763 protein-coding genes, 8 tRNA genes and 2 pseudogenes (1 of these 773 running past the window's edge) are annotated in these 922,746 nt (G+C 41.5%); 370 read left to right on the forward strand and 403 right to left on the reverse strand.

Features of this window, described 5'->3' with window-relative positions; genetic code table 11:
* The first annotated feature begins 18 nt into the window (after positions 1-18).
* The 3 genes from N7E81_RS03870 to N7E81_RS03880 all read left to right on the forward strand — a co-directional run bounded on the left by N7E81_RS03870 (position 19) and on the right by N7E81_RS03880 (position 2,774).
* The gene (locus N7E81_RS03870; protein WP_263051966.1) at positions 19-1,011 is read left to right on the forward strand and encodes an OmpA family protein; all 993 of its coding nucleotides are present in this window, start codon (positions 19-21) and stop codon (positions 1,009-1,011) included.
* A gap of 45 nt (positions 1,012-1,056) precedes the next feature.
* Positions 1,057-1,860, forward strand: a complete 804-nt coding sequence (locus N7E81_RS03875) for a transporter substrate-binding domain-containing protein (RefSeq protein ID WP_263051967.1) — start codon at positions 1,057-1,059, stop codon at positions 1,858-1,860.
* A 95-nt stretch (positions 1,861-1,955) separates the two neighbouring features.
* The gene (locus N7E81_RS03880; protein ID WP_263051968.1) at positions 1,956-2,774 is read left to right on the forward strand and encodes an ion transporter; all 819 of its coding nucleotides are present in this window, start codon (positions 1,956-1,958) and stop codon (positions 2,772-2,774) included.
* Here the strand turns inward: N7E81_RS03880 and N7E81_RS03885 are convergent.
* From N7E81_RS03885 to N7E81_RS03900, 4 genes are read right to left on the reverse strand one after another with little or no spacing between them, the layout of a single operon-like run.
* Positions 2,765-3,859 carry a hypothetical protein gene (locus N7E81_RS03885; protein WP_263051969.1) on the reverse strand — a complete coding sequence of 365 codons (1,095 nt, stop codon included), beginning with the start codon at positions 3,857-3,859 and terminating at the stop codon, positions 2,765-2,767. The genes N7E81_RS03880 and N7E81_RS03885 overlap by 10 nt on opposite strands.
* Before the next feature lie 2 nt (positions 3,860-3,861).
* Positions 3,862-5,967, reverse strand: coding sequence for a PDC sensor domain-containing protein (locus N7E81_RS03890; protein ID WP_263051970.1), 2,106 nt, complete (start codon positions 5,965-5,967; stop codon positions 3,862-3,864).
* A gap of 15 nt (positions 5,968-5,982) precedes the next feature.
* Positions 5,983-8,121: a PDC sensor domain-containing protein gene (locus N7E81_RS03895; RefSeq protein ID WP_263051971.1), complete on the reverse strand. Its 2,139-nt coding sequence runs from the start codon at positions 8,119-8,121 to the stop codon at positions 5,983-5,985.
* Positions 8,122-8,144: 23 nt separating this feature from the next.
* Positions 8,145-8,837, reverse strand: a complete 693-nt coding sequence (locus tag N7E81_RS03900; RefSeq protein ID WP_263051972.1) for a hypothetical protein — start codon at positions 8,835-8,837, stop codon at positions 8,145-8,147.
* Between the two features lie 306 nt (positions 8,838-9,143).
* Between N7E81_RS03900 and N7E81_RS03905 the strand changes: the two genes are divergently transcribed.
* From N7E81_RS03905 to N7E81_RS03915, 3 genes are all read left to right on the forward strand, one after another.
* Positions 9,144-10,697 carry a S41 family peptidase gene (locus N7E81_RS03905; protein ID WP_263051973.1) on the forward strand — a complete coding sequence of 518 codons (1,554 nt, stop codon included), beginning with the start codon at positions 9,144-9,146 and terminating at the stop codon, positions 10,695-10,697.
* A 46-nt stretch (positions 10,698-10,743) separates the two neighbouring features.
* Positions 10,744-11,658: a bile acid:sodium symporter family protein gene (locus tag N7E81_RS03910; RefSeq protein WP_263051974.1), complete on the forward strand. Its 915-nt coding sequence runs from the start codon at positions 10,744-10,746 to the stop codon at positions 11,656-11,658.
* A gap of 90 nt (positions 11,659-11,748) precedes the next feature.
* Positions 11,749-11,967, forward strand: coding sequence for a hypothetical protein (locus tag N7E81_RS03915; protein WP_263051975.1), 219 nt, complete (start codon positions 11,749-11,751; stop codon positions 11,965-11,967).
* A 323-nt stretch (positions 11,968-12,290) separates the two neighbouring features.
* Here N7E81_RS03915 and hemB read toward each other — a convergent pair whose 3' ends face one another.
* Positions 12,291-13,262, reverse strand: coding sequence for a porphobilinogen synthase (gene hemB / locus N7E81_RS03920; protein ID WP_263051976.1), 972 nt, complete (start codon positions 13,260-13,262; stop codon positions 12,291-12,293).
* Positions 13,263-13,477: 215 nt separating this feature from the next.
* Between hemB and N7E81_RS03925 the strand changes: the two genes are divergently transcribed.
* Together N7E81_RS03925 and N7E81_RS03930 are read left to right on the forward strand one after the other, a co-directional pair.
* The gene (locus tag N7E81_RS03925) at positions 13,478-14,710 is read left to right on the forward strand and encodes an aspartyl protease family protein (RefSeq protein ID WP_263051977.1); all 1,233 of its coding nucleotides are present in this window, start codon (positions 13,478-13,480) and stop codon (positions 14,708-14,710) included.
* A gap of 178 nt (positions 14,711-14,888) precedes the next feature.
* Positions 14,889-18,257, forward strand: coding sequence for a methylmalonyl-CoA mutase family protein (locus N7E81_RS03930; RefSeq protein ID WP_263051978.1), 3,369 nt, complete (start codon positions 14,889-14,891; stop codon positions 18,255-18,257).
* Between the two features lie 49 nt (positions 18,258-18,306).
* Here N7E81_RS03930 and N7E81_RS03935 read toward each other — a convergent pair whose 3' ends face one another.
* Both N7E81_RS03935 and N7E81_RS03940 read right to left on the reverse strand, forming a co-directional pair.
* Positions 18,307-19,218, reverse strand: a complete 912-nt coding sequence (locus N7E81_RS03935; protein ID WP_263051979.1) for a DMT family transporter — start codon at positions 19,216-19,218, stop codon at positions 18,307-18,309.
* 88 nt (positions 19,219-19,306) lie between these two features.
* Positions 19,307-19,483 (reverse strand): hypothetical protein, encoded by a 177-nt coding sequence (locus tag N7E81_RS03940; RefSeq protein WP_263051980.1) that lies wholly within the window; start codon positions 19,481-19,483, stop codon positions 19,307-19,309.
* 148 nt (positions 19,484-19,631) lie between these two features.
* On the opposite strand from N7E81_RS03940, the gene N7E81_RS03945 reads away from it, so the two are divergent.
* The 3 genes from N7E81_RS03945 (at position 19,632) to N7E81_RS03955 (ending at position 23,229) form a co-directional block, all read left to right on the forward strand.
* The gene (locus N7E81_RS03945; RefSeq protein ID WP_263051981.1) at positions 19,632-20,546 is read left to right on the forward strand and encodes a LysR family transcriptional regulator; all 915 of its coding nucleotides are present in this window, start codon (positions 19,632-19,634) and stop codon (positions 20,544-20,546) included.
* A gap of 100 nt (positions 20,547-20,646) precedes the next feature.
* Positions 20,647-22,809, forward strand: coding sequence for a S9 family peptidase (locus N7E81_RS03950; RefSeq protein WP_263051982.1), 2,163 nt, complete (start codon positions 20,647-20,649; stop codon positions 22,807-22,809).
* The gene (locus N7E81_RS03955; RefSeq protein WP_263051983.1) at positions 22,810-23,229 is read left to right on the forward strand and encodes a secondary thiamine-phosphate synthase enzyme YjbQ; all 420 of its coding nucleotides are present in this window, start codon (positions 22,810-22,812) and stop codon (positions 23,227-23,229) included. It begins immediately after the preceding gene.
* Between the two features lie 5 nt (positions 23,230-23,234).
* Here N7E81_RS03955 and N7E81_RS03960 read toward each other — a convergent pair whose 3' ends face one another.
* The 4 genes from N7E81_RS03960 to N7E81_RS03975 all read right to left on the reverse strand — a co-directional run bounded on the left by N7E81_RS03960 (position 23,235) and on the right by N7E81_RS03975 (position 28,815).
* Positions 23,235-23,438, reverse strand: coding sequence for a hypothetical protein (locus N7E81_RS03960; protein ID WP_263051984.1), 204 nt, complete (start codon positions 23,436-23,438; stop codon positions 23,235-23,237).
* 90 nt (positions 23,439-23,528) lie between these two features.
* Positions 23,529-25,151 (reverse strand): T9SS type A sorting domain-containing protein, encoded by a 1,623-nt coding sequence (locus N7E81_RS03965; RefSeq protein WP_263051985.1) that lies wholly within the window; start codon positions 25,149-25,151, stop codon positions 23,529-23,531.
* A gap of 258 nt (positions 25,152-25,409) precedes the next feature.
* Complete coding sequence (gene polA, locus N7E81_RS03970; RefSeq protein WP_263051986.1) at positions 25,410-28,226, reverse strand: DNA polymerase I; 2,817 nt, start codon at positions 28,224-28,226, stop codon at positions 25,410-25,412.
* Positions 28,227-28,353: 127 nt separating this feature from the next.
* Positions 28,354-28,815 carry a hypothetical protein gene (locus N7E81_RS03975; protein ID WP_263051987.1) on the reverse strand — a complete coding sequence of 154 codons (462 nt, stop codon included), beginning with the start codon at positions 28,813-28,815 and terminating at the stop codon, positions 28,354-28,356.
* A 103-nt stretch (positions 28,816-28,918) separates the two neighbouring features.
* Here N7E81_RS03975 and N7E81_RS03980 point away from each other — a divergent pair, with 103 nt between their 5' ends.
* The 9 genes from N7E81_RS03980 to N7E81_RS04020 all read left to right on the forward strand — a co-directional run bounded on the left by N7E81_RS03980 (position 28,919) and on the right by N7E81_RS04020 (position 37,540).
* On the forward strand, positions 28,919-29,842 hold the full coding sequence (locus N7E81_RS03980; protein ID WP_263051988.1) for a M20/M25/M40 family metallo-hydrolase: 924 nt from the start codon (positions 28,919-28,921) through the stop codon (positions 29,840-29,842).
* Positions 29,839-30,375: a hypoxanthine phosphoribosyltransferase gene (gene hpt, locus N7E81_RS03985; RefSeq protein WP_263051989.1), complete on the forward strand. Its 537-nt coding sequence runs from the start codon at positions 29,839-29,841 to the stop codon at positions 30,373-30,375. Before N7E81_RS03980 ends, hpt begins: the two co-directional genes overlap by 4 nt.
* A 111-nt stretch (positions 30,376-30,486) precedes the next feature.
* Positions 30,487-31,059 carry an adenylate kinase gene (locus tag N7E81_RS03990; protein WP_263051990.1) on the forward strand — a complete coding sequence of 191 codons (573 nt, stop codon included), beginning with the start codon at positions 30,487-30,489 and terminating at the stop codon, positions 31,057-31,059.
* Between the two features lie 296 nt (positions 31,060-31,355).
* Positions 31,356-32,348, forward strand: a complete 993-nt coding sequence (obgE, locus tag N7E81_RS03995) for a GTPase ObgE (RefSeq protein WP_263051991.1) — start codon at positions 31,356-31,358, stop codon at positions 32,346-32,348.
* Between the two features lie 105 nt (positions 32,349-32,453).
* Positions 32,454-33,032 (forward strand): nucleotide exchange factor GrpE, encoded by a 579-nt coding sequence (locus N7E81_RS04000; RefSeq protein ID WP_263051992.1) that lies wholly within the window; start codon positions 32,454-32,456, stop codon positions 33,030-33,032.
* 2 nt (positions 33,033-33,034) lie between these two features.
* Entirely contained in the window at positions 33,035-34,171 is a 1,137-nt protein-coding gene (dnaJ, locus tag N7E81_RS04005) for a molecular chaperone DnaJ (protein WP_263051993.1), read from the forward strand.
* A gap of 235 nt (positions 34,172-34,406) precedes the next feature.
* Positions 34,407-35,261, forward strand: coding sequence for a hypothetical protein (locus N7E81_RS04010; RefSeq protein WP_263051994.1), 855 nt, complete (start codon positions 34,407-34,409; stop codon positions 35,259-35,261).
* Positions 35,262-35,325: 64 nt separating this feature from the next.
* Entirely contained in the window at positions 35,326-36,240 is a 915-nt protein-coding gene (locus tag N7E81_RS04015) for an ABC transporter ATP-binding protein (RefSeq protein WP_263051995.1), read from the forward strand.
* Positions 36,233-37,540 (forward strand): ABC transporter permease, encoded by a 1,308-nt coding sequence (locus N7E81_RS04020; protein WP_263051996.1) that lies wholly within the window; start codon positions 36,233-36,235, stop codon positions 37,538-37,540. Before N7E81_RS04015 ends, N7E81_RS04020 begins: the two co-directional genes overlap by 8 nt.
* 86 nt (positions 37,541-37,626) lie before the next feature.
* On the opposite strand, the gene N7E81_RS04025 is transcribed toward N7E81_RS04020, so the two are convergent.
* Positions 37,627-39,360, reverse strand: a complete 1,734-nt coding sequence (locus N7E81_RS04025; protein WP_263051997.1) for an OmpL47-type beta-barrel domain-containing protein — start codon at positions 39,358-39,360, stop codon at positions 37,627-37,629.
* A 123-nt stretch (positions 39,361-39,483) separates the two neighbouring features.
* On the opposite strand from N7E81_RS04025, the gene N7E81_RS04030 reads away from it, so the two are divergent.
* A complete protein-coding gene (locus N7E81_RS04030) occupies positions 39,484-42,639 on the forward strand; it encodes a CHAT domain-containing protein (protein WP_263051998.1) in 3,156 nt (1,051 codons plus the stop codon).
* A gap of 3 nt (positions 42,640-42,642) precedes the next feature.
* Here N7E81_RS04030 and N7E81_RS04035 read toward each other — a convergent pair whose 3' ends face one another.
* On the reverse strand, positions 42,643-43,137 hold the full coding sequence (locus tag N7E81_RS04035; RefSeq protein ID WP_263051999.1) for an NUMOD4 motif-containing HNH endonuclease: 495 nt from the start codon (positions 43,135-43,137) through the stop codon (positions 42,643-42,645).
* 176 nt (positions 43,138-43,313) lie between these two features.
* Here N7E81_RS04035 and N7E81_RS04040 point away from each other — a divergent pair, with 176 nt between their 5' ends.
* Positions 43,314-43,619, forward strand: coding sequence for a DUF4286 family protein (locus N7E81_RS04040; protein WP_263052000.1), 306 nt, complete (start codon positions 43,314-43,316; stop codon positions 43,617-43,619).
* Between the two features lie 26 nt (positions 43,620-43,645).
* On the opposite strand, the gene N7E81_RS04045 is transcribed toward N7E81_RS04040, so the two are convergent.
* Positions 43,646-44,092, reverse strand: coding sequence for a GNAT family N-acetyltransferase (locus N7E81_RS04045; protein ID WP_263052001.1), 447 nt, complete (start codon positions 44,090-44,092; stop codon positions 43,646-43,648).
* An 11-nt stretch (positions 44,093-44,103) separates the two neighbouring features.
* Positions 44,104-45,378, reverse strand: coding sequence for a serine--tRNA ligase (gene serS / locus N7E81_RS04050; protein WP_263052002.1), 1,275 nt, complete (start codon positions 45,376-45,378; stop codon positions 44,104-44,106).
* Positions 45,379-45,677: 299 nt separating this feature from the next.
* On the opposite strand from serS, the gene rho reads away from it, so the two are divergent.
* Together rho and N7E81_RS04060 are read left to right on the forward strand one after the other, a co-directional pair.
* On the forward strand, positions 45,678-47,336 hold the full coding sequence (rho, locus tag N7E81_RS04055; protein WP_263052003.1) for a transcription termination factor Rho: 1,659 nt from the start codon (positions 45,678-45,680) through the stop codon (positions 47,334-47,336).
* Positions 47,337-47,625: 289 nt separating this feature from the next.
* Positions 47,626-48,363 carry a hypothetical protein gene (locus tag N7E81_RS04060; RefSeq protein ID WP_263052004.1) on the forward strand — a complete coding sequence of 246 codons (738 nt, stop codon included), beginning with the start codon at positions 47,626-47,628 and terminating at the stop codon, positions 48,361-48,363.
* A 56-nt stretch (positions 48,364-48,419) separates the two neighbouring features.
* Here the strand turns inward: N7E81_RS04060 and recG are convergent, their stop codons facing one another.
* The 5 genes from recG to mutY are packed head-to-tail and all read right to left on the reverse strand — an operon-like array spanning position 48,420 to position 54,012.
* Positions 48,420-50,516, reverse strand: a complete 2,097-nt coding sequence (gene recG, locus N7E81_RS04065; protein ID WP_263052005.1) for an ATP-dependent DNA helicase RecG — start codon at positions 50,514-50,516, stop codon at positions 48,420-48,422.
* Positions 50,517-50,525: 9 nt separating this feature from the next.
* Entirely contained in the window at positions 50,526-51,095 is a 570-nt protein-coding gene (gene gldD / locus N7E81_RS04070) for a gliding motility lipoprotein GldD (RefSeq protein WP_263053060.1), read from the reverse strand.
* Entirely contained in the window at positions 51,095-52,417 is a 1,323-nt protein-coding gene (gldE, locus tag N7E81_RS04075) for a gliding motility-associated protein GldE (RefSeq protein WP_263052006.1), read from the reverse strand. The genes gldD and gldE overlap by 1 nt, the downstream gene beginning before the upstream one ends.
* Before the next feature lie 23 nt (positions 52,418-52,440).
* Entirely contained in the window at positions 52,441-52,890 is a 450-nt protein-coding gene (locus N7E81_RS04080) for a single-stranded DNA-binding protein (RefSeq protein ID WP_263052007.1), read from the reverse strand.
* A 39-nt stretch (positions 52,891-52,929) separates the two neighbouring features.
* A complete protein-coding gene (gene mutY / locus N7E81_RS04085) occupies positions 52,930-54,012 on the reverse strand; it encodes an A/G-specific adenine glycosylase (RefSeq protein WP_263052008.1) in 1,083 nt (360 codons plus the stop codon).
* A gap of 105 nt (positions 54,013-54,117) precedes the next feature.
* Between mutY and N7E81_RS04090 the strand changes: the two genes are divergently transcribed.
* Together N7E81_RS04090 and N7E81_RS04095 are read left to right on the forward strand one after the other, a co-directional pair.
* Positions 54,118-54,408, forward strand: coding sequence for an HU family DNA-binding protein (locus tag N7E81_RS04090; protein ID WP_263052009.1), 291 nt, complete (start codon positions 54,118-54,120; stop codon positions 54,406-54,408).
* Between the two features lie 470 nt (positions 54,409-54,878).
* Positions 54,879-56,429 (forward strand): Rne/Rng family ribonuclease, encoded by a 1,551-nt coding sequence (locus tag N7E81_RS04095; protein WP_263052010.1) that lies wholly within the window; start codon positions 54,879-54,881, stop codon positions 56,427-56,429.
* An 18-nt stretch (positions 56,430-56,447) separates the two neighbouring features.
* Here the strand turns inward: N7E81_RS04095 and N7E81_RS04100 are convergent, their stop codons facing one another.
* Complete coding sequence (locus N7E81_RS04100) at positions 56,448-57,080, reverse strand: porin family protein (protein ID WP_263052011.1); 633 nt, start codon at positions 57,078-57,080, stop codon at positions 56,448-56,450.
* Between the two features lie 25 nt (positions 57,081-57,105).
* Here N7E81_RS04100 and gldB point away from each other — a divergent pair, with 25 nt between their 5' ends.
* Positions 57,106-58,200, forward strand: coding sequence for a gliding motility lipoprotein GldB (gldB, locus tag N7E81_RS04105; RefSeq protein ID WP_263052012.1), 1,095 nt, complete (start codon positions 57,106-57,108; stop codon positions 58,198-58,200).
* Here gldB and N7E81_RS04110 read toward each other — a convergent pair whose 3' ends face one another.
* The gene (locus N7E81_RS04110) at positions 58,201-59,355 is read right to left on the reverse strand and encodes a glycosyltransferase family 4 protein (RefSeq protein ID WP_263052013.1); all 1,155 of its coding nucleotides are present in this window, start codon (positions 59,353-59,355) and stop codon (positions 58,201-58,203) included.
* Positions 59,356-59,428: 73 nt separating this feature from the next.
* Here N7E81_RS04110 and N7E81_RS04115 point away from each other — a divergent pair, with 73 nt between their 5' ends.
* Genes N7E81_RS04115 through N7E81_RS04130 form a run of 4 tightly spaced genes read left to right on the forward strand, consistent with a single transcriptional unit; the run spans position 59,429 to position 68,163 of the window.
* Positions 59,429-59,785, forward strand: coding sequence for a C2 domain-containing protein (locus N7E81_RS04115; RefSeq protein WP_263052014.1), 357 nt, complete (start codon positions 59,429-59,431; stop codon positions 59,783-59,785).
* 45 nt (positions 59,786-59,830) lie between these two features.
* Positions 59,831-63,835, forward strand: a complete 4,005-nt coding sequence (locus N7E81_RS04120; RefSeq protein ID WP_263052015.1) for a CHAT domain-containing protein — start codon at positions 59,831-59,833, stop codon at positions 63,833-63,835.
* 8 nt (positions 63,836-63,843) lie between these two features.
* Entirely contained in the window at positions 63,844-65,931 is a 2,088-nt protein-coding gene (locus N7E81_RS04125; RefSeq protein ID WP_263052016.1) for an OmpA family protein, read from the forward strand.
* A gap of 3 nt (positions 65,932-65,934) precedes the next feature.
* Positions 65,935-68,163 (forward strand): hypothetical protein, encoded by a 2,229-nt coding sequence (locus N7E81_RS04130; protein ID WP_263052017.1) that lies wholly within the window; start codon positions 65,935-65,937, stop codon positions 68,161-68,163.
* 115 nt (positions 68,164-68,278) lie between these two features.
* Here N7E81_RS04130 and N7E81_RS04135 read toward each other — a convergent pair whose 3' ends face one another.
* The 4 genes from N7E81_RS04135 to N7E81_RS04150 form a co-directional block, all read right to left on the reverse strand.
* Positions 68,279-69,187 carry a hypothetical protein gene (locus N7E81_RS04135; RefSeq protein WP_263052018.1) on the reverse strand — a complete coding sequence of 303 codons (909 nt, stop codon included), beginning with the start codon at positions 69,185-69,187 and terminating at the stop codon, positions 68,279-68,281.
* A 9-nt stretch (positions 69,188-69,196) separates the two neighbouring features.
* Positions 69,197-69,673 (reverse strand): hypothetical protein, encoded by a 477-nt coding sequence (locus tag N7E81_RS04140; RefSeq protein ID WP_263052019.1) that lies wholly within the window; start codon positions 69,671-69,673, stop codon positions 69,197-69,199.
* A gap of 375 nt (positions 69,674-70,048) precedes the next feature.
* Complete coding sequence (locus N7E81_RS04145) at positions 70,049-70,462, reverse strand: OsmC family protein (protein ID WP_263052020.1); 414 nt, start codon at positions 70,460-70,462, stop codon at positions 70,049-70,051.
* Between the two features lie 10 nt (positions 70,463-70,472).
* On the reverse strand, positions 70,473-71,474 hold the full coding sequence (locus N7E81_RS04150; protein ID WP_263052021.1) for an adenosine kinase: 1,002 nt from the start codon (positions 71,472-71,474) through the stop codon (positions 70,473-70,475).
* A 273-nt stretch (positions 71,475-71,747) separates the two neighbouring features.
* Between N7E81_RS04150 and asnS the strand changes: the two genes are divergently transcribed.
* Positions 71,748-73,199, forward strand: a complete 1,452-nt coding sequence (gene asnS / locus N7E81_RS04155) for an asparagine--tRNA ligase (RefSeq protein ID WP_263052022.1) — start codon at positions 71,748-71,750, stop codon at positions 73,197-73,199.
* An 85-nt stretch (positions 73,200-73,284) separates the two neighbouring features.
* Entirely contained in the window at positions 73,285-74,181 is an 897-nt protein-coding gene (sdaAA, locus tag N7E81_RS04160) for an L-serine ammonia-lyase, iron-sulfur-dependent, subunit alpha (protein ID WP_263052023.1), read from the forward strand.
* A gap of 39 nt (positions 74,182-74,220) precedes the next feature.
* Here the strand turns inward: sdaAA and N7E81_RS04165 are convergent, their stop codons facing one another.
* The 5 genes from N7E81_RS04165 to N7E81_RS04185 all read right to left on the reverse strand — a co-directional run bounded on the left by N7E81_RS04165 (position 74,221) and on the right by N7E81_RS04185 (position 78,612).
* Entirely contained in the window at positions 74,221-75,054 is an 834-nt protein-coding gene (locus N7E81_RS04165; RefSeq protein ID WP_263052024.1) for a peptidylprolyl isomerase, read from the reverse strand.
* 12 nt (positions 75,055-75,066) lie between these two features.
* Positions 75,067-75,990, reverse strand: a complete 924-nt coding sequence (gene hemC / locus N7E81_RS04170; RefSeq protein WP_263052025.1) for a hydroxymethylbilane synthase — start codon at positions 75,988-75,990, stop codon at positions 75,067-75,069.
* Positions 75,987-77,114, reverse strand: a complete 1,128-nt coding sequence (locus N7E81_RS04175; protein WP_263052026.1) for a DNA polymerase III subunit — start codon at positions 77,112-77,114, stop codon at positions 75,987-75,989. The genes hemC and N7E81_RS04175 overlap by 4 nt, the downstream gene beginning before the upstream one ends.
* Positions 77,111-78,295, reverse strand: a complete 1,185-nt coding sequence (locus N7E81_RS04180) for a GlmU family protein (RefSeq protein ID WP_263052027.1) — start codon at positions 78,293-78,295, stop codon at positions 77,111-77,113. The genes N7E81_RS04175 and N7E81_RS04180 overlap by 4 nt, the downstream gene beginning before the upstream one ends.
* Before the next feature lie 71 nt (positions 78,296-78,366).
* A complete protein-coding gene (locus tag N7E81_RS04185) occupies positions 78,367-78,612 on the reverse strand; it encodes a type B 50S ribosomal protein L31 (protein WP_263052028.1) in 246 nt (81 codons plus the stop codon).
* 222 nt (positions 78,613-78,834) lie between these two features.
* Here N7E81_RS04185 and N7E81_RS04190 point away from each other — a divergent pair, with 222 nt between their 5' ends.
* Both N7E81_RS04190 and N7E81_RS04195 read left to right on the forward strand, forming a co-directional pair.
* Entirely contained in the window at positions 78,835-80,508 is a 1,674-nt protein-coding gene (locus tag N7E81_RS04190) for a capsule assembly Wzi family protein (protein ID WP_263052029.1), read from the forward strand.
* 174 nt (positions 80,509-80,682) lie between these two features.
* A complete protein-coding gene (locus N7E81_RS04195) occupies positions 80,683-81,765 on the forward strand; it encodes a DUF748 domain-containing protein (protein WP_263052030.1) in 1,083 nt (360 codons plus the stop codon).
* Between the two features lie 34 nt (positions 81,766-81,799).
* On the opposite strand, the gene N7E81_RS04200 is transcribed toward N7E81_RS04195, so the two are convergent.
* Complete coding sequence (locus tag N7E81_RS04200; protein ID WP_263052031.1) at positions 81,800-83,344, reverse strand: hypothetical protein; 1,545 nt, start codon at positions 83,342-83,344, stop codon at positions 81,800-81,802.
* Positions 83,345-83,552: 208 nt separating this feature from the next.
* Between N7E81_RS04200 and gltB the strand changes: the two genes are divergently transcribed.
* From gltB to N7E81_RS04220, 5 genes are all read left to right on the forward strand, one after another.
* Positions 83,553-88,040 carry a glutamate synthase large subunit gene (gltB, locus tag N7E81_RS04205; protein ID WP_263052032.1) on the forward strand — a complete coding sequence of 1,496 codons (4,488 nt, stop codon included), beginning with the start codon at positions 83,553-83,555 and terminating at the stop codon, positions 88,038-88,040.
* 1 nt (position 88,041) lies between these two features.
* A complete protein-coding gene (locus N7E81_RS04210) occupies positions 88,042-89,457 on the forward strand; it encodes a glutamate synthase subunit beta (protein WP_263052033.1) in 1,416 nt (471 codons plus the stop codon).
* 182 nt (positions 89,458-89,639) lie between these two features.
* Complete coding sequence (locus tag N7E81_RS19470; RefSeq protein ID WP_407692708.1) at positions 89,640-89,849, forward strand: YqaE/Pmp3 family membrane protein; 210 nt, start codon at positions 89,640-89,642, stop codon at positions 89,847-89,849.
* Positions 89,850-89,861: 12 nt separating this feature from the next.
* The gene (locus N7E81_RS04215) at positions 89,862-90,353 is read left to right on the forward strand and encodes a MepB family protein (RefSeq protein ID WP_263052034.1); all 492 of its coding nucleotides are present in this window, start codon (positions 89,862-89,864) and stop codon (positions 90,351-90,353) included.
* A gap of 250 nt (positions 90,354-90,603) precedes the next feature.
* The gene (locus N7E81_RS04220; RefSeq protein WP_263052035.1) at positions 90,604-91,488 is read left to right on the forward strand and encodes a cation diffusion facilitator family transporter; all 885 of its coding nucleotides are present in this window, start codon (positions 90,604-90,606) and stop codon (positions 91,486-91,488) included.
* Positions 91,489-91,552: 64 nt separating this feature from the next.
* On the opposite strand, the gene N7E81_RS04225 is transcribed toward N7E81_RS04220, so the two are convergent.
* On the reverse strand, positions 91,553-92,695 hold the full coding sequence (locus tag N7E81_RS04225; protein WP_263053061.1) for a cystathionine gamma-synthase: 1,143 nt from the start codon (positions 92,693-92,695) through the stop codon (positions 91,553-91,555).
* A 154-nt stretch (positions 92,696-92,849) separates the two neighbouring features.
* Here N7E81_RS04225 and N7E81_RS04230 point away from each other — a divergent pair, with 154 nt between their 5' ends.
* Positions 92,850-93,539, forward strand: a complete 690-nt coding sequence (locus N7E81_RS04230) for a TVP38/TMEM64 family protein (RefSeq protein ID WP_263052036.1) — start codon at positions 92,850-92,852, stop codon at positions 93,537-93,539.
* Here N7E81_RS04230 and N7E81_RS04235 read toward each other — a convergent pair.
* On the reverse strand, positions 93,511-95,115 hold the full coding sequence (locus tag N7E81_RS04235; protein WP_263052037.1) for a mechanosensitive ion channel family protein: 1,605 nt from the start codon (positions 95,113-95,115) through the stop codon (positions 93,511-93,513). The genes N7E81_RS04230 and N7E81_RS04235 overlap by 29 nt on opposite strands.
* Positions 95,116-95,630: 515 nt before the next feature.
* On the opposite strand from N7E81_RS04235, the gene N7E81_RS04245 reads away from it, so the two are divergent.
* From N7E81_RS04245 to N7E81_RS04265, 5 genes are all read left to right on the forward strand, one after another.
* A complete protein-coding gene (locus tag N7E81_RS04245) occupies positions 95,631-97,034 on the forward strand; it encodes a BatD family protein (RefSeq protein ID WP_263052039.1) in 1,404 nt (467 codons plus the stop codon).
* Between the two features lie 158 nt (positions 97,035-97,192).
* Entirely contained in the window at positions 97,193-98,269 is a 1,077-nt protein-coding gene (gene aroC / locus N7E81_RS04250) for a chorismate synthase (RefSeq protein WP_263052040.1), read from the forward strand.
* A 100-nt stretch (positions 98,270-98,369) separates the two neighbouring features.
* Entirely contained in the window at positions 98,370-98,768 is a 399-nt protein-coding gene (locus N7E81_RS04255) for a hypothetical protein (RefSeq protein WP_263052041.1), read from the forward strand.
* A gap of 117 nt (positions 98,769-98,885) precedes the next feature.
* Positions 98,886-100,295 (forward strand): dicarboxylate/amino acid:cation symporter, encoded by a 1,410-nt coding sequence (locus tag N7E81_RS04260; protein WP_263052042.1) that lies wholly within the window; start codon positions 98,886-98,888, stop codon positions 100,293-100,295.
* Between the two features lie 115 nt (positions 100,296-100,410).
* The gene (locus tag N7E81_RS04265; RefSeq protein WP_263052043.1) at positions 100,411-101,013 is read left to right on the forward strand and encodes a NifU family protein; all 603 of its coding nucleotides are present in this window, start codon (positions 100,411-100,413) and stop codon (positions 101,011-101,013) included.
* A gap of 450 nt (positions 101,014-101,463) precedes the next feature.
* Here N7E81_RS04265 and amaB read toward each other — a convergent pair whose 3' ends face one another.
* From amaB to N7E81_RS04280, 3 genes are all read right to left on the reverse strand, one after another.
* Positions 101,464-103,008: an L-piperidine-6-carboxylate dehydrogenase gene (amaB, locus tag N7E81_RS04270; RefSeq protein ID WP_263052044.1), complete on the reverse strand. Its 1,545-nt coding sequence runs from the start codon at positions 103,006-103,008 to the stop codon at positions 101,464-101,466.
* 118 nt (positions 103,009-103,126) lie between these two features.
* On the reverse strand, positions 103,127-104,611 hold the full coding sequence (locus tag N7E81_RS04275) for a Do family serine endopeptidase (protein WP_263052045.1): 1,485 nt from the start codon (positions 104,609-104,611) through the stop codon (positions 103,127-103,129).
* Between the two features lie 143 nt (positions 104,612-104,754).
* On the reverse strand, positions 104,755-105,192 hold the full coding sequence (locus tag N7E81_RS04280) for an Hsp20/alpha crystallin family protein (protein WP_263052046.1): 438 nt from the start codon (positions 105,190-105,192) through the stop codon (positions 104,755-104,757).
* Between the two features lie 310 nt (positions 105,193-105,502).
* Here N7E81_RS04280 and N7E81_RS04285 point away from each other — a divergent pair.
* Positions 105,503-105,576 (forward strand) — tRNA-Asn (locus tag N7E81_RS04285).
* A 494-nt stretch (positions 105,577-106,070) separates the two neighbouring features.
* Entirely contained in the window at positions 106,071-107,078 is a 1,008-nt protein-coding gene (gene hemH / locus N7E81_RS04290) for a ferrochelatase (RefSeq protein ID WP_263052047.1), read from the forward strand.
* Here the strand turns inward: hemH and N7E81_RS04295 are convergent.
* Positions 107,075-108,202, reverse strand: coding sequence for a cysteine desulfurase family protein (locus tag N7E81_RS04295; RefSeq protein ID WP_263052048.1), 1,128 nt, complete (start codon positions 108,200-108,202; stop codon positions 107,075-107,077). The two genes, hemH and N7E81_RS04295, sit on opposite strands and share 4 nt — an antisense overlap.
* A 140-nt stretch (positions 108,203-108,342) precedes the next feature.
* Between N7E81_RS04295 and N7E81_RS04300 the strand changes: the two genes are divergently transcribed.
* Positions 108,343-108,705 carry a LytR/AlgR family response regulator transcription factor gene (locus N7E81_RS04300; protein ID WP_263052049.1) on the forward strand — a complete coding sequence of 121 codons (363 nt, stop codon included), beginning with the start codon at positions 108,343-108,345 and terminating at the stop codon, positions 108,703-108,705.
* Between the two features lie 25 nt (positions 108,706-108,730).
* On the opposite strand, the gene msrB is transcribed toward N7E81_RS04300, so the two are convergent.
* A complete protein-coding gene (gene msrB / locus N7E81_RS04305) occupies positions 108,731-109,216 on the reverse strand; it encodes a peptide-methionine (R)-S-oxide reductase MsrB (protein WP_263052050.1) in 486 nt (161 codons plus the stop codon).
* A 118-nt stretch (positions 109,217-109,334) separates the two neighbouring features.
* Between msrB and N7E81_RS04310 the strand changes: the two genes are divergently transcribed.
* The 3 genes from N7E81_RS04310 to N7E81_RS04320 all read left to right on the forward strand — a co-directional run bounded on the left by N7E81_RS04310 (position 109,335) and on the right by N7E81_RS04320 (position 110,991).
* Entirely contained in the window at positions 109,335-109,997 is a 663-nt protein-coding gene (locus N7E81_RS04310; protein WP_263052051.1) for a hypothetical protein, read from the forward strand.
* Positions 109,998-110,030: 33 nt separating this feature from the next.
* Positions 110,031-110,522 carry a DUF1648 domain-containing protein gene (locus N7E81_RS04315; RefSeq protein ID WP_263052052.1) on the forward strand — a complete coding sequence of 164 codons (492 nt, stop codon included), beginning with the start codon at positions 110,031-110,033 and terminating at the stop codon, positions 110,520-110,522.
* Positions 110,523-110,658: 136 nt separating this feature from the next.
* On the forward strand, positions 110,659-110,991 hold the full coding sequence (locus N7E81_RS04320) for a hypothetical protein (protein WP_263052053.1): 333 nt from the start codon (positions 110,659-110,661) through the stop codon (positions 110,989-110,991).
* 55 nt (positions 110,992-111,046) lie between these two features.
* Here N7E81_RS04320 and N7E81_RS04325 read toward each other — a convergent pair whose 3' ends face one another.
* The 3 genes from N7E81_RS04325 to N7E81_RS04335 all read right to left on the reverse strand — a co-directional run bounded on the left by N7E81_RS04325 (position 111,047) and on the right by N7E81_RS04335 (position 113,766).
* Entirely contained in the window at positions 111,047-111,655 is a 609-nt protein-coding gene (locus N7E81_RS04325; protein ID WP_263052054.1) for a hypothetical protein, read from the reverse strand.
* Positions 111,656-111,719: 64 nt separating this feature from the next.
* Positions 111,720-112,424: an SH3 domain-containing protein gene (locus N7E81_RS04330; protein WP_263052055.1), complete on the reverse strand. Its 705-nt coding sequence runs from the start codon at positions 112,422-112,424 to the stop codon at positions 111,720-111,722.
* A 10-nt stretch (positions 112,425-112,434) separates the two neighbouring features.
* Complete coding sequence (locus N7E81_RS04335) at positions 112,435-113,766, reverse strand: beta propeller repeat protein (RefSeq protein ID WP_263052056.1); 1,332 nt, start codon at positions 113,764-113,766, stop codon at positions 112,435-112,437.
* Between the two features lie 210 nt (positions 113,767-113,976).
* On the opposite strand from N7E81_RS04335, the gene N7E81_RS04340 reads away from it, so the two are divergent.
* From N7E81_RS04340 to N7E81_RS04385, 10 genes are all read left to right on the forward strand, one after another.
* Positions 113,977-114,942: a GTP pyrophosphokinase gene (locus tag N7E81_RS04340; protein ID WP_263052057.1), complete on the forward strand. Its 966-nt coding sequence runs from the start codon at positions 113,977-113,979 to the stop codon at positions 114,940-114,942.
* A gap of 165 nt (positions 114,943-115,107) precedes the next feature.
* Positions 115,108-117,498: an ABC transporter permease gene (locus N7E81_RS04345; protein WP_263052058.1), complete on the forward strand. Its 2,391-nt coding sequence runs from the start codon at positions 115,108-115,110 to the stop codon at positions 117,496-117,498.
* Positions 117,499-117,654: 156 nt separating this feature from the next.
* Complete coding sequence (gene glpK, locus N7E81_RS04350) at positions 117,655-119,139, forward strand: glycerol kinase GlpK (protein ID WP_263052059.1); 1,485 nt, start codon at positions 117,655-117,657, stop codon at positions 119,137-119,139.
* Positions 119,140-119,212: 73 nt separating this feature from the next.
* Positions 119,213-120,862, forward strand: coding sequence for a glycerol-3-phosphate dehydrogenase/oxidase (locus N7E81_RS04355; protein ID WP_263052060.1), 1,650 nt, complete (start codon positions 119,213-119,215; stop codon positions 120,860-120,862).
* A 7-nt stretch (positions 120,863-120,869) separates the two neighbouring features.
* Entirely contained in the window at positions 120,870-121,766 is an 897-nt protein-coding gene (locus N7E81_RS04360) for an ROK family protein (protein ID WP_263052061.1), read from the forward strand.
* Between the two features lie 52 nt (positions 121,767-121,818).
* Entirely contained in the window at positions 121,819-122,577 is a 759-nt protein-coding gene (locus tag N7E81_RS04365; RefSeq protein ID WP_263052062.1) for an exodeoxyribonuclease III, read from the forward strand.
* A 2-nt stretch (positions 122,578-122,579) separates the two neighbouring features.
* The gene (locus N7E81_RS04370; protein WP_263052063.1) at positions 122,580-123,089 is read left to right on the forward strand and encodes a hypothetical protein; all 510 of its coding nucleotides are present in this window, start codon (positions 122,580-122,582) and stop codon (positions 123,087-123,089) included.
* An 11-nt stretch (positions 123,090-123,100) separates the two neighbouring features.
* Complete coding sequence (locus N7E81_RS04375) at positions 123,101-123,892, forward strand: MIP/aquaporin family protein (RefSeq protein ID WP_263052064.1); 792 nt, start codon at positions 123,101-123,103, stop codon at positions 123,890-123,892.
* A gap of 71 nt (positions 123,893-123,963) precedes the next feature.
* Positions 123,964-124,797 (forward strand): glycerophosphodiester phosphodiesterase family protein, encoded by an 834-nt coding sequence (locus N7E81_RS04380; protein WP_263052065.1) that lies wholly within the window; start codon positions 123,964-123,966, stop codon positions 124,795-124,797.
* A 43-nt stretch (positions 124,798-124,840) separates the two neighbouring features.
* On the forward strand, positions 124,841-125,785 hold the full coding sequence (locus N7E81_RS04385) for a pyridoxal-phosphate dependent enzyme (RefSeq protein ID WP_263052066.1): 945 nt from the start codon (positions 124,841-124,843) through the stop codon (positions 125,783-125,785).
* 48 nt (positions 125,786-125,833) lie between these two features.
* Here the strand turns inward: N7E81_RS04385 and N7E81_RS04390 are convergent, their stop codons facing one another.
* The 5 genes and pseudogenes from N7E81_RS04390 to carB form a co-directional block, all read right to left on the reverse strand.
* Complete coding sequence (locus N7E81_RS04390) at positions 125,834-126,601, reverse strand: S1/P1 nuclease (RefSeq protein WP_263052067.1); 768 nt, start codon at positions 126,599-126,601, stop codon at positions 125,834-125,836.
* 55 nt (positions 126,602-126,656) lie between these two features.
* Positions 126,657-126,878 (reverse strand): hypothetical protein, encoded by a 222-nt coding sequence (locus N7E81_RS04395; RefSeq protein WP_263052068.1) that lies wholly within the window; start codon positions 126,876-126,878, stop codon positions 126,657-126,659.
* A gap of 205 nt (positions 126,879-127,083) precedes the next feature.
* Entirely contained in the window at positions 127,084-127,896 is an 813-nt protein-coding gene (locus N7E81_RS04400; protein ID WP_263052069.1) for a mechanosensitive ion channel family protein, read from the reverse strand.
* Positions 127,897-128,057: 161 nt separating this feature from the next.
* A complete protein-coding gene (locus tag N7E81_RS04405; RefSeq protein ID WP_263052070.1) occupies positions 128,058-128,315 on the reverse strand; it encodes a DUF4834 family protein in 258 nt (85 codons plus the stop codon).
* 12 nt (positions 128,316-128,327) lie between these two features.
* A pseudogene (gene carB / locus N7E81_RS04410) lies at positions 128,328-131,143 on the reverse strand (carbamoyl-phosphate synthase large subunit).
* Between the two features lie 177 nt (positions 131,144-131,320).
* Here carB and N7E81_RS04415 point away from each other — a divergent pair.
* Complete coding sequence (locus tag N7E81_RS04415; protein WP_263052071.1) at positions 131,321-131,734, forward strand: lipocalin family protein; 414 nt, start codon at positions 131,321-131,323, stop codon at positions 131,732-131,734.
* A gap of 5 nt (positions 131,735-131,739) precedes the next feature.
* Here N7E81_RS04415 and N7E81_RS04420 read toward each other — a convergent pair whose 3' ends face one another.
* A complete protein-coding gene (locus N7E81_RS04420) occupies positions 131,740-134,454 on the reverse strand; it encodes a DEAD/DEAH box helicase family protein (RefSeq protein WP_263052072.1) in 2,715 nt (904 codons plus the stop codon).
* Positions 134,455-134,591: 137 nt separating this feature from the next.
* Between N7E81_RS04420 and N7E81_RS04425 the strand changes: the two genes are divergently transcribed.
* Positions 134,592-135,266, forward strand: coding sequence for a hypothetical protein (locus tag N7E81_RS04425; RefSeq protein ID WP_263052073.1), 675 nt, complete (start codon positions 134,592-134,594; stop codon positions 135,264-135,266).
* Positions 135,267-135,300: 34 nt separating this feature from the next.
* Here the strand turns inward: N7E81_RS04425 and N7E81_RS04430 are convergent, their stop codons facing one another.
* Both N7E81_RS04430 and cmk read right to left on the reverse strand, forming a co-directional pair.
* Entirely contained in the window at positions 135,301-136,194 is an 894-nt protein-coding gene (locus N7E81_RS04430; protein ID WP_263052074.1) for a 4-hydroxy-3-methylbut-2-enyl diphosphate reductase, read from the reverse strand.
* A gap of 185 nt (positions 136,195-136,379) precedes the next feature.
* Positions 136,380-137,063, reverse strand: a complete 684-nt coding sequence (gene cmk / locus N7E81_RS04435; protein ID WP_263052075.1) for a (d)CMP kinase — start codon at positions 137,061-137,063, stop codon at positions 136,380-136,382.
* A gap of 421 nt (positions 137,064-137,484) precedes the next feature.
* Here cmk and N7E81_RS04440 point away from each other — a divergent pair, with 421 nt between their 5' ends.
* Positions 137,485-138,588: a hypothetical protein gene (locus tag N7E81_RS04440; protein ID WP_263052076.1), complete on the forward strand. Its 1,104-nt coding sequence runs from the start codon at positions 137,485-137,487 to the stop codon at positions 138,586-138,588.
* Positions 138,589-138,642: 54 nt separating this feature from the next.
* Here N7E81_RS04440 and N7E81_RS04445 read toward each other — a convergent pair whose 3' ends face one another.
* The 6 genes from N7E81_RS04445 to mazG form a co-directional block, all read right to left on the reverse strand.
* A complete protein-coding gene (locus N7E81_RS04445) occupies positions 138,643-139,740 on the reverse strand; it encodes a prolipoprotein diacylglyceryl transferase (RefSeq protein WP_263052077.1) in 1,098 nt (365 codons plus the stop codon).
* A gap of 6 nt (positions 139,741-139,746) precedes the next feature.
* Positions 139,747-141,204: a TrkH family potassium uptake protein gene (locus tag N7E81_RS04450; protein ID WP_263052078.1), complete on the reverse strand. Its 1,458-nt coding sequence runs from the start codon at positions 141,202-141,204 to the stop codon at positions 139,747-139,749.
* Complete coding sequence (trkA, locus tag N7E81_RS04455; RefSeq protein ID WP_263052079.1) at positions 141,201-142,541, reverse strand: Trk system potassium transporter TrkA; 1,341 nt, start codon at positions 142,539-142,541, stop codon at positions 141,201-141,203. Before trkA ends, N7E81_RS04450 begins: the two co-directional genes overlap by 4 nt.
* A 106-nt stretch (positions 142,542-142,647) precedes the next feature.
* Positions 142,648-143,334: a tRNA (5-methylaminomethyl-2-thiouridine)(34)-methyltransferase MnmD gene (gene mnmD / locus N7E81_RS04460; protein ID WP_263052080.1), complete on the reverse strand. Its 687-nt coding sequence runs from the start codon at positions 143,332-143,334 to the stop codon at positions 142,648-142,650.
* A complete protein-coding gene (ispF, locus tag N7E81_RS04465) occupies positions 143,327-143,815 on the reverse strand; it encodes a 2-C-methyl-D-erythritol 2,4-cyclodiphosphate synthase (RefSeq protein WP_263052081.1) in 489 nt (162 codons plus the stop codon). Before ispF ends, mnmD begins: the two co-directional genes overlap by 8 nt.
* A gap of 52 nt (positions 143,816-143,867) precedes the next feature.
* Entirely contained in the window at positions 143,868-144,668 is an 801-nt protein-coding gene (gene mazG, locus N7E81_RS04470; RefSeq protein WP_263052082.1) for a nucleoside triphosphate pyrophosphohydrolase, read from the reverse strand.
* An 84-nt stretch (positions 144,669-144,752) separates the two neighbouring features.
* On the opposite strand from mazG, the gene N7E81_RS04475 reads away from it, so the two are divergent.
* The gene (locus tag N7E81_RS04475) at positions 144,753-144,980 is read left to right on the forward strand and encodes a hypothetical protein (RefSeq protein WP_263052083.1); all 228 of its coding nucleotides are present in this window, start codon (positions 144,753-144,755) and stop codon (positions 144,978-144,980) included.
* A 146-nt stretch (positions 144,981-145,126) separates the two neighbouring features.
* Positions 145,127-146,524: a phosphoglucosamine mutase gene (gene glmM / locus N7E81_RS04480; protein ID WP_263052084.1), complete on the forward strand. Its 1,398-nt coding sequence runs from the start codon at positions 145,127-145,129 to the stop codon at positions 146,522-146,524.
* A gap of 51 nt (positions 146,525-146,575) precedes the next feature.
* Here glmM and N7E81_RS04485 read toward each other — a convergent pair whose 3' ends face one another.
* The 3 genes from N7E81_RS04485 to N7E81_RS04495 all read right to left on the reverse strand — a co-directional run bounded on the left by N7E81_RS04485 (position 146,576) and on the right by N7E81_RS04495 (position 150,762).
* Positions 146,576-147,304, reverse strand: coding sequence for a dienelactone hydrolase family protein (locus N7E81_RS04485; protein WP_263052085.1), 729 nt, complete (start codon positions 147,302-147,304; stop codon positions 146,576-146,578).
* A gap of 36 nt (positions 147,305-147,340) precedes the next feature.
* Complete coding sequence (locus N7E81_RS04490) at positions 147,341-148,240, reverse strand: hypothetical protein (RefSeq protein WP_263052086.1); 900 nt, start codon at positions 148,238-148,240, stop codon at positions 147,341-147,343.
* Positions 148,241-148,353: 113 nt separating this feature from the next.
* Positions 148,354-150,762, reverse strand: coding sequence for a TonB-dependent receptor (locus tag N7E81_RS04495; RefSeq protein ID WP_263052087.1), 2,409 nt, complete (start codon positions 150,760-150,762; stop codon positions 148,354-148,356).
* Between the two features lie 234 nt (positions 150,763-150,996).
* Between N7E81_RS04495 and N7E81_RS04500 the strand changes: the two genes are divergently transcribed.
* The 7 genes from N7E81_RS04500 (at position 150,997) to N7E81_RS04530 (ending at position 160,075) form a co-directional block, all read left to right on the forward strand.
* Complete coding sequence (locus N7E81_RS04500) at positions 150,997-152,061, forward strand: sensor histidine kinase (protein WP_263052088.1); 1,065 nt, start codon at positions 150,997-150,999, stop codon at positions 152,059-152,061.
* Positions 152,042-152,803, forward strand: coding sequence for a LytR/AlgR family response regulator transcription factor (locus tag N7E81_RS04505; RefSeq protein WP_263052089.1), 762 nt, complete (start codon positions 152,042-152,044; stop codon positions 152,801-152,803). The genes N7E81_RS04500 and N7E81_RS04505 overlap by 20 nt, the downstream gene beginning before the upstream one ends.
* Positions 152,804-153,175: 372 nt before the next feature.
* On the forward strand, positions 153,176-155,299 hold the full coding sequence (locus N7E81_RS04510; RefSeq protein ID WP_263052090.1) for a nitrite/sulfite reductase: 2,124 nt from the start codon (positions 153,176-153,178) through the stop codon (positions 155,297-155,299).
* 82 nt (positions 155,300-155,381) lie between these two features.
* The gene (gene cobA, locus N7E81_RS04515) at positions 155,382-156,152 is read left to right on the forward strand and encodes a uroporphyrinogen-III C-methyltransferase (protein ID WP_263052091.1); all 771 of its coding nucleotides are present in this window, start codon (positions 155,382-155,384) and stop codon (positions 156,150-156,152) included.
* A 13-nt stretch (positions 156,153-156,165) separates the two neighbouring features.
* The gene (locus N7E81_RS04520) at positions 156,166-156,756 is read left to right on the forward strand and encodes a precorrin-2 dehydrogenase/sirohydrochlorin ferrochelatase family protein (protein ID WP_263052092.1); all 591 of its coding nucleotides are present in this window, start codon (positions 156,166-156,168) and stop codon (positions 156,754-156,756) included.
* A 104-nt stretch (positions 156,757-156,860) separates the two neighbouring features.
* A complete protein-coding gene (locus N7E81_RS04525) occupies positions 156,861-158,504 on the forward strand; it encodes an ABC-F family ATP-binding cassette domain-containing protein (protein ID WP_263052093.1) in 1,644 nt (547 codons plus the stop codon).
* 86 nt (positions 158,505-158,590) lie between these two features.
* On the forward strand, positions 158,591-160,075 hold the full coding sequence (locus N7E81_RS04530) for a sensor histidine kinase (protein WP_263052094.1): 1,485 nt from the start codon (positions 158,591-158,593) through the stop codon (positions 160,073-160,075).
* Between the two features lie 11 nt (positions 160,076-160,086).
* On the opposite strand, the gene N7E81_RS04535 is transcribed toward N7E81_RS04530, so the two are convergent.
* The 4 genes from N7E81_RS04535 to N7E81_RS04550 all read right to left on the reverse strand — a co-directional run bounded on the left by N7E81_RS04535 (position 160,087) and on the right by N7E81_RS04550 (position 164,005).
* Positions 160,087-160,986 (reverse strand): NAD(P)/FAD-dependent oxidoreductase, encoded by a 900-nt coding sequence (locus N7E81_RS04535; protein ID WP_263052095.1) that lies wholly within the window; start codon positions 160,984-160,986, stop codon positions 160,087-160,089.
* A gap of 315 nt (positions 160,987-161,301) precedes the next feature.
* Positions 161,302-162,171 carry an alpha/beta hydrolase gene (locus tag N7E81_RS04540; RefSeq protein WP_263052096.1) on the reverse strand — a complete coding sequence of 290 codons (870 nt, stop codon included), beginning with the start codon at positions 162,169-162,171 and terminating at the stop codon, positions 161,302-161,304.
* 211 nt (positions 162,172-162,382) lie between these two features.
* Complete coding sequence (locus N7E81_RS04545; RefSeq protein ID WP_263052097.1) at positions 162,383-162,823, reverse strand: DinB family protein; 441 nt, start codon at positions 162,821-162,823, stop codon at positions 162,383-162,385.
* Between the two features lie 12 nt (positions 162,824-162,835).
* The gene (locus N7E81_RS04550) at positions 162,836-164,005 is read right to left on the reverse strand and encodes an MFS transporter (protein WP_263052098.1); all 1,170 of its coding nucleotides are present in this window, start codon (positions 164,003-164,005) and stop codon (positions 162,836-162,838) included.
* 182 nt (positions 164,006-164,187) lie between these two features.
* Between N7E81_RS04550 and N7E81_RS04555 the strand changes: the two genes are divergently transcribed.
* Together N7E81_RS04555 and N7E81_RS04560 are read left to right on the forward strand one after the other, a co-directional pair.
* Complete coding sequence (locus tag N7E81_RS04555) at positions 164,188-164,562, forward strand: BlaI/MecI/CopY family transcriptional regulator (protein WP_263052099.1); 375 nt, start codon at positions 164,188-164,190, stop codon at positions 164,560-164,562.
* Positions 164,555-166,237, forward strand: a complete 1,683-nt coding sequence (locus N7E81_RS04560; protein ID WP_263052100.1) for a M56 family metallopeptidase — start codon at positions 164,555-164,557, stop codon at positions 166,235-166,237. The genes N7E81_RS04555 and N7E81_RS04560 overlap by 8 nt, the downstream gene beginning before the upstream one ends.
* A gap of 53 nt (positions 166,238-166,290) precedes the next feature.
* Here N7E81_RS04560 and N7E81_RS04565 read toward each other — a convergent pair whose 3' ends face one another.
* The 6 genes from N7E81_RS04565 to N7E81_RS04590 all read right to left on the reverse strand — a co-directional run bounded on the left by N7E81_RS04565 (position 166,291) and on the right by N7E81_RS04590 (position 175,938).
* Positions 166,291-167,361 carry a DUF4056 domain-containing protein gene (locus N7E81_RS04565; RefSeq protein WP_263052101.1) on the reverse strand — a complete coding sequence of 357 codons (1,071 nt, stop codon included), beginning with the start codon at positions 167,359-167,361 and terminating at the stop codon, positions 166,291-166,293.
* A gap of 1 nt (position 167,362) precedes the next feature.
* Complete coding sequence (locus N7E81_RS04570) at positions 167,363-168,613, reverse strand: flavohemoglobin expression-modulating QEGLA motif protein (protein ID WP_263052102.1); 1,251 nt, start codon at positions 168,611-168,613, stop codon at positions 167,363-167,365.
* Positions 168,614-168,756: 143 nt separating this feature from the next.
* The gene (locus tag N7E81_RS04575) at positions 168,757-170,130 is read right to left on the reverse strand and encodes a M20/M25/M40 family metallo-hydrolase (protein ID WP_263052103.1); all 1,374 of its coding nucleotides are present in this window, start codon (positions 170,128-170,130) and stop codon (positions 168,757-168,759) included.
* A 137-nt stretch (positions 170,131-170,267) separates the two neighbouring features.
* Entirely contained in the window at positions 170,268-172,652 is a 2,385-nt protein-coding gene (locus tag N7E81_RS04580; RefSeq protein ID WP_263052104.1) for a penicillin acylase family protein, read from the reverse strand.
* A 251-nt stretch (positions 172,653-172,903) separates the two neighbouring features.
* A complete protein-coding gene (locus N7E81_RS04585) occupies positions 172,904-173,299 on the reverse strand; it encodes a tellurite resistance TerB family protein (protein ID WP_263052105.1) in 396 nt (131 codons plus the stop codon).
* Between the two features lie 32 nt (positions 173,300-173,331).
* Positions 173,332-175,938, reverse strand: a complete 2,607-nt coding sequence (locus tag N7E81_RS04590) for an AsmA family protein (RefSeq protein ID WP_263052106.1) — start codon at positions 175,936-175,938, stop codon at positions 173,332-173,334.
* A gap of 277 nt (positions 175,939-176,215) precedes the next feature.
* Between N7E81_RS04590 and N7E81_RS04595 the strand changes: the two genes are divergently transcribed.
* Entirely contained in the window at positions 176,216-179,275 is a 3,060-nt protein-coding gene (locus N7E81_RS04595) for an AsmA-like C-terminal region-containing protein (RefSeq protein WP_263052107.1), read from the forward strand.
* 54 nt (positions 179,276-179,329) lie between these two features.
* On the opposite strand, the gene N7E81_RS04600 is transcribed toward N7E81_RS04595, so the two are convergent.
* Positions 179,330-180,100, reverse strand: coding sequence for an acyl-CoA desaturase (locus N7E81_RS04600; RefSeq protein WP_263052108.1), 771 nt, complete (start codon positions 180,098-180,100; stop codon positions 179,330-179,332).
* Positions 180,101-180,241: 141 nt separating this feature from the next.
* On the opposite strand from N7E81_RS04600, the gene uvrA reads away from it, so the two are divergent.
* From uvrA to N7E81_RS04615, 3 genes are all read left to right on the forward strand, one after another.
* Entirely contained in the window at positions 180,242-183,055 is a 2,814-nt protein-coding gene (gene uvrA / locus N7E81_RS04605; RefSeq protein WP_263052109.1) for an excinuclease ABC subunit UvrA, read from the forward strand.
* The gene (locus N7E81_RS04610) at positions 183,055-184,221 is read left to right on the forward strand and encodes an exo-beta-N-acetylmuramidase NamZ family protein (protein WP_263052110.1); all 1,167 of its coding nucleotides are present in this window, start codon (positions 183,055-183,057) and stop codon (positions 184,219-184,221) included. The genes uvrA and N7E81_RS04610 overlap by 1 nt, the downstream gene beginning before the upstream one ends.
* 155 nt (positions 184,222-184,376) lie before the next feature.
* Positions 184,377-186,569, forward strand: coding sequence for a bifunctional alpha,alpha-trehalose-phosphate synthase (UDP-forming)/trehalose-phosphatase (locus tag N7E81_RS04615; RefSeq protein ID WP_263052111.1), 2,193 nt, complete (start codon positions 184,377-184,379; stop codon positions 186,567-186,569).
* A gap of 16 nt (positions 186,570-186,585) precedes the next feature.
* On the opposite strand, the gene N7E81_RS04620 is transcribed toward N7E81_RS04615, so the two are convergent.
* A complete protein-coding gene (locus tag N7E81_RS04620; RefSeq protein ID WP_263052112.1) occupies positions 186,586-186,981 on the reverse strand; it encodes a DUF3703 domain-containing protein in 396 nt (131 codons plus the stop codon).
* A 51-nt stretch (positions 186,982-187,032) separates the two neighbouring features.
* Entirely contained in the window at positions 187,033-187,260 is a 228-nt protein-coding gene (locus N7E81_RS04625) for a Kazal-type serine protease inhibitor family protein (protein ID WP_263052113.1), read from the reverse strand.
* Between the two features lie 164 nt (positions 187,261-187,424).
* On the opposite strand from N7E81_RS04625, the gene N7E81_RS04630 reads away from it, so the two are divergent.
* Positions 187,425-189,629 carry a DUF748 domain-containing protein gene (locus N7E81_RS04630; protein WP_456101329.1) on the forward strand — a complete coding sequence of 735 codons (2,205 nt, stop codon included), beginning with the start codon at positions 187,425-187,427 and terminating at the stop codon, positions 189,627-189,629.
* A 136-nt stretch (positions 189,630-189,765) separates the two neighbouring features.
* Here N7E81_RS04630 and N7E81_RS04635 read toward each other — a convergent pair whose 3' ends face one another.
* Positions 189,766-190,893 carry a DUF2911 domain-containing protein gene (locus N7E81_RS04635; protein WP_263052115.1) on the reverse strand — a complete coding sequence of 376 codons (1,128 nt, stop codon included), beginning with the start codon at positions 190,891-190,893 and terminating at the stop codon, positions 189,766-189,768.
* A 259-nt stretch (positions 190,894-191,152) separates the two neighbouring features.
* Here N7E81_RS04635 and N7E81_RS04640 point away from each other — a divergent pair, with 259 nt between their 5' ends.
* From N7E81_RS04640 to N7E81_RS04650, 3 genes are all read left to right on the forward strand, one after another.
* Positions 191,153-191,596, forward strand: coding sequence for an iron chaperone (locus N7E81_RS04640; protein WP_263052116.1), 444 nt, complete (start codon positions 191,153-191,155; stop codon positions 191,594-191,596).
* A gap of 206 nt (positions 191,597-191,802) precedes the next feature.
* Entirely contained in the window at positions 191,803-194,178 is a 2,376-nt protein-coding gene (locus N7E81_RS04645; protein WP_263052117.1) for a TonB-dependent receptor, read from the forward strand.
* A 5-nt stretch (positions 194,179-194,183) separates the two neighbouring features.
* Positions 194,184-195,110 (forward strand): DUF4249 domain-containing protein, encoded by a 927-nt coding sequence (locus N7E81_RS04650; RefSeq protein ID WP_263052118.1) that lies wholly within the window; start codon positions 194,184-194,186, stop codon positions 195,108-195,110.
* Between the two features lie 128 nt (positions 195,111-195,238).
* Here the strand turns inward: N7E81_RS04650 and N7E81_RS04655 are convergent, their stop codons facing one another.
* The 3 genes from N7E81_RS04655 to N7E81_RS04665 all read right to left on the reverse strand — a co-directional run bounded on the left by N7E81_RS04655 (position 195,239) and on the right by N7E81_RS04665 (position 200,511).
* Positions 195,239-196,102 carry a YicC/YloC family endoribonuclease gene (locus N7E81_RS04655; protein ID WP_263052119.1) on the reverse strand — a complete coding sequence of 288 codons (864 nt, stop codon included), beginning with the start codon at positions 196,100-196,102 and terminating at the stop codon, positions 195,239-195,241.
* 67 nt (positions 196,103-196,169) lie between these two features.
* Complete coding sequence (locus N7E81_RS04660; RefSeq protein ID WP_263052120.1) at positions 196,170-199,439, reverse strand: translocation protein TolB; 3,270 nt, start codon at positions 199,437-199,439, stop codon at positions 196,170-196,172.
* Between the two features lie 4 nt (positions 199,440-199,443).
* Complete coding sequence (locus N7E81_RS04665) at positions 199,444-200,511, reverse strand: NAD(P)/FAD-dependent oxidoreductase (protein WP_263052121.1); 1,068 nt, start codon at positions 200,509-200,511, stop codon at positions 199,444-199,446.
* Positions 200,512-200,568: 57 nt separating this feature from the next.
* Here N7E81_RS04665 and N7E81_RS04670 point away from each other — a divergent pair, with 57 nt between their 5' ends.
* Genes N7E81_RS04670 through N7E81_RS04690 form a run of 5 tightly spaced genes read left to right on the forward strand, consistent with a single transcriptional unit; the run spans position 200,569 to position 207,827 of the window.
* On the forward strand, positions 200,569-201,216 hold the full coding sequence (locus N7E81_RS04670) for an MBL fold metallo-hydrolase (RefSeq protein ID WP_263052122.1): 648 nt from the start codon (positions 200,569-200,571) through the stop codon (positions 201,214-201,216).
* Complete coding sequence (gene pssA, locus N7E81_RS04675) at positions 201,213-201,902, forward strand: CDP-diacylglycerol--serine O-phosphatidyltransferase (protein WP_263052123.1); 690 nt, start codon at positions 201,213-201,215, stop codon at positions 201,900-201,902. The genes N7E81_RS04670 and pssA overlap by 4 nt, the downstream gene beginning before the upstream one ends.
* 29 nt (positions 201,903-201,931) lie before the next feature.
* Entirely contained in the window at positions 201,932-205,309 is a 3,378-nt protein-coding gene (gene porU, locus N7E81_RS04680; protein WP_263052124.1) for a type IX secretion system sortase PorU, read from the forward strand.
* A gap of 29 nt (positions 205,310-205,338) precedes the next feature.
* Positions 205,339-206,559: a type IX secretion system outer membrane channel protein PorV gene (gene porV / locus N7E81_RS04685; RefSeq protein WP_263052125.1), complete on the forward strand. Its 1,221-nt coding sequence runs from the start codon at positions 205,339-205,341 to the stop codon at positions 206,557-206,559.
* Complete coding sequence (locus N7E81_RS04690; protein WP_263052126.1) at positions 206,559-207,827, forward strand: M16 family metallopeptidase; 1,269 nt, start codon at positions 206,559-206,561, stop codon at positions 207,825-207,827. The genes porV and N7E81_RS04690 overlap by 1 nt, the downstream gene beginning before the upstream one ends.
* Before the next feature lie 24 nt (positions 207,828-207,851).
* Here N7E81_RS04690 and N7E81_RS04695 read toward each other — a convergent pair whose 3' ends face one another.
* Both N7E81_RS04695 and hemA read right to left on the reverse strand, forming a co-directional pair.
* On the reverse strand, positions 207,852-209,987 hold the full coding sequence (locus tag N7E81_RS04695; RefSeq protein WP_263052127.1) for a WG repeat-containing protein: 2,136 nt from the start codon (positions 209,985-209,987) through the stop codon (positions 207,852-207,854).
* A gap of 71 nt (positions 209,988-210,058) precedes the next feature.
* On the reverse strand, positions 210,059-211,339 hold the full coding sequence (gene hemA, locus N7E81_RS04700) for a glutamyl-tRNA reductase (protein WP_263052128.1): 1,281 nt from the start codon (positions 211,337-211,339) through the stop codon (positions 210,059-210,061).
* Between the two features lie 186 nt (positions 211,340-211,525).
* On the opposite strand from hemA, the gene guaB reads away from it, so the two are divergent.
* Positions 211,526-212,995, forward strand: coding sequence for an IMP dehydrogenase (guaB, locus tag N7E81_RS04705; protein WP_263052129.1), 1,470 nt, complete (start codon positions 211,526-211,528; stop codon positions 212,993-212,995).
* A 498-nt stretch (positions 212,996-213,493) separates the two neighbouring features.
* Entirely contained in the window at positions 213,494-213,910 is a 417-nt protein-coding gene (locus N7E81_RS04710) for a globin domain-containing protein (protein ID WP_263052130.1), read from the forward strand.
* A 91-nt stretch (positions 213,911-214,001) separates the two neighbouring features.
* On the opposite strand, the gene N7E81_RS04715 is transcribed toward N7E81_RS04710, so the two are convergent.
* Both N7E81_RS04715 and N7E81_RS04720 read right to left on the reverse strand, forming a co-directional pair.
* Entirely contained in the window at positions 214,002-216,839 is a 2,838-nt protein-coding gene (locus tag N7E81_RS04715; RefSeq protein WP_263052131.1) for a BamA/TamA family outer membrane protein, read from the reverse strand.
* A gap of 2 nt (positions 216,840-216,841) precedes the next feature.
* Positions 216,842-217,990, reverse strand: a complete 1,149-nt coding sequence (locus N7E81_RS04720; protein ID WP_263052132.1) for an aminotransferase class V-fold PLP-dependent enzyme — start codon at positions 217,988-217,990, stop codon at positions 216,842-216,844.
* Between the two features lie 50 nt (positions 217,991-218,040).
* On the opposite strand from N7E81_RS04720, the gene N7E81_RS04725 reads away from it, so the two are divergent.
* Positions 218,041-218,367: a Rieske (2Fe-2S) protein gene (locus tag N7E81_RS04725; RefSeq protein ID WP_263052133.1), complete on the forward strand. Its 327-nt coding sequence runs from the start codon at positions 218,041-218,043 to the stop codon at positions 218,365-218,367.
* Positions 218,368-218,582: 215 nt separating this feature from the next.
* Here the strand turns inward: N7E81_RS04725 and N7E81_RS04730 are convergent.
* From N7E81_RS04730 to N7E81_RS04740, 3 genes are all read right to left on the reverse strand, one after another.
* A tRNA-Leu gene (locus N7E81_RS04730) sits at positions 218,583-218,664 on the reverse strand.
* Between the two features lie 54 nt (positions 218,665-218,718).
* On the reverse strand, positions 218,719-219,438 hold the full coding sequence (locus N7E81_RS04735) for a 3'-5' exonuclease (RefSeq protein ID WP_263052134.1): 720 nt from the start codon (positions 219,436-219,438) through the stop codon (positions 218,719-218,721).
* A 19-nt stretch (positions 219,439-219,457) separates the two neighbouring features.
* On the reverse strand, positions 219,458-220,348 hold the full coding sequence (locus N7E81_RS04740) for an MBL fold metallo-hydrolase (protein WP_263052135.1): 891 nt from the start codon (positions 220,346-220,348) through the stop codon (positions 219,458-219,460).
* Between the two features lie 338 nt (positions 220,349-220,686).
* Between N7E81_RS04740 and N7E81_RS04745 the strand changes: the two genes are divergently transcribed.
* Complete coding sequence (locus N7E81_RS04745; RefSeq protein WP_263052136.1) at positions 220,687-221,277, forward strand: dTDP-4-dehydrorhamnose 3,5-epimerase family protein; 591 nt, start codon at positions 220,687-220,689, stop codon at positions 221,275-221,277.
* On the opposite strand, the gene N7E81_RS04750 is transcribed toward N7E81_RS04745, so the two are convergent.
* The gene (locus tag N7E81_RS04750; RefSeq protein WP_263052137.1) at positions 221,261-222,166 is read right to left on the reverse strand and encodes a Gfo/Idh/MocA family protein; all 906 of its coding nucleotides are present in this window, start codon (positions 222,164-222,166) and stop codon (positions 221,261-221,263) included. The genes N7E81_RS04745 and N7E81_RS04750 overlap by 17 nt on opposite strands.
* 357 nt (positions 222,167-222,523) lie before the next feature.
* Between N7E81_RS04750 and N7E81_RS04755 the strand changes: the two genes are divergently transcribed.
* Positions 222,524-223,546: a hypothetical protein gene (locus N7E81_RS04755; protein WP_263052138.1), complete on the forward strand. Its 1,023-nt coding sequence runs from the start codon at positions 222,524-222,526 to the stop codon at positions 223,544-223,546.
* Position 223,547: 1 nt separating this feature from the next.
* Entirely contained in the window at positions 223,548-224,855 is a 1,308-nt protein-coding gene (locus N7E81_RS04760; protein ID WP_263052139.1) for a flippase, read from the forward strand.
* Here the strand turns inward: N7E81_RS04760 and N7E81_RS04765 are convergent.
* The 5 genes from N7E81_RS04765 to N7E81_RS04785 form a co-directional block, all read right to left on the reverse strand.
* Positions 224,845-225,705: a glycosyltransferase family 2 protein gene (locus N7E81_RS04765; RefSeq protein WP_263052140.1), complete on the reverse strand. Its 861-nt coding sequence runs from the start codon at positions 225,703-225,705 to the stop codon at positions 224,845-224,847. The two genes, N7E81_RS04760 and N7E81_RS04765, sit on opposite strands and share 11 nt — an antisense overlap.
* A gap of 123 nt (positions 225,706-225,828) precedes the next feature.
* Entirely contained in the window at positions 225,829-228,447 is a 2,619-nt protein-coding gene (gene clpB, locus N7E81_RS04770) for an ATP-dependent chaperone ClpB (protein ID WP_263052141.1), read from the reverse strand.
* Between the two features lie 18 nt (positions 228,448-228,465).
* Complete coding sequence (locus tag N7E81_RS04775; RefSeq protein ID WP_263052142.1) at positions 228,466-228,780, reverse strand: hypothetical protein; 315 nt, start codon at positions 228,778-228,780, stop codon at positions 228,466-228,468.
* Between the two features lie 732 nt (positions 228,781-229,512).
* Positions 229,513-230,388: a TolB-like translocation protein gene (locus tag N7E81_RS04780; protein WP_263052143.1), complete on the reverse strand. Its 876-nt coding sequence runs from the start codon at positions 230,386-230,388 to the stop codon at positions 229,513-229,515.
* Between the two features lie 3 nt (positions 230,389-230,391).
* Positions 230,392-231,180 carry a hypothetical protein gene (locus tag N7E81_RS04785; protein WP_263052144.1) on the reverse strand — a complete coding sequence of 263 codons (789 nt, stop codon included), beginning with the start codon at positions 231,178-231,180 and terminating at the stop codon, positions 230,392-230,394.
* A 511-nt stretch (positions 231,181-231,691) separates the two neighbouring features.
* Here N7E81_RS04785 and N7E81_RS04790 point away from each other — a divergent pair.
* A complete protein-coding gene (locus N7E81_RS04790) occupies positions 231,692-232,804 on the forward strand; it encodes a TRAP transporter substrate-binding protein (protein ID WP_263052145.1) in 1,113 nt (370 codons plus the stop codon).
* Between the two features lie 49 nt (positions 232,805-232,853).
* On the opposite strand, the gene N7E81_RS04795 is transcribed toward N7E81_RS04790, so the two are convergent.
* The 18 genes from N7E81_RS04795 to N7E81_RS04880 all read right to left on the reverse strand — a co-directional run bounded on the left by N7E81_RS04795 (position 232,854) and on the right by N7E81_RS04880 (position 253,729).
* On the reverse strand, positions 232,854-233,180 hold the full coding sequence (locus N7E81_RS04795; RefSeq protein ID WP_263052146.1) for a TfoX/Sxy family protein: 327 nt from the start codon (positions 233,178-233,180) through the stop codon (positions 232,854-232,856).
* An 11-nt stretch (positions 233,181-233,191) separates the two neighbouring features.
* Positions 233,192-233,635: a GNAT family N-acetyltransferase gene (locus tag N7E81_RS04800; protein WP_263052147.1), complete on the reverse strand. Its 444-nt coding sequence runs from the start codon at positions 233,633-233,635 to the stop codon at positions 233,192-233,194.
* The gene (locus N7E81_RS04805; RefSeq protein WP_263052148.1) at positions 233,610-234,851 is read right to left on the reverse strand and encodes an MFS transporter; all 1,242 of its coding nucleotides are present in this window, start codon (positions 234,849-234,851) and stop codon (positions 233,610-233,612) included. The genes N7E81_RS04800 and N7E81_RS04805 overlap by 26 nt, the downstream gene beginning before the upstream one ends.
* Positions 234,852-235,068: 217 nt before the next feature.
* Positions 235,069-235,494, reverse strand: a complete 426-nt coding sequence (locus tag N7E81_RS04810) for a MaoC family dehydratase (protein ID WP_263052149.1) — start codon at positions 235,492-235,494, stop codon at positions 235,069-235,071.
* Complete coding sequence (locus N7E81_RS04815; protein WP_263052150.1) at positions 235,487-235,942, reverse strand: hypothetical protein; 456 nt, start codon at positions 235,940-235,942, stop codon at positions 235,487-235,489. The genes N7E81_RS04810 and N7E81_RS04815 overlap by 8 nt, the downstream gene beginning before the upstream one ends.
* Before the next feature lie 277 nt (positions 235,943-236,219).
* Positions 236,220-236,741, reverse strand: a complete 522-nt coding sequence (locus tag N7E81_RS04820) for a HEAT repeat domain-containing protein (protein ID WP_263052151.1) — start codon at positions 236,739-236,741, stop codon at positions 236,220-236,222.
* A gap of 117 nt (positions 236,742-236,858) precedes the next feature.
* Entirely contained in the window at positions 236,859-238,034 is a 1,176-nt protein-coding gene (locus tag N7E81_RS04825; RefSeq protein ID WP_263052152.1) for an acetyl-CoA C-acyltransferase, read from the reverse strand.
* A 40-nt stretch (positions 238,035-238,074) separates the two neighbouring features.
* Positions 238,075-240,477, reverse strand: coding sequence for a 3-hydroxyacyl-CoA dehydrogenase/enoyl-CoA hydratase family protein (locus tag N7E81_RS04830; protein ID WP_263052153.1), 2,403 nt, complete (start codon positions 240,475-240,477; stop codon positions 238,075-238,077).
* On the reverse strand, positions 240,470-240,934 hold the full coding sequence (locus N7E81_RS04835) for a MarR family winged helix-turn-helix transcriptional regulator (RefSeq protein WP_263052154.1): 465 nt from the start codon (positions 240,932-240,934) through the stop codon (positions 240,470-240,472). The genes N7E81_RS04830 and N7E81_RS04835 overlap by 8 nt, the downstream gene beginning before the upstream one ends.
* A gap of 144 nt (positions 240,935-241,078) precedes the next feature.
* Positions 241,079-242,887: a tetratricopeptide repeat protein gene (locus N7E81_RS04840; RefSeq protein ID WP_263052155.1), complete on the reverse strand. Its 1,809-nt coding sequence runs from the start codon at positions 242,885-242,887 to the stop codon at positions 241,079-241,081.
* Positions 242,888-243,269: 382 nt separating this feature from the next.
* Positions 243,270-244,991, reverse strand: coding sequence for an Ig-like domain-containing protein (locus tag N7E81_RS04845; RefSeq protein WP_263052156.1), 1,722 nt, complete (start codon positions 244,989-244,991; stop codon positions 243,270-243,272).
* Positions 244,988-245,770, reverse strand: coding sequence for a class I SAM-dependent methyltransferase (locus N7E81_RS04850; protein WP_263052157.1), 783 nt, complete (start codon positions 245,768-245,770; stop codon positions 244,988-244,990). Before N7E81_RS04850 ends, N7E81_RS04845 begins: the two co-directional genes overlap by 4 nt.
* Positions 245,771-245,876: 106 nt before the next feature.
* Positions 245,877-247,739 carry a tRNA uridine-5-carboxymethylaminomethyl(34) synthesis enzyme MnmG gene (mnmG, locus tag N7E81_RS04855; protein WP_263052158.1) on the reverse strand — a complete coding sequence of 621 codons (1,863 nt, stop codon included), beginning with the start codon at positions 247,737-247,739 and terminating at the stop codon, positions 245,877-245,879.
* 80 nt (positions 247,740-247,819) lie between these two features.
* The gene (gene ybeY / locus N7E81_RS04860) at positions 247,820-248,251 is read right to left on the reverse strand and encodes an rRNA maturation RNase YbeY (RefSeq protein WP_263052159.1); all 432 of its coding nucleotides are present in this window, start codon (positions 248,249-248,251) and stop codon (positions 247,820-247,822) included.
* Positions 248,251-248,652 (reverse strand): ATP-binding protein, encoded by a 402-nt coding sequence (locus N7E81_RS04865; RefSeq protein WP_263052160.1) that lies wholly within the window; start codon positions 248,650-248,652, stop codon positions 248,251-248,253. The genes ybeY and N7E81_RS04865 overlap by 1 nt, the downstream gene beginning before the upstream one ends.
* A 33-nt stretch (positions 248,653-248,685) precedes the next feature.
* Entirely contained in the window at positions 248,686-251,973 is a 3,288-nt protein-coding gene (locus N7E81_RS04870; RefSeq protein WP_263052161.1) for a DUF4175 family protein, read from the reverse strand.
* A gap of 8 nt (positions 251,974-251,981) precedes the next feature.
* Positions 251,982-253,370, reverse strand: coding sequence for an ABC transporter substrate-binding protein (locus tag N7E81_RS04875; RefSeq protein WP_263052162.1), 1,389 nt, complete (start codon positions 253,368-253,370; stop codon positions 251,982-251,984).
* Entirely contained in the window at positions 253,367-253,729 is a 363-nt protein-coding gene (locus tag N7E81_RS04880; protein WP_263052163.1) for a hypothetical protein, read from the reverse strand. Before N7E81_RS04880 ends, N7E81_RS04875 begins: the two co-directional genes overlap by 4 nt.
* A 97-nt stretch (positions 253,730-253,826) precedes the next feature.
* Here N7E81_RS04880 and N7E81_RS04885 point away from each other — a divergent pair, with 97 nt between their 5' ends.
* On the forward strand, positions 253,827-254,519 hold the full coding sequence (locus tag N7E81_RS04885; protein ID WP_263052164.1) for a ComF family protein: 693 nt from the start codon (positions 253,827-253,829) through the stop codon (positions 254,517-254,519).
* Between the two features lie 51 nt (positions 254,520-254,570).
* Here the strand turns inward: N7E81_RS04885 and gldJ are convergent, their stop codons facing one another.
* Complete coding sequence (gene gldJ / locus N7E81_RS04890; RefSeq protein ID WP_263052165.1) at positions 254,571-255,800, reverse strand: gliding motility lipoprotein GldJ; 1,230 nt, start codon at positions 255,798-255,800, stop codon at positions 254,571-254,573.
* Positions 255,801-256,086: 286 nt separating this feature from the next.
* Here gldJ and N7E81_RS04895 point away from each other — a divergent pair, with 286 nt between their 5' ends.
* Complete coding sequence (locus tag N7E81_RS04895; RefSeq protein WP_263052166.1) at positions 256,087-256,698, forward strand: sigma-70 family RNA polymerase sigma factor; 612 nt, start codon at positions 256,087-256,089, stop codon at positions 256,696-256,698.
* Positions 256,699-256,789: 91 nt separating this feature from the next.
* Complete coding sequence (locus N7E81_RS04900; RefSeq protein ID WP_263052167.1) at positions 256,790-257,956, forward strand: retropepsin-like aspartic protease; 1,167 nt, start codon at positions 256,790-256,792, stop codon at positions 257,954-257,956.
* A gap of 3 nt (positions 257,957-257,959) precedes the next feature.
* Here the strand turns inward: N7E81_RS04900 and N7E81_RS04905 are convergent, their stop codons facing one another.
* Together N7E81_RS04905 and N7E81_RS04910 are read right to left on the reverse strand one after the other, a co-directional pair.
* Positions 257,960-260,722, reverse strand: a complete 2,763-nt coding sequence (locus N7E81_RS04905) for a FlgD immunoglobulin-like domain containing protein (protein WP_263052168.1) — start codon at positions 260,720-260,722, stop codon at positions 257,960-257,962.
* On the reverse strand, positions 260,722-261,768 hold the full coding sequence (locus N7E81_RS04910; RefSeq protein WP_263052169.1) for a saccharopine dehydrogenase family protein: 1,047 nt from the start codon (positions 261,766-261,768) through the stop codon (positions 260,722-260,724). The genes N7E81_RS04905 and N7E81_RS04910 overlap by 1 nt, the downstream gene beginning before the upstream one ends.
* A 151-nt stretch (positions 261,769-261,919) precedes the next feature.
* Between N7E81_RS04910 and N7E81_RS04915 the strand changes: the two genes are divergently transcribed.
* Both N7E81_RS04915 and N7E81_RS04920 read left to right on the forward strand, forming a co-directional pair.
* On the forward strand, positions 261,920-262,855 hold the full coding sequence (locus N7E81_RS04915) for a glycerophosphodiester phosphodiesterase (RefSeq protein WP_263052170.1): 936 nt from the start codon (positions 261,920-261,922) through the stop codon (positions 262,853-262,855).
* An 8-nt stretch (positions 262,856-262,863) separates the two neighbouring features.
* The gene (locus N7E81_RS04920) at positions 262,864-263,355 is read left to right on the forward strand and encodes a hypothetical protein (protein WP_263052171.1); all 492 of its coding nucleotides are present in this window, start codon (positions 262,864-262,866) and stop codon (positions 263,353-263,355) included.
* Here the strand turns inward: N7E81_RS04920 and N7E81_RS04925 are convergent.
* Positions 263,352-264,932: a SulP family inorganic anion transporter gene (locus N7E81_RS04925; protein WP_263052172.1), complete on the reverse strand. Its 1,581-nt coding sequence runs from the start codon at positions 264,930-264,932 to the stop codon at positions 263,352-263,354. The genes N7E81_RS04920 and N7E81_RS04925 overlap by 4 nt on opposite strands.
* A 281-nt stretch (positions 264,933-265,213) precedes the next feature.
* Between N7E81_RS04925 and fabF the strand changes: the two genes are divergently transcribed.
* The 4 genes from fabF (at position 265,214) to N7E81_RS04945 (ending at position 270,712) form a co-directional block, all read left to right on the forward strand.
* Positions 265,214-266,461 carry a beta-ketoacyl-ACP synthase II gene (gene fabF / locus N7E81_RS04930; protein WP_263052173.1) on the forward strand — a complete coding sequence of 416 codons (1,248 nt, stop codon included), beginning with the start codon at positions 265,214-265,216 and terminating at the stop codon, positions 266,459-266,461.
* 452 nt (positions 266,462-266,913) lie between these two features.
* Positions 266,914-269,082 (forward strand): ribonuclease R, encoded by a 2,169-nt coding sequence (rnr, locus tag N7E81_RS04935; protein ID WP_263052174.1) that lies wholly within the window; start codon positions 266,914-266,916, stop codon positions 269,080-269,082.
* Positions 269,075-270,052, forward strand: coding sequence for a polyprenyl synthetase family protein (locus N7E81_RS04940; protein ID WP_263052175.1), 978 nt, complete (start codon positions 269,075-269,077; stop codon positions 270,050-270,052). Before rnr ends, N7E81_RS04940 begins: the two co-directional genes overlap by 8 nt.
* Before the next feature lie 39 nt (positions 270,053-270,091).
* On the forward strand, positions 270,092-270,712 hold the full coding sequence (locus N7E81_RS04945) for a rhomboid family intramembrane serine protease (RefSeq protein ID WP_263052176.1): 621 nt from the start codon (positions 270,092-270,094) through the stop codon (positions 270,710-270,712).
* A 4-nt stretch (positions 270,713-270,716) separates the two neighbouring features.
* Here the strand turns inward: N7E81_RS04945 and N7E81_RS04950 are convergent, their stop codons facing one another.
* Positions 270,717-271,523, reverse strand: a complete 807-nt coding sequence (locus N7E81_RS04950; protein WP_263052177.1) for a DUF1571 domain-containing protein — start codon at positions 271,521-271,523, stop codon at positions 270,717-270,719.
* Between the two features lie 167 nt (positions 271,524-271,690).
* On the opposite strand from N7E81_RS04950, the gene N7E81_RS04955 reads away from it, so the two are divergent.
* The 3 genes from N7E81_RS04955 to N7E81_RS04965 all read left to right on the forward strand — a co-directional run bounded on the left by N7E81_RS04955 (position 271,691) and on the right by N7E81_RS04965 (position 274,505).
* Positions 271,691-273,592 carry a S9 family peptidase gene (locus tag N7E81_RS04955; protein ID WP_263052178.1) on the forward strand — a complete coding sequence of 634 codons (1,902 nt, stop codon included), beginning with the start codon at positions 271,691-271,693 and terminating at the stop codon, positions 273,590-273,592.
* Positions 273,593-273,594: 2 nt separating this feature from the next.
* Positions 273,595-273,837, forward strand: a complete 243-nt coding sequence (locus tag N7E81_RS04960; RefSeq protein WP_263052179.1) for a hypothetical protein — start codon at positions 273,595-273,597, stop codon at positions 273,835-273,837.
* A 467-nt stretch (positions 273,838-274,304) separates the two neighbouring features.
* Positions 274,305-274,505: a type II toxin-antitoxin system RelE/ParE family toxin gene (locus N7E81_RS04965; protein WP_263052180.1), complete on the forward strand. Its 201-nt coding sequence runs from the start codon at positions 274,305-274,307 to the stop codon at positions 274,503-274,505.
* Between the two features lie 46 nt (positions 274,506-274,551).
* On the opposite strand, the gene N7E81_RS04970 is transcribed toward N7E81_RS04965, so the two are convergent.
* Both N7E81_RS04970 and N7E81_RS04975 read right to left on the reverse strand, forming a co-directional pair.
* Positions 274,552-277,830 (reverse strand): amidohydrolase family protein, encoded by a 3,279-nt coding sequence (locus N7E81_RS04970; RefSeq protein ID WP_263052181.1) that lies wholly within the window; start codon positions 277,828-277,830, stop codon positions 274,552-274,554.
* A 43-nt stretch (positions 277,831-277,873) separates the two neighbouring features.
* Positions 277,874-279,421 carry a M61 family metallopeptidase gene (locus N7E81_RS04975; protein WP_263052182.1) on the reverse strand — a complete coding sequence of 516 codons (1,548 nt, stop codon included), beginning with the start codon at positions 279,419-279,421 and terminating at the stop codon, positions 277,874-277,876.
* 131 nt (positions 279,422-279,552) lie between these two features.
* Here N7E81_RS04975 and N7E81_RS04980 point away from each other — a divergent pair, with 131 nt between their 5' ends.
* The gene (locus N7E81_RS04980) at positions 279,553-280,356 is read left to right on the forward strand and encodes an SDR family oxidoreductase (RefSeq protein ID WP_263052183.1); all 804 of its coding nucleotides are present in this window, start codon (positions 279,553-279,555) and stop codon (positions 280,354-280,356) included.
* Positions 280,357-280,672: 316 nt separating this feature from the next.
* On the opposite strand, the gene N7E81_RS04985 is transcribed toward N7E81_RS04980, so the two are convergent.
* The 3 genes from N7E81_RS04985 to N7E81_RS04995 form a co-directional block, all read right to left on the reverse strand.
* Positions 280,673-280,750 (reverse strand) — tRNA-Val (locus N7E81_RS04985).
* Positions 280,751-280,822: 72 nt separating this feature from the next.
* Positions 280,823-281,479, reverse strand: coding sequence for a DUF2461 domain-containing protein (locus N7E81_RS04990; RefSeq protein WP_263052184.1), 657 nt, complete (start codon positions 281,477-281,479; stop codon positions 280,823-280,825).
* Positions 281,470-282,750, reverse strand: coding sequence for a UDP-N-acetylmuramoyl-tripeptide--D-alanyl-D-alanine ligase (locus N7E81_RS04995; protein ID WP_263052185.1), 1,281 nt, complete (start codon positions 282,748-282,750; stop codon positions 281,470-281,472). The genes N7E81_RS04990 and N7E81_RS04995 overlap by 10 nt, the downstream gene beginning before the upstream one ends.
* 105 nt (positions 282,751-282,855) lie before the next feature.
* Here N7E81_RS04995 and N7E81_RS05000 point away from each other — a divergent pair, with 105 nt between their 5' ends.
* The gene (locus N7E81_RS05000) at positions 282,856-284,991 is read left to right on the forward strand and encodes a T9SS type A sorting domain-containing protein (protein ID WP_263052186.1); all 2,136 of its coding nucleotides are present in this window, start codon (positions 282,856-282,858) and stop codon (positions 284,989-284,991) included.
* Between the two features lie 49 nt (positions 284,992-285,040).
* Here N7E81_RS05000 and N7E81_RS05005 read toward each other — a convergent pair whose 3' ends face one another.
* From N7E81_RS05005 to N7E81_RS05065, 13 genes are all read right to left on the reverse strand, one after another.
* On the reverse strand, positions 285,041-285,553 hold the full coding sequence (locus N7E81_RS05005; protein ID WP_263052187.1) for a hypothetical protein: 513 nt from the start codon (positions 285,551-285,553) through the stop codon (positions 285,041-285,043).
* A gap of 10 nt (positions 285,554-285,563) precedes the next feature.
* On the reverse strand, positions 285,564-286,361 hold the full coding sequence (locus tag N7E81_RS05010; protein ID WP_263052188.1) for an amidohydrolase: 798 nt from the start codon (positions 286,359-286,361) through the stop codon (positions 285,564-285,566).
* Positions 286,349-287,482, reverse strand: a complete 1,134-nt coding sequence (locus N7E81_RS05015) for a methionine aminotransferase (protein ID WP_263052189.1) — start codon at positions 287,480-287,482, stop codon at positions 286,349-286,351. The genes N7E81_RS05010 and N7E81_RS05015 overlap by 13 nt, the downstream gene beginning before the upstream one ends.
* A 1-nt stretch (position 287,483) precedes the next feature.
* Complete coding sequence (gene def / locus N7E81_RS05020; RefSeq protein ID WP_263052190.1) at positions 287,484-288,038, reverse strand: peptide deformylase; 555 nt, start codon at positions 288,036-288,038, stop codon at positions 287,484-287,486.
* Positions 288,035-288,448 (reverse strand): Holliday junction resolvase RuvX, encoded by a 414-nt coding sequence (gene ruvX, locus N7E81_RS05025; protein WP_263052191.1) that lies wholly within the window; start codon positions 288,446-288,448, stop codon positions 288,035-288,037. Before ruvX ends, def begins: the two co-directional genes overlap by 4 nt.
* Positions 288,449-289,189, reverse strand: a complete 741-nt coding sequence (locus tag N7E81_RS05030; RefSeq protein ID WP_263052192.1) for an iron-sulfur cluster repair di-iron protein — start codon at positions 289,187-289,189, stop codon at positions 288,449-288,451.
* 75 nt (positions 289,190-289,264) lie between these two features.
* Complete coding sequence (locus N7E81_RS05035) at positions 289,265-290,230, reverse strand: AAA family ATPase (RefSeq protein WP_263052193.1); 966 nt, start codon at positions 290,228-290,230, stop codon at positions 289,265-289,267.
* Between the two features lie 5 nt (positions 290,231-290,235).
* Complete coding sequence (locus N7E81_RS05040) at positions 290,236-291,585, reverse strand: peptidylprolyl isomerase (RefSeq protein ID WP_263052194.1); 1,350 nt, start codon at positions 291,583-291,585, stop codon at positions 290,236-290,238.
* Entirely contained in the window at positions 291,566-292,432 is an 867-nt protein-coding gene (locus N7E81_RS05045; protein WP_263052195.1) for a peptidyl-prolyl cis-trans isomerase, read from the reverse strand. Before N7E81_RS05045 ends, N7E81_RS05040 begins: the two co-directional genes overlap by 20 nt.
* Complete coding sequence (locus N7E81_RS05050) at positions 292,422-294,383, reverse strand: peptidylprolyl isomerase (RefSeq protein ID WP_263052196.1); 1,962 nt, start codon at positions 294,381-294,383, stop codon at positions 292,422-292,424. The genes N7E81_RS05045 and N7E81_RS05050 overlap by 11 nt, the downstream gene beginning before the upstream one ends.
* Positions 294,380-294,799: an ATP-binding protein gene (locus N7E81_RS05055; RefSeq protein WP_263052197.1), complete on the reverse strand. Its 420-nt coding sequence runs from the start codon at positions 294,797-294,799 to the stop codon at positions 294,380-294,382. The genes N7E81_RS05050 and N7E81_RS05055 overlap by 4 nt, the downstream gene beginning before the upstream one ends.
* Before the next feature lies 1 nt (position 294,800).
* Complete coding sequence (locus N7E81_RS05060; protein ID WP_263052198.1) at positions 294,801-295,142, reverse strand: STAS domain-containing protein; 342 nt, start codon at positions 295,140-295,142, stop codon at positions 294,801-294,803.
* 1 nt (position 295,143) lies between these two features.
* Positions 295,144-297,198 (reverse strand): GAF domain-containing SpoIIE family protein phosphatase, encoded by a 2,055-nt coding sequence (locus N7E81_RS05065; RefSeq protein WP_263052199.1) that lies wholly within the window; start codon positions 297,196-297,198, stop codon positions 295,144-295,146.
* A 395-nt stretch (positions 297,199-297,593) separates the two neighbouring features.
* Between N7E81_RS05065 and mfd the strand changes: the two genes are divergently transcribed.
* The 4 genes from mfd to N7E81_RS05085 all read left to right on the forward strand — a co-directional run bounded on the left by mfd (position 297,594) and on the right by N7E81_RS05085 (position 303,495).
* Positions 297,594-300,947: a transcription-repair coupling factor gene (mfd, locus tag N7E81_RS05070; protein WP_263052200.1), complete on the forward strand. Its 3,354-nt coding sequence runs from the start codon at positions 297,594-297,596 to the stop codon at positions 300,945-300,947.
* A 27-nt stretch (positions 300,948-300,974) separates the two neighbouring features.
* Positions 300,975-302,144: a hypothetical protein gene (locus tag N7E81_RS05075; RefSeq protein ID WP_263052201.1), complete on the forward strand. Its 1,170-nt coding sequence runs from the start codon at positions 300,975-300,977 to the stop codon at positions 302,142-302,144.
* A gap of 78 nt (positions 302,145-302,222) precedes the next feature.
* The gene (locus N7E81_RS05080) at positions 302,223-302,849 is read left to right on the forward strand and encodes a 2OG-Fe(II) oxygenase (protein ID WP_263052202.1); all 627 of its coding nucleotides are present in this window, start codon (positions 302,223-302,225) and stop codon (positions 302,847-302,849) included.
* A gap of 52 nt (positions 302,850-302,901) precedes the next feature.
* Entirely contained in the window at positions 302,902-303,495 is a 594-nt protein-coding gene (locus N7E81_RS05085; protein WP_263052203.1) for a DUF2867 domain-containing protein, read from the forward strand.
* A gap of 2 nt (positions 303,496-303,497) precedes the next feature.
* Here N7E81_RS05085 and N7E81_RS05090 read toward each other — a convergent pair whose 3' ends face one another.
* The 11 genes from N7E81_RS05090 to tatA all read right to left on the reverse strand — a co-directional run bounded on the left by N7E81_RS05090 (position 303,498) and on the right by tatA (position 321,070).
* Complete coding sequence (locus tag N7E81_RS05090; protein ID WP_263052204.1) at positions 303,498-304,970, reverse strand: aminopeptidase P family protein; 1,473 nt, start codon at positions 304,968-304,970, stop codon at positions 303,498-303,500.
* A 174-nt stretch (positions 304,971-305,144) separates the two neighbouring features.
* The gene (locus N7E81_RS05095; RefSeq protein WP_263052205.1) at positions 305,145-305,819 is read right to left on the reverse strand and encodes an energy transducer TonB; all 675 of its coding nucleotides are present in this window, start codon (positions 305,817-305,819) and stop codon (positions 305,145-305,147) included.
* 110 nt (positions 305,820-305,929) lie between these two features.
* Positions 305,930-306,349 (reverse strand): VanZ family protein, encoded by a 420-nt coding sequence (locus tag N7E81_RS19475; protein WP_407692710.1) that lies wholly within the window; start codon positions 306,347-306,349, stop codon positions 305,930-305,932.
* Positions 306,313-306,693, reverse strand: coding sequence for a glycine cleavage system protein GcvH (gene gcvH / locus N7E81_RS05100; protein WP_263052206.1), 381 nt, complete (start codon positions 306,691-306,693; stop codon positions 306,313-306,315). The genes N7E81_RS19475 and gcvH overlap by 37 nt, the downstream gene beginning before the upstream one ends.
* A gap of 101 nt (positions 306,694-306,794) precedes the next feature.
* On the reverse strand, positions 306,795-313,841 hold the full coding sequence (gene sov / locus N7E81_RS05105) for a T9SS outer membrane translocon Sov/SprA (RefSeq protein WP_263052207.1): 7,047 nt from the start codon (positions 313,839-313,841) through the stop codon (positions 306,795-306,797).
* A gap of 74 nt (positions 313,842-313,915) precedes the next feature.
* Complete coding sequence (ruvA, locus tag N7E81_RS05110) at positions 313,916-314,509, reverse strand: Holliday junction branch migration protein RuvA (RefSeq protein ID WP_263052208.1); 594 nt, start codon at positions 314,507-314,509, stop codon at positions 313,916-313,918.
* Positions 314,506-316,782 (reverse strand): NADP-dependent malic enzyme, encoded by a 2,277-nt coding sequence (locus N7E81_RS05115; RefSeq protein ID WP_263052209.1) that lies wholly within the window; start codon positions 316,780-316,782, stop codon positions 314,506-314,508. The genes ruvA and N7E81_RS05115 overlap by 4 nt, the downstream gene beginning before the upstream one ends.
* A 171-nt stretch (positions 316,783-316,953) precedes the next feature.
* Positions 316,954-318,042, reverse strand: coding sequence for a DUF4837 family protein (locus tag N7E81_RS05120; RefSeq protein WP_263052210.1), 1,089 nt, complete (start codon positions 318,040-318,042; stop codon positions 316,954-316,956).
* A gap of 35 nt (positions 318,043-318,077) precedes the next feature.
* Positions 318,078-319,430, reverse strand: a complete 1,353-nt coding sequence (locus N7E81_RS05130) for a lytic transglycosylase domain-containing protein (protein ID WP_317624065.1) — start codon at positions 319,428-319,430, stop codon at positions 318,078-318,080.
* A gap of 3 nt (positions 319,431-319,433) precedes the next feature.
* Positions 319,434-320,867, reverse strand: a complete 1,434-nt coding sequence (gatA, locus tag N7E81_RS05135) for an Asp-tRNA(Asn)/Glu-tRNA(Gln) amidotransferase subunit GatA (RefSeq protein ID WP_263052211.1) — start codon at positions 320,865-320,867, stop codon at positions 319,434-319,436.
* A gap of 2 nt (positions 320,868-320,869) precedes the next feature.
* On the reverse strand, positions 320,870-321,070 hold the full coding sequence (tatA, locus tag N7E81_RS05140) for a twin-arginine translocase TatA/TatE family subunit (RefSeq protein ID WP_263052212.1): 201 nt from the start codon (positions 321,068-321,070) through the stop codon (positions 320,870-320,872).
* A gap of 243 nt (positions 321,071-321,313) precedes the next feature.
* Between tatA and N7E81_RS05145 the strand changes: the two genes are divergently transcribed.
* Both N7E81_RS05145 and N7E81_RS05150 read left to right on the forward strand, forming a co-directional pair.
* Positions 321,314-321,892, forward strand: coding sequence for a YceI family protein (locus N7E81_RS05145; protein ID WP_263052213.1), 579 nt, complete (start codon positions 321,314-321,316; stop codon positions 321,890-321,892).
* Between the two features lie 230 nt (positions 321,893-322,122).
* Positions 322,123-322,431: a hypothetical protein gene (locus N7E81_RS05150; protein WP_263052214.1), complete on the forward strand. Its 309-nt coding sequence runs from the start codon at positions 322,123-322,125 to the stop codon at positions 322,429-322,431.
* Positions 322,432-322,502: 71 nt separating this feature from the next.
* Here N7E81_RS05150 and N7E81_RS05155 read toward each other — a convergent pair whose 3' ends face one another.
* Positions 322,503-323,033 carry a hypothetical protein gene (locus N7E81_RS05155; RefSeq protein WP_263052215.1) on the reverse strand — a complete coding sequence of 177 codons (531 nt, stop codon included), beginning with the start codon at positions 323,031-323,033 and terminating at the stop codon, positions 322,503-322,505.
* Between the two features lie 119 nt (positions 323,034-323,152).
* Between N7E81_RS05155 and N7E81_RS05160 the strand changes: the two genes are divergently transcribed.
* From N7E81_RS05160 to N7E81_RS05175, 4 genes are all read left to right on the forward strand, one after another.
* Positions 323,153-323,407, forward strand: coding sequence for a hypothetical protein (locus N7E81_RS05160; protein WP_263052216.1), 255 nt, complete (start codon positions 323,153-323,155; stop codon positions 323,405-323,407).
* Positions 323,408-323,618: 211 nt separating this feature from the next.
* Positions 323,619-324,824: a hypothetical protein gene (locus tag N7E81_RS05165; RefSeq protein ID WP_263052217.1), complete on the forward strand. Its 1,206-nt coding sequence runs from the start codon at positions 323,619-323,621 to the stop codon at positions 324,822-324,824.
* Positions 324,825-325,108: 284 nt separating this feature from the next.
* Positions 325,109-325,423, forward strand: a complete 315-nt coding sequence (locus N7E81_RS05170) for a hypothetical protein (RefSeq protein ID WP_263052218.1) — start codon at positions 325,109-325,111, stop codon at positions 325,421-325,423.
* 87 nt (positions 325,424-325,510) lie between these two features.
* Complete coding sequence (locus N7E81_RS05175) at positions 325,511-326,599, forward strand: NAD-dependent epimerase/dehydratase family protein (RefSeq protein ID WP_263052219.1); 1,089 nt, start codon at positions 325,511-325,513, stop codon at positions 326,597-326,599.
* A 10-nt stretch (positions 326,600-326,609) separates the two neighbouring features.
* Here N7E81_RS05175 and N7E81_RS05180 read toward each other — a convergent pair whose 3' ends face one another.
* The 4 genes from N7E81_RS05180 to N7E81_RS05195 are packed head-to-tail and all read right to left on the reverse strand — an operon-like array spanning position 326,610 to position 329,218.
* Complete coding sequence (locus N7E81_RS05180; protein ID WP_263052220.1) at positions 326,610-327,692, reverse strand: alanine racemase; 1,083 nt, start codon at positions 327,690-327,692, stop codon at positions 326,610-326,612.
* 14 nt (positions 327,693-327,706) lie between these two features.
* Positions 327,707-328,159 carry a DinB family protein gene (locus tag N7E81_RS05185; RefSeq protein ID WP_263052221.1) on the reverse strand — a complete coding sequence of 151 codons (453 nt, stop codon included), beginning with the start codon at positions 328,157-328,159 and terminating at the stop codon, positions 327,707-327,709.
* Between the two features lie 5 nt (positions 328,160-328,164).
* Entirely contained in the window at positions 328,165-328,848 is a 684-nt protein-coding gene (gene folE, locus N7E81_RS05190) for a GTP cyclohydrolase I FolE (protein ID WP_263052222.1), read from the reverse strand.
* Positions 328,808-329,218 carry a 6-pyruvoyl trahydropterin synthase family protein gene (locus tag N7E81_RS05195; protein ID WP_263052223.1) on the reverse strand — a complete coding sequence of 137 codons (411 nt, stop codon included), beginning with the start codon at positions 329,216-329,218 and terminating at the stop codon, positions 328,808-328,810. The genes folE and N7E81_RS05195 overlap by 41 nt, the downstream gene beginning before the upstream one ends.
* A gap of 175 nt (positions 329,219-329,393) precedes the next feature.
* On the opposite strand from N7E81_RS05195, the gene N7E81_RS05200 reads away from it, so the two are divergent.
* Together N7E81_RS05200 and N7E81_RS05205 are read left to right on the forward strand one after the other, a co-directional pair.
* The gene (locus N7E81_RS05200) at positions 329,394-330,050 is read left to right on the forward strand and encodes a phosphoadenylyl-sulfate reductase (RefSeq protein WP_263052224.1); all 657 of its coding nucleotides are present in this window, start codon (positions 329,394-329,396) and stop codon (positions 330,048-330,050) included.
* A 78-nt stretch (positions 330,051-330,128) separates the two neighbouring features.
* Positions 330,129-331,052, forward strand: coding sequence for an NAD-dependent epimerase/dehydratase family protein (locus tag N7E81_RS05205; protein WP_263052225.1), 924 nt, complete (start codon positions 330,129-330,131; stop codon positions 331,050-331,052).
* Here the strand turns inward: N7E81_RS05205 and N7E81_RS05210 are convergent.
* Positions 331,049-331,531 (reverse strand): GAF domain-containing protein, encoded by a 483-nt coding sequence (locus N7E81_RS05210; protein WP_263052226.1) that lies wholly within the window; start codon positions 331,529-331,531, stop codon positions 331,049-331,051. The genes N7E81_RS05205 and N7E81_RS05210 overlap by 4 nt on opposite strands.
* A gap of 75 nt (positions 331,532-331,606) precedes the next feature.
* Here N7E81_RS05210 and N7E81_RS05215 point away from each other — a divergent pair, with 75 nt between their 5' ends.
* A complete protein-coding gene (locus N7E81_RS05215; protein WP_263052227.1) occupies positions 331,607-332,710 on the forward strand; it encodes an NAD(P)/FAD-dependent oxidoreductase in 1,104 nt (367 codons plus the stop codon).
* Between the two features lie 11 nt (positions 332,711-332,721).
* On the opposite strand, the gene N7E81_RS05220 is transcribed toward N7E81_RS05215, so the two are convergent.
* Complete coding sequence (locus tag N7E81_RS05220; RefSeq protein ID WP_263052228.1) at positions 332,722-333,633, reverse strand: phytochrome family protein; 912 nt, start codon at positions 333,631-333,633, stop codon at positions 332,722-332,724.
* A gap of 302 nt (positions 333,634-333,935) precedes the next feature.
* Here N7E81_RS05220 and N7E81_RS05225 point away from each other — a divergent pair, with 302 nt between their 5' ends.
* Positions 333,936-334,997, forward strand: a complete 1,062-nt coding sequence (locus N7E81_RS05225) for a bifunctional transcriptional activator/DNA repair enzyme AdaA (RefSeq protein ID WP_263052229.1) — start codon at positions 333,936-333,938, stop codon at positions 334,995-334,997.
* Between the two features lie 45 nt (positions 334,998-335,042).
* The gene (locus N7E81_RS05230) at positions 335,043-336,359 is read left to right on the forward strand and encodes a cytochrome P450 (RefSeq protein WP_263052230.1); all 1,317 of its coding nucleotides are present in this window, start codon (positions 335,043-335,045) and stop codon (positions 336,357-336,359) included.
* 2 nt (positions 336,360-336,361) lie between these two features.
* On the opposite strand, the gene recF is transcribed toward N7E81_RS05230, so the two are convergent.
* Positions 336,362-337,468, reverse strand: coding sequence for a DNA replication/repair protein RecF (gene recF, locus N7E81_RS05235; protein WP_263052231.1), 1,107 nt, complete (start codon positions 337,466-337,468; stop codon positions 336,362-336,364).
* Between the two features lie 109 nt (positions 337,469-337,577).
* Between recF and pdhA the strand changes: the two genes are divergently transcribed.
* The 3 genes from pdhA (at position 337,578) to ribH (ending at position 339,970) form a co-directional block, all read left to right on the forward strand.
* Positions 337,578-338,609: a pyruvate dehydrogenase (acetyl-transferring) E1 component subunit alpha gene (gene pdhA, locus N7E81_RS05240; RefSeq protein ID WP_263052232.1), complete on the forward strand. Its 1,032-nt coding sequence runs from the start codon at positions 337,578-337,580 to the stop codon at positions 338,607-338,609.
* A gap of 76 nt (positions 338,610-338,685) precedes the next feature.
* A complete protein-coding gene (locus N7E81_RS05245) occupies positions 338,686-339,390 on the forward strand; it encodes a YfgM family protein (protein ID WP_263052233.1) in 705 nt (234 codons plus the stop codon).
* Between the two features lie 103 nt (positions 339,391-339,493).
* Positions 339,494-339,970: a 6,7-dimethyl-8-ribityllumazine synthase gene (gene ribH / locus N7E81_RS05250; protein ID WP_263052234.1), complete on the forward strand. Its 477-nt coding sequence runs from the start codon at positions 339,494-339,496 to the stop codon at positions 339,968-339,970.
* Between the two features lie 21 nt (positions 339,971-339,991).
* Here ribH and N7E81_RS05255 read toward each other — a convergent pair whose 3' ends face one another.
* Positions 339,992-341,473: a sodium:proton antiporter gene (locus tag N7E81_RS05255; protein ID WP_263052235.1), complete on the reverse strand. Its 1,482-nt coding sequence runs from the start codon at positions 341,471-341,473 to the stop codon at positions 339,992-339,994.
* 230 nt (positions 341,474-341,703) lie between these two features.
* On the opposite strand from N7E81_RS05255, the gene N7E81_RS05260 reads away from it, so the two are divergent.
* The 9 genes from N7E81_RS05260 to N7E81_RS05300 all read left to right on the forward strand — a co-directional run bounded on the left by N7E81_RS05260 (position 341,704) and on the right by N7E81_RS05300 (position 352,294).
* A complete protein-coding gene (locus tag N7E81_RS05260) occupies positions 341,704-342,435 on the forward strand; it encodes a type III pantothenate kinase (RefSeq protein ID WP_263052236.1) in 732 nt (243 codons plus the stop codon).
* Positions 342,422-343,687, forward strand: a complete 1,266-nt coding sequence (locus tag N7E81_RS05265; protein ID WP_263052237.1) for a hypothetical protein — start codon at positions 342,422-342,424, stop codon at positions 343,685-343,687. Before N7E81_RS05260 ends, N7E81_RS05265 begins: the two co-directional genes overlap by 14 nt.
* Before the next feature lie 86 nt (positions 343,688-343,773).
* Entirely contained in the window at positions 343,774-345,066 is a 1,293-nt protein-coding gene (locus N7E81_RS05270; protein WP_263052238.1) for a tetratricopeptide repeat protein, read from the forward strand.
* A gap of 88 nt (positions 345,067-345,154) precedes the next feature.
* On the forward strand, positions 345,155-345,703 hold the full coding sequence (lptC, locus tag N7E81_RS05275) for an LPS export ABC transporter periplasmic protein LptC (protein WP_263052239.1): 549 nt from the start codon (positions 345,155-345,157) through the stop codon (positions 345,701-345,703).
* A 168-nt stretch (positions 345,704-345,871) separates the two neighbouring features.
* On the forward strand, positions 345,872-347,155 hold the full coding sequence (locus N7E81_RS05280; protein WP_263052240.1) for a hemolysin family protein: 1,284 nt from the start codon (positions 345,872-345,874) through the stop codon (positions 347,153-347,155).
* An 84-nt stretch (positions 347,156-347,239) separates the two neighbouring features.
* On the forward strand, positions 347,240-349,348 hold the full coding sequence (locus tag N7E81_RS05285) for a peptidylprolyl isomerase (RefSeq protein WP_263052241.1): 2,109 nt from the start codon (positions 347,240-347,242) through the stop codon (positions 349,346-349,348).
* A 55-nt stretch (positions 349,349-349,403) separates the two neighbouring features.
* Positions 349,404-349,664, forward strand: a complete 261-nt coding sequence (locus N7E81_RS05290; protein ID WP_263052242.1) for a DUF493 domain-containing protein — start codon at positions 349,404-349,406, stop codon at positions 349,662-349,664.
* A 54-nt stretch (positions 349,665-349,718) separates the two neighbouring features.
* Entirely contained in the window at positions 349,719-350,132 is a 414-nt protein-coding gene (locus N7E81_RS05295) for a hypothetical protein (RefSeq protein WP_263052243.1), read from the forward strand.
* Between the two features lie 464 nt (positions 350,133-350,596).
* Positions 350,597-352,294, forward strand: coding sequence for an alpha-L-fucosidase (locus N7E81_RS05300; protein ID WP_263052244.1), 1,698 nt, complete (start codon positions 350,597-350,599; stop codon positions 352,292-352,294).
* Positions 352,295-352,704: 410 nt separating this feature from the next.
* On the opposite strand, the gene purB is transcribed toward N7E81_RS05300, so the two are convergent.
* Positions 352,705-354,060 carry an adenylosuccinate lyase gene (gene purB, locus N7E81_RS05305; protein ID WP_263052245.1) on the reverse strand — a complete coding sequence of 452 codons (1,356 nt, stop codon included), beginning with the start codon at positions 354,058-354,060 and terminating at the stop codon, positions 352,705-352,707.
* A 274-nt stretch (positions 354,061-354,334) separates the two neighbouring features.
* Here purB and N7E81_RS05310 point away from each other — a divergent pair, with 274 nt between their 5' ends.
* The 7 genes from N7E81_RS05310 to nqrE all read left to right on the forward strand — a co-directional run bounded on the left by N7E81_RS05310 (position 354,335) and on the right by nqrE (position 367,223).
* Positions 354,335-359,851, forward strand: a complete 5,517-nt coding sequence (locus tag N7E81_RS05310) for an alpha-2-macroglobulin family protein (protein WP_263052246.1) — start codon at positions 354,335-354,337, stop codon at positions 359,849-359,851.
* On the forward strand, positions 359,852-362,227 hold the full coding sequence (gene pbpC, locus N7E81_RS05315; RefSeq protein ID WP_263052247.1) for a penicillin-binding protein 1C: 2,376 nt from the start codon (positions 359,852-359,854) through the stop codon (positions 362,225-362,227).
* A gap of 280 nt (positions 362,228-362,507) precedes the next feature.
* The gene (locus N7E81_RS05320) at positions 362,508-363,863 is read left to right on the forward strand and encodes a Na(+)-translocating NADH-quinone reductase subunit A (protein ID WP_263052248.1); all 1,356 of its coding nucleotides are present in this window, start codon (positions 362,508-362,510) and stop codon (positions 363,861-363,863) included.
* Positions 363,864-363,869: 6 nt separating this feature from the next.
* Positions 363,870-365,060, forward strand: a complete 1,191-nt coding sequence (locus tag N7E81_RS05325; RefSeq protein ID WP_263052249.1) for an NADH:ubiquinone reductase (Na(+)-transporting) subunit B — start codon at positions 363,870-363,872, stop codon at positions 365,058-365,060.
* A 52-nt stretch (positions 365,061-365,112) separates the two neighbouring features.
* On the forward strand, positions 365,113-365,856 hold the full coding sequence (gene nqrC, locus N7E81_RS05330) for an NADH:ubiquinone reductase (Na(+)-transporting) subunit C (protein ID WP_263052250.1): 744 nt from the start codon (positions 365,113-365,115) through the stop codon (positions 365,854-365,856).
* Positions 365,857-365,901: 45 nt separating this feature from the next.
* Positions 365,902-366,585 carry an NADH:ubiquinone reductase (Na(+)-transporting) subunit D gene (locus tag N7E81_RS05335; RefSeq protein ID WP_263052251.1) on the forward strand — a complete coding sequence of 228 codons (684 nt, stop codon included), beginning with the start codon at positions 365,902-365,904 and terminating at the stop codon, positions 366,583-366,585.
* A gap of 26 nt (positions 366,586-366,611) precedes the next feature.
* A complete protein-coding gene (gene nqrE, locus N7E81_RS05340) occupies positions 366,612-367,223 on the forward strand; it encodes an NADH:ubiquinone reductase (Na(+)-transporting) subunit E (protein WP_263052252.1) in 612 nt (203 codons plus the stop codon).
* A 107-nt stretch (positions 367,224-367,330) separates the two neighbouring features.
* Here nqrE and N7E81_RS05345 read toward each other — a convergent pair whose 3' ends face one another.
* The 4 genes from N7E81_RS05345 to N7E81_RS05360 form a co-directional block, all read right to left on the reverse strand.
* On the reverse strand, positions 367,331-369,277 hold the full coding sequence (locus N7E81_RS05345) for a BamA/TamA family outer membrane protein (RefSeq protein ID WP_263052253.1): 1,947 nt from the start codon (positions 369,275-369,277) through the stop codon (positions 367,331-367,333).
* Positions 369,278-369,379: 102 nt separating this feature from the next.
* The gene (locus tag N7E81_RS05350) at positions 369,380-372,016 is read right to left on the reverse strand and encodes an ABC transporter permease (protein WP_263052254.1); all 2,637 of its coding nucleotides are present in this window, start codon (positions 372,014-372,016) and stop codon (positions 369,380-369,382) included.
* Positions 372,013-372,339 (reverse strand): PadR family transcriptional regulator, encoded by a 327-nt coding sequence (locus N7E81_RS05355; protein WP_263052255.1) that lies wholly within the window; start codon positions 372,337-372,339, stop codon positions 372,013-372,015. Before N7E81_RS05355 ends, N7E81_RS05350 begins: the two co-directional genes overlap by 4 nt.
* 123 nt (positions 372,340-372,462) lie before the next feature.
* A complete protein-coding gene (locus N7E81_RS05360; RefSeq protein WP_263052256.1) occupies positions 372,463-373,104 on the reverse strand; it encodes a porin family protein in 642 nt (213 codons plus the stop codon).
* Between the two features lie 114 nt (positions 373,105-373,218).
* Between N7E81_RS05360 and N7E81_RS05365 the strand changes: the two genes are divergently transcribed.
* Positions 373,219-374,085: a hypothetical protein gene (locus N7E81_RS05365; RefSeq protein ID WP_263052257.1), complete on the forward strand. Its 867-nt coding sequence runs from the start codon at positions 373,219-373,221 to the stop codon at positions 374,083-374,085.
* Between the two features lie 5 nt (positions 374,086-374,090).
* Here the strand turns inward: N7E81_RS05365 and N7E81_RS05370 are convergent, their stop codons facing one another.
* The gene (locus N7E81_RS05370) at positions 374,091-374,579 is read right to left on the reverse strand and encodes a hypothetical protein (RefSeq protein WP_263052258.1); all 489 of its coding nucleotides are present in this window, start codon (positions 374,577-374,579) and stop codon (positions 374,091-374,093) included.
* 140 nt (positions 374,580-374,719) lie between these two features.
* Here N7E81_RS05370 and N7E81_RS05375 point away from each other — a divergent pair, with 140 nt between their 5' ends.
* The 4 genes from N7E81_RS05375 (at position 374,720) to N7E81_RS05390 (ending at position 378,392) form a co-directional block, all read left to right on the forward strand.
* Entirely contained in the window at positions 374,720-375,412 is a 693-nt protein-coding gene (locus N7E81_RS05375) for a DUF2490 domain-containing protein (RefSeq protein ID WP_263052259.1), read from the forward strand.
* Between the two features lie 114 nt (positions 375,413-375,526).
* A complete protein-coding gene (locus N7E81_RS05380) occupies positions 375,527-376,927 on the forward strand; it encodes an aminopeptidase P family protein (protein WP_263052260.1) in 1,401 nt (466 codons plus the stop codon).
* A complete protein-coding gene (locus N7E81_RS05385; RefSeq protein ID WP_263052261.1) occupies positions 376,924-377,946 on the forward strand; it encodes a WD40/YVTN/BNR-like repeat-containing protein in 1,023 nt (340 codons plus the stop codon). Before N7E81_RS05380 ends, N7E81_RS05385 begins: the two co-directional genes overlap by 4 nt.
* Positions 377,946-378,392: a 3-oxoacyl-ACP synthase gene (locus N7E81_RS05390; RefSeq protein WP_263052262.1), complete on the forward strand. Its 447-nt coding sequence runs from the start codon at positions 377,946-377,948 to the stop codon at positions 378,390-378,392. Before N7E81_RS05385 ends, N7E81_RS05390 begins: the two co-directional genes overlap by 1 nt.
* Before the next feature lie 251 nt (positions 378,393-378,643).
* Here N7E81_RS05390 and N7E81_RS05395 read toward each other — a convergent pair whose 3' ends face one another.
* The 11 genes from N7E81_RS05395 to N7E81_RS05445 all read right to left on the reverse strand — a co-directional run bounded on the left by N7E81_RS05395 (position 378,644) and on the right by N7E81_RS05445 (position 388,601).
* Positions 378,644-379,660, reverse strand: a complete 1,017-nt coding sequence (locus N7E81_RS05395; protein ID WP_263052263.1) for a vWA domain-containing protein — start codon at positions 379,658-379,660, stop codon at positions 378,644-378,646.
* 84 nt (positions 379,661-379,744) lie between these two features.
* Positions 379,745-380,335: a bifunctional phosphoribosyl-AMP cyclohydrolase/phosphoribosyl-ATP diphosphatase HisIE gene (gene hisIE / locus N7E81_RS05400; protein ID WP_263052264.1), complete on the reverse strand. Its 591-nt coding sequence runs from the start codon at positions 380,333-380,335 to the stop codon at positions 379,745-379,747.
* Between the two features lie 3 nt (positions 380,336-380,338).
* The gene (gene hisF / locus N7E81_RS05405) at positions 380,339-381,094 is read right to left on the reverse strand and encodes an imidazole glycerol phosphate synthase subunit HisF (RefSeq protein ID WP_263052265.1); all 756 of its coding nucleotides are present in this window, start codon (positions 381,092-381,094) and stop codon (positions 380,339-380,341) included.
* Positions 381,084-381,803: a 1-(5-phosphoribosyl)-5-[(5-phosphoribosylamino)methylideneamino]imidazole-4-carboxamide isomerase gene (gene hisA, locus N7E81_RS05410; protein ID WP_263052266.1), complete on the reverse strand. Its 720-nt coding sequence runs from the start codon at positions 381,801-381,803 to the stop codon at positions 381,084-381,086. The genes hisF and hisA overlap by 11 nt, the downstream gene beginning before the upstream one ends.
* Before the next feature lie 13 nt (positions 381,804-381,816).
* Positions 381,817-382,404 (reverse strand): imidazole glycerol phosphate synthase subunit HisH, encoded by a 588-nt coding sequence (hisH, locus tag N7E81_RS05415; protein ID WP_263052267.1) that lies wholly within the window; start codon positions 382,402-382,404, stop codon positions 381,817-381,819.
* Positions 382,401-383,534, reverse strand: a complete 1,134-nt coding sequence (hisB, locus tag N7E81_RS05420) for a bifunctional histidinol-phosphatase/imidazoleglycerol-phosphate dehydratase HisB (RefSeq protein WP_263052268.1) — start codon at positions 383,532-383,534, stop codon at positions 382,401-382,403. The genes hisH and hisB overlap by 4 nt, the downstream gene beginning before the upstream one ends.
* Before the next feature lie 93 nt (positions 383,535-383,627).
* Entirely contained in the window at positions 383,628-384,665 is a 1,038-nt protein-coding gene (hisC, locus tag N7E81_RS05425; protein WP_263052269.1) for a histidinol-phosphate transaminase, read from the reverse strand.
* Between the two features lie 3 nt (positions 384,666-384,668).
* A complete protein-coding gene (gene hisD / locus N7E81_RS05430) occupies positions 384,669-385,949 on the reverse strand; it encodes a histidinol dehydrogenase (protein ID WP_263052270.1) in 1,281 nt (426 codons plus the stop codon).
* Positions 385,946-386,803 carry an ATP phosphoribosyltransferase gene (hisG, locus tag N7E81_RS05435; RefSeq protein ID WP_263052271.1) on the reverse strand — a complete coding sequence of 286 codons (858 nt, stop codon included), beginning with the start codon at positions 386,801-386,803 and terminating at the stop codon, positions 385,946-385,948. Before hisG ends, hisD begins: the two co-directional genes overlap by 4 nt.
* Positions 386,804-387,109: 306 nt before the next feature.
* On the reverse strand, positions 387,110-387,853 hold the full coding sequence (locus tag N7E81_RS05440; RefSeq protein ID WP_263052272.1) for a ZIP family metal transporter: 744 nt from the start codon (positions 387,851-387,853) through the stop codon (positions 387,110-387,112).
* Between the two features lies 1 nt (position 387,854).
* Positions 387,855-388,601 carry a class I SAM-dependent methyltransferase gene (locus N7E81_RS05445; RefSeq protein ID WP_263052273.1) on the reverse strand — a complete coding sequence of 249 codons (747 nt, stop codon included), beginning with the start codon at positions 388,599-388,601 and terminating at the stop codon, positions 387,855-387,857.
* Between the two features lie 165 nt (positions 388,602-388,766).
* Between N7E81_RS05445 and N7E81_RS05450 the strand changes: the two genes are divergently transcribed.
* Positions 388,767-389,174, forward strand: a complete 408-nt coding sequence (locus tag N7E81_RS05450) for a globin (protein ID WP_263052274.1) — start codon at positions 388,767-388,769, stop codon at positions 389,172-389,174.
* 21 nt (positions 389,175-389,195) lie between these two features.
* Here N7E81_RS05450 and N7E81_RS05455 read toward each other — a convergent pair whose 3' ends face one another.
* Complete coding sequence (locus tag N7E81_RS05455) at positions 389,196-390,215, reverse strand: FAD:protein FMN transferase (protein WP_263052275.1); 1,020 nt, start codon at positions 390,213-390,215, stop codon at positions 389,196-389,198.
* Between the two features lie 177 nt (positions 390,216-390,392).
* Between N7E81_RS05455 and ruvB the strand changes: the two genes are divergently transcribed.
* Positions 390,393-391,421 (forward strand): Holliday junction branch migration DNA helicase RuvB, encoded by a 1,029-nt coding sequence (gene ruvB / locus N7E81_RS05460; protein WP_263052276.1) that lies wholly within the window; start codon positions 390,393-390,395, stop codon positions 391,419-391,421.
* 1 nt (position 391,422) lies between these two features.
* A complete protein-coding gene (queG, locus tag N7E81_RS05465) occupies positions 391,423-392,352 on the forward strand; it encodes a tRNA epoxyqueuosine(34) reductase QueG (protein ID WP_407692711.1) in 930 nt (309 codons plus the stop codon).
* Positions 392,353-392,403: 51 nt separating this feature from the next.
* Here queG and N7E81_RS05470 read toward each other — a convergent pair whose 3' ends face one another.
* Entirely contained in the window at positions 392,404-392,925 is a 522-nt protein-coding gene (locus tag N7E81_RS05470) for a hypothetical protein (RefSeq protein WP_263052278.1), read from the reverse strand.
* 150 nt (positions 392,926-393,075) lie between these two features.
* On the opposite strand from N7E81_RS05470, the gene N7E81_RS05475 reads away from it, so the two are divergent.
* Complete coding sequence (locus N7E81_RS05475) at positions 393,076-395,121, forward strand: M3 family metallopeptidase (RefSeq protein WP_263052279.1); 2,046 nt, start codon at positions 393,076-393,078, stop codon at positions 395,119-395,121.
* A gap of 33 nt (positions 395,122-395,154) precedes the next feature.
* Here N7E81_RS05475 and N7E81_RS05480 read toward each other — a convergent pair whose 3' ends face one another.
* Positions 395,155-395,568 (reverse strand): hypothetical protein, encoded by a 414-nt coding sequence (locus tag N7E81_RS05480; protein WP_263052280.1) that lies wholly within the window; start codon positions 395,566-395,568, stop codon positions 395,155-395,157.
* A gap of 208 nt (positions 395,569-395,776) precedes the next feature.
* Between N7E81_RS05480 and N7E81_RS05485 the strand changes: the two genes are divergently transcribed.
* The gene (locus N7E81_RS05485) at positions 395,777-397,183 is read left to right on the forward strand and encodes an MATE family efflux transporter (protein ID WP_263052281.1); all 1,407 of its coding nucleotides are present in this window, start codon (positions 395,777-395,779) and stop codon (positions 397,181-397,183) included.
* Positions 397,184-397,245: 62 nt separating this feature from the next.
* On the opposite strand, the gene acs is transcribed toward N7E81_RS05485, so the two are convergent.
* Entirely contained in the window at positions 397,246-399,141 is a 1,896-nt protein-coding gene (gene acs / locus N7E81_RS05490) for an acetate--CoA ligase (protein WP_263052282.1), read from the reverse strand.
* A 232-nt stretch (positions 399,142-399,373) separates the two neighbouring features.
* On the opposite strand from acs, the gene N7E81_RS05495 reads away from it, so the two are divergent.
* The 4 genes from N7E81_RS05495 (at position 399,374) to N7E81_RS05510 (ending at position 404,332) form a co-directional block, all read left to right on the forward strand.
* Complete coding sequence (locus N7E81_RS05495) at positions 399,374-400,543, forward strand: AIR synthase related protein (protein WP_263053062.1); 1,170 nt, start codon at positions 399,374-399,376, stop codon at positions 400,541-400,543.
* 190 nt (positions 400,544-400,733) lie between these two features.
* Positions 400,734-401,858, forward strand: coding sequence for a Fic family protein (locus N7E81_RS05500; RefSeq protein WP_263052283.1), 1,125 nt, complete (start codon positions 400,734-400,736; stop codon positions 401,856-401,858).
* A 166-nt stretch (positions 401,859-402,024) separates the two neighbouring features.
* Positions 402,025-402,396: a hypothetical protein gene (locus N7E81_RS05505; RefSeq protein ID WP_263052284.1), complete on the forward strand. Its 372-nt coding sequence runs from the start codon at positions 402,025-402,027 to the stop codon at positions 402,394-402,396.
* A 1-nt stretch (position 402,397) separates the two neighbouring features.
* Entirely contained in the window at positions 402,398-404,332 is a 1,935-nt protein-coding gene (locus tag N7E81_RS05510) for a sensor histidine kinase (RefSeq protein ID WP_263052285.1), read from the forward strand.
* A 3-nt stretch (positions 404,333-404,335) separates the two neighbouring features.
* Here N7E81_RS05510 and N7E81_RS05515 read toward each other — a convergent pair whose 3' ends face one another.
* The gene (locus tag N7E81_RS05515; RefSeq protein ID WP_263052286.1) at positions 404,336-404,686 is read right to left on the reverse strand and encodes an endonuclease domain-containing protein; all 351 of its coding nucleotides are present in this window, start codon (positions 404,684-404,686) and stop codon (positions 404,336-404,338) included.
* Between the two features lie 112 nt (positions 404,687-404,798).
* Positions 404,799-406,583, reverse strand: a complete 1,785-nt coding sequence (locus N7E81_RS05520; RefSeq protein WP_263052287.1) for a glycoside hydrolase family 15 protein — start codon at positions 406,581-406,583, stop codon at positions 404,799-404,801.
* 171 nt (positions 406,584-406,754) lie between these two features.
* Between N7E81_RS05520 and tpiA the strand changes: the two genes are divergently transcribed.
* The 4 genes from tpiA to N7E81_RS05540 all read left to right on the forward strand — a co-directional run bounded on the left by tpiA (position 406,755) and on the right by N7E81_RS05540 (position 413,885).
* Positions 406,755-407,510, forward strand: coding sequence for a triose-phosphate isomerase (tpiA, locus tag N7E81_RS05525; RefSeq protein ID WP_263052288.1), 756 nt, complete (start codon positions 406,755-406,757; stop codon positions 407,508-407,510).
* A 192-nt stretch (positions 407,511-407,702) separates the two neighbouring features.
* A complete protein-coding gene (locus N7E81_RS05530; RefSeq protein ID WP_263052289.1) occupies positions 407,703-408,035 on the forward strand; it encodes a DUF6150 family protein in 333 nt (110 codons plus the stop codon).
* Positions 408,036-408,869 carry a 50S ribosomal protein L11 methyltransferase gene (gene prmA / locus N7E81_RS05535; RefSeq protein WP_263052290.1) on the forward strand — a complete coding sequence of 278 codons (834 nt, stop codon included), beginning with the start codon at positions 408,036-408,038 and terminating at the stop codon, positions 408,867-408,869.
* Between the two features lie 63 nt (positions 408,870-408,932).
* Entirely contained in the window at positions 408,933-413,885 is a 4,953-nt protein-coding gene (locus N7E81_RS05540; protein ID WP_263052291.1) for a hypothetical protein, read from the forward strand.
* 12 nt (positions 413,886-413,897) lie between these two features.
* On the opposite strand, the gene N7E81_RS05545 is transcribed toward N7E81_RS05540, so the two are convergent.
* The 3 genes from N7E81_RS05545 to N7E81_RS05555 all read right to left on the reverse strand — a co-directional run bounded on the left by N7E81_RS05545 (position 413,898) and on the right by N7E81_RS05555 (position 416,295).
* A complete protein-coding gene (locus N7E81_RS05545; protein WP_263052292.1) occupies positions 413,898-414,455 on the reverse strand; it encodes an EF-hand domain-containing protein in 558 nt (185 codons plus the stop codon).
* Between the two features lie 12 nt (positions 414,456-414,467).
* Positions 414,468-415,070, reverse strand: coding sequence for a peroxiredoxin-like family protein (locus N7E81_RS05550; protein ID WP_263052293.1), 603 nt, complete (start codon positions 415,068-415,070; stop codon positions 414,468-414,470).
* A 97-nt stretch (positions 415,071-415,167) separates the two neighbouring features.
* On the reverse strand, positions 415,168-416,295 hold the full coding sequence (locus N7E81_RS05555) for a hypothetical protein (RefSeq protein ID WP_263052294.1): 1,128 nt from the start codon (positions 416,293-416,295) through the stop codon (positions 415,168-415,170).
* A gap of 99 nt (positions 416,296-416,394) precedes the next feature.
* Between N7E81_RS05555 and N7E81_RS05560 the strand changes: the two genes are divergently transcribed.
* Positions 416,395-416,967: a DNA-3-methyladenine glycosylase I gene (locus N7E81_RS05560; protein WP_263052295.1), complete on the forward strand. Its 573-nt coding sequence runs from the start codon at positions 416,395-416,397 to the stop codon at positions 416,965-416,967.
* A gap of 48 nt (positions 416,968-417,015) precedes the next feature.
* On the forward strand, positions 417,016-417,147 hold the full coding sequence (locus tag N7E81_RS05565; protein ID WP_263052296.1) for a hypothetical protein: 132 nt from the start codon (positions 417,016-417,018) through the stop codon (positions 417,145-417,147).
* A gap of 56 nt (positions 417,148-417,203) precedes the next feature.
* On the opposite strand, the gene N7E81_RS05570 is transcribed toward N7E81_RS05565, so the two are convergent.
* Positions 417,204-419,579, reverse strand: coding sequence for a GAF domain-containing protein (locus tag N7E81_RS05570; RefSeq protein ID WP_263052297.1), 2,376 nt, complete (start codon positions 419,577-419,579; stop codon positions 417,204-417,206).
* Between the two features lie 162 nt (positions 419,580-419,741).
* On the opposite strand from N7E81_RS05570, the gene ppk1 reads away from it, so the two are divergent.
* Positions 419,742-421,856 (forward strand): polyphosphate kinase 1, encoded by a 2,115-nt coding sequence (ppk1, locus tag N7E81_RS05575; RefSeq protein ID WP_263052298.1) that lies wholly within the window; start codon positions 419,742-419,744, stop codon positions 421,854-421,856.
* Here the strand turns inward: ppk1 and N7E81_RS05580 are convergent.
* Positions 421,831-422,832, reverse strand: coding sequence for a phosphate/phosphite/phosphonate ABC transporter substrate-binding protein (locus N7E81_RS05580; RefSeq protein WP_263052299.1), 1,002 nt, complete (start codon positions 422,830-422,832; stop codon positions 421,831-421,833). The two genes, ppk1 and N7E81_RS05580, sit on opposite strands and share 26 nt — an antisense overlap.
* A 20-nt stretch (positions 422,833-422,852) precedes the next feature.
* Complete coding sequence (locus tag N7E81_RS05585) at positions 422,853-424,076, reverse strand: Pycsar system effector family protein (protein WP_263052300.1); 1,224 nt, start codon at positions 424,074-424,076, stop codon at positions 422,853-422,855.
* Positions 424,077-424,207: 131 nt separating this feature from the next.
* Between N7E81_RS05585 and N7E81_RS05590 the strand changes: the two genes are divergently transcribed.
* From N7E81_RS05590 to N7E81_RS05605, 4 genes are read left to right on the forward strand one after another with little or no spacing between them, the layout of a single operon-like run.
* The gene (locus tag N7E81_RS05590; protein WP_263052301.1) at positions 424,208-425,104 is read left to right on the forward strand and encodes an SdiA-regulated domain-containing protein; all 897 of its coding nucleotides are present in this window, start codon (positions 424,208-424,210) and stop codon (positions 425,102-425,104) included.
* Positions 425,104-428,766, forward strand: coding sequence for a BamA/TamA family outer membrane protein (locus N7E81_RS05595; RefSeq protein WP_263052302.1), 3,663 nt, complete (start codon positions 425,104-425,106; stop codon positions 428,764-428,766). Before N7E81_RS05590 ends, N7E81_RS05595 begins: the two co-directional genes overlap by 1 nt.
* Positions 428,767-428,826: 60 nt before the next feature.
* Entirely contained in the window at positions 428,827-430,965 is a 2,139-nt protein-coding gene (locus tag N7E81_RS05600) for a hypothetical protein (RefSeq protein WP_263052303.1), read from the forward strand.
* A gap of 9 nt (positions 430,966-430,974) precedes the next feature.
* On the forward strand, positions 430,975-432,396 hold the full coding sequence (locus N7E81_RS05605) for a hypothetical protein (RefSeq protein WP_263052304.1): 1,422 nt from the start codon (positions 430,975-430,977) through the stop codon (positions 432,394-432,396).
* Between the two features lie 105 nt (positions 432,397-432,501).
* Here the strand turns inward: N7E81_RS05605 and N7E81_RS05610 are convergent.
* Both N7E81_RS05610 and N7E81_RS05615 read right to left on the reverse strand, forming a co-directional pair.
* Positions 432,502-432,576 (reverse strand) — tRNA-Val (locus N7E81_RS05610).
* Positions 432,577-432,770: 194 nt separating this feature from the next.
* Positions 432,771-433,544: a class I SAM-dependent methyltransferase gene (locus N7E81_RS05615; RefSeq protein WP_263052305.1), complete on the reverse strand. Its 774-nt coding sequence runs from the start codon at positions 433,542-433,544 to the stop codon at positions 432,771-432,773.
* 59 nt (positions 433,545-433,603) lie between these two features.
* Between N7E81_RS05615 and N7E81_RS05620 the strand changes: the two genes are divergently transcribed.
* Together N7E81_RS05620 and rlmB are read left to right on the forward strand one after the other, a co-directional pair.
* Positions 433,604-434,806, forward strand: a complete 1,203-nt coding sequence (locus N7E81_RS05620; protein ID WP_263052306.1) for a GWxTD domain-containing protein — start codon at positions 433,604-433,606, stop codon at positions 434,804-434,806.
* Between the two features lie 32 nt (positions 434,807-434,838).
* On the forward strand, positions 434,839-435,558 hold the full coding sequence (gene rlmB, locus N7E81_RS05625; RefSeq protein ID WP_263052307.1) for a 23S rRNA (guanosine(2251)-2'-O)-methyltransferase RlmB: 720 nt from the start codon (positions 434,839-434,841) through the stop codon (positions 435,556-435,558).
* Positions 435,559-435,561: 3 nt separating this feature from the next.
* On the opposite strand, the gene N7E81_RS05630 is transcribed toward rlmB, so the two are convergent.
* Positions 435,562-436,635 carry a mannose-1-phosphate guanylyltransferase gene (locus N7E81_RS05630; protein WP_263052308.1) on the reverse strand — a complete coding sequence of 358 codons (1,074 nt, stop codon included), beginning with the start codon at positions 436,633-436,635 and terminating at the stop codon, positions 435,562-435,564.
* 241 nt (positions 436,636-436,876) lie between these two features.
* On the opposite strand from N7E81_RS05630, the gene recQ reads away from it, so the two are divergent.
* The 4 genes from recQ (at position 436,877) to N7E81_RS05650 (ending at position 442,274) form a co-directional block, all read left to right on the forward strand.
* Positions 436,877-439,066, forward strand: a complete 2,190-nt coding sequence (gene recQ / locus N7E81_RS05635; RefSeq protein WP_263052309.1) for a DNA helicase RecQ — start codon at positions 436,877-436,879, stop codon at positions 439,064-439,066.
* A gap of 176 nt (positions 439,067-439,242) precedes the next feature.
* A complete protein-coding gene (gene purD / locus N7E81_RS05640; RefSeq protein WP_263052310.1) occupies positions 439,243-440,520 on the forward strand; it encodes a phosphoribosylamine--glycine ligase in 1,278 nt (425 codons plus the stop codon).
* A 92-nt stretch (positions 440,521-440,612) separates the two neighbouring features.
* The gene (locus N7E81_RS05645) at positions 440,613-441,785 is read left to right on the forward strand and encodes a PSP1 domain-containing protein (RefSeq protein ID WP_263052311.1); all 1,173 of its coding nucleotides are present in this window, start codon (positions 440,613-440,615) and stop codon (positions 441,783-441,785) included.
* Between the two features lie 3 nt (positions 441,786-441,788).
* The gene (locus N7E81_RS05650) at positions 441,789-442,274 is read left to right on the forward strand and encodes a gliding motility lipoprotein GldH (RefSeq protein WP_263052312.1); all 486 of its coding nucleotides are present in this window, start codon (positions 441,789-441,791) and stop codon (positions 442,272-442,274) included.
* 1 nt (position 442,275) lies between these two features.
* Here N7E81_RS05650 and N7E81_RS05655 read toward each other — a convergent pair whose 3' ends face one another.
* The 4 genes from N7E81_RS05655 to prfA are packed head-to-tail and all read right to left on the reverse strand — an operon-like array spanning position 442,276 to position 449,797.
* A complete protein-coding gene (locus N7E81_RS05655) occupies positions 442,276-446,301 on the reverse strand; it encodes an AAA domain-containing protein (RefSeq protein WP_263052313.1) in 4,026 nt (1,341 codons plus the stop codon).
* 52 nt (positions 446,302-446,353) lie between these two features.
* Positions 446,354-447,268 carry a ComEA family DNA-binding protein gene (locus N7E81_RS05660; RefSeq protein ID WP_263052314.1) on the reverse strand — a complete coding sequence of 305 codons (915 nt, stop codon included), beginning with the start codon at positions 447,266-447,268 and terminating at the stop codon, positions 446,354-446,356.
* A gap of 51 nt (positions 447,269-447,319) precedes the next feature.
* The gene (locus tag N7E81_RS05665; protein ID WP_263052315.1) at positions 447,320-448,723 is read right to left on the reverse strand and encodes a hypothetical protein; all 1,404 of its coding nucleotides are present in this window, start codon (positions 448,721-448,723) and stop codon (positions 447,320-447,322) included.
* Between the two features lie 3 nt (positions 448,724-448,726).
* The gene (gene prfA / locus N7E81_RS05670) at positions 448,727-449,797 is read right to left on the reverse strand and encodes a peptide chain release factor 1 (RefSeq protein WP_263052316.1); all 1,071 of its coding nucleotides are present in this window, start codon (positions 449,795-449,797) and stop codon (positions 448,727-448,729) included.
* Between the two features lie 156 nt (positions 449,798-449,953).
* Here prfA and N7E81_RS05675 point away from each other — a divergent pair, with 156 nt between their 5' ends.
* Positions 449,954-450,499 carry a hypothetical protein gene (locus N7E81_RS05675; protein ID WP_263052317.1) on the forward strand — a complete coding sequence of 182 codons (546 nt, stop codon included), beginning with the start codon at positions 449,954-449,956 and terminating at the stop codon, positions 450,497-450,499.
* Between the two features lie 2 nt (positions 450,500-450,501).
* On the opposite strand, the gene N7E81_RS05680 is transcribed toward N7E81_RS05675, so the two are convergent.
* The 37 genes from N7E81_RS05680 to N7E81_RS05860 form a co-directional block, all read right to left on the reverse strand.
* Entirely contained in the window at positions 450,502-451,365 is an 864-nt protein-coding gene (locus N7E81_RS05680; RefSeq protein ID WP_263052318.1) for a universal stress protein, read from the reverse strand.
* Between the two features lie 112 nt (positions 451,366-451,477).
* The gene (asnB, locus tag N7E81_RS05685; protein WP_263052319.1) at positions 451,478-453,349 is read right to left on the reverse strand and encodes an asparagine synthase (glutamine-hydrolyzing); all 1,872 of its coding nucleotides are present in this window, start codon (positions 453,347-453,349) and stop codon (positions 451,478-451,480) included.
* A 47-nt stretch (positions 453,350-453,396) separates the two neighbouring features.
* Complete coding sequence (gene pheS, locus N7E81_RS05690) at positions 453,397-454,422, reverse strand: phenylalanine--tRNA ligase subunit alpha (RefSeq protein ID WP_323131657.1); 1,026 nt, start codon at positions 454,420-454,422, stop codon at positions 453,397-453,399.
* 96 nt (positions 454,423-454,518) lie between these two features.
* Positions 454,519-455,898: an undecaprenyl-phosphate glucose phosphotransferase gene (locus N7E81_RS05695; protein WP_263052320.1), complete on the reverse strand. Its 1,380-nt coding sequence runs from the start codon at positions 455,896-455,898 to the stop codon at positions 454,519-454,521.
* A gap of 72 nt (positions 455,899-455,970) precedes the next feature.
* Positions 455,971-456,930, reverse strand: a complete 960-nt coding sequence (locus N7E81_RS05700) for an NAD-dependent epimerase/dehydratase family protein (protein ID WP_263052321.1) — start codon at positions 456,928-456,930, stop codon at positions 455,971-455,973.
* Entirely contained in the window at positions 456,927-457,712 is a 786-nt protein-coding gene (locus N7E81_RS05705) for a glycosyltransferase family 2 protein (RefSeq protein WP_263052322.1), read from the reverse strand. The genes N7E81_RS05700 and N7E81_RS05705 overlap by 4 nt, the downstream gene beginning before the upstream one ends.
* A complete protein-coding gene (locus N7E81_RS05710; RefSeq protein WP_263052323.1) occupies positions 457,709-458,842 on the reverse strand; it encodes a glycosyltransferase family 4 protein in 1,134 nt (377 codons plus the stop codon). Before N7E81_RS05710 ends, N7E81_RS05705 begins: the two co-directional genes overlap by 4 nt.
* A 33-nt stretch (positions 458,843-458,875) precedes the next feature.
* Positions 458,876-459,406 carry a class I SAM-dependent methyltransferase gene (locus N7E81_RS05715; RefSeq protein ID WP_263052324.1) on the reverse strand — a complete coding sequence of 177 codons (531 nt, stop codon included), beginning with the start codon at positions 459,404-459,406 and terminating at the stop codon, positions 458,876-458,878.
* On the reverse strand, positions 459,378-460,007 hold the full coding sequence (locus N7E81_RS05720) for an O-antigen ligase family protein (protein ID WP_263052325.1): 630 nt from the start codon (positions 460,005-460,007) through the stop codon (positions 459,378-459,380). The genes N7E81_RS05715 and N7E81_RS05720 overlap by 29 nt, the downstream gene beginning before the upstream one ends.
* Positions 460,008-460,738: 731 nt before the next feature.
* Positions 460,739-461,698: a D-glucuronyl C5-epimerase family protein gene (locus N7E81_RS05725; RefSeq protein WP_263052326.1), complete on the reverse strand. Its 960-nt coding sequence runs from the start codon at positions 461,696-461,698 to the stop codon at positions 460,739-460,741.
* Position 461,699: 1 nt separating this feature from the next.
* Positions 461,700-462,833, reverse strand: a complete 1,134-nt coding sequence (locus N7E81_RS05730; RefSeq protein WP_263052327.1) for a glycosyltransferase family 4 protein — start codon at positions 462,831-462,833, stop codon at positions 461,700-461,702.
* Positions 462,830-463,891: a glycosyltransferase family 4 protein gene (locus tag N7E81_RS05735; protein WP_263052328.1), complete on the reverse strand. Its 1,062-nt coding sequence runs from the start codon at positions 463,889-463,891 to the stop codon at positions 462,830-462,832. The genes N7E81_RS05730 and N7E81_RS05735 overlap by 4 nt, the downstream gene beginning before the upstream one ends.
* Complete coding sequence (locus N7E81_RS05740) at positions 463,869-464,747, reverse strand: hypothetical protein (RefSeq protein WP_263052329.1); 879 nt, start codon at positions 464,745-464,747, stop codon at positions 463,869-463,871. Before N7E81_RS05740 ends, N7E81_RS05735 begins: the two co-directional genes overlap by 23 nt.
* A gap of 16 nt (positions 464,748-464,763) precedes the next feature.
* On the reverse strand, positions 464,764-466,182 hold the full coding sequence (locus N7E81_RS05745; RefSeq protein WP_263052330.1) for an oligosaccharide flippase family protein: 1,419 nt from the start codon (positions 466,180-466,182) through the stop codon (positions 464,764-464,766).
* A gap of 9 nt (positions 466,183-466,191) precedes the next feature.
* A complete protein-coding gene (locus N7E81_RS05750) occupies positions 466,192-467,310 on the reverse strand; it encodes a sialidase family protein (RefSeq protein WP_263052331.1) in 1,119 nt (372 codons plus the stop codon).
* A gap of 71 nt (positions 467,311-467,381) precedes the next feature.
* On the reverse strand, positions 467,382-468,074 hold the full coding sequence (locus tag N7E81_RS05755) for an acylneuraminate cytidylyltransferase family protein (protein WP_263053064.1): 693 nt from the start codon (positions 468,072-468,074) through the stop codon (positions 467,382-467,384).
* Positions 468,074-469,108 carry a nucleotidyltransferase family protein gene (locus N7E81_RS05760; protein WP_263052332.1) on the reverse strand — a complete coding sequence of 345 codons (1,035 nt, stop codon included), beginning with the start codon at positions 469,106-469,108 and terminating at the stop codon, positions 468,074-468,076. The genes N7E81_RS05755 and N7E81_RS05760 overlap by 1 nt, the downstream gene beginning before the upstream one ends.
* 8 nt (positions 469,109-469,116) lie before the next feature.
* Positions 469,117-470,823: an MBL fold metallo-hydrolase gene (locus tag N7E81_RS05765; RefSeq protein WP_263052333.1), complete on the reverse strand. Its 1,707-nt coding sequence runs from the start codon at positions 470,821-470,823 to the stop codon at positions 469,117-469,119.
* Between the two features lie 18 nt (positions 470,824-470,841).
* Positions 470,842-471,954: a UDP-N-acetylglucosamine 2-epimerase gene (gene neuC / locus N7E81_RS05770; RefSeq protein ID WP_263052334.1), complete on the reverse strand. Its 1,113-nt coding sequence runs from the start codon at positions 471,952-471,954 to the stop codon at positions 470,842-470,844.
* 1 nt (position 471,955) lies between these two features.
* On the reverse strand, positions 471,956-472,978 hold the full coding sequence (gene neuB, locus N7E81_RS05775; protein ID WP_263052335.1) for an N-acetylneuraminate synthase: 1,023 nt from the start codon (positions 472,976-472,978) through the stop codon (positions 471,956-471,958).
* Positions 472,975-473,610 (reverse strand): acetyltransferase, encoded by a 636-nt coding sequence (locus N7E81_RS05780; RefSeq protein WP_263052336.1) that lies wholly within the window; start codon positions 473,608-473,610, stop codon positions 472,975-472,977. The genes neuB and N7E81_RS05780 overlap by 4 nt, the downstream gene beginning before the upstream one ends.
* Positions 473,607-474,755 carry a LegC family aminotransferase gene (locus N7E81_RS05785; RefSeq protein ID WP_263052337.1) on the reverse strand — a complete coding sequence of 383 codons (1,149 nt, stop codon included), beginning with the start codon at positions 474,753-474,755 and terminating at the stop codon, positions 473,607-473,609. Before N7E81_RS05785 ends, N7E81_RS05780 begins: the two co-directional genes overlap by 4 nt.
* Before the next feature lie 3 nt (positions 474,756-474,758).
* On the reverse strand, positions 474,759-475,940 hold the full coding sequence (locus N7E81_RS05790; RefSeq protein ID WP_263052338.1) for a UDP-N-acetylglucosamine 4,6-dehydratase: 1,182 nt from the start codon (positions 475,938-475,940) through the stop codon (positions 474,759-474,761).
* Positions 475,941-475,954: 14 nt separating this feature from the next.
* Positions 475,955-477,034, reverse strand: coding sequence for a Wzz/FepE/Etk N-terminal domain-containing protein (locus N7E81_RS05795; protein WP_263052339.1), 1,080 nt, complete (start codon positions 477,032-477,034; stop codon positions 475,955-475,957).
* 1 nt (position 477,035) lies between these two features.
* Complete coding sequence (locus N7E81_RS05800; protein ID WP_263052340.1) at positions 477,036-479,576, reverse strand: SLBB domain-containing protein; 2,541 nt, start codon at positions 479,574-479,576, stop codon at positions 477,036-477,038.
* A gap of 34 nt (positions 479,577-479,610) precedes the next feature.
* Positions 479,611-480,384 carry a 3'(2'),5'-bisphosphate nucleotidase CysQ gene (gene cysQ / locus N7E81_RS05805; protein ID WP_263052341.1) on the reverse strand — a complete coding sequence of 258 codons (774 nt, stop codon included), beginning with the start codon at positions 480,382-480,384 and terminating at the stop codon, positions 479,611-479,613.
* Between the two features lie 83 nt (positions 480,385-480,467).
* The gene (locus N7E81_RS05810) at positions 480,468-481,760 is read right to left on the reverse strand and encodes a sulfate adenylyltransferase subunit 1 (RefSeq protein ID WP_263052342.1); all 1,293 of its coding nucleotides are present in this window, start codon (positions 481,758-481,760) and stop codon (positions 480,468-480,470) included.
* Positions 481,761-481,901: 141 nt separating this feature from the next.
* Positions 481,902-482,807 (reverse strand): sulfate adenylyltransferase subunit CysD, encoded by a 906-nt coding sequence (cysD, locus tag N7E81_RS05815; RefSeq protein ID WP_263052343.1) that lies wholly within the window; start codon positions 482,805-482,807, stop codon positions 481,902-481,904.
* A 234-nt stretch (positions 482,808-483,041) separates the two neighbouring features.
* Positions 483,042-483,665: an adenylyl-sulfate kinase gene (gene cysC, locus N7E81_RS05820; protein WP_263052344.1), complete on the reverse strand. Its 624-nt coding sequence runs from the start codon at positions 483,663-483,665 to the stop codon at positions 483,042-483,044.
* Positions 483,662-484,096: a DUF2061 domain-containing protein gene (locus N7E81_RS05825; RefSeq protein WP_263052345.1), complete on the reverse strand. Its 435-nt coding sequence runs from the start codon at positions 484,094-484,096 to the stop codon at positions 483,662-483,664. The genes cysC and N7E81_RS05825 overlap by 4 nt, the downstream gene beginning before the upstream one ends.
* Positions 484,097-484,292: 196 nt before the next feature.
* Positions 484,293-485,543, reverse strand: a complete 1,251-nt coding sequence (locus N7E81_RS05830) for a nucleotide sugar dehydrogenase (protein ID WP_263052346.1) — start codon at positions 485,541-485,543, stop codon at positions 484,293-484,295.
* A gap of 9 nt (positions 485,544-485,552) precedes the next feature.
* The gene (locus N7E81_RS05835) at positions 485,553-486,497 is read right to left on the reverse strand and encodes a UDP-glucuronic acid decarboxylase family protein (RefSeq protein ID WP_263052347.1); all 945 of its coding nucleotides are present in this window, start codon (positions 486,495-486,497) and stop codon (positions 485,553-485,555) included.
* A gap of 5 nt (positions 486,498-486,502) precedes the next feature.
* A complete protein-coding gene (rfbC, locus tag N7E81_RS05840; protein ID WP_263052348.1) occupies positions 486,503-487,054 on the reverse strand; it encodes a dTDP-4-dehydrorhamnose 3,5-epimerase in 552 nt (183 codons plus the stop codon).
* Positions 487,051-487,911, reverse strand: a complete 861-nt coding sequence (gene rfbA, locus N7E81_RS05845) for a glucose-1-phosphate thymidylyltransferase RfbA (RefSeq protein WP_263052349.1) — start codon at positions 487,909-487,911, stop codon at positions 487,051-487,053. Before rfbA ends, rfbC begins: the two co-directional genes overlap by 4 nt.
* 32 nt (positions 487,912-487,943) lie before the next feature.
* A complete protein-coding gene (locus N7E81_RS05850; protein WP_263052350.1) occupies positions 487,944-488,378 on the reverse strand; it encodes a copper resistance protein NlpE in 435 nt (144 codons plus the stop codon).
* 56 nt (positions 488,379-488,434) lie between these two features.
* Positions 488,435-488,911, reverse strand: coding sequence for a DUF4920 domain-containing protein (locus N7E81_RS05855; protein WP_263052351.1), 477 nt, complete (start codon positions 488,909-488,911; stop codon positions 488,435-488,437).
* On the reverse strand, positions 488,908-490,014 hold the full coding sequence (locus tag N7E81_RS05860; protein ID WP_263052352.1) for a glycoside hydrolase family 3 protein: 1,107 nt from the start codon (positions 490,012-490,014) through the stop codon (positions 488,908-488,910). The genes N7E81_RS05855 and N7E81_RS05860 overlap by 4 nt, the downstream gene beginning before the upstream one ends.
* A 128-nt stretch (positions 490,015-490,142) precedes the next feature.
* Here N7E81_RS05860 and dxs point away from each other — a divergent pair, with 128 nt between their 5' ends.
* From dxs to N7E81_RS05875, 3 genes are all read left to right on the forward strand, one after another.
* The gene (gene dxs, locus N7E81_RS05865) at positions 490,143-492,056 is read left to right on the forward strand and encodes a 1-deoxy-D-xylulose-5-phosphate synthase (RefSeq protein ID WP_263052353.1); all 1,914 of its coding nucleotides are present in this window, start codon (positions 490,143-490,145) and stop codon (positions 492,054-492,056) included.
* Positions 492,057-492,162: 106 nt separating this feature from the next.
* Positions 492,163-493,668 carry an MltF family protein gene (locus N7E81_RS05870; RefSeq protein ID WP_263052354.1) on the forward strand — a complete coding sequence of 502 codons (1,506 nt, stop codon included), beginning with the start codon at positions 492,163-492,165 and terminating at the stop codon, positions 493,666-493,668.
* A 68-nt stretch (positions 493,669-493,736) separates the two neighbouring features.
* Positions 493,737-494,183, forward strand: a complete 447-nt coding sequence (locus N7E81_RS05875) for a tellurite resistance TerB family protein (protein WP_263052355.1) — start codon at positions 493,737-493,739, stop codon at positions 494,181-494,183.
* Here the strand turns inward: N7E81_RS05875 and N7E81_RS05880 are convergent.
* The 6 genes from N7E81_RS05880 to N7E81_RS05905 form a co-directional block, all read right to left on the reverse strand.
* A complete protein-coding gene (locus N7E81_RS05880; RefSeq protein WP_263052356.1) occupies positions 494,174-494,425 on the reverse strand; it encodes a hypothetical protein in 252 nt (83 codons plus the stop codon). The genes N7E81_RS05875 and N7E81_RS05880 overlap by 10 nt on opposite strands.
* 30 nt (positions 494,426-494,455) lie before the next feature.
* Entirely contained in the window at positions 494,456-495,292 is an 837-nt protein-coding gene (locus N7E81_RS05885) for an alpha/beta hydrolase (protein ID WP_263052357.1), read from the reverse strand.
* A 61-nt stretch (positions 495,293-495,353) separates the two neighbouring features.
* Entirely contained in the window at positions 495,354-496,289 is a 936-nt protein-coding gene (locus N7E81_RS05890; RefSeq protein ID WP_263052358.1) for a hydrogen peroxide-inducible genes activator, read from the reverse strand.
* 52 nt (positions 496,290-496,341) lie between these two features.
* Positions 496,342-498,378: an OmpA family protein gene (locus tag N7E81_RS05895; RefSeq protein WP_263052359.1), complete on the reverse strand. Its 2,037-nt coding sequence runs from the start codon at positions 498,376-498,378 to the stop codon at positions 496,342-496,344.
* Positions 498,379-498,425: 47 nt separating this feature from the next.
* Positions 498,426-499,145 carry an OmpA family protein gene (locus tag N7E81_RS05900; protein WP_263052360.1) on the reverse strand — a complete coding sequence of 240 codons (720 nt, stop codon included), beginning with the start codon at positions 499,143-499,145 and terminating at the stop codon, positions 498,426-498,428.
* 60 nt (positions 499,146-499,205) lie between these two features.
* On the reverse strand, positions 499,206-501,488 hold the full coding sequence (locus tag N7E81_RS05905; RefSeq protein ID WP_263052361.1) for a patatin-like phospholipase family protein: 2,283 nt from the start codon (positions 501,486-501,488) through the stop codon (positions 499,206-499,208).
* Between the two features lie 139 nt (positions 501,489-501,627).
* Between N7E81_RS05905 and N7E81_RS05910 the strand changes: the two genes are divergently transcribed.
* From N7E81_RS05910 to N7E81_RS05935, 6 genes are all read left to right on the forward strand, one after another.
* Positions 501,628-502,845: a sensor histidine kinase gene (locus tag N7E81_RS05910; protein WP_263052362.1), complete on the forward strand. Its 1,218-nt coding sequence runs from the start codon at positions 501,628-501,630 to the stop codon at positions 502,843-502,845.
* A 105-nt stretch (positions 502,846-502,950) separates the two neighbouring features.
* The gene (gene atpD / locus N7E81_RS05915) at positions 502,951-504,456 is read left to right on the forward strand and encodes a F0F1 ATP synthase subunit beta (RefSeq protein ID WP_263052363.1); all 1,506 of its coding nucleotides are present in this window, start codon (positions 502,951-502,953) and stop codon (positions 504,454-504,456) included.
* Between the two features lie 8 nt (positions 504,457-504,464).
* Entirely contained in the window at positions 504,465-504,722 is a 258-nt protein-coding gene (gene atpC, locus N7E81_RS05920; RefSeq protein ID WP_263052364.1) for an ATP synthase F1 subunit epsilon, read from the forward strand.
* Between the two features lie 159 nt (positions 504,723-504,881).
* The gene (locus N7E81_RS05925) at positions 504,882-505,589 is read left to right on the forward strand and encodes an NAD-dependent epimerase/dehydratase family protein (protein ID WP_263052365.1); all 708 of its coding nucleotides are present in this window, start codon (positions 504,882-504,884) and stop codon (positions 505,587-505,589) included.
* Entirely contained in the window at positions 505,561-506,013 is a 453-nt protein-coding gene (gene dtd / locus N7E81_RS05930; protein ID WP_263052366.1) for a D-aminoacyl-tRNA deacylase, read from the forward strand. Before N7E81_RS05925 ends, dtd begins: the two co-directional genes overlap by 29 nt.
* Complete coding sequence (locus N7E81_RS05935; protein ID WP_263052367.1) at positions 506,013-506,357, forward strand: nucleotide pyrophosphohydrolase; 345 nt, start codon at positions 506,013-506,015, stop codon at positions 506,355-506,357. Before dtd ends, N7E81_RS05935 begins: the two co-directional genes overlap by 1 nt.
* Positions 506,358-506,484: 127 nt before the next feature.
* Here N7E81_RS05935 and N7E81_RS05940 read toward each other — a convergent pair whose 3' ends face one another.
* Both N7E81_RS05940 and dusB read right to left on the reverse strand, forming a co-directional pair.
* A complete protein-coding gene (locus N7E81_RS05940; RefSeq protein WP_263052368.1) occupies positions 506,485-507,318 on the reverse strand; it encodes an alpha/beta hydrolase in 834 nt (277 codons plus the stop codon).
* 81 nt (positions 507,319-507,399) lie between these two features.
* Positions 507,400-508,398, reverse strand: coding sequence for a tRNA dihydrouridine synthase DusB (gene dusB / locus N7E81_RS05945; protein ID WP_263052369.1), 999 nt, complete (start codon positions 508,396-508,398; stop codon positions 507,400-507,402).
* A gap of 141 nt (positions 508,399-508,539) precedes the next feature.
* Between dusB and N7E81_RS05950 the strand changes: the two genes are divergently transcribed.
* The 5 genes from N7E81_RS05950 to N7E81_RS05970 all read left to right on the forward strand — a co-directional run bounded on the left by N7E81_RS05950 (position 508,540) and on the right by N7E81_RS05970 (position 512,462).
* The gene (locus N7E81_RS05950) at positions 508,540-509,403 is read left to right on the forward strand and encodes a CPBP family intramembrane glutamic endopeptidase (RefSeq protein ID WP_263052370.1); all 864 of its coding nucleotides are present in this window, start codon (positions 508,540-508,542) and stop codon (positions 509,401-509,403) included.
* The gene (locus tag N7E81_RS05955; RefSeq protein ID WP_084372601.1) at positions 509,396-509,602 is read left to right on the forward strand and encodes a DUF2007 domain-containing protein; all 207 of its coding nucleotides are present in this window, start codon (positions 509,396-509,398) and stop codon (positions 509,600-509,602) included. Before N7E81_RS05950 ends, N7E81_RS05955 begins: the two co-directional genes overlap by 8 nt.
* A complete protein-coding gene (locus N7E81_RS05960; RefSeq protein ID WP_263052371.1) occupies positions 509,583-510,422 on the forward strand; it encodes a phosphatidate cytidylyltransferase in 840 nt (279 codons plus the stop codon). The genes N7E81_RS05955 and N7E81_RS05960 overlap by 20 nt, the downstream gene beginning before the upstream one ends.
* 83 nt (positions 510,423-510,505) lie before the next feature.
* Positions 510,506-511,780, forward strand: a complete 1,275-nt coding sequence (locus tag N7E81_RS05965; RefSeq protein WP_263052372.1) for a Glu/Leu/Phe/Val family dehydrogenase — start codon at positions 510,506-510,508, stop codon at positions 511,778-511,780.
* A gap of 22 nt (positions 511,781-511,802) precedes the next feature.
* On the forward strand, positions 511,803-512,462 hold the full coding sequence (locus tag N7E81_RS05970) for a phosphatidylserine decarboxylase family protein (protein WP_263052373.1): 660 nt from the start codon (positions 511,803-511,805) through the stop codon (positions 512,460-512,462).
* A gap of 57 nt (positions 512,463-512,519) precedes the next feature.
* On the opposite strand, the gene N7E81_RS05975 is transcribed toward N7E81_RS05970, so the two are convergent.
* The 5 genes from N7E81_RS05975 to N7E81_RS05995 all read right to left on the reverse strand — a co-directional run bounded on the left by N7E81_RS05975 (position 512,520) and on the right by N7E81_RS05995 (position 516,507).
* The gene (locus tag N7E81_RS05975) at positions 512,520-513,290 is read right to left on the reverse strand and encodes a pseudouridine synthase (protein WP_263052374.1); all 771 of its coding nucleotides are present in this window, start codon (positions 513,288-513,290) and stop codon (positions 512,520-512,522) included.
* Between the two features lie 119 nt (positions 513,291-513,409).
* Positions 513,410-513,970: an SMC-Scp complex subunit ScpB gene (gene scpB / locus N7E81_RS05980; protein WP_263052375.1), complete on the reverse strand. Its 561-nt coding sequence runs from the start codon at positions 513,968-513,970 to the stop codon at positions 513,410-513,412.
* Positions 513,971-514,357: a TraR/DksA family transcriptional regulator gene (locus tag N7E81_RS05985; RefSeq protein ID WP_263052376.1), complete on the reverse strand. Its 387-nt coding sequence runs from the start codon at positions 514,355-514,357 to the stop codon at positions 513,971-513,973. It abuts the gene before it with no gap.
* A gap of 186 nt (positions 514,358-514,543) precedes the next feature.
* Entirely contained in the window at positions 514,544-516,082 is a 1,539-nt protein-coding gene (locus N7E81_RS05990) for a YifB family Mg chelatase-like AAA ATPase (RefSeq protein WP_263052377.1), read from the reverse strand.
* 41 nt (positions 516,083-516,123) lie between these two features.
* Positions 516,124-516,507 carry a hypothetical protein gene (locus N7E81_RS05995; protein ID WP_263052378.1) on the reverse strand — a complete coding sequence of 128 codons (384 nt, stop codon included), beginning with the start codon at positions 516,505-516,507 and terminating at the stop codon, positions 516,124-516,126.
* A gap of 165 nt (positions 516,508-516,672) precedes the next feature.
* Here N7E81_RS05995 and N7E81_RS06000 point away from each other — a divergent pair, with 165 nt between their 5' ends.
* Positions 516,673-516,849 carry a hypothetical protein gene (locus N7E81_RS06000; protein ID WP_263052379.1) on the forward strand — a complete coding sequence of 59 codons (177 nt, stop codon included), beginning with the start codon at positions 516,673-516,675 and terminating at the stop codon, positions 516,847-516,849.
* Entirely contained in the window at positions 516,846-518,351 is a 1,506-nt protein-coding gene (locus tag N7E81_RS06005) for a hypothetical protein (protein WP_263052380.1), read from the forward strand. The genes N7E81_RS06000 and N7E81_RS06005 overlap by 4 nt, the downstream gene beginning before the upstream one ends.
* Here N7E81_RS06005 and nth read toward each other — a convergent pair.
* The 3 genes from nth to N7E81_RS06020 are packed head-to-tail and all read right to left on the reverse strand — an operon-like array spanning position 518,326 to position 519,845.
* The gene (gene nth, locus N7E81_RS06010; RefSeq protein ID WP_263052381.1) at positions 518,326-518,994 is read right to left on the reverse strand and encodes an endonuclease III; all 669 of its coding nucleotides are present in this window, start codon (positions 518,992-518,994) and stop codon (positions 518,326-518,328) included. The genes N7E81_RS06005 and nth overlap by 26 nt on opposite strands.
* Before the next feature lie 46 nt (positions 518,995-519,040).
* Positions 519,041-519,271: a hypothetical protein gene (locus tag N7E81_RS06015; RefSeq protein WP_263052382.1), complete on the reverse strand. Its 231-nt coding sequence runs from the start codon at positions 519,269-519,271 to the stop codon at positions 519,041-519,043.
* Positions 519,246-519,845: an RNA polymerase sigma factor gene (locus N7E81_RS06020; RefSeq protein WP_263052383.1), complete on the reverse strand. Its 600-nt coding sequence runs from the start codon at positions 519,843-519,845 to the stop codon at positions 519,246-519,248. Before N7E81_RS06020 ends, N7E81_RS06015 begins: the two co-directional genes overlap by 26 nt.
* Before the next feature lie 268 nt (positions 519,846-520,113).
* On the opposite strand from N7E81_RS06020, the gene N7E81_RS06025 reads away from it, so the two are divergent.
* The 3 genes from N7E81_RS06025 (at position 520,114) to N7E81_RS06035 (ending at position 522,072) form a co-directional block, all read left to right on the forward strand.
* The gene (locus tag N7E81_RS06025; protein WP_263052384.1) at positions 520,114-520,395 is read left to right on the forward strand and encodes a DUF427 domain-containing protein; all 282 of its coding nucleotides are present in this window, start codon (positions 520,114-520,116) and stop codon (positions 520,393-520,395) included.
* Positions 520,396-520,465: 70 nt separating this feature from the next.
* The gene (locus N7E81_RS06030) at positions 520,466-521,578 is read left to right on the forward strand and encodes a DEAD/DEAH box helicase (RefSeq protein ID WP_263052385.1); all 1,113 of its coding nucleotides are present in this window, start codon (positions 520,466-520,468) and stop codon (positions 521,576-521,578) included.
* Positions 521,578-522,072: a cupin domain-containing protein gene (locus N7E81_RS06035; RefSeq protein ID WP_263052386.1), complete on the forward strand. Its 495-nt coding sequence runs from the start codon at positions 521,578-521,580 to the stop codon at positions 522,070-522,072. The genes N7E81_RS06030 and N7E81_RS06035 overlap by 1 nt, the downstream gene beginning before the upstream one ends.
* Before the next feature lie 228 nt (positions 522,073-522,300).
* On the opposite strand, the gene N7E81_RS06040 is transcribed toward N7E81_RS06035, so the two are convergent.
* A complete protein-coding gene (locus N7E81_RS06040) occupies positions 522,301-522,990 on the reverse strand; it encodes a DUF2461 domain-containing protein (RefSeq protein ID WP_263052387.1) in 690 nt (229 codons plus the stop codon).
* A gap of 285 nt (positions 522,991-523,275) precedes the next feature.
* On the opposite strand from N7E81_RS06040, the gene N7E81_RS06045 reads away from it, so the two are divergent.
* Entirely contained in the window at positions 523,276-523,632 is a 357-nt protein-coding gene (locus N7E81_RS06045; RefSeq protein ID WP_263052388.1) for a hypothetical protein, read from the forward strand.
* A complete protein-coding gene (locus tag N7E81_RS06050; protein ID WP_263052389.1) occupies positions 523,623-525,560 on the forward strand; it encodes a tetratricopeptide repeat-containing sensor histidine kinase in 1,938 nt (645 codons plus the stop codon). Before N7E81_RS06045 ends, N7E81_RS06050 begins: the two co-directional genes overlap by 10 nt.
* Before the next feature lie 21 nt (positions 525,561-525,581).
* Here N7E81_RS06050 and N7E81_RS06055 read toward each other — a convergent pair whose 3' ends face one another.
* From N7E81_RS06055 to N7E81_RS06090, 8 genes are all read right to left on the reverse strand, one after another.
* Positions 525,582-526,706 (reverse strand): T9SS type A sorting domain-containing protein, encoded by a 1,125-nt coding sequence (locus tag N7E81_RS06055; RefSeq protein ID WP_263052390.1) that lies wholly within the window; start codon positions 526,704-526,706, stop codon positions 525,582-525,584.
* A 544-nt stretch (positions 526,707-527,250) separates the two neighbouring features.
* Positions 527,251-527,324, reverse strand: a tRNA-Ala gene (locus N7E81_RS06060).
* A 77-nt stretch (positions 527,325-527,401) separates the two neighbouring features.
* Positions 527,402-528,922 (reverse strand): 2,3-bisphosphoglycerate-independent phosphoglycerate mutase, encoded by a 1,521-nt coding sequence (gpmI, locus tag N7E81_RS06065; RefSeq protein ID WP_263052391.1) that lies wholly within the window; start codon positions 528,920-528,922, stop codon positions 527,402-527,404.
* 144 nt (positions 528,923-529,066) lie between these two features.
* On the reverse strand, positions 529,067-530,248 hold the full coding sequence (locus N7E81_RS06070) for a murein hydrolase activator EnvC family protein (protein WP_263052392.1): 1,182 nt from the start codon (positions 530,246-530,248) through the stop codon (positions 529,067-529,069).
* A gap of 13 nt (positions 530,249-530,261) precedes the next feature.
* Entirely contained in the window at positions 530,262-531,011 is a 750-nt protein-coding gene (locus N7E81_RS06075) for a DUF4292 domain-containing protein (protein ID WP_263052393.1), read from the reverse strand.
* The gene (locus N7E81_RS06080) at positions 531,004-532,749 is read right to left on the reverse strand and encodes a CDC27 family protein (RefSeq protein ID WP_263052394.1); all 1,746 of its coding nucleotides are present in this window, start codon (positions 532,747-532,749) and stop codon (positions 531,004-531,006) included. Before N7E81_RS06080 ends, N7E81_RS06075 begins: the two co-directional genes overlap by 8 nt.
* 178 nt (positions 532,750-532,927) lie before the next feature.
* Positions 532,928-534,448: a lipopolysaccharide biosynthesis protein gene (locus N7E81_RS06085; RefSeq protein WP_263052395.1), complete on the reverse strand. Its 1,521-nt coding sequence runs from the start codon at positions 534,446-534,448 to the stop codon at positions 532,928-532,930.
* 38 nt (positions 534,449-534,486) lie between these two features.
* Entirely contained in the window at positions 534,487-535,272 is a 786-nt protein-coding gene (locus tag N7E81_RS06090) for an enoyl-CoA hydratase/isomerase family protein (RefSeq protein ID WP_263052396.1), read from the reverse strand.
* 205 nt (positions 535,273-535,477) lie between these two features.
* On the opposite strand from N7E81_RS06090, the gene N7E81_RS06095 reads away from it, so the two are divergent.
* From N7E81_RS06095 to N7E81_RS06120, 6 genes are all read left to right on the forward strand, one after another.
* On the forward strand, positions 535,478-536,602 hold the full coding sequence (locus N7E81_RS06095) for a T9SS type A sorting domain-containing protein (protein WP_263052397.1): 1,125 nt from the start codon (positions 535,478-535,480) through the stop codon (positions 536,600-536,602).
* Between the two features lie 133 nt (positions 536,603-536,735).
* On the forward strand, positions 536,736-536,981 hold the full coding sequence (locus N7E81_RS06100) for a hypothetical protein (protein ID WP_263052398.1): 246 nt from the start codon (positions 536,736-536,738) through the stop codon (positions 536,979-536,981).
* 6 nt (positions 536,982-536,987) lie between these two features.
* Positions 536,988-538,175 carry a glycine C-acetyltransferase gene (gene kbl, locus N7E81_RS06105; RefSeq protein ID WP_263052399.1) on the forward strand — a complete coding sequence of 396 codons (1,188 nt, stop codon included), beginning with the start codon at positions 536,988-536,990 and terminating at the stop codon, positions 538,173-538,175.
* A gap of 7 nt (positions 538,176-538,182) precedes the next feature.
* Positions 538,183-538,926 carry a tRNA pseudouridine(38-40) synthase TruA gene (truA, locus tag N7E81_RS06110; RefSeq protein WP_263052400.1) on the forward strand — a complete coding sequence of 248 codons (744 nt, stop codon included), beginning with the start codon at positions 538,183-538,185 and terminating at the stop codon, positions 538,924-538,926.
* A 17-nt stretch (positions 538,927-538,943) separates the two neighbouring features.
* Entirely contained in the window at positions 538,944-540,722 is a 1,779-nt protein-coding gene (locus N7E81_RS06115; protein WP_263053065.1) for an ABC transporter ATP-binding protein, read from the forward strand.
* Positions 540,719-541,228, forward strand: a complete 510-nt coding sequence (locus N7E81_RS06120) for a shikimate kinase (protein WP_263052401.1) — start codon at positions 540,719-540,721, stop codon at positions 541,226-541,228. The genes N7E81_RS06115 and N7E81_RS06120 overlap by 4 nt, the downstream gene beginning before the upstream one ends.
* Here N7E81_RS06120 and N7E81_RS06125 read toward each other — a convergent pair.
* Together N7E81_RS06125 and N7E81_RS06130 are read right to left on the reverse strand one after the other, a co-directional pair.
* On the reverse strand, positions 541,225-542,799 hold the full coding sequence (locus N7E81_RS06125) for a hypothetical protein (protein ID WP_263052402.1): 1,575 nt from the start codon (positions 542,797-542,799) through the stop codon (positions 541,225-541,227). The two genes, N7E81_RS06120 and N7E81_RS06125, sit on opposite strands and share 4 nt — an antisense overlap.
* 30 nt (positions 542,800-542,829) lie before the next feature.
* On the reverse strand, positions 542,830-544,206 hold the full coding sequence (locus tag N7E81_RS06130; RefSeq protein WP_263052403.1) for a hypothetical protein: 1,377 nt from the start codon (positions 544,204-544,206) through the stop codon (positions 542,830-542,832).
* Between the two features lie 128 nt (positions 544,207-544,334).
* Between N7E81_RS06130 and proS the strand changes: the two genes are divergently transcribed.
* The 4 genes from proS (at position 544,335) to N7E81_RS06150 (ending at position 548,215) form a co-directional block, all read left to right on the forward strand.
* Positions 544,335-545,819 (forward strand): proline--tRNA ligase, encoded by a 1,485-nt coding sequence (proS, locus tag N7E81_RS06135; RefSeq protein WP_263052404.1) that lies wholly within the window; start codon positions 544,335-544,337, stop codon positions 545,817-545,819.
* 69 nt (positions 545,820-545,888) lie between these two features.
* Positions 545,889-546,359, forward strand: a complete 471-nt coding sequence (locus N7E81_RS06140; protein ID WP_263052405.1) for an NfeD family protein — start codon at positions 545,889-545,891, stop codon at positions 546,357-546,359.
* Positions 546,360-546,366: 7 nt separating this feature from the next.
* Entirely contained in the window at positions 546,367-547,359 is a 993-nt protein-coding gene (floA, locus tag N7E81_RS06145) for a flotillin-like protein FloA (RefSeq protein ID WP_317624066.1), read from the forward strand.
* Positions 547,360-547,444: 85 nt separating this feature from the next.
* Positions 547,445-548,215 (forward strand): carboxypeptidase-like regulatory domain-containing protein, encoded by a 771-nt coding sequence (locus N7E81_RS06150; protein ID WP_263052407.1) that lies wholly within the window; start codon positions 547,445-547,447, stop codon positions 548,213-548,215.
* A 359-nt stretch (positions 548,216-548,574) separates the two neighbouring features.
* Here the strand turns inward: N7E81_RS06150 and N7E81_RS06155 are convergent, their stop codons facing one another.
* A complete protein-coding gene (locus tag N7E81_RS06155) occupies positions 548,575-553,896 on the reverse strand; it encodes a lamin tail domain-containing protein (RefSeq protein WP_263052408.1) in 5,322 nt (1,773 codons plus the stop codon).
* 322 nt (positions 553,897-554,218) lie between these two features.
* Here N7E81_RS06155 and N7E81_RS06160 point away from each other — a divergent pair, with 322 nt between their 5' ends.
* The 4 genes from N7E81_RS06160 to N7E81_RS06175 all read left to right on the forward strand — a co-directional run bounded on the left by N7E81_RS06160 (position 554,219) and on the right by N7E81_RS06175 (position 560,250).
* Complete coding sequence (locus N7E81_RS06160; protein WP_263052409.1) at positions 554,219-555,211, forward strand: aspartate-semialdehyde dehydrogenase; 993 nt, start codon at positions 554,219-554,221, stop codon at positions 555,209-555,211.
* Between the two features lie 91 nt (positions 555,212-555,302).
* Complete coding sequence (locus N7E81_RS06165) at positions 555,303-556,496, forward strand: class I SAM-dependent methyltransferase (RefSeq protein WP_263052410.1); 1,194 nt, start codon at positions 555,303-555,305, stop codon at positions 556,494-556,496.
* 353 nt (positions 556,497-556,849) lie between these two features.
* The gene (locus tag N7E81_RS06170) at positions 556,850-558,637 is read left to right on the forward strand and encodes a BspA family leucine-rich repeat surface protein (RefSeq protein ID WP_263052411.1); all 1,788 of its coding nucleotides are present in this window, start codon (positions 556,850-556,852) and stop codon (positions 558,635-558,637) included.
* Between the two features lie 239 nt (positions 558,638-558,876).
* Positions 558,877-560,250: an exonuclease domain-containing protein gene (locus tag N7E81_RS06175; protein WP_263052412.1), complete on the forward strand. Its 1,374-nt coding sequence runs from the start codon at positions 558,877-558,879 to the stop codon at positions 560,248-560,250.
* 77 nt (positions 560,251-560,327) lie between these two features.
* On the opposite strand, the gene N7E81_RS06180 is transcribed toward N7E81_RS06175, so the two are convergent.
* On the reverse strand, positions 560,328-561,092 hold the full coding sequence (locus N7E81_RS06180) for a hypothetical protein (RefSeq protein ID WP_263052413.1): 765 nt from the start codon (positions 561,090-561,092) through the stop codon (positions 560,328-560,330).
* A gap of 191 nt (positions 561,093-561,283) precedes the next feature.
* Here N7E81_RS06180 and N7E81_RS06185 point away from each other — a divergent pair, with 191 nt between their 5' ends.
* Positions 561,284-562,345: a sensor histidine kinase gene (locus N7E81_RS06185; RefSeq protein WP_263052414.1), complete on the forward strand. Its 1,062-nt coding sequence runs from the start codon at positions 561,284-561,286 to the stop codon at positions 562,343-562,345.
* Positions 562,342-563,055: a LytR/AlgR family response regulator transcription factor gene (locus tag N7E81_RS06190; RefSeq protein WP_263052415.1), complete on the forward strand. Its 714-nt coding sequence runs from the start codon at positions 562,342-562,344 to the stop codon at positions 563,053-563,055. The genes N7E81_RS06185 and N7E81_RS06190 overlap by 4 nt, the downstream gene beginning before the upstream one ends.
* On the opposite strand, the gene lipB is transcribed toward N7E81_RS06190, so the two are convergent.
* Positions 563,052-563,774 carry a lipoyl(octanoyl) transferase LipB gene (gene lipB / locus N7E81_RS06195; protein WP_263052416.1) on the reverse strand — a complete coding sequence of 241 codons (723 nt, stop codon included), beginning with the start codon at positions 563,772-563,774 and terminating at the stop codon, positions 563,052-563,054. The two genes, N7E81_RS06190 and lipB, sit on opposite strands and share 4 nt — an antisense overlap.
* Positions 563,775-563,794: 20 nt before the next feature.
* The gene (locus N7E81_RS06200; RefSeq protein ID WP_263052417.1) at positions 563,795-564,427 is read right to left on the reverse strand and encodes a carboxypeptidase-like regulatory domain-containing protein; all 633 of its coding nucleotides are present in this window, start codon (positions 564,425-564,427) and stop codon (positions 563,795-563,797) included.
* Positions 564,428-564,550: 123 nt separating this feature from the next.
* Between N7E81_RS06200 and N7E81_RS06205 the strand changes: the two genes are divergently transcribed.
* The 5 genes from N7E81_RS06205 (at position 564,551) to N7E81_RS06225 (ending at position 568,884) form a co-directional block, all read left to right on the forward strand.
* Positions 564,551-564,925, forward strand: a complete 375-nt coding sequence (locus N7E81_RS06205) for an ArsR/SmtB family transcription factor (RefSeq protein ID WP_263052418.1) — start codon at positions 564,551-564,553, stop codon at positions 564,923-564,925.
* The gene (locus N7E81_RS06210) at positions 564,922-565,635 is read left to right on the forward strand and encodes a YjjG family noncanonical pyrimidine nucleotidase (protein WP_263052419.1); all 714 of its coding nucleotides are present in this window, start codon (positions 564,922-564,924) and stop codon (positions 565,633-565,635) included. Before N7E81_RS06205 ends, N7E81_RS06210 begins: the two co-directional genes overlap by 4 nt.
* Positions 565,636-565,695: 60 nt before the next feature.
* Positions 565,696-567,306, forward strand: a complete 1,611-nt coding sequence (locus N7E81_RS06215) for a sensor histidine kinase (RefSeq protein WP_263052420.1) — start codon at positions 565,696-565,698, stop codon at positions 567,304-567,306.
* Position 567,307: 1 nt separating this feature from the next.
* Positions 567,308-568,003, forward strand: coding sequence for a response regulator transcription factor (locus tag N7E81_RS06220; protein WP_263052421.1), 696 nt, complete (start codon positions 567,308-567,310; stop codon positions 568,001-568,003).
* A gap of 152 nt (positions 568,004-568,155) precedes the next feature.
* Complete coding sequence (locus N7E81_RS06225) at positions 568,156-568,884, forward strand: 1-(5-phosphoribosyl)-5-[(5-phosphoribosylamino)methylideneamino]imidazole-4-carboxamide isomerase (protein WP_263052422.1); 729 nt, start codon at positions 568,156-568,158, stop codon at positions 568,882-568,884.
* A 3-nt stretch (positions 568,885-568,887) separates the two neighbouring features.
* Here N7E81_RS06225 and N7E81_RS06230 read toward each other — a convergent pair whose 3' ends face one another.
* The 7 genes from N7E81_RS06230 to N7E81_RS06260 all read right to left on the reverse strand — a co-directional run bounded on the left by N7E81_RS06230 (position 568,888) and on the right by N7E81_RS06260 (position 577,967).
* Positions 568,888-570,366, reverse strand: a complete 1,479-nt coding sequence (locus tag N7E81_RS06230; protein ID WP_263052423.1) for a DUF5723 family protein — start codon at positions 570,364-570,366, stop codon at positions 568,888-568,890.
* Positions 570,356-571,912 carry a hypothetical protein gene (locus N7E81_RS06235; protein ID WP_263052424.1) on the reverse strand — a complete coding sequence of 519 codons (1,557 nt, stop codon included), beginning with the start codon at positions 571,910-571,912 and terminating at the stop codon, positions 570,356-570,358. The genes N7E81_RS06230 and N7E81_RS06235 overlap by 11 nt, the downstream gene beginning before the upstream one ends.
* A 223-nt stretch (positions 571,913-572,135) precedes the next feature.
* Positions 572,136-572,618: a 5-(carboxyamino)imidazole ribonucleotide mutase gene (gene purE, locus N7E81_RS06240; protein WP_263052425.1), complete on the reverse strand. Its 483-nt coding sequence runs from the start codon at positions 572,616-572,618 to the stop codon at positions 572,136-572,138.
* Complete coding sequence (locus tag N7E81_RS06245; protein WP_263052426.1) at positions 572,618-573,754, reverse strand: 5-(carboxyamino)imidazole ribonucleotide synthase; 1,137 nt, start codon at positions 573,752-573,754, stop codon at positions 572,618-572,620. Before N7E81_RS06245 ends, purE begins: the two co-directional genes overlap by 1 nt.
* A gap of 62 nt (positions 573,755-573,816) precedes the next feature.
* Positions 573,817-575,625 (reverse strand): MutS-related protein, encoded by a 1,809-nt coding sequence (locus tag N7E81_RS06250; RefSeq protein ID WP_263052427.1) that lies wholly within the window; start codon positions 575,623-575,625, stop codon positions 573,817-573,819.
* 4 nt (positions 575,626-575,629) lie between these two features.
* Positions 575,630-577,741, reverse strand: coding sequence for a ferrous iron transport protein B (gene feoB, locus N7E81_RS06255; RefSeq protein WP_263052428.1), 2,112 nt, complete (start codon positions 577,739-577,741; stop codon positions 575,630-575,632).
* Between the two features lie 7 nt (positions 577,742-577,748).
* Positions 577,749-577,967, reverse strand: coding sequence for a FeoA family protein (locus N7E81_RS06260; protein ID WP_263052429.1), 219 nt, complete (start codon positions 577,965-577,967; stop codon positions 577,749-577,751).
* A gap of 155 nt (positions 577,968-578,122) precedes the next feature.
* Between N7E81_RS06260 and radA the strand changes: the two genes are divergently transcribed.
* Positions 578,123-579,499, forward strand: a complete 1,377-nt coding sequence (gene radA / locus N7E81_RS06265) for a DNA repair protein RadA (protein ID WP_263052430.1) — start codon at positions 578,123-578,125, stop codon at positions 579,497-579,499.
* 511 nt (positions 579,500-580,010) lie between these two features.
* On the opposite strand, the gene N7E81_RS06270 is transcribed toward radA, so the two are convergent.
* The 5 genes from N7E81_RS06270 to N7E81_RS06290 all read right to left on the reverse strand — a co-directional run bounded on the left by N7E81_RS06270 (position 580,011) and on the right by N7E81_RS06290 (position 586,302).
* Entirely contained in the window at positions 580,011-580,433 is a 423-nt protein-coding gene (locus tag N7E81_RS06270) for a DUF1987 domain-containing protein (RefSeq protein WP_263052431.1), read from the reverse strand.
* A 356-nt stretch (positions 580,434-580,789) separates the two neighbouring features.
* Entirely contained in the window at positions 580,790-582,778 is a 1,989-nt protein-coding gene (locus N7E81_RS06275; protein WP_263052432.1) for an OmpA family protein, read from the reverse strand.
* A 53-nt stretch (positions 582,779-582,831) separates the two neighbouring features.
* Positions 582,832-583,317 carry a hypothetical protein gene (locus N7E81_RS06280; RefSeq protein WP_263052433.1) on the reverse strand — a complete coding sequence of 162 codons (486 nt, stop codon included), beginning with the start codon at positions 583,315-583,317 and terminating at the stop codon, positions 582,832-582,834.
* A 59-nt stretch (positions 583,318-583,376) separates the two neighbouring features.
* Positions 583,377-584,399 carry a TerC family protein gene (locus tag N7E81_RS06285; RefSeq protein WP_263052434.1) on the reverse strand — a complete coding sequence of 341 codons (1,023 nt, stop codon included), beginning with the start codon at positions 584,397-584,399 and terminating at the stop codon, positions 583,377-583,379.
* A gap of 115 nt (positions 584,400-584,514) precedes the next feature.
* The gene (locus N7E81_RS06290; RefSeq protein ID WP_263052435.1) at positions 584,515-586,302 is read right to left on the reverse strand and encodes an ABC transporter ATP-binding protein; all 1,788 of its coding nucleotides are present in this window, start codon (positions 586,300-586,302) and stop codon (positions 584,515-584,517) included.
* Between the two features lie 133 nt (positions 586,303-586,435).
* Between N7E81_RS06290 and N7E81_RS06295 the strand changes: the two genes are divergently transcribed.
* The 9 genes from N7E81_RS06295 to N7E81_RS06335 all read left to right on the forward strand — a co-directional run bounded on the left by N7E81_RS06295 (position 586,436) and on the right by N7E81_RS06335 (position 595,046).
* Positions 586,436-587,017, forward strand: a complete 582-nt coding sequence (locus tag N7E81_RS06295; protein WP_263052436.1) for an LOG family protein — start codon at positions 586,436-586,438, stop codon at positions 587,015-587,017.
* Between the two features lie 74 nt (positions 587,018-587,091).
* A complete protein-coding gene (locus N7E81_RS06300) occupies positions 587,092-588,366 on the forward strand; it encodes a DUF2851 family protein (protein WP_263052437.1) in 1,275 nt (424 codons plus the stop codon).
* A gap of 3 nt (positions 588,367-588,369) precedes the next feature.
* On the forward strand, positions 588,370-589,605 hold the full coding sequence (locus tag N7E81_RS06305; RefSeq protein ID WP_263052438.1) for a hypothetical protein: 1,236 nt from the start codon (positions 588,370-588,372) through the stop codon (positions 589,603-589,605).
* 25 nt (positions 589,606-589,630) lie between these two features.
* Positions 589,631-590,269 (forward strand): acetyltransferase, encoded by a 639-nt coding sequence (locus tag N7E81_RS06310; RefSeq protein WP_263052439.1) that lies wholly within the window; start codon positions 589,631-589,633, stop codon positions 590,267-590,269.
* A gap of 143 nt (positions 590,270-590,412) precedes the next feature.
* Positions 590,413-591,270: a nucleoside phosphorylase gene (locus N7E81_RS06315; RefSeq protein WP_263052440.1), complete on the forward strand. Its 858-nt coding sequence runs from the start codon at positions 590,413-590,415 to the stop codon at positions 591,268-591,270.
* Entirely contained in the window at positions 591,267-591,611 is a 345-nt protein-coding gene (locus N7E81_RS06320; protein ID WP_263052441.1) for a tRNA-binding protein, read from the forward strand. The genes N7E81_RS06315 and N7E81_RS06320 overlap by 4 nt, the downstream gene beginning before the upstream one ends.
* Positions 591,611-592,483 (forward strand): GNAT family N-acetyltransferase, encoded by an 873-nt coding sequence (locus N7E81_RS06325; RefSeq protein WP_263052442.1) that lies wholly within the window; start codon positions 591,611-591,613, stop codon positions 592,481-592,483. Before N7E81_RS06320 ends, N7E81_RS06325 begins: the two co-directional genes overlap by 1 nt.
* Positions 592,476-593,198, forward strand: a complete 723-nt coding sequence (locus N7E81_RS06330) for an EcsC family protein (protein ID WP_263052443.1) — start codon at positions 592,476-592,478, stop codon at positions 593,196-593,198. The genes N7E81_RS06325 and N7E81_RS06330 overlap by 8 nt, the downstream gene beginning before the upstream one ends.
* A 78-nt stretch (positions 593,199-593,276) precedes the next feature.
* Entirely contained in the window at positions 593,277-595,046 is a 1,770-nt protein-coding gene (locus N7E81_RS06335) for an AMP-dependent synthetase/ligase (RefSeq protein ID WP_263052444.1), read from the forward strand.
* 11 nt (positions 595,047-595,057) lie between these two features.
* On the opposite strand, the gene N7E81_RS06340 is transcribed toward N7E81_RS06335, so the two are convergent.
* From N7E81_RS06340 to N7E81_RS06350, 3 genes are read right to left on the reverse strand one after another with little or no spacing between them, the layout of a single operon-like run.
* Complete coding sequence (locus tag N7E81_RS06340; RefSeq protein WP_263052445.1) at positions 595,058-595,528, reverse strand: doxx family protein; 471 nt, start codon at positions 595,526-595,528, stop codon at positions 595,058-595,060.
* A gap of 4 nt (positions 595,529-595,532) precedes the next feature.
* Positions 595,533-597,008, reverse strand: coding sequence for a vanadium-dependent haloperoxidase (locus N7E81_RS06345; RefSeq protein ID WP_263052446.1), 1,476 nt, complete (start codon positions 597,006-597,008; stop codon positions 595,533-595,535).
* A gap of 43 nt (positions 597,009-597,051) precedes the next feature.
* Positions 597,052-598,191 carry a transporter gene (locus N7E81_RS06350; RefSeq protein ID WP_263052447.1) on the reverse strand — a complete coding sequence of 380 codons (1,140 nt, stop codon included), beginning with the start codon at positions 598,189-598,191 and terminating at the stop codon, positions 597,052-597,054.
* A gap of 128 nt (positions 598,192-598,319) precedes the next feature.
* Between N7E81_RS06350 and N7E81_RS06355 the strand changes: the two genes are divergently transcribed.
* Positions 598,320-599,012 carry a LytR/AlgR family response regulator transcription factor gene (locus N7E81_RS06355; protein ID WP_263052448.1) on the forward strand — a complete coding sequence of 231 codons (693 nt, stop codon included), beginning with the start codon at positions 598,320-598,322 and terminating at the stop codon, positions 599,010-599,012.
* Here the strand turns inward: N7E81_RS06355 and N7E81_RS06360 are convergent.
* The 3 genes from N7E81_RS06360 to N7E81_RS06370 all read right to left on the reverse strand — a co-directional run bounded on the left by N7E81_RS06360 (position 598,983) and on the right by N7E81_RS06370 (position 602,697).
* On the reverse strand, positions 598,983-601,565 hold the full coding sequence (locus N7E81_RS06360; protein ID WP_263052449.1) for a hybrid sensor histidine kinase/response regulator: 2,583 nt from the start codon (positions 601,563-601,565) through the stop codon (positions 598,983-598,985). The genes N7E81_RS06355 and N7E81_RS06360 overlap by 30 nt on opposite strands.
* A gap of 128 nt (positions 601,566-601,693) precedes the next feature.
* A complete protein-coding gene (locus tag N7E81_RS06365; protein ID WP_263052450.1) occupies positions 601,694-602,215 on the reverse strand; it encodes an NADPH-dependent FMN reductase in 522 nt (173 codons plus the stop codon).
* 98 nt (positions 602,216-602,313) lie between these two features.
* The gene (locus N7E81_RS06370; protein WP_263052451.1) at positions 602,314-602,697 is read right to left on the reverse strand and encodes a YraN family protein; all 384 of its coding nucleotides are present in this window, start codon (positions 602,695-602,697) and stop codon (positions 602,314-602,316) included.
* Between the two features lie 461 nt (positions 602,698-603,158).
* Here N7E81_RS06370 and N7E81_RS06375 point away from each other — a divergent pair, with 461 nt between their 5' ends.
* From N7E81_RS06375 to N7E81_RS06385, 3 genes are all read left to right on the forward strand, one after another.
* Positions 603,159-604,502 (forward strand): ammonium transporter, encoded by a 1,344-nt coding sequence (locus N7E81_RS06375; RefSeq protein ID WP_263052452.1) that lies wholly within the window; start codon positions 603,159-603,161, stop codon positions 604,500-604,502.
* A gap of 101 nt (positions 604,503-604,603) precedes the next feature.
* On the forward strand, positions 604,604-605,677 hold the full coding sequence (locus N7E81_RS06380) for a porin (RefSeq protein ID WP_263052453.1): 1,074 nt from the start codon (positions 604,604-604,606) through the stop codon (positions 605,675-605,677).
* Positions 605,678-605,818: 141 nt separating this feature from the next.
* Positions 605,819-606,844, forward strand: a complete 1,026-nt coding sequence (locus tag N7E81_RS06385; RefSeq protein WP_263052454.1) for a glutamine synthetase beta-grasp domain-containing protein — start codon at positions 605,819-605,821, stop codon at positions 606,842-606,844.
* A gap of 348 nt (positions 606,845-607,192) precedes the next feature.
* On the opposite strand, the gene N7E81_RS06390 is transcribed toward N7E81_RS06385, so the two are convergent.
* The 3 genes from N7E81_RS06390 to panD all read right to left on the reverse strand — a co-directional run bounded on the left by N7E81_RS06390 (position 607,193) and on the right by panD (position 610,919).
* Positions 607,193-609,754 (reverse strand): ABC transporter permease, encoded by a 2,562-nt coding sequence (locus tag N7E81_RS06390; RefSeq protein ID WP_263052455.1) that lies wholly within the window; start codon positions 609,752-609,754, stop codon positions 607,193-607,195.
* A gap of 1 nt (position 609,755) precedes the next feature.
* On the reverse strand, positions 609,756-610,454 hold the full coding sequence (locus N7E81_RS06395; RefSeq protein ID WP_263052456.1) for an ABC transporter ATP-binding protein: 699 nt from the start codon (positions 610,452-610,454) through the stop codon (positions 609,756-609,758).
* Between the two features lie 96 nt (positions 610,455-610,550).
* Entirely contained in the window at positions 610,551-610,919 is a 369-nt protein-coding gene (gene panD / locus N7E81_RS06400) for an aspartate 1-decarboxylase (RefSeq protein WP_317624067.1), read from the reverse strand.
* A gap of 250 nt (positions 610,920-611,169) precedes the next feature.
* Here panD and N7E81_RS06405 point away from each other — a divergent pair, with 250 nt between their 5' ends.
* From N7E81_RS06405 to N7E81_RS06415, 3 genes are read left to right on the forward strand one after another with little or no spacing between them, the layout of a single operon-like run.
* Positions 611,170-611,577 carry a YciI family protein gene (locus tag N7E81_RS06405; RefSeq protein WP_263052458.1) on the forward strand — a complete coding sequence of 136 codons (408 nt, stop codon included), beginning with the start codon at positions 611,170-611,172 and terminating at the stop codon, positions 611,575-611,577.
* Positions 611,578-611,615: 38 nt separating this feature from the next.
* Positions 611,616-612,287: an arylesterase gene (locus tag N7E81_RS06410; RefSeq protein ID WP_263052459.1), complete on the forward strand. Its 672-nt coding sequence runs from the start codon at positions 611,616-611,618 to the stop codon at positions 612,285-612,287.
* 12 nt (positions 612,288-612,299) lie between these two features.
* On the forward strand, positions 612,300-613,676 hold the full coding sequence (locus tag N7E81_RS06415) for an alanine/glycine:cation symporter family protein (protein WP_263052460.1): 1,377 nt from the start codon (positions 612,300-612,302) through the stop codon (positions 613,674-613,676).
* Here the strand turns inward: N7E81_RS06415 and N7E81_RS06420 are convergent.
* From N7E81_RS06420 to N7E81_RS06435, 4 genes are all read right to left on the reverse strand, one after another.
* Entirely contained in the window at positions 613,652-613,975 is a 324-nt protein-coding gene (locus N7E81_RS06420) for a hypothetical protein (RefSeq protein ID WP_263052461.1), read from the reverse strand. The genes N7E81_RS06415 and N7E81_RS06420 overlap by 25 nt on opposite strands.
* Positions 613,968-614,936, reverse strand: a complete 969-nt coding sequence (locus tag N7E81_RS06425) for a YpdA family putative bacillithiol disulfide reductase (protein ID WP_263052462.1) — start codon at positions 614,934-614,936, stop codon at positions 613,968-613,970. The genes N7E81_RS06420 and N7E81_RS06425 overlap by 8 nt, the downstream gene beginning before the upstream one ends.
* 9 nt (positions 614,937-614,945) lie before the next feature.
* Positions 614,946-615,539, reverse strand: a complete 594-nt coding sequence (locus N7E81_RS06430; RefSeq protein WP_263052463.1) for a 5-formyltetrahydrofolate cyclo-ligase — start codon at positions 615,537-615,539, stop codon at positions 614,946-614,948.
* 115 nt (positions 615,540-615,654) lie between these two features.
* Entirely contained in the window at positions 615,655-616,857 is a 1,203-nt protein-coding gene (locus N7E81_RS06435) for a sodium:calcium antiporter (RefSeq protein WP_263052464.1), read from the reverse strand.
* Between the two features lie 406 nt (positions 616,858-617,263).
* On the opposite strand from N7E81_RS06435, the gene N7E81_RS06440 reads away from it, so the two are divergent.
* The 6 genes from N7E81_RS06440 (at position 617,264) to N7E81_RS06465 (ending at position 628,288) form a co-directional block, all read left to right on the forward strand.
* Positions 617,264-617,677 (forward strand): TerB family tellurite resistance protein, encoded by a 414-nt coding sequence (locus tag N7E81_RS06440; protein WP_263052465.1) that lies wholly within the window; start codon positions 617,264-617,266, stop codon positions 617,675-617,677.
* 44 nt (positions 617,678-617,721) lie between these two features.
* The gene (locus N7E81_RS06445; RefSeq protein ID WP_263052466.1) at positions 617,722-618,117 is read left to right on the forward strand and encodes a TerB family tellurite resistance protein; all 396 of its coding nucleotides are present in this window, start codon (positions 617,722-617,724) and stop codon (positions 618,115-618,117) included.
* Positions 618,118-618,369: 252 nt separating this feature from the next.
* Positions 618,370-620,694 (forward strand): efflux RND transporter permease subunit, encoded by a 2,325-nt coding sequence (locus N7E81_RS06450; protein ID WP_263052467.1) that lies wholly within the window; start codon positions 618,370-618,372, stop codon positions 620,692-620,694.
* Positions 620,695-620,746: 52 nt separating this feature from the next.
* The gene (gene ileS / locus N7E81_RS06455; RefSeq protein ID WP_263052468.1) at positions 620,747-624,124 is read left to right on the forward strand and encodes an isoleucine--tRNA ligase; all 3,378 of its coding nucleotides are present in this window, start codon (positions 620,747-620,749) and stop codon (positions 624,122-624,124) included.
* Positions 624,125-624,132: 8 nt separating this feature from the next.
* Positions 624,133-624,753, forward strand: a complete 621-nt coding sequence (locus N7E81_RS06460; protein WP_263052469.1) for a lipoprotein signal peptidase — start codon at positions 624,133-624,135, stop codon at positions 624,751-624,753.
* 286 nt (positions 624,754-625,039) lie between these two features.
* The gene (locus tag N7E81_RS06465) at positions 625,040-628,288 is read left to right on the forward strand and encodes a T9SS type A sorting domain-containing protein (RefSeq protein WP_263052470.1); all 3,249 of its coding nucleotides are present in this window, start codon (positions 625,040-625,042) and stop codon (positions 628,286-628,288) included.
* A 59-nt stretch (positions 628,289-628,347) separates the two neighbouring features.
* Here the strand turns inward: N7E81_RS06465 and accD are convergent, their stop codons facing one another.
* The 9 genes from accD to N7E81_RS06510 form a co-directional block, all read right to left on the reverse strand.
* Complete coding sequence (gene accD / locus N7E81_RS06470; protein ID WP_263052471.1) at positions 628,348-629,190, reverse strand: acetyl-CoA carboxylase, carboxyltransferase subunit beta; 843 nt, start codon at positions 629,188-629,190, stop codon at positions 628,348-628,350.
* 80 nt (positions 629,191-629,270) lie between these two features.
* Positions 629,271-630,482 carry an NAD(P)-dependent oxidoreductase gene (locus N7E81_RS06475; protein ID WP_263052472.1) on the reverse strand — a complete coding sequence of 404 codons (1,212 nt, stop codon included), beginning with the start codon at positions 630,480-630,482 and terminating at the stop codon, positions 629,271-629,273.
* A gap of 108 nt (positions 630,483-630,590) precedes the next feature.
* Complete coding sequence (locus tag N7E81_RS06480; RefSeq protein WP_263052473.1) at positions 630,591-631,358, reverse strand: TIGR00266 family protein; 768 nt, start codon at positions 631,356-631,358, stop codon at positions 630,591-630,593.
* A 12-nt stretch (positions 631,359-631,370) separates the two neighbouring features.
* Positions 631,371-631,556: a hypothetical protein gene (locus tag N7E81_RS06485; RefSeq protein WP_263052474.1), complete on the reverse strand. Its 186-nt coding sequence runs from the start codon at positions 631,554-631,556 to the stop codon at positions 631,371-631,373.
* On the reverse strand, positions 631,549-633,090 hold the full coding sequence (gltX, locus tag N7E81_RS06490; RefSeq protein ID WP_263052475.1) for a glutamate--tRNA ligase: 1,542 nt from the start codon (positions 633,088-633,090) through the stop codon (positions 631,549-631,551). Before gltX ends, N7E81_RS06485 begins: the two co-directional genes overlap by 8 nt.
* A gap of 160 nt (positions 633,091-633,250) precedes the next feature.
* Complete coding sequence (locus tag N7E81_RS06495) at positions 633,251-633,628, reverse strand: RidA family protein (RefSeq protein ID WP_263052476.1); 378 nt, start codon at positions 633,626-633,628, stop codon at positions 633,251-633,253.
* 55 nt (positions 633,629-633,683) lie between these two features.
* Entirely contained in the window at positions 633,684-635,519 is a 1,836-nt protein-coding gene (gene glmS, locus N7E81_RS06500; RefSeq protein WP_263052477.1) for a glutamine--fructose-6-phosphate transaminase (isomerizing), read from the reverse strand.
* Positions 635,520-635,528: 9 nt separating this feature from the next.
* Positions 635,529-636,908 carry a DUF4270 domain-containing protein gene (locus N7E81_RS06505; RefSeq protein WP_263052478.1) on the reverse strand — a complete coding sequence of 460 codons (1,380 nt, stop codon included), beginning with the start codon at positions 636,906-636,908 and terminating at the stop codon, positions 635,529-635,531.
* Positions 636,892-637,704, reverse strand: a complete 813-nt coding sequence (locus tag N7E81_RS06510; RefSeq protein WP_263052479.1) for a glycogen/starch synthase — start codon at positions 637,702-637,704, stop codon at positions 636,892-636,894. The genes N7E81_RS06505 and N7E81_RS06510 overlap by 17 nt, the downstream gene beginning before the upstream one ends.
* Before the next feature lie 118 nt (positions 637,705-637,822).
* Between N7E81_RS06510 and panC the strand changes: the two genes are divergently transcribed.
* From panC to N7E81_RS06535, 5 genes are all read left to right on the forward strand, one after another.
* Complete coding sequence (gene panC, locus N7E81_RS06515) at positions 637,823-638,680, forward strand: pantoate--beta-alanine ligase (protein ID WP_263052480.1); 858 nt, start codon at positions 637,823-637,825, stop codon at positions 638,678-638,680.
* Complete coding sequence (locus N7E81_RS06520) at positions 638,677-639,690, forward strand: lysylphosphatidylglycerol synthase transmembrane domain-containing protein (protein WP_263052481.1); 1,014 nt, start codon at positions 638,677-638,679, stop codon at positions 639,688-639,690. The genes panC and N7E81_RS06520 overlap by 4 nt, the downstream gene beginning before the upstream one ends.
* 40 nt (positions 639,691-639,730) lie before the next feature.
* Positions 639,731-640,417 (forward strand): zinc metallopeptidase, encoded by a 687-nt coding sequence (locus N7E81_RS06525; protein ID WP_263052482.1) that lies wholly within the window; start codon positions 639,731-639,733, stop codon positions 640,415-640,417.
* Between the two features lie 196 nt (positions 640,418-640,613).
* The gene (locus N7E81_RS06530) at positions 640,614-641,753 is read left to right on the forward strand and encodes an acyl-CoA dehydrogenase (RefSeq protein ID WP_263052483.1); all 1,140 of its coding nucleotides are present in this window, start codon (positions 640,614-640,616) and stop codon (positions 641,751-641,753) included.
* A 122-nt stretch (positions 641,754-641,875) separates the two neighbouring features.
* The gene (locus tag N7E81_RS06535) at positions 641,876-642,796 is read left to right on the forward strand and encodes a helix-turn-helix domain-containing protein (RefSeq protein WP_263052484.1); all 921 of its coding nucleotides are present in this window, start codon (positions 641,876-641,878) and stop codon (positions 642,794-642,796) included.
* On the opposite strand, the gene N7E81_RS06540 is transcribed toward N7E81_RS06535, so the two are convergent.
* The 7 genes from N7E81_RS06540 to dapF form a co-directional block, all read right to left on the reverse strand.
* Positions 642,782-643,546 (reverse strand): phosphoglycerol geranylgeranyltransferase, encoded by a 765-nt coding sequence (locus N7E81_RS06540; protein WP_263052485.1) that lies wholly within the window; start codon positions 643,544-643,546, stop codon positions 642,782-642,784. The genes N7E81_RS06535 and N7E81_RS06540 overlap by 15 nt on opposite strands.
* Positions 643,515-643,889, reverse strand: coding sequence for a hypothetical protein (locus N7E81_RS06545; RefSeq protein ID WP_263052486.1), 375 nt, complete (start codon positions 643,887-643,889; stop codon positions 643,515-643,517). Before N7E81_RS06545 ends, N7E81_RS06540 begins: the two co-directional genes overlap by 32 nt.
* Positions 643,879-644,232: a phage holin family protein gene (locus tag N7E81_RS06550; RefSeq protein ID WP_263052487.1), complete on the reverse strand. Its 354-nt coding sequence runs from the start codon at positions 644,230-644,232 to the stop codon at positions 643,879-643,881. The genes N7E81_RS06545 and N7E81_RS06550 overlap by 11 nt, the downstream gene beginning before the upstream one ends.
* A gap of 168 nt (positions 644,233-644,400) precedes the next feature.
* Positions 644,401-645,594 carry a M20 metallopeptidase family protein gene (locus tag N7E81_RS06555; protein ID WP_263052488.1) on the reverse strand — a complete coding sequence of 398 codons (1,194 nt, stop codon included), beginning with the start codon at positions 645,592-645,594 and terminating at the stop codon, positions 644,401-644,403.
* A 164-nt stretch (positions 645,595-645,758) separates the two neighbouring features.
* Positions 645,759-646,268, reverse strand: coding sequence for an SPOR domain-containing protein (locus N7E81_RS06560; protein WP_263052489.1), 510 nt, complete (start codon positions 646,266-646,268; stop codon positions 645,759-645,761).
* 81 nt (positions 646,269-646,349) lie between these two features.
* The gene (gene secA / locus N7E81_RS06565; RefSeq protein WP_263052490.1) at positions 646,350-649,700 is read right to left on the reverse strand and encodes a preprotein translocase subunit SecA; all 3,351 of its coding nucleotides are present in this window, start codon (positions 649,698-649,700) and stop codon (positions 646,350-646,352) included.
* Positions 649,701-649,797: 97 nt separating this feature from the next.
* Positions 649,798-650,568, reverse strand: a complete 771-nt coding sequence (gene dapF / locus N7E81_RS06570; protein WP_263052491.1) for a diaminopimelate epimerase — start codon at positions 650,566-650,568, stop codon at positions 649,798-649,800.
* A gap of 222 nt (positions 650,569-650,790) precedes the next feature.
* Between dapF and N7E81_RS06575 the strand changes: the two genes are divergently transcribed.
* Positions 650,791-651,600, forward strand: a complete 810-nt coding sequence (locus N7E81_RS06575; protein WP_263052492.1) for a hypothetical protein — start codon at positions 650,791-650,793, stop codon at positions 651,598-651,600.
* A 76-nt stretch (positions 651,601-651,676) separates the two neighbouring features.
* Here N7E81_RS06575 and rplS read toward each other — a convergent pair whose 3' ends face one another.
* From rplS to N7E81_RS06595, 4 genes are all read right to left on the reverse strand, one after another.
* Positions 651,677-652,030 carry a 50S ribosomal protein L19 gene (gene rplS / locus N7E81_RS06580; RefSeq protein WP_263052493.1) on the reverse strand — a complete coding sequence of 118 codons (354 nt, stop codon included), beginning with the start codon at positions 652,028-652,030 and terminating at the stop codon, positions 651,677-651,679.
* A gap of 103 nt (positions 652,031-652,133) precedes the next feature.
* Positions 652,134-652,826, reverse strand: a complete 693-nt coding sequence (trmD, locus tag N7E81_RS06585) for a tRNA (guanosine(37)-N1)-methyltransferase TrmD (RefSeq protein WP_263052494.1) — start codon at positions 652,824-652,826, stop codon at positions 652,134-652,136.
* On the reverse strand, positions 652,816-653,349 hold the full coding sequence (rimM, locus tag N7E81_RS06590; RefSeq protein ID WP_263052495.1) for a ribosome maturation factor RimM: 534 nt from the start codon (positions 653,347-653,349) through the stop codon (positions 652,816-652,818). The genes trmD and rimM overlap by 11 nt, the downstream gene beginning before the upstream one ends.
* A 6-nt stretch (positions 653,350-653,355) precedes the next feature.
* On the reverse strand, positions 653,356-654,009 hold the full coding sequence (locus N7E81_RS06595) for a 30S ribosomal protein S16 (RefSeq protein WP_263052496.1): 654 nt from the start codon (positions 654,007-654,009) through the stop codon (positions 653,356-653,358).
* Positions 654,010-654,237: 228 nt separating this feature from the next.
* Here N7E81_RS06595 and N7E81_RS06600 point away from each other — a divergent pair, with 228 nt between their 5' ends.
* From N7E81_RS06600 to lpdA, 4 genes are all read left to right on the forward strand, one after another.
* On the forward strand, positions 654,238-656,955 hold the full coding sequence (locus N7E81_RS06600) for a 2-oxoglutarate dehydrogenase E1 component (protein ID WP_263052497.1): 2,718 nt from the start codon (positions 654,238-654,240) through the stop codon (positions 656,953-656,955).
* Positions 656,956-656,994: 39 nt separating this feature from the next.
* On the forward strand, positions 656,995-658,503 hold the full coding sequence (odhB, locus tag N7E81_RS06605) for a 2-oxoglutarate dehydrogenase complex dihydrolipoyllysine-residue succinyltransferase (RefSeq protein ID WP_263052498.1): 1,509 nt from the start codon (positions 656,995-656,997) through the stop codon (positions 658,501-658,503).
* A gap of 121 nt (positions 658,504-658,624) precedes the next feature.
* The gene (locus N7E81_RS19480) at positions 658,625-658,801 is read left to right on the forward strand and encodes a four helix bundle protein (protein ID WP_407692709.1); all 177 of its coding nucleotides are present in this window, start codon (positions 658,625-658,627) and stop codon (positions 658,799-658,801) included.
* 39 nt (positions 658,802-658,840) lie between these two features.
* Positions 658,841-660,235: a dihydrolipoyl dehydrogenase gene (gene lpdA / locus N7E81_RS06610; protein WP_263052499.1), complete on the forward strand. Its 1,395-nt coding sequence runs from the start codon at positions 658,841-658,843 to the stop codon at positions 660,233-660,235.
* A 58-nt stretch (positions 660,236-660,293) separates the two neighbouring features.
* Here the strand turns inward: lpdA and N7E81_RS06615 are convergent, their stop codons facing one another.
* Complete coding sequence (locus N7E81_RS06615) at positions 660,294-661,397, reverse strand: adenylate/guanylate cyclase domain-containing protein (RefSeq protein ID WP_263052500.1); 1,104 nt, start codon at positions 661,395-661,397, stop codon at positions 660,294-660,296.
* On the reverse strand, positions 661,394-662,299 hold the full coding sequence (locus tag N7E81_RS06620) for a 1-aminocyclopropane-1-carboxylate deaminase/D-cysteine desulfhydrase (RefSeq protein ID WP_263052501.1): 906 nt from the start codon (positions 662,297-662,299) through the stop codon (positions 661,394-661,396). The genes N7E81_RS06615 and N7E81_RS06620 overlap by 4 nt, the downstream gene beginning before the upstream one ends.
* A gap of 156 nt (positions 662,300-662,455) precedes the next feature.
* Here N7E81_RS06620 and N7E81_RS06625 point away from each other — a divergent pair, with 156 nt between their 5' ends.
* A complete protein-coding gene (locus tag N7E81_RS06625) occupies positions 662,456-663,382 on the forward strand; it encodes a hypothetical protein (RefSeq protein ID WP_263052502.1) in 927 nt (308 codons plus the stop codon).
* Between the two features lie 10 nt (positions 663,383-663,392).
* On the opposite strand, the gene N7E81_RS06630 is transcribed toward N7E81_RS06625, so the two are convergent.
* Positions 663,393-663,833: a response regulator gene (locus tag N7E81_RS06630; protein ID WP_263053066.1), complete on the reverse strand. Its 441-nt coding sequence runs from the start codon at positions 663,831-663,833 to the stop codon at positions 663,393-663,395.
* A gap of 63 nt (positions 663,834-663,896) precedes the next feature.
* Positions 663,897-664,436, reverse strand: a complete 540-nt coding sequence (locus N7E81_RS06635) for a tellurite resistance TerB family protein (RefSeq protein WP_263052503.1) — start codon at positions 664,434-664,436, stop codon at positions 663,897-663,899.
* Between the two features lie 81 nt (positions 664,437-664,517).
* Here N7E81_RS06635 and N7E81_RS06640 point away from each other — a divergent pair, with 81 nt between their 5' ends.
* Both N7E81_RS06640 and N7E81_RS06645 read left to right on the forward strand, forming a co-directional pair.
* Positions 664,518-665,537 carry an RluA family pseudouridine synthase gene (locus N7E81_RS06640; RefSeq protein ID WP_263052504.1) on the forward strand — a complete coding sequence of 340 codons (1,020 nt, stop codon included), beginning with the start codon at positions 664,518-664,520 and terminating at the stop codon, positions 665,535-665,537.
* Positions 665,538-666,770 carry a 1-acyl-sn-glycerol-3-phosphate acyltransferase gene (locus tag N7E81_RS06645; RefSeq protein ID WP_263052505.1) on the forward strand — a complete coding sequence of 411 codons (1,233 nt, stop codon included), beginning with the start codon at positions 665,538-665,540 and terminating at the stop codon, positions 666,768-666,770.
* Here N7E81_RS06645 and prmC read toward each other — a convergent pair.
* Positions 666,762-667,616, reverse strand: a complete 855-nt coding sequence (gene prmC / locus N7E81_RS06650; protein WP_263052506.1) for a peptide chain release factor N(5)-glutamine methyltransferase — start codon at positions 667,614-667,616, stop codon at positions 666,762-666,764. The genes N7E81_RS06645 and prmC overlap by 9 nt on opposite strands.
* Positions 667,617-667,704: 88 nt before the next feature.
* On the opposite strand from prmC, the gene ribD reads away from it, so the two are divergent.
* Positions 667,705-668,757: a bifunctional diaminohydroxyphosphoribosylaminopyrimidine deaminase/5-amino-6-(5-phosphoribosylamino)uracil reductase RibD gene (gene ribD, locus N7E81_RS06655; protein ID WP_263052507.1), complete on the forward strand. Its 1,053-nt coding sequence runs from the start codon at positions 667,705-667,707 to the stop codon at positions 668,755-668,757.
* Positions 668,758-668,791: 34 nt separating this feature from the next.
* Here the strand turns inward: ribD and N7E81_RS06660 are convergent, their stop codons facing one another.
* The 3 genes from N7E81_RS06660 to N7E81_RS06670 form a co-directional block, all read right to left on the reverse strand.
* The gene (locus tag N7E81_RS06660) at positions 668,792-669,898 is read right to left on the reverse strand and encodes an endo-1,4-beta-xylanase (protein WP_263052508.1); all 1,107 of its coding nucleotides are present in this window, start codon (positions 669,896-669,898) and stop codon (positions 668,792-668,794) included.
* Positions 669,899-670,068: 170 nt separating this feature from the next.
* Entirely contained in the window at positions 670,069-672,414 is a 2,346-nt protein-coding gene (locus tag N7E81_RS06665; RefSeq protein WP_263052509.1) for a ribonucleoside-diphosphate reductase subunit alpha, read from the reverse strand.
* Between the two features lie 48 nt (positions 672,415-672,462).
* Positions 672,463-673,467 (reverse strand): ribonucleoside-diphosphate reductase small subunit, encoded by a 1,005-nt coding sequence (locus N7E81_RS06670; RefSeq protein ID WP_263052510.1) that lies wholly within the window; start codon positions 673,465-673,467, stop codon positions 672,463-672,465.
* Positions 673,468-673,907: 440 nt separating this feature from the next.
* Here N7E81_RS06670 and rplU point away from each other — a divergent pair, with 440 nt between their 5' ends.
* Both rplU and rpmA read left to right on the forward strand, forming a co-directional pair.
* Entirely contained in the window at positions 673,908-674,216 is a 309-nt protein-coding gene (rplU, locus tag N7E81_RS06675) for a 50S ribosomal protein L21 (RefSeq protein ID WP_263052511.1), read from the forward strand.
* Positions 674,217-674,225: 9 nt separating this feature from the next.
* The gene (gene rpmA / locus N7E81_RS06680) at positions 674,226-674,492 is read left to right on the forward strand and encodes a 50S ribosomal protein L27 (RefSeq protein ID WP_263052512.1); all 267 of its coding nucleotides are present in this window, start codon (positions 674,226-674,228) and stop codon (positions 674,490-674,492) included.
* A gap of 75 nt (positions 674,493-674,567) precedes the next feature.
* Here rpmA and N7E81_RS06685 read toward each other — a convergent pair whose 3' ends face one another.
* Positions 674,568-675,494, reverse strand: a complete 927-nt coding sequence (locus N7E81_RS06685) for a hypothetical protein (RefSeq protein WP_263052513.1) — start codon at positions 675,492-675,494, stop codon at positions 674,568-674,570.
* A gap of 439 nt (positions 675,495-675,933) precedes the next feature.
* Here N7E81_RS06685 and N7E81_RS06690 point away from each other — a divergent pair, with 439 nt between their 5' ends.
* Positions 675,934-676,944: a tetratricopeptide repeat protein gene (locus N7E81_RS06690; RefSeq protein ID WP_263052514.1), complete on the forward strand. Its 1,011-nt coding sequence runs from the start codon at positions 675,934-675,936 to the stop codon at positions 676,942-676,944.
* On the opposite strand, the gene N7E81_RS06695 is transcribed toward N7E81_RS06690, so the two are convergent.
* The 4 genes from N7E81_RS06695 to N7E81_RS06710 form a co-directional block, all read right to left on the reverse strand.
* Complete coding sequence (locus N7E81_RS06695) at positions 676,941-678,038, reverse strand: ferredoxin--NADP reductase (RefSeq protein ID WP_263052515.1); 1,098 nt, start codon at positions 678,036-678,038, stop codon at positions 676,941-676,943. The genes N7E81_RS06690 and N7E81_RS06695 overlap by 4 nt on opposite strands.
* Before the next feature lie 277 nt (positions 678,039-678,315).
* Positions 678,316-679,101: an inositol monophosphatase family protein gene (locus tag N7E81_RS06700; RefSeq protein WP_263052516.1), complete on the reverse strand. Its 786-nt coding sequence runs from the start codon at positions 679,099-679,101 to the stop codon at positions 678,316-678,318.
* Positions 679,098-679,775 carry a 16S rRNA (cytidine(1402)-2'-O)-methyltransferase gene (gene rsmI, locus N7E81_RS06705; protein ID WP_263052517.1) on the reverse strand — a complete coding sequence of 226 codons (678 nt, stop codon included), beginning with the start codon at positions 679,773-679,775 and terminating at the stop codon, positions 679,098-679,100. The genes N7E81_RS06700 and rsmI overlap by 4 nt, the downstream gene beginning before the upstream one ends.
* The gene (locus N7E81_RS06710) at positions 679,775-680,008 is read right to left on the reverse strand and encodes a 4a-hydroxytetrahydrobiopterin dehydratase (RefSeq protein ID WP_263052518.1); all 234 of its coding nucleotides are present in this window, start codon (positions 680,006-680,008) and stop codon (positions 679,775-679,777) included. Before N7E81_RS06710 ends, rsmI begins: the two co-directional genes overlap by 1 nt.
* A 106-nt stretch (positions 680,009-680,114) precedes the next feature.
* On the opposite strand from N7E81_RS06710, the gene N7E81_RS06715 reads away from it, so the two are divergent.
* The gene (locus tag N7E81_RS06715) at positions 680,115-680,774 is read left to right on the forward strand and encodes a DUF6962 family protein (protein ID WP_263052519.1); all 660 of its coding nucleotides are present in this window, start codon (positions 680,115-680,117) and stop codon (positions 680,772-680,774) included.
* 11 nt (positions 680,775-680,785) lie between these two features.
* Here N7E81_RS06715 and N7E81_RS06720 read toward each other — a convergent pair whose 3' ends face one another.
* From N7E81_RS06720 to N7E81_RS06735, 4 genes are all read right to left on the reverse strand, one after another.
* Positions 680,786-682,096, reverse strand: coding sequence for a TRAP transporter large permease (locus N7E81_RS06720; protein WP_263052520.1), 1,311 nt, complete (start codon positions 682,094-682,096; stop codon positions 680,786-680,788).
* The gene (locus N7E81_RS06725; RefSeq protein ID WP_263052521.1) at positions 682,093-682,599 is read right to left on the reverse strand and encodes a TRAP transporter small permease subunit; all 507 of its coding nucleotides are present in this window, start codon (positions 682,597-682,599) and stop codon (positions 682,093-682,095) included. Before N7E81_RS06725 ends, N7E81_RS06720 begins: the two co-directional genes overlap by 4 nt.
* Positions 682,600-682,698: 99 nt before the next feature.
* On the reverse strand, positions 682,699-683,919 hold the full coding sequence (locus tag N7E81_RS06730) for an ABC transporter permease (RefSeq protein ID WP_263052522.1): 1,221 nt from the start codon (positions 683,917-683,919) through the stop codon (positions 682,699-682,701).
* A 3-nt stretch (positions 683,920-683,922) separates the two neighbouring features.
* Positions 683,923-684,303 carry a ribosome-binding factor A gene (locus tag N7E81_RS06735; protein ID WP_263052523.1) on the reverse strand — a complete coding sequence of 127 codons (381 nt, stop codon included), beginning with the start codon at positions 684,301-684,303 and terminating at the stop codon, positions 683,923-683,925.
* Positions 684,304-684,477: 174 nt separating this feature from the next.
* Between N7E81_RS06735 and N7E81_RS06740 the strand changes: the two genes are divergently transcribed.
* Positions 684,478-685,893 carry a hypothetical protein gene (locus N7E81_RS06740; protein ID WP_263052524.1) on the forward strand — a complete coding sequence of 472 codons (1,416 nt, stop codon included), beginning with the start codon at positions 684,478-684,480 and terminating at the stop codon, positions 685,891-685,893.
* A gap of 42 nt (positions 685,894-685,935) precedes the next feature.
* On the opposite strand, the gene rpiB is transcribed toward N7E81_RS06740, so the two are convergent.
* From rpiB to N7E81_RS06755, 3 genes are read right to left on the reverse strand one after another with little or no spacing between them, the layout of a single operon-like run.
* Positions 685,936-686,364 (reverse strand): ribose 5-phosphate isomerase B, encoded by a 429-nt coding sequence (gene rpiB, locus N7E81_RS06745; protein WP_263052525.1) that lies wholly within the window; start codon positions 686,362-686,364, stop codon positions 685,936-685,938.
* Between the two features lie 30 nt (positions 686,365-686,394).
* Positions 686,395-687,222 (reverse strand): twin-arginine translocase subunit TatC, encoded by an 828-nt coding sequence (gene tatC, locus N7E81_RS06750; protein WP_407692712.1) that lies wholly within the window; start codon positions 687,220-687,222, stop codon positions 686,395-686,397.
* A 13-nt stretch (positions 687,223-687,235) separates the two neighbouring features.
* Positions 687,236-688,525 (reverse strand): serine hydroxymethyltransferase, encoded by a 1,290-nt coding sequence (locus tag N7E81_RS06755; RefSeq protein WP_263052527.1) that lies wholly within the window; start codon positions 688,523-688,525, stop codon positions 687,236-687,238.
* Positions 688,526-688,784: 259 nt separating this feature from the next.
* On the opposite strand from N7E81_RS06755, the gene N7E81_RS06760 reads away from it, so the two are divergent.
* Together N7E81_RS06760 and N7E81_RS06765 are read left to right on the forward strand one after the other, a co-directional pair.
* Complete coding sequence (locus N7E81_RS06760; protein WP_263052528.1) at positions 688,785-691,118, forward strand: PAS domain S-box protein; 2,334 nt, start codon at positions 688,785-688,787, stop codon at positions 691,116-691,118.
* A 59-nt stretch (positions 691,119-691,177) separates the two neighbouring features.
* Positions 691,178-691,579 (forward strand): response regulator, encoded by a 402-nt coding sequence (locus tag N7E81_RS06765; protein ID WP_263052529.1) that lies wholly within the window; start codon positions 691,178-691,180, stop codon positions 691,577-691,579.
* Between the two features lie 4 nt (positions 691,580-691,583).
* Here N7E81_RS06765 and N7E81_RS06770 read toward each other — a convergent pair whose 3' ends face one another.
* The 4 genes from N7E81_RS06770 to N7E81_RS06785 all read right to left on the reverse strand — a co-directional run bounded on the left by N7E81_RS06770 (position 691,584) and on the right by N7E81_RS06785 (position 696,055).
* A complete protein-coding gene (locus N7E81_RS06770) occupies positions 691,584-692,612 on the reverse strand; it encodes a nucleoid-associated protein (protein ID WP_263052530.1) in 1,029 nt (342 codons plus the stop codon).
* Positions 692,613-692,689: 77 nt separating this feature from the next.
* On the reverse strand, positions 692,690-693,721 hold the full coding sequence (gene rfbB, locus N7E81_RS06775) for a dTDP-glucose 4,6-dehydratase (protein WP_263052531.1): 1,032 nt from the start codon (positions 693,719-693,721) through the stop codon (positions 692,690-692,692).
* Positions 693,722-693,726: 5 nt separating this feature from the next.
* Entirely contained in the window at positions 693,727-694,740 is a 1,014-nt protein-coding gene (gene galE, locus N7E81_RS06780; RefSeq protein WP_263052532.1) for a UDP-glucose 4-epimerase GalE, read from the reverse strand.
* Between the two features lies 1 nt (position 694,741).
* Complete coding sequence (locus N7E81_RS06785) at positions 694,742-696,055, reverse strand: UDP-glucose dehydrogenase family protein (protein WP_263052533.1); 1,314 nt, start codon at positions 696,053-696,055, stop codon at positions 694,742-694,744.
* Between the two features lie 227 nt (positions 696,056-696,282).
* On the opposite strand from N7E81_RS06785, the gene N7E81_RS06790 reads away from it, so the two are divergent.
* From N7E81_RS06790 to N7E81_RS19530, 5 genes are all read left to right on the forward strand, one after another.
* On the forward strand, positions 696,283-697,446 hold the full coding sequence (locus N7E81_RS06790; RefSeq protein WP_263052534.1) for an acyl-CoA dehydrogenase: 1,164 nt from the start codon (positions 696,283-696,285) through the stop codon (positions 697,444-697,446).
* 87 nt (positions 697,447-697,533) lie between these two features.
* Positions 697,534-697,728 carry a 30S ribosomal protein S21 gene (gene rpsU / locus N7E81_RS06795; protein ID WP_263052535.1) on the forward strand — a complete coding sequence of 65 codons (195 nt, stop codon included), beginning with the start codon at positions 697,534-697,536 and terminating at the stop codon, positions 697,726-697,728.
* A 64-nt stretch (positions 697,729-697,792) separates the two neighbouring features.
* Entirely contained in the window at positions 697,793-698,668 is an 876-nt protein-coding gene (locus N7E81_RS06800) for a tyrosine-type recombinase/integrase (RefSeq protein WP_263052536.1), read from the forward strand.
* A gap of 29 nt (positions 698,669-698,697) precedes the next feature.
* Positions 698,698-698,997, forward strand: coding sequence for a ribosome hibernation-promoting factor, HPF/YfiA family (gene hpf / locus N7E81_RS06805; protein WP_263052537.1), 300 nt, complete (start codon positions 698,698-698,700; stop codon positions 698,995-698,997).
* A gap of 94 nt (positions 698,998-699,091) precedes the next feature.
* The gene (locus N7E81_RS19530; protein WP_317624068.1) at positions 699,092-699,889 is read left to right on the forward strand and encodes a DnaJ domain-containing protein; all 798 of its coding nucleotides are present in this window, start codon (positions 699,092-699,094) and stop codon (positions 699,887-699,889) included.
* 32 nt (positions 699,890-699,921) lie between these two features.
* On the opposite strand, the gene N7E81_RS06815 is transcribed toward N7E81_RS19530, so the two are convergent.
* The gene (locus tag N7E81_RS06815) at positions 699,922-700,677 is read right to left on the reverse strand and encodes an MBL fold metallo-hydrolase (RefSeq protein ID WP_263052538.1); all 756 of its coding nucleotides are present in this window, start codon (positions 700,675-700,677) and stop codon (positions 699,922-699,924) included.
* Positions 700,678-700,764: 87 nt separating this feature from the next.
* The gene (locus N7E81_RS06820) at positions 700,765-701,832 is read right to left on the reverse strand and encodes a PA0069 family radical SAM protein (RefSeq protein WP_263052539.1); all 1,068 of its coding nucleotides are present in this window, start codon (positions 701,830-701,832) and stop codon (positions 700,765-700,767) included.
* A gap of 158 nt (positions 701,833-701,990) precedes the next feature.
* Between N7E81_RS06820 and N7E81_RS06825 the strand changes: the two genes are divergently transcribed.
* Positions 701,991-702,344: a hypothetical protein gene (locus tag N7E81_RS06825; RefSeq protein ID WP_263052540.1), complete on the forward strand. Its 354-nt coding sequence runs from the start codon at positions 701,991-701,993 to the stop codon at positions 702,342-702,344.
* A 9-nt stretch (positions 702,345-702,353) separates the two neighbouring features.
* On the opposite strand, the gene N7E81_RS06830 is transcribed toward N7E81_RS06825, so the two are convergent.
* Positions 702,354-703,691, reverse strand: coding sequence for a DNA recombination protein RmuC (locus N7E81_RS06830; protein WP_263052541.1), 1,338 nt, complete (start codon positions 703,689-703,691; stop codon positions 702,354-702,356).
* A 60-nt stretch (positions 703,692-703,751) separates the two neighbouring features.
* Between N7E81_RS06830 and N7E81_RS06835 the strand changes: the two genes are divergently transcribed.
* Positions 703,752-704,600 carry a capsular polysaccharide synthesis protein gene (locus tag N7E81_RS06835; RefSeq protein WP_263052542.1) on the forward strand — a complete coding sequence of 283 codons (849 nt, stop codon included), beginning with the start codon at positions 703,752-703,754 and terminating at the stop codon, positions 704,598-704,600.
* Between the two features lie 5 nt (positions 704,601-704,605).
* Here N7E81_RS06835 and N7E81_RS06840 read toward each other — a convergent pair whose 3' ends face one another.
* Positions 704,606-705,337, reverse strand: a complete 732-nt coding sequence (locus N7E81_RS06840) for a glycosyltransferase family 2 protein (protein WP_263052543.1) — start codon at positions 705,335-705,337, stop codon at positions 704,606-704,608.
* A gap of 100 nt (positions 705,338-705,437) precedes the next feature.
* On the opposite strand from N7E81_RS06840, the gene N7E81_RS06845 reads away from it, so the two are divergent.
* A complete protein-coding gene (locus N7E81_RS06845) occupies positions 705,438-706,325 on the forward strand; it encodes a sterol desaturase family protein (RefSeq protein WP_263052544.1) in 888 nt (295 codons plus the stop codon).
* Here N7E81_RS06845 and N7E81_RS06850 read toward each other — a convergent pair.
* The 8 genes from N7E81_RS06850 to N7E81_RS06885 all read right to left on the reverse strand — a co-directional run bounded on the left by N7E81_RS06850 (position 706,314) and on the right by N7E81_RS06885 (position 713,510).
* Positions 706,314-707,000, reverse strand: a complete 687-nt coding sequence (locus N7E81_RS06850) for a glycosyltransferase (protein ID WP_263052545.1) — start codon at positions 706,998-707,000, stop codon at positions 706,314-706,316. The two genes, N7E81_RS06845 and N7E81_RS06850, sit on opposite strands and share 12 nt — an antisense overlap.
* Positions 706,997-708,025 carry a phosphoenolpyruvate carboxykinase (ATP) gene (locus N7E81_RS06855; protein WP_263052546.1) on the reverse strand — a complete coding sequence of 343 codons (1,029 nt, stop codon included), beginning with the start codon at positions 708,023-708,025 and terminating at the stop codon, positions 706,997-706,999. Before N7E81_RS06855 ends, N7E81_RS06850 begins: the two co-directional genes overlap by 4 nt.
* 2 nt (positions 708,026-708,027) lie before the next feature.
* Complete coding sequence (locus tag N7E81_RS06860; RefSeq protein ID WP_263052547.1) at positions 708,028-709,200, reverse strand: nucleotidyltransferase domain-containing protein; 1,173 nt, start codon at positions 709,198-709,200, stop codon at positions 708,028-708,030.
* Positions 709,197-710,876: an ABC transporter ATP-binding protein gene (locus N7E81_RS06865; RefSeq protein WP_263052548.1), complete on the reverse strand. Its 1,680-nt coding sequence runs from the start codon at positions 710,874-710,876 to the stop codon at positions 709,197-709,199. Before N7E81_RS06865 ends, N7E81_RS06860 begins: the two co-directional genes overlap by 4 nt.
* Positions 710,860-711,543 (reverse strand): glycosyltransferase family A protein, encoded by a 684-nt coding sequence (locus N7E81_RS06870; RefSeq protein WP_263052549.1) that lies wholly within the window; start codon positions 711,541-711,543, stop codon positions 710,860-710,862. Before N7E81_RS06870 ends, N7E81_RS06865 begins: the two co-directional genes overlap by 17 nt.
* The gene (locus N7E81_RS06875; protein ID WP_263052550.1) at positions 711,533-711,973 is read right to left on the reverse strand and encodes a PqqD family protein; all 441 of its coding nucleotides are present in this window, start codon (positions 711,971-711,973) and stop codon (positions 711,533-711,535) included. Before N7E81_RS06875 ends, N7E81_RS06870 begins: the two co-directional genes overlap by 11 nt.
* Positions 711,974-712,062: 89 nt before the next feature.
* Positions 712,063-713,019, reverse strand: a complete 957-nt coding sequence (locus N7E81_RS06880) for a hypothetical protein (RefSeq protein ID WP_263052551.1) — start codon at positions 713,017-713,019, stop codon at positions 712,063-712,065.
* Positions 713,016-713,510 (reverse strand): hypothetical protein, encoded by a 495-nt coding sequence (locus N7E81_RS06885; RefSeq protein WP_263052552.1) that lies wholly within the window; start codon positions 713,508-713,510, stop codon positions 713,016-713,018. Before N7E81_RS06885 ends, N7E81_RS06880 begins: the two co-directional genes overlap by 4 nt.
* 112 nt (positions 713,511-713,622) lie before the next feature.
* Here N7E81_RS06885 and N7E81_RS06890 point away from each other — a divergent pair, with 112 nt between their 5' ends.
* The 8 genes and pseudogenes from N7E81_RS06890 (at position 713,623) to N7E81_RS06920 (ending at position 731,497) form a co-directional block, all read left to right on the forward strand.
* On the forward strand, positions 713,623-716,112 hold the full coding sequence (locus tag N7E81_RS06890; RefSeq protein ID WP_263052553.1) for a hybrid sensor histidine kinase/response regulator: 2,490 nt from the start codon (positions 713,623-713,625) through the stop codon (positions 716,110-716,112).
* Between the two features lie 96 nt (positions 716,113-716,208).
* A complete protein-coding gene (locus N7E81_RS06895; protein WP_263052554.1) occupies positions 716,209-716,865 on the forward strand; it encodes a tetratricopeptide repeat protein in 657 nt (218 codons plus the stop codon).
* Positions 716,801-717,841 (forward strand): response regulator transcription factor, encoded by a 1,041-nt coding sequence (locus N7E81_RS06900; RefSeq protein ID WP_263052555.1) that lies wholly within the window; start codon positions 716,801-716,803, stop codon positions 717,839-717,841. Before N7E81_RS06895 ends, N7E81_RS06900 begins: the two co-directional genes overlap by 65 nt.
* 444 nt (positions 717,842-718,285) lie before the next feature.
* Positions 718,286-725,437, forward strand: coding sequence for an MBG domain-containing protein (locus N7E81_RS06905; RefSeq protein WP_263052556.1), 7,152 nt, complete (start codon positions 718,286-718,288; stop codon positions 725,435-725,437).
* 131 nt (positions 725,438-725,568) lie between these two features.
* Positions 725,569-728,784 carry a T9SS type A sorting domain-containing protein gene (locus N7E81_RS06910; protein WP_263052557.1) on the forward strand — a complete coding sequence of 1,072 codons (3,216 nt, stop codon included), beginning with the start codon at positions 725,569-725,571 and terminating at the stop codon, positions 728,782-728,784.
* Positions 728,785-728,957: 173 nt separating this feature from the next.
* Positions 728,958-729,206, forward strand: a pseudogene (locus tag N7E81_RS19490) (tetratricopeptide repeat protein); the annotation flags it as partial.
* Between the two features lie 48 nt (positions 729,207-729,254).
* Positions 729,255-730,889, forward strand: coding sequence for a sensor histidine kinase (locus tag N7E81_RS06915; protein WP_263052558.1), 1,635 nt, complete (start codon positions 729,255-729,257; stop codon positions 730,887-730,889).
* Positions 730,889-731,497: a response regulator gene (locus N7E81_RS06920; protein WP_263052559.1), complete on the forward strand. Its 609-nt coding sequence runs from the start codon at positions 730,889-730,891 to the stop codon at positions 731,495-731,497. The genes N7E81_RS06915 and N7E81_RS06920 overlap by 1 nt, the downstream gene beginning before the upstream one ends.
* Here N7E81_RS06920 and N7E81_RS06925 read toward each other — a convergent pair whose 3' ends face one another.
* The gene (locus N7E81_RS06925) at positions 731,498-731,935 is read right to left on the reverse strand and encodes an RES family NAD+ phosphorylase (RefSeq protein WP_263052560.1); all 438 of its coding nucleotides are present in this window, start codon (positions 731,933-731,935) and stop codon (positions 731,498-731,500) included. It abuts the gene before it with no gap.
* The gene (parS, locus tag N7E81_RS06930) at positions 731,932-732,390 is read right to left on the reverse strand and encodes a type II RES/Xre toxin-antitoxin system antitoxin (protein WP_263052561.1); all 459 of its coding nucleotides are present in this window, start codon (positions 732,388-732,390) and stop codon (positions 731,932-731,934) included. The genes N7E81_RS06925 and parS overlap by 4 nt, the downstream gene beginning before the upstream one ends.
* A gap of 127 nt (positions 732,391-732,517) precedes the next feature.
* On the opposite strand from parS, the gene N7E81_RS06935 reads away from it, so the two are divergent.
* From N7E81_RS06935 to N7E81_RS06980, 10 genes are all read left to right on the forward strand, one after another.
* Positions 732,518-737,668, forward strand: coding sequence for an Ig-like domain-containing protein (locus tag N7E81_RS06935; protein ID WP_263052562.1), 5,151 nt, complete (start codon positions 732,518-732,520; stop codon positions 737,666-737,668).
* Between the two features lie 177 nt (positions 737,669-737,845).
* Positions 737,846-739,399, forward strand: a complete 1,554-nt coding sequence (locus N7E81_RS06940) for a tetratricopeptide repeat protein (protein WP_263052563.1) — start codon at positions 737,846-737,848, stop codon at positions 739,397-739,399.
* Positions 739,400-739,489: 90 nt separating this feature from the next.
* Complete coding sequence (locus N7E81_RS06945) at positions 739,490-746,731, forward strand: Ig-like domain-containing protein (protein WP_263052564.1); 7,242 nt, start codon at positions 739,490-739,492, stop codon at positions 746,729-746,731.
* 691 nt (positions 746,732-747,422) lie between these two features.
* Positions 747,423-747,587: a DUF1328 domain-containing protein gene (locus N7E81_RS06950; protein ID WP_263052565.1), complete on the forward strand. Its 165-nt coding sequence runs from the start codon at positions 747,423-747,425 to the stop codon at positions 747,585-747,587.
* A gap of 33 nt (positions 747,588-747,620) precedes the next feature.
* On the forward strand, positions 747,621-748,241 hold the full coding sequence (locus tag N7E81_RS06955) for a porin family protein (protein ID WP_263052566.1): 621 nt from the start codon (positions 747,621-747,623) through the stop codon (positions 748,239-748,241).
* Between the two features lie 23 nt (positions 748,242-748,264).
* A complete protein-coding gene (locus N7E81_RS06960) occupies positions 748,265-749,779 on the forward strand; it encodes a DUF748 domain-containing protein (protein WP_263052567.1) in 1,515 nt (504 codons plus the stop codon).
* 181 nt (positions 749,780-749,960) lie between these two features.
* Positions 749,961-750,842 carry an aldose 1-epimerase family protein gene (locus tag N7E81_RS06965; RefSeq protein WP_263052568.1) on the forward strand — a complete coding sequence of 294 codons (882 nt, stop codon included), beginning with the start codon at positions 749,961-749,963 and terminating at the stop codon, positions 750,840-750,842.
* Between the two features lie 22 nt (positions 750,843-750,864).
* Positions 750,865-751,707: a DUF1684 domain-containing protein gene (locus N7E81_RS06970; protein ID WP_263052569.1), complete on the forward strand. Its 843-nt coding sequence runs from the start codon at positions 750,865-750,867 to the stop codon at positions 751,705-751,707.
* Between the two features lie 73 nt (positions 751,708-751,780).
* Entirely contained in the window at positions 751,781-752,026 is a 246-nt protein-coding gene (locus N7E81_RS06975) for a hypothetical protein (protein WP_263052570.1), read from the forward strand.
* A gap of 7 nt (positions 752,027-752,033) precedes the next feature.
* On the forward strand, positions 752,034-752,279 hold the full coding sequence (locus N7E81_RS06980) for a hypothetical protein (protein ID WP_263052571.1): 246 nt from the start codon (positions 752,034-752,036) through the stop codon (positions 752,277-752,279).
* Between the two features lies 1 nt (position 752,280).
* Here N7E81_RS06980 and N7E81_RS06985 read toward each other — a convergent pair whose 3' ends face one another.
* Together N7E81_RS06985 and N7E81_RS06990 are read right to left on the reverse strand one after the other, a co-directional pair.
* Positions 752,281-753,717: a T9SS type A sorting domain-containing protein gene (locus tag N7E81_RS06985; RefSeq protein ID WP_263052572.1), complete on the reverse strand. Its 1,437-nt coding sequence runs from the start codon at positions 753,715-753,717 to the stop codon at positions 752,281-752,283.
* A 173-nt stretch (positions 753,718-753,890) separates the two neighbouring features.
* Positions 753,891-754,397 (reverse strand): metallophosphoesterase family protein, encoded by a 507-nt coding sequence (locus N7E81_RS06990; protein ID WP_263052573.1) that lies wholly within the window; start codon positions 754,395-754,397, stop codon positions 753,891-753,893.
* A gap of 112 nt (positions 754,398-754,509) precedes the next feature.
* On the opposite strand from N7E81_RS06990, the gene N7E81_RS06995 reads away from it, so the two are divergent.
* From N7E81_RS06995 to N7E81_RS07035, 10 genes are all read left to right on the forward strand, one after another.
* Positions 754,510-755,037, forward strand: coding sequence for a 3-hydroxyanthranilate 3,4-dioxygenase (locus N7E81_RS06995; protein WP_263052574.1), 528 nt, complete (start codon positions 754,510-754,512; stop codon positions 755,035-755,037).
* A 79-nt stretch (positions 755,038-755,116) separates the two neighbouring features.
* The gene (locus N7E81_RS19285; protein ID WP_317624069.1) at positions 755,117-755,644 is read left to right on the forward strand and encodes a hypothetical protein; all 528 of its coding nucleotides are present in this window, start codon (positions 755,117-755,119) and stop codon (positions 755,642-755,644) included.
* Positions 755,641-756,414, forward strand: a complete 774-nt coding sequence (gene kynU, locus N7E81_RS19290) for a kynureninase (protein ID WP_317624070.1) — start codon at positions 755,641-755,643, stop codon at positions 756,412-756,414. Before N7E81_RS19285 ends, kynU begins: the two co-directional genes overlap by 4 nt.
* Positions 756,415-756,527: 113 nt before the next feature.
* Positions 756,528-759,032 carry a nitrite reductase large subunit NirB gene (gene nirB, locus N7E81_RS07005; RefSeq protein WP_263052575.1) on the forward strand — a complete coding sequence of 835 codons (2,505 nt, stop codon included), beginning with the start codon at positions 756,528-756,530 and terminating at the stop codon, positions 759,030-759,032.
* A gap of 10 nt (positions 759,033-759,042) precedes the next feature.
* Positions 759,043-759,417, forward strand: coding sequence for a nitrite reductase small subunit NirD (gene nirD / locus N7E81_RS07010; RefSeq protein ID WP_263052576.1), 375 nt, complete (start codon positions 759,043-759,045; stop codon positions 759,415-759,417).
* Positions 759,418-759,457: 40 nt separating this feature from the next.
* Positions 759,458-760,831 (forward strand): PAS domain-containing sensor histidine kinase, encoded by a 1,374-nt coding sequence (locus tag N7E81_RS07015; RefSeq protein ID WP_263052577.1) that lies wholly within the window; start codon positions 759,458-759,460, stop codon positions 760,829-760,831.
* A gap of 4 nt (positions 760,832-760,835) precedes the next feature.
* Positions 760,836-761,516 (forward strand): response regulator transcription factor, encoded by a 681-nt coding sequence (locus N7E81_RS07020; RefSeq protein ID WP_263052578.1) that lies wholly within the window; start codon positions 760,836-760,838, stop codon positions 761,514-761,516.
* A 287-nt stretch (positions 761,517-761,803) separates the two neighbouring features.
* The gene (locus tag N7E81_RS07025) at positions 761,804-765,337 is read left to right on the forward strand and encodes a nitrate reductase (protein ID WP_263052579.1); all 3,534 of its coding nucleotides are present in this window, start codon (positions 761,804-761,806) and stop codon (positions 765,335-765,337) included.
* A gap of 30 nt (positions 765,338-765,367) precedes the next feature.
* A complete protein-coding gene (locus N7E81_RS07030) occupies positions 765,368-766,792 on the forward strand; it encodes a rubredoxin (RefSeq protein ID WP_263052580.1) in 1,425 nt (474 codons plus the stop codon).
* 305 nt (positions 766,793-767,097) lie between these two features.
* Entirely contained in the window at positions 767,098-767,724 is a 627-nt protein-coding gene (locus tag N7E81_RS07035; protein ID WP_263052581.1) for an SET domain-containing protein, read from the forward strand.
* Between the two features lie 66 nt (positions 767,725-767,790).
* Here the strand turns inward: N7E81_RS07035 and N7E81_RS07040 are convergent, their stop codons facing one another.
* The 5 genes from N7E81_RS07040 to pyrF all read right to left on the reverse strand — a co-directional run bounded on the left by N7E81_RS07040 (position 767,791) and on the right by pyrF (position 776,442).
* Complete coding sequence (locus N7E81_RS07040) at positions 767,791-770,013, reverse strand: APC family permease (protein WP_263052582.1); 2,223 nt, start codon at positions 770,011-770,013, stop codon at positions 767,791-767,793.
* A gap of 3 nt (positions 770,014-770,016) precedes the next feature.
* On the reverse strand, positions 770,017-772,743 hold the full coding sequence (locus tag N7E81_RS07045; protein ID WP_263052583.1) for a hypothetical protein: 2,727 nt from the start codon (positions 772,741-772,743) through the stop codon (positions 770,017-770,019).
* A gap of 122 nt (positions 772,744-772,865) precedes the next feature.
* Positions 772,866-774,011 carry a THUMP domain-containing class I SAM-dependent RNA methyltransferase gene (locus N7E81_RS07050; protein ID WP_263052584.1) on the reverse strand — a complete coding sequence of 382 codons (1,146 nt, stop codon included), beginning with the start codon at positions 774,009-774,011 and terminating at the stop codon, positions 772,866-772,868.
* A 122-nt stretch (positions 774,012-774,133) separates the two neighbouring features.
* Complete coding sequence (locus N7E81_RS07055; RefSeq protein ID WP_263052585.1) at positions 774,134-775,495, reverse strand: dipeptidase; 1,362 nt, start codon at positions 775,493-775,495, stop codon at positions 774,134-774,136.
* Between the two features lie 134 nt (positions 775,496-775,629).
* On the reverse strand, positions 775,630-776,442 hold the full coding sequence (gene pyrF, locus N7E81_RS07060; RefSeq protein WP_263052586.1) for an orotidine-5'-phosphate decarboxylase: 813 nt from the start codon (positions 776,440-776,442) through the stop codon (positions 775,630-775,632).
* Positions 776,443-776,571: 129 nt separating this feature from the next.
* Here pyrF and N7E81_RS07065 point away from each other — a divergent pair, with 129 nt between their 5' ends.
* Both N7E81_RS07065 and N7E81_RS07070 read left to right on the forward strand, forming a co-directional pair.
* A complete protein-coding gene (locus N7E81_RS07065) occupies positions 776,572-776,871 on the forward strand; it encodes a hypothetical protein (RefSeq protein ID WP_263052587.1) in 300 nt (99 codons plus the stop codon).
* Positions 776,872-777,143: 272 nt separating this feature from the next.
* The gene (locus tag N7E81_RS07070; protein WP_263052588.1) at positions 777,144-778,118 is read left to right on the forward strand and encodes a radical SAM protein; all 975 of its coding nucleotides are present in this window, start codon (positions 777,144-777,146) and stop codon (positions 778,116-778,118) included.
* On the opposite strand, the gene N7E81_RS07075 is transcribed toward N7E81_RS07070, so the two are convergent.
* Genes N7E81_RS07075 through modA form a run of 4 tightly spaced genes read right to left on the reverse strand, consistent with a single transcriptional unit; the run spans position 778,115 to position 781,083 of the window.
* On the reverse strand, positions 778,115-778,870 hold the full coding sequence (locus N7E81_RS07075) for a DUF2490 domain-containing protein (protein WP_263052589.1): 756 nt from the start codon (positions 778,868-778,870) through the stop codon (positions 778,115-778,117). The two genes, N7E81_RS07070 and N7E81_RS07075, sit on opposite strands and share 4 nt — an antisense overlap.
* A 3-nt stretch (positions 778,871-778,873) precedes the next feature.
* A complete protein-coding gene (locus N7E81_RS07080) occupies positions 778,874-779,659 on the reverse strand; it encodes an ABC transporter ATP-binding protein (RefSeq protein ID WP_263052590.1) in 786 nt (261 codons plus the stop codon).
* Positions 779,656-780,324 (reverse strand): molybdate ABC transporter permease subunit, encoded by a 669-nt coding sequence (gene modB, locus N7E81_RS07085; RefSeq protein ID WP_263052591.1) that lies wholly within the window; start codon positions 780,322-780,324, stop codon positions 779,656-779,658. The genes N7E81_RS07080 and modB overlap by 4 nt, the downstream gene beginning before the upstream one ends.
* Complete coding sequence (gene modA / locus N7E81_RS07090; protein WP_263052592.1) at positions 780,325-781,083, reverse strand: molybdate ABC transporter substrate-binding protein; 759 nt, start codon at positions 781,081-781,083, stop codon at positions 780,325-780,327. It abuts the gene before it with no gap.
* A 256-nt stretch (positions 781,084-781,339) separates the two neighbouring features.
* On the opposite strand from modA, the gene nqrF reads away from it, so the two are divergent.
* Positions 781,340-782,644: an NADH:ubiquinone reductase (Na(+)-transporting) subunit F gene (nqrF, locus tag N7E81_RS07095; protein ID WP_263052593.1), complete on the forward strand. Its 1,305-nt coding sequence runs from the start codon at positions 781,340-781,342 to the stop codon at positions 782,642-782,644.
* A gap of 179 nt (positions 782,645-782,823) precedes the next feature.
* Positions 782,824-783,975 (forward strand): formimidoylglutamase, encoded by a 1,152-nt coding sequence (locus N7E81_RS07100; RefSeq protein WP_263052594.1) that lies wholly within the window; start codon positions 782,824-782,826, stop codon positions 783,973-783,975.
* A 22-nt stretch (positions 783,976-783,997) separates the two neighbouring features.
* On the opposite strand, the gene N7E81_RS07105 is transcribed toward N7E81_RS07100, so the two are convergent.
* The 6 genes from N7E81_RS07105 to N7E81_RS07130 all read right to left on the reverse strand — a co-directional run bounded on the left by N7E81_RS07105 (position 783,998) and on the right by N7E81_RS07130 (position 790,353).
* A complete protein-coding gene (locus N7E81_RS07105) occupies positions 783,998-785,764 on the reverse strand; it encodes a methyl-accepting chemotaxis protein (RefSeq protein ID WP_263052595.1) in 1,767 nt (588 codons plus the stop codon).
* 115 nt (positions 785,765-785,879) lie between these two features.
* Positions 785,880-786,062: a PspC domain-containing protein gene (locus N7E81_RS07110; RefSeq protein WP_263052596.1), complete on the reverse strand. Its 183-nt coding sequence runs from the start codon at positions 786,060-786,062 to the stop codon at positions 785,880-785,882.
* A 73-nt stretch (positions 786,063-786,135) separates the two neighbouring features.
* Positions 786,136-786,333 (reverse strand): hypothetical protein, encoded by a 198-nt coding sequence (locus N7E81_RS07115; RefSeq protein ID WP_263052597.1) that lies wholly within the window; start codon positions 786,331-786,333, stop codon positions 786,136-786,138.
* Between the two features lie 183 nt (positions 786,334-786,516).
* Positions 786,517-787,752, reverse strand: a complete 1,236-nt coding sequence (locus N7E81_RS07120) for a dipeptidase (protein WP_263052598.1) — start codon at positions 787,750-787,752, stop codon at positions 786,517-786,519.
* Positions 787,753-787,843: 91 nt separating this feature from the next.
* The gene (locus N7E81_RS07125) at positions 787,844-789,718 is read right to left on the reverse strand and encodes an ABC-F family ATP-binding cassette domain-containing protein (RefSeq protein WP_263052599.1); all 1,875 of its coding nucleotides are present in this window, start codon (positions 789,716-789,718) and stop codon (positions 787,844-787,846) included.
* 350 nt (positions 789,719-790,068) lie between these two features.
* Positions 790,069-790,353 (reverse strand): sll1863 family stress response protein, encoded by a 285-nt coding sequence (locus N7E81_RS07130; RefSeq protein ID WP_263052600.1) that lies wholly within the window; start codon positions 790,351-790,353, stop codon positions 790,069-790,071.
* A gap of 129 nt (positions 790,354-790,482) precedes the next feature.
* Between N7E81_RS07130 and N7E81_RS07135 the strand changes: the two genes are divergently transcribed.
* The gene (locus tag N7E81_RS07135; protein ID WP_263052601.1) at positions 790,483-791,100 is read left to right on the forward strand and encodes a uridine kinase family protein; all 618 of its coding nucleotides are present in this window, start codon (positions 790,483-790,485) and stop codon (positions 791,098-791,100) included.
* Between the two features lie 112 nt (positions 791,101-791,212).
* Here N7E81_RS07135 and rocD read toward each other — a convergent pair whose 3' ends face one another.
* A complete protein-coding gene (rocD, locus tag N7E81_RS07140) occupies positions 791,213-792,448 on the reverse strand; it encodes an ornithine--oxo-acid transaminase (protein ID WP_263052602.1) in 1,236 nt (411 codons plus the stop codon).
* A gap of 112 nt (positions 792,449-792,560) precedes the next feature.
* On the opposite strand from rocD, the gene N7E81_RS07145 reads away from it, so the two are divergent.
* The 4 genes from N7E81_RS07145 (at position 792,561) to N7E81_RS07160 (ending at position 797,509) form a co-directional block, all read left to right on the forward strand.
* Positions 792,561-792,740: a DUF5522 domain-containing protein gene (locus N7E81_RS07145; RefSeq protein ID WP_263052603.1), complete on the forward strand. Its 180-nt coding sequence runs from the start codon at positions 792,561-792,563 to the stop codon at positions 792,738-792,740.
* Positions 792,741-792,777: 37 nt separating this feature from the next.
* On the forward strand, positions 792,778-794,235 hold the full coding sequence (locus tag N7E81_RS07150; RefSeq protein ID WP_263052604.1) for an aminoacyl-histidine dipeptidase: 1,458 nt from the start codon (positions 792,778-792,780) through the stop codon (positions 794,233-794,235).
* 168 nt (positions 794,236-794,403) lie between these two features.
* Positions 794,404-796,839 carry a hypothetical protein gene (locus N7E81_RS07155; protein WP_263052605.1) on the forward strand — a complete coding sequence of 812 codons (2,436 nt, stop codon included), beginning with the start codon at positions 794,404-794,406 and terminating at the stop codon, positions 796,837-796,839.
* Positions 796,840-797,059: 220 nt separating this feature from the next.
* Positions 797,060-797,509, forward strand: a complete 450-nt coding sequence (locus tag N7E81_RS07160) for a hypothetical protein (protein WP_263052606.1) — start codon at positions 797,060-797,062, stop codon at positions 797,507-797,509.
* A 312-nt stretch (positions 797,510-797,821) separates the two neighbouring features.
* Here N7E81_RS07160 and N7E81_RS07165 read toward each other — a convergent pair whose 3' ends face one another.
* From N7E81_RS07165 to N7E81_RS07210, 10 genes are all read right to left on the reverse strand, one after another.
* On the reverse strand, positions 797,822-798,235 hold the full coding sequence (locus tag N7E81_RS07165; RefSeq protein ID WP_263052607.1) for a hypothetical protein: 414 nt from the start codon (positions 798,233-798,235) through the stop codon (positions 797,822-797,824).
* A 10-nt stretch (positions 798,236-798,245) separates the two neighbouring features.
* Positions 798,246-799,223 carry an RHS repeat-associated core domain-containing protein gene (locus N7E81_RS07170; RefSeq protein WP_263052608.1) on the reverse strand — a complete coding sequence of 326 codons (978 nt, stop codon included), beginning with the start codon at positions 799,221-799,223 and terminating at the stop codon, positions 798,246-798,248.
* The gene (locus N7E81_RS07175) at positions 799,220-800,317 is read right to left on the reverse strand and encodes a tetratricopeptide repeat protein (protein WP_263052609.1); all 1,098 of its coding nucleotides are present in this window, start codon (positions 800,315-800,317) and stop codon (positions 799,220-799,222) included. Before N7E81_RS07175 ends, N7E81_RS07170 begins: the two co-directional genes overlap by 4 nt.
* Positions 800,318-800,319: 2 nt before the next feature.
* Positions 800,320-801,606, reverse strand: coding sequence for a hypothetical protein (locus tag N7E81_RS07180; protein ID WP_263052610.1), 1,287 nt, complete (start codon positions 801,604-801,606; stop codon positions 800,320-800,322).
* 94 nt (positions 801,607-801,700) lie between these two features.
* Positions 801,701-802,792, reverse strand: coding sequence for a hypothetical protein (locus N7E81_RS07185; RefSeq protein WP_263052611.1), 1,092 nt, complete (start codon positions 802,790-802,792; stop codon positions 801,701-801,703).
* Positions 802,793-803,062: 270 nt separating this feature from the next.
* Positions 803,063-804,244, reverse strand: coding sequence for a hypothetical protein (locus N7E81_RS07190; protein ID WP_263052612.1), 1,182 nt, complete (start codon positions 804,242-804,244; stop codon positions 803,063-803,065).
* A 450-nt stretch (positions 804,245-804,694) separates the two neighbouring features.
* Complete coding sequence (locus tag N7E81_RS07195) at positions 804,695-805,513, reverse strand: hypothetical protein (RefSeq protein ID WP_263052613.1); 819 nt, start codon at positions 805,511-805,513, stop codon at positions 804,695-804,697.
* Positions 805,514-805,567: 54 nt separating this feature from the next.
* A complete protein-coding gene (locus N7E81_RS07200; protein ID WP_263052614.1) occupies positions 805,568-806,212 on the reverse strand; it encodes an STING domain-containing protein in 645 nt (214 codons plus the stop codon).
* 8 nt (positions 806,213-806,220) lie between these two features.
* Positions 806,221-806,622 carry a hypothetical protein gene (locus N7E81_RS07205; protein WP_263052615.1) on the reverse strand — a complete coding sequence of 134 codons (402 nt, stop codon included), beginning with the start codon at positions 806,620-806,622 and terminating at the stop codon, positions 806,221-806,223.
* Positions 806,612-807,742 carry a nucleotidyltransferase domain-containing protein gene (locus N7E81_RS07210; protein WP_263052616.1) on the reverse strand — a complete coding sequence of 377 codons (1,131 nt, stop codon included), beginning with the start codon at positions 807,740-807,742 and terminating at the stop codon, positions 806,612-806,614. Before N7E81_RS07210 ends, N7E81_RS07205 begins: the two co-directional genes overlap by 11 nt.
* Positions 807,743-807,845: 103 nt before the next feature.
* On the opposite strand from N7E81_RS07210, the gene N7E81_RS07215 reads away from it, so the two are divergent.
* From N7E81_RS07215 to N7E81_RS07225, 3 genes are read left to right on the forward strand one after another with little or no spacing between them, the layout of a single operon-like run.
* Positions 807,846-808,526 (forward strand): sigma-70 family RNA polymerase sigma factor, encoded by a 681-nt coding sequence (locus N7E81_RS07215; RefSeq protein WP_263052617.1) that lies wholly within the window; start codon positions 807,846-807,848, stop codon positions 808,524-808,526.
* Between the two features lie 7 nt (positions 808,527-808,533).
* On the forward strand, positions 808,534-808,836 hold the full coding sequence (locus N7E81_RS07220; RefSeq protein WP_263052618.1) for a hypothetical protein: 303 nt from the start codon (positions 808,534-808,536) through the stop codon (positions 808,834-808,836).
* Positions 808,805-809,623 carry an ImmA/IrrE family metallo-endopeptidase gene (locus N7E81_RS07225; RefSeq protein WP_263052619.1) on the forward strand — a complete coding sequence of 273 codons (819 nt, stop codon included), beginning with the start codon at positions 808,805-808,807 and terminating at the stop codon, positions 809,621-809,623. The genes N7E81_RS07220 and N7E81_RS07225 overlap by 32 nt, the downstream gene beginning before the upstream one ends.
* A 100-nt stretch (positions 809,624-809,723) precedes the next feature.
* Here the strand turns inward: N7E81_RS07225 and N7E81_RS07230 are convergent, their stop codons facing one another.
* Genes N7E81_RS07230 through dcm form a run of 3 tightly spaced genes read right to left on the reverse strand, consistent with a single transcriptional unit; the run spans position 809,724 to position 813,648 of the window.
* Positions 809,724-810,491: a hypothetical protein gene (locus N7E81_RS07230; RefSeq protein WP_263052620.1), complete on the reverse strand. Its 768-nt coding sequence runs from the start codon at positions 810,489-810,491 to the stop codon at positions 809,724-809,726.
* 48 nt (positions 810,492-810,539) lie between these two features.
* Positions 810,540-811,370, reverse strand: coding sequence for an asparagine synthase-related protein (locus N7E81_RS07235; protein WP_263052621.1), 831 nt, complete (start codon positions 811,368-811,370; stop codon positions 810,540-810,542).
* Positions 811,351-813,648, reverse strand: a complete 2,298-nt coding sequence (gene dcm, locus N7E81_RS07240) for a DNA (cytosine-5-)-methyltransferase (protein ID WP_263052622.1) — start codon at positions 813,646-813,648, stop codon at positions 811,351-811,353. Before dcm ends, N7E81_RS07235 begins: the two co-directional genes overlap by 20 nt.
* Positions 813,649-814,256: 608 nt before the next feature.
* Between dcm and N7E81_RS07245 the strand changes: the two genes are divergently transcribed.
* Positions 814,257-815,579: a hypothetical protein gene (locus tag N7E81_RS07245; RefSeq protein ID WP_263052623.1), complete on the forward strand. Its 1,323-nt coding sequence runs from the start codon at positions 814,257-814,259 to the stop codon at positions 815,577-815,579.
* Between the two features lie 28 nt (positions 815,580-815,607).
* Here the strand turns inward: N7E81_RS07245 and N7E81_RS07250 are convergent, their stop codons facing one another.
* Together N7E81_RS07250 and N7E81_RS07255 are read right to left on the reverse strand one after the other, a co-directional pair.
* Positions 815,608-815,766, reverse strand: coding sequence for a hypothetical protein (locus tag N7E81_RS07250; protein WP_263052624.1), 159 nt, complete (start codon positions 815,764-815,766; stop codon positions 815,608-815,610).
* Between the two features lie 101 nt (positions 815,767-815,867).
* The gene (locus N7E81_RS07255) at positions 815,868-817,346 is read right to left on the reverse strand and encodes a toxin-antitoxin system YwqK family antitoxin (protein ID WP_263052625.1); all 1,479 of its coding nucleotides are present in this window, start codon (positions 817,344-817,346) and stop codon (positions 815,868-815,870) included.
* Between the two features lie 431 nt (positions 817,347-817,777).
* On the opposite strand from N7E81_RS07255, the gene N7E81_RS07260 reads away from it, so the two are divergent.
* On the forward strand, positions 817,778-818,221 hold the full coding sequence (locus N7E81_RS07260; RefSeq protein ID WP_263052626.1) for a JAB domain-containing protein: 444 nt from the start codon (positions 817,778-817,780) through the stop codon (positions 818,219-818,221).
* Here the strand turns inward: N7E81_RS07260 and N7E81_RS07265 are convergent.
* The 8 genes from N7E81_RS07265 to N7E81_RS07300 all read right to left on the reverse strand — a co-directional run bounded on the left by N7E81_RS07265 (position 818,218) and on the right by N7E81_RS07300 (position 827,309).
* The gene (locus N7E81_RS07265; protein ID WP_317624071.1) at positions 818,218-818,958 is read right to left on the reverse strand and encodes a recombinase family protein; all 741 of its coding nucleotides are present in this window, start codon (positions 818,956-818,958) and stop codon (positions 818,218-818,220) included. The two genes, N7E81_RS07260 and N7E81_RS07265, sit on opposite strands and share 4 nt — an antisense overlap.
* Positions 818,959-819,145: 187 nt before the next feature.
* On the reverse strand, positions 819,146-819,493 hold the full coding sequence (locus N7E81_RS07270; RefSeq protein ID WP_263052627.1) for a hypothetical protein: 348 nt from the start codon (positions 819,491-819,493) through the stop codon (positions 819,146-819,148).
* Between the two features lie 171 nt (positions 819,494-819,664).
* Positions 819,665-820,849: a hypothetical protein gene (locus tag N7E81_RS07275; protein WP_263052628.1), complete on the reverse strand. Its 1,185-nt coding sequence runs from the start codon at positions 820,847-820,849 to the stop codon at positions 819,665-819,667.
* Between the two features lie 29 nt (positions 820,850-820,878).
* Positions 820,879-822,045 (reverse strand): site-specific integrase, encoded by a 1,167-nt coding sequence (locus N7E81_RS07280; RefSeq protein ID WP_263052629.1) that lies wholly within the window; start codon positions 822,043-822,045, stop codon positions 820,879-820,881.
* A 226-nt stretch (positions 822,046-822,271) separates the two neighbouring features.
* A tRNA-Arg gene (locus tag N7E81_RS07285) sits at positions 822,272-822,345 on the reverse strand.
* A gap of 272 nt (positions 822,346-822,617) precedes the next feature.
* Positions 822,618-825,509, reverse strand: coding sequence for a translation initiation factor IF-2 (gene infB / locus N7E81_RS07290; RefSeq protein ID WP_263052630.1), 2,892 nt, complete (start codon positions 825,507-825,509; stop codon positions 822,618-822,620).
* A 38-nt stretch (positions 825,510-825,547) separates the two neighbouring features.
* Positions 825,548-826,792, reverse strand: a complete 1,245-nt coding sequence (gene nusA, locus N7E81_RS07295; RefSeq protein WP_263052631.1) for a transcription termination factor NusA — start codon at positions 826,790-826,792, stop codon at positions 825,548-825,550.
* Between the two features lie 4 nt (positions 826,793-826,796).
* Complete coding sequence (locus N7E81_RS07300) at positions 826,797-827,309, reverse strand: ribosome maturation factor RimP (protein ID WP_263052632.1); 513 nt, start codon at positions 827,307-827,309, stop codon at positions 826,797-826,799.
* A gap of 305 nt (positions 827,310-827,614) precedes the next feature.
* Here N7E81_RS07300 and N7E81_RS07305 point away from each other — a divergent pair, with 305 nt between their 5' ends.
* The 3 genes from N7E81_RS07305 to N7E81_RS07315 all read left to right on the forward strand — a co-directional run bounded on the left by N7E81_RS07305 (position 827,615) and on the right by N7E81_RS07315 (position 829,841).
* Positions 827,615-828,049, forward strand: a complete 435-nt coding sequence (locus tag N7E81_RS07305) for an SRPBCC domain-containing protein (RefSeq protein WP_263052633.1) — start codon at positions 827,615-827,617, stop codon at positions 828,047-828,049.
* Between the two features lie 80 nt (positions 828,050-828,129).
* Positions 828,130-829,404: a sterol desaturase family protein gene (locus N7E81_RS07310; protein ID WP_263052634.1), complete on the forward strand. Its 1,275-nt coding sequence runs from the start codon at positions 828,130-828,132 to the stop codon at positions 829,402-829,404.
* Positions 829,405-829,460: 56 nt separating this feature from the next.
* Positions 829,461-829,841, forward strand: coding sequence for a group III truncated hemoglobin (locus tag N7E81_RS07315; protein ID WP_263052635.1), 381 nt, complete (start codon positions 829,461-829,463; stop codon positions 829,839-829,841).
* Here N7E81_RS07315 and N7E81_RS07320 read toward each other — a convergent pair.
* From N7E81_RS07320 to N7E81_RS07335, 4 genes are all read right to left on the reverse strand, one after another.
* A complete protein-coding gene (locus N7E81_RS07320) occupies positions 829,819-831,087 on the reverse strand; it encodes a toxin-antitoxin system YwqK family antitoxin (protein WP_263052636.1) in 1,269 nt (422 codons plus the stop codon). The genes N7E81_RS07315 and N7E81_RS07320 overlap by 23 nt on opposite strands.
* A 69-nt stretch (positions 831,088-831,156) precedes the next feature.
* Positions 831,157-832,167, reverse strand: a complete 1,011-nt coding sequence (locus N7E81_RS07325) for a 3-oxoacyl-ACP synthase III family protein (protein WP_263052637.1) — start codon at positions 832,165-832,167, stop codon at positions 831,157-831,159.
* Positions 832,168-832,289: 122 nt separating this feature from the next.
* Positions 832,290-832,991: an SOS response-associated peptidase gene (locus N7E81_RS07330; protein ID WP_263052638.1), complete on the reverse strand. Its 702-nt coding sequence runs from the start codon at positions 832,989-832,991 to the stop codon at positions 832,290-832,292.
* 11 nt (positions 832,992-833,002) lie between these two features.
* Positions 833,003-833,962, reverse strand: coding sequence for a YheT family hydrolase (locus tag N7E81_RS07335; RefSeq protein WP_263052639.1), 960 nt, complete (start codon positions 833,960-833,962; stop codon positions 833,003-833,005).
* Between the two features lie 185 nt (positions 833,963-834,147).
* Between N7E81_RS07335 and N7E81_RS07340 the strand changes: the two genes are divergently transcribed.
* From N7E81_RS07340 to N7E81_RS07355, 4 genes are all read left to right on the forward strand, one after another.
* Positions 834,148-835,755 (forward strand): pyruvate dehydrogenase complex dihydrolipoamide acetyltransferase, encoded by a 1,608-nt coding sequence (locus N7E81_RS07340; protein ID WP_263052640.1) that lies wholly within the window; start codon positions 834,148-834,150, stop codon positions 835,753-835,755.
* Positions 835,756-835,825: 70 nt separating this feature from the next.
* A complete protein-coding gene (gene hslV, locus N7E81_RS07345) occupies positions 835,826-836,380 on the forward strand; it encodes an ATP-dependent protease subunit HslV (RefSeq protein ID WP_263052641.1) in 555 nt (184 codons plus the stop codon).
* Between the two features lie 150 nt (positions 836,381-836,530).
* Entirely contained in the window at positions 836,531-837,619 is a 1,089-nt protein-coding gene (gene gcvT, locus N7E81_RS07350) for a glycine cleavage system aminomethyltransferase GcvT (RefSeq protein ID WP_263052642.1), read from the forward strand.
* Positions 837,620-837,621: 2 nt separating this feature from the next.
* Positions 837,622-838,332 carry a 2-phosphosulfolactate phosphatase gene (locus N7E81_RS07355; protein ID WP_263052643.1) on the forward strand — a complete coding sequence of 237 codons (711 nt, stop codon included), beginning with the start codon at positions 837,622-837,624 and terminating at the stop codon, positions 838,330-838,332.
* Here the strand turns inward: N7E81_RS07355 and N7E81_RS07360 are convergent.
* Complete coding sequence (locus tag N7E81_RS07360; RefSeq protein ID WP_263052644.1) at positions 838,325-839,320, reverse strand: DUF4407 domain-containing protein; 996 nt, start codon at positions 839,318-839,320, stop codon at positions 838,325-838,327. The genes N7E81_RS07355 and N7E81_RS07360 overlap by 8 nt on opposite strands.
* Positions 839,321-839,390: 70 nt before the next feature.
* On the reverse strand, positions 839,391-839,573 hold the full coding sequence (locus N7E81_RS07365; RefSeq protein ID WP_263052645.1) for a hypothetical protein: 183 nt from the start codon (positions 839,571-839,573) through the stop codon (positions 839,391-839,393).
* A 165-nt stretch (positions 839,574-839,738) separates the two neighbouring features.
* On the opposite strand from N7E81_RS07365, the gene N7E81_RS07370 reads away from it, so the two are divergent.
* The 3 genes from N7E81_RS07370 (at position 839,739) to N7E81_RS07380 (ending at position 840,884) form a co-directional block, all read left to right on the forward strand.
* The gene (locus tag N7E81_RS07370) at positions 839,739-840,122 is read left to right on the forward strand and encodes a DUF4783 domain-containing protein (RefSeq protein WP_263052646.1); all 384 of its coding nucleotides are present in this window, start codon (positions 839,739-839,741) and stop codon (positions 840,120-840,122) included.
* Between the two features lie 201 nt (positions 840,123-840,323).
* A complete protein-coding gene (locus N7E81_RS07375; RefSeq protein WP_263052647.1) occupies positions 840,324-840,530 on the forward strand; it encodes a hypothetical protein in 207 nt (68 codons plus the stop codon).
* Between the two features lie 153 nt (positions 840,531-840,683).
* A complete protein-coding gene (locus N7E81_RS07380) occupies positions 840,684-840,884 on the forward strand; it encodes a hypothetical protein (protein ID WP_263052648.1) in 201 nt (66 codons plus the stop codon).
* A gap of 227 nt (positions 840,885-841,111) precedes the next feature.
* Here the strand turns inward: N7E81_RS07380 and N7E81_RS07385 are convergent, their stop codons facing one another.
* From N7E81_RS07385 to N7E81_RS07410, 6 genes are all read right to left on the reverse strand, one after another.
* On the reverse strand, positions 841,112-841,978 hold the full coding sequence (locus N7E81_RS07385) for a glycosyltransferase (RefSeq protein WP_263052649.1): 867 nt from the start codon (positions 841,976-841,978) through the stop codon (positions 841,112-841,114).
* Positions 841,979-842,048: 70 nt separating this feature from the next.
* On the reverse strand, positions 842,049-844,349 hold the full coding sequence (locus tag N7E81_RS07390) for a T9SS type A sorting domain-containing protein (protein WP_263052650.1): 2,301 nt from the start codon (positions 844,347-844,349) through the stop codon (positions 842,049-842,051).
* Positions 844,350-844,364: 15 nt separating this feature from the next.
* Positions 844,365-844,910, reverse strand: a complete 546-nt coding sequence (locus tag N7E81_RS07395; protein WP_263052651.1) for a hypothetical protein — start codon at positions 844,908-844,910, stop codon at positions 844,365-844,367.
* Between the two features lie 58 nt (positions 844,911-844,968).
* Positions 844,969-845,820, reverse strand: a complete 852-nt coding sequence (locus N7E81_RS07400) for a hypothetical protein (RefSeq protein ID WP_263052652.1) — start codon at positions 845,818-845,820, stop codon at positions 844,969-844,971.
* A 41-nt stretch (positions 845,821-845,861) separates the two neighbouring features.
* Positions 845,862-847,205: a deoxyguanosinetriphosphate triphosphohydrolase gene (locus N7E81_RS07405; RefSeq protein ID WP_263052653.1), complete on the reverse strand. Its 1,344-nt coding sequence runs from the start codon at positions 847,203-847,205 to the stop codon at positions 845,862-845,864.
* Between the two features lie 4 nt (positions 847,206-847,209).
* Complete coding sequence (locus N7E81_RS07410; protein WP_263052654.1) at positions 847,210-847,962, reverse strand: SDR family NAD(P)-dependent oxidoreductase; 753 nt, start codon at positions 847,960-847,962, stop codon at positions 847,210-847,212.
* A gap of 169 nt (positions 847,963-848,131) precedes the next feature.
* On the opposite strand from N7E81_RS07410, the gene N7E81_RS07415 reads away from it, so the two are divergent.
* Positions 848,132-849,952: a DUF885 domain-containing protein gene (locus N7E81_RS07415; protein ID WP_263052655.1), complete on the forward strand. Its 1,821-nt coding sequence runs from the start codon at positions 848,132-848,134 to the stop codon at positions 849,950-849,952.
* 84 nt (positions 849,953-850,036) lie between these two features.
* On the opposite strand, the gene N7E81_RS07420 is transcribed toward N7E81_RS07415, so the two are convergent.
* Together N7E81_RS07420 and ade are read right to left on the reverse strand one after the other, a co-directional pair.
* Entirely contained in the window at positions 850,037-850,639 is a 603-nt protein-coding gene (locus N7E81_RS07420; protein ID WP_263052656.1) for a trimeric intracellular cation channel family protein, read from the reverse strand.
* Between the two features lie 15 nt (positions 850,640-850,654).
* The gene (ade, locus tag N7E81_RS07425) at positions 850,655-852,274 is read right to left on the reverse strand and encodes an adenine deaminase (protein WP_263052657.1); all 1,620 of its coding nucleotides are present in this window, start codon (positions 852,272-852,274) and stop codon (positions 850,655-850,657) included.
* Positions 852,275-852,410: 136 nt separating this feature from the next.
* On the opposite strand from ade, the gene nadC reads away from it, so the two are divergent.
* From nadC to N7E81_RS07455, 6 genes are all read left to right on the forward strand, one after another.
* Entirely contained in the window at positions 852,411-853,271 is an 861-nt protein-coding gene (nadC, locus tag N7E81_RS07430; RefSeq protein ID WP_263052658.1) for a carboxylating nicotinate-nucleotide diphosphorylase, read from the forward strand.
* Between the two features lie 7 nt (positions 853,272-853,278).
* Positions 853,279-853,755: a YcxB family protein gene (locus N7E81_RS07435; protein WP_263052659.1), complete on the forward strand. Its 477-nt coding sequence runs from the start codon at positions 853,279-853,281 to the stop codon at positions 853,753-853,755.
* A 144-nt stretch (positions 853,756-853,899) separates the two neighbouring features.
* On the forward strand, positions 853,900-854,382 hold the full coding sequence (locus N7E81_RS07440; RefSeq protein ID WP_263052660.1) for a regulatory protein RecX: 483 nt from the start codon (positions 853,900-853,902) through the stop codon (positions 854,380-854,382).
* Positions 854,383-854,454: 72 nt separating this feature from the next.
* A complete protein-coding gene (locus tag N7E81_RS07445; RefSeq protein WP_263052661.1) occupies positions 854,455-854,961 on the forward strand; it encodes a hypothetical protein in 507 nt (168 codons plus the stop codon).
* Between the two features lie 6 nt (positions 854,962-854,967).
* Positions 854,968-856,077, forward strand: coding sequence for an ATP-grasp domain-containing protein (locus N7E81_RS07450; protein ID WP_263052662.1), 1,110 nt, complete (start codon positions 854,968-854,970; stop codon positions 856,075-856,077).
* The gene (locus N7E81_RS07455) at positions 856,077-856,679 is read left to right on the forward strand and encodes a LysE family translocator (RefSeq protein WP_263052663.1); all 603 of its coding nucleotides are present in this window, start codon (positions 856,077-856,079) and stop codon (positions 856,677-856,679) included. Before N7E81_RS07450 ends, N7E81_RS07455 begins: the two co-directional genes overlap by 1 nt.
* A 52-nt stretch (positions 856,680-856,731) precedes the next feature.
* Here N7E81_RS07455 and N7E81_RS07460 read toward each other — a convergent pair whose 3' ends face one another.
* Together N7E81_RS07460 and N7E81_RS07465 are read right to left on the reverse strand one after the other, a co-directional pair.
* Positions 856,732-857,067, reverse strand: coding sequence for a hypothetical protein (locus tag N7E81_RS07460; RefSeq protein WP_263052664.1), 336 nt, complete (start codon positions 857,065-857,067; stop codon positions 856,732-856,734).
* A 75-nt stretch (positions 857,068-857,142) separates the two neighbouring features.
* Positions 857,143-858,342 (reverse strand): DUF4105 domain-containing protein, encoded by a 1,200-nt coding sequence (locus N7E81_RS07465; RefSeq protein ID WP_263052665.1) that lies wholly within the window; start codon positions 858,340-858,342, stop codon positions 857,143-857,145.
* Positions 858,343-858,434: 92 nt separating this feature from the next.
* On the opposite strand from N7E81_RS07465, the gene N7E81_RS07470 reads away from it, so the two are divergent.
* Positions 858,435-859,460, forward strand: coding sequence for a radical SAM/SPASM domain-containing protein (locus N7E81_RS07470; protein ID WP_263052666.1), 1,026 nt, complete (start codon positions 858,435-858,437; stop codon positions 859,458-859,460).
* Positions 859,453-859,998: a 2'-5' RNA ligase family protein gene (locus N7E81_RS07475; RefSeq protein WP_263052667.1), complete on the forward strand. Its 546-nt coding sequence runs from the start codon at positions 859,453-859,455 to the stop codon at positions 859,996-859,998. Before N7E81_RS07470 ends, N7E81_RS07475 begins: the two co-directional genes overlap by 8 nt.
* A 42-nt stretch (positions 859,999-860,040) precedes the next feature.
* On the opposite strand, the gene N7E81_RS07480 is transcribed toward N7E81_RS07475, so the two are convergent.
* On the reverse strand, positions 860,041-860,532 hold the full coding sequence (locus tag N7E81_RS07480) for a DUF6702 family protein (RefSeq protein ID WP_263052668.1): 492 nt from the start codon (positions 860,530-860,532) through the stop codon (positions 860,041-860,043).
* A 115-nt stretch (positions 860,533-860,647) separates the two neighbouring features.
* Between N7E81_RS07480 and N7E81_RS07485 the strand changes: the two genes are divergently transcribed.
* The gene (locus N7E81_RS07485) at positions 860,648-861,232 is read left to right on the forward strand and encodes a HupE/UreJ family protein (protein ID WP_263052669.1); all 585 of its coding nucleotides are present in this window, start codon (positions 860,648-860,650) and stop codon (positions 861,230-861,232) included.
* Positions 861,233-861,249: 17 nt separating this feature from the next.
* On the forward strand, positions 861,250-863,481 hold the full coding sequence (locus tag N7E81_RS07490; protein ID WP_263052670.1) for a M1 family metallopeptidase: 2,232 nt from the start codon (positions 861,250-861,252) through the stop codon (positions 863,479-863,481).
* A gap of 245 nt (positions 863,482-863,726) precedes the next feature.
* Here N7E81_RS07490 and N7E81_RS07495 read toward each other — a convergent pair whose 3' ends face one another.
* The 3 genes from N7E81_RS07495 to N7E81_RS07505 form a co-directional block, all read right to left on the reverse strand.
* The gene (locus N7E81_RS07495; RefSeq protein ID WP_263052671.1) at positions 863,727-865,091 is read right to left on the reverse strand and encodes an RICIN domain-containing protein; all 1,365 of its coding nucleotides are present in this window, start codon (positions 865,089-865,091) and stop codon (positions 863,727-863,729) included.
* Positions 865,092-865,586: 495 nt separating this feature from the next.
* On the reverse strand, positions 865,587-866,678 hold the full coding sequence (locus N7E81_RS07500; protein WP_263052672.1) for a BT_3928 family protein: 1,092 nt from the start codon (positions 866,676-866,678) through the stop codon (positions 865,587-865,589).
* A gap of 85 nt (positions 866,679-866,763) precedes the next feature.
* Positions 866,764-867,312, reverse strand: a complete 549-nt coding sequence (locus N7E81_RS07505; RefSeq protein WP_263052673.1) for a DUF1599 domain-containing protein — start codon at positions 867,310-867,312, stop codon at positions 866,764-866,766.
* 145 nt (positions 867,313-867,457) lie between these two features.
* On the opposite strand from N7E81_RS07505, the gene folP reads away from it, so the two are divergent.
* The 5 genes from folP to N7E81_RS07530 all read left to right on the forward strand — a co-directional run bounded on the left by folP (position 867,458) and on the right by N7E81_RS07530 (position 872,821).
* Positions 867,458-868,303, forward strand: coding sequence for a dihydropteroate synthase (gene folP / locus N7E81_RS07510; protein WP_263052674.1), 846 nt, complete (start codon positions 867,458-867,460; stop codon positions 868,301-868,303).
* Positions 868,300-869,214: a diadenylate cyclase CdaA gene (gene cdaA, locus N7E81_RS07515; protein ID WP_263052675.1), complete on the forward strand. Its 915-nt coding sequence runs from the start codon at positions 868,300-868,302 to the stop codon at positions 869,212-869,214. The genes folP and cdaA overlap by 4 nt, the downstream gene beginning before the upstream one ends.
* A 70-nt stretch (positions 869,215-869,284) precedes the next feature.
* A complete protein-coding gene (locus N7E81_RS07520; protein WP_263052676.1) occupies positions 869,285-869,776 on the forward strand; it encodes a DUF4293 domain-containing protein in 492 nt (163 codons plus the stop codon).
* 191 nt (positions 869,777-869,967) lie between these two features.
* On the forward strand, positions 869,968-871,851 hold the full coding sequence (gene htpG, locus N7E81_RS07525; protein WP_263052677.1) for a molecular chaperone HtpG: 1,884 nt from the start codon (positions 869,968-869,970) through the stop codon (positions 871,849-871,851).
* A gap of 151 nt (positions 871,852-872,002) precedes the next feature.
* Positions 872,003-872,821, forward strand: a complete 819-nt coding sequence (locus N7E81_RS07530; protein ID WP_263052678.1) for a toxin-antitoxin system YwqK family antitoxin — start codon at positions 872,003-872,005, stop codon at positions 872,819-872,821.
* Between the two features lie 7 nt (positions 872,822-872,828).
* Here N7E81_RS07530 and N7E81_RS07535 read toward each other — a convergent pair whose 3' ends face one another.
* On the reverse strand, positions 872,829-874,238 hold the full coding sequence (locus N7E81_RS07535) for an aldehyde dehydrogenase family protein (RefSeq protein WP_263052679.1): 1,410 nt from the start codon (positions 874,236-874,238) through the stop codon (positions 872,829-872,831).
* A gap of 208 nt (positions 874,239-874,446) precedes the next feature.
* Between N7E81_RS07535 and N7E81_RS07540 the strand changes: the two genes are divergently transcribed.
* Positions 874,447-875,232 (forward strand): hypothetical protein, encoded by a 786-nt coding sequence (locus N7E81_RS07540; protein ID WP_263052680.1) that lies wholly within the window; start codon positions 874,447-874,449, stop codon positions 875,230-875,232.
* Here the strand turns inward: N7E81_RS07540 and N7E81_RS07545 are convergent.
* A complete protein-coding gene (locus N7E81_RS07545; RefSeq protein ID WP_263052681.1) occupies positions 875,229-878,159 on the reverse strand; it encodes a DEAD/DEAH box helicase in 2,931 nt (976 codons plus the stop codon). The two genes, N7E81_RS07540 and N7E81_RS07545, sit on opposite strands and share 4 nt — an antisense overlap.
* Positions 878,160-878,353: 194 nt before the next feature.
* Between N7E81_RS07545 and N7E81_RS07550 the strand changes: the two genes are divergently transcribed.
* Both N7E81_RS07550 and N7E81_RS07555 read left to right on the forward strand, forming a co-directional pair.
* Positions 878,354-880,762: a bifunctional UDP-N-acetylmuramoyl-tripeptide:D-alanyl-D-alanine ligase/alanine racemase gene (locus tag N7E81_RS07550; RefSeq protein WP_263052682.1), complete on the forward strand. Its 2,409-nt coding sequence runs from the start codon at positions 878,354-878,356 to the stop codon at positions 880,760-880,762.
* A gap of 94 nt (positions 880,763-880,856) precedes the next feature.
* Positions 880,857-881,384 carry a hypothetical protein gene (locus N7E81_RS07555; RefSeq protein ID WP_263052683.1) on the forward strand — a complete coding sequence of 176 codons (528 nt, stop codon included), beginning with the start codon at positions 880,857-880,859 and terminating at the stop codon, positions 881,382-881,384.
* 236 nt (positions 881,385-881,620) lie between these two features.
* Here N7E81_RS07555 and N7E81_RS07560 read toward each other — a convergent pair whose 3' ends face one another.
* On the reverse strand, positions 881,621-881,761 hold the full coding sequence (locus N7E81_RS07560) for a hypothetical protein (RefSeq protein WP_263052684.1): 141 nt from the start codon (positions 881,759-881,761) through the stop codon (positions 881,621-881,623).
* 30 nt (positions 881,762-881,791) lie between these two features.
* On the opposite strand from N7E81_RS07560, the gene N7E81_RS07565 reads away from it, so the two are divergent.
* From N7E81_RS07565 to N7E81_RS07590, 6 genes are all read left to right on the forward strand, one after another.
* Positions 881,792-882,286 carry a PaaI family thioesterase gene (locus tag N7E81_RS07565; protein ID WP_263052685.1) on the forward strand — a complete coding sequence of 165 codons (495 nt, stop codon included), beginning with the start codon at positions 881,792-881,794 and terminating at the stop codon, positions 882,284-882,286.
* A gap of 159 nt (positions 882,287-882,445) precedes the next feature.
* Positions 882,446-882,521 (forward strand) — tRNA-Gly (locus tag N7E81_RS07570).
* Positions 882,522-882,685: 164 nt separating this feature from the next.
* Positions 882,686-882,769: transfer RNA gene (locus N7E81_RS07575), tRNA-Leu, on the forward strand.
* 239 nt (positions 882,770-883,008) lie between these two features.
* Entirely contained in the window at positions 883,009-883,158 is a 150-nt protein-coding gene (locus tag N7E81_RS07580) for a hypothetical protein (protein ID WP_263052686.1), read from the forward strand.
* A gap of 3 nt (positions 883,159-883,161) precedes the next feature.
* The gene (locus N7E81_RS07585) at positions 883,162-883,761 is read left to right on the forward strand and encodes a hypothetical protein (RefSeq protein WP_263052687.1); all 600 of its coding nucleotides are present in this window, start codon (positions 883,162-883,164) and stop codon (positions 883,759-883,761) included.
* A 919-nt stretch (positions 883,762-884,680) separates the two neighbouring features.
* Positions 884,681-885,385 (forward strand): hypothetical protein, encoded by a 705-nt coding sequence (locus tag N7E81_RS07590; protein WP_263052688.1) that lies wholly within the window; start codon positions 884,681-884,683, stop codon positions 885,383-885,385.
* 136 nt (positions 885,386-885,521) lie between these two features.
* Here the strand turns inward: N7E81_RS07590 and N7E81_RS07595 are convergent, their stop codons facing one another.
* Complete coding sequence (locus N7E81_RS07595; protein WP_263052689.1) at positions 885,522-889,640, reverse strand: hybrid sensor histidine kinase/response regulator transcription factor; 4,119 nt, start codon at positions 889,638-889,640, stop codon at positions 885,522-885,524.
* Between the two features lie 657 nt (positions 889,641-890,297).
* Between N7E81_RS07595 and N7E81_RS07600 the strand changes: the two genes are divergently transcribed.
* From N7E81_RS07600 to N7E81_RS07705, 22 genes are all read left to right on the forward strand, one after another.
* A complete protein-coding gene (locus tag N7E81_RS07600; RefSeq protein WP_263052690.1) occupies positions 890,298-893,363 on the forward strand; it encodes a SusC/RagA family TonB-linked outer membrane protein in 3,066 nt (1,021 codons plus the stop codon).
* Positions 893,364-893,396: 33 nt separating this feature from the next.
* The gene (locus N7E81_RS07605; RefSeq protein ID WP_263052691.1) at positions 893,397-895,298 is read left to right on the forward strand and encodes a RagB/SusD family nutrient uptake outer membrane protein; all 1,902 of its coding nucleotides are present in this window, start codon (positions 893,397-893,399) and stop codon (positions 895,296-895,298) included.
* A 12-nt stretch (positions 895,299-895,310) separates the two neighbouring features.
* On the forward strand, positions 895,311-896,450 hold the full coding sequence (locus tag N7E81_RS07610) for a hypothetical protein (RefSeq protein ID WP_263052692.1): 1,140 nt from the start codon (positions 895,311-895,313) through the stop codon (positions 896,448-896,450).
* Positions 896,451-896,582: 132 nt separating this feature from the next.
* Positions 896,583-898,232, forward strand: coding sequence for a glycoside hydrolase family 31 protein (locus N7E81_RS07615; RefSeq protein WP_263052693.1), 1,650 nt, complete (start codon positions 896,583-896,585; stop codon positions 898,230-898,232).
* 1 nt (position 898,233) lies between these two features.
* The gene (locus N7E81_RS07620; protein ID WP_263052694.1) at positions 898,234-899,631 is read left to right on the forward strand and encodes a glycoside hydrolase family 27 protein; all 1,398 of its coding nucleotides are present in this window, start codon (positions 898,234-898,236) and stop codon (positions 899,629-899,631) included.
* A 32-nt stretch (positions 899,632-899,663) separates the two neighbouring features.
* On the forward strand, positions 899,664-901,112 hold the full coding sequence (locus N7E81_RS07625; RefSeq protein ID WP_263052695.1) for a glycoside hydrolase family 27 protein: 1,449 nt from the start codon (positions 899,664-899,666) through the stop codon (positions 901,110-901,112).
* Entirely contained in the window at positions 901,109-902,689 is a 1,581-nt protein-coding gene (locus tag N7E81_RS07630) for a sulfatase family protein (protein WP_263052696.1), read from the forward strand. Before N7E81_RS07625 ends, N7E81_RS07630 begins: the two co-directional genes overlap by 4 nt.
* Positions 902,686-904,287 (forward strand): beta-N-acetylhexosaminidase, encoded by a 1,602-nt coding sequence (locus N7E81_RS07635; protein WP_263052697.1) that lies wholly within the window; start codon positions 902,686-902,688, stop codon positions 904,285-904,287. The genes N7E81_RS07630 and N7E81_RS07635 overlap by 4 nt, the downstream gene beginning before the upstream one ends.
* Positions 904,288-904,360: 73 nt before the next feature.
* A complete protein-coding gene (locus N7E81_RS07640) occupies positions 904,361-905,866 on the forward strand; it encodes an arylsulfatase (protein ID WP_263052698.1) in 1,506 nt (501 codons plus the stop codon).
* A 12-nt stretch (positions 905,867-905,878) separates the two neighbouring features.
* Positions 905,879-907,267, forward strand: a complete 1,389-nt coding sequence (locus tag N7E81_RS07645) for an arylsulfatase (protein WP_263052699.1) — start codon at positions 905,879-905,881, stop codon at positions 907,265-907,267.
* A 71-nt stretch (positions 907,268-907,338) separates the two neighbouring features.
* Complete coding sequence (locus N7E81_RS07650; RefSeq protein WP_263052700.1) at positions 907,339-909,852, forward strand: alkaline phosphatase D family protein; 2,514 nt, start codon at positions 907,339-907,341, stop codon at positions 909,850-909,852.
* Positions 909,849-910,211: a hypothetical protein gene (locus N7E81_RS07655; RefSeq protein WP_263052701.1), complete on the forward strand. Its 363-nt coding sequence runs from the start codon at positions 909,849-909,851 to the stop codon at positions 910,209-910,211. The genes N7E81_RS07650 and N7E81_RS07655 overlap by 4 nt, the downstream gene beginning before the upstream one ends.
* Positions 910,212-910,217: 6 nt before the next feature.
* Entirely contained in the window at positions 910,218-912,137 is a 1,920-nt protein-coding gene (locus N7E81_RS07660) for a DUF4838 domain-containing protein (RefSeq protein ID WP_263052702.1), read from the forward strand.
* A gap of 12 nt (positions 912,138-912,149) precedes the next feature.
* Positions 912,150-912,524 carry a hypothetical protein gene (locus N7E81_RS07665; RefSeq protein WP_263052703.1) on the forward strand — a complete coding sequence of 125 codons (375 nt, stop codon included), beginning with the start codon at positions 912,150-912,152 and terminating at the stop codon, positions 912,522-912,524.
* 52 nt (positions 912,525-912,576) lie between these two features.
* Positions 912,577-913,476, forward strand: coding sequence for a sugar phosphate isomerase family (locus N7E81_RS07670; protein WP_263052704.1), 900 nt, complete (start codon positions 912,577-912,579; stop codon positions 913,474-913,476).
* Positions 913,473-914,555 carry a carbohydrate kinase family protein gene (locus N7E81_RS07675; RefSeq protein ID WP_263052705.1) on the forward strand — a complete coding sequence of 361 codons (1,083 nt, stop codon included), beginning with the start codon at positions 913,473-913,475 and terminating at the stop codon, positions 914,553-914,555. Before N7E81_RS07670 ends, N7E81_RS07675 begins: the two co-directional genes overlap by 4 nt.
* Positions 914,552-914,863 (forward strand): hypothetical protein, encoded by a 312-nt coding sequence (locus N7E81_RS07680; protein WP_263052706.1) that lies wholly within the window; start codon positions 914,552-914,554, stop codon positions 914,861-914,863. The genes N7E81_RS07675 and N7E81_RS07680 overlap by 4 nt, the downstream gene beginning before the upstream one ends.
* A gap of 12 nt (positions 914,864-914,875) precedes the next feature.
* Positions 914,876-915,706: a hypothetical protein gene (locus N7E81_RS07685; protein WP_263052707.1), complete on the forward strand. Its 831-nt coding sequence runs from the start codon at positions 914,876-914,878 to the stop codon at positions 915,704-915,706.
* Positions 915,707-915,711: 5 nt separating this feature from the next.
* On the forward strand, positions 915,712-916,395 hold the full coding sequence (locus N7E81_RS07690; RefSeq protein ID WP_263052708.1) for an L-ribulose-5-phosphate 4-epimerase: 684 nt from the start codon (positions 915,712-915,714) through the stop codon (positions 916,393-916,395).
* Entirely contained in the window at positions 916,367-917,482 is a 1,116-nt protein-coding gene (locus tag N7E81_RS07695) for an NHL repeat-containing protein (RefSeq protein WP_263052709.1), read from the forward strand. The genes N7E81_RS07690 and N7E81_RS07695 overlap by 29 nt, the downstream gene beginning before the upstream one ends.
* A 173-nt stretch (positions 917,483-917,655) precedes the next feature.
* A complete protein-coding gene (locus N7E81_RS07700) occupies positions 917,656-918,876 on the forward strand; it encodes a glycoside hydrolase family 27 protein (protein WP_263052710.1) in 1,221 nt (406 codons plus the stop codon).
* A 182-nt stretch (positions 918,877-919,058) separates the two neighbouring features.
* Complete coding sequence (locus N7E81_RS07705; RefSeq protein ID WP_263052711.1) at positions 919,059-920,471, forward strand: sulfatase; 1,413 nt, start codon at positions 919,059-919,061, stop codon at positions 920,469-920,471.
* A gap of 18 nt (positions 920,472-920,489) precedes the next feature.
* Here the strand turns inward: N7E81_RS07705 and N7E81_RS07710 are convergent, their stop codons facing one another.
* On the reverse strand, positions 920,490-921,116 hold the full coding sequence (locus N7E81_RS07710; RefSeq protein ID WP_263052712.1) for a carbohydrate-binding family 9-like protein: 627 nt from the start codon (positions 921,114-921,116) through the stop codon (positions 920,490-920,492).
* A 264-nt stretch (positions 921,117-921,380) separates the two neighbouring features.
* Here N7E81_RS07710 and N7E81_RS07715 point away from each other — a divergent pair, with 264 nt between their 5' ends.
* On the forward strand, positions 921,381-922,746 hold the 5' portion of the coding sequence (locus N7E81_RS07715) for an alpha-galactosidase (RefSeq protein WP_263052713.1). It continues 224 nt past the right edge of the window; 1,366 of the gene's 1,590 nt are visible here — the first part of the coding sequence; its start codon is at positions 921,381-921,383; its stop codon lies off the right edge, out of view.

The raw sequence follows: 922,746 nt of genomic DNA on the forward strand, positions 1-922,746 counted from the left end.
CACTAAACTCATTGTACCATGCGCTTTAAGCTCTTATCTCTCTCCCTCCTATCTCTCTTTGCTTCACTCCCTTTCACCAGTTTTGCTCAATGCCAAGAAGGCCATGTGGCTGGTGAAAATCTAATCGACAATTCAGGATTTTGCGAGGGATATCACCATTTTCGATCAGATTATAATTTCAATAGAGATGCCAACGGTGCCACGTTCATTAAACCTGGCTCTTTTGCCACAGTAACTAATCCGCAGTATGCCATGTCACTCTATCCTAAATGCTTCGACCATACTTCGAATGGCGGTGTGATGCTGGTTTTCAATGGATCCGACTCTCCTAATGACAACGCTTGGGAGCAAGAGCTCGACAACCTGAAGACCAATACAGATTATGTTTTTAGCTTTTGGGCCACTTCTTTGCTCAAATTTTCTCCAGCACAACTCGACGTTTTCATCAACGGAAAATCACAAAAAAAGACTTTCACACTAGACTCTACCCTCTGTGAATGGAATCAATACTCGATGACTTGGAATTCGAAAAATAACACAAATGTACAATTGGCGATCAGGAACCTGAATTCAGAATGCTACGGGGCACATTTTGCCTTAGACGATGTCAGTTTTACTTCTTGTGAGCCCGACGACTTACTACATGAACTCAAGGAAGCTAAAGTAGGTCAGGTATTTAGACTCGACAATATTTATTTTGAAACAAATAAATATATCCTCAAAGAAGAATCTTTTGTAGAATTAGATTTGCTCGTAGAGTTCTTGTGGACAAAAAAGCAGGTAGAAATAGAAATAGCTGGACATACGGACAACGTAGGCTCTATGACCTACAACCAAATTCTATCTGAAAACAGAGCCAAAGCAGTAGCCGAGTACTTGAAAGAAAGAGGGATTTCGCCTTCAAGATTTACCTCAAATGGCTATGGAGAAGAACGGCCAGAATATGACAACAGCACCTCTGAAGGTCGACAAAAAAACCGACGGGTTGAATTTAAAATTACCAAAATTTAATAATTACTAATAGCGAAAAACTATTAACAATCAATGAATCGAATTATGAAAAACACCTTAAAAATCCTATCCGCAATCTTGATCATTTGCGTATCTTTTTGCACAGCACACGCTCAGGGAACATTAAAGAAAATAGTAAACAAAGGAGAGCTAAGGGTAGGCCTTACTGCCGACCAACCGCCCTTCTCTATGAAGAACAAACAAGGTGAAATCATTGGCTACGAAGTAGACATGGCAACCCTATTGGCAAAGTCTATGGGTGTGAAGCTTAAATTGGTCGTACTCCCATTCAACAGCCTGATCGACGCCTTAGATGGTGGCAAAATTGACATGGTCATGTCTGGCATGACGATCACTCCTGAGCGAAACCTAAAAGTGGCTTTTGTAGGCCCATACATGGTTTCTGGCAAGTCTATCCTAACCAAGTCATCTATCTTGGCTCGTGCCGAATCTACAGAAGAACTAAACGAAGGATCCAGAATCAGCGTAGCTGTGCTCGAAGGGTCTACTAGTCAAACGTTTGTGGAAACTTACATGGAAAATGTAGACATGACCAAGGTGAAAAACTATGACGAAGGTATCAATCTAGTAAGAACTGAAATCGTGAATGCTTTAGTAGCCGATTACCCTTTCTGTGTGATCTCTGCTATGAAATATGGCAATGAAGGCATGGTAACTTTGGATCAGCCGTTGACAATCGAGCCTATCGGTGCGGCACTTCCTAAAAACGACCCCTTGTTTCTCAATTTGGTACAAAACTACGTGAGCTCACTAGAACTTGCAGGTGTATTTGAGATGCTCTCTGCCAAATGGCTCGAAGACGGCACTTGGATGCTAGAGGTAGAATAAACGAAGAGATTTATATAAATTGAGGGCGGTTGTATCAGCAGATACAACCGCCTTTTTGTTAAGCACCTAACGGTATGGATTCAGATTATTCTCAAATGAAAAGATGGCAACAAAAGATACATGAAGTCATCTTCGGCTATCACACCACAGCGGGTCGAGTATTCGACCTTTCTTTGCTAGTCGCTATAGTTGCTAGTGTTTTGGTGGTCATGTTAGAAAGTGTGAAAGACCTAGAACAGCACTATGGTGAAGAAATGCGAATAATAGAATGGGTGTTCACTTTTCTATTTTCCATAGAATACATCGCTCGAATCGTCTCATCTCCGCGACCATTAAAATATATCACCAGCTTTATGGGTATTGTGGATTTGCTCTCTCTCATCCCGACCTACCTGAGTTTCTTTTTTGTGGGAACTCACTCTCTGTCTGTCATCCGATCTTTTAGGCTCATTAGAGTATTTAGGATATTGAAGCTGACCCATTTTATGGGTGGCGCACAGCAACTGGCCACGGCACTTTGGGGTAGCCGTCACAAAATCATCGTCTTTATGGGTACGGTGAGTTGTATCGTAGTGATCGCTGGCACCATGATGTATCTCATAGAAGGTGGGCAAAATGGGTTTACTAGTATTCCTAAAAGTATCTACTGGGCGATTGTGACGATTACTACGGTAGGCTACGGCGACATCGCACCGCAGACCATTTTCGGACAGACAGCCGCTTCTATTCTCATGATCTTGGGTTATGCGATTATAGCAGTGCCTACTGGGATAGTGACAAGCCAGATGATGGCCGATGCAAGAAGACTGGGTACCATTACCTGTTCGAACTGCGGAGAAGAAGACTTGCCTAACCGCTCAAGGTTTTGCCTAAACTGTGCCTCTCGGCTCAATAACCCTCCAGATCAGAAATAGTATCCAAAATTAATATTGAATCGGGCATGCCAGCTGGCCTCTGGATCTCCAGCACCAAAAGCATCTGTCCACAGAGGGCCAAGCCATGAATGGTTTTTGCCTAGTGCCCAATCTACATAAGTGTACATTTTGCCCATATTCACTCCAACTCCCAATACATTAATCAGAGAATTGGTTTGACCAGATATCTGCTTGCCAATGATCCCAAAATCATTGTAAAAGTCCAATGACTTGAGAGGACCTGCATCTATAGGCCAGCTATAGAGTAAGCCCGCGGTGAGCACTAGCGCTTCGGTAGTGACAGCATATTCTGCACCATAAGCCGACATGTACACAATCTCTTTTTCACTCCCTTTCGGATCTATCTTAAAATAAGTGCCTTGCAACTTATAGTCGAATGGCCCCATCTGCCCATGGGCATGCACGGCATAAGCCGACTGTTTACCTAAGTCTCCCGTGGCCGTTTCTTCTAGTTGACCTATTTGTGTCGAAAGGCCTATTTCTAATTTTTTAAAATCATAAGTAGCTTTCAGGTTGAGCTGATTCACTTCGCTGTGTGTACCCGTGATGTCGTAGGAGTATCTTGAAAAATTATCAGCGGGCATCTCACTGTTTTTGAAGAAAGCCGCCTTTAGCCCCAGCTTATTTTTCTTGTAGATGTATTGCACACCTAGGTCATAGTCGTCTTCCAGCCCCACATAATAGTTGATATTAAAAAACCAATTGTTGGATGCGTAAGTCTGTATGCCAAAAGGAACCTGATCTATGCCTATGTGTATTTCGCTATGTTCAAACTTATAGCCCATATAGGCATGGTGAATCAAAATACCACCAAAATCAGGGCGGTAAAATCTAATCTGTGCTGAGGTGATTACGTTGTTGTAATTGGCATCTATGTCGAACCGAATCATATCATAAGCGATTTCACCTCCTGTTTTATTTTGAGATTCGTCCCAAGACTTGTAGAGGTAGTTCATCCGCACGGCACCTCCTATGGCCAAGTCATACTGATCTTCCGTTTCCTGACTGCGACTACTCTGAACTCCAGCAAAAAGAGCCAGAAAAAGGAAAAACAACTGTTTCATACTTAGGTGTAGAATACAAATAACGTGATGAGCATCCAGGTAAATAACAATACTGGCCAGTAGGAAATTTTAACCAGTAGGTTGTCTTGATAATGCAAAAACTTCGATTCTTTCCCTTTGGTAAAAGCCACCACGTTGATCGCCAACAATGCCATGATCACATACATGGTCAGATAAAACGTCTCTATATAGGTAAGGGAAGGCGTATTGAGTCTTCTCCTCAAATCGATATGCGCTACTAGGAGCACAAAGAAGAAACCCGCACAGCTCTGCACGGCTCCCATCATACTCACACCTGATTTATCATCTTTGTCTTTGGTATTGCTATAGAATATCAAAAAGATCATAGAGGCAACCACCATAATAGGAATGATATTCATCACGAGTACATTCAACAATCTACGTTTGAGGTTGATCGAATATTTCATGATGGGAAATTGGTTGAGTCCACTGAATTTTTGATGGCCAAACCGATCGTGAAAATTGACTAGATCAAACGAAAACTGTGTGGAGAGTAGCTTGGAGTCATTGAGATAAATATCTTTATTAATACCAGGAGAGCTGTAAGGCAAAATGTCCGAATACCCATCTACATCTGGCACCAGCAAAATCCCTGAATCCACATCTGGGTACATCATTTCTATCTTCACGTCCCGTACATCAAAAGGGTAGTTGGAGTAGTTGAAGGGCATCTTGAGCATGACTTTGACACTCCACGTATGTGTTATAAAATTCTTCTCTTCTTTTTCTGATATTTTAGTAACCAACGTTCGGCCTGCCAAGGCTTCTTGAGGAAATCTAAGCCCTGCTTCATAAAATTTAGCCAAATGTTTAGGCCACTTCTGCCAGACTTCGCCACGAATGATCACGTTGTAAGAATCTCTGAATTCGAACTCTTCTACAAAAATACCTGTGGCCACGGGTATGAATTTTTGCAACCCGAGTTTCATCACTTTTTGATTTTCATTGTTTATAAATGAAGCCAAGCTGGTACGGCTATCTACAAACACTTCTTTATCTCCTCCTTCGGAGTAATTATAGTTTAGATTGAGATACCACATCACCATAATATTGCCTACGATCACAATAGACAGATATACTGAGACAGACCATAATTTTTGCCTAGTATTTGTATTTACTTTGATCAAAAGGAGAAGGAGAAGAAATATCAGCGCTGAGACACCCAAACATATCTTCACCAGTTTTCTATGTAGCTGGTTGGCATTGCCTAGGAGATCCGACGAATTGAATACGATTAAAACCTTCCATTTTACCTTTGGTATTTCAGTGTAAAAAGCATGTGACTTTTTCCCCGTATATCTGGTAAAATCCAGATTGCCGCTTTCAGTCAGCAGAATGACATCTACCAAATCTTGCAAGCCCAACTCTTCAGCAATAGACTGGATAGAAACATCCAAAACGTATTCTGAAATAGGGTGCGCCACCAGCTTCCCACTTTCAGCAAAGATCATAGCTGTACCCGTCTGACCAACAGCCAACGAATCCATTTTAGATCCAAATTTTTTAAGATCGAGGGTAAGTGAAATAATACCTGATGGCTCCGAAGATCCATTGAGATGAAAAGGCAATCCATAATCAGCCACAAGTAGTTTTGCCCCTATTGCAAAGTATGGTTCTGTCCAATATGGCCCATTTTTCTGCATTGGTCCCAAATACCATTCATTGGTTTGGATAGAATCTGCAGTATAGTCATACTTTTCTTCTAGATAGATGGTTCGCCCTTGGCGTTTATCATAAAATGGAGCAAAAAGCGGTGTGTTTTCATCCATCGCAAATGGCTCATAAGCTATCGTAACACCTTGTAGGTAAAACAAATCCCTACTTGACTTGTGCACCAAACTAATCACTTCTTCCTTAGATAAGGACTGAGATTCCAACTGATCTCTCAGCTTTTCACCTTCAGCCATGATGTCCTCCAAAATTGTAATAATATGTCCTTCTACCTTCTCCAGCGACTCTTGCCCTATGCGTATGCTTTCATCCTCTCTATGCTGCATATAGCTCATATAATCATATACGAAGTAAACACTAAGCACAGCAAAAGCTATGGTAAAAAGGAGGTACGTCTTATTACGGATGTAAATCATAGACTAATGGTACAATCAATTATAAAACCTAGACAAGGTAATGATCAACCAAGACCCTAACAAAAATGGCCAATAGGCCAACTTCACTAGCAAGTTGTCCTCGTAGTGTAGGAAACTAGAATCTTTGGTTTTGGTAAAAGCCACCACATTGATCGCCAACAACCCTATCATCACATACATCGTGAAATAAAATGTCTCTAGATAAGTAATATCTGGAGAAGCGATTCGCTTTCGCAAATCGATATGCGCCATGAGCAACACAAAGAAAAACCCTGCACAACTCTGCACCACACCCATCATACTCACCCCTGTATTAGAGTCTTTTCTTTTTGAATTGCTATAGAAAATCAAAAAGATCATCGAGGCCACAACTAGTATCGGAATAATATTGGACACAAAAGCATTGAGAAATCGGCGCTTGAGGTTGACATTGAATTCCATAATAGGGTATTCATTGTCTCCATTATAAGCTGTATTTCCAAATTCGGTATGAAAATCAATTCGCTCAAACGAAAAATAACTCGACTTCATAGTTGCTTGAGGAAAGTAAATATTCTTTTTAATCCCAGGAAAAGCCGAAGGATTCAGCACTTTGTATCCCTCCATGTCAGGCACCAGCAAGATGTTTGATTGCAAATCTGGATAGGCAATCTCTATACTTACATCACGAGAATCAAACGGGAATTTTAAGTACCTAAGCGGTAGCCTAAGTGTCGTTTTAAAATCCCACAAGTATAAATTTTCATACGTCTCTTCATTTCGCTTAATAGACACCAATTCTTTCGACGTACCCAATGTAGGTGACTGCTGTACAAACTGAAACCCAGGTTTAAACTCTTCATCCAATCCTATCGGCCATTTTTGCCATATCTTACCTCGTACACTTACATTGTAGGAATCTTTAAACTCCATCTCTTCTACATAAATCCCTGTATTGATCGTCATGTATGGGTCGTAGCCCAATCTAATCAATCGCTCATTTTCTGTGAAAACGTATCTGTACATCTCTGTACTATTCAATATTTTTACCGAATCGGATGGGTCTTCTGAGTAGCCATGATTGACATTGAGATTCCAAATAACAATAATATTGACTACAACGAGTATAGAGAAGACAGTAGAAATAATCCATAGTTTGGTATTGGTATCTTCATTGATTCTAATCAATACCAACAACCAAATAATGACCAAAAACGAGGAAGCCAAGGACAGATTCACAACCTTATTGCCCAAAACCCTAGATCCTCCACGCAAGTCGTCGGTTGCAAAAACCACTACCGACTTCCAGCCAGTAGACGGAATGGTATTGAAGAAAAGATACGAGTCCACATTGGTATATACACTATTGTATTCTAAATGACCCTTCTCCTTGCTCATCACTTCTTCGGCCATAGGTTCTATACCATAAGCTCGACCAATATCCATTAGGGTTACGTTCAAAATATACTTTGATGTAGGATGTGCTAGCATCACTCCCTTGGATGAAGTAAGAAACGCATACGCGGTACTGCCTAGAGAAAGCTGGCCTAGCACAGCAGACAACCGCTCCAAAGCGATAGTCAGCGTAACTGTCCCTATCAATGTTTTCTCTCCATCAATCTCCTTAAACAACGGGCTACCATAGTCTGAAACTATAAGCTGAGCTCCTTGTGCAAAATAGGGTTCAGACCACTTAGCAGTTTTATTTTGAGCCACTTCGGAGTACCACTTTGCCGTAGTGAGTGTCGTGTCCGTATAATCATAAACATCTGCTATGTCTATAAAACTCCCTAAACGCTTATCGTAATAAGGAGCAAACAAAGGAATCCTCTCATCGAAGGCAAACGGCTCATAGGCTACAGTAACGCCTAAAATAAAATCGAAGGCCTTGCTCTCTGATTCTATCAGTCCTAGCAATTCCTCTGGAGAATAATTAGTTGAACCCACTTTTTCGGAAATGAGTGCAGTAGCAATGACCACATCGTTGAGCATAGAATCGAGCTGATGTGTAATCGAATTATTCGCTTCCTTTCCTATGCGAATACTTTCTTGTTCGATGTCATTATTGTAGGAATAAAAGTCAAATAAAAGTGCCGACACTAAGATCAGCGACATCACAGCGATGTACTGATAAGTTCTTCGACGGAGTACTACTCGAGTATGAAATGCAGCCATGGTTGAAGTTTATAATATAAAAATTAGCCGTCGTTTCTAGGGCCGTTGTATTTAAATCTGCGAGCAAAACCAACCCCAAAAGTATAATCGTTAGCTGCGTTGAACAAAAGCCCACCATTGATATCAATTTGAGTCTCACTGTTAATTAAATAAGTAAGCCCTGTTTGCGCTTGCTGCCAATCTTCATGGTGCCAATATTCACCCACAACGGTAAAACGATCACCCAAGCCATAAGCTAAAGTGAAATCTCCAAAATAACCTCCTGCTGCTTTTCCTGCATTTACAAAACCCACCAAATTGTCCATCAGTTTTTTATTGACGGCTACTCGATAGCCCGAGATCACAAAATTATCTCCAAACGAACTCATATTGACTGAAAAACCAACACCTGGCTTCTTTCCTTCTGGTTGGATCATCATCCACTTCACACCGAAAGCGGCAACCTTATGCTCCAAAGTAGGCACGAATACCCTGATCTCTGCAGATTTAGAAATAGATGCCCTAAAAAATGCATCGTATGCCCATTCTTCCCCTTTTATATCTACATACTGTGCGCCTTGTTCCCACTGGAAACTATGCTCTGGTAGTACCCATGGCCCCACCGACAAGGTAGGTCTTGCCGTAGCTATAGACTCCTGTGCTTGTGTATTGTGAAAAAGGAAAACGGCAAATAGCAAGACAATAAAAGTCTTACAAATTGAGTTAAGATTGATCATGTTTAGTTTTTTTCATTTTACTTATGAATTTAAAACTTATCCGCATTATTTATAATCTATAATAGAAATAATTCGTCTTCATTATCCAAAAAGGGAGTTAAGCAAATTATCTCTATTTTTGAAGACACGCTTTAAATCCAAGATAATTTAGAACAAGGCAACCAAAAGCAACAATAACTCATTTTTCCGTATAAAATAAATATGAAACTGAAGGGCAAGGCAAAAAAAAATCTACTCATTGGGATAACCCTCTCTATGTTGTTATTGGGCATATTTTCTTTTTCCAATGACGATAAGTATTTTGAAATGGCAAAGAATCTAGAAATCTTCGCTTCACTATACGGAGAAGTCAACACATACTATGTAGACGAAGTAAACCCCAATAAGCTCATCCGTACGAGTATCAATGCCATGCTAGAAAAACTCGATCCCTATACCGTCTACATTCCAGAAGACGATATCGAAGATTTTCGCACCAATGCTACTGGCGAATATGGAGGAATAGGCATCCAGTCCAACAAAATCAAAGAACAGCATGTCGTACTAAATATTTATGAAAATTCACCTGCAAGCACGGCTGGCATCAAAATAGGTGATGTGATCACCGCTGTGGATGGCGTAAGACTTGGCAATCTTACCGACGATCAGGCGGGTAAACTGATGAAAGGACAATCAGGGTCAGACATTCAAATAGAGGTCATCCGCAATGGCAATGAAAAACTAAGTTTCACTACCACAAGAGAAAAAATTACCATACCCAATATCAGCTACAGCACACTCATGGATGAGTCTATAGGCTATTTAAGGCTAAGTGAGTTTACCAATGATGCAGCCGATGACGTGAAAAAAACCGTGCTAGACCTAAAAAAACAAGGCGCCAAAGAATTGATTATTGACCTACGAGAAAACCCAGGAGGGCTCCTCAACGAAGCCGTAGATATTTGTAACCTTTTCGTCACTAAGGGTTCAAAAATAGTAGACACTAAAGGAAAAATAGAAGCACAAAGCCACTCCTACACAGCCAAAGCTGAGCCATTGGACTTAGACATTCCTATTGCAGTCATTATCAACCACAATAGTGCCTCTGCTTCCGAAATTGTATCTGGCGTAATCCAAGACTATGATCGAGGGGTGATCATTGGACAAAAGTCTTACGGCAAAGGACTGGTACAGGTATCTCGAAAATTATCATTCAACTCGCAGCTCAAAGTAACTACTGCCAAATACTATATCCCTAGTGGCAGGTGTATTCAAGCACTGGACTATGCACATCGCACCTCTGACGGCAGTGCCACCAAAGTAGCAGATTCTCTTAAAACAAAGTTTTACACCTCCAACAATAGACTGGTCTATGATGGAGGCGGAATAGACCCTGATATTTTGATCAAAGAACCCTCACCTTCATCCTATACCAAAAACCTAGCAGAAAGCAATCTTATTTTTGACTATGCAACCAAATACTACTACGAAAACGACAGCATAGCTGCTCCTCAAGTATTTGAGCTGACAGATGCCGAGTATCAGGATTTTATAAACTGGATGTCTACCAAAACATTTAAAAATCCTTCTCAAGTAGAAAACACACTAGAGCTGCTTGAAGAAGCCGCCACCGACGACGATGTATATCACAATCTCATCGCAGAGATAGAAGGCATCACTGCTTCTGTCGAAAAAATCAAATCTAACGGTTTGATTACCTTCAAACCAGAAATAAAAACGTTACTAGAAAAGCACATCATATTGAGATACTACTACACCTCTGGAGTAGTAGAAGCAGCACTCTATAAAGACCAAGAAATCAAAGAGGCGCGCAAAATACTCTCTGATTCTGAGGCATATATCACCTTATTAAAAGGCTAGACATTCTCTTTGCTTTCTGATATATTGCAAGCTTATATTCATCCCTATGTACGAAAATCTGGATCACGTAGTCCTTACCTTTAACAAGGAGTCGCTGCTACTACTCAATGCTTGCATTGCGCTCATCATGTTTGGAGTAGCCCTAGACCTCAAGGTTCATCATTTCAAATATCTACTTAAAACACCCAAGGTTATTTTTATCGGCTTAGCATCACAACTTCTTTTATTACCGCTGATCACCTTCTTACTCGTACTTTTGCTAAAACCCTCTCCTAGCATGGCACTCGGCATGATGCTAGTAGCCGCCTGTCCAGGAGGCAACGTATCCAACTTTTACGCCAGCCTGTCCAATGGCAATGTAGCACTATCCGTCAGCCTAACGGCGATTACCTCGTCCTTAGCCTTTTTGTCTACTCCGCTTAATTTTACCTTTTGGGCCAACCAATACGCCCCTACAGCAGCCATCTTACACTCCGTCAAACTCGACATTCTAGATGTAATTATCACCGTTGTTTTTATCCTAGTGATCCCGCTTGTGCTAGGTATGCTGGTCAATAAAAAACATCCAAAAACTACACTCAAGATAGCTAAACCTATCAAGCGACTCTCCATATTGATTTTTGCAGGATTTGTAGTAGGAGCACTTGCCTCCAATTTCGATCACTTCGTAAATTACATCTTCAATTTTATATTTCTCGTCATGATCCACAATGCTCTAGCGCTGACCACAGGCTATTCATTCTCTAAGCTATTCAAAATAGGCATACCCGAAACTCGCAGCATCACCATCGAAACGGGCATTCAAAATTCTGGTTTAGCGCTGGTCATAATCTTCGAATATTTCAACGGCATGGGAGGCATGGCCATCATTGCTGCTTGGTGGGGCGTATGGCATTTGATCTCTGGTGCATTGATCTCGTGGCAGTGGTCTTCTCGACCCGCTATAGCAGCCACTCCGTAAGTATTTTTTTCCCGTAAAAACTACTTTTATTAATTGCTCTATTTATTGTACTTTTGAGACAACCCATTTGATAATTCGACGACTATCGAGATGAAGACTGAGTTTATTTGGTACAACCCTGCAGAAAAAGAGTATCAGTTTGGCGACAAAAAGTGCTACATCGATACTATACGCAATAGCAATCAATCGCACAATTTTGTGATTCTCGATCGATTCCCTAATATCAGTGCCGATTTCAGAATCAAGCTTATCTCTAAACTCAGATTCCTCAATTCCGCAAGTAAATCAGGCGTTTTAGAGTTCATTTAGGCCTCTTTTCTGGTTTATCCCCAATATACCCCCACTGATCGAAGCCCTACTCCTTCTGATCGAATCACCGTATTTCTACTGGCAATAATCGAGTGAGACCCTCCGTCTATCGAATTAAATATTTAGTCCTAAATGAGCTGGCTATACTTGTATCAAGAAAGCGCAGTTTATGAGAATCCAAGTTCGCTTATCGGACTTGGGTTTTCTTTTAACCGCCAAAGACATTACCTCAAGGTCCGAATAAATTAGCTATAGGAAAGATTCGGAACAGGTTAGTATGAATTGGAATTTTGTAACGCCTCCTCATCTTGGGGAGGCGTTTTTTATTTCATCAGGAGTGCTGCCTCTTTCGCAAAATAGGTCAATATCACCTTAGCCCCTGCACGCTTCATACTGAGCAACATCTCCATCATGGCTGTGTCATTGTCTAGCCAGCCTTTCTGTGCTGCTGCTTTGAGCATGGCATATTCCCCAGACACATTGTACGCCGCTATCGGCAAATCAAAATTATCCCTCAGTAATTTGATCACATCTAAATAAGCCAATGCTGGCTTTACCATCAAAAAATCTGCCCCTTCTTCCTCGTCGAGTTCTGCTTCTATAATCGCTTCACGCAAGTTAGCTGGATTCATCTGGTAGGTCTTTTTGTCGCCCGATTTAGGTGCAGAGTCGAGGGCATCTCTGAATGGGCCATAAAAAGCACTTGCATACTTAGCCGTATATGACATGATCGATGTGTCTTCAAACCCATTGTCATCCAAGATCTCACGAATGTACTCCACACGTCCGTCCATCATATCTGAAGGGCCTATGATGTCTGCCCCTGTTTCGGCTTGTGCCAATGCCATAGCTCCTAGTACCTCCAGCGACTCGTCATTTAGTATATTGCCATACTCATCCACGATGCCATCGTGCCCATCTGTACTGTAAGGATCCATCGCCACATCCGTCATGATACACGCCTCTGGAAATTTGTCTTTGATTTCCTCCAAGGCCTGCAAATAGAAAAAGTTTGGATTGTGACTTTTGGTTGCAAGTTTGTCCTTGTGCTTTTCGTCTACCACAGGAAAAATATCGAACGCATTGATCCCCAAATTCATGCAAGTATCTATTTCCTTAAGCATCAGATCCACCGACAGCCTATGAATCCCTGGCATAGACTCCACGGCTATAGATTTAGACTTGCCTTCCAACAAAAATAAAGGATACATAAAATCTTTAGTAGATAATCTGGTTTCCTCCACCATATCACGAATGGCAGTAGATTTTCGGTTTCTTCTCGGGCGTCTCAGCATGATTCTTCTTTTTTTGCAAATGTAAAAAGATGTGCTGAATAGACGAGCGATTACATACTGAAGCCAGCCGATGGTCTATGACTAAAAGCAGACAATAATGCTAATTATCTGTTATTCATCTAGTTATTCCCTCTTTTTTGTTGTAAATTATTAAACTTCATAAGGGATTCATCTATCCCAGATTGTTAAATATTCAAGACACAAAGGCGTGAGATATGAAACAATTGAGAATATACCTGTTGGTGGCTTCACTTTTTATAGTTGGTCAAGGTATGTCTCAACAGATCGGATTTGATTTTCCATCAGGCACCCACAAAGTCACCATTCCCTTCGAACGCTACAACAACCTTATCGTGATACCCGTCACGATCAATCATTCTCTAACACTCAAATTTATCTTTGACACGGGCGTACAATACCCTATTCTCACTGAGAAAATGTTTGGTGAATATTTAAACCTAGACTATAGCAGAAACATTACCATCCAAGGGCCTGGCGAAGCAGATTCCATCAAAGCCAAAGTAGCTCATAATGTTTCCCTCAGTTTGCCTGGAGGCGTAGAATCTGGCATTAGTCAAGCACTGGTGGTACTAGAAGAGGACTATCTCAAACTACGAAACAACCTAGGTGTCGACGTCTTTGGTGTGATCGGCTATGACCTATTCAGCAGATTTGTGGTAGAGATCAACTACGACGAAAATCACATCACACTCTACGAGCCAAAAAAATTCAGAGCAAGAAATGCTTATAAAAAGATTCCAATGAAAGTGGTGAACACCAAACCCTATGTAGAAATCACCATCATGAAAAACGAAAAAGAAGGACAACGCATGCACCTAATGGTAGACTCAGGCGCTAGTCATGCCGTGTTGCTGGACAATCCAGAGGACAATTCTTTGATCCCAGAACAAAACATCACCACAGTAATCGGTCGTGGGCTTGGCGGCAATATCAACGGCTACCTAGGCAGAATGGCTTCTATCAGGTTGGGGAAATTCGAATTTGAAGAACCTATCGCCTCTTTCCCAATTGTAGGGGACTATGGAGAAGCCATCAAAAGAGGCAGTAGAAATGGCACCATAGGAGGCGAACTACTCTCTAGATTCAATGTAGTCTTCGATTATTTTGGTGGATATCTCTACCTCAAAAAAGGAAGTATGTTTAACAAGGAATTTGAGCATGATATGAGTGGCATGCACATCGCTGCCGATGGCAAACAACTTAAGCAACTCAAAATCTACAACGTACGCGCCGACTCTCCTGCCTATCATGCAGGCCTTCGAGAAGGTGACCTAATCGAATCCATCAATGGTTACTCGTTAGAAAGCCTAGAATTCTCTGACTTTTGCTCTCTACTCAGAAATCGCCCAGGCAAAAAAATAGTCGTGAAGTATACTCGAAATGGGTCCACCCAAAAAACCACTTTCAAACTAGAACGCTACATCTAAAGTTTACGCATTCTTTTAGCGAAAATTCTCCGTTCTTCATTCTACATCAAAACACAAATGAGATTTGAATACGCTCATTTGAGCATCTTATGCAGGGATTGTTCCTTTTTCCTTTTCAGGATTAAATCAGCGAAAAATATTTTATTTCTTAGTTTTGTCGACTTAAAATTTGAAAGGTATGACCCAAAATAAAATCAACCCGTATCAACCCAAAAATCACATCCGTATCGTCACGGCTGCTTCTTTATTTGATGGACACGATGCCGCCATCAATATCATGCGAAGAATCATCCAATCTACTGGTGTGGAGGTCATACATCTAGGGCACAATCGATCTGTAAACGAAATAGTAAATTGTGCCATCCAAGAAGACGCACAGGCCATCGCAATCACCTCATACCAAGGCGGACATGTGGAATATTTCAAATACATGCACGATCTACTCAAAGAAAACGGTAGTGAACACATCAAGATATTTGGCGGAGGCGGAGGCACCATACTCCCTACCGAAATAGAAGAGCTACATGCCTACGGCATTTCAAGAATTTATTCACCGGACGATGGGCGTGCCATGGGCCTGCAGGGCATGATCAACGACATGGTGGCCGCCAGCGACTTTGCCATTGGAGAAAACCTGAATGGAGAACACCAACAAATAAATAAAAAAGACGCCAAATCTATCGCGAGAATAATATCGGCTGCAGAAAATTTCCCAGAACAATCCAAAGACACCCTCCAAGCCATTGACGAAAAGTCTAAAACATCTGACACACCTGTACTAGGAATCACGGGTACTGGCGGTGCAGGCAAGTCCTCTTTAGTAGATGAACTAGTCAGAAGGTTTCTGGTGGACTTTGAAGACAAAAGCATTGCTATTATCTCTGTAGACCCTTCTAAACGCAAAACAGGAGGTGCGTTATTAGGCGACCGAATTCGCATGAACGCCATCAACAATTCGCGCGTGTACATGCGGTCGCTAGCCACTCGCCAGTCCAATCTGGCCTTGTCCAAATATGTACAAGAAGCCGTAAACGTGGTGAAAAGTGCGGGCTATGACTTGGTGATATTAGAAACCAGCGGCATCGGCCAGTCGGACACCGAAATCATCGAACACTCTGACCTATCGCTCTACGTGATGACTCCCGAATATGGTGCAGCCACACAATTAGAAAAAATTGATATGCTCGATTTTGCCGACATCATAGCACTCAACAAATTCGACAAGCGAGGAGCACTAGATGCCTTGCGCGATGTCAAAAAACAATACCAAAGAAACCATCAGCTCTTCGACACCCCCGTAGACAACCTGCCTGTCTTTGGCACCATCGCCTCGCAGTTCAACGACCCGGGTATGAACAAGCTCTATCGAGTAATCATGGATGCTATCACGGACAAAACGGGAGCAGAATTAAAATCCACCTTTCAGGCCTCCGAAGAAATGTCGGAGAAGATTTTCATCATTCCGCCTAAGCGGACGAGATACCTTTCGGAAATATCGGACAGCATTCGGGAGTACGATCAGTGGGTAGAAAAGCAACGCCAAATCGCTCAAGACTTGTTTGGCATAGACCGTACCATGAAATTGTCGCAAGACGAAGAGCTAAACACCAAACTAAAGGAACTCTACAAGGAAACAGCACTAGATTTCGACCCTAGAAATCAGCAAGTACTCAGCGAGTGGCAAACCAAGGTAGACAACTACAACTCCGACGAATTTGTGTACCAAGTCAGAGGAAAAGACATCAAAGTACAAACCAAATCCGAATCGCTATCGCACACCAAAATCCCTAAAGTATCCTTACCCAAATATGAGGCTTGGGGAGACATATTGAAGTGGAGTCTTCAAGAAAACGTGCCGGGTGAGTTTCCCTACACGGCAGGTGTATTTCCATTCAAAAGACAGGGCGAAGACCCTACCCGTATGTTTGCTGGCGAAGGCGGGCCAGAGCGCACCAACAGAAGATTTCACTACGTGTCGAAAGGGCTGCCTGCCGCTAGACTGTCTACCGCGTTCGATTCGGTGACACTCTATGGCGAAGACCCAGATCATCGCCCAGACATCTATGGCAAAATCGGCAACTCTGGCGTGAACATCTGCTGCCTAGACGATGCTAAAAAACTTTACTCTGGGTTTAACCTATCCGCTCCTACCACATCCGTATCGATGACGATCAACGGCCCAGCGGCTACTATATGTGCCTTCTTTATGAACGCCGCCATAGACCAGCAATGCGAGCTATACATCAAAGAAAATGGGCTAGAGCAAGACGTTGAAAAGAAAATAGCTGCGATCTACAAAGGCAGAGAAAACAAACGCCCCCACTACCAAGGTGACTTGCCCGAGGGCAACAACGGCTTGGGTCTCATGCTATTGGGCGTAACGGGCGATCAGGTGTTGGACACCGAGGTATATCAGCACATCAAAACCGAAACACTTGCCAAAGTACGAGGTACCGTCCAAGCTGATATTCTCAAAGAAGATCAAGCACAGAATACCTGCATTTTCTCAACCGAGTTTTCGCTGCGAGTGATGGGAGATGTGCAGCAGTACTTCATCGATCAGAATGTAAGGAATTTTTATTCGGTGTCTATTTCAGGGTATCACATTGCAGAGGCTGGCGCCAATCCAATTACTCAACTGGCTCTCACGCTGTCGAATGGTTTCACTTTCGTGGAATACTATGTATCGAGAGGCATGGACATCAACAAGTTTGCTCCTAACCTCTCCTTCTTCTTTTCGAATGGTATCGACCCAGAATATGCCGTGATCGGCCGAGTAGCCAGAAGAATTTGGGCGAAAGCCATGAAACTGAAATACGGTGCCGACAGCCGCTCGCAGATGCTGAAATACCACATCCAGACCAGCGGCCGATCACTACATGCCCAGGAGATCGACTTCAACGATATCCGTACCACCTTGCAGGCACTCTATGCGATCTACGACAACTGCAACTCGCTACACACCAATGCCTACGACGAGGCCATTACTACACCTACAGAAGAATCCGTAAGGCGTGCCATGGCCATCCAGCTCATTATCAATAGAGAACTAGGATTGGCTAAAAATGAAAATCCTATTCAAGGGTCGTTTATCATTGAAGAACTGACCGATCTGGTAGAAGAAGCCGTACTCGAAGAGTTCGACAGAATCACTGAAAGAGGTGGTGTGCTGGGTGCTATGGAAACCATGTATCAGCGCAGCAAAATCCAGGAAGAGAGCCTATACTATGAAACCCTCAAACATACGGGCGAATTCCCGATCATTGGCGTCAACACGTTCTTATCGTCAAAAGGCTCCCCTACCGTAGTGCCTAGAGAAGTCATTCGTGCCACTACAGAAGAGAAAGAATATCAAATCGAAATGCTCCATCACTTGAAGGAGTTTAGCGGCAACGAATCGAATGCGGCTTTGAAAAAATTGCAGGAAACTGCCATCCACAATGAAAACATATTCGATACGCTGATGGAAACTGTGAAGCACTGCTCACTGGGCCAAATCACACACGCACTCTTCGAAGTGGGCGGGCAGTATAGACGGAATATGTAAAAGACTCCGATGGAAGTAGCGACTCATTTCTACCTCCATCGGAATCCAATCAAACTACTTTCGGCGATCCCTTTCTGCCCGTTGGAATTTTGATCGTTTGGTTGGCGATCATGATCCCGAGCAAGATCAATACTGCGCCAATGATGGCTTCGACAGCCAATATTTCATCCAGAAAAATAATGCCCAAAGCCACACCGTATATAGGCATGAGATAGGTGACTAGCGACAAGTATGAAGCGCTTGCGCTCGTCAAAATCTTGTAGTAGATAACAAAAGCCAAAGCAGTACCGAAGGTGCCCAAGACCAGCAACGAACCTATAGCTCCCCAAGATAGCGTAGCCCAAGCGACTGGCCCTTCTACTAGCAAAGCAAATGGAATAAGGTATGCCGCTGCTACCAATAGCTGTGAGGACGGCGCGTACAAAGGCTTTTCTTTGATGAGGTAGAGCCTAGAATAGACCAATCCTACACCATAAGAGACCGCCGCTATAGCTACCGCTACGATACCTAACACAGAAGCATCTGCTCCTGAGACCAGATTAGGAGAAACCAAAACCAGCAAACCAATAAAACCCAACGTAGTTCCTACAATGCGCTCCACCGTCATGCGCTCATCGGCTATGGCGAAGTTGGCAATCACCACTGTAGCCAGCGGTGTCAGTCCATTCAAAATAGACGCAATCGAGCTGTCGATATACTGCTCGCCCCAGTTGATAAGTGCAAATGGCAACGCCTGTGCAAAAAAACCAGCAACAGTCACATGCTTCCAAAAAGTCCATGACCGATTGAATTCATATCCCTTGATAAAGAGCCAAATATGAAGCAGTATGGCTGCCAACCCTATACGCAGGGCAGCCAAGGTAATGGGCGAAATCTCTACTATGGCGATCTTGATAAACAAGAACGACGGCCCCCATAAGGTAGCCAATACCAGCAGTAAGAGTAGATTTTTAAGTTTCATGGGGTGTTGAATTTGGTCGTAAAGTTAATAGCTATCAACTACAACTTCTAACGCATCGCAGCCGATAAGCACTTGAGCTTTCTGTTCCTTATTTGATGAAAGACATCAACCCTATATGCGGGCTTTTCACTTCCTTCAAGTATGCTACCAGATCAAATTCGCTACTCGCTCTTTTTCTTCTTTGCAATTTTTCTGGCCGTTCTATCTGAATGCTTCCATGTCCATTCAGTCTAGCTATTTTTAAATGTAATGATGGTGTTTCCATGTCGGTTATGTTTTGTGTTTTAATAATAAAATCGTCGTAAAAAATAAATGATGAGGATTGAAACGCCCGATCCATATTTTCGTTCCATGAATTGGATGAATTGATTTTATCAATTCCATGAATATCATTAATACTTCAAAACAAATCAATGGAACTACGTCATCTCAAACTGGTAAGGGAAGTCGCCGACAAAGGCAGCCTAACCAAAGCCATGGAAAACCTCTACCTCTCTCAGTCTGCGCTCAGCCATCAGCTTAAAGAAATAGAGACGCACTTGGGTGCTCAGCTTTTTCATAGAGTAAACAAAAAACTGATCCTGACTGGTGCTGGTCAAATTATGCTCGATTCTGCCAATAAAATTTTACGAGAAATAGACAAAGCAGAAGATGCCGTAAAAAAATATGTGAACGGTGAACGCGGATTGGTTCGACTCGCCACGCAGTGCTACACCTGCTACCACTGGCTACCTACTTTGATGATCGATTTCAACAAAGAATTCCCAAAAGTGGATATTGAAATCTTTCCAGGCATTACCGAAAATCCCGCAAAACTCATCCTCGATGGTGAACTAGATCTAGCCGTAACAAGCGACCACGACAACCATCCATCGCTGACCTACACAGAACTGTTTAGAGACGAAATGATGGCCATTGTGCCTGTGGGTCACCCCTGGACAAAGCAACCGTATGTAACAGCCGAAGATTTTCGTGATCAAAATGTTTTCATCCATTCCTATCCGCTCGAATCCGTGACCCTGTTCAATCAAGTATTGATGCCAGAAGGAGTCAAGCCCAAAAAAGTAATGCCTATACAAGTCACCGATGCCGTACTACAAATGATCAAGGCAGGACTAGGCGTACAAGTAATGGCTAGCTGGATGGTAAAGCCCTATCTGTCAGAAAACAATTTAGAACTTGTACCCGTGACTAAAAAAGGACTGTATCGGACTTGGTATGCAGCCCACCTAAATCAGCCCGACGCACCAGTATACATCAACAATTTTATTGAACACCTCCGGTGCAATATTGGCGGCGTGTGCGCCTGCGAAGAGGGAGACTGCTAAGCCATCCTCTTCGAACCACTAATTCACCACTCTTCACGTTTCGCCTTCTCCCTTACGGGCAATATTTTATATTTGTGAAAATCAAACAACCCCGATAAGCATGAAATTAAACGTAAGTGCCCTATTTCTCCTCGTTTCCTTTTCGGCACTCGCCCAAAAAGAGCTAACTGTAAAAGACATTTATGAAAACAATGTGTTCAGACAAGAGACTATATCTAGCCTCAATTGGATGAATGATGGACAATACTACACTGCACTGGAAAACAATAAAATTCTGAGATATGATGTGACCACTGGATCGTCAGATTCTGTGATTATCGACGGCGAAGCGCTCAATCTCAAAATTGATGATTACTCATTCACCACAGATGAATCTAGAATGCTGTTGCTTACCGACAAGCAGTCGATCTATCGCAGGTCGTTTACAGCAGAGTATTATGTCTACACTTTCAAGGGCAAAGAACTAAAAAAGCTTTCGCCAAATGGCAGGCAATCCTACGCCACCGTATCTCCAGACAACCAAAACGTAGCTTTCGTGCGCGACAACAATTTGTTTTATGTCAAACTCGTGAATATGAGTGAGCATCAGGTGACCAAAGATGGCAAAAAAGGCAGTATCATCAATGGCTCTAGCGACTGGGTATACGAAGAAGAATTATACCTAACAAAGGCTTTTTTCTGGTCGCCTAATTCCGAAAAACTTGCCTTTTACCAATTCAACGAAAGTGAAGTCAAAGAATATAATCTGCAATATTGGGACAATGGCGCACTCTACCCCAGAGACTATAAATACAAGTACCCAAAAGCAGGAGAAAAAAACTCAACCGTGACCATCAAGGTGTACAACCTGAAAGACAACAGTACACAAACCGTGGATCTAGGCAAAGAAACTGATATCTACATCCCCAATATACAATGGACCAAAAACCCAGAGATACTAGCCGTCAAACGCCTCAATAGGCTACAAAATCAACAAGACATTTTTCACTACAGTACCAAGTTTAAATCAGCCACCAACATCCTGACGGACAAGTCCAAAACCTACATCCATACCACCTATACTGGTGAGTGGATATATTTAGACAATGGCACACACTTTCTAATGGCTTCGGAGCGCGACGGATACAAGCACTATTATATCCACCGCATGGATGGACAACTAGAATACAAAGCCACTTCTGGTGCTTACAATGCCGAAAAGCTGATCGGCATAGATCAAAGTACTAAAACACCTGTGCTCTACTACACCTCTACTGAAGGTTCCGCTCTCGAGCGACATGTATATCAGGTAGATTTCAAAGGGAAAGGCAAAGTACGACTCAGTACTAAATCAGGCATCAACAAGGCCGATATGAGCAAAGATTTCAAATATTATATCAGTTTCAATCACTCGGCTGCTAGCCCTCTGGAGGTCTCGCTGATGATGACCAAAGGCAACAAACTGGTGAAAGTACTAAAAGACAATGCCGCCTTAAAAGAAAAAGTCGTAGCCTATGGCCTCACCGAGAAAATACTATTTCAACTAGATGCAGCGGACAAAAAGCTACTCAATGCCTACATGATACAGCCTGCCCAAATGGACAGCACCAAGAAATATCCAGTACTGATCTATCAATACAGTGGGCCAGGTTCTCAAGATGTGAAAAATGAATGGCAAGGGCGACACTATATGTGGCACCAACTCCTCGCCCAAAAAGGATATATCGTAGTAGCGATAGACTGTAGGGGTACAGGAGGTAGAAGTGAGGCCTTCAAAAAAATGACCTATATGAAAATGGGTAAGTTGGAAGCAGAAGATCAAGTCGCTGCCGCTAAATACTTAGGTACACTGCCTTTCGTAGACAAAGACAGAATAGGTATCTGGGGGTGGAGCTATGGTGGATATGTTTCTTCGCTATCGCTCATGAGTGGGCCAGAGGTTTTCAAGGCAGGCATCGCCGTTGCGCCATTTTTGTGGAAATACTACGACACCATTTATTCCGAAAGATACTTGCGAAGCCCACAAGAAAACCCAACAGGATACGATGAATACTCCATCATAAAAAATGCAGGTAAACTCAGGTCAGATTTTTTGCTGATACACGGTACGGGCGACGACAATGTCCACTTTCAAAGTGCGGTCACTTTACAAAATGAATTGATCAATCAAGGCAAACAATTCGACTCCTTCTACTACCCAGACAAGGCACATAGTCTGTCTGGAACCAAAACAAGAGTCCACCTTTTTACCATGATGACGGATTTCTTGTTAGAAAATTTATAATTGAGCTTTCAAAAAGAAATAGCGTTGATCGCAAGATCGAGAGGGTTTCATCTGGTGACGGATGAAATCCTCGATGCCATACCTGAAATCAGGAAAATCAGCATAGGTGTTTTACACATATTCATCAAACATACCTCCGCCAGCCTGACAATCAACGAAAATGCTGACCCTACAGTAAGACAAGATTTTGAAAGTCATTTCAATGAATTTGTACCAGAAAATGCCAGCTACTACCAGCATACCTATGAAGGCTCCGACGATATGCCTGCGCATATCAAAACCTCATTATTGGGTAGTTCTGTATCAATTCCTATTACCAATGGTCGACTTAATCTAGGTACTTGGCAAGGGATTTACCTCTGCGAACACCGCAACTATGGCGGCGCAAGAAAAGTAGTCCTTACCATTTTAGGAGAGTAGTCAGCCTATTGTGCAGATCTTTTTGTGTTTTGCTCTACATCGATTCTTCGGTTCGAATGAGCTTTGAACTGATACGACTTCCCAGAAATAATTAATGTTTGGGACGACTGTGATGGTTGACTTTCTTCTGCACCAAGACTATAAGTAACGACAAAGGCACAAACTGCCACAGTGATCACCAACAAGGCATTTTTCAAAAATTCTTTCATAGCATTTTGTTTTGAGATGATCAAAATTGCTTGAAAAATAAAGAAGCTCATTACTTTCTCGGTGAACGTGCACACTTTCTAGTTAAACCATTACTGCACACTGATTCGTTGTGCATACTGTGCATTGCCCAAGGCAATCTGCACTACATATACGCCAGAAGACAACCCTAGAGCAGCCGTCTCAAACCTGATTCTTCCTGATTCGGTCACGTATGGTAGTTCTTGATTGAGGCTACCCGTCATGTCGTAGATTTTAGCTACTACCTCACCTTCGGTAGTCTGAGGCAGTGCCAAATAGAAAGCATCTCCAGCTACTAACGGCATCGGATAGAGCGTTAGAGCAGAGGACTGACCCACATTAAAATCAACCTGCTTCATAGGGAAAATTTCATTTTGTCCATCATAATCTACCTGCTCAAGCTGGTAGTAGTAAACTCCTTTCTGCGAAGGATAATCTTTTATCTCATACGTCTTTTGCTCAGACGTAGTACCGTTTCCTTGCTCCCAGGCAATGAGTTCAAAATCTACACCATCTACAGATCTGTACACATTGAAATGATCATTGTTCAGCTCTGTAGCTGTTTTCCATGATACCTGTACGTGGTCTAGCGACACTTGAGCATCGAAAGAAAGGAGAGTAACTGGAAGAGAAGCACATCCACTGCCACAGCAGCCATCGTCACAAGCCAAATCTCCTGACGGAGAATTGACCCCTCCTGAATATTCATTATCATACAAGGTCTCTCCATAAGAAAATGTGCCCTCATTAATATCTATTACTGAATTTTGCTCATTTACTACATTGTTTACTACAGATATAGTTCCGTTATCAGAAAGCTGAATATCACTTCCGTACCTATTATTTAAATCATTACCAACATCTAAAGACCCTCCATTAATAATCAAATTTCCTTCGTTGGCAGTAGATCCACTCGGATTCACTCCATTATTGAAATCCCCCGTTACATTCAGTTCTCCGTTTTCATTCACAGTTACTCCTGCACGAAAATCATTATTGAAATTACCATTTACATATACTTCTCCCGCTTCTGAACCAATGCCAATCGTAAGGCTGGATTCATTTTCCGTTAAGAAATCGCCATCTAACACATTGATGTAGCCTCCCTCTCTCACTATAGAAGTGGATTGGTAATCATTAAGAAAATCTCCGCTTGTCAACGTGAGCGTCGAATTGCGTATCGTAAGGGTAGACTGATTATTGTTAAGATAGCCTCCTTGTGTTATCGTCAGGTTCGTATTATTTAATAAATTAAGACTTGAATGCTCCCCATTGACCGACCTCGTAGTAGACACATTATTGACCGATACTGTAACATTAGAAAAAGTAAAAGAGGTAGATGTTCTCACGTCACTAGAGAAGTTACCACTTACATTCAACGTTCCCCCTCCATTTATCAAAATGGTACCTGCATGATATCCTGCAATTAGATTGCCTGTAATCGTAAGTGTTTTGCCAGAATTGATGGTAATGATCGCAGAATGTGAGCCACTATTTTGACCTAAAGTCAAATTGCCAGAAATGGTGAGATCGTCTGATACCGTTAGCGTAGATGCATTTCTAACCGTTAAGCTAGCTGGATGAGTACACCCTCCGACTGTTTCATGTGCTGTAATCGTATTACTAGATGGGCACTGCGCAGACGCGCTTATTCCAACCAACACCGCTAACGCGGATAACATAATTTTTCTCATTATTCTTCCCTTTTATACTGCTTCCCTCCCCGCTTTTAGCATGGATGCATGATATACGAGGAGAAAGTGCAAAGGAGATTGAAAACATCGAGAAAAAAATCAGTTTTCGACCAATTATGCGATTTGTTCTACAAATAAATTGGCCTTCAATTACACATCTTGGAATTATCCAATATATACCGATTATAAGTCCATTTAAGGGCAATTGTACTTAGCATCAGTCAATATAAAAACTTGAAAAGCCCCCTGTCATACAGGTCAATGCGCCTCTAGCCAGTTGGTGCCAGTCCCCATACCTACTTCCATAGGCACATCAATAGGCAGTGCGTTTTTCATCAATTCTTCCACTTTGATTTTAAGCAAATCCAGTTCATCCTTGTGCGCATCGAAAACCAATTCATCATGAACCTGCATGATCATTTTGGACTTTAGTTTTTCCTTTTTCATCCAATCGTGGATGTTGATCATCGCTACTTTGATGATGTCCGCCGCACTACCCTGTATGGGAGCATTCACGGCATTTCGCTCTGCAAATCCACGGACGGTCGCATTGCGAGAATTGATGTCTCGTAGGTAGCGGCGACGCCCCAAGAGCGTCTCCACATACTCGTGTTCTTTGGCAAAATTGACCTGGTCATCCATGTATCGCTTGATATTCGGGAACTGCGTGAAATACGAATCGATAATCTCCGCAGCCTCAGTCCGAGAAATCCCAATATTTTGCGACAACCCGAAAGCCGAAATACCATAGATCAACCCAAAGTTGACCTCCTTGGCCTTGCGGCGAATATCTGTCGTCATCTCTGCCATCGGCACATCAAACACCTTAGACGCTGTGGTAGCGTGAATGTCTTGCCCGTCCTTGAAGGCCTGTATCATACTTTCGTCTTTGGCGAAAGCCGCAATGATCCGCAACTCGATTTGCGAATAATCCGCCGCAAAAATCGTGTAGTCATTGCCTCTCGGCACAAATGCCTTTCGAATCTCTCGCCCCTTAGCCGTTCGGATCGGAATGTTTTGCAGGTTGGGATTGTTGGAGCTTAACCGACCTGTGGCTGCTACTGCTTGACGATAGTCGGTATGAATCAGCCCATCTTTTTGGCTAATCAGCAAGGGTAAAGCGTCCACATAGGTCGACTTCAGTTTTTGATATTCTCTAAATTCTAAGATGCGCTCGGCGATCTCATGTTCAGGTGCCAACTTCGATAGGATTTCTTCACCCGTAGCATATTGTCCTGTTTTAGTCTTCTTAGGCTTTTCTATCAGCTGCATTTTATCAAACAGCACTTCGCCCATTTGCTTTGGCGAATTGATGTTGAACTCTTGACCAGCCAATTCAAATATTTTTTCTTGTGCAATTGCACTCAGGTCGTTGAGCTCTTTGGACATCACGCCGAGTACGTCCGTATCGATTTTCACACCTGCGTACTCTACATCAGCTAGCACAATACTGAGCGGTTCCTCTACTTCATGAAGCAATTTTCCAAGTCCTTTTTCTTCAATTTCTGCTGCCAGTTTATGTTTGAGCTGGAGTGTGATATCGGCATCCTCAGCAGCATAGGCGACCACCTGAGTCACAGCGATATCACGCATATTCTTTTGTGCCTTACCCTTGCCTATCAGGTCTTCTATGGGTATAGCCGTATAATTCAGATAGTTTTCGGCGAGTACATCCATTTTGTGCCTCGACTCTGGGTCTATCAAATAATGCGCAAGCATGGTGTCAAACATTTTGCCTTTCACTTCTATCCCGTAGTTTTTCATGACCTGAATATCGTACTTCAGGTTCTGGCCTACTTTTCTGATGCTGTCGTTTTCTAATACAGATCGAAATTCCTCGGCGATGGCTTGCGCCTCCTTCTGATCCGCTGGGAATGGCACATAATATGCCTCGCCCGCTACGTAAGCAAAAGCGATTCCGACTAGTTCTGCTTCTTCAGGGTTGATGCTCGTGGTTTCGGTATCAAAACAGTATTCCTCTTGGAGAGAAAGGTATTTTACCAGTGATTTTCTAAGCTCAGGCGTGTCTACACAATGGTACTCATGCTTGTGGCTTTTGGCATTTTTCTTTTCTACTACTATGATGGCGGCCTCACTGTCCGCTTGAGGGTCGCCAAAAAGACCGAGCTGAGATGGTGCCGCTGCGGGCTTCTTTGCTACTGTCTTGGTAGTGGCCGTAGGTGCTGGTGCTTCTACGGTGTCGAAGATTCGCTTGAGCATGGTTCTAAACTCCAACTCGTCGAATAGTTCTCTGACCTTGGCCTCATTGGGTTCGCAATGCACCAAATCTTCTTCTTCAAATGCAATGGGCACATCCAATTTGATGGTCGCTAGCTCTTTAGACAAGATGCCCTGTTGACCAAATTCCTCCACCTTTTCTTTCATCTTGCCTTTCAGGTCGGCGGTGTTTTCAAGCAGACCTTCTATCGTGCCATAGGCTTGCAAAAACTTGATGGCCGTCTTCTTACCCACCCCAGGTATGCCCGGGATGTTATCGGCCGCATCGCCTTCTAGCCCCAAGATATCACGGACTTGATCTACATTTTCGATTTCGAACTTGGCCAATACTTCGGAGACACCCAACACATCTACACCATTACCCATATAAGCGGGTTTGTAGAGGTATATATGTTCCTCCACCAGCTGAGCATAGTCCTTGTCTGGCGTCATCATAAATACCTCAAAGCCTTTGCGTGCTGCTGCTTTTGCCAAGGTACCGATCACGTCATCCGCCTCAAATCCATCCATCTGTAGGATAGGGATATTAAAGGCTTTCAAAATGTCTTTGATGATCGGAGTGGCTGTACGAATGTCTTCTGGGGTTTCTTCCCTGTGTGCTTTATACTCTGGAAATTGAACATGTCTAAAAGTAGGCGCACTGGTATCGAACGCCACACCGATATGTGTTGGCTTTTCTTTTTTGAGTATTTCTAATAAAGAATTGACAAACCCAAAAACGGCACTAGTATTCATGCCTTTCGAGTTGATTCTTGGGTTTTTGCTAAACGCAAAATGGGCGCGATAGATCAGGGCAAAGGCATCTAGCAGGAATAATTTCTTCTCAGGTTTACTCATGCGAGTAAAGGTAAGAAAATGATTAAAAGATTGTTTAAATGATACCACTTTACATTCCAAAATAGTGGTAGGCCAACTAGCAAAGAATTAGCTTTTTTTAAATAGAAAAGATAAACCAAACAACAGGCTACTGTCCACTCAGGTTTAGAAAAGGAAGAAGATGCCCAGCGAATTTTACCGCCCACGTCATGGGATAACCCCAAAATATGCTACTGATCCACATATACTTAAAAATGTCTTTTTTCCTTCCGCCAAAAGCATTGACCAGGATCGCACCACCTAGTGGAGACAAGAGCACTGGCGTAAGAAACGACAGACCTGCTACACCGTATTTAAGCCACATCTCCACATACTTCCGGTTCTTTTTTGTGAAGACCTTTTTGTCTCTTGATCGAAATACACGCTGACTAAAATGTCTAATATGCGTACCAAAATAAGTAAACAAATACACAGTGGTCATCATCCCTAAAATGGTAAGTGTACCCGTAAAGAAAACACTATAGCCAAACGAAGCGCCAAACACTGGTCCAAACACAAACTTGACACCACTTGAACTATATATTAAAAGGTACTTAAGGAACTCCTCCACTATGATTTTTTAGAAATGAGCGGTAAAATTACTTGGCTTGCTTATAAATAGACTAAAATCTATGAGTTTTGTGGTTCTTAATTTTTTTAAACAAAGTGAATCTATGCAATCTACTGATGTAGCATTACTAAAAACGCTATGTGGCATATTTGCCCCTTCGGGCAATGAGTCGAGTCTAACCACCTATCTCATAGACTATGTAAATGAGCACAAGGCCACATGGAAAGTACAACCAGAGCTGATCTATGGCGATGAATTTCAAGATTGTCTAATATTGAAATTTGGCCAGCCGAAAACAGCCATCTTTGCACACTTAGATTCTATTGGATTCACCGTGCGCTACGAAAATCAGCTCGTACCTATTGGTGGCCCCGAAACAGAAACAGGCTATATACTCGTAGGTCAAGATAGTATGGGGCCCATTGAGTGCAAACTAAAAGATGAAGACGGGCATCTATTTTATGATTTTGGTCGTGGCATAGAGTCGGGTACAGATTTGGTATTCAAATCTGATTTTAGGGAAACCAAAGACTATGTACAATCCTGCTATATGGACAATCGACTGGGTGTGTACAACGCTCTGAAAGTAGCCGAAACACTAGAAAATGGCCTTATCATATTCTCTTGCTGGGAAGAGCATGGCGGTGGCACCGTACCATTTCTGTGCAAATGGATGTATGAAAATCATCAAATCAAACAAGCACTAGTTTCCGATATTACCTGGATCACAGAAGGGGTCACTCATGGCAATGGCGTAGCGATTTCGCTCAGAGACATGAGCATCCCTCGACGAGAATATGTAGATAAAATAGTAGCTTTAGCAGATGCCTCTGGTATAAACTATCAAATCGAAGTAGAGCGAAGTGGTGGTAGCGATGGTCGAGAGATTCAGCTTTCTCCCTATCCGATCGACTGGTGCTTTGTAGGTGCTCCCGAGGATAATGTGCACTCGCCAGACGAAATCGTACACAAGGCTGACATCGATGCCATGGTAAGCCTATACCAATACTTGATGAAAAACCTATGATACAAATAAGAGACCAACGCTTTGAGAAATTTTTGTCTAACGAAGAAATCCAAACTTGCATAAAAGAACTGGCGCAGAAAATAGACCAAGATTACAAAAACAAAGCATTGGTGATCTTGGGAATTTTGAATGGTTCGTTCCTATTTGTAGCCGACTTGGTCAAATACCTAACCATAGATCCCGAAATCAGCTTCCTCAAATTTGCCTCTTATGAAGGCACCTCCTCCTCTGGGCAAGTACATGACCTCATCGGCATCAATGAAAATCTAGCGGACAAGCATCTACTAATAGTGGAAGATATCGTCGATAGCGGCACCACACTGGCGCACATCATGGCTATTCTGCAAGACAAAAAAGCGGCTTCGATTGAAACAGCCACACTGTTTTTCAAACCAGAAGCCTATCAGCAAACGATCCCCCTTCGCTATATAGGCAAGGAGATTCCCAATCTATTCGTAGTAGGCTATGGGATGGACTACTTGGGCAAAGGTCGATCGCTGACGGAACTCTATCAATTGAAAAAACCTGATTGATTCACTATTTATCAACAAGAACTGCAAAAAAGGAACAACAGGCAGCTTAATTAATTTATTATATTTGCCCCTTTTATACGAATAGTAATCATACTCACTAATATATAAAACATGCTAAACATCGTATTATTCGGCCCTCCCGGTGCAGGAAAAGGCACGCAGAGTGAAAAAATAATAGAGCAATACAAACTGGTACATCTCTCTACAGGAGACCTGTTTCGCAAGCATTTGGGCGAAGGAACTGAACTTGGAAAACTGGCTCAGAAATACATGGACGAAGGCAATTTGGTGCCAGACAAAGTGGTGATCGATATGGTCAAAGACAAAATCGCTACCACAATAGATCCACAAGGGTTTATCTTCGATGGATTCCCTCGTACGGTTGCACAAGCAGTAGCCTTAGAGGATATGCTCAACGAATTTGACACTTCTATCAGCGGAATGATCGCTTTGGAAGTACCAGACGAAGAACTAAAAACACGATTGCTCGAAAGAGGTAAAACTTCTGGTCGAACTGATGATCAGGACGAAAGCAAAATCAACAACAGAATTCAGGTATATAAAAACGAAACGTTACCAGTAGCTGAGTTTTACGAAAAGCAGGGCAAATACAACAAAATACAAGGAGTAGGCGCTATCGAAGAAATCTACTTGGCCATTCGCCGAGTGATGGACGGGCTGTAAGCTGAAAATCAACAAACTTATATATAAATGGCAAAACCCTAAGCAGTTGCTTTTGGGTCTTGCCATTTTTTATTTGGGGCTATAAATCACAATAACGTATTTAATCCGCTCATCTCCCAACAACAGACCGAACTGCGAGCTATACTGGCTCCTTAGCATTTCTGCGATCAGTAGAGGTTTACGTTACAAGAACAATGTACTTTTGCCACTTCGACGGCAGCGATTCGCCGAAACGGAGAAATTCATTCGACTACGATTAGACCTCTCCTACGTATGACATCTAAATAAAATATAAAGTGGCATCTACTAACTTCATTGATCATGTAAGGTTTTGTTCTCGTTCGGGAAATGGCGGACCAGGCTCCGTTCACTTTCGGAGAGAAAAACACGTCCCCAAAGGAGGACCCGACGGCGGCAATGGTGGGCGTGGTGGACACATTATCCTAAGAGGCAATCGCCAGCTATGGACACTCCTCCACTTGCGCTATAAAAAGCACGCCATCGCTGAGGATGGGAAACCTGGAGAAGGCGGCAATCGAAGCGGCTCAGAAGGCAAAGATATCATACTAGAAGTGCCACTAGGCACGATAGCCAAAGATGCCGAAACAGGAGAAACCAGAGTAGAAATTCTAGAAGATGGACAAGAAATCATCCTTACCCCAGGTGGTCGAGGAGGTCTAGGCAACGACAATTTTAAAACAGCTACCAACCAAACCCCACACTATGCCCAACCTGGAGAAGATGGCATAGAAGAATGGATCGTGCTTGAACTAAAAGTACTTGCAGATGTAGGACTTGTGGGTTTCCCAAACGCAGGAAAATCTACACTACTGTCTGTCTTGTCCGAAGCCAAACCAGAAATTGCCAATTATCCATTTACAACGTTGGTTCCTAATTTAGGCGTGGTTGCCTATCGCGATCACAAATCATTCGTGATGGCAGATATACCTGGAATCATCGAAGGGGCAGCAGAAGGCAAAGGATTAGGCATCCGGTTTTTGCGACACATAGAAAGAAATTCCATCCTGCTTTTCATGGTCCCTGCCGATGCAGACGACATAAGAAAAGAATACGAAATTCTACTCAAAGAACTCACCAAGTACAACCCCGAACTACTAGACAAACAAAGGATGCTAGCCATCACCAAATCGGATATGCTCGACGATGAGCTCATGGAAGAAATGAAAAAAGAAGTTCCCACAGAGCTCCCCTCCATATTTATCTCTAGTGTGGCTCAAAAAAACCTCGACCCACTAAAAGATATGATCTGGCAAAGTATCAATGCTTAACCTGACAGCATTTATTTATAAATAAAAAAATTAGGACAATCTGTCACAGATTGTCCATTGGCAAAGTAATTGTCAAACCAATGGGGCATTTAATTGTGAAGACAAATGGCAAAAAACAATAAAAAAGCTGACAAGAAGTCGGAAGAGACAGTAGTGGAAGAACCACAAATAAATAACGAGGAGAACACTGTCGAAAATGAAGAGACTAAGGAAGAACCAAAGGAGGAATTAAGTGCCGAAGAAAAACTTCAGGCCGAGGTGAGCGAATCGAAAGACAAATACCTGAGATTATATTCTGAATTTGAAAACTTTAGAAGAAGAACTTCAAAAGAGAAATTAGAATTGATTAGTTCGGCCAATGAAAGCCTACTACAAGCACTATTACCTGTATTAGACGATTTCGAAAGAGCTGAACAATCGATAACTGAAGAAGCAGATATCAAATCTGTAAAAGAAGGTGTCGACTTGATTTACAACAAGTTTAAAAGTATCCTTGAGCAAAAAGGAATTAAAAAAATCGAAGCCGACAAAGGTTCCGAATTTGATGTAGAGTATCACGAAGCTATCACACAAATCCCTGCGCCAGAAGAGTCGCTAAAAGGTAAGATTGTGGATGTAGTAGAAAAGGGCTACCAGCTCAATGACAAAGTGATCAGATTTGCGAAAGTGGTAACCGGAGCATAATTATGGCAAAAAGAGATTATTACGAAGTACTGGGAGTGTCCAAATCTGCTACAGCAGATGAAATCAAAAAAGCTTATCGCAAGCTGGCAATCAAATATCACCCCGACAAAAACCCAGACGACAAACAAGCAGAAGAGAACTTTAAAGAAGCTGCAGAAGCATACGAAGTGCTCAGCGATGCACAGAAAAAGCAGCGCTACGATCAGTTTGGCCATGCCGGTATGGGCGGAGCCTCTGGTGGAGGTGGATTTGGTGGTGGAGGTATGTCTATGGACGATATCTTCTCTCAGTTTGGAGACATCTTTGGTGGTGGTGGAGGTGGCGGCAGCCCATTCGATAGCTTCTTCGGAGGTGGAGGAGGTGGTCGTGGCAGAGTTCGCAAAGGCACCAACCTTCGTATTAAACTCAAACTGACACTAGAGGATGTAGCTCACGGTGTAGAAAAGAAAATCAAAGTAAATCGATTGGTCGTAGCCGACGGAGTTACTTTCAAGACCTGTCAATCTTGTCAAGGAAGCGGTCAGGTCAAAAAAGTAGTGAATACCATGCTTGGCCAAATGGTGTCGGCCTCTACTTGTCCTACATGTAACGGCGCAGGCCAAAGCATCGACAACAGGCCTAATGGCGTGGATAGTTCCGGATTGACTTACAAAGAAGAAGTAATCCCTGTGAAAATCCCTGCTGGTGTAGTAGACGGCATGCAGCTCTCTATGTCTGGCAAAGGAAACGAAGCCCCAGGAGGTGGCGTACCAGGTGATTTACTGATCGTAGTAGAAGAACAAGAAGGTGATGAACTCAAAAGAGAGGGCAACAATATCGTATTCGATCTGTACCTCAACTTTGTAGATGCCGTTTTAGGTACGTCTATAGAAGTGCCTACAATCGACGGCAAAGTGAAGATCAAAATCGAACAGGGCACCCAAAGCGGTAAAATATTGAGACTGCGAGGCAAAGGCATCAAGGACATCAATGGCTATGGAAAAGGAGACCAGCTCATCCACGTGAATATTTGGACTCCAAAGACGTTGTCGAAAGATGAAAAGGAAAAGCTCGAAAGTATGAGAGACTCTGACAACTTCACGCCTAACCCTGGCAAAGGAGAAAAAGGCTTTTTTGAAAAGATCAAGGAATTCTTTTAGCAGATCAATAGAAGAAGCTCAAAGCCTCCTATGAATTCATTTTCATAGGAGGCTTTTTTATTCCATTTTGAGATGTCTTCCACAAGACATCTCGGGTTTAATTTTTGATTTTAATCTATTACACCTATTTTCGACGCTTGAATTCCGACAATTATCGAAGGAATCCAACCAGAATGATGAAAATTCCGTACGAAGGGACATGCTAAGGGTATATTTGGTTGTAATCGCATCATGGATGTGTGGAATAGAAGGGCATTGCCAGCTGAAAAAGTTCTACACCGTAAAAGACGAAGCCTCTTTTGATACGATCGCTTTTTCTTTGAAAGCGACCTCTAGTACATGTTTTGTCCACTTAGCCGACAACGAAAACCCTCTCACTATTTACGGCAATCCTTCGCTCTCAGAAGTCAATCCCACCTTCCATACCAATATAAAAAATAAAACCAACAAGGTCGATCTCCATCTTGAAGACTACAATCAAAAAGGGCTGAGTCAAGCCATATCATACAGTATGTTTGGCAATGAAAACTCGGAAAAAAATTACTGGAAAGTATTTCTAACCAATCAAAAAATCTATGACTTGGATCTGAAATATGGAGTAGGCGATGCCTTTGTCAACCTTTCTGATCTGGCCGTATCCAAATTCAAAATAGAATCGGGTAGTGCCAATGTAAAAGTGATCTACGATGACCGATCTACAAACAAATGCGCCATGGACACCTTCTATGTAAATGTAGATGTGGGCAATCTTATTACCAAAAATGTAAATAAATCCAACGCCAAAATAGTAATTGCCGATGTGGGATTTGGCACGGCGGTATTAGATTTTGGAAAGGGTGTAAAAGAACATTGCAAAATTAACGTAAGTGTAGGCGCAGGCAAACTTAAAATCATACTCCCAGAAAACAACTTCCCTGCGATTGTCTCCTTCAAGAGCTCTCCGCTATGCAACATTGCTTTGGATCAAGGCTTTGAACAAGTATCGGATCATGTCTATGTAAATCGTAGCTACTCAGCTGATGCCCCCAACCTGATGGAGTTTAATGTAGATGTAGCCCTAGGAAACATCACATTCGAATATGCGAAGTAATCCCCTTTCTGTAATATTTTTCTACCTTTAGCTACCTATGTAGCATCTATCAAAATCCATCAACTTGAACTTAGTAAAAATTAATGGTGTATCTAAATCCTACGGAGACCACCAAGCACTAAACAATATCGAATTTAGCATACCCGAAAACAGTATATTCGGCCTCCTCGGCCCCAATGGGGCTGGCAAGACTACCCTGATTCGAATTATTACACAGATCATCCTGCCAGACAAAGGGCAGGTGTTTTTTAGAGACGTACCTATGTTGGCCGAAGACGTACGTAAGATCGGCTACCTGCCTGAAGAGCGTGGGCTATACAAAAAGATGAAGGTATCTGACCAGCTCGTGTTTCTAGCTCGACTCAAAGGCATGACCCGTTCGGATGCTGTTGCGTCTATCCGCCATTGGATGGAAAAACTCGACATTATGGCATGGCACAACAAAAACGTAGAAGACCTATCCAAAGGTATGCAGCAAAAGATTCAATTCATTGCTACCGTTGTGCACAACCCTTCACTGATCATCTTGGACGAACCCTTTTCTGGATTCGACCCAGTAAATGCCAATCTCATCAAAGACGAAATATTAGAACTAAAAGAAAAAGGAGCCACAATTATATTTTCTACACATAGGATGGAATCTGTAGAGGAGCTTTGTGATCAAATCACGTTAATTCATCATGCTAAGATTTTGATCCATGGCGCCAAAAAGGACATTAAAAATCAATACCGAAATCACACCTTCATAGCAGAGCATGTGGGCGATATTCCTCTTGCGAATCAAGGGTTTGAGGTACTCCAAACTACACCATTAGAAGATGGTGTGGTCCGATCAGAAATCAAAATATCAGAAACTCTCTCGGTCAATGATCTGGTAAATTATATCACATCTAAAACTCAGATTATTTCCATCAACGAAAAAATACCCTCTATCAACGATATTTTTATTTCCACTGTAAAACCCTCTGGCCATGCATAAAATAGGACTCATCATTGCGCGCGAATACATCGCTAGAGTAAAAAAGAAGTCATTTATCATCATGACCATTCTAGGGCCTATATTATTTGCAGGCATGATGGCTCTGGTGTTTTGGTCGGCCACTAGATCTGGCGATCAGAAATTGATACAAGTCATTGATGAATCAGGTTATTTTAAAAATCAAATTGAAAGTACAGAAGCGATTACCTATCAATTCATCGCTGCAGATGTAGAGCAGACCAAACAATCGCTGCTACAAAGCGATGCCATTTTTGGCTTGTTGCACATTCCTAAAATCAATTTGAATCAGCCAGAGGGCATCAAATTTTACTCTACTCAAAACCCTGGCATCGCCTTGGAAGGAGGAATAGAAAAAAGAATTAAAGGAATTATAGAAGATGAAAAACTAGCTCATTCAGGTCTGGATCAGGCCTTGATCGACAACCTAAGAGCCAAAGTAGACATCCAAACCATCAACCTCTCAGACACTGGCGACGAGAGTGAAAGTAACTCTGGAGTAGCTTTTGGAGTAGGTTATGTGTCTTCATTTTTGCTCTATATGTTTATATTCATCTACGGTATGCAGATCATGCGTGGGGTCACTCAAGAAAAAACCAGTAGGATCATCGAGGTCATGATTGCATCCGTGCGCCCCTTCCAGCTGATGATGGGCAAGATTTTGGGCATTGCTGCTGTAGGACTTACGCAGTTTGTCCTATGGGCCGTAATGACTACGGCGCTTACCTCCGTCACTTCCTCCATGATCTTAGATCAGCCCACTCCCGCAGAGCAAGCGCTGAACGAAGCGGGTGCAGATACTGCACAAATGGAGGCTCAGAAAAAAGCCTTCGATATCATGAGCATCACGAACAAAATAGACATCCCCCTTATTCTAACTAGCTTTTTGATTTACTTTTTAGGCGGATATTTATTGTACGGAGCCTTGCTGGCTGCCATTGGTTCTGCCGTGGATAGTGAAGCAGACTCTCAGCAGTTTATGCTCCCTATCACATTGCCTCTGATCTTTTCTATGATGATGATTTCTATCGTGATCCAAGAGCCACATGGAAGCATGGCGTTTTGGCTATCTATCATACCATTTACCTCGCCAGTGATCATGATGATGCGATTGCCTTTTGATGTACCCATGTGGGAACTGGCGTTGTCTATTGGCTTATTGATATTGGGCTTTTGTGCTACCACTTGGATGGCTGGGAGAATTTACCGCATTGGGATTTTTATGCACGGCACCAAGGTGAATTATAAAACATTAGTCAAGTGGTTTGTAATGAAAATCTAGTCTAATCAATTCCCTCCAAAAGCAACAAAAAATCCCCTGCCGATTATTCAGCAGGGGATTTCTTTCACGGAAGTGAAACCAAACAGTTACTTCACGAATATCTCTATTTCATCTGAGGTCGTTGCGTTACCTAGCTTATCGGTAGCTCGGATCTTGTAAGTCACCAGTCCTCTGGTGTCTATTTTCACAGGGCGAGTATATTCTACTTCTGCAGCACCGTTCAAGGTATAGTAGATTTTGTCTGTATCTACTGTCTTATCGGTAGCTCCCAAGAATAATTTAACTCCCTTAGAATATACACTAATTGGCAATCCTTCTTTTTCATCTAAGATAATTTTGCCGACAGGCTCCATACTGAGTATGTGCTCCACTTTAGGACCTGTGTTATCCACCACAAAAAAGAACGACTTGGTGTTTCTGTTGTTGACCTGATCCGTACCGTAAAAATCGATGGTGTAAAAACCCTCTTCTTCTAGCTTGATTGGCCCAGTGTAGGCTTGTCCCTGACCACCGTTGATCTTATACCCCAAATCTTTGATTCCGCTTTCTGCATCAAGTGCCGACAGAGCTATTTCAGAATTGCTAGTTACGAAAGCGGTATCCCTAGAGTGGTACTGGCTACCCGTAAACTCATAACTGATCTCTGGTGCTTCCATGTCTATATCCAACGACGATCGGCTCAGGTTGTCTTCCTCTAGCTTTCCATCGAATCGGTTGTTGACTTTGTCTATCGCATAGTAAGTAATGACATGGTTACCTCCCGTCTTGTCCAATATAAACGGCTCATAGTACGTTTCTGCCTCTGCTCCATCTATCGAATATTTGATCGTTTTTACGCCCGCTTTGTTATCCTCTGCGGTCAGTTTCACTTTGGTTCTGGTAGATACAAATACTCGGCCTCTATTTTGGTATTGGTCACCTACTATGGTAGCCTCTACAAGAGGTACTGTTTTATCAAGATAAAACTCGATGACTTTATCCTCTTCTTTGTTTTTTACATTGTCGTATCCATAATAATGGATCGTGTGAGAACCGTCAGATAAAGAAGCCAAATTAATTTGATCTTTGAATATTTGCTCCGTACCGTTATCGATTTTATAGGCGACCCTACTCAATCCAGATGATGCATCTACAGATTGTAGTTTGATGAAAGTTCTTGGTGAAAAAATCATACCACTGCGATCGTTGTGCACGGTGTATTCCGAAACAGGGTTAGTTAAATCCACTCTAAATTGATAAATCTGAATAGGTTCTACATTGCCCGTATTATCCGCCGAATAAATTTTAACATCGTACTCCTTATCTACATTCAGATCCTGCTCACCCTGAAAAGCCAAGAAATTATTATTGTCTACAGAATAAAAAGTTTTTTGCACCCCAGATTGGTTATCAGTAGCCTGGGTTTTTAGTTTCAAACCCTTGCCATAAAACTGCTGACCAGCTGTGCTTTTGTATTTTGGTGCCTCTTCAAAAGTGACAGTAGTTTTGGGTGCATAGCTGTCTTTGTAGACTTCGAAAAGCAATTCAAACTTAGGCTGTAGCTGCTTACCTGTAGAATCTGCTGCCCAATTGGACCTAATATAGTTGACCCCTTCGGTATCCAAATACATCGGGTTCGTATAATCCTCATGAATTTTACTTTCTAATCGGTGTAGATTTTTTCCATCTGGAGTCTCTGAGATAAACAAATAAACAGGATTTGTGCCTTGCCAATAGAGCTTTCCATCTTCGTTGATGTAATATTGCTTCTTCACATTAGGCAGCTCTTGGGAAAAGACCACAAACGGACAAAAAATTAGAAAAAATAATGCCTTTCTCATAGCAGCATGTATTAAATTATATATTGTGAATTACTAATTCAAAAAAATGTTTGCATCTGCAATATCAAATAATTTCTTTTAAAATAGCACACTAAACTGCCTTTTCACCGAAATACAGAAATAATGAAATTCAATATTGTTATCATACTAACCTTGCTTTTGAATTTGACCTATTCCTCTCTTATGGCTCAAAAAGAGTTGGCAGATTTTCATTATCATCAAGGAGATACTTTCTTACTTTTCAATAGACACGACAGCTCCATTATGCATTTTGAAAAAGCACGAGCACTGTATCTCAAAGAGCAAAACTGGAGGGGAGTAGTTGCCTCGGACAATAAAATCGCAGAAAACCTCTGTGGTACCTTTGAACTTAAAGAAGCCATGGCGCTCTCTAATGCCGCCTACCTAATGGCCGATGAAAAACTAGGAGAGTGGGACATAGAAAAGGCCAATGCCATAAACAACATCGGTAATATTCACTACCTCACGGGACAGCACGAGCAAGCACTCATAGAATACGAAAAAGCACTTGACATAGCCAATCACGAATCTCATGGCGATGTACTCTTTTCTGCCCCTAGCAGTTTGGGTATAGGCAATGTTTATTTTGGTAAAAATCAATATGAAGAAGCCTTCAAGCATTTCAAAAGTGCGTTAGAAGCCAATAAAAGAATCTTAGGTGAAAACCACCCCTATGTGGCCAACTCTTATTTGAGCTTGGGCAACCTGTATCGAAACAAGGGGTCGTACAATTTAGCTACTGAGTATTATGAAAAGGCGCTAGCCATCAATATTTCTGTATTTGGTGAAAACCACCCAGACGTAGCCACTACCTATGTCGGCATTGCTGACATCTACAAAAGCAAGGGTAATTATGACCTCGCCATGCAATATTACCGCCAAGCCTTAGTGATCTATCAAAAATTTCTTCATGAAAAAGACCCAAAATTTGGCGCCATCTACTTAGGGTTTGCCGATGTTTATAAAAACCAGAGCAACTACGATCAGGCTTTAGTATACTACCAAAAGGCTTTGGATTTATTCGAACTAACTATCGGACTCGAACACCAAAACAGTGTGCGTAGTTTCCTTGGTATCGGCAATACCTACATGTATCAAGAGAAGTTTAGAGAAGCACTCGATTATTACAACAAGGTGATGGACATCAACTTCAACCTCGTAGGCGAAAACCATGTCAACTCATCTGCCGCCAACAACAATCTCGGTAGCATTTACTACTTTTTTGGCGACTTCGATCTGGCCATTCGCTACTTCAATAAAGCACTGGCTATCGACATCAATATCCATGGAGAAGAACACCCCAACGTGGCCAACGGCTACTACAACCTGTCGCGTGTATATGGAGAAAAAGGAGACATACGTACTGCACTCGAATATTGCCAATTGGCCATCAATGCCAGCATCATCGACTTCGACGACAAGAATGTATTCATGAACCCAGTACTGGTCAATTTCTTCGACAACAAAGATTTACTTTGGTATTTGCAATTCAAAGGGCAGCTACTCGAAGAAGGGTTTAGAAGAAGTGAAAACGTAAAAGGGCTTGATATTTCTCTTCACAGTTTCGTATTGAGTGACAGCCTAGTAGAACAAATTCGACAGTCCTATACCGACCGTAGAGACCAGATCGAACTTAGTGAAATGTCTGGCAGAATCTACGAATCTTCTGTAAATGCCGCCTACTCATTGATCAATTTGATCAATGAAGACAATGTAAAATACCTAGGGGCAGAAGCTACCTACGAAGGTAAAAAACAAGAATATGAAGATCGGTTTTTCTTCTTTACCGAGAAAAACAAAGGAGCGATTCTTTTCTCTTCTTTGGCTGAGTCCAATGCCATCTCTTTTGGCGGGATACCAGACACCTTGCTCGATAGAGAAAAAGTACTAAAAACCCTTATCAACAACTACACTCAAGAGCTGGCAGCTAACCCAGACCCTAGCATGATCGAGTTTTATCAACGCGAGCTATTTAAGGCCAACAGGGAATATGAGGGGCTCATCGAAAACTTTGAGTCGAACTATCCGAAGTATTATGATTTGAAATATGACGTACAAATCACAAAACTCAAGGAGGTTCAAAATTTTTTGAACGACTCCACCATGATGCTTTCTTACTTCCTCACCACAGACAGTATCTATGTGACTCAGATCGATAATTCTGGCATGAAGATAAACAAGGTGTACCAAAAGAGGGATTATGACAAAGCAGTAAAAGCCGTAAGAAAAGGCATCTTATACAAAAGTGACAAAATTTACACCACCTATGCACGCATGCTCTACGAGCAGCTTTTCCCAATGGAAATTCCAGAACGAATCAAAAATATCATCGTAGTACAAGATGGAATCATGGCAACCATACCCTTTGAGGTCCTCCTCACTGAAGACGTAGATTACAATCATGTGGATTATGCCACTCTTCCTTATCTGATTCGTGATTATAATCTCTCTTATACATTCTCTGCCAATCTGATGTACAAGACCTTCATGAATGAAAAAACAATCCGCCCCAAAGCACCTAAAGACGGAATGGTGATTGCCCCCGTCAATTTTGATCATTCGCTGGAAGCACTAAAAGAGGCCAAAAAATTGTCGTACGACAAAGCAGACAAAGCCAACAACTTAAGAAAAGGAATTTCCATTTCGGCCGAAGAACTCAAATCACTGCCAGGCACCGAAATAGAAGCTGAGGAAATCGACACTCTCTTCCTCAAAAACAAAAAGAAAGCAGATCAATTCATGCACTATCAAGCACAAGAAGAGATTGCCAAATCGGGTACGATGGACGAATACAAATACATCCACATCGCTTCACACGGATTTGTAAACCAGGAAGAACCAGAATTTTCAGGTATTTTCATGACAAGAGATACGCTTACCAAAGTAGAAGATGGCATTCTATTTTCTGGCGAAGTCTACAATATCAACCTCAACGCAGAACTAGTCACTCTATCTGCATGTGAAACAGGATTAGGTAGAATTTCCAATGGCGAAGGAATAATAGGGCTAACTCGCGCCTTGATCTACGCAGGCGCAAAAAACATCACGGTATCGCTATGGAAAGTGTCTGACGAATCGACCAAACGGTTGATGATCGACTACTATGACAATTTTTTGCTCTACGATGTACCTAAAGACCTACACGAAAGCTTGAGTTACGCTTACGCACTAAAGAAAGCAAAAATGAATATGATAGAAAAGGGTGGACTATTTGCACACCCCTATTATTGGTCTCCTTTTGTGTTGATTGGGAAATAACGGTCAGGCGGTCTTTCTTGGACGGCCTTTGAACGTAGTACTTTCTTTGAAACCATTTTTGTACTTCTCTTTTCGAGTGTGCCACACTTTGAAGTTGTTTTTATTGCCTACCTCAAACTGAAAGGCCATGTGTTCAGAAGGAGAGACCCACTCGAGATTTGTACTGTCATTATTTTTCGGATCGTTGTCCAAATGCACAATCATAGTGTACACTTCTGGCAATACGTTGATACAAAAAGCTTCTGCTACTTCTCTGTGAGGATATACCGTCTTTCGTTTGCCCTCATCATTGAGCAAATCCATAAAAAAACACTTACAGGTTGTATTCCAACGCTGCTTCATTACTTTCTCTTTTAGGGAAATTTCTTTCTTTGAGCCTGCATGAAAAGTCTTTCGAGCCTTTCTGCGGACACGCCCCAGATTAGACACTTCATAATTAGAAAAACCAGAGATGGTTTTCCATACCTCTTCCATTCGTTCGATCTTATGCGCTTCCATTATTCAAAGTGGTATTTGATTTTACTTCAGGGTAAAAGTATGTATCATGCTGCCCTTTTGTAAATAAATTCGATGAACTTCTGAATATTCATGACCATTAAGATCGTAGACCTGACGATAGTGATTTTCGCCTGCCCTACTCATGGTTCAACAGTCAAAATAGCTACCTTTGCTACATGATATTATACAATGTAACTGTAAGTCTGGAGGAAAACATCGAACCTGTTTGGCTTCAGTGGATGAAACAAGATCACATTCCCAAAGTAATGGAGACAGGTCTATTCGTGGATCGAAAGATATTCAAATTGTTATCTCACGAGCAAGAGGGCGCCATCACATATGCCATTCAATATTTTGCAGACACCATAGAGCAGATCAATATATATCAAACCAAACATGCGGAAGCACTACAGGCCGAACACGATGAAAAGTTCAAAGATAAGTTCGTCGCTTTCCGAACCATGCTAGAACATGTAGATTAAACCCCTAAGGCACTCCCTCAGCACAATTATTGAAAATCGATGTGGCAATTGAGCCATTCTTCGTCGAAAGACGCCTGGTACTTTTTATAAAAATTAATCGCGGACTCATTCCAGTCTAGTACTTGCCACATCATACCACTGGCGCCTTCCGCTTTTCCATGTGCTATGACTTGATCAAAAAGCAATTGACCAATCCCTTGGCCTCTGTACGTGTCCGTCACGATCAAATCTTCCAAATAAATTCGCTTGCCTTTCCATGTAGAATAACGCCAATAATATACTGCAGCACCTACGAGGACACCATCAATCTCCACTACAAAAAAACCAAACACAGCAGAAGGCCCAAAGCCATCTTGCTTCATTCGCTCTACTGTGTTTGAGACTTGATTTTCGGCATTTTCATAGATAGCCAGCTCATAAATGAGTTCCAGTAATCTGGGTAAATCTTCTGCCGTTCCTTCTCTTAAGTACATATCAAAGCGAACTACGAAATAGTTTCGAAGCCAGCATACTGATGTAGAGCCGCAGGAATTTTAATCCCCTCAGGAGTCTGTCCGTTTTCCAAAATGGCTGCGATGATTCTAGGCAAAGCCAAAGCGCTACCATTCAAGGTGTGTAGTAAATGTTTTTCATTGTTAACATCTCTATATCTCAATTTCAGCCTATTGGCCTGATAAGTTTTGAAGTTGCTCACGGAGCTCACTTCCAGCCATCTTTTTTGTGCTGCAGAATACACTTCAAAATCATAAGTGATGTTAGCCGTAAATCCCAAGTCGCCTGCACACAGCTTCAATTTCCTATAAGGCAATCCCAACCTTTTTAGCAAACCTTCTACATGATCTACCATTTCCTGCAAAGTCTCAAAGGACTTATCAGGGTGCTGCACCTGCACAATCTCTACTTTATCAAACTGATGCAGTCTATTGAGTCCTCTCACATGCGATCCCCACGAGCCTGCTTCTCTTCTAAAACAAGGCGTGAATCCCACATTTTTGATAGGCAAATCTTTTTCATCGATGATCACATCTCTATACAGGTTAGTAATCGGCACCTCTGCTGTAGGGATCAAGTACAGATCCGAGTCTGTGATGTGGTACATCTGCCCTTCTTTGTCTGGCAACTGACCTGTACCCCGACCAGAAGCCTCATTGATCACTACTGGTGGCTGTACTTCAGCATAGCCTGCTCGATCCGCTTCGTCTAAAAAAAAGTTGACCAATGCTCGCTGCAACCGTGCTCCCTTACCTTTGTAAACAGGAAATCCAGCACCTGTGATTTTAACGCCAAGATCGAAATCTATGATATCATACTTTTTGATCAATTCCCAATGCGGTACAGCATCCTCACCTACTTCCGGCAATTTGTCAACGGTAAAAAGCACTTCGTTATCATCCTCGCTTTTGCCAGCAGGTACTTCTAGGTTAGGTATATTTGGGATATGATATAACTTATCCTCCAGCAGTTGTTTGGTTTCTTCCAAGATCTGACCCAACTCTTTCGTTTGATTTTTCAAATCAGACGTCTTGTTTTTTGCTTCATTCGCCTCTTCTTGTTTGCCTTCTTTCATGAGTAGACCAATCGACTTCGAGATTTTATTGGATTCGGCAAGCAACTCATCCAGATGAGTCTGGGTGCTTTTTCTTTTTTCGTCCAATACCAAAACTTCATCAAGAAGTGCCTTGGCGTTAGCTAGGCCTCTTTTTTCTAATCCTGCGATGAATTCAGATTTGTTTTCTCTAATGTCTGAAACAATTAACATAAGGTTCTTTTTTATTGAGAGGCAAATTTATATGATCACCCGACACACACGCTATAGAACCACAAAGAATCGGACAAGAAAAAGTTAGTTTTTTTGGTTTTAACGGGCAATACGAAAAATTTGCGTAAATTTGTGTTCTAATTAATGTTGTCATATAATTGTGGCACTAATATGCATTTAGGCTTAGATAGCCATCCAGCTAATCAGAATAGGCCAATCTTCATTACTATAATATTTCAAAAATATTTCATTTCAAGACGCTTAAAATCATTAAGCACAATTTCTACTAATTAATAAACATGTATAAAATTGAAGAATTGAATGACAGACTACTATCTGAGCTAAAGGAAATTGCTGAGAGTCTGGGCATCAAAAACTACAAGAAATCTGCGAAGAAGGATCTCATCTACAAAATTCTTGACGAGCAGGCTATCAACCCCCAGCCTGCAGCAGAGAGAAAGGCTGAAGAACTAAAAAAAGAAAAGCCAAGCGAAGCAAATGCTGAAAGCAAAAAAGAAACTAAATCGGAAGAAAAGACTTCAAAATCTGCTAACGATCTATTAAGCTCGTTCAATTTAGAGGCAGAAACTAAAGCACCAAGAGAGAAAAACGAGAGAGCGCCAAAAGCTGCTCGACCAGAAAAAACTCCCCGACCAGAAAAAACGGAGCAATCAGCCAAAACGGAGCAGCCAAAGGCTGAAACGAAAGACGTAAAAGACAAAGCACCAAGGGAAAAAGAAGAAAGAAAAGATAGAGGCGAACGCAACGACCGAGGAGATAGAAAAGAAAGACGTCCAGATCAGAAATCTAAAAAAGCTGAATACAACGAGAAAATCAAGGATTTTGACGGTGTAATCGAAAACGGAGGCGTACTCGAAATCATGCAAGATGGCTATGGCTTCTTGAGATCTGGCGACTACAACTACCTCGCTAGTCCTGATGATATTTATGTATCTCCATCTCAGATCAAATTATTTGGTTTGAAAACAGGCGATTCTGTATTGGGCCAGATCCGCCCTCCAAAAGACGGTGAAAAGTACTTCGCCCTATTGAGAGTAACTACTGTAAACGGTAAGACTACTGAAGAAATCAGAGACAGAGTTCCTTTCGAATACTTGACTCCACTTTTCCCAGAAGAAAAATTAAACCTTAGCTACAAACCTAGCGATTACTCTACAAGAGTAATGGACATGTTCGCTCCTATCGGAAAAGGGCAAAGAGGTATGATCGTAGCACAACCAAAAACAGGTAAAACGGTCTTGCTAAAGAACGTTGCCAACGCCATTGCGACCAATCACCCTGAAGTATATCTAATGATTCTTTTGATCGATGAAAGACCAGAAGAAGTAACTGATATGGCTAGAAGCGTAAAAGCAGAGGTGATTGCTTCTACTTTTGATGAGCAAGCAGAAAGACATGTAAAAGTCGCCAATATTGTGCTTGAAAAAGCTAAGAGAATGGTCGAATGTGGTCACGATGTAGTAATTCTTTTAGACTCTATCACTCGCCTAGCCAGAGCACACAATACTGTAGTGCCTTCAAGTGGCAAGATTCTATCAGGTGGTGTAGATGCTAATGCGCTACACAAACCAAAAAGATTTTTTGGAGCAGCTAGAAATGTAGAAAACGGAGGTTCTTTGACTATTCTCGCAACTGCTTTGATCGAAACAGGATCTAAAATGGACGAAGTAATCTTTGAAGAATTCAAAGGGACAGGCAATATGGAGCTTCAGTTGGACAGAAAACTATCCAACAAGCGTGTATATCCTGCTATCGATATTCCTGCTTCTGGCACTCGAAGAGAAGATCTACTCATCGACAAAGAAGAATTGGCTCGTATCTGGATCTTGAGAAAATTCATGGACGACATGAATTCAAACGAAGCAATGGAATTCTTGCTTGGCAAGATGAAAGGTACCAGAAACAACCAAGAATTTTTGGTGTCGATGAACGGCTAATTCCATTAGATTTTATTAACTAAAAAGCCATTCCGTTTCGACTTTCATCGAGGCAGAATGGCTTTTTGCATTATATGCAGTTAACCTTATACTATTTCAATAATACAATTGCCAGATTATATAGGTTTGAACAAAACAATTTTTTTCATAAATTTATTCGGCTAATCAAATACACTAGTTCATTTTATCTATATTTGGAAATAACCTGCACTTTCTCATGGCTAACCACATTAAATACCAGTTGAAAGCAGGCAAGTATTAAAAACCCACTTTACTAAAGCTTAACGCTATGAACAAAATTGATCAGAGCCTACTGGACACATGGAACTTGTATGGAAACTACGTGTCATATACCATTGCCGCTGTCGGTGTATTGATCCTTATCGGGCATCTCTTCAAACTAATGATCACCAAAGACCAAAAAGACAAATATGATTACATCAATATGTATGAAATCAATTTGCTTTGGTATAGTGCTCTTTTAATCATTATTGCACTTGCCGTATATGCCAACACCTTGGTATCCGAATCTGGCATGATGTGGTTTTTCGTAAGACTTTTTGTAAGCACCATGTTCGCCATTATTGCTGGTGTAATTGTGCAAAACATATTGAAGTTTTACTATCCATTCTACATAGAAAAAAGACTCAAGTTTTTAAGATTCACTCCAAGAATATCTCCTGACGGCCGTCCAATGAAATTGTTAAGCGAAGAAGAGGAAGATGTTTATTTGGACGAAGGGATGCAGGCTGAAGAAGACGCCTTCTCGGTAGATTATGATGTATGGATCGACGAAGAGTCTGGCTATACTAAAATCGAAAAATATAATGGTAGACTGCACGCATTAAAATGCAATGAATGCAACTACCAAACGCTAAAAGTGAACAAAGAAGAAGTGATTAGAGTTGCTACACTCGAATCTGATGGTGAACTGGTCAAGTCTTACACTTGTGGATACTGTGGGCACAAAGAGAAAAAGTCATTTACGATTGCTCAATTAAAAGCTCCTACAGAATCAGCGGAATAAACCATTAACTACAAGAACTTGAAACCATTCCTTCTTCTGGAATGGTTTTTTTATGTCTAAGAAATAGCACTCCATCGCAGAGTGGCTATTTGGTTTTTGTTAAGATGCCGAGCTATTTTTACATGCTTTTGACGCTCTAAGTCAGGATCTTCAGCTATGATTTGTTCGGCCAATCTACGTGCCCTTTTCAGCAATTCTCCATCTGTAGTAAGGTCGGCCACTTTGAGATCGAGTAACCCACTTTGTTGTGTACCCATTAGATCACCTGGCCCTCTCAGCTCTAGGTCTTTTTCTGCGATTTCAAATCCATCGGTAGTAGCCACCATACAGCCTATTCGCTCACGGGAGGTCTTTGATATTTTACTACCCGTCATCAAAACACAATACGATTGATCTGCCCCTCTACCTACACGTCCCCTGAGTTGGTGCAGCTGAGACAGACCAAATCGCTCCGAATTTTCGATCACCATTACTGATGCATTAGGCACATTCACTCCGACTTCTATCACTGTCGTGGCCACCATTATTTTGGTCTCCCCTCTCACAAAACGATCCATCTCAAAATCCTTGTCTTTTGGTTTCATCTTACCGTGCAAAATGCTCAACGGCACCTTAGGAAAAGCCCTGGCAATACTTTCGTACCCATCCATCAAGTCTTTATAATCCAGCGTACTGGATTCTTCAATCAAAGGATAAACAATATACACCTGCCTACCTAAGTCTATTTCCCTTTGGATAAATCCAAAAAGCTTCAAACGAGACGAATCATATAAATGAGACGTTTTAATAGGCTTTCGCCCTTTGGGCAATTCTCTTATAGTAGACACTTCTAAATCACCATATAGTGTCATGGCCAAGGTTCTAGGAATAGGTGTCGCCGTCATCACTAAGACATGTGGGTATACATGCTTATTCTTCTGCCAGAGTTTGGCACGCTGAGCCACTCCAAAACGATGCTGTTCGTCTATCACGGCTAAGCCTAATCTGTTGAACTGCACATCATTCTCGATCAAAGCATGTGTGCCTACCAGTATATTTACCTCACCAGAGGCCAATTCTTCCAGATACTTTCTGCGATTGCTTTTCTTAGTAGACCCAGTAATAAGCCTGATTTTTAGCCCAAGCTTATCGCAATACTCCTCTAGCCCTTGGTGATGCTGAATGGCTAAAATCTCTGTAGGCGCCATGATGGTCGTCTGAAACCCACTACCTATAGCAATGAGCATACATACAAATGCCGTAATGGTTTTACCGCTACCTACATCTCCTTGCAACAGCCGGTTCATTTGATAGCCTGACTGTAAATCTGTGTAGATTTCTTTGATGACTTGCTTCTGAGAATCAGTTAATTCAAAAGGTTTATGGTTGGTATAAAAATCATGAACGAGTGAACTATTTTGAAAAACAATCCCCCTATGGGCTTCTTTTTGGTCCGTTTTTTCTTTGAATATTTTGAGTTGGATGAAAAAAAGTTCGTCAAACTTAAGGCGTTCGAGTGCCTTGTCCTTCGCCTGCATACTCAACGGAAAGTGAATTTGCCGCAAGGCAGAGTTCAAATCCATCAAACCCATTATCTGCATCAGTTCGTTATCAAGGGTTTCCACTGCAGAGGTTCCTTTGGCTTGGAGTAGCTCAAACTGCATTTTGGCGATCGCCTTACTATCTACATACTTCCGCTTAAGCTTTTCTGTGGTGGCATACACTGGCAGTAGACTTTTCTTGCCTGTTTCATTGGCCGGAGTCAATATTTCTATTTCCGGATGACTAATCGAATATTTAGTTTGAAAAAGCGATGGTTTGCCATATACGATGTAGGGTACTCCAGGCTTAAGTTTACTTTTCATCCACTTTACTCCCTTAAACCATATCAATTCTATTTGCCCCGTTTGATCTCTAAAGGAAGCCGTGAGCCGCTGCTTACCAGCTGCGCCTACTATCTCTACCTGATCTATTACGCCTTTGATTTGGACATTTTCACCATCCGAGCTGATTTGATTGATGGTTAAAAATTGAGAACGATCTTCGTACCGGAATGGGAAATGATAAATCAGGTCATGAAACGTCTGAATACCTAGTTCTTCATGCAGGAGCTTAGCCTTGGCTGGCCCTACACCTTTTAAAAACTCGATTTTTGTATCCATGAAGCCCGACATGCCAGTCGATTATTGATCCCAGGTGAGTGTATTGAGCATGTGCAACATGTCCATTTTCACATAGTTGATGACTGGTCGCAGAGAGTCATTTTGTGTCGCTGTTTTAAAATACAATGCACATCGCAAAAAATGTTTGGTAGAATCAGTCACATGAAACTGAAACTGTGTAGGCACCTCTCCCGAGAGTTCCATCACGGTAGCTTTTATCCCATTATTAAGCGTAATCACACTTTCATCTATGGCATAGGCTTTTACTCTGTGCTCTGACGTAAGCTTGTATGAATCACCCAAATACTCTTCTAAAGTACTCCTATTAGTGACAGGTTTATAGGTCACTTGAATATTCGCACCTAAGTCTTCGTAGTACAAATCGAACCAGTACCGTTCTGAAATCCACGAACTGTCTTTTAGTATCTTGGCCTGTGTAGAATACTCCAACTGAAATGGAAAGGAATCTGCTAAAACTTGATACTGTGCTGGCTTGAGATCAATTCGATTAAACCCTTTGGGTTTTGGGTTGAAATTATTACTTCCACACCCAACTAGTACCACTGCTAAAACCCAAAACCACTTTTTCATCATCTTGTAATATGTACCCTTACTTTCTTTATTCTCTTATCGTTAACTGCCACGGTCGTAAACTGAAAATTTTCGAAAACAATCTTTTCTCCTGCGTTTGGCAGCATCGAATTGATTTCTAACAACAAACCGCCCAGAGATTCGCTTTCTCCTTTCACCACATCAAATGCCTTGTGATCTACTCCTGCTAATTTGCAAAAATCCATCAACGACGTTTTGCCTTCAAAAATGAACGTGTTATTGTCCAGTTTACTATAAGCTATGTCCGTGTCCTCGTCAAACTCATCGTTGATTTCACCTACGATCTCCTCGATCACATCCTCCATGGTAATCAAACCAGAAGTGCCTCCGTACTCATCCACCACGATAGCGATGTGAATTCTCTTTTCCTGAAAATCCTTAAATAGGGTATCGATTTTTTTAGTCTCTGGCACAAAAAAACCAGGTCTCAACAACTCTTGCCACCTAAAATTCTCCTCTTCGCTCACATGTGGCAGCAAGTCTTTGATATAGAGAATACCTTCAATTTTGTCTATTGTCTCTTTATAAACAGGTATCCTAGAATAGCCTGTCTTATTGATCTGGTTCATCAATTCATGAAAGTCTGTCTCCAAATCAATCGCTGTGATATCCATTCTAGATTTCATCACCTGCTTCACAGACAGTGTCCCAAAATTCACTATTCCTTTTAAAATCCCTTTTTCCTCTTCTGTCGTTTCATCTTCTGCAGCAAGATCAAGCGCTTGATTCAGATCATCTACCGATACACGATAGCCTTTCCTCTCTATTCGACGCTCAATCACATTACTCACCTTGATGAGTAACCAAGCCAAGGGCTGAAATACTCTGAAAGAAACGGCCAACAATCCGGCTGTCCGTTTGGCGAAAGCCATGCTATTTTGGTTCGCATATACCTTCGGGACAATTTCACCCAAAAACACCATCAAGAAGGTGATAACAATAGTCAGTGTCACAATTATAGCACCTCCCGACAACACATCTCCCAAAAGCGCTGCAGTGACATAGGTAGACAACATGACGATAGAGATATTGATGAAATTATTCAATATCAGAATAGTAGCCAGCAATTGTTTCGGGTGACCTAAGAGATGAATTATTTTATCTCTAACTGTAGTTTCTGCTTGCTCAGTGTCAAGTAATTGATCATGTGTAAGAGAAAAATAAGCGACTTCGGATCCAGACACTAATGCAGATCCAAAAAATAAAAGTCCGATTCCGATAAGACTAAAAACCAGCAGGTATATGTCGCCGCTAGTAAGTATTGTCGTCAGTATTAAGTTTCCCGGGAGTGGGTCGTCCATTGGTGTAAATTACAGTTTGATGATTAGAACGGAAGATCGTCTATTTCGTTCGATTCCTCTACAGGAGCAGACTCAGTAGAGGTTGTTGTCGTATTAGCAGATGCTGCTGGCTGGCTGGCTGCAGAGGAGCCTGCTCCTTCAGGCCTAGAGCCCAACAACGTCATTTCTCTACCAACCACTTCGGTGATGTATCGAGTGACGCCTTCTTTGTCGTCGTAAGATCGGGAGGTTAATTTTCCTTCTATATAAACCTGACCGCCTTTGTTGAGATACTTCTCAGCTATTTCGGCTAATGGAGACCAAAGCACAATGTTATGCCATTCTGTATTAGTCACTTTTTCCCCTTGTTTATTTTTATAAGTTTCGCTTGTCGCAATTGGAAAATTTGCCACAGCTCTGCCATTGTCAAGGTGTCTTACTTCAGGGTCTTTGCCCAGGTTTCCTACTAAGATTACTTTATTTACTCCAGCCATTATTTTATTTGTTTTTTAGGTTGATTCTAATGGTTTAATTTAACGACAAAACTCATTATTCAAAAACAATTCAATCGGTTTTGGGACAGCATAGTCTCCTATCCTTTCTCTCGATACCATTAGCATTTGTTTCGCTTCACCCACTTGCACCAGTGCTTTTTGTGATCTCATTTCATAGACATGAAATCGCAAATGCAATTTCTGATGCGTCAACTGATGTACCATTTCTGAAGAAGAGTATTCCAGTTTTCCGCCTTCAAAGCTACTGCTTTTTAAACTCTTTTTTGTCTCCTCTATATCGAATTCGAAAAGTCCTGTCCATATATCCCCTTCTGATCGCTGGCGAATCAAAACCTGACCCTCATGAGTGTAAACGTAATAATTGAAATATCTGTGCCTTACTTTTACATTCTTAGATTTGACTGGCAGGCTATCGATTAGTCCCTTTGACTTGGCAAAGCAATGTGTCTCAAACATACACGTCGCGCACTCGGGTGATTTGGGCGTACATATCATAGCGCCAAATTCCATCATGGCTTGATTGAAATCTCCCGAGTGACCCGCTGGCATCAAGGTCTTTGCCCGATCAAAAAACACCTTAAACGTACTTGTCTTTGCAATATCCTCAGCTATACCAAAAAGCCTAGCCATCACTCTAAAAACATTACCATCTACAGTAGGCACAGCTTCTCCAAAGCAAATCGACGCAATAGCCGCAGCAGTATATTTCCCAATTCCTTTTAGTTTTTGCAGCTCAGCATAGTTGTCCGGGAAATTCCCTCCAAAATGATTCATTACAGCATTAGCACACTGGTGCATATTTCTCGCTCTGGAATAATATCCTAGCCCTTGCCAAAGTTTAAGTATATCGTCCAAATTTGCTTGCGCAAAATCCTGTACTGTTTGATAACTAGCTATGAATTTCAAATAGTAAGGCATCCCTTGATTGACGCGCGTCTGCTGTAGGATAATTTCTGACAACCAAATTTTAAAAGGATCCTTTGTTTCCCTCCAAGGCAGGTGGCGTTTGTTAAAACCATACCAATCAAGAAGTTGTGACGAAAACCAATCGTCATTTCCCAGACTTTTTCCTGTCTTTAAAGGCCTACTAATATTTCTCAATAATTGTTTTTTTGTGTTTATTTGCGCTCTGAAATCCTTGAATTTCAGGCAACTAAATTAGTTTGTAATTTATTTATACTATTATTTATACCTAAAAAAATAGAGGTGACGAAAGCAGATGTGATCAACGAGATAGCAGAAAAGACAGGAATAGACCGATTGGACGTTCAGGCATCAGTGGAGGCTTTTTTTTCTGTAGTGAAAAATTCAATGGCGGACGGTGAAAATATATACGTTCGTGGATTTGGTAGTTTTATTAACAAAAAAAGAGCGAAGAAAATAGCTAGGAACATCTCAAAAAATACGGCCATCATTATAGATGAGCACTATATTCCGAGTTTTAAACCTTCCAAAGTATTTGTGGAGAAAATAAAAAGCAGCAAGAAAATCGGTTGATCTTGCTTGGGTTATTGTACAATTACCTCCCCGTTGATTTAAGAGAAATTTCAATTTACACAAGCAATTCAATTGCTAATTGAAACTATTTCTTTTGAAGAATAAAAAAAATACTATCTTTGCGCACTATTTGGGGGAGCGGTATATTCAATTACTGATTGACTAAACGCTCTTTTACAACCCTTGAAACGAATTGACAAGTCCTTTTTCTTCACAATTTTGAAAGAATAAAGGCTTTGAAAATATAAAGTGCCAATGATGATGAGTTATCTCATCATCAAACAAAGAAATTAAACGAATTTAGAACATTTAAAGATTTTAGATTATGCCTTGCGGTAAGAAAAGAAAAAGACATAAGATATCTACTCACAAGAGAAAAAAGAGGCTAAGAAAGAACAGACACAAGAAAAAATAATTGTGCTTTCTTGGGTTGTTTGAATTAATATTTGAACCTATAAAACATATCAGTTTTGAGTAACGAATTAATCATAAATTCAACTCAGAATGGATGTCGAATAGCCCTATTAAAAGATAAAAAGTTAGCCGAGTTTCATCAAGACGATGATGGGCATCAGTTCAATGTAGGCGACATATACCTGGGATCTGTTAAAAAAGTAGTTCCTGGGCTAAATGCCGCCTTTGTAGATATTGGATATGAAAAGGATGCCTTCCTACATTATTTAGATCTCGGTCCCCAACTGCAATCCTTAATGAAATGCACCAAACAAGTGCTTTCTGGTAAGATTACTGGAAAGAACTTGAATGGTTTCAAAAGGTTGCCTGACATCAACAAGTTGGGGAAAATGAACCAGGTTTTAACAAAAAACCAACGTGTTCTGGTACAGGTTGTAAAAGAACCTATATCAACTAAAGGGCCTAGACTATCCAGTGAGTTGTCGATAGCCGGAAGATATTTGGTACTCGTACCTTTTTCCGATGCTGTCAGTGTTTCCAAAAAAATTGGAGACAGTAACGAAAGGAAGCGTTTGCTTCGACTAATCACCTCTATTAAGCCAGAAAATTTCGGCGTCATTATCAGAACAGTTGCTGCCGGAAAGGATGTAGCTGAGTTGGACAGAGACTTAAGCGGATTGGTAGAAAAGTGGTCTTCAGGAATGCAAAAACTGAAGCAAGTAAAACCAAACGAAAAAGTTATTGGTGAGATCAATCGCGCCAACTCTATTCTTCGAGATGTATTGAATGAGACCTTCGACAACATTGTGGTCGACGATAAAGCACTTTACAAAGACGTAAAAAGCTTCATTCAAGACATTGCTCCTGATAAGGAGAAAATCGTGAAATTATACACAGGTAAAGCAAAAATGTTTGAATCCTACGGGATAGAAAAACAGCTAAAAGGCCTATTTGGTCAATCTGTAAGTATAGATGGTGGTGGTTATTTGATTATCGAGCATACCGAGGCACTCCACGTCATAGACGTGAATAGTGGCAATAAATCGAATGCAGAAGATAATCAGGAAAACACCGCATTGAAGGTGAACATGGACGCAGCAAAAGAAATTGCTCGTCAGTTGCGCTTACGCGACATGGGAGGTATTATCGTGATCGACTTCATCGACATGAGAAAGGCAGAGAATAAAAAACTGCTCTTTCAAAAGATGAAGGACGAGATGAAAACTGACCGTTCGAAATTTACTGTCTTGCCACTCTCTAAGTTTGGCTTGATGCAAATTACGCGTCAGCGTGTAAGACCTGAAGTAGATATCAAAACACGTGAGGTTTGCCCTACATGTAATGGTACTGGCAAAATCACTGCTACTATATTAGTAACTGATCAAGTAGAAAAAGATCTTGAACACTTGCTAGTAAAGCAAAATGAAAAGAAGTTAACTATTTCACTTCACCCTTACTTATTCGCTTTTTTCACAAAAGGGCTTATTTCAAGGCAATGGAAATGGTACTTCAAGTACAGAAGATGGGTACATTTGGTAGAGGATTCGTCCGTGCCAATTACACAATATAATTTCCTTAATGGATTAGGAGAACAGATCGAACTTTAAGTTCGATCTTTTTTTTGCCTAAAATTTGAGGCCAATTTTTAAATCCAACATATCCATCTTAGTGATAAGTGGCCCGTCTGCCTTAGACGATTTCACAATATCGACCAAGCCACGATCGTAGAAGATACCACCATACAAAATGGTGTTGATACCTGCGCCATACTCTACCCCTACACCTCCTGTAAAGGAACAATCGAAGAGATGAAATTTCTCTATCAAAACATAATCATCCTCATAGGCTTCGTCGTGCAACTTGATTTCTCCTTTAAAGCCGATTTGAAAAAAGGCTTTCAAGTCTGGTTGGATTTCGCTCGTGAAAAGTTTTAAGGTCATTGGCAACTGAAGATAGTGCACTTTGTAATCCTCCGTATAAGGCGACGCACCTACAGGCTCTACAGTAAACCCAGCACGCTTAGGTGCGAAAATCAAACCAGTACTAAAGGCATAGGTCTCAGACAACATAAAATCAGCTTCGAGACCAAATTTAAATTTCATTTTAGAACCGTCATTCGTGATGTCTCCTGTGGCATCTTCGACATAGACTACTCTGTTCATAGAGATACTTGGCGCCACCATCAGACTCAATTTAGGCTGAGCATAGCTAACAATAGAAACCAAAATAACGGCAGAGACTAGGATGATTTTCTTCATAAGAAATTAAAATAAATAAATAGTTTTGTCATTCTTTATACGAGTCCTCAAACAAGAGGTATCTTCCATTACAAATCTAAAGTCCATAGGCTTGAAGCAGCGAACAATTTATCAATTAATTATTATAATATTAGTCAGTACACTCGGAATTGCGGGTCTGTCTTCCTGTAACAGCAGTAACTGTGATCAGAAAAACAGATATGCAGATGTACCTATCCAACTAAATGTGGAACGCCTAGAAAACGAAATAATAGATTTGAAAAACACAGAACAGGTGCTTGCCTTTTTTCAGCAGAATCGTGTGATGGCAAATTACTTTCTAGATGCCCTGCAATACCCCAACGACACTATTCTTGCCAAACGACTGTTTCGTCTCATGAAGCAACCTTCAATCGACACTTTGATTGATGACACTAAGGTTTATTTTTCGGATTTTGATCAAAACATAGACCAACTCACCACAGCCTATCAATTTATAAAATACCACTACCCTACCAGTAGGGTTCCTAAGATTCAAACAATCATTACTGGGTTTTATAATGACATGTATATTTCCGATTCTCTCATCGTACTGGGCTTAGATTATTTTGCGGGCGAGCATGGCAGATACTACCCAAATGACATCCCTAGATACATCGTAAAACGATACATGAAAGAAAGTCTCGCGCCCATTACACTCAGTTTTGTGTCCAATGAATTTAACCTTGCAGACCAATCTCACGGAACATTATTAGCAGACATGGTCAACCTAGGCAAGTCTTACTATTTCGTAGAACAAGCACTGCCATGCACGCCTGACTCGCTAATCATCGGCTATACTTCCGAGGAAATGCATGCGGTACAAACCAACCAAGAAATTATCTGGGCCAATATTATAGAAAATGAAATGCTCTATGAAACCAGTCACTTTCTAAAAAACAAATTCATCGGCGAGCGCCCCAATGTTGTAGAGATCAGTAAAAATTGTCCTGGTCGAGTCGGTGCTTGGTTGGGTTGGCAAATTGTGCGCAAGTATATGAACGAACACCCAGAGGTCTCCTTTACTGACCTGATGGCAGACACGGATGCTCACAAAATATTTCAGCAATCCAACTACAAACCGAGAAATAAATCTCAATAATCATTTTGTTAGGATACGCACAATATAATCCATTTGAACACTGGATTGTATTGCTAGACTATACCGTTCTTCTGCTAGTTGCCTGGCATTAGATTGGTAAGTTTGGAGCTGCTCCTTATCGCTAAGAAAGACCTCCAGCTGCTCGCGAAATGCCGCTGGTGAAGACGCAAAAAAACCACACTTTTCCCGTACAATCAAATCACCAATCCACCCACCAAAGTTGGTCACAACTAATTTGCCTGCCGCGAGTGCATCAAAAAACTTGTTTGGACTACCCGTGTGCAAAGAAGGCACATCAGCAAATGACACCAACATGGCATCAGTAGCATTTACCACCTCCTGCACTTCTTCTTTACCCATCGTATCATAAATAGCCACATGATTCAACCCTTTGGTTTTCACCCATTCGGTCACCTTGAGCTTCTCTGCACCGTCGCCCACTAGAACAAAACGAACGGGGAGATCCTGCACCGCCTCTGCCCAATCGATGATCTGAGCAAGATCATTGGCCAAACCAAATGTACCCGTATAGCTAATCACAAACTGATTCTGAATTCTATTTTTTGAAGCAGGAATAAACCTATCACAATCTGCTATATTATAAACCGTCTCGCACGATACCGCTGGTGCAACCGACTGTAAGTATGCAGTAATAGGCTCAGACAACCCTACCAATCCACTGGCTTTTTGATAAAACAAACGCTCTGCTACTTTCAGCATTTTTTGCTTCCATACACCCTGAAGCAATCCCATGTCTATGGGCACTTGTGGCCATAGATCTCCCACTTCGAAAATATATTTTCTCCCCAATACCCATTTGTTAAAAAGGGCGACCACCCCTGTAGACAAAGGCGTAGTCATCACATAGCACAAATCTATATTTCGATGTCTGCACGACTCCAACATCGCCAAGATCATGAAACGCACAAATGCCCATCCTCTACGGGAAAAACTCATTTCATTGGCATAAGCCACTGGCAAGTAGACCACATCAATGCCATCTACATTTTTCTTATGCCTTGTCGAGCCATTATACGCAGTAATCATCGTAACTTGAAAATGAGCCGAAAGTGCCCGTGCTAAATAATAAGAGCGCAGACTACCTCCATCTGCTGGCGATTTGAAATATTGATGGATATATAATATCTTCGGCACGAATTAGAGTATTATTTTCATTACTTTAGGTTCAAGTTAATAAGCATTTGTCTTGCTGTCTAATTTCATTAGAATGGAAATTGAAAAACTTACTGTCAGACTCATCCAACTACATTGTTATCAAAATGATGAAGAGAAGTATGATGACGTTTTTTTGAAGTTCAATGGAGAGAAAATTTGGCCACTAGACAAAAAACATGAAGACGTACGGATTGATAGCAAACACGATCTGGATGTGACAATTACAGGATTGATCCCTGACGAAAGAGCAGCCATAGAAGTATGGGATCATGACCTACTTAGCCCCAACGACTTGTTGGGCACCATGTATTTTGTGCCAGACAAAAAAGGAGGCCCATATACCGTAGATATGAATCCTCTAAACGAAAGTACAACTGCACGATACAGCATTGACTGGGAAATTATTTGACCGAGCAACATAGACCCATTTTGTCTCACGTAAAATAAAATTCTTTTGAGAAAATTTTCTTGCATTCTATTATTGAGTGCTTTGCCATTTTTAAGTATGGCACAATCTGGCTGGCTCGAACTATATAACCAAAGTATAGAAGACTACAACAACTACAATCTCACTGCCGCGAAAACCAACTGTAGTCAAGCCCTCGACATCTACACCCAATCCGTAGCGACAGAAGACAAAAACATAGCCGCCATCCTTAGACAACTCGCACTCATCTGCTACGACGAGGGAAACTATGAAGAAGGAATTTCATTTGCCAACAAGGAAAAAAAAGTACTTGAAAACATACAACAAACAAGCGACGAAAATTACGCCATCACGCTATACAATCTGGGACTGCTCTACTCTGCCAATGGGCAATTTGAACAAGCCAAACAATGGCTCTCTCAATCACAAACCCTCCTGCTAGCCTACCATACCAAAGACGACCTAGAAGTAGCCGAAGTAGAAGGCAATCTAGCCGTGGTCTACTACTACCTCTCTGACTGGGAAGCGTGTGCGCCACTATTCGAATCGGCCATAGCCACCATGGAACAATCCGATGAGCAATCCCCTGAATACGCCAACATCCTCTACACCTACGGAGACTTTTGTTTGGTCAGTGGCCGACCCAAACAAGCCATAGCCGCGCTATTACCGATCAAAGAAGCCTACGAACAAGACGGTGCCTCAGAAGATCTAGCCAGCCTCATGGTGAAAATAGCCTCGGCCTACGAAGACAGCAACCAGCTCCCCGAAGCAGCCACCAACTACCAATCCGCCATAGATCTATTCGACAATCTCAGTGCGCAAAGCCACCCTGACTATGTGATCGCCCTCAACAACCTATCGCTACTGTACCAGCGTGAAGGCAACCTGACCGAAGCGCTCAAACTAATGTCTGGCGTAGTGGATCAGCAAGCTGAAGCCAAAGACGAAGCCTATTACATTGCATTGGCCAATCTGGGCAATATCCACTACATCAACGAATCCTATGATTCGGCACTGGTGGCTTATGACGAGATCATTGCCAATTATATCTTCCCAAGCGAAATCCCGTTGAAGCCCTATTTTCTGGCGACTACAGGTCAAGCGCTCATTTTTGTAGACCGAGGAGCATATGCCGAAGCGTTGCTCACTTGCGATAATACACTGGCAAAAGCAATAGATGATCGGTCACAGATCGTACCTCTACTCAAGGCCAAAGCAACGGCGCTATCGGCCATGGGCCAATACGAACCAGCCGAAACCACCTTGAAAGAAGCCTTCGCTCTCGTGCCGCTCAACAAGCTGGAGTCTAGCGATATCAGTCTGAGAATGGCATCTCTATATACCATTCTCAACAGACTAAACGAGGCTGGAGCACTATACGAAGAGATCAAACCCTACTACGACGATCTGTCGGCTACTGCCGAAATGCAGTATGCCAACTTCTTAGGCAACTATGCTGCCTACCTGCAAGCCAGCGGAGACTTCAACCAGGCCGAAGCGATGCTTCTCAAATCCATTGCGACCAAGCAAAGACTTTTTGGCGCAGAAAGCCCCTCTTACCTTTCTTCGTACGAGAACTTGGGCATTCTATACCTGACCACTGGCAAGTATTCTAAATCTAAAGAAGTACTAGATGAGGTCTACCAGCTCAAATCAAATACACCAGAGACAGATGATGTAGCCTTTGCCTATACACTCACTAATTTGGGTCTGATCAATCGTGCCCTTGGGCATTTTGGTGAAGCCGAAGCGTATTTTTTAGAGGCGCTTCAGAAATATGAAAACACCCTCGGCACAGACCACATCTACTACGCCAATACTTCCAACGAACTTGGTACGCTTTATATAAAAATGGGTAATACCAAAGCCGCACGAATGAAAATAGAAACGGCGCTCGCCTCTTTCGAAAAAACACATGGCAAATACCACATCGACTATATCTCTGCACTGGAAAACCTAGCCTCGCTCAACTATATGGAAGGCCATGTAGAATCCAGTAAACTGGAACTAGAAGAAGCGCTGGCACTTGACAAAGAAGTGCTGGGGGTAAATCACCCATTGTACTCTAAGACGTTGCACAACTTGGCCTCGACCCTAGAAGAACTGGGGGCATACGATGAAGCAGCTACCCGCTACCAAGAAGCCTTGACCATTTATGAAAACACCTATGGTACTGACCACCCTTCGTATGCCAATACGCTCTACAACCTGGCCGTACTAAAACAAGAACTAGAGCAATACGACGAAGCGCAAACCATGTTTGAGCAAGTGGTGGCTCAAAGAAGCCAATTACTCAACGAGAGTCACCCAGACTTGGCTTACTCCTATTATGGATTGGCCGCGGTCAAACAAAAAACAGAAGATTACGAAGGTGCATTGGCCGATTATCGGATAGTCATCCAATCCTATCTCAGCAGCATCGAAAACTATTTTCCTTCGCTGAGTGAAGAAGAAAAAAGCGCCTTTTATGCCAAAATAAAACCCGTCTTTGAAGCTTTTCAGGATTTTGCTGTGGAGTACATCTACCATGCCAGGGGCGATGAAACCACTCGACATCAAGTAGCCGCAGATCTTTATGATTTGCAACTCAACACCAAGGCGCTATTGCTCAATGCCAGCAACAAAATCAGAAATACCATTTTGGCAAGTGGAGATCCACAGCTGGTAGCCAAATTCAACGAATGGCAAAATGCCAAAGAAGACTTGGTAAAAGCGCTCAGCTTATCCAAAGATGAATTGGTGAAAAACAACATAGACCTTGGCACCTTACAAGCAAAATCCAATACCCTAGAAAAGGATATTTCAAAAATGTCTGCGGTATTTGCAGGGGAGTTTGACAAACAGAAAATCGATTGGAAAACAGTGCAAAAGCAACTCGGAACCGATGAGGCCGCCATAGAAATCTTGCGCATTAAGAAAAACACCAAAAATGACTCGGTGTACTATGCAGCGCTTGTGATCAAAGGCACGCCCGACTCCTATCCCGCACTCGTAGTAATCACAGACGGTTTGATCATGGACACCAAATCTTTCAAATTTTATAAAAACATGATCGTCTATAAAATGGAAGACCCTAAGTCGTATGACCAATACTGGCAAGCCATCGACGCCCAATTGGGCGACATCCGCACGGTGTACCTCTCCTCCGATGGCGTATACAACAAGGTGAATGTCAATACCCTGTATGACACCAAAAGCAAGACGTATGTGATAGATAAATATGCCATCAATCTACTCAGCAATACCAAGGAACTCACCCAATCGAAACCTGCCAGTCAAGCGTTAAAACAAAATACCGCAGCGGTATTTGGATTCCCCGATTATGAACTAGGCGAGAGCGATCTGACCGCTAGTGCAGCGGCTACCGAAAGAGGCTTTGAATCTGGTATCTCTGCCCTCCCAGGTACGCTAGAAGAAATCAACAATATCGTACATACCCTAGATCAGAATTTTTGGAAATATGATAAATATGAGGCTGCTGAGGCCAATGAAGTGAATGTAAAGAAGATCAGCAACCCCAAGCTGCTTCACATCGCCACGCATGGCTTCTTTATGACAGATATGCAAATCAAACCCGATGCCAATGAAGGTATACAAGCCCAAGAAGCTAGATACAATCCCCTCTTGAGATCAGGGCTACTCCTCGCAGGTGCATCAAAAACACTACATGGAGAAACACTACCCTACGACGAGGACGGCATTCTCACAGCCTATGAAGCTATGAATTTGCAACTAGACGAAACCGAACTAGTCGTGATGTCGGCCTGTGAAACGGGACTAGGCGAGGTGAAAAACGGAGAAGGGGTCTATGGACTTCAACGCTCATTTATCGTGGCTGGCGCCGACAACCTCATCATGAGTCTCTGGAAAGTAAACGACGAAACCACACAGCGCCTCATGTCTCAATTTTACGAAAACTGGCTCAGTGGCCAATCCAAAAAAGAAGCTTTTAGAAACTCTATTCTGAAATTGAAAAAAGATTATACGCAACCTTACTACTGGGGTGCATTTGTGATACTAGGTAATTGATATAAAAAATGAAATTTAATCCTTCACTCCTTGGTGTGATCGTACTGTGCACGATACTACATCAGTCTGGAGTAGCACAAGACCAGTCCGCCACGGTAGCCTTCGACTCCATGGCTTACTATAAAAACACCAGTCATAAGGTAGGAAATATCAATACTGACTCAACCGAATATGCACCATCCATCTCCGCAGATGGCAAAGTGATGATTTTCGAATCCAATAAAACAGGTGCCTACAAACTATACGAAAGTATGCGCGATAACCAGCGGCACTGGGGCGCGCCTATCTCCATCGACAGCATCAACAACTACGGATCTGAGAATGACCTGATCGGCGGGCCTAGTGTGAGTTTTGATGGCAATATGCTCTACTTTTTTAGCTCCTTTTCTGGCGGCATGGGTGCCGACGACATCTACTACGCCACTAGGGAAAGTCATGGCTGGTCTAGCCCTACCAATATAGGCGCGCCTATCAACACCAGTGGGTTCGAAGGGTTTCCTTCAATATCTTCTAATGGCAAGACCCTCTATTTTGTGCGGGTAAATGAGGCTGGCCCTACCGACGAAGAACTCCGTGAGCAAACGCAAGGACAGACCTGCTACTCGATTTACAAATCTGATAAAGACGCCGATGGCAATTGGTCGACCCCTACCATGCTGCCCTATCCGATCAATCAGGACTGTGAAAAAGCGCCCAGAATCATGGCCGATAACCGTACGCTCATTTTTTCATCTAATCGATTAGGAGGCCTTGGGAAGTATGACTTATACCAATCCTACTTGGATGATGCTGGAGACTGGACTACACCCGTACCACTGCAGTATGTAAACTCGGAGCACAACGACCAATTTCCATGTATTGCTGCCCAAGGAGACAAGATGTATTACATCAACTCGAAAGACATCTATCAAGTAGACATTCCACCCAAGTATCAGCAGTTTAGAAACAATGTGATCCAAGGCTATGTGAAAGATGGGAATTCAGAAGAGGGCATCGCTACAGACATCATCGTGCGTGATGCATTTACTTCTGAAGAACTCATGATCCTTTCCAGCAATCCCAACGATGGAAAATTCAGCTTGGTACTGGCAGTAGGAGGTAGCTACAATGTAGAATTTAGGAAAGAAGGCTACACGACCTACTCGGCGCATTACAACCTGACAGAGGTGGACGAATACCGAGAAATAGAATATGATGTGAAGCTGTACCAATCCGCCAAACTACAGCTCAACATCTACGACATTGAGATATTCGAACCTATCGAAGCCTCGATAAAAGTGAAGATAGAAGGCGAACGGAGTATCATGCTCGAAGTAGAAAGCGACCCATCCACAGGGCAGATCGAAATGGACTTGCCTCTGGGCAATGCCTACGAGGTGATCATTGATAAGAAAAATTTTCAAAGCGAATATTTTGTCTTCGATATTTCTGGATTGATGATTTATCCAAAATTTGAAAAGGACATCGAACTGATCCCCAAAAAGAAACAAATTACAATCAACGTTGCCGACCTCAACAATAACGCCAAGGTTCGCTCACGCGTCCGCATCCGCAATCGAAATAGAGACGAGACCATCATCGTAGAAGGCAACGAATCCGTAGGCCTCAGAGTAGGCGACCGCTACGAAATAGAAGCTACTAGTGATCAAGGCTACGCCTTCAACACTACCGTACTCGACATCTCCGACGACACAGAGACTGTAGAGGCACAAGCACCTGTAATAGAAATGAAACTCCAGCCGCTCTTGGTCGGCACTAATTTGACTCTCAAAGAGATTTTGTTTGAATCCAACTCTAATCTACTCACCGAAAACTCCTTTATAGAACTCAACCGAGTAGTAGGACTGATGAAGGACAATCCCACGCTTAAGGTAGAAGTTTCAGCCCACACAGACAATGTTGGCTCGGATGCCTACAACCTGATGCTATCCAAGCGCAGAGCAGAAGAAGTAGGCCTATTTCTGATAGAAAATGATATCCCAAAAGACCGAATGAAGCACGTAGGCTACGGCGAAAGCACGCCCCTAGTGGACAATGACACCGAAGAAGGTCGAGCCAAAAACCGAAGAGTAGTACTCAAAATATTAGCGATCTAATCCATGAAAAAAATACTAATCATATCATCTTTCCTTTCTTTTTGTGCCCTGTTTCTTGTTGAACCAATCAATGCTCAAAAGAAATTGAAATATGAAGACGTGCTGCCCTCCATTCTCAATGGATCTACTGGCAACGGTGTATCTGACCTCAAACTGTTGATAGAAGAGGAGCCTGAAAACCCCAGTATGTACCTTCAGCTGGCTCTACTATATAATAAAAGGTTCGAAGACAGTGATCCTATCACTGGGTATAAAAAAGCCATGGCCAACATTGCACTGGCTAACACCGCCTTGGACAACTGTGAAAAATTTCTCACAGAAAAAGAAGTGAAAAAAAACAAAGAAGAGTATGTGAACTTTGCCATCTACGATGACAAAATGAAATACACCGTATCGATAGATACTATATATACCAAAATTATAAATATACGAACCGAAATGGCGGCATTCGAAAACCATATGCCAGCCATCTATGAAAGCTTTACCAAAAGCTACTCTCATTACGATAAGGCTAACAAAATATTTACTCAACTGATCGGAGATCATGCCACACTCAAGGATCTCTACTTGCTCTATGACGAAAACATGGAGAAAGACTTTATTGATATTAAAGAAAATTACAACCAGTTCTTATCCGCATTTCAAGCCTATCAAGACAGTATAGCGATATACGACATCGGCTATTATCAGCAGTTGGAAATAGACACCATCAACATCTACAAACTCGATGGACTTGCCGTAGAAATTAATTTTCTGGAACATGAAAAGATACCGATCTGGAACTATGCCAAATGGACCGATGAGGTACGGGCTTATATTCAATCACGTATCAGTACTTTACGCCAAATGATGGCCACTAACGAAAAAGCTGCAAATACAAAAATCAAACAAGTAACCACTGACTTCAATAATGGCATAAAAGAACCCTTATCGATAAACAAAGAGTTTCTGTTTACACTTAGAAAATTTGATCTCAACTCCGTGGTAGAACCTTTGTTTTTATACAAAGAGAAAAAATATACGCTTTTGCACAACGAATTGGCAACAGCCCAAATGGAAACATCCACAGACATTGCCCCAGACAGAAAAATATTCAACTACGGCTTGATGCTCAATGCATTTACCAAGTCTGATACTCTCTTGCAGGAAGTGGAGACCCGAAACACAGAAGAGTCTTTTCAAAAGTATAAGCCCTTTCTTACGACCTATTACAAAGGACAATCTGGTATCACCACCCTAGTTTCCACAGCGCGCAAAGAAAACCGTACTCATTTTGATACATACGTCGAAAAAATACAGCACCTCTCTAGGCATCTACTAAACGGTGACTCGACACTAACTACGGTAAAGTATCGTGGTATTGTCATACCAGACTATGTCACTCGTATCACACTCGACTCCATCCACTCTAGCAACAAAATTACTACTCACAAAGTAGTCAATATCGACGGGTCTGCTTACTTGGGCGGAGTATTTCTACACCCTAAGACCAATCTGATTACAACCTTTGCTTGTAGAAAAGAAGCCAATAGTACCATAAGCTGGTACAAGGAACTTAGCATGCAGGTATCTGGAGAAAATGCACATACCCTTCTTACCGCCATGACCAACGGACAAGGCGGCTGTAGCTTGTTGCTCAATGCACACAATCCCATCACCCGAGCACAAATCAACACCCTCTATACCTATAGCGACAATGGCGCTGAACAGCAAGTCAAAAATTTAACGATTAGTGAATTTCCTAGATTCATGGTGTTTGAAGAGCAAACTAACACATTCTTGATTGGATTCAACGGCATAGGACTAGAGGCCAACCGCACAGAAGCAAGCAAAGTGATTTTGGCCAATTACAACGTGGTAGGTGATCTCAAATGGCAATATGCTTTCGAACTAATGGGTGATCTCTCTGGGCTGGTCACATTAGAAGACGGCTACCTACTCTCTGGCAACTATAGTCGAATCAAAGATGAATCAGGCAAGTTTGTCCGAATAGACAATGGTTATGCTGCCTATCTAATGAAGGTGAACAACAGTGGGCAGCTCAGCAAGCAAGTCTTACTACCAAACAGCCTACCCTACATCACCACACATTTGTACAAAGCTGGTGATCACTGCATCAACCTGTTCGGTAGCAAAGATTTGAGTCAACACCAATTTGAAAGCAATTCATCTAATCTTGTACATTTCATCGTAAACCGCCAACTAGATACGGTAAGCAGCTCCATAGATTAGTCCCCTACGATCTAAGATTGGGTAGCTCAATCATCGAGTAACGTCAAGGAATCCGATACATAAAAAAAGAGGCCGTAAATGCGGCCTCTTTTCAATTTAAGCTTTTTGTTTTCTACTAGAAGTAGAAATTAGCAGATACTATACCATTCATGTTTCCGATACCTGCATTGAGGTCATATCCATTAATCGTAGTAGTCGTGTATTCTTTCACGCTACCGGACTGTCCATCCCAAGCTTCCTCGGTGACATAGCTCGTACCAGTGCTTGTATAAGAAACACCCCATGTAAACATCCCTCCAAGAGATATTTTAGGGAATACAAATACTTCTACACCAATAAAGGCTTGAGCGCCAACACCAAAGTTAGAAGTGCCCTTTGTATCAGTGATTCGGTATCCTTCTGATGGAGAAGTTCCTCCTACACCAACTTGTGGAGCATTAAACGTAGGCGACTGATTCGTCTCCGTAATGGCATTTCCATACTCGTACGTGTACTTGGTATTTGAAGCAAAAGAAAAGAATACATCAGCTCCATATACGCCTTGTACACGACCTGTTCCTTTTCGTTTTTCTGCACCCACCAAAAGCGTCACACCAGCTCGGCTATAAGTACGCGTATCTTGCACATACGAATCTGGAGAAGAACCATTATCATCATTCGTTTGATAATAAGCTTTACCATTTGCAAAGTTCAAATTCACACCAGCTCTGTAAGCGAAAGTACCAGAAGTAAAATACTTACCTTGGATCACGGTCTGTGTAGCTGGAGAACCTTTGTATTCCCACCAGTCGCTGTTATTATTAGTCCCTGTAGTGAAAATATTTCCCAAATAGTCCAATGCAGTAGACGCACTAATGCCAATACTCCAATCACCCGCTTGTGGCAATACCTCAACACCTCTTTTGTTCTTAAACGAAGGAGCATCTGCTGTGCCTGTTGCCATCGTTGTTGTCTCGTTGGTTTCTTCCTGTGCATAAGCACATAACGGAAGCACCATCGCTATAAATAATAATTTCTTCAGCATAGTACTAAATTAAAATTCGCTTACAAAAGTGTACTCATAAGATACGTAGGTAGTTTCTCCTTCAAAAGTGTCTACTGTTTCTTCATCCTTTTCGTAGTATCCTGTCTTCGTCTCTAAGCCAGTACCTCCATCAGATACTTGGTATTCTGTTAGAAAATCTTGAGGTTTAATCGTATAAGTAGCTGTTTTTGCAATAGCTGGTACTTCTGCAGTGAAACGTCCTTGATCATTAGTAGTCACTTCTACTGTTTTAGTTACGTCCACGCCATTTGGATTGCCATAAGACACGTCTTCTGAACTATAAGTAATGGTCACTTTTGCTCCACTTGCTGGTACTACATCAGTCCCTGTTTGGTCTTTATTAAATGTTAATTTGCCCTCGATAGTAGCTGTACCTACCACTGTTTCAAAAACACTGTCCTCTGGTGTACTACATCCTGTAGCCAATAGAGATACACATAAAAAAATGTACGATAGTTTCTTCATTATTAATTTAGTTATCGGTTATATTAAAATTGCAACAAATCTATATAAATTTAGATTTAGCGAAGACTACTCAGAAAAAAATCACACACTATTTTTGAATATTGTTTATTCTACACAACGGTATTTGAAGTGAATATGCTGCTTAAAAGTAAAAAAAGGCTATAAACAAGCCTATTTTTTAAAATTTAAGGACGCTGAAAAGACCGTGATTAGAAATTGTTTTCCAGAACACTATTATTTCCGATAAATATCTTTTAATTAGATAAAAAACTCATATAATTTCAAAATATTATTTGGAATAGCGAAAAGAGATGCTCGTAGACATGAATAAAATTTGGCCAGGCGGATTGAGCCTCCTGGCCAAATATATTTCAATTATCGTACGATTTCGAAGCTATGCGTAAGTGTAATATCTGGATGGAGAGACGAAGCTACGCTGCAGTAGTTGTTGACAGCAAGATCTATTACTTTTTCTGCTTCTTTCTCCGTCAGATCAGGAGAAGTAATGATGTATTTGATGTGGATTTTAGTAAACTTCTTAGGGAACGTTTCGGCACGTTCGGCTGTTGTTTCAGATTTTAAATCCACGAAGGTTTTACGCTTCTTTTTGATCATAGACACAATGTCTACCGCCGCGCAACCTGCTACCGCCGACAAGACCAAATCCATAGGAGACTGATCTTTTTTCTCTGCTTGTGGATACATATCCATGGACACCGTATTGCCTGCTTGATTCGTAGCTTCAAACTCGTTGTCCGCTTTATAGTGTAATGTAGATGTCATGCTCATTATTATCAGTTTAGTTACTGTCAAACAAATGTGTCAACACTGATTTGGTCTGCTCTGGTTCCAATCTTGGCCCAAACTGCGAAACTACTTTTGAAGACGCCAAGCTAGCGATCTTGCCTGCTTCAGCATACGAATGACCATTGGTGATGCCAAACATAAAAGCTCCCGCATACATGTCTCCGGCACCATTGGTATCTATAGCATCTACCTGATATGGTTCTATGTCTATAAAAGTGTCTCCATCAAAAATCATCGCACCATTTTTGCCAAGCGTAATCACAAACCGATCAGCTATTTTTTTCAATTCTTCTCTGGCTTCTTTCAAATTGTCTTTTTCAGTATAAAGCATGGCTTCCTCTTCGTTGCAAAACAAAAGATCTACTCCATTGCCTACTACTTCCGCCATTTCATTTCTAAAAAACTTGACCATACTAGGGTCAGAAAATGAAAGGGCCACTTTTACGCCATTGGCTCTAGCCACTTCCATGCCCTTGAGCATGGCCGCTCTCCCAGATGGAGAAGGCACCAAATAGCCCTCAGAATAAATGTATTTCGACGCCTTGATTGCTTCTTCGTCAATTTCGGCTACAGAAAAGTCAGACGTAATCCCCAAAAAGGTATTCATCGTACGTTCGGCATCAGCAGTCACCATCACCAGACATTTGCCCGTGATTCCTTCGGGTGCGGTGGCTGGCGTCAGCTTGGTGTCCACTTGGTTTGCAGCCAAATCCTTCAAATAGAACTGACCAAATTCGTCATTAGACACCTTACAAGAGTAGTAGCATTTGGCTCCCAGTTGGCTCGCCGCTACCACGGTATTGGCCGCAGAGCCTCCGCCTTTCATCATATTTTCGTCGATATCTATAGCACTGATCAACTCTTTTTGGCGATCCTCTTCTACCAAAGTCATCAACCCTTTTTCTACCTGATAATCAGATAAAAACTTATCATCGACCTCAAAGACCAAATCTACCAAGGCATTGCCTATGCCATACACATCGTACTTCTTCATATTTTACTTATTTTTTTAATTACAAGTCGGTTTTGCTTGGCGCAAAGAGAATGAATTTTAGTCTATTGAGACTTATAGTTGTGTCAAAAATCCAACATCATGCGAGGTACTCATACAGCATAGTTTGAAAAGCGTGAAGCCAGAAGACAAAAGTCAGTAGAATTCTGACTCCTGACTTCCGACTCCGAATTAATTGCACAGGAACTTAAAATACTTTTTTTTTGCGCTCTGCCTTCATTATCAGGCAATTATTGAATCAAAAATCAGAGAAACGTGAGCACGGAAAGACAAACCAAAGTATTAGAGGTTTTAAAATCAGCAGAAGTAGGCAACAGCCTGCTCGTGAAAGGATGGGTAAGAACCAAACGACAAAACAAAAATGTAGCGTTCATAGCGCTCAATGACGGTTCGACGATCAATAATTTGCAATTGGTAGCAGACCCAAGTCTCATTACAGAAGACGTATTGAAGAAGGTAACCACGGGTGCTTGTGTAGCTGCCCAAGGCGAAATCGTAGCCTCTCAAGGCTCTGGTCAATCTGTAGAGATGCACGTAAAATCACTCGAAGTACTGGGAGAAGCCGACCCTGAAAAATATCCACTACAACCTAAAAAGCATTCTTTAGAATTTCTCAGAGAGATCGCCTACTTACGTCCACGTACCAACACGTTTGGAGCAGTGTACCGTATTCGCCATGCCATGATTTTTGCCGTGCACAAATTCTTCAACGAGAAAGGATTTTTGAACATCCATACACCTGTCATCACGGCATCGGATGCGGAGGGAGCTGGTGAGACATTCAGAGTGACTACGCTCGACATGGACAACCTGCCCAAAACCGAAGATGGTGCAATCGACTACAAAGAAGACTTTTTCGGCAAAGAAACTAACCTGACCGTATCTGGTCAGCTAGAAGGCGAATTGGCAGCCATGGCACTAGGACAGATCTATACCTTCGGCCCCACGTTTAGAGCCGAAAACTCAAATACCACTCGCCACTTGGCGGAGTTTTGGATGATCGAACCAGAGATGGCTTTTTTCGATGCCGACGACAATGCGGATCTAGCCGAGGAAATGCTCCAATACTTGGTGCAATATGCGCTAGATAACTGTGGCGATGACCTACAGTTTTTGCACGACCGTGAGGTAGAAGAAAACAAAAACAAGAAAGAAACTGAACGCCCAGAGCTGTACTTGCTCGATAGATTGAAATTTGTGGTGGACAACAAGTTTGAGCGCGTCACATATACCGAGGCGATCGACATCTTACGAAACTCGAAGCCAAACAAAAAAAAGAAATTCAAATACTTGATCGACGCTTGGGGCGCAGATTTGCAATCAGAGCACGAGAGATATTTGGTAGAGAAGCATTTCAAAAAACCAGTCATCCTATCGGACTACCCGAAAGACATCAAGGCTTTCTATATGCGGCAAAACGATGACGGAAAAACCGTAGCAGCCATGGACATCCTATTCCCAGGCATAGGCGAAATCATTGGTGGCTCGCAGCGTGAAGAAAGACTAGACAAACTAGAGCAGCGCATGGACGAGATGGGCGTGCCTAAAGACGAACTATGGTGGTACCTAGATACCCGCAAATTTGGCTCGGCGCCTCATAGTGGCTATGGATTGGGCTTCGAAAGAATGATCCTCTTTGTGACGGGCATGACCAACATCAGAGACGTGATCCCTTTCCCTAGAACTCCTGGTAACGCAGAGTTTTAAACTGCTCAAAAACAATTCTTGGCTGCTCCTAACAACAAGCAGCCAAGATTCTTAGTAACTTTAGAAGACATTAAACCCAAAAATCATGTCATTTCTATTCAACGATTTCAAAGGCTGGAAAGCACTTTGTGAAAAAGAGGGCGCACTCCTGTACGAGCCAGTCCTCAACTATGAGATCGAGCAAAAAGGCGCTACTGCAGCAGCCATTTGGTCAGGATTGGCCAGTGCTTATCAAGTCATGAAAGAAGCCGTGGAAACCGGCCTAACTGAAGACATGATTTCACACTCAGGCATGATCAAAAACGGCGCAAAGAAAGTAGCAAAGAACAAAACAGTTGTCTTATCCAGAGAATTTCAAACACTCATTGCTAGTGCCTTGGCAGCCAAAGAAGTCAACTCCTGCATGGGACGTGTAGTGGCAGCACCTACGGCAGGTGCCTCAGGTATTTTACCAGGCGTCCTCACCACTATGCAGTCGATTCATCAAGTAGACGACAAGAAAATCCACGAAGCCTTACTTATCAGTGCTGGCATAGCACTCATCCTAGAGCAAAAAGCCTCATTGGCAGGCGCAGTGGGGGGCTGTCAAGCCGAAACAGGCAGTGCTGCTGCGATGGCGTCGGGCAGTATTGTCTATTGCCTCGGAGGCTCGATAGATCAGGTATTCAATGCGGTAGCCATTACCTTACAATGTATGCTGGGACTGGTCTGCGACCCTGTAGCCGGGCTGGTGGAAGTGCCCTGTGTCGTTCGCAATGCCAGTGCCGCTGCCATAGCCAACTCATCTGCGCAAATCGCTCTATCGGACGTGGACAGTGTGATCCCCGTAGATGAATGCGCTGAGGCCATGGGTGAGGTAGGGCAAAGCATGGAAACTCGCTACAAAGAAACAGCCATGGGAGGGCTAGCCGCCACCAAAACTGGACAAACCATTTCCAAACGAGTATTGATTCAAGATATAGATATGCTCGATGAGGAGTAATCCTACTAGGCTCCTAAAAAAAACGTCAAGCGACTACGATTATTCAGGATATTCGTAGCCGTATAGCTTGGTGATTTTCTTTTTGGGTATTCTTTCTACTTCCATAGAAATATAAATCGCATCTATAGGTTTGTCGCCACGAGCCGTTTCTACTTCGGCGATTTTATCTACTATGTCGAGGCCTTCTACCACTTTGCCAAAGACGGTGTATTCTCCGTCGAGGTGAGGTGCTCCGCCTACTTCGGTATAAAGCTTCAAGCGCTCAGCTGAGATAGACTTCTTCAATTTGATGTTTAGCTCTTTCTCTGCCAAATCCACATATTCTAGCGCCAGCTGGTTCATGGCCTCATAATCTTCTTTCTCTTGCAGTGCGGCAAACTCGTCTTTGATATCCTCATGGCTCGCATATCTCATCAGTTGGCCAATGGCTTGATTGAGCTCACGCTGATCTACCGTAAGCTCTGCTTCAGAAAATGTCTTGCCATGCACCAAGTAAAATTGGCACCAGCTAGACGCCTTTTCAGGGTTCACTCTATCTCCTTGACGAGCCGCTGCCAATGCCCCTTTTTCATGATAAAAACCTTCTACTATTTCTGCAGGAATGGTTTTCGTAGACCTCGTTCCATTTTTTGCATCCACATCGCCACCCTGAATCATAAACTCTTTGATGATGCGGTGAAAAGTGGTGCTATCGTACTGCCCTTCTTCTGCTAGTTTGATGAAATTGGCCTTGTGCTTAGGTGTTTCTTCAAATAAGATCACCTTCATGTCTCCATAAGAAGTTTTGATGGTAATCACTGCGTCTTTCTTATCCTTGGCGCAGGACGACAAAACGATCAGCGTAGTCAATGCAAGTAGGAGGTGTTTTTTCATGGTAATGAGAGATTATTCAGCTTGTTGTTTTCTTATGTCTTCGAGGATTTCTCTGCCGCCATTTTCCAGCACAAAATCCGCTAGGGTTTCCCCCACTTTCTGAGCAGCGTTGGTCGTAGAGCAGCAAGTTTTTTCGATAGTGGTCTGACCATCCAGACTAATAATGCCTCCAGAGAGGGACAGCACCTCGTTTTCGATAGTGGCTAATCCAAATACAGGAATACTGCAACCACCATCCATTTTCTTTAGAAATGCCCGTTCGGCCAGCAAACATTTTTCGCTTGGTTCGTGATTGACAGCCTTGCGGACGAGATCTTTTTTGCTCTGCTCGAGCGACTGGTTTACTTCGATAGCGATACTGCCCTGACCTACGGCAGGCACAAACTGTACAGGGTCAAATTCGTGCACGATCATATCGTCGAATGCCATACGATGAGCGCCAGCATAAGCCAGCCACAGGGCATCGCAAGCACCGTCTTTCATTTTTTGAATACGGGTTTGGAGATTACCTCTTACGGGCACTGTCTTGATGTGTGGGTAGTACTTTTGAAGAAAAGCCAATCGTCTGGTAGACGAAGTGCCCAATACCAAATTTTTTTGTTTTAAATCAATAGACTGATGACTCACCAGTACATCGTGTGATTTTTCACGTTCGCCAAAAGCGATCAGTTCAAATCCTTCTGGCAAAGTAGACTGCATATCTTTGGCGCTGTGCACAGCGATGTCTATACGGCCATCGCGCAGTTGCTCCTCTATTTCTTCGGTGAATACGCCCTTGCTCCCGATCTTAGCAATAGTGACATCCAGTACCTTATCGCCTTTGGTTTCAATAGTGACGATTTCGCTTTCGGCTCCATGTGCTTTGAGCAAATCCTGCACATGATAAGCCTGCCATAATGCGAGCTTGCTACCCCTAGTCCCAATCTTTATACTCATGCTGCGGTCATTATTCTGCCGACAGAAAGCGACAAGTCCAAAAACAATATTTTCACGTTGGCATTGCGCTCTAAGTGATAGTGCGCCTTGCTAAATTCTTCGCTGATCTTTTCTAGCTTTTGTGTGGATAAAGCTTTACCAAATTTCACAGCAAAGTCTTTTTCTTGCTCATTAAGCTTTTCTTTTTCTTCAACCAAATATTCGCTAACCAACGCTTGGCGCATCATATTGAGAGCATATTGCAAAAAAAGCTTTTGCCCTGTTTTGCTCATTTTACTAAATGAATCATTGGTCATATTGAGCGAAGTAAAATCTTTGACCCAACACTGACGCATCCAGTCACGAAACATGACATGTGCATCGTCTTCCGTACTGTCAATATTTTCTACCGCAGCAGCCAAACTGCCCTCTGCCAATGCAGCTATTTTCTTAGCTTTTTCAGGCGCAATGCCTTTCGTCTCTTCCAAATATTGCTGCAGTTCTTCATCAGAAAAAGAGGGTACTTTAAAAAGCTGACAACGAGAAAGGATGGTCGTCAGAAGTTTTTCATACTCACAGGTGACGAGCAGAAACAACGTCTTTTCGGCTGGCTCCTCTAGTATTTTGAGTATGCCATTCGCCGCAGAGACATTCATGTATTCTGGCAGCCATATAATCATTACCTTATATTCAGCTTCAAAGGCCTTCAAAGTCAAGGATTTGATGATGTTTCTGCTTTCTTCTTTGGATATGTTGGCCTGCTTATTTTCAGCGCCATAGCATGCACTCCAGTCTACAAGTGTCCCGTATTTGTTGGCATTCAAAAAAGTTCTCCATTCTTTCAGGTAACTTGAGCTTATCACGTTCTTCCCAGTTACACTTTTGGTAGCGCTCACTGGAAAGACAAATTGCAAATCCGGATGCACAAGTTTATCCGTCTTGGCACACGACTCACACGTGCCACACGAATCGGTGTCTGTAGGTTTTTTACAATTGATATAAGTGGCATATGCCAAAGCCAAAGCCATATTGGCCGAACCTTCTTTCCCATAAAAAAGCTGGGCATGCGCCACGTGATTGCCTTTGATGGCATGAATCAGCTGTGCTTTGGCTGCGCTAAGTCCAGGAATGTCTGCGAATCTCATGACTGATGTTTGATCGAGCGCTCAAAGATAGTTTTTAATATCTTTTCGTCCTCTTCAGTCTGCTCGATATTCTTTCTTGCCCATACTTTTTTGGCTGTTTCTATCGCCTTTTCAAACCGATAGGGCACTAGCTGATCGCTACCTCCCCACGAAAAAGATGGGACAAACGTAGGCGGAAAACCATTGCCAAACACATTAGAACAGACCCCAATAGTCGTGCCTGTGTTAAGTGCCGTATTGATAGCCGTTTTGGAATGATCGCCCATAAATAAACCACAAAATTGCAGCCCTGTTTTAATGAATTGTTGACTTTCAAAGTCCCAAGCCTTTACTTCATCATAGTTGTTTTTTAGATTGGAGTTATTGGTGTCTGCTCCCAGGTTACACCACTCACCTACCACGGCATTGCCTAGATAGCCGTCATGTGCTTTGTTCGAATGGCCATACACGATGGAGTTGGATACTTCTCCTCCTATTTTGCAATTGGAGCCTATGGTTACTCCTTCGCGAATTTTAGCATTCATATTGATCCTAGAGTTTTCACCCAAGGCAAATGGTCCACGAATTGTTGCCCCCTCTTGTATAACGCTATTTTTAGCCAGATAGATCGGCCCTTCTTCGGCATTGAGTATGGCAGCTTTGATATCTACCCCATCCTCCAAAAAGACATTTTCCTTACCATATACGATCGTGTGTGGGTCTGTAATTTCTTGTGACACACGGCCATCTGTAAGTAACTTGAAGTCGGCAGTAAGCTGCTCCTTATTGTGCGTAAACAAATCCCAACTTCGATTGATCACCGTGCAACCCCCATGATAATCGACGGGCTTATAGCCTTGCAAATTTACTGTGGGTTCCTTTGTATCAACCAGCCCTTTAGCAGCTATAAATAAACCCTCTTTTCGAAGAATCTCCTTGTTGTTCAAGCTTTTGATTGCTTCTACCAAACCTGCCTCAGGACAAATAGCGCCATTAATCATCAAGTGAATTTCGCCAGCAGGCATTGGGTATTTACCTACCAATTCGGTAGTAGTCAAAAAATCTATGGGTTGATGAAAGTACTTCTCCCACTTTTCTCGGATGGTAAGTATACCCACCCGCAGATCTGCAACGGGTCTAGTGAGCGTAAATGGGAATAGCTTGATCCTATGCTGAGATAGGTCTGTGAGGGCAATGGTCATGGGCTAGAAATAAAAAAGTCTTCAGGAACAAATATCCTGAAGACTTCAATCTTTTTACCTTAAAGGGGAGATTATTTTTGTCTATATCTCTTGTTGAACTTCTCAACTCTACCAGCAGTATCCACAAATAGTTTCTTGCCTGTGTAGAAAGGGTGCGAAGCAGAACTAACTTCAATCTTGATCACTGGGTATTCGTTTCCGTCTTCCCATTTGATAGTTTCTTCAGAAGTCATTGTTGATTTCGTCATGAATTTAAAATCACTTGACGTATCAAAGAAAATGACATCTCTGTATTCTGGATGAATATCTTTTCTCATGTTTTTATCATTTGTGCCCCATGGTTTTTGCCATAGTGCTTTTCTGTTAAATTTTTCGCCTATTAACGAAAAGGATTGCAAAAGTACGTAAACATCAAGCAATTACAAAACTATTAAATAAAAATGCTTTTGGCTGTTTTTAGTGCTGATAAACAATAATTTAGCATATGCGCCTCTTCTAATTTTACATTCAACAATTTTGGATTGCAAGCAAGCGTGCCAATGAATAAAAACATACTCCTGATCGGGCTCTTATTTGCAGCCTCGTGGGTCTCTGCCCAAAGCATATATGCACCACTCAATGCCGACTATTATCATTTGATAGATCGCGCTGATGTGCTCAACAAATCTTTTAGCGAAAGCCTACACACCAGTTTCAAACCTTACCGTGCCACAGATGTGGTGGCCACGATAGATTCCGCTAAAGATCTCACATCTACTCAGGACATGTTTAATGCAACATATATCAAAACAGACCATTGGGAATATTGGGAAGAGGATTCCGTTTTGAGTAAAAAACCCTTTCTAAAAAAAATCTACCGTACCAAAGCCGACTTTTTGCACGTCAACACCGAAGATTTTACACTTAGGGTCAACCCCATTCTGTATCTGAGTGCTGGCCGAGATAGCAACAGTGGATCTAGTCCATTTATCAATACCAGAGGCGCGCAGATCCGAGGATCGATAGACGGTAAGATCGGCTTTTATTCTTCGATAGAAGAGTCTCAAGCTATCTTTCCAAAATATGTACAAGATTACACCTCTGACCGAGGAGTCGTGCCTAATGAGGCCTTTTGGAAAAAATACGGAGACTATGGGGTAGATTTTTTTACTGCCCGTGGCTATTTCACATTCAATGCCAGCAAGCACATCGGCTTACAGTTTGGTTATGACAAAAATTTTGTGGGTAACGGCTATCGCTCCTTGCTCTTGTCTGACTTTAGTGCACCAAGCACTTTTCTAAAAATTCAGACGAAAATCTGGCGTATCCAGTACACCAATTTATATACTGAGCTAGTAGCCGACGCCCCATACACGTCATTCGGATCGAATGGCACAGATCAGTTTCCCAAAAAATTCTTGACCTCCCACCACCTAAGTATCAACATTACAGACAATTTCAACGTGGGCATATTCGAGGCCATCATCTTCAACCGTGGCGATAGCACAGGGTCAGCTTTTGAGTGGAATTATCTAAACCCTATCATATTCTACCGATCTATCGAGCAATATACTGGTAGCCCCGACAATGCTTTATTTGGGATAGACTGGAAATGGAACATCACGAAAGGCGTTCAGTTTTATGGCCAAGGTCTTCTCGACGAAATGGTGATCAGCGAACTCAAAGCTGGTAATGGCTGGTGGGGCAATAAATACTCGATACAACTAGGCAGCAAGTACTACAATGCTTTTGGAGTACAAAACTTAGATTTACAGGCCGAGTACAACCTGTCTCGACCGTTTACCTATGCACACGAGTCCATATTTACCAACTATGCTCACTACCGTATGCCACTGGCTCACCCGCTTGGTGCCAATTTCAAAGAAGCTATCTTTATTGCTAGGTATCAGCCCTTGCGTCAATTATCCCTTTCGGGAAAATTTATCCTAAGCCAATATGGCACAGACCCTATCAACGAAAACTACGGTGGAGATGTACTGAAAGACTATACTACCAGATCTCAGGAGTATGGAAATGAGATAGGCCAGGGTGTATCGAATGATCAACTTTTCATTGACCTAACTGCCAGTTATATGCTGAAGCATAATTTGTTTGTTGATTTGAAGCATGTGTATCGAGATAGAGCTAGTGCTGATCCGATAGTAAGCTCTACTACAAATTTTACTTCTATTGCCATCCGGCTCAATGTAGCAGCTAGAGATCATAGTTTCTAATATTGGCATCAGCTAAGATTTCTTACGAAAAAAGGAATCATTAAATCCCATGTTGGGAATAATCTTCTACAATTTTTGGGGTTCAAGAGATAAAACACTTTCAAATTCGCTAGAATCAAGTGGCGTGAAATTGGCTTCATTTTTCCATAGTAGCCATTATAAAACCATATACTTATGAAGAAAAGTATTTTACTCATATTAGGCTTGTTGACTACTATACTTATTGGTGCAAGGCTTTATTTACCTACATTCCTTACTCGCTACGTCACACAAGTCGTTCAAGGTATCCCTGGCTATACTGGTGGTGTCGAAAACATAGATGTCCATTTGGTACGAGGAGCTTATTCTATTCATGGATTGCATATTGATAAAGAAGAAAGAGGAGTTGTCCAACATTTTTTTGAAAGTAAGCGCACAGATGTTTCCATCCAATGGAAAGCACTATTCGATGGAGCTATTGTGGGTGAAATAGCATTTGATCAACCCAAGCTCAATATAGTAGCCAAGCAAGAAAAAGAAAGTGACACCCCATCCATGACCCCCGACTGGACCAAACCCATCAAAGAACTAATCCCTTTACAAATCAACCAACTCCGTGTACACCAAGGACAAATCCACTACCTTGATCATTACAGTTCACCCAAGGTTGACATTTATCTAAATCAATTAGATCTTCATGCCTCGAACCTAAGCAATGCTACTGATCAGGCCAACAAATTGCCTGCGCACGTAACTGCTCAAGCCACTTCTATAGGGGGTGGTAGACTAGATATGAGTATGGATATCAATGTGCTGAAGGAGGTGCCTGATTTTGACATGGATCTGATATTCGAAGAGATATCTATGCCTGCATTGAATGATTTTATCAAAGCCTATTCTAAAATAGATGTTGAAGAAGGCCTTTTTAGCCTATACATGGAAGTATCTGCCTTAGATGGCACACTCAATGGATACCTTAAACCAGTAATTGAAGATCTCAAAATCGTGAAATGGAAAGCGGACAAAGACGAGCCACTTAAGCTCATTTGGGAATTGATTGCAAGCGGGATTGTAGAAATATTCGAAAATCAGCCCAATAATCGAACAGCCACAAAAATCCCTATTACTGGGAAGCTCAACAAGGCAAAAGCCAAATATTGGCTCGCTATGGTAAATGTTCTAAAAAATGCATTCATAGAAGCAATAGAAAAAAAGACAGACCAAAGCATCAAAATCAAAACCCAGCCCAATAAAAAAGTGCGTTTATCTTCCTCCTAGAAAACAAACGCACTTCTTTCATCCCATTAAATACTTACTGCTTGCTCTCTGCCAATTCCTTTACCACTTCATGGAAAGGCTTACCTGTAATTTTGCTTTCTAGCCAACTCATAATATCAAAATATAGTAATGGCTTAGATTCAAATTTATCTTCCAAAAGCCCTTGCAAACTTGTTCTCAGTGTAATCAACTCTCCTTTCAAATCCAGCGGCATAATATCCTCCGTCTTCTTTAGAAACTGTAAGATGATATGGTGAAATTGTCCCAAAATGTTTCGTTGACGCAAATACACAAACGCTCGATTTCTCATCGTTTTCAAATGATCCAAATCGCGCATGTCATACAGCACAATCAGATACAAGATGTATGCAAAACTCTTCAAGTCCTCACGCAACTGATCGTTTTTGTTGTCGATCACACGATCAAGGTACTCCAAACTCTTTTCGTACTTACCCAACCCAAAATACAAAATAGCAGACTTGTAAAATACCACCAGCTGGTTGTTGCTATCGATGTACTCGATGGACTCTTCCAGTTTGGCAAGGTATCGCTCCAGCCTCGGCCCATATTGCTTAAAGTCTCCCTCCAAAAAACACTTGTTGAGCGTCTGAATAGTCAGACAACGTACCAAGAGCTGTTTGCTGTCACTATCGATCGCTTTCGCATACAGTTTTTCAAATTCGAGCAGTTCTTCGTAGTAAATAGAAAACCTATCCACATCATTAATTCTAAAGAGCGACTGTAGTAGTCGGTTGAGTCCTCTCAAAAACTCAGCATGACGCAAATGCGTCAAATTATTTTCTTTGAATATACTTACCCAAATTTCTGTGTACTTCACACAAGACGTAAAGTCCTGCGTAATGTAAGAAAACCAATAGTACGCACGGCACATATTGTACTGCTCACTAAAAGACAGATGTGTCTTGTCGTGCTCAGGCAAATTGGCATAAAAGATCTTGTTGATTTTTTCCAACTCATCCTCGTTTCGAGCCATACCACTTCTTAGAAAGTGGGCTTTCATCCGAAGAGCCAGAGAAAAGAATGCCTGCGCCACATTGATTTTTCGCAAAAGACTTTTAGTGTCTTTATCCAGTTTCAAACAGGTCGTTTGATCCAATGATAGCATTTGTTGATTCTCAATATTTTTTTCATAATTGAGCAAGGCCAATTTAAAGATGTTCTTTTTATAGTTATTGGCAATCACCTTGGTTTTAGTGAGCATTTTCATACTCTGCTCGTACAGCCCTTTCTTAAACAGAAGACGGACATAATCGAGATTTTCGCGAAGTGAGATGTCTACATCCGTTTTGATCTGACTCTGTCGAAGCACCATTAGCACTTGTTTGAAGAGGTGAGCTTTCATATTTGCCAGTTGAGCACTTTTCAACCCTGGGATCTTTTTAAAGATTTGCTCCTCATTATATACCTCCATAGCCTCGAGTACATCGAAGAGCTGGACGAATTTGGCTTCTGTAGGGTCACTGACCTTGCCGGCGTATAATTTGAAACTTCGCTTCTCAGACTTGGTTAAAGCATGAATCAACTGAAAAAGTGGCTGTGCATTTGAAGTTTTGGCCATTGTATTTTCTAATTGTATAAATATTTGATAATCAATTCATTAATCATAATTGGGTACATGTTGAACTTCATATCATTTCTTGAATCTTATGTTTTGCAATATATAAAAAATATACTTTTACTCCTCAAAATTGGAGAACCTCTTAGTTTGCAACCCAAGCAACAATACCCCAAAATGAAAGAGGTTGTCCATGTAAGCATTTGATTATATGGAAAATTACGAGAAAACAACGGGATTATACTCCCCGGAATTTGAAAGAGATTCGTGCGGGATTGGCTTCATAGCTCAAATCAAAAATGTACCCTCTCATCAAATCGTGCAGGACGGCCTGACAATGCTTCAGAAAATGGAGCACAGAGGAGGAGTGGCCGCCGATGGGGAAACTGGCGACGGAGCAGGTGTATTAACCCAATTGCCATACGACTTCTTCAAAGAAGTAGCAACAGAAAACAACATTACATTGCCTCCTAAAAGCCAATATGGAGTTGGCGTTTTGTTTGTCCCAAAAGGACACGACAAAAAAGGCATCTTAGACATAGTAGAGTCAGCACTAGAAACGCTACAATTCGACAATATCTGGCTGAGAAGAGTGCCTGTAGATTCTAAGAAAATCGGAAAAATAGCTAAGCAATCTGAGCCCTCTATCTATCACCTATTTGTAAAGAAAGGGCAGTACGAAGGCAAAGAGCTCAACAGAAAATTATACGTACTCAGAAAGCATATCGAACATCAAGTAAGAGAAACTTACCCAGTGTCTGATTTTTACATTGCTTCTTTCTCTTGCTCTACCATTACCTATAAAGGTGAGTTGAGAACTTGGCAAGTAAACCAGTACTACACCGATCTGAACGACGAAAGGTACACCTCAGCTACAGCGATGGTTCACTCTCGTTTTTCTACCAATACCTTCCCTGAATGGAGATTGGCTCAGCCTTTCCGTTTCCTTGCTCACAATGGTGAGATCAATACCATTAAAGGAAACATCAACAAAATGGTATCGAGAGAGGCATTATTGACTTCTACAGATTTCACCGAAGAAGAAATCGCAGTACTGACTCCTATTTGTAATTCACAATTTTCAGATTCAGCGAATTTAGATGGCATCTTGGAGCTACTTATCATGGGAGGCAGAAGCCTTCAGCACACCATGGCAATGCTCGTGCCAGAAGCCTGGCAAGAAGAAACTGAAATCAGCCCTGAAAAAAGAGCTTTCTACGAGTTTCATTCTACCATTTTCGAGCCTTGGGACGGACCCGCTTCGTTGGTTTATACGGATGGATACACCATTGGAGCCAGCCTAGATAGAAACGGACTGAGACCTTCGAGGATCATCGCCACAAAAGATGATCGTTTGGTATTGAGTTCTGAAGTAGGTGCGGTGTATATCGAGCCAGAGCTAATAAAGAAAAATGAAAGATTAGGCCCAGGTCAGATGATCATGGTAGACCTAACTACGGGTACTATCTCATACGATCAAGAAATAAAGGACAAATTAGCTAAAGATCAGCCCTATCAAGAATGGGTGGAAAAAAACCTCATTCACTTAGTTGATTTCATCAAAGAAAAACCATTAGAGCAAAGCATCCAAGCAGATGATTTGCTACAAAAGCAAATTGCCAACGGGTTCACCCAAGAGGACATTAAATTTATCTTGGAGCCAATGATCAAGAACGGTACCGAACCGTTAGGCTCTATGGGTAATGACACCGCACTTGCTGTATTCAGAGAAACACCAACACACCTATCACAATATGTAAAGCAAATCTTTGCTCAGGTAAGTAACCCTCCTATTGACCCAATCAGAGAAAGATCAGTGATGTCACTGATCAATTACCTAGGCAATAGTGAAAACATATTGGAGCACAAAGCGGCTCATGCACTGAAAATAAGAATCGAAAATCCATTGTTGTCTGCACACGAATTCGACTTTGTCAAAAACGTGAAATTCAATGGATTTACTTCTGAAGTGCTCGACGCTACATACGATCCTAAAACAATCCACCTTCAGGAAGCCTTGAAGCAATTTTCTAAGAAAGCAGCCAAGGCAGTAGAAGCAGGTGTCAATATTTTGATCTTGTCGAACCGAGAAGTGACTAAAGATCGTGTCCGTATCCCAAGTTTGTTGGCCACTGGCGCTGTACACCAGCACTTACTAAAGAAAAAACTAAGAGCTAAGACTAGCTTGGTTATCGAAGGTGGAGACATTGTAGAAACACACCATATCGCTACACTCGTAGGTTTTGGTGCTACTGCTGTCTACCCTTATCTGACAGTAGAAACCATTCTACACCACGGTACTTCTTTGGAACAAGACGGCAACCAGCTCTTCGAACAATACAGAAAATCGATTGGCTACGGATTAAGAAAGATTCTTTCTAAGATGGGTATTTCAACGATTCAGTCCTACGAATCGGCTCAAATATTCGAAATCATTGGTCTAGATCTAGAAGTGACAGATTTGTGCTTCAGAGGCACTCCTTCTAGAATTTCAGGCAAAGGATTTGAACAAATCGAAGAAGAAATTCTTGAAAACCACGCAGCAGCTTTCGTTCCGAAAAACGAAAAATCGGATCTTGAGACAGGCGGATTATACCAATGGAAAAGAGATGGTGTACGTCACCTATTCACTCCTGAAGTTATCCATGCCTTACAGAAATCAACGAGAAGCGGCAACTACGAGCTCTTTAAAACTTACTCTAAGGCCATCAACGATCAATCAGAGAAAAACATCACTTTGAGAAGTATGTTTGATTTCAACTCCAAAGGCGCTATTCCTTTGGATGAGGTAGAACCTGTCACCGAAATCGTAAAAAGATTTGCCACTGGAGCTATGTCTTTTGGATCTATTTCTGAAGAAGCACACACCACTATTGCCAAAGCGATGAACCTCATAGGAGGTAAATCTAACAGTGGAGAAGGTGGAGAAGATGCCATCAGATATACACCAAATCCAGATGGTACATTGTCTAGATCTGCCATCAAGCAAGTAGCTTCTGGTCGATTTGGTGTTACGGCTCACTATTTGGTAAATGCAGACGAAATTCAAATTAAAATTGCTCAAGGTGCTAAACCAGGGGAAGGTGGTCAATTGCCAGGTAAAAAGGTAGATGAGACCATCGGAAGAATCAGACACTCCACTCCAGGCGTATCGCTTATCTCTCCTCCTCCTCACCACGACATTTACTCTATCGAGGATTTGGCACAATTGATCTACGATCTCAAAAACACCAACGAAAAAGCTGATATCAATGTGAAGTTGGTAGCAGAAGCTGGTGTAGGTACAATCGCAGCAGGTGTAGCCAAAGCGAAAGCTGACAATATATTGATAGCAGGACACGATGGAGGCACAGGAGCTTCTCCGATCAGTTCGGTACATCACGCAGGTATTCCTTGGGAAATCGGATTGGCAGAAACGCACCAGACCCTAGAAAAAAACGACTTGCGTAAAAAAGTAAAACTTCAGGCTGACGGTCAATTACGTACAGGTCGAGACTTAGCCATTGCAGCAATACTTGGCGCAGAAGAATGGGGTGTTTCTACCGCTGTACTCGTAGTAGAAGGCTGTATCATGATGAGAAAGTGTCATTTAAACACATGTCCAGTAGGTGTAGCTACTCAAAACCCTGAGTTAAGAAAACTATTCTCAGGCAAAGTAGAACATATCGTAAACTTCTTCCATTTCTTAGGAGAGGAGCTTCGCGAAATCATGGCCGAATTAGGAGTGAAAACAGTAGCAGAACTAGTAGGTCGTACGGATTTGTTGAAATTCGATAGAAAGAAAGCTACTGCACACGCTGGAAACATAGATCTTGAAGCATTGCTTCAGAACCCGTTCAAACCAAAAGATCACCTGTCTTGCAAGCTTGAAAATCAAGATCATGAATTGACTAAAATACTGGATCGCACCTTAATCAAAGAAGCTCAACCAGCTTTGACTAAGAAAGAAAAAGTAAAAATAGACCTGCCTATCAATAGCCAAAACAGAACTACAGGAGCTATGCTTTCTGGAGAACTGGCTAAAACTCACGGACCAGAAGGACTAGAAAGAAACACCATCAAAGTGAAGTTCACTGGATCCGCTGGACAAAGTTTTGCAGCCTTCTTGGCCAACGGCATCACTTTCACCCTAGAAGGAGAAGCCAATGATTATGTAGGCAAAGGCTTGTCAGGAGGAAAAGTAGTATGCTATCCACACAAAGCTTCGGACATCGTGGCTGAAGACAATATCCTTGTCGGAAACGTTTGCCTCTATGGCGCCACCTCTGGTGAGCTATATGTAAATGGCAAAGCAGGTGAACGATTTGCAGTGAGAAACTCAGGTGCACAAGCCGTCACTGAAGGTCTTGGAGATCACGGATGTGAATACATGACTGGCGGACGAGTAATCGTACTCGGCGAAACTGGCAAAAACTTCGCAGCAGGAATGAGCGGTGGTATCGCTTACATCTATGTAGACAACTTCGACTTTGCGTCGAAATGCAACATGGAACTAGTAGAACTAGAGTCGCCAAACGAAGAAGATTTTGATTACCTATTCAATCAAATCAACAAGCACTCGAGATACACGCAGAGCAACAAGGCATTAAACATCCTCGAACAGTGGGAAAATGCCAAAAACAAGTTTGTGAAGGTGATACCTACTGAATACAAGCAAATATTGGAAAAGCAAAAATTAGAAAAAGAAAAGATCGCTTAATATGGGACAGGTAGATGGATTTTTGACTTATAAAAGACACAGCCTCGCATACGAGGAAGTGGACGAAAGAACGAAGCATTACAAGGAATTTGTAAAGCCTGTTTCAGAAAAAGAAACCAATGAGCAAGCAGCTCGATGTATGGATTGTGGAATTCCGTTTTGCCATAGCGGTTGCCCGCTAGGCAATAAAATTCCTGATTTCAACGATGCCGTATATAGAAACGAATTCAAAGAAGCATGGGACATACTAAAAAGCACCAACAACTTCCCTGAATTTACAGGCCGAATTTGCCCTGCACCATGCGAAGGCTCTTGTGTACTCGGCATACACAACGACCCTGTGAGCATAGAGCATATCGAGAAGACCATAGCCGAGGAGGCTTTTGCGCAAGGTTGGGAAACCTCTCACAATGTAATGATCAAGTCAGGCAAGTCTGTAGCTGTAATCGGCTCAGGACCTGCAGGGCTGGCAGCAGCTGATCAGCTCTGCAAACAAGGACATGACGTTACGGTATTCGAAAGAGATACACAGCCAGGAGGCTTGTTGAGATTCGGCATTCCTGATTTCAAATTAGAAAAAACGGTAGTCGAAAGACGAGTAAATCTAATGAAAGAATCTGGCGTCAAATTCGAGTGCGGCGTAGAAATCGGCAAAGACATTACCGCCAAGGAAATCGAAACAAAATTTGATGCTATCGCGATCTGTACTGGTAGTACCATTGCCCGTGATCTTCCTATTCCAGGTAGGGATCTCAACGGCATACACTTGGCCATGAAGTTTTTGAAAAATTCAAACAAGGTAGTATCTGGCGAAGACGCTGAAATCGTACCTGAGATGAATGCCAAAAACAAACATGTGATCGTAATCGGTGGAGGAGACACTGGCTCTGATTGCGTGGGCACTTCTATCCGTCAGGATGCGGCTAGCGTGACTCAGATCGAACTACTCGACAGACCATCAGAATCTCGAACCGAAGACAACCCATGGCCAGAATGGCCAATGGTATTGAGAACTTCTACTTCTCAAAAAGAAGGATGTGAAAGAAACTGGTCTGTGCTTACCAAAGAATTTGTAGGCAATGACAAAGGAGAAGTCACAGGCCTCAGAGTAGTAGACGTAGAGTGGGTAGACAAAGCCACTTTCAAGTTTGAAGAAATAGCTGGTACTGAAAGGGTATTGCCTTGCGAAAGAGCATTTTTGGCCATTGGTTTTATGCATCCTCAAAAAGAAGGCTTGCTAGAACAATTGGGCATCGACACGGATCAACGTGGTAATATCAAAGACAGTATGTACCGTACAAATAAAGAAAATATATTTGCAGCTGGCGATTGTCGTAGAGGCCAGTCCCTAGTGGTGTGGGCCATCAGTGAAGGCCGCAAAGCAGCATATTCAGTCAACAAGTTCTTAACCACATAAAAATGATAAACTTCAATAGAATGCTAAGTAGTTTTCTCATATAGGAGTTGGTAAGGGCTTCAATCTATCCGGAAGTCATTTGTTGGATAAAACCTCGGTACCTATTGGTTTGGTATCGAGGTTTTTGTTTTTAGATTTATAAGTAGATTTGACACACCCCCTCACACAAAAGCAATTAACCCATGATCTATTTAGTGGCACTCATTTTCCCTTGGTTAGCTTTTATACTCAAAGGAAACCTTGGCCTTGGCCTATTCTGTCTTTTTTTACAAATCACCATCATTGGTTGGCTTCCAGCTACAATATGGGCCATCGTTTATATAAACAACCAGAAAGCAGATGAGCGCAATGAAAAAATAGTGAATGCAATCAAAAACACATCGAAACGTTGATTCTCATTTGGTATGAATGACCTAGTAACTCGAATCAAAACCAGGTGCTATGATCCACATGGCTTGACTATGGCTAATTATACAGACGAAGCAGAAAGCCAAACCTATGGCGCCTGTACGTTCGAAATCCATGACAAAAAATGTGTGTCCCGAAATGCCAAAATTACCCCTACTAAGACGGGACAATTTGTGACCCTTTGGAAAAGAACCCATACAGGCATCACCGCTCCTTTTGATTCATCCGACACCATAGACTTGGTTATTATCCATATCCAAGACGGCGATCGATTAGGCCTATTTATTTTCCCTCAAGCACTACTTATTGAAAAGAAAATTATTTCTACCGCAAAAAAAGAAGGCAAGAGAGGCTTTCGTATATATCCTCCTTGGGATCGACCCACAAGTAGACAAGCTCTCAAAACCCAAGATTGGCAGCAGTTCCATTTTATAGACCTAACCAAGGCAGGGTCTATCAATTCGAGTAAAATAAAAAGTTTTCTCTAAGCTCAAACCCATCTGATCTTTTCAAAACGCACATGTTGATCTAGCATAGGGTCTTTATTTATTACATCCTCCTACTTATTTCTTGGCAAAGGACGAGTGGGGAAACCTTATCGGTTTTTTCTTCCAGACAAACGGTAAACAAGCCCATTACTCAATCTGAGTTTAATAGAATTAATTCTATATAATTCTCCTATAATTTTCAACTTTAGGTACTTTTGACGTCTGGCACAAACACAGAACCCAAACGTGAATGACCAACGAGCAGACCGCTATAAAAACCACCTACCTCAGTCTAGTGAGCAATTTGGCACTAGCCATCATCAAAGGGCTTGCGGGTGTTTTTGGCCACTCGTACGCACTCATTGCAGATGCGATTGAGTCTGCTACTGATGTATGCTCCTCACTGCTGGTACTCTTAGGCTTTAAATATGCCGCCAAACCAGCCGATGAAAACCATCCCTACGGACATGGCAGAATAGAGCCACTCATTACCTTTTTGGTTGTTGGGTTTTTGATAGCTTCTGCCATCACGATCGCCTACAAAAGTATCATTCATATCCAAACGCCGCACAAAGTGCCAGCACCATGGACACTACTCATTTTAGGCGCTATCATCGTGTGGAAAGAATTTTCTTATCGCATCGTCATCAAAAAAAGTGAGGAGACTCAAAGCTCAGCACTCAAAGCCGAAGCCTGGCATCATAGAAGCGACGCCATTACTTCGATCACCGCCTTTGTGGGAATTTCCATCGCCCTTTACATGGGCAAAGGGTACGAGACTGCCGACGACTGGGCAGCTTTGCTTGCCTCAGGATTTATCTTGTACAACAGCTTCCTAATCTTTAGACCTGCACTAGGCGAAATCATGGATGAGCATCGCTACGATGAGCTCATCGACCACATCCGTAAAGTCTCGGCTGATGTGGAAGGCATCATCGATACCGAAAAATGTTTGATCCGAAAGACAGGCATGAAATACCATGTGGACTTGCATGCCATAGTCGATGGCAAAATTACTGTAAGGGAGGGTCATGTGCTGGCCCATTTGCTCAAAGACACTCTTCAAGAAAAAATTCCTACGCTAGCCTACATTCTCATTCATATCGAACCAGATTACGAATCCACCAACGAATAAACACAAAAAAGCCTGACCACTTTCGCAATCAGGCTTATCATCTTTTTAACTGGTCGTCGGGTGGTTATCCCAACGCCTTTTCTAAATCTGCAATCAGGTCTTCTACATCTTCGATCCCTACGCTAAGTCGAATCAATGAATCTTTCAATCCTGCCTTCAATCGCTCCTCTCTTGGGATGGCTGCATGAGTCATACTGGCTGGATGACCACAAAGAGACTCCACTCCTCCAAGTGATTCTGCCAAAGCAAATAACTTCAAGCTTTCCATCACTTTGATGGCATCGTCTAGCTTATCGTCTTTGAGTACAAATGAAATCATCCCTCCAAAATCCTTCATCTGCTTTTTAGCAATATCATGATTCCTATGTTCTTCGAATCCAGGCCAATGTACTTCTTCTACTTTCGGGTGCGATTTCAAAAAATGCGCTACACGTCTACCATTTTCACAGTGACGCTGCATTCTGATATGTAATGTTTTGATTCCTCGAAGGGCAAGAAAACAATCCATAGGGCCAGTCACTGCTCCACTTGAGTTCTGGATAAAAGCCAGTTTTTCTTGTAGCACATCACTGTTGGTCATCAAACAGCCCATCACTACATCCGAATGCCCCGCCAGATATTTAGTCACCGAATGAACAACTACATCCGCTCCTTGATCAAGAGGATTTTGGAGGTATGGCGTAGCAAAAGTATTGTCTACGCAAAACATCGAACCAAATTTTTTGCACACACCTGCCAAACCTTTGATATCAATGATATTCATCATTGGATTAGACGGAGTCTCCGCCCATACCATTTTAATCTTGTCAGAAAAATGCTCTGAGATTCTATTCAAATCTCGCATGTCTACAAACTTGAATTTGATCCCAAAATCTTGATAGATTTTAGTAAAAATTCTATAAGTACCTCCATACAAATCATTAGAAGCCAGCACTTCGTCGCCAGGCTTCAACAGTTTGAGAACAGCGTCAGTCGCCGCCAAGCCAGATGCAAAACATAGCCCATGTTTAGCGTTTTCCAATGCAGCCAAGTTGTTTTGCAAAGCATCTCTGGTAGGGTTTTGTGTTCTAGAGTACTCATACCCCTTGTGCTGTCCTGGCGAAGGCTGCACATAGGTGGAAGTCTGATAGATCGGGGTCATGATCGCCCCTGTGGTTGGGTCCGGTTCTATTCCGGCATGAATGGCCTTAGTACCAAATTTCATAATATCTTGTTTTTTTATGCTGGGGTGAGACCTGCCGAAGGTTTGTATCTTCGAACAGCACCACTATAATTTAAGTAATTATCCTCTGATTTTGAGCGACAAATGTAAATCAATATCGCATATTCGCCATGTTTTTTTGACTAGACTATTTTCATACTTGAATAACCATAGATATTCTTCTTTTTTCAATAACCCCAAAGGTATCCTTGTACTCATGGCATGGATGACGGTGGTGCCATGGGTCTCCACTCTTGTCATCACTTATCTTGCATTGAATCAAGAAGAATGGATTAGGGGTTTTACACTCGTGCCTTGGGTGTGTTTCTTCGGGGCTAGTGTATTAAGTATGGGACTAGCCATCACGCCTACTACTTTTATCTGCTTGCTGTGCGGATATTTTCTCGGTTTGCAGGCTATTCTACCCGTTATCCTCTGCTATCAGCTTGCGTCTTTGGTCGGCTTTGGCTTGGCGCAAAAGATGGACAACCATACGCTAATCTGGGTCAAACAGAAATTTCCTAAATCTGCTCCCATATTCGCCAATCTCGAACAGCAACAATGGCTCACTACGCTTCTGGCTAGAATATCTCCTGCCTTACCTTTCGGTCTAATGAATGTGGTCTTAGCTGTATCTGGCGTGAGGCTAGTTCCTTTCTTTTTCGGTGGACTATTCGGTATGCTACCCCGCACGGTGTTTTTTATCTGGCTCGGCACACAAGCCCCAGCACTTATAGAAGCTTTACAAACCAAAGATCAATTGGTATGGTTTATCGTTCTCAGTGTCACAGGCCTATGGCTACTCTATAAGCTCCTACGGCCTAAGAGGCAAAAAACTGATCTAACTTAGCATCTAGTGCTGTTTTTTCACTGATGTATTTAGGATCAAAGGGCTCATGACCAGGCATATTCTCCAGATGAAGTGTCTGTGTAGGATAGGCAAACTCAACTCCAAAATGATCTGCCAATCGCAAAATGCTTAGTAATATCTCTTGTCTAAACTTAAGTTCTTCTGTCCAAGTAGCTGCCTCGAAAAAGATGTAAAACAAAATATCGAGTGAATGGGCTCCAAGATCATTGAAATGTATTTCATATTTTTCATTACTCGTCTTAGGGTGCTCTACTACTATCCTGTTCAGACCAGCGACAAAGGTTTCAATGAGGTTAGGCGGTGTGTCGTACTTGATCTGGATAATGGTTCTAAACCTACGCAATCTTCGCAGGCCATTGTTATCTATCGTGCTATCTGCCAACTGACCATTTGGCACATACACCACAGAGTTTCTAAAGGTTCTAATTCGCGTAGAGCGAAAACCTACTTCCTCTACCGTACCGTCTATGTCTCCCGTTACGATCCAATCTCCAATCTGAAACGGCTTGTCCACAAATATCATCAGCGAACCAAAGAAATTTTTGATGGTATCTTGTGCTGCCAAGGCAAATGCCAAACCACCAATAGAGAGACCTGTAAGCAATGGCAAAATTGGTACATCAAGACTATCCAAAATAACCAAACCTCCCACCATTACAATGGTGAATCGCAACACCTTGCGCACAATAGGCACCAGTTGATCATCGAGGGTGCTTTCCGTACTATTTACATATCTGTTCAGATAAACATCCACCACATTGGTAAGCTGATATAGCGCTATCATACCATACAACGGTATCAAGGCCTTCAGTGCTAGTAGCACATAAAAACCAACTAAACGTGGCAGCTCCAAGCTTGGGTATAAGGCGCCTATGAAGAAAAACACCATAAGCATACCTACAGGACGCGACACGGGCAAGATATACCTACTACCAATATTACGATGTCCAATTTTGTCAAGCGCTCGAATGAACAATCGACCGAAAACCAGCGTAAACACATATCGCACAAAAAAACAAAGTGCCAACATGATCACAATACCCAACCATTGCCAAAGCTTTAGCCCTAGAAAATGCGCATTGAGCCCTGTTTTTTCTATTTCGATTCCTATGAGAGACTTGGGGTCAAACTTGTATAGCTCGGCGTGTATCTTTTCGATAGACGCTACCACATCTGGCTGAAACTGCCAGCGACCTCTCTTCCTTTGCAAATAAATCTCTGGATATCGCTTGCTAATGATGTAGATGTGATCGTTATGTAACGAATCAAAATAATCGGGATTGGTGGGTACATTGTCGAAAAATATAAAAATACCAGCTCCTTCGAATACTTGCTCTAGACTTTTGGCCACTTCTACTTTTTCGTCGAGTTTAAGGCTTGGAGTATTAAATAAAATAGTAGCGGCCTTAGGGTTGTAAGTCTCCTCCGAGATATTAGTCACAAAGGTATTTAGCGCCAGATAAGGAGTCTCCAGCCTACTGGTGATGGTATCCTGTCGCTGGGCCAACGACTGAAAAGAAGCTAAAATGAAAAAGCAGAAGAGGGCATTGCGCATGATCTATTGGTTTGATTTCGTGCAAAGTTATTTTTGTTGGCTCAAAAACCAAGTTTGGAGACTTTTGCCTTATGAAGAGCTTTTCTAAAAAGTAGTAGTAAAATATTAGCTCTAGCTATAAGACATCAATCAATTCACTAGAAAAAAGAAAAGCTCCGAAAATCGGAGCTTAAAATTTTTAGCTAAGTTTAAAATGTTTATTCAAAATAGTACGATACAGATGGCCGAACTTGTCGTAACACCACTGTCTTAGAGCTTCTAGCTCCTTGCCTACTAGCCTAATTGCTTTTGCTAGTTCCTTGTCAAACAAACTTTTGTCGAAACTAACTTTCGACAGAATTGTTTTAGAATATTCCAGCATGGATAAATTGGTATGTTAAAATTTATTAAATAAACCTGATGACCGTTTGCCATCCACCAAATTGCACCTGAAAATAAGAAATATCAGTTAGATTTACAATTTTACCTCTATAACGAGCATGCAAAAAGTAGGTTTATTATTCTTTGTTATTTTAATGTTAACGGGTCTTATGGTTCGTGGACAGCAGGTGAGTATAGAACTAGGGCCAGACCAGATTGCCATCAATCAGGCCTTTACCATCACACTTACTATCCAAAATGCCCGATTAGAAAGTTATACCCCTTTCCCAGAAATCCCAGGGTTCGTCAAGCGAGGCACCTCATCGTCGTCCTCTACCAATTTTATTAATGGACGCAGAAGCTCTTCGCAAAGCATCATACAAAACTACGTGGCTACCGCCGAAGGCGAATACCTCATCAAACCCTTCGCCATGGAAGTAAATGGTCAATCCTTCAACGTACAAGGCAAGAAAGTAAAAGTAGGTCCCGCCGCTCAGCAGCAGCGACGAAACGACCCGTTTGGCAGCGACCCCTTCCAAGATTTGTTTGGCAGGCAGAATGCCCCACAGGAATTTTTAGATGTAAAAGCAGATGCTTTCCTCGCGCTGACCACAGACAAGTCCTCAATATATCTTGGAGAAGGCTTTACTCTCACGCTGGCCTTTTATGTAGCGAGCAACAACCGCGCAGACATGCGCTTCTATGAACTCAGCAAGCAGATTCCAGATATCGTAAAGAAAATCAAACCAGCCAACTGCTGGGAGGAAAATTTTAACATAGACAATATCACAGGAGAGCCTGTAGAAATCAACGGACAAACTTATACCCAATTCAAAATCTATCAGGCTGCCTACTACCCGCTCAATACCAACACCATCCATTTTCCAAAGGTAGGGCTTGAATTGATCAAATATAAAGTGGCTAAAAACCCGACTTTCTTTGGTAGAAACAAGCAGGAAGAGCTAGTTACCTTTCATACCAAAGCCAAAAAAGTAACGATCAAAAACCTACCACCACATCCGCTAAAAGAAAGTGTATCCGTAGGAAATTATAGACTAAAAGAAAAAATTTCTAATCAAACACTCCGCACAGGCGAAAGTTTCAACTACTCCTTTGATATCACTGGCGAAGGCAACATCTCTGCAATCGGAGAACCCATACTCCAAGAAGACGACAATTTCGACATCTACTCTCCTAATATTCGCCAAGACATCAGTCGTGGGCATGGCAAAGTACGAGGCACCAAGTCCTTCAGCTACTACGGTATCCCCAACGAACCTGGAACATATGAGCTAGGAGATTATCTTCAGTTTATTTACTTCAATGTGAAAACGGAATCCTACGATACACTCAAATCAGAAATCGTACTGAACGTGACAGGCGAAAGCAAGAAAAACGAATACATCCTATCCAACGACATGGGTTCGTTTTACGATACAATGGACATTCAGAGCAATAAGCTCACTGCGATCGACGCCAAAGATCGATTACGAAGCATGGCCAACATTGCGATATTCGTACTGATAGGGCTAGTCACTTTAGTGATGTTCAAAAAATAGGACATCGCCTTAATAAAATCGTACGTCCCACGGTATTTTCATTTAATTTTGGCTTGCCTAAAGGCAGCCCAGCAAGCAGCAAGGCAAACGACGAAAAGCTGTCACAGACCGTACACGCTGTTCCTGACTGCTTTCTTTCTAATTCAAATTATCAATTGATGAGTAACTCATTCGGGTCTTTATTTAAGATCACCACCTTTGGAGAATCACATGGCAAGGCCATTGGCGTCACGGTAGACGGCTGCCCTGCTGGCATTACTATAGACGAAGCTTTTATCCAGTCGGAATTGGAAAGAAGAAAACCTGGTCAATCCAAAATCACTACCCAAAGGAAAGAGCCAGATAGTTTCGAAATTCTCTCTGGCGTATTCGAAGGAAAATCTACTGGCACTCCCATTGCCATGGTGATTCGCAATACAGACCAGAAGAGCAAAGACTACGCACATATTGCAAAATCTTACCGCCCATCTCACGCCGATTTCACTTATCAAGAGAAGTACGGCATACGCGACTACCGTGGCGGTGGTCGAAGTTCGGCTCGTGAAACAGCCGCCAGAGTAGCCGCAGGTGCATTAGCTAAATTGGCTTTACGCCAATTGGGCATTGAAGTAGCTGCTTATGTCTCTCAAGTAGGAGATCTCAAAACCGAAAAGACTTATCAGCAATTGGATCTATCCAAAACTGAAAACAACATCGTACGATGCCCAGACGAAAGCATCGCAGACAAGATGATCACTTTCATCGATGGCATTCGCAAAAGCGGAGACACCGTGGGCGGCATCGTGACGGGTGTCATCACAGGTACACCTGTAGGACTAGGCGAGCCCGTATTTGACAAACTACACGCCCGACTCGGCGCAGCCATGCTAGGTATCAATGCTGTGAAAGGATTCGAATATGGCAGTGGATTCGAAGGAGCCAAAATGAAAGGCTCTAAACACAACGACATCATCGAAAAGGACGGAGATCAAATAAAAACCCGTACCAACCTATCAGGCGGTATCCAAGGAGGTATTTCCAACGGTGAAGACATCTACTTCAATGTCGCCTTCAAACCAGTAGCTACCATCATGCGAGACCAAAACTCGATAGATCAGGATGGACAGACGATCACAGTATCAGGCAAAGGCAGACACGACCCCTGTGTAGTACCAAGGGCAGTCCCTATTGTAGAAGCAATGGCAGCGATTACAATCTTAGATTTCTATTTATTAAATAGATCTACGCATCTATAATTTAGGAGAATCCCGCTAATATTTAGGTAAATCAGCGGATGTCTTGACAGATTGTAGGTTTTATTTTTGCACAAAATTATTTCTAAATAAAAATCAAGACATGACAACTTTTTATAAAAAAGAGGGTGTAGTGACTGCCAGCTCCAATGCAGCTGCGGGCACCATGACCGTGCAATGGGATTCGCTTCTCGATGACCAAGCAATAGAGGAGTGCTGTCAAGCACAAATCGAACAAGTAAAAAAAGGCATAAAAATATTGTTTTTGGATGTATCGGTAGCCAATGGAGTACCCTCACAAAAAAGACAGGAATGGTTCGAAAACTACTTATTCCCCAACTTTTCAGCACTAGGCTTAAAAGCTTCAATTACCATTTTACCAAAAAGTGCTTTGACCAAATTAGCGTCTAAAAAATGGGTGAAAAATTCAGGCGCATTCAATTTTGATGTCTTCGAAGCTGCAAGTCTAAACGATGCACAGGAACTCGCTCGTCAGCTGTAATTACTATCCATCGAAGGATTAAAAAGCGGAAAGTTCTATCCTTAGAATTTTCCGCTTTTTCTGTTTAGTATTGAGTTATATTCTAAGACAACCCAGATACGATAGACCTCAATATTCATGAAAAACTTACCCCTACATGTTAAAATAGTTATTGGACTCACACTTGGAGTGATGTGGGCATTTATCTCTAGTGCCTTGGGTTGGAATGAATTTACCATCACATGGATCGATCCATTCGGGACTATTTTCATTCGATTGCTCAAGTTTATTGCCGTGCCTTTAGTTCTTTTTTCTATCATCAGTGGGGTATCAGGTCTGAGTGATGTGTCTAAACTCGGACGACTCGGAGGCAAAACACTGGGAGCCTATATGGTGACTACAGTAGCGGCTGTGGGTATTGGCTTATTATTAGTCAACCTTGTCAAACCAGGCAATTTCGTAGAAAAAGATCAGCGAATACAAAACCGAATCGCTTTTGAGTTATGGCTACAAGACCAGCAAATGGGTCTGCCTCACGATGGAGAGTCTTATCTAAACAAACCTGAATATCAACACCTCATCACGGATGCACAAAAAGCAGGTCAGCTATCAGAAAAAGACCAGCAAGAAGTAGCTAAACGTATGGAATCTGCACAAAAACAAAAAGAGAGCAGTCCATTGACCTTCATTGTAGAGATGGTGCCAGAAAATGTAATGTTTTCTATATCCAATAATGGTATGATGCTACAGGTTATCTTCTTTGCTATCTTTTTTGGCATCACACTCGTGATGATACCAGAAGACAAGAAAAAACCCGTAGTAGATTTCATCAATAGTATCAATGAAGTATTTCTCCGTATGGTAAATATCGTGATGGGTGCTGCGCCATTTTTTGTCTTTGCTCTGCTCGCTGGCGTGATTGCCAAAATGGCCAATACTCCCGCAGAAGTCTTCGAAATATTTTTAGGACTAGGTTCTTATTCGCTTACCCTCGTAGCAGGTTTGTTCTTCATGGTGTTTGTTTTCTACCCACTGATAATCAAAATCTTTGTGCCCAAGCTATCCTATAAAGAATTCTTTAAAAACATCAGCCCGGCTCAGTTTCTGGCCTTCTCTACCAGCTCTAGTGCAGCTACTCTGCCCGTGACCATGGAGTGCGTAGAAGACAACATGGGCGTATCCAATAACATAGCCAGTTTTGTACTGCCCGTAGGCGCCACAGTCAACATGGATGGCACGAGTCTGTACCAAGCAGTAGCCGTCGTGTTTTTGGCTCAGCTACACATGGTAGACCTCACACTGGCACAGCAGCTCACCATCGTGCTCACGGCTACGCTGGCCTCCATAGGCGCAGCAGCTACGCCTAGTGCAGGTTTGGTCATGATGATCATCGTCTTGCAGTCTGTAGGCCTCAACCCTGCCTGGGTAGCGATTATCTTCCCAGTAGATCGTATCCTAGACATGTGCCGCACCGTGGTGAATGTAACTGGCGATGCCACTGTTTCTACTTTGGTAGCCAAGAGTGAAGGGGAATTGAGTAAGTATTGATAACTCACAAATGAACTAAGCCTAAATAAGATACCTCTAGGATTCTGAGTGTTGAACCCAACAAAGAACCCCAGTGTTTCGTATCTTTGTAGTCTCTAGTTAAAAAGAAAAGAAGATGTCTGAAGCAGTAACAAACACCCCAGTAAATATATATTTCGAGTCGAACCCAAACCCGAACACGTTGAAGTTTGTGGCTAATTTTATGTTGGTACCAGAAGGCACCAATTTCGACTACCCCTCACCAGAGCGTGCAACCAACTCTGAATTAGCTCAGGAACTTTTCACATTCCCCTTTGTGAAAGGCGTATTTGTGATGAGCAACTTCATCACCGTATCGAAAGACGAAACGACCGAGTGGGAAGAAATAAGAGATGGCATCAAAGAGCATATCAAGGCCTATTTGGAATCAGGCAAACTAGCCGTGAATCTTTCTCAGCCTTACGCTGAGCCCAAACAAGAAAACGACGCTCCCAAAGCACCTGTGTCTGACTTAGACGAAAACATCAAAGGTATCTTGGACGAATACATTCGCCCAGCCGTAGAGCAAGACGGCGGCGCGATCGATTTTCACTCCTTCGAAGATGGCAAAGTGAAAGTAGTCCTACAAGGTGCATGTAGCGGATGTCCTTCTTCTACCCTTACGCTAAAAACGGGTATCGAAAATCTCCTGAAGAGAATGGTACCAGAAGTGAAAGAGGTTGAGGCGATTAATGGATAAGCTGTTCTCAAAATATTGAAATAAAAAAAGGAGCTGATCAGCTCCTTTTTTTATTTCAATTCTTCAACCTCCATGATGCATTAGGACTTCGTGATGAGGGATCTGAATATATATCCAGTTTAACTAATTTTGATTACCACCATTCAAGCCATGGAGGCTCATCCTTTTTCTTGATAAAAAGGATGTAAAAATCAAGAAAAATTTAAAGGCGCAAGGCCATTACCCACATCGCCACCAATTTTTCGCCAGCCCTCCGAAGCGACTAATATTTAAGTTGATGTTCTTCTTTATAAGTTAAAAAGAGTGATGTTTGAATTGAACATGAATTAGCAATCCCCCCACTTTACAGACTGATCCGTAATGAGCAAAATGAAACGAAGTATCTGATTTGAAGCTGTTTAAGCTCGAAATAGATTTCTTATGCATCATGAAGGTTCAACATTCTCTACTCTAAAACTCAAATTTGATGCCTTGTGCCAATGGCAAATCCACACCAAAGTTAATAGTATTGGTTTGGCGTCTCATGTACACTTTCCAAGCATCTGAGCCAGACTCACGTCCTCCACCAGTTTCTTTTTCACCGCCAAAGGCGCCACCTATCTCAGCACCCGACGTGCCGATGTTTACATTGGCGATCCCACAATCAGACCCTGCGTGCGACAAAAACATCTCTGATTCTCTCATGTTTTGTGTCATAATTGCAGAAGACAGCCCTTGTGGTACATCGTTTTGCATGGCAATGGCTTCTTCCAATGTTTTGTATTTGATCAAATACAAAATAGGCGCAAATGTCTCATGTTGCACAATCTCAAAATGGTTTTCGACTTCAAAAATAGCAGGCTTCACATAGCAGCCAGACTCATAGCCCACTCCCGCTAACACTTCTCCATCCACTACCGTTTTAGCTCCTTCTGCTTTGGCTTTCTCTATCGCCTGACTATACATGTCTACCGCCAGTGTATCTATTAACGGCCCCACGTGATTGGACTCATCCAGTGGATTGCCAATCTTGAGCTGACCATAAGCGTTTTTCAATTTATTTTTTACTTCTTCGTAAATGTCTTCGTGGATGATCAACCTGCGGGTAGACGTACAGCGCTGCCCAGCCGTACCCACAGCTCCAAATACAGCTCCAATCAATGACATATCCAAATCTGCATGCTTAGAAATAATGATGGCATTGTTGCCTCCCAACTCCAGCAAAGCTCTGCCCAATCGAGCCCCTACAGCCTCTCCCACGGCTTTGCCCATACGAGTAGAGCCCGTAGCAGACACCAAAGGCACTCGTTTGTCGTTCGACATCAACTGCCCGATTTTGGCATCGCCAATGATGAGGTTGTTAACTCCCTCAGCTACGCCGTTGGCACGGAAAACCTTTTCAGTAATGTGCTGACAAGCAATGGCCGTGATTGGCGTTTTTTCACTTGGTTTCCAAAGACAAACATCTCCGCAAACCCAAGCCAAGGCGCTATTCCAAGCCCAAACGGCTACTGGAAAATTGAAGGCTGAGATAATCCCAACGATGCCAAGCGGATGATACTGTTCGTACATTCTATGGCTCGGTCTCTCCGAGTGCATGGTAAGCCCATACATCTGACGAGAGAGTCCTACAGCAAAGTCGCAGATGTCTATCATCTCCTGTACTTCTCCCAACCCTTCTTGGTAAGACTTGCCCATTTCGTAAGAAACAAGTTTACCTAGATCTTCTTTGTGCGCTCTGAGTGCATCTCCTACTTGACGTACGATATCGCCACGCTTAGGGCCAGGTACAAGTCGCCAAGATTTGAATGCTTCTGAAGCTGTATTTATAATTTCTTGATAAGTCTCTTCCGTTCCTGAAGTGACTTTTCCAATAAGCTTACCATCTGCAGGAGAATAAGAAGCGATCACCTCGCCATTAGACTGAATCCACTGCGAGCCAGTAGATGATCCCATGTTTAGCTCCTCAATGCCAAGGTTTTTAAGTGCTTGGTCAATGCCGAATTTGTCTGTCATTTTTGTGTTGTTTTTGTGTTTGAGCAAAAATAGATGATCCCACCAATTAATAGGATTGATACATAAAAAATCCCCGAACAAGCGGGGATTATAATTAATGCCGTATCAAAATGCACTACTACCAGCCTATGCCATAATAAGCCTTTTCTCCATCTTCGTACATACCTTCTATCAGTAGCCCAGATCCATCAGCTGTACGAGTCAGTGCTCTAGACAAATCCTCTACCGACATGATCTGCCTCTTGTCTACTCTGGTCACTATAAAACCTTCTTTGATCCCTGCTTCTCTCCATTTGCCCGCTTCTACCTTGAGTAGCTTAGCTCCTCCTTCAAGTCCTAACTTTTCTTGGTTTTCTTTAGACAGATCGGAAAATGTACCCCCTTGTATCGTCATATTATTGGAAGATGCCACAGTAGTAGTAGTCCCCAAAGTGTTTTTCAATGTAGCTGTCACAGTTTTCTCTTTTCCATCTCTGATCAAGGTTACTTTCACTTTGTCACCTGGCCGGTTCAAAGCTACTTTTTCTTGCAGTTCTGATGTTTTGACAACTTTCTCTCCACCTACGGCTATGATGACGTCACCTTTTTCGATCCCAGCATCGTCTGCTCCACTGTTGGGGTTAACATTGATTACATAGACTCCTTCTAGCACATTGAGTCCTTCTTCTTCTGCCAATTGGGAATTGACATCCCTAATATTAATCCCTAACAAGGCTCTCTGTACGACTCCAAATTCTTTGAGATCATCTAAAACTTTATTAACCAGATTGGAAGGAACGGCAAAAGAATATCCAGCATAAGTTCCTGTAGGGGTAGCAATAGCCGTATTGATACCCACCAATTCGCCCCTCAGGTTGACTAATGCACCTCCTGAGTTGCCTGGGTTCACAGCAGCATCCGTTTGTAGAAATGACTCTATTTGTAGATTATTTCTGTTTCTAAGAATGTTAATATTTCGGCCTTTGGCACTGATAATACCCGCCGTCACGGTAGATCTAAACTCGAATGGATTGCCTACTGCCAATACCCATTCACCCACCTGTACCTGATCAGAGTTGCCTACCTTGATGAAAGGCAGTCCTTTCTCTTCAACTTTTAGCAACGCCAAATCTGTGGTAGGGTCTGTGCCTACGATTTCGGCTTTGTAGGTCCTATTGTCGTTGAGCAGCACCTCTATTTCTGTGGCATTTTCTATCACGTGATTATTGGTAGCTATGTAACCATCCGCACTGATAATTACTCCACTACCAGTACCCATAGATGGGCGCTGTTGTGATTGACCACCATGTGGGTCTCCAAAAAACTCTTTGAAATACTGATCAAAAGGGCTCGATCCTCGACTGGCTTGTGCAGCTCCTTCAAAAGTGCTTCTAATATGTACGACACCTGGTGTCACTGCCTTAGCGGCATACACGAAATTTAATCCCTCGGGCACTATCATAGCCGAAGAATCCAAGTCGTAATTAGAAAATCTTACGGGTTGACTTCCCGATTGGATTACTCGTACAGGTTCATCTTTGATCATGTGGTATCCGCCGAGTGCTACGAAGCCCCCCAGCATAGAGGCAAATACCATCTTTATAAAAAACTGTCTATTATTCATTTCTGTAAGGTTTTACTTTCTACCGGAGCAATTAACGTCATATAAATTTAATGGATATTCTTGTTAACAACATTTAACAAAAAACCCCGACCAACTGCCGAAGGCCTGTTGTCGGGGCTAAAACCAACCTAACTTACTAAATCTTATTTGATGGCAATGGTCTTCTTTTGTATCTTCTTCTCATCCTTAGGGATGCTGATATTCAAAAGACCATTTTCATATTGAGCTTCTACTTTGCCTGCATCTATATTGTCTGGTAGATGAAACGATCTGCTGAAAGAACCATATCTAGTTTCAACGGTATGGAAGTTTTTCTCGTCTTTTTTCTCTTCAAATTTCCTTTCTCCGCTCACGATCAACTGACCTTCATTCAAATCAATTTTAATTTCCTCTTTCTTGATACCAGGAATAGCAAAGCTCAACTCAAAGGCTTTGTCTGTTTCAGAAATATCTACCTGTGGGGTAAACGATTTTCCAACAGTAGCGTCGTTATTAAAAAAACGATCGTTGAACAAGTCATCAAACAAATTATTTGTAGTGAATGTTCTAAGGGTTCTTGGGTTATACTTTATTAATGACATTTTATTTTAGTTTTTGTTGAACAATAAATTCATGAACCCTAATTGCTAATTATATGCCACCAATAAAAAACATTCATTTTAATGCCATTATGTCTTTATTTTATCGTAAAGTGAAAATTATAGCGACATATTGTCTTAATTGTTGCAAAATTCAGCCCGTGAGACAAAAAGCGTTTTCTTATAAAGAAAAATTATTCTACCCCTTCAAAAAAATTTTGAATACATATATTGTAGAATTAAAAAGAAGCCACTAATATTGCAGTCCCAAAATCAGGGGGTTATTCAAACGTGAATAACCACTATATAAAATTCCTCTTTAGCTCAGTTGGTTAGAGCATCTGACTGTTAATCAGAGGGTCGTTGGTTCGAGTCCAACAAGAGGAGCAACAAAAATCCCTTAGAATAGCTATTCTAGGGGATTTTGTCTTTTTAGACGTTTGTTATTTGGTATGTATCATCTACATTTATACCATATAAATCCGATTATTTTAGACCTATTTAGACCCATGTCACTCAAGACCTGAGGATACTGCAAGACATCAAAGCCGCGTACCCAAGATGGGCATTGCCCATTATATTTCAGGATCAAAGAAGCCTACAAAACCGATATACTCATCAGCACCAAGAGATATATAGATCCTATAAGACCTCCACACAAATGCGTCAAAAACCTCCCTTTATAACAAATAATCCTGATTTGGCAGGATGTTTAATCCATTTGGCAGCTTCTGTAAATGACACCCCGCTACTTTAGCCAGTACATAATAATTAATTTTTCTCAAAATGCTGCTGGCTCCAGATGTTCCCCATCTGGAGCTTTTTTATTATTTGGCGGTATCCTCTTTCTCATATTTCTTTGCAGCAATCAAAAAAACAGGATGGCTAAAAAAGGAATTCTACTCGTAAACTTGGGCACACCAGACAGCCCATCAGTAAAAGATGTTCGAAAATATCTAAGGGAATTTCTTATGGACGAAAGAGTCATTGACATCCCTTACTTATCACGTTGGTTTTTGGTCAATGTGGTCATTGCTACTTTTCGCAGTCCTAAGTCAGCCAAAGAATACCAAAAACTCTGGGACGAAAGAGGCTCTCCACTGAAATACTATGGAGAAGACCTAACCAAGGCCGTGCAAAAACAGCTCGGCAAAGACTATCAAGTAGAACTAGCCATGCGCTACCAAAACCCATCGATCAAACTGGGGTTGAACAAACTAAAAAAAGCTGGAGTGAACACCATCAAAGTGATTCCACTGTTTCCTCAATATGCCTCTGCGTCTAATGGGTCTGTGATTCAAAAAGTAATGGAGATCGTAAGCAGCTGGCAAGTCATACCTAAAATTGATTTTGAGGGTCCGTTTTTTGACCACCCCAAACTATTGGAGGCCATCGCTCAGAATGCACAAAAACTCATGGATCAAACAGTCTATGACCATTTTCTCTTTAGCTATCATGGATTACCAGAACGGCAAATACTGAAAGCCGAGATCAGTACCTGCCAACTTGGGGATTGTTGCAATACCTGCAAAAGCAAAAATCGCTATTGCTATCGTGCACAATGTTTTGAAACCACTCGACTAATGGCTGAAAAACTCAACCTGCCTGAAGACAAAGTAAGTACAGCCTTTCAATCTCGATTGGGCAAAGATCCTTGGATCAAACCCTATACCGACGAAGTACTTACCCAATTAGCTGCCAGTGGAAATAAAAAAGTACTCGCTTTCTCTCCCGCATTCGTAGCCGATTGTCTGGAGACTACTTTTGAAGTTGGCAAAACCTATCAAGAGGATTTTATATCTGCTGGTGGCGAGCAATGGGATCTGGTAGAAAGCCTTAATGTGCACCCATCATGGGTCGATTGCGTATGCGACATGGCCAAAACCTAATGCATCAATTCAGCCAAAGCGGCTACGGCATAATCGACCTCTTCGGGCTTTGTATATTTCGAAAAAGAGAATCTGATGGCCCCTCTATCTGGATCTACATTTAATGCCGTAAGCACATGTGAGCCTATATTAGACCCACTAGCACAGGCGCTACCTCCACTAGCTGAGACACCTTTGATGTCCAAACTGAAAAGCAGCATATCGTTTTCATCTGTAGCAGGCAAGCCAACATTGATCACAGAATAGAGGCTCTCATTCATATTGCCAGAGAGACCATTGAAAGTAGCCCCTATTATTTTATCCTTCAATCCCACAAGCATTCTTTCTTTCAAGCTAGAAATGTACGCGCGGTTGTGCTCCATATCACGATAAGCAATCTCTAATGCCTTGGCTAAGCCCACGATTCCGGCTACATTCTCTGTGCCTCCACGCATATTGCGCTCCTGTGCTCCACCGTGAATAAATGGTGCAATCTTCGTTTCATGATTGATATATAAAAAGCCTGAACCCTTTGGCCCATAGATTTTGTGTGCTGCCCCTACTACAAAATCTACCTTCAATGCGGACAAATCGTGCACATACTTGCCCATAGCCTGAACGGTATCCGAATGAAAATAGCCCCCATGTTCTTTTACTAATTCACCTATTTTTGGGATATTGTTCAGGTTGCCAATTTCATTATTGGCATGCATCAGACTGACAAACGCAGAAGTATTTTGAACCAAAGAGACTAAATGCTCCAAATCTATCCGTCCATCAGCATCTAGGTCTACATATTGCAAATCAACACCTTTCGTTTTAGCAACATACTCCAAGGTATGCAGGACAGCATGATGCTCTAACTTAGAAGTAATCGCTCGCTTTACACCAAGACTTTCAATCGTACTCAAAATGGCTGTATTATCAGCCTCTGTGCCCCCTGAGGTAAAAAATATTTCGGCAGGAGAGGTGTTTAATAAATCAGCGATCTTCTTCCTACTCTTTTCGATGGTAGATCGTGCTTGCCTCCCATGTGAATGAATCGACGAGGGGTTACCATAGTTTTCCATAAAATAAGGAGTCATGGCCTCGAAAACCTCGGGATCCATAGGAGTAGTAGCTGAATTATCTAGGTAAACCTTCATCTAATTTGTTGCTTTTCGGCAAAACTGAGCATTTTATCAGACAATTGCCCACTTTGTTATTTTCTATTATCCCTTCTTACAAAGGTCTCACAAATTCGCCAATAGGCTTATCTTTATGGAAGAGTAATGAATTTTAAAAAATGAAATATAGCTGCGTATGTATAGATGATGATAAGATGTTCAACGAAATTCTTGAGCAATACATCAAACGTGTAGATTTTTTGGAGCTGGCAGGCTCCTATAGTAATCCGATCGAAGGCGTGATGGCCATCGACAAACTGAAACCAGACATTTTGTTTCTAGATGTAGACATGCCTGAAATAAACGGTTTCACTACCATAGATGCACTCGATCATAAGCCCATTATCATCGTGGTATCTTCTCATTGGGAACATGAGCGAGAGTTGCTCGCAGTAGGAGCTGCTAAGTTTGTGATAAAACCCATTGTAAGCCCTGAACATCTTGCTCAGATTGTGAAATCTGTCATTGCCGAAGAGGTTTGAGTATCACAAATAGGCAATCGCAAAGTCATTCTTTCTTGAAAACTAAACTTGCCGAATTGATGCAATAACGTAAACCCGTAGGTTTTGGGCCATCTTCGAACACATGGCCAAGATGTCCTTCACATTTGGCGCAAATCACCTCTGTACGCACCATACCATATTTATAATCGGCCAAATCAAGCAAACTGGTATCCGAAGCATAGGTATAAAAACTCGGCCATCCACTCCCAGATTCAAATTTAGTTTTTGCATCGAACAACAAGTTATTACATCCCGCACAATAAAATTTTCCCTCTCCCTTTACTTTGTTGTATTCTCCCGTCCACGGTCTTTCTGTACCTTTTTCACGCAAAATTTTATACTGCATGGGGGTCAAGATAGCTTTCCATTCGGCATCTGTTTTAATGACCTTTTGCTGAATCACTGCGCTACTTTTATTACTTTGCTTTTGGCTATACGATTGGCAAGTGGAAAGAAATACTACAGCTACGAAAAAAAATATAGGTTTCATCATCATTCGATTTTGTGACTTTTTATAGACAACATAAAATTAGATTAAATAATTCAAGCGGCCGCTCTTCTTCTCGCTTGTGCTAATTTTTCATATCTTGAATTCAAATTCATTACCAATGAAACTCGTCTATTTACTCCCCTTTGTTTTGTGGGCTTGTCAGCCAAAACAGCAGCCAGCACCTCCAACAATTGTAGAGGCATCAGACACTGTGATCCTCAAAATAGACCTAAACCAAGAATTAGCAGGGTCTGCCTATCGAAAAAAAGCTACAGGCTATCTCATGATAGCAAATGGAGATAGTGCTTATTTTTCACCCACCTTCACCGAATCAATAGAAAAAGGCAGGGTTAACCTCATAATGAGACTAAATCCACAGCAAACCTACGCAGAGCAAATAACCCAACTACAAGTGATCTTGCCTACTGCTGCACAAGATTACAATTTCGATTCCCTTTCTGGGGTATATTTGGGTCGACTGGTGCATACAGGCGATCTCGCCATCGCCATAACCAATGAATATGTGACCGCCTTTGGTGGATATGGGTCTACAGAAACCTCCGAATATAGGAAAATCGAGCGTTTTTTGACTCTATCAAAATTAGGTAGCGATCTCAATGCTATTTTCAATCCTTATGGCTTGCAAGTCACTGGGGCAAATGTAGAAAAAGTGTTTTTCACTAAAATGCCTGCCCAAGCGATCGACTCCGTACTCCATAACACTTGGCCAGAGCGCATTTTGGACGCTTCTGTTTGGGTAGAACTCAAACAGGTAGAATAATTCTGTTTTGAAGTATCTTATTAAAAAAACCTGATGTCAAAACCTAAATTAAAAATCAAACTAGACACATTTGACAAAGTAATGGAAACCGTAGGAGGCCTGTTATTGCTTCTAATGGTTGCTTATCCAGCTATTCAGTTTTCTAGTGTGCCAGACACTATTCCTGTGCACTTCGATGCCATGGGCAGACCAGACAGATATGGCTCTAAAAATTCCCTTTGGATGATTTCGACCATCGGCATTATCCTATATCTAGGAATGATAGTAGTCAATAAATTTCCACATACATTCAACTATCTCACACCAATCACCGCACGTAATGCCTCACGACAGTATGGTCTAGCCACCAAAATGATCCGCCTGTTGAATGTGGTGATCGCTGCTGTATTTTTTGCCATTATTTACGGAATGATCCAAACTGCACTAGGCTATTCTACCGGACTCGGAGCATTTATTTTACCTTTTACAGTCGCTCCTGTACTCATCATATTAGGTTGGTATTTGTATCAAGCAAATCAGAATTAAGCCTAACTAGAATGATGCTAAAAATAGTTTAGCGAAAGTTTAATTTCCATTAGATTTTATGAAGATATAATTATTTCTTTTGCCGAGATTTATCTCACATTTTTTATATTGAATACGAATCTTAGCAGAGAGAAGGATGGACAGTCAGAATAAACTTAGAGTCACACAAGAATACAGTAAACTGAGTGACGAAATTCAAGAGCAAATCAAGCTGGTATACCCAGAGGGGTATAGTCAGCACATCTTTACCTATACCAATAAAGATGGTCTAAGAACGAGTGCGCTGAGATTCGAAACGGATGAGAAGATCTATCTGATTCGTATGTCATTGGCGGAAGCCCAAAACCTGATCGAAGAAGATGATGACTATGATGAGGATGGCAACCTAAGAGACGACGTACGCGACGACTACGAAGACAAATATTCAGACGTAGACTATCTGTCTGATAATGATAACTATGAAGGGTAATTTAATACCCCTTACTTAGTTGTCTCTTACATGGGTCTCGTGCCAACAAGCTGTTTTAAGAACCACATTCGATATGCAGTTCGTATTTTAAACTGTTATCTGTATAGAAGTAACCAGAACTATTGACTGCACCTCCTTCTTTCTTATAATTTCCACCTAAAACGTATGATTCCTCTGTGTCGACTAGTGAAAGGTAACCATAAAGCAAGTTGCCGTCATTGAAGATTTCTATAGTCAGGACATTACCAATTGAGAGTTCTAAGTTTGTAGAATTATAATTGCGCAACTCATAGCATATGTAAACCTCATTGTCGTCACGACCAGGATCAAAGTCGATACTAGGGTTCAACATACGTAATTCTCGATACGTGGTGCAGTAGACCATTCGAAAATCAATCCGTAGAGTCTCCCCACCAGAAGATATCCTGATATATCCCGACCCAGTTGGTACATCACTAATGTCAACATTGATACTCTGCGAGTTTTCCGAAACAAAATTGGTCCCTTCCATGCTTTCGAAACTCAACTGTTCGATGTCAGTGAAACTGTCTTCTTGAGGGAGATTAAGCATTTGCCCATTGGGCATTGTACCGAATAGGCGGACATTGCCCATGATGGTAGTGAGGTCACCTGATGTACGAACATCCGTGGGATGCTCTTGCAACTCATAATATATGTTATTACAACTACATACGCAGACCCATAAACTAAATGCAAATAGCCAGTTTTTAAAATGCATAACCCAGTCTGATCTGTGCGTTTACGTTCGGCCCCATATCGAAAGAACCCCCTCTTTTATCTGGCTCTGGTTCAGTGAATGTCGTCTGGTTGCTTTTCACCTTCACAGCCAATAGCTTGGTATAGCTGAACCCATAGCCAAATTCAGTCCCCAAGTATAATTTCTTTGCAATGTAAAAATCAAAACCTGCCACCCAGTTGGCTCCTAACCTTACAAAGCCATCTTCATTGACCACTTTATTGTAATTGACTTTAGATCCATTTTGATACTCCTCCTTTTCGCTAGAGTATTGATAGGCCAAATCAAACTCTAAACCAAAGTAAGGTGAAAGGCGCTTGGTGCCTTCCAAATGACGTTCAAACCCTGGTCGTACATTCACGCCGATGGTAGTCGTATTATATTTCAGTTCTTTCAACTGTGCCGACGAAAGTTCTTGTTGTATAATTTCTGTGTCTGAATCTACAGCTGCAAAAATATTTAGCCTAAAGGCATTTCTACCAGAAGTAAACCAACGAGCTCGAATGCCATTGATACTAACTGGAGTATTACCAAATGGTGTAAACTGTAATTCAAGCGTGGTCTCAGCGTCATCCGCTTTGAATTCTAATGGTACTCGGTGGCTGTTTTGTGTAGAATCTTGTGCCTGAGCAGCCAAAGCCGTCAGTAAAAACAGGGTAGTAAATAATTTGATCATACGAATCGTGTTATGGAATGTAATAGTTAAGTTTTTGTGTCTGATTAGAATAATGAATAGGAAAACCTTTAAATATGGTCATCACTCCAGAAGAGTAATTATCCGAATTCAAATAATTCAACTCCTTAATTAAAAATGACCCCTGATAATACTCATAGTAGAAATTAGTAGCTTTTTCTGGGATCAGGTACAGCTTATCATCCTGCTTTAGGACATGAAAACTGCTTTGAATCGCGAAGGATCCAACTACTGTATCTGTGGATAAATCTAGCACAGCAATATAATTAGTGTAACTGTACTGAACCGATAAAAACAGGAGGCCATCGTGTACTTGTGCATCAAAGTATCTCATAGAATAGCTACCCCATGAATATTCTTGAAAGGTATGTAGCGTAGTATTACCATTTTCATAGACAATCACGTCAAAATTTTCAGTGAAGATATAGGCCTTGTTTCCATCAGAAGTAATAGCCTTTATCTTTGTATAATCTCCTGTCAAAGTACTGATATCGTCTATGGCCGTAGTCCAAGAACTACCAGCGTCACTTGATATAAAAACATCTCTAGATCCGTCGTAAATAGACACATAATCACCATTGCTTAAGATGGTTAATCTTTTATAATCATACGAAGAGCCAGGAAAAGGTATCGTTTCCCATGTTCGACCATTGTCTAAAGAGATATAATTGTAATATCCACTGAAAAGTACCAGCTCCCCACTCTCAAACTGATTTACTGTATAGTCTTGGTTGAAATACTTATTACTATTTACTTTCTCCCAGTTATTGTTCTCTACATTTTTGGTCACATATAATCCATCGCTGGTATAAGCCAGAAGTTCATTCTTTTGAACAATAAATCTTTTTAGATCATCCCCGAAACCCGTGTCGCTACAGGCCATTGTCCACCCCTTGCCGGCTGGCCCTACAGTTATCTCTATCTCAAATAATTTCACATCTACACAGCCCTCTTTAGAAATATTGCATACGTAATCGTCAATAATTATTAAAGTTTGTTTTTCATACCTACAACCAAGCTGCCATTTCAAAACCACCCAATTTTCTTCGCCTACTTCAGTGCTTTCTACTTGATCAATTGTTCCGCCATCTGTCACCACAAACTCTAGACTCGCAGATAGCGGTTTGCCTTCATAGTCTGTAATGCTAATTTTAATCTCTTCTTCTAGAAGTTGCCCCATTGCTCCTTCTTGGTCTGCACCCTGCTGGATCGTGTATATTTTATTCCCAATGGCTATAGAATATGGGTTGTCCTCTGATTGCTCATCGTCTTTGCAAGAAAAAAGGCAGAAGGCTACTAGGAATAGCACAAAGAAGTGTTTCATTAGTTTGGTTTTGAAAATAACATGCAATATATAATATTATACAAAAGCAGCTACACAAATTCGCTACAACAACAAGTGGAAGAGCAAGTGGAAGAGCAAGTCTGAATCAGGCCGCTTATTCGACCCCTCTCGCAGAAATTTTTCGCCTAAAAAGAAGTAATCCCATCGAATTAATATTTTAATTTATACTAAATATTAAGCCTCGGTGTCGTGCCTACAAAGAAAGAATTAAAAGCCAAATATCTCGCGCAACAACACATTTACGAACAGGTCTGCCTCACTGGCAAAGATCTGCTCCGACAAGCACTGCACGACGAAGGGATCGAGCTCCTACAAGTAGGACATCGAGTGAAATCATTTGAGTCCTTTTACGAAAAAATCTCTAGAAAAAAATACAAAAACCCCTACGAAGACACCGAAGACATATGCGGACTACGAGTCATTTGCTTTTATATCAATGACTTGCCACAAGTGGGAGAAATCATTAACCGTACCCTACAGATTCAAAACACGATAGACAAAATGCAGGATGGTGAAACGGATCGGTTTGGTTATCGATCTAATCACTATATCGTGACCTTGCCAGATGACCCTGCCTATGGGGATTGCAACGGGGTGAAAATAGAAGTGCAAACTCGCACAGCGTTGATGCACACATGGGCACACATTCAGGGCAAACTAGAATACAAAAAAGCAGAGCATACACCCAGAATATTTAGGAGAAAGCTCTTCCAACTAAGCGCTTTACTAGAACTGGCCGATGAGCAATTTCAAGCACTCAAGTTGGAAAAAAATCTCTTTAGAGCTGCTCTCGCCAGCCACAATACGGAATTGACACCCTCTACGGAGCTAAATATAGATACATTTATGGCTTTCATGGAACTGTATTTTCCCAACCGCAGAGAAAGCTACCGCTACTCCAAGCTGCTGATGGTCGAATTACTCAACTGCGAAATGAATTTTGGGCATTTGATCTCCGCCTATGAATCACTCAAGGATGATTTGAAAACCATCGAAACCGATGCTGCTCGTACATTTTCTCGCGAAGAAATGATGAAAATGATTCTGGCAATTATTTATGACCCCTTCTATGCCTCCTTTATGAATGATGAACTGCTTTCTGAAAATGCCGAAGTGATCCATAAGTGGAAACAAATACGGAAGTTAGACTCGTAGCACCCACACCAGATATTGTCATTCAGACAGCGAACACCTAAGTGTTCAATATTGAACAAAATAGATGAGGTTTAAGCGGCAGGTTATACCCTAACTAACTGACAAACTGTGCATTATTCAATTCGGCACACCGTTTGTCGACCGCTCAATGACAACATCACAACTATGATAAGAAATTACATCACCATCGCCATTCGAAATATTCAGAATAATCCCGTTTATTCTACCATCAATGTCATAGGCCTAACCATCGGAATAGTGAGTAGTCTCTTACTATATCTGTACGTAGATTTTGAAAGGGGCTATGACCAATTTCATTCCAACAAAAACAATATCTACCGGATCTCAACCCATGCTACGGTGCAAGATTCGGAACTCAACATACCTCTGGCACCATCTTTAGTGGGTCATACGCTTATGAGCGAATATGGAATAGTAGAAAATTCGGTAAGGCTCACTGGTGGTAGTGAAATGCTGATCGCAGTTAATGACAACTACTTTTATGAAACAGATATCTATGAAGCTGATTCATCATTTTTTACCGTTTTCGATTTTGAATTGCTTGAAGGAGATAGAATTTCATGCCTAAAAGAACCCAATACACTAGTCATATGTCAATCACTAGCCAAGAAGTGGTTTCCCAATGCATCCGCCATGGGAAAATCCGTAAAAACCGATGGGGAAGACACCAAAATCATTACAGGCATCATGGCCGATCCTCCCATCAATACTAGCATCATGGTCAAAGGCTTGCTGTACTACAGTTCCACTTCCCCCAGCGAAGTATCATGGGGCAATATGAACGATCAAATATTTGTTGTGCTTAACCCAAACACCCTCTTACCTGATGTGTATACTGCTATGGAGCAGATGTATGCCAAATATATGGCACCACTATACGAGCAATTTAGCGCTTCAGCTACATTTTCTTTACAGCCCTTAACGGATGTCCACCTCTATTCTAATTTTGACATGGACATGAGCAACACAGGTGATATCAGCTACCTCTATATCTTTAGCGCCATTGCTTTTTTCATGCTACTTATTGCCTGTATCAACTATATGAATTTGGCCACAGCCCGTTCTATGGCCAGATCCAAAGAAGTCGGCATTCGCAAAGCCATGGGCTCCTATACTTCTCAACTCATAGGCCAGTTCGTGACAGAATCCGTCGTGATCGCCCTCATTGCATTGAGCATAAGCCTGATACTCACCTTTTTCACTATTCCTTATTTCAACGAGCTGGCACATTTAGATATTGATCAAAATTTTCTGCGTGATCCACGAATGATTTTGGTACTAACCACAGTTATCTTTTTTGTAGGGTTAGTCGGGGGCAGTTACCCTGCTTTTTATCTCTCTAGATTCAAAGCCGCCGAGGTACTCAAAGACAAAGCACAAAAAAGCAAAGGCAACGAAACCCTTCGCAAAGCACTGGTAGTAGCTCAGTTTGCCATTTCGCTAGGAATGGTGGTGAGTACATGGATCGTCTTCGACCAGCTGGCCTATCTTAGAAATAAAGAGCTAGGGTTTAACCAAAAACAAGTAGCCACCGTAGCCTTAGAGGGCAATCAGGTAAGAGAAAAGTTAAACGTGCTCTCTGCCAAGCTACTTCAGCATCCAGGCGTAGAGGCTGTAGGGTCTGGCCACGGCGTGCCCGGCACCAATACCATGAGTATGAGCGGCATCAAAATAGAATCTGCAGACGGAATGATGATTGATAAAATCTTCCAATATATCACAGTAGATAACCAATACTTCCCTACGCTTGAGATCCCTATTGTCGCTGGGCGCAATTTTCTGCCAGAAGTAGCCAACGACACCGCTGCTTCGATCATAGTCAATGAAGAAATGGTACGCCAAATGGGTTGGACAGAGCCCTTGGGGAAAAAGCTAGAGCGATTTATCGACGATGATATGAAAACACAAACATTCACAGTAGTGGGTATAGTAAGAGATTATCATCTAATCTCTTTACAAGAACCAATCACCCCACTAGTAGTGTACAACAAAACCAACAACTCACAGATGATCGTAAGGCTCAAAGCCGATGGCATAGCGACCACCATGACTGAAGTAGAAGATATTTTTAAGCAAGTCATCACTAACCGTCCCTTCGAGTACACCTTCTTAGACCAAGGGTTTCAAAAACACTACGAAACAGATCAAAAGAGAGGAGAGGTTTTCGCCATCTTCTCCACACTTACTATTGCCATCGCATGTTTAGGACTGTTTGGCCTGGCTTCCTATACCTCCGAAGCACGCCGCAAGGAAATAGGCATTCGCAAAGTGGTAGGAGCCAATGTGATGAATATTATTGTCATGATGTCCAAAGATTTTCTAAAGCTGATTCTACTCTCCATAATCGTTGCATTTCCTCTCTCCTATTATTTTATGAGTCAGTGGCTACAAGAGTTTGCCTATGCCATGGAGTTAAAATGGACCAGCTTTGTCCTTTCTGCTTTGTTCACTTTAATCATAGCCTTTCTCACCGTACTCTACCACTCACTCAAATCTGCTATTGCCAATCCTTCCTCAGCCATACGAGACAATTAAATATTGAAGACTTCAAGTATAAAAAGTGATGAATTTTCACTTTTTATACACGTGTATCTATTCATTTTATTCCTATTCAAAACAAATATTAACATCAGATAATATTGCGGTTCGTTTATTTGAATATTGTAGTTAAATTAATGGAAATTTGCCCGCATGAAACAATACATTCTGGCACTTGACCAGGGAACGACAAGCTCAAGAGCACTTTTATTTGATCATAAAGGAGGTGTAGTCGCCATGGCTCAAAAAGAGTTTAAGCAAATCTACCCTAAGCATGGTTGGGTAGAACACGACCCTTACGACATCCTCAAGTCGCAGCTCGATGTCATGTATGAAGTCATAAAAAAAAGCAAGGTCAACAACTCCCAAATTCTAGGCATAGGAATTACCAACCAACGTGAAACAGCCATCGTTTGGAACAAGAAAACAGGTGCGCCAATATACAACGCCATCGTCTGGCAAGATACCCGAACCTCCGACCTCTGCCAACAACTCAAAAGTGACGACAATCTCGAAGACTATGTAAGGAAATCGACAGGTCTGGTGATCGATTCATACTTCTCTGCCACCAAAATCCATTGGATTCTAAAAAATGTAAAAGGTGCACAAAAAAGCGCAGAAGCGGGCGACCTATTGTTTGGCACAGTAGATACATGGCTCATTTGGAACCTCACCAATGGTGCTTCGCACATGACGGATTTTTCCAACGCATCGCGCACCATGCTCTTCAATATCTCCAACCTCAATTGGGATGAAGAACTGCTCGAAAAATTCGACATACCAAGGCAAATGCTGCCAGACGTGACACACTCTGGCTTCCACTTTGGCATGGCCAAGCTACAAGGTGGCGACGTACCCATCATGGGAGTGGCTGGCGATCAGCAAGCGGCTCTATTCGGTCAAGGTTGTTTCGAACCCGGCCAAGCCAAAAACACATACGGTACAGGATGTTTTCTTTTGATGAACACTGGAGAGAAAATACAATATTCAAAAAACGGATTGCTCACCACCATTGCCTGGGGACTCAACGGCAAAATAGAATACGCTCTTGAAGGCAGTATTTTTATGGCTGGTGCTGCCATCCAATGGCTCAGAGATGGATTGAAAATGATCAACTCCGCCGCAGAAACCGAACAAATCGCACAACGAGTAAAAGGAGACAGTGGCGTCTACATGGTACCTGCATTTTCAGGGTTAGGTGCTCCCTACTGGGATATGTATGCCCGTGGGGGCATTTTTGGACTCACCCAAGACACCACTAACGAAGAAATAGTAAAGGCAACGCTCGAATCTCTAGCTTACCAAACTAGAGACATTCTATTTGCTATGGCCAATGACTCTGGAGTCAAACTCAATTCGCTCCAAGTAGACGGAGGTGCCTCTGCCAACAACTACTTGATGCAGTTTCAGGCAGATATCTTAAACGTACTTGTCGAACGACCAAAAAATATAGAATCCACTGCCGTAGGAGCAGCTTATTTTGCTGGCATCACCAGCGGAATGTGGAGTATGACAGATCTCAAAAAGAAAAGAGCCGTCGATAAGACATTCAAACCTAAAATGGACGACTTTACAAGGAACTATTTATATACAGGCTGGCATAATGCCATCAAAAGATGCATGAACTGGGCTCGATAAATCATAAACATTTCATAACAATTCGAAAATTATCCTAAATAACCAATCGTCTTGTTTTGCACAAAAAAACACTATGTCACAACCATCCTTCTCATATCAAACTAGGCCTACCATCATTCAAAACCTCAAGAATGAATACTACGATGTGATTATCATCGGAGGCGGGATCACAGGTGCTGGCATTGCCCTCGATGCCGCAACAAGAGGACTCAAAGTAGCCCTGCTTGAAAAGAGAGATTTTGCCTCTGGCACCAGTAGCAAATCTACCAAACTGATCCATGGAGGGCTCCGATACCTCAAGCAGTTTGAGTTTAACCTAGTACGTGAAGTAGGCAAAGAGCGATCTATATTGCACGAACTAGCCACACATCTCGTGCGCCCAGAAAAAATGCTCCTCCCTCTTATCAAAGAGGGCAACTATGGCAAAATTATTACTTCTGTAGGACTCATGGTCTACGATGTACTGGCTGGTGTAGAAGAAGAGGATCAGCGAAAAATGCTCTCCGTAGAAGAGACCATGCAATCTGAGCCCCTGCTCGACAAAAACATCATAGAAGGCGGTGGACTCTATGCCGAATACCAAACCGATGACTACCGATTAGTCATGGAATTGATCAAAACTTCGGTGGACTTCGGTGCACAAACCTTGAACTACGCTACGTGTACAGATCTGATTGCCAAAGGAGGAAAAGTATGCGGAATTGCTTGCATAGACGAAGAATCTGGAGAAGAATTTAAAATCTACGGCGACTATGTAGTAAATGCTGCAGGCCCATGGGTAGACCAAGTCCGAAAACTCAACAAGAAAGTAAAAGAAACTAAACTACACTTGACTAAAGGCATCCATATCGTGATCCCATTTGAGAAGCTGCCAGTGAAACAATCGGTCTATTTCGACGTGTCTGACGGACGAATGATTTTTGCTATTCCTAAAAATGACATTACCTATATCGGCACCACAGACACCAACTACAAAGGCAACCCAAGAGATGCTCAAACGGACAAAAAAGACGTCAACTACCTGATTAAAGCAGTCAATGAAGCTTTCCCAAGTATTCACATCAAAATTGAAGACGTCTTATCATCATGGGCTGGTATTCGTCCGCTGATACAAGAGGAAGGCAAATCTGCCTCAGAAATTTCACGCAAAGATGAGATTTTCATCTCTGACCGTGGTTTGATATCTATCGCTGGCGGCAAACTGACAGGCTATCGAAAAATGGCCAAACGCACAGTAGACCTTGTTTTGGAAATGAAAAGCTCTCGTTCTGGCATTACCAAAAAAACAAAGTCTAAAACCAAAAAAGTTACATTCAACGGCAACAGTTTTAAAAACACCAAAGCTGTATCGAATTATAAAGCCAAATTAATCCAAGAAAACAAACAATTTGAAGAGACGCAGCTCAACTATCTAGTAGATACCTATGGAGATCAAGCAGAGATTATTTTGAGCTTTGCCGATCAGCTACCTGGCAAAAATGAAGAAACCAAGTTGCTAAAAGCAGAAGTGCGTTTCTGTATAGAAAGAGAAATGGTCATGCACCTCACTGATTTTTTCATCCACCGCACTGGTCGCTTGTTTTTCAATATCCAAAGCGTGAAAGACCACATGGCACTAGTAGCTACAGATATGAAACACTGGCTCGACTGGACTCCAGAGCAAATGGCAAAAGAAATCGACACCATGCAAGCAGAAGTAGACAAAGCCATCAGTTTTAAATAATCAGCATATGATCAAATGGGGTATCGATCTCGGGGGCACCAAAATAGAAGGCATCGTCATAGACACCGCAGCCAACAACAAAATACTGGCTCGTACTCGAATCTCCACCGAAAGCCATCGTGGCTATCATCATATACTCCTACAGATAAAAAAACTAGTTGCTCTCCTAAGCGATACTTGCGGATTAAAACCTGAAAAAATTGGCATAGGCACACCTGGTTCTATCTTCCCTCCTACTGGCCATCTCAAAAACTCTAATAGCCTGCAACTCAACGATCAGCCACTTCTGGCTGATCTACAAAACTTGATGCAGGTACCCATAAAAATGGCTAATGATGCCAATTGCTTTGCACTGGCCGAAAGCCAAATAGGTATCGTACAAGAAATAGCACCAGAAGCCAATGTGGTATTTGGTGTGATTATGGGCACAGGCGTAGGAGGCGGACTTATTGTAAATGGCGACCTGCTCAATGGTGCCAATGGCATAGGTGGAGAATGGGGACACAATTTCCTCCACGAATCGGGCGGACCATGCTACTGTGGCAAAACAGGATGTGTAGAAACCATGATCTCTGGCCCTGCACTAGAAAGGTTCTATTCACAGTACGCAAATAACCCCAAGCCACTCCAAACGATTATCGCAGATAGACAAACCGACCCGCTAGCCAAAGAAACTACCAATCGACTGATTCACTATTTTGGCGTAGGCATTTCCACTATCATCAACATGATAGACCCAGATGTAATCGTAATCGGCGGTGGCGTAGGCAACATAGACCTGCTCTATACAAAGGGTATCGAAGAAATAAAAAAGCATGTATTCAATCCAGCATGTACCACGCAGATCTTAAAACCAAAACTTGGTGATTCGGCGGGTGTATTTGGTGCGGCCTTTCTGGTTTAGTTTTGCTTTCACATGAATATACTCTAATTTCATTCTCCGTAAAAATGTAGCTATGAAAATAATTTCTTATAACGTGAACGGCATTCGTGCTGCCATCAAAAAAGGGCTTTTGAAATCTATAGAAGACATGCAGGCCGACATCATTTGCTTGCAAGAAACCAAAGCCCAAGACGATCAAATACTAGAAGCACTAGGCAAAGATTTTCCCTATCATGTCTCTAGCAATAGTGCTGTAAAAAAAGGCTACAGTGGTACGTGCACCATAAGCAAATCTGCCCCTCTCTCCGTGTCCACGGGCATTGGTATAGACATTCACGACCAAGAAGGCAGAGTCGTAACTAGTGAATTTGAGAATTTTTATATCGTCAATGTATATGTGCCCAATTCTAGTAGCGAGTTAAAAAGGTTGGATTACCGAGAAGGATGGGATGTCGATTTTCTCCACTATCTAAAAAGACTCGAAGAGCATAAACCCGTCATCATCTGTGGCGACTTCAATGTAGCACACCAAGAAATAGACATCGCCAGACCCAAAGCCAATTACAACAAAACATCGGGCTATACCCAACGAGAAATAGATGGCATGTCCAACTTTATCAAGGCTGGTTTTGTAGATACATTTAGGCACTTGCACCCAGACGAAGTAGCCTATAGCTGGTGGAGCTACCGAGCAGGTGCTCGCGAGAAAAACATCGGATGGCGACTAGACTATTTTCTAGTAAGCACTCCGCTAATCCCAAAAATAAAATCAGCAGCCATCCACCCAAATTATCAAGAGTCTGATCATTGTCCCGTTAGCATTACATTATAATCATGCCTTCTATTCGTATCCCATCCAATAGCGATTTCAAAGCCTTCTTTCAAGGACAAAAAATAGCCGATCATCCCAAAAAAAGAGCCATGTCTATGTTGCTAGCTATAGTAGCAGGACTACTTCTATATACAGGCACTAAAGTCACCCCTATGGACGAGAAAATGACCTATGCAGGTGTACTAACGCTGGTTTATGTCTTTGTGGGGAGAAATTTTATGTTTAAAATCAAAATCAAAAACCTTTGGAAGCAAAAACGCGAAACCAACCCTGAACTACTCATCGATCAGAAAGGTGTAGAAATAAAGCATCATATGCCAGAGCAGTGTAAAACCATTGCTTGGGCAGATTTTGGATACTACCGGATAGAAGAGAGCCTTGCGCTCCTTTACCCTAAAAAGACTCCAGAAAAATGGCTTACGCTTTCGCTAACCGAATTAGAAAATGAGACCATACAAGACCTTAAAGAAATGATCAAGACCAATATAAAAATCGCTGAACCCAAAAAATAATGAACATCTATATGGCAGAATTTCTGGGTACTGCTATTCTCTTTCTGCTAGGAGGCGGAGTCAATGCTGGCGTTAGCCTCCACAAAAATTATTTTCATCAAGGCAGCTGGCTCGCCATATGCGTAGGCTGGGGTATAGCTGTAGCCATGGCTATCTATGCTGTAGGCGATATTTCTGGCTCACATATCAACCCCGCAGTCACCCTAGGGTTTGCACTGACGGGTGCATTCGAATGGGCCAAAGTGCCTGGCTATATGCTAGCACAGCTACTCGGGGCGATGGCAGGAGCAACACTCGTCTGGCTGCACTACTTACCTCACTGGAAAGCCACCGAAAACACTGCCACCAAACGAAGCGTATTTTGTACCAGTCCAGCTATACCCGCTCCCTTTGCTAATTTATTCAGCGAAATTTTCGGCACATTTATTTTACTTTTTGCCCTCTCCTTTCTGGGCTTAAACGATTTTACCGAAGGGCTAAACCCACTAGTCATAGGCTTGCTAGTCTGCATGATCGGCTTATCTCTAGGTGGTACAACAGGGTTTGCCATCAATCCCGCCAGAGACCTAGGTCCTCGTTTCATTCACTTCTTATTGCCCATAGCTGGAAAAGGGACATCTGGATGGAACTATAGCTGGATACCAATTGTAGGGCCGTTTTTAGGGGGTGCATTAGGCACACTTTCCTATCAAGCCATATTTAATCAAAACATAATACCTGCTTTATACCCATGTTTATTGGCTGTGGTAGTTTTGACTGGCCTAGCTATCAGAGCAGAAAACTCAAGCCTCAAGACACCATGAAAAACACCTTCCACTTTTTGATGCTGGGCATTGCCCTGATTTTCATTCAATGTCAACCTAAAAAAGATACTATGAAATATACAAACCTAGATGTACAAGGTCATAGAGGAGCCAGGGGACTGCTACCCGAAAATACCATTCCTGCCTTCATCAAAGCCATAGAACTGGGTGTGACCACTCTTGAGCTAGACCTAGCCGTGACCAAAGACCACGAGCTACTAGTCAGCCACGACCCTTTTATGTCCTCCAAGTTTTCAACCACCTCCGAAGGACACGCCATAGGAAAGACCGAAGAACTATCTTACAACATCTATAAAATGACCTATGAAGAAATCAAATCATACGATGTGGGGACTAGATATCAAAAGCATTTTCCAGATCAAGAAAAAATGAAAGCACACAAGCCCCTGCTCAAAGAAGTAGTAGTAGCTGTCAATTCGTACCTTAATAAAAACCAACTACCACCAGTCAGATACAATATTGAAATCAAAAGTGAACCAACAGGAGACTCCACCTTTCACCCGGCACCTGCCGAATATGCGAAATTGGTGTACGATTTCATTACCACTGAGATGGACACTAGCCTACTCAACGTACAATCGTTCGACTTCAGAATTTTACAATATTTTCATGAAAATTATCCTGAAATCAAATTGGCTGTACTCGTAGAAAACCCAGCACCCATCGAAGAAAACCTAGCCAATCTGGGGTTCATACCAGATATATACAGTTGCTACTATCATTTACTAGATTCTAACAAAGTAGCTTGGCTACAAACCCATGGGATGAAAGTAATTCCTTGGACAGTAAACAAAAAAGACGACATCAAAAAAGTATTGAATTGGGGAGTAGATGGAATTATTTCCGACTATCCAAATCATGTATTAGAATTAATTTCAGATTAACTTTGAATCTTGCATAATCTTTAAAAGGGCGGATTTATCAACTATGGAAGTACCAAGTCTTAGCGACATCAAGCGTGCGCACACCAGAATAACAAAGTACATTGTGCGTACTCCGATAATGACTTCTCAGACTATCAATGACATGATAGGTGGAGAGGTTTTTTTCAAATGTGAAAATTTTCAAAAAGTAGGCGCATTCAAAATGCGTGGCGCGGCCAATATCATCATGTCTTACCGACCGGAAGAAAGGGTGAATGGGTTTGTGACACACTCGTCGGGCAACCACGCACAAGCGGTAGCTCTAGCTTCACAAGTGGCTGGAGCCAAAGCCTACATCGTAATGCCAGACAATGCTCCTCAGGTAAAAAAAGATGCCGTAAAAGAATACGGAGCTGAGATCACTTTCTGCGAGCCTACGGAAGAAGCTCGTGTAGCAGCATGCGACAAAATCATGAAAGAAACAGGTGCTATTCAAGTGCACCCTTTCAATGATCCACGCATTATCGCTGGCCAGGCTACTGCTGCCAAAGAATTTATCGAAGAGCATCCAGACCTTGATTTTATGATTTCACCAGTAGGTGGAGGGGGGTTGGCAGCTGGGTCAGCATTAGCACTCAGCTATGTGAGCCCTACCACCAAAATGATCTTGGCAGAACCCTCTGCCGTAGACGATACTTATCAGTCTTTCAAATCAGGTAAGTTGACTGGAGTGACCCAACCTGAGTCCATCGCAGATGGCCTGCTAGTTTCTGTAGGCTCACTCAACTTTGAAATCATCAAAGAACACGTAACCGATGTATTGATCGTAGAAGAGCAAGAGATTATAGATGCCATGCGACTCATCTGGGAAAGAATGAAAATCATCATCGAACCATCTAGCGCCGTAGCCGTAGCGGCTTTACTCAAAAACAAAGAGCGCTTTGCTGGAAAGAAAACAGGATTGATCCTAACTGGTGGAAACGTGCAGTTGGACAGCCTACCATTCTAAGAAAACTTCCATTCAGCACCATTGTTGTGGTGCTGAATGGAAAATTAATCATCCATAGATTGCATTGAGGATGCCAGCTAATCGAATACCTGCTTTAAGCAGGCGTTCATTTACTATAGCAATAGTAGCATAATTGTAATCGTAGTTTATTTTGCCGTTTTCTGGCAAATCATATATCGACTTACGATAAGACATGGCCTCATCTACCCATACCATCAAGTGATCACATTGCCAAGACGCTATTTGTTCTTTGCTCGCATGGTTAATCCATTTCGTATATTCTGTATAGCTGAGTTGCTGATAGTCAATTATACCACTATCCCATACGCGATGTAGGTTAGATTTTTCCCACATAAACTCTACTTTCACTTTATTCCCTCCCATGTCTTCACCATTGCCTACGTGTAGTGGTTGATGAATATCGGCTACGAGGTGCACGAGGTATTTCAAATTTTCCATTTCTGACTCGTAAGTGAATTGCTTTGATTTCAGTTCTTTGATTAATCGCTCAATAGCCTGAATGCCGTCTCCTTTTTCTGGCACTTCTAGGTCTTCGTAGCTCTTGCCATCTGGCACGGTACAATAATGCCACGGGGCCATATAGTCGTTGGCGGGATCTGCACGGACAAAATCCATATAGTTGCCCACCATACCCAACTCTTCATCGCCAAGTATGGCTTCGATGTTTTTCTTCGCTTTATTGTTTAGATGCTCATAAGCGATCTGGCCTACCACTCGATGACCCGTTTTGCCCCAAGAGAAGGCTACAGAATGAGCTACAAGCGAAAGAAAAATAATTACAATTGACTTTTTCATTTGTTTTTTGGATCATATTTAGTGTATGTGAAGATACTAAAGCTAAAACTCCTATTCAAAGATTATGACCTTGACAAATCTCATTTGCTCGGTCGAAATATTCAGCAGCTATGCGAATGACAATATTGCTGTCGAAGGGGTTGCTCCCAATATAGTCGTCTGCCTCGCTAGATTTTTCAAAAGTCCGCTCAAAGGGAATATGATTCGTCTGTAAAACATCGATAAGCTCCTCGGCATCCAAAGGATCTGTATAGGTACGAAAAGGGGATAAAACCATTTTTTTTATTTTTAGATCATAAGGGAATATAGTCCGACCTATCATATAGTAAAAAAATAGCGTGCTCCGAATTGGAACACGCCATAATCACCAACCTAACCTTAAACAATCGCGAGTGCGCGATTCTAAACTCTAACTATGCAATGCATTTGAGTTCAGAAAAGTTCCGTTGGTCCTAAATTTTAATTTTCTGATGTTTTCAACATCAGTCTTTATGCACATGCACATCCATTTGAGGAAAAGGAATATTGAGACCTTCCTTAGCAAATGTCTTGTAGATAGTTTCATTCATATCGAAGAATACACCCCAGTAGTCTTCTGCATTGACCCAAGCACGAACAGCAAAATTGACGGAACTATCTGCCAGTGCAGATACCGCAACAAACACTTCTGGGTCTTTGTGAATCCTAGCATCGGCATCAGACAAGCTTTTGATTACACTTTTGGCTTTATCGACATCATCTCCATAGGCAATTCCAAAAGTCCAATCTACCCTACGTTTAGGCTCTGTAGAGAAATTAGTCATGCTGCCAGTGGCCAAGCCTCCATTAGGAATAATAATGGTTTTGTTGTCAGGTGTTTTCAAAATGGTATTGAATATCTGAATGGCACCTACACTACCCAAGTAGCCTTGTGCATCGATTACGTCTCCTACACGAAACGGCTTAAATAGAAGAATCATGACACCACCTGCAAAATTTTGGAGTGTGCCCGACAGTGCCATACCTACAGCCAATCCAGCAGCTCCAAGAATGGCTATAAGTGAGGTCATTTCTACTCCCATGGTGGTAAGTACAGAAATCACCAAAATCACTTTCAGTAGCATCGAGGCTAAACTGACCAAAAAAGATTTGAGCGAAGGGTCAATTTCTCTCACTTCGAGAAGTTTTTTAAATCCATTGGAGAGTGCCTTTACTACCCAAAAACCTATAACGAGGACGAGGATCGCTCCGACGAGTTTGGGCCCATATGAAAATATTAGGTCAAGGATTTTTGGCATTAATTCTTCAGGAGTCATAAGATGGTGTTTTTAGTTGAGGTTTTAAATTAAATAATATTTAATTAAAGATATGTGCTGTTGATTGATTTCCCGTCTCATTAAGTTGTTTGAATAAAATAAAAACAAAAATGGCCTGCATTTCTGCAAGCCATTTTCTATCAATTAGAACTATTTAGAGATTAATCCACTTCTTCATAATTCACATAATCGCCCCCTTTGAAACTGCCTCCATCTTTGCTTTGGCGTCTATCCTTGGGGTTGTAATTGATAATCACATTGCCATCTTTAGGTTGGCGTGCTGCACGCGAACCATTAGACTGATAGGTCTGCTGACGCGCCTGGCTAGTGAAATTTGAAAACAAGGCTCGGAAAATAAACCCACCCACCTTGGCAATCACATATATGAATAGAAATAATAGGAGTAAAAACTTAAACATATTTCCTTTTACTTATCGACTGAGGTATAGGTTACGTTCAGCGTACAATTCCATAAAATAATCGTCCATTAAATCATCAATAAAATAAATCGACTCTCCTGTAGACTTCATTTCTGGCCCGAGCTCCTTGTTCACATTCGGGAACTTGTGGAACGAAAACACTGGCTCTTTGATCGCATATCCTTGTTTCTTCGGGTTGAAATCAAAATCTGTCACCTTTTTGTCTCCGAGCATCACCTTCACCGCGTAGTTGACATACGGCTCTTGGTAAGCCTTACAGATAAACGGCACCGTACGAGAAGCTCTCGGGTTGGCCTCGATAATATATACCTCATCATTTTTGATGGCAAACTGAATGTTGATCAAACCAACAGTATCAAGTGCTATAGCTATTTTTTTAGTATAATCTTCGATTTTTCTGATCACCAAGTCGCCCAAGTTGTATGGAGGAAGCACGGCAAACGAATCACCTGAATGAATCCCTGCTGGCTCTATGTGCTGCATGATACCGATAATATATACATTTTCTCCATCGCAAATCGCATCGGCTTCTGCTTCTATGGCTCCGTCCAAATAGTGATCAAGCATCACTCGATTGCCCGGAATAGATCTAAATAAATCTACCACATGCGACTCTAATTCCTCTTCGTTGATCACGATCTTCATACCCTGTCCTCCCAGTACGTACGAAGGCCGTACCAAGAGAGGGAAACCTAGCTCTTGCGAGAGCGTCAACGCCTCATCAGCCGACTCGATGATTCCAAATTTAGGGTATGGGATGTTTTGCTCTTTGAGTAAAGAAGAAAACGAACCTCTGTCTTCGGCCAAATCAAGTGCCTTGTAGCTCGTACCAATGATTTTTATTCCGTATCGCTCCAGCTTTTCAGCTAATTTCAATGCGGTCTGTCCTCCCAACTGTACGATAACTCCTTCTGGTTTTTCCAAAAGGATAATTTCATAAATATGCTCCCAGAATACAGGCTCAAAGTAAAGCTTGTCCGCAATGTCAAAATCCGTAGAAACTGTTTCAGGATTACAATTGATCATGATGGTCTCGTAGCCACACTCTTTAGCAGCTAGGATACCATGCACACAAGAGTAGTCAAACTCTATACCCTGACCGATTCGGTTAGGGCCTGACCCTAATACAATAATTTTTTTCTTGTCTGAAGGAATGGATTCATTTTCATCTTCAAAGGTCGAATAGTAATACGGCGTCTTGGCATCAAACTCTGCCGCACATGTATCTACTAGCTTATAAGTTCGTTTGATGTCGAATTCTTGTCTTTTGGCAAAAACTTCACTTTCTAGACAATCGATCAAATGAGCGATTTGTCTATCGGCATAGCCTTTCTTTTTCGCTGTGATCAGCAAAGCCTTAGGCAAAGTATCTAGCTTGTATTTCTCTATTTCGTTTTCCAGTGCTATCAACTCTTCGATTTGGTTCAAGAACCAAGGGTCGATTTTAGTCAAGTTGTATATCGTCTTGAATGGGATACCCAACTTGAAGGAATCATACACATGAAAAAGTCTGTTCCAGCTTGGGTGCTTCAAACTATATAGCAACTCATCATGGCTTTTCAATTCTCTACCATCAGCACCTAACCCGTTTCGTTTGATCTCAAGGGACTGACAGGCCTTTTGCAAAGCCTCTTGGAAGTTTCTACCGATACCCATGGCTTCACCCACAGATTTCATTTGCAACCCAAGATGCCTATCAGCGCCTTTGAATTTATCAAAATTCCAACGAGGCACTTTCACAATCACATAGTCAATCGTAGGCTCGAAAAAGGCTGACGTTGTTTTTGTAATCTGATTGCTAAGTTCATCCAAATTGTAACCTATCGCTAGCTTAGCAGCGATTTTCGCAATGGGGTAACCAGTTGCTTTAGAAGCAAGCGCCGAGGAACGCGACACCCTTGGGTTGATTTCGATGCCTATGATTTCATCCGTCTCAGGATGTACCGCAAACTGCACATTACATCCGCCAGCGAATTTCCCTATTCCTGCGATCATTTTAATGGCCAAATCTCTCATGTGCTGATAGACTGTGTCTGGCAACGTCATAGCTGGCGCCACTGTGATAGAGTCGCCTGTGTGCACACCCATTGGATCGAAGTTTTCGATCGAACAGATCACGATAAAATTGCCAATGCTATCTCGCATGATCTCTAACTCATACTCCTTCCAACCCATGATGCTTTGCTCGATGAGCACTTCATGAATAGGAGAAGCATGCAAGCCATCGTTCAATGCCTTATCAAAATCTTCTGGTTTTTCTACAAATCCACCACCAGCACCTCCTAGGGTGTAGGACGATCTGATGATCAGGGGAAAGCCAATTTCTTGTGCTATTTCTTTGCCCTCTAGAAATGATGTGGCCGTACGTCCTTTACAGGTACCCACGTTCAGTTTTTCCATCAGAAGTCTGAATTTCTCTCTGTCTTCAGTGGTCTCGATCGCATCAAAATTAGACCCGATCACACGGACATTGTGCTTTTCCCAGATGCCTGCTTTGTCGCAGTCCATGGCGAGGTTGAGCGCTGTCTGTCCACCCATGGTAGGTAGTACAGCATCGATGTCGTGTTTTTCGAGAATTTCTCGGATTGATTTTTTTGTGAGGGGCTTGAGGTAAATGTTGTCCGCTGTTACTTCATCAGTCATAATAGTCGCTGGATTCGAATTGATTAAAGTCACTTCGATTCCTTCTTCCCGAAGAGGCAGCTGGCGGCTTGTGATCCTGCATAGTCGAATTCACAAGCTTGTCCAATCACGATCGGGCCGCTTCCTATTATAAGTATTGATTTGATGCTGTTATCCTTTGGCATTGCGGAGTGTTTTTTAATTAACTAAGGGTACTCTAAAATTGCGCAAAGTTAGGGGCAATTGGGCGTAATAAAAAGATTTGTTGGCATTGTCTCCGAATTTTATTGACAAGCTATCGCCATCTTTTTGTTCATTCAAAAAATATGGTATTACTTTTAACCCAGAATTGTAAAAACGCTATGAAAAAAACACAGTTGACCTTATTCGTTGCCATCCTTTCTTTGGCTCTTTATTCTTGTGGATCCTCCACTGAAGAAATGTCTAACAGTCTCGTGGGTGATTGGAAAGTACAATGGATCACTTATCCAGAGCAAAATGCCCCCGCCAATGACAGCATCAACTACACCATGAACGGTCTGATGAACATCAAAGGCGATGGTAAAATCACTATCAATGCCTATGGATATGAAAATTGTATCTTCGGAACAGACACCCTCATCCATACACTCAATTGGAAGTTGGAGAATGATACCACATTGAACCTAACCAATGATGGTGACAAATATGGTATCCCATACACCATCAAAGATTTTTCTGAAAACAAGATAAAACTACAATTGGTACAAGACGTCTATTTGTTTTTGAGCAAATAGACGGTTTATTTCCAGCGGTTGGTTCGTTCGGCCTCTTCCTGAAATTCCGAAGCCAGTGAGTGAAACCTCGCCTTGAGGAGGGTTTTTCTCCCTGTCATATTTTTGGCAAAAATCAGCTCACACTTTCCCACCACTCGCTTCCAATGAGAAGCGAGTATGTTGGCCGTTGATTTCAGTTTGCCCAATACACTTGGCACCGCATGGTAATCTTGCTGCCGAATGAATCGGAAAAACAGGCTTTTTCTTATAAGCAAATACCTTGGATCCTCCACAGGAGCCACGAGCTCTTGCAGGCTATTGATAAAAAGACTCTTTTCAAACGTGGTTCCCCCTTCGAGGTGACTGTACACTTCACCAAATTCATTTACAGTGGTCTTAATTTCTAACTTATCTAATGGCGTATGGATATGCTTAGTTTCTACTAATGATTGGATCAAGGCCGTACTGATGGCGTGTAAATCTTTGGAAATGTCTCTGTACTTCACATACATCTTAAAAGCCATAACCAAACGAGTACCGAAAAAGAAAAATAAGCCCGCAAAAAATAAGCCCACCACGGTCGTCAAACCATCTTTGGTTTTCAGCATCTGACGCATTCTAGGCAGCTGCTGAACAAAATCTTGCATATAAAAACCAACGCCCACTCCTAACTCTACAAGCACCCACTTGACTGTTTTATTAAGATAAAGTGACTTTTGCTTTTTATAAGGTGTGATTTCTTTGTAAGGAATTTTAATTTCTTCCACCAGCGTAGTGCCGTTTTGTATAGCCTCATGCCACTGGGCACGAAGTAGGTCTCTTTCTTTCGCTGACCTATGCATTCGCTGATTCAAATCGCCAATGGTAGTGGACCCCAATACACTAGGCAGCTCCAATCGGTTCAACCCATTCTCTATCGTCCGATACTCTCTTTCGGACAATCCCACAAAGCCCTTGAACCTACGCCTGAGCAAATCTACATCTCTACCTCCCGAAGGGTCCGTAGGATCTGCACACACCAGATGCCAAATATTACTCGTCTTTTCTTTATTGGATCGAATCGTACGAATCGCTCTACCCCTCATCTGATTAGACATTACAAAAGACCCTACAAAACTGGCTAAAATCAGAACATTGATAGATGGAGCATCCCACCCCTCTCCCAAGAGAGATTTAGTGCCTACCAGCACTTGAATATGCCCTGCATGAAAAACTTGCGTGACAATGTATACCAAGTTTTGCCGAAGTTTAGCGTCTAACTGCACTACTAGGTAATTAGGATCATAGGCCAGAGGATCTGCCTTGACGTCCTCATGCCCAAAAGCAGCTGCAAAAGAAATAAAGGAAGATAAAGCACTGGCTGGCAGGATAACCAAAGACCCTGTAAGAACACCCAACTTCGAATTGATACTTGAATCTCTTCTCAGCGATTCGAATATAGGAACTACACCAAGTTTTGTAATAGGTACCTTATCAGACAAAAATTCCTGCCGGATAAAATCTCCCAATATGACCTGACGAAGGTCATCTTTCAACACCCCTTGTTCAAATCGAGTGATTTTCTGAATACTAGCTAGTTTGCCAATACTAGCTGTAAGCACTTTGTCCAATTTAGAATCATCAGCAAGTTTGATTTTTTTTCGCTCCAATGCTCCACCACGCTTGAGCTGACGAATGATTTGCTGCTGATGCTGCTGACTCACAGGATCTTCCGTTTCAAATTCATTTAAATAATAATCTAACAGATGTGCTAACCATTCCAAATCAAGTTTGGGGAGCTGGGCTTTCTGGTTGCCCGTAATCTCAAAGTGATACTTTGTAAGCGAAACTTGGTGATGATGAAGGAAAACGAGGAAAGCCGAATAATAAGCCATATGATTATAAATCCATTCATGTTCCTCCTTTGGGTTCGTAACCGATGAGTGATTAGCAATATGGCTGAGCAATACGGCATCTTTAGACAAAGAATCAAATAGTCCTTTAATATTAGCTCTATAGCTTTTGAGCTTAGCTAATTCCACTGCTGAAGGTTCCGATATTTGTATGTAATCTTGATGTGGACATAAGTCGCCTTCTTTGACCAATTCGGGCACCGAGATTTCGGTGTCGACAGGGCCATTGAGAGTGAGATACCTATTCCACTCAGCATACGACACATCATAAGGTGGCGTAGCAGTGAGTCCCACTACAGTGGGCTTTAGCACTTCTTTAATTTGAATAATAGACTTCCACCATTCATTTTTTAGGTGATGTGCTTCGTCTATCACAATCGTCCCCAATCGAATATCCTTTAGTGATTGGATGACGTTTTCTATTTTTTTCTTTTGTACCCTTCGGGGCTTTGAATGCTCCTTAGCTTCTAACTCATCAAGTTCGTCTTCTAGCTCTTGCTCACCAGAGCATGCCGCATGAAGCCCTTGATAGGTGCTCACCGTAACAAACCCTGGTGATTGGATGTGGTTAGAAATCCAACTGGGCCTCTGATCAGATTGCAAAAACAATTCGCAAAACCGTTGAATCCATTGATTTCGGATGGCAATCGTAGGGGCTAGTATAAGCGTAGGTTTGTCCAAACGAAGCATGGCTTCTAAGCCGAGTACTGTTTTGCCAGAACCTGGCGGTGCGATCACATGCAAATGATTATCATCAAGATGCTCTTGGAGATCATCCAAAACTCTTTTTTGGTATTTTCTCCACTCATACTTAAACTGGATGTGTTTAGGAAATGCTTCTAGTTTCATAGGAATATTTCAAACGCCAATTTATACATCGTAAGTTGTTTTTTACTCCCTCCTCTCTCTGTTTCTGGCTTAAATTTTTTGCATTCAAGAATATCCACTCATCAAGCCCTATTGATTTTTTGTCGTAATTTCGAACCATGAACAAAACCTTCTTTCTCCCCATCATATTCCTATTATTAAGCCTTTCGGCTAAAAGTCAGGGTGTTTCTGCTTCTTTTATCATACCAAAAAATGGCTATGTATCTGTCCCCGTAAGCCCACTCTCTGTACGTGGACTGGGACTTAGTTTTGGTATACTGGGTATCGAAACGGGTGCTTCTTTGTACAACATGCCTGGACTACCCATGACGGGCTTGCCTTTTGATGCGGACGAGCCACTCACTGGACCACATTGGTCGATTATCGTACCACTACAACTCTCTCTCACCTTTGATGCTGATGCGATGTCCGTCAAGTTTCTTGGTGGTGGATTTGGCATGGGACACATAGCACCACGCATCAACTATGGCAACATGGATCGAGCCATTCGCGATTTTGAAAACTGGGATGTCACCAATGCCGATCTAGAGGTAGAAAATAAATTAGGATTTGGCTGGATGGCTGGAGTGGAATTGGCCTTCCATGTCAATAAAAATTTTTCCATCACCACGGAAGTACAATATCTGAAAGGGGATTCTGGTGCCGCCATTACTGGCGCATACTCTGGAGGTTCTATAGGAGGAAATATAGAGACCAGATCGGTTGCTTATCCTGATGCCGTCACCGCCTTAGAAGGGGTAGAGATCTCTATTGGAGTAAAAATGAATAAGTAAGCAATCCCGTTAGTCTCTCTTACAAAGCAAACCACTATGCGGTTACTGGGTCAAACTGTTTTTGTATAAAATCTCTTACCTGCTCCATGAGCCACATTGGAGTAGACGTAGCACCACAGATTCCTACAGAATCTGTCGATTTGATCCAGCTTAGGTCTATTTCTTCTTCGCTACCTACGAAATAACTACGCTCGTTAAAGTTTTTGCAGACACCATAGAGTGCTCTACCGTTAGAGCTTTTTTTGCCACTTACAAAAATGATCACATCATGCTTTTGAGAGAATTTCTCCATGCTAGGCTCTCTGTTAGAGACCTGACGACAAATGCTATCATTGGCTTTGAAGTCCGTGACTTCTAACTCGCCTTTGGCTTCCGTTATTCTGGCCTCTATCATTTCCTTAAGGCGATAAAACCCTTTGGTGCTTTTGGTGGTCTGGCTGTATAGGGTAACGGGTCTAGAAAAGTCGATTTGCTCTAAATCTTCATCTTCCATCACGATGATAGCCTTTTCTTTCGTTTGACCAGTGAGCCCGATTACCTCGGCATGCCCTGGCTTTCCATAGATCACAATCTGACCCTCTTGCTCTTCCATTTGATCGAAAGATCCTTTCACTCGGTTTTGTAATTTGAGTACTACCGGACAAGAGGCATCGATCAGTTCGATGTTGTTTTCGATAGCTATTTTATACGTTTCAGGTGGTTCGCCATGGGCTCTGATGAGCACCTTACAATCCTTCAAATCTTTAAGATCGTCATTGCTAATAATGACCAAACCCTTGCCTGCCAATCGTTCGACTTCCATATGGTTGTGTACGATATCACCTAGGCAGTAGAGCTGCCCACTATCGTTGAGCTCGTCTTCTGCCATCTCGATGGCATACTCTACACCAAAACAATACCCAGAGTTTTTATCTATTTCTATGTTCATCGGATTTGTACAAGCATTTGATGCAAAATTAAATTAATTCCATTTGAACTGAATGAAACAACTAGCGGTATTCTTTTGAGTTTCATACATTATTCAGATTACTCAAAGCAACCTGAATGATTATTTATAGAAACCTAACCGCCCATGATCATTCGAAGATCTTCAATGGAAGGAGAAGCGCAGTCTTACACATTCATCATCTTGCCCGTAGCCAACTGCACAATGTGATCCACCTGCTCTTCAAGAAACATATGAGTAGTATCTACATCTACCGCATCTGCAGGTCGTACCAACGGACTCTCTGCTCTAGTCGTATCTATTTTGTCGCGAGACCGGAGGTTTTCTTTCACCTCATCCAAGTCTACCAATTGGTCTTTATCAAAGAACTCTTTTTGACGACGTTCGGCACGAACATCAAAATCTGCATTCATAAAAATCTTCAGTTCTGCATCGGGAAATACTACCGAACCTATGTCTCGGCCATCCATGACGATACCCTTTGACTTGCCCATTTTTTGCTGCTGTTTCACCATGGCTGCTCTCACCGCTTTGATAGCTGCTACTTCGCTCACCTTTTGAGAGATTTCCATTTTGCGGATTTTCTTTTCTACATTCAAGCCATTGAGAAACGTCTCATTCTGGTTAGAAGACTTATTGTGATGAAAAGTAATGCTGATTTCGTCTAAGGCTTTACTCACCGATTTAGGGTTCGTCAGATCGATATAGTGCTCTATAAAATAGAGGGTGACAGACCGATACATAGCTCCCGTATCTACATATGCATAGTTTAGGGCTGCAGCTACACGTTTGGCTGTAGAACTTTTGCCGCAAGCTGAGTAGCCATCTATGGCAATAATGATTTTTTTCATGAGGTATTTGGCTCAAGTTGGAGTTAATGAAATTCTAAAGTTTTAGGTCGCTATAGATGCTAGCAGTCTTTTATTGGACAAGGAATCGGTTTGCCTTGTTTGATCTTCCTTGGTTTTCTCTCCTTAGGATAATGAGATGACTTGCATGAGCTAAAACTGAGTAGCAACCCTAATAAAAGTAATGAAAAAATGCGTGAGGTATGTTTGAGACCCATGTAATTTTTTGTTTAAACAAATATAGTCACAATGCATTTTTGAATGCAATTGTTGCAATATCATATATAACGGCGTATCTTAAAAAGATTGCGTTGACTATGCCAGCTATTTTTTCGGCCTTTTTAAAGGTTTTTCAAAGCCAATAAATCCAAACAACAGATACACTTCGTATCTGTTTAGATTTTAAACCAAAACAATAAGCAGCATGAGTACCATTTCCGCAAAGGCAGACGATATCAAGTGGCCTGAAATTTTTAGCCTAGGAGCTTTAAACGTATCAGTAGTGATCAGTTGGATTGCCTATCATGAGTACCAGCCTATCCTCTTAGAAAATTTTAGTTTCAATCATTTAGCTGATTTTTTGATCGTGACCAAAGCGATCGTATTGATATTGATCCCCGCACTGGCAGGACTTCTTGCCGATTATTTACTGGGTAAAAACGGCAAATTTTTCACCCTATTCACAGTAGGTATAGGAGCTACTGCAATGATCTTTATGATCGTGGCCTCTATCATAGGTGCTGGTCCTGCGGGTGCTCTCAAACCCTTCTTGCCCTATATGATCATCCTATGGCTAGTCTCTATGAATCTATTCATCAGTCCAGCCTATTCTATGATCGAAGCCTTTGCACCAGCACAAAAACTTCCCATTGTCATGGGTTTCTTGTTTCTGGTAACTGAGCTTGTGTATGCATTGGAGCCCTTGGTCGTTGGCCTGGTGCAGTTTTTTGGAGATACCCTGACTTTCATAGTTGGGGGTATTCTGATCTCAGTTAGTGGCTATTTTTTCCATAAAATTTCTTCGGACGAAGTCATTTCTAGAAAAAAGGAAATGCTAACTGCCACAGCCAAACCCCAGAGTTTAGAAAGCTATATCGCCATCTTAGTGATCGGCTTGGCACTGGGCATGGGTAAGGCCTTTTTGGTAGAGTACATTCCGGCCAATTTTGAAGCCAACTTTCCCGATCTGGGCAATACTGGCAGCTATGTATCTTTTGCGCTACTGGGTATGTCGGCTATTCTTGCCTTTGCGATCAGTAAGAAGGTTGCCGTTTGGGAAACTCAAAAAGTCCTAGTAGCTAGTCTAGTTATCATGGGTATAGGGGCACTTATTTTATTATTTTCATCAAGTGTATCAGTTTCCATTGCTGGTGGCATAATCACTGCCATTGGTTTTAGTGTGCTCAACATTAGCGGGCTGCCATTTGCTATCAACCAACTCTCTGTCAAACACATCACCTATGGTGTGGGAATTTATATCGGCGCATCAGAAGTATGCACCGGATTTTTCGAATACTATTTTAGATAAAAAAGAGGCTTATTGGCTGTGAGTCGGCACGAGGTATTGTGCTGGCTTGCAGTACTAGGCTTTCTTCTCTTCAAAGCCCCAATACTTGACCATAAAAGTAACGCCCCACAAAAACAGCGGTATACTTAGCCATTGCCCCATGTTGAGCGGAATATCTGCTTCCCAAGCCTCTTGGTTTTCTTTGAAAAACTCTACGATAAACCGCTCCGACCAAAGCATAGTCATGAAAAAACCAAAAAGAAACCCTTCTTTGAGCTGAGTACGGTGATGGTACCATACATGCGCCAGTATCAAAAACATAAAGATACAAGCCAACGACTCATACAACTGTCCTGGATGTCTCGGGATGCCAAGCACGTCAATTTTGGCGTATTGCACGCCTCCTGATTTGTACAACTCATAGGGCATTTCCATCCCCGACTGATAATAGATGTGTTTGCTTATGCTCGTTTGTCTAGCCAGAGCATTCGGTATACTTCTTTCAAAGAAACTTTGGGAAGTAACTGGGTCTAGTTCTATTCCGCGCTTATACTCTAGCACAATTTGTATCGGCACCAATCCAGCGCTATCGCTCACGGCTTTTCCTCCTTTTTCAAACGAAACATCTTCAAGCCGTTCGTCTCCTTTCAAAAACATATCTTCAACACCACGGGCGAATACGATTCCAGAATCTGAACCTGTAGGTAGCCCAATAATTTCCGAATTCATAAAATTGCCAAATCGGATAAATGCCCCTACCAATACCGTAACAATAGCTACTCGATCAAGAATCCACAGATAGGTTACTCCATATTTTCTAGCATAGAGATACAACGCGATAAACATCCCAATGGCTCCCCCATGACTCGCAAGTCCACCTTCCCAAATTTTAAATATCTCAATAGGGTTGCCCAAATAATACGAAGGGTTGTAAAACAGACAGTGGCCCAATCTAGCACCTACCACTACTGCGATGACCAAATACATCGTCAACTGATCTACGTCTTTTGGGTTCTTGTTTTCTTTTTTGAAAATCCAATACATGACCTGCTGTGCCACGATAAATCCCATGGCAAACAATAGTCCATACCAACGTACTTCTCTACCAATGCCAGGAATAGTAAACATTTCTGGACTAGGGCTCCAAATGATAAAATCGAGAATAGATGTCATGCTTTGTTATATTTTTCGCCAGAAGTACGGCGTGAGTAAAATCAATACGGTAAAAAGTTCGAGACGGCCAAGTAGCATTAGAAAAGATAAGCACCACTTGCCCAAAGCAGGAATCTCTGAAAAATTGTCGACAGGCCCTACCTGACCCAACCCTGGGCCAATATTGCCCAAGCAAGTAGCCACCGAACCAATAGCTGTCAGAAAATCCGTTCCGATCCAAGCCATAAGCACCGAGCCTATGGCAAAGATGGAAATATAGATCATAATAAAAGCTAGGATGTTGAAGGTAATGTCTCTATGTACAGCTTTTTTATTGAGCCTTACGGGAATGATCGCCGATGGGTGCAGTTGTCTTTTGAGCTCCAAGATACTGTTTTTGAACAAGATGATATGACGTACAATTTTCACGCCCCCAGCGGTACTACCTGCCGAAGCACCGAAAAACATCATCACAAACATAAGCACGACAATAGACGATGCCCACTGACTATAATCAGCCGTAACGTACCCCGTGGTGGTAATGATAGAAACGACTTGGAACAATGCATCTCTAAAAGATTGCTCTACGCCTAAACCTGACCTGTTGTACAGACTAATGGCACATATCGCAGTAAGTAGAATACAAAATCCCGCATAAAATCTAAATTCTTCGTTGCGGTATACGGTCATAAATTTACCATGCAGCCCAAAGTAGGTCATGGTAAAATTAGTTCCCGCCAAAAACATAAACAGCGTAATGACATACTGAATATAAGGCGACTCATAGTATGCCACACTTGCATTTTTGGTGGAGAATCCTCCTGTTGCCATGGTCGTCAGGGCATGGTTGATGGCATCATAGAAAGTCATCCCTCCTAGCCATAGTAGCACCACTTCTGTGAGCGTAAGCCCTACATAAATCAGCCACAGCCGTTTAGCCGTTTCAGTGATTCTAGGCTTCAACTTGTCTGGCGTAATACCTGGCGCCTCTGCCACAAACAGCTGCATGCCACCAATACCTAAAATAGGCAAAATAGCTACCGCCAATACTATAATGCCCATGCCCCCTATCCACTGTGTAAGGCTTCGCCAAAAGAGAATCCCCTTGTCTACGGCTTCTATATCCGTGAGGATAGTAGCTCCGGTAGTAGTAAACCCTGAAATGGTTTCGAAAAAGGCATCTGTAAAATTGGGAATGGCTCCGCTCAACATATAGGGCAGCGTACCAAAAGCCGACATGGCAAGCCAGCCTAAAGTCACAATCAGGTACCCGTCCTTCTTTTTTAATTCTTTGCTTTTGTTTTTGCGCGTAAGTATAAAGGCGATATAGCCGACCACCATTGTGATCCCTCCAGACTTGAGCAACGGCACCAAATCTCCATCATCAAAATGCAGACTGAATGGTATACAAAGCATCATGAAGGCACCATTGAGCAAAAGTAACAGCCCTAGGACGTTGACAATGACTTTATAGTTGAATCTCATTTGAAGTATCCTTCTACTTTTCTAATGCACTCTGATCTACTCAAAACCACTACACGATCTTTTACTTCGAAGTGAAAATTGCCTCGGGCAATGTGTCCTTTTCCGTTTCGGATAACGCCCCCAATAATAGCAGACTTGGGGAAATTTAGGTTTCGGAGTTCGTGCTTGAGAATTTTAGAACCTTCGGTCACTTCAAATTCCAAAATTTCAGCATCTACTCCATGTATAGTGGTCATGTTGACCACCTGACCTTTTCGTATGTATCTGAATATAAAACTGGCCGCAATCAGTTTCTTATTGATCATTGTATCCACTCCAATGTTTTGTGAAAGGTGGATATAATCCATATTTTCTACCAAAGAAATGGTTTTGCCTACGCCATGGTTTTTAGCCACGAGCGAAGAAATGATATTTGTTTCGGAATTGCCCGTCACGGCGATGAATGCATCCATCTCGTCGATTCCTTCTTCCTTGAGCAGTTCCACATCTCTGCCATCTCCATTGATAATCATGGTGTTTTGCAAGGTATCGGCCAGTTCAAAACATTTGTCCCGATCTTCTTCAATGAGTTTGATGTTGTATTTTTTACTCAACTGCAAAGCCGCTTGTATCCCTATCTTGCTCCCTCCCAGTATCATGATATTTCGGATGTCTTCGCTTTGTTTTTTAGCAAGATCCAGCACGCGCTCTACTCCATCGGGCTGACAGATGAAGTAAGCATGATCGTTATTCAAAAATTTATTTTCCCCATAAGGAATTATCGTTTCCCCATTGCGAAGAATCGCAACGGTGGTAAAACTGTGATCGGGATTGAGATAAGCCGCTTCTACAAGCGTCTTACCATTGAGCTCAGATTGCTCATCGATGGTGATTCCCACGAGCGACAACGTCCCTTTTTCGAAATCGAAAAGATCCGTAAGTGCAGTCTGTTTGAGCAGACGTTTGATCTCCTTGGCTGCTAGGGATTCTGGCGAAATAATTTCATCTATACCAATATCCTTGAGATCGAGTATTTCTTTTTTATGCAAGTATTCTGTGTTGGTAATACGTGCGATGGTCTTGCGAGCACCTAAATTTTTGCCAATGATGGAAGTAGAAATGTTGGTAGCCTCAGACTCTGTCACAGCAATGAGTAAATCCGCCTTAGCAACTTGTGCCTCTTCTAGCGTACGAAAAGACGTAGAATTGCCCTTAGTCGTCTGCACATCCAGATGATTGGAGATGTACTGCAGCTTATCATCATCTGTGTCTATGATGTTAATATCGTGCGATTCAAAGGCCAGTAGTTTGGCTAAATGAAACCCAACATCCCCTGCACCTGCTATTATAATCCTCATATCTGGCTTATTCCTTTACCGGTTGGTGTTAGCAAATATAAAAAAACCCTCCTGCTGTGAAACTAATCCTGAGTTTAGTTCTTATAAATTTGATGAGTTCCATTCTTTAAATAAGTTTTGTTCCTCTGGTCATTTCTTTTTTGCCAGGAGGGCCGTCCAATTCTTCGGTTTCAAACCCTACTGCTTTGAGGTCTCTTTTGAACTGACCCTGTGCACAATAAGTCACAAACACTCCATTAGGAGTCAGTAGATCATACATTTTGCGTAAGACTTCGTACGACCACATCTCGGGCTGTTTCGATGGTGCAAAAGCATCAAAATAAATCAAATCAAAACACTCAGAATCTGGATTGAAATCTGCAATATCTGTTTTTACTTTCGTCAATGTCAACTGATCCGAAATTTGACTCTCCTCCTCCCATGTTGCTTGATGCAATTTGGTAAAGAGTTTCTTAGACATCTCTCCCGATTTTTGATCTTTGTAGTTGAGCTGAGCCACTAAATCTGGTGCTAGTGGATATTTTTCTATAGATGTAAACCTAATGTCGATCTCCTGCCCGAGTACTGCCATCGTTGTAAGCCATGGGTTGAGACCCGTACCAAAGCCTATTTCTAATATTCGAATGATTTTCTGTTCTTTATGTTTTTCACGAAAGTGATCTAATCCCATTTTAAGAAAAACATATTCTGACTCGGTAATCGCCCCATGCGTGGAATGGTAGGTTTCGTTCATCTCTGGTATGAGTAGTGATGACGACCCATCTCGGGTTTCTATAACTTGGATATCAGACATGCTTATAGATGAGTGCGACGGCGTGTGCAGATACGCCCTCTTCTTTACCCACAAAGCCGAGTTTCTCTGTGGTAGTAGCTTTTATAGATACGTCGTCCGCGTCGACACCCATCACTTTGGCCAATACACGCTGCATTTCAGGAATGTGAGGATTGATTTTAGGTCTTTGTAGGCAAATCGTACAATCCAAATTACCCACCTCATAGTTTTTGTCGCGGATAAGCTTCATCACATCGGCCAGCAAGATCTTGCTGTCTATCCCTTTGAACTGCGGATCGGTATCTGCAAAATGGAACCCAATGTCGCGTAGATTAGCTGCACCAAGCAGCGCATCACAAATCACATGGATCAGTACGTCTGCATCAGAATGCCCCACCGCTCCATGCGTATGCGGCACTTCTATACCGCCCAGCCAAAATGGCTGCCCCTCTGCCAACTGATGCACATCGTAGCCGTAGCCTATTCTTATATTTGGTTTCATATCTTCAATGATATAATGAGTTTGATGATCTGATTTTCAATCATTGATTCACTCATTTCGTTTTAGCTTTTTCCCAGTACTCATCCATTTCGGCTAGGGTCATTTCTCCCATTTCTTTGCCGTCTTTTTTGCTCTCTGTCTCTAGGTATTGAAATCTTTTGATAAATTTTTTGTTGGTGCGCTCCAGTGCTTCTTCTGGGTCTATATTCACAAATCTGGAATAGTTGACCAATGAGAACAGCAAATCGCCGAACTCATCTCGGGCTTTTTCTTGGTCGTTATTTTCTACTTCTGCTTTAAATTCGTCTAACTCCTCGTACACCTTATCCCAGACTTGTTTTTCGTTGTCCCAGTCAAAACCTACTCCTCTAGCCTTTTCTTGTATTCGCATGGCCTTTACCATAGCAGGTAGCGACTTAGGCACGCCGCCCAATACAGACACATTGCCTTTTTCTTTGAGTTTGAGCTTTTCCCAATTCTCTTTTACGTCCTTTTCATTCTCAACTTTCACATCTCCATAGATGTGTGGGTGGCGATGCACCAACTTGTCACAAATACCATGTAGTACGTCCGCGATATCGAAGGCGTTGGTCTCCGAGGCTATTCTAGAGTAGAATACCATGTGTAGCATCAAGTCTCCTATTTCCTTTTTCACCTCCTCTAGGTCGTTTTCCAAAATGGCATCTGACAACTCGTAGGTCTCTTCTATCGTAAGGTGACGAATAGAGGCGATGGTCTGCTTCATGTCCCACGGACAGTTTTCGCGGAGCTCGTCCATGACGGTGAGCAGTCTGTCAAAGGCCGCCAATTTGGCCGAACGGTTAACATCTGGCTTACTTTTTGCGATGGGCATGAAATATGAGATTAAGCATTAAAGTGGAACTTTTGGCAAAGCTATTGGCTTTAATGTATAAATTTGCATTCAACTTTTGAAAATATGACTACAATATTGTTAGGAATTGGTTTTGTGGCAATATTCTTCATTTTTATGAGCGTTAGACTCATCTTCTTGAAGGATGGACAATTTAAAGGCACTTGTGCCTCGCAAAACCCTTATCTCAATAAAGAGGGAGAGGCTTGTGGCTATTGTGGAAAAACAGTGGCAAGTGGGGATGCCTGTGGCAATCCTGAAAACGAAGTAGATAAAGTCATGAGCAAATTTTAATTTGTCGGATTTCACGACAACCAGCATTTCTTAAAAGAATTTAAAAAAAACGTATTTACGGGGGCTCAGGCAAAAATTTGAAAGACTTTTCGAATTTCAATGGTTTGTCTAGTTTTGCGCACCCAAAAAAACTATACATCAACTAGATGACACTTATTAAATCAATTTCTGGGATTAGAGGCACCATAGGCGGCAAAGAAGGAGAATCCCTGACTCCGAATGACGTAGTAAAATACGCTGCAGCATTCGGGTACTGGGCAAAGGAGAATTCTGGAATTAGCAAAGTAGTGATCGGTAGAGATGCCAGACCATCTGGTGAGCTAATCACAAAAATAGTAACAGGCACCCTTCAAGGACTCGGCATAGATGTGGTAGACCTCGGACTATCTACCACTCCTACTGTAGAAATGGCCGTGCCCGCTGAAAACGCTGGCGGCGGCATCATCATCACCGCTAGCCACAATCCAAACGGCTGGAATGCGCTCAAACTCTTGAATGCTAAAGGAGAATTTATCTCTGCTGCCGAGGGCGAAAAAATATTAGAACTTGCCGACTCTGGTGAAATCGAGTTTGCCGTTTCGAAAGAAATCGGCAGCTATGAAGAGAATGATTCATATATAGATTATCATATCGATAAAATATTGGAGCTGGATTTGGTAGATATAGAAGCTATCAAAAACAGAAAATTTAAAATTGCCGTAGATGCCGTCAACTCTACTGGAGGGATTGCTATTCCTAAGTTGCTTAACAAATTAGGAGTCAGCGATTATAAAATATTCTTTGGAGAGCCTAATGGCCTCTTTCCCCACAACCCTGAACCACTACCAGAAAACATCACACACATCTGTAATGAGGTAGAAGGTGGGCATCTAGACCTAGGGATCGTAGTAGATCCGGATGTAGACCGTCTGGCTTTCGTGGGTGACAATGGGGAGCCTTATGGTGAAGAGTACACCTTGGTGACAATTGCTGATTATGTAGTAAAAAACAAGCCAGGCAATACGGTATCCAACATGTCCTCAACCCGAGCACTAAGAGATGTAACCGAACGAGCAGGTGGTCAATACGAAGCTTCTGCTGTAGGTGAGGTAAACGTGGTAAACAAAATGAAAGCAACCAACGCCGTGATAGGTGGCGAAGGCAACGGAGGAGTGATCTTTCCTGAGTTACATTACGGCAGAGACGCTTTGGTTGGTATTGCGTTGTTTCTGACACATTTAGCCAAGTTTGGCAAATCGGCTTCTCTACTAAGAGCCATGTATCCTAACTATCACATTTCTAAAAACAAGATAGACCTCACTCCGGATATTGATGTGGATTTTGTGCTGGAAGAAGTGAAAAAAAAATACGCCAAACAGCCAATCAATACAGAAGATGGTGTGAAAATCGAATTTGACAAGGAGTGGGTACACTTGAGAAAATCGAACACAGAGCCAATCATCAGAATCTACGCTGAATCCGACTCTAGAAACACCGCAGATGCCATGGCCAAAAAACTGATGATGGACATCAAAGAAATCGTAACGGAAAAGGTAGAGGACTAACCTTCACACTTTTTGGCAAAATTTTAAAGTCCCATGAATCTGGGACTTTTTTTATTCCTGTGAGAATACCTCCTCAAAGAAATTTTTCATGGCTTGCCAAGCTCGCCGATTAGAAGAGGGTTGATAATACATCCCCTTTTCAGGAAATTTGGCTGCTGGATTGGTGAAAGCATGCCCCGTATGACCAAAGGCCAATATTTGCCAATCAGCATTTCGAGCGGTGAGTTCATGCCCTAGTGCCACGGTACTTTCTGGACTCGCCATTGGATCTTCCCACCCATGTAGTACCAATACAGCTGCCTTGATGTCCCCTTGGTGATTCACATTAGGTTGATCATATATACCATGAAAACTAACCACTCCTCCTACATCGGCACCCGAGCGAGCTAAATCCAACATACACTTCCCTCCGAAGCAAAATCCAATGCCTCCTGTTTTTGTAGCGTCTACTTGCTCGTGATTTTTGAGTGCATCGAGTGCCAGAGCAATATTGTTGAGTAGCAGTGCTCGATCGTCCAAAAATGGCTGCATCAAGGCATCTGCCTCTTCGGGTATGGATGTATGTTTGCCTTCTCCATACATATCTATGGCAAAACCTACATAGCCCAATTTGGCAATCTCCTCGGCTTTATTGAACTCAAAGTCTCCCCGTCCTCGAAAAGTGTGAACCACTAGGACTCCAGGTTTTGGTTCTTGGATAGTATCATCCCAAGAGATAACTCCTTCGAATGTGGCTTTTGACTTTGGGTCTTGATATACAATTTTTTCAGAATGGATCATAAGGCTAAAATTTATCTATCACTTCTCAAAGCACTATCAGTTGTTTATCTTTTTATTTACTTGATCTCTGATTTTAAAAAACTCGTATTGTAACTCTGTCCCTTTCTTCTTGTCAAACCTAAAAGTATTCGTGCCAGGGTCGAGTAGCACTTCAAAAAACTGCTCATTGAGCTCGCCGGACATCTCATGCGTACTACGTACCTCCGAATCGCGGAGATGCAGCTGACTAGCATACTCAACAGGCAAATTCAACATGATAAAATCTTCTATATAGAGATCATGGTCTTTCCCATAAAGTTTTATTTTGATTCCCTGCTTGGTTTTCTGAAACTGTGTGCGATACAAATAGACTCGGCCTAAAACATCGCTCGACTGCGGCAGCCTTTCCACAAAATTTCTTTCGTTGTAGTGCTCCACTACCGTGATAATCTCATCCCATTTATATTTTAACTCGGGGGCATTGAGATAGGCTGTTGATTCCTCATCGTCCGACACGAAAGACTGAAATACTTGGAGCCGCTTGGCTTTCTTTGCTTTCGACTCTGTCACCCCAAATACTTTTTCGAATCTCCCATCTTTTTCTAAATAGAGACTTTGGTCGTTGCCCGTATTTTCGAATAAGGTCAAACGACCTACGGCTATGCGCTTCAAGAAAAAATAGCCTGAATAATCCATACCTGGATTTTTCTTCAAAAAATAGGCTCGCTCTTTTGAGCCTTTGGTATAGCCAAAAACTGAATCGAAAGGATAAGCTTCAAATTCTTTCGTTAGCGAATTTTTCACTTTCAAGTGATCATTGGCCATAGCCAACCTAAGTATGCCAATCCGCTTACCATTGCGCAACACAAGCGTGTCTTGTGCGTGTCCGTTGAGGCATACGAAAAAAATAAATCCGATTATAATAGTAACTCTCACCAGCTTGGGGGTTTTGGTCATTGATCTTCAAATATATAAAAGGACAACACGCCACAATCCCTACCGTGCAAAAAGTATAAAAAAGTCTGCCCTTTCGACATGAGCAGACTTCAATCTATAAACTTAAAAATCAATCAAAACTGTATCCTATACATAAGATCTGGGAAGAACCCTATTTGTTCCACTTCATTGATCTCGTCGGTCACTTCATTGTACCTTCTTTCATAGACATTTTTTCGGTTAGTTACATTTTGCAGGTCAATAAAAAACTGGTGCGACACATTTTTCTTAGCACTATTGATACGAACGCCCAGTTTTACATCCCAGCGGAAATAATCATCATAGCGCAACGCATACGCTTGATTTTCGAATAGCACTTCTTCACCTCCATTGTTTCGAGTGCCGTCTAGGTCGATCGGCGTGTAGGGTTTGCCTCCCGATGTGGTCAGTTTTGTGTCAAAAGTCCATGCATTTTTTTGTCCTCTGCCAAACTTCCACTCTTTACCAAAAAGCACATTGTACACAAAATGATTGTTGAAGGCCGTATTTCGTTGCACACCATCACTTCCTTCATATTTCGAATCGAATAGCGAGGCCGTCATGAGCAAATAATAACTATTGCTAAAGAATTTTTCGAGTGTCACTTCTGCTCCATAGTTTCGCCCTGTACCTTCATTCACCAAAGAGCCTCTTTCTTCAAATTCAAAATCAGCCCCTTCGTTGAGAATAGAGTAGCTACTTGATACTTGCTCCACAGGCACATCAAAAAGATACTGGATATAGGTTTCCACTTTTAGTCTCCAACTTGGACTAAGGTTTCGGTCATACCCTAGCACCACATGATGACTTCTCGTAAACCCCAAATTATCATTAGTCATTTCGTACATCCCAGGAGAGACTTCTTCTTCAACAAATAAAATCGGACTTGGAACAGCCTGCGCATGTAAGCCATAAGCCAAACTCAAACGCTGGCGTGGGTCGAATTGCCAACTGATCGCTGCCCGCGGTTCTAGCGATCGTGCTCCCGTGTAGCTATGATATTGACTGTGAAGTCCGCCAGTAACACTCAAATCATCTGTGATATTATACTCCGCTTGTGCAAACCCTTGTGACAGGATGTACTGGTCATTGAAATTCCTAACCAAGTGAAAGTCATCGGGAACTCCATCACCATTGCTATCAGGGATACTGGCTTGATTGTCTCTATCCTCCGCAAAAAAATTGGCATCGTACAGCTCTGCCACCACGCCCGCTCGAAGCGACCATCGAGCATCAAATTTTTTGTTTAATGTAGAGCTAAACGTATATCTGTTTTCGGTGTTTTGTACATTGGTGGCGCGATAAGACTGCTGTACATCGCCATTGGTATCTCTGATGAGGTTGTCTTGTTTGTAATTTCCGTAAGTGGACGATACACCAAGTATTGTTTTGATATAAGTGGTCTTATTTAATCGAATCAAATGTGAAAGCCCTATAAGCCCCAAAGCATTGTCTATGTAAGCATCTTGATTAGGGTTTGCAAAAAGATCCGAATCATCTATCTCATCACCCAAAAAATCGATGCCACTAAACCCACCAAGTCCGAAAAGTTCAAATCTCCCAATTTTCGTTTGTCCCAAGTTGGCCTTGAATGAAAAATCGTGATAAATCGGCACCGCACTCGTACCTGTAGCGGCAAATCGTGCAATGCCATAGCGATAAGAGGCTACAAATGACGAATTCTTCTCACGACTGATTGGCCCTTCAGCCATAAATTCTAATCCCGAAAAAGCAGCTAACTGCCCCGTAAATTCATATTTATCTGTATTCCCATTTCTAAAATTAACATCAAAAACAGCAGCGTTCGCATTACCATACTCTGCGGGAAATGCCCCCGTCATAAAATCAGAATTGCGAAGCAAGTTTGTATTCAGCGCACTCACTGGGCCACCAGTAGAGCCTAGTGTATTATAATGGTTAACTGTAGCTACGGGCAATCCTTCTATTCTCCAAAGTAGCCCGCTAGGCGAATTGCCCCGCACCACGATATCATTTCTGGAATCGTCGGGGGCACTCACTCCAGCGAACGACGCTGCCATTCTTGCCACATCATTTCTTCCTCCCGAATAGCGAGTGACTTCTTCCAAACTAAATGTTCGGGCACTTACTTTAGCCAATTCATTGATAGGTAAATCCTTGTTGGCATCAGCTGTAACTACAACCTCCTCCAAACTTCCTACAGATTCCTCCAATTTGACTTGCAGCACCACTTCTTTGCCGGCCGTCACCAATACATTAGGGATCGTCTGGTTTTTATACCCCAGGTATTGCACCATGAGCGTTTGCCTGCCTATCGGCACATTTTCTAATTTAAAATAACCATCCATATCAGCTACTGTACCCAGATAGGGATCTGATCCTATCAGGCCTACGGTAGCACCAAACAATGGATATTGTGCTTGGGCATCTAGTATTTGCCCTTTCACCGTTTGGGTTTGCGCTGTCGCTTTTAGACTCAATAGTGCGACCAAGAGGCCAAGCACTAGAATTAACTTTTTATTCATGGTTTGTGGTTTTGAATTTTTGATTACAACACGAAACTAGATGGTAGGCGATGGATCATAAGCTGAAAAAGAATGAACTGGGAAATTTTCATGACGAATCGGTGATAGTTCGAGATGAAAAATTTCATACTCTCCGTAAAGTTGAACCCTTAATCACTCGGTTTCAGCAGGACAGATTCCTGTTTCATAGTTTTGTCCGCCTTATTATGCCCCAAAAGAGCCTATCATTGTAAAATGAAATGGCCAAGAGAAAAAGTGATCCGATGGACAGGGATACCATTCGTGGGTTTACTCATGACATTTATCATCAAAGACCACAAACACGAAGAGCATTCGTTTATCATAAATGTTCTCGTATCTGTACTATTCACTGGTACACTTTGGAATGGTGCTGTGCTAATTATTTTCAAATTAAGGGACTTGATGCCCAAAGTTTCTCAAACGAATAAAAGGCTACTCATTACTTACTTATTCGTTTGCCTATTTATGGTCGTCTGTCCCAACCTCATACGACTCGCACTGGGTATTAGTACCTGGGAAGAAATTGTACAATTTAAAACCATATTCGCACACTCCGAGATCAATATGGTCGCTGCTTTTATGGTTTCTTCTATCTACGAAGGGGCCTATTTTTTCAGCAAATGGAAAGAGTCTTTTGCACTAAATGAACAGCTCAGAAATCAGCAAATACGAACCCAGTTCGAAGTACTACAAAATCAGATGAGTCCGCATTTTTTGTTTAATAGTCTCAACACGCTGACTACTCTCATCGCTGAAAATCCTAAAACTGCTATTGATTTTACCCAGACACTATCGGAAGTATATCGCTATATTTTACAAAACAAAGAGAAAGAGCTCGTTCGGCTGAGCGAGGAGCTGGCATTTTCAGAATCATATATCTTTCTGCTACAGATGCGCTATCCCGAAAACCTGACCGTACATTTTTCGATTGAACCCGCGCTGAAAAACCTATACATCGCACCACTGACCCTACAAATGCTGATCGAAAATGCCATCAAACACAATGTCATTTCCAAAACAGACCCCTTGCAAATCGACATCTATGTGGAGCACGACAAAGACCTCATTGTCAAAAACAATTTGCAGTTTAAAAAGACACTTGAAAAATCTACCAAAACAGGGTTGGCCAATATTCGCAAACGCTACCAATATCTAGGACACCGAGAAATAGAGGTAATCGTTTCTCAAAAAAACTACATGGTGGTCGTACCTTTGATCGAAATGTTGACCGAAGTAGAGTTTAGAAAAGAATTGGAAAATGAAAGTATTGATCATTGAAGATGAGGCTCCTGCCTTTCGGCGCTTACAAAAACTGCTAGAAGAAATCGACCCAGATATAGAAATCGTAGAAGTATTCGACGGTATAAAAGAATCCGTAAAGTGGCTCAATCATCACCAGTGTCCAGATCTTATTTTTATGGATATTCAACTCAGCGACGGGCTCGGTTTTGAAATCTTTGAACAAACACAAATATTAAAACCCGTCATATTCACTACTGCTTTCGACGAGTATATGCTCAAAGCTTTTAAAGTAAACAGCATCGATTATCTACTCAAGCCAATCAACAAAGAAGACCTACAGCGCAGCCTCGACAAGTACCGCCATTTAAAATTACAATTTAGCGAAAGCACCCCCCCAACCATACAGGAGTTAATAAAAAACATCCGATTAGATGACCGTAAATTCAAATCTAGGTTTTTGGTGAAAATGGGAGAAAAAATGATGTCGGTAGAAACCGAAGACATTCTTTGCTTTATGGCCAAATCTGGATTAGTCTATTTGCTCACCAAAGGCGGTAAAAAATACCTAATGGATCAAACCCTCGACGAAATCATGAGAGAACTAGACCCCGACAAATACTATCGTGCCAACAGACAACACATCCTAAATTATGCCGCCATAACAACCATACACAAATTTGGCAAAAGCAAACTGCTCGTAGAAACCACCTTCGACCACGACGAACAAATCATAGTAAGCAGTGAAAAAGCGACTGCCTTTAAACAGTGGCTCGGATAAAACCCGTTGAGTGTTTCATATTTATTATCACATTCTGTTGCAAATTCGTTAATATATTAACTAGTGCCTTTACTTTTTGTCAAAAAAAGACACTAAACCAAATTTCCCAACTATCTTTGAACCCTGACTAATTTATCTTCGTTGAAGAGTTCATTCTATCAACGTAGTGTAATGAACAAAACAACATTAAATATTATCTCAATGGTGAACATCTTTAGGATGTGTTGTTGCTGTATGAATGCATATAGTGGGAGATATACATTTAATGAATTATTGATAAGAAGAAGTTAATCAACATAACAATAAGACATTAAAAGCCTCTCCCGAGAAATCAGGAGAGGCTTTTTTATTGGACTAAAATCAGAATATACCATGCAAAGTTTTAGATCAGAACTTGAAAATTTAGAAAACCCAGTTGTCCAAAAAGACATCATTGCCCTAGCAGACAAAATCCAAATGTTCCGCGAAGGAAAAATCGACCCTGACAAATTTAGAAGCCTACGGTTGGCTCGTGGTGTCTATGGTCAACGTCAGCCTGGCAACCAAATGGTACGAATAAAGATACCATTCGGTAGACTCTCAGTAAAGAAACTCAGAAGAATCGCTGATATTTCAAATGAATTTGGCGGTGGCAACCTGCACGCCACCACGCGTCAGGATATCCAAATCCACTATGTGAGCTTGGATCGTACACCTGAGCTTTGGGCCAAACTGGAGCAAGATGATTTGACCGTGAGAGAAGCTTGTGGCAACACGCTCCGAAACGTAACCGCCTCTCCTGTAGCTGGAATAGACAAAGACGAACCATTTGACGTATCTCCATATGCCTATGCCGTCTATGATTACTTCCTCAGAAATCCTGTTTGTCAAGAAATGGGTCGCAAGTTCAAGATCTCTTTCTCATCAAGCGAAAAAGATACAGGGATCTCATTCATTCACGACATTGGGTTTATCCCAAAAGTAAAAACCGAAAACGGTCAAGAAGTTCGTGGTTTCAAAGTCATGATCGGCGGTGGACTCGGCGCACAACCAGTAGCAGCTCAAAAAGCCTATGATTTCTTGCCTGAGGACCAAATCATTCCTTTTGCAGAATCTCTATTAAGAGTCTTTGATCGCTATGGCGAAAGAAAAAGAAGAATGAAGGCACGTTTCAAATTTCTTATTTCTGAAATAGGCATAGACGAAGTCATGAAACTAGTCGAAGCCGAAAGAAAAGCACTCAGCACTCAGTCTTACCCAATCACCAATACACTGGGTCAGCCAGCGTTGCCAGAAAAGCTTGGCTTCTCTGACAAAGCCATCAATGATCTCGAAAAATACGAAGCTTGGAGAAACACCAACGTTTTCGAGCAAAAGCAAGCAGGCTTCTACGGTGTATCTATCAAATTACCAAATGGCGATATGAATTGGGAAAAAGCACATGCCTTCGGGGATGTAGTATTGAAATATGCTGCAGACGATATTCGAGTAACGGTAAATCAAGGATACATCTTAAGGTATGTAAAAGAAGAAAGCCTAAAGTCTCTATTCGTAGAACTTGACGCACTAAATCTTGCCGACCCAGGATTCAACAGCACTGGCGACATCATCGCATGTGCTGGTACAGATACTTGTAACCTTGGCATATCTAACAGTACGCGAGTAGCGCTAGAGCTAGAAAAAGTAATAGAAAAAGAATTTCCTGAATTGATCAAAAACAACGACCTCCACATCAAAATTAGTGGATGTCCCAACTCTTGTGGCCAACACGCATTAGCGTCTATCGGCTTTCACGGGTCTTCTTTGAGAAACAAGGTGAATAAAAAAACTGTTCCTGCAGTACAGGTGCTACTGGGTGGCGGACTTGGCAAAGACGGCGATGGTTTCTTAGCAGAAAAAGTGATCAAAGTACCAAGCAAGCGTACGCCAGATGTACTTAGAGTGCTCTTCAACGACTATGAAGACAACAGCAACGATGGCGAATACTATTATGATTACTTTAGAAGACAAGGCAAAGACTACTTCTATCAATTGCTGAAATTTTTGGCCGATATGGAATCTCTACAGCCAACCGATTATATCGATTGGGGTAAAGAGGTACAGTTCGAAGTAGAAACAGAAGTAGGCGAATGTGCCGGTGTAATCATCGATTTGTTTTCTACCTTGATGTATGATGCAGAAGACAAATATAAGTTGGCTCAAGAGGCCTTCGACGGAGGTAGTATTGCAGATTCAATTTACCATACTTACAACGTATTTATCAACGGTGCCAAAGCACTCCTCATCGACAAAGGCGTGACCGTAAATACTCAAGTAAGTGTGATGAAGTCTTTTGAAGATGAGTTTGGTCAAGATTTCAATGCCTTGACTGGAGGGTCATTCAAAGATTTTGTTTTGAGAATCAACCAAAACGAACCTACTGAAGCATTTGCGACAGCTTATAGAGAAGATGCTGGTAAGTTCCTTGCTAGAATCAAAGAAGTACAGAAAACGCTGTTGGTAGAAGAGCCAGCATAATTTTAGAAACAAGATATAAGATTTAAGGACCTTCATGCCTTGAATCTTATACCTTGACTCTCAAAGTCTAAATAATATAAAAATGGAAAATCCAAAAGTTCCAAGGTTGACATTAGTGGGTGCAGGCCCTGGAGATCCAGACCTGATCACGCTCAAAGGCATCAAAGCATTGAAAGCTGCAGATGTGGTGTTGTACGACGCACTAGCCAATGAAGAGCTTTTGGATTTTTGTGGCTCTCATGCCAAAAAAGTATTTGTAGGCAAGCGTGCTGGGTTACACCATTACCAACAGCACGTCATCAATCAGATGATTGTGGATCACGCCATCAAATATGGCCATGTAGTCCGCCTAAAAGGAGGCGACCCTTACGTATTTGGTCGTGGACATGAGGAATTGCAATTTGCCGAAAAACACGGACTACTCGTAGATTTGGTGCCTGGTGTAACTAGCTCCATCTCTGTGCCCGCACTCAACCAAATCCCGCTGACCCGAAGAGGCATCAACGAAAGTTTTTGGGTGATGACTGGCACGACCAAAAGTGGACAACTCTCATCAGATATCGCACATGCAGCCAAGTCATCGGCGACAAGTGTAATCCTCATGGGTGTAAAAAAATTGCCTGAGATCTTAGAAATATATACGCAAAGCGGAAAAGCCAATACTCCCGCAGCAATCATCCAAAATGGATCCAGGCCAGATCAAAAAATGGTGATCGGCCATGTCGCCAACTTACAAGAATTGGCAATAAAAAATAATATTGGGTCTCCTGCTATTATAGTGATCGGAGAAACTGTAGCTTTAGGTAAAGAAAAGCTAAACAACACCTTGGATCAAATTGAATGGTCCTCATAAACACCCCAAAAAGATGAAATCGCTCAAAAATGGCAATAATCTCTTCCCAGTATTTTTCAAACTGGAACAGCTACAATTGCTCATTGTAGGAGGAGGCCATGTAGGCCTAGAGAAGTTGACATCCGTATTGAGCAACAGCCCCTCTACCAACATCCGTTTGGTAGCCAAAGAAATCAGCGACGAAGTTCGCGAGCTGTCCAAAGAACACCCCAACGTAAAACTCATCGAAAGAGAGTTTAGACCTTACGACCTAGAGGAAATAGAATTAGTCATCGTAGGTATAGACAACACCCGCACCAGCGAACTTATCCGCGACATGGCAAAAGCACGTGGCCTTTTGGTCAATGTGGCCGACAAACCTGAGCTATGCGACTTCTATCTTGGGTCTGTAGTAAAAAAGGGAGACCTCAAAATAGCCATCTCTACCAATGGTAAATCACCCACAGTAGCCAAGCGGATCAAAGAGTACTTGAACGAGTCGATCCCAGAATCCATAGACGAAGTACTGCAAAACATGAGCAAGATCCGTGAAAAACTACACGGCAACTTCGACTTCAAGGTGCGTACGCTCAATAGCATTACGAAGGATTGGTTGAAGAAGTAAGGAAATTTATTAAAGAGGTTACTTCAAGTAACCTCTTTTTCTATCCTCTACATTTAACTATTGCCTCCACAAATCCCTAACTTCGCATTTTAATTGAGGAAAATATGATTTCAGTAGACGCAGTAGGGGTAGAGTTTAGTGGCACGACGTTGTTTAGCAACATCAACTTCAATATCAACAATGAGGATAAAATAGCCCTCATGGGTAAAAATGGTGCGGGCAAGTCTACCTTACTCAAAATTATCGCAGGCAAGGACAACCCCACACAAGGTAAAATTTCTGCACCCAAAGATGCCGTGATTGCCTACCTGCCACAGCATTTATTGATCAATGACGACTGTACGGTGTTCGAAGAAGCATCTAAGGCTTTTTCAGAAATGCAGGAGATGAAACGCCAACTAGATGAGCTTTCGCTACAGCTCGAAACTCGAACGGATTACGAATCTGATGCCTATTCCAAAATCATCGAGCAAGTCTCCGACCTCAGTGAAAAATACTACAGCGTAGAAGAAGTAAATGTGGATGCAGAAGTCGAAATGACGCTACTAGGCCTTGGCTTCCTTCGGTCAGATTTTACCCGACCTGCTAGTGAATTTAGTGGAGGGTGGCGCATGCGTATAGAACTCGCCAAAATTCTGCTAAAGAAACCAGATCTAATCTTACTCGATGAGCCGACCAACCATCTCGATATAGAATCGGTACAATGGCTAGAAGATTTTTTGAAAACCAGCGCCAAAGCCGTAATGGTAATCAGCCATGACAGGGCCTTTGTGGACAGCCTAACAAACCGTACGATAGAATTGACTGGAGGCAGAATCTACGACTACAAAACCAACTACTCACACTATCTCGAACTTAGAAAAGAGCGTCGCGAGCAGCAACAAAAGCAGTTTGACGATCAGGCCAAGGAGATCGCCAGTATTCAGCAATTTATCGATCGATTCAAGGGTACCTATTCCAAAACACTACAGGTGCAATCCAGAGTAAAAATGCTCGAAAAAATGGAAATCGTAGAGGTAGACGAAGTTGATACCTCTGCCTTGAATTTGAAATTTCCACCTGCGCCTCGATCAGGCAAATATCCAGTGATTGTTGATCAATTGGCTAAAAACTATGGTGACCATACGGTTTTTAAAGATGTCTCTCTAACAATAGCCCAAGGCGAAAAGGTCGCATTTGTTGGGAAAAATGGAGAAGGAAAATCTACGCTGATCAAAGCCATCATGGGAGAGATCGAGCATGAGGGCAATATGCAACTCGGCCACAACAGTTTGATAGGCTACTTCGCGCAAAACCAAGCGGCACTGCTCGATGAAAAGCTCAGCATTTTTGAGACCATTGACGAAATCGCCAAAGGTGATATGCGCACAAAAGTCAAAGATCTTTTGGGTGCTTTTATGTTTAGCGGAGATACAATTGAGAAAAAAGTAAAGGTTCTCTCTGGTGGAGAGCGCACTCGGCTAGCCATGATCAAACTACTCCTTCAGCCAGTCAATCTTTTGATCCTCGATGAGCCTACCAATCATTTGGACATCAAAACTAAAGACATACTCAAAGATGCTTTGAAAGCCTTCGAAGGAACCTTGATCTTGGTCTCTCACGACAGGGATTTCTTAGACGGATTGGCCTCCAAAGTATTCGAATTTGGCAATCAACGAGTAAAAGAACATTTTGAAGACATCAATGGGTTTTTGAGAAACAAAAAGATAGAGAACCTCAAAGAAATAGAACGTAAGGTGAAGGTCTAAAAAACCTAAATCTAATCATTCAAATAAGCCTTGCGCTGGTTTCGATGAAATTACTGTACTTTTATTGAGCAACAGCAAACAGGATTTTGAAAGTTACCATTCGTCATTTATCGTGTTTCCTCATCAGTCTTTCTGTATGGGGAGCTATTACTTCCTCCTATGCGGAAGAGGCCAAGCTGTCTGTTGTTTCAGAATTTTCATACCTCCTAGATGCAGAAGGTTCTCTTACCTTGAAAGAAGCTACAGATCTTCTGCGACAGCAACAGTTCGTTTCGGTCTCTTCTGAGCTCATCAACTTTTCGATACAAGATTCCGTCATTTGGTTTGCCTTTAATCTATCCTCTCAGGAGGAATATTTGAATATAGGCAATGAATCTACCGTTTGGACCGCTACGCTATATGCCAAAGACTCGCTCAGCGACTACCAATCCATCGTAACATACGATCACCTTATGGGGGCACAACAGTCGGGTCTACTGCCGTTTCGTACGTTAGGCATTCCTCTCAACGGCGCGCAAGATTACCTCCTCCGCGTATCCGCCAGGCGACATAGAAACTACTCTCTAAAAACAGGAGACCTATCCGCTATGACTAGCTTCCTCATACAAAAGGAGATCATCCCCGTGGCATTCATCGCATTTATGCTCTGCATTTTTATCTACAATGTTTTCCTTTTGGTTTCGACCAAGGACTTCATATTTATTCCCTATTTGGTCTATGTGATGTTTGTGGCCTATGCGGTGCCATTTCATGGTGGATATGTACTGTTTAGCAAATCTTGGATGTGGCAAGGCGTACCGTTTTATACCATATGGACGAGTATTGGCTATTTGTCTGGGGCAATCTTTGCCATCATGTATTTAGATCTCCGAAACACGGCTCGCCACTTTGCCCAATGGATCACATTTCTCACGGTCATGTTGGTCGTCGTCGTTCCGCTATTAGACGCTTCGCTCATGGTACCCATAGGTACTATGGCTAAGATCGTTTCCATCACTTCTTTGCTTTTTAACCTTAGTCTTTGGGGATCAGCCGTTTATGTCTGGGTCAATGGATTGGCACATGCCAAATTTTACGTCACGGGCTGGCTGTTTGCCATTTCGAGTATGGTGCTGTTTATTCTTTCTACCAATGGTATCATCCCGTACAATAGCTTTGTGGAGCAATCTTTTTATTACGGATTTGCTATAGAGGCCGTGCTATTCGCTTTCGCCTTGGGCGACAGAATGAACATTCTGAAAAGAGAAAAGCGGGCATTAGAAAAAGCTCACATCAACTACATTACCGAGCAAAATCGCTTGCTTGCCAAGCAGTCCTTTATGAACTCGCACATGCTCCGTGCCCCGCTTTCGCGAATCATGGGACTGACCAATTTGCTAAAGTATCCCAACTCTGCTGATGAGCATGAGCACTTCGTGGGCCTTATAGAAAAATCGACAGAAGAGATGGACGGCATTGCCAAAAAAATGTCGGCCATGCTAGAAGAACATGGCTATCTGGATCAATACCAAGAGGACTTCGAGAGTGTCAAACAAAGCATTTATAAAGACCTCGAAAAAGATCGAAAATAATTAGACCTTTGCTAAAACTCCTCCTCTATCAAAACCTTATTAGTAACTACCCCTGCTATCAAGCCTGAAGATACCGCTAAAGCCACCGACCTGAAATTCGAGTTGTCACCACAGGCATATACACCTGGCACCGTAGTGCACTGAAATTCATCTACTGTTATCAATCCCTCATCGCTGAGTCCACATCCCAAAGTCTCAGGTATAGCACTATGCTGTACAGTAGGTGCCGATGAATATATAGCACTTAACTTATGCCCCGTTCCTCCAATCAGTTTCAACTCTTTGATTTGCCCTTTTTTATGTACTAGCTTTTCAATTGGCGTTTCTACTATAGCTATGCCATGAGCAACTATTTTTTTCGCTTGTTCATCTGTCAAAGTAGATGGACCGTTGGTAAAAAGCGTCAGATTCTTTGTCCAATTAGAAATAAGTATAGCGTAGTGATTAGCCTTTTCTCCATTGGCGATAATGCCTGTGGGCTGATGATGTACTTCATAGCCATGGCAATAAGGACAATGCAAAACAGATTTGCCCCAGCATTCGGCAAACCCGTCAATGTCTGGCATAAGATCTTTTAAACCCGTCGCAAAGATCAATTTCTTGGCCGAAAAATGCTCACCCGCTTGAGTCGTAACCTTAAAGCCACCAGCGGTTTGAATGCCCTGAATAGCTACTCCATCAAGAAAATGGACAGTATCATATTTCTCTACCTGTGCCTTAGCCGTAGCAGCTATTTCACTCGGAGTCACTCCATCTTGAGTTAAAAAATTATGAGAATGAGGAGTAGGTTCGTTACAAGGTTTTTTGGCATCTATCACAAGAGTCTTTCTAAGTGACCGGCCAAGTGTAAGAGCCGCTGATAACCCTGCATAGCTCCCTCCTATGATAATGACTTCGTAAGTTGTGTCCATGATATGGTCTTTTGATTCCCACAATCATACGACATGTTTTGCAACAATGTTGCGAATATGAAAGTATTATCAAAATCCTTTATGGAAATAGCCGACTATTAGCACTCACAAGTGAATATCCTTATTTGAAAATATTCGTAAAACAGGTACTATGAACTCAAAACACTCCTTTCTATCTTTTACTCCAGAGAAAAGTATAACTAGACTTACGGGCTCGTTCTCCATTTGGAGAACCCTAAGTAACTATGAGCGCCTACACCTCTCTGCTCCAAAAAAATCGATGAGTCAATATTTGAAAAAATAAATCATGACACATTAATCTCTTTCTAACTGTCCATATAACGCTTTAAAGGCCTGATAAATACTTACATGAAGCACGGTCGCATGATCTTCTTTCTCAAAATACTGGTAATCAAGCTTCAGGTCTTTGCCTCCTTCTAGTGTCAGTGCTTCATAAAGCCCTGCTGCCTCTTTGATCATCATGGGGTGCTCTTTGCCCACAGATACGATCACCTCTATCCCTTTATATTTCTGCTTTTTGATCAAATCTCCCATCTGCTGATACATGGACTCATTGTCCCACCACAGACTCGGGCTCACAATCAAATACTTGGTAAATAGCGACGGGTCTTTGAGCAATATCTCTGTAGCCAACAACCCGCCTAGCGACTGACCTATAAGGATTCGCTCTGTGTTCACTTTATAATTAGCCGATAGGTACGGCTGTAGTTCATCTTTTAAAAAAGCTATAAAATTGGCTGACCCACCCGTAGTTGGATAGTCTTTCTGAAGGGACTTGTCTGTGGTAGGAAACGTAAAATCACGCTTGCGATCTACATTGGCTATCCCCACCACGATCGTAGGCGGTGCCTGAAACTGCAAATCGAAAAACTGCACCAAGCCCACGATGTGCAAAAAGTCTTCGTCCGCAGAGCCATCCAGCAGATAGATTGTCTGATAGCTTACAGTATCATTGGGATAGCCCTTTGGCAAATAAATATTTAGCGTACGGGATTCTCCCAAATGTTTGGATTCGATGGTTTGAATCTCACCAATAGTAAACGAAGATTGTGCGACAGCACTGATCGAAAACAAAAGAATAGCAAAAAGTAATTGTATTGTAAGTCTCATCTGATCTTTGGATTGGTAGCTACTGTAAGCTACTATGTCAATCACAAATCTCATGGTACAAACCGTATGAACGGTCAAAAAAAGACCCACAGGTGCGGCCTGCTGCTACTCCTATGGGTTCTACTTGAAAAGGTTTCCGTGATAAGGCACTGCCTCAATCTCTTTTGGAGCGGCTTGCGTTTTTTAGCCTTGCCTACTCCTCAGATATAAAGACGAACACATACGGATCATCCCTACCTTTGCAGAAGAAATAGATCGAAAAAAATTATCGCTTATAAAAAATGTAGTCTGTGACGATAGACGTCATGCCGTTTTGACGCAAGTCAGAAATGAGCTGCCCTCTATGGTGGGTCATGTGATTGGTCGCATGAAACAGGATGTCTCTTATTGAGTTTTCAAAAGTTTGACCCTTCGAATTGGTATAAAAACAAGGCTGACTCAAATCAAAGCTGTCAAGAATCTGTAGACTTTTGTCAAAATTTTCACCATCCAATGCTTTACAGTCTTTGAGTGAATGCACTTGAAAAACGCCAAGTGGCACTAAATCAAGTATTCGGGCGTTCCAGATTTGATGTGCATTGATCATATGAGAAAATAGTGGAATACTCCGATCCGTCAATCTCACTTCATGTTCGATCAGTTGATCTGCCAGACGTTGGTTCGTCTGGTGATGGTAGTCAAACAGGTCTCTGAAAAAAGGTATCATGTATTGAAATTACTACTTTTTCTTCAAACTCAGGGCGATCAAACCCACGATAGGCCCTATTGCCAAAAGGATATAACTGTACTGAGCGCCTAGCAAAGGAAGAAAGTGACTCACCAACAAGATGCTGACGATAGAAATAGAAAAACCAAGACAGTTTACAATCGTAAGTGCCGTCCCTTTGAGCTGAGCAGAAGTATTTTGTGCCACTAGTGTGGAAAACAAAGGTGAATCGGCTACCACGGCCATCCCCCAGAACAATAGATAGCCCAAAAACAAATAAGATGAGGACTGAGTAAAAAGCCACGGAGACACCAAGCAGCACAATCCAGAAAACAGCAGCGAAACAAAAGCTACTCGTTTGGCACCCAAATAAGCCGATAGATAACCACTGCCCACACAAGCCAATCCGCCAATTGCTATAATGGCAAACGACCACATGGGAATATTGAAAGTATACGTGGGGTGCAACTGTATATAGGCCGTCAGCATCACTGGCACAAAAGCCCAAAATGCATACAGCTCCCACATATGACCAAAATACCCAAAGGCAGCAGATCTAAAATTAGCATTTTTAAAAACCTTGAAAACAGCCATCAGGTCTAGCCCTGTACTTTGTTGCCGATAGGGGCCATCAGCCACACCAAACCGCATGAGCAACCCTCCCAATATGGCAAAACCTGAGGTAGTCAATAACACAACATGCCAAGACAAGTCGGCACTCGTGCCCCGAAGCCAGTGTGGAAATGCCGTCCCCAGCACCAGCGCACCCACGAGATAGCCTAAAGACTGACCTAATCCTTTTGTGTAGTAATCTGCGGCTATTTTCATGCCCACAGGGTAAATGCCAGCGAGAAAAAATCCAGTCAAAAACCGCAAGGTCAATAGACTACCCAATCCGTGACCATCCCAAATCATGGCCAAGTTAGCTCCCGCACCCAGAGTGGCACAAACCATAAAAACTTTGGAAGGAGAGTATCTATCCGTGATGGTAAACAAAGCGAATAGCAACGTACCCGCAATAAAACCCAGCTGCACCGCAGAGGTCAAATGCCCCAAGGCAGTATCGGTCAGACCAAAGTTAGCCATGAGATCGCCAAGTACGGCATTGCCCGCAAACCACAGCGAGGTACACAAAAACTGCGAAAGGACAATGAGCGGAAGGATGTGCTTAGGTGGTTTCAAAAGGAGACGCCGTTTGTTTTCGCAATCATAATTAAAAGCACAGGTAAATCAGCTAAATACCTCATCTAATACCGAAAACAGAGCTATAAACGTATCATTAAGTTAAATAACTTATTATTAAGTTTGTAAACTTAGTAATAAGTTGTACTATTGTATAGCTGATTAAAATTAAACTCAATAGTATGGTTACTTTAACTAAGGCAGAAGAGAAGATTATGAAAATTCTCTGGGGTATCGAAAAAGGTTTTATCAAGGATATCATCGATCAATACCCCGACCCTAAACCTCCTTACAATTCTGTCTCTACGATTGTGAGAGTATTGGTACAAAAAGAAATCATAGGCTTTACGGCTTACGGTAAATCTCACCAATATCACCCACTGATTAGTAAAGAAGAGTACAGCGAGGGGCAGCTGTCACGTTTGGTGAAGGACTATTACAGCAATTCACTCACCAAAGTGGTCAACTTTTTCTCTGAGAGCAAAGAGCTTTCTGAGAAAGAGCTTGACGAAGCCATGAAAATGCTCGAAGCACTTAAATCTCAGAAAAATGGATAAGACCATATGGTATTTGATGGAATCCAGCGTGATGCTGGCCTGCCTCTATGCACTCTATGTATTGGTTTTGAGAAAGGAAACTTTCTTTATGCTCAATAGATTCTATTTGATTGGGATCGTACTTTTTAGTTTGATTTTTCCGTTTTTGAGTTTTGATTTTAATCCAGCACCTGTCGCCAAAATACCCATTCAGGAAATCAGCAAAGCCAGAACATCGTATTACGATGCTTTTGCCGATTGGACGTATGTCCAAACTTCTACAGCACCTATTGCTCCTTCCCCCTCTCTGTTTAGTGAAATCAACTGGATAGAAGTGGCGCTTTGGATGCTAATAGCTGTCTACTTGATTGGCGTAGTGGTTTGTTTGTCGCGCACAGTATTGACGATGCAGTGGATCTACGGCTTGATTCGAAGACACTCACAAGCGTTGTTTGACAACATCAAAATCGTGAAACTGAAAAACCCAATGGCTCCTTTTTCATTTTTGAATTATGTCTTTGTGCATGAAGAAATGATAGGTACCACGGAATTTGATCACATCCTAGCTCATGAGCGAACGCATGTACAGCAGCTACATTCTTTAGACTTAATTTTTGTTCAATTATTGGCGGCCTTTTTCTGGTTCAATCCTGTGATCTGGCGGCTGATTAAATCCTTAAAAACTACACATGAATATATAGCAGATAACAACATCCTAAACGAGGGTTATTCCTTAGTTCAGTATCAGACCTTGCTTTTGAGACAATTGATCAGCAACAACTCTTACGGGTTGGTACACAACTTCAATTTATCATTTATAAAAAAGAGAATAACCATGATGAAAAATAAAAAATCAGGCGGGTTCGGCAAAGTTAAAGTAGCTGGCGCCTTAGCATTCACGATAGTATTTAGTCTTGTAATGATTCAGTGCAACTCCACTACGGACGAAGCTGAAGTGGACAACACAGGCTTGGCCAGTAGCTTTGAGTTACCAAAAGTTCAAGATGTGGGTTACACCAAGTATTTGGGGAAAAATTATAATATCATTCCCTTCAACATCACCAATAGTCAAGTCTATCAAAAAAGCACACCAACAGCGATCAAAGACATTGAATCTGCATTGCAAAAAGCAAATATCCAGTCTGATGATATCGTCTTGTTGGAAATTAATAAAAATCAAACGATGGGGTTTGTCAGAGAAGTACAAGATGAACTGAGAAGGCTCAACCAAAGGAAGATCCTTTACGTCAGCGAATCTGAATCTGGCAAGCTCATAGAAACGGCGATATTATTACCACCACTTCCTGGCGATGACAGACCGGGTGTACCTCAACTACCAAAAATTGATGAGGAGTACATAGCAAAAACTGGCATTGATATTCTGAAAATTAACCTTGGAGAAGACGCAGGCAAGACAAATCAGGATCTTGTAAACGCTATGGTACGCAAGCACATAGAAATGGGCTCTACCAACTATTGTGTAAGTGCTAAGTTTGAAGATGATGATACCTATGACTCCTATTTGCGCAATTTGATCTACATCATGGAAGGATTCGATGTGATTTATCAAGAAAGAGCTTCGGAGATGTTTGGTGTAAACTTTTTCGAATTGGATAAGAACAACCCAACAGAATTGGCCCAATATCAAGCAATTCGTAAGGGAATACCACGGGCAATATCCATCGCCGAGAAATGAATCTTTCAAATAGCCAAGGGGTTAAATCCTTGGCTATTTTGATTTCTTATACCTCATCCGGCTGTAGGTTTTTTCACTTCACGCTTGGGCTTCGTATTTGGCTTCTTCGCGTACTTCTCATCCAATCGAACGCTTTCTTTCTCTATAAACAAAATCAACTCATCAAAATCATTTTGTGAAACCACACGGCCTTCCTTGAGTGGAAAAATTCTAGCCACGGGAAACCGAGCATTGAGCTTGATGGTGAGGTCATAATAATTTCGGAGTCGTTCGTCTGGGATATCCAAAATGCAGGGGACTTCTCTTTGAACATCTTCTGGTAAGAGCCAAGGCACCAATTCAGACCCATTTTGCATGTATCTTTTGAGCAACAGTCTTTTGTTAGGGATCGCCTTTTCACGTGTCCACCACAAATCTTCCACCTTTTCCATCGCTAAAAACGTTTCTTCTATCTCATCTACAGCCACTAGCGATTTCAGCGTAGAAGCTAACAACTGTGTGATGGCTTCTTCATACTCCAGTTCGCTTTGCAAAGCCAATATACCCAATCGTGCCCCCAATAAATTAGAATATAAATCTTCTGGCGAAAAACTAGAAAAACGCTCAGGTACCATCGGGATATATGAAGCACCAAACCAGGTACTGATCTCATGCCAAACAGAGAGATCATAAGCCATGCGCCCAGCCAGTTCATACCGATCTACATGACTAGGTATCGAAGATTTTTTTAGTGTAAGCATCTTTGGGCCTCCTTCGGTACCCAACGCTAAAGTAATCACATCTTTAGTCTCTTCTGAGGTGAGCATAACATACAAATAAGCCGTCCAATCTGCATAATCGCGCAAATGCCCCAAATCCACAAAACCGCCTTTTTGGGTATAAATAATGCCATTGCCTTCGGATGGCCCTCCCAAATACCGGTGCGTACCCAAGTCGTCCAACGACATGATATCCGTTTTTTTCACAAAAGGAATCCTTCCCACACTCACCTCTGAGCCAAAAGCACAACAAATACGAATGACCTTCGCTGGCGGATGAGCCAACTCTTTAGCAGAAAGTACAGGTGCTTTAGCTTGGGCTGGTGCTATAAGTACCACCCACAAACTGATAAAAATCCACTTCATCTTAACTGTTTAACACCTCTTCATAATGCACTTTCAGACGATCCAGATTGATACCATTCAAAAAAGAAGAATAGCTCAAATAAGACAACAAAAACCTTTTATCCTTGATCCATGGAGGGAAAAATTGAGGTTTTTCAATCAAGCCCATTTGGGAAAGCTGCTTGAGTACCGGCAAATCCATGATGTCTAACTTACCACAAAACAATAGATCCAAATATTCGAGTTTTCCCTTGCTGATTGCTACACGCAAAAAATTGTGTACAGTGATCAGTCCTTCCAAATACACCAAGTCCTTGGTAAATGGCGCTTTACCTGTTACTAAACCGCCCCTAAACACCCGCTTGGTGCTTTCAAAAGATTGATCGGTATTGTCGGTCTTCTCCAGATAATATTGATACACATCCAAAAAGCTGGCGCCGTCTATTGCCATCTGAATGGCAATGACTCTATCCGACAATCGCTGCAAACGGTCCAAGTCGATAGATCCCGTGATAAACTCGGCAAATACGGCCAAGCCTTCTTGGGTTTTAGTCGTCCCAGGATGCCCTTCGCGTAGTATCTTTAGATTGGGCTGCATATAGCCGTTGAGAGAGGTTGCCACGTGCACGAATAGCTCATGCTGAATAAGCTGATTCACATCCTTGTCGGTAAAGGTCGCTGTCGGTCTCAAAAACACTCTTCGCCTACCCGCCAACGCATTAGAAGCCAGCGTTTCATCCATCACAATCTCTGGCGCCAATTCTCCAAAACTGTCCTTCACGACTTTTCGCATGCTTTTAGCCAAAGCCTCAGCACTAAATTTAGCCTCTAAAGGCGCTCCGAGATCCATGTTTTTTACATTGTCGAAAATCGAATCGAAGTGATGCGCCAACTCTAGCGTGGTATGCAGTCCATTTTGCAATGCATCTTTGGGTTTTCCATAGAGCGCCTCCGCATGGGTGAAAAACTCGGCTGTACCTCGTGTACTTAGCAACAAGGCGCTACTTTCTATTTTATTAGCAATAGATGTAGCCCAACTATTGACTGGATTAGACGCCCCTCCTATCATTGTTCTCAGGCCTTTGACCTGATTCAATACAGGTTTAGGATCATAGGGGTCATAACTGACCACAGGCAGTTTCTTTGCTTTATTTTTGAAAAATTCGTCTTTGACCTCTTGCGACCAAGCGATATTTCTCAGGATACGAACCGATGATGCCGCTACCTGCAATCGGTCGCTGATCTCAATGATTCGCTTTTTCTCTGCATCCATAACTTTATGAAGTATAAAACCTCAATAAAAATACAGCAGGAGCAAATGATAATGATATATTAATCCTTTATTTATTTACACAAAAGAGCCCCCTTGGTGCTATCTGGTCACCAAGGGGGCTCTTTCACTATTATCGTAAGGTTTTAAAACCCTTCTTGGTCGATAAGGTAAATCAACGCTGCCATAGAAGCCGCTCCCAGTTCCAATTCACGCTTGTTTACTTTATCAAAAGTGTCTTCTGCCGTGTGATGATAGTCGAAATAGCGCTGTGAATCAGGCATCAGCCCAATCAGCACGGTACCCTGATCCTCTAGTGGGTTGATGTCTGCGCCTCCATAGCCTTTCACCATTTTTCGCAATTCATAAGGAGCCAATAACGGTACCCAGCTTTGCATTTTGGTCAATACTGCATCGGTAGACTTGATCCCAAACCCTCTAGGTGTGAACCCTCCTGCATCTGACTCCAAAGCCGCCAAATGCTTTTCCCCTTTTTCTTTGGCCACACGAGCATATTCCAAACCGCCACGTAAGCCATTTTCTTCGTTCATATACATCACCGCTCTAATTGTACGCTTGGGGCGAATGCCTGTGGCTTTGAAAATCCTGACGGCTTCTATCGCCTGTACACAGCCAGCCCCATCGTCATGGGAACCGTCACCTACATCCCAAGAATCAAGGTGGCCAGCCACTACAATGTACTCATTGGGTAGGGTAGTTCCGGTCAGCTCTCCGATTACATTGTACGAAAGTACATCGGGTAGCATCTCGCAGTGTGTTTCCATATAAAACTGCAGTCCTTTGTTAGTCTTCAAGGTTTTGCTCAGATAGTTGGCACCTATGGTACTGATAGCTACGGCTGGAATTTGTGTCACGCCATCTTCATAAATGAGTGTCCCTGTATGTGGTACATCGTCGAGTGCCAATGTAAGCGACCTCACCACTACACCTACAGCTCCGTATTTGGCGGCAGCCGAAGGACCTACCACACGCTGGTCTCCTGCACCACCATAAGCATGACCTGTATTGATATGTTTGGCATCCATCGGCCTATTGAAAAACACGATTTTACCTTCAATATTCTTCTTACCTAGTTTTTCCAATTCTTCTAGGCTTTGTAGTTCGATTACCTCGGCCAAAAGGCCTGACGGACCTGTGCCTACACTATTACCAAGGGCAATCACGTTCATGTCTTGCGATCCAAAAGTTTTTGCATTTACGATTCTACCTATTTCCTTTTGTCCACGTACCCAATGTGGCACCATCACTTCTTGCAAATAGACCTTGTCGAAACCCAGCGCTTCCATTTGCTGGCGGGTGTACTCCACTGCTGCAGCTGCCGAAGGTGAACCACTCAATCTATGACCGATATTTAGCGACAAATATTCGAGCATGGGATAAGACTGTCCGTTGGTCAGCGCCTCGTCGAAGATGGTACGGAGATTTTTTTCGTGATCTTGCGCTTGAGTAGACACTAGAGCGATAAGCAGCAATACTGCTGCGAGCAAACATTTTTTCATGATTGGATCGTTGATTAGTCTGAAAAATAATTGTGTGACAAGATTAAACTTTAGCCTTTTGAATTCACCAATATCTACTCACATTTTTAGAAAACATTACATGAGTGGCTCAAAGCCCTCATGGGTTGGCTTATTCCTCACTCAGGACGTAATGCCAGTGGCTGACCTGCCTGCTGCATAATTTCTTCTTTGTTCATCAACTGCCTTCTGTATTCGCCTTTCACGTACATTTCGGCTTGGTCTGCATAGTGTGGAGACAGGACATTGCCTGAGTTGCCTGTGGGCAATATGCTCCAGCTGTTGCCCTCCACGTCTGCAAAGTCTACAATCCGTCTGGTAGAAGGCCCCGCCAATGTTTTGTATTGTCCATCTGCCGTCCAGCGATAGATATAGTTGTTGATTACTTCGTTGTTGCCTGGTACAGCAAAGGGACCAACATTGAAAAATTTTCTAAGCAATTCTACAGCACCCAGCACATGGCCATGCTCTAGCGTATGTACCCGCCCCCATGTCCATTGGCTCATGTCTTTGCCTAACTGCTTTTCTAATTCTATTAAGCCATCCGTAAAGGCCGTTGTGATAATTTGTGAACGGGTTTCTATCTCTGGCGTATGAGGATTGTCCCACCAGCGCGAACTGTCATTAGCAAAGAGCAGCTGGTAGCTGCGTTTCATAAGATGTGTTTTCATGTAAATGTCAAAACCTTCCGCTCCGAGTTTATTCATAAAGATACCTTCCTGTATTTTATATATCAGTTTGTTGTAAATAGTGGGGGCTATGCCGTCTAACGGATAATTGCCCTCCCAATTACCCAAAAGGTGAATGGCTTCTTCTTCGTTTTCCGAATTGACGAGTTTATCATCTATGGCAGCCAGTATCGATGCCACCACTTCGGGTGAATTTTCTGACGTCACATCTAGCATCATCTGTTTGGTGTCTTCCACATCCCACCGCTTGTCTTCGCTCAGCAAATGGTCTATCCTTCTGGCTCTGTCCTCTGGCAAATAGTAGCCTGGCACGAGAAGGCCCTTGGTGGTATCGGTCTGATTGTTGGCACTATAGACATAGCCCCAAGGTGTGTTTTCGGCTTTGGGGTTGTAGGTGAAATCATAGAACCCGAGCACGTCGTTGGCTCCCGACTGACCGTCTAAAATCAGCTTAGAATTGACCCCCTTGGCGCGCTTCATCAGGTGAGCCGACGACCAGCGGGCGTAGTTATTCTGATGATCTCCATACATGACATTGAGTCCAGGACCATGGATCTGGGCTACGGTATTTCTCATGTCTGTAAAATTTTTGATGTGTGAAAAATTGTAAGTCACCTCCAATATTTTTCCACTTTTTTGGGTGTAGACCCAATACAAAGAAACTGGTGGCCAATTATCATCTAGTGCCAGCGCTTCGTTCATCACGGGGCCATGGTGGGTGTGTTTGATACTCATTTCGACGGCCGTCGAATCTTTGACTATAATTCGCTCCTGTCTGACCTCATAGGGTCGAGCCTCCTCTTTATACAAATATTCGTTAGGATTGTCTGGGTTGGTTTTTTCAAAATACAAATCAATGTCGTCATTTTCAAACATGGTTAATCCCGTAGCATATTGCCTATTGTGTCCCATGATAGCAAAAGGATATCCCGCCAAATAATACCCGTAAAAGCTGGTCTCTGGTGTTTCTATATGAGCCTCATACCATACTGCTGGTTGTGAAAATCCAATGTGAGGATCGTTGGCCAAAATGACCTTGCCCGACTTCGTTTTTTTACCGCCCAATACCCAGCTGTTGCTCCCAATCATCGGGGCAGCTGGCAGATCTAACAGAATCTGATCGATGCGCAAGGCCATCTGATCCATAGACGAAGCTGCCACGAAGCTTTTCATGCGTGTGTTCGTAGGGTGAATAGCTACATCCAGATCATTGAGATAGTCGGCACCATACTCCTGTAAAATTCGGGTAACAATAGGTTCGGTTTTTTGTGCGGCAGCAAAACTAAAAGACATATAGCCCATGGTGTTGTAGACATCGATAAGCGAAAAAGGTGTTTTGTCCACTCCCACAAGCGTAAACTCTATAGGTGTAGGGCCTTGGTCGATAAAGGCATTGATGCCAGCCAAATAGGCCTGAGCAGCAGCTTTGATCTTGGGATCGCCATGGGCTTCGAATTCCACAAGCGTCTGCTCTGAATACTGCTGCAAGCCCATGGCACGAAAGAGCTTATCTACCTTGAGCAACTTGCTACCAAATATCTCAGACAAACGACCTGGAGCGATCCTGCGGACAACCTCCATCTGCCATAAGCGGTCTTGTGCATGGGCATAGCCCAATGTTCGATAGGCATCGACTTCATTGTCGGCATAGATGTGTGGAATACCAAAATCGTCGTAATAAATAGTGGCCTCTGATGTAAGACCCGGCAATGATACCTCGCCGCTATATTGAGGCTTGAGGGATTGCAAATACCAAAAGGTGGCCACACCGATGAGCACAAATACCAATAGAATAGTTAGTGTTTTCTTTAGCATGATTGGGGTTCATGTGATGAATGATCAAGTTAGCTACTCTACGTTTTTCGAACAAACGAGTTATTTGTTTTAATTTATTTGGTGGTAAAGTCGCTTGTTAGATGTTGATTTTCCCTCCCCCTAGCTCCCTCAAGGGAGAAATAGCTGCTAGCGGTAATGGCTATGTGAAACAGCGTAGACCGTAGCTATAGAGGGATATTAGTCGGGCAATAGGTGTATCTTGACAGGAGTTTTTGAAGGGTTAGCATAGGCTATTTCAAAAATTTCTGAAGTCTTTTTTTGAGTTGGAGCTTTTCGGAGCGGATCACTAGGTTTTTGTGCACGAGTGGGTACATTTCCATCACAGCACCAAGGCCATAGCCCAATTTCATGGCAATTTGCTGACAAAAGAGTACTTCTTCATTATAGACTTCGTCGTCTATTTTCATCAGTTGGATGATGGAATACAGAAACTCAAACTTATCATCTTCACTAAGTGATGTCAAATCTCCCAGCTGACCCGCTGGACTATTGATAATCTCCTGAATAGCCTCTTCGCTCAAACCATGGGCCTCACCTATCCGGTTGATCAACCTCAGCTCACGCTCATCGATGTCCCCATCGCTGCTCGCGAGCTGGGCTAGTGCTTTGAGTTGTTCTTTTACCATAGTCTCTGCTAATGAATCTATAGCAAGATACCCTATTTTTTGAATAGACTGTTGAGCGACTGCTTGGCTTTCTCTTCAGCCTCTTTTTTTAGACGCTCTTCCTCGGCCTTGGCCTTCTGCTCGGCTATTTTCTTTTGTGCTTCCAATTCGGCTTTGGCCTTGTCTTCAGCTATTTTTTTCTGCTTTTCAAACGCTTCCTTTGCTGCCGCGGTAGCAGCGTCTTTGGCCGAAGGCTCCGACCCTGTACTGGTAGATTGCCCCAAACCTACTTTGGGATTGTCATAGGTGCCTGCTACATTGATGGAAAGCGGAATGGTCTCGCCAATGAGCGCTTGCCCGCCAGTATATTGCGCCAATAAACTATTGACAGCTGCCCCCACTGCTCCTGTAGGTATTTCTGAGCTTACGTTGTAATCGATACTGCCATCGAACCCGTTAGACCCAAACACGGTAGCTTCGTACCCTGCATAGTTGATGGTATAGGGGTCTACAAACATTCTACCGTCTTTGATTTCAAAGGTCACTTGGGTGTCTTTGATTTTGAGGGTGTCGTCGTCGAACTTAGCCACCTTAGCAATGGCATCCATTAATTTTTCGCCTTGGAGAAATGCTTCTTCTATGAGCAGCACTCCCGACCCATTCATGTCGTTTAAATTGGGCTCCATACCTTCATCGAGTGTGCCCGCTATTTTCATTTCCGTTGAAAATTGACCTTGCATGTTTTTGGCTACGGGAGCCATTTTTTCGATGGTGTTGAAAGAGGCAAAAGCCGTAGAGATGGATAAATGCTGCACCGAAAATTCGAAATCATACAATGGGTGATTTGGTACGGAATTGTACCCCCCATTCATCTCGAAATCACCATCGAGTAAGCGAAAACCTACACTATCCAATCTGGCCGTTCCATTTTTGACCGTGATCAATCCGTCTAAATCTTCGATCACCATGTTGTCATATAATATCTTTTTGATTTTAGAATTTAATGCAAAATTGATATTAATCGGGAGCCGTACCACTTCTAGCGTGGTAGTCTCGGTGCTTTCGGCTACCTCTGCCGTATCAGCCTCGGACATCCACTCATTCAGATCGAATTGATTTGAATAAAAATTCAATTGGCCTTTGAGAGTCTGGGTTTCGCTCAAAGCGTAACCAATAAAATTGGACAACGAGCCATTCATTTGCATATCGCTTTTACCAATAGTGGCATCAAACTTGGTCAAAGCGATCTCTTTCGGCGTAAATTTAAGTTTGGTTTCTTTGATACCGAACCCTTGAGGTAAATCGGGGCTATCGAAATAGAAGCCCGTAAGCGTCATACTGCCTTTGGCCGGTATTTCATTATAACGCTGTTGATCTACCAAACGCATATTTCCTGAGGTCTTGAGCTTGGCATTTAATTTTCCTTTGAGGTTTATGCCCTCCACGGGTACGATTTTGAGCACTTTTTCAAAGTCTACATTGCCATCAAACCCAAAATCCCAGGTGTAGTTTTTCAAGTTTTCAAAATGTAAGTTGGCTACAAGCGGCTCTCCGTCTACCTGTAAAGAAAACTGGGGCATATCGAAAGTCATTGCATCCATATTTTCACCTGGCACGAGCAAAGACGATTTCATGTTGATTTTTTTCATTGGAATGGGGTATTCGTCATACTTAATACTCCCGTCCACAATGTCTAGATTCGCCGTTACAGTAGGTAGTACTTTTTCATTGTAGGTGCCTTTGACAGTGCCGTTAAAGTTGATGTCTCCCGCCACTGATATGCCATCTATGTACTCCTGATATACACCCGGAATGAGCGACAGTATACTGGCAATCGAGATATCCTGACCAGTATATGTGATATCCATGTCTATGTCTTCGCTGGGCATAGATACATAACCATCGATCCCTATTCTAAAATTATTGAGCTTTATGTAGTTGTGTTTAAATGTGTATTTGGCTTGGGGCAAGTCCATATTGAGTGTCATTTCCATTTCTAGCTTTTTGTTACTCAGATAGCTCACTCCTTCATAGTCGGCAGACAGCTGTTTCACTTTAGTGATGGTAAATAGGTCAAAAACATCTTCGGTAAAATCTCCCTTACCAGAATGATAGAGCCCGCCAATTTTAGTAAGTACCTGCATTGATTGGTCGTCATACACGAGATTGCCATTAACAACATCCCATTGTTTGATACTGATGTTGAAAGTCGTGGCTTCGCCTACCGAGTCTTCTTCCACATCTAGAGGCGCTTCGCTAGTTTTGAGGATGTCATAGTTAGCACGGCCATCTTTGAGCACTTTGATGTTGATGTTTGGCTCATCAAGCAGGATAGCATTGATAGCAATCTGATCGCCACTGACCACAGACAAAAGGTCGATCACAAATTCGAATGTGCCCACCTGCAGCAGGGTATCTCCTTCAAACGGCTCTATCCCAGCTACACCAAAATCACTCATGCTAAAAGTAAAATTAGGAAAGTTGGGAATCAAAGACAGACGAAACCCGCGCTGATCATAATAGACCTTAGCATTCACATTTTCTGCAATGGCTTCGTCCACAGCCTCTTTGATTTCATCCTTGAAAATAAGAGGCAGAAATATGGTAACTGCCATCAATATGGCCAGCGTGATTCCGAAGATTTTGGCAGTTTTTTTCATTGAGCTCATGAGACTAGGAGGACTGGTAAAACATATTAAACTAGATCGATCTAAGTTAGAGATTTATTGTGCTGGATGCCATTCTTCGGAAAGAGAATTTTGATTTTAACATGAAAGTAAAGGGGTATGTAAAGCGCTATCTCATGAAGGTTCTTGACACGTCTTTTTGGCCAATACTTCGAAAGCTGTTTCCTACTGGCCGAAGGTTCTTATAATCAACATTCTTGCAATTAAATATCATGATTAATTGATACCTTAGAATCGTATACTTGCATTTATGAAAATTCTCCTTCGACTGGTTGGTGTCATCGCCCTTCTGCTTTTCCTTCCATTACTCTTTTTGGAGCTGGCCGTGAGCGTGTGGTATAAACACGATGTTGTCCAAGAACTACAATTTTTGGCCAATGAAAGTTTGGAATCTGAAATCACATTCGACAACATAGAAGTCAGTGCACTGAGGCATTTTCCAGAGCTTACGATCTCTGTGTTAGGGCTTTCAATTAAAGAAGATAAATACGAAGTCCTTTATTCCGACCGCATGGGTATGCAAATAAATCTGCTGGACATTTATGACAATAATTATGCTCTGAGTAAAATAGAAATCATTCGTCCTCGATTTTTAGCACCAGTAGATTCTACAGGGCAAAAATTCATGATTCGCGTTAAGAAAAAAACCAGCCCTAGTACTGGTCTGCGCCTGATGCTAGATGTGCCTGCTATCGAAATACGTGACGCACTCATCATTATAAACAACGAATACAAAGGCAATCGTATACGGATGAATATAGAAAAAGGAGACTTTCGTCTACGCTCCTTCGACGATCTGTTAGAATTTAAAGGCGATGCTTTTGGTGTGCTCGACACCATGATATCTAAGGGCCGGCTGAGCCAAACCGCTGTGCCAATAGCTGCGCACCAGTCCACACTAAGGCTAAATACATTGGATAGCCGAATCCTATTCGATGGCACACTGCAACTTTACAATGCACACCTCAAAGCCTACGGGCTACTAAAACCCATAGGCTACGGCAATATGCTGGACATCACTCTAGAAGGAGACGAAGCAAGAGTCAACGAATACGTTGCTTTGATTCCACAGTTTCAAACGCTCAATTTTCATCAGCACAATCCAGATGCTCGGCTGCAGCTCACTATTCACAACTCTGGTTATGTAGACCCTGTCACTTTTCCAAACATCGATATTCTATTCGAAATGAAAGATGCTTCATTTTCTAGAGCTGGGTTGCCAGGCATAGTAGACAGCGTCAATTTCAGAGGACATTTTAGTAATGGAAAACTCAGAAACGCCAAAACCAGCGAAATGGTCATTGATTTTGGTCGGGCTAAGGTGGATAATAGTTTCTTTGCTATCCAAGGTTATATTCGAAACTTCGATGATCCATATATAGACATGAAAGCCTCATCCGAAATAGAACTGGAGGATGTAAACGAATTGCTAGACTTTCCCGATTTAGAAATGGCTGGCAGCATACGTATCCATGCTGATGTGAAAGGAAGAATGTCGGAACTCGAAAAAATGCGACAAACCAAAGAGCCACATTTCAATGGTGAAATCATATTTGAAAACGTGTGGCTACTCAAGAAGCCATCAAACATAAAAATAGAACAACTACACGGAAAGGTCGTGGTGAAAAACACCGAACTCAGCATGCAAAACCTGCATGCCAGATACAACCAAGCTAAAATTAATATCTCTGGCCACACCCCAAATTTCATGCCTTTGGTAGAACAAAAGTCTGGGCGAAAATCACATGCACAATTGTCCATCATATTGGATAACCTTGCCCTCACCGAAGCAGACCTAGTCATGGATAAAAAAGAGGACAAGGAAGAAGCCTCCAATTTGGCTGCCTTTCAATTTCCTGATTTTCTGAATTTAAACTGCAACATCATATTCAATCAATTTGCCTACGAAGACTATAGAGCAGAAAGTATTGATATCGGCCTCTCACTCACTAGCGACTCCATGCTACTACACAAAGGACATGTCAAATTTGATCAAGGAGATTTTTGGCTAGAAGGCGTGTCTCGCCCTTCAACTACCGAGGCCAAGAATTACGAAATTTGGCTCAAAGCCGACTTGGATCACATCAATACAAATAACTATTGGCAACCTAAAACGGCAGTAAATAAAAAAGAATCTAGCACACTCCCTGACTACGCAGCCTTCACCGTACACACAGATCTGAAATTCAAATCACTGACCCATGACAAAATCACACTGCAAGACATTCACATCGTATCCGATATGCAAGACCAAAACATCCATACCCGAACATTGGACTTTAGCTTCCCCTATGGTCAAGTCCAGTCTAGGTTCGACATGCTACTCATCGACTCTGTATATCATCTGGAAGGAAAATCTACTGTAGCCCTAACCGCTATTGATATAGATTCTATCAAACAATACTACAACACTATAAAACCCCAAGTGCAGAAAGAAGATAGCACATCAAAAGAAAGTACATTTATCATCGATGGGTATACTTTCGAGCTTACTGCCCCTCAGGTCAATTATAAAGACATCGTTGCAGACCAGTTAGCTATTCAGCTCCAGCTGAATGAAAACCATATTCGGCTAGACCACGCTGCTTTTGAACTGTTCGAAGGTCAGATCAACCTTTCGGGAATAATCAAACAGGATAAATATTCAGAAGTAAAGGCTTTTTGTAATATCGATGCCAAACATATTGATTTGGGTAGTTTAACCAATCAATTTGGGGGACCCAACAAGGAACTGTTTTCCAAAAAACATTTTAAAGGAGAAGTAGGTGTGGGAGGACAAGTTTTGCTCCAATTCAATCACAAACTAGAGCACCAAGAAGATGAAATGCTAGGAAAGATAAAGGTATCGTTGAGCAACGGTGAACTGATGGAGTTTCCCCCGATCACGGAATCTTTGAAATTCATCAAACAAGCGAATAGAGACACCATCCTACTCGCCAATAGAAACCTAGAAGTACTCTTTCACAATGATGAGGTGCTGCTACCTCGCACGGTATTCAAAACCTCTCTTTCCAACATTGAGTTTTCAGGCTATCACAACAAGGACATCGGGTTTGGATTTGACCTTCAAGTCAGTGTAGGCGATTTGCTCTTTAAGTCTCAAAAGAAAAAAAGGAAGCAAGTAAGAGAGAATAAGCAGGCAACTTTTGGCGCAATCAAACACTACCTACAGGCTCGGTCGGAAAATGGAAAAATGCACATCCAATCCATGAAAAAGAAAGAATATCGCGAAGACCTAGAACGATTGAATCATCGATACGCACATGTAGACTCAACCCTCAAAATGATGAACTTACAAATCGCACAATAAAAAAAGCCAGATTAGGATATCCTAATCTGGCTTTTTTGTGCTCGCATACTGTGGTTAAGCTGCTTTTTTTAAGTTCTCTCTTTTTACCGAAATCTCTAGTTTTTTGATATGAATCATACCCAATTTGTCCATGATCCACATGATCACATAAGTAGGGTCTATTTCATGCCAACGTACTCCACCAAAGTTAGCTCTGTTGCCATGCTTGTGGTGATTGTTGTGATAGCTTTCGCCCATCATCAAAAAGTCGAATGGGAGCAAGTTTTTTGAGGTATCTCCTACTTTGAAGTTTACATAACCATATACATGAGCAAACCAGTTGATAATCGCACCATGGATAGGCGCCATCAAAAATGCCACTGGCAAAAACAACCATTGCCACCATGCAGTAGCAAACTCATAGAAAAACAATGTGTAAGCGGCGCCCCAAGCGACTCTTGATATCCAAGAGCGGGCAAATTTGTCGAATGTAGGCCACTCAGGTACCCCATCAGTAAATCTCTTTTCTACCTCTATTTCCTTATTAGTAATAGCAGAATAAGTGGTTTTTGTACGCCACATCATCGCAAATAGGTTTCCATCATATTTAGGAGAGTGTACATCCTTTTCAGTATCAGCATAGGCATGATGCATGCGGTGCATAGTACCATAGCCATAGGCGCTCAGATAGTTAGACCCTTGAAAGAGCCAAGTAAGAAAGTAACATAGTTTTTCGCCAAACCGAGACATAGTAAAACTCTGGTGAGCCGAATATCGATGCAAGAAGAACGTTTGAAAGAACAAACCTCCGTACCACATCACTAACATAAAAATTAATATTTCCATTTCAATTGTTTGTTTGCATATACAAGGACAGTATCAATCCTTATTTGTGACAAAGTTCGGTAAAAAAATCTATATTTTTTGATCCTGTGCTTTTTGACTGCCGTATCTCTATCTTTGCGGATTGTAAAAAAATCACTGTCGATGGCGGAAACATTAGAAAACCAGGTAGCTAAAAATATTGATCAACTAGACCCTAGGGACTTTATCATCATCAAAGGTGCGCGAGTCAATAACCTGAAGAACCTGAGCGTAGCCATTCCTAGAAACAAGCTCGTGGTAGTCACAGGCCTTTCAGGCTCTGGAAAATCGTCATTGGCCTTCGATACGCTATTTGCTGAAGGGCAAAGAAAATATGTGGAAAGTCTCAGTTCCTATGCTAGACAGTTTCTAGGTCGGATGGAAAAGCCAGAGGTGGACTACATCAAAGGCGTGTCGCCAGCCGTGGCCATTGAGCAAAAAGTAAACACACGAAACCCTCGATCTACTGTAGGCACCACCACGGAGATTTATGATTATATCAAATTGCTCTATGCCCGCATCGGACAAACTATCTCACCTGTTAGTGGTTTGCCAGTCAAAAGAGATACGGTTTCATCCGTAGTCAATGCCGTAAACACCTACGATGAAGGCACCAAATTTATGGTCTGCTCACCACTCACCCTGACCGAAGACAGAACTTTAGCCATAGAGTTCAACATCTTACTGAGTAAAGGGTTTACCCGAATATTGGTAGATGGAGTACTGGAGCAGATCGAAGATTTAGATCCACAAAAAATAGATCCATCCAAAGTAGATATTCTTATTGATAGGCTCAGTGTGAGTAAAGAGGATGAAGATGCCACTTTTCGTTTATCAGATTCGGTACAGACGGCTTTCTTCGAAGGACATGGCGATTGCCACATTCACTTCAGAACTGGTGAGATTAGAAAGTTTTCAGACCGGTTTGAGCTCGACGGCATGACGTTCGAAGAGCCATCAGTCAACCTCTTTAGTTTCAACAATCCCTATGGAGCTTGTCGCAAATGTGAGGGGTTTGGAAAAGTATTGGGTATAGACCCTGACTTGGTTATTGCTGACAAAAATCTATCGGTATACGAAGGGGCTATTGTACCATGGAGGAGTGAGACTATGAAAAAGTGGCTTCAACCCCTCTTGCATATGGCGCACGACATTGATTTTCCATTGCATCGTCCAGTCAAAGATTTGTCGGAAGACGAATACAATTTACTCTGGGAAGGCACGGGCGCATTTGAAGGACTGAATGCCTTTTATGCTTTTATAGAATCCCAACTACACAAAATACAATACCGCGTGATGCTCTCTCGCTATCGCGGAAAAACCACTTGCCCTGACTGCAAAGGCACTCGTTTGAGAAAAGATGCTTTTTATGTCAAAGTAGGAGACAAAACCATTTCAGAATTGGTTTTAATGCCGATCGATAAAGCATTGATGTTTTTTGAGCAGATCGAGCTGAGTGACTTTGATCAGAAAGTAGCTAAACGTATCTTGAAAGAAATACAAAACCGATTAAGCTATATGAAAGAGGTAGGGCTCGGCTATCTCACGCTTAATAGATTGACTTCTACCCTGTCGGGCGGAGAATACCAAAGAATCAAACTGGCAACTTCGCTCGGAAGTGCCTTGGTCGGTTCCATGTATATCTTGGATGAGCCTAGTATTGGCTTGCACCCACGGGATACGGCTCGCTTGGGCAATGTCCTGGAAACGCTGAAGCGTCTAGGCAATACCGTAATCGTAGTAGAACATGAAGAAGAAGTCATGAAGCGTGCTGATCAGATTATAGACATTGGGCCTGCGGCGGGTATTCATGGTGGTGAATTGGTTTTTCAGGGTGACTGGGCCGCTATTCTCGAAGAAAAAGACTCGGTTACGGCCAGATTTCTCAACAGAATGGAATTTATCCCCACACCTAGCAAAAGAAGACCTTGGTCACACAGCATAGATTTGCTTGAAGCCAGAGAAAATAACCTCAAAAGAATTGATGTGTCGATTCCACTGGGCGTATTGACGGTGGTAACTGGCGTAAGTGGGTCAGGAAAATCTACACTGATTAGAAAAATACTGTACCCAGCACTAGGCAAAATAGTAGGGACTACGGGTGAAGAAACAGGGAAATTTGGAGGCTTGGATGGCGACTACAAAATGATCCAACGCATGGAAATGATCGACCAAAATCCACTAGGGCGTAGCTCTCGATCCAACCCTGTGACTTATGTCAAAGCCTACGACGCCATACGTCAGCTCTATGCCGACCAACCTGTGGCCAAACAAAGAAATTTAAAACCTGCCCATTTCTCCTTCAATGTAGATGGAGGTAGATGTGAAACCTGTCAGGGTGAAGGTGAGGTAAAAATTGAAATGCAGTTTATGGCCGACCTTCATTTGACCTGCGATGAATGCAAGGGCAAAAGATTTAAAGAAGAAATCTTGGAAGTGACCTATCAAGACAAGCACATCTCTGACATATTGGATATGAGTATCGAAGAGAGCTTGAGCTTTTTTGCCGACCAAAAAGCCATTGTGTCTAAACTACAGCCCCTCGACGATGTAGGGTTGGGTTATGTAAAGTTGGGTCAGTCGTCCAATTCTTTAAGTGGTGGAGAAGCACAACGTGTCAAGCTGGCATCATTTCTTGGCAAAGGCCAAAGTCACAACAAAGAGAAAATACTTTTCATCTTTGATGAACCCACTACAGGCTTGCACTTCAAAGACATCGAAAAACTTCTTGACAGCATCAATGCCCTTGTGGATCAGGGCAATTCGGTAGTGATCATCGAGCACAACATGGAGATTATTAAATCGGCCGACTGGATCATAGACTTGGGTCCTGATGGTGGTGATCAAGGTGGCGAGCTATGCTTTGCTGGCACTCCAGAAGAGATGGTCAAGCTAGAAAACAACCATACAGCGAAATACCTGAAGGATAAAATATAATGACAAAAACAGGCCTATCCCTACTCCATGAATTATCGATCAAAGGCAATATCGGCTATCTCTGTCATGCCGCTTCGGTAGATATCAACTATAATCATGGTATTGATATAGTCAAATCTATTTTTGGCTCGCGACTCAAAAAATTATTTTCGCCACAGCATGGACTTTTTGCCGATGTGCAAGACAACATGGTGGAGTCCAACCATTTCCATCACAGCCATTACGACCTACCCGTTTATAGTCTCTACTCCGATACTCGAAAACCCACAGCCGAGATGCTCCAAGGACTGGATCATGTGCTGATCGACCTACAGGATGTGGGCACGCGTGTATATACCTACATCTACACCATGACCTACATGATGGAGGCTTGCGCCGAAAATGACGTGGAGGTAATCATACTGGATCGCCCCAACCCTATCGGCGGCTTGAAGATAGAAGGCAACATACTAGACCTTAATTATCGATCTTTCGTTGGCCGACACGAACTACCCATGCGGCATGGGCTGACCATGGGTGAAGTGGCATTAATGGCTAAAAAGCACTGGGGTATCGATTGCAACCTAAGGGTAATAGCTATGCAAGGCTGGAAACGAGACATGTTTTTCAAGGATACGCAATTGCCTTGGGTACTACCATCTCCCAACCTACCCAATGCTGAAACGGCTTTTTCTTTCGTGGGGACTGTGCTTTTCGAAGGCACTAATATTTCTGAAGGACGAGGAACCACCAAGAGCTTGGAAACCGTGGGTCATCCCGCTCTTGCCAATTATCAATTGCTAGATCAACTTAAGTCTATTTTTCAATCAGAAGGTTTAACAGGGTTTGTGCTTCGACCAGTTTCTTTCATGCCCACCTTTCAAAAGCATGCAGGACAGGTTTGTCATGGCTATCAGATCCATATCACTGACTTCGAAGCTTTTTCTCCATGGCATGTAGGCCAGGTGCTTTGTCGAGAGTTTTACCAGCATCTTGGATCAACTTTTTTATGGAAACAACCACCTTATGAATACGAAGAAGACCTCTTGCCAATAGATATTCTTAATGGTACAGACCAGATACGAAAATGGATAGAATCCAATGGTAGTGTTGCTGATCTCCGAAGCCTAGAATCGTCTCAAATGTCGGCATATTTAGAAAAACGTGCTGAAATAATGATCTATTAATTTACTGTTTACAAACTACTTAGTTTTTATCGTTAATTTTGAAGCCTAAATGGTTCAAAAAAGATAAAACAGCTCTCCATAATGGGTGAGCGGTGTTAATTATTTCTCGATTACCTTTCGAGGAGAATCAACCAAAATTCATTCAAAACAAAAATATGCCCACTAAGCAAAAGCCTAAAACGATTATTGTATCGAACAGACTGCCAGTTAGAATCATAAAGGAAGATGGAAAATTGGCATTCACGCCAAGTGAAGGAGGCCTAGCCACGGGTCTTGGGTCTATCTACAAGCAAGGAGAAAATATATGGCTGGGGTGGCCTGGCGCTGTATTAAACACTAAAGCCGAAGAATCGCAAACCAAGAAGGAACTGAGCGAGCAAAACATGGCGCCAGTTTTTTTGACAGACGAGGACATAGAGCTTTACTATGAGGGGTTCTCCAACGAGACCCTTTGGCCTAACTTTCATTATTTCAATCAGTTTTCAGAATTTAAACATGAATACTGGGAAGCCTACAAGAAGGTGAATCAGAAATTTGCTGATCAAATTATAAAAAACGCCAACCCAAAAGATACCATTTGGATTCACGATTACCAACTGTTGCTTTTGCCAGCACTGGTGCGTAAGGAGCGACCAGATATTTCGATAGGCTTCTTTTTGCACATCCCATTTCCATCGTACGAGTCATTTAGGTTATTGCCATGGAGAAGAGAGTTACTTTTGGGCATGTTGGGTGCAGATTTTCTAGGGTTTCATACCTACGACGATACCCGTCATTTTTTATCGTCAGTGAGTAGATTGGCTGGTGTGGGCAATGAGCACGGCCACATCAACTACAACAATCGTCAGATTGTAGCGGATGCACTTCCTATGGGGATCGATTACGACAAGTATGCTCAAACTGCCGCCGAACCTGAAACACTTGAGCGTGAAGTGCGCTACCGGACCAGTATTGGAGAAGGGAAACTCATTTTATGTATCGATAGGTTGGACTACTCCAAAGGTATCCCACAACGACTGAAGGCATTTGAAAAATTGCTAGAGCGCTATCCCGAGTATAAAGGAAAAGTGTCTATGCTGATGGTGGTGGTTCCGTCGCGTGATCAGGTAGGAAAATACAAGGAACTAAAAGAAGAAATAGACCTATTGGTGGGTCGTATCAATGGTCGGTACTCACAGCTCAGCTGGACACCCATACATTATTTTTATCGTTCGTTTCCTCTGCATGCCTTATCGGCATTTTATCGCATGGCACATGTCTGCCTAGTGAGTCCTATGCGAGACGGAATGAACCTAGTCTGTAAGGAATTTATTGCCAGCAAGCTCGACAAAAAAGGCGTGCTTGTACTAAGCGAAATGGCAGGGGCATCCAAGGAGCTTTCGGATGCATTGTTGATCAACCCAAACAACCGTGAACAAATGGTGGAGGCCATTCGCGAAGCTTTGGAAATGGACGAAAAAGAACAAATCCAACGCATGAAAGTGATGCAAAGCACCCTGAAGCGATATAACATTTACAATTGGGTGGATTTATTTATGAACAGATTATCCGTAGTGAAAACCGAACAAAAAGCATTGACAACTAAACGACTTGACGAACAGTCAGAAATTGCCTTAAAGACAAGTTATAAGGAAGCAAAAAAACCACTGATCTTTCTAGATTATGATGGTACACTTCAAGGCTTCTATGGCGACCCTCAAGATGCCAAACCTGACGAAGATTTGTACAGTATCATCAATGGGCTAACTAAGTTTAAGAATTCGCATGTGGTGATTATCAGTGGCAGAGATAAGGATACCTTAGCCAATTGGTTCAACCTCTCGAAAGTGGACTTGATTGGAGAGCATGGTGTTTGGCTTCGAGGCAAAGGCGAAGATTGGCACACGATAACTACCCTCACAGATGTGTGGAAAGCAGACATCAGAAAAGTACTAGAGGGCTATGTAGCACGTACACCTGGGTCGTTTGTAGAGGAAAAAGACTACTCGCTAGTTTGGCATTACCGAAAGGTAGAGACTGGTCTGGGCGAACTGCGTACCCGAGAACTAACTAGTCACTTGAAATACCTTGCTTCCAATCAGAACCTACAAGTACTCGAAGGCGATATGGTTGTAGAAATCAAAAGCACGGAAATCAACAAAGGCCGTGCAGCTCGCAATTGGATGAAACGCTATGAAGACGCCGACTTTATTATGGCTATTGGCGACGATTGGACGGACGAGGATACCTTTAAAGCGATGCCTCCAAAGGCCTATACCATCAAGGTGGGTAGCACCAATTCCTCTGCAAAATTTAGCGTGACAAATTTTGAAGAGGTCAGAGGCTTGCTCAAGCGAATGGTGAGTTAAAGAAAAAGAGAGCGCCCTAGCGTAGCTCTCTAAAGTTTCCGTTTAAATTATTTGTTTTTGAAAACATCGCTTGAATGTCTGTGGGTATCCGTTGCCGTTTGATCATAGACACTCGCGTACTGCCCACGTTACCTACTGGGATTTGACCAATCAAAGAAAAAGGAGCGCCCAGTATCAAGCGTAAGGCCTGACCCAGTACTTCTTTCACCTTTTTTTGGCGAAAGCCTAGATAGAGCATGTACGAATGAGTTTCGGTATGAGGCCATGCGTAGCGCTGACCAATAATGTGTGCACGCTCTAAATGGTGCCAGGCTTTAGGATAATCCAAATCTGCTAGGGCTCTATGATATGTTTCTATTTCTTTTTGGTAAAAACTCTTTAGCTCATCTGGCATTCGAAAATTCAACTTCATTTTTTCTGACAAAGATGAATCACTCAGAGAATAATGGCTTGTATAAACTGGCTATTTACACACTCCTGCTTCCCAGTGGAGGAGTCCTGCATGTTTGGCTTGGCAAGCGTTGGCGTAAGTTTTGCCATCGCAGCCACAGACAGGAGTGTAATCTAAGGTACATATACCATTGGGATTGATTAGAGACTCGTCTATACAAGATTCTGCATTCTTTTCTTCGTCACATTTAGATGCCATGAGAAAGACTATGGCCAATAATAAGGTGCTAAAGAGTTTCATAAGCATGGGTTTATTTCATAATGAAAAGTCTAAAATACGACTTAAAATGGAAAGTATTTTGTCATAATGAATGCAAAAAGGAGTAAGAATTTGTACTTCAGCTCTTACTTATGCCCTAGAGGGTCTTATCTTCGTGAGTATACATCAGACAAACAAGAAGCCAAATGCCTATAAAGAAAAGCCTAAAGATAGTTTCTATGATAGCACTTGTACTGATAGCTATTGCTTTGATCATACTACCTATAATAGTACGTCAGGTGGCCATAAAAAACAGTGAAAAGTGGATAGGCAGATCTATTGATATAGATGACATCGATATCAACCTATTTACCAGTACGGTAGAAATTTTCGACCTTAAAGTATATGAACCCGATGGGGCAACTGTTTTTGTGGGCTTAGATACTTTATTGGTGGATTTAGAGCTTTATCGCTTAATGAACCATGAGTTTGTATTAGAACAGCTTTATCTGGCAGGTTCTACGATCAGTGTGATCAAATCCGATTCTAGTTTTAATTTCGATGACATTGTGGCTCATTTCGAATCCAGCGATACTACAGAAATAGAAGTACCTATAGACACGGCTGTACAAACAGAAGAGTCTGGTATGGCGATTATACTTTCCAATATGGAATTGAAAGACGCTTTGTTTACCCTCCAAGAAAGAGGTACGGAAGAGGTCATGGAGCTCAAAAACATTAACTTCTTTGTGCCTTTTATTGCGCTGAACCAAGCGAATAGCAGCGAGGCGGGGTTAAAGTTTGATTTTACTAATGGTGGATATTTTCAATCTCAGGTGGATTTCAATCCAAAAACCAGTGACTTCGAAGCGCATGTGATGATTCATGATTTGGCTATAGGCGGTTACGAAAAGTTTTTGACCAAATATATTACTTTGGGCAAGTTGGATGGCGCAATCGACCTCGCGTTGAATGTAACTGGCAACATCAATGCAGTCGAACAGGTAGATATCAATGGTAGGTTTGGTTTACAGCATTTTGTACTAGAGGATGTAGGGGCTCTACCCTTGGTTAAATTCGATAACCTGAAAGTGACACTGACAGAAGCGGATCTGGCCACCAATCGTTTTGTGGTAGATTCTGTGATTCTGACCAAGCCTACGATTCATTTTGAGTTATTTGATTCGTCTAACAATTTTGTTGAATTTTTGGCGCACGCCATGCCTACAGACACCACCATACAAGAGAAGGAAGTAGTCGTTGAGCCAGTAGTAGTAGATTCTATCGCTACACCAGCAGCACCGGTCTATTATACCATCCATACGATTAGGGTAGAAGACGGTGTATTAGAATATACCGATAGCCGTACAGGCGACGAGTTCGTCTATCATCTAAATCAAATGCAACTGGCAGTAGACACAGTAGATAGTGAAACGCACTGGGTAGTCGCACAAGCAAATATGGTACTGAATGACAGAGGGAAACTAGTAGCTGAATTGGGCATAGACCCAACCAACCCCATGGATTTGACTTTGGACTATACCATTAGCGATTTTATGCTGAGTGATCTCAATATCTATTCTCGCTATTATATGGGATTCCCAATATTGTATGGCGATATGTACTATAAGTCGCATACCGAAATCAAAAACCACCAACTGGTGAGCGAAAACAAGCTGATCATTCGACATGTAGAGTTGGGCAACAAAACCAAAGGGTTGCATGATTTGCCACTCAAGCTTGCGCTGTTTTTGCTCAAGGATAAAGAAGGCGTGATTACGCTCGATGTACCATTGAAAGGCAACTTGGATGATCCAGATGTAAGTGTGGGCAAGATCGTGTGGAAAACACTCAACAACCTAATATTTAAAGTAGTCGCCGCACCGGGCAAAATGTTGGTTGGTTTTGTAGGGGGCAACCCACAAGATCTCAAAGAGATCAAATACGATTACATGGATTCTACTTTTTCTGATAAAAAGAAAAAACAACTAGATCTGCTCATAACGCTAGAAACCAAAAAGCCTGAATTGTCGATAGACTTGGTGTATTACAATGATGTTCAACTGGAAAAAGAAGCTATCGCCAGAGATCGAGTAGGTAGTGATTTCAACAAAAAAACAGGACAAAACTATAAGCGAGATCAGGAGGCGTTTGAGCAGTATGTGATCGGGCGGCTGGGACGGGATACGCTTTCTGTCAGCGAGAGCTGTTTGCTGATCATGGATAAGGCTACTGTAGATACAATCTATACCAAGTACAACCAATTCAGATACGAAAGCTTGTCACAATACCTCAAAGCCACTTCGGACTCTACCAATATCAAACTCCACATAGCCAAAGAAACCGAACCTAAAAACATAGGAAGTCGACCTATATTTGAAGTAAAGTACGGCCTCAAAGAAGAGGATTAGGAAAAGTGGTGTCTAAATCATCGCGTCATTCTCCAAGACGACGAAGGAGCTGTCGGTAGGGTTATACCTGACAGGTTTTGAAAACCTATCAGGTATATACTCACAAGACCAGCAGCTCAGCTCCTACCAGCACTCCTCAAGATTCGTAAGCACTGGTATCTACACCCAGTTCTTTTAACAGCTTAATGGAGTTGGCTTTCACATTGGCTGGCGGGTTCATCGACAGCGATTTTTTCAAGTTTTTAATAGCGTTTTTTGTGTCCCCTTTGATTTTATATGCCTCACCCAAGCTATCCCAACAGTTGGCATTTTTAGGGTTTCGTTTGGCGTTTAATACAAAATACTCGATGGCTTTGTCATACTTCTGCTGACCGATCATTTGATACCCTAGAAAATTGAGCTGCCCTACATTGGCAATAGCCACAGACTCTGCCAGTAGTGCGTCTGCTTCTTTTATTGCGCCCTGTTGAGTGAGTAGTTGCCCTTTGGTCGATAGATTGTTAAAATTTTTGTTGTTGGCAATGGAGCGATTTATCCATTGGATGGCTTCTTCCTGATTGATGTTGTTTTGTGCACAGTATTGAGCTGCTTGATTGAGTCCCTGCCAGCCAAAACCAGGAACGGACCTAAGCTCTTCTCGGAAATTAGCCAGTACGATCTCGTGAACATCATAAGTCACCTTAAATGGAATAGCTTTTTTCTCCCACTTCAGAGCGATAGTTGCACTAGAGTTGTCCATGGCAATCACATCGTAGGTAAGTACTTCTGTTGGAGTAGTTTCTTTTGTTTGTACTTCCACACGTAGGGCATCTTCTTTTTCGTCGTAGTAGAAACTACCCCAAGAGGAGGTATTGGTGGAAAAGATAAGAGTGGCTTTTCCATTTTCATAGACAGCCATGTGCAGGCCATAAGACCCCGCAGCGAGACTTTTGCCTTCTATTTTCACCTCGTCAGAAAAAGTAATAATTGTATTTTCATTGGCTCCTGCACGCCATGGGATGTTTCGACCGTCTACAAAAGAAACAGCATCAAATCCCCAAGGGACTAGTGTTCCCCAGATTTGGCCAGTGCGATCTTGGCCATTGAAAGTTACCCGTGGCCTGGAGTAGTTGATGGTAACGGTAGAAATACCGATGGTTTGCTCGAGCTTGGCCGCTGGACTCACTCCCCTTGGAAGCGTGACTTGTGCAGTCACTTGCCAACACAGCAGCACAACGAGTGCAGCTGTCAATACTGTGGATTGGATAGTTTTTGTGTTCATCATGATTAATGGTTTTGTTTTGACATTTTAACAAGTATTATAAACGACCACCTTACCTTAATGCTCAAATTTTGTGATGGGAGGTGTCTTTTCTAATGAGAAAGGAAAGACTTAAGGGCTCTATTTGATTTTTAGTTTCTGCAAGAAGTTGTTAGGCGCTTTTTTACAGCACCCTTATCTTTGGTGCGTTTTTTTGACTATTGGTCAATCTTTGTTTTGCTACTAAAGCACTAATTTTATTGAACACTAAACGGTACACACCATGCAAAGCACAGCCACCTCTGTGGAGGAATATCTGGACTCGCTGCCAGATGATCGTCGATCGGCCATCTCCGAAGTACGATTGATCATTCTAGAAAATTTACCGAAAGGCATAGAAGAAAGGATGAATTGGGGTATGATCAGCTATGAAGTACCCCTTGCTATATATCCAGACACTTACAACAAAAAGCCCCTCATGTATGCTGCCTTGGCATCTCAAAAAAACCATATGTCTGTATATCTAAGTGGAATCTATTGTGACAAATCGCTCAAAGAAAATTTTGAGATGGATTATCACGCTAGTGGCCAAAAACTGGACATGGGTAAAAGCTGTGTGCGATTCAGAAAATTGGAACATTTGCCACTAGAAGTCATCGGGCGAGCCATTGCTGCCACAGATATGGATACCTTTGTTGCGTTTGCAAAGTCCCATAAAAGAAGATAGGCGGAATTATTCACAAAATTTAAAATTCTTTGTAGGGGTAAATTCTATTTTGGTTTCCATGACAATGGAAAACCAAATTTTTTAAAAGAAATGGTAACCTATTGGTGATAAAAGGGGTCTTTCTCTAAATCGCATTTGAAATGATGATAAGACTCAAAAAAAACCAAAAAGTCAAAAACACTAAAATAAAAATTACACTAAACTCAATGAAAAAATTTCTATTGGCCAAACTATTAGTTTGTCTGGGGCTCTATGCTCAAGCACAGCAGACCATTAGTGGCTATGTAAAAGATGCAAGTAATGGAGAGACTCTCATCGGTGCAACAGTGCTGATCAAAGGCACCTCTCAAGGCGTGATCACTAATGTATATGGATTTTATTCTATCACCCTTCCCGCAGACCAATACGAAGTAGAGTATCGATATATTGGCTACTTGCCTGTGGCACAGCAAGTAGATCTTTCTGAAAACCGAAGAATAGATATAGAACTGCCTCCCGAAAGTCAGCAGCTAGAAGAAATCGTAATCTCTAGTGATCCCGAGGATGTCAATGTATCGGGTATTCAGATGTCGACCAATAAACTAGACATAGAAACCATCACGAAGATCCCATCATTTATGGGAGAGGCCGATGTGCTACGAAGTATCCAAATGGTACCAGGTGTAGCTACAGTAGGCGAAGGTGCTTCTGGCTTCAACGTTCGTGGTGGGAGTGTAGGACAAAATATGGTACTGCTCGACGAAGCTCCTGTATACAACTCCTCACATTTGATGGGTTTTTTCTCCGTGTTTAATCCAGACGCCGTGAAAGATGTAAACCTGATCAAAGGTGGTATTCCAGCTCGGTATGGAGGACGTATTTCTTCTGTACTAGACATCCGCATGAAAGAAGGCAATGTCAAAGAGTTTGAAGGACAGGGCGGTATCGGTACGGTATTTAGCCGACTGGCCGTGGAAGCGCCTATCGTTAAAGACAAGGCGTCTTTTATCCTAGCAGGTCGTAGGTCTTATATCGACGTACTTGCCAAGCCATTTACCGATGTATTCGATGGCGGTGCGGCACTCAATTTTTATGACCTTACGGCAAAGACCAACTGGCAAATCAATGACAAAAATCGAATATACCTATCAGGGTATTTCGGTAGAGATGTTTTCAAATTTGATAAAGATCAAGGTTTTAATTGGGGCAATAGTACAGCAACTCTGAGGTGGAATCACATTTTCGGAAATCGCTTGTTTGCTAATTTTACTACCTTCTATAGCGATTATGATTACGAGCTGGCCTTTGGAGACGATGAGCTGGACAAGTTCCGGTGGAGTTCTCGGGTGCTTAATTATGATTTCAAGCCAGAATTTACTTATTTCCTTAACCCCGATAATGAAATTTCATTTGGAGGTGAGGCTTTGTATTTCAAATTTGAGCCCGCTAATGTAAACTCTGTGAACGCAGGTAAAGCGAGTGATTCCAGTTTACCAAATAAAAATGCACTCGAGACGGCTTTATACATTTCCAACAATCAGAAAATAGGATCTGACGTAGAGCTACAGTATGGTGTGCGATTTTCCAATTTCAACTTGTTGGGGTCTGGTACGGCCTTCTATTATGGAGATACGATCCCCGGCGTGAGAAAACCACTGATCGATAGTGCTACATATAGCACTGGAGAAGTAATGCAGTCTTATCACAACTTTGAGCCAAGATTTTCTATCAAGTACCAATTGAATAATCAAAACTCATTCAAAGCCAGTTACAACAAGACCAGTCAGTACATCCATTTAGTATCCAATACCACCGCATCCAATCCGCTCGATGTGTGGACGCCCAGTAGCAACAACATCGAACCTCAGATAGGACATCAGGTCGCGTTGGGCTGGTTCCGAAATTTCGGGCCAGAAAATAATGTGGAGTTTTCTGCAGAAGTCTATTATCGAAAAACCAAAAATCAGATTGACTACATTGATGGAGCAGAACTGCTTATCAACGAATACATCGAGGGAGATTTGCTCTCAGGCGATGGTCGTGCCTATGGACTAGAGCTATACGCCAAGAAAAACACAGGAGCCTTAACGGGGTGGGTGAGCTATACCGTGGCACGTACCGAACTGCAAGTGCAAGGCATCAACAATGGTGACTGGTATCCGACAAGATATGATCAGTTGCATAATTTTAAATTAGCGGCTTTTTATGACCTAAATGAAAACTGGCAGTTCTCTTCCAATTTCACCTTTGTGACAGGCACGCCTACTACCTTCCCTACCTCACGATTCGAACAGGCTGGATATGTGGTGCCATATGCCTATGGAGATGGACGAAACAATTTTCGAATACCAAATTATTATCGATGGGATCTCTCGGCCACCAAGTACAACAAAACAGTCAGGAGAAACGGAAAGCCGAAGCGCTTTCACAGTCACTGGGTGTTTGCGGTGTACAATGTGCTTGGTACCAAAAACCCATTCTCCATCTACTTTACTCAGGCTGACGAGCGATTTGCTCCTGGTCAGCCAGTAGATACGCAGGCCCGTCAGGTCTCTATTATTGGAAGTATGATCCCTTCTATATCCTATAATTTTAAATTTTAATTCAGATGAATATCAAATTATATACGATTCTAATCGTCGCTCTAGCGATCTTTTCGGCCTGCGATGATCAGATATATCCAGAGTTAGATGATGCACCAGAAATACTGGTAGTAGATGCATGGGTCACGGATCTAATGGAAGATCAGGTAGTGAGACTGACTAAAACAGCTCCTTATTTTGAAAACACGGCCACCAAAGGTGTGACAGGTGCGCAAGTATATATTACAGATGATCAGGGTACTTCATTCGATTTTGTGGATCAGGGCAATGGCAACTATGTGTGGACACCTGCCACTAGCGGATTTGGTATGGTAGGTAGCGATTATGTACTCACTGTGGTGGCAGAAGGCAATACCTATACAGCCATCTCTACTAAAAACAGAGTGCCTAAAGTAGACAGTATCACTTTTGAATATAACAATGATAAGACCTTTGGTGTCGAGGAGATTTACTATTCTGCGGAGTTATGGGCGAGCGATTTGGGAGGACTAGGAGACCAATATTGGATCAAAACATATAAGAATGATGTATTTCTAAACAAACCCTCTGAGATCAGTTTGGTTTGGGATGGTGGGTTCAACAGAAGTTCGACATTTGATGGAGAGCCATTTATCCCTCCGATTCGCCAAAGCATCAATCCATATGACACCAATGAGGAGGAGGAGTTGATCTCTCCTTATCTGGATGGAGACAAGGTCTATGTGGAGATTCATTCGATCACCGAAGCAGCTCACAACTTCTTGAGCGAGGTGCAGATTCAAACGAATAGAGAAGGTGGTTTTGGAGCTCTCTTCGCTACACCACTTAGCAATGTACCCACCAATATCGAAAATACTACATCAGAAGACTTAGTCGTAGGCTTCTTTTGTGTATCTGCTGTAGAGAGCAAAAGTGCAGTCCTCGATGAAAGTCAAGTCCCAAAGGATGAATAAAGATTTTGCAGTTTAGTTCGATTAAAAAAGCCCAGGCAGAAGGTCTGGGCTTTTTATTACAATAAATTATACTATGTGCTATGCATTTCTAATACACCGTGGCCTAGCCAAAGGCTGCTTATATTGGATCACACCACATTGAGCACCTGCTCCTTTATTTTTTCTAGTTCATCTTTCATATCTACTACTAGCTTCTGTATGTCAGAATTATTGGCTTTAGAGCCAATGGTATTGATCTCCCGACCCATTTCCTGACTAATGAAACCCAGTTTTTTACCTTGGGACTCCTTTTCTGCCAATGTCTCGTGAAAATAAGAAATATGGTTTTGTAGCCGAATGATCTCTTCAGCAATATCCAGTTTTTCTATGTAGTAAATCAGTTCTTGTTCAAACCGGTTAGGATCGGCTTTGTCCGAAGCGGCTAACTCAGACAAACTTTCGTTGATTCGTTCTTTGATAGCAACTATACGCTCAGGGTCTTTCTCTTTGATCTGAGACAATCGCTCACCTATGTGCTTGGCAAATACCCCCAATGCATTTTCCGCCGCTTGCCCTTCTTGGGCTCTGAATTTTTCGCACTCTTTAATCGCCTGATTGATCAAATCAAACAATTGATCTTTGTCTACCAGATCTGTTTCTGTATCCGAGTAATCAAAAATATCTGGCATCCTCAATACTTCTTTGACCAGATCAGTGTCCGACAATTCGTTTGGGCTAATCGTGGCTCGTAGTTCTTTTTTGTAATGTTCGAAAAGTGTCGTGTTGAGTTTGGCTGCACTACCTACGCCATTTTTGAGAGAAATATCAATCATGAAATTGACCTTGCCTCGACCAATTTTTTCAGTTAATACCTTTTTGATTTCATTTTCCAGTGCCGAAATTTCTTTAGGCAATTTGGTAGAAATGTCCAAAAATTTAGAATTCAGAGATTTGATCTCTACATCGATGCTCATCCGATCATTCTCGAACGAAGCATGGCCGTAACCAGTCATAGATTTAAGCATCTGCAATATTCGTCAAATAAGCCGATATAAAAAATTGATTTGAGCGGTGTGTATGCTAGAAATCGTAGCCAAGACTGAGGTAAAAATGCATGTCTCCCACTTGATAATCAGCCATAGGCTTAGCAAAATCGAACCGGGCATAATAACCTAAAAGGACGGTTCGGAGGCCAAATCCGTAACTGGCCAGCCATGGGTTGTTTGATGTGCGAATCACTGCCTCAAATGGAGAATTGTCTTTTTTCACAACCTTAGTATTGACCTCATGGTCGTCGCTAAATGGTGACTTGCCTGTCCAAGCCGAACCTAAATCATAAAATCCGATGACTTGGAAATTTCTTAGGAAATTGGATTTGATAGAGCCTCTAGAAAAATATTTAACAATAGGGAATCTCAATTCCGCATTAAAAGTAAGCACATTAGTACCACTGAATTTGTTGTAATCGAACCCTCGTAGATTCACAAACTCCGTAAAGAGAATGTCCGTATTATCTTTGGTATTGCTAAAGTACAAAGGCGAGCTTTCTTGTCCATTATCTTCACTATCATTGGCTACCCAGTTGTCCATTCCTCCGAGCATGTAGGTCTTCGGGTGCTTGCCAAACGAACGACCATAATACACCCTCGTAGCGATAATCAGCTCTCTAGATATTTTCTGATATCGACGCAAATCAACCGTCAGGTTGCTAAATGTTCGATCGTTGTTGTTAACTCCCTGAAAATGCTCAAATGAAATTTTTGCTCGACTGCCTTCATAAAGGTTCAAACCATTGGCTAGCGTATTGTCATACACCCAGTTGGCTCGGATACCCATAAATGTGTTTTGCGACTCTAGTGCATAGGGTTCTGTGGCAGGGTAGTTGCCCGATAGTGCGTCTGGATTAAGGTTATAAAAATGTGTGAATGTCATAAACGGTTGAATATCAAACCGGGTAGCTACACTGAGTGGCAATGATGCCCCCACGGTAAAAGTGTTTTTTTTGTACTTCTGAATGATTTCTTCTCCTCTACCAGAGAAATAGTCGAAATGCTCTTCCAAATACACATTCCTATCGAATCGTGCCATCAGGTCAATGGTGTTTTTCAAATACCTATATTCAGCAAAGAAGTCTCCACTCTGCAAATCCGTGATTGCTAAAAAGCCTCCATAAAATTTATGATTTTCCAAGACATCATTCATCTCATACTCCATCAGTATACCAAACCCTCTAATAGGATCGATCTTGAAGGTTGTAATTACATTGTTGGATGAAAAAGTAGTTTCATAAGTATTGGGTCCTGTCACGCTAGGTTCTTTTTGCATTTTCTGATACGTAGAAAGAAACGAAAAACCACCACCTTCGGTCTCTTCGTCTTCTGTATCATCCTCAAACTGATAATCATCCGTATCTATAAACACATCCTCGTCTTCCTCTTCAGTCTGAGTAAGAAGCCCTTCGCCTTCTTTCGCTTCATGTGCTTCGCCAAGATCAAAAAGGCCCTCTCCTAGTTCTATTTCTTCCTCTTCCTGAGGCAGATCATCTGTTGCTGTTTTTGCCCTTCTATTTCGGATAAACTCTACCTGCTTCAGCTGATTTCTCAGTGTAGGAGGTGTAAAGGTGGTTTGATTCAGATTATAATTTTCATGTAAATAAATTCTAGACTTTCCGTTGTTGAGCATCAAAAAGGCCAAATCATGAGTTTGTCGATTGATGTCGTATTCTTGCAAGCTGGCGCTAAAATTGGACACCTGGTTATAGATTCCATTTGAAAAATTATACTTGTACAGGTTATAAATCCCCTTTTGATCACTGAGATAAAATACATTTTCTCTATCCACAGGCACTGGATAATAGTCGTTGCTCAGCGTGTTGGTCATACGATGTACCACGGTAGTCGTGGTATCCAAATCATAAGCAAAAAGGTTCAACACATCCGACGCCTCGTTGATATTGTCTAGTGCAATATTGAGCGTGTCGCTGGGTCTATTGGAACTAAAAACAATGGCATCTGTACCTGGAATAAATTTAGGATTCAAGTCATCATATTTGTCCTTGGTCAGTCGTTTCACAGCATTTCTTCTCATACTAATCAGATAGAGATCGTTTTGCCCCTTTATGTCTGCACTGATCACTGCCAGTTTTCCATTATCATTAAATCCAATTCCTTGAATTTGATTGAACCGAACTAAAGACTTCCGTTGCTTGGTTCTGGTGGGGACATCATAAGTGACCAAATAATTAGTCCCATACCAGTTTTGAATAATCCCCAACTGTGTCTCTGTGATCCATTCGATGATAGGAAGTTCAAGGGTTACCTCTTGATTGATCACATGATAGCCTCCGTGTAGCGCAGTTCGCTCTTTGCCATTCTCTAGGTTTCTAACATTCACCGTGTACTTCCCTCTATAATTATTGGCGTACGCCAAGTATTTACCATCTGGGCTCACGCGCACTTTGGTCAGTTTAGCTACTTTGCCTGTTTTACCAATCAGTTTGTTGTCTTTCTCAGGAGTTTCATACGCCGCTTCTAAACCGGCATTGGCGTTGATGTAATACTCCGCCCATTCGTATTTGAATTGCTTAAAGGAAATACCCAACGAACTGGCAATACTGTGTTCGGGATTTCTAATGATCCGTGTTAAATTCAGAATATTTGACATATTGCTCTTGCCATACTTCATAGCGATATAGTTCCATACCGACTGCCCTACCATCTGTGCCCTGACATCTTCTAGACGATCGAGTTTTTTGGTTTTCTTTTTTGAAAAGAAATCACGCATATAGTCGTCCATCTCTACATTCCAACCATAAGCCATATAGTTAGACGCACCTCCGATAAACCACTCAGGCAAATGGAGCAAATAGGCACTTTGAAACATTTCTGCCAAGCTCCCGCCAAACATCATGTCTTCGAGCAGCATTCTGGTCAACCTGAATTTCAACTCTTTTTTGAAATCTATAATACTCCCAGGATAAGCCACTTCCACTTGTAGTTTTACAAACTTGGTCTGCCCAGCTATAGTAAACGTGGCTCCGTCTACACCTATGTTGCTTTGCTTTAGATCTACGGGTGAATTGTAAATAAAAATCTTGGTCTTGGAGAATGGTGCGTAGCCGATCAGGTCGGTAAGCTTATCGTATTCTTCATCGAGATAATCTAACGCCAACTTAGCGTATTCTTCTCCCTGAGCATAGTAATGAATGTCGTAGTCATCAGTACCGTAGTAGTACCAATCGTAGCTCTTATATTGTACCCTATTTTGCCCAAAGATTTGTCTATGCTCCTGACCATAAGCCACCAAAGCAGAGAAAAATAATAAGCCAATAAGTAGTACCCTCAAACGCATGCGATCAATCTTTCGGTTTTGCTGAATAATGTGAGTAATATCGACTGATGTCTAATTCGGCATCTAGTGGCTCGCCGTCCAACAAATGTGCAGTGAATAGCTTCGAGCAATATGGAATCAAAGAAACACCCTTAGAGCCAAAACCATTAAAGACATAAATATGTTCATTATCCGGATGTTTTCCAATGAATGGCCGGCGATCTTTCGTGGCGGGTCTAATACCTGCTCTGCTCCCTGTCACTTGATATGTCTCGTCTAACAATCCACTTAGTTTCTGTTTCAATTCATTTTGTCCCGCTTCGGTTGGCTCCATGTTGTCATATTGATGATGATAAGTAGAGCCTACCCTTAGGCTTTCATTTTCAAACGGGAGAATAAAAACCCCCCGGTTGTAGATCGTATCTGGTCTTTTTTCTAGGGCTATGTCTATCATTTCCCCTTTTACGGGATGAAAAGGGAGCCAATCAAACCAATCCGACTGCTGTGCTTTGACGCCATTACAAAAAATAAGTTTCTTAAACTTGAGCACTCCATAAACAAAATGATCCGAATCTCGCACCACTTCCTTTTCATTAAACATGGCTTCTTGATAACTACCCTTATCAGTCAATCGCTTTTTATTAGCTGTCAGCAGCTTCACAATGTTTACATATCCTGCCTGCTTCAAAAACAAACCACCATACGGATCGTGCAACTGATGTGCTGCAATCGGTGTAGTACTCGCATGAGCGATGTATGAATCAAATTTTGTATCCGCCTTTTTGGCTTCCCAATCATTTTGATCTTCGATAGCAAAATACGGACGATACACGCCCATCGGATGAAAAAACTTGGCACCAAGCGTCTGTTCAAAAATTGGATAAAACTGCAATAACTCTGGAAAGAACTCATCCGCACGCCAGGTCTTAAACATTTTTCGACCCGTGATGGGATTGAAAATACCTGCAGCTACTGCAGACGAATGGTTGTCCTGAGGCTGATCTAGCACCATGATTTTTTTTCCTCTTTCGAGCAATCTTTGTGAAAGTACAGCGCCAGCCAGTCCGTGGCCAATGATTAAGTAGTCGTACATGTTATATTTGCGATTGAGCAATAATCCGACAAAATTGCGGACTTACTACTAATATCTATGATCCAAATTCAGAATTTTGTTTTCAACCCCTTCTTAGAAAACACTTACGTCCTCTATGACGAGACTAAGGAGGCGATTGTTATCGATCCTGGGTGCTACGAACAAGCCGAAAGAACCGAACTTTCAGACTTTATCGAGGCCAACGAGCTGAAGGTCGTCCAGTTGATCAATACACATTGTCATATCGATCACGTGTTTGGCAATTCATTTATCAAAAGAAAATATGATGTCAAACTGACAATTCATAAAGAAGACGAAGCTACACTACGTTCGGTAGAAGTCTATGCACCCGCCTATGGGTTTCAAAACTATGAGCGATCGGAGGCAGATGCTTTTTATGAAGAAGGTGATCAGGTCAAATTTGGCCAATCTACTTTAGACGTGCTGTTTACTCCTGGGCATGCCCCTGGTCATGTGATATTGGTCAATCAAGAGCAAAATATTTGTATTGGTGGGGACGTACTTTTCGATGGCAGCATAGGGCGTACAGATTTGCCAGGGGGAGAATACGATGTACTAATCCAAAGCATCCATGACAAAGTATTTGCGCTTGGAGACGAAACAGTAGTATACCCTGGCCATGGTGGTACCACCACCGTTGGCAAAGAAAAAATATCCAACCCCTTTTGCGCCTTGTCCAAATGAGCATTCGCAGCTTCATCCCGAACGCCTTTACCAGTCTCAACTTAGCTTTTGGCTGTTTGGCTATCATAGAAATATTTGAAGGTCGGTTAGAAAATGTTATTTACTATACCGTACTCTCGGGAGTGGTAGATTTTTTTGATGGGTTTCTGGCTCGTTTACTCAAGTCCACTTCCAACATTGGCAAAGACCTCGATTCGCTAGCAGATATGGTCTCCTTTGGTGTAGTGCCTGCTTTAGTCGTTTATAAAATGCTACAAACCAGTACTCCGGGAACTTATTGGCCCTATGTGGCGGTTTTGATTGCGGTAATGTCTGGGCTGAGGTTAGCCAAGTTCAACAATGACACGCGACAATCGGATCGGTTTTTCGGATTGCCCACTCCTGCCAACGCTTGTTTGATCAATTCATTGGCATATTTAGCCGCTGTAGGTATATGGACGGAGTATTTGAACCAATGGATAGTGCTAGTTGGCCTAGCAATAGGTACTTCTATCTTGTTGATAGCAGATATTCCTATGATGGCTTTCAAGTTCAAGAAACTTGGTCGCAAAGGCAACGAAGGCAAATACGCTTTTTTACTTATCAGCCTGGCTATGATAGTTTTACTGAAATTAGTGGCTATTCCATTAATTATTGTCTTGTATATTGTTGGCTCTATAGTAGGTCACATATTCACACCCAAATAATCGTTTAAGCACTAAAGGATCAAATTAGGTTGAAAGGGAAATTACATATCGTTTGGGGTTTGTGTCTGATTTGGTTGGCCTCTTGGGATGCTCAATCTCAAGCATCCTCTTCTGTATTAGCAGATGGCCAATGGTACAAAATAGCCATTCTACACGATGGGATATACAAAATAGATCGAAATCTACTCGAAGAAATGGGCATAGCCGTAGACCAGATCGATCCTAGAAAATTAGCTCTATATGGCAATGCTATGAATGGCATGCTGCCACAAGCCAATAGCGAAAGTAGACCTAATGACCTGTCCGAAAATGCCATTTTTGTAGTAGGTCAGTCCGATGGCCAATTCAACAATGAAGACTATCTTTTGTTTTACGGCAAGTCCTCAGACCATTTAAGTTACAATCCCTCCACAGAGGCTTTTGCTTACGAAAGAAATGTCTACAGTGATACGGCTTTTTATTTCCTTACGGTAAAAGCCTCTGATGGCAAGCGTATGCCTACCATAACTGCACCTGCAGGCACAGCATCTACCCAATCTTCTTATGCCTACATCCAACCACACGAACTAGAAAAAAACACCATCATCAACTCTGGTCGGCATTGGTTTGGTGAGCGGTTTACCAGTGCCACAAAAACACACAAGGTCACTTTTACTAGTAATGGCATCGTGGGCAGTGCTGACATAGATATTTTCACTAGTGTGCTGTCTCGATCCATCGGTACGTCGTCTTTCGACCTCAATCTCAATGGTATTTCGCTCGGCTCGATCGACATGGATCCGATCTCTTCTGGGACGTACGTCACACAAGCCGATGTAAAAACAGATACTTTTTCTATCAACCCATCGGGCATCAATACAGCCAATGGATTGACATTAAATTATACATTTAATGAATCTGGATTCAACGATGGCTATATAGACTATGTACATATGGTCTACGAAAGAACGTTGAGTTTGTCGTTAGGGGCATTGCTATGGCACAAGCGCACAGGCGAAGCGGCCTACAAAATAACAGGAGCAGAGTCTAGTGCGCAAATCTGGGATATTACAAACCCAACTGACATCATAAAAATACAAGCTCAATCTTCTGGAAGCAACTTGACTTTTGGTACGTCGACTGACATGAATTCCTTCTTGGCATTCAACGACGCTCAAGCTACAGCTCCTATACTCATAGGTGCCATCGACAACCAGAACCTCCACGACCTGCCTGCCGCTGATGGTATCATCATCACCCATCGAAATTTTCTAGCCGCCGCACAGCACTTGGCAGAATATCGAACACAACACGATGGCTTGCTAGTAGAAGTCGTCACTGTAGATCAGATTTACAATGAATTTTCTAGTGGTGCACAAGACGTCTCCGCTCTTCGGGATTTTATAAAATTTCAATACGACAAGTACAATCAACTAAAACAAGTGCTTCTTTTCGGAGATTGTTCATTCGATTACAAAGACCGAAGTATCAATTCCACCAATTTTGTGCCCGTGTATGAGTCTCGCAATTCGCTGCACAAGCTCTGGAGCTACTCGTCCGACGACTATTTTGGTTTTATGGAAGACAATGAAGGCGAGTGGATAGAAACCCAAGCCGGAGACCATACCATGGAAATAGGCGTGGGTAGGATTCCGATACAAACCAGCGAAGATGGTGAAGCGGTAATCAATAAAATCATACGCTATCAAACCAATAGGCTAGGTTATGGTAAGTGGAGAAACAAAATTTCTTTTATCGCCGACGACGGCGACAACAATATCCACCAGCAAGATGCCAACAAGATGGCTACCTATGTGGATACCACACGACAAGAGCTGAATGTAAACAAAATCTATCTCGACGCATATAAGCAAGACCAAAACAAATCGCCAGCAGCATCGGAAGCTTTCGTTAATGCTATTTCGGATGGAAATTTGATTGTAAACTTTACCGGACACGGCAATGAAGGACAACTGACCCACGAGGGCATTTTCGATGAATTTATGATCAGCGACTTGAGCAACAACATCTTAATGTCGCTCTTCATCACAGCCACCTGCCAATTTGGAAACTACGACTATCCCAATAGAATCTCTGGTGGAGAAAAAATGGTGCTCCTCCCCTATGGTGGGTCAGTGGCTTTGATCACAGCTACTCGACCCGTCTACTCCAACACCAATTTTCAGCTCAACGAAGCTTTCTACTTCTCCGCCATGAACAAAGCCAATGGCCAATACAAACGTCTAGGTGAAATGATGCGCGAAACCAAAAACAGCAGCCTGGTAGGTGCTGGCAATAGAAACTATGCACTCCTAGGCGATCCCATGATGCGCATTTCATTTCCAGAACAAACCATCGCACTTACTGCTATCAATGGTCAGTCTATCGATCAACTCGATACACTGCGAGCATTTGGCAAATACACCATCAGTGGAGAAGTACAAGTAGGTGACGTATTGGATACACGGTTCGACGGTATCCTAAACATGATCGTTTTCGACAAACCTGCCAAATTTCAAACACTGGGGGACGAAAGTACCAAAGAAATCTATGATATCAGAGATGTACTCCTGTTTCAAGGAAAAGCTACCATTACCGAAGGAAAGTTCGATGTTGATTTTATCGTACCTAAAAACATCAACTACTCTTTTGGTGAAGGAAAAATTAGCTTTTATGCCCTCAACAAATTATCAACAATAGATGCACACGGGGCATTTTCAGAAGTAATAGTAGGAGGATCTGAACAAGTAAAAAACCCAGACAAAACCCCTCCAAATCTTTCTATCTATCTCAATGACACTACCTTTCAATCTGGGGAAACAGTTGGCCCGTCGCCAGTCCTTATGGTGAAGCTCACTGATGAAAGTGGTATTAATATTTCAAATGCAGGCTTTGGCAACGAACTGATGCTCTATCTCAACGACGAGGAACCTGTCGTCGTCAACGAATATTACGAAGCCTCCCTCGACACCTATCAAGAAGGCTGGATCACTTACCCATTCGATAACCTAGCCGCTGGAAGACATGAATTGACCCTAGTCGCTTCAGATATTTTCAACAACGAAACAGAAGAAACCATCGAATTTTTTATTACCAAAGAAAACGGGATTCATTTGACAGAAGTCATCAACTACCCCAACCCCATCATGCCTGGAGTAGAGCAAACCACGATTAGTTTTAAACACGACAGACTAGGCGAAGATCTTTTTGCCTACCTCACAATCACAGATATACAAGGGCAAGAAATATTAACCCAGTCCTACCGTTTTGACAATGTTTCTGAAAATATGCTAAAAATTGTCTGGAACTTGAACAGTTCTGGTACAGGAAGAGTAAGAAAAGGGATATATATTTATAGGCTCAAAGTGCAAAGTAGAGTAGATGGATCCGCAGGAGAAGTGTTCAGAAGAATGGTTATACTGAATTAGCTATCTTTGCACGTTAATATTTTTAATCTATGACAACGACAACAATCAAAAGAATCTTGCTTGCCTCGATTCTTTCACTACCAGGTTTCATGGTCTCTGCACAAACTCAAGTGACAGGACAAGAAGGAGCCGACGACAGAAGGGTAATCACCACAGCGGTTCCATTCGTAAGTTTCGCCCCAGACTCAAGAGCATCGGGCATGGGAGATGCTGGTGTAGCAACTTCTCCAGATGCCAATAGCGTACACTGGAACAACGGTAAACTAGCCTTTATTGAGCACAACTATGGTGCTTCACTTTCTTACTCTCCCTGGCTGGGCAAGATAGTAGACGACATGTCGTTGACCTACCTATCGGGCTATTACAAACTCGACAGAATCCAAACCTTGGGTCTATCCATGAGATATTTTGATTTAGGAGAAATCCACCTTACAGACCTAGAAGGGTCTCAACTAGGTATAGAAAACCCAAGAGAAGTAGCCTTCGACGGTACTTACTCTAGAAAACTCACCGAAAAAATAGGCATCGGAGTAACAGCCAGATATATCTGGTCCAACCTCGTAGGCAGTGGTACCAATGCGGCTAAACCCGCTAGCAGTTTTGCGGTAGATCTCGGATTTTATTACACCAATCCAATCGTGATCGGAGGCAAAGATTCTGAGATCTCGTTTGGTACGGCCATTACCAACATCGGTCAGAAAATGACTTATGGTACACAGTCAGATGCCGATTTTATTCCCATCAACTTGAGAGTGGGTACTGCCCTCAAAGTAGGACTAGATGCTTTCAACTCGCTAACTTTTGCTTTAGACTTGAACAAACTCATGGTGCCTACTCCTCCGATCTATGATGAAAATGACGATGGGTCTCGCAATCAAGACAACAATGGCAACGACATCATCCTAAAAGGAAAAGATCCAAATAGAAACCTAATGGCTGGTATGTTTGGCTCATTCACAGATGCACCTGATGGCTTCTCGGAAGAGATGCAAGAGATCATGATTGCCACTGGCGTGGAATATTGGTACAAGGAATTGTTTGCCGCTCGTCTGGGCTATTTTTATGAAAACAAAAACAAAGGGGGCAGACAATACATGACACTAGGATTAGGGTTTAGGTATCAAAAATTTGGGATCGACTTCTCTTACTTAGTGCCTGGAGACAACAACCACCCACTAGCAGAAACCATTAGATTCTCACTATTGTTCAACTTTGACAAAGCTGAAGCACAAGATACCACGCTGAATTAATGTTAGACAGAACCCTTGCTCCACCTTCAGGAGAAATCGTATTTGGAGGACTACCTGCCGTCAACCAGCAGACTTTACATTCGAACACTTCCCTTTTTTGGCTCCAGGCTGGCGATCAGCCCGTTGTCAAAATCGAACTGGTCTTTCAGTCGGGCATTTGGTTTGAATCTAAAAAATCTACCTCATGGCTGGCCATTAAAATGCTAGTCGAAGGAACCCAAAACAAGACGGCAAAAGAGATCACTGCTGGTTTTGAAAAACTCGGTGCATTTCTAGAGATAGGAGCTGGTTTTGACGATGTATCTATATCTGTATATGGGCTGAGAAGAAACTTCGATCAGGTTATTTCTCTGCTCAACGAAATCATCAATGAACCTGTATTTCCTAAACGTGAATTCGAAATTCTAAAATCGAACCGCAAGGATCAGATTATCCTCAATGACAACAAAAGCAATTTACTTGCTTCCAAAAAACTGAGAGAAGCCATATACGGCTCTTCCTTTCCTTATGGTCAGGCATTGGCTGCTACAGACATAGAGGCCGTCAGTTTGGAAGAAGTTAAAGCTTACTACCAAGAGCGGTTATTTTACCAGCCTAAAATCTATATGGCTGGCGATATAGACGATCAACTTGTCTCATGTCTAAACTCACAACTGAACATCCCAAAAGCAACACCTACTACTGAGCGACCCATCGAATTCCAGTCCGACCAACATGATATTTATGTAGCCAAAACAGGCAGCATGCAATCATCTATTCGCATAGCTTGGCTGGTGCCAAACAAGCGATCAGAAGACTATTTCAACTATCAAATAGCCAATAGCTTACTGGGGGGGTACTTTGGCTCACGACTAATGAAAAACATACGGGAAGAAAAGGGCTACACTTATGGCATACATGCCTATCCTGTACATCTCAAACACAGTTCATTTGGAATGATTGCAGGAGATGTAGTGGCTACTCATACACAAGACACCTTTACGGAAATCAAATCAGAAATAGACAAATTGCTGAATGAACCCATTCCTACTGAAGAAGTAGAAGTGCTGACTAACTATTTAGCTGGTTCGTTTTTGGCATCTATCAATACCCCTTTTCAGCTAATGGATAAGTTTAAAAAGATAGAAGAAGCTGATTTAGACGATGCCTATTATGACAGATATTTTGATGCACTGAGAACCATCGACGAAAACCAAATCAAAACAGCCATCGAAAAGCATTTTAACCCTGCAGCGGCATACACCACTATCGTAGGGCTCAATCAATAGTTTCTACAAATGTTAAGGAACAGCTTATTCTTCTGCTTTAGGGTCTGTTTCTAAGCAGATGTATCTACCATGAGATATTTCACGGATGCTGTAGTATCTAAGTGGTATGCTGTACCTGCCCGTGGGATCTATGAGACCCGACAACCCTCTTCGCTCCACGATAAAATGATCATCCATCGTAGGTCGTATGTCTGTGTATGAAGGCTGAAGAAGCTGCTGACCTGCTTGATTGAAGAGTCCCATTTTACCTTCTTTTTTAACCAACAAAAAATCGTGCGTTGTCGTTTGAATCGTGTCAAATTCTATTTTGATTTTTTGGCGCTCTTCTGCATCTATTGCTCCAAGCTTGCCCACCCTACTTACGAGCGCAATACCATTCTTAAAAGGGGTAACTTCAGTATAAGTAGGTTGGATCAACAAATGTTCTTTCTTATCAATAAACCCCCACTTACCATTGAGTTTTACTGCTGCGAGTCCAGACGTAAAGGGCTTTGTCTTTTCATACCGGTTCGCAATGAGTAGCCGCTGACCAAAATCCACAAATCCATATTGTCCATTTCGTTTGATACTAATAAAACCATCATTCACATGGCAAATTTCCTGTGTTTCCTTAGACAAAGGCAAAACCCAAAAACCTTTGAAATTGATCAGCCCCACTTTATCTGCTTGCTGCACCACAGCATACCTTCGGTTCATTGGTTCAGAAATGCTATCATATTCGGGGTAAAGGATTATTTCGCCCAGATGGGATACTAAGCCTTTATGACCTTCAGCTGTCGTCTCCAGGTAGCCAAAGAAATTTGGGGAAAGCTGATTATAAGTCTGAAAAAGTACTTCCCCTCGATAGTTGATCAGGTCTGTACGTCCGCGTTTGGTGACTAGCGCCGTATTGACCTTCTCTATCTTTATCCGATCATAATTAGGCTCACCTATGAATTCACCAAACTGGTTTATGATTCGGCGAGAGCCTAAGTAATTGACTTGTGCTATGTTGCCAACGAAAACGCCAGCCTCGTCAAATTTTGCTGAAATGGCCATTTTCCCCGAATGATCGATATAACCCCAATAACCCATCCGTTTGACAGGAATCAGATTATTACTTCCTGTCAATAAACTATCAAAACGTAGTTTTGATAGACTCGAGCCAAACTTATTGAAGATACTCCACTGCCCTTCGAACAGGCCATACATATAGCTTTCGTCAAATAATAGCGTATCAAAGCCTGGCGCATACACTGGTTCACCATTGTACTTGATGATTTGGTATTTATCATTGGTTTTAAAAATCACATTTTTGCGATAAGCAGATAAATGATTCAATGCCTCTCCTCTAAAAATGGGGTCGAAGTCTACATTGAGTATCTCGAAATAATCATTACGAACAATGGCCAACAAGTCTGAAGAAATCTCCAAAATAGAATCACAATAAAAATCATGGAGAGATTCGTGGCTGGCGTCAATGATTTGATACTGCTTAAATGGTTTTACAGTTTGTCTATCTACTATTTTCTTATACAACGGTTTGTGCAAGACTGTACCAGCAGAATCTATCGCTCCTATTTTTCCTGATTTGAAAATCAACGTATAGCTTTCGGAAACAGGAGCTATGCTATCTAACGTTGCTTCAACTTTGATCGTTCCGCTTTTGTGAATGATTCCCTTGCGTTGACTAGACGTAGTAAATACAAAAAGACCCTCTTTGAAATAAGAAATATTGGCAAAATCCGTAGCAAGCAGCTCTTTACCCTGCTGATCCAACAAGCCATAATATGACTTTCCTTTTCGACGCACGGATACGATAATCAGATCGTGCAATGGCGTAAGTGAGTGATACTTAAAATCGACTACCACATGACCCTTCGAGCTAATCACACCATAAAAAAGTTCGTTGGAATACTTGCTCTTGATAGAAGCCACGATCAAGTTTTTGTGCTGTGCTTCTAGCGAATAATAAAGTGGCGGGGTTATTACCTTGTTTTTCACCGAGATCAGACCCCAAGCACCTTGCTTATATCCTATCACATCATTCACAGGAAAACTAAACCCCTTGGTCCAGCCCAGTTGGTCATAGTTGGCAGGAATCACTGTATTTCCTTCAGCGTCTTTGAGCCCTGTTTTGCCCTTCTCCTCATAAAAGTCAATAGAAGATTGGCACAACACAATTTCTGATTGAAGTTGTATGAAGGCTGTAAGAAGAAGAGGTATTAAATAAGAGGCGTATGACCTTATGCTCACTCTTTTGATTTGATTTTTTCCGACTGTTCTTCTAGGTTGAATAGGTCATTGAGCACTTCTATCAGCGAATCGGCTTCCCCTCTCTGGCAAGCAGCCTTGAGTTGCAATACGGGAAGCTTAATGATCTTTTGCATGATATTTTTGGTCACTTTGTCAAGCAGCTCTGTTTCGGTCTCGTTGGCTTTTTTGAGATAACGAGCCATTTCTGTCTGACGGATGTCTTCTAATGCATTTTTGAGTTTATTGATCACTGGAGAAACTTCCATTTCTTTGGACCAATTGCCAAATTCTGCAATGGCTTCGGCAATGATGGCTTTCACATCAGGTATTGCAGCCAGTCTCTTTTCAAGTGCTTGTGTAGCCTTCGCCTGTATACCATCGATATTATATAACAATAGCCCATTGACCTCCTCTATATTCTGGTCGATACTTCTAGGGATCGACAGATCAAAAAGGTATTTATGACTAAGAATTTTATGAGCAGCAAAAGTCGATTTTGTAATCAGTGGTGTATCCACCCTCACAGATGAAATAATCACATCTGCATCGAGAATCGCTTGCTCATGTGCATCGAATGGCACTACTTCAAAACCCAACTCTACCGCTAGTTCATTGGCTTTCTCTATGCTTCTATTGCAAATGAAAACTCGCTTGTCCGTGATACGCTCTAGGTTACGAGCTACATCTTCGCCTATCTCACCCAAACCCAACACCAATATGTTTGGTTGCTGATGAGCCGTAGTCAATTCGTCGATTAGATCTACCGTAGCATACGATACTGATGCAGCACCATCTCTAAAGGCTGTTTCCTGTACCACACGTTTATTAGTAAAAAATATAGTATGAAGCAATCGATGTAGGAATGGTCCTACTATATTTTGATCTGCAGCAATTTGATAGGCCGTTTTTACCTGATTGATGATTTGTAAATCACCTACCACCTGAGCGTCTAACCCCATAGACACATTGAATAGATGCGAGACCGCCCCATGATGTTCATTGAGATTAGAAAAATATTTTTTGTAGTCCGCAATATTAAACATGCCTTTCACCACGCCGATCAATTTAATAATCGTTTCGTAATGATCCGTAGGTGAAGAGTAATAAACCTCTGTGCGGTTGCAAGTGGAAATTATTAAAGCTTCAGAAATGTCGGCATAGTCCTCTACCATCTCGAGAAGTCGCTTGCTCTGCGCCTCATCGAATGCTACCATCTCCCTCACTTCTACCGGGGTGTTCTTATAAGATAAACTTACTGCTTTGAATTGATTGTGCATACCTTATTATTCCTAGCAGCAAAATTAAACTAAAAACGAAAAGAATAGGTGACGAGAATCATACACCTCCTTATTTAGAATTGTTTTAAATAAAATTGCGATTTAGAAAATTATTCTATTCGTTCATGCCGATTCTAACCATTTTGACCCTAGTTTTGCACGGCAAATAAAAACACCTATTTGCACATGCATTTCGACAGTTCTAAATTGGTTTTTGAAGCACTCACCTACGATGATGTGCTTCTACTCCCAGGGTATTCAGAAGTATTACCAAGAGATACAGACACAAGTACTTATCTCACCAAAAACATCAAATTAAATATTCCTTTGGTTTCTGCAGCGATGGATACCGTCACCGAAACTGACTTGGCTATAGCCATGGCATTAGAAGGTGGTATTGGTTTTATTCACAAGAATATGACCATCGAAAAACAAGCCGCACAAGTCCGCAAGGTCAAAAGATCCCAAAGCGGGATGATACTTGATCCTGTGACCTTGCATGGCGATGCCACTGTAGGCGATGCGCTAGCAGCGATGAAGGAGCATAAGATTGGTGGTATACCGGTAATCGACAAAGAAAAGAAGCTCGTTGGTATCATTACCAACCGAGATCTCAGGTTTCAAAAAAACAAAAAACTCCTGATCAAAGAGATCATGACGAAAGACAATCTAATCACCGCCAAAGACGGAATTGGACTGGAAGGAGCTGAAGAGATTCTACAAGAGCACAAAATTGAGAAACTTCCTATTGTAAATGACTCTGGTGTAATGACTGGGCTCATCACATATAAGGATATTCTTAAAAACAAGGACAAGCCTAATGCTTGTAAAGACGAATTCGGAAGGCTGAGAGTAGGTGCAGCCGTGGGTGTAACTCCGGATATCGAAGCCAGAATTCAGAAACTGATCGAAGCAGGTGTAGACGTAGTGTCTATCGATACTGCGCATGGTCATTCCAAAGGTGTAATAGATACATGCAAAGCCATCAAAAAGGCTTACCCAAACCTGGACGTAATAGTAGGAAACATCGCCACAGCCGAAGCAGCAGTAGCTCTCGCCGATGCAGGCGCCGATGCCATCAAAGTGGGTGTAGGTCCTGGTAGTATTTGTACGACTAGGATCATCGCTGGTGTAGGCATGCCACAGCTATCTGCAGTATACGAAGCAGCCAAAGCCGTAGAAGGTCGAGGCATTCCAATTATTGCCGACGGTGGCATCAGGTTTTCGGGAGACTTTGTAAAAGCCATCGTTGCTGGAGCCAATTGTATTATGATTGGGTCCTTGCTAGGAGGTACAGAAGAGGCTCCTGGCGATGTAATCATCTACGAAGGAAGAAAATTCAAAACTTACCGAGGTATGGGTTCTGTAGAAGCCATGGAAGACGGATCTAAAGACCGCTACTTCCAAGATGCAGAAGACGATGTGAAAAAACTAGTACCAGAAGGTATCGTAGGTCGAGTGCCATACAAAGGCATGGTAGCAGAAGTGCTTTATCAATTGACTGGTGGTTTGAAAGCTGGTATGGGCTACGCTGGAGCATCTACTGTAGAGCAGTTGAAAAAAGGCAAGTTCGTGAAAATCACTGGTGCTGGTATGGCAGAATCTCATCCACACGATATTCAGATCACAAGAGAAGCACCGAATTATAGTAGATAATGCCAGTCTAAAACATTGAAGTAAAAGGGCAACTTGATTGTATTCAAGTTGCCCTTTTTTAATATAAACCATTTTCAACATTCGTTTTGAGCCTTTACAATTAAGCCGAAGAACTTGCTTTATTGATAAAAAAGAAAGCCATGCTGACAAAGCGAAAACGAACACATGAGTAATGGAAATGCAACGAGAAAATGCTTGACACTAATGAATCACTCCACACATTTTGCTGTCTAACCATACAAGACATGCCTTACAGCAACCTAATGCTCCACCACAAAAACAGCCCAAATTCTACCTAAAAGCCATTTTGTTGTTCATTTCCTGTCAATTGACAGGTTTGATTCTGTCATAAAAATCACGTGTACTTGTCATCAGCCATAGTAATGCCGATGTGCCCCTGGTAGTTTTGTCTTACAATTTTAATATGAGAAAATGCTTACACTCGGGGTATCGGGGATGCCGATACTCCGAATTTTTCGAAACTAAAATTTAGAAATCATGACAAACACAGTATCAATTACCCCTTACAACAAGCGATTGGTTCGTGCCACCTTCTGGATGGTAGAGTCCAAAACCGACGAAGCAGCCAAGGTGTTTTATTCCAAACTTTTCGAAATGAGTCCAGAGCTCAGGCCGCTTTTCAAAGGTAATATGCAAATGCAAGGAAGAAAGATGATGGAAATGATCAGTACGGTAGTCAAAGGACTAAATACTCTCGACGTATTGGCTCCCCTCGTACGCAACATGGGGCGTAGACATATGACCTATGGCATTCGCTCAGAGCATTACAACATGGCCGCTGCGGCACTGATGTATTCGCTCAAAGAAGAACTTAAAGAAAACTGGAACGAAGAGGTAGAAGCTGCTTGGCTCGAAGTTTACGAAACTCTCTCAGATATCATGCAATCCGCTTAAATTATGAATTTCAAAAAATATGTCCGTGTGGCCATCAGCCTTATTTCTTATGCTTTATTGATGTTGCTCATTATAGCTGGGTGAATAGAGTCTAGAAAGTGACTCCCCCAAAAATAATTTCAAAGACCCTATCATCAATAGTTGGCAAATAGCTGTATCGTACACCCATATCGATTAGCGGTAATAGTCTAAACAAATTGAAATTGAAGGAAACTTCAGCTCCATATGACTTCAAGTCATGATCTGACTCCATGGGAGTATCATTTCTCCCAATTCCATAATCATAAAACCCATTGATGTAAACCCGTCGAAGGTTGAACACAGGCCCTAAATGCCAATCCATATACGCCAAAGGCATTTTGTAGTTGAACGATAAGTTGACAAAATGATCGTACGAACGATAACTATAGCCTCTGGTAAACGAGATAGAGCTGGCAAATTGATATTCTGAATTATCGTCTTGTTGATAACCTCCAAGCAGTCGCACCGAGTGATGTCTGAATAGGCCTGGAAAATACAAATTAGTCTGTACCGAAAATTGCTCGCTTTGGTAATCGCCACCAAATGGTGTCTGTTTGTAATTCAACACCAACGTTTGCCCCCACTGGCTGTTAAGATCTAAATAACTTCTACTCAGCAATCGCTGAAACGAGGCTTTATATATCATACCGATCAACTCTCCATTTCGTACAAATCGTGGATCCATCACAGGCACATCATAATTTTGTACTGCGATATAATCTGTGCTTACGCCTAACTCCACCTTACGGTAATATTTCGAATTGGTGAAAAACAAAGGCAGCCTCAGTCCCACTTTGATTTCGCTTTCATCCCAACTGTACGTTCGAATGCTATTCTGACCTACTACATCCACCGTACGAGCCCCATACCCAAAACTGGCATCGAGGATCGGGTACCATGCCTGATAGCTCCCCGCAACTACAAATCGCCACACATTTTCATCATTGTTGTAGGTCGCATTCGCCGACAAGGTCGAAGTTTGTAATACATCTTTGGAAAACATCCCAATGGTGTAGGTATTGTTGATCGGCAGGGTACTGAGACCCCAAGTGTGTGGGCGAACAGACCTCAAGAGCTTTTTGTACTTGGTGATTTGATATGCCGAATCTGAGTAGTTATAAAGCACACCTTCATGACCCTCTTGCTCCACCATGGGCTCTTGAAAATCGAATCCTACATATTTTACCTCTTCCTTTTTCGTCCAGCTATCAGGCGATACCTGTACAGCTGCCATTTCAAACCCATCAGCCGTATATTCATTATACAGTAGTTCTCCTGTCTTAGACATTCTAGGACTAAATGCTCCAAATCGAGAACTGGTGACTTGATAATTTTCTTTGCTCTTGATGTTCTCCGCATAGATGTTGTCTATACCATTGTGATCAGTGGCATAGTAGAGCCACTCACCTTGAAGTATAGGTGTTCCTAGGTTTTCCTTATCGGAAAAATATAACGTCCGTTCTTCTCCTGTCTTTATATCTTTTAAAATAACTGCTTTGCCTTCCCCCTCATTTTTCAGCAATACCAAATGTTCATCTCTATCGTCAAATTGCGGCACAGAATACATGCTATTATCTGGGTTTTCGAAAGACTTGATCAACTGCCCATTTTGAGCATCCAGCAAATGAATTTCGAATTGGCCTTCTACAGATTGGTCAATGGCTACTAGCCACTGATTGTTGTGAGAGATGGTAGGTGCGGCATATTTTGATTGGTCTGTGAGGCGCGTCATTTTTTTGGATTTCAAATTCAGTTTTTTAATGACCGAATAAGTACGTCGCTGCCAGCGAGGGTCAAGTTCAAGCTCTGCCCATACTACCGTAGAATCATTAGAGCTCAGCGATTCGGGGTTTTGCCAATTACCCAATTTAAAAATGCTTTCTTCTTTACCTTGTTCATCTATCAACACCAATGAAGCAATATCTGAAAAACCCATTTTGATAGCGAGCACACGACCATCATAAACTCGGCGTGGGTAGTAATAGTTTGTGAAGTTTTTCTTTTCCTTATGCTCTAAAGTATCAAATGCTGTAGGCGTAATCTGATTCAGTTGATTCGTATAAAGCTGCTTTTGTTCAGCCAGCATTTCGTTGTAAGTAGGCACCAGATGCTTGCCCGATTCCTTTTTCATACTGTTGGAAAAAGTAAACGGGATATATGGTTGAGCAAAAGACCTCCCAACAATTCGATCCCAAACATCCGCACCAGTTTTATTTTTGAGATAGGTAGTCATCAGATACCCCGTCACATAGTGGTTTGGTACCTGATCTCTATAAGATTTCAAAAACTGTTTGTAATAATTGAACCCATCCTTTTCAATTAAATTGGCTTTGAAAGCCATCATAAAAGAAGGAATTCGACCACGACCAGAACGTCCAAAAGCCGTCTCTACGCCCACGGCATCCCCTTCGAAAAACCACTGCGGTGCCGCTGCCGCCGAAGCCAAAAATGGCCCATACTCACCCATCAGAGCATACAATACTTTGTTGAAAGGAGTAATTGCTTTTTCGAACTGCACCATGTGCCGATACTCATGCACTGCTAGCCGTTCGATCCATCGGTCATTGCCCTGCTGACGATAGCTCTGGGGCTCGAAAGTATAAAACTCCGAACGATACGGCGCAATCGTGACCATGCCATTGGATACCGCATACTGGTTTTGTAGCACCACAGGAAACTTTCGAGGCCTAGCTCCCAAAGAATGACTTGCCGGCTCATATACATTTTCCAAAATATTGGTGGTACGCTGCGCCTCTTCTTCTAACCCTTTCGGGAAAATAATGCGAAAATGCTCACTATTGATTTGCTGCCATTTGATAGAAGGCGGCAAATTGGGTAGTTCTTGGGCTCGAAGCCCAAAAGCCAAAAACACCAATACTAGTACTGAAAGCGCTCCCTGTTTCCACATATTTATAAAGCCTCTTTTAAAGCGCGAAGTAGTTTGTTCATGTCCTTTTCGTCGTTGTAAACGTGTGGCGATATCCGAATAAACTCCCCACGAATAGACACGCTGACTCGATGTACTTTGAGGGCTTTTGCCAAATGTTCCATTCTATCTTTAGGAAACTTGATACCAAACAAATGTGCCCCTCGGGCCTCTGCATCCTCCACATACAACCCCATTTTTTTAACCTCTTCTAGTGGGCCTGCAATCAAATCGGCACAGTAGTTCTGGATATTTTCTACACCCCATTGTCGCAGCTGCTTAATAGCCGTAATGAGCATAGGGTTGGCGATGAAGTTGCTCTGCTGTCCCATGCCATAGCGCAAAGCGCCTTCCTCATACTCGTCTTGGTAATTGACCAAATGGGCAAAATCACTGCTGTTTTTTCTGTTGATCCAATTTTGTTCGATGGGCTCCCCTTGGTCAAATCGAGGGCCATAATAGGCCAAACCACTGGTATATGGACCCATGAGCCATTTGTATCCCGCCACGATGAGTGCATCTGGTTTGATTTCTTGGATATCAAACGGATAAGCACCCACCGACTGAGTACCATCAATAATCATAGCCGCACCTACTTCATCACATCTTTTACGAATGGCTTTCAAAGCAAACAAAGTACCATCTGCCCAGTGTACATGTCCCAGGCTCACCGCTTTTGTTTTTTCCGAAATGGCGGCCAGTATACTTTCATTCCATTTGCGACCACGCTGGTTTTCGGTATCTGGAGGAACCACAAGTATCAGGTCAGCGCCATACTTTTCACAATGGCTTTTCCATGGGTATACATTACTTGGAAACTGGTCTTTGGTAAGCACTACATTTTCTCCCTTTTGCAAGGGAATGTTTTTGACTGCATTGCCTATCCCGTACGATGCCGATGGGATCATCACAATTCTATTGGGCTCTGAATTATTGATCAGGTCGGAGTAGAGCACGCGAAGTGTTTCGGCCTCTTTGAAGAAATCTTCTCCGGATATTTTACTCGGCTGGCGTTTGGCTTTTATGCCTTCTATACCCGCTATTTCTACTTTCTTGAGGAGCGGCGCCATGTAAGCGCAATTCAGATAAGCAAACTTTCTTTTGAGGTTGAATTTCTTTCTCTGGCAGTTCATAAGGTATTGTTGAATCGAAAGTTTAATATTAGAAAATAAAGCCCAATCCGATGAACAAATATCTAGTTTTCGAATCTAAAGCCCAGGCCCAACAGGTAATCCCACTCCATAAGATCAAAAAGATACGGATCGAAAATCAAGAACTTTGTTTGGCTCACACACCAAAAGGCTTCATGGCTTTCGCGAAGAACTGCCCCCACTTGGGTGAAGATTTGAGCAAAGGAAAAATCAATCCATTCGGCGAAGTAGTGTGTCCATGGCATAGCTACAGATTTAGCTTGGCCTCTGGCGAGGAATGCGAGAATCGATGGAAAACGCTAAAAACCTATCGGGCAGAATGGCAAGGCGAATGCCTTTATGTTTATTGGTCATCCTAAAGGACATAAAAAGGATGCAAAAATCAAGAAAAATTTAAAAGCGCAAAGCCATTACCCACATCGCCACCAATTTTTTGCCAGCCCTCTAAAGCAACTAATCTTTAAGTTGATACTCCTCTTTATAAGTTAAAAAGGGTGGTGTTTGAACATGAATTAGTAATCCGCCAACTATACAGACTGATCCAAAAAAACCAAACGGATTAGTCTGGGTCTAGTGCGCATGAGAGGACTCGAACCTCCACGCCCAAAAGCACTGCCACCTGAAGACAGCGTGTCTACCAATTTCACCACATGCGCGTGGACGGCAAATGTAGAAGAAATAATAATTATTGTTTAAACTCAAAAGGTTTTCTAATCCACAAATTGGATATGATCCTCAGTGATCAAAGTATGACCTTGGACTTTAAGGTAAACCTGTGCCGTAGCCAATACATCACGGTTGCAATAATGAGCAATGCGTTCCAAACCTTCTTCATGATAATAGACCCGATTGACATCACTCCCATCGATGTCGTCCTTGGGAGAAGGTATGCCGAACACTTCGGTGAGCAATGCCAAGGAAGTATAGCTTTTATAATCGCCAAACTTCCACATCTCCATGGTATCAAGGTGTTTGATCTCCCAGGGTTTTTTACCTGAGATTTGCAAATACGGCGGAAGTACAATGTCATTGATTATCATACGGCGACAGATATAAGGAAAATCGAATTCCTTAGCATTGTGCCCACAAAGCTGGATTTTAGTTTCATCCATCTTGTCGTGCAGTAGAGCCACAAACTCCTCTAGCAGTTCTTTTTCATCATCCGACCGAATGGCCTTGATACGAATATTGAGCTGGTCGTCTGCATCATGGTATAAGATGCCTACCGATATACAAACGATTTTTCCAAATTCGGAATATATTGCTGCTCTATCAAAGTATAATTTGTCAAGAGGTATTTCATCATCCTTTCTCAGAAAAGTGGTTTTCTTTTCCCATAGCGCCTGCATCCCTGGTGCTAGTGTTTCAAAAGAAGATGATCCAGATACAGTTTCTATATCAAGAAAGACAAGGTGTTTTAGGTTGTTCATATTAGGTTGGTTTTTACATTTAGCTTTCTTTTTTGGTCCAGTAGCGAACAAGTCCTGCCACGCTCATCCATGATGGATTGGCAGCTTCGTAGAGCTGAATAGCGGACTCACCTAGTCCTGCTTGGCGCAACTGCTCAGCCGTATAAGCCATAAATAGCGGTACCATTTCCTCATTAGAGAGGCCGGCGGCCATTTGTGTTTTGACCCATACCGCCCAGTCGTTTAGGATGTTTTCTAGGTCAGACAAATGGCTGTCTACGTTTTCGATTTTGTTGTAATGCGTCAGGTAGAGTACCTTGGGGTTGGCTTGTCGCAATCGTGCAATAGACGCTTGCCAATCCTCCAAGTTGATGTCTGGCGGTGGACATGGTGGCACTACAGGCCCTTGGTCTATTTTGACTCCTGCCACATCTCCGGTAAATATGGCCTCACCTACCTGCCAAGCGATGTGGTGCTTGGCATGGCCAGGGGTGTGCAGGCTTTTGATCGCGAGGTTGCCTATTTCAATGACCTGATCATCCGCCACCTGAATCAATTGGTCGGCGGGTATCGGTTTCATATCTCCCCAGAGTTCGTCCATTCGGTCTTGATAGATCCGCTTGGCCGACTCCATGAGTCGAGAGGGATCTTCCATGTTTTTTGCGCCGAAAGGATGCAAATAAATATGAGCACCTGTCTCCGCCAGCGCCCAAGCTGCACCTGCATGATCCAAATGGATATGGGTCAAAAATACGTGTTTGATGTCGCTGAGCTGATAGCCAGCCTGTGCTACTCCTCGTTTGAGCTGAGCAAAAGTGGCGTATGGGCCTGTTTCGATGAGCACAGGGCCATCCGCAGTCGGCAACAAATAGGAAGCAATGGTGTGTTCGAGATTCTGAAAATGAAGGTCTATAATTTCTATCTTGGGCATGGATCTGTAGTTTGAAATAAAGATAAATCAATTAATTCTTTTCTAGAGCGACCATTCCCAACAGGGCAAAAAAAAGTCCCAGGGAACCACCCCTGGGACAAAACTCAAAACATAACCAATCAACTAATCTCAATCGTGTGATTGAGCTCCGATGAAACCGTCAGTTTCATCGATTGTTAATCAATCTAAACTCGTGTAGCAATATCCAATCACCATGCCAAAAAGTATTAAGAAATGTTAAAATGGGTATTTTGCCTAGGAAAAAGGTGGGGGTATAAAAGTGGACTTGATGAGCGTGGCAATTTTCTGTAAATTCGCACTTCAATAAATACATAATCATGTCTAGTTGCTCTAAACTCATTGCTGGCAAATTAATTTACGAAGTTTCTGAAGTATGCATCGATGAAAAAACAGATTCAAGAGGATCATTTTCCGAGGTGTTTCAAAACCATTGGGACTCTTGCCTAGACCCTGTACAGTGGAGTGTGGTCAAGTCTGTACCTGGAGTATTTCGCGGTATGCACCTGCATAAACGCCACGATGAATATTTTAGTTTGCTGAGCGGTCACTGTCTGGTGGGTCTGATGGATCTTCGACCAGGTTCTCCCACAGAGGGCGTTTATTCTTTGTACGAGTTGTATGGTGCTGATATGAAGGCTCTTATTTTTCCAAAAGGATTGCTACATGGGTGGTACTTTTTTGAAGACTCCATGCACATACAGGCAGTATCCGAGTCCTATGTGGACTATGGCAAGGATGATAATTGGGGTTGTAGATGGGATGCTCCTGACTTGGAAATTCCTTGGCCGATGGATTCCGTTCATATGTCTTCTAGAGCAGAAGGGTTTCCTACTGTATCCGAGCTAAAATCAATGCTACAAGACTGGGAGCCCTTCAAAGACCAAAAAGACCCTATTTTGCAAGGGTGATCAACTGATCGATGACTTCGATGACTTCAAGTCCTTCTTGAAAATTACTCCGTGGTTTTGGGCCACCATTCAAATATTCTACAAATTCTTTTACCTCCAACCTTAGTGGTGGTGTAGGATCAAACGACCTTTTTTCCACCTCTTTTGTTCCTTGTTCCGATTGGTCATCTCCATAATGGATATCGATGTGCTTCACTTTTTCGTCTTGAAGTACCACTACACCTTTTTCAAAATGTGCGCGCACTTCTCTCCTTTTGTTTTCATAGCGATTAGACACTTCGAAAATACTATAGGGGTATTTGCCCAATACGGCATACATGCCCCGAATGGTACCTTGATGGTTTTCTACTACTGCATATTTAGGTTGAGGTATTTGTCCCAAGATGGCTTTTGTGATGGTGACGTCGTGCGGTGCTAGATTCCAAACACTATCTGTGTCTTTTCTTGGACTTGTCCAATTGGCTCGCGTAGATCGAATGCCTTTTAGTTTGCCTAGCTCGTTTGACTTTACTATTTCGGCTATTGCCAAAATACCTGGATGATATAGCCAGATATGCATCAGATAAACATGCTCATGCACAATGGCAGCAAGTGCCTTTGCATCATCCAAACTAGTGGTGAGCGGCTTCTCTAAAAAAATAGGCGTTTGAAGTGGCAACAACTTTTCAAGTACTTGGCGATGCGTGGTAGACGGGGTAGCGACTATGATACCGTCGTAGCTCACATCGGTAGGGCAGCCTTGGTGAAAAAAATCAATCCCAAGTGCTTTTACTTCATCAGGCACTGTGGGGGTTTCGTCGAATACAGTCACCTCGCATCCTAGATTTACTAATTCCGAAAGGATTTTCATTCCCCAAATGCCACATCCGACCAGTGCTATTTTTTTCATTTCTTTATCTTCGCTAGCTTTCTGTAAATATTAATCAAATATTGAAATTAGTGTCCAAACTTACACTTATTCTATTGGGAATGTTTTTTTGTGCGCAGATCGTAGGTATCATCATAGGAATATTTTCGGATACCAAGTATTTCTGCTGGGTTCCTTATGATCAAATTTCCAATTATTCCATTAATGTCAATATGGACGGTCGCTCACTTACTGATAAGGAAATAAAGGAAAGATATAGGAAATCGAAAACAGGCAGGGAGAATAGAAATATACATAATTTGATTGCACTCATAAAAAACTATGAAATCACATATGGATCTCTTGACTCAACTCAAGTTGCACTAGATTTTATAATTAATGGTCACCAAAAAGCTGTCTGGCTCTGGCCAGAAGATCATATTTATTATGAATAACAATACCCCAGCGAATATTTTATTGATTCTTCGACTTCTTGCTATCTATCTTCTTGTGATGCGTATGGATGTTTGGCATCAGCTGTACGATGGCTTGCCATATCTCCCATTTATCGATATGCTGAATCTGCTACCTACACTTCTCTTTTCCTCTTTTGTCTTTTTGATACTGATTGGAGGTGTCTCACTTATTACCCTTAATATCGAACCTAAAAAAGCTAGTTTAGTCATTGGTATTACTTTGATTCTTTTAGTTGCTTCTAGTATGCCTCTCTACAGTACTTCCCTTCTATACACGGGTTGTCTTTTTATTCTTTGCGGAATGTCGGGTAACTCGACATGGCCTTTCAGAATACAACTGACACTACTCTATATCGGTACGGCTGTCAACAAAGCATTGGACTTGGATTGGTGGAACGGTCTCTATATGCACCATTTCTCATATGAGGTTTTCTCCTCTCCATATTACCAAATATTAGACTCATCATGGCTACAGGATTATTTTGCCATTGGGCTTGGCATATTTACTTTCATGATAGAAATAATTTTAGCTGTACTAATACTTATTCCTAATAAAACCAGAATTGCCATTACTTTTGGGATGGTCTTTCATACTGGGATGCTCATTTATACCATGGGACAGTTGTCTTGGACTTATTTCTTTTTGATCTGTTTTTCATATTGGCTCATAGCCGAGAAAAATACTCTCATTGTACAAATACCGAGAGCTTCAAAATTTTGCATCCTCCTCAAAAAAATAGACTTGTTTAACTCTATTCGATGGTCTATATCTGACCATTTCGAATGCTATAAGGGACATCAAAAAGCACAAAATTATGTTTGGATTACTATTATGATACTCACTAGACATAGTACTTTATTTTTATCCATTTTTATTTTACTCATGATATCGACCCGCTTAACATACTGGACACAAGTATTAAACTACTTGATGGTAAACCAATAATATGCGTGACCTAATCAACAAAAAAACTGTATCAAATACCCTACACCTTTTATCAGAAAAAGGGATAACGGTAATTCTAACACTAATTACCAGCATATTAGTTATTAGGTATTTGGGACCTGCTCCATTTGGAGTCTTAAGTTATGCCATAAGCATAGTAGCGTTGGTATTGCCATTCGCAAATTTGGGATATTCGACTATCGTCATTAAAGAATTAGTAAATGATCCAGAAAACAGCCCGCAAATATTAGGTTCGTCAGCATTTGCCAGTTTGATCAGCTCTTGGCTATGCTATCTAGTGCTCATTGTCAGTAGCTATTTTTTGCTAGACTCACTTACCTACTCACTCGTTGTCATTTTGGCTTTCCGAATTTTGCTTAATTCTTTTACCTCATTCGACGACTATTTTCAAGCCAAAATAAAATCAAAATACAGTGCCATAGCCCGGAGCACAAGCCTTACACTCACATCATTACTAAAAGTAGTATTGATTTTAGGTTCTTCCACACTTTTGTGGTTTGCTGTGGCGGATGTCGTGCAGTTGGTGCTGATGATACTTCTCCTCGCTTACTTTTTCTTTAAAAAAACAGATCTTTCAATAAAACATTGGACAATAGATAAATCAACACTCAAAAGAATCGCTCATCACTCTTGGCCACTGCTCCTCAGCAATGCTTTTATTGCTATCAATTTCAAAATTGATCAGATAATCATTCATGATCTTTTAGACAATGAGCAAGTAGGTATTTATGCTGCCGCCGCGCAATTAAGTGAAGGTTGGTACTTTTTGCCAGTAGCTTTTTTGGGTTCTGTTTTCCCTCTTCTTATTGCAAATGCAAAACAATCCGCATCAAAGGTCAACGAAAACTTAAAGCAGTTGTGCTCCACCTTTTTCTATTTAGCACTAATCACATCTCTTTTGGTGCTCTTGACTGCGGACTGGGTATTGCCGTGGCTACTTGGCGAATCCTTCATGACTTCTGCAAGCGTATTGAAAATCCATATTTGGGCGAGTGTATTCAATTTTATCGGCCGACCCGTAACTAAGATGCTGATCATACAAGGTCTAACGCAATATCATCTATACATGCGCTTCTTTGCTGCACTAGTAAATATTGGTTTGAATTATTGGCTTATACCAATCTATGGAATCCAAGGGGCTGCTTATGCTACATTAATATCATATGCCTTCGGATCGTTTTTAGGATATGGGGTTTTTAAAGAAACTAGACCATATTTTGTGATTCAATTATCAGGTATGGTATTACCTTTCAAACTAATAGGTAAACTTTTTAAAGTTACCACTTAGGTTTGTATTTAGCGAAAATTTTCGCTGGAACCTCCCATAAGTCATAGCCTCTCACCAACAACCTTGAACTTCTCAAGTTTGCTCGTTCCTCTATAAGTCCCTCAAAAGCCAGTCGCTTAATCATATCTATTTCCTTTTCATTATTCAATTGCGCATAATATTTGACTAACTCTAAAACTCGTTCTTCGACCGAAAGACCGGGGTGCGAACCCCTTTTGAAATACAAAATGGTTAAATCTGACGATGATATTAAATTAATATAATCATGCCTAACAAATTGTTGCCACATATAAACATCTGTAGGGTAAACTGACGGGGTAGTTCGCCAACCATACGGCAGTTGTTTATAAAAATTTAGTGTGTGGCCTACTTGAGAAAAAAAGAAAGGTGCTTTATTCACAAACCTCAAGAGTGGGCTCGATTTTTTATATGTTCCAATAAAAGGTTTATAAAGAACAGTAAATGTGTCCCGTCGGTTTTCAGTGACTTTAATACTCGTATGTGCACAAAAATTATAAGATTGCAAGTGTCCATACATCTTCTCCACATGATCTGGTAGCATCAAATCTCTATCCAATAAATAGCAGACTATTTCACCTTGAGCGTGCTCCTTGAGTGCTTGATGTCTGTAAATTTCTCCTCGCCTTGGGCCCTTCGGATGGTCAAAAAATTTGATGCGATTATCCAATTTCTGCAAATCCAAAACAACTTTTCTTGTCTCTTCATCTACCCCATCTCCAATGATGAAAATCTCAAAATCTTGTTCGGTCTGATTTAGAATACTACCTACCGAATAGGGCAACAATGGCCCTCTTTCTTTGGTGGTAGGTACGAGTATAGTGGCTTTCATGATTGATCAATTATTTTATTGGTTTGCAATACTATTGCTAATCTAAGTTTTGTTTCGCTTTTAGACACAAAAAAACCCCACACAGAAAATGTGCAGGGTTTAGTACTTGAATGCGAAATCTTGTTACCCTTCTATTTTGACCTGATCGAGATTGATGAACTCAATATCATTTTGATCATTGAGTGTCATGCCGATCACGGCATCGTTGCTGATGGCTCCAGAGAGTATCTGCTTGGATAGCTCGTTGAGGATCAACTTTTGCATCACGCGCTTGAGTGGTCTGGCACCAAACTGTGGGTCAAACCCCAGCTCACCCAAACGATCCAATACCTGATCAGAGCTTTCAATCTTCATGCCATTCTCCGCCAATCGCTTTTGGATCTGCTTGAACTGGATACTCACAATCTTACGAATGTTTTCTCTGGTCAGCGGACGGAACATGATAGTCTCATCCACACGGTTCAAAAACTCTGGTCGTACCGACTGCTTCATCAACTCGAACACCTCTCGCTTGGTCTTTTCGATCACTTCAGCCGCATTGTCGGCGGTCAGCTTTTCGAAATTTTCCTGAATCAAGTGCGAACCAATATTGGTCGTCATGATGATGATTGTGTTTTTAAAGTTCGCTACGCGACCCTTGTTGTCTGTCAATCGTCCATCATCCAACACTTGCAAAAGCACGTTGAAAGCATCGGGATGCGCTTTTTCGATTTCGTCCAAGAGCACCACTGAATACGGCTTTCGTCTTACCGCTTCGGTCAGCTGCCCACCTTCATCATAGCCCACATACCCCGGAGGAGCACCGATGAGCCTACTCACCGCATGTCGCTCCTGATACTCCGACATGTCGATACGTACCATGGCATTTTCGTCATTAAACAAATACTCAGCCAGGGCTTTCGCCAATTCGGTCTTGCCCACGCCCGTAGTACCCAAGAATATGAACGATCCAATTGGACGATTCGGATCTTGTAAGCCCGCACGGCTTCTCCGCACGGCATCAGATATACTCTCGATGGCTTCCGCCTGCCCTGCCACACGATTGCCCAGCTCGTCTTCGAGGTGAAGCAGCTTCTCTCGGTCACTTTGTAGCATTTTTTGTACGGGGATACCCGTCCACTTGGCTACCACCTCCGCAATGTCTTCTGAACCTACTTCTTCTTTGAGCAAGGTGCTTTCCCCTTGCATCGTAGCCAACTGCACCTTAAATTCTTCGAGCTTTTTCTCGCTTTCCTGAATTTTGCCATATCGAATTTCAGCTACTTTGCCAAAATCACCTTCACGCTCGGCTCGATCAGCCTCTGCTTTGTATTTATCGATATTCTCCTTTTCGGTCTGAATCCCTGTGATTACTGCCTTCTCATTTTCCCACTTAGCTTTCAGCTCGTCTCTTCTTTCCGACAATTCGGAAATTTCTTTCGAAAGCACTTTTTCACGCTCCTTGTTCTTTTCTCTTCGAATCGCTTCTCGCTCTATTTCCAACTGCATGATTTTGCGCTGCAATTCGTCGAGCTCCTCTGGCAAAGAATCTATTTCGATTCTGAGCTTAGAAGCTGCCTCGTCCATCAAATCTATCGCCTTGTCAGGCAAATGACGGTCCGATATGTATCTGCTCGACAGCTCTACGGCTGCAATCACCGCATCATCTTTGATCCTGACTCCATGATGCACTTCGTACTTTTCTTTGATTCCTCGTAGAATAGAAATTGCATCCGTTTCGTTGGGCTCGTCCACGAGCACCGTCTGAAACCTTCGCTCCAGTGCCTTGTCTTTCTCAATGTACTTTTGATACTCCTTGAGTGTGGTAGCTCCGATAGCATGCAACTCACCTCTGGCCAAAGCCGGCTTGAGCAAGTTGGCGGCGTCCATGGCGCCTTCGCCTCCACCGCCAGCCCCTATCAAGGTGTGGATCTCATCTATAAACATGATGATCTCTCCGGCTGAGTCGGTCACTTCTTTGATCACGGCTTTGAGTCTCTCTTCAAACTCTCCTTTGTATTTGGCACCAGCCACGAGCAAGCCCATGTCTAGAGAATACAACGTTTTGGTTTTCAGGTTTTCGGGCACATCGCCATCTACGATACGCTGCGCCATGCCTTCTATAATCGCGGTCTTACCCACGCCAGGCTCACCCACGAGCATGGGGTTGTTTTTTGTCCGACGAGACAAAATCTGAAGTACTCTTCTGATCTCCTCGTCTCGACCGATCACGGGATCAATTTTTCCGTTTTTGGCCAGTTCGTTTAGGTTCAAAGAATACCGCTCCAAAGACTGGTAGTTCGATTCTGCGTTTTGACTATTCACTATATTTCCTCCTCTCAGTTCGTTGATGGCTAGTTCTAGGTCTTTTTGGTTGAAACCTGCTTCTTTCAAAATGCTGGCGGATTTTTCCTTACCAGCCAATATGCCCATGATGATGTGCTCGATGGCTACGTACTCATCCCCGCCTTTTTTGGCAATGGCTTCTGCTTTGGTCAAGGCTGCTACCGAGTCATTGGACAGGTAGGGCTGCTGACCCGAGACCTTGGCATAAGTAGCCACTTGTGCGGCTATTTTTTGTGCCAGTTGGTCTTTGTTGATTCCCAATTTTTTGGAAACAAAACCGATGACATTTTCATCAGATTCCAGAATAGCCTGGAATAGGTGCGCTGGCTCTATGGCCTGTTGGCCATTAGCCGAAGCCAGCTCGCCGGCTTTGTTGATGACCTCTTGTGATTTTACTGTATATATATTGAAATTCATGGTTGTTCTAATTTAGTATCAGGTCTCGATCAATTTTACGACCAAATCGATTTTCTTCGTTTTTTCGGTCATTCTGTCTCGAAAATTCCGTTTTTCACCCCATATCGAGTCATTCTGTCTCGAAAATGGAGGGAATTGCTGTTTGTGAGAGGTTCCTTCTACGTCTATTTTCCCATCTTTATATTTTGAAGGGAGCCGTTTTCCGTCTACTAGGGTTTGTTGGTATTGATCTAAGGCAGTTTGTTCGGGTTCACTCCAGACACCGTTGTCACCTACTACATAGCCTTTCAAAGTGAACCATGCTTGGACTTTTTTGACATTGATGGATGACAAGGTGTAGTCAACCCAATTAGAATTATTAATAGTAAATGGTTCAAGTTAATTTTTTATCTGAAATTTTCCAGTGACCTCGGAGGCGTTGGGTTCTCTACATCTTGCATTTCAATATACAAATTGATCAAACTATTCGAGGGATCGTCATTCTGATAGGCTACCCAAAAGCGTTTATTTGAGCAGAGATTAAAGTCATGTTCACAATTAGCGAACCTCTCAAAAGGAGAATGAATTGTACGAACAAATGACTTACTATTTACTTGATAGGAATATTTTAAAGAGAATGATTCTGGTGCTCCTGATGATGTGTAACTAACCAATATCCCAGAATCAAATGCATGATTGTTTATGCCTTTCTGTGCGTTTTCTGAGTCGATATCGAACCAGATTTTATAGCCAATAATACTCCCTGCCATTATAATTGTTGCAAAAATATTTTACCTGTTATATTTTCTAAAGATACTCATAGGTCTTTTTGTTATTGGCCTTTCAAAAGAATTTCCTTTGTCTCATTACTTGAAAAACTTTTGGATACTTGCAGAATATACTCAGTTGCAAGGTTTTCGGCTTTTTGCCAAATGCATCTTCTTTGGCCAAAATCACTTGAGACGTGTTCTTGATTCAGCGTTATAATATTGACATTAGATTTTACCTGCAATGTGAGACTTTTTTGCGATTGTGCGTGCGAAAAACAAACTGAACTAAATAAGAAAAGAATGGGTATTATATTTTTCATTTTATCTTGATAAGGTCAGTTTTAGTAATAAATTCTCCTGTTTTGGAATTTTTAAATTTCAAATATCCTAAGCTGAATTTATGCGGTGAATTCGATAGTTTATATAAACCTCCATCAGTTTCATCGAGAATCAAGATATCCTTCTCATATTGGGAGGAATAGACAATTTTTAAAGTGCTATCTGAAAAAACTAAACCTCGAACAGTAACTTTTTTAAGCTCAAAATAGACATTGTTATTTGCCAAATCCATAATCTTAATACCACTTTCTATATCATTTCCAGAATGAGCCATACGCTCTCCATAGCAATAGGCAAGATATTTCCCGTTGGAAGTAATTGTGGGTTCAAAAGCATCGCTTGGAATGTTTTCGAATCGATTCGCAATGTTGCCTTCAGCGTCCAAAACATATATGGTGGAGACGCGATCCTGATCAGATGGATCGCCTTCTGAACCGTACAAAAACATGTTGTATGAAACTACAGCCCTTTGCCCACTTTGGCTTACAAAAGCATGGCTCCTCGCTTCCAAATTTTCGCTGCTATTATTTTCTCCATGGCTGGTGTTGTTACTGACTCTTCTAAGCTGGTTAAACTGGGATCTGCTAGCTTTGTAGAGGCTACTTCCATCTTTGGCTATACCTTTTTCTTGGTAGTTGAGTTTATTATAAGGATTATTCTCCTGTATATTAAACTCCTTTCGTGTAGCTGTCGTCCGAGCATTGGTCCCGTCAGAATCTCCAAAAATGATACTTTCGATTTGTCCCCCTAGTGCTGGGTCGTCGAATTTTTTGAGTGTGATCTGTCCATAACTGCTCTCACAAATCAAGGATAGGATCATCACTATCCATAGGTTTAGTTTTGCTATTTTCATTATCTATCGATTTTCAATTTTGTTGATTCGGTTTTCTAGTTGGGTGTTTTGAGCTTTCATCTCAATCAAGTGCAGCGTCAATTCCTCTATTTTCTTGAGCAAGAGCATATTCATTTCTCCTATATTTATACCATTGGCTTCTATGTCTTTGGCAGATGGAATTTCGGGAAGGTGATGGTGATTGGATATATATTCTTTAGTCTCTTGAAGAGTTTTGAGTTCATAATCGGGAGCAAACACATAATCCGGCACACTTATATTTGCAGACACTTTAACTTCTGTTGCTCGTATTTGTCCATTCACGGCTAGTTTGGATTTAGGGTCTGCTGTTCCTATTCCTACATTGCCTTCTGATGTAATTCTTAATGTCTCCACAGCAGTTGTTGTTCCCAATTTAGTAGTTTGAAATCTGATAAAAGTTCCTTGCGCATTATCATTCCAATTTTCAGCAGCTCCTCCGTCGATTCGGGCTCTAGTACCAGTACTCCAATCGTTCGTGGAGAAGCCTGTAAGCTTTATACTTCCAAGCAAATCATTTTTTAAAATTGCAGAAGGGGCGTTTGTAGTTCCGCGAGCCTTTCGTAAACTTAAAGTTATAGCCAGATGATCATTAGAGTAATGAGTGGCAAGAAGTCCTCTGTTAAAATCCGCTATGTTTTCTCCTGAAATTTCCAAAAGCTGAGATGGTGAAGAAGTCCCTATTCCTACATTGCCATTGTTATAATAAAGTATTTCCAGTGGATACGGGGTCATTAGGCTGCCATTGAGCTGTTGCTGAAGTTGAAATGACAAAAAGCAATAAAATTGTGATCTTAATTTTCATGATAGGTTTGATTTTGATAAAAATTTAATAGAACCAAAACCGAAAAATCATAAAAAGGCAGAAGTGCAAATGCTCTTCGCAGAAGGGAGGTTGGTTGGTTCATGTTTTGTTTTAAAAAATTACTGCTTAAATAAATTTCGACATGAGAATGCCAAAATGTTATTAAGTAATATTCTCAAAATTGCTATCGTAATTTTAATCTAAATAATTTACTTTTTTATAACCATCACATTTTCCTCAGGAATAAAACGCATTGAGCGCAATAGTAATCTGAGGTCTATTACTCCGTTTCCACTAAAAATTTAATTAATAATCAATCGCTGCCATTACTACTTATAGTAAAACCCTCCTACTCCACCCCGTGCTCTTGTAGAAAAAAGTAGTGACTGCACATCTCGGATGAAAACCGAAAATTTTCCTAATTTGTGTTCGAAACAAAACACACGTCTAGCACGACAAATCTTAGCATCGCCTCCCACTATGTCACACGAAGGAAGAAGAAAATTTATAAAAGCCAGTGGTATTACGCTGGCTGGCGGAGCAGCAGGTCTGCTGGCCTCTTGTGCCGATCCCAAAAAACATGAATCGGTCAATATCAATTTCAACAATACCTACCATTGGAAAATGGTGACGACCTGGCCGCCGAATTTTCCCGTATTGGGTGGTGGGTGCAAGCTACTGGCCAAATGGGTGGACGAGATGAGCGGTGGCCGACTCAAAATCGACGTCTATGGCGGTGGTGAGCTCATCCCTTCGCTGGAGTGCTTCGATGCCGTGAGCCATGGTGCGGTGGAAATGGCCAGCGGATCTGGCTACTACTGGGCTGGCAAAATCCCTGCGGCTCAGTTTTTTTCGTCGGTGCCTTTTGGTATGAACGCCCAGCAGATGAATGCGTGGATCATCAATGGCGGCGCCAACCAGCTTTGGGACGAAATCTATGAGCCGTTTGACCTCATCCCATTGCCGGGTGGCAATACTGGCGTGCAGGCTGGCGGCTGGTACAACAAAGAGATCCACACCATCGAGGATTATAAAGGTCTAAAAATCCGAATGCCCGGCCTCGGGGGCAAAATCATAAACAAGGCTGGCGGTACCGCAGTGCTGGTGGCTGGTGGCGAATTGTTTTCCAACTTGGAGCGCGGCGTGATCGACGCCACGGAGTGGATCGGCCCGTACCACGATTATCTCATGGGATTTCATCGGGTGGCCAAACACTACTACTACCCGGGCTGGCATGAACCGGGTACAGTCTTGGAGATGATTATGAACAAGACCAAATTTAACGAGCTACCAAAAGACCTGCAGGAGATTTTGAAGTCGGCGATCTACCGATTGAATCAATGGATGCTGCTGGAGTTTGAACAAAAAAACTCGGTCTATCTACAGAAGATGAAAGACGAGCAGGTAGACATTCGCCCTTTCTCGAAAGAGGTACTAGATCCGCTAAAAAAAATAGCCAAAGAGGTGGTACTAGAAGCCGTAGAGTCTGATGCGCAGAGTAAAAAAGTTTACGAGCACTATGCTAAGTTTAGCAAACAGATCAGTGCCTGGTCAGACATCAGTGAGAAGTATTATTACAAAAATGTACTGTAGCAAATAGGGGTCTAGGCCTTAATGAGCTCACCTGACACTATTCAGTTCATCAAAGTTTGGAATCGGCGTGCTCGATGCCCAGATTGACCCAGTGCGCCAAGTCGGCCTCTGACTCAAAACCATCGGCAGATACGAAGACAAATTCTTTCATGGGGCGCTTGGTGAAATCCATGGGTCGGACGGCCGGTTTTTTCAATTCTTCTTGCTCTTTGGATGCAATCACTCGCACACACAAGTCGTCTTTGACAATGCCTACACTCATTTTGCCTTTGTAGAGATAGCACAAGCCGCCAAACATTTTCTTCTCGGTGATGCTTTCGCCGAAAGGCGCCAAATGCTGCCTGAGTCGCGCGGCTAGTTCTTCGTTGTAGGCCATGTTTTTAGGGTTTAGTTTAAAATGGAAAGACTCATATCCACATGTGGGATACCGTCTTCGAGATAGATGTCCGATGTTTTCTCAAATCCAAAGGTGGCATAGAAGGGAGAAAGGTGCTCTTGCGCCTGCAAATAAATACTTTCTGCTTTTCCTTCTTTTTTGATCTCAACTATCGCAGCTTGGATCAGCGCGCGGCTCAGTCCTTGCCCTCTAAAAGCAGGCGGGGTCACGACTCGACCCACGGCGGCGTCTGTGGGCAAACGGTAATAGACCCGTAGATAGCTGACGATTTCATTTTGCTGACAAATAAAAAAATGTGTGGCTTCTTGATCCTTTTGATCAATCTCAGGATAAGGGCAGTTTTGCTCCACCACGAAGGCGTCTACTCGAATTTTTAGAATCGTGTATAGTTCATCAAGCGTAAGCTGTCTAAATTTTTTGATCTGTATTTTCATATCCTGCTTTTTCTACCTTCAATCTATATCTCAAATAATAGCACAACAAAAGGCCAACTGCCGAAGCAAGAAATACCAATGTCCACGTAAAATTATATCCAAATTGCTCGGTAAGCTGCATGCCGAGATTGGGGCCGATGATATGAGCGGCTGAAAAAGCAATGGGAAACAAAGCCATATATTCTCCAGCCTTTCCCCTCTTGGATCGCTCCATGGCAAATGAATTAGCAAAAGGAAAAATCAACATTTCTCCTAAGGTGATAAATACCATACTAATAATCAATATTCCTACCCAGCTAGAAAAATTGAATACCCAAAAACCCAAACCAAGAAACAAAGTACCTATCCATAGAACTGTTGTCTTTGAAATTTTTTGGTTTTCTAACCAATTGATTAATGGCATTTCAAAAAGAAAAATAATCATCCCATTCATAGCAATGAGCCATCCTATCTGAGATTCGGTAAGTAAGTGGATAGTTTTATAATACAACGGAACAGTAGCAAAAAGCTGAAGAAACATCACTCCTGTGATAAATACTACCATCAAAAAAACCAAATATGGTACATCCGTATAAGCCGATGTATTCTTGGTCGTCGATGCATCAACTGATAAAGTCGCGGTTTGGTTTTTTTCATGAATGAGCAAATACAATAAAATAGCTGCTATCATACAAGTGACACCGTCTATCCAAAAAAGCACACCATAAGTCATCATGGCAATGATGGCTCCGCCAATTGCTGGGCCAAATGAAAAACCCAGATTAATAGCTAAACGAATCAGGGTGACTGACCGTGTAGCATTTTCTGGCTTACTATGTGTTCGGATAGACACATACATGGCTGGTCTAAACATATCGGCTACCAACATCAGTACAAATATACCAGTAGTCAAATACCAAAATTCGCTCAGATACTGCACCACAATGAAAATAACACCTGAACCAATCAAACTGACTAGCATTACTTTGTAATATCCAATATGATCGGTGAGTTTGCCCCCAAGCCACGAACCTAAAATAGATCCTGTGCCGAAGGCCGTCATGACCCAACCGACTTCGGATAAAGTATAACCCAAACTCGCCGTTAGGTATAGCGATAAAAAAGGCACCACCATGGTGCCAGCTCTATTGATAAATGTAATAAGTGCCAATAACCATATTTCTTTGGACAGGCCTTGGTAGGATTGAAGATAGGCGTTGAATGATCTTTTTATCATCTTTTTGCTTTGATTATGTCTGATAGATAGTGGCTGACTACAGCTACTGCATCAATTGGGTTTATCATCGACTTTTTATGGAAACACTACTATTTCTAGTATAGTACTCCAAGGGTGGTGGTGTCGACAAAACTGGTTACGACAAAAAGAAGAGAAAGGATGTTTCAGAAGTATGAATAAAAATACTACTACAAATCAATATTTGTAATAGCTCTCGCTAAGGAATTCTCTCAAGGTTTTTCACCTCAGCTTCGCCATCTAACACGATCCTATTTCGACCTGTTTCGGTTTCGAAATATTGGGTGCTAATCACCGCAATGTGCTTACCTTCCCGAATTTCGGTTATTTCAAATTTAGCTACGTATCTTTTTTCGGGATAAATAGCTCTTTTGAATTCTAATTTTTGACCCAGATAAAAAGTGCCTGGCCCTGGAAATTCCATACCCAAGATTTTGGATATGACAGCCGAAGTAAAAATACCGTGTACGATGGGCGATTTAAAATTGGTAGTAGCCGCAAACTCGGCATCAATGTGCAAGGGATTTTTGTCACCAGACAATTCTGCGAAGGCATTGACTTGCTCTTGCGTAATAACAAACTCCGTTTCGTAAGTATCTCCTACTTTTAGCATTTTTTCAATCATTAACTTTCACTTGTACTGCATCGTAGAAATCATTGGCATGACCATCTCCATCCCAATCCATTTTGGCTTTATAGGTGACTCGGTCATTTTTCACGTCAAACTGATATACCGTTTCGGCACCATCGATCACTATGACGAGCGAATCGTTTCTCACAAGCCACTTCCCTACTTGTTCTTTAATTATTTCTTCTTGCAAGTTAGAGTACTGGGCAGTAAAAGTATGGTCTTCATGAAATTCGGATAAGATCGGTTTCATTTTTAAAACCTTTTCCCACTCACCTTCCTTGGCCTGTAGTACAGAATCTTGTTTTTCTAATCGCTTCATCGTGACCAATAGAGACACGTTTGTCCATTTGCCAATCAATTCGCTTTCTCTCAGTGATCCGTCTTTTTTTGCAGAGCAAGAGACCAAACCAAATACCAATAGTGCAATGAGTACATTTTTCATTCAATAAAATTAGGCATAAAATCTAGATTGAAGAATGGGTCTAGGGGTTAGATATAAAAAAAGCAGATGATCGCCCGTGATCATCTGCCAGTCATTTGTTGGATTAGTATGCTTGTAGTCTAATGAAAAAGCCCACTGAGCTTTAAAAATAACCATAAACCAAAGAAGTTGGAAATAATGAATCTTATATTTTAACCATTCAGAATAGTATTCTGTTTTTAATTATAATTAAAAATATAATTCTATAAAAAGATCATTTAATGAAATAATTCATTTTTTACTCTTCCTTTAAATAGGCCTCTAAGTCTTCTAACATCTCATTTACTTCTATTTTTCTAAGATCATAAAGTTCATCTTGTTTCACATTGTTACTATAATGCTCCCAGTGCTTTTTGGCTTTTCGAATAACACGAGGAGTAATGTCAAATTCTTTGTGATCTAATAAATCTTTGGCTTGCGTCGAAACTTTAAAACTACCGTTCAGAAAATGCTTAAAAATCTCAACGTATTTGCTACTCAAATCAAAATCTTCGAGCATCATAAACAAATCTCCAGCGATAACCGAATTTTCTTTGTTTTGGATGGCCTCTAGCAATGGAGCCAAACCCGCTTCATTATTTTTTATTTTACCTAATGTTCGTGCAGCCAAAAATTTTGAATCTGAGTTTTCATGACTAAGCAGTTTGATCATTTCTTCTACCACTTCTTCCGTTCCTATTCGTGCCAGAGTATCGGACACTTCATATGCCTTGCTATCCAATTCCCCTGATATTTGAGCAACTAATTCTGTAACTGCCATATGACTTGTTTTTTTAATTCGTAAAATTAGAACATTGTCTACTAAGACTGGCTATAAAAAAAGGCCCCTATCGTTGGGGCCTTAATCACGCATTAGCGTTTTCTCATAATAAAAGTGTTACTTTAAGAATTCGTAGATTCCAGCTACGCCTTGGCCACCACCTACACAAGCTGTCACCATTCCATATTTTTGTTTTCTTCTTCGCATCTCGTTGATCAACTGTACAGACAGCTTCGCTCCTGAGCATCCTAGCGGATGACCTAAGGCTATAGCGCCCCCATTCGGGTTGATCTTCTCCGGATCTAGTCCTGCCTCCTTTATTACGGCCAAAGATTGTGTCGCGAAGGCTTCATTGAGTTCGAATTGGTCTATGTCATTCAATTTTAAACCTGCAAGTTTCAATGCTTTCGGAATAGCTGCTACAGGTCCGATGCCCATAATTCTAGGATTCACACCTGCTGCAGTATAAGTCACCATTCGGGCTACTGGCTCCAGATTCAGTTCTTTGACCATCGCTTCGGACATAACCATCACGAAAGCTGCGCCATCAGAAGTTTGAGATGAGTTGCCCGCCGTCACTACACCGCCCATTTTGAAAGCTGGTTTTAATCTTGCCAATCCTTCCATAGATGTTCCTGCCCTTGGTCCTTCATCGGTATCTACTACATATTCGCGTTCCGCTTTTTTGCCAGCTTCGTTTACATAAGTTTCCTTTACTGTGATTGGCACGATCTCGTCCTTGAATTTTCCTTCCTTCAAAGCCGCCAAGGCTTTGTCGTGAGATTTTACAGAAAATTCATCCGCTTCTTCTCTCGTGATGCCATAATCCGACGCAATTTCTTCTGCTGTCAAACCCATACCCAAATAATACTCAGGCGTTTTTTCAGCGATTTTCCAATTGAGGGCAGTTTTGTAGCCGAGCATCGGGACAAGCGACATGGATTCTGTACCACCAGCAATGATGCAGTTGGCCATGCCAGCTTTGATTCGAGCTGCTGCAATAGCGATCGTTTCCAAACCTGAACCACAGTATCTATTGACAGTCACACCCGGTACTTCGATCGGCAACGAGAGTAATGAAATCATTCTTCCCATTTGCATACCTTGTTCTGCTTCGGGAATGGCATTGCCTACAATGAGATCATCTATTCTTTTTGGATCAAGTGCTGGTACATCTGCTACCAAGTGCTTGATCACATCAGCTGCCAAATCATCTGGGCGAGTAAATCTGAATCCGCCTTTTTTTGATTTGCCAATTGCTGTTCTATATCCGTTTACTATATATGCTTCCATTTTTGTAGTTTCTTAATATTAAAATTTTAGAATAGAAAAATTAGTTCCTTAGCGGTTTGCCTTTAAACAAAATGCTATGGATTCGTTCCAAAGTTTTTGGTTCGCCCGTCAAACTCAAGAACGCTTCTCGTTCTAAATCCAAAAGATACTGTTCTGAAACTAACGTCGGTGCGGAGAGGTCTCCTCCGTTCATTACCCAAGAAATTTTCTTGGCGATTTTCATATCATGATCCGAAATATAATTTCCGTATCTCATACCAGCCACACCAGCTTCGAACATCGCCAGTCCAGATTTTCCCTGAACTTTGATGTCTGTTCGCTGCGCTGGTTGTGTATATCCTGCTTCCGCTAGTTCGATGGCCTTATTTTTTGCGTCAGCCAAAAGCCTTGCTCTATTCAAAGTAAAATCATCTGACTTTCTGATGAAACCTAAATCTCTGGCTTCGTGTGCTGAAGTAGCCACTTTAGCTGTAGCGATCGTCATAAAGTTTTCTTGCAACACATTGAGTTCAGGATCTCCTACTTTATAAGCATCTGAAGTTCTCAATGTCATTTCTTTGGTACCACCACCACCAGGGATAAGACCAACACCAACTTCTACCAAACCCATATAAGTTTCGGTATGTGCCTGAATATGATCAGAGTGTAAAGACAATTCACATCCACCACCTAGAGCCATACCTGAAGTAGCTACTACCACTGGGATTGATGAATATCTGGCACGCATCATCGTATTTTGAAAATGACCAATCATCATGTTGATTTCGTCGTAATCCTGATCGCCAGCATACATAAATAGCATGGCCAAATTGGCTCCTGCCGAAAAATTTTGTCCTTCATTACCGATGACCAATCCCCTATAGCTTTCTTCGGCTTTCGAAATTGAGGCATTAATGCCTTCGATGATTTCGGCACCCATAGCGTTCATTTTGGTATGGTATTCCAAATTGAGAATACCGTCACCAATGTCGTAAAGCGTACATCCAGGATTCTGATATACAATGTTATTTTGTTTGAACGCATCTAGAATGATAAGCCCTTCCGTACCTGAAATGACTTTGTATGATTTCGATGGAATGTCGTAGTACATCTTTTTGCCATTTTCGAATTTGTAAAAATTCTCATGACCTGCAGCGATCATTTCACCTACCCACTCGGCTGGTTTCATACCTGCCGCTTCCATTTTGGCGGCTGTCTCTTTTACTCCGAGTACATCCCAGGTAGCAAACGGACCAATCTCCCATGCAAAACCTGCTGCTACGGCATTGTCTATGCGGTAGATCTCATCTGCAATTTCTGGAATTCTGAGCGAACAGTATTTGAACATATCATAGAACGTAGTTCTATAAAATTCTCCTGCCTTACCATCTGAGTTTACCAAAATCGGTAATCGCTCTTTTACATTTTCAATGTCTTTGACCTGACCTATGACATCAAAATGTCCTTTGGTTCGAGGGCCATATTCAAAGGTTTTTAGATTGAGTTCAAGGATATCCTTCTTGCCGTTTTCATCGACCGTCTTTTTGAAATAACCCTGCTTGGTTTTATCTCCCCACCATTTTCTGTCGTAAAGTTCCTGTACTATTTTGGGTAATTTGAATGCCTCTCTAGATTCATCATTTGGCAATCCTTGATACAGACCATTGGCTACATTGACAGTAGTATCTAGTCCGACCACATCCATGGTTCGGAAAGTTGCCGATTTGGCTCGTCCGATGATAGGACCGGTAAGTTTGTCTACCTCACCAACGGTGAGGCCGATTTTTTCTACGGCGTGCATACCCGACATGATTGCATAGATACCTATTCGATTGGCTATAAATGCTGGTGTGTCTTTACACAAGACTGTTTCTTTTCCTAAAAACAGATCTCCATAGTTCATCAAAAAGTCTATCACTTCTTGATCCGTTTCCTTGGTAGGAATAATTTCCAACAATCTCAAATATCTTGGAGGGTTGAAAAAGTGCGTCCCACAAAAATGCTTTCTAAAATCTTCGCTTCGGCCTTCAGCCATAAAGTGAATAGGAATACCTGAAGTATTGGATGTGATGAGTGTTCCTTGTTTTCTATATTTTTCGACTTGTTCGAAAACTAGTTTTTTAATTTCTAGTTTTTCGACTACTACTTCCATAATCCAATCGTATTCTGAAATTTTTGACATATCATCGTCAAAATTCCCTAACGTTACGAGTGAAGCACTTTTTTTATCATAAAGTGCGGCAGGTTTGGCTGTAAGTGTATTTTGAAAAGCTGTGTTCACAATTCTATTGCGGACAACTTTATCTTCGAGGGTGAGGCCTTTGGCCTGTTCCGCTTCGTCCAACTCTCGGGGTACAATATCCAATAACAATACTTGTACGCCGATGTTTGCAAAATGACAAGCAATTCTAGATCCCATAATACCGGATCCAAGAATAGCTACTTTTTTGATCGCTCTATTCATTTTCGATTAACTGTATTTTTTGGTCAAGATTTTTGTTTTCTTCTATCACGTTGTCGATAGCAGTCATTACTTCGAAGAAGGCCTCCAATTTTTTTGGGGAGACTGATTCTCTTACTTTATCATTGAAAAATATGACTGCTTTTCGAGAAAATTCTCTTTGTTTTTTACCTGCTTCAGTAAGGTAGATTCTAACCGATCGTTTGTCTTCGGTATCTCTCTCTCTGTAGATAAGCCCTGTTTCTTCCATGTTTTTCAACATTCGGGTGAGACTACGAGATTCCATACCTAACAAGGGTGCAATTTTAGTAGCAGGTGTACCTTCGTCTTGATCGATATTCAACAATACAAATCCTGATGAAGCCGTAATACCCTTCATCGATCCGCCTTGGTTATACATTCTAGATATCGCGTGCCACACTACTTTGATGTGATAATCGACCGTTTCTTCTTTACGCATACCCTACTTGTTTAATATCCCTTTATCAATGTAATCAAAGATATATAAAATATGTTATGCATGCATACTATTGTAAAATTCTATTTCGTGTATAGAATAATGAGGAAGAAAAATATGATGGAAGCAATTGCCTCAAAAAACAAATCAATTGATATGATCACCTCGCAATTGGCGAAAGCGTTTTCTGGCCTCTGCTACATAGACACTGCCAGGATATGTAATAAGAAAATTTTGGTAAATCTCCATCGCCTTGGTGTAATCATATAAATGCTTTTCATAAATCTCGGCAGATAAGAACATGGCATCGTCCCCCAAAATATCCGTAGGATATCCAGATAATATGGCTTGCAATTCTAAAAGTGCATTTTCAAAATTTCCCAATTCCAGATTTATTTTGGCCATTTTCCAATAGATCTCATCGGTAAGAGTGTGCCCTGGGTATCTTTTTAACATATTAGAAAAAGCACTCAGTGCGCTATCCTTTTTGTTTTGGAAGAGCATAAGTTCGATAGAAGCAAATTCTTTCATTACAAAATCTGATGAATCCAAAACGGTATTGTCTTGAATAAGCAAACTCAATGACATAGCATCATTGGCGATTTCACGTGTGGTTGCCATTTTCAAAATATCCAAGTGACTCTTGGCCAATTCGAAATTACCTTGAAAATAATTGAGCTGGGCATTTTTGAGTTTGGCTTCGTAACCAATCGGGCTGTCTTTATTATCTTTTTCCACTTGTGAATAGAGTAATGTGGCTTCCCAAGGATCTTCTGTAAGCAAATAAATGTCACCTAGATTGAGCTTACTTTTCGCTTTTAATTCAGGATTGATCCGCGGAGCGGCGATTATTTCATTTAAGATGTTGATAGCAGAATCAAGTTCGTCGAGATAAAATGCATGAAGGAGTGCCTTGCTTCTATAGGCTTCTATGGTTTGAGCGTTTACTCCGATATCTAAAATCAATTGTTTGTAGTCATAGGTAAGTTCGCGAATGGCTTGAATCTCGACTGGAAAATCGTTTTTGACTTTTTCTTCACGAGCTTTTATGATTTGTCTTCTGGAGATAATGTAATTTCCAGTATTTGGATATGCCTTGGATACATAACTATATATTTCTATGGCATCGTCGTAGGCTTTATTTTCCAGTGCTATGTTTCCGATTTGCATCACACGGTTTCCAAAGGTTTTGTTCTTTTTATCCACAGCCCGGGCTTGGATATAAGCACTCATAAAATCATTTTGCTGAAGGCTGACCCAGATAAGTAGTTCTGGATAAATATTTTCGTTGGGGTGCTTTTGAACTTTATCTATAAGGATGTCTTTGAAATTTTGAATGTCTTCTTCTTTTTGTAATAAGTTTTGAAGAATGTTTTTCACATAGGTGAGATTATTGGGTCGTAAACTAGCAAAGAGCAAATATTCATCGATCATTTCTGAACGTTGATTGAGCAAACGATAAGTGTTGGCTAGTTCTAAAGCATAACTGGTTTTGTCTTTTTCGTTTTTTCTGGCCGATTGATAAGCCTGTAGTGCATAAGTGGTGAGTTGCTTACTAATAAAATACTGGGCAGCTGTTCGTATGAGGTATTTATTTTCTTTAGCTTTTTCTATAGTTTCAATAAATATTTTATCGGCCTTATCGATTTGCCCCATTTCTTGATAAAGAATCCCTTCGTCTATTTGATAATAAACATTAGTTGGATAATATTTCAGTGCTTTTTTGAGATACTTTTCAGCTGATTTATAATCAGCTGCAGCTATTAATATACTGAAGTAGTTATTATGAACCTGTTGGATATATTGTGGATTACTAGAAAGCTTTTCATAAATATCTCGAGCTTTTTCTGTTTCGCCATTGATATAATATTCATTAGCTAGTTGTACCTGATCGGAATTTTGAGCCGCAACTAGGGTCGGAAGTATTATTATACATAGATAAAAAAGTCTCTTCATTTTTCAGTTGTCCACACTTTGACCAAAACCTTAAAATAAAAATATAGATTAAAGAAATTATTATTCTTTATTAAGGCTGGGGATATGTGTATAAGTTTTTTTAAAATTTTGTTTTGTTATTGATTGGTGTATTACTCTGATATAACTACATCTTATTCACATCATAAGTTATTGATTTTTAGTTTACTATTGACTTATCAACACTTCCTTTTCTTTTTGTGAATTACTTATTTACATCTACGTCTGGTTGGGAAAATTGTTGATAGTTGATGACTTCTCTGGAGTTATCCTTTTCGATTGTTGAGTTGGTGGGTAATCTTAGAATTGTTCGCATGAGTTCACTGGTTATTCCACTTTGATAGACATCTTATCCACACTGTTTTTAGAATGAAATCTCGATGTTTTCCAGTTCCCAGTTAGCTCGTACGTCAAATATTTCTGTGTAGAAATAAACGTCTTCTGGTGTTTCATTTTTGAGTATGTTTCCATAAGACCATTGGCCATCTTCATTGTTGTCTATCATTACTCTGAAGGTGTATTTTCCTGGCTTCACATAAGGGAATTCAAAGGTTTTTGAATCTTTTACTTCGGATATGATATCATATTTGCTATTTACTAGTTGTAAGGTGAATGATTTATAATCTGTGTTGATAAATCCACTTACAGATCCTAATTGGTCTAGTGTTTTGAATTGATACTTATGCTTGACTGCTTCTGTACTATCTCCTTCTATACTGATGAAGGTTCCTTTTGGAAAAGTGAGTGAAATGGCTTGAGGATTGACTTGTGTGAAATAGGCATATTTAGCTTGTGATATGGAGTCTGTAAGTGTAGTGTCCCCATATATTTTGAGAAGCGTATCTATTTCAGTTGTGAGGTAGTCTTTGTCTATGAGAGTTTCGAATCTAAGTTCTGTTCTGTTTTGATTCCAGAGTATGGTACTATCTGCTATGACTTGTGTTTGTAATGTGTCATAGTGGATCAGTATACTATCCTTGTAGAAGGTTTCTATAGGTTTATCGAAGGTATAGTTATATTGGATCAATGGATCTATATAGGCTCCGTTTGTAGGTTTGAAACTGGCTGAGAACTTTTCAGGTTTTCTAGAGGTTTCTGTGAATTTGATATAGGTTGTATCAATTCGTTGGTTGAACATACTGTCGGTGGTGCTAAGTAATATACCAAGGCTGTCTACATCGTATTCGAATGTTTCACGTGGATAAAATCTGATGATCTGGTTTCCTTTTATTTTGTTGTTGGGTGGAATAGGTAGTTCGTTGAGTGAATCTAGTTTTGATATTTGATAATTTATGATCGATTTGTTGTATTGCGTATCAAAATATCTACCTGTCAATTTTGCTCTTACAAATTTGAATTCTGAAGCATTGATGAGTTGCGTGTGTATTCTTACAGAATCTTGTGATGTGGTAAGATCCAATGAATCTGCTAGGAAACCATGTGCTTCTTTATCTGGATTGAATATCAGATTTTTGTTTTCGTCTTTGAATGTTAAAATTTTATAGAATCCATTCTTAATGTTTTCGATTAAGAATTGTCCTTGCTCATTGGTTTTTGTAAAGTATCTGGGTTTGTCTTTGAGTAAGTCTATGGAATCTGTGATCTGATATAAACCTACTACAAAGTCTTTTTGATTTTCATTGTTATACAGATTAGTGATTTTTCCATTGACATAAATGGAATCTATGTAATGACCTGTAGAAAAAGCAAAGCTTAGATTGATAGCAGGGTTCTTTTCAGTGACATCTACTACGCCATCTGAGAAGTTGAGTGTGTAAGTAGTACTGTCCATAAACTTCTCATCGAAAGTAATAGTCAATTCGTTTTTTTTGACTTTGAGATTAAACTTATTTTCGATGTGTGGTGTGATGAGCAATTGACTTTTAAGCTTGTCAGCATTTACTCTTTCATTAAATACGTATTTGAATTCTTGGCCTTTGAAATTGATAGATTTGTTGGCAGGAGTGGATTCGATAAGTAGTGGTGGAATGGTATCACGAGGACCTCCAGTAGGTGTACCTTGGTTGGCACATGAGTATATATATACAGAAAGTAGAATTAGGAATATGGGGAATAGAGACTTCATGCTTTTTTGAATATATATATAAGACTAGAATAATTATTATTGTTGTTTTTAGCCCAAGTATTTGATTTCCAGCCGTTTATTATTGATTTTATGTAATTTATCTTTCCAAATTTATGTTTTTCACTGAGCATACTTACATAGTATGCATCTAATGTCATTGGCAAGACTTCTTCTAGCTTGAACTGGTTATATTTCATCAGTTCTTTGATAGTCAGTTGATTGAAGTGATATAAATGTCTTGGTACGTCGTAGGCTGCCCAGTACTGTTTGTAGATTTGTTGATCTAGAGATTCGTGATTGGGAACAGCTATAACTAATCTACCTTTCTTAGATAAATGTTTTCTGAGGCTTTGAATGGTTTCATTGAGATCATGTACATGTTCTAAAACATGCCAGAGTGTGATAACTCCAAATTTCTTTTCGGGTAGGTCTTCTAATGATCCTACTACATTTAGATGATGATCTCTTATGGCTATTGTCCTGGCCATTTCATCGGGCTCTACTCCTATTGTTTTCCAGTCTTTATGCTGTTGTACATAGTTTAATAAATGACCTGTACCACAGCCATAATCTAGTATAGATTTTTTAGGTGCTAATCTATTGATCAATTTGAATTTTTTTCTAAGTGTATAATTGCGTGCTAGCTTATATACTTTATTGATCAGGTTATTAGCTTGGTTGGTATGTGATATATAATCTTCGGACTGATAGTATGATCCAATAGAAGATTTGTTTGGTCGGGGTGATGTCAGGAGCAAGCCACAATTGCTACATTTCATAATTGCGAAACTCTCTTTTGAAACAGAGTGGTCGTCGCATATCATATGATTGGTAAACTCTTTTGAATTGCAAGAAGGACAGGGTTCTACTTTTTCGTACATAAATTTATCTAGCCATATAGACCATCAATACTGAAATATCTGCTGGATTGACTCCACTGATTCGGGAGGCTTGTCCTAGATTAGTTGGTTTAATATTAGAGAGTTTTTCTTTGGCTTCTGCAGACAGTGCTGGAATTCCTCGATAGTTGAAATCGTCTGGAATCTTCTTGTTGTCTAGGTTGCCCATCTGATCAGCTAGACTTTTTTCTTTTTCAATATAGGTTTCATACTTTACTAAAATGGATGCCTGTTCTAATATTTCAGGGGATAGATCTTTTGTGATTTTGATCGCATCTGAATGAAAGGTTACAATTTCTTGAATATCTAATTCTGGTCTACGCAAGAAGTTAATCAGTGGTGTTTTTTCTTTGATTGTTGCTGAATTTATTTCAGATAGTTTACCATTGATTTCTTCTGGTTTTACCTTGATCTTTCCGAGCTGTTTGATGAGATGATTGGTCTCATCTATTTTTTGATTCACTTTATCTAATCGATCCTGTGAGGCCAGTCCCAGCTCATGTCCTATTGCTGTAAGTCGTACGTCGGCATTGTCTTGTCTGAGTAGGATTCTAAACTCTGCACGCGAAGTAAACATGCGATAAGGTTCGTCAGTTCCTTTGTTAATTAGGTCATCGATTAATACGCCGATGTAGGCTTCTGATCTTCCGAGTATAAAAGGATCTTTTTCATGGACTTTATTGTGCGCATTGATACCTGCCATAAGACCCTGACTAGCGGCTTCTTCATAACCAGTCGTGCCATTGATCTGTCCTGCGAAGTATAGATTGTCGATCAATTTAGTTTCTAAAGTAGATTCTAATTGTGTAGGAGGAAAGTAATCGTACTCAATGGCATATCCAGGTCTAAACATTTTCACATTTTCAAATCCTGGTATTTTAGTGATGGCTTTATATTGTACGTCTTCGGGTAGGCTGGTTGAAAATCCGTTAACATATATTTCTACAGTATCCCAGCCTTCTGGCTCTACAAATATTTGATGTCTTTCGCGTTCTGCAAATCGATTGATTTTATCTTCTATAGATGGACAGTATCTTGGCCCTAGTCCTTTGATCCGACCAGTAAACATAGGTGACTTTTCGAATCCTGTTTTCAATATCTCATGTACATCAGCATTGGTGTAAGTGATGTGACAAGGTCTTTGATTGGCCAAGGGTTTGGTATCTGTAAATGAAAATTTACCAGGTATTTCGTCACCAGGTTGTTCTTCCATTACCTTCCAATTGAGTGACCTTCCATCTACTCTTGGTGGAGTACCTGTCTTCATTCGTCCGGCTTCGAATCCAAGTTCAACAAGTTGTTCGGTTATTCCTGTGGCTGCTTTTTCTCCTGTTCTACCGCCACCAAATCGTTTTTCTCCAATATGAATAATGCCATTGAGAAAAGTACCATTAGTGAGTACTACAGATTTACCCATGATTTCGATACCCATACTAGTCTTCACACCTACTACCCTGTTGTTTTTGATCACTAATCCCGAGACCATTTCTTGCCAGAAATCTACATTAGGTGTTTTTTCTAGTGCGAGTCGCCATTCTTCCGCAAATCTCATTCTGTCGTTTTGCGTCCTTGGACTCCACATAGCTGGACCTTTAGACTTGTTGAGCATTCGAAATTGGATCATTGATTTATCGGAGATGATTCCTGAGTATCCTCCAAGTGCATCTATTTCTCGAACGATCTGTCCTTTGGCTACACCTCCCATGGCAGGGTTGCACGACATTTGTGCTATGGTGTTCATATTCATGGTAACAAGCATTACTTTGGATCCCATGTTGGCTGCTGCTGCTGCTGCTTCGCAACCAGCATGTCCTGCGCCTACTACTATTACATCATATTGTGGAAACATGAATTATCTACTTATGTTCCACGTGAAACAGTTGTAAAAACTGGAACGAAGTGTTCCACGTGAAACGTTGTGAAATTTTCTTAAATCTGAAATTGAGGCAAAGATAAATAAGCATTCTCTTTTTCTGTCATCTCCTCTTGTTCGTCATCGGTCTTGTCATTGTATCCTACAAGGTGTAGTACTCCGTGAATGATTACTCTTCGAAGTTCGGTCTCGAAAGCTATACCTTGGTCTTGTGCATAATCTGATATTCTATCTATACTGATAAAAATGTCGCCTTCTATCACGCTTTCTTCTTCGGAGTTATCGAATGTAATGACATCAGTGTAGTAATCATGTTGTAGGTAATCCACGTTGATTTGGAGTAAATACTCATCAGAGCAGAAAATATAATTGAGTTCTGAAAGCTCGTGATTTTCTGTAGTGATGGTGTGGATGATCCAAGAAGAAATGATTTCCTTATGAGAGAGCTCAAAGTCTGTATCTTCACTAAAGAAATTGATTTGATTCATTAGGATAAGTAAAAGCTTAGTTCTACTCTTTTTCCATTTTCTGCAAATGACACTTCATCACAGAGGTTTTTCATTAGGAAGATTCCTCTACCCCCTGGTTTCTCTAGATTTTCTGGTGCAGTAGGATCTGGCAAATCATCATAATTGAACCCATTTCCTTCGTCTTCAATGATGAATTTGACCTGATGTTCTTCGAGGCTCAATGACAAATGTACGTTCTTAGATTTGTCTGATTGATTGCCGTGTACAATGGCGTTGTTGACAGACTCGGTCACGGCGATCATGATATTGCCATATATGTCGTCAGTGAAATTGTACTGTTCTTTGGCATTGTCTATGAAGCTTTCTATGATCCGTATGTTTTCTGAAAGCGACGGAATCTGAATTTTAATGGCGTCCATTATCTTTATTAATCAATTGTGGTCACAAATATATTATTGTTCGTTCAACCTGCGGAAGTATTTATTTACTTCTTCCTTATAATAGGGATTCATCTTAGGAGGAACGGTATTTAAGAGTTCAAGTTCTTTTTGTTTGGCTTTTATATATTCTTCGAAAGCTGGAGGCAAAGCCCTTTCATAATTATTAGCCTGTTCCGCTTCTCTTTCATGATCTAGCTCACGTTCTCTGAGGGCATTTTCAGCCTTTAGCATTCGGGTCAAAATATCTTTTTGTCTATTGATAGTTTCTTGTGTGATGCGCTTATTTACTAAGTCTTGTTCTGTTTTTTCCATTTTTTCTATTGCTTCTTTTAGATTTTTTCCTGTACCCTCTCCTTCTTTTTCTTCTAGTTGATCTTGGAGATTCTGAAGTTCGTTTCGAAGCATCTCTTGTTCTGCTGCTAGTTCTGCTAATTCTTTGGACAATGGACGGCCAGACTTCCCGCTCTTTTTAAGATCCTCTATTTTTTTATTTAACTGCTGTTGTAGTTCGGATAGTCCAGACATGTTTTTCTTTTTGCCCTTTTGTCCTTTTTGAGGTTTGCCCATGGCGTCTGCCATTTGTTGTTGCATTTGCTGTAATACATCGTCTAGCAGCAGGGCTAGGTTGTTTATAGCACTCATGGCGTATTGTTGATGTGTAGTGGCTTCTGACATGCGTCTGTCTTTGAGGCCTTGAAGACTGGCCTCTATTTCATCATTCATGGCTCCTACTTCTCGGGTAATGAAACTTTGTATTTGAAAAACTCTATTGGCTAGGGACAGCAGGCTATCTTCTATAATCACGGCATCGTCTTTTAGTTTTAGTTGTTCTTGTGATAGGGTCACAAAACGAGGATCACTTTGGTTTACTCCTTTAAATGCCGTCATGATGCGTTCTTGATCGAAGGATATTTTTACTAAGTTGTCGATTATATCTCTGAGATGGTCTAAGTTCTCTTGCATCATCATCATTTCCATGCTGGCTTGCATGTCAGACATTTTGTTTTTCATTTGGTTGATATTGTCTGCTGCTTTCTTTTGAGACTCTGAGGACTTCTTTCGTTTGTTATCTTGGAGTTGTTTTTGACTCTCTTGTTGTTCTTTTTTGATATTGGATTCTTCTTCGCTGAGGTCTTCAAGATTTTCTGGTTGTTTCATCTCTTGGTTGAGTTCATCCAGTTGTTCCATTTGCTTTTCTATGTCTTCAAAATCTTTATTCAGTTCTTCTTGCTGTTCTTTTAGTGATTGTGTGTCGTTTTTTTTGTCGAGTGTCTCTTCAGATAATTTTTCTTGTTCTTTTTCTAGTTTATCTAAGTCATTGATTATTTCATCCATTTTATAGTCAAATTGGAGTCTTTTAAACATTTCGATCGCTCGCTCTATTTCTTTCTGCAGGTTTTCTTCTTTCTTTTCAATTTGATCCATGACTTCTTCTATATCATCAGACCCTTTTTGTTCTTCTAGTAGCTTTTTAAGTTCTTTATAGAGTTGTTTGGTTTCTTCGTCTAGGATTTCATCCATGAGTTTCTGTAGTTGAGCTACTTTTTGTTGTAGTTTCTCATTGGGTTGGTTGAAGCGCTCTTGTTTCTTCGCTAGATCCTTATTTTGTTGTGAAATTTTTTCAATGGCATTTTCCAGCTTTTCTTTTTGTTTGATCAGGTCGTTGACTTTTTTATTTTCTTGCCAATTCAGGTTTTCCTTGCTTTTCAGGTCATTTTGAATGTCTTTGATTTGATCATTAAGGTCTTGAGCTTCTTCTAGCGATTTGTCGAGTTCTTTTTTAGCACCTATAGCTTGTTTATCAATTTTTTCTTTGATTTCATTTTTTTCAGGAAGTTTGAAATTGTAGGTTGCTGTTTGTGATGGTTTTTTTCCATTTATTCCATCATTGTCCCATACACGAATAAAATATTCAATATTCTCTCCTTCTTTGAGGTCTAGTGAGTCTAGATTCCATTGATAGTAGTAATCTTGTGAAGTGAGTTGCTTATTGAATGGAATGGAGTGGATAGTACGTGTATCATTTTTGGTATAGACAAATTCTAATTTAGAAATACCGTAATCATCGCTTACCAATCCGTTAAAGATGATAAAAGCATAAAGAGTGGTGTCCTGATAAGTGTCTATAGCTATTTTTGGAAACTCATCTTTGATGACATCTATTTGATAGGCTATCGAATCTTTATTTCTGCTGTTTTCATTTTCTAAATGTAGTTGATATGAGTCGCTTTTTTTGATGGTTTTTTTAACTTCAAATAATTGATTACCAATACTTTCTAATTGTACTTTAGCTCTTTCAGACACAAATTGAATTTGTATTTTTTGAGTTTCTACTGTTTGAACAGTCCATGTTACTAGAGTGCCTTCTGGTATGATTAGGTTTCCTACATTTTCTAGTTTTTCGTCTTTTTTGCCTGTGTAATCGGGATAGTTCAAATCTATGTTGAATGCTTTAATGTCTGGTCGTTGTAGAACTTCAACTTCAATTTTTGCGGATTCATAATCAGCTGCTTCTATTTTGAAATGAAAATGATCTTGAACTTTAGTGAAAGTATATTCAAAATGGCCATTGGTTATGTTTTTCATTTTGGCTTTTCGGCCTCTAGCGTCCACATAGATTTGGTCTGGAATAGCGGAGCCAATTACCTCTACTTCTAATACAAAATCTTCATTTTTAAAAGCTATAAATTCTTTGTTGACTGGAATGATTTGAAATAACCTAGATGGCTCAAACTCTTTGTCATAGTTTACAATTCTATTGGTGCTTTCTGTGAGGTATTGTGGAACTAGAAAAAAAAGTAGCACTAAGATGAGACTTGGGTAAGCGGCATACTTTAGATATTTTTTATTGGTTTTGAAGTCAATGCTTGTCGTAAACTCAAAGGGAGAAATCTCAAGAGAGCGTTTTTCTATACTAGCGAGGATCAAACTGTTGTTTTCATCAGAAATACGACTTAACTGAATGGTATTCAGCAATTTATCTTTTATTTCTGGGAAAAATTGACCAATGAGTTTAGCTGCTTCTTCATCCGTTATTTGGCTACTTGCCCGAATAATATTCAAATATGGCTTGATAATCAATTTGAATAATATGATTAATAACAAAACAATAGATGAAAAGAAAAGTATAGTTCTACCTAAAGTATTCAAGGAAAACGAACTTTCTAAACCAGTGATAATAAGATAAATGGAAAGTACTAAGGCAATAAATATGATGACATTTTTGATCAGAATATTAGTATAATACTTCTTTTTGAAAGCATTTAGCTTCTTTTTCAATATGTCTTGTGTACTTGTCAAATCAATATTTAATAGGTTTGGGGCGAGTCAAAATACATAAATTTTACAGATTCATTCAAACTACTATTTTCTTTAATACCTGATAAAGTATTACTGTAAATAACATACTCTGGAAAACGATCAAGAATTATATATTTTGCCAATTCTCTGTTTTTTAGATTTTCAACTAATGTTTGTAATGTTTTACTTTCATCGTTTGAATCTAATAAATCCAATGATATTTCTTTTAGTACGATATGTGGCTGGGTAGGATCTATATTTTCTGGATTTGTCTGACTAAAGTTTATATTTTTTGAGTTTGACAGATATGGTTTTTGTTTTCCTGAGATCTTGGTGTACCATTTTATTTTAAATAGAGTAGTGTCATTCTTGCTTTCCGTTTTCAAGGAGTCCAGATTATAACTTTCTATAGAGACATTAGAACCTAAGTGAATAAATTGACCTTTTTCTTTAGGTAGGCAATGGAGTACTTTTTTAATTAATAATGAATCTTGAATATTATTGAGTTGAGCATATCTTATGATTACTCTTTTGCTAGTAGTCACTTGGTATTCAGGATATTTTGTATTGATGATGTGGTTCATTTTATTGGTTTGTGGCGAGGGTGTTTTATGGAGTGGTTGGTAGGTAATTAAATCAAGAGATCCTCTGAAAAATTCGGCATATACTAAATCATCATTTTTAGTAAAACTGATATTGATGGTCTCAATTGGTGACTCTGCAAAGGCTGTTTTGTTTAATTGAGCTGATATATCTTCATTCATACTTGTTAACAGATAGGCTCCAGTGCCTATATATTCGCCCTTTGCTTGCTTAAAAAGTGTAAAAAGGGGAGACTGTAGCCAGGTCAATATTTCCTGATGTCTGGTATTTAGTTTTATACTAAATTTTGAATCGCTAATGATCTGAAAACCCTGTGGGAGGCTATCGACTATGCCTCTGTTCTTTCTATACCAATTAATAGAAGGATAACCCTCCATTGATGTAAAGAATGCTGATACAGGCTCTTCATTTAGGTGATGTGCAATTAAGTATTTAAAAAATGTTTTGATGGATTTTGTATCTATTCTTGTGCCATCGTGAAATTGTTTTTTTGGATATAGATCGAAATAATGTGTGTCAGCTAGTGTATCGTAGGTGTATTTGCTGACGATCATGCTGTTTTGGTTTGATTCAAATAAACGGTCGAATACGAGTGCTGCAATAAATTTTTCCGCATCGTTTTTCGCCCTTAAAGGGTTAAGTCGGATGACATTGTCGTGGAAATTTAGGTTTAAGGTTTTGTTATTTGATATAGGTGAGAAATCGTGTGTGCTCTGTTTTGTTTCACATGAAACAAAACAGAGTGCCAGTAAGGCCAAGCTTAAAATTGTTGAATATGGCCAGGTTTTTCTCATGAGTTGATGATACCAATCTCTTCTGAAAAATACTCTAATACGTGCATTTTAAGGAGTTTTTCTTGTTCCAATACATCAAAATGAGGCAGCTGCTTTTTGAGAGCCCAATGTGGCCAACCTTCTTGGTCTACACCTTCCAATTCGTAAAAACCTGTTAGACTTAGACATTTACATATTCCTAAATGAATTAGATCTTGCTTTTCTTCTTTGGAGAAATTGTCGTGACCTCTGCCCAATTCTTGAACACCAATGAGAAACAAAATGCCATTTAAATCTGCTGGTTTTTTGCCGAGTACTTCTTTGAGTTTCTCCCGTAGTTTTACCCACTTTCTTTCCAGATCCAGATCTTTTTTGAGCATAGGATTTTCTTAGTTCTTGATTGACAATAGCTGTAATTATCAAAGATATTCTACCTTAAGTTTGAAATAGAATGGCCGACAGTTTAATTTTCGTAAGATGATAAAAAAATACTGGAAAGACTTTCTTTCATTGATCTACCCCAATGTTTGTTACAATTGTGATGTGGCTTTGGTCGAAGGTGAGGAAAAAATATGTCTTCGCTGCTATCGTGATTTTCCTTTGACTAAATATCATCTCACAGTGCCGAATCCTTTGGTTCAAATGTGTTCAGGCAATGAGAAGGTGAAAGGAGCCTTTTGCTATATGAAATTCAATAAGCATGGTATTGCTCAGCTCATGTTGCATGAATTGAAATATAAAGGTAATATTTCGATGGGTTTAGCGCTGGGTCAGTGGTTTGCTCGATATATCCAAACCGAACTCAAAGAAGCAGAAATTGACGTCATTATTCCAGTACCATTGCATAAAGCTAAACAAAGAAAAAGGGGATATAACCAAAGTGAAGTACTGGCTAGAGGTATGAATAAGATTACTGGTATCAGCATCGTAAGGCAGGCACTGATTAGAACGAAAAATGTAAGTACACAAACGAAGAAAGGTAAAGTAGAACGTTGGCAAAATGTAGACGATCTTTATCAAGTAATAAATGCCGAACAGCTTGAAGGTAAGAACGTCTTGTTACTTGATGACGTGATTACTACAGGAGCAACTATAGCAGCTGCGGCTGAGGTCTTGTCAGTTTCTGGAGTAGGTCAGATATATTTGGGTTGTATTGCTTCGGGCAAATAAAAAAGGCTGATTCGATACGAATCAGCCTTTCAAAATTTAGTTTGTTGTCTTTTAGTAGTTAGTACCTGCTCTAATCATCGCACATCGGAAACCAATGGTAGACGTAGCAGAATCTTCTTCTAAATATCTTCTAGTACCAGGAGACATCCAGTAAGCCACATCAGCCCAAGAACCTCCTTTATACACTCTTACTCTGTCGTTGATTAGTGAGTTATAGTTAGCAAAATCATAACCATCTTCTTCGTCAAGGAACCCATCACGTCTCACAGGGTTCAAGTCATCAAAATCCTGATAAGAGAGTGGACGATAAACATCTTGTACCCATTCATTTACATTACCAGCCATGTTGTATAGACCAAAATCGTTTGGAGGGTAATCATAAATATAGGTAGTGATCATGGCTCCATCATTCAGTTTACCTGCGATACCAGCGTAGTCACCTCTACCTCTTTTGAAGTTAGCAAGAAAAGTTCCCAATTGCTTACCATAAGGATTTCTTAGTGCATGACCATCCCAAGGGTAAAGTCTGCTGTGTGTTTGGTTTTCATCAAGCCATTGTGTACCGATAAGTGCTTGTGCAGCATATTCCCATTCTGCTTCAGTTGGGAGACGGTAGTTTGGTAATACAAAACCAGACTCTAGTGGAATTCTTCCTGCAGAAGGTAGATCAGACTCAGCTTCCATAGCTTCATCATAATACCCAGCTTCTTCAGCCAGTTTTTGGTTTACTACAATAGACCTCCATAGGCAGAAATCTTGTGCTTGTTTCCAAGTCACACCCACTACAGGGAAAAATCTAAAACCAGGGTATCTTAAATAGTGATCGACATACGGATCGTTGTATGCCAAGTTTTTAGCCCAAACAGTCGTATCAGGCAAAGCAGACTCATAAAATTCACGAGAAGAGTCTAACCGCACATAGTGCAAATACTCTAACCAGTGAATGTTAGCTACTTCAGTTTCATCCATATAGAATGAAGCTACTGTTACCGTTCTCTCGTGATTGTCGCTAGTATTAGCTACATCTTCTTCAAAAGTACCGAGTACGGTTCTTCCGCCTTCAATAAACCTTAGGTTAGGTCCTTCTGGCTGACCGCGAAAGTCATTGACCTGAAAACCACCATCTTCTTCATTGAAAGCTAGTCCAGTGGCAGTACTTGCATCACCGGGATTGCTACTTGTCGCATGACCGCCGCCACCCATTGAACCACAAGAGGAAAGACCCATTGTGAGACCAACAAGAATTGCTGATGCGTTTAAGTAAGGAACAAATTTTTTCATAACAAACTCAAATTTTATTCAAGCTCCTAAAATAAAGACAATTTTTCTTAAAACAAACATACAAATGCTCTCAGAGAAAATAATCACAATAATTTCCCTTACATCGTTTTTTATTGTCTGACCTAGGAGGTCAACACTTTTTATACTACATATAGAATCCAAAAATATTTAATTTATTGTTCATATACATACCTTTTGGTCAATTAAGAAATCGTTAAAGCAGAATTATCAATTATATTTAGATAAATAGGACAATTTAATTTTAGTTAAATTTGCAATTATAATCATGTCACAGGCAGAAGCAGCATTATATCGTCCCTTATTACATACCATCGCTTACAAGATCGTTGGGTGTTCGGCTGTGGCCGAAGATATGGTGCAGGATACTTTTCTGAATTGGTTTAAAACCGAGCGGCAGGAAGTAAAGGATGCCAAAGCCTATTTGATTTCTTCGGTGAGAAATTTGAGTCTTAATTATTTGAAAAAGAAAAAGGATGAGTTGTTTGAAAACTTAACACCTAATCTTCCTTCATTTAGTATTAATACTGATATTTCTTATTTGGATATTAAACACGAAATAGCAGAATCTATGGCTGTGCTTTTGAAAAAGCTCGCGCCAGCTGAAAGAGCAGTTTTTGTATTGAAAGAGGTTTTCAATTTTGATTATGCAGACTTGCCAGCTATTCTAGGCAAAACATCTGACAACTGTCGTCAGCTATTGAGTAGAGCTCAACAAAAATTGACACAGGAAAAAGAGCGCTTTGCATTAGAGCCACACAAATTATCTACATTGATTGGCAATTTTAAAAAGGCAACATTGGGTGAATTTGAAGATTTAATTAAAAATCTGAAAGAAGATATATCAGTAGATATAAAGTCTACCGAACCCCTTGATTGAGTTTGGTTTAAGCCTTGAATACGATTTGTTTTTTCCTTTCTTAGAAAGTCTCCTTAAATTATAGGACTAAAACCAATATTAATTAGTTGCTATGAAAACTTTTGCTTTCTTATTATCCTGTCTTTGTACTTCATGGGCTTTCGCTCAAAAGCCTGTAAAAAGTATTCCTTTCGAGATTTTTGGTGATCATATCATTATTCAGTTGAGTGTGGATGGATCTGAGCCGTTGGATTTCATTTTTGACTCGGGAGATGGTATTACCGTGATCGACGAAGAAATAGCAGATCGGCTACATCTTGTCAAAGAGTCTGTTGTGCTCAATGAAGGTACTGTAGCTGGTTCTCTTATCAAGCACAATAAACTTGAGATCGGAGATTATCTATTAGAAAAAAACATAAAAGTATATGCGACAGATTTGGACCATCTGGAAATAAGTCTAGGTCGCGATTTTGATGGCATTATAGGATATGATTTGCTGCACCATCATGCTGTGCGTATAGATTATGACAATCTAAAATTTGAAATTTATGATCATGGTCAGCACCCTAAAAAAGGTGAACCTGTTTCATTTAAACTGAATACAGCTATACCTACCATTGCTGGTCAAGTAGTACTCAATAATGGAGAATCGCACCCAGGCACTTTTTTCGTGATGACTGGTGCAGGTACTACATTGGATTTTAATTCACCATTTGCTAATAAATATGATGTCATTCATAAAACAGGCGAACACTATTCATATTATGTAAAGAGTATATCTGATATAGAGACCAAACACTATGAAGGTATGGTAAAGTCTTTTTCGTTTGGTAATCAAAAATTTGATGATCTGCCGATAGGTATAAGTCAGGCTACATCGGGTACGCAAGCGCATGCGAAAGTAGCTGGAATATTGGGCAATAAGATTTTGAGTAGGTACAACGTAATCTTTGACTTGCCTGCTAAGCTGATCTATTTTGAAAAAAACAAAAACTTCGATGATCACTTTACGGTCAATTGCAGTGGTATTGATATTCAATTGTCTTCAGATAAAAAGAAAGTACTGATTCACCAAGTATTCGAAGGTAGTGCTGCTGAGGCTGTAGGAATAGAAACCAATGCAGAATTAGTAAGCATTGATGGGCAACGGGCTTTGACGGATGTCAATTTTGTTGAAATCCAAAAAATGCTTGTTCAGCCAGGTAAAACGATAAAACTACTTGTTGCACAAAATGGCGAAGAAAAATCAGTTAACCTCGCCTTGAAACCATTGCTATAAATCTTATTTGTTTAGAATCATTTTACCCCCATAGCTTTTATCTTGATAGATAATCAAGTATTGGTAAAGACCATTTTGTACTTGGTTCCCATTGTCATTTTTGCCATCCCAGGTTACAGTAATGTCCCCTTCGAATGGTATAGTATGAAGTAGCGAACGGACAATTTTTCCAGATACATCAATAATGTAGATTTTCGTTTCTTCATGTTTAGGAAGGGTAAATTTGATATGAAAATCGTCTTTAAATGGATTTGGATAGCCAAAGGCTAACTCTACTCCGTCTTGTTTTTGTGCATTGGAAGTGATCGGTTCGGTATTGGCTACTGTAGATTCGAAAACTCCATTGCCATGAGTGGCTATAGCTATTTTGCCATCAGTAGAGCGATAGTCGATCATACTTACTACTGAATTGCCAATGCTTTCTATACCTTCTTGCTTCCAAATGGTATTTTGTTCGGCTAGTTCGGTTGTACTATAGAGGCCCATACTGGTCCCTACATAGTATTTGTATCCACCATTCTGTAGGGCAATCATTTCTACCCACCGGATGCTGGACCCATGGCCTGTACCATCGGCGTTTTCTTCGAGATTTCCTCCTACGTTTTTGAAAGAGTTTCCACCATCTTCGGATAGATATAGACTGATGACGTTATAATTGGAATAGCAAATTAGCACACGACCTGCATCTTTTGGGTCTATACAAATACTCGAGATGTAGCCGTTTTGAGAAAAAACTTGCTCTGTTTCTGCTTGAGGGCTATTGGCTTTAGTGATTTTGTACACTTCGCCAATGCTCGTACCATAATATAGAATATGAGCGGGGTTAGTAGAAATATCCAATGCTGTAATATCTACCCATCTAGAAATCTCAGGTTGTATGACTTCCCAATTTGTAGAAGTAGTAGTTTGCTTGAATGGGGTGATTTGTGATAAGTTGTTGTTTCGCCAAATGGCACTATCTCCAGCTAGATACATTCTGTTGTAATTGTTAGGATCGAGCACGAAAGGTGTTACGAATAAGTAACTGCTTCTGTCTATTCCTGCTGGGTCTACTTTAGCCCAATTTTGTATACTGCCGTCGGTATTGTACGACATTCTGAATATTCCAGCTTCTTGAAAAGACAAATACCAATATTGGTTGTTGGGAGTGCTGGCGGTGTATGCACCGTCTCCGCCTAGTACAGAACTCCATTGTGTGTTTTCTCCCGTTTGCGTTTTTAGATAGGTGCCATTGTCTTGCATGCCGCCCATGATTTCATTTTTTCCTTCGTCTTTGGAAATAGACAAAGTATAAAATTGCGAAGTTACGTAGCCGTTGTTGAGAGATACCCAAGATACGGAAGAGGCTGTATTGTCGAATGTTTTGTGAACTCCACCGTCGGTAGCAGATAGCATGATTTTAGCATCTGGAAAGAATACCAACTCATGTTGGTCTGGATGATGATTGGGGTAAAGTTGGTTGATATCTTCTGTATCGTATCCGCCGATTTGAGTAATATGGGTAGAAGTGGCAAATCCATCTGTAGATCGATAAAGGTTGGTACCTCCCAAAAACACTAGATCCGAATCATCTGGATGCACTTTCACTGTTAGGTTATAAGAACCTTGACTATCGAATGATTCTAAGCCATTATTACCATCTGGTATTTGGTTAGAGAGGTTGGTCCACCTGACCTGGTCATATTTCCAAAGTTGGATAGTGAGACCTTCTACCAAGAAGTAGACAATGTTTTCATTGGATGGGGCATATGACATGACTAATCGCTCTGAGAGTGCATTGAAATTTGGCGGAGTAATATTGGCCCAATTTTCCCCGTCAGTAGAATGAAAAATGCCTTTGTCAGTCGTGTTTATACCTGTGCTCGTGGCTGTACTGAGGTAAGCATACATTTGACCCAGAGGGGTTATCATGATGTTGGTATAAAAAGAAGCATTAGAATTATTCAGATCACCCGACTTGTCTTCCAATAAATTAGGCTCACCTAATACTTTCACCCAACTCTGTCCCCCATCTGTCGATTTTACGATATTGCCATAAATGGCTGCATAGATGACATCATTAGTGAAAGGCTCTAGTGGATTAATAGCCAGGTTCCATGAATAATTGAAAGGGTTATCGAAAGATGCAGGTTGATTGGTAGTAGTAGAAGCGAGTATGTCCCATGATTGACCACCATCGGTAGATTTGAAAAGACCATCACCTCGATAGGGAGCATCAGATGCGCGAGCCGAATTGCCTAGCAGTTCTCCTGTTCCAAAATACCAATTGTCGCGTTTGCCTATGCGAGTGTCTTGCACTAAACAAGTTACACTATTGATTGCTGCTGGCTGAGAAGTACGTGACCAATTTAGTCCACCGTTGGTGGTGCGCCACATACCGCCAGATACTCCACCAGCTAATATGATATTTTCATCGCGAACATCTATCACCAGTCCGCGTGTTCTTCCACCTACATTTGATGGTCCTGCGAGCGTCCAAGTTTGTTGGTTTTCTGTTCCTAGTTGGGCTTGCCTTTGTTGGATCTTACGAGCAAAACTCAATTCCTTTTGATGGATGCCAGCTGGGATCGTATTGGTATGAGGGTCTACTAGCTGTCTGCGTTCGTATTCGAACCGGGCTTGAGGGTTTTCTTTCGTACCAATCGATGAGGGAGCTGATGGCAAAGGAGGTACGGAGGCTGTTTCTTCGACTTGTTGTGCTACTTCACCACACCCTAATACCCATGTACCGAGCATTAAGCTCAGCATCACATTTGATAGTTTCATTAAATATCTTCTCTCTTAGTATTTTCTATTTCTAAAATCAAATCTGAACCATAAACTAAACTTGGTGTTTGATACCCAGTATTTGGCAAAGCCTGACTCATTTTATCTATAATCATTAGCGAAGCAATCGACGTGAGTTTGTATCCCTCTGGTGTCGATAGTTTAGCCGACTTGCTTTCACCTTTAGCATTTTTTACTTCCCCCCAAAGATAGCATTTGCTTTCTTCTCTCATTTTTTCGGATGGTCCCGTTACCGTTTTTTTCACTTTTTTTTGTAGGTAATTTTGTACGAACCCGAGATTGAATAACCAACTCCATTTTTGGGCCGTCTTCATTTTTTTGACCTGCCCTGGGTGCATGGCAGTATAGACCATGATATTGGGTATGCCTGTGCTTCGATATGCAGTAGACACATCTCCCCATGGTATGGATACAAAGTTTTTTTCTTTTCCATCCAGATTCAACAAACGAGAAGCATACACATGAGGCACAGATATGATTTTGGAATCTTTTCGGATGGCTCCTCCTTTGCCTATGCCCTGAGTCATGGTGAGTGCTGTACCTCTGGAGGTAGAAGATTCACTCATAAAGGCCAGTTCCAAATGAGTAGCATTGGGCAATTGAGATTTGAGGTAGCTAGCCAAACAGTCGCTTGGCACCACATCAAACCCTACACCAGACATGATCATGATACCAGCATCTTTGGCTGCTTGGTCTAGTGAAGCGCCTAATTCGAATACTTCAATTTCGCCAGTAATGTCCAAATAATGAGTTTTGGTCGCCAAGCAGGCATTCATCATGAGTTTTGCCGTTTCTGAAAATGGGCCTGCACAGTGTAAGACAAGCTCTACTTCACTTAGCGCTTCGTGCAGTTTTTCGGTTTGGGAAAGATCGAAATATCGATAAGGTAAGGCCAATTCGTTAGCCAAGGCTTTAGTTCTTTCTTTATCGCGACCAGCAAGTACGGGTGTGAGGCCTTTGGCTTTTGCCAATTTAGAAATGAGCTGGCCAGTATATCCGTAAGCTCCGTAGATGAGAAATTTCATGGGTATGATGTTTTTTGAAATTGGAAATTAAGCAAAACCACGCAATCCACCCTTCATTATCAATGACAAAAATATCAGCTTAACGAAGCAAGTTTTTTTATGTTAATTTACTTGTTGTATTTTTAAAGCCACAAAACAATTTATTTCTCCTATGTCGATGAACAGCCGCAATTTTATCTGGTATGCGCTTCCCATGATGATCTTTTTAGGCCTCATGTGGCTTTATGAGCCTTGGTTTTATCAACGATACATTGCTAGCGAAAAGCTAGAAAAAATCAAAAAAAGAGACTTCAAAATTGTGGGTCATAAAGGAGCTGCTGGATATGCTCCTGAAAATACACTTTCCGCTTTTCAGATGGCGATGGATATGGGCGCTGATATGATCGAAATCGATGTGCACTATACCAAGGATGGAGAAGTTGTCGTGTTTCACGATGAAGAAATATCAAGAACGACCAATGGCACGGGCAAAATTCATGAGCTCACATTGGCAGAAGTAAAAGAACTGGACGCAGGGTACTGGTTTTCACCAAAATTTGAAGGGGAGAAAATCCCTACCTTAGCGGAAACTATAGACCTGATTCATGGAAAAATGGAGTTGATTATTGATATCAAATCCAAAGGCCATGAATACTACGATGGGTTTTCAGATCGTATCGTGGAGATTATTGATGAAAAGAAGGCTATGGATTGGTGTATTATTCAGGCTTACGATGAACAATATTTGCAAGATGCCTATGAAGCTGATTCTACCATCGAAATGAAAAAAATCATGATGGGCGAAGATGAAACTCACCTGTTGGCTTTTTATATCAATGCTAAGACTTTTACCGAGCATCGAAACATGCATGAGTTTTTTGGTACATTGAATCCGCACTTTACTACACTTTCTCAGCGTAGAATTTTCAGGTTTCATGCCAGAGGCTACAAGGTTTTCACTTATGTGGTAAACGAAAGGTCTGATATGCTCAAGATGCTCAATATGGGAGTGGACGGAATCATTACGGACTATCCGGATCGGATGTCAGAGATCAGGGAAGAACTCGAGCAGCTAGATCGCCGAAGAGCATCTGGTGACATAGAATAGTAAAGACAATGAAATTTAATAACGGAGAGGATTATTACAATAAAATATATCTCCATTTCAATTTCCTCATCGCAATTTCATTATTGCCGTTTGGCTATTTGCTATTGCAGCAGCAGGCTGGTCTTATGATGGTACTGGTGCCAGACCAGTGGTATATCATGGTTGTAGTTAGTTTGATGTTGGCTGCTGCTGGGCTCATTTTTCAATCTCATAAGGTTTTCATTTCTTTTCTCAAAACGGATATGACTGCTGATAGCTTGAGAGAAAAGCTGGTGAGTTACAAAACGGCCTCACAAAAGAAAAACCTGTCTTTTTTATTAGCCAGTTTGATTTGCGTATGTGGTTTTTACCTTACAACCAGTGGTATTTTTGTTGTCGGTTATATTGTGTCGATCATTTTATTGTCTATAAAACGACCGACACTTAATACCATTATTGAAGATTTGAAATTGTCCGAAGACGAGCAAAATATTCTAATAGAGAAGAAGGATATCGCTTAGGCTTCTACCCCCACAGCTTCCGTCATTACATAATATCTTGGATCATCTATATCCGAAATGATGATTTCGTCAAAATTAGGATTGGCCTTTTTGAGTATGTTTTTACAATCAGGGCTTAGGTGCTTGAGCATTACCTTTTTGCCCAATGCTTCATATTTATTTACAATGATTGTGATGGCCTCTACCCCAGAGTGATCAGATACTTTAGAATCGATAAAGTCGATTTCTATTTGTTCAGGGTCTTCTGCAGGGGTGAATTTGCTGTTGAACGCCTGAATGGATCCGAAAAATAGAGGCCCCCAGATTTCATACACTTTGGTGCCATTTTCTCTAGTGCTTTTTCTCGCACGAATCTTAGTTGCATTTTCCCATGCAAAAACCAAGGAAGAAACAATTACACCACAAACGACAGCGATCGCTAGGTCAAACACGACCGTAACGCCTGATACTAGGATGAGCACAAAAGCATCCGCTTTTGGGATTTTGTGAATGATTCTAAAACTAGACCAAGCGAATGTGCCGATCACGACCATAAACATAACACCCACGAGTGCAGCGATTGGCACTTGTTCGATATATGGAGCAAAAAACAAAATGAAGGAAAGCAACATTAGTGCGGCTACTATACCCGAAAGACGACCACGGCCACCTGAGTTTACATTGATCATAGACTGACCGATCATGGCACAGCCACCCATACCTCCGAAAAACCCATTCACTATGTTGGCAGTACCTTGGGCTACACATTCTTTGTTGCCGCTACCTCTGGTCTCTGTGATCTCATCAATCAAAGTCAAAGTCATAAGTGATTCGATCAAGCCAATGGCAGCCAAAATCAGCGCATAAGGAAAGATGAAAGTCAATGTTTCCATAGTAAATGGAATTTGTGGAATCATAAAAGAAGGTAAGCCTCCTTCGATACCCGTGCCTCCATTAGACTGTACAAAAGACAAAACCGTAGAAGTGTCTATACCTCCAAAAATGACGACCAACGAAACCGTTAGGATGGCTGCGAGGCCAGCAGGAATTTTAGTTGTGATTTTGGGCAAACCAAACATGATGGTCATTGTCAGGGCTACTAGCCCGAGCATGGTCCATAATTCTGTACCTGCGAGCCATTCGCCTTCTACTTTGAACATGCCTAGTTGAGATAAGAAAATCACAATGGCGAGACCGTTTACAAACCCGAGCATGACAGGGTGCGGAATTAATCGAACAAATTTTCCTAATTTAAATACCCCTGCGGCGATTTGCAAAAGACCCATCACGACCAAAGTGGCAAATAGATATTGCACTCCAGCACCTTCTACATCAGGCATCATAGCGTTTCCTTCTTTCACTAGCGCAACCATCACCACGGCTAATGCACCCGTAGCACCAGAGATCATACCCGGCCGACCACCGATCACAGCCGTGACCAAACCAACCATAAAAGCACCATAAAGGCCAATGATAGGATCGATGCCTGCTACGAAAGCAAAAGCAACGGCTTCAGGCACTAAGGCGAGCGCCACAGTTATACCAGAGAGGATATCATTCTTGGCGTTTTTGGATTTATTCTTGATCAACTCAAACATAAAATTGTATTTTCTAATTTGGGCTGCAAAGGTATAGGACTAATCCCTTAGAGGGAAGGCTATATTCAAATATAACAGGGAGGCGATCTGCTACAGCCGAGTCAATAGCTTAGGTTTTAATGCTTAAGAATCAATTTTGTGAAAGAACCAAGTACAAAAGCTTGGCAGACCATATCTTCGCTGTTGGTTTTACGTTTGCTTGAAAGAGTAAAGCAATTAAGACCTTCTAAAACTTCATTATCCAAATATTCAATCTGTAGAATCTCATAAATAAAATTACAATGACAGAAAGAAGAGTAGTAATCACAGGCATGGGAGCGATCACTCCCTTGGGCAACGACGTACAAACTTTTTGGGACAATGCCGTTAATGGTGTAAGTGGTGCTGGGCCGATTACCCATTTTAATGCAGAAAAATTCAAAACGCAGTTTGCCTGCGAAGTCAAAGATTTTGACCCTACACGATATCTCGATCGCAACGAAATCAAGCGTACCGATTTATACAGTCAGTATGGGTTGTATGCTGCGGCTCAGGCCATCGAGGATGCTGATTTTGACCTGAGTCAAATGGACCCATTCGATGTGGGTGTGATCTGGGGCACTGGCCAGGGAGGCCTTGAGACACTGGAAAAAGAAGTGCAGTACTATATGGAGAAGGACAAAGAGCCGAAGTTCAATCCATTCCTGATACCAAAAATGCTGACCAATATGTGCGGTGGTATGATCGCTTTGAAATACGGTTTTATGGGTATTGGTTTTACTACTATATCGGCTTGTGCTACGACTAATACAGCCATTATGGATGCTTTCAATTATATTAAATTAGGCAAAGCCAAAATTTTTGTGACGGGAGGCTCTGAAGCACCTATTACTGAAGCTAGTATTGGTGGCTTTGGTTCGATGAAGGCACTATCCACACGCAACGATTCTCCAGAAACAGCTTCCCGTCCCTACGATGTCGATCGTGACGGTTTTGTGATGGGCGAAGGAGGTGGCGCACTCATCCTCGAAGACTATGACCACGCCAAAGCCCGTGGGGCAAAAATATATGCCGAGCTGGTAGGTTCTGCCATGACCAACGATGCTTACCACATGACGGCTACACATCCAGAAGGCTTAGGTGCACTTCGTGCTATGGAGTGGGCACTCAAAGAAGCCAATCTCACACCAGCGGATATCGATTATATCAATACGCACTCAACCTCTACCCCAGTGGGTGACTTGAGTGAGCCAGCAGCTATTGCCAAATTGATGAATGGCTATGAAAACAAATCAGTGATTAGTGGTACGAAATCTATGACTGGTCATATGCTCGGAGCGGCAGGTGTAGCAGAGGCCATTCTCTCTATTCAAGCGATTAACCATAATATTGTCCCTCCTACCATCAATACCGAAACGATCGATCCAGCTATCGTGGGCGATCACGATATTGTGACCAAAGAAGCCAGACAAAAAGAAGTGAAAGTGGCCATGAGCAATACTTTTGGTTTTGGTGGGCACAATGCTATTTCGATTTTTAAGGCGATTTAAATGTAAAAATGTCCTTATCAAAAGCGGATCTTTTCATGGAGTTACATCAAAAGATATGCTGATAGCAGCAGCACTTCGAAAAGGTACTAGCGCTTTTGATAAGGACATATATTGAACCCAGTACCATCTCAGAAAAATGCAGAGGTCTTCTATCAAACAGCCTATGAAGGCAATTCCGTTCAAATTGTCTTTGTTGGAAAAAGGATTTATAATAACTCAAAACCATTCCCTCCGTTATACCATCAGGTAGTGCTAAAAATTAAATGCCTACCTTTGTAAAAAATTATTAACCAATCGAGTCTGTCTATTCCGACAATATAATCTTCGCAAGTCGAGCATTTGCGAAATTGATAATCAGAAGATAATTTCTGATACGAAAGTTTCTCACCCTTCCCCGTATCTTTGTTAGGATTGTTTTCAGACTCCCATCACATCTTATTATATTCCCATACATGGCGAAAAAGAAAAAAGACAATAGGCGGCATATCAACCGTACCAAGAAAGTACTAAATATAGATGCCGTACGCCGGCAAGTTGCCGACTTATTCGACGAAAGTCCTGGAGAGGCCTTTACCGTCAAACAAATTTTTAGTAAAGCAGGCCTTAGAGATAAGCAGGCCAAAAAAGAAGGGCTCAATTTTGTACTCGACCTAGAGCAAGAGGGCACCATCGAGCAAATGCGCAATGGGTCGTTTCGATCTAGAAAAACACAACCAGCCGAAGGGCTAGAAGGTGTAGTGGATCATGTAAACCGAAGGTTTGCTTATGTGATCTGTGAAGGACAAGACGAAGATATTTGGGTAAAATCAGAAGATCTAGGCAATGCCATAGATGGAGATCGCGTCCGCGTCCGCGTAAAAAAAGGCGCTAGAAATGGAAGCAGACCCGAAGGCGTAGTGACAAAGATCGTATCCAGAGCTCGAACAGAGTTTGTAGGCAAAATTGAGATTATGCCCAAGTATGCCTTTATCGTACCTGACAACAGGAAAATATATATTGACATCTTCGTCTACCCAGAAAAGATTGGTAAGGCCAAAACCAACGACAAAGTGTTGGTAAAAATCAAAGACTGGCATGGTGGTAAGCAGAAAAGCCCAGTAGGCCAAGTCACAGAAGTACTTGGGCAGGCTGGAGAAAATGAGGCAGAGATCCATTCAATTATGGCTGAGTTTGGTTTGCCTTTTAGGTTTCCCAAAAACGTGGAGGCCTTTGCCGAAAAGCTACCAGTAGAAATCACCAAGGATGAAATAAAGAAAAGAAGAGACCTCAGACAGGTGACTACTTTCACCATTGATCCTGATGATGCCAAAGATTTTGATGATGCTATATCGGTAGAGTATTTGAAAAATGGCAATTATGAAATAGGTATTCACATCGCAGATGTCTCTTATTATTTGGAGGAAAAGAGCCTATTGGATGAAGAGGCGGTGAATAGAGCAACTTCGGTTTATTTGGTGGATCGTACCATTCCGATGCTTCCCGAAAAATTATCTAATGGAGTTTGCTCGCTTCGACCGAAGGAAGAAAAACTGACGTTTTCGGCTATGTTTGAAATTACACCTAAGGCGCAAATTAAAAACCAATGGTTTGGGCGAACTGTGACGTATTCTGACAGGCGATTTACTTATGAAGAGGCACAAGAACGAATCGAAAGTGGCGCAGGTGATTTTCATGAGGAGATTAATTTACTTAATGGCTTGGCACACCTGCTGAAAGCAGAAAGGTTCAAAAAAGGAGCGATTGGTTTTGAAACCGTAGAAGTTAAGTTTAAGCTCGATGAAAACGGCAAACCATTGGGTATTTTCCCAAAGGAAAGAAAAGACGCACACAAACTGGTAGAAGAGTTTATGCTTTTGGCCAATAAGAAAGTGGCTGAGTTTATTTACAACAAACACAAGGGCAAGGATACGTTCGTCTATCGAACACACGATGACCCAGACCCAGAGCGATTGGTCACTTTTGCCAAGTTTGCAGCCAAGTTTGGACATAGACTTAAGGTAGGTGCGGAGCAAGTATCCGATACGCTCAATACGTTGATGGATGATATTCATGGTAAGCCAGAGCAAAACGTACTGGAGTCACTAGCGATCAGAACCATGTCTAAGGCCATCTACACTACGGAGCCGAAAGGTCACTTTGGATTGGCATTTCCACACTATACTCATTTTACCTCACCGATTCGTAGATACCCAGATGTGATGGTGCACCGTTTGCTCCAGCATTATCTAGATGGCAAGCCTTCTCCCAATGAGGATGCGTATAAAGATTTATGTCGTCATTCTTCCGAAAGGGAGAAAAGAGCGGCTGATGCTGAAAGAGCTTCGATCAAATTCAAACAAGTCGAATTTATGCAAATGGCCGAAAAACGACCTTTTGAGGGTATTATTTCGGGCGTCACCGAGTGGGGCATCTTTGTAGAAATGACGGAAACCAAATGTGAAGGTATGGTGAGGACTTCTACCATGACGGACGACTTTTATGAGTTTGATGAAAAGAATTTTTGCATGATTGGCAAACGAAACAAAAGGATGTTTACTTTGGGCGATCAAGTGACTGTGATGGTGGTAGGCACCGACATCGACCGTCGAACCATAGATTTGGAATTTGTAGATAATGACTAAAGACATTAAAATCTTTCAGGAAAAACTAACAGAAAGATTATTAGCACTCGATTTGCACAAGGAGCCTAAAGAGCTCTACGAGCCAATCCACTATACTCTCAGCCATGGGGGCAAAAGGATGCGCCCGATATTAGCGCTCATGGGCTATCTCTGTAGCAAAGACGATTGGGAGAAAATTATCGATCCAGCGCTTTCTATTGAGTTGTTTCACAACTTTACGTTGATTCACGACGATATCATGGACGAAGCCCCGCTGCGTAGAGGTGAGCCCACGGTTTATAAAAAATGGAATAAAGACATCGCCATACTCTCTGGCGATGTATTGATGGTGATGGCCTACGACTTATTGATGCAGGCCGAATATGACGATTTCAAATATTTGCTTCGGTTGTTCAACCAGTGTGCCAAGGAGGTCTGCGAAGGCCAGCAGCTGGATATGAACTATGAGGAAATGTCTTCGGTGAGTGAGGAGGACTATCTGGAAATGATCCGCTTGAAAACGGCCGTATTGCTAGGTTTTAGCCTAGAGCTGGGTGGTCTGCTGGGTGGCATGTCGAAAGATGAAGCCATGCATCTCAGAGATTTTGGTGTGAATATTGGTATCGGGTTTCAGCTCAAAGATGATCTGCTAGATGTATATGGTGATGCCCAAAAATTTGGCAAGCAAGTTGGCGGCGATATCATTGCCAATAAGAAGACCCTACTTCTCATCAAGGCCATAGAACTGGCCGAGGGCAAACAAAAACTTGACCTACACAACTTGATGGCCGATAAGGACATCGACCCAGAAGAGAAGGTCAGAAAAATGAAAGCCATCTATGCTGATCTTAATATTGAAGCCATTGCCGAAAAGGCGATGAACGATCATTTTGAAAAAGGCTTTGATCAGTTGGATGCATTAGAAGTGAGCGAATACAACCTAGGACCACTTCGTCAGTTTACCCGCGCATTGATAGAGAGAGATCACTAAACGGAGAAAATCAAATTTTGGAATTTTGAATTGTAAAAAATGTCTTGGACAGTAGTCATCATTATAGCCAATGTAGTGGTTAGTTATTTGGGTTTTCAAAACCCTAGTTTGCAATACAAACTGACCATGAATCCCGTGGCGATTTTGAGGCAAGGCCAGTGGTACCGAGTTATTACTTCTGGCTTTATCCATTCCAATTGGACTCACTTGGCGTTCAATATGTTTACGTTTTACTTTTTTGGTAGACTTGTAGAGCAAATTTTTGCAGCACTCAAAGGGTCGCAAGGAGGTATTTACTTTATTCTCTTTTATATTTTGGGTATTGTAATATCAGATTTGCCCTCGCTGCTCAAGCATAAAAATAATCCGCATTACAACTCGCTAGGCGCTTCGGGTGGAGTAGCCGCGGTGGTATTTTGCAGTATCCTTTTCTTCCCTACCAATCCCATTTGCTTGTATGGGTTTATCTGTATTCCTGGATTTATCTTAGGTGTGATTTATTTGATTTACTCCTATACCAAGGGAAAAAACATGTCGGATAATGTGAATCATGATGCTCATCTGATTGGAGCGGTATATGGGCTGGTCTTTAGTGTGATTATGGAGCCTAGGGTGCTGGCGAGTTTTGTGCAGCAGATTTCAGAGTGGGAGGTTTTCTAAACGATTAGAAACTATAAGCGGTATATCCGTCAGAAAACTCATCGTCGGTCAGTACAGGATCTATTTCTACATTTCTAAATTCATACTTTTCGAAAAGGCCTAGTTCGTCGTAGACTTCTAACTTTAGCGGAATTTGTCGATCTTGATCGATAAAGAGCACCATCTTGGCTGCATAGTCGGTAGGCAAGTTCAATATGTCTCCTGCTTCGATTTGAGAAAAAGGCCCTAGGCTTGGGTTTTTTTCAAGAATCATATATTCGCTAAGTCTGTTTTTGAGGGCAATACTAGAGATACTCTCTCCTTTTTTTACGGTATGGCTGTGGTAGCCAAAGTTGGGATTGACCATAGAGATAATTTCACAAGTCTGGCCGTTCAGTTGGCTTGTGCCATGATCATTGAGTAAGTCGTCTATGCCATCTTTGTGCTTGTAGAAAAGGTACTCCATCACAGAAACGACATAATCATAGCCACCTTCTAGGATGGTATGGTGTTGGTCTTTTTTCATCAACTCCCCTTTTGGGTCTAGTTTCAGGTTTACCCAAGGAAAACCATTGGGATTAACCAACGCCTTTTTTTCGTCCAGTGGGTGCGGATAGAGCACTTCCATGCCAGTATTGGGCATCAGCTCTTTCATATAGATTTTGTAAGGGCGGCGGTGCATTTTGATCGACAGGTGATTTTCTACAAAAGTGCCATTGATGCGTTCGGATCGGATAAGTTCATACTTGAGAGATTCGATCTGGCGAGTTGCTTCGAATACTTGCTTTACTTTATCAGGCGCAGAGGTTTTACTAGGGTCGGTGAAACTCATTAACACTAATGAGCACAAGGAAACTAACCAGAAAGAAGACTTCATCATATATATTCAGTTAGAAATAGCTGAAAATAGGTTGGCGTTTGATCATTAGACAAATTTCAATCGACTCACCCCCAAATGCTTATCTATTTTGTAAATTGCTAGCAAAATCCTTAAATGCTATGAAAAAGTTAACTTCCATTATTTGTCTTTCTTTTTTAATCTTTTCGGCTATGGCCCAAAATGTGATGACATCCGAGATGTTATGGAGTTTGGGACGGGTAGCAGGCATTGGTATTTCTACAGATGGTAAGTCCGCTGTATATAGTGTCTCCAAATATGATGTAGCTACCAACGAAAAAAGCACCACTTATTATGCCGTTCCTATCGTAGGAGGTGCTGCCGCGCAAATAGCAGATCCTTTTGAGCTAGTCGCTGATCAGAGCTTATCCCCTGACGGTGCACATAAGATTTTTCACCGAAGTGTAAAAATCAATAGTGTATCAGGCAAGGATTATTATCCAGACATGGATAAATCTGAAGTACAGATCTACAATGACCTGATGTATAGACATTGGGATACTTGGTCGGATGGCAGCTACAACCACGTGTTTATGAGCAACGCAGATGGCACCGAAGAAGTAGACATCATGAAAAACAAGACCTTTCATAGTCCTACTCAGCCGTTTGGTGATGAGTCGGACTATATCTGGGGGCCGCGAGGCCGCAAGATTTTGTATGTCACCAAAACCAAAGCAGGTTCGGCCTATGCGACCAGTACTAACACGGATATTTTCTCATATGACCTAAATACCCTCACCACTACCAATCTGACCAAGGGGATGATGGGATATGACAACAGCCCAGCCTATTCTAAATATGGCATTTTGGCTTGGTTTAGTATGGCAAGAGATGGCTATGAGTCGGACAAAAATGATATCATTATCATGGATCGGTTTGGCAAGAAAAATCTGACAGAGAAATGGGATGGCACCGTCTCTAGTTTCAAATGGGCCGAAGATGGGAAAGACATTTATTTTGTAGCTCCAGTGGGTGGCGAAAAGCACCTCTTTTCTGTAGACTATCCTGGCAAGTCTAAGAAGCAGCCCGTGGTGAAGCAAATCACCAAAGGCCAGTTTGATGTGACAGGAATCGTAGGACAAAGTGGTAAGACACTGGTAGTGACTCGCACGGATATGAACCACGCCAAAGAGCTATATACCGTCAACCTGAGCGATGGCAAAATGAAACAGTTGTCACACGTGAATGACGAAGTGTACCAATCCATTGGCCTAAGCAAAGTGGAAAAGAAAATGGTAACCACTACGGATAACAAGCAGATGGTGACGTGGGTGATATATCCGCCTGATTTTGATCCAAACAAAAAATACCCGACCCTATTGTATTGTCAAGGAGGACCACAGGGAGCACTTTCACAGTTTTATTCTTATCGATGGAATTTCCAGCTCATGGCTGCGAATGGCTATATCATAGTAGCACCTAATCGACGAGGTATGCCAGGCCATGGTGTAGAATGGAACGAACAAATAAGCAAAGACTATGGAGGGCAAAATATGCAGGACTATCTGGCAGCGATTGATGCGATGGCCAAAGAACCGTATGTAGATGCCGACAGGCTTGGTGCAGTGGGTGCGAGCTATGGTGGCTATTCGGTTTTTTATTTGGCGGGCACGCACAACAAGAGGTTTAAGACCTTTATCTCTCATGATGGGATTTTCAACTGGAGGAGTATGTATGGCACTACAGAAGAGTTGTTTTTTGTGAATTGGGACATTGGCGGGGCCTACTGGGATACCGACAATGCCGCTGCTCAGAAGTCTTATGCGGAGTTTAATCCCATAGACAAAGTAAAAAACTGGGATACGCCCATTATGATCGTACAAGGAGGCAAAGACTATCGGGTGCCGATCGGGCAAGGGCTGGAGGCCTATCAGGCTGCACAGTTGCTCGGGATCAAAAGTAGACTGATCTATCTGCCAAATGAAAATCATTGGGTGCTATCTGCACAAAACGGGATCGTATGGCAGCGTGAGTTTTTCCGATGGCTCGAAGAAACGCTATAAGTATGAAGTGTGTTACCAACAAAAGGTGCTATGATACTCGTGAGCTGGCCGAGGAGGCGCTCATAGAGCATCGTACACGCCATTACCACAATGACAACAGTGGCCCGATCAACGTCTATGAATGTCGCGACTGCGGCAGCTACCATTTCACCTCACAGGGAGAAGTGAGCGACCTGATCAAGCAAAACAAATCCAAGATTTCTGCCAATCGCGAAGCCAATTATTGGGAAAGGAAATTGAGGTGATTGGAGGAAAACGTTTGGGTTAATTTTATGAGCGTTTATAATCTTTCAAATGTTGAAGATCTTAAGTACGACTTGGAAGAAATATTCAGGCGAATTGATTCTGTCTACGAAATCATTTTTTTGACAGACAAGACAATAGTTAAACCCAAAATGATATTAGAATCTGATCATCATTTGCCTAAGTCACGTTTAACTTTCACCACCTTTGGTGTAATAATGCACCAAAAAAGTAAAGTTATGGGATGACAAAGTATTTCTTTTACAGAACCCAATGATGAGTGGTTGAAATCTCAAGTAGACAGTCAGGAGTATTCAGCAAAAATGAGCTGGTAAAACGACTTGGTACGACAGGCAAGAAAGCAGCAACAAGAAATAGACAACATAAGGTTGAAACTGGAGAAGGCCGAAAATTCTGGTTTCACTAATGACAGTCAAAAAGAGATACTTAGACAGGCAAAACCCAAATAATGCCTGAATACAGAATCAGCGAGATAGCCAAACAGGACCTTATCCGAATACATCAATATGGAGAAAGTCAATTTGGAGAAGAACAAGCTGATAAGTACTTCAACTCCTTCTTCGAAAAATTTGAGTTCACCGAAGAAAGACCATATGCATTTGAATCTGCGGAATTCATTAAAGAGGGCAGCACTATTGCTGTGCGTTAGTCGGAAGCAATAGCGCTGCCCTCTTTTCTATGACATGAAGTGGCTATCAATGCCCTGTTTGGCAAGAGCAACCCTCTTCGCTAGCACCGTGCCAGTCGAAGGAGGGAGCATAGCCATTCTGCTCCCAGTAGAATTTGCCACGAGGCGCATCATAGTTGCCGATTTCGTTCATGGTGTTGGCATCGTACAGTCGACCGTTGATCATGGTATATACTACCGAATTGGAGTTTTGAATGTTCTCCAATGGATTTTTGTCCAATACAATCAGATCTGCCAGTTTTCCTACTTCTATAGAGCCAATTTCTTCATCCATACCCAGATAGTTGGCACCGTTCATGGTGGCTGCACGGAGGGCTTCCATATTTGTCATGCCACCTTGTGTCAGTTCCCACAGTTCCCAGTGTGCGCCTAAGCCCTGCAGCTGTCCGTGAGCACCTAGGTTTACTTTCACTCCAGCATCAGTCAAGGCTTTGCAGCTTTTCGAAGCCAGTATGTGTCCGTTGTCATACTCTTTCATGGGGATCATGGTGCGGTGCCTAGATCTCGAATCCACGATAGATCTTGGCGTAAAGCGGAGGAGCTTTTCGTCTTCCCATACATTCGTAGTTTGATACCAGTAGTACTCGCCACTCACGGCGCCATAGCTTACCAATAGCGTAGGTGTATAGCCCGTTTTGCTGGATTTCCACAGTTGGATCACATCGTCGTACAGTGGCGCTACGGGTAGATTGTGCTCCACGCCAGTGTGTCCGTCGAGTATCATGGTCAGGTTGTGAAAAAAGTTGGAACCACCCTCGGGCACTACTTCTACTTGCTGCTCATGTGCCGCTTGGATTACCTGCTGGCGCTGGTCTCTTCGGGGCTGATTGTAGCTTTTCACCGAAAAGGCTCCGAAAGCTTTGGTTCTTGTAATGGCCGAGCGGGCATCTTCCAGACCATTGATGACTGCTTTGAAATCACCATCTGCTCCGTACAAAATCACGCCAGTAGAAAATATCCTAGGCCCCACCATGGTACCTGATTTCACCATTTCGGATTGAGAAAACACCATTTCGGTATTGGAAGAGGGGTCGTGTGTAGTGGTGACGCCATAGGCCAAGTTGGTGTGGTACTGCCAGTGCTGCTGTGGGCTTAGGCCGTGTCTAAACTGCCCTACATGGGCATGCACATCTACTAAACCAGGCATAATGGTCTTGCCGTTGGCATCTATGATTTTGGCATCAGCTGGCAAGTTCACGTCTGTGCCTACTGCTATGATCTTGTTTTCTTCCACGATCACCGTTCCGTTTGTGATCACTTCGTCGCCCTTCATGGTGATGATCCGGGCATTTGTGAAAGCCACTTTGCCTTTGGGCTTGTCGGACGCTAGCTGCAAGTTGATTTTTACCCCTACCGAATCCATAGGAGGAATGCTATCAGGCGCACCGTCTATGAAGAGGAAACGATCATTGATGGCATTGCTAAAATATTCGTTGCCAAGAGTCCAGTTGAGTCGTTTGGAGTCTGACGACCATTGTAGGTTGATGCCAGCATCTTTGGCTACCTGTGCCACGGGTACGCTGGTAGAACTGCCATCGAGTTCTAGCGTTTTCCCCGCCAAGGGCATGGCGGCGATGTAGACCTTGTATAAGTTGGAATAGGCCACCCATCGCTCGTCTGGGCTCGGTAGGATGCGTTGCGCATATTTAGATTTTACAATTTCTCTTTTGTCTGTGCCGTCGAGTTTGATGGATTTCAGTTTCTTTTCTAATGAGCCAAAAAGATACCCTCCCGTCTGGTAGTAGATACGGTTTCCCGCTTGATTGAAACTAGGGTTTGTTCCTTCGTCTGTGATTTTTTCTAACGTAGCCATCGACTTTTTGGCGTCTTTTACTTTGAGCAAATACAAGCCTGGTTCTTTGGTGTGCACATAGCCTTGATGGCCGTTGCCGCCTTCTTTTCTGTAGACCAGTGTGTTTCGATCACTAGGGTGAAAAGAGGGTTCTCGGTAGATGGCTTTTTCGCTGGTTAGTTTCACAGGTTTGGCTTTTGCCGAAGTCATATCCAGTCTGTGGATGGCACCCATGTTGTCGTCATTCCAGGTGACGAAGGCTAGGTATTTTCCATCTTGAGAATAAGCGGGTTCGAATTCTAAATTGGTGCCATTGGTGAGTCTTGTAGGTGTGCCGTTCGGCAACGTTTTTTTCCAAAGAAAACCAGCAGCATTAAAGACTAAAGTCTGTCCATCGGGCGAGGTCACGGCTTGGCGGATGGCCTTGGCAGTGAATTGGTCTGGAGCCACTTCGTTTTTGAATTTCAATGCATTTACGATTTTGTGAGTAGCAGTGGCCTCGAAAGGAATGGTGACAACTTCGAGTGTAGAGACGTTGATTTTTCTGATTTTGCCTTTGGCCCAGATGATGATGTGCTGGTCGTCAGGTGTCCAGTTGAAGCCAGTATAGGGTCCAAAGATCGCCCAAGCTTCTTGTTGGTCTTTGGTAAGGTCGTCGTAGATGGGCCATTCTTGCCCAGATTTTAGGTCGTGGAGATAGAGTACCGTTTTTTCGCGAACGCGGCGAATGAAAGCCAAGCGATCGCCCTGATGAGAGACCACAGGTCGGATGGCACCGCCAGATCCGCCTGTCACTCGTTCTATTTTGCCTTTGTCCAAGTCGTATCTTTTGATGGCGTAGATCTGGCTGTTGGGGTCTTTGTTGTATTGGAAATAGCCCCCTGGATACATGTCCTCGCTGTAGTATATATATTTGCCATCCGACGATGGCCAAGGTTCGCCTATGTCTTGTTGCTCATTTTTCTTGGCTATTAGTTGGATGCCTTGCCCGCCAGATTTGTGATACATCCAGATTTCTCCTGCACCTACAGATCGTTTTGAAGAAAAATGTTTTCGTGCATAGAGGTAGTTTCCATCGATAGACCATACGGCATTGTTTAGGAGTCTGAAAGTTTCTTTGGTTACAGCTTTGGCACCAGTACCATCTGTGTTCATTACCCAGATGTTGTCGCCCCCTCCGGCATCACTAGTGAAGCTGATTTGTTTGCCGTTTGGACTAAACCTAGGTTGCACGTCGAAGGCATGGCCTGTTCGGATGGCTGTGGCCTTTCCTCCAGTGATGGGGAGTGTATAGATATCCCCGAGTAGATCAAATACGATCATAGATCCGTCTGGACTTATGTCTAGGCTCATCCATGTGCCTTCATCAGAGGTGATCGTTGTTTCTTGAAAGGGTAAAGTGGGCTCGGATACGTTCCATTCTTTTTTCTTGTCTTGTGCCAGAGTGGAATGGAGCATTCCGAGGACTAGCAGGCTAGTGAATAGTTTATTCATGAGATCAGGGGTGAATGAGCTAATGTCTTTGAAGAATAAAGGGTTATAAATTCGTAGTCCAAGCTTTTCGCAAGGCCAATTGTTTTTCGTTGGCATCTGGATTGATTTCGAAAATGAATTTTTTAGTTTCGGCGTCCTCTCCTTCTCCTATTGTTCGTTCGGAAATGAAATTGACACCTACCTTATCGTAATATTCTTTTAGCGGAAGCGGTTGGGTATCCATGATATAACGGGCGAAAAAATCAGCAACTTCTGGATAGGTCATTTCTGTAAAGATGTCGAAGAATTTTGTCTCGGGAAAGGCATGGTCTGGCCCGTACTTTTTTGACAGCTCATTGACTACTTCTCTCAGGCCTCGTTTGCCATTGGATTTGTCTAGGAGGAGAAGGTCGAGGAGATTGATCACTACTGCACCACGGTAGTAGATATTGCTATATTGTTTTTGACCCTCTGCTGTGAAAGATGTTTCGGCCAATTTTACCAAACTGTAGTTGGGGTCGAAATAGGTAGCATCCACTTTGAGTTTTGTGCTGAGCTGGGAGAGCAGATCGTCCAACGTCATCAGGCCACCACGTACTTGCATCATGTCAGAAGCCCATTCTGTAGTGGCTTCGTAGAGCCAGAGGTGTTTCGATGGTGTCGGCGTTACGAAATTGAATTTTTCGATGACTTCGCTGTGAATGTTGAGTGGTGTGATGATGTGGAAAAACTCATGTGCTGCTGTGCTGGTGATTTTGGCTCCACCACCGTTTATGTAGTCGGCTTCCTTGTAGATGTATTCTGAACTGTATGAGTGTTCCCAAGCACCAGCACTTACATCTTCGAAATGAAAAAGGAAGGTGTATCTGTCCACAGGAAAGTTGACTACAAACTTGTGTGCGGCTTCGAGCATAGCACTCATACTTTCGAGCAGATCGGCAGAAGTGATTTTATCCGTTTTGCTGTAAGTATAAAGCTCAATATCCGTTCCGTTAAAATCGGCCTTGGCGGAGGAAAGACGACCCAAGAGAATAGGAGAATCTACGGCATGGTCGAAATTTTTGGCGTAGTAGGCACCTGTTTCATTTTTGGATAAGGCTGTGCCTATTTGCCATTTTTCGGGATAAGCCAAATTAAGGGTAAGTGCTTCGCTTTGCATGTCTTGCGGATAACCTATTACACAGTGTGCATTGAAAAGCACGTGGTCGTCTTCCATGGACGTGCCACACATTTTATAGATAGGCATTTCGTCTAAGGATGTGTCCCAGGTTTCTGCTATAGTATATTCTAATTTGGTGATTTTCTTAGGGTTGGAGAGTTTCCATTGGTTGTCTCCTACTTTTTCAGTGGCTATTTCCCTTCCTTTTTTATCGTAGGCTTTGAAACTCCGTACGAATCGCCCGATGTTCATGGTTTGGTAAGTGCCAGGCGCTGTGGCGGCAAACTGGTAGATGTTGTTTTCGTCCGTGAGACCGTCTACGGTTAATATGACTTTGAATTCGTCGTTGCTACGGTCGTTGAGGTTGATGCTGTAGTTGAGATTGGCCTGCTGGCCAAAGGAGAGGAGAACGATGCCTATTAATGTATAGGTGGTTGTGATCAATTTTTTCATTTTGAGTGTTTTAGCTTTTAAGAGTAAAGCAAGCTAAAACAGTTGATTGATTTCTTAAAGAAATCTTTGATAAACGGGTGACCATGGGGTTGGATAGATCAGAATAGCATATCATCTGCTAAATTAGCTAGATGAAAACAGTAAGCATATTGGGATGTGGGTGGCTTGGGCTTCCTCTGGGTAAACATTTGGCGAAAGCTGGCTATGTGGTGAAAGGCAGTACAACACACGCATCAAAAATGGCGCAGATAGAAGAAGCCAGCATTCGGCCCTATCATTTGACATTCGCGCCTGATTTGGAGGGGGAGGCGGAGGATTTTTTTGATTCGGATGTGTTGCTGATCAATCTGCCTCCTAGAAATAAAGATGGTCAAGCCGATTTTCATCAAAATCAATTGTTGGCTATTCGCGAAAGGATTGAATCCAGTCACGTACTTTTTATTAGCTCTACGGCGGTGTATCCTGCCAACGACGAGGAAGTGACGGAGGCTGATGCGTCGGCAGATTGTGTTACCCGTGGAGGGATTCACCTGCTAGAGATGGAGCGGCTTTTTAGCGAAAGCCATGATATTCGAACTACAGTGATTCGATTTGGAGGATTGTATGGGTCTGATCGTCATCCTGGTCGATTTTTAGCTGGTAAACAAGGGCTGTCTGGTGCTCACAATCCAGTAAATATGATCCATTTGGAGGACTGTATAGGGGTGATTCGGGCAGTGATAGCAAAAGACATTTGGGGAGAGGTATTCAATGCTTGTGCGCCTTTGCAAGAGACTCGTCAATCGTTTTATGAAAAGGCGGCTGTAGCCTTGGGAGTAGCGCCTCCGAGTTTTACGGATGCTCCTGCGCCATTCAAAAAAGTAAACGTAGATAAGTTGCTTCGCATGACGAACTATCGATTCAATATCGAACGGAATTATTGGATCAGTCTGTAAAGTTGGGGGGTTACTACATCTATAATTGATGCCCAATTTAAAAACTATCCTGTTGGTTTTAGAAAACAGTCACTTAGGCGGGCTGGCGAAAAATTGGTGACGATGTGGGTAATGGCCTTGCGCCTTTAAATTTTTCTTGATTTTTGCATCCTTTTTCTTGATAAAAAGGATGAGCCTCCATGGCTTTAATGGTGGTAAAATTCAGATTTCCCTAGATACGGAGTGATCCGTGATTCTCCATTATTTTGGATCTAAAAACAAGCAAAAAAGGAATGAAAACAAAAAAGCCATTGCGATGTGCAATGGCTTTTTGTAGTGGTGGGCGCTGAGGGATTCGAACCCCCGACCCCCTCGGTGTAAACGAGGTGCTCTGAACCAGCTGAGCTAAGCGCCCTTGATTTGGGTGTGCAAAAATAGATTATGATTTTATATTACCAAATGTTTTCAGAAAAAATTAAAAATATTTTTAACTAGTCGCCTCTTTTAGGTACGCATTGAAGGTATGGGCACTTTTGTAGGTAAAGACCAGTGACTCAAAAAAATCATCTGCTACAAGATCTTTTTCATTAAATTCTCTAATAACATAAAAACTTTTCAATCGAAGCAGGTCAATATTCGGGTGATCTTTGGGATATCCTTTTGGTGCTGTTTTTAATTTGTCACCTCTTATTTCTCCGAATGTTTCTTGAAAATCTTTCGTTTCGAGCAGTTGCTGGAGTGCGTCTGGGTTGTAATCTATTTCCTGACGAATCGCTGCTAAAGTTTCTGCTGGTGGCCTGTAAATACCGCCACCAGCAAAGTTTTGACCAGGGGCCAGATGGATATAAAATCCAGTGCCTTCAGTTTTCTTGCCATTTGCACCCATCAGCGCGCCGAAATTGGTTTTGTAAGGTGTTTTGTCTTTGCTGAATCTAATGTCTCTATTGATGCGAAATATGCACTTCTTAGGGTCTACGTCTGTGAGCTCAGGGTCAAACTTGGCAATCTCTCCGATAATGGACGAGACGAGTGTGATAAAATCTTTTCTACAATTTTCGTAAGTTTTGCGATTGGCATCAAACCAGTCTTTGTTGTTATTGACAGAAAGCTCGTTTAGAAATTTGAGGGTTGGTTTTAAGTCCATAGTTCGGTGTGTTCGGTGAGTTGCTCCATGCGCATCCCTCTCGAGCCTTTGATCAATACTGTGGCTCCTGCCAAAGGTTGTTTTTGAAGCAGGCTAATTAAATCTTCTATTTTGACAAATGCTTTGGACTTTGAATGGTTATAGGCATTTACAAAGTCATTACCTACCCAATACACGGCATCTAATCCTAAGGTTTCAGCAAAGTCAATTACTTTCTTATGCTCATCTAGTGAGTAGGTTCCGAGTTCCTTCATATCTCCTATGATGGCGATTCTGTTTTGACTTTTGATTACGGCTAGATTGTTTAAGGCAGCAAGCACGGAATCAGGGTTGGCGTTGTAAGCGTCGAGTATGATGGTATTGGATCCGAGTTCGATCATCTGAGATCGGTTGTTGTCGGGCATGTATCCGTCGATAGCTGGATATGGGTCTTCTACTTTAAAATACTTTCCTATCGTCACGGCGGCACAGATATTCCAAAAATTGTAAGCTCCGATCATCTCTGTGGAGTGCGTATCGCCGTACTCATCCTTGTAGTATACAAATGGCGTCGCAGATTTCAAGGCACACCATTCATTAGGATAAGTGATGGCATTGGCAAAGCGCTTCGACATGTTTTGAAGCACAGGGTCTTGTAAGTTGATAAATGGCACCCCTCCTGTTTTTCTGAGGTAGTCAAAGAGTTCGCTTTTTGCTCGGATGATGGCTTCTTTACCTCCAAATTCGCCAATATGTGCCGATCCGATATTCGTGATTAGCCCATGGGTAGGTTTGGCAATTTCACATAATGTGGCGATTTCTCCTAAATGATTAGCTCCCATTTCTACGATCACAAATTCCGTATCGGATTCGATCGTGAGCAGGGTGAGCGGCACCCCGATGTGGTTATTTAGGTTGCCTTTGGTGTATTGAACCTTTCTGTCCGAGGCCATCACACGAGCGGTGAGTTCTTTGGTAGAGGTTTTTCCATTGGAGCCCGTAATGGCCAAAAATGGAATGTTGAATTGGCTGCGATGGTGACTGGCCAATTGCTGCAAACAGGTTAATACGTCATCTACGAGTAGAAATTGATTATTAATTGATGATTGGGGTTCGTCTATGATGGCTAGTAGTGCCCCACTGGCTATGGCTTGTTCGGCATAGGCGTTGCCATTAAAGTGCTCCCCTTTGAGGGCAAAGAAGAGTTGGTTTTTTTGCAGTGCGCGTGTGTCGGTACATATGCCGTCGCTCAGCAAAAATTTTTCGTAAAGGAAAGAAATGGTTTGATCCAAATTTGTTGTTATTTGTATGGCAACCCACAAATATATTTATCAGCACCCAATAATTATGAATATTGTTGGTTTGATTGTCTGCCAGTCGGTTTGCACTTCTAGTATATGATGAGAAATTTCCTTTTTTTATTGGTTCATTTCCTGTTTGTAGCTCCGTTATCTGCACAGGTGGCTCTGGAGTTTGTATATCCTGAAGTAACTCATGGTAGCAAAATGCTTCGTTTACCTTTTGCTGGAGGAATCAATAGTGCTCAGTATCAGACTATAGATTTAGATGGAGACGATGATTTGGATTTGGTGGTTTTCGATCGCTCGTCCGATAAAATCAATTGTTTTGAAAATACAGGGACACAATATGACTATCGCCCAGCTTTCGAATTTTTGTTTCCTACAGATATTCAGCATTGGATGGTTTTGGCAGATTTTGATTGTGATGGCCAAAAGGATCTTTTTACCTATACAGGACAAGGCATTCGGGTTTTTAGAAATGTAGCCACTGGTGGAGGACCTATTTGGGAGTTGGAAATAGAGCCACTCAAAACTCAAGGTTCTAGTTCTAAGATCAATTTATTGTTTAATCCTACAGACATTCCATCTATATCTGATATAGATGATGATGGTGATTTGGATATTTTGGTTTTCGAATTTTCTTCTAGCAATCAAATCGAGTTTCATCGAAATCATTCGATCGAAAACAGCCAAATCTGTGGGTTGGATTTTGTCCGTGAGACGAGGGCGTATGGAGACATCAGGGATTGTGGTTGCGATGATTTTACAGTGGATGATCCTTGTGCTTCTACAGGCAGAATCCTGCATGCAGGAGGCAAGGCACTGCTTTCGTTAGACCAGAATGCCGATGGCTTGATGGATCTGGTGGTGAGTCAGGAAACCTGTGAAAACTTGAGCTATACGCAAAATATAGGCACTACCTCACAGGCTGTTTTTGAACCTTTTGTCAATGATTTTCCGCTGTTTACTTCACCTATAGGTTTTGTTAATTTCCCAGCTGCTTTTTATGAAGATGTAACTTTCGATGGCCAAAAAGACATACTCGTATCGAGCAATATGAGAGCCAACACGACACAAGAAATAGATTTTCAAACGTCAAGTTTTGTGTATCAAAACAAAGGAGCAAATGCGTTTGCTGCACCAGCGATCTTTTTACAAAACGAAATGATTGACGTGGGCGAATTTGCTTATCCGAGCTTGGTGGATATAGACGGGGACGGTAGTCAGGATCTGGTGATTGGTAATGCTGGTCGTTTGATCAATGGTATATACCTCAGTACACTCATGACCTATCAGCGTACATCCGCTGGGCTGGTACAGACGACCGACGATCTCTTTGGTCTTTCGGCTCTTGGTTATACGTATATCAAACCACAATTTGTGGATATCAATAGCGATGGAAAAATAGATTTGGTGTTTTCTGCGCTCGATGATTCTCATGCTTTTCGGCTTTACTATGTGCTCAATACCGCAGACACTGGGATTGCTGTAGACTTAAATCAGATACAATCGATTCCGATCTCGTTTACGGTATTAGATGATTTTCACCTTGATGATGTAAATGGCGACGGGTTTATCGATTGTTTGCTTGGTTTGTCGAGTGGAAAATTAAATTATTATAGAAATGACGGTACTCATGATCTGCCCACATTTGTATTGGATACAGAGGCTTTTTTGGGTTTAGATTTCAATAGTTATAAAAGCAATTTGTCGCTGAGTACAGGTGACTTGGATGGCGATGGTCGTACTGATCTGATTACTACGGACCGAAGCGGGGAATTGGCTTTTTATTCCGATTATGCAACTGGCACAGCTGTGGCACAGCAAGCCCTGATCCGCTTGGACGTTTCGGAAAACTTACTTCCTTCCCGTTTGGGAAGAGTCACCAAGCCCGCCGTTGGCGAATTGCTCGGTCGAACGATGGTGGCAGTTGGGAGTATTCAGGGGGGAATTAGGCTTTTGGGTGTGCAGACAGCTTCAGCAGTAAATGAGCTTACGCTAAAAGCCTTTCCTATTCCGACTAATGAGGATCGAATTGTTCATTTCCAATCTAACCTATCCGAGACTCGATTAGAAATATTTACCCTGACGGGTAAAAAGGTCGCTGAGCTCATGCTTATGGCTTACCTGACTTCTGCCGTTCATTTGAGTCACCTTGATGATGGTTTGTATTTGGCTAAAGCCACAAATGGAGGCCAAAGTTGTAGTGTGAAAATACTGGTGGGGCCATAAAAAAGCCTATCTAAATAACATTAGATAGGCTTTTAAAAGATTAAATATCTTATTGGCAAATGTCTATTGTGAAGTTGCCGTTGACTGAAGAGGTGTTGTCTCCTCCGTTTCTAATATCAAGCCTACCTTTTACCTCCGAATCGGTTACACTCAAAATTTCGATAGCACCCTCCGTAGCGATGATGTTGAGCGGGCCAAAATCTCCTCCTGCATCTGGATCTAGGAATGTAGCAGTTTTCGAATTGTCCAAATCATCAAAATCAAATTTCAGCTCGGTCACTCCTACCTTATTGTCCAATGTAAAAAATATTAAGACACCTCTGTCGCTAAATACATCACAAGGCGTTTCAAAATCTTTGCCGAATAGGTTGATCGACAAACGGTCATTGGACGAAGAGGAAGCATACCCTGACCCTAAAGTCCAGTCTTTGTCGTTGATGGTTCCTTGTGCTACTTGTTCTTTAAACTCATAAGAAGAGTCGCTGCCACCGTCTTCATCTTCGCTACAGCTAAAACTGATAAGTACAAGACAGGCAAAAAGGACAACTGATAATTGTTTCATTGTTCGATTGTTAATTTGTGATTGAAAATTCATCGCTATCCGCGACAAAGGGATATTTTCTTCTGAAGTCCTCTTGTTCAGATTTTTCCAATTTTTGAATAATAATTCCTTCTTGGTCGGTCAAAAAGGCTTGAGATTCACCTAAATAATCGTAAACAGCACTATGGCCTACATAGGCGTAGTCGTTGCCATCTTTGCCTACTCGATTGCAGCCGATGGTATAGCTCTGGTTTTCAATCGCTCTCGCTTTGAGCAAGGTGTCCCAAGCATTAATTCTTGGTTTAGGCCAGCTAGCCACATAGAGGAGCAAGTCATAATCGTAGCTGCCTGTAGATGGGTCTACTCTGTTTTTGGCCCAAGCTGGAAAACGCAAATCATAACATACCATAGGGCAAATTTTCCATCCTTTATATTCGACGATGAGTCTCTCTGTGCCTCCTTTGAAGTAGAGTTCTTCTTTGGCTAGAGAGAATAGATGACGCTTGTCGTAGGTCTGGTAGCTGCCATCTGGAAAGGCCATAAAAAACCGGTTGTGATAATCGGTGCCTTCTTTCACGATATAGCTTCCGCCTACCAGTGCTTTTTTTTGGTTGGCCATTTGGAGGAGCCATTTGTGGGTTTTTAGGCCGGGTACTTCTGCCAAGCCTTCGGGAGTCATAGAAAACCCTGTGCTGAACATCTCTGGTAAAATGATGAGATCTACAGGCTCGGTGATGCTCCATATTTTTTCTTCGAAGTTTGCCAAATTGGCTTCTGTGTTTTCCCAGTGGAGATCGGACTGGATGATGGCAACGGTTAGATCTGACATAGTTTTTGTGCGGCTTTTTTGATGGTGTCTTCGCTTTTGGCAAAACATAACCTGATTTGTTTGTTGTCGGAATGATCGGTATAGAAGGGCGATAGCGGAATGCTTGCTACGCCGTAGTTTCTAGTGATCCATTCGGCCATTTCTCGGTCTGGTTTATCACTGATGTCGGCATAGGAGAAGGTCTGAAAATAGGTGCCCTGGCATTTCACTGGTTTGAATCGCGAAGAAGCCATTCCGTCTAACAATAAGTCTCTTTTCTTTTGAAAAAACTGTGGCAAGTAGTGATAATGGCTTTCGTCTTCGAGATAGTCTGCCAGTGCCCATTGGGTAGCGGTGCTTACGCTGAATACTAGAAATTGATGTACTTTCTGAATCTCTGTAGTTAGAAAATCTGGGGCTACCGTATAGCCCATTTTCCAGCCTGTGGCATGAAATGTTTTCCCAAACGAATAGATGACGACAGATTTTTTTTTGAGCTCGTCATGTTTGAGTGCTGATGCGTGTGTCTGTCCATCGAAAATGATATGTTCGTAAACCTCATCGCTGATCACATAGATTTCTTTACCTCGTGTCAATTGGGCCAATTGATCGAGATCTGTCGATGATAAGATAGCGCCACTTGGGTTGTGTGGTGTATTGATGATGATGAGTTTGGTCTTCTTTGTTATTTTCTGTGCTACTTCGTCCCAAGGAATGGAAAAATCATTTTTGTCCAAATTGATGTTGACTGGTACTCCACCGCACAGCTCGATAGTAGGCAGGTAGCAATCATACGCTGGGTCGAAGAAGATCACTTCGTCTCCCGCATGCACTATCGCCGTAATGGAGGCAAATAGCGCTTGGGTGGCGCCAGCTGTTATGGTGACTTCGTCGGGGTGGATCGATACGCCATAAGTGCGATCAATCTTTTTGGTAATAGCCGCTCTGAGGCCAGGTACGCCTGGCATGGGTGCATATTGGTTGTGCCCTTGTTGCATGTAGTGATGAATGCGGTCGATCAACTCTGGTGCTACATCAAAATCTGGGAAACCTTGTGCTAGATTGATTGCGCCACACTCATTGGCCAGTTTTGTCATGACGGCAAAAATGGATGTTTGGGCATTAGGTAGCTTGGAGATCATCTTATTTCCGTGAAGGAATTTTGATTTTGTAGTCGGCCTCACACTTGCCTTTCGAGATATTGCTGAGTTTGCCTTTAAGAACTCTTTTTTTGAATGGTGTAAGGTAATCTGTAAACAGCACGCCATCGATGTGATCGTATTCGTGTTGGATGATACGGGCTTTCATACCGTCAAATTCTTCTTCGTGTTCTTTGAAGTGTTCGTCTAGGTAGTTGATCCTCAACTTGGCGTGGCGAGAGACTTCGGCACGAATACCTGGGATACTCAGACAGCCTTCTTCGAAAGCCCACTTTTCTCCATCTTCCCATACGATTTCGGGGTTGATGAATACTTTTTTGAAGTCTTCCATGCCTTCTTCTTCGAGCGGGCTGCCGTCTACCACAAACATGCGGATGGATTTGCCGATTTGTGGTGCGGCTAGGCCGATACCACTGGCTTCATACATCGTTTCGAACATGTCGTCTTTGAGCTTGATGACATCAATGCTGCCTTCTTCTATTTCGTCTGCTTCCCGTTTTAAAACAGGATCTCCATATACTACAATGGGGTAAATCATAATCTTGATTCTAAATATGACTGTAAAATGATCGTTGCGCTCAGTTTGTCAACGTTCTCTTTTTTCTGTCGGTCTTTCTTTTTCATTCCTCCACTGATCATTGCAGCCATGGCTATTTTGCTGGTATATCTTTCGTCCATTTGATGGATGGTATGATCAGGAAAATTTTTCTTTAGCAAATTTATAAAAGACCGTACAGAAGCTGTACTGTCTGTGTCTTTATTCATCAAATCCTTGGGCATGCCGATCACAAAAGCTTCGATGTTTTCTGTTTCGTGGTATTTTTTTAGAAAGTCAATGGCTTGGAAGGTTCGGACGGTATCGAGTGGTGTGGCAATGATTTTGAGGGGGTCAGTCACTGCGAGTCCGGTGCGTTTGGTGCCAAAGTCAATGGCTAGAATTCTACCCATTTAGTTTTGACTGTAAGTAATTTGAAGTTTTTCTTTGGCTTGCTTTTCGAGCATCAGTGCTTTAGGAAAGAGTACATTGTTTTCGATATGGGCATGTTTGGTCAACTCTTGGTCAAAAGCCTGCAGTTCTTTGAAGATCACTTTGAGTTGTATGTCGTCGATGTCGTCTGTTTTGTATTCGTTGGTGATTCCTCGAATTCCTTTCATTTCATCATCAGAGTCGCCATGATGCAGGGCAAATTCCTGAATGGAGAAAGCATCTATATTGATCAGTATCTTAGAGGAGGTAGTTTTTCCGATAATAAAACATTCTAAATCATGAATATACGAAAAGAGCCTGTCTTCTTCTTCGTAGATATGATGAATGAAATCATCTACAAACATGGGTATGATCATTTTCAAATCGTTGACCAGATTTTGATCTAGGGGTGCATTTAGGCTATCAATCTGCTTGAGTATGAATGGCAAACGATCCTTGATGAAAAGCTCATGGGCATGTTTCAAATAGCTGATAATCAACCTTGCGGGAAATTTTTTGAGCTCGGAAGCCTCTATAGTCGCTGGGTGTTGTGCTCGCTCAATTACTTCGAGCAATTGACCTATATTGATCTTATGTTCTTGGCAGACTTGCTGTAAGGTTTTGTTTTTAGATTTGTAGTACTGCACACCGAAATAGTCTAGCACTTTCGCGTATACGAAGTTTTCATTGACTAATATTTCGATTGATTTATTTTTCATCATTCACGGGCACTTTTACAAATATAAAAAAATTGGAAGAGAGCCAATCACACAATGGGCGATTCGGAATGAAAATCTTTACAAGATGTCTGCGATGATCTGACTGATTGAGATGCCTTCGGCTTCTGCTTTAAAGTTTCTCACAATTCGATGTCTTAAAATCGGCTCAGCGATGGCTTGTACATCTTCGATGTCTGGCGAATATTTACCATTGAGCAAGGCGTTGCATTTGGCGCCTTTGATTAGAAACTGCGAGGCTCTAGGGCCTGCTCCCCATTCTAAATATGACTTGGCGATGTCAGAGACCCTGTCAGATTCTGGTCTGGTTTTGTGTACGAGGCTCACGGCATATTCTATGACATTATCGGCTACGGGCACTTTGTTTACCAATTGCTGAAAAGCTAATATTTGCTTGGCATCTAGTACGCCCTTTACGTCTTTGATTGCACCAGCCGATTCGTTTTTTACAATGTTGATTTCGGATTCGTATGAAGGATAATCCAAATTGATCATAAACATGAATCTATCGAGTTGTGCTTCGGGTAGTGGATAAGTCCCTTCTTGTTCGATGGGGTTTTGGGTGGCCAATACGAAAAAAGGTTCATCTAGTTTCCATTGTTTGCCAGCTACCGTGACCGAATACTCCTGCATAGATTCTAGTAAGGCGGCTTGCGTTTTGGGTGGCGTACGGTTGATCTCATCAGCTAGGATGATGTTCGAAAATATTGGCCCTTTGATGAATTTAAAATTTCGGTCTTTGTCTAAGGTTTCAGCTCCCAAGATGTCGGATGGCATCAGGTCTGGTGTAAACTGGATTCTGTTAAAATCTAAATGCAAAGCCGAAGCGATGGTTCTAATCAAGAGGGTTTTGGCTAGACCTGGTACGCCCACAAGCAGGGCGTGCCCTTGGCAGAATATGGACGTAATCAATAGTTTGACTACGTCATCCTGCCCTACGATGACTTTAGAAATTTCCTTTTTTAGATCTATATAAGCTTGATGCAATGCATCTGCAGCTTCTACTTCAGTTGTGTGTTCACTCATAGGACTCAATTTACCAAAATTCGGCATTTTTCAAACTCTGGATCTACATGGATATATACTTCTCCTTGTGTTTCTTGGAACCAATCAGACATGATTTGGTTTCGTTTGTTGGCGACTGTAGCCGCACGTATTTTTTGATAATCTTGTAGCAAATTGGCCTGATGAGGAGGTATTTTTTCTTTGTACAGGATGATACGTACTGCATCCGTACCGTCTGCCATTCTGAATTCCATCGGGCGAGTGATACTGCCTACTGCCATGGTATCAATAGTGAAGAAAAGCGTAGGGTCTAGCTCTTCTACTGATACTTTCATGGCGCCAGTTGCGTCGCTGAAAAAACCACCGTTGCCACTGGTCTGCTGGTCGTCGGAGTGTTCTTTGGCAAACACTTCGAATCGCATGCTGTCGTTGATCACAGCACTTCTCAAGCTGTCCAAAAACTGCTTGGCGTCTTCCACATCACTTGTAGTCGCTTTTGGGATGATTAGTATGTGTCGAGAGTTGTAGGTGTTTCCTCTCCTTTCGATCAATTGGATCAGGTGAAAGCCAAATTGAGATTCTACTGGTCGTGAGATTTCTCCGGGCTTCATACTTAGTGCTGCTGCTTCGTATTCTGGAGCTAGTTCGCCACGCTTGAAAAAACCAAGCTCGCCACCAGCACTAGCAGACCCAGGATCTTGAGAAAACTTCTTGGCCAATTGACCAAAGTCTTCGCCATTTTCAATTCGTTTTTTTAAATCGAGCATTTGGTTTTCGATTTCTTCTTTTCGCTTGTCGTTCACATCTGGGATTTTTACTATCTGACCGATGGTGACTTCTGTAGAGAAATAGGGTAAACTATCCCGAGGAATGAGCCCGTAGAATTTTTTTACTTCTGCTGGTGTTACGCTTACGTCTTCGCCGATGGTACCTTGCATTTTTTGTACGATCATTTGTTCTTTGATTTGATCGAATAGGTCTGCTTTAAACTCAGAGATAGATTTGTTGTAGATTTCTTCTAGTCTTTCTTCTGAGCCGATCTGCTGAATGAAATAAGACATTCTTCGGTCGAGGTTGTTTTCTACCTCAGCGTCTAGTACATAGATCGAATCGATTTCGGCTTTGGCTACCATCATCTTGTTGATGACTAGTGATTCCAGAATTTGGCATTTTGGGTCACCTTGAGATAATTCTCCTCTGGAGAGGAATTCCAAATAGGCACGATCCAGTTCGGATTTGAGTACGATATAATCGTCTACTTTGGCAATGATCTTGTCGATCACTACGCCCTTATCTCCTGCCGATTGCGCTTGAGCTTGTCCCATCACACTCATCAGTACCGCTATCAGCCCTAGCTTAATATAATTCAAATTCATTGTTTTCTTTGGCTACTTTGTAAACCTCTTCTTCTAATTCCTTTCTTAATGCTACCTTCTTTTTGTTGATCAGGATGCTTTCTATGTCATCTTTGATGTAGGCCAGTGGTGCAATCTGGTCTGATATTTTGTAATCGAGTATTCGAATAAAGTAATAGTATTTTTCGTCTGAGGTTTCTACAAAACTGTTGTTCTTTAAAAAGTCAGCTTTTTCTTGTACGCTGATCAGTGGTGTATTGCCAATGACCTCATCAAAATTGATCCAAAGTTCCGTTTCCAAGGATGATTTGGAAGCAAAGCGATAGCAGTATGATTGAATCTCTTCTAGGTCGGTGTCTGGGTAAGTGCGAATGAGCTTTCGAAAATTGTCGATTTGTGGAGCTTCTACGGGTACCATGGCAAATAGACAGCGCATGATATTTTGGCGAAGCACAAAGTTTTCAAATTTCTCGTTGTAGTATTTCTCTATTTCCTCGTCAGAGGTCTCTTTGTCTAAATGCTGATTGATGTAGTGCATTTCGAATTCATGAATCATTAAAGCATATCGGTAATCCAAAATCTTGCGTTCGATCTTGGCTTCATCAAAATCAAGTTCTGTAGATGCTCTTGCGATCGTCAATTGCTTTTTGACCCACGAGTCTATATACTTAGATACGATCATGCTGCTGTCTGCAGGGTTGTTTCGTGGTACGAGGCTACTGATGTCCTCATCATAGAGATAAATATCGTTGACACGAGCCAGCTTCACACGGTCGTCTACAGCCTGGGTGGTGTCTGTATAGTAGAGCTGATCACAGGCAGAGGCCCATAAAACAGCTATTCCTGCTATGTATATTTTAATCTTCAAATCCTTCTATGTATGATTTAAGCACTGACTTATTCAATTTCATTGGGTACTTTTTACTCAATGCTTTCAACCATTGTTTTTCTAATTCATGTTGATAATCGGAAATCACTAACCCTTTGATTTCTGTGAGTGGCTTGTAGCCATCTGGTTGAATAGATACGACATGCCAAAGGGTAAAATAATTTTTTCCTGACTGAACAGAGCTGCCAATTGCCCAATGATCGTCCAACCATTTGTTTTTTCCTTGCTCGATTTTTTCTTCAAAAGTCTGCAAAGTTAATGGTTCTTGGCTATTGAATAGGCTATCCAATTCGGAATTTGTCTTGTCTAGCTGTGTGCTAACGCTTTGAAGCACAGAAGAATCCTTGGATACGAATCGACGAACCACTACGTGCTCGGCTAGCTTGTAGTTTTTCTTTTTGTTCTTGTCGTAAAATTCTTGAAGACCTATACTGTCTACCATGGCTTTGTTCCACACTTCTGTTTCCATTAGGTTGAATAGCAAGATACCACTTCGGTATTCGTCTAGTACCATTTGGTAGTCATAGTTGTGGGCTTCGATCAGCTCTAGTTCTTCGTCGAAAATGCTCTTTTCCACGAATTGGTTGTATAGCTGATTCACATATGTGTCTAAAGCGGTTAGTTTTCGTTTTTTCTGCTTTTCTTCCACATAGTCGAAAAATAGTTGAAGGGTATAGTCGGTATTGTTGGTGGTGAATAGTACTTTGGATCCGTTGGTTTGTGATTGCTCATTGTTCCATTGGGCTGTGAGCAAGGTTGAGTCAAAGTAATTTGCCAGTTGGTTGAATACGATAGGGTTGATTTCAAAATATTGTGATTCCTTGAGTTTGGTTATTGCCACAGATTTCTTGTCTTTGGCACGAGAGTCTCGAGATATCTTGGTTTCTAGTTCGCTTTGCATTTCTTCGAAAGAGGCGATTCCTTTTTGGTCTATGAGCTTGATGATGTGATAGCCAAATCGGGTCTGAACGGGCTCAGATATATCTCCCGTTTCTTTCAAAGCAAAGGCAGCGTCTTCGAATGTGGGTACTAGTTGGCCTGTGCCAAACCATTGCAATTTACCTCCAGCAGGCTTGGTGCGAACGTCGTCTGAATAGAGCTTGCATTGTTCGTCCCAGGAAGCTCCTTTTTTCAGATTATCATAGATAGAGGCTGCTTTACTTTTGGCTGTAGCCATCGACAGACTATCAGGCTTGGCGCGTATCATGATGTGTGCGACTAGCACTTGGCCTCTGGCCTTTCGTTTGTCATTGATTTTGATGATGTGGTAGCCAAACCGTGTTTTTACTGGGCCTACGATGTCGCCGATTTGATTTTGATATACAGCATTTTCAAAGGGATAGACCATTTGTAGTGCAGAGAAGTAGCCCAAGCTGCCGCCGTTTTGTTTGGCGCTGGGGTCGTCGGATACTTGGGAGGCTAGCGTTTCAAAATCCGCACCAGCTAGTATTTTATTTTTGATGTCTAAGGCTTTGTTATAAGCTTTTAATGTGTCTTCTGGGTTTGCTTGCTCATCGGATTTGATGAGGATATGAGAGGCTGATACCTCTTGGGTGAGTCGCTGATAGGCTTCGGCTACCATTTGTTCGTTTACCTTGGTCTGCATGAGGTAGGGCTCGGCCAGTTGCTTTTTGTACCCTTCAAATTCTTCTTTGAATTCTGGGGTTTGGTCTTGACCTTGTGCTATGGCTTCTTTGACTTTAAGTCTAAAGTTGACATACAAGTCTAAGTATTCGTTGACTTTGATCTTGGCACTATCTGCCGAGGGCTCTTCTGCGTTTTTTAAAAAGTAATAATTGAATGCTTTGATGCCGTAGGGTTCGCTGTCCAGTTGGAATAGCACTTGATCGTCTTCGTTTGATTGGGCGAAGGATAAAAGTGGCAAAACAAGAAGGAAAAGAAGGGATGAAAATCGAGTGGATTGGATCATTTGGTTTTCGTAAACTTTTTAATCATTCTACAAATATTCTTATTTTCTTCATTTTTGAACTCTACAGTGTCCATTATATTTTTGACGAGCATGATGCCGAGGCCACCTTTTTTTCGTTTGCGGATGATTTCTTCGAGGTTGGGTTCTTTGTAGTTGTTGTAGTTGAAGCCTACGCCGTAATCTATGATTTCGAATAGTACACCATCTAGACCATGATCCTCTATGAATACTTCCAAGCATTCGGAAGGATTGCACTTGTTGGAGTGAATGATCAAATTGGCACAGACTTCGTCTACGGCAAGTATGACCTTGTGTGCATCTATTTCGGACAAGCCAATATCCGTCAGGACTTCCGCCACAAAGTGTCGGATTTCTTTCAGTCTTTCTCTTTTACAATTGGTCTTGAATTGATGCATTTTATTGGATGGCTGCTAGCGCCTCTTCTTTAGTGTCTTTGATATTGATCAATTGATTTAATCCTAAGATTTCGAAAACTTCTTTCACCTTGGGAGCCATGCCGTAGATCACAAATTTGATTTTTTGGTTTTCTAATTCTTGAATGATAGACATAAATACGCCTAAACCAGCCGAAGAGATGTACTCCAGCTCGGCCAGATCTACAATGATTTTTTTACTCGATGTCATGGCGTTTTTCAGCCCTTCTTCCAGGTGGATAGACGACGAAGCATCTACTTCCCCGCCTACAGACAGTTGATAGTACTCAGGGTTGTCATTGATATGATTATCTATTTTTATCATTCTATTTAAATTTCACAATTAAAAGGGTGTAGTCATCATTCAAAGATTCTTTTCCACAGAACTGGTATAACTCTTCGATAATGCCTTGTTGAATAGCGTCAGGTGATTGGTGAGCGTACTTGGTGAGTGCACGCTGTAGTCGATCGAAGCCAAATTGCTCCTTGTCGTGATTGCTTGCTTCGGTGATGCCGTCGGTATATAAAACCAACACATCCTTGGGCTGATAAGCAAACTCGTTGACTTGTACGTATTTATGGAAATTGAAGTTTCTTAATATGCCTAAACCCAGACCTCTATTTTTAAAATATTCTGTTTTGCCTGTTTCAGCGCTATAATAAAGGGATGGACAATGACCTGCTCTGGCGAATGTCACTTTCCTTTGATTATTGTCTATCACAAAGAATGATACAGTGATAAAAGACGTGCTTTCTAGACAGCGACTCAGGGCGTTGTTGGCATGTACTAAAAATTCTTTTGGACTCAGATCCAATTGTACCAAACTCTGAAACACGCCTTTCATTTGTGCCATGTGGAACGCAGCAGAGGTTCCCTTGCCAGATACGTCGCCGATCACTAGGGCGGTACGCGCTTCGTCGAGCTGATAGATGTCGTAATAGTCGCCTCCCACTTCGTCCGCTGCTTGAGAAAAAGCATGAATATCGTAAGCTTCGCACGGTTCTAGCCGCTCAGGTAGCAGTTTGTTTTGTACTCGGTTGGCGATTTTGAGTTCTTCTTTGTAACGCTCATTGGTGATGGCTTCGTTGAGCAGGCGAAAGTTTTCTACTGAGATACTGGCTTGGTTTACGAAGGTGTCGATGATATCAATCATCTCTCTATTGAATCCGTCGTTTACTTCTTTGAGCAAAGCCAGCACGCCGATTTTTTCCCCTTTCACCGTGACCGGAAACTGGAGGATAGATCGATAGTTTGCATTTTTCAGGTTGGCAGAGATCTTGAGCGACTTGGGATTGCGTTCAAACTCCGAATTTAGTATTTTTTTAAAGCGGCTGTTTTGCACGGCTTTAGTAATATCGGGGATCAGTTTGGGATCCAGATTATGTGTGAGTGTGACCTCTACGTTTTTGATGGGGTCGGAGATCTGGAGCCAGGCTGCTTCCGAATAGACGGCGCTCACAGCACTGTCTAAGAGGATTTCATATACTTTTTCTTCGCTTTCGCCAGCAGGGATAGATTGACTCAATCGCTGGAAATTGACCGCTTCTTCTAATTTCTTTTCGAATACTGATGTGGTGGGCAGGTTGAACAAAATCACCAGTAGCGCAATGACACAATAGATCACAATAAAAGTGATCAGTGATAGGATAAAGACACTGTCGAGGAGGTCTCGGCCGAGCTGTACTTTCTCCGAGAAAAACATCAGGGTTTTGAAAAAGTACCAAATGTAGATCACGACCAAAAGCACGAAAAGGATACTTCTCCATTTTTGTTTGAAATTGAGATAAGCAATCCATTTCAAATTGAACGAAAGGGCTAATCCTATGATGACTAACAGACCGTAAACGGCTAAAAAGGCAGGGTCTTGATAATCGTGCGAAAACAGATCGAATACGAGTGTGCCAAACAGAGCATATTCGTAGAGTTGCCAAGTGGCCAATAGCGTTTTGGATTTCTGATAAAGGATCAGACGCTTCCATACAATAAAGGTAGAAACCAGAAAGGCAATGATGAGCCCTATATTGATGTGGTAGAGAAAGTTGATGACCAGCGTATTGCTTCCTACCTTGCTACTAGCAAAAATGGTAAAGAAAAACTCTATGCTGAGTGTGACGACGGTAGCAATGAGCCCTGATACAAATACCCGCCAGAGTAAGTCTACGAAGTTGACACTTTCGGCCTGACCGATGTTGAATCTATAAAATAGAATGAGCGAAATGATGAATAGCGCCAAAAGGGCGTTGGACACAAAAGCGGGGAAACCAAAAGCAATGCCGTTGAGTTCGCTAAATAAGGCCATGAGATCCACTATGGTGAATAGCGACCAGAAGATAATCCCGAGGATTACACTTAATCTAATGATTCCTTTTTGTGACAGCATTCAGTTGCTTTGATAACCGGGGCAATTTAGTAAATGTTGGGGAATGGAAAGCATGCATGTAACGCCCGAACCAAGCGCTTAATTGGTAATAGGCACAAAAAAAACCGGCGTTGGCCAGTTCTGCTGAGGCTTCTTGTTCATAAAACCCCTTTCGCGATGATCTACTTTTTCTTGGTCATCACCGCTGTGACTTTGGTAGTTGTCTGATTACAACTATTTTCTGATACAAAGAACGGCCTTTTTCTCACAATAGTTACGGTGCTATTATTATCCTTAAGTTAATTTTTGAGTGTCATATTTCAGTAGAGCTAAAAAAATAAGCACTTTTTGTATTCACCCGTCATTATTATACCCACCTCATCTTTTACCTTACTTTTGTGCTTTAATTTCGCAGTGTGAATTCAAAAGAGCTATTATCCTTATATAAGTCGCAGGCTAACCTGCAGGTATTGGCAGAGTCTGTCAAACCGAATGAGTCGAAGGTGATTCACCTCAAAGGACTGGTAGGCAGTCTTGATGCCATTGTAGCGGCAGCTACTTATCAGGCCAATCATCAGAATCACATTTTCATTTTACATGAAAAAGAAGAAGCTGCTTACTTCTACAATGACCTTCAAAACCTGTTGGGTGACAAAGAAGTTTTGCTTTTTCCTTCGTCGTACAAGCGGGCATACGAGTTTGAAGAGACCGAAAACGCCAACATTTTGATGCGTGCCGAAATCCTCAACCGTATCAACAACAAGTCTTCGGCTGGTGAGCTCATCGTGACCTATCCCGAAGCACTCACCGAAAAGGTGATCAACAAAAAGTCATTAGTAAAAAATACTTTTACTGCGAAGATAGGAGAGCAGGTGGACAGTGATTTTCTCACGGAGTTACTACTCAACTATGGTTTTGTTCAAGACGATTTTGTTTATGAGCCTGGCCAGTTTGCTGTACGTGGGGGGATTGTAGATATTTACTCTTATGCAGGAGAATTGCCGTTTAGGATAGAGTTGTTTGGCGATGAGATCGAAAGTATTCGTACTTTCGATCCAGAGAGTCAATTGTCGAAAGACAAGCTAAAGACGATCAATATTATTCCTAATATCCAGACCAAATTGCTGGAAGAGACTAGACAATCGTTTCTCGACTATGTCCCCAACAATTCCAAAATCTGGGTCAAGGATTATCAAAACACCTTGGATGTGTTGGGTCGGTCATTTGCCAAAGCAAAGGAAAGTTTTGATGTGATTCTCGAAGCTAGCGGGGGAGCTAGCTTGGCCATGGATCCTGAAGCACTATTCGAGACGAGTGAGTCGTTTGAGAAGGCCATTGCCGAATATGTGAAAATTGAATTTGGCAACCGTTTTTATCTTGACAACAATGAATCTTATGCTTTCGACACCAGCCCTCAGCCGTCGTTCAACAAGAATTTTGACTTGATAGCCGAGAGCTTGGAGTCATTTAGAGAAAAGCAGTATGTTGCCCTTATTTCCTCGGAGTCTGAAAAGCCCATTGCTCAGCTCACATCTATTTTCGAAGAAATCAACCCATTCATTAAGTTCGATCCGTTGATTCTAGGACTTAGAGAAGGATTTGTAGACAATCAAGCCCAACTGGCGTGCTTTACAGATCATCAGCTTTTTGAGCGATTTCATAGATACAAAGTCCGCCAAAAACATTCGAAGTCGAAAGCGCTTACGCTCAAAGAACTCCGCACATTAAACCCTGGGGACTATGTGGTGCACATCGATCACGGTATCGGGCGATTTGCTGGATTAGACATGGTAGATGTGAATGGTAATAAGCAGGAAGCCGTACGATTGGTTTATCGCGATGATGATTTGTTGTATATCAGTATTCACTCGTTGCATAAGATTTCTAAATATAGTGGCAAGGAGACGGGACCTCCACAGATGAGTAAGTTGGGATCGCCCGAGTGGGAAAACAAAAAGAAAAAAGTAAGCCGAAAAGTAAAAGACATTGCCAAAGAGCTTATTGCACTCTATGCAAAAAGAAAAGCAGCGCCAGGCTATAGTTTTGGTGAAGATGGCTACTTGCAAGCCGAATTAGAAACTTCGTTTATTTATGAAGACACGCCAGATCAGGCCAAAGCATCGGAAGACGTAAAAGTGGATATGCAGAAACCACACCCAATGGATCGTTTGGTGTGTGGTGATGTAGGATTTGGCAAAACGGAAGTGGCCATTCGTGCTGCTTTCAAAGCCGCAGTGCATGGCAAGCAAGCGGCCGTGCTAGTGCCTACCACCATATTGGCGATGCAGCATTATCACACGTTCCATGAGCGATTGGCTAATTTTCCAGTCACGGTGGAGTATATCAACAGATTCCGAACGACCAAAGAAATCAAAGATATCTTAGCCAGAGTGAAAGAAGGTAAAGTAGATATTCTCATAGGTACTCATCGTATTGTCAACAAGGACGTTAGCTTCAAGGATTTGGGAATTTTGATTATAGATGAGGAGCAAAAATTCGGTGTAAAAATCAAGGACAAGCTTAAAGAAATCAAAGTGAACGTGGATACGCTTACGCTAACGGCTACACCTATTCCACGTACGTTGCATTTTTCGCTGATGGGCGCGCGCGACCTGAGCATCATTGCTACGCCACCACCCAATCGCCAGCCTGTAACTACGGAAATACATGCTTTTAGCGAAACGATGACCCGAGATGCGGTGAGTTACGAACTCCGTCGTGGAGGTCAGGTGTTTTTCGTGCACAACCGCGTGAGCGACATAGAAAGCGTGGCCAACATTATCCATCGACTAGTGCCAGATGCCCGTGTGGGGGTGGCTCATGGCCAAATGGATGGACCTAAGCTGGAAAAAACCATGCTCAAATTTATAGAAGGAGAGTATGACGTATTGGTTTCTACTAATATTATCGAAAGTGGACTGGACATCCCTAATGCCAATACTATTATCATCAATAATGCGCAGAATTTTGGCCTATCCGATCTTCATCAGATGCGTGGGCGTGTAGGGCGGTCAAACAAGAAGGCTTTTTGTTATTTGATTACGCCACCGACTTCACACCTGTCGGCTGATTCGCGCAAGCGATTGAGTGCATTGGAAGAATTTTCGGATTTGGGAGATGGTTTCAAAGTGGCTATGAGAGATTTGGATATTCGTGGAGCAGGCAATTTGCTTGGCGGAGAGCAGAGTGGTTTTATCACAGACATAGGCTTCGATATGTATCACAAAATTTTGGACGAAGCAGTCAATGACTTGAAAGAAAACGAGTTCAAAGATTTGTTTGAAGATCAGACATTAGACACCAAAGCGTTGGTGTCGGACTGTATCATAGAGACGGACTTAGAAATTCTGATTCCAGAGGACTATGTCAAAAACATTACCGAAAGGTTGAGTATCTATACTCAGATCGATAACATCAAGACTGAAGCAGAGCTTAATATCTTTCAACAATCGATATTGGATAGATTTGGTAAAATTCCAGTGTCTATTATTGATTTATTTAAAACAGTGAAACTCCGTTGGCTGTCTATCGAGTTGGGTTTTGAGAAGTTGGTACTCAAAGGAGGACGCATGCGTTGCTATTTTCCTCCCAAAGACAATGATGCCTATTACCAATCAGCTGCTTTCGGAAATGTAATCAAATATGTGCAGCAGCATCCTAAAGCGTATCAGCTCAAGGAGATCAAAGAAAAGCTGATGCTCGTGATGGCTAATATCGACAGTATGGATCATGCAGTGGAACAGTTGGAAAACATCAAATCTTCGTTTTGATTTAGCCCTTTAAAAAAAACCATAAAATTGATATCTGATCAAAAAAAGACAGGGATAAATGGCGGATGGTTTTATGTATTGGCTATTCTGCTCTACGGTCTGTTTTATTGGATCAACAGTCCTTTGGATTATCAGGCGTGTGAACTTTGTGATGGGCATCAGTATGCCAAACTTTATGTCTTTTTTGAAACTGGAATAGTTTCCCCAATCCATTTTCCTTTTTATAATAGACTCCTAGTGCCTTGGTTGGCTAGTCTGTTGCCAGGTACTCAGATGCATGTGCATTTTGATGTGGTCAATTTTGTATTTTTTGTCTTGAGTCTGTGGTCGATTCGAAAACTATGGCTCGCCCTAGCGCTTAGGGGTTGGATGCAGGTATTGGGATTTTCGTGGTTGCTTCTGCACTGGGTAGGGATCATTCGCTACAACTTGCACGACAATCTGACTGTAGATGTACCTCTATATTTTTTTCAGTCGTTGGCTTTATGGTTTTTTATTCAAAAAAAGTATAATTGGTTTTTTCTCTTGGTACCAGTAGCCCTGCTTCAAAAAGAGTCTTTTCTGGCCGTCATGTTGGTTTTTATAGTGCTCCATTTTGTGTTTGAGTACAAAAATCAACCATGGCAGCAAGGCCAGTATTTGGTAGCGGCTACGTTAGTTGGTGTAGTTATTCAAAAATTTATTTTACTTCAACAGCCAGATCAGATAGATCAACGGTCTTCATTTGATGCTATTTTATATCATGGCTATTGGGCACTTAAAGACCCTACCCGATTTGTTCGGTGGTTGGCAGCTGTTGGGTCGGCTTATGGTGTATTGCCGTTTGTAGGTTTATTTAGATATCGTTGGTGTCGTTTGTTAGATCAGAGATACGCCACGTTGGTTGTCTTGAGTTTGATGTATGGTGCTTTTGGTTTGGTGGCTGGCGAAGACATGACGAGGATACTTTTTCTTGGCTTACCTTTTATTCTGACGTTTTCACTTCTAGCGTTGCAGGAAGTTCATACTAAGACGCAGGTAATTGCGATGATCTTGAGTGTAGCTGCGTTGAGGTTGTTCCCTATACCTATTGATGTGGCTTGGGCAGTCGATTATGCATCCATGTCCTATGTGTGGCAGTGGTTTGCGTATTACGGCATTGCTGTTGGGTTGCTTTTTGTAATCTATAAAAATCAAACACAGCTGAAGCGGCATTAACCTGAGATTATATTCAACTCCTTTTGATTCTAAATCTAGAAAAGTAAACTAGATTCGCGCCGTTCTTTCACATAGATATTGGCATACTATCAAGAGGGCATTTGGATCGACTGGGTCGATGCTTTGTCCGAAGAAAATTGTTTGGTTGTAGATGATTTTATTACAGATCACGAATTGAGCATTTTTCTAGACTATTTTCAGGAAAACCTGAAAGAAGACGATTTTAAAAAAGCCGGCATTGGTACTGGCAGCGACTTTCAGCTTAAAAGCCAAGTAAGGGGAGACTATATCCGATGGTTAAATCGTGAACAGGATATTGCTTTAGCTGATTTTTTTGAAAGGGTGGACGAGGCCATTGCACGATTCAATCGCTATTGCTTTTTGAGTCTTAGTGGGTCAGAGTTTCATATGGCGCATTATCCGAAAGGGACTTTCTACAAACGACACCTTGATCAATTCAATCAAAGAAGTAACCGGCTCATATCTGTGATTTTGTATCTCAATAAAGACTGGAAATCAGGGGATGGTGGTGAGCTAAAATTGTACCTAGATGATCATGAAAAGACGGTGGCGCCGATAGCCAAGCGTATCGTTTTTATGCGAAGTGATCAGGTAGAACATGAAGTGTTAGAGACTCATGTGGACAGGTATAGCCTCACTGGGTGGTTACTTTATCAGCCACCAGGTCTTACTTTTTTGGCATAGCCTAGCTAAAAAATCTTGTTTTTCGTATGATCTATAAAACCAAACGATAAACATGACAAACGCTATTTCCGCCCACCTTGCTGAGTTTTGGCTGGCTCATCAGATCACAAAAGATTATAGAATAGAAGATACTTGGCTTTTGCCAATAGAGCTACGCGAAGAGCACCTAATAGGGGAAGTGCAGGATACTTTTGTACAGGCTATTAGCCAAATAGAAACCAAAGGTTTCGCTGGGTGGTTGTTCAAACTGAGAGTATGGTTAGGTCAATTATTTCATTGGGACGAACCTGTAAACAGTTCGAAAACGAAACCAGTTGGATTACTCAAAACACGCTACAATCAGCTAACTAAGACTGAAAGCTTACCAGCAGTTGGTGATTTTCAGCATTTCGATAGCGTTTATGTGCTGGACAATGAGGCGTTGTTAGAAATAGAAAACAAAACGGTACAAGCTGCTATTCATTTTGGGCTGATCCAAAAAGGAGCTACTCGACAGGTACAAATGACTATTTATGTAAAACCGAACGGCTTGTTTGGCCAACTCTATATGTTGGCCATTAAACCCTTTAGGCATTGGATTGTTTACCCAACGTTACTTCAGGCTGTAGCCAAGCAGTGGAAACAAAATCAAAAAAGACAACGTTAATTTCACTTTTCACTTTTTAGTTCGGGTAGTTGGTAATCGGTGAAAATACTCGACTCTTTCATTAGTTTTTCAATTTCATCTGATTTGCGAGGGGCTTTGTTGGACAGCAATTCACAGCCGTCTTTGGTAATCAAATAATCATCCTCGATTCTCACAGGGATGTCCCACCATTTTTGGTCTGTAGGGCTACCACTTGTAATATAAATACCTGGTTCTATAGTGATGGTCATGTTTTCTTGTAGTTCGTCATAGTAGCCTTTGTCGTGTACATCTAGTCCGATATGGTGGCAGCAGCCATGTGGATAATAGCGATTGCGGCCAGTGGCAGGGTTGATGATAGATTCGTTAGATGTATCCTCATAGAGCCCCAGTTCTACTAGTCCATTATTTACGATATTGGCAGTCGTTTCATAGAGGGTTTTGAAAGAAACACCAGCCTTGCAGGTATCTGCGGCGGCCTGTTGTGCTTTGTACACGAGATCGTAAATCTGTTTTTGCTCTTTGGTGAATTTGCCATTTACTGGTATGGTACGGGTCACGTCGGCGGTATAGCCGTGATATTCCGCTCCTAAGTCCATCAGGATCAATTCCCCACCTTCAATGGCGGGCTTGTAGTTGTCTATATAGTGGAGAATGCATCCGTGATTACCAGCGCCTACGATACTCGGGTAGCCTTCATATTCGGCGCCATATTTTTTGAATACAAACTCATGGATGCCTTGAATTTCTGCTTCGGACATCCCAGGTTTCATGGCTTTCATCACTTCGGCCTGACCTATTGCAGAGATATTTACTGCTTTTCTGATCAAGTCAAGTTCTTCTTTGGTTTTTATTCCTCGGAGCTGTCTCATCAGGGAGTCTAGGCCTACGATGTCCAGGTTGTTTTTTTGAGGTTCGATGGCCAATTCACCTTGCTGGTAGCCTACTTTTTGTTTGAACTGCTCGATCAGATCGAAAAGATCACCTTCTTCTTTGGTATCTCTCACATCATTTTTAAAATCATAAAACATGACTTTGTCGAACTTGGAAAAATCGATGGTAAAGTCTTTGAAACTGGGGTTTTCAAAAGCAACTGAGATATTGAGTTTTTCATCTGCACCGTCCTTGCCTAAACGAGGCCCATCGTACATTTCTTTGAGGGCATCATGTGCTCTTACAAAAATGATTTCGTCGAAAGTCTCTCTGCTTACTTTTTGTTTGTCTTTAAATATTAATAGGACCGAATGTGGTTCTCGATGGCCAGTGAGGTAGTAAAAATTAGGGTCTTGATGGTAGAGGTAGTCTACATCATTGGCTCGATTGCGGACGGCATTAGCAAAGAAGATCGCGACTGAATTGGCTGGCATGCTCTCGCGCAGCTGTGCTCTTTTTGCTTTATGAAAATCGCTGTCAAGGTAATCGTTTCTACGTTGATCATTTTGCGCTTGGGAAAACATAGGAATGATCGATAGGAGGAGTATTAATATTTTGTTCATGGGATACAATTGATGTTTTCGAATGTAACCTACGCAAAGCCAAGCCTATTCACCAATCTAAAATAAATAAGCGGATAAGAAGGGGGGTGAGTGGTTGTTTAATGAACCGCATAAAAAAGCCCGATTAGGATATCCTAATCGGGCTTTTGTCTTTAGTAGTTTTTTTGATGTTGCTTAGCTCAACTTAAATGTGATAGGCAAAATCATTCTTACTTTTACAGGGCGTCCTCTTTGCTTTCCTGGAGACCACTTAGGAGCATTTTGCAATACTCTTACAGCTTCTTCATCACAACCAGCACCAATTCCCTTAATTGCACGTACTTCAGTAAGATTTCCAGATTTGTCTACAACAAACTGAACGAATACTCTCCCTTCGATACCCATTCTTCGGGCTTGGTTCGGGTAGTTCATTTCTTTACCTACGTACTTGTAGAAGGCTGCCATTCCACCAGGAGGTCCTGGTTGGTCTTCCACGATATCAAAAATCTCATCTGCTACCTCTTCTTCAGGCGCTTCTTCGAATACGATATCTTCGATTACAGTTTCTTCTGTGATTTCCACATCCAAGTCCACTTCGATTTCTTCTTCGATTTCTTCCTCATCAGGAATTTCGATAATCTTAGGAAGCTCGATTTTTGGTGGAGGTGGAGGTGGTTGCTCCGTAGGAGGAATCTCCATGATATCCTCAAAATCATCATCCACTTGACCCAAATCAACTAATCCACCGTCATCATAAAACCTCCACTCAAAAGCGGTAATGACAAGTAGTAAACTGATAGCAAGGCCAACGTTAAAAAACATCCCTGATTTCCTCTCAAGAGATATTTTTGGGTTTTTCTTTAGCTCCATGCTTATTTAATTAAATAAAATTCTTTTCTAATAGCAACTCCAAATATACAAAAGTCCGCTTTATATCTGCAGTTAATCATTTTTTTTACGTCGATTTAATCCACAACTAATCAACACTTGGGCTTTTCAGACTGCTTTTTGTTTGAATTTGGGTGGAGAAGAATAACGACAAAAAGCCCCACGATTGTACCAGCTACATCTGCTAGACCATCATATATATCGGCTTGCCGGCCAGGTACATAGGACTGTAGCCATTCGGTGAGTATAGCAAGAGAGCTCCCAATACAAAAACCGTATATATATCTTGATTGAGGCTTGATTGCTAAACCGACCCATAAGGCGTATACGAAAAAAAGGCCGAAATGGACAACTTTATCGAAATGTGGAATGGAAATTTCGAACAGTGAAATGCCGCCTGTAGGAGAAAGGGTAGCAAAAAGGATGGCTCCTGTCCATCCTAATGCTAGTTTTTTGAATATGGGTTTGGAAGGAATTATTTCCCTATCAACTCTTTGTATGCGTTTGCCGATAGCAAACTATCTTTTTCGCTCATGTCAGAAATTTTAATTTTAATCATCCAACCGTCAGTATAAGGATCAGAGTTTACAATCTCTGGTTCAGATTCTAGCTCTTCGTTGAACTCTGCTACTTCACCAGACATGGGCATGAATAAATCAGATACTGTTTTTACCGCTTCGATGGTACCAAATAGTTCTCCTTTTGCGATGGTTTCTCCTTCGGTTTCGATTTCTACATATACAATATCACCAAGCTCACCTTGAGCAAAATCAGTAATACCAACGGTGGCAACGTCACCTTCTATTTTCACCCACTCGTGATCTTCTGTATAAAGTAAATTGTCAGGAATATTCATTTTGAATTGCTTTTGTTTAAATAAGTGAGCCAAAAATAAGCTGATTTTACCAATTCGGTAAAAAATCTCATAAGATTATTATATCCTCTTATATGCAAAATTTATTGCGCTAAGCTGAATCTCATTTGGATGCCGAAAGCGGACGAGGTTCGGTTGAAGGTGTTGGAGATTTTCGGTTCATTGATGTTCTTTTCGAAGTACATCGTGATGTTCAGTTTTTGGTTGGCCACATAGTTGAGTGTAGGTCTTATTTGGTAGTTGATGTTGCCATTGGTGACGGTTTGTACATCTTCTATTTTTCGCTGGATGGTTTTGGTGTCTCTGACGGTGAAGGTCAATCGGAACTGAATATCGTTGTCGAGCGTAACGGTTCTACCATTTACTTTAAATGGAATTTTCATTTGACTCTTTGTTATCCCGAAATCAAAGGCGATATCGTTGCTTTGGAGTTCGGTGATCTGAGAGTTGGATAGGTTCAGAGAAAGACTTCGCTCTTTTTTGTATTCTATTTTAGTGGTGATTTTGTTTTTTGTTCTGATGTTGATACCAATCAAAGGAGAAAAACGCTCGACTACATCTACTTGGTTGATCACATAGACGGGTGTTAGTTTGCCATTGTCTCCTGGTGCCGATGCCTCGGGATAATCTAGTATGCTATTGCCCAACTCCAAAACGGACGGGTCAGAGTAGAGGAGTGAGTTGGTATAGTTGGTGATACTAAATGTAGACATGTAGGCATGTGTCAGATTGATGGATGCAAATTTGTCTCGTAGGGCAGGTATTTTGCTCAAGCCGGCATAATCCACTCGCCAGTTAGGCACAGGTGTTTTAGGAAACGGCGTCAGCTTTACTTCACCAGCATTTTGGCCAGTATAGGCAGCTATAAAGGCAGGGATTAGTACATCTTGAGAGTTAATATCATACTCTCCATTGGTGTTGAGTAAATTGAGTCTGCTTTGTATGATATTTCTGTTTTCTACGAATTCTTCAAATGTTGATGAAATGTTTTCCCCATGATCCTTGACGAATGCTGTTTTGATCGGCATAAAGGTGATCGTATAGCTACCAGATCGTGAAGGGGTGAGTGAAGTGTAGACTTGCGTTACGGTATCGAACCTATAGATTTCCTGATAGCCACTCACTTCGGATCGTTTGGCATCCAATTGTATTTTCAAATCCTTGAATGGTTCTACGTTGGCGCGCAAGTTCAAATCGTCTGTTAAGCTTTGCACAAATGGGGTAGTGAGTCTTCCGTTTTTGACCAACCAGCCATTATTGCCAGCATCTATGCGAATATTTGGGTCTTGGCTACCGAAAATAAATGCAGCACCAGGCGCCTCAAAATCACTATCCATACCAAAAAGATAAGGTACGGCTGTAAAACCAGGTAGTTTGGTAGCTTCTCGTTGACCGTAAGTAAAATTGACTGATCGGACAGACATGAGTAGGCGCATAAAGCCGTTGATACCTTTGCCTCCACCAGACGACTGAGTGGTATCTACACGTGTGGGTGTTCGCGATCGTGTGGAGCTACTCCTCGATCGAGCAGGTGAGTTGATGGATTTTAGGTATTTGGATTTGTTGTAGAGTTTTACCAAATCGAACTTTCCAGTGAGGTCTCTGGTTCGGTTGTTTTCTACCAAGTTCCCAAATTCTTCTACTTGCCCTATGTTGCCGCCTGTCCACCGATAGTTTACGTTGTATCGATAGTCGGCACTCACCCAGTCGGTGAGTGGGAATTTGTCTAGAGGCAATCGATAATTGGCTCCTACGCTTTGGTCATAGCTTTTCATTCTACCCATGCTTAGCACATTGTTCCATACTGAATCTCGCTTGGCTTGGGTGTCTATATCGCCTTCTGGTTCATCGATGATGGCATTGGCTGTGGCATTATAGTTTACGCTTAGGCTTTTGAAAACATTCCAGCGGAGGTTGTAGGTTCGGTTGAATGTGAAATATTTTTCATAGTTGGGGTCGATGCCTGTGGTGGTGAGGTCGGCATTTCTCAACTGCCTTTTTCTAAACACCCTATTCATAGAGGCTCGTGCGGAGAAATTGCTGGGCAATGGAGAGAAGTTGATGTCTTTGATCAGTTTCAAATAGGGGCTAGAGAGCGATTCCGAATTTTTGAACGGTTCTATTGATGGGGGTTGCGGGCTGTAGTTGTAGGATACGTTTCCATCATATTCTTTTCTAAAGTCTTGTTCGGTATTTACATCACTCGATTTTTGTTCGGAGTAGGCGTAGCTAAACGAGAAGTTTTCTATATCGTAGACATGGCTTTTGGCGTCTTCTTTTACTTTTTCTTTCCTTACGTCGATAAAATTGACACTCTTGTTGACTGTCTGGGAGATTACTTTTTCCTTGTACTCTTCTCGTTCATTTTGCTGATCGAACTTGAGTACGGAGGCATCGAGTGGAATGTCAGGGTCGAGAGGATCGTATTTAGGGGTTTGTTTGGATTTCGAATAGCTGACAAACATTGGTATTTTAATGCCTGTTTTCCATGGGATCAATTTGTCCACATTCATATTCATAGACAAGTCATAGTCTATCGATTCTTCTCTTGTTCTTTGCGAAATATTGTCTTGGATGCCTCCAAAACCTACGCTGGTGTATCTGGTGGCGGCGTTGATGGTGGCAAAATCTGCCAACTTCACGCTCATTCTTGCATTGGCAGCCCAGCCTTTGGTGTCGTCGTAGTCGGTCACACGCATTTCATTGGCCCAGATACAGATCGAGTGCGGCTGCGCGCTGGTTGGCGACTGAATGTTTCGTACACCGATCATCATCGTGGTGATGTTGTTTAGTTTTGGGTTTCCTACGATAGTTATTCCGTATTTGCCATCAGAGGATTGTTTTTTGTATTCGTCCTCTACATTTACATCACTGCCATTTCTGGCGGCCTTGACTCCATACAATTCATTGAGTGCAATATCGATTTCGTTTTCGGTTGGCCAGACGTCTTCTCGTGAATAGGGAGACATGTTGTCTGGAGTGATGACGAGAGGGACCTCTATTTCGTAGTAGTTGCTCGTTTGATCCAAGCCTATCCGAATGAAAGCAGACATGTCTCCATCGTCTACTATATCGTTTTGATATTGCTCGGCATGAAAAAACATCTTGAGTCTACCATAGTTTACTAAATCTTGTGCGACTTCTTTATATACAGCACGGGCATCTCCGTCTTCTAAGTCATCTACACAGATTTTGAGCGATTGTTCATTCACTTGACGAGAAATAGTGGTGGTATTGTCTTGATCACGGCTAATCCCTGGGGGAAGTACGTATGGTGGTTTGCCATCTGTCGGGAGGCTATTTTCTTCGATGTTTACTACAGATACTTCAAAATCCGAACTACCCGTTTCTGGCAATATATCGAAGCCCTTGTCTTTGAGATTTTCAGTAGATTTTCTCCATTGGCTGGCGACAAGCTGCATTTTGGCCATGCGCAAGACGACGGGTTGCGTCCATTCGGTCATATACATTCTGATAAAGCGATTGGACTCTTCAGAGTAGTCGCCTACTGTACGGTCGGGTTGGTTGATGGGGATTCTAAACAGATACCAAGCGGCTTCTCCATCATCACTTACTACTTTATCTACGATGTTGTGTTTGCCTATCTCTAGGTCATTTACATTCAAATCAATTTCATATTCGCGATAAGCATCGAGGGTATTGATGTAGTTGTCCTCGTTTATGTCTTCATTTTCAGGAATGTTGGTGGCAGAAGCGGTGAAACTGTTTGAACCAGCACCTATAGGTGAGTTGCCTTCTAGTCCATTGAATTTTTTGTATCGTTCTAGTACCTTGGCGTTGTTTTGATCATATTCCTCATCGAGAAAGTACTTAAAATCATCTGCAGCGACATCATCTCTAATTCTACTTTGTCCAGTAGCATTTAAGCCATCTAGCCCAATGACGGGGCCGTACAACTGTGCTTCTTCGTCAGAGTTGATCCCATCTAGTCCAATATCCTGATTAGGACGGGCAGAGGCAGAATTGTCGAAAAATTCTGTGAGATACTGTAGTGTGGTGGCTTTACCATAGGCTGTAGGTTCGGTGTTTTCTATACCGCCATCTGAGGGCAGTCCATTTTCGAATTCATGTTTGCCATTTTCGAGTAGGTTTTCAGAGACGTCTCCAAGGTTGAAAATCAATTTACCACCAGTGGAATTGTTTGTGTTTTTTATACCGTCTATTACCTTGCCTCGTTCGCCTTGGATGAATGGATCCATCATCCAAAACTCGATGTATTCCATGTTGTTTTGTCGGAAGTTTACCTCTCCGCTGATTGCTCGGGTAATGGCTCCGAAATTCTTTTCTGGTTCTGGCAATAGTCCATCTGGGGTAAGATTTGAGCTGTAGTTGTAAGGCCCCCTCTCTTCTGGGTAATAGGCGATGTCGAATATGGATAAATTGGTATTGACGACTTGTCTGTTTTGCTGTTTGAATATTTCTTGTGGCAAGACAGGGCGCACGTAGTGGTTTTCCATGTCTTCGTCGGTGAGGTTGTCGGGTTTGTTGCCCCCACTCAGATAAAAAGCAGATCGGTCGATGATGTACCAAGCCATTTTGGCTCTTCTAAAATTGTTTTCCAAATCACTGGAACCCAAAAATTTGGACGGAGTAGCGCCTAGTTTCCAAGGCAAGTGTCCACCACCGATGTTGTATGGGGTGACGGCACTTTCGAAGTCGTCTATGTAGGATGAGCTTTCCCCATCCACTTTGTTGGACGTGCCAGGGAGCAGTTGTGCAAACTCTCCGTTGAAAGATACGGTCGATGTTTCCTTGGTACTGATGAGTGGTAGAGCATCTACTATTTTGGTGAGCATGCGAGATTCTTCCTGATAATTTACATCAAAACCGTATTTAGTGTTTTTTATGGGTTCGTTACCTGCGGTATAGCGACTTACACCCCCAGGTCTTTCACTCAAGTGAAAAACGGTAGCTCCTACGTTGATTTTGTCTGAAAATCGGTAGTCTAATCTGGCTCCTGTGAGCCATCTGGATCTAAAACTAAACAAGTCATCTACTTCATAGGAGATGTTGATTTGCTTGCCCGATGCGATTACGCCTTGGTTGAGGATGGTGACAGTGCCTCCAGCGCTGTAGTTGACCTGATAGTCTACCCCTTCGGCAAGTAGCTGACTGCCAGCAGTTACTTTTACAGAACCTTGGGCGATGTTGAAAGCGTTGAGTGGGTAGACTCCTGCCGCACTAGAGGAATAGGTGCCATTGATGAAAAATTTGTTTTTTGCGATATTTTGTTGAGCGTCAATTTTTGAAAGGTCATATAAGTCTTGAAAAACGTATTGGTCTTTTAGTCGCTGTTCGCTGGATTCGAACTTGGAGTCTAATGTGCTTCCAAAGGGTTCTAGCACAGGGAAGATCACGTAGCCATTTTCTATATCGAATGTGACATCTGGGATAAAGTCAAATTTGCCATCTTTTTGATTGTCGCCATTCACGTTCAACTGATCTAGGGCGAGGAGCTCAATCAGCGGGACGTTGTTAGTATTAACGCCTTCGTTTAGGTTTGGTGAATCGTAATTTTTGGTGTCGTCTCGATAGTTGATTCTAAGCTCAAAGCCTTCTTCATTGATTCTTGGGGAGTTGAGTGAGTAGACGTTTTTCATCATCAGATCCCAGGTTTTAATATCCGTATTGATTTTGCCTGGACGAAGCATTTTTAAGTAGATCAAAGCATCGTCTTCAAAGCCAGAATACGTATCCGAAAGTTCGCCTACTCGATATTTTTGTCCGTTGTAGGTGTATTCATAGGCTACGGCTAGTACTTCATCATTTTGGAGTTTTCGTTGTAGACTTATATATCCTAGTTGGGAGTGCCATTTGTATTCTCTGGCGTCTAGTCTTCGTGCAGTTGGGCGTATTTCGTATTCTTCTCCTATTTTCAATCCGTCACTGGTGAGTGATTGCTCTACTTGAGATACGTTTCTGATGGACGGATCTGAACTAATGGTAGACCATAGGCCGTTGGCATCGTTGTCGGCTGGACCTGCTTGTGCAGTGGCGCCCCATTTGGCACTGTTTTGTAAATTGCTGACATCGCCTTCCCCGAGGTCGGTAAAAGCTACGAAATTTCTTACATTGGCTGTTTCGTTGGTGGTGTTTACTACATAGACTTCTACTCTGGTGATGTTGACGCCTGAGGTTATTTGCGGGATGTCCCTCAACCAAGTTTGATAATTGTCTCTAAAGAAATGTCCTAGGAAAAAGTGTCTTCGTTCGTCGTAATCGGCTGCTCGGAGACTAAAAGGCTGTCCTTCTGCGCCAAACTGAAAAGTTTTGCTTTGGGATTTTCCTTGCTGGCGAGAGGCTAGAGCTGTCACATATAATTTGCCAAATTGAAGTTGGGTTTTGATTCCAAACAGGCTTTGGCCTCCAGTCATTAGCGAATTGGATACATCCATACTCACGTTACCTAGTTCTATTTTTTTGATAATATCTTCTTCATATCCAGTGTATTCTACTTTCATGTTGTTTTGAAAGTCGAAGGAATTGTTATTGTCGAAGTTGGCTGTGATGGCGAGTTTTTCACCCACCTTTCCTACCACATTCATGGAAATTTGTTGATTGTAGTTGAAGCCGCCGTTTCGTTGCTGGTTGATGGGTATCGCTGGATTTTCGATTCGTTGCCAGCGCCCACCAAAGTCGAGGTTTACAAATCCGTTGGGTTCGATGTCTACATAGCTGCCGCCAAATATACGGTCGAATATAGGGCTGATATACAGTTTGGGAATGAGTCGACGGCCACTGACGGCACTTTCTCCATCTAGTCCTGCTGATCGATTTTGCCAATATTCTTTTTTCATCTCGGCATCCTGATACTGGTTAAACTCTTCGAAGGTCATGGTAGACCGTGGTCGATAATTGAGTGCACCCACACGTTCGTAGATTGTATAGTTCATCCCAGTATCTATTTCTAGATCTAGCTGCATAGAAGCAGGGTCTTCTAGGAGCAAAGGGGAGGGACTTTGTGTGTTTGAAAAAGGGTCGCCAAATCGATCTTGCTGATTGAAGGTCGGGCGGTAAGATGGCTCGTACTTGGGGTTAGAGACGGTATCGGCTTTGACTGTGTCTGCGGGCACTTGCTGGAAATGAATAGACGCAAAAACGTCTAGCATTCCCGTAAGGAGAATGAGAAGAAAGGTAGATGTTATGTGGAATTTGATGGTGGTCAAACTCTGTATTTACTTAATTAAGCCCTTTTAAGGGCCAGTTTGATTAGTTCCTCTAGACTCACTTGCTCCGCGGTTTCTTTCATAATTTTGTCAATTGTTTTTTCTGCTGCTGCTTTATTTATGCCCAAAGTGGTGAGCGCCGATAACGCTTCAGACTTTAGGGTATTGCCCATCGATAGGGAGATCATTGGCTGATGTCCTTCGAGTTCTTCTTTGCTCATTTTATCTTTCAATTCGAGAATGATTCTTTGAGCTGTTTTCTGACCGATGCCTTTTACCCCAGAGATGGTTTTCACATCGCTATTTACAATGGCCGAATGTATCTCCTCGGGAGATAGCGACGACAAGATCATTAATCCTGTGGAAGGACCGACTCCTGATATAGAAATCAGCTGTAAAAATCGCTTGCGCTCAGAGGCTTCAAAAAACCCATACAAAGTGTGTGCATCTTCTTTTACATGTAGATGCGTGTGAATTTTGCATTGATTCAACGCCTTGACTTGCGAATAGGTATTGAGGGTGATTTTTACATGGTAGCCAATCCCACCTACGTCCACGAGGACATAGGTAGGATCTTTTTCAACCAATTTTCCTTCCAGATATGCTATCATTTATTCTTCTTATTCTCGGTGGCTTGTGCATCTACTACTGCGATGGCGGCCATATTATAAATCTCCCTTACAGAGCTGCCAGCTTGTAACACATGTACTGGTTTCTTCATGCCCATGAGGATTGGTCCTATGGCTTCGCTAGCTCCTATTTCCATGAGCAGTTTATAAGCAATATTTCCAGACGACAAATTAGGGAAAATAAGCGTGTTTACCTGATGTCCTGCCAAATCGCTAAACGGATAAGTTTCCTGTAGCATTTTCTTATTCATGGCCAGATTGGCTTGAATGTCTCCGTCTATGATCATCTCTGGCCACTTTTCTTTAGCGATCTGTACGGCTTGGGCTGTTTTAGTTGGCACATCTCCTTTGGCAGATCCAAAATTAGAATAGGATAGCATGGCCATTTTAGGGTCAAACCCAAAGAACTTCACGGCTCTATGTGTTAGTTCGATGATATTGACTAGCGCATCCACGTCAGGGTTTACATTCACTGTCGTGTCAGCAAGGAAGAAAGTGCCTTTCTTATTTCGAATGATATACATACCCGCGACGCGAGTCAGGCCATCTTCTACCCCAATGATTTGTAGTGCTGGTCTGATCGTTCTTGGGTAGTCCGTATTCAGGCCAGAGATAAGCGCATCGGCTTCGCCCATTTCTACCATCATGGCGCCATAGTAGTTGCTGTCTAGCATCTGATGACGACCATCTTGTAGGGTCATGCCTTTTCTTTTTCTTTTTTCAAAGAAATGAGTGGCATAGGTTTCTAGTTTTTCATTTTGTTTGAATGGGTCTATGATTTCACAGTTGAAGTCTAGATCCAGTTCTTCTTTTAGGCGATTGATTTTTTTCTCGTTGCCCAAAAGGATAGGTATACCCACTTTGTCGTCAGAGAAAAGTTGTGCTGCTTTTAGAATTTTTTCTTCTGCGGCTTCTGCAAATACGACTCGTTTTGGGTTTTTCTTGGCTGCAGAAATAATTCTGGATATAATTCTCTTTTCTGCACCTACCCGCTCTTCGAGTTCCATTTTGTATTCGTCCCAGTCATCGATGCTAGTCTTAGCTACACCAGAATCCATGGCTGCTTTGGCCACGGCAGAGGAGATATTGGCGATCAGTCTTGGATCTAGTGGTTTGGGAATGAGGTAATCTTTGCCAAACTTAATATTCTTTTCGCCATAAGCTTTTGATACGATTTCTGGTACGGGCTGTTTGGTCATTTCAGCGAGTGCTCGTACGGCAGCTAGTTTCATTTCTTCGTTGATCGAAGTTGCTCGTACGTCTAGTGCCCCACGAAAAATGTATGGGAAACCCAGTACGTTGTTGACCTGGTTAGGATGGTCGGATCGGCCTGTGGCCATTACGATATCGTCGCGAGTAGCCATGGCCAAGTCGTAAGCGATCTCTGGGTCAGGGTTCGCCAGCGCAAAGACGATGGGGTCTTTGGCCATGGTCAGGAGTTCTTCAGGCGAAAGCACATTGCCCATAGATAAGCCTAAAAACATGTCGGCATCTTTTACCGCTTCTGTGAGCGTGTTTACATCTCGGTCTGTGGCATATTGGCCTTTCATGGCGTTTAGGTTTGGGCGGTCTTTTCTGATTACACCTTTGCTGTCTACCATCACAATGTTTGATTTGGTAGCTCCCATTTTCACATACAAATCTGTACAGGCAATAGCAGCACCCCCCGCACCATTCACTACAATTTTTATATCAGCCAATTTTTTATCCACTACCTCTAGGGCATTGAGAAGGGCTGCACTTGAGATGATTGCTGTGCCATGCTGGTCGTCGTGCATGACAGGGATGTTCATTTTTTCACGAAGTTCGGCTTCGATTTTAAAGCTCTCAGGTGCTTTGATGTCTTCAAGGTTGATCCCACCAAAAGTAGGCTCTAGCGATTTTACTATCTTGATGAATTCGTCGGGGTCTTCTTCGTTGATTTCTATATCGAAGACATCGATGCCAGCAAACTTCTTAAAGAGAACACCTTTGCCTTCCATGACAGGCTTAGAGGCTTCTGGGCCAATATTTCCTAAACCCAAAACGGCTGTGCCGTTTGAGATTACGCCTACTAGATTTCCTTTGGCGGTGTATTTATAAACCTTTTCTACGTCATCGGCGATCTCTAAACAGGGCACTGCTACGCCTGGAGAATAGGCCAGCGCTAAATCATGCTGTGTAGCAAGTGGTTTTGTCGGTGTGACTTCAATTTTTCCTGGGGTAGGTTCAGAGTGAAAATCGAGCGCGTCTTGTTTTCTTATTTTTAAACTCATAATGGAATTTGTGGATAAATAATGTTGCTGGTTATTAAGCACATAGACAATGTATAATGGGTATTAACCAAGCTTCAAAAATGCGCAAATTCTCTGAGAAAAGAGCTAAATATAGGGCAATATGTTAGGAAGGAAATAGTGTTTTGGGCTTTAGCTAATTGCCTCTACGGTCTATTTTTTCAGATCTTGGCTTGAGCGAAAGGTGTTTAAGATTACTTCGATCTCTTGCATAAATACACGCTTATCTTTAGACGGGGCATAGACATACCCTTCTAAGTAATAAAGTCTCTTTTGAGATTCATCTACGAAGGTATAGCTGAGAAATGGGCCGCCACCAGAGATATCGCTAAGTTTCCAGAGTCCACGGACTTCTTTGGCATATTTGCCATGAAAATTGACCTCACGGATATTGTTGTTTTCGTTTTGCAAGGTCATGTAGATGTCTGGTCTTTGGATGTCGCGCATGTAAGAAGAAGAGATTTCTTCTCGAAAGGCCAATACGTCGTCGAATGGATCATGTGAGGTGAATGGCCTGTAATAGACAAAGATGTTTTTTTCAAACTCTGGGTCTAGCAACCTCACCCATACAAAATCACGTTGGTTTTTAGCCAAATCATAGCCGTAAGGCACTTGGATTTCGAAATCATGTGTGTCTCGGATGGTTTTTTCAATTTGCTTTTCTCTGATTTTGAAAAGTGGTTTGCTGATTCTCTGATTTTCAATATTGGAAAAGTAGTTTCTAAGGAGGTCTTTGTCTCTTTTGAGGTGGGCAATGAGTTGTGCTTCGTTTTGCCCGAATAGGTGTAGAATTTCTTGTCCTCTGGCAAATTGATCTTTTTGTGGGAGGCGATAGATGGCGGTATCTTTCAGGATTTTTTCGAGCGACGAAGAGGTAAAGTAGTTTTGCATGGCTCTACTTTGTGCATTTTGGTTGTCAAGTGTACTTACAAATATCATTGACTTACCCGTTTTGAGAATGTTGTTCATTTTCAGTGGGTTGATATTTCTCAATTTGAAATAAGGCTCGTCTTGTGGCAGTCCAGGCACATAATCCGAAAAAATATCTCGAAGAGCATCACCAAGCGGACCGTTCCATTGGCTGGTGTCCATCACGGCCAAAATGGCATTGGATTCGCCTCGCGCTACAGGTAGGTGCGATTTGCTACTCAGTTTGTCTGAGGGTTTGTTGTCTGAGCCACAGCTCGCGGTAAATAGAACGAGGGCAAGTAGAAGTAAATGGTTGACGTGAGATAATTTCATTGATGGAATTTTTTAGGTGCACATCCAGACCCAAGTTACATACTTATCAATAGTTTTTGTCCAGGTTTGATGCTTGTGGATGTAAGGTTATTTAGTTTTTTAATTTTTTCTATGCTCAGGTCTTGATACATTTTAGAAATACTCCAAAGTGATTCCCCCGATTTCACCAAATGGTAGGTGCCTCCAGCTACTTCTGAAACGGGTTTTGGAACATTTTTCACTACATAAGTTTCTTTGGTCTGCGAAGAATAGTGTGGTAGGGTCCAGATATTCAATCGCTGGCCTACGCGAATCATATTTCCGCTGATGTTGTTCCAATTTCTAAGGTCAGATACTCGCACATGGTAGCGTTGTGCAATGGTGCCTAGCACGTCTCCACTTCGAACCCTGTAGATTTCTTTGGTTCGACCATAGGTACTACCAGGCGAATTTCTAGCCAAATAGTCTAATTCTGCACGGCCTACTTTGCTGGCAGAGTCTAAGATAACTGTTCTGTTGATTCTGATTTCTTCGGCTAGGTCTTCGGGTACTCTCAGTGGAAAGTTGAATGTGCCATCTGGTGTAGCTCCTCGGATCATGTGTGGGTTGAGGAGGATTAGGTCGTCTACACAGAGATTGATTTGGTTGGCAAAGGTTTCTAAATGCATGTATCCGCTCACGTGTACGGTGTCATGATCCATGAGGTGGTTCATTTCGATTTCTTCCAAGTTGAAATTGTGTTCGTCCAGATAGTTGAGCGTATAGATCATGGCTACGAATTGCGGTACATAGGAGCGAGTTTCTCTTGGTAGATAGTTGTAAATATCCCAAAAGGTTTTTTGATATCCAGATCTGCGAATGGCCTTGCGCACGTTTCCGGGTCCGGTGTTGTAGGCTGCCAGTGCCAGTTCCCAATCACCAAACATGTTGTATAATGCTTTCAGGTATCTGCAAGCAGCTTCGGTCGCTTCGAATGGATCCATGCGCTCGTCGATGTACCATGATTGGGCGAGTCCGTAGGATTTGCCTGTGGCAGGCATAAACTGCCATAGACCAGCAGCACCTACTCTCGACATGGCATTTGGACGTAAGCCCGACTCAACGATAGACAAGTATTTCAATTCGTCTGGCATGCCTCTTTTGGCCAATTCTGCTTCGAAAATTGGAAAAAAGACGTTTTTATTGGCTAAGACAGATTTGGTGTATTCACGGTCTCGAATGGTAAAATAATCTATGAAAGCCTTGATTCGCTCATTGTATTCTAGGGGAATGCTTCCCTCTATACAGCTCAGGCGATCTTCCATCAGCTCGTATGATACTTCTGGAAATTGATCCAGAGTAGCGTCTTTTTGTGCGAGGATAGGAAAGGACACAATGAGCCCGAGGAATAAGAGAAAATGTTTGATCATAATTTATTTTGCCAGTACGTGATCGACCAAGTACTTCGAAAAAGATAACAGTTTTTCTTCTTCAAAAGTATTTGCAATCACTTGAATTCCAATCGGCATTCCGTTTTTATCCTTTCCGTTGGGCAAGGAGATAGCAGGAAGCCCAGCTAATGAAGCTTGTACGGTAAATATATCTTCGAGATACATTTCCAATGGGTCGCGGTTATGGCTATTGAGTTCAAAAGCAGTGGTAGGAGCGGTTGGCAAAATGATAAAATCGTGAGTTTCAAATATCTTTTTTGTTTCGTCACGAATTAATCTTCGAACTTTTTGAGCCTTGGTAAAATAGGCATCGTAAAAGCCCTCACTGAGCACATAGGTGCCAAGCAAAATTCTTTTTTTCACTTCATCGCCAAACCCTTCTGAGCGAGATTTTTTATACATCGACTCTAGGTCATGTGCTTTGTCGCTACGGTAGCCATATCGTACGCCATCGTATCTCGATAGGTTGGTGCTGGCCTCGGCAGTGGTGAGTATATAGTAGGTAGGGAGTACATAGTCTAGGTATTGAAAACCCAGATGATCGATACCGTGTCCTTGATTTTTTAATTTGGCGTAAGCCTCACTGGTGGCACTCTTTACTTCTTCGTCTAACCCTTCATGAGAGAGAATGTTGTCGAAGCAAGCGATTTTTGCGTTGCCTTCCCAGTGGATATTTTTGGAATAAGCTGGTACATCTGAATGCGAGACGGTGGTGTCGTATTCGTCTGACCCAGCCATAATTTCGAGCGTAAGGGCGGTATCTTCTATGGTATTTGCTAAGATACCTACGCAATCGAACGAACTCGCATAGGCAGATAGCCCGTGACGAGAGATGCGGCCATAATTAGGTTTGAGTCCTACAATCCCGCAGTAGGCTGCTGGCTGGCGTACTGAACCTCCTGTGTCTGACCCGATAGATACGAGGCACATGTCCGCTTGTACGGCGACTGCCGACCCACCAGAAGACCCTCCTGGCACACGGTTTTCTCCAGCGGCATTGATGACTGGACCAAACACCGAGTTTTCGTTGGACGAGCCCATGGCAAATTCATCGCAATTGTTTCTACCGATGAGGATGGCATCTTCGTCTAGCAAACGCTGTACGCATGTGGCTGTAAATTGTGATTCGAAGCCTTCGAGTATTTTGCTGCCGCATTGAAGTGTATGGCCTTCGTGGCAGTACACATCTTTGATGGTGAAGACCATGCCTGCCAATCGACCAGCAGTGCCTGCTTCGATTTTGGCTTGTATGGTTTTGGCTGCAGCGAGTGCTTCTGCCTCATATACCGCCGTGAGGGCGTTGAGGTTTTTGTTTTTGTGTATGTTGGAAATGTAGTGGTTGACTAACCCTACACAGTCTATGGCTCCCGAATCAATGTCTGATTGGATTCGAGACAGTGAATCGTATGTGCTCAAAATTATTCCTTCTCGTCTTTGATACCTTCTTGAATTTCGTCTTTGATTTCTTTAGACGCATCCTTGAATTCTCTTATTCCTTTACCCAATCCTTTGGCCAGCTCAGGTATTTTCTTAGCGCCAAATAGCAAAATAATTACCAAAACGATAATTACTAGTTCCCATCCGCCAGGCATCCCAAATGCTAATACTGTATTTGCCATTTTGTTTTGATCTAGTGTGTGTGTTTTAAAGGCCACAAAGATAAGCCAATTTGGTTCAACTATACGATCGACTTATTTAAATAGTTGTAGAGGTCTGCTTTATTCAATAATTTAAAATAAGGTTTCTCTTTATTAAAGATTTCAAAAATATATTCGGATTTTAAAACCTAAATATAGAACGATCGTTATATTCGTAATTACAAATTTTGTATAGACACATATTCACTAAACTAATTATCAAACATGTTAAACGTATTATTATTAGCACTAGGCCTGACTATTAACCCTGCCGAAACCAATTCAACGTATCAAGCAAATGTAGAGGAGAGCACTGTAGCTTGGACTGCAAAAAAAGTAGTAAGCGGTGGACACAATGGCAACATACAAATAGCTAAAGGCTCTTTGGAAATTGACGGATCGAAATTAACGGGTGGTTCATTCGAAATTGATATGACCACGATTGAGGTGACTGACCTTGAAGGAGAATGGAAAGGCAAGTTAGAGGGGCATTTGAACTCTGATGATTTTTTTGCTGTGGAAACGTATAAAACAGCAGTTTTCAAAATCACGAATGCTAAAAGCACGGGGAAAGGAAAATATGAGGTGACTGGAGATTTGACGATCAAAGGCAAAACAGCGGCCATCACATTTCCAGCAGAGGTGAGTGTGAAAGGTGGCAAAGCTACTGCCACGGCTAAAATCGCTGTGGACAGAACAAAATTCGGCGTGAGATATGGCTCTAATAGCTTCTTCGACAACTTAGGAGACAAAGCAATTGCTGATGAATTTACTTTAGACGTTACGCTTGTAGCTACTAAGTAAGGTATGGATTTGTTCTAGGGTTGTGAAACCAAGAAAAATACTAAAGGCTGCCCGAAAGGACAGCCTTTTTTTGTTTGTCAAAAATCATATTTTCATTTTGAAATGGAGGGATAAAAGCACTGGTTTTTTCCTTTATAAATACCCATATATGGGTATTTAACTAACTCCATATAGGCTATAAATTTATTCTTCTGAAAAAAAGAATGTACCCTATTTAAAGAAATTGAATTATGAAAAAGCTATTACTACTGTTGAGCCTTTTTGGCTTTTTTCTATTTACTACAGGCTGTAGTGATGATGATGACACCGCTTGTGATGAGGACGAAATCTATGATGAGATAGATGATTTAAACGATGAAATTCATGAGGCATGCGTGGAGGATTTTGATTGCGATGATTGTGAAGATGCGATTAAAGCAATGAGAAATTACGCAAAGAGTATTGAAGGTTGTATCGAGGACGACGAAGATGAAGAGGCCTATGATGACCTTATGGATGATCTAGACGACTTGGAGGATGATCTAGATGACATTTGCTAGTCGAAAAAGATAGTTTTAAAAACAAAGAAAGACAGGTGTTTGCCTGTCTTTCTTTGTTTAAAAGGTTTTTTTTATAGCCTCAGGATAATTTCCTTGATCGGAATTTTTAGCCGCCACATTTCTGCTTTTGTTTGCTGGGTGCTGTCCATACAGTATTTATATACCAAATCATTCTTTGCAATGGGGTAGGCATACAGCACTGTTTTGCGATCTGCTTTTTGAACTGCGGCTGTAGCTGTCAGGTCGTTTTCTAGGTTGTATTGATACGCTTCTAGCAACTGAAATTCTAAGTCTGATTTATTCGGCGTCTGATTTCCCACCTTGTCAATTTCGACTTTATAAAATTGGGCTAGTGTATCCAATTCATCCCATTTGGAGATGTCGCATGTAGGCGAGTCTGGGTTGATGTTTTTTTGTATTACCTGGTTTATCACTTTCATGACTTCTCCGCCGATGAGCGAACCACCTTGCAATATTTCTGCCTCAGTTACTTTTTTGATTTCCTGTGTTTTCATCAATTCTACAGTAGAAATTGTGTTTTTATTCTGATCGTGGCAAGCTGTCAATATAAGGACAGCACAAATCAACCTATATATATTCATATCTTTCCTTTGTTTATAACAAATAAACACATCATCTTTCTACTATCAATTAAAACTATCAAAATTAATAAGAATGAAAAAATTACTATTACTCAGCAGTATGTGTGCAGTGTTTTTTTATGACAAGCTGCAAAGACGATGAAGTAGATTGTGAAGCTAAAGCAGAAGAAGTTAGCGATCTTTTAGGTGAGATGATTGCGGCAAGTCTCGTATATGCTTTCGACGATTCGTCTGAAAATTGTAAGGCATATAAGGAAGTACTTGAGAAGTACAAAGACGTTATTGATGGAGCGCAGGATTGTTATGATTCTTCAGATGAATATCAAGAAGAAATCGATGAATTGAATGATGAGCTAGAAGCTTTGGATTGCTAATAGTCACATAGTTGCGAATTATGATTTAAAAGAAGGACAGCCTACTGGCTGTCCTTCTTTTGTGTACAGGGGTAGGCAATCAATACCATTTGCTGTGCTCATAGGAGTGTGGTTTATACTTACTATTTGGTATGTTTTTCTGTTGGACGGGTCTATATTTTTGTGGGTCTAAATAGACTTGTGGATTTTGTCAAATTTAAAAAATGGAAAGATGAAACATATGTTTTTATTAATCAGCATGTTTGGGATCACCTTCGTGATGCACAGCTGCGTCGATGATGGGCCTAATTGTGACGAAGAGACAATTGATGAGCAAATGGAGGACCTATTCGAGACATATAGTAATGAATGCTCTGGTAGTGTAGCAGATTGTGAAGGTTGTGGACAGGCTATTGAAGAATATGTCGACTTTTTGAAAAGCATCAAGAGCTGTGCTTCCTCAGCCGAAGGTTTGGATGAAGAGTACATCGAGGGGTTTATTGGTGATTTGGAAGATGAATTGGATGACATGGGGTGCAGCCATGACGACGATGATGACGAAGAAGAAGAAGAAGGGTGCAACTTAGAGTTTAAATTCACGAGCTATCTAGACCCTAGTAGACATTCGTTTGTTGCCAGTCATATCACAGACTATGAACCCGAATTTGTAAATTTCTCAGTAACTCCTCTTGAGGTAAATAAAATAAAATCTGGTCCTGCATCATACCCAGGTACGTCATCAGGGCAGCCAGATGCGAATAGCGGGGTTTATAACAATCCACTCCCGGGCTATTATGATATTGCATCGATAGACGATAGGAATTGCAAGGTCGTGAAACGTTTTTTACTTCCAGGCTTTCATATTTTGGATCATGACTTAAGAGTAGGGGGTAGCGTGACTCGACTTGATTTTATTTCGAATGATGTAAAATACTTTAGTACAATTGCTAATATTAGTATTGGTGAAACTTGGAATGACAATGCACTAAAAGAGGACTATAGGCCTGAGCTTAACTTCACTTGTTGGTTTAATTCTGAGAAAGTTTTAAACAATGGAGGGTCTGTAGTAGTGACTCAAGCGGAGAATAAAACTGCTGATTGGCAGGAGTTTGCTACCACTTTGAAGATGCCAGAGGTTGCGTCTGATTTTGATTTGTTTCCTGGTACTATCACTCTTGTGGATTACAGCGACCCTGTAGGTTATAGTTTGCCAGAGAGTGAAGATGACCGTAGTGGTGGGTCTGTCAGCGTGACTGTCAATAAGACATCAAACTTCAGCCAAAGAGATGGGGATATGGAAGCTTTGCTAAATCAAGCGTATGAACTGTATGTGACGTACGACAATTATTATCTTGAAAGCGCAACAGGCACAATAAAATTAGAAGGGAGTATTGAAATACTGTGGGTAGGCAATAGCCTTAAAAATAACGAAGACTAAGTAGAACCTGATTTGTTATGAGGAAATAGGCACTCAGGATTATAACCAGTTGAATTAAAATTGTTGAAACCCTATGATTGATCTAAAAGAAGGACAGCCTACTGGCTGTCCTTCTTTTTTTGAAGAGTCGTTTTATACAATGGATTCGGATTCATGAAGTGGACCCTCCCTCCATGCTTGAAAGATCACATTGCTACGATCCTATTTATTCATTGTATATTGCTATTAATAATGACCCGAGGGTCATGCGATATCTGTTTTTAACAATTAAAAATAAAATGACAATGAAGCAATTATCAATTTTATTCAGCCTGCTATGTATCATGTTTGTCCTATCCAGTTGTAGTGGAGATGATGATAAGGATGATGACAAGAACATATCAGGATGCAGCGAAACATTAATAACAGAAGCCTCAGAAGACTATAACGAAAAACTCGAGGCCTATCAGGAGGATCAATCAGTTGAAAACTGTAAAGCCCTACAAGCCTCCATCAATAACCTACTCGATGTTTACGACGAGTGGTTTGACTGCTTTGGTATAGACCTGGGTTTCGATTCGGAAGAATACGAAAAGGAAAAACAAGACTTGGACTGTTAGAATTATTCAATTCTTCTAATGTTAGAATCAGAGATTAGTGGGTAATCCATTGGAAGTTTATGTGCTTATCACTAATTTTTGGTTCTCATGTATCAGCAAGCGGAAGACGAAGAAATAAACCCCCATATCCTCTGTAGAGAACTCCCCGTACTCGTGACAGGAGGAGCAGGGTATATGGCTTCTTGGCTGGTCAAATACCTGTTGGAAGACGGTTACAAAGTACGTGTCACCGTGCGTGATCTCAGCAACGAAGACAAATACAAACATCTTCAAAAAATAGCAGAAAGAGCTAAAGGGTCGTTGGACATATTAGAAGCAGATCTAATGGAGCCCGATGGTTTTAAGGCAGCAATGTATGGCTGTAATATGGTATTTCATACCGCATCTCCTTACCTACTTAGTGGTATTACTAACCCCCAAAAGCAATTGATAGACCCTTCTTTTGAAGGGACGAGAAATGTGTTGGAGATGGTAAACAAAACATCGTCGGTGAAGAAGGTCGTTTTTACCAGTGCAATCTCTGCCATCTATGGAGATGTCACAGACATTATCAGTACCAAAGAGCAAAAGTTTACTGAAGATTACTGGAATAAATCCAGCAATTTGAAACATCAGCCATTGGCGTTTTCTAAAACGGTAGCTGAGCGTGAGGCTTGGCGCATACATGATGAGCAAAGCCGATGGAAAATGGTGGCTCTTAACCCTGCCGTCATCCTTGGCCCATCGCTTACTACTAACAGCCGATCGGGTAGTTTCGATTTCATCAAAAAGATTGCTAATGGCACGTACAAAACAGGAGTACCTAATGTACAGTATGGTTTTGTAGATGTACGAGATGTGGCTCAGGCACACATATTTGCTGCTCAAGATCAATATGCCGAAGGTCGATTTATGCTGGTGGCTGAGGTTAAATCCATGCTAGAGGTAGCCGATATTTTACACAAAAAATTTGGAGAAACTTTTCCTTTTCCCACAAAAATATTCCCTAAAAAAATGCTTTATTTCTTCGGGTTTACCAAGGGGTTTTCTCGCAAGTTTGTGGTAGAAAATGTGGATCAAACGTTAGCCTTTGACAACACTAAAAGTCGCCATGAAATAGGTGTGTACTATAAGCCTATAGATGAAGCTGCTACGGATTTGCTACAGTATATACTTGATCACAATATGCTGGATTAGGATGACTGAACTACCCATTCATCGTTCCAATTTTTTCCCCTCTGATTGTCATATATTCTTTCATCAAATTGGCCGTAAGGCAAGAATGTACTGGAAGGATTCCTAAAACATCACCAATTTTGATCTTTGCCATTTGATCTTTGGATAGAGTGATTTTGCCATGTTCTTGAGAGAGACTTTTTACATGACATCCTTCTAGTGGCTTAGACCAGCTTTTTTCTTGTAGCTCCACTACTTGACCAAAATACGATTGACCCGCGGCATCTTGCAATCGATCTTTGCTTAGGTGTACGGCACCTGCATGAACAACTACTTCAGACTTGTCAGGATAAATGGCCACTACAGGAGCAGCCAGACACACGGCGATTTTATCATAACCGCAAGAGCCAATCTCGGTTTGCATCACATCATAGAAGACCAAATTGCCAGGACGGATTTCATCTATGTTTTTAAAATTCTCCACGATACTGCATGAAGGGGTGTCTCCTATAGAGATGATTAGATCATTGCTGAGTTCATTGCGCAAAGTGTTTAATGCTTTTACTCCATAATTATATATAGATGTAATGTTCTCTTTTTTAGTTTCAATATAGGTATGTCCAAAGTGAGCCAATAGGCCTTTGAATTTGTGTGGTTTTTTTATAGCTGTTGCTAATGCTTGCACTTCTGCTACGTTTTCGTGCCAGATGCCTACACGGTGATAGCCCGTGTCGATCTTAATATAAATATCAACAGTATCGGATATTTCTGAATGGACGAGGTTCATTGTATCAAGTGAGTCCACTACCAAACCCAAAGTTACCTGTTTGGCCAAGTGCTTTAGCACGTCTATTTGTAGGACGTTAACAGGAAAGGCTATCGTGATGTCTTTCCACCCATGACTGGCAAAATAGACAGCCATATCGATGGATGAAACAGTGATACTTGTCACTCCCTGTTCTCGATACCACTCGCCGATCTCTTTCGAGAAATGTGTTTTGAAATGTGGACGGTATTTCACCCCAGATGCCTTGGCTTTGGCTGCCATTTGTTTGATGTTTTGAATGGCCTTTTTTTTATCTAATAATAAGGTGGGTTTTGTGATTTTATACATAGCTAGCGGACGTTTTAGGACGCCAACAGACGCCTATGATAATTGATCTGGCCGAGGTGGTACATGAGGTGGCCTGTCAAATGAATCAGAAAGTAAGAAAAAGTGATTGGTTTGCCAAATACTTCAAGGGGATATGTTTTTTCAAGGTCGCTATCAGAAAGCTTATTGAGTGCTTTTTCGATTGCAAGTTTGGTTTGTTGAATTTCGTTTTGTAATTCGCCAATAGGCAAATCCTTCTGGCCAAACTCCAATTCACGTTGGCGGATATAGCCGTCTGCTCCTACGATAGCTCCTACAAAGTGCTGTAAGTTTCCACAGAGATGAAGTGTTAGGTTGCCTGCCGAGTTTTTTATATCACCGTCTATGAGCCAAAGATCAGAAGGATTGTCATAGGCATTGATTTCTTTTTCCAGCACAGTGAGATCTCGCAGTAGGACTTGTTTGATCGATTCTACATTTGTATTCATAAGAATCAGACGGGTGTGTTTATATAGTTCAAAAATTCCTTTTTGGTATCTTCGTTGGTGAATTTTCCGCTGAAGTGTGCCGTACCCGTTTTGCTATTGGTGTCTCCTACACCTCTCGATGATACGCACATGTGGTTGGCATCGATTACCACGCCTACGTCTTCGGTGTTTAGCACTTTTCTGAGTTCGTTGGCGATTTGCACAGTCATACGCTCTTGTACTTGTGGTCGTTTGGCATAGTACTGCACGATACGGTTGATCTTAGATAGACCGATCACCTTGCCGCTAGAGATATAGGCCACATGGGCTTTGCCATAGATAGGTACAAAATGATGCTCACAGTGAGAGTAGAAAGTGATTTCTTTTTCTACGAGCATTTGGTCGTAGCCAAATTTGTTTTCAAACAAACGGGCGTGTGGTTTGTTTTTAGGGTTTAACCCACTGAAAACTTCTTTTACATACATTTTGGCCACGCGATTGGGCGTGCCCTTGAGACTATCGTCTGTGAGATCTAGTCCAAGAATCTCCATGATTTCTTTGAAATGCTTGGCGATGAGTTCTACTTTGAGCTCGTCGTCCATTTTGAAAGCGTCGGCTCTGAGCGGCGTGTCAAACGAAGTCGCTACATGATCCAAATCATCGATTACATCATCCGATGGGGTATTCGACATAGTTTCTTTCTGTTTCATATAGCTTTATTTTCAAATCGTATTTTTCATCTATTTCGCTTCGGAGCAGGTTGTAAATTACTACAACTATATTTTCGGCGGTTGGGTTCAGGTTGGCAAATTCTGCTACGTCCAAATTCAAGTTTTTGTGATCGAAGCGGTTCAATACTTTGTCTTCGATCAGATCACTGAGTACTTTCAAATCATACACATAGCCTGTGTCAGGGTCAATTTCTCCAAAGAGACCCACTTCCAAATTATAATTGTGCCCATGGTAGTTTGGGTTGTTGCATTTGCCGAATACGGTTCGGTTTTTTTCGTCGCTCCATTCGGGATTGTGCAGGCGGTGGGCCGCATTGAAATGCTCTACTCTGTAAACGGCTACTCTCATAGTGCAATGTTACGCCATTCTGTTTAAATGGTTCTTTTATAAATATTGAAATTGATGACCACAAAAAATGGAAAGACTGCAACCTTGTAGTAGACGATCATGTTTAGTATAGCCATTTGGGTTCTGTTTATAGAATTCACTATATCTTCGCATGTTCTATTAAATACCTGATTCGATGGATATTGATGAAATAAAAAGTCATATTATTAAGTATCAGGAGGAAGGAAAAAAGCTTTTTACCACCTCCTCATTTCAAACACACAGTATCGTACTGCTGCATTTGCTGAGCCGTATCGATAAGACAATACCTGTCTACTGTTTGAATACAGGCTTTTTGTTTCCAGAAACATTGGCTTATAAAGATCAATTGGCTGAGGAGTTTGGACTCAATATGGTTGAGATCAAACCTGATATTCCTAAAAGTCTTCAGAAGGACAGCGAAGGCAAATTGCTATTTGCTTCTGATCCAGATAGGTGTTGTCACTACAACAAGGTGCAGCCTATGGACCGTCTGCTTTCGGATTACGACATTTGGATCAATGGCATCCGTCGTGATCAAAATGCCAACCGGGCCAAAATGAAAGTGGAAGAAAAATCGAAATTTGATACCGTTAGGTTTCATCCTATGCTGGAGTGGACCAACAAAATGATTTTCGACTATATCCGAGAGTTTAAGCTTCCCAAACACCCATTGGAATCACAAGGTTATAGCAGTATTGGCTGTGAGCCATGTACGCGTAAGCCGAGTCTAGAAATGATGGAGCGTGAAGCCCGTTGGTACGGGATGAACAAAACGGAATGTGGGCTACACACCGAATTAGTAAGTAAATAAAAAAGTAGAAGTATGGATGAGGAAATCAGCGGAGCTACCGCTTGGTTGATTGGCCTCTCTGATTCATAAATAATAGTAATGAAAGTATTAATTACCGGAGGAGCTGGATATATAGGCACCAGACTAATCAAACACCTGAGTAGCAATAAGGAAGTAGACAAGATAGTGATCTATGACAATCTGATGCGTGGCAACTACAACCTTTTTTTGGGAGACAAATTTATCAACCCATTTAGCCTAGAGTTTATCAAGGGAGATTTACTGGATTCTAGAAGTTTGAAAAAAGCTTTGAATGGTGTCGACGTAGTCATTCACTTAGCTGCCAAAGCGACTTCGCCGTTTGCTAATGTAAACCTGCACTTCTATGAGCAAGTAAACAACTGGGGCACAGCCGAGCTGACCTATGCCATAGAAGAAAGTGATGTGAAGAAAGTAATTTATCTGAGTAGTATGGGCGTTTATGGTTTTGACGATGAGCCGATCACCGACGACCATGCTTTGAACCCATCCTCTTTTTATGCGATCTCTAAGCAGAGAGGCGAAGAGCACATTCAGCGCCTGAGCAAAGACCGAAACCCGATTGTACTTCGGTGTGGCAATGTTTATGGCTATAGCCGAAGCATGAGGTTCGATGCGGTGATCAACAAGTTTGTCTTCGAGTGCAATTTTAACGGAAGACTACAGATCAACGGCAATGGTAATCAGCAGCGTTCGTTTATTCATGTGAATTCTATTGCCAATATCCTGCAAGATGTAATCAGAAAAGATATTCCATCAGGTGCTTATAATGTATCGGAGAGAAATCTATCGGTGCTTGACATTGTGGATGTATTGAAGGAATTGAAACCAGAGCTAGAGTTTTTGTTTGTGAACCAAAACACAGAGCTCCAGCAGCAGATGGCTGATATGGATCAAAAACTGATGCAGTATGTAGACTATGGAAAAAACCTACCTGCCTTCAAAGACGAGATGATCGAATTTCTGAACAGTTTTAGTTACTAAAGCTTTGCTTCAATAATTTTCATGAGCTTTTCGAGCTGTATTTGGTCGACCTTTTTAAAGTCGGCCAGTTGATCGCTGTCTACATCGAGGATCAGAGTGACCTCTCCTCCTTTGTAGGCTGGGAGTACAATCTCCGACTGCGAGGCACTGCTACAGGCGATATGACCAGGAAACTGGTCTACATCTTTTACTATTATAGTTCTTTTTTCGGCCCAAGCAGTGCCACATACACCTTTCCCTTTTTGAATTCGGGTACAAGCGATAGGCCCCTGGAAGGGTCCCAGTACCAGTTCACCCTCTTTGACTAGGTAGAAACCTACCCAGAAAAAACCCAAGCCTTCTTTGAGCGCAGCAGCAACATTGGCCAAATTGGCCGTGAGATCAGACTCGGTAGAGATTAAAGCTTCTATTTGTGGAATCAGTACTTCGTACTTTTCTTGGCGGTTGTCGGAGTGGGTAAGAAAAAGGTGTTCAGCCATATCGTATGTCGTTTGAATTGCAATTTTACGAGTCTCTGCTCTAATTGTTGATCAATTCTAAAGATATTTATCCCAATGTACGATGTAATAGTAGTAGGTGGGGGTATCTCTGGACTGATCAATGCGGTTTTGCTAAGTCGTGCGGGTTTGGCAGTGGCGCTATTCGAAAAGAACAGATATCCCTTTCATCGGGTGTGTGGTGAGTACATTTCTAATGAAGTTAAATCTTTTCTGGTCAGACATCATTTATACCCAGATATACTTGCTCCATCGCAAATTACGAAGCTCATGCTCACTTCTGTTAGTGGCAAGCAAGCTCATTTGCCTTTGCCAATGGGAGGGTTTGGTATCAGTCGCTTTGCTTTAGATCATTTCTTATTCGAACAGGCTCTAGCGGCGGGAGTGGAAGTATTTCAAGGGACGAAAGTCTCAGATATTTCTTTTGAAGAAAACCTATTTCAAGTAGCAGCCAATAGGCGATCGTATCAATCCAGACTTGTGATCGGAGCATACGGCAAGCGTTCTTCACTAGACCGAAACCGTCCATTTATGCAAAAAAAGTCACCCTATCTAGGAGTGAAATACCATATTAAAACAGACTTGCCTGCAGATGAAATTGCTTTGCACAATTTCGAAAATGGTTATTGCGGGGTCAGTCAAGTAGAAAACCAAACGTTTAACTTATGCTATTTGTCTCATCAGAGTAACCTGAAAGCATCATTGTCTATTGATGACATGGAGCAGTCTGTCCTTCATCAAAACCCATGGCTTAAAAGGCTATGGACTCATTCGGATTTCTTGTTTGATAAGCCAGAAGTAATCAGTGAGATTTCTTTTGAGAAAAAAGAGCTGGTCTATCGTCATGTATTGATGTGTGGAGATACGGCAGGAATGATTACGCCACTCTGCGGCAATGGTATGGCCATGGCTATTCGGTCTGCCTGTATACTTTCAGGTTTGATTCTTGGGCATTGGAATAGAGGTATTTTCGATAGCGCTTCGCTGGAGTTGAGTTATACCCGTGCTTGGGGCGGCCAGTTTGCTAGACGGCTTTGGGCTGGCCGCCAAATTCAAAAACTATTTGGATCCACCAGAGCCTCTCATCTGGCTGTGGGTTTGGCCAATATCCAACCACTGGGAAAATCTATCGTTAGGTTGACGCATGGCCGGTCGTTTTGAGGTCAAGTTATTTATTTTGTGGTTTTTTTGGGTGGGTCAAGTATATTATTTCTATTGAGTTCGTTTTGCTCTTCAAGTACAGCATTGATTTTTGCTACTACCTGATCTAGCTCTTCGGCACTGGCTTTGAAACTTGCCATTATTTCTTTGTGTTGATCTAGTTTTATTTCGCTACTTACTAGATTGGATATACCCAGCAGGCGTGCCAGTGGTGCTCGTAGAATATGAGAATTGATATAAGCATATTCGGCTAGTTTTTCATTGTTGACTTTTAGTTTGTCCAACGTTTCTTCTAAACTTTCATTTTTGGCTGTAAGCTCGGCCTGACTTTCTATCAACTCATTATTGTTTTGTTCTAGGTTAGAGATGAGTCCAGACAGAGCACTATTATATTTTTTTGTAAAAATCAGAACAATCAAAGAGACCGTACTCAATAAAACAGCACCTTCTAACCAAACAACAAAAGAGTTCATTCGAGTGATGATTAAAACTTCTTCCTGAATGTGGTACCATTCAAAATATCCAAAACATAGAAAGGCAGTAATGGAGATGAAATAAAAGAAAAGAGCCTTCCAAAAGTTGAAACTAAAGAGGGCATAAAAAGGAATAATGATTAGCAAGGATTTGTTTAGGGCATAAAGACCATAGCTATAGATGTCGGATAGTACTAAACTTATAAGCATTATAATGACGATGTATGCTTTCATTTTTATGCGTATGCTTTTTCTGTAGGCACAGACTAAGACAAGGATAAATACGGCAAAAGAGTCTGTGTAAAAATTCAGATTTTGCTGAGCGGAGCCATATGGGAAGTAAGCCAATAGCAAAGCCAAAAGGCCTGCAAAAACCCCAGCAATCAGAGTGGCGTCTATAATTTGAGATTTAATTTTCTCTAGATAGGCGGATGAATTTACTTGGTGCATCAGTCAAATAATTGAAAATATGTAATGTCGCAATCATCTAACTTTAGACCACGAGCAAATATCCTCTTTGCAAAGGAAAGCAATAGATATATGCACTGGTTGAAGCAACAAAAGTACTGCCCTGTCTGGACATAATTTGTTTTCAATCAGTCTTTTATGTAAAAATATTTGTTGCTTATTGGTTTCTTCATCTAAAATATGGAGACTTTGCAAACCATTCAACGTTTAAAAAAATGCTTGTTCATTTTTCGGTTGAACCAGAAATAGGGCTCGTCTACTTTAGCATTTTAATAGCTAATTTTATGACCATGCAACTCTCGCTTTTGCCCAATAAGGAAACCATGTATCAAGCACTTGTCAGCAAGGACAGTACTTTTGAAGGTGTGTTTTTTGCTGCCATCAAAACGACAGGTATTTTTTGTAGACCTACTTGCCATGCACGCAAACCCAAGGCCGAAAACGTCGAGTACTTTGGCAATTCTAAAGAGGCGCTAGACCATGGCTATAGACCCTGCAAAGTGTGCCATCCCATGGAAATGAAAGGCACCGTGCCGATTTGGCTCAAACCATTGTTAGAAGAAATCGAAGCGAGGCCGAGCATCAAAATAAATGACCAAAGCTTAAGGGATAAAGGGCTAGATCCAGCACGTGTCCGCCGATGGTTCAAAAAAAACCATGGTATGACCTTCCAGGCCTATTTGCGCGCCCTCCGTATCAATAATGCCTTTGGACAAATCCGACAAGGAGACCAAGTGATCCAGTCGGCCTATAGCAATGGTTTTGAATCATTGAGTGGTTTTTTGGAAAGTTTCAAAAATTCGACAGGCTTCAGCCCAAAAGAAAGCAAATACAAAAACATCATTTCTGTTACCCGTATCCCAACCCTACTGGGCCCTATGATAGCAGGAGCTACAGCGCATGGTATTTGTCTACTAGAATTCACGGACAGGAGAATGATTGAAACCCAGGTCGAAAGACTGAGAAAATACCTCAAAGCAGAATTAATTCCAGGGCAAAGTCCTTTCTTTGAAAAGCTGAGCGAAGAACTCCATTTATATTTTGAAGGTAAGCTTCAAAAATTTACTGTGCCATTGGAAATACCAGGCACTGATTTTCAACAAAAAGTTTGGCAAGTACTTCAAGACATTCCTTATGGGTATACGCGTAGTTATAAAGAACAAGCCATAGCCATCAATAACTTAAAAGCGATTAGAGCGGTAGCTACTGCTAATGGAGATAACCGTATTTCTATTCTCATCCCTTGTCACCGAGTGATCGGCTCGGATGGCTCTATGACGGGCTATGGCGGAGGCGTGTGGCGCAAACAGTGGCTGCTAAACCTAGAACAGAAAACCGCAGGCTAATCCTCCGTGATTTTCTTATCTTCGCTTGTATACAAAACCGAACATTTGAAACCACCGAAAGCCTTTCCTGAAAACACTAAGTTTCAAAACCTAAAGAAATTTCAGGCCTCTCCTATTTTGTATATGAAAGAGGCTGCGGCCAAATACGGCTCACCAGTCGATCTCAACTTGCCTATTGGCAAATTTGCTCTCATCTCCGATCCCGATCAGGCACAGCATGTACTGGCCAATAACCACGGGAACTACACCAAAAGCAATGGTTATAAACAAGTAGCGCTTGTGCTAGGTAATGGATTGCTCACCGCCGAAGGTGACGAGTGGCACCAAAACCGTAAAATGCTACAGTCGTCTTTTCACAAGACCGAATTGAGAAAATTGCTACCAGCCGTATGGCAAACAGGTGCGCAATACATTTCAGGCCTTTCTTCCCATGATGACTTGAGGCTCGATACAGAGATGAATGGACTTACACTCACCATCTTGCTCAATTCGCTGATTCATTCCTCGGACGAGGAGATACTGACCAAAATGTCTGATCATGTCAACTTCGGGCAGGAGTTTATAGTCAATCGCATACGCAACCCCTTCAAATGGCCACTTTGGATACCTACTCAGAATCATAGGCGATACCATGCGATGATGGCTGATTCGAATGAGCTGATTCAGCGAACGATAGACGAGCGATCAGCCATTTACGGAAGTGATATAGAAGATCTACTGGCTGTGTTACTATCCAAGCTAGATGCAGAAAAAGACTTTATCCAAATTAGAGATGAAATACTCACCTTTCTGGTGGCGGGGCACGAGACCTCTTCTTTGGGTATGACCTGGACGCTGCACTTGTTGGCGCATCATCCAGAAATTCAAGATAGATTATATGAGGAAGTTGCTGAGCTGGTTACGTTGGAGGATTTGGATTTGATGAATTTTTCGAATCTAAAATACACGGGTCAGGTCATCAAAGAATCTATGCGGATGTATCCGCCCATTTGGAATATTGTACGAAAGGCCAAGGCCAATGACCAGCTGGGTGCGTGTGAAATAGAGGCTGGATATCAGCTGATGAATAGCATCTATGAGTTGCATCATCATGCAGACTATTGGGACGACCCTGATACGTTCAACCCAGATCGGTTCGAAACTTATGATTTCAAACACAAGTTTCAGTATTTGCCATTTGGCGGAGGCCCTAGATTCTGTATTGGCAATAATTTCGCAATTTACGAAATGACGCTCTTGTTAGTGCAGTTTGTTCGGTCCTTCCAGTTAGAACCGTTGTCTCCCAAGTCCATTGGATTCAATCCACTTTTGACATTGCGCCCGGATCAGTCAGTGAGCGTCAGACTGAAATGTCGAAAATAGGCTTAGGTCAATTCTTCAATGGTGTTATGCTCCACTCTAAAAATCTTCATAGGCTCGAATTTGCCTTCAAGCAAACTACGAGTGCGTTCTTCTCGGGCATCTGTCACGAAGACCTGACCGAAGTCGTCGGACCCGATGATGGACATCAGCTGCGAGATGCGGGCATCATCCAGTTTATCAAAAATATCGTCGAGCAGCAGCAGTGGCGTAATGCCCAAGTGCGATTTCACAAATTCGAATTGTGCCAATTTCAAACTAATCAGCAGTGACTTTTGCTGACCCTGAGACCCAAATTTTTTGATCAGATAATCATCGATTTCAAACAAATATTCATCTCTATGAATACCTAAATTGGTACGTTGAGTGATGAGGTCTTTTTGAGTACCCTTGGCATATTGTTGTTCGAAGTCGGTAGAGAGTACCTTGGTTTGATATATGATGGAGACACGTTCTTTTTTGTCAGAGATCCGGTCGTAGTTGGATTGAAGGTGTGGAAGAAACTCCTCAATAAATGCCATGCGTTTTTTGGCGATTTCTACGCAGAGCTGAATCATGGGTTGGTTGTATGTATCCAGCATGATGGCATCTACCTTGCCAGCTTCGTTCATTTTCTTTAATAAGGCATTGCGCTGCTTGAGGAGATGATTGTATTTGATGAGGGCTTGCAGATACGAAAGGTCATATTGTGAAATGATGCTGTCAAAAAACTTGCGTCTGGTTTCGTTGCTTTCGCGAATGAGTTCGTCATCGTTGGGGGCAATTAGCACAACAGGAAATTTGCCCACATGTTCACTCAGCTTATCATATTCTGCCTCATCTACCTTAAAAGTCTTTCGACTGTTCTTTTTGAGGCTACAATGTATCTGATGTATTTTGTCTAATTTTTCGAAAACGCCATTTACTACGAAATACTTTCCTTTGTGACAGATGCTTTGGGCATCCAGCGAATGAAAGGCACTTTTGGTTGTAGACAAATAATGAATGGCATCTAAAATGTTGGTTTTTCCGCTGCCATTCATACCGACCAAACAATTGAAATGATTGCAAAATGAAACGTCTGCCTTTTCATAATTTTTAAAATATTGTAAGGACAGTGATTGAAGAAACATAATGCTTTGCTGTAACTACTAATTTAACTAATTTCGCAGATCGTAAAACAAGCGAAACGACAACCCCCAAAGTACTTAATTCAGTCAAACCGCTTAAATAACTTTTGAAATGGCAAGTGTAAAAGAAAAAAAGAACTCAAAAGCAACATCCAAAAATGAATTTTCGAAATCGACTTATATGACTTGGTATGAGTCTATGATGATGATGCGAAAATTTGAGGAGAAAGCGGGTCAGCTTTATGGTCAGCAGAAGATCAAAGGATTTTGCCACTTGTACATCGGCCAAGAGGCTTGTGTAGCAGGAGCTGTAAGTGCATTAGAAGAGGGTGATAAGTATATCACTGCTTATAGGGATCATGCACACCCTATCGCTTTGGGTACGGACCCTAAAAGAATCATGGCTGAGCTATTTGCCAAGGAGACGGGTACCTCTAAAGGAAAAGGTGGATCGATGCACATTTTTGATAAAGAGCATCATTTCTATGGTGGACATGGTATCGTTGGTGGACAGGTGCCATTAGGAGCAGGTCTAGCATTCACCGAAAAATATAATAATACTGGTAAGCTGAGTATTACTTACATGGGCGATGGCGCGGTAAGACAAGGTGCTTTTCACGAGGCTTTAAACATGGCCATGACGATGAAACTGCCAGCCATCTTTGTCATTGAAAACAATGGTTATGCCATGGGTACATCAGTGAAAAGAACGTCAAATGTAACGGGTCTGGATCAACTAGGTAGTGCATACGAAATGCCTTCTGAGTCTGTAGATGGTATGTCTGTAATCGACGTACACCATGCAGTGGCAAGAGCGGCAGAGCGTGCTAGAAAAGGAGACGGTCCTACTTTGTTAGAATTCAAAACGTACCGATACAAAGGGCACTCTATGTCTGACCCTGCAAAATACAGAACCAAAGAGGAGCTAGAGTCATACAAGCAACGAGATCCAATCGAAATGGTGAGAAAAGATATCCTTACTATGAAATTGGCTACAGAAAAAGAATTAGCAACCATTGACCAAAAGATCAAGGAAGAAGTAAGCCTTTGTGTGAAATTTGCTGAAGAATCGGCCTATCCAGCACCAGAAAACGCATACACAGATGTATATGCTGATCCAGCTTATCCTTTCTTGGAGGACTAATTACGGATATAAGTCGTAGCATTAACCGATGATTTTAAAATATTGCTACATTTGCGGTCAGAATTTTTGAAATAGAATGACAAAAAAGAGAAAAAGTACGGAGAATCACGATCATGATTTGTTTGAGAATCCGGAAGCAATAGCAGAGCAGCTATCGAGAACAGAGCAGTTCATCGAAAAAAACAAAACGATTGTGTCTGTATTAGCAGGTATCATCCTAGTAGCTATCGTTGGTTACATGTTTAGCAGCTATTATATCAAAGGGCAAAATGATAATGCTCAGAGAGATATGTTTCAGGCAGTGTATTATTTTGAAGCTGACAGTTTGGGCAAAGCCTTAAATGGTGATGGTAACAACTATGGCTTCCTAGAGATCATCAGTGAGTACGGCATGACCGATGCTGCCAATATGGCTAATTATTATGCAGGGGCTACTTATCTGAAACTTGGAGACTTCGAAAATGCTGTGAGATATTTGAGTGATTTTAGTGCCTCTGATTATGTGATTCAAGCGAGAGCTTATGCTCTTATCGGTGATGCACAAATGGAGTTAGGCAAGTTTGGAGAAGCGGCAGCTAATTACGAAAAAGCAGCTGATTACAATGCCAACAAGCAATTTAGCCCTACTTATTTAGTAAAAGCGGCTATTGCCAATGAGCAAGCCGGAGATTTGAGTGCTGCCAAAGATAATTATCAGGCAATAGTGGATGATTTTTATGGCGTGGTTGAATACCAAGAATCTGTAAAACAAATCGCTAGACTAAAAGGATTGACTAACTAAGTCTACTAGAATAAAATATTTGAAAAGGGATGGGTTTGTAACTCCTCCCTTTTTTTCTGACAAAACTAAAATAGTACTTACTTATTATTCAAAATTAAAAGCCATGGCTAGTAATCTTAAAAACCTCAGCGACTACAGTTCTAAAAATGTATTGGACATTTCCAACAAAACATTTGCCATCGTAGTATCGGAGTGGAACGAGGAAGTAACCGAGTCGCTATACAATGGAGCGGTAGAGACACTAAAGCAGCACGGCGCACAAGCGACTAATATTGTGAGAGTAGACGTACCAGGTAGTTTTGAGCTCAGCCTAGGAGCACAAAAGCTGGCCCAGAGAGAGGACGTAGATGCTGTGATCTGTCTGGGGTGTGTGATCCAAGGCGAGACCCGTCATTTCGATTTCATATGCGACGCAGTTGCTCATGGTATTACTAATGTATCTCTCAAATACGACAAGCCAGTAATATTTGGTGTACTGACTCCCGAAACGCAAAAACAAGCAATAGATAGAGCTGGCGGAAAACATGGAAACAAAGGAGATGAAGCGGCCATTACAGCTGTCAAAATGCTCGCGCTTTAACTTAAAAAGAAGCGTGGGTTTTTAAAGAATCCCCCAATAGAAGAAGATCAACCAGACCAGCACGAATAGCGGTAGGAGAATAGGAATAGAAAATCTAATGATGTAGCCAAAAAAGGATGGCATCTTTATCCCTACCTGCTCTGCGATAGACTTCACCATAAAATTTGGTCCGTTGCCGATATAGGTCATAGAGCCAAAGAATACCGCAGCGATAGAAATAGCTTTCAAAGACAGGATTGAATTGACAAATTCTCCATTTGAAAACCCTACAACATCGGATATAGTAGAGATAGAGCCTCCTTGTGAGGCCAAAGCTGCCGTCAAGAAATTGATATAAGTAGGGGCATTATCCAAAAAGCCAGATAACAATCCTGTCCCCCAATACAACGTATTGTGCGTGATCATGGCTGCACCTGCATCTGATTGGGCAAAGTTGCCAACCAGCTCCAAAGCAGGCATCATGGTTCCGAATATACCAATGAAAATAAAGGCAACTTCTCGAATAGGTTCGAAGTTGAACTCATTTCCCTGAATGGCTTTTTGATCAGCTAGTTTGTAGGAAAGAAATCCGCAAGTAAGCATGATGATTTCACGCAGGAAGGAAAATTTTTGACCATCATAATGTATTGCAGGCACCCAGTCCAATACATTCGGATCTAAGAACACGGCTCCTACAATGACTGCTAACCAGCCAAAGTTTTTCGTGCCTACGAAAGTAACTTTATTAGCAGGGGGTGCTTCGTCACTATCGAAGCTGTAGTTAGACTTGTTTCTTTTGTCTTTGAAGTAGAAGATAACAGCTAATGCCAAACAGGCAAAAAGCCAAGGAATAATGTTGTGTTCAAGTGTCCAGAAGAACGGGACTCCTTTTAAAAACCCCAAAAACAAAGGAGGATCACCAATAGGAGTCAGCGAACCACCAATATTACTTACCATGAAAATAAAGAAGATAATGTGGTAAGGTTTGATTCTGTCTTTATTAAGCCTAATGAATGGACGAATGAGGAGCATCGAAGCCCCTGTTGTACCAATAATATTGGCAATCAGAGCACCGATCAAAAGAATGATCACGTTGGTCATTGGTTTGGCCTCTTTGTCTACTTCGATCATGATGCCCCCAGAGGCAATGAATAAGCCACTGAGCAAGGCGATAAATTGGACGTATTCCGCTAGTGCATGTATTGGAGCATGAACATTGTGTAAACCAAATAGATAGTATAAGACGACTAAGCTAGCTAAAACGCAAGCTACGATAGGGTAATTTTTGTGCCAAAAGTGCTCGTAAAACAACGGGCCAGTAGCTATCATGATTAGCAATAAAGCAAATGGGATAACACTCCAACCTGGTGCGTGATGATGTGCATCATCACTAGCTATTTCTGTAGTGTCGGCTGTTGAGGCGACAGAGGTTACAGCTGTAGATTCTTTATTGGTACTTTCAATGCCGGCGTACCCCTTCAGGCCGAAACTCAACAAAACAAAAAGAACCAAATATTTGTACATACTGCTATAGAATAAATGAGGGCAATTATATAAAATCTGAACCGATCATTTTAGTTTCAAGATAGAATTTTTTAAATCTTCTCACAGCACGCCTTAAAAGGTACAATAAAGATATTGCCTGTTGGCGTAAAACCAAATTGAAGTATTAATATTTTACAATTTTTGTACGTAATCAGTTCTCCTATTAATTTCACCGTATAGAAAAAGTACAATAACTATGTAATTTTCCAATGAGCCATCGAACAAAAAATATAGCCATCGACATTGGCAACTCATCTATCAAAGTGGGGCTATTCAATCATTCTCATTTGGAGAAAGACTGGACTTGTCATTCGGTAGAAGAAGTCGTTTCTATAGTGAATCAAAGTGGAGCTATACGGATTATGTTCTGTTCGGTTGCCTCTTCTGTAGATCCATTTCTCTCGCTGCTCCAAGATTTTGAAATAAATATTCTGTCGGCAAGCACACCAATTCCGTTTGAGAATCATTATAAAACAAAACATACGCTGGGAGTAGATAGAATAGCTGCCTTGGCAGGTGCCGAAGCGATCAGTCATGGGAAAAACAATTTGGTCATCGACATTGGCTCATGTATTACCTATGACTTTTTGGATAAAAAAAACATATATCATGGAGGCAGTATTTCTCCAGGTATCGATCTTCGGTTTAAAGCCATGAACAGCTACACAGAAAAATTGCCTTTAATTACCGAGTGGGAATCAGCCGAACTCATTGGAACGACAACGAAAGAATCTATGGTAAGTGGGGTGTTAAATGGTATAACGGAAGAGTTAGATGGTATGATTAGTCGTTATCAAGCCAAATGGCCTGATTTAGAAGTGATTATGTGTGGCAGGGGACTAAATAGTTTTGAATCTAAATTAAAAGCATCCATCTTTGCATCCCCTAAATTGGTGTTGGTCGGATTGAACAGGATATTGGAGTATAATGAGAAGATTTAAATGGTTATTGACTTTTGCAGCTTTGTTGAGCTGCAAATTTGTTTCAGCACAGTTTACCTATTCACCATACACAGCCATTGGCATTGGGGATAAAAATAGTATGGGGCTAGCTCACAATAGCGCCATGGGCGGTGTGGGCATTGCTACACCCTCTACTTGGCATATTAATACTGTTAATCCTGCATTACTTCCATACAACGCGCTCACGGTTTTTGAAATAGGAATGGAAGGCGAAAACAGAACCATTTCGAACGAACTCAATTCTATCAAAGTGGGCAGTGGGGGTCTCAAGTACCTCACTTTTGCTTTTCCAATTATGTCTGGAACCTGGACAGCTAACCTTGGCTTGATGCCTTATAGCTCAGTCAACTACACTTTTTCGACCAGCCAACCAGTAGACGGTACTACTACAGATGCCATTATCGATTTTGAGGGCGATGGAGGCTTAAACCAAGTTTTCTTCTCTAATGGGGTGAGAATAGTCAAAGGGTTGACTGTCGGACTTAGAACGTCATTCATTTTTGGTTTGATTGAAGGTACGACCGCTACTTACTTGGAAGGAGACGGGATCACCCAGCAATTTCCAACAGGTCATTATAGCAAAACCAATTATTCTGGTTTTAATTTAGGTTTTGGTGGAGCATATAGAATGGCGCTGAATGATAAAGACGTGCTTAACTTTGGTGCTACGTACGATATGGGTAATTCTTTAGATGGGAAAAGACTGGAGCGCAATCAGTACGAAACCGGTACTGGCACCGCACAACCAGGCGATACCTTATTGCTTGATATGCCCGGCAGCTACCAGCTACCAGCAGAGCTTGGTGTCGGCTTTTCTTGGCAAAAGCTAAATAAGCTAACGATTGGCCTTGATGTTAAACGCTCTTTTTGGGATGAAAAAGCAGGGTTTGCGGATGATAATGAAACTTACAGAAGTACATGGTACGCAGGGATTGGCCTTGAGTTCACTCCGAAATTTAATGATGTAAACAACTACTTTAAACGAGTACAATATCGTTTAGGTGTAGACTATAAACAGGAGCCATTTGTAATAAATGGAGAAACTGTGGATAATTTTGGCATTAATTTTGGCTGGTCACTCCCTGTGAAAGGAGTGTCCGCAGTCAATATGGCCTTTAAATATGGCCAAAGAGGACAAGCTTCTGGCGCTTTAGTAAAAGAGCAATACTTCAAATTTGTGCTAGGTGCTACCATCAATGATCGATGGTTTGTTAGAAGAAAATATAATTAATTATTATGTTGCGCTTTCGTTTGTAATACCAGCACGTTTTACTTCTGTTGGGTAAAACAGAGAAAGACTATAAAAAATAAGAAAATATGAAAAAGCTAGTACTGTTAGGATTATTTATCGCGATAAATACGATCTCAATTGCACAGCAGGGATGGAAGTGGCCAGAGGATGTGGAGACGGCCAAGGAAAAAAACGCATTGTATGTAGACGCTGTAAAAAGCAAACAATATGCGACAGCACAAGCACCACACCAATGGTTGCTAGATAATGCTCCTGACCTCAACGAATCATTATATATCAATGGAGCTAAAATCTATGAAGGACTGGTAGATGCAGAATCTGACCCTGCTAAAAAAGTAGCACTTCAAGAAAAGGCACTTCAAATGTATGATGATCGTATCAAATATTTTGGAGACGAAGCAAACGTACTCAATAGAAAGGCATTTACTGCATACAAATATTACAAAGGCAACAAATCTAAATATCAAGAGTTGATGACTTTGTTTGACAAAACATTTGATATGAACCAAGCAGAAACGTTGGATAACAACTTGATGGCTTATATGGATGTGGTAAGAAGGTACAAGTTGAGTGGTGGGGCCATTACCGACGAAGAAGTGATCGATAAGTATGGGATGATCTCAGATGTGATCGATGGTAAGATCAAAACAGGCCGTAATGTACCAAGGCTAGAAAAAATTCAGGCTAATGTGGACAAACTGTTGACCGCTACAGTAACAGTAGACTGTCAGTTTGTGGAGGACAAATTAGCACCTAAGATGAGAGAAAATAAGGATCCGAAAATGGCAAAAAAGGTGTTTCAGTTGATGCTAAGTGCTAAATGTTCGGATAGCCCTACTTTCGTAGAGGCTGCGGAGATTGTTTATGAAACAGAACCTGCTTTTGGATTAGCTAAAGTGATCGCACTAAAGCATGCGTCTGGTGGAGACATGAACAAAGCGATCGAATATTATACGCAAGCATTAGAATTGACCGATGACAATTTGAAAAAATCTGAAATTTATCTAAGCATGTCTCAAATGTATGCCTCTAACGGCAACAAGTCTGCAGCAAGAACAAATGCTAGAAAAGCATTGGCCAACGACCCTTCTGCTAGTAAAGCATACACGTTGATTGGCAACTTGTACATGCAGAGCTACAATGACTGCAAAGCGGGTGTGAGCAAAGTAGATGACCGATTGGTATTTATCGCAGCATACAACCAATACAAAAAAGCAGGTGATCAAAATGCAATGAACAGCGCTAAGGAGCAATTTCCTTCAATCGAAGAAATTTTCGAATTGGGACTTACTGAAGGTCAGTCGATGACAGTAGGTTGCTGGATCAATGAAACAGTAATATTGGAAAGAAGACCTTAAAAAAAAACTTTTTTAAAAGAGCACTCTGGAGGTAGTTAGTCCCTCAGAGTGCTTTTTTATTTTTAGATTAATGATCACTTTTGTTTCGATGAAAAAAATCGCACTTGTTGTTTGCCTGATGAGCGCTTTATGCGGATGCAAAGAGCAAAAAAAAGTGGATCATGAACTCTATGATGGGCCAGAAGTCACGATGCGAAATATCGATATGCTCGTATCGGATTCGGCTATTGTGAAGTTACGGCTTGTAGCACGTACCCAGTTACAACTTGCCAATCAAGATAGGGATTTTCCTGACGGGATTTATCTTAGGTTTTATAGCCCTATTGGCTTGGTTACGTCTACTTTGGTGGCCGACAAAGGCTATTATTTTTCCAAAGAAGATTATTATAAAGCAGAAGGAAATGTAATCATGCGGAGCCTATTTAGCGGAGACGAATTGTCCACGGAGCTGCTCAATTGGGATCCAGCCAAAGAACAAATCTATACAGACAACTTTGTGACCATCAAAACCGAAGATGAAGTGATGACTGGTGAAGGATTGGAAGCCAGTCAAAACTTTGAAGAATATACCATTTTGAAGCCAAGCGGTACGATGAGTATTATGCCAGTAGGCCCCGCAGAAACCGAAGACAACTGACGATGAATAAATTATTACCAATCATCATTTTAGCTTTATCAGCTACCTTTTTCATTATTGGTGTGCACCAAATGATGACTTTAGGCTTCATGCATTCTTATTGGATTTTTATGCTAAGTATTTCTCTTATACTTTTATACAAACTAAAAAAGGACAAGAAATAGCCTTATGGACCCCTATCTCGTCGGAGTAATTCTCATTTGTATCATTTTTTCAGCCTTATTTTCAGGGTTAGAAATAGCCTTCATTACGACCAATAAGCTTCATATCGAGCTGCAAGGACAGCAAGGGAGTATTTCCGCCCGCATTCTCTCCAAGTTTGCACGAAAGCCTTCCAACTTCATCGCGACCACCCTGATAGGCAATAACCTGACCTTAGTCATATATGGTATATTTATGGCAATGCTGCTCGACCCTTGGTTCGAACGGGTGCTCCCCATACAGTTTCAAAACGACCTTGTGATTTTGTTGCTACAGACCATTATATCTACCATTATAGTACTATTCACCGCAGAATATATTCCCAAAAGTATTTTCTTGGTCAACCCCTACCGACTGCTATCTTTTCTTGCCGTACCATTTTTAGTAATATATTATATCCTTAGCCCAGCGGTATTTTTGATTGTGCTTGCTAGCAAATTCTTCATTGTGAAATTGCTAAGGCTAAATTATTCAGATGAAATCCCTGTGTTTGGGTTGACCGACCTCAACAATTACATCAAAAAAATTGCAGCAGATAGAATAGATCAAGCGGAGCAAGACGTAGATACCAAATACTTCAACAATGCTTTAGGTTTTAAAACCGTCAAAGTAAGAGAGTGTATGATCCCACGTACGGAAATAATAGCCGTAGATGTAAACGCTAGTATCGATGACCTCAACAATCAATTTATAGAAAGTGGTCACTCCAAGATTATCATATACGACGAGTCTATTGATGATGTAATTGGGTATTGTCATTCGCTTGAGCTTTTCAAAAAACCGACGGATATTAAAAGTATCTTGACCAAGATTATTATCGTGCCCGAAACCATGCCTGCCAATGAGCTGCTACTGCAGATGATTACCGATCACAAGACTTTGGCATTGGTGGTAGACGAATATGGCGGTACCTCTGGTATTGTGAGTATTGAAGACATTATCGAAGAGATATTTGGAGAGATACATGATGAACATGACGAGTCAGATTTGCTCGAAGAAAAGCTGAACGACCAAGAGTATCTGCTAAGTGCCCGACAAGAAATCACTTACCTCAACGAAACTTATGGATGGTCTTTGCCCAAGGGAGATTTTGACACGATCGGAGGGCTCATTTTGTCCATAAATGAAAACCTGCCTGAAAAGGGTCAAATCATTGATTTTGAGGGGTTTTCAATTGAGATTTTACACATGGAAGAAGCCAGAATCGAAAAGGTTCGCCTTAAAATAAATCCGCCCAACTTAACCGCGTGACAATCAATTCGCTAAGCAGAGGAAAATTTTGATATTAACATCAGTCTTGCTTATTTTGCGCTTCGTTTTAAACAATTTTATACAATGGCAGCAATAAATACGCTAAGAGAAAAGGGGGGTAAGATTATTGTTTTCCTGATCGGTTTTTCAATTGTGGCATTCGTAGGTGCTGACCTATTAGGCCCAAATTCTACCTTGCTAGGAGGTGGTAAAACTAACGTCGGAGAAATCGCAGGCTCCAAGATATCCTACCAGGATTTTCTAGCTAAGCAAGACGAAATAGAATTCAACTGGACACAGTCCAACAGACGAACGCCTACTGGCAACGATTTGACAAACATTCGTAACCTTACTTGGGATGCGCTTGTTGCGGAGTACGCATTCAAAAATGAGTATAGCGCCATTGGTCTAGCTGTATCTGACGAAGAAATCGTAGATATGGTACAGGGTGACAACATCAGTCCTGAAATCAGACAAGCTTTTTCTGATCCACAAACAGGAGAATTTAGTAAAGACAATGTAGTGGCTTTCTTGCAAAGCCTTGGCGAGCAGACTCCTGCACAGAGAGCCAATTGGTACAACTTCGAAAAGAACTTGGGTCCAGCTAGGTTGAGATTGAAATTCGACAATCTGTTGATCAAAACCAATTACGCGACTGAAGCAGAAGCAAAGTCTAAATATGTAAATGAGTCTAATACCGCAGAGATCAATTATATCTATGTGCCTTATCTCTCTATGGCAGATACGGCGATCAAAGTATCGGACAGTGAGTTAAATGCTTATTTGGATGATCACGAAAAAGAATATCAAAGAGAAGAATCTAAGACGATCAAGTATGTATCGTTCGATGTAGTACCGTCTGCCGAAGATACCGCGATGGTTGTAGAGCAGATCGAGAAGCTGAAGCAAGAACTTATCAATACGGACAATGATTCTACTTTCGCAGTAGTTAATTCAGATGGTTCAGATGCTTTTGCCGCTTATACCCCTGGTCAGTTGCCAGCTGTCTATCAAGGCGACGATGTAGTAATGGGTTCTGGTGCATTTGTAGGACCTGTAGTAGAAAATGGTAGTTACACTATTTATAAGGTATCTACCATATCGCCAAGCGATACTTATTCTGCTAGAGCAAGCCACATACTATTCAAATGGGCAAGTGATACAGATGCTGAAAAAGCTAAAGCTAAAAAGGAAGCTAGAGATATACTCAGACAAATCAAAGGAGGTGCTGATTTTGCGGAAATGGCAAGATTACACGGCACTGACGGCACAGCATCCAAAGGTGGTGACCTAGGCTGGTTCTCAGATGGAGCCATGGTAGCACCATTTCAAGAGGCTGTATTTGCAGCCTCTAAGAAGGGACTGTTGAGCGATGTGGTTGAGACTCAATTTGGTTACCACATCATTGATGTGACTGAGACCAAAACGAACAAAGTGTATAAAATCGCTAAAATCTCTTTAGATATTTTTGTGAGCGATGAGACTAGAAACGAATTTTATAGAGAGGCTGAAAACTTTGCTATGAGCGCTACAACCTTAGAAGAACTAGAGGAGAAAGCGAAAGAAGTAAATGTGCCTATAAAAACTGCTGCTAGAGTTCGTAAGAACGACAGAAGAATCACAGGAGTAACAGAAGGTAGAAATATAGTATTCTGGGCATACAATACAGCCAACTTTAATGAGGTATCGGAAGTATTCGAAATCGACGACCAGTATGTAATTGCTGTCGTAACAGAAGAACAAGAAGAAGGTGTGGCTGATTTGGAATCTGTACGATACGAAATCACTAAAAAAGTGAGAGATGAGAAGAAGGCCAAGTTGATCATGGACAAACTCAATGCGCAGTCTGGTGCTTTGGACGAAATAGCAGCTGCTTATGGGCAAGGCGCTAAGGTGTACAACATGCCAGCGTTGAAATTGAGCACCAACACATTGAAAAGTGTAGGGCTCGCACCAGAGGCTGTCGGTACCGCATTTTCTATGCAAAATGGGGAGACTACAAAACCTTTCGCAGTAGACAATGGCGTATTGATCATCGAAATGGTAAACAAGCTAGAAGCTCCTGAGGTATCAGATTACGAATCATATCGTACGCAAGTATTGCAGCAGCGTCAGGGCAGAATTGCTTATGGTGTAGACCAGACGATCAAAGACCTTGCAGAAATCAAAGACGAAAGATATAAGTTCTTTTAGTTGATAAAATCTTAAATTTAAAGTCCCGGTGTAGATCGGGACTTTTTTTGTTTATATGGATCACGCTACAGACTCATTCAAAGAAAAACTTGATACTACGTATAGTTTCCCAGCACTCTATATGTTTAAGTTTATAGTAAGGCCAGATCAAGTAGGCCAAATAGAAAAGCAGTTTTCTGAACACGAGGTGATACTGAAACCATCAAGTGGAGGAAAATATGTAAGTACTACAATCAAAATTATGGCTTCTTCGAGCGACGAGATCATCGAACATTATAAGGAAGCTGCTAAAATCGAAGGAATAATTTCCCTCTAGCACACTACCTTCTTTCCCTTTCAGTTTATATCTTGTCTTTTTAATAGCTCGACAATGAAATCCGCCTTCTTTTTGATGCTTACTGGCTTGATGCTTTGCGCCCCTGTTGCAGCTTGGGCTCAAGAACCGCTGGATGAGGATATGCCTACCAGGATGGTGGATAAGAAAGTGAAAGAAAATAAGCGAAGTAATTTTCCTAAGGAGAAAAAGATCAGATACATCTATGTGAAAGATGGAGGCAAAGTCTTATTTGGTAACCCTTGTGCAACGCAGGTCACCCATCAGATGGGGTTTGAATATGGCATTGAACACAGACCCGAAAAAGGATTTAGGCCTTGGTGGTACAGGTTCAAAACCAATACTACCACCAAAACTATCCTGTTTTTTACCAAAGGCCCTTGGTGGAGAGCCACCGTCAATAAGCGCTTCAAAGCCTGCGCCATGAGTAGCGGAGATCGTAGGGGGTGATTACGCCCCTTCGCGGGCTTGTCCCGCGATCTGTTAGACCAGGCTACAGTAGTATCAAAAACAGATGCCGCAATAAATGCGGCAAAGAACTAAATGAATTTTAGGTAATCAGATTCCCCCTTAGAAAAAGGGGGCTAGGGGGATTTGAAGCAATCACTAAAAATCTTTTTTCTATTTCAAGGGATAGGCAACGATGAAGATCGGAATAAAATCAAACAATATTTTATACCCAGTATTAGGACTATAATAGCCTTGAGTGTCTTTGCTTAAATAATTTCAAAACAGGCTACTTATAGAATTTTAGAACACTTGTGGTAAATAATGAGGGTTAGGCAGAATTGATAGCTGAATTCACTCCGATATAATTAATCCATAGTCCAATACGATATCAATAGGAGAGAATAGGTTCACCTTGGTTTATGTTTACAGATCATGAATTTTTAATCATTAAGTGAACAGATACAATGAAGATTATTTTACAACTGTTAGTTGCTTTTGGTTTTTTAGTTGGCATAAGTTCTTGTCAGCAGGGTAATACAGAAAGCTCAAGCTCACTACCCCAAAAAGAGGGATTGAGCTGGGAGGATCAAAAATTTTCAATGTTTATTCACTGGGGGATCTATTCCATTCCTGCTGGCATATGGAATGGTGAGCAAATCAGCGGATATAGCGAGCAAATAAAAGGTCACGCCAAGATCCCAACAAATAAGTACCGTCAACTCACGAAGCAATTCAATCCAATCCATTGGAACCCTGATTCAGTTGCGTTACTGGCGAAGGCTGCAGGAATGAAGTCTGTGGTCATCACTGCAAAACACCATGATGGTTTTTGTCTTTTCGATTCCAAGTACACAGACTTTGACGTGGTGGATGCCACACCATACAAAAATGACATCATCAAAGGTTTGTCAGATGCTTGCCGCAAGCAAGGGATAGATTTTGGAGTGTATTTTTCAATCATCGACTGGGATTTTCCTGGCGCCATGCCTTTCGAGTCGACAAGGAATTGTGATTCTATACCTCCGGCGCATCATCAATACAATCTAAATCAGGTTCGGGAGCTGCTCACCAATTACGGAGAGATCTCCGAATTGTGGTTTGATATGGGAGCCCCGACGCCAGAGCAAAGCAAGGAAATCGCTGACCTTGTCAAATCATTGCAGCCGAATTGTATGGTCAGTAGTCGTCTTTGGAACGACCAGGGGGATTTTATCGTGATGGGTGACAACAAAAAAGCACAATTGAAAATGGGCGTGCCGTGGCAATCTCCCGCTTCGATGTTTCACGAAACGTGGAGCTACCGATCATGGCAGGAAAGACCTAGTGTCGCAAGTAAAATCGAAGAAAAAGTCCAGGATCTTGTTGCTGTTGTAAGTTCGGGTGGCAACTACCTGCTGAATATTGGGCCGAGGGGCGATGGTTCGATTGTTCCATTTGAGCGAGACGTATTGTTGGGTATTGGAAATTGGTTGGAGGTTAATGGTGAAGCTATTTACGCTACGGATGCCTTTCCTGTAGAGAGTCAGGAGTGGGGATACGTTACCTCAAAGCCAGGAAAGTTATTTTTGAATGTACTGTCTTCGAGCGCTGAGGATTCAATAGTGGTAAAAAACCTTGAAGGAAAATTTTCAAAAGCATACTCACTGGTAAATTCAGATAATCCACTACCCATACAAAAATCAAATTCGGGTGTTTCAATTGCCGTGAATAATGCACATTTGGGTATAGACCCGGTGTCGGTCATCGTTTTGGAATATGATCAGCGTGAGACGATATATCAGCCTTCCAGCCTTGTGTCCCTAGGTAAGGACGGGACGTATGCCCTCAATGGAGATAATGCCGAAAAATACTTTAGCACAAGCGGTACGAGCTATATCACCAGGACGAATAGAGTAGTCAAAATGAAGTGGTACGTTCCCAAATCTGATATGCAAAACATGAAGGTCAATATAAATTATCAAAGCCTGAATGCAGAGCCACTCGTACTTTTAGTGAATGGGAAATCGCATGAATTAGATGATCAGCAGCAATCTTTGAATCAACAACTAACGACTATTGATTTGAATCAAAATCAAATCAATGAAATCGAATTGGTGCAAAAGAATAACTGTTGCCCACACAAGGATCTAGCGATTGACGCTGTCAGTTTAGTTATACATTGATTCATGACCTCTGCTAGAGGTCTTTATTTCTAATCATTTGAGAAGGCAAGTGTATAAAAAATCATTTATACTATTAACCCCAATTATCATTGGTTCTTAGCTATGGAAGCAAAGTGTCTATTTTAAAGAGAATTATGGACAGAATACCCGCCTGCTAGGAGAGCCAAGGGTTTTACGATGACCATTTTGCGTTAAGGAATGAACCTCTTCTCCAAGAGGGAGTTATTCCACTTAGAAAAAGGGGGGCTAGGGGGATTTAAGCTGTACTCTAAATCAGATCTCTGCTCAATAAATCACCGTCATTCCCTTAGCTTGTCAAGGGAATCTGTCAGCATTCAACCAGCAGATGCCCCAGATAAACCGGAGCATGACGACTTAATTTTATATGATTAAATGATCGAAGAAGGGATTTATCCCAAAGGATTAATCCCGGTATAATTAAACGGAGTAATCGACTTCAGCTGCTTCTTCAATTCATCAGAAACATCCAAAGTGTCCACAAAGTCTTTAATCACCTGATGCGTGATTTCCTGGTTGCCACGTGTCAACGCCTTTAATGCCTCATACGGTTCTGGATAGGCCTCTCTTCTCAAGATCGTTTGAATCGCCTCGGAAACCACCGCCCAGTTTTGATCCAAGTCATACTCAATCGCATGCTGGTTCAATTCCAATTTGCCAATTCCTTTTTCTAATGACTTCAACGCAATGAAAGAGTGACTAATCGGCACGCCTACATTTCTCAATACCGTAGAATCCGTCAAGTCTCTTTGCAATCTTGAGATTGGCAATTTGCCAGACAAGAAGTCATAATTCGCGTTGGCTATACCTAAGTTACCTTCCGCATTTTCGAAGTCGATTGGGTTCACTTTGTGTGGCATGGCAGAAGAACCTACCTCGCCCTTCACGATTTTCTGCTTGAAATAGCCCATAGAGATATACTGCCAGATGTCACGGCTAAAGTCGATCAAGATCGTGTTGATTCTTTTCAGATTATCAAACAAAGCAGCCATATCATCATAGTGCTCAATCTGAGTGGTTGGGTAACTTCTTCTCAGCCCCAAAGTGTTGTCCACAAAGTTGTTAGCAAACTTAATCCAATTCACTTCTGGGTAGGCGATATGGTGAGCGTTCATATTCCCAGTTGCTCCGCCAAATTTAGCGCCATATTTTACGCCATCCAGCATGTTGATCTGCTGTGTGAGCCGCTCATGGAAGACCAATATTTCTTTGCCTAGCAAGGTAGGAGAGGCTGGCTGACCATGTGTCTTTGCTAGCATAGGAATGTCCTTCCATGTTTCGGCGAGATCCATCAATGTGCCAGTGATTTTATTGATTAATGGCAAATATTCGTTTTCCACAGCATGTTTGAGTTGCAAAGGAATTGCCGTATTGTTGATGTCTTGAGAAGTCAATCCAAAATGAATGAATTCCTTGTATGGTGCTAAATCTAAATCATCAAATTTCTTTTTGATGAAGTATTCTACGGCTTTCACATCGTGATTGGTAGTTTTCTCGATGTCCTTGATTGCTTGCGCATCAGTCTCAGAAAATTCCACCACGAGTTGTCTCAACTTACCAAAAACAGAACTGTCTACATGCTTTAGTTGCGGTAACGGGTGCTGACACAAAGCGATGAAATACTCCACCTCCACATGAACCCGGTATTTGATCAATCCAAACTCTGAAAAATATTCCGCTAGCTGAGCGGTATGTCGTCTATATCTTCCGTCTACAGGCGCGATCGCCGTGAGTGCATTCAATTCCATCCTTTTTGTACTTAGTATGAGTGGCTTGCGCCAAAATAATTGGACGGCAAAATTAGGTAAATCTGGCTAGATAGAGAATGGAAATGCTGCGTTGACGTGGAAATATCTTTTGAAGTAGGTGAGAGCTTTCTGTAGATAAGAAGCTATTGTCGTTTTATGTTCTACTTCTCATCTATCAGTATTTCCAAAATGTCAGAATTTTGGAAAGATTCAACAAGAAGTTTCACAGCCAATCCTCTATTTTTAAGGCCAATTCAAAACCTGCTAAATAACCATGAAAAAACTTCTCTTTATTTTACTTGTTGCCAGTTTCATTTTTAGTTGTTCACAGAAGAATGAACCTGACCAGCCCAATTTCGACCAAGCCAAAAGCCTATTTGTCGATTATATCTCGGCTTATACCTCAGGTGTCATTTCGGCTCAGTCTAACGTTAAAATCAAATTGGCTAAGTCTGTCGATGAAATCAAATCAGGCACCGAGTTGGGAAGTGATATATTCCAATTTGAGCCCAAGCTCAAAGGTAAAACCTACTGGGAAGACGACCGCACGATTATATTTCAACCCGAGCAAAAACTAACTAGTGGAGCCAATTACACGGTGACCTTTCGATTAGCCAAAATTCTTCCTGAGTCTAAAGACAAAGGTGAATTCAAATTTGGGTTTCGAACCATCCCACAAAATTTCGAAGTCAAAATGCTTGGCATGGCACTCTATGATGCGCAGGATTTAACGAAAGTAAAACTGACGGGTCAGGTGCAAACCGCCGACAACGTAGAAAGCACACAAGTCGAGCAAATCCTTTCAGCTAGGCAAGGTTCGTCCAACCTGACCATCAGCTGGGCACATGAGTCCCCTACTCGTCATGCCTTTGTGATTGAAAATGTACAAAGAGGAGAAGCCAAAAGTGAAGTGCAAGTCACGTGGGACGGACAAGCCATACAAGTAGATGAAACTAATGATTTGAAATATGAAATCCCATCGATCAACGACTACAAAGTACTGTCTGTCAATATTGGTCGTGGCAAGCAAGATTATATATCTGTTTTGTTTTCCGATCCACTCATGCCTAAGCAAAACCTCAAAGGGTTCATCACTTTGGGTAATAGCGAACCACGCATTGTGATAGATCAAAACGAACTGAAACTATACCCGACCACTGAAATGGAAGGTACTGTTAAACTTAAGGTTTTCTCTAAGATTAAAAACTCAGCGGGTTATACCTTGAAGGAAGATTTTACCAAAGAGCTCGAACTGACGCAAGCCAAACCAGACGTCAGAATGGCTGTAAACAGCGGAACAATTATTCCTAACTCAGAAGGGCTGATTATCCCATTCGAAGCTGTGGGTTTGAAAGCCGTGGATGTCACTGTGGTGCAAATTTTCGAAGACAATGTACTCCAATACTTGCAGGTCAACAGCATGGGAGACGATTATCAGCTCAACCGAGTGGGGCGCCCCATTGCCCGAAAAACCATCAACCTATTGGAGACTGGTGTGACCGATCTCAATGAGTGGAATAGATATACACTCGATATTGCCGAGTTTACCAAAGTGCAGCCCGGTGCCATGTACCAGATCAAATTGAGCTTTCGCAAAAGTCAGTCAGCCTACTTTTGCCCTAATGCTGAAGAAGGTGAATTGGAAGCACTCGATAATTGGGACAACCAAGAAGAAAGCAGCAACTGGGACGGCTATGAAAATTATTATTCGTCCAACAATTACGATTGGCGTGAGCGCGAAAATCCTTGCAGCGACTCTTACTATATGTATCGCAGCACGCCGAGTAAGTTAGTTTTGGCGTCAGATTTGGGCTTGGTAGCCAAAAAGAGCGATCATGGAGACCTACACGTTTTCATCACCAATATGCTCGACACCCAACCGCTGTCCGACGTGAGTCTAGCGGTGTACGACTATCAGCAGCAGGCTATTGGCTCAGCCATCACCAATAAAGACGGACAGGCCAAGGTCAAAGTGAAAGGCAAACCGTTTTTGCTTGTCGCAAAATCTGGCGAGCAAATGGGCTATCTCAAAATCGATGACGGATCTTCCTTGTCGTTGAGCAATTTCAACGTAACGGGCCAAAAAATCCAAAAAGGAGTGAAAGGTTTTATCTATGGAGAACGAGGGGTTTGGCGACCAGGAGACGATATCTTCCTCACGTTTATTTTGGAAGATAAAGAAAGTGTATTGCCTAAAGGCTATCCTATAGTGCTCGAACTCAACAATCCACAAGGTCAGCTGGTAAAGAAAGTGGTGAAAACAGAAGCCACCTCAGGGATGTACAGTTTTCAGCTCAAAACCAATAACGATGCGCCAACAGGTAGGTGGCAGGCCGTACTAAAAGCAGGCGGAGCTACTTTTAGTAAGTCACTCAAAATAGAAACCATCAAGCCTAATCGCCTTAAAATCGAATTGGATTTCAAAAAGGAGAGACTTACTGCGCTGGACGAAAACATCTCTGGAGACTTAAGTGTAAAATGGCTACATGGCGCTACCGCAGGTGGGCTCAAGGCCGAATACGAAATGATCGTTTCGCCAGTTAAAACCACCTTTATTGATTATCCAAATTTCAAGTTCGACGACGAATCCAAGTATTTCTACGCAGAGCGACAAGAAGTCTTTTCTGGCAGGTTAGATGCCAATGGCTTTGCCAAAGTAAACCTAAGCCTCAACGTAGAAAACAATCCTCCTGGCGCACTAAAGGCCACTTTTAGTGGGAAGGTATATGAAGAAGGGGGCAATTTCAGCATCGACCAAGTCAGTATTCCTTACTATCCATATACCTCATTTGTTGGACTCAAAGCACCTGAGGGAGACAAAAGAGGCATGTTGCTCACAGACGAAGAACACAACATCCGTGTGGTATCCGTGGATGCAAAAGGCCAGCCCGTAAGCCGCCGCAATGTAGAAGTAGAGCTATACAAACTAGACTGGAGATGGTGGTGGGACAACAGCTACGACAACATTGGTAACTATGTCGGCAGATCGTACAACACACCACTACAAAGTACCACCATCAATACCTCCAATGGTGAAGGCAATTGGGATCTGAAAATAGACTACCCAGATTGGGGCAGATATTATGTAAAAGTGACTGATCCTATATCAGGGCACAGTGCTGGGCAGGTGGTATATGTGGATTGGCCCGGATGGGCTGGCAAAGGTGCCAGAGGAGACGCTGGCGGGGTGAGCATGCTCAACTTTGAAGTAGAAAAAGAAAAATATCAGGTAGGTGATTTGATAAAACTCACCTTCCCTAGTGCTAAAGGAGGGCGTGTATTGGTGAGTTTGGAAACGGGCAAAAAAGTGATCCAGACGTTTTGGGTGGAAACGGAAGAAAAAAACACAGCTGTCCAGTTTGAAGCCACGGCAGACATGTCTCCCAATGTATATGTGCACATCAGCATGATTCAGCCGCATGCTCAGACAGCTAATGATCTTCCTATTCGCATGTATGGCATCCAATCAGTCGAGGTGATTGACCCAAATACTATATTGAAGCCGCAGCTGGCCATGCCGAAAGAGCTCAACCCTGAGCAGACCTTCCAAGTCAAAGTAAGCGAGCAAAATGGCCGTGCCATGGCGTATTCAGTCGCAATGGTCGACGATGGTATTTTGGATTTAACCAGATATAAAACCCCCTCTCCTTGGGAGAGTTTTTATGCCAGAGAAGCACTTGGCGTGAAAACCTGGGATATTTATGATGACGTAATCGGCGCTTATGGAGGCAAATTAGAAAGGCTTCTGGCGATTGGTGGCGATGGAGAGTTGAAAGCACCTGATGCCAAAAAGGCTAACAGGTTTAAACCAGTGGTTAAATACCTTGGGCCTTTCTTTTTGAAAGCAGGAGAAACTGCCGCTCATGAGATCACGATGCCGCAGTATGTGGGCAGCGTCCGCACCATGGTAGTAGCTGCACACGAAGGAGCCTATGGGGCGGTAGATCAGACCACTGCCGTGAAACAATCCGTGATGGTACTCGCCACACTACCAAGAGTAGCTGGGCCTGGAGAAGAAATGGATTTGCCAGTCACCTTATTTGTAAACGATGATAAAATCAAACAAGTGACGGTTTCTATAAAGGAAGAAGGAAAACTAAAAGTAGTAGGAGAAAAAGCCCAAACAGTGAAATTCAGCAAAGCAGGTGAGCAAGTGGTTTACTTTAGGTTAAAGGCTGCTGAGGCGTTGGGTTTTGCTAAGGTTAATGTGACAGCCAAAGGAGGAAACATCACCGCTCAGCACGACATAGAGCTGGACGTAAGAGCGTCTAACCCCGAAGTAGTAGATGTCGCAAGTAAGCTGATTGGCGCAAGCGAAAGTTGGAGTGCCGCATATGCACCACTAGGAATGAAGGGAACCAATGGCGGCCTAATCGAGCTGTCGTCTTTGCCCTCGCTCAATCTCGAACAAAGACTACAATACCTCATTCGATATCCACATGGGTGTATCGAGCAGACCACTTCATCGGTTTTTGCACAATTGTATTTAGACGAATTTATGTATCTCACTGAGGAGCGTAAGCAAAAAATCAGCACCAACATCAAAGCGGCTATTCAAAGGCTCAATAGCTTCCAAACGGCCAATGGCGGTATGGCTTATTGGCCAGGAGGCGTGGAGGAAAATGATTGGGGTACCAACTATGCCGGGCACTTTTTGCTAGAAGCCAAAAAGAAAGGGTATGCCGTGCCAGAGGGTTTATTGAGCCAATGGATGAAGTACCAGAAGAGGCAGGCCAATCAATGGTCGAAAGGTGGCAGACGAGACAATGATTTGATTCAGGCTTATCGATTATACACATTGGCACTAGCCGACGAAAAAGCGATGGGTGCCATGAATCGCATGAAGGAGATGAACAACATCAGCAACGTGGCCAAGTGGAGACTGGCTTTGGCTTATGCCCTGGCGGGATATCAAGGACCAGCAGAGACTATGATCGATGGACTGACGAAAACGGTGGAAGACTACAAGGGGCCATCGTATACCTACGGTTCTCGTCTGCGCGACCGTGCTATGATTTTAGAAACACTGGCAGTATTGAACCGCAAGGAAGAGGCCTACCCTATTTTAGACGAAATCGCCCAGCGTATGGGAGATCAAAAACAATGGATGAGCACTCAGACCACGGCCTATAGTTTAGTAGCTATTGCGGCTTACACCAAAGGCGCCGAGCTCAACGAATCCATGGAATTCGACGTGAATGTAGGTAGTGCTGTAGCAAGTTTCCAAAAAGGGAAATATGTGACCCAGATTCAAATAGACGAAAACGAAAAATCGCAACCCGTGGTGATCAAGAATAAGGGTAATGCACCTCTTTATGCTCGTCTTATTCGTACAGGAGTGCCATTAGTAGGTCAAGAACAGACAGGCGCTCAAAACATAAAAATGACCGTGAGTTATAAAGATCAAAAGGGAAATGCTTTGTCAGTGTCAAACCTGAAGCAGAGCACCAATTTCACGGCGCAAGTGACGGTACATCATCCAGGAGTCAGAGGCGAGTACAGAGATTTGGCTTTGACACAGATCTTCCCATCGGGGTGGGAAATTATCAACACCAGATTGAACGATATACCAGGTGCTAATACTGGTGATCAGCCTGATTACTTAGACATCAGAGACGATCGAGCCATGCAGTATTTTGACTTGAAACCTAATGAGAAGAAAACTTTTGAAATTAAACTCAATGCGTCTTACAAAGGGAAGTTTTACCTACCAGCAGTAGCTATAGAAGCTATGTACGACAACTCCATTTACGCACGTACATCGGGACAGTGGGTCAATGTGGTGGAATAGATGAACGTCAGTCGCCAATTAGAACCTCTTCTTCGAAACCGTCTTGTGCAACTGCTGTTGTTCGGGGCGGTTTTGTTGTGGATGATTCCCCTGCCAGATCCGCTGTTCGACAAGCCTTATACGACCACCATGGAGAGTGCCGATGGCGAGCTGCTGGGTGCGCGAATAGCCAGAGATGGCCAGTGGAGATTTCCGGTGGTAGATAGCCTTCCAGCCAAATTTGAAACCGCTTTGTTGTTATTTGAAGACGAATATTTTTACTATCACTGGGGAGTAAATCCCCTGTCGATTATCAAAGCCTTGCTAACTAATGTCAGAGCAGGGAACATCAAACGAGGAGGTAGCACCTTGTCTATGCAAGTGATCCGCATGTCTCGTGGCAACCCATCCAGAACCATTTGGAACAAACTTTTAGAAACTTTATCAGCCATCAAGTTAGAGCTTTTTTATTCCAAACAGGAAATATTGAACCTCTATGCGAGTCATGCTCCCTTTGGGGGAAATGTGGTGGGATTGACTGCCGCATCGTGGCGATACTATGGCCGTTCGCCTGAGCAACTGTCGTGGGGAGAAGTCGCTGCACTGGCTGTTTTGCCTAATCAACCTTCTATCGTGTTTCCAGGAAAAAATGAAAAGGTTTATCGAAAGAAGCGTGACTTTTTGTTGACTAAACTATATGAAAAAGGACTGATCGATGAGATAACCCTCGAACTGTCCAAGGCCGAAGACCTTCCTAGTCAACCCCATGATTTACCACAAATCGCTCCCCACCTACTCACGGAGTTGATCAAAGCGGGAAATCAAGACAAGAGAAACCGAGTAACATTGAACCCAAAACTGCAAGAAAATATAACGGATTTAACCGAAAAACATCTGCAAAACCTGAATGCCAACTATATTTTCAATGGAGCAGTACTAGTGGTAGATCTGCTCAGTGGGGAAACCAAAGCCTATGTGGGCAATGTGGATACGGATAAAATTCATAGTCCGTCGGTAGATATTATCCAAGCTAAACGAAGCACGGGGAGTTTGCTCAAGCCGTTTCTATACGCTGCAGCAATAGACGACGGGCAGATCACACCGAGACAGTTGCTTGGTGATTACCCAGTTTTCTTTGAAGGGTTTTCACCCAAAAACTTCGACTTGCAGTTTCGAGGAGCCGTACATGCCGATGAAGCCTTGACGCGATCGCTCAACCTTCCTTTTGTACTCTTACTAAAGGAATATGGCATTCAAAAGTTTCATCAAAAATTGAAACGAATTGGAATGAACAGCCTGACTCATTCGGCCAATCATTATGGACTTTCTTTGATTTTGGGAGGAGCAGAGTCGAGCCTTTGGGAACTGGTGAATATGTATGCCAACTTGTATCGAGTGTATCGCCATTCGCTTGGGCAGCCCATTACAGCGCAGTATGACGGGGTTAATTACATTTCACACCAATATCTATTGGGGCAACCCAAAGAGATAACGCTAAAAGGAGAAGCGGCGAAGGAATTTGGGATTGGTGCTATCTGGGCCATGTTCGAAGCGATGAAAGGGCTGCATCGCCCAGATGATTTTGCAGGTTGGGAGCAGTTTAGATCTTCTACACCCATCTCATGGAAAACGGGTACGAGCTTTGGCTTTCGTGATGCTTGGGCCATTGGGCTCAATGGGCGTTATGCCGTGGGTGTATGGGTGGGCAATGCCGATGGAGAAGGGCGGCCAGGGCTGGTGGGCGGAAAAGCTGCCGCTCCGCTCATGTTCCAAGTCTTCGAGCAGTTGGAGAGTGATCGTTTTGCAGAAGTGCCTACTAGCGAAACGCAGCTGTTCGAAATTTGTCAAGAAAGTGGACAAAAAGCCAACTCTTATTGTGAACACACAAAAGAAGAGTCTTTGCCGATCACAGTAGAAAACACTTCAGCTTGTACCTATCATCAGTTGCTCCACCTCGACCAAACCGAAAAATATCAAGTGAATAGTTCTTGCTACGATGTGAATCAGATCGTGCACAAGAGCTGGTTTGTGTTGCCACCTGTGCAGGCTTGGTATTATCGCCAGTACAACACCAACTATAAAAGTCCTCCTAAATATCTATTGGCATGTGATCAGATGCTCCGTATGCCTACACTTGAGATGATCTATCCACAACCCAATGCGAAAGTTTATATTCCTAAAGAGCTGGATGGTACGTTTGGTCAATCCGTATTCGAGGCCGCTCATAGCGACAGCAAAGCCACCATTTATTGGCACCTCGATGGTGAATATCTCGGTAGCACGCGGCGTGTTCATCAGGTAGGAATCTACACCATGCCCGGTTTACATCAGCTACATCTCCTCGATGATCAGGGTCAAGAGTTGAATTTGAAATTTGAGGTGATTGGGGAGGGTTAGGAATAAGGGAGCAAGAGTGGAGGGTCTAGTACTAAAAAAGCGTCGGCACCTATCTTGTAATGAATTAATAGCGGCAGAGTAGAACTAGGCAAGTTTTAGTCCAATAATGAATTAATAAAAAGAGGTAGAAATACGTGTTTTGAGTAGGCATTTATAACGATTTCTTCATCTGTACTTCCTTGCAACAAATACTTTTACGATAATTGCGCTCCTAGCCCATTATCATCAATTTTTTATTATTTTTGCCTCGTTTTATAAAAAAGGCCTTTTGCAATAAAATATGTCTCAGAATATAAAGCTTAGGAAGGGATTTGATATCAATCTCGCAGGAAAAGCTGAAAAAAAAATCGGAGAGCTCCCACCAGCGGAGACTTACGCCATTAAACCCACCGACTTCATCGGTATGGATCGTCCAAAACTCCTTGTGAAGGAAGGCGACCAAGTGAAGGCAGGTACGCCTATCATGATCGACAAGCTCGTTGAAAACGTAATGTATTCATCGCCAGTGAGCGGAGAGATTGCGGAAGTGGTGAGAGGCGCGAAAAGAAAAATTTTAGAAATCAGAATCTTGGCTGACAAAGAGATTTCTTTCGAGTCGTTCGATAAGCACGACGATGTGAAAGGAGTTTCCAAAGCAGCAGCCCTCGAGCAGATGACTAAAGGCGGCGTTTGGCCGAACATCATCCAACGCCCATTCGGTGTGGTGGCTAATCCAGACGACAGTCCTAAAAACATCTTCGTTTCGGCATTTGATACACACCCACTTGCTCCAGATATGAATTATATCTTGGAAGGAGAGAAAAAATACTTCGAAGCAGGTATTAGTATCTTGGCGAAACTGACCGAAGGCAAAGTTCATGTAAATGTGAATGCTGCTGATTCTTCGGATTTTTTCAAAGGAAGTGAAGCACAAACCAACACCTTCTCAGGGCCACACCCTGCAGGAAACGTAGGGGTTCAGATTCACCACTTGGCTCCAATCAACAAGGGCGAAGTGTCTTGGACTGTTCACCCATACGGCGTGGTTCAAATTGGCAAGCTTTTCCTAGAAGGAAAATACGATGCGTCTAAAGTGATCGCTTTGGCGGGATCTGAAGTACATGCACCACAATATTATAAGACATACACTGGCGTTGCGATCAACAAATTGATCGACGGCACGATTAAAGACGGACATGTGAGATACATCTCTGGCAACGTGCTTACAGGCAGTCAAATTAACTCTACAGGTTATTTAGGATTTTATCACAACCAATTATCAGTAATTCCTGAGGGAGATTATTACGAATTGTTCGGTTGGATTTTGCCTACGACCAACCGATTGAGTTTCCACAGAGCTTTTGGTTTGCTTTCTTTCCTTGGCGGAAAGAAAAAGGAGTTTGTGCTCGACACAAATAATAGAGGTCAGCACAGAGCATTCGTTCAGACGGGAGCATTTGAGAAAGTGACTCCGATGGATATTCTCCCAACACACTTGTTGAAAGCGGTGTTGGCAGAGGATTTCGACGACATGGAAGGGTTAGGTATTTACGAAGTGATCGAAGAAGATTTGGCGCTTTGTGAATTTATCGACGTGTCTAAGAACGACGTGCAAGCCATATTAAGAGAAGGACTAGATCTAGTAAAAAATAGTTAAGAATCGATGAAATTTATAGAGGACATATTTGCGAAGGTTCGCCCCAACTTTGAAAAAGGTGGTAAGTGGGAGAAGTTTTTCTATATATACGAAGCGCACGAGACGCTCTTTCTAGCACCTAATAGTACCACTGGTGCCAAAGGTGCTCAGATCAAGGATGCGATCGACATGAAACGTATGATGATGACAGTGATCATCGCCATGCTACCTTGTTTATTGTTTGGAATCTGGAATGCTGGACATCAGCACTACTTAGCAATAGGTGAAGTAGCAGACTTGGCTAGCGAGATTTTATTAGGAGCCACCTTAGTGCTTCCTATCCTGATCGTTTCTTACGGTGTGGGTCTAGGTATCGAATTTACTTTCGCTACCATCAGAAAGCACGAGGTAAATGAAGGTTTCTTGGTTACGGGGATGTTGATTCCTTTGGTAATGCCTCCTACCATCCCCTTGTGGCAAGTAGGTTTGGCTACGGCATTTGCAGTAATTATAGGAAAAGAAGTATTTGGAGGTACTGGGATGAATATCCTAAACGTGGCTTTGACAGCTAGGGCCTTTTTGTACTTTGCTTATCCTTCTCAAATCTCAGGTGATGTTTGGTCTTACTTAGGTGGACAAACCGCCGTAGAAGGATATACAGGAGCTACACCATTGGCGATCGGAGCTGCTGCAGTAGAGGGCACACAGCCTATGCTGAGTATGATGGCCGACACTTGGTCTGCTGGGCTATATAGTTTCAACAACTTATTTATGGGAATTATCCCTGGTAGTATAGGGGAGACTTCTACTTTGATGTGTTTAATTGGGGCAGCCATATTGATCCTCACAGGAGTAGGCAGTTGGAAAATCATCTTCAGTGTATTTGCAGGAGCCTTTGTGATGGGTACCATTTGTAATTCACTAGGCGTAAACGAATACATGCTACTACCAGCTCATTATCACTTAGTGATTGGTGGATTGGCATTTGGAGCAGTGTTTATGGCATCTGATCCTGTGACTGCAGCACAGACTGAAACTGGAAAATGGATTTATGGATTCCTAATTGGAATACTGACCATTATCATAAGAGTATTTAACCCAGCTTATCCAGAAGGAATTATGCTGGCTATTTTATTAATGAACGTATTTGCTCCACTGATCGATTATTATGTGGTAGCTGCTAACAAGAAAAGGAGGTTGAAACGTGCAACGGTCTAATTTATATATTATCGTATTTTCTGCTGTACTTACTATAGTACTTGGTGGATTATTGTCTGGAACTTCAGTAGTGCTGAAGCCATTGCAGGACAAGCAAATAGAGCTAGATACCAAAAAGAAGATTTTGGGGGCTGTGGATCCTTCTAGTGTAGAAGGTAAGACATCGGATGAAATTTTGGCTTATTACAAAGAGCGTGTCACATCTACAGTAGTAGACATCAATGGTAATCCGATGGAAACGGACGCTAAAGGCAACAAATTGGTAGCTGAGAAGATCGATTTCCAAAAGAATCATAATAAGTTTAAGAAAGATGTGGAGGCTAGACCTTATCCTGTATTCATGTATATGAAGGCAGATGGATCGGGTGTAGAGGCTTATATCTTCCCTATGTTTGGAGCTGGTCTATGGGATTGGATTTCTGGCTTTGTAGCAGTGGATTCGGATTTGAATACATTAAAAGGTGTTGCTTTTGACCACAAGTCTGAAACACCAGGTCTTGGTGCTAGAATTACCGAAGAGGCAGTAAAGTCTAGATATATAGGAAAGAAGATTTTTGGAGACAACGGAGATTTGCTGTCTGTGAATATGGTAAAAGGCGAAAAAGGCGAGCCATTAGATGATCATCACATCGACGGGATGTCTGGTGCTACCCTCACAGGCAAAGGAGTAAATGCGATGTTGAAAGACTATTTCGGATACTATAGCACTTATATAGAAAAGACGAAAGCATCGAATCAGCCAGTGGCAGAGGTGGTAGAACCCACCGAAGAAATGGCCGAAGAAACGGTAGAATAATAAAGAGATGTTGATTGGGCTCACGCCCTTTTAAAATAGAATAAAATGAGTACAGAAACTTTGGAACAAGCGGTAGTAAAAGCGCCATCAGAGCCTTTATTGTCGAAGAGAAGGAAGAAGTTCATCACTGATCCGCTAAACGATGACAATCCCGTGACCATTCAGGTGTTGGGTATATGCTCTGCGCTAGCTGTGACGGTGAAAATGGAACCTACCTTGGTGATGTCTATCGCCGTGGTATTTGTGGTTGTGTTTTCTAACCTGATTATCTCTTTGATGAGAGACATTATACCGGGTCGTGTAAGAATTATTGTGCAATTGGCAATTGTGGCTACACTGGTAACACTAGTGAGTGAAGTCCTCAAAGCCTATTTGTTTGACATGTATAAGGTGCTGGGGGCATTTGTAGGACTAATCATTACGAACTGTATCGTAATGGGGCGTTTGGAAGCATTTGCCATGGCCAACAAAGCCTACGACTCTGTGCTTGACGGATTAGGTAGTGGATTTGGGTATGCATGGATTATCTTGACAGTGGCTTTCTTCAGAGAGCTTTTTGGGTCAGGGACTGTATTTGACGTACCCGTATATGCTACTATATCAGAATGGACAGGTGGGTTTGTCAACATCCAAACCAATGGATTGATGGTAGATTCGATCGGAGCCTTTATGGTATTAGGTATTTTGATCTGGATACAGAGAACTAAAAACGGATACGTAGAACACTAAGTCTTAGCAGCTAAAAGAAATTAGAAATGGAAGCATTTAATATATTTATAAAAAGCGCCTTTATCGACAACATGGTGTTCGCATACTTCTTAGGTATGTGTTCGTTCTTGGCGGTATCTAAAAAAGTATCTACAGGTTTAGGCCTTGGTGCGGCAGTTATTTTCGTATTGTCTATCACTGTGCCTATCAACTGGCTCTTACAAGAGTATGTGTTGAAAGAAGGTGCTTTGGTTTGGTTAAACGGAAGTTTTGAAACCATCGATTTGAGCTTCTTGCAGTTTATCATGTTTATTGCGATTATCGCAGCGATGGTACAGCTGGTAGAAATGATCATCGAAAAAGTATCTCCTTCGCTATATGGCTCACTAGGTATTTTCTTGCCATTGATCGCTGTAAACTGTGCCATCCTAGGGGCGTCACTTTTCATGGTACAGAGAGATTATACCATTGTAGAAGCTACGGCATATGGTGCTGGCTCTGGATTTGGTTGGTTTTTGGCCATTATCGCTCTAGCGGCTATCAGAGAGAAATTGAAATATTCTAATGTACCCAATGGTCTGAAAGGATTGGGTATCACGATGATCCTTACTGGGTTGATGGGTATTGCCTTCAAATCCTTTATTGGGATTGTGCTATAAGTACCAAAGAAATTAATTTGAAACAAAAAGTCCCACTCTCGATATATTTCGGGATGTGGGACTTTTTTATGCCTATTATAAATGAATCCTTTCTAAACTAAATAGCTTTAGAAAGGAATGATCTGTGGAGCTCTAAAGTCAAAATCCCGGATGTCGAGGTGGGTAGAGTTGGAAAAGCTGACAGGGCTATTCGATGCATTGATAGGTGTGCTGGGGTAGTAAGCTAGACGCAACTGGAAAGTAGATATGGCCAAGTTGTCATTTCGCAGTCGAATCCCACCACCAACACCCATGAAATGATCTACATCAAAAAAGTCATTTCTAATGTTTTGGGTAGTGGTATAATCGAAGAAAGCAAAAGCGGCCATTCTAAATTCCAAGAAATTGACAGGGGTAAATATGACCGTTTCAAATTTCAAGTTGAATTTACGAGTAGCTCTTAGGTAATATCCCCTGACCCCTCGAATACCTATGTCTGCTTCGGATCTTAGAATGTATTCTTCATCAGGGTTGATAGATTGGCTATAGGTGAAGTCGACAAATTGGCGAATCTTGACTTGGTTTACAGTAATTAATGGGGTGAAGTAATCAGCGCCAAACTTCACGATGCCATTTTCATATCCATTAGCGCCTACAAAACTTCCCAAGGAAGCAATACCATTGAAGTATCCAAAGTTTTTGATATAGCCACCTCTTGCGTAATTGAACCCTAGGTAGAAGCGGTCTGTAAACTCATCGTCTTGAAAGCCAGCGACTATACCTATGGTACTTCCTGTAGGAATATCCTCCGTCCGACCATATTCAATAATAAATCGATCTTTATAATAGTTTCGTGCACTCAGGCCCAGCTCGATGAGGTAAGTGGCCTTGTTATGATACCGAAAGTTAGTATCGGCTGTGACCGTAGGTCGATCAAAAAAATCAGCATACTCTACACCTGCTGAAGCTACCATGTTTGTGACTGCGTCTATACCAAGAATCTGGGTTTTGATGTTGGTTTTAAAAGCTCTAGCCACCCAGAGTTTAGAAAATCTTTCGTCATAAGTATAGGTGGAGGTCACATCTGTTGTAGGTTCATAATTGTATTGACCATATACATAACGTGAAAGGGATGCCCCTCCTGCATATTTCATTTCTTGAGTAACGAAGTCTCGCTCGAAGAAAGCACCATAGCCTGTTCGTATAAAATGATTGGCATAGTTGAACTCAGCGTCGATAAATGAACCACGTACGTTGGCTATTTTATAGAAAAAATCAGAACCTCCATCTCGTATGTAGTCATACTCAAACTCATGACCTAGCCCAGCGATGTTGATGGTCGTTATACCGAAAAGGGCATTATTGTCATTATTTGGACTAAATAGAAAACTGTATGGTAATACGTCTTGAGTTACCACCACCACATCTGCTTCTTTTTGGTTACTGTGCTCGTTGAGCATTATTCTGGCATCTTTTACATAGCGGAGTCGACGAATCAGTCGCTCACTATCTACAAAATCAGTAGGATTTACATGATCCCCTTCTTTGAAGGTAAGGTTTTTTTTGATGATCCAGTCCAGCGTATGTATATGTATCTTGTTTACTGCGGCCATGGCATTGGACGGATCGTATTTGGTGGTATCTTTTACTGATGCTCCAAAAATGGGCATGGGTTTGAAGTCAATTGAAGAAACAGTTTCTCGCTCATAAGGAATAAAGCGCTGCTCATGAAACTCTTCTGTGAGTGGCTTAGAGTCCTCTTGTACAAACATGTAATCATACATCATGTTTGAGAGTTTGGATTTACTCATCTTTTGTTCCATCTGATTATAAAATTCCTCAGAGCGTTCCATATTGTTTTTTCTAATATAGAAATCTGTGGTGTCTGGAAAGACAAATATGGTATCGACCCTTGCGTAGTAAGCTTGGTCATTGATGAAAATAAACCTATCCGCCTTCACTTTTATGCTGTCCATTTTAGTGGTTGGCTGCGTTTTAAAAGTCTTTGCTTGGCCAGTCGCCTCTAGGCTGATCAGAGTGTATATCAGTAGACAGAAGATCGATACTGACTTCATGCAGGGTTATTTTTATTCATGGAGTTGCAAAGAAAGAAAAGATAAAAAAGAAGACCTCTAAAAGTAGAGGTCTTTCACTAAAGTTAATATTATTTATTAAAATTATTCGTAGCGTAGATTGTCTACGGGATTGAGTTTGGCCACTCTTAGGGTTTGTGTAACAATAGATAAGCCTCCGAGTAGTAGCAAGACCAATGTACTGCCCACGACTTCGATCATGCTTATAGGACGTGGTTCATCGAGCATCATACCAAAGAACATATTGAAAAAAAAGTATGAAATAGGAATGCCAATGGCACAGGCGATGCCCATCATTTTAATAAAATTGGCAGAAAGCAGAAGGGTGAGTTGACGCACATCTGCGCCCATTATTTTTCTGATTCCTATTTCTTTGATTCTATTTTCGGAAGTGAAAATCACCATGCCAAGCATACCCAGACAAGAGATACTAAGTGCCAAAAAACTGAGTAATGAAAAGATCTTGATTTGGTAAAGAAACGAGACATAAACTTCGTCTAGTTTGTCATCAAAAAAACTAAACTCGAATGCTGATACAGGATCAAGTTTGCCCCAGAGTGTTTCAAAGTCGTTGACGGTATCAAACAAATTAGAATGAATAACGGTAAGTGTAGCTACGCGAAAAGCATCTGGGTTGTAGCGAAATATAAATGGCTTGATGTTTTCTTTGAGAGGCAAATGATTGAAATCTGCAGCGATACCCACTACCCTACCTTTTTGTCCTGATTCAAAAATGACCTGACGGCCTAGTATTTGATCTTCAGGCCAGTTCATGGCTTGTACAAATTGCTCGTTTACAATAATTTGTTCTTCTCTCAAGGCGGTCAAATGCTCGTTGAATAAAGTTCCTTTTAGCATGGTAAAATCCAACTGTGTCAAGAATGCATTATCTGCATATAATTGGTAGGTGAAAATCGAGTCCTGAGTTTCTTCATTTTTAGAATATGTACTTTCAAACGCAGACAGACCAGGTAGGCCAGAAGAAAACCCTACAGATTGTACTTCTGAATGATTTGAATACGCTGTAGCGAAAAGTGTTTTATCAACCCCTCGTAGTGGTACAATCATTTTGTTTTCTTTGTCAAATCCAACCTCAAAATTGATCGTGTGCTGATATTGCAAAGCCATACCGATCACTCCAAAAATGAAGATAAACGATAGGACAAATTGAAATATTGCAAGTGATTTTCTTAAATTTATCCGACCTAGTGTCCCTACTTTGAATCCGCCCTTAAGAGAATCGATGGCTCGCATTTTGGCAAAATAGATGGCAGGAATTATGCCCGCCAATACACCTGTGAAGAGAGCAAATAAAATGAACAAGGAGGCAATCGGCAGATCGATCGTAAGGTCTAGCATTTCTGAACCTATGATCATACTCATATAGGCATCTTTGATAAGCGTAAATACAAATGTGGCACCAACTAAAGAGATCAAAGTCAGAATAACGGTCTCTAAAATGAATTGCAAAAAGATATCCCGCTTGAGCCCGCCTACTACTTTGCGCAGGCCTATTTCTTTAGATCTTTTCAATGCCCGTGCCATGGATAAGTTGGCATAGTTGAAGCAGGCAGGCAGCAAAATGATAAAAGTGGCTAGCATGAAAAAAGCCATCGTAAGGCGGTCAAATGAGGGGCCAATTTGGTAGTAAATATCTTCTCCTGATACAATGGTGGTGAGCGGTTGTAAGTATAACCCAAATGTCTCTTCAGTCGTGTTAAGCTTTTGAGCTAACCCAGCCAATATTTCAGTTAATGCATGAGGTTGGGTTGCTGAGTTTAATAATAAATAATGATACGAATTTCTATAAAACAGTCGGTCTGCCCTGCGATTTTCTAAGTTGCGGTTGATAGCGGTCAGTGTCTGGTAGGATACCAATGCTTCGAAATGTATGTGAGAAGCCAGGGGATAGTTTTTTACTACACCCGTAACCGTAAAAGGAGCCATGTTTTTTACTTTGAGAACTTCTCCTACTACATTCGTTTGGCCAAAAATTTTGTTGGCGAGTTTTTCGGTAATTACGATCTGGTAGGGAGCATCAAGCACATGCTGTTTGGTGCCAGAGAGGAGTTCGTATGAAAAGGCGGTGAGAAAATTTGGGGTGGTATATAGGCCACTAATTGTTATCGTATGGTTGTCGTGCTGAAGTTCGCCAGAAAAGCTAGTGTTGATACTGATCACTTCGCTGATTAAATTTGGATACCCAACCAGTTCGTCTGCTACCAGTGGTGCTGACGTAGCTATTTTCCAAGTGGCCTCTGCATCAGTTTTTATCGTGTTTACTCGGTAGATTCTGTCCTTATTGACATGGTGCTGGTCGAAGTCTTGAATGGCACTGAACATAGCGAGCGACAATAGGCATACCGACATTCCTAATGCTAGCCCTATGATGTTGATCAAAGAAAAAACTTTGTGTTTCATTAGGCTTCTAAAAGCTACTTTGGTATAGTTTTGATACATAGCCCATGAGGGTGTGCCAGACAAAAAATGAGATGTAGCAGATGCTTTTCTTTTTTTGACAGCATAAGAAAAGATCAATGAAAGTGTCTGTTTCCAAAACCACCAGTTGGATTTTCGCCGACCTAGTTTGCCAAGGTTAATAAAGTAGATTTCTTCTAAATCTCCATAGAGGTCTTCTACGTTTGCGTTTCCGCAAAACCAGAAAAACAAGTGTGTAGCGAGTTTGGGAGGAGTTTGAGTTTTTTGACCTTGGTTTTTCATTGTGCGTAGAGTTTGAGATCAGACAATTCCCAAAGCTCATCACGTAGCGTTTTCATATCGAATAGTGCTTGTTTGGCAGAAGCCGTGAGTTGGAAAAATCGCTTTCTTCTGCCTCCGCGTTCGTTGGTGGGCTCTCCTAGGTAGGAGGTCACAAATCCTTTTTCGTCTAACCGAGTGATGGTGGAGTGTAGGGCTCCTATACTGGTTTTTCGTTGGGTACGCTGCTGGATGTCCTCTAATACTGCCACTCCATAGGCTTGGTCTCCCAGTGTGGCTATGGTGAGTAGTACGAGCTCTTCAAATTCACCGATGTGTCCTTTCATATATATAAGTAATTGTTTTTTGAGTTTTCAATTCCTTTATACGAAGATACAAATCATATGTTTCTATATATGAGAAGATATAGCAAAAAGAAAGGGACTCGTAATTAGTTGTCCCTATTTTGCTTATTGTTCGAGCCTGAAGACTACTCCACCTGAAAACTCGCCATGGACGACAGGCACATAGAAGGAGCTACCTCCCCCACAGCCACCAGACCCACAGAAAATTCCTACACCACTAAACATGAGTGGCATGTACATTTTAGCTTGAAACTTTAACCCAATTTTTTCTGTTGGAAAAATTTTGACCCCGAGTCCTAAGCCTCCAGAAAACTTGGTGGCAGTATTCAGATTTAGGTCGTTTGGAGATTCATTTTTTGGGGTATAAGCGACTACACCCATCCCACCTACTACATAAGGTTTTACCAGATCATTACCCCCTAGTATTTTCTCAGCGCCTAATTGAAAGTGTTCGATGACCAAATCAAAATCATATCGCTCTGATTCGCCTGGGCGGGGGAAATAGTTGTAGAGGATTCCTCCAGACTGGTTGCGTGCATAGACAAATTGTATTTGTATGCCGTTGCCCATGTCATAACCTAGCGTACCTCCAAAGGCGCCTCCATTGGCTACGTTGATTTCACCACCTACATAGTTAGACTTGCCGCTGAGCATGTATCCCCCATAGGCAGAAAACTCAATGGCTTGACCATATAGGTGAGTAGTAGATGTGAAAAGGAGAAGGGCAAAAAGGACAAGAGGTCTCATGGTTCAGCGTTTATTTTTTGTTGTAATTGAATTTAGTAAGTTAAACTGAATGATGGATTGTATCTAATTAAAATTTTAAGACTAAATTCTTTAGAAAAGAAATTTGCCTAAGATATGACATTTAAATACCACTTTTTATTCATTTTTTGTTTGTTAGTTGCTGGTGTGGCTCGCAGTCAGGAAAAATTACAAGACACAAAAAACTATACTTCTGGGGAACAATTTCTGGCACCATTGTATGGCCTGAAAGTAACTGTGCCAACAAGCTGGACGGGCTTTTATCCTAAAGAGAGTGAAATTTTCATGATGGCCAATGATTCTGCTCAAGCGGTGGAGTGTATGTATTTTGCCAACCAGAGTGATTTGAAAACGATTCAGGCGAACTGGAAAAAAGGTTTCCTTTTAGCTCAAGGTTTGACTGTAGAACTTGAAGGAAAAATCAGTACTGAAGATGATGGTTTGACCTTCTCGAAGATAGCTTTGACCAATCGTCCAGATGTGAAAGGGGTGGTTTTGGCTAAGTGTGGCACATTCGGCGTATGTGTGACGGCCATGGTATACGGCCCTGCTCCATTGATGGAAAGCTATTTTGCCAATTTAGCTCCAGTTCTGACAGGGATAGATTTTGTAAAACCTACACCGAGCGCCGAGCTGGATAGATTCGATTGGCAAAAGGAATTGACGGGCAAATATATACTGGCGTATCAGCGCGATCAATCATCAAAAAAGGAGAGTCAGGTATGGCTATATCTAGATGGCACATTCAAGAGTAAAATATCTAGAACGGGCATGTTCAAAGGGTCGGCTGGCAAGTACAAAGGCACCAAAAAAGGCACATATCTGATTTATAACGAAGACCAAGGTGAGCCGGCCAAATTGGTGCTGCTATACAAGGGGCTGCCCGAAGTAGTACTGCCACTTACTAAGAAAGACGATCAGTATTTCATCAATGGTCAGGTTTTCTACTTCTCTCAGATGTAAGACGCTTATCCTTTTTCTTTGATGGGTCGATAGATCATCACTTTGCCTTTGGTCACGTGGTTGAGATTGAAATTGCTTACGCCTACTTTTTTGCCCCAGTCGCTTGTGTTTTGGTGAGCGATTTCATAATCGCCAGTCCCATTTACTTGATAGACAATGGCGGTATGCTGCCCCATGGCTGCGCTAAAGGTGGTGTTGTCCACTTTCCATTGTAGTTCTACATTTTCGAACTGAATCATATCTCCAGGCAGGACTTCTTCTTTTTTAGGATTTAGTTTCCTACCATAGATGGAAATGGTTTTCAAAGAACTGCGGTCGAAATAGGCTCCCGAATAAGCCAAGGCTTTGGCAGCCAGATCCCAGCATTCGCCACGGTCTACTTTTGTTCCCATGACACTGTCCACATATTCAATAACCTTTGCATTTAGTGTGGGTAGCTCAGCTTTGAAGCTAAAAGAAGAAAATAAGATGACGAGTAAAAATGGTTTCCACATAGTAGTGTTTGTTTTGATGGATAAATAAATACGGCTAAGTATAAGATAAAGATGTATAAAAATTGCCGAACCGTAATTTTGAATAGACATTTGTCTGTTCGTTAAGGATTAATGTAAATTTCTAATTAGGAACTGGTGGCATGAAAATTATTTTTACTTCTATTCTCATTTTTTGGGGGCTGTTTGCTCAGGCACAAGATGTGTTTAAAGTATCAGAATCTTGGACCGATCTGACGATCTGGTACAAAATAGGCGACCAAATCAAAATAGGTGGAGATGTGGGCTACCGAACTACAATAAAGGATTTTAGTTTTCATCTCGGTTATATCCGACCGACCATCATTTGGAAACCTTCTCCGTTATATAATTTGTCGTTTGCGGTTTCCAATTTTTATAAAGACATATCAGGATCGATCAATTTGAATGAACTTAGATTAGCCCAAGAGGCCAATTTATTTTGGCCCAAGATAGGTTCTTTCAAGATAGATCATCGTTTGCGATTCGAAGAGCGTTTTTATCAAATCAATAATAATAAGGCCAATAGTACACGCATGAGATATCGTTTGGGACTGAAAAGCCCAACGTTTCATTTGTTTGGGATAGGGACACCATTCTTTTCGGAATTGACTTGGGAAGACTTTAAGCTTCTCGGGAGTAGTTTTGAATATTATTGGGGCAACACCCAGCGGTGGGAGGTCGTACTGGGCAACAAAATTTCCAAAAAAGTAAAACTCGGTTTCCACTATATCCTCCAAACCACACGAACCACAGATAAAACCTTTTCTCTCCAAGAAAACATCTTACGCATCCGAATTGGATATACCATCAATTGATAAAATCGTAGGTGAATGCAATAAATCAAATGAAATAACCAGCACTGCTCATTATCAGTTGGGTAATTACTTCAGATCATTATCTATATTTGGGTGAAAACAAATACCCCAAAAATGTTTAGCAAAGACACTTATCTTCAACGAAGAAATAGACTTAAAAAAGAAGTAGGTAACGGCCTCATCGTTCTGCTCGGCAACGAGGAGAGCAGCATGAATTTCAAGGACAACTGGTATCATTTTAGACAAGACAGCACTTTCTTGTATTTCTGTGCGGTTTCACTCCCGAGCCTGACGGCAATACTGGATTGCGACAGTGGGGTTGATTGTATCTATGGCGATGAGCTCACTATCGATGATATCATATGGACAGGCCCACAACCTACCATTGCTTCCTTGGCGGAAAAAAGTGGAATCACACAAACAGCGCCTACTAGCCAAGTGGAAAAACAGATCAAAAAAGCGATCAGTGATGGGCGTTCCGTTCATTTTATCCCTCCCTACAGAGAAGAACACGTGACTAAATTGTCGGCATGGACAGGCAAACCATTATCAGAAATTAGATCAGGAGAGTCGGTCACTTTGATCAAGGCCATCATTGCTCAGCGAAACATTAAAACCAGTGAAGAAATTGTCGAACTTCATAAGGCAGTAGACCTTACGGCTGCGATGCACCTGTCTGCGATGCAATACACCAAACCAGGGATGAAAGAGGCTGAAATAGCCGCTAAAGTGAATCAGGTGGCATTAGCTGCCGATGGGCAGTTGTCATTTCCTATCATTCTAACTAAAGATGGGCAGACCCTTCACAATCATTATCATGGCAACATAGTGCAAGCAGGAGATATGATTCTTTGTGATGCTGGCGCAGAAATACACTCAGGATATGCTGGTGATATGACCAGAACTTTCCCCGTTTCGGCGCAGTTTACAGAGACTCAGCGGGAGCTTTACCAGATCGTACTCAACGCACACGAAACAGCCATTGCTGCATTGAAACCAGGAGTCCAATACAAAGACATACATTTGAAAGCTTGCACCAAGTTGACCGAAGGGTTGATCGAAGTAGGCCTGATGAAAGGGAATGCCGAAGAAGCAGTGACAGCAGGAGCACATACGATGTTTTTCCAATGTGGGCTGGGTCACTTATTGGGTATGGACGTGCATGATATGGAAAACCTGGGAGAGCAGTACATCGGCTATTCTGATACGCTCAAGAAGAGCACTGAATTTGGGTTGAAGTCGTTGCGCTTGGGCAAGGAGCTAGAAGCAGGATTTGTGATTACCGTAGAGCCTGGTATTTATATTATTCCAGAGCTGATTGATCGATGGAAAGCAGAAAAAAAGCATGAAGATTTTCTTAATTATAGTAAATTAGAGTCTTATAAATCCTTTGGCGGGATTCGCATAGAAGAAGATTTTGTTATTACTCAAAATGGTGCCGATTTGCTCGGCACACCAGTGGCCAAAACGGTCGCTGACGTAGAAACCATTAGAAAACAATCTTTAGAACAATGAAAAATTATGTGATCCTTTTAGCCGTGACTCTAGCGGCTTGTCAACCATCAAAAAAGAACTACACTTGGGATGAATTTGCTATCGACGGAGAGCCGTCGTTGCGAGGAATTTCAGTACTTGATAAAAATGTGATTTGGGTATCAGGAACCAATGGCACTGTGGTTAAAACCGAAAATGGTGGGGTGGATTGGCATGAAGTATATGTACCCAAAAGTGACTCATTGGACTTCAGAGACGTGGAAGTATTGAGCAAGACGGATGTTGTGCTTATGAGTGCTGGGCCAGGTGGGAAGTCCAATGTATTTAAAACTAAAGACGGAGGTCACCATTGGCAGACGGTATTGATCAATGAATACGATTCAGGCTTTTTCGATGGTATGGCTTTTTGGAATGAAAACGAAGGGATATTGGGAGGAGACCCAGTAGAGGGCAAATTATTTTTGATGAAAACAGAAGATGGAGGAGATAGCTGGAGACAGATTCACCCTGATCATTTGCCAGAAATCAACGAAGGAGAAATTGGAGGTTTTGCGGCTAGTGGCAGCCACCTTAGCGTAAAGGGTAATTCTGCCTGGGTAGGCACAGGAGCTGCTACTGCCCGGGTATTTTATACACACGATAAAGGGCAGCACTGGGAAGTGGTATATACGCCTATCGTGCAGGGCGAAAGTTCCACTGGGATTTTTTCAGTTGATTTCTTAGATGAGAAAAATGGAGTAGCCGTGGGAGGCGATTACACTAAAGAAGATGAAGTCACCGAAGGAGTCATCGTGACCAAAGACGGTAGTCAAACATGGCAATTGGCAAGTAACTTTCCCGTGTATCAATCGGCGGTACGCTACCTTTCAAAAAAGGAACTCATTTCTGTAGGCCCCTCGGGTTGTTATCGATCTAGTGATAAAGGGATGACTTGGGAACCCTTTGGAGACTCAGGATTTCATACCTTAGCCGTTGCCAAAGACGGTACCGTGTGGGCTGCTGGTAGAGCGGGCAGAATAGCACAGCTGATCATAAAATAATGACTAAGAAGAAACTATATGATATCTGCGTGCAAATCGTGCAGGACAAAATCGCTATTGCCAAGCAGGGCATGGAAGAGGCCCAAGCTTCAGCTAATAATGAGACCAAGTCTTCGGCTGGTGACAAATACGAGACGGGTCGTGCCATGAGCCAGCGAGAGCGCGATCTGCATGCCCGCCAGCTCGCCGAACTTATCAATATGAAAAAAACGTTTTCTACAATAGACCCCAAAAAACGATGTGCCAAGGTGGAGCTGGGGGCTTACGTGGAAACAGCTACGGCTAAGTTTTTTGTCTCCGCCAGTCTCGGTGCCGTGAAAGTAGGCAAAGAGACGATCATGGCTATATCAGCCATTTCGCCTATCGCTCAGGCCATGCTGGGTAAGCAGGCAGGAGATACGTTTATTTGGATGAAGAAGGAGACAGAAATCCTTTCAATAGGATAGAAATGTCTTAATGTTCTTGAGCTTTATAAAGCAAATCATTATTCCATTTCGATAACTACAAAAAATTACGGCATTTCCAGAGCAGGAAATGCCGTAAATGTATTAGAGAAAAATTTGCCTGATGTACTCTTATTCCCTATGATTAATCAATCAGTAACACTCGGGATGCAGCAAAGAGTAGCAACATGACCAATACAAAGGTCTGCTTATTATTCGATCATGCCAATACCTAATAATGAGTATATTTCATTTTAAAAGCCAACTAATATGGGATACAAATTAGTGGTTACGCCTTCTTCGGTACATTTTTCAATGACGTCCTTCAAGGTCTTTTCAGTTAGATATCCTTCCAATGGGGGAGCATCTCCAATCACGATCATCATCTTTGTAGAAGAAGACCAGCTCATGACATCTACTGCTTGCCAAATACCATCATAAACCGATTCGGGAATGTCTCCTCCCCCAGTGGTAGATAGGTTGTTGAGGTAGGTTTCAATGTCGTCATAGTCTGAAGTCAGATCTATGTAGTCGAACCATTCTGATGGATCCACATTTAGATCTCCGTACTCTGCCACACCTACTTTCACCCCACTAGGCAAAGCTTCTAATAGGTCAAAGATGTTGTCTCTGATGTTGGCGATATCATCCGACATACTACCCGTGTTGTCAATCAAAAACACTAAATCAGCTCCTGATTTAGCATGATCATCTAATATCACTTCTATGGTGCTACTTACTTCGGAGGCACTACTGGCATTATAACTTTCGCCTTCCGTTTCTTCAGCTAAAAAGTCGAAAGCTTCTTCAGTAGTAATAGTAGAAGTAACCCCTTCTACTATTTCAGAAGCAGGCCCTTCATCATCGTTTTCTGCCGTCACAAAATAATAATAGATGCTACTCGATTCTACATCGGTGTCTATATACTCGTGGTCATCCGTATCATCTATTTTTTCGAAACCAGCGTCTTCGAGATCATCCATGTCCAACTTTTCGTCTTCGAGATCGTCGTTGAACTCGTCCAGATCCTCGATGTTTTCATCGTCTAGGTATTCCCAAAAGTCTTCATAGGTAGCTCTATAGATAATGTATTCTTCTGCATTATCTACTTTATCCCACTCCAATTCTACCCTTAGGGCAAACTCATCCGAAGCTTCGAGATCATCTGGTGCTCCTAGTGGCTCAGGCTCTGCGCCTTCTTCGTCGCATGAAATCAGGACTAGCGCTATTAAAACAATTCGTCCTATTTTCTTTAAATAATACTTTTTCATACTTTTTTCTATCAAAAGTATTTTTAAAGAAAGCGGCTTTCAATACCTGATTATTGGTAATCTCTAAGGAAGGGAGTAGTCAAATTAATGCCTAGCTTCTAGCACTTTCACCACATCTTCTAGGTCATAGCCTTTGGCACGAAGCAAGATCATGTAGTGATATAGCAGGTCTGCAGATTCGTCGAGAAACAGTTTCTCGTCGTTGTCTTTGGCTTCGATCACCACCTCAACGGCTTCTTCTCCTACCTTCTGAGCTACCTTATTGATCCCTTTTTTGAATAGCGAGGAGGTGTAAGATTTTTCGTCGGGGTTGTCGTGGCGGTCTTTGATCACCGCTTCCAATTCAGACAAAAAGCTGAAATTGGAAGTATTGGCTTCGCCCCAGCAAGTGTCCGTACCTTTGTGGCAAGTAGGGCCTACTGGTGTCACTTGGATAAGTAGTGTGTCGTTGTCGCAGTCTAGTTTGATGTCTTTTAGCTCAAGGAAGTTGCCACTTTCTTCGCCCTTGGTCCAGAGCCTGTTTTTGGTACGGCTGTAAAAAGTCACTTTGCCAGATGCTTGTGTTTTGGCAAGTGCTTCTTCGTTCATATAGCCCAGCATCAATACGTTTTTGGTCTTTTCGTCTTGAATAATAGCAGGCACGAGACCGTCAGTTTTTTCGAAATCTATGTTCATAATCTATAGTCTTATCGCGATTCCCTGATTTTTCAATTCTTGTTTCAATACAGGGATTTCAATTTCTTTAAAATGGAAAACACTGGCAGCCAAGGCCGCATCAGCTTTGCCAAGAGTGAAGGTATCGGCAAAATCTTGGATGCTACCCGCTCCGCCCGAAGCGATCACGGGGATATTCACCAAGTCCGATATTTTGGCCAAAGCCTCGTTGGCAAAGCCATTTTTTGATCCATCATGATCCATAGAGGTAAATAGGATTTCTCCTGCTCCTCTAGATTCTGCTTCTTGCACCCAGTCAAATAGGTCTATTTCGGTAGGCACTTTTCCTCCAACAAGGTGTACTTTCCAAAGACCGTCGATCTGCTTGGCATCTACGGCCAGCACCACGCACTGACTGCCAAACTGTGCTGCTAGTTCATCGAGTACAGTAGGTTCTTTCACTGCCCAGGAGTTGATCGAGATCTTGTCGGCCCCACGGTGTAGCAGTTCGTACACGTCTTGCACAGACTTGATACCGCCACCTACGGTGAATGGGATGTTGACTTTCTCGGCGACTTTTTCTACTAGCTCGGCGGTGGTTTTGCGCCCATCTCCTGTAGCGGTAATGTCGAGAAAAACCAACTCATCGGCACCCTGCTCAGAATATGCAGCAGCCAATTCGACGGGGTCGCCAGCATCACGGAGGTTTACGAAGTTGACCCCTTTTACGGTTCTGCCATTCTTGATGTCGAGGCAGGGTACGATCCTTTTAGTCAACATATTGTTCCAGTTGTTTCAATGAAATTCTATCCTCGTATATCGCTTTGCCGATGATGATGCCGTTCATACCCAGTGCTTTGGCTGCTTCTACATCGGCGATGTCTTTTACGCCACCGCTGGCTATTATTTTTTGGTTGGGGAAAGTCTTCATCAGATCCTTATAGAGATCTACTGCTATGCCTTGCAGCATACCATCTTTGGCGATGTCGGTACAGACGATGTATTTATTTCCCATCGATTGGTATTCTGTAATCAGGTCAAACAAGTCCACTTTGGACTCTTCTTGCCAGCCGTTGATGGCTATTTTTCTGTTGGTAGAATCAGCACTGAGGATGATTTTTTCACTGCCATATTTTTTGAGCCATTCGCCATAGAGCTTCTTGTTTTCTAATGCGACACTACCTAGGTTGACTTGCTTTGCGCCAGCATTGAAGGCGATGTTGATGTCTTGGTCGGTACGAATGCCGCCACCAAAATCGATCTTGAGACTGGTCTTGGATGCAATCGCATCGAGTACCTTGGCATTGCGGATTTCTTTGGCCTTGGAGCCATCTAAATCCACCAAATGCAAATAGCGAATGCCTGCGGCTTCAAACATTTTGGCTACTTCTAGTGGGTTTTCATTGTATATTTTCTTCTGATCGTAGTCGCCCTTGGTCAGTCGTACACACTTGCCATCTATGATATCTATTGCTGGTATTATTCTCATGTCGTTTGGTCGACTATAGTTCTATAAAATTTTTCAAAATTTGCTGTCCAAATTCTCCGCTTTTTTCTGGGTGAAACTGACAACCATAAAAATTATCTTTGTGCAACGCGGCACTAAACGGCTCTGGGTAGTTGGCACTAGCAATCGTCCACTCCGAAGCAGGTACATAGTACGAATGTACAAAATACATGTACTCTTTTTCCTTTAGCCCCTTCATAAGTGGCGTTTTTAGATTTTCGATTTCGTTCCACCCCATGTGAGGCACTTTCAGTCCCTTGTCGGGAAATAGTTTCACTGGCAGTGGAAATAAGCCCAAGCCTTTGGTGTCGTTTTCTTCGGAGTATTCGCACATCATCTGCATGCCGAGGCAGATGCCCAAAAAGGGCTGTTTGGCATTTTTGATCACTTCCACCAAGCCGTATTTTTCTAGCGAGCGCATAGAGCTGCTGGCCTCTCCCTGTCCGGGAAATATCAGCTTGTCGGCAGACTGGATCACCTCGGCGTCGTTGCTTAGTTCGGCATCGAGTCCCAATCGCTCACAGGCGAATTTGACCGACTTTACATTGCCTGCACCGTAGTCTATGATTACTACCTTACTCATAGCATGCCTTTGGTTGAGGGTAAAATCATTTTGTCTTTGTCTTGCTTCACGGCCATTTTTATCGCTTTGGCGAATGTTTTGAAAATGCCTTCAATTTTGTGGTGTTCGTTGTCACCTTCAGCTTTGATATTCAAATTGCACTTGGCAGCGTCGGAGAAAGACTTGAAGAAGTGAAAGAACATTTCGGTTGGCATTTTGCCCACCATTTCTCTTTTGAACTCCGCTTCCCATACGATCCAGTTGCGCCCACCAAAATCTAGTGCGACTTGACACAAGCAGTCGTCCATCGGCAAGCAAAATCCGTATCGTTCGATGCCTTTCTTGTTGCCCAGTGCTTCGGCTATGGCCTCGCCCAAGGCGATGCCTGTATCTTCGATTGTGTGGTGCTCATCTACTTCCAAGTCGCCTTTCACCATTACTTTGAGATCGAGTAAGCCGTGCTTGGCAATCTGATCCAGCATGTGGTCAAAAAACTTGATACCAGTGTCGATTTGCGCTTGCCCCGTACCATCTAGCTCTACCGATATATCGATGTCGGTTTCTTTGGTGGTGCGTTTTACGGCTGCCGTTCTAGAGCCACGAGCCACGAGCTCGTAGATGTCTTGCCAGTCCGTGGTAGTCAAGGCGATGCAGGGTTGGAGTTCTTCTACTTTCGTGGAAATCTCTTTTGCTCCTAGTCCTTCTTCATTGGCGATGAAAATGGCTTTGGCACCTAGGTTTTTGGCTAGTTCTACGTCAGTGATGCGATCGCCAATCACGAAAGAGTTGGCCAGGTCATAGTCGCCGGTCATGTACTCAGTGAGTAGGCCCGTTCTGGGCTTACGAGTAGGTGCATTGTCGGCAGGGAAGCTGCGATCGATCTTTATGGCATCGAATACCACACCCTCATTTTCGAAAGCCTTTATGCATTTTTTTTGTGCAGGCCAAAACGTTTCTTCTGGAAAAGAATCAGTCCCCAAACCGTCTTGGTTGGTCACCATCACCAGTTCATAGCCAAGTTTAGCAATCTTGGCCATCCACTGAAAAGCACCTGGGTAAAACTCCAGTTTTTCGAGAGAATCCAGTTGGTAGTCTACTGGTGGTTCGATGACCAATGTACCATCACGGTCTATAAATAATACTTTTTTCATTTTATGTTTTTCAAGTTGACTTGCTGGTCATATCTCCAACAAGAACAACAGTTTTATGTCTTTTTATCTCTTTGTCATTTCTACAAGTGAGAGTCAATTTTTGCTATATGCTTTAATTCCTTCAATCAACCGTTCATTTTCCTCAGGTGTACCGATGGTCAGTCGCAGGCAATTGTCGCAAAGGTATTCTTTTGAGCGGTTGCGTACGATGATCTGGCGAGCCATTAAATAGTCGTACAGCGCTTTGGCATCTGCTACTCGCACGAGGATAAAGTTGGCATCGGATGCGAATCGTTTGAGAATGCTTGGCATCTGATCTAGTGCCTGCTCTACTTTTATTTTTTCGTTAAGGATGATTTTCAAATTTGATTTGAAATGCTTCTCTTCATTCAATGCTTTGAGCGCCGCTTGCTGAGACAGCTCATTCACATTGTAGGGAGGTTTGATGGCGTTGAGTACTTTGATGATTTCCGCGGAAGCGAAACACATTCCTACTCGCAACCCTGCTAAGCCCCAGGCCTTGGACAAGGTCTGGCACACGATCAGATTGGGGTAGTTGGCCAATTCGGTCAACCAAGAATCTGTGTTGGCAAAATCGATATAAGCTTCGTCTATGATGACCAGCCCTCGCTTTAAATTCAATATTTTTTTGATTTCGGCTTTAGCCAAAATATTGCCTGAGGGATTGTTTGGTGAGCAGATGAAAAACAGTTTGGTGTTTTTATCTGACGCATCGATCATGGCTTGGGCATTGAGCTGAAAGCCTTCGTCAAGGTTTACTTTTCGGAGTGGCACATTATTGATCTCTGAGAGCACGGGATACATGCCGTAGCTTGGGTTGTGCGAGACCACATTGTCCTGCATGGGTTCGCAAAAAGCACGATAGATCAAGTCCAGCACCTCATCACTGCCATTGCCCAAAAGCATGTTTTCTACAGGCAGTCCTTTGATTTCACTCAAGCGATTTTTGACTGCTTTTTGATAAGGATCTGGATAGCGATTGTATCCATTTTCGAATGGGTTTTCGTTGGCATCTAGATAGACCTCTGCCACATGATCGAACTCATCTCGAGCCGAGCTATAGGGCGTGAGGTTGAGTATGTTTTTCCGAATCAGTAAGGATAGATCCATGTCTTAGAGTGATAATAGTCTTTTGGTAACGGCTAATTTGTGGGCTTTCAATTGCTCGGCTTCTGCCATAAACTCGATGGCTGGCCCGATGCGTTTGATGCCTTCTTCAGAAATTTTCTGAAAAGTAATTTTTTTGCAAAAAGCGTCGATGTTTACGCCGCTAAACGATTTGGCAAACCCGTTGGTGGGTAGGGTGTGATTGGTGCCAGAGGCATAATCTCCCGCGCTCTCGGGTGTATAGTTGCCGATGAAAACCGAACCAGCATTCATCAATCCATTGAGATAAAAACTTTCATTTTCTACACAAAGGATGAAGTGCTCAGGAGCATATTCATTGATGAAGTCTAAGCAGTCTTGATCGTCTTCCATGAGGATGAGTTTAGAGTGCTCGATGGCTTTTCTAGCAATCTCTTTTCGCGGAAGCGAAGGCAGTTGATTCAATAATTCTTCTTGAATTTTCGGGATCAAGGAAGGTGTTTTCACAATACAAATGACTTGACTGTCCGTGCCGTGCTCGGCTTGAGAAAGTAAGTCAGAAACTATGAATTCGGCTTTGGCAGTATCATCTCCTAGCACGAGTAATTCTGATGGGCCAGCTGGCATGTCGATGGCTACACCGAGTTGGGTTGCTCGCTGTTTGGCCGCGGTCACATACTGGTTGCCAGGCCCGAAAATTTTGTGCACTTTAGGGATGCTTTCTGTGCCGAAAGTCATTGATCCAATGGCCTGAATCCCGCCTACTTTAAAGACTTGTGTAACGCCAGCATAGTGCGCAGCAAATAGAATAGCTGGATTGATTTGTCCGTTTTTGTCAGGAGGTGTACAGAGTATGATGTCTTTGCATCCAGAGATCTGTGCTGGGATGGCCAGCATCAAAACGGTAGAAAACAAAGGCGCCGTGCCACCGGGTATATAGATGCCCACACGTTCGATGGGTCTTGTTTCTTGCCAGCACTTCACGCCGGGCATGGTTTCCACTTCTACTACGGTAGGTGTTTGTGCGCGGTGAAATTTTTCAATATTAGCACCAGCTAAACGGATAGCTGCTTTCAGGTCTTCTGAGATTTTGTCGCCAGCCCCAGCGAGCTCTTCGGGCGTGGCTTTTAGGTTTTCTACTTCAGCTTTGTCGAATATCTTGGTATAAGAGAGTACGGCGCGATCTCCCTCTTCTCTGATCGCTTGAAAAACTTCATTGACTAACTGATTGAGATTTTGCTGCTTGAGAGCGGGGCGCTGTGTGAGTTTACCCCAGTCTTGTCGACTTGGATTTTTGGCTAAAATCATAATACCATTTTTTCTATTGGAACAATTAAGAGTCCTTCTGCCCCAGCTATTTTGAGTTGATCGATTACCTCCCAAAATTCACCTTCTTCGATTACTGAGTGTACGGAGCTCCATCCTTCTTCTGCCAAAGGTAGTACAGTTGGGCTGCGCATGCCGGGCAAAAGATTGATTACTATGTCGAGTTTGTCGTTGGGCACGTTCATCAGTACGTACTTAGATTTTTTGCCTTTTTGTACGGCATCGAGTCTGAACAGTAGAGTGTCTAGTAGCGCATTTTGTTCGGAGGTTAGTTTTTTGCTTTTGACTAAGCAAGCCTCGGAAGTAAGTATGGTGTCGGTTTCTTTCAATCCGTTTTTGAAGAGCGTACTGCCAGAGCTGACTAAATCACAGATGCCTTCTGCTAGGCCGATGTTTGGGGCGATCTCGACCGATCCTTTGATCAAGTGGATTTCGGCGTTTACGTTGTTGTTTTTGAGGTATTGGGTGAGCGTGTTTGGGTAGGAAGTGGCTATTTTTTTGCCTTCGAAAAACTGAACCCCTTCATAGTCCACATCCTTTGGCACAGCGAGTGATAACTTGCATTTAGAAAAACCTAATTTTCTTACTACTTCGATGTCATTTTGACTTTCTACCAGTAGGTTTTCTCCTACTATAGCCAAGTCTGCTACGCCATCTTCCACGTATTGCGGGATGTCGCCATTTCTCAAATAAAGTACTTCGAGTGGATAATTTGTCGCACTGGCTTTGAGTTGGTCTTTGCCGTTGTCGATGTGGATGCCACAGTTCTTAAGAAGACCTATTGATTCTTCGTTTAACCTACCTGATTTCTGAACTGCGATTTTTAGTTTACTCATTTTTCGTTTTGTTAGTGTCTGAGTAAACGCTGTAAGGACAAAAAAAATCCCGACCAATGTTACTCAGACGGGATTTGATATTTTATATTGACTACATCAATATCACCTCGTCTGTGCGATCATATAATGGTGATGATGTTGTGTCCTTATTGTCATAATTTCTTGAATTGGATGCAAACATAGACAGGATTTTTGTAATGCAAGAAGATAGCGGGGTTAAATTTTCATTAGCGAATGCAACTATCTACGCTATAATCTTTTTCTTTTTAAGAAAACACACTTGATCTACACTCTTTTTTAGGAGAGTTAAGAAAATACCTCCGCAAGTATGGCCAGCCCTGCTCCGAATATACTGATTAATAATTTTTTGGAATTCCAGCGATGCTCAGGACTCGACTCGATGAATATCGTAGTAGAGATGTGTAGAAAATTGCCTGCTACGAAGGCAAATAGCATGACCAGACCGTCTTCGCTAAATAAACCTATAGGTACTATCCAGTGTCCAGCCAATACACCCAGCGGTGAAGCTAAGGCAAAAATAAAAAGAAGAATTAGTTGTGTTTTCCTTTTGTCATACTGACAAGCCAGCACAGTCATTAGCGCAAGTGCTGCAGGGATTTTGTGTAAGACTACGCCTGTGAGCAAGGAGCCTTGGCTATGCCCACTATGTACCACTTCTGGGTGTGCTAGTATGGTGCCTTCTAAAAAGCTATGCATGCATAGTGCAGCCATCAGTGATACGCCCGACCAGACCGAATGCTCTTTGTCGTGTTTGTGCACATGCATATGACCATGCTCTACGCCATTGGTGAAATACTCTAAGATCTGCTGAAAGAAAAAACCACCCAAAATAAACATCCCGATATGGAATTGGTTTTTGTGGGTTTCGAATAGCTCGGGCAGAATGTGGACGATGGTAATAGAAAACAGGAAAGAACCTGCAAATACCAGTATGCTTTTGACCTCAGACGCCTTGGTTTTGGTGACCCGCAAGGCGTATAATCCGCCTACTAAGGCTGATAAAAACAGGACAATAGAATTGACTATCATATTATTTTTCTAAAACAAAAATGAGCCTTTGAGACTCTTCCGCCTTGTAGTCGGATAGCTCATAGTCTCCAAAGATATCTATTACTTTCAAATCAATTTTCTCGAAATACGCTAAAAAATCAGTTCGTCTGATGGCCTTTACTTTTTCTTGAAATTCAAAATGCTGACCGTGATCATCTACACTGATGTTTTTCACAATGTATTCATCCTCGGTGTATGTTCTGCGGATTTGAAAGTGAATATTTTCAATTGTTTTATCTTCTTCATGTACCAGGTTGTTGACCACTACATAAGGGTTCAAAAAGTCAAGCAGAAACATACCTCCTGGTTTTAATGATTTGATCGTAGCATCTATCACGTTCAGGTTTTCTTCTTTCGAATCGAAGTAGCCAAAACTGGTAAATAGGTTGAATACATAATCAAATTGTTCGAGGCTAAATACATCGCGCATGTCATGAACAGCAAATCGTAAGGAATCGTTCTGACTAGCACTGGCTGCTTTGATATTTTCTTCCGACAGGTCGACGCCAGTTACGTCAAATCCTTTTTTGTTTAGATATATCGAATGACGCCCTTTGCCACAAGCCAAGTCTAATATCTTGGCATTGGGTGCTAATTTGAAATAATCGATGAGGTGATCCAAAAAAGAAGCTGCTTCTTCGTAATCCCTGTGTTTGTACAAGATGTGGTAGTATATGGTATTGAACCATTCGTCAAACCATTCCTTTTTGTTTGTTTGCTCGCTCATATTTTGGAGTGCAATATTAATTAGCACAAACAAGAAGACCTATTCTGTAGAGAGAAAGAGGAATTTTTACTTACCCGATAAGTTCAAAGGTCATTTGAAAAGATGATTTTGATCAGATGCTCATTCAATAGAGTCAAATAGTTTTGCTGTTTTAACCAGACAGCTATGCTTACAGAAGAACAATTAAACCAACTTAAACTCAGCTATGGGAGATGTACGGTTTCCCCTAAATTTTTCGATGATTTTTATCAAATTTTTTTCGCTTCGTCTCCAGCGATTCAAGAACGATTTAAAAACACGGATATGGAGGCTCAAAAGGCTTTGTTAAGGCATGGGTTGTCTCATTTGATCAAATTTGCAGTAGGCAGTCATGCAGCGGAACTAAAGGTAAATCGATTGGCGGAATCGCACGATCGCACACATATGGATATACCTGCTTGGATGTACGAAAAATGGATTGAGTCCCTCATTAAGGCCATTTCTATACACGATAAAAAAATCAATGATCGCCTGATTGATCAATGGAATCAAACCATGCAGGTTGGGATTAATTATATGATTGCTAAGTATTAAAGTCGAGTTGAAAGGAAGTTTTTAAGGTAAGATTTCTATTTGAGACCGAATGCCTGCTGTGGCGTAGGACTTTAGTGTTCCGTCAGTTTCTGAGTATATAAAGAAAGCATCCACTCCGTTTAGTTTTTCTATCATACGAATAGACTCCTCCAGGCCTAGCACCATACAAGCCGTCGCATAGCCATCGGCGATTGTGCAATTGTTTGCGAAAATGGACGCACTTAGCAGGTGGTGCGAAATCGGATAGCCTGTGAAAGGACTGATGGTGTGGCTGATGATTCGATCATTTTCTTTATAATAATTCCGATAATTGCCAGAAGTGGCTAGAGATCGGTTTTTTACAAACACGGTGGCAAATGGGTGGCCTACAGTTTGACTCATCTCTGGAGTTTCGATGCCTATTTTCCACACAGTTTGATTTTGGTTTTGACCTTGACAACGGACTTCCCCACCAATCTCGATCATGTAATGGTCTATGTTTTGTGATTTCAAAAAGTCAGCAATGACATCTAAAGCATAGCCTTTGGCAGAAGCGCTAAAAGACAATGAAGTGTGGGCGGGCTTATGAGCCGAGGACTCATCGAATGTGACCTGTTCGAATCCTACAACCTGAAGTAATGAATCCACAATAGTACTGTCTAAACTCGATTTTTTCTTTGGCCCAAAGCCCCAAGCATCTATCAGAGGCCCGATGGTGGGGTCGTAAGCACCTCCACTGTTTTCGAATATTTCTTTGCTCATCTGTAGGACGGGATGCATAAATCCAGATTCGAAGATGATGGTGTCATTTTGGTTGAACCGAGAGATTTCGGAATCCGGGATATAGGTAGAAAGAGACTGATTCAAAGCAACTAGAATCGAATCGATTTCCTTTTTGTAATCATCCTCTTGTGCTGCGATGTATTTGATGGAATAGGGAATGGTACCCATTGTGGTACCAGTTACATGCTGCAATATTAGGGTTTTGATGGGGTTGATCTGACGATAAAGAACCAAAACCCCTACGGCCAATACCATCAATAAAATTCGTCTTTTTTGCATCACTTCTATTTTTTGCGTGAGCAAAGAAAGAATATTTAACCCAATTGAGCGATATGGATTGGTCGCTATGAAGAGGGTGGTGAAAGTAATATCTCTCTACAGAATCAAACTTTAGGAAAGCGAAGCCTCACAGACTGCTCTGAATATTCTATTTTTGACGAAATTATTCTTGATTTTATGAGGGAAGATTATTTGAATGCAGATGGGGAAGACCTGAATCCTGAAGAAGTAGAGTTCGAAAAAGCACTACGTCCGCTGTCGTTCGATGATTTTACGGGGCAGGCCAAGGTGGTAGAAAACATCAAAATATTTGTGCAAGCGGCCAAACAGCGGGAAGAGCCGCTAGACCATGTATTGCTCCATGGCCCTCCTGGCTTGGGCAAAACCACCCTCTCGCATATCATCTCCAACGAACTGAATTCGAGTATCAAAGTCACCTCTGGCCCCGTGCTAGACAAGCCTGGCGACCTAGCGGGTCTGCTCACCAACCTAGAGCCTAACGATGTCTTATTCATAGACGAGATCCATCGTCTCAATGCCGTAGTAGAAGAGTACCTCTACTCCGCCATGGAAGATTACAAAATTGATATCATGCTCGACTCGGGGCCAAGTGCACGGTCGGTACAGATCGGGCTCAACCCCTTTACACTTATCGGTGCCACTACCCGTTCGGGTTTGCTCACTTCTCCGCTTCGCGCCAGATTTGGCATCAATGCCCGGTTAGAGTATTATGACTCTGGCTTGTTGACTAGTATTGTAAAAAGGTCTTCGAGTATATTGGGGATGCCTATAGAAGAAAACGCTGCACTAGAACTGGCTAGGCGAAGCCGGGGCACGCCTCGTATCGCCAACAACCTGCTCCGTCGGACACGTGACTTTGCTCAGATCAAAGGCAATGGCACGATCACGAAAGCCATCACGACATTTGCCCTAGAGGCATTGGATGTAGATGCACATGGATTGGATGAGATGGACAACCGTATTCTCTCCACCATTATTGAAAAATTCAAAGGAGGCCCTGTGGGCATCTCCACCATCGCTACGGCCTGTGGCGAGGAGGCAGATACCATCGAAGAGGTCTATGAGCCATTTTTGATCAAAGAAGGTTTTCTCAAGCGTACCAGCCGAGGCAGGGAAGCTACCGAACTAGCCTACAAGCATTTGAAAATAGTACCGCCATCTCGCATGGGTACTTTATTCGACTGATATCGTGAACCGCACCAAACTCACCCAACTGATCAAACAAAAATCCGCTGAAGAAGGATTCCAATTTTGCGGTGTGGCTAAGGCGGAGTTTTTGGAAGACGAAGCGCCCAAATTAGAAAATTGGCTCAATCAAGGCATGCACGGAGAGATGGCCTACATGGCCAATCACTTCGACAAGCGCCTCGACCCGACCAAGCTCGTAGAGGGAGCCAAAACGGTGATTTCATTGCTCTACAATTATTACCCCGAAAAAGACCTGAACGAGGGCAAAGAGGTGAAAATAGCCAAATACGCTTTTGGCAAAGACTATCACTACATCATTAAGCCCAAGCTGAAAACCGTACTCCAAGCTATCACCGAGCAAGTAGGAGAGGTAGACGCTAGAGTATTTGTAGACTCTGCGCCCGTGCATGAGCGTGCTTGGGCAGCTAAGGCGGGACTTGGCTGGGTGGGTAAAAACTCGCTACTCATCAATCGGTCGATGGGCTCTTTTTTCTTCCTTGCCGAAATCATTTTGGATGTGGAGCTCGACTATGATGGGCCGATCAAAGACTATTGCGGCACCTGCTCGGCTTGTATGGATGCCTGTCCTACGGATGCCATTCCTGCGCCCTATGTGGTGGACGGCAGCAAGTGCATCTCGTACCTCACCATCGAGCTCAAAAATGAAATTCCCAAAGCCTTTGAAGGGCAGATGGAGGGCTGGGCTTTTGGCTGCGACATTTGTCAGGACGTATGTCCGTGGAATCGATTTTCGAAGCCACACCAAGAGAAGGATTTTGCTCCAAATGGCAAACTAGGCGAGATGAAAAGGGTGGATTGGGATGAGATGACTGAAGAGCTCTTTCGAGAAATATTCAAAGGCTCGGCCGTGAAGCGCACCAAGTTTTCCGGACTGAAAAGAAACCTTGATTTCTTGAAAAAGAAATAGCCTTCCTGAATGATTCAGAAAGGCTATTATATAATAATGAGTGTAATTCTTTTATTGCTTGAATGTATAGTAGATACCTACGTTGAACATAGAAGCAGGAGACATGTTGAAGTCTAGTGCGAAATTGGTGTCTGTGTAGGAGTCGTTAGCAAACAAGCCTAGACCTTGGCCTGCACGGCCTACGATGCCCCATCTTTCAGCTAGTGAAAGTGCGAAACCTGCGTCTACAAATGCTTCGAAAGCAGACTCGTCAAAATCTCCCCCTACTTTGTTGAACCGAGCGTTTGCACCAATATACAAAGAGAATTTTTCACTGATAGGCCACCATTTTCTTAGATATACGTGTGGAGCAATGATTGACATTTCTGCACCTACTCCACTAGTTTTGTCACTGGTGTAGTTCAATACAGCACCAAGTTGTAAGTCATTTTTCAACCATGTGCCTACTTCTGGGGCTATTTTTACGTAGTCTTCTTGAAAGCCAATAGCTCCGCCTACATACATGCTTCCTTCCTGCGCATATACTGATGATCCTACCAGTACGGCTGCTAATAGAGTAAATAATTTTTTCATTAGTTATTAAGTTTTGATTATTAAGAAAAGTTGATGCAATAATACGATAAATACAACCTTATCTTCAAAATTAACTATTCATTAATATGAACATGGCACAGTCATTTGTATGAGATTCTTCTATTTTTGCCGACTCAAAATTGAATGAATATGTCTAGTAACAATCCTCTTTTACAGTCTTTTAGTACTCCGTTTGGTGTGCCTCCGTTTGCTCAAATTCAACTTGATCATTACCAACCTGGTATCGAACAATTAATCGAGAAATCACGGGCAGAAATACAGCTCATTGCTGAAAATGAGGAAGCGCCAAGTTTTGAGAATACCATAGTTGCCCTAGAGCGAAGTGGCCGAGGGTTGGATCAGGCGGCAGAGATATTTTTTAATCTCAACTCTGCAGAGACTTCAGACGAGATGCAAGCTTTGGCCAATAGCATTTCGCCATTGCTCACCGAGTTTGGGAACGAAATCATGCAAAACGAGCAATTGTTTGCACGAGTCAAAGTCGTATATGATACGCAGTCTGGCCTGAGCCTCGACAAGGAAGATCACATGCTGCTTCGAAAAACCTATTTGGGATTTGTCCGCAGTGGAGCCAATCTTAGCGAAGCAGACAAGAAAAAATATAGTGCCCTTTCCAATGCCCTTGCAATGGCCTCCTTGAAGTTTGGTGAAAACGTACTAGCCGAAACCAATGGCTATGAACTCCTTATTGAAAGTGAGGAAGATCTGGTGGGATTGCCAGAGGGAGCTATCGATGCTGCGGCGCTAGCTGCAGAGGAAAAAGGCCACAAAGGTATGTGGCTCTTTACGTTACAGGCACCTAGTTTTCTTCCATTTATGGAATATGTGGAAAACCGTGAGCTCAGAGAAAAAATGTACAAAGCCTACATGTCGAAGGCTTTCAAAGGTGATGAATTCGACAATCAGGAAATAGTGAAGGAGATCGTTCGGTTACGATTCGAAATGGCACAACTGCTCGGCTACGACAATTATGCCGACTATGTGCTAGAAGAGCGTATGGCCGAAAAACCGCAAAAGGTCAAAGACTTTTTGAATGACCTGCTGGAAAAGGCATTGCCCAAAGCCAAAGAAGAGGTAGAAGAACTAAAAGCTTATGTGAAGAAACTGGGCGACGACATCACGCTGGAGCGATGGGACTGGGCATTTTATTCTCAAAAACTAAAGAATGAAAAATACCAGCTCGACGATGAAATGCTGCGTCCTTATTTCCAATTGGAAAAGGCGGTAGATGGCATTTTTCAGGTGGCTCAGAAACTGTATGGGTTGACATTCAAAAAGAATGACGACATTCCGGTCTATCATAAAGACGTGCAGGCCTACGAAGTAGAGGACGAATCGGGCAAGCACATTTCGGTATTTTATGCGGACTTTTTCCCTAGATCGGGCAAAAGAGGAGGCGCTTGGATGACCTCCTATCGCGGGCAATGGAAAACAGAGGCCGATCACAGACCAGTAGTGTCCATCGTTTGCAATTTCACCCCGCCGTCGGCTACTAAGCCCTCGCTGCTTACTTACAACGAGGTGGAGACTTTATTTCACGAGTTTGGCCATGCCTTACATGGTATGCTGGCAGATGGAAAATACAGCTCATTGAGTGGCACGAGCGTATATTGGGATTTTGTGGAGCTGCCTTCCCAGATATTAGAAAACTGGCTGATGGAAAAAGAATGTTTGGATCTTTTTGCTAGCCACTATCAAACGGGAGCGTCTATTCCTGCGGATTTAATCGAAAAGATAAAAGCCTCGTCCAATTATCACGAAGCCTATCAGACGCTTCGCCAGATCAGTTTTGGACTGATGGATATGGCGTGGCACTCACTATCTAAAGAAAACATTGACGTAGCTGACGTGGCTGCTTTTGAACAGACTGCTATGCAGCAAACAGATTTATTCAACCCGATACCAGGGACGTGTATGAGCACACAGTTTAGCCACATTTTTCAGGGAGGATATGCCGCGGGGTATTACAGTTATAAGTGGGCTGAAGTGTTAGATGCCGATGCATTTTCTGTCTTCAAAGAGAAAGGGTTATTTGATTCTGTTACTGCAAAATCTTTCAAAGAAAACATTTTATCTAAAGGAGGGAGTGAGCACCCCATGGAACTGTATAAAAGGTTTCGTGGTCAAGAACCCACGGTGGATGCACTGCTAGAACGAAGCGGATTAAAGGCCTAAATGGACAAGTCATAAAAAGACTATTGAACGAACTTATGCTCTAGTAATCACCATTTGTACAGCATAGGTCGAGCTGTTGTTGGCTTTTTCATCGGATTTGGTTGGGTAGATTAGCCGTTGGAGTTCGATGGTGTAGTTCTTATAAGTTGCTGTGGGCAGCGATTGATCACCGATCGACAAAGTTTTGTTTGTTCCACTGATGTTGATTGTGATAGCTAGTGTGCCATTCGTGAGACAAGTTGTGTCATAGGGGCAAAGAGAGTCATTGAGGAGTTCAGAAAAAGTAAGTGTTACGGTAGAGCTTTCCACCTCTACCGTCTCTCCTTCTTTGATAGAAAAGGACTCCCCAAGTACGATTAGTTGTGGTTCGTCGCAGCAGGAAGGGTTGGGGTCGTCACAACTTGCTAGGACCAGTACTACGCCCAGCACACGTAAAAATTTATTCATAATATCAATACCCATTTTGTCGCTTAGAAGTTGATGAGCCACAAAAATAAATTCAAATATATAGTTTAATTGAAAATAGAGCTATCTTAGCGCCATTATGAAGTTCCTCAAAAAGATCATAGCATCCACGGCCACTCCGGCCACCACTGTCTAAGGCCACTTAGACCTCAGCTATTTTACTTTTTTTACCTCTTTATATTTTATAAAAATGACAAGTTTGATCCAAACCCTTCAAAAAGGGTATAAATATTTTCTTATTGCCCTAAAGGGTGAAGAAACAGAATTCACTACCGGCAGCATCAACAAGGCCATATTTTTATTGTCCGTGCCGATGGTTTTAGAAATGATTATGGAATCATTGTTCGCCGTGGTCGATGTGTTTTTCGTGGGTAAAGTCAGTGTAGACGCAGTAGCTACGGTAGGGCTTACCGAATCCGTAGTCATGATTGTATATTCTGTAGCCATAGGTTTGAGTATGGCTGCCACGGCTGTAGTGGCCCGACGCATCGGGGAGAAGAATCCCAAAAAAGCAGGCGATGCGGCTTTTCAATCTATACTTATTGCGGTTTCGATCTCGATCGTCGTGAGCATATTTGGTATCATCTACGCGGAGGATATCCTGCGCATGATGGGAGGCACTGAGCAGCTGATTGCTCAGGGGGCTGGCTATACCCGAGTGATGCTCGGCGGCAATGCCAGTATCATGCTGCTCTTTCTGATCAATGGCATCTATCGTGGTGCAGGTGATGCGTCTATGGCGATGCGGTCGCTGTGGATTGCCAATGGGTTGAATATAGTGCTTGACCCAATATTCATTTTTGGCTTGGGTCCCATTCCGGGTTTTGGTGTGGAGGGCGCTGCTATAGCGACCACGATTGGCAGATCTACGGGTGTTTTTTACCAGCTCGTTGGTTTGTTTGGTGGCCAGCGTATCATCAAACTGACGATCGAAAACGTGAAAGTACAATGGCAAACCATCAGAAGGATATTCGACATCGCCGCAGGAGGCATGGGACAATTTTTGATCGAGTCGGCCAGCTGGATATTTCTTGTTCGGATTATTTCTGAATTTGGCAGTGCCGCATTGGCGGGATATACCATCGCGTTTAGAATCATTGTTTTCACCATACTGCCCTCTTGGGGCATGGCCAATGCCGCAGCTACGCTAGTGGGTCAGAATTTGGGCGCGGGCAAACCAGAGAGAGCCGAAAGCTCCGTATGGAAAACGGCGCACCTCAACACTGCGTTTTTGTTTGTGGTTTCTATTGTATTTTTCTGGTTTGCTCAAGAGTTTGTGGGTATTTTCTCCAACGAGCCAGTAGTCAAAGAGCATGGTGCTTTGGCACTGCGCGTGATTTGTGTGGGTTACATCACCTTTGCCTATGGGATGGTGATCAGCCAAGGCTTCAATGGCGCTGGAGATACCAAAACACCGGTGGTGATGAACATTATCTTTTTCTGGCTCATACAGATTCCGCTAGCCTATACACTGGCTATTTATCTGAATTATGGATTTCTGGGAGCCATGATCTCTGTAGCCGTAGCCTTTGCGCTGCACGCGCTGGCTTGCATCTATTGGTTTAGAAAAGGCAAGTGGAAATTGGTGAAGGTATAAAAGAATAGGTTCAACCCTTCCAAAGTTTTGAACTTTGGAAGGGTTTCTTTTTTACCGTCATATCACTGCGCCCCTTTAATAATCTCTTCCACCACCTCTGGGTTCAGCAAAGTAGAAGTATCTCCAAGGCTTGACGTGTCATTCTCTGCTACCTTTCTCAAAATCCTTCGCATGATTTTACCCGAACGGGTTTTGGGCAAACCAGTCACCAACTGGATTTTGTCAGGTTTGGCTATAGGCCCGATGATTTTGTTTACCGTTGCTTTGATCTCTTCTTTCAGACTGCCTTCGGTTCGTCCTTCGGCATCGCAGATTACATAGGCATAGATGCCTTGTCCTTTGATGTCGTGCGGATAGCCTACCACGGCAGATTCTACAACGAGAGGATGCTCGTTGATGGCATTTTCTACTTCGGCAGTACCCATTCTGTGGCCAGATACATTGATCACGTCATCTACTCTGCCCATGATTCGGTAGTATCCGTCTTCGTCTCGCCTCACTCCGTCGCCTGTAAAGTACATGCCTTTGTAGGTAGAAAAATAGGTGTCGATGCAGCGCTGGTGATCCCCATACGTGGTGCGTATCATCGATGGCCATGGGAAGTTGATACATAGGTTGCCTTCTACGCCGTTGCCTTTGAGTTCGTTGCCCTCTGCATCTACGATCACAGGCCTGATGCCTGGCAGGGGTAGTGTAGCATAGGCCGGTTTGGTTGGCGTAAGCCCCGCCAAGGGAGAGATCATGATGCCGCCAGTTTCGGTCTGCCACCAGGTATCTACGATTGGGCACTTGCCTTTTCCGATATGATCGTGGTACCAGTGCCAAGCCTCTTCGTTGATCGGCTCACCTACAGAGCCTAGCACTTTTAGAGAGTCTAGTTTATAAGGTAGCACAGGGTCTAGTCCATACGCTTGCAAAGCTCTAATCGCCGTAGGTGCTGTGTAAAATTGATTGACTTGATATTTGTCTATGATTTCCCAAAAGCGCCCAGCGTCTGGGTAGGTAGGCACTCCTTCGAACATGACCGTGGTAGCACCAGCGAGCAATGGCCCGTATACGATATACGAATGCCCAGTGATCCAGCCTACATCGGCAGTACACCAATACACATCGTCACTATTGTATTGAAACACATTTTGAAATGAAAACTGAGTGTAAACCATGTAGCCGCCCGTTGTGTGTACCACGCCTTTGGGCTGACCAGTCGACCCAGAAGTGTAGAGGATAAAGAGCATGTCTTCGCTGTCCATTACTTCTGCTTTGTGTGTCTTTTCTGCCTTGGCTGTTTCTTCGTGCCACCAAAGATCGCGACCCGCTTGCATCGTTACTTCAGTTTTGGTTCGTTCTACCACGATCACTTTTTCGATGGTGGTGCATTTTTCTAGTGCTTCGTCTACTACGGCCTTTACAGGAATACTTTTAGCACCTCGGAAGTTTCCGTCTGAAGTCAAAACTACTTTGGCCTCACAGTTGATGATTCGGTCTGCAAGAGCAGAGGACGAAAAGCCCGCAAATACTACGGAATGCACGGCACCTACTCTAGCACAGGCCATCATGGCGATGGCTGCTTCGGGGATCATGGGCATGTAGATGATCACACGATCGCCTTTTTTCACGCCATTGTTGAGCAGGACATTAGAAAACTCACATACTTTTTCGAAGAGTTGCTGGTAGGTGAGTGTGATGCCCGCCTCTTTGGGATCGTTGGGTTCCCAGATGATGGCTGGCTTGTCGCCAATGGTGTATAAATGGCGCTCCAGCATATTTTCGGTGATGTTGAGTTTGGCATTTTCAAACCACTTCACCTCTGCTTTTTCAAAATCGTAATCGACCACACGATCCCATTTCTTTCGCCAAAAAAATTGATTGGCTACACGTTCCCAGAAGGTTTCGGGATTGGCTATGCTTTTTTCATAAGCCAAAAAGTACTCACTGAGGTTTTCTATTTTTGTCAACATGTTAATTTGTCTTTGTAATCGTTCATTTCAATGCTTCCTAAATTTATATCCTTTTGCTAATTATGGGCTAATTTTTAGCTGAATTACATAGAATTTAGGCTTAATGTTTAAATCTAAATAAAATCTTACGTTAGTATTAAAATCTTGATAAGCCAATCCAATCCATTGAGAAATATAGATTCGAAGACAGAGTTTATTAGCTTTGCGATCGAATCCTAAATACCAATTCGTGATGAACGAAAGATACATGCAGCGAGGCGTATCCGCCTCTAAAGAAGACGTACACAATGCCATCAAAAACATCGACAAGGGCGTATTTCCAAATGCCTTTTGTAAGATCGTGCCTGATATGCTGGCAGGTGATGAGGCCTACTGCAACATCATGCACGCAGATGGCGCGGGCACCAAGTCTTCGCTGGCTTACATGTATTGGAAAGAAACGGGTGACTTGTCCGTTTGGAGAGGCATTGCTCAGGATGCGGTCATCATGAATACAGACGATCTACTTTGTGTGGGAGCAGTAGATAATATCCTCCTCTCTTCTACGATTGGTAGAAATAAAAACTTGATTCCCGGAGAAGTTCTAACGGCACTAATCGAAGGCACGGAAGAAGTCTTGCAGATGCTTCGCGACAATGGCGTGGACATTCGCTCGACGGGCGGAGAAACTGCCGACTTAGGAGATTTAGTCAGAACGGTAGTAGTAGACAGCACCGTGATCGGCCGAATGAAAAGGGCCGATGTAGTTACCAATGAAAATATCCAAGGTGGCGATGTGATCGTAGGATTGGCATCTTATGGACAAGCCACCTATGAAAGCGAATACAACGGAGGCATGGGCAGCAATGGGCTGACTTCTGCTCGTCACGATGTATTTGCCAAAAAATATATGGAGAAATACCCAGAGTGTTTCGATCCTTCGGTGCCAGCCGATTTGATCTATTCTGGATCGAAAGACTTGTTGGACAAGGTGGAAGGTTCGCCTTTGGATGCAGGCAAATTGGTACTCTCTCCTACACGTACCTATGCACCGATCATCAAGCAAATGCTTGAAAACTACCGCAGCCAGATTCATGGCATGATACACTGCAGTGGCGGTGCGCAGACCAAAATGCTACACTTTGTAAATGACGTGCATGTGATCAAAGACAACCTGTTTGAGATTCCTCCACTTTTCAAATTGATCCATGCTGAAAGCGGCACGGATTGGAAAGAAATGTATAAGGTATTCAATATGGGTCACCGTATGGAACTCTATGTTCCTGAAGCGATCGCTCAAGATTTGATTCAAATTTCAGAATCCTTTGGCGTACCTGCTCAAATCATTGGGCGAGTGGAGTCGTCAGAGCAGACCAAAGCCACCATTACTACAGAGAATGGTACATTCGAGTATTTGAAGTAATCTTCTGCTGATCCCGTACCCAAAGGAAGGTCATTCATAGGAATTAAAGCGTTAAGAATATTTTCTTATAAGAACGCTCATTAATAAAGTTTTTTGCAAAAAACTTTATTAATGAGCGTTCTTAATAAAGCATTTGCTATATTTCTTTATTAAGAAGATCCGCTAATAAAGAAATCAGTAAAAAGTTAAGATGCGAACTTTCAAATCAGGAAACTATCAAAGTCAAGGAAGCTACAAAAGTTTTCAGCCAGAGCTGATCAATAAGCCTTGGCAAATCACTGATATGGAGTTGATGAGTTTGCTCGGTCAGGCAGATAGACAACTAGGAAGATTAGACATGTACTCGGAGTACGTTCCTAATATTGAGCTTTTCATTAGCATGCATGTGCTAAAGGAGGCCACCAAATCCAGCAAAATCGAAGGCACACAAACCAATATCGAAGAAGCGCTCTTAGAGAAATCTGAAATTCGTGAAGAAAAGAGGAATGACTGGGAAGAAGTTCAAAATTACATTTCAGCACTTAAATCAGCGATTGATAAACTGCAAAATTTACCTTTTTCAACTAGGTTGATCAAACATACGCATCAAATCTTGTTGCAAGGGGTACGTGGTAAACACAAACTTCCTGGTGAATTTAGATCCAGTCAAAACTGGATTGGTGGAGCTACTATAAGCGACGCCACTTTCATTCCCCCCACCCATCATACCATTGATGAATACATGAGCGATTTGGAAAAATTTGCTCACAACGGGGATTTCTTTTTTCCTGATTTATTAAAAATCGCGCTGATTCATTATCAGTTTGAAACGATACATCCATTTTTGGATGGCAATGGGCGAGTGGGTCGAACCATGATCACGCTCTATCTCGTAGAGAAGCAAATATTAAAGCAGCCGATTCTCTATTTATCTGATTTTTTTGAAAAAAACCGAACGTTATATTATGACAACTTGATGAGGGTGCGAGAAAAGAATGATCTCAATCAGTGGTTCAAATTCTTTTTGACAGGCGTGATCGAAACGGCTAAAAGTAGTATTCAAACCTTCGACGGGATTCTCAAACTGCAACGAGAAATAGACCAAAATCTACAAACATTAGGAGCCAGAGCCAATAATGCTCAAAAAGTGATGTTGGAGCTATATCGTCATCCTATGATCAATGCCAAGCAACTCAAAAAATTGACAGAATTGTCATTGCCCTCTGCTTACAAGCTCATCGACGACCTTGTACAGCTAGGTATTATCAAAGAATTCACAGGCAGCAAACGAGGGAAAAATTATGTCTTCGATCAATACCTGAGTTTGTTTCAGTAAAAAGAGCACAATCACAAGTTCAAATTGTATTCAAGTAAGACTTCGATAAATTCATCATTTCATCTCACACAAACCGCTTTGTTTTTCCTCGACATTGATTAATATTAGGATTCCGCCTGTACTCAATTAATTTTATTTTTAACTTTAAAACATAACCATAATACTTATGGCAAACATTAATGTAACCATGACAGTTGATACGGCTGCCTTGGCGTCAGGGTCAACCCCTGCACAAGCTTGCGCTTTACACGATTCTGCTGGTGATCCAGATGGAAGTACTGACTTTACTATAAATGCAAAACATGGAGATACTGTTACCTTTAACATTAAAGCTAAGGATAATACAACTCCTGTAGCCTACAGCGCTTTTCGATACGAAGGAGGTACTGATGGTGTATTTAATCCCCTTCCATCTAGCTCTAACGCTTGGGTTGGCACTGTTGCTGGAATCTCAGGCGAGTCTGAAAATTATTATATTGATTTCGTTTCCAATGGGAATCCTTATACTTTGGATCCTGCACTAGATGTAGACACTTAAAATGAAAAATATAACAATTTGTAAAAAAACCTATCTAATCATAGGTTTTTTTTTTACTGTACTATTGAGTCATGCTCAAAATCAAAAGGAAGCAGATAGTTTACTGAGCCTTTATAAAAAAGGAGGGCTTACTAGAATTGATGAATTTCAAATTTTAAGAAAAATTGCCAAGCAATCAACCAAACCTGAAGAGAGGCTTCAATATGCTCAAAAACTGATTGTATTAGCATCAGAAGACACAAACTATCTCTGGCTGCATAGAGGGTATATGCAAAAAGGAAGTGCACTGAGGCGACAAGGGAATCTTGATGAGGCTATTGCAGCCTACTTCCAAAGCTCAGAAGCTGCAAAAAAAATTGACTATAGGGCAGGAGTTGGAGGTGCATTGTTGTCAATTGGTGAGGTATATGCAAACAATAATGACCATCACAAAGGCCTTCTTTATAGAAAAGAGGCTATTGAAGTATTGAGAACAACATCTGATTCTGTTACTCTTGCTACTGCACTACTCAATACAGGTTATGGATATTATCTGATTGATAACTATGATAGTGCATTGTTACTCTACGGTGAATCTGGGCAAATTTTTGAAATCCAAGATGTGTTAATTGGCAAAGCATATAATCTAGGTAATGCCGGATTAGTTTATGCCAAACAAGGAAAAACCAAACTAGCAGAGACACAGTTGTCAGAGGCAATAGTTATATTAAATGACCTTGAGGATTCCTATGCCATCACCGAGTTTCAAATCGAGATGGGAGATATTTATCTCAAGAAAAGAAACTACTCGTCGGCAAAGAAATATTTGAACGAAGCCTTAGGCTATGCCATAGAGGACGGTCTCCAAGAAAGAATCCGAGACGCCAGCCTCAAACTTTCAGAGCTCTATCAAACTCAGGGAGACTATCGCAAAGCCTACAACTACCAAAGCCAATACATCACCTATCGAGATAGTATCAACAATGATGAAGTGATCCGAAAAATGGCCGATCTACGCACCGAATATGAGGTGGGCCAAAAACAAGCCGAAGTAGACCTGAAACAAACAGAAGTAGACCTACTCAATGAACAAGCGAGGAACAATCAGATTGTATTGTGGAGTGTGATCGTCATATTGGTATTGGTCTTATGCCTGACCTATGCGCTGCTCAAAGTCTATCGAGTAAAGGTGCGTGCGATTCGAATCGTAAAACAAAGACGACGCATCATCGCTGCACAGCGCGATCAGTTGGAAGATGTGAACCGCACGAAGGACAAATTTTTCTCCATCATCTCTCATGATATCCGAGGGCCGATCAGCAATTTTCAGGGGGTTTCTCAGCTGATCCATATGATGGTAGAAACAGACGATAAGGCTGGATTGCTCAAACTCAGCGGCCTACTCGACACGTCCTCTAAAGAGGTGTCTACCCTACTCGACAACTTGCTAGAATGGGCCATGAGTCAGCAAGGCCGCATGCCATACAAGCCTGAAGAAATCAAACTCCATGAGCTTTGCAATTCGAACCTGAGCATCATGGAGAATCTGGCTACTGCCAAGCAAATCACCCTGACCGAAAAGGTCAAAGAAAAAGTAACGATCACGGCCGATAAAAACAGTGTGTCTACGATCATCAGAAACCTATTGAGCAATGCGATCAAGTTTACCCCAGAAGGCGGCCACGTAGACTTAGCGCTTTCATACGATCTCAATATGGCGGTACTGACTGTCAAGGACTCTGGAATCGGCATACCCAAAGAAAAGATGCAACACCTCTTCGACTTCAAAGGTGAGCGCAGTCGCTGGGGTACAGGTGGTGAGAAAGGTGTCGGCCTAGGGCTCACGCTTGTCCACGAGTTCGTCGAGCTCAACAAAGGCAAGATTGAGGTCGAAAGTGAAGAGGGACAGGGTACTACTTTTAGGGTTTATTTGCCTTTGATGGAGTCTTCCATTTAATGTTCAATCCTCTGGCAACTCAGCTTCTAACGACCGAATCACATTATTCAAATCGTGCATCACATCCGATTCGGCTATTCGAAGTGTACAATAACCCAATTTCGCTAGTGTCTCATCTCGTATTCGATCTGCCTCTTTCTTATCATCGTGTGATCGCCCATCCAGTTCCACAACCAAATGAAGTTTCCGACATACAAAGTCAGCTATGTATTTATCAATCGGGAATTGTCTGTTGAATTGTAGGCCATAGAAGCCTCTCGCTCGAAGCACCTCCGACCAGAGTTTTATTTCTTCTGGCGTGCTGTTGTTTCTAAGCTTCCGTGCATAGGGCTTAAGGTATTTATTGTTAGGCATAGATTGAAATTAGCAAATTATGGAGTGAAGTGCAATTTCAATCCCCCCCTAGCCCCCTTTTACAAGGTGGGAGTTTTGTTCCCCTTTTTTAAAAGGAGGCTAGGGGGATTCTTTACCTAAAATCCGGCATATCCAATTTCTTGGCGATTCTATGTGCAGCGTTGAGAAGTCCTACGTGGCTATAGGCCTGCGGGAAGTTGCCCCACATGCTGCCGTCCTTTTCGTTTACATCCTCGCTGAGCAGTCCTACGTGGTTGGAGTAGCCGACCAGATTGTCGAAGTACTCTACCGCTTCGTCTACTCGGCCTACACAGGCCAGCGCTTCTACATACCAGAAAGCACAAATCAAGAACGTAGTCTCTGGCTCGCCAAAATCATCCTGATGCTTGTACCTATAAAATAAGCCATTGGATGCTTTTAGGTCTTTTTCCATCGCTTGCAAGTGCAATTTGGCTCTTTCAGAATTATTGTCTAGATAATTCATGTTGATCAGCTGCAGACAGCTGGCATCCATACGTTCTGTGCCGATGGCCTGACTGTAGCCCATTTTGCTGGCGCTGTAGCATTGCTCGATTTTAGCTTTGGCCATTTTGCCTAGCCTTTGAGCCATTTTGCCCATTTTTTCATCTTTCAGTACTACGGCGATTTTTTCTGCTGCCAAGCTACCCGCCCAGTGAAATAGGTAAGTATAGCAATGCGCCTGGCTTAGGTTTCTAAACTCCCAAAGCCCCGCATCGGTCTGCTCCATGGTCTTTTCGATCAGTCCCAGTGTTTTGAAAATCAAATCGCCAGAATCATACCTTTCGGTAAATAAAATCCGCTGATCATAGTACAGTGGCAAAAGTGAAAGGAGTACCTGACCGTACACATCATTCTGAATATGCTCATAGGCCTGATTGCCCACACGTACAGGCTGATTGCCTTGGTAGCCTTTCAAGTCGGTTTCTATCTCGATCAAATCTTTTTCTCCACCTATCCCAAACAACGGTTGGTAGCGATCGTTTTCGCCACTGGTGATGTTCATGATGTAGTGAAAATATTTTTCTAATTCCTCAAAGTGACCAATGTTGTTGAAGGCATTGAGCGTATAAAAGGTATCTCGCATCCAGCAGAAGCGATAATCCCAATTTCGTGTAGAGCCTGGCGACTCAGGCAAACTCGTAGTGGTAGCCGCTACGATGGCACCAGTATCTTCATACTGGTGAATTTTCAAAATCAATGCCGAGCGGATCGCCGCTTTTTGGTAAAAATTGGCAATGCTGGCCGTTTTCACCCATTTGTGCCAATAGTTGACCGTACGGTTGAGGAATAGCTCAGCAGTTTCTTTCAGATCCGACTCTAGTGGAGGCCCAAAAGTGAGGATCAAATATTTTGTTTCGTTGAGCACGAAATCCTGATCATTCATCAAGTAGCTCAACGAGATGTTGGTGGTCAGGCGTACCTGAGAGTCTAGTCCGATGTAGCGAATGTGATTGCTACCCATGCTGCGCTCTGGGCGAGTTTTACCATAGTCGCCTACAGGGTCACACACTACTTTGATGTTAGGGTGATCCGAAATAGGTTCTATTTTTCTGATGAGCATCAGTGGTTTGTAGCTGCGCTCGTGCTGGAGGTATCTTGGCGCAAAATCCGTTACTCGATATTTGCCCGTGGCACATTCTATTTCGGTGCAGAGTACATTAGTATTTTCGAGATAGTATTGTTTGGATTCAAAATCTCCTTCGGCTGGCAGAGCCGAAAACTCACCTCCTTTTTCGTCGTCGATCAGTTTGCCGAAAATAAAGCTACTGTCGAATCTGGGCCAGCACATCCATGAGATGTTGGTGTCCGTTTTGATGTGGGCGGTATAAGCACAATTGCCAATTACGCCAAAGTCATAGGTGTGTCTTTTGTCCATTGATCAGGGATTAAGAATTTCAAGAAAAATGCTTTTGGATCGTGCGCTATAGAGATTGAATAAAATCTGGCCAATTCAACCAATACGCTAAAATGATGAAATATTATCAATTAATGCCATAATTATTGCAACTTTGTTCAGCGAAAATTCACATTTATTAATAAACACACAATGAGAAAGAAAATAGTAGCGGGAAATTGGAAAATGAACAATGACCTGGAAGCGGGCAAAAAATTGGCGCTAGAAGTACTGGAAAAAGCCACAGGCAACGAAGAGGCACAAATCGTGTTGGGTACGCCTTTCATTCATTTGACTACCTTGGCAGTATCTGTCGTAGGCCAAAAGGGAATCGAAGTGGCAGCTCAAAACTGTAGCGACAAGGCGTCTGGTGCTTATACAGGAGAGGTCTCTGCCGAAATGATTAAATCTACAGGAGTCAACTATGTGATTCTGGGGCATAGCGAGAGACGAGAATATTTCAACGAAACCAACGAGCAGCTGGCTGCTAAATTGGATTTGGCATTAGCCAATGACTTGACTCCTATCTTTTGCTGTGGAGAACCGTTGGAAATTAGAGAAGCTGATACGCAGTACGACTATGTGAAAAAACAATTGACCGAGAGTCTATTTCATTTATCTGCTGAAGATTTTGCTAAAATATCTATTGCATACGAACCAATTTGGGCGATTGGTACGGGCAAAACAGCCACTTCGGCACAAGCACAAGAAATGCACGCAGAATTGAGAAGCCACTTGGCGAGCCAGTTTGGTCAGGCAGCAGCGGACGCTTGCCCGATCCTATACGGCGGTAGCTGCAAGCCTTCCAACGCGAAGGAGATATTTGAAGGGCCAGACGTAGACGGCGGACTGATCGGAGGCGCTTCTTTGAATGCAGATGACTTCCTAGCGATTGTCAACGCGTTCTGAGTTTAGGTGCGTTAAACAACATTTTCCCGTTTTTTTGGACCATACTTTTTTCTATGTAAAATAAGTATGATCCAAATTTCTTTGATTGCTTAATGTGCACCTTTACTATATCATAATAGTAATGTTTTATCGATCTGAAGAATTTGGAATAACCTGAAGAAAATTAAAACAGATTAAAAATAAGAAATACGGATGATCTCATTTATCATAACCTTACTGATATGGAATTGGCCAGTAGCGGTACAGGGTCAATTAGATCCTTGTGAAGTCTACGGAAAAATTTATATAGAGTCTAATCCTAATTATGCTCATTTTAGAGTGTATGAGGATGATTCTGAGGCCTTTGCTGATATTCTTATTTTTGAAGAAGAGAATTCGCTGTATGCCGATGAGGTAGGTCATTGGTCTTTTGTGGATGATCGAGATTTTGCTGATGTTTACATATACTTTGAAAAAGACAGATATATGGCAGATTTCGCAGTGTATTACACCGATTACGCGTCCTTTGCCGGCTGCAACAGATAGATGACATTTACAAAAATTACATTTCAAACCAACCGTGAATTTGCTGATATTCTCACTGCCGAACTTGGCGAGATGGGGTTTGACACTTTCGAAGAGACAGATCAAGGCGTGGATGCTTATATTTTGACTGAGCGTTTTTCAGAAAGTGATCTGAGAGAGATGGTGGATCGCTACCTGCCCATAGCACAGATCGAATACAAGATAGAAACCATAGAAAAGCAAAACTGGAATGAAGAGTGGGAGAAAAACTACGACCCTATTGCTGTGGATACACGGTGCAGGGTACGAGCCACTTTTCACGAGCCAGATGATGCTTATGATCATGAGATAGTGATTACGCCCAAAATGTCTTTTGGCACGGGGCATCATGCCACTACTCAAGGCATGCTGGAGCTACAGCTCGATGGAGATTTTGAAGGCAAGACAGTGCTAGACGTAGGATCTGGTACGGGTATATTGGCGATCATGGCGGCCAAACTGGGCGCAGCGTATGTGGAAGCCACAGATATAGACCAGTGGTGTGTAGAAAACGGCTTGGAGAATTTTGCCCTCAATGGGCTAAATGAGGTGGTCTATCATAAAGGTGCGATCGAAGTGCTCACACTCAATAAAACGAGCTACGACGTGGTGATAGCCAACATCAACAAGAACGTGCTGCTGGATGAAATGCCACATTATGCAATCCTTTTAGAAAAAGGAGCCAAGTTGTATTTGAGTGGCTTTTATGAAGAAGATATCCCTGATATAAAAAAGAGTACCGACTCATATGGTCTTTTGCTAGAAAAGTCAGTAATAAAAGATAACTGGACGGCGTTGATGTTCAGTAAATACTGATAAAGCGCATAGCATATCACAATCGGTTTACTATCTTTAGCAGTTGATTCAGAATAGCATTGCATGGTCTGGCATAGACGTATATACCTTCTTCTTTTTTTCACTCTTTCGGCAAGTTTAACTCAAGCCCAATACTTCAGGTTTTCTCACGAACCCGATCAATTCGTGGAGGATGCGGTGAAGAATTTGAATGCTATAGATACCGAATCGGCCAAGAAAGTCGCTTACGATTTTAGAAATGCTTGGAGGGCTAATTTTAACGATGAACAGAAAGCTTCCGTTATTGAGCTGTGTCGCAAGATGGAAGATCGGCGGTTTAGCACACGCCCTTATTACGAATACTTTTTTAGCCTCATCACTTACGCCATTACGCAAGAAGGTGCCAAATCTGATGAAATATCAAATACCCTAGACGTTTGTCATTATGCTGTAGATCATTACACCAAGTATGAGGTAGAGGATTTTTATAAAACACTAACTTTCTTTTTTGCCAGAGGTGCGCTGTACCATACGCATTACAATAAGCTCTCGACCAAAGGAGGTTCCTATAAGGTAGAGCTCCTTGCCGAGACTTTGCCCGTAGTAGATACAGAAGAGGGCGAAGAAGTAGTGGAGGATGACGGGTACATTACAGAAGATGAAATCCCTACAGAAGTAGTAGAAGAATCTACCAGCTCAGATGATTGGGGATCGGACGATGGTTGGGGTAGCGACGATGGCTGGGGTTCGGATGATGGCTGGGGTAGTGACGATAGTTGGGGCAACAATAGTAGTTCCGATGATTTTTATGCAGAGGAAGAGGAAACAGTAGTAGAAGATAAGCCTACAGTGCTACAACGCCAGACTTTTTCATTGGAAAAAATAGACCTCGTGGCTGAAATGAAAGCCAATGATATAGACCCTGTATTAGCGGGGCCAGTACTGCAGCTTACAGGTATTGATTTCAAAATAGCCACCCCATACGATACGCTTTCGATTACCAATGCTTCAGGCACATTTTTGATTAAAGAGCAGGTTTTTGTAGGTACTTCTGGAGAACTCGATTGGCCAGATGACTTACGAGGAACCGATGGAGCGGTGGTCTTATTAGAAGGATATTCTTTCAACGTACGTAAGCCTGTTTTGAAAACGTCAAGGGCAAAATTGAAATATACGGGCTTGTTTGAAGGTGAAATACCTGGTGCTTTTTATTTCAAAAGTGGCAAGCGTCTTCCTCATGAAGAAAAAATGTATCCACAGTTTATATCGCATCATTCAACGCATGCACTGAGTTTACCAGGAGAGCGACTCAAATACCTTGGAGGGTATGCTATCAAAGGCGCTAGAAAATATGGGACATCTGTATCCAAAGTGCCATCTACAGTAGAAGTGACAGATGGCAATGGGCGATCATTTGTAGCCAAGGCAGTAGAGTATTCATTTGTAGATTCTTTGATTTTATCTAATCAAGCTGGGTTTGTATTGCATCACGGCAATGATTCAATCTACCATCATGCTGTACGCTTTTCTTATGATCAGGGCAGTGCTCAGCTTACGCTTTTGAAAGACAAGGGGGCTTATAAGAATACTTACTACTTTTCTTCCTTTTTTAAATTGGAGTTTAAGGCCGATATGCTCAAGTGGAATTTAAAGGCCGACAGTATTGATATTTCTATATTGAATGCCAAAAACAGAGTGCCTGCACTTTTCGAATCAGAAGAATATTTTAATCCGCTGAGGTATAAAAAAATGACGGGCTTGTTTGAGTTTCATCCAGTCAGAGCAGTAGTAGAGTTTGCCCGGTTGGTGCAAAGCCCTGAATACAACCTGATGGAGATGCAGGAACACTTTAAAATCAAACCAGGACTGGCTTTGCCTGCAATGGAGTTTTTGAAGCAAAACAACTATATACTATTCGACGAAGAAAATCTCCAAATCACGGTGCTTCGTAAAGCTTTTCACTATGTGATGGCCTATACCAAACAAAAAGATTTTGACAACATTCTCATTTCTTCGTTGAACCCAAATGGCCCAAACGCCTCACTTAATTTTGAAACAGGGGAGATGGAGGTTCGGGGCGTGACTCGTATCGTGGTCACACCAGATCAAGATGTGCGAATTACCCCAGACTCGAGTAGAATCACACTACTCGAAGACAAAAACATAAGGTTTAGCGGAGGGGTTAATGCAGGTGATTTTCAATATCGTGGACGAAAATTTTTCTTCAATTACGATGAATATTTGATCCAAATGCCAGAAATCGATTCTATTAGAATTCAGGTAGACTTTCACGAAGGGGGCGAAGTACACAAGACCTCATTGAGCAACCACCTGACACAGACCTCTGGTACGCTGTACATCAATCATCCTAAAAACAAGGCAGGGGTGCGTAGATATGCTCAATATCCATATTTTGTCTCAGATTCGGAGGCCATTGTTTATTTCGACGGGCCAGATGTATTGAATGGTGCTTACGACAAGTCGGTATATTTTGTCGTTCCGCCTTTTGAAATGGACAGTATCAACCGAGAAGATGCCGCAGGTATAGCATTCAAAGGTACGTTTCATTCAGGGGGAATCATTCCGCCTATAGAGCAGGACTTGATCATTATGCCTGACCGTTCGCTAGGGTTTGAGCACGTGATACCACCAGGAGGCTATCCGCTCTATGAAGGAGAAGGAGTGCTCTACGATAGCATATCGTTGAATAGTGATGGGTTGAGAGCTGATGGGCGAATCGATTACAGAACGACTACAGTGATCTCTGATGATTTTATTTTCTACCCAGATTCGGTCTCTGCAGTAGGGCAAGAAGGGGTGATCAAAGAAGGACAAATGGATGCTGCTTCTTACCCAGAAGCGGTATTGGCCAACTACAAAATGCTCTGGAAGCCACTCAAAGACAGTATGTATATCGCCAACAGAGAAGAGCCTTTTCAGTTTTATAATTCTACGGCATCGCTCGACGGTAAGGCCAATATTACTGCTGCAGGAGTATATGGATCAGGTACGATGCTTTCGAGAGGATCCAAATCTGTGTCAAGTGAATTTCATTTTAGTCAGTATGAATACTCTGGTAGGCATGCGGATTTTGAAATCTTGACAGACAACCCTGACAAACCTGCCATGAAAGGAGATGACGTGTCGCTCGACTTTAACCTACTGGATAATATTGCTTCAGTGAGACCAGAGGAAGAGGGAGTTGCAGCCATTAGTTTTCCGTATGCTCAGATGAAAACCTCAATTACGGAGGCCACTTGGTATCTCGATTCAGATCGAGTGGCGATGACAAAACCTGATGCAGTCGATATTTCTTCGTCATATTTTTATACTACCCGAGAAGAGTTGGATTCTTTGGCTTTCAATGCGACCAACGCTATCTACGACATCAATTCATATGAACTCAATGTTCAGGGAATCCCTTATATCAAAGTAGCCGATGCAGAGGTTATTCCAGACAACAATGAAACAACCATTTATGAAAATGCCGTCTTGAGACCATTCGAAAACGCCAAATTGAAAATTGACACCCTCAACGGCTATCATAATTTGTTTGACGGAAACATTACCGTGATCTCAAGTAAGAAATTTGAAGGGTATGCCACGTATGAGTTGGTAAATTCGGCACAAGATACATTTGCAATCAAATTTGATAGCTTCGAATTGCAAGGCTTCCAAGTAGGGAAAAATAAATACGACAGTATGACGGTATCAGGAGGTACGGTGTTAGAATCTCAAAAGCTGCAACCTTCTCCAGGGTTCTTCTTTGCGGGAGACGTCACGATGTATGCCGATCGAAAAAACCTAAAAATGGATGGTCAGGTGAAGCCTAATATTAAAAGTCTTGGCTCGTTCGATTATTGGATTAATTATTCGGTACCCGAAGGACAAGATGAGGTAGTCATAGATATAGATACTGCCACTACGACTACAGGTCAGCCCGTAGTAGCGGGGCTGTTGTACAACAGTGTAACCTATGATTTGTACATGGCCTATGTTCAGGATAAAATCCGTGACGCCGATGAATATATTTTTAAAGCAGGTGGGCTTCTTACTTATAACGATTCATTGTCAGAATTCAGAATAGAAGATCTTTCTAAGACAGAAAACCACACCTATGCTGGTCGTAGTTTTATATACAATGACAACACGGGTCAATTGCTGTTTGAAGGACCTTTGGACTTAATTAAAAACAAACCAGAGTTTTCGATGGAGACCACAGCTTTAGGTTTTGCTAAGCCAGATTCTAATACTTATTTCATGGATGCTATGATTGGGTTCCAGATGAAACTACACCCCACTGTGATTAATGCTATGACGGCCAACATCACCGATGTAGTGGCGCAGATAGGGCCAGAGCCTGCACATGGCAACAACATCGAGGTGATGTATAAGCTGGCAGATATGATCGGCGATGAAGAAACTAAAGATTATGAAAATCAATCCATGAATGAATACACGGCTATGGTGGAAAGTTCGTCTAAGTTGATTAAAACATTATTTATTTCCAATGTGAATTTGTCTTGGTCGCACAAACATCGAGCGTTTTATAATACATCGAAGCTGGGGCTGTCTCATATTTTGGAAACAGACATCAATGCTCTTTCAGATGGTTTTATGGAAATCAAAAAGTCAGATACAGGCGATGATATCGTACACTTGTTTCTGCAAATTGCTCCATCTACTTGGTACTTTTTTAGTTATGAAGAAGGGCGTTTGCTGATGTTCTCTTCTAATGCTGATTTTAACAACTTTGTAGCGGAGAATTCGACCATCAGTAGCACGGGACTAGGGGAGTATACTACTGTTCTTGGCGATGAGTTTGAGGTGTTGAAGTTTGTTAATGATTTCCGTAATAGATATTATGGCATCAATGAAGCTTACAACCTAGAGTATCCTGAGGAGACACACCTAGAAGAAGATATCTATCAGACCATCGAGGAAGTAACGGATACCCCAGAAGAGGAAATACAACCTAAAGAGGAAGACTACAATACGTTTGAAGAATTAGAAGAAGATGAGGACGACGGGTTCTAAAAAAGCAAAGTCTTAAACTTTGCTTTCTTCCCAGCCTCCAAATAACCAGTTGCCTGCAGCGTTAGGGTTGTCACTGCGCATAAACTGATCCACTGATTTGATCAATTCCTCAGCAGACAAGCGACCGTCCTGATTGGTATCCAAATTTCTAAATGCCTTAGGGGCAAATCGCACTTCTATTCTCATACCAATGAAAAGGTCGATATACTCCGTTTGTGAAATATAGCCGTCATCGTTGATGTCAAATAACTTGAAGAGAGTTGTTACGAAATTGTGTAGGTATTTTTTGTATGAGTCAAGGTTTTTAGGGTCGAGAAGCACGGTCATAAACTGCAACCATTGTTGCTGTGTGCCCTGCTCATTCTCCACATATGGTACTAATTTGTTCCAGATGCCTTTGGTCATACCCATGATTACTTCGTAGTCTGGGGTATCGAGATCGATGTCTCGAATGATGGCCAAGTTTTCGCCTATAGCTTCGAAATCGTCAGATTCGATAGATCCATTTTTATCAAAATCGAGGATGTTGAAAAAATGAGAAAGCTTCTTAATTTGTAGTGGTGTCAGCATAATGTATCAAACTTATAAATTCTGTAAGATTTTACCTACGGTTGCCCTCTTCTTATAATCTGGATCGAAGAAAGCGTATAATATTTTTTTGTTTTGGCCGATGATATAGGTGGCAGGCACGGGAAGATTTGGTCCGTTGTCGCCATTGGTCACGGCTAGATCTATACCCCAGTTATTATATTTTTCCAAGATAGCTTCTTCGAGTTTGAATGCTACATGGTAGGTATTCATGATGGCCAGGTCTTGGTCGTATAGGATTTTGAACGAAGCACCTGTTTTGTCTACTGTCTTTTGAACACTCTCCGGTTGCTCTGGAGTGACGGCTACTACGATACCTCCTTTTTCGGTAATGAAGTTGAGAGAGTCCTCCATTTGCGACAATTGTTTGTTGCAATGTGGACACCAAAACCCCCTATAAAACATCAAAACTACAGGGCCTTTTTTCAGGGCCTCGTATAGTTCGAAAGTTTCTCCATTCTGATCTACGCTTTTGAAGTTTAGCGCTTTATCACCTGGGTTGAGTTGAAATGGTGCTTCTTGAGCCAGACTATGTTGCGACCACAGCGCCACAAACAAAAACAGTATCCATCCAAACTTTACTCCTGTACTTTTCATAGTTTTTATATTTAGGCTAATATAGCGGTTAATGCCATTCATAAACAAATTTACTAGTCAAATGAAGTGCCAAAAGAGAGCTTTATAAAGTAGGGATTTATTGTACTTTCAAGATATCTTTCATGTGAAAGATGAAATTTTTTAAGGCCTGTTCCCAAGTGAGATCGGCATCCCATCTCGATCCAAGGTACACATCTTTGGTATAGACATGCTTGACGTAGTATTTGTAGACGACAGCATCTACTGGTAAAGTATTGAGTGCGCTGCTTGCTTGGATCGTAACATAGTCGGTCTCGTAGGGATCGGTATCAAAGTTGAGTATTTGCTTTACGGTTTTGCCAGTGCCATGTATAGTAAGCAAGGAAAATTGATAGCCAGCATTGTATATATCATCGTCGTTCGAACTATCGAATAGCACATAGTCTAGCGGATAGTCTTTCATGATCTCGATGAGTCTTTCATTTTTTCGATCTACTTCGAGATTGTAAGCAGCGATTTTTTGGCGTGTAGCGGCGTCAAGTGCCGCACTGTCTTCCATTATATATTTTTGAAATTTGGGGACGACGAGCTTGTCTACTTTCAGGTCTAGTGCATAGGTAGGAATGCGTCTTCCTTTGATGATCTGGGTGTCGTTAAAAAATTCTGGAATGTCTAGGATTAGGTAATTTTCCAGTTCCATTTCGGCGCGGTACACGTCCTTGCGCATTTCAGAGAGAATCACATCGAGTACAGGGCCTTCGGTTTGCCAGGCTTTTTGTTTTTCAGAAATAAAAGTTGGAGCATCGTTATACGCACTTAAAGTGATTTTAAACGACTCTACTCCTGCTTCGTTTTTGGGTGATTGTTCGAGTACGATGATGTATTTGATTTCTCGCTCAGTCATTTCCCTAGCAAAGGATTCGCTTACATCAGGACTGGCAAATACGTCGTCGAGGTAGTAGTAGGCTACAGCATCTATTTTCATTTGCCTGAAAGCATTGTGCACTTTGGCCGAGAGGCCTTTCCAATCTTCTCGAACGTTTGGATCTTTTTGACTTCGAGGTACAGATACGAATACGACTGATTTTCTAGATAGCAGATACTTTGGCAAGTGTGGCTGAATATCCAGGTTTTTCATATCTAGCCACTGGGTACCAGAGGGTTGTGCAAGCAAAGTGGTGGAGCTTTCTGCTAGGGCGAAAACAATAAGAAGAGAGACGATAAGTGCTTGGATGTGCGTACGCAAAGAGAAAAATTTTAATTCGGTTATTGATAAAATCAACGCTGAAAAATAGCCAAATTGATGCACTTCCACGTATTTTTATTTGAAATAATCTATAGCCGTATGAACAAGCATAAATGTGAATGGGCACTAGGCCATTTTGATGCCTACGAAAATTATCACGATCAGGAATGGGGAGTGCCGTGTCACGATGACAAAATTCATTTCGAATTTTTGATTCTCGAAAGTGCACAAGCGGGACTGAGCTGGAGTACGGTACTCAAAAAAAGAGCAGGGTATCAGCTGGCTTTTGCCAATTTTGAGGTGAATCAAGTAGCCCAATTTGATGAGTCTCAAATAGCGACTTTAATGATTAATCCTGCAATCATTCGCAATGAACAAAAGATACGAGCAGCAGTCAACAATGCCCAACGTTTTTTGGAAGTACAGCAAGAGTTTAGTTCGTTTTCAAAATACATTTGGTCATTTGTGGGCGATCAGCCGATCGTGGGTCATTGGGCTACTAAGCAAGATGTACCTGCTACTACTGCCGAATCGGATGCTCTGAGCAAAGACTTAAAAAAAAGAGGGTTCAAATTTGTAGGTAGCACGACCATATATGCCCATATGCAAGCCACGGGATTGGTCAATGATCACACCACGGACTGTTATAGATATCAGGAACTTTTGAGATGAGTGGATTCTTATTTATCTTCGCTGTGTTAATTAAAAAGAACTAAGATTATGTTTAATCCAGCAGTTACTTCAGGAGTAGATTTATTTGTAAATATTGTAATCGTTTTGGCCAGTTTTGGTGCGGCGGTTTCTTTGATCGACTTCAGAAATACCAACAAGAAAAAAGAAGAAGAGGCTTAATTTTTAGACGCGTCTTTTACAAAATATTAAATCCCGCTTTTGGCGGGATTTTTAGGTTATGCCACTTCGAGCAATTGTTTGACTTCGTCGAGGATCGATGAAGCAGCCGTATTGACGGCCACCCGCAAGGCCTTTAGCCCACTTACTCCTTGCAATTCTTCGAGCTCTAACTCTTCCACTTTCCCTGCGAGTAGTTCCTTATGCGTGAGATAGTCGATATACTGACGATACGCAATAGCATCTTTCTCTTGTGAGTAGATGATGGCAATTTTTCCTGGTTGGGTGATGCGCTCCTTGGTATGTTTGGCTAGTGCTTTGTCGATCCTTTTTTTGGTGATTTCATAGCGGATATTATATGCACCATCCACATCAAATTTCTTTTCGTCTTGTCGAAATTTAATGGCAAGCGGATTGGCATGTACCAATATCAAATGGGTAGTTTCGAGCGGCATGGCTAGTGTAGGCATCATGGCTGCTGTACGGCTCGCAATTTCTGCGGTGACTACCAGTTGCCATAAACGTAGATTTCTCAAATACACTTCGTCGAAGACTAAGTGCTCTACCATAGACGCCCCGATGTAAATATTGTGTTCTACACCATCTGTTTTATATTTTTCAAAAAAATGAGGAAACATCTTCTGCGCCTTTTTTTCTTCTTCGTCTAGGATACTGCCTATGGTGTCGTTGATCGTAGTCAGGCTATTTTCAAAATCTCTTCTGTGCTCATACACGACACCGATGTTTGGATCCAATGCTTCCCAATACGCTTTAGCAAATTCTCGTTCTTGAGGGTGATTAGCTTCGATATTTCGAATAACAGGTTCCACCTCTTGTTGAATAAACTCAAGAATGATGGACTCGTCGCCTGTTACCAATTTGTTTTTGATTTTTCTTCTGAATTGATCTAGTCGAAAAATAGTTTCATCTAATACAGGTAACGGGGTGATTTTTATAGCGATGTTGAGAGCCTGCTTGGCTAGCTGCAGCTGGCGACTCAAGTCCTTATATATACACTGGTGCCTCACTACAGACGAGTTTCGGATATCCGAAGCAGCATACAGTGGGTATACTTCATTAAATACGATTTGGGGAGCTACAGGTGTTTTATGTTGTGCGATTTGCTCTAGCATCTGGTGAGCTGCATTGTTGAATTTCCACTCTACCGACGGGTGAATGGACGTGTACTTTTCTTTGATTAGTGTCTGGATGTTGTTTTCTAGCTCTTCAGAACTTCGTTTGACTGCGATGGCGAATAGCGGCAAAACCTCACGAATTTTAGTGAGAGCCAAAGCATTCAGGTCTCCTCTATTGGGAGAAGCCAATTCGAGCAAACCCACAAATTCGTCGTTGTAAAATAATGGATTGAGGATCAGGTTCTGAACCCCATTTTCTTGCAACTCATCGGACTTGCTCTGAAGCGGCCGACAGCAATCGGCCATATCTTCTATCACCATAGGCTCGGCCTGATTGGCAAATTGCTCAAGCAAATCTGCAGTAGTATGAGGACATTCTATATGGTTGCTTTCTCCCATCAAAATACTGCGCTGGGACTCTCCCCCAAAATTAAAAAATCGATTTTTGCTTTTGTGATAACCTGAGATGCCGAGCTTTACATCTGAAAGTTGCAACAATGACCTAAACTTTTGCTCTAAGTCTAGAAAGCTGACTTTTTCTGTAATGCTATTTTTTTCTAGTAGACTCTCTTTCATGCGAGAGAGTACTTGATCTTTGGTCACCTCGATGAGCTTGAAAACGATCAAACCCTGAAACTCAAATAAACTTGGAGGTAGCATGTCTATCCATACTTCTACATCTTCTATATGACTGGTGAGGTGTTTGATGTCCTGATCGGTGAGTTTGGGCAAGTCACCCTTCAGAACGATTTCACAAAACTTAGGATTGATCATGATTTTGAAATACCGCTTTAGTCCCGTTTTTTGACTGGTGAGCGTATAGATGATATCCTTGTCTAGCTCGATATTGATACCGTAATAAGTCTTCATAATGGCGAAGTAGCCCGACATGGCCTTGTGCAACATAATTTGTGAGATCTCTTCAGGGTCTAGTAGGGCCTCATAAGACCCTGCTTCTTCCATGAGCTGTTTATAGGCTTGGGTAGAGTGAATGTCTAGTTTTTTGAATGGAGCTATAGCAGAAACCATTTCTTCCTCTTCGGTATAGGGAGAAAATATGGCCGTCATGAGCAGATCTATGGTGTCTTGATGCTGCTCCAAAAGAGCAGGGTCTTCGATGGGCTCGAGCAATGCAGGCGCTTGACGAACCTGCTCCATGATCGTAAGAGCAGTATTGGCCAAATACTTATTGGGATCGTTGGTTCTTACTTGCCAATAATCAATTAAGTTGGTCAAACTCAATTTGCATTCGAATGGAAATTCCATTCTAGTGTTACATTGATCTAATTTTGCGTCCATGGTCCTTTTGAAAAGCTTTAACGTGCGAACGTCGAGGAACCGCTATTAGTTTCATGGGCTCATAGATCGCTGCAAAAAAGAATTAACAAATTTATCATATGTATCCCTCTGGTATTGAATGGTGATATTCTTATCTTTCTTTCTCATTTTGGAATAAAAGCATTGGAAGAACATAAGAATACAGAACAGGAAAGTGAAGACGTGCTAGAAGCTCAGGAGTCTACAAACTCATATTTTAATAGAGATCTTAGTTGGCTCACTTTCAATTATAGAGTACTGCAAGAGGCAAAGAGCAAAGAAGTGCCGCTGTTTGAGCGGTTGAGATTTTTGGCTATTTATTCTTCCAATCAAGATGAATTTTTCAGGGTACGTGTAGCCAATATCCGCCGATTGGTAGAAATAGGCAAGAAAAAAATCAATAAAGCGTTGGACATCGATCCAGACGAATTGTTGGACAAGCTGCATGAGCGTATTCAGATTCAGCTCGAAGAGTACGGTCATACCATGCGCAATAATGTACTGAAGGAGCTAGAAAAGAATGGTGTATTTATCATGGATCCTGATCAGCTCAACGAAGACCAAAGAGCGACATGTCTTCATTATTTTAAAACTAAGGTCCTCTCTTTTTTGCAGCCGTATCATTTCAATCTCACCATGCGTGAGCCTTTCCTTAATAATAGGGAGCTTTATTTTGCACTCAAGCTGAGGAGTAAATTTTCGCAAGGGATCAAATTTGCCTTTCTCAATATTCCTTCGAACCGTTTGCCAAGGTTTTTCAAAATTCCATCGCCGACTTTCCAATTTCATTATATTTTTTTAGATGATATTGTAAAAATGCATTTGGATTTTGTGTTTCCAGATTATGAGGTGCTAGAGTGCAAGAGTATCAAAATGAATAAAGATGCTGATCTCAATATTGAGGACGAGTTTAGTGGAGACTTGGTAGAAAAAATTCAGAAACAAATTCAAAAAAGAAATTTAGGGACACCGTCTCGCTTCCTATTCGATCGTACCATGTCGCCAGAGTTGTTAGACAATTTTACCGACGTATTTCATTTGTCGGAAGACGATTTGGTTTCTGGTGGTCGTTATCACAGCTTGTTTGATTTTATGGATTTTCCCAACCCAATAGGCGGAGCATTAGAATTTGAACCTCAGGTATCCCTACAGAGCAACAAAATAGATAATCATCGTTCAATTTTCACTGCCATTGATGAAGCGGATCGGATGCTTCATTTTCCGTACCATAGTTATAATTATATCCTGCAGTTTTTCAATCAAGCGGCTATCGACCCACATGTAGCAGAGATTAAGGTTACGTTTTATCGTATGGCTTCGGATTCTTTGATTGGAAATGCATTGATCTCTGCTGCCAAAAATGGCAAAAAAGTCACTGTGTTTATTGAGCTCAAAGCTCGATTCGACGAGGAAAATAATTTGCTCTGGGCCGAAAAAATGCAGAAAGAAGGGATCCGTATTATCTTTAGCATACCAGGGCTAAAAGTACACGCCAAAGTAGCACTGGTGAAGAAAAAAACCGACGATGGATCTAACAAAATATATTGCTTCTTTGGTACAGGAAATCTCAACGAAAAAACGGCCAGTATCTATTGCGATCATGGTCTGCTGACCTGTCACGAAAAGATGGGAGAAGAACTGGACGAAGTATTTAAATATCTCTACAAGAGAAAACAACCGAAGCCATTTAAACACCTTTTGGTTTCTCAGTTCAATATCATCGAAGAGTTTAATGAGCTGATAGATCGTGAGATTAATCATGTAAAGAAAGGGCGAGCGGGCAAAATAATCATTAAGCTCAATAATATCGAGGAACGGGGAATGATCGACAAGCTCTATGAAGCGAGTCGCGCCGGGGTGAAAATAGAAATGATCGTAAGAAGCATTTGCTGTCTGATACCAGGCGTGAAAGGAATGAGTGAAAATATCACCGTACGAAGAATCGTAGGGAGATACTTGGAGCATGCGAGAGTTTTTTGGTTTAAAAACAACGGCAAAGACGAGCTGTTTATGGGCTCGGCTGACTGGATGAAGCGAAACCTAAAAAGCCGAGTGGAAGTGACATACCCTATCTATGATGAGGCCTTGAAACAAGAGGTTAAAGAAATTTTAAACCTACAGTTACAAGACAATACCAAAGCCGTGATGCTCGATGAACAGCAAAACAATATTCGCGTAGAGCGGGGCAAGGGCGAAAAGCTCTATCATGCTCAGGAAGATACTTACCAGATGGTTAAAAAGTGGGAACAGGTAAGTTAGCCAGTGAATCTTCTATGAACATGGCTTCGCGGAGTGTATTGTATTCCATATCATTGGCTCTTACAAAGCCGTCTATGCCATAGAGTGATCCTAGCGAAGTTTTAGCTTCGGGAGTAGACATAAACTTGATTAAGGCATTGCCTATTTCGTAAGCTAATTTTTTATCGATTTGTCGTCCGATGGCAATTGGATCGTTTGGGATCGGTCGAGTGATGGTCACTACTTTCACCTTCTGTGCCAAGTCTGGATATTCATCTAAGAGTCGAGCTCTGGCGTCTCTTATTTTGCCTTCGCTGTCTGGTGCAGAGTAGTACGTGGCTCCAGCGTCTACTTCGCCGTTGTATATCATGCGTACTACAGCGCTATGGCTGCCGCCAAAAATCACTTTGGACGGGACAATATTGTTTTCGAAAAGGATGTGATGCGGGTATAAATACCCAGAGGCTGAAGCAGGATCTGTATAGGCCATAGATTTGCCTTGTAGCCCTTCTATATCTTCGATACCCAATTCGGCACTGGCTATGATTTGACCATAATAGGAGGCAGACCGAAATCGAATGATTTTCAATTGTGCCTTGACTCCATAGGCATCTTTGGCTTTGATATAGCTCAGCGAATTCATTAGCGCCACGTGGGCTTCATCTCTGGCAAATGCCATAATCATGTCTTGATAAGTGCTGGGGATGTGCATTTCGAAAAACAAACCAGTTTCTGTAGTTAAGAACTCGAAAAGTGGCGCCAATTTTTCTCTCATCTCATCCTCGCTGGTTTGTTTGGTCAAATAAAACCTGATCGGTTGTTTCTTTGAACCAAAAGAGACCGATGAGATCATGCCTTTGGCGGTTTCTTCAGAGACTAGATCCGTTTTCTCCATGAGCTCATTGAGTAGCTTTTCTGGGTCGACGTCCTGTTTTTTCTTTTGTGAACACGACCATAGACATGTGGCAAATACGGCAAAATATAGAAGGGTTTTCATCTGATTTCGATAAGAAATATTTAGTACATGTATTGATTCTTGAAGAAGGCTTCGGCTATGATAAATGACAAAACAGCGATTACAAAACCAAACATAAACACCGTATAGGCGACACGGAGCCTTCGGTATTTTTTGCCTAATACGGCACCTAGATAATAGATGTCTTTGATTAGGCTGCCATATAGATACTTGCTGTCATTCATAAGTTCGTTCATGCCCCATTCATATTCTTCGAGGCTCATTTTGTGGAAATTCCCAAAAAAGAGAAGGTTTGTTCGCTTGTTCATGATGTCACTTTTAGTGAACAACCCTTTAGAAATATTGGGACGAGTGGCAAGGATACTCAATACGATAGTGATTAGACAAACAACAGTCAGTAGTATCGTGGGAATGATAAAATGTGGATATTCTTCTAACTTTCGAATCAGCACTGAGATGATAATGGAAAGTATGATCGAATTGATTGAGATCATGATGTTGGCCTTGTTGTCTGCCATGGCACTTAGATCCAAGTGGTTTTTCGAAGTGGTTCGAAACATCGTTTCGATACCCCTAGTGGGTTTGTTCTCTTTTTCGGTCGCTTTTGCTAATTTTTTCTCTAGGCTTGCTATTTTCTTTTTCAGGTCTGCCGGACGTTCTTTTTTTGCTTTGGATATTTTCATTTGGATTGCCTCTAGGTTTTGGGCTTGTCCAGCGGTAAAGTTCTTTTTCGCATATGCTGTAAAATAGGTGTGCCTGCTTAAAAACTCCGCATTGATTTTATTCCAAGAGGATTCCTTAAACGCTTCTTCTTTGACCTCTTCCCATTCTTTTTTGAGGAGTTTGGATCGTTCCTCAAACTGATCGGTAGACAGATGGTATAAGTCTGCGTCGCAGAGAACAGCTTCCATTGTATTGAGTGGCCGCTGGGGCATCATGGTGGCCATGATACATCCTTCTATTTGGGAGATTCGGTCTTTGGGAAAACCCAATAATTCTAAAAAAGCACGGGCTACCTCTACACTCTTTTTTTCATGACAGTCACAGTCGTAGGCATGACCTACATCATGAAACCAAGCGGCTATCGCTATTGTTTCTTGGTCTTCTATATTCAAGCCTTCGCCTTTGGCGATTTCTAAGGAGGCCTTTACTACTTCTTCGGTATGGGTCAAGTTGTGGTAGCAAAACTGAGACGGCAGCTCACTTTTCAGAGATGATCGTACGTGATCCGCCACTTGGGTCAATACAGAAGTTTGAATCGCCATTGTTTTATGAGTTGAAGCACAAATTAACAAAAATGAGTTGAAACAAATTTGTCATAGAAGGTGTAACATACGATACGCATTTCATAATTTTATTGTTCGAGCCAAAACCCACTCAATATAACCGAGAACTCATGCCAAAAGCAAAAATTTATTTATTAGTTGCTTGGACCTTTATGTTCGGTTGTCAGCACAATTCGCGACCCACAGCAGAGGCCTTATTTCATTTTGTACCTCAGCAGTTCAAACAGTACAATCTTCAAAAACCAGATGCCAAGTATTTTCTCCCCTACGTGCTAGAAGAAATATCGGGTATGGCTTATTACCAACCGGGCATCATTGCCTGTATTCAAGATGAAGACGGGAAAGTATTTTTTTATAATCACAAGACGAGAGAAATAGAAAACACTGTACGGTTCGAAGGGGCTGGCGATTACGAAGGTTTAGCCTCCGATGGAGAAAAGCTATACGTAGCGGAGAGTAATGGACACATTTACAAAATAGAAATCGGATCACATGGCGATATACACAAGGTGAAAAAGTATAAGACGGCACTTAAAAAGCAAAACGATGTGGAGGGTTTAGTCTATGACCCTACACTAGACAAACTTTTGGTGGCTTGTAAAGACGAGTCTAGCATCGAAGGCAAAAAACAGAAAGGGCGGTCGTTCTATTATTTCGACCTAGAGGACAAAAAAATAGAGAAAAAGGCTGCCTTCAATATTTCTAGACATGATATCAAAAAGTACCTTGAAGCGCACAAAGATTTTGAATACGAAGTCAATCGTATCAATTTCAAACCTTCAGGTATCGCATTACACCCGATCAATGATCATTTTTATATTATCGCTTCTATTGGTAAATTGATGCTGATCACAGACAAGCAAGGCACTATTAAAGGGAGTATCCCGCTCGATCCCAGACTACTAGGCCAACCAGAAGGTATTTGTTTTGCGCCTAATGGTGATCTGTTTATTTCTAGCGAAGGACAAGGAGATAAGGGCTATATTTTAAAGTTTAACATGAATTGATGATTCGATCCACCTTATTATTTATTGTCCTTGGGTTTTCCATTATTGGCTGGGCTCAGTCTCCTTCTACTCAGCATCAGGTTTTTTTGATAGGTGATGCGGGAGAGCCCAAACGAGCCACAGAAAACCTTTCGTCACTCAAGGAGCAATTGCAATCCGCAGGTAAGAACGCTACACTCATTTTTTTGGGGGACAATATTTACCCGAAAGGGTTGCCACCTAAAGAGCATCCAGGGCGAAAAGAGGCGGAAGAGAAATTGAAATTGCAGTTAGACATTACCAAAAAATTTGAAGGACGCACCATTGTCATTCCGGGTAACCATGATTGGGAAAAAGGGAGAAAAGAAGGTTGGAAGTATGTAAACGAACAAGAACGTTTTGTAAAAGAATATTTCGATAGTAAAAAGGTGTTTTACCCTAAAGACGGACACCCCGGCCCAGAAGAAATAAAACTTGCCGAAGGGCTTTATTTGATTGTGTTTGACATGCAATGGATACTCCATGCTTGGGAAAAACCACTGGAACATGATCCGTTAGAAAAAATGCTGCCGCTGGATGTGATAATGGACATCACCTCATTACTCGAAGAACATAAAAACGATCATGTTATTTTGGCTTCTCATCATCCTCTTTATAGCTATGGAGCACATGGAGGCAAATTTCCTTTGAAAACACACTTATTTCCACTCACAGAGTTGAACGAAAATCTTTATGTTCCGCTGCCTGTGGTCGGGTCTATCTACCCTGCTTATCGTGCCACTGCGGGATCTATCCAAGATATTCCTCACCCAGAGTACAAGACTATTCGTAATACGCTCGAACACTTTCTAAAACAATACCCCAACGTGGTCTATGTGGCTGGTCATGAGCATTCGCTACAGCATATTCAAAAAGATGGGGTCAACTATGTGGTGAGTGGCTCGGGTTCGAAAGCGACCTATCTCAAAGAAAATGGAGAGTACTTGGCTTTCGGAAAATCTATTGTTGGATTTGGTAAACTAAATTTCGACCAGGCCGATGTGTCTGTGGAGTTTTGGGCAGCAGACGATCAAAGTACCAAGGGGAAAAAAATCTATGAGGGAGGTTTGTATCAATTTAAGTATATACCCGATCCGAATGCCAATTATCCCAGATACGATTTTCATACTCAACTCATGACTACTGCTGCCTCAGAGCAGTATGAGGCGTCTAAAGGCAAGCGGGTATGGATGGGCGACAATTATCGTGCAGAGTGGAGCCAGCCAGTGACTGTACCTATATTTAATATCACAGAAGAAAAAGGAGGGCTAGAAGTAGTCAAACGAGGAGGAGGTATGCAGACCAACTCCCTACGGTTAGAAGCTAAAGATGGTCGCCAATATGTGCTGCGATCGGTAGAGAAATATGCTAACAAAGCAGTGCCTGACCTTCTTCAGGAAACCTTTGCGGTAAAGGTCGTACAGGATCAAATCAGCTCTAGCCATCCGTATGGTGCTTTTGTAGTACCACCATTGGCAGAAGCCGTGGGCATTTATCACACCAATCCTCGCCTCGTATATGTGCCCGACGATGGTGCATTTGGGACGTACCGGGAGGTGCTGGCGGGAGAATTGGCGCTGTTCGAAGAGCGACCAAGTGGAGACTGGTCAGATGCTAAGTTTTTTGGCAATTCCACTGATATCGTGGGTTCGCCAGAGGTACAAGAAGAGCTGCAAGACGACAACGACAATAGTGTAGACCAAAACTTTGTGCTTCGCAATAGATTGTTTGACATGGTGATAGGCGACTGGGATCGTCATGAAGACCAGTGGCGCTGGGCTTCTTTCGAGAAAGGCAAAGGCAATCTGTATCGCCCCATACCAAGAGACCGTGATCAGGTCTTTTTTATAAACGATGGCATTTTGCCCAAAATAGCCAGTAGGAAATGGGCGATGCCTAAGATTGAAGGGTTCAACGAGAATATGCGTTGGGCACCTGGGTTCAATTTTAACGCGCGCTACTTCGATCGCATATTTATGAACGAACCCGACAGAGACGAATGGCAGCAAATGATCCAACTGATTCAAGACAGCCTCACGGACGAAGTCATAGAAAATGCCATTAGAAAGTGGCCCGAAAATGTATATGCCTTGTCAGGCGAACGTACAGTAGCGACGCTGAAGGCGAGAAGAGATCATCTTGATGAATATGCTACAGCGTTTTATGAAAGTCTCTCCAAACAAGTGAACGTAGTAGGGACAGATAAAAAAGAATTGTTTTTAATAGAGAATTTGAACAAAGATCAGCTGAGAGTAACGTCTCATAAAATCTCTAAAAAAGGGCACATAGAGCAACCGCTATACCACCGTACGTTCGACGCTGCTGATACCAAAGAAGTAAGAATCTACGGGCTCGATGATGAGGATAGATTTAAGATTTCGGGAGATACAAAAAGCAAAGTGAAAGTTCGAGTGATCGGAGGAGAAGGAGACGATGAGATATTTGATATGACCTCTAACCAATCGGCACAAAATGTAAAAGTATATGACCTCAAAAAAGAAACGCTGTTTTCGACGGTAGATACGAGTTTTAAACCCCGGTTGAGTCGTGATCCAGATATTAACAATTATAATAAGTATGAGTTTAAATATGATCTGCTGCTGCCGCTGGTCGTAGGCTCGTACAACAGGGACGACGGCGTATTTGTAGGAGGGGGATTTATGTATACCAGGCATGGTTGGCGCAAAGAACCCTTTGCTTCTAGGCATCGCCTCATGGCCGATGTCGCCATAGCTACAGGGGCATTCAATGTAGCGTATAAGGGAGATTTCACCGATGTTTTTGGTAAGTGGAACCTCAATGCAGTAGTGGATGTGAAACGACCCGTAGTCAACAACTTTTTTGGCTTGGGCAACGAGTCTGTCTATGACGAAGACCGAGGCATAGACTATTATCGCTTGCGAGTAGAGGACTATTATTATGCGTTGTCGCTCTATAACGAAATAGGGAATAGTGGAAAAATAAGTTTGGGGCTACACCAGCGCAGTATAGAGGTAGAAAACAACAGTGGGACGTTTATCTCCTCTCCTGGGTTCAATGAGTTCAATACCGATGTACTCTTCGATGATAGAAGGCATTATGGAGGTGGTTTTGCCTCTCTTGAGTTCGACACTCGTGACGAAAAACTGTTTCCTTCTCGGGGGCTTTATTGGGAGTCTGAGTGGAGCAGTTACTATGGGCTTAGCGATCGCGCCACAAACTACAAACACTTGCATTCCAGCTTGTCCTTGTATTATAGTTTTCAGTTTCCAGCTATCGTTACTTTGGCCTCTCGGACAGGATATGCGCACAATTTTGGTGAGTTTAGCAGAGACGAGTTTTATAATGCCAACACTCTGGGTGGTCGAAGCAATCTGCGGGGCTATCGAAAGACTCGCTTTTATGGACGTACAAGTTTTTACCAAAACGTAGACCTTAGACTCAAACTGTTAGATTTTTCATCTGTCCTGTTTCCCGGAAAACTGGGGCTGCTGGGTTTTTATGATATAGGTAGGGTATGGACAGATCAATCGTCTAGTGCGTGGCACAGAGCAGCTGGGGTAGGCTTGTGGGTGGCACCATTGAGCAAAGTAGCGGCATCTTTGTCTTATGCTTTTTCTCCAGAAGAAAATCTGATTTCGCTTGATTTTGGCTTTTTCTTCTAATGTAGAGGGAAGCATGCTATAGAATATTTCACTACTTTTAGTTCAATTAATAAATTCCATATGTGCACGTCCCATAGATATATCTTCCTTTCAATCATATTTATTTCGCGGATTACTTTAGGTCAAGGGGATGATCAGACGAGTTTTTGGCCTAAAGAAATAACGGCCGAAAAAGGCACCGTGATCATGTATCAGCCACAGCCAGAATTGCTGAAGGGAGATATTCTGGAAGCTAGGGCAGCAATATCGGTAACGCCAGCAGGAGAACAAGCCCCTATATTTGGAGCCATCTGGATGACCTCCTATCTAGATATAGACAAGAGCGAACGAAGTGTAAATCTGGTGTCGGTGAAAGTAAATCATGTACGCTTGCCCGAAGAAGTGGATTCTACGAGAGTAAAAAAATTAAAAACCTTTCTAGAAGAAGAAATGATTAAATGGAGCTTCGAAATGAACTATGACCAACTCCTAGCCACGCTAGAAGAAGTAGACGTTATAGAAAATGCTTCTTTTGAAAACAAGGCTCCAAAAATTATTTTCCGAGAGAGTGGAGCCATACTGATTGTAGTAGATGGAGAGCCCAAATTCAAGGGATTGGAAAAAGGTTATGAACAGCTGATCAATGCGCCAGCTTTTATAGTAAAAAAGAAAAGTAAATATTTTCTCTACGGTGGCAACATGTGGTTTAGGGCTAAGGACAATATGAATAGCTGGGAGCGATTAAAAAACCCGCCTACCAGCCTCACCAGTCTCCAAAAAAAATACAATCCATCGGATGAGGATCCATTGACTGAAAAGTCCGACGAGGTACCAGAGATCATTATGGCTTATGAGCCGTCAGAACTGGTGGTTACAGATGGTAAATTAAAATTTACGCCGATAGACAATACCCAATTGCTGTATGTGGACAATACAGAATCGGATATTTTTATGGATATCAATTCTCAAAATTATTACATCTTATTGTCTGGTCGATGGTTTATGACCAAGTCGCTAGATGGGCCATGGGTTTACGCTCAGCCAGAAAAGCTCTCTAAAGAATTTGCTAAGATCCCAGAGGAGTCTGTGAAAGGAGAAGTACTAGCTGCGGTGCCAGGCACAGATGCTGCGCGAGAGGCGGTACTCGATGCCAATATCCCACAAACAGCAGCGATCGATAGAAAAACCGCAACAGCATCTGTAACCTATGATGGGGAACCAAAATTTGAACCTATAGCGGAGACTTCATTAGCTTCGGCAGTGAATACTTCTAGTGCTGTATTCAAATCGAAAGACGTGTATTTTCTGTGTGATAATGCTGTATGGTTTCGCTCTGCCACGCCAAATGGGCCTTGGGTGGTGTCCGATGTTAGACCAGTAGATATAGATAAAATACCAGCGTCTAATCCTGCTTATCATGTAAAATATGTTTACATCTATGATTCTACACCAGAGGTGGTATATGTAGGTTATACGCCAGGTTATGTAGGCTGCTATGTCTATGGTTCCACGGTAGTCTATGGTACGGGGTATTACTATAGTGGATGGTATGGACTTTACTATTACCCAAGGCCAGTTACCTATGGTTTTTCTGTGAGGTATTCTCCATACTATGGATGGAGTATGGGGGTGAGTGTAGGGTTTGGAGGGCCAGGCTACTGGTATCATGGCGTAGGCTGGTGGGGTCCTCCAGTGTATCGTCCACCATATTATCGTCCGCCCTATCACCATCGCCCACCAGGGTATCGCCCTCCGGGGTATAGACCGCCGTCATCGAATCATCGCCCACCATCAGGAGGTGTTCATCAGCCAAGTACCCGGCCTGCTACAGCCAATAATTTGTATAAAAATAGAAAAAATGGGGTGAGACCTTCTACGCGTCCGAGTGCCACTCGGCCGTCGAATACTAAGCCTATGAGTAGGCCTGCGAATAGGCCTTCAGGGCAGGAACGTTATAAGCCTGCCACGAGACCAGCCAATACGGGATCGTCTAGGTCGCCGAATAATGTATATACTGACCAGAGTGGTAATGTCTATCGCAAAGGCAATGAAGGATGGGAAACTAGACAAAATAAGCAGTGGTCTGCACCCACACATCAGCCGAATAGAAACACAAACCAAAACTTAAATCAAAGCTACCAAAACCGACAACGAGGAACGCAGCGGACACAAGGATACAATCGTGTTCGATCAGCTGGTGGAGGCAGAGGTCGCAGATAACCTAGAACAATGAAAAAAATTATTCTTCTACTGATTGTAAATGCATTAGCTCTACAGAGCCATGCACAAGATGCTCACTACTGGACAGAGCAGTTTGGTAATAAATCTATGCTTTTGGCTGGATCGGTCATAGGTAGCGTAGAGGACTTGGGAGCGGTTTATTACAATCCTGCCCGACTGGCTTTGCAGGATGACCCTACTTTTTTGATTAGTGCCAAGGCCTACGAATATGTGACATTGAAAGTGAAGGATGGCTTTGACAAAAAAAGTTTGAACAATAGCAAATTCAATGCGGCACCTAGTTTGGCTGCAGGTAGTTTCGGTCTCAAAAAATTGCCTAAGCATAAATTTGCTTATGCTTTCTTGTCAAGAACGCAAGTGGATTACAATTTAGGTGTCAGCGATATTCGTACGTATGAGTTTAATGATGGGGCTCTTTGGCCTGGAGAAGAAGAACTGAGGACTTCCTTAAATATTTCTAAAAAACTAAGAGACGAATGGATGGGGTTTACTTGGTCGTATGCACTCGATGAAAAATGGAGTGTGGGTATTTCTAATTTCATTTCGCAACTCAGTCAAGAGAACGAATATAATCTGGTGCAAAAAGCCTTTGGGTCGCAAAAAAATGTAGGTGCATTTGAACGATATAGAAAGCGAAATTATAACATCACCAGTTGGCTAGCCAAAGCAGGTTTAAACTACACCAAAGGTAAGTTGGACGTAGGTTTGACCATTACTTTTCCAAAGGTGTACATTTTTGGTAGTGGCAGTTCTGTGTACGAAGAGTCCTTGGCAGGATATGATAGAGATCGAGATGGTGTGCAAGAAGAGGATGACGATGTATTGCTGAGTAATAGCACATCGGATGTAGCGGTCGATGCTAAGTCTCCACTATCTATAGGCTTGGGTATGGGGTTGCAACTGGGAGTACACAAGCTTCATTTGAGTGGAGAGTGGTTCAACAAGATGGATCGCTACAACGTGATGACGCCAATGCCCTTTATGGGACAAACGCCACAAATAGAAGTACGTAATCGAGTATACGATGAAAGAAAGTCAGTGATCAATTTTGGTGCTGGGGTGGAGTGGAAACTAAAAAACAAGCTTTATGGTTATACCAGCTTTTCAACAGATTTTTCATACCTAATCCCTTCGGGAGAACAGATAACGGCCGAACGTGTGGTCGATAATTTTGACAATTCAATTTTCACTGCTGATGTATTCAATTTTGGCTTTGGTTTCTCTCTCTTTTTCAAGAAGATGGAATTTACCTTGGGGTCTGTGTATTCCACGGGTGACCAGCTAATTGGCAAGATCGTGAGCTTACCAGATGTGACCCCGACTACACCAGCAGAATATTCTGATTTGCGATGGCAGCGTATCCGCGTGTTGTTTGGGTTTTCATTGCCTTTCTATTCTTTTGGGGATTAGACTAAGTTGAGAGAGGCTAAAAAAACAAAAAGGCGATCTCAAAAATTTAACGCTTCAGGGAAATACCCGACTACTTTTAATTTTTTTTGAGATCACCTCATTTTGTGGGTCGTACTGGATTCGAACCAGCGACCTCCGCCCTGTCAAGGCGGCGCTCTAAACCAGCTGAGCTAACGACCCTATTGGAATTGCAAATCTATATAAAAACCGATCTTGTACAAGATCAATTTTTAGTGTCATTACAATTAGAGTTAAAAACGAATCCTGTATGATGCCTGCTTGCAAAGACAGCGTTTTTGAGTAATGCGGAAGGCGAAGCGTTACTCGATCAAGAATTAAGATAGACTTTCGAAGTCTTTATTTTTTAGTAAGCCTTACTTAGTGACCACACAAAACAGATCCAAGTTTTCTTCATGTTCCTCACGGAGAAAATAATCCGTTCGGTCAATCTCAGTCACCAGTCCTTCGTCTTGTTTTTGTAGATTGTTTCTATTGAGTCTGTTGAGCAGATCATAAGGGATACGTAAGAGGGCATTGGGCAGCCGATACTGCAAATTGAAAATGTCAAACTTGGTGATTTTGGCTACAGACGCTCTATTTTGCTCATGATAGGCCATTACTTTTTCATTGCCTGCTATGCCTTTCATTTCCACTTTAGAAAAAATACTTCCAGCTAGGTCTTTTAGCTCCTGATTGGTGTATTCTCTTTCATGCCATGGGTTTCGCGACAGCGACATTTTGATGTTGGGCGTAGTGATTACGCCTTGGCCACCAGGCTTTAGTACGCGGTGGATTTCTTCGAGGAATAGCTTGTCTTCCTTGATATGTTCGATTACCTGAAAAGAGATGACCGTATCAAAAGTATTGTCTTCGATGCCTATAAAGGGAGGAAAAACTGCTGCCCTAAAATCTACTGAAGGAAATTGAGGTTTTAGTTTTTCTATTACCTCTTCAATTTTGTCGAGCGCCAGATATTCTTTGGTTTGTGGAGACAATACGGCGATGCCGCGCCCTTCGCCACAGCCAGGTTCTAGCACTTGGCCTTTTACATAAGGCTGCGCCTCGTAATAAGCCTGTAATAATCGTTGGTGAATGGGATTGTCGGATACGATCTTATCCGATGCTATTTCTGTAGTGTATGTTGCCATAGCTCGCAAAAATAAGTCAAAATTATACGTTCCTGTCCAAATTGATTTATATTAGTTTCATGTGCATTCCCAAAAAAACCAATATTACAATTTTCTTGTTTTGGTGGATGGTTTTGAGCTTAAATGCCCATGCTCACGACCTGACCAAAGAAAATTTTAGTTACCTCTACAACCACGCCCCAGTCAAAATAGATTATCAAATTGCCAAACAAGATTCGCTTTATAAGCTAATTCTGAGTTTTCATTTAGTGAAAGTATTGCCTACGGATAGCTTGGTAGGTTTTGAGTTGTCTCAGCAGCAAAAGATCAATTCTAATCAAGAGGAACTGATCAAACCGATAGCTGTTAGGGTAGATTCTGGTTTTATCAAAAATGTAATCGAGTTGGATTTTTTTGCCAAAGAGGAAAGTAATTATTTGGTAGTAAAATTTTCTTTTTTGGAAAGGCCTTATTTGTTTGGGATTCCGATCAACGGAGCTTTGGCTTTTCCTTTGTCCAATATTATTTATGGGTGCGATGCCGAAGTCATGTTTTATAATGGTTATAAAAAGCTCGATTCGGTGTGGTTTGAAGACATTGGTGAAAGCAGCAACAAGGAGCAATTCTATGCCTACATGTATGAGGAGCTATTTCCAGCAGCTCTTCCACCCATGGTTGTCGATGGCAGTCCGTCTGCAGAAACGTTAAGCATCAAACGAAAGATTGGCTTCAAAGGTGGCATGATGCTCAATGAGGCCAATCATTTGTATTTTATACAAAATGATACGGCTTCCGATAAAGGAGTATCCATTTTAAGTCATGAAGAATATTATCCTCGGATCAAAAAAGTAGAGGAGCTGATAGAAGCTTTGAAGTACATCTGTACAGGCGATGAGTTTGAAGAACTCAACGTTGCGGAGGATCAAAAATTGGCTTTCAATGAGTTTTGGCTCAATCATATCGACGATAAGCAACTGGCATCAGAGACCATTAAAAAGTATTTTAGGTCAGTCAAATTTGCCAATGCGCTTTTTACCGATTACAAGACGGGATGGAAGACAGATCGAGGCATGATCTACATTGTATTCGGTCCGCCAGAAGTGGTCACCCAAAAAGAGGAAGTAGAAATATGGGAGTACAAGACATTCGATGGTGATTTAAAGTTTACTTTTGCCAAAACACGCAATTTATTTGTTCAATACCACTATTCCCTCATTCGAGACAAGTTGCTCAATAAGGCGTGGTTTACGGCAGTACGAAAATGGAGAACCGGAGATTTGTAAAAAGAGCCCCAAGGCAAGAAGAACCTGATAATATGATTTTTGGCACGCGTGCCGTGATCGAAACAATCAAATCAGGAAAAACTATCGAGCGAATCTTTCTACAGAAAGACTTGAAAAATGACCTAACCAAAGAGCTTACAGATATGCTTAGAGGGAGTATGGTCACGGTCTCAAAAGTTCCCGTAGAGAAGCTCAATAGGCTGACTCGAAAAAACCACCAAGGAGTGGTGGCTTTTGCTTCTCCCATCGATTTTGTGACACTTCACAACATTGTCGCTAATAGTTATGAAAATGGTTTGGCGCCTTTGGTTTTGATTTTGGATCGGGTGACAGATGTGAGAAATTTCGGAGCTATCTGTCGTTCGGCAGAATGCGCTGGGGTTAATGGCATTGTTATCCCGTCTAAGGGAGGTGCTATGATCAATTCGGATGCAGTAAAGACCTCTGCGGGTGCGATGAACTACCTGTCGATCTGTAAAGAAGACAGTCTGACGCACTCAGTAAAATACCTCAAAGACAGTGGTTTTCAGATCGTGGCTTGTACGGAAAAAACAGAGAAGACAGTTTTTGAAGCAGATCTATCTGTGCCCACAGCTATAATCATGGGATCTGAAGAAGATGGTATATCAGAAGAGCTACTCAGCGTAGCTGATGAAAAATTGAAAATCCCGATTATCGGAAATATTGATTCGCTAAACGTATCCGTAGCTGCAGGTGTGATTCTATTCGAAAGTGTAAGGCAGCGTAGCTAACTGCTAGAGGTATTTATCCCCATGCTGTTTTTTGACTTCAGCTACGTACTCTCTAAACTTAGCATCTTGGTCTTTTTTGCAAATAATCAGTACGTCTTCAAAGTCACCTACTAGATAGCCTTCCAGTTGGTCTAATACGATCAATCGTTTGGTTTCAGATTTTACGATATTATTAGAGCATTCGCCCAATATAACATCCCCATCGGTTACGTTGTCGTTTGTGTCTTTTTCTCTGATTTCATGTAGCGAATTCCATGACCCGAGGTCAGACCAGTCGAAATTGCCCTGTACCACATAGACGGATTTCGATTTTTCTAAAATGCCATAGTCAATAGATATGTTTTCGCATTGCGGATAGATTCTATCTACGTAGGCTTTTTCATCTGCTTGGTAGTACTTGTCGGCTCCTTCCTCAAATGCTTCGGCCATATCAGGCAGAGCATTTTCAAAAGATTTGATGATCGCGGGTACAGACCATACGAAAATCCCCGCATTCCATACAAAATCTCCACTCTCCAAAAATTTCTTGGCTAGATCTAATTCAGGTTTTTCTGTAAAAGTTTTCACTTTCTTCACCTCATCTTCGCTTTCGATATATTGGATGTAGCCATAACCCGTTTCAGGTCTGTTAGGCAAAATTCCAACCGTTAGCAACTTGTCCGACCCTTCGGCAGCTGTAGTGGCGGTTTTGATTACTCGGGTAAATTTTTCTTCCTGAAAAATGGCGTGGTCGGCAGGCGTAACGACTATTACTGCGTTGGGATTTTTTTGACGGATTTTGTAAGCCGCATAGGCGATACATGGAGCCGTATTTCTTCTGGCAGGTTCGGTCAGGATATGATCTTCGCTGATATCTGGCAATTGTTCTTTCACCAAATTAGCATAGATGTCATTTGTTACCACCAATATGTTATCTTTGTTAGCCGTTGGTAAGAAACGTTGGTACGTCATTTGCAAGAGTGATTTGCCATTGCCCAAGACATCGATGAATTGCTTGGGTCTTGAGTTTCGACTATACGGCCAAAATCTACTTCCAACACCTCCTGCCATTATAACTACGAATACTTCTGATTTCATTCCTTTGGATTAAAATTGGAAGGCAAATATAGAAGGAGAATAGTACTATGTGTAACTTATTGTTCAAAGAATTAGTATGTGCACAATGATAAGGTCAACTCCATTTGAATTGATTTTAACTCGGTATTTATATAATTTAATTAATAATTAACCAGCGACCGGAAACGAAAATTTGCATGACTAACTGCGGTTAGCTCATTTTTAGCTAAATTATGTATCCGGTATATAAATTGAGAAGAAGATGATTGCATGCCAGGAGGACGAACTGAGGGGAAAACTGAAAGAGACATTTGGCTTTAGTAATTTCCGAGGTAACCAAGAACAGATAATCAACAACCTGCTATCAGGGCGCAACACCTTTGTGTTGATGCCTACAGGTGCGGGGAAGTCACTATGCTACCAGTTGCCTGCTATTATTAGTGAGGGGACAGCTATCGTGATATCACCGCTGATTGCTTTGATGAAAAATCAAGTAGATCAGCTCAACGCCTTTGGAGTGAACGCTCAGTTCATGAACTCTACGCTCAACAAAACGGAAATGAAGCGGGTGAAGCAAGAAACACTTTCTGGAGCTGTAAAGCTGCTATATGTGGCTCCCGAATCATTGACCAAAGAAGAAAACATTGAATTTTTAAGTCAGGCCAACATCTCATTTGCGGCTATCGACGAGGCACATTGCATCTCTGAATGGGGACACGACTTCCGTCCAGAATACAGAAAGATCAAATCTATCATTGGTCAGTTTGGGGATATTCCCATTATTGCTCTGACCGCTACTGCTACACCTAAGGTGCAACTGGACATTCAGAAAAACCTACAAATGGAAGAAGCAGATGTGTTTAAATCTTCTTTCAACAGAAAAAATCTCTACTATGAGATTAGACCTAAGGTAGATGTAAAAAAGCAGCTGATCCGATTTGTAAAAGAGCAGAAAGGGACTTCAGGTATCATATATTGCTTGAGCAGAAAGAAAGTAGAAGAAATAGCAGAATTGCTAAAAGTGAACGACATCAATGCCGCACCTTATCATGCAGGGCTTGATAGCAATATGCGAATGAAACATCAAGACGGTTTTCTTAATGAAGACATTGATGTAATCGTGGCTACTATTGCCTTTGGTATGGGAATCGATAAGCCAGATGTGAGGTTTGTAGTGCATTATGATGCGCCTAAATCGCTAGAGGGCTATTACCAAGAAACAGGTCGTGCAGGTAGAGATGGACTAGAGGGTAAGTGTATTTTGTTTTACACCTTGGATGACATTATCAAGCTGGAGAAATTTAATAAAGACAAACCTGTTGCCGAAAGGGAGAATGCGAAGTTGCTATTAGAGGAGGTGTCTTCCTATGCAGAGTCTTCAGTTTGTCGCCGAAAACAGCTCCTTCATTATTTTGGAGAAGAATATATGGATTCTGACTGTACTGATCAGGGGTTGTGTGACAATTGCGCACATCCAAAAGCCATATTCGAAGGGCAGGAGTTTATCAAGCAGGCGATTGTTGCCGCCATCAAGACAGAAGAGCGGTTTGGCATCAGACATTTGGTGAATGTGATCCGAGGGATAGAAAGCCAGTATGTAAAAAGCTATAATCACAGCCAATTAGATGTTTTCGGTATAGGAAAGGACGAAACCGAAATTTTTTGGAGATCAGTCGTTCGTCAGACACTGCTCAATGAATTTTTATCGAAAGACATTGAAAATATTGGTGTACTGAAAGTAACAGAAAAAGGGCACAGCTTTTTAAAGAAACCATTTTCGGTAGAGCTTTCGAGAGACCATGACTACACAGTAGAAAACTTAGACCACGATAATGGTGTAGATGCCAATGGCAAAGCGCACGACGAAGAGCTATATGATATTCTCAAGGCTTTGCGCAAAACAGTGGCTAAGCAGAAGAACCTTCCACCATATGTGATCTTTCAAGACCCATCTTTAGAAGAAATGGCGACCACCTATCCTACCACCAAAGAAGACTTGGCTCAGGTCAATGGTGTGGGCATGGGTAAGGTGCTGAAATTTGGTAAACCTTTTATAGATGCTATAGCTAATTATGTAAAAGAAAATGATTTGGAAACCGCGTCGGATGTGGTGATCAAATCGACTGTAAATAAATCCAAAATTAAAATATTTCTGATTCAGCAAATCGATCGCAAAGTAGACTTGGAAGAAGTAGCAGAACTCAAAGGTATTACATTCGATAATGTGCTTACGGAGATAGAAAATATATGCTTTTCTGGCACCAAGCTCAATTTGGATTATTATATCGATCAGTTTATAGACGAAGACCGGCAGGACGATCTGCTGGATTATTTTATGACGGCTGAAACCGACGACCTGAAGCAAGCCATGGATGAGCTTGAATATGACGGATACTCTGAAGATGAAGTACGTTTGATGCGGATCAAGTTCATGTCGGAATACGCCAATTAAACACTTAGATATTTTCTCATTTCCTCAGCCGATTCGTGAATTGGTTTAATTTTGCCATTCAGTAAAATCTTATGAATTTCATAAAACGATAAGATAAACTTGATCTTTTAATTTTTCGAAAGAAAAGGGTTGAAATAATCGATCGTTTAAATGATTAACGAAAGTAATTTAGACACATGAATGTACTTGTGATAGGAGCCGGTGGACGTGAGCATGCCTTGGCTTGGAAAATAAAACAAAGCCCAAAGTGTAACGACCTATATGTAGCACCTGGAAATGCTGGGACTGCTGCAGTAGCACAAAATCTAACTATTGGCGTCAATGATTTTGAAGCTTTAGGTCAAGCGGTTTTGGACAAGGACATCGACTTGGTGATCGTAGGGCCAGAAGAACCATTGGTCAAAGGCATTCGCAATTATTTTGCCGCCAAGGATGAGTTGAAAAATATACTGATGGTAGGTCCAGATCAAGTGGGTGCTCAGCTTGAAGGCAGCAAGGATTTTTCTAAGGAATTTATGGTTCGTAACCAAATTCCAACAGCGGGTTCATTGACGGTAACCGCTGAAAACCTGTCAGAGGGATTAGACTTTCTGAAAAAAGTGGAGGCTCCCTATGTGCTCAAAGCAGATGGGTTGGCTGCAGGCAAAGGAGTAATTATCACTTCTGATATTAAAGAAGCAGAAGCCTCTCTCAAAGAAATGCTTGATGGCCAGTTTGGAGCGGCTAGTCAAAAAGTACTTATTGAAGAGTACCTTCATGGCATTGAGCTTTCTGTTTTTGTATTGACAGATGGCAAGTCGTACATGACCTTACCAGAGGCCAAAGATTATAAGCGTATAGGTGAAGGTGATACCGGACCTAATACTGGCGGTATGGGAGCCGTGTCTCCTGTCTCATTTGCAGACGATGCTTTTATGAAAAAGGTGGAAGATCAAGTGATTAAGCCCACTGTAGATGGGCTAAACAAAGACGGAATAGATTTTATAGGCTTCTTGTTTATCGGGCTGATGAATATCAAAGGAGAGCCATTTGTGATCGAATATAACGTGCGAATGGGTGATCCTGAAACAGAAGTAGTGATGCCAAGGATTCAGTCAGATATGCTATCACATTTGGCCGCCGCCGCTAAAGGAGAGCTAGACAAAGAGCAGCTAGAAATAAAGCCAGAGACGGCTACCACTGTGGTGGCTGTGGCAGAAGGCTATCCTGGATCTTATGAAAAGGGTCGGGTAATGAAAGGACTCGATCACGATTTCAAAGGGATTGTTTTTCATGCGGGGACTGCAGTATCTGATGGGCAGATTCTGACCAACGGTGGCCGTGTGCTTGCCTCAACGGGTTTGGGTTCAGACATCCAGTCGGCCTTGGGTCAATCGTATGAAAACTTGCAATCAATCCAGTGGGAGGGTATGAATTTCCGAAAGGATATTGGACAGGATTTGCTCGCACTTTAACAATCTATCAATCAGAAAAATATACCGTCATTTCAAAAGAATGAGGATCACAAATCTTCATTATATTTAAGGCTTATAAAAGCAAAGACAAGATGTCGGGATGCAGTACTTGCAGCACATTGACGGCTGCAGACGGAAGTATTAAGGGATGTAAGAGTAATGGCGGTTGCAGTAGTGGCGGCTGCAACAAGATGAATACGTTTGATTGGCTATCCAATATGGAGACGCCAGCCAAGTATCAATTTGACATATTCGAAGTTCGATTCAAAAATGGGCGCAAGGATTTCTTCCGAAACGTCAATGATTTAGAAATATATCCAGGTGATCCTGTAGTAGTAGATGTTCCTAATGGCCATCATCTAGGCTATGTTTCCCTTCAAGGGGAATTGGTGCGTCTGCAAATGCAAAAAAAGAAGGTGAAAAACGACGATGAAATCCGAACGATTTATCGTGTGGCCTCTCAGAAGGATTTGGAAAAATTTGAATCTGTACAGAAAAGAGAAAACCCCACTATGTTTCGCTCTCGCGAAATCATCAATGAACTGAAACTTCAAATGAAGCTCACTGATGTAGAGTATCAGGCGGACAATTCTAAAGCTACATTTTACTACTCGGCAGATGAAAGAGTAGATTTCAGAGAATTGATTAAAAGTTTGGCGAGCGAATTTAAAATTCGTGTAGAAATGCGCCAGATCAGTCTGCGTCAGGAAGCAGGAAGATTAGGCGGTATTGGTTCTTGTGGTCGTGAATTGTGCTGCTCTACGTGGCTGACAGACTTTAAAAATGTGTCTACTTCAGCGGCACGTTATCAGAATCTATCATTGAACCCGAGCAAACTCTCTGGGCAGTGTGGTCGCCTCAAGTGCTGTCTTAATTATGAGTTAGAAACCTATATGGATGCGCTCAAAGATATTCCTAAAGTAGACACGGGATTGCTTACAGATAAGGGAGAAGCCAGATTACAGAAGACGGACATTTTCAGAAAGATCATGTGGTTTGGCTATAAAAATGACAATGCTTGGATCGCTCTAGATACAGATCGAGTAAAGGAAATCCAAAAAATGAATGCCGACGGGAAAAAACCTGAGACATTGATGGAAGATAAAGTGGGAGGTGAAAATAGAGAATCTCAAGCACTGAATAGCGACCTCGAAAGGATGGATAAAAAATTCCGAAAAGGAGGAAAGAGTAAGCCAAAGAATAAAAATCGTCGCAAGAAAAAGCGAGGAGGGAAAAGTAACTTTAACAAGAAAAAACCAGAGTAACCCATGCTAAAATCTATCACTTACCTGTTGATTGTATTGGGTGTCGCTGCGGCGGTCACGGCCTGTAGCAGTAGCACTATAATCGACGAACAGTCAGATATATCTGAGGGGCTATGGCACTTAGATTCTTTGGTGGCCTTTCAGTTTGAGGTGGAGGACACTACTGCTGCCTATGAGATTCAATACAACGTGCGATATGCTGTGAACTACCCATACTACAATCTATTTTTGAAGTATTATTTGGAGGATTCTACAGGTGATGTTTTATCATCTGAACTGCAAGAGCTTATCTTGTTTGATAAGAAAACAGGTAAGCCGATGGGCGAAGGGTTGGGCGATTTATTTGACCGTGCAGTACCCGTATTCGAAAACAAAAAATTTGCTTATTCAGGGTCTTATACTTTTAAGGTAAAGCAATTTATGCGGATGGAACAGCTCCCAGGTATTTTATCTTTTGGACTGAAAATACAGCAGCCTGAGCAAGAGTAGTCTATTCGTCGATAGAGCGGGATATCATGCGATTGATTCGTTCGCGTACATGCTCAGGGTCTGACCAAAACTGTCGACTCGATATTAGATTGAAGGTCCAGTTTTTTTGCTTGAGTGTAAAAGGCCGATACACATGTGTGGCTTTGATGGAGATGTCTTGATGGTACTGATCGTCGTCTGTTAGCAATGCTGCCAGATATTCGCCTTTGTATTTCAGTGCCAAATCTACAAAAGGCAAAGAATGATCCATAGTCAGCGATTCGAAATGCTCAAACCCTAAGGCCTCTATCTTATTTTTCAAAAACCAATTAGCGGAGTGATTGTCTGTCGATTTTTTGGCTGGAGCCAATGTTTTGTTGGAGACGGCATAAGCGTATTCTAGATACTTTTTGAGTAGCTTGGGGCCTTCGTTTTTGCTGTTTTCTACCTGCAGTTGTTGGGGCATGATACTCGTAACTAGGTAGATTTTTTCTTTGGCTCGGGTGATTGCTACATTCAACCTGTTTTCTCCTCCTTCGGCATTGAGGCTGCCGAAATTCATATTCATATTGCCTTTTAGGTCTGGGGCATATACGGTAGAGAAGATGATGACATCTTTCTCGTCGCCTTGTATATTTTCAATGTTTTTGACGATCAAAGATTCAGGTATGATAAAACCCTGTGCTATCGAATAAGTCTCTAGAAAATCGAGAATATACATTTGCTGAGAGGCATTGAAAGTAACAACGCCGATCTCTAAATCAGGTTTTGCTTTCAGTAGTGACGCTACGATCTGAGCCACTCGTTCGGCCTCTTCGTGATTGGTGTTTTTTTGCCAAAAGCCTTCTACTTTCACATAGTCTATGGCAGTTTGTTTTTCGTTTAGATCTTTGAAATCTGGGAGCATTTTGAGGCGCTGTCCATAAAAATGTTCATTAGAAAATCGGATGAGATCCAAATTTTTACTTCTATAGTGCCCATTTAGTTGTACCTGCATCAGATGCTGGCTGCCTAGATTGAGAAGCGAATCGAAGTCAAGTTCTACTACGTCTTGTACATTTTCTTCTTCCCAGCGCACCTTATACAGATCGTTTGGTTGCAACTGTTTGTCGTCGCCAGCGATCACTACCTGTTTGCCTCTGAAGATAGCTGGAATGCCTTTTTCTACAAAGCATTGAGAGGCCTCATCGAAGATGACTAAGTCAAATATTTTTTCCATTGGAAAAATCGCTGAGGCCGATTCTGGCGAGGCTAGCCAGCACGGGATGAGATCAAAAACTTCTCTTGGGTAATTGGCTATTACTTTTCTTACGGGCCATATTCGTCGTTTTTTGGTGACTTGGTGATATAAGTCACGGTAGGTTACCCGGTTGTTGAGACGGTTGTATTCTACATTTTTGTAAACCCTTTCTCGTGCTTTGAGTAGGAGTATTTCCACGCTTATGCGCAATTTTTCTTTTACACAATCCTGCATTTCGGTTTGCATGTCTTCAAACTTCTGAGAAGAGACTGCTCGTAAGATTGGAAATTTTTGTTCGATATGCTCGATCCAGGCCAGTCTCAGACTGTTGTCGAAGATTGCCCACCAGTGTTCTGCTTGTACCCTAGGCTCTTCTTCGAGCAGTTTATTGATCACGCTGAGCTCTTCGGCAGTCAGCTCGGCTTGGAGTTTGTCAAACTCACATAGCGAATCAAAGTCTTGCTTGAGTGCTGCTAATAACTGCTCTACGTCGAGCTGACTGGCAAACATCTGGCGTAACTGCGGAATAGAAAAATATGACTCCCACTCTTCCAGTTTTTGGCCTATAGGCTCTAAGGCTTTTAGCAAATTGGATAATTGATCAGTATACTCAGTTTGGTTGAGCGAAAGCGGCGAGATGTATTCGTTCATGTGACGTATGCCATCCAGCGTGGTTTGTGCTTCTGCAGCTTGCTTCTGGTAAAAAAACCAATTTTTGAGTTCGACTTTGGTGTATACCTTGGGGAAGGGACCTAAGGCTGGCTCATCCTTGAGGAGGCTCAGGTTGTGCTCTAGGTTCAGTCTATTGTCTACTTTTTGTAATAGTGAGTCAAAGCCTGCGCGATCGCTTTTGAGCCCATTGTTTACCAGTACTCTGGTAATGAATATTTTGTCTTTGGAAAAGAGCTTCCATCTCAGCCATTTGAAAATACTCTTGCGTGCATCGAGACTACGGTCGAGTGCTTCCTGAAAGCGACCAAGTTCTTCAGATTTGAGTGAAAGCTCAGCTCCATTCCCTTCGTAGGATTGCATGACGAGCTTTTCTGTTTCGACTAGTCGTTCTTTGGTGACGATTCGGTGCGAATTGCGTAGTACCAAAGTTAAAGCATGAAAGACGAGTGGGTCTTTGAGTACTGATACGAGGTGTTTGATTTCCTCATGTTTTTTGATGATTTCAACGACATCCTCAAAAGACACTTTTTTGCCAATGGCTTTTTCAGTGACTGTTTCTAGTACGTTGATGTATGGCCTTATTTCATCGAGATGTTTTGAAATAAGCTGTAGATCGGATACTTGATAATTGGCGAATGATTTTCTATTGAACCACGGGTGGTGCTCGTTGAGAAACTTTTCGCCATACCTTGCATAGGTGTTTAATGTTCTTTTAAAGCTATCTAGGGTGTCGAATTTGAAATTTCTATATTCTAAATTGACACCAATGGCACGACCGTGTGGATCGGAGGTGAGATACAGTTCTTTGACGGATAGTGCACATTCGGATTCATCAAAAAGGCTTTCTTTGAATTCGGAGAGCTCTTCGTCTAGCTGATCGATTCTGCGACTGGTTTTTAGAAAATTTCGTTCCAGCTGAATGGCGTCGAGAGAGTTGTTGATCGATTGATAATCTTCCAGTCGATCCATTTGTCCTTCGAGTTGCTCGTATATAGACTTTCTGTCATTTTTGAAATCGTGCAACAGGCCAATAAAATCATTGAGTTCTTTTTCTTTGAGTCTTTCGAATACCACGTCGAGTGCTGCTCGCTTCTGACTAACTACTAGTACATTTTTGCCACGAGCGATGTAATCGGCTACGAGGTTGCAGATCAGTTGGGATTTGCCTGTGCCAGGAGGCCCTTGCACCACTGCAGAATTTCCTTTTTTGATGGCCTTTATCACATTTTCTTGATAGGCGTCCATTTTGAACGGCGTGAAGGTTTGGTCTTCTTTGACGCGTTTTAAAAACCGGTAGTATGAGGTGTCTTCACTTTGCTCTTCGTCGAGGTTTCTTTCTGCAAAGAAATTTTCTATGGTAGAAAGCTTGGGATGCTCTAGCATGGTGAGGTAGTCGGGGACTAGATATGAGCCTGCTTGAGGGAATATACCCACGACGGCTTCTGGATATAGTTTGAGTTCACCGTCTTTTTCGGAAGCTTCTAGGTCTACTCGTTGGTATGGTGTGAATGAGGTGAGTACGTCGCTGAAATTGTCTTGATTGAAGTTGACTTCTAAGTTTTCTGCTTTGAGCAATTCGTAGAGGTCTGTACGAAACCCTTTACTCTCTTTGTCGAAGTCGTCGAATACTCTTTCGAGCAGATTTTCATTGGCTGGTAAGCTATTGAAATAAGCATATGCTAGCAGGAAGGACTTGTTCATGGTCACATTGACATCCTTACGGCTGACTAGGTACCAATCTTTTTTGTCGAATTCTAAGGTGACGGGAAAAAACAAAAGGGGGCATCTGGAGAGCGTGCCATCAGAAAATTTTCCTTTTACAAAAGGCCAACCTACATAGAGGTCTTTAGCGCCACGTTCTTCAAATATGAGATGGTCTTCACGTTTGAGTTGTTTTAATTTTTGCGACAAGCGATTGGCGTCTTCTTCTCGGCTGTTTTGGACTTCGCATAGCGGAATTTTGGCCTTTCGGGAGAGTATAGCTTCTAAGATGGAGAAGGAAGGTTCGTTGCGAACGTAGTCAAATTCGTGTATGTCGATAAACTGCCCTGTAGGTAGTTTTGGGAGAAAGATAGAGCGGCTGTTTCCCGATAGATTGGTTAGCCTTCGTAAGTAGGATAGAAGTATTTCTCTCATGTGATCTGTCCGTAAAATAGAAAAGGATATCGATTTTCCCTAAACGCATGCATCATTCTGGTGATGATACTTCAAGATAAGGAGCTATTTTCTGGTATAGCGAATCAGAGAGGGTATAAATATTTTTCAATTCGTCTACGGATTGGTAGTTGCCGTGCTGGGTGCGATATTTCACTATGGCTCTACTGGTTTTGTAAGAAAGGTAGGGGTGATTGGCGAGTAGGTGGATGGAGTCTTGATTGATATTTATTTTGTGAATAGCGGGTATAAGAAGATCGAAATGATCCAAAAGACGTTCGTATACTTCCGGTTTTATACCATATACTTCTTTTAATTGCTCCATACTGTGAAATCCTCCCAATGATTCTCGATACTTTACGATGCGTGACGAGAGTACAGGTCCAATACCTTTGACGATTTGTAGCTGGCTGGAATCGGATAGATTGAGATCGAATTTTGCAGACTCTTTTTCTATGACCATTTGTTCTACCACTTTATTGAGCGGAGGGGCTTTGTACTTGGGTTTTGCAGGTGGCGGCGGGATGATGATATAGTCGAGGTACGCTGTAACTAGCTTTTTGTTGATGCCATAAATTTTGTAGAGATCTTCTTTTTCCTTGAATGAGCCGCCTTTTTGTCGGTAGTTGATGATGCGTTCGGCTATTTTTTTCTTGAAGCCAAGCTCAATCCATTTGTTTTGACCGATCTTGTTTGGGTCGAAAAAGGAATGTACGATGACGGTACCTTCTTCATGTTTTAATTTTTTTTTGGATTCTTCAAGCCAGTCTTTGAGCAGACGTTCTTCTTCGAGCTGAGTTTGTGTAGCGTCTCGAGTTAGCCTATTTTGAAGTAAAAAAGGACCTATAAGCACTAGAAAAAGAAGGGGAACAAGTAGCAGTAAGCCGTTGGTTTCGGACGCAGAACATCCAAAGAATGTCCGAATTCTATTTTTAAGTTTGGTTAGCACATAATAAAATTAACATAATAACTGATATTATCTATGTGCGTTGAGTGGTTTCTATGGAATAGAATCTTTGCGCTCATAGGCGCCGATATCCGGCTTGGCATCACGAAGGGTGCCGAGGAGGTCGTGGGTGATAGAGGAGGCTGTGGCAGCTTCTCTAGCGGGCGACAAAGAATCGATTTGGTAGTTGAATAGTGCAGGCTTATAAAACTTTGGATAGTTGTTTTCTTGACTGATGTCGTTGCCCAAGTCTATCCAAGTGTCATCGCTGGAGCGGATAATATTATTTTGAACTTGTACATTCAGGGCGGTGTTGGCCGAGAGGTCTAGTGTGAGCTCTTCGTCTTCTCTTCCCCAAACGATCGAATTGGTGAGGCTTAGCGTAAGGTCGTTGGGGTACGTCGAGCCGTCATTAAATTCCAAGGCATTGGTAAAAATAACTGAAGGACCTTCTCTTGTGAAGTCGTTGGGGTCGTTAGAGAAGGTACAGTGATTGAAGACATAGGAGCCACCCCCTAGCCCAGCTACTAGCTGATCTTTGCAGCTGAATACTTCTAGGTTGAAGGCAGTGATTTGCCCTGTATAAGCAGCGATACCTGATGAAGACATGAAGTGTATGGATGTATTGCTGATCAACAGTTCGGCACCTTCGCCATTGACTAGATTGGTGGAGAGTGTCAATCCTGTGGTTCCATTTTTTATTATGGCATGGTCGATGCTGTTGTCTATGCTGCCAGGATAAAAGAGGATAGAGCCCCATTGGCCTGGTGCTTCGTCATATTTAGCATCAAGCCTAGTATTGGCTATGAGTACCTTATCTTCTGTAGTGCCTTGTATGTCTAGCGAGCCAGCGATGGTAAAGATCGCACCGTTGTCGATGTAGATTTTGGCACCTGCTTCTACGGTGAGCTTGCAGCCCGTGTCTACCCAAGCGGAATCATAGATGATATAGGGTCGATCTTTGGTCCAGGTAGTATTGCAGGTGATGGCTTCATTATTGATGAAGATGGCGTCTTGACCCCAAGCGACGAGATTCACATTTTCCTTTTTTGTATTATATTCTATTTGGATATCGTCTTTTACTAAAAAGGGTAAATCTTGATTGTTGGGATCGATGATTACTTCCACCAGAATCAACAAGCTATCTTTTCCGAAGATTACCTCATTTTCGAAGGAATTGCCTTCAAAGCCATTTACCGTCAGGTTATAGGGAGATTGATCGCCAGTGCCAAGAGACAGCTGGGTGATATTGATGGCCTCATCATGGGTATTGTAGATTTGGAGTCGCTTGGTGATACTGCCCAGACTAGAGAACAGGGTGTCGAAGGTGACGGTGTCCGTACTATAAGACAGCTGTAGGCTGGTATCAGTAGATATCTCTTCTACATTAGGCTGACATCCCAAGAAAACGCCTGAGGATAGCACGAGTAGCAGTATGAGGTGTTTGATGGCCTTCAAATCTTATGCTTCACCGTCTTTCAACTTCTCTGCATTTTCGGCAATACGGAGTTGCTCGATAAAATCCCCGATCTCACCATCCATTACGGTTGGGAGGTTGTGCTGAGAGTAGCCGATTCTGTGGTCGGTCACACGGCCCTGAGGATAGTTGTAGGTTCTGATTTTATCCGAACGATCGCCACTGCCTACCATCGATTTTCGTTGGGCACCTACGGCGTCGTTGTGTTTTTTGAGTTCTATATCATAGATACGGCCACGCAATACTTTTAATGCTTTCTCTAAGTTTTTAAGCTGGCTTTTTTCATCCTGACACGACACGACTAGTCCTGTGGGTATGTGTGTCAGTCTGATGGCCGAATAGGTAGTATTTACCGATTGACCACCTGGGCCACTAGAGCAGAAGGTGTCTTTACGCACATCATTCATGTCGATTTGTACATCTACTTCTTCCATTTCAGGGAGTACGGCTACGGTAGCTGCAGAGGTGTGAACACGGCCTTGTGTTTCTGTGGCAGGAACCCGCTGTACACGATGTACGCCAGATTCAAATTTGAGTTTGCCATAGACATCTTCGCCAGATACCATGCTGATGATTTCCTTGTATCCGCCTGAGCTACCTTCGGTCAGATCCATCACTCCCATTTTCCAGCCTTGTTTTTCGCAATAGCGCTGATACATACGGAAGAGATCTCCCGCGAAAATGGCAGCCTCGTCTCCGCCCGTACCTGCACGAATTTCAAGGATACTGTTTTTATCATCGTTGGGGTCTTTTGGAATCAGCATTTGCTTGATTTCTTCTTCGATAGTCTCTTTTTGAGGCTCAAGCTCATCGAGTTCCATTTTGGCCATTTCACGAAACTCTGGGTCTTTTTCTGTTTCCAGAATTTGCTTGGAGTTAGCCAGGTTGTCCAAAATGAGTTTATATTCTTCGTATTTATTGACAATCTTCTCGAGATCTTTGTATTCTTTGCTAAGCTTCGAATAGTGAGTCATATCAGACATGGCATCGGGCTGTACAATGAGCTGTCCTACTTCTTCGAATCTATGTTTGATCTCCTCTAGTTTCTCTTTCATTTTCAACAAATTTGAAAGCAAATCTAATAAATAGTCCGTTGCTTATTTGATGAAATTAAAGAATCCCATGAAGCAATTATTCAAGATTTTTAATCTAAAGGATCTAAAAAACGTAAACCCTTTTTTTAATCCATAGCTCATCACGAAATTTGTCTTATGAATAATACATGGATTCTTTTATCATTTGCCTTTTTATGTTCTTGTCTGTCTCCAGAAGAAATAGCCATTTCTGCAGATGACCAGATAAAAGCGCTGGATCTAGTGGTTCAATCTATTGCAGAGGATCAGGCAGGCACTCAGTTGGTCAAAACGGTTACATTGGACGGAAGTCAAGAATCGAGCACCCTACCTTTTGATACTTTGATAGTCAGCAAGGATTTGAAAACCTTGAAGGATTATTCATTTGCCAGACTCATTCGGACGACCAACTATAACAAAACCGCGGTAGATCAGGGTTTTTTGTATGAGCGAAAAGCAAAGGAAAAGAAAGGGCCAGTATCTATTTTAATTGACAAAAATGAAGAGGGGGATATTGAGGAATTGGAGCTCAAGCTAGAAGATGCCAACTTACTATATACCTCTAATCAACAGATTCGTCTGACTTTTGAAAATAAAAAGCTAGCGACCTATCGTGTACAAGGGAGTAGAAAATTGATTGGCATGGAGGCTACCGTTTTCGATATCTCAGTGAGAGTGCAGTAATCTTAGATTTTGAGTAAGGCTTCGAAAAACCCCATGTTTTCAGATTTGTTTTTCACCACTAGGCAGGCGATGTCTCTGTCATAGCTGATTAGATTTACGGCAGTGCTGCCCTTGAGTAGGGAAGCCATTTTGGTTCTGCCTCTAGATGCTACGATGATCATGTCAGCCTTTCTTTCTTTAGCCATTTCGTAGATATTGTCAGAAGGGTTTTGATCTTCGTCTAGCTCAAAAATGACTTCATATTTACTGTCGTCGAGCGAATGTTCTCTTTTGAACTGTTCATATTCTCGTCTCTTGTTTTTGTCCATGATCGCAGCCATGTCGTCGTAGCTTTTTCCCGTATGGCTGTAGCCTGTAGGTACAAAATAGACATGGTGGAGAAGCACTTCTACGCCTGCTTTTTCTTTGATATTCAAGGCTGCTTGTATGGCGGTGAGCGAGCTGCTGGTGAAGTCTAGTGGGATAATGACTCGATTCAAATTAAGCTTAGCCGTAGGAGGCACTAGCAAAACGGAGCATTGTGCTTCGTTGATAAGCCGAGCGGCATGTCTTCCTGTAGATTCAGACTTGGGTTTGATACCCATGATCACTAAATCTACAATCTTAAACTCAGACCATTTCAGAATTTGAACGGCATTATTGCCTTGTTGGATTTGCATTTCGGTATCGCACTTGGCTGTGAAATGTTCCGAAACTTTGTCTTCAAAGTATTTTTTAATTTTTGAACTGAGGTTCTTTTGTGCTACATGAACAAAGTATACTTTGTCGCAACCAGCGATCTCGGCTATCATCGAGCTGTATTTGATGATGTGTTCGTCGAGAGTGGAAGAATCTAGACAGACTAGAAATTTGTTCAAGTTTTGCATGACGGTTCAATTTGATATGGTCGAATGGATTAAAATTAATCTAATTCTCGAATAATTTGCCCCGATGTGAGATTGATTTTTTTATTCTGCCTTAGCTTGCTGCAAGGGAGAGTTATAAATACTTCGCTTGCCATTTTTGAAATACATAGAGTGCCCATACTCGCGCATGACTATCCTCAGGGTTGGCAGAAAAGAGTTGGGTTTTTAGGGTTTGTATTTCATTCCAATGAAAAATTCCTTGTGCTTCAATTTTGTCTTTATCAAAAAGGTGCTCATTTAGTTCTGATCTAAGCGTGGTTTTGAGCCAGTCTAATAATGGCATTTCAAATCCTTTTTTTGGTCTGTTGTATAGTTCTGGAGGTAAGGTATCGCGATAGGTGTCTTGTAAGATTCTTTTTCGCAGTGACTGATTGATTTTCATATCTTCTGGGAGACAAAAAACAAACTGAACCAATTCATGATCGAGAAATGGAACTCGTACTTCTAGGCTATTGGCCATCGACATCAGATCTACTTTTTTGAGCATGTCATTGGGCAAAACAAATTGGGTGTCTAGTCTTAGTAGGTCATTGAGGTCATGGTATTGGTTCATCGATTGCATCCAACTTTCCTGTTGTGAAAAGTCTGTGCTGGGCTGCTTCATCAGCCGACTGGTTTGTACATGATTGGCGAAGCTGGCTAAAAACCAATACCGTTGAGCAGGTGCCATTTTCATGGCTTTGGTAAATCGGACGACTTGTCGCATGCGATTACTTAAGCTTCCAGATCGGGATTTGGGCAGCATTTGAGCTATGGGTTGAGCCAAGCGCATGAGGGTTTTAAATTTCTGGTCATTTTCTATCTTCCACCAAGCGGCGTGTTTGTTGTAGCCAGAAAAAATTTCATCGGCGCCATCACCTGATAAGGCTACGGTCACATGCTCCCTAGTTTTTTTGCAAAGCAAATACACTGGGATGGCCGAAGAATCGGCAAAAGGTTCGTCGATATGGCTCACAATCTCTTGAAGATGGTGGCCTATTTCTTCATTGGATAGTCGAAAAGTGGTGTGGTCTGTTTTGAACTTTTGGGCGACTAATTCTGCATACTGTGTTTCATCAAAAAATTTATTGCCTTCAAATCCAATGGAGAAAGTCTTGAGTGAGGAGGTCTGCTGTGAAGCCACGGCCGTGATCACGCTCGAATCGATACCCCCGCTCAAAAAACAGCCAAGCGGCACGTCGGCTATCATTCTTCGTTTTACAGATTGAGCTAATAATTCATGCAGCTTTTCTTTGGCTTGATGATAGCTGAGCTCGAAAGTTGGAGTTGAGCTGGGGAGTTTGTAATACTGGTGTTTGCTGATTTGCCCATCTTTTATTTCTAAGTAATGCCCTGGCTCAAGTTTTCGAATACCTTTTACCATTGTAAGCGGTGCAGGAGTATAGTTGAGCTGAAGGTAGTAATTGAGAGCTTCGTGGTCGATGGATCGATCGATTCCGTAGGCCAAGAGGGCGTTCATTTCAGAGCCAAACAAAAACTTAGTACCGTCTTGAAAATAGAGTAGCGGTTTGATCCCAAGCCTGTCTCGTGCGATGAACAGTGATTGCTCTACGGTGTCGTATATAGCAAAGGCAAAAAAACCATTGAGCCGCTCCAAGCATTTTTTGCCTTCTAAGGCAAACAGATGAGCAAGGACTTCGGTATCAGAGTCGGATCGAAACTGGATTCCTTTTGAATTTAAATCTTGCTTGAGTTCTTTGTAGTTGAAAATCTCTCCATTGAAGACAATCGTGTATCGACCATCTCGTATTCCAAAAGGCTGGTGGGCATTGGCACTGGTGTCTATGACGGACAGTCTTCTGTGCCCGAGTCCCACCATTTGGTGTGTGTAGATGCCTTGATGGTCTGGCCCTCGATAAGCCAATGATTCCGTAGCTTGTTCTAGCAGGGCTAGGCTAGGTCTGCCGATTTCGTTGAATGCTAAAATGCCAGTGATGCCGCACATAGAGGGTTATGAGATTGAAACTAGAAAGCTAGCAATAACCACGATGACTAGAAAGTGCCTTGAAACTGTCTGAGGAATCGAACGTCGTTTTCTGAGAATAATCTCAAATCATTGATTTGATATTTGAGCATCGTGATACGCTCTAGTCCCATGCCGAAGGCAAAACCAGTGTATTCTTCTGGGTCTATGCCACAGCTTTTTAGCACGTTGGGATCTACCATGCCAGCACCGCCTATTTCTACCCAGTTGGTGTATTTGCAGACGTTGCAGCCTTTGCCATGACAGATGAAACAGCTGATGTCTATCTCTGCACTTGGCTCTGTAAACGGGAAGTACGACGGGCGAAGTCTGATCTTTGTATCCTCTCCAAATAACTCTTTGGCGAAATGATACAGCGTTTGTTTAAGGTCTTTGAACCCTACATTTTTATCCACGTAGAGTCCTTCTACTTGATGGAAAAAGCAATGTGCTCGAGCAGAGATGGCTTCATTTCTAAACACACGACCGGGCATGATCGAACGGAAAGGAGGTTGTCCACCTTCCATCATTCTGATTTGTACATTGGAGGTATGCGTTCGGAGTACTTTGTCTGGGTTTTTCTCAATAAAGAAAGTATCCTGCATTTCTCTAGCCGGGTGATTTTCTGGAAAGTTGAGTGCAGTGAAGTTGTAGAAGTCTTCTTCGATTTCAGGCCCGCTGGCTACGTTGAATCCCATTCGTTCGAAGATCTCAATGATTTTGTTTCGAGTGATGGTGAGCGGATGGATGCTACCGGTTTCGTTGGGTACGTTGGGCAAGGTCAGGTCGATGCCCTGACTAGAAGCAGCGTCACTGCTGCTGTCCAATGTATCTGCTAAGGTTTTGAATTTGTCTTGAGCTAGTGTTTTTAAATCATTCAGCGCCTGCCCAAAAGCTTTTTTTTGTTCGTTGGGTACGTTCTTAAATTCATTAAAAAGCTCCGTAACGACACTTTTTTTACTAATGAATTTCATTCTGAACTGTTCCAACTCCTCAGCTGCTTTCACTTCAGCAGCGTGGATCATGGCTTTGTATTCTTCTACCTTATCAAACATAATAAATCAATTGAGGAGCGAAGTTAATATAGATCTACATGAACGTTCACATGAACCATTAACTAAATGGAAGAATGGCGAAGGTTATGGTAATAACTAGTAAGCGTTCTCTGTTTTGAACAAGATGGAATAGATGGTCATGACGATGATTTTGACATCGAACCACAGGCTCCAGTTTTTCACATAAAAGCGATCGAGCTTGACTCTGCCATACATTTCACTAAATCTTGAAGTTTCGCCTCTGTACCCTTTGGCTTGCGCTAATCCAGTAACGCCAGGTTTAACAGCATGGCGCTGAATGAAGCGGTCGATTTTGGGAGAGTACTCTTCGTTCAATTTGATCGGGTGAGGACGCGGCCCTACTACTGACATATTGCCTAAGAAAACATTGATGAACTGAGGCAGTTCGTCCAAACTGGTGCGACGAAGGATGGCTCCTGTTCGCGTGACTCTAGGATCATTTTTAGTGGCTTGCTTGGAGTCGGCCTCTTTGTTGACCACCATGGTACGAAACTTCCAGCAGGGAAAGTATTTATTGCCACGACCGTGTCTGTTTTGGATAAAGAATACGGGCCCTGGTGACTCTAGCTTGATCAACAAACCAATCAAAGGGATCAGCCATGATAGGATGAAAATCATTACAAATGAAGAGAACAAGACATCAAAGGTACGCTTGGCCACTCTGTTGATCATTCGGTCTAAAGGAATGGAACTCACATTGAGAACTGGGATGTTGCCATATTGCTGTACTTCCAGTTTCTTGTTGCCCACTTTACTAAAATCAGAGAGTAGCTTGATCGTAATTAGGTTGTTTTCTGCAAAGTCAATTAGGGGCTTGACATCTTGCTCAAATAGTTTGGGTAGGCAGCAAAAGATAACGTCTATGTTGTTTTCCTTGGCATAGAGAGGAACGTCTTCTACTGGCCCTGAGACCTCTGGTTGTTCGGTTTTGTGATCGAAAAAACCTTTGAAAGCATAACCAATTTCAGGGTTGTTTTCTAAATGGCGTTTGAGGTTACGTCCGATGGGGCCATAGCCTACGATTATGATATTTCGCAAGTTATATCCCTTGGTACGGTAAAACCGAAGGATATTGATAAACCCAACTCTCCAACCAATTATTAATATGGAGAATATCAGGTAGGTGTAAAAGAGGTGTTCTCTAGAGTAAAAGTAGGCTCTGGTAGACGCCCACATGGTAAATACTACGGCAAGGTTGATCGTAAGACCGAGGAGAATTTGGGAGATATAATCTACTACGCTACGTTCGCGATCTACCCGATCTAGTTTGGTCACAAAGAAGATAATGATCCATGTGATGTTTAGAAATACGAATAGAAAAGGATAGCGATCGCCCTGAAACCAAAAGGTATTGAACCTGACATAATTGGCTACAAAGAAGCCAATATTCAGAAACAATAGGTCTATGAATAGAAATATGGCAGGAAAATACTTTGAAAATCTCCTTTTCTGCATATTGAGAAAATGCTAGGCTTAGTTTTAAAGCGCTAAGATAGGGAAAAAGGATTAATCATTTGTAGTAGAAACCTAGCTTATATACTTGTTCCAATCCTCAAGGGCTGATTTTAGCGTATATTTAAATTCATACCCTTCAGCTAATGCATTCGCAGGATGAATATATGTTGAGTAATATAGTTTTTGTATTCGTCTATGGTGAATCGAATTGCGTAGCCCGATGGAGTTTAAAAATTCGAACATATATGCTACAAAAAGCATCAATTTATAAGGTAAAGTAACTGTGAGTACCCTCATTTTAAATACTACTTTAAAATCACTAACTATATTTCTCATGCTGGTAGCTGACGGAAAACTAAAGTTGTATATGTCTAGTTTGGTTTTATGTTCTATTAAAAAATGAATAAATCGATTTAACTCATGTACATAGATGTTAGATTTAATAGTTGAAGATTTTCCAACGTATGGGAAGAAACCTTTTTTAAGTGTAAGGAATAAACGGGTAAAGTTTGCATTTTCATTTTCGCCAAATACTACAGCAGGGCGAATGATTTTTAGTGATCTTTCAGGTTTGGATGATCTCCATTTTTCAAGTTCTTTCTCTGCTAATAGCTTTGATATACCGTATGCTGTGTCAGGAGCTGTAACCGATTCTTCGGTTCTTCTAACCTCGCCTGCTTGATGCACCATCATAGTACTAGTGAAAATAATTTTTGAGATGCAAAGATTTTCACAAAGTGTAATTATATTTTTAGTTCCTGTATGATTAGTTGCAAAATATTCTTCCCATTCGAAGCCAGGCTCTTTGCATAGTGCAGCCAAATGGATGCAAATATCAAATGATTTTTCTTCAAAAAACGAAAATAAGTTATTAGACCTGATGTCTATTTGGAGAGTTTCAATTCTTTTGTCATCAATTTTAGAAGGGAGTAAATCAAGGTTAGTGATACTGATGCCTTTAAAAGAAGACAGTAAAAGCTGAATTAGATGAGTTCCAATAAACCCAGAACCACCAGTTATTAATATTTTCAATTCTTTAAATTTTTACTATTAAACAATTTATTATGAAAGTAGAAAGGTAGGAAAAAGAGAAAATGTATAACGGCTAAAATACGATTGCTCGAGTAGATGGTTTCGCGAAAAAAATCATAGTTGGGTCTGATCAATTTCCATCGATTAGCACTGAGAGATCCTTTTGTTTTTCTGTACAACACAGTACTTTCTGGTAATGAATAGGCGTATTTAGTTTTTTTTAATACGTCTAAAAAGTAAGCCCAATCTTGGCGCCTCCTCATACGAGGAAAACGTATGTTTTTCACTACTGAAGTCTTACACATTATTGAGGATGTAAGTATATAGTTGTTAAATTTTAGAAGAGGTCTTCCTATTTTAGATGGTGTAAGAAATAATTTAAGAGGGATACCATGTTCGTTAATGGTAGTGTACCAAGTAAAAGAAAAGCTTACTTTTGGATGATTAATTAAAAAATTTACTTGTTTCGTCAGTTTGTCCTTAACCCAAACATCATCACTATCAAGAAATGCAAGGTACTCACCTTTTACTTGATCTAACCCATAGTTTCTTGCTCTACCTGCACCGACATTCTCGTCTAAATAAATAGGTTTAATACGTTTGTCTTTGGAAGCCCATGATTTAATAATAGATCTACTTTTGTCATTAGAGTTGTCATCTATCAGAAAGAGTTCCCAATTAATATAGGTTTGATTAACAACTGACTGTATGGTCTCATTCAGGAATTGGTCGATGTTATATACTGGAGTAATAATTGAAATTAGAGCTTGTTTATTCATCATCTATTTTCTGTAATGATAGAATTTGTCTGGTGTATCATTTTTTGAATGTCATATTTTTTTGCCGTTCGGCGGTATGCAGCTTCTCCCATTTTTGTAAGATGTTCTGGGCTTAAATCGACCTCCTTAAATAGCTTAAGTAAATTTGTGGTGTTGGGCTCTATTAAGTAGCCTGTTACTTTGTTGTTAATTACTTCCATAGGACCTCCATTGTTGCCAGCAATAGAAATTTTTTTATAGTATGCAGCTTCGGCAAAAACAAGTCCAAACCCTTCAAAATCTTGGTCTGATTCCATAGTGTTTAGCAAAACAAACATATCACATGCGGAATAATAGTAGTCGAGTTCTTTAAAGTCTACAAATCCAGTAAAAAACACGTGCGCTTCAATTTTAAGTTGTTTAACGCGTTTTTCCAACTGTTGTCGATAAGGACCATCCCCAACAATGATATACCTAAGCTGTGGGTATGTGCTAATTAACTTTGGGATAGCTTCAATAACAATTCCTTGTCCTTTTCTTTGATCAATACGAGAAATGGTAAGTAAAACAAGGCTGTCTTGCGAAAGACCTAACCTCTTCCTTGAATTGATTTTGTCTTTGGGTTTTAGATCCTCGAAATGAATTCCATTAGGAACAACTTTTACAGAGTTGGGTTTTAGGTCTTTACAATACTCTAAAACTTTTGTTTTAGTAAAGTCACTCACGCTGATTATTTGTCTAGCAGACTTTAAGACTGTTCGCATGATGGCCATTGTTAGTCTATTGTTCTTGTGACGAGTTATTTCTGCCCCATGGACGGTAATGAAAAGTTTAAAATTAAAAATTCTTTTTAAAAGAAAAACTGGAGCAGCGACCTTCCATGTTGTGGCATATATTACATCAACCTTAGTGGTAGACAGTATCCATAAAACCATTAATGAGAATTGGATAGATTTTACAAATTCAGATTCGATGATGGGTTGAATCCGTTTTACTGGCAAGCGATCAACTTTTGATATTGGAGAGTCTTTAATTGCAAAGCTAAGCACTTGGCAATTTTGATATTTTCTTAACCCTTCAGCTAGGTTTTGTGAATAGTTTTCAACGCCTCCAACTTTTGGAGGATAATCTTTTGCAAGTATTAGTATATTCAATTTGACTTAACTTTTGAAAGCCTACAAAACTAATCACTTTACTAAGGTTACCTCTATATTTAATGCAGGAAAAATCCTTGAAAGAAAAGTATTTTCATATATATTCATGATTCTTGTGTTTAGGTTTATGACCCATTCCATAACGTAATTATGAATGTGAAACCCTTTCTGAAAAGTAATTGTACGTTGAGAAATTGATGAGAATGAGAAGTCAAAATAGTAATTTCTTCCATGAATGGAAGAATGAGTGAAAAAATCAAAGGTTTCAATAGAAAACATTTTTTTATGAGTAGGATCTACGAAATTATTCTTTGAAGTAAAATGAGGTACCCTAATTTTTACTTCTCCTTCTTTTTTTAATATTCTATTTATGTCCTTGAGGATAGGGATGTATTCAGTATGTTCTAAGACATCTTGACACAAGATGTCTGTACATGTTTCATCGTCAAAGGGTAATGGAAGATTTTCTATGTTCCAAACAACATCTACACCTTGGATTTTTGATGAATCCAGATTTGTCCAACCTTTTTTTAAGTCATAACCGCAACCCAAGTTTAGTTTCATTTTTTTTAAACAATTTAAATAATACAAATGACAAACTATATACTACCCAAGGAGTGGGAATGTTTATTGAATAAAATGAAAGCCATTGAATTAGAAAAAATATAATTGTTGAAAGTAATATGATCGACATATATTTTTCATTAGAGGATGATTTATTTGTTATATGATAAAGCCTTCTTATGATATAAATATTGAAAATTAGAAAGCCTAAAATTCCAAGGATACCTGTTTCTACCGCTTGGCTAAGGTAGGCATTATGGATTTGTTGAGTAATAATAAAATATGGGCTATTTCCTAAACCAATCCCTGTGACCCAATGGTTGCGAAACACTTCTATTCCTTGAATAATTGATATTACTCTTACGTATCCTGATTCTGGGTTAAACATTGACATAATTTTTCTGTTTACCATGCCAGCATTTAGTAAATAAAAGCAGATAAATACACCCCCCATTCCAAGAACAAATTTCAAGAAACTTTTTGATCCAATTTGCTTTCTCATCAGCCAGAGCATACAAAATAAAGCAACTATTAAGGAAATAACACCTCCAGTTGATTTGGTGAGTATTATTGCTAACGCATTAGTTGCAGTAAAAATCATGAGCCATTTTTTTGATATCCCTATTGTTCTTCGAAAGGATACGTTTAAAAAGCACATAGTCTGAATTAGAAAGACAAAAGAGAGATAATTTATAAAGTAGAGAGGCTCTCTACTAAGGGAGGAGAGACGAATATCCTCACCATATAGATATTCATCACTTAAAATATAAACGATTGAGCTAGCACTACTGCCAAATATGCTCACCATACAAAATTGATACAGTCCATACAGTGAAAATAATATACTAGAATATACAAGTATTTTAATGCACTGATTAAGCATTTGTTCGGTGAAAGCCAGATTGTAAAATATGAGAACCAAGCACAGATTCAAAATGAACCATACAAAATAAGAATAACTAATAATACCATGAGCCTGCAAACTTGAGCTACCCCCTCTCAGGGGTTCAAAATCTGGGTAGGGCAGGTCATGTGGCATCAAATAAATAGAAATAATAATTGAAATTATCCAGTATATAAAAATGTATGACCCATGTTTATCGAATTTGATTTGCTTTTTATAGCCTAAGATGACGTTTATTGCAAATAGTGAAATTAAAGATAGAATAAGGACTTGTGCAGGTGTCCAATTTCGACCGATTTGGATTTGGATACCATTTGCTGAGATAAGAGCAAATAATAGGAAGGTGAGTGTTTGGATTGGTTGTCGAGTGAAATAGTTCAACTTGTGCTTTTCAATTTGGATTGATTTTACAGAGATATAATTGTACGTTATAAAATTCTGAATAAGACCTTAGATATAAACGCACATAACCTAAGCCTAGCGTTGTATTTCTGCTTGATTAATCTTTCAGCATATGTAGCATAGTCAGGGATTCCAGTCACTTTAAAAAGCACTAAAATTTGTTTTATATGTAGCATATGATAATGAATACTAGCTAAATTTTGTTTTTTTTTAGATAAGTGTGATATGTCGTATAAACTCCAATTATTCGTAATCCAAATATTAAGGTGCTTAGCAAGCTCACGGGACAAGGTTGTAAATAAAATTTTATATTTTTCATCAAACTTACCTAGGTCATAAATACTCCATAGTGCAGTAATATGTCCGTTAAGGACTCCAGAAATATTATCGGATGGATATTCTTCTAAAATAGATATCCTAGGATTTTCAACTTTTCTTAATACACCCCCTTGATTGACCTCAATTTGATAATTTTCTCCCAATTTTTTTGCTTGGGTTAAATATTTGGTATCTTTTTCTAGTGAGTATAAGCGGGTCAAAAGTGAGATCGTTACTCCTAATGCTAAAGCTGAGGGCCATGGTTTATTGATGTTGTATAAGTTTATTGGATAATTTGCCAAAATTGTAGAATTGGAATTTTTATATTGCACAATTCCACTAGTTAATTTTTCAACATGTTTTTTTGATTCGTTCAGCCAATAGTTATTGTTTGTTTTTAAATACATTTGATAAGAGGCCATTCCATATTGGGCTAGTTCAATGTGAGAGTAGGTTAATTTACCATCTTCTCCTATATATTGAGTAATGCCGTTGCTATCTCTTGCTAATTTACATAAGCTTGCTTTTTCGGACATATCCCAAAAATACTCTTCCCAAGTCTCATTGAGGTCATATTGTAAATGCCAATAATCTGTGGACTTAAGAGTAAAGTATTGTAAGACGGTGTTTAATGATTTATACGATTTGGTCGCTGCTTTATTTCTCATTTTATTTAATCGCTTTATTAAAGAGATTATAATACTTTTTTCTTGTTTCCTTATTGTTAAAGTTTTCTTTAACTCTTTTTACAGCATTAACTTTAATTTGATTCATTTCCTCTGTTTCAAAATGAGTGATAATGTGTGCTAGTTTTTCAGATAAGTCGAATGAATCATTTGGTTTAAATAAGAATCCGTCGATTCCATTTTTTATGATTTCAGGAGAACCTCCTAAGTTTGACGCTAAAATGATTTTTCCAAAAGCCATCGATTCATAAATTGTTGTACCTAATGGCTCTGGTGAGATTGAAGCATTAATACAGATGTCAATTTTGTTATAAATTTCGTTAATATTTGATAGAGACCCTGTAAATGAAACGTGTTTTTTGAGAATGTATTTATTTATTTTTTGCTCGATTTGCTTTAAATAATTTTTACCTTCTTGTGTGTCGGTATCTCCAATTACAATAAGCTCAAAATTTTTGATGTTGTTCCTATGAAGTAATCGCAAAGCTTCAATTAGTACAATGTGACCTTTCCAAGGTAAAATTTTCCCAACGATGCCAACTTTGATGGTTTTGGATAAGTTTTTGGGAACTATACTGACGTCCTCCAAATTCAATCCGTTATGAATTGTAATAGTTTTATTTTTATTAAATAAATTCGATATTCTTTTCTTAATGGGTTCGGATACAGTAATGGTTCGAGTTGCGAAAATGCTGGCAATTGAAACAATTGTATTATCAAAAAAATTTGACAAATAATCATAATGCGTCCAAATTAACTTCTTTCGCAATAATAATGCTGTGAATATTGCATAAATTAATCCAAGTCTACCGTTTCCGAAAACTACTTGATAGTCACCTTTTTTTATTAGTGCATATAGTTTTAGGTTTGCTATAATGTATTTCTTGATATAGTCAAATATCCAAAATTTGTTTGAGCTCCTGTTGGATTTTATCATTTCATCAACAGGAAGGAAATTAATTTCTTTGGATCTTAAAAAGTCTGTAAACGTACCATTAGGAGATGCCAGCGTCGGGTCAAAATAATCATTGTCAAAAAAAACTCGATAAAGACAAATTTCTCCACCAGACATAGTTCTTTGAGGAGATACGATAAACACTTTAATTTTATTACTCATTGGAATGATTGCATCACGTTATAAATGGTTTTAGCTGACTTCTCCCAAGAGAATTGGTCTTTTTGATAATTCCCTTTTTGGATGAGTTTGTTTCTCAGATCTTCGGAGTCCAAAACTTTGTTTAAATAGTTAGTTAGTTCCATCTCGTTAGAAGGGTCAAAGCTAAATGCTGCATTACCCACTACTTCAGGTAGGCTTGCGCTGTTAGAGCAAATCACTGGACATCCAAAATGCATAGCTTCAATAGGGGGTATTCCAAATCCATCGATCACCGAAGGGTAAACAAATACGGTAGCTTGGCTATATAGTTTGGCTAGTTCTTTATCTGTAATATGCCCAGTCAATTTAATCCTTTTGTTTTTTTGTAAGTATTGGTTCAATTCTGAGTTGATATCTATTCGTTTTGCACCTATCAATATTAGGTCATATTCATCTGAACATTTTATTTTTTCAAATGCTTTAATGAGAACGAGCGGATTCTTATTTAATGGACCTAAAATGTAGGGTCTTTTTTTACTATTATCTTCATGAATGGCATCTAGGTTTATTTTTTGTAGAATACTAGGAACGGCGCAGCCTGCAACGGAAATTTTTTTATCATTTATTTTAAAGTGTTGTAAAATTTGATTTTTAGAGTATTCACTTACTGTAATGATATGCTGAGCCCGTTTAATTATGAGAGGCATTATACTTCTGTAATAAGCTAAGTTTTTTTTGGTATGGAAATTATGTGTTTTCCAAATTATATCATGAATTACCACAATGTTTCTCGTGAGTAAAGGGGCGAGGTTTTCGAGGTTTAGTAAAAGGTGATCATTTTTGAATTTTTTTCTTATAAAATAGGGGAGTTCTACTTGCTCCCAAGTTATTCCCTCAGACCTTCCCACTTGGTTAGGGTTTAAAAGTTGAGCGGTTTCATGATGTTTTATATCATTATTAGCTATGAAATTAACCTGAGGATCAATAGAGGAAAGCTGTTCTGCAATTTCAATTGCATATCTTGTCACACCCGTAATAGGATGCTGAGAAAGGAACTTAGAATTTACTAGTAATGGCACATTTGTAATTGAAAAGTGAGAATTCAGGATATAAAGAAGATTGTTTATTGCCTAGATAAATGGAGAGCCCCTTTTCTTGAAAGTATTTTTTATTTAAAAAACTTAATAGCTCTGGCATAGTTACAAAATTTTGAGATTTGTCCAAAGTGTGATGTTTTTTGCTTTTTATAGCGCTAATGGTGTGTTGAAGATGTTCTTGCTGCTTCGAGTAACGTTCATTTAAGTAAAAACTCGAGCCGCCGTCTAAATCAATACCACATAGTACAACTTTTTTATAGCCAGAAAAAAATGCAAAAAAAAGAAGAAAGATAAGGGAACCGATCTTTCTTGGAATATACTTAAAACTTCCTTCCTTTATCATTCCTAAATTTTCATACATCTTTATGGATCGTAAATAATCTTCGCAGCTTCGACCTGTCAATTGTATTTCTTTTGCTATGTAGAGATTAGGTTTTAATTCGGGATCAATCAAAGGTACTGTTTCCTGCCAATACCCTTCGAAAATATCCTTTAGAATGATTGGGGTTTTTTTATATGCTTTTTTGTTGGTGTTGAGTAGATTAATTTGTTCTTTTCTGATATTTAGGTTTGATGCACATTCAACACTGTAAAATGTTGGTACATGGTTGTGAATTGGCCAATAATTGAACCCAATACTGTCTTGATCTGAAATTTCTTTCCACTGGGCTGCGGAATAATTATTTATTGAATCACCTGAACCTAAAATAAATATTGTGTCACTGGTTTTATATCTGCCAATTTCTAATTCGGTTAAGTTGGGAAGGTTGTATTTATTTGCAATTTTCTTGATTTTAAGCAATTCTTGAACATAAAATTTGAGGGCGGAGAGCCTCATATATAATTGCTTTGAGTTATTGTATAGAAAATTTATCATTTAACCACTTTGTTAGAGGCTTTTTCCGCATATAGTAGACTAGACCAATGCTAACTATTATCAACGAAGAGTTCATTAATAATGAACGATAATTATCTTCGATGCCAAAATGTACAAAAGCTGAACACAAACTTACAATGTAAAAATAAATTATAAAATTATAGCTGTACGCTTGTTTGAAGAAGTATCTAGAAAAAACAATTACACACAACATGAGCACAAGGAAAGAAATTAGAGTAGAGACCGCTGCAGCCATTATACCAAAGAGAGGGATGTATATAATGTTTAAAAAAACATTTATTAAGCCACTTAATAAGGTCAAAAAAGGGAGAAATTTATTTTTTTTGAAAAAGAAAATACTATTTACAAAGTAGGTGTATATGCCATAATTATAGTATGCTAAAAGTATAATAATGGTAATTCCAATACTGTTTGTATATATATCTGGTGCAAACCACTCAATAACAAATGGAATGATCGATATCCCTATTAAAGTAGCAAATCCGAGGCCGAGTACCCAAATGTCATAGTAATTATTAATTAAAGTGTTGACTTTTCCATTGGTTTCATTCATTAGTGAAAAGTATGTTGGGGTCCAGGCCTTGTTTATAGCAATAATCATATAACTCATTACAGAGGCTAATGTATAGCCAAGGTTATAAATTCCTAAATCTTCCATTGATAGATATTTAGCTAAAACAAACCTGTCTGCAGAGTTATTTAGATACAAGCCAAGTAGGTGGAAGAGGGTTGGAACACCTAACAACAACGATTCTTTTAGATATTTGAATTTGAATTTTGGTTTAAAGTGCTTTAGGTAGCTCGCTCCGTAAATTAGAGCTGAAATTGCTTGAGCAATAATTATCGCAATAAAGTACCCATTAATTCCTTTTTCTTGAAATACCACGAGGAGTATAATTAATGCGGCACTAGTTAAAAATATAGAAGTTTCAATTATTGCTGCTTTCAGGAAATTTTTATGGGCTGTAAAATAGGTGATAGACATTTGATTGAATATCATAAGCACTACTATTCCCAAGGCTAAAAGAGGAGGGAATGAAGGTTCTATTCCTAGTGTATCATGGAATAAAAGCCCTCCTCCTATCCAGAAGATAGCAAAACAGAGTAAAGACTCTAATACTAAAAAAATATTGAGGGTGAATAGTAAAGTTCCTTGATCGATGTTTTTGTCATGAATTAGTCTGGTTTGACTTCCGTGAAAGCCTAGAATTACGACATTGAACATTAGGTTAATGATGACTTGTATATAACCTACTGTACCATATTGAGCTAATGTTAAATGTGCTAAATAAATAGGCAATAAAAAAAAAGAAATTCCTTTTGAGAGGACTGTAGAGATCGTAAATATGAGAGATCCCTTTGCTACTTTATTCATATGAAGGGATTAAAGGTTTGAGATAGTAAGCCTATTAAATACCAGGCTTCTAAATTTAGTTGCTTCTCTTGATTTGTAGTAATAGGTTAGTAGAAGTTCGCCGTCTTTTTCTAGAATGCTTGTATACGCAAAACTTGATTGTGCGTGATTTTCTATATGGGTAGGAGAGCTCCATGATTCACCATTATCTTCGCTAATAGAGTAACTAAGAGGTGTTCTTGCATCAACATTGAGAATTCTTTCGGATGCTGTATTTACTTTTACATTATTCCAAATTAAGATGAGTTGACCAGTTTCTTCAATTCTATATATAGAAGATGGGGATTCTGGGCTGTATAAACCAGAGTCAAAAGCTTCTTCCCAACGCCTGCCGTAATTAGATGATTTTGCAAAATATATAGTACCAAGTTGTGTGCGAATTACAGCCATAAGATTACCATCATTAACCTCTATTATGCCAGGTTCCATTGCTGGCCCAGATACACTTATTTCATTTTCACTTAATGCCCAGGTTTCGCCTAAGTCGGAACTTATATAAAATTTAATTGACTGATTTTTGTATTGGTTTTCGATACTATTAGTGTATGCAAAGGGTACTATAATGTCATTATTTGACAGTTGAATTACCCTATCGTTATTAACAACATGATATAAATGTTCTTTTGAAATTACACGTATGTTATTAGACCAATTTTGCCCGTTGTCTCTGGATTTAATGTAGCAAATTTGTGTCTTGTCATCGCTTATCCGTCGAATAAAAAACATAAGTATATTCCTTGCATCAATTCTTATAAGTGAAGGAGAGAGATTTCTATAATAGTTATCATTCAATACATTTAAAGGCGTTGACCAAGTGATACCATTGTCATGACTATAAGAGGCTCTGATAGTTGCCTTAGAAAAATCAGATTCATTTTCATAAGCTGTATAGCAAAGGAGAAAAGTACTATCCATGAGTTTGATTAAAGAAGCTTCGCTATTTCTATAAAATGTACTATCAGCTTGAATAATAACTGTACCGTTAATGTTTATGTTTTGAGGTGTTATATCTTCGTTTATAGAATTAGTACAACTGCTTAAATAAGTGATAAAAATTAAAAGAAGATAATATCGTCTTGGCTGATTCAACTAGTATTACTTTTTATGCTATTTGAAAATTCATTGATAATATAACTCGTAATTTTTGTGTCGTTTGTTATTCAATATAAGGAAGAACTTGATACAATTAGACATTCTGCTATTTTCCAGTCCAAATATGTGTCAATATCTACGGAATCTAATTCTGACATTATATATTTCTTTTTCTTTTGGAGGTTAAAACCGTCTTTTTTGAAAGTAGTAGCATTGATTATATAAATTGCACCGTTATATTCCCATACTTTAGGGCAATCCTGCCTTCTAATGAAATTACCTTCTTTAGATTTAATTAACATATTATTTTCATCCTCTTCAAATAGAACATAATATGGGTTTGAATCTGTTTCTTTTACAGAAACTACCATATCCAAATCACGAGAATATATGGCCAATGCTTCTTTTATATGGTTGGCATTGCGGAACGGTGATGTTGGTTGCAATAAAATAATTTGCTCAATTGAAATGGCATTATGTTTTTCATAAAAGGATAATGCATGGTCTATAACCTCTTTAGAACTAGAAGTGTCGGTTGAGAACTTTTGAGGTCTAAGAAAAGGTACTTTCAAGCCAATAGTTTCAACAACTTTCTTAATCTCTTCAGAATCAGTGGATACTATAATTTCATCATCATTAAAGACGGCTCTTGCTGCTTCAATGGTATACTGAATTAATGGTTTTCCCTTGAGTAATTTAATGTTTTTTCCAGGGATTCCTCTTGAACCACTTCGAGCTGGTATGATCACGAGTCTATTCATCAAAATTGTATGTGTTTTACATCTTCTTGAGCTTTTGCAAAATCGTCGTGTTTGCCAATATCTAACCAATAACCCCTTAGTGGGTAGCTGATAACTTTGTTTCCCTGATGGATGAGTTCATCCATCAGGTCGGTGGCATTAAAAAAAGCCCCTTTCGGTATTTTACTGATATGTTCTTTCTTTAGCAAATAAATTCCTCCATTTGAGTAATAAGTTATAGTTGGCTTTTCTGCAAATGACTTGACCTCTGTGCCTTCTGTTTTTAATATGGCATAAGGGATTTCCACCTTATAGGGAATTGAAGCGATGGACATATCTGCAACTTGGTCGACAAAATCTTTATAAAAATCCTCAAAATCTATATTGGTTAATAAATCTGAGTTCATTATTAAGACTGTGTCATTTTCTAAATTTTCCACTAGAGCTAAAGCACCGATAGTACCAAGGGCTTGATCTTCTTCTATATAAGAAATGTTTACCCCATGTTTGTCACCACTACCAAAGTAGTCTATCAATTGTTGGCCAAGATACTTTATGGAGATGTTTAAGTTTTTTATTCCAAAAAGATTTAATCGATCAATATTGTATTCGATGATGGGTTTATTATTGACCATTAAAAGTGGTTTAGGAATATTGTCTGTAAGTGGTCTTAGTCGAGTCCCTTTTCCTCCAGCCATGATAAGTGCATCTATGGGCAGGAATGATTTTTTCCCTTTTAAATTAATAAAACTCAACAGCTTATCTGTTTTATCGACAAGTGGGATGAGACTTAAAGCCTTTTTTTTATATGATTTTATTTGTTCAATGGAGTAGTCATTTTTCACTATTTTTGAAAAGTCCATGTTCATGATCTTTTCAACAGATTCGGAAAGTTCTATTCCCCCTAAAAGCCCTCGTCTTATATCACCATCAGTGATTGATCCCAATAATTGTTGATCTTGTCTTATTACAAATATGGTTTGAGAATCTGACATATTTAACCTTTGAAGAGCTTCTCTGACAGAGGACGTATTTGGAATTAAATAATTATCCATGAGATTTTTTAGTGTATATATTTTGGGTTTTGATCTAATACATTGCAAGCACCACAATAGGCACTATATCTGAAATTTTTTTTTGCAATGTAAATGTTCGTAAAATGATACCAAAAGTCTTGATTGTATACATTAGGAATACGAGAAATTCTGCATTGGAAGCCAATACTTAAGTCTTCCCAAGGTAAAAAATTATCAATTACACACATTAAGCTTTCCGTTCGTACCTTGATTCTGAGAATACGTTTATCCATATCAGGGTTGGACATTAACGGTGGGATACAATCTAAATGGACTTGTTCGATATTTGGAGAGGCAGCAGAAAAGTCAATTATGTAATTAGCCCCTATTTGTTCAAAGTTATCGTTGGTTAATTGTAGTACTAGTATAAGATTATCCTTGAAGCCTGATTGTTCAAAATACTTTTTGACACTTTCAGTGTTTTCCTTGTATCCAGATTTATAATTATTGATATAATTTTCAGTGTACGAATGGTCGGTGTTATAAATGCGCTTGCAGTCTCTTGAATATAAAAGAGAGTCATTGCCAAGAACAAGTGTGTCATTCTTGATTGGGTCTATGACCTTGATGTCAGCATATTTTTTGTTAATAAAATTTCTCACTCTTTCAACAGAATTTTTATCATTAGCTTCCTTGATGATATTATCACGTGCAGCGGATTCTGTAAAAAAACCTGCATATGGGTAATATATTTTGGGAGTGGTCAAACCAATTATATCCATGTTTTTCACTAAAATTGCATTTTTATTTCGCTGAATTACTTTATCAATTTCTTCTTTTGAGTAGTCTTCAAAGCAAACAGGAAAGCCAGAAGCACCAGCGGCAAATGATGTGAAAAGTACATCGAGATTTTGAGGAAGTGAAAACGAGTTAATGTAGTTGCTATCGACCGTAAGCAACAATTTTTTGTTTCCAACATTTAGATATAAACCACTATCATCTCTGAAGTCTCCAGATTTTAGAACTGAAAATTGTATATCAACATTTTTAACTTTGTATACATTTTTAAAATCAAGAGGTATTATATTGTTAAATCCAGCGTGTCTGAGCACCTTTTCTGATGATTTACTTTTAAAGTTTGCAGTAACGATGAGTTGATCCTGTGATACATATTCCTTCAGTGTTTCAACATGTAAATGATCAGGGTGATTGTGCGATATATAAATAATATCTGCACTTTTTAGCATGTCAATGGCATCTTCTTTGGGAGGGTATTTTAACCACCAGCCATTCATGAAAGCCGATCCTATCAACCACGGGTCTGTAATAATACTCACTCCGTTGAACAAAATTCTAATACAGGCGTGTGAGATAAAATCTATTTGACATGGATGAATATTTCTGAACAAGGACGGAAATTCTATTGATTCTTGAACATTCTCAACGTAGATGAATTCACTATCCTCAGTGAATTTTAGTTTCGTTTTTTCTATTTCATTGTCATACTTAAGTGTTGTCAAATTAAGCACCCAACCGTGTAATGGACATACTGCATTTTCACCTTTTTGAATTAGTCGGCCTGCATTGTGATCGCAGATATTGTTGACAACAAATACTACTTTTTCATCATGATACATGATGAAATGGTCTCCGATTTTATTAATACCATTCTTCAGCGATTTTTTATCAATGCGGATATCAGCTGTATCTAAACGTTCAGATTTTAAAAAACTCGTGTTTTCTATTTCAATCATAATAAGTCCTTTTTGAGATCATAGCTGAACATCGAGCAATTTTTCAACAATTTTGGCGGTTGCTCCTCCATTGTAATATATATTTTCTGTTTGGAGCTTGGGACTTTGTTGAATTATTATAATTTGTTTCAAAATTTTTTCACTTGAAAAAGGCACATTATTGACATTTTTCCCCATGGTTCTACCTTTTTGACGATCTCCTAAATTAATTACATATTTTCGAAAAGACGCAGCTTCAATAATACCACTCGAGGTATTTCCCAATAGGAATGAGCAGTACTTCATACATGTAAAGTATCCTTGTGTACCAAAATTCTCTATGAGGATAACTCTTTTATGCTGCTCGCCAAATAGGAGTAACTGTTCACGAATGATGTTACCTGCTGTGTCTGCATTTGGCATAGTGATGACGACTTGGTAGCTGTTCAGTATTTGTGATAATGCTGCTATGGCCGCTTGTACATATTCTCGATTCTTTTCTAGGGCTACGGTTTCAGGGTGTATAGTAACTAAAATAGTGGGTATGTTTAAATCAATCTTGAATTTGATGTTAAATTCATCTTTGTTTAAAAGTTTTATAGACTCCAAATTATCTAGACTCAGCGCGCCAACATTCCAAATAAATTTATTATTTTCTGTCAGTTCTTCTACACGTTTAGCATAGACTTCCGTTGCAGTGAAATGGTACTTTGAAAATAGCGTAATGGCATGTCTAAACTTGTCATCTATTGCCCCTAAGGTAGTCTCTCCTCCATGTAAGTGTGCAATAGGAATGTTAAAGGGGACAGATGAAGCTACAGCAGCAAACATTTCATATCGGTCACCCAAACAAAAGACAAGATCAATTTCACGTTGATGATTTTTCCAAAATGCTGCAAACTTCGTCGAAGTTAGACCCATTGAAGTGGCTATGCTTTCCTCACTATCGTTGGCCAGTACAGTATCTATTTCAGCTCTAATTTTGAATCCATCCTCGTAGATATTTTGTATGGTATACCCATGAAATTTGGAGAGGTGCGTGCCAAAAACAATGAGATTCAGGTCGAATTTTCCGTGTGCGTCTAACGCCTTGAGTAATGGTAGGTAGATGCCATAGTCAGCTCTTGAACTTGTTAAAACGAATACTTTCATTTTACTCAAAATCTGTATAGTTCAATATTTCACCCTTGCCTAAGTCTCGGCGCATTTTTTTACCCAATACACTATAGATTTCCATGGGCGATATACCATTTCCAGGTCGAATCATAGTGAGATCACCGAATGCTATCGTGTCACCAGCTGCTAAAGGTTTGTTACAATGAATGCTTTTACGGGCTACTTTCATATTGGCATGCTCTGATGGAGAAGGCATTTTAACGGCACTGCCGAGTGCTAATTCAATATTTCTAATGGCCATCACCATGTCTTTCAATTCTCGTGGTTCGAGCGAAGCTTTATGGTCCGGACCCTCCATGTTTTTGTCTAATGTGAAATGCTTTTCTACAATGGTAGCGCCCTTAGCCACAGCTGCAATAGGTACTTCTATTCCTAGAGTGTGATCTGAATAGCCATAATTAACGTCGAATGCGGCACCAAGTGTGTTCATTGCATTCAAATTTACATCTTTCATTGGTGTCGGATATTCTGTATTACAATGTAGGATGGAAATTTTATGTCTTGGTAGACCAGCTTGAATGAATACATTAAAGGCATTTTCTACGTCACCTATTGTACACATCCCTGTAGAGAGAATAACGGGTTTTCCTATTTTGGCAATTTTTTCCAAATAGGGCAAGTTGGTTATTTCCCCAGAGGGAATTTTGAAAAGATCGATTCCTAAATTTACTAAAAGATCAATACTTTCTAAATCAAAAGCAGTGGACAGGAATTTTATTCCTGATTGATTACAATAATCTATAAGAATTCGGTGGGTATCTACATCTAGTTCGAGCATTTTTAGCATATCGAATTGGGTGTTACCCTTTTTACCGATATTTCTTTGTTGGTACTCTGCTTGCTTTGCACTTGAACTGACTAGTTTTTCTGCTTTGAAAGTTTGAAATTTCACATAATCCACACCAGCTTTTACTGCTGCATCTATTAATTTTTTAGCGAGTTCTATATTTCCATTGTGGTTAACTCCAGCCTCTGCTATGATCAGTGTACTATTTTTCATTTTATCATCTTAATAGGAATTCCCGTATATGTGCCTCTTGTATCAATATTTCTATTTACAAGACTCATGGCACCAACAATAGCATTACTGACTATTTTTATTCCCTGATTAACAATTGTACCACTACCAATAAATGTAGCATTCTTGATGATGCAATTGCCATTTATTACCGTGTTTGTCGAAATGTGATTATGATGATTAATCACAGTATCATGCTCGATAAGCGCTTTAGTATTAATGATATTATTGATTCCAAGTTTCACATTCGCATTGATCAATGCATGATGCATGATGACCGTACCGTCTCCTATGGTTGCCCCCTTACCTATATGGCTTAGTGGGGAGATTATGGTAGGAAAGGTGCCGCCAACACTTTTCACTTTATTATATAATTCAATCCTTGTATTGGCGTTTTTGATGTGCCCAACAGTAATTACAAAATGCTGATATTTCTCTATTAATTTAGGGATATCACTGTCATTTCCAATTACCTTATAGCCTAACACATGAGTTTCATGGAGTTCGGGCTTGTCTAATATACCAACAATATTGAATAATCCAGTTGTCTCGATTACATCAATGACAGCATGACAATGTCCACCTCCCCCAATCAAGACTATATCCTTTTTCATATTTTAACACTACTTGGCACATTTACGATTCGATCTTCTAGCCATTGCGCATTGGTTTGCTCATCCACATAGCAACCAGAAAACATGAACATCTTGTGTAGCAATGTCCAAATAGGACGGCACATAACGCCTGCCTCATTTAATTTAGCAAGAAATAAGTCGCGTTCATCTCTATCACTTAAGCATAGTGCGTTTAGCCAGTAGTTAGAAATGGCATTTGATGGCTCTAAAACAATGTTCAAATCATTTTTTAAACCAAATGCTATATAGTCTTTGGCTAATTGTCGTTTGTTCTCCAAAAACATGGGTAACTGTTCTAATTGCGCGCAGGCCATGGCCGCATTCAGATTGGGCATTCTGTAGTTATATCCGATTGCATCGTGGGTATATTCCCAAGGATGTGATATTTTGGCTGTAGTGGTCCAATGTTTTGCCTTGTTAGCAAGACTTTGGTCGTTGGTGATAATCACACCACCACCACCGCATGTTAAGGTCTTGTTCCCATTAAAGCTAAAAGCTGCTGATTGACCAAATGTGCCTGTATGCTTACCTTTATAGTAACTTCCGATTGATTCGGCGGCATCTTCTACTACCACTATATTGTGTCTATTACATAAACTGACTAGTTCATCGATTCTTATGGGGTGTCCAAATGTATGCATGGGGACAACTGCGCGTACGACTTTACCTGTACGTTTGTTGATACATAAGTCACCTTTTTGTAATGTTTGATTTTCTAAAAAAGTTTTAACACTTTTTACAGAGAGACCCATAGTGTCCCGATCGACATCTAAAAAGACTGGTTTAGCTCCGCAATATGAAATAGCATTGGAAGTGGCAATAAAACTTAAGGATTGAGTGATTACTTCATCTTCCTGTTGTACTCCAGCCAACAATAGACACATGTGTAAGGCAGCTGTACCGTTAGTTGTCGCGACTGCATATTTTGCGCCTGTGAGGCTGCAAATCATTTCTTCAAAGCGATTGACATATTCACCTACCGAAGAAACAAAAGTAGAGTCTATGGCATTCATTACATATTTTCGTTCATTCCCTATAAATCTAGGCTCATGTAGGGAAATAAATTCTTCAGTAGAAGAGAAAGACTTTCGGATAAAGCCAATAAGCGCTTGATACTTTTCCATACTTTACATTTTGCTATCCAAGTATTTACCAGTTTCCTTATGCCCAAAATCTGGAATCATATCATGAAATAGGGATACAATGTCTTTTTTGTTCCAATTTAGATTGATTTTCATTTCAGCAATGCGATTAGAAAAGTGATCGAGTTGGGAGTCATCAAAGTTAGGCTCGTTTTTGATTACGCCTAACTTTTCATAGCGATCCATGTCTAGTTCTTCGTTCTTCGTGAAGAATTCTTCAAAATCTTTTTCTCCAGTAGTGTCACTTTGGACAAATAGACATGGCCATTGTCCTTTATTCGGAAGTGTTTTGACGAGTTTTCTAGCTTGTTCTTCTGATTTACAAGGATACGGTTCATAACCGATGCCTTTTAGGTAATTGACTGCAATTTCAGAAAAAGTAATAAGGTGCAGGTCTTCACTTAGCTTTGGGAAATATATTTCACGATTTTGGCCAAAAATACAGGACATTAAACAAAGTTCACCTGATTCTTGAGGAATAACAAAGTATCGCTTTACATCAGATGGAGCTACAATGGGTTGTTTTTTTTGAATTCTTTGATTGAAGCCATGTAATAGAGAGCCATCTGAGAAGGCAACATTGGCAAATCGAGCTGTTGAAATATCAATCTCCTTGCTTCTTCTCATCAAAAACATCTCCATTATACGTTTGGAAGCACCCATCATATTAACTGGGTTGGCAGCCTTGTCCGTAGAAACACAAAAGTATTTTTTTACTCCTTTTTTGATTGATTGTTGGATGGTTTTATCAGTGTTGAAAATGTTTACATCAATCATTCGCATCAGCGTAAAAGGGTCTTTTTCACTTCGTACATGCTTTAACGCAGAGAGGTTCAATACATAATCATATTGGCCATCGGCTTCAATAAAAGCATCGTACTCAAGAGAGCCTATATCTAGTGCATAAGTGCTGAAATCACCTTCAATATATCCAAACGAACTTCGTATATCCCGAACGAGCTCAACCAAATTGTTTTCTGAGATGTCAACAACATGGAGTTTTTTAGGCTTTCTTTTAAAGATCTCCTTTGAAACTGCTTGGCCTATTGAACCAGCCCCTCCAATTACGAGAAAGGATGAATTTTCAACTTCTCTATTTAATTGGAAGCCATAAGTTTTAAGGTCTTGAATAAATAGTAATTCAGTACGTCCTATGATATCCAACATAGTAAGTGATTTTGTTATGTTTTTTTCAATATTAGGCATAGAATGCCTCCAATGCCAAACCCCACAAACGTAAAAAGCAATAAAATTATGCTTCGCTTTGGTTGACTTTTGTCTTCAGGTATCCTTACAGGCTCTAATACTGTAAACACAGGCGTTTGTTCCTTCAATTGTATTTTAGCCTGCTCTACCTGTGTAGACAGTCCTTTATAAACATCAAAAGTAATCTCATACTCCTGTTCTATATTTTTCAATTCGATTTGACCAGTAGCAGAGGTCACATTCATGTTTCGGTCGGTAGCACGGGCTAGTTTGTATTGAATTTTTTCGAATTTATTTTTCGCTTCTTCGTATGTCCCTTGTATAAACTCAAGGTTTTCTAAAGATTTATCCGTTTTGTATTTGATGACGGCTTCTGTAACCATCAGTTCAATTTTTTTAGCAATCTGTGCTGCCGCGTAGGGGTCGGGCATTTCAACAGTAACCCCTAATATACCCGTTTCGGCATCTATTTCAATCGAAATGCGCTCTTTGAATTTCTCAATGATGCCCCAGTCTTTTTTTGACAATCGATAAAAAGGAGAAGTGTTTTCTTTGATTATTTCCTCAGCAGAAAATGCTTTTTTGATGGTGCCTGGCAGGCCTATGGTATACTTCATGACATAGCCTAGAAGGGTAGGCGTTTCTACTTCCTTGAAGTAATGAAACGAAGTGGTGTGTAGGTCAAGTTGCTCGAAATATACGGTATCATTCATCACCTCTAAAATAAAAGGCAGGCTGTTTACAATTTCAGGGTAGAGCTGCGGAGTGAGTACGCCAGATCCCGCACCTCCCATGCTACTCAAATCTACCCCTGCGAGTCCTGCAAGACCTGCAAGTCCTCCCATATTTGGCATTTGTCCTTCCTGACTTTCGGGGAGTAATTTGCTAGAGGCTTCGTACTCTACGGGGCTGGTAAATGCAATGATCAAACCGATGAGAGCAAATACGCCAGCGACTTTGGCAATGAATCGTCGTCCAGCCCAAATGGTTTTGGCTAGTTCTACTAGATCGATTTCGTCGTCTTGTATGATTTTATGTTCTTTTTCCTCTGCCATTTTATTTGCTAACGATTTGACTAACGATCAATGCGATGGTGGCTATGCTCGATGCCATGGCTACCCAAGCTTGTGGGCTTAGTGGTTGTTTTTCGGGCTTTTTAGGTACTACGATCTCCATGCCTGGTTCTACTTGCGGGTAGTCTCTAAACCATAAGAAACTTTGGGTTTGAGCTGCAGACCCATTGGCATAGATGGCATATGACTTTGATTTTTTTGCACGTTGGTCAAACCCTCCAGCACTAGAGATATAATGTTTGAAGCCTGAGCCTTTGTTGTGTTGTATGTTACTAGGGTAGAGTACTTCGCCTCGGACACGTACTGTTTGAAACAGACGAGGGATACTTAAAATATCTCCTTTTCTGAGAATCAAGTCATATTTAGAGCCTGGAGATTCTATGATCTTTTCGAGGTTAATACCAATGGCTTCTTGTTGTCTAAATATTTCCAAACTGTCACTCAATGAAAAGCCTTCTTTTCGGAATCGGTAGGTTAAATCTTGGCGTCTGATTTCAGAGGCATCATCATCAACCTTTACATCAGCGATTATATTTCCTTCTGCATCTCTCACATTTCCATTATGAGGGGTTTTATAATATTCCGTTCTACGGATGAGTGTGGCACCCTTGGCATAGGCGTAGTTGGTCAAACCTCCTGATCTTTCTAGTAATGAAGAAATGCGTTCATCTTTTCTTTCTAGGGAATACTTACCAGGAAACTTGGTTTCGCCTTCTACTTCTACGATTTCTTGCTCTTGAAAGAAAGGGCTTTTTCGAATAACGACTAAATCGAAAGGTTGGAGCTTAAAATTTGAGGCCTCTGCTGATAAACTCAAGTCCTTGCTGATGGGGAAATTGAAAATCTCCGCAGACTTGTTGGCGTCACTTGTACTATCAGGATGTGTACGCCGGGCTACTTCTACAAATGAGCGAGCAGCAGATTCTTTGAATCCACCGGAGCGATAGATCATGTCTTCTACAGTCATGTCTTTGGCATACCCTAAAGTGCCAGGTTTGAGTACTTCGCCTTCTATGGTGATGTTATAGGCCTCACGCATAGAATAAATTGATTCGAATCGAATGACATCATTGTTTTGCAAAAGCATATTGTCTGATCCGGCGATGATTTTTTTTGGGTCGAAGGCCAGGTTGGATAAAGAAAAATCGTCGTTTCTTCTAATGATTACAGCACGTTCCATAAAAGTATCACCTCTTAGCCCATCAGCTTTTTTGAGTAGGTCGACTAAAGTCAACCCTTCTGTAAGTTCATATTGACCAGGGTTTAGGACAGGCCCCTCAATGGTCACGCGGCTTTTGAATTCTGTGGAAATTGTTGGGACTACGATTTCATCCCCGTTTTTCATTACAAAGGTGCTTCTTTCTTCTGGTGCAATGGATTTGACTACTCGGAAGTTGGATTCAGCACGAATGACGTTGAGCGTGCCGCTATAGGCATTTTTAGCAAAACCTCCAGCAAAGTTGAGTAGATCCCCAAAAGTTTCGCCTTCTTTTAGCTCGTAGGCCGCGGGTCTTTTGATTTCTCCTTGGAAGCGTACACGATTGATGTAAGGCTTTACAATCACTACATCTTGGTCTTTTAGGGTGGTATTTTCGCCGAGCCCTTTGATAAAAAATTCATAAGCATCTAAGGTAGATATCAATTCTCTTTCTCTATAAACTTCAATTTGTCTTAACGACCCATTGATGGTAGGCCCTCCTGCATTGTACAAGGCATTGAAAACAGTACCAAAAGAAGTCAGGCTATAGGTACCGGGCTTGTGTACCTGTCCGATCACATGTATGCTGATGGTTCGGATTTGTCCTAAGGTCACATCGGCAAAAGAACTTCTACCGATGGTACTGTATATTTTTTTGAGTCGCGCAATGATCTTCGTTTTGGCTTCTTCCATTTTCAAGCCATTCACGAAAATGGGTCCGATACTCGGTACGCGGATTGAACCTTCTGGAGATACGGTCACTTGATAGTTTTGCTCAGAAGCACCCCAGATATCTATGTAAAGTTCATCTCCTGGCCCTAAGGTGTAGTTGGCAGGACTGGGCACGTTAAGGTTGGGTTCGAAAGTCAATTTAGACGCGCGGAAAAATTTCAAACCAAATACTTCTAGTCCTTGGTCATATATTTTTAGTGAGTCGTCTATTCCATTTTTAGCGCTATTTATAGACTCCATGGGAGACATGAGTTGCTCTACTTGAGCATCTCCTTCCATGGGGTTTGTTCGGGTTCTAGCGCCAGACATGGCAGGGCTGGTAGATTCACTTGCTTGTGCTTGTAAAATTTTACCGCGAAGCTTGGTGATGTCTGTATCAGACATGCCACGCATTTTGGCCATCTGTACGAGTTGTTCTTCACTCATGCCACTAGACTCTAGTTTTTGGATTAATTGAGACATCTGATCTGGTGTCAGATTGTCTATATCTATGTTCTGAAGATTTTGTAAATCTGCAGCACTTTGCCCCTGTACAGTGGTGAACTGGCCTAGGGATATGGCTAATAGTAAGATACTTAAGAGTATGCGCCTCATATTGGTATTTAATTTCGCCGCAAGTTAGGAAATATTAATCTCCTAGCTGGCAAGTCACTAAAAAATGTGGATTCAGTAGGTTTGGCTTGTTGTAGATTACGGGTGATTCGGAGTCTTTTATAAGGACTTTTCCTCCTGCTTCACTAACTACTGCATGTGCAGCAGCAGTGTCCCATTCCATGGTAGGGGCAAAGCGTGGATAGAGATCCGCTTGTCCTTCGGCTATAGCCAATAATTTGAGGGAACTGCCCATACTAACAATCTCAGGATCGTTCAATTGATCCATAAAGTGCTGTGTATCTTCGTTGAGATGGGAGCGAGAGGCTACCACACGGATCCCAGTATCCGTTTGTCGACAGTTGTTTACTGTGATTTTTTCAGTGCCTGCTGCGTCTTCGAGGAAAGCCCCTTGGTCTTGGCTGGCAAAATACAGCTTGTCTTGCACGGGAACTTGAACTACCCCAAGGATAGGAGCGCCTTGATGGATCAAAGCAATGTTGACCGTAAACTCACCGTTGCGTTTGATAAACTCCTTGGTGCCATCCAATGGGTCTATCATCCAGAAATAGCCCCAGTCCTTTCTTTCTTCGTAAGGAATGTCTCTGCCTTCTTCGCTGAGGATGGGGAGATTGGTTTTTTCTAATTCGGCTACGATGGCCAGATGTGAGGCTTGATCTGCTTTTGTTAGTGGAGATTCGTCGGCTTTGGCTTCTATAGAAAAGTCACCAGATTCGTAAATTTCCAAGATCTCAACAGCAGCATTTTTAGCCGCTACTTTGGCTACTTCTAGCAGGGGGGAAAGGTTCATTTTCTGTGTTTTTTTAAACTAGTAGACCATTCACTTTCAACCATTAATACAATCGTGTTAATGGTTGAAAGTTAGTGTAGACGCTATACAATCATTCCTGCTGCCACAGTTTCGTTGGTGGCTTCGTCTACGAGAATCAAACTCCCAGTGATTCGGTTTTTCTTGTAAGAATCAGCTAAAAGAGGCTTGGTAGTGCGCAATTTCATTTTGCAAATGTCATTGGCTTTGATGTCCTTGTCTTCTTCGTTGCGATGTAGGGTACTGATGTCGAGCTTATAGCTAATTTCTTTGATCATCGTTTTGGCTTCAGCCGTAGTATGTCTGATCAAGTATTTGGCTCTTGGCTTTGGCCCTTGTGGGTTTAGCCAGCAGACCATAGCTTCGATGTCTTGCATCGGTTCAGGTTTGTTGTTGGTACGGACGATCATGTCGCCACGACCGACGTCTATATCATCCTCCAGCTGTATGGATACAGACATGGGAGCAAAGGCTTCGTCGAGTGGCCCGTCGTAGGTATCGATCGATTTGATTTTAGAACTGAACCCAGAAGGCTCTACTGTGATTTCATCACCTGGTTTGAATACACCACTGGCGATACGCCCTGCATATCCACGGTAATCATGGTATTTGTCGTTTTTAGGTCTGATGACAGTCTGCACAGGGAATCTGCAATCGATGTGATTGTGATCGCTACCAATGTGTAGATTTTCTAATGTGTAAAGTAGCGTAGACCCTTCGTACCAAGACATGTTTTCACTACGGTTCACTACGTTGTCTCCATTCAATGCTGAAATAGGAATAAATCGAACGTCTTTTACTTCAAGTTTAGAAGCAAATGCTTCGTACTCCTCTTTGATTTTTTCAAAAGTATTTTGATTATAATCCACCAAGTCCATTTTGTTTACACAAACAATTACATGAGGGATTTGCAACAGCGAGGCTATGATAGAGTGTCTTCTGGTTTGCTCAATTACGCCTTTTCTAGCGTCCACTAGTAGTAATGCGCAGTTGGCAGTAGAGGCACCCGTTACCATATTTCTGGTGTACTGAATGTGGCCAGGGGTGTCTGCAATGATAAATTTCCTCTTTGGAGTAGCGAAGTATCTGTAGGCTACATCGATAGTGATTCCTTGCTCTCGTTCGTCTTTGAGTCCGTCGGTAAGCAAAGCTAGATCTGTATGATCTAGACCTTTTCTTTCACTCGATTTGGCTACTTGATCCATTTGATCTTCGAAAATAGATTTCGAATCATAAAGCAAGCGCCCAATCAATGTACTCTTACCATCGTCTACACTACCAGCAGTAGTGAAGCGAAGCAATTCCATGTCTAAGTAAGAATTGTTATCGTGTGGAGTTATTTTATTCTGGTCTGTCATAATAGCAGAGTTTCCTTCTTAATTGTTGTCAACTTTCACTGTTGACTATTAACATTAATTTTGTTTTAATGAATTTCTTAATTCATTGAGTTGTTTGTCGACTGATCTAGTGTTGAAAAAATGAACAGCTAATCATTAACTCTAAAAGTATCCTTGTTTTTTTCTGTCCTCCATAGAGGTTTCGGAACGTTTGTCATCTTCACGGTTGCCACGTTCGGTTTGTCTTGCGGATGCTACTTCGTCTACGATCTTCTCTAAAGTGTCTGCATCAGATTCGTCGCCACCAGTGATGGTGATGTCTCCCAATGTTCTGAATCGTATCTTCTTAGTTACAATTTCTTCATTGTCTGCAATTTGGATATACTCTGATACTGGCAGCCAAGTATTGCTTCTTCTGATTACTTGTCGCTCATGGGCAAAGTATAGACTTGGAAGGGCAATGTTTTCAGACAAAATATATTGCCACACGTCCATTTCGGTCCAGTTACTCAAAGGAAATACTCTGAAGTTTTCACCTTGATGACATTTACCATTAAAGATATTCCAAAGTTCAGGTCTTTGATTTTTGGGATCCCATTGACCAAACTCATCTCTGTGTGAGAAAAATCTTTCTTTCGCTCTGGCTTTTTCTTCATCTCTTCTTGCTCCACCAATACAGGCATCAAAACCATGCTCTTCGATAGTGTCTAGCAAGGTGACGGTCTGTATGGCGTTTCGGTTGGCGTTTTTGCCTTTTTCTTCAGCCGCAGCTCCGTCGTCGATAGACTTCTGAACCGACCCTACAATCAACTTAACGCCAAGTTCTTCCACATACTTATTTCTAAACTCCATGGTCTCAGGGAAGTTGTGTCCTGTATCCACATGTACAAATGGGAAAGGGATTTTAGATGGGAAAAAGGCTTTTTTAGCCAAATGAGCTACACAAATGGAATCCTTTCCACCAGAAAAAAGTATGGCAGGGTTCTCAAATTGAGCAAAGACTTCGCGCAGGATATATATCGCTTCTGCTTCGAGCTCTTTGATATGAGTAAGATTGTAGTTCGACATATTGTTTCTTAATCTTCAGTTTATTTCTATTTTCTTAATTTAGTTTCAATCCAGAAGTCTGAATTGAACGTCTGATTCAATTGATGTTACTTGCTGAAAGCAATCATCATATTCATTAAATGGAATGAATCAGTATAATATTTATCAAATTTCTTATCGGAAATGTAATTTCTTCTGCCAAATCCATCGCCTTTTGCCATATCAATATGTTCTCAAATTTAAACTTCATAGATTCTAGCTTTCTGACTTCCCTCTTCCGACTTCCTTTCCCTCTCTTATTCTTCCAATAACAATGTCATATATGCGCTGAACACCCTCTTCGATCGAAAGTTTGTGAGAAGGGATTTCTATGTCAGCATTTTTTGGTTCTTCAAAAGGAGAGTCTATTCCTGTAAAGTTCTTGATTTTTCCTTCACGAGCTTTTTGATAGAGTCCTTTTACGTCTCTTTTCTCACATTCTTCGAGCGGACAGCTCACAAATACCTCCACATAGTTGTCGCCCATCATTTCGCGTACTTTGTCTCGCTCTTCTTTGAATGGTGTAATGAAGGCCGTTAGTACTACGGTGCCTGCGTCTACAAATAAGTTGGACACCTCTGTGATCCGTCGTAGATTCTCTTTTCTGCTTTCGTCAGAAAAATCTAAATCTTTGTTTAGACCGCTTCTTATATTATCCCCATCCAATATGTAGGTATTGATACCCTCATTGAAGAGACGAGTCTCTAAGCCACTCGCTAGTGTAGACTTGCCAGAACCTGAAAGGCCAACAAACCAGATCAAAAGGGGGCGGTAGCCCAACTTATTGATTCGATCGACTTGTTTGATCGTGTGATTGTGAGGGATGATGTTTTCTGTCATGCCGCGTTCTCTTTTTGTCGGTCGTCTAGCCCTAGGTTTATTCTGTACCAGATTTCTTCATGTCCATAATAAAGCGCCATTTTCAATACGGATTCGATCAATGCAATCCATGTGGCTTTTTCTAGCGCATCTTTGTGTCCACCAAAAAGGAGCAAAGCTAAAATAAAAGTAGTTCCTGATGCAATCACTCGCCAAGTAAGTGCTTTGGCAATGTGGCGCATTTTATGGCTGAGTTTTGTGCTTAGCTTAAACCAAATGCGCTCGTGAAAGTAATAAATAGCGATTTTGATGGAGGTCTCTAAAAGCGTAAGCCAAGACGCCATGGCGATTTCGGCCTTGCCAAAAAAAGCTAAAGTGAGCGAAAATGTAGTCGCTGAAGCGATGACGCGCCAAGTGAATGATTTGGTAATATGTCTGACCCTACTGTCCATGGTGTTGATTTTTTTAGAAAAGAATAATTGAAAAACAATCCTGATATACCATCAGGCAATAAACAATAGATCAACAGCAGGTTGTTGATTGATGAGTCTTGTATGTGAATAAAGTTTTCAATTTCCTCTCTGTAGGGTTAAATGAGCCGCAAACTTAGTAACAAAAGTTAATTTGAAAAGCATCAGTAGTTAAAAACTATAAACTGCCGTCTGAAATTTCTCTTGAAAGGATGCCTTTCACGTCATATATCACTGCGTTTGTTTTTAGTTTTTTCCAGTCGATGGATTGAAATTCATCATGAGCAACAGCTAAAATATAAGCAGAGTATCCAGAGGTGATTTCGCCTTCAAGCTCATACCCATATTCGGCTTTCACCTCTTCAGTATCTGCCAGTGGGTCGTGGATATGCACATTTACATTGTACTGTGTGAGTTCATCAGCAATATCTAGGACTCTGGTATTTCTAATGTCAGGACAGTTTTCCTTAAAGGTAAGTCCCAATATGAGGACGTTGGCCTGTACGATTTCCAAGCCTTTTTTAGCCATGTGTTTTACCACCTCGTTTGCCACATGTTTGCCCATGTTGTCATTGATCCGTCTTCCTGCCAGTATTACCTCTGGCAAGTAGCCGACACTTTCGGCCTTGTGAGTGAGGTAGTATGGATCTACCCCGATACAATGCCCCCCGACGAGCCCTGGTTTGAAAGGTAAAAAATTCCATTTGGTAGCGGCGGCGGCAAGGACCTCATGAGTGTCTATGCCTATTCGGTTGAATATCAGTGCCAGCTCATTGACAAATGCAATATTGATGTCTCGCTGGGCATTTTCTATGACTTTGGCTGCTTCTGCCACTTTGATGGAAGAGGCCTTATGTGTACCAGCTGTGATGATAGATGCATAAAACTGATTTACCTGTTCGGCAATTTCTAGTGTGCTGCCACTGGTTACTTTTAAAATGTCTTTAACCCCTCGATCTTTATCTCCAGGATTGATCCTTTCGGGTGAATACCCACAGTAAAAGTCGGTGTTGAATTTTAATCCCGAATACTGTTCCAAAACAGGTACACATTCGTCTTCTGTACATCCTGGGAATACTGTGGATTCATAGACTACGATATCGCCAGATTTCAAATACTTCCCGATGAGCTGAGAAGCGCTTTTCAGGAGGGATAGGTCTGGGTTGTTGTTTTTATCAATCGGAGTAGGGACCGTTACAATATAGAAATTAGCAGAAGCCAAATTTTCTTCTTTTGCTGTAAACTGTAAATCCAGCTCTGCATTAAAAGCCTCGGGTTCTATTTCACCCGTTCGGTCGATGCCATTTCGGAGCTCTTCTATCCTTTTGGCATTGATGTCGAAGCCTACCACTGGATATTTTTCGGCCGTGGCTACGGCCAGTGGCAAGCCCACATAGCCTAGTCCTATGATTGCTACTTTGTGTCCCATTTTATTTGATTAGCCGTTTACTTTTTTCATGAAATATTCAAGCGTTGGCTTTAGGCCTTCACTTCTGGAAAATTTTGGTTCCCAGCCCAATATTTCTTTTGCTTTTGTGATGTTTGGCTGACGCTGCTTAGGATCGTCCATGGGTAGCGGCTTGTAGGCGATTTTGGACTTGCTGCCTGTCAGTTTCAAAATTTCTTCTGCAAACTGATTGATGGTGATTTCGCTAGGGTTACCAATGTTCACAGGGTCGGGGCAGTCGCTGAGCAAGAGGCGATAGATGCCCTCCACGAGATCGTCCACATAGCAGAAAGATCTTGTTTGTGAGCCATCACCAAAAGCAGTAAGGTCGTCTCCTCTGAGTGCCTGTCCGATGAAAGCTGGAAGTACACGCCCATCGTCCAAGCGCATTCTTGGGCCATAGGTGTTGAAAATTCTAACAATTCTAGTTTCTACACCGTGGAAAGTGTGATAGGCCATCGTCATGGCTTCTTGAAAACGCTTGGCCTCGTCGTAGACACCTCTTGGGCCTACAGGGTTTACATTGCCCCAGTAGTCTTCGGTTTGAGGATGTACGAGCGGGTCTCCATATACTTCTGAGGTAGAAGCGATGAGCATTCTAGCACCTTTGGCTTTCGCCAATCCCAGCAAATTGTGTGTGCCTAATGAGCCTACTTTTAAGGTTTGGATGGGCATTTTTAAATAATCGATCGGACTGGCAGGGGATGCAAAGTGCATGATGTAGTCCAAGTCGCCTGGCACATGGACAAACTTCGACACATCGTGGTTGAAGAATTCAAAATCTTCTCTATGAAACAAGTGCTCAATATTATCTAATGAGCCTGTAATCAGGTTGTCCATGGCTATGACATGGCAGCCTTCTTTCAAAAATCTATCGCAAAGGTGAGAGCCGAGAAATCCAGCGCCTCCTGTAATAAGTACTCTTTTTTTAGTCATCCTTTTTAAAAATTTAATGGCGCACTAGCAAATGCGCTGTAGATTTTGTCTTTGTCGGAAAGGATTAATTCCTCCTCATCCAACATCCAGTTTATATTTAGTGTAGGGTCATTGTAGCACACTCCATCCTCATGATCTGGCGCATAGAAGTTGTCTATGGCATAAAATATCTCGGCCTCTTTTGAGAGCACCAGAAACCCATGCGCAAAGCCTTTGGGAACATAGAGTTGATTCTTTTTTTCTTCGGAGAGTATGGTCGAATAATGCTGACCAAAGGTTGGTGATTTTTTTCTGAGATCAATAATGACGTCTTGTATTTCGCCTTTCGTGGCAGTTACTAGTTTGGCTTGTGCATGTGGAGGTGTCTGAAAGTGCATTCCGCGTAGTACCCCTTTGGCAGACTTGGAACAGTTGAATTGCACGGGCTTAAAGTCAATGCCAGTCTTCGATTCGAACGTTTGTATATTAAACCATTCGAAAAAATAGCCCCGTTTGTCGTTGTGTATCGTAGGGTTTATCAAAAAGGCTCCAGAGAGCGGGAGAGCTTCTATTTTCATTTTAATAAATTTAATAGATAAGTGCCATATCCACTTTTGATTAGCGGTGTAGCTATTTGCTCAAGCTGCTGGGCATCAATGTAATTCATTTTGTAGGCGACTTCTTCGATGCATCCTATTTTCAACCCCTGACGCTCTTCGATAATTTGCACAAATGAGCCTGCCTCGTTGAGGGAGGAAAAAGTGCCTGTGTCTAACCAAGCAGTACCTCGGTCTAATATCTGAACGCTTAATTTTTTCTGGTTGAGGTATTGGTTGTTTACCTCCGTGATTTCTAATTCACCTCTTGGGCTAGGTTTGATCGATTCGCTGATTTCTACCACTTGGTTATCGTAGAAATAAAGCCCAGGTACAGCGAAGTTAGATTTAGGGTTTTGTGGCTTTTCTTCGATAGAGATGACTTGATTGGATTTGTCAAACGCTACTACTCCGTACCTTTCGGGATCTTGTACGTGATAGGCAAATACAATTCCGCCATTTGGATCTATGCATTGTTGCAGTTTTTTGGATATACCTGAGGCATAAAAAATATTATCGCCTAGAATAAGCGCTACTTTGTCCTGCCCTATAAATTCTTTGCCAATAATAAAAGCTTGGGCTAGGCCTTCTGGTTTTTCTTGAACGGCATATTGAAAGTTACAACCCATTTGGCTGCCGTCGCCCAATAGACTTTCAAACATGGGCAAATCTCGTGGAGTAGATATGATTAGAATATCCCTAATACCAGCCAGCATCAAAGTGGACAGGGGGTAGTATATCATGGGTTTGTCAAATACGGGCAATATCTGCTTGCTCACAGCTACAGTGAGTGGGTGTAACCGAGTTCCTGATCCGCCTGCCAAAATGATTCCTTTCATCTAAATATATAGTCTTCTGAGGTGTAGTAGGTTTAGCAATCTGTGCTTTCTAGGCTTATTTTGGCTGAGCAGCCATTGGAAAGAGGCAAGTCAATGATCATGTCAGATTCCGATACATCAGAAACGGGTAGGTCATAAGGGTCGCCATTTGACGGATCAAGTCTGATTTTTCCATCCTTTGCCTCAAAGTCTCCTGTTTCGCTATTGGGGCTGCCGTCAAAATTGGCAGTGAGTGAGTAAGTGCCATCTCTTCCCAAAACAAGAGTCATGCATGAGACACATTCAGATAAATCTCTTTTGCATTCTAGGTCACCGTTGTCTAGCGGGTCTGAGCAGCCAGATCTCACAATGTTGGTGCCAAGCCATGTGCCTAGTATTACACTTTCGGTACTGTCTTCACCACAGCTGGTTATTGTCATGTGACCGACTAGTACCAGTCCTAGCAGCACATATTTTATATCTTTCATAAGGCAGGATAATTTTAGAGAATCCAAAATTAGGTATTCGTAGGGTAAAAGGGAATTTAATCTCGAATGATTACACCTGTTGCTACAAAATTGTACCCGACCTGTGGTTCTGTGATCGAAGCGATATCGGCTTCTGATGCTCCTGCATCTTGTGCGTAGTGCTGTAGTTCGGCCACAGAAGTTTCTTGTTTTATACAATAGCCTTGTACGGTGGCTGTTTTGCCTTCTTCTCCGTTTTTGGGCACAAAAAATCCGTAATCTTTGAACGTTACTCTTAGGGGATCGTCTTGATCCGTTTTGAGCTGCATCCAGCAGCCTTTGACTGCACAGGTTTTTTCTATTGGCCCAGATAGAGTCATCCAGACGGAATCAGATTTAGACATCAGTTTAGGTAGATTGGAAATGTCTGAGACGGCTGTTGGGTCAAATGTTTTCCCATATACCTTACTGGTTTGTGGTTGTTGTTTGGGTTCATTTTTCCAACAAGAAAAGATTAAAACACAGCCAAGAAAAAGAAGGCTCACATTTTTCATTCGAAAGTTGATTTGAGTTTCATGATACGGTTGTAGGAGGTCTGAATTCGGTCAACAGAAATCTCTCCAGAAGTGACATAGTTGCTTATGATTGTATGAATCTGTGAAGGGGTTCTTCTTTCATTACCTGGCACGTTATTGCAAAAAAGCATGACATCTACTCCTGCATGGATGGCCATTTTGATCGATTCCTCAAATCCAAAGTTTTTTGATATGGCATGCATTTGCATGTCGTCGGTGAAAACCACGCCTTCGTAACCGAGTACGCCTCGCAGGATGTTGCTGATGATGTAGGGGGATAGTGTTGCTGGCAATTTGGACGGATCCAAATGTTCGTTGATGATGTGAGCAGTCATGACACCATCGATCCTGCCAGAGTCAAGCAGGTATTTGTATGGCATTAGTTCGGCGAATTGCCATGTATTGCTTACGTCGGCCACACCTAGGTGTGAATCATTTTTAGAACTTCCATGCCCAGGAAAGTGCTTGAGCGTGGTCAGTACGCCATTGGAGCGGTGCACATCTATGACCGCTTGTGCATGAGCGGCTACGATCTTGGGGTCGTTTGAATAACTGCGCCCCAGCTTGGCAATGACAGGATTGTCTGGATTGATCGCCACATCTACATCTGGCGCATAGTTTAGGTTGAATCCAAATTCGTTCAGTGTCGAGGCCGTATTGTTGGCATAGAAAGTTGTTGTGTCTAGGTTATTCATAGCACCCAGCTCACCCGCTTGTTTGGTTTCAGGAAAACCGTATTTGGGCTTGAGCCGATTGACACGCCCTCCTTCTTCGTCTATGCTTATAAATAGCGGAATAGTGGCGGCTTCAGTAAGCAGGTCGATGGTTCTTTTGAGTTGTTTTTTGGGATGTTCGGTGTTGATATTTTTTTCGAAAAAGATTACTCCCCCTACTTTCCCAGCTTTGATTTCATCCAAGATATTAGCGTCTTTTTCGAGGTATGAATAGTCGCCAATTCCTGTCAGAATCATCTGGCCGATCATTACATCAAGACTTATAGAATCCTTTTCGGTCTCTAGGGTTTGCGCAATAGCAGTTATGGAGTATAGCGCGATACACGCCAAGGCAAATAATTTCTTCATACTTTTAAACCTAAAATGTGAATGCAATATAAGTAACTAAAACTGTTTACTTTTGCAGGCACTTTGCCTTTTGGTACAGACAATGCCACTTTTTTGGTGCTTTGAATTTATAACAGTACATTTAGTTTATGCAAATCGAGCCCGGTAAGTTACTCGCCCAAATCAACTCTCCCGCGGACATGAAGAGCCTCGATGCTGTCCAACTGGTCAAGCTATCTGATGAACTTCGTCAATACATTGTAGATGTGGTTTCGGTATATGGTGGCCATTTTGGTGCCAGTTTGGGAGTGGTGGAGCTTACGGTAGCTCTACACCATGTGTTCAATACACCCGAAGATCAATTGGTTTGGGATGTAGGCCATCAGGCCTATGGACACAAAATCCTAACTGGCCGGAGAGACCAATTTCATACCAATAGGTTTTATAATGGACTGTCTGGTTTTCCAAAAAGGAAAGAAAGCGAATATGATGCTTTTGGAGTAGGGCATTCATCTACCTCCATTTCGGCAGCTCTAGGGATGGCTGAGGCCTCTCGTCATAAAAATGAAAAGCAAAAGCAACATATTGCTGTGATTGGAGACGGGGCCATGACTGGAGGTATGGCCTTCGAAGCGATGAACCATGCGGGTGTGTCTAAATCGAATTTGCTCATTATCCTTAATGATAATTGCATGTCGATTGATCCAAATGTGGGCGCGCTTCGAGATTATCTTACAGACATTACTACCTCTAAGACGTATAACAAAATGCGTGATGAGGTGTGGAATATATTGGGTAAAATCAGCAAGTTTGGGCCAAATGCCCAAGAAATAGGTTCTAAGGTAGAAAGCAGTGTCAAGTCTTTTCTGCTTAAGCAGAGCAACCTCTTCGAATCACTTAACTTAAGATATTTTGGGCCTATCGACGGGCATGATGTGAATCACTTGGTCAGTGTTTTGAATGATCTAAAAGATATTCCTGGTCCTAAAATATTGCACTGCCTTACCAAAAAAGGCAAGGGTTATTCCTTGGCGGAAAAAGATCAAACCAAATGGCACGCGCCAGGTACTTTCGACAAGTTTACAGGGGAGATTCATAAAAAAGTATACGAGACGCCACAGCCACCTAAATACCAAGAAGTATTTGGTCATACGATTGTGGAGTTAGCCGAAAAGAACCACAAAATCATGGGCATTACCCCAGCGATGCCTTCTGGCTCGTCGTTGAACATCATGATGAAAGTGATGCCAGATCGAGCCTACGATGTAGGTATAGCGGAGCAGCATGCCGTTACTTTTTCTGCAGGTCTGGCTACTCAAGGGTTAGTGCCGTTTTGCAATATCTATTCTACTTTTATGCAACGGGCCTATGATCAGGTCATTCATGATGTAGCTATTCAGAATTTGAATGTAGTTTTTTGTTTGGATCGCGCTGGTTTTGCTGGGGCTGATGGCCCTACCCATCATGGCAACTACGATATATCTTTTTTCAGGTGCATACCAAATATGGTAGTATCTGCCCCGATGAATGAAGCCGAGTTGAGAAACCTAATGTACACAGCGCAATTGCCAGATCAAGGGCCGTTTTCGATCCGATACCCAAGAGGCAACGGTGTAATGCCTGATTGGAAAACGCCATTTGAAGAAATAAAAATAGGTACAGGGAGAAAATTAAAAGAAGGCGACGCATTGGCTTTTCTAACCTTGGGTCATGTGGGTAATTATGCCACTGAGGCTGGCGAAAAGTTACAAAAAGAGGGCTTAGATGTTGCGCATTATGACATGCGATTTGCCAAGCCACTGGATGAGTCCATGTTGCATGATGTTTTCCATAATTACAAATATGTGATTACAGTAGAAGACGGCTGCCTGCAGGGAGGATTCGGTAGTGCTATACTAGAGTTTATGGCAGACCACGGTTACCAGAGCAAAGTGGTAAGGTTAGGTATTCCTGATGAAGTAGTAGAGCATGGTACGCAAATGGAGCTTCACAAAGAATGCGGGTTTGATCCTGATGGGTTGTATCAGGCTGCCAAGAAGCTACTGGTACTTCAAACGATCTAAATTATCAGCATATTTTGGGCGATATTGTATATCTAATTCTATCCAAGTACAGAATGTCGGAAAATACGTATATTGTATTTTGGCGTACAGCCCTCATATGATTACCATGAATAGATACATATTGGTTTGCCTATTGGCGTCGGGTCTGGGTTTGTTTTCGTGCAAACGGTCCAATCTAGATATGACTGCTCTCGAAGAGCAGGAACAAGCCGAAGACCCTACCTATGGATACAATCCTGAAAACGTACTTGATTTTGATTTGAATAAAATCAAAGAAAGAGGCTACTTCACCGCTATCGTAGACAATAGCTCTACGGGGATGTTTCTATATAGAGGCGAACCGATGGGATATGAATATGAGCTGCTTTCCTTGTTTGCTGAACGAATGGGACTTGAGCTAAGGTTTAACATCACACCAAGTATGGGCGATGGTTTTAGAAAACTCAATTCTGGCCAAGGCGACATCTTGGCCTACAACCTGTCAGTTACTAAAGAACGTCAAGAATTCATGGATTTCACGGATCCTCACAATTTTGTCAGGCAAGTTTTGGTTCAGCGTAAGCCAGACAATTGGCGTTCTTTAAAACTCCATGAAATTGAAAAAACACTAATTAGAAACCCCATAGATCTTATCGGTAAAGAAGTGCATGTGAGGAAAGGGTCGGCTTATACTACTCGGTTGAAACACTTAGCAGAAGAAGTCGGGGGCGATATCCTAATAGTAGAAGAGTTTGATGAGTTAGAGACAGAAGCTTTGATTGAAATGGTCGCCACGGGAGAGATCGACTATACGGTATCGGACGAAGATGTGGCTCTAGTCAACGCCAGGTACTTTCCAATACTCGATGTGCGTACGGCTATAAGTTTTCCTCAGCAGATTGCTTGGGGTGTAAGAAAACACTCGCCGCAGTTGCTCGATACGCTCAATGCATGGATTGGGCACATGAAACGCACCAATGAGTATTATGCGCTTTACGACAAATATTTTAAGAGTACTCGAAAAAGCAAGGAGATGGTGGAGAGTGACTTTTTTTCCAAAAACTCGGAGCGAATTTCACCCTACGACAGCTTAATTAAAATAGGTGCCGAAAAGCTCGGCTGGGACTGGCAACTGCTGGCTGCACAAATTTCTAAGGAATCTCGATTTGACCCTCGAGCAGAGTCTTGGGTAGGTGCCAGAGGTTTGATGCAGGTCATGCCTAGAACGGCGAATTCTTACGGCATTCATAATTTGTATAGTCCTTCGTTAAACATCAAAGCTGGGGTAAAACACCTCTTGTGGCTAGAAGACGTTTGGAAAGAAATAGATGACCCTATAGAAAAATCTAAGTTCGTTTTAGCTTCTTACAATGTAGGGCAGGGGCATGTACAGGATGCTGCTCGATTAGCTAAAAAATATGGGACTAATCCAGAACAGTGGGAAGATGTAGCTAAGTATCTCCGACTGAAAGCAAAGAAAAAATACTATATGGATCCTGTGGTTCAGTTTGGCTATTGTCGTGGAGACGAGCCTGTGGACTATGTAGAGGATATTTTGTATAGATATGGGCGCTACCTCCAGATGGATAAGAGTGCGGCTGTGGCAGCAGATGATCAGCCAATAGTCGAATAGTTTTATTTGACACTCAGAATGTTCGGCGAAGGTATTATCTTTAGAACTCTCAAGCTTTACCAATCCCTATGAACGCACAACTTCACCAACTCTACATTGAGTATATCAAATCTAGAAAAATACGCATTCCAGAAGATCAATTCATATACTTGGCTAAACTCTACCCAGCCTTGCTGGTATGTATGAGTGATGGCGTGCTAGATAAGGAAGAATGGGATGGGATCGTGATGGCTACCAGAGGGCTTTCTGCCGAATTTGTAAAATCACCTGAAGACGATAGAGACATGATTGCAATGTCGTTTAGAACAGAGATCAGATATCTGCTAGACAATGTGGACAAATGGAATAAGAAATTTCTTAATGCACTGCACGATGCTATCAAAGACAATAAATTAGATCAAGAATTTATATTGGAAACGATGTATTTGTTTGCCAACATAGCTGATGGGATATCAGATGAGGAACAAGAGGCGATCAACAAACTTGCTCATCGCCTTGAGATTGATCATGCTTGAGGCTTGGGAATTTTTACTTGATCTAGATAGAAAAACACTCGGTTAGACTTGTAGTTGAGCGGTGCTATTTTTGTGATTTCTACAGATTTGTGATTGATGAAAACCTCGAAATAATTTCCATCTAATAAGAACAAATTTACCTTGAATTCATTGTATTGAATGTCTGTAATAAACTCCCCGTTTTTGTAGATATGTTGAACTCTGTCCCCTAGGGACATATTCAGGAATTGTACTTGAGTCATTGTATCATCTTGTTGTTGTATTCAATATACTTAATAATCTAGGAAATCTTTTAGTGATTTATCGAATATTAAATCGTATTTGTCTTGTAGGATTTCGTCCAAATGGTTGTGATATTCACTGAAAAACGTGAGGTTGTTGTGCTTTCCTCCATGGATAGGTATCAATCGAGTGGTCAATGGAGCTTCTTTGCGTAATCTGACACTAGACCGGTATGGAATTAACCCATCTTTTGTACCATGAATAATGTAAATCGGGCACCTCACGTACTTGATCCAAATGTCTGTTCGGATGTGATATTTGAGTAAAATGGATAAAGGGAGGAAAAATAGCCACCGAGAGGTGAGTTGAGAAAGGCTATAGTAGGGGGCATCAAGAATCAACATTTTGGGTTTGTTTTTAGAAGCCAACTTGGCTGCAAAGCCTGATCCCATAGATCTGCCATAGATGATAATTTTTTCTTCTGGATACCATCCTCTAACTTGATTGTAGATATATTGACTGTCTTTGTAGATGGCCTTTTCTGCACGCTTGCCAGTACTCTTGCCAAATCCCCTATAGTCGATCAACAAGACTTCGTAATCGCTCCTTGTAAAGTCGCGGGCATATTTACTCCATCCTTTGATGCTTCGTGTATTGCCATGAAAATAGATGACAATCCCTTTAGGTTCTTTTACTGTAAAATGTAGGCCGTTTATCTTTACGTTTTCTTCCACATCGAAGAAGAGCTCTTCGAATGGGTCTTCATATTTATATTCAAAATCTTCGGGGAGTTTTTCTGGGTGAAACATGAAATACTCCTGCACCAGATAGACGATCAAGGAAAGCAAAAGATAGGCACTTAGGCCAATAAGGAGATACTTTTCCATACTTGAAAATACAGGAAATATCGACACCTCACAAATAGCCTTCTATAGACAAATCAGAAGGCTATACTTTGATGACATTGGTGTTTTTTCGACTTACCATGATTGGTGGCAGGTTCGCTAAAACCTCTTTGTGTAAGGCTTCTAGGAGTTTCTTTTTGGCGTAGCTTTTCTTTACGACAAGTCCAACCTCTCGTGTGGGAACAGGTTCAGAAAATTTTCGCAGTTTGGTTTGTTCGTCTTTTGAAAGGTCTAAAGTGAACAGTTCTGGCAATAGTGTGTATCCTCCTCGGCGATCCACTAATTTTTTGAGTGCTTCTAGCGACCCACTTTCATAGAGCACGCGATTGTTGTAGCGGTCTGCTTTTTTTGCATTGCAGATGTTCAGCATTTGACTTCTAAAACAGTGTCCTTCATCGAGTATCCACAAACCTTCATTTTTCAATTCTGCAGAGGAGACGGTTTTGTGATCGTACAGAGGGTGCCTGTGTGAGATATAAGCATAAAATTCTTCGTAAAAGAGAGGAAGCTCTTTCATGCCTTCTTCTTTTAGGGGTGTCACCATGAGGCCTATATCTATTTGATCTTTTTTCAGTAAATCGAGCATATCGCCAGTCATGTGTTCGCTTACCTGAAGATTGATTTTCGGATATTTATCAATAAAAGAAGAGATAAAAAGAGGAACTAAATAGGGTGCCAGTGTTGGGATCACCCCTATCCTTACATCTCCACGAATTTCATGTTTTTCGTCATCTATGATTTCTGTGATTTTCTTTGACTCGGCTATGATTTTTCTGCCTTGCTCGATGACCTGTGCGCCTATTTCTGTAGGTTCAATGGGATGCTTAGAGCGATCGAAAAGAATGACGCCTAGTGTATCTTCTAGTTTTTGGATTTGCATACTCAGCGTAGGCTGGGTAACAAAACATTTTTCGGCGGCTATAGCAAAGTGTCTATAGTTGTCGAGAGCAATGATGTATTCTAGTTGTACGAGTGTCAATGGCTGCTATAAAATGAGAGTGAAAAAAGGCTCGAAATTCGAGCCTTTAATTTTAGTCAATAATTTTAAATTCTACCCTTCTATTTGTTCGTCGATTTTCGGGGGTGTCATTAGGCCCGATGGGTATGGTTTCTCCGTAGCCTACAGATTCTAGGCGTGAGGCATTGATTCCGTTTGAAATGAAGTAGCTATATACAGACCAAGCTCTTCTTTGTGACAGGTCTAGGTTATAATTGTCATCACCTACGGAATCTGTATGTCCTGATATTTCTATTTTGTTTATTTGATTGCTTTTGAGCAATTTCAATATACGGTCAAGCTCTGCGTAAGAAGAAGTACGCAAGTCAGATTTGTCAAACTCAAAGAAAATATTGTTGAGTGTGATGGCAGCTCCTTTTTCTATAGGCGACAAGAACAGGTCTTTTTGTATGTCTGTAGTCTCTGCCACTTCATTGAGGTCTACATTTTCATTTTGAGACAGGTATCCGTCTTTTTCGGCGAGTACACCATAGGTAGCTCCAGGTCTTACTTTGAATACAAATTCGCCGTATTCATTGGTTTCTGCGTTGCCTACGGTGATGCCGTCAGGAAGCCTTTCTACCAATACATTACTCATAATTGGCTCGTTCGTTTTAGAGTCAAGCACTTTGCCGTGGATGGTTACGAATATTTCTTCTGAGTCAGCTACAGGCTCGTCTGTAGGTTCTACAAACAGCTCGTCGATTCTAAATCTGAAAATATCCGTGTTTTCATCAGATTTTCCTCTACTGAAATAGGCATGGCTACCAGAGGAAGGAATATTGAAATAAGTATCGTCTTCGCTACCATTTACTCCTTTTCCGAGATTTTCTGGCTGAGACCAGTTGGTCCAAGTGTCGTCGAGCCTTTTAGATACATAGATGTCGGCGTTGCCATATCCTCTGAATCCCTTGGAGGAGAAGTATAAAGTTTCTCCATCGTGATGTAAGAAAGGGGCACTCTCTACATCTGCTGAATTGACTACACTACCTAGGTTTTTAGGTTCACTGTAGTCTCCATTTGGTTTTACAAAAGAAGCATAGATGTCTCGGTCGCCGTACGTGTCGTCTCTTTCTACTGCCATGAGAATGACTTTGGTGTCTGCACTCATGTAATAATCTACCTTGTCGGAATAATTATAATCGTTGTCTACGTTGATGTTGGTAGGTTTGTCCCATTTGCCATCCCCTTTGCTTTTACTCATTGAGATACCCTGAGACATTCTTCCTTTTTTCTCATATCGATTGCCTAGCAAGAGTACTGTTTCGTCTCCTACTTGCGTAATAGAGCAGATAAAGTTTGGGCCAGGGGTGTTGAGAGGCGCACCCAAATTTTTGGCAGGAAGCCATTCTTGTGTTTCTTCGTCCAGCTCAGAATACCAAATATCTTCATAGTCGTCTACACCGCCTACGTTGTCTGGATGAGAGCGTCGGCTAAAATATAAAGTTTTGCCATCAGGCGAAAGCACGGGACTTTGCTCTAAGTACTGACTGTTTACATTTTCCCCCAAGCGTTCTGTGACAAGTTCTTGGTTTACGTTTTGAGCCAAGTTGATTAATACACTGATCGGAATGTTGGATGAAGATAGACCAATGGCATCGATACTGTTGAAACCAGGGACACTACCACCTTTAATGTCTACTCTGATATAGGCTATACGATAAGGTGTTTTTTCAAAAAACAAATTGAGTAATCTGCTTTGAAGAGGAATGGGTCTTGGGTTGAGATCGAAGAGCAAATATTCATTATCTAATGAATCATAGGCAAATACCTTTGATACGGCTCCTGGATTTTCAGTTTCAGCGATAGCTATCTGTTGTGCACGTATAGGTGTATCAAATTTCACTACGATATACTCGTCGTTGTCGGGCTTGGCAGGTCGCCAGGCATTGGGGTTTTCGCCACCTTTTGGGTAGACATTGGGAGAGCGTAAGGCCTGTCCAGCGGAATATTGTAATGCAGAAGTTTCGGAGGTCACGTACATGACTTCGGATGCCCATTTTACAGTTTCTTGCGCGTATAGATTGCAAGACAGCAGGGCAGCAGCTAAAAAGGTGATAAAGTGTTTCATTGAGGATAATTATTTATTCAAGGTGGTAATAAAGGTATTCAATTTTTTTATTGCTTTAGTACTTGGACTTCCACACGTCTATTTGCTGTACGAGCTTCATCTGTTCGTTCTCGACTGAGTGGCTGGGTCCCTCCAAAGGCTTTGGTTTGGATTCGGTTTTTCTTTACGCCTTTTTTGACAAGGTAGTCTTTTACTGCATCTACACGCTCTTGCGAAAGTTCAAGGTTCGCTTGGGCATTGCCTTGGAAATCTGTATGGCCATCCAATTGAATGTTGACGTTGGGGCGTTGGTCTAGCCAATCTGCAAAGTCGTTGAGCTCGCCATATGAAGATTCATCGATTACGGCTCTGCCTCTGGCAAATATAAGATTGTGCAAATCAAATTTCTCATGTGCCGCATCTGGCTCCATCAAAAAGTTTTTTTCGATGAGCTGTGAGCCGTTATTTATGATGGCTATTTCTTCACTGACCGTTTTGTAGCCGTCGGCTTTTACATTGATGATGTATTTGAGATTTTCGAGCATATACAATTCATACACTCCGTTTTGATCATTGGTGGCGGCAATGCCCATGTCATCGTAGTAGGGTAGTTTTTCGTAGAATACATTGGCTGCGATGGGGGATTTGGATTCGTGATCTAGCACAGTGCCTGTGACCCTAATCAGCTCTCCCTCTTCGTGGGCTTGAGCGTAGGAATTTTCATGGGAAAGAACAGCAGAAAGCAGGACTGAAAAGTAAAACAAAAATCGTGAGCTTATGACTTTCATGGTTTAGTAGATGGTTATGTCAAAGTTATGATTGCGCGTAATTTAGTTATATTTTAAAAATTACTCCAATGAATGATTATTGAATAGTAAGTATCCTACTTGTAAGAGCGCGCCCCATTGCTGTTTTGGGTCGTCATAATAGTTGACATGAAATCCAATGGCACCGACAACCGTGTGATATACGATCCCTGATGTGGCGGCAAAAGAAGGGTTTATCCAGTCGTATTCATAGTGAGGGGTATTTCCCGTTTCTTCTACAAGGTTTTCTATTGAATTAAACATATAACCCTCGAGGCGCAGTTGGAGGTTTTTGTGTGGAGACCATATATTTTTCATTCCCAAAGCTAAATATTGACGGGCGCGAAAATTCTCTAAAAGCAACGTGCGGCTGTCTTGGAGAGGGTAGAACCCAGGAGAGTTTATTATCGTGCTTTTGGAGGTACCCATAGCGGGTTGATTCGAATATACACCTTCTATTTGTGCTCCCCAGCTATACTTTTTGCCAAATGAAAAATACTTTTCGCCAGCTACTTTGAGGCTGTACCAATTAGCATCTTCTTTTTGTGTAGGCAGTGTGCCAGTCGAAGTGGCTCCTGGGCGGTAATCACTTTCTAGAAGAAACCTACTTAGGCTTACTTCAAATTTAGATCCGCGAGAAGCAAATTGTGGGTGGTTGAGATTGTCGTGGTATAGTGTAGCTTCAATCCGCAGCCCTTCTAGTCCCAGTTCGTCGAATTCTTGACTTGTATTGAAATTAGCCTGTTCGCTAAACTTGTCTTTATTCAAAATGTAAGAGACTTCGGCACTTAATCCATATTTTTGATTCAAAGGAAAACCAACGAACAGCCCCATTTTTCTATCCACACGGTCTAAGATAGTCAGATCAGGGGCTCCCAGCAGATAATCGCTTAGATTCAAATAGTCACGATGATTGATGGCAATAGTAGGGCCTATTGATACCGTTCTTTGTCCTGGAAATGTGATGCGATTTTTAAAATAAAAAGACTCATAAAAAGGGCCTGCATATATTTTGGTTTCATACTCTTCTAATACACGGGAAAGCCTTTTGAAATCGAATCCCAAGTACATGTATGAGATGTTTCTCGAAGTGAGGCTGCCGCCAACTTTTGCTTTTAGTCGGGGTTTAGAATGTCCTGTGAGTTGAAAGGCATATTGATCACCTTTCGAATAGCTTGGAAAAATATTGAGAAAATAGTCGTTGTCGATCAGTCGGTAATAAGCATTTTTGGCTTGTTCAAAATCAAAGGGCTTGTCTTTGTTGAAAACATTGGTGATGTATTCTGATTTTTTTTTGCTAAACCCTTCTACTTCTATGGTATCAAAAGTGTAAGGAATTGATTGACTGAAAAAAGCTTTTCTCCTTTCATCCATTTCTTCGGGAGATACACGGCGATTGATTTTGGTTCGAATTTCATCAATTTGAGCCATGGCAGTATTGTACCCGATGTCGTAAATTTCTTTGGCTTTAGCAAAGTCCAATGTGCTGTAATCAGACACAGGCACATCTATAAATATGTCGGTGCTATCAAGTAGGGAAGGGTCGCCTTTATTGAGCATAAAAAAGAGTAGAGATTCAGCTAATAATTTTTCATCATCATCCTTAGGATATTTATCTAATACTTTGCTGCCCACATTTACGCCTATAATCACCTCTGGGGCAAATGCCTTACGGGCAGGGTTTACAGGGAAATTATTGTAGACACCACCATCAAATAGGAGTTCGCCCTCTACACGTACAGGGCTGTAGAGCAGCGGAATCGCCATGGATGCCCGAATGGCCTCATACAGTACACCACTATCGAGGACTACTTGTTTTTCCATAAAAATATTGGATGCCATAGCTCTAAAGGGAACAAATAGACTGTCGTAGTTGCCATTAGATACATAGGAAGCATATTGTAATTTTTCTGCCAGATTGATGTTGAGTACGTAGTCTCGATCTAGAGAGGGATCTAGGCTGGTGTTGAAAGCAGAGTCAAAATCAAGTTTGATTGTAAGCCAAGAAGGGTCTGGCATTTTTTCGTGGTAACTGTACTGATATTTTTCGTCGATGACCCCGTCTACCCAGTCTTGCAAGTCTTGCGAAAGAGCTATGTTTTTTATTTGATCGGGGGTGTATCCAGCAGCATAAAAACCTCCAACGATACTACCCATAGAAGTACCAACCACATAGTCCACAGGGATTTCGTGTTCTTCGAGTGCTTTGAGCACTCCAGCATGTGCGAGACCTTTAGCTCCGCCACCACTGAGCACGAGTGCCACCTTTTGGGCGTTTGTAATAATGGGCAAGCAAATGAGTATAAGAAGAAAATGAAGTTTCATCCTGAGCGAATGTAGTGTTGGGATTAAGTTATGGGGCTTAAAAATATCTCATTACAATTGAACAAAGCCTTAAAAAATGAAAATAAACTAGGCAAAGCTATTTCAAATCCTATATTTGCCGCGTAGGCTCAAATACCGCATGGCTTCCAAATTATACGACAGCACCCAATTAGACTTATATAGAAACCGATCCAAATTCAAATGGGTCGTGCTTGGCATATCGATCGTGATTAGTATCGGGTCGATCTATTACACCAATATACTAGTGGAGCAGATCAAGTCTAGAGAAGAGAAATTGATAGCACTCTATGCCAATACGTTAGAGTATTTCGCCAATCAGGAGAATAATGCAGATCTCAATTTTATTTTTGACGAAATCATCCTGTCTAACAAATCTATACCTGTAGTGATGGCAGATGAGCTTGGCAATCCGCTCGAATACAAAAACATCTCAGCGGCAGATCATGCCACTACTAGAAAAGAACGCAATCGCATTCTGCTCAAAGAAATTAGAGAAATGGAAGAAGAGCATGAGCCTTTGCTAGTCACCTTGCGGAGGGATGGAAGCATTACAGGATATCAGTTTATTTACTACAAAAATTCCATGCTGCTTAGGCAGTTAACTTATTATCCGCTCACGCAGTTGTTTGTCATTGGCATCTTTGGGATGATAGCCTTCTTGGTTTTCAATTACTCCAAGGCCGCTGAGCAAAACAAGGTTTGGGTAGGCTTAGCTAAAGAAACAGCCCACCAGCTGGGTACCCCACTATCTTCACTCATGGCGTGGGTGGAGTATCTCAAGTCGGACGAGAAACTCAAAGACATGGATATGATCGTAGAGTTAGAAAAGGATGTCGAACGACTCAATATGATCACGTCAAGGTTTTCTAATATTGGCTCTGAACCCATATTGGAGAGCATGAATGTATATGATCTCATCGAAGAAACCTTGAGTTATCTAAAAAGAAGAATTTCTACACGAGTAGAGTTTACACTGGTTTGTTTTCCTAATCGTGAACTGGAAGCTAATATCAACAAATCTTTGTTTGAATGGGTAATAGAAAACCTATGTAAAAATGCAGTAGATGCGATGGGAGGTGAGGGAAAAATTCACATTAAGGTACTGAAAGCCAACGAGGGACACGTGCTAATAGACATTACAGACACGGGCAAAGGCATGACAAAAGCGATAATGCAGAAAATATTTCAACCTGGTTATACTACCAAAAAGAGAGGATGGGGATTAGGCTTGACCCTTGTCAAACGTATTATTGAGAATTATCACAAGGGTAAAATCTTTGTGAAACGATCGGATGTAAATCGAGGAACCACCTTCAGAATTTCATTAAGATCATAATCAATCAAAAAGAAATGCGATACTTGGGGAAAAACTAATTATTGCCTTAACTTCGCACTTTGAAAAAACAGGACACAATTTTTCATTGAAATAAACAATCAAGAAATGGCAAATAGTGGTAAAATCACACAAGTAATTGGCCCAGTAGTCGATGTAAGCTTCGAAGCTGAAGGTGCTAAAGTTCCTAATATTCTGGATGCGCTTTACGTAATCAAAGAAAATGGACAAAAAGTAGTGCTCGAATGCCAGCAGCACTTAGGCGAAGACAGAGTAAGAACTATCGCAATGGAAGGTACTGAAGGATTGACCAGAGGTATGGAAGTTGTAGATACTGGTGAGGCTATCACTATGCCTATCGGAGAAGATATCAAAGGTCGTTTGTTCAATGTAATTGGTGAAGCCATCGATGGCATTGAGCAGCCTAAAGGAGATAAAACACTCCCTATTCACAGACCTGCACCGAAGTTCGAAGATCTATCAACTTCGACAGAGATCCTGTACACAGGAATCAAAGTAATTGACTTGATTGAGCCCTATTCAAAAGGTGGAAAAATTGGTTTGTTTGGCGGTGCTGGTGTTGGTAAAACTGTATTGATTCAGGAATTGATCAACAATATTGCCAAAGGACACGGTGGACTTTCAGTATTTGCTGGTGTTGGAGAAAGAACAAGAGAAGGAAACGATTTGCTTCGTGAGATGATTGAGTCTGGTATCGTAAACTACGGTGACGACTTTTTGAAATCTATGGAAGAAGGCGGATGGGATCTTTCTAAAGTAGATAAAAAAGCGTTGGGTGATTCGAAAGCAACCTTTGTTTTTGGTCAGATGAACGAGCCCCCAGGGGCAAGAGCTAGAGTGGCTCTGTCGGGTCTTACAGTAGCTGAGTACTTTAGAGATGGTGATGGCGAAGGCCAAGGGAAAGATATCCTTTTCTTCGTAGATAATATTTTTAGATTTACCCAAGCAGGATCTGAAGTATCTGCTTTGCTAGGGCGTATGCCTTCTGCGGTAGGATACCAGCCTACATTGGCTACAGAGATGGGAGCCATGCAAGAGAGAATTACTTCTACTAAGAAGGGGTCTATTACATCGGTGCAGGCCGTTTATGTACCTGCGGATGACTTGACTGACCCTGCTCCTGCAACCACATTTGCTCACTTGGATGCGACTACAGTACTTTCAAGAAAAATTTCTGAGCTAGGAATTTATCCAGCGGTGGACCCATTAGACTCTACTTCAAGAATTTTGTCTGAAGAAATTGTTGGTGCTGAGCACTATGGGTGCGCACAGCGTGTGATCGAGATCCTGCAGAGATACAAAGAACTGCAAGACATCATCGCTATTTTGGGTATGGACGAATTGTCTGATGAAGACAAAGAAGTAGTACACAGAGCGAGAAGAGTTCAGAGATACTTGTCTCAGCCATTCCACGTAGCAGAGCAATTTACAGGATTGAAAGGTGTATTGGTTGATATCAAAGAAACCATCAAAGGATTTAACATGATCATGGATGGTGAGCTAGATCACTTGCCAGAAGCAGCCTTCAACCTCGTAGGAGGCATCGACGAGGCGATAGCAAAAGGAGAGAAACTATTAGCTGAAGCTAAATAATAAATACTATGTATTTAGAAATAATCACACCAGACGAAAACGTTTTTGAAGGAGAGGTGAATTCTGCCATGTTTCCTGGAAGCGATGGATCATTTCAGATTCTTAACGATCACGCACCCATGGTCAGTGCTCTTGGCAAAGGTGATGTGAAAATCGAAAGAATACATGAAAAGAAAACCGAAGACATCCACTTCAGTATTGATGGGGGGGTAGTAGAAGTACTCAACAACAAAATTTTGGTACTAGCAGAATCCATCGGAGAGTAAATCAGGTGTAAAAAAATAGTTCAAGCCATCTCAAATTTTTGAGATGGCTTTTTTTGTGCCTTTACAATTTTGGAGAGTGCCGACTATGTTAATAAGTTTATGAAATTTTTGTATCTTGTTGGCTAAGTATCTAATTTAAACTCTTCTAATTCGAATTTCATGTCAGGCAAAATAGCATTGATCGCAGGGGCTACCGGATTGGTAGGTCGAGAACTCCTTAACGTGGTTTTGGAGAATGATCATTACTCTAAAATTATTTTACTGGGTAGGAGTTCTCCTGGTATAAAAGACAACCGAATAGAGGAGCTGTTGATCAATTTTGATGACCTAGAACAATACAAAGAGAAAATATCTGCTCACGATTATTATTGTTGCATTGGCACCACGATGGGACAGGCCAAATCTAAAGAAGCTTTCTACAAAGTAGATTTCACTTACATCATAGAACTGGCTAAAATAGCTAAAGAAGATAGTCAGTTTGAGCAGTTTCATTTGGTGTCGTCTTATGGAGCCAATGCCAATTCAGGTCTGTTTTACAATGCAGTAAAAGGACAAGTGGAAGAGGCACTGAAAGAGTTGAGCCTTAGAGCTTTACATATCTATCAGCCTTCGTTGTTGTTGGGTTATAGAAAAGATTTTAGACTATGGGAGGAATTAGCCAAAATAGCCTCTGGCGTGTTTTCCTTTTTTATTATTGGATCAAGACTCAAGTTTTGGGCCATAGAAGGGAGCGAAGTAGCAAAGGCCATGTTTTATGTAGCCCTCAGTGGGGAAATAGACATACATGTGCACAAGTCGCTTGAGATGAAAAGAATTGCACGCACCAAAGAATATAAAGGTGATAATAGTATTGCAGCGAGCGTCTGAGGCGTCAGTCAAAATCAATCAGGAAATAGCAGGACAAATCGATGCGGGGTTAATGATCCTTGTAGGCATCGAAGAAGCCGATGATCAAGAAGATATCCAATGGCTTGCGCGTAAGATTTGTAATCTTAGAATCTTCGACGATGAGCTAGGCATTATGAACAAAAGTGTGCTAGACATTGGTGGAGATGTTTTACTTATCAGCCAGTTTACACTTCAGGCCAGTACCAAGAAGGGCAACCGCCCATCGTATATCAAAGCAGCTAGACCAGAAATAGCCATTCCGCTGTATGAGCAGTTGATTGAGCAGCTGGAGGCTGAATTGGGTAAGGAGATTCAGACTGGTGAGTTTGGGGCAGATATGAAAGTGAGCCTGACCAATGATGGTCCAGTCACCATTGTCATAGATTCTAAAAACAAACAATAATGAAGATTGAAGAGGCACAGCACTTGGTGGATGATTGGATCAAGAAAAATGGAGGCTACTTCAGTGAGTTGACCAATCTGGCAGTGCTGATCGAAGAGGTGGGCGAATTGGCACGAATCATTTCACGCAAGTATGGAGATCAGTCTTTCAAAGAGAAAGAAGGAGAAGCTGACTTGGGTGACGAACTAGCCGATGTGCTCTGGGTCGTGATGTGTCTAGCCAATCAAACAGGCATAGACCTGACCAAAGCGTTAGAAAAAAACGTGAAAAAGAAAACTAAACGCGACTCCACCCGCCACAAGGAAAATAAAAAACTCTGGAAGCAAAAGCCCCCAGAGAATTAGTTTCATCGTCACTTCGAAACTGAGCAGAGCGGAGTGAGAAGTTTCCAATGAACTGCAGTGCAGAAGGGGGTGCTTCCTCTCTGTCGATATGACGTCGTCGCCCTAGTTGGCCTTCAAACCAACTAGCCTACTGTTGCTCACTCATCCACCCCAAAATTTTATCCAATACTTCTTCTTTATCAATATCATTATGCGGCTCGTGCTTGATGCCTGACCATTGATGATAAGTGGCTAAATCACCCACTTTCTCAGCGAATGTTTTGGAGGCCTCAGAAGATGTGATTTGATCCTCAGTTCCGTGATAAATCAAGAGAGGGATCTTGTTTTTATGGGTATTTTCCAATGCCCAAAGCCCTTCTCGGAAAGTTTCGGTAAATAGCTTAGTCGATATTTTGTCATGAACCATGGCATCCGCTTCATAAGCCTGATTCACCTGATCGTCATTCGTCAGGTGCTTGCTGTTGAGGCCATTGGACTGCGTGAGCGAGGGCAAGAAGCGAGAAAAGAACTTGGCTAGTTTCATCTGAAAAGGTGCTGGCTCAAAAGCCAGTGCCAGCCATGGCGAAGAAATGATAGCCCCCACCAGCTCATTGGTGTTTTTTCTCAGCACATAGTTGGTCACGATATTGCCGCCAAGGCTATGGCCAAATAGATAGATGGGTAGGTCGTTGTATTCGGCGCGCGCATACATGAGTAGCTCCTCCAGATCGTCGAGTAGCATCTCGTGCGAAGGGGTGTGGCCTCGTTTGCCTTCAGACTTGCCGTGCCCTCGAAGATCGGTGGCATAAAAAGAGATCTGATGTGCGTTGAAAAATTCCGCTACATGCTCGTACCTACCGATATGTTCGCCAAGGCCGTGTACCATGCAAATAGCCGAAACGGGTTTTTCTACAAGCCACTCACGTCCGATCAGCGAAGTACCATCTTTGGCAGTCAGGATAAAATTTTCAACTTCTTCCATTCAGAGCTATTTCGTTTTTTGTTGGCAAGATAGATACCCACTCATACAATCCCAATACGATGAGTAAATGCAGAATAGGCATCATTGATTGATCAGGCTTTCGGTATGGAATACCTCTTCGACTTCGTTGATAATAACAAGCGTGTCTTCGTAGGTGGGAGATTCTACCAATCGTGCTCTAAACGGTTTGAAACCAGGTATGCCACGGAAGTAGTTGGTGTAGTGTCGGCGCATTTCGAAGATTCCTTTTTTATCGCCTTTCCATTCTACAGAAAATTTCAAATGGCTTTTGACAGCATCCATTCGCTCTGATAGTGTAGGGGGGGCTAGTTCTTCGCCCGTTTTCATGTAGTGTTTGATCTGATTGAAAATCCAAGGATTTCCAATTGCTGCACGGCCGATCATGATGCCATCTACTCCATATAACTCTTTGTATTGTTTGGCCTTTTGGGGCGAATCAATATCTCCATTTCCAAAAATTGGGATGTGAATATCTGGGTGGTTTTTCACTTCGGCAATCGGATTCCAGTCGGCCTCGCCTTTGTACATCTGTTGTCTTGTGCGACCATGGATACTGAGGGCTTGGATGCCTACGTCTTGTAGCCTTTTAGCTACTTCTACTATGCGGATGGTACTCGTATCCCAGCCTAGGCGTGTCTTCACGGTCACGGGTTTATTTACGCGCTTCACGATCTCCTCAGTCATTTTTTGCATCTTGGGAATGTCGAGGAGGATACCAGCACCAGCTCCTTTGCAAGCTACTTTTTTTACAGGGCAGCCATAGTTGATATCTACTAATTCTGGATTGGCTTCTTCTGCGATGGCTGCAGCTTCGCGCATAGACTCTATTTTTTCACCAAATATCTGGATGCCAATAGGGCGTTCGTAGTCATAGATGTCGAGTTTTTGTATGCTTTTGGCAGCGTCGCGTATCAAGGCTTCGGACGAGATAAATTCCGTATACATCATGTCTGCACCATTTTCCTTGCACACCGCACGAAACGGTGGATCACTCACATCCTCCATAGGTGCCAGTAGCAGTGGAAAGTCTCCTAATTCTATATCGCCTATTTTTACCATCTTGCTTTCTTTGGGTATTCGGATGCCTCTTTTTGTTTATTCCGATTATCCGAACATTTTTGCTGCAAATTTAATCCATTTATGCCCAATTCACTACATAGCCAACGGAGCCCTCTTTCATTATTATTAATTCTTGTGCTCATGAGTATGGGGACCTACCTCATAGCTCCCATGGTATTTATGTTTCTGGGAGTACAAGCGCTCGGCCTTTCTTTCGAAGAATATATGATGCGCATCAGTACAGAGCAACCAGTGCCCGCCTTGCAGCTGGTGCTGGTTTTGGTTCAGGGGGTATCTGCTGTTTTAAGCTTTATAGTAGTACCTACTTTATTTATTTGGCGATTTCAGGAGAGTACATTATCTAGTTATTTTATGAATAGGGGATTGTCAGTCCCAGTTGTACTTATTACAGCAGGACTTACGCTTTCGCTCATGGTGGTGAATAGCTTGCTGATCGAATGGAATATGCATGTGGAGTTTCCAGAATCCTTGGCGGCTACTTTTGATCAGATGGAGGAACAGGGGCGGATAATGACAGCGTATTTAACAGACTTTTATTCGTTGCCTTATTTTTTGCTTGTGATGCTCGTAGTAGCAGTAGTACCTGCTCTAGGTGAAGAGCTTTTATTTAGAGGGCTTATTCAAAAATATTTTCAAGGCATTTGGGGCAACCCACACGTGGCGATCTGGGCTACGGCGGTTTTTTTTAGTGCGTTCCATATGCAGTTTTATGGCTTTGTGCCTAGGATGGTGCTGGGTGCTTTTTTTGGGTACCTTTTTTATTTTTCGGGCAATTTGTGGTATGCATCTATTGCGCATTTTATCAATAATGGATTCACCTTAGTGATGATGTATTTGTTTCAGCAGAGAGTAGTAGCATACGATATTGAGGGCGCCGAATCGGTTTCGATCTGGCCGACACTTGTCTTTGCAATTATTGGAGGGTTTCTGTTTGTTTTGTTCAAAAAACAACTTCATATTACAGATAATTTGAGAAATGAGTAACTGGCAAAAAGTATTTTCGGATAAGAACGAATACCGTGCAGAAATAGTCATTGCAGTATTGCAAGATTCTGGGCTGCAGCCAGTAATGGTCAACAAAAAGGACGCAGCGTACCAGTTTGGCCATTTTGAAGTGTTGGTAGCACCTGATCATGTACTCAGGGCAATTAAGATAATAGAGAATGACATCGAGTTCAAGTAAGTTTTCAGACTTGGCCAAAAGGCTGGTCACAGGGGTAATAGGTGCGTTCTTTGTTTTGTTTGCCATCGCTTATCACGAATATGGATTTTTCGTCGTCTTCTTACTCCTTTGTGTGCTCACCCAATGGGAATTTTACAAGCTGATCATTGCCAATGGAATTGTGCCGTTGCGGACATTTGGTACCATTATGGGAGTTATCCTTTTTACCATGATTTACTTAGTAGAAAAAGGAACTATTAGCTACGATGCTTTCTTTATGATTTTGCCTTTTAGCTCCTGTATATTTTTCATCAAACTCTATAAAAAGGATGAAAAGAAGCCATTTACCAATATTGCATTTACCTTTCTGGGGATCATATATGTAGCGCTGCCTTTTTCTCTGCTGAGCGTGGCAGCCTTTATTTTGGATGAATACAGTTACCAAATCATCATAGGGATATTCCTTATTTTGTGGGCTAGCGACACAGGGGCTTATTTTGCAGGTATTCAATTCGGAAGGAGGAAATTATTTGAACGCGTGTCTCCTAAAAAATCATGGGAAGGCAGTGTGGGAGGAGCCATCCTTTCTTTGGCATTTGCCGTAGGGCTTTCGTATTATTTCAAAGATCTAGCCTTGTGGCATTGGATTGTGATTTCAGTAATTACGGTTGTTACTGGTACGTACGGAGACCTAGTGGAATCTTTGTTCAAAAGGAGTATGGACATCAAGGATTCAGGACGAAAGCTACCAGGCCATGGAGGGTTTTTGGATAGATTTGACGGATTATTGTTATCCATTCCATTCATCATCATATTCTTGAAGTTTTTTGTACAAGAATGATCGAATATTAAGGGCATTTCCTGTTTTGATTGGATGAATGTGTAATTTTGCATACCTAAAAATGACAACACAAAACACAAAAAATGGGATACATAGAGCCGGCTCCGATCAAGGATAAAGAGAATCCTTTCGAGTCAATGATGTCTAGATTTCACATCGCCGCACAAGCACTAGGCCTCGACGATGAAATTTACAATGTATTAAAGTCTCCATATAAGCAGGCCATCGTTTCGTTGCCTGTCACTATGGATGATGGTTCAATCAAAGTTTTTGAAGGGTATCGAGTGATCCACTCCAATATATTAGGTCCATCCAAAGGTGGTGTGAGATATGATATGGGAGTGAATCTGGATGAAGTAAAAGCGCTTGCTGCATGGATGACTTGGAAGTGTGCAGTAGTAGACATTCCATACGGAGGAGCCAAAGGTGGCATCCGTTGCAATCCGAGAGAAATGTCCGCAGGAGAGATCGAAAGAATGACCAGAGCTTATACCCAAAATATGCACGAAATCTTTGGGCCTGACAGAGACATACCTGCACCAGATATGGGCACTGGGCCACGGGAAATGGCGTGGATGATGGATGAGTATTCTCGTGCACAAGGAATGACCGTAAATGCAGTGGTGACAGGAAAGCCTATCGTACTAGGTGGTTCGCTAGGTAGGACAGAAGCGACTGGCCGTGGTGTGATGATCTCTGCCTTGGCAGCTATGGAAAAAATGAAAATCAATCCTTTCAACGCCAAATGTGCGATTCAAGGATTTGGTAACGTAGGCTCTTGGGCGGGTAAATTGCTTGAAGAAAGAGGAGTAAGTGTAGTTGCAGTTAGTGATATTTCAGGTGCTTACTACAATGATGGAGGCATCAATATTAATGAAGCCATTGCTTATAGAGATGAAAATAAAGGACAGTTAGAAGGCTTCCCAGGGGCAGAAAAAATTGATCCCGATGAATTACTTCTTTTGGAAGTGGACGTATTGATTCCAGCAGCGAAAGAAGATGTGATCACATTTGAAAATGCAGCGAAAATCAAAGCCAAGCTGATCGTAGAAGGGGCGAATGGCCCTACTTCTGCTAGAGCAGATGCGATCCTGCAAGAAAACGATGTGCTGGCAGTGCCTGATATTTTGGCGAACGCTGGTGGCGTAACGGTATCATACTTTGAGTGGGTACAAAACCGACTGGGATATAAATGGACTCGAGAGAGAGTAAACCGTAGATCCGACAGGATCATGAAGACATCTTTCAACAAGGTGTACGAAATATCTCAAGAATATAAAGTATCATTGAGGATAGCTGCCTATATCGTGGCTATCGAAAAAGTATCGACAACCTATAAATACAGAGGAGGATTCTAAGAATTCTCCCTTTTTCATTATTATGACCATTCACAAAGAAGGATACAAGATTCTTTTCGTGCTGTTGTGTGTATTAGCTTTAGCTAATTACGCAGTGAGGTATTTTCTACCAGCGCACGAACTCGCACAGCAGCTCGCTTTGATTGCCAGTTTGATTGTTTATTTACTGGTGTTGCAGTTTTTTAGAAACCCTAAAATAACTATTCAATCAGATGAAGGCGTGATTTTGGCTCCTGCAGATGGTAAGGTAGTAGTGATAGAAAATGCTGAAGAAGACGAATATTTCAAAGGAGAGCGTAAGCAGATTTCAATATTCATGTCTCCTCTCAACGTACATGTGTGTAGGACTCCTACAGGTGGGGTTGTGAAGTTTTTCAAATACCATGCGGGTAAATATCTAGTGGCTTGGCACCCTAAGTCAAGCACAGAGAATGAGCGTACTACTATGGTGCTGCAGCTGGCTAGTGGCACAGAAATTTTGGTTCGTCAGATCGCTGGAGCAGTAGCCCGTAGGATCAAATGGTATGTGGAAGAAAATCATAAGTTGAAGCAAGGTGATGAGTACGGCTTTATCAAATTCGGCTCCAGACTTGATGTATTTCTGCCCTTAGATGCTGAAGTCAACGTAAAGATCGGTGATATCACTAAAGGTGGACGGACAGTTATCGCTACTTTGAAGTAATTTGAATCAGATCCTTTTGGAGCAATGTATTCGACGGAACCTATTAAAGAACTTGTCTTAAGACAAGTTCTTTAATACCACTACTTCTCTATCCGTTAGATTTCTCCACTTGCCTTTAGGAAGCTCTTTCTTAGTGAGGGGTCCGTACATGGTACGGTCGAGTTTTACTACTTCGTATTCGAAGTGTTCAAATATCCTTCTTACAATTCTATTTTTTCCTACATGGATCTGTACGCCTATAGATCGTTTGTCGCTAGACAGGATGGCAATTTCATCGACTTTTACTTCGCCGTCTTCGAGTTTAATGCCATTGGCAATTTGTTCGAAATGAAAGGCAGTGAGTGGCTTGTCTAACTCTACTTGATAGATCTTTTTGATTTGGTAGGATGGGTGTGTCAGCTTTTGAGAAAGGTCTCCGTCGTTGGTGAATAGCAGCAGACCTGTGGTGTTTCTATCCAATCTGCCTACAGGATAGATCCTAGATTCTGTAGCTCCGTTGATCAACTGCATCACTGTTTTACGATTTTCGGGGTCATCCATCGTGGTGATGTAGTCCTTGGGTTTGTTTAGCAAGATGTAGGCGTAGTTCTGTGGTTTAATGACTTTATTGTTGAATTTCACCACATCTCCGTATTCTACTTTAGTTCCTAATTCGGTGATTACTTTGTCGTTTATTTTGATTTTACCTTCGGTAATCAATACTTCTGCATCGCGACGAGAACAAATGCCCGCATTAGAAATGTATTTGTTTAGACGAGCTGGAAAAGTAAGTGTTTCGAGCTTTGCTGCTGGTTTGTTTTGGCTTTTTGGATTTGTTTTCTTTCGCATAGTCATCTTAATTCATGCAAAAGTATCGAAAAGGAGCTGAGAAATATCAATAAACGAATTTCAAATCACAAATTAGCTCTAAACCCAGTGGCAGGCATGAGTAGGAAGGGGTGGTTGTTTTATTCCTGTTCCTCCCCTATTTCGTTTTCTTTCTGAACGAAATCTTTAATTGTAGGGAGTTCGTTGAGGCTATTGATACTAAAGTAGTCGAGAAAATTTTGGCTTGTGCCGTAGATAATGGGTCTACCTACGGCATCAGATTTACCTTTGATTTCAATCAATTCTTTTTCTAGCAGTTTGTGTACGGCATAGTCGCAGTTTACACCGCGTATTTGCTCCATCTCTCCTTTAGTGATGGGTTGTCGGTAGGCAATGATCGACAGGGTTTCTAACGATGAATTCGAAAGTCTTTTCTTGGATTGTTGCTTGAGCAATATCCCAATACTGGCTTGATAAGCAGGCTTGGTTAGAAACTGAAATCCGCCTCCGCTTTTTACGGGCTCAAATGAGAACTCGTCTGCTTGGTATTTATCTTGTATCTTGACTATGGCTTCTTCTATATCTGTAAGCGGCACATCTGCTTCAAACATCTCAGTCAAGCATTCTTTGATTTCCTGATCTGTTATCGGCTTTTGCGAACAAAAAATGAGCGCTTCAATATGATTAGCCAGATAATCCAATTAACCGTTTTGCTTCAGTTTAGAGTCTATCGATAGCGTCGTATGAGGCACTGCTCTCAACCTTTCTTTGCTAATTAGTTTCCCGCTTTCCTTGCAAATACCATAGGTGCCGTTTTTGATTCGGATCAAGGCATTTTCCAAGTTGGTCATGAATTTTTGCTGTCTAGCAGCCAGTTGATTCAAGCTTTCTTTTTCAGCAGTATCGGCACCATCTTCTAGTGTTTTTACATTGCCAAATGTACTGTCAGTACCAGAGTCACCGCTTCTAGTCAACGATTGTTTGATATAATTCAATTCGCTCTTTGCTTTTTCCAGCTTACCTAATATCAGCTCTTCAAACTCAGCTAGCTCTTCTTGAGAATATCTCGTTTTCTCTCCATTGCTCATAATTATAGCATTTTAATCCAAGGATAATTGGCGCAATCTAATTCAACGCAACTAAAAACAAAAGGAAAAATGCAGTCACCTTGAATAATTAATTATGCCTTAACGGGTTAGCTTAGTACAGGACTTTTAAACGTAATAACAGAGCAAAAAGTGTGTGTATTTGTTTCCTTGACGAAGGGTTTTTGTTTAGGCAGCCCAGCCCTCTCTATCTAGGCTTCTGTATTGTATGGCTTCTGCCAAATGTTCAATTTGAATGTCTTCTTTGCCCGCCAAGTCGGCAATGGTACGTGCCACTTTCAGGATGCGATCATAGGCACGAGCAGATAGGCCTAGTTTTTCCATCGCAGTTTTCAACAGGGTTTTTCCAAGTTGGTTGATCTGGCAAATGGATTTTACCATTTGCGAATTCATCATGGCATTGTTGAATATATTAGGGTGATCTTTAAATCGCTCTTGCTGGACCATACGCGCTTTGATCACTCGATTTCGAATCTCTTCGCTACTTTCCGTCTTGCGGTCTTCTGTGAGCTGGTCGAACGATACAGGAGTCACTTCTACATGCAAGTCTATGCGGTCCAATAAAGGGCCACTTACCTTGTTGAGGTATTTCTGAACTACGCCAGGGGCACAGACGCATTCTTTTTCGGGGTGATTATAATAACCACAGGGGCATGGGTTCATACTGGCAATCAGCATGAAATTGGCTGGAAACTCTATGGAAATCTTCGCTCGAGAAATAGTGACTTTTCGTTCTTCTAATGGTTGTCGCATGACCTCCAATACCGTTCGTTTGAATTCAGGCAGCTCGTCTAGAAACAGCACGCCATTGTTGGCTAAAGAAATCTCACCTGGCTGGGGTATACCCCCTCCTCCTACTAGTGCCACGTCGCTGATTGTATGATGTGGAGATCTAAACGGACGTGTGGCTATCAAGGAAGAATTTTCCTTGAGATGGCCAGCTACCGAGTGAATTTTTGTTGTTTCTAGGGATTCTTGTAGCGATAGCGGGGGAAGAATCGATGGCAGCCGTTTGGCGAGCATGGTTTTTCCAGCACCAGGCGGGCCTATCATGATTACGTTATGACCGCCTGCTGCTGCTATTTCTAGCGATCTTTTAATGTTTTCTTGTCCTTGTACATTGGCAAAGTCAGCATCGTATTCATTCACATGTGTGTGAAAGATGTCCCGAGTATCGTAGATCAAAGGTTCTATTAGTTGAGTGCCAGACAAGTGATCAATGGCTTCTTGAAGAGTGTCTACGCCATATACATTCAAATGGTCTACAATAGCTGCTTCAGAGGCATTTTCTTTGGGAAGGATGAAAGACTTAAAGCCTTGCTTGCGAGCTTCTATGGCAATGGGCAGTGCGCCTTTGATCGGGCGAATGCTGCCGTCGAGCGCAAGCTCACCCATGATAATGCTTTGGTCTAGTTCGTCAAGATCCAGTTGGCCAGAGGCTTTTAAGATACCTAGCGCAATAGGCAGATCGTAGGAGGAGCCTTCCTTTTTGATGTCGGCAGGGGCTAGGTTTACGATTACTTTTTGCCGAGGCATAGAGTAGCCATTTTGCTTGAGTGCAGATTCCACTCGGTGTTCGCTTTCTTTGACGGCTGAATCAGGGAGCCCTACCATAAAGAACTTCGTGCCAGCGATTACATTAGCTTCGATCGTAATGATGTGAGCATCTACTCCATATACTGCGCTACCGAAGGTTTTGGCTAACATTTAGATTGGTTGTCCGATAAATTAAATGAATTGACTAGGTTTTATTCTTCTGTTGCAGCTTCGGGTTTTTCTTCTTCAGGTTCTGTATCGGCAGCAGGAGCGGGAGTGCTGGCTACTGGAGGAGCGGGAGTTTCAGTATTAGACCTATCATAGAGTTTGGCTTTTAGATCTAGTATTTCTATTTCTAATGATTTGATCTTGCTTCGCTTAGTCACCAAATGGATGTTTTCCACGATAATTTCTGTGATAAATAAGATAGACCCTACAGCTCCCATCTGAAGAACAAACTTGATCAATCCAGTCCATGTGCTGATCCAATCCCAGTCCCAACGCAAGACGATATCCTCATAGTTAAACGCGATGAAAGCAGAAAAGGCAAAGTACATGAGGTATATGCCGTAAAAAAAGGATTTGAATTTTTTCATGCGTTTGAGTGTTGTGTCTTTTATAGCTGGGTAAATAATGATTGCATAATAACTTATGGGTCTATCGACAAGCAGCAATCTTGAGACTAATTTAAATATTAAATTAATTTTTATCTATCAAAGACTCCTATTCCTTTTTTCAGTTTTGAATTATTCTTTGAATTAATGGCAACGAACCTATCTCAAGGCGCATTTAATAGGAAAGAAGAGGAAAACAATACGCAATATTTTATATTGCATATTGAGAAAAATAATACCCTTTTTGATGTGTTCAATGAAAATGAGGTGTCAGCAGCCAAGTTATTAATGGAGTCATCAAATGTAAACATTATAGCAGCATGAAAGAGATTAATAAGTTAGTGGACCTAGTCACCCATGGTCTGAAGAGTAACTTCGATGTAATCAACCTAACTGGTGATGTCGACAATCCTGGAAAAGAGCAACTGCTCTACAATGGCGTTCTGAATGGAGATTATCCCACAGATGAAAGCGCTGCGGAAGGAATGTATCAATCAGATATATATGATCAGCGTTTTAGAATGCTGAAATCTCGATTACGACACAAACTTTACGATCTGCTTTATCACATCAATTTTGATGAACCTGGCTTTTCACATTCTGCAAAAGTGGAACTAGAGTGCAAAGAGTATGTGCATAAGGCTCATATCTTGTACAGACTGGGCGAGTTTTCTATGTCAGAAAAGCAACTTAATAAGTGTATCACGCTTGCCGAGGAAAATCAGATCACTCATGCGCTAGTAGAAGCGTATGAGCTTAAGAGCGATATTTTGTCTTATGAATGTAAGCCTACTGATTTTGAGTTGACGATTGATAAAATCAAATCATTAAGAAAATTAAGTACAGTAGAAAAGGAAAGTCAGGATACTTTTTTAAGGATGAGGATGCTCATGTCCAAGTCTATTCATTCTAGAAACACCTGTCAGGATCACCTTTCGAAGGCTTTGGTCGAAACAGAAAAAGCTTGGAAGAGTACAAAGTCTATTAATATTTTCCTGAATTATTATCAGTTAAATGTTTGGATTTTGATGTTAGATGAAAATTATACGGGTCTGTATAAGTTTAGCCAAGAAGCACTAAAGACAATAGTAAAATCTAAGGTCAATGTAGAAAGATTTGACCAAGGTTATAATAGCTATTTGGCAAGTAGAGCATTGCTCTCTGCGGAAAAATACAAGGAAGGGTATGCGGAGGCCAAAGTTGGGTTCAAGTTTATAGAGAAGTCTACTGAGCAGTGGTTTGACCACTCAGAAACGTACTTCCTTTTGGCCATGCACAATCAAGACTATAAGTTGGCAAACACCGTTTTGGATAGTGTGCTCAAAAACCCGAACTATTCTAGAGCTTCAGAGCAGATTGTAGGGAGATGGAAGGTATTTAGGATATATCTAAACTTCGCTATGCCAGGCAAAGAAATGCTCAAGCGTGTTCGTTTTTCGGATGTGTACGAAGCAGCAGATTATTACTATGTAGAACTCAAGGGCTATTACCTTACCCTGCCTTTGTTGGAGTTTATTCATCATGTGAATAAAGACAGGATGGATTTGGCTATGGCAAAGCTCGAAGAGGTGGATAATTATTTCTTTAAAAACCTGAACGAGCCAGGTAAAAATCCACGAGAAAAGCAATTTTATAAAATGCTAAAGGTGTTAAAAGCGTCTGGTTTTGATGCTTCAAAAACTCGAACAAAAACAGAGAAGTATCTGGAAAAGATAAGAGAAAAAAGGACTTATTTGCCTTTTTCAGATTTTGAAATCATTCCTTATGAGCACCTTTGGGAAGTGGTATTGCAAACAGTGGCTAAGATGAAGACGACTGCTGCTTAGGCTGTACGTTTTTTTCGAAGTATTTACACATCAGTGAGATCTCACATTTTTCACACTTTGGCTTTCTGGCGAGGCAGATGTACCTGCCATGCAAGATGAGCCAATGGTGTGCTTTGGGGATGTGTTCTTCTGGGATGAACTTGACTAATTGCTTTTCTACCTCTAGCGGTGTTTTGGCTGTTTGAGGGACTAGACCCAAGCGTTTGGATACACGGAAGACGTGTGTGTCTACTGCCATCGTGGGCTGATTGAAGACTACTGAGGCTATTACATTGGCAGTTTTTCGGCCTACTCCAGGGAGTTTTTGTAGTTCTTTGATGTCTGCTGGTACTTCTGAATTGAAGTCTTCTACTAACATTTTAGCCATGCCTAGTAAGTGCTTGGTTTTGTTGTTGGGGTAGGAAATGGATCTGATATAGGGAAATAGCTCGTCGAAGTTAGAGGCTGCAAGTGCTTCTGGCGTAGGGAACGATTCGAAGATAGCTGGCGTCACCATATTCACGCGCTTGTCTGTGCATTGAGCACTAAGCGCTACAGCTACTATCAGCTGAAAGGGGTTTTCATAGTGAAGCTCAGTTTCTGCTTCTGGGTTGTGCCGACTGAAATAATCTATAAAAAACTGATACCGCTCTTTTTTATTCATAGTTCGAATCTACAAAAAGGAGTGGCAATTCTTGTAAAGTCTTAGTTTAAATCCCAGCTGGATAATTGGATGAAAAGTTGAAAATTTTCTCTAAGGTAAAATCCGTGGGGTCAAACAGCAACCCGTCTAAAATGGAGCTATCCAATTTCAAGTCAAAAAATTTGGCTTCGAGCTCAGCATCGCACACTAATGCGTTTTCAATACTTGTTTTTTCATTTTCCGTAGACTCTCCATATAGATAGCGGAGCAAATCATTTTCGGTAAAAGTGGTGATCATAAGCGATGTTCAATTTTTGCATTTTCTTACGCAAATTGATCAAGGCATATCTCATCCGACCTAAAGCTGTATTGATACTGACGTTAGTGGACTCTGCAATGTCTTGAAAACTCATTTGCATATAGTGTCTCATTATTAAAACTTCCTTTTGTACTTCGGGTAATTCCTGCACAAGTTTTTTTAATAACGCATTAGTATCTTGTTTGATTTGGATAGACTCTACGGAGTCTTCAGCAAAAGCGAGCGTATTGAATACACCACTTCCATCTTCCATTACAATAGTTGGGTAACGTTTGTCTTTCCTAAAAAAATCAATCGCCAAGTTGTGCGCAATGCGCAATACCCATGGTAGAAATTTGCCTTCTTCATTGTATTTGCCTGACTTCACGGTTTTCACCACTTTGATAAATGTTTCCTGAAGAAGATCTTCAGCCACATATTTATCTTTCACGATCAAGTAAATAGTAGTGAACACACGAGACTTATGTCGAGCCACCAACTCTTCAAACGCCTCTTCGCTACCGTTTTTGTAATGTGATACTAATAAGCTATCACTAACACCAAAATTATTCATCTGTTTAACACTTTTGTTTAACGTACTTGTCTAGTCCATATTGTCATGTTTGGTTAAAGAATTGAGTTTTATTTTTTAGAAAGGCACTATCTCAAATGTACTAAAACCGAGACAATTTGCAAAAAATTAAATCTTATTAAAGTTCTATTTATTATTTATATCCTTCTATAAAATTCGATCAATGTCTTAGTACATTCGATTAATAAGACAAGAAAGGAACTGTAATACCCCTAAATGGGTTAGGGTCAATATAAATTAGAGGACAAATATGAAAGCAATTTGGAATGGACATGTATTGGCGGAAAGTGCGGATACACTTGTAGTAGAAAACAATCACTATTTCCCTCCTTCGGCTATTAAGCAGGAGTTTTTTAAAGCTAGCCCTACACATACCCACTGCCCATGGAAAGGGGAGGCCAGCTACTATACCATAGATGCAGGAGGTAAGCAGAATATAGATGCCGCTTGGTATTATCCATCAGCTTCTGATTTAGCTAAAAATATAGAAGGATATGTGGCCTTTTGGAAGGGTGTGGAGGTAGTGAAGTAAGCGGGGAAATAGATGGTGGTGTGCATGGGCCTGTCTATCTTTGTTGCTTCACATTTTTAAACAGTACATCGTGTCTACATTTTCAGCATTAGGTATTTCAAAGTCACTCATCAAAGGGTTGAACGAATTAGGAATTAAAACGCCTACCGAAATCCAAGAAAGAGCTATCCCTGTTTTAGTACAGGGGCAGACCGATTTTGTGGGACAAGCACAGACTGGAACAGGTAAGACGGCAGCCTTTGGTTTGCCACTTTTAGAACTGGTAGACCCTAAGGTGAGTCACATTCAGGGGCTGATTTTGGCACCTACTCGAGAATTGTGTCAGCAGATTGCCAAGCAGCTATTTAAATTCACCAAGTATTCTGACAAGGTTTTTACTGAAGCGGTATTTGGTGGTGCCAAAATAGACGAGCAGATTAGCAAATTGCAACGGCCTACTCAAATTCTAGTGGCTACTCCTGGTCGGTTGGTGGATTTGCTGGAGCGCAAAGCAGTATCGCTCGAACATGTTCAGACTGTAGTGCTCGACGAAGCAGACGAGATGTTGAGTATGGGTTTTAAGCAGGACCTCAACAAAATATTGGATCAAACAGCCTCCACTAGTAATAAGTGGCTTTTTTCAGCAACAATGCCCGAGGGGGTGAAAAAGATGATTCGCACTTACCTTTCTCAAAACGCAGAGCGTGTAGAACTGAAAAAGAAAGGTGCTAATGAAAATATTTCTTATCAATATGTGGTTTGTGACCCTCTAGACAAGTTGAAAGTTTTATTGTCTTTTCTTAGATCACAAAAAGAAAACCGAGGATTGATCTTTTGTAATACCAAAGCAGCAGTACAAACACTGAGTAAGCAACTTCAGGCCAAAAATATCGCAGCGGATGCGCTTGAAGGAGACATGAAGCAGAAGGAACGTGACAAAGTGATGCGTGCTTTTAAAAATGAAAGTTTGCAAATTTTAGTGTCGACAGATGTAGCAGCTCGTGGTATTGATGTAAAAGGGCTGTCGTATGTGGTGCACTATCAAGTGCCTGAGCATTTGGAGTATTTTACCCACCGAAGCGGCCGTACAGGTCGAGCAGGGTTGGATGGGCTTTCGCTCTGTCTAGTCAACGAAGCAGAGGTGAAACGTATCCACTTTTATGAGCAGAATTTGAAAATCAAAATGACGCGGATCAAGGATTGATGAAGCCGTCAGCTCAATATTGGATTGACCACCTAAGGTTATTACCTCATCCAGAGGGAGGATATTTTAAAGAAACGTATCGCGCTGAAACAGAAGTTTCTCTACCTCAGTTTGCAGGAATTCGCCAAGTCTCTACAGGTATTTATTTTTTGCTAACACAAGGAAATTTCTCCGCCTTTCATAGAATCCAGTCCGATGAAATGTGGCATTTCTATGCTGGAAATTCGCTCAGTATTTTTGTTATTTACCCTAATGGGGTTTTGAGTGAAATACGGCTAGGCTTAGATGTGGAAAATGGAGAAGTACCACAGGCCGTAGTGCCAGCCAAATGCTGGTTTGCCTCCCGTGTACATGAGCAGGGAGACTATGCCCTTGTAGGGTGTACGGTATCTCCAGGCTTTGATTTTGCAGATTTTGAAATGGCTGACCGGCAGGCACTTGCTGAGTCCTATCCCAGTCATTCTACCTTAATTACAACCCTCACTCATTCCTAGCTTATTTTCTTCTAGGTATAATACCCATTTTGAATAGCTCTTTCGGGTTTTGGCACAGGAGTTGACTATTCCTCTTTGAGTTTAGATTAGATTAATCACCACGTTGAGTGGTACTGCTCAGGTCAACACCCTTGTTGATTGGCAGTTTCTGGCAGAAGGCTGGAAGTAGATTAGTTGATTGGTTATGTTTTGAGTTTGTCCCAGGGGTGGTTCCCTGGGATTTTTTGTTTATAGGATAGACTCTCCGTTGAGATCGGTGGTCAGTACCTCACTCATGTAGTCGAAAAATGGGCGAATGTGCTGAAATTGTTTAACAATTGCTAGATGAAAATCTGGGCTCAATACTTCCGCTGTAGAAAACTCATGTCTGACCCAATACTGTTTGTATCTGAGCAAGTCGATGGCGGGATCATCTATTTCAAATCCTTTGGGAGCTCGCTTGAGCTGTTCACCCAGTAATACACCAAACTGTTTCTTAAAATTTTTGTTCGTAATGATATCGCGTAGCCTTTCGGGCTCCTGCTGTAGGTGCTTGCGGATATGCATCATGTCTTGCGAATTGGGACCCCAAAACCCGCCACCCACATAGGTATTGCCAGGTTCTAAATGGAAATAATACCCGCCTCTTCTTTCGGCGGTAGCTCTTCTAAATCCACCCCCAAAATAGGTACTATAAGGTGTTTTGTCTTTAGAAAACCGTACATCTCTATAGATACGATATAGGCTTTTTTTGCCCGTAGGTGTTTCGATTATGTCAGTTTTGTTGAGTTCGCCTAAGAGCAAGTCTGCAAACTCAATGACTTGCTGGTGCGCTTTAAGATATTGATCTTTGTTACTGTTGAACCATTCGCGATTGTTGTTGGCACTTAGCTGGGTCAAAAATGAGAAAGGAAAAGTGAGTAGTGAGGACTTGGGCATAGATTTTAATTTAAAGCAAGATAGCAAGGAATACGAGATTGAGGTTTAATAAAAAGAAAGTCCGACATCTTTTGAAAGCGCTTTCAATGTCCGTCAGACTTCTAGGAAATAAGGCTCTTTGGTGGTTAAATAAACAGACTAGGTTAAGCCCTTCAGAGTTGCATGGTCTAATCTTAGAGAACGCCTAATATTACCTGATACATATTCTTCCAATTGCCATTGTCTTTTAGTAATATTAATGTTTCAGCTATGTTCAAAACATTTTTTTAATCTAAACATTGAATAATGAGTGTAAAAGAAAATGCCGTCATCACGGTGTCTTTAGAAAATGGTCAGCTTGTACTGTCCGACAATGAAGGGAATCCGTTTGACCCTAAACATCCAGAAAAGTTCACCACTCAAGTGAAGCCTAACGGCAAAGCAGGATGGGTGGCTGGTAAGGGTATTTCATCTCTTCCGCTAATTAAAGTGGATGAAGGGGAAGACATTTTCAAAAAATTACCTTTTGAAAAAGACGGTGCATGGGAATGTAAGATTGATGGAAAGCATTCTGGCAGTGCCAAATATAGTATTACTTACCTTGCAGAAGGGAGTACAGAGCAGGTGACTATAGACCCAAGGCTCGACATTAAATGGCCATGATCAGGCCATTTGTACATATCATCATATTAGCCTACACTTTCGTAGGCTTTTTTTCATCTCCTACAAGCGCACAGGATCAGACGGCGGCGGATAGTTTGCTAAACGTTCTGCATACTGACGACACTATTTCTGATTCAAGTCGTTGTGTTTTGTATTATGAAATTGCATTTTATTCTACCGATCCGAGTGAAAGGATTCATTACGCAGAACAAGCATTAAAAATAGCAGAAGAACTGCAAAACGATCAACTGATTGCTTTTGGGCTGAGGTACAAAGGCAATGGATTGCGCTCTCAGGGACAATTGAGTGAAGCGATCAAACATTATTTAGACGCGGCATCTCTGTATGCTGGAAGCAATAAAGGTTTAGAAGCGGGTGTGATTTATATTGACCTAGGCGATATATATGCCATTCAAAACAATTATCAAAACTCGTTAAATTATTACCGTCAAGGGATTAATATTTTTCGTCAAAGTAAAGATTCCGTCAAGCTTGCCACCGCTTTGCTAAATGTGGGTGAGTTATACCGAACCAATCAAAAATTAGACTCGGCTATTGTTTATTTTCAGCGTTCAAAAGCCATTTTTAGCAAAATAGGCTATGCTATTGGTTTAGCTTATAATCTAGGAAATATAGGTTTGGTGTTGGCAGAAGAAGGTAAATATGAATTGGCCGAAGAGAACATAGCTAAGGCGACGGCTATTTTGGTGAAAATAGATGACCAATATCCAATAGCTGTTTTTCAAACAGCATTAGCTGACATTTATGCCAATAGAGGAGCGTATGATCAAGCGCTAGTATATGGTCATACTAGTTTGAAAATAGGCGAGGAACTAGGGCTTAAAGAGCAGATTAGAGATGCCAGCCTTAAGCTTTCGGAAATTTATCAGTCGGCAGGAAATTCTGATGAAGCCTACACTTATCTCAAGCAGTATATTGCTTACAGAGATAGTATCAATAATGAAGAAACCATAAGACAAATGGCTGATCTGAGAACGGCCTATGAAGTGTCTAAAAAGCAAGCCGAAGTGGATCTGTTGCAGGAGCAAGCTTTGCTCAACAATATTGTAGTATGGTGTGCTATATTTATAATAGCTCTGTTATTGATTCTTACTGTAGCTTTATTGAAAATCTATAGGATAAAAGACCGAGCGATAAGGATCGTGAGGGAGAGAAGGAGAGTCATTGCGGCGCAGCGAAATCAGCTGGATGAAGTGAATAAAACGAAGGATCGATTTTTTTCAATCATATCACATGACATCCGCGGGCCAATTAGCAATTTTCAGGGCATTTCTGGGCTGATCAATGTCTTGGCAGAAAGCAATGATGCGGATGGGTTGAAACAGCTTGGCAGTATGATGGAGGCTTCGGCCAAAGAAGTTTCGGTATTGCTCGATAACCTGCTGGAATGGGCATTGAGCCAAGAAGGAAAAATCCCGTATCATGCAGAGCCTGTCAAACTCAAAGAGCTTTGTCAGGCCAACCTAGGTATCATGCTCAATATGGCTATGGCCAAACAAATAGAACTGAGAGGCAGGTTGACTCAAGAAGTAATCGTAGATGCCGATAAAAATAGTGTGTCTACCATCATTAGAAATTTGTTGAGCAATGCCATCAAGTTTACCCCCGAAGGAGGAGAAGTGAAACTGGAAATAGCAGAAGTAGATGGCATGGGGCTTGTCAGCGTGATAGACACGGGTATAGGCATACCCAAGGATAAACTAAACGACCTGTTTCAGCTCAAAGGAATGCGTAGCAGCTGGGGTACCAAGGGTGAAAAGGGTATCGGACTAGGGCTTACCTTGGTATATGAGTTTGTACAACTCAACCATGGGCAAATAGAAGTAGAAAGTGAAGAAGGCAAGGGGACTACTTTTAAGGTGTACTTGCCATTGACAAAAAAGACAGTGCTAGCAGAGAGCAACTAGCACGGGTGCGTTATTGAGAGCTTAATCAATGAATACTTTTTGAGTGATTACGTCTGTATCCCAGTGCATTTTGATCACATATATCCCTTTGGGGAAATCTCTGGAATCGATGGTAAAATGATTTGAAACTGGCGTATCAAATACTACGTGACCTGTAAGGTTATACATCAAGCATTGTTTCGGAGCGTGAGTCACCGATATATCGAGCATCCCTTCTCCTGTCTTTAGTATATGGATGCTGCGGTTTCGCAAGGGTTCGCTGCTGACACGTATAGGGCCATATATTTTAGCTTTTCCATCATAGTCTATCTGTTTGAGTTGATAGTATTCTCCTTGATTAGAGTCGTCCAAAAATTGATATGTTTGTCTATTGCTTGTCGTACCAGTACCCTCCACTTTTCCAATTGTTTCGAAATAGTCTTGGTCTTCACTTCGCTGAATTTCAAAATGCGAATTATTTTGTTCTGATCCAGTTACCCAGCGTAGGGAGATTAGCTTTTTATGTAGTACACCAGTAAACGAAATCATGTCTACGGGAAGTGACGATCCTGCTTCAGTATAGGTGCCCCCACTAGAAACCGTGATATAGTCTTCCACATCACCTGATTCGGCTTCTGATCCATTGCTGGAAAATGTGCCACCAGTTACTATGATCTGAGGTGTGCCTGTAGCAGCAGCGGGCTGGGTTTCGCATACGCGCATCAGACCAGAACTATTCGTGTTGTCTACATTGCCACCACTCATATTTATGGTTCCGCCCTTGCACAAGTTGATATCGTCTCCTGTGGTACTAGATCCCCCTTCGATAAATAGTGTAGCACCATTTCTTATAAAAAAGTCATCAGTAATGGTTATGTCAGCTTGTATGGTGAGCGTAGCGCCATTTTGGATAAATACATCTGCTGGGCTAAAAGTAGAATTGGTCGAGATCACAGGGTGATATGTGACAATAGACCCACCATCTATGGTCACGCTTTGGGTGGTCGGTAGCGTATTGCCACTCCAGTTGGCAGCGTCGTTCCAGTTGGCACTCACATCACCTTCCCATGTTTTGGTGGCAGATCCTTGATTACAGCTGCTACAAGGCTGAGCGTAGGCGGATAAACTGGCAATAGATAAAGCGAGTGTACAAATTAAGTTTTTCATCAGCTATGGTTTGAATGAATAATAACAGCTTAAATAAAAAGCCGTATGATTCCTGATAGCTGGATGGAGCGCTGGTTGTTCGACTGAAAGAGAGAAGCTTTTCTGCTTCAATCAGTAGTAAATATAGTCGTACGCTTGTGCTATTTCCAAAATAATTGGCAACTAAATGAGCTTATTTGGTCTATAACAAACTGGAACGTAGTACCTTGAATAAATAACCTGGTAAATTATCCAAATTTTATTCGTAAACCTCTTAGGATTCGGTAGACGCTTGTAACAAGGGTTATTATCTACAAGAGGGAAGTGGGATGGTTTAATCTGGCTTTGGAAAGAGACCCGTTGCAACGAACCCTTTCATTTCAAAGGGGTGGCAGATTCATCGCAGCATTCAAACCGAACTATAATGTTGCAGAGAAAGTTAATAAGGCCATGCTTTTTGTTTCTCTCTGTTTATAACTTTTAAGAAGCTAAATAGAATTGTTGGCTCCAATATTTCCCCTTAAAACAAAAAAACCTTCTCAAATCAATGAAAAGGTGATTATTGTGGAGCATATCGGAGTCGAACCGATGACCTCTACGCTGCCAGCGTAGCGCTCTAGCCAGCTGAGCTAATGCCCCGTTTATAGGGGTTGGCAAATATAGATTTATTTTTGAAATTATCGCCATGTAAGAATTCACATGGCGATAATTAATCTTTAAACAAGAATATCTCCAGTCATCTCTTTGGGAATAGAGACTCCCATTAGAGTTAGTATGGTTGGAGCTAGATCTCCTAGCTTTCCGTCTTTCACTGGCTCTTTGATGTCTTCGTCTGCGAAGATGCAAGGCACCAAATTGGTCGTGTGTGCTGTGTTTGGCGAACCGTCAGGGTTCATCATGATGTCGGAGTTGCCGTGGTCTGCGATAATGATCGGCGTGTAGCCATTGGCGATAGCCGCCTCTACGACTGACTTTGCACATCCGTCTACCGTTTCGCAAGCTTTTACTGCTGCTTCGAATACACCTGTGTGGCCTACCATGTCGGGATTGGCAAAATTCAAGCATACAAAGTCTACTTCGCCTTTTTTCAACTCAGGGATAATGGCATCGCGAATGTCAGCGGCGCTCATTTCTGGTTGCAGGTCATAAGTAGCCACTTTAGGTGAAGGGCAAAGCAATCTTTTTTCTCCTTCAAATTCTTTTTCTCTACCTCCAGAGAAGAAGAACGTCACGTGCGGATACTTTTCTGTTTCGGCTATACGGATTTGTTTTTTGCCTGCTCCTTCTAGCACTTCACCTAGTGTGTTTACCAAGTTGTCCTTGTCGTACATCACCTTCACTCCTTTGAATGTGTTGTCGTAGTTGGTCATGGTCACATAGTTGAGATCGAGCTTTTTCATTCCTACCTCCGAGAAATCAAATTGTGTCAAGGCTTCAGTGATTTGTCTGCCTCTGTCGGTTCTGAAGTTGAAACAAATTACTACATCACCTGCCTTGATGGTGCCTAGTGGCGAGCCATTGGTATCGGTCTGCACGATAGGTTGGATGAATTCGTCGGTAACCCCTTCGGCATAAGAGGCGTCCACTGCAGCCAATACATCCGTGGTTTTTTTGCCTTCTCCATTCACCATAGCATCATAGGCGAGCTTTACTCTTTCCCATCTTTTGTCTCTATCCATGGCGTAGTATCTGCCAGTGATAGAGGCTATTTTGCCAGTGGTTTTGTCGAGGTGACCTTGTAGATCTTCCAAATATTTTTTTCCGCCTTTAGGGTCGGTGTCGCGTCCATCGGTGAATGCGTGGATCATCACATCTTCGAGTCCTTGTGCGGCAGCGCCGTCGCAAAGTGCCTTGAGGTGATCGATGTGGGAGTGGATGCCTCCATCAGATACCAATCCGATGAAGTGTACCGTTTTGTTGTTGCTTTTGGCGTAATCGAATGCTTCGACCAAAGTTTCATTTTTGGCTAGAGATCCGTCTTTGGCTGCCAGGTTTAGCTTTACCAAATCCTGATACACTACGCGACCTGCGCCAATGTTCATATGGCCTACTTCAGAGTTGCCCATTTGTCCTTCTGGCAAGCCTACAGCTAGGCCAGAAGCTTCCAGTTTACTATGTGCGTATTTGGTATAGCAAGAATCGATGAAAGGAGTTTTTGCTGCTTTGATTGCCGATACTTCTGGATTGGTGCCTATGCCCCACCCGTCCAGAATCATTAGTATTACCTTTTTATCCATGGTGCAAATATAGTTTTACTCACAAGCGGATTAAAACATAATGGCAAAAAAGGCGTCAATTTTCAATGCGTTTGGAGAAAATTTGGATTCTATTCAATGGAATGAAATTTTATTGAAAATATCCGAATTGGATGTGGGTGAATTTTACTTGTTGACAAGCCACTTTTCTGGATCCATTTTCACGTTGTTTTTCCAAACCTGAAATTGAATTTCGGATATGCCATCTGCGTTGGTGAATACTTCGCCTATGTTTTCATTGGCTTGGATGACTTGTCCTTTTTTTACATTCACGGATTTGAGTTTGGCGTAGAGCGTATAGTAGTCTCCATGTTGCACGATGACGACGCGGTTCATTCCAGGTACAAAGGCGGTGGTAGCTACTTTGCCTTCGAATACAGCTTTTACTTGTGCATTTTTCTGGGTTTGAATATCCACACCTTGGTTTTCTACCCAGATGTTTTTGAGGACGGGGTGGGGATGTTTGCCGAATTTTTCGGAAACGAAGCCTGACTGAACTGGCCATGCCAATCTGCTTTTTTTACTTTCGAAAGCCGTGGAGATTTTAGCCATATCTGCAGATAGATTGATAGAATTGGAGGCCTTTCCTGCGTTCGATTTTTCGATTTCGGCTTTGATGATCTTTGCCAATAAGTTGTCTAATCGAGTGACAGCTTTTTTGGTCTCGTCTACTTCTGCTTTGAGTTCTTTTTCTCGTTTGCTTAGTTCTTGTACTACTTTATTTTGTTTGGTTTTTAGCGAAAGCAGGTTTTGATTTTCTTTGATTTTGGATTTGAGCAAGATGTCTTGTTCTTCTTTTTTGAGGACAAGTGAGTTGACCTGCTGATTCATTGCATTTTTTACTTTTTCGATTTGCTCAACTTGTACTTCTCTGGCTTTGGTGTATTGTTCTAAGTATTTCAATCGTAGAAACAGCTGATTGAACGTTTGAGCAGAAAATAGGAAGGTCAGTTTACTGTAGCCCTGGTTGGCTTTGTACGCGTCGTAGACCATTTGTCCATATTCTTCTTTGAGATGTCCGAGGTCGGATTGGAGAGCATCTACGACCATAGACAAGTCGTTGATCTCCCCACTGAGGAGGTCAATTTCTTGAGTGATAGAGGAGATCAGAGATCGTCTTACTTCGATTTGTTTGTTGAGTGCTTGGAGTTGACCAATCGTAGCTTTTTTTTCCGTTTCTGTTTCCTTTAGAATTTTCTGTACTTCGGATATTTTGGCTAGGCTTTCTTTTTTTTCTTTTTCTATTTGGGTCTTACTTTTTTGGGCAAGTCCTTCAGAAACAAAAGAAAGGGTTGCGATCAGAAACAACCAAACAAATATTTTACATGGGTTCATACTTGTCAGGAATACTAAAAGTAAAGTTTAGGTCTTCTTTGTTGATGTTGATCCTAGAGTGTTTTATTTGCACTTTGGATACCTTTTTAGCCTTGTTTCTTTTGGATCTGTAGTTGATTTCTATGTTGATTTCAGATGGGATTACTTTATCGTTTACTTTCAAAAATTCTGCATAGTCTATGCTCATAGCATTGCCACTGGTGTCGCTTAATGCTTGTATTTTTTCTAGTTTCATAGAGTTGGAACCTATGAAATTCATTACGGTCAAGTTGTCTTGAGATTTTTTTACTTTGAAGTAGCCATCTTCTTTTTTGATGTCGTCTTCATTATTGATGGGCCAGATCAGATTGCCGATGATGATAGATTCTAGTAATTTCAAATCAAAATCAAAGTGATATTTATCTGATAGTTCGGAGACTTTTAGCACTTGATATTCTTTGTGAATTTTGTCTAGGATCACGATAGAATCCTTGGTGACGATACCTCTGGCAGCTTCGATCCCAAGCCCAGGAGTCAAGGAAAACCAAATGATGCTGTCTTTTTTTACGCGTATGTTGGCCGAAGCCTTGAGGTCACGATTTTCATCTTTGTATTTGATTTTGGATTTCATGGATAGGTTGTCATAATCCAAGTTGTTCAAATTCAGTTGATTCGATTTCGAAGAGAAGATTGCGAGTTTTTTGCTACAAGCAGTAAGTGCTAATAAGCCTGCGAGGCAGAGGATAAATCTATTCATAGAGCTGTTTATCTGCTATTTTTTTGTCGAGAGTCGTGGTATCATCCGCCATGTCTCTTGCGGCTTTCCATTGTATGATGGCTTCATCTATTTTGCCAAGCTGAAACAGGGCATCGCCGTAGTGCTCTATGATTGTGCCACTTGGCTCATATTGCAAAGCCAATTTTAAATATTTTTCTGCGCCAGAAAAATCCTCCATCATATACAAAACCCATGCATGGGTATCTAGGTATGTAGAATTCTCTGGGAAGTCTGTCACCAGTTTTGATGACATTTCCTTTGCTTTGTCCAGATCTTTCTTGCGGAGCGAAAGGAAGTAGCTGTAGTTGTTGAGCACATGGTCATTGTCTGGCTTGGCTTTTAGTGCTTGCTCATAGGCGTCGTCAGACTTGCTATGATCTCCCATGCTATTATAGGCATCGCCCAGTTGGCCATGAAACAGGCTGTTCATATTGGCATCGCGTGCAGCATAGGCTTTGCCTGCATTGAATATTTTTATGGCGTTTTCATAATCGTTTTTGATCAAATAAGCGGTGCCTTCGAAATAGTAGAGTGTAGCTTGATTTGGAAAATTTTCCAAGGCCATTTTTGCATGTTCGATCACGCCATCATAGTCCTCTAGTTCTAGGTCGAGAGAAAGTATATTTTGCCATATGTTATAGTTAGACCCATCTATGGCTACTGCTTGGATGTAGTATTCGCGTCCTTTGGCTCTTTCATTGATGTTATAATACAGATCGCCTGTCATAGCTAGGGCTTGATAGGAGTCTGGGTGGGTTTTGACTAAAGCTTCGGCCAGCTCAAGTAGCGGTTGGTTTAGTTCTTCGTTTGGCAGCATTTCCAAATAGCCTGCCATGGTTCGGATCTTTCTCGAAAGATCGAGAGTAGTGCTTTCAAAAGGGACTTTTAATACATCGATCGCGTCGGCATATTTTTTCTGCTTGCTATATGCTTCGGACAAGAAGATGTATAGCCGTTCATTGTTTTGATAATGGTCTACTTTAGATAAAATGAATTTTTCAGCTTCTTCATATTTGTCGTTAGATAACATCATCTGAGCGAGCGATAGTGCATGAGATGGCTCGTTGGGGTATAGAGCTACGAGTTCTTTGCCTTCTTTGATGGCTAGATCCAAACGATTCATTTTTAGATAAATCTGTTGTTTCTGAATCGTGATTTCTTCCATCGGGCCAAAATGATCTTGTGCTTTTTGGTAGCTTACCAGAGCCGCTTCATATTTCTTTTGATAAAACTGAATAGCAGCGAGTTCAAACCAATAATTTTCTGTGTCGGGAACTTCGCTGAGCATTTCTAGGTAAGTCTTTTCGGCTGCATTCAGATCGCCCAAATTGGTTTGGACGTGAGAGACGAGCAAGTAATAATACTTGTTTTTAGGGTTATAGCTTTTGGCAAAAATGGCATGCGGTAATGCTTTAGACATGTCGCCGTTTTCACTATAGATCTGCCCGATTTTATAATGAGCCGCTGCATTTTTCTGATCCAAATCTAGTACTTTCTGAAAGGCACTCATGGCCTTTGATAAGTCTTGAAGCAGGAAATATTTTTCGCCTTCTAGAAAGTAATGATCTACTTCGGCCTGTTCTTCTTCTGTGAGAAACTGGACAGGAGCTATACTGATATTCGATTTGTTTTTTTTCTTCTTTTTTTGAGCAAACGAAGATTGACCAAAGGTGGTCAGTAGCAATAAAATAAATATGGTCCGCAGTATTGTCATCATGGTATCGATCAAACGACCTGTCGCATTTATAGTTTGGGAGCAACAAAATTAACGAAAAACCTCTGTACCTGACTGGTTTTCGGTTTATTCATTTGTCCTTGATTCCCTTTTTTCAAGCTGAAGAAGAGCCCCTCTGTGTGCCCGAAGAAGCAAAGAAAAGGCCAAACCATTTGATAATTTAGGGAATTTTAATTCCGAATACTATTCGGCCAGAAAGATGCTTGCGTTCTACAAAGTAGGTGGTCAATACAAAGAGTAACACACCAAGGTTCCTAATGACAAAATTCAATATCCAGTTGCCTAAGTCTATGGTATAAAAGCAGCCTACGAGTACAGACGCATACAAAATATAGGCACCTATCCGTAGTACTTGATAGGGTACTGGGTAGTATTTTTTTCCAATAAGAAAGCTTAGGGAAGCCATGGCGAAAAATGAGATCAAAGTGACCAGCGCACTCCCAAAATAGCCGAATACAGGTATCAAGAGATAGTTGAGCACTACGGTGATTACCGCTCCTAGTATCGTGATGATGGCACCGTAGATGGTGCGATCGGTGACTTTGTACCAGACAGAAAGATTGTAATAGATGCCATTAAACAAATAAGCCATCAGTAAAACAGGTACTACGTATAAGCCTTCTCGGTAAGTAGGATTGGCTAGAAATACCATGCCGATGATTTCCAAATTCAGAGATATAGCGACAAAAACAAAAGCACTGAAAATCACAAATCCCGTCATAACACTGGCAAATAGTTTGGGAGAATCTTTGTTTTCGGCATTGGAAAAGAAGAAAGGCTCTGCGGCGTATCTAAAGGCTTGTATGCCCAGCATCATGAATACAGAAAGTTTGTAACAAGCCCCGAATATGCCGAGGGCAGCCATGCTGGTTTGGCCTGGGTAAAACCCTTCGGGTAACCAGATTTTGAGCAGTGCACGAGACAGCATTTCATTGGTAGCACCTGCCAGCCCCATGAATAGTAGCGGAGAAGCGTAGATCAAAATGGGGGTAAACCTCTTCCAATCGAAGGTGAATTTGAAACCGCCGAATTCTTTGATTAGTAAGACGATCAATAGCGAATTCGAAATCAGGTTGGATAAGAAGACATATTTAGCTTTAAATTCGAAATCGTAGTTTTCTAGCATGAAAGGTTGCCAACTAGAAAACCAGTGCCCTTCGTAGATATTCAAACAAAAGACCAGGAAAAAGATATTGAGCACCACAGCAAAGGTGATGTTGAAGAACCTGATGAGTGCGAATTTTTTAGCTTTTTTGCGAAAGCGAAGTCGTGCAAATGGTACAGCAGTGACGGCATCTACACCTAGCACTGCTGCTAACCAGTAAAACACCATTTCCTTGCCTGGATATTCGAGCCAAATGGCCAAGTCTGAGGCAAACCAAAACAACAAGCCTGAGAGGATAAGACTAGAAAGAATCAGCATGCTGGTGACCAGATTGAACAAGGCGGGTTCTCCTTCAGGATTTTTATTTGCAAACCTGAAATATGCCGTCTCGAGACCGTAAGTAAAAATAGGGTACAAAAAAGCCGTATAGGCGTACAGTTCGGTGACGATACCGTATTCGCCTGGCAAAAACACAGTAGTGTAAAGGGGTACAAGCAAGTAGGATATCATCCTGCCGATGATGCTACTTAGTCCATACCACATGGTGTCTCCAGCTAATCCCTTGACTGCACTCATGTATTAGCTAGCCTGTTTATTGTCATATATGGGTCTGTTTATTCGCCTTTGAATATCGGCTTTCTTTTTTCTAAAAAGGCGGTAGTTCCTTCTTTGAAATCTTCGGTGCCGCAGCATCGTGAAAATGAATTGGCCTCGGTCTGATAGCCATTTTGACCAGTAGTATATACTGCTTTTACGCACTCTATCACCATACCTACGGCTAGTGGTGCTTTAGTTTGTATTTTGGCTAAGATCTCTTCTGCTTTGGTTATGGCATCTGCCTTGGTATCTACTTTGTAATTGATCAATCTCAGACTCAATGCTTCGTCTGCCCCGATCATGTCGCCAGTCAGCATAAGTTCTAGTGCTTTGCCTTTGCCCACGAGCTGAGTGAGCCGTTGGGTACCGCCATAGCCTGGTATCACGCCTAGGTTTACTTCTGGTTGTCCAAATTTGGCATTGGATGTAGCTATACGCATATGGCAGGCCATGGCCATTTCGCATCCACCGCCAAGGGCAAAGCCATTGACTACGGCTATAACAGGTTTGGCCGAGCCTTCGATCAGGTCAAAAATTTCTTGACCTTTTTCTGCCAAGCTACGACTATTGACCTCATTCATAGTGGCCAGTTCGGTAATGTCTGCGCCAGCTACAAAGGCTTTTTCTCCTGCGCCAGTAATGATAATCCCTGAAATTTCTTTATTGTCAATGGCTTGCTCTATTGTGCTTTCAAGTTCAATAAAGGTTTTTTGATTGAGTGCATTAAGGGCAGATTCACGATTGATAGTGATGGTAAGAATGCTATCCGAGACATGAAGAGCTAATGTTTCCAGTTGTTCCATAACGGTGGTTAATGGTTTTTTCAAATCTATTTAATGCAGTTAAGTTAAACCAAGGAATGAGAGGGTTTTTCTTTTTTCATTGGATTTAGAGAGGTATGTTTTCGTTTGACCGTGGAAATACCCGCTCTCAACGAGTATTATTTATTGGTGTAAAAATTAGAATGTTCTTTGAGCTATAATCAGAAGGAACACAAATCTAATTGATATGAAAAGTAGTATTCTCGCCGTTTTGATAGTGTTTAATAGCTGGGCTGTACGGGCTCAATTTGAAACAAAAAATACCTATACAGGTACTTGGAGTGATACGGGGTCTTGGACTGCAGGACAACCAAACCCGTTGACTACTAATATTGATGACGAGGCCAATATCTATGGTTATATCACAAGAGAAGGTAGCCTCAGCTTTACCAATATTGGTAACAATTCTGACGAAATTATCATATATGATACCTTGGTAGTAGAAGGTAATATGACATTTGAAACTAACTCAATCAGCCTAAAAGTAGAAACAGGGGGATTACTTGTCATATTTGGTGATTTTGTGGCCAACAATAAGGTGGATCTTGAGAACGGAGGAACGATGGTCATTACTGGAGATATGACTCTAAGTGGGGGGCAGCAAGACTATATAGACAACGGAGGGGGATTGTATGTGGATGGAGACATCATTGGCAATGGAGATACCTCAGAAGCAGATAATGTGGATCGACCTTCGTCGGATTTGAATAGTGGTAATAGTGAAGAGCAAAGTCTTTATGAGTTTATACAGAGCGGTGGAAGTAAAGCATTGCCGATAACCTTGGGAAAATTTGAAGTAAAATCTATAGAAAAGGGAGTGCAATTGATGTGGACTACTTTGTCGGAAGAAAACTTTGATTATTTCGAAATATACCGTTCCGCAGATGGGTCTAATTTTGAAGTGATCGGAGAAATGAAAGGGCAAGGTTTTACCTCTGAATCGATGGATTACTTATTCGTAGACGAGTCGCCACTATACGGATTAGGTTATTACCGTCTCAATGCCATAGATTTTGACGGATCGAGTGAGATGTTTGCTGTTGTCAAAGTCTCTCACAGTCCTACATACCTAAAGCCCTCCGTGTACCCAAACCCTACACAAGGTCAGAACCTGTCAATTCAAATGAATTATACGGAAGCACCTATAAATCAGCACCTAGTGATTTCTAATTATGAGGGAAAAGTAGTGTTTGAATCTTCGGAATCACAAAGTCTGCAAAAAATAAATCTACAAGGGCTCAAGTCAGGGTTATATTTTGTCAAAATCCAAATTGATAATTTGATTTTTAAGGAAAAACTATTGATTGACTAGAATGAGTCCCCTCAATGTTTAATGGGGTTTTCCATGGTTATGGAAAGGTAGCTACTGGCAACGGTAGCTATTGTCTTTTCAACCACCATATTCACTTCTTCGCTTTACGAACAAACCGTATATTTGCCGAGTGATGGAAAACGATATGGACTTTAATACTTACTTAGTTTCTAAGAAAATAGACCCTGCCAAATTCAAGCAAGCAGAGGGCGATACTTACCAAAAATTGGAAGCAGCCTTTTTGCAATCTCATCCTGCCAGCTTTACTGCCCAAAAACTATTTTTGATTAACCCGATCAGAAGAAAGTACATGCTGTCAGAAGAAACAACAGAGGCGCCATCCAAACCAAAAATGATGTTTAAACCCAAAATGAAATAAATTCCAATGTACAAGTCATTAGAAGCCAAACTGAAAATTCAGTTGGAAGAAATTAAGGCAGCAGGCCTTTTTAAAACGGAACGGATCATTACTACTCCTCAAGGAGCCGATATCAAAACCAGTGAAGGCAAAGAAGTGATCAACTTTTGCGCCAATAACTACCTTGGCTTATCCTCTCACCCTAAGGTGGTCGAGGCTGCTAAAAAGGCCATCGATACACACGGGTTTGGTATGTCATCGGTGAGATTTATTTGTGGTACGCAGGATATCCACAAAGAGCTAGAACAAAAAATATCTGAATTTTTAGGCACAGAAGACACCATCTTATATGCGGCGGCATTCGATGCAAATGGTGGTGTATTCGAACCACTCTTTGGGCCTGAAGATGCTATCATTTCAGATGCACTGAATCATGCCTCAATCATCGATGGCGTGAGGTTGTGCAAAGCTCAGCGTTACAGATACAATAATAACGACATGGCAGATCTCGAGGCTAAACTCATCGAGGCCAAAGATGCCAAATGCAAAATTATCGTAACAGACGGTGCTTTCTCTATGGACGGTACCGTAGCGCAAATGGACAAAATATGTGATCTCGCTGATAAGTACGACGCACTGGTGATGTCGGACGAATGTCATTCTACAGGATTCATGGGCAAGACAGGGCGTGGTGTGCATGAACTGTGTGGTGTGATGGATCGAGTAGACATTATTACGGGCACTTTGGGCAAAGCACTGGGAGGAGCCTCTGGCGGGTTTACTTCTGGCAAAAAAGAAATTATAGAAATGCTTAGACAGAAGTCTAGACCTTATTTGTTTTCCAATACATTGGCTCCTTCTATCGTGGGTGCCTCTATCGCGGTGATCGATATGCTGAGCGAGACCACGGAGCTTAGAGATAAGCTCGAAGAAAACACGCTTTACTTCCGTGAAAAAATGACGGAGGCAGGATTCGATATCAAGCCAGGCTTTCATCCGATTGTGCCTATTATGCTTTATGATGCAGTACTGTCGCAGCAATTTGCGGCTAGGTTACTCGAAGAGGGGATCTATGTGATTGGGTTCTATTTTCCTGTAGTGCCTAAGGGGCAGGCTCGAATTAGAGTGCAAATGTCGGCTGTACACGATCGCCGTCATCTGGACAAAGCCATTTCAGCTTTTACTAAAGTAGGTAAAGAACTGGGTGTGATCTGATAAATGCATGAGGTATTTCATTGATCTTGCTTACGACGGCACGCACTATCACGGGTGGCAAATCCAAAACAATGTAGTCACCGTGCAACGTGTGCTCAACGAAGCACTGTCTACGATACTGCGAACGGAGATTTCCACAATAGGCAGTGGACGAACGGATACGGGCGTCCATGCCATGATGCAGGTGGTTCATTTCGACTATGCAAACGAAATCGTCGTGGGCCAGTTAGCCGCCAAACTCAATAGTCTGCTGCCACAGGATATAGCCGTACGGACAATCAAACCAGTAAAAGAAGGAGTGAGTGCGAGGTTTGAGGCAGTGTCTCGTGCCTATATTTATAAAATTCACCAATACAAAAATCCGTTTTTGCAAGGACAGTCTTATCAGTTTCATCAAGCCATTGATCTGGATCAAATGAATGCTTGCTGTGAGTTGATCAAAACCTGGAAGGATTTTGAAGCCATGAGTAAGGTAAAGACGGAGGTCAATAATTTTAATTGTGAAATATTTGATGCCTATTGGAAAAAACATAACGGTGAGATTCATTTTCACGTAAGTGCCAATAGATTTTTGAGAGGGATGGTTCGTGCCTTGGTGGGTACCATGCTAGATGTGGGTCAGGGCCGAATGACAGTTGAAGCTTTTCAAGCTGTATTAGAAAGTCGAGATCGCAAAAAAGCAGGGCGATCTGTTCCTGCGCATGGTCTATATTTGCGCGACATTATCTACCCAAAAGACATTTATCTTTAATTTCAATTCACAGCTAGATTAGTTTGGAAAAAGAAAAACCCGACGGTAAAATACTGGATATGAAAGTTCTGAAAAGAATTTTCGTATTCGTCAAACCGTATATGACGCAGTTTTGGTTATTGGTATTGCTCACCTTTGCATTGGCAATATTGGTGCCCATTAGGCCCTATCTGATACAAGTCGCCATAGACAACGACGTGGCCAATGGCGATTTCGACGGATTGGTGCATATGATCATTTTACTGATCGGGTTGCTGCTGGCACAAGCAGTGGTGCAGTATGGCCATACTTACTTGTCGAGTTGGCTGGGGCAGTATATCATTCGAGATATTCGTACGAGCCTTTACGAGCATATTCAAAAACTCAAACTCAAGTTTTTTGACAAAACGCCCATCGGTCGATTAGTCACTCGCAACATTTCGGATATTGAGACGCTGGCCGATGTGTTTAGCCAAGGCATTGCTATGATGATAGGCGATTTGCTGCAGCTAGTAGTGATTCTAATTTTTATGTTTTATACTGATTGGAAGCTTACGTTGGTGAGTTTGTCCACATTGCCAGTGCTCATATTCGCTACTTATATTTTCAAAGAAAAAATTAAAGTATCCTTTAACAGTGTCCGTACGGCAGTGTCCAATCTCAATTCTTTTGTACAGGAGCATATCACAGGGATGAGTATCGTACAGATTTTCAATAGTGAAGATCGAGAACATGAAAAATTTAAAGCCATCAATCGAGAACACCGAAAGGCTAACATTAAATCGGTTTTGTATTATTCCGTATACTTTCCTGTCGCAGAAGTTATTCAGGCTATTGGTATTGGCCTAGTAGTTTGGTACGGTGCGGTAAAGATGATTGATGCCGAATATCAACCTGGCGTATTGATTGCCTTCATCATGTATATTCAGATGTTTTTTCGTCCGATTAGGATGATTGCGGACAAGTTCAATACCCTGCAACTAGGCATTGTGAGTTCTAATCGACTTATCGATTTACTAGAAAACGATGAGCACATCTCCAACGAAGGTTCGTTTAACCCTGCCCAGCTCGAGGGCTATGTGTCTTTCAAAGACGTGTGGTTTGCCTATAATGATGAAGATTATGTACTAAAAAACATCAATTTCGAAGTAGCAGCAGGGCAGACCATTGCCTTGGTGGGAGCTACTGGTGCGGGCAAGTCTTCGGTAATCAACCTACTGAGTCGATTTTATGATATCAATAAAGGCAGTATAACCGTAGACGATCATGATATTCATGACTATGAGTTGAGTGCTTTGCGTCAAAATATTGGAGTGGTGCTTCAGGATGTGTTTTTGTTTTCCGATACCATCGAAAAAAATATTACGTTGGGTAACGTAGACATCACTCGACAGCAAGTGATGGATGCTGCGGAGCTAGTAGGTGCGCGTGAGTTTATCGAGCGGTTGCCAGGAGGCTTGGATTATAATGTGATGGAGCGAGGAGCAACCTTGTCTGTAGGGCAGCGACAGTTGATTTCCTTTGTGAGGGCTATGGTTTACAATCCTAAAATCATTGTGCTCGATGAGGCTACGTCTAGTGTAGATACAGAGACCGAAGAGTTGATTCAACAGGCCATAGATCGTATGATGAAGGGGCGTACGTCTATTGTGATTGCCCATCGATTATCTACAATACAGCACGCTGACAAGATATTGGTGCTAGAGCGGGGGGAGATAAAAGAAACTGGCTCGCACGACGAATTGCTTGCAAAAGACGGTTATTATGCACAACTTCATAAAATGCAATACAAGGAAGTCACTAATAAGAGCGCTTGAGTAATTCATCAAAAATATTTTTAGTGGGCATGCCTGGGTCGGGCAAATCCACCTTTGGTAAAAAATTGGCTGAAAAGCTCAATAGAAATTTCTTTGACTTGGATGTAGAAATTGAGCGTATGGCTGGCTGGGTGATTCCAGATATTTTTGCTCAAGTGGGTGAGAATTATTTTCGAGAGTTGGAGCAGAGTGTATTGCTGATGCTCATCAAACTCAATGAGCCGTCAGTGATAGCTACAGGTGGAGGGGCACCTTGCTTCTTCGATAATATGGATCAAATGAATAAGGCGGGAGTTTCTATTTTTTTGGATACACCGTTAGATACCATTGTGGAGCGAGTAAAAGAGGCCAAAAGTACTCGCCCTTTGGTCAATCAAATGGCTGACGGCACTATTGCAAGCGACATGCAGGCCTTATACGCGAAGAGACTTCCTCATTATAAGAAAGCCTCATTCACTACCAATTCGAATCTTGAAGACATCATCCTGTTCTTGGAGGCGCTTTAAAAATTGACCCCGAAAGTCACCGAAACATTTAAATTCTTATTTTTTATAAATGCCGTTGGGCTAATGTCTTGAGTGGGCGCTTCAAATGAATAGATAGTATAAGGGCTTCTGGAGGTGGTCCACGTAGCGTGCACTGCAGAAAGATCTATAAAAAATTCCTTGTTTCGATAACCAACCCCTCCAGAGATTTTACGAATACTATTGTCGATACTGCTCTTGACAAACGGATCTCCATCATAGCTATAGCCTGCTCGTATTCTAAATTTGGATACGCGAATTTCACTACCTACCCTCCAGTTGATTGTGCTTTGGTAAAGAGAATCTATGGCGTGGTTGTCGGCCGAGACATCAAAATCATCGGATTTGATTTTGGCAGTAGAGTAGTCGATAAAGTCTACATCTGCAGAGATAAACCCTAACTTACCCAAAAAGATAGCAGCCCCAGTAGTCAGTTTGAAGGGCGTGGTAATACTGTATTTGGAGTCTGTAAAATACTGATCGTAAAAGTCTTCTAAGGTTGTGGTTGTGGAGTCGGCGGGATTGTAATAGTCCCAGTTGTTGTATGACGTGAATAGGTCCTCGGAACTTTCTTCGTTCATCCAATAGTAGGTAGGTGTGGTGGCCGATATACCAATTCTGAAAAAGTCGACGGGCCGAGCTATTATTCCGAATGTGCCTCCTACTCCTGTGCCTGTAATATCAAGTGTAGTTTGAGTACTCACTTCGTTGATCACATCATCGTTTTGATTGTTGTATAAAAACTCTGACTCGGAATAGGTATTTTCATTGGAATATTTGATGGAGTTAATGTTGAGACTGGCGCCAAAATAAAAGATGTCGTTGTAGTTGGCGCCTCCTGCGAAATCCCAAGAGTATTGGCTGCCTTTGTTTTTTAGTGTTTCGTACTGTCTTGGATAGTCGCCTAATTCTCTTACGGAACCATCCTGATTGAAACCCATATATTTATCGTATCTAGTGAATTTAGGGTTGCTAGGGTCGTAATAATCACTGATCAAGTATTGATAATAGGCATCATAAGGGAGTCCAAGTTCTCCGAGTTGTTCCACAGGAGTGCCCCATGCTTGGTCTATCCACGAATCTACAATAGAGGTTTTGCCTAGTTCTTGATTGTTGTAACCGTCGTAGGTTATGTTGCTATGAAAATTGTTTTCTCGGGTCATGGTGATGGCAAACGATCCTCCTTTGAATTTGCTGGTTTCTATATCACTTGCCGCAAAACTAAAAATCACACCCATGTTGGCAATATTGAAATTGGCTTTGCTGTCGTCTGTCGTTACGCCGAAATATTCTGCTTCACTGTTGTAAAAATTAATTGAAGGCGTGAATGTGAATACTGAACTTCTATTGAATCCTAATCCTGCGGGGTTGGCATAGGCTGAATTGATATCTCCTCCCAAAGCAGCCTGAGCTCCTCCGATAGCCTGAGTCCGAGCTGAGCCTATAGCGCTAGTACGGCTGTACTTCAGGGCGTCGTTGTAGTATCCGATTTGAGCCACAGAGCCCGAGGCACATACCACGATTGTAAAAACTAATAAAGTCAGTCTTTTCATAGGTGTTAATTATTTTGAGTGAGCCTATATTTATCGACCTCTTGACGATGACCTACTAGACCCAGAAGACCTGCTTGGAGTACTGGATGATCGACTCGGGGAGCTGCTTCTGATATTGCTAGATCTAGATGGCGAAGCGTATGACCTCGAAGGGGTAGATGTACGACTGTTGGAATAAGAGCTTCTGTTGGTGTTTGAAGAAGAAGTCCCTGAACTGTATCTTCTGGAATTGCTAGAAGAAGAGCTGTTGCTTCTTACTGCAGAGCTTCTGGATGAAGTACTTGTTGTGTTGGATTGATAAGAGCTTCGACTATTGGAGGCAGTAGAGGAAGACCTAGTGTTGCTGATATAACTGTTGCTAGACGGAACGGTGTTTCTTGAAGTCGTTCTACTAGATACATCTGCCAGCCTAGATCTAGATGTACTTACATTGGCCTTTCTTAGGTATTCGTTTTGTGTGTTGGTTTGGTTTTGAGGTGCTCTTGTCGTAGAAGAGGACGTACGTGTTCGGCTACTACCACTAGTACTTGATGCTACACGGGCTGTACCACTGACTGCCGTAGCCGAGCTGGTAGATCGAGTAGGTCTGGTAGCCGTCATCCTAGAAATGTTTTCGCTTGGTGCAATGTTAGAGCCTCTGCTGTAGCGTGCGCCACGGGTTACGTTTTTGGCATAATTACCATCCCCTCCACTAGCCATATAGTAGCCATATCGGTATCCATTGTAGAACCCTCGATCATAGCCATAGTATGGGCTGTACCACCTGTAGCTGTTGTAGCTATAGGGACAATAGAACGGGTCATAGTAGCCGCCATATCCTCCACCCCAGCCGTAGCCGAAGCTTAATCCATAGGACCACCCCCCCCAGTTATTGTAGCTCATGTTGTAGCTAGGTCCCCAAGCGTTGTATCCACCACCGTAAGGGTTTCCATACCCTCCGCCATAGTAGTTGTTGACTACAGTAGATTCATTTTGTCTGTTGTATTTGGGGTCGTTGTAGAAGGCCTGATCGTCATACTGTGGAACACCTTCTCCTTCTACATAATAGTCCTGACTGCTGTAAGTTTGGTTTTGATCATTTGTATTTGTTACTGCTTCAGTCTGGCTAGAATAGTCAGCTCCATTAGAAGATTCACGTGCTTGTTGCTTATACTTTTCTATATATTCTGGGTTTACTTCTTTGGCAGAATATGAGGCATTATTGTAGGTGTTATTCGAATAGGATTGGTAGGCTGTACCTGCGTCAGTAGGAGCAAAAGATTCGTTGTCTGCGTATTTGATTTTTTCACGGTCGTTTTTCGAGAAGTACATATCGTCATATTCTTCTTGTGCCCATGCAGCATGGGACATGCTTAGAAGAATAACTAAGGCAGAAAGGGCAGCGAATTTGTAGTATCTGTGTATCATGACGACCTCCTAGTTTAAATGGGATGACATTGATTTTTATTACTGGACAACCTATTATATTTGTGTCCAATTTTTTCTGGACTTGGCTTGTAAAAAAGCAATATCCATACCAAAATTAACGAATCAAGATGAGTAAAGGATTACCAAAGCGGAGCGAAGATTATTCTTTGTGGTATAATGAATTAGTGAAAAGGGCAGATCTTGCTGAAAACTCAGCAGTACGTGGTTGTATGGTCATCAAACCATATGGCTATGCCATATGGGAAAAGATGCAAGCCACCTTGGACGAGATGTTTAAAGACACGGGTCATTCCAATGCCTATTTCCCTCTGTTTATACCTAAATCTTACTTGAGCAAAGAAGCTGCTCACGTAGAAGGTTTTGCTAAAGAATGTGCGGTAGTTACTCATTATCGTTTGAAAAACGATGAAAACGGGAAAGGCGTAGTTGTAGATCCCGAAGCCAAACTAGAAGAAGAGTTGATTGTAAGACCTACTTCAGAGACGGTGATATGGAATTCTTATAAAAATTGGATTCAGTCTTATAGAGATTTGCCTTTGCTGATCAATCAGTGGGCCAATGTAGTGCGCTGGGAAATGAGAACGCGTTTGTTTTTAAGAACGGCAGAATTTCTATGGCAAGAAGGCCATACCGCTCATGCTACCAGGCAAGAGGCTATTGACGAGACTGTACAGATGATGAATGTCTATGCGGACTTTGCCGAAAACTATCTCGCTTTACCTGTACTTCGCGGTGTGAAAACGGAGAGCGAGAGGTTTGCAGGTGCAGAAGACACGTATTGTATCGAAGCTTTGATGCAAGATGGCAAGGCTTTGCAAGCAGGGACGTCTCACTTCTTAGGGCAGAATTTTGCGAAAGCATTTGATGTGAAATTTGCAAATGCAGAAGGCGGAGCCATGGAATATGTATGGGGTACGTCTTGGGGGGTGAGTACACGATTGATGGGAGCACTTATTATGGCACATTCTGACGATCAAGGATTGGTGTTGCCTCCTAAATTGGCACCCTTTCAGGTGGTGATTGTACCTATTTTCAAAAGCGACGAGCAGCTAGCCGAAATAGCTGAAGTAGCTTTGAAAATAAAAGAAGATTTGAAAAGAATTGGCATCAGTGTGAAGTTTGATAATCGCAAGACACACAAGCCAGGATGGAAATTTGCAGAGTACGAACTCAAAGGAACGCCTGTGAGAATTGCGATCGGACCAAAAGATTTGGAAAACAATACAGTGGAGGTGGCACGTAGAGATTTGCTTGAAAAGAACGTGATGCCATTGGATGATAGTTTTGCGCAAAGCATATCTGAATTGCTTGATAACATCCAAGAAACGATTTACAAAAAGGCTTTGGATTATAGAACTTCGCGGTCGTTTGAAGTAGATACATACGATGAGTTCAAAAAGATCATCAACAGCGAAGAAGGTGGATTTGTATATGCACATTGGGATGGCACTGCCGAAACAGAGGAGAAGATCAAGAACGAAACAAAAGCGACGATTCGTTGTATTCCCATTGATCAGAAGGAAAAAGAAGGTAAATGTGTCTATTCGGGCAAACCGTCTAAAGGTCGAGTAGTATTTGCAAAAGCATATTAATAACCATAGGGTTGGGGAAATACCCAACCCTATTTCGTATATTAGAATTCTCATATTAAACCACCCAAATTGCTGGACTACTTTCTTATAGCGTTTATAATCCTTTCAGGTATTGCACTGATTATCGTGGAGATCATTTTTGTGCCAGGCACTACGGTGGTAGGTGTTTTAGGCCTTTTGATAGGTCTTTATGGAGTGTATAGAAGTTATGAATTGTATGGTAGCGAAACGGGGCACTGGGTATTGGCAGGGTCTATGGTTTTGGGACTTGTAGTTACCATTTTCAGTTTTAAATCTGGTGCTTGGAACAAATTTTCGAATAAGAGTGTAATGAAGACGCCCGTAAACGAAGGGCTGACGTCAGGATTGGAAATAGGGAAAGAAGGCTTTTCTATCTCTTCATTGAAACCAATAGGCAAAGCCGAATTTGACAATAAAACATACGAAGTGACTTCGCTTGGAAATTTTGTAGAGGAAAACAAAACTGTTAGAATTATCAAAGTAGAGCGAAATAAAATATTTGTTGAACCAATAAACTAATACCTTGATGAGTAGTATGATGATGATTTTTGCGCTTTTTGGAGCCATAATCTTATTTTTCACCTTTCTGTATTTTGTTCCAGTCAACCTCTGGATCACAGCAGTATTTTCTAATGTGCGTGTAGGGCTGGCAGAGCTGGTTTTTATGCGAATCAGAAAAGTACCGCCTTCATTGGTGGTTAATTCTTTGATTACTGCCACTAAAGCAGGTCTCTCTGTGACTTCCAATGAATTGGAAACGCACTATTTGGCTGGCGGAAATGTGCCTAGTGTAATTAAAGCTTTGATTTCTGCAGATAAAGCAAATATTGCTTTGGAATTCAACCAAGCAGCAGCTATCGATTTGGCAGGTAGAGATGTATTCGAAGCCGTTCAGATTTCGGTAAACCCTAAAGTAATCACTACACCAAGAGTGGCTGCAGTAGCTTCGGACGGTATTCAGCTGATCGCAGTAGCTAGAGTCACCGTGAGAGCCAACTTGGCACAACTTGTAGGTGGAGCAGGGGAAGATACTATTTTGGCTAGAGTGGGAGAAGGTATTGTGACCTCTATCGGTTCGGCAGTGACCCACAAAGAAGTACTAGAAAACCCAGATAAAATCTCGAAATTAGTACTTACTAGAGGTTTGGACGCAGGTACAGCTTTCGAAATCTTGTCGATCGATATTGCAGACGTAGATGTAGGTAAAAACATTGGTGCGGACTTACAAATAGATCAAGCGGCGGCAGATTTGAAAGTAGCCGAAGCTAAAGCAGAAGAACGTAGAGCCATGGCGGTAGCCGTAGAGCAAGAGATGAAAGCCAAGGCACAAGAAGCTAAAGCCAAAGTAATCGAAGCGGAAGCAGAGATACCAAAGGCCATGGCACAAGCCTTCATCGATGGTAATTTAGGAATCATGGATTATTACAAAATGGACAATATCAAAGCCGATACGGAAATGAGAGAGTCTATTTCTAAACCTAAAAGCTCAGGATCGGCTAGCAAGAAGCCTTCCAAATAAGTGTTAAAAAAATAAGTTGACGGGCATCTTCTGGTACCTCCATGGCATTAGTGTTATAATGCAGATAAAGTCATGGATATCGAGGATGCCCGTTTTTTTTGTGCCCAATTTTCTGCTTTTGGGGCTGTTGGTCATAGGGATAAGCACAGTCAGTTGGGCTCAAAAAGTGACTATTCACGGTCAGGTATTGGACGGAATGAGCCTCGAAGAATTAGAAAATGTTCATGTCTATTTAGAAGAACACGTAGGGACTACCACGACTATTGAAGGGCGGTTCGAATTTGAAGTACAGCATCTAGATACACTTCATTTTTCATTGGTCGGCTATGATTCCCTTTCATTAGTCATCACCAGTGTAGAAGAGGTACAGAAAGTCATCTTGGCGATGCACCGTAGTACGATCATACTAGAAAGTGTGGAAATTGCCTCAGACTATCAAGCGAACACCATCATCAAACAGCCCGAAAGGCAAGTGTACCACGTTCCAGGTGTCAAATATTCTACTCAGCTAGCAGAAAAAAACTATCATATGGGAATGGCTGCTGTAGCGAGCCCAATGACGGCTATGTACCGTGCTTTTAGCAGGAAGTACAAAGAAGAAAAAAAGCATCACCTATACATGAAAGAAAAGCAAACTGAAGATGAGGTGTACAACAAAGCCAAAGAAAACCTAGACAATGCTTTCAATCACATTGAAGAATATTTTGACGATTACTATTATAGAGATTTTATGCAGTATACAGGTCTTTCGGTTCGGTACGTGTCCTCATGTTCTATGTACGAGCTGATCAAAATCCTGCCTCAGGCAGTCAAAAGATATCAAACACATCTGGAAGAGGAAGGAGCAGAGGAGTAGTCTTTCATATTGTCCCCAATAAAAGCAAAAAGCACAAAACTCGATGTTTGTGCTTTTTTTAATGATCAACATTGTTAGCGGTTAGTTTTTGAGATTTTTCAAAAACTGCTGACATGCTTGATCATTGCCAAGATATTTTTTTCGCTCTCCAATGACGGCGTACCAAACATTCTCTTCGCTGCTGAAGAGTAATTTAATTCCTTTTGATACTAAAGATTGCGAAATACTCATAGCTGGTGAGTGTTACTGATCTTGTGAATAGCAAATTTGCTTTAAATGTGGTAAAGTTGAAATAGAGTAATAACTTAATTGACTACTAGGGGATTCTCTTATAAATGAAATTTTTTAATATTAAAATCCTAAAACCGAGCACCTAATACTACCGTCTCTTTTTGGATGGATTTATTACCGTCTCCGTCGAAGGTTTCGAATACTACCAAGTAGTAACCCACCGTAGCTAGTCTGCCGTTATCGGTAGTGCCGTCCCAAGTATAAAAGCCAGAAATTGAGAGCAGCTCTCCCTCCGCAAGGGTTTTAACAATATACCCCGCCGTAGAGTAGATATGTACATTGGCGAAGTATCCAGACTGATCTAGCTGGTAGCTGATGGTGGTGTAGTCATTCATCCCAGTGTTGTCTGGTACAAAAACCTTCGGGTCGATGGAGACCGTAGCGGACGACTGTATGTGAGCTTGAAATTGAGAATTGACAACACCAGGAGTGGCATAGCCTGCCGTACTGGCGGCAGATTTCCAGCTGTCAGGATTAAAACTCTCCGCCTCGAAGGAAACGCGCTCAAGAGATACGCCTTCGTCGTCGTCGAGCAGATTGAAATGGTAATCGTCTTGGTATTCCATTTGATCAATAATCAAAAGGTCATCGTTGACCAGAATTACGGAGTCGCCAGTGTCTGCAAAATTAGGAAAGCTCCCCATAGCAATCATACGCTCAGCATCCCCTTTAGGATATTCAATGATGAGAATATCTGGCTCTGGTGTGAGCGCTAGATATTCCGCGGGGTTGATGACGAGGTGATCCGTGCTGATTAGTTTTAGGTCACTTGTTTTATCACCTAGACCCCAGTTTTTTAGATTAATAGCTTTGTCAGAATTATTGTAAATTTCGACAAAATCCACTCCGCCAGATCTCGGGTTAAATAACACCTCGTTGATCACAATGTCATTTGCCTCGGCTGCTTCGGGTAGTCTCAGAGAGGCGGTATTATGATCGCTCTGGATGATATTGAGATTGCAGTCTGCCACATTTGAAAGTGTGACTTTGTAAGATTCGCCCCCACTTAATGCTTCAGCGAGTTTTACTTCTATTTGAGCATTTTGTGGATCTAGGAGAGTCAGATCTGCGATGGTTCGTGCCGGCGCAATGGTCAGGCTTGTATGGGCAAATGATGCTGGATTTAGTTTTTCATTCAGGGTCAGCTCCAGTGTTTGGGCATCTGCCGCAAGGGCACTGAGTAGCTGAGGTCCGAAGTTGTCGGGGTTAGATGCCTGTACCGAATTGGCTAGGCCAGGCGTACCTCCTTTGATATTTGAGGAGGCGATCCAGTTGCTCTTTTCGCCACATGGGTTGCTTGTGTCTATCATCTCTAGTGACCACCCACCGTCTTCTTTTTCACTGTCCTTGTACCAGCTGGTGTTGTACGAAGTACTGAAAATTTGTTTGGAATCAGCATAGATAGAGATGGTTTCTCCTGTATTGTTGAACGAGGGAAAACTGGTAACTCCCATGACAGAAACGCCAGGAAAATCACTCGCATTAGAAGTGGAGGTAAGTACCATGTATCCACCACTAGGCACTTCTCCCGATAGGAGCGTGGTGCTACCGCCTTCATCTACGAGGCTCAGGCCAATCAAAGAAATGGATTGATCTGTGGTATTAAATATTTCTAAATATTCGGCATCTGTGAGCCCTACTTCTGGTGTAGGATCTGCCATGATTTCGGTAATGATCAAATCTCCAAAGTCGGGCACATTAGGCGCCGTAAATGTGAAAGGTATTATGTGACTAGTGAGTGCATTGTCCGATAGATCTTCTATGTTTTCTAGAGAAAGGTTATAGTCTTCTCCTTCTTGAAATTCACTATTAAATGCTAATAATACCGATGAGTCGGCTAGTGTGTACTTGGCGTCGATGGGTTCGCCTATATTGGGTATTACTCGGTAGTTACTCAAAAATTCTGCAGAATTTTCATTTAAGGGTTCCGAGTATTGTAGCCAGATGGAATTGGTATTTACGATGAGGTAGTCTGATACCGCTGGAGCTGTTTGGTCGTTGGTCACTGTAGTGAAATAATCAGGCAAGCGATGACCGAATACATTGCTGAGATCTTTCCAAGAAATGGTATGAGCTACGTCGGCAGCCAATGCTTGCTCAAAGGTAAGCCTCAAAGTCTCAGGGTCGTCGGCATCTACGACAGCAGCTAGACAGTTGCCCAGCGAGGGATTGGAGCTGAAGTTGGAAAGTAGGAGTGTTTGTCCCTGATCTAGCGCCACATCAAAGGCAATAGCCACAGAACGATCTCCTACTACAGAGCCAACAGATACTCGGCTATCAAAGTCAAAAGAGTAGTCGGTTACAGATAAGGCATTTAAGTTGACATCATTCACATTCACCACTTTTAGTGTATAAGTGGTCTCGTCTTCAAAGCCAATATCAAAGGTCACAGTAGTGACTCTTGGGGTACTAAATGTAATGGAACTGGCGGGTTTGCCATTGAGTGTGTAGTTGGCCAGTACATCTTTTGAAGTGACATTAGGCGTCTTATTAAATTCTATTTGAAGACTCTGTGCACTGAGCGGGTTTATTGTCGAGACATAAAATACGTTATAATCAAAATTGGTGTCGATTGCCGATGAGAGTGTATTGCTTCGGACATCACTGATGTTAGAAATACGAAGGGGAATATTAGCCACTTCTGGTAAGCTAGATGACAGGTGGAGATAGACAAGATGCGGATACTCTAAGTTCAAGGTTGCCGAAGTAGGCAATGCCCCGTTTACGGTGTAATTAGCCGCATTTTCAGCAGAGGTTTGATCTACACTTTCGTTAAACCAAAGTATAATCCGATCTGCAGATTGGACAATCACGCTGTCTAGTTCAGGCGCAAATATGTCGTAGACAAATGTTTCTCTAATTCTGGTTCTAATCTCGTTGGCATACAAATCTTTGACCTCGTCGATATACAAATCAAATTCGACTTCTCGCTCAAAGTCTTGAGCAAATTGCAGGGTAACCGTTTTCTGATCTGCCGCCAGTGTGGCTTTGGAGGGAAATATATCCTCGTACTCATAGTTTTCTTTTGATTCAGCAGATTGCTTCCCCACCTTTTCGGTAAAAATGATTTCGAGAGAGGAGGCAGATGTTACGGTCAGCACATCTAGCTTGGGAGGCGACGTATCATACTCAAAAGTAATATCGGGTGTGGTCAAAAAATCGAGAGTGGTATTCTGAACATTGGCTACTGACAGTATCAGTTCTTGATTGTCATCAAAATTATTGGCGAAAGCCAAATGAACCAACCTCGAATTGGAGCCGTCCAAAAAGGCAGTGACAGGATGATCCACACCGTCGTTGACAAAGTAATTGGCTGCAGTGCTGGCACTAATGGGCTCAAGGTTTTGTTTGAAATAGATGTCGAGTAGGTTGATGCCCATGACGTGCACGGTATCTATTTGCTGAGATAGGGTAAAGGGTGCCATGATCGGAGTTGCAAGTGCGTTGCCTTGGAGGTCTTCGAGTAGGCTGATGGTGAGGGTGTTTTCTACATTTAGCACAAAATCATCTGCAAACGTAAGGCTGACAATAGACGGGTCTGTGTCGTTGCGTATGGCTTGGGTGGGATGAGGCCCACCGTGATCTGATGAATAATTGGATTCTGTTTCGGCAGTAGATTCATTCAAATCTTCATTGAAGATGACTTCTATCGTGTTGGCGGTTTTCACCAAAATTCTGTCTAATACAGGTGGATTGGTGTCGTAGGCAAATGATAAACTATTGGCGTGTATGGCGTTGCCTGCGCAGTCGGTTACTCCTGTGGCCGTTACGGTATAGATTACCCCATTGGCGAGGGCTGGCGTCACACCCACAGTAGTGGATAAGAAGCCTGGGCCTATCGGGCTAATGCCGTTTTCGGAGAGGCCGTTGTCGAACGAATAAGTGCCGTTGGTGAGTGAAGTTTCATCCATGGGCTCGTCGAACGTGAGCTTGAAGGTATTGGCATCTGTGGCGATAAAATCGATGAGGTTGGGTGCAGTGAGGTCTGGGCTGTTGTCATACACGGCATTTTGTGTGCCAGGCGTGCCGCCATCTACACTCGACGAAACGATCCAGTTGCTTTGGTAGCTACAGGCTAGCATAGGGTTGATTTGCTCTAGGGAGTAGCCCCCACTGGATTTGTCCGAATCCTGATACCAGCTGTCTGTGTAGGATACGCTATCTACTAAATTGCCTAAGTTGTCGGTAAGCTCAAGGGATTCCCCTGAGTTGCTGAGAGAGAGCCCACTCAGCCCCAATACATTTCCTGAAAAATCTCCTGCATTGGCGGAAGCGGTAAGTGTCACATATTCATAGGCGCCAAGCGTAAAGTCACCTAATGTTCGTCCATCGATTTCGAAGTTGCCTATGTTGATGGCTTGCCCAGTGGTGTTATACAGTTCTAAATATTCTGCATCTGGTAGGACCACGGTCGGGTTGGGGTCAGCCATGATTTCATTAATTACGATGGTTCTAAAAGGAGTTTGTAGAGGCACATTAAGCGTTCGCTCTTCATCGTCAATGGTTTCGTCTTGGGCTTCATTTTTTACTTGATCGATATGGAGTGTGTAGTTGTTGTTCACAAAACCATCTGCAAAAGTCAACAGCACTTCGTCTAAGTGGGTAGCGTCTCTTTGGGCAGATTGGGGATTGCCAAAGTCATAGTCGAGTGTGTAGTTGCTCAGCGTTTGGGCGGTGGTTTCGTCTACATTTTGATTGAATTTTAGACGAATGCCGTTAGTACCTTCTTTGGTGAGCGAGGAGATACCAAATCCTGCCGCTGCGGTAGAGATGGAGATGTCGTCGAAGTAGATTTTATCCTTTCTAGTATCGGTATACACACACCTTATGCCAGTATGTGAAGTAGCTGTATGGTCATTATCCGCTATAGCGCCTTCGAGTGTAAAGCTACTGCCTCCGCTTGTGTCTGAGTAAAGAGACCAGTTTGCAGAGGCATCTCTAGTAATCCGAACCCTAATCTGTACTGGATCTCCAGCCAATGCTGCCGAACCGTCTATGATGACTGATTTGGTGTTGCCTGTTTGTTTGTTTAAACTGATTTTATCACCCGTACTTCCTAAAGACACGTAGTATCCATTTAGCGAGCCAGATAAATCAGATTGGTCAGATACTAGATAGAAAAAAGCATGATTGGAAGTGGTAACATTAAATGCGAAGTCAACTAAAAACTCCCAAGTAGTCTCCCCTAGCTCCGTTTGTGATGTAGATAAGTAGGAGCTACCTGCGGCCGCAGCATCTAAGCGCAACTGAAAGCTTGAAGCATTGAAGTCTGCAATATCTCCTGTCCAAGCAGGATTAGCGGTAAAATCGCCATCCGTAAAATCATCAGAGACTTGGGCAGTAGCCACCTGAAACAGAAAGAGTGTGATGAGTGCAAACAAATATCTCATAGTAGTCAAATTTCAATGTCTAAAATACTGATTATTACCCAACCAGCGCTGCCTTCGAGCTGGTGTTTGGATTATCGTATTATTATTTCTTGAGAACCTTCTTTCTAAGACAGAGAAATGTGATGGGTTTTGTCCAATTATTTCCTTTATTCTCAATTTAGCTTTTCAGAAATTTGTTAGAAATTCATAATGCGAATTTTTATTGGTTAATAATTTAACATTAATATCAATTCATTAACAATAATTAAGAATTTTGGTATTTCAGCCTTCGAGATGTCCATGGAATTAATGTAATTTTGAAGCCTCATTAAAAGTACAAAAAGTGAAGTTAGCAGTAGTAGGAGCCACGGGCTTGGTAGGATCGGAAATCCTAGAAGTCCTCAAAGAAAGAAATTTTCAGTTTGACGAATTGTTGTTGGTAGCCTCTGCCCGATCTGCGGGTAAGGTGGTAGAATACCAAGGCAAGTCATATACCGTTATTGGTTTGGAGGATGCCGTAGCGGCTAAGCCAGACATCGCTATTTTCTCAGCAGGAGGAGGTACTTCACTAGAGTGGGCACCTAAGTTTGCTGAAGTAGGTACGATCGTAATCGACAACTCTTCAGCTTGGAGAATGGATCCTAGCAAAAAACTAATCGTACCAGAGATCAACGGATCTGCGATCATGATAGACGATAGAATTATCGCTAACCCTAACTGCTCTACTATCCAAATGGTATTGGTATTAGGTCCATTGCATGAGCGATATGGTATCAACCGTGTGATTGTGTCTACCTACCAGTCGGTGACGGGATCGGGCAAAGGCGCAGTAGATCAGATGATGGCTGAGCGAAACGGCGAGACTCCTACGATGGTGTATCCGCACAAAATTGACATGAATGTATTGCCTCACATCGATGTATTCCAAGACAATGGATATACCAAAGAGGAAATGAAAATGACCAATGAAACAGTGAAAATATTGGGTGACGAAAACGTGAAAGTATCTGCTACTTGCGTTCGTATCCCTACCATGGGCGGTCACTCAGAGGCAGTCAACATAGAATTTGACAATGCCTATGATTTGGACGAAGTCAAAGAAATACTGTCTAAAGTGCCAGGCTTAGTGATTCAGGATGATGTGGCTAATAATGTGTATCCTATGCCATTGACTGCACATAAAAAGGACGAAGTGTTTGTAGGCAGAATCAGAAAAGACGAGTCTAAAGAGAACGCATTGAACCTCTGGATCGTGGCGGACAACTTGAGAAAGGGTGCGGCTACCAATGCGGTACAAATCGCTCAGTATGTGACCGAACACAACTTGGTACTCTAAGGAAGAAACCTATTTTAGTTATTCGTGCGAAATGCCATTCGCACACAGATAAAGGCTGGCTCGAATGTTTTACATTTGAGCCAGTTTTTTTATGTCCCAATCACTCATAGATATCCTCCGCACGCCAGAGGCGCGCACTTTCATTCAGACACATCTGAGCGAAGATCCAGTGGCGCTGGTACTACAGGCGCGGCGATATCCAGATTTGCCCATTCGGGAAATAGCCGCTCAAATCCAATCCAGAAAAAAGGCCGAAAAGAAGTTGCCCGAGTGGTTTGCACAGGAGGGTATCCTGTTTCCTCACGGCGTATCGATGGAGCAGTGCTCGTCGGAAGACACCGCCAAGTACAAGGCTACTTTGGTGAGTGGCAAGACGGTGACGGATCTAACAGGCGGATTTGGCATAGACCTATATTACCTATCGCAGCATTTTGCCGAAGCACACTACATTGAGCGCTCCGAGGAGCTGGTTGCGCTGGTCAAGTACAATTATGAACAATTGGGGTGCGATCAGGTGTCGTTTTTCAACACCACGGCTGAGGACTATCTGGCCGCTGATCAGCAGCCCGCCGATTTGTATTTCATCGATCCGGCTCGTCGAGATGAGTCCAACCAAAAGGTGTTTGAGATCGGCGACTGCACACCAGATTTGCGTTTGATCATTCCCATTTTGCTCCAGCGAAAAGCTGAAATATTGATCAAAATGTCGCCGATGCTAGATATTCGTCAGGCATTGGATGCCCTGCCTCATGTCGAAGAAGTGCATGTGGTGTCGGTCAGGAATGAGTGTAAGGAATTGCTGTTTCGTATTGTGCCTAGTCATAGCGGTGAGGCCAAGCGCATCACGGTCAACTTCGCTACAGAAGGCCCAATGCAGTTCGTGTTTGACGCAAGCGACGAGCAAGAGCAGCCCACATTTAGTGAGCCACTGACTTACCTTTACGAACCCAACGCATCGATCATGAAAGCTGGCGGCTTCAATGCCGTCGCCAGGGCCTTTGGCGTAAGCAAGCTGCAGCGCAATTCGCATCTATATACCTCGACAGAGTTAGTGGAAGATTTCCCGGGTCGTGTATTTCGCATACAGGCGCAGACTGTGGTCAACAAGAAGAAACTAAAGCCCTTTTTGCCGCAAGGCAAAGCCAACATAGCGGCAAGAAACTACCCCATGTCCGTCAAAGAAATTCGAAACAAAACGGGTATCAAAGAAGGTGGTGAGGTGTATGTGTTTGCCACTACGTTGATGGACGGGCGTTTGGCGGCGTTGGTCTGTGGCAAGGTGTAGACTCTATAGCTTTTTTATTCCCGTATCTTTGGATCAATGAGGCTTCATCTTCATTGTAAACATTCGCTTTACTTTTCCTTCTTAGCATAATCACTACATCCAATCTTATCTCCCCATGTACAAATGCACCAATATCCATATTATGCGTCTGTCTACTAGCCTCTAGAAATTTATACGCTTGTTTGCTTGTGATAATGGATGGGTATGATTTTTTTTGGATAAAATATGAAATAATTAAGTTTATATGCCTTCTAATTCCTCTAGCCTGTGCTTTTTGTTTTGCATGTGAGGTGAGGGAACCAAGATTTTCTTTTTAATTGAAATAAGTACTTTGTAATCTTTTAAAATCAACTATGAAAAACCTATTACTCGCCATGAGTGCATGGCTCATGCTACATACTGCCCAGGCGCAGCTGGATCCTTCGGCTTTTGTTACCACCTGGCGAACCACCGGAGACAATGAGTCCTTTACCATACCCGCCCTCGAAGACACTAATAATGATGGGACCGTAGACGAAAATGATGTGGCCTTTAGTTATAGCGTAGACTGGGGCGATGGTAGTACAGATACTAATGTCTATACCGGGCCAGCTTCCCATACCTATAGCGTAGCAGGAGATTATCAAATCTCGATCACTGGAACTTTCCCAAGGATTAGGTGTAAGGCTGTTGGCGAACAAATTCAATCCATAGACCAATGGGGGGACATAAAATGGGAAAACATGTACCAAGCTTTTTTTTCATGTACCAACCTAATATATGCGGCCACCGATGCACCTGACTTGTCGAATGTTACTGACCTGGGGAGTATGTTTGGCTATTCTACTAAATTCAACGGTGATCTGAGTAACTGGGACGTGAGCGGTGTGACTGATATGTCAGGGATGTTTGCGGGCACTTCGTTCAACAGTGATTTGAACACTTGGGACGTGAGTAGTGTGACGGATATGGGTCATATGTTTGTTGACGCATCTTCATTCAAAAGTGATGTGAGTAGCTGGGATGTAAGTAGTGTGACTACTATGATTTATATGTTTTATAACGCTACTTCATTCAATGGTGATGTGAGTAGCTGGGATGTGAGTAGTGTGACTAAAATGGATTTTATGTTTTATAACGCTACTTCATTCAATAGTGATTTGAATAATTGGGATGTGAGTAAAGTGACTAGCATGGGTGAAATGTTTTCTAAGGCATCTTCATTCAATGGTGATTTGAGTAGTTGGGATTTGAGTGCTGTTAATAACCTATGGAAAATGTTTTATAATGCTAGTTTGTCTATGACTAACTATGATAAGCTGCTCGAAGGCTGGAGTACGCTAGACGAGGGGGAAACTAAGGTGCCTACCTATATCGATTTAGGCACAGTCAGTTCAACTTATTGTCAGGGAGAGGCTGCTAGGACACGATTGATCGATGAATATGGTTGGTCGATTGCTGGGGACGAGAAGGCTTGTCCACCTGCAGCAGATTTAGCTGCCCTGCCAGAGTTGGTGGCATGTGATGAAATGGCTGAGCTTACAGCCCCTACCGCCGATAATGGAACCATTACCGGTCAGACCACCACTACATTCCCGATCACCACTCTGGGAGAAAACACGATACAATGGGTGTTTACATCAGCCAAAGGAAAGGAGTCGGTACAGACACAGATCGTATGGATAGGAGACTATGTAGTCCCCGATACCCATGAACTGGCTGATGTGTCGGGAGTGTGTTCAGTCGCATCCTTGGTCCTGCCGACTGCTACCAGTGGGTGTGGTGGTGAGATTACAGGTGTTCACGATGCTACATTGCCCATCACCGAGACCACGACCGTGACATGGACTTATACCAGTGAGTCAGACGAAAGTGCCACACAAACTCAGAAAGTGGTGATTGCCCCTTGCGTGGGCAGTGTGACAAGTGTAGCGCCAGATCAGACCGCAAGCGCCATCTACCCCAATCCTGCGACAAACAGTTTTCAGTTGTCGGGGCTCCCAGCCGATGAGCTCACGCTCGTAGATATGAATGGCAAAGTCCTTAGTAGGTTTGAGTCGCCACAGACATCTTACTACATTGGCTCGCTCGAAGCAGGGATCTATACGGTGATGATCCGTTTTGGCCAGCAGGTACGCTATACCAAGCTACTCAAAAGATAACAGGAGCCTACTTCGCTACATAATAACAATAAAAACAAGGGGGCAGTTTCGACTGCTTTCTTGTTTTGTACCATGAGCCTTTATCCGCTAATGGACGGACGTTTGGCGGCGTTGGTCTGTGGCAAGGTGTAGACAGGCTTCCTTGGCGGAATAGAAAAGAGAAACCTTTTGATACTTGTGGTAAGGTCATTATTAATCCCTTGGTGAGTTTTTGAAAAGCATCTATATCTTTGGCGCATATGCCTCAGGAATATGCCATCATAGATATAGAAACCACTGGTAGGAGTGGTGCAGGACAGAAAGTTACAGAGATCGCCATCATCATTCACGATGGCAAAAAAGTAATTGACGAATATCAAACTTTGGTCAACCCTGAGACCTCCATCCCCTACTCCATCACGCAGCTTACGGGCATTCACGACGAGATGGTGATGCACTCACCCAAGTTTTTTGAAATTGCAAAAAAGGTGTATAAAATGACCGAAGGGCGCATTTTTGTTGCCCACAATGTGGCGTTCGATTATGGCGTGCTTCGAGGTGAGTTTGCTAGTCTGGGTGGAACATTTGAGCGAAAGCAGCTCTGTACCGTCAAGCTGGCCAGAAAGCTCCTGCCCGGCCATGGCTCCTATAGTCTGGGCAAGTTATGCACCGATCTAGGGATTTCTATCCATGGCCGCCATCGCGCTTTTGGAGATGCCGAAGCCACGGTGAAATTGCTGGAGATTATGTTTGGCAAAGCGGAGGATCTGGGCATGGAAGACCTGAGTTTAGAAAGTGTGGCCAACATACCTAAAATTCCACCGCAGCTCGACCGAGACACCTATCGCAGTCTGCCCCAAGCCACAGGTGTCTATTACATTTATGACGCTTCTCAAACCTTAGTGTATATAGGTAAGGCCAAAAATATCCGCCAACGTATGTTGTCGCATTTCAACGACAAAAGCCGAAAAGAAAAGAGCTTGTTTGAAGCCACAGCTGATATACGCTATGTACTGACAGGTAGCGAACTTATCGCACTATTGATGGAGTCTGATGAGATCAAAAAACACCAACCCAAATTTAACCGTGCTCTAAAGCAAACCAAAGCGACATATGGCTTGTACGCCTATGAAAACCAGAAGGGTGTACTCCAGCTTAGCGTGGCCAAACTTCAGGCGGGCAGTCTAGCGTTAAATACTTTTGTGGGACTGGCACGAGCCACCAAGTTTCTAGAGCAGGCCGTAGCGTCTTATCGGCTCTGTCCCAAATACTGTGGATTAGAAAAGACCCAAGACAGTTGCTTCGCTTCCAAAATCAAGAAGTGTAATGGCGTGTGTGCAGACAGAGAATCAGTGGTAGATTATAACGTCAGAGTAGAAGAACTGATCGACGATCTGATACTCAAAAGGGAAGATTTCTATATTGAAGAACCTGGCCGTACCGCCGACGAAATTGGTATTGTACAGATTAAACAAGGCGAGTACCAAGGTTATGGCTATGTGTCGAGCTCAGATCAAAATACGGGCTACGAAGGGTATGAAAATTGTATCGAAAAAAAGGATAATGACTCAGATGCTTCGAAGATTATATTGGGTTATTTAAAAAAACAAAGAGAACATAATGCGTCGAGATGACCCTGTAGAGGTTGAAATCAGCAACAATTAGCACTGAATAGTAGCCGTCTATCCATGCAGCTTTTAGGAGCTTATGCCTATTCTACCAATTTTAGAAACTGTGCTTGAAGCCTTTCATCTCCCCCCAGTTGTTCTATTACTGCTTGCTGTAGGTATTTAGGAATGGTTTGCTGCGTGGCTAGCTTTTGTGTAATGTCTTTGATCATCATGGCGAGGTCGTCGCTGTAGAGATCTTTGGCTTTTACGTCGGAGATGAAAGACTCCATATTGGCCGAAGGCATTACTTCTACAGGCTTTGATATTTTAGGACTGTTTTTTTGCTGGTCGTCTATACAGGTATCGAAGACTTCGAATATTTTTTTTAATTCCGTCTTTTTGAGTTCGCCAGATTCTATCTGATCACTCACAGCAGGACAGTCGGAGAAGTACTCACCCAATCGTTTTTTGGACACTAGGTTGCTAAATTTGAACTGCTCTCCTTGCCAGTTGACCAATAGCCTTAGCGAATAATTTGAACCACTGTTGCTATTGTCTACATAGAGATATTCAGAGAAGTATTTGCTTTTGAAAACGACCTTTACAAACTGATAGCGTTCGTCTATTTTCAATACTTCAAACTCTTCGTCTTTGGCTAAATGTACCAATCGTACTTGGTAGCATTTATAGCTATTTTTTTCTTTGCCTATTTTCGTTCGGACTTCATCCACCCTGTACTGTCCTCCATGATCTAAAAATATTTTGCCACGGATGGTGTCCATTTGGGCAGTCACGAGCCACTGATCTTGTCCATGGGCCAAAGTGAATATTAGGGATAGAGCAGCTGATAAGAAAATAGTACGCATAGCTTTTATTTGATATGTGGCTAAGTAAATGAAAATATCTGATTTTTTGCAAAGATCAGACCACCAACCTTGTCTTTTGGACAAATCGAAAGAATCTTATTTAGGAGAACAAAAGAGTCATCCGATTGGAGCAAATGGTCGTTGGTATTCTGATTGGGCTAATCATGAGGCTAAATCGTATATTTGTTTCGATGGGAAATATTGAATCCAAAATCAAAGAACTATTCAAAAACAGGCTCTTCTGTCATGTCTTTTTTTGGGTGAGTTATGTCCTTTTTCATGCGGTATTGTGGGGCAGCTACAAGAGCGAGTGGAGGCTGGCTTTTATCGACCAGATTATCTACCTGCCCGTCAAGATACTGATCACTTATTATACCATCTACATCCTATTGCCCAAATATGTGCTCAAAGGCAAGTGGCTCTCATTTGCCTTCTTGCTTATGGCCTCTGCACTTACGGGTGGGGTATTGTATCGTCTCATCATGTACTATGTGGAGTATCCGCTTTTTTATCCTCAGTACATGGGTGACCCTTTGTTGAAAATATTCAAGATATTCAAAGGAATTGTTCAGATCTATCCAGTTGTATTTTTAGCTACTACGATCAAAATCCTGAAGCACTGGTATGTGAACCAGCAAGACAAGCAAATCCTAGCACACGAGAAGTTGGAGGCTGAGTTGAAGTTTTTAAAAACACAGATACATCCACATTTTTTATTCAATACACTTAACAACCTTTATGCGCTTACGCTAAAAAAATCCGATAAGGCACCAGAGATGGTACTCAAATTGTCCGAACTGATCAACTATATGCTTTATGAGTGTAATGCTCCAAAAGTGCCTCTCGACAACGAATTGAATTTTATCAAAAACTATATAGAGATCGAACGTATGCGCCATGGAGACGATCTCGACATCCGTGCTATGATCACTGGAGAGACAGCAGGTGTGCATGTAGCACCGATGATTATTTTACCTTTTTTGGAAAATAGTTTTAAACATGGAGTAAACGAAGAACTGGACAAGTCGTGGGTTTACTTGGAGCTCTCATTGAATGAAAATACACTCAAACTCAGCATAGAAAACAGCAAAAGTGAAACACAGCGACTCAATGATAGAGAGCATGGTATCGGGCTTAAAAATGTGAAGCGTAGGCTGGATTTGCTTTATCGAAACGACTACCGACTCGAAATCATCGATGGCGCAAGAACCTTTACGGTACTGATGGAAATAAATTTTAGAAAAACGGCATGAAATGTATAATAATAGACGATGAGCCGCTGGCTATAGAAGTCATAGAATCGTATGTAGATCGTATCGAGTCACTAGAGCTGGTGGGCAAATTTAGAAATGCTATCAAGGCTTTTGATTATATCCAATCTGGCGAACCTGTCGACCTGATATTTTTGGATATTCAGATGCCAAAGTTGACGGGCATCGAGTTTTTAAAAACACTACATCAGCCACCTCAGGTGATTTTCACTACCGCTTATCGCGAATATGCACTGGAGGGTTTTGAGCTCGAAGTGCTAGATTATTTGCTCAAGCCTATTTCGTTTGATCGATTCATGAAGGCCGTGTCCAAAGCCTTACATCAGCAGCAATCGTTGACCAAAGAAGTGGGAGTGACCACGACTGTGGAAGGAGATGATTTCATCTTTTTCAAATGCGACAAGAAAATGATCAGGATCTGTCTCAAAGACATTCTCTATATAGAAAGTGTAAAGGACTATGTGAAGATCAAAACGGCAGAGAAAGAAATCGTTACGCACGAAAAAATCAGTGTGTTAGAAACCAAATTGCCTACCCCGTATTTCATTCGAGTTCACCGGTCGTTTATTGTAAATATTCCCAAAATAGAAAGTTATTCTGCTAGTGAGATTGAGCTCAACCAAGAGAGTATCCCTGTTGGGAGAAATTACAAACTCGACGTGATGGAACGCTTAGGTAAGATCGTGCTTTAGCTTTCTTGCAGATCAAATTCGAATAGGTCTACGAGGTGCTGTTTGAGTTTACCCTGTACTTCCTGCAAGTTTGGCTTTTCACCCAATTCAAATTCTAGAGAGGTTACGGCCTTGTCGTCGATTCCACATGGGATGATGTTTTGAAAATAATTCAAATCAGTGAGTACATTGAAGGCAAAACCGTGCATGGTTACCCATCGGCTGGATTTCACGCCAAGTGCACAAATTTTGCGTGCTTTTATGGGATTGTCGATGTCTATCCAGACACCAGTCAAGCCATCTATTCTGCCAGCTGCTATATTATAGTCGGCCAGCGTGAGAATGACGGCTTCCTCCAAAAAACGCAAGTATTTATGAATATCTGTAAAAAAGTTATCTAAGTCCAGAATTGGATAGCCCACGATTTGCCCTGGGCCATGATAGGTAATGTCCCCTCCTCGATTGATCTTGTAAAATGAAGCGTGTTTTTCTGCTAGTCCTTTGTCGTCTAGCAGCAGATTGGCTTGATCGCCAGATTTGCCCAGCGTGTACACATGAGGGTGCGAGCAAAAAATCAGGTAGTTAGGTGTCAGGGTTTGTTCGGCGGATTCCTTTTTTCGGTTTTCTATTTTGAGGGCTACGGTCTTGTCAAATAATTCCGTCTGATAGTCCCAGGCCTCTTGATAGTCGATCAAACCCAGATCGATAAATTTTGTTTGCTTGTTCAGTACTTGATTCATTACCCTTTTTAGCGTACTCGTTATTTCTTTTTGTGATCACCCCGTTTCAGCGACTTGATGAATTCGCCCCAAGCAAAAGGGTTTAGCAGAGGAATCGATGTGGTTTGAAACCTAGCATTGTAGGTCGTCATCTGTTGGGTCATATAAAATTGATAGTTGTTGGCTCCGCTCATTGGTAGATTCTTGTACATCTTATTTAGCATGGCCTGATCCATGCTTTGCTGCATGTTTTTGTACTGATATTGGTAAGGGACCTGCATAGCCAGGATGGCCTCTTTGAGCAGTTCCTCTGTAGGGAAAGGGTAAATTTCCAATTCAGGCAGGTAGGTGGTGTCGGCGAGCAGTTCGATGATTACGGTGTAGTTGTCGCTTTTTCCTTCAGGAATGATCAAATGCATTTTTTCATAACCGATCGCACTGATGATTAAGCTGTCATTTTCCAATACGGGCATTGAGAAGTATCCGTAGGGGTTGGAGGTGGTGCCTCTCCCTCCTTTGGGAGTAAATATGTGAACACCCGGTACGCCAGAGGTACTATCTTCACCCACCACAATTCCAGAAAACTGGATGATTCGCTTGTCCGTTTGTCCGAAAGAGACAAAAGCGTAAGACATAAATATGATACTGAAGAGGCCTGCTAAAATGTGCTTCACTAATTCTTTTTCTTTAATTAATGCTAATTTGCATTTGATAGTTTGCTAGTAGCAAAACTACACAATTATTCAGCAATCCTTTAGGGCTGGTTTGGTCTCCTATAATTTATAAACTAACAATACATGCAGCTAAAGCATTTTAACCTTCAATTTGGCTCTCAGATATTTAAGTCTTTTTCTGAAGAAGCTCGCGTGCGTATCATGTTTTTATTGTTTCATCAAAACGAACTGAGTATTTCAGATATCGAACATGTATTGGATTTTACACAGACCAAAACGTCGAGACATATTTCCTACCTCAAACATGCTGGTTTATTAAACTCACGAAAAAAAGATCAGTGGGTTTTTTATCAAATCAAGGAAGAAGTGATGGGAATGGTTTCACAAATTTTCAAATTTCTAAATAAAGACCAGCAACTACAGAAGGATCTCGAAACGCTCAAAGTACTCGAATCAAATAGAGAATTATCTATCAATAAAAAACCAATGCCCTATTGAAAACTTATAAACATCTGTTTTTTGATCTTGATCACACGCTTTGGGATTGGGATGCTAATGCTTCTGAAACCCTAATCGAGCTGTATCATCGGTATGACTTGGGCAAATACGGTGTGTTGAATGCTGATTTGTTTAGAGACGTATTTTTTCATGAAAATACAATTTTGTGGAAAGAGTTGGATGCTGGCAGGATAGACAAGTTTTACTTGCGTAACCACCGATTTAGGATCGTGATGGAGGCCGTCAATGCCAATATGAAAAGTATCAAGGAAGATCTGCTAGTGGATATCAATGCTAATTTTCTCAAGGAGTGTTCTCAAAAAAAGCGAGTGATAGAAGGTGCTTTTGAGGTGTTAGATTATTGTAAAGACAAATTTGATTTGCACATTATTACTAATGGATTCGAAGAAGTGCAATCCATCAAAATGGAATACTCAGGGTTGGATAAATATTTTGATAAAATTATCACTTCAGAAAAAGCGGGGCATAAAAAACCAAATGCAGGCATTTACCAATATGCCATCAAGCACACTGGTGCAGTGCTAGAGGATTCTTTGATGATTGGCGATAACCTGATGACCGACATCAAAGGCGCTAGAGACTATGGAATGGATCAGGTCTATTATAATCCTCTAGGTCAGGCATATTCAGATGATGTTACCCTTGAAATCACCGAATTGAGACAAATCATACCCTTTTTGGAAGGCTAGTGGGGAGTTAAAATTGGTTAAATGCAGACCGATACATACTCAAAACCGTAAATTTGAAACATGAATAAAATGGCTATTCGGGGGTTGATAGTGGCTATGGGGCTTTCGCTTCTAGGGTTGGTGGTCTTTCAGGTGTATTGGATTGGCAGTATCGTTAGTGCCAATGAGGAGGCTTTTAAGCGAAATGTGCAAGATGCTCTGACGACCGTGGCACAAAAGCTGGAAAAGAAGGAGGCTCTGATTGTGGCAGTGGATAATTTTCACACCAATTTTGCTTTTAAAAGCCCTTCTGAAAATGACTCTACGCAGTTTGAGTTGATCGAAAGCACGTTTGAGAAGAAGGTCATTCAAGTGCAGGATTATGCTAAGGACACGGCTCGTCGACCAGAGTGGCTGAGTTTTTACTTTGACTCTGAAAAAGGGAATGCCAAAAATATGGCAGTAAAGTTTACCGAAGAGTCTTCTGATGAGCATAATGTCAGCATTTTCATCAAAGAAGATGAAATGGATTCTATCATCACCAACAATTTAGAATATCAAAAGCGGTTGAAGCGAATTGCTAAAAAAAGCGAATATGTGCAATTGGCCATGCATGAGCTATTTGCCGGAGTGAAATCTCTCAAAAGCCGAATCAATGAAGAAGAAACAGATTCCCTACTAAAAGTCACTTTGCTAGACGAAGGGATCGATTTGGCGTATGATTTTGGGATATTTGATCCATTGGAAGAAAAGTTCACTATTCAACAGATCGTAGACAGCAAGTCGGCATTGCAATCCTCAGATCTCAGAGCGTCTTTGTTTCCCAACGACATTATGGGTGCTGCGGGCTATTTGGTGGTCAGATTTCCAGGTCAGCACACTTATCTGTTGGGCAAAATATGGTTCACCTTGCTGTCGTCTGTAGTATTTATTGTGATTATACTGGTATGTTTTTCTTATGCCATCCACACCATATTTCAACAAAAAAAATTGTCTGAGATCAAAAATGATTTCATCAACAACATGACCCACGAGTTTAAAACGCCTATTTCTACAGTATCATTGGCCTGCGAGGCCTTGCGCGATGAGCAAATCAGGAATACAGAGGGACTTAAAGAACGATATTTGAGCATTATCCATGATGAAAACAAGCGACTAGGCTTGCAAGTAGAAAAAGTGCTACAAATGGCTGTGATCGAGCGAAACGACTTCAAACTTAAATTGGAAGAAGTAAACGTGCATGAAATCATCGAAAAAGCGATAGCCAATATCATGATACAAGTAACTAATAAAGGGGGAGAACTCACCAAGGACCTCAAAGCGATTAATCAAACTCTAGTAGCGGATCAGATGCATTTGACTAACATTGTTTATAATCTATTGGACAATGCAAATAAATATTCGGCCGAGGAGCCGTCGATCAAGGTAACGACACTTGACTATGCTCATGGCATCATGATCAAAATAACAGATCATGGTATAGGGATGTCCAAGGACTTGGTCAGTAAAATATTCGATAAATTTTACCGAATTCCTACGGGCAACCTGCACGATGTCAAAGGCTTTGGCTTGGGGCTGGCTTATGTAAAAAGCATGGTGGAGGCTCACGGAGGGTCGATAGAAGTAAAAAGTGAATTGAAAAAAGGCAGCGAGTTTACGGTCTTTTTGCCGTATCACCTAAACGAACAATGAGATGAGCAAAATCAAAATACTTTTGGTAGAGGACGACCCTAATTTAGGACAGATTCTCAATGAATATTTACAACTCAAAGGCTACGAAACTGTTTTGTGTCAGGATGGAGAAGCTGGTTTTGCAGCTTTTCAGCAGGGCGGTTTTGATTTTTGTATTCTTGATGTGATGATGCCCAAGAAGGATGGTTTTTCCCTTGCTCGTGATATCCGAGCCATGGACAAGCAGACGCCTATGATATTTCTTACGGCCAAGTCCATGAAAGAAGACACCATCGAAGGCCTGAAAATAGGAGCCGACGATTACTTGACAAAGCCCTTCAGTATGGAAGAGCTACTTCTGAGGATACAGGCCATTTTGAAACGCACACACACGGGCGGAAACTCAAAAAGTACGACCACGGCTTACGAACTTGGATCCTTGGTGTTTAGGTATGACAAAAGCGTGCTAGAGCGACCTTCTGGCGATGTAAAGCTCACTTCTCGTGAAAACGAATTGCTCAAGTTATTCTGTGACCATATGAACGAAACTCTGGATCGTAGTGTGGCACTTATGGCAATTTGGAAAGACGATAGTTATTTCAATGCCAGAAGTATGGATGTGTACATTGCCAAGCTTAGAAAATACATAAAAGAAGAAGAAGGAATCCATATTTTGACTGTGCATGGGCAGGGTTTTAAGCTTGTGAAAATCGACTAAATTTCTTATCTTGGCTATCAGCCTAATCTCCATTTGGGCTTCGCTTGACTGATTCAATTCGATTGTCGTAGAATTAACAATTCTTTAAAACCTGCAAAGGGCAAAGTCATTCTACAATAGCTTTATTTGTTTACCCGAAAACCCAAAAATGTATGCAACTAGTACCTTCTATATCAATCAAAGATGGTAAAGTAACCAGACTGACCAGAGGCGATTATGCCACAGGTAAAATTTATAATGAAAGCCCAGTAGACTTGGCTCGTCAGTTTGAAGATCATGGAATCAAAAGACTACATGTGATTGATTTGGATGGTGCTAAAAAAGGTGCGCCAGTTAACTACCATATACTAGAAATGATGGCTGGCTATTCCAATATTTCTATCAACTTCTCTGGAGGAATCCATACAGATGGCGATGTGACTAAGTCTTTTGAGTTTGGAGCGGAAAGCATCACTTCTGCGACGATGGCGGTATATAAGCCCGATTTGTTTACTTCTTGGATGATGTCATATGGCAGAGAAAAGATAGCTCTAGGGGCAGATGCCTTGGATGGATTGTTGCGAGTAGGAGGTTGGCAGAAGGGTACTAAAGTGGACTTGATGGAACACATCGAATATTTTTATTCTCGAGGATTGAAATATTTGAAAACAACAGATATATCTAAGGAAGGGGCGATGGAAGGTCCCGCGTTGGAGCTTTACCAAGCTATAATAGAAAAATTCCCTAACCTATGCTTGTTTGCCAGTGGGGGCATGCGCAATATGGATGATATCCGAAAACTAGAAGAACTAGGTGTTTATGGGGTCATATTTGGTAAAGCCTTTTATGAAGGCAAAATCACACTAAAAGACATTGAGCAGTACACGGTAGGTGTCAGTTAAGGATTAAGAATCTTTGAATTTTGTTTTGTCATATACTGGTCGAGCTTTTTGTCTTGGTATGATCCAGTATATACCGTCGCTTTTTTCTATTCTTTCGCTCTTATCATAGGGAGAAGGATGCTCTAGATCTTTTTGGTTGTCTCTTGGCGAACTCGATTTTTTACCAAAGACCAGATTCATTCCAAATCTAAAATCAGCTGCATCTATTTGGGTTGCATCCCATACCTTGAGGAGTTTGTCTGATGCCATATAGATTTGGCAAGGGCCAAGGTTGACTGCGGCAGCTAGTCCGACATCGATGCCTTGCTGAGGTATTCTGGACACATTGACGGAAAAGTCCAACGCACGCCCTACTTTACGAGTGTAGGCAGCCGAATAGATCATTCTGAAATGGCCTTGTACCACATGTGCAGCTATCGTGCCTGTAAATCTGTCATATGGAGTCAATTGATACATCAAACTTGCATATGAGGAAGTGTTGAGTCCGGTAGTATAAGCCTCATAGAGAGTAGTATCTTGTATCCTGTATTTCAATGAATCTATGTAGGCATCTCCAAAATCACCAACGTCGGCTAAGTCTATACCTTCAAACCGGAAAGTAGTATCTGCCAAGTGATAATTTTCTGTATCTACTTTCCATCGGATAAATCCTAAATCGTTTACCGAGACAGCAGCAGATAATTCTTTGGTGATTTTCCAATGCACACCTAGATCGATGCCAGCTCCGAGGTTGCCATTACTGATCATGTGTGTGGTAAGGTCGTTACTGTCCATGATGTTGAACCCTGAAGTGTAGATCGCTGAATTTTTCAAGTTAAAGTTGGCTTGGTAGTTATCCTCTTCAAAGCCAATAGACCCGTCAAATTTGCTGTCGGTTACAGCACTCATCATGCCGTTGAGAAATTTCACTCTTACGCCGATATTTACACCTTTTCCAGGGAGACTTTTCCATATGCCAAAGCCATATTCTCTATAATACCTTACATCTAGAGCTGTTCCTTTTAGGTCTAATCGATCTCCAATTAGTGGGGTGTTACCTTTCCATGCGGTATTTACTAGATCGTCGCTGTAAAAGCCTCTAGCCCCTATTCTTTCACGAATGAAAACGGAAAATCCTTGTGTTGCTGATTTTTTCCAACCTACATAGAACGTAGATATTTCAGCTTCAGCACTTACGTAATTTCTTTTTTTAGAATTGTCTACAAATCGGTCAATATCCCATTTCCGTTCTCCATTTTCATTGGTGGTAATGGCGTCGTTGTAATTGGTGGGACTGTTAAAGTCTACCATCACACCAGATAGCACGGGTATACCTACAAAAGTTTTTCCTTCTGGGAAGAATGCCGGATTGAAGTTGTTGCCTTGATAGGTACTGTTGGTCAGGTGATATAACGAAATACCAGATTGAGCCAAGGTCGGTGTAAACCCAGTCAGCACAAGGAGTAGGACGCAGATGTATGTTGTTTTCAGCTTATAATTCATGTTTCACATTTGCTTGAGTGCCTACTTTGAGGGTCATCTCATAGTCTGAAAATAATTTGACATAGTTGTCGTCTGCCGCTTTGTAGCTGGTGATATGGGTGACGATATTTAATATGCTGGCATTTATCAATTCTTGATAACCATGCCCGCGATATAATTTTATAGTGTCCTTGTTAACGATTTTTTCCTCTATTCGCCCCGTGGACAAAAGCTCTGGGGATTTTATAAATGAGATATCTAGAAACTCAAACAATACGCTGGAGTCTGAGTCCAAAAATTGCATATCTATCGACCCTTCGAGAGGCAGTTCGTTGTGGGTAGTTAGTATGAGTCTGATGGTGTCTGCATCTTCAAAGTCGAAAGCTTCAATACCAGTCCCAAAGTTTCTTGACAACCCCTCTAGTTTCACATCGAGAGGGAGGTTGATCTCTGTGACTACTTCTACCTCGCTAGTTGAACTTACAAAGTTTCTGTCTTGATCATTTGCATTATTATAGTTTGATCCCGCTGTCAAATCGATATTGAAGCTGGTTGGAGATATTGCAAATAGCTCTCTTAGGTTAGAGTTGGTTTCATTGGTTCGAATGATGGAGCTGAGTGAAGTGCCTACCTGTGTAGTACTTGGCGCTCTTACCAGTTGTGGACTTGCCGTAATGTCTCCAGACAAGTTTACTGTAGTGCCTTTTGAATTGGTAGAGGAGATACCTCCCATGTTGAGACCCATCGGTACACCAAACCCATTGCTGATATAAAAGCTGACTTGTGGCGCGTTGAAGCTCAAGCTATTTTCCGAAAGGTCTTCGAAAAATCCCATGTCAACGGTCTGGTTTTCTATATTGATAGTTTTGTCACCAAACCAGCCATATATTTCTGAAAAATCAGCGTTGGTAATGGAAAGTGTGTAGTCTATAAAATCGGTACTACTTACGCCCTCTCCTGTTTTCACTTTCAGTGTGCTATCGAATACTCCACTAAAAAAATTGGTATTGCCTGTGCCAGGCACTTGAACAATGATGGTTTTGTGATTTGTCAGATCTTGAGTGGCTTGATTGGAGCTATTGCCAGGTACGGTGCCTGATAGTATCATGGGTGCTCCAGTGTCTAGGTTTACAATGTCAGTAAGTGTAAGCTCATACTCAAGCTCAGATTGGTATTGGTTGGTAATGTCTAGCGTTATAGTACCTGTAGAATACTTTACAGAATCCAGTTCTTCGTTGTTGGGGGAGGTGTATTCAAACGTTAGCGTTTGTGTCGGAATTACAATGTCCTGATTGCTCGGAGAGACAGGAATATCTGCTAAGTTCGGACTAATTATACCTGGGTTAGATACATCTTGTAGTACTATGACTTGTGCATAATCGTCGAAATAGGTCGTGTCCAGATAGGTGATTGCGAGCAGCTTGCTATTGTCTTCAGTGATCAATAGGTTAGGGTCGTCCAGTTTATCGATCAGGTCCTTAATGGTGTATGTGGTTTGACCAATGGGAATAGATGCGTCAGGTGTATATAGAGGCACTTCGATGTCGTCGAAATCTAATTCTCCCATATTACACATGGAAAATAAGAGTACTATCACCCCATAGCTTATGGTGTTTAGATAGTGGTTTTTTTGAGTCAAAATAGATTTGATAAGTTGCACAAAGTTTATTTTTTTCACACTTATTAGCGCATTCAATAGCAATATACTAATATTTCCATTCTCTAAAATGCTAAATACTAAACGGTTAAGATCAGGGATATTGCTTGTATATCAAAAATAGAGAGCAGATTTATAAGGTACGGATAGATTCTTCTACTTTTTTCCTCATCTCAACTTTGTATTGTGCTAATTTTTCGGCAACAATTTCGTCGTGACTTCCTATGATCTGCGCAGCAAGTATGCCTGCATTCTTAGCACCATCTAGGGCTACGGTAGCTACAGGCACACCACCTGGCATTTGCAAAATAGACAATACAGAATCCCATCCGTCTATTGAATTGCTAGACTTGACAGGTACGCCGATCACGGGTAGGGTGGTAATCGCCGCTACCATGCCTGGCAAGTGCGCAGCACCTCCTGCTCCTGCGATGATTACTTGTAGTCCACGCGATCTGGCATTTTCGGCATAGTCTACCATGCGGTGTGGGGTACGGTGAGCAGATACAATAGTGAGTTCATACGCTACGCCTAATTGATCGAGTACTTCTGCGGCCTGATTCATGATGTTCAGGTCGCTTTTGCTCCCCATGATTATTCCTACTGATGGCTTCATTATGCTTTGATTTTTATGGATTCTTTTACTGATCGAGCAATGGTTTTGAGGTCTTCTAAGTGATCTCCTACCAAGGTCACGTGTCCCATTTTCCTAAAGGGTTTGGTTAATTTTTTTCCATACAAATGTACGTGAAGTCCTTCAATCTGTAAGGCTTCTTCTAGCCCTTCGTATTGGGCCAAACCAGTGTAGCCTTCTTCGCCTAGCAGGTTGATCATCACAGAAGCTCCTTTGATGGCGGTGTCCCCTAGTGGCAAGTTGAGTATGGCTCGGATGTGCTGTTCAAACTGTGAAGTCACATTGGCTTCTATCGTCTGGTGACCGCTGTTGTGCGTACGTGGTGCACATTCGTTTACGATTACGTCGCCGTCTTTGGTAGTAAACATTTCTACCGCTAGCAAACCTACCATGTCGAGTGATGAGATAACTTTTTTGGCCAATTCTCTTGCTTTGATTCTAATGTCTTCACTAATGCTAGAGGGTGAAAATAAAAACTCCACCAAGTTGGCTTCTGGATGATATTCTAATTCTACCACGGGGTAGGTGTTCATTTCTCCATCCGCGTTTCGGGCTACGATCACGGAGATTTCCTTGTCGTAATCCACAAATTTTTCTATCAGCGCAGGTTTGTCAAATCCTTTTGAGATGTCAGCTTCTGTTCGGATCACCTGTACGCCACGGCCGTCGTATCCTTCGGTGCGAAGCTTGTGTACACCCGGAAGTAGGTCTGTGTGCTGATGCAGCTCCTCTAGCGACTGGGTCAGTACGAAAGGAGAAGTGGGAATGTCGTTGTCTAAATAGAATTGCTTTTGAATGCCCTTGTCCTTGATGATTTTGAGCGCACGAGGCTGAGGAAAAACTTTTTTACCTTGTTTTTCGAGTGCTTCTAACGCTTCTATGCTTACATTCTCTATCTCCACGGTGATGAGGTCACAAGTAGCACCAAAGGCCATGACTTGATCGTAGTCTTTGATGTCCCCATTTACAAATTCGGTTGCTAGATGCTTGCACGGGGCATTAGGATCTGGGTCCATCGATTTGATATCTAAATTCAAGTCTATGGCAGATTGGATCATCATACGGCCGAGCTGGCCACCACCTAATACGCCTATCTTTACATTGGGATCAAAACTCATCTGATATTCTGCTTGTGATGGGCGCAAAGCTAAACAGCACAAGGCAATCCTTGAAGTGTTTCCTATTTTTTGATAATACCCATCTTTTCCATCAGTTTGCTGGCATTGAAACTACCGCAGGGTGCCAGAGACAATTTGTAATCGAAAATAATCTCATCATCTACGATAGAGCTATTGAAACTCATGTTTTGGATATTGGGTTGATCTTTCGATAAAGCCGATAGCTGGATGTCGTGAGTAGAAATCAGTCCCCGACAATTTTCTTTGATCAATTGGTCTATCAGAGAGAGCGCACCTTTGTGGCGGTCTTCCGAATTGGTGCCTTTCAGAATTTCGTCGAGCATATAGAAGATAGGTTCGCCCTGTTGCAAAAGGTCGAGCAGCTGCTTGAGCCGCTTGAGTTCTGCATAAAATGAACTGACGTTTTCCTCTAAATTGTCTTGTGTGCGCATGCTGGTGAAAAGCTGAACGAGAGACAGCTCAAACTTTCGAGCACAAACGGGTGCGCCCATTTGTGCCAGCACGAGATTGATACCTATCGTGCGGAGAAAGGTGCTCTTGCCCGACATGTTGGAGCCTGTGACTAGCCCGAGTCTGCCTTTGCCCGACAGCGTGAAATCATTGCTTACACGCTGGGTAGACTTGATCAACGGATGTGCCATTTGCTCAGCGACTAGCACGTGATCCGTGTCCGATAACTTTGGGAAGGTAAAGGTAGGATTAGCGTAAGCGAACGAGGCCAAGTCAGACAAGGCGTCGATTTGATGCACCGCATCGAACCAGTTTTGCACATGATGGATGTTTTTCTTTTTCCATTGGACCGCTAGGAGTAGCCAGTTGACATCGAGCAAAAAAAGTACATTGAAAGGCAAATACAGGATATTGGCTCTGCTGAGCAAAAACATCAAAATCCTGCGAAGGCGCATGATAGCGGAAGAGGCAGACTGACCTTTGGTTTTTAGTTGGTCGTGTAGTCGAGTAAGTAGCGGAGACTCAAAAGATTTTTTTTCTATTTCTATAATCACGTGCTCATAGCCTTTCAGGAAGTCAGCAATATTTCCAAACTCATTGGTGAGGTCCATCAATGGCTTGAATAGGATAGACAACAAGGCGAGGTTGATCAGAATGGGGAGATAAATCCACTGATACGGCCAACCCAAGATATTGATACCCGCGAGAATAGTCAATGCAGCAGCAGGCATGATGAATCTCATGATATTCCAAAATGGCTTGTCGATTTGACTCAATTTGAGGTCTATCCACTGGATGAGTGAGACGACTACGTTGGCATATTTTTCATTTTTACGATCCCCATGATAGCCATAGGCCGTTAGGTTTTGCCTCCATTCCGTATCGGTGGAGAGTTCTTGTATGGCGGCATGTCGTTCTTCGATTTCGTTTTTGGTGGATCGGTGTAGCAGCCAGTTTTTGATTAATGCTCTTGTGCCAGACAGTTTGCTTCGCACCAATAATTGGAATAAGGAATTAGAACCAAAAAGATCGATATCTGGAGCATAGGCATGATTTGTACCCAAATAGTCGAGTCCATTGTCGAGGTCCGAAAAGGCTCCGTTGGCACGTTTTATTTCATTTTCATTAACTACAAGAAGTGCTTGGTGTTGGGTCAGTCCAAATTTGGCTTGGTTGTGCTTTCGGATGACCCAGCCAAAAACAGGAACAAACGCCACTACTGAAAGGAGCATGCTTTGGATTTCGCGTGTATTGGCGAAATAGATGAAAGCGACTAGAAAAACAAGAAACGAGCAGACCCTGATCCATGAAAGTGTCGTCGCTTTTTGTTCTAGCTTTTGTGATTCTGCATGTAAAGTTTCTACCCTTGTGGTGAAAAAAGAGGCGTTGGTTTCGGTCATTAATCTATTTCAATAATTGATACGCAATGAATGCGAAGATATAAGCTACTGCCGACATATATATCAATTGAAGAAGAGGCCATTTCCATGACTTGGTTTCTCTATAGACTACTGCCAGCGTACTCATGCACTGCATGGCAAACGCATAAAACAGCATCAGGGATACACCAAGTGCAATGGAGTACATCGGTTTTCCAGTATAGGGGTTGATTTCTGCACGTAATTTGTCTTTGATGGTAGATTCGTCTTCTACGTCTGAGCCCACACTATAGATGGTGGCGATCGTACCTACAAATACTTCTCGAGCAGCAAAAGATGTGATCAGTGCAATGCCAATTTTCCAATCGTATCCAAGAGGTCGGATGCAGGGTTCGATGGATTTGCCTAATACACCAGCATACGAGTTTTCTAGTTTGTATGCGCTCAGCAAAGCATCGAATTCTTGGGAGCCGATCCCAACGGTTGGATTTTGCTCTACGACTCGCTGTTCGGCGTGATCAAAAGCTTCTCCTGGTCCGTATGAAGCCAATACCCAAAGAATAATAGAAATGGCTAAAATGATTTTTCCAGCTTCGAATACAAAGGTTTTGCTTTTAGAGAATATGGTGATCCATACATTTTTCCACTTGGGCCATCTGTAGATGGGGAGTTCCATGATGAAATAGCTTTGCTCTTTCATCTTTAGTATTTTTTTCAATAATAGCGCGGAAAAAATAGCGCCTAGAAAACCAATCAAGTACAAAGCCATGAGTGCTAGCCCTTGTACACTCAAGATCCCAAACACATAATCATTAGGAATGACCAAGGCGATCAGAATAGCGTACACGGGCAGTCTGGCAGAACAACTCATAAACGGTGTCACGAAAATAGTGATGATCCGATCTTTCCAGCTTTCGATATTTCGGGCAGCCATGATAGCAGGGATGGCACAGGCCACACCAGAGATGAGCGGAACCACACTTTTGCCGTTGAGGCCAAATTTTCGCATAATTTTGTCCATCAGAAAGACCACACGAGCCATATAGCCGGACTCTTCGAGTATGGCTATAAAAGCAAATAGTAGGGCGATCTGAGGGATGAAAATAACGACCCCCCCTAGCCCAGGGATAATACCTTCGGCAATGAGATCCGTGAGTACACCAGCGGGTAAGTAGGTCTTGGCCCAACTGCTTAGTTTGGCAAAACCAAAATCGATGTAGTCCATAAAAGGTTCAGCCCAAGCAAAGATGGACTGAAAAAGCGCAAACAGGATCACAAAAAATATAAGGTAACCATAGATCTTATGCGTCAGTATTTTGTCGATCTTGTGATTGCGAGTGGCTGTAGATTCTAGATCCGTTTTGGTAACTATTCGAGTGAGTTTGTCACGAATGATTTTGTATCGCTCTACGGTTTCGGTAGTTTGAAACTGGCGATCGCAGAAGTTGTATTGTACCTTTTTGTCGGCGATAAATTTTTTCTCGTCGTTAGATAGAAAGCTCTTGCTGTAGGTTTGCTGAGCATATTGATACGCTACGTAGTCATTTTCTAAGGCAAACTTGTCCTTGATTACTGGTATGATCTCGGGGGAGAGCTCGTTGATGTCGTAGAAGAGCTCCGTGGAACCAGACAGATCTTCAAAGAGGGTCTTTTTGAGCTCTGGAATACCTTCTCCAGTTCGGCCATTGACCGTGAGCACCGTAGTGTTGAATTCTTCTTCTAAGGCACGTAGATCAATGTTTAGTCCACTGCGATTAGCCACGTCGAGCATGGATAGCACGAGGATGGTAGGTAAGCCCAAATCTTGTATCTCCGAGAATAGCAATAGATTTCTTTCGAGGTTGGAGGCATCGGCAATGACCACAATTTTGTCAGGAAAGTCATGGGCATTTTTATCACTCAATACATCAAATACTACTCGTTCATCCATCGAGCGGGGATATATACTATAGGTGCCAGGTAGGTCGATCACATTTGCGGCAGCGCCATTTTCACGGAAAGTGCCACTGATTTTGTCCATGGTTACGCCAGGGAAGTTACCTACCTTTTGGTTCATGCCTGTCAGTAGATTGAATATAGAAGTTTTGCCTGCATTAGGGTTGCCGACTAGCGCGACGTGAAGAGGGGCGTTGCTCATGGGGGCTTTAAGATAAAGTGATCGTGGCGGCTTCTTCGAGCCTTAATGATAAATCGTAACCTGACACACGGATACAGATTGGGTCTCCTAGTGGAGCAGCAAATCTCATTTCTACTTCGGTACCAGGCAGCACACCCATTTCTAATAATTTCAAAGAGATGTATTCGTTGGTGAAGTTGTTGACTATTCCTTTTTCCCCAGGTCTGAGCTGTGCCACTGATTGCATAAATCCCTTATTTAGAATTATTAAAAATAAGGAGCAAAAGTATGTGATTTGTCCTAAGGCTACAAGTCTAATTTTGATGAGAAAAGTCATTGGCTGAAAAAGCCAAATTGTTTTTAAAAATCAAACTAAATTGTCCTTTCAAATTTTAGTAGCTCATGGCCAAAACAAAAACCGCATTTTTCTGTCAAAACTGTGGCGCACAATCCCCCAAATGGGTAGGTAAGTGTGCTTCGTGCAACGAGTGGAATTCTTATGTAGAGGAGGTCGTTGCCCAACCTACAGGTAGCAATGCCAAAATCTGGACAGAAGCAGATAAAAATGCGAGGCCTAATCAAGCCGTATCGATACAGGATGTAAAAGCTGAAGCCAGCGAGCGGTTCATTACTACAGATGTGGAACTGAATCGAGTATTGGGAGGAGGCATCGTACCAGGTTCTTTGGTACTAATTGGCGGTGAACCAGGTATAGGCAAGTCCACTTTGTTTTTGCAGGTGGCATTAGGGCTACCCAATAAGAAAACACTTTATGTGTCTGGTGAGGAAAGTCCTCAACAGATAAAAATGCGAGCTGATCGAATGCAGGCAAAATCACCTAATTGCTTGCTGCTATCCGAAACTTCGCTCAATAATATTTTTCAGCAGATCAAGCAGATCAATCCAGATATTTTAATCATAGACTCTATTCAAACTTTGTTTTCCGCCAAAGTAGAGAGCTCGGCGGGTAGTGTGAGTCAGGTGAGAGAATGTACTGCTGAGTTGCTGCAATTTGCGAAGACCTCGAATGTGCCTGTCTTTTTGATTGGACATATTACCAAAGAGGGTACGATCGCGGGGCCTAAAGTACTGGAGCATATGGTGGATACTGTGCTGCAGTTTGAAGGAGATAGACATTTGAGTTATCGTATCTTACGTACGATCAAAAATCGGTTTGGCTCTACTTCCGAGCTGGGGATCTATGAGATGTCGGGCACAGGCATGCGCCAAGTGTCTAATCCGTCGGAGATCCTGATTGCGCACAAGGATAGCGAGCTCAGTGGGGTGACCATAGGTGCTTCTATCGAAGGCAATCGCCCCTTGCTCATAGAGACGCAGGCACTGGTGAGTGCGTCTGCTTACGGTACACCACAGCGGAGTACTACGGGCTACGATGCCAAACGACTCAATATGTTACTGGCAGTACTAGAGAAGCGTGGAGGGCTTCGTCTCGGCAATCAAGATGTGTTTTTGAATATTGCTGGTGGTCTCAAGATTGATGATCCTGCTTTGGATTTGAGTATTGTGGTGTCTATCGTGTCCTCTTATGAAGAGCGGGTGGTTAGTTCAGATATTTGTTTTGCAGGAGAGATTGGACTCGGCGGGGAAGTGAGGGCGGTCAATCGTATTGAAAATAGAATCTCTGAAGCAGAGAAGCTGGGTTTCAAGAAGATATTTGTGTCGAAAAACAATGCGAAAGCTGTAGCCGCAGCTAGCTTTCTGATCGAAGTAATATTAGTGCAAAATATTGCTGAGGTGTTTAAAAAATTAGCCCAATAGATAAAAAATATCCCGCACCGAGAGGTGCGGGAAAGCTCAGGATCGAAGCCACCTTTGTCGCTCCGAAGTTGTCACCATAGCGGTAATTCGTGTATGCTCTAGCTGATCAGTACCAGCAGCACCAATCCAATAAAGTAGAGCAGTAAATCTTTATATTCTCTAACCATAGCTGTGTTTTTTTAATAGGATTATAAAAACATTTAATTGTTATATATAACTCTATTTGTAATTAAATATTACTATTGGAATAATTAATTATACATTACAAAGCTTACGATTTTTTTAATTGCAAACCAGACCTCTTATCTGTTTTTTGCCCTAGACAGGTCAGGTTTTAGATGACTAAAAGCCACTTGTCGATGAATGGCAGCAAATGATAGATTGATTATTCGCGGAAAAAGGAGGCAAATTGGGGGATGGAGTTCTATTAGTGATTTGAAATGGGTTAGGCAATAAAAAAGTCTCATTATTTCGATGAGACTTTTGATTTTTTTGGTGGATTTTTGGTCGGTTAGTTTTCAGACTCTTCTTTCATTTGCCCTAGAATTTTGATCTCTGGGATCTCAACATAATTAAACTCATAGTTGAAGAAAGAGCTGAGGTCTTCTCCTGCTTCGAGCATATCCTCATCTCCAGACTCATAGTACCAGTTGATATGAATTTCCTTGCCTCTTTCTATTTTCAAGTCATTGAGTTTTTTGAAAAGGATATAGATGCATTTTGAACTACTCGTATTGAAGTATTCAAAGGCGGCATTTAGTGTGATAGCATCTTTATCTGTTTTACCGAAGTGGTCGATGGAGTCGTTGATATATCTGTAGAAAACTAGTGGGTTTTCCGGGCTCGATTTGCCTCTGATATCCAACAGCCCCTTCGCTGGATCGAAATAAATCGAAGGAGTCACTCTTGTTGCTCTGATAAAAAAACCTTTCATTTGTTGCAGTTTATGAGCTATGCGATTGTTTTTTAAAAGTCGCTTAGCTTATGGTTATTTTGAATGTTTTTGAGCTTTCACGCTTAATGCCTTGTTAGCAAGAACTTGCACAAGGTTGTGAATTAGCTGGTTGATTACAATATTTTCAACCTCAAAGATCAACTGTTTTTAAAAAAAATAGAATACAGGAATCTCTTAAAAACAAACTAAGCTAGTCGAAAGGTACATTACAGGCGAGAATTGGCAAAAATATAATGTGAAATGATGAAATATTTGTTCTTTATATCTCTTCATCGGAGGCCTACGGTTTAATTAATTACGAGCATAGGTAATTCTCTTATGATCAAAATGAGTAGTTATTGGGAGTCGTCGGCATCGTCAAAAAACCTATCTGTCTCATCATAATCATCCCCGAGATCCTTCGCAAATTTTTTGCCGTACTTTGTCACTTTAAATTCCGTACGACGGTTGACCTGATGCTCTTCTTCTGTTTTGGCCCCTTTGATAATAAGCTTGGTTTCTCCATATCCTTTAGCAACCATACGTCGGCCTTCTATACCTTTGGAGGCGATGTAGTTGACGGCACTCTGCGCCCTTCGTTGAGATAGGTTCATATTGTATTCGTGGCTAGAGCGTACATCGGTATGTGAGCTTAGCTCTATGTTGATGGTGGGGTTGTCTTTCATCAGTGTGACTAGTTTGTCGAGTTCGGCTGCTGCTGCTGGTTTGATATTGGCTTTATCCAAGTCGTAATAAATATTGTTGAGCACAATAGGCTTGTCTACTACGATCTGATCTAGTGGCAGGTCAATTTCAAACTCTACATCGGTCACCATCTCTTTGAGCTGGGCTTTGTCGGCTGATTTGCCAACGGTAGAAAAATCTATTCTTGTCGTGAAGTATTGCTCTTTTTCGGCAACTAAAAAATAGGTCTCTTCAGAGAATACGCGAAAACGGTACTTGCCATCCACCTGAGTGTACTTTTCATCTACGATGCCATCGTCTTCATCCAGTAGCACTACTTTGGTGTTGGACAGTGGGATGAGACCACCATTGTCGTCGTAGGTGAGTGTGGTGCCAGAGAGCCAGTAGTTTACTATTTTCAGATCTGGATCATCATTCACGAATGTGTAAATATCATCGTCACCTTTGCCTCCTTTTCGGTTAGACGTAAAAAAACCACGAGAAGGGTTAAATAAAAATAAACCGAAATCGTCTGCATTGGAATTAATAGGGATGCCTAAGTTTTCTAGTTTCACTTTTCCTCCTGCACGAGTGGCTTCAAATAGATCTAACCCACCGAACCCTGGCCATCCATCTGATGAAAAGTATAATCTGCCTGTTCCGCCTACATAGGGAAATACTTCATTGCCAGGTGTGTTGATCTGATCGCCCATGTTGCGCACATCTACCCAGCGACCTCGTCGATTGAGTGATGCGGTATAGATGTCTAGTCCCCCAAATCCCCCTTCTCGATTAGAGGAAAAATAGAGCGTAGTGCCATCTGGGCTTAGTGCTGGAGAAGAGTCCCAAGAGTCTTGTCCGTTTACACTCAAAGGGCGCGGTGTTTGCCATGCTCCGTTTCGATATCTGGTGAAATATAAATTGACATCGTCGGCACCAGAAGATTTGCCATTGTTGCCTTTGGCAAAAATTACTGTATTTCCATTTTTAGACATGGTAATGGAACCGAGATTTACACCTGGTTCATTTATTATTGGGCTTAGTTCTTCTAGTGTTGTGAGGTCTACATTTGCCCCACGTGTGTTCACTACGTAGATGTCTGTGAATGGAGTGCCAGTTCCTTTATAGATTTTTCCGCCTTCTCTATTTGAGGTGAAGTAGAGTTTTCCACCGTAATAAAATGGAGAGTATTCGGCAAATTGAGTGTTGATAGCTTCTAGGTTTTTAACTCTGAAGTAATTGACACGTGTCTCAATTTCGGGGAGCTGATTTAGGTTGTTGAGCTCTCGCTCTGCCATGGCTATCACTGCATCGTTTTGGGCAGTTTTCAGATAATCTTCCAGTACTTTATTGGCTCTTTCGGGGTCATCGTTTGACTTGAGTGCTCTGGCGTAATAGTAGTAAGCCATTTCGTCCTCGATACCTGCATCTATAGCCGCCAGATAGTAGGGCTCAGCTTCTTGCATGCGATTGGATTTGCGATACGCTTCTGCTAATTGAAAATTGGTTTCGGGATCTTCTGGCTTTAGGGCTTTTTCATATTGGTAGATGGCATCGCTATATTCTCCGGCTTCAAAGCTTTTATTTGCTTTTTTGGTAGCGCTACAGGAAGCTAGCGCCAGAATGATAAATAAGCAGAAAAGCTTATGGATACGGGTCATAGAATACATAGATAGTTTACCTAAAGATAAAACACATTCCTAATATACGTCCCTTACTGGAAATAGCGCTTGAGCCAGCTGTTTTTTGCTGCTATTTTCCACTCCTTGTTGAAAGCGCCAATATTATCTACCAAGTTATTGAACGTAAGTGTGTCCTCGTTGATTTTGCCATTTTCTACATAGGTTTTGATGCCATTTATCGGGATTTCAATGATTTCATTGTCGATAAGAAAACACACTTGGGTACGATCAAAGAAGCTGATGTCGAGTGATTGTTCTAGGCTCTTGACGAGCGCTACAGAGGCGTCGATAGAACATCCACTGGCTTGATTGAAAGATTCGTCCACACTGACGATCAAAAATTTGTCATGTACGACTTGAAAAGAGCTTTTGAGTGATTGTCCATGTGCCGCCCATTGCTCTAGGAAGGTCTTGCACTTTTGATCCAGAAAGAGCTGGTCTTTTGTAGAGAGCACCCTGTTGGCTTGGTAGATCCATACACGCGAAGTGTTGGCCATTTCTTCGAATGGAATGTACATAAGTTTATGCTTTTTATTGCCTAACGAAATTAGACGCCAAAAGTAATGGATTCTACAGATTAATTTTCGCTAGCCTCTACTGGTTCTGTAGCTTCTTCTACTGTCTCTGGCTGGGGAAACATAATAGATAGTACAATAGAGAAAGTAAGCGCAGCCATGATCACGATGAACGACCAGATGATTGGAATGTGAGCATGCTCAATGCCAATCAGCTGAAAAGCTTTCTGTATGATGCTCATTTCCATCAGCATTTTCACACCGATAAAAATCAATACGACGGACAATCCTTTTTGAAGCAAATAAAACTTGTCTAAGGTGTTGGCTAATAGGAAAAACATGGCTCTGAGTCCCATGACAGCAAAAATATTTGACGTGTAGATTACAAATTCATTTTGTGTAATGGCGAAAGCCGCAGGGATAGAGTCTACTGCAAAGATCAAATCCGTAGATTCGATTAATAAGATCACCAAAAATAGAGGTGTAAACCATAGTTTGCCATTTTCACGGAAAACAAATCTGCCACCTCGATCACTATTCGAAATTGGAAGTATTTTTTTAGCCCATCGAGTCAATAAATTTTTTTCTGGCTCGATTTCCATATCCTCATCTTCGTTGAAGATTTTGATACCCGAGTACACGAGGAAGATACCGAAAATGTAGAGGATCCAATGGAATTCGCCAATGAGCAAGGCACCCAAAAAGATGAATATGGCTCTAAATACGATAGCTCCCAGAATACCCCAGAACAAGATGTCGTGGTAGTATTCGTCTTTTACTTTGAAATACCTTAGGATCAGGAGAATGACAAAAATATTGTCAACGGATAAGGCTTTTTCGGTTACATAAGCAGAGAAGTACTCAAGGGCATCTTCTGGTCCACCACCAAAGAAGTAGATAAGTACTCCAAACACAGTTGATATAAAAATCCAGAAAATGGTCTGTATTAAAGCGTCTTTCTGAGTGATCTTAGCGGGGCCTTTGTGAACAAGGCCCAAATCAACGATAAGGAAGAGAATGATCACAATCCCAAATACGCTGAAAAGCAGCACTTCGTTAGTGCCCGAAAACAAATTGAGAATCATGGATATGTTTATCTTGGTGGTTTTTTAAAAAATTGTTAATTGATAGTATCAACTAACAAGCCGCAAAGGAAATGATTATCAGGCATATAATAAAATTTATATCTGATAAGTATCCTTAATGAACCAGTTGTAAATTAACTAAATGGTGATATGTGCCCTTTACGTTATCTATCAACTCATTATGAGCTCCTGATTCTTTGATGCAGCCACTTTCGATTACGTAAATTCTGTCCACTTCTTTGATGGTGGCGAGCCTGTGAGCTATGATTAGCGTGGTACGTCCTTTCATTAGCTCATTGAGAGCCAGCTGTACTTGTTGTTCAGATTCAGCATCCAGCGAGCTAGTAGCCTCGTCCAGAATCAAGATGGCTGGATCTTTCAATATCGTACGAGCGATGGCTATTCGCTGTCTCTGCCCGCCCGATAGTTTTACGCCTCGTTCTCCTACCAGTGTATCAAAGCCTTCAGGAAAAGACTGTATAAAGTCTAGTGCATGTGCTTTTTGGGCTGCTGCTTCTATCTCTTCTTGACTAGCGTCTAATTTGCCATAGGCAATGTTTTCACGAATGGTGCCGCCAAAAAGAATGACTTCTTGTGGTACGATCCCGATATTCTTTCTATAATCAGACAAGTCATAAGTAGAGATGTCTTGGCCGTCTACTTTTACGCTTCCGCTAAAACCATCGTAGAGACGCATGAGTAAATGAGCAATAGTAGACTTGCCAGCTCCACTTTTGCCTACCAAGGCTACTTTTTCACCTGCAGCGACTTGCATAGACAAGCCATGCAATACAGGCATGTCCATACGACTGGGGTATTGAAAATTTACTTGCTCGAAAGAGATATTACCACTTAGCCTAGGAGTGGTGTTATTTTCAGATTCTTCTGTTTCGGATGATTCTTCGTGGATTTCTAAGATTCGCTCAGAAGCGCCTATTGCTCGCTGTATCTGGCCAAACAAATCGCCGATTCCTGCAATAGATCCACCAATGAAAGCTGTGTAGAATGCGAATGAAATCAAATCACCAACGGACATTTCACCTTTTTGCAATAACAGGGCTCCGTACCACATGATAGCCACCATTCCGCCGAAGAGTGCAAAAATGATAAACGAGATAAAGCCAGCTCTATAAGTGGCTGCTTTTAGTGCTGTGGTTACTACTTGTTTGAGTGATTTTTGATACCTCAATTTTTCGAATAGCTCGTTGGTAAACGATTTGACAGCCAGAATAGATTGGAAGGTTTCCTCTACGATAGTGGACGAATGTGCGAGTTCGTCTTGCGACTGGCGAGAGAGCTTTCTGATTTTTTTGCCAAAAAGCATAGCTGAAATGATCAATACAGGAAAAGTAGCCAACATGAATATACTCAACGCAGGGGTGTTGATAAATATCATAGCGATACCTACAGCCAGTGTCACTACTTGTCGGATTACTTCTGCTAGTGTAGTAGAAAAAGTAGTTTGAAGTAGCGTGACATCAGAAGACATTCTGCTCATCAAATCTCCAGTGCGGTGCTTGTCGAAAAAAGAGATGGGTAGGTAAAGAATTTTTTTATATAACCCAAATCGTACATCAGCCATGGCGTTTTCGCTTACTTGAGCAAAAAGATAGACTCTGAAAAATGAGAAAATACCTTGTAGAAAAAGTATGCCGACTAGGCTTAACGCAATGCTATTGATGTCGTTGAGCATCCAAGTGCCTTCGCCAGAGGCCACATCGATTAGCTTGCCAGCGATCAGAGGAAAAGCCAACAATAAGAAACTACCTAATACCAAAAATACGAGCCCAATGATAAATTTGGTCTTGTAGGGGAGCAGATAGCGAAAAATGCCATAAAGTTTACCGAAGTTCTCTTTATTCAATGCTCGCTTATCTTCTGCTTTTATTTTTTCCTTGGCCATAGCAATTCTTAAAATGTGCGCAAATTTATCTTGCCAGACTCACACGTCCAACCTTTTGTGGAAAGAGCTCAACCTATATGACAACTATCAGCTTGGTCTACAGTTTTTATAGGGGTTCTATTATCTTAGTTAGATGAAAAGTATTTGTGTGTATTGTGGCTCTTCGCCTGGTCATGACGATCAGTACAAAGAGGCGGCCGTAGCATTGGGTCGTACATTCGCTGAAGAAAACATCAGGCTGGTGTATGGTGGTGCCAAGATCGGTATTATGGGAGCTGTTGCTAAAGCCTGTTTGGATCATGGTGGGGTAGTGACGGGCATCATTCCTGGCTTTTTGGATAAGGTGGAAATCACCAACACGGAAGTGACGGAGCTTATTCAAACCAATAATATGCATGAACGGAAAACGGCCATGGTGGAAAAATCTGATGGTTTTATAGCCATGCCGGGAGGCTTTGGTACGTTGGAGGAGCTGGCCGAAGTCATGACTTGGGCGCAGTTGGGTTTGGTCAAAAAACCAATTGGTATCCTCAATGTAAATGGTTTTTATGATCGATTGTTAGAGTTATTTAAGCACATGCACCAGGAGGGGTTTGTAAAATCGGCTAATTTAGAACTGTTTGTAGTGGATGATCACGTGGAAGGTTTGCTGACTAAAATGAAACGCTTTCAAGCTGATGATTCCTCTTTCGAGCAAAAACTTGGACTCACTTGATTTTGAGTTGAACTCATCAAGTAGTAAATTAGATTTAGCGCTATGAGAAAATTTACTAACCTATATGACCTACTGTGCGCGAATCCTTCTTACATTTTATCTGGCAATTTCAAAAATTCAACACCATTGAGCTGACTACTCACGACGGGCTGTCTGTGCAGATTTATGCCATAGGCCACTACAATACGAACGCAGGGCCAGATTTCTTAAACGCCAAACTATTGATCGACGACATTATGTGGTATGGACATATAGAGCTCCATATTAGGTCTTCGGATTGGAACAAGCATAAGCATCAACACGACGAGGCTTATAATAATGTGGTACTACATGTAGTCTGGGAGCACGATATCGAGGTGCAAAGTGTGAATGGTGCCAGCCTGCCAGTTTTAGAATTGCAAGACCGCATTCACCCAGAGTTGTTGAGAAAGTGCAATCAGTTGATCAAAAGCCCAGAGCAGATTCCATGTGCAGCACAGTTTGGACGAGTCAGGGATATTGACAAACTAAGCATGCTAGACCAAATGGGTGTACAACGCTTGAAGCAAAAATCAGAAGTGATTCTAAACCTTTTAGAAAAAAATAAAGGCAGCTGGGAAGAAACCACTTATCAGTTGCTCGCCAAGAATTTTGGTTTTAAAACCAACGACGAACCATTTTTGAAGTTGGCTCAATCACTTCATCACAAGACACTGATCAAGCACGCTGGGCAACCATTGCCAGTGGCTGCGTTGATCTTTGGCATGGCAGGTTTTCTGCATGGTGATTTGGATACTTACGGCCACGAACTAAACAAAGAATATGACTACTTGTCGAAAAAATATAAGCTACAGGGATTTGAATTGCTCCAAGCGGAGTGGAAATATCTGCGGCTGAGGCCTGGCAATTTCCCCACAGTGAGACTTGCTCAGTTTGCTGCTTTCATGACTCGAAATGTGAAGTGTTTTGACCAGTTTATTCATTACCAAAAAACAAAGGATCTTTTGACCCTTTTTGAAGTAGATGTAGATGATTATTGGCAGCAGCATTATGATTTTGGAAAAGCTAGTAATCGCAGCCAGAACGCCATGGGCAAATCCAGTATCGACCTGATCCTGATCAATACCGTAGCCCCACTACTCGCCTCCTACTCACAGTATACCGATGAGATTAGTTTTATGGACAAGGCGATTGATTTGCTGCAAACAGTGAAGGCCGAACGAAATCATATCCTTACGATGTGGGGGGAGCTGGGTTTTCAGGTCAAAGATGCTTTCGATTCTCAAGCCCTTATCGAATTGCGAAACGAGTTTTGTTTGAAAAAGAAGTGTCTATCCTGTAAAATTGGGGTCAACTTGATTAATAGTTAGCCCTTGGCCATAGCCCTTATTTATATTTTCAATAGTATTCTGCTCATTGGTTTCAGCTATTGGCACTTTTTGAGCTATGATCAAAGTCCAATTCGTAGTCATTTTTGGCCTGCGTGGTTGTTCAAAATTTGTAGTGGGCTATTCTTAGGAGGCTTGTTTTATGGGTACTATCAGAGTGGAGACACGATACATTTTTATGAGCAAGCTAGTCGCTTGGCTCAATTAGACCCTGTAGCATTTTTTGAGGCCATTACTCAAGGCACAGTTCCCAGCCAATCGGTTCGAGCAATATACTTTGTGAGAATAGTAGCCGTAGTCAAATGGCTGACGCATGCAGACTATTGGTTGCTTTCGGTTTATTTTTCGTTTGCTAGCTTTTGTGGTGCCACTTTACTTGTCGATCAGTTGGTACGGTGGCGAGCGGACCTGAAGATACCAGCGATTGTTGCGTTTTTATATTTTCCATCTATAGTTTTCTGGTCTTCTGGGTTGCTCAAAGAGAGTTTAGCTTTTGCCGCAGTATCTGTTTTGATCGGTTGTTTTCTGGCTTGGCAACAAACGAAGAAATTTTCTTTTGGGTCATTTTTATTGAGTGTGTTGGCGTTGGCCATTATCGTTTGGATCAAATACTATGTAGCTGCAGTACTTATTCCATTATTGATTTATCTGGTTTTGTATCATATTCCTTTCGGGAAAAAATGGATTGAATTCTCGTTGTGGCAAAGAACAGGAATCTTGACGTTAGCTTTGGTATTGCCTGTACTAGGATTTCTACAATGGCTAAGTCCTAACCTGAGTATGTCTAGACTTTGGCTTGTGATGCAGGAAAATCATGAGGCTTATATCCAGCTAGCTCCACATGGTGCCGTGTACACCTTATCTTGGTTTGATAATGGATGGGATCTCTTTGTCAATATGCCTTATTTATGGTTTTCGGGTTTGTTTCGCCCAGTGTTAGGCGAAGATTTTTCCTTCCCTGCGGTGTTGGCTAGTTTAGAAAATTTAGCCCTTCTTATCGGTGCGGTGTTGGCTTTGTTGATGGTCGCCAAAAAGAAGAAAATGCCGTGGACAGCAGAGAGGTTGGCAACAGTCATATATGTAACTGTACTGGCTATTTTTCTCTCCTACTCAGCACCCAATTTGGGTACCTTGGCCCGATTCAAAATCTACTATGCCCCATTTGTAGTTTTGTGGATAGTGTATCAATTACAATCCTTTAAGCTTTTCCGAAAGGATTAATTGGTCTTTTATCTACCTTTGCGCCATGGAAAATCCCGTAATCATATTTGGCACTGGCGGACTCGGTAGAGCCGCACTCGAAATCTTTGAATCTAATGGCAATGTCGTGTACGGTTTTCTCGACGACGACAAAAAATTGCACAATACTGACATTGATAATATTCCAGTATTGGGAAGTACGACAGATCAGGGTTTTTTGAAGTTGATAGGCCAAAAATGTGAAGCCTTTGTGGCTACAGACGACAGCAAAGAAAAGCAGTCGATTGCCAAAGTGCTGATCGAAAAGCGCAAGGTGATGCCTACCAATGCCATTCACCCTTCGGCATACATTGCCAAATCTGCGGTGCTAGGCCATGGCAACTTTATCAATGCCAACGTGACCCTGGGTGCAGGATCGGATATTTCCAACCACTGCATACTGCATAGCGGGTGCACCGTAGATCACGATGCCAAATTGGGTGACTTTGTGCAGGTAGGAGCAGGAGCCACGGTCAGTGCCCATGTGGAGCTGGGAGAAAATGCATTTGTTGGGGCAGGAGCTGTGATCATCACTGGGGTGAAAATAGGTAAAAATGCTCGAGTAGGAGCAGGCTCTGTAGTGATCGCCGATGTGGCCAAAGGAGAAACCGTATTTGGTAACCCCGCAGTGAAGATTGAGCAGTAAGAGGAATTTTCATGTAGTAAGAAAGGAGTTCTTTTTGTTCACCAATTCATAAGGTGTATGGGTAGCTTTCTTTAATGTCAGATTGAGATGGGCTGAAACTCAATATTCATTATCTTTTCAGGAAATAAATCTTCTCGCAAAGTATGTCCCAAATCTCCGAAACAGACCTGATTCTCAATTCAGACGGCAGCGTGTATCACTTGCACCTAAAGCCTGAAGACATCACCCAAACGATCCTGACCGTAGGCGATCCCGAGCGAGTGGAAAAGATTACGGCAAACTTTGACAGCGTTTCTTTCAAAAAGAAAAGTAGGGAATTTGTCACCCACAGAGGCGTGTGTCATGGCAAGGAATTGACCGTGATGAGTACTGGTATGGGCACCGATAATATTGAAATATTCATGAATGAGTTGGATGCGCTGGTCAATGTAGATCTCCGTACCCGTACCATCAAAGAAGAAAAAACCAGTCTCAATATCATCCGAATAGGCACGTCGGGTAGCTTGCAGGAAGATCTCCCTGTGGGGGCGCTATTGGCTTCTGATTATGCTGTGGGGCTAGACACACTTATGTGTTATTATGATTTGTCGCAGACGGCTCATGAGCAAGAGATCTCCTTCCATCTCCAAGAGGCAACAGGTTTGCCCTTTGCCCCGTATGCAGTAGCTGGGTCGAGCAAACTTCGAGAGCAATTGGCCTTTGATATGGTGATTGGAAATACTGCTACTTGCCCTGGGTTCTACGGGCCACAGGGGAGAAAACTGAGAGCGAAGAATGCCATGCCCGAATTTATGGAAGTACTTAATGCGTTCCGACAGGCAGATTTCAGACTCACTAATTTCGAAATGGAGACCGCTGGCTATTATGCCATGGGAAGGTTGTTGGGACATGAAGTACTCAGCCTGAATGCCATTCTTGCCAATCGTGTTACTCAGGAGTTTGCCGCCAATCCAGACCAAATAGTAGGTGATTTAATTCAAAAAGTGTTAGAAAGAATATGAATGAAGGATTGATCAGTTGGGATGATTTTGAAAAAATAGATCTGCGAGTAGGGACTATCCTTACCGCAGCGCCATACCCTGAGGCACGAAAACCTGCTTACAAACTGACGGTAGATTTGGGAGACGAAATAGGAGTGAAAAAATCCAGTGCTCAGATTACGGCGCACTATTCTTTAGACGAGCTGGTAGGGCAGCAGGTAATCTGTGTGGTCAACTTTCCTCCAAGACAAATTGGGAAATTTATGTCTGAGATATTAGTCACTGGCTTTGCCGATGAAAAAGGAGATATTGTACTCTCCACGGTAGAGCGCAAACTACCCAATGGCGCTAGACTTTGCTGATGGCCGACGGGTTGCAATATCGAACGCTTACACCAAAAGACTTGGTACAAATGCACCGCTCTTTTGTAGAAGCATTTTCGTCTTATCAGGTCAGTATGAAAATATCAAAAGAAGCGTTTGACGATCGAATGCTGAACAAACTCAATATTCGATTTGACCTATCACCGGGTATATTCTCAGGAGACAAATTGGTTGCTTTTATTTTTCAGTCAGTCAATGCATATGAGGGAGAACTAACGGCTTATAATGGTGGGACAGGAGTTATTCCTGGTTATACAGGTCAGGGACTTGCAGCCACAATGTATGAGTATATTTTTCCTAAGCTCAAAAAAGAAGGAATAGAGAAGTGTGTGCTCGAGGTGCTAAGAGACAATGCTTCTGCCATACGGTCTTATCAGAAAGCGGGCTTCGAGCAGGTCAAGCTTTTTCAGTGTTTGATGCTCAAAGATGGTGTACTCAAGACGACGGCTAATCAAAAAATAAGAGTACAGGAGGTGTCTGATTTTATGGTTGCCGAGTATGCAGCACTAGCCACAATCAAGGCTAGTTGGCTAGATGAGTTGTCCCAAATCAAATATCATTTATCGAAGGAAACTATATTGGAACATCGTGTCGAGGGTAGGCTATTGGGTTATCTTATTTTTCAGCCTGTCAACGGGCGAATCGCACATCTTGCAGTGAGGTCAGATCAGAGGGGTAAGGGGATAGCTACCGCACTAGTGACCCGCGCTCATATATTAAGCGAAAGTAAAACACTTTCTATACTGAATATAGAAATGAAGGAAGAGGGCGTGATTAATTTTTTCATGAAGCTAGGTTTTCAACGAGATCTTCAGCAATTTGAAATGCAAAAAACACTGATAGATGTCTAGTTATGAAGAGAAAATAACGAATGAGTTAGCGGAGTGGCAAATCGCGATGCAGCGAACACCATCCGTCTCGAATGCAACTATTCAAAAATTTCAAACACGTATCAATAGGCTTTGGCCCAATCGTTTGCGTAGGTTGATTACGCAAGTGGTTAAGCAGATGACTAGAGCGGTACTTTTTGGTGCAGAGTTTACCACCAAGCCCAACACAGAAACGCGCTCTCTGATGGATATAGAGGCGCACGTAAAAGAGAAGATCAATCGCTACACGTCTACCGCCACTGCCGAAGGAGCCATTACTGGTTTTGGTGGGTTTGTGAGTGGACTAGCCGATTTTCCGCTTTGGATGTCGATCAAAATGAAGATGTTGTTTGAAATTGCCGCATCATATGGTGTAGACACCAAAGATTATAAAGAGAGACTTTTTATACTTTATGTTTTTCAATTGGCTTTTTCAAGTCAAAAAAGGCGGAACGAGATTTACCTTGTCATTAGCAATTGGGAAATCCAAAAGGATAAGTTACCTTCAGACATAAATGCTTTCGACTGGCAGTTGTTTCAGCAGGAGTATCGGGATCATTTGGATCTGGCCAAACTGCTGCAACTGATACCTGGCGTAGGTGCAGTAGTCGGTGCTTATGTCAATCATAAGCTGACCAATCGTCTCGGAAAAATCGCGATGAACGCCTACCGACTGCGGCGTTTGAATCCTCGTTAGCCAGAGGATTATTGCCAGAAACCACCACCCAAACCTAGAAGAATAATTATATTAGAGAACACTACTTAACGAAGCAGCATGACACCCACACGCGTATTTGACTTTCTATATTATCAGCAGGAACAAGCCCCTTTGGATAGTGGGCTGAATTACAAAGAGCATGGCCAATGGAAAGGCTATAGCACCGCCGAAACGGTACGGATAGTGAACGAAATGAGCCTTGGCATGCTGGCGTTGGGTATTCAGCCTGGGGATAAAGTGGCGATTATTTCTCCCAATCGCCCAGAATGGAATTTTGTAGATTTTGCTTGTCAGCAAATAGGTGCGGTATCAGTGCCTATGTATCCAACTATTACGGTCGAAGACTATCAATACATTTTTGAGCATGCAGAGGTCAAAATGATTTTTGCGGCCAATGCTGAGCTGATGGAAAAAGTAAAGACGGCGACCGCTTCTTTGTCTATTTCCTATGTCTATTCTTTCGATCAAGTAGATGGCGTGGCACATTGGACGGCAGTCAAAGATCTAGATCCGCAAGGGGATTTGTCGGTAGTAAAACAACTGATGGATAAAGTACAGCCTGCAGATTTGCTTACGATTATTTACACCTCGGGCACCACAGGTCGACCCAAAGGGGTCATGTTGAGCCACCTCAATATTGTATCCAATACACTGGGCGTGTCTGATCGTACCATGGGGTGCATGGATCAAGGAAATGACCGAACGCTTAGTTTTCTGCCGATGTGCCATATCTATGAGCGCACGGCTATTTATGTGTACTTCTACAACAGCTTGTCGATTTATTATGCGGAGAGCATGGACAAGATAGGAGACAATATCAAAGAAGTAAGTCCACACATGTTTACCTGTGTGCCTCGCCTGCTTGAAAAAGTATATGACAAGATTGTTTCCAAAGGCTATGAGTTGTCATTCATTAAGCGAAAGCTGTTTTTCTGGGCCATCGATCTGGGATTGCAGTACGATCCAAATGGAAGCTTTAGTGGTTGGTATCATTTCAAACTAAAAATTGCCAGAAAGTTGATTTTTTCTAAATGGAAAGAAGCATTGGGGGGGCGGTTAAAACTGATTTCGTCGGGAGCTGCTGCTTTGCAACCTCGACTTGCTCGCATATTTTGGGCGGCAGAAATTCCAGTTTGCGAAGGTTATGGGCTCACCGAGACATCGCCTGTGGTAACGGCCACGGCGCCATTTCCTGACTACGTGCGGATCGGATCTGTGGGTAGGTTGATTGAAGGGGTGGAGGTGAAAATAGCCGATGATGGTGAGATCCTATGTAAGGGTGATAATATCATGATGGGCTACTACAAAGCTCCAGAACTGACCGCTGAAGTTATTCAGAATGGGTGGTTTCATACGGGTGATATTGGTGTAATCGAGAATGGGTTTTTGAAAATCACGGATCGGAAAAAGGAAATGTTTAAAACCTCGGGGGGTAAATACATTGCACCACAGATGATGGAAAACAAGTTTAAAGAAAGCCCTTACATAGAGCAAGTGATGGTGGTGGGAGAAGGTCAGAAATTCCCATCGGCTTTGATAGTTCCTAACTTCGAGGCTTTAAATGAATGGCAATTGAAGCAAAAACTGGAGATTAAAAGCCATAAAGAATTGATTGCACACCCAAAGGTGATTACACTTTATGAATCCGAAATAGCTAAATTCAATCAGGAGTTTGGAAACTGGGAGCAAATCAAAAAATTTGAGCTTGTGAGTCAGTCCTGGGGGATAGAAAGCGGAGAACTAACCCCTACTTTGAAGCTCAAACGCCGCATCATTAAAGAGAAATTTCAGGCCTTGATTGAACGCATCTATATGATGTCGAGCTAATCAGGTTTTTTTTAACTCCTAGCCGAAGTCTTACGTGCGTTTTTGGTGTAGATCACGAGGGCTGCACTGATGATGACAAGGTTTTTCATCATGTACTGACCGACCAGACTAAAGCCAAATGGCGGGTGAGTAAATACCTGCTCTGGAAATAGGAATAATGGTGAGAGCGTACCTCCCATATGAAGAAGCAATCCCCAAATCACATATTTGGATTTGATTCTTAGCAGCAGTGCAAGGCCTATGAGTAGCTCCCCGCTAGCGAGGAGCCACAATAGGATTTGTTTATCAAATAAGTGAAAAGTGAGCAAGTCAAGCGTATCGCCAGCCAATACTTCGGCAGGGCTGTAGTTTGGAAAAAATTTCAGCATGCCAAACCACATATAAATCAACCCGATGGAGGTTTCGAGCAGTACGAAACCGTATTTGTCCGCTAGGATTAAAAGCCCGTCATCTATTTTTTGAGATAGCTCCTTTACATTCATGTCATTAGATTTTAGATGAACTAGGTTCTTCCCCTACCAGTTTCAAATACTTCTGATAGATGTCGTTAGCTACATTTCTACCCAGCGTCAAACCTTCTACGTTGTCTGCTTGGATATGGTAGCCACCCATTACACGAGAGATACCTGCCATCTCAGCCGTTTGAGTAAAGGTAGGGAAGTGAATAGTTACGGTATCGCCAAGATTGTTGGGTTCAGTCATGCTGCCTGGTACCAAGTCCACAGAGGAACCAAATTGATCGTTGCCTTTGTATAGGCGGAGGACTTCGCCACAGCCACCGCTAATGGTGCTATGCCCAGATACGTAGCTGGGAAATGGAGGACAGAGGAAAGTCTCTGGTGAGTAAGGTCTCCACTGATCGCCTTTCATCTCTGTCATGCCCACTTCTGGTCCGCCCCAAGCCTTGATGACCTGATCTTGGTAGTAGTCGTGTACGAGTGCATAGGGTCGGGCATAGTCGTAGTGCATTTTCGAATCCCAGCAAGCGATGAAGGCATCCATGGCTACGGCCTCTACAAGGAAGTACATTTTTACATCTTCGTCGAGTGTGTGGTTGTCGCGCACAGATACTTGCTGAGCAAATAGCAACCAGTGACCGGCTTGCTGTACGGATTTTGGTCCATCTCGCATAAACTCCACCAAGGCTCGATTTTCGTCCGTGAGGTTGGCTTGGAGGTCGATTACTTCTTTTACTTCTGCAGCCAATTGATCAGAGCCTACCATTGGAGGAGGGCCTGGGCGATATTGGCTGGAAGAGTCTAGGAGTAGTGGTTTTACGAGTTGCCAATAAGGCGTTAGACAGCCAGGAGCAAATTTTCCACCATTGCCGTCAGCAAAGTATTTGGGTTGCCATCGGTTGATGTCTACATTTTTGTCTACGGTATTTACAGGAGCATAGGCGGTGTAGTCTTCGTATGGGGTACCCGACTCACCAGACAACTCACCATATTGGTTAGACCCATCATTTCGGCGATTTTCGATCACCGCCTTGGCAGCGAGATTGCCAATGCCCACGGGTGTGGTAGGATCTAGGGATTGGTCGTTGGGGTCTAGGCCCAATTTCAACATCAACTCCTTATACATCGTAGTGTCTGTATAATAATATTCAGACATGGCGCGGTAGGCGGCATAGCTGATGGCTATTTCTTTGTTGCGCGTGGTTTGCTCGTCTGTAGGGCGACGTTCTACGCCTGCAAGATATATTGGAGAGGCCTTTTCGTCGTATCGAGTCCAAGCATCAAAAATGGAGGTAAAAATCAATCCTAGAAACCTGCTGGTGATAGTGGGTCTGGGTTTGAATTTGTCAGTGTCGTTGGCGGTGGCTTTTAGTGCCATATGTCCCCATTGGTAAGCTACGTTTGCTTCACCTCTTGGAGGTTCGAGGTCTGTTTGCTTTTGGTTTGGTGTGCAAGCGGTAAGCAGAAGAGCCATCAGGGCTACACAGTGTATTAGTTTGTTCATATTACTTGTTTTATTAATCGTTCTCTTTTAGTGTGTTTCACTTTTAATCATTCCAATCTGGTACAAAATCCATGAGCATATCGTCACCATGCTTTTTGCCTATCCTATAAGTCAGAGTGATATTCACCAAATAATCGGCGAAGGCGGCATCTCCATTTTTGTATACTCCAGTAGTAGAGGAAATTTGCTTGTCTTGGTAGCTTTGTACTCTGTTTCTGGCCACCGCAAATGGTATGCTTGCATTGATGGCTATATTGTTTTTGCTATAGGCTATGCCAGGTTCTATAGATATGGCATAGCCTGGCCGCCGATATCCAGCGCTGCCACCTACTAGGTCTGTAGAAGGCACGCCTTCTACTCTTCCACCAGCATACATACTGAACCCGTGAAGGGAGGTATTGTAAAATGATCCCATGCGTATAGCAAATTGGTCAGGGCATGAAAACTCACTGGTCTTGGATCTGGTGAGTATGCCGTTAGTTTCTTTGGGATTGATTAGGTAAAAGAGGTTGGTGGATAAGACGAATTTTTCTGAGAGTACGTGATAGCCTTGCACGTCTAGCGTGATGCCTGTGCCACCGTCTCCAGGCTGGATCGATTGATCCACTACAGCATAATTTGTTTCATTTTTATTAACGCCCTGATTGTAAAAAGTGTCTTTGTAGTCGTAGTTGCCTGTTGGCAATTTAATGCCTACTCCGATGGCATAATTGAAGGATTTTCCTTTGGATGGGTCAATCAGCCAGTAGCCCATGCCTAGTCTCAAATCGGACAAGCCGCGAGCAGTTGTTTCGTGTCTTTCACCTAGTCCATTAGGCGGGTTGCCTCCATGCTCATACATAGAGGAACGGTTGTGATGAGTGAAGGGAAGGATGGCTGTAGCATACAGCCGGTTAGTAATGCCATACGTTAGGGATAGGTCTAGAAAGTAGCTCTTGTTGATGACTTCTGTTCCATTTTCGATGCGTTCGATTTCTTCATGATTTCCACGGAAGTGGCGAAAAGATTTGAAATATCGAAAGCTGGTACTGATAAACGCCTCTCCTTTGGATGTTCCGAAAGTATTAGATAGCCCTGCTGAGCATCCGCTAAACCCTCTTATGGCAACGCACCCCTGAGCTAAGGCTTCTGTAAAGCATAAGGCTAGTACAAAACTAGAAGGGATGAGAATTGATTTTTTCATTATAAGTTAAGTTCAAATAGGTAGTTGAAAAAAGGGTGTTGCTTAATTTCAAGATTAATGAATTCGGATAGATGCCAGATAGAGTAAAGGATGAAATGGCTATCTTGGTGGATGAAAGTATTGGATGAATGGATAAGACTATGCACTGCCTGATCGTAGATGACGACCCTTTGATTTGTGATTTATTAGAGCACTATTGTTCTAAAATTGACTTTGTGTCTAATGTCACTGTGACGAATAGTGGTTTTGAATCTGTGAATCTGATCAGTCAAAATCATTTTGATGTAATCTTGTTGGATTACAATCTACCTGATCTTACTGGTAAGGAGATTTTGCAATTGATTCGGCCAAATACAGCCGTGATCATGATTACAGCCAATAGAGATTTTGCGCCAGAGTCATACGATTACGATCAGATTGTGGACTTTTTAGTAAAGCCGATTGATTTTGCGCGATTTTTCAAAGGGATGCAAAAGGTGCAAAAAAAAGATGGTCAGCCCGTCTCAGTACAGGATCAGATTTTTGTAAAGGATGGCAACAAACTAGTGAAGGTGGATCTAAAAGAGGTGCGCTATGTCAAATCTGCAGCGAACTATGTAGAGCTGGTGTTTGCGGATAAAAAATTATTGACGCTGATGACACTTACACAGCTTGTCGAAAAACTACCTGAGTATTTTCAGCGTGTCCAGCGCTCATACATTGTGAATGTCAATCATATCGATAGCTTGGGTGGAGGCGATGTATATATCGGAGCAGAAGAGATTTCGATCAGCGACCTATACGAAAAAGAGTTACTCAACAAGATCAAGCTGCTCAAATAGTCGTAATTCATTTCTGAAGTAGCACAGATTGTAAAGCATGAGATTGTCGATGAGCGTCAATTTTTCTTTGCTTAGATCGCTCACACGATCAGGTAGTGTTGTGTGCAGCAAGTCTAGTTTTAGACTCCTGATGTGCGTGATCAATTTGTGCCGAATAGCTGTCCACTCGTCTTCGTTTTGACTGTTGAATGTCTTATGTATTCTCTCCAAGTAGGTTTCAAATTCAGAAATGAGTAAGCGCAAAAACTGTTTCACTTTGATAGAGTCATGATCATACTGGGCATAGTTAAGAGTGGTATTTGGTGTATCTGCTTGGTTTTTGCCAAGGGCAAGCATGACCAAATCTTCCAAATGCCCTACAGAAAAGGGTTTTTGTAAATAAAGTGAACTGACTACTTTCATTTGTTTAGGCTCGAAGGCCGATAGTACGATGAGTGGTAGTTTTTGTTTTTTCTGTAGATCTATAAGCTCTTTACTGGCCACATAACCATCCAACATTAAGTCGCTAATGATCAAGTCAAAGCGCTGATGGGCTAGCAGGTCTGAAGCAGTATTGAGTTGGTCTGTTTGTACTACGTCAATTTGAGACGAGGTAAGGAGTTGGTGTATCAGTAGGCAAGCGGGTTTATCATCTTCGATATGGAGTATCTTTTGGGTTTGCGGCCATTTGGGTAGCTTATTTTCTTTGGTATGTCCATGCAAATAAGGTAGCGGCTCGGTTTCCACAGCAGGGATGATGACCCGAAACGTGGAGCCAGCTCCTTTGCTAGAAGTGACCTCGAGTTTGCCATCGAAGAGCTCTATGAGCTGCTTTACAATTGAAAGTCCCAACCCAAAGCCATCTTGTATGGCTGGGTGGGTTGTCTGTTCTTGATAGAATCGGGTTCTGATTTTTTCTAGGTTTTCGGGCAATATCCCTGTGCCTGTATCTGTCACACAGACTGCTATGGAGTCATTGGCAATAAGGTGACTGGATAAAAGTACACGCCCATTTTTTGTGTATTTAATAGCATTTACTATCAAATTGGTAATGATCTGAGAAAATCGTAAGGCATCCGATTGGTGCCATTGATCTTGAAGTTTGGCGTCTAGGTCTAGCTCAAATTTCAGCCCCTTGGTCACGGCTTCGTACTGGTAGCTCGCATAGATATCTGACAAGAGTTGATAAAAGGAGACAGGGGCATATTTGAGACGGACTTGGCCTTCCAGTAGTTTTTGATGATCGAGCACGTCGTACATCAGCCCAGCTAGTGATTGAGCACTTCGGTGGATAGAATCTACTATCGGAGCTTGTTTTGGAGTGGGTTTGTTCTTTTTTAGTAATTGGGTCAGCCCCATAATGGCATTGAGTGGGGTACGGAGTTCATGACTCATATTTTGTAAAAACTCATCTTTTTCCCTTATGGCCTTTTGCTCTTTGCTCAATGAGTCTTTGAGATCTTCTACCTGTTGGTCAATTTTAGCTTTCATTTCAGAGAAAGTACGAGCGAGTACACCCAGTTCGTCTTTTCTGTCTTTAGAAAAATCCAATGCGGCAGATGAACCTTGTTTGTAATTGCCAATCGTTTGTGTTAGTCTGCCGATTCGCCTAGCAAATAGACGAATAAAAATAAGTGCAACACCCAGTGCTATTAGCGCAACGATTGGAATCACCCAGAAACTATACTTTCTGACGGCATGTACACTATTGAGGGCATTGGCTTCATCGAGGCTCGTTATTAAAAATATTTGATGGTCATTTTTAGAATAGCGCAGGGCCTTGATTTGTACAAGGTAATTGTGATGCTGGGCGTCGTTGAGATTTTCAAATCGTACTGAATCGGTGTAAAGAGCCGCCATGGGTTTGTTGAAGTCTAACCCAAACCTTTGATAAGTTCTGAGTTGCCTACTAAAGCACTTTGAATTGTTTGCGGCAAACAAGTACTGGCCTCCCTCATCTACGAGCATGAGAGATACACCCGTTGTCATCATGGTTCGTAGTTGTTGATAGAAGGCACTCAAATCTACATTGATCACCACCATGGCGATGGCTTTTTGATTGGCGTTGAATATCAGGCTGACGGCGCGGATGGTAGGTGTGTGTGTGGGAGTTACTACGCCGTATTCTTCGTTGAGACTGATGGGTGAAAAGTAGAATTCACCAAAATTCAGATTGAGTGCGTCTTTATAATAAGGACGATCACTTTTGTCTTGAAGGTCGTCTTGATCCGTAAGGGTGATTTTATCTTCGACTTTGTCTAATCTTAGAATTTCCTTTCCTGCATCAGAGAGGCTGATTAGTCTGATTTGAAAATAGTTAGGCTTATTCTTTAACGTAACAAAGAAAAGGTTTTCAATTTCTTGTCTGGCTTCAGGTGTAGACTCGTGAGCAAAAGTCTTCAGTTTTGAATTTTCCGAAAGGATCGAAATATCATTTTTGACTTCAGTCAATAAGGAAAAAAAGGATTGTTCGGCTAGTGTGGAGGTGTGTGAAATACGCTCTTGGCTAAATTTTGCTATGATCTGAGAGGCTCGTTGGTAGATAAGGATGCCCGAACTAAAGATAGCTAGCATTAGAAGTCCGATAAAAAATAGTCCGAACCGGGTAACAAGCGAATGCCAAATATTAACTACTCCCTTTGCCATAGATTAATTTATTGGGCTAAAGCTAGACAAAATTTGAATGCAAGATTTTATCTGCTTCAAATAGATTGGAGTAGTGACTGGACGACATGGAGGATGTTTTCTCTTGTCTCTACATCTTCTATTTCTCTTGCTTTATTTATTTTTCCCTTGATGCCAGGGATGATGAGCTTGGTCGAAGGTTGTAGGTCTGCATCGAGTGTGGTCATGATCAAGTCTAGGGCCTCGAAGGCTTTCTGTCCACTAGCAGAAGCCACGATGAGCGCGACGGGTTTATTGGAGAATAATGTAGTGGAAACATTCCATTCAATGGCATTTTTCAAACTACCAGGCAGGCTAAAGACATATTCAGGGCTACATATTATGATGCCATCGGCTGCTTGGATCTTGTCTCTAAAGGTTTGGACTATTGCTGGGAGACCGTCGTTGTCGAGGTCTGGATTGAAATGAGGCAGTTTGTCTATGCCATCAAATATTTCAAAGTCTACTGTGGCAGCCAGATGGGTTTTGATATAATTCAAAACTACTTCGTTGGATGAGGATCGGCGAGTACTTCCAGAGATGGCTAGTATTTTTTTCATGGATAGCTGTTTTCAAAGTGGTTGAGGTTGATTCAACGATTGACTTTGAGATTTATTGATACGCGACGATATACTTGTAGGTTTGGTAAGAAAGGTTTTTAATAAAAGGCATCTTCAAAATGGGTGATATGATATTTTGCATCAACAGCTATGATATCAAAGCGAATATTGCCTTGCCAGTTGTTGGTTATCATGTAATGCTCAGCACCTTCAATGATTGATCGTTGTTGATTGGGAGAGACAAAAGTTTCGGGATGGCCAAATTTGGTTGAGCTTCTGTATTTCACTTCTACAAAGACAAGTGTTTCTTTCTGTCTCATGATCAGGTCTATCTCAGATTTCTTATGGCGATAGTTTCGATCGGCCAATACGTAGCTTTTTCTCAGTAAATAATCGAGGGCAAGGTCTTCAGCCTTATGGCCTTGTGCTTTAGGTGTCTGGAATGGGGTCAAATCGGCAATACTTTCAGCTAATGTATCCAAATCACCTGACAATTCATCGAATTAGCCAAATAGCGCTAATTATGGCTTTATAATAAATCAAGGGGTTCGCTATGAATATTTCATTATTTAGCCTGAATCATTAGAAACCAAAGCAATGATTGTCGGAATGATTAAAAATTATCAATAATAAGTGCTGGTCTAAGTTGATTTTGCAAAAAATATAATTTGAGGGTCAAAAAATAACGAGATATGTAATAATTGATGCAAATCAGAAAATACTTGGATAAAAAAATACGTAGTTATACGTAAAAAAACTACTTTAGCATCTCAAGAGCATTAAAAACAACCCTGAATGACTTGAATTTGCAGCTAAACGAACCAAACGGGTTCATTTTTTAACCACTACCTATCCTAATCTGCAATATTCAATGATAAAAACTTGAAAATCCCACGGTGGGACTTTCCTGAGGAAAACAATTTAGAACTAAAAATTACATGCTATGATTAATCTGTTGATGAATGTAGTGCAAGATTCAGTTGCTGTCGCCGAGACAACAGCTGCTGTTGTCGCCGAGGTACCAGCCGAAGTGACTACTGCGGTTGCGGAAGCTGCTGCTGCTGGTGCTACTGCATTATTTACGGCCAACAACATTTGGATGATGTTGGCAACAGCTTTAGTGTTTATTATGCACTTAGGCTTTGCGGGAGTTGAGGCTGGCTTTGGCCAATCGAAAAACACCGTTAACATTTTATTTAAAAACACAATCACTCCTATTATCGGATTGGTGACTTACATGATCTGTGGATTCAACTTGATGTATCCAGGGGAATTTGGCATCATCGATGGTGTCTTTGGTTTTGCTGGTTTTGGTCTTGATGCAGGCGAGGGAGCCTCTATCGACTATGCTGGTGGAGGATACACTTACTGGACTGATTTCTTATTTCAAGGCATGTTTGCAGCGACTGCAGCTACTATCGTATCTGGAGCTATCGCTGAGCGTGTAAAGATTTCAACTTACATGCTGTTTACATTGATCTATGTGGGTATTGTGTACCCAATCTTAGGTAGCTGGAAATGGGGTGGCGGATTCTTAGACGCTGCTGGATTCTATGACTTTGCAGGTTCTACTTTGGTTCACTCTGTGGGTGGATGGGGAGCTTTGGCTGGTATCATCGTGATCGGGCCAAGACTTGGCAAATACGTAGATGGCAAAGTAATCGACAAGCCAGGTACTTCAGTGCCGTTGGCAGTGATCGGTGTATTCTTGCTATGGTTAGGCTGGTTCGGCTTCAACGGCGGATCTGTACTTTCTGCTGATCCAGATCTAGTATCATTTGTATTGGTGACTACATGTATGGCAGCTTGTGCTGGCGGTCTATTCGGATTCTTTACTGCTTATGTAGTATTCAAAAGATTGGATCTTGGTATGGTGCTCAACGGTATCCTTGCAGGACTGGTAGGTATCACGGCTGGTGCCGATGTGATCTCGGTCAACAACTCATTGATCGTAGGTGCTGTAGCTGGTGTCATCGTAGTACTATCTGCTATCACACTAGACAAATTCAAATTGGATGACGTAGTAGGTGCTGTTTCAGTTCACTTGAGCTGTGGTATCTGGGGTACACTCGCAGTAGGTATCTTCTCTATGAATCCTGAGCATACTTTCGGAACTCAACTATACGGTGTGGCTATGTACGCTTTGGGTGCATTCCCTATCGCATTCGCCATCTTCTATATACTGAAGGTAACTGTAGGAGTAAGAGTATCTGAACAACACGAAAAAGAAGGTCTTGATACTCACGAACATGGTATCAGAGGATATACAATCGTATACGACGATTAATAAAAAAAAATCCTGCTTCGCATGTCTGCCAACATCGCGAAGCAGGAAAATTACTCACAAATCTGAAAAATAAATTTATGAACCGTTACACAAATTTAATCATGAAGAAATTTTTATCACTTGTATTGGTGACATTTTTTACAGTCTCATACAACGCCTTCGCACAAGAAGAAGAATCAAGTAAGCCTGAGTTGTCTATTTCAGGTAGTGTAGATGCTTATTATAGAGCTAACTTGAATGCATCTAATAGTTTATTAACACCAGACGCTGATGGTGACTATAATACCTATATAGCTCCGACGTCATCATTTGCAAATAAACCTGGGTTTGCTTTAGGTATGGCCAATGTGATATTGGGACTAGAAGGTAAAAAGACGGGTTTTGTTGCTGATTTGGTTTTTGGCCCTAGAGGTACTGACGCCGTCTTCGGTTCGACTACCGCTTCTTCTAGCATCGTAAATCAATTGTATGCATACTGGAATGTGAGCGAAGCTGTGACTTTGACAATTGGTAATTTCAATACCTTCTTGGGGTATGAAGTGATCTCTCCTACAGGCAACTACAACTACTCTACTTCATACATGTTCTCTTACGGACCGTTCTCTCACTCTGGTTTGAAAGCTGATTTTTCTTTTGGAGATGTTACGGCCATGCTAGCCGTAATGAACCCAACTGACGCTACAGATTTCAACCCTTCAGGAGATTATGTATTGGGTGCGCAATTGGGTTATGGTGGAGCATATTTAAACTTCATCTATTCTGATGATTTTTATCAAGTGGATTTAACTGCAGGATGGGATTTGACTGATGCGCTCTATTTGGGTGTAAATGCTACAAAAGCTAAAGATAGTTTCTCTGGCGCAGCACTTTATTTGCAAAACTCATTCTCCGATTCTTTCTCTTTAGGACTCAGAGGTGAGTATTTCAAAGATGAAGCAGGGCTAGCAATTGCAGCAGATGAAAGCGTGATTGACTTGACATTATCTGCTAACTATTCAATTGGCAACTTGACATTGATTCCTGAATTCAGAATGGATATGTTGTCTTATGATGATGGATATATATTAAAAGGAGATCAAACTTATGATGCAAATGGAAACATCTCTGGTATTGCGAATGCAGAGTTAGGCAAAAGCCTATCATCATTTACATTGGCAGCAGTATATGCATTCTAAGAACATTTAAGACTAGCTTTTGCCGGGGTGCTCTCGAGGGCGCCTTGGCAAAACTTTTAAACACGAATGCTTAGTCATCTGGTCTTTTGACGCAAGGTGATTAAGAATAAAAGAAAACAGTAAAAGCTAAAATTTAATATAATGGCAAAAGCAAAGTTAGAATACATTTGGTTGGACGGTTATAAGCCAACACAAAGTTTAAGAAGCAAAACTAAGATCGTTGATAACTTCGACGGAAAACTAGAAAGTTGCCCTATGTGGTCTTTCGACGGTAGTTCTACCGAGCAAGCAGAAGGAGGTTCTTCGGACTGTTTGCTAAAACCTGTAGCGATCTTCGCTGATCCAGACAGAAAAAATGCATTCCTCGTGATGACTGAGGTTTTGAATGCCGATGGTACCGCACACGAAAGCAACGGCCGTGCAACTATCGACGATGATGACAATGATTTCTGGTTCGGATTTGAGCAAGAGTACTTCTTGATCGACAACGGAACAGGAAAACCACTAGGTTTCCCAGAAAATGGATACCCTGCGCCACAAGGACCATACTACTGTTCAGTAGGGGCTAAAAATGCATACGGAAGAGAAATTATTGAAGAACATTTGGACCTTTGCCTAGAGGCAGGTATAAATGTAGAAGGAATTAACGCAGAAGTTGCGGCTGGACAATGGGAATTCCAAGTGTTTGCCAAAGGCGCAGCAGAAGCTGGTGATCACGTATGGGTAGGCAGATATCTACTAGAAAGAACAGCTGAAAAATACGGTGTATCTATCGAATGGAGACCAAAGCCAATCAAGGGTGACTGGAATGGCTCAGGTATGCACGCCAACTTCTCAAATTCAATTTTGAGAACGTGTGGATCTCAGACTACTTACCAGACCATTTGCGAAGCATTTGCTCCTTTCGTAAAAGAGCATATAGATGTATATGGTGCTGAAAACGATCAACGTTTGACTGGTGCGCACGAGACTCAGTCTATCGACAAATTTAGCTATGGTGTATCTGACAGAGGAGCTTCTATCAGAATTCCAATTGCTACTGTAGAAAACGGCTGGAAAGGCTGGTTAGAAGACAGAAGACCTGCTTCTAATGGAGATCCTTATAAGATCGCTGCAAGAATTATCAAAACAGTAAAAACTGCTGTGGTAGAGCAAGTGCCTGCCTAAAGAAACTGTTTATTTCAAATTGACAAAAGGGAAACTCGATTCGGGTTTCCCTTTTTTAATGTTATAACATTGGTTTTGTGATCGACACGACATGCTTATGTGTCATACGTGCATATATGGCAATTTTCGGAATGCCTGTCTATGCTACTAGCAGTAAGGTTCCGAGCTTCTCATGATGGCCTGTAGGTTTAGATCATTTGATATTAAGTTGTGAAAGCGCGGAAAGAACAACTAAAATATCAGGAAAGTGGCCGAACAACTCAGGAGTATGATCATTAATATCACCACGAAATGTTTCATTATTTCTTGAATTAGTTACATATAAGACAAGCAATAGTGATACCACCCTCATATTTCCTTCCTTAGAATTTCCAAAGGACGTTTTCTCAGGACTGGTCTAATGTTGAATAGTCCAATTAAAATCGTCCCGAATGTAATGGAGATGAAAATCAAAAAAGTATGGTAGTAGCTGACGAGAAAATCGTTTTCGAACACAAATTTGGCCAACAGCCAACTGAAGCTATGAGCTAGTACCAGCCCCGCCAATGAAGCAATAGCTCCTAAGGCAAAATACTCTATACAAGTGATCCAGAAAATCTGATAAGACCGAGCACCGATGGTTCGGAGTAGTACGCTTTCTTGCACACGCTGAGTCTTGCTTAGAACTACAGATCCTGCCAGTACGATCAAGCCAGTGAGTACACTGAATCCTGCCATGAAATTGATGGCAAAGGAGACTTTGTTGAGGATGTCTTCGACTGTTTTGAGGATCAATTCCAAATCTATGATCGATACGTTGGGAAATAGGCGCACAACGGCTTGCTGAAATCGAGCAGATACATCGGAGGCATCTACCTTGGTCACCAGCACATGAAATTGCGGTGCATGCTCCAGCACACCAGTAGGGAATACGATTAGAAAATTGGTCTGAACTCGCCGCCAGTCCACTTTCCTAAAGCTACCGATGTAGGCTTTTATCAAGGCGCCTTGTACATTGAATAACAATTCATCACCTATTTTCCATTCACGTGATTGAGCAAATCCTTCTGAGACAGATACATATATGGTGTCTTCTGGCTGCTCTACTTTCGATTGGAGTTGACCTTCAGTAAGTGTTTCAGAGTCGATCAGTGTATCTCTGAAAGTAACTCGATACTCTCGGTTGAATACCCATGCTGGGAGGTTAGGGAGCGAATCTTTTTCTGCTAGTTTTTTATTGATGCCATTGATTTCCTTGAGGCGCATCGTAACAATAGGTACATCTTGGATCACAGGTAGGTCGTAGTCGGATGTGAGGGCTTTTAGCGCGTCCCTCTGGTCAGTCTGGATGTCGAACAGCACCATGTTGGGTCGTTCGTCTGCTCCAGTTAGTGTGATTTGCTCTACGAGGATATACCTCGAAAAGAGCAAGGTAGAAATCAGCACGGCACAGATCCCAATCGTCAAAAGGAGTATCGTACTTTGGTTGTTGGGGCGGTGTAGATTTGCGATTCCTTGTTTCACCAAAAATGAAGAAGCTCTAATCGAAAACTTTTTGGCCAAAGCCATCAGTCCCCTAGCGATGAGAGCAAGCAGGCCGAAAGTTACCCCAAGTCCTAGCACAAATAAAGCGGCTTGTTTCCATTCTCCAATCTGGAAATAGGCAAAACCAAACAGAAATAAGGTAACAAGTGAGAATACCACAATCGTAGATTGATCGACGGAGGAGTGGTCAGACTCGAAAGTGGCTCTGATCGATTGCAGAGGAGATATTTCCCCCAATCTGATTAATGGAATTAGGGCAAATAGCACAGCGATGATCAGGCCTAGGCATATCCCTTCTACGACTACTATCCAAAAAATCTTGGGTTCAAATGAAAATGGTAATATTTCCCCTAAAAGTCTGGGCAAGTAGTATTGTAGTCCCAGACCTAAGGCTGTACCTATCACAGATCCCATCAAGCCCATAAATAACACTTGATAGAGGTAGATATAAAAAGCCTGTTTGCTTTTCACTCCTAGGCAACGAAGTATCGCTACGGATTTGTTTTTTTCCTTGAGATAGATGTGAACAGCCCCAGCCACCCCAATACTTCCTAATAGCAAGGCAATGAATGCGGCAAGATTCAAGAAAATAGATAGGTTGGCGAAAGCCTCACTGGTGTCTTTTTTACGTTCTTCTACGGTTTCGTATTTCAGATCCAGTGCTTTGAGACGTGCTTCGTATTGAGTAATTACTTCGTCGGCAGTGGCCTCTGTCGGGTATTTGTAAAATACGGAGTGTGTCGCTCTGCTGCCTTTGGTGATAAGCCCAGACTGGTAGGCATTATGTTGGGTAATATATACAACAGGAGCAACGGCTGTGGATATACCGCTTTGGCCAGGTACATTTTTTAGTTTGCCGCGAATTTCGAGTGTCAGTTTACCGATACGAATTTCATCGCCTATTTCTACATTAAACTGTAGCATGAGTTTTTCATCTACAAGTGCATAGTCGCCGTTGGTGAGGTCGCCAGCGGCCCAGTGCGGCTCGGTTTCTATTTTTCCGTAATAAGGGAATAAACCCCGAATGCCACGTACTTGTACGAGACGTGTGCCGTCTGTCCGAGGAAAATAGACCATGGAGCCAAAGCGAGTTTGTCCTGACTTTTCTTCTCCAAGAGAGTCTATCAGTGCTGCTTGCTCTGTAGTGAAAGGCTGCTTACTATATACTTCCAAATCTGCACCCAACAATGCTTTGGCTTGTAGCTGTATTTCTTCGTCTAGGTTTCTTTTAAATGAGTTGATGGCTACCAGTGCAGCAATGCCGATAGCTATCGAAATGGTAAACAACAGAAGTTTTGAGCGACTTCTCCTGCTGTCTCGCCAAGCCATTTTGAGTAGCCAGCTTTTCGAATACTTTTTAGTGGGAACGGAGATTTGACTATCCATATCAGCTGGCGATCGAAGTCTTGAGCGTAGCGTCAGTCATCATTTTTCCGCCTTTGAGGCGAATGACTTGATCTGTTTTTTTTGCTAAAGCGGAGTCGTGAGTGACTAGTACCAGAGCCGTGCCTTTTTCTCTATTTAGTGTAAACAATAGGTCTTCTATTTTTTGTCCAGTCTCTTCGTCTAAGTTGCCAGTAGGTTCGTCGGCAAATAGGATTTTGGGTGTGTTAGAAAATGCTCTTGCGATGGCTACACGTTGCTGTTCCCCGCCAGATAGTTGACTAGGATAGTGCTCTGCCCGATTAGCCAGCCCTACTTTGGCGAGCAAATCCTTGGCTACGGTTTTGGCTTTTTTATCTCCTCTGAGTTCTAGCGGTACCATCACGTTTTCTAGTGCCGAAAGGGTAGGTATCAATTGGAAATTTTGGAAGATAAACCCGATCTGTTCGTTTCTCACCTGTGCACGATCATCTTCGCTAAGATTATTTAGTTTGATTTGGTTGATTTCGACAGACCCACTGTCCGATTGATCTAGCCCAGCGACTAAGCCTAAAAGGGTCGTTTTGCCACTGCCAGATGGTCCTACGATGGAGAGAGACTGACCTGCCTGAAGTTCGAAGCTAATGTCGTAGAGTACTTGCAGCGATTTGCCGCCACTTTGATAGGATTTGGAAAGGTTTTCTACCTTTAGAATTGTTGACATGAAATCTGTTGTTTCCGATTTTTACGAAAACTAATGCCAGAAGTTTATGAATGCAAGCATGTTCACCTTTTCCAAAGTTCTCATCTTCAGAAAAAATTAATTAAAATTCATGTCACGGTTCAGCTCATAAGATTCTTCGAGCCACTGCACAAATTTGTTGTTTTCGTCTACCAAGATGGTTTGTGGTTTGATCTCTTGATCCGTGAGCTCGTAACCCATGATAATGATTTCTTCACCTTCTTTGATGAGATGCGCAGCCGCCCCATTCATACAGATGGCTCCTGAGCCGCGAGGTCCTTCGATTACATAAGTTTCCAAACGAGAGCCAGAGGTGTTGCTTACAATTTGCACTTTCTCCCCTTTTCTCAATCCCACCAGATCAATTAGGTCTTTGTCAATAGTGATACTACCCACATAGTTGAGATTCGCTTCGGTGACTACCGCTTTGTGAATCTTCGATCTCATGATCCATCTCATACGCTTTTTGACTTTAATGTTGTGCCGCGAAATTAAACATTTCAACAGCCAATAGAATCTAACTCCACAAAATTAGGGGTTTTTACCTAAACATGAATAACCTGAAAAAGGTTTGGCTTCTATTCTCCTTATGGAGGATAGTCAAGCATTGCATGTGGCTTCATAAATGCCCCATTCTCGTGGAGTGATGGATGAGGGATTTTCTGTATCTTGGTTTTTCAAATCAACAGTACTGATTATGAAAAAACTAGCTGCATTTTCCTTTCTGGTCTTAATTGTTCATTTAGGCTATAGCCAAACACCAAGAGAATTTCCTTATCAAGATGGCGACACGACTTATATCATGAAGCAATATTTTATGGGTTTTTTGAAAAGAGTGGAGAACAAGCCTGATTTGGATTCTGTCAAAGCTGCTGAAATTCAGCAAGCTCATCTTGATTACATGAGCGCCAATGGCAAATCGGGTGCATTGCTTATCGCTGGGCCTTTTGGCGACGATGGTGACATGAGAGGTGTTGTGATTTACGATGTAGCCACCAAGGCCGAAGCCGATAGCATCATTAGCAACGACCCCGCAGTAAAAGCTGGCCGACTCGCTATAGAAGTTCACCCTTGGTGGGCAGCTAAAGGGAGCCGACTAAAGTGATTAAGGAAAGGGTGAGCTAATTTTCTTATCTTCGGCGGATGAATTGGTCAATTATACTCGTCGGGTTTGTTTTTTTAATGAGTTGTCAATCTCAAAAAAAGGAAACGAATACACCCATTGCATCTTCCGAAACAGCTGAACAGGTCGTTCAGCCTTCTTCTAAAAAAACTATTCTCTTCTTTGGTAATAGTATTACGGCAGGTTATAAACTCGACTTGTCCGAAGCTTTTCCTGCGCTTATTCAAGAGCGATTGGATTCGTTAGGGTTGGGTTATCGGACGGTAAATGCCGGCCTCAGTGGAGAGACTACAGCAAGTGGCAACTCACGTGTGGAGTGGGTAATGAAAAACCCAATGGACATCTTTGTATTGGAACTAGGAGCCAATGATGGGCTCAGAGGGATTAGTACTGCCGAAACAGAAAAGAACTTATCGTCTATCATAGAAAAAGTAAAACAGAAATATCCCACTTGTAAAATCATATTGGCAGGCATGATGATACCTCCCAATATGGGACAGGAATATGCAGATAGCTTTCAGCAGATTTACCCTGCATTGGCCGAAAAATATCAGATCCCATTAATTCCGTTTTTACTCGAAGGTGTGGCGGGAGATCCAGCCCTCAATCTCGAAGACGGCATCCACCCCACACCAGAAGGTCATCAGATACTGGCCGAAAATGTGTGGCAAGTACTGGTCACTATATTATAACTTTTATTCCCAATGATGTTAGACCTTTTACAGTCTTTAGAGAATTTTTTCACTGTCGCAGTTGGTTATGTCTGGGGTATGCCTCTGTTGATATTGCTTTTAGGAGGAGGCGTGTATTTTACTATTTATGCCCGTTTTCTTCCTTTTAGATATTTCAAACATGGCATTGATGTACTGAGAGGCAAATATGACAATGCTGAGGAAAAAGGAGAAATCAGTCATTTTCAAGCCCTGTCGGGGCACTTGGCTGCCACGGTAGGTATGGGCAACATCAGTGGAGTGGCATTGGCCATAGTAGCTGGAGGCCCAGGAGCTATTTTTTGGATGTGGATCAGCGCTTTGCTTGGCATTACCACCAAGTTTTTCACTTGCTCATTGGCGGTGATGTATCGAGGCAAAGATAGTCAGGGAGATTTGCAAGGAGGCCCCATGTATGTGATCAGAGAAGGCATGCCTAAGGTATGGAAACCTTTGGCGGCATTCTTTTGTGTTGCGGGATTGTTTGGTGCTACGCCCATTTTTCAGGCCAATCAAATCGTGCAGGTGACTAAAGATGTTATCCTAAGGCCGATGGGGATGGTTGGAGAGGATGAATTGATAGTCAATATTTTGATCGGCTTAGTCATTACTTTTTTTACGGCTTTGGTCATTTTTGGAGGGTTGAAGCGTATCGCTGATGTGGCTTCTAAACTGGTGCCAGCCATGGTGGTGGTCTACGGTCTGAGTGTTTTGGCCATTATGATTGTCAATGCATCATCTGTTTGGACTAATTTTTTCTTGATTTTTGAAGATGCCTTTACTGCAAATGCAGTGTTAGGAGGTGCTGTTGGAGCTGTGATTATAGAAGGAGCCAAACGAGCTGCATTTTCGAATGAAGCAGGGATAGGTACAGCTCCTATGATGCACGGGGCAGCGAAGACAGACGAGCCCATTCGAGAAGGCCTAGTAGCTATGCTTGGGCCAGTGATAGACACGATGATTGTGTGCACGATGACAGGGCTTTGTATTTTGTCTACGGGCGTGTGGCAGGCTGGTGGGAGTGATGGAATTACCTTAACGGCTCAGGCTTTTGAATCTTCTATCCCTTATGTGGGGCATTATATTTTATTTGTTCCAGTATTGATATTTGCCTTTACCACCGTTTTCGGAATGGCTTATTACGGTAAAAAATGTTTTTCCTACCTTTTTGGAGCCGAATACGGTCATTTGTTTAACTACTGGTATGTTTCAATTATTGTGATAGGATCTGTTTGGTCATTGGATGGGGTAGTCAATCTGATTTTTGTGATGTATGGCCTGATGGCTATACCTACCATGATATCAGCCATATACTTGTCTCCAAAAGTGTTGAAAGAAGCCAAACGCTATTTCTCGGACTTGAAGGCGTAGACCGCAATGAGCCAATACCCAAGGGCAGGAAGGAGGGTGTAAGGCACAATGCCAGGAAGGAAGAGTGATCCGTACAAAATGTCGAAAGAGAAAGACCACCGTAGCCAAACCCATAATGCACAAAGGTTGCCAAGAAATAAGGTAATCACAGCTGTGATTAGAAAATAAGTCCACTTAAAAAAGTGTTTCCGTTTTAGCGCGTAAGCGAGCGTAGCGATAGAAACTAGATAGGTGACGCTACCCATAAAGGCACTAATCAAGAATATTTCGATGAGAGGAGTTGGTAATGGCTCAGGCATCACTCTGCAATATTTTCTTGGTGATCATTTCTGCATGTACTCTCGAATTTTCGATAAACCACTTGTTGGTTTGCAATCCGCCACAGACCACTCCAGCCAAAAATATGCCTGCCACGTTGGTTTCCATGGTTTCGGGGTTGTGTGCTGGAGTCTGCATATCGTCCGATCCTATTGTGATCCCTAGTGATTTCAAAAAAGTAAAACTCGGCTGATAGCCAGTCATTGCGAGCACAAAGTCATTTTCTAAATTTACTTTTCCATTGGGTGTGTCTATAGTTACCTCTGTTTTTTTAATCTCAGCAATCGAACTGTTGAAATAGGCTTTGATAGAAGACTCTTTGATGCGGTTTTCTATATCAGGTCTTACCCAGTATTTTACTCTGGGGTTGATCTCTGGTTCGCGCACGACCATGGTTACGTCCGCCCCTTTCCGATAGGTTTCGAGTGCTACGTCTACCGCAGAGTTAGCCGCGCCCACTACGATTATTTTTTGTCCAAAATAAGGATGCGGTTCGTCGTAGTAGTGCTTCACCTTTGGCAAGTTCTCTCCAGGTACATTGAGCAAGAAAGGCAAGTCATAAAACCCTGTGGCTATGATGAGGTTTTTGGCAACGTATTGATTCTTTTCTGTTGTAATCTCAAAATGTCCTTCTTTTTTTACTTTAGAGACTCCTTCGTATAGGTTTACCTTCAAATCCCATGAAGTAGTCACTCGTCGATAATATTCTAAGGCTTCTGCACGGGTCGGTTTATTGTTGTGTGAAATGAACGGCACACCGCCTATTTCCAACTTCTCCGAAGTAGAAAAGAAGGTCATGTTCATGGGGTAGTTGTACAGCGAGTTGACTAGACAACCTTTTTCTAAAATCAGATAACTAAGCCCGTTTTTTTTGGCTTCTATCCCACAGGCTAGTCCGATAGGCCCAGCGCCAATAATGACTACATCTAATAGCTGATTCATGTCGCAAATTTATGATTTGAAAGCGTAAACGCCTATTGGCGTAATGCAAAAGTCCATCGGGATGTCATGCGCTTCTGCGAATGGAATTTCGTCTAGTGGAGGAGCTAGGCTCAGGCCCACTTTCAGGCAGTGGGGAGCGCAGTCAGCCAAAAACCGATCGTAGTAGCCCGCTCCATAGCCCAACCGATGTCCCTTTCGATCAAAGACAATCAATGGTATCAGTACCATTTCTAAAGCTGTAGGAGACACCAATGTGCCATACTCGGGCTCTGGAATATGGTATTTGTTTTCTTTGAGTTGTTTGTAATCTTCGAATAGATAATGCGTGAGTTCATTGCTCGTCATGCTGCTTTTTGAAATGACTATTTGTTTGCCTTGATTTTTGAGCGACTCAATTAGTGGCCAAGTATTTACTTCCTTGTTTTTGTCTATAGACAAAAAGGAATGAATCAACAAGACGTTATGGTTTTGTAGAAAGGAGTGAAAATGAAGCAGAAGCCTTGCATTCATTCGGTCGAAATCCTTAGCCGACAGCATTTTCCTTTTGCGCAGATAGACCGTGCGATACTTTTTTTTATCAACCTTGGGTGTGGTCTCGCTCATGTTTCGAAATTAAACATTAGTTGAGAAAAGGATGGCTGGGTACTAAAAAAGAGATTTCCAGGCCGAGTTACTCGATGCCTAAAAACCCCTTTGTTGTTTTTTGTTAATCTAGCGTCTAGTTGATGCTTAGCATGCGTACTGTAGAAACCAAAAAGTCTGCAATGCTAGCCGCAATTTCATTGTCAGCACTTCTGCCTATGATGTAGGCGATAAATAGGAAGTATATCGCTAAGAGTATGAATGCTTTTAGTTTCCCAATATACTTAGTAGAAGTAAAGATAACGACCGCGATTACGGTCAGGATTAAGAGTAAGAAACGGAGTTCGCTACTCAAATTCACCATTTCCAAATCCATATGAATAGGGCCGTGCATGATACAGAAGATAAACAGCGGAAAGCCGAGTGCAAAACACACGTCAAAGATATTACTACCTAGTGCATTTGAAATGGCATCGTCGTACTGGCCTCTTTGGGCGTCTTTGATGGAGATGATGGTGTCTGGAAAGCTTGAGGCTGCAGAAGCCAAAACTAAGGCTACAAACATCAGTGGAATACCTAAGCCATTGAATGAGCCCAAAAACGGCACTTCATATACTTCCGCTCCCATCCATTCACAAGCTACTACTAGCAGGTAGCATACCATAGCAATGGCTAGTGTTGAAAAGAGCAAGAGTGGCCATGCGTTTTTGCCCGTTACTTTATTGTTTCTAATAAATAAGTCTTCTAGGTTGAAGGTCAGCAAACTCATGAAAAAAGATGGTGCTGGGCCACGGTCTTCTTCCTCTTCTTCCTCCTCCTCTTCTACGACAGTATCAGGAGAAACTTCTTTTTTCTGACTGCTTTTCATCGACATAAACATGTAAGTGATGTATACCACATATACGCCCATCAAGACTAAGCCATGATACCAGTCGAGGGTGTTGCCACTGATCAATACCAAGAAGATCAACTCCGTGATGATAAGTGCAATGCCATCTCGTAACATCACCTTTTTTGATACTTCTATTCTTTTGGCAAGGCCGATGCCGATAACGGCTATGACCGATACGGCAGGAATCACCATACTATTGAAAATGGCGCTGCCCGCTGTAGTACCAATACCACCTGAAAATCCATCAGCGTTTTGTAAAACAAAAAGGAAAAATAAGGAAGTGAATACTTCTGGCATCGAGCTGGCAATCGCATTGATGGATGCACCACGCACACCTTCTGAGAGGTTTCGCCCAATGTATTCAGATGCTGTCATGAAGCCATCTCCAGCTCTCCATATTACCACACAGCTTATGGCGATTAAAATCAACGGTATTATGATGCCCATATATTGTATTATTTTAAGTTAAGCTCAGCGGAGCTATTATTAGCTGAAGAAAGCAGAACTCAATATATATAATGTTTTTAAAAAGCTGATTGGGTTTCTAAATTAAAGCATTTTTTCATACTATCAGCAATCCTCAATCAAATATGTGGATTTGTTGTCTGCTAGAATGTAGGTACGTAAATGGGGCTAACCTTGGATTGCTATGCTTGAAGAATGGCTTGAAATGACCGATGCAACATTGCAACATGTAAAGATTCATCAACCGTAAATTGGTCTGGTCTGCCTATAGCGAGGGAGAAGCTTGGTTTCTTCTAATTTGTTGTTTTTTTAATGATTGACAGATTCCATATCAGTCAGCCAATCCTAATATTTTTTGTATCTTTATTTCTAAGCTAAAATAATCTACATGGACTACCGTACTCAGATGAGCATACTCATTCAATTGGCTCTTGTCGACAATCAATTGTCGCAGACAGAAAAGCGAATGATTTATACTCTGGGAAAAGCCAATAAAATACCAGAAGTCGAACTTGATTCATTATTTAATGAGAGTCTTAGTAAAAAAAAACATGAGCTACCGCCATTGACAAATCTTTCCGAAGAGGATAAATTTGAATACCTATATCACCTCATTCAGTTGATGAAAGTGGATAAAAAGGTATATTTAAGTGAAATTAAATTTTGTGAGGAATTAGCGGAGCGACTTGGGTACAAAAAACGAGTGGTGAAAGAACTGAGTAGTCGGATTTTTGGAGATCCAGCTTTTGGCTCTAGCCGAGACACGCTCCTTACAATCATAGAAAAGCACAAACTGATTTAAATTTTACCATTGAATGCGCCTGCATTTATAAACCTTAATAAACAATGAGCATTAAATCGCAACTAAGCATGTTGGTGAAGTTGGCCAATATAGACAACGACTTCGCTGATGACGAAAAAGACATGATTTTCATGGTGGGCAAAGCCAATGGAATTTCTGAAGAGGAAATTACTGGATTGCTTGAAAACCCTGAGCCACTGCCCCCGCTAGGTGCAATGACTGACGATGACAAATTTGAATACCTATTCAACGTAGTTCAATTGATGAAAATTGACAAAGAGGTATTTCTTAGTGAAGTCAAATACTGTGAAGAAGTGGCCGTGAAACTAGGATTCAAAAAGGCGGTAATCGCCGAGCTTTCGGCCAAGGTATACTCTGATCCAGGGATTGTGGCTAATAGAGAGTCTTTGAAGAAAGCAGTACTCAAGTACCAAAATTAATCTACACCAGATACAAACAAAACAAAAAAAGGAGGGCTGACCCTCCTTTTTTTGTGTGAAAAAAGATTCAAAAAATGGATGCTAAAAACGGTATGGTTTTAGCATCAGAGGGTAAAAAAAATACACCCTGTATAAATAGTAAAAATCCTTACCTTTGCAGATTCATTTTCGCTCATGTGGTATAAACTTTCGCATATAATAATCAAGTTCAGGCTCTCATTGATTCTGACGCTTTTCGGTATTACAGCTTTCATGGCTTACAAAGCACAGTTTGTGCAGTGGTCTTTTAGCTTGGCTAATATTGTTCCTAAAACTGATCCAGAAATGATCTTCTTTAAGGAGTTCAAACAGGAATTCGGGGAGGATGGCAATATTCTGGCTATTGGTATCAAGGACAGTGCAGTGTTTGAGCAGGACAACTTCCGTAAGCTCAAGTATATGACAGACGAACTGGCCAGTATCAAGTACGTCAAAGATGTACTGAGTTTGCCGAGTTTAAAGCGTCTGGTCAAGGACAAAGAAGATAATAGATTTGAATTAGAAAATGTATTTGATGAGATCCCTTCCGATCAGGCCAAGCTAGATAGTTTGATCGCTTATTGTCAAAGCTTAAAATTTTATAGTGGCCAATTACTCAATGCGGAGAATGGTGCCAACATGGTACTCGTTACGATCGAAAATGAAGTAATGAATTCCAAGGCGAGAAACACGGTAGTGGGAGATGTGTTGCAGGTTACGGAGCAATTTAGAGAGCATACGGGCATCGATCTAAGATATGCGGGACTACCCTTCGTGCGATATATCAATACAGTGAAGATCAAAAAAGAGCTGAATATGTTCTTGGTCTTTTCGGTAATGGTTACAGGGTTTATACTCTTTCTCTTCTTTAGGTCATTCAAAGTAGTAGCCGTTGCCCTGCTGATCATCGGGATGATAGTCGTTTGGGTGATGGGAACCTTGGCACTGTTTGATTACCAAATCACGCTGCTTACAGGACTGATTCCTCCGATTATTGTGGTGATTGGCATTCCCAATGCGGTATACATGCTCAATAAGTATCATCAAGAATATTTCCAACATGGAGATCAAAGAAAGGCATTAGAGCAAATCATCAGGAAGATTGGCATTGTCACCCTGATTACCAACTTCACTACGGCAGTTGGTTTTTTGGTATTGGCCTTTACGGATATTGTAGTACTGAAAGAATTTGGCGTCATTGCTGGAGTCAATATTTTAGCCACTTTCGTGGTGAGCTTGATCATGATCCCTGCGGTTTTTTCTTATTTGAAACCACCGTCTAGCAGGCATTTGAAGCACTTAGAGTTTGTAGCACTGGACAAAGTACTGACAGGCTTAGACCTATTAGTACACAGACATAAGTATGCCATCTTTAGTGTGACTGCTGTCATAGTTGCTCTTTCAGCTTATGGAATCACTAAGATAGAAGCGAGGTCTTATATGGTAGACGACTTGCCAGAAGAAAGCCAAGTCAAGCAAGATTTGAAGTTTTTCGAAGAAAACTTTGCTGGAGTGATGCCACTAGAGATTATTATTGATACTGGTACTAAAAAAGGTGTACAGAGTTTGAAGAACTTGCAGAAGATTGATGAATTTGAGACCTTTCTTAATTCACTTGATCATGTGTCTCAGCCCTTATCGGTAGTGAGTTTTATCAAAGCCACAAGACAAGCCTTTTACAATGACAATCCTGGTAAATACGCTTTGCCTAATAATAGGGACAAGAATTTTATTTTCAGGTATCTCAAAAAAGAATCTGATCAGCAAGGTATATCCAAAGCATTTGTAGATTCTACTGGGCAGAAGATTAGAGTGTCACTCAAAATTGCAGACATTGGATCTAACAGGCTCGACTCATTGGTAAACCTAGTGATTCAGCCTAAGATCGACGAGATATTCGGTGAGACTAAAATGAAAGTGGCTGTTACAGGTACCACTCTGCTGTTTATTAAAGGCAACAAATTCTTGATAGACAACTTGATTACCAGCATGATTATCGCCTTCGTGATTATTGCCTTTATCATGGCTTTGCTATTCAAGAATTTCAAAATGATCATCATTTGTTTGATTCCTAATGTGATTCCATTGATGATCACAGGTGGGATGATGGGGTTTGCAGGCATTCCATTGAAACCTAGTACGGCCCTGATTTTCAGCATTGCCTTTGGTATTTCGGTGGATGATTCTATTCACTTTTTGGCGAAGTATAGACAGGAACTATTTGCCAACAACTTTTTCGTGCCTTTGGCAGTTAGCAAAAGCTTGAGGGAGACAGGAGCCAGTATGATTTACACCTCTATTATTTTGTTCTTTGGGTTTGTGATTTTTGCTGCATCTGAGTTTGGAGGTACAGTGGCTTTGGGTGCGCTGACTTCTACCACATTGCTGATGGCTATGCTTACCAATTTGATTGTATTACCAGCCTTGTTGTTGAGGTTCGATAAAGGGAATAGAGACACTGAGAGTCATCCACTTATTGAAAAATATCCTGAATTTTATGATGAGCGCGAAGATGAGGAGATAGACCTTGACATGATTGAAGTGAAGGAATCTAACTAGCCCATTCCATTAGTAGAAATTAGTTTTTTAATCCGCATTAGAAAATAAAACATTGAGTTATAAAGAGTACAAGAATATCAATTATGCTGAAGTAGCAAATGAGGTATTAGAGTTTTGGAAGAAAAATGATGTATTCCAAAAATCGGTAGACGAAAGAGAAGGAGCTGAGACTTTTGTGTTTTATGAAGGGCCACCTTCAGCGAATGGTACGCCAGGTATTCATCACGTGATGGCGCGTGCGGTCAAAGATATTTTCTGTAGGTACAAAACGCTGAAAGGTTATCAAGTCAAAAGAAAAGGGGGCTGGGATACACACGGTCTACCTGTAGAGCTTCAGGTAGAAAAGGAGCTAGGTATCACCAAAGAAGACATTGGGACCAAGATATCTGTAGAAGCATACAATGCAAAATGCCGTGAGGCGGTCATGAAGTTCAAAAATGAATGGGACGATCTGACCGAAAAGATGGGGTACTGGGTGGATTTGGATGATCCATACATCACTTTCGAGAAAGACTATATCGAAAGCCTTTGGCACTTATTAAAGAAATTTTACGACAAGGATTTACTCTACAAGGGCTACACCGTACAGCCATTTTCTCCTGCAGCAGGTACAGGTTTAAGTTCGCATGAATTGAACCAGCCTGGCACATACAGAGACGTGAAAGATACCTCTGTAGTCGCTCAGTTTAAAGTAAAGAAAACGGATCTGTCAGCTAAATTTTTTAGCGGAGAAGAAGAGCTATTCTTTTTGGCTTGGACGACCACTCCTTGGACGCTACCGTCGAACGGGGCACTGGTAGTAGGTAAAAAAATAAAATACGTGAAGGTGAAAACTTTCAACCCATATACCTTTCAGCCTATATCGGTTATTCTAGCCAAAGACTTGGTCGGGAAATACTTCTCTGAAAAAGCAAAGGAAATTGCTTTTGACGATTACAAAGGAGGCGATAAGCTGATCCCTTGGCAAGTGGAGGCTGAGTATGTGGGCACAGATTTGCTGGATGTAAGGTATGAGCAGTTATTCCCATATGTGACCAACGAAGACCTTGAGGCCAATGCTTTTAGAGTCATTGCGGGAGACTTTGTGACTACCGCAGACGGTACAGGTATCGTCCATGCTGCTGCGTTGTTTGGAGCAGATGATTACTTTGTTTCTAAAGCCGCTGGCGTACCGCCTGTCGTGGCTAAGGATGATAAAGGCGACGATGTTCCATTGGTAGACAAACAAGGAAGGTTTGTGGCTGACGTTACGGACTTTGCTGGGATGCATGTGAAGGAAGAGTATTATTCGGACGAAGCGCGTGCAGCGGCAGATTTTAAGCCGACGGATGTGCTGATCGCCATTCATTTGAAAGAAGCCAATAGAGCTTTTAAAGTAGAAAAATACGAACACAGTTACCCACATTGCTGGAGAACGGACAAACCTGTATTGTACTATCCGTTAGATTCTTGGTTTATCAAAACCACCGCTTATAAAGACCGGTTGGTCGAATTGAACAATACCATCAATTGGAAACCCGCCTCTACGGGTAGTGGTAGATTTGGTAATTGGTTGGAAAACTTGGTGGACTGGAACCTGAGCCGCTCTCGTTATTGGGGTACGCCGTTGCCTATTTGGGTGACAGAAGATCGCACCGAACAAAAATGTATTGGGTCTATAGCAGAGCTCGAAGCAGAAGTGAAAAAATCTATTGCCGCAGGGTTTATGACTGATGAACTGGGTGAAGACTTTGATCTGCATAGACCGTATGTGGATGATATTTTCTTGGTGAGTGATTCGGGACAACGAATGACGCGTGAGCCAGATCTGATCGATGTGTGGTTCGACTCTGGAGCAATGCCTTATGCACAGTTTCACTTTATGGGAGATGATCCGAAAGACGCTACGCAGGCAGAAGGAGGGCTGAGTAATGTTTATCCTGCAGACTTTATTGCCGAAGGTGTGGATCAGACGAGAGGATGGTTCTTTACCTTACATGCCATTGCAGTGATGCTATTCGATAAAGTATCATTCAAAAACGTGATAGCTAATGGCTTAGTGCTCGACAAGAATGGTAACAAGATGTCGAAGCGACTAGGCAATGCCGTCAATCCATTTGAGACCTTGGCTAAGTATGGTCCAGATGCTACTCGATGGTATATGATTGCCAATGCCAACCCCTGGGATAATTTAAAGTTTGACATAGAAGGAGTGGCTGAAGTACAAAGAAGGTTCTTTGGTACCCTATATAATACCTATTCGTTTTTTGCGCTATATGCAAATTTGGATAAGTTCAATTTTAGCGAAAGCGAAGTGTCAGATAGTCATCGTACAGAAAGTGATCGATGGATCATCAGTAAGCTCAATACTTTGATCGCTCAGGTAGATGAAGCATACCATGCTTACGAGCCTACTCGTGCAGCTCGTATGATTCAGGACTTTGTGATCGATGACATGAGTAACTGGTACGTTCGATTGAATAGGAAGAGATTTTGGAAAGGTGAATATAATGAGGATAAAAAGGCAGCTTATCAGGCGCTATATACTTGCCTGAAAACCATTGCCAAGTTGGCCTCACCTATTGCGCCATTCTATATGGATCGATTATACAGCGATCTAAATGCCGTATCGGGTCATGAGTCGCATGAGTCGGTACACTTGTCTAACTATCCAGTCGCCAATGCTGATTTGATCAACAAGGATTTGGAGATTAGTATGGCTATGGCACAGAAGATATCTTCGTTAGTGCATTCGCTCAGAAAGAAAGAAAAATTAAAAGTTCGTCAGCCACTTTCGCGTGTAATGGTTCCCGTATTGAATAAGGAAACGGAAGCACACATTAAAGCTGTAGAAGAGCTGATATTGAACGAGGTGAACGTGAAGGCGGTAGAGTTTATCGACGACACATCAGATATATTAGTTAAGTCTATCAAACCCAACTTTAGAAAACTGGGTAAAGAATACGGTTCGCGAATGAAGGACATATCGCAGAAAATAGCGACTTTCACCAAAGAGAATATAGCAACATTAGAAGCTCAAAATGCCTTTGAAGTAGATCTAGGAGATCAAAAAATTACCTTAACCTTGGAGGATGTAGAAATCAGTTCGCAGGATATCCCAGGCTGGTTAGTGGCTTCTGAAAACGGCCTGACCGTCGCTTTGGATATTCAATTGTCGGATGAATTGAGACAAGAAGGTGTCGCGAGGGATTTGGTGAATAGAATTCAAAATCTTAGAAAAGATAGTGGACTAGAAGTACAAGACAAGATAGTCGTTCAGCTGCAAAGTGCAGACGAACTCGTGCAAGCTTCTGTTGGAGCATTCAAGGATTATATTTGCCAGGAGACACAAGCCAATGAGTTAAATATCGTTTCGGATTTGGAAGGCGGACAAGCGCTGGAAATGGACGATATAAAAGTATCAGTAAAGCTGGATGTTGTTAATAACTAAGAAATAGCGTGAAGTATTATAAGTATTATTTATTGAGTTTGGGAGTGATCCTGTTGGATCAGGTGGTCAAACTGTTGGTTCATTTTAATATGGACATGGGTATGCCTGGGCAAATTCACATCATTGGCGACTTTTTTAAGTTGTATTACCTCACTAACCCTGGCATGGCCTTCGGTATGAAATTAGGTACAGAGTATGGTAAGCTGATGCTTACCCTCTTTAGACTGGTGGCCATGATAGGTATTGGATACTATCTGTATACGCTGATCAAAAAAGGTGTACATAAAGGTATGCTGGTTTGTATTGCTTTGATTTTAGGTGGAGCCATTGGTAATGTGATTGACAGTACGTTTTACGGTGTGTTTTTAGACAATGCACCTGTAGGGTCACCCACTCCTTGGTTTTATGGGCAGGTAGTAGATATGTTTTATTTGGACATTTGGGAAGGTCATATCCCAGATTGGATTCCGTTTATGGGAGGCAAGTACATGTCGCTCTGGCCAGTATTCAATGTGGCAGATGCAGCTATATTTATTGGCGTATTGGCTATACTTATATTTCAAAAGAGATTCTTTCACGAGGAGGAAAGTGATGATACTGCCGTGAAGACAGAAACAGCGGAGGTATAACAAAATCAAGTGAAGGTATGCTACAATGTCGCTGAATGAGATGACTTGATTGTTTTATTAGCACACGTTTCTATTCCTTTGCTTTGGAAGTTCTAATTTACTCTGTTGTCATATTTCTATGGGATCAATCTTATTAATAAAGAGATCCTCGAAACCAAAAAATGAGGTAAAATATATTCCTCTGGCCAAAAGTGACTTGCTATTTTCAAATTCGAAGTCCCTATCCTTCTCATATTGATTGAACGCTTTTCTTTTCGTTTACTTTCACCAGTGTAAACGGATAACTATGAGATTTTCAATAATATTATTTATAGTGCTGAGTGCAAAAGCACTTCAAAGTCAACCTGCGGAATGGGGAGGAATAGATCGCTGGGAAAGTCTTAACCCTGGAGCTGGAGGGCAGGTTCAAGACGTTTTTTTTGACAGACATACCGAAAATAGAATTTGGTTTTGTAGCGACATGGAAGGTGTCTACCGTTCAGATGACTCTGGTCAAAAGTGGAAGCATGTAAGTCGAGACCTGACCCATCATATGTCTTTTTTGGTGATGAATCAAGTGGGAGGTACGAGAGTATTCGAAGGGGGAATGAATGGTGCTCACTATAGCGATAACGCAGGTGCCGATCCTAGCGAAGTGACTTGGGACATGATAGAGCCTACCAGAGGTGACGCTATCGCATCGATAGCCATCTCTCAAGATCACCAGCTGATCGTATTGGCTCCCGGATGGAAAAATAAAGATGCTCAGAAGTGTCAGGCAGCCATCACTACCCCGGTGCAAGGGCTTAGTTCAGGAAAATTAAACGGCGAGCGTATCGTGTACATCTCCAAAGATGGAGGCGATACTTGGGCAGAGAAAAAGTATGAACCTACAGATGGTTATAGACACGTGTTTAGCGTGGAGATAGACCCGGACAACAATATCTACCTGGGCAGTTCGGCTGGCGTTTACTTCTCATCAGACGGAGGCGACTCCTTTGCACGGATCGATGATCCTAGCCAAGCGCTAGGTAAAGCTGGCAATTCTACAGCCTGTAATTCCAGACCCAATGGAGGTTCTAGAGGCATAGGTCTTTCGCCCGATGGCAATCACATTTACGCCGTTTACCAAACGAGTAGTAGCCCAAAAAATTACAGTCTTTTTGTAGCCAGTACCTCTGATACAGGTATTGCGGATACATGGCAGCAGGTCTCCGATGATTTGAGTGCAAGTGTAGAATGGTATAAACCAGAAGTAGATCCAAGGTCTGACCAGACCAACCATCAAGTATTGATAGGTAATGTATGGAATGGCAATACGCATAGAGTAGGACTGTGGGAGGGTACTTTTAGTTATGAATTGGACGGAAGTCTAAAGGATTATGAGTGGGCCAAAGTAGTGGACAAGCCTGCTGAAGACAATTGTTTTGAATTTGAAATGGGATGGGAAGACCGTGACATGATCGTGAGGTCTTATGACTATAGCCCTACATTTTGGGGTGTGCACCAGATTGTGATGATGGGTGGTCAGAATGTTTATTTGGGTGATAAAGAACAGCCAAACTACCCATGTGGTCCTAGCGTGTGGCACGAAATATATGGGGAAATCATTGATCATGACTTTGGCCCAGTGGTGATGTCTCATGAACGTGGATTTTCGTCTACCTATGCTTATGATGTGAGCGCGCTCGACAATTATGCCATCCAGGGCTGTGCAGATCATGGGATCATGCAGAGCCTTGATTATGGTTACTCATGGACTTCCGCTCAAACCCCCAATGGCACCAATGCCATGTCTGTACTAACCATACCATTGGCCACACCGATTGTGCTCGCTGACTTACGTGCAGGCTACGGAGCCCCTAGTCAAACCGTGGGGGCTATCTATGCCAAAACTATCAATCCTGAAAATATTGGATACCCAAGTGGATGGAAGCTGATAGGCGGAGCAGTACCCAATGGGTCGGGCACCACCAATGGGCTGCCTTCTAGGAATTTCAGAGTTATCAACTACGATCCTAAATTTCCCGAGCGTGTTTATATTGGAATTAGAGGTAAGTCGGGGGCTAATGGCGGTATATATATGACTTCAGGTATTCAGAAGATTATTGATGGAGAAGGCGCTTGGGAGAAAATCACCCCTTCCTCTTTCGATAATTACGACATCAGAGATATTTGGGTCGATCCTAATAATTCATCCATTGTCTATGCAAGATCAGCCACTAGTGGCAATTTGATCCTAAAGGGAGTGAACACCAGCGGTGTTTTTGATTGGACGACCTCTTCGGGTGGAATCAGTGACGTGAGTGACATCGCTCTCATAGATCGTGGGGAAAATACATGGTTAGTAGCTTCGGGAACCATCAATAGTCAATTTGGTGTCTTTATCAACGAGTCGATAAATACTGTCGATTGGTCAAATAAAGGGAATTGGAAATTCACAGGATTAGATATTGCGGCTTCGCTTACTCTTCGCCCTGAAAAATCAGTAACCAATACACAATATATGAGTTTCTCAGGCCTGGCGGCCAATGGTCAGTATATTATTATCAATCGACACGCAACGGGATTCAAAAAAGGGCTAGGGAGCTTTGCTGGTACCATTCAACCCGACGGCTCTGTGCTGTGGCAAGATTGGACAGATACTAGTGTGCAATCCCTCTATCAGTCCGATTGCAACCAAGCTAAAATCTTACGTATTAAAGATACAGAGTACTACTATGTGGCTACTGTGGGCGCGGGTGCTTGGAGGAGAGCGTTACCTACTTCTTCGGAAAAAGACTGTAGTGTTGATTTTTTGAAGCACACGTTTGAAGTGGATGCACCTAATGATCAGGTCGTACTTTCCGTTTTGTCATCGGAAGCATGGTCTCCATCCACCAATCATTCTTTTCTGTCTGTGGTCCAATCGGGTAGCCAATTAGTCGTAGATGTTACTAATAATGCGTCGAGTGATGTCAGAACGGGTACGGTTTCAATAGTAGGGTGTGAAACCAGAACCTTGACGATTACTCAAAAAGGGAATCAGCAGCCTGAGATTGCATGGAATTTGCACGAATTAGATCAGGAAATAGAAGAGGGGGAAGAATTTTCACTTTCGGTAGTGGCCAAGGACCCTGACGGCAGTATATCGAGTGTGACCATCTATGTAGATGAAAGCGTATTAAAAACAAGTGACAAGGTACCGTTGGCGGCTCCGTTGATATTTGAATCTGCGGGTACTTATGAGGTTTCAGCCGAAGTAGTAGATGACTTGGGGGCTGTGGTCTCTCTTTTTGGTACAGTGGCTGTCAAACCAGCGAGGGTGTTGTCTGTCGCGCCTGGCCAGCGGGCAAACTTGTTGCTATATCCCAATCCCTGTTCAGACGAAATCGTCCTTGTCGGAAATGATGCGTTACGCATCAATATCTTCGATTTGCAGGGCAGAATCATACAGGGTATGACGCAAGTAAATAGGGATAATAAATGGCACATTGACACCTCAAAGCTCCAGGTGGGGATGTACCAGCTTTGTATGAATGACGGCCAATCATGTATAAGATTTAGGAGAGAATAAAAAAAAGGGCTTCATGTACATACATGAAGCCCTTTTTGGTAGTGCTTTTCTCCTCTGGGTTAGTTTTCTAACAATTCCAGTAGTGTGGTTAATTTTTTCTTGAGGCTCCTTCTGTCCACAATAAAATCTAAGAATCCGTGATCTAATACAAATTCGGCACTTTGAAATCCTTTAGGTAAATCTTTTCCTATAGTCTCCCTAATGATACGTGGTCCAGCGAATCCGATCAACGCACCTGGCTCGGCAATGTTGAAATCGCCCAGCATGGCATACGACGCCGTGACACCACCTGTAGTAGGATCTGTCAATAAAGAAATATATGGGATTTTTGCTTCTGATAGCAAAGCCAATTTAGCAGAGGTTTTGGCCATTTGCATAAGTGAAAACCCTGCTTCCATCATACGTGCACCGCCAGATTTGGAGATCATTAAGAATGGGATTTTGTGCTTGAGCGAATAGTCAATGGCTCTTGCGATTTTTTCACCCACTACAGATCCCATTGATCCGCCAATAAATCCAAAATCCATACATGCGATCACAATGTCTTTATTGTGCATCTTGCCTACGGCACTTCGAACGGCATCTGTCAAGCCAGACTTCTTTTGTGTAGCAGCTATTCTAGCCGGATAGGGCTTAGAATCTACAAATTTCAACGGGTCGGCAGAGGTTATTTCTGCGTCCAGTTCTTTAAATTCATTGTTGTCAAACAAAATTTCAAAATACTCCTTAGAGCCAATCCTTACGTGATAATCGTCCTCAGGCGATACGTACGAATTGTTTTTGAGCTCGCGCATGTGTACAATTTTCCCACTAGGAGTTTTGTACCATAGCCCGTCAGGAGCTTCTTTTTTTGCTGTAGTAGGCGTCTGGATGCCCTTGTCTTTTCTGTTAAACCAAGCCATATTTTACCTTTTATTAGAAGGATTGCAAAGATATATTAGTTGAGAGACTTTCGAATATTAGCGGTTAGATATTTCCTGTCTTACTCTTTTCCATCTGCATACTTTTGCAAGTAGGCGTATTCTTTTGTGAGTTTTCCTTTGTTAGTTATTGTTGCTCTTTCGATGATTCGATCGGGGTCTTCGCCCAATAAGCAGGGTAAAATATTGTTTACTAATTCTTTCCCAAAATCTTCTGAAGCATTTCTAGGAAGCTCGCAGGGTAGATTGTCGACAGACATTACTGTTATGTTGCCCTCATCCGAAAATGCAGGCATTTCCCGTCCGGTAGTGGGGTCATAGTCAAATACGGGATCTTCGATTGTGGCAGGTCGGATGGTAGATGGTATAGATCCTTCGATGTCGCAGGTCACATCTGCGATAATATTGATTTTGAAGTCTCTATGTGTTGCTTCTTTTCGAGTGAATAGCACTGGAGCTTCAGGTTTCCAATATGCGCAAGCAATCAACAAGTCAGTAGATTTGGCGTATTGATAAAAATCAGATTCGAAATTTTCGGGGTGCTCAAAAAAATCAGAACGTTTGAAGTCTTTGCCATCTTTGTGCCTATTATAGTCACGGCTGTTGAGTTGGGTGAATACGGGTTCTTGAAAATCTTCGTTGACAAATCGCTCTGGAGTGACTTTGCGCATATTCATGCTGAGTAAAACCTCCATGGCTCCTTTAGCCACTCTTCCACCGCCTGTGATTGCAATCTTGATAATGGGTAACTTGATTTTGCTGTATTCTGTTTTCATGTCATCCAAATCAAAACACTCATGTGCTCGCCTGATGTGAAAGAGGTTATATCTTTTGCCAAAGGCCCATAAGGCATTGTATGCGCCTACAATGCCAGCATATCTACCAAACGCTATGATGCGCTGATGCTGGGCATTGGTTAGGGTTTCGTAGTCGATGAGACGGATATTCTTGTCTAGTGCTTCATTGAGCAAGTCTCTATTGTATTCTTGTTTTTTGATTGTATGAGAAAAGAAAAAATAAGTCTTATTGGGGATTAATTGTCCTAAAGGCACCTCTTTCACGCCGAATATGATGTCGCAGTCGGCCACGTTATCTACCAGTGCTATGCCTGCTTGTGCATAGTCGTTGTCGGAGAAGCAACGGATGTCGCTTTTCTGACAGACCAATTCCACGTTAGGAAAACGCGCTTTGATCAACTGAGCTTGAGAGGGAGTGATGGCTACTCTTCTATCAATCGGAATTTTGCCTTCTTTTAGGATGCCAATTTTCGACATTTGCAATGGGTTTTTGAATGAATAATGTTGTTTGCAAATATGCGCCATTTCTAACCCATTCGGAATTTGAAGAAGGGCTAATACAGGATTGTGATTCGGTGTTTGTTGCTATTCTAAAAAGTCGCCAAGAATAGATGAGCTTTCCTTCGTGGCATTTTTACCATAAGGGGCAATGGCCTGAATGAGTTTTCGTATAGGCATAGATTGTAGCCAGACTTTACCTGTGCCATGCATTGTAGCCAAAAACATACCTTCTCCACCAAATACCATGGACTTGAGCCCACCTGCCGATTGGATATCAAAATCTAAAGTTGATTCGTAGGCGACTACGCAGCCCGTATCGATTCTCAACGTTTCGTTGTTGAGCTGGCGCTCGATGACTGTGCCGCCAGCATGTACGAAGGCCATACCATCGCCTTGTAATTTTTGTAGGATAAAGCCTTCTCCACCGATCAGTCCCGAACCGAAACGTTTGTTGAGCGAGATAGATATTTTGGTGCCCAAGGCAGCACACAAGAAGCCGTCTTTCTGTACAATTAGTTCCTGATTGGGTGATTGCTGCAGGTCGACAGGAATCACTGTGCCAGGGTAGGGAGCCGAAAAAGCTACTTTTCGTTTGCCAGAGCCGTGATTGGTAAAGTGAGTCATAAACAAGGACTCACCAGTCAAAGCACGAGTGCCAGCTGATACAAGTTTGCCAAAAAAACCTTGATCTGGCTCTGAGCCGTCACCCATTTTGGTTTCAAAGACGATGCCGTCTTCCATGAAGAGCATGGCGCCAGCTTCTGCGACTACGGTTTCTCTTGGGTCCAATTCTATTTCTACGATTTGGATACTCTCTCCTTTGATTTCGTAGTCGATTTCGTGGCTTCTCATGTGTTAGTGGGTTTATTTTGGTGGGTTTAGATCTTCACGATCTTTGAGTTTTTTGTCTTCCACATTGTCATTGAGAAAGGCATTGAGTTCATCAATTTTCAATGTGGATTTGATTTCGCCAAAGGAGTTGATATTCACTTCAAACCCTTTGAGAGCTGGGTTTACCTTTGGTTTAGTGTTTTTGTTTTTTTTACTCATTGTTCGCTGCTTGATCAAAAGCATTAGTTGCTTTTTTTATACGATCAGCCACTTCATTTGTTCCGAGTACTTCCATGACCCTCATTAAGTCTGGGCCACCAGCTTCTCCCGTTATAGCTACTCTCAAGATTTGCATGACCATGCCTACTTTGGTATCTAAGGCAGTGACTGCTTGCTCTAAGCCATTTTGAAAATCTTCTGCGTTCCAATTTTTACCATTCATATTTGCGGCTAAAGCCTCAAAAACCTGTTTGGCGGTGTTGTCCCATTTTTTTCTCACCACTTTTTCTACGTACTCGCTAGGTGCTTCAAAGAAGTATTTGCCTTTAGAAATCAATTCGGGAATGAAATCAATTCTTTCTTGCAGTAGCTCGGCTATGGCCAATGCTTTTTGTTCGTCACACTTGATGCTGGCAGTTTGTGCTTGTTCTAAAAGCATAGTGGCTAAGTCACTAGGTGCGAGGTTTCTAATGTATTGTTGGTTGAACCAGATGGCTTTGTCTATGTCAAATTTGGCGCCAGCCTTACTCACTCTTTCGATGGTGAAAGCTTCAATCAATTCATCTAAACTGAATATTTCATTTTCTGTTCCAGGGTTCCAACCAAGCAGAGCAAGAAAGTTTACAAATGCTGTATTCAGATAACCCTCTTCTTTAAAACCTTTGAGTGCAGCATCTTCGGCTGTGGCTTTCCATTCCATAGGGAAAATAGGAAATCCGTGTTTGGCGGCATCACGCTTGCTGAGTTTTCCATTGCCATCAGGCTTGAGTAAAAGTGGCAAATGGGCAAACTGTGGCATGCTGTTTTCCCAGCCTAAATATCTGTATAGTAAGACATGCAGGGGGGCAGAGGGTAGCCACTCTTCTCCACGGATCACATGGGTGATTTTCATCAAATAGTCATCGACTACATTGGCCAAATGATAAGTAGGCATGCCGTCTGATTTCATTAAAACTTTGTCATCCATGGTGGAGGTATGCACGTTGACCCAGCCGCGAATCATGTCATTGAGGCGGACGTCTTCTTTGGCGGGTACTTTTATTCTGATCACATAAGGCTCTCCCGAAGCCAATCGTTGAGCTACCTCTTCTTCGGATAGCGTCAAGGAGTTTTTCATGGTATTTCGTGTAATCGAATTATAATTGAGTGAATTGGCTTTAGCCGCCTTCAGGGCTTCTCGCATTTTGTCCAATTCTTCAGCTGTATCGAAGGCGTAGTAAGCTGTGCCTTCGTCGAGCATTTGTTGTGCGTATTTTTTGTATAGTTCTTTGCGCTCAGACTGTTTATATGGCGCATAGTCGCCGCCTTGGTCAGTGCCTTCGTCGATTTGGATACCACACCAAGCCAAAGCATCTTTGATATATTGTTCGGCTCCTTCTACGAATCGGGTTTGGTCTGTGTCTTCTATTCTGAGGATGAACTTTCCTCCATGCTTTTTAGCAAACAGATAATTGTACAAGGCGGTGCGTACACCACCTATATGAAGAACGCCTGTTGGGCTAGGTGCAAATCTTACTCTTATTTCGTTACTCATCGATCAAATGTTTACTCAACTGTTAGGCTTATGCCCTTAAGGCATGTCGTTTCAAATTCTTTTGATTCAATTCAGGCCTCTTAGGTATACCCTGAGATTGGTTGAAAAAAATATGCCGGAGGATATCCGGCACGCAAATTTATCAATATTCTAGGCTAGTTTATAAAACGGCAATGCAGGAAATTTCAACATTCACATTTTTGGGTAAGCAGCTTACTTCTACCGTTTCCCTGGCTGGTGGGTTGCTGGAAAAATACTCACCGTACACAGCATTTATTTTCCCGAAATTGCCCATGTCGCTGACGAAAATAGAGCACTTCACTACGTTGCTATAACTAGTGCCTGCTGCTTCTAGGATGGCACCCATGTTTTTCATTACTTGATGGGTTTCTTCCTCTATACTGTCTAGCATAATCTGGTCGCTACCAGGCACAATGGCAATCTGTCCAGATACATATAATGTATTGCCTGCTAGTGTGGATTGGCTATAGGGGCCTATGGGAGCAGGGGCGTTTTCTGTGTTGATGATTTTTTTCATGGGGCAAATTAAAAGAGGATGTCACTGACTTAACAAGAAAGTATTTTGATACTGGTTATTCTACAGTTACTGATTTGGCGAGGTTTCTTGGCTGATCGACATTGCAACCTCGCATAACTGCGATGTGATAAGAGAGCAACTGCAACGGAATGACAGATACCAGAGGCATCAGAGCCTCTTCACAGGCAGGTACCTCAATGATGTAATCGGCTAAAGCAGGTATCAAAGCGTCACCTTTCGTGACAACAGCAATGACTACACCTTTTCGTGCTTTTACTTCCTGGATGTTAGAGACTACTTTGTCGTATGAGCTGTCCCTTGTAGCGATAAATACCACGGGCATTTCTTCATCGATCAAGGCAATAGGGCCATGTTTCATTTCGGCAGCAGGATAACCTTCTGCATGGATATACGATATTTCTTTGAGTTTCAAAGCCCCCTCGAGTGCTACTGGAAAGTTGTATCCTCTACCTAAATAGATGAAGTTTTTAGCGTCTTTGAATCGCTCAGCAATTTCCTCTACTACTGAGTTATTGTCTAGTACCTCCTTTATTTTGGCAGGGATGCGAGACAATTCAACTAGGAGTTCTTTGTATCGAGTTTGAGTAATCGTTCCTTTTTTATGAGCAACGCTCAGGGCAATCATGGTCAATACGGACAGTTGGCCTGTAAAGGCTTTAGTACTGGCTACCCCTATTTCTGGCCCAGTATGCAGATAAGCACCTTCATGCGTGACTCTAGAAATAGAAGATCCTACTACATTGACAATTCCAAGAATGATGGCACCTTTGGATTTTGCCAATTCGATAGCGGCTAGGGTATCAGCGGTTTCTCCAGATTGGGAGATGGCAATGACAATGTCTCCTTCATGGATGACTGGGTTTCTGTATCTAAACTCTGATGCATATTCTACCTCTACAGGAATGCGACAGTATTCTTCAAATAGGTATTCTGCCACGAGGCCTGAATGCCACGAAGTGCCGCATGCTAAGATGATGATTCGTCTGGAATTAATAAGCGCTTGAGCGTATTCGTATATGCCCCCTAGGGTGAGGTTGCCATTTACAGCATCTAGCCGACCCCTCATACTATCCGCAATAGAGTTAGGCTGTTCGAAAATTTCCTTAAGCATAAAATGCTCATACCCTCCCTTTTCTAGTTCTTCGAGTTTCATCTCCACCTTTTGGATATAAGGTGTTTGCTCTACATCATCAATATTGGTGATTCTAAAGCCTTCGCGGTTTACAATAGCGATTTCTCGATCTTTGAGATAAACCACTTCGTTGGTGTACTCAATGATTGGTGTGGCATCAGATGCGATAAAATATTCTTTATTACCAATGCCTAATACCATTGGGCTGCCTTTTCTAGCAGCGATGAGCTGATCAGGGTTTTCTTCATCCAGAATGACAATGGCATAAGCACCTTCTACGGCATGTAGGGCAGAACGAACCGCTTGTTCTAGGTCTACGTTGTTTTGCTTTTTGATGTCTTCTATGAAGGTGATAAGTACTTCAGTGTCTGTATCGCTTACAAACGAATACCCTTTGGATAGAAGTTGCTCTTTGATGGTATCATAGTTTTCGATGATACCATTATGAATAATAGACAGCGACTTATTGGCAGAAAAATGAGGGTGCGCATTGCGGTCGTTAGGTTCGCCGTGCGTAGCCCATCGCGTGTGGCCGATGCCTATCGTACCGTTGATTTTCTGACCTTCTACCGCAGCCACGAGATCGGCTACTTTTCCAGCTTTTTTATACACTTTGAGTCCATGGTCGTGTACTGAAACACCAGTACTATCATATCCTCTATATTCAAGTCTTTTAAGTCCTTTGATGATCAAAGGGAAGGCATCTTGATCGCCAATATAGGCTACAATTCCACACATAATTTGTACTTATTCTGGTAGGGTATAATATAGCTTGATCCTAAACCCTGTTTTTTCATCAAAGATAGAAAACTTTGGGGTAGTGATGTCTTGGGGCATCACCAAAAGATGATCTACTTCTAACGACTCGTTTTCAACCAACTGACCAAAAAATGTAGGTACTCCAGAATAAGTCAGGGAGGTTTCGTCTATAGGTGCTATGAGTGGGTCTGCTATGCCAGCCAAGTAGCCATTGTCAGTCATGATGATGGCTTCTGTAAGTATGTTGGCGGCAAGTTGTACACTATTTATTTTTGATCCATCTGCAGCATCTACATACAAATACCGAAGGTTTGGTACATTGCCATAGTATTTAGAATTGGCTTTAGTTTCGGATACAAACTCCAATCTGTTAACCTGTATTGTAGGATTTGCTTCAAAAAACTTGTTCAGCGTATCAAGGTTTAATTTTGGAAATATTCCAGAAGAGGGTTGTAAATAGATGTTGCCGTCACCTGCGGTAAAACTCGAGTAGCTTTCAGTAGGGCTTGCCGCCATGGTAGATCCACTTCGGTCAGTTTTAATTTGATTGTAAAAGAATGACCCGAGTGAGACATTGAGTGTGAGCGAATCCGAATATACGGAGTCCATTGCTATGCCGTTGTCTGTATATGGGTCTACTTCGTGGTAATGGATGACAATGCTGGTAGAATCCAGTGGTTTGAAACTAATGAGTGCAGTGTTGGACTCTGCACCTACGATTGCAATGCCTTTGTACTCATATCTTAAAGCACCAGCTGGAGAGACACTTGAGCCTTGAGCTCCAGTAGCTATGGCAAACAATTCGTCGCCCATGCTATCTTCCATTCTAAATTTTAGAATATAGTTTAAGCTGTCTTTGTCAAGAATACTAGTTTCGTTGAGTATAAAATCAAAACTACCTTCTTTTTTGTCAGTTCTATAGGGGGTATCAAAGTTGGCCAAATAGGTAGCAGTATTGAAGAGCGTATCTGTGAGTTGATATACGTCAAAGTGCTGAGAAGCCACAATTTGATCTGTATGCACATCGTCATAGTGTAAATGGATGACGGTAGAGTCTACTACATATGTATGATCGTCTGTCAGCGTAGGTACAGTAGTAGGCAAACTCAACTGGCTAAATGCCACTGATCTGGTAGTGCCAAAGATGGGGTCAACATTTTTCCCTATTAATAATCTCGAGTCCTGACTGGTTTTAATACTATCAAGCCGCACGTTCGTGACTTCAAGAGGAAGCTCAGTGTACAATACGTTTACTCTAATACCATCAGGATCTAAGCCCAAGCCAATGTCATGGGGATCCGCACACGAAAAAATGGCTAGGGTTACGAGTATCAGTAGCCCAGGCCAGTTTTTATCCAACAAGTTCATTATATAAATTATAATAGGAGTCTAAAAAGTTATCATCTTTTTGAATTGTATCTACCTTTTTGCCGTTAGGTGCAGAAGAAATCAATTCATCAATGATTTTGTTTGTTTCATTTTTAGACTTAATGACAGCATCGGCATATTCGATGCCTAGCTTTACAAAACCTGCGAAATCTTTTGTACTTAGATGTTCCAGCATGCTCTCTTCGATGTCCATCATCATTACTTTGTTGATCAAGTCTCCTTCGAATTTGTGTTCGAATTCGTTGTCATACAGTGTAAATACCGACTTGGCATCTTTGAAGATCGGGTCGTTTTTGTATGTAGTTTTTAGATAAAGTGGGATTAGGCTTGTCATCCAATCGTTGCAATGTACGATGTCTGGAGACCATCCTAATTTTTTTACAGTTTCGAGTACGCCCTTGCAAAAGAAAATGGCGCGTTCATCATTATCTGCATGAAAATTCTCTTCCTTGTCGAAAAATACAGACTTTCTATGGAAATAGTCTTCGTTGTCGATAAAGTATACTTGCAATTTGGCATTTGGGATTGAAGCTACTTTGATAATCAAAGGCTTTTCTTCGTCGCCTACCGCAATGTTTATTCCTGATAGTCGAACAACTTCGTGAAGTCTGTTCTTTCTTTCATTGATCAATCCAAACCGAGGAACCAAAATTCTAATTTCCATTCCCCTCTCTTGCATTGCCTGAGGCAATGCTCTCACAAAATCGGCTACTTCTGTAGTTTGTAAAAAAGGATTAATTTCACTCGCCACATATAGTATTTTGTACTTTGACATAAACCGTGTTTTTTAGTTTGATAGTTTCAAAATGACCACAAAATTACACTATTTTTGAATCTTTTTCAATAGCGAAGAGTGCTTTCGCATGATATAGCCGCCTGAGTAGTAGGAAATAATGAAAATAGTTGAAAGTATAGTAGAGTTGCAAGCCTATTTGGATTTGCAGCGATTGAAAGGAAAAGCAGTGGGCTTGGTGCCTACTATGGGTGCCCTGCACCAAGGACATCTAGAATTGATACATGCGTCCGTACACGCTTGCGACCTGACGGTGTGTAGTATTTTCGTAAACCCTACTCAGTTTAACAACCCCGACGATTTATTAAAATACCCCAAACAATTAGAAACCGATCAGCAATTGCTTTCAAAAGCAGGTTGTGATGTGGTTTTTGTGCCAACGGTAGCGGAGATGTATCCAGATCAGACAGAAAGTTTAAGCATGAGTTTTGGCGTTTTGGAGCATGTCCTAGAGGGAGAGTTTAGGCCAGGTCATTTTTCTGGAGTGGGCGTGGTGGTGTCGAAGTTGCTCAATATCGTCCAGCCACAGGTGGCATTTTTTGGTCAGAAGGATTTGCAGCAGCTCGCGGTAATCCGAAAAATGGTGAGAGACTTAAATATCAGGACAAAGATAGTAGCAGTGCCTACCGTAAGAGAGCCAAGCGGACTGGCTATGTCTTCCCGCAACCTTCGTCTGTCTGAGATAGAAAAAGAAATAGCAGCCCATCTATACAAAACCATGCAAGGCTTGAAAGATAGGGTGTGCTTTGGAGATAATGTGCCTGTTGCTATAGCGCAGAGCAAGGATTTACTGGCGCAGGTAGATGGGCTTCAGTTGGAGTATTTGGAAGTGGTAGACTCTGCTACTATGCAGGTCGTGAGTGATCTGAGTGCCGCTGATAGTATTTCTATTTGTGCGGCAGCACATGTCGGCGAAGTGAGAATTATTGATAATATGTACATAAAACAAACCGATTGAAAATTTCATCTATCCTGAAGTATAGCTTTTCATTGTTGCTCGCTGGCGTGCTTTTTTACTTCGCTTTTCGCAATGTTTCTATCACTGACTTTTTGAATAAAGTCAGTGAGGTCAACTATTGGTGGGTCGTTTGGTCAGTTGTGTTGTCATTGCTGAGCCACTGGCTTCGAGCGTATAGGTGGAACCTGATGTTGCGTCCCTTGGGTTATGAAAAGCTTTCTGATGGTCGTACGTTTTTGGCAGTGATGACAGGTTATTTGGCCAATTTGGCTTTCCCAAGATTGGGTGAGGTCACTCGATGTGGTGTGATGAAAAAAAATGATAAGGTGCCGATGAGTATTTCATTTGGAACTGTGATCACGGAGCGGGCCATAGATTTTTTGATTTTGCTATCTCTTATCCTGTTAGATTTTATCATAGAATTTGATTTGGTGTATGATTTCTTCATCAGCTCTGTAGGCTGGGATACAGAGGCCGATCATACCTGGACGATTGTTATTATTGCTTTTATCCTTGTGGTTTTAGCTATAGTAGGAGTACTTATTCTGAAAAGAATTTTAGAGTATGAGTTTGAAAATGCCTTTCTTCAAAAGATACATCGTGTGCTCACAGATATAGTAAATGGGTTGTTGTCTATTAGGAAAATACAGAATATTTCGGGCTTTGTCATTTCTACGATTGGTATATGGGTGTTTTACTATTTGATGAGTTATGTGATCTTTTTCTCAATTAGCGAGACATCGAGCCTCGGTTTTGGTGCAGGCTTATCTATATTGGCAGCTGCTGGAGTAGCTATGGCTATGCCTGTGCAAGGAGGTATAGGCGCTTATCATACGTTAGTGAGTGGCGTGCTGATCATCTACGGAATAGAGGCGACTAGCGGATTGTTTTTTGCCACTTTGCTCCATACCTCTCAGTTAGTGAGTATTTTGTTTTTTGGGGGGCTCAGTGTATTAGGGACTTTAATAATTGCTCGAAAGAGAAAAACAGAAGATCCCCTAAAACCGTAATAAGAGCGTTAGATATTTGAAACCATTAAATCATATATAAATGTTAATCATCTTTTTAGTCTTTTTTTTGGTTGGGCTTTATGTTAGCAATAAGCTCAAGAGTAAGTTTAAGAAGTATTCGCAAATCGCTTTGCAATCGGGCCTTTCAGGAAGAGAAATAGCGGAATTGATGCTGCGCGACAATGGAATCACTGACGTGAAAGTAATTTCCGTGCAGGGGCATTTGTCTGATCACTATAATCCTGCCAACAAAACGGTAAATCTCAGCCCTGAAGTATATGCTGGTAGAAGTGCTGCTGCTGCTGCTGTGGCGGCTCACGAATGCGGACACGCTGTTCAGCACGCTACGGCTTATAGCTTTTTAGAATTCCGTTCGGCCATGGTGCCTATACAGAACATAAGTTCTAAAATCCTGAATTTCATTTTGATTGGCATGTTCTTTTTTGGCTTTGCCATGAAGTCCTTTGGCTTGGATACCATTTTTTTAGTTGTAGTCGCTGCGCAGTTTGTGATTACCATGTTTTCTTTGGTGACTTTGCCTGTGGAATTTGATGCCAGTAAGCGCGCACTTGCCTGGATCGACCAGCGAGGTATTGTGACGAGTCAAGAACATAGTATGGCTAAAGATGCTTTGCATTGGGCAGCCATGACCTATGTAGTAGCAGCCTTGGCGGCGATCACACAATTACTTTATTTTGTAATGCTGTTTTTGGGAAGTCGGGATTAGGTTAGTTTCGATCTAAAGATTTTAAAAAAGACTTGAATATTGTTCAAGTCTTTTTTTTATATATTTGTATGCATGCATACTATATTGATTCAGAATAATATGTCGCCAATTAAGTATTAATTGCATTAATTGAAATTAAAATCTTTTAATGTGTAATGATTGCAAATTATCTTTCGAAACTAAAACAACCCTCAAAATGAATTTTGTATTGACCGAAGAACAATTAGCAGTACGAGACGCTGCCAGAGAATTTGCTCAAACCGAACTTTTGCCAGGCGTAATCGAACGGGATGAAAACCAGCAGTTTCCGGCCGAGCAGGTCAAAAAAATGGGAGAGCTTGGGTTTATGGGGATGATGGTAGATCCAAAATACAATGGTGGTGGTATGGATACCATTTCTTATGTGCTGGCCATGGAAGAGATATCAAAGGTAGATGCTTCATGTTCTGTAGTGATGTCGGTCAACAATTCATTGGTGTGCTGGGGTTTGGAGAAATTTGGCACAGAGGAGCAAAAAGAAAAGTACCTCAAGCGTTTGGCTTCTGGGGAAATTATCGGAGCTTTCTGTTTGTCTGAGCCCGAGGCCGGTTCGGATGCCACTTCGCAAAGAACGACTGCAGAAGACAAGGGCGATTATTACCTGTTGAACGGAACTAAAAACTGGATTACCAACGGTAGTAGTGCGTCGGTATATATTGTAATGGCACAAACCGATGTAGAGAAAAAACACAGAGGTATCAATGCATTGATAGTAGAGAAGGGAACAGAAGGTTTTACTGTAGGACCAAAAGAAAATAAACTAGGTATCCGAGGCTCGGATACGCATTCTTTGATGTTTCAGGATGTAAAGGTTCCCAAGGAGAACCGAATAGGTGAAGATGGCTTTGGCTTTTCGCTGGCTATGCAAGTGCTCAATGGGGGTAGAATAGGTATTGCCTCCCAAGCTTTGGGTATTGCTAGTGGGGCTATGGAGTTGGCAATTAATTACTCAAAAGAACGAAAATCGTTTGGAAAGCCAATCTGCGAGCACCAAGGTATTCAGTTTAAATTGTCGGAAATGGCGACCAATATTGAAGCTGCCAGATTGCTATGCTTACAAGCTGCAGCTAAAAAAGACAGAAAAGAAGACTTTGTGAAAGAGGCTGCAATGGCTAAGCTGTTTGCTTCGAAAGTAGCCATGGAAACCACTGTAGAGGCAGTTCAAGTACATGGTGGCTACGGGTTTGTGAAGGAATTTCATGTCGAGCGATTGATGCGAGACGCGAAGATTACACAGATCTATGAAGGGACTTCAGAGATACAAAAAATTGTAATTGCTCGCGAGATATTAAAATAGTATAAATGTCCAACGGTATTAATTTATTTATAATCTTTGTATTTATTATACATTATATTAGATTTATACAATAATACCAATGGAAATTAGCTCAAATCAAAGGGCTACTCCGAAATAATTCAATGGAGGACTATAACAAAATCATCGAGTCTTTATCGGTAAGGTTCATTTCAGCTAAGAATATTAATATTTTGCAACCGCTTACGGTTGAGAATTATTATGATGTAGAAAATGTGTTCATCTATGTGCACAAAGGCGAGGTGAAATTCGGAAAGGAAAAAGAGGTGGTCAAAGAGAATGAAATACTCTTTGTGCCAGGAGGAAAAATGGTAGGCCTTACCTATGGTAGTGGCAACTCTATGAATCTTTCTAATGATGATTTTATCAATAATAAAGAAAAGTTTTTTCAGACGAGCGATTCGTATATTGCCAAGCCAGATCATGAGAATATCACCATGATCAATTTTGAGGCAAAAGTTTTTGATACCGTCAATTTCTTTGCGTCTTTAGATATTCCTGCTTTTGTAATTAAGGGTAATCACAACTTGATCTCTTTGGTCAAATTGATTGTCACGGAGATTTATTCTGATACGCCAGGTAAGGCTAGAGTGGTGAATCTAGAAACAGACCATCTTGTAGTAGAACTGATTAGGCATATACTGAGTAAGGGTTTGTTTGTTGAGCAATTGGCTACAAACTCTACTTATTTTAAAGATCCACGTCTCATAGATATTTTTTCCTTTATCAAGGACAACTTGCAAGAAGATCTTTCTAATAAAATATTGGCTAATGTGGCCAATGTCTCTGAGGATTATGTAGGACAGTATTTTAAAATGCTTACGGGCATTAATCCACAGGATTATATCGAGTATCAGCGAATGGAGATGGCTGTAAATATGCTACGAACGACAAAGAAAAGCATTCGAGATATAGGTAAAGAAGTAGGATACAAAGACACCGCGTACTTTTGTAGAAGATTCAAAATGATGTTTGGTATACCTGCTGGTAAAATGAGACGAAGAGAGACGTTAATGAACGTCTAGCTTCTCATTGATTACATGTATGCGTTCAGATACCTGAATCAACAAACTCTCCTCTTTTTCAAGCGCATTGCCAATCACCACCATGTCTGCTCCAGCTTCTAAGGCTAGGTTGACTCTACTTAGTGAATTAAGCCCTCCCCCTACTACCAAGGGGACCTCTATAGAGCGAGCCACTGTAGATATTACTTTTTGTGGAATAGGTTCGTCGGCACCGCTTCCTGCATCTAGATAGATGGTTTGTAGCCCTAGCATTTCGCCCGCCATGGCTGTACAGGCTGCGATTGTAGGTTTGTCCGAGGGCAGTGGTACGGTATTGCTCATGTAGCTGGCAGAGGTAGGTGCGCCAGAGTTTACTAGCATATACCCCATAGGGATAACTTCTAGTTTGCTTTTTTTCAATATGGGTGCCGCTAGTACATGCTGTCCGATGAGAAAGTCTGCATTTCTTCCTGAAATGAGTGAAAGCAAAAATATTGCGTCGGCATTAGAGTCTATCTGGATGTGATTGCCAGGAAAAATAACCACAGGGATATTGCTATTCGATTTGATGATCGAGATTACTTTTGAAAAGTTGTCGTTTGTGATTAGGCTTCCTCCAACCAAGAGATAGTCTACTTTATTCTCTACACAAAGATTGACAAGCCGAATGAGTCCGCCAATGTCCGTGGACTTGTCGGGATCGATCAGTACGGCCAGTGCTTTCTCGTTGCGGGCTTTTTTATCTTGTAGTTGATTCAGCAGCTTGTTCATCTTTTTGGCTTTTGCTGTTGAGCATGGAAATTTTTTCAATGGCTAGCGGGAGTAGCTTTTGTATAGCAATGGATATTACGGAGGTAGTTACTGCTGATGGTCGACTAGTTGCTTTTTTATCCTTCGAACGCTTGGTTTTCGTTTTGGGGGAGCTACTAGGCGCAATCAATTTGTAGAGGAGTGTCACGGCTATTACACCTGCGCCTATCACTGCTAGTGTTTTCAGGCTGTTTTCTACTTGGGTTTCGAGGGTTGAGGCCTCATTTTCCAAATGAGCCATGAGCTTTTTTTCTTCGGAAAGTAGCAGTTCTCGTTTATCCAATATTTCTTTTTTATTGCTCATCCTTGTTCGAAGGTTCTTTGGTGATGTTTTCCATCAATTTGGTCTCGAAGAATACTTTGAGTTTTCCTGATTTTAAAAAGTAAAAAACCAATAGCAAAAGCAGCAAATAAAGCCCTGATACGATCAAATAGCCTACGGAATCACCAGGGAAATATGAGTTTAAAAAATTGGCCAAAGCAATACTCAGAAAGGTAACCATCAGACCCGAAATAACCAAGATGACCAAGTAAGCGATCATTTGAGCTAGCAGATTAGAAAGGTGCTCGGTCAGATCCAATTTGAACAATTCAAATTTGACTCGAAGGTATTCTGTAAAGGTCTCTTTTAGTTTACTTATGTTCAATATATCCACGATGTTATTCCTATCAATTGAGGCTTAAATATAAAGGATATCAGTTAGACGATGGATTACTTCGCCGAAGATAAAAATTAGGTAGGTTCTGATTTCAGTATCTCAATACTGAAACACGAGCAAAGAACAGTATTTAGTGAGCTGGTTTCCTGTTGTTGGCTATTGAGCGTTTAGCTCGTGTATGGCAAGCCATGCCATGAGGCCAGGCCCATGTGACAGTGCGTCTTCGTCGATGTCGAAGGTAGGTGTATGCACGGCAGACACGATGCCTTTGGCTTCATTTCTGGTGCCTAGTCTGTAGAAACAGGCGTCTACTTCTTGGGAATAATAGGCGAAATCTTCGGCACCCATCCAAACGTCGAGATCTACTACGTTTTCTTTTCCTAGGTAGGCGATGGCGGCTTGTTTGGCTCTTTCTGTCAGTTCGGGTTCATTCTTTAGAAATGGGTAGCCTACTTGAATGTTGAAATTGCAAGACCCCCCCATGGACTCGGCTATGCCTTCTGCCATTTTTTTCATTTTCACATGCGCTTCTTTGCGCCATTTTTCATCTAGTGTTCTGAAGGTGCCTTCTATTTTTACTTCGTTTGGGATCACATTGGTGGCGCCATGAGCGAGTACTTTGCCAAAACTAAGTACGCTAGGTGTTTTAGGAGCAGCCATTCTACTTACCACTTGTTGCAGTGCGATGATGATGTGAGAAGCTATGACTACAGGGTCTACATTGTGCTCAGGTAGTGCGCCATGTCCACCTTTCCCAGTTACGGTTACATATAGTTCATCGGCACTGGCCATGTACATGCCCTCTCTAAATCCCACTTTGCCTACAGGAATCAGTGGCATTACATGCTGTCCAAAAATAGCACTAGGTTTTGGGTTTTCAAGCACGCCTTCTTTGATCATGAGTGAAGCGCCTCCAGGGAAAACTTCTTCGCCAGGTTGAAAAATAAATTTGATGGTGCCTTCGAATTCGTCTTTTACCTGATTTAGGATATTGACTGTGGTTAATAATGAGGAGGTGTGTACATCATGCCCACAAGCATGCATGACGCCTTTTTTCTTCGACTTGTATGGTTTGTCGCTTTCTTCGATGATAGGAAGAGCGTCCATGTCGGCACGAAGAGCAATGGTATTTTTCGTTGGGTTTTTCCCTTCGATGATGGCCTCAATACCATTGCCTGCGATTCCAGTTTTTGTCTTAATTCCTATTTTTTGTAATTGAGTCAATACATACTTGGCCGTCTCTGTTTCTTGAAAGGAGAGCTCAGGGTTGGCGTGTATATGCTGCCTATTGGCTACAGTTTCTTGGTGTAGCGATTGAGATAGAGATTTTATTTTGTCTAATAGAGCCATGGGCGAATTTTTGGCAATTTAATGAAATAAACCAAGTTGGGTATGTCCTATTCGCGCAGTTCATTAATTTTTTAAACTGTTTAAAGTAGTCTGCCATTCATTGCAGGAATGGTAATGATTAGGCTTAAAAAGCAATGAAAATTTCGAATGTATGCAGGGTTTCGTTAGTCCTCGATTTTAATTTTTACAGGTACCAATACGGCCCTGGAAAAATGTTTTTGGAGTGTTACAAAATCAGCATTGGCTTCTAGTCTTGAATAATACTCTCCTACACGCACTTTGTAGTTGGGTTGGTCGTAGCTCACTCTTGGTCTTTGGTTTTCTAGTACTTCGTAGGTTTTTACTTTTACCTGATTGGCTTTGTCTCTATTGTTGCCCGAATAAAGCTGAATTGAAAAGCCATCCACATACTGGATATCTGCTCTGGATTTTTTTATTCGATAGAGTACGGTGTCCAGTGCTGCTCCGATATCGTTCGTTGGTGTCACATATTCAGCTGTAGGCACATATTCTTCCTTTGGTTCAGAAATGATTTCCTCGGAGGAGGGCTCGTCTGTTGAGATAGTAGGCCTATAGACAGAAAGATCCTCTTCGTAGGTGGTACTACTTGTAGTCGTAGCGACTGTAGGTGCACAAAACTGCAAGAGGGTAACAATAGTAACGATTGGGAACACGCGAATTAACTTTGATACTATGGTTTTCAAAATACGAAATTTAAAATAACTGATCGATTACTCAAGGTACAAAGTCAAAGTTTAACTTTCAACAATTACGCATTTTCCGTTGGCTACATCAGCTTCTACGCTTTTGAACTTCACATCTTCTTTTAGGCTGCCATCGGCATACTGAGCGGTTACACGGTCGTTTCGGCCATAAATCTTTTCGGATTTTAATGGTGCTGTTTTTTCTACAGGTGCTGTGCGGTTGTTAGTCGCGGCTAGTGTAGAGCCACTATCGGCTTTTGACTCACTGTAATTTTGTGCAGCGCGTTGTTGTCTAGCTTCTTGTACTTCGTCTGGTTGCTCTACGGCTATCTCAGATTTAGTTAAGAATGATACTGTATCTTCATTTACTCTTGCGAGAAATTGCTTGAACATTTCGAAAGCTTCAAACTTGTAGATCAATAGAGGATCTTTTTGTTCGTGGACAGCCATTCGTACGGATTGTTTCAAATCATCCATTTCACGCAAGTGTTCTTTCCAGCTTTGGTCAATGATGGCAAGAGCGATCATTTTTTCCATTGCTTTCATCATTTCACGCCCCTCGGTATCGATGGATTTTTGAAGATTAGCCACTACTCCGATTTGTTTCTTTCCATCACTAAAGGGTACCATAATTTCTTTTACAGTGGCACCACGAGTCGCTTGAATGTTGGTCAGTACAGGGAGGGCACGCTCGGATACCATTTTATTTTTGGCATGGTAGGCATCTAGAGCTTCGTGATATAAATTTTCTCCGAGTTGTTCTTGTCCTTGTTTTGCGAAGCTCTCGGCGTCTATTTTGGTTGCCATACCAAGGATGCTTAAGCAGTTGAGCTTGAAGCTTTCGTAGTCACCTGTCACTTTTGTATTGATGGCAATATCGTCAGCTGTGTCGTACATCATATTGAGAATGTCGAGATCCAGTCGCTCTCCGTATAGTGCATTTTTCCTTCTGGCATAGATCACTTCTCGTTGTGAGTTCATTACATCATCATACTCGAGTAGATTTTTACGCGTAGCGAAGTTGTTTTCTTCAACTTTGGTTTGTGCTCTTTCGATCGACTTAGTGATCATGCTGTGCTGAATTACCTCGCCTTCTTCCAGACCCAATCGATCCATAATTCGGGCGATTCTGTCAGAGCCAAATAGCCTCATCAGGTTGTCTTCAAGACAAACAAAAAACTGTGATGATCCTACATCCCCTTGGCGACCAGCTCTACCTCTAAGCTGTCTGTCTACACGTCGGGATTCATGTCTTTCTGTACCAATAATGGCCAGCCCTCCTGCAGCTTTTGCCTCCGGAGTTAGTTTGATATCCGTGCCACGACCAGCCATGTTGGTGGCGATCGTTACAGTACCAGGCTTACCTGCTTCAGCCACTACTTCAGCTTCGCGAGCATGTTGCTTGGCATTCAGTACCTGATGTTTGATGTTTTTCATCGTGAGCATTCTACTGATAAGTTCAGATATTTCCACGGAAGTGGTACCCACTAGTACAGGCCTTTTGGCTTCAGTCAATTCTACTATTTCGTCCGCTACGGCATTGAATTTTTCACGGATGGTTTTGTATACTTTATCCTCCATGTCCTTTCGTTGGATTGGACGATTGGTAGGGATCACGATGACGTCGAGCTTGTAAATTTCCATAAATTCACCTGCTTCAGTCTCTGCCGTACCCGTCATACCTGCGAGTTTGTGGTACATACGGAAGTAGTTCTGTAGGGTAATCGTCGCATAGGTTTGTGTTGCGTCTTCTACCTTTACATTTTCTTTGGCTTCTATCGCTTGGTGCAATCCATCAGAATACCTTCTGCCGTCCATCACACGGCCAGTCTGCTCGTCTACGATTTTCACCTTGTCGTCTACTACGATATATTCGGTGTCTTTTTCGAAAAGCGTGTATGCTTTTAGGAGTTGGTTTACCGAATGTATCCTTTGTCCTTTTACAGAGTAGTCACGAATCAATTCTTCTTTTTTGTGAAGCATGTCGTTTTCACTTAAAGAAGTGTCTTGCTCTAGTTGAGCAATTTCGAGTCCGATATCTGGTAGGATAAAGAAATTTTGATCTTCACCTTCGCCAGTAATTAGGTCAATTCCTTTGTCAGTAAGCTCTATGCCATTAGTTCTTTCGTCGATGGTGAAATAAAGGGGTTCATCGGCTTGTGGCATCAATTTTTGATTGTCTGCCAGGTATATGTTTTCAGTTTTTTGCAAAACTTGACGCATGCCCGTTTCACTTAAAAACTTAATCAAGGGTTTGTATTTAGGTAATCCTCTATAGGCCCTAAATAGAGCTAAACCACCTTCAGTTTCGTCGCCTTCAGCGATCAATTTTTTAGCATCGTTCAAGAATTGCGAAGCGGTTTTGCGCTGTGCATCTACCAGCTTGCTGATTCGGGGTCTAAGTTCGTAGAATTCATGTTCGTCGCCTCTAGGTATAGGGCCTGATATGATCAATGGAGTACGAGCATCATCGATCAATACAGAATCGACTTCATCGACCATGGCAAAGTGGTGCTTGCCTTGCATCAGTTCGTCTGGGTGACGAGCCATGTTGTCTCGGAGATAATCAAACCCGAACTCGTTGTTGGTACCGTAGATGATGTCGCTTTCGTAGGCGGCTTTTCTTTGAGGAGAGTTGGGTTGATGCTTGTCGATACAATCGACCTTTAGTCCATGGAATTCGAATAACGGCGCATTCCATTCGGCATCTCTTTTGGCTAGGTAGTCGTTGACGGTGATGACGTGTACGCCCCTGCCAGACAAGCCATTCAAGAAAGCTGGGAGTGTAGCTACTAATGTTTTACCTTCTCCAGTAGCCATTTCGGCTATTTTTCCTTGGTGCAATACCACACCGCCAAGCAACTGCACGTCGTAGTGAACCATGTTCCATACTACATCTTGACCAAATGCTTTCCATTCATTGTGCCAGATGGCTGTCTCTCCTTGGATTTCGATGTGGGGTTTCGATGCGGCAAGCATTTGGTCCATAGTGGATGCTTTTACCGTCAATTTTTTGTTTTCGGTTAATCTTCTGGCCGTGTCCTTCACGATGGCGAATGCGCGAGGGAGAATATCGAGTAGTTTGTCTTCTAACGCTTGATCTCTTTGCTTTTCGAGGGCATCTATTTTATTAAAAACGGTTTCTTTCTCAACTATATCCAGTTCGGGATTGTCTTCAATTTGCTGATGCAGGGTCGCCATTTCATCGTCAATAGACTTGAGGTGGGCTGCTATTTCTTCTTTCAGTTCTTGTGACTTACCACGTAACTCGTCGTCTGTGACGTTAGCAAGTTTCTGATATTCAGCATTGATCAAATCCACATAAGGCAAAAGCTCTTTCAAATCTCTGTCCGCTTTAGTACCAAATACTTTGGCTATGCCTTTTGTAATAATATTTAACATGAATATTTACGTTTTTAATGAATCGGTAAATTTAAATTCTTTTTTCTTCTAGACGTGAATCTGAAGAGGGAATAGCAAAAAATGAACCGAGAGATTTTTATATGTCAAACTGTCCGCTAAAAACTTGTTCCGCAGGGCCAATCAGCCAGATGTTGGTGAAAGAATGGTCTGCTTTCTGTTCAAATCGGACTTCTAATTTCCCTCCTTTGGCTTCTATGGCTACTGGGCTGGAGAGCCCTTTGTCGGCAGCAGCCAGTGCAGAAGCAGTGATTCCAGTGCCACAAGACAAGGTTTCGTCTTCTACGCCACGTTCATAGGTGCGTACGTAGATGGTGTTGTTTTCTTTTATTTCTACAAAATTTACATTCGTACCGTTGGGTTGGTAGACGTCGGAATATCTGACAGCAGCTCCTTGCTGGTACACATCCTGTTTTTCAGCTTGGTTTACAAACTCAATGTGGTGAGGAGAGCCGTTGTTTAGAAAGTAATGCGTGTCGAATTTTTCTGGGCATTGTTGATCGCGCATATGCAGATATACGAGGTCATGTTTCAAATTGGCTTCGTATGGCCCGTCTATGGTTAGAAATTTAGTTTCGTCCTTGATTATTTTTAAAAAATGGGCAAAACTGACGGCACATCTGGAGCCATTTCCACATAGACTTTGGCTGCCATCAGCATTGAAATAGACCATTTCAAAATCTAATGAGTCGTGATTTTCTATGAGTATAAGGCCATCTGCGCCCACGCCGAATTTGCGATTGCAAATTTTGGAAATGATTGCTGTGTTGTGTGGAAATAGACCTTTGCGATTGTCTATCATGACGAAGTCATTGCCTGTGCCTTGGTATTTGTAAAAAGGTATGCTCATGTCACAAAATTAAGTATATGCTATAAAAGTAGGTTTACAATAAGCAGGAAAAGAAAGAAGGGAATTTCCCTAACGGAGGAGGAATGGTTGGTTTTTCTTCTGTATCAATTATACCGAGTGGTAGGTATGGTCTATCGCTCATAAATCAAAGATTTTTACTTCAGATATATTTTGGAGTGTGCCAGAGAGGATTTCGCTCTTTCATTTTAGAATTTCAACGCAATGAAGACAAGAAAAAGTAAGAATAAGTTTTTCGTTATTAAAATCATTTTGCTCACGTTGGTGCTTATGGTATGTATGGGAGGAGTTGTGGCTAGTGGCGTATTAATGGCTTCTAAGGGTTTTAGTGCTGTCTATGTAGTTGTAGCGCTGGTTTCGATAGGGCTTGGCTATTGGGTAGTGCAACGGATGATTGCGCTGAATAGTACATGGATGAGTGAGATGATAAGTGAAATTAGATCTGGTCAAGTTGCGAGTTTTGAGACATGGGAGGTAGATCAATCGACCTGGGCCTCATTTATTAGAGGGAGAGAACAGGAAGTGAAAAAAGATTTGGTTGGCATGATGATTATGAGTACGCTTATAGCGGGAGGTGTATTTGCTTACATGCTCCAAGATCAATTTAGTAATATGGTCGAACTTGTTTTAGCTTCTTCTGGCTTGGGTGTTGTTTTTGGCGCTTTGATTAGTGTGTTGATGCACTTAGGCAATCGACAACAGCTAAAAAAGATGAAAGCTAGTGACCACGGGCAGTTGTATTTCACTGAAGAAGCTATTTTGGTCAACGACTTATTGATTTACTTCAATCAGATGGGGGCGTTTTTAAAGCAGGTGACAATAGAGAAAGGAGATGAGTTACCTGCTTATTTGCATATATTGACAGAGACGCGTGCAGGCAAGCGCAGTAATGAACGGCTACATGTATTGCCTGTACCTCCGAATAAAGCAGATTCAGCAGCGGCTATACATATATATTATCAGTCGCGTTTAGCACCAGACCGTGTATTGGAAATAGATGATGTTTTGGAGTAGGGTTGGACTAATAGAAAAAGGGTTCTGAATCATTGACTCAGAACCCTTTTGAATTCTTCTATCTAGTAATAGCTGCTTAGATCTTTTCTTTGATTCTAGCTGCTTTACCTTTTCTACCTCTTAGGTAATACAATTTCGCTCTTCTTACTTTTCCTCTTCTCAAGACTTCGATTTTGTCGATGTTAGGAGAAAGCATTGGAAATATTCTCTCTACAGCTATGCCACTAGAGATTTTTCTTACCGTGAAGGTTTCGCCATTAGAGCTAGGGTTTTTGATCTGTAACACAGTCCCTTGAAACTGCTGAATTCTTTCTTTGTTACCCTCTTTGATCTTCACGTGAACATTCACGGTATCACCAGGGTTGAAAGAAGGCATTGCTGCTCTCTTCTCTTTGTACTCTTCTTCGATTAATTTAATTAAGTCGCTCATTTTATTAGCTTTATATGCCCCTCCAAAAATCGGACTGCAAATATAGAAATTTATTTTATAAATAATTCAAAGGCTTTCAAAATATAATTCAAAATTCCTTTGATCAATCTTCTAATTCTGAATCTTTAAGTAGATCAGGCCTTTTGGCCTTTGTTCTCTCTACTTGTTGATCAAACCGCCAAGCGTCTATTTTCGCTTGGTGCCCAGAGGTCAGTACTGCTGGTACTTTCCAGTTGTTGTATTCTGCTGGGCGAGTGTATACTGGAGGCGCAATCAAGTCGTCCTGAAACGAATCTGTAAGTGCAGACGTTTCGTCGTTCATCACCCCTGGCAGCAGCCGAATCACCGAGTCTGCGACTACAGCTGCGGCCAGCTCGCCTCCTGTCAATACATAGTCTCCTATGCTTATTTCTCTAGTAATCAGATGTTCGCGTACACGCTCGTCTATGCCCTTATAATGACCACATAGTAATATGATGTTTTCATTCAAACTGAGCTCGTTGGAAATACTTTGAGAAAGTTTTTCGCCATCAGGACTCATGTAGATGATTTCGTCGTATTTGCGTTCTGACTTTAGCTGAGAAATACACTTATCTATAGGTTCTATCATCAGTACCATTCCAGCGCCACCGCCAAAAGCATAATCATCTATCTGATTGTGTTTGTTGATGGCATAGTCGCGCAAGTCGTGCACATGGATTTGAGCTATTCCTTTGTCACCTGCGCGTTTGAGAATGCTTTGATCTATGGTGCCACTAAACATGGCTGGTACGCATGTGATGATGTCAATCCTCATCTTCCTCTAGGTATATATCAATTAAGCCATCAGGTATATCGGCATCTATTCTGTTGGTTTCAATATCAACCTTCAGGATAATTTCATCTTTTAAAGGAATTAGAACTTCCTTGCCTTGATGAATAACCGAAATAAGCTCTTGAGGACCTATTTCAAAAAGTTCTTTTACTTGTCCAATAAGTTTACCCTTGTCGTACAAATCCATGCCTACCAATTGATGGAGGTAGTATTCGTCGTCTGCCAAATCAGGTAAATTATTGAGCGGCAAGAAGATCGGACTAGCCACCAAAGCTTTGGCTTCTTCCACATCGTCGATTTCTTCAAATTTGGCAATAGCCTTAGATGAATTGATTTGAATGTGTTCAATAAAAAATGGAATCAATGCACTGTTCTGTTGAACAAGCACTGATTCCAAATTTTGATATTCTAAAGGATTGTCAACATCTAAAAAGAGTTGAACGTCACCTTTTAAGCCGTGAGTTTTGATTACATGACCAATTTGGTAGCAATCATCAACTGTCATAATAAATTATTCTGCGGCTTTATCTTCTTTTTTAGAAGCTTCTTCAGCTGGAGCTTCTGCTGCTGCAGGTGCTTCTTCTTTAGTTTCTTCTACTTTAGCCTCTGCTGCTGGTGCTTCAGCTTCTGCTGCAGGGGTCTCTTCTGCTACTGGAGCTTCTTCTGCACTTGCTTCAGCTTTAGTAGCTGCCTCTGCTTCTTCAATGGCCAACCTTTTCTTAGCCAGCTCTTCTGCTCTTGCAGAGTTTACTTTCGCTTCAGCTTCTAGTCTAGATTTGTTAGCAGCGTCTTTTTCTTTTGCTAAAGAATCAACTTTGCCTTGAACCTTACTGTCTTTTTCTTGCAGCCATGCTTCGTATTTCTTGTCAGCATCTTCTTGCGTGATTGCACCTTTGTTCACTCCTACTTGTAAGTGTTTTTTGTACATCACACCTCTGTGTGAAAGAATCGCTCTTGCGGTATCTGTAGGCTGTGCCCCATTCATTACCCATGCCAATGCTTTTTCTTCATCGATGCTGATGAAAGCAGGATTTGAGTTTGGGTTGTACGAACCTAGTTTTTCGATAAATCGGCCATCACGTGGCGCACGGGCGTCTGCTACGACTACATCGTATATTGCCTGTTTTTTTCGCCCTCTACGGGCTAGTCTAATTTTTACTGCCATTTTATATGGTATAGTTTAAATGTTGTGGATCACGTCCACTTGTATTAAAAAGTCCGCAAATGTACGGCTTTTTTGTTTAAAAATTAAAAATGTGTGGAGGAATGAGAAAATGTTTGTATGAAGAATGCGATTGCTGAGCTTTATTATTAAAAACTGCTCAAGCGAATATACAGTTTTTAATTGTGTAATTGACATGTTATATTTGTGCCAGCAAAGATAAAAAAGCAAATGGATAAATATTCTTATATCGCCAATGCGCACAGTGGAGTGATTGACGATATGTACCAATCTTATAAGGTCGACCCAAATTCTGTTGATGTATCATGGCAGAGATTTTTTGAAGGCTTTGAATTTTCTTTACAAAAGTACGGTGAAGATGGAACTGTAGCCTCAGAGGCTGTTTCCAGTAAGGAAATAGCAGTTCGAGATCTGATACATGCGTATCGTTCTCGTGGCCATTTAAAATCTAATACTAATCCAGTACGTCAACGTAAAGACAGAAAAGCACTTCTAGAGTTAGAAGATTTTGGCCTGACGAAAGAGGATTTAGACACTGAGTTCGAAAGTGGCAATATTATCGGTATCGGCAGAGCACCACTAAAGAAGATCATCGCCTCATTAAAGGATATCTACGAAGGAACGGTAGGGTTCGAATATATGTATATCCGAAAACCGCACATTTTGGAGTGGTTTAAAGAAAAGGTGGAAAGAGAAGCACTCAACTTCAACCCTCCTTTAGAAGAAAAAAAACAGATTTTATCAAAACTCAATGAGGCAGTTGTCTTTGAGAATTTTCTGCACACAAAATACCTCGGACAAAAGAGATTCTCTTTAGAAGGAGGTGAAACCACTATTCCTGCACTCGATGCTGCAATCAACAAAGGAGCGGAACTGGGAGTACAGGAAGTGGTGATGGGTATGGCACACAGAGGTAGGCTCAATGTATTGGTAAACATTATGGGCAAAACCTATGAGCAAGTCTTCAATGAATTTGAAGGAGGGTATGTTCCAGACCAAACTATGGGAGATGGCGATGTGAAGTACCACATGGGCTTTTCTTCTCAGATCGTGACACCAGAAGGACACACGGTTGATTTGAAATTGGCGCCTAACCCATCTCATCTGGAGGCGGTCAACCCAGTGGTTGAAGGATTTGCTAGAGCAAAAATAGACAGCCTATATAATGACGACAATTCGAAGATCATGCCGATTCTTATCCATGGAGATGCTGCTATTGCGGGTCAAGGATTGGGTTATGAATTGATCCAAATGTCTAAATTGGATGCTTACACAACTGGTGGTACGATTCATTTTGTGATCAATAATCAAGTCGGGTTTACCACAGATTTTGATGAGGCAAGATCTAGTATCTATTGTACCGACTTGGCTAAGACAGTGGATGCACCTGTGCTTCACGTGAATGGTGATAATCCAGAAGCGGTAGTGTTTTGTATGAAAATGGCTGTAGAGTACCGTCAGAAATTCAAGAGAGACATTTTTATTGATATGGTGTGCTATAGACGCCATGGTCACAATGAGTCTGATGAGCCGAAGTTTACTCAGCCGTCGTTATACAATTTGATCTCTAAGCATGCTAACCCAAGAGAGGTATATAACAAATCGTTGATCGACAGAGGAGATATCGATGCTGGTTTGGCTAAGTCGATGGACAAAGAGTTTAAAGGGATGCTTCAAGATCGATTGAATCAGGTGAAGCAAGACAAATTGCCTTATACTTTGCAGCAAAGCGAAAAAGAATTCTCAGAAATGAGATTGTCTAGACCAGAAGATTTTGACGAGTCGCCTGATACCTCCATATCAGAAGAGGTAATCAAAAAGGTAGGTGATGCGATGATCAAAGTGCCTAAAGGCTTCAAGCCATTGAAGCAAATAGACAAGGTACTGAAGCAACGTAAAGAAATGTACTTTGACAAGAAAGAACTCAACTGGGCTGCTGCAGAAATGTTGGCCTATGGTTCTATGTTGTTAGACAATAATACGGTAAGAATATCTGGGCAGGATACGAAGAGAGGTACATTCTCTCACCGCCATGCAGTAGTGAGAGATATGAATACCAATGAGCCTTATAGCTTTTTGGATCATATAGAAGGGTGTGAAAATAAGTTCAAAATTTATAATTCCCTTCTTTCAGAGTTCGGTTGTTTAGGCTTTGAGTTTGGCTATGCCATGGCAGATCCTAATGCTGTCGTGATATGGGAAGCACAGTTTGGCGACTTTGCCAACGGTGCACAGGTCATGATCGATCAGTTTATCTCTTGTTCGTATACTAAGTGGAGAAGAATGAACGGGTTAGTGTTGCTTCTCCCACATGGCTACGAAGGGCAAGGGCCAGAGCACTCTAATGCTCGACCAGAACGATATCTACAGTTGGCCTCTGGTAATAATATGTACATATGCAACCTGACCACGCCAGCCAACTACTTCCACATGATCAGAAGACAATTGGCCATGCCTTTCAGGATGCCATGTATTTTGATGTCACCTAAATCCTTGTTTAGACACCCATTAGTGATGTCTAAGACGGAGGAGTTTACCAATGGCAAATTCAGAGAAGTGATAGGAGATGATTACGCAGATCCTAAAAAGGTGAAAAAAGTACTCTTGTGTAATGGTAAAGTATATTTCGATTTGCTCGAAAAACAACAAGCCGATAAGCGCAAAGATGTAGCGATCATTAGAGTAGAGCAATTGCATCCATTCCCTAAAAAGCAGGTGATGGCCGAATTGAATAAGTACAAGGTAGATATTGTTTACTGGGTACAAGAAGAGCCAGAAAATATGGGTGCTTGGTCGTTTATCTTACGTGTGTTTAGAGAAGTGACCAAAGATGTGATTTCGCGTAAAGCGGCAGCATCTCCAGCCACTGGATATGCCAAAGTGCATAAGAAAGAGCAAGAAGACCTTGTGAATCAGGCTTTCTCCTGATCGAATCAATAGAGACTTAAAAAATTTAATTATAAAAAAATGATTGAAGTTAAAATACCAACTGTTGGCGAATCGATCACTGAGGTGACCGTATCACAATGGACGAAGCAAAGTGGAGACTATGTCGAAATGGACGAAGTCATTTGTGAACTAGAATCAGACAAAGCTACCTTCGAACTTAATGCGGAAGCTGCTGGTATCCTTACCATCAAAGTAGAGGAAGGTGAAACCATAGAAATAGGGACAGTAGTATGTACTATCGATGAGTCTGCATCTGCAGGAGCATCTGCTTCGGCACCAGCTGCCAAGGCGGAGTCGACACCAGCCCCGGCTGCTAGTGGGAAAACTGGTGAAACGTTAGAAATGAAAGTACCTACAGTAGGAGAATCGATTACTGAGGTAACTATAGGCACTTGGATGAAACAAGATGGCGATATGGTAGAGCTAGATGAGCCAATCGCTGAAATCGAATCAGACAAAGCCACTTTCGAATTGGCTGCGGAGGCTAGAGGCGTGCTGAAGATCGTAGCCCAAGAAGGCGATACGATCGAAATCGGTGCGTTGATTTGCAAAATAGAAGTAGTAGAAGGAGGTGCTCCTGCACCAGTTGCATCTACTCCTGATGTAACTGCCGAAACTCCTACTGGTACACCAGGATATGCTGCGGGTCACCCATCACCAGCAGCGGCTAAGATATTGGCAGAAAAAGGAATCCCAGCGGGAGACCTAGCGGGTTCTGGCGTAGGGGGTAGAATTACCAAAGATGACGCAATAGCTGCTCAGAAATCTGCGCCTGCAGTTGCACCAGCTAAAGAGGCTGCCCCGGCAGTACCTGCTTTTGGCGGTGGCAGAACACAGACTAGAAAGAAGTTGACTCCGTTGAGAAAAACGGTAGCCAAGCGTTTGGTTTCTGTGAAGAATGAAACGGCGATGCTGACTACTTTCAACGAAGTAGATATGAAACCTGTAATGGATCTTCGTAAAAAATATAAAGATGCCTTTAAAGATAAATATGAAGTAGGTTTAGGCTTCATGTCTTTCTTTATCAAAGCGGCTTGTCAAGCTTTGCAAGAGTGGCCAGCAGTGAATGCACAAATCGATGGTAATGAGATCGTATACAATGATTTCTGTGATGTGTCCATTGCGGTTTCTGCGCCTAAGGGTTTGGTTGTTCCTGTGATTAGAAATGCAGAATCTCTGTCATTCAATCAAGTAGAAAGCGAAGTTGTAAGATTGGCTAAAAAGGCTAGAGATAACAAATTGAGCATCGACGAAATGCAGGGAGGCACCTTTACGGTGACCAATGGAGGTATCTTTGGGTCTATGCTTTCTACTCCGATCATCAATGCTCCTCAGTCTGCGATTTTGGGCATGCACAATATCGTAGAGCGACCTGTAGCGATCAATGGTCAGGTGGAAATCAGGCCGATCATGTACTTGGCACTTTCTTACGATCATAGAATCATCGATGGACGTGAGTCTGTAAGCTTCTTGGTGAGAATTAAAGAATTATTAGAAGATCCTGCTCGATTGATGTTAGGTATCTAATTGCATGGATTGAATAGTGAGTATTGTGGCTTTAGATTTTTGTATTTTTAATAACGAAACCAAAATCTAACCTTATGCACAATTACAAAGAACTCATTGTTTGGAAGAAGTCTGTTGATTTTTGTACTTCAATTTATCAACAAACTTCCTCCTTTCTTTCAGAAGTGCTTGCGAAGTGGGAACTCAATCGATCATTGCCACTAGAATTGAATTATTAAAAGAGAAAGACTTTAATCTGTTGAATAGTGAAATGCAAATTCTTCAAAAGATGATCTTCAATCTCAAAAAGTCATTATAAATTTTAGAGATACTCAGTACTCAATACTACTAAAAAGACATGAAATACGACGTAACTGTAATCGGATCTGGCCCTGGAGGCTATGTAGCAGCCATCAGATGTGCACAATTAGGATTCAAAACTGCGATAGTAGAAAAATATAATACCCTTGGAGGAACCTGTTTGAACGTGGGATGTATCCCTTCCAAAGCATTGTTGGACTCTTCTGAGCATTTTCACAATGCGGAGCATACTTTTAAGGAACATGGGATTGATATTCCAGCACCTAAAGTAAACTTCAAGCAGATGATTGCTCGTAAAGGCGATGTGGTACAGCAGAATACGGATGGCATTCAGTATTTGATGAAGAAAAACAAGATTGATGTTTTTCACGGTCATGGATCGTTTGTGGATAAAAACACCATCAAAGTAGCTGGCGAGAAAGAAGAAACTATTTCTACAGATAAAGTGATTATTGCTACTGGGTCTAAACCATCTTCTCTTCCTTTTATCAATATTGATAAAAAGAGAGTGATCACCAGTACTGAAGCTTTGGAATTGAAAGAAATCCCTAAGCACATGATCATCATCGGTGGTGGTGTGATAGGATTGGAGTTGGGTTCTGTATACAAAAGACTAGGAGCAGAGGTATCTGTGGTTGAGTTTTTCGACAGAATTATCCCTGGGATGGACGGCACTATGTCTAAGGAGTTAACCAAATCATTGAAAAAATTGGGAGTAAAATTCTACCTCAAACACAAAGTAACGGGAGTAGAAGCCAAAGGAAAGGACGTAATCGTGAAGGCGGATACGCCTAAAGGTGAGGTGCTTGAGTTGAAAGGGGATTATTGTTTGGTATCTATTGGTCGAAGAGCCTATACTGACGGTTTAGGATTAGAAAATGTAGGAATAGCTACAGACAAAGCAGGTCGCATCGAAACGGATGCTCATCTGAAAACTTCTGTGGACAATATCTTTGCGATTGGTGATGTGGTAAAAGGAGCTATGCTGGCGCATAAAGCCGAAGAAGAAGGCGTATTGGTCGCAGAGCAATTAGCCGGACAAAAGCCACACATTAACTATAACCTGATTCCTGGCGTGGTATATACATGGCCAGAAGTGGCCGGTGTAGGCCAGACCGAAGAGCAACTGAAAGAGGAAGGCAAAGCTTACAAAATAGGCTCATTCCCGTATAAAGCCTTGGGCAGAGCCAGAGCGAGTATGGATACGGACGGCCTTGTCAAGATATTGGCGGATAAGGCAACCGACGAGATTTTAGGCGTGCATATCATTGGTGCTAGAGCTGCAGATATGATTGCAGCAGGTGTCACGGCCATGGAATTTAGAGCTTCGGCAGAGGACGTGTCGCGGATGTCACACGCACACCCTACCTATATGGAAGCTGTAAAGGAAGCATGCTTGGCAGCTACCGATGCTCGTCCTATTCATATGTAAGATTATTATTGTTTGAAAATCATAAATTGAAAAACCGAAGGGTTCTCCTTCGGTTTTTTTATGTCTGCTCTATGGCGTAGATATTGACTGCCTTCTCTTTGCCTTTGAGGGCGATCTCACCCAAAAACTCCTGTCTGAATTGCTTTATGTTTTGTGTTGCTTGAGCGAAATGCTCAGAGACCAATAAGCTCCTGTTAAACTGACTACACATAGATTGAATGCGAGCACCTGTATTGAGCACGTCTCCGTGGTACGCAATATCTCGCTTGATATAGCCGACTTCGGCCACCGTTACGGAGCCTTCATTGATACCTGCTTTAAATGCTGGTACAAACCCGAAGTTTTGCTCGAACTTGGCAGCTTTTGAATGCAGCTTGTCGCGAAAAGCAAAGAATAGTTTGATGCTGAGCTCAGAAGCATTAGCGTCCGACGAATTCCAAGTCAAGACGGCTTCGTCTCCTACATACTGATAGATTTGTGCTTTGTGTGCAAATACGATTTCGTTGAGATAAAAGAAGCAGGTCTGGATCAAGCTAGAATATTTAATGTGGCCAAGCTTTTCCGCGTAAGCGGTAGAGTCCTTGAGATCCAAAAACATGAAGATACGATTTTCGATCACCGGTTGGTGGTATTTGCCCATAAACATCACTAATAGATTGCCAGGGCCATATTTTTTACTGACTTCTAATACGAAGTTGATAATAACGGAGAATATGGTGAGTATAGACCCAAAGGCTATATAAAAAGGCCAGCTAGCCAAGACTTCTTTGAGGTCGTTGATGTTACTCACTGGAGTCACGTCGATGAGAAAAAGGACGAAAAAAACAATCGCAAATACCAAGGAAAAACCAATGAGGTAGAGTACGGTTTTGATCAGCATGATCTTCCCAAAAGACTTTTTTCTGAGTTCTGTATTTTCAGCCAGCCAGTAAACAAAATAGAAAACTGTACCAAAAAGCAGCCCAAACATACCTCCTTCCATATATTGATAGCCAGAAATAAAGTAGTCTATATACTCTTGGTTTGCTGGCGTCATGGGGATGTCGATAAAACGGAACATCAAGTGTTGGAAAAAGATACCCGTGGCAGTAATGCCCATACATGCTATTACCCATGCGGCGACGACAAAGAACCAATCATATAGATTTCTTTTCCATTTCATGTTTTGAGCAGATTGTTGTGTTGTTGGTTGAACCCGTAGATGCCTTGCAGCCCTCCTGTGTGCAGACTAATGATTTTTGTACCAGGGGCAAATTTGTCTTTTTTGATCATATCGATGAGAGCATACATCATTTTTCCTGTGTAGATGGGATCCAATGGGATATGAGTAGTTTGATAGAATTCATTGATAAATTTAATTAAATGACTATCAAACTTGGCGTATCCCTCAAAGTGGTAACCATGAAAAAGTTGCCAACCTGATGTACGACCTACTAGGTTAGTAATTAGTTCTTCCAAATATTTTTCTCCCTTGAGTGTGCTGATACCTAGTGCTGTTTGGTGCTTTTTTAGGCGACTAGATATACCTGCTAGCGTGCCTCCAGTGCCTACAGGGCACACAAGGTAGTCAAAGTCTTGAGTGATTTCATCCACAAGTTCGGCTACTCCTTGTATAGCTAGAGGATTAGACCCTCCCTCAGGGATGATATAGGCTCGATGTTTTGTGCTCAACTCGGTGAGCCACTCGATATCGTTTCTACGCTGATATTGACTTCTGGAGATAAATTCTAACTGCATACCATCTGCGGCAGCTTTTTGTAGAGTAGAGTTGGATTGGCTGTTGAGCTCATCGCCTCTGATAAGGCCGATAGCCTGAAAACCGAAGCGCTTACAGGCTGCTGCGGTGGCCGCTATGTGGTTGGAGTAGGCTCCGCCAAAAGTGAGTATATGTCCATACCCATGGGTTTTCGCTTCGATCAAATTGTATTTGAGTTTGCGCCATTTATTGCCTGATATTTCAACATCTATTTGATCCTCCCGTTTCACAAATACTTCGACACCTTTTTTCTCTAGTATGGGAAGTGCGAGTGCTTGTATGGGAGTTGGGCTAGATACTTCAAACATGGCTCAAATGTAGTATGCAAAGAGGAAAGCCAAGGTGTAAATGAGTAGGGGATAATATTTTTTATTAATTTGTCAAATTAAAGCAGACTCAACTAGATTGGTGCCCGCAATAGCTTAACCTTGGTTTAAATTTTTTATCCGCATTGAAATTCAAAAATGGCTGAAAATCTGATTCGATCGATAGTATCTCACATAGATCACACAAAGGGTGAACGTAGAAAAAATAGGTTAAACGCATATGAACTTGGTACAGAATTGCTGTTTAAAACCAAGAAAGACTTAGATCAGTTGGCCGACATGATGGGGAAGTCTGCAGAGAAGTATCAGTCTACCGTCAATCTACTCGCGACTGAGATTTTGCAATGTGGTATAGATTATTTCAAGGCGATCAAAGACAATTCTGATTTTTCAGAAGCCAGTTCACATGAAATTCTAAATAGCGCCAAACAAATGGCCACAAGTGAGCAGATTCTGAAAAGAATAGATGACAATATAGAAGGGATTCGTGATTGGGTCAGCAACCAGACCTTGCGAGACAATCAAAATAATATTTATGATTTCAATAAAATTTTATTGAAAACAGCTTTTTCATTTATGACCTGCGATGGACATATTGCTGCCAATGAAGTCGCATTAATTCGCAAAATGGCGGAGGAAGACAAGGCATTCGGCGAGATAGATATAGACAACGAGTTGGACTTTCTCATCGAGGTGATTAATACCATGGGGATGGGTTTTCTCAAAGATTATTTCAAGGTGTTGAAAAATGCCCACTTGAAACAAGAGCAAGAATTAAAACTGATAGATATTGCAGTTCGTACGTTATATGCAGATAACCGTGTGGATTATAATGAAATCAAGTTTTTCAGAATATTCCGTTCGCTCTTGAGTGTGACGGATGCTCAGATTTATCAGCAAAACCCTCAGCTTGCCGACGAGTTTTTGGAAAGTGACATATTTAGTCATGCCTATCTAGGGCAGTTGTTCGACGACTATTTTGAGCAAGTAGAGATTCCTACTTTCGAAAAGTTATCCGAGCATAAACGAACCGATTACGTAGATCCAGAGCAATACAAGAAGTAGTGTGACTGGACTATTTACGGTTTGAAAAATGATTTGCCAAAATCCCATCCAGATGTTTTTTGGTAATAGGTTTGGTGATAAAGTCTGAAACATCCTGATATTTGTCGGCCTTATCTTTATCCTGTTTATTGAGCGAGCTAGTAAGCATAGAGATCACAATGCCACCTTTTAATTGTTCTGGTAGATCTTTGTACACGTCCAAAAACTCAAAACCATTCATGACGGGCATGTTGATGTCGAGTAAGATCAAATCGGGCTTTGGGTACTTTTGTCCATTAGAAACATACTCTCCTTTATTTTCTAAATAGTCCAAAGCCACCCTTCCATTGTGACAGGCATGAATTTGACCTTCGTATTTGCACACATCAGTCAGTAAGTGTTGCTGTAAAAATATAGATGTGGGGTCGTCATCTACTAATAGGATATTGGAAATTACATTGATGTCAATCATTTTTTGCAAGGAGGTGTTTTAGGTATATGACCTGTATGTAGTAGATGTAATTGTGTAAAAGAATTATTCGTTGGTGCCAAAATTTATAGAATCTGAAATATCCTGAACCTGAGACAGGTCGAAGGTAGGCAAGGTGTTTTCTTTGAAATAATTGCTGTAAAGCTCCTTGATATAGATCTCAGTTAGGGCATCTTTATGAATGAAATTTTTTCCTATTTTAGGAAATTTATCTAATATTTTTTGATCTGGAGATTTGAGTGTAGTACGAAGGATTTTTAAGAAATTGATTTCTTCTTTTTTTACTTGATCATCCGCTGTGATAGTTTGAATAGCAGACTCTAAAAGTAAAATCTCTTGCTCCTCGGTGAGGGTTGCGTTGTTTACCTTTTTGAAATAGTCATCAAAAAAGTCTAAGCCTTTCAAGTTGATCAGTTCGACCATGAGTTTTAATTCTGCGTCGACATCTATATTCGAAAGGTCGATCTTTTCTTTAGCTAACTCTTTGATAAAACTTATTTCTTTGGGTGAAATATGGCCGTCACAGGTCATAAACGAGAAAACTGTCTTGAGAAGCAGTTTGGAAAAGTCTGAATTATTTGTCATTTCAATTGCGTTTTATCTGGCTCTTTTTTGGTCGTTTAAGTTAATCAAAATATCTAAAACTAATACTTACCTTTGCCGACTATGCACGAAGAACCGTTAGAAGAAGAATTATACGAACATCACAGAATTGTGGCTGATCCAGGGCAAGAAATTTTACGATTAGATAAGTTTCTAATGGATCGCTTGCCCAATGTGACAAGGAATAAACTTCAGGCGGGGATCAAGGATGGTTTTATCAAGGTGAATGATGAATTAGTGAAACCCAACTATAAGGTACACCCTGGTGATGTAGTGGTCGTAGAACTTCCCGAACCGCCAAAGGATACTGATCTGGTGCCAGAAGATATAGAGATCAACATTGTCTACGAAGACGATGATCTGCTGGTGGTGAATAAAGAACCAGGAATGGTGGTTCACCCTGCTTATCAGAATTGGTCAGGTACTTTAGTTAATGCACTCGCCTTTCATTTCAATAATTTGCCTACTATGCCCAATAACGATGGGCGCCCTGGCTTGGTACATCGCATAGACAAAGACACATCTGGTCTTTTGGTTATTGCTAAAAGCGAAAAAGCTATGACGAGCCTAGCCAAGCAGTTTTTTGACCACAGTATCGAGCGGACGTACTATGCGCTGGTGTGGGGAGAGCCAGAGGAAGATAAAGGAACCATAGATGTGAATCTCGGGCGGAGTCTTAAGGATCGAAGGATAACTGCGACCTTTCCAGAAGGAGATTATGGCAGAAGAGCGGTAACTCACTATGAAGTGATAAAAAGGTTACGGTATGTGTCTTTGCTGAAATGTAATTTGGAAACGGGGCGTACACATCAGATACGTGCACATATGAAGCACATTGGCCATCCGTTATTTAACGACATGACCTACGGTGGTGATAAAATCATCAAGGGAACGACTTTTACCAAGTATAAACAGTTTGTAGAGAATTGTTTTAAAATCATACCTCGCCAAGCTTTGCATGCCAAATCTTTAGGCTTTATCCATCCTACAACTAAAAAAATTGTTCAATTCGACTCCGAGCTACCAAAAGACCTCGAAGAGGTGATCGAAAAATGGGAGCATTATGTCAATCACATAGATTAAATGATTGTAATAAAATATCTCTGGTATTATACTTTTTGGACTATCGTAAGGTTTGGTCTGCGTATTTACTTTAGCAAAGTAAAAGTGACAGGTTTGGAAAAGATTCCAAGAAATACACCAGTTATTTTTGGGTCCAACCATGAAAATGCGTTTATCGATGCCTTGCTGATCACAACGAGTAATACTCTTTTTGATCATTATTTGGTAAGGGCAGGTGTCTTTAAAAATGCTTTTGCTAAGGCTTTTCTCAATTCGCTGAATCTTATGCCTGTCTACCGGCCTGAGGATGGGGTGAATCCTTTGGAGGCGAATAAGCAGATCTTTAGGGCTTGTTTTGAGACGTTGGCCAAAAAGTATTCCGTGATGCTTTTCCCAGAAGGGGAGCACAATATTAGAAGACACAGAAGAGTGTTGAAAAAAGGCATTTCTCGGATTGCACTTGGAGCTGTCAATTTTGAGGGAGGTACAAAGGAATTGTCGATTGTACCTGTTGGGGTCAATTATGCAGACCATACTGGCTTTCGTTCTGCTGTGCATATCGTTTTTGGAGAACCAATTGTGGTAAAACAACAAGAGGAAAGTGCTGCAAATGTCAATAAGCTGACGTTAGAAATAACCGAAGCATTGAGCAAAGTGCATGTTTCGCTGGATAGAAACGAGTTTGAAGGATTGGATGCTGTATTGTTTCACGATCAAAATCCGTATCAGATTATCGAACCCGTTCGGGTTAATCAAACGGCTAAAAAGCTCGGACAACGAATAGATGAAGTGAGGCAGATAGGGCTAGAGAAAAAAGAACTAGAGCAAGCAGGGGTCATATTTCCTTATAGAGAGAGTACAGGCTGGGATCAGTGCAAAATGTGGTTGTTGGCACCCTTGGGCCTTTTTGGTTTGCTGGCTCATGTGCCTGTGCTTTTGCCTGTCAACTGGTTTGTAAGCAACAAGGTTAAAGATATTGAATTTGTAGCTTCATTGAAGTTTGGATTTTCTTTGTTTGGTATAGCTATTTGGTGGTGGTTTTTAGCCAATAGGATTTTGACGCAAACGGAACAGTGGCCTATCGTACTGCTGAGTTTGCTAGTGCTAGTTTTAGGTCTTATTGGGATGAATAGCTTTGTTCGAAAATGGAGAAATTTTAGAATGACTCGATTTCTTCGCGCTAACCCTATTTTAGGGACTAAGTATCAAGCCTTTGTCGCTGATGTAGATAAGCTCCGTGCGTCCCTAGATTAGTATCCCAGAAGCGAATCTGTCTTTGCCATTCAGGTCTTGGTAGAGCTTAGGGTCGCCGTACCCCATTCGTTCTAATAGAAACAGGGTCTCTTTGCCAAATTGCTCGTTGATTTCGAAAAATAGTGCGCCTCCTTTCTTTAGTGCAGATTTTGCTTTTTGAGCAATGGTGTTGTAGAAGATCAGTGGGTCGTGATTAGATACAAAAAGTGCTAGTGAAGGCTCAAAATCGAGTACATTCTTATTCATTTGTTGTTTTTCCTCCTCCATGACATAGGGAGGGTTGCTTACCACGAGGTCAAGGTTTTGGAGCGGGATATCTTGATTGAGAATGTCCAATACTTCAAAAGCAGCACGGGCGCCCAGTCGCTTGGCATTTTGTTGAGCAACCTTTAGTGCTTCAGGGCTCACGTCATACCCATTCAGTTCTGCACCTTCGATCGTAAGTGCCAGCGTGCATGCAATACACCCTGAACCAGTACCGATATCTGCCATTTTTGGCCGTCGCCAAGGGCGGAAATTTTCAATGATCTGAATCAGTAGCTCGGTCTCCTGCCTAGGAATGAGCACATGGCCATTTACATAAAACTGAAAGCCATAAAACTCAGCTTCATTAAGAATATATTGTATAGGTTCATGAGAGAGGAGACGCTTGATTAACTGGTTGTATTTGTTAGTTTGATGGCCATTGGAGACATATGGTCGGTTTACAATCAAGTCCGTTTTGGATAAATTGTATATTTTTTCGAGTGTTAAATAAGCCAGTGCTTCACTTTCTTGAAGCCCCAATTCTGGGGAGAGTACTTCGATGGTCTTTTGAAATGTGTTCTTAGGAAAGTTTTCCTGCATGGAACAAAAATAATTAAACAGTGTAAATTTGATTGTACTCGGAAGAAAGAATAGAAGGCTAAATGGTCATAATAGAATAGTGTGAGGAATGAATAATTCAATAGATGAAAAATATATGCAACGGGCCTTGGAACTGGCAGAACGAGGGATAGGCTCCGTGAGCCCCAATCCTATGGCAGGTTGTGTGATCGTACATCATAATCAAATCATAGGAGAAGGATGGCATGAGAAGTACGGAGGTGCTCATGCAGAAGTAAACGCCATCAAGAATGTGAAAAACAAAACTTTGCTCAAGGAGTCTACTGCTTATGTTACACTAGAGCCTTGTGCGCATTTTGGAAAAACACCCCCTTGTGCAGATCTATTGATCAAACATAAGTTGAAGCGAGTTGTCATTGCCAATCAAGATAGTTTTCCGTTGGTAAATGGAGGAGGGATAAAAAAACTTACAGATGCTGGAATAGAAGTAGAAGTAGGTGTGCTGTCTGAAGAAGGAAGAGTGCTCAACAAAAGATTTTTCACCAGGGTAGAAAAAAAGAGGCCTTATGTGATCTTGAAGTGGGCGCAAACTGTCGATGGGTTTGTGGCTAGAGAAAACTATGATTCTAAGTGGATCAGCAATGCGTATTCGAGAAAGCTAGTACATAAGTGGAGAGCAGAAGAAGATGCCATATGGGTAGGTACGAATACTGCCAAATACGACAATCCCAAGTTGAATGTCCGTGATTGGCAAGGCAGCGATCCTATTCGATTAGTGATAGATAAGCAGCTGTCTTTGGACGTCAATACACCTTTGTTTGATCAAGAAACTCCCACCATCTGCTACAATGCCAAAAAGAATGACAAAGAAGTAAATCTGGAGTGGGTGAAAATAGATAATGTTCAATGGCTAGATGAAATTTTTCTAGACTTGAGACAGCGAGGGATCCAGTCGGTACTTGTAGAAGGTGGGGCATATTTACTACAATCTTTGATCGATCAGGATTACTGGGATGAGGCGAGAGTATTCACGGGGTCGCCCAGTTTTACAAAAGGCATAAAAGCACCCGACTTGAAAGTAATCGCCAATGAAACGTTGAATGTGGAGGGAGATAAGTTGGAGTTGTTTTATAAGGACACTTTCAATATAGTGTGTAAATGACTTTATGCTACTTTACACACTATATTGGCCTCTATTATTTGAAATCTGTGACTTTGTAAAAGGCTTTTTTGGGTAATAAATCTTGGTCAAACAACAAAGGATAATCGGTGCGTCCTTTGACTACATAATGGCTGAGCCATGTTCTATTGTCTGCTATTCCCCAGAAGGTCACATTTGTAATTTTGTCTTTCTTTTCTCGTAGTATAGTAAAGATGTCGTGATATTGCTTGGCTAGGGCTTCAGCTACTTCAGGTGTGTAGGGTTTTATTTCTTTTGGGAGTGTACTCCTGTCCATGTTATGATAATAGGGGTATACTGAAACATCCAGTTCTGTGATCTGTACCTCTAGACCTAATGATGCAAATCGATCGATGGCCAGTGGGAGTAATTTTGCAACGGAATCTTCGATCACATAATGGCCTTGCATACCTACACCATGGATGGGTGTTCCGCGGTCTAGGAGCTCCTTTAACATTTGATATGTTTTTTCTCTTTTTTGAGGGTTAATTAAATCATAATCGTTGTAAAAAAGTTTGATAGTAGAATCTGCTTCATAGGCATACCTAAAGGCGACTTCGATGTAGTCCGCTCCAGCGATTTCAAAATATTTGATGTCATCACGATAAAACTTGTCATCATAGTCAGATATTGCTTCATTGACCACATCCCAGCAGTATACTTGGCCTTTGTAGTGATTTAGCACGGAATGTATATGTTTCTGCATTTTTTTTAGTAGGGCTGGTTTGCTCAGGTCGTTGCCTAGTGAGTCTTGGTAAAACGAATCACGGGTCTGGTGGTACCATGCCAGCGTGTGCCCTCTCACGAGCATGTTATTCGCTTGGGCAAAGGCGACAATCTGATCCCCGTTTTCGAAAGTGTATTCGCCCTTTCCGTTGACCGTTCTGTCGTATTTCATGTCGTTATCAGCAGTGACACTGCTGGCATGATATTGCACTAGTGCGCTATCCTTATTTTGAATTATCTGTTTGTTGATAGCGGCCCCAATGGGGAAGTAGTCCTTATAGACTTCTTTGAGCGATGGGGTCTTTTCTTCTTCCTTTTTATTGGCAGTTGAGCACCCCATGTGCAAGCTCAGTATCGTTATTAATAGAATGTTTAGTGTGTTGTTGTTTGTGTTCATTTTGATTCTGTTTTTGAGACAGTTTTAATATAAATATAAATTTAAGATTGGCCGAAGGCTGAGTAGGGGATAGCCCTTTGTAAGGAGTGATACAGGTCTTATAAAGGGCATGAAAAAAGCCCTTTCGAATTTCTCCAAAAGGGCTTGCTATTAATTTTATTTCTTGTGAATTAGCTTCCGCAGCCTACACATTCGAATTGAGAATTGGCTTCTCCTTCTTTGTCGTTGGCAGGGATGAAATTTTTATTTTCCTCTTTGGATACAGTAAACTTGATCGCATCAGCAGCAGCTTTGGTTCTCAAGTAGTACATGCCAGTTTTCAATCCTTTTTCCCATGCGTAGAAGTGCATAGAAGTCATTTTTCCAAAGTTAGGCTCTTGCAAGTGAATATTTAAACTCTGACTTTGGCAAATGAATGCACCTCTGTCTGCAGACATATCGATGATTGATTTCTGAGAGATTTCCCAAACAGTTTTGTATAACTCCTTAATGTTTTGAGGGATCTCAGGAATGTTTTGGATCGATCCATTGGCTTGCATGATTCTGTTCTTCATGCTGTCATCCCATAGGTTCAAAGCAATCAAGTCTTTCATCAAATGCTTGTTGACTACAATGAACTCACCTGACAATACCCTTCTAGTATAGATGTTAGACGTGTAAGGTTCAAAACATTCGTTGTTTCCAAGTATCTGAGAGGTAGATGCTGTTGGCATTGGAGCCAAGAGTAATGAGTTTCTCACGCCATGTTTCTTCACTTCTTGCTTCAAGCTAGTCCAATCCCATCTTTCAGAAGGAGTTACGTTCCACATGTCGTATTGGAAGATACCTTTAGATACTGGAGATCCTTTGAATGTTTCGTAAGCACCATCTACTTTTGCCAAGTCTTTAGAAGCAGTCATCGATGCAAAATAGATGGTCTCGAAGATTTCACTATTTAATTGACGAGCTGGAGCAGAGTCAAAAGGCATTTTCATTTTAATGAAAGTATCCGCTAATCCTTGCACACCGATACCAATCGGGCGATGTCTTAAGTTAGAATACTCCGCTTCAGGCACTGGATAGTAATTCACATCAATCACTTTGTTCAAGTTTTTGGTGATTACATAAGTAATGTCGTATAGCTTTTGATGATCGAACATGCCATCTTCTGTTACATACATCGGCAATGCGATCGAAGCCAAGTTGCAAACCGCTACTTCGTCTGGCGAAGTGTACTCCATGATCTCGGTACACAGGTTACTAGACTTGATTGTTCCGAGGTTTTTCTGATTAGACTTCTTGTTAGCCGCATCCTTGAAGAGCATATATGGCGTACCTGTCTCAATTTGAGACTCCAGTACTTCGAACCATAGGTCTTGTGCTTTGATGGTTTTTCTGCCTTTACCTTCTGCTTCGTATTTTTCGTATAGCTTTTCGAATTCTTCCCCGTAGGCATCAGCCAGTCCTGGGCATTCATTAGGACACATGAGTGTCCAGTCGCCGTTTTCTTTTACTCGCTTCATAAACAAGTCTGGCACCCATAGGGCGTAAAACAAGTCTCTAGCTCTCATTTCCTCTTTGCCGTGATTCTTTTTCAAATCAAGGAAGTCGAAAATGTCTGCGTGCCAAGGCTCTAGGTAGATTGCGAAACTGCCCTTTCTTTTTCCTCCACCTTGATCAACGTATCTAGCAGTCATATCGAAGTTTCTCAACATCGGTACGATACCATTTGATACGCCATTAGTTCCTTTGATATAAGACCCTGTTGCTCTTACATTGTGGATGCTTAATCCTATACCTCCAGCCGACTGAGAGATTTTGGCTGTTTGCTTCAAAGTATCATATATCCCGTCGATACTATCATCCTTCATGGTGAGAAGGAAGCATGAAGATAATTGTGGTTTAGGTGTACCTGCATTGAACAACGTAGGCGTAGCATGTGTAAACCATTTTTCCGAAAGGAGGTTGTAGGTTTCTATTGCTGCTTCTATGTCTTCTTTGTGAATGCCAATGGCTACACGCATGAGCATGTGCTGTGGTCTTTCCACGATCTGGCCATCTAGTTTCATCAAGTACGATCGTTCCAAGGTTTTGAACCCGAAGTAGTCGTAGCTGAAATCTCTATCGTAAATGATAGATGAATCTAGTAGTGCAGCATTTTTCTTAATGATACCATATACATCAGTGGCCAATAGAGAGGCGTTTTGGCCAGTCTTTGGATCGATGTAGGTATACATTCTTTTCATGGTGTTTGAAAAGGACTTGCTGGTTGTTTTGTGTAGGTTTGAGATAGCGATTCTGGCAGCTAGCTGAGCAAAATCTGGGTGAACCGTAGTAAGCGAAGCTGCAGTTTCAGCAGCTAGGTTGTCTAGCTCTACTGTGGTTACACCATCATAGATTCCAGAGATTACCTTCTTAGCGATATCTACAGGTTCGATAAATTTGGTGTTTAGTCCGTAGCAGAGTTTCTCAATTCTGGCGGTGACTTTGTCGAATTTGACGGATTCTCTCCTTCCGTCTCTTTTAAGTACTAACATAGGGCAAACAGGTTATAAGAATATGGGATATATACGTATATTATTTTTTTAAAAATCTTCGTCTAAACTAAATTTCAGTGAATCGTCACTGGCATCTTTCATAACGCCCGCTTTTTGATATTCTGCCACTCTTTTTTCGAAGAAGTTTGTTTTTCCCTGTAGGGAAATCATCTCCATGAAATCAAATGGGTTTGTTGCGTTGTATTGTTTCGAACAGCCTAGCTCTAACAGTAATCTGTCAGCTACGAATTCTATATATTGACACATCAACTCTGCGTTCATTCCAATCAACTTTACAGGAATAGCATCTGTGACAAATTCTTTTTCGATCTCTACTGCGTCAATGATAATTTTCTCAACGGTCTCTGTTGGGAGTTTGTTGACCAGATGGTCATTATATAATAAACATGCAAAATCGCAGTGTAATCCTTCGTCTCTAGAGATCAGTTCATTAGAAAAAGTAAGACCTGGCATGAGACCTCTTTTCTTCAACCAGAAGATTGAACAGAAGCTGCCAGAAAAGAAGATGCCTTCTACTGCTGCAAATGCAATGAGTCTTTCTGCAAATGAGCCATTGTCGATCCATCTTAATGCCCAATCGGCTTTTTTCTTTACGCAAGGAATGGTCTCCACTGCGTGGAATAATTTATCTTTTTCTTTATTGTCTCTTACATAGGTGTCGATTAATAAAGAATAAGTTTCTGAGTGAATATTTTCGATGGCAATTTGAAAGCCATAGAAAAATTTGGCTTCGGTATACTGTACTTCGGATACAAAATTTTCTGCAAGATTTTCATTGACGATGCCATCGCTGGCAGCAAAGAAGGCAAGTACATGGGTAATAAAATGACGCTCGCCGTCATTCAAATTCTCCCAGTCTTTCAGGTCTTGACTCAAGTCTATTTCTTCTGCTGTCCAGAAGCTTGCTTCAGCTTTTTTATAGAACTGCCAGATGTCATTTTTTTCTATGGGAAAGAGAACGAACCTGTCCTTATTCTCTTTTAGTATGGGTTCGTCTTGTGGGTTTTCTTTTGCCATTTTAATTCGCTTCATTTTTTTTCGAAAAAGACAAATAACAGTCGTGACTAATGAAACTGGAGCCAGTCATTATTCGCCTTTTTCTTGTTCTGCTTGCAGCAAAACAGTGGTATTCATTTTTTCTATTGGAGTACCTGTCCGTTAGTGTGTCGAGTCCTTTGAACAGGCTCTACAAATATGAAAAAAAGACACTTAAAAGACAAGGCGGAAAAGGCTCTGAATTTCTGTTTTTAAGGACAGATAAAAAATCTTTTAAAACGTTGAAATATAGCTTGTTGTAATCCCCTATTTTAAATGATAACTTGCACTAAAATAGCGTTGAATCGAAGGGTAAAAAAAGTTGATTTATTTTTAATTTTTTTATGTCAGTTAAAATGCTAGTAAAAGGGTTTGATTTCTATCGTATAAGTCTTACTTTTGCAAACCAATTTTTAAAACTGGATTTATTACAAATTATGTACGCAATAGTTGATATAGCCGGTAAGCAGTTCAAAGTAACGCAAGATCAGTTCGTTTACACTCCTCGTTTGGAGGGTGAAGCTGGCGCTTCCGTAGAATTTGACCGAGTATTGTTGATAGACAATGACGGGAAGGTCAAAGTAGGTGCCCCTACAGTAAAGGGTGCCAAAGTTTCAGGTAAAATCCTTGCTCAGGAGAAAGACGATAAAATACTCGTCTTCAAGAAGAAGAGAAGGAAAGGATACAAGGTAAAAAATGGCCACAGACAGTCATTAACTAAAGTTTTAATCGAAAATATTAAATAATATAATACCATGGCACATAAGAAAGGAGCAGGTAGTTCGAAAAACGGAAGAGAGTCCCATAGTAAACGATTGGGAGTAAAGATATTTGGCGGTCAAGATATTATCGCTGGAAATATCATCGTAAGACAACGAGGAACTAAGCATCATCCCGGAACAAACGTGGGTATCGGTAAAGATCACACTTTGTTTGCATTGACTGACGGTGTGGTTGAGTTCAGAAAAGGAAGACAAAATAGATCTTTTGTTTCTGTAGTTACTCCAGAAGCCAAGGCTTAAGTTTAGTCTTAGAGAATATATAAAAACCCATCATGATTAATCATGATGGGTTTTCTTGTTTGCGTCTATTGCTTCTTAGTTATTTCCTTCCTTTAGTTGGTTCAAGTCAAATTCATTGAGGAATTTTCGAGCTTCGTTGAGGTTTTGGAATTCAAAATTTTGACTGCCACCTCCTGTGGTTAAAATTTCTATCTTGATGGCAAGAATGCGAGGGTCGTTGTGTAATGGGTCGTCTACAAATTGAGTAGCGTCGGTGATTTTGAAATCGCTGGCGGATTTTTGTGTAGATAGTTTTACCGTCCTTCTTTTGATACGTTTGCAATAAGAGCATTTATAATGTTTAATTAATTCGCCCTCTTCATTGTCGGAGGCTTCTTGTGTGATCTCTTCTTTTTCTAGCTTCAAAGTCTGAAATCCACAACGGTCGCATTCGAGTGCATGAAGCCGGCCTTCGTATTTTTCAATAAGGGTGTCTCCAGTTTCTACATCGATCCACACATCATAATCTACCGAAAACACATTTTCTTCTGCTTGCATACCCTCGTCGAGATAGGCGTCTTCTTCCTCTTCGCTGAGCAGTTTCATCTTGTTGCCAGATTTGGGGTTTATCCTCGGTGCGTATCGGTGATATTTTAGTCGTCTGGCTTGTTGAGAGGGGTAGTAAAATTTAAGCATTAAGACGGCTACATATCCATACAATACGCCAATACAAAGTGCTATAAACAACCGGATCCAGAACCACATAAAAGAATGCGTAAGGCCTTCTGCTGCGTAGGTGTTGCAAATAAAAAATATGGCAGCAGCGATTGAAATATGCATGCTTAGCAGGTAGCTGTATTCGCGTTTGCTGATGAGGTCATATTTTTCTTTATGTGTTTTGGTGCGAACCAGTTTGATTTTAAAGGTTATAAATATTAAAATCCCTACGGTTATCGCTATCGGAGATAGGATAAACATGGTGGAGTTCCAGTTGATTAAAAAATTTACGATTGATTGGCTCATTGTGTCGTTAGAATTAAGTGGTTTTGTAGTTAAGTGTCAAGTTATGATTGACCCCAAATGGAATAGGATCAACATAAAGATAGAAAAAAATATGTGCCGAGAAGATTAGGATTGTCGTATTTCGATACTTAGGGTATTGTTGTTCGTATGGATTTATAAGAGGTGTTTCTCAATTAACCGCTTTAATTTTTTAGTGCTTAATTGTTTTTTAGAAGTGATGGAATCAAATTTTTAGATTGTTTATGATATGATGTCCTGCTTAGCGTACTATCAATTTTCAAATTACCACCCCTAACCTTATATTTGAAAAAACAGATGCTACGATTAAATTACATTAGTTGTAAGATTGTTGGGTTAGATTGTGAAATATTGTTAGTGGCACGGAATTTTCTTGAAAAAGGTGTTGTTCAATTTTTAAATAGTATTTAACCTGTCAAAAGTGAAGCAAAGAGTTATCGGTATTGGGTTCTTGTTAGTTTGTTTGGGTAGTTGTATCCAAATAGAAAACACGAATGATACTCAGGTCAAAAAATCTATCGTTACCGATGTGTCAGACTTGGGGGTAGATGTCGTTTCTGAATCTGAGCATGAGGCCATTTCGTTACTAGGAAAGAAGCTTTACGCACCCATCATTCCCTCATCTGTATTAGAGAAAAGAAAGAAGGAATTGGCGCAAGCCGAAGAGAATTTTAGTAGCCATCCCGATAGCTTAGCCAACATCATATGGTATGGACGCCGGTTGGCATATCTCTATCAATACAAGCATGCCATCCAGATATATACTTTGGGGCTCAATAAATTTCCTGAATCGTATAAGCTATATAGGCATAGAGGACATAGGTATTTGACACTTCGTTATTTTGACAAGGCTATTCAGGATTTGGAAAAGGCGGTTTTTTATTCGCGTAACTCTCCAAACGAAATGGAAAGTGATGGACTGCCCAACAGAAGAAATATCCCTAGAAATTCTGTACATTTCAATATTTGGTATCACTTAGGGATGGCTTATTACATGAAGGGAAATTATGATAAAAGTGTGTCTGCTTATAAGGCATGTATCTCTATAGCCGACAACGACGACATGCTTGTAGCAGCCACTGATTGGCTCTATATGACCTATCGAAAAACGGGAAATATAGCAGCAGCAGAGGCATTGTTAGCGCCGATCAAAACCAGAATGAATGTGATCGAAAACTATGCTTATCACAATAGACTCCTGATGTATAAGGGTATTAAAAAGCCAGAACAATTATTTGATCCTAGTAAAGGATCAGACATGGCCATAGATGATGTGACCATAGGCTATGGCGTTGGCAATTGGTACTACTATAATGGCAATACGGATAAGGCCTTGGCTATTTTCAATCAAATGATGGAAAGCCCCTACTGGCAGGCTTTTGGATATATCGCAGCGGAGGTAGAGTTGTCCAATTTGGGTAATGGTTCTTAACCAATCTCTATTTTTACATCGTCGCTTTCTGGATGCCCCACACATAGGAGTACATATCCTTCCGCTTTTTCCTCATCAGATAATCCATCGTCTTCGTCCATTTTGATAGAGCCCTCTAGGCATTTGCCTCTGCAGGCAGTACATAGACCGCTTTGACAAGAGTAGGGCAAGTCTATGTTTCTATCCAAACCCGCTTCCAAAATGGTCTTGTTGGCAGGCACCTCATAGATATACTCTTCTCCTTCGAGAACTACGGTCACTTCGTGAGCACCATTTGCATCTGCAATGATGGCACTTGGAGAAGTATTGCCTGCTACGAAACTTTCTTTGAACTTCTTGTCTTCAGGAATTTTCAATTCCTCTAATGCCTCCCAAACGATATTCATCAATGGCTCAGGGCCACACGTCATAAATGAGAAGTCTGAGTAACTATCTTCTTTCAGCTCTGTGATGATTTGAGTTATTTTTTCTCTGGTCATATAGCCTGTGTGACCCGTCCAATCCGAAGGGGGAGTCTCAAGAAAATGAATCACATCTAGTCGATTTTGATACTCCGTTTGTAAATTTTTGATTGTATTTTTGAATATAATCGAATCCATATCTCGGTTGGCGTATACTAGAGATACCTTGCTATCTGGCTCTTGTTTCAAGAGAGACTTAGCAATAGATAGTAATGGCGTCACACCACTACCTCCACCAAAGAGGAAAACTTGTTTTTTGTTTCCTGCATTGATATCTAGTACGAACGATCCCATAGGTTCCATGATTTGGATCACATCGCCAGCTTTCACTTCGTTATTGATGTAGTTGGACATGATGCCTCCCACTACGGCTTTCACCGTTACGGCAGGTAGCTCGCCTAATGCTGGAGCGCTACATAGAGAGTAGGCCCTGCGTACTTTTTTGCCATTGATGGTCAAGATCAGGGTGATGAATTGCCCAGGTTGATAGTTGAGGTCTCCGCTTTCAGGTTGCTCAAACACTAACGTAACGGCATCGTTGGTTTCTTTGACCACCTCTTTTACGGTCAGGTTGATATACCTTGAGTCGTTATTTTCTTTTTTCTTTTTTTTCTTGAAAAAACTAAAAGCCATGCTGTATATTTTTTTGAGAGCAATTGCTCTGTGTTTCTAATCGTGGATTTTTAGGAAGGCAAAATTAAATGCATTAGGGCTGCTGCCAAAATCATTTGATAGACTTAATTGATGAGTGGATAGGATTTGTTTTGGGAATGGAGATTTCACAATTCCCACATCCCTTGGCACATCCTTCTTTTGTAGAAAAATCTAAATATATTTTTTTAGCTACAAAAAATGTAGCCAATCCAAAAAGTGCCCAAATCAATAATTCTTGTACCATTTCACTGCAAAATTACCAGTGCTTTTTGATAATCGCTAGCATTTCGGCATGTATCGTGTTGGCAGCAAGTATTTCTCTGCCAAAGAGGTAATTGTCGCCACCAGAAAAGTCTGTGACTTTGCCGCCAGCTTCTTCTACGATGAGTGCACCTGCGGCGATATCCCAAGCGTTGAGGTTGTATTCGAAATAACCTTCGTAGCGGCCCAGTCCCACATATACGAGGTCTATTGCTGCACTACCGAGTCTTCGCAGCCCATGTGCTTTTTGCATGAGCTGGTTGAGGATGGTTTGATATTGAGGCATTTTGTCGAAATTGGAATAAGGAAACCCTGTGGCGAGTAGGCTGTCTCCTAAGGTAGGTAGCTGAGATACCTGTATAGGTTTGTCATTGCAGTAAGCCCCTCCATTTTTGTAGGCATGAAAGCAGTCGTTGCGCCCGATGTCATACACTACGCCAGAAATTACTTCTTTGCCTTTGATGAGGGCAATGCTGGTGGAGTAGATAGGCAAGCCGTGGATGAAATTGGTGGTGCCATCTAGTGGGTCTATGATCCATTTGTAAGTAGTGTCGGATTCTTTTTCGGTACCCTCTTCGGTGATGTAGCCTGCTTCTGGTAAGATTTCTTTGAGCCGAGTTACCATACGTTTTTCGGCTTCTTTGTCAACGTATGAAACTAGATCATTTTTCCCTTTGAGCTCTACGTCGTTGTATGAGAAAGTTTCTGCTTCTTTTTTAATAAACGCACCGCATTCAAGCGACAAGTCTACTACTTGTTGGGTGATGTTTTTTAGATTCATTTTCCAGCTATTATCACTACTATTTCTCCTTTTATTTTCTGTTCGCCAAAGTGGTCGATGATTTCTTGGATGCTGCCATTTACCGTTTCCTCATATAATTTAGTCAATTCTCTGGACACAGAAGCTTGACGGTCATAGCCGAGTGTTTCGCCAAACTGATTGAGTGCTTTGATCAATCGATGGGGAGATTCGTAGAAAACCATCGTTCGACTTTCTTCCACCAATGCTTGCAGGCGTGTTTGTCGTCCTTTTTTCTGAGGCAGAAACCCTTCGAAGACAAACCGGTCGCTGGGTAAGCCAGAAGCCACTAGGGCGGGTACGAATGCTGTAGCGCCAGGTAGGCATTCAAGTTTTACGCCAGCTTTTAGGCATGCTCTCACTAGTAAAAAACCAGGGTCGCTGATGGCAGGTGTGCCCGCATCGGAAACTAGCGCCATTTTTTTACCTGCGTTCAACTCTTCAATTAGCTTTTCAATTTGCTTGTGCTCGTTGAAAATATGATAACTCTTGAGTTGGCTTTTGATGTCGTAGTGCTTGAGCAAAGAGCCAGTTGTACGAGTGTCTTCGGCTAGAATCACATCTACAGTTTTTAATACTTCTAAGGCGCGAAGGGTAATGTCGGCCAGATTGCCGATAGGCGTGGGAACCAGATAGAGGGATGAATTAAATTCCATTAGTTGATCAGTGAGTCTATGACCTCGGCCAGTTTACGATCTTTTTCAGTAACAATGTTTCCTGCGTCGTGTGTAGTAAGCGTAATCGTTACTTGGTTATAGACATTGGACCAGTTGGGGTGATGATTCATTTTTTCGGCTTCGATGGCCACTTTGGTCATAAACCCAAAGGCAGCTGTAAAGTCTTTGAATTTGAATGTTTTGGAGAGGGTATTATTTGCTTCTTGCCACATAGAGGTAAAAGTAAAGGGTGTGACTTACTTTGCCAAAGTTTAAAGTTTGGGAAAGTTCATCGGATCGAGTGCTAAATAGAAGTATTGGCTTTGTTATCATTGCGCTATGCAAGTACCTACGATAGAATTGCTCGGCCTGCAGGTGACCGAGCCCATGACCTGGATCACCAATTGGATGGTGGCAGTTTCCTGTTTTGTGTTTGGACACCGATTGTTTCATGATGAGCAGGCGGATCTTTCTCAGAAATTCTGGGCGTTGTTTTTCCTGTTTATGGGTATGGCATCTATGACAGGCGGGGTGGCTCATGGGTTTATACATTACGTAGGGCATAAGTTTCACCACGGTGCTTGGCTGTTGAGCGGTATCGCTGTTTTTTGTGCGCAGCTAGCTGTATTGCCTTTGATCGAAAAGGATAAAGTGAGATCAGCGGTGCGTATATTTTGTTATGTGCAGCTCATGGCTATGTCGGCTTCGGTGCTCATTTTTCAGCATTTTTCTTGTGTGTTAGTCGATTCTGTTGTGGGATTGATTGGTGTGGTGATCCCAGTGTCATTGGTGCACTTTGCTAAGAACAAAGACCGAAGGTCTCTATGGGTGGTGATTGGAGTACTGACCAATCTATTACCTGCTATGATTCATTTACTCAAATTTTCTATTAATGAATGGTTCAACTTCAATGACATCAGTCATGTCGTAATGATTGGATGCTTTTACGTGATGTATCGAGCAGCTGCAACCAGAGCTGTTGCTACAGTTGCAGCGTGATTAATTAATGCTCAATCCTTTAGTGCTTCTGGTAGCCAGCTGATCAATTCAGGAAATATGATCACTGAGATAAGCAATAGAATTTGGATCAATACGAAAGGTACGATGCCTCGATAGAGATGACTTGTTTTTATTTCTGGAGGGGCCACCCCTTTTAGGTAAAACAAAGAAAAGCCGAAGGGGGGTGTTAGAAAACTGGTTTGCAAGTTGAGTGCGATCAAAATTCCAATCCAAATCAAGTCTATTCCCATGGCTGAAAAAATAGGAGCGGCTACGGGGATAATGATGAAAATGATTTCGATAAAATCGATAAAAAAGCCAGCTATAAATACGACTAGTAGTACGACAAATAAAAAAATATTTGGCGAAAGCCCACCTTGAGTGATCAGGTCTGCCAACAATCGGTCGCCTCCCATTGCACGAAATATCAGTGAAAAGGAAGTAGCTCCTACCAATATCATAAAGACCATACAGGTGAGGAAAGTAGTGTCCCTCATCACTTCTTTGAGAATTGTTAGGTTTAGTTTTTTTTGAATGGCCGTTAAGACTATCGAACCAATGGCACCTACTGCTGCGGCTTCTGTAGGGGAGGCAATTCCCGCGAAAATAGATCCCAGCACAAGCAAAATCAATGTGAAGGGTAATACAAAGGCTACCAACACCTGCTTTGTAGAAAAATGGGGAAGCTCTTCTTTGCTCATGCTCGGAGCAGCTCCCGGTACCAGGTAAGAAACGACAATGATATATAAGATATATAGTCCAACGAGGAGGACTCCTGGTACGATGGCTGCTGTAAACAAATCGCCAACGGATACATTGAGAACGGTACCTAGCAATACCAAAACTACAGATGGTGGAATGATTTGGCCTAGCGTGCCTGATGAGGCGATGGTGCCAGTGGCTAGTGTAGGTGAATAGCCGCGCTTGAGCATAGTGGGCAAGCTGATCATGCCCATGGTGATTACCGTGGCACCTACGATGCCTGTAGAGGCGGCGAGCATACCGCCTACGATGACCACAGAGACGGCTAAGCCTCCTTTCATTCTGCCAAAGAGGCTGGCCATGGTTTCGAGTAGGCTTTCAGCCAATCCAGACTTTTCTAGCATGATGCCCATAAAGACAAAGAGTGGTACGGCGATAAGTACAAAATTGTGCATGGTGCCATAGATACGAAGTGAGAGTAAGTAGAAAAAATCTACGTCGTATATAAGGATTCCTGTCAGTACAGAAAGTCCTCCTAGCGTAAATGCTACTGGATAGCCAAAAAGGATCAAGGCAAATACAAGCGCAAAAAGCAGCAGGGGTAAATAATCTGAAATCATCTTGCTTCGCGGTTTAAGATGGTGGCTAGTGCGGATAGACCTTCGGAAATGGCTTGTGTGAGTAAAAGTATCGCGCTGGCTGGAATGGTAGATTTGATAATAAATCGGTATGGCAACCCTCCAGGTTCGGCGCTTGATTCTGAAATCTTCCAGGCATCTATTACAAAAGGGATAGACGTCTGGATGATTACCGTGCAAAAGGGTATAAGAAATACAAGTGTACCTACGAGATTGACCCAAGCTTTTTGGGTCGCACTAAACTGGGAATAAAATACATCTACTCGTACGTGTTTGTCGTGCTTGAGAGCGTAGGCGGCTCCGAGTAAAAATAAGGCAGCAAACAAGTGCCATTCGAGTTCTTGATTGGCAGAGCTACTCCAGTTGAAGGCATAGCGGAGAACGACGTCCATGCCGATTAAAATCACAAGGATCAGACTGATCCAAGAGACGCCTTGGCCCACTTTGTTAGTAAATTGATTAATATTTTGAACGAGTCGATGCATTACAATTTAGCTAGCAAAATAGCTAGATTTTTTTTGATTACAAGAGGGGTCAGCATTATGACTGATGACGTTAATCCAAGTTCAGGGTTTGGAATAAAACTACCCTTTGTTTACGCCTTGTTTAGACGCGCGAATGGCAGGTTGAATAGATGCAATGAAGGTGATCAGGATGATCGTAAGTGCCGTGAAAATAAAATCAACAGGAATAATCTCTATCGGGTAGGCTTGTGTTACAGAGGTGGAAATCCCCATGGAGATGATGCCGTAGGTTTTTTGAATCCAAGAGCAAATAAAACCAAGTACCAGTCCACTGCCGGCTCCTATAAAAGCGATAATGGCTCCTTCGAAGAGAAATATTTTCCGAACCAATTGTTTGGGGGCGCCCATGGCAAACAGACTGTGAATGTCTGGTTTTTTCTCTATTACGAGCATGGAAAGCGAAAAGAAAATATTGATGGATGCGATGCCTACGATCATAGAAAATATCACAAATACGAAGAGCTTTTCAATCTTTAATACTTTATAGAGATCGGCGTGTTGCTGATCACTATTGAGGACGACGAAGTCACTACCGAGCGTTTGAGCCAGTGACCGCTGGATGGTTGGCAAGTCCTTTTCAGGGTCTACCATTAGCTCTAGCGAAGTGCGTTTGCCTTTGTAGTCAAATAATTTTTCTGTAAAGGAAATAGGGACGAAAACGTAGTTGTCGTCGTACTGTTGCTCAAGAGCAAAGACACCGCCAGGCATGATATTGGCGCGGCTATAATATTGGTGTGGATCTACTGCTCCAGGCTTCACGTTTTTGGGGTAGAAAAACTGAAGTGCTAGAAAATCATTGCGAAGCGATACACCCAAATTGAACTGAATGCCACGGCCGATGATGGCATAGGCCGTTTTGCCATCGTCAAATTTAAGTTCACCTTGCCGGATGGCATTTTTCATGCGACCCTGCTCGATAAAATTGTCGCTCATGCCCTTGATCTTGACGATCATTTGTGCGTCGCTGTATCTGATGAGCGCATTGTCCTCTATTACTTCAGTGATGTCCAATATGCCATCTGTCTCCATGATTTTTTGCTTGAGGTCTTCCGTAGGGACAAAGGATTTGCCCGCTGCAGGCATGACCTGTAGTGGCGCATCAAATGTACCATAGATGGAGCGCAGAAGCCCTTCCATGCCATTGAATACCGATAGCACGATAATCAAAGAGGCGGTGCCTATCGAGACCACCAGCATAGAAATGATGGCAATGATGTTGATAAAGTTTTTCTTCTTTTTAGAAAAGAAATAACGCTTCGATATAAAAAAGGGAAGGTTCAAAGATTAGTCGTCGCTTTTGTCATCTTCTTTGGCGGGTGGAATATGCAGGCCTGATAAGAGGTCTTCTATTTTTTGCGCATTCTCCTGTGTATCGTCGAGGTAGAAGTTGAGATCGGGTACTATTCGTACTTGTTTCCCTATTTTTAATCCCAGTGCTTTTCTGATTTCGCTCTTTTTAGATTTGACCAATTCAAGAAAAGCAGACTCATCAGCCACCATCATCAGGCTGAGGTAGATTCTAGCAAAGCTAAGATCAGGGCTTACATCCACACCAGTAATGGTGATGAAAGCATTGCCAAACCAATGTCTGGTATCTCTTTGGAATAATTCGCTCAGGTCTTTTTGGATTAGCCCTGCGTATTTTAGTTGTCTTGTGCTACTCATATCTCTCTGCAAATATCCCGATTAATTTATATTATATTTTAATAAAACCGTAATTTCGTCGATCGTGTCATTTGGCAGTCGCCAATAATTTTGTAGCGAAGTCGTGCCAAACCACGAGCTACATTTACATTTGCCTATACGATATAGTTTGTACCATACCAAATGCAATAGCCCTTGCTGACATTTTTTAAAACCAATGATCCTTATCGCTTAGTTGGCGTTTTATTATTGCTGCTGGTGATCCGCGTGCCAATGCTTATTTCTGGGGTGCCACTTACTCTTCCTGAGATGAAATGGATACTTATGGGGGAAAAATTGGCTTCAGGAGATTGGATTATGTACAAGGACGTATGGGACTATACTGGGCCGATGGCTGTATTTGTTTACAAATGGCTCTTTATCCTTTTCGGAAAAACTCGAGTACCTTATTTTGTCATTTCCCTGATTTTAGTAGTGGTACAGGCTGCCACATTCAATGCTGTGATGCTGAGAAATAAGGCTTATAATGTCAGCACATATGTACCCGCTTTGGTCTATATGGTACTGATGAATGCCTTTTTTGATTTCCTTACATTGTCGCCAGTACTTATGAGTATGACGTTTGTGTTGATGGCCATGAGTAATCTATTTAGGCGAATGGACAACCAGACCAAGGATGAGCTTTTTATTGTCACAGGAGTCTACCTAGGTATAGCAGTTCTGTTTTACCTACCATCGATTTGGTATTTTGTGATTACTATTCTTTCATTGGTATTGTATACAGGATCTATTCTGCGTAGGATGCTCCTTCTGGTTTATGGGTTTGCTATAGTAGTTGGATTGGTCAGTGTGTATTTTTATTGGTTTGATAATTTTTTGATTTTCCAGCACCATGTTGTGAAGTCGCTTTGGGCTATCGATACCATCAAATATCTTAATTGGACCGAGCTTTTTATTGCGTCTGCAATCCCTCTATCTATATTGTTTGTTTCTTTTTATCATATGAGGAAGCATGGCAAGTACATCAACTTTCAAGAGAAAATACAGCAGGTAATGTTGATGTTTTTACTGTCTGGGGTTTTGGGACTGATGATGGTCAGGCAAGTGACTACCTTTCAACTTATTTATTTCGTTACGCCTTTTGCCTTTTTCATTACACACTATTTATTGTTGGTCAAGCATTGGTTGGTGGCCGAAGTTACTACAGGGCTGGTTGTCTTGTTGATATTGTTCAATCACTTGCTGTTTTCCATTCCATGGTTTCACGTCAATGAATTCGTTGCCTATGAGGCTTATTTAGTGAAAGAGAGCACTTATGCTAAATTGACCAAGGACAAAAAAATATTGGTACTGGGGGATGAGTTACATCATTATAATGGAGCAAAATTGGCTACGCCTTATCTCAATTGGAGACTCAGTAAAATTCAATTGCAGCAGCTCAGCTATTACGACAACAGTGCGGAAGCTTTTGTGAATTTTAATAAAGACCTGCCAGATGTGATTATTGATCAAGAAAATACGATTCCTGAACTGTTTAGCATAATGCCTACCATTGCAGCAGAATACATTCATCACGAAGGCTATCGTGAAATCTATTTGAGAAAAGAATAAAGCGCTCTCTAAGAGTATTTAGAGAAAAAGGCTTATCGTTTGTTAGCAAGAAATCTTATCGACTCTATTTTGGTGTCTACCACCTTCGAAATTTGTAGCTACAAAGGCTGCAACCATTTCTCTGGCTACACCCAACGACACGAATCTTGCCGGAATAGCGATTACGTTGGCATTGTTGTGCTGACGAGCCAACTCGGCCAATTCCTTTTGCCAGCATAATGCCGCTCGGATGGCTTGGTGTTTGTTGGCAGTCATGGCTACACCATTACCACTGCCACAAATCAGAATACCTAAGTCGTTTGTGCTATTTTCGATGGAGACAGCCAGTGGGTGTACATGGTCAGGGTAGTCCACAGACTCTAGTGAGTTGGGACCAAAATCCTGCACTTCGTGACCTGCAGCTTCTAGCATAGCTATTATTTCTTTTTTGTATTCGTATCCTGCGTGGTCTCCTCCTATGGCAATTTTCATGGCATTTTTGTTTTTATGAATGGGGCAAAGTTATTCTAAGTCTTTTTGAATTTTCTTATAGGTTCGGTTAGAAATAGCAATACTGACCTGATACAGTCCAATCAGCGGTATGGCAATCAACACCTGGCTAAATGGGTCAGGAGGTGTGAGCATGGCACCCAATACGAAAATGACTACAACCCCATGTTTGCGATAAGTCTTCATGATCTCTGGGGTCAGTAGTCCCGCTTTGGTCAAGAAGTATACGACCATGGGCAGTTGGAACAAGAGTCCACAAGCCAGTACCAAAGTAGTGACAGTAGACACATAAGATACAATGTCAAATTCATTAAGAATCGAAGGGTCTAATTGGTAATTGGATAGAAAGTTGACCGAAAGGGGGGTAAGAATGAAATACCCAAAAAGCACCCCAATACCAAATAATAAGCTTACATAAAAGACAGCGCCACGGGCGATTCGCCTTTCGTTGATATACAGCCCTGGACTGATGAATCTCCATATCTCCCAAAAGGCATAAGGAAATGCAGCAATGATACCTACGGTAAAGGAAGATGTGATATGCATAGTAAACTGCCCCGTCATTTGCCGACTTTGGATAATAAAAGGGAGTGTGTCGATACACAAGGCTTTCACATCTACAAGGCTAGCCAGATGACACAATTCCCGATATGTCCAAAAGTCTATTCTGGACGGCCCCAGAATCAAGGTTCCGAATACAAATGACTTAGATACAAATGCGGCTATTGTAAAAATAAAAATAGCAGAAAAGGCACGTATAATATGCCATCTAAGTTCTTCGAGATGATCCAAAAAGGACATCTCAGGCTGGTCGGAAGTATGAATCTGATCTGGGGGCAGTTGCTGCATGTACTTATACTAGTGAATCCAAATGCTTGTACAACGGAAAGTCAGCCATCCACTTGTTTACTTGGCTTCTTACTGCAGCAAGGTTTTCTTCGCTTTCAGGATTCATGAGTACTGTATCGATCAGCTCTACGATTTTTGTCATGTCTGCTTCTTTCATGCCTCTGGTAGTGACAGCCGCCGAGCCTACTCTGATTCCTGAAGTCACAAACGGAGACTTGTCGTCGAATGGTACCATGTTTTTGTTGACCGTGATGTCTGCTTTTACCAATGCATTTTCGGCCAGTTTACCAGTCAAGTCTTTAGACCTCAAGTCGATCAAGGCACAGTGGTTGTCGGTACCTCCAGAGATCACATGGTATCCTTTGCTCATGAAGGCTTCCGCCAATGCGTTGCCGTTTTTCTGAACCTGAATGATGTAGTTTAAATAATCATCAGAGAGTGCTTCGCCGAATGCGATAGCTTTGGCTGCAATGATGTGCTCCAATGGTCCTCCTTGTGTGCCAGGGAATACTCCTGAATCTAGCAAGGCAGTCATTTTTCTTAGCTCACCTTTTGGATTTTTAAGTCCAAATGGGTTTTCAAAATCTTCTCTCATCAAGATCATTCCACCTCTAGGGCCTCTTAGGGTTTTGTGTGTGGTGGTAGTGATGATGTGACAGTACTCTAGCGGATCGCTTAAAAGTCCTCTAGCGATCAAGCCAGCGGGGTGAGATACGTCGGCCATCAAGATAGCACCTACTTGATCAGCCACTTCACGAAACTTGGCATAGTCCCAGTCTCTACTGTAGGCAGAGGCACCACAGATGATCATTTTTGGTTTTTCTTTTTTTGCTACTTCTTCGAGTTGGTCGTAGTCGATTAGACCAGTTTCTTTGTTTACGCCATAGAAATGGGGCTCATATAGTTTTCCAGAAAAATTAACTGGCGAACCGTGGGTAAGGTGACCTCCATGCGAAAGGTCAAATCCTAAAATTTTGTCGCCAGCATTTAGACATGCGAGCAATACAGCAGCATTGGCTTGTGCACCAGAGTGAGGCTGTACATTGGCCCATGTAGCGCCAAACAATTCTTTGGCTCTTTCGATAGCAATATTTTCAGTCTGATCTACTACTTCACAGCCGCCATAGTATCTTTTGGCTGGTAGTCCTTCAGCATATTTGTTGGTCAGGACGCTGCCTGCGGCTTCCATCACTTGAGCGGAAACAAAATTTTCCGAAGCGATCAATTCTAAGCCATTCTCCTGGCGTTGTCTTTCCTTTTCGATTAAGTCAAAAACTTGTTGGTCTCTCTGCATGATTTTTCTATTTCTATGAGGCGCAAAAATACGAGAAGGCAGGATGTAAACAAAGAAAAGTAATCAGGGGAAGTAGAATTTTATAAGATTAGAAAAAATTGAATTGAAAAATAGCAATATCATATGATTCTTATTCTAACTCGATTTTAAATTGTCATTTATTACTTATATTTTCCTCCCTGAAATTTTATATGATCCCGGCTCATAATTACTTAAACCTAACTTTAAACCATTCGTGCGTTTCGATTGGGATGAATCAATGAGTGAGATAGCCATCAAGTCTAGTTTACTGAGTGTAGTCAAGTATCCGATTTTCAGAGTTGATAAATCTGGACTGATACTGGAGTGTCATGTGCATCACAAGTTTGATGCAATACATTTTGCACATCGTTTGGAAGGGCGAAATATCAGTGAGTTTGATTATTTGCCCAATGCCATAGATGTGGTGAGGTTTTGTTTGGGCAATCAAAAAACAGAAGTCACATACTTTTCTGTACCAGACAATGATGGCGCAGAGAAGTATTTTGAAGCCGAAATAGTACCTTCTGGTACGGATGAGGTGATTGCCGTGGTCAAAGAGATCACGCAGCGCAAGCGACAAGAAGCAGAGCTGATTCAATATTATAATCTGATCCAAAATATCTATCAGGGGACTTCCTCTTCTACAGGTATCGCATTTATGGATCACCTCACGCGTCAATTTTGTAAAGCCTTTAATGGCGATTTTTCTTTTATTGCTCTTTTTGATAACAAAAAGCTGAGTACGGTCTCCTATGCTACATTCAATCAAATACTTGACAATGAAACTTTTGAAGTAGAGGGATCGCCTTTTGAAAATCTACATCAAGACGACATCATTAGTATTTCGGCAGATTGTCTGTTGATTTATCCAGACTTTGCGCCATTTCAAAAGCATGAAATCCAAGGTTTGATTGGGATTCCACTTTATTATCCTGATGAACCCAGTAAGCCTGCTGGCGTGATGTGCGTCATGTTTGAAAAATTTTACCATACATTTCAACACTATGAGAAGATTTTGCAGATATTTTCGACCCGAGCAGCAGCGGAACTGGATCGGATCAGAAGAACGCAGCAGCTAGAAGCCAGTGAAGAAAAATTCAAAGCCTTGTATCATAATACGCCAGCGTTGTTCAACTCTGTGGATCGCGAGGGCAAAATCACTGAAGCGGGTGATTTCTTTTTGGAAACGACTGGTTATACCCGTGATGAGGTAATAGGTAAGATGGCGTTTGACTTCCTTACATCAGAGTCTAAGGAATTTGGTATGACCAAGATTTTTCCTGAATATACCAAAACGGGGTATTGCAAAGACGTGCCTTTTCAGTTTGTCAAAAAAAATGGAGAAGTGATGGATATCTTGTTCTCGTCCGTAATAGTCAAAGACGAAGAAGGGAATTTCCAAAAGTCCTTAACTAGTCTTCAAGATGTCACAGAGATCAACAGGCGAAGAAGAGACATCATCAAGAGTGAGTCTCGTGTGTCGGAGGACGCTCAGCGTTTGCAGTCGCTATTTGATCATTCGCCTGTCGGTATTATCATTCATTCTAAGGGAATAATCAAAAAAGTGAATGTAGAAACGATACGCTTGACTAAGGCTAAATCTTCCAAAGACATTGTAGGCAAAAGTCCGATGGATTTTATTCACCCTGATTCTCAGGAAGTAGCCAGCCAGCGGATACACAACATCTACACCAAGAAAACAGCACATAAAAATGAGCAAAAATTTATTTGTCTCGACGGGAGTGTGATATGGGTAGAGGCTATGGGTACTTTGATCTCTTATGAGGGAGAGCCTGCGGTGCAGATTGCTATTTATGACATTACAGATAGAAAGCAGGCACAAGAGAAAATATTGGAAGACGAAAAGAAACTGAAGCAGCTCAATGATCACCTGACTAGACAAAACAATCAACTGGAGGAATTTGCTCATATTGCCTCACACAATTTGCGTGCACCAATTACCAACATGATGTCTTTGATACAGATCAAGGAAAGTGCTCCAGACCCTGTGACCGAATTGTTTGTTTGGGAAAATCTGAAAAAAGGAGTAGCCAATTTGGACGAAACCATTGTGGAACTCAACGAAGTAGTAAAAACTTCGTGGGAGCTGGACAAACGAAAAAGAAAGGTGAAGCTATCTGTGGTGCTACAAAAGGTATTGAGCAGTATCAAAAATGAATTGACAGAAGCTGGAGGAGAGGTGATAAGTGACTTTGCGGCGTTCGATGCTATGATTTATCCCAAGGTATATTTAGAAAGTATTTTGATCAACTTGATCACCAATGGATTAAAATATGCACGGGCTGATCGCCCGCCTGTGATCCAAGTGTATACGTGTATTCGAGATGGTGCTAAGTGTTTAGAAGTGAGAGACAATGGGCTGGGAATAGATGTTAATAAATTTGGGAATAAAATATTTGGGTTGAGAAAGACCTTCCATAATCATCCAGACGCTAGAGGTGTCGGGTTGTTTATTACGAAAGCGCAAGTAGAATCTATGGGAGGTACGATTAGAGTTGAGAGTGAAATAGGTAACGGATCGAATTTTATTATTAATTTTGGAGATGTGTAAACCTATTGCACGTATTTAACCAGCTAAAAAGTAGCGCTTGATTTTAGGAATTATAATAAATGAGCGAAAAGAAAAAAATTGCAGTAATTGATGATGATGAAGTTTTCCAACTGATTATCAAGAAGCAAATCGAAATGAAAAATATCGAGTGCGATATCCTGAACTTTTATAATGGTCAGGAGGCGATTGATTTTTTCAAAAAACTCGAAACGGAGGGAGCTAATGGAAGTGTGCCAGATTTGGTCATGCTCGATGTGAATATGCCTGTTAAAGATGGTTGGGCCTTTTTGGAAGACTATGCGCACATCTCTGATTCGATCAAGAGTAAGATAAGCCTATATATGGTGACCTCATCTGTTATCCAATCTGATATTGATAGAGCGGAGAATAATAACGATATTGTAGGCTTTGTAAGTAAGCCTCTGACCAATGAGCGTTTAGAAGAAATTTTCGCTGATTAACCCCCTACTCTTCTCTCTCAAAATAGAGCGTGTAGAAGTTCTGTTTTCGATTTTCATCGAACCCCCTTTCTATATTTTGCCGATTGCCATGTACGTAGACATGGAAGTTTTTATCTAGCTTGATGATTGAGCGTATAAAACGTTTGGTGTTTTTGATTGCTGGCTTGGATATGTCGAAGTGCTCTAGGTTCAATTCGGGCTGTTCTACCTGTTTCTTTTCTTGAAAATTCTCGAAACGTTCGATTAATTCTGGTGCCTGTAGCACTGTCTCTTGATAGTCCGATTGATCAAATTGATCATTGGCTTTTATGTAATCTATAGACTCATTTACAAAGGCGATCTTTTCTGTTTTGGTTTGGCCTGCAAAGGCTTCTTGAGCAAACTCTTGAAGATTGTTGATGATGCCTTGGGTTTGAAAATACTCGTCGTTGAATGGCTCTAGACCTAGAAAGTCATTTTGCCAGTATTGGGCATTACCTGATTTGTTGGTCTTGTCTACGATCATGGCTTGATAGCCATTGGCTTGATCCGTGTTGAAAATAATAACGCCCTTGTCGAGTTTGTTGATGCTGATACCTTCTTCGGTACTGATGTCGAAGACACCAGAGTGCCCCATGATTTTGATGTATGTGTCTTTGTTTTCAACCTTGAATATTCCTACTGCGTCTGTCACTTCATCGCCAAGTACACAGTTTTCAAAGTAAGTCACCATTACATCACCATCTTTGATGTTTTGGTTTCGAGAATGTGCATAGAGATGTTTGGCGATTTCTATAGACTTTTCATGTAGGTGATTGGGGGATTCAAAAATAGCTTTGACGAGACAAAAGACCTCGTTGTAGTCTAATGAGGTTTCGTGTGTGAACCTGAATCGTTCTTCTACTTTAAAGGCTTTGAAAAAGTATTTGACCAACAATTGATTCAAATCTCTATCTGCAATATTCAGCGCTTGTGCAGAGTTAATAAGGCCGTCATCTTCAGTGATTTTGTGGATGGCCAGTGATTTGAGTACAACTTCTGATGAAATCTCCATAGGTAATAAATAGGTATGATATGCTAGCCAAAATACATGCTATTTCCTTCTAAATCCAAATCTAGGATATAGGAGAATTAATTATTTTGGTAAGCTCCTGATTTGATGTGGTCGAGCCACGACTGATTGCCAAGGTACCAGTCTACAGTTTGTTCAAGCCCTTCTTCAAATTGAAGAGAAGGCTTCCAGCCAAGTGTCTTTGAAATTTTGGTTGAGTCAATGGCATATCTATGGTCATGACCAGCACGATCAGTGACAAAAGTGATGAGGGCTTCGCAGCTACCACTTGTCCGATCGAGTTTTTTGTCCATGATTTTGCATAGTAATCGAACCAAGTCGATATTTTTCCACTCGTTGAATCCGCCAATGTTGTAAGTTTCCCCTACTCTCCCCTGATGAAAAATCACATCGATTGCTGTCACGTGATCATGCACAAAGAGCCAGTCTCTTATGTTTTCACCTTTTCCATATACTGGCAGGGGGTTGCCGTCTATTATGTTTTGGATACAGACCGGAATTAGCTTTTCTGGAAATTGGTTAGGGCCGTAATTGTTGGAGCAATTCGAGATCACTACAGGAAGCTTGTAGGTGTTGTTATAGGCCCTGACGAAATGATCTGAACTGGCTTTGGATGCGGAGTATGGAGACTGTGGATCATATGGGGTGGTTTCATAAAAGAACTCACCATCCTCTAAAGAGCCATAGACTTCATCAGTAGAAATGTGATAGAATAATTTGCCTGTTTCTTCACCCTTCCAGGCTTTTTTGCAGGCATTCAGTAGATTGACCGTGCCAATGATATTCGTATTCACAAACGCTAGAGGGTCTTCAATTGATCGATCCACATGCGACTCGGCTGCTAAATGAATGACAGCATCAAAAGCATGTGTATCGAAGAGGTTTGTGATAAATGCTGCATCGCAGATATCTCCTTTGATAAAGGTGTAGTTTTGGGTGTCTTCTACCTCTTTGAGATTTTCGAGATTTCCGGCATAAGTAAGGAGATCTAGGTTGAAGATTTGATAGCTAGGATACTGGCGGACGAAATATTTAACTACATGTGATCCTATAAAGCCCGCGCCGCCAGTAATTAATATTTTCCTATCCATCTCGATTACTTTTTTAAGGTTTTTTGCCAATTCCAAGCATCTAGTAAAGATTGCTCTAAGCTTATTTTGGCCTCCCACCCTAGGAGTTCTTTAGATTTTTTTGCATCCGCATATACGGCCTCTACATCACCATCTCTTCTTTTTCCGATGGAATAATTGAGCTTCTGTTCACTTACTTTTTCGAAAGCAGAGATGAGTTCGAGTACGGTGTTGCCATTGCCTGTGCCAATATTTACCGCCTCGCAAGTGCCTTCTTTTTTGTTGATCAAAAACTCAAGCGCCTTAATGTGGGCTTTTGCCAAATCGGTGACGTGGATAAAGTCCCTCACACAGCTGCCGTCTTTGGTGTTGTAGTCGTTGCCGAATACAGTTAGGCTTTCTCTGATGCCAGCCGCTGTCTGCGTGATGAATGGAACCAAATTGCTAGGAATGCCTAGCGGCAGTTCTCCAATGAGAGAAGTACTGTGTGCACCTATTGGGTTGAAATACCTTAATAAGATGGCTTTGTACGCGGGGTCAGCAGCAAATAAATCTTGAATAATTTTTTCGCAAATGATCTTGGTTGTTCCATATGGAGATTCTGCACTTTTAATCTGAGCAGACTCATTTACAGGCAAGTGGTCAGGAGTACCATAGACCGTGCAAGACGAAGAAAAAACCAAGTTGGAGCAGTTGTGCTTCTGAGTGGTTTCAAGAATAGCGGTAAGGCCTCCTAGATTATTTTCGTAATATTTGAGTGGCTCCGAGACAGATTCTCCTACGGCTTTGTGCGCAGCAAAATGGATAACTCCACCGATCGCATGCGTCGTAAAGATCTGATTCAGCAATTCTTTGTCTCTACAATCGCCTTCGTAGAAGGTGATCGATTGCTCAACGATTTTTTCTATCCGCTCTTTTATCCAAACTTCAGAATTGCCTAGGTTGTCTATGACGATAGGGGTGAATCCTGCATTTATTAGCTCTACACAGGTGTGCGAGCCGATAAATCCAAGTCCGCCTGTTACAAGAATGTTGCTCATATTAATTATTTACAGTCGCTCTACCGATGCTGTGGTAGGTGTAGCCAAGTTCAGCCATTGTTTCTGTGTTGTATAAGTTTCTCCCGTCGAAGATTAATTTATTCTTGAGTGCGCTGTCTAATTTTCCGAAGTCAGGTGTACGGAATACAGGCCATTCAGTCATGATTAACAAAGCGTCAGTGCCTTGGGCTGCATCGTATTCATCTTTACAGAATTCGATTTCATTCCCAAAAATTTCTTTTACATTTTCCATTGCCTCTGGGTCATAGGTTTTGATTTTAGCACCAGCGGCGAGAAGTTCTTTGATGTTGACCAAAGAAGGTGCTTCTCTGATATCGTCAGTATATGGCTTAAAAGCCAATCCCCAAACGGCGAAAGTTTTTCCAGACAAATCTCCATTGAAATGGGTTTTGATTCTGTCGATCAGTTTCATCTTTTGAGACTCGTTTTTGCTCATTACGGCGGTTAGAATTTCGAAGTCGTAATTTACTTCTTTAGCTGATTTTGCTAAAGCTTGTACGTCTTTTGGAAAACAGCTTCCACCATATCCGATACCTGCAAACAAGAATCGCTTGCCGATACGAGAATCGGTACCAACGCCTTTTCTTACCATGTCTACATCAGCTCCCACCAGTTCGCACATGTTGGCGATCTCGTTCATGAATGTGATCTTGGTGGCAAGGAATGAATTGGCTGCATATTTAGTGAGCTCTGCTGACTTTTCGTCCATTACGATGATTGGATTTCCTTGCCGCACGAGTGGTGCATACAAGTTGTCCATTATTTTTTTCGCTCTTTCCGATGAAGTTCCGATTACTACACGATCAGGTTTCATGAAGTCGTCCAAGGCTACCCCTTCTCTCAAAAATTCAGGATTTGACACTACGTCGAATTCTACTTTGGCTCCTTTTTGGATGTTGGCTCTGACCTTTTCGGCCGTACCTACTGGGACAGTGCTTTTGTCTACAATGACAGTATATTCGTCTAGAAGAGGGCCTAATTCATTGGCTACGCCTAGGATGTATTTTAAATCTGCAGATCCGTCTTCGCCAGGAGGAGTAGGAAGGGCAAGGAAAATGATTTTGGCACCTTTAATCCCTTCGGATAGGCTTGTAGTGAACTCTAGCCTGCCTTGTTTGATGTTTCTTTCAAAAAGTAAGTCAAGACCAGGCTCGTAAATAGGCATGATTTTGTTCTTGAGCTTTTCGACCTTTTTTTTGTCGATATCTATACAAGTAACGTGATTACCTGTTTCGGCAAAACATGTACCCGTTACCAATCCAACGTATCCAGTTCCTACAACAGCTATTTTCATATCTTATGTCAATTTTTTAAAGGCGCAAATCTAAATGGGAATGGGGTTAAAAACCAGAAGCATTTGCATATTAATGGTATGCACTTGTTTGCGCAGGATCAAATGAGGAATATAGAGTGCCCTAGGGAGATGTTGAAAAGCAGATGAAAATAATATGCATACGTGATATTTATTAGCGAATAAATATTTTAATATTGCTATTAACTATTGATAACCAACTAGATAAGATGAGTAATATTAGCGAAAATACGCCAGAATTTGTGGCTGAAAACTGCAAGATGATCAAGGATATGATCCGCGATTTGTGTGATAAAGAAATTCGTCCATATATGGCGCAATGGGATGAGGCACAAGAGTTTCCTATTCCTCTGTTTAGAAAATTGGGTGAATTGGGTTTGATGGGTGTATTAGTACCACATGCGTATGGTGGTTCTGGGTTTGGTTATCACGAATATGTGACAGTGGTTTCGGAAATAGCGAAAGTAGATGGATCTATAGGGTTGTCGGTGGCCGCGCATAATTCCCTTTGTACAGGGCATATTATGAGTTTTGGCAATGAAGAGCAAAAGAAAAAGTGGTTGCCGAAACTAGCGAGTGGTGAGTGGATTGGTGCTTGGGGGCTCACAGAGCCAAACACAGGATCAGATGCAGGCAATATGAAGACCACTGCAGTGAAAGATGGTGATCATTGGGTGCTCAACGGCACTAAGAATTTCATCACCCATGGGATTTCAGGAGACGTGGCGGTGGTCATGACAAGAACTGGTGAGCCTGGTGATTCTCACGGGATGACAGCTTTTGTAGTGGAGCGAGGGACGCCAGGGTTTAGTGGAGGCAAGAAAGAGAACAAATTGGGAATGCGAGCTTCAGAAACTGCCGAAATGATTTTTGACAATTGTCGTGTGCCTAAAGAGAATTTATTGGGAGAAGTAGGAGAAGGGTTTGTGCAAGCACTTAAAATATTGGATGGTGGACGTATTTCAATTGCAGCTTTGGGATTGGGAATAGCACAAGGCGCCCTTGATGCTGCTGTGGCTTACGCTCAAGAAAGGCAACAATTCAATCAATCTATTGCTAAGTTTCAGGGGATATCATTCAAGATTGCAGATATGGCTACCCAGGTGATGGCCTCTAGGTTGCTGATCAAAGAAGCGGCAGAGCTGAAGAACCAAGGCAAAAATGTGAATCGCGAATCAGCCATGGCCAAACTCCATTCTTCGGAAACAGCCGTTAGCGTGGCTAATGATGCAGTGCAGGTGTTTGGGGGGTATGGCTATGTAAAAGATTTTCCTGTAGAGAAGTTTTATAGAGATGCTAAGTTGTGCACCATAGGTGAAGGGACTTCTGAGATTCAAAAACTGGTAATCTCAAGAACCTTATTTGATAAGTAGAATAAATTAATTAAGATAATTACGAAAACGGGTTGTGAATTAGCAACACTTAGCATAAATTTGCAGCCCGTTTAAAAATAGAAGATAATGTTGATTATTAACGTAAAAGAAAACGAATCGATTGATAGAGCGCTTAAGAGATTCAAAAAGAAGTTTGAAAAAACTGGAGTTTTGAAGCAATTAAGATCTAGAACTGCGTTCGAAAAACCTTCTGTAACAAGAAGAACTCAATTGATCAAAGCGGCCTACAAGCAGAAAATGTACGCCAAAGAAAACTATTAATATCAGTAGTTTTTGTGCTTGGTTTTTTATAAGTTAGTATAGCCTTATACCTAAGGTTATACTAATGATAAAACCATTCCTAAAATACCTCCTGCAAGAAAAAAGATACAGTACGCATACTGTGTCTGCTTATGAAACTGATCTTCTTCAGTTTCAAGATTATTTGGAATGTATTGATAATGAATGGGCACTCGAGGAAGCGAATCACAAGATGCTTCGCGCTTGGGTTGTGTCCTTGATAGAGGCAGATATAAACCCCAGATCTGTCAACAGGAAGATTGCGTCCTTGCGATCTTTTTATAAGTTCTTGCTTAAGCGAGAAGTTATTGCTCAAAATCCCGCCACTAAAATTCGTCCACTAAAAACGGCGAAATCTCTGCCTGAGTTTGTGCTCAAGGATGAGATGGATACGCTGCTCGACCGAATAGAATTTCCCGATGGCTTTGAGGGCTCCCGAGATAAGTTAATTATTGAGTTGCTATATGGTACAGGTATGCGCTTATCCGAATTGATTCATTTGAAGACGTCGGACGTCGATTATTTTAATCAGAGCATTAAAGTACTAGGAAAAAGAAACAAAGAAAGAATTATTCCTTTGACTTTAGACAACATCAGGCTTATTGAAGCGTATGTTGAATTAAAGGAACCAGTAGGAGTAAGCGAAGACTGGCTGCTCACTACAGACAAAGGAAAAAAGTGCTACCCAATGATGGTGTATAGAATCGTACAGAAGTATTTGGGATACATTTCTAAAGTGTATAAGAAGAGTCCTCATGTGTTGCGTCATACCTATGCGACACATTTATTGAACAATGGCGCAGATTTAAATGCGGTCAAAGATTTACTGGGACATTCCAGTTTGGCTGCTACACAGGTCTACACGCACAATTCTTTGGATAAGTTGAAGTCTGTTTTTGATCAAGCTCACCCAAAGGCCTAAATTTTTTTCAAACATTAAATATTAATCTTATGAAGTTACAGTTTCATTCCCTTCATTTTGACGTAGATCAAAAATTGGTTGATTTTATTCAAAAGAAAGTAGACAAATTAGAAACGTTTTATGATAGGATCATTGACGGGGAAGTAATCTTGAAGGTTGAAAAAGACGATGCAAGAGATAATAAGATTGTAGAAATCAAATTGAATGTCCCTGGTGCACAGGTGTTTTCAAAGGAGCAGGCAAAGTCGTTTGAAGCAGGTGCTGATGAGGCTGTAGAATCTCTAAGAAGGCAATTGAAAAAACGAAAAGAGAAGCAATTAGCCCATTAAGGCGAATCAGAGCATATATTTACAACCCTGACAGTTTTCATTGTCAGGGTTTTTTAATGCCCTATTTATCCATGCCAACCACTATCTTTGTTTTATGCAAAACCATTATTTATCGGTTTTAGAACTTGCTCCAGGAGCTACAAAAACGGAGGTCAAGTCTGCTTATAGACAACTGTCGAAACGCTACCACCCAGATGTAAGCAAAGATGAAAATGCCAGAGAGAAGTTTATTGAAATTAATGAGGCATATAAATTTTTGACAGCGGTAGGACCAAGACCTGTCCATATTGCCCCATCTGCCTCCGCTTATGATTACGATGCCCAAAGTGATGCTTATGATGGGTGGCGACGAATGGCTAAAGAATATGCGCGAAAACAGGCGCAGGAAGCAATCAGGCGGCAGCAGCGGCTTACCAAGTCCTTGCTCAAAGGTTTTGATCTGGTATTGTTGATTGTCGTTTTGTTTAACCTCGTGCTATTGGTAGACAGCCATTTGCCGCTGGTGGCTACTACACATCAGGAAATGACAGATACACAAATCCTTAAATACCAAAACGCATACTACGATATTCTTGAAGTGGATGATTATGTGTTTTACCTCAAAGGAGGCGTTTTGAAAGACCTACGTGGAGGCAGGTATGAGAAAGCAGTGGTGTATGCTACGCCGTGGCTGGACAAGCCGCAAGCGTTGGATTTGGACATGGGCAGACGAGTATACCAGTTTGTGCAATATGCAGGGGTCTACGGATTCTTCTCGTTTTTTATTCAAACCATACTGCTACTTGCGCTCATTTATAAGGTATGGGTTCGATCTTTAGATAGTCAGTTGAGTGTGTCGATTTGTATTCTCTTCCTTGCAGTTTTTCAGTTGTTTCTATTTTCCACTTATTAGTGCTTTTGACTTGCGTCACTCATTTTGTAGGGTTACTTATTGGGATACCAATTGACCAGTCTTACTTCTATCTGATCAGAGCTTACGCTGATGAGTCTTTTGAAGCCCTCTACGTCGCTAAGCCCACCTTTTCCGCGATAGTGGTAAGGATAAACCACTTTTGGTTTGAAGGCGAGTGCAGCATCTGCGGCCGATTCAATAGTCATAGTATAAGGTAGATTCATGCAGATAAAAGCCACATCGATATTTTTCAGGGCTCTCATTTCGACTATGTCTTCAGTGTCTCCTGAGATATAAATGCGCTTACCAGCGATATTGAGTACATAGCCATTGCCTCTGCCTTTGGGGTGGCGAGATGTGGAATCTTCTGGCAAATTGTACATAGGGATGGCTTCTATTTCTATTGCCGCCACAGTTGTTTTTTGCCCATTAGACAATGGTTGTAGGTTTTGAAAGGCTGACCCTAGCTTAGTAATGACTGCTTCGGGAGCAATGATTGGGGTGTTTTGAGCGGAGATGCCATTTAACGTCTCTGTATTTAAATGATCTCCATGAATATCTGTAATCAGAATCAAAGTAGCCGAATCGATATTTTCAAAGGCTGTCTGTCCACCATAAGGATCTATATAGATCATCTGGTCTTGGTAAGAGATAGCCATAGCTGCATGGAGGATGGGGTAGATTTTGATATCTCCTGAATCTGTAGCAATGATTTCTGGGGTAGGTTGGGCCGATGAAACAAACCTTATAAAAATTAATAGGAGGAGAAGAAATACGTTCTTTTTCATAGAGAGGATGATTCGTTGCATTAAAAATAGGCAATAGAATGAACTTTTTAATGCAAAATGGTTAAATGACTGTTGTTATGTCGTTGTTTAAAACAACTCCATTTGGTTGTCGTCGGTAATACGCCTGAAGAGCTTTAAATCAAACGGATGTTTTTCTAATCCTAGTTTGTATTTGCGCTTGGCCAGGGCAAACATCTGATGTATCTGATTGGAGAGCTCTCCCTCGCCTTGCATTCTGGTTTTGAACCTGCTGTCGTTGAGTTTGCCGCCGTGGAGCTCTTTGATTTGGTTGAGCACTTTCTCGGCCCTGTCGGGAAAATTCTTTTCGATCCAATCGGTAAAAATTTCTGGTATGATGCCATTGAGTCTCACGATGGTATAGCCTATGTCTGTGGCACCATTTTCGGCTACTTTCTCCGCTAGCTTCATGATTTCCATGCTGTTGACCGAAGGAATGATAGGAGCCATCATGACCATGGTGGGTACGCCTGCTTCTGAGAGGGTTCGGATAGCGTTGAGGCGGACACCTACGGCACTGGTTCGGGGTTCGAGTAGGCTGCGGGTTTTTTCGTTGAGAGAGGTGAGCGAAATGGCGACTTTTACTAGTTTTAGTTTGGCTAGTTCGCTGAGGATATCCAAGTCGCGCAGTATCATGGCATTTTTTGTAATGACTCCTATGGGGTGTCGGTATTTTAGGCATAAGGCGAGTATCGATCGGGTAATTTCGAGCTTTCGCTCGATGGGCTGGTAGCAATCAGTATTGCCCGATAGCATGATGGGTACTGGGCGCCACGACTTGGATTTGAATTTATCACGGAGTAGATCTACTGCGTTGGCTTTGACAAGAATCTTGGTTTCGAAGTCTGTGCCTGCACTGTAGCCCCAGTATTCGTGCGAGTTTCTAGCATAGCAGTAGATACATCCGTGTTCACATCCCTGATAGGGATTGAGCGAATAAGAAAATCCAATGTCAGGGCTTTCGACTTTGTTGACTATCGTCTTGGGGTGTACCGTGATGTATTCTGTTTTGGGTTTACTTTCTTTTTCCCCTGCTTGGTAAAGGTGTTGTAAAAAGGACAAGTCCTTTTCATAGCCATGCTCAAGAAAGCGATTGTCAGGGTTGATTTGTGCGCCCCTGCCTTTGATGTAGTCCATGAAGAATTAGAATTATAGCAAACGAAAATGAGAATACTAAATTACTAAAAAAATTAGTATTTGTAAGGCGGTTGGACAAAAAATGAAGTAAGGTTTTGTTGAAATATTTTGATGGAGAAACAAAGTTTATATTTTTGAGCCAAATTAAAATTCGTCTAATGTCTGGATATAAACTCATCAATTACAAAGGGAAAGAGATTCTGTATGTCGATTATAGTGGCATGCTCAAAGAAGATGTTTTGAAGACAATGGATGAAGCTACAGTGTTTGCTTTAGAGCAAAACAGACCGCTACTTCGCCTATCCAACATGACGGGTGTATTTGCAGTAACGGAAGTAGTAGAAAAGGCAAAGGAGAGCGGAAAAATCACCAATCACCTGACGATCAAAAGAGCGGCTGTGGGTATTACAGGAGCGAAAAAGGTGCTTTTCAACGCCTTTAATCGGTTTTCAGGAAATGACACCAGAGCCTTCGATTCCGTGGATGATGCCAAGGAGTGGCTGGTGATTTAAACTGAATAATTATTCCTCCCCAGATCTTTCCAACAGTTTCTGATCCATATTTTTAGTAGCCTTGGCACCAAGCTTTTTCATCTTTTCGGCACGGTTGATCAGGTTGCCTTTGCCCTCGTATAGTTTTTTGGCGGCTTCTTGATAGGTGTTTTGTGTGGTGGCTAGTTGTACGCCCACTTTTTTGATGTCTTCGGTGAAAGACACAAACTTGTCGTAGAGATTACCCCCTTCTTTAGCAATTTCTATGGCGTTTCGGTTTTGGTATTCTTGCTTCCAAATACTGGCTATGGTGCGCAAAGTAGCAATGAGTGTAGCTGGGCTTACAATGACAATATTCTTGCTGTAAGCATCATTGAATAGCTCTGCATCCTTTTGCACGGCCAACGAAAATGCGGGTTCTATAGGGATAAATAGCAACACAAAATCGAGTCCTTCTACGTCATATAGGCTCTGGTAATTTTTCTCACTCAGGCCTTTGATGTGAGCGCGTAGGGAGATCAAATGTGCTTTGATCTGTTTTTCTTTTTCTTCTTTGTCGTCTGTATTGGCGTATCGTTCATAGGCGATCAGCGATACCTTGGAATCCACGATGATGCTTTTGTCGTCTGGGAGTTTGACCACCACATCGGGTTGGTAGCGGTTGCCCTCGTCGTCGGCAAATGATTGTTGTACAAAATACTCACGTTGTTTTTCTAGGCCGGATTTTTCTAGGATGCTTTCTAGGATAAACTCGCCCCAGTTGCCTTGTGCTTTGGTGTCGCCTTTGAGTGCTTTGACTAGGTTTTCGGCTTCTTTGGTGATTTTTTGGTTTAGTTCTTTGAAACCAGCGATTTGTTCTTTTAGAGCCGAATTACGTGCTATATTTTCTTTGTTGGTTTCATCTACTTTCTTTTCGAAAGACATGATTTTTTCGCCTAGTGGTTTGAGGAGCTGATCTACCTGTTCTTTATTGTGAGTGGCGAATTTCTTACTGTTTTCTTCGAGGATCTCATTGGCCATGTTTTTGAATTCGGCTGTGAATTTTTCTCGGATCTGGTTGAGCTCTTCTTTTTGGGTCTCGAGCGTCTCTTGTAGGTTTTTGTGGTCAGATTCTAAGCGACTGTGCTGGTTGCTGAGCTGCATTAGTTTTTCTCTTTCGGCACGCAGTTCGTCATTCATGTCTTTCATATTGCTATTCAATGACTGCGATCGTTCGATTTCCATTTTGAGTTGGATTTCCAATTCTTTGGCTTTGATCTGATCCTCGCCATTTTGAGCATTTTGAAATTTAGATTTGGCAACTAGCCAAGTTGCCCCAGCGCCAAGGAAGACGCCTGTGAAGAGATATATGAAGTGAAAGGTTTCCATAAAACAAAACTAGGTATTGAGAATGGAATGTTGATGGTTAGCGTGTATTTTAGTTCAGTAATGAATAGAACCATTTATACTTTCTGGGAACCAAGGAGTAATATGACGCCCTATCTTTCGCTTTGTATGGATACTTGGAGACAGCACACGCAGGGATTCGAGCATATTATATTGGATTATTCAAACTTGTTTGAATATATCCCAGAAGGCTCAGTCAATATAGATAAAGTGAAACATATTTCTTTGGCCCTTCAAAAGGATGTTATTCAAGCTACGGTGCTCAAATACAATGGGGGTATTTTTATAGACGCAGATATGATTTTCACAGGTGATTTGAATGAGCTGCTTGCACCACTTACTGAATATGACGTGGTAACTTTTTCCTCTCACTTGGCTTTTATGATGGCAAAGCCTAATGCTCAACTTATCAATGAATGGTATGAAGAAGTGACTAATAGGATAGATCTACTGACTGTTGATATGCAGGTGAATTGGGATTATTTTGGGAATCAGATTGTGAATAAAAAGCTAAAGAATTCAAAGTATAAGTCATTGAAGTTGGATAAATACATTAGTGCTTTTACTCCTGAGATAAATTATTACGCTAACATAGGCTCTGTGATGAGAATGTATGACAACTTTTGGTTTTCTACGACAATCTCAACATCCCAAGTTTTTTTTGAAAACCAGACGATCATTGCCCTTCATAATTCTTGGACACCCCAGTGGTATAAGAGATTGTCGAAAGAAGAGATATTAAACCATCCTTGTCTTATGTCTCGTACCTTGAAAAGATTGACTACAGAAGGTCATCCTATGGTGCACAAATCTGAAACTTTTTTTAATCTCGGAGTAATTAAAATAAGCTGGTTTGTGAAGGTGCTTTTGAGAAAGATGGGAGTCAATTGAAATACTTATCTTTTAGAGAGTGAGTTTTTGAAAAAATTCGGGAGATCAAACTTGTCGAGTTTCTTTCTTCGATCCATGCTTTTTTTGATGGCTCGAATAAAATAGGGGTTTTGTATGCCTTGAGAAACATTAGTCATATTGTTATGGTGGCGTCTGTGTAGCAGGGTGACTTCACTAAGAAAATGGTAATTAATACCTTGTTCTACTATTTTGAACCAATGATCTACGTCTTCAGCATAGCGTAGGTCTACGTCGAAGCCTCCAATTTTATCAAACACGTTTTTTCTGTACAAATTTGCCCCTACATGAAAGTTGAGCATAGTCTTTTGAGCGGCATCTTCATATATTTTGATGTACATGTGATCACTCTGATCACCGAAGCATTGAATTCTGCCTGAGACGATCTCAGTATCGGGGTTTTTACGTAAGTAATCCAGTTGTATTTTTATCTTTTGATCGGGATATAAATCATCTGCATCTAAAAATCCGATAATATCACCACTTGCAGCTTCAATGCCTCGATTTCTGGCAGCAGCAGGTCCTGAATTAGCTTGCGAAATGAGTTGTATTTTGTCAAATGAGCGTGCGATTGTAATAGAATTGTCCGTGGAACCATCGTCTACAACAATGATTTCTAGATTTTCAATCTCTAGATCTATAATACTCTGAATAGCTGATGCTAAATGTTCTTCTGCATTGTAACATGGGATGATTATGCTAATGGAAAAATCTGTCATTATATTGTTGTCTTCAAAAGAGCGAATTTATCGGATTAAAAGGATATTTGTGTTCCGAGTGAAAAACTACTATAGCGTACTGAAAATGGCTTAATTAATAATGGAGAAGTGGCGTGACTTAGTTGTCAATTTTGTTGAAAAATTCATTGATCACTACCTGACGTATTTTACTGATTCGTATGAGTTGATATTGATGTTTATTTTGATCCCTTTGGTGTTGATTGTGGGAGAACGATTAACCGTGGGTTGGAAAGATTCATCTATGAGAAGGCTTTGGGAGCCAGATGACAATGCCAAAAATGATTGGGCTGGATTTTTATTCAGATACTCCATGCTCAATGAAATATTGGGATACGGTCTTTTGCTCGGAATAGCACTGTATATACCTAAGGAGATTAGATTTTACTTTGGGTATAACCTTGTGCAGCAGATTCCTTTGCCTATCGTTCAGGCAGTTATGTTTTTTATTGTTGTTGATTTTTCTGACTATTGGATCCATCGGCTTGAACACAAAAGCGAAGTGCTCTGGGAGATGCATAAAATGCACCATGCACCTACTAGGTTCAATGTAATATCTGGGCTACGGACCAATCCGCTTTCTGATGTGTCTATCAAGCGAATATTGTATGCACTTCCCTTGGCTATAGCAGGCAGTCCTGTAGAGACTTATATTGGTGTCTATTTACTTAGAAATGTCATGCTTTCTATTCAGCATTCAGAGTTTAAGTGGAGTCTGGGCTGGTTTGGGAGATATGTGCTGATTTCGCCTGTGGCGCATCGGATTCACCATAGCGTAGAAGAGGAACATTTTAATAGAAACCTAGGAACAGTTTTGGTCTGGTGGGACAAGCTGTTTGGCACTTGGTATGAGCCTGATCCCAATAATCTACCTAGGATAGGCGTAGAAGGAAATGACCTGAATCACCCGAATTATTTAGTTAATATCTACAGATCGATGAAGGCAGCTTGGTATAAATTATTTACCTAATTTTTTCTTTCTCTGGATGGATTTGAAAGCGGTTTTTATAATTATTTTGTTGATGCTGTCATCGGTGAGATGCGCATTGCTATCGTGTATTTTTTTATAGATGAGTACTTTCGGAATGTGACAATAAGTTAAGTCAAAATCGATGCAGCGAAAGAACCAATCGGTGTCTTCACTGACGCTCAATTTCGGATCATAAAATCCTATTTTGTCATATGTACTTCTTTTAACCATAAGGCTTTCCATCATAAATCCTTTGACTGGCTTGCCTAGAAGCTCTTTTCGGAACCCAAGAGGCACTACCGTATTGGCTTCTACTTGATATTCAACATCCGTAATGCAGTAATCGAGATTAGGGTTTGTCTCGAAAGCTTCTACTTGATGCTTTAGCTTGTCTGCTGCCCACTTGTCGTCGTGCGATAGAAATGTAATCAGGTTTCCATTAGCTGATTGAATACCAAAATTGTAGGCATTAGCAATGCCGTGATTGGGTTGGTGCAGTATTTGGGTTTCTGGATATCGCTGGGCAATAGTCAAGGTTTCATCATCCGAACCTCCATCTACTAGCAGTAATTCTATGTTTTTGTATGACTGATTGATGATTGACTCTAGCGCAGTAGCAAGATATTTTTCGCCGTTTTTTACTATTACTATGATTGTAACTAAAGGGAGCTTCATTTGTTTAAATAATTGTAAATGATTTCAGGGTTACGCTCAAAATCCGAGCTCAACTCTAATGTGTATGCAGGTAGTTTTTTGACTAAGTTAGATACTTTGTTGAAGGTGAGTTCGCGATTGCCTTTGAGCAATGAAATAGTGGAGGGAGCAAGTGCCAAAAGCGCATCACTAGCATCGGCCTTTATCAGTTTTCCTTTTTTGGAGCCAGTGATCTTTGGTAAAAAGATTGCATCAATCTCAAAGTTATTGGTGAGTTTGTTCGGCATGATTTCATTCAGGAATATCTGATATTTTTCGTCGTCTTTTTTGAATTTTCCTCTATGTGGTTCTAGAAATTTAAACTTTTCTAAATTTTCAAATTCTACTTTGGCTACGTTGTATAAGCTAAAAGCTTCTTTGCCATTTTCGCAATTGACAAGCATAAAGTCATCCCCTAAATATTTGAGTTCGTCATGATTGAGGCAAGATAAACAGGTCGAAGATTTACCTGACCCTCCTTTTCCTGTGAGCATTATGCCGTTGTTGCCTAATGCGATTCCGCCACTATGTACCGGTTGAATAGCTGTAGGTTCAAAATACCAATCTACTATACTTCTTAGTGGAAAGCTTCTCATCCATTGTGGGAGTGCGGTAATAGATTGTATCCAGAGGTATGCTTTTTTTTCTTTTCTGTTGAATACTCTAAGAACTCCACACCATGACTCAAAGGTTAGGATAAAGTCGTCGTCGCGATAAATTTCACCAGTAGGAGGTATTTCGTTCCATTTCCAAGAAGGGCTAGGGAGGGCTACATTTGAAGAAAGCCCTTCTAAAACAAACACTTCAAAATCATGATTGGTTGACTTTGTGAGTAGGTGAGTGAGTGCGGGCTTGTAAAAAAAATCTGTTTCATCTCCAATGAAGTGTGCGAGGAACCCCTGTCGAGCAAAATCAATTGTATGAGCGTAACATGGGCTTGCGGCTTTAGCCTTTTGATATACCACTTCTAATTGTCTGTAAAAGGCTAAGAAAGAAGATTTATTCATTTTCACTTATTAGAGGGGTGTTGAATAAGGCCGGTTTTATAACCTATAATTTTGAAAAAGGAGCTTATGATATTTTTTGTCCCCCAATTGGCACTATGATGATTGAGAAATACCCACCCTTCATAAAAAAGGTTGCTTTTGGAGTGGTATAATTGGAACTGGTAGTGTCTAAGTAAAATATTCGAGAATCCTCCTGGTGTAAATTCATGAGTGAGCTTCTCGAAAAATTTCTTTTCTGTTTTACTGATTTTAATTTTTCTCAATTCTTCAAATACAAAATTAGGGATGTCAGCGTTGAATTGATCTCGTAGATAAGTCAGTGCTGCAGACAGCCGCAGACCATACTTTCTTTTTGCACTAAAGGCTAGCATGTTTTCCCATTGGATATCCCTTTTGTTTATGATAATGAGTGAGTCGCAGATCCATCTGAAGGAAGGGAGTTCATTCCACCTCATGCCATGTATGATGGAGTGAAGTAGTTGGAATGTAGGGTTCAGTGTTTTAGTTATTGTATCATCTACTTTAAACTCCTCAAGATTATTCCAAATTTCCTCTTCATCGCTTTCCTTGAAAGAGTCTTTGAATACTCTCCAATGTGTATCAATTTCGTTATCCTTATTGTTGACTAGGCATCTTGAGTTGACTAATAGTTTTTTATAGTTTACAGTCTGGGATGTATACTTGTCGTACCAGCCTTCTTTATTCAGAACTTTCCAGAGGTTTTCTAAGTCTTTTTCCTTCACCACAAAATCTAAATCAGACATTGGCCGAATCCCATCAGATCCATAGTAGTGTTTGGCGAGAGGTACACCCTTCACGAAAAAGTGCTCAATTTCGTTCGTTTGGAGAAGCGCTATTATTTTTTTTACTTGAAAAAAGATTACCTGATTTTTGGACCAGACGTATCTGTTGTATCCTTTGATTGCTGTTAGGATGAGGTCTCCAGGGAGCTGATTGTTGAGGTTGTAATGCAACAGGGGTAAAAGTCGTTGCGAACCCCCATCTATTTGGTCAAACACGGTAGCCAGTAGTTTGTCTCCTGTTTTTTGAGGGTTGAGCTTAAGCGTCGATTTCCATGCATTATAGTTTTTGATAGCTGCGGTTCCTGTGAGAGTGCAAGCTTTTAGCAAGTACAGCTGTTTGGCATTAGGCCAAAAATCGGTATGTGACTTCATTTCAAATCAAATTTACTGAGTCTGCCATTTTTTAATTCAAACACCTCGTCAGCGAGTTCCAAAAAGTCTTTGTTGTGTGTGATGATGAGTATAGCAGGTTTAAACCAAAGGTTTTTCAAATTAATATAGAGTTGTTTTAATGATTGGGTATCTAGGTGATTAGTAGGTTCATCCAAGATGAGTAAATTAGGCTGAGAAATCAATGCTCTAGCGATAGATATTTTTTGTTTTTCTCCTCCAGACAGATTGATATTGGTATGCAGAGGCGTATCTATTCCGTTAGGCAATTGACTTATGATTGTATCTAGGGTGGATAGCTCAATGATTTGCTTGATTTCTTTTTCGCTGACGGGGTCGTCGTACCCGTACAGGATATTTTCTCTTACAGATTTATTTAAAATGTATGATTCTTGAAAGATAAGACCTATTTGCTTTCTCCAGTGGTTTAGATCAATACTAGTGTGCGAATGCCCATCGATTAGGATTTGCCCTTCATTGAGTGGGTAAAATCTCATGAGGAGCTTCACTAATGTACTTTTGCCAATTCCATTAGATCCAATGATCGCATAGGTTTTCCCTTTTTGGATTTGAAGATTTACATTGCTCAATAAGTTGCTCTGTGAGGCATATTGAAAGCAAACGTCTCTTAACTCAATCACTTGCCGAAAGTCGATCAGCATCCCTTCTGTACTTTCTTTTGCAGCTTTTATTTTGCTTATCAGCTTTATTATGGATTCCAGAGATTCTTTACCAGAAAGAATCTCTGGAATGGATTGAGATAGGTTGAACATAAACCTTCTCAACAGGTAAAGGACAAAGTAGAAGGACATGAGCGTGCCGAAGGACAGTTGATCTTGAATGACCAAATAGCAGCCGACTACGAGTATTAGCAAACTGATACAGGAAATAATTACGTCTTGTAGCGATCTGAATAGGGCGTGTTGCCAGGCCATAGATCGGCTGGATGTTTTGAGTTTATTTATTGTTGCCGACTTTTTTTGAGATTCGGTTTGCTCCTGTACGCTACTTTTGATCAGGTCGAAAAATTGTATCACAAAACGAACTTGACTAGAAAATTTTTCAAAATTTCTATTTGAATTCGTAGTATTTTCTCTGATACCCTTGCGAAGTAATTTCATTAGTGCCCAAAGCGTAGGGCCGAGAAGCAAAAGAGTCATACTCAGAATCCAGTTGAGATAGAATAGTACTGCCAATAAGCACAGACACGAAATGATGGAGGGTATAAATATGGCAACCAACGCATTGCTCATACGGTCTATCCTTTCGCTGTCGTTTACTATCTGATTGTGAAGTTCGTTTTTGCTGAAGGATTGGAATGGCGCATACGCAGTATGCAATAGACCATCGACTAATGTGATCCGGATCGTTTCTATGACTTCTTTGGTTATTTTCAGGATGAGCTTTCGTCCCCAAAGCCAAAGCGCTTGATTGAGTATGATCAAGAGTACCACTAGGCAAGAATAGATGAGTATTAGTCTTAGGTCTTTGGTAGGCAGCCCAATGTCGAAAATTTGCTGAACGAAATAAGTGCTTGGGATAAGTGCAAAGGACTGAACGATAGCTAAAAATAAGGAGCCATAGAGCGTGCCCATCTTGTCGGAGTAGTAGGAGAAGTAGGCACTCCAAACGCTTTGCGTATTATCTTTTTTGTGCATCCAGATGCCTTTTTAGAATTTGAGCAAACTCATTTCTTTGGTCTTTCTTTTTCACACTCATATTACGGGTATGCAGCCGACGATTAGTTATCACTTTTGGGATCATATTGGATTGGAAGCCTTTGCGTTTGGCTAGAGCGTACCACTCGATGAAATCTCCAATTTGTGTATCAACATTGAATAACCCAATCTGCTCTAATGAAGATTTTCTGATCATCATCGTTTGTTTACAGTACCCATTCATAGGCTCCTTTGGGCAATGAATTTTACTAGCAGTTTCTGTGGATAATTGTGGACAGATAAATTGCTTCAATAGCCCAAATACCGCATCTAGCTCAGGTACATTGGTAAATGCCTCATGCTGCCATTTGAGTTTGTTGGGCTCCCACAAGTCATCGGCATCGTTGAATGCCAAATAGTCGCCTGTGCTTTGCGCAATACCATAGTTAGTTGCAGCCGATTGTCCCGAATTTTGTTGATAAAAATATCTGATGGGTAAGGTTTTGACAATCTCAGCTGTGGTATCCGTAGACCCATCGTCTACTACTATGATTTCAGAAGGAGGTTGAGTCTGGTTGAGTACACTTTCGATCGATTCTTTAATATATTTTTCGCCGTTATAAACAGCTATGACCACGCTAGTAGAGGGACTAGTTTTATTTGTCATTACTGTCAGTTTGACTGTTTTCTTTTTGCATAGGCCAGCCAGTTTCGTCTACATCATGTATAGGATCTAATAAAAGCAAATCCTGCATGTCTGTAAATTTGTTTAGCGAGGGAGTTGTAAATTTGTCATGCCTGAAGTCGAGTGTTTCGTCATTTGTGTTGGGATCACCGTTTTTCTCTGTGATTAGTCCTTCGTCAATTAATTCCTGTATAGCAGTATCTAATTTATCTAGCTCAGCTTGGTCTAAGTTAAGGTTTTCCAGAAAAGTTTGTTTTAAGTTAGTGGCTGTAATGCCTCCTTTCAATCGTTTCCAAATATCTATACCCGAGCCGGAGTATGAATAATAGTTGCCATTTTCTAAGTTGACAATTACAACTTCATCTTCAAACAGCTCGCTACTTACTGTTGGTCTATTTTCTATCAACATCATATATTTCTTTTACTTTATTAAGGATTTCACGTCATTTATTATGTTTTACAATATTACCTGAAATCCTCTTTTCATGCAATGTCCCGTTTTTAACTATCCCCATACATCCGTTGCAGCCAGGCAAAAAACTCCATGCTCCAAGCCAGAGCTATATGAAGGATTACACCACCCCATATTCGATGGGAGTAGAAGGCCAAAATACCGATCAGGTAGCCGCCAAATATAGAGCCAATAGCTTCGGTCATAGGTTTGCCATAGTGTAGAAAGGCATACGATCCTACCATGGCCAATACCGCATGGCCGCCTAGCACCCGTACAAAACCAATGACTAAGAAACCTCTGAAGAACAATTCTACATTGAGAAAATTTGCACCATACACGCCCTCGAAGATGAACATGGGTATCCACCCAGCTAGGTCATGCTTTTCTGCAAATTTGTCTCCTCCACTAAGGAGATAGCGAGGATAATAATTGGTGAGATCTGATAAGAATGAGGCCAATCCGATGCCTACTATCACGACTAATAATAGGATGGCATAAGGCCTAAAATCTGTATGCCGGAAGGTAAGTCCGTACCAATTTCTATTCTCATCCCGAGGTCTTTCGTAGAAGTAATAGAATAGCATGGTAGGGGTGAAAATAGTGAAGAAGGACTTTCCTCTCCACAATACCTTTCGGATAAATCGATAGTCGATAACCTCTAGATGATCGATCAGAGTATAGTGAAAATATAATGTACGGCTAAACCCCAGAATGACAAAACCAAAGAAGAACAACAACCAAAACTCTTGAGACTTGACCCAAGTGCGGTTGATATCGAAAACGTACAACAAGCAACAAATGAATAAAAATGGAAAGCCCATAAACAGTGTCATGTACCACCAGTGCCAGAGCGTTCGGTGGTAGGAGTCTACAATGCTATCCTCAAAGTCAAAGGTGTAATTGAGATAGGTACAAGCGGTCATAAAAAGGGCTGCCGACAGGTATAGCCCCCAATGAAAATGGGTCTGAAGATACTTAATCAGGTAGCTCCAGATTTGCCTCATTTTAGCAAATCAAAACTGAGTAGGACTTCCATTGCGTCTTCTACCAGTTCTTCTTGTTTGTCTTCTTCGAATGCCACAAAAGCGTAGTAATTGTTGTCACTATTTTTGTCCATTAGCCCTAATACCATATAGAGTAGGCCGTCTTTAGCTCCTGATACAAATCCCCCGTCCATTTCTTCAAACTCTAGCAATTCCATTTCGTCGATCTGGCTGAGGTTAAGGTCTTCTTCTGCCATTTTTACAACAAACCCAGCCAAGTCGAGGCCATCTAGCTCACTGTCTTTGAACGGATACAATGCGAATCGAATACCTTCAGCGCTTGCTTCTAGTGCCTCAGCTGTGTTGGTCGTTACAGTAAATTTTTCAGGTAGTTCAAATTGAATGTTGTAATACTCCCATTCATACGTGCGCCAAGCTTGTGCTCCTGCAGTGAGTGAAACAAAGGAAAAAGCCACAAAAAAGAAGGCGGTGATAGATCGATAGCTGTTCATAATTTTAGTATTTTGGAATAAATATAAATACAATATTGTTCATTAGTCAATGAAATAACCTTGCTAAGTACAATTATAAATTGATTAACTTTTAAAAAATTTTTCCTTTGCCGTGAGAAGTGTGAAATCTTGTTTGAGTCTTTTGATCGTCTTTTTGGGGACGGTGGCCTATGGCGCAACTCCGAAAGCTATAGATCTAAGAGATTTTTTAAAAGACAGTACTGAACTCACTTCACATCTTCGTGTACTCACAGATCCCACGGGTTCACTTACCATTGGCGAAATTCTAGATTCGGCTCCTCAGTTTGGACCAGTTCCTGAGCAGTTGTCAAAAGACAACGTGTACTGGGGAAAGCTAGACGTAGAAAACAATTTGGACATCATCAAACTCTACCTACTCTATGTAGGTAAAAACGATTTTATCGATTGCTATTTCGTGCAAAACGACACCATAGTACAGCATGAGCAAAGTGGCTACATGTATCCGCAATATTTAAAATCGGTACCCAAAGGCAGTTATTTTATTCCAATTCTAATGAATGCACATGCTTCGCAGCAACTGTATATTAGAATTCAGGACGAAATACACAATGACCCCGAGTTTGACCTGCGAATCAGTAGCGGCACAGATTGGGTGTATAATATTTTAGACAAGCATATTCTTGATTTTATTTTTCAAGGACTTTTTTGGATCATCCTTATTTACAATCTGTTTTTGTATGGATCTACCAGAGCTAAGGCATACTTGTATTATTCATTTTATCTCTTTTGTCTAGCAGTCAATTATCTATTCCTTACCGACATCCTTAGAGAGTATATACTGAGCGATATGCCTTGGAATACGATCTACTTTATCTCCACCCCCATGCTCACTTTGGTAAGCTATTGGGTTTTTGTAAATGAATTTATCAATGTCAAAAAACAGTTTTCAATCTATTATCTATGGATAAAAAGATTGATCTGGTTAGATGGGGCAATGTTTGTCATCAGTCTTGTAGTCATACACTTTACTAGAGAAATTTATTTGGTCACGGATACACTTAGAGTGATTGCCTTGGCCAATGCCTTTCTGGTCATAGGTCTCAGCATTAGCATACATGGATCGAAGTATGAGATGGTCAAATACTTTATCTATGGCACAGCGATTACCGTGATAGCTGCTGTGATTGATTTAGCACTTTGGGACCCATCTACCTCTCAGGCGAGCTTGATGAAGTATGGGCTTCTGATAGAAATTGTGGTATTTTCATTGGGATTGGCCCAACGCAAAAAAATAGGAGAAAAGGAGAAACGGAAAGCCCTCAATAAGCAAATAGATCAGCTTAGGGTCAACGAGAGCTTGGCACAATGGCAAAAAGAAGAGCTAGAAAAAATCATTGATCATCGTACGCAAAAGATCAAGAAGAAAAACAAAAAACTAAAGCGGGCGATCAAAAAAGCAGAGTCTGCAGCCAGAGTGAAATCCGATTTTCTTTCGGTAATGAGTCATGAGATTCGCACACCGATGAATGCCGTCATTGGTACGATCCATTTGCTGTTGGACGAAAATCCAAAAAAGGCACAGTTAGAGCATTTGAAGACCTTAAAATTTTCATCGGAGAACCTTTTGATTTTAATCAATGATATATTGGACTATAGCAAAGTCGAATCAGGCAATGTGATACTCGAGCACATTGATTTCCATTTGAGGGAGTTGACCAAAGGACTCGGCAATACGTTTGAGAAAAAAGCAGAAGAAAGTGGGGTGAAGTTTAGCATTCTGATCGATCACAATATTCCTTCTATGCTCAAGGGAGATCCCGCACGTCTGACTCAGATACTCAACAACCTGATCAGTAATGCCATCAAGTTTACACCAAGTGGAGAAGTCAAACTCTTAATTCATCTGCTGGCCAAGAGCAACGGCAGAGTCAAACTCGAGTTTGTGGTAGAAGATACAGGCATCGGAATTTCAAAAGATAAGCTCAAATTGATTTTCGAGAGTTTTACGCAGGCACATGCTGATACTACCCGAAAGTATGGAGGGACAGGACTCGGTCTGGCGATTACCAAAAAATTGATCAAGTTATTTGACAGCCAGATTCTAGTAAAAAGCAAAGTGAACAAGGGTTCCAAATTTTACTTTTCCCTCTATATGGAGGAGGTTGCCCATGCCAATTCGGCTATAGAAAAAGACGATGCCCTGATGAAGGAAGGTGTGAAAGGCAAGCGAGTACTCGTGGTAGATGATAATGAGATCAATCTCATGATGGCCAAGAAATTTTTGGACAAATGGGGAATGATTAGCGAAGTAGTTACCTCTGGTAAAGAGGCGCTGATCAGGGTATTTGATACGGACTATGATTTGATTTTGATGGATCTGCAAATGCCCGAAATGGATGGCTACGAAGTAACAGCCACGATACGATCGCTCGACAATGATGGCCTTAAAAATATCCCCATCGTAGCGGTGTCAGCCGATACTTACGAAAATGTGAAAACGAAATTGGATGAAGTCGGTATGAATGATTTCTTGTCTAAGCCATTTAATCCAATGGAACTACTGACCATGGTGCATGCTTATACACACCTAGATCAGAGCAAAATACAATCCGAACAATAAGTGATTGGATTCATTTCTAACAAATCGAGTTCAAAATTTTATTTAAACTCAGGGAGTCATAAATTTGATACTTCTACCAACTTCTAAGCATTAAATATGTGGTCTAAACTACTGTGTATATTTCTGTTTTTGTGGGGTACGGCTGTACGTGGTGCAGAGTCGATAGATGCTGTCGAGAAAGCTTTTGCCAATGAAAGTTATGCACAGGTAGTCAGCCTTGCCGACTCCCTTTTAGAAACTGCCACACTACACTTGCCTAGGCTGCATCAGCTGCGAGCAGATTCTTATTATTATTTAGGTGATTTAGAAAAGTCGCTCGAAAGTTATTTTCAGGCCATACATGCGGGTGAGCAAGCCGAGGTAAGGGACGACTTACTACTTACCGAATGCTATAGTCATGCTGGGTTTTGCTATCGAGAGATGGGTTTGTATCAGCAGGCGCTTCCCCATTATGAGCGGTCGCTCCAGATAGCCAAAAGTATTGGGGCAGCAGTAGAGACTGCCGAGCAGTATTACAACTTGGGGACTCTATATCAGCATTTCGGGGATTATGAAAATTCTATAAAGCTATTGGATAGTGCTTACCAAATCGACGTGGCCAGACAGGATGAAGTGGCTATTGGGTTTGATCTGAGTTTGCTGAGCGAACTGAAGGCGCAGACGGGAGCTTATGAAGAGGCTCTTTTTTATGCTAAGGAGTCGCTGGCATTGCTTAAGTCCAGGCCAGGGCAATGCCAATTCGTTGGCCAATAGGACTAAGCTTGTAGGAAGTTTGTTTTTGGAATTGGGTCAGCTCGATAGTGCTGGTTTTTATCTGGGAGAGGCTGCCAAAGAATATGAACGAGTAGGCGACCAATGGAGGCTGGCCAGTTGCTGGCTAGATCAAGCCGAATGGAGCATTAAAATGGAGCAATTGGGAGATGCTGAGGAGTATGCAGAGCAAGCGCATGAATTTTTTCTGAGAAACGACCATAGCGAATATTTCATATCGTCCAATAACATGCGGGCTAAGGTATATGGCGAGATGCACTTGGTTGGCAAAGCACTCAATATTTTGGTTGAAAATGAGATCAAATGCAAAGAATTGGGTTTGATCAAGAGTTTGAGGCAAAATTATTTACTACAGTCAGAATTGCTCGACAAGGCTGGAGAAAAAGACAGAGCCTCAGATATGAAGAATAAGTATCAGCTACTCAATGATTCGATACAGAAGCTAGACAACAATGAGCAACTCAATCGGCTAGCTCTACAGGTCAAGTTTGATAAACTAGAACAAGAAAATCAGATTTTGACCCAGCGATATGTGGCCAAATCAGCAGACCTGGAAAGTACGATATTCAAACTCAATGGACTTACAATAGGTGCTGTAATACTTCTCATGATATTGGGCATAGTGATCTATCTGGTTCGTAAAAAAATGAAGCACAAGTATGTGCAATTAGAAAAAGAAGTAGAAACGCTCCGCCAGCAGATCAAGCTACTCCTAGAGGGAGACACTTCTGGCGTGATCGTAGACTTACAAAAACTCAATGGATGCCTGACGACCCCGCTCACTGATCGAGAATTCGAAATCCTTGGCCACGCCATTAGCAACCTAAGTAATGCCCAAATTGCTGAGCAGGTTTTCGTATCTGTAAATACGGTGAAATATCACCTCAAAAATATTTATGATAAGCTAGGGGTTTCGAACCGTAAGCAAGCGCTGGAGTATGTAGTGCAGACTAAATAAAGACGTCTTTTGATTGAATACATGATGATTTTTCAAGTAATGTTTAGTTTCATCAACTCCTTGAAACAGATCAAATGTACTTGATGAGACGGTACTGTTTATGATTAACTTCTGTTGATTATCTCCTTTTTCCACTACAAATTCTCATCCATAGATAAGCTAGACATAAAGATTTAGGATAAGTATTTGGGGCGGCTTTTGGCTGCCTTTTTTATTTAATTTTCTGCCATATTGATTTGGCGGAAAATGATTCTTTAGCCAATAGGAGGGCATTTTTCTGAAATATTAAAGCCAAGATTTCACCTAAAAACAGCCTTGATATGGTGTAAATGCCTCTTTTCGAAAAACTACCCGCTTGGGTAGGTGCAAACTACCCATAGTGGATAGGTCGCTACCTGCATGAATCCTAGAAATTGAGGGGTATAAACTTAAACTTATTATGCCATGAAACTTAATGAAGCCATCGAAGCCCAAGGATTCGATAAATTAAAACACGTCTGGTTGCACATAGACAAAGTGCTGCTAGCCACTTTAATCTTTTTCTTAGCTATGCTGGGTACGCTATCAGCGATAGCTCAGCCTACTATCGTCAGTTTTTCACCAGCCAACCTCAGTGCTCATATTGCTCGCGATGTCGGCACACTGACTATAGAGTTCGATAGAAATGTATATGTTGGACAGCTTGCCGAAAGTTATGACCAGTTTGATCTTAAGCTGCTATTTAGTTCTACTCCACTACAGTCATTCGAAGTAGACGATCCTTCTCAAGTCACAGTGTCTGGCTCTACTATCACGCTCCACAATGTACAAACATTGGGCTATGGAGAATCTTACTATATCACAACTCCTCGTGCAGGTATAGTGGAGGATGCAGAAGGCAATGGCTTGGATGCTATCGTAGGCAACGGGGTTTGGAGATTCACCATTCAAAAATCAGACTTAATAGTTGCCTCTACATTTCCTGCTAATGGTGCCCAATTTGTCGAAGCTGACGCTACTACAGATTTCACCATTACTTTCAACGAGTCGGTTTATACTTCTCCTCCATACAAATACGCTTACCTACAAGAAATTGGAGGATCGGTTGTTGATTCATGGACACTTAGTTTAGCAAACGATGTCACTATAGATGGAAATATTGTAACTCTACACCGCTCGTCTAGCTCCATGGAGTTAGGAAAAGAATATTATATCTATACCTCTGCGGATGCTTTTCGAGACCAAGAGAGCAGATACTTTGAAGGTATTGGAAACAATGAGACGGACTTTTGGCATTTTACTACCAAATCGGAAGCGGATCCACCGCAAATCAGTAGCCTCGATCCTGCTCATGAAGAAGAGGGTGTAGACCCTGCCCAAACGGTATTTACCATTCGGTTCAACGAAGGGGTATCGATAGACCGTGCGGGTTATATCGAACTCTATCTCAAAACAAAGTCAGGGGCCACCTTAGTGGACCAAGCCGATCCACAAGACATTGTTTATAACAAAGGGAACTACCAAATCCCATTCGATGGGCATGGAGGGTTGACAGCGGGAGGACAATACTATATTAGTATCGGTGACAACATCTTCCATGATTCTCAAGAAAACTATTTTGCAGGGACTAATATTGACAACTGGAGTTTTCTCGCCAATAGAAATCCAACCAGTATTTCTTTGAGCAACAGTTCTGTGGTTGAAAATCAATCAGCAGGAGCAGTGGTTGGCACCATTTCAGCCATAGATCCAGATCAGGGCGACAATGCAACAGTCACATTAGTTAGTGGTACGGGATCTACGCACAATGCTTCATTTCAGATCGTAGGGAGTCAGCTTCAAACAACCGAAGCACTCGACTACGAAGATGGAGCTACTAGAAGTATTCGGGTTCGTGCTACGGATAATGTAGGAGGTACGCGCGAACAAATATTGACTATAAATGTGGGAGATTCGGATGATACACCTCCGGTGCTTCTGACCTCAGATCCCGACGATGGAGCGACCGGAGTCGATTTGTCACCTACACTGATCTATACTTTCAATGAAGATATTGCCTTAACAGATGCGGTCACTTCTACCTTCTACCTGAGAAAAACTTCCAATAACGCTTCAGTGGCTAGTTGGCAAGCTGTAGATGGATCGCCACTCCCTGCTGGTATGAGTATAGTAGGTGATCAGATGATATTTGAAGTAAATACGGTATTGGAATATAATACTGAATACTATTTGAGTGCTCCAGAAATTTCAGACTTAGCTGGCAATGATGGAAACCCTTTTAGCAATAATTCATTTACGACTCGCGCACTGTCCTCCGAAACTCAGGTTTTAGCAGCTAACATTCCGGGCGTAGTAGGAGATCCAGTAATTGACAACGAGAATAATACAATTACAGCAACCGTTCAGGCAACCAGTCCATCCAGAATTGATATTGATCTGGATCTTTCTCCTGGAGCCACTTTTAGTTTTTCATCCAATCCTCAATATTATCAAAACGGAGTGCCCTTTCCGATGACGGTTCGTGCTGAGGCTAACAATTTTGAATCGTGGACAATTACACTGAATTGGGAGAGTATGTCCGGCACATATACGGTAGGCCCAAATGGGGATTTTGAGAAATTAAGCAATGCCTTTGGTCAGTTTGGTTTTGCTAGTCAGGCAGGAGATATTGTTTTTGTTGTTGAGGATGGTTATGATGTAGCTGAATTGCTACAACCCTACAATCCTGACCCGACTTATAGTGTACTTGTTCGACCTGAATCTGGCGCCACCAATATAAACTTGAGACAGGAATATGGTGGAGCTATCAGATTAGGTAACTCTTCTAACAATATTGTTTTTGATGGTGCAGACCCTTCTACAGGGAATATTGCAATGCAGATCAATGTCGATGGGTTTAATTCTAGTGGGATTCAGCTCGTTAGTGGCACACACAATATCTCCTTTCAGAATCTTAGATTCAATATAGTGGAGGGCTATGGTGTGGAAGTTATAGGAACGACAACTAGCCTTGTTGCAGATGTCAATTTCATGGGGTGCGAATTTGTAGCATCCAATACAGCAGCTGATGTAACCATATATGGCCTAAACATCGATACATCTAATTTGGATAATATAGATGTGATCGGAAACAAGTTTTATAATGTGGAAGGTGCTCCTGACCCCTCAAGGTTTGTGGCTATATCATCAAACGATTACCTTTCTAACGTATATAATAATTCTATATCAATTCGAGGCAATATTACTGTCGGTATTAGTAGAGCAACCAATGTTTTGCACAATTCTATTCACCTGTATGGTACAGGGTCTGAAACGGATAGCTATCATTATGCCATAGGGTATGGCACTAACATCCAAAACAATAATGTTAGCATTGAAAGAACCTCTGGTACAGGCACGACCAGACGATTTGTACACTATTCCAACATGCAAGCAGAAGATGCTGGGAATAATGTACACATCCTCGATGATGGGGTGAGCGTAACGAGATTTGCCCTGAATGCGGCAGATGAGACAGAAATGTCGTCAATAGCTTCAACTACAACATTTGTAGATGCTGAATTTACAGATGCATCCGTTGCTGATTTGTCTTTGTCTGGTGGCTCCTATAGCGATAGCGATCTCAGAACTTCTCCCGTAGATGGAGTGGATACCGATATACTAGGTAATTCGAGAAGTGCATCTTGGCCCTCCAAAGGCGCCTACGAAGTACCGAATAGGGCTTCCGACTTCCTTACGTTCAGCATTCCTCAGCAAGTCAGCACACCTGCGGTCAATTCAGAAAATCATACCGTTTTGGTTGCGGTAAATGCAGGTACTTCATTGACTAACTTGGTGCCCACATTTACCATCTCTCCAGGTGCCAGTATCGACAAGGTAAGCGGCGACGAACAAGATTTCACCAACCCAGTTTCCTACTTCATCACCGATGAGCAAGAGACGGCTCAGCAAGAGTGGGTAGTAACTGTCTCAGAGCAAAACTTGCCGCCAACTGAAATTACACTTAGTCCTTCTGCAATCAATGAAAATGAAGAGTCAGGAACAATAGTAGGCGTATTAAGTGGTACCGACCCCAATGGCGACGAACTCGTATTCACTCTGGTGACAGGTGAGGGGGATGATCATAATGGTTCATTTTTGATCGATGCAGATTCGAAAGAATTGAAATCTACTGCACCTTTCGATTTTGAGCAAAACGAAGAATTGTACATCCGCATACAGGCCGATGACCAAAATGGGGAAACCTATGAGGAGGCCTTGGTTGTGTCGATAGTAGATGTGGATGAAATCGACCCGGAAGTGGAGGGTTACGGCCCAGCCAGTGGCGACGTAGATGTGGCATTAGATTCAGAATTCTACATTCAGTATGATGAAGACGTATTCGCCAATACAGGTTCATATTTTTTGCGTACCGCAGATGGTCAATTGGTAGAGGAATTAGCGGTTGACGGTTCAGGTGTGGGTGTTAGTCGCGCGGTTGTTACGCTTACACCTTCGGTGAATTTAAAATACAATACCTCCTATTATGTAGAGACCGTACCGAACGTAGTAGCAGATGAAGCTGGCAATCCTGCACCCGCTATTCCTGCAGGATCATGGTCATTCACCACTGAAAACCCAATTGCTTCCTTGAGCCCTGCAGATGAGGCAGATGATGTAAGTCCATTCGCAGATATCGAATTGACCATTGATCGATCCGTTTCACTTCAAACAGGGGGTACTTTCAGAATGTTCAAAAAATCAAATGACGCGCAAATTGGCACGGATTATAGCTTTAATAGTGCAACTATTGATGGCAATACGGTGACCTATGATATTCCGATGAACTTGGAACCAGGGGTAGAAATTTATATTAACATTATTGACGGAATTGAAGATTCAGAAGGTAATTCAATAGATATATTGGGTAAGGATACTTGGAGTTTCACGCCAGTGAAATTAGATCAAACCGTAACGCTGAACCCAATCACGGCAAAAACTTTTGGAGAGGATGACTTTACCTTTACAGTAGCCACTTCCACTTCAGGTGAAGCAATTACTTATTCGAGTTCAGTACCTGGTGTGGCAGAAGTAGCTGATAATTATGTAACGATCCATTCAGCCGGCAGCACTATGATCAGAGCCACCCAAGCAGGTAATACCTATTACAATTCTGCTTTTGCTGAACAAGAATTTGTGGTGAACAAAGCCAATCAGACCCTTTTGTTTGAAGGCGCTGAAGATATGGTTTATGGAGATGAATCTCAATTGCTCGAAGCATTTGCCGTACCTTCTGGCAATGAGGTGAGTTTTGAGATCGTTTCGGGCGATGCGGTCACTTTAGATACGGAAACCAATGAGGTCACAGTCGTAGGGACTGGAGAAGTGACTATCAGGGCTGCCAGTCTAGAAAGTGATAACTACTATGCACCTGAAGCTGTCGAAAGAAGTTTTACCGTAGAGAAAAAAATGCTTACCGTCACAGTTGAAGATCAAGAGAAAATTTATGGAGAAGCAAACCCTGATTTGACTATTGTCTATGATGGTTTTGTGAATGGTGAAACAAGAAGTGTGATTGAGACAGATCCTACGGCTAGTACAGAAGCGGATGAGACAAGCAGAGCAGGACTCTATGATATTAGTTTAGCAGGTGGCGAGGACGAAAATTATAGTTTTGAATTTGAGGATGGCTTTTTGAGAATTTACAAAAAGACATTAATTACTCAGGTGGAAGACGCTACTCGTACATACGGCGAAGCTAATCCTGGCTTTGTGTTGTCATTCGAAGGGTTCATCGAAGGAGAAACTTCAAGTGACTTGTTAGGAACACTTCCGACCAGATATGTGGATGCGGATGAATCGAGTGAGATAGGTGAATATACCATCACCGTGTCCGGAGGTACAGATATCAATTATGAATTTGTCCCACAAAATGGCATATTAACGATCACAAAAGCAGAACTTAATGTAAATGTACTATCTGCCGAGAAGGACTATGGAGAAGATAATCCAACATTTGAATTTGAAATTGATGGGTTTAAAAATGGAGAGTCCGAAGCGGTACTAATTACGCAACCCCAGTTGAGTACCATGGCTATCAAATCGAGCGACGCAGGCGATTACGCAATCACAGGAAGCGGAGCTGAAGCAGAAAACTACAGCTTCGATTATGACCATGGAACTTTGACCATTCATAAAGTTAATTTGAATGTCTCTGTGCAAGATGATACGCGTGTATATGGCGAAGCCAATCCGGAATTTGTGATAGCATATGATGGATTTATCGAAGGTGATGACGCCAGTGAATTGGATAACCCCATCGAGGCGTACACGGAGGCGGATGTAAATAGCAACGTTGGTACTTATGACATAGAGCTGTCCGCAGAAACGGATACGAACTATAATATTTTCACTACCTCCGGTACACTCACCATCAACCCTGCTCAGCAGATAATTGTTGTAGAAGACATTACCGACAAGGTGAAAAATGCAGCACCTTTTGATGTAGTGGCATCTGTCAATAGTGATACCGAGCTGCAATATGCGGTGAGTGATCACGCCACAAATTCCGGCAAAACCATTACGCTCACAGGCACAGCAGGTACAGTGATAGTGACTGTGACCGCACCTGCCAGCCTCAACTACCTTGAGGATACTGAACAGATCACTTTCGAGGTGAATGATAAACAAGCCCAACAGATTACTTTCAACGTCGTAGATCAGACTTACGGTGGAGAAGTAGTGTTGTCCGGTACTTCTGATAGCAGTTTGCCAGTGAGTTATGAAATTGTTTCAGGGCCATTGGCATTGAACAACGGAGTTTTGACCTTCACTGGAGTGGGAGCGGCGAGCGTGCGCGCCATACAAGTCGGAGATGAAACGTACAATGAGGCTGTGCCGAAAGTTGCAAATTTTTCGATCAGCAAAGCACCGCTTACGATCACCGCCACCGACAAGAGTATGGTATTTGGCGAAAGCCTACCTGAGCTGACCATGAGCTACAGTGGATTTGTAAACGGAGAAGGAGCCAGCAGCATTACTTTGCCTACTGTAGCTACTGCAGCTACAGGTGCTAGCGATGCGGGCACATATCACATTGAGTTGGCGGGAGGGGCTGCCGACAATTATTCAATGACCTTAATAGATGGAGTATTGACTGTTGAAAAAGCTACTGCTACGATTTCGTTGGCAGAGCTTATACATGAAGCAGACGGAACGGCTAAGTTACCTACAGTGGCCACAGATCCAGCTGATTTGAATGTGAGTGTCACTTACGATGGCGTAGCGGAGGCACCTACTGCGGCGGGTTCTTATGAAGTAGTAGCTACTATAAATGAAAGCAATTACCAAGGCAGTGTCACAGGTACACTTGTGATAAATGAGGCTACGGTGACAGGCATAGCCACCCAACAAGTTGAAATCTCTGTATTTCCGAATCCAGCGGCCGAATGGTTACAATTTTCTGGTTTGTCCTCGGAGGCTCAGTTGGATATGGTAGATATAGAAGGTAGTCAGGTACTGACCCGCCTTATCTATCCAGGAGACAAAGTTGATATTTCACAAATGCAAACTGGTATGTATGTACTTCATATCAGCAATAATCATATCACCACAACAACGAAGATCCTTATCCACTAATAAGCTAGGCATAAAAGGTTTAGGATAGGAGAGGGTAGCTTCGGCTGCCCTCATATACTCAAACCTACTACTGCCACACCACTGCCTTAAAGGGATAAAAAATCGAATTAAAATTCTCAAAATTTTACGCCATGAAAAGTATAAAAACAATATCAGTCATCGCTATACTCATTTGCTTGATAAGCATGATAAGCGCTCAAGCTCAAATAGAACTTGTCAAGGACATTAATACTTCCTCGGAAACAGAAGAACTTAGAATAAACGAAAGCTTGATAATTGTTAATGGTAAACTTTTGATAAGCTACGATGAACATCCTGTATACGGTTCGGAGCTATGGACATTAAATGAATCCAATGAACCCGTTCTTTTGAAGGATATTAATGTAGGTACGCAGTCCTCCTGGCCAGAAAATTTTACTCTATTTGGAAACAAAGTAATATTTACGGCTCAATGGCCAGACACAGGGTATGCGCCTTCAATCACGGATGGGACGGAAGAAGGCACTTTTTTATTAAAGGACTTTGGGCCTCAATCCGAGGCAAGATATTTCACTCCTTTCGGAGAAAACCAGTGCCTTTTCTTAGAGATCGGTGGGTCAGATCCTAACCGCTTATGGAAAACGGATGGAACTGTGGCAGGTACTAGCTTAATTGCTACGTTGCCTTCCGACGCGAATAATGTCAGGAATTTTACCAGTCTTGGGAATCAGGTATTCTTTATGGCTTCGCTGGAAGAAACGGGGCAGGAACTTTGGGTCACAGATGGCACTGAAGAAGGAACCAAAATGGTAGCTGATATTATTGAAGGCTCAAGCGGTAGCGGACCATCTAATATGATTGCGCTTAACAATAAAATGTACTTCTCTGCCTATACCGCAGCCAATGGCAGGGAATTATGGGTAAGTGATGGTACTGCAGAGGGAACTGAAATGGTGGCAGATATTTTACCTGGAAGTCAGGACGGCCTCTCCACATCCTATTTCCGCCCAGCAGCTTTCGATGGCAAGTTATACTTTGCCGCATCAGGCACAAGTGGAAATATAGAACTATGGAGCAGCGATGGTACAGCAGAAGGAACTGCTTTAATTAAGGATATACGTACGTTGAGTTCGGGTATACCTAGAAACTTCTTTCCTTTCGGGGATGTGTTGCTATTTACTGCAACTCATGACACCGATGGCCAAGAGTTATGGAAAACCGACGGAACAGAAGAAGGAACCCTTCAAGTCAAAGATATTAATACCAATGGTTCGTCTTATCCATCTGGTTTTTGCTTGTTCAATGGCCTGGTTTATTTCAACGCTAACGAAACGAACCAATACGATTTATGGGTAACGGATGGCACCGAAGTAGGGACCTCCAAAGTGAAGGCGACCGAATTAGGAACAAATTCCTCATTTCGGAATCTGGTCACCGACGGAACCACACTTTATTACGCTGTGTATTCCGATGGCGCGAAGCTTTATGAAAGTGATGGTACCACGGAAGGCACCTCAAGTATTAGCAACGAAGCGACCATTTTCAACGACAGTGAACCGAGAGACTTTACCTCACTGGGAGGAGGTATTGTGTTTACAGCCAAAAGAAGTACAGGTGAAACCAGTCTCTGGTACTCAGATGGTACAACCATTACAGAGTTATTGCCGGCTACTGCTTCAACTTACCCTGGACCCAATAGCAGTTTTGAACAAATGATCATTGGAAACAAACTTCTGTTTTTAGCCACTACAGATACACAAGGCGAAGAACTTTGGGTCACAGATGGGACGCCTGAAGGCACGCAGATTTTAAAAGATATCAACCCAGACGCAGAAGACTCAGATATCGAAGATTTTGTACGCTTTGATGATGTTATTGTTTTTCAGGCAAACGATGGGTCCACGGGCAAAGAACCTTGGAAAACGGATGGCACGGCCGAGGGTACGGTATTGATAAAAGATATACGTTCTGGCAGTCCAGAATCGAATCCGAGAAATTTTCTTGTGCTAAATGATCTCTGCTATTTTAATGCTTATGATGGATCAACAGGAATAGAACTTTTTGTGACAGACGGAACAGAGGAAGGGACTGTTCAAGTGGTTGATTTGAATCCCGCTGCAGATAAAACTGGGGCATATAATAATCAATTCATTTTCAAAGACAAAATAGTAATCTTCGGGTCCGAAGACAACGGTACTTATGGGTATGAAATTGTTATTTCTGATGGCACTGCAGAAGGTACAGAGCGGATATCGGACATTAATGAAGGCAGTGAAAATACAAGCATTAGAGATTACGCTATTTTCGATAGCTATTTTGCATTTTTTACACATGTCAGCGCCAAAAGCAGCTATGAATTCTGGAAATCGGATGGTACGGCTGAAGGCACGAGCATGTTAGAGGATGGACTGCAGAACTACGTTTTTCAAGGTTCGCTAGGCGATTTGGTTATTTACTTTGGAAAAGATGCGGAAGGGCAGGTCGATTTGCAAGCCACGAATACCATGACTTTAAGCACCACGACTCTTATCGCCGATGTCCCTATAGCGATAGGTGGAGAGGGAGATCTTAATGATCCTAATTATGTAAAAGTTAGTAATCAAATTTTTCTTATAGATGGAATGTTTGAAGATGAGGAAGGGGAGCCAAATGTTGCTACCGGAACGGCACTTTGGGTAACTGATGGTACGGTCGGTGGCACCCTTGAGATTAGTACCGATGCTTTTGGAAATGACCTTGCTCCGGTCAAACTATTCCTCATCGACGGAGAGGTTTATTTTATCGGCTACAACAATAGTTCGTTAGCTTATAGCATCTATCACACGGATGGTACCACGTGTGGCACGCAACCGCTTAATGACGAATCAGTCGAAATACTGGGAGAGCTGTTTCCGATCGATGGCTATCTCTATTTCAGAGGCTCAACACCAACATTGGGCTCGGAGCTTTATAGATATCATTTAAACACAGAAATTCCAAGTCAATTAATAGCTTGGTATTTGGATGCGGATGGAGATGGTTTGGGTGACGAAAACGAAATGGTCGAGGACTGTAATCAACCCACTGGATATGTTGCCAATTCTGATGATTGTGATGATGATGTCAATAATATATGTGATAATATATTGCAAATAGATGTTTCTCAGAAAATTATAATATATCCAAATCCCGCTCATGAATGGATGACTGTATCGGGTCTCAAATCTGAAGCTGAGTTGCAGTTGATCAAAATAGATGGTCAGATGGTGCTGCGTCAGCAAGTCGTTCCTGATGAGCAAGTGAGTTTAGCCAACCTCAAGTCAGGGTTGTACCTTTTACGTCTCAATCAAAATGACATTACCACAACAACGAAGATCCTTATCCACTAATAAGCTAGGCATAAAGGTTTAGGATAGGTTAAGGGCAGCTTCGGCTGCCCTTTTTTTAAGTATAAAATTTTCTTCTTAAGATACTTCTGTTATTTCTTGACTAATTGAAGTTGAATGATTTGGTTAGGGGCATGAAGAGTCTCCTTAGAGTTAAGGTACTGCTAAGCATTCTGATGTTGTGTGCTTCCAAAGGGCATTGCAGTATAGAAAAAAATGAATCTGTTCCTGATTCAGTCCTGATTAATATTCTTGAAAAAATTGAAACTAATCGTAATCCAAAGTTTGTGTTGGGCTTAGTGCCGGATACTTTGGCTATTGCTAAATGTCAAAATGATAGCCTAAAATCCAGAGTGTATTACCATCTTGGTAGGGCATACGGACAGCTTGGGAGGTTTGACGAATCATTAGCAGCTTTGGAGTTAGGAAGCGAGGTGTCAAAGAACTTTCCTGATAGTCAAATTGGAATATTAATGGCAAAAGGGAACGTTTATTGGGCCAAGGACTATTATCAAACAGCGTTGGAGACCTACCAACAAGCACTTGACTTGACTCATAAATTCAAAACAGATCAACATGAAGTCTTTCAAGTAATGATACTCTCTAATATATCAGGGATATATAAGAAACTGAAGGAAAATGACAAGGCTTTATCATTTGCTGAGGAGAGTATTAACCTAGCTTATGAAACGAGAAACCTTAGACCCAGAGGACATCTTAAATTTGGAACGACGTTAAATGAATTAGGCCAATATGAACGAGCCTTGGATAGTCTACGGGTTACGAAAAAAATGATTTACCAGCATAATGATTCTATTGCATTGGTACATTGTTTATTGGCTATCGGTGAAGCATTTCATCATTTAGAGACGTATGATTCTGCGCTGTATTATACCAAGCAGTCGGCTTTTGTGGCTGGATTATTAGGGTATGATTTTATTGAAATCCTTATCCAACGTGGCGACCTGTATTTTTCTCAGCAAAGAAAGGACCTTGCTCTAGCCAAATATCAAGAGGCGCTCCAAATGGCAGTTCAGCAAAAGTCAATTGAGGGTCAGCAGGAAATATACGAGAAGATGAGTATGCTTTTCGAAGATCAAAAAAATTATCAAAAAGCTCATGAATATCTGATCTCTAGTTTTTCACTGAAAGATTCAATATCAGGTACTGCAATTCAGAATCGGATTAATGAATTGAATACAAAATATGAAACCGAAAAAAAACAGCAGCAAATTACACAACTAGAGCAAGACAACCAGATAATCGAGCTTGAAGCTAAACGTCAGAATCAGTTTTTAATATTGTTAGGGTTGGTGGCTGTGCTACTCGTATTAGCTACAGTATTACTAATCAGAAGAAACAGAATGAAGACAGAGGTTAATGCTATTTTGGATGCGAAAAATCAAGAACTGGCCAAACTCAACAACACCAAGAATCGCTTGTTTTCGATTATCTCGCACGATCTGAAAAGTCCATTATCTTCCTTTCACACGATTACCAAAAGCCTATCAGATAATTGGGAAGTACTGGAAAAGGAACAGCTCAAAGATTTTATTATTACCCTGCGAGATTCGTCGAGCGACGTCAAGAATATGATGGACAATTTACTTAAATGGGCCTTGGCTCAGACCGGCGAGCTGAACTATGCTCCACAAAGTGTAAGCCCATCAGAAGTGCTAACCAAAGTAAAAAGTCAGATGGAGTCCGTAACAAGGGTCAAGAAAGTAAATATCCTTGAAGAAGTGAAATCAACCACCACCATATCAGCCGATCAGCAGTTTCTGGAAATCATTCTAAGGAATTTAATGAGCAACGCAGTGAAATTTTCGAAGGTGGAAACCGACATCAAAGTAAGTATCGCCTCTGAGGGCAATTACGAAGTGATCAGTATACAGGATTATGGCGTGGGTATGGATCAAACTGAGATTGACCAATTGCTCGATGGGAGCATCCTAGCGCAAGACATCCAAAATTCTACTGAAAAAGGAACAGGCCTAGGGCTTACACTTTGCAAGGAATTGATTGCCAAGATGGGAGCCGAAATGAAAGTGTTGAGCGAGAAAGGAAAAGGTACTACATTTAAGCTCGTATTTGCCAAAACTGCCTAATGCATACACTTTTTTTAATAGATGATCACAAAGTAGTCCGCGATGGAGTGAAGGCCATAATGCTGGCTAAACCAAATATCAAAATCATAGGAGAAGCTGCTTCGGGTGCAGAAGCTTTGTCGACCATAAAAGAGAAAAATCCAGATTTAGTATTTGTGGATTTGAAACTGCCAGATGATAACGGCAGCAAACTCATATCACAATTGATGGCGCTCTGTCCCAATGCAAAATTTGCCCTACTCACCGCAGAGCCCAATCCTACGGATTTACAACGCGCACAAGATGCTGGCGCCTTGGCCTTTCTGACCAAAGACATGGAAACCACAGAATATCTACTGGCCATAGATAAAATGACAGCAGGCAAGAGATACATATCGGCAGCCTTCACCGACCTCATGATCAATACCAACTTGAATTATACCCCACGTGAAGTGGAGGTGCTCAAAGGATTTTCCGACGGGCTTTCCTATAAAGAAATTGGTGCAAAGCTCGACATCAGCCCACGAACGGTAGAGACGCACAAATTGCGAATCATGGAAAAAATGAAAGTGAAGACGGTAGTCGAAATGGTTCGCCAGGCTATCAGGGAGGGCTTGATTTGTGCCTGATCATGGTTTGAATGCATACGATCGCTTCACGTGTACATCGCTGTAACTAGGACTCATTGGATTCAATACCAGATTGAAATCACCTAGATCACAGACAGACGATACTTTAAAGCCCAGACATGTGGAGTCTTGCAGCCATTGATCACCCATCTGTTGAGAAACGAAACCGGGCGGATCTTGATCCCAGTCTGGTGGCAAGGGCTTGATTGTCTTGTAATTGTGATCAGGTACTTCTATTTCATATACTTTGTAGAGCTCAGGCATACAGCTAAGGTCAACATGTCGTGCCAGTTCTGCTCTAGCTAAAGCCAATGAACTTGCCGTGTACAAGGCATGACGCCCAATGCTATTCCATCTCCCGCCATAGAGAAACGCTCCACGTCCGTCTATAGGATTGTGATCAGGTGGATAGGTCTGGCAGATTCGAAAGACGATCATGAAAATATGCCATGCCGGATACGACCAAGCTCATGGCTGATCATTTGTATGCCATCATGAGTATCTAGCCATGATTTAGGAGTTGTTTGGTTCAGCGCAGCGATAGGTGATTTGAGCCATTGCAAGAATTTTTCACGCTTGCCAAAGGTATTGACCCCTTCGTGGTACAATTGTGCCAACTCCAGCAATCGGTCGGACTGAAGGCCCGTGAATCGCTTGCCGGATTGCATGTGTCTTTCTAGTGTTTTAGTAGATATGGCCGTGAGCTTAGATAATTCAGTTTTGCTAAATGTGAATAGAGACATCAAATCCTGTACAAACTCAGGTAATAGGCCCTGTCTGGATAGTTCGATTCTACTAGTGGGGCTGCCGTAGGCTATGGCTGCTTCTTCTACGGTGTGTAGTTCGGTGTTTTGTGTGTCGGAGTTGTACATTTGTCCTCTATAAGTAGACAAATGTACTAATTTTTTCTTGGAATAAAAACCCTTACGGAATTTTCCGTACCCTCACTCAGGAACATTCCCGATTGATAGACAGCGGCTTAGAATCGAACTTTGAGTTCATTCTAAACTTTATGCTATTATGAAAAAATTATCGCTACTATGTGTTATCTGGTTTGGCCTGGCTTGGTTGGGAGCAGCGCAGACCTACGACAGTCATATGCACTTCATTGAAAACAATGGAACAACCGTGAATTTGGAAGATGTAAAATCCGATGGGAACGGAAATATTTACATATCTGGAAACCTTACTGCTAATACGGATGATGACCATGAAGCCGTGGATTTTGATCCAGGGGCTGGTGTGGCACAAATAACCGGTGTCGATGTAAGCGTGGATCGGAATATTCTGTTTTTAGCCAAATACAATGCAGCTGGCCAATATCAGTGGGTACGCTGGATACATGAGATTTTGGATCAACCCAGTCTTTACGGAGGAAAATTGGCTATCAATGATGACGACAATGTGTACATGACAGCCAATGTAAAGGATGCCGCTGAGCTGAGTACAGGAGAAACCGTTTATGGGCCTTACGTATATGGAGTCCCTCTGGAAGGTTATTCCGGAAAGGTGATTGGGTACACGCCGGCCGGAGCTATAGACCGAATTATTGAAACATCATTTGCTCAGAATGGAAGTCAATACATGGAGATTGCGGCTATTGAAGCCGACCCGATATTAGGCCATATTTTTATTGCTGGCCATTATAGAGGAACTCCCAATGCGCTACCCGACGACACAGACGAAAACGCATATATCAGTTATGTGTCGACAGCCAATGGGCAAGCGCTTTTTACCAAAGCGGTCACCGAAGGAGGAAGTAATGCGTCTATCAGTGCATTGAGCTGGTCGGGTGATGGAAACCTGATCATAGCAGGATCGGTATCGGGAACGCCTGATTTCGACCCATCGGCATCTACACATACGGGCTCGGCTGGAAAATTTATAGCCAAATATTCATCTTCATTAGCCTTTGGCTGGGTAAACAGTGGAAATTCAGGTAGTTTCAATACTTCCATTAAATATACATCTGGTGGAAACCCGAGCATTGTATTGTATAATTCTTCGACAAGGATATCTCAGCTTCATGAGTTTAATATTTCTAATGGCACGCTAGTGGGATCCACTCAACTGTCTGATGAGACTTTTTCTGCACAAGATTATGCCTATGTGTCGAATGGAGATATTTATTCGGTAGGTACAATCATGCAAAGTGGGAGTGCACACCACAGAGCCATTGTAAAAACCCTGAGCAATGGAGATCATGCCTATACCACGGATATTACCACAGGTTTGTCCAGCTACTTTGGTCACCTGGATTATGACAACGACATCATCACTTGCTATGGTCACACGTCAGGTTTCGACGCTGATTTGGATCCAGTCGAGACTACTATTCTGACAGATGGAATTAATCAAGTGAGCTACGACGTTTCGGAGAGCGACACGCCTACATCTATCGTTAGTTATTCACCAGCGCATGGAGCCACTCATGCTTCGGGCAACCTTTCCTATACTGTTGAGTTTAACCAAAACTTAAACTATGTAGGAGCGGATGGCTCCATCTACTTGCGTCAAAAAGGCACTTCTACGGGATATGACGTGACAGCTGCTGATGTGTCCACAAGCGGATCCACTGCAACTATTGAAATAAAGAAAGCATTGAGTGATGGATCAAGCTTTCTTCAATATGAGCTATTCATTACAAATACTGCCTTTGAAAATGAAAATGGCGTTGCCTATGAAGGAAATATTCCGACACGCCCTACGGTGACGGTTAATTATACCAACCCTACAATTGCCACACAATCTCCTATAGATGGAGCCACAGAGGTTGCCCTGGATGCCAATGTGGTCATCACATTCAATGAAAATATTCGTGCGGGGCAATACGCTGGAGAAGGGCTTTACGATATTCGAATCCGCTCCAGCTTGACAAGCCAACAGCAACTTTATTTCCTGACCGACCCAGAAGTGACGGTGGGTACCAAAAGCATCACCATCAATCCCTCTTCAGATTTTGCTCCTGAAGACGAACTTTTCGTTAATATCTATTATGGCGTGATTGAGTTGGATCAACCTACAGATGGACTATATCTCAATCCTATCACCTCAAGCAATACGTGGAATTTCACGACAGAAGCTGGCGATCAAGATGCCCCTTTCATTAATGGTGGGCAATACCCAACCGAAGGCGCTCCTTGTGTTAGTACGTCCAACTTCAATGCGATTTTCAACGAACCTATTCAGTATGGTACAGGGCAGCTTTCGCTATATAAAATTGACGGTTCGCTTGTGAGCTCCATTGATATGGAAAATGACACCGATCAGCTTACTATCGATTTATCCAATCAGCGATTGCGTTTCAATTTTGAATACTCGGTGGAGTATGGGCAAGAATATTACATTCAGATATGTAGTACCTGTGTCGAAGATTTGGCAGGAAATCCGTTTGCTGGTATAGACGATGATTCTTGGAATTTCAACAGTAGCACTTTACCAGTCATTGAATCTACTGTGCCAGCGCATAACGCGACCAATGTGGAGTTGGGTGCGGATATTATACTCACTCCTAGTGAATATATACAATCGCACGACGGCACCAAAACTGCCATATTGAAAAATGCTGATGGAAATGGCGTGGTGGCTACGGTGCCTGTTTCGGGTTTTGTTTTTAATATGGACGGTACAGTTACGATTCCATTGCCCACGCTTTCTGAAAGCACCACGTACTATCTGGAGCTAGAGGCAAATGCACTGAGCAGCACATGCGGGACACGGGTGGAGCCGATTACAGGAAGTAGCACCCTGAGCTTTACTACCACCGGGCCAGCGGACGACACACCACCTGTCATTTCTGGTTTTTCGCCAGCAAAGAACGCCACTAGTGTCTCCAGTCGCCCGTCTATTCAGCTGACCATGAGCGAAAACGTGCAGTTTACGGATGATCCAAACAACGATATTTACATTCGAAATAAGGCAAATCCAAGCACGATTTACAAAACCATCCCAATCACATCTGATGAAGTAAACATCAACGAAAACGTGGTGATCATCTTCCCAGATGCAGAGCTCATTCCTAATGGAGAAGTACAGGAAGTATATGTGGGATGGAGTACTGCACCTTTTGAGGATTTGGCAGGAAATGACTTGGATCAGCTGTTTGATGATGAATACAGTTTCACGATTGATAATGAAAATCCTTATGCGACTGCCTATCAGTATAAAGGTGATACCGATGTGCCAATCAATATTTCTTCGCTCAAGTTGACTTTTAACGAACCCGTAACCGCACGGGCCTCGGCCAATATCATTGTGCGTGAGTCGGCTAGTAGCGATGTGATTACGCAGCATTATTTTGGCACTGACTTTAGCGGTGTGTCATTCAATGGCAATGAAGTAATCTTCACAATGAATCAAACACTGGATTATGCCACGGAATACCATGTTCAGATTGTGGGTAGTTCTTTTGAAGATGCCGCTGGTAACCACTTCGCTGGTTTAGGAAATTTATCGGTGTATGATTGGTATTTCACTACGGAAGCTGAACCTAATGAAGTACCTACCAACATCTCCTTGTCAGCCAATACCATAGACGAAAACAATTCTATCGGTGATGTAATCGGTACATTCAGTACAGAAGATGCCGATCAAACGAGTGGTTTTACTTACACGTTCGCTGCTGGCGGAGATGATAATGGGTCGTTTTCCATCGATGGATTCGGTGGTCTGAGAGCCAGTGCATCATTCGATTACGAACAAAAAGATACCTACAGCATCCGGGTAAAAACCACAGACAGCAAAGGCGCATCGTTAGAGAAATATTTTGAGGTATTGATCAATGACCTGGATGAAATCTCACCAACTATCGAGTCACTTTCGCCCGTGCACGAAGCTGCAGGCGTTGCTATAGATGCCGATTTGGTGCTGACGTTTAGTGAGGAAATAAAGCCATCGATAGATGGCGGTCATATTAGAGTTAGGCCAGTGAATGGCGGATTAAATCTTCTTGGCGGTCGACCAGAATTTGAAACCAACTTTTTTACCATTTCAAATAATCAGCTTATTATCCACCTATCAGAGGGTAATTCACCGTCCAATGGGCATCAGTATTATGTTCAGATTGACCATAATGCAATCGCAGATATAGCAGGCAACAATTTCGCAGGAATAGCCGATGATGCCACGACTTGGATGCTTACCATTGAAAAAGAGACGCAAACGATAGATATTACGCCAGTAGGCGAGAAGCTTATCACTGATGGTCCTTTTGACATCCAAGCAACCACGACTAGTAATTTAGCCTTGAGCTATAGCGTATTGAGTGGGCCAGCTACCAACAACGGAAAAACAATTACGCTTACAGGTGAATCAGGTATTGTAATAGTAGAAATAAGTCAAGTCGGAGACGAATATCATCACGCTACTAGCGAAACGATAAGTTTTTTGGTGAAAGATGCAAGCAAGCAAGATCAAACCATTACGATTACAGCGATTGATGATAAGATGACCACAGATGGAGCATTTGATATAGCGGCTTCTTCCACTTCGGGTCTCGCAGTGGCCTTAACGGTGACAGGCCCAGCCAGTATAAGTGGCAATACGATCACGCTTGACGGTACGGCAGGTACAGTAACAGTACTTGCCAACCAAGCAGGAGATAATAACTTCAACCCTGCTACTGTAGCAAGCGCGAGTTTTGAGGTGACAGAGCCAGTAGTAGAGAAATCTGATCAAACGATCACGATTGCAGTGATTGAAGATAAACTAACGATAGATGCAGCTTTCGAAGTAGAAGCAACTTCTACTTCAGAACTCGAAGTAACACTTACAGTTACAGGTCCAGCCACTATTAGTGGTAATACAATTACTTTGGACGGCACAGCTGGTACGGTGACTGTATTTGGCAATCAAGCTGGGAATGAAGAATTTGAAGCAGCTGAAGCAGTCAGTATTAGTTTCGAAGTCACAGAGCCTGTGATTAGTTCAGTTTCAAATCCTATTTATACGGTCAAAGTGTATCCTAACCCTGCAAATGATTGGATTATACTTGAAGGATTGAATGCCGAAGTAGCTCATGTCCAATGGATTAACATGGATGGAACCATAGTTATGGATCAACAAGTAAACGAACGGAGTAGAATAGATATCTCTAATTTGGCTGATGGTTTGTATCTATTAAGAACCTTACAAGACAATTTCATCACAACAACGAAGATTCTTATCCACTAATAAGCTAGGCATAAAGGTTTAGGATAGGTTAAGGGCAGCTTCGGCTGCCCTTTTTTTGTATTGGTCATCCAGACAAGAAAACTCCAAGGGTGAATAGGTTAGGTATCAAAATAGTGAACGACTATTTTTTTAGTATTGGGCTTCTGATTTATTTTCGTTTAAAAACCTGATTGTGCTATGAAAAAAATAATTTTCGCACTGCTGCTGATTGGAGCTTATCACGTGCATTCGCAAGGGGTGCCAGATAGCATAGAACACCAGCTAGCGAAAATGAACGGAGATGCTCTAAGGGTACAACATCTACTTGATTTAGCCAATCAGTATTTCAGATCGAACCCAGAATTAAGCCGCGACTTGTTGGATCGGTCACTGCTTATCGCTGATTCGTCAAACCGACGAGTCGATTATGGAAAAATCTTGGTTCAATATGGAATCATTCACCTCTACCAAGGAAGAATCGAATGGGCAGATAGCCTTTATAAACAAGCGCAAAAACTGTTCATTGGCGAGCAGGATACAGTAGGTATTATTAGGACATTTAAAGAATTGGGCACGCTGCATTATAAAATTGGTAATGATTCGGCTGCCATTAGCAATGGATATGCGGCTTACAAATTAGCAGAAAAAATCAATGAAGATCTCCTGCTAGCATTTATCAGCAACAATTTATCTTCTGCTTATCGCAATTTGGGGGATTATGAAAATTCCGTTTATTTTTTGAGAAAAGCTATAAAAGTAAAGGAGAAACTCAGCGATAAATCCGTAGGCTCTAGCTATCACAATCTGGGAATTACACTAAAATCTATGGGTTTGATCGATTCAGCCAAATACTATTTTCAAAAATCCATTAAGTCAAAAAAGAAATATCAGGACAAGCGAGGGTTGGCAAATTCGTATAATTCTATGACTTACTTTTTTATTGACCCTTTCAATGCCGACTCCTTATTTTATTATCATTATAAATGCATAGCGCTGGACGAAGAATTGGGAGATACGATTTCCTTGTCCTTTGATTGGCATTCTTTGGCAGATACTTATAGACAGATCAAAAACTGGGACAAAGCCATTGAATATGCGATCAAGTCTTTGGCTATAGCCAAAGATGGAGAAGTCATAGAGCTCAATTACCAATATTTGGCGGAGGCCTATCAAGCCAAGGGCGAATTTGAGCGATCGAACCAAATGCTTTCGAAATATGTGTTCATTCACGATTCACTTCGTCGAATAGAAAAGGAAAACTCCATTGCGGAGATGAAAGTGAAATTTGATACAGAACGAAAAGAAAAAGAAAATCAAATTTTGAAAGGAGAAAATAGAATCAACGAATTAGAGTTGTCTCAAGCCCGAACGCAGATGTATCTAATCTTGATGTTAACACTCGTCCTTACTATTGGGTTGATTTTTGCGATCGTGCAGCATCGCCTGAGGAAGAAACTTCTCGTTGCAGAGATTGACGAACTACGTGCTAAAATCAATAGCAACCTGATACAAAAAGGTGTAGCACTGAATGTAACGCTCGAATCATTCAACAAAAAAAATCATAATGACCTGACCGAACGAGAGTACGAAATTTTGAAATTGGCCATTACACAAAAATCAAACAGTCAGATTGCAGAGGAGGTTTTTGTCTCTGTAAACACAGTCAAATTCCATCTCAAGAACATTTTCAACAAATTGGGGGTGGCCAATCGCGTAGAGGCACTAGAGTTAGTTACTCAAAAACACTCCTGATAATCAGTAACTTATAAAAACTACCCTATAGGGGTAGGAAAAATAAAGAGCCTTTTTGGGACTTTCGAGAAAATTAATTTCTCTGAAGCCATGAAAACCAAATCAACAAACATAGGCTGGCTTGTAGCCTTCTTATTCTTTTTTTTACCACAAAATACCAATGCCCAGCAGCTCGATTATTTACGGTCGCTTGGCGGATCGCTAGACGATTATGCTCATGCTACTTGTATAGACGCCAATGGCTACATTTATGTCGTTGGATCTTTCGGTGGCACGGTTGATTTTGACCCAGGAGCTGGGGTGAGTGAGCTCACCGCTGTCGCAGCCAAAGATGCATTCATCCTCAAGCTCAACGACACAGGCAGCTTCATCTGGGTAAAGCATATGCGTGGGCTATCCGCCTCTTCTGGTTCTATTTCTGCAAGTTCAATAGCTGTATCAGGTACTGACCTATACATCGGAGGAACTTATAGCACGTCGATGGATGCCGATCCCAGTGCAGGAGAAGCTCTTTTTGGCGTTGGAGTACATCTTGCCACCAATTCCTTTATCACCAAACTCAATACTTCTGGCGGTTTTTTATGGGCCAGAAATTGGAGAGCCTCAAACAATTACTTGAATGCCCTCGCCCCTGATGGTACAAGTGTGGTAGTGGGACTTACTTTCAAGCACTCCATGCCGATTGATCCGAGTAATTATGATTCTCCGGTCATTTACTCCAACAATAACTCAATGGATTGCTATATTATACGATTAGATGAAGATGGGTTAAAAGAATGGAGTACAAATTTTGGAGGCCCAGATGCTGACGAGATCCGTGGACTGGCTGTAGATGCTAGTAGCAATATCTACATCTCAGGAAACTTTAGAAATACTGTCAATTTTAATAATCTGGGCTCCTATGAGCTCACATCGGCAGGTTATAATGACATATTTGTAATGAAACTGGCCTCAAATTTTTCTTTTCAATGGGCAAAATCTGTTGGAGGAACGAGTAGTGACTACAGCAGTGACTTAGCGTTAGACGCTGCTGGAAACGTGGTGAGCACGGGGTACTTTGCCGGTGACAACATCGACTTTGACCCTGGAGCTGGTACCTCCCTACTATCCAGTGTTTCGGCTGATATTTTTGTTCAGAAACTTGAGCCTGATGGGGATTTTATCTGGGCCAAGAGTTTTGGAGGAACCAGCTATGATGTCGTGTATGATCTCAATACAGATTTAAATTCAAACATATATCTGACTGGGAATTTCAATGGCACGGTTGATTTCGATCCGGGAGCGGGTGTTTTTGAACTGACCTCAGCTGGATCCAATGACATCTATGCTACTAAACTGACCGCTGCAGGTGAGCTGGGCTGGGCTGTCCGAATGGGCGGTGCGGATGTCGATATTGGACGAGGCATTGCTGTCGATCCATCCGGAAAAGTGGTACTCACGGGTTATTATCAAGGAACGAGTGATTTTGACCCCGGAGCTGGCGTCAGCAGCGCCACATCAAATGGCTTGTATGACACTTTCATTCAAAAACTCAGTCCTGACGGAGTCAACCCTACAGTATCCAGCTTTAGCCCAGTGGACGGTGCCAATACGGTCTCTATAGATGCTAATCTGGTTTTGAATTTTAGTGAAAACGTAAAAAAAGGAACAGGCAACATCGTACTATACAAATCTGGCGGACAGGTGATCGAAACGTTTAGCCCATCCAGTACAGCGGTGACAGTTTCAGGAGCCACTGTTACGATCAATCCTAGCAGTAATCTACTGAACGGCACAGGGTATTATGTACAAATCGCAATGAGCGCGATCAAAGACGTCGCAGGCAACAACTACGCTGGGATTTCCAATACCACCACATGGAACTTCACTACAGTGGCAGCCACCAACGATCCACCGACCAATATCTTATTGAGTTTCAATGCGATCAATGAAAACAATGCCATCAATGCTGTGATAGGCACATTGTCTACAACTGATCCTGATCCAGGCAGTCCGCATACCTACAGCATCGTGTCTGGAACTGGCGACACCGACAATGCCAGCTTCCACCTGGCAGACAATCAGCTCCGTGCGAGCGAAGTGTTTGATTTTGAAAGTAAATCCAGCTATTCGGTAAGAATCAACACCTTCGACGGAGTAAACAATTTTGCCAAGGCATTTACTATCAACATTACTAATGTCGCAGAAAACAATGCACCAACCAATATTACACTGACCAACAATTCGATCAATGAGAACAATTCATTGGGCGCTACGATAGGCACCTTCTCGACCACCGATCCAGATGGCGGCACGCACAGCTATGCGCTGGTGTCGGGTACTGGCAGTACGAACAATGCCAACTTCACGATAGCAGGTAATGCGCTCAAAGCCAATACAGTCTTTGATTACGAAACGAAAACCAGCTACAGCATACGTGTGCGTACCAGTGACGGCACAGCCACTTTCGACAAAATATTTACCATCAACATCAATGATCTGGTAGATACAGACATCGCAGGCCCAGTGGTGACCAGTTTAAGTCCGGCAGATGGTGTAGCAAGCGTACCACTGGATGGTACATTGGTCATGACCTTCAACGAAAACATCGCCCTACAAGCCAGTGGTGGATATGTGCGAGTCAGAAAACTTTCGGGCGATGCACTCGTGCTAGAGGGTAGACCGCTCATCGATACGGATATATTTACCATCGATGGCAATACGTTGACTTTCTCCTTGGCAGACTACACAGGACTGGCGCCAGCTTTTGAGACGGATTACTATGTCACCATCGACGAATACACCCTGAAAGATGCCGCAGGCAACTACTACATCGGCTTCATGGATAATGCCACTTGGAACTTCACCTCTGCTACTGAATTGGAGAGCGACGAGACTGCACCAGTTTTGGTGGGATTGGATCCATCCAATGGATCTTTCGATTATGCTTACGATCGAGGATATATTACGATGACTTTTTCAGAACCAGTAGTAAATAATGTAGTCAGCAGTCATTTTTTTCATTTACGTCGCTTACCTGGAAACCAGATCGTAAAGCAATTTTCACTAAATACATCAGAGGTCACAATTGATGGCAATAAAGTAACATTGAACGATGTTCCTGATCTTAGTGTTAACACAACCTATCTTATCACATGTACTTCACAGTATCCTTTTGCCGACTTGGCTGGAAATGAATTCGAAAGTTGGCAATCCAATACTTCTTTTTGGCAATTCACACCCAAATCAGGTGCTCAAGTTGTCAGTATGAATCCTACACACAATAATACAAACGTAGATACCTACGCATCCCTTGAAGTGGTTTTTGATCGAGAGGTTTTTATCGATCCCACCTATTCGGAAATTGTTATCATATTTCGGGGTGGCACTCCACATGTTATTTTTGGTCCTGATTCAGAGCACCTAACGATTACTGGAAATGCTTTACATATTAACCCTTGGTTTGATTTGAATATGAATCAGGAATACGGCGTTCAAGTTCATGGATTGGTAAACAGTGAGGGCTATCCGGTTCGGTCTATATCTCGTACGGATTGGGTATTCACCACCAATGATCAGATCAACAACGCCCCAAACAATATGGTTTTGTCCAACACCACGATTAACGAGGGCAATGCCATAGGCCAGACAGTCGGTACTATCGCCGTATCCGACCCTAATGTCGAAGACGTGCATACCCTGAGTTTCCAAGCAGGGTCTGGAGATACATTCAATCACGCATTTACACTGTTTGGCAATGAATTAAGGGCAAATCAAGTTTTCGACTACACTACAAATACCATTCTTAGTATTCGATTATTAGCCGAAGACGACAAAGGAGGTAGATATGAAAAGAACCTATTTATTAACGTCAATGCCGTGCCTACGGACATCATGATTGATAGCGACAATATCAATGAAAACAATACAATAGGGTGGGCTGTAGGTGTTTTAAGTACCGTAGATCAAAACAATACGAATGGCTTTACCTATACTTTGGTAGATGGTGACGGTGGGGATGATAATGCCAGCTTTACGATTTCAAGCAATGTACTCAAGGCTGCAGAAGTTTTTGATTACGAAACTAAGAGTACTTATCAGATTCGGGTGAGAACGACAGATGGATTGGCTGCTATTGAGAAAATGATGACGATCCATGTCAACTATGTGGATAACTATGCCCCTACTGTGGTCAGCATGAACCCTCTGGATGAGGCTACTGGTGTGGCATTGGATGCTGATCTGGTGCTGACCTTTAACGAGCCTATAGTGGCGGGAACTAACGTTATATATGTCACTGATGCGACTAATGGTGTCAGCCTAATCTATGGAGCCGTCAATACTTCTCCAGATTTGTTCACTGTTTCTGGAGAGACACTTACCATACATTTGGCCAATTACAATGGACCATTTGAACCTTCGTATGCTAGAAGATACTATGTCCAAGTATCTCCAAATGCTATAAGAGACCCATCGGGTAATAGTTTTGATGAATTCAATAACGCCACCTCATGGAATTTCACCACCGAAGCAGCGCCAGATGAGACAGCGCCTACGCTGCTATCCAAATCGCCAGGTGATAACGCAACAAGCGTAGCCAAGGAGACCAATTTGGTACTCACCTTTAATGAGTCAGTTGCCCTTGGATTTGGCACCATCCAATTGATAGACCAAAAGGGCAGCGTAGTAGAGCAGTATTCTTCAGGAGAAAATGCTTCACAGGTCTCTATTTTAAATAATGAAGTCACGATTGACCCTTCTGTAAATCTGCAGGCCAATTTGGATTACCATGTCTTGATAGAATCCAATGCCCTCACAGACCTTGCCGGAAATCCCTATGCAGGGTTCAACGACGAAGCCGTATGGAATTTTAAAACATTAGTAGTAGGGCAAGCACCTACGGATATCAGCATTTCTGCCGATCACTTCGACGAAGACCTGGCGAGCAATCAAGAGATCGCGACTTTGTCAGCTACAGATCCTGAGGGCGATGCTTTCTACTTTGAACTTGTGCAGGTAGATGGATCGGGTACTGCCTATGATGATTTTTATATCAATGGCAACAAGCTTTATTCAGGATATAATGGGTATGAGTACACTGATAAAAGTGAATATGCCTTGAGAATAAAAGCAATTGACAACAACAATAATACTTTCGAAAAGGATTTCACCCTGTATATCAACGACAACGAGCCTCCGAAAGTGGTGTCATTTTCGCCTGGCGATAATACGACTGGCGCGCTGGTATCGGGCGTATGGACAGCCACCTTCGACGAACCCATATTTTTAGAGGAGGGTGGCGTTCAAGGATTCGCTATTGCACGTGGAACCAGCGCTAACTACGTGCATATCCTAAATACGGACGACAGTCGGATCAGCATAGATGGCAATACCTTGACCATTGATCTTGGGTTCACGCTATGGGAAGAAACAGATTATTGGGTTTGGATAAAGTCTGGAGTTATAAAGGATAGTGATGAGAATTACTACAATGCTCATCTACCAGCTTCAACATGGAATTTCACCACAGGAGACTTCACCGCGCCGTCTGTCACCAGCTTATCGCCTGCGAATAATGCCTCGGGCGTGTCGTCGACACCTGAGTTGATTATGACTTTCAGTGAGAATATTTCCTTCTACACTGACGCTGCGACAGCTTTTTTTCAAATTAACGAATTGAATGGCCCTGTCAATGAAACGATCAATTGGACAGATCCAGCCGTGACGGTGATCAACGATAATCAGATTAAAATCGCATTAAGTATCGCTTTGAGTCCAGGTACAACCTATTGGGTGCAAGCGTATAATCTGGACAACATCCTTGTGATGGACAGTTATGAAAATGAGCTGAGTCCATGGGGAAATGACGATACCTATTGGAGATTTACCACCACCAAAGCAGATCAGATCATCACTTTCGAAGAAATATCGAACAAAACCTTTGGTGATGCACCCTTCATGATCGATGTGGAGGCCAGTTCAGGTTTGGATGTCGCACTCACGCCATTAGGGCCGATCACGATCAATGGCAACCTGGTGACCATCACTGGTGCAGGCGCTGCCAGCATCAATGCCAACCAAGCCGGCGATGAACAATATAACGCCGCTCCACAAGTAAATCGCGGATTTACTATAGCTGCCGCCACACAAACCATCACTATCGATCCTGTAGGAAACAAGCTCATTACCGACGAACCATTCGACATCGTGGCGTCCAATGGGGCTAGCCCCATGGCTTTGTCCTATCACATCGAAAGCGGCTCTGCGACAGTAAGTGGCAACACAGTGACACTCAACGGCACCACGGGTACGGTAGTGATCAGGGTAGAGGCCGCCGGCAATGCCAACTATGCCAGTGCCACCGAATACACCACCTTCAACGTGATTGACGAAAGTCTGGAAGATCAAACCATCACTTTCAGTGTCGGTGATCAGGTCTATGGCCAAACCGTAAGTTTGAATGGTGCAGCGTCTAGTTCGCTTGCGGTCAGCTACGAGATGGTATCAGGACCTATCTCCCTTTCGGGGAATAGTTTGGTACTCACTGGTGTTGGTACAGCCAGCATCCGAGCACTGCAATCCGGCAATGATGCTTACAATCCTGCCGATCCGGTTTTGGTGGAGTTTTCGATCAGCAAAGCACCGCTTACGATCACCGCCACCGACAAGAGTATGGTATTTGGCGAAAGCCTGCCCGAGCTGACCATGAGCTACAGTGGATTTGTAAACGGAGAAGGAGCCAGCAGCATTACTTTGCCTACTGTAGCTACTGCAGCTACAGGTGCTAGCGATGCGGGCACATATCACATTGAGTTGGCGGGAGGGGCTGCCGACAATTATTCAATGACCTTAATAGATGGAGTATTGACTGTTGAAAAAGCTACTGCTACGATTTCGTTGGCAGAGCTTATACATGAAGCAGACGGAACGGCTAAGTTACCTACAGTGGCCACAGATCCAGCTGATTTGAATGTGAGTGTCACTTACGATGGCGTAGCGGAGGCACCTACTGCGGCGGGTTCTTATGAAGTAGTAGCTACTATAAATGAAAGCAATTACCAAGGCAGTGTCACAGGTACACTTGTGATAAATGAGGCTACGGTGACAGGCATAGCCACCCAACAAGTTGAAATCTCTGTATTTCCGAATCCAGCGGCCGAATGGTTACAATTTTCTGGTTTGTCCTCGGAGGCTCAGTTGGATATGGTAGATATAGAAGGTAGTCAGGTACTGACCCGCCTTATCTATCCAGGAGACAAAGTTGATATTTCACAAATGCAAACTGGTATGTATGTACTTCATATCAGCAATAATCATATCACCACAACAACGAAGATCCTTATCCACAGATAGGCTTGGCATAAAGGTTTAGGGTAAGTATTAGGGCAGCTTTGGCTGCCCTTTTTGTTGTTTGTATCCCTTTTATAGTATGCACTTGTATTCACCGAGAACTTTGTTCGTTTCGCCGAGAAAAACGGAGTCAAGGGCGGAGTCATATTACTTTTGAAACTGAAGCAATTAATCAAGAGTCAGCAGCTTATTGGTTAGAAAAATGGAATTAGAATGTTGAGAGAAGAAAGAGATGACCCGAAAATGGCGCTGAAAATTAAATTAGCGTCGATTAAGCAACATGTTGTCCTGTGGATGACAAGCTGGATGTTTCGATCCTCACCAGGGTTGAATGTACTGGTTACCGTCATGGTACGAGTACCCAAATGATTTATTATGAGAAAACTAAGTCCCCGTTCGGTTCGTCCGAGTGGGGACAGTTTTTTATACCCTTCTTCTCACGTTAGTATTTATCCCTCACTTCAAAGGAACGTTTGGCAATCACTCTGACAAAGTTCTTCCTGCATAGGTCATATCCTTCCTGTTTCTTAAAGGATATCATATATGCCAATAATAATTGTAGAAAATAATTCTCAAAATGAGACGAACAGCCTCATGTACGTTGTCCTATTTGCTTTTCAAATGGGTGCTAAGCTGATTTGGCTGGTTTGGCACAAAATTGTAACCCACTGGGTATAACCAAACAAATAAAATCATGTTTAGAATATCCATCATATTTTTTGTAGTCGCACTGATCGCTGCTTTTTTCGGATTTGGAGGAATTGCCGCTAGTGCTGCTGGAGCTGCTAAAATCGTCTTTTTTATTGCACTTGTTGTGCTAGTAATTTCTTTACTCACGGGCGGATATCGCAGACGATAATATTTGAAATCATCAACCTTAAAAATCAATATCATGAAAGCAATAAAAATAACAGTCACACTTATATTCATAGGTTTACTCGTTCATACTTCAAAGGCTCAGAGTGAGTCTGGGGTCAAAGGAGGGGTCAATTTCAGTAGTTTGATTCAAAATGAAATAGAAGACGAAAACATGCGGATGGGCTGGCATGCGGGGTTCTATTCTAAAATGGAGTTGAGTCCAAGCCTGTTTATCATGCCTGAGTTGCTGTTTTCTACTAAAGGTACATCTGTGGAATATGGTATCGGTGGTTCTACTGGACAAACAAATTTGGGTATATACTATATCGATGTGCCTGTTCTTTTAGGAATCAACCTGACTGATCAGCTAGCTCTTCATTTAGGACCATATGTTTCATATTTGGTAGATACCAAAATCGAAACCAAAGGAGATTTTGGAAGTGATCAAGTGGATGTAGATAGAGATCACCTCAAAAGCTTCGATTACGGGCTTTCTGGTGGATTAGCGTTAGACTTTGGCGCAGCTGCTGTTGGAGCTAGATATAATTATGGACTGACTAAACTAGCAGATAGTGATGGTGCTGAGCTCGTCATAGGAGATTCTCAAAATGCTGTAGGCCAAATTTATATCTCTTATCAATTATCCAAAAAATAAATAACAATCGATAAATTCACCGAATGAGTGAACGCAAAAGAGGCCTCTATTTGTTGGTGTTTTTTCCCTTGGTTTTTTTGGGATTATTTGTATTGGCGCAAGCCAATCTGGCAAAAATCATAGATGCTCGTTTGTCAGAGCAGGGTTTGGAAGTGCAGTCGTCAGGTACTACCATTAGCTTATGGTCGAGGTCTATTTTACTAGATTCGTTGAGGCTGTCTCATCCGTCAGGAAGTCAGTTGTTTTGCACAAAGCTTGAAATTACGGGCATCCATCTCTTCGATCTGATGTTCAAAAACGGATTTTCAGCCAATACACTGGCTGTCGATACTCTTTTCATTCGGTTGAATATGCCAACGGACAGCTTGGACGTAATGCTAAAGGGTACAGCCAAGCCGAAGAAAGACTATGCCTTCTCACGAGTTCGGGTAGGTCGTGGAGGTATTCATTATTCCAATGCCGATCAGGAGGTACTGTCATTGGGTTTTGTGATCAACGCTCTGCAAGTCGATTCGAAGACAGGGTTTGGTGAAGGAAGTGTGGCTTTGAACCAACTCAGGTATTATTTGCCAGAGGATGGAGGGATGGTTACGATAGATAGCCTTGTGCTAGATTTGAATAAAAAGCAACTGGGAGCTAAAAAACTAGCACTGACGCCAGTGCTTGATATTCCTGCTTTTGTCAAAAGATTTCCATATCAGAAGGACAGGATCGACTTGCAGGTGGCGAGTATGACTCTGGAGGACTTGGACTTGGCTGGTGTTTTTGAAGGAGGTGGCGTGAAGTGTGAACGGGTTAAGTTGGATACTGTTGCACTTGAGGTATTTCGTGATAAGCAATTGAAACGAGCCAAACAGCCTGATAAGCCATTGTTTATAGATTGGCTCAAAGCCAGCCCATTGCCAGTAAGCGTAGACACTTTCGTCTTGACCAAAGCGTCCATTCTGTACAAAGAGCATTATCCACCTAGCAACGAACGTGCTTATGTGTCTTTTACCCAGTTGCATGCTACTGCCTACCGAATCTATAGCGAAAGTCAGTTGCCCATAGTTCTCGAGGCACAGGCTGTGGTGCAGCATCAAGGGAGGCTTCGTGTGCGATTTGACTTGAGCGATAGACCAGAAGGGAGCAGGGTCGTGGGCTCGTTGTCAGGCATGGAGCTCGCCAGGTTCAATACCATGAGTGTACCTGCCGTGGGAATGAACATTAGTAAAGGGGTACTCAATCGGATGACTTTTGATTTTCATTACAATCATAAAATTGTGAATGGAATTTTGGATATGGATTATGAAGATTTGTCTATTCAGCTGGTAGACAAGGAAACCAAGTCGCAAAATATTGCACAGCAAGTGGGCAGTTTCATGGTCAACACTTTCAAAGTAAAAAGCAGCAATAACCGAACGCAAAAGAGTTATAATCAAGGGCTAATCGCGTATGACCGTGAACCTGAAAAATCAGAAATATCCTTGTGGTGGAAAGCACTCTTGAGTGGGATCAAATCTTCAGTAGGTGTAGAAAAAAAGAAAGAAGCGGCATAGTCTGACGATATCCTCCCCCATATATATCTTTGGTGAAGCGGAATAAAGGCAGAGGAAATTTGGAAAACTTCTCATGCATGCCTTATTTTTTTGTTCAACTTAGTTTAGGCCAGGTCGGTTGGCTTACGACAGTCTTTTATATTCATTAATTTGCACTAAAATCCTAAACACAAAACTAACAGTGAAATACTCAATCGAAAACGACCTATTCAAAGTAGAGGTCGATGAATGTGGAGCAGAACTTTGTAGTATTTTGTCTAAAGGCTCAGGACAAGAATACATTTGGCAAGCAGACCCGAAAGTATGGAAAGGTGCCGCCCCCGTGCTTTTTCCTGTGATAGGAGGTCTCAAAGACGGCAAGTATAAATTTGACGGCAAAACCTACCAGTTGCCTAAGCATGGTTTTGCACGAGAAAGCAACAAATTTAGATTGATCAATCGTACGGCGTCTAGGTTGTCTTTTTCTATTGTCAGTGATGAGGAGACTTTGGTTATGTATCCTTTTAAATTCGAAATGAAAATTAGTTTTTTCTTGTTTGAAAGTCGCTTGCAGGTTTTTCATGAAATAGTCAACACGGATGATAAACCAATGTATTTTTCATTAGGAGGTCATCCAGCTTTCAACTACCCTTGGAAAGATGGTGAGAGTAGGGACAACTACTATCTCGAGTTCGAGAGAAAAGAGAATAATGCCATTTTTGTGATTTCAGAAAATGGACTGTTGACGAAAGAAGAAAAGCCTCAAATGGAGGAGACCAATAAACTGGTGCTAGAAGATGGTTTGTTTGACAACGATGCCTTGGTGTTTTCCGAACTTAATTCCTCAGAAGTGAGCTTGAAATCTAAAAGTTCGAAAGGAAAAATCAGTGTCAACTTTGATGACTTTCCTTTTCTAGGGCTTTGGTCGAAACCAAACGCCAATTTTTTATGTATTGAACCATGGGATGGGCTGCCTGATTTTGAAGACTCCGATCAAGAACTCACCCGCAAACCTGGTATTATCAAATTAGGAGCAGGAAGTATTCATTATGCATCATATACCATTCAAATTTTTGAGGCTTAGCCTATTATTTTTATTTGTTTTATTGTTTTACGCTTGTCAGCCAAGTCAGCCAGTACTCACGGAGGAGTATCTGAAAGCAGATGCGGAGTATAGAGCAGAGCTGACCAATGGAAGAAATTATTATTTGAAATTAGTAGGGCTTCATCCCTTGGTGTTTGGTACCAATTTTTTCGGTGTTTCCGATGTCAATAATATTCAGCTAACAGGAGAAGGTGTGCCCTCAACGATCGGCGCGATAGAGTTTTCTGACGAAGGCATATGGTTTACCGCATCAGATAGTATCTCTGTTCGTTTGGCCAAAAATGACTCGGCAGTCAGTAGGTGGGTTTATGCATTTGATACAACTTTCAACAGCCCATTACTCAAATACAACAACCTAGAATGGCAGGTGATCAAACGGGCGGAGGAATATTTCCTTAGAGTCAAGGATCAAAACAGCGAATTGGCAAAAAACTTTAAGGGTTTTGAAGTATATCCGCTGCAGTCAGCATATGTGGTGGTGGCCGATTATCAGCCTTTTGAAGAGGCACAAATAGAAACCGTAAATACCCAGCTGGGTACAGAGCAGCAGTTGGAGTTTGTGGGTGCCTTGTCTTTTGAGTGGGAAAACGACCAGTATGAGCTGACGGTGGGCGCCGAAGGCTTCTTAGCCGTAGGTGACCAGACCAATGACGACACTACGTATGGTGGCGGTCGATATATGTACGTGCCTATACCAGCTGAAGCGGGCCCGGTGATCGTAGATTTCAATCGATTATACAATCCTCCTTGTGTCTATTCAAAATATACCACTTGTCCATTGCCACCTGCGCAAAACCTCTTGCCGATCAAGTTAGAAGCTGGAGAAAAGCAGCTGAGGCTATAACTTGACCGTTTTGCATTTGTATGTTTTGGCAAGTCTTGTTATTTTGATAAGATAATTAACAAAACCTACCTACATGTTTAAGAATATCATCATTGCCTTTCTTGTATTGGCATCCATTGTTTTGGTGTTTTATGCCAATAACCAATCCAAACAAACTTTAGCACAGATGCGCGAGGCGCAATCAAATTTAGTATTAGCAGAGAGAAACGCTGAAAGAGCCAGACAAGAAGAACAAAAGGCTGTAGAGGCAGCGGCACGGGCAAGAATAGCTGAAAGAAAAGCTCAGGATTTACAGGCTCAATTAGATGATTGTAAATAAGAGAGCCATGATTAAAAATTTATTAATAGGTGTATGGGTGATGGTCTGTATCATTTTTGCCATTTATGCCAATGCCTGCAAGCAAAGTGCAGATAGGCAAATGATAGCCGTACTTGAGAGTAAAGTAATGGCTCTGGAAAATATAGAGAGAGCCAAGTGGGCAGAAGAGCAGGCGATAGCTTCAATTGCTCAAGAGAAAATGGCACAGCGTAAGTCCCTTGATATCTCTCGAAAGCTCAAGACATGTAAATAATCTATTTTTTGACAAGATATTCTATGTGCTTACCTCTTGGGTTATCTATTTCTAATAGATAAACACCACGCTTGAGAAAATCTGTAGCAATTTTAGCTTGACTTGACCCGTCATGTGTAGTGGTATATACTACTACTCCAGTCAGGGTGATTACAGACAAAGAAACAATACTTTCAGAGCTTATTATAGTCACTTGTTCTGTCACAGGGTTGGGGTAGGCAGTGTATGTGCCTGCTTGCTCTTGTTTGGATACTCGAATAGGGTCAAATACTTTGAATTTACCATCATAGTCGGTCTGTTTCAAATGATAGTAAGTCGTGCCATTTATTCGTTGGTTGTCTACAAAAGTATACTCTAGTACTCCTTGGTGAAAGCCTGCACCAGCTACTTCACCTATAGCTGTATAGCCTATACCATCGGTAGACTTATATAACGTAAAGAAGTCATTGTTGATCTCGATAAGCGTTGCCCAGTTGAGTGTAACCATACGGTCACTAGCTGTTGCCTCAAAATATTTGAGTATTATAGGAAGCGAGATGTCTCCACAAGCAATACCCGAGCACTTACCATTTGAAGTTACGCTGCCTGGGCCAGTAATAGTGGCATCGCCAGTATCTATATCTCCTTCTACATGTATGGATCCTCCATTGTCTACAGTGATAGCACCGTCTTTAATATTTGCGTTGCCCGCTATGTCTATACTTCCTCCAGACCCAACATTGATGTTAGAGCCACTAGCAAGGCTGATATCACCATCTATGTTTAAATCTCCATCTATATCTAGAGTACTATTGTTTTTTGCATCAATTCCAGATATAATGGTGAGAACTGAGCCTGGTTCCACATTAAGCGTAAGGTTGTTTTGTAGTATTAGTTGACCACTGATGATAAGTGTAGCGTTGTTTATCACATTAATAGTTGCGCCATTGCTTGTCACATCACCATGTATTGTTACTACAACACCTGACCCGTCAACTGTTAAATATTTGTTGTTATTGATAGTTGAATTGAGGTAATCTGCGTTTGTGGTTATACTTGTGTTATTAAATCCCCCATTCGTAAAAGAGGTGTTTGAAGCTAGTATACCTGTGCTATTTTTTAAAGGTGTGCCAGTCTCTGGAGTATCATCTTTAGGAGTTACTTCTACAAACAAATATAAGTTTACATCGCTTGGTTGAATCGTGTAACGAGAACCAGTAGCTCCACTAATCGAAGAGTAGCCACTGCTGCCATCTGATGAGGAAGAAGTGTACCACTGGTATTCTGATAAGTCAGTAGCTCCATCGTCATTGGAAAATGTATATTTAGCCGTGAGAGAGGTGGAGTTTCCTCCATTGATAAGCGCGTCTCCTAGTACTTCCATATTAGAAATCAATGGGTTAGTCGCAGATGTCTGATGACAGGCTACGATTAATAAAAAACTTAATAAAGCTTTCATGTTATGATGATGATTATGTGTATAATAAATAGGTTAGAGAAGGGGTCTCTAGGAGAGGGTAAGGCAAATTTATGCTATTCTATGTGAGACTAATATGTCTTTTTAAATAAAAGATTGATATGTCTAGCCCTATATGGTACGAAGCGAAGTCTTCCCTCTTGTTGTGTAACGTTTTAGAGGAGCTGTGCCCTACTTCCGAGTTTGACAACTTCCAAATCTTTTATTTTTCCCATTTCGATAGTAAACCTCAATAGGGTGCGTTCTTTGTGAAAACCATGTCGGCCAGCGGCACCAGGATTCATATATAATATGCCCGGTCGTTTGGGGTCATGCATTACAGCTAGTATGTGTGAATGTCCGCAGATAAATAATTGAGGTAGCCATTTGTTGATCAGAGGCCTGACTCTAGGATTGTACCTAGGGGGCTTGCCGCCAATATGAGTCATCCAAACACGGACTCCCTCGCAGTCGAACTTCTGATCTTCGGGAAAGAGCTGGCGAACGTCATGCCCGTCTATATTGCCATATACGCCTAATGTGGGTTTGAATGCCCCCAGTTCTTCGATAATAGACACAGTACCTACGTCGCCTGCATGCCAGATTTGATCCACTTCTGCGAAGTAATCAAATACCTTGGGATCTAAAAAACCGTGTGTATCTGAGATCAGTCCTATGCGCAATTTTATTAAATTTGAGAGTCAAGCAATCTATTTTCAAATTCAGTATATTCGGTTTAACCCGCCGTAACTGGACTTCGAAGTTGACACTTTTTTTTAATTAAACAACAACATTATGCCCATACGCAGACCTTTCAATTTGCAGCAATGGATCGATGACAATCGAGCGCTGCTGAAGCCTCCAGTCGGAAATAAAAACCTCTATATAGAATCTGAGGATTATATCGTGATGATTGTAGGTGGCCCCAATGCTCGTAAAGATTATCATTATAATGAAACCGAAGAACTGTTTTACCAGATTCAGGGAGAAATTACTGTGAGAATTCAGGAAGATCACAAAGCCGTAGATATTGTTATCAAAGAAGGAGAGATGTATTTGCACCCCGCACGTGTACCCCATTCTCCGATTCGAGGAGAAAATACTGTGGGTTTGGTCATTGAGCGAAAGCGTCATAGAGAAATGGATGACGGACTCATGTGGTTTTGTGACAAGTGCAACACCAAATTGTATGACGCGTATTTCTACCTTACCAATATAGAAAAGGATTTTTTGCCTCGGTTCAAAGAATTTTATGCTTCAGAAGAACTTCGTACCTGCAAAAACTGCGGTCATGTCATGGAGGTAGACACTCGGTTTGTCTGACTCATACAGTTGATCTTCATCGCCATTAAAAAGTGATTCATAAGCTATACTGGCATACCTTCTTAAATTCTTTTCAGTGATGCAATATCAAAACACCCTAGCATTCGCACGCGAATGCGATGCCAAAGACCCACTTCGCTCCTATCGGGCACAATTTTACATACCGCAGCACGAGGGAAAGGACTGCATCTACCTTGTGGGAAATTCTCTAGGCTTGCAGCCAAAAACTGCGAGAGCATTTATCGAACAAGAACTACTAGACTGGCAAAACCTAGGCGTGGAGGGACATTTTGATGTGCGAGCCAAACGGCCTTGGTTCCATTATCATAAATATTTAAAAACTCATTTGGCTACTTTAGCAGGAGCCAATGAATCTGAGGTAGTATCTATGAATAGTCTCACCACGAATCTGCATCTGATGATGGTATCTTTTTATCGGCCTACGACAGAGCGTTTCAAAATTATCACAGAAGCAGGGGCTTTTCCTTCCGATCAATATGCGCTAGAAACGCAAATACATTTTCATGCAAATAAAGGAGGTACGACACTTTTTAATCCCAAAGAGGCTATGGTCGAACTCGTCCCAAGGCCAGGGAGGAGACTTTGAGAACGGAAGACATATTGGCTGCTATAGCAGAGCACAAGGATCAACTGGCTTTGGTTATGATGCCCGGTGTGCAATATTATACAGGGCAGTACTTCGACATTAAAGCGATTACGAAGCAAGGACATGACTGTGGGGCATTGGTGGGTTTTGATTTGGCTCATGCTTTTGGCAATGTGCCGCTACAGCTGCACGACGACGGCGTTGATTTTGCTGTTTGGTGTTCGTATAAGTATCTCAATTCTGGACCAGGGGCAGTGTCAGGTGTTTTTGTACATGAGCGGCACAGCAGCAATCCGGATTTGCCTCGGTTTGCCGGCTGGTGGGGTCACGACGAAGCTGAGAGGTTTCAGATGAAGAAAGGGTTCGTGCCTATGGAGGGTGCGGACGCTTGGCAGCTTAGCAATGTGAATGTAATACCGAGTGCTGCTCACTTGGCTTCGTTGGAAATGTTTTCGAAAGCAGGTATCTACAACCTTAGAGAAAAAAGCATACTGCTCACAGGTTACATGGAGTATTTAATTAATGAATTGAATACTGGAGGAGAAGTGATAAAAATAATTACACCGAGTGACTCAGGTCAAAGAGGAGCCCAACTGTCCTTGTGCTTGTCTAGCGGAGGCAAAGAGGTGTTTATTCAGTTAGGTAAAAATGGAATTGTTGCGGACTGGCGTGAACCGAATGTGATACGTGTAGCAGCTGTGCCTATGTACAATTCTTTCGAAGAGGTCTGGCTTTTTGCAGATCAATTGAAGCGATTAGTACGTAATTAAAAGGGGAATTTCACAGGTAATTACTTAGATAGGGTTAATTTTTTAAAATTAACTACGTATAAATTTGACATACTTAGAAAAAACTACGTACTTTTACGTAATAAATCTAAGATATGGAAAAGATCATAGTTATTGGTAATGGTATGGTGGGGTATAAGTTTTGCGAAAAGCTTAGATCCAAAGCCACAAAGGAACAATTTTCAATTAAAGTATTCGGAGAAGAGCCTCATCCGGCATATGACAGAGTGCATTTGAGTGAGTACTTTTCTAATCGATCAGTCGAGGATTTAGAAATGGCGCCTCGCAGTTGGTACGTAGAAAATGACGTAGAGCTGATTACTGGAGAGCTGATCGTGAATATCGATAGAGAAAACAAAGTGATCAAGAGTCATACAGGGCTTGAAGAATCTTACGATAAGTTGATTTTGGCTACTGGTTCAAGTGCTTTTGTCCCTCCTATCAAAGGGTCGGAAATGCAAGGTGTGTTTGTCTATCGTACCATCGAAGACTTAGAGGCTATTATTGAGTATAGCAAGCATTCCAAAAAAGCGGCTGTACTTGGAGGTGGGTTGTTGGGGTTAGAAGCTGCCAAGGCTATGCTAGACCTCAATCAAGAGACGCATGTGATCGAATTTGCTTCGCGATTAATGCCACGGCAGTTGGATCAGGCAGGATCCGATGCGTTGAAATATAAGATGGAAGAGCTGGATGTGAATATTCATATGAATAGAAACACGGCCAGTATCTTAGGAGAAGACAAGATGACGGGGTTAGAATTTACCGACGGTCAATTGATGGCTGCCGATATGCTGGTGATCTCTTGTGGAATAAAACCTCGCGACGAGCTGGCCAAGCAATGTGGATTGGAAGTAGGACACAGAGGTGGAATAGTGGTCAATGATCACTTGGAAACCACCGACAAAGATATTTTTGCCATAGGTGAGTGCGCCTTGCACAAGGAATTTATCTATGGTCTAGTCGCTCCTGGCTATGAAATGGCTGAAGTAGTAGCGGATAGACTTATTGGTGGTGATGAGAAAACCTTTGAAAGTTTTGACATGTCTACCAAATTGAAGTTGATAGGTGTGGATGTAGCTAGCTTTGGCGATGCGCTTTGTGAAAACACACCACACAAGCCGATCGTTTTCGAAGATAGCTTAGAAGGTATTTACAAAAGAATTAATCTCTCCGAGGATGGTAAAACCCTTCTGGGAGGCATATTAGTAGGAGATGCAGAAGCCTACGGCATGCTACTTCAAATCACCCTTAATGGTATGGCATTGCCTCCTAGCCCTGAAGACCTCATCTTGGGAAGTAGAGGTGGAGAGTCTGCGGATATGGAGCTGCCCGATACCGCTCAGATTTGCTCATGTGAAAACGTGACAAAAGGCGATATCTGCAAGGCCGTAGTGGACAACAACCTAGAGCATGTGGCTGATGTGAAGTCGTGTACCAAAGCAGGGACTGGCTGTGGAGCATGTAGCCCAATGGTTGCGGATATTTTTAATGCCCAGCTCAAGTCTATGGGCAAGACGGTCAAAAAAGTATTGTGTGAGCATTTCGATTATTCTCGTCAAGAGTTGTTCGATTTGATCAAAATAAAAGGAATCAAGAGTTACGATGACCTCCTAGATGCACATGGATCGGGCGATGGTTGTGAAGTTTGTAAGCCAGCAGTGGCTTCATTGATGGCCAGTATCTGGAATGAATTGATTTTGAATCAAGATACGATTCAAGACACGAACGATAGATTTTTGGCTAATATCCAAAAAGGAGGGTCGTACTCTGTGGTGCCTAGAATTCCTGGAGGTGAGATTACACCAGACAAACTGATTGTGATTGGGCAAGTGGCTAAAAAATATGACCTGTATACCAAAATCACTGGAGGGCAGCGTATCGATCTGTTTGGCGCAAGTGTCAATCAGTTGCCAGACATTTGGGAAGAATTGATTGAGGCGGGTTTCGAGAGTGGTCATGCCTATGGAAAATCACTCCGAACAGTGAAAAGCTGTGTAGGGTCTTCTTGGTGTAGATTTGGGTTGCACGACTCTGTGTCGTTCGCTATCGAAATAGAAGAAAGATACAGAGGACTCCGGTCTCCACATAAGCTAAAAAGCGCCGTGTCGGGTTGTAGAAGAGAATGTGCAGAAGCATTGAGCAAGGATTTTGGTATCATCGCTACCGAGCTAGGTTGGAATCTATACGTATGTGGCAATGGTGGAGCTAATCCACAGCATGCCTTACTGCTGGCTGGCGACATAGATTCAGAAACTTGTAAAAAGTACATTGATCGATTCTTGATGTTTTACATCAAAACAGCTGAGCCACTCAACAGAACGTCTACTTGGCTGAACAAACTAGAAGGCGGCATAGAGTACCTCAAGCAAGTAGTTGTAGGGGATTCATTAGGCATAGCGGCAGATTTGGAGCGAGAGATGGACTTTATGGTTGAAACATACAAGTGTGAATGGAAAGAAGTGGTAAACAACCCTGAGTTGAGAAAGAAATTTAGCCATTTCGTAAACACTGAAATTCCTGATCCTACGATGCAATTCGAAGACTTTAGAGGGCAGAAGAAGCCAGTAGATTGGGACAAAGAATTAGTAGAGAGTAAATAATCGTAGGGCAATGACTGATATATTAGAGTATAAAACAGTAACAGAAAGTGAAGTAGGTGCTTGGATAAAAGTAGCTGCGGTAGCAGATTTTCCAGCCAATGGCGGTGTCTGTGCAGATCACAAAGGGTTGCAAGTGGCGGTATTCAATTTTAGCCGTAGAGATGAATGGTACGCTACTCAAAATTTGTGCCCACACAAAAAACAAATGATCTTGAGTCGGGGTATGTTGGGTTCGTCTGGAGAGGAGCCCAAGGTTGCATGTCCGTTTCATAAGCAAACATTTTCGTTGAAAAATGGAAATAACCTAAACGGCGACCATTGTGCACTAGCTACGTATCCTGTAAAAGTAGAAGAAGGGTATGTTTATGTAGGTTTTAAAAACTAAGTCAACAAAATTGTTAAATTTTGTATCAAAAATATAGACGTTGAAAAAAACACAAGCACTTAGCAAACTGGTAAGAATTTTAATGGCAGCTTCATTTGGAGTTGCCATTTTGGCCGTTATTGGTCAGTATTCTTTGATGCAACATGTGGCGAATAAGGAGCTATATCAGTTGCAGTTCGGGTTGTTTGGAGGGCTCGTTTTGTTGGGCGTGATTGCTTTTTTTGTAATTGTCAAACCGGCATATATGAAATTTCGATCTGTTTATCAGGCACTGATCGAATCAGAAGAATCGGCCAAACAAATGACACAGGAACTCAATAGGCTCTACAATGAGTTGGGCAAGTCTTATCAAGACCTGGAAGCTGTCAACCTCGTGCCAGAGGAGCCTTCCACACTCATGAAACTTGATAGTGATGGCAACGTGATTTATGTTTCTGATCGCTTTAAACAAATCATGTCTGTGAATGGCGAGGGGTTTTCTAAAAACCTATTTGAGTGGTTCAAAGAGGAAAATCTAAATGAAGATTTTATCACCAGCTTGCGAAATATTCTTTCTCGTGGGGAATCTTGGAATGGTGAATTAGATTTAACTAACCAAGATGGTGATTTGATATGGTTGGATATTTCGATGCAGCCCGTGATGAGTGGAGCCAATAGCAGTTTGAAGACCTTGGTTATCGGGCGAGATGTGACCGAAATGAAGGAAGCCAAGCAGCGGTCTAGAGAGATCAACCGTGAAGCGATCGAAAAACGAGTGAAAGAACAACAATACCGGTCGGTGTTGATTCTTGAAGGACAAGAAGAAGAAAGAAAACGCATTTCACAAGAAATACACGATGGGATTGGTCAGATGTTGACTGGTCTGAAACTCAACCTTGAAGGCATCGTGCCATCAGACTCTCCACACATGAAAAAACGATTGAGGGATACGAAAGACCTCATGAAAAGTGTGATCAAAGAGGTGAGAAGAGTATCCTTTAATTTGACCCCAAGTAGCTTGGTGGATTTTGGTATCACACCAGCGATGAAAAAAATCAGTCAGGAAGTTTCCGCATTGACTAATACAAAGGTAGAATTCGATAATCGAACGAATTTTATCAATAGATTAGATAAAAATGTAGAGACCAATTTGTACCGTATCGTACAAGAAGCCGTAAACAACGGCATCAAATATGCCCAAGCTGATAAAATAGTTATTAGTTTTGAACACAACCCTTCGCATTTGATCGTGACAGTAGCGGACAACGGCAAAGGCTTTGAGTTTGAAAAATTGCAAAAAACTGGACATTTTGGAGCGTCTGGGCATGGAATATTTAATATGAAAGAAAGAGCGGCCTTTATAAATGGCTCTTTCGACATTCAAACAGAACTCGGGGTAGGGACGAAAATTATAATCAAACTACCGTTAAGCTAGACTTATGAATACGATAAAAGTAATCTTAGCCGACGACCACGTCATTGTTAGAAATGGAATCAAAATTTTGCTTGAAAGCGAAGGTGAAGTCGAAGTAATCGCTGAAGCTTCTAACGGGCAGGAAGCCGTTGAAAAGGTTAAGCAGTTTAAGCCAGATATTCTGATCTCAGATATTCGTATGCCGATTATGAACGGACTCGAAGCCACTGCTGAGCTCAAAAAAGTATCTCCAGATACCAAGACATTGATCCTCTCCATGCATGATGATGAGGAGTATATCATCAAAAGCGTAGAATGTGGGGCGTCTGGTTATCTGCTCAAAGACACCACCAAAGAGGAGTTTGTAAAAGCACTCAGAAGTATCTTGGATGGGCATAAGTATTTTAGTGGTGATATCTCAGATGTTTTAGTAAATGGTTATTTAAATAAAGGCGCACAAGGTTCCTCAGATTCCAATCGTGAAGGAGATGTTTTAGTCAAAACAGATTACCATATTACTAAACGTGAAAAGCAAATTTTACAGTTGGTATACGAAGGTCATAGCAACAAAGAAATTGCAGATGAACTGCAAAAAAGTATCCGTACAGTAGAAACTCACCGTTTCAACATCATGAAAAAACTGGAGGTGGGCAATATCACCGAACTTATCAGAAAAATAGATAACGAGCTTTACATCCTAGACTAACTCGTTTATTAACGTATTTTTTTAATTGTTTGCATGTGTTAAAATACGATCGATTATTTATACTGCCTGCATTTTTATAACCATCCAGTACGGAGTATAATGCATAATTATACTTCATGACATTTAGAGTGAGGTCTCGAGGCATCCCTTCTTTAAGTTTCAAACCAAATAAGAGCTACTTAAAACAAATAATTAATTACGTATTTATACGTAATTAATTATTTCAAAATACGTATTTTTGTATATGATCTTGAATGTAATCAAGACTCGGTTCAAAAACTATGGATATGAGTACATCACAAAAGAACCTTCCAGTAAAAGCTAAAACGACTTGCTCCTATTGTGGTGTAGGTTGTGGAATCGATATAAGTGTCAATTTAAAAGGCAATATAGAAGTCGAAGGCACATCTGATCATCCAGTGAATAGAGGTATGCTTTGTTCAAAAGGCAGAAGTCTCAACTACGTAGTTCAAGATCAATCCGATCGCTTGCTCTATCCGCAAATGCGTGGAGCTAAAAATCACCCCTTGCAGCGAGTGAGTTGGGATGCAGCGATCGATCGAGCAGCTGCGGTATTCAAGACATTCATAGAAAAGCATGGCCCCAATTCCGTAGGGTTTTATATCTCAGGCCAGTGCCTCACAGAGGAGTACTATTTGGTAAACAAACTGACCAAAGGTTATATAGGTACTAATAATATCGACACGAATTCAAGACTTTGTATGAGCTCGGCAGTGGTAGGCTATACCAAGACTTTGGGAGAAGACGCTGTGCCAATTGCATATGAAGATATCGAACTGGCTGATTGCTTCCTGATCGCAGGAGCCAATCCCGCTTGGTGTCACCCTATTCTGTTTAGAAGAATAGAACAGCACAAAGAAAAAAATCCCAATACCAAGATCGTAGTGATCGATCCACGGGTCACAGATTCGTGCGCATTGGCAGATTTGCATTTGCAACTCACGCCAGGCACAGACGAAGTACTTCTACATGCCATAGGTAGGGTATTGATCGAAAGTGGAAATTTTGATCTCAAATTTATCCAAAGCTATACTGATGGCTTTGAAGATTATAAAGAAAAAGTACTGAAAACCTCACTCGAGGAGGCGGCTGTGATTTGTGATGTGCCCGTTGATCAAATCCAGCTGGCTGCTCAGTACATTGGCGATGCCAAAGGGTTTTTGTCTCTCTGGACCATGGGGCTAAATCAGAGTACGCAAGGGGTAAACAACAATCTTGCACTCATCAATCTCAATCTAATTACAGGTCATATTGGCAAACCAGGCTCTGGGCCATTCTCACTGACTGGTCAGCCTAATGCCATGGGAGGTAGAGAAGTAGGAGGTATGGCTTCTTTGCTTGCGGCGCACCGTGTGCAGGCCAACGAAGACCATAGAAAAGAGGTAGCAGATTTTTGGGGAGTAGAGACCTTGCCAGACAAGCCAGGGCTCACAGCCACACAGATGTTTGATGCGTTGGATTCGGGAGAGATGAAGGCCGTTTGGATCATCTGTACCAACCCATCTGTGAGTATGCCTAATGCGGATTTGGTAGATCGTGCCTTGAAGAAAGCCAAATTTGTGGTGGTGCAAGACATCTCATCCAAGTCGGACACGGTAAAATATGCCGATCTCGTATTGCCAGCTGCAGGATGGTTGGAGAAGGAAGGTACCATGACGAATTCCGAACGAAGAATTAGCTATTTGCCTAAGGTGGTGGATGCACCTGGAGAAGCCTTATCAGACAATGAAATTTTGATCCGATTTGCCAGACGAATGGGATACGAAGGATTCAATTTTCATTCAATAGAAGAAATTTATGCGGAGCATTGTCGCTTGACTAAAGGGACTAATATTGACATCTCGGGATTGACTTACCAGCGACTCAAAGCTGCTGGTACTATGCAGTGGCCAGTGCCATCTGCGGACCACCCAGGCACGCCTAGATTGTTTGAGGATAAGAAATTTTATACACCATCTGGCAAAGCACAAATTTTGCCTGGTGGCAATAAGAACGAATGTGATCAGCTGTCCGAAGAATATCCATTGATCCTGACTACTGGGCGTGTGCGCGATCAGTGGCATACCATGACCCGTACGGGCAAAGTGAATAAGCTTAATAAACATATTCCTAAACCGTTTCTTGAAATTCATCCAGAGGATGCCAAAGTGAGAGGCATCGAAGATGGCATGCCTGTCTTGATACAGAATGATCGTGGAGAAGTACGAGTGAATGCCACAGTCACAGAAAAGATTAAAAAGGGAGTTGTGTTTTTGCCTATGCACTGGGGTAAAATATTGCAAAACAGTTTCGGTAGAGCTAATAACATCACCAGCAAGACTTTCGACCCTACATCTAAACAACCAGGTTTCAAATATTCGGCCGTACGGGTGGAAAAATACAAGAAGCCCAAGGAAAAGATCGTGATCGTTGGGGCAGGCGCTGCGGCGTATCGTTTTATCAATTCTTATCGCACGTTGAATGCCGAAGATGAAATTCATGTTTTTTCGAAAGAGGAATACCCATTCTACAATCGAGTATTACTACCCGAGTATGTAAATGAGCATAAAGAGTGGGAAGACTTGCTCAAGTTCAAGTATGGTGAATTCGAGGAGTTGAATGTGACACTGCACAACGCCACCAGTATCGAAGATGTAGATAAGGTGAAAAAAACGGTTGTAGATTCCAATGGTATTACCCATACTTATGATAAGCTGATATTAGGTACAGGCTCGCGGGCTTTTGTGCCAAACAACATCCCGATGGAGCTGCCAGGGCTATTTACCATGCGTGATAGACACAGCGCTGATGGGCTCAAAAAATACATTGACAACAAAGGGCATGTATTGATAGTAGGCGGAGGTCTGCTGGGATTGGAATTGGCTTCTGCACTGAGAGAGATAGACGTGGAAGTGTCTATAGTGCAGTTGTCCACCCGCCTCATGGAGCGTCAGCTCGATACGATGGCCAGTACCTTGCTTCGTCAAATGATCGAAGAAATGGGTGTGCATGTGTATACCAACGATGAAGTGCACAACATCAATGTGAAGGGAGAAAAGGATATTAGAATAGATCTTAAAAGTGGTAAAAAGATCGACTGTCAGGCTGCCGTATTTGCGATCGGCACCAGACCCAACGATCAGCTGGCAAGGATCGCTAGTCTCAAGTGTGCCAGAGGCATCATTGTGAACGACTACATGCAAACGAGCCATCCAGAAATATACGCCATTGGCGAAATAGCCGAGCACAATCAGAAATTGAATGGTACTACGGCAGCAGCGGAGGATCAGGCAGACATTGCTGCAAGGCATATCGCAGGAGATCTGAGTGCGCTCTACAAGGGCACCGTGCCTATGAATATTCTCAAATTCCCAGACTTGGATCTGTGTTCGATAGGGATGCCAGATGCTCCACTCAATATGAAAGACTTTGATGAAATCATCTTTATCGATAAGTCGATGAAGTACTACAAAAAGTGTATCATTCATCAAGATCGACTTATAGGAGCGGTGTTGATGGGAGACAAAGCCGAATTTGCCGAGTTTAAAGAGTTGATCGAAAACGAAGTAGAGCTGTCCGAAAAACGGAAAGAACTTTTGCGCTCGGGGCAAGCAGCTGAGCCTATGTTGGGCAACCTGGTTTGCTCTTGTAGCAACGTCGGTACAGGCAATCTCGAAAAAGCATTCGCGGGCGGATGCCAAACCCTAGCCGAAGCTTGCCAGTCTACTGGTGCAGGGTTGGGCTGTGGCAGTTGCAAAGGTGAAGTGCAGCAGATGCTCAAAAAGCATTTAGAAGACAAAGAAATGGCGCTCGTATCCTGATTAAATTATATTTGACACAAAGAATTAGTAATGGAGAAAAAAAATTTGGTCAGGGTATTTGTAAAGGGAGGAATACTGTCTCCTGGCGATTTTTTAAAAATATTGACAACGGCTAAAGAATTGGGTTCAGAATTCATCCATTTGGGTTCGAGACAGGACATCCTATTTCCGGCCAAGGACAGAAGCAAAGCCCTGCTCGAAAATATTTTTAGGTCGATCAATACTGAATATGAGGTCAATGAATTTACGCACCAAAACATAGTAAGCTCCTATGTGGCACTGGATGTCATGCCCAACAAAAAATGGTTGGTGCCTCATGTCTATCATTATATTCTCGATAGCTTTGATTTTCGTGCTAAGTACCGGATCAATCTGGTAGACCCTTCGCAGAGCATGGTGCCGCTTTTTACAGGCAACATCAATTTTATTGCTTCTACCACGGACAATTACTGGTACATGTACTTGCGTCTAAAACAGTATGAAAATCGTCCGATCCCATATACCAAGCTCATTCATGGGTATGATTTGTCCAAGGTGGCGAGCTGCCTCAATGCTATGGATTTGGAGAAAGAGGATCTTCAGCTCGAAGGGTTATTTACCACAGTAGATCAATTGGAAGTAAATACACTCAACCCTGTGGAAGAACTGAAATACCCAGATGCGGCGTTTCCATACTACGAAGGACTGAACCGTGAGCCAGGGGGCAACTACTGGCTAGGGCTCTACTGGAGAAACAACAAATTCACGATCAATTTTTTAATTGAGCTGTGCCGCAGGTGCATGGATACCAACGTGGGAAAAATTAGCTTGACGCCTTGGAAGTCTTTAATTATCAAAGGTATTGAGGAAAACTATTTTGTGGGTTGGGAAAAGCTTATGGGACGGTTTGGGATTAATTTGCGCCACTCTTCGCTAGAGCTCAACTGGCATTTGCCCGTGCTGAGCGATGAGGCATTGGAGTTGAAAAACTATCTGGTTAGGGCACTGGATCAGCAAGACATCAGTACCTCGGGGTTGACCTTTACCATCAAGCCAAACAATGATATTTACTTGTTTACTTCTGTGGTGATAGAGATCAATACCGAAGATGGTGATGGAGGCAATACCTACAATATTTTGTATTCGAAGGACTTTAACCCCAACTCGGCGGAGTATTTGACCTACGTTAAAAATGTAACTAAAAATGTACTACCAGCCCTACTGATGGAACTGAGTGTGATGTACTTTGATCAGATCGATGATCAACCCAAAGTCATCACTAAGAAAAAGGACAGTGCGCCGAAAGCAGAGCGAGTCAGTGAGCGCTATCAGTGCAAGCAGTGTCTAAGTATCTACGATGCTCAGTACGGAGACGAAGCTGCAAACGTGGCGCCAGGCACCCCTTTCGATAGTCTGCCGGATGCATACATCTGCCCAACTTGCGAAGCCAAGAAAACGGAATTTGTATTGGTGTAATAGTAGGGTTGTAATTAGACTTGGCTTATTATAAGACGAGTATCCCCCTGTATAGTAGTTTTGGTTTATGTCTTATGACGAGTAGGATTAAGACGGGGTATACGAGCTGAACTTTTTCTTTTATTAGTTCGAATAATTTCTTCTTTAATTTTTGATACAGACGAAAAAATCCACTTAATTCGGTGGATTTATACCTGTTCATAAAAAGGACTTTCATAAAGGGGCGAAATCATTAATTTTTTTTTAAACAAGAATAATTATTTAGGTATTGATGAGTCACCTTTGGTGAACAACTTTTCATTGATATGATACACCCTAAAACAGAACTTAAATTAATTAATCAGGAAGTCGGATACGGAGTATTCGCTACAGATTTTATTCCTGAAGGTACTATCGTCTACGTGAAGGATAGTTTAGAATTGGTCATATCTCCTACCGACTATCTGGTGCATTCCAGCGAAATGCAAGAGGCCATAGAGAAGTATTCATATATGGATGAAAATGGAAATAGGATTGTAAGTTGGGATTTTGCTAAATATGTCAATCACTGCTGCAACTGCAACACGATCAGCACGGGTTATGGTTTTGAAATGGCCATTCGAGATATTCACAAAGGAGATCAGATCACGGATGAATATGGTATTTTCAACATAGACAAAGAAATGGAGCTGGTCTGTGGAGAAAGCAAGTGTAGAAAAAAAATCCGCCCAGAAGACTTTGATCTACTGTATCAAAAATGGGATGATAAGATTAAAAAATCAATTGGCAAATTGTTTAACGTGGAGCAACCTCTCTTGCCACTGCTAGACCATGCAGTACGGAGTGAACTGGATCAGTTTTTTACCAATCCAGAATTTTACAAATCCGTCTATGCACTCAAGTACAAGCAGCACGACTTGATAGCCGAGACAAAAAATAATTCAGTGTTTTAGCATAAGCAATAGAAGCCTTCGGTGATTCGGCTAGTAGCCTTGCAGAAGGCTTTTTTTAGAACTGGGTTACTTTATTATCTTGGATTTCGTACTGTTCACAAACAAGACATCGCCGATGGCATCATAACCTTGGAAAATTTCTGTTCCAAGTTGTTTCACTGCCTCAGATCGGAAACCCAGAATGGTCAGGTCGGCATCTTTGGAGTGCTCGTTGATAATCTGGCGATTGTCGATACCCTCGGAGCGTTCGATAATACGGACGTTATTGGCAGAGATGGGAAGTCGACCCGTTTTGATCAGGTCGAGTAGTTCTTGTTTTTGCTGCTCTAGCTCTGCGTCGTTCACGATCGCTGATATTTTGATTTCCGCTTTTTTCCATTGGGGGTGACCCAATATCACAAAACCGAGTAAGATCATCAGATTGGCATTGTTGAAATCCGACGGCATGATCCAGATGTGAATCTCCGCTTTAGATTCTAGTCCACGATGGCTACTGGCGAGTATACAGGTGTCAAATCCAGAAGCGCGTACCATGGCATAGTTGTCCATGATGTCTTTCAGCTCTTCGGGATGCTGCTTCGAAAATTCGAAAAGCATCATGTTGATATCTTTACCCGAAACGCTTGGTAGCTGCAAGGCCTGAGCTACCGCCGTAGTGTATGATGGCGACACCATTGTATCTACATAGACATTGCTTTCGGAGATATTGGCCACACGGATGAGTCTGGCTAGCTCCTCTTTAGATTCTTGGTTGGTCTCGCTAGAATAGTAGCCATTGATGAAATGGAGGTAGGTGCCAAATCCATAGCGATGCGAGATCCAGCTCATCATTTCAAAAGCTGTAGGTCTTTCGAATGATGAACCAGAGATACAGATTACAGAAGGTCTCCAGTTGTCATCGTCTTTGTCGGCTTTTTGTATAAATACCTGTATCTGCCGAATCAATTGGAAGATAACACCTTGGAAAATATTGGCCATTCCTGCTTTTTCTTCATTGAATTTGGACAAACCAAAATAGATTAAAATCATGATGACAATAGATGCGATGGCATAGGCCGCATCCATTTTAAAAATCAAAAATAAGCACATGATAGCACCTAGTAGAGAGATATACCATTTAGACCTAAAGGCTGGTCGGTACGAGGGATCGGCTGCAAAATGCTGAAAGAAAGAAATGGTACATATGGCTCCGTACGTGACCATAAAGAACATAGAGATTACTTTGGCTACGGTATCGATACTACCTAAACTCACAAAAAACAAGGCCAAACCAACTGTGACAACGGTAGAATTTACGGGTTCATTGGTATTTGCTTTTCCTTTGGATAAAAAATTGTTGATGCCTTGAGTGGGGAAAATATGATCTGCGGCCAACGCTTGAAGTGTACGAGGTGCCACCATGATAGAACCTAGTGCGGAGGAGATGGTGGCTGCCGCCAATCCAATCGGGATAATAGGCCCCCATAATGCAATCTTAGACATGATCAATTGGTCATTCACTAGATCTTCTGGGCTGGCATTCACTGCCAATTTGTAACCAATAAACACATAAATCACCATGCCGATCAACGTGGCAGAAAGTGTGCCCCAAGGAATTGACTTTTTAGGATCTTTGAGATCTCCCGATAGACCTACACCAGCTGTCATACCGGTGAAGGCTGGAAAAATAATGGCGAAAACGATAAAGAAGTCTTGGCTTTCGGTTGCCCGTGCCATGATGTCGAATTCATTTAGGCTGGCATTATAGTCCGTACTGCCAAGGAAGAAAAACGTAAGAGAAACAAACAATGTAGCTACCACGATATAGAGGGCTTTCATACCCAGGTCAGCACCCTTGGTGAGCATGAGTATGCTCAGTAGCAATACCGCAGGGATAGTGATCCAGCGCTTGTCGGCTATGCCTAGATGGTAGACGTCATTGGCCCATGCGATCACAGGATCAAAAGCTTCACCGAAGGCAATGACATAAAAAGCCACACTAATAGCCTGCGATAGGTATAGCGCAATCCCAATTGATGCTCCGATATTGATCCCAAATGAGCGAGAAATAATGTAATACTCGCCGCCGCCTTCTACTTTTTGATTGGTTGCGATTTCTGCTATGGCCATTGCTGTAGGGATGGTGATCAGGTGTCCGATGAGTACGATGGCCACCGTGCCTAAAAAACCCACACTACCCACTGCAAAGCCAAATCTCAAGAACATCACAGCTCCTAGAATGGTAGAGATAGCAGTCAAAAACACAGGTAAAGTGCCAAAATTAGCCTTTTTAGAGAGTAGGTCGTTCATGATTTATTTTTTCAGGGTCACGATGTTGAGCTGGTTGCCATTACTGCAATATAGGTCATACTGGCCTTTACTCTCTTGATAAAGTACCGCCATTTGATGCCCCACTGCGAGCGGTTCGTAGTGAAGGAGTCGACCTTCTTGATTGTATAGATAGCCTTTGTTGGCGGCTTGATCGATCACGATAATGAGCTGATTGTCCACCCCAAAATAATAGTATTGGTAGGTCAGGTTTTCTGAGTCTACTTCTAGTTTGAATTGCTCTACTAGTGCCTCGCTATAGACCGTTAGGGTCTCTTTGTTTTTCTTGATTACAATAAATTCTTTTTCGGTACCAGAGTTGACGAGTGCAAATGATACGTTTTCGTCTTCCCTGACCAACTGGCCTCTGTCGGTGATCACTCCTCCCAAATTGAAGGACACGAGTTCTCCTAGGTCCGTTAGTGCCGAGATTTCAGTGTTGGCAGGTTTGCTGCCTTTGCTGATAAAGTAATCTTGTGATATAGATCCTTTCAGGTCGATTGGAAATCCTTCTTTGGTATCTCCTCGTCTGGATAGACTTTGGAAGATGCCATTTTTTTGTACCAAGAGCATGTAGTCGTTGGACTGTACTCGGACGTGGCGTCCTAGAGTGGCAGGGCTGCTACCCATTTTCTTCGGATTCCAACCTTCGAGTAGCCGACCTGTTTTGTCGTATAGGTAGTAGTTGCCTTTATTATCGGCAGCCATGATGCGATAGTTTTTAGACTTGTCGTAATCGATAAGCGACAATTCTAAAATTTGATTTTCAGATTGTAATTCTACGGGGTATCCGGGGATCGATGTACCAGTTCTATCGATCATATGAATGGTTTTGTCCAGTGCAAAGAGGTATTGTAGCTTGCCGTTTTTGTAGTAGTCTACCTGATAGATTTTGCTCTTCAGTTTGCCATCAAGAGGGATTTGGAGCACAGGTTTCAGGTTTACATCCAACAAATGGAGGGTGAAAGCTTCGTCTTGTACGATCATTTCTAGTGTGCGATCGTTGTGGTTGCGTACCGCATAGGGTTTTGATATGAGGTTGTTGGCAAAACCTTGTTGGGTTTTGACCTCAAAAGACTGTGGTTTGACTTGCTTGACCAGATCGCCAGGATGCTGAAGCAGCAAGCTGGTATAGTATTGCCCATCTACATGGGTAAACTGTACGGCACCATATTCGATTTGTGCCAAGATAGTTTTGTTTTCTTCGAGGTATTTGGCCCAGTTATCGTTGAGAATTTTGCCTACTTGGTTGAGTGCTCCGTTTGATTTTACAAACATGCTAAAGTTGGCGTCTTCGTGTGTAGACGAAAGAAAAGCATGGGTGCGTACAGACCGTCTCCAAGTGTTTTCATTGTCGATGTCGTCGATTAGGGTTTCGAGTACCTGTTGGCTATTGCCAAAATAGACATAGCTCCCATCTATAAAATAATAGGCAGTAGGGAAACCTTCATACATCGACCCAAAAAGCCGAGCGGGGATTTCATCTATTTGTATATGTTTGATTACGTGATCGGCATAGTTTTCTTTGAAAGAAGCCGTGTCGGTATTTGATTTTTGTGCGAGAGATTCGAAAAACTGATCGGCTAGCTCTTGGCTTTTGTGCTCGATACAAAATATCAAATCAGTATTGAATGAGCGGCTAGACTCTAGAACAAAGTACCCTACTTCGTTGCCCATAAAGGCATAAAAATCTCGAATATTGAAATCGAATCTATTTTCCAGTTCTCCGATTTTGGTGAGCTGTGTAGGTTCGTGCTTGCGCCAATAGTTTTTTAAGCCTTTGTGCCATAGGCTGACATCTTCTACTGAAGTATGAAGCACATAAGAAGTACTAGCGGGCACGATGTTTTTCATATCAAATCCGACGCCACTGATGCCGTCGAAAGCCGACAGGTAGTTGATCGTAGAGGTGTCGTTGATGGCAAATCCAGAAAGATGAATTTTGTCATTGTCGAAAGACAGATCGAGGTACATCAAATGTGTGAGCCACTTGAGAGGCGTGGTATCTATCTCTACAGGGTCAGCAAATATGCCAGCTAGTTTGTTCAGGTAGTTGGTATTGATATAGCACCTGCCTGCACCAGTGGGAGCGTTGGTCACTTCGGCTACATGGTGCTCGGTTTCTTGATAGGTGTTCACCTTGCCGTCCTTGATCATCCGAATAGCATCTTCCACTAAGAAGGGGGAGAAGCTGGCGATCAGGTAGTTCTTATGAAAAATATAAGTGAGTGTTTTTTGATTTTTTTTAAATTCTGTGATCAGGTAATCTTGATACAAACGCTCACTTTGTACGAAACCAAGGCTGTCTTTTAGGTACAGCTGCAGGTTGCTGAGTAGGCTGTGCTGTTGGAGCTCTTTGACTTCTAGCAGATACAGCGCCGCCAGCGATTCGTTGGTGTTTTGGTGAAACGAAATAAGCAAATGACCTTGATCTACTACTTTCGAAAACTGATGACCAGTGGCGGAGTCTAGTCGGTTGATCACACGTTGAATCGTATCCAACTCTGGTAGTGATTTGAGGTTCTTCACTATCTTTCGCTTATCGTCTGGATGCCAGAGATAGGCAAAATCATTGGGCTCGAAAACCAAGATGGAGTTGTCTGGTACAAACGACCAAATGGTGATTCTACTTTGCTTCCAAAAATAGAAGCCACCCACACTTGCCCCAGCTAAAAGGAGGCCTACAAGAATAATAATCAGTACTTTTTTCAAACCAGCGCTTTTGATGCAAATTATCGAGAGGACGGCTAGAAAGCAAGAAAACTACCCGGCATCTCTGGGGTAATTGAAGGAGAAAATTATAACTGGGGAATGACGGGTTTTAAATTAGCGAATCATGATCGTCTGCTTCCTGCATACAGTTCATACTCTAGCAATCGGCATTCGATTCGGGCATTTAAAAATTCTGTTCGGCTTTTGGTACGTAGCCCGATTGCCTTAGCAAGGCTGGAGTTGCCAGTGAAGATGTAGCCCATCTTGCCACCACAGGATTGTTTGAAGAAGTCGCCGATATCTTTGTAGACAGATTTGAGCATGTTTTCTTCCCCTAGTCTTTCGCCATACTCAGGGTTGAGCATCACGATACCAGGCCCTGATGGTACAAAAGTTTTTTCGAAAGGTACTTTGTCGAACGATATCATATGCGATACGCCTGCAGTCCTTGCGTTGGCTTGTGCAGCAGCTATGGCGTCGCCGTTCCAGTCTGTAGCGATAATGGCTGATTTGATTTCGTCTTTGTATACTGCCTTTTTGCGTGTTTCTTGCCACAAGCTTGGGTCATAGCCATCGATGTGCATAAAACCGAAGTTTTCGCGATGAAGTCCAGGAGGAATGCCTGCCGCCATTAGTGCAGCTTCGATAGCCAGTGTGCCACTGCCACACATGGGATTGATGAAGGTACCTTTGGTGTCGTTCCAGCCAGCGGAGATCAAACAGGCAGAAGCCAAGGATTCGAGCATTGGCGCTTTGTAAGGTAACTTGCGATAGCCGTGTTTGGTGATGGTCTCTCCAGAAGTGTCGAAGTAGACATGCACTTTGTTCAAATACCAAAACATATAAATCACAGAGTGATCCTTTTCGTTTCCAGAGTCTGGCCGCAAGCCCGTTTCTTCTTGCATACGGTCTACAATGGCGTCTTTCAGCTTTAAGTTGGCGAATCGCCCATCACGGATGTAGTCATTTTTTACGTACGACTGTACCGAAATTTTGGTGTTTTTTGGAAGCAATTTATGCCATGGTATTTTCTTGGCTTCTTCGTAGAGTTTGTCTGGGTGGTTGGCTTCGAAGGATTTGATGAGCCAGAGTACCCTAGACGCTGTGCGTAAATTCAAATTGAGATGCATTACCTCTTTCCATCCACCTTCTACAGTGACGCCGCTTTTCTCAGCTTTTATGATTCTATAGCCCAGCTCCTCTACTTCTTTTTTAAGAAAAGGAGATAATGAAGGCTGACAGTTGATGACTAGTTTGGATTGACGCACGGAGCAATGATTTAATTTGAAAATGAATGAGCCTTATTGGCACACGACTATGGGTATTAAAGTTTCAGGTTCAAAGTTGAAATTTTAGTTTTAAACATTGAACCTGAAGTATTGAATCGAATTTATTTTTCCGAAAAGAATTTGTAAAACCATGTAATGGTCTCTATTCCTTTGATGTAATTGAATACGCCGTAGCTTTCGTTGGGTGAGTGTATGGCATCTTCGTCTAGCCCAAATCCAAGCATCACTGAATCCAATCCAAGTTCTTTTTGAAACAGTGCTACGATGGGTATACTGCCCCCATCTCTCATTGGTATTGGTTCTTTGCCCCAAGCTTGTACAAAAGCTTTGCTTGCCGCTCTGAATCCATCCGAGTCGGTAGGGATTACGGCTGCTTCGCCACCGTGGTGGGGGGTTACCGTTACTTTCACATGTGCTGGAGCTATGCTTTCTATGTGGTTTTTCACCAATTGAGTAATTTCGCTGCTGTCCTGATTGGGAACTAATCGAGTAGAGATTTTGGCGTAAGCCTTTGAAGGCAGTACTGTTTTGGCACCTTGCCCGATGTAGCCGCCCCAAATGCCATTCACATCTAGTGTGGGGCGTATGCCGATTCTTTCTAAGGTGGTGTACCCGTCCTCTCCTTTTACTGCATCTATGCCGAGTTCTTTTTTGTATGCTTCAAGGTCGAAAGGAGCTTTGGCCATGGCTGCACGTTCTGCTGCGGTGAGTTCCAGCACTTTGTCGTAAAACCCTGGAATGGTGATGCATCCTTTGTCGTCGATCAGGCTCGATATCATATCGCAAAGTGTATTGATAGGATTGCCTACGGCGCCGCCATACATGCCCGAGTGTAAGTCTCTGTTGGGGCCTACTACCTCTACTTCTAGATAGCTGAGTCCGCGCAAACCTACGGTCATCGATGGGCAGTCGTTGCTGAGGATGCCTGTGTCTGAGATCACAATCACATCGGCTTTGAGCAATTCTTTATTTGCTTTTACAAAGTCACCTAAGTGTTTGGAGCCTACTTCTTCTTCGCCTTCGATCATAAATTTGACGTTGCACGAAAGTTCGTTATTGGCCATCATAGATTCGAAGGCCTTTACGTGCATATACATCTGGCCTTTGTCGTCGCATGCGCCACGGGCATAGATTTTTTCGTTTTTGATTACGGGTTCGAAAGGTGGCGAATCCCATAGTTCGTATGGATCGGCTGGCTGTACGTCGTAGTGTCCGTAGACCAAGACGGTAGGCCATGTTGGGTCGATGATCTTTTCGGCAAATACGATTGGGTGACCAGCGGTTTCAAACAGTTGAGCTTTGTCGACACCTGCATTTTCGAATTTTTCTTTGATAAACTCGGCTGCATTTCTGACGTCCTTATCGAATTTGGAATCAGCACTTACAGAAGGAATTCTAAGTAGGTCGAATAGCTCGTCGAGAAATCGTTGTTTGTTGGATTGTATGTAGTTTATGGATTTCATTTTGGGGCAATTAGGGGTTTCTAAAGTTTAATGTTCTTAAAAAGTTATAAAATTTCACGGTTAACCCCGTGAGTTGTTTTGCTTTCTACCAAGAGGGTCTATTTTCAAACTTTTCTGCGATTATCTGTCACTTGTTATTTTATGTTTTCAACAAAAGTTGCCATTTGTTGTTGAAGTTTTTTGGCTTCTTCATGAGCTGCTTCCGCGAAATCTTTGCCCGAAGAGGCGTATATGATGCCACGGGTCGAATTGATAAGCAGGCCGCATTGGCTGTTGATGCCGTTTTTGCATACGGCTTCTAGGTCTCCACCCTGGGCACCTACACCTGGCACGAGTAGGAAGTGATTTGGGATTGTTTTTCTGATGTCTTGCAAGTATTCTGGGCGTGTAGCCCCCACTACATACATCATGTTTTGATCCGAACCCCAGGTTGAGGAAGTCTCCATTACGTGTTGGTATAGTGGCTTGCCGTCTGATTCTAAGAATTGGAAATCTTTGCCGCCTTCATTGGAAGTGACACCTAAAAGAATGACCCACTTGTCTTTAAACTCAAGGAATGGTTTGACGGAATCGGAGCCCATGTAGGGAGCTACTGTGACCGAATCGAAGTTCATATTGTCGAAAAAGGCTCTGGCGTAGAGCAAAGAGGTATTGCCGATGTCACCTCTTTTTGCATCGGCGATGGTGAATATATCCTTAGGGATATAGTTGATTGTTTTTTCTAACGAGGCCCAGCCGGCAGCTCCCATGGCTTCGTAGAAGGCAATGTTGGGTTTGTAGGCTACAGCGAATGCTTTGGTAGCGTCTATGATTTGCTTGTTGAATTCGAAGATGGGGTCTTCGGTATCCAAAAGGTGAGTAGGTATTTTTTTGATGTCAGTATCTAACCCCACGCAGAGAAAAGATTTCTTCTGCTGGATTTGTTCGAATAGCGCCTCTTTTGTCATGCTGCAAAAATAGGCTAAAGCAGATAATTTATCTTTTGATGCGAAGGGAGATTTGATTAATTCCGATCATTATCCGAATGGATAGTGATCGGCTCTTTTGTTTCAAATAAAAATCAATAATTTTGACTCATGGATTCTATTCTCATTAGTCCCAAAACGGAAAAGGAACTACAGTATGTGCTGGAGCTGCTGCATACATTGGAGATCGATGCTAAGAAAATCAGTGAAGCCGATCGCGATGATTTTGAATTGGCTCAATTGCTGAAAAACGTAGACGCTTCGGGCATTGTGAGAGAAGAAACACAACCCATCAAACTGAATGCGAAGCAAGTCAAGCTGCTTGAGCAAAGTGAATCAGAAATGGCAGGTAAGACCGTAGTTCCAGAAAAAGTCATCCAAGTAGAAGAAGACGAATGGCTAAGCAAATAATTTGGACCCATACAGCGCGAGTAGAAAGACAGAAAATTTTGGAAAAATATTTCAAAAGGGATGGTCATAAAAAGGAATGCATGAAACTGGCTTTTTTGATTCGATCTAATGTCAAATTTTTATCTAATTACAACTTTGGAGGTATTGAATCGAGCTATTCAGGTATGAGAGAAACTACTTGTGGACAGTGTACCCTTTTCTACAAAATACGCTCTTCCTCTTTGACCATTACTGGAATATTCGAAAATTCATCTAAGAAATAAGCGGTAGGGATGCGACTGATCAAACATCCCGTCCTTTGTAATTATTACGTGACCTATCGCTGCAATGCCAAGTGTGGTTTTTGTGATATTTGGGAAAAGCCATCGCCATACGTAACGCTAGAAAATGTCCGGGAGAACCTACTTTCGCTCAGGCAATTAGGTGTGAAGGTGGTCGATTTTACGGGTGGCGAGCCGCTTCTGCATCAGCAAATAGATCAATTTTTCGCATTGGCTAAAGAGTTGAAATTCATCACTACACTTACTTCTAATGCTCTTTTGTATCCAAAATTTGCCGAAAGGCTAAGGGGCAAAGTAGACATGCTTCATTTCAGTCTGGATACGGCCGACAAAGAAAAGCACGATACGATGCGAGGGGTGGCTTGTTTCGATTTTGTAATGGAGTCGATCACGTTGGCCAAATCGCTCGGAGAACGACCCGATATTTTGTTTACAGTATTCGAAGATAATAAGACAGACATACAAGCCGTATACGAACAAATATGCTTGCCAAATGATTTGATGCTGATTCTGAATCCTGCTTTTGAATACAATCAGGTGGGGGATCAGCTGTCTGATGAAACCCTTGATGAATTGGAGGCTTGGGGAAGGAAGAAGAATGTTTTTTTGAATCAGGCTTTTGTGACCCTGCGACGTGATGGGGGCAATCACATCAGTGAGCCTGTATGCAAAGCCGCCAGTACTACTTTGGTGATCAGTCCAGAAAATGAGCTGATCTTGCCTTGCTACCATTTGGGTGAAAAGTCATTTCCAATAAACGGAAATCTGGAGGCGGTCTATCGTTCACCAGAAGTTCAGCATCAAATCGCAACAGAAGGGAGACTGCCTGCCTGCGAAGGCTGCACGATCAACTGCTACATGCAGCCTAGCTTTGCTGTGGAGACGAGTAAGTACTTCTGGCACTCGCTGCCCAGCACGCTCAAGTACAATTGGAAAAAGGGAACCTGGAAGCAGGTGTTTGCTTAGTTTCCGATGGTCTTTTTGATTTTCAGTTGATAGATAATGTCTGAAATTTGTTGGTACTCATCGGAGGAAATGGAATTTTGCCAATTTGCCAAAAAGATGTATTGCCAAGTGTTGGCAGGATCGTATCCTAGCCCTACACCACTTCTTACTCTGTTTTTTAGAAACTTGTGAGTGTCATCATCTCCTCCTAAGAAAACTTCGGCATAGAAAGGTAGGAACCAAAAATTTCCTGTTTTTCTAAGTTTGAAATCGAAAGTACCGTCAAGTTTATACCTTATCCTCAGGTTTAAAGTATGTGACCAGTCAGATGTTTGATAAGAGAACCTTTCTTCTATTCTTATCAAATGGCTAAAACTAAATCTAACAAAAGACGGCCAGTCAAGTTTAATCCCTTGTCTAGGTGTGACAATCAAATAATCAATATTATTTTTAGACCAATCGTAGGAGACACCTATGTCAGCTTGTATGCTCAGGATTTCGTTGAGTTGATGTCTAACAGCAGGTCTTAGGAATATTCTTGCCCAGCTGTCGTCGTCTACAATTTTCCTAAACCCAAAGTCTCCTATGTACTTGGTTTGCTCACCTAACTTGAAATGAGGCGACAGATCAATCCAGATTTGTTGGGAGGAAGCGCCTTCTATATCGTTATTAGATTGTGCTTGAGTTAGCGTTGAAAACGCAAGCGCTATGATCAAACTAATGAGCCATTTTGTAGGAGAAGAGGAAAGCGATATGGGGAGAATTGAATACAAGGCTTAATCTTTTAACGTTATCCCAACTACTTGACCATCTATGAGTAAGGTCATGGTCTGATTGTTTTTTTCGTTTTTATCTGACAATACTTCCCCGATTAGTTGAGTGGAGGTGTTGTTCATGAAAACTTGCGAAGCAGTACCTCTTTGCGTGATTGAGCCATTTTCTAAAATTAGCACTTCATCGGCCATTTTAAAAACCTCAGGAAGGTGATGGCTCACGAAGACGACTGTAGTTTTAATTATGCGTTGCATAGCCAATATCTCTTCTTGGAGTTTGACTCTCATATCACTGTCTAGTGCAGACAAGGGCTCGTCGAGTAGCAAGAGGTTAGGTTTTCTCACAATGGCTCGAGCCAGTGCTACTCGCTGTTGCTGACCTCCCGATAGGCTGGCGGGTCTTCGGTCTAAGAGCTGGTGCAGGTCTGCGATCTCTATAATTCTCGTAAATAGCTCTTCATCATATGGGTGACTTAATCCATATCTAATATTTTTCAGCACACTCATATTGGGAAACAGTGAGTATTCCTGTGAGAGAAAACCTACATTTCTTTTATTGGTTTTCACATCCAGGCTTTTGGATGTATTTAGCCATATGTCTTTCCCAATATTGATCGTCCCCTCGTCTGGCTTCATCAGGCCAGCGAGCATTCGGAGTAGGCTGGTTTTGCCTACGCCAGATTTACCATAGATGGCGTAAATTTTGCCTTGAGCCAGTTTTGCTTTCACATGGATGTGAATAGGGCGATCTTTTGAAGAAAAGGTTTTATGTAAATCAAAATCAATCATCTGACAGAGGTAAACCCTTTTTTGTTGAAAATATAAACCAGGATCAGAATCACAAAACTGAAAAGCAGAAGAATCAACGAATAGGAATGTGCACTACTATAATCCAGACGGTTGACACTGTCGTATATGGCAATGGAGGCAACTCGGGTTTTGTTAAGATTGCCACCGATCATAAGCACTACGCCAAATTCACCAATGGTATGAGCAAAACTGAGCACGATACCTGTAAGCAATGAGTTCTTTATGTTGGGTAGCAGTATGTTGATTAAGGTCTGCCATCGGGATTTGCCCAATACATAAGAGGCTTCCTTGAGGACGGGGGGCAATTGCTGAAAGCCAGCCTGAATCGGTTGAACCATAAATGGCATACTATATATAATGGAGCCAATAACTAGCCCTGTGAATGTGAAGGGGATATTAAGGTCGAAGTGCGTGGCCAAAAAGGCACCTAACATGCTCTGGCTACTAAGACCTACCAATAGATAAAAGCCAAGTACGGATGGAGGAAGCACTAGCGGAAGAGCAACAATAGCTTCAAACAGCACGGTAAGCTTCGACCGGCCATAGGCCAGCCAATAGGCTACGGGTACCGCAATCAGAAACAAGATGCTGGTGGTAATCAGCGCTAACTTTAGCGTAATCAGAAGAGGACTCCAGCTTATCATTTAGTTGATTTTATATCCATAGTTAGACAATATAGTCTGTGCTTCTTCGGAAAACATAAACTGATAAAACTGCTTAGCGTTTTCAGGGTTTTTTTCTTTTCCATGCTGGAGCATCACAATGCCTTGGTCGATGGAGCCGTAATAACTTTTTGGGATTTCTATATAATAGCCTTGGTTTTTTACAAAAGGAGAAAAAAGTACTGATTTGCTCGTGAGGCCTGCATCTACCGTTTGGGAAAGCACATACTGGTTCACTTGTGCTATGCTTTCGCCAATGACCAGTTTGGGAGCTATGACCTCATAAATCTGGGTATGGCGGAGCACCTCTAGAGCAGCTATGCCATAAGGAGCCGTTTCTGGATTAGCTAGGGCTATTTTTTGCGTAGGCTCACCTAGGAGCGCAGATATACCTTTTTTCAAATCAATTTCTGGATTCATCGTCCACAAAATCAGAGTGCCAGAAGCATAGGTGCTTGGTGGCGAGGTGGCTAGCCCTTCTTCGTACAAGGTGTTGGGGTATTTTATATTGGCAGACATAAAAATGTCGAATGGAGCACCCTGTCTGATTTGAGTAGTAAGTACGCCTGACGAACTGCTCGATACTTCTACTGCGATATCATATTTGCGTTCGAACTGCTCAACAAGCGCTTGTGTGGCATATTGCATATTTGCTGCCACAGCTACGGTCACTTTAGACCCTTTGCTTGATTGACAGGCACTGGCTAATACAAGGATCAATAAGATGAGTAGTCTGTTCATGGGGTGTTTCGGGGAGTTATTGACCCGTTTAAAATTCAAAGCTAATAATAAATATATGTGCCAAAATATTCCTCTCAGACACAATTTAAAGAACACTTTACGGAATGAAAGAGAAGAAATGGTGATACCACCTGTTTTTACATCAAATAATTGGAGAATACCGCTATTTAAATGAATAAGTCAGAAGGATTTTTTACTATTTATTCTTTTATATTTGTGCTCGAAAATTGGAGATGGAAAATTTAATTAAAGAAAGATGTCCTTTATCATATTAACATCAATAGTAGCCTTTACGCTCGTAATCCTTCTATTGGTATTTATCCTGCTTTTTGCACAATCCAAACTAGTCCAGTCAGGCGATGTCAACATTATTATTAATGGTGATTCTGGTAGCCCAATCGTTGCTTCGGCAGGTTCTACTTTGCTTTCCACTTTGAGTGGACAAAAAATATTCTTGCCATCTGCTTGTGGAGGTGGAGGTACTTGCGCCATGTGTAAGTGTAAAGTCATCGACGGTGGCGGAGATGTGTTGCCTACAGAAGTAGGACACTTGAGCAGATCAGAGCAAAAAGAGCACGTGCGACTAGCCTGTCAGGTGAAAGTAAAACAAGACATGGATATCGAGATACCTGAGGAAATCTTCGGTATCAAGAAGTGGGAGTGTGAAGTAATCTCCAACTACAACGTAGCTACTTTTATCAAGGCTTTTATTGTGAGATTGCCTGAGGGCGAAAATCTTGATTTTGAAGCGGGGGGTTATATCCAAATCGATGTACCTAAGGTAGAAGTAGACTTCAAAGATATTGATATCAAGCCAGATCCAAGCGATCCAGCTGGTCCAGACAAATTCAAAGAAGATTGGGATAAATTCGGTCTTTGGGATTTGAAAATGAAAAATGACGAGGAAATATTCCGAGCGTATTCTATGGCCAACCACCCTGCAGAGGGCAACATTGTGATGTTGACGATCAGAATCGCTACACCACCATGGGATAGAGCCAAAAATGCTTGGATGGACGTAAATCCTGGTATTTGTTCTTCATACGTATTCTCTAGAAAGCCAGGTGATAAGGTGACTATTTCAGGACCATATGGTGAGTTCTTTATCAAAGAGACTGAAGCAGAAATGATCTACGTAGGTGGTGGTGCTGGTATGGCACCCATGAGATCTCATTTGTTCCACTTGTTCCACACCTTGAAAACAGGAAGAAAAGTAACCTACTGGTACGGCGGTAGATCTAAGAGAGAATTATTCTACGAAGAAGATTTTAGACAAATCGAAAAAGAGTTTCCTAACTTCCAATTCGAAATTGTACTATCTGAACCACTACCTGAAGACAACTGGGTAGAGAAAAAATCTATTGATGACAAAGAAGGCGATGGTTTCTTAGGGTTCGTTCACGATGCGGTGATCAACAATCAGTTGAAAAACCATGATTCGCCTGAGGATATTGAATTCTATTTCTGTGGACCTCCAATGATGAACCAGGCCGTTCTCAAAATGTGTGACGACTGGGGTGTGCCAGATGAAAATGTATCATTTGACGACTTCGGAGGATAATCAGAGGTTTAGATTAATAAAAAGTATGAAATCCCTAGCTTATGCAGCTAGGGATTTTTTTTGTTCAAAATGGTCTATACAATTCAAAAATTATCTGGATTCTTGTAAAATAAAATCTCTCAGTTCATCTTGGTTTTATGTAGTTTTGACCAAGTCATCACCTTAACAAAGCCTGTAGTATGGACTTGAAACTTTATTTCGATCCTGTAGATCAAAGCCTTTCTAATCGTCGGTTTTCAACCGATTCCTTCATCCAATCGGTCTACCTCAATGAAAGCAAGATGCCAGACATCAAGCTCATGGATGTGGCGATTGTCGGCTTGTTAGAAACGAGGGGTAGTCAGACGATGAGCGAAACAGGTGTGCGGTTGATCAGAGAGAAACTATACAACCTGAAAAAAGGCGAAGGCACTTGCAATGTGGTGGACCTGGGTAACCTGAGAAATGGCCCTGATTTGGATGAGACCTACAAGCGGATTCAATCTGTTTGTCATTATCTCATGACTAAAGATATTTTGCCTATCCTCATTGGCGGCTCGCATGATTTGGACTTGGGGCAGTATTTAGCCTATCAAGAAGAGGATAAGATGGTGAGCATTCTTAATGTGGATTCGCGGTTTGATCTCGACGACAAAGCCGAATCTGATCCCAACGAGAATCATATTCATAGAATTTTCACTCACGAACCCAATTTTTTATTCAACTATAGTCAACTGGCTCATCAGTCTTATCTGGTAAATGCCTCGGCTACCAAAGTCTTGCAGCAGTTGGGCTTTAGTCCAGTGAGGCTGGGTACACTCAGAGATGACATCAAACGTATGGAGCCACTGATCAGAGAGGCAGATATGCTGAGCTTTGACTTATCGGCTATTCAGAGTATTTATGGTCCAGGAGGGCATAGGAGTGAAATCTTTGGACTTACTGGAGAGGAGGCTTGTCAGATTATGTGGTATGCCGGAATGAACGACAAACTCAGTTCGGTAGGCATCTATGAATACAGCCCAGAAAAAGATGCCGTAGAGTACCCCACGGCCATGGTAGTCGCTACAATGATTTGGTATTTTATTGAAGGATTCAAAAACAGAAAAGACGAAAAAGGTTTCCAGACGAACGACTATATGAAATATGTAGTGACTATGGATGTTGAGCCAGAGATGATCGTATTCTATAAAAGTAGGCTGTCGGACAAATGGTGGATGGAAGTGCCTAATGCTACTCACATAGGTATCTATGACCGACACCATATTGTGCCGTGCGACTACTCAGATTATCAACAGGCGACAAAAGGAGAGGTACCAGAGCGCTGGATCAATACTTACTCAAAAATTTGAGCAAGCGATTAGATTTTTAAAGTTAAACTTCTGACAATACGGCATTACTTTCTTGCGCTGTTGGTTCGTGTATAAGTGTAAATTTTCCAAGCTCTGCTTTTAAGTCATTTGAGATATTGCTGAGCCAGTTAGATTTTAGTATATAATTGTTCATTCCAGCAGAGAGTTCTACTGCTGAGCTAGCTACTTCTTCTGTGCCAGCTGCTGTTTGTTCTGCGATTACCACTACCTCTTCTGTGATACCTACTACCTTCACAATGCTTTCTGCTTGCGAAGAGGCAGATTTCAAAATAGTCTCTGAGTATTCTAGTGTATTGGAAGATGATACTTCTATTTCATTGAATACGGCTGTTGCTTTGCTGGAGGCTTCTACGCTTGTTTCCACTACCTGACTCATGGTGTTGATCACCTGAGCGGCATCTGTGGTGTCTTGTTGAACTGCTATTATTAAATCTTCGATTTCTTTGGCAGATTGGCGTGAGCCTTCGGCTAGTTTTCGGATCTCTTCGGCAACTACCGCAAAGCCTCTACCCGAATCCCCCGCTTGTGCTGCTTCTATGGCTGCGTTGAGTGCCAATAGGTTGGTTTGAGAAGCAATGTCTGTAATGACCCGCAGCACTCTCGATATTTCTTGAGACCGCTCTGTAAGGATACGCATAGATTCTGTAGTAGTTTTAGAGTATCCAGAAATCTCTTTCACACTATTTACTACAGATTTGGTGATTTGAGCACCTTCTTCACTCTTCACCTTTCCTTGTAGAGCGGCTTGGTTGATGGCTTGAGATTGCACTTCCATTTCAGTAGCATTTTGTCTCATGACTTCGACCAGTGTCGAGGACTCATCTACTCGGCGTACTTGTGTTTGTGCGCCATCGCTCATCTCCTCTATGGCATTGGCTATTTCTGAGGTGTTTAGGTTCATTTCTTTGCCAGAATTGAGCATTTCTGCGGCAGCGATATTCATATCGACTGTATGCTGATTGATTTTGACAAGGAGTAGATTAAGATGATCTAAAGCTTGATTGAGGTCATTGGTCATTTGGAGCATTTGCCCTTTGGTATTCATAGTGAATCGGCGAGACAAGTTGCCCTGAGCCATAGCATTGACTACCTTGTTGATTTCTAATATAGGAGTGGCAATGGAAGCAAGTAAAGTGTTGATTTCTGTGCCAAGGTCTTTCCATACCCCTTTTTTTCCTTCTACATTTACTTTAGCCAAAAGATTGCCTTCAGCCCCTGCACTGCGGACAACTTCCTGGGTTTCTGTGATGACATTATTTAGTTTTGACCGGAGTAGAAGCAAAGCATGTCCTAAGACATCCTCATCGCCAAGCGCATCGAAACGAGCCGACAATTCCCCATCTCCTATGGCTGCGGCAAAATTAGATGCTTCATTGAGTTTTTCAAGAAAGAGATGGAGGGACCTGAAAAAGTCACCAACTTCGTCTTTTCTTTCTAAATCCTGTTTTTTGATTCCTACATCTATTTTCCCGCGACGCAGTTGCTCAAATGCGCCATTTATTCTGGCAATGGGTCGTTCGATACTGTTGCGCAATGCTCTAAAAGTAAGAAATACAGCAATGACCCCAATAGGTATGCTATAGACCAAGTGGATTAACCCAAATGCTCCAGTGGCATAGGCTTCGGTTACCACAATAAACAACGTGGCAATGACCCAGATGCCAGCTTTGTAAATAATGGACTTTCGGAAGATTAACCAGTTGATAAGTAATAAGATGGGGAGAACTCCCAAATAAATGATGGCAAGGAATACTATAAATTCGTGCATGATAGGTTAGGTTGTATAAATATTCAGCAAAATAATATTTACTGAATATAGGCATTTATACGAGATAATAAAATGCGTTGAATTTACTTACTATAAAAGTAATGGCTCGGCTAGCCTAGTCGGGCATGATCAGCCAAAGAATACCGTAGACCAATAGCCCAGGAAATCCAGCAGAAAAAATAGAAAGAATCACATATCCTATTCTGACAAGGGTAGGGTCCAAATCAAAATAGTTGGCTATACCGCCACATACGCCGGCGAGCATTCGGTCTGAGGATCTGGTGAGTCGTTTAGTCATATTCTTGGTGTTTGAATAGTAATTTATGATGCTTTTAGATAATCTGAAAATACGAACTGTACATTTCCATTTCTTACTTTAGTAAACTCAAAAGTTTGAAATGTAGTTTTTCAGGCCGTTGGTTCGTTGGAGTGCCTTGTGCCGATTCTGTATCAGGTTCCCACTCAGAATCAAAACCCACTGCACTGGATTGTAAACCAATTAAGATAGCCACTAATACACCTAATATAATCAGGAGCATTTTAGAGTATCTGGTTTTCAATCGTTTCATGACAGTGAGTTTAAATTCTAGAGTAAAAGGTTTGAGTTTTTGACCTGTCTGGGTTTTGGCAATAGCTATGCCAATTTATCTATATCTCAGAAAATCAATTGGTTACGATTTAAAAGTAAAAAACACAAAAAAAGAGTGTCTCGATTTCGGACACTCTTTGTGGTCAAGGTGTTCGCTTTAGCCTTATGATTTTCCTGCGGCGGACAGTGTGGCACTCCAAACACGGAAAACGTTCTTGTAGCATATTTTCTCAATGTCTGTTTCGGTATATCCTCTTTCAAGCAATTCGGCTATCAATTTGGGGTAGTCTGCGGCTGTCTTGAGACTGGTGGGGAGCGAGTTGCCCACGCCGTCGAAATCTGACCCAAGTCCTACATAGTCTATACCTACCAATTGTACCACGTGGTCTATGTGATCTGCAGCATCTTTTACATCTGCAAAGAAATTGTGGTCTATCAACCATTGGTTGCTAAATGCTGTTATCGCGGAGTCACTGGCTTGTGGGTACTCCGTTTTAAATGTATTCAATGCTACTTTGGCAGAATCGTAAAGTTGTCGAGATTTTTGGGATAGGAAGGTCGAACCAAAATTGATTTGAATGACTCCACCTTTTTTAGCCAGCATTTTAATCATATCATCGCTCATATTTCTTTCAAACCCTGGGGTAAATTTTCTAACCGAAGAGTGGGAAGCAATACATGGTACGTCAGTCATAGCCATGATTTGATAAAAAGTGCTATCCGAGACATGAGATACATCTACCATGATTCCTTGGGCATTCATTTCTCTGACCACTTCTTGTCCGAATGGACTGAGGCCATTCCATTTTCTGTTGGGGTCGTAAGACGAGTCGCAGATCAAATTATTTTTGGAATGTGTGAGCGTGATATAACGAATGCCGCGCTCATAGAAGTATTTAATATTGGATAAGTCATCCCCTAGCGGAGAACCATTTTCCATGCCCATGGGCAATGATATCAGTCCTTTCTCAAAGTTTTGCTGTACTTCTGTTGGGCTTCCTGCTAGCGAAAAGTGCTTAGGGTATGTAGTGGCGATCTGCTCTACCATGGTGATGAGTGAGTCTGCTAGCGCCTTAGAAGCACCAGCAGTTTTTTGCAACGAAGCAGGGATGTATATGGACATAAATGGCGCATCGAGTCCGCCTTTGTGCGCTTTTTCATAATCAAAGTTGCCATCTATTTCACCAGACAAGTTTGGGATTTCTCCTTTGGCCATGTAGCCTTCTTTGGCCAACTTGTAGGGTAGATCTATGTGCCCATCTGTGATGATGTAAGTGTGAGCGAGTGTTTCTGCCTGTGTTTTTAGGTCTGGTGGAGTAGTGGCTGTCTCTTTGGGAGGAGGGTTGCAGCCTGTAAGTACGATAACAACTAGAGCAGCGTTGAGTATTAAATCTTTCATGGTTTGTTCTTTTTTCCTTTATGGAAATTAGATAATTCTTCAGACGAAAGAAAAAATACTTGCTCGTCGGCCTATATCGTCGATGGTCGGTTTAGGCCATCTCTGACAATTCTAACCAGCGTATTTCCAACTCGTCAAGTTTTTCTACGATTTGCTCTACCTCGTTAGACCATTCGGTCAGTTGGATATGATCTGTTTCGCCAGAGTTGAGCAGGCCAGCCAATTCTTCTTTTCTGGCTTCGAGCTTGGGCATTTCTTTTTCTATAGACTCAAACTCTTGTTTTTCTTTGTAGGTGAGTTTTCGCTTTTCTTCGGCCTTTACTGGTGCTTCTTGTTTGGTTGGAGTAGCGGTTTTGGAGGGCGTTTTTTTCTCTACAGGTTCTAGACGATAGTCGGTATAGTTGCCATGAAAATCACGAACCTTTACTCCTTCGTCTAGCACAAATAGGTGATCTACCAATTTGTCCATAAAGTACCTGTCGTGAGATACGATGAGTAAGCATCCGCCAAAATTCTGGAGATAGTCTTCCAGTATGTTCAGCGTTACTATGTCCAAATCATTGGTAGGTTCATCCAGAATTAGAAAATTAGGATTGGCCATCAATACTTTGAGCAATTGCAGCCTCCTTTTTTCTCCACCGCTCAGTTTAGAAATATGCGAATATTGAGATTTAGGAGGAAAAAGGAACTGATTGAGCAGTTGGGATGCAGTGACTGTGCTGCCATCTTCTAGGGTGATTACTTCCGCTATTTCTTTGATGGCATCAATCACCGTTTTGCCGCCGTCTTCTTGGATAGTGTCCTGCGTATAGTAGCCAAAGGCCGTGTTGATACCTTTGTCAATTTTGCCAGAATCGGCTTCTAATACACCTGTGAGTACGTTGAGGAAGGTGGACTTGCCACAGCCATTTTTGCCCACTACGCCTACTTTTTCGCCTCGGGTGAAGATGTGTGAGAAGTCAGCAAATATGGGTTTGTCTCCAAAGGATTTGGACACCTTGTCGAGTTCCAATATTTTCTTGCCCTGCCGTTTACCGCTTATTTTGATTTCCATTTCAGACTTGCGCAAGTCTACATTGGCTTTTTCTTTGGTGTCGTAGAAGGCGTCTATTCTGTATTTGGCCTTGGTGCCACGTGCTTTTGGCTGTCGGCGCATCCATTCCAGTTCTTTGGAAAGCAGGTTTTTGGCTTTGTCTTTGGCTTGTTGCTGCCACTCTTCTCGCTCAGATTTTTTCTCTAGAAACTGACTGTAGTTGCCATTGTATTTGAATATCTGCCCTTGGTCTATTTCTAGAATTTGATTGCATACTTTGTCGAGAAAGTATCTGTCGTGAGTCACCATCAGAATGGCCAGATTCTGCGAGGAGAGGTATTCTTCCATCCACTCGATGATGTCTAGGTCGAGGTGGTTGGTGGGTTCATCGAGTACCAGAAAGTCTGGCTCGTCGAGCAGGGCTTTCGCCAAAGCGATACGCTTTTGTTGTCCGCCAGACATGTCTTTGATGGGCTGATTGAGATCGGTGATGCCCAGTTTGCCTAGTATTTCTTTGAGTCTGTACTCATAATCCCAAGCGTTTAGGGTATCGATCTTCTCGATGAGTCCTTCCACTTTTTTGAGTTCTTGTTCGGTTGGTTCGGGTTTTTCTATCAGTTTCCAATACTCATTGAGCACTTTTGCCGCAGGGTGCGACGATTCGAAAATAGAATCCAATACGGTATGATACCCACTGAGATCTGGTGCTTGATCTAAAATCGAAACTTTCAAATCTCTAGAAAAGGACACCACACCTTCGTCGGGATTTAGTTTTTTGGCTACGATATTGAGTAGCGTAGATTTGCCACAGCCATTCACACCTACGAGTGCCACTTTTTGGCCTTGTTCGATCCCAAAGGTGATATTCTCAAAAAGTTGTTTTTCGTTGAAACTCTTACTGAGTTTTTCTACTGATAGTGCGATTGGGGGCATGAATAAGGATTAAAAAATTCAGCTGCAAATATAGAGACTAGCCGCCTTAAAAAGGTTGGATTCTACTAATTAGAAAGTTTGAGGTGATTGCTAGCGTAGGTGCTAAAAAGATAAGGTGATGAATAGGTGATTGTAGATTTCGGGTCTACATTCGGTTTCTATCCAAGAATTGGATTTGATGTTGGACATTTCAATATGAATCTTGATTATAATATCGTTGGGAAAAGTGAAGCTGAATTAAAGAACAGCTATATCGGTATCAGATTAGGCGTCTTCTTATTTGGAGGAAAAAATAAGCGTAGTTTAGCGAGATTTCAAAAGCCTGAATTTCTATGAAATTCAGGCTTTTTTTATCCATTCTTTTTTCTGAATGCCGCTTCGGCTGCTAGTTTGATCTCATCAGCTGCAGAACTTAGGTGCGTTTTTATTTCTGCCCATTTGCCCTCATTTTTTTCTTTGAAGGTCTGGTATTCGTCGTCGAGCTTGCTTTTCTTCTTTTTTAGCTCTTTGATTTTGTCTTCTACTTCATCACGTATGTCATCTTTCGCATCTTTGGCTTCTAAGATCAGGTCGTCTATTCGTTTGCCGAGCTCCTTTAAAATTTTTTCAACTTGTCCTTGATGGTCTGTACTCATGGTGGTAATTGTTTTTCAATAAATTTAGTGAATTATGTGGAATATTGATTTTTCGGAATCAGAAGATCCGAACTAATATTTTATCTAAAATTGCATAACTTTTTAATTTAGAAATTAATACTTCACCACATGACCACTCCGTATATCGTCGGTATCACTGGCGGCAGTGCCTCAGGAAAAACCCTTTTGCTTAACGAACTTAGAAAACCATTTAAGGATGATGAGTTGTGCGTGTTGTCGCAAGACAACTATTATCGCCCGATGCAAGAGCAGCTAGTGGATGATCATGGGGTGGAAAATTTTGATATTCCTAGTTCGATAGATCATGAGGCTTTTGCGAGAGATATCGCTCGGCTGAAGCGGGGCGAAACGGTGGAACTATACGAATACACCTTCAATAAGGCCAATCAAGAGCCAAAGGTGCTTGTTCACAAGCCTGCGCCTATAATAGTGATTGAAGGCATTTTTGTCTTCTATTATCAGGAAGTGGTAGATCAGCTAGATTTGAAGGTTTTTGTAGATGCTAGAGAGTATTTGATGATCAAGCGTAGAATACTGCGTGATGCGAAGGAGAGAGGATATGATTTGGATGATGTACTCTATCGATTCGAAAACCACATCATGCCAGCATATAAGAAGTATATCAAGCCATTCAAACACGATTCGGATATCATCATCCCAAATAACAATGACTCGTTCAAAAATGGACTGGGTGTACTTACAGGTTTTTTGAAAGGAAAGATCTAATATGCCCGAAGCCTTTGATTGTTTACAGATCAAATGAATCGCAGGTTTAAACAAAAAGCCCTTTCAAAGTCTAGACTTTGAAAGGGCTTTTTGTTTTGCGGAAGGCGTATAATTACTTTTTGAAAGTATTTATCGTTTTTTCAATAATGTCGCAGCACTCGTGGAGTTGCTCTTCGGTCATGACCAACGGAGGGGCAAATCGGATGATATTACCATGCGTCGGCTTGGCGAGCAAGCCGTTATCTTTTAGCGCTACGCAGATATCCCAGGCCGTAGAGCTGTCGGGCGTGTCGTTGATGATGATGGCGTTGAGCAGACCTTTGCCCCTCACCAAACTGACCATATCAGTAGTCTCGATGAATTTGTTCATTCGAGCTCTGAAGATCTCTCCTAGTTTTTCAGAATTCTCAGCTAGCTTTTCTTCTACCACTACGTCGAGTGCAGCCATGGCTACTTTGGCTGCGATTGGGTTGCCACCGAATGTAGATCCATGCTGCCCAGGCTTGATCACATTCATGATACGATCGTCGGCCATCACAGCAGATACTGGATATACGCCACCAGAAAGTGCCTTGCCTAGGATGACCATGTCAGGCTTCACATTTTCATGATCACAGGCTAGTATTTTACCTGTACGGGCAATGCCTGTTTGCACTTCATCTGCGATGAAGAGTGCATTGGCAGCAGTACATGCTGCTTTGGCTGCGGTCAAATATCCTTCGTCTGGTACGAATACACCCGCTTCGCCTTGGATCGGCTCTACTAGGAATCCAGCTACATTAGGATCTTTCAGTGCTTCTTTCAAAGCATCGATGTCGTTGTGAGGGATCTTGACAAATCCGCCAGTGTATGGGCCAAAGTTTTTCTGTGCGTCTGGGTCGTTAGAAAACGAAATGATCGTGGTGGTACGCCCGTGGAAGTTGTCTTCGCACACGATGATTTTGGCTTCGTTTTCTGGCGTGCCTTTTACTTCGTATGCCCACTTACGGGTCAGTTTGATGGCTGTTTCTACCGCTTCGGCACCAGTATTCATCGGCAAGATTTTGTCGAAGCCAAAAAACTCAGACATATACTTTTCATATTCGCCTAGGGTGTCATTGTAAAAAGCCCGTGAGGTCAAAGTCAAGGTTTGTGCTTGCTTGGTTAGTGCTTCTACGATTTTGGGGTGGCAGTGTCCTTGGTTGACTGCTGAGTAGGCAGAAAGGAAATCGTAATATTTTTTACCTTCTACATCCCATACATATACACCTTCGCCACGAGAAAGTACTACAGGTAATGGATGATAGTTGTGTGCGCCGTATTTATCTTCTAGGGCAATTGCCTGCTCGCTTGTGATTTCTTTGACCATGATTGTAAATTTTGGGTTGTTCAAACAAAAATGAGTTCTTTGTACAGAACTCATTATTTTCGTTCAAAATTACGAAAAGCATTTCGAATAACACAACAGAAACCCTTTTGCTTTGAGCGACAAAAACACCGATCATCTTTCAGAATCAGGCCATTCGCCAGACTATTATTTCAATGAACAGGGGCTAATGGTCTTTACGGCAGCCTATCATTTGAAAAGAGGGTATTGTTGCAAGAATGGGTGCAAACATTGCCCGTATGGGTTTATCAATAAAAGACAAGAATCAGACTAAATTTCAATAGTCGTAGAACCATTAAAATCATTACCCAATGAGTGAAGAAGTAAGAAATCTCGAACCTAAAGCCTTGTGGAACTGCTTTGCCGACCTGAATGCAGTGCCGAGGCCATCCAAGAAAGAAGAGCGTGTGATCGTCTTTGTCAAAAATTTTGGCGAAAGCCTAAACTTGGATACCTATGTAGATGAGGTAGGCAATATCATCATCAAAAAACCAGCTACGCCCGGTATGGAAAATCGCAAAACGGTGTGCATCCAGAGCCATATCGACATGGTGCATCAGAAGAATGCCGACACGGTATTTGATTTTGATACGCAAGGCATAGAGATGTATGTGGAAGGCGACTGGGTGAAAGCGAAAGGAACGACACTGGGTGCCGACAACGGCATAGGAGCGGCGTCTATTATGGCGCTTTTGGCTGCTACGGATATTGCACACCCTGCACTAGAAGGTTTGTTTACTATCGACGAAGAGACTGGGATGACTGGAGCGATGGGCTTGAAAGGTGGTTTGTTAGACGCCAGCATCATGCTCAACCTCGACACCGAAGACGATCACGAATTGACGATCGGTTGTGCTGGGGGTGTAGATGTAACAGGCGAAGGACGTTATACTGAAGAGTCGGCGATAGGAGATCGCGTGGGCTTGGAAGTTACATTGAAAGGGTTGTCTGGTGGGCATTCGGGCATGCAGATCCATGAAGGGTTGGGCAATGCCAATAAACTCATGAATAGACTGCTTTATGCGTTGGATTCTCAGTTTGATATACGAATCGCTAGCATAGAGGGAGGAGGTTTGAGAAATGCGATCCCTCGTGAATCGGTGGTAGTACTGTCCGTGTTGGCTGAGGAGCTTGAGGAGCTGGAAGAAGAAATTATTGGCTTGGCCGAAATGATGATCGAAGAGCACGACACCACAGATCCAGAAATGGAGGTGCTCATCGAAGAAGTGGACGCACCCACGCAGGTGATGAACAAGGATTTTCAATTTAAACTTTTGCGAGCAGTCTATGCCTTGCCCAACGGCATCTATCGCATGAGTCCCGACATGGAAGGCCTCGTACAGACGTCCAATAATGTGGCGCGTGTAACAGCGGCCAACGGAAAATACAGCATGCAATGTCTGACCAGAAGCTCTGTAGATACAGAAAAGGTGGATCTGGCACTGAACATACAGGCGATTTTTGAATGGCTAGGTGCCACATCCACCATGGATGGAGACTATCCTGGCTGGGAGCCCAAGCCAGAGGCGGCCATTGTGAAGTTGATGGATGAGTTGTATCAGAAGCAATTTGGTCATAAGGCTGACGTAAGCGCTTGTCATGCTGGGTTGGAGTGTGGAATTCTTGGGACTAATTATCCAGAAATGGAAATGATCAGCTTTGGCCCCAACATCCGTGGCGCACATTCACCAGACGAATGCGTACAGATCAGCTCGGTACAGAAGTATTGGCCGTTTTTGTTGGAGACGTTAAAGAACATTCCAATGTAGTCTTCCATACGTACATTATTCAAGTTAAATTAGTAGCTTTTTAATCGCAGGGCGATAGCCCATTGGGTTTAATTCCCCCGACCCTCGGGTCGAAGTAATTAACCGATTAGAAAGTTAATGCCTCGTGGCTTGTCCCGAGGATCATTTATTTATCTCGACCACCAACCTATGTGCTACGCAGACAAAGAAGAAAAAACCAGGGATCAAATACCCAAAGACAAGACAGATACACCAGATAGAGAGAAGGAGAAAGAAATTCTCAAGCGAGAGGCTGAGCGAATGAATGAAATTCGAGCATACGAATTGGCACACCCAGAAGAAAGCGCACGAGAATTAAGGGAACTAGTAGAGCAAGAACTAAAGCAGAAGCAAGCACGCACACAGCAAGAAGCTGAAAAGGCGGAAGCCAAAAGGCTCGAAGCAGAACGCCAACCCAAACCAACTCCAGAAGAAATCCAAGCAGAGTCGTTGGTAAGAGAAAGAGCCATCATACAACGTCAAGTAGATGCGAAGCTTAGAATCTACTACTCTAAGCTGCAAAAAGACTACATCCTCAGGGCTAAATCTAAATTTCCAGAAGTCAATCGATACTTTATTGATTTCGACAGGAGTATGATCAAGCAAGGGTTCAAAGTGGGCTATAGGCCGTTTGTAGAAGCTCTTGAGAAAGGTTTTGGAGGGATCAAATGGGGTATCATGATTCATGAAGAAGAGACTACGGCTTCACCTGCCCAAGAAACGCTAGTAGAGCAAGAGACCAAAAAGGTAACACCTGCTAACACCCAAATAACAGCAGGGGTAGGTGCTGACGCCAAAAATCTCAAATCAGATGTATTGGTCATTCAAAGAGCATTGCTTCGATTGGGACTTCTGAGCGAATCAGAATTTAATACAGAATCAAAGGCTGTGAGTGATACGGCTACGCCATCTGTAGAGCAAGAGAAAATTGTAAAGACGATTGCTGCCATCAAAAAATTCCAAGAAGAGGTGCTTCATTGGAAAAAATGGGATGGAAATATATCTGGGTCAGATAGCGAAACACTCAAAGAGATGCGAGCCGAAGGTATGGATTGTGACAAGGCCCAAAAGAAAATAGCAGAGTACCCAGCTTTTAAAGCCAAACGAGAAGCAGAGAAGGGAGCAGCAGAAAAGAAAAAGAAAGCAGCCGAAGAAGCCAAACAAAAAGCAGAAGAGGAAGCAGATAGAATCAAGTGCATTCAGCAAGCGCCCGCAACGGCTGAAAATGCATCAAAGTTTATCAATGATTTTTCCGACGTACTTGACCTTGCGGATGTACTAAAAGAATATACGCGACTAAATCCAGCATTGGTTTCTCTAATACTCAGTGAATCAGGCAGAACAAAACGTGATAATATCGTCTATGCCCTAATGCAACGGCTTGAAGATGCTGAACTCGCCAGCGTCAATAAAGACCTGTTGGAGGATATGAAGTCCGCCCTTGAGGCGTGGTTGGTAACCAATAGTGATTATTCTAAGGAGATAGAAAGGTTGGAAAGGTTTACAAGCACGACACTCACGCCGCAAGCTTTATTGGTCGAATTAAAAATAGAGGGGCTTAGCGATGAAGCATCTCAGGCTGAAATTCTTGAACTCACAGAGTTGGTTAGGGAACAATTAGACATTTACCCGTCGCTCGTCAAGGCATTCAAAGCCTCTCCGTATTTCACAGCAGACGAAAAAGTAAAGGTTTTTGGTCAAGTCGCTTTTGAGGCTGCCAAGACGGAATTTTTGTTGGGGACTATGGCATATCGAGGTAAAAAATGGGAAACAGAAACCAACAGCGGAAAATTTGTAGATGTGTATACGACTCATAGTAATGGCAAGGAAGAAAAATCTACGGCTGCATGGTGTGCCAAATTTGTGGGGTATATCTATAGCGACATCTTAGGGGCTTACCCTATGAAAAAAAAATCAGAGCAATATCGAGGAGTTTGGGGTGGCTCACAAATCTCTAACGGCTATGAGGAGTTTTGGGATAAGGATGAGAAGCAAGGGGGCAAGCAGGTAGGTCAAAAGAAAGTGGGCCAAGCGAACCTATGGAAGACACTGAGGTTGCAAGTGGCAGCGGAAACAGATACACCCAAAAAGATAAAACTCATTAATGACTTTTTTGGGGCACACATCATGCCTCAGACAGGGGACATTATGATAGTATCTCGTAAGCATAATAATTCATTTAGTGAAAGCAAACACGACAACTTTGATGAAAGCCACACGGCCATGATCGAAAAAGTAGAGATTAGCGATACGGGTGTTTATATCTATACCATCGAAGGAAATGCAGGGGATAAAGTGACGGGCAAAAAGTATGATTTGTTGAAGACGACAGAGGAGGCCAACTCACTTGCCAGTATTGTCAATATCTCTAGGTTTAGTTCATACAACTTTGGAGAATCCACAGCGCTAAGAGAGAAGGAAGAAATAATCACCGCAGCTCCTCAAGAAGTATCACCTGACCTGCTGCTATTGCCAGTCAAACAAATGAATGAATTGCTGATACAGTATGGGCAATCTTCTGATATGTTTATGTCAGGCGAAACCTTAAGTGATATTTCATCAGAATTAAATGATAAAGTTGATTAATATGATAAGCACACGAATAATATTTTTGGTATGTCTGATAGTTTTCTGTTCATGTCAAAAACAACAACAATTAACTCCAAAGCAGCAAGAAAGGGTTGATGATCTTTTTAAAGGGACACGACATGATAAGTACCCATATTCGTTTGATACGCTCAGTTTCAAAGGAAGGCTTTATAGAACCATTACTGCACGAGCTGTCCATCACTTCATCGACTCTACTATGTATCCAGAAAACCAAAGGCTCTTTGCTATTATGGATTCGCTCAATGAGCTTAGACGCAAGAATAATTTCGAACCATTAGGTTCAGTCTATGATGCAAAGTATTGGGATGATGAGGATTTAGAATATTTGGCAAGTGGGTTTAGATATGTGAGAAATAAGCTTTTTGAATTTGATGAATTTAATATTCTATCTTATACAAAAGAGGATATTGATATTAGTTGTAGTGAAGGATGCTTCACCTCTGATTTGTACCTATCCTCCCACGATAAGCATACGGGTCAGCTGATAGACCGGGTGTCTTTTGATTTTTATGGTATGTATGAAGCTATCAAAGAGAATAGAGGGTCCCTTATCGTGTATCAAGACAGCATCGTGGGAGTCATCGATGACCAGAAGTGGAAGTATGCCATTAGCGCTGAGGGAAAGTTTGAGCTGCTTAATAAGTAGGAGGGAGGCAGCTGTTTTAAGACTGTGGTCTTGAAACTTTGAATGAAAAGCAGTGTCTGAGACACGGAGGGGGTTGCAGAGACTTAGATTGGTCACGCTTTGCAAAAGCGCGGCAGAGGAGGTAAAACAAAAAAAGCAGACTAGAAAGTCTGCTTTTCGTGACCTTGTCAGGATTCAATCACATTTATTTATTCAATTGATAACCAGCTAATTGTAAAGGATAATTGCCTTTTGGGTACAACAAAGGTACAATGTGAATGCAGCGATCTGCCTTTAGATGCTTTGAAGTGACTAATTGGTTTGAAAAGTTTTTTATTCTTTTAATGGAACCTCAAGAGATTTTAAGCCAAGAATTGATTGGTTCTTTTTTAACTCCATCATTTCTTTATAATTGAGCGAAATCTGATCTACAACTATTCCCTTCAAATTGAGGTTTTGAGGAATATGTGATGTCTTGGTCGTGTAAATTTTTATTGTGTCGTTGACCATTTTGTAATAAAACCCTGCACTCCCATAAAACATAAAATAACTGCTACTATCAATTTGATCTCCAATACCTACGTATATCTTATCATTGCTTCCTGTTAATCCATAAACTTCTCTTCGAATATTTAAAGTATGCCCTGAACTTGAAGTTACTTTTTCTTCGATTACAGTGCCATCTAATCCCGAATTGCAAGAGGGAATAGAAAATATCAATATTGCCAGAATTAGTGTATGCCTCATACCTTAAAGGTTATTGATCCCATCCTAAAAGGATCATGCGACCAGCGTATGGAACTTCTCCATAATATGGAGCTGGTCCATATTCTGTGCCATTAAAAATTACATTTTTTGCAGCTCTCCAAGCAGGCAGCCCTTTATGCAATCCCCCAGCAATATTCATAAACGCCCATTTGCTAACTCCACCTTTTCCGCCAATTGTAGTTGCATATCTTCCATTCCAACCTGCCAAATAGTTACCAGCCGATCTTGCGCTTGCATATTTCCCATTGAGTAGGCGTCCATTAAAGGCATCAGTTGTATATCCATTTTTTGGGTGCTTTATATCATATTCTCCGCCAGGGCTAGAGGCTAATGCCACTGTAGCTACATTATCTCCATGGGCACGATCATGAAGAATGCTAAGAAGATCATCCCAACTTCTTCCGAATTCGATTCGTCCAGATATTACACCAGATTCGGGATTTATAAATTCATTCCAAAACGACGTCTCACCTCTAAGAATACCACCGGCTGAGATATTTGTCTCCGAATAATTAGAAACATCAAATCCATTTAGGTGCTGATAAACTCCTAGATCTCCATCATTAAAGACAGCTTGCACATTGCCATCTTTATCTGTATGTGTGGATAAAGCTCCATCAGGGTCAATCTGATTAACTGGATCATTTCCCATCCCCACATATGGACTAGCATATTGCCGCATAGGATCATCAGTGAGCCAACGGCTTGTGACCTCTGGTTCTAGAGTGGCTTCACTGTATGCAGTATCCACATAGTTCATCTGAGCGATTAACATGGTCTCGGTATCGAACAACACCGAACCAATTTGTACAAAACGTTCCTGATCATGAAACTCCTGGAACTCTCCATTGCTCAATGTGAGGACGGGAACTTCACTGTCCGGTATGCCAATATCGTCAAAAGGGTTTTGCGAATAACTAAGTGTTGTGATGGAAAACAAAAAAACTAATCCAAGTATTCTTTTCATTTCGATGGTGTTTGGATGGCTTTAAATTCGTTCGATATTTTTTGGTTGATGTACTTCTCTTTTTCGGTTTCCAACTTACCAAGCCAGTCAAGATACATATCCTTTGGCATCTGTCGATAACCTAAGCGGTGAAGATAAGCATATTGTAGATTTAATGCTGCAAATAACTTTGACATTTCATCGTCATGCGCCCATCCATCGGGTTCATATCCGCGTAGTTTGATTTCATATTGAAACTGTTGCATACAAATCTCAGCTTTCATAAGTAAGGCGTTTATGTTCTTTGGATGAATTTCTAATGCCCTATCAATGCATTTTTCCCTGAAGCTTATTTGGGTTGGAAATAGACGCTCAAAACCTTTGGCCAAATCTACATAGCACTGAGCCAGACTTTCTTGATTGCCAAGTGTATCAAGGTAAATGGAATTTTTAACTGCATCAACATGTGTATAACCTGACACTAATAACCAGGCATCGGAAGGAAATGATGCATTGGTTAGCTCTGTGTTATACCAGCCATTCTGTTGAAAATATTGTTTGATAAATATGTGGTTGGGAGCAAATGCCATATAGGCTGGGACATTTAGTTCTTCTGCGATGATCTTATACAGATAGGGCAATGAGTGGCAGTTTCCTTTATGAGTTTTCAATAATTTGGAAACAAACATTTGACTCCAATCTTGCTCACCCCAGATGTCATCAAAATTATAGGTATAGGGATCAAAATAGACAGTATCGGTATGGCTTTTCATCCATGTTGTGCGTTGCGTCATGGCATAAAATATTTTACCAGCTAGCTCCATCGTGGATTTGTCAGGATAATCATCTCCTCCTAATTTAAGTGTCAGGGATCGGCTTAAGGTAGCTAAATGTTCTATCTGGCTGTCGAACCAAACGCTATTCAACGTATCAAAATGGAAAGCATTTTCTGTAATGAAAACAGCATCCTTGAAATTATACGGTTTCATTTTTAAGGCCATGCTATCCAGTTGAGCGAAAGCATTTTTGTAAATCATTTGATGATCATTACTCTGAGCAAGACCATGAATACATAGAAATAATGCTAGTATAGCGGAGTATAAGGTTTTTTTCAAGGTCAGAATTTTTGAATATTGTTCATTTTTATATCCTTCTTTTGCTCTTCAGCTTTTTCCTCAACAGATTGTAGCCATGCATTGTAAGCCTCTTTTGGCATATCCTGATGACCCAATTGAACCAGTTTCTGGTGCTGCCTTTGCCATAAATGATCAAGGTACTTACCATATTCGTCGTTTTCAGTAAAAGTTTTGATATCGGGATAGCCACGACTTTCTGCTTCATGTCTCATGGTCTGTAGAATGCCATTGGATTTATTCATTAGAGCGATCACATTGTTTGGGTCTTCTTTGAGTATAGTTTCAATTTGTGAAATGGCGTAGTCGTCCCAACCAAATTTTTTAAGATAACCTTCATTGAGATCATTGAACAATTGTAAGATTAATTGACTTTTGCTCAAGGTGTCCATATAAATGTTGTTTTGCAGTGCAGTCGATGTAATATAGCCAGAACCCATCATGAACCCGTCAGAAACAAACTGTCCTCGGGTCAATTCAAGATTGTAGAACTCTCCACGCTCATCCTTAATTTTGATATATGAATGATTCGGGGCTAATGCAAGGTAGGCTTCGATGTCTAGCTCTTCTGCTAATATGAGATACAAAAGAGGAAGAGAATGACATTGGCCACTTCCGTCGCTCATCAACTTGGTAACAAATTGTTTTGTGAAGTCATATTCCGCTCTGAAATCCTCAAAATCATATTGAAAAGGATAATGGGTAAGTATGCCCTCTGAATAGGGAGATTTAACTTTTAGAGTATCACTCATAAATTTAAAAAGCATGTATTGCCTGGAGCTTTCCTTGTCTGGATCTAGTCCCGCTTCGTCAATCGCGGTTAGAATAAAGTCTATATAATCCATGATGCTATTTTCAAATGAGGTATAATCCATGCGATTTTCTAAAAAGGCATTTTCTATAGCAAACACCGCTTTTTTCAAACTGAAGTGTTCAGGGCTTTGCTTCATTCTCAAAAGCTCGGAGCGAGTGATCCTGTAGATTGAATCGTATTTTTCAACGTGCTTTTGACTCTTTTGGATCACGTATTTTTTTGGTACTATTTTTCCATTTTCAATCTTTGGTACTCCATGGCGTTGACTTCCATGGCTTACATTTGTAGACTCTAAAATTGATTCTTTTGAATGTGTAGTTATTCCAGCATTAACTTTTAATCCAGATTTTTGTTCCTGGCATATTGCATGAAAATTACCACAAACTAACATTAACAAAACACAAGGGTTCATTAACAGTTTTCTAATGCTGGTTTTCTTAAATGTGGATAATTTCATTGGCACTTATATCCTGCAAAGAACTATTTTATTTTGAATAATATCAATTTGACAATCATATATGACGGTATCATTTAGTATTCTTAGGAAGGAATTATTCTCGATCATGGTATAGCCCCAGTATTTTGTCGTTTCTATTAATGCATGGATCAACCCACTCAGCTTTTTCTTTAGACCATTGAAGCCAAGACATCAATTCATCGGTTGGATTGGGATTGCTTTTTGCCATTTCATAAACAAGGCCACGAATATCTTCTGCATCACGCCATCTTTTGGCCAAAATCAAAAGATGATTGTATTTCTCTTTCTCCTCCTTTTTACGATTTGCGATTTCTTCTTTGAGGCGTCTTGCTTCTTCCCATTTTCTATTTTCTTCCTCCCTCTTTTTTTGACGAATTTCGAGAACATTGGCTTGCAACTCCGACCAAGCCAATATTTCAGGGAGGTATTCTTCGAATGGTGCCTTCCCCTCAGACCAACCCCTTTCGCCGACACTCAGACTTAATATGCCAGTTGGAATAAGGTAGGGTTCCCAATTCAAAATACTTCTGGTATCACGATTTTTATTCACTTTACAAGCTTCACCGATGCTTATATCCATCTTTTGTCCATTGACAATCAATTTACTCTTTGCATCTTCAACCACGATTTCATGACCTCTTTGTATTATTAAGCCAATGATTGCATCAAATACCCTCAAAGCTCTTGGAAGATTTTTAGGAGCGACCTTTATGGTTAGAACATCGTGTCTTGCAATTGTACAACCATTATTCAGGTGTGACCATGATATTCTCTCATTGTAAAACTCTTTGGCTTGTTTGACCAACGGATGAGGTTTGGTTAATTTCTTTTTGATGGTAAAATCAAGACGTTTATCCTTTAGGATCAATTCGGTTTGAGCGTTCAATTCCTTTCTTTCCCAATCCCGTTGTTGGCCTTTGTTTTCAACAATGGAAATTGTGATTGAATCGCTATCTTCTATTTCTGGCAGTGGTGGTTGTGGCTTTAACTTTTTACCATGTTTGAGTTTTGACCAGTAGCCCAGGTAGGGTATGGGAATCTTATATTTTTTACAAATTTTCCTCAAGCCATTATCTGAGAGATGATATTTTTTGGCCAGTCGGATCATGGGTGTAGACCAGACCAAACGATAGAGCTCTTCACGGGTAAGTTTGACTTCTTCCATAGGGGTTGGTTTAAATGGTAATTTCCCTTAAAAATAAAAAGGAATCAGTTTTACATAACTGAAAATTATATAACAAGGTAAACCTTGAATAAACAACCGTGACGCCCTTTGAACTAAAAACCATCGATTATCAAACCCCTAATTTGCACTATTCATAGAAATTGAGATGCAGTGGCAGTAATTCGTGTATCAAACATGATTCTGTAATCATTCAACAATCACTCCTTTTTCAATAGAAAAATAATATGGCCCCAAAATGGGGCCATATTATCACCTAGCTTTCATGAAATTTGAATAAACTTCGCTTTGCCTTTGATTAATCATTTCTCGCTGATCTGAAGCAATTCTTTGATACATTGCGTTCATTTCAATTGAATCGGTGGGAATAAAGACTTCCAAATCATAAGTCATATTACTAAAATCATCCTCAAATCGTTCTTTGATACATTGAGAAAAATACTCTGAATCCAGCCTATTGTAGGATATCCTTGTTACATATTCATAATGAGTACTATTGACTGACTCAAACAAGTAAACTATAAACTCATCTTCAGGGTGCCTATCGATCATCTTATTTAGCTTTCCATGCTTACTCAATAAATCGTCCTTCCTAACTTTTACTCCTTGTTGTCTTGTGGAAACAAATTTCAAAAAGAATAATTCAGACCTAGGAATAAACAATGACCTTATACATTGATCTATGTACTTGCCTCCAACGTATTGAGCAATGTTTAATTCAACACGTATCCCTGCTTGTTCCTGACTAAAAACGTGCATTAGGTCTTCTTGTATTTCACTAAGGAATTGAGAAAAATTGGTGTAAGAAGTGTATAAACGATAGTACCTATTCACATGCTTTACCCAACAACCGTTTTCTTTTATTGTATAAAAGCTTATTGAATGATGTTTCGAGCATAACCTATTGGACAACTCCTCTTGGTGATTAATTAATTTCTTGATAAGATGATCAGAACTATTTAAGTTAATGATTTCAGGCGTTCTGAATATCATTTGAGTATCGGTGACCACATCTCCCTCCGTTGCTTCAAGTAGCATTGTGCCCACTGTCAATTGATAATCTACATCATCTGACGTTAACAACTTTGATAGATCAATACCCTTGACAACAGCTACGACCTTTCCCGAAAATAGTTCATTCGTATAACTACTATAATCACCTGATTCCAAAACCCCAGTGAAAACATCTGAATCCCACGTTGAATCTTTGACAATTAGGTTGATTTGTAAATCCTCATGAAGGATCATACTGTTTGATTCAAGAGACTTAGTACTAGTCTTTCGATTTGCACATGCTCTTGAAATGTGAGAGATCAATAGCCTATTTACATTTGCTATTCGTTCATTTTTTGTAGTTCCTGCTATCGTCCATACGGCATTAAATAGTTCGTATTCGTCTGAAGCAACTTCTTCTAATTTTCTAAAATTTGACATAATTATTTTTTGCTTTTTGTAAAAAGAGCAATTGTAATTATGCTTGTAATAAGTCTCTTTATTTAGACAAAGGCCAATACACAGATGCTACTAGATACTATTAGGTGCGTTACCTTAACCGTTGAAATAGTTCTATTTCAATTGAGAGTAGTTATTCTTTAGAAGAAACTATACTTTCCTATATTGCAGTTTTTAAAAAGATCTATCACCTGATTATAGATGTTCTATATCTACGAAAAAAAGTTGAAGAACTCATTGAATTGAGATTAGAGATAGTATTAATATCTACTACAGAATAACGAACATTAAGTTGATTGATCTTGAACAAGATAAAGCACGCCTACCTTATTTTTCAAACTTTTATTTTGAGACCTTACCGAATAAATGAATCAGATTTCATAAAAATGGGCTGAATACTATAGGAATGTATTTGCTAATCAACCTGCTTTTTTAATCAGTAAGCCAGTGATGAGCTAACCCACTAATCAGTAAAAATGACAGTAAGTTAAGTGTAGCACTTATAAACAAAATATGAATTGGTTTCGAAAAGTTACGAGTAATCTTATTGAACCATAAAAACATTGAGTTATTTCGATGTTGAATTAATCTTATAGATACGTTGTAATAGATTAAAACAGGAAGTAACACAACAACTGAAATGAGAAGGAGAACCATTCCAAACATCTGATACATTAGCCAAGTTGCTTTATACCCACCGTCCAAGATGAAAGAAGAAAAAGTATCTGCTGAGGCTAGAAGCATATTTTGAGAAACAGAATACTCCTGAATGTAAGGGTCTCTTACCAATTGCAAAAGGTAAAAGTTGAACATAGAAATTAATGCCGAAAAAACCATAAATAAAATCCAATCACTACCGTTGATTACTTTGAGTTTATACTGATGTATCAATGTTAGAATTAAAAATGTGACAATGGTTGCTAAGAGGTATTGATAGGTGATTATTATTTCATCCATGTACCGGACAAAAAGATAAGTAAGAAACAGGCAACCTGCTATAATAAGAATCAACATACTTCCGCCATCATCGGTGTGATTTGACTTTTTACTAGGGTGGTGGTGGTGAATGGAAGTGCGTTTGCTTTGATCTAATTCTATTTGAATACTTTTTACTTGTTTCATGGAGTAATTTGTACCTGTTGTATGTTTATTTTGAGAAAACAATTTTGTTAAATACATCAGGATTACACCAGATGTTATACCCGCAATGAAACTGGCCAGTGTGTTTGATATAAAGGTCTCGTTGATCATGTTTTTTTGTTTTGTTATAGTGTTGGTTAATCATAAGGTCTACTCAATAGAGAGTTAAAAAGACAAAGACTTTTCTGCAAAGCTCACTGCATCGGTCAAGTTCTTTTTCTCGATCAGTCGCCGTACCTCTTTATTGAAGGCTTCTATTAGTTTATTACCTAGTACCTGCTTTTTAGAATCTGTAGATTCATTACGTGAGGATGCCACTTTATAATCTATATAAGACTGTAGGGACAATAATGTTCTTGGGAAATCAAAATAAGAAACTGATCCTTCTTGCTTTTCAACAGTCAATATATCGTGTGGTCTTCCTGTTTTTCTTTTAAGCTTAATTTGGTTCAGTTGATATCCTTTGGATTGTATTTGCAGTTTCATTCGCTCTATCTGCTGATCTGATAATTCTTCTAGTTCACTTGGGATGTATACTTTGAAGTCCAGATTGGCCGATCCGTTTTTTTGGAGGAGTTCACTAATCGCTGGCTCTAAGAAGTTATTGACATAGCCATGAGCCAAAGAAATAGCTGGGGAGAATTCTAACTTTTCTATTCGACGCTTTTGAAAATAAATTACAACTCCCTGTAGTACCATCCAAACACCAATAATAGGTTCCCATTGTGTCAGTTCTGGATAAAAAAACCAAAAAATTAATAATATAAAAGTGATTGCTCTTCCGGCTATATGATTTCTATTTGAGTTCATAAGTTTTATTATTGTGGGTGAATACCTCCTCCTTTCCATTCTCCTGTTACTAACCATATTTCATAGAAAAACAGCCACAAGGAAACCCAAGGAATGATGTAGTCAACTATTAGTTTTTTTGAATTAAATTCTTTTGCCTTAGGAAAAAATAGGCAAAGGCTTCCATCCTTATATAGGTGCTCTGCCTTCTTTCCATTTACTTCCATTTTTATTTTAGGGTTTAAAATGAGTATTTTGATATTATCTCGAAATCTATACTTGATTTCATAGCTGTACCAGCAGCTTCTGGGAGAGGGTTTTAGTTGCCCTCTGGCTCTCAGGTAATTCTTATCTAAAAAAAGATCACACTCAGGAATTTTTGACTTCAATGCTGCTTCCTGAAGGTGTATTGGAATATCTTTAATCTCCATAGAATGTATTTGGTTTTATTGGAAGACTTTCTTCTGATTCTTTACCGACTATGATACCCGAAGGGAGTATTCCTAGTCCGTTACCTCTCCTGTGATTTACCGCATTAGCCTTCGCCTCCATAGCCTTAATGTATGGCTCTTCACCGAACAAGCCTTTCATGAGTTTACTTTCGTCCACTATGTCATGAGATGCTTTTAAATCTCGCCAATCAATACTAAGCTGTTGAATAAAGGCAATAAAGTGTCTATACAGTTCAGGTTTGTCTTCCCACATATCTGCGAGATTCTCTTCGGGGTTTACAGGGTTAGGGAGTTTAAATGGTTTGTTGGGATAAAGTGTTTCGATATGATTTCGTATCTGCGTTAAGATTCCTTCAAACGTTTCAGAAATGGATGATTGCCCTTCATAAAAATGCGCTGCCAATGTTGTAAGGACTATGCTAGTTGGTGCATTTTCAAGTTGTTCATTGAAGTAGATGTTTCTTCTCATTTTTATCAATTGTACAGCCCTTTGAAGTGGCTTCTTCTTAGCATATTCTTCGATTTCAGTTTTGCTAGCTGAAAAGGCTTCTTCAAGAAACGTCAACTGAACCCTATTAGCGATATCTAGAAACCATGCCTGATACCCTCTTGGACATGACCTTAACCATATTTTTTGCTTTTGATCAGGTATATCAATCAGGTTTTTATCATAAACTACAACCATACACCCTGGAACAACGTCAAGGTGAAAGTCTCCTTTATAATTCAGTCTAACACATCGAGATTTAGACTCACTCATTTTTTGATAGGTCTCATTTTCGTTAAGTCTACGAACCACTTCATTAAAAATAGTTTGAGGTTCGTAATTTGAGGACAGCAATTGGATGTGGATAATTACATCCAAGTCAAACTCTGACTTACCTATTGGTTTCGTGGTAGTCCCAATGGATACTGACCCTTGAGGGTATATTTCGATCTCCGCATCTTCAAAAAAATCTGAATCTTCACTGAGCCACTTGCTTATTGCTTCATAGGCACTTTTCAATCTGTTCCAGCGAGTTTGATCTAATTCTGCAGCCTCTGCCATTTTGGCCAAGGTGTCTTCAAGTTGTGTGTGTGAATCTGATGTGATTAACATGGCATTACTTTTAATTAAACAAAATTTTCCTTTCTTTACTTACATAATGCTCAAAGTGTGACACTTCGATCCTGTCACACTTTATACATTTTATCTTATATAGATGGAGAAAGAAAAAGAAGTGTCGTTTCAAAATGTTAATGACGAAGAGTTGTTCTTCTATATGGCGTGTAGAGATGAAGATCCTACTACTGCTGACTTGGCCTTTAATGAGTTTTATTCGCGTTTCAAGAATTACACTTTTTCAGTGTGCAGGGATTTTTTTATTAGTAGAAATCGATTTGACGAAGAGGATTTAAAAAGTTTTTTTCACAATGTGTTCTTGAAAATATATGATAAAGCCGGCGAGATTTCAATTGATAGCTCAGTGCCTAATGATGAAAAAGAATTTGTTATTCTAAAAATAATTAGTCGCTTTGTGAATTATGAAGGGTTAACCTATTTAAAGAGTTCTAAAAATTCCTCTTTGGAAATAAGCTATACGGACGATTTATTAAATGATGTTCCAGAAGAAGGATTATCTGAGTATCAGTCTATTGAGAGAAAAACATTAGAGAATGCATTGGCCTCGCTGAGTGATCGAAATAGATTCATTTTGCTGGATTTCTACCGACATGAAAACATAAATTCCGAAAAGGCTAATTGGACTCCTCCACAGACATTAACTGAAATGTGCAACTACTATGATACAACCAAACAAGCCCTTAGAAAAATTAAAGAACGGGCATTGAAGAAAATAATTGAGTACGTTGATCAATCAGAAAAGTTAAAAGTAGTTAAATAGATAAATCATGGAAAAATTTAACAAACGACTGACCAAATCTCTAGTGGAAACAGGTAATCTTGTTCCGTCTACAATCGAGGAGATTAAGATTTATCTGAAGAGTAATAAAATTGAGCAGTTGCCTGAACAGTTTGAGCTCAATATTGATTCAAGATCAAAAAGAGCCGAGTATAAATATAATAACCATCAAGAAAATTATTCAGGTACTGAAGAAAATCTGGCTCAAGCTGCAAGAGAAGGTCGAGAAGTTCCTACCGATATAAAAAAGAAAATGGAGAATGACAGGAAGAACTCTAATCCAGAAATCTAGGAAGGAATTTATCGAAGAACTTGCTGAAAGTGTTGCAGAGGATTACTGTCCAAAGAATGTAATTCAACCAGAAATAATTGCTGATGAAAATGGTATTACCTATAGCTATAATAATTATGGGCTATGTTTTGATGGAATGTTAGAACACAGGTTTGGTAAATTTCATATCTATATAAGCTTAAATAAAAGATTAGTTCATGAAACTTCAGCACGTGCGAGATTTACATTTGCCCACGAACTTGGTCACTATTTCATAGACGAGCATAGGATAAGCTTAAAAAATGGTAAAACACCATCTCACCCAAGCTACACCAATTTTCAATCTAAAAACCCAATCGAATTGGAAGCTGATCTATTTGCTGCGTGTCTGTTGATGCCAAAATCAAGATTTGAAGAATTATCCACTGGGCAGATCTTTAGTTTTAACCTCGTTGACATGATAAGTAAAAAGTTTAATACGAGCTTATCTGCTACCTTGATTCGTTATGCTGCCATCGACAACAATCATCCCATTTGTATAATATGTTCTCAAAATGGCCGGGTAAAATGGCATAGGACAAGCAGTGACTTTGGCTTTAAATATCTAAAGGGATATGATGAAAACATATCTCCATGGACTGTTGCAGGAGAATACTTTACAAAAAAGATTAAAAGAACATCAGACAAAGAGGAAGTTGAAGCAAAAGAATGGTATAAAATTGGCGAGAACTATAATAGGATGCTGTATGAAAAATGTATTTATGCGGATGCACAGAATTTGGTAATGAGTGTTCTTTGGGAAGATTAGCATAACAGGAATTCTTCAAGCTATTGACCATTATTGTCTAATTACCATAGTTTCTGCGACAATCGATCGTCTAACCTATAGATATCATCAACGGCATCGGTTAGAAAATAGGAAAGATTATAGATTTTCCTCCAGGGTATTCTATTGTTTCTAATTCATCTAAATCATTTGATTTTATTTGAGGTTTGGTTTGGCCTACCTTCAATTTAATATCAAATCTTATCTGATCTATTTTACATTCCCCTTGTGAAATGATTTTCAGAAACATGTCAAAATGAGGTTTTGTCAACTTCAATTCTTTATTACTGAATGGTTTTCTTCGCCTGCCTTTGGAAAAGTAAATTCTATTGTTCTTGTCAAGAACAGCATTATCAATTATGATCAATTCATTTGGTTTGATAGCGCAATCGTCATTTAATGACATAGAATCTACCATGACAATAATATCATTGTATAACGTAACCAAGTCCTTTACAGGGAGACCATTATGAATAGTCAATGCTTTAATCGGATGACCCACATTTATTGAATAGCTTTTTGTGGAAAAGGTAAGGAAGTCAGATTGGTTTTTGACTTGGTCAAAAGTCGTGAAATTAATTTTTTGCTCGTAATCTAGGATAGCTGATTTCCATTGACTAAGAAATTCTTCACCGTACCACCACCTAGAGCCAAAGGCGAGATGAGAGTAATTGGTATTTTCCCCATAATAGAGGCCATGATTGATGATATCAAAATCTCTTGAAGTCAATTTGTTTTCATTAGCTATATGAAGGAAGCCTTCAAAATATGGAGCAGCTATAAAGTATTGTCCCGTCGTGGTTGTAATGATGTAGGAGTCTTCTTTGAAATTGTCAATTTGATAGAACATTAAAACGTTTTTTTTGTTTTAGTATTTATCAAAGGAAAATCAATGCCATTATATGGAATGGTATTGATTGTACATATCTCTGTAGACATCCATCATTCTTGTTCTCTTATTTTTATTAACTGATGAATTTAGCAGAACAGCAAAGTGTTCTCTCAGCCGGCTATCACCCATTTGGAGATTGGCATGATAGAATAGCTCATTTATCGATTCCATTTCATCGAACATTTTGATTAATGGGAATTTAATTTTTGGCCTGTTTATCTCATACCAAGTTTTGTCATAGAAATAGTCATAAATAGGTTTACTACAATATGGGCTTTTGATTCTTTTTTCAAAAGCCAGCCCGATTTGTTTCAGTTTTTCAAATTGATCAGTCGAGTAGTCCTTAAATATTGACCTCCTATATTCTTGATTTAATTCAAGCGTCTTTTTATAATGAATTAATGCCTCCTTATTTAACAAAAAGTGATCGTCTGATTCATAACCAGTTAAAATGACCTTTTCTTTTACGTAAGGCATTGAGGCAAGAAACGGATACAAACATTCAATATAGGTTTTCTTTTTACATTCATATTTTGTCATCAATTCCTTGATTAAATCTAGGTTAACTTCAGCCCATAGTTCAATACCCACAAAGTTGCAGTTGAGCTTTCTCGAAATTTTCTCTGAGGTTTTAAAATCAGTTGAGAGTTTGCCAGGTAAAGAAAAGGAATAAACAGTCACTCTTTTTTTAAGTCTCAACAACCCAAAAAGAACAGCGCAAGAATCAATACCACCACTCATAAATAGACCAATTTCTTGTTCGCCCTGGCAATCAACTTTCAATTGATAAATAAACCTATTGCGAAGATCAGTGATATCAATTTGTTGATTTAGCATGATTTCTGTAAAGTTTATGGAGCTCTTCTAAAGCCTTGTAAATAACTTCTTGATTCGACTCAACAATTGATCTGTATTTGTTTAAGAAGTCCTTTAAAAGGTACTGTTTGCCTTTATCAAAGGCCGTATGTTTGATGTCCCAACCTAAATTGTAATAGCGCGAATAGTAATATCTTTTATTGCTACGCTTTGACTCAGGTTTAGGGAATTGGTTATAATCGGATTGATTTGTTAAGTTCTTGAAAACAGTCATTAAATCTTCCTTGTCAGTGTTCACTACAGCATCATCTTTTGATGAAGTAGATGGATTATTAATGGGTTTCAAATATTGTTCTTTGACGATTGACACCAGATGTGCCATTAGAACAGGAGGCACGGCTCTTCCAATCATTTCTTCAGGATCAGATTTACCATAGTTATAGTCATGAGGCCATGACCCTGCTCTTTCTAGTTCAGCAAGAGTTAAATGCCTTGGTTGATTATAATGATACATCGGTGCATTAGGAATGACGGTCGGAATGACCTTGCTTGCACTCACTTTATTTTTATTATACCAATGTTGTTTAGGATGTACCTTGGCAAAATTATTACCTGGTTCGAGTTGGTTCCATAAATCTTTCACCTGTTCACTTGTAATCCATTTTACCTGTTGTGGATTGACTTCTTCAATTTCCCGATAAGGAATAGGTTTTTCAGTCGATCGTAAATCAAGTTTTGGAAGAACTGATTTCAATTGATCTAAATAAACTTTAGTGTGATCTGTTTCATTGTCAAACATACTGTAATCGATCACTGCGTTTGAATCAATACTATTATCAATTCGAGGTGCTAAGTCTTTTCTTACCGCAATAAAGAATACTCGTCTTCTTTTTTGAGGCACCCCAAAGTTGCTGGCATCCAACAAATAAAAATTAACAAAGTAACCTGCCGCATCAAATGCTTTTAAAACGGGTATCATATAATTCAATTTTGACTTACCGATGATCAACCCTCTGACGTTTTCTGCGATGATAATTTTTGGCCTTAATCTTTTGGCTAGATTAATGAAATCGAAGAACAACTCTGACACTAATTGTTTTGGTGTATTTGCTGTATACTCAATTTCTTTCCCCCAATTTTTCTCTCGCTTACCATTTGTGGAGAATGTTTTACATGGTGGGCTCCCATCTAAAATATCGAGTTCATGTAATTCTTTTGGATAATCGTCCCATTTAACAAAGTCCTGAATCATTTCAGTGTATGAGTACTTTGGGTTCATGTTCAAATTATAAGTATCATTCTTTTTTTTGTCGAATTCTAAATTGGCCACAATATCACACGAGGCAAGTTTATAGCCCATTGAGCTGCCACCCCCACATGAAAATGTACTCATTACTTTAGGGAGAGTACTCTTGTGCCCTTCTACTTGCTTATTTACATCAGACAAGTGCCATTCATATGAGAATTTATGAAAGGATTCAGCTTCCGGAATTGTTTCTGTTTTTTCAGTTTGACAAACGGTATCTTCGTACCCTTTTTCAATAACTGGGGAAACCTTGTCAAGGTGAATAATGGTCTTTGATGGAAGATCACTTTTGATTGCTAAGTAGCCAACAAACTGTTTGTCTTTGTAAAAGGGTTCGACATGGTCAAACATATCAAGCAGTTCGAGGTTTTCAGAATTTTTGAAGGGTACTAGTACATTTTCGAGTGCAAGTCGCTTATTGAGTATTTCATCTTCAGAATAGCCCTGCTTCTTTTTATAGCAATAATAGTTATCCATGAAGAGCTTATTGGTTTGTGCCGTTTCACCCAATATTTTTTCAGTCAAGATGAGAATCCCTCCAGGAACTAAACCATCATAAATTTTCTGAATAACGTGTTTACGGTGAATTGGCCTGACAAACATCAATACCCAAAGCATGAGTACAACAGATGCATTAGAAACAGTTTGATTATGCACTAGATCATTGCTAAGTACTTTGACTCTTGAACTATGTTTGACGATCTTTTTCATGGCCTGTTCTAGCATATCTGCAGATTCATCAATTCCGATCAAGTTGGTTTTGTCATCAACCAGCTTTTCAATATTCAAAAGAGTTGTTGCAGTTGAACACCCCAAGTCATAAATATTAGTATTGGGTTTTGCGAATTGTTGGACAATTCGAGCAACATCTTCCTGTATACTTTCATAGCCAGGAATACTTCTGGATGCCATGTCATCAAAGACTGTGGCAACTTCATTTTTGAATGCAAAAGGTTCTTCTTTTGATTCTTTAAACACTTCGTCTTTTTTCATATTGAAAGTTTTTAATATTCGAATAAATCGAAGATGGTTAAGCTTGTTGGGTTGCCATATAGAATGCATTTGGGTTGCTTTTACGTTATGCTCTATGCCTGCACACGCATAGGTATTACTCAAAATTTCATATTGATTTTGCCTTCCAAAATGGAATGAAAAATGAAGCTTTTAGATGACCTCTGAATCATTGTTTTCAATTGACAACAATTCCATCAGTTCAATTAATTTATTCATCTAAGCATCGTTTAAGCCATTGGCTGACGGCCAATGGATGAACTTATGCTACTGGCTAATTGTGAATTGAAATTAGGTTAGCCTAACATTCTAATGTGATCCATATTCAATAGTGAATAATTCAATCTCTACCCTATATTTTATTCAATTGGTAACCATTCCATGGAATTAATGAATTCATTACCCTACATCAATAGTCTAATCAAAAATTCTATTATAACTATATAATTATCTGCCTGTCCCTCCCATCCATCAATATCTAGTCAAGTTTTACAAAGGATCAGTTCCTATTTATTATTGGATCTGACAGGATTTGTTTTAAACAAAACACGATCTGCTGATATAATAATTGAATTTAAAAATTATTAAAAATGACAGCAGACAATAGGATTATCCTTCCACCATATTTTACAAAGAGCAGGATTCAAGAATTACAGAAATTATTACCTAAGCACGTGGATAGGGTATTACTATTTTATAGTTATTTGATGTATAATTATTTAGCAATAGCCAGACGGGAAAAATATGATTATGATGAGTACCGTCTCACCAAATTTATTTCGGTGCACAGCGAGAAGCTAGCAAAAATATTCGGAAGAACAGAATATAGAACCATCTTATCAATTTTGAAGAATGAAGGGCTTCTAGAAATAAATGAATCCTATCATCAGGCGATTTCAACTAGTAAAATTCATATCAGTGGAAAAACCAAAGAGTACAAAATACCTAGTAGACTTTTGAATCATACTTTTAAGAAAGGATGGATAAAATACGAGTTGACCGATGCTAAATCTATAAATGCAAAAAGCAACTTTGTCAATTTCCTAAGGAGGAGCAAAGAAGATAATATCAAATTATGTGAAACAAGTAAAAATGTTTTACTTGAGTCTCTCAAAAAATTAGACTTATCCTTTTTACCAAAAGGTGATTTTTATGATAATTTCACTGGGCCTGGCATGGATAACTTTGGCAAGAGAATTCACTCTGTACTTACAAATTTGAATAAGAAACTGAGGCCATTAATAAAGTATTCTGATTCTAATGAAACGCTTGTTGAAATTGATATTAGAACAAGCCAAATATATTTCCTTGCAAATCTATCAATAGATTGGATGTTTAAGGTTCTTCGGCCACAGGATGCTGTAAAGTTCGAATCTACTATCCAGAAACTTGAAAAGTGTGAGGGCTTCAAATTATTCCGAAAGGATGTATTATTTAGTGATGTTGATATCTATTGTCGATTCGGTGAGGAGTTTGAGATAGAAAGATCAGACGCTAAAAATCTAATCTTTTCGATTTTGTTCAGTTCTCCATATGGAGATAAAGGTAGTGAGTTTGATTGCTTTGAGGAAGCATACCCAGGTCTGCTCGATATTTTGAATCAAATAAAGACAGAAAAAATCAACAGTTCTACTAGTAACAAGAGACACAGCAATTTAACATTGATCTTACAAAGAATGGAAAGTAATTTAGTACTTGACCAAGTAGTTGAAGAAGCAGCTAATTATGATATTACGGATTTACTTACCATACATGACTCTTGGTTGGTTAAAGCATCAGAGGCAGATAAGTTCATCGCAATTGCAGAAGGTGTATTTGAAAGGGTCTTTGGTAATTCGCCAAATCTGACAATTACTCAATTAGAAGACACAAAAAAGGAGCCCTCAAAAATTGAAGGCTCCAAAGTTGGATAATTAAATCTCAAAAAAGAGGCTACTGGCTCTAGGCTGCTGTTGCGTTGATCATCCTTTTCAATTCATTTCGAGACAAGGTTTTATCCTCCTTGCTCGATTTAGAATTTTCTAAAATGTTCAATAATAAATCTACCATTCCACCAGAGGCTTGAGTAGCATTTGATTTGATTTCTTTTTTGTCATTCATGATATTCAAAATTTAGTTTAAAACATTTGATTACCAGACAATTGTAACCATCCACTCAATGCATGTCAATGGAATGATGAAAAATATGAGGACCGTTGGTCTTAGTTGACTTTTTGAGTTCTGATCAACTGACCAAAACGATACTCTTCAATCTCAATTAACTTTCCTGTCTCAGAATAGTAGCGCCATTCACCGACTTGTAACCCACCGTTGTACTTTTCGCTTTGCCTCATAGTTCCATTCTCATCATAGTATTTGACCTCACCATGTAATTGTCCTTGTCTGTACGATGCATCCATTTGCAAATGTCCTGTCTCATAATACTTTATGTATCTATTAATCTGACCATGTTGATATGTTGCTTCTGTTTTCTTGTTTCCACTCTCGTAATAGAATGTGCAATGTCCATCTTGTTTGTCTGGATCAATAGAGGTTAAATACCCTTCAAACTGTTTAGTTCCATCTGAATAATAATCAATCACCATACCCGTCGGCTTACAGGAATTGTCAAACGTTATTTCTCGTTTATAGGTAATGTCTCGATAATCGATGACTGATTTCCATTCTTCATCATAGAACAAAACAAATGATCCTACCCGACAACCATTTACATAGTTACCACCTCCTATCACTTCACCGTTTTCATTGAATATTTCACTCAAACCATTTGCAACACCATTGTTTATAGTTTGACTATATAGCTTTTGACCATCTTCGGTATAGCTGACTTGCAAGCCTTCCGGAACCAATTCCTTAACCCTTCTATTGTAGATCAGCTCTTCATAAGAAGTAGTATTTCCATTAACCGCAAACTGTTCTTTGATATAAGAACCACTATCAGTTTTGTATTGTAATGACTTTTTTGAACCATCGTCATAAAAGTTAGCTATTCGTGAAAATACAGGATCTCCGACTACAGCATCAAATTCCAATATCATTTGACCATTTTCGGCATAACCTTTCCAGACCCCAGATTCTTCACCGTTAATCATTTGGCCCGTTAATTTAATTGTTCCATTGGCATGGTATAAGGTTTTAATTCCTTCCTCTTTTCCATTGACCACTTCGTATTCAGCTATCAGATTGCCATTTTCATCCCAATCTTTATTGGTGCCTGTTATATGGTTAACTGATTTCTTGACTCCATTTCGGTGATAATTGATTGCATAAACTCCAGTGCCATTTTCATAATTGACCTCTTCTCGAAGGGTGCGGGTTCCATTGCTACAATCCCAAGATTTATCCCATCCATGCTTTTTCCCATCTTTCCAATTAGATTCACCAATGAGTTGACCGTAGCATGCTCTTTGAGATTCGTCAGGCATGAAGTAGTAGATTTTAGTCATGCCATGACTTTTTCCATCTTTAAAATTTTTCTCTCGAATTAGATTCCTAACAGCATCAAATTCTTTGTATGTGCCATGTTTACGATAAGGAGGCTCGTCGGTAGTAGTGTAAACCTCATGAAGTTTAGTCTTACCATAATCATAATAAGTCTCAATAGTACGTTGACCAAATAATTGATGGGTTACTATAATTAATAATAGAACCGAAATGTAATGTTTGAATTTTAAGCTCATTTTATTGTTGATTATGAGCCCTGAGGAACAAAGAGCAGGAAAATTGATTGTTAAAAAAAGAAGGGCGTGAACCTCAGCTGAATTTATCACTAGCAAGGTATCGCCAAACACCAAGAGAAAATAAAACAACAGTCAGTAACACGCCCTAGGCGGGCGCGTTTCCCAACGGTTTCTTTTCTCATTTAAAATTTGGCGATTTTAGCTAGTAAGAAACGTTAGCAACGCAATTCTTTATATGTCTTTAGAATATATCTATTTCATAAATTCCATTTTGTCCATTTTATAACAAATCAAATTTAACCATTAATTGATAAAACGTATTATTATATAAATGGATTTGTGCTTGGGTATGAATTGTACAATTCTAATTCAAATATCATATTTAATTGTAAATAATTGCAATATTCTAAGATAGTGGTTTGATTTGACTCATGTTAAAGGTCGCAGAAATCGAATTGATCTATAGGTCAAAAGTGAAAGCTTCTGATCGAGTGAAAGTCTGCTGTTCATCCGATGCTTATAATGTATTCAAGCAATATTGGAACAAAGACAATCTAGAGTTGTTAGAGGAATTTAAAATCCTTCTATTGAATAGAGCCAATAAGTGCTTAGGTATATATGATATGTCTAGGGGAGGAGTAGCAGGTACAGTAGTTGACCCTAAATTACTATTTACTTCGGCTTTAAGGGCTGCCGCCTCTGGAATAATTATGTGTCATAATCATCCATCAGGAAGCCTTACGGCAAGTAGGCAAGATATTCAACTAACGAAGAAAATGAAGGCAGCGGGATTGTTATTAGATATCAATTTGTTAGATCATATAATTATCACATCGGAGGGCTATTATTCGTTGGCAGATAACTTCGATTTTTAAACGGATTCGTTCAAAGTTTTTAATTTGACCTTGTATAGTCTTCTAACTGTGGATGCTATATATTTTTTACCGAATCGAGTTTTCATACCTATCAGATTGAGTTTGTCAGAGATTTCTTGAAAGGTCATATCATTTTGACGATAGGCATAAATCATTTCCATTGCTTGAACATTGGCTTGATTGTTCAATGCATTTCTCTTTCGAACTTCCATGCCTTTGTATATAGCAGCCTTAGTTAGGTTCTCAGGCGTACCCATTTTGTCACCTCTTTGTTTTTTGATTTGTAAAGCTCTTCTAGTTCTCTCAGAAATCAATTCTCGTTCATGCTGAGCCAGTACTGCCATAATACCTACTGTTAAGGCATTAGCATCAGGCATATCTACAGCTCTAAATTCAACCTCCGAATCTCGTAGTTGAAATATAAAAGCAGCATTGCGTGACAACCGATCAAGTTTAGCAATTAATAGAATGGCTTGGTTTGATTTGCAATAGGCTATTGCTTCTTGAAGTTTGGGTCTATTGTTGTTTTTACCAGACTCCACTTCAATGAATTCCTTTAGAATAGTATCATTTGTAGAAATAAAGGATCGAACCATAGATTTTTGGGCTTCGATTCCAAGACCAGACCTACTCTGGTTGTGAGTTGAGACTCTGTAATATGCTACATGTTCCATGTCTTGAATGTATCTTTCGATAAAACAAACCAAAACTGGTGGGTAGCCTACCAAAAAAATCATTTTTTAAACCACGGTTTGTAAAATGATATATTTCTTCAAAACGTGATATGGTACATAATCTAGTAGTCGACTATTAGATTTTGTGACCGCGTGTAATCTAGTAGACAACTACACAGGTGAATTCGTAAATATGGATTAGCAACAATCAATGGGCGCCCAAATTGATTATTGACACAGACAGTTGTTACTAGTTGTCGTTTGTAGTTATGAATGAGAAAATGTCTTTTTTTAAGTAGTAAATAGGAGAATTTGGAACTCTATTTAACCTTGTAAAAAAACCTCTCTTCTCATGGCGCTTGACTGTATCAACACTACATCTCAATATTTCAGCAGCTTCTGGGAGGTACACAAATTCCTTATCCAACTCCTTAGATGCATTATTTGATTTGTCTAGTTGTGGTAGCCTTTCTAACAGCTCTTTTGTCTCTTTCAATTCTTGTTGTAAAATCTCTGTCAATTCACTTTTAAATTCTACCAATTCTACTTTGATAACACTTTTTACATCTTTGGCGATTGCCTCGTTAAACTTGCTCATAATCTTGAATTTTTCGTTTTAAATAATTTATAATTCAAAGATGAGTTTGAATTGACTCAAAATCCATATACAAAAAGTGTCTATTATTTTTCGCTATATTTCGCGTTTTTGAGCAATTGAAGGCTGTTTTGTATGACAACTCAATTAGTCCATTTTTAAAAGGTGTCTTGGCTATGAGTCACTTATTTGACTCACTTTTGACTTGTTTTCAATGTAGCGCTGAAATTGGGAATGCTGAATGTCTCCAGGTGGTCTCAAAAATGTCAATAAATCATGTTCATCACGTAAGTCAGGATTCTTTTTAATTGAATCATCAATATGGATCATAAGTTTAGTGATAAAATTTTCGGTAGTGTGGAAATACCACAATGTGTTTTGGTATAGAGACAATTCTAATGAACGAGCATAATGCTCGACCAATCTCATAAATGCATAGAAGGTATTTAGTGACTCCATTATGAATATGGCATCTGAGTTATCATTTTCTATATCCATATCGTTAAACAACAAATGTGCTAAATTGAAATAGTTGAGTGGATCAGCTAGAAAATTTGTTCTTTTCTTGTACCTAATCTTGGCGCTCTTAAAATTTTCACCTTCAACAGATGCTTGTTTTGCGAATTCGTCAAATTCTATTTGCCCATTTTCAACTTGTTTGAAAAGGTACTTGTACTTGCGAGTAGGTGTTTTTTTTGGTTCTTTATCTTCGAAAATCATTCTGCTACTCGGAAATAGATCACCCAAATCGACTAGATCATTTAATTTTTTGAATGGTTCGTAGGTCTTATCAAAATGACTTAGAGTGGCAAGCTTTGGTGACCACCATCTTTGTAGGAAAAGCATAGCGTTATAGGCGATAGCCTGGGAAGGTGTATATCTATAAAACCTCAGAATCCGAGACAATTTAAAATCTGGCAAATCATTTTTATAATCTTGCGTTTCAATTCTAATCATATCGGAAATTGCTCGCATTTCTTCCTGCCCATCGGGGGACTCTTCAATGTGTTTTGGGTTCTCTAATAATTTAAGATTGCTCCTTTTGCACCAAGAGCTCATAGTTTTTGATTTTCCTTCTTTGTAAGTGATGTATATATAGAAGGGCACTCTTGAATTATCAATAATAGAATTTTCAATTTGTTGCTCATCTTTAATCTTATTGTTGAGCTGTTCAATTGACCAATTGCAATGTTTGACGTGGGACTCATTTTCAGGCTTTAGACTTTTATAGTATTCTTCGAATACAATTCTTTGTTTCGCCATGTCAATAATTTCCTGCTTTGATTCTCTGACCTCTTTGGGGTGATTCTTTCCACCTTTAAATTTGTATTGAATTTTGGGAGGATCGTTTGTTATCATTTTAAATATGCTTTTCTGAGAAAAGCAATTTACCAAATCTTATCGAGTTCTCTATGGACTGATAAGTTGAGCAGTTTAGCATATTCTTGTGTCTGTTGTAATTTTTTATGCCCCATTAAACCCTGAACAACTTCAAGACTGACACCTCGGTTTAGCAAAGTGGTTCCAAAAGAATGTCTACTTGAATGAAATGCCAGACGTTTATCAATTTTGGCCAACTTAGCAATCAATTTCAACAATCGGTTTTCATGTTCATTAGAGTAGGAATTAAAGAAATATTCGGAATTCGGAGTTAGTCGATCATACTTTTGTAAAAGCTTCTTTGGCATGCCTTTAAAGAGCTTGTGGAGAGGAAGGTTAAGTAAGTTTTCTGTTTTTTGCATTCTTATTTCAAGGTTCCAACTTCCATCTTCAAGTTTGACAATGTCTTTTTTTCTTAGACTTGCAATATCAGAGAACCTTAAACCCGTATATACGCCGAACATGTATATGTCTCTAGCCTTGTCTAACTCGGGATCGCTTTTCAAATCAAGATTTTCAATACGTCGAATTTCATCCTCTTGAAGAAATATCTTTTTTGATGGAACTGACTTTACCTTGAATTTCAAAAAGGGGTTCTTTCGCATATCAATATGTTCCTTTGCTATTGCGAGATTGACAAATTTCTTGAAATTCTTAAATTCTTTGGCGATTGTATTTCTATTGGTGATGCCTTGATCAATCAAAAATCTCTCAAACTTGCAACATAAGTCATAATCGATCTGACTGAATACTAGGTTTGGGTTGAACTCTTTAATCTTGTTATAAAAAACTCGTTGTTGTCTGATAGTCCCACTTCTTAATGTACTGTGATTCAGTTCATAATCAACAAACTCAATGAACGTCATTTTAGACTTGCCATTCAAGTGGAATTGTTCGAGCATATCAAGCGTACATTCTCTATCACGCTCGGTTAAGGATATCTCATAATCTTCAAATTCACCTATCCTTTTCTCAAGAATTCGGTTGAGTGATATGTACTGTGCATGATTGTTATTGATCTTCCTTTTCTCCTTATTCCATTGCTTGGGTTCTATTTTTATTTCGGAGCTCAGATACTTGTATTTACCTCCTTTATAGGCTCGAATCTGAATTAGGGCCTTTCCATCTTTACCAATTATCTTTTTCCGGTTATATACCAGGCTGTATTCTATCATAATTTTATATTTTAAGTACTCTAGTCAATAATTGCTATTTGACTACACAACTCAAAATTATTATGACCAAACGGGTACAACACACGGTACAACTTGGGTACAACTTTTTTGCTTATAGTTGCTTTAATGTGCGTAGAGGTACATGGCCTAAAAATGGTAGAATGGACGATTAATGTGGTGTAGGGACAAAAAAGGGCTGAATCCGTTAGAATTCAACCCTAGTTTGTGACCTTGTCAGGATTCAAACCTGAAACCTCCTGAGCCGTAATCAGGTGCTCTATTCAGTTGAGCTACAAAGCCAAATTAATTTGTACTCGCGACGGATGCCACGGTTCAAATATTTATGCAAATATAGTTGAGTCTATTATTTTGTCTCAACCATTTAAAAGTATTTTTAATAAAAATAAGGAGGCCGTTGCCGTCCCATAGTATTTGATCACCAACCAGCGATTTTGTATGTCATGCCACCAGAGTACTACCCATGGTCTGTATGCCAATCCGATAAGGAGACACACAAATGAAGCATAATATAGGAAGGAAGTGATATGTTTTGTCGCTTCCAAAGCGCCAGATTACAGCGAACGTTTGATTTCTCTTTGCTCGAATCCTTCGATCACATCACCCACCTTGATATCGTTGAAGCTTTTGATCGAGATACCACATTCGTAGCTGTGTTTCACTTCAGACACATCGTCTTTGAATCGCTTCAATTGTCCGATTTCACCTTCGTAAGTCACGATACCGTCTCTAATCAATCGAATGTTGTTCGAACGTTTCACATATCCGTCAGTCACATAACAGCCTGCTACAGTACCTACCTTAGATATTTTGAATACTTCTCTCACTTCTATGTTACCCGTGATGACTTCTTCTACAGTAGGAGCCAATAGGCCTTCCATAGCGTCTTTCACTTCGTTGATTGCATCGTAGATGATCGAGTATAGTCGGATTTCTACTTCGTCAGTTTCGGCAATTTTCTTAGCTCCTCCAGATGGGCGAACTTGGAAACCAATGATGATCGCATCTGAGGCAGAAGCAAGCAACACATCAGATTCTGAAATCTGCCCCACACCTTTGTGAATGATGTTTACTTGTACTTCTGTGGTAGATAGTTTCAATAATGAATCAGACAAGGCTTCTACAGATCCATCCACGTCACCTTTCACGATCACGTTCAATTCTTTAAACGAACCGATTGCCAAACGACGACCAATCTCATCCAAAGTAATGTGCTTCTTAGTTCGGATGTTTTGTTCTCGTTGTATTTGCTCGCGTTTAGTCGCAATTTCACGGGCGTCGCGATCAGATTCCATGACATTGAACTTGTCTCCTGCTTGTGGCGCACCATCTAGTCCTAGCATTTGTAGTGGGGTAGAAGGACCAACTTTGGTTAGTTTTTTGCCTGTGTGATCAAACATGGCCTTTACCTTACCGAAGTAAGATCCAGCCAATACCACGTCGCCCACATTCAATGTGCCCGACTGTACCATCATGGTGGTAACATATCCACGCCCTTTGTCCAAAGATGCTTCAATGATCGAACCGACTGCTTTCTTGTTAGGATTCGCTTTTAGTTCCAAGACTTCGGCTTCGAGCAATACTTTTTCAAGAAGGTCATCGATACCTTGTCCTGTTTTAGCAGAGATTTCTTGACACTGGTATTTACCCCCCCAGTCCTCTACTAGTATATTGTTGGCCGACAATGCTTCCTTAATTTTATCAGGGTTAGCATTAGGCTTATCTACTTTGTTGATTGCAATAATGATCGGAACACCAGCTACCTGGGCGTGATTGATTGCCTCTTTAGTTTGTGGCATCACGTCATCGTCTGCTGCTACTACGATGATTACAATATCTGTAATCTTGGCACCCCTCGCTCTCATGGCGGTAAAGGCTTCGTGACCAGGTGTATCAAGAAAAGCAATTTTCTTGCCCGACTCGGTGGTTACGTCATAGGCGCCAATGTGCTGGGTGATACCACCTGCCTCACCTGCAGTTACTTTAGAATCTCTAATGTAATCGAGCAAAGAGGTCTTGCCGTGATCTACGTGTCCCATAATGGTGACAATCGGAGCACGGTCGATCAATGATTCTTCTGAATCTTCTTCTTCGGCTACATCTACTTCATCGTCTTGTGTGGTGAAGTCTACGTTGTATCCAAACTCATCAGCAATGATGGTGATCGATTCAGCATCGAGTCTCTGGTTGATAGACACAAACATGCCCAAAGACATACAGGTTGAAATGATGTCGTTGACAGACACGTCCATCAAACTAGCCAAGTCATTAGCGGAAACGAACTCAGTTACTTTTAGTATCTTAGATTCTTCCTGTTCTTGCATTAGCCTTTCTTCTTCGGCATCTGCTACGGCGGATCGTTTTTCTTTTCTGTATTTAGATCTGCTTACACCAGAGTTGGTATTTCCACCGCTCAGTTTGGCAAGTGTGGCTTTGATCTTATCTTGAATTTCTTTGTCGGTCAATTCTTCTTTGACGACTTTCTTTTTGCCTTTGTCGAATCTGCCTCCTTGTGCTGGTCTTGCATTTCTAGGTCCACCGACTTCCTTCTTAGACGTGCTGATACGTTTTCTAGGGCGCTTTTTATCGCCAGACGTGTCAGATGAAGCTACAGGCTTACCTTTGTCTCCTCTACTTGGAGCTTTAGGCAATTCGATTTTACCTAATACTTTGAGTCCTCGTAGAGAATCCGCTTTGGCTTCGATGGTTTTGTTTTCTTCTTTTACGACAGGTGCTGGAGTTTCGTCTGGTTTAGCTGGCTCCTGTTTAGGAGCAGGTGTAGGTGTTTTTTCTACTGCCTTTGGTTTAGCTTCAGTTTTGGCCTCTGTTTTTTTAAGGGCTTCTTCCTTTTTAGGCTCTTCTTTCTTTGGCTCTTCTTTTTTAGGTTCTTCTTTTTTAGGTTCTTCTTTTTTAGGTTCTTCTTTTTTAGGTTCTTCTTTCTTCACCTCAGGAGCTGGCGCTTTTTCTTCTACCTTAGGAGCTTCCTCTTTCTTAGGTTCTTCTTTTTTCTTGGCGCCATCAAGATCAATCTTACCGACTACTTTGAAACCTTGAAGTTTTGGGCTGTCTACAGATGACTCTTCTGTTTTTGCAGTTTCTTCAGGCTTCTCTTCCGCAGCAGGAGCGTCTTCTACGGGAGCAGTATTGTCTGTAATAAGAATCTCTTCTTCTTTGACGGGCTCTTCTTTTGCCGGAGTAGCTTCGGCAGTGATCACCACATTGTCGCCAGATTTGGTGCCAATAGTGAGACCGCTGGCCTCTTCCTTCTCATGTGCAGAATCGGCATATTCTTTTGCCAGTATCGCATATTGATCCGGAGTAAGCTTGGTGTTGGGGCTCCGCTCTATCTCATGCCCCTTGCTAGACAAGAATTCTGCGACGGTATCGATACCGACATTTAGTTTTCTTGCTGCCTGATTGAGTCTTATCATTTTACCTTCAGCCATAGTCAATTAAAAAGTATTCTTCTGATTTTAATAATCAGTTATTGTTCAAATTCTTGTTTTAAGACACCCAATACATTATTGATGGTCTCTTCTTCCAAATCAGTTCTTCTAAGCAATTCTTCAGTAGAAAGTGACAATACACTCTTAGCTGTATCCAAACCGATTTTTCTCAATTCGTCGATTACCCAATCTTCGATTTCGTCGGTGAATTCCGCCAAGGCTACATCTTCTTCCTCTAGTCCGTCTAGTTCTCTGAAGACGTCTATCTCCATGTCTACTAGTCTACTGGCTAGTTTGATGTTTTGTCCACCTTTTCCGATAGCCAAAGATACTTGGTCGGGCTTGAGGTAAACAGACACTCGCTTATTCTCTTCTTCGATTTTGATGCTTGTAATTTTCGCTGGACTTAGTGCTCTAGTGATATAGAGATCCAAGTTGTCAGTGAAGTTGATCACATCAATGTTTTCATTTTGTAATTCACGCACAATGCTGTGAATTCTTGACCCTTTCATGCCCACACAGGCACCTACAGGATCAATTCTGTCGTCGTAAGACTCTACTGCTACTTTAGCTCTTTCTCCTGGCTCACGAACCACTTTTTTGATGGTGATTAATCCATCATAAACCTCTGGTACTTCACTTTCGAAAAGTCTTTCGAGGAAAGTAGGAGAGATTCTAGATAAGATAATTCTAGGGTTGCCGTTTACGATCTCTACGCGATCTACAATGGCTCTTACCGAATCACCTTTTCTATACCTGTCTTTGCTGATTTGTTCTGATTTAGGAATCGTCAATTCGTTTCCGTCTCCATCGATCAGCAGAACTTCTCTACTCAAAGTTTGATATACTTCGCCTGTGATGATTTCACCTACGAGATCTTTATATTTTTGAAATAGAATGTCTTTTTCTAGGTCTTTGATTTTTTGAATTAAGGTCTGACGTGCAGTCATTACCATTCTTCTACCAAAATCAAGCAGTTTCACTTCTTCAGCTACTTCTTCGCCAATTTCGAAATCGGGCTCTATTTTTCTAGCCTCGGTCAGACTGACCTTGTCATGATCCCAGATGTCTTCTGAGTTGTCATCCACAATTTCTCTAAACCTCCAAATTTCAAGGTCACCTTTGTCAGCATTGATAATGATGTCAAAATTGTCATCATATTCAAACTTCTTTCGGATCATAGTTTTGAATACATCTTCGAGTATTCTTATCATCGTAGGACGATCTACATTTTTGCTTTTTGCAAAATCCGAAAACGACTCTATTAATACAGAACTATCCATTTTATTATTTGAATGAAACTAGAACAATAGTTTTATTTATTTCCTCAAAATTAAGGACTTTGGACTCAGTAGTTTTTTTCTTTTTGTCTATCAAAACTTCTAATTCGATGGACTTGTCATCTACTTTGGTGAGTTGACCTTCCACTAGGGAGTTGTCATTCAAAGTCACTTTTACATTTTTGCCAATGTTTTTGACATACTGTCTGTTCAGTTTGAGTGGGTGATCTAACCCTGCTGAAGAGACTTCTAATGTCAGCGGTTCGTCCAGATCAATTTCTTCATCAATAAAACGAGAAACTTCGCGGCTTACCTTAGAACATTGTTCGATCGAAATCCCATGATCGCCATCGAGCAATACAATGACTTTCCCAACTTGGGCGTTTCCTTTTTTGATGATATCCACTAAAAACAGGTCGTCCTGTTCTGCAAGGATACTTTCAACAAGTGTTTGTATTTTATTTACGATGCTCTCAGTCACAATTTCTACCATAAAAATAGGGGACTCAAGTCCCCTCATTCCTGAAATCTATATTTCGAATGCAAATTTAGATGAATAATCCGTCAAAACAAATATTTGCTTGATTAATGGGCTGTGGAGTAATCAAGCAGATCTAAGTAGAAGATAAGGGGCATTGGTACATTCTTTATAGGGTTTGAAAGTTTGGCTTTTCGGCTCTAATCGTTGGGCTTAAAGTAAAGGACTTTATATTTTCAACTATAAATAGGGCTTTGTTTGCCGTGTGGGAAAATCCAATTTTTCTACTACTTACCACTAAGCCTGATCGGAACGTTTTACTTTTGTAGAAAGTTGATCTGAATTTTATGAAAAACATTGAAACTCAAATATTGATAGAAGCACCTGTGGAAGTGGTGTGGCGCGTGTTGATGAATTTTGAAGCGTACCGAGATTGGAATCCATTTATCACTATAGAAGGGGAACCTGTGTTGGGGAATAAGTTAGATGTGATTATTAACATGGATGGAAAGAAAAACTTTTTTAAACCTAAAGTAGTCGTGTGTGAAGAAGGTCGCCAATTTGAATGGATGGGCAAAATCTTGCTGAAAGGTCTTTTTGCAGGCAACCATTATTTCAAACTCCATCCAGTTACTGAATTCCAGACCCAACTGATACATGGTGAAAACTTCTCTGGTCTTTTGCAAGGCCCAATTATGAGAAAGATTAGAGAAAAAACGATGCGTGGATTTGAAACGATGAATATTGCTATGAAGGAGTACTCGGAGAATCGTGTGATTTAGTATGCGTGCATAACTAATTGATCTATTCCTTTCGAAATTGGGTGGCATCCTGTATAATTGAAAATTAAACAGCAGCAATCATGTCGACATATGCCCAAGTTTTGCTCATTGCAATCCCTTTTTTTATGGTATTGCTGGTAGCCGAATATCTCTATGGCTGGTTTGTGAAAAACCAAACTTTTCGAAGTTTTGATACCATATCCAGCCTGAGTTCAGGTATTACTAATACAGTCAAAGATATCCTCGGGCTCACCTTGGTAATTGTGGGATATACGTGGATGTATGAGCATATGGCGCTGATGCATATCAAAGCTACAGTTTGGGTATATCTGATAAGTTTTATTGCTGTAGATTTTGCGGGATATGTCAAGCATTATATGGCACACCATTTCAATTATTTTTGGAATGAACATGTGATTCATCACAGTAGTGAGGAGTTTAATTTGGCCTGTGCCTTGCGGCAATCCATTTCCACTTTCTTTAGTCTCCATGCTTTTTTACTGATCCCTGCGGCTATGCTGGGTATGCCACCTAAGGTGATTGCGACTATAGGTCCATTACATCTTTTTTTGCAGTTTTGGTATCATACGCGTCATATTCCAAAGTTGGGGATTTTAGAATATATCATCGTAACGCCTTCCCAGCATCGAGTACATCATGCGATCAATAAAGAGTATTTGGATAAAAATATGGGACAAATTTTCCCATGGTGGGATCGGATGTTTGGCACTTTTCAGGAGGAGATGGAGGAAGTGCCGTGCATTTATGGTACTAAAAAGCCAACAGCGACATGGAACCCTATACTGACTAATTTCCAGCATTTATGGATACTGATGCAAGATGCTTGGCATACGAAAGATTGGAAAGCTAAATTTACTATTTGGCTAAAGCCAACAGGATGGAGGCCTGCAGATGTGATCGAAAAATATCCAATAGAAGGGGTCATAGATGATGCTACCATGCAGGTGAAATACGAGACTGAGGCATCTAGGGTGCTACATGTTTGGTCGTGGGCGCAATTGGTGCTTACACACGTGTTTTTACTGTTTATGTTGGTCCATTTTGAATCTATTGGTTTCCCAAGATTGTTTATTTACGGTGCTTTTCTTTTTGTTCATATCTATGCTTATACGACTTTGATGGATGGCAGTCGCCTCGCCATTTTGGTGGAAGCAATCAAATGCTTTGGTGGCATCTATTGGATTTTGCAGTCTGGTGATTGGTTTGGGCTGAATGCTTACTGGTCTGCAGGATCTGTTTTGATGATGATTTATTTGGTGCTGTCTTTGATGGTTACGATTGGGTTTTCTTTATGGGAGCTAGGCGCTGATCGCAACAAGCAGGTGCTGGCCTGAATAAATATCTAGTCAGATCAGTGTTGTCTTAAATAGAACCATAACTTTGATTGATAATGAGCGATATTCAAACCAGAGCTGATATTGATCGATTGCTTTATGATTTTTATCAAAAAATAATAAAGGATGAAGAAATAGGGTATTTCTTTACCGAAGTGGTGAAGCTGGATTTGATTCATCACTTGCCTAAAATTGCTGATTTTTGGGAGACTACACTTTTTCATCAGGTTAAATACAAAGGCAATCCGATCGCGCCGCATTTAGCGATGAGTCAAAAATCTCCAATGACTAAGGCGCATTTTGATCGGTGGGTAACTGTGTTTTGTGAGACCGTAGATGGCTTGTTTGCAGGCGCTATGGCTGAAATGGCCAAACAACGGGCGCAGTCTATTGCTACTGTGATGCATATTAAGATTAAAACCTCCTTGAACTTTTGAGTTTGCCTTTGCGGGTGTAGTATTTCCAAGTACCGGTGGGTTCGCCTTTTTCGTAGTGCTCTTCTGCGGCTATTTTTCCATTGTCGTGGTAGGAGGTCCATGTGCCTTGAGGGAGACCGTTTTCATAATTTTCTTTGAGCTGTAATTCTCCATCGAGGAAATAAATGTTGCGTGTGCCAGTGCCTTTAGATAGGGTGCCTTTAGGCAATATTTCACCTTGTATAGAAAAGTAATCACTCACATCTATAAGTAAGCCGTGTTTCCAGTTTTCGTCTTGGATGAGTTGTTCGTTTTCATAAAAATGACCCCACAACCCATTTTTCATATCGGCTTGATAGACGCCTATAGAGTTTAGTTTGCCAGACTCGTAGTAGTCGATCCATTGGGCGTCCTTTTGGTTGTTTTTGTATTTACCTTCGGATAAGAGAGCACCCGATTCATAGAAAAATTTCCAAAGCCCTTGCTTGTGATCTGCTTGATAGTCGCCTATGGAAAACATGACGCCATCTGGCGACATACTCACCCAAGTGCCAGTTTTTAAACCTGCTTTATAATGACCTTCTACGCTGAGTGTACCGTCTTTGAAGTATTCTTCATATTTACCATCAAGGAGGCCGTTTACATACTGAGCTGCTAGTGTTTTGTTTTTGTTGTAGTGATATTCTTCTACCGTGCCATTGAGCAATCCTGATTGATAAGGTTCTATTCTGGCTATTCTTCCATTGGCATGAAAGTAAGTCCACGTGCCAACGGGTAAGTCCTTTTGGTAGTGTTTTTCAAAATTTTTACTGCCTATTGGCGAATATTCTGTCCATACACTGTCTTTTTTGCCTAGTTCATAATAGCCCGACAGTGCAATTTGCCTATTGTCATAATATTCAAAATAAGACCCGTCTAATACGTCGTCTTTGAAATGGGAAGAGGTGATGATTTCGCCATACGGATCATAAGTGTTGTAAGGACCTTGCTTTTGACCATCTTCGAGGAGAATGGCTTCAGCTATGGTATTGTTTTGAAATTTATACCAAACACTATCAGGTTTGCCATGATCGTAGTAGCCAGTCACAAGCATTCCATCCCATCTGCGATGAAACTGCCATTGGCCTTCTCGCTTGCCTTGGTAGACTTTCCCTTTGGATCGAAAGGAAGTGTCAGCGACTACTTCTTTATAAAAATCCTGTGCTTGAGAAAGCATCGGAGTTAATAAGATCACCAATATGTAGAGCGTACATTTTTTCAAATGCATAGTATGACTAGTCGTTTGACACAAAGCAAACAATTAACGGGATGGCTTTGGCAATTGTTGTAAGAAATTTTACCAACGGATAAGTGCAGAAGCCCAAGTAAACCCACTACCAAAAGCCGCCAGACAAACCAAATCACCATCCCTTATTTTTCCTTCTTGCAGGGCTTCGCTTAGCGCGAGAGGTATAGAAGCTGCTGTGGTGTTTCCGTATTTCTGAATATTGTTGAATACGCAGTCGTCGCTGAGGTTTAGTTGTTTTTGGATATACTGACTAATACGTAAGTTGGCTTGGTGGGGGATTAGCATGTCAATATCATCTGCCTGAAAGCTGTTTTTTTCTAGCGCTTCTTGTATGACTTGCTGAAATCGTACCACAGCGTGTTTGAAAACAAAGTTGCCATTCATATATGGATAGTAACGGATGTCTTCTGGGTCATTTCTTTCGATATAGTTGGGTATCCAGTCGGTAGTAGCGGGGCCTATCAATGCTAGTTCTTCGGCATGTTGCCCTTCGGAGTGGAGGTGGGTAGATAAAATGCCCTTGCCCGCCTCGTCTGTGGCTTGCAAGATAGCTGCTCCAGCCCCATCTCCAAAGATGACCGATACACCGCGTCCTCGGGTGGTCATATCAAGGCCTCCACTGTGTACTTCACTGCCTACTACAAGTACGGTTTGATACATGCCCGTTTTGATGAATTGATCTGCTACAGAGATGCCATAGACAAAGCCCGAACATTGATTTCTGATGTCGATTGCTCCGATTTCTTTTTTGAAGCCAAGTTGCTTTTGTAGCATTACCCCTGGGCCTGGGAAGTAATAGTCTGGACTGAGTGTGGCAAAAACAATAAAGTCGATATCGTCTACTACTACACCAGCTTTTTCGATCGCCATACGGGAGGCTTTGGCTGCCATAGTAGAGGTGGTGTCTTCACCACCTGGCACGATGTGTCGCCTTTCTTTTATGCCTGTGCGCTCCTGAATCCAAGCGTCGTTGGTATCCATGAGGGGTTCTAGTTGTTGGTTGGTGACTATGCGGTCTGGTACATAGTGCCCCATGCCTATGATTTTTGCACTTTTCATTTTTATCATTTTTGGTATATGCTTACAAAAAAAACGCTACTGCGTAGTTATACAATATCGCCAGTATCAAAGTCAATTTCAATAGTCAGACCAGAATTTGCTAGCGATTATCCTGCTAACTGTTATTCAAACAAGGTGTAGTTGCCCAGCTGGTCTACAGAAGATTGGGGTTTAATCAAGTGTTCACCATTGTTTGAAACATTGGTGATTAAAGGAGATACAGAGTGGTAAGTGATCTTTTCTGTCCCATCGGTATTATGCAAAATTTGCATCAATTCTTCGGTTGTAGAATAGCTGTCGAGCCATTTTTTTTCTAGGTCAATTGGGAGTACGCCAGGCATGTGTGTGCCAAACTCTGGCGTGTTGTTGTAGTTGGGCACTTCGATAATTCTGAACGTATAGTGCACATGACCTTCCATGTCTTCGTTTTCTTCCCAGATGCCTGGTAAGCTAATGAGCGGTTCAGAAGGGTTGTGAAAATAGTGTGGTGTTTTTCGTTTCTTGCCGTATTGTTTCCAGAGGTAAAAACCATTCGCAGGAATCAAACATCGATGTTTTTCTAGGGCAGACCTCAAAGTAGTCTTCGAAAGGAGCTGATCTCTATCGCAGGTCAATAGTTTAGGAGAAATACTTTTGTTGTTAGACCACTCCTTATTAGTGCCCCAGAATAGGAATGAAATTTTGTTTTTTGCCGCATCGGTCACTATTGGTAGTTGTTGGGTAGGGGCGGCGTTGTAGTTGGGTACCGTAAACTCCTCGCCTTTCAGTCCGAATCTGGCATTGATGGCGTTAAAATCCGAGTATATCGTGTACCTATCTATCATATATTTTTTCTCTAGTGCTGGTTGATGAAATCAAATGCCCGATCTTCCGACCAATAAGTACCCTCTCTTCCGCTGGAAGAGAAACCCACATGGCCGCCAAATTTAGGCATCTCAAAATAAACATTTTTCGAAGTTTGGAATTTTGTTTGATCAAAACAAGATTCTGATAGAAAAGGATCGTTTAGTGCATTTACTAAAAGTGTAGGTATTTCTATGCCCTCGATAAAATTGACGGCACTGCATTTGGCATAATAATCATCAGCCGAGTCGAATCCGTGTAATGGAGCCGTTACCACATTGTCAAACTGGTACATGTTTTCTACTTGCATCAGTCGATCCACATTGACCGACCCTGGGATTTTGTCATTTTTTGCTCTGCCTTTTATTTTCAATGATTTCAAAAATCTTTTGCAATATAAAAAATTGTGAGGCTTATCTATTTCATGGCAACACCCTTTGAGGTCGATAGGTACAGAAAATGCAAAAGCGGATTTGATCCTAGGGTCTCGTTTGCTCTCGCCCAAATATTTTAAAGTCAGGTTGCCTCCCAAGCTAAATCCACCAAGTGTAATATTAGGTATGTCTAAGGTTAACGCATGATCTACTAAAGTAGAAAGATCTTGAGTAGCCCCACTATGATAAAAACGAGGCGTATTATTCATTTCTCCACTACATCCGCGGTAATTCCAGGCGATCACATGCCATCCTTCTCTGTGAAACCGCTTTACCATGCCTTCTATATAAGGTCTATGGCTATCTCCCTCTAGCCCGTGCGATAAAATGAGAAGTTTGTTCGAGTTGGTTTTGTACCAATCCAAATCTAGAAAATCACCATCAGGCGTATCTATTCTAACTCGCTCGTAATCGGGCAGGTTTTTTACTTTTCTAGTGATTCCAGGAATGATCGTTTCGAGATGCCGATTAAAAAGCAGTTTCGGTCTCTGGTAGTTTGAATTAGATATTATCGGCATTGAAAATAACTACGTGTTTTTTTTGTTCAAATTTAAAATTTTAAAATTTTTGAACCCATTCTTTCCGAAAACTATATTTTTTGAACCTAATACTAATCGACAATCAAACTTTCGGGATAGATTAATTTGATTAAACCTCTATTTCGGGCTAATTTAGCCTTTCGATTTTCAATTAATCAAAAACAATGGCGGAAGTAATAAAGATGCCTAAGATGAGCGACACCATGGAAGAGGGTGTAATCGCGTCTTGGCTAAAAAAAGTAGGGGATGAAGTAAAATCAGGTGACATTCTGGCGGAGGTAGAAACCGACAAAGCCACCATGGAACTTGAGTCTTATGACGACGGAGTATTACTTCACATTGGTGTAGAAGAAAAATCTGCAGTTCCAGTTGATGGAGTTATTGCTATCATTGGAGAGAAGGGAGAGAAAATTGACGACTTGCTAGCAAGCTTGTCTAGCGGTGCACCTGCACCAGCTGCCAAAGAAGAAGCACCAGCAGCGGCTCCCGCTCCTGCTCCAGCAAGCGCAGAAAAAATAGACACCTCTGGAATCAACGCTCAGGTCATCAAAATGCCTAAGATGAGTGATACTATGGAAGAAGGCGTAATCGCCGCATGGATCAAAAATGTAGGCGACGACGTGAAGTCAGGAGATATCCTTGCAGAAGTAGAAACAGACAAAGCCACGATGGAGCTAGAGTCTTACGACGATGGTGTCCTACTATATAAAGCAGTAGAAGCTGGAAATGGTGTACCTGTAGATGGTGTGATTGCCATTATAGGTGAAAAAGGCGCCGATTTCGAAACCTTACTTAAAGCTGAAGCAGCTAATGCAGCCGCTCCAGTAGCAGAAGAAAAGCAAGAAGCAGCTCCTGCTCCTGCCGCTGCTGCTCCAGTAGCACAATCCGCTCCAGCTACCAATTCAAATGGTCGTGTCATCGCGAGCCCATTGGCGAAAAGCCTAGCCAAAGAGAAAGGATATGACATTGCGCAAATCCCAGGATCAGGCGATGGAGGAAGAATTATAAAGAGAGATGTAGAAGCATTCGTGCCAGCAGCCACACCAGTCGCAGGTGGCGTAGTCGCTTCAGGCCCTGTGGGCGTAGAAAGCTACGAAGATGTGCCAGCTTCTCAGATGAGAAAAGCGATAACGAAAGGGTTGACTAATAGCCAGTTTGGAGCTCCTCACTTCTATTTGACCATGGAAATAGACATGGACAAGACGATCGAAGCAAGAGCAAGCATCAACGAACTGGCACCAGTTAAGATTTCTTTCAATGATATTGTAATCAAAGCAGTAGCAGCTGCATTGAGAAAGCACCCAGATGTGAATACTTATTGGATGAGCGATACCAATTCGATTAGAAAGAATCATCATATCAGTGTAGGAGTAGCCATGGCTATCGAAGATGGACTAGTTGTGCCTGTAGTGAAGTTTGCTGATAACAAGTCACTAGCACAAATTTCTGCTGAGGTGAAAGAATTTGGTGTGAAAGCCAAATCTAAAAAACTTGGATTGGATGAAATGCAAGGCAATACGTTCACTGTATCAAACTTGGGTATGTTTGGGATTGAGCAGTTTACTTCGATCATCAATGCGCCAGAATCTTGTATTCTAGCGGTGGGTGCTATCAAACAAGTACCTGTCGTGAAAAATGGAGAAATTGTACCAGGCAACGTAATGAAAGTGACACTGACCTGCGACCACAGAACGGTGGACGGAGCAGCAGGTTCTGCTTTCTTGCAGACGCTGAAAGGCTTCATAGAGGACCCAGTTAGAATCCTCATCTAAACAATATTGAAAAGGAGAGGTTAACCTCTCCTTTTTTTATACGTTTGAATTTCCTTTAAGCAAATAAGATATGTCGAAATTCCCGAAGATCAGATCTACTACAGTCTGCGCGATCAAACACAATGGACAAGTAGCCATTGGTGCCGATGGCCAAGCCACACTAGGCAATACGGTTGCAAAAAGCAACGTGAAAAAAATTAGAAAACTCCAAGAGGGTAAAATTGTAACAGGTTTTGCAGGTTCAACCGCCGATGCTTTTACACTCTTGGAACGTATGGATGAGAAACTAAACTCCTTTGGGGGCAATATGAAGCGGGCAGCGATAGAATTGGCCAAAGATTGGCGAACGGATCGTTACCTGCGAAAACTCGAAGCCATGCTTATCGTAGCGGACAAGGATGAAATTTTAGTGGTTTCAGGCACTGGAGATGTACTTGAGCCAGATAATGACATTGCTGTGATAGGGTCGGGTAGCATGTATGCTCAATCAGCTGCATTAGCATTGAAAAAGCATGCAGGAGATAAGCTAACTGCTGAAGAAATGGTACGAGAAAGTTTAAGTATCGCTGCCGATATTTGTATCTATACCAATCACAATCTGGTTATCGAAAAGGTAGGGAAATAATAATCTGACTCCATTCAATATCAATTTGATGGTTTTTCCTGTTGACGAAATTTGAATCCGAATAGGTTCAGAGATATTTTTGCCTCTATGAGGCTATTGGCTACATTTGCGTCCCTGACCAAAACAGGATAGACTAAAATTGAACAACCCATGAATGCCAAAAAAATAACCCTTAATGACCTGCACGAATCCCTAGGGGGAAAGATGGTGCCCTTCGCTGGATACAATATGCCAGTACGATACAGCTCAGACAAAGAAGAACATAACCAAGTACGTGAAAGTGTAGGAGTGTTTGATGTCTCTCACATGGGCGAATTTCTCCTCGAAGGTCCTCAGGCACTGGACTTGATCCAACGAATAAGTAGCAATGACGCTTCAAAATTGGTGGATGGTCAAGCTCAGTATTCTTGTTTGCCAAACGAAGAGGGTGGAATTGTCGATGATTTGATTATCTATCGTATGGCTGCTGAAAAGTATTTTTTGGTAGTGAATGCTTCTAATATTGAAAAGGATTGGGATTGGATAACTAAATTCAATACCGAAGGCGTGAAGATGACCAATCTTTCGGATGAGTATTCTTTGTTTGCCGTACAAGGCCCGAATGCAATAGCTGCTTTACAAAAACTAACCGAAGTTAATCTCTCAGAGATCAAATTTTATACGTTTGTCGAGGATAAATTGGCTGGTATAGACGATGTAATCATCTCCGCAACAGGTTATACGGGAGCAGGAGGGTTCGAATTATACATCAAAAACAAAGATGCAGAAGCTGTCTGGAAAAAAGTATTCGAAGCAGGAGCCGAATTTGGTATCCTACCAATAGGGTTAGGGGCTAGAGATACTTTGAGATTAGAAATGGGGTATTGCCTATATGGCAATGACATTACTGATACGACCTCTCCGCTTGAAGCTGGCCTAGGCTGGGTAACCAAATTTTCCAAAAAATTCACTAATTCAGAAAATCTCGCGAAGCAAAAGGAGGAAGGAGTTTCTCGCAGACTCGTAGGATTTGTTATGGTCGACAAGGGTATTCCTAGAGGGCATTATGAAATCGTCGATGCTGATGGAAACGCGATCGGAGAAGTTACTTCTGGCACTATGTCTCCATCTATGGGGGTGGGTATTGGCTTGGGCTACGTGAAAGTAGGTCATCATCAAGCAGATTCAGAAATTTATATCCAAGTTCGAAATAAGTCACTAAAGGCCGTTGTGACCAAATTGCCACTTTATAAAAAATAATATTGAAAAGGAACATAGACGTTTGTTTGTCTCCTGAATTGATCCATTTGTATGATCTTGAAGGAAAAATAGTAGTAGTAGTAGATATATTGAGAGCTACCTCCGTGATGGTTACGGCCATGGCGCATGGTGCCAAAGAAATCATACCAGTAGCTACACTAGACGAGGCAAAGTCTTATTTGGATCAAGGATATTTGTGTGCTGCCGAGCGAGGCGGCGCGCAAGTAGAGGGTTTCCCGTTGGACAATTCTCCTTTTAGTTATATGAATGAAGAGATCAAAGGGCAACCGATAGTGATTACAACGACCAATGGCACCTTGGCAATCACTAAATCTACTTCGGCTGATCAAGTGCTGGTAGGCGCTTTTATCAATATACAAGCAGTGGCAGATTATATCGTTCGTCAGGGCAAAGACGTGATCGTGCACTGTGCTGGCTGGAAGGGTAAAACCAATATGGAAGACACTCTTTTTGCAGGGGCATTAGTAGAACTGCTGTGCGAATCTCATGATTTGGCATGTGATACAGCACACCTTTCTCTCAAGTACTATCAGTCAGTAAAAGACAATTTGTTTGAGGCGGTAAAAAATTCGGCTCATGCAAAAAGATTAAACAAACTCGATGTGATCAAAGACATTGAGTTTTGTGTCGGTCAAAGTATCTATGACCTTGTGCCTGTTTTGGAAGGGGATAAGTTGGTTGCTGTTAAGTAGCCTGAGGACTCAAGTGTTTTGCTAGCCGTTGGTTTCCTTTATAAATTTTTTCTTTTCTGTAATTTTCAAAATGCTTTTCATGGATTGTGAGGAGATCGTCATAAGGGCCTCTGGGAGAAAGTATCTTTGCCAAGATAGGAGCTGTTTCTAGCATAAGGAAAAGCATAATAATGAAAATATTGGCATAGTAAATCGTATCATATTTTTCTCCAAGTCGATTCAGTGCAGTCAGCTGAAATGAAATGCCGTTGATCTCGCCTATTTCTAAGTGACTCAGAGCTTCTTGTCTGTTTTTTTCAAGTGAATGAACCTGAGCTAAGATATTTCCCCTAGTTACTTTATTCGATGATTTTAATTCGTCCAGTTCTTTTTGAGCCAAATCTGCATTGGCCTTTTTGATTTGATAGATTGGGCCAGGGTTTACTTTTCCAGACCCACCAGTGCCATCGGCTTCTTGTCGAGCAAGGTCTAGCAATTGATTCCTTTCAGCCGTTTTAGTTGTGATGGATAGATCTAGAGCTTGTAGTATTTGATTCAATGAGTCCAGTGATGTGGAGAACCGAGCATTCACTACCTGTTCATGCTTAGCGATCAATTCTTGTTTGATCAATGTCAACTCTGTTGAAATTTCCTTTTCGAATATTTTCAATTCTAATGGTTTGGAAATGACCAAAGCGATAAGGCTAGCAAGCAATAAACGAGGAATGGCTTGGAGATAGGTGCGCCCAGTTGATTTTCGTATGCTGAGTACAATAAATCGATCCAGGTTAAAAATCATTAACCCCCATATAAGTCCAAATGAGATGGAAAGTAAAAGGTGGTCAAATACAAAATAGAGTGCGTAGGCCGAAGAAATAGCTGCTAGCAAACCCGTGAAAAATACGCTAGCACCGATGCCGACAAATTTACTAGTATCGGTAGGGCATCTATTGAGCATAGATTGGGATGCGCCAGCGCAATAACAAAAAAACCGTTCGATTTTTTTCATTTGAGTGAGTTATTTGACCTTGAAAAAATGAGTAGGCGAGTGACCTAATTCATGACGTTTTGAATACGATTTACGACAACACCCTTGCTGGAAGCATAAAGAGCGCTCGTATGAAAGCAAAGCCACCTTCTACGGCAATACCAATCAATCGAAAGGGGAGGAGGATGAGCCAAATAATAGGATATATGAATAAAAGGAATAGCGCCAAAGGCCAGCATATGACAAGTAAAATGAGCCAGAGAAGAAGTTTCATAATGTTGAGTTTTAGACTTTTTAACGCATCTTTTTCGATTTTGTTGAGGTGTGCTTAAGTCTTGTGTTTACTAAATCCGTTCTCCAAAATTTGTATGTGAGTATAAATGCCCTAATTTTAGAGCAATTGGCATAATATTCGCTTCTCACAGACAAAATTAACACTATGAAAAAGTCTCTTCTTGTTGTTGTTGCATTGCTTTTGGGCTTTGCATCTTACGGACAAACAACAACTGAAAATGTTAAGCTTGCCTTGAATGCTGGAAGTGCCAAAGAACTAATCAAGTATTTCAATGATGTAACGGAGCTTAAGATCGACGATACAGGAGCTAATTACAGTAGAATACAAGCCGAGTCAGTTTTGAAAGAGTTTTTTCAGCAAAACCAAGTTGAAAATTTTGACTACATACACAAAGGAGCTTCACCAGAAGGTCTTAAGTATAATATCGGGATGTACAACGCCAAATCAGGAGCCTTCAGGGTAGTTGTTTTATTAAAAGAAGTAAAAGGCGAGTACGTAGTAGATACAATGAATTTCAATAAAGAATAACCTCCCCCCTTTCCTTAATTCCTTATTTTCAAATCTTGTGTCAGTTTAGTAAAGCCCTGTGACAGGTTTCTAAAGTGAATGCATGTCCCTTCATTAATCTGACAGACGATGGCAATCATTATTGTCAGAATAGTTAATCTTTTTGGCAGATACGCAAATCTGAGGTATTGTTACTTTGGGGTATTACTAAACTCAAAACGTATGCATTTTATATGGTATAACCCTGACCTCAGAGAGTATAAATATGGAAACGTGGCTGACTTTAATAATGAAATAGAAAGAGCCTATAACCCCAGAGCATATACGGTGCTCATGGAATTTGACAAGAATGCTGAACATCTTGCTTGCAAGATTATACAGCAATTAAACATTGCAAATACGCAATCTATCGTAGGAATTGCTTCGTAGATCGAAAAATGAATAGATGTCGTTGTGTTTTGTACTACTATTAAGGACGGTTCGTTTTTAATACGTGCTTTACGAAAATGGCAGTTGTGTAAAGTAAACTGGCAGACTCGGACACAAGGAAATAGGTTTATTTGTAACGTTAATATATTGGCTATGCATCTTATTTGGTATAATTCTGTAACCAAAAAGTATGAGTACGGAAGTTCGCTAGATTTCAAATCGTTGAAAGAAAGTAACAAAGAGGGAGACGACCTCACTATACTCATGGAGTTTACCAGAGATGACAAAGTGTTAGCACTCAAGATTATTGGGGAGTTGAACATAGCTAAATCAGAACCTCTCATGGTGGTTTGAAACCATGACTAAAATAAGCAACCTTTTTCTCATAGCTTATCCTGTAGACGGCAGGAAATAGTGTTAATAAACGAACCCCGGCATTTGTCGGGGTTTATTTTTTGTCAAAAAAGAAAGAAGGGAAAGCCAGTCGTTCTTTTTGACCAAGTAGGTTCAATTTGAATTGAGATTTGAGAAAACCAAAACCATAGCCTAGCAACTGTATGAAAGCAGCTGGTATGGCTAAGCTAGCCACCACTAGGGAATTGGATCGAAGTGCGTCCAGGAAAGATAAGTATAGCATATACCGCCAGTGGTAGCAGGACGATATTACCTAACCATATCGTAGCAGCCAACAATAGTATCACCCCACAAAAGAAGGCACTAGGCAAAAAATAGACTAGTTTTTGAGTGTCTGGATACCACTGGTTGAGAATCACTCGTACCACACCAAATTTGTAGACTTGTTTGATGAATTTGCTAAAATCTATCCTGCGTTTATGAAATACAATAGCTTCTCGAATGAGAGAAACCTTGTAACCTGCACGCATAATTCTAAAACTTAAGTCTGGATCTTCTCCTGGGTGAATGTCAGAAAAGCCACCGATAACTTCATACACTTCTTTTTTTAAGCCCATGTTGAAACTGCGTGGCTGGAATTTGTCTAGTTGTTTTTTGCCTCCTCTGATTCCTCCCGTAGTAAAAAAGGAGGTCATGGCATAGTTAATCGATTTTTGCACATTGGAAAAGGATTCATGTGCGGCATCAGGGCCACCAAATGCATCAGGTTGTGCTTTTGATATGGCCTTGTCGAGCTGTTCAAAATAGTCAGAGGGCAATACACAGTCAGAATCAAAGAACAGGAAGTAGTCTCCGTTGGCTTTAGCCATGCCAAAATTTCGGCTGTCTCCAGGGCCTGTGTTGGACTTGTAGAAATAGTAAATAGGTAAGTCATACTCATTGATCAAAAAATCTGATTTCTGATCTGAACCATCTTCTACCAGTATGATTTCGAAAGGCTTGGTGGTCTGAAGTTGCAGACTGTCTAGCATTTCGCGCATTTCGTCTGGGCGATTAAAAACAGGTATGATAATGGAATATTTGGGATGGCTCATGAGGATGCTGTACTTCCCTGCAATGATAAGCTTTTGAGATTATTTATCCTTCTACGCTTTAGAATGCGATCTATATTTTTTGAAATTTATATTGCGCGATGTTTTGACCACTATAGATCTGTAGCACGTAGATGCCTGCATTGAGGTTGGATATGTTGATGCCGTTTGTGTCGGATGCCTGAACAAGACCTTCTCTTAATATTTCACCTGACAAGTTGAATATCGCATAAACGACTGACCCAAGCGACAAGGTATTGATGAAGAGATCAGTAGTGGCGGGATTTGGGTAGATGGAGAAGCGAGGTAGCTCCTCGGCCACGTGCGTAATGACCAACTGGTCTGATTTGACAGAGCATCCAGCTTGTGAGGTGCCTGTCACGTGATACACACCGCCACCTTGATAAGCCAAGGCATCTGTAGTGGCATCATCGATAGCTAGGCCATCTTTATACCATTGGAGATCGGATAGCTCAGTGCTAACGACGAAATTCCCATTGGGGTCTGTTGTGATTTGTAAACTATTGTTTGATGTTTGAATCTCAAAGGTATTGACACTTACCAAATCTTCTGCTTCTTTGATGTACAAGGAATACTCACCTTCCGGCAAATTTTGTATTAAGTTAGACGTTTGATAATTCTGACCATCTGCGCTGTAGGTTAGCGCACCTGTTGCTGAGGCTAATACTTCTACCGATCCGTTTGTAGAGGTAGATGAGCAATAGGTGATGATATCTTGAATTTCCAGATCTGTGTCTACTACTTCTAATTGGATCTCATCCAGATAGAGGTTGTTGCCATAGCCATTGATAGATTTGAATGCTACTTTAGCATGATCCCAAGAGGCATCGAAAGTGAATAGTATTTGATCATTTTCCCACTCTGAGCTTTTGGGTACGAAGCTCGAAGACTTGGGCAAGGTCGTAGCGAGCTCTTTGTGAGTCCAAGCATAGAGTACTTCCCATTCGTCCGAACAGGACTCGGCTGTTACAATAGCCAAGCTATCTTTGTAATCCACATCATAATAGGCGTATGCTCGGTCGAACGACAATCGGTAGGTTTTGTCTTTGGTTATGGATAGGTCGTCTAAGATAAGATAATCTTCCTCCCCGGTTTTATTGTAGTTAGCAAAATCCATCAGTATGGAGTGGCTGCCAGTGCTGGATGCTACACTAGTCACCTGAAAAGTATAGCCACCATCATTGTTTTGTATAGAAAAAACAGTCTCATCGCTGAGCTCAAAGCCTGTGGTCAGGGATAAGGCTGGCTCTTTCTCACTACGGCTTACGACTTCTATCAGCTCGGTGATGGTTTTGGTGTCTGTGTTGTCATCTTCGTCGGTGATGGTGAGCGTCACATTGTAATGGCCTGCAGTGGCATAGGTGACTTTAGGGTTGGGTACATCTGATGTCTGGGGCGTCCCTCCTGGAAACTGCCACGACCAGCTACTCGCTGCAATGGATTTGTCTGTGAATGACGTACTACTTCCTTCGCAGACCAAAGAGCTACTTACTTTGAAATTAGCATCTAGCGGTTCGGAGAGTAAATATTGTCTAGCTGTGGCATAAGTATTGGCTATGGTGGTGTATTGATCGTCACTAAACTGAGTTCTGCATTGTTTTAGCGAATAGGACATGATGTTTCTTGTATCAGGCGAATAGGCTTGAGCGTTGGCATCTAGCGCAGTGCCAGTATAGTTGCAGCTGTTGTCCACCGCGTCACTTAGGTTGGGGTCAGCGGGCGTGTCGCAAATTCTGTCACCTGCCGTTGTACAGTTGGATCCATCTACCAATTCATCAGAGCTGCCATCATTGGAGATGCCGTGTGTGTGATATAAGTCGAAAAAGTGCCCGAGCTCATGTGGTAGTGTACTGCCATTGATGGCGCATATATTAGCCATTAAAATACGATCAGGTCCACCAGAAAAGTGTGCATAGCCGCAGTAGGTATTGTCACCGCTAGAAACAGAATTTGTAAAATAAATATTGATCGTATTTTCAATATCATTGGCGATCCCTAAATAATATTCGTCGGATTGTTGAAAATCATAATAGCGATCGTCGTCTATATAATGGATGTTTCCAATGATATAAAACTGCATATTAGCCTTGGCATAGAAGACATTGACATTATCCAAAGCCTCCATCAGATCCACTTGAGAAAGGCCTTCTGTGCCTGTAGTATTTCGAATGATATGTGCTGATATGGCTACCATTTGTATCTCTGTAGATAAGGACCGTTGACTCATGCGTGTTCGTTGATCGATTTGCTGCATTTGCTTTTGGGTAGGCGTGGCACCACAGGGGATCAGGTCTTGTGCTTTGGTGGTCAAGATGGTTAGTAGTAGCCCCGTGATTAGCGAAAGTAATTTCATATGTTATGTTTTAAGTCAACCTGGCAGCCAACCAACCGACGCTTGGTTGATTAATACCTGATAGGTGTTGGTTTGGTTAAAGTCTAGACCTTGAGCGGTGATGTCCGCTTTATAACGTCCTCCTGCTTGATATTCCTGCCATTGACCGTCCGTTAGTGTCAACTGTAACACACCTGCTGTGGCTACAAATTCCTCTTGGTTGGTTTTGATTCTTCTGATTACGTCATTGCAAAGCGTCGTTGAAATATCTTGATCGAATTTTCTAAGCCTTACGATGACACCGTCTGTCTCTTGAGACAAATCCCAATGGTTGGTCGATTCTAATGTCACTTTTTTTGTGTCGATATAGACTTGGATATAAGACTTATTGTCCTCGCTCAATTGGTAAATGACCAAATGACTACAAGAGATTACTGATCCAGTCAAAAAAAGATCTTCGCTGGCACTCATAGTACTCCGTGTGGCACAGTTGGTTTGTGAAAAAAGTATAGTGATAGTGACTAAGGAAATAATTTTTTGGATGTTCATGGGGTGATGTATTTCAATAAAGGTACTTGACATTTTGTGTCAAGGTTTTATGAGTCATGAGGGGTGAAGTTCAGGATGTTTAGCTCTTGGCTTACAATACCTCTTTAAGAAACGCCAAGGCGGTGTCGTAAAACTTCATAACAATCCTGCGTTGATCTTGAATGAGATTGTGATCTACTAATTGGCTAACAGGCAGTACGGCACCTACCCATTCATCTTGGTGCCAGTGTGCATTCAGGTCGTTGAGGTCGATCAGCTTTTTGGTAGGATAGGGCCATGGAGAGCAGTAAAAATACGGTTCGTTGTAGTGTTTATCACCTGGAGACATACCCATATTGATGCTACGCGACGTTTCTGGGTCGCCTGTGTCTAGCAGAGTCACTCGGGCTGCTATGTCAAAATGATGCGGCCAGCATTTGATCTCAGACCCATTTTCCTCTTTAGAAACGATCTGTTTGAGTAAATAGGCTGTGTTGTGATAGAGCTTGCCTAGTTCGGTAGCTGCTGCTTGGCTATTCAGATGAAAAGGTTCTTTTTTGGCTGTAGGATATTCTGGAATGGTATATGGATAGGCCAGATTTATTTTAGAAAAGTCTGCGCCCAAGCGGCTCAGTTCATGTTCGAGCCAGACCATGATGTCGGTTTGGCGTTTGTCTTGCATCGCAATCGATGAGATGGTTTGAAATTGCTGATCGACTAGATAGACCTCAAATTTTTGCAAGCTGATAGAAGACCTGAATTTGATGTCTGCCTCTATCCATCTGCCTACGAGCCTTTGGAGGTCAAAGTCCCACTCTAGGTTGGCGTTTTCGTCGTCGGCACAGTGTGGTAGAAAAGATCTGCCTACGGCAGCCACATTTTGGATGGCTTGATGAAACTGTGCTCGTGTTTGTGCAAGCTCAGACAACTCAGGAAAAGTAAGCAATTGCCAGTCTTTATTCATTGGTCCTTATTATAGGTGAAAAATAATCATAGTCATTGGCGTTACGCCAAACTTATACCTTTCATTATTCTGAATTGTTTGACCGCCGAACTGTCCGTCATCCCCGATATATAATCGGTGATTTCTAATACAGACTCATAAGGACTCGACGCCCAATCTAATTTAAATTGTACCTCTGAGGGGAGCAAGCGGTATACACTTTTGTGTCGGCCAGAGTACTTGTTTTTGTTATAAAATTTGCAAAATACCGCTTCGATAAATGCTTCTAATAACCCATCGATGATTTCGTAACCGGCTGCTTCTTTCTCTAATACTTGTCTGCTTTGATAAATTCGTTTGATAGAAAAGTCGCTCAATTTTTTGAGTGTCGGTGTAGTAGGGATCAAATCAGTAAGTGCTTTGTCGAATTCGCCATTTAGGATCTCCCCTTCGTGTTTCATATAGGCCTGAGAGGTTTGGTAGATCAGTGTATTGATCGCTACCGCCCGAAGTACGCCAATTTTTTCTTTGTCACTGGCTATGTTGTCCAGTTTTTCAGGGTAGTAGTTGTCGCCTAGGATCTCTGCCAAAAAATCCCTCGTTTCTTCAAAAGTGACCAGGCCCAATCCAAATCCATCTTCTAAGTCTATAATGCTGTAGCAGATATCGTCCGCTGCTTCTACCAAAAAGGCCAAGGGATGACGAGCGTAGGCTTCTTCGGATGTAGAAAGTTTGGTTAGCCCTAGTTGCGAGGCTACTTCTACGAAAGCAGATTCTTCCGCCCTGAAATAGCCATGTTTTTTTTGACTTTTCCGATCGTTGTCTCGGGTTGTCAGACTCGACGAACAAGGGTATTTGGAGAAAGCAGCTAGCGTGGCAAAAGTAAGACGAATCCCTTGTTTTTGGTTTTTAGTCAATAGTCTAAAGCCTTGTGCATTGCCCTCGAATCGGATCAGATCATGCCATTCTTCGGAAGAGACTTTGGTTTTTATTTTCTGCGCTTTTTCGTTGTGCAAAAAGTAGTCAGAAATAGCTTGCTCCCCAGAGTGACCGAATGGGGGATTGCCCACATCGTGTGCCAGTGCAGCAGCACCCACCACCGCGCCAAAGTCATAGGGAGTGAGGTGAGAAAGCTCGGGGTATTTTTCTATGACCGCAGCACCTACGTTTTTGCCCAGCGACTTGCCTACACTCGATACCTCAAGACTATGTGTCAGTCGAGTATGTACAAAATCCTGATCAGGCAAAGGGAAGACCTGAGTTTTGTCTTGAAGATTTCTAAAAGGGGCACTGAAGATGATTCTGTCATAGTCGATCTCGAAATCACTCCTTAGTGGATTGGCTTTTTTGTCTTCTTTTGAGTCTCCGAAACGAGCCGATGACATTAGTTTTTTCCAATTCATCATAGGGTTAAGGTTGGCGGTGGACAAGCGTACTGCTGGCTTGCGCCGTTGGAAATATGGTGATGTCGGCAATTGTCACATGAGGAGGTCTGTCTATCACGAACTTGACCATTTCTGCTATGTCCTTGCCATACAGCGGCGTGATGCCTTCGTAGACGCTTTTGCTTTTTTGTTTGTCTCCTTTGAATCGCACCATCGAAAATTCAGTTTCCACCAGCCCTGGGTGGATGCCGATCACACGGATGCCGTATGGGTTCAGATCTAGTCGCATGCCTTTGGTGGCGGCATCTACACCAAATTTAGATGCACAGTACACATTGCCCTCAGGGTATACTTCTTTGCCTGCTATAGAGCCAATGTTGATGATGTCACCAGATTTTTTGGCTACCATTCGAGGGGAGATGACTCGAGTTACATAGAGTAGACCCTTCAGATTGCCATCGATCATGGCATCCCAATCGGCCAGTTCTCCTTCGTGAATGGGCGACCTACCGTGGGCATTGCCAGCATTATTCACAAGTACTTCTATGTCTTGCCATTCTGTGGGTAAACCGTCGATGGCACTTTGTACAGCTGTGGCATCTGATACGTCAAAAGAGAGCGTGTGTACTTTGGATTTTGCGCGGAGCTCACTGGCCAGTTTAGCCAATTTTTCTTTACGCCTTCCGCAAATAATCAAGGAATGGTCTGGAGCCAATATTCTTGCGATGGCCTCGCCTATGCCTGAAGTGGCGCCAGTGATAAAAGCAATTTTTTTCATTTTTAGAATGATGGTCATTGATCCCCCGAAATTACAAGGAATCCATGAGATATCTAAAGCGAGCTTTTATTAATCCATCAAGTTGATGGTTCATCTATTTGATTAACGGTAATTCTCTTGTATGCCAATTCATTTAAATTGCTTTTTCATTAAACTAAAAACGAATAAAATGAATCACCTTAAAAACGTACTTTTTATAACCTTGGCGTTTGTGATGGCTTGTACGCCAAGCAAGGAAAAAAAGAGCTATACCCTAGAGGAAGTAGCTGCGGAGTCAAAAAAAGCCAACGATTTTTTTGAACGGTCATTTAATGAAGGCTTGGATCGAAGTCCTGAATTTCAAACGTATTTGGGGATCAAAACCCAACAAGGCGAATGGGATGATTACTCTGATGAAATAGCAAAGAAAGAGTTGGAGATCACCAAGCAAGAGCTGCAGTGGCTCATGGACTCTATTAATGTTGAAGCACTTGATCATAACACAAAAGTGAGTTACAACTTGTTCGTAGCTGGTGCGCAAGACGACATCGATGGATTCAAATATCGCTTTCACAATTACCCAGTCAATCAGATGTTTGGAATGCACTCAAGCAAACCTGCATTTTTGATCAACATGCATCAGATCACCAACAAGGAAGATGCGGAAGCCTATATCTCAAGGTTATCCAAATTCAATGTCATTTTTGATCAGTTGATCGTCAACCTAAAAATCAGAGAAGAAAAAGGGATCGTTCCTCCCAAATTTGTTTTTCCTCGGGTGATATCGGATTCAAAAAATCTATTGACGGGAGCACCATTCGAAGCGGGTGAGCCGAGCACCTTACTCGCAGATTTTACAGCCAAGGTAGAAAAAGTAGAAGACTTACCTGAGGAAGAAAAGGAAGGTTTAATTGCTCGTGCAAATGAAGCTCTACTGGGTGGTGTAAAACCTGCGTATGAATCGTTGATTTCATTTTTGACCGAGCAAGAAAAAAGAGCCACCACAGACGACGGCGCATGGAAGTTTCCTGACGGTGAGGCTTTTTTCAACTATGCATTAAAAAATACCACCACTACTGAATTGACTTCTAATGAAATCCACGAAATAGGACTGAAAGAAGTAGGTCGTATTCATGGTGAAATGAAAGACATCATGGCTGTTGTTGGTTTTGAAGGGGACTTGAAGGACTTTTTTGAGTTTTTAAAAACAGACGATCAATTTTATTATCCTAATACAGAAGAAGGGAAGCAAGATTATCTAGACAGCGCAACGGCGACTATCAACTACATGAAAGGCCGTCTCGACGAACTTTTCATAACTAAGCCAAAGGCAGAATTGGTAGTGAAACGAGTAGAGGCATTCCGAGAGAAATCTGCCGGCAGTGCTTTTTATCAGTCACCAGCACCAGATGGCAGCCGTCCAGGCACTTATTATGCTAACTTGGCCAATACTAGAGACATGGCCAAGTATGATATCGAGGCATTGGCTTATCATGAAGGTATACCAGGGCACCACATGCAGCTGTCGATCGCACAAGAACTAGACGGTTTACCTAAATTTAGAAAATTCGGACATTATACCGCTTATAGCGAAGGATGGGGACTGTATTGCGAGTTTATTCCTAAGGAAATGGGCTTGTACGAAAATCCTTATTCTAACTATGGAAGGTTGGCAGCGGAGCTTTGGAGAGCTTGCCGACTGGTAGTGGATACGGGCATTCATAGCAAAAAATGGACAAGAGAAGAGGGAATCGCTTATTATCAAGCCAATACATCGGCCAGTCCACGAGACTGTGAGCGTATGGTAGAGCGCCATATTGTGATGCCTTCTCAGGCTACGGCTTACAAAATAGGTATGTTGAAAATCTTAGAACTAAGAGAAGGTGCCAAAGCTAAGTTGGGAGATCAGTTCGACATTAGAGAGTTTCATGATGTGGTCTTGACCAGCGGAGCAGTGCCTTTGCATCTCCTAGAGACGATGGTCAATGATTGGGTAGCTTCGAAGAGCTAAGAAGGAAGCAATAATAATAAGAAAAGTCTCCTCTCAAGAGGAGACTTTTCTTATTCCCCTCCACGAAGGGGCTAGGGGTGCGTTTTACTTAATGCCAGGTAATCCCCAGCCTTTCTTTACCGCGAGTACTCTAATGGCCATAACTACTACTACGGCGATCCAGATAGTCAAGCTATCACTGAGCTGAGTGAAAGTGAGTGCATAGTACAGCCCGCCACCAGCGAGGCAAGCCGTAGCGTATATTTCACGTCGAAAGATCAGAGGCACGCGATTGGACAGTACATCGCGGAGTACGCCACCAAATACCGCTGAGACGGCTCCCATCATAATAGCAATGGCAGGAGATAGTCCAAAAGATAACGTCTTTTGGACTCCCAGTACGGCAAAAAGCCCAATTCCAATGGTGTCAAACAAAAACATGGTACGAGTCAGTTTGACAATCCATTTTTTAAACAAATAGCAAAAGGTCAAGGCTGCCATTACCGTATAGAGGTAATTAGGATCCAGCATCCAGCCCACGGGCTGACTGCCAATAAGTAGGTCACGCAAGGTGCCACCACCCAGTGCAGTGATGAAGGCAATCACGGCTGATCCGAAGGCATCCATTTTTTTTTCTGATGCAGTAAGCGCACCCGAAATGGCAAATACAAATGTGCCAATGATATTGAGGGTATAAATGAGGTCCATGGGGCGAAGATAGACTTAGTCGGTAAAAACATCGATAAATTGGAATGCCTCGCCATCAAAAAAACCAAGGTCGCTCATTTTGGCTTTGGGTATTACGAGTAAGGCCATGAATGAGAGCGTCATAAACGGTGAGTCGAGAGGAGAGCCTAGTGATTTGGCAAAAGCATCGATTTCGCTATAGACACTGGCCACCTCATAGCCGTCTTTTTCGGACATGATTCCTGCTACTGGGAGTTCTAGCAATTTTTCTTCTCCTTTCCCTACAGCAGATACGCCTCCTTTGGCGGCAATGATCAAATTCACTGCCTTCGCGATCGATTCATCGTCCACGCCTACCGCAATAATATTATGCGAATCGTGCCCTACCGACGAGGCTATCGCACCTTCTTTCAACCCAATATTTTTGATAAACCCTACAGCTGGAGCAGCTTCTTTGTAGCGATTGACTACGGTCACTTTGAGTATGTCTTCATTGGTATTGGTTTGGTTTTGAATAAGAGAGCTGTCGTACGATAATAGGTTTGTGATCAGCTGACCATCCAGTGCTTCCATTACCTGCACTTGGCCGCTTGCTATGTCTATCTTGAATTGCTCAGCAGTTTTGGGTTGGCAGTCAAAGTTGTTGATGATTTTATTTTCCACTTTAGAAATCAGCGTCTGCCCATTTTCAGCCACTAGTTCTCCGTTGATCCAGGTTTGTAATATTTGAAAATCGTTGAGATCGTTTACTACGATAAAATCTGCAGGGTCATTGGCTTGCAATAGTCCCACATTCATATGATAATGTTTGACCGGGTTGATACAGGCCGCCTGTAGGGTTTTGTACAAATCATTGCCTTTGTCCAAAGCTCTTTTTACCAGCAGGTTGATATGTCCTTCTACAAGATTGTCGGGGTGCTTGTCGTCAGAGCAAAACATGATTTTTTCGTGATGCCCATCAAGTAAGGGAATCAAAGCTTCAAAATTTTTGGCTGCGCTTCCTTCTCTGATCAGGATTTTCATGCCACAGGCTAGTTTGTCTTGCGCTTCTTCGATAGTAAAGCATTCGTGGTCTGTGCTGATGCCAGCAGCGGCGTAGGTTTTGGCTTGTTCACCTTTTACGCCTGGCGCATGGCCATCTACGGGTTTGTCTAGGGCTTTGGCTTTGGCGATTTTGGCGTATACGGTCTCGTCGTTGAAGAGTACACCAGGCCAGTTCATCATCTCTGCCAGGTAGTTGATTTCTGGCTTTTTGAGTAGGTACTCCACGTCGTCTACAGTGATTTCCGCGCCAGCGGTCTCAAAAGGAGTCGCAGGTACACATGACGGTGCTCCAAAATGAAATTTGAAATTGACCTGCTTGCCGTTGTCAATCATATATTCTACACCAGGTACTCCGAGCACATTGCCGATCTCATGTGGATCGGAGATGGTGCCGACAGTGCCATGCACTACGGCCAATCGTGCGAATTCGGAAGGTACCAGCATCGAACTTTCTACATGCACATGGGCATCCACAAAACCAGGTAAGAGGTATCTCTCGGGAGCTTGAGTCGTTTTTTCTATGCGTGTAATGTGGCCATTGGCGAAATGGATCACAGCTGGATAAATGTCTCGATTGGGGATGTCTATGTACTGACCTGAAATCTGTTTCATGTTTGAATTAGAATAAAGTAGAATGAAGTTAATGAGTTATTGGTAGATGCGTGCAATAATTCATTAAACCATTGAGCCAATAAAGCTCAGTTGTATATTTTTGCCGCTTACAACGAGCCGAAAAATCAATCGATAGATGAAAATCAAGTATCTGACCAAACAGGCCATATTAGCTTTTATTGATTCCGCCCTCCACGAAGACATCGGGGATGGGGATCATAGCACCTTGGCGGCTATACCAGAGGGCTTGCAGCAGGAAGCAAGACTGTTGATCAAAAGTGACGGTGTGGTAGCAGGGCTACAACTGGCAGAGTGGATTTTCAAGCGGTTTGATCCAGAGCTAGAGGTGACGCTACTCAAGCAAGATGGAGATGTGGTGTCCGAAGGTGAAGTAGGGCTGATAGTGAAAGGAAAGGCACGTTCGATTTTGTCGACCGAGCGATTGGTGCTCAACTGCATGCAGCGTATGAGTGGCATCGCTACTTATACACGTGAGCTTACGCAAATGATCAAGCACACGCATGCCCAGCTGCTAGATACTAGAAAGACAGGGCCTAATTTCAGGATTTGTGAAAAATGGGCGGTAAGTATCGGAGGGGGTGAGAATCACAGATTCGGCTTGTACGATATGGTGATGCTCAAAGACAACCATGTAGACTACGCTGGGGGAGTAAAAGCCGCTGTAGAACGAACCAAAAAGTATTTGGCTGACAACCAAAAAGACCTAAGAATAGAAGTCGAAACTCGAAACCTTGACGAGGTGCGAGATGCCGTAGAAGTAGGTGGTGTAGATGTAATCATGCTCGACAATATGTTGCCATCTGCCATGCGCGAAGCTATACAGTTGATAGGAGGTAGATGCAAGACTGAGGCTTCGGGAGGCATCACAGAAAAAAACATTAAAGAGATGGCGGAGACTGGTGTAGATTACCTATCTGTAGGAGCGCTCACCCACTCTTATACCAGTTTAGATATTAGTTTGAAAGCAATAAAGTAGTATAGGAATGAATGTAAAGACTAAGAAGTATCAAATGACCACAGGAACCTATGTAAAGTTGGCATTTGGTAATTTGATCAAAGACCAATGGTGGGTCATTTTGATATATTTGGCGATATGCGCAGGGTATGTATGGATACCAAGTCATTGGTGGGTTACTGGAGCGACGATCGCTTTGACCTTATATGTTTTGTTTTGGTTGATCCAATTTGCAGGAATCTCGCAGTTGGAACAAGGCAAATTTATGTTTGAAAAATTGAGCTATGAGATCAATAGTCAGCAGATTTTGATCAAACTCAATGCTAAGCAAGGCATGCCTATGAAATGGGACAGTATCAAAAGAGCTAAAGTAGGTAAGGATTATTTTCTCTTTACGATAAATAAGGCACAACATGTGCACTTGCCTTTTCGGATTTTTAATTCAAACAATGAGGTGAAATTCGTAGAGACGATCTTGAAAAGAAAAGGATTTATCAAGGAGTAGGTCTCGATAAATGCTAAGCTGAAAGCCATCGCAAAAAATTACTTCTGACGCTCTGTGGTAGCGACGCAGAGTGATTTTTTGCAATGGCTTTTTGTTTCAACTCTGGCGTTTCTATTATTTTTATCCTGATTGAAATCATTTCCTTTGGAAGAACAAAAAAAAACAAAACGTCACACGCCTAAAGAAGCCAAGCTTAAAGCGGCAAATTTTTGTGCTTATCAGGAGCGTTCGCAAAAAGAAGTCCGCAATAAGCTGTATGAATTGGGACTCTATCCCGATGAGGTGGAGGATGTCCTCACGGATCTGATCACAGACAACTTTGTGAACGAAGAACGGTTTGCGAAAGCTTATGTAGGAGGCAAGTTTCGAGTAAAAAAGTGGGGGAGAAAGAAAATCATGATTGGTCTGGCGCCACATAAGCTCTCCACTTACTGCATCAAAAAAGGAATGGCCGAAATCGAAGATGACGATTATATACAAACCTTAGAAGCACTCGTACAGAAAAAATCAGACGCTATACACGAACCAGATCTTTTCAAAAAAAGAAACAAAGTAGCCTCTTATGCCATGTACAAAGGTTTTGAATCTGATTTGGTCTGGGATGTGGTGAAACGGCTGATAGATTGAACTATTCCTATTTAGTTTGAGTTAGGACTGTATTTATTATCTTAACAAACCAAAAAAAGAAGCCTAGACTTAATGGAAATTAAACCAGCAGTTCATCGAATTTTTGACCAACTGACCTTCCTTCTCGAAAACCTAACCAATGAAGAATATAGCAAAATAGCAGAGGTACTCAGTTGCAGCTCTATTGGTCAGCATGTGCGACATTCTTTAGCATTTTTCACTTGTTTGTTTCAAGGCATTCCGTTGGGTGTGGTGAATTACGATGAGCGGGAGCGAGATGTTTTTTTGGAAAACAATACACTCGAAGCCCTTGGTTGCCTGAGCCAATTGAGCGAGCAGTTGGAAGGCCTGACAGACAATCCTGTTTTGGTATTAAAACAAAGCTATGACCAGACTTCGATAGAAGTAGCCACCAATCTGAGTCGTGAGTTGATCTACTGCATTGAGCATACGGTACATCACTTGGCACTTATCAAAATTGGTCTGAAAGAATTCAAGCCTGACTTGGTTTTACCTAAAGGTTTTGGAGTGGCATGCTCTACCATCAAATATCGTCAATCTCGGCAAGTGAGTGCTTAAGTCTTGATGAGAAAGATTACCGTAGCTCCCAAAGGTAAAACAAAGAACCTACAGGCGACTAAGTCCATTACTAGGAAGTTGAACAGAAGCGTCACTTGGGCAAAAATCACCCGTTGGGAGTTTTGGCCATTCTCAGTTTTCTACTTTCCGATTGCCTTTTATTGGGCTTGGCTTACGCTAAAAACCAGATCTTTATTTTTTTTCACAGCTTCTAATCCTACCATTGAGTTTGGAGGAATGTTGGGCGAATCCAAAGACAAAATTTTTGATTTGATTCCCGATCAATACCTACCCAAAACCTACAAATTAGACCCTGCTGTGGATCTAACAAGCTTTGGAGAGCGTATGCAACTAGAGGGGATAAATTATCCATTTATACTCAAACCAGATATAGGTCAGCGAGGTTGGATGGTAGCACTAATCCAAGATGAGGCGCAATTGGTAGATTATCTAGATTGTATAGAAGTTGATTTTTTGGTGCAAGAGTACGTGCCTTACACGGTAGAGTTGGGTGTGTTTTATTATAGGTATCCCAATTGCACACACGGTACGGTGAGTTCTGTTGTGATTAAAGAAATGCTGAGTGTGATAGGAGACGGCGAGCGGACGGTGGAAGCACTTATGACCGACGATGTACGCACTAAAATGCATCGAGCTACACTGCGACAGAAAAACCCAGATTTGCTTGCTTACAGGCCTGCACATGAGGAACATGTGGAGCTCAATACCATCGGCAATCACTGCTTGGGCACGACATTTTTGAATGGCAATTACCTTATCAATGAACAACTCAACAAGGTTTTTGACGAGGTGAGTCATCAGATCGAAGGATTTTATTTTGGACGTTATGATTTGCGTTGTCGATCGATGGAGGATTTGTATCAAGGCAAACATTTCAAAATAGTAGAGCTAAATGGTGCTGGCGCAGAACCAGCTCATATTTACCAGCCAGGTTTTTCTTTGATCAGAGCCTACAAAGACATTATTCATCACCTCAATGTATTGGCAGAGATTAGTCAGTTAAATTATCAAAAGGGGGTAGCTTATTATAGCTTTGCGGAAGGGATGAAAGAAATCATTAAGATCAGAAAATATAGTAAGCTAGAGAAAAAATAATGAGTTGGATGACCTTGTTTGTCGTGGCTTTTGTATTCAGTTTTATTGGTTCTATCCCTCCTGGTAGTATCAATATTTCTACTATGCAGTATGCGGTAGCTGGGCGTCAAAAGGCCGCTTATACATTTGCAGCTGCGGCCGCAGGTACCGAATATTTGTATGCAGCTATTGCTGTCAGGTTTCAACTATTATTGATAGAAAACGCACTGATTGCTGCGTATTTTCATATTGTTACAGGCACAGTACTGATCCTCCTTGGGGTGATCAATTTGCTAAAAAAGCCGATCATCGCAAAGCAGGGGCAAGTGGGAGAAAAAAGAAATGCCTTCCGAAAAGGCATGTTACTGAGCCTGACCAATCCGTTGTCAATCCCCTTTTGGCTCATGGTCACAGATTATTTACAAAGCATGGGTTGGGTAGCTCTTACCCACCAAAACTTCTGGGTTTATGTAGCAGGTGTATCCGTAGGTACTTTTTCTTTGCTCGTCATCGTGGTGCGGTTGGGTGCCAAATTCACCACCGTGCAAGGCAATACTTTTCTGATCTACAGAGTGCCTGGCCTCATCTTTATAGGAATGGGTCTTTGGAGCCTTGTCCATTAGTGGAGCGGGATTGTCTATCCAAAGTTGTGGCTAGTAATAGAAGAGTTGATTGTTAAAAAATTAAAGCAAGGAGTGAAACCAACAAATTCAAAGCCCCGATAGCTAGTAGGAAGGTCCCCCAGTGCTGCATTTTGATCCAGAAGAAAGTGTGGCGGGCTTTGAGCTCGATGCGTTCGCCAGTAGCTTCGTCCACCACGATTCTGCCTGGTCGATCATTCCATTTTTTACCCAAATGCCAATTGGCCCAGCCTGCTAGTAAGAAGGCGATCGGTAGCATATATATAGCTAATTGAGTGGAATTGAAAGAAGCAGAAACGATAGTCGAAATGACAATTAACAAAAGGGTAATGAGCGGTACGAGTATTCCGCGGCCAGACCATATGATCATTGTATGTGTTTTAAAAAAAGTCTTTACCTACTTCGATTTAGGGTGTCGTTCGGTCGATTCCCACCAAAAACGAAATTATAAAATTTCTTTTCTTTCTTGTAAGAAATACGCTAAATAGAACGACCTCAACGCCAAAGCGAGCACCAAAGGAATGAGCGCCAAATGAATCTGCTGAGGTAGCCATACTCCCACGAGGATCAGCAAAGCTTGTAAACCACCCAAGCTTAAAAAATAAATATGAAGCCAGTGAGGCTTAGATTTTTTCAATAAAAAGAAAAGGCCTATCAGATTGAGTGGCATGGCCCAGAGTAGGTTGTAATTGTACTTGGATAAGTGGTCTGTGCCAAACCAAAGGAAAAGCAAAAAGCAACCCAGAAGCCCAGTTACACCAAAGAGTAGCACATCAATGAAGCGGTAATTGGCATGGTATTTCAAACCCCTATGGGTGATCAGTCCGGTTACAAAAAACAAAATTACAAATAAGTGAATGGGCTTAAAGGCCGAATCGACGGGCTGTTCAGAACTGGTACTGATGGTGGTAGAAGCCGCTATGAGTGGTACGATGGTACTGTCGTTTTGTATGGTGGCGGTTTGCAGGGCCTCTTCCAGATAAAGCGGCATATATTGGTAGTGAAAGCCGTCGGCTGTTTGGTCTATTTCAGCACCCAGACAAATGTCGATACCCAAATCCCCCCAAGGCTGATGGTCTAGGTATTTGTCCATCAGGCCACGGTAGCTGAGTGAATCGCTGGCAAAACTGTAGTCATAGGTGACACGATCACCCAGTACAGTGGCCAATACGTCGCGCATACGCGTGGCACAATTGTCGTAGCAATAGTTGTAATAGTAGTTGGCGTTTTCTGGCTTGGCATTGTCGACCAAGAACTCAAAAATGCTTTGCTTGTCACCTTGGGTGATGTTGAGCACATGCTCGCGCCAGGTGCGATCTTCTCGGTAGTAGTACCGCTTGTAGCCCTCATATGAGCCCGTGCCTAGTTTGTAATAGAGTTTTCCTTTGGTGAAATTCAAATAAAAGTTGGGTTGATCAAAATCAAAAATGCCGTAGTTGAAAATCATGTCTATGCCATTGGTGGGGTCGCTGATGCGAAAGGCACTGTGCCCGAATGCTGAATACAGTTCTGCCTGTGTAGGGTCCAAAATCAGTACAATTACCTCTGCTTCGTCGGACAATTTCACACCAGTGGCATGGGTATGAGAGAGCCCTAAGAGCACTGCGAAGGCAAGCAAGATGGCAATCCTGAATTTTAATAGCATAATTTGGACAGTTTAATTTTGGAGTCAGGCACGGCTGGACTTACTTTGATTCAAAATTGACTAAAATACCTTAAGATCAAAATAAACAGCAGGTGCATTTTCACGACAGCTTCAACATACTGACCAAACTCTCGCCTGCCAAGGCATGGAATGCCACGAAGGTACTGTCGAGTTACTATCGGTCGAAGCATTTGGGGCACTTTGTCAACCCAGCTTTGCCGCTGAGTATGGCCTTTGAGCCTACTACTTCTTGTAATTTGCGCTGCCCAGAGTGCCCGAGTGGCTTACGATCATTTACCCGCCCTACTGGTATGTTAGATGTAAATTTTTTCAAAGAAAAAATAGAGGAAGTACAGTCTCACTTGGCGTACCTCACTTTCTATTTTCAAGGCGAACCGTATTTGCACCCTGGATTTTTAGACATGGTTACCTATGCTGTAAAACACGATATTTATACGGCTACCAGTACCAATGCTCATTATTTAGATCTTGAAAAAGCAGAAGCTACTGTCCGGTCGGGGCTGGATCGGCTGATTATTTCTATAGATGGCACGAGTCAGGACACATATCAGCAGTATCGTGTGGGAGGGCAGTTAGAAAAGGTATTAGAAGGCACTCGAAACATGGTGCATTGGAAGAAAAAACGCAAATCAAAGACACCTCATCTGATTTTCCAGTTTCTGGTAGTAGCACCCAATGAGCACCAGATTGAGGATGCTCGACGATTAGCCAAGGAGGTTGGTGTAGACGAGATCCAATTCAAGACAGCGCAGATTTATGACTTTGTAAATGGCTCTGACCTGATGCCAAAAAACGAAAAATACTCGAGGTATGTACAGCGAGAAAACGGGAAGTACAAACTGAAAAACCCGATGCATAATCAGTGCTGGAAAATGTGGCAGAGCTGTGTGGTTACTTGGGATGGTAGAGTCGTTCCTTGCTGTTTCGACAAAGACGCTAAGTATGTGATGGGCAACTGGAATGAACAATCTTTTAGTGACATCTGGTACAGTGCTCCTTACGAAAATTTCCGAAAAAGCATATTGACCTCTCGTGCGTCGATCGACATTTGTAAAAACTGCTCAGAAGGGCTCAATGTATCTTTGACTGATGGCTAAACCCGAATATTCACTTTATTTTTTGGCATTGATTCCAGATGGCGAGATTAAGGAGGAAGTGATGGCTTTCAAACGAGAAGTGGCTGCCAAGTTCAGTTCTAAAGGAGCGCTTCGTTCACCGCCACACATCACGTTGCACATGCCATTCAAGTGGCGAGCAGATAGAGAAGAAGAGTTGGTTAATAAACTGACGGAGTTTCGGTATGACGACTATCCTGTTAGGATCACACTAGAGGGGTTCGATTTTTTCGAGCCGAGGGTGGTCTTTGTGGATGTGGTCAAGTCAGAGCCATTGGTTCGACTGCAAAAGGAGCTGTCAGATTTTATGAGGAGAGCATTGAAGCTTTATAATGCGGACTACAAAGACCGAGGTTTTCACCCGCATATGACGATTGGGTTTAGGGATTTGAAAAAGGCGATTTTCCCAGAGGCAAAAGCTTACTTTCAAGATCAACTGTATCTGCGAAAATTTGAGATATCCGACATATGCTTACTCAAGCATAATGGCCAGAGATGGGAAGAGTGGAGGAGATTTTAAGGGAGACTTGGTGAAGGGAAAGCAAGTTGAAAGGTCATGCCGTTAGTCAAACACAATTGTCCCAGACCTTTCCTTGTTATTGAGTTTGAGACTTTTAGTGTCACCTACTTTTTTCATATGTATGATGTTGGTTTGGTCGTCAAAGATTTCCATGAGTATGGTGTTGGTCACGGTCAGCGATTTTAGTTTTTTTACACTGGAGATCACTTGGTAGCAATACATCACACCGTCATCTTTTTCGGACCCTAGGTATTGGGCGGTCACGGACTTGCCATCCACCTGATATGACGTCTTGGCGTTCAGGTATTTCCCGATGATTTCATCGAGCTGCTCTGGGGTGGTAGGATTCAGTACATCTACCTGTTCGCCAGTCCATTCGGTCAGTCCATTTTCTAGGTCATCCAAAAATATTCGATGAGAAATTTCCACCTGCTTACTCTTGGCATCGTATTCGATATTGGCTACCGACACATAAAAAGCATGGAGTGGCATACCGCTTATATAATTTATCAGCAATAGAAATAAATAGGTCATGATTTACTTGTTGTCCATATTAAGTTTACGGTAGTTAGACAGTATAAGAAAACAAAAATAAGTTATTCTTTACGGTGGCGTTGGTTTTTTGTTTGAGCGGTAGTTTTCAATCCTTATGTCAGATTTTCAGTTATATTTTTCTTTAGGTAGGGAGCATATTTTGGATGTGAACGGCTACGATCATATCTTATTTGTGATTGCACTGAGTGCGGTGTATTTGGCTACTGATTGGAAGAAGGTGCTTGTGCTTGTGACGGCGTTTACGATCGGTCATTCGGTCACGCTGGCCATGGTCGCTCTCGATGTTTTTAGGGTCAATTCTAGCGTGGTGGAATTTTTGATTCCAGTCACCATTTTCATCACTGCCGTCTGCAATATTTGGAAGAGGGATCAATACATCTCCACGGACAGAAGCCGGCTCAATTACTATTTTGCTTTGTTTTTTGGACTGATCCATGGGATGGGTTTTTCCAACTACCTCAAGGCTCTTTTAGGAAAAGAGACTTCGATTGTGACACAATTGTTTGCTTTCAATATTGGCTTGGAAGTAGGTCAGGTGATTATCGTAGTGGGATTTATGGGGCTAGGCTATTTGATGAATAAATACATAAATGTGTCTAGGCGAGACTGGATTTTGGCTATTTCTTCCGCAGTAGCGGGCGTGGCCATTACATTGATGATAGACACAAAATTTTGGTAATGATTAATCCAATTAGAATGAAAAGAAATTTGATATGGGTGCTCATCATGAGCCCAATGTTTGCATTTGCTCAAGGTGAATGGAATCAAAAGTTTGAGCAATTGGGCACTACACTACCCACTGCCAATAGCTATAGAAATGCTTCGGGTGCGCCAGGCGTAGATTATTGGCAGCAGCGTGCAGACTATACGATAGCTGCTGAGCTCAACGATGACAATCAGTCGTTGACTGGCCGTGAGACCGTCACGTACTATAACAATTCTCCAGATAACCTGACCTATCTATGGGTACAGCTAGATCAAAACATGAGAAGCAAGACGTCGGATACGCCATTGGTGGAAGGCAGCGAAATGAAAGAAGCCATGACGGGCAAACAAGTACTGAATATTTCTAGAGACTATGATTTTGATGGTGGTTTTAAAATATCAGAAGTGTCTGATGCTGCGGGCAAGCCTTTGAAGCATATGATCAATAAAACCATGATGAGAATAGATTTGCCTAAGTCATTGGCTAATGGAGAGCAGTTTGTATTTAACATTGCTTGGTCTTATAACGTGCAAGACAGGATGGAACTTGGTGGCCGATCAGGTTATGAGTTTTTTCCTAAGGATGGCAATTATCTATATACCATTGCACAGTGGTTTCCTCGCATGGCCGTATATGATGATGTAGAAGGCTGGCAAAACAAGCAGTTTTTAGGTAGAGGTGAGTTTGCATTAGAGTTTGGAGACTACAAAGTGCGCTTGACTGTGCCGTCTGATTTTGTGGTGGCTTCTACGGGCGAATTGCAAAATGCTGATCAGGTATTGACCAAGACACAAAAAGCACGTTTGGCTGAAGCCAAAAAGACATTTGATAAGCCAGTCATGATCGTGACTGAAGCGGAAGCTCGAAAAGCAGAAGCAACAAAGGCCAAAGGGACGAAAACTTGGGAGTATCATGCTGACGATGTGAGGGATTTTGCCTTTGCGGCATCAAGAAAATTCATCTGGGATGCGCAAGCCGTGCAGCTAGAAACTAAAACCCCAATGGCGATGTCTTATTATCCTAAAGAAGGTAATCCGCTATGGGAAGATGAATCTACTAAAGCCGTAGCTAACACGCTACGTACTTATTCTAAGCACACCATAGAGTATCCTTACCCAGTGGCTATTTCAGTGCATACCGCATCGATAGGTATGGAGTACCCGATGATTTGCTTCAATTATGGCAGACCCAACGAGGACGGGACTTTTACAGATGCCAAAAAATGGGGCATGATCGGAGTGATTATTCACGAAGTAGGGCACAACTTCTTTCCGATGATTATCAATTCAGACGAACGCCAGTGGACTTGGATGGATGAGGGGTTGAATACTTTTACACAATCGTTGACAGAAAAAGAATACTATCTAGAAAAGCCATTGAAAAGAGGAGAAGCCAAACTGATCGTAGATTATATGAAAGGCGATAAAGAAGGCATGAGACCTATCATGACAAACTCAGAGCAAATTTTACAATTTGGGAATAATGCCTACGGGAAGCCAGCAGCAGCTCTGAGTGTATTGAGAGAAACAGTGATGGGGCCTGAGCTTTTCGATTATGCTTTCAAAACCTATGCAGAGCGATGGGCATTTAAGCACCCTAGCCCTGCTGACTTTTTCCGTACGATGGAAGATGCCTCTGCGGTAGATTTGGATTGGTTTTGGAAAGGGTGGTTTTATACCACGGACCATGTAGATATTTCACTGTCTAAAGTGAAGTGGTACCGAATGGATATTCCTGAAAATGAAGTAGAGAATAAGAGCAAAAAGGCGAAGAAGTCCAAAATTTCTGCAGAAGAGGAAAATAAAAACTTGATGGACTTTGCAGATGAGGCGGAGGTGTTTACTTACAAGGGAGTGAATGAGGCCGCGGAATCGGCGAGAGCGAGTGAATTTCTTAATCAAGTCGATGATGCGGCGATCAAGAGTGCCAATGCCAATCGTAATTTCTATGAGTTGACTTTCGAAAACAAGGGTGGATTGGTGATGCCGATTATCATCGAGTGGACCTACGAAGACGGTACAGTAGAGACGGAATTTTTGCCAGCTGAAATCTGGAAGAAAAATGAAAACGTGGTAACTAAAGTTTTTGCAAAAGAAAAGAAGGTAACCAATATCGTGATCGATCCGAATGAGGAAACGGCCGATGTAGCTACAGCAAACAATGTATTTCCTCGCGTGGAGGACAATTCTCGATTTGACCAATTTCAGAAAGGAGCAGAATAATCAAGGTATTGAAAATTTAGGTTAGGTTTTGGGTCGCACTGAGGAGTGCGGCCTTTTTTTAAGTATAAGCCTATCTGAAAGCTAAAAGTAGGTCAGGGATTTAAATATAGATAAGAGAATTCTCTAGCGATGATCGTTTGTTTTTTGAAAAACGATTTTTAATCGAAGAAGAATTCTCTTATCATTTTAATGAGAGGTTCCTTTTAGAAACTGCTCTGATTTTAGCCGAAGGTTAGATATTCAAATTAATGAGATACGCTTAGGTTTTTGATTCTGACGATACCGTGAGAACCAGTGAAACTTGCGCCTTGCACAGATTGCAGATAGTTGCCCACTTTGAAGTAGTTGCCATCTGTACTCGTGTCCATCGATTGTGAGAATACTTGAGATCCATTCTTGTAGAGTCTGACCACTCCACCTGAATATTGGATTTTGAAAGTGTACTCAGTATCGAGAGCATACCCACTGATGGTTTTGCTGCCTCCTTGCACCTCTTCGGTAATGTACCCACTGATTTTGAGACTTACAGCCCCTGAGCTTTGGTCGCTAGATCCGATGAACTGAACTCTGATCAAATCATCTACTTCTACGCCATCGTCATTCTCGTCTGGACCATGAATTTGTGCAAAACATAGTACGCCTCCATTATTGTCAGCATCTTTAGGCAACTGATCTACTCGTACGGTAAATTCCATAGAGTGAGTGCCACTAGAGCCGTCCCAGCTAGCCAAGTTGCCATTGCTCATTTCGCGTAGCTCTACTCTTGGATTGCCTGAGTTTGCAGATCCACCCAATCCTCTGTAGCATTTGAAATAGGCCCAAGAACCATCTGTATAGAAGTAATTGCTATTTTCATATGTGCTGAAAGATTCATTGAGCGAACTCAATACATCGTCGTAATAGGTAGCCGAAGAACTAGGTGTAGCATCGAATCCATTGAGCTTCCAATTGCTAGAGGTAAGGCCAAGGACTTCGCCAGGCGTATCACCACCAGGAGTTCCTCCTCCTCCTCCGCCGCCAGAGGAAGACCCTACTTCAGTAAAGAACCATTTGAATTTGTCGCTACCATCCCAGCTTCGCTGCTCAATGTTGCCCCCGTTGGAGGTACTACCACCAGCTACTGCCATAGACTTGCCACTGTCTCGACTTTTTATTCTGTAATAGCCGTCACCTACGCTGATGATTTGCCATTGCTGATGAGTGGTGCCTTGGTAAGCCCATTGTTGTACGTTGGCTCCGTTGGCGTTGCTGCCGCCAGATACTTCTAGGGATTTACCACTATCCACGCCTTTTAGTCTTACATATCCGCCGCTAGTGTTTAGTACTTCAAACTGTCTGTGTGTGCCGCTGGCATTGCCCCATTGCTGGAGATTGGCTCCATTGGAGTTGCTCTTGTTATGGATGTCCATGTGTAGTCCACTCTTCTTGTTTTGGATATAATAGATTTTATTGGCTGTTGGAGTAGCCTTCTTGGGAGACTCAATAGCAGGTAGCTCTTCGTCTAATAGTTCTGCCTCTTCACAGCTCCATAGTAGTGCAGGAGAAAAGAGACCTAATACCATGACATAGGTCAGGTATTTTTGAATTGATTTATTAATGTTTAATCGCATAATTAGTTGGTTTTGTATTGTATATAGTTAAGTTATTTTGGTCAATCAATTCGGCTAAAATCAATAATTGGTAGTCCAATTATATGTTGACCAAAAATGAAGTTGCAAAATATTATGCTAAAATCAAACTCTTTTAACGTTATAAAGTGCTGATATTCAATGCGTAACAATTACGGTTATTGCCTTTTTTATACTTTTAAGGAAGTTGAAAAAAGGCTGTAGCACACAACGGTGTAAGAAATCGGAGCGGAATTATTGATTTAATTAAAGTTTAGGCTTTGTTAAAACCTTTTTTCTGAAAATGAAAAATTGAAGATTTATTCCTTAATAAAAGGAGGTGATTTTTTCAGTTGAGGGTGATTGTCGGGGAGTATTTTTTTTGGACTGTCGCATATTTTTTTAGCGCTTCGTGATAATTTTTTTGAAAAAAAATTATCACGAAATATTCCTGCCTCTTAGATCGACTTTTTTATTTAAAAATGAAAGGAAGATCGACTACTGTACCAAATCTAGTAGTTCTCCATAGTTGGGCACATCATTGTAGTGCCACTTGCCTTTTACTGTGCCGTCTTGGAGTAGCCATAGCCCAGGGTTGGAACGGGTGATGGTTTTGAGTACCGTGGCATCAGTGTAATAATATGGAATGGCTAGGTTCACCTTCTTTTGAAAGGTTTCGAAGGTGGTGCCATCCGAAGCGGTGAGTGCATACACTTCTATTTGATCGCCCAAGGCCTGAATCAGCGTATTGATGTCGGTGATACTAGTTTCGTTGGTTTTTGATACATCGTATAGGATCACAAACAGCTTGTTGCCTGTAAAAACTTCAGCAGTAAAATCCCCATCATCATTCCACACACCAAAATCCGTAATCTTAGGCGCTGCTTCTGGATTGAGATGATTCATGGCTACAAATTGATAGGATTTGTCTGTAGGGTAATTTTCAAATCGATATTCTTTTCCATCCTTTTCCATCACATATTCATAGACGAAGTCTTCAGAAGGTTTCATTTCTGTGGGTATATGGTTCCCCACTTTATACGCTCTAAAATCTATAAATGGTAAATGAGCTACAGCATAAAGTGCCAAGCCTAAAGACAATATAAGTGTAGCGCTTACTATAAAAAAACTTCGTTTTTCTGCCGATTTTGATTGGATATCGTGCTGGCTCAAATATAAAAACAGAATCATTGCCAGCAGTACAAGGTCTTTGATGAATGACTCCCATGGTGTCAGTTTGATAGCATCGCCAAAACAGCCACAGTCGGTCACGCTATTGGTAATCGCCGAAAATCCCGTGAGAGCTGTGAAAAACACAATAATGACAAGCAATGATTTTAAAGTCCAGTTTTGCTTGAAGTTGACCAAAAGTGCTACGCCTAGTACCACCTCGATTACTACCAAGAAAATAGAAATAGCCAATGAGAAAGGGACTAAATAATGGAAGAAGCCAGCGATATCTAGAGAGAAGATTTCGAAATATTCTTCCATTTTGATCGCCGTACCTACAGGGTCGTTTACTTTGATTAGGCCCGAGAAAATGAATAACCCTCCTACAAAAAATCTTACTGCGGTCAATACTAATTTCATATGCTAGTCTTTTGGATGTCTAAATTTAACGATGAAAACGTCAGGTGTTCATTTCTCGTTTCTCAATAACAATTTTTTAACAAATTTAGCTTTGACCAAAGCCCATTTTTATCAAGCAAAATACAGCGTAGTTGATCATGTCCTGATAGTTGGCATCTACACCTTCAGAGATTAGTGTTTGGCCTTGGTTGTCTTCTATCTGCTTGGTTCTCAATATTTTCATTAGAATAATGTCAGTCATAGAAGATATCCGCATGTCTCTCCATGCCTCGTCATAGTCGTGGTTTTTGTTGGCCAATAGTTCACGAGTATCATCAGTAATGGCCGTATACATCGGTTCTAGTTTTTCATAGGGGATTTCCATACCCTCGTCAGCACTCATTCGGATTTGCATGATGGCCATGATGCAGTAGTTGATGATCGCCACAAATTCTCCAGCGATATCTTCCTGTATTTTTTGCTCTCCCTTTTCTTGGATAGATCGAATTCTTTTGGCTTTAATGAAAATTTGATCAGTAAGTGAAGAAGCTCTCAAAATACGCCAAGCAGTACCGTAATCCTTAGTTTTCTTTTCAAAAATATCTTTACAAGCCTTTATAACTTCTTTATATTCGCCTACCGTTTTTTCTTCCACAATGTCGTCTGATTTTATTGAATTGAGCGGCTAAAATTAAGGTGTAAATAGCTGGCAACAAATTATTTCATGATATAATCCATGAGTGATACCGTTCAGGTATAGGTGCAAAACGGAGTGTCAAAGTTTAATACTCAATACGAGAATGAAAGAGTCAAAATTCATCAATATAAAAGGCAAACTCATGGCCCTGTCTTCACCAAAAGTAATGGGTATTGTAAATCTAACTGCTGATTCATTCTACGACGGAGGGAAGATCAAATCTGATCAAGACCTGCTGACCAAAGTGGAAGGAATGATGAGGGACGGGGTAGATATTTTAGATATAGGCGCCTACTCTAGTAGACCAGGGGCTACTGATATCCCGATGCGTGAGGAGTGGGATGCTGCCGTTTCTGGAATCGACCTGATATTGGATCGTTTTCCAGAGGCTATTATCTCCATAGATACTTTTCGAGCTACCGTAGCGAAGGGGGCCTTAGAGCATGGCGCTTGCATAGTCAACGACATTTCTGGTGGTAGTCTGGATCAGGGAATGTTCGACGTGATTGAGTCTACCAATGTGCCCTATATTATGATGCACATGAGAGGTAACCCTCAAACCATGGCCAATCTTACGGACTACGATCACTTGGTTTCAGATATTATTGATTATTTTAATGAAAAGGTTGCTGCACTAAGAAAAAGAGGAGTTAAAGACATAATTATTGATCCAGGTTTTGGTTTTGCAAAGACTAAAGAGCAGAATTTCGAGTTGTTAGATAAGTTGGAACTGCTTAATATGGTAGGTGTACCGATGCTGTGCGGAGTGTCGCGCAAGTCGATGATATCCAAAGAACTGGATGTATCGCCAGACGAAGCACTCAATGGCACTACTGCACTTAATATGGCCTGCCTAATGAAAGGGGCGAGTATGTTAAGAGTTCATGATGTAAAAGAGGCCAAAGAGACAATTCAATTGTTTGAAGCCATGACAAAAAGTAAAAAATGATATTAGGATTTCAAATAGGGTTTTTAGAAATCGGTTGGGTAGATGTTTTTGACATCCTGTTCGTCAGTTTCTTCTTGTATCATGTTTACAAACTGATGAAAGGTAGTGTAGCCATTAAGATTTTCTTGGGCTTTCTGTTTCTCTATTTGATCTACTTGGTGGTGAAAGCCGTAGATATGGAACTGCTCAGTATTATTTTGGGGCAGTTTATGGGCGTAGGAGTTATTGCGGTTATTGTTTTGTTTCAGCAAGAAATTAGAAAATTTTTGTTGCTTCTGGGCAAAACCACCGTATTCGAAGAGGGCAATATTTTGAAAAATGTCCAGCATTTTTTTCATGAAAAGTATGACAAAAACCACTTGGATGTATCGCCTATTATCGACGGAATCAAAAATATGGCGGGCTCAAACACAGGGGCACTGATTGTCTTTTCAAGAAGTTCAGAACTTAAGTTTTTTGCGGATTCAGGAGATAGGCTCGAAGCTAAAATATCCAAACGTCTCATCATGGCGATATTCAATAAGCATTCCCCGTTGCATGATGGAGCCATTATCATCAATAACAATCGGATAGTAGCAGCCAGGTGTATTTTGCCAGTTTCGGAGCGTGACGATATACCTGCGCAGTATGGTTTGAGACATCGAGCAGCTTTAGGGATGTCTGAGACTACAGACTCGTTGGTCGTGATTGTGTCTGAAGAGACTGGTCAGCTTACGGTAGCTCGTGGTGGTTCGTTTGAGCACAATCTCTCTACGCAGGAAGTACGTGCCCGAATCAACGAATACTTGAGCAACCTAGATGATACGAAGAACGAAAGCTTAATGACCAAGGCCATCAAGCCAGATCAAAAAGAGAAAATAAGTAAAAAAGACGCTAAAGAATCTTCTAAGCAAGAGCTGCCTGTCGACTAATCAAAATGTCAATTCTTAGTTTTAGGTTTTGAATAACAATTCCCTACTTTTGCCAAAATTTTAAGGTGTTATGATACAAAGAATTCAGTCTATATTTTTATTTCTAGTGGCAGCCAGTATGATTGGCATGCTATTTTTTCCTGTTTGGAATAAGCTAGATGGAGAAAAGAGCGAGTTGGTGGAATTGACCGCATTCAAATTCACCCACACCAAAAAAGACATTGAAACTGGCGAAATTGCTACGATTTCAGAAGGTCAGACTTTCTATATCGCTATCCTTGCCATTATGGCTGCTGGTTTGGCTCTGTATTCCATATCTAAGTTCAACAACCGATTGCTTCAAATGAAGTTAGGTGCACTCAATTCACTTTTTATGGGTGGAGTCATGGGATTGATCGTGTACCATGTCTATCAGGCAGAGGCGCTGATTGCCCCCACGCAGCAGGGCAACTACCTATTTGCTTTCTATTTAGGTGTATCCGCTTTACTCTTTAATTTACTTTCCAATAGATTCATTCGTAGAGATGAAAAACTGGTAAGGTCTGCAGATCGTATCCGATAATATTTCTTCTAGAAGCTTTCCCAAAGTTTTCAGGTCTTTGGGGAAAATAAAGACGCTATCCTGTCAAAAAATCTTAATCCGCTGACATCCTGTCACGGATTTCTTTTTTATACGGTTTGGAATGACGTTTGATAACAGCCCATCATCGGATCAATCCGTTCAAACTTTAATTCATTAAATAAAAATATATCATGCAAGAGAAAGGTAATATTTCGATTCATACCGAGAATATTTTCCCCATCATCAAGAAGTTTTTATACTCTGATCACGAAATATTCTTGAGAGAACTAGTGTCTAACGCAGTAGATGCTTCGCAGAAACTGAAACAACTGTCCGGTATGGGCGAATACAAAGGCGAGTTGGGCGAACTGAGAGTGGAGGTGAGTTTTGACGAAAAAGCGAAAACCATCACTATATCTGACAAGGGTATCGGGCTGACGGCTGATGAAATCAAAAAATATATCAATCAAATTGCATTTTCAGGAGCAACGGAGTTTGTAGAAAAATACAAAGACAAAGGCGACGAGCAGCAAATCATTGGTCATTTTGGGTTGGGTTTTTACTCTGCATTTATGGTGGCAGACAAAGTGGAAATCAATTCATTGTCTTATCAAGAAGGTGCTGAGTCAGCTAACTGGATTTGTGATGGTAGTACTGAATTTGAAATCAAACCAGGAGACAGAACTGAGCGTGGTACCGATATTATCCTGCACATCAACGAGGAGTCTGCAGAGTTTTTGAATCAAGCCAGGCTGCAAGGCATCTTGACGAAGTATTGCAAGTTTTTACCTGTAGAGATCAAATTTGGTGAGAAAGACGAAAGTGTAAAGGATGGTGAAGACAAAGATGGTAAGCCTCAATACAAGACTGTAAAGAAGGACAACATCATCAACAATCCTTCTCCTCTATGGACAAAGTCTCCTTCAGAGCTTAAAGATGAAGATTACTTGGCATTTTATAGAGAGTTGTACCCATTCTCAGAAGAGCCATTATTCTGGATTCATTTGAATGTAGATTACCCATTCAACCTTACAGGGGTACTTTATTTCCCTAAGGTAAAAAATGAATTAGAGCTGCAGAAAAATAAAATACAATTGTATTCACGCCAAGTGTTTATCACTGACGAAGTGAAAGATGTAGTGCCTGAATTTTTGATGCTGCTACATGGTGTGATAGACTCTCCAGACATTCCTCTCAATGTGTCTAGAAGCTTCTTGCAGGCCGACGGTGCAGTAAAGAAAATCAACACTTACATTACCAAAAAAGTGGCCGATAAATTGTCTGAGCTGTTCAAAAAAGACAGAAAAGTTTTTGAAGACAAGTGGGACAATATTGGTTTGTTTGTGAAGTACGGCATGCTCAGCGATGAGAAGTTTTACGACAAAGCCAAAGACTTTGCGTTGTTACAAAACACAGATGGAGAGTGCTTTACTTTCGATGAGTACAAAGAAAAAGTTTCAGTTCTTCAAAAAGACAAAGACGACAACTTAGTCTACTTGTATGCTACAGATCCAGCAAAGCAGCATGCATTCATCGAGTCTGTCAAAAACAAAACGTATGATGTGTTGAAGTTTGATGGGCCGTTGGATAGCCATTTCATTGGCACGCTAGAGCACAAATTGGAAAAGACGCAATTGAAACGTGTAGATGCAGAGACGGTAGACAAACTGATTGACAAAGATGAAAAGGTAGAATCTGTACTTTCAGACAAAGAAAAAGAAACTGCCAAGACGCTTTTCGAAAAGGCTATCGATGACAAAAACTCTACAGTAAATGTGGAATCGTTGGCGGCGGATGATATGCCAGTGATCGTGACCATGCCTGAGTTTATGCGTAGAATGAAGGATATGCAGAAGCAAGGAGGTGGCGGTATGATGATGATGGGCGATATGCCAGATCAGTATACCGTGGCAGTAAATGCCAACCACCCGTTGATTGCGAAGATATTGAAGACAGAAAACAATGAGCAACTGGCTCGTCAGGCATATGACCTAGCGCTCTTGTCGCAGGGCTTGCTAGAAGGAGCAGCTTTGACTAGTTTTATCAAGCGATCTGTAGCCATTAGTGCTGAGTAATTAGGAGATCATGAAATAATATGATAGCCGTGGGTGAAAACTCACGGCTATTTTTATTGCTAGCAATTCAATGTTTTTTATTTCCACGCATCTTTATAGCTTTGGATTTGGCAACGAATCAAAAAACACTTCGTACCATAATTATATGACGATGCACATCATTAAATATAGTCTATTCTTTTTACTGCTGACTCCCCTAACGGTGGTCGTAGGTCAAGACTATTCCGAAGACGATGCTTTTGAGACGCAATATGAAAAACCACTGACCGTGGATCTTGATGCTAAAGATCCAGAAGATGTCATTGAGATTAAAAAGAAGAAACCTAAGCGTAATGTGTTTTATGGTAAGAAAACGCGGAAAGGCTTTACTCGTCAGGGCTTTGGAGGTAATACAGTGACGGAACTATTTACAGTATTGAAGACCTATGAGGATCCTCTGCCATATGTAAGAGACGTGTATTGGTATGACTATAGAAAAAGAAAAATAATTAACTCTAGAAAAGTAGATAAGCCCAATGCGGGTATCCTACATGGTCCATACAAGAAGATGGTTGGAGATCAGGTAATCGAGGAAGGGATATTTTTTATGGGGACTAAGCATGGCCGGTGGTCATCTTGGAACAAATACAACATCCTACAATCCAAAGAAAAATACTACAAGGGCTGGCCCAAAGAGTCGCTCGTGGCTTATCACAACAAAGAGAAAAAGGAACTTGAAGAGATCATCCCAGTGCACTTTGGGGAGAAGGAAGGTAATTATTACGCGTTTCATAAAAGCGGAAACATAGCAGCTGTAGGAGAATATCACTTTGATCACAAAGTGGGGCTCTGGCGAGAATATTATGATATCAGAAATCGCAGAAAGCGAGAGGTCGTTTATTCAAAAGACCCATTCGATGATGAATTTAAGCCATACATTATTCGTGAGTGGGACAACCGAGGCAAGCTCATCTACGAGCGAAAAGAGTAAGCTTTTGCTAAAACCACTTGATTAAAAAATTGACAGCCCATTTTTTAAATCCACTGTAAGGGGGATAAAATAGCAGTGCATTGGTCAGGCCTATACGCTGATGGAGCACAGATTTTAGATTGGAAAACTCCATAAACCCAAACCGCCCGTGAGACTTGCCTATACCGCTATGATTTACCCCACCAAAAGGTAGGTTAGGGTGAGCATATTGTACCACCACATCGTTGATCACCATGGTGCCAGCTGAAGTAGCGCTGCCGATTCTTTTTTTCATGCGATTGCTTTTGGTGAAGAGATAGAGCGAGAGCGGCTTGTCATTTTGGTTAATATGGTCGATGACCTGATTCATATCATGATACACCTTCATAGGCATGATCGGCCCGAAAATCTCTTCTTGCCAGAGGCGGTTAGTTTCATCTATATTAGATAGTAAGGTGGGTTCGATGTATTTTTCTGCGGCGTTGTGATCGCCACCAAACTCCACCTTGGCTCCCGAATCTAAAGCTTCTTTTAGCATGTCTACCAGCCTATGGGCATGGCTTTCATTCACGAGTCGAGAGTAGTCATGAGTATGAGCCATTCCTTCACTTTTACTGTCAAACATTTGTGCTATATATTTTTTGGCAGACGCCACAAATGAGTCTTTTACCTTGTCGCTGATAAAAATATAATCTGGTGCGATACAGGTCTGACCGTTGTTGGTGAATCGGCCCCAAACGATTTTTTTAGCAGCATCGTCTGGATTGGCTGTTTCGTCTATGATTACGGGAGACTTTCCGCCAAGTTCTAAGGTGACAGAGCTGAGGTTTTTGGCCGCAGCTGCCATGATAATCTTGCCTACTTGCGTACTGCCAGTGAAAAAGATATGATCGAAGGGTAGCTCCAGTAGAGCGGATGTTTCGGGTATGCCTCCTTGTATCACTGTGACGAGGCTAGGCTCGAAAACGTCTTCTACCATTTCTTGGATGAGTTGGGAAGTGACGGGTGTGTGTTCGGATGGTTTGAGTATAGCTGTGTTGCCAGCGGCGATACATGACACCAGTGGGCTGCCTACTAGGTTGAATGGAAAATTCCAAGGGGCAATGATGAGACAAGCACCTTTAGGCTCGGGTTGTATTTTGGCAGAGGTGCCGAGATAAGTCATGCCAGGCGAAACCCGTTTGGGTCGTGCCCAGCTGTTTAAATGGCTTAGTGCATCGTTGATTTCTGTAGTGACCGTGAATATTTCGGTGATGTCCGTGTCTGTGTCTGATTTGCGCAGATCGGCATGCAGTGCGGCGCGAATTTTCTCCTTATTGTTTAGTATCCAGGTCTTCAAGGATTTTAGCCGTTTTCGGCGATGCTCTAGAGATTCGGTGCGTAGCTCTAAGCTCTTTTTTTTATGAAGATCAAAAATGGTTTGGAACTGATTTGCCATTTGGGGGTGTGTTTAATTCTGGTTGAGAAAGATAATGAAGACTAGCCAGATTTATTTCGGAATTGACTTTTGCCACTGATTTTAATAGGTAAAAAACGTATTTTTCACCTAAAACCCTTTCCATTATCCTAAAAGGCTGTTTTTTGCTAGTCTTTTTAGTAACAATAACGTAATATTAAAGTAACATTTAATACATGAGTAAATCAATATGAAAAAAATCCTCATTGGACTGGTACTTTTGACCTTGCATGCGACGACCTCGCAGGCCACGGGTGACAAGTATTTGTCTAGTGATACGAAGCTTGGATTATTTATTAGATCAGAGTTCGATGACCTCTCTCCAGAAGAGGTTTTGGCCTACGAGCAAAACTATGCCGTGCTATTGACGAAGCTCAAAGAGAAGCAAAAATTGTACAAATCGGATGCTGCTTTTTTAAAACATGTATTCTATACTGTGCACCGTAAAATGTTAGGTGAATACGAGCAGTATGTCACGTTCAGTGAAATTTTTAAGAAGGAGAAAAAATACGATTGTGTTACGGGTACTGCTATGTTTGCTTTGGTATTGGATGAATTGGGCGTCAGTTATGAAGTGCATGAAACGGATTATCATGTGTATCTGGTTGCCTTTGCAGGGGGTAAAGAATATTTATTTGAATCTACAGACCCGCTAAATGGTTTTGCATGGGAGCCTAAAGAGATAGCGGAAAGGAGAATGTTTGTTAATGAAGAGTCTATCCGGATCAATACCAAACTCGCTATGTCAGGTTTGGCCAGCGATGATGTAGACCTTCAAGGGGCCACTTATATAGACAATGTTGTGGACTTGCGTCAGCTAGCGGGTTTGCACTATTACAATCAGGCACTCAAGCATTTTAACAATAACGATCTGCGAGATGCTTATCGAATGATCATTATTGCCCAAGGAATCTATCCTACGCCGAGAATTAAAGGAGCGAGTGCCTTTATGTTTGCGGCGGCCTTCGAGGATTAATCTAATAACCCTGAGATATCATCCTTGGTTAGTGTTTTTACAAAGCTCTCTTCTGTTGTAATCAAATCATCTGCGAGTTTTTGTTTGTTTTGCTGTAGTTGCAAAATCTTTTCTTCCACTGTATTTTTCGTAATAAATCGGTAAGTAAACACTTTGTTTTTCTGACCTATTCGATGTGCTCTATCGATCGCTTGTGCTTCTATCGCTGGATTCCACCATGGGTCCAATAGAAATACATATTCGGCCTCGGTTAGGTTGAGGCCGAGCCCGCCAGCTTTGAGAGAGATCAAAAACACTTTGATTTGTTTATCGCTTTGGAAATTTTCTACTTCTTTCTGACGGTCTTTTGTGCTCCCATCGAGGTAGGAGTATTTGATCTTATTATCATCTAGGTATTTACTGACTATTTTGAGGTGTTTTACAAACTGCGAAAAGACCAAAATCTTGTGATTCTTGTTGATCGCATTTTGGAGCATGTGGCTGATATCTTCTAGTTTACCAGAATCTCCAGTGTACTCATCATCCGCAAGGAATGGGTGGTTGGCTATTTGTCGCAACTTGGTCAGTCCCTGTAATATCATGAATTGTGACTTGCCAATACCCCCTGCTTCTATCTCATGCATGATCTTGTCTCGGTAGGCAGATTTCACTTTTTCATAAGCTTCTTCCTGCGCCTCCGACATGGTGCAGTATCGGATGTTTTCTATCTTTTCTGGTAGATCAGTAGCCACTTGGGATTTGTGTCTTCTGAGCAAAAAAGGTTTGATGATTGTATATAGCTTCTTGGTTTTTTCTTCGTCATTTTTCTTTTCAATAGGTAGTTGAAACTGATTCTTGAAAAAGGTTTTTCCACCTAAGAGCCCAGGGTTTAAAAATGTCATTTGAGACCACAGATCCATGGTTGTATTTTCGATAGGGGTACCTGTCAAAATCAATTTGAACGAAGAGTTCAAATCACGAACACATTTCGAAATGTTGGATTCTGGATTTTTAATAACTTGAGATTCATCGAGGATGATGTAGTTGAAATGAAATTCTGCTAGCAGGTCTATATCTTGTCTGATAAGGCCATAAGAAGTAACCACTAAGTCATACTTGGCAAATTGTTTAATGTCTTTGTTTCTTTTTACTCCCGTGTAATTCAACATTTTCAGTTGGGGGGTAAACTTTTCGGATTCTTTCTCCCAGTTGTAGATCAATGAAGTAGGCATTACTAGAAGGCTGGTGCCATTGTCGTTGTCTTGATGCACAGATTGCAGCAGCGCAAGTGTCTGTACCGTTTTACCTAGACCCATGTCGTCGGCCAGACAGCCGCCCAAGCGGTATTCGTTGAGAAATCGCATCCAATTGAACCCAGCTCTTTGGTACGGTCTCAATTCACCCTTGAATCCTTTTGGCATATCATAATCGCCAATGGTGTCAAAGTCTCTTAATCGCTCTAGTTTGCGTGAAAGTTGCAAGTGAGCCAGGTTAGACTCGTTGAGGTCTTTGACCAAGGAGATGTGATGTTTCTGTAGTTGTAGAGACTCTTCTTCTCCCTCATTAGAAAATGCCATCAACTCTGCATATTGGGTAAACCACTCTTCAGGTATTACGGCGATTTCGCCATTAGGGAGCTCTATTTCATGCTTCTTTTTCAGAATATAGTTTCGAATGATGTGGAATGGAATTTCGAAATCACCAAACTTAATGATGGCATGAATGTCGAACCAATCAATATTTTCTTTGATTTCGACGGTCATTTCGGACTTGCCCAAGAAATATTTTTTCTCTCCTTTACCATTTTGTTTGAGCACGATACCTGAGTCTTCTAGTAATTTTTTTGTGCTTTGTATCCAAGAGAAGGCCTTGGCAGTATCCATGGTAGACCTAGCGTGCTTGAGAGGGAGTCCAGTTTCATTGAGGAAGGAAACGAATTTTTTCTCTTTTTCTAGGTTTCTTTTGATCCGATGAAAGGTGTAGTGATCTTCTTCTTTCTCTACATGTACACTTACATCTTTGATCTGATCTGCGCTGTAGTTGTGATCCCCGTAGTTGAATTTTAGTTCGAAGAGAATTTTAGAATCCTCTACAATAGTGGTGTGTTTTCCATTGCTATTAAAAAGATCCATCGACTGACCATTGGAGGCCAGTTCAGAGAAGTAGAGTAGTGGTTTGAGTTCTGTGGTTTCTGTTTTGATGTCAAAGCCTTTGGCATAGACATCGAAAGAGGCTACCAATGGCGCTACAAATTTGTGATAATAATTATCTTCAATTTTGCGAGGGATCGCTATGAATTTCTTGTTTAAAAATGGCTTGAGTTTATTGGCATCTACATTTTTTTCGAAACTGTAGAGCTTTTTTTCTATCACAATATAGGCAGGGTCGTTGCAGAGAATATATGCGCCCTTGTATTGAAAATCTACCTTTTCTTCTTGGTGCTTGATTGTAGGGAAGTAGTGGGTGTTTTCTTCATTTCTACGGAAGTGAAACAAGACCGTGGCTTTGTCGTTGAGCACTTCTATTTCTTTCCAAGCAGGTTCGCCATCATTGCCCATTTCGAAGAGCCGCTTGCCATGCATGAGAGGCATGATCTGAGCCCGCCTGCGCTCTACGTAGTTTTTGATTTCTTGCTGGGCGTGTTCGTCTCCCGTTTGATCATCGAAGCACTTCAAGAAAAACTCATCGGGTTTCATTTTTTTCTTGTCGTATTTTTTTGCGACTATATCAGGTTGCATGGAGTCCATGATCTTGATCAGTTCGTAATCGTTTTTATCTAAGCCATTGTCAAATTCCTTAGCATTCTTCGCTGATATGTTTTGGTGAGAAAAGGTCAGTCGACCTTCGCTGTCTAATTGAATCACGAATGATTCGAATAAATAGCCCAGATATTGGTGCTCAAATAGGGTGTATATGATTTGAAAAGGCTGACTTGGAGATACTTTCATGTTGACTAAGGGAAAAGGTCAATCTAATGATAATTCTTAATGGACTAAACTTCGCAAGTTAAGCGAAATGAGGTAAGTATAAAGAGAAAACGATGAAAAAATCGATTCGATTTTTATCAAAATTTGTATGTAATTTAGATCGCCTGACCTGCTGATAGATGACAGGCGAATTTATCTTTTTAATTGGAAATTTTATGAAGTTTAGTGAATTGAATAAGGGTTGTGTAGGGGAAATGTTGCAATTGCCATTGGATATAAATATTCAGGGATTGGCGTTCGATTCTCGACAAATCGCCATTAGGTCTGGTGTCGTATTTTTTGCCATTGCAGGTCAGAATCATGATGGCCACCAATTCATTAATGATGCTTACGAAAAAGGGGTGAGGCTTTTTGTTGTAGAGCAAAAAGTGAAAATGAAATCTGACGCTTCGTATTTCCTTGTGACAGATGCTATAGTGGCTATGCAGGCGTTAGTCAAAATGCACAGAATCGCATACAATTACCCTGTGATTGGGATCACAGGGAGCAATGGTAAGACTATTGTAAAAGAGTGGTTGGCTCAAATGCTGGACGATCAGTTTGATATTGTGAAAAGTCCCAAAAGTTATAACTCGCAGTTGGGCGTGCCGCTGTCTGTTTGGGCTATGGGAGAGCACCACAATCTAGGTATTTTCGAGGCGGGTATTTCTCAAACGGGTGAAATGGCACGTTTGGAGCAAGTCATTCAGCCGACCCTTGGGATATTTACTAATCTTGGAGAAGCGCATAACGCAGGTTTTGAGAATTTGACAGAAAAGGCAGCTGAAAAGGCCAAGCTTTTTGCACATGTGCAGCAGGTAGTCTATTGTGCGGATCATACGTTGGTGGATCAAGTTTTGAAAGCCGCAGTATCTGAGCAGACGGTACTTGTCCCGTGGCAGATCAAAGAACAAAAAGGTAAAAAGTATGTCATGGATGTGCTTCAAAAAACCTTTACTTTTTATTTAAAGTATGACGATCCTGCTTCGGTAGAGAATGTCATGCATTGTGCGGCTACATTGGCATTATTGGGCTATGACCAAGGGTTTATTCAGCTCAGACTCAATCGACTGTCGTCGATCAAAATGCGCTTGGAAATGAAGCAAGCCATTAATAGATCCTATGTGATCGATGATACTTACAACAATGACTTGTATGGATTAGAAGTAGCACTCGATTTTTTAGGTCGTCAAAATCAGCGCGCAAAAAAGACAGTTATCCTTTCTGACTTGTATCAGACAGGTCTTTCTAATGAGCAATTGTATCAACGTGTGAATGATCTGTTACAAAAAAACAACATTCAAAAATTCATAGGTATAGGAGAGGAGATCAATCAGAGTAGTGCTCAATTTCATGTTTCAGCACAGTTTTATTCCTCTACAGAGGAATTTTTAGCAGCAGGCTATTCGCCAAATGATGAGATCGTATTAGTGAAAGGAGCTAGGGATTTTGAGTTTGAACTCATCGTAAATAACCTAGAGCAAAAGGCGCATGGCACCATTTTGGAAGTAAACTTGGAGCACCTGATTCATAACCTCAATTACTATCGCAGCAAGCTGCAGCCACAGACCAAGATCATGGTAATGGTGAAAGCATTGGCGTATGGAGGGGGTAATTTTGAAATTGCCAATTTACTGCAGTTTCACAAGGTAGATTATCTCGGTGTGGCTTATGCCGACGAGGCAGTGGAGTTGAGGAAAAACGGCATTCATATTCCAATTATGATAATGAATGTATCACCCACTTCTTTTCGGTTATTGAAAGAATACAATCTCGAACCAGAAATTTACAGTCTGGATCAGTTGATTGATTTTCTGGATTATTATGAAAATATGCAAGACCTGCCAGCTATACATATCAAATTAGAAACAGGGATGAATAGATTGGGATTTACTGAATCTAATCTGCAGCGGTTGATTGAGCAGCTCAAACTCAATAAGCACCTAAAAGTAAAAAGCATTTTCAGTCATCTAGCTGGTAGCGACGACCCTCGGCATGCGGATTTTACCAAGCAGCAAGCAGCACGTTTTGAAAGGATGAGTAGTGTCATTATGGAAAGCTTGTGGTATAAGCCTATGAAGCATATCGTAAACACTGGAGGAATTGCCAGTTACCCAGAGCTGCATTTCGACATGGTGCGATTGGGGATTGGTTTGCATGGATTTGATCCTACTCAGACCGAGCAGGGGCAGTTGAAGATTGTGAGTTCGCTCAAGTGCAACGTATCTCAGGTCAAAAAGATACCAGCGGGAGAGTCTATAGGTTATGGTAGAAGTGGGTTTGCCAAAAAGGACACAACGATTGCCATTATTCCGATTGGCTATGCCGACGGTTATTTGCGTGCGTTTGGCAATGGCATTGGTCAGATGCTAATCAATGGCCAGCTGGTGCCTACGATCGGTAATGTCTGCATGGATATGACCATGGTAGATGTGACGGGCGTATCTGTAAAATCTGGTGATGAAGTAGTTGTATTTGGCGAAAAACCGACTATTAGCGCTTTGGCGGAGTGGATTAAAACTATTCCGTATGAAATTTTAACCAATGTGAGTCAGAGAGTGAAAAGGGTATTTTTAAGTGAATGACGCACTTTTGGATACGTAAAATTCCGTATTGAGTGCCTTTGGGTAGTCCCATAACTTGCAGAGTATAGAGGTATACTAACCTAAGTACACTGCAATGAAAAACATAAAGGCATATTTATCGAAAAAACACATGCTGTCTAGTGCATGTGGAGTTGTTTGCCTACTGACACTGTCTAGTTTTGTGGCAGAGCCAGTCACTAGCGAGCTGACACTTAACATGAGGGATGAGCCTTTATTGGTCTTCACTCATTGGCAATTTACGGATTTCAAAATACCAGATCAGAAGTTGGAAAACCTATCTTTTACGGCACATGTAGAGCCTGTTTATAAAATCAACAAGCGAGTATTTCAATCATTGGATCATAGCGGTGTAGATATGATCGTGATCAATGTCTACGAAGCGGCTAAAAAGGGGGAGAATCAATATATGGCCAAGGCTGATATTGTGTTTAATGATATGGTGATCAATGGGTATTTCTTGTATGGATGTGCAAGGGGTAATCATTCAATGATAGAAGGCCGGTTTGAAACCGAAGATAACTTGATCATGCCCAATGTAATTGCGCAAGATCTGAACTATGTGCTAAAAACTAAGCTGACTAAGCGCATTGTGCTGGATTAAACAATTTTATAGGTTGATGTGCTAAGCATTACGCAAATAGCGCAATATCATTTTAGGTGTATCTACGAATTGCCCTCAAAGGGGCTATATCGTATCTTGCATAGGATAAAATTTGTGTTATACCTTAATGTATTACGATGTCAGCTATGGAGAAAGTTAGGGCTCAAATACTAAAGACTTATGTCATTGTATGGGCATTTTTGCTGGTGGCATTTTTGCTGGTGATGGTTTAATATCTAGCCACCACACCCTAGAAATTTTTTAAAATCAACGTCCGGAATTCCTTCGGACGTTTTTGTTTTATCCTCGTTGGGCTTTTTTGCAAGAGCCTTTTCTTTTTTAGTTTTCAGCTTCTTTTTTTTATCTGTTCTATCCATCTTAGTTTAAGATACCCAAAATGAAATTTAATGAATTTGATAAACAAAAAGTATTTTCAAGATTATATGCCAGAGAATGTATGCTTTGGTTGTGGGGTTAATAACGACCAAGGGCTTCATGTAAAGAGCTATTGGGAAGGAGAGGTGGCGGTATGTCACTGGCAATCTAAAGAGCAGTATCATGGTTGGTCAAACCTGATGAACGGGGGGATCATAGCTACATTGATTGACTGCCATTGTATGGGTACAGCCATGGCGCAGGCCTACAAGGCTGAAGGGCGTGAGCTGAATACTCCCCCAGAGTACAGGTATGCTACCGGGACGCTCAATGTGAAGTACCTAAGCCCCACCTCTAATAATCACCCTGTTGAGCTTCGAGCTCGTGTAGTAGAGGTAAAGGGGCGAAAAACGGTAATGCATTGTGATTTTTATTGTTTAGGAGAAAAAACAGCAGAAGCGGAAGTCATAGGGCTTCGTGTTTATGATAGTAGCCAAAGTGATGATAATAATGTGTTTAAATCTTAAGGAGAATCTCGGGTGTATGGTATGCGTCTGTTAATCAGTGTGTTTGGGTTGGATGGGGTAGATGAGTGAAAATATTTTATAATTTTTTTAGCGAAAGAGTTGATAAATTAAAGTGGCTATCTATCTTTGCAGTCCATTAACCAACAGGGTTAGTAAAAAGCGAAAGTAGCTCAGCTGGTAGAGCGCCACCTTGCCAAGGTGGAGGTCGCGAGTTCGAACCTCGTCTTTCGCTCCAATTGAGTGTGAGAGTGTATGTGAGTGAGAAGGTGCAGAAGCATCGCGCATACACTTTTTTTGTATCCAATTCACGCTTATCTCTTAGAAAATGTCTAGGAAAGACCTTGCTTACTTTGGTTTCTGATGTAAGCAGTTCATCTTTGAAATATTCAAGACGAACATGCCGGAATGGTGGAATCGGTAGACACGCAAGACTTAAAATCTTGTGACTTTCGAGTCGTGTGGGTTCAAGTCCCACTTCTGGCACATAAACCCTTGGTAATCTTCTGATTGTCAGGGGTTTTGTGTTTTTATGGTGTCGGTTTTGGCGGCAAAACTTTTTTCAAATATTTTTTGTTGATGAATTGAGCCACTTATTAAATGATTGTTTCTATCGTGCTACGCTAATATAGCTGGTATATTTTTTTTGTAATAGCAGTACAAAATGTGTTAATATTGCTTAATTCAATACCTGATAATCATACTTACACCTCAAACACTAGATCATGGACAGCAAGAAATTTCAAGAGACAGTTAAATCAATTGATCGGGGGATCAAGCAGGTAAACCAATCTAAGGCCAGTGCACTAATTTTTTTACAGAAGACTGGGATTGCCACGAAGTCTGGAAAACTGACCAAGGCGTACAAATCCTAAAACATGTATGGCTCATTGCCATCCTTTGTCCTTGGTTTCCATGGATGTGACAAAGATGTAGCTCTCAAAATCCTTAATGGTAAACAAACTCTAAATCCAAGTACTAATAGTTGGGACTGGTTAGGGGAAGGCATGTACTTTTGGGAACATGATGCCTTTATGGCTTTGTCATATGCACAAGATGTTGCTACTGATGCTCAATTTGCTAAAGGCAAGATTAAAACCCCATTCGTTATAGGAGCAATTATAGATTTGAAGAGTTGCTGGAATTTACCAACGTCAGGGGGAGTGAAGCTTCTCAAAAAGGGGTATAAAGGGCTGAAAAAAACTACTCAGTTAGCAGGACTGGAAATGCCGAAAAATAAGAACTATGCTGCAAGGTTTTTAGATAGGGCAGTAATAGAATATATTCATGGAATTAATGAAGAAAATAATTTCAATAAATTTGATACCGTAAGAGGTGCTTTTGAAGAAGGCGATCCTGTGTATGACGGGACAACAATTACTCAAAAAAATCACATTCAAATCTGCGTTCGCAATCCTAAATGCATTCGAGGGTATTTTCTACCTCAACCAATTGAAAAGTATAATCCTCATTTGTGAAATTGTATATCCTACAGAAGGCAACTAGTGTAATTGAAAATAACCTGTATATGGATTTTTCAAACGTGACAATTGGAATTCTTTATCAAATTAGAGTCTGAGGTGCAAAAAATGAAAAATTCTGTAGAACAGAAGTGTTAAAATGTCCAGTTTATTAAATAAAAAACTGGACATTGTTGGCTGTGTGTTAAACTTTTTAGCTAGTGGGCGCCACTAGTTAATTTTCAGTGTGAAATTTATACTGGTTGTGATTTGTACTCAATAATACATCCATTCCCAGCACAATAAAAACAAATGCCCATCCAATTGTAATTGTATTTCTGAAGGTACCCTTGATCAGAGCATCTTGTGCACTCTTTGATACTATTGATATGCTCTGAATATTTTTGCTCAATTGAATCGGATAAACCATGTTCTTTCATATGGCAGGAAACACAAAGTGTAATCAACTCGACATCTGAGTAATCCCAAGGTTGTGTATTGTATCTGTATCGCTTGTGATGAACATTAAGTAAAATAGGTTTGTCATGAGTTTTGATTATTGGTTTTGGGTATTTAACCCATCTTGTCTAATAATATTTTCTGCACTAGAAGATTGGTAAGTTGTTTTCCATCTTCATTGATCGTTACAGTGCCAACTTTCCCACACTTCTGACACTTGTTTTTATCTCGTCGAACAATCGCGTCTCTTTTCTTCTTCCAGTGGTAGGTATTTCAATGTACTCAAAAAATACTGTTCTCGAGAACAATTATACTGTTCTCGAGAACAGTATTTTTTTTATCTTGTGTTCGTTTAGTTTTTGATTTGTCTGTATGCTGCTTATGTGTGTTTTCTGCAGCGCTTGGATTAATGAGAATTGCCAGCTTTTGAGTTGGTGGGTACACTAAAATTTTTTTAACGAGCAGATGTAGCATTCATATGAAAATACTTGAAGTACTTAATGAATTTAGATTTTCTTGTTCTTCGTGTAAGTTGGAGGTATTTGGAGGGGAGTTGATCAATGACACATTGTATCTAAAAAACTCTGATATCGGCAAGCCAGATGGTCTGCTACAACGTTTTAATCCCCGGTTTTTTAAGAATATAAAATTGCTAATGCAAAATATACACACGGCTATGGATTATTTCCTTGCCTTCGACAAACATGTCTTTGATACCGTGAATCTAGTAATAACTAAGGAAGGGAATAGTCAATTTTATATAGATTCAGATGGCTATTATTGGAGGATGTATCAACTGATGAGTAGAAGAGAGCTATACAAAGTTCAGAGTAAAGAGGAAAGAGCATATGATTGGGCATCGGCATTTGGGAAATTCATATCCAATATAGATGAGCTCCCGATTCAAAGTTTTGTGGAAATAGACCCTGTTGATTTATTACAAGAAACAGCAATAAATAAGAAGGAGCCTAGAGAAATAAAAAATGAGATAGACTATGTGCTACGCCTCACCAGGCAACTGTCTGTCATGAATAAAATTTTGAAGGAAGAAGAGTGTCTGAGTTCAACTATTGTACGAGAGGCAGCAAGACTAGACCGTAAGCAGTTGAGTGTTTTGAATAGAGCTTCTACCTGCTCAAATATTGATTTAAAAATAAACAGAAGCCAGTTTTTGATTTACTAAAGAGTAAAAGGGCTCTGTAATTGAATGATGAAAAATCAAGTCAATTGTTCAGAAAAGGTTAGACCAGCTAGTTTGTAGGGTCATAGTGCACATACGGGTTAAAAGTAAAGAGGTACTTTGTGTATAGGCTCTGGTATTAGGAAGACTCAATCGCACTTGGAAGTACTCCGTATTCTTCTTTAAAGCATTTAGTAAAGTATTTTGGATTGGTAAATCCAACCATATAGGCTACTTCAGATACGCGCAAATTTTGATTAGTCAATAATTGATATGCACGTTTCATTCTCATGCTTTGAAGGAGTTCTTTGCCTGATTGGCCTGTCAGACTCTTCACTTTTCTGTAAAAATTGGCATGGCTCATACCCATCATGTTTTCAAGCGTGTTGACACTAAAGCTAGATTCGGGAATACCTTTTTCTATTTCTTCCATCAATTGGGTAAGAAATTTCTCATCAGCTGATGTAACTGTGATCAGAGAGGGAGACAGTTCTCGGTTTTGCTGAAACATTAACCTTAATTTGATGCGCTGTTCTAACAAATTTTTGATACGAAGCGTTAGCAGTTCAATGTCAAATGGCTTGGATACATAATCATCCGCACCTGTTTCTAGACCTTTATATTTGGTTGATTTATCAGTTTTGGCCGTCAATATGATAACAGGTATATGACTGGTTTTTACATTGGATTTTAACTCTTTGCACATCTCCACGCCATTCATGTTTGGCATCATGATGTCAGACACTATTAGATCAGGGAGTTCCTTTTGTGCCAGTTTTAACCCTGCAATGCCATCTTCTGCTTGGAGTATATTATAGGTCTCAGCGAGCTCTAACCTGAGATACTCACGCATGTCAGCATTGTCTTCTACCAATAGAATAGTTTCACTATGCAAGCCATTTATCGTCGAAGGGTCAGGCTCATCGATGATATTTGACATATTGGAAATATTAACATTGCTTTCAATATTTCCAGTAGTTTCTTTCATGTCCATAGGGAGATAAAAACTAAATGTCGTGCTTTTTCCGAGTTGACTTTCGACATGTATATATCCTTTATGAGCATCGATGAGGTCTTTGCAGTGTGATAAGCCAATGCCAAAGCCTTTGTATGAAGCGGATTCATTTTGATAAAATCGTTCAAATATTCGACTCATCGTTAATTCAGACATTCCAGGACCACAATCTTCTATACTGATCTTGACGTATCGTTGGGAGTTATTCTCAGCATTGTAGTTTTCAATGGTATGTGCCTCTACAATAGCTACGTAGATATTGATACTACCTGATTGAGAATGTTTGATGGCATTAGAGCTTAAGTTAAATAGTATTTTGCCAATCATATCTCTGTCGAAAGGGAAAGCAATTTCGTTTTGATCGTTAATGATGTTGAGTGTAAGATTTTTTTCGATCAAGGCTTGTCCGAAATGGCTCATTTCTTCTTTTAAAAAGAAAATGATATCGGTATGAGAGGGGTTTGCCTTGAGAAAGCCTGTTTCTGCTTTGCGTACATCAAGAATTTGTTCTATGAGGTAGTTGAGGCGTTGTATGTTGCGGTCGATCAGTTGGACGTATGAGTGTAGTGGGTTGTCTTCAGCAATCGTTTTCGTTAATTGTTTGAGAGGGCCTAAAATCAATGTCAGGGGAGTTCGAAGATCATGAGAAATGTTGATAAAAAATCTAGTTCTTAATTCATCAAGTTCATGTATTTTTTGATTGTGGTCATTTTCAAGCAGTATTTTTTTCTTTGTGGTAATGCGCATGACAGAAAATGTTGTCAGGTATAAAATGATTAATACAAAGCCGATAAAGTATAGAAAAAACGCCCACGGGGTAAGCGCAAACGGAGCAAGGATTTTAATGAAAATTTGTCGTTCATTATCATTCCAGACACCGTCTATATTGGTTGATTTTACTCGAAAGGTATATTCACCAAAACTTAAATTTGTATAATTGGCATTGCGGTGTTCAGAATCTGTGTAGATCCAGTCTTTGTCATAGCCTTCAAGCTTGTAGACATATTTTATTTTGTCTGGATTGGTATATACCATAGCTGAAAAATCGAAACGAATGTCGTTTTGATCATGAAATAGAATGATCGTATCGGTAAGAAGAATGCTTTTTGATAGGATCACTCGATTTTCGCTGTCTGTTTCGATTAGTGGTTTTTTGTTGAATAGGTAGAAATCTGTTACTGTTATGGTTGGTTTATTTTTGGTGCCGACTATTTCATGAGGAAAGAATGAATTGAATCCGTCGATTCCTCCAAAGTAGAAGCAACCATCTTTACTTTGAAATGCTGTGTGTTCGGAGAATTCTGAGCTTTGTAATCCATCGTTGGCATTGAACGTTTGGATGTTCATCGATCGAGGGTTAAATCGGCACAAACCATTGTTAGTGCCTAGCCATAAATTGCCAGTGTCGTCTGGCAAAATACTCTGTATCATATTATTGGGTAGACCATGGTGGGTACTATAAACTTCGAATGAGAGTTGATTAGATTTTGGGTTTTGGATTACCTTGTTGACCCCTTCGTAAGTGCCGAGCCAAATATCCCCATGAGCATCTCGGGCTATTGAGCGAATATAGTTGCTGCTAATTGATGAATCGGCATTACTGGTTTTATAAACTTTGATATGTGTAGGAGTGTGCTCATTGTTAAGAAATATTTGATTGAGCCCCCCTCCTTCTGTGCCTGCCAAAAGCGTATGCGAAATACTATCATAAAATAAGACTCTAGTGTTTTCGTAAGACATTTTTTGAGCGATTAGGTTTTCTAATTGTTGGTATTTTGGGGCTACCCCTGGTTTAGATTCAATTCTATTGATGCCTTGAAAAGATCCGCTCCAATAGACATCGCTTCGGCTTTTTACAATGTTAAAAGTTGCTTGTTGGTGTTTGGTTTCGTTTACGATTTGAAGTTTTTTATTGGTATATCTACACAAGGATATGCCATGATTGCCACATACCCATAGTAGGTCTTCATAAGCAGGATAGATGAAGAAAATAGCATGGTTTTCGAATCCGACTTTTTTGTATGTGAGTGTTAGTTTGTCGTAAATAAACAGACCATTGTTGTGAGTCCCAATCCATAAATTACCTTTTTTGTCCTCATTTAGAGCACGAATAAAATTAGAATTGGTCGTATTGATACTGCCTTCTGTAGGTATCCTATAGGTTTCAAAAGCTTTTTGGTCAGGGTCAAATATAGCAGCACCTTTTCCTATGGTGCCGATCCACAAGGTATTTTCCCTGCTTACATATAATTTATATAACAAATCCGATTGAAGTCCATATGGGTCATTTTTGTTTGGACGATAGTGTTTAGTATTTATTTGATCATTGCCCAGATGTTCGTATGCGATAAAGTTAAGTCCCTTATCTGTTGTAGAAACCCACATATTGCCATCATGGTCAAATGCGATAGAAGAGACTGTGTTGGAGGTCAAAGAATAGGGGGCAGGTTTGTTCGCGTTGAGGCGCGTCATTTTTCTGGTCAAAGGATTGAAGCGAATTACGCCTTCATTGACCGAGCTCATCCATAGATTGCCGTCTTTATCTTCTGTTAAGTTTCGAAGGTCATTGAGTCCATCAAATTTATGAAATCGGACAAAAACAATTCGACCATCTTCTTGTATTACAAAGTTGAGTAATGATCGCTGTACCTCTAGCCAATATGAGCCGTCATTTGTCTTTATGATGGCGTTTACTCGTTGATTAGAATCTGAAAATTGGTTTTCAGGGAATTTAATTTGTTCAAAGCTATTAGATAATTCTTTAATGGATCTCCCCTTTATTTGGCAACGAAACAGCCCTTGAGTAGAACTAAACCACATATATTTTTGATCTGTAAGTAAGCTTAGGATGGTCACGATCTGACCCTGAAGAATGGGGATGTCGATTTGTTGTATTTTTTCGGTAAGGGGGTCGTATACACTTAGGCCATCATCTGTACCTATCCATACCCGACCTTGTCCGTCTTCGGCCAGAGCTCTAACTGTGTTATTTGATAGGGTGTATTTATTATCTTTTTCGGTGTAAAATTTTTCGATGTGATAACCGTCAAATTTGTTTAACCCATCGACAGTTCCTATCCACATGAAATTGCGACTGTCTTGCAGAAATGAATACACTTCACTTTGCGACAATCCGTCATCATGAGTGATATATTTAAACCTTGAAGCATCCGCTTTTAAATCAGACCCAATGGTAGCCATTGTCAATAAAAGTAAACCAAAAAGGAGTCTTGTTTTAATCATAAGAGTTGTCAGTAGCTACCTTTTGAAAGGTAAAGTGTGAAGACCCATTGAATGGGCCTATGGATGGTTTCCATTGTTTTTATATCGACTTTAAAAAAAGTCAATTTTGATCAAATCACGTCAGTTTTGATCTGAATATACCCCTTTTATGGACTGATTTTTTTCTTCCCCGAACATTTTTTGATGCTTAAATTGACCAAAACAGAGACAGTCTTACTTATGGTTGATGATAATTTTGAAGGTATCAAATTAATAATGGAACACCATTAAAATAGAAAAGACCATGGGATTGGACAATGCTAAATACAATAAGATTATTCCTTTACTTCTTGGTGCGGTAGTAATGATATATGCCTTGTCTTATGCTGTGTATTCTTTTTTGATCAGCTAGGGACTATTCTTAAACTATTTTTTTTAATAAAAAACAAAAGACATGAAACAAAAAGAAGAAAGTAAAATGCCAGTATTTAATCACGAACTAAATCTCGGAACGAGATTTTATTCATAAAAAAAAATCAGTCGTATTTTTCAATTCAAAACACTAAAGAATGAAAGAAATTATACTTAAACAATTTTCTTCAATTAAACCATGGGCTGTCGTTGCTATGCTGAGTTTGGGCATAGTGGCAGGTGCAATGGCGCAAAACGTCACTGTAAATGGTAAAGTTGTGGACGAATCAGGAGAAGGGCTTCCAGGAAGCTACAGTACATATAGTAGGAAGCTCAGGTGGTACCGTTACGAACATAGATGGAGATTATAATTTGGAAGCCTCTCCAGAGGCAACTCTGCTCATTTCGTTTATTGGGTACGAATCAAAAACGGTCGAGATCGGCGGGCGATCAGTGGTAAATGTAAATTTATCAGAAGATGCCCAGAGTCTGGATGAAGTAGTCGTATGGGGTTATGGCACAGCCAAAAAGAAAGACTTAACAGGTGCCATATCAGCGGTGTCGGCAGATGATATTGTGAAATCTGGACAAACCAATGTACTGTCAGCGGTACAGGGTAAAATGGCTGGGGTTAGAATAGTCACTGGTAGTGGTGCTCCAGGAGGTGGAGTAGATATCAGGATTAGAGGAAATAGCACGATCGATGCAGGTTCGCAGCCATTATATGTTGTTGATGGAATTCAACTCTCTACGGCTGGTGGCCCTACTGATGAAGTCAACCCCTTGGTAGACCTTAATCCAAATGATATAGAATCCATCCAAGTGTTGAAAGATGCTTCGGCAACATCTGTATATGGTGCTTTGGGAGGCAACGGGGTCGTACTGATTACTACCAAAAGAGGAGTGCCTGGTAAAGCGTCTGTTACGGTCACGGCTAAATACGGTGTGACCGAATTGACAAATTCAGTAGGATATGAAGATGCAGAACAATTCGCTCGTAGACAGGCAGATAACTTTTATGCGAAGGCGCTTTCTCAAAATCCAGGTGTAGCAAGAGACACAGCAAGTATTTGGTCTTGGTATGTAGACAATGAATACTGGAATCAGATTAAACCATGGGAAGACTTTATGTTCCGGCAGGCGACTAGAAAAGAATTACACGCCATTATGCGAGGGGGAACAAAGAACACCAACTATAGTTTATCGACTGGATTTACGAATGAAGGAGGTATTGTGGAAAATACCGGCCTTAAGAAGTTGACGATGCGTCTGAACTTAGAGCAAAAACTCAATAAGTTCAAAGTAGGAACCAACTTGTCTTATTCGGCTTCTAAGATTCAGGGAGATTTCAATAATGGTAATACCTCACTGTTTTTCAGAACGCTCGAAAAAGACCCCTATTTGCAGGTCAATGTAGAAGATTTGCCACTAGAGGCTCAGGCATTGTACAACCAAAGTGCTTCTGAGTTTGAAGATGGCGACGACGAAGAATCGAGAACAAGGCAAGACCCTAGAGCATTTTTGACAGAACAAGATAAAATACGTGATCAGCACAATTTGAGAGCACGCTTATATGTCGATTATGACATCACCAAGAATTTTATATTTCATACAGAAGCTTCTGTCAACTATCAAAAGCGTGACGATGATCAATACTTCACGAATAATATTTTTAAAGGAGAGCTTACCAATGGATATATGTCTAAAGTCAATAATCAGGCATTGAATTGGGCTTATCAAGCTAGGCTAAATTATAATAAGACGTTAGGAGATCACCAAATCGATGGTACAGCTGTTTTTGAAATTCAAGAGTTTAGTACCAATGTCTTTGGCATGGAAGGAACTAATTTTTCTAATATGAATAATGGTTTCAACTCTTGGCCACAAGTCGGAGCTGGATCAGTTTCTATTATACGTCAAGAGGAAACCACGTATGGTACCATGGCTGGTTTGTTTCGTGCTAATTATATCTATAAAAACAGATATAACCTTACTGCCTCCATACGAAACGACCATAATGCAAAGTTTGGAGAGAACAATAAAGGAGCATGGTTTCCCTCTGTAGCACTTGGATGGACGATATCTGAAGAAGGGTTTTTAAAAGACTCAAAACAGGTTAATAATTTGAAATTGAGATTCAGCACAGGTCTGACTGGAAATAGCCAAATACCAGTAAGCTCAGCCATGAACATTTATAGAGATAATGGTTTTTTGCCAGTGGGAGATTCAGACACAGGAGAACCATTGTTTTTTCAGACTCAAGTGAATAATCAATCAGTAAAGTGGGAAAAAATACTGCAAGCCAATGTCGGTATAGATGCGAGTTTCTTTAATTATAGAGTCAATGTGACCTCTGATTATTTCAGAACTCAATCTAAGGACTTGCTACAGAGAGTAACAATCCCTGCTAGCATTGCACCTTCTCCAAATGCTTATATCTATCAAAATATAGGTAATGTATCTACCGAAGGGATAGAGTTTTCAATTGATGTGGATGTCGTTCGAACATCTGATATTAACTGGAATATTGGATTCAATACCACGTTTATCAAATCAAAAGTCAACAAACTGAACGACTATGAGTACTTCAAGGAATTCAACAGAGGAACGGGCAATACGGTTAGGTTGGAAGCTGGACGTCCACTAGGCGAATGGAAAGGGTATATCATGGATGGAGCTGTAAATACTGAAGCAGAAGCCATCAATACGGGTCGTGACCCAAATGGGTTGGATGCACTTTCAGCTAGGTCCAATTTCTATGACCTGAACGGAGATGGTATTCCTGATTCTAATGATCAAACGATCATTGCTAATTCTACACCTATTACTACAGGAGGGTTAAGCACAAGTTTTAGATGGAGAAGCTTCGATTTATATGCATTTTTTAATTACTCAGCAGGCAATGATCTGATTAATGACAATTTGCAGTGGGCTATTAGAGACTCTAGTGAGCCACGTGTCATGCTCAACCATGCGATACAAGGGGCTTGGACAGCTACCAACCAAGAGGCGGAATATGCTTACACGGTAGATCATAGTCGTGACTTATTGAGCTTTGAGACAGAAGATGGTTCGTTTGTGAGACTACAAAACATTGAATTGGGATGGAATGCTCCTCAATCGATTACTGAGAAATTGAAAATAAGCTCTTTAAGGTTTTCTGTCTCTTCTAACAACTTGTGGACCCTTACTAATTACTCCTGGTTTGACCCTGAAGTCAGTAGCCCAGTAGGAGGTAATGCTGAAGGACAGGTCAATGTAGCACCTGGCTTAGATAATACGGTCTATCCAAGAGGTAAGAATGTTTTATTCTCCCTACAGTTAGGATTTTAAAGAAGTTGATAATCAGATTTAAAGAAATCAATTATGAAAAATAAAATATTAATAATCCTTTTTTTAGGTGTTATAGGTTATACGATATCTGGGTGCGATGATTTTTTGGAAGTAGAAGCTCCGCACCTTTCTGATGATAATGCATTGAAGGAAGATCCCACAAAAGTGTTAGGGCTTGTATATGCGGCCTATAAAGGTGTCCTCAATGATTATTACACTGGAGGTAATCAGGCAATTGCACATGTCAATAATGATATTAATTTTCACAACGGCACAAGTGCTCAGGTAGTTTCCGAGTTTAACTACAACCCTAGTTTTCCTGTCTTCAACAACATGTGGTCTGCCGAATATGCGGTGATTTCATCTTGTAATATTGCAATTAAATTCATTGATGAATTGATTGAGGATGAAAAGTTAAAAGAGTCATTAATTGCAGAATCAAAAGCATTGCGTGGGTATTCTTATTTTAACCTTTATAGGCTATTTGGTACTGTCCCGTTGAGTTTGAAAGCAGTGACAGATATAGATAGTCCAGAAGCGCAAGAAGAACTTCGTAGAAGAAGAGCTACACTTGACGAGTTTGATGATTATTTTGTAACAGAGCTGACCGAAGCAATTGCTGGGCTGCCAGAGTCAGGGCCGCTGTCTTCTGATGAAGACAATCCCTATATATTAGGTCGCTTCACAAAGGATGCCGCAAGATTTGTATTAGCAAAGTATTACTTGTACAGAGGCTCTGAAATGCAGAAAAACGGTGAAGACGCTATAGGTTTTTTTCAAAAGACTATCGATATCGGAAACGAAATATTAGGTACCGATCCTGCTAATCCTCCTAGATATAGATTGATGGACTGGTATCCGTCTGTATTTCACCTAGAGTGGGAAAGAGAAAATACTGAATGGCTAATGAGAGTTAGACAAGAGTCAGGGCCAGACTTATCTATTGACCCAAGAAATGCAGCTGGTGTTCCTCAGGTTTGGCAAGTCGGCTTAGATGGCGGTGGATTTGCCACGTTTCAGTCTACCCGATGGGGGTACAACATGTTTGAGTTTGGAGATTCTACTAGACGCCGTTGGTTGAACTGTCGCATAGACCCTAAAGGAGGAAAAAACTATAAGGGAGAGGACCTGTCTCTACGCAGTGCAGATTGGCCTCAATACTATAGATCACACCCAAAACTGGATACAGGCGATAGTACAAGCTTAGCTAATTTTACTTATTTGGCAAACCCAGCAGGTAATGATGCTCACCGTATCAAAATGGCGAAATTTAGAATGTTTCCAGTGATAGGTGAAGCAGAGGGCAACTGGATTCAGTATTTCCCAGATGACGACCGATACATGTTTAGGTTGGCTGAGGTGTATTTGATGGTTGCCGAAGCTATGAATGAGGTGAATGGAAACCCATCGGCAGTCAACTCATCTTCAGGCTGGAATGCATTTGATTATGTAAACATCATTCGCAAGAGAGCAAGAAATCACTCGCCTAATGACTTTTATGATGAATTTTCATATGATCATAATGCTTTAGAGGTAGCTGCTGCAGTAATAGATTGGTCTCCAGGCAATTATGGCAACAATGAATATATATCTTCTAAAGCTGAATTCGCTCCTGCATACACTAGCCGATTAAGAGTAGACAAAATAGGAGAGGAGTATGGTTATGGCTCAGATTACGAGGCATTCAGATGGGAGATTCTTTGGGAGCGAGCTAGAGAGCTGACAGGAGAAGATATCTGTAGACTAGGAGACTTGAGGCGTCGAGGTATATTAGTCGAAGCCATGTCGCATGCCAATCATGAAGGTGGTTTTTGGCTGCCTAATAAAGCACAACATCCAGGAGCGGGCTTAGCTGATGAGAATGAGTATTTGTTTCCTATTCCAAGTGCACAGTTGCAAGCAAACCCAGGCTTAGTTCAAAACCCAGGTTATTAAATATTGAAAGTTATGAAAGATATAAAAAACATCATATTAGCATCCGTTATTGGAGTGATAGTCATGTTGTCATCATGTGAAAAAACTGACGTTGAAACACCTGGAGTGGCAGTAGAAGCTTATACATGGGTAGGCTATCTAGATACAGTATCCAACCCTGGAGCATATCAGAATAACTCTGATTATTTGATCAGGACTATACCTGGAATTAATCAAGAAAGAGAATCTATATTGACCAATAAGGATCCTTTCATGGTTGGTGATGAGATCATATTTGTTGTGGATCATTCTGCGAGTTTACTCGCTATATATACTGGAGACACCTTACATCGGTATAGCGGCAGTGCACTTGCATTAGTTGATCGATCTCGAATCGAAACAGAGATATTTGCTGTCAAAATAGACTCCGTTAATCGGTTTAAAGCTGACTTTAATTTGTTAGCAATCAATGACCAAGAGATACCTTCAGCGTTGACTATTAGCGCTGGCAATCCTACGCTAGATTACGATGAGAAATATAAAATTAATGGGATGAAGCTGGTCACTTCTTCATTGGCCAATGACGATACCTTGAGGTTTAATATTGAGGGAGCAGGCGTGAAGTTGGGAGCAAACAAGTCCTTGTTCATTGATTACAGACCATTGCCATTTGCCAATGATCGAGATTCTGTGATCATCGAAGTAAAGGTGAGTTTTGAAAACATAGAATCTGCAGTAGCGACACAGATCACTCAAAACAGACAGCAGGTATATGGCGCAGTCGAATTTGATCTTGCCCCATATTTGACGGACTGGATTGCTACGAACGGATACCCTTCGACAGGCAACCCTGAAATTACTAATGTGGAAATTAAAATGTTTAAACCTAATGCTACAGCACCATGGAATGACATGTTTGTAAGAGGAATTCAGATTTCTGAGAATGAGTACTTGCCATTCGATACAGGAGTATCCATTGCGGTGGTACGAGAAGGTGAAGGGGACTTTATTTATACTTATTCCGAAGCAGGAACTTATACCGTTACTGTTTTGGGTACTAATAATGGATATCGCGACTATAGTGGTGATCCTTTGCAGAGCAGTGCAGATGAGTTTGAAATCAATCGGGCAATGGCTGAAATTGATATTACTATCAATGAGCCTACTCCCTAATCTTATTTAACAAATTAGTTGATCAACCTAGTGGCACTGGCTTGTGCTGGTGCCACTTTTTTTAATTTTTTAAAGGATTATGGTGTCCGTCGTGGGTGCCTTATCAAATGCTATTCCGGTTAATTGAAAAGAATGAAAACATATCAATACTTTACTTTGTCATTGCTGACATTGGCGCTATGCTTTATCATGGGCTTCACGCTTTACTCAGAAGAAACCATTAAAACTAACTTCCAGACCCGCTTGTTGGCAGGCGAAGTATGGTGGGGAGGGCTGAGTGTAGACGGTCCGCAGATGCCCTTTTCTGACACTACTCAACTAGAAAGAAATTTGTTTGGAGTCAACAAAGGAAACCAAGCACAGCCATTACTAATTTCCAGTAAAGGAAGATATATATGGTGCGAAGACCCAATGAGCTATTCATTTGACAATGGTACATTGTCGGTTCAAAGTAGCAAAGGAGAGATCATTACAGGTACTGCGGGTAAAACAATCGTGGATGCTTTTAACTACTCAAGTGCCAACTTCTTTCCTTCTAATGGCCAGATCCCCGACCCATTTATGTTCAAAGAACCTCAATATAATACTTGGATTGAACTGACATATAATCAAAACGAAGAGGACATATTACAATATGCACAAGACATAGTTGATCATGGATACCCACCCGGGGTATTAATGATTGATGATACTTGGCAGGAAAATTACGGGGATTGGGAGTTTGCTGCTCGTAGATTCAAAGACCCAAAAGGCATGATAGAGAAACTCCACGCTTTGGGTTTCAAAGTAATGCTCTGGGTATGTCCATTTATAAGTGCCGATTCAGATGAATTTCGTTATCTGGCAGCAGAAGGAATGCTCATTTTGGATGAGCAAAAAAGCCAAGACATTTTATGGGCTAATACACAAAATAAAGCTGCTATTGTACGATGGTGGAATGGAGCTAGTGCTGTGCTTGATTTGAGCAACCCTCGGACTAGAGAATGGTTTCAAGATCGATTAGACTATTTGGTAGATGAGTATGGAGTAGATGGATATAAATTCGATGCAGGAGATGCTCATCACTATGACTCTACTATGGTTTCATTTGTACCTGGTACTACGCCAAACGACCACACCACATATTTTGCTAAAGTAGGGTTGAAATACCCATTAAATGAATACAGAGCTTCATGGAAGATGGCTGGCCTTCCTTTGGTACAAAGACTCAGAGACAAATTTCATAAATGGGAGGATTTACAAAAATTAATACCAGGAATTATTTCTGAAGGTTTGATGGGGTATGCATATGTGTGTCCTGATATGATTGGTGGAGGTGCATATCGCTCCTTTCTTGAAGGCTCAGTAATAGACGAAGAATTGGTCGTCAGATCGGCTCAAGTGCATGCCCTGATGCCCATGATGCAGTTTTCAGTAGCGCCATGGAGAGTGCTTAGCTCTGAAAACCAAAGAATTTGTCAAAAAATGGCAGCATTACATTCTTCCAAAGGAGACCTCTTTGTCGATTTGGCACTTGAGGCTTCTAAGTCAGGAAAGCCCATTGCCAGGCCATTGATTTACAATTATCCAAATAAAGAAGAGTACATACCTATAATCGATCAATTTATGATTGGAACCGACCTATTAGTAGCTCCAGTCGTGCAAAAAGGGGAAAGATCAAGAAGTGTTGTATTTCCAAAAGGAAAATGGAAAGGAGATGATGGTAGTATAGTTCGTGGACCCACTACCGTGAAAATAGAGGTGCCGTTAGATCGATTGCCTTACTATGAACGATTGAAGTAAAATGAAATACGCTTTAAGCTTTTTTATTGTAGGGATAATTTTGCTGTCTGACCGCTTAGCGACAGGACAGAATTTGACTAGTGCTACGCCTGAGGGTACAGTAGTTTCATCGCAAAAAAGGCTCGCAGATACACCTCCTATGGGGTGGAATTCTTGGGATTGTCTAGGGTGGACGGCTACAGAAGCGCAAGTCAAAGCTGCGGCAGACTATATGGATGAGCACCTCAAACATCTAGGGTATGAATACATCGTCATCGATCAGGGGTGGTTTGCAGATAGTGCGTCGAGTAGTTTTGAAGCATTTGTCCATGATGAAATATCCTCGAAACCCACGTATACATTGGATTCATTCGGGCGATTGATGCCTGATGTGATCAAATACCCTTCCAGCAAAAATGGTAAAGGGATGAAGCCATTGGCAGACTACATTCATAGCAAGGGGTTGAAATTTGGGCTGCATCTACTGCGTGGTATTCCATGGGAATCGGTAGAAATGGATATGCCTATCAAAGACTCAGACTATTCGGCTTCCTCTATCGGTCAGCCCACCAAAGGGTGTGATTGGTACGATGGCTTTTATGGAGTAGATATGACCAAGCCAGGAGGACAGGCCTATTATGATTCTGTTTTTGAACTGTTCGCCGAATGGGGAGTAGATTATGTGAAGTCAGACGATGTGATTAATGAAACCGAGTTTTTGGCCATAAGCAAGGCTGCCCGAAATTGTGGAAGAGACATTGTATTGAGTGTGGTGCCTGCCAATATTGAATGGGAAGTGCTCAAGGAAAACTGTGATTTGGCTCGTACAGGTCACGACTATTGGGATGTGTGGCAAATGCTCAAGCAAGCATTCGGTGATGCTAATGCTTACACGAAATACCGAGGTGATGGATTTTGGCCCGATTTGGATATGTTGCCAGTGGGCAAATTAGGAAAGGAGATAAGTTATAAAGGACCTGAAGAGAGGATATCGAATTTTTCTGAAGATGAATTAAAAACCTTGTTGTCATTATGGTATATCTCACAAAGTCCATTGATGATAGGCGGGTATTTACCCGAAACGGACACATTGACTCTTCAACTACTGACCAACGAAGAGGCAGTAGCAGTAAGTAAAAAAAGTGTAAATAGTAGGCAAATCAAATATCGAAATGCGATGGTCATCTGGGTATCGGATATTCGAAATTCAGAAGATAAATATTTAGCCATGTTCAATATTTGGGAAACATTTAAACCTATAAATATGAAAGTGGCATTTGAACAAATAGGGATAAATCCTCACAAAGAGTACGTATTTCGAGACTTATGGTCGCATGAAGATATCGGTACTTATCAGAAAGAATTTATGGCACCAGTGGTGACCCACGGAGCGCGATTATTTAAAGTATCAATGAAGTAAAACCAGAGAGGTTTTCGAATAAAAAAACAGACATGAAAAAGAATTTTATCCTAGGGATTGTAATGGCCACTGCAGGTTTGTCAGCATGTATGTCTGGCCAGACTAGAGAAAAGAATATAAATACAGATTTGCCACCATCCGTGAAATTGGCACAAACTCCTCCTATGGGCTGGAATAGCTTCGATAGTTATGGCGTCTACTTGCACGAAAAAGCTGCCATGGAAAACCTAGAAGCCATGGCAACCAAGTTAAAGCCATTTGGATATGAGTATTTTGTGATAGACAATGGGTGGTTTGGAGAATATGAATTGGCCGAAGGAAGTATCTGTTCGGTCGAAAAACATGCGAGTGATGTCAATATCAATGAGTATGGCATTTTGCAGCCTTCGAATACTTACTTCCCGAATGGAATTAAGCGAATTGCCGATCGAGCACACGAACTGGGGCTCAAATTTGGAGTTCATTTGATGAGAGGTATTCCCAAAAAAGCCTACCAACTCAATACACCTATAAAAGGCACCAATTATACTGCTAGAGACATTGCTGACACAGTCAATATCTGTAACTGGTGTGGGTATAACTACGGCGTTGATATGTCCAAGCCAGGAGCACAAGAATTCTACAATAGTCTGGTTGATCAAATGGCCGAATGGGGAGTGGATTTCCTCAAAGTCGACGACATAGTGCCCTTTCCCAAAGAGGTAGAAGGTATCGCCAAAGCGGTTGCACAAGCATCTAGGCCAATTGTATTGAGCCTAAGTCCAGGTGGAAATGTAGACGAGGACGCTTTGGGTTTTTTTAAACAAGGCAACATGCTACGAGTGACACACGACATCTGGGATGATCAATTAGGTATCGATCAATGTTTTGAAGCTTGGAAAAAGTGGGGAGGCAAAGAAGCATCAGGTTTTTGGATAGATATGGATATGATTCCATTTGGTGAATTACAAATCATGTCTCCAAAACCAGAGTCCTTGTCCTTGTCTCATCAGGAATTAAAGCAGGTAAAAGCAAAAGGAGAAATGAACAATGTCGCCTTATTATCAGGAAAAGGATGGCATCGTCAATCTGAATTTACAAAGGATCAAATGTATACTTTCATTACCATGAGGGCATTGGCAGCTTCTCCACTTATGATGGGTGGAAATTTACCAACGCTTGATGATTTTTCTTTTCAACTAATTACTAACGCTGAAGTATTGGCATGTAATCAAAATGGAGTGATGGGTACTTTGAAATATGAAAAGGATGCGATCGAAATGTGGGTTACACCAGCCAAAGACAATGACGTCGCTTGGGTCGGTATTTTTAATAGGTCAGACTCAGATAAAACATTTGTGCCAAGTCAAATATTTGAAGCGGCCAAAATTACTTTGACGAACAAATCTGTATTTGATATCTGGGCAAACCAAAACTTTAAGGTGAGCGATGAGGCGACTGTAGGTCCAAATGGAGTAGTATTTCTAACAATTAAATCATGAAAGTAAAAATAATAATAGGTCTTTGGGTATGGATTGGAATAGCATGTCAGCAAAAAGAAGTACAGCCACCCAATATTTTATTTGCCATAGCAGATGATGCCTCATGGGCACATATGGGAGCGTATGGGTGCGATTGGGTGAAAACACCAGGGTTTGATAGAGTAGCCAAAGAAGGGCTTCTTTTTATGAATGCCTATACGCCCAATGCAAAATGTGCTCCCTCACGTGCTTGTATTTTGACTGCGAGGAATACCTGGCAACTCGAAGAGGCGTGTAATCATTCGCCTGCTTTTCCTAAACAGTTTGCTTCATATATGGAGGTGCTTGGCAAGCATGGTTACAATACAGGTTTTACAGGAAAGGGATGGGGCCCTGGCGATGCAGGTGAAATAGATGGTAAACCGAGGCTCTTGACAGGCCCAGTTTTTAAAAGCAAAACCACAAAGCCTCCGACAAGCATGATGTCAGGTACAGATTATGCGGAAAACTTTGATGACTTTTTGCAAGCTACATCAAGTGAGAAACCTTGGTGCTTTTGGTACGGAGGGCACGAGCCACACCGCAAATATGAGTATGGCTCAAGTATATCAAAGGGAGGAAAAAAATTAGAAGACATTGATAAAGTACCAGATTTTTGGCCTGACACAGATTCTGTAAGAACAGACATGTTGGATTATGCCTACGAAATCGAATATTTTGATCAACATTTAGTGAAAATGATCGATCGTCTTGATTCTTTGGGGCAATTGGACAATACCATTATAGTAGTCACGGCAGATAACGGAATGCCGTTCCCTAGAATCAAAGGACAAGAGTATGAGTACTCAAACCATTTGCCACTAGCAATCATGTGGCCAAATGGCATCAAAAAACCAGGCCGAAAAGTAGAAGATTTAGTGAGTTTCATTGACTTGGCACCCACGTTTCTAGAAGCCGCAGGTGTAGCATGGTCTACATCAGGTATGTCCGAATCACCAGGTAAAAGTTTGATAACGATATTTAGTCAATCAGTCAATGAAGTGTTTAGAGACTTTGTGGTTTTTGGAAAAGAACGACACGATGTAGGCCGACCGCAGGATCAGGGTTATCCAATTAGGGGCATTACCAAAGATGGCTATCTGTTTGTTAAGAATTATGAGCCCAACAGATGGCCTGTAGGCAATCCAGAGACAGGTTATCTCAATACAGATGGAGGAGCTACCAAAACATTTATACTAAACATGAGAAGAAATAGGGTGGACTCGGGGTATTGGCAAATGAATTTTGGCAAGCGACCAGTTGAAGAACTCTATAACATCAAAAAGGATCCTTTTTGTATGGATAATTTGACAGACAATGGGGATTATGTCCATGTAAAACATGCATTAAAAGAACACTTGTTTGCCACGCTGCGTGAGGAAGGAGACCCTCGTGTATTTGGCCAATCAGACTATTTCGAAAAAATGCCCTATAACGGAGCAGTACAAGGAATGTATGAGCGTTTTATGTCTGGGGAAAAAATCAATACGGGATGGGTCAATGATTCGGACTATGAAACGGAAATGATTTTGGACGAACAATTAGAAAGAGCCAAATGAGAGGACGTATAGTTATTTACTGTTTTTTGATAGTAGTGTCGAGCGCACACCTAATGGCACAAAATGTATTGCCTACACCTACTAGTATGCAAGTGAGAACGGGTACGTTCATCATGGAGACGGCATATTTAGTGACCAGCAATATGGACTTGAAAAAAAAGGCATTCTACCTGACGGATGAGATGGAGCAGTTGACCAAGCTCACGGGACGGTTTGAAGCAAAGCAGGATACAGGAGAGATCTCTTTGTTGGTCAATGATTTTCCTGAGTTGGGTCGTGAAGGTTATTATCTCGACATCACCTCTCAGGGTATCATTATCAAAGCTAATAACGAAGCTGGGATATTTTATGGAATCACTACACTACTGCAGTTAGCATTCGAATACAAAGCATTTGGTCGAATAGAATGGCCTCTGATCAGTATTACAGATGTACCTAGGATGCGATGGAGGAGTTTTATGTTTGATAGTGGTAGGCAATACCATACGATGCGCCATCTCAAAGAATACCTTGATCATATGGCAATGCTCAAAATGAATGTATTTCATTGGCATTTGACAGAGCATGACGGTTGGAGAATAGAAATAAAGCGTTATCCCAAACTGACTTCCATAGGGTCAAATGTAGGGCCTTGGCCAGAACAAAAAGGGTATTATACCCAAGATCAGATTAAAGAAGTAATAGCTTATGCAGCCGAAAGGAATATAGAGGTAGTTCCAGAAATTGACCTGCCAGGCCATTCCAATGCTGCATTACATGCTTATCCAGAAATGGCCTGCATGGGTGAGCGACCAGTGAGATTAGAAAAAGGACATTCACCAGTTATTTTTTGCGGAGGAAGAGAAGCTACTTATACATTTTTAGAGAACGTGCTAGACGAGGTGATGGCTTTATTTCCTTCTCAATACATTCATTTGGGGGGAGACGAAGCACCAAAAGACCATTGGGCGGTTTGTGATGATTGCCAGGCTAGAACCAAGAAAGAAGGCTTGAAAGATTCACATGAATTGCAATTGTATTTTTCTAAAAGGTTAGCGCTATACCTTCAGGAAAATGGGAGAAAAGCCATTTTCTGGGATGATGTGGTAAGAGACAACGAAGGGATCAAAATGCCAGCAAATACAGTAATCAATTGGTGGAATTATCGAAAACACAAGGAGAAAGGACTTGTCGATGGTGTAAACAATGGCTTTGAAGTTATAGCAGGGACCAATTACTATACTTACCTGTTTTTCCCTATTACGCCATGGGCTGGGTGCAACGAAAACCGTACGTTCGACTTAAAAATGGCTTATGAATCCAACCCATCAGACATCGACCATTCAAGCGACCTAATGCTAGGTATGTCTGCAAGTATGTGGGGCGATTACAATATCCAACAAAACATGAATGACAGATTTGTATTTCCAAGGATCTACGCACTCACCGAACAAATGTGGTCTACCGCCAAACGATTGCCTTTCAATGATTTTTACACTAAAGTGAAAGGAAAATACCCCTACCTGACCTACAAGCATATCGACTATGGCCCAGCATTAAAATCAGAAACACCTGACGACTACTCATGGCAATACAATGAGGTTTGGGGAAAAAAGTAAGGCGAAAAAGTCTGATAATCAACGGTTATAGAGCAATTCTAACCTATCGTAAATGGATACTAAAAGTATGACAATGAAAACAAATAGAATAATATGGAATCAATCATGGGTAGCTATAGTCGTATTATCTATGTGGTCTTGTGCTAAACCAGCAGAATACACCACAGACCCTATAGAAAAGCCAAACATCATCTACATCTTGGCGGATGATCTAGGTTATGGTGATTTGGGCTGCTATGGACAAACCAAAATAGCTACGCCCAACATAGATCAACTAGCTGCCGATGGTATGTTGTTTACTCAGCATTATTCGGGCAGTACAGTTTGTGCTCCTTCGCGTTCTGTTTTGCTCACAGGATTACATACAGGCCACACATTTGTCAGGAGCAATCGTGAATATGGAGACGAAGGTCAATTCCCATTGAAAGCCGAAGCTACCACGATTCCAGAAGTGTTGAAAACCGCAGGCTACACCACAGGTGCTTTTGGGAAATGGGGCTTGGGTTTTGTGGGTACTGAAGGAGATCCAAACAAGCAAGGGTTTGATCAGTTTTATGGTTACAACTGTCAGGCCTATGCTCATCGGTATTACCCAACCTATCTGTGGGATAACAGTGAAAAAGTAATACTTGAAGGCAATGATTGGACCAATAAGAAGGTCTATGCAGCTGACCTGATTCATAATGAAACCTTAGATTTTATACGTGATAATAAAGAGAATCCATTTTTCTTATATGTGGCCTCTGTCATTCCTCATGCAGAGTTGGTAGCACCAAACGATTCTATATTAAGTAAATATGAGGCTCAATTTCAAGAGGAAACACCTTGGGGTTTTAATAATACGAGCGGAAGCCCATATAGAGGGAACGACTACGGTGCTGAAGATTTTGAAATTCAAGGTTATGCTCCAATAAAAAATCCTCACGCCACATTTGCGGCCATGGTTACTCGGTTGGATCAGCAGGTAGGAGAGATAGTGGCTCTGGTCAAATCACTTGGGTTAGAAGAAAAAACCATGATCGTATTTACCAGTGACAATGGACCGCATAAAGAAGGTGGGGCAGATCCAGATTTTTTCAATAGTTATGGTCCCAATAGAGGCTATAAACGAGATTTATATGAAGGGGGAATTCGTGTGCCAATGATTGTCAGCTGGCCTAGTGTGGTTGACAAAGGCTCTATTACAAATCATATTTCTGGTTTTTGGGATATTTTACCTACTGCTGCCGAACTGGCAGGTGCAACTCCCTTGTCCGAAGTCGATGGGCTATCGCTGGTGCCGTTATTAAAAGGAAATAAAAAGGACCAGAAAAATCACGAATACATGTATTGGGAATTTCATGAACAAGGAGGAAAACAGGCCGTGAGAGTAGGAGACTGGAAAGGCGTGCGTGTAGATGTCATCAAAAGCCCTCATGCGAAGATTGAATTATATAATCTTAAAAACGATCCCAAAGAATTGAAAAATTTGGCGGACGAATTGCCTGGAGTCGTAGCTGAAATAAGTGTTATCATGAATAAAGCAAGAACTCATAATGAAGACTTTCCATTCATCAGCGGACAAGAAATAAACTTATAATTCATGATTAATATGCTTAAATATATTTTGTTGATCTCGCTTTTAGCAGCATTTGGTTGTCGAAAGGATACAAGAGATGAGCGTGCTGAAAAACCAAATATCATATACATATTGGCTGACGACTTAGGTTATGGAGATCTGAGTTGCTATGGTCAAAAGCAATTTCAGACGCCTAATATTGATAAGCTCGCTGCTAATGGCATGTTGTTTACGCAGCATTATGCAGGAAGTGCTGTTTGTGCACCTTCACGATCAGTATTGATGACTGGGCTGCATGCGGGGCACACTTATGTGAGATCCAATGTAGAGTATAAAAAAGGAGAAGAAGGCCAGTACCCCTTGGCTGATGAGGCATACACGATCCCCGAAATGCTCCAGTCGGCAGGTTATAAGACGGGTGCATTTGGTAAATGGGGGCTAGGCATGTGGGATACCGAAGGTAACGCCAATAAGCAAGGTATTGATTATTTCTATGGTTATGCCTGTCAGCGACAAGCCCATAGGTATTATCCAACCCACCTATGGGAGAATGGGAAAAAAGTGATACTCGAAGGCAATGATACTAAACAACTTGCCCAGTATGCGCCAGATTTGATACATGAGAAGACACTCGATTTTATTCGAGCGAATCGGTCAAAACCATTTTTTGCTTATGTTGCCTCTGTTATTCCTCATGCCGAACTTTTAGTTCCAAAAGATTCGATTTGGGATCAGTTTGATGGAAAATATCCAGAGACGCCTTGGGGTTTTGACAACACATCGGGCAGTCCATACAATGGTAATGCCTATGGTGCTCCAGATTATGATTTTGGTGGATATAATCCAGCAGAGCAACCACATGCATCGTTTGCAGCTATGGTTACACGGCTTGATGTTCAAGTAGGTGAAATCGTTGAACTGCTCAAGGAGTTGGATATCTATGACAATACGTTGGTCATATTTACCAGTGACAATGGACCGCATGAGGCAGGCGGTGGCGATCCAGACTTCTTCAAAGGATTTGGTACTGTGAGAGGGTATAAACGTGACTTGTACGAAGGAGGCATTCGAGTGCCAATGATTGCCACGTGGCCTAATACGATCAAAAAAGGAGTTCGATCAGATTATGTATCGGCTTTCTATGATGTGATGCCCACTTTTGCCGAGTTGGCAGGTGTATCGGCCCCCGAGGGTATAGATGGGTTGTCATTTGCTCCAGTATTTTTTGGTAATGATCCCAAAGAAAAACATGATTATTTCTATTGGGAATTCCCGTCTCAGGGAGGAAAACAGGCAGTACGTATGGGAGATTGGAAAGCCGTCCGATTGGGACTAATGGCGGATGCGAATGCACCGATAGAACTGTATGATTTAGAGTCAGACCCCCAGGAAACTCAACGATCTAGCAGAAGTGTATCCTAAAATTGTATCCGATATGTTGGTCTTTATGAATGAAGCCCATCAATCTTCTCCTGCTTTTCCATTGAATAAAAATGAAAAGAAAAAATAGCAGTATGGGTATAGCACAAAGATTATTTGTTTTGGCTGTTTTGGTTACGGTTCAGTGGTCGCCCGTTTGGGGAGGCCACTGGGACTTTGATCATACTAATGATCGTGTATGGATTGGAGAAGAGTTTTTATCCACTCCGCTAGAAGATTGGAGAGTGAGTAATCAGCGGGTTGAATGCGTAGGGAATAATAGGGATATGCGTGTCAATGTACTGACACATTTGGCTGGAGCATCAGGTGATCTAGAAGTAAAAGTGAAAATGGGCTTACTCAATGTTAATGCTTCCAGAGGCAAATCAGGTCTACGTATAGCCTTACAAGATCATACGGATAACGACATTAAATCACTTTGCTATTATGGTAAAGGCATTGATGTCGGTGTTGATCGCAGTGGGGTGTTATTTGTCGGTGAGCAGTCTACGAGATTGGATACTCAATTCGATTGGTCAAATTTCGAAATCATAGTTAAGGCGACCGCTAATGATGGCCTTTATACCCTTAATGTTTCTGCCAAAGATGTAAAAGAGCGGTCGGCCAGTATTGTCTTAGAAGGAATACCTTCGATTAAAGGAATGATTGCTTTAGTTAATAGTTTTGATAGCAAGCCTGATCAAGAAGGAGCAAAATACTGGTTTGATGACTTGTCTGTAGCTGGGACAAGTATACAGGAGCAACCAGAAAATGCCTTTGGTCCGATTTTGTTCAACATGTATACACTGAGCCGAGAGGTCATGAAAATGTCCGTACAGATGCCTCCAATTGGTGCTCAAGATGCTCAAGAAGTAACTTTAGAGCTGAAACAAGGAGATACTTTTCAGCAAATAGCTACAGCGAAAATATTAAAAGATTCAAGATTAGCTATTTTCAGAATAGAAAATTGGGACAGCACATCCGATCATATGTATCGTTTGGTTTATAACGGGCGCATACCCAACGGTACTCCAAAGAAGTATTACTACGAAGGGCGTATTGCCCATGATCCCATTGATAAACCATTGGTGATTGGCGGGTTGACTTGCCAGCATTGGGCGGGTTATCCATACAGACCATTGACTGAAAATCTGGCTTCAGTAGATCCCGACCTTTTATTTTTTTCAGGAGATCAAGTATATGAGCCAAATGGAGGCTATATGATTGAGCGTGAAGACCCTACCAAAGCCATTGTCAATTATTTGGGGAAATGGAATATGTTCGGTTGGGCATTTGGGTCATTGATGAAAGACCGTCCTACGATTTGCATACCAGATGATCATGAGGTTTATCAAGGCAATCTTTGGGGTGAAAATGGCAAATTGATTGGGTTAAATAATTGGAAGACAGGAGCAGATCAGCTTGGTGGGTTTGTACAGCCAGTGCCCATGCTTGATGTAGTCATGAAGACCAATTCGGCACATTTACCAGATCCATATGATCCTACACCAATGCAGAATAACATCCCTGTTTACTACTCGGATTTGGTATATGGCGAAGTGAGTTTTGCTATTATAGGCGACAGGGTATTTAAAAGTGGACCAGACCAGGTAGCATGGTGGGAGGGTCGTAAAGACCATATTGCTTTTGATCTGGATGATCCAAGTAAGTTGGAAAACGATGACTTGGTACTTTTAGGTGAGAGACAAGAAGAATTTTTACGCATGTGGTCTCAAGATTGGCAAGGGGCAAAGATGAAGTCCATTTTAACACAAACGGCATTTGCTAATGTGGCGACACATCATGGGCCAAATAGCCAATATTTGCATGGAGACATGGATTCGGGTGGCTGGCCCAAAGGCAAACGCGATGTAGCTGTAGACTTGATGCGCAAGACAGGTTCGTTTCATATCTGTGGCGATCAGCATTTGACAGCTTTGGTCCAATATGGCATAGACCAGCAGCGAGATGCCGTTTGGTCTTTTATTACACCAGCCGTTTCTACGGGATACGAAAGGCGTTTTTTGCCTGATCGAGTAGACAAACCAATTGTCAATCGCCCCTCGCCAGAATGGCCAAATACGGGGGAGTATCAAGATATATTCGGCAATTATTTATACGTCGCAGCAGTGGGCAATCCTATAGACAATACTAAAAGTAAAGACCGGTATCAAGTGGCAGCCAATAGGGCGTCAGGGTTTGGTGTGATAACTTTTGATAACCAAAACAGGACGATTCGCACAGATGCTATTCCTTTTTTGGCCTCTAGGGATCACACAGGGGATTTAAAGCAGTTTGCTGGATGGCCTAAGATCGTCAAACAAGAGGAAAGCTTTGGGATAGGGGCACTGTATAGTTTGCCGATACTCGATGTAAAAGGAGCAAAAGATGCTGTGGTGCTGATCACTAATGAGCAGGGTGAATTGATGATGTCGTATCGAATAAAAGGGCAGACGTTTCAACCGAAAGTTAGAAATGCAGGAATGTATAAAGTCAAAATAGGTGATCCAGATGTGGATGAGTGGGTGACTAAAAAAATCAAAACCTTAAATGGAAATAAGTCTTCATCTGTGAAATTCAAATTATGAAAAACAGAACCGTATTGATCGTAAAAGGGCTCTTTTTAGTGTGTTTGCTGGCGAGTGCTTGGTCTCTTCGGTCTCAGCCAAGCTGGGGGCAACTGAAGCCCAATGTGCAATTCGAATATCGAAAACAGCAAGACAAAAAAAAGTTGGACTTGACTTGGGAAAAATCAGTTTCGGTACTCACCATCAAGATAATGAGCATCGTGGGAGATGATTTGGGTGTGATCGAATGGGATGGGAAGCCAACAAGGAAAATGGCCTTGGATGTAACTGATCTGCCAAATGTTCCTCCCATGTACACATTTGTAATGAAAAATGGACAGGAATGGAGTTATACATTTAAAAGCAATAGGAAAAAATAGTACATCATGAAAATAAGCATAATCACATCTTTGATTGTTTCATGTTGGTTGATCAGCTGCAACAGTGAGGACATGAATCCTCACATGCTTGTCGAAAATGGAGAAGCTAAAGCTGTCATCATCTTGCCTGAAAATACGAATACTTTGCAGGAGGAAGCCATTGTAGATTTTGTATCTACTGTAAAACGTGCTACTGGCGTTTTGATCGATACTTTATCTAGTGAACGAGCACAAAAGAGAGATGGGGTTACGAAAATCATTTTCGGACCGAGTGCTTTGACTGAAAAACTAGGAATTGATACCAAGGGTCTTCAGGAGGAAGAGTTTTGGATTGTTCCTCATGGTCAATATTTGATCATTTTGGCAAAAGATATTATACACGAAACAGCACCAGATAACATATGGAGAAGTAAAGAAGCAGAAAATTCAAGGGTTACACAATGGGCATTGGGTTATCTATTAGATAGATACCTAGGCGTACGATGGTTATGGCCAGGCGAGTTGGGTACCTATGTGCCACAGCAGAATACAGTAAGTCTTCCTGATTCAATTGTGCAGTTTCAACAGCCTCTTGTTCGGCGGTGTTTTAATGTCATAGAAGAAAATAAGCCAAACCTAACTTGGCTGGGGTATCATCAGTTTGCTGGCGAGCGAAAAGACTATCACTTTCAGCATTCCTTTCGTAGAGGTGGAGACAATGGCGATTGGTATGAAAAGTACCATCAGACCCACCCAGAGTATCTGGCCAAAAGCCCTGATGGGATCGTGCCCCCACCCCCCAAGCGAGGGTTCTATCACCTCTGTCTTTCTAATCCTGACGTGGTATCCTTGATTGTAGAAGGTTGGGAAAAGTCAGGTATGCCCGACTATTGGGACATCACACCTAATGACGGCAACCGGTTTTGTACCTGTGATAGTTGTCGTGCATTGGATGAAACGTATGGTGCAAATTCCTATACCAAAGAAGAGATTTGGAAAAAGCCAAGTCATGTTTCATTGACAGACCGTTATGTGTGGTTTTGGAATCAAATAATCACTGCTATGCGCAAAAAAAATCCCGAAGTTAAAGTAGGCGTGTTCTTATATTCTGCGTATCGAAACCCTCCCAAGAAATTAAAAGTCAAGGAGGGCATCGTCGGAGAGATTGTCCATGGTTTTGATTTTTCATTTTGGCAAGAGTGGCAGGCAGTAGGAGTAAAGGAAATTGGCCTCCGGCCGAATTGGTTATATATGGGTGCTAGTGCCCCTCATTTGCCATTGAGAAAAATCGGGTCATATATCGAACAAGCCAGAGACAACGGGATGACTTTGATTGATATGGACTGTTTTCATGAGTATTGGGCTACACAGGGGCCTATTTATTATCTCATTACCCGATTAATAGCTCGGCCAGATTTAAATACTTCAGCAGTACTAGATGAATATTGTGAGGCGTTTGGCAGTGCCAGTGAGCAGATCAGAGCTTATCTCGATTACTGGGAGACCTATAGCGAAAAAGTAGCCTTTAATATTCCAGCTGGAGGTAGCCTTTCTCAGGACGACAATGGATTATATGCCCAAGTGAGCCGTCAAGCGTTTGGACAAGTCATGCATCCTCTAAAAGGGCATTGGAAAATATTACCCTACATATATAACCAAGAAGTTTTGGAGCCTGCGTATGCAATCCTAAAGGGAGCTCAAAATAAGGCGGCCAACAAAGAGGAGTTGGCAAGAGTGAATTTTTTGATCCACGGGTTGAAAATGGTTGAGATAGACAGTGAATACATGCTTTCGTCCACAAGCAAAGAGAAGAAAGAACGCATGTCTCAGTTAGAGCAATTTGGGGCTGATATGCATGAAAAATATGGATACTGGCAAAGCAAAGATGCTTTCTTCATCAAATATTGGGGTCTTTATGATAAAGCGATGGACGCCTCTGAAATGTAAACTTTTAAAGCTATGAAAATATCAAAACAATATCTACTGGGAGCTATGTTGGTCTTCCTAATAGTGAGCAATCAATTGGTGCATGCAAAAAAACACTTTACTGAAGACAGGTTGGAGCTCTCAAAAGTATCCGTAATGTTTGAATATAAATCAGATGGAAATAGACGCTTATTATTTCTTACTTGGTCCGAATCGATAGCCATAGAGAAGGTGATGGCAATCACTATTGCAGGATTAGATTTAGGTGTAGTATATGAAGGCGATAAAAAAAAATCGAAACGAACAACAATAGATATAACTAAACTGCCCAAAGGGCCACACATGTACAAATTCTTTTTGTCAGATGGTCGAGTATTGAATGAGATATTTAATGAGGTCGAACATTGATCTTCATCATAGGCAAAAGCCATTAGTTGTAATTTTTTTATAAAAAAATAGCATGAGTAGTATCGACAAAAAAGACCTGTACCACTGGTGCAGCATTCTATATAGTAACTTGGAAAATCACCCTGGTCTTAAAACACCGTTTAAACTAACCGTCGATTCGGCTGAGATGGGAGAGCTGATGGCGAGAGACTTTGTAGAGGATATCAAGAACGCAGGATCCGAAGGTCGTGCTTTTAGGGCGATAGTCCCTTGTGGTCCTAAATGCTGGTATGAGCCGTTTACCAAAATCGTCAATGAAGAGGCTGTATCTCTCAAGCACGTGACTGTTTTTCATATGGATGAGTGTTTAGACTGGGAAGGGAACCTGCTGGCCAAAAATGACCCCTACAATTTCAGAACCTTCATGGAAGAGCATTTTTATGGAGGAATCAAAGAAGAATTGAGCGTGCCTATAGCACAGCGAATTTTCCCTGAACCCAGCCTGATAGAAGAGATTAAAACCAAAATAGCAGAAGCCCCAATAGATGTTACCTTGGGCGGGTGGGGCCAAGATGGACACATCGCTTATAACCAAACCAGACGGCATCCATTTAGTCACATTAGTATTGAAGAATTGCGCAATTCTGAGTTGCGTATTCAAGACAATAATCTCGATACCATCATCACGTTGGGGCAGCGGTCCTTTGGGGCTGCCTATCAGTTTGTGCCACCCATGTCTATTACATTGGGAATCAAAGAATGCCTATCAGCTAAGAAGGTAAGGTTATATAGTGACACAGGAAGTTGGAAGCAAACCGCACTACGCGTAGGGTTGTTTTCGGATGTTACTACCGAATACCCGTTGACGCTATTGCAAGATCACCCAGACGCGATGTTGATCGCAACGGTAGATACGGCATCACATCCGATTTCCGAAAACCCAGCTTGGGAATTCAACGGGGTTAATGTATGAGCACACTGCAAGTCAATCATGAATTGGCCTACAACTATATAGTGGGCATCGGAGGTATAGGCAGTGGTATGCTATTTTCTTTGCAAGGATCGCACAATTTGGGGCGTAATGAAAGTCGATTGGCAACATTAGAGCCTTCTAAGGATTTTTGTAAACAGCACATTATCATGCATTACTTAGCTGTTTTGCTTGGAGCTCAACCCCATGGTCGCTTCCAAAGCTTCCCCATTGGTAAAGTAGGGCAAGATGATGTAGGAAAAGAATTGTATACCATGATGCGTCAGGTAGGGATGTCTGTAGAAGGTATAGCTAAAAGTACTGAAAAAAGGACTTTGTTTAGTGTATGCTATCAATACTCAAATTTTGAGGGGGGTAATATAACTACAGATAATAGTGCCAGTAGTGAGGTGATCCCTGCAGATATTGAACGCTTTTTTTATGATAAAGATGGCTTGATAAATAAACGAGGCATGACACTCGCAGCGCCAGAAGTAGGGATCGATGCAAGGTTAGCTTTACTTACCAAAGGACGTGAGATGGGATTGTTCAATGTGGCTGCAGTTTTATCCTCCGAAGTGTTGGAATTTGAAAAAAGTGGAGGGTTTGAGATGGTGGATTTGTTGGCGGTTAATATTGATGAAGCCCAGCACATTGCACAAAAAATGGAGGGGAACAGGGAAACCAAGGTGCTTGTAGATAGTTGTTTGAAACGTCTTCAATTAGCAAACCCAAACATCATCTTACTGGTGACAGACGGTGGTCATGGGAGCTATGTCTGCCAGAGAGATCGTCAGGAGTTTGTGCCTGCCATAGAGACAGAAGTGGTTTCAACTGCAGGAGCGGGAGATGCTTTCTTGTCCGGGACATTGACAGGCATTTGTAGTGGATTGCCCTTGTTTCGTCAAAACGATAACGTAGGGTTGCATACAGCGGTAGAATTAGGGACGCTTGTAGCCTCTATGTCTGTCACGTCAGCAGATACGATCCACTTGGGGTTAGATGCTGATTCACTCAGGGCTTATGCCCAGTCCAAAGAAATAAAAATTGAATTTTTCCAATCAAAATCTATAAACAGATGAGTTATAAGCTAAGATTCATTCAGCGTTTTCAATTGGACAAAACAGCCGAATTTATGGCAATAGAAAAACAATTTGCAGCTTTCGAAACACAGTACCCAGATTTTCCAAAAGGAAGACGGTATGTGCCACATGTCGGAAGCCTCCCTGTCAATACTTTGATATGGGAATGTGATTTTGATACCCTAGACGAGTTGCATTGCGCACATGATTTCTTGATGAAAGATGACCGGCATGAAGATTTGTTTCAAGTGCAGTCGGTTTATCTCTTAGAAGCTTATACAGAAATATACCGTCCATACGATAGCTAAAACAGGACTCACATGAAAATATCACATATAAAAGAGGTCATTCCCGAAACCAACATTATGATATTGTCGCCACATTATGACGACGTATTGTTTATGCTAGGAGGATATATTGAGGCCTTGAAGTCAGCGAATTTGCTATCAACCAAGCAATTTGATATCAAGTTGATTTTTGCGCAAAGCAATTATCAAGCACGAACAGGTGAAGGCAATTTTGATGTCAGCACAAGTAGAATCAAGTTCGCCACAGGCAACCGTTTGATCGAAGACATCCAATGTAATAATGAACTTCTCGGTTCCCATAATTATAAATATGAGTTGCTCAACGAATTGGAATGTTTTGCCAGAGGAAAGGCATTTGCCAACAGTGAAATGGAGTTTCCACACGGTATGTTTCCAGACTTTGACGAAAATGATCATGTTATATATGAACGGATGAAGGATAGGATTAGAAGTTATGCCGCACAGTCAGATACAGCCATCGTTTTTCCTATGGCAATCAAAGAACACATTGACCACTTTATTATAAGAGAAGCGGGATTGTTTGTGGCCAAGGAACTTGGAGTTAATGCTCATGCCACTTTTTATTTTCAGGAGGACAAACCATATGGAGGGATTGCCACAGCAGAAGAACTTGCACGAATGGATTGCTTTGTGACAGAAAATAACTTGCATAGTTGCTGGTTTGAATATGAACCAGCAGAAATGATCGAAATGGCATTCAAGCATTATATCAGTCAAGTCGAGGATGTTTATAAAAAAGGCATCAACGATCGCGCTGCTTATTGGCAAGACCAATTGCTAACCTCAAGGGGGGTGGATAGAATTTGTAAATACCAAGCTTAAGCAAGATGTTAGAAGAATTGAAAGAAAAAGTGTGTCAAGCCAATTTGGATTTGGTAAAACACGGTTTGGTGTTGTTTACTTGGGGCAATGCCAGTGCGATAGATCGCAATCAGAGACTTGTCGTAATCAAACCCAGTGGTGTCAGTTATAGCCAAATGAAATCAGCAGAAATGGTGGTGGTAAACTTGGCTGGTGAGGTGATCGAAGGGCGGTATAAGCCGTCCTCAGATACCGCTACTCATTTGGAATTGTATAAAGCATGGCCAGAAATAGGCGGTGTTGTACATACCCACTCTACTTATGCTACGGCATGGGCGCAGACAGGGTACGATATCCCAATAGTCGGCACAACTCAAGCAGATTATTTTTATGGGGATATACCTTGTACAAGAGATATGTCTGTGGATGAAATTGACCGAGCCTATGAGTTGGAGACAGGAAAAGTTATAATTGAGAGGTTTGAGAATCTTAACCCCACAGAAATGCCAGGAGTGGTTGTAAAAAATCATGGGCCATTTACTTGGGGTCGATCTATCGAAGAAGCCGTGCATAATAGCGCGGTGATGGAGGAAATAGCCAAAATGACTTATATCTCTTCTCAGATCAATTCAAAGATGACAATGAATACACATCTTACAGAGAAGCATTATAAGAGAAAACATGGCAAAAATGCGTATTACGGTCAGTGATCTTTTGGTGGCTGTGTGGGGAGGCCTGCTAGGTGTAGCATGTGCTCCGCAGAAGTATGTGCAGCATTACGAATTTACAACCATAGTAGGAGCTAAAGGCGGCTATATCGATGGAAGCCTATCCGAGGCTAGGATGCGTAGCCCAGAAGGCATTGCTGTGGATCAATATGGCTCGCTATATGTGACAGAATATAGAAATAATATGGTTAGAAAAATCACTAACGATGGCCAAGTGCTCACCTTGGCAGGCAAATATGATCATGTAGGGGCTGTAGACGGTAAGGGAGAGGAGGCATTATTCAACAGGCCACATGGGTTGGCAGTTGCGCGAGATGGAACGGTGTACGTGTGTGATATGCACAATCATGCCATTCGCAAGATTAGAACAGACGGTATCGTCAGTACTTATGCAGGGCAGATGGGGCAATCGGGCGATGCAGATGGTTATCGGTTAAGCGCTCGTTTTTTGAAGCCAGAGGCCATTGTTATTGACAGTGAGGACAATATTTATATAGCTGATACTTATAATTTCACAATTCGAAAAATAGCAACAGATGGTCAGGTGACTACTATTGCAGGAAAGGCAGGCGAGGCAGGTAGTTCAGATGGACCTGGTCAGGAAGCACGATTCAATATGCCCATGGGATTAGCTATTGATGGTATAGGAAGTCTATATGTGGCAGATGCTAACTATGATGGGGAAGAACCTGGCAATTGCACGATTCGGAAAATATCAGTTGGCGGAGCAGTGACGACCATCGCAGGTCGAATAAGAAAAGCAGGCCACCTAGATGGCAATGGCTTACAAGCAGAATTCAATCGGCCTGTAGGCATTGCTGTGACCAAAGAGGGTGTGGTCTTTATCGCAGATACAGAAGCAGATTTGATTCGAAAAATAGATCAAAATGGACAAGTTTCTACCATCGGAGGAAGCTATTTGGTCGAAGGGTTTCAAAACGGGATCGGGAGTGAGGCAAGGTTTAAAGACCCCCAATCAATCACTGTAGACGACCAAGGAAATTTATTCATTGCAGACACTTTCAACCATCGAATTAGGCATGGTAAGCCAGTTTTTGGAACAAAATAGACCCATGTACGAACAATAATTTTTTTGAGTCTCTGGACAATTGAAAAGACCAGTTCGAACAATTTTATAATCGTCCTACAGCCATATTAAATCTAGCTTTGAAAAATATTGGTTTCAGTGAATCGGATGATCAATTAATTGATCATCCGATATTTTTTGATAAAACATAAAGGATGGATAATTATATTTTTCGTGTACAAATGTTAATGCTGTTTTGTTTCATTTCTGTTTGTGCTATTGCACAAAAAACAGCACAGACATTGGCACCAACTCCGCCAATGGGTTTTATCACTTGGAACCTTTTTGAAGGCAACATCAGTGAAGACATGGTCAAGAGCATTGCTGATGCTATGGTCGAAACAGGGATGAAAGACGCTGGATATGAATATGTCATCATAGATGATCTCTGGCAAGGAGATCGAGATGAAAATGGGGTACTTCATCCCGATTATTCAAAATTTCCTAATGGGATGAAAGCACTGGCCGACTATGTGCATAGTAAAGGGCTGAAATTTGGAATCTATACAGATATAGCACCTTTGACCTGTGCAGGAGAAGAAGGGAGCTATGGCTATGAGGCTATCGATGCACAGACCTTTGCCGAATGGGGAGTAGATTATATCAAGTGCGATTATTGCTATGCCCCCAAGGATATATTTACAGCAGTAGAACGCTACGGAAAATTCATTAAGGAAGTACGTAAGCAAGACAAAAAAATGGTATTTGCCTTGTGCGAATGGGGTAAACGCTCGCCTTGGCTTTGGGGAGAGTCCATTGATGCGCAGCTCTGGAGGACGACATGGGATTTGAGAGATACTTGGGAGCACGGCAGCTATGGCGTACGCAACAATGGCATTATGGAATGTCTCGATATTCAGGCACATCTGCATGAGTATGCCAAGCCCGGGCATTGGAACGATATGGATATGCTCGTCGTCGGTCTATATGGGAAAGGGAAAGCAACCTCTGCAAACGGTGCTATTGGATGTACAGATACCGAATATGAGGCTCATATGGGATTGTGGTCGCTCTTAGCGTCAACGCTCTTTGTGACTTGTGATATCCGTGAGATGAATGCGGAGACCCAACGTATTTTGATGAATAAAGAGATCATTGCAGTCAATCAAGATCCATTAGGAAGACAGGCTAAAAGAATATTCAAATCGGGTGTTCAAGAGTTTTGGGCTAAGCCACTGAAGGATGGTGGGTATGCTATCGGGTTTCTCAACAGAGACGATCACGATACTTTGGAAATGACCTTGGACCTGAGCAAACTAAAGCTCAGCCAAGTCAAAGCACGTGATTTGTGGACACATACTGATTTGGGTATGTATCAGGGTGAAATATCACTGTCCGTAAAACCACATGAATGTAGGGTCATTAGGATCAAATGATATGAAAAAGGTCTACAGCGAGCGATACCACTTACTTTTAATATGGACTATTTATTCACATGTAGGTGATAAGGTGACCTGCTTTGATACGACTCATATGATAGATGGACAGAGCCAAGTAAGGATAGGCATGGATGAATTTTCATAGGATAAGTTTAAAACGAGATAAAAAAGAAAACATAATGATGAACAAGCAAATACTTAGCATATTTTGGGCAGTGAGTTGCCTGTTTTTTGTATCAGAAAAAGTGAATGCTCAGGAGCATAAAAAGTATAATTTCTTATTTATAGCTGTAGATGATCTGAATGATTGGACGGGATTTGCAGGTGGCCATCCCCAGACCCAAACTCCCAATATGGATCTATTAGCCGCATCAGGGGTGGTTTTTGATAAGGCGTATTGTGCCGCTGCGGTCTGTAACCCTTCTCGTTCAGCTTTGATGACTGGTATTCGCCCATCATCTTCAGGTGTATATGGTAATCAGAACTATTTTAGAGATTCAGAGGTGCTAAAGGAGATATTGACTATTCCTGAATATTTGACCCAACATGGGTATAAAACGATGGCCAAAGGTAAAATTTTTCATAGTCCCAATGGACCCTGGGCGAATTCAGAAGTTTGGGGTGAGTATGAGAAAATAAGTGGCTATTTTGGGGAAACGGTAAAAAAAGATGGGTTTATGGCAAATGGGATTCCCAATGGAGTGATTGATCAAAACCTCGAATGGGGCCCAACAGATGCAAAACTGGAAGAAACTAGCGATTATCAAAATACACAATGGGCAGCTTCTCAGTTGCAAAAGGAACACGACAAACCATTCTTCTTGGCTTGCGGTTTGACAAGACCCCATTTGAAATGGGAAGTTCCCAAAGCTTTCTTTGATAAATTTCCCGAAGAGGAGATGATCGTACCTGATATTCTAGAGTCTGATCTAGACGATATTCCGTCTGGAGCCCATGCGAAGACTAAAAATTATACAGGGATTAAAAAATACAACAAGCAAAGATCTGCTGTTCAGGCTTATTTGGCCAACATTAATTATGCAGATACCTGTATTGGTGTGGTGTTGGACGCACTAGCTAAAAGTAAATATGCCGAGAATACTGTAGTTATCTTATGGGGAGACCATGGTTGGCACTTAGGAGAAAAACTACACTACAAGAAGGCCACATTGTGGGAAGAAGCCACTAGAGTACCTTTGATTATTAAAGTACCTGGAATGACGCCTGTAGGAGCCAGTTGCCCACGCACCGTCAATTTAATGGATCTATACCCTACAATTGTAGCGCTGGCAGATATACCCAAAAATGAAAGCAATGAAGGGAACGACATCACTCCATTGCTTATGAATCCAATGGCTGATTGGCAATATCCTTCGCTCACCACTCAAGGCGAAAACAGACATTCGGTTAGAGATGAGAGGTACCGGTATACGCGGTACGATGATGGATCAGAAGAATTGTATGACCATTCGGTCGATTCACTTGAATGGATCAACTTAGCCGATCATCCAAAATATGCTCAAATCAAAACTAGATTGGAGAAAGCTATGCCGACCGAAAACGTGCCGGAAATTGTCAGGACAAAGAACTAGGGGGCATATTATATCTTATTATTCAAAAGTGATGTAGCCGAAAAATGCCGGCAAATGGAAATCTGGAGTTGCTACTGAGATGGGTTGCCAAGACAAGAAATGTGGTTTTTGAAGTTTATCACCACACTTATACAAATTCATATAGGCGTTTAACTGATTGAATGATTCGATCCGATCAAATGCAAATGCTTCTAAAGGGATTACGATTTCTAATGACCATTTGCTATGAGTAGCTCCCAGGTCTATAGGAGATCTGCCAAGAGAAGGGAATGTGTTTATGGATTGAAGTATTTTGGGACTTATCATTTTTCGATCGCGTCGACCATTCCCATACCCACCAAGCACATTGCCGATACAATTAAATTCAAAGTTGTAATAGTATTTTCCATCGAATGAGATGAAAAATTCAACACAGCTATCTTCCCAGACGGGTTCATTGATTTGGGAATAGAGCGCTTTGGTATATGACTCAGCTACGTCGTAGTTCAAATAAATAGATTGGCCACCATGATGGATGGTGAAATCCACTTTAGTATCCGTAGGATAATCCCAATTATTACAATTGATACTGCCTTGGAATTGATCTATTTTCTCGAGAGAGTCGTTTTGCTGTTTGGCTACGGGGATAAGTGTTTTTTTCATCATATAATCATCAATTTTAAACTTAAAGGAAAAGAGCTCATGTGAACAAGCAATTTGATCACTTTCATTAATTATAAATAGGCAAACTTGGTTTTGACCTTTTGCTTCATACTAGGAAAAAGCTAAACCCACACACAATAATGAAGAGTATATTCAAGTGATAAAATCAGTTCATGAACTAAAAGCATACCCAATGCGGAATAGAAATAGACATTCCAAGATCTAGTGAGCTCTATTTTTGAGTAAAGAACGAGTTACTATCATCGCATGAAATTATTGAGTCAATTGGGTTGGATCAGTTTGGTCTGTTTGCTAGCCTGTGCACAGGATACAACGATCCAAGAACAGCAGATATTAAATAAATCAGTAGGAAAGACACCTATCATGGGGTGGAGTAGTTGGAACCATTTTCATACCAATATAGACCAGCGATTGATCAAAGAGACTGCTGAAGCCATGGTGTCATCAGGAATGGCTGATGCAGGTTATCAATATGTGAATATTGATGATGGCTATTTTGGTTTTAGAGATCGGCAGAATCGCTTACATGCACATGAGCATAAATTTCCAGATGGGATGAAGGCGATTTCAGATTATATACATGAATTAGGCCTAAAGGCAGGAATTTATTCAGAGGCTGGGAGGCATACTTGTGCGACCAAATGGGACAACGATGATCATGGTTTTTTTGCTGGCATGTATGGGTATGAAGAACAGGACATGTCTTTGATGCTAAATGAGTGGGGGTACGATTTTATCAAAGTAGATTATTGTGATGGGTTTTGGAAAAAAATGGATGAAAAAAAGCGGTATACAGCCATTTCAGAAGCCATAACCAAAACCAACAAAGAAGTAGTGTTTAATGTCTGTAGATGGACTTTTCCTGGTACATGGGTAAAAGGCTTAGCAGACTCGTGGCGTATCTCCGCCGATATCAAACCTACTTTTGAGAGTATTTGTAGCATTATAGATACAGCGGCCTATCTGGCACAATATGCTGAACCAGGAAATTTCAACGATATGGATATGCTGCAAGTAGGGCGAGGGATGACCTATGAGGAGGACAAAGCACATTTCAGTATGTGGTGTATCATGGCTTCTCCATTATTGTCTGGTAATGATTTGAGGAAGATGTCTCAAAAGACCATTGATATTCTTACCAACGAAGAAGTGATTGCCATCAATCAGGACGTGGCTGGCATCCAAGCACAGAAAGTTTATGATCAGGGCGATTTAGAGCTTTGGGTTAAACCACTTGGAGGTAGACAAAGCCCAACAAGAGCAATCGCAATGTTCAATAGGTCAGATAAACCACACACTATGACCGTGACCTGGCAGCAGGCTGGTATAGCAGGGAAGGCCATGGTAAGGGACTTGTGGGACCATACTGATAGGGGTGTTTTTGAAAATGAATATACTGCATTAGTGCCTTCGCATGGTATTGTGTTGGTCCAAGTAGATGCGGAAAACAGTACAGTTCCTTCATCTTATGAAGCAGAGTATGCTTACATGAATTTGTATCATGTAACTGATATGGCGGATTATGTACTTAACGAAAATGCCTCAGGGGGGGCTGTAGCAGTAGCAGTAGGTGGGCATGAGGACAATTGGATAGAATGGCAACACGTCTATG

Source organism: Reichenbachiella carrageenanivorans (assembly GCF_025639805.1).
Classification (GTDB): domain Bacteria; phylum Bacteroidota; class Bacteroidia; order Cytophagales; family Cyclobacteriaceae; genus Reichenbachiella; species Reichenbachiella carrageenanivorans.

Excerpts from the sequence above, each read along its gene's own strand:
- N7E81_RS05960 (WP_263052371.1), top strand. The coding sequence starts at position 509,583 with ATGACATCGAGTTCAAGTAAGTTTTCAGACTTGGCCAAAAGGCTGGTC.
- N7E81_RS05675 (WP_263052317.1), top strand. The coding sequence starts at position 449,954 with ATGAATAATACATGGATTCTTTTATCATTTGCCTTTTTATGTTCTTGT.
- N7E81_RS05320 (WP_263052248.1), top strand. The coding sequence starts at position 362,508 with ATGTCTCAGAATATAAAGCTTAGGAAGGGATTTGATATCAATCTCGCA.
- N7E81_RS06340 (WP_263052445.1), bottom strand. The coding sequence starts at position 595,528 with ATGAATGTAAAGGAGCTATCTCAAAAAATAGATGACGGGCTTTTAATC.
- N7E81_RS06375 (WP_263052452.1), top strand. The coding sequence starts at position 603,159 with ATGATTAATCTGTTGATGAATGTAGTGCAAGATTCAGTTGCTGTCGCC.
- hemH (WP_263052047.1), top strand. The coding sequence starts at position 106,071 with ATGGCTAAAAAAGGAATTCTACTCGTAAACTTGGGCACACCAGACAGC.
- N7E81_RS04750 (WP_263052137.1), bottom strand. The coding sequence starts at position 222,166 with ATGAAAAAAATAGCACTGGTCGGATGTGGCATTTGGGGAATGAAAATC.
- N7E81_RS05745 (WP_263052330.1), bottom strand. The coding sequence starts at position 466,182 with ATGAATAAAGTAGCAAAGGGATCTCTCATATTTACGATCTCTACAGTC.
- N7E81_RS07390 (WP_263052650.1), bottom strand. The coding sequence starts at position 844,349 with ATGAAATTACTTTCGCTAATCACGGGGCTACTACTAACCATCTTGACC.
- kbl (WP_263052399.1), top strand. The coding sequence starts at position 536,988 with ATGTACAAGTCATTAGAAGCCAAACTGAAAATTCAGTTGGAAGAAATT.
- N7E81_RS04625 (WP_263052113.1), bottom strand. The coding sequence starts at position 187,260 with ATGAAACTCTTTAGCACCTTATTATTGGCCATAGTCTTTCTCATGGCA.
- tpiA (WP_263052288.1), top strand. The coding sequence starts at position 406,755 with ATGAGAAAGAAAATAGTAGCGGGAAATTGGAAAATGAACAATGACCTG.
- N7E81_RS04375 (WP_263052064.1), top strand. The coding sequence starts at position 123,101 with ATGGCAGAATTTCTGGGTACTGCTATTCTCTTTCTGCTAGGAGGCGGA.
- N7E81_RS06440 (WP_263052465.1), top strand. The coding sequence starts at position 617,264 with ATGGACTACCGTACTCAGATGAGCATACTCATTCAATTGGCTCTTGTC.
- N7E81_RS05055 (WP_263052197.1), bottom strand. The coding sequence starts at position 294,799 with ATGCATCAATTCAAGACCAATTGTAAAAGAGAAAGACTGAAAGAAATC.
- N7E81_RS03910 (WP_263051974.1), top strand. The coding sequence starts at position 10,744 with ATGTACGAAAATCTGGATCACGTAGTCCTTACCTTTAACAAGGAGTCG.
- atpD (WP_263052363.1), top strand. The coding sequence starts at position 502,951 with ATGGCAAATAGTGGTAAAATCACACAAGTAATTGGCCCAGTAGTCGAT.
- rocD (WP_263052602.1), bottom strand. The coding sequence starts at position 792,448 with ATGGTCAAAGAAATCACAAGCGAGCAGGCAATTGCCCTAGAAGATAAA.
- gldD (WP_263053060.1), bottom strand. The coding sequence starts at position 51,095 with ATGAAAAAGTGGTTTTGGGTTTTAGCAGTGGTACTAGTTGGGTGTGGA.
- N7E81_RS04815 (WP_263052150.1), bottom strand. The coding sequence starts at position 235,942 with ATGAAAAATGTACTCATTGCACTATTGGTATTTGGTTTGGTCTCTTGC.
- N7E81_RS07150 (WP_263052604.1), top strand. The coding sequence starts at position 792,778 with ATGAGTGAAGAAGTAAGAAATCTCGAACCTAAAGCCTTGTGGAACTGC.
- N7E81_RS05895 (WP_263052359.1), bottom strand. The coding sequence starts at position 498,378 with ATGAAACACTTTATCACCTTTTTAGCTGCTGCCCTGCTGTCTTGCAAT.
- hslV (WP_263052641.1), top strand. The coding sequence starts at position 835,826 with ATGTCGAAATTCCCGAAGATCAGATCTACTACAGTCTGCGCGATCAAA.
- N7E81_RS06800 (WP_263052536.1), top strand. The coding sequence starts at position 697,793 with ATGATAAAACCATTCCTAAAATACCTCCTGCAAGAAAAAAGATACAGT.
- N7E81_RS06910 (WP_263052557.1), top strand. The coding sequence starts at position 725,569 with ATGAAAAGTATAAAAACAATATCAGTCATCGCTATACTCATTTGCTTG.
- N7E81_RS05500 (WP_263052283.1), top strand. The coding sequence starts at position 400,734 with ATGCGAACTTTCAAATCAGGAAACTATCAAAGTCAAGGAAGCTACAAA.
- N7E81_RS05905 (WP_263052361.1), bottom strand. The coding sequence starts at position 501,488 with ATGAAACTTCATTTTCTTCTTATACTCATTTGCTTGCCCATTATTACA.
- N7E81_RS04580 (WP_263052104.1), bottom strand. The coding sequence starts at position 172,652 with ATGCTAAAGAAAACACTAACTATTCTATTGGTATTTGTGCTCATCGGT.
- N7E81_RS07400 (WP_263052652.1), bottom strand. The coding sequence starts at position 845,820 with ATGAATAAAGACTGGCAATTGCTTACTTTTCCTGAGTTGTCTGAGCTT.
- N7E81_RS07465 (WP_263052665.1), bottom strand. The coding sequence starts at position 858,342 with ATGCTATTAAAATTCAGGATTGCCATCTTGCTTGCCTTCGCAGTGCTC.
- N7E81_RS03935 (WP_263051979.1), bottom strand. The coding sequence starts at position 19,218 with ATGAAACTTAAAAATCTACTCTTACTGCTGGTATTGGCTACCTTATGG.
- panC (WP_263052480.1), top strand. The coding sequence starts at position 637,823 with ATGAAAATAGTTGAAAGTATAGTAGAGTTGCAAGCCTATTTGGATTTG.
- cdaA (WP_263052675.1), top strand. The coding sequence starts at position 868,300 with ATGATATTAGGATTTCAAATAGGGTTTTTAGAAATCGGTTGGGTAGAT.
- N7E81_RS04175 (WP_263052026.1), bottom strand. The coding sequence starts at position 77,114 with ATGAGATTCGCAGACATTCCTGGACTTAGCGCAGCCAAAGCACAGCTG.
- N7E81_RS05015 (WP_263052189.1), bottom strand. The coding sequence starts at position 287,482 with ATGATCTCCAAGCTACCTAATGCCCAAACATCCATTTTTGCCGTCATG.
- N7E81_RS04725 (WP_263052133.1), top strand. The coding sequence starts at position 218,041 with ATGAACAAATATCTAGTTTTCGAATCTAAAGCCCAGGCCCAACAGGTA.
- N7E81_RS04010 (WP_263051994.1), top strand. The coding sequence starts at position 34,407 with ATGTGTGGAATAGAAGGGCATTGCCAGCTGAAAAAGTTCTACACCGTA.
- N7E81_RS04615 (WP_263052111.1), top strand. The coding sequence starts at position 184,377 with ATGCCCACTAAGCAAAAGCCTAAAACGATTATTGTATCGAACAGACTG.
- N7E81_RS03965 (WP_263051985.1), bottom strand. The coding sequence starts at position 25,151 with ATGAGAAAAATTATGTTATCCGCGTTAGCGGTGTTGGTTGGAATAAGC.
- N7E81_RS06320 (WP_263052441.1), top strand. The coding sequence starts at position 591,267 with ATGAATGAAGGATTGATCAGTTGGGATGATTTTGAAAAAATAGATCTG.
- N7E81_RS06165 (WP_263052410.1), top strand. The coding sequence starts at position 555,303 with ATGTCCCAATCACTCATAGATATCCTCCGCACGCCAGAGGCGCGCACT.
- N7E81_RS06020 (WP_263052383.1), bottom strand. The coding sequence starts at position 519,845 with ATGAATAATTTTGGTGTTAGTGATAGCTTATTAGTATCACATTACAAA.
- N7E81_RS06310 (WP_263052439.1), top strand. The coding sequence starts at position 589,631 with ATGGAAAATCCCGTAATCATATTTGGCACTGGCGGACTCGGTAGAGCC.
- N7E81_RS04960 (WP_263052179.1), top strand. The coding sequence starts at position 273,595 with ATGAAGTGTGTTACCAACAAAAGGTGCTATGATACTCGTGAGCTGGCC.
- sov (WP_263052207.1), bottom strand. The coding sequence starts at position 313,841 with ATGCTAGACGTTTTTGCGTCTATTCATTTCCAGCAAGTGCCCGCAGAC.
- pheS (WP_323131657.1), bottom strand. The coding sequence starts at position 454,422 with ATGTTTGATAAGGTAGAAGAATACAAAGCCATGATCCACGCTGCTGAA.
- N7E81_RS06900 (WP_263052555.1), top strand. The coding sequence starts at position 716,801 with ATGCTAAGGAGTCGCTGGCATTGCTTAAGTCCAGGCCAGGGCAATGCC.
- N7E81_RS03880 (WP_263051968.1), top strand. The coding sequence starts at position 1,956 with ATGAAAAGATGGCAACAAAAGATACATGAAGTCATCTTCGGCTATCAC.
- N7E81_RS07170 (WP_263052608.1), bottom strand. The coding sequence starts at position 799,223 with ATGAAAAGAATACTTGGATTAGTTTTTTTGTTTTCCATCACAACACTT.
- N7E81_RS04690 (WP_263052126.1), top strand. The coding sequence starts at position 206,559 with ATGTTAGACAGAACCCTTGCTCCACCTTCAGGAGAAATCGTATTTGGA.
- N7E81_RS04405 (WP_263052070.1), bottom strand. The coding sequence starts at position 128,315 with ATGTTTAAGTTTTTACTCCTATTATTTCTATTCATATATGTGATTGCC.
- serS (WP_263052002.1), bottom strand. The coding sequence starts at position 45,378 with ATGTTAATTGTTTCAGACATTAGAGAAAACAAATCTGAATTCATCGCA.
- N7E81_RS06220 (WP_263052421.1), top strand. The coding sequence starts at position 567,308 with ATGAGCAAAATCAAAATACTTTTGGTAGAGGACGACCCTAATTTAGGA.
- N7E81_RS04940 (WP_263052175.1), top strand. The coding sequence starts at position 269,075 with ATGACTAAAGACATTAAAATCTTTCAGGAAAAACTAACAGAAAGATTA.
- N7E81_RS04900 (WP_263052167.1), top strand. The coding sequence starts at position 256,790 with ATGAAAACTTTTGCTTTCTTATTATCCTGTCTTTGTACTTCATGGGCT.
- N7E81_RS04255 (WP_263052041.1), top strand. The coding sequence starts at position 98,370 with ATGACAACTTTTTATAAAAAAGAGGGTGTAGTGACTGCCAGCTCCAAT.
- N7E81_RS05925 (WP_263052365.1), top strand. The coding sequence starts at position 504,882 with ATGTCAGGCAAAATAGCATTGATCGCAGGGGCTACCGGATTGGTAGGT.
- gltX (WP_263052475.1), bottom strand. The coding sequence starts at position 633,090 with ATGAGTAACGAAATAAGAGTAAGATTTGCACCTAGCCCAACAGGCGTT.
- N7E81_RS07115 (WP_263052597.1), bottom strand. The coding sequence starts at position 786,333 with ATGAAACGATTGAAAACCAGATACTCTAAAATGCTCCTGATTATATTA.
- N7E81_RS04475 (WP_263052083.1), top strand. The coding sequence starts at position 144,753 with ATGACTACAATATTGTTAGGAATTGGTTTTGTGGCAATATTCTTCATT.
- N7E81_RS04025 (WP_263051997.1), bottom strand. The coding sequence starts at position 39,360 with ATGAGAAAGGCATTATTTTTTCTAATTTTTTGTCCGTTTGTGGTCTTT.
- cysC (WP_263052344.1), bottom strand. The coding sequence starts at position 483,665 with ATGACAGAAAACATCATCCCTCACAATCACACGATCAAACAAGTCGAT.
- N7E81_RS03900 (WP_263051972.1), bottom strand. The coding sequence starts at position 8,837 with ATGATCAATCTTAACTCAATTTGTAAGACTTTTATTGTCTTGCTATTT.
- N7E81_RS04765 (WP_263052140.1), bottom strand. The coding sequence starts at position 225,705 with ATGAAAGCCACTATACTCGTACCTACCACCAAAGAAAGAGGGCCATTG.
- N7E81_RS07690 (WP_263052708.1), top strand. The coding sequence starts at position 915,712 with ATGTTAGAAGAATTGAAAGAAAAAGTGTGTCAAGCCAATTTGGATTTG.
- N7E81_RS06205 (WP_263052418.1), top strand. The coding sequence starts at position 564,551 with ATGCAGCTAAAGCATTTTAACCTTCAATTTGGCTCTCAGATATTTAAG.
- N7E81_RS04395 (WP_263052068.1), bottom strand. The coding sequence starts at position 126,878 with ATGGTTTTATCCCCTTTTCGTACCTATACAGATCCTTTGGATGCCGAG.
- N7E81_RS07270 (WP_263052627.1), bottom strand. The coding sequence starts at position 819,493 with ATGAGCAAGTTTAACGAGGCAATCGCCAAAGATGTAAAAAGTGTTATC.
- N7E81_RS06425 (WP_263052462.1), bottom strand. The coding sequence starts at position 614,936 with ATGAATCAGCTATTAGATGTAGTCATTATTGGCGCTGGGCCTATCGGA.
- N7E81_RS06275 (WP_263052432.1), bottom strand. The coding sequence starts at position 582,778 with ATGACCCGTATCCATAAGCTTTTCTGCTTATTTATCATTCTGGCGCTA.
- N7E81_RS04545 (WP_263052097.1), bottom strand. The coding sequence starts at position 162,823 with ATGATACCTTTTTTCAGAGACCTGTTTGACTACCATCACCAGACGAAC.
- odhB (WP_263052498.1), top strand. The coding sequence starts at position 656,995 with ATGATTGAAGTTAAAATACCAACTGTTGGCGAATCGATCACTGAGGTG.
- N7E81_RS05695 (WP_263052320.1), bottom strand. The coding sequence starts at position 455,898 with ATGCAGAAAAGGAGATTTTCAAAGTATTTTCCTGCCATATTTCTATTC.
- modB (WP_263052591.1), bottom strand. The coding sequence starts at position 780,324 with ATGATAAGCTGGAGTCCTCTTCTGATTACGCTAAAGTTAGCGCTGATT.
- N7E81_RS06080 (WP_263052394.1), bottom strand. The coding sequence starts at position 532,749 with ATGATGACAATACTGCGGACCATATTTATTTTATTGCTACTGACCACC.
- N7E81_RS04540 (WP_263052096.1), bottom strand. The coding sequence starts at position 162,171 with ATGAGATTTGTGATTGACATAGTAGCTTACAGTAGCTACCAATCCAAA.
- N7E81_RS07415 (WP_263052655.1), top strand. The coding sequence starts at position 848,132 with ATGAATCACCTTAAAAACGTACTTTTTATAACCTTGGCGTTTGTGATG.
- N7E81_RS06625 (WP_263052502.1), top strand. The coding sequence starts at position 662,456 with ATGGCTGAAAATCTGATTCGATCGATAGTATCTCACATAGATCACACA.
- N7E81_RS04715 (WP_263052131.1), bottom strand. The coding sequence starts at position 216,839 with ATGTGGAAACAGGGAGCGCTTTCAGTACTAGTATTGGTGTTTTTGGCT.
- N7E81_RS06005 (WP_263052380.1), top strand. The coding sequence starts at position 516,846 with ATGAAAGAGATTAATAAGTTAGTGGACCTAGTCACCCATGGTCTGAAG.
- rpiB (WP_263052525.1), bottom strand. The coding sequence starts at position 686,364 with ATGAAAATTGCCATAGGAGGAGACCACGCAGGATACGAATACAAAAAA.
- N7E81_RS06360 (WP_263052449.1), bottom strand. The coding sequence starts at position 601,565 with ATGCTAGCTATCTTTAGTTCGGGCATCCTTATCTACCAACGAGCCTCT.
- N7E81_RS07225 (WP_263052619.1), top strand. The coding sequence starts at position 808,805 with ATGACAGGAAGAACTCTAATCCAGAAATCTAGGAAGGAATTTATCGAA.
- N7E81_RS05970 (WP_263052373.1), top strand. The coding sequence starts at position 511,803 with ATGACCATTCACAAAGAAGGATACAAGATTCTTTTCGTGCTGTTGTGT.
- N7E81_RS04590 (WP_263052106.1), bottom strand. The coding sequence starts at position 175,938 with ATGAAAAAAACTGCCAAAATCTTCGGAATCACGCTGGCCATATTGATG.
- N7E81_RS05600 (WP_263052303.1), top strand. The coding sequence starts at position 428,827 with ATGTGCACGTCCCATAGATATATCTTCCTTTCAATCATATTTATTTCG.
- polA (WP_263051986.1), bottom strand. The coding sequence starts at position 28,226 with ATGAGTAAACCTGAGAAGAAATTATTCCTGCTAGATGCCTTTGCCCTG.
- N7E81_RS06000 (WP_263052379.1), top strand. The coding sequence starts at position 516,673 with ATGGCAACGAACCTATCTCAAGGCGCATTTAATAGGAAAGAAGAGGAA.
- ribH (WP_263052234.1), top strand. The coding sequence starts at position 339,494 with ATGGCTAGTAATCTTAAAAACCTCAGCGACTACAGTTCTAAAAATGTA.
- gldE (WP_263052006.1), bottom strand. The coding sequence starts at position 52,417 with ATGGACGACCCACTCCCGGGAAACTTAATACTGACGACAATACTTACT.
- N7E81_RS04535 (WP_263052095.1), bottom strand. The coding sequence starts at position 160,986 with ATGGACACAACTTACGAAGTCATTATCATAGGAGGGAGCTATGCAGGG.
- N7E81_RS06860 (WP_263052547.1), bottom strand. The coding sequence starts at position 709,200 with ATGAAGTCACATACCGATTTTTGGCCTAATGCCAAACAGCTGTACTTG.
- uvrA (WP_263052109.1), top strand. The coding sequence starts at position 180,242 with ATGGCGGAAACATTAGAAAACCAGGTAGCTAAAAATATTGATCAACTA.
- N7E81_RS06430 (WP_263052463.1), bottom strand. The coding sequence starts at position 615,539 with ATGAGCGAGACCACACCCAAGGTTGATAAAAAAAAGTATCGCACGGTC.
- N7E81_RS06770 (WP_263052530.1), bottom strand. The coding sequence starts at position 692,612 with ATGGAGATTTCATCAGAAGTTGTACTCAAATCACTGGCCATCCACAAA.
- N7E81_RS07220 (WP_263052618.1), top strand. The coding sequence starts at position 808,534 with ATGGAAAAATTTAACAAACGACTGACCAAATCTCTAGTGGAAACAGGT.
- N7E81_RS07195 (WP_263052613.1), bottom strand. The coding sequence starts at position 805,513 with ATGATCAACGAGACCTTTATATCAAACACACTGGCCAGTTTCATTGCG.
- hisH (WP_263052267.1), bottom strand. The coding sequence starts at position 382,404 with ATGAGTAAGGTAGTAATCATAGACTACGGTGCAGGCAATGTAAAGTCG.
- N7E81_RS06940 (WP_263052563.1), top strand. The coding sequence starts at position 737,846 with ATGAAAAAAATAATTTTCGCACTGCTGCTGATTGGAGCTTATCACGTG.
- N7E81_RS05040 (WP_263052194.1), bottom strand. The coding sequence starts at position 291,585 with ATGAATTTGAATTATATTAAGCTAGGGCTGATAGCGGTACTGATGAGT.
- atpC (WP_263052364.1), top strand. The coding sequence starts at position 504,465 with ATGTATTTAGAAATAATCACACCAGACGAAAACGTTTTTGAAGGAGAG.
- N7E81_RS07670 (WP_263052704.1), top strand. The coding sequence starts at position 912,577 with ATGAGTAGTATCGACAAAAAAGACCTGTACCACTGGTGCAGCATTCTA.
- gpmI (WP_263052391.1), bottom strand. The coding sequence starts at position 528,922 with ATGGATAAAAAGGTAATACTAATGATTCTGGACGGGTGGGGCATAGGC.
- N7E81_RS06845 (WP_263052544.1), top strand. The coding sequence starts at position 705,438 with ATGGAGAAGTGGCGTGACTTAGTTGTCAATTTTGTTGAAAAATTCATT.
- N7E81_RS07560 (WP_263052684.1), bottom strand. The coding sequence starts at position 881,761 with ATGGATAGAACAGATAAAAAAAAGAAGCTGAAAACTAAAAAAGAAAAG.
- N7E81_RS07200 (WP_263052614.1), bottom strand. The coding sequence starts at position 806,212 with ATGAACTCAAATAGAAATCATATAGCCGGAAGAGCAATCACTTTTATA.
- N7E81_RS06645 (WP_263052505.1), top strand. The coding sequence starts at position 665,538 with ATGATTGTAATAAAATATCTCTGGTATTATACTTTTTGGACTATCGTA.
- N7E81_RS05885 (WP_263052357.1), bottom strand. The coding sequence starts at position 495,292 with ATGGAAAAGTATCTCCTTATTGGCCTAAGTGCCTATCTTTTGCTTTCC.
- rlmB (WP_263052307.1), top strand. The coding sequence starts at position 434,839 with ATGATTTTTGGCACGCGTGCCGTGATCGAAACAATCAAATCAGGAAAA.
- N7E81_RS05005 (WP_263052187.1), bottom strand. The coding sequence starts at position 285,553 with ATGAAACAATTATCAGTTGTCCTTTTTGCCTGTCTTGTACTTATCAGT.
- gcvT (WP_263052642.1), top strand. The coding sequence starts at position 836,531 with ATGAATGCCAAAAAAATAACCCTTAATGACCTGCACGAATCCCTAGGG.
- nqrE (WP_263052252.1), top strand. The coding sequence starts at position 366,612 with ATGGAAGCATTTAATATATTTATAAAAAGCGCCTTTATCGACAACATG.
- hpt (WP_263051989.1), top strand. The coding sequence starts at position 29,839 with ATGATACAAATAAGAGACCAACGCTTTGAGAAATTTTTGTCTAACGAA.
- N7E81_RS05000 (WP_263052186.1), top strand. The coding sequence starts at position 282,856 with ATGATGAGAAATTTCCTTTTTTTATTGGTTCATTTCCTGTTTGTAGCT.
- N7E81_RS06280 (WP_263052433.1), bottom strand. The coding sequence starts at position 583,317 with ATGTACATTCCATTCGAAGAAATGGCCAACACTTCGCGTGTATGGATC.
- N7E81_RS07120 (WP_263052598.1), bottom strand. The coding sequence starts at position 787,752 with ATGAAAGATTTAATACTCAACGCTGCTCTAGTTGTTATCGTACTTACA.
- N7E81_RS04880 (WP_263052163.1), bottom strand. The coding sequence starts at position 253,729 with ATGCTCAAAAAAGATCTGGATCTGGAAAGAAAGTGGGTAAAACTACGG.
- N7E81_RS03980 (WP_263051988.1), top strand. The coding sequence starts at position 28,919 with ATGCAATCTACTGATGTAGCATTACTAAAAACGCTATGTGGCATATTT.
- N7E81_RS05570 (WP_263052297.1), bottom strand. The coding sequence starts at position 419,579 with ATGGACGCAAAATTAGATCAATGTAACACTAGAATGGAATTTCCATTC.
- N7E81_RS04635 (WP_263052115.1), bottom strand. The coding sequence starts at position 190,893 with ATGATGAACACAAAAACTATCCAATCCACAGTATTGACAGCTGCACTC.
- radA (WP_263052430.1), top strand. The coding sequence starts at position 578,123 with ATGGCCAAAACAAAAACCGCATTTTTCTGTCAAAACTGTGGCGCACAA.
- N7E81_RS07320 (WP_263052636.1), bottom strand. The coding sequence starts at position 831,087 with ATGCATTTGAAAAAATGTACGCTCTACATATTGGTGATCTTATTAACT.
- N7E81_RS05950 (WP_263052370.1), top strand. The coding sequence starts at position 508,540 with ATGAGTATGGGGACCTACCTCATAGCTCCCATGGTATTTATGTTTCTG.
- N7E81_RS04370 (WP_263052063.1), top strand. The coding sequence starts at position 122,580 with ATGCCTTCTATTCGTATCCCATCCAATAGCGATTTCAAAGCCTTCTTT.
- N7E81_RS06295 (WP_263052436.1), top strand. The coding sequence starts at position 586,436 with ATGAAAAGTATTTGTGTGTATTGTGGCTCTTCGCCTGGTCATGACGAT.
- cysD (WP_263052343.1), bottom strand. The coding sequence starts at position 482,807 with ATGTCGAACTACAATCTTACTCATATCAAAGAGCTCGAAGCAGAAGCG.
- sdaAA (WP_263052023.1), top strand. The coding sequence starts at position 73,285 with ATGTCATTTCTATTCAACGATTTCAAAGGCTGGAAAGCACTTTGTGAA.
- N7E81_RS06015 (WP_263052382.1), bottom strand. The coding sequence starts at position 519,271 with ATGATCACCACTTTTACCGAAAATGATTTGCTCCGCTATCTATATGGA.
- N7E81_RS07365 (WP_263052645.1), bottom strand. The coding sequence starts at position 839,573 with ATGAAACTTCTTCTCTGGCTCATTTTACTTGTCATATGCTGGCCTTTG.
- N7E81_RS04965 (WP_263052180.1), top strand. The coding sequence starts at position 274,305 with ATGCCTGAATACAGAATCAGCGAGATAGCCAAACAGGACCTTATCCGA.
- N7E81_RS06840 (WP_263052543.1), bottom strand. The coding sequence starts at position 705,337 with ATGACAGATTTTTCCATTAGCATAATCATCCCATGTTACAATGCAGAA.
- N7E81_RS04415 (WP_263052071.1), top strand. The coding sequence starts at position 131,321 with ATGAAAAAAACACAGTTGACCTTATTCGTTGCCATCCTTTCTTTGGCT.
- hisA (WP_263052266.1), bottom strand. The coding sequence starts at position 381,803 with ATGAGAATAATACCAGCAATAGATATCATAGATGGCAAGTGTGTACGA.
- N7E81_RS05155 (WP_263052215.1), bottom strand. The coding sequence starts at position 323,033 with ATGAATATATATAGGTTGATTTGTGCTGTCCTTATATTGACAGCTTGC.
- N7E81_RS06350 (WP_263052447.1), bottom strand. The coding sequence starts at position 598,191 with ATGAAAAAATCAATTCTCATCCCTTCTAGTTTTGTACTAGCCTTATGC.
- N7E81_RS06100 (WP_263052398.1), top strand. The coding sequence starts at position 536,736 with ATGGAAAACGATATGGACTTTAATACTTACTTAGTTTCTAAGAAAATA.
- N7E81_RS06260 (WP_263052429.1), bottom strand. The coding sequence starts at position 577,967 with ATGCAATCAGTGGCACAGCTCAGACCTGGGGAAAAAGGAATAGTCAAC.
- N7E81_RS06975 (WP_263052570.1), top strand. The coding sequence starts at position 751,781 with ATGTTTAAGAATATCATCATTGCCTTTCTTGTATTGGCATCCATTGTT.
- N7E81_RS04260 (WP_263052042.1), top strand. The coding sequence starts at position 98,886 with ATGAAAAACTTACCCCTACATGTTAAAATAGTTATTGGACTCACACTT.
- nth (WP_263052381.1), bottom strand. The coding sequence starts at position 518,994 with ATGAATAAAAAAGAGCGGTATCAGTTTTTTATAGATTATTTCAGTCGG.
- N7E81_RS07645 (WP_263052699.1), top strand. The coding sequence starts at position 905,879 with ATGCTTAAATATATTTTGTTGATCTCGCTTTTAGCAGCATTTGGTTGT.
- N7E81_RS07550 (WP_263052682.1), top strand. The coding sequence starts at position 878,354 with ATGAAGTTTAGTGAATTGAATAAGGGTTGTGTAGGGGAAATGTTGCAA.
- fabF (WP_263052173.1), top strand. The coding sequence starts at position 265,214 with ATGACAGAAAGAAGAGTAGTAATCACAGGCATGGGAGCGATCACTCCC.
- N7E81_RS04130 (WP_263052017.1), top strand. The coding sequence starts at position 65,935 with ATGAAAAAAATACTAATCATATCATCTTTCCTTTCTTTTTGTGCCCTG.
- N7E81_RS03960 (WP_263051984.1), bottom strand. The coding sequence starts at position 23,438 with ATGAAAGAATTTTTGAAAAATGCCTTGTTGGTGATCACTGTGGCAGTT.
- hisD (WP_263052270.1), bottom strand. The coding sequence starts at position 385,949 with ATGATTTTAGCCAAAAATCCAAGTCGACAAGACTGGGGTAAACTCACA.
- N7E81_RS04080 (WP_263052007.1), bottom strand. The coding sequence starts at position 52,890 with ATGGCTGGAGTAAATAAAGTAATCTTAGTAGGAAACCTGGGCAAAGAC.
- N7E81_RS06960 (WP_263052567.1), top strand. The coding sequence starts at position 748,265 with ATGAGTGAACGCAAAAGAGGCCTCTATTTGTTGGTGTTTTTTCCCTTG.
- N7E81_RS07255 (WP_263052625.1), bottom strand. The coding sequence starts at position 817,346 with ATGAGCTTAAAATTCAAACATTACATTTCGGTTCTATTATTAATTATA.
- N7E81_RS07300 (WP_263052632.1), bottom strand. The coding sequence starts at position 827,309 with ATGAGGGGACTTGAGTCCCCTATTTTTATGGTAGAAATTGTGACTGAG.
- N7E81_RS06640 (WP_263052504.1), top strand. The coding sequence starts at position 664,518 with ATGCACGAAGAACCGTTAGAAGAAGAATTATACGAACATCACAGAATT.
- N7E81_RS04925 (WP_263052172.1), bottom strand. The coding sequence starts at position 264,932 with ATGTTTGAGTTGATCAAGAATAAATCCAAAAACGCCAAGAATGATATC.
- N7E81_RS07260 (WP_263052626.1), top strand. The coding sequence starts at position 817,778 with ATGTTAAAGGTCGCAGAAATCGAATTGATCTATAGGTCAAAAGTGAAA.
- N7E81_RS06040 (WP_263052387.1), bottom strand. The coding sequence starts at position 522,990 with ATGCCCAAGTCCTCACTACTCACTTTTCCTTTCTCATTTTTGACCCAG.
- N7E81_RS06555 (WP_263052488.1), bottom strand. The coding sequence starts at position 645,594 with ATGGCTCTATTAGACAAAATAAAATCTCTATCTCAATCGCTACACCAA.
- secA (WP_263052490.1), bottom strand. The coding sequence starts at position 649,700 with ATGTTAAATATTATTACAAAAGGCATAGCCAAAGTATTTGGTACTAAA.
- N7E81_RS06885 (WP_263052552.1), bottom strand. The coding sequence starts at position 713,510 with ATGAACAGCTATCGATCTATCACCGCCTTCTTTTTTGTGGCTTTTTCC.
- N7E81_RS05480 (WP_263052280.1), bottom strand. The coding sequence starts at position 395,568 with ATGAATAAATTTTTACGTGTGCTGGGCGTAGTACTGGTCCTAGCAAGT.
- N7E81_RS04060 (WP_263052004.1), top strand. The coding sequence starts at position 47,626 with ATGAACAAAATTGATCAGAGCCTACTGGACACATGGAACTTGTATGGA.
- N7E81_RS03885 (WP_263051969.1), bottom strand. The coding sequence starts at position 3,859 with ATGAAACAGTTGTTTTTCCTTTTTCTGGCTCTTTTTGCTGGAGTTCAG.
- N7E81_RS05335 (WP_263052251.1), top strand. The coding sequence starts at position 365,902 with ATGAGTACAGAAACTTTGGAACAAGCGGTAGTAAAAGCGCCATCAGAG.
- N7E81_RS05755 (WP_263053064.1), bottom strand. The coding sequence starts at position 468,074 with ATGAATAGACTCGTGATCATACCAGCTCGAAGTGGTTCAAGAGGAATC.
- N7E81_RS04720 (WP_263052132.1), bottom strand. The coding sequence starts at position 217,990 with ATGAACTGCCAGAGAAAGAAATTCAACCTCAAAAGAAAGTTTGCTTAT.
- N7E81_RS05765 (WP_263052333.1), bottom strand. The coding sequence starts at position 470,823 with ATGATTGAAATAGAAAACACGAGTTTTTTAAAATCTGAACGTTTAGAT.
- N7E81_RS05215 (WP_263052227.1), top strand. The coding sequence starts at position 331,607 with ATGTACGATGTAATAGTAGTAGGTGGGGGTATCTCTGGACTGATCAAT.
- N7E81_RS05620 (WP_263052306.1), top strand. The coding sequence starts at position 433,604 with ATGTGCATTCCCAAAAAAACCAATATTACAATTTTCTTGTTTTGGTGG.
- N7E81_RS06695 (WP_263052515.1), bottom strand. The coding sequence starts at position 678,038 with ATGGCTTTTAGTTTTTTCAAGAAAAAAAAGAAAAAAGAAAATAACGAC.
- N7E81_RS07190 (WP_263052612.1), bottom strand. The coding sequence starts at position 804,244 with ATGTCAAATTTTAGAAAATTAGAAGAAGTTGCTTCAGACGAATACGAA.
- ribD (WP_263052507.1), top strand. The coding sequence starts at position 667,705 with ATGAATAATTCAATAGATGAAAAATATATGCAACGGGCCTTGGAACTG.
- N7E81_RS07600 (WP_263052690.1), top strand. The coding sequence starts at position 890,298 with ATGGTAAAGTTGTGGACGAATCAGGAGAAGGGCTTCCAGGAAGCTACA.
- recG (WP_263052005.1), bottom strand. The coding sequence starts at position 50,516 with ATGTCGGGCTTCATGGATACAAAAATCGAGTTTTTAAAAGGTGTAGGG.
- N7E81_RS07585 (WP_263052687.1), top strand. The coding sequence starts at position 883,162 with ATGTATGGCTCATTGCCATCCTTTGTCCTTGGTTTCCATGGATGTGAC.
- N7E81_RS04400 (WP_263052069.1), bottom strand. The coding sequence starts at position 127,896 with ATGACTCCTGAAGAATTAATGCCAAAAATCCTTGACCTAATATTTTCA.
- N7E81_RS06130 (WP_263052403.1), bottom strand. The coding sequence starts at position 544,206 with ATGATACACAGATACTACAAATTCGCTGCCCTTTCTGCCTTAGTTATT.
- N7E81_RS05035 (WP_263052193.1), bottom strand. The coding sequence starts at position 290,230 with ATGAGTGAACACACAACTGAAGTAGAAGCTGCAGATGCATTGCATCAA.
- floA (WP_317624066.1), top strand. The coding sequence starts at position 546,367 with ATGAGTAGTATGATGATGATTTTTGCGCTTTTTGGAGCCATAATCTTA.
- clpB (WP_263052141.1), bottom strand. The coding sequence starts at position 228,447 with ATGAATTTCAATATATATACAGTAAAATCACAAGAGGTCATCAACAAA.
- N7E81_RS06945 (WP_263052564.1), top strand. The coding sequence starts at position 739,490 with ATGAAAACCAAATCAACAAACATAGGCTGGCTTGTAGCCTTCTTATTC.
- ybeY (WP_263052159.1), bottom strand. The coding sequence starts at position 248,251 with ATGAATCAAATCAATTTCTTTAGTGAAGATACAGACTTTGAGCTCTCT.
- hisF (WP_263052265.1), bottom strand. The coding sequence starts at position 381,094 with ATGTTGACTAAAAGGATCGTACCCTGCCTCGACATCAAGAATGGCAGA.
- N7E81_RS04555 (WP_263052099.1), top strand. The coding sequence starts at position 164,188 with ATGGTTACTTTAACTAAGGCAGAAGAGAAGATTATGAAAATTCTCTGG.
- N7E81_RS06480 (WP_263052473.1), bottom strand. The coding sequence starts at position 631,358 with ATGAGAAGCCACGAAATCGACTACGAAATCAAAGGAGAGAGTATCCAA.
- N7E81_RS07480 (WP_263052668.1), bottom strand. The coding sequence starts at position 860,532 with ATGACCTATTTATTTCTATTGCTGATAAATTATATAAGCGGTATGCCA.
- trkA (WP_263052079.1), bottom strand. The coding sequence starts at position 142,541 with ATGAGGATTATAATAGCAGGTGCAGGGGATGTTGGGTTTCATTTAGCC.
- N7E81_RS04315 (WP_263052052.1), top strand. The coding sequence starts at position 110,031 with ATGTCAAAACCTAAATTAAAAATCAAACTAGACACATTTGACAAAGTA.
- N7E81_RS04825 (WP_263052152.1), bottom strand. The coding sequence starts at position 238,034 with ATGGAAGCATATATAGTAAACGGATATAGAACAGCAATTGGCAAATCA.
- N7E81_RS07675 (WP_263052705.1), top strand. The coding sequence starts at position 913,473 with ATGAGCACACTGCAAGTCAATCATGAATTGGCCTACAACTATATAGTG.
- N7E81_RS04560 (WP_263052100.1), top strand. The coding sequence starts at position 164,555 with ATGGATAAGACCATATGGTATTTGATGGAATCCAGCGTGATGCTGGCC.
- panD (WP_317624067.1), bottom strand. The coding sequence starts at position 610,919 with ATGAGATCGAAGATTCACAAAGCGGTAGTCACCGAAGCGAATCTCAAC.
- N7E81_RS05585 (WP_263052300.1), bottom strand. The coding sequence starts at position 424,076 with ATGGCGATTCAAACTTCTGTATTGACCCAAGTGGCGGATCACGTACGA.
- N7E81_RS05390 (WP_263052262.1), top strand. The coding sequence starts at position 377,946 with ATGACTAAGAAGAAACTATATGATATCTGCGTGCAAATCGTGCAGGAC.
- N7E81_RS06880 (WP_263052551.1), bottom strand. The coding sequence starts at position 713,019 with ATGAGGCAAATCTGGAGCTACCTGATTAAGTATCTTCAGACCCATTTT.
- N7E81_RS04610 (WP_263052110.1), top strand. The coding sequence starts at position 183,055 with ATGACAAAAACAGGCCTATCCCTACTCCATGAATTATCGATCAAAGGC.
- aroC (WP_263052040.1), top strand. The coding sequence starts at position 97,193 with ATGAGTAACTCATTCGGGTCTTTATTTAAGATCACCACCTTTGGAGAA.
- N7E81_RS07310 (WP_263052634.1), top strand. The coding sequence starts at position 828,130 with ATGTCGACATATGCCCAAGTTTTGCTCATTGCAATCCCTTTTTTTATG.
- porV (WP_263052125.1), top strand. The coding sequence starts at position 205,339 with ATGACAACGACAACAATCAAAAGAATCTTGCTTGCCTCGATTCTTTCA.
- N7E81_RS05520 (WP_263052287.1), bottom strand. The coding sequence starts at position 406,583 with ATGGACAAAAGACACACCTATGACTTTGGCGTAATTGGCAATTGTGCT.
- N7E81_RS04655 (WP_263052119.1), bottom strand. The coding sequence starts at position 196,102 with ATGACTGGTTACGGCCATGCTTCGTTCGAGAATGATCGGATGAGCATC.
- N7E81_RS04910 (WP_263052169.1), bottom strand. The coding sequence starts at position 261,768 with ATGAAATTTCTCATCTACGGAGCTTACGGATATACTGGCCAGCTCATT.
- N7E81_RS05605 (WP_263052304.1), top strand. The coding sequence starts at position 430,975 with ATGAAAAAAATTATTCTTCTACTGATTGTAAATGCATTAGCTCTACAG.
- N7E81_RS07460 (WP_263052664.1), bottom strand. The coding sequence starts at position 857,067 with ATGATCATATGGTCTGGCCGCGGAATACTCGTACCGCTCATTACCCTT.
- proS (WP_263052404.1), top strand. The coding sequence starts at position 544,335 with ATGAGTAAAGGATTACCAAAGCGGAGCGAAGATTATTCTTTGTGGTAT.
- N7E81_RS04865 (WP_263052160.1), bottom strand. The coding sequence starts at position 248,652 with ATGGACGCCATTAAAATTCAGATTCCGTCGCTTTCAGAAAACATACGG.
- rfbA (WP_263052349.1), bottom strand. The coding sequence starts at position 487,911 with ATGAAAGGAATCATTTTGGCAGGCGGATCAGGAACTCGGTTACACCCA.
- N7E81_RS05470 (WP_263052278.1), bottom strand. The coding sequence starts at position 392,925 with ATGAAAAAATTATTTACTCTATTAGCAGCCGTACTGGTAGGATCATCA.
- N7E81_RS07185 (WP_263052611.1), bottom strand. The coding sequence starts at position 802,792 with ATGGAAGAAGTCAAACTTACCCGTGAAGAGCTCTATCGTTTGGTCTGG.
- N7E81_RS05475 (WP_263052279.1), top strand. The coding sequence starts at position 393,076 with ATGTCTAGTAACAATCCTCTTTTACAGTCTTTTAGTACTCCGTTTGGT.
- N7E81_RS04670 (WP_263052122.1), top strand. The coding sequence starts at position 200,569 with ATGATCCAAATTCAGAATTTTGTTTTCAACCCCTTCTTAGAAAACACT.
- rimM (WP_263052495.1), bottom strand. The coding sequence starts at position 653,349 with ATGACAGTTGATGATTGCTACCAAATTGGTCATGTAATCAAAACTCAC.
- gldJ (WP_263052165.1), bottom strand. The coding sequence starts at position 255,800 with ATGAAAAAATTTGTTCCTTACTTAAACGCATCAGCAATTCTTGTTGGT.
- N7E81_RS04905 (WP_263052168.1), bottom strand. The coding sequence starts at position 260,722 with ATGAAACTATCAAATGTGATGCTGAGCTTAATGCTCGGTACATGGGTA.
- N7E81_RS06495 (WP_263052476.1), bottom strand. The coding sequence starts at position 633,628 with ATGAAAAAAATCATCAACACAGAAAACGCCCCTGCTCCCATAGGCCCC.
- N7E81_RS06600 (WP_263052497.1), top strand. The coding sequence starts at position 654,238 with ATGGATAAATATTCTTATATCGCCAATGCGCACAGTGGAGTGATTGAC.
- N7E81_RS03895 (WP_263051971.1), bottom strand. The coding sequence starts at position 8,121 with ATGGCTGCATTTCATACTCGAGTAGTACTCCGTCGAAGAACTTATCAG.
- N7E81_RS06855 (WP_263052546.1), bottom strand. The coding sequence starts at position 708,025 with ATGAATAAATCTTCTTTCTTAGCCTTTTACAGACAATTAGAAGTGGTA.
- N7E81_RS05165 (WP_263052217.1), top strand. The coding sequence starts at position 323,619 with ATGAAACATATGTTTTTATTAATCAGCATGTTTGGGATCACCTTCGTG.
- N7E81_RS05740 (WP_263052329.1), bottom strand. The coding sequence starts at position 464,747 with ATGAGGCTCTCCGCCCTCAAATTTTATGTTCAAGAATTGCTTAAAATC.
- N7E81_RS05725 (WP_263052326.1), bottom strand. The coding sequence starts at position 461,698 with ATGAGAAATAAAGCAGCGACCAAATCGTATAAATCATTAAACACCGTC.
- glmM (WP_263052084.1), top strand. The coding sequence starts at position 145,127 with ATGACACTTATTAAATCAATTTCTGGGATTAGAGGCACCATAGGCGGC.
- N7E81_RS06505 (WP_263052478.1), bottom strand. The coding sequence starts at position 636,908 with ATGAACTTGTTGGATAAAAACTGGCCTGGGCTACTGATACTCGTAACC.
- N7E81_RS05375 (WP_263052259.1), top strand. The coding sequence starts at position 374,720 with ATGAAAATTATTTTTACTTCTATTCTCATTTTTTGGGGGCTGTTTGCT.
- N7E81_RS07555 (WP_263052683.1), top strand. The coding sequence starts at position 880,857 with ATGAAAAACATAAAGGCATATTTATCGAAAAAACACATGCTGTCTAGT.
- N7E81_RS06915 (WP_263052558.1), top strand. The coding sequence starts at position 729,255 with ATGGCAAAAGGGAACGTTTATTGGGCCAAGGACTATTATCAAACAGCG.
- N7E81_RS06380 (WP_263052453.1), top strand. The coding sequence starts at position 604,604 with ATGAAGAAATTTTTATCACTTGTATTGGTGACATTTTTTACAGTCTCA.
- N7E81_RS06620 (WP_263052501.1), bottom strand. The coding sequence starts at position 662,299 with ATGTTTGAAGTATCTAGCCCAACTCCCATACAAGCACTCGCACTTCCC.
- N7E81_RS03875 (WP_263051967.1), top strand. The coding sequence starts at position 1,057 with ATGAAAAACACCTTAAAAATCCTATCCGCAATCTTGATCATTTGCGTA.
- N7E81_RS04385 (WP_263052066.1), top strand. The coding sequence starts at position 124,841 with ATGGAAGTACCAAGTCTTAGCGACATCAAGCGTGCGCACACCAGAATA.
- N7E81_RS04575 (WP_263052103.1), bottom strand. The coding sequence starts at position 170,130 with ATGAAAAAATGTTTGCTCGCAGCAGTATTGCTGCTTATCGCTCTAGTG.
- N7E81_RS05115 (WP_263052209.1), bottom strand. The coding sequence starts at position 316,782 with ATGAGTTTAAAAATAAGAAAACAAGACGCGCTCGATTTTCACTCTGAA.
- N7E81_RS05590 (WP_263052301.1), top strand. The coding sequence starts at position 424,208 with ATGCCAAAAGCAAAAATTTATTTATTAGTTGCTTGGACCTTTATGTTC.
- N7E81_RS04300 (WP_263052049.1), top strand. The coding sequence starts at position 108,343 with ATGAAATATAGCTGCGTATGTATAGATGATGATAAGATGTTCAACGAA.
- N7E81_RS06075 (WP_263052393.1), bottom strand. The coding sequence starts at position 531,011 with ATGAATAGATTTATCCTCTGCCTCGCAGGCTTATTAGCACTTACTGCT.
- N7E81_RS06435 (WP_263052464.1), bottom strand. The coding sequence starts at position 616,857 with ATGGGCATCATAATACCGTTGATTTTAATCGCCATAAGCTGTGTGGTA.
- N7E81_RS04800 (WP_263052147.1), bottom strand. The coding sequence starts at position 233,635 with ATGAAAATACAGATCAAAAAATTTAGACAGCTTACGCTTGATGAACTA.
- ruvB (WP_263052276.1), top strand. The coding sequence starts at position 390,393 with ATGAGGGAAGATTATTTGAATGCAGATGGGGAAGACCTGAATCCTGAA.
- N7E81_RS05270 (WP_263052238.1), top strand. The coding sequence starts at position 343,774 with ATGAAAAAGCTAGTACTGTTAGGATTATTTATCGCGATAAATACGATC.
- N7E81_RS07215 (WP_263052617.1), top strand. The coding sequence starts at position 807,846 with ATGGAGAAAGAAAAAGAAGTGTCGTTTCAAAATGTTAATGACGAAGAG.
- N7E81_RS07620 (WP_263052694.1), top strand. The coding sequence starts at position 898,234 with ATGAAATACGCTTTAAGCTTTTTTATTGTAGGGATAATTTTGCTGTCT.
- hisC (WP_263052269.1), bottom strand. The coding sequence starts at position 384,665 with ATGGATCTATCCTTACTGATTCGGAAAAACATACTCAACCTCACGCCC.
- N7E81_RS04640 (WP_263052116.1), top strand. The coding sequence starts at position 191,153 with ATGCAAAGCACAGCCACCTCTGTGGAGGAATATCTGGACTCGCTGCCA.
- N7E81_RS07700 (WP_263052710.1), top strand. The coding sequence starts at position 917,656 with ATGGATAATTATATTTTTCGTGTACAAATGTTAATGCTGTTTTGTTTC.
- N7E81_RS05810 (WP_263052342.1), bottom strand. The coding sequence starts at position 481,760 with ATGACAGACCAGAATAAAATAACTCCACACGATAACAATTCTTACTTA.
- N7E81_RS06635 (WP_263052503.1), bottom strand. The coding sequence starts at position 664,436 with ATGACAAATAATTCAGACTTTTCCAAACTGCTTCTCAAGACAGTTTTC.
- N7E81_RS06405 (WP_263052458.1), top strand. The coding sequence starts at position 611,170 with ATGAAAAAACTAGCTGCATTTTCCTTTCTGGTCTTAATTGTTCATTTA.
- N7E81_RS06170 (WP_263052411.1), top strand. The coding sequence starts at position 556,850 with ATGAAAAACCTATTACTCGCCATGAGTGCATGGCTCATGCTACATACT.
- N7E81_RS04265 (WP_263052043.1), top strand. The coding sequence starts at position 100,411 with ATGTCTGAAGCAGTAACAAACACCCCAGTAAATATATATTTCGAGTCG.
- N7E81_RS07305 (WP_263052633.1), top strand. The coding sequence starts at position 827,615 with ATGAAAAACATTGAAACTCAAATATTGATAGAAGCACCTGTGGAAGTG.
- purE (WP_263052425.1), bottom strand. The coding sequence starts at position 572,618 with ATGAAGCCATCAGTAGGAATAATCATGGGGAGCAAAAGCGACCTGAAC.
- N7E81_RS06215 (WP_263052420.1), top strand. The coding sequence starts at position 565,696 with ATGAATAAAATGGCTATTCGGGGGTTGATAGTGGCTATGGGGCTTTCG.
- N7E81_RS04820 (WP_263052151.1), bottom strand. The coding sequence starts at position 236,741 with ATGGCAGTTACAGAATTAGTTGCTCAAATATCAGGGGAATTGGATAGC.
- folP (WP_263052674.1), top strand. The coding sequence starts at position 867,458 with ATGAAAGAGTCAAAATTCATCAATATAAAAGGCAAACTCATGGCCCTG.
- N7E81_RS06720 (WP_263052520.1), bottom strand. The coding sequence starts at position 682,096 with ATGATTTCAGATTATTTACCCCTGCTGCTTTTTGCGCTTGTATTTGCC.
- N7E81_RS04790 (WP_263052145.1), top strand. The coding sequence starts at position 231,692 with ATGTCACACGAAGGAAGAAGAAAATTTATAAAAGCCAGTGGTATTACG.
- N7E81_RS07635 (WP_263052697.1), top strand. The coding sequence starts at position 902,686 with ATGAGAGGACGTATAGTTATTTACTGTTTTTTGATAGTAGTGTCGAGC.
- N7E81_RS07375 (WP_263052647.1), top strand. The coding sequence starts at position 840,324 with ATGCATTTTATATGGTATAACCCTGACCTCAGAGAGTATAAATATGGA.
- N7E81_RS06955 (WP_263052566.1), top strand. The coding sequence starts at position 747,621 with ATGAAAGCAATAAAAATAACAGTCACACTTATATTCATAGGTTTACTC.
- rfbC (WP_263052348.1), bottom strand. The coding sequence starts at position 487,054 with ATGAAAATAGAAGCTCTCCCGCTCTCTGGAGCCTTTTTGATAAACCCT.
- N7E81_RS07315 (WP_263052635.1), top strand. The coding sequence starts at position 829,461 with ATGAGCGATATTCAAACCAGAGCTGATATTGATCGATTGCTTTATGAT.
- N7E81_RS05440 (WP_263052272.1), bottom strand. The coding sequence starts at position 387,853 with ATGATAGTCAATTCTATTGTCCTGTTTTTATCAGCCTTAGTAGGCGGA.
- N7E81_RS05900 (WP_263052360.1), bottom strand. The coding sequence starts at position 499,145 with ATGAAAGTCATAAGCTCACGATTTTTGTTTTACTTTTCAGTCCTGCTT.
- N7E81_RS05295 (WP_263052243.1), top strand. The coding sequence starts at position 349,719 with ATGAAATCCGCCTTCTTTTTGATGCTTACTGGCTTGATGCTTTGCGCC.
- N7E81_RS05200 (WP_263052224.1), top strand. The coding sequence starts at position 329,394 with ATGGATATTGATGAAATAAAAAGTCATATTATTAAGTATCAGGAGGAA.
- N7E81_RS05160 (WP_263052216.1), top strand. The coding sequence starts at position 323,153 with ATGACAAGCTGCAAAGACGATGAAGTAGATTGTGAAGCTAAAGCAGAA.
- N7E81_RS04665 (WP_263052121.1), bottom strand. The coding sequence starts at position 200,511 with ATGTACGACTACTTAATCATTGGCCACGGACTGGCTGGCGCTGTACTT.
- mazG (WP_263052082.1), bottom strand. The coding sequence starts at position 144,668 with ATGCCCATCGCAAAAAGTAAGCCAGATGTTAACCGTTCGGCCAAATTG.
- N7E81_RS06920 (WP_263052559.1), top strand. The coding sequence starts at position 730,889 with ATGCATACACTTTTTTTAATAGATGATCACAAAGTAGTCCGCGATGGA.
- N7E81_RS07485 (WP_263052669.1), top strand. The coding sequence starts at position 860,648 with ATGTCAGATTTTCAGTTATATTTTTCTTTAGGTAGGGAGCATATTTTG.
- N7E81_RS06450 (WP_263052467.1), top strand. The coding sequence starts at position 618,370 with ATGGCTTACAAAGCACAGTTTGTGCAGTGGTCTTTTAGCTTGGCTAAT.
- N7E81_RS04365 (WP_263052062.1), top strand. The coding sequence starts at position 121,819 with ATGAAAATAATTTCTTATAACGTGAACGGCATTCGTGCTGCCATCAAA.
- rpsU (WP_263052535.1), top strand. The coding sequence starts at position 697,534 with ATGTTGATTATTAACGTAAAAGAAAACGAATCGATTGATAGAGCGCTT.
- N7E81_RS03890 (WP_263051970.1), bottom strand. The coding sequence starts at position 5,967 with ATGATTTACATCCGTAATAAGACGTACCTCCTTTTTACCATAGCTTTT.
- N7E81_RS05355 (WP_263052255.1), bottom strand. The coding sequence starts at position 372,339 with ATGAAAGGACACATCGGTGAATTTGAAGAGCTCGTACTACTCACCATA.
- recQ (WP_263052309.1), top strand. The coding sequence starts at position 436,877 with ATGATTGCATGCCAGGAGGACGAACTGAGGGGAAAACTGAAAGAGACA.
- N7E81_RS07340 (WP_263052640.1), top strand. The coding sequence starts at position 834,148 with ATGGCGGAAGTAATAAAGATGCCTAAGATGAGCGACACCATGGAAGAG.
- N7E81_RS07065 (WP_263052587.1), top strand. The coding sequence starts at position 776,572 with ATGGATTCTATTCTCATTAGTCCCAAAACGGAAAAGGAACTACAGTAT.
- N7E81_RS05455 (WP_263052275.1), bottom strand. The coding sequence starts at position 390,215 with ATGCAAAAAAGACGAATTTTATTGATGGTATTGGCCGTAGGGGTTTTG.
- N7E81_RS06395 (WP_263052456.1), bottom strand. The coding sequence starts at position 610,454 with ATGTCAACAATTCTAAAGGTAGAAAACCTTTCCAAATCCTATCAAAGT.
- N7E81_RS04030 (WP_263051998.1), top strand. The coding sequence starts at position 39,484 with ATGAAATTCAATATTGTTATCATACTAACCTTGCTTTTGAATTTGACC.
- N7E81_RS04245 (WP_263052039.1), top strand. The coding sequence starts at position 95,631 with ATGTTAACGGGTCTTATGGTTCGTGGACAGCAGGTGAGTATAGAACTA.
- N7E81_RS04210 (WP_263052033.1), top strand. The coding sequence starts at position 88,042 with ATGGGACAGGTAGATGGATTTTTGACTTATAAAAGACACAGCCTCGCA.
- truA (WP_263052400.1), top strand. The coding sequence starts at position 538,183 with ATGAGGTATTTCATTGATCTTGCTTACGACGGCACGCACTATCACGGG.
- N7E81_RS05515 (WP_263052286.1), bottom strand. The coding sequence starts at position 404,686 with ATGCCTAACAATAAATACCTTAAGCCCTATGCACGGAAGCTTAGAAAC.
- N7E81_RS05290 (WP_263052242.1), top strand. The coding sequence starts at position 349,404 with ATGGATCACGCTACAGACTCATTCAAAGAAAAACTTGATACTACGTAT.
- mnmG (WP_263052158.1), bottom strand. The coding sequence starts at position 247,739 with ATGTTTCCACAATATGATGTAATAGTAGTAGGCGCAGGACATGCTGGT.
- N7E81_RS06665 (WP_263052509.1), bottom strand. The coding sequence starts at position 672,414 with ATGTTAGTACTTAAAAGAGACGGAAGGAGAGAATCCGTCAAATTCGAC.
- N7E81_RS04745 (WP_263052136.1), top strand. The coding sequence starts at position 220,687 with ATGTCTAGTTGCTCTAAACTCATTGCTGGCAAATTAATTTACGAAGTT.
- N7E81_RS05085 (WP_263052203.1), top strand. The coding sequence starts at position 302,902 with ATGACAAACGCTATTTCCGCCCACCTTGCTGAGTTTTGGCTGGCTCAT.
- N7E81_RS06225 (WP_263052422.1), top strand. The coding sequence starts at position 568,156 with ATGCAACTAGTACCTTCTATATCAATCAAAGATGGTAAAGTAACCAGA.
- nirB (WP_263052575.1), top strand. The coding sequence starts at position 756,528 with ATGGAAAAGATCATAGTTATTGGTAATGGTATGGTGGGGTATAAGTTT.
- N7E81_RS04200 (WP_263052031.1), bottom strand. The coding sequence starts at position 83,344 with ATGGCCAAAACTTCAAATGCACAGCCACTTTTTCAGTTGATTCATGCT.
- N7E81_RS19285 (WP_317624069.1), top strand. The coding sequence starts at position 755,117 with ATGCAATATCAAAACACCCTAGCATTCGCACGCGAATGCGATGCCAAA.
- N7E81_RS05860 (WP_263052352.1), bottom strand. The coding sequence starts at position 490,014 with ATGAAGAAATTATTTGCCTTGGCGTGTATCGCGCTATACTCCATAACT.
- N7E81_RS04600 (WP_263052108.1), bottom strand. The coding sequence starts at position 180,100 with ATGGAAATATTAATTTTTATGTTAGTGATGTGGTACGGAGGTTTGTTC.
- N7E81_RS06925 (WP_263052560.1), bottom strand. The coding sequence starts at position 731,935 with ATGATCGTCTTTCGAATCTGCCAGACCTATCCACCTGATCACAATCCT.
- N7E81_RS06715 (WP_263052519.1), top strand. The coding sequence starts at position 680,115 with ATGCAAGTACCTACGATAGAATTGCTCGGCCTGCAGGTGACCGAGCCC.
- N7E81_RS06630 (WP_263053066.1), bottom strand. The coding sequence starts at position 663,833 with ATGATTGACATCAATGTAATTTCCAATATCCTATTAGTAGATGACGAC.
- N7E81_RS05630 (WP_263052308.1), bottom strand. The coding sequence starts at position 436,635 with ATGAAATCAGAAGTATTCGTAGTTATAATGGCAGGAGGTGTTGGAAGT.
- N7E81_RS05120 (WP_263052210.1), bottom strand. The coding sequence starts at position 318,042 with ATGAAATTATCTCACGTCAACCATTTACTTCTACTTGCCCTCGTTCTA.
- N7E81_RS07035 (WP_263052581.1), top strand. The coding sequence starts at position 767,098 with ATGATACACCCTAAAACAGAACTTAAATTAATTAATCAGGAAGTCGGA.
- N7E81_RS05760 (WP_263052332.1), bottom strand. The coding sequence starts at position 469,108 with ATGGATAATTATTTAATTCCAAATACGTCCTCTGTCAGAGAAGCTCTT.
- N7E81_RS07055 (WP_263052585.1), bottom strand. The coding sequence starts at position 775,495 with ATGAAATCCATAAACTACATACAATCCAACAAACAACGATTTCTCGAC.
- N7E81_RS05360 (WP_263052256.1), bottom strand. The coding sequence starts at position 373,104 with ATGAGACCTCTTGTCCTTTTTGCCCTTCTCCTTTTCACATCTACTACT.
- N7E81_RS05975 (WP_263052374.1), bottom strand. The coding sequence starts at position 513,290 with ATGCGAAAGAAAACAAATCCAAAAAGCCAAAACAAACCAGCAGCAAAG.
- N7E81_RS05210 (WP_263052226.1), bottom strand. The coding sequence starts at position 331,531 with ATGGCTGAACACCTTTTTCTTACCCACTCCGACAACCGCCAAGAAAAG.
- folE (WP_263052222.1), bottom strand. The coding sequence starts at position 328,848 with ATGAAACAGAAAGAAACTATGTCGAATACCCCATCGGATGATGTAATC.
- N7E81_RS06235 (WP_263052424.1), bottom strand. The coding sequence starts at position 571,912 with ATGGGAGAATTAGATTTCGACGACATCGAAGTGCCTCTATATACACCT.
- N7E81_RS04710 (WP_263052130.1), top strand. The coding sequence starts at position 213,494 with ATGACAAACACAGTATCAATTACCCCTTACAACAAGCGATTGGTTCGT.
- N7E81_RS07325 (WP_263052637.1), bottom strand. The coding sequence starts at position 832,167 with ATGAAAAGTGCAAAAATCATAGGCATGGGGCACTATGTACCAGACCGC.
- N7E81_RS06155 (WP_263052408.1), bottom strand. The coding sequence starts at position 553,896 with ATGAGATATTTGTTTGCACTCATCACACTCTTTCTGTTTCAGGTGGCT.
- N7E81_RS04835 (WP_263052154.1), bottom strand. The coding sequence starts at position 240,934 with ATGCGTAAAGAAGAAACGGTCGATTATCACATCAAAGTAGTGTGGCAC.
- trmD (WP_263052494.1), bottom strand. The coding sequence starts at position 652,826 with ATGAGGATTGACATCATCACATGCGTACCAGCCATGTTTAGTGGCACC.
- N7E81_RS05680 (WP_263052318.1), bottom strand. The coding sequence starts at position 451,365 with ATGCAAAACTTGAACAAATTTCTAGTCTGTCTAGATTCTTCCACTCTC.
- N7E81_RS07530 (WP_263052678.1), top strand. The coding sequence starts at position 872,003 with ATGCACATCATTAAATATAGTCTATTCTTTTTACTGCTGACTCCCCTA.
- N7E81_RS06095 (WP_263052397.1), top strand. The coding sequence starts at position 535,478 with ATGAAAAGTAGTATTCTCGCCGTTTTGATAGTGTTTAATAGCTGGGCT.
- N7E81_RS07565 (WP_263052685.1), top strand. The coding sequence starts at position 881,792 with ATGAATTTGATAAACAAAAAGTATTTTCAAGATTATATGCCAGAGAAT.
- N7E81_RS04520 (WP_263052092.1), top strand. The coding sequence starts at position 156,166 with ATGAAATCGCTCAAAAATGGCAATAATCTCTTCCCAGTATTTTTCAAA.
- N7E81_RS07040 (WP_263052582.1), bottom strand. The coding sequence starts at position 770,013 with ATGAACGACCTACTCTCTAAAAAGGCTAATTTTGGCACTTTACCTGTG.
- N7E81_RS05380 (WP_263052260.1), top strand. The coding sequence starts at position 375,527 with ATGTTTAGCAAAGACACTTATCTTCAACGAAGAAATAGACTTAAAAAA.
- N7E81_RS06790 (WP_263052534.1), top strand. The coding sequence starts at position 696,283 with ATGAGTAATATTAGCGAAAATACGCCAGAATTTGTGGCTGAAAACTGC.
- N7E81_RS06150 (WP_263052407.1), top strand. The coding sequence starts at position 547,445 with ATGCCCGTTTTTTTTGTGCCCAATTTTCTGCTTTTGGGGCTGTTGGTC.
- N7E81_RS07685 (WP_263052707.1), top strand. The coding sequence starts at position 914,876 with ATGAAAATATCACATATAAAAGAGGTCATTCCCGAAACCAACATTATG.
- N7E81_RS07155 (WP_263052605.1), top strand. The coding sequence starts at position 794,404 with ATGTGCTACGCAGACAAAGAAGAAAAAACCAGGGATCAAATACCCAAA.
- hisIE (WP_263052264.1), bottom strand. The coding sequence starts at position 380,335 with ATGAACATAGATTTCGAAAAAACTGACGGTCTCGTGCCTGCTATTATT.
- N7E81_RS06390 (WP_263052455.1), bottom strand. The coding sequence starts at position 609,754 with ATGGATAGTCAAATCTCCGTTCCCACTAAAAAGTATTCGAAAAGCTGG.
- pbpC (WP_263052247.1), top strand. The coding sequence starts at position 359,852 with ATGAACGTCAGTCGCCAATTAGAACCTCTTCTTCGAAACCGTCTTGTG.
- N7E81_RS05595 (WP_263052302.1), top strand. The coding sequence starts at position 425,104 with ATGATTCGATCCACCTTATTATTTATTGTCCTTGGGTTTTCCATTATT.
- N7E81_RS07405 (WP_263052653.1), bottom strand. The coding sequence starts at position 847,205 with ATGATGAATTGGAAAAAACTAATGTCATCGGCTCGTTTCGGAGACTCA.
- N7E81_RS04125 (WP_263052016.1), top strand. The coding sequence starts at position 63,844 with ATGAAATTTAATCCTTCACTCCTTGGTGTGATCGTACTGTGCACGATA.
- N7E81_RS07420 (WP_263052656.1), bottom strand. The coding sequence starts at position 850,639 with ATGGACCTCATTTATACCCTCAATATCATTGGCACATTTGTATTTGCC.
- N7E81_RS04525 (WP_263052093.1), top strand. The coding sequence starts at position 156,861 with ATGATTTCAGTAGACGCAGTAGGGGTAGAGTTTAGTGGCACGACGTTG.
- N7E81_RS05195 (WP_263052223.1), bottom strand. The coding sequence starts at position 329,218 with ATGAGAGTAGCCGTTTACAGAGTAGAGCATTTCAATGCGGCCCACCGC.
- N7E81_RS04735 (WP_263052134.1), bottom strand. The coding sequence starts at position 219,438 with ATGAACAACCTAAAACACCTTGTCTTTCTTGATATAGAAACTGTATCT.
- N7E81_RS04045 (WP_263052001.1), bottom strand. The coding sequence starts at position 44,092 with ATGTACTTAAGAGAAGGAACGGCAGAAGATTTACCCAGATTACTGGAA.
- N7E81_RS04145 (WP_263052020.1), bottom strand. The coding sequence starts at position 70,462 with ATGAGCATGACATCTACATTACACTATAAAGCGGACAACGAGTTTGAA.
- ade (WP_263052657.1), bottom strand. The coding sequence starts at position 852,274 with ATGAAACAGATTTCAGGTCAGTACATAGACATCCCCAATCGAGACATT.
- N7E81_RS07385 (WP_263052649.1), bottom strand. The coding sequence starts at position 841,978 with ATGAGCCATCCCAAATATTCCATTATCATACCTGTTTTTAATCGCCCA.
- N7E81_RS07630 (WP_263052696.1), top strand. The coding sequence starts at position 901,109 with ATGAAAGTAAAAATAATAATAGGTCTTTGGGTATGGATTGGAATAGCA.
- N7E81_RS06055 (WP_263052390.1), bottom strand. The coding sequence starts at position 526,706 with ATGAAAAACTTAATTTGTACACTCGCTTTATCTATTGCCAGTTTATCC.
- N7E81_RS06050 (WP_263052389.1), top strand. The coding sequence starts at position 523,623 with ATGGCCATGATCAGGCCATTTGTACATATCATCATATTAGCCTACACT.
- N7E81_RS07650 (WP_263052700.1), top strand. The coding sequence starts at position 907,339 with ATGAAAAGAAAAAATAGCAGTATGGGTATAGCACAAAGATTATTTGTT.
- N7E81_RS06175 (WP_263052412.1), top strand. The coding sequence starts at position 558,877 with ATGCCTCAGGAATATGCCATCATAGATATAGAAACCACTGGTAGGAGT.
- purB (WP_263052245.1), bottom strand. The coding sequence starts at position 354,060 with ATGGAATTGAATGCACTCACGGCGATCGCGCCTGTAGACGGAAGATAT.
- N7E81_RS07160 (WP_263052606.1), top strand. The coding sequence starts at position 797,060 with ATGTATCCAGAAAACCAAAGGCTCTTTGCTATTATGGATTCGCTCAAT.
- rfbB (WP_263052531.1), bottom strand. The coding sequence starts at position 693,721 with ATGGATAGGAAAATATTAATTACTGGCGGCGCGGGCTTTATAGGATCA.
- N7E81_RS05650 (WP_263052312.1), top strand. The coding sequence starts at position 441,789 with ATGCTAAAATCTATCACTTACCTGTTGATTGTATTGGGTGTCGCTGCG.
- N7E81_RS05790 (WP_263052338.1), bottom strand. The coding sequence starts at position 475,940 with ATGTTGGATATCATAGGACGTACTGAATTACTATTTATTCAAGACCTT.
- accD (WP_263052471.1), bottom strand. The coding sequence starts at position 629,190 with ATGGCTTGGTTTAACAGAAAAGACAAGGGCATCCAGACGCCTACTACA.
- asnB (WP_263052319.1), bottom strand. The coding sequence starts at position 453,349 with ATGTGCGGCATCACTGGCATTTTAGCATTCAACGAAATCGGCAGACCT.
- N7E81_RS07370 (WP_263052646.1), top strand. The coding sequence starts at position 839,739 with ATGAAAAAGTCTCTTCTTGTTGTTGTTGCATTGCTTTTGGGCTTTGCA.
- gltB (WP_263052032.1), top strand. The coding sequence starts at position 83,553 with ATGGAAAATTACGAGAAAACAACGGGATTATACTCCCCGGAATTTGAA.
- N7E81_RS05150 (WP_263052214.1), top strand. The coding sequence starts at position 322,123 with ATGAAAAAGCTATTACTACTGTTGAGCCTTTTTGGCTTTTTTCTATTT.
- N7E81_RS05050 (WP_263052196.1), bottom strand. The coding sequence starts at position 294,383 with ATGATCCAATCCACTCGATTTTCATCCCTTCTTTTCCTTCTTGTTTTG.
- N7E81_RS04135 (WP_263052018.1), bottom strand. The coding sequence starts at position 69,187 with ATGCTGAAGAAATTATTATTTATAGCGATGGTGCTTCCGTTATGTGCT.
- N7E81_RS05825 (WP_263052345.1), bottom strand. The coding sequence starts at position 484,096 with ATGGACAGTAGGGTCAGACATATTACCAAATCATTCACTTGGCGCGTC.
- N7E81_RS05350 (WP_263052254.1), bottom strand. The coding sequence starts at position 372,016 with ATGAAAAACCAAGGTCAAAAAACTCAAACTCCTCCCAAACTCGCTACA.
- nqrF (WP_263052593.1), top strand. The coding sequence starts at position 781,340 with ATGTCCTTTATCATATTAACATCAATAGTAGCCTTTACGCTCGTAATC.
- N7E81_RS04630 (WP_456101329.1), top strand. The coding sequence starts at position 187,425 with ATGCCTATAAAGAAAAGCCTAAAGATAGTTTCTATGATAGCACTTGTA.
- N7E81_RS07165 (WP_263052607.1), bottom strand. The coding sequence starts at position 798,235 with ATGAGGCATACACTAATTCTGGCAATATTGATATTTTCTATTCCCTCT.
- N7E81_RS05800 (WP_263052340.1), bottom strand. The coding sequence starts at position 479,576 with ATGAGGCGCATACTCTTAAGTATCTTACTATTAGCCATATCCCTAGGC.
- ruvA (WP_263052208.1), bottom strand. The coding sequence starts at position 314,509 with ATGATAGCATATCTGGAAGGAAAATTGGTTGAAAAAGATCCTACCTAT.
- N7E81_RS05615 (WP_263052305.1), bottom strand. The coding sequence starts at position 433,544 with ATGGCAACATACACTACAGAAATAGCATCGGATAAGATCGTATCCGAC.
- N7E81_RS05780 (WP_263052336.1), bottom strand. The coding sequence starts at position 473,610 with ATGAAAAAGGATATAGTCTTGATTGGGGGAGGTGGACATTGTCATGCT.
- guaB (WP_263052129.1), top strand. The coding sequence starts at position 211,526 with ATGCATTTCGACAGTTCTAAATTGGTTTTTGAAGCACTCACCTACGAT.
- N7E81_RS05730 (WP_263052327.1), bottom strand. The coding sequence starts at position 462,833 with ATGAGTAATAAAATTAAAGTGTTTATCGTATCTCCTCAAAGAACTATG.
- N7E81_RS04000 (WP_263051992.1), top strand. The coding sequence starts at position 32,454 with ATGGCAAAAAACAATAAAAAAGCTGACAAGAAGTCGGAAGAGACAGTA.
- glmS (WP_263052477.1), bottom strand. The coding sequence starts at position 635,519 with ATGTGTGGAATTGTAGCCTATATTGGCGATCAAGATGCCTTCCCTTTG.
- N7E81_RS04845 (WP_263052156.1), bottom strand. The coding sequence starts at position 244,991 with ATGAAGTCTCTATTCCCCATATTCCTAATTCTACTTTCTGTATATATA.
- pyrF (WP_263052586.1), bottom strand. The coding sequence starts at position 776,442 with ATGACAAAAGAGGCGCTATTCGAACAAATCCAGCAGAAGAAATCTTTT.
- N7E81_RS03930 (WP_263051978.1), top strand. The coding sequence starts at position 14,889 with ATGACCCAAAATAAAATCAACCCGTATCAACCCAAAAATCACATCCGT.
- N7E81_RS04565 (WP_263052101.1), bottom strand. The coding sequence starts at position 167,361 with ATGAAGTGGATTTTTATCAGTTTGTGGGTGGTACTTATAGCACCAGCC.
- N7E81_RS06825 (WP_263052540.1), top strand. The coding sequence starts at position 701,991 with ATGTCTGGATATAAACTCATCAATTACAAAGGGAAAGAGATTCTGTAT.
- N7E81_RS04495 (WP_263052087.1), bottom strand. The coding sequence starts at position 150,762 with ATGAATAAAAAGTTAATTCTAGTGCTTGGCCTCTTGGTCGCACTATTG.
- N7E81_RS05560 (WP_263052295.1), top strand. The coding sequence starts at position 416,395 with ATGAACAAGCATAAATGTGAATGGGCACTAGGCCATTTTGATGCCTAC.
- N7E81_RS04755 (WP_263052138.1), top strand. The coding sequence starts at position 222,524 with ATGGTCACCAAAAAGCTGTCTGGCTCTGGCCAGAAGATCATATTTATT.
- N7E81_RS07580 (WP_263052686.1), top strand. The coding sequence starts at position 883,009 with ATGGACAGCAAGAAATTTCAAGAGACAGTTAAATCAATTGATCGGGGG.
- N7E81_RS07125 (WP_263052599.1), bottom strand. The coding sequence starts at position 789,718 with ATGCCCCCAATCGCACTATCAGTAGAAAAACTCAGTAAGAGTTTCAAC.
- N7E81_RS05655 (WP_263052313.1), bottom strand. The coding sequence starts at position 446,301 with ATGAGAGAAATACTTCTATCCTACTTACGAAGGCTAACCAATCTATCG.
- nirD (WP_263052576.1), top strand. The coding sequence starts at position 759,043 with ATGACTGATATATTAGAGTATAAAACAGTAACAGAAAGTGAAGTAGGT.
- N7E81_RS06765 (WP_263052529.1), top strand. The coding sequence starts at position 691,178 with ATGAGCGAAAAGAAAAAAATTGCAGTAATTGATGATGATGAAGTTTTC.
- N7E81_RS05565 (WP_263052296.1), top strand. The coding sequence starts at position 417,016 with ATGTTTAATCCAGCAGTTACTTCAGGAGTAGATTTATTTGTAAATATT.
- N7E81_RS04920 (WP_263052171.1), top strand. The coding sequence starts at position 262,864 with ATGAAATTTAATAACGGAGAGGATTATTACAATAAAATATATCTCCAT.
- hemC (WP_263052025.1), bottom strand. The coding sequence starts at position 75,990 with ATGAGTATAAAGATTGGGACTAGGGGTAGCAAGCTCGCATTATGGCAG.
- prfA (WP_263052316.1), bottom strand. The coding sequence starts at position 449,797 with ATGAAAGAGAAACTAGAGGAGATCAAACATAGATTCGAAGAAGTAGGA.
- N7E81_RS06245 (WP_263052426.1), bottom strand. The coding sequence starts at position 573,754 with ATGAGTTTTGATCCCAATGTAAAGATAGGCGTATTAGGTGGTGGCCAG.
- N7E81_RS04190 (WP_263052029.1), top strand. The coding sequence starts at position 78,835 with ATGAATAAAAACATACTCCTGATCGGGCTCTTATTTGCAGCCTCGTGG.
- cysQ (WP_263052341.1), bottom strand. The coding sequence starts at position 480,384 with ATGAACCTTTCCCCCCTGCTAGAAGTAGCCAAAGTAGCGGCTAAAAAT.
- N7E81_RS07250 (WP_263052624.1), bottom strand. The coding sequence starts at position 815,766 with ATGAATGACAAAAAAGAAATCAAATCAAATGCTACTCAAGCCTCTGGT.
- N7E81_RS06540 (WP_263052485.1), bottom strand. The coding sequence starts at position 643,546 with ATGAACAAGCTGCTGAATCAACTACAAGATAAAAAAGCCCGCAACGAG.
- N7E81_RS04360 (WP_263052061.1), top strand. The coding sequence starts at position 120,870 with ATGATCAAATGGGGTATCGATCTCGGGGGCACCAAAATAGAAGGCATC.
- N7E81_RS06525 (WP_263052482.1), top strand. The coding sequence starts at position 639,731 with ATGTTAATCATCTTTTTAGTCTTTTTTTTGGTTGGGCTTTATGTTAGC.
- N7E81_RS04970 (WP_263052181.1), bottom strand. The coding sequence starts at position 277,830 with ATGAATAAACTATTCACTAGCCTGCTAGTCCTCGGAATGCTCCATTCC.
- N7E81_RS06575 (WP_263052492.1), top strand. The coding sequence starts at position 650,791 with ATGAAGACAAGAAAAAGTAAGAATAAGTTTTTCGTTATTAAAATCATT.
- N7E81_RS04945 (WP_263052176.1), top strand. The coding sequence starts at position 270,092 with ATGTCTTGGACAGTAGTCATCATTATAGCCAATGTAGTGGTTAGTTAT.
- N7E81_RS06815 (WP_263052538.1), bottom strand. The coding sequence starts at position 700,677 with ATGAAAAAGAACGTATTTCTTCTCCTCCTATTAATTTTTATAAGGTTT.
- N7E81_RS04380 (WP_263052065.1), top strand. The coding sequence starts at position 123,964 with ATGAAATATACAAACCTAGATGTACAAGGTCATAGAGGAGCCAGGGGA.
- msrB (WP_263052050.1), bottom strand. The coding sequence starts at position 109,216 with ATGAAACCTATATTTTTTTTCGTAGCTGTAGTATTTCTTTCCACTTGC.
- N7E81_RS04740 (WP_263052135.1), bottom strand. The coding sequence starts at position 220,348 with ATGCCCAAGATAGAAATTATAGACCTTCATTTTCAGAATCTCGAACAC.
- N7E81_RS06045 (WP_263052388.1), top strand. The coding sequence starts at position 523,276 with ATGAGTGTAAAAGAAAATGCCGTCATCACGGTGTCTTTAGAAAATGGT.
- rsmI (WP_263052517.1), bottom strand. The coding sequence starts at position 679,775 with ATGGAATTTAATTCATCCCTCTATCTGGTTCCCACGCCTATCGGCAAT.
- N7E81_RS05095 (WP_263052205.1), bottom strand. The coding sequence starts at position 305,819 with ATGGAGCTAAAGAAAAACCCAAAAATATCTCTTGAGAGGAAATCAGGG.
- N7E81_RS04275 (WP_263052045.1), bottom strand. The coding sequence starts at position 104,611 with ATGAATAATAGACAGTTTTTTATAAAGATGGTATTTGCCTCTATGCTG.
- N7E81_RS06465 (WP_263052470.1), top strand. The coding sequence starts at position 625,040 with ATGAGATTTTCAATAATATTATTTATAGTGCTGAGTGCAAAAGCACTT.
- N7E81_RS05450 (WP_263052274.1), top strand. The coding sequence starts at position 388,767 with ATGCTTACAGAAGAACAATTAAACCAACTTAAACTCAGCTATGGGAGA.
- tatA (WP_263052212.1), bottom strand. The coding sequence starts at position 321,070 with ATGGCAAATACAGTATTAGCATTTGGGATGCCTGGCGGATGGGAACTA.
- N7E81_RS05145 (WP_263052213.1), top strand. The coding sequence starts at position 321,314 with ATGTTAAACGTATTATTATTAGCACTAGGCCTGACTATTAACCCTGCC.
- N7E81_RS04885 (WP_263052164.1), top strand. The coding sequence starts at position 253,827 with ATGATAAAAAAATACTGGAAAGACTTTCTTTCATTGATCTACCCCAAT.
- N7E81_RS05715 (WP_263052324.1), bottom strand. The coding sequence starts at position 459,406 with ATGAAACTAAACTTGGGTTGCGGTTATGACTTAAAAAAAGGTTGGACA.
- N7E81_RS06660 (WP_263052508.1), bottom strand. The coding sequence starts at position 669,898 with ATGAACACAAACAACAACACACTAAACATTCTATTAATAACGATACTG.
- N7E81_RS06905 (WP_263052556.1), top strand. The coding sequence starts at position 718,286 with ATGAAACTTAATGAAGCCATCGAAGCCCAAGGATTCGATAAATTAAAA.
- N7E81_RS04295 (WP_263052048.1), bottom strand. The coding sequence starts at position 108,202 with ATGAAGGTTTACCTAGATAATTCAGCTACTACTCCTATGGATCCCGAG.
- dapF (WP_263052491.1), bottom strand. The coding sequence starts at position 650,568 with ATGAGCATACCTTTTTACAAATACCAAGGCACAGGCAATGACTTCGTC.
- N7E81_RS06735 (WP_263052523.1), bottom strand. The coding sequence starts at position 684,303 with ATGAGTAGCACAAGACAACTAAAATACGCAGGGCTAATCCAAAAAGAC.
- gcvH (WP_263052206.1), bottom strand. The coding sequence starts at position 306,693 with ATGAATATTCCTGACAATTTACTTTATACAGAAGATCACGAGTGGGTG.
- def (WP_263052190.1), bottom strand. The coding sequence starts at position 288,038 with ATGATTTACCCCATTGTAGTATATGGAGATCCTGTTTTAAAACGGGAA.
- dxs (WP_263052353.1), top strand. The coding sequence starts at position 490,143 with ATGCAAATCGAGCCCGGTAAGTTACTCGCCCAAATCAACTCTCCCGCG.
- N7E81_RS06285 (WP_263052434.1), bottom strand. The coding sequence starts at position 584,399 with ATGATTCTCAATTTGTTTTCGGGCACTAACGAAGTGCTGCTTTTCAGC.
- N7E81_RS04420 (WP_263052072.1), bottom strand. The coding sequence starts at position 134,454 with ATGAAACTAGAAGCATTTCCTAAACACATCCAGTTTAAGTATGAGTGG.
- N7E81_RS03925 (WP_263051977.1), top strand. The coding sequence starts at position 13,478 with ATGAAACAATTGAGAATATACCTGTTGGTGGCTTCACTTTTTATAGTT.
- recF (WP_263052231.1), bottom strand. The coding sequence starts at position 337,468 with ATGTTTCTTCAATCACTGTCCTTACAATATTTTAAAAATTATGAAAAG.
- N7E81_RS05385 (WP_263052261.1), top strand. The coding sequence starts at position 376,924 with ATGAAAAATTATGTGATCCTTTTAGCCGTGACTCTAGCGGCTTGTCAA.
- N7E81_RS06090 (WP_263052396.1), bottom strand. The coding sequence starts at position 535,272 with ATGGAACAACTGGAAACATTAGCTCTTCATGTCTCGGATAGCATTCTT.
- N7E81_RS05255 (WP_263052235.1), bottom strand. The coding sequence starts at position 341,473 with ATGTACAAATATTTGGTTCTTTTTGTTTTGTTGAGTTTCGGCCTGAAG.
- N7E81_RS07110 (WP_263052596.1), bottom strand. The coding sequence starts at position 786,062 with ATGACTAAACGACTCACCAGATCCTCAGACCGAATGCTCGCCGGCGTA.
- N7E81_RS06035 (WP_263052386.1), top strand. The coding sequence starts at position 521,578 with ATGAAGCCGTCAGCTCAATATTGGATTGACCACCTAAGGTTATTACCT.
- N7E81_RS06725 (WP_263052521.1), bottom strand. The coding sequence starts at position 682,599 with ATGCATCGACTCGTTCAAAATATTAATCAATTTACTAACAAAGTGGGC.
- feoB (WP_263052428.1), bottom strand. The coding sequence starts at position 577,741 with ATGAGCAACGCCCCTCTTCACGTCGCGCTAGTCGGCAACCCTAATGCA.
- N7E81_RS05205 (WP_263052225.1), top strand. The coding sequence starts at position 330,129 with ATGAAAGTATTAATTACCGGAGGAGCTGGATATATAGGCACCAGACTA.
- N7E81_RS07025 (WP_263052579.1), top strand. The coding sequence starts at position 761,804 with ATGAGTACATCACAAAAGAACCTTCCAGTAAAAGCTAAAACGACTTGC.
- N7E81_RS19470 (WP_407692708.1), top strand. The coding sequence starts at position 89,640 with ATGATCTATTTAGTGGCACTCATTTTCCCTTGGTTAGCTTTTATACTC.
- N7E81_RS05795 (WP_263052339.1), bottom strand. The coding sequence starts at position 477,034 with ATGGCAGAGGAAAAAGAACATAAAATCATACAAGACGACGAAATCGAT.
- N7E81_RS07360 (WP_263052644.1), bottom strand. The coding sequence starts at position 839,320 with ATGAAAAAAATCGAACGGTTTTTTTGTTATTGCGCTGGCGCATCCCAA.
- N7E81_RS07105 (WP_263052595.1), bottom strand. The coding sequence starts at position 785,764 with ATGCACGAATTTATAGTATTCCTTGCCATCATTTATTTGGGAGTTCTC.
- N7E81_RS05060 (WP_263052198.1), bottom strand. The coding sequence starts at position 295,142 with ATGATAAAAATAGATAATCATATCAATGACAACCCTGAGTACTATCAA.
- N7E81_RS05870 (WP_263052354.1), top strand. The coding sequence starts at position 492,163 with ATGAATAGATACATATTGGTTTGCCTATTGGCGTCGGGTCTGGGTTTG.
- N7E81_RS07490 (WP_263052670.1), top strand. The coding sequence starts at position 861,250 with ATGAAAAGAAATTTGATATGGGTGCTCATCATGAGCCCAATGTTTGCA.
- N7E81_RS07640 (WP_263052698.1), top strand. The coding sequence starts at position 904,361 with ATGAAAACAAATAGAATAATATGGAATCAATCATGGGTAGCTATAGTC.
- N7E81_RS07245 (WP_263052623.1), top strand. The coding sequence starts at position 814,257 with ATGACAGCAGACAATAGGATTATCCTTCCACCATATTTTACAAAGAGC.
- N7E81_RS04620 (WP_263052112.1), bottom strand. The coding sequence starts at position 186,981 with ATGAAGTTGAATTTTCGAATGCCAGATGAGCTAAAGAGTTTTTACCAA.
- N7E81_RS07330 (WP_263052638.1), bottom strand. The coding sequence starts at position 832,991 with ATGATAGATAGGTACACGATATACTCGGATTTTAACGCCATCAATGCC.
- N7E81_RS07695 (WP_263052709.1), top strand. The coding sequence starts at position 916,367 with ATGGCAAAAATGCGTATTACGGTCAGTGATCTTTTGGTGGCTGTGTGG.
- N7E81_RS05395 (WP_263052263.1), bottom strand. The coding sequence starts at position 379,660 with ATGAAAAAGTATTATTTAAAGAAAATAGGACGAATTGTTTTAATAGCG.
- N7E81_RS03950 (WP_263051982.1), top strand. The coding sequence starts at position 20,647 with ATGAAATTAAACGTAAGTGCCCTATTTCTCCTCGTTTCCTTTTCGGCA.
- N7E81_RS07135 (WP_263052601.1), top strand. The coding sequence starts at position 790,483 with ATGACCACTCCGTATATCGTCGGTATCACTGGCGGCAGTGCCTCAGGA.
- N7E81_RS05175 (WP_263052219.1), top strand. The coding sequence starts at position 325,511 with ATGTATCAGCAAGCGGAAGACGAAGAAATAAACCCCCATATCCTCTGT.
- N7E81_RS04805 (WP_263052148.1), bottom strand. The coding sequence starts at position 234,851 with ATGATAAAAAGATCATTCAACGCCTATCTTCAATCCTACCAAGGCCTG.
- hisG (WP_263052271.1), bottom strand. The coding sequence starts at position 386,803 with ATGAGTAAACTAAAAATCGCAGTTCAGAAATCAGGTAGGTTAAACGAA.
- ruvX (WP_263052191.1), bottom strand. The coding sequence starts at position 288,448 with ATGGGTAGAATTCTAGCCATTGACTTTGGCACCAAACGCACCGGACTC.
- N7E81_RS05990 (WP_263052377.1), bottom strand. The coding sequence starts at position 516,082 with ATGTTAGCCAAAACCTTCGGTAGCGCAGTATATGGAGTAGATGCTCAC.
- N7E81_RS07625 (WP_263052695.1), top strand. The coding sequence starts at position 899,664 with ATGAAAAAGAATTTTATCCTAGGGATTGTAATGGCCACTGCAGGTTTG.
- N7E81_RS04760 (WP_263052139.1), top strand. The coding sequence starts at position 223,548 with ATGCGTGACCTAATCAACAAAAAAACTGTATCAAATACCCTACACCTT.
- N7E81_RS07080 (WP_263052590.1), bottom strand. The coding sequence starts at position 779,659 with ATGATTGATTTTGATTTACATAAAACCTTTTCTTCAAAAGATCGCCCT.
- N7E81_RS07130 (WP_263052600.1), bottom strand. The coding sequence starts at position 790,353 with ATGAGTACAGACCATCAAGGACAAGTTGAAAAAATTTTAAAGGAGCTC.
- N7E81_RS06325 (WP_263052442.1), top strand. The coding sequence starts at position 591,611 with ATGGCCGACGGGTTGCAATATCGAACGCTTACACCAAAAGACTTGGTA.
- N7E81_RS05880 (WP_263052356.1), bottom strand. The coding sequence starts at position 494,425 with ATGACTCAAGTACAATTCCTGAATATGTCCCTAGGGGACAGAGTTCAA.
- N7E81_RS05065 (WP_263052199.1), bottom strand. The coding sequence starts at position 297,198 with ATGCTGTCACAAAAAGGAATCATTAGATTAAGTGTAATCCTCGGGATT.
- N7E81_RS07280 (WP_263052629.1), bottom strand. The coding sequence starts at position 822,045 with ATGATAGAATACAGCCTGGTATATAACCGGAAAAAGATAATTGGTAAA.
- N7E81_RS06755 (WP_263052527.1), bottom strand. The coding sequence starts at position 688,525 with ATGCAGAGAGACCAACAAGTTTTTGACTTAATCGAAAAGGAAAGACAA.
- N7E81_RS04185 (WP_263052028.1), bottom strand. The coding sequence starts at position 78,612 with ATGAGAAAAGATATTCATCCAGAATACAGAGATGTCATTTTCTTTGAT.
- N7E81_RS07455 (WP_263052663.1), top strand. The coding sequence starts at position 856,077 with ATGAGTTGGATGACCTTGTTTGTCGTGGCTTTTGTATTCAGTTTTATT.
- N7E81_RS05265 (WP_263052237.1), top strand. The coding sequence starts at position 342,422 with ATGAGAAGATTTAAATGGTTATTGACTTTTGCAGCTTTGTTGAGCTGC.
- N7E81_RS07235 (WP_263052621.1), bottom strand. The coding sequence starts at position 811,370 with ATGCTAAATCAACAAATTGATATCACTGATCTTCGCAATAGGTTTATT.
- N7E81_RS05030 (WP_263052192.1), bottom strand. The coding sequence starts at position 289,189 with ATGATGAAAAATAAATCAATCGAAATATTAGTCAATGAAAACTTCGTA.
- neuC (WP_263052334.1), bottom strand. The coding sequence starts at position 471,954 with ATGAAAGTATTCGTTTTAACAAGTTCAAGAGCTGACTATGGCATCTAC.
- N7E81_RS07500 (WP_263052672.1), bottom strand. The coding sequence starts at position 866,678 with ATGAAATTAGTATTGACCGCAGTAAGATTTTTTGTAGGAGGGTTATTC.
- N7E81_RS06415 (WP_263052460.1), top strand. The coding sequence starts at position 612,300 with ATGATGTTAGACCTTTTACAGTCTTTAGAGAATTTTTTCACTGTCGCA.
- N7E81_RS04595 (WP_263052107.1), top strand. The coding sequence starts at position 176,216 with ATGAAAATTCTCCTTCGACTGGTTGGTGTCATCGCCCTTCTGCTTTTC.
- N7E81_RS04215 (WP_263052034.1), top strand. The coding sequence starts at position 89,862 with ATGAATGACCTAGTAACTCGAATCAAAACCAGGTGCTATGATCCACAT.
- htpG (WP_263052677.1), top strand. The coding sequence starts at position 869,968 with ATGCAAGAGAAAGGTAATATTTCGATTCATACCGAGAATATTTTCCCC.
- N7E81_RS05850 (WP_263052350.1), bottom strand. The coding sequence starts at position 488,378 with ATGAAAGATATAAAATATGTGCTGCTAGGACTGGTACTAGTCGGTCAC.
- N7E81_RS04220 (WP_263052035.1), top strand. The coding sequence starts at position 90,604 with ATGACCAACGAGCAGACCGCTATAAAAACCACCTACCTCAGTCTAGTG.
- N7E81_RS06270 (WP_263052431.1), bottom strand. The coding sequence starts at position 580,433 with ATGAAAGGTTTTTTTATCAGAGCAACAAGAGTGACTCCTTCGATTTAT.
- N7E81_RS06025 (WP_263052384.1), top strand. The coding sequence starts at position 520,114 with ATGAAAGCAATTTGGAATGGACATGTATTGGCGGAAAGTGCGGATACA.
- N7E81_RS04195 (WP_263052030.1), top strand. The coding sequence starts at position 80,683 with ATGAAGAAAAGTATTTTACTCATATTAGGCTTGTTGACTACTATACTT.
- N7E81_RS06950 (WP_263052565.1), top strand. The coding sequence starts at position 747,423 with ATGTTTAGAATATCCATCATATTTTTTGTAGTCGCACTGATCGCTGCT.
- N7E81_RS04570 (WP_263052102.1), bottom strand. The coding sequence starts at position 168,613 with ATGGATGCAGAGAAAAAGCGAATCATTGAGATCAGCGACCGATTGCAG.
- N7E81_RS04355 (WP_263052060.1), top strand. The coding sequence starts at position 119,213 with ATGTCACAACCATCCTTCTCATATCAAACTAGGCCTACCATCATTCAA.
- N7E81_RS06345 (WP_263052446.1), bottom strand. The coding sequence starts at position 597,008 with ATGAACAAACTAATACACTGTGTAGCCCTGATGGCTCTTCTGCTTACC.
- N7E81_RS05185 (WP_263052221.1), bottom strand. The coding sequence starts at position 328,159 with ATGAATACAAATGTAGAATCGATCAAACAAGTCCTACTGCGAGATCTC.
- N7E81_RS05705 (WP_263052322.1), bottom strand. The coding sequence starts at position 457,712 with ATGATGAATAAACAAGCTCTAATTTCAATTATTACTCCAGTATATAAC.
- N7E81_RS04040 (WP_263052000.1), top strand. The coding sequence starts at position 43,314 with ATGATATTATACAATGTAACTGTAAGTCTGGAGGAAAACATCGAACCT.
- N7E81_RS06250 (WP_263052427.1), bottom strand. The coding sequence starts at position 575,625 with ATGACCGAAACCAACGCCTCTTTTTTCACCACAAGGGTAGAAACTTTA.
- N7E81_RS05445 (WP_263052273.1), bottom strand. The coding sequence starts at position 388,601 with ATGAGCGAGCAAACAAACAAAAAGGAATGGTTTGACGAATGGTTCAAT.
- N7E81_RS05285 (WP_263052241.1), top strand. The coding sequence starts at position 347,240 with ATGGCAGCAATAAATACGCTAAGAGAAAAGGGGGGTAAGATTATTGTT.
- N7E81_RS05495 (WP_263053062.1), top strand. The coding sequence starts at position 399,374 with ATGAACGAAAGATACATGCAGCGAGGCGTATCCGCCTCTAAAGAAGAC.
- N7E81_RS05310 (WP_263052246.1), top strand. The coding sequence starts at position 354,335 with ATGAAAAAACTTCTCTTTATTTTACTTGTTGCCAGTTTCATTTTTAGT.
- N7E81_RS07540 (WP_263052680.1), top strand. The coding sequence starts at position 874,447 with ATGAAAAAAATCCTCATTGGACTGGTACTTTTGACCTTGCATGCGACG.
- N7E81_RS06385 (WP_263052454.1), top strand. The coding sequence starts at position 605,819 with ATGGCAAAAGCAAAGTTAGAATACATTTGGTTGGACGGTTATAAGCCA.
- N7E81_RS04840 (WP_263052155.1), bottom strand. The coding sequence starts at position 242,887 with ATGAAGAGACTTTTTTATCTATGTATAATAATACTTCCGACCCTAGTT.
- N7E81_RS07660 (WP_263052702.1), top strand. The coding sequence starts at position 910,218 with ATGAAAATAAGCATAATCACATCTTTGATTGTTTCATGTTGGTTGATC.
- N7E81_RS04980 (WP_263052183.1), top strand. The coding sequence starts at position 279,553 with ATGAAAACAGTAAGCATATTGGGATGTGGGTGGCTTGGGCTTCCTCTG.
- N7E81_RS06830 (WP_263052541.1), bottom strand. The coding sequence starts at position 703,691 with ATGGAAACCTTTCACTTCATATATCTCTTCACAGGCGTCTTCCTTGGC.
- N7E81_RS04850 (WP_263052157.1), bottom strand. The coding sequence starts at position 245,770 with ATGAAATGTAGCAATTGTGGCTTGCTCCTGACATCACCCCGACCAAAC.
- N7E81_RS07335 (WP_263052639.1), bottom strand. The coding sequence starts at position 833,962 with ATGCCGATAATATCTAATTCAAACTACCAGAGACCGAAACTGCTTTTT.
- N7E81_RS05225 (WP_263052229.1), top strand. The coding sequence starts at position 333,936 with ATGACCATGCAACTCTCGCTTTTGCCCAATAAGGAAACCATGTATCAA.
- N7E81_RS04505 (WP_263052089.1), top strand. The coding sequence starts at position 152,042 with ATGAAAGTATTGATCATTGAAGATGAGGCTCCTGCCTTTCGGCGCTTA.
- modA (WP_263052592.1), bottom strand. The coding sequence starts at position 781,083 with ATGAACAGACTACTCATCTTATTGATCCTTGTATTAGCCAGTGCCTGT.
- infB (WP_263052630.1), bottom strand. The coding sequence starts at position 825,509 with ATGGCTGAAGGTAAAATGATAAGACTCAATCAGGCAGCAAGAAAACTA.
- N7E81_RS04390 (WP_263052067.1), bottom strand. The coding sequence starts at position 126,601 with ATGAAAAAGTCAATTGTAATTATTTTTCTTTCGCTTGTAGCTCATTCT.
- amaB (WP_263052044.1), bottom strand. The coding sequence starts at position 103,008 with ATGACAGACAAATTCGGCATTGACCAAGCACTTAAAAACCTTGGCATT.
- N7E81_RS07475 (WP_263052667.1), top strand. The coding sequence starts at position 859,453 with ATGGCTAAACCCGAATATTCACTTTATTTTTTGGCATTGATTCCAGAT.
- N7E81_RS04020 (WP_263051996.1), top strand. The coding sequence starts at position 36,233 with ATGCATAAAATAGGACTCATCATTGCGCGCGAATACATCGCTAGAGTA.
- N7E81_RS04990 (WP_263052184.1), bottom strand. The coding sequence starts at position 281,479 with ATGGACTTAAAACCAACCCTCAAATTTCTAAACGAGCTTTCTGTCAAT.
- N7E81_RS06710 (WP_263052518.1), bottom strand. The coding sequence starts at position 680,008 with ATGTGGCAAGAAGCAAATAATACCCTCTCCAAAACATTCAAATTCAAA.
- N7E81_RS04150 (WP_263052021.1), bottom strand. The coding sequence starts at position 71,474 with ATGAAGAAGTACGATGTGTATGGCATAGGCAATGCCTTGGTAGATTTG.
- N7E81_RS06180 (WP_263052413.1), bottom strand. The coding sequence starts at position 561,092 with ATGCGTACTATTTTCTTATCAGCTGCTCTATCCCTAATATTCACTTTG.
- N7E81_RS04485 (WP_263052085.1), bottom strand. The coding sequence starts at position 147,304 with ATGATCCATTCTGAAAAAATTGTATATCAAGACCCAAAGTCAAAAGCC.
- nadC (WP_263052658.1), top strand. The coding sequence starts at position 852,411 with ATGAAAATCAAGTATCTGACCAAACAGGCCATATTAGCTTTTATTGAT.
- acs (WP_263052282.1), bottom strand. The coding sequence starts at position 399,141 with ATGTTGACAAAAATAGAAAACCTCAGTGAGTACTTTTTGGCTTATGAA.
- N7E81_RS06870 (WP_263052549.1), bottom strand. The coding sequence starts at position 711,543 with ATGACAAATAAAACTAGTCCCTCTACTAGCGTGGTCATAGCTGTTTAT.
- cobA (WP_263052091.1), top strand. The coding sequence starts at position 155,382 with ATGGAAAATCCAAAAGTTCCAAGGTTGACATTAGTGGGTGCAGGCCCT.
- N7E81_RS07030 (WP_263052580.1), top strand. The coding sequence starts at position 765,368 with ATGGAGAAAAAAAATTTGGTCAGGGTATTTGTAAAGGGAGGAATACTG.
- N7E81_RS04650 (WP_263052118.1), top strand. The coding sequence starts at position 194,184 with ATGAATATCAAATTATATACGATTCTAATCGTCGCTCTAGCGATCTTT.
- N7E81_RS05510 (WP_263052285.1), top strand. The coding sequence starts at position 402,398 with ATGAAAAATATAACAATTTGTAAAAAAACCTATCTAATCATAGGTTTT.
- N7E81_RS05855 (WP_263052351.1), bottom strand. The coding sequence starts at position 488,911 with ATGAAAAATGTGAGCCTTCTTTTTCTTGGCTGTGTTTTAATCTTTTCT.
- N7E81_RS05530 (WP_263052289.1), top strand. The coding sequence starts at position 407,703 with ATGATCTCATTTATCATAACCTTACTGATATGGAATTGGCCAGTAGCG.
- N7E81_RS07410 (WP_263052654.1), bottom strand. The coding sequence starts at position 847,962 with ATGAAAAAAATTGCTTTTATCACTGGCGCCACTTCAGGCATAGGCGAG.
- N7E81_RS07520 (WP_263052676.1), top strand. The coding sequence starts at position 869,285 with ATGATACAAAGAATTCAGTCTATATTTTTATTTCTAGTGGCAGCCAGT.
- N7E81_RS05940 (WP_263052368.1), bottom strand. The coding sequence starts at position 507,318 with ATGGAAGAAGTTGAAAATTTTATCCTGACTGCCAAAGATGGTACTTCG.
- N7E81_RS07495 (WP_263052671.1), bottom strand. The coding sequence starts at position 865,091 with ATGCGATTAAACATTAATAAATCAATTCAAAAATACCTGACCTATGTC.
- N7E81_RS04645 (WP_263052117.1), top strand. The coding sequence starts at position 191,803 with ATGAAAAAATTTCTATTGGCCAAACTATTAGTTTGTCTGGGGCTCTAT.
- N7E81_RS05090 (WP_263052204.1), bottom strand. The coding sequence starts at position 304,970 with ATGAACAAAATATTAATACTCCTCCTATCGATCATTCCTATGTTTTCC.
- prmC (WP_263052506.1), bottom strand. The coding sequence starts at position 667,616 with ATGCAGGAAAACTTTCCTAAGAACACATTTCAAAAGACCATCGAAGTA.
- N7E81_RS05180 (WP_263052220.1), bottom strand. The coding sequence starts at position 327,692 with ATGTATAAAATCACAAAACCCACCTTATTATTAGATAAAAAAAAGGCC.
- N7E81_RS05580 (WP_263052299.1), bottom strand. The coding sequence starts at position 422,832 with ATGAAAACCCTTCTATATTTTGCCGTATTTGCCACATGTCTATGGTCG.
- N7E81_RS06760 (WP_263052528.1), top strand. The coding sequence starts at position 688,785 with ATGAGTGAGATAGCCATCAAGTCTAGTTTACTGAGTGTAGTCAAGTAT.
- N7E81_RS04510 (WP_263052090.1), top strand. The coding sequence starts at position 153,176 with ATGCAAAGTTTTAGATCAGAACTTGAAAATTTAGAAAACCCAGTTGTC.
- N7E81_RS04955 (WP_263052178.1), top strand. The coding sequence starts at position 271,691 with ATGAAAAAGTTAACTTCCATTATTTGTCTTTCTTTTTTAATCTTTTCG.
- N7E81_RS06290 (WP_263052435.1), bottom strand. The coding sequence starts at position 586,302 with ATGGCCAAGGAAAAAATAAAAGCAGAAGATAAGCGAGCATTGAATAAA.
- hpf (WP_263052537.1), top strand. The coding sequence starts at position 698,698 with ATGAAGTTACAGTTTCATTCCCTTCATTTTGACGTAGATCAAAAATTG.
- N7E81_RS07445 (WP_263052661.1), top strand. The coding sequence starts at position 854,455 with ATGGAAATTAAACCAGCAGTTCATCGAATTTTTGACCAACTGACCTTC.
- galE (WP_263052532.1), bottom strand. The coding sequence starts at position 694,740 with ATGAGCAACATTCTTGTAACAGGCGGACTTGGATTTATCGGCTCGCAC.
- N7E81_RS07535 (WP_263052679.1), bottom strand. The coding sequence starts at position 874,238 with ATGGCAAATCAGTTCCAAACCATTTTTGATCTTCATAAAAAAAAGAGC.
- N7E81_RS04450 (WP_263052078.1), bottom strand. The coding sequence starts at position 141,204 with ATGAGATTCAACTATAAAGTCATTGTCAACGTCCTAGGGCTGTTACTT.
- N7E81_RS05645 (WP_263052311.1), top strand. The coding sequence starts at position 440,613 with ATGTCGGGATGCAGTACTTGCAGCACATTGACGGCTGCAGACGGAAGT.
- N7E81_RS03940 (WP_263051980.1), bottom strand. The coding sequence starts at position 19,483 with ATGGAAACACCATCATTACATTTAAAAATAGCTAGACTGAATGGACAT.
- N7E81_RS07655 (WP_263052701.1), top strand. The coding sequence starts at position 909,849 with ATGAAAAACAGAACCGTATTGATCGTAAAAGGGCTCTTTTTAGTGTGT.
- N7E81_RS06545 (WP_263052486.1), bottom strand. The coding sequence starts at position 643,889 with ATGAGCAATAAAAAAGAAATATTGGATAAACGAGAACTGCTACTTTCC.
- N7E81_RS06365 (WP_263052450.1), bottom strand. The coding sequence starts at position 602,215 with ATGAAAAAAATACTAGCCATCTCTGGAAGTACTCGCCGATCCTCATCC.
- N7E81_RS06935 (WP_263052562.1), top strand. The coding sequence starts at position 732,518 with ATGAAAAAATTATCGCTACTATGTGTTATCTGGTTTGGCCTGGCTTGG.
- N7E81_RS05345 (WP_263052253.1), bottom strand. The coding sequence starts at position 369,277 with ATGAAGTCAGTATCGATCTTCTGTCTACTGATATACACTCTGATCAGC.
- N7E81_RS04280 (WP_263052046.1), bottom strand. The coding sequence starts at position 105,192 with ATGTCATTAATAAAGTATAACCCAAGAACCCTTAGAACATTCACTACA.
- N7E81_RS05835 (WP_263052347.1), bottom strand. The coding sequence starts at position 486,497 with ATGACTAAAAAAAGAGTACTTATTACAGGAGGCGCTGGATTTCTCGGC.
- N7E81_RS05965 (WP_263052372.1), top strand. The coding sequence starts at position 510,506 with ATGGGATACATAGAGCCGGCTCCGATCAAGGATAAAGAGAATCCTTTC.
- N7E81_RS06530 (WP_263052483.1), top strand. The coding sequence starts at position 640,614 with ATGAATTTTGTATTGACCGAAGAACAATTAGCAGTACGAGACGCTGCC.
- N7E81_RS03990 (WP_263051990.1), top strand. The coding sequence starts at position 30,487 with ATGCTAAACATCGTATTATTCGGCCCTCCCGGTGCAGGAAAAGGCACG.
- N7E81_RS07205 (WP_263052615.1), bottom strand. The coding sequence starts at position 806,622 with ATGGAGATTAAAGATATTCCAATACACCTTCAGGAAGCAGCATTGAAG.
- hemA (WP_263052128.1), bottom strand. The coding sequence starts at position 211,339 with ATGCACAATCAATTCAAAGCAGTAAGTTTATCTTATAAGAACACCCCG.
- N7E81_RS05540 (WP_263052291.1), top strand. The coding sequence starts at position 408,933 with ATGGTCTGGCATAGACGTATATACCTTCTTCTTTTTTTCACTCTTTCG.
- N7E81_RS05955 (WP_084372601.1), top strand. The coding sequence starts at position 509,396 with ATGAGTAACTGGCAAAAAGTATTTTCGGATAAGAACGAATACCGTGCA.
- lipB (WP_263052416.1), bottom strand. The coding sequence starts at position 563,774 with ATGAATCAAGTACTGAACAAGCAAACAAAATTTATCGATCTGGGTTTG.
- N7E81_RS05935 (WP_263052367.1), top strand. The coding sequence starts at position 506,013 with ATGAAGATTGAAGAGGCACAGCACTTGGTGGATGATTGGATCAAGAAA.
- N7E81_RS04950 (WP_263052177.1), bottom strand. The coding sequence starts at position 271,523 with ATGAGTTTCACCGACCCTAGTAAAACCTCTGCGCCTGATAAAGTAAAG.
- N7E81_RS04440 (WP_263052076.1), top strand. The coding sequence starts at position 137,485 with ATGAGTACCATTTCCGCAAAGGCAGACGATATCAAGTGGCCTGAAATT.
- N7E81_RS07665 (WP_263052703.1), top strand. The coding sequence starts at position 912,150 with ATGAAAATATCAAAACAATATCTACTGGGAGCTATGTTGGTCTTCCTA.
- hisB (WP_263052268.1), bottom strand. The coding sequence starts at position 383,534 with ATGAAAAAAGTATTATTTATAGACCGTGATGGTACATTGGTCATCGAA.
- N7E81_RS06615 (WP_263052500.1), bottom strand. The coding sequence starts at position 661,397 with ATGAAATGGAAAAGAAATCTATATGATTGGTTCTTTGTCGTCGCCGCA.
- N7E81_RS06125 (WP_263052402.1), bottom strand. The coding sequence starts at position 542,799 with ATGAAAAGACTGACTTTATTAGTTTTTACAATCGTGGTATGTGCCTCG.
- N7E81_RS07705 (WP_263052711.1), top strand. The coding sequence starts at position 919,059 with ATGATGAACAAGCAAATACTTAGCATATTTTGGGCAGTGAGTTGCCTG.
- N7E81_RS04100 (WP_263052011.1), bottom strand. The coding sequence starts at position 57,080 with ATGAAGAAAATCATCCTAGTCTCTGCCGTTATTTTGGTTTCTATTGTT.
- glpK (WP_263052059.1), top strand. The coding sequence starts at position 117,655 with ATGAAACAATACATTCTGGCACTTGACCAGGGAACGACAAGCTCAAGA.
- N7E81_RS07020 (WP_263052578.1), top strand. The coding sequence starts at position 760,836 with ATGAATACGATAAAAGTAATCTTAGCCGACGACCACGTCATTGTTAGA.
- N7E81_RS07450 (WP_263052662.1), top strand. The coding sequence starts at position 854,968 with ATGAGAAAGATTACCGTAGCTCCCAAAGGTAAAACAAAGAACCTACAG.
- N7E81_RS07230 (WP_263052620.1), bottom strand. The coding sequence starts at position 810,491 with ATGTTCTATCAAATTGACAATTTCAAAGAAGACTCCTACATCATTACA.
- N7E81_RS04140 (WP_263052019.1), bottom strand. The coding sequence starts at position 69,673 with ATGAAGAAACTATCGTACATTTTTTTATGTGTATCTCTATTGGCTACA.
- N7E81_RS05130 (WP_317624065.1), bottom strand. The coding sequence starts at position 319,430 with ATGATCAAACATTTTCTCTTATTCCTCGGGCTCATTGTGTCCTTTCCT.
- N7E81_RS04235 (WP_263052037.1), bottom strand. The coding sequence starts at position 95,115 with ATGCGCAATGCCCTCTTCTGCTTTTTCATTTTAGCTTCTTTTCAGTCG.
- lpdA (WP_263052499.1), top strand. The coding sequence starts at position 658,841 with ATGAAATACGACGTAACTGTAATCGGATCTGGCCCTGGAGGCTATGTA.
- N7E81_RS05260 (WP_263052236.1), top strand. The coding sequence starts at position 341,704 with ATGAGCCATCGAACAAAAAATATAGCCATCGACATTGGCAACTCATCT.
- N7E81_RS03915 (WP_263051975.1), top strand. The coding sequence starts at position 11,749 with ATGAAGACTGAGTTTATTTGGTACAACCCTGCAGAAAAAGAGTATCAG.
- N7E81_RS06995 (WP_263052574.1), top strand. The coding sequence starts at position 754,510 with ATGCCCATACGCAGACCTTTCAATTTGCAGCAATGGATCGATGACAAT.
- N7E81_RS06190 (WP_263052415.1), top strand. The coding sequence starts at position 562,342 with ATGAAATGTATAATAATAGACGATGAGCCGCTGGCTATAGAAGTCATA.
- N7E81_RS05485 (WP_263052281.1), top strand. The coding sequence starts at position 395,777 with ATGACAAGTTTGATCCAAACCCTTCAAAAAGGGTATAAATATTTTCTT.
- hemB (WP_263051976.1), bottom strand. The coding sequence starts at position 13,262 with ATGCTGAGACGCCCGAGAAGAAACCGAAAATCTACTGCCATTCGTGAT.
- pdhA (WP_263052232.1), top strand. The coding sequence starts at position 337,578 with ATGGCAAGTGTAAAAGAAAAAAAGAACTCAAAAGCAACATCCAAAAAT.
- N7E81_RS04180 (WP_263052027.1), bottom strand. The coding sequence starts at position 78,295 with ATGACCATTGCCCTCACAGACCTATCTCAGCATAGGATCAAGCTATTC.
- N7E81_RS06670 (WP_263052510.1), bottom strand. The coding sequence starts at position 673,467 with ATGAAGCGAATTAAAATGGCAAAAGAAAACCCACAAGACGAACCCATA.
- N7E81_RS06835 (WP_263052542.1), top strand. The coding sequence starts at position 703,752 with ATGAATAGAACCATTTATACTTTCTGGGAACCAAGGAGTAATATGACG.
- rnr (WP_263052174.1), top strand. The coding sequence starts at position 266,914 with ATGGCGAAAAAGAAAAAAGACAATAGGCGGCATATCAACCGTACCAAG.
- N7E81_RS06185 (WP_263052414.1), top strand. The coding sequence starts at position 561,284 with ATGGGAAATATTGAATCCAAAATCAAAGAACTATTCAAAAACAGGCTC.
- N7E81_RS05910 (WP_263052362.1), top strand. The coding sequence starts at position 501,628 with ATGGCTTCCAAATTATACGACAGCACCCAATTAGACTTATATAGAAAC.
- N7E81_RS03905 (WP_263051973.1), top strand. The coding sequence starts at position 9,144 with ATGGCAAAGAATCTAGAAATCTTCGCTTCACTATACGGAGAAGTCAAC.
- N7E81_RS06865 (WP_263052548.1), bottom strand. The coding sequence starts at position 710,876 with ATGCACAAAAAAGATAATACGCAAAGCGTTTGGAGTGCCTACTTCTCC.
- dusB (WP_263052369.1), bottom strand. The coding sequence starts at position 508,398 with ATGGTAAAAATAGGCGATATAGAATTAGGAGACTTTCCACTGCTACTG.
- prmA (WP_263052290.1), top strand. The coding sequence starts at position 408,036 with ATGACATTTACAAAAATTACATTTCAAACCAACCGTGAATTTGCTGAT.
- N7E81_RS04895 (WP_263052166.1), top strand. The coding sequence starts at position 256,087 with ATGTCACAGGCAGAAGCAGCATTATATCGTCCCTTATTACATACCATC.
- N7E81_RS07590 (WP_263052688.1), top strand. The coding sequence starts at position 884,681 with ATGAAAATACTTGAAGTACTTAATGAATTTAGATTTTCTTGTTCTTCG.
- N7E81_RS07435 (WP_263052659.1), top strand. The coding sequence starts at position 853,279 with ATGAATGTAAAGACTAAGAAGTATCAAATGACCACAGGAACCTATGTA.
- N7E81_RS04035 (WP_263051999.1), bottom strand. The coding sequence starts at position 43,137 with ATGGAAGCGCATAAGATCGAACGAATGGAAGAGGTATGGAAAACCATC.
- N7E81_RS04425 (WP_263052073.1), top strand. The coding sequence starts at position 134,592 with ATGAACAAAACCTTCTTTCTCCCCATCATATTCCTATTATTAAGCCTT.
- N7E81_RS04345 (WP_263052058.1), top strand. The coding sequence starts at position 115,108 with ATGATAAGAAATTACATCACCATCGCCATTCGAAATATTCAGAATAAT.
- N7E81_RS06410 (WP_263052459.1), top strand. The coding sequence starts at position 611,616 with ATGAATTGGTCAATTATACTCGTCGGGTTTGTTTTTTTAATGAGTTGT.
- N7E81_RS05280 (WP_263052240.1), top strand. The coding sequence starts at position 345,872 with ATGGACCCCTATCTCGTCGGAGTAATTCTCATTTGTATCATTTTTTCA.
- N7E81_RS07605 (WP_263052691.1), top strand. The coding sequence starts at position 893,397 with ATGAAAAATAAAATATTAATAATCCTTTTTTTAGGTGTTATAGGTTAT.
- N7E81_RS07680 (WP_263052706.1), top strand. The coding sequence starts at position 914,552 with ATGAGTTATAAGCTAAGATTCATTCAGCGTTTTCAATTGGACAAAACA.
- N7E81_RS04830 (WP_263052153.1), bottom strand. The coding sequence starts at position 240,477 with ATGAATAGAGCGATCAAAAAAGTAGCTATTCTTGGATCCGGTATTATG.
- rplU (WP_263052511.1), top strand. The coding sequence starts at position 673,908 with ATGTACGCAATAGTTGATATAGCCGGTAAGCAGTTCAAAGTAACGCAA.
- N7E81_RS06850 (WP_263052545.1), bottom strand. The coding sequence starts at position 707,000 with ATGAAGCTCCCTTTAGTTACAATCATAGTAATAGTAAAAAACGGCGAA.
- N7E81_RS06445 (WP_263052466.1), top strand. The coding sequence starts at position 617,722 with ATGAGCATTAAATCGCAACTAAGCATGTTGGTGAAGTTGGCCAATATA.
- N7E81_RS07100 (WP_263052594.1), top strand. The coding sequence starts at position 782,824 with ATGGACTTGAAACTTTATTTCGATCCTGTAGATCAAAGCCTTTCTAAT.
- N7E81_RS04500 (WP_263052088.1), top strand. The coding sequence starts at position 150,997 with ATGAAATGGCCAAGAGAAAAAGTGATCCGATGGACAGGGATACCATTC.
- N7E81_RS04660 (WP_263052120.1), bottom strand. The coding sequence starts at position 199,439 with ATGCGTTTGAGGGTACTACTTATTGGCTTATTATTTTTCTCTGCTTTG.
- N7E81_RS06595 (WP_263052496.1), bottom strand. The coding sequence starts at position 654,009 with ATGGCAGTAAAAATTAGACTAGCCCGTAGAGGGCGAAAAAAACAGGCA.
- N7E81_RS04320 (WP_263052053.1), top strand. The coding sequence starts at position 110,659 with ATGGACAGTCAGAATAAACTTAGAGTCACACAAGAATACAGTAAACTG.
- N7E81_RS05545 (WP_263052292.1), bottom strand. The coding sequence starts at position 414,455 with ATGCTGACACCACTACAAATTAAGAAGCTTTCTCATTTTTTCAACATC.
- dnaJ (WP_263051993.1), top strand. The coding sequence starts at position 33,035 with ATGGCAAAAAGAGATTATTACGAAGTACTGGGAGTGTCCAAATCTGCT.
- N7E81_RS04430 (WP_263052074.1), bottom strand. The coding sequence starts at position 136,194 with ATGAACATAGAAATAGATAAAAACTCTGGGTATTGTTTTGGTGTAGAG.
- N7E81_RS07210 (WP_263052616.1), bottom strand. The coding sequence starts at position 807,742 with ATGTTAATCACATCAGATTCACACACACAACTTGAAGACACCTTGGCC.
- N7E81_RS07395 (WP_263052651.1), bottom strand. The coding sequence starts at position 844,910 with ATGTCAAGTACCTTTATTGAAATACATCACCCCATGAACATCCAAAAA.
- N7E81_RS19530 (WP_317624068.1), top strand. The coding sequence starts at position 699,092 with ATGCAAAACCATTATTTATCGGTTTTAGAACTTGCTCCAGGAGCTACA.
- N7E81_RS04490 (WP_263052086.1), bottom strand. The coding sequence starts at position 148,240 with ATGACCAAAACCCCCAAGCTGGTGAGAGTTACTATTATAATCGGATTT.
- N7E81_RS05985 (WP_263052376.1), bottom strand. The coding sequence starts at position 514,357 with ATGAGCAATGGAGAGAAAACGAGATATTCTCAAGAAGAGCTAGCTGAG.
- rho (WP_263052003.1), top strand. The coding sequence starts at position 45,678 with ATGTATAAAATTGAAGAATTGAATGACAGACTACTATCTGAGCTAAAG.
- N7E81_RS05220 (WP_263052228.1), bottom strand. The coding sequence starts at position 333,633 with ATGCACCAAGTAAATTCATCCGCCTATCTAGAGAAAATTAAATCTCAA.
- rpmA (WP_263052512.1), top strand. The coding sequence starts at position 674,226 with ATGGCACATAAGAAAGGAGCAGGTAGTTCGAAAAACGGAAGAGAGTCC.
- N7E81_RS05370 (WP_263052258.1), bottom strand. The coding sequence starts at position 374,579 with ATGTGGAAACCATTTTTACTCGTCATCTTATTTTCTTCTTTTAGCTTC.
- N7E81_RS07070 (WP_263052588.1), top strand. The coding sequence starts at position 777,144 with ATGCGACTGATCAAACATCCCGTCCTTTGTAATTATTACGTGACCTAT.
- N7E81_RS06875 (WP_263052550.1), bottom strand. The coding sequence starts at position 711,973 with ATGATGTTGATAGAAAATAGACCAACAGTAAGTAGCGAGCTGTTTGAA.
- N7E81_RS06685 (WP_263052513.1), bottom strand. The coding sequence starts at position 675,494 with ATGAGCCAATCAATCGTAAATTTTTTAATCAACTGGAACTCCACCATG.
- N7E81_RS06085 (WP_263052395.1), bottom strand. The coding sequence starts at position 534,448 with ATGAGTGCAGTCAAGGGATTAGCTGGAGACACCATGTGGTATGGACTA.
- dcm (WP_263052622.1), bottom strand. The coding sequence starts at position 813,648 with ATGAAAAAAGACGAAGTGTTTAAAGAATCAAAAGAAGAACCTTTTGCA.
- N7E81_RS05720 (WP_263052325.1), bottom strand. The coding sequence starts at position 460,007 with ATGATTTTTACTGCAACTAATGCGTTAGCAATAATACTCACCAAATCA.
- N7E81_RS05300 (WP_263052244.1), top strand. The coding sequence starts at position 350,597 with ATGAAGATTATTTTACAACTGTTAGTTGCTTTTGGTTTTTTAGTTGGC.
- nusA (WP_263052631.1), bottom strand. The coding sequence starts at position 826,792 with ATGGATAGTTCTGTATTAATAGAGTCGTTTTCGGATTTTGCAAAAAGC.
- N7E81_RS06230 (WP_263052423.1), bottom strand. The coding sequence starts at position 570,366 with ATGAATTATAAGCTGAAAACAACATACATCTGCGTCCTACTCCTTGTG.
- N7E81_RS05010 (WP_263052188.1), bottom strand. The coding sequence starts at position 286,361 with ATGTCAGATCTAACCGTTGCCATCATCCAGTCCGATCTCCACTGGGAA.
- N7E81_RS04915 (WP_263052170.1), top strand. The coding sequence starts at position 261,920 with ATGTCGATGAACAGCCGCAATTTTATCTGGTATGCGCTTCCCATGATG.
- ispF (WP_263052081.1), bottom strand. The coding sequence starts at position 143,815 with ATGAAACCAAATATAAGAATAGGCTACGGCTACGATGTGCATCAGTTG.
- N7E81_RS05830 (WP_263052346.1), bottom strand. The coding sequence starts at position 485,543 with ATGGGACACAAAGTAGCAATCATAGGACTAGGCTATGTGGGCTTGCCA.
- N7E81_RS07275 (WP_263052628.1), bottom strand. The coding sequence starts at position 820,849 with ATGATAACAAACGATCCTCCCAAAATTCAATACAAATTTAAAGGTGGA.
- rplS (WP_263052493.1), bottom strand. The coding sequence starts at position 652,030 with ATGAGCGACTTAATTAAATTAATCGAAGAAGAGTACAAAGAGAAGAGA.
- N7E81_RS04310 (WP_263052051.1), top strand. The coding sequence starts at position 109,335 with ATGAAACTCGTCTATTTACTCCCCTTTGTTTTGTGGGCTTGTCAGCCA.
- N7E81_RS06510 (WP_263052479.1), bottom strand. The coding sequence starts at position 637,704 with ATGTCAAAGTACAAAATACTATATGTGGCGAGTGAAATTAATCCTTTT.
- N7E81_RS06985 (WP_263052572.1), bottom strand. The coding sequence starts at position 753,717 with ATGAAAGCTTTATTAAGTTTTTTATTAATCGTAGCCTGTCATCAGACA.
- N7E81_RS06475 (WP_263052472.1), bottom strand. The coding sequence starts at position 630,482 with ATGTCGAAAATTGGCATCCTAAAAGAAGGCAAAATTCCGATTGATAGA.
- N7E81_RS07615 (WP_263052693.1), top strand. The coding sequence starts at position 896,583 with ATGAAAACATATCAATACTTTACTTTGTCATTGCTGACATTGGCGCTA.
- N7E81_RS06420 (WP_263052461.1), bottom strand. The coding sequence starts at position 613,975 with ATGCCTGAGCCATTACCAACTCCTCTCATCGAAATATTCTTGATTAGT.
- N7E81_RS05325 (WP_263052249.1), top strand. The coding sequence starts at position 363,870 with ATGAAATTTATAGAGGACATATTTGCGAAGGTTCGCCCCAACTTTGAA.
- N7E81_RS06895 (WP_263052554.1), top strand. The coding sequence starts at position 716,209 with ATGTGGTCTAAACTACTGTGTATATTTCTGTTTTTGTGGGGTACGGCT.
- N7E81_RS04875 (WP_263052162.1), bottom strand. The coding sequence starts at position 253,370 with ATGAGAAAAACCTGGCCATATTCAACAATTTTAAGCTTGGCCTTACTG.
- N7E81_RS07180 (WP_263052610.1), bottom strand. The coding sequence starts at position 801,606 with ATGAAATTATCCACATTTAAGAAAACCAGCATTAGAAAACTGTTAATG.
- N7E81_RS04780 (WP_263052143.1), bottom strand. The coding sequence starts at position 230,388 with ATGAAAATAGCAAAACTAAACCTATGGATAGTGATGATCCTATCCTTG.
- N7E81_RS04975 (WP_263052182.1), bottom strand. The coding sequence starts at position 279,421 with ATGAAAAAATTGATCACAACCACCTATACATTAATAGGCATCGTTCTC.
- N7E81_RS06535 (WP_263052484.1), top strand. The coding sequence starts at position 641,876 with ATGGAGGACTATAACAAAATCATCGAGTCTTTATCGGTAAGGTTCATT.
- N7E81_RS04165 (WP_263052024.1), bottom strand. The coding sequence starts at position 75,054 with ATGAAAAAACACCTCCTACTTGCATTGACTACGCTGATCGTTTTGTCG.
- N7E81_RS07595 (WP_263052689.1), bottom strand. The coding sequence starts at position 889,640 with ATGATTAAAACAAGACTCCTTTTTGGTTTACTTTTATTGACAATGGCT.
- N7E81_RS06330 (WP_263052443.1), top strand. The coding sequence starts at position 592,476 with ATGTCTAGTTATGAAGAGAAAATAACGAATGAGTTAGCGGAGTGGCAA.
- N7E81_RS07265 (WP_317624071.1), bottom strand. The coding sequence starts at position 818,958 with ATGATTTTTTTGGTAGGCTACCCACCAGTTTTGGTTTGTTTTATCGAA.
- N7E81_RS04810 (WP_263052149.1), bottom strand. The coding sequence starts at position 235,494 with ATGATTGAAAAAATGCTAAAAGTAGGAGATACTTACGAAACGGAGTTT.
- N7E81_RS04795 (WP_263052146.1), bottom strand. The coding sequence starts at position 233,180 with ATGGCCTACAACGAAGAACTAGCCGCGCGACTCAGGCAGCATTTGGCG.
- N7E81_RS06485 (WP_263052474.1), bottom strand. The coding sequence starts at position 631,556 with ATGAGTAAAAAAAACAAAAACACTAAACCAAAGGTAAACCCAGCTCTC.
- mnmD (WP_263052080.1), bottom strand. The coding sequence starts at position 143,334 with ATGTCTGATATCCAAGTTATAGAAACCCGAGATGGGTCGTCATCACTA.
- pssA (WP_263052123.1), top strand. The coding sequence starts at position 201,213 with ATGAGCATTCGCAGCTTCATCCCGAACGCCTTTACCAGTCTCAACTTA.
- N7E81_RS03870 (WP_263051966.1), top strand. The coding sequence starts at position 19 with ATGCGCTTTAAGCTCTTATCTCTCTCCCTCCTATCTCTCTTTGCTTCA.
- N7E81_RS07610 (WP_263052692.1), top strand. The coding sequence starts at position 895,311 with ATGAAAGATATAAAAAACATCATATTAGCATCCGTTATTGGAGTGATA.
- N7E81_RS05245 (WP_263052233.1), top strand. The coding sequence starts at position 338,686 with ATGACAAAAAAGAGAAAAAGTACGGAGAATCACGATCATGATTTGTTT.
- N7E81_RS03945 (WP_263051981.1), top strand. The coding sequence starts at position 19,632 with ATGGAACTACGTCATCTCAAACTGGTAAGGGAAGTCGCCGACAAAGGC.
- N7E81_RS07380 (WP_263052648.1), top strand. The coding sequence starts at position 840,684 with ATGCATCTTATTTGGTATAATTCTGTAACCAAAAAGTATGAGTACGGA.
- N7E81_RS06315 (WP_263052440.1), top strand. The coding sequence starts at position 590,413 with ATGTCCCAAATCTCCGAAACAGACCTGATTCTCAATTCAGACGGCAGC.
- N7E81_RS06335 (WP_263052444.1), top strand. The coding sequence starts at position 593,277 with ATGACACCCACACGCGTATTTGACTTTCTATATTATCAGCAGGAACAA.
- N7E81_RS06785 (WP_263052533.1), bottom strand. The coding sequence starts at position 696,055 with ATGAAAATAGCTGTTGTAGGAACTGGATACGTTGGATTGGTAACGGGT.
- cmk (WP_263052075.1), bottom strand. The coding sequence starts at position 137,063 with ATGAAAAAAATCATTATTGCCATAGATGGCTACTCAGCTTGCGGCAAA.
- N7E81_RS07545 (WP_263052681.1), bottom strand. The coding sequence starts at position 878,159 with ATGAAAGTATCTCCAAGTCAGCCTTTTCAAATCATATACACCCTATTT.
- N7E81_RS05550 (WP_263052293.1), bottom strand. The coding sequence starts at position 415,070 with ATGAAAAGTACAGGAGTAAAGTTTGGATGGATACTGTTTTTGTTTGTG.
- N7E81_RS05170 (WP_263052218.1), top strand. The coding sequence starts at position 325,109 with ATGAAGCAATTATCAATTTTATTCAGCCTGCTATGTATCATGTTTGTC.
- N7E81_RS05995 (WP_263052378.1), bottom strand. The coding sequence starts at position 516,507 with ATGAAAAAATTCAAATCCTTTTTTTACGGCATATACCTCATGTACTTT.
- N7E81_RS04335 (WP_263052056.1), bottom strand. The coding sequence starts at position 113,766 with ATGAAACACTTCTTTGTGCTATTCCTAGTAGCCTTCTGCCTTTTTTCT.
- N7E81_RS05875 (WP_263052355.1), top strand. The coding sequence starts at position 493,737 with ATGAACGCACAACTTCACCAACTCTACATTGAGTATATCAAATCTAGA.
- purD (WP_263052310.1), top strand. The coding sequence starts at position 439,243 with ATGAATGTACTTGTGATAGGAGCCGGTGGACGTGAGCATGCCTTGGCT.
- N7E81_RS04115 (WP_263052014.1), top strand. The coding sequence starts at position 59,429 with ATGGAAATTGAAAAACTTACTGTCAGACTCATCCAACTACATTGTTAT.
- N7E81_RS05365 (WP_263052257.1), top strand. The coding sequence starts at position 373,219 with ATGACATTTAAATACCACTTTTTATTCATTTTTTGTTTGTTAGTTGCT.
- N7E81_RS05505 (WP_263052284.1), top strand. The coding sequence starts at position 402,025 with ATGGCAAACATTAATGTAACCATGACAGTTGATACGGCTGCCTTGGCG.
- lptC (WP_263052239.1), top strand. The coding sequence starts at position 345,155 with ATGAAAAAAATCGCACTTGTTGTTTGCCTGATGAGCGCTTTATGCGGA.
- N7E81_RS06700 (WP_263052516.1), bottom strand. The coding sequence starts at position 679,101 with ATGAATCTAAAAAACATCACCCAACAAGTAGTAGACTTGTCGCTTGAA.
- N7E81_RS05785 (WP_263052337.1), bottom strand. The coding sequence starts at position 474,755 with ATGGAAAAGTATCAAGCGCTTATTGGCTTTATCCGAAAGTCTTTCTCT.
- N7E81_RS04585 (WP_263052105.1), bottom strand. The coding sequence starts at position 173,299 with ATGGTAAAAGAACAACTCAAAGCACTAGCCCAGCTCGCGAGCAGCGAT.
- N7E81_RS04445 (WP_263052077.1), bottom strand. The coding sequence starts at position 139,740 with ATGACATCTATTCTCGATTTTATCATTTGGAGCCCTAGTCCAGAAATG.
- N7E81_RS04330 (WP_263052055.1), bottom strand. The coding sequence starts at position 112,424 with ATGATCAAATTATTTACTACCCTGTTTTTACTGACGGCTTTGGCTGCT.
- N7E81_RS06820 (WP_263052539.1), bottom strand. The coding sequence starts at position 701,832 with ATGGACTACATCAAAGGCAGGGGCGCACAAATCAACCCTGACAATCGC.
- neuB (WP_263052335.1), bottom strand. The coding sequence starts at position 472,978 with ATGAAAAATAGTACACTGATCATAGCAGAGGCTGGAGTTAACCACAAT.
- N7E81_RS06980 (WP_263052571.1), top strand. The coding sequence starts at position 752,034 with ATGATTAAAAATTTATTAATAGGTGTATGGGTGATGGTCTGTATCATT.
- N7E81_RS07710 (WP_263052712.1), bottom strand. The coding sequence starts at position 921,116 with ATGATGAAAAAAACACTTATCCCCGTAGCCAAACAGCAAAACGACTCT.
- N7E81_RS06355 (WP_263052448.1), top strand. The coding sequence starts at position 598,320 with ATGGATAAGACTATGCACTGCCTGATCGTAGATGACGACCCTTTGATT.